The sequence below is a fragment of the Rufibacter soli genome, assembly GCF_054781795.1.
This window is the reverse complement of record NZ_BAAGTS010000005.1, coordinates 173,015-1,023,150: the sequence shown is the minus strand read 5'-3', so window position 1 is coordinate 1,023,150 and position 850,136 is coordinate 173,015. Positions and strand designations below refer to the sequence as shown.

The window sequence follows — 850,136 nt, the reverse complement described above, 5'->3', positions numbered from 1 at the left end:
GTGCGCCACTCAGGTATTGCTACCTGCGTTCGACTTGCATGTATTAGGCCTGCCGCTAGCGTTCATCCTGAGCCAGGATCAAACTCTCCATTGTAGTAGATTCGTTTGACTGGTCTCAATTAATAATTAATAAAGACAGTCGATTTTGTAAAGACATCGACCGCCGATACGCTGTTGCTTTTCCTAGACAAATATTGCTATCTGTCTTGTTTTCCTATCTTTCCCATTCACTCAAAGAACCTCCCACCAACCTGTCGTTGGTGACTAGCGGTAAGCCTCTCTTACCGTTCCCTTCCCGTTGGAAGGGGCTGCAAAGGTAGAAACAAAATCCGCGTTTCCAATGCCCCAGGCAACTTTTTTTCTCTTTTTATTTTTCCCGATCCTTTCGACCGGGGTGCTTCGCTGTGGAAGCGGCTGCAAAGGTAAGAAGACTTTCTCTCTTGGCAAGCTTTTTTTCAAAACTTTTTTTTCCTTCCCTTGGCCGCTCTGTCAGTAACCAAGGCTTCCTTTCGGAAGGGGCTGCAAAGGTAAGAACAAGTTCTCTTCCTGCAAGCGCTTCGGGAAACTTTTTTTTCTTTCCCTCTCCGCCCTGCCGGCTTCGAGGACCTCCTCTCGAAAGGGAGTGCAAAGGTAAGGAACGTTTCCGTTTCCGCAATACCTGTGGCTGACTTTTTTTTCTCTTTCCTTTCCGCCCTGCTGGCGTTCTAGGCCCCTCGCTGGAAGGGAGTGCAAAGGTAAGCAACGTTTCCGTTTCTACAACGCACTAAACAAGATTTTCTTTTAGTTTCTTAAAGGGTATTGCCTTTATGAGCAAGCCTCCCTGTCAGAAGCGGATACAAAGGTACGCAAAGGTTTTTCATCTGCAAGGCCTTTTATATTACTTACCCATTGGTATTGCTAATCAACCCTTGGCGCTTTTAGCTAATCCTTATGAAATACAACAAGTTCCGTTTGTCAACTATATATAAAAAAAGAGGGAGCGAAGATCCAATTGTCTTCACTCCCTCTTTTAATTGGTTTTCCAATTCTTATTTAACCAATGTGCTTTTCCTATCTGGGCCTACACTTATAATATTAACGCTTACTCCTAATTGCTCTTCTAGGTAAGCTACATATTCTAGGACAGCTGAAGGCAACTCCTGGTAGCTTTCAAATTCTCTCAATTCTTGCCCCCACCCTTTCATTGTTATATAAACCGGGGTTATTCCTGCCTTATCCAATTCATGAGGTATCTGGTCAGTTACTGTTCCGTCTGGTAACTTATAATGGGTGCAGATATTGATTTCCTCGAATTCATCTAAGACATCTGCCTTCATCATGTTCAATTGAGTTACCCCATTTAACATGATGGCATATTTCAAGGTAGGTAAGTCTATCCAACCACAACGGCGCGGGCGCCCTGTGGTGGACCCGAACTCTCTTCCGGCTTGCCGTATTCTCTCTCCTACCTCATCATGTAGTTCAGTGGGGAACGGGCCGCTGCCTACGCGGGTACAATATGCCTTAAAGATTCCATAGACTTCCCCAATGTGGCGGGGAGCGATACCCAACCCGGTACAAGCCCCGGCAACCAAAGTATTAGAGGAGGTAACAAATGGGTAAGTCCCGAAGTCTATATCAAGAAGAGACCCTTGCGCACCTTCGGCCAAAATCTTCTTGCCGTCTTTTATAGCCTGGTTGATCATGTATTCAGAATCAACCAACTTAAATGTACGCAGGAACTCAATGGCGCTGAAGAAGTCTTTCTCCTGTTCCTCTATATCTAATGACTTCTGATAAAAGGAAGCTATCTTCTGGTGCTTAGCCACGGTGGCCTGATAACGCTCCTTGAAATCTGGAGTAAGCAAGTCCCCTACCCTCAAACCGCTACGGCCTATCTTATCTTGGTAAGCCGGCCCTATCCCTTTTTGGGTAGAACCTATTTTCATTAAGCCCAGGGCTTCTTCAGAAATTCTGTCAAGGCTTTTGTGCGAAGGCAAAATCAGCTGGGCTTTTTTAGAGATAAACAGGTTCTTGGCCACATCTACCCCACGGGCCAGAAGCTTTTCTACTTCGGTCCGGAAAACGATTGGGTCTAAAACTACCCCGTTCCCTATAATATTAGTGATATGCTCATGGAAAATGCCGGAAGGGATTTGATGTAGCACATGCTTGGTTCCTTCAAACTCAAGGGTGTGTCCTGCATTTGGGCCACCCTGGAAACGGGCTACCACGTCATATTGGGGAGCAAGTACATCAACTATTTTCCCTTTTCCCTCATCGCCCCACTGGAGGCCTACTAGAATGTCAACTGGCATTTAAAGTGATTCTTTAAGAAGCTGAATGGCATTGGTTGAATCTTCGGCAATGGTGAAGATGGCATTCAGTTTGGTGATTATTAATAATTTACGAATGTGCTCAGAAGGATTGATAAGGAGGAGTTCCCCTCCCCTGTTTCTGAATTTAGTAAGAAGCGAAACCAACACCCCAATACCAGTACTATTGATAAAACGAACACTGGACAGGTCAACAGCTGCCAACAGCAAAGAGTCATCAATGGTGTTATTGGCCAGGTCCATGAGCTTCTGGGTTTCAGGCCCGCCAATCATGTCACCCTCTAACCTTATAAATAAGATGTTATTCTCTATTGAATGTTCAATTTTCATGGATAGGAGCGTTTAATTTAGCCTGGCAGTCGCCGCAGATACCGTACAAATTTAAGGAGTGGTGTAGAATATTAAAATTCAACAGCTCCCCAACCATGGTTTGTATGTTGTGCACCCGGGGGTCACAGAACTCTACTACCTTGTGGCACTCTGTACAGATAACGTGGTCATGTTGCCGGCGGCCATAGGATTTCTCATACTGCGCCAGGTTACGCCCAAACTGGTGTTTGCTTACCAGGTCATTTTCTACCAGTAAATCCAGGGTATTGTAAACAGTGGCCCGACTTACCTGGTAGTTTTTGTTTTTCATACTGATATACAAAGACTCCACGTCAAAGTGGCCGGTGCGGGTATAGATCTCCTCTAAGATTGCATATCGCTCCGGCGTTTTCCGGAGGCCTTTGCTTTCTAAATAGGCGGTGAATATTTTCTTCACCTCCAGAAACTTCACTTCATCTAGTGCCATAAACCTTCTTCTGCTGCAAACTTAACAGTTTTAAACTGGAATGCTAAAACCATGTGAAAAGGATATTCATGAACTGCCTTTCAATAAAGGTTTATGCTGCTTTGGCTAAGCCAAAACCAACTCTTTTGTGGCGTTTACCCATATCCCAAACCCTATAACGGGATAAGGGCCTCATTTAATTCATAGAAAGCGGGACCAAATAAGTAACTAGGTTCCCACTATAGACAAACAGCTTCTGTAACCAGATGTTCGCAGATGAAATACTACCCATCTCTTTGTCTTAAAACCAGTTTTTCTTATTAATATTAGATACGAAGATCTCCCCCTACCTTTTCTATCTACCAGGTCTAAAAGCCTGCACCAAAGAAGTGCCAAGGGCAAGAAAGCACCTTTGCCCCATCCTTCTTACCGCAACGTGTTATATATCTATAAAGGACCCTTTAACCTTAGCTTAAACTGCAACGTGCATGAAAAAAAACCTACTTCTCTTCTTTCTGCCCCTGGCCCTGCAACTTCTCCTGGTCACCCACCAAGGACATGCCCAAACAGTGCAGCAAGACACCGCTCTTATATATAGAGTAGAAATGAAAGATGGAAATGAGTTCATTGGTACCATTGAAAGCCAGGAAGGCGGGATACTGCGCCTGAAGACGCAAAACCTGGGAGTGCTGTCTATCAAAACCGAAGACATCAAACTCATGACACCCTATGACTCTACTAAACTAAAAGACGGCAAGCTATGGTTTGATAATCCGCAGGCCACCCGGTATTTCTTCGCGCCCAATGCTTTTGGGTTGAAAAAAGGGGAAGGGTATTATCAGAATACCATGCTTCTGGTGAATCAGGCCAGTGTTGGGATCACGGATAATTTTTCTTTGGGAGCCGGGTTGGTACCGCTTTTTTTATTTGGCGGAGCGTCTAGCCCCGTCTGGCTGCTGCCTAAGGTGTCTGTACCCGTGGTCAAAGACAAATTTAATGTAGGGGCCGGCGCTTTGATTGGAACCGTCATTGGAGAGCAAAGCTCATTTGGGATTGCGTACGGCCTGACTACGTTTGGCTCAAGAGACAGAAACGCGACCATTGGTCTGGGCTATGGCTACGCCGATGGGGATTGGGCCACTACCCCTGCCATTACTTTTAGTGGCTTGTTCAGGACAGGGCCCCGCGGGTATCTTATCACAGAGAACTATTATATAGGACTTGATGACGGCTCCGTTGGCCTATTATCTATAGGAGGGCGCCGGATTGTGAAACGAGTAGGGATTGACTTCGGGCTCTTTAGCCCCATAGGAGCCGATGGCTTTTTTGCCTTGCCCTTCCTGGGACTGACCGTTCCCTTCGGCAAAAAATAACCAGCAGTTTTCACCTGTAAGGAAAGAAATTAGTCGGGGGCGTTTTGAGCCTGTTTTTTGAAAAACAGGCCCAAAACGCCCCCGACTAATTAACAGGGACTAAGAGTCAAATCTATCTACACTTAGCAAGCCACTTACTTTAGATAACCGCTGAATCAGCTTTTCCAGTTGGGACGTGTCATTCACAAAGACCATAAGTCTTCCTTCAAATACCCCGTCATGGGAGTCTATGGTTATGGAGCGCATGTTCACCTTTAAGGAGTTGGAGATGATCTTGGTCACGTCATTCACCAACCCAACCCGGTCTGTGCCCTTAATGCTGATCCCGGCCAGGAAGGAAAGCTCCTGCTGCTCGGTCCACTTGGCCTTTACAATGCGGTGCCCGTAGTTAGACATCAGTTCCACGGCTTTGGGGCAGGTGGTGCGGTGAATGGTGATGCCCTGGTCTTCGGTCTGGAAGCCGAACACGTCATCACCGGGAATAGGGTTGCAGCAATTGGCCAGGGTATAGTCAATCTTGTCTGTGCCGCCTCCAATCACTAACAGCTGAGAGCTTATGCCCCTAATCTTCTCTACCTTTTTGTCAAAAGAAGAGCCTTCCAGGATAGAGGCTGGCTTATACTTCTCACTATGGGGGTTAAAGATATACTCTTTAATTTCTTTCAGGTCCAGCAGGCCAACGGCCACCCTATAATAGAAGTCCTGCACCGAAGGTACGTTGAAATAAGCAGCCAAGCGGTTCAGGTTGCCGGCAGAGGGTTCAATGGCCAGATGGTTTAGGCGTTCCTCCACCAGTAATTTCCCTTCTTCGGCTTTGCCTTTGCGCTCTTCACGCAAAAACTCTTTTATCTTGGAACGGGCCTTAGAAGTGGTCACAAACTTCAGCCACTCACCGGTGGGTTTCTGCTTCTGGGAGGTCAAAATCTCTACCTGGTCCCCGTTGTGCAGCCTAAAGCTCAAGGGCACCAGCTTCTGGTTCACCTTGGCCCCCAGGCATTGGTACCCAATCTGGGTATGGATTTCAAAGGCGAAATCCAGGGCGGTGGCGCGGTCTGGCAGAATAATCAACTCCCCTTTGGGCGTAAAGACAAAGACCTCCTCCACAAACAGGTTGGTCCTGAACTCATCCAGAAACTCAATGGCGTTGGTGTTGTTCACGTCCAGCATGTCCCGCACCTTGTTGATCCAGTTATCCAGGCCAGACTCTGCGGCGCTGGGGGCACCGGCCTTGTATTTCCAGTGGGCAGCGTAACCGCGCTCGGCAATATCATCCATGCGCTTGGTCCTGATCTGTACCTCTACCCATTGCCCGGCCTTGCTCATCACGGTGGTATGCAGCGCCTCATAGCCATTGGCCTTGGGGGTACTGATCCAGTCGCGCAGGCGGTCTGGGTTGGGTTGGTAAAAGTCCGTCACAATGGAATAAACGCGCCAACAAGCGGGTTTTTCCTGCTCATAGGGCACGTTCAGGATAATTCTGATGGCAAACAGGTCATAGATTTCCTCAAAGGTCACATTCTGCTTCTTCATCTTTTTTAAGATGGAATAGATGGACTTGGGCCGTCCCTTTACCTCAAAATCGGTGAAGCCCTGCCGGCGAAGTTCGTCTTCAATTGGGCCAATAAAATCTGAGATGAACTTGTTACGGGCGCTCTTGGTCTGCCGTATTTTATTGGAAATGAATTTGTAGGTCTCAGTATCTGTGTACTTGAGGTGCAGGTCTTCCAGCTCAGACTTTATGGCATACAAACCCAGGCGGTGTGCCAAGGGCGCGTACAGGTACATGGTCTCAGAGGCAATCTTGAGCTGCTTGTCACGGGCCATGCTGCCTAAGGTCCGCATGTTGTGCAAACGGTCAGCTAGCTTGATAAGGATTACGCGCACGTCATCTGAGAGCGTGAGCAGCATCTTTCTGAAGTTCTCAGCCTGCTGGGAAGTGCCGTACTCAAACACCCCGGAGATCTTGGTGAGCCCTTCAATGATCTTGGCCACCTTGGGCCCGAAGTCCCTCTCAATATCTGCGATCTCCAGGTCGGTGTCTTCCACCACGTCATGCAGCAGGGCCGCCACAATAGAGGTAGTTCCCAGGCCAATCTCTTCTACCGCAATCTGGGCCACCGCCAACGGGTGCAGGATGTAGGGCTCGCCGGATTTACGGCGCATGTCTTTATGAGCCTCTAAAGATGTATTAAAGGCTTTTTTAATGATCTTGGCGTCATTGTCTTTTAAGAAGGGCTTGGCATGGCGCAGCAACTTTCTATAATGACGCAGTATCTCTTTCCGCTCAGCTTCGTGGTCAATCATACGGGTAGGTAATCAAAATCCGTGGTAAGGCAAGGGCCCATACGTTTCTGACCTCTTTTTATAAATTTCAACAAAAAAAACGAAAGGAAGTTGCATTAACAAAAAAGAGTTTGCTACATTTGCAGCACCATTACGGAACACAACAAACGCGGATGTGGCGAAATTGGTAGACGCACTAGACTTAGGATCTAGCGCTGCGAGGCATGGGGGTTCGAGTCCCTCCATCCGCACAAGTGAAACCCTCAATCCCAACCGGGGTTGGGGGTTTTTTCAATTTTACAAGGTCGCATAACTTAAATACTGATAGCTTTGAATATCACCCTGAATCAAACCGATGGCCAGAATGCCAGCCTAAAAGTTAGCCTACAAGAGGCTGACTACGCTGCCCGTGTAGACGAGCAAATCAAAGATTACAGCAAGAAAGCCAATATCAAAGGTTTCCGCCCCGGTAAGGTTCCGGCTGGTTTGATCCGTAAAATGTATGGCAAAGGCATCTTGGTTGACTCCATCAACCAACTCCTGCATGAGTCTGTCAACAACTACATCAAGGAAAACAACCTGCGCATCTTAGGCGAGCCGCTTCCTGACCGTCAGGACGAGAACGGCATTGACTGGGATACCCAGAAAGAGTTTGAGTTCAGCTACTCTGTGGGTTTGCTGCCAGACTTTGAGTTGGGCCTTGGCGAAGTCTCTGTAGACAAATACAACATTGACGTAGACCAAACCACCGTTGACGAAGCTTATGAGCAGATGCAGCGCCAGTTTGGCAAAACCACCAACCCAGAGGTTTCTGAGGCCAATGATTACCTGTACGGTGACCTGAAGCAAGTAGAAGGCGAGTTTGAAACCAAAACCCTTTTGCCTTTGAACAAAGTGGTAGCCGGCGCTGACAAATTTGTAGGCGTGAAACCTGGTGACACCATCACTTTTGACATTAGAGAAGCCTTTGGTGATGACGCCGCTTTAGCCCACGTAACCGGCCTGAGCAAAGACGTGACCAAAGACCTGAATGGTCAGTTCACTTTTGTGGTAGAGAAAATCAACCGCACTGAGAACGCTGAGATGGACCAGGAGTTCTTTGACAAAATCTTCGGGAAAGACGCTGTTACTTCTCAGGAGGAGTTTGACGCCAAAGTACGCGAGGTGATAAAGGAGAATTATGAGCGTGAGGCTGAGAACGCCCTAGACCGCGCCATCATTGACCAGATTGTAGAAAGCACCTCTATCGAGATCCCTAACGAGTTCTTCAAGCGCTGGTTGACCGTTACCAACGAAGGCAAAATCACGCCTGAGCAGATTGACGAGTTCTATGACCAATATGTGAAAGAACTGAAGTGGTCTATGATCCGCAACAAAGTGGTGGAGGAGAATGACATCAAGGTAAGCAACGAAGACGTAGTGAACAGTGCCCGCCAGAAAATGATGGCCCAGTTCAACATGCCAGAGGTTCCTGAGGAGATGCAAGATACGTTCAACAACTTCCTGGATAATCACTTAAAGCAAAACAACGGCCGTAACTTCGTGAACGAGTACGAGGCCTTAGTAGCTGAGCGTGTGTTGGAATTTGTGAAAGACAAAATCACCGTAACGGAGAAAGACGTTACCGCTGAGGAATTCCGTACCCTGGTTGGCTAATTCCATCCAGAGTTTCTATCACAGAAAAGTCCTTGCCGGTTGGTAAGGACTTTTCTGCTTTAGGAGGGTTTCTGTTTCCAGTCTGGCAAGGATGCCTGTTCTAGACGTGTTCCTGTCAGCAAACTCTACTGCCTCCCGGTATTTGGTTGACTGGCCCCCGGTATTACCAACAAAGGCGGCAAAAAGGGAATTTTAGTTTTGCTGCCGTTCAGATAACTTATATCTTGAAACCCATACCAGGTCCAGCAACCGGGCAGCCGTATCCTGAAACAGAAGGCAGCCATAATGGCAGATAATACCTGCTTTCTACTTTTGGCCTGATTTTAGAAAAACACCCCAGAAACAGGTGAACCCTGTTTGCCGCTTCTGGTTAATTTCTTGTAACCAACGCGTTTCTTTTTAAGTTAAGGCATCTAAACAGAACCCTTATGTACAACAAAGACGAATTCAGAAAATTTGCCGTGAAAGGCCTTGGCATGAATGGCCTTGGCGTTGACCAATACCTTACCCATCTGGAAAGCACCACTTTGATGCAGCCTACCAGCATGACCCGTTCCGTGATTGAGGAACGCCCTACTAATTTCCGTGAGATTGACGTGTTCTCCCGTTTAATGGTAGACCGCATCATTTTCCTGGGCACGCAGGTAGATGACTATATCGCCAACATTATTACCGCGCAGTTGCTGTTCCTGGAAAGCGTAGACTCCAAGAAGGACATTCTGCTGTACATTAACAGCCCGGGCGGCTCGGTATATGCCGGTTTGGGTATCTATGACACCATGCAGTACGTGCAGCCAGATGTGGCCACTATATGTACCGGCCTGGCCGCCTCTATGGGTGCGGTATTGCTATGCGGCGGCGCCAAAGACAAGCGCTCTGCCCTACCCCACGCCCGCGTCATGATTCACCAGCCTATGGGCGGTACCCAAGGCCAGGCCTCTGACATTGAGATCACGGCCCGTGAGATCCTCAAGCTGAAGAAAGAGCTCTATGAGATCATCGCCAGCCACAGCGGCAAGCCGTATGAGGAAGTTTACAAAGACAGTGACCGTGACTACTGGATGATTGCCCAGGAAGCCAAGGAATATGGCCTGATAGATGAAGTATTAACCCGCCATAAAGCGTAATAAAGCTTCTAATTAAAGATAATATCACAAAAAAAGGCCTGCAGAAATGCAGGCCTTTTTTTGTGATATTACTTGTAACAACCGTGAAAGGAACCGCTACCGTTTTAAGGCTGTTTTCTAAAAAAGACCCTTAAAACAGAAACAGATGGTATGGCAGTTAAAAATAATTTTACCGGGTAAGGATAGGCCAAACCCTGGCATTAGGGGCCATATCCCCTTGCACTCGGTTCTTCCTCAATCAGATACAACATATGCTATATTTTATAAACCTCTCTTGCACAAAGACTTCCTAACGTCTGTTTCTAAATTGTAGAAAAATATTTTGGCGTAGTGCTTAACCTATTTTGTAACTTTGTCGTAGTCACCGCTTTTTCAGGTGGCACCTCTACACCCCACTATTTGGTTTATGGCAGAAATTACGTGCTCCTTTTGCGGCAAGAATAAGAAAGAAGTGTCTGTGATGATCTCAGGCATTAACGCGCACATTTGTGAGCGCTGCATTGGACAGGCCCAGCAGATTTTAAATGAGGAGAACCGCCTGCGTGCCAATAACCGCACGCCCAAGTTCAATCTCATGAAGCCGCGGGAGATGAAAATCTACCTTGACCAGTTTGTAGTGGGCCAGGACGAAGCCAAAAAAGTGATGTCTGTAGCGGTGTACAACCACTACAAGCGCCTCATGCAGAAGCCTAAAACGGATGACGTAGTGATTGAGAAATCAAACATTATCATGGTAGGCGAAACCGGAACCGGAAAAACCTTCCTGGCCCGTATGCTGGCCGGCACCCTGCAGGTACCCTTCTGTATTGCAGATGCCACCGTGCTCACCGAGGCCGGTTATGTGGGTGAAGACGTGGAAAGCATCCTGACCCGCCTTCTGCAAGCCGCTGACTACAACGTAGAGGCCGCTGAACGCGGTATTGTATACATTGACGAGATTGACAAAATTGCCCGCAAGAGCGACAACCCTTCTATTACCCGTGATGTGAGCGGCGAAGGCGTGCAGCAGGCCTTGCTTAAATTACTGGAAGGTACTTCTGTGAACGTTCCCCCACAGGGCGGACGCAAGCACCCAGAGCAGAAAATGATCTCCGTGAACACTGAGAACATTCTCTTCATCTGCGGTGGGGCCTTCGTGGGCATTGACCGCCTGATCAAAAGCCGCCTGAACACCAAACCTATCGGGTTCTCTAAAACTTCCCTGGAAGACAAGGTAGATACGGAGAACTTCCTGCGTTACATTACTTCCCAGGATCTAAAGTCCTTCGGGTTGATACCTGAATTGATTGGACGTCTGCCCGTGGTTACCCACCTGAACCCATTAGACAAAGAAACGCTGCGCCTAATTTTGACGGAGCCTAAAAACTCCCTGGTGAAACAGTACAAGCGCCTGTTTGAGATGGAGAACATCAACCTGGAGTTTGCAGAAGAGACCCTGGAATACATTGTGGAGAAAGCCTCTGAGTACAAGTTGGGCGCCCGTGGCCTCCGTTCTATCTGTGAAGGCATTATGACCGACGCCATGTTTGACCTCCCCTCCGAAGAGCAGGAAGGCAATATTGACCTGGTCATCACTTTGGATTACGCCCGCGAGAAGTTTGAGAAATCAGCGATCAAGCAATTAAAGGTGGCCTAACTACCTTTATTTTTAAAGCCATAAAGCAGAAGGCCTCCCCTACATCAAGTAAGGGAGGCCTTCTGCTTTATATTTCTGTTTTAAAGGCGTTTTTTGAAAAACAGGCTTAAAACGCTCCTTCCAAAGATTTAGAAGTGGCGGTAGAAGTTTTATCCTCGCGCAAGTACTGCACCATCAGTTTGGCGGCAGTCTCAGAGGTATTGAAATTTCCGATGAGGTCCTGCACGTGCTTGTAGCCTTCCAACTGGGCCGCGCGCCCCGCCGGGTTCTCCAGAATGTTCTTCAGTTCCTTTACCAGGTTCTGGGCGTTCATGTTCCCCTGGATCAGTTCGGGCACCACCTTTCGGCCGGCAATCAAATTTACCAGAGAGATAAAAGGCACTTTGATCACGGCCCGGCCAATCCAGTAAGACACCGCGCTAGTGCGATAACATACTACCTGGGGCACACTGAACATAGCGGTTTCCAGGGTAGCGGTCCCGGAGGTGACCAGGGCCGCCTCGGCGTTGGCCAGAATATCATACGTCTGGTCATAGACTATCTTGATGAACGGCTTCCGGTTGAAGTGTTCATAGTACTCCCGGGAGAAATTGCTCACGGCTGCCACCACAAACTGATAATCCTGGAAAGGGGGCAGAATGCTGAGCATAATGTAGAGAATGTTTTCAATCTCCTGTTGGCGGCTACCGGGCAATACGGCAATGATAGGCCGGTCATCCAGTTCATTGTCCTGCCGGAAGTTGGGGTTCAACTGGTGGGCCGAGACAGCGTCTGAGACCGGGTTACCTACGTAGTCTGTGGTATAGTCAAACTTTTGATAGAAGTCTTTCTCAAAAGGCATGATGACAAACATTCTGTCTACCAGCTTCTTGATGTTGTGCACCCGCCCCTGGTTCCAGGCCCAGATCTTTGGCGAGATGTAATAGAAGACCTTAAGCCCATGCTCTTTGGCAAACTTGGCTATGCGCATGTTAAAACCGGCGTAGTCCACCAGAATAACCACGTCAGGTTGGTAGCGCAGAATATCCTCCTGGCACTCCTTCAGAAATTTCTTGATTTTGAAGAGATTGGTGGCAGCCTCCAGAAAACCCATAAAGGCCATCTCCTGGTAGTGCTTTACCAATTCAGCCCCTGCGGCCTCCATCATGTCACCGCCCCAGCAGCGCACGTGCGCCTCCTGATCCTGCAGGTGAAGCTGTTTGATCAGGTTGGAAGCATGCAGGTCTCCGGAGCGCTCTCCGGCAATAATATAGTATTTCATTAAAGGCGAGTCAAAAGAAACAAGGGCTGCCTAAGGAGAAAGCCAATTACCCACCCTAAACACCCTCAGTGTCTAGAAAGTTTATAACTGCTTATTATTCCAGGAATTATCTTCCCTGCAAAACCTTGATTATGCGTTAGTTGTGGTAAAAGCTATTCTCCAAAGTACTCCACAAAGTTACGGGGCGTCTCATACAGTTTCAGGCTATGCAATTGCGCACTAGATATACGGGGGATCAAGGGACTTAAAATGTTCCAAAACTCCATGACCAGGTTCTCAGTGCTGGCCAGTTTCCCTTCCATGAACGAAACATCCATGTTCAGGTTTTTATGGTCTACCTTGCTAATGATGTGTTCCCTAATGAGCGTGCTTAGTTTCTTCAGGTCAATGACAAATCCTGTATCAGGGTCTGGCTTGCCTTTTACCGTGACTATCAGTTCATAGTTATGCCCGTGCCAATTGGTGTTGGCGCAGGGCCCAAAGATTTCTTTGTTCTTTGCCAGGGACCAATTGGGGTTATGCAGCTTATGCGCCGCATTAAAATGCTCTAATCTGCTTACGTATACCATTAACTGAATCGGTAATTCTTTCTTCGCAACAAATATACGAAGAAAGGAACACCAAAGAATGAAGTTATAATACCAACGGGTAATCCCACCGGAGGGTACAAAATCCGGGAAATTAAATCACAGGCCACCAGGAAAACCCCACCCGCCAGGGCACAGGCCAGCAGGTTAAACCGGTTGGTGGTCCCCAGCAGGGCTCGCGTGATATGCGGCACCATTAGCCCCACAAAACCCACCGGCCCAGAGAACGCCACCGCAAACCCCGTCACCACAGAAACCGTTACCAGCATCACCCACCTGATTCCCCGCACATCCAACCCCAGGGTCTCGGCGCGGTCAGCGCCCAGGAGCAGCACGTTCAGATGCCGCTGCAAAAAGAAAAACAAAACCAAAGACAGGGCCAGTGCCGTGGCCGGGTACCCCAGATTAGACCAATCTGCTTTCTCAAAGCCTCCCATGCTCCAGAACACCACAGATTTTAATTGGCTATCTGACTCTGAAAGAAACATGATTAAGCTCACGAGCGCCGTAAGCAATGAACTAAGCGCAATGCCCACCAACAACATCTGGCTGGGAATAAGCTGCCCCCTTCTGGAACCCAGTACCACTACCACCAACGTAACCAGAAAAGACCCGGCCAGCGCAAAGAACGGTGGCAGGTAAAAGCCCATCAAGGTAAGGTCCGTGAGGAAGAAAAAACTAAGCGAGGCGCCCAAGGATGCCCCTGAGGCGGTGCCCAACAGATAAGGGTCGGCGAGGGCATTGTTGACTAGAGCTTGCATCAGGTAGCCGGCGAAGGCTAGGGAGGCACCGGTCAAAAAGGCCAGCAGCAAACGGGGCAACCGCAGATGCACAATGCTGTAATGGGCCGCGTCCTGGGAGTTATAATTAAAAAAGGCGTTACCGATGGTCTGGAAGGAAGTATCAATACTTCCCACCCGCAACCCCAGAAAGAAACCTACCGCCAGCAGAAACAGCAACAGGCCTAGCACCAGAACCGTCTTTCTCACTGCAATGCCCGTTTTAACTCCAGAATGCTCTCCACCACGCGGGGGCTGGGCCTGGACATGAGGTTATCATTAACCGGGAATATGCGCTTCTGACGGTAAGCCGCTATCCGGCGCAGCTCTGGGTACAGGGAAAAGAAGGTTTTCTCCATTTGGGCAAATTCCCCGCCTAATACCACTTGCGGGTTAATCTGCAGAATATATTCCCGGGAAAGGGCTGGGTACGGCTGCGCGAAAAGCTCTTGTACGGCATTCTTCCCTCCTGCGTACCGCAGTTTATCTGTGAACAACGTGTTGCGGCCATAGACATAAATGGGGTCACGCCAGGTAATGGCCAACACGCTGGGGGTAGAGGTAAGGGCGGCGGCCTGGCTAGACAAGTGGTTTAGCTGCTCCTGCAAGGAATCTGCCAAGGCGCCGGCCTTTGATTCTTTTTGCAGGAGTTTGCCTAAATCCCGGATACCGCGCAGAATATCTGAGACGCTGTCATAGGCCTGGTAGTAAACCGGAATCCCCAGCTTTTCAATTTGGGCCGAGGTTTCCATTGAAATAATGCCTTCGGTGGCAAATACTACCTCAGGTTTCAGGGCCAGCAGCCGTTCATAATCCATGGGGTAGTTAATAACCACAGGTTTGGTATGCGCGGCGGCCGGGTAATCACAGTTCTGGGTCCGGGCAATGATGGTAGCCGTATCAGCTACGGCAAAAAGCATCTCGGTCATGGACGGGGCCAGGGCCAGAATGCGGCGGGGCGTGACGGGCAAAGTGACTTTTCGGCCCAGATCATCCGTTACCGTGTGTTTAGCCCCCGGATTTTGGGCAAGAGGTTTTTGCCGGTCGCAGGCCAGGCCAGAAAGCAAGACCAGACAAAGCAAAAGTTTCTTGAACCAGGAAAACGCACTTGAACCTGACACCGGCAGCTGTATTAATAAAAAGATGGGCCAAAGATACAGGTTTTGCCTTAAGCTGATGTCTCCTTGATTCCCGGTCTCTTATCTCCTGGTAAAAAGCCGCAAACCCTACTAGTCTGTTTTAAGCCTGTTTTGGCAAAAACAGGCTTAAAACAGGTTTGGTCCCTAGTGGTCACCCCTGATCAGAAGACCCTTCTATGGGTATCTTCCGTACGTTTGGTTAGATTTGTGCCTCACTTAACCCACCAAGTACATGATTGTAGTTACCGGAGCCGCCGGCTTTATAGCCAGTTGCCTAGTTACCCGCCTTAACGCCGCCAACTTCAATGAGGTGGTGGTAGTGGATAATTTTTCTGTCACCAAGAAACTGGCTAACCTGGAAGGGAAAAAGATCAGTGAATATGTAGACCGTAACACCTTCTTTGAATGGCTGGACGCTAATTATGAAGAAGTAGAATTTATTTTTCATTTAGGCGCCCGCACCGATACCACTGAAACCAACCGCGAGGTACTGGACCTGCTCAATCTGGACTACTCCAAAAAAGTGTGGAATGCCTGCTGCGAATACCAGATTCCGCTGGTGTATGCCTCCTCGGCGGCTACCTATGGCTCCGGCACCCTAGGCTATGACGATGATGAGGCCCTGATTCCCTTGTTGCGCCCACTCAATGCCTACGGCGATTCTAAAAACGAATTTGACCAATGGGCCCTGGAACAGACCGCCAAACCTTTCTTCTGGGTGGGCCTGAAATTCTTCAACGTGTATGGCCCCAATGAATACCACAAAGGCAGAATGGCCTCGGTGGTAATGCACGCCTTCAATTCCATTCAAGACACCGGGCGGCTCACCTTGTTCCGGTCCCATAACCCAGACTATGAAGACGGCAAGCAAATGCGCGATTTTGTGTATGTGAAAGACGTGGTAGAGGTATTGTACTGGCTCATGCACCATCGCAAAGACTCAGGCATCTATAACCTGGGCAGCGGCCAGGCCCGCACCTTCCTGGATCTGGCCTTTAACACCTTTACGGCCATGGGCAAAGAAATCAACATTGATTTTAAAGATACCCCCGAAGACATCAGGGATAAATACCAGTACTTCACCCAGGCCAACATGGCCAAGCTGCAGGCCATTGGCTATGACCGGCCCTTCCATACCCTGGAAGAAGGCATTCAGGATTACGTCCAGAATTACCTCATGACCAAAAGCTATTATTAGGCAGCCACCGAATACCTCAAAACAGAAACGCCAGCTTATCTAAGCTGGCGTTTCTGTTTTGAGGGCGTTTTTACGAAAACAGGCCCAAAACAGCCCACCTTCTTACTTCATTTAACTAACCTAGACTTTAATAAAGCCTATTCCGTACTAATACTCAAACTGAAGAATTAACGCGTAATCACCCTAAAACGCCCTAACTCCTATGCCCTACTCCCTCGTAGATGACGCTATGAGTGCAGAAGAACCCATTCCATCTGAACCGCTTTCCACGCCCAATGATTTACGCGTAGAAAGCTGGGAACAACTTCAGCGGGAATTATTCCGGGACTCCTGGGATGATACCCTCAACCGCTATCGGTCTCCCTATGTGTTCAGAGGGCTCTGGAACAAAGACTATGACCTGAAGACCAGCCTCATGCGCATTGGCGGTGATTATGGCAAACTGGAACAGCACCTGCTGCGCAATTTCAGGAAATACTCCCGAGGCATGACCAACACCGCCGGCGAGTCTCTCTGGAACTGGTTGGCCCTGGCCCAACACCATGGCTTGCCCACCCGCCTCCTGGACTGGACCTACTCTCCCTACGTGGCCCTGCATTTCGCCACCGCCGACCTCAACAACTTTCACCAGGAAGGGGTAATCTGGTGCGTGAACTATGTCAAGTCCACGGACTATCTGCCCCAAAAATTACAAAATGCCCTAAGGGAGGAAGGGTCTAACGTATTCACCGCCGAAGTGCTGGACCCTGTCGCCGCCAGTTTACGCAGCCTTTGTGAGTTTCAGGAAAAGCCCTTCGTTATGTTTCTGGAGCCACCCTCGCTGGATGAACGCATTGTGCACCAGTACGCCCTGTTCTCTATGATGTCTACCCCAGACTCTACCCTCTTTGATTGGCTCTCTGACCACCCAGACTATTTCTACCGGCTCATTATCCCCTCCAAACTGAAATGGGAAATAAGGGATAAACTTGACCAGGCCAATATCACTGAACGCGTCCTTTTCCCGGGTCTCACCGGCATCAGCGCCTGGCTCAAACGCCACTACACGACTACTTAATGAGTGATTGGGTGAATGAGTGATTGAGAGAATGAAAATGAATGGTTGAGTGATTGATTTCCGTTTTAGAGCTGTTTTCACGAAAACAGGCCTAAAACGGAAACCATTGTTCCCTTTCATTTTTTATTCACTCAATCATTCAATCACTCATTCACTCATTAAAAAAGCACCGATACCTGCATGCGGCCGGTGTGGATGGTGCGGATGCCTTGGGGTTTGCGGCCGTCATAGTCCAGGGTGATGTTGAGGCCGCTGCTGAGTTTTTGTTGCAGGGCCAGGTTCCAGGTGAGGTTGTTGCCGGGCCTGAAGCCGTTGAGCATCTCAAACGCTACCGGCGAGGAGTCTAACCCGGTATAGTCTATCTTGATAAATTTAAGCTGACCAGTCACGGTGCGTTTGCCTACTTGGCTTACCCGGGTTTCGGTGCCCAGCTCATGGAAGCGCGCTTTTTCCCGGTCACCCAGCTCATTGGCCTTGTGCATCCATTGGTAGGTTCCGGTAAACCGGATGGTGGAGTTGGGTTGGTATGAAAGCTCAGGAGCGGCTTCCCAGCTTCTGAGCAGGAAATTTTTAGTACTGAGGTAATTGGAGGCACTCTCGCGTTTAGAGCGGGTTACGTTCAAGCGGCTGGAGAAGACATCGGTGAGGTTCACCCGTACCAACACCTGCTGGCTGGCGTTGTTCCGCACATCGGTCCCGTTGGTAAGCAACACTTTCTGCAGGCCCTGCTGGACCGTCCATTCCACGCCGTATTTGGGGTTACTCCTATTAAAATACAGCGTGTTGCGGTAAGACCTGGACAGAGACAGCAAGGTGCTATCCTCAAAATTAAGGCTAAAGGGATTCAAACGGCTGCGCAGGTCCTGGTCTGTGATGCGTTTGTCTACGGTTACAAAAGAGAGCGCCGAAAATTTAGAGGCAATGCGTTTCCACCAGGCCTCCGCGGTTTGCCAATCGCGGGGAAGGCTGCTGTTCAGGCGGTAAGTGAATTGGTTGGTGTAGGCCAACACGTACTCATCCGTGGGTATAAATAACCTGATGTAATTTCGCCTGTAGGGCGGGTCTATGGGTTGCGACTCAAAAAATTCGTTCAGGTCCTGGCGCCCGTCGCGGTTCAGGTCCTCAAAAAAGTGGGTTCCCTGCCCGGGCACCGTCTCCACGAACAGGTATTGGCGTTTCAGTTCCCGGCCTGTGCCAATGGCGTATGACATTTCTGAGCGCAGGTGGCGGTCCAGGAAATCTCCGGTCCAGTCAATTTTGGAGAGTACGGTAGTTTCAGAGAGACTGTCGCGGGCCTGTAATTTGCGGAGGGTGATCAATGCCGTGATCTGCTGGTTTTTTTTGATGACGGTGCTGGTACTAACGTTAAAGGTGTTGGCCACCTGCTTGTTTCCCAGTTCCCCATTTTCGGGCCGGTAATCTACCCGGCGGCTGTACTCGGCTCGGTACTTGAACGCGGCAGTGTCACGGCTCTCCACATAGAAGAGGTGGTCATCAAAATAATTAGCCGAGGCCAGCAGGCTTTCATTGAGTTTAGAGGTGACCCTATTCTTGTCAAAGCGGTACATGTAGCCCGGCGTGATAAAACGCGTGGGGTACCGAACCCCTATTTCACCGCGCACCCAATCAGATTTACTTTCGGGCTGATCATTGTTGAGCAGAAACAGGTTGGTACGCAGCTCCAGACCTACCACTTTTTGGGCCAACTCCAGTACATGCTGGGTTCCGTCTACCTCGCCGGAGCGAAAACGTTTGTTGATGCGGTAGTTCACAAAACGGTGCGTGTCTTTAACCCCGCCCACCGAAAAAGAAAAGATATGGTCTTCCACGCGGGGCTGCCGGGCCAGGGTGGTGTTAGTGGGACTACTCCAGTCACGGTCAAACTCTACATCGCGGTAGCGGTCAATGGGCACAAAGTTGGGGTCTGTGTATTCATAGGCCAGGGCACTGCGCAGTTTGTAGGCTCCCAGAAATTTAACGTCGCGGTCATTTATCTGGTAGCCCACCCGCAAGGCTTTCCCCAGGTCATCACCGGCATCTAGCGCTGAGTAGCGGTTCAGGTCATTTTTGGAGCCGGCCACCTCCAGGAAGACATTGGTTTTCTCATCCAGGCCCCAGCTTCCGCCCAAGGTCATCATCTGCTTTTGGATGGGCGTGGGCAGAATGCGTACCGGCTCATAGCGGCCCTGCGGCACGCCGTTCACGGGCTCCACCCACAGAAAGACCCTTCCGTTCACGGTGGTATTCTGCAGCACGTAATTTCCGCCGGTGGGCAGTTCCGTAAAGCTGACCGCGTAGTAGGCCCGGGTGGAATCTGTGGAATAGTGGAAAATGGAATAAGTGCCGCTGGTGGTTACGGTGTCTTTTTTCAGGTACAGTACCTGGTTCCGGTCAAACCGCACCGAATCCCCGCTGGGCGCCACGGCCTGGTCCAGCCTGTCCCCTATCTGCGAGAGCAGGCGTTTCTCAGTGATATCCAGATTAAGCGTGAGCGGGTTATTGGGGTTGTCTGCCTCCTGGTAGAAATTGCCATACACATTAAGCTTGCCCATTTTCTGGTAGTGGCTGGCATGGACCACGCTACGGGAATAATTGAGGTCTGAGTACTCAAAATCTACCTTTATGCGAGAGTTGCGCGTGATCACCCATTTGGGCGTGAACGTGATCTCGGCCTGGTTGTAGTCAATGACATAGTCAAAGTCAAAGCCGCGGGTAAGCAATTTACCGTCCAGGTACACGCGCTCAGAGTTGGCCAGCACAATGATGAACCGCTCCCCGTTAGGCCCGCGCAGGCGGTACGGGCCCTGTACGCTTTCAATGGGCGTAATATTCTCAGACGCAAATTTCCCTTTGGCCACAGAAGCCGCCATGGAGGTAGCACTTTCCCAACCGGGTTTGCCCCTATTCACTTCCAGGGCCCCGCCCTGCACGTTTTTGTAGAACTTAAGGAAATGAGAGGCCGGACGGTTTTTCAGGACCACGTCTCCGCCGGTCAAGGTCCAGAGTCGGTGCTGCAACGTAATGAAGACCCGGTCAAATTCCTGCAGTTGCTGGGTATTGCCATCGGGCTGAAAAGGAATGTTCTGGTCTGTGATGGAAGCCGTGATGTTGATCTCATCCGTGAGTTTGCCTTCCAACTGCAGGTTAAGCGCCGAGTTCACAAACACGTTTTGGGTATTCCCCACCGAGACGCCGCGCGAGATGCTACCCGTTTTGTTCAGCCCGGGCGTCTTGAAAATCTCTTCCCGCGGGGCGGATTGGTCAAACACGTACTGCCGCTCAAAAGAAGTAGAGTCCCAGGTACGAATGTCGCGCTTAAAGACAGGTGTGCCAAGGGCCAGAGGCAAGACCCGGTAACACACCAGCACCGAATCTGTTTTGGGCACGTTTTTCGGAAAACGGCCCCGAAACGCCCCGGTGCTGTCCTGGAAAATACTATCCGGTTGGAAAGCAGGCTCCGGCTGTTTTACGGGAACGTTGATGAACTGGAATTGCCCGGTGGCCGCGTCATAGAAAAACCGCAGAGAACTCTGTAATTGCCGGCTGTCCAGTACTTCAATGGTATTCTCAGCTACCGTAAGGGAGTCTAACTTGAAAGCCAAGGGCTGCACTTTTACCCACCGGCATTTGCGGTTAGATAGTTCCTGCCCCTGCGTCTCTCCTGCCCCTAGGATGAAGGCGAGCAATAAAAGGATGCCGCCCCAGCCTCTCATGGTTGAATGACCGGCAGTTTAAGGAAGAAGGTGGTGCCCACGTTTTCCTCGGTCTCAAACCAGATAGACCCGCCAATGGCCTCTACCCCTTTCTTTACCACAGCCAGCCCAATACCAGACCCGGAGTATTTGGTACTGAAATTAGGCACAAAGATTTTAGGCTGCACCTCTACCGGAATACCGGTACCATTGTCCTGTACTTCCACCAACACCCACTGCGGGCTTTGCAACGCCAATCTCACCTTGATGCGGGGCGTCACCGCCGAGGGAACCGCCTGCAAGGCATTCAACAGCAGGTTATTGAAGATCCGGACCAGTTGGTTTTCATCGGCGCGCACATATATTGGCGTAGCGGGCACCTCTAGTTCCACCTGATGTTGCTGGGAATTGAGGTGCAGATCGGTGGCTTTGCGTACCAGGCTGTTCAAATCCAGCGTCTCCAGCTTCAGGTCGGGCATGGCCGTGAAGTTGGAGAACGAAGTGGCAATGTCACTGAGCACGTCAATCTGGGTGATCATGGTGTTAGAGATTTTTTCCACCAGTTCCTCCAGGTTGCTACGGCCTTCCTGCATGGCCTTGCGCAGGTACTGCAAAGAGAGCTTCATGGGCGTGAGCGGGTTCTTGATCTCATGGGCCACTTGCCGGGCCATCTCCTTCCAGGCCGCCTCTTTTTCCCGCAGGGCCAGTTCCTGCTTGCTTTCCTCCAGTTTCTGCAGCATCTGGTTGTATTCATGCACCAATAGACCAATCTCATCACGTGACTCATACACCAGCCGCTCATTGCTACCGGTGAGCGAGGTCTGTTTCAGGCGCTCGGTGAGTAACTGCAACGGCACGGTCAAGGCCCGGGTAGCCAGGTAACTCAGGAGCACAAACAACACAAACAGCACTGTGAAAATATTCAGGATGGTCGTGATTAACTGGATGAGCTTGGCATTAAGGTCTTTCTCTGAGTCAAAAAACGGAATGGCCAGGTAACCTTCCGGTTCCCGGGTGGGGTTTTCCCGGAGGGGCACATAAATGGTGCTGTACGGCAAAGCGCCGGCCCTCTCTTCCAGCAGCACGCGGTTCAGACCCTGTTCCTTGAGTTCACTGAACGCTTTGGGGTTTAACCGATCAGACAATACGCCTGCCTCAAACAGGGCCGGCTGGCTCGAAATACGCAATTCTCCGTTGGCGTTGTAGATGTTTAGTTCGGCCTGGGCCACCAGGGCCAGCCTGTTCACCCGCCGGGAAAGGGAGTCTGCCCGGCCCTTAAACAAGAATTCGCCCCAGTTGCTGGTAAGGATACTCTGCCTTACAAAATCACCTTGCTCGGTGTAGCCTCTTATTAAATCTTGCCGGTAAGAATTGGTGACCAGACTGCCTATGGTAAGGCTTACCAATACCAGCGGCACCAGTACCCCCAGATTAAGGAAAAGCTGGATCTTGGTCCCGAAGGTAGAGGTAATGGATTGCACTAACTGCCCTTTAGACAATACCACCAGCGCCAGCAAGGAGAAGAGCAGGAACGTATGCAGTAGAAACAGGAAAGAGAAGTTGGAAAGCCACGAGCTGAACCCATAGTCTGGCGTACTGACCACAGAAACCGTTCCATTGGTGGCCTTTGCCGCCAGATGGTGGTAACCGCCCACCGACAGCCCCTGGGAATACAGCAACGGGTCATTGAACAGCAGTGGTTTAAAACGCTGGTTATACTCAAAATATCCTTCAGAGCGCAACCACCGGCCTTCTTTCCATAAGGCATAGCTGGTGGCCGGCATAGTGGCGGGTTGTGAACTTTTCCGTTCTACCAAAAGCTCTGGAAGCACACTGTTAGGTGCCGTGATCTTAGGGCTTAACTCCAGTACAACCGTTACCCATTGCCACTCATTTAAAGGAACCTGAATTTCCTGTAAGTACAGAAACCTGCCAGGGTCTGTATCTGAATTGATCAGTAACTGGCCTTTCTGGTGGGTATTGCGGGCCCGGGGTGCCAGGGTTTGGGCGTAGTGCAGTAAATTGGAAAGGCTATCAATCTGGTTTAGGGCCGTTCCATCTACGTCAAATAAGCGCACAGTCACGGCATAGTTCTCAGTCAGGTTGCGTAAATGGTACCGTTTTATCTTTTGCTCCACAATGCTCCGATTCACCCAGGGGGCACTTAGCACGTTTTGCAACATGGGGTCTCCCGCAATGGCCTCAGCCGCTTGGGCTAACAGATATTCCGTGAGGTCATCATGGTCTTTGAGCAATTCGCTGGCCATGCGCTGCTTGTCGGTGCGCAGCTGCACGGCATACAGGTCATAGAACGCAGAGGCCCCCAAGCCGGCGCTGACAAGATTCAACAGGAAGATGCTGGTATAGAGTCCGGCCCTTCGGCGCAAACTACGGTGCAGTTGCTCCCAACCTACCAATACCGCGCTAGAGAAAAGAATAGCCCAGTTCCCGCTGGGGGCATCACGCCAGAAGCTCCAGTTAATAGCCAGCACCAAAACCGTCAGGAGGGCATAGGCAAACGGGGCTTCCCGGTTAAAGGTGAACGGCAACCAAGACAGTAAAAGCAGGAGCAGCCAACTGATCCCCAGGGAATGCAGTACCATGATGAGGAACAAGAGAACCTTCTGGGGGCCAATCTGAATATTCTGGGTAATATCCAGAACCGGTTGGCTGTTTAAGATCAAATTGCGGTACATCTCATACCAACTGATGACCAGCAAGGTAATGACGGCTCCAATCAACAGGCTACTCCATAGCTGGTTTCGGGGTGTTTTCAGAAAAACGTGCTCAAAACGCAAAGGCTTGGCGGTACGGTAGACAATACCGGCCATAGCCAACAGGCAAATCTCGTTCAGAAGCAAATCTCCCAAGGAGGGTGACCACCAGGCAGAGGCGTATACCCTAGGACTGAACAATTCCAATTCCTGCACATTCTCCGGGAACTGGAACCAAAGCATCACCAGACGGGCCAGCAGCAGGCCAAGCAACATCACCCACATGGCCGCTAACTTCTGTTCCCGGGCCCGAAGTTTTTGGTAAGTAGAAACCAGGAAAAGAACCCAGGCCGCCAACGCCAACACATACAGCGCAAAGGTCACCTTGCCGGCGTGCAGCCACTGGCTGGGGTCTTGTACGCGCAATGAAAATAGGTAATGGCCCTGGGCATCCAGGATAGGAATGGCCCCTCTGCCCTTTTCCAACTGGATGGAACCGGAATGGTCTTCAAAGATATCTGGGTTGAGGCCGCTTCTTAAGTACGCATTGCTAATGTCATACCGGGTCTCCAGGGCTATAATGGCCAACAGGGTGTACTCCAGCGAAGGCTGGCTTTTAACCACCAAAAAACGTCCAAACCTGTGCTCTACAATCTGCAGGCCCGGCCGAAGGAACCGAGGCGCAATGTCAAGCCGGGTGGTATTGTCTGACCAGAAGATTAAGTTGTTGTGGCGGTATATGAAAAGAGGAACCTGGGTATGGGGCAGTACTTGAGTAAAAAACCCGGAATCTGGGGGCAAGTGCGCTTCAACTTCGCGTATTTCCTGGAGAGCTTGTTGAATTTTAGTCTGCAGCTTGCCCGTCACTTCCTGGCTCATTCTTTTCTGAGGAGCCTCCAACAATTCACGCTGTATACTGACCTGCAAAAAAGCCGCTCCCGCCCCTAGTATAAGGGCCAGCAAAAGAAAAATAAGGGGAAGAGTGTACCGGTGGGGCTTCAATGCTGCTTTTTTCCTGAACTTAGCCATAATACGGGCAAAAACCCCGTACATCACTTGAAAAAATAGAAATACACCTATTGCCCTGGTGTTTTGGGCCTGTTTTTTTGAAAAACGGGCTTAAAACAGAAATTCACTATTCAAAGAAGAATGCCTTAGGGAGAAAACAGAAGACTTACTTAGTAGAAGGCGTACCGTTTTGGGAAATATAAGATGGGTCAAAGGAAACACTCCCGAAAAAATAAAGCATCATCACCCGCCCATAGCGGAAAAGAACGGGGGTTAACCCTATAATGAGGGTCGCGACCACGGTAAGGTACACCCAGGTGGGTGGGTCAGCGGCCAGAAAATACAAAGAAACGCCTACCAGAAAGACAATCAGGACAGATAGGCCATAACTCATATACATGGCACCCCAGTAAAAGCCCAGCTCAACCTCATACCGGAACCCACATACCGGACACTTCTCCGGCATTTGGTCAAACTTCATTAGGTGAAGCGCGCCATGGCTGAACATCTTGCCCTGGTGGCATCTGGGGCATTTAAGACCTAGGCCGGCTTTGAGATGGCTCCAGGCCCCCATTATTTCTTCTTACTGTACTTATACCAGAAAAAGCCCACACAGCCGGCAATCACGTAAGGGATCGCCATTAAATATAGAATTCCTTTATTCAGCCCATTGGCAATGCTGTCTCCAGACTCATTATTGGAGGATTCCACAGAGGCGGTGCACATGGCGCATTGCGCCTGGCTGGGGGCTGCCTGAAACGTTAATCCCACTACCAGTAATAAAGCCCCTATCCAAAACACTACTTTTCTTTTCATCTCAACTGCTTTTATCATTTGGAAGAATACTAGCCCTCACGTAAAGTTTTAACTGTAGTAAGGCGAAATCAACACGTACACCAGTACGCCGGTAATGGCCACATACAACCAAAGCGGAAAAGTCCATCTTGAAATCCGCTTATGCCGCACATACTGTTCAGAAACCGCAAAATACACAGACAATAATACTAATGGAACGATAACCGCAGCCAGAACGATATGCGTGATCAACACAAAGTAGTAGATCATCTTGATAGTTCCTTCTCCTCCAAAAGAGGTAGGGGCCGCCTGGTAATGATACGTTACATAAGAAATTAGAAAGAAGGAAGAAAGCACAAAGGCCGTAACCATGGCAAAACGATGGTACCTCCGGTTCTGGCGTTTGATCTGGTAATACCCAATGATAAGGGAAAGAGCGGTTAAAGAATTGAGGACCGCATGCAGTTTAGGCAGGAAGGAAACATCCAGGTCCCCTAATTTCCCGGTTTGCGGCATAAAAATCAGAAAAGACACCACTACCGGCACTACAATTGAAAGAATAGCGATCAATATCAGGTAGCGGCTATCTGAAGGGTTACTTTTCATTTCTTTTTTTATTGGTAAGCTGGTCTTCAGAAAGAAGCACGTTTAATTCAGTGATGAGCCGGTCAACTTCTCCGGCGTCTGTTCCATCATAGATACCCCGGATGTGCCGTTGCCGGTCCACCAGAAAGAGGCTCTTCTGCAGATGCGCTAAGGAGGAATCAGCGCCAATGGCCGGATCTATAAATCCTTGCTGAGCCAGTTTTTTTATTTCTTGCCCGGTTCCGGTCAGGAAAACCCAGGTTTTGGGCCTGGCCCTAAAACTTTGCGCGTATTGTTGCAGCGCAAGCAAACTGTCTTGCGCCGGGGCTACCGAAAAGGAAAGGATGTTAACGTCTGGCTGAAGCCGGAAGGCATCTTGCACCCGGGCCAACTGCGTGCTTACTTGTTTGCAGTCAACCTGGCAAGCGGTGGAGAAGAATTGAGCTACATAGACTTTTCCCAGTACTTGTTTCTGGGAAAAGGAAGAGCCTGTCTGGGAAACAAGCTGGAAGTCCGGAACCTGCCGGTAAAGGGTGTCATATTGCCACTTACCTTCAACCAAGGTACTGTCTGATGACACCGGAAAATAGGTTGGGAGCGAAAACCTATTCACCCCAAACACCTTCAAAAATAAAAACGCCAGTACGGGTACTAACAAAAGGGTACCCAGTACCAGCGTTTTCTTTGGGCTCATTTACTTGAAGTAATTGAAGACAGATTCTCCGTAAAAAGTACCTTCTACTAAAAGTGCTACAAGTAACCAAACCAATAAAGCAGTAGGGACCAACACAGCCCAGATCAGGCCTTTTACTTCGTGCTTCAAGTGCATGAATTCACCTACTATGTAGAAAGCCTTGAAAAGGGTAAGGGTAATAAATATTGCGTTCCGCAAGGTACCTGGGTCCATCATGAACGCAAAGGCGAATTCAACGGCCGTAAGCGCACAAAGGATGAAAAAGACCTTCCAGATTGCCTTGGTCTGAGCCTGAGGGATTTCACCGGCGTGGCCCAAGTTGTCAGTATGATTTGAATGTGATGCCATATCTATACAGTTTTTAACAAGTCAAACAATTACACCAGGTAGAAAAAGGTAAATACGAATACCCAAACCAAGTCTACAAAGTGCCAGTAAAGACCTACTTTCTCCACCATTTCATAGTGCCCTCTTCTTTGGTACACGCCGTTTACGGTATTGATGAAGATCATGATCAACAGGATAACGCCACTAAATACGTGGGTACCGTGAAAACCTGTGATAAAGAAGAATAAGTCTGCAAACAAGGGCGGGCCGTACTGGTTCACCACCAGGTTTGCGCCATGGACCACAATTCCGTCTGCCAGTTTCATACCCTCTTCTGTGCCAGCAATAAAGTGGCTCCATTCCCATGCCTGGCAACCCAGGAACATAGACCCGAAAAGGATAGTCCACAACAACCATTTCTGCACATCATTTTTATCCATTCTGTGTCCTGCTTCTACGGCTAACACCATAGTTACAGAAGAAAGGATCAAAATCATGGTCATTAAGGCCACAAAAGCCAGAGGCCAATCCATGCCATGGAAGAACGGAAAAGCATTGAATACCTTATCAGGAATTGGCCACCATGCGGTAGAAAAGGTGAACGCTTCATGCGCCCCTTCATAGGCTTGGTGCCTGTGACGGGCTAATCCATAGGTAGTTAAGAAAGCGCCAAAAGTAAAAGCATCTGACAGAAGGAAAAACCACATCATCAGTTTGCCATAACTTGCCTTAAACGGCTCATTCCCGCCATCCCAGGTACCGGTGTTTGGCTGCTCAAAGGTTGTTGTTTGCGACATATGTGTTACAGAATTATTAATGGTTCAAGACTAAGAAAATGTACAGGTAAATCCATAAAGCGCCCAGGAAGTGCCAGTACATAGTGCACAGTTCAATACGGGTAAGATTTCTGGAATGCACCTTATACTTAAGCGCCGAAATTACTACAATTATTAGAAAAACTAAGCCTGTGATTAAGTGAAATGCGTGCACTCCCGTTAATACATACAGAAATGAACCAGAAGGGTTGGCCGTGCTTCCTCCAAAGAATACCTTATTGGCGACTAATTCCCCCCAGCCTATCCATTGGCCAACCAAAAACGTTGTTCCAGCCGCAATGGTCAAAACCAAGGCCAATCTAATGGTCTTCACGTTATCCCTACGGGCCGAGACAAGGGCCCATTGCATGAACACACTGCTCAAAATAATAATGACTGTATTGAAGAGCAGGATGTTAGGCAAGTCAAATTCCAGCCAGTTCCCTTCTTCCCGGCGCACAATGTAGGCACTGGTAAAGGCTGCAAACATCATGACAATGCTCACAATCAAAAGCCAAAGAATAAACTTCAGCGGGTTAACCCGGCGTTGCGCAGGTTGTAGTTCTGTATCACTAGTCATTTGTATAGTATGCATATGAAACAATTATAATTTGTCCACCACAAAGGCAATCTGAACAATGGGCAGGTACAGAAAAGACCCAAACATAATGTTCATAGCCGCCCGCTTAGAACAGGTATGCATCAGGTAGAAGGTTTGCATTAAGAAAAGCACTCCACAAACCACGGCAATAAAAGCCGATGTCTTACCAGCCATCCCAAACTGCAGGGGTAGCAAACCCAAAGGAATAAGCAACAACGTGTAGATCATGATTTGAATGGCAGTCTTCAGGTTCTTCCCTCCTGCCATTGGCAGCATTTTGAAGCCAGCCTTTTTGTAATCATCATCTAACACCCAGGCAATAGCCCAAAAGTGAGGGAATTGCCAGATAAATTGAATTCCAAACAAAATCCAGGCTTCTACTCCAATGTAACCTGTCCCCGCTACCCATCCAATCATGGGAGGTAAGGCCCCAGGGATAGCTCCTACAAACACACAGATAGGTGAAATGCGCTTTAAAGGAGTATAGAAGAAACCATACAGCAGTAAACCCAGGAAAGACAAAGCCGACGCAAGCCAGTTAAAGTATAACCCGAAAAGTGTCAGGCCGGCAATCCCTAAAAGAACACAGTAAATGATCGCATTCCTAACGGTGATGGTTTGGGCAGGAAGAGGCCGCTTGGCCGTTCTCTTCATTAACTTATCCAAGTCCTTTTCCAGCACCTGGTTGATAATATTGGCAGAACCTGTTACCAGCAAACCACCAAGCATCACCAAACCTGTACTGATCCAATTGGCATCTGGTCTACCTAACAAAAAACCAATTGCACTGGAGAAAGCCACCGTTAGAGAAAGCCGAAACTTAAGAAGCTGAAAATACGGGGTTACTTTGGTCATAGCCGATGATGTCTGGGCACTGGATGTTACGTCTTGTACGTACATAAACGTGATTATGCCACCAATTCGGGTGATGGTTGGTAAGGTTTATAAGTGTAATAATAAGAGATCAACAACCAGAACTGTAATCCGAACAAAATTGTACCGAACACTAAATGTAAAGGCTGTGCAAACGCCGGTAGAGCCAAATAAGAAAGGATAACACCTAATAAAACTTCTATTAGAATAACCCCTATCACTGCTTTGGTGATAAAAAGCAACCGCTGATTACGCGTTTTCTTTATCAAACTATAGAGCCAAACATTCAATAATACCACCAAAATAGAGGCCGACCTGTGCACATAAAAAGAGGTGCCCAACTGGTCTACCCAAGTGGCCCTATCCTGATTGTGGAGGTTGAAAGAAATTAAATCAATCTCTTCTCTCACCTGGGTTCCTAAGATTACTTGCAGAAAAGTAAGAACCAGGACGGTAATAATTACGCCTTTCACTTTGCCAGAAGGCGAAGTGACATTAGTCCATAGTTTTTCCCTTTGGACCCGTTCCACGATGTAGATCAACAAGGCCAGTAAAACCAAGGCTAGTGCCATGTGCAGAGTTACCATTTCTGGTAAAAGGTTCGTGGATACAACAAGTGATCCTAACCAACCCTGAAATGCTACCAGGATAAGGGATAACAAAGCCCCCCAAAAAACTTTAGGGTCAGACTTGAAGAAAGGGACTGCGTAAAGGACTGTCAGGAAAATAAAAAAGCCAATCAATACCCCTACCAACCTGTTCACATATTCAATCCAGGTCTTAGTAACATTGAATTCAGTCTCAATGTATTGAGAGGGATGGGCAAAAATATCTGTCGCGGCCTTCTCAAAACCTAAATTGTGGAGCAGTTGCCCCATCCGTTCATTTTTCTGAATCCGTTTCTCCTTGTACACTTCCAGGTAATCTGGAGGTAACTGGCTTAAACTAGTGGGGGGGACCCACGACCCGAAGCACTTTGGCCAGTCTGGACAACCCATTCCTGACCCCGTACTCCGGACGATCCCCCCTACTAAGATTAAAAAATAAACAGAAGCAATGGTAACTACTCCAATCCTTCTAAACCTTTTACTACTAAAAGATTTATTATCCATGCTTTATTCAAAATCTCTCTCGTGCGGCAGGTTTGAAGACTGCGTCTGGGAGAAAGGAACGTTCTGAGGAATAAAGTCTTCAGGAGCCCCAGGTTTGCTATAGTCATAAGGCCATCTGTACACTACAGGAAGTGGGCCAGGCCAGTTACCGTGTCCTGGATTCACCGGAGTAGTCCATTCCAGGGTGTTAGATTTCCAAGGGTTCTCAGTAGCTCTTCTTCCTTTGAAAATGCTATAGAAGAAGTTAAACAAGAAGAAGATCTGGGCGGCAAAAGAAATAATGGCAGCAACCGTAATGAACGTGTTCATGTTCATGAAAGTACTGAAAGTGTCAAATCCTGTCCAGGTGTAGTATCTTCTTGGGAAGCCGGCAATACCAATGTAGTGCATAGGCATGAAGATCAGGTATACCCCTGCAAAGGTGATCCAGAAATGGAGATAACCTAATTTCTCATCCATCATACGACCGAACATCTTAGGGAACCAGTGGTAAACACCGGCAAACATTCCAAAGAAGGCCGCAGATCCCATTACTAAGTGAAAGTGAGCAACTACGAAATACGTATCGTGTAATTGAATGTCTAGGGCAGAGTTACCTAAGATAATACCTGTAACCCCTCCTGAAATAAACAAGGACACAAAGGCCACTGAGAACAACATGGCCGGCGTGAAGTTAATGTTACCTCTCCATAATGTAGCCAACCAGTTGAATACCTTCACCGCAGATGGTACCGCAATGATCAACGTCAGGAACATGAAAACGGACCCTAGGAATGGGTTCATACCTGACACGAACATGTGGTGGGCCCATACCACGAAGGATAACGTAGCGATACCCAACATAGAACCAATCATGGCACGGTAACCGAAGATAGGTTTACGGGCGTTGGTAGCAATGATCTCAGATACAATACCAAAGGTTGGCAAGATTACGATGTAAACCTCTGGGTGACCCAAGAACCAGAACAAGTGCTGGAACAGAACCGGGCTACCACCTGTATGTGACAGGGCCTCCCCTGCTACATAGATATCAGAAAGGAAGAAGCTGGTACCAAAGCTACGGTCAAATATCAGAAGCAACGCGGCTGAAAAAAGAACCGGGAAAGCCAATAAACCTAAAACAGCAGTCAGGAAGAAAGCCCAGATGGTTAATGGCAATTTAGCCATGGAAAGGCCTCTGGTACGGAGGTTGATAACAGTAGTAATATAGTTTACACCACCCAATAACTGGGAAATGATAAACAATGCCATACTCACCAACCACATAGTCATACCAGCACCAGAACCAGAAATAGCCTGAGGCAAGGCACTAAGGGGCGGATATACCGTCCAACCGCCACCGGCAGGACCGGTCTCCAGGAAAATGGAATAGAACATGATCACACTGGCAATGAAGAAGAACCAGAAAGAAAGCATGTTCATGAACCCTGAAGCCATATCACGGGCTCCAATCTGCAATGGAATCAAGAAGTTACTAAAGGTACCACTTAAGCCTGCCGTCAATACAAAGAACACCATGATGGTTCCGTGCATGGTTACCAAAGCCAGATAGAACTCTGGGTTAAGTTTACCACCCTCTACCCATTTCCCTAATAAAGGCTCCAGGAAAGTGAAGGTAGCGTCAGGGAAACCTAACTGCAACCGGAAAAGGCTGGAAAATGTACCACCAATGATGGCCCAGAAAATACCCGCAAACAAGAACTGCTTGGCAATTACCTTATGGTCCTGGCTGAAGATGTACTTCTCAAGGAAACTCTGATCATGATGGTCGTCATGATGATCATCGTGCTCTACATGCACATCTTTATGTAATGAAATATCCGTACTAGACATACAAAACTGTTAATAATTTATAATTATTGTTTTGGGGCAGTGCTGGTGGAAGCACCTGCGGCATCTGAAGAAGTAAGCGCTACAGCAGTGCTGTCAGTGGCAGATCCTTGTAATTGCTTGGCAAAGGTTTTTGCTTGCTGCGTAGCTACCCATTTTTGGTATTCCTCTGGCTCATCTACAATAAGGGTCATCTTCATGGCAAAGTGGCCTCTTCCACACACCTCTGTACAGGCTAATTCATAATTGAAATTAGGGTTGCCTGTCTCAGTCTGCATTTCTGATGTAGACTTGGTAGGAATGAACCAGAAGGAGGTTGGCATACCTGGCACCGCATCCATCTTCACTCTAAAGTGAGGAAGGAATACACTATGAATAACATCTCTTGCTCTGATTTTCAATAGCACTGGCTGTCCTTTTGGTACGTGAAATGCACTAGGTTCAGCCGGGAAGTCATCTTGAGCATTTTTATCTGTCAAATCAAGTCCAAATTCGTTGGTGGCATCAATAAGCGTATGCTTTACCATACCTAACTTATTGTCAGCCCCTGGGTAGCGTACCAACCAGTTAAACTGCTTACCCATGATTTCCACAACAACCGCACTCTCTGGGGCTGGGCTGGTAATCTTTGCCCAGGTTTTCCATCCAGAGAAAACAAGAAGAGCCATTACCACCGCAGGAATCACGGTCCAGATAATCTCTACTTTGTTATTGTGTGGATAGTAATATGCCCTTTTGCCTTCTTTGTGTTGGTACCGGTAAGAGTACACGAACAAAAGAATATGCGTCAAAACAAATACAAATCCAATCACAGCCATTGTTAACCAGAACATGCTGTCAATGTCAATACCATGTTCTGAGGCCACTGGAAGGATCATGTCATCCCATGAATCCATGAAAGACCATAAAAACAGCCCTCCCATTACCAAGAAGAAACCCATTAATAAGGCGGCATTCACCTTGTTGCTTTTTCCTATATCCTGGCGATAGCTTCCTTTGAAAATAGAAGCCAGCACCTGGATTTTGAAAAGAAGGTACAGGATGACCAGTAAAAGGATGATTGATAGTGCTACTGCAATCGTAATCATTATCCGAATCTTTAAATTATAGTCTTATACGTGATGGTGAACACTCTCGCCCAGGAATGGGTGGTTCAATGGAACCAAAGGCGCTTTACTCAATTCTTTAGTGAATCTCAAAAGGAAGATTCCCAAGAAAGTAAGTGCGGCACCAATTTCAATCAGTCCAAAGCCACTTTCTCCGCGCATGGTACCTGGCATAATCATAAGGTAGAAATCAAACCAGTGACCAATCAGGATAGCGATACATACAATCTTTAACATGATCATCTGGCGCTTGGCATCTCTTGTCATCAAAACAAGGAACGGGAAGGCAAAGTTTATCAAAAGGTTAAAGAATAGAATCCAGGTATAGTGGTTGTTGTAGGCTCCCATACGCTCCTGGAAATAAAGAACTTCTTCAGGAAGGTTGGCATACCAATACAGCATGAACTGAGAGAACCAGATATAGGTCCAGAAGATACTGAAACCAAAGATGAATTTACCAAGGTCATGTAAGTGATTCGCCGTCACCATTGGCAAATATCCTGCTTGTTTCAGGAAGATAATGGTCAATGTAACTGCCGCTAATCCAGATACCCACCAGCTGGCAAATACATACCAACCAAACATAGTACTGAACCAGTGTGGGTCAATAGAGAGAACCCAATCCCAGGCTGACATAGAGGAAGTAACCCCAAAAATTACCAGGAAAGCGGCGCTCAACCGGATACTTTTATTGTAATGGGTCAGGCCACCGTTTAAATCTTCAGCCAAAGACTCTCTTCTCAACCATTTGAAAAACAGGAACCAAAGAGTGAAATAGGCCACCATTCTAATAACATAGAAGGTAACGTTAAGGTATCCTGATTTCCCAGCAATAATCGGGTCATAATTAGGATTTCCTACTTCAGTTAAGGAATGATCTGTCCAGTGGAACAGCGTATTGTGACCTGTGAAAATAATGGGTAACACAAACAGCAATACCATGATAATACCGCCTACAAGGAGGTAACTACCCATGGCCTCTGGAATACGCTTGATAGTAGCTGACCAGCCGGCGTAGGCTACATATTGAATGGCAATCCAGAGAATACCTACTACTGCAATCCCAGTCAGGTACACGTTATTTAACCAAAGGTTAGCCATTAACCGTTGGCCCCAACCCGCTGCATGATGGGTAGCTTCTCCCCCGTGTCCTTCACCATGTCCGCCTCCACTAAAGTTAGCCGCGATGATGACACCGAGAACTAACAGTATCAGCCCTAAGGCGATCATGAAGAAGAACCTGTTGGTGGTTCTTTTAGAGATACTAAGTCTTTCTTCCGTTATCATTTAAAATTTACCTTTAAAGGTTAGTTACGCGTGTCCTTGGTAGGATCAGTAGTAGTACCTGTTACTGGGTTTGTATTCTGGTCAGTGCTTGCGCCCGCTGGAGCGTCTTTCGTTTGTGAGGCGGTATCTTGTGTGTCACCTGCCTCCGTATCCGTTAGCCCTTTTTGTAGCTGCTGCACATACATGGCAATCTTCCAGCGTTCTTGCGGGTTAACCTGCGTACCATGTGGCATCATGCGGCCACGACCGTTTACAATCACATGGTAAATATGCCCAATTGGTAAAGTAGCGTAACGCCCTTGGGTATAATTAGGAACGCCCTTGAATTTAGCTCCAACCAACCCATCACCCTGACCTGTTTCACCATGGCATGGGGAACAGAAACGAAGATAAAGGACTTTACCCTCTTCCAGGTTCTTGGTAGTTCTAGCCACTGGGTTTTTCAATTCCACACCGGCAGTTTCTGCACTGTCTTTTGAAATATGGTTATAGAACCCAAGTTTTCCTCTGGCAATGGTGTTGGCTGCTGGAACCCTCATGTTCATTCCACCAGGGTTGATGGCATTCTTATTGCCCTCCAACTGCTTTAGTGGTTCATACGATACCGGGTGGTACATATCCGGGGCATATTCAGTACCAGGATCCTGGTCATTGCTTCCACATGATGCCAAAAGCGCGGAAGAAAAAAGGATCAGGGAGGCTTTTGCGCCTGTTCTAAATAAACTGTTCATTATTTAACTACCTCCTTCTCGTTAACTTCAATAGCCCCGTTGGAACGGAGAAGATCATTTAATTTGGTGATGTCTGTTCCTTCTTTCAGTTCGATGGCCATCACGTATTTATCATCCGTTGACCTAACATCCATTACGGGAACCTTCATGGTTGGGCGCAAGCCACTGATGATAAAGAAGGTGATCACCATACCAAAAGAGGCAAACAGTACGGTTAACTCAAAAGTAACCGGGATGAAAGCAGGGATTGAAATATGAGGCTTTCCACCAATAATCATTGGCCAGTCAAACCCTAGCATATAAATCTGCATCCAAAGCGCAAATGAGGTTCCGCAAATACCACAGAAAAAGGCCACGATAGGCAACCGGGAACGCTGAATTCCTAATACATCATCAATCCCGTGGATTGGGTATGGGGAAAATACATCGTAGATTTTTGTGCCTGCCGCGCGAGTCTTTTCAATGGCGTTCAGCAGCACATCCTCGTCGTCAAATACACCGAGTATATATTTCTTACTAGTCATGTTTGTGAGAGTTGTTAGGTGCTGTGCCATGCATAGAGGCGTCTGGATTGTGGGTATGGCTTACCCCAGAAGACGATTTCAAAATAGCTTTTACTTCTGCCATGTTCACTACCGGGAAGAATTTGGCGAACAAAAGGAACAAGGTGAAAAATAAGCCCATGGTTCCTACATAAATCCCAATGTCAATAGAAGTTGGAGAGAACATCACCCAGCTGGAAGGCAGGAAGTCACGGTGCAGGGAAGTAACAATGATTACAAAGCGCTCAAACCACATACCAATGTTCACGAAGATAGAGATGATGAACGTAGCGGTAAGGCTTCTACGGATAGAACGGAACCAGAAAAGCTGCGGCGTAATTACGTTACACGTCATCATAGACCAATAAGCCCACCAGTAAGGACCGGTAGCCCGGTTAATGAAGGCATACTGCTCATATTCCACCCCTGAGTACCAGGCAATAAAGAACTCAGTGATATAGGCCACACCCACGATAGATCCTGTCAAGGTGATTACCTTGTTCATAGACTCTACGTGCTCCAGCGTGATGTAATCTTCCAATTTGAACACCTTGCGGGTAATGATCATCAAGGTCAATACCATGGCAAAGCCTGAGAAAATCGCACCTGCCACAAAGTATGGAGGGAAGATGGTGGTGTGCCAGCCCGGGATCACAGAGGTTGCAAAGTCCATGGATACAATGGTGTGTACCGAAAGTACCAGTGGGGTCGCTAAACCAGCCAGGATCAAGGAAACGGTCTCATAACGCGACCAATGCTTGGCAGAACCTGTCCAGTTAAAGCTTAACATGGCATATGCTCTGCGGGCAATAGGACCAGTAGCTCTGTCACGGATGGTAGCAAAGTCAGGGATTAGACCAATGTACCAGAACACTAAGGATACAGAGAAATAAGTACTGATCGCGAACACGTCCCAAAGAAGCGGGGAGTTAAAGTTCACCCATAGGGATCCAAACGTGTTGGGTAAAGGCAATACCCAATAGGCTAACCATGGACGGCCCATGTGCAGTACCGGGAACATGGCCGCACAAATTACCGCAAAAATAGTCATTGCTTCTGCGGCGCGGTTAATGGAAGTTCTCCATTTCTGGCGGAACAAGAGCAAGATGGCCGAGATAAGGGTACCGGCGTGACCAATACCTACCCACCAAACGAAGTTGGTGATATCCCATGCCCAACCTACGGTTTTATTCAGACCCCACTCCCCAATACCAAACCAAAGCGTGCGGTAAACGGAGTAGAAGAAAATCGCTAGAAAAACCAGAGAAACCCCCAGGGCCATCATCCAACGGATATTCGGCTTGGCTTCCACCTGCCGACATACGTCTTCCGTGATGTCTGCATAAGTTTTACCCCCAGTTACTAAGGGCTCTCTTATTGGAGATACGTGCTGCATATATCGTTTTGTATTAAATTAAGCGTTTCTGATTTTAGTTAAGTAGGTCACGTTTGGCTGAGTGTTCAACTCTTCCAGCACGTGGAAAGCACGCTCTCCCTGCTCCCGCGTCAGGATCTGAGAGATCTGGCTTTTTGGATCCAGCATGTCTCCAAAGACGATGGCGTTGGTTGGGCAAGACTGAGCACAAGCAGTGACAATCTCTCCATCTACCGGACGGCGGCTTTCTTTCTTAGCTTCCAGTTTGCCGTACTGTATACGCTGAACGCAGAATGAGCATTTCTCCATTACCCCGCGTGAACGAACGGTAACATCTGGGTTCAACACCATCTTACCAAGGTCATTGTTCATCTGGTAGTCGAACTTCTCATTGTTCGCATAGTTGAACCAGTTGAAGCGACGCACTTTATACGGGCAGTTGTTCGCGCAATAACGGGTACCTACGCAGCGGTTATACACCATTTGGTTAAGACCCTCAGTGCTGTGCATGGTTGCAGCCACTGGACAAACCGTCTCACAAGGAGCGTGGTTACAATGCTGGCAAAGCATAGGCTGGAAGATAACGGAAGGATTTTCTGATGGATCTTCCATTTTCTCAAATCCGCCATCTTCACGGGTAGCGTCACTGCTGTAGTAACGGTCAATCCGTAACCAGTGCATTTCACGGCGGTTCAGAACCTCCTGCTTACCTACAACCGGCACGTTGTTCTCTACCTGGCAACCAATGGTACAGCTTCCGCAACCAATACAAGAGTTAAGGTCAATGACCATTCCCCAATGGTGGTTCTTATACTCATAATCCTGCCACAATGATATCTTCTGTGGTTTCTCAGGACCATCTGGTGTAGCAATACGGATATACTCAGTTACGCTCTTAGGGTCCTTCTTGTAGTTAGCCAGGGCATTTTCCTGCACTACAATACGACCCATTACGGTATGGTGCGTCTGGGTTTGGGCAATTGGCTTATCTGCTCCGGTTTTGGAAATTTCCACACCAGCCGCAGAGTACAGAACAGCTCCATTGGCCACTGTTGCCAATGGATACACGTTGGCACCTACATTGTCAGCGGCTGGGCCAGCTGCTTTACGACCATAACCTATAGCAATACCAATGGTGTCCTGCGCCTGGCCTGGTTGAACCAATACTGGTAACTCAATTGACTCTTTGCCTTTTACCGTAACCCGTACAATATCATTCTGCTCTAGCGAAAGCTTTTTAGCCAATGCCTGAGACATGGTTACATAGTTATCCCAAGTAGCTTTGGTGATAGGATCAGACATCTCCTGCAACCATGGGTTGTTGGCTTCTACGCCTGGTCCAATGGCTACTTTCTCATATATGGCTAGTTCAATACCTTTAGCGTTGTTGCGGGCAGCTCCATTAATACCAGTGGCAGCAGCTGCCAAAGAAATAGGAGCGGCTGGGGTAGTTGGGTTGTTAGCACCAGTAGAACCTGTGGCTACGCCATCATGCACCGCTTTATCCCAGGCAGAACCTGTTCCTACAATACCAGCCCAATTCTTTTGGATGGTAGTATAATAGTCAGCAGTAGATCCACTCCATTTAAGAAGGGTATCCTGGGCTTGTCTGGTGTTAAAGATAGTAGTTATAGTAGGCTGAGCTAAGCTCAGGAAGCCTCTCTTCGGCTCAAAGTCATTCCAGGACTCCAGGTAATGGCTGTCTGGGCAAACATACTCTACCAATTTAGCGGTCTCATCAGCACGGTCAGCGAAAGAGATTTTCACTTTCACCTTGCTTAACCCGGCTACTAACTGCTTGCTCAATGGGTGATCATATACTGGGTTGGCACCGTAGAAAATAACAGCACCTACAGACCCGGCATTCATCTCATTGATCAAACGGATCATCTGGGCATCATCGCCCTGACGCACGTAAGAAGGAGCATTAGGATCAATGGTAGTTCCTGCGGCACCTAATGAGGTGTTCATAGCAGCTACCAAGGCCTGCACAGCAGGATCATTTGAATCTGAAACCACCAGGGCTTTGCCACGGTTGGCTAGCAATTCTTTGGCGGCGGCATCAATTTGCTTGGCAGCAGCGGTAGAAGGAGCCTGAATAGCTGTTCCACCTGCACCGCCAGCAACCTTGTTGTATAAAGCAGCAGCTACCGCCCCGTACTCTGATGGTTTGATAGGCACACGAACATCGGCGTTAGAGCCGGTAAGGGTCATGTTGGTCTCAAACTGGTAATGACGAGACATTACCGGACGGTCAGCGGTGATTTTACGGTTAGTGATGTATTGCTTCGCGTATTCTACGGGAGACAACCAGGTACCTAGGAAATCGGCGCCAAGGCTCACAATGACCATGGCCTTGCTGAAATCATAACCCGGGATTTCGCCACCGTTCGCTCTTAAAAGAGCAGCCGATGATTTAGGGTCATAGGTTACGTGCTCAAAAGAAGGGAACTGAGCCCCGAATTGGCTGATAACCGTTTTAGTGCTTGGGCTGATGATGGTATTAGAAACAATAGCCACCTTGCCTCCTGCCCCTGTCAGGCGAGTGCGAACTTCCTGGTCAATTTTTTCCCAGGTAGCTTTCTTGCCTTGAATGGTTGGATACTGCAGACGGTTGTTATCATACAGGCTCAACACAGAAGCCTGCGCTCTTGGGCTAAGGCCGCCTTTGGTAAGCGGAGAAAGCGGGTTACCTTCCAATTTGATAGGTCTCCCCTCTCTGGTTTTCACCAGAACACTGTTATAGTCGCTGCCATTGAAGTAAGAAGAGGCATACCAGTTGGGCACACCTGGCTCTACTTCCTCTGGCTTGTGTAAGTAAGGGATAGCCTTTCTTACCGGCGCCTCACAAGAGGCAAGGGTAACGGCCGCTACACCAAAACCTAACAGCTTTAAGAAATCACGTCTTGGAGCCACCTCAGAGGCAGACTCTGAACCGCTGGCTTCATTTACTGGCAGGAACTCAGGGAACTCATTATGAGCATGCTTCTGGAATTCCGGAGTATTATTTAACTCCTCTACCCCTCTCCAGTATTTAATTGTTTCTTGCATATATCTCAAAAACTCAAATTCAGGATATGGAATTGATTAGTAGTGGCACTTTGAACATTCTGTACCACCGTTAGACGCTACAATGAACGCGCCTTTAGACTGCTTCTCATGCAACTTCACTAAGTTGTCATAGTAAGCGTTGCCTTCGGTATTGAGCGGGGTATTGCGGTGACAGTCAATGCACCAGCCCATGGTAAGCGGTGAATACTGCGCTACTACCTCCATAGTCTCAATAGGTCCGTGGCAAGTCTGGCACTCTACGCCGCCCACCTTGGTGTGCTGAGAGTGGTTAAAATAAGCCAGGTCTGGCAGGTTGTGCACGCGTACCCACTCAATTGGCTTATTGTTTTCAATGGCCCGGTAAATCTTCTGGATCTCAGGAGACTCCTTCTTGATTTGGCTGTGGCAGTTCATACAGATGTTAGCCGAAGGAATATTGGCACTGGCACTCTTATAAACAGAGGTGTGGCAATAGTTACAGTTAATCTGATGGTCTCCTGCGTGCAGCTTATGCGAGAAAGCGATTGGCTGTCTTGGGGCATATCCTTGCTGGATTCCTACGCCCATCACTTCATCAAGGGTAAGGTCAATCAATACCACTGCCAGGATAAGACCTGCAATCACGCGAACGGCCTTAGATTTGTAGATATTAGCCCAGTTAGTACGTTGCTCCAGCATTTCACGCTCGGCACCGGTCATATCCTGCTTATTGGCCAGGTAGTTCTTTAATATAGAGGCAATGATTAAAAGTGTGATCACCAACACTATTAACACTACTACTAATGCGATCAACAGAAGGTCCATAGCACCACCTAAGGCTCCTACGGCATTTTCGCCTACTTTCTCGCCGGGGGTTGCTCCCTCTACGCCGCCTGGCGAAGTAGCTGCTGCCACCGGGGCTGCGCTTTCCTGCTCCAGGTAAGCCAGGATAGAATCAATCTCGTCGTCAGAGAAGGCAAAAGAAGGCATCTGCTGTTTTGAGTATTGGTTAAATACTGCTACAGCGTCCTTGTCGCCGCTCTGGATCAAAGCACTTGAGTTCTTGATCCATTTGTGCAACCATGCAGTTGATCTTCTCTTGTGTACATCCTTCAGGCCAGGACCCACCACCACATCAGAACCGGCAGAGTGGCACTGAACACAGTTGTTTTTGAAAAGGGTACTACCTGCGTCAATGACACCGGCATCGGCACCACCACCAGCTGCGGGTGCCGCAGAACCTGGCGTTACACCCGCATTCCCTACCTGAGCCTGCTCCGGCGCCTGTGCAATGGCGGCAGATAGGGCAAAGAAGAAGAACAGAAAAGGGAGTAGAAAGGTATATTTTGCTCTCTTTTTACAGCTAATCATAGCTTAATGTAGTGTTAAGAATAGTGAAAGTACATTATGGGCACAAAGCTACTACCCACGTACCATTAATCAAACACAATATTCCTTATTTTTGCCTGTCAAAATCACCTCCTAAAATGACCTTAATCATTTGATAAACCCCTCAATAGAGCCTATTTAGGCCCTATTTAGAATTTTTATAAATTACAACCAATCGTTAGTATCCCGCCACCCAATTCCTCTTTTAGGGCCTCCTCCTACCTCCCATTTTTCCCTTTTCCTACCTAAGTTCAGATACAATTAAAAAAAGGGAATAGTACATGCCTTATTTTAACTCCTTTCATGGTTCTTTCTTTTCAGAGCTCTGGATTTTACTTTTTCGTTGTCTTTTTTCACCTCCAGTCCATTTTTGTCAATAAAAATTTCTAAGCAACCACGGGTTAGAGTATTCTTGATTTTAATATTTGGCTGGCTGAGTTTATCTGTCCCCCTTACCGCTGTATAGCAAAGCCAAGGGCAAATCCGGAGCCTTGGGTTAAGGTCAGGCCTACTCTTCTATCCAATCACACTATTATATATAGTGTTCTCATTTCTCCTCTATACTATATGGTGTCCTCGTGGTCCTTTTACCTATCCTTGTCCTGGAAGCGCGGGCATTCTCTTTTGGCACTAGCTATTCTGGTTTTGCCTTAGTTTTGGAAAAACGGCCTCAAAACAGAAAAAGGGGCAATTCAGGTCCAGTACTTTATCTGCACACAATTTTGGTTTCTCCCGTTTTTCGGCTTACCTTTGCCCCTTCGAACCAAAAAATCATTTAACCAAATGACTTCAAAAAATTACGAAGTTCTTTTCATCATGACCCCGTTGTTGAACGAGGTGCAGATGCAGGAGACGGTCGAGAAGTTCAGACAGGTGCTTAAGGAAAATAGCGCCGACATTATCCATGAGGAGAACTGGGGACTTAAAAAACTGGCTTACCCAATCCAGAAAAAGAACACCGGTTTCTATCACCTCATAGAGTTCACAGGTCCTTCTACTGTGGTAGACGCCCTGGAACTTGCATTCCGTCGCGATGAGAAAATCATCCGCTTCTTAACTACCGTTCTTGACAAGCATGCCATTGCTTACAATGAGCGCCGTAGAAACGGTGAATTCAAATCATCTAAAAAAGAGAAGGAGGCCCAAGCGTCATGAGTTTAGTAAACGAAAAAATCCACAAGCAAGACACGCGCAAAAAATACTGCCGTTTCAAGAAAAACGGAATCCAGTACATTGACTACAAAGACGGTAACTTCTTATTGAAGTTCGTGAACGAGCAAGGCAAACTGTTGCCCCGTCGTTTAACCGGAACCAGCTTGAAGTTCCAGCGCCGTGTATCTCAGGCCGTTGCCAGAGCACGCCATTTGGCTATTTTGCCTTACGTAACGGATTCTTTAAAATAAGGAGGTAAATCACGATGGAAGTTATTCTGAAAGATGACGTTAAAGGCGTTGGCTATAAAAACGATATCGTTACTGTAAAGCCAGGTTATGGCCGTAACTACTTGATCCCGCAAGGTCTGGCCGAAATGGCAACCGTTTCTGCGCGTAAAGTAGTAGCCGAAAACACCCGCCAAGCTGCCCACAAAGCAGAGAAAATTCAAAAAGACGCCCAGGATCTGGCTAACCGTATTGGTGAAACCGTTCTGGAGATCCCTGCCAAAGCAGGTGAGTCTGGCAAGATCTTCGGGGCTGTTACTACCCTGCAAGTTTCTGAAGCTTTGAAGGCCCTAGGATATGACGTGGACCGCAAGCGCATTGATTTTGACCAAGAGGTTAAATCTTTGGGTGAGTACACTGCCACTATCAACCTGCACAAAGAAGTGAAACACCAGGTTCGCTTTAATGTAGTAGCCGCTTAGTTTTAAGCCATTACCCATTACAGAGCATCCTGCCGTACTCCGGCAGGATGCTTTTGTTTTTACCCCACCCCATCTTTGACCTTCTTTTTCATGCATCCATTTCAGATCGTCCTCTTTGATTTTGATGGCACCCTTTGTGCCACGGAGAATGCCATTCTGCACACGTTCCAGGCAACCTTTGCGCAAAGAGGGCTTACGCCGCCGTCTGAGGCTGACCTAAAAGCGGCCCTAGGCACCGGCGCCCACTTACCTGAGTTACTGCTATTGCTGCATCCGCCCTTACAGCAGCAAGGGCCCTCCATGTTGGAGGAATGGGTGTTGCACTACCGGCACCTGTATGAAACAGAAGGCGCTTCCCTTACCACGTTGTTTGAAGGCACAGAAGAGGTCCTAGCCCTTCTTCGTCAAAAAGAGATTACCTGTGCCGTGCTCAGTAACAAAGGCCAGCGGGCCATTGAACTAGCTTTAGAGGGTTTTGGGCTACTCCATTACTTTGACCTTATCATCGGGGACAACCCGAAGCTCCCGCTCCTGAAGAAACCAAACCCCATGGCCTATCTTCAGGTCATTCAACCTAAGTATCCGCAGGTCCCTCCTGCCCAGATTTTAATGGTAGGTGACACCCACGCCGACCTTGAGTTTGCCAACAATGCCGGGCTTGTGTCCTGTTGGGCTGCCTATGGCTATGGCGCCAAAGAGGCTTGTTTGGCTGCCAATCCCACGTACACCATTCACTCGCTCCCTGAATTATCTGTCCTCCTGTAGTTCCTTGCGTAAAAGAAAACAGGTACTTTAAAGTCACTTCCCTACTTTTGGTTTATGCAGTTCCGGACAGAAATAATTCTCAAGCCCGCCCCTATCCAACTCAACCGTACCCAGGGAATCTTTACCATTGGATCCTGTTTTGCCGAGGTAATGGGAAGGAGGCTAGAAAAGGTAAAAGCCAAGACCCTGGTGAACCCGTTTGGCACTGTCTTCAACCCGCTTTCCTTGCATAAATTGCTTAGGGCTGCCCTTCAACAAGACTATGCAGGCTTAGAGGCTGGTTTGGTAGAGCAAAACGGCCAGTGGTACCACTATGACTTCCACTCCTCCTTCTCTCATACCCAGCCAGAAGCGTTGCTACAGCAATTGCAGGCCCAGATTCAAGCTGCCCATTCGTTCCTAAGCCAGGCTCAGGCGCTCTTAATCACCTGGGGCACGGCCTACGTGTATGAACGCACAGATACCAGCACCATAGTGGCCAATTGCCACAAAGTACCCCAGCGCTCCTTTACCAAGCGGTTCCTGTCTTTACAGGAAATAGAGGAAGACACCCGCCAAACCCTTGGCCTCCTGCAACGCACCTTTCCCCACCTGCAGGTGATTCTTACGGTGAGCCCGGTACGGCATATCAAAGACTCGCTTTCCCTAAACAGTGTGAGCAAGAGCTTGCTGCGAGTGGCGGCGCACCTGGCCCAGGAGCAACACGCCCAGGTGAGTTATTTTCCGGCGTATGAATTGCTGCTGGATGACCTGCGCGATTACCGGTTCTATGGTCAGGATTTGATTCACCCCTCAGAAATGGCCGAAACCTATATCTGGGAAAAATTCATAGCCGCGTACGCAGATCAGCCATTTCAGCAATTCTTGAACCAATGGCAGCAGATTCAGCGCGATTTTTCCCATAGGCCTTTCCAGCCGGAAAGTGAGGTGCACCAGAAGTTTCTGCAACAATTGTTACAACGACTCCAGGCCCTGGCCCCGGAGGTAGATGTTCAGGAAGAGATTGCCACCGTGCAGCGCCAGTTGCGTATGCCTTAATACGTTTTGAGCCTGTTTTTAGAAAAACAGGCTCAAAACGCCGCTAATCTAACCTACGCCCTATGGAAAAGAAGCCCAACCGCTTGGCCCAGGAAACAAGCCCTTACTTATTGCAGCATGCCTATAACCCGGTAGATTGGTACCCTTGGGGGCCGGAAGCGTTGCAGAAAGCCAAAGACGAGCAGAAACCTATTCTGGTAAGCATTGGGTATGCCGCTTGCCACTGGTGCCATGTCATGGAACATCAGTCTTTTGAAAACGAGCAGGTGGCCCAGGTCATGAACGAGAACTTTGTCTGCATTAAGGTAGACCGCGAGGAACGCCCCGATGTGGACCAAGTGTACATGGATGCCCTGCAGGCCATGGGTGTTCAGGGCGGCTGGCCTTTAAATGTTTTTCTGAACTCAGACGCCAAGCCTTTTTACGGCGGCACCTACTATCCCCCTAAAAACTGGATACAACTGTTAGAAAGCATCACAGATGCCTACCAGAAAAGTCGGTCGGAACTGGATAAATCTGCAGACCAGTTTGTGCAACACCTGAACCAGAGCGAGTTGGGAAAATACGGGCTCAAAGAAGCCAACCCTGACTTTAACGAATCTGGTCTGAAGCAACTCTTTGACCACCTGCACGCCAAATTTGATAAGAAACGCGGTGGCACCATGCAGGCCCCCAAATTCCCCATGCCCAGTATCTGGCGGTTTCTGCTGCGTTATTACCACCACACCCAGAATCCGGAGGCCCTGGAACAGGTAAACCTTACCCTGGAGAAGATGGCGTTTGGGGGTATCTATGACCAAATTGGTGGGGGCTTTGCCAGATACTCAGTGGATGAGGAATGGCTGGCCCCGCACTTTGAGAAGATGCTCTATGACAACGGCCAACTCCTGAGTCTGTACGCCGAAGCCTATCAGGTGACCCGCAACGAACTCTACCGCCAGGTAGCTATGGAAACCATTTCCTTTGTAGAACGCGAGCTTACCAGCCCCGAGGGTGGCTTCTACTCTTCCCTGGACGCCGACAGCGAAGGCGAGGAAGGGAAATTCTACGTCTTCACGCAGGAGCAGATGCAAGACATTTTGGGAGAAGAAGTAACTCTGGCCAGCCTCTACTATAACACTACTGCCGCCGGCAACTGGGAACATGGCGTGAACATTCTGCACCGCCGGCAAACGGATGAAGCATTTGCCGCCGACCAGGGCCTTACCTTGGAAGAACTACAGGAACACGTGCAGAACTGGAAAGATGCGTTACTGCTGGCCCGTAGCCAACGCGTGCGCCCCGGCCTTGATGACAAAATCCTTACCTCCTGGAACGCCCTTATGCTTAAAGGCCTCACTGATGCCTACCAGGCCTTCGGCGAAGCCAAAATACTGGAATTGGCCTGTACCAACGCGCACTTTCTGCTCCAGCACCTGAAGCAGGAGGCCCGTCTGTTCCATAACTATAAAGAAGGCAAAGCCACTATAGACGGGTTTCTGGAAGATTACGCGCTGCTTATTCAGGCGCTCATAGGCCTTTACCAAGTCACGTTTGAAGAACGTTGGATCAAGGAAGCCAATCAACTGACCAAGTATACCCTGGCGCATTTCTTTGATGAAACTGAAAACCTGTTCTTTTTCATCAGTAACGCTGGGGAACAACTGATTGCCCGCAAAAAGGAAATATTTGACAATGTGGTGCCGGCTTCCAATTCAGTGATGGCCATGAACCTGCACTTTCTGGGGCTCTTCCTGGCTAAGGACCACTATAGCCTCCTCTCAGACAAGATGCTGTCTGCGGTGCGCGACCTGGTGGTACAGGAACCAACCCATTTGGCTAACTGGGCCTGCCTCTACTACTTGAAATTAAAGCCAGCCGCTGAAATCGCGATTATTGGCCCAGAGGCACACGCGTTTCGGGGACTGCTGCAACAGCATTTTCTGCCGAATGCCCTAATGGCGGGCAGCAAAGAAGAAGACGATTCCCTGTTACCTTTATTGGAGGACCGGGTGGCTCAAAATGGGCGGACCACGCTGTACGTTTGCTATAACCGGTCCTGCCAACTGCCCGTGCAGTCGGTGGCCGAGGCGCTGGAACAGATAGAACGCATGTAAATTGCCCTGGAAACAAGCTCAAACAACAGCTTTCTGCGAAGCCCAGGAAACGGGATTTCCTCCTGCGGTGGCACTTAAAGAAGGAGTTGTGTGGCTATAGTTATAAAATGGCATTTTTACACTTTGGGTAGAACTTGGTGGGTTTAGTTTCTGTTGCACTCCCAGAAACTAAACCCATATATATTTGTGAAGAAGGTACTTATGCTAGGCGGCTTTATGCTGGTCCTTACGGCGTCCGCTTATTCCCAGAACGGCAACGGTTATTGGAAGCGTTTGCAGAAAACCCACCCTGAAACTACCCTGGAGGCCCTGGAAAGAAATTCACCGGCGGTTTCTCAGGCACCTTCCGGCGAAGTTGTTTTACCTGCCTGCCGGGTGTCTCTGGTGTTCCAAGGGCAGGAGCGCAACGTCACCCTAGACAACATTAAACTGATGGAAGAAAAAGGTTTGAAACCAGCCAGTATCCGTCAATATCGCAAAGAACTCCTCTTCAAATCTGGGGACAAGGAAGTTTGGCTACCCGTGAAATCTACCCTGGTAGACCAGCTGGCCATAGAGCTTCGCAAAGATGAGCCAGTTCTGCTTTATACCGAAGTGCTTCCGGCAAGGGCCCAAGACCAGAAACAGGTAACCCTATTGGTGGAAGACTTTCAGGTGAAATAAGGAAAGCCTTCCGTTTCCGGTCTGTTTTTCCGAACTTTGGCCTAAACTGGCCGCCTTGACTCCCGAATTAGAATTCCATATACCTACTGATGACGTCCACGACCGGGTCACCCTGTTCGCGGACGTCATTTTACCTTTACCCCTTCCCAAGCTGTACACCTACCGCGTCCCGTACCAGATGAGTGAGGAGGTGATGGTGGGTGCCCGCGTATTGGTGCAGTTTGGCTCTAAGAAGGTATTGAGTTGTGTCGTGGCGCGGGTGCATGAAACGCCGCCTAAAGATTACCAAGCCAAATACCTGCTGGAGGTGATTGACGAGAAGCCGGTAGTCACCGAGCCGCAACTCAAGCTTTTCCAGTGGATGGCCGAGTATTACATGTGCACGCTAGGTGAGGTCATCAACGCTGCCCTGCCCTCCGCCCTCAAACTCAGCAGTGAGTCCCAAATTCAGCTGCACCCCCAGTTCAACGACGAAACCAATGAATGGCCGCTCACGGGCCATGAGGAGAAGATCATCTTCGCGCTGCGGCAAAAGCAGAGCCTTACGTTCACTGAGGTAGGCCAGCTCCTGCAGCTCACCAGCTTCCATAAGATCATTAAGTCGCTGCTCCTCAAAGAGGTGATCATCATCTATGAAGAGATAGCCGAGAAATATGCCCCCAAGGTTGTGAAGAAAGTACGCCTAACCGCAGGGTACACCACCAGTGAGGAAACCCTGGAGGAGCTTTTCAACCAGCTGGCGTCTAAACCCAAACAACTGGACGTGCTGCTCAAGTACGTGCAGCTTTCGCCTATCCTCCAGAATTTAAGGACCAATGAGGAAGGCATAGAGAAGAACCTGCTTACCTCCAACCCGCACCTGTCGCTTTCGGCCATCAACACTTTGCTTAAGCATGGCATTCTGGAGCAGTTTGATGTGGTGGTAAGCCGTTTCCCTATGGCCGAAGGTAGAGGCCCGTATCTGAGCTCAGACCTTTCGCCGGCCCAGGCAGCCGCCCGCGATGCGGTGCTAGAGACCTTTGGCGAAAAAGACACCGTATTGTTGCACGGCATTACCGGCAGCGGCAAGACCGAGATTTACATGGACCTGATCCAGAAAGCCGTGGAAGCCGGCGGACAGGTGTTATATCTGCTTCCAGAAATTGCCTTGACGGCCCAGATTGTGACCCGCCTGAAAAGGGTGTTCGGTGACCGGTTGGGCGTCTATCACTCCAAGTTTTCTGACAATGAGCGCGTAGAGGTCTGGAACGGTATTCTTTCGGGCCGATTCCAGGTAGTGGTAGGCGTGCGCTCTTCGGTTTTCCTGCCGTTCCACTCCTTATCCCTGCTGATTGTGGACGAGGAGCATGAGCCCTCTTACAAGCAGCATGACCCCGCCCCGCGCTACAACGCCCGCGAGGTGGCCCTCATGATGGCCCATTTTCACCAGGCCAAGACTTTACTCGGCTCGGCCACGCCTTCGGTAGAAACCTATTACCACTGCCAGAGCGGAAAGTGGGGCTTGGTGAACCTGTTGGAGCGCTACGGCGAAGCCACCTTGCCCCAGGTAGAGCTGGTAGACGTGCGCCAGGAAGGCCTGCGCAAGAACATGCTCAGCCACTTCTCCCAGAAACTGGTACATGCCGTTGAGGATACCTTGCACCGCCATGAGCAAGTCATCCTTTTTCAGAACCGCAGAGGTTACGCACCCTTCATTGACTGCAATGACTGCGCCTGGATACCCAAGTGCCGCAACTGCGCCGTGAGCCTTTCTTACCATAAGTTCTCCAATGAGCTGCGCTGCCACTATTGCGGCTACACCGAACGCAAACCCAACGACTGCCCCGCCTGTGGTTCCACCATGCTCAAAACGGTGGGCTTCGGCACGGAGAAGATTGAAGACGAATTAAAACTGATTCTGCCCCAAGCCCGCATCCAACGCATGGACCTGGATACCACCAAGCGTAAAAATAGCCACCAGCAGATCATTGAAGACTTTGAGATGCAGCGCACCGACATTCTGGTGGGTACCCAGATGGTGACCAAGGGCCTGGACTTTGAGCACGTGAGCCTGGTGGGCATTCTCAGCGCCGACAGCATTATCCATTTCCCAGATTTCAGGGCCCATGAGCGGGCGTTCCAGTTGTTTGTGCAGGTAAGTGGCCGGGCCGGCCGAAAGGGCAAGAACGGCAAAGTACTCATTCAGACGGCCAACCCCAACCAGCCTATTTTCCAGCGGGTCATTGAGAACGATTACCAAGGCCTGTACCAGCAGGAGATTGGCGAACGCCAGAAATTCCGCTACCCGCCCTTTGTGCGCATGATCCGGATGACGATCAAACACCCTGAGGCCCGTCCCTGCGAGCAGGCAGCCATCCTGCTGGCCAAAGACCTTACTGACCGGATAGGCCGGGGCGGCGTGCTGGGCCCGGAAGCCCCGCACATCTTCAAGATCAGAAACCAGTTCCTCCAGGAGATCCACGTGAAATTAGACCGCGAAAGCGGCCACCTGAAGCATTCCAAGAATCAGATTTTGGAAGCAGTGCAGGCACTTCTTCAGAACAAGGAGTTTAAGCAACTGCGAGTGGTGATTGATGTAGATCCATCGTAAGGTATTTGGTTGCCGTTTTGGGCCTGTTTTTGGGAAAACGGGCTTAGAACAAAACAGCTGTGCTGAGTTCTGAGTTGATCAGCAGGAGAAATCATCCCCTACCCCCTTCAAAGGGGGACGATATGCGTGTTCTCCAGTGTAAACACCCCTCTGCGCTCCCCTCAAGGGGAGAGTCAGCGTTTAGTAAGTAGTATTTGGGTTTGAGAGGCAATAGTGCGATTTGAGGCTGTTTCCCGAAAAACGTGCTCAAAAACGTCAGTACCCTCTATATAACCTCTTTCCCCACGCATTTTCCCAGTTCCAGTCTTTACTTCGAGCGCCTCGCTTGTGGCCCTGCAATACCAAAGCTAAGAGCAGACTACAACTCGGCCGCAAGGGCAGTGCGAGGGGGAAAGACGGGGCCCCGCGGCCGTGAGCGCTCGAAGGGAAACCATGGAACAATACAGCATAAGGACTTAAGGCGACAGCAGACACCACGCCAGCAGCAGGCGGAAATGCGGGAACAAGGTAAATGCAAGTTGAGAGGCAGTTTTAGTTGTTGGTGAGAACACCAACAACGGCGAAGTCGCTGGCCCAAAGGAACACCAATCAGCGTAAGCAACCGTCACTAAACCAATCCCTTACCTCTTCTTAAACAGTCTCCTTCCTCCTTCATTTCTATAAACCCATCTTCTCAGGCGTTTCACCTGAAAACTTACTAAACCGCCCTCCTCCTTCATCCTGAATTTAAGCCGGCTCAGTAGTGGTTTCTGCGGCTTCATCCTCATTTTAAGCGCATTAACAAATCATTAACATACAACCAAGCAACGGTTTGTTGAAATTTGCATCTATATAATCAAAGGCACTAGTCCAGAATTGGTCAAACCCTTCTAAAAAAATTTAAAAAATTTAACCATAAAAAATTATGAAAACTTACATCACCACCGCCTTCATCGCTTTTAGTTTATTGTTCCAAGTGGCTCCTGCTATGGCAGGAAATAGCCCGGCAAAAGGAACCGCCCCCGCAGTGACCAAGGCTTTCCAGCAGGTCCTGAAAACCAACTCGCTTCGCATCATGACCCTGGACTTGGCGCCAGGTGAGTTCCTGGATTTCCACGCCACCCCAGACCAAGAAGCTTACGCCGCCTCTGAAGGCACCCTTCGCGTAGTCACTTCAGACGGTCAGGAAAAAATGATACAAGTGAAAGCTGGCGACCGCCTTTGGATAGACCTGACCCATTATAAAAACTGGAATGCCGGAGAAAGTTCTTTGAAAATAATGCTCCTGGAGCAGCCTGAGGCATTATTAGTAAAAAAATCTAAGTAATTTTCATACCCGCTTAAACCTTAAGGATTTAGGCCCGTTAAATACCTTACATTCACACTCTATTTCAGCTTAAAAGTAGTCATCAGCTATCCGCTTGCGCTCTGGTAACTGACTACTTTTAAGCTTTTTTTATGCCCTCTGGGGTAAGCGCTTTTCCGCCAAAATAGGCCTCTGGCTAAAAATATCCCCATTTCTAAAGTATAACTATTCTTCTTTGGTCCCGGCTTTTCCAGGTTCATTCTGCTTCTGGCAGGGTTCAGGAGCAAAAATGCCGGCTTCCTCTGGTTTGCATTGGTATCCGTAAAAACACCTAGCATCTTTGTAACACCAACCCAGACAACTGCCCCACTGTGGGCAACGCGCCTTTGAGGAATTAGAGCCGTGTCTGTAGGTCCCAGCTGAGGGAATCAGCTTAAAAAAGAATTTAGGTTTTGTTTGTTAGTTAGGTGTAAGGGGCCCGGTTTTTCCGGGCTTTTTCATTTACCGGGTGTGCATTTCCAGGCGCTTACATGGGGCAAATTATATCAAGGTTAGTACTCGCGCCAGGTTATAATATGAAGTAGGAGGCCTCTTCCGGCTCATCACCTGTCAGGTCCAATTCAGGCGGAGGTTAGGCGGTTTAAGGGTACTGTTTTCCTGCTTCGCTCCCCTCCTTTCCATTTCACTCCGGGTTTTGCGGGGTTCAGGCAGAAAATGAACGGCTTCTTCCTGTTTGGGTTGTAGCCCCTGAAAAGACCCTGCATCTTTGTATCACTAAACAAGGCCACAGCCCCTGAATTCCCTCTCAGCTGGCTGCTTTCCCCGGAACTGTTTAGCATTTAGGTTTGAAAAAAAGTTTTGTTTGTTAGTTTGGTGTAAGGGGCCCGGTTTTTCCGGGCTTTTTCATTTTATAGCCTTTTCTATTTCCTTCCTTTCTGTTTTACGCGTACTTTCCTGAAAACAGGCCCAAAACAGCTTTTCACTTATGTATGGCGTGGATTAAAATCTTTGACAGCGAGGCCGAAGCCAAGGCCCAGGTTCCCCTTACCCGTACCAAAGCCCTGATGGCAGGTGGCCAGGAAATCTGTCTGGCCCATACCTCAGCGGGGATCTTCGCGGTAGAGAACCTTTGCCCACACCTGGGCGATGCGCTTAGCCGCGGCACCACCAATTACCTCAATGAGATTATCTGCCCCTGGCACAGCTATCGCTTCCACCTGATTTCAGGAGAGGAATGCCGTGGCCGTACCAGACCCCTGAAACGATTTGAATTGGAAACCCGGGAAGATGGGGTGTATGTGCAGCTACCCGAGTAAGCCCTGCCTTTGCCTTAAAAAGAGCGTTCCTGTTTCAAGCCCGTTTTACCAAAAACGGGCTTGAAACAGGAACGCTCTTTTAGAAATAAGCAGAAAAGGAATCTCCTTACAGTGAAGTTCCAGGGTTTTAACTCACCGGAACCAGCTTATAGATGATGCCTGGTTTCTCAACCGCAATGTAGAGGAATCCGTCTGGGCTCATGCGCACATCGCGCACGCGGCCAATGTCCTGGAGAAGCCTTTCTTCCCCGGTAATTTTGTTTCCCTCCACCTTGAGCCTGCTCAAGAATTTAAAACTCATAGAACCCACAAACAGACTTCCTTTCCAGCCTTTGTAGCGATCGCTGGTCAGGAAGGCCATACCCGAGGGCGCAATAGATGGCACCCAGATATGGATAGGATCAGTGACGCCGGGTTTCTTCTGGATATCGGAGATTTTGGTACCGTTGTAATCTATGCCGTAGGTGACATCGGCCCAGCCGTAATTGGCCCCTTTTTTCACAATGTTCACTTCGTCCCCTCCTTTGGGCCCGTGCTCATGCAGCCAGAGGTCACCGGAGGCCGGGTTCAATGCCAACCCTTGCGCATTGCGGTTGCCATAGGTAAAGATAGATTTCATGGCCCCTGCCTGCCCCACAAACGGGTTGTCTGCCGGAATGGAGCCGTCTTCTTTGATGCGGTGCGTTTTGCCGGCGTGTACCGTCAGGTTCTGCGGGTTCACCTTGGTGCCGCCCCGGTCTCCCATAGTAAAATACAGGTAGCCGTCGCGCCCGAACTCCATCCGGCAGCCGTAATGGTGGCGGGTTCTGGCGTAGGGCTGGGCCTCAAAAATCTGTTTCTGGTCTTTCAGGCTATTTCCCTCCAGGCGGGCGCGCATAATAGCAGTGGTAGACAAGGTTTGCCCGTCTTCTTTCTTAAACGCCGAATATGACAGGAATACAACTTGGTTTTTGCTGAAGTCTGGGTGCAGCTCAATATCCAGGAGCCCTCCCTGGCCCTGGGCCAGTACCTCAGGAGCACCTTCTATTTTCTGTAGTTGCCGGCCTTTGGTAAGCCGGTATAATGTACCTGACCGCTCTGTAATCAGCATTTCGCCGTTAGGAAGAAACGCCATGGCCCAGGGAACGTCCAGCCCGGTGGCCACGGTATCTAAGGTAAAACTAAGGTCCTGGGCGCGGTATACCGTACCAATTGTGGCTTGCTTTTTCTGGCCCGGCTGCAAGCCCTGCCGAATATAGCTTACCAACTGTCTGATCTCAGCATCTGTAAAGGTGGTGTCATACGCCAACATGCCCTGTTCGGGGTAACCGTGTTTAATGCTTTTAAAAAGGGCCTCCGGCGAATTGCCGTGCTGCCATTTACGGTTCACAAAAGTTTCCAGGTTCTGGCCGTGGCAACCGCCGCAGTAGTTGGTGTAATTGGTGCGGGCCGTCGCCAGGTCAGTGCCCGTTAACTGAGCTTCGCCAGAAGGCATATTTCCTGTGGCGGCAGTTGTGGAAGTAGTGTTTTGGCTACACCCGAGGTTGGTAGCCACCAGCAAGGCCAGCGGGACTATGGAGGTTAGGAAAGAACGCATACAGTCAAAAAGGGGAATTAAATAGGTAACAGGACTTCGGCTTAGACAGCAAGATACAAACCAGGGCTTTGAAGGCAAGTAGTTGGAAGCCTCGGTTTTAATCATGCGTCATTATAAAAAGCGTTTGGAGCCTGTTTTTAGAAAAACGGCTTTAAAACAGGAACGCCCGCTAAAGCGGGCGTTCCTGTTTTAAAATAAATGAAAGGCTATTGGCCCACAAAAAACACGGCGTTCCCGAACAGCAACTTACCGCCTTGCCAGAAAGCCCTGAACAAAGGGTTGTCCATTAGATACACAACCTGTCCGCGGCCCATTTCCTGGACACCCAGCACCATGCCGTTTTCCAGCTTAGCGGTGGTCTTGGACCCCACAAATCCGGTAGCGGCTACGGGTTTTTTCACTACCCCCACATTCCAGGCATCACGCATGAACTGGGGCAAGGCATTGGTCCTGATCAAGGCAGGGTAGGTGGTGCCGTACCCAAACGCCAACGGATGAGTATTGTCCAGGCTTATCCTGAACACACTGCCCTGCACTTCTTCTGAAATGGATTCCCGCTCGCGGTTGGCGTATTTCTTCAGTTCGCTGGCGTCTGGGGCTTTTTTGGCGTTGGTGGTGTCAGCGGCCTTCTTTTTCACGGAAAAATCGGGTTTATCGGCTAGGAAAGTAACCGCCGATTCCATGGCGATGAGTTTACCGCCCGCTTTTACCCAATCCTTCACTTTGGCAAGCATTTTCTCATCCAGCACCTTGCCGTAAGAACCGGTAGGCAGAATAAGTACGTCAAATTCATGCAGGGGCACGTTGGCAAAATAATCTGTGCCCAGAACGGTGACGGGGTAGCCCACTTGCTGCTCAAAGTAATGCCAGATCTCGCCAAAGCCATAGGCAGAAACGCCTTCGCCGGTAAGCAATGCTACTTTAGGCGCTTTGATGTACTTAATGCTGCTAGACCCGAAATCAGCGCCGCTGGTAACAAACCCGGTGGTAGAGGAAGTCAGTTTAACGCCCAGTGAATCTGCCGCGCGGGTCACCAATTGGTCAAACTTGTCACGCAGGCCTTCGTTGCCGGTACGGGTGATGATGAGCGTGCCCGGGGTATATTTCTCATTGTTCAGTTCAAACGGCACTTCTGAATAGCGCACCCGCACCTTCGCCTTTAAAAGGGCTGCCAGGAATTTAAGGTCCTGTACGCCGTTCCAATGGGCAATGTAAGCATACGCGTTGGCCGTAACAGGATTAGCCACCGTGGCAGCGGCTTTCTTTGTCTCAGACATGGTCACGCGGTTAGTGAAGGCCGCTCCTTTTAACCCATAGGCGTAAGGCAAGGACCAGGCGGTAATGTCATAGGTCACGGAGTCTTCCAGGCGGGCATTGGGCTCAAACAGCACGTTTAGTAGGGTAGATTTAGGCTGAAAGGCACTGATCACCAGGTCACCGGTTTCATATTTAACAGATTCGGTTTTGCCCGTGCCGTAGTTGAAGCCTTTGCCCGACCCGCCGGCCTTGGCGTAGCCGTACGTAATCTGCTGGCGGTCCAGGTATTGGGTAAGTTCCTTGATGGGGCCTTCCTCGCCTTTGGTTTTAAAGACGTAGCTGCGGTACTGACCGAAGGGTTTGGTCTGGGCGTCTGCATAGAACTTCTTGAATTCAGAAACTACTTTGTCTACTTTATCCGAAATGGCCTCTATGGTGGCCAAACTGGCGGCATGGTGATGGGCAATACGCTGGCTCAAGGTGAGGCTGTCACCGTCAGATTTCTGAATCACGACGCCGGCCCGGCCAGAGCCGCCTTGCTCATAGGTCATGGCAATGGCGCCCTGGTAAGTAGGCCAGGTATCGCCGTAGCTGGGGTAGAAAAGGTCAAAACGTTCGCGGGTAAAGTACAGCCAGTTGTTTTTGTCAAACTGCTTGCGGTTGTACTCGCCAATAATGCCCTGGAACTCACGCTGCCAAGGGGTAATGGCGTCATGGTAAGGCTTCGCCGAAGGGGCAAAATAATAGGGGTTGTCTACGCCCTGCTCATGGAAATCAGCGTGCAATTGGGGCATCCATTGGTTATAGACGGCGGCCCGCTGCTGAGATTCAATCTGGGTTTGCCAGGCCCAGTCCCGGTTCAGGTCAAAATAATAGTGGTTGGGGCGCCCACCTGGCCAGGGCTCCTGGTGCTCCCAGGCCCACGGCGAGGCATTGGGTTGTTGGTTGCGCACGCGGTTGTACCACATAGTGTAGCGGTCGCGGCCGTCTGGGTTCACGCAGGGGTCAATGATCACCACGGTGTTCTCCAGCCATTTCTGGGTCTGGGCATTGTTGGAGTTGAGCAGATCATACAGCACCTGCAATACGGCCTCAGAACTCACCGACTCATTGCCATGGATGTTGTAGCTCAGCCACACAATGGCCGGTTGTTTGCCCCCGGTGGGTTTGCCGGCGAGTAGCCCTGTGTTTTTCAGGTTATTGGTTCTGATCTCCTCCAGGCGTTGCATGTTGGCCGGCGAGGAAATGGTGGCCAGCAGCAACGGGCGCTTCTCATACGTGTGCCCGTAGGTCTGCAGCTGCATCTTTCCCTGGTTCTGGCTGGCCAGGTACTGCACGTAATCTACTATGCGGCCGTGGTAGGTGAACTGATCCCCCAGGCGGTAGCCTAGAAACTGTTCGGGCGTTTGCAGGGCGCTCTGGGCATTGCCTACAGAAAGGCCCATCCCAAACATGATCCCTATAAGGGCAAGCTTCAGTAAAGATTTTATCATAGAAAGGTTTAGCTAGGCCCAGGCCAGCCACTGGCCGCAGGCGACAAACAAAGTTTAAAAATTTCAATGACAAAATAAGATTTGGGAGCGCGTTTTACCCCTGTTTTTAGGAAAACAGGCTTAAAACGCGACAAGCCTCCTGAAAGGCAATTCCACAGCTATTAAAAAGAGAAAATGGGTGGTAATGGGATGTAAGGAGAATGAGAAAAACTTGCTTTCTTTGGACTTCATCCATCTTGTCCTTCATGCGTCTAAACTTCCGTTACCAAATCAGGCGGTGGCACCGGTACCTGGGCCTTTTTGCCGGTCTGCAGTTTCTGGCCTGGTCGTTAGGCGGCCTTTACTTCACCTGGAGTAACATGGACGAAATCCATGGGGACTTTCAACGGGCAGAGGCCCCTACCCTTGCCTGGCAGCCGGGTTGGGTAAGCCCAGACCAGGTACTTTCCCAGCTTCCTGCCCAGAGCAAGTTGCTAGACTTCAAAGTAGTGAATGTGTTAGGCCAGGCCACCTATCAGGTCAAATACCAACCTCACCTTTCGGCGCAGGCAAAAGGTCATGGCCACCAAGCCGCCGGGGCAGTTTACCAGTTGGCCGACGCCAGAACAGGTCAATTCAGGCCTTCCCTCACCAAAGAAGAAGCTATTCAAATGGCCCAGGCTGCTTTTATAGGGCACCCCACCGTCCAAAAAGTGGAACTGGTCACAGACGCGAACATCAACGGGCACCATGAGTATCGGGAAAGTCCGCTTCCGGCCTGGGCCGTGACCATGGCCCACCCCACCAACACAACCGTCTATGTGGCCGCCGCGCTGGGCTCGGTGAACAAATTCAGGAATGACAAATGGCGGGTTTTTGACTTCTTATGGATGTTGCACACCATGGACTATCAGACCCGTGACCACATAGGCAACTGGCTTCTGCGCGTCTTCTCTATTATTGGCGTGCTCACGGTGATGTCTGGGCTGATCTTGTACGGTTCCAGTTCACGGCTGCTGCGCCAGAAGAAAACACAGGCACAGGCGGCGCCTTCTAAAAAGAGGGCCCTTCACTGAAATTGGCAGTAGCCGTGATTTTCCTTAATTTCCCATTTACTACTCTAACAAACATTCTTCTATGAAACTATTTTTCCGGCAATGGCTGGTATTAGTGCTGCTGTTGGCATCTGTAGGGGCTTCGGCCCAGGCGCTGTCAGACTCCGCCTATATCCGGCAGAACTATACCAAAACGGAGCACCAGATTGCCATGCGGGACGGGACTAAGCTGTTTACCGTGGTGTATGCCCCCAAAGACAAAAGCCAGAAATACCCCATCATGCTTAGCCGCACGCCCTACTCTGTGGGGCCTTACGGCGAAGACAAGTACAAAACCAGCCTGGGCCCATCACCAGACATGCTGCGCGAAGGCTATATTTTCGCTTACCAGGATGTGCGCGGGAAGTACATGAGCGAAGGCGACTTTGTGAACATGAAGCCCATCATTGCCAAGAAAGGCAAAAAAGACGTGGACGAAAGCACTGACACCTATGACGCCATTGCCTGGCTAGTGAAGAACGTGCCCAACAACAATGGCCGCGTGGGCCAATGGGGCATCTCCTACCCCGGCTACTACACCACCGTAGGGCTGCTCAGCAACCATCCGGCCTTGAAAGCCGCCTCCCCGCAGGCCCCAGTCACCGATTGGTTCTGGGATGACTTTCACCACCACGGCGCTTTTTTCCTGCCGCACGCCTTTAACTTCTTGAGTTCCTTCGGGCAACCGCGACCTCAACCCTCACCTACCGGTGGCCCGCGGTTCAACCACGGCACCCCAGACGGCTATGACTTCTTTCTGCGCATGGGTCCGTTGAGCAATGCCAATACGCAGTACCTGAAGAACAACGTTTCCTTCTGGAATGACATCATCCAGCACCCTAACTATGACAGCTTCTGGCAAGCCATGAACCTGAGGCCCCACATGAAGAACATAAAACCGGCAGTGATGGTGGTAGGTGGCTGGTTTGACGCCGAAAATCTGTTTGGCGCCCTGGAAACGTACAAGACCATTGAGAAGAACAACCCGAAGACGTACAATACCATTGTGATGGGGCCCTGGTTCCATGGAGGTTGGGCCCGCTCCACCGGCCAAACCCTGGGTAAAGTTTCCTTCTCGCAGAAAACCTCTGAGTTCTACCGGCCCAACATTGAAGCCAAGTTCTTCCGGCATTACCTGAAAGGAAGCGGCAAAGGCACCCCAGACTTACCTGAGGCCTACATGTACAACACCGGCGCCAACCAGTGGCGCGAGTTTGCCGCCTGGCCTCCTAAAAACACCCAGGAGCGCCTGCTGTACTTTGTGGCCAACGGGAAGCTAAGCTTTGAGAAACCAACTTCGGTCACCGGCCCGGGCTTTGATGAATTTATCAGTGACCCCAACAAACCGGTGCCCTTTACCGAGGAAACCGCCATTGGCATGACCCGCGAATACATGACCGATGACCAGCGCTTCGCCGGTCGCCGGCCAGATGTGTTGGTGTACCAAACCGATGTTCTAACGGAGGACCTTACCCTGGCCGGCGAAATTCTCTCTGCGCTACAAGTCTCTACCACCGGCACAGACGCTGACTGGGTAGTGAAGCTTATTGACGTGTACCCAGACACGGCGGTGCAGAACCCGCACAACCCCGCCAGCGTGAAAATGGGTGGTTACCAGCAAATGGTGCGCAGTGAGGTATTGCGCGGCAGGTTCAGGAACAGCTACTCAACACCAGAGCCGTTTACGCCCAACCAGGTAACCCCCGTGAATGTGCCCCTGCAGGATTTGCTACACACCTTTAAGAAAGGCCACCGTGTAATGGTGCAGATACAGAGCACCTGGTTCCCGCTGGTGGACCGCAACCCCCAAACGTTTGTGCCTAATATCTATGAAGCCAAGCCCGAGGATTTCAAGAAAGCCACCCACCGGGTTTATCATACCCCCCAACAGCCTTCTTATTTAAAAGTGAAAGTGCTGTAGTTGTAAACTTACCAGTACAAAAAAGGCCACCCTTTCTAAAAAGGGTGGCCTTTTCTGTTTTAAGCCTGTTTTTCAGAAACTAGGCTTAAAATAGAAAAGGCCTTACCGCCCCACAATGCTTTTCCTTTACTAAACCTCAAGGGATTCCAGATTCAAATACTGGTCTCCTGTTTGTAAATCAAAAGATGAAATTCACCTTTCAAGTCCTTCATAAACTGCACGTCCCCATAAATTTTTCCATCTTTTTTTCAGGCGTCTGAAAATTTCTTCCTAGGCCCAAACAGTCTATAAAACCTGCTCATTTCATTGACTATCAATACATTAACTCTCTCATCAGACATATCAAAAACAAGCGCAAAAAAAATATTTGAAAAAAAATTTTCATGAAGGCATTTCTTCATCTTCTCTTCATCTTGACAAAGTAGTTTTGACACAGTAATCATTTAAAACGCACTTTAGTCAACTAAAACAACCTAACAAGATGAAAAAGTTAACCTTCTTCGCCGCCGCCTTTTTAGCCGCCGCTACCTCATTTGCCCAAACAACTACCGCCACTCAGCAGACCAACGTAAATGCTTCACATGGTACTACGGTGAGCACCACCGCTAAAACCACTACCACTGTGGGCGTAAGCACAGATGCCACTGGCAAAGGGGCTACGGTAAGTGAAGTAGCCAAGGCCAAAGGCGCTGAGCAAAAAGCCGCCGCCAAAACCCGTAAGGAGGACGCCAAGGCACAACAGAAGGCCACCAAAGAGGCAGCTGCCGGGGTAACCACAGATGTGACCGTTAAAACCAAAGCTGAAATTGAAGCCGCCAAGGCCCGCAGAGAAGAAGCAAAAGCCCAACATAAAGCTGATAAAGAAGCTGCCGCCCAAACCCGTGCCGATGTAAAGGTGCAAACCAAGGCTGAAATTGAAGCTGCCAAAGTAAAAAGAGAAGAAGCCAAAGCACAGGAAAAAGCCAGACAAGAGGCTGCCGCCCAAGCCAGAACCGAAGCCAAGGTGAAAGCCAAAGCAGACCTGGACGGTACCAAAGAAAAAGCCGATAACCACGGCCAGACTGTAAGCACTGTAGCCAAAACCACTACCGAAGCAGGAGTTGCCAAAGGTGAGGCTGTTAAAACCGCTGCTACCCTTAAAGCTGAGAAAGCAGCCAAAACCAGCGCCAAAGCTGGAGCTTCAGGAAGTGCCAAAGTAAGAGCCACTGGTGCTTCTGCTACCCGTCCGGTGAAAAGAGTAACTGGTGCTGCCGCCGGTGCGGTGAAGCCCGTGAACGTGAAAGCCAATGTTGGCGCCGGCCTGAAAGTAGGCAAAAACTAGTCCCCCAAGTCCCCCCGTTCCCACCCCTGGTTTGCAGGGGTGGGAAATTTTTCTACCTATAACGCCCTACCTACACATGAAAACACTATTTGGCCTCTGGATGTGTATTAACTGGTTGTTAATCACCTCCATTCCTGCTTACGGAGCATTAGAAAAACGTGTCCCCGCCAGCAGAATCATCAGGAACTAACTTGCAGCCAAAAGCTTTTCTATACCAGGAAAGGCCGTTGCTGTTTTAGGCACCTTTTTTGTAAAACAGCAACAAAACGTACATTACCCGTATCAGGAAGAAATCCCCCCATAAGCGCAACCCTTGTTGTCTTGGCCTATCTTTCCTGGCATTACCAAATTCATTACCTGAAACACCCAGCTTCATGAAAGCACTTTCTATTTTAGCCGCTGCCCTGCTCACTGCCTCTGCCACTTTTGCGCAAGCCCCTGTTGGAACCGAATTGGCAAAGAATGACATGTCTCCCGCTCTTGCCTCTAACACCGTAACGGGTGAGGCCAATGGCCTTGTTCATGCCTCTACTGCCCTTCCTGAAAATGAGGCGGCTTTTGGCCAAGGAAATTCAAGCGCCAGAAAAAGGAAAGCAGAACGTGACCGGCAAGAAGAGGCAGATCAGGACCTGACTAAAAAAGAGAAAGACGGCCAAGGCAGGAAAGTAAGCTCCACCGCGCGAGAAACGCAGGAAGAGGGGCAAGACAAAGGGCAAACCATTAAGGAGGTAGCCACCGCCAAGCGCCAGTCTAAACCTGAAAAAGTAGATCTTTCTGGCAAAGGTTCTGCGGCCCGTCCGCAAAGTGCTGCCCGCCCGGTAAAAGGGGCCGCCACCGGAGCTGTGAAAGCGGCCAATGGCGCAGCCAAAGCGGTACGGCCGGTTAAAGTGGGCGGGGCTGTAGGTGTTGGCAAAATCATTAAAGTAGGCAAAAACTAAAAAGGCCTACTCTCTTAATCTTACTACTTTCTTTTCATTACTCAGCCTTTCCGTTTCAGAAAGGCTGGTTTTCCATAAATCCTAAAACCTGACCACACAGATGAAAAAATTGATTGGATTCTGTTTCCTGCTTAGCCTGGGGTACATTTCCCCCGCTTTGGCAGCCCCGGCAACGGCTCTGCCCCAAGAGCCGGCTCCCTCAGACTCTACCTCTAAAAAAGGCTGGTGGACCATCGGTCTGGAGGCCGCCAACAACGCCTCTTTCTTTGGCCGCAATACAGCCATTCAATACCCATACATTGCCCCTTCCCTTACCTATACCCACTCATCGGGGCTGTTTATCTCGGCTATGTCTTACCAGCTGTTTGACACCGAAGACTTTGTGGACGAGACCGATGTTACTGCCGGGTATATCTTTAACCTTGGCAAGCGGGTAGATGGCTCATTGAGCTATTCCAGGTTCTTCTTCGGGCCCAATACGCCCCTGGTAAAGTCTGTTACCTCCAACGCCGTTACGGGAAATATTAACCTGGACTGGAAATACCTATATACCGGCCTTACTACTAGTTATGTCTTTGGGGGTTCCAGTGACCTGTTCACCGTTCTGGACAATTCGCGCTACATTCCGCTGCAAAACCTCTGGAAAGGCAAAAACGCCGTGGGCCTTGACCCTAAAATAAGTATCATAGCCGGCACCCAGGAGTTCTCAGAAACGCATACTACTACCACCCAAAACAAGAAGAAAGGACCAATTACCCCCTTAGATCCTCTTCTGGGAGGCGGTAAAAACGGAGGGAGCACCACTACCACCTCTACCACTACCACCAAGCGGTTTAAGGTGCTTAACTATTCCTTAAAAGTACCCGTGGTGTTTAGCATAAAAAATATAGATATTGAGCCGGCGTACCGTTTTGCCATTCCGGTTAACAAACTGGAAGGCGATGAGTCAAAACCTCAGTCATTTTACTCGCTTAACCTAGGCTATACCTTTTAATTTCTGACCACCCCCTTGCCCTATGCATATTCTGATAGTGGAGGATGAAACCAGTTTGGCCACTGAACTCATGCATTTTCTGGCGCAGGAACATTACCAATGTGACTGGGCCTCTAATGGGCGTGAAGCCTCAGAGAAAATTGCCGTAAACCGCTATGATTTCGTCTTACTAGACCTGGGCCTGCCTGACTATGACGGCCTGGACCTGCTCCAGGAACTAAAGGCTGTTGACAACGACCCTGCCATCATCATCTTAACCGCCCGGGGTGCCCTGGAAGACCGCATTAAGGGCCTGGGCCTGGGGGCCGATGATTACCTGGCCAAGCCTTTTTCCTTGCTGGAACTGGAGGCCCGCATGCAGGCAGTGCTGCGGCGTAAGTTCAAGCTTACCTCATCGTCGGTTTCTTTTCATGGCTTTGAGATGGACAGCAGCGCCCGCCGGGTTACCTACGGAGCCCAGGAAGTCACGCTCACCAAAAAGGAATTTGACCTGCTGCATTACCTATTGCTCCACAAAAACCGCATTCTCACGCGCCTGCAGCTTACAGAGCACATCTGGGGGAACATCCTGGAAGATGACTATGACTCCAATTACATAGACGTACATATCAAGAACGTGCGCAAAAAACTATCCGCGCACGCCCCCACAGACTGGCTGGAAACCGTGCGCGGCGTAGGCTATCGGGTAACAGTTTAATTTGGAAATATGGAAATGGGGAGATGTGAAGGTGATGGAATTTCCAGTCTTTGAATCTTCAAATTTTCACATCTCCTCACCTTCAAATTGAGTAAATGCGTCTTCAATCTAAGCTTACGCTATTCAGTGCTGCCTCAAAGGTGATCATCTTTCTGGTCATTCTGCTGTTGCTTCCTACTTTGGTTAACAAGGTGGCGCTGTTAAATGCAGACAATCGCCTGTTGCAGAAAGAAGAGAGGATGTACCAGATCATTGAAGAGCAGGGCATAGAATCTTTTATCACCGGCGAGACCGGGAATGCCTACGGTAGCTACAATTTGTTCAGGGAGGAGTTTATCTCTTTAGAGGAGATTTCCTCTGGCAAGGTGGTCAACAGCATAGAGAATAGCCTGCGCAAGGTAGACAATCAAGTAGTGGAATACCGGGTGCTTTCCTCAACGTTTGACTTGGGCGGGAAACGGTACCTGCTGGAAATCGGACGGTCTCTGGACACCATTGGTGACAACAGCAAAACCCTGCAAACCTATGCCCTTTATTTTCTGCTGGGCGTGGTATTGATCACCACCTTTGTAGACTTGGCGTATAACAAACTACTGCTGCGCCCGCTCACGCTCATTGTTAAGCGGCTGCAGCGGGTAGAGCACCCCGCCACTTTCACGCCTAAGAAGCTAGACACCAATACTACCGACTTCCTGTACCTCAACAATACCATCAACGCCATGATGGGGCAAATACAGGAGGCCTTCCAGAAAGAGAAGGAGTTCATTGGTAACGTCTCGCATGAATTATTAACGCCAATCTCTATTCTGCAAAACCGCCTGGAGAACCTTCTCGCCGACCCTGAAACCCCGGAAAGCCTGCTGGAGAAACTGGTTGACAACCTGCGTACCCTGCATAGGCTCAAAAACATCATCCAGGCGTTGTTGCTCATCTCGCGCATTGAGAACGAGCAGTACCTGAAAAACGAAGCCGTGAACATTCCGGAGTTGGCCCGCGAGGTGGCCGGGGAAATTGAGGAGCGCGCCGAGGCCAAGGAAGTCAGCCTGGCCCTGGACCTTACCGGCGATTTCACCCTGGCCCACGCCAACCAATCTTTGCTCTTCACGCTGCTGTTTAACGTGGTCAACAACGCCATCAAGTACAACAAGCCCCAGGGCAGCATCACCATCAAAGGCCAGCCTACCGCCGCAGGCTATGAACTGTCCGTGACAGACACCGGGGTGGGCATCTCTGAAGAGCAGTTGCCCTATATTTTCAGCCGGTTCAAGCGCTTTCATGCCCCAGACGGCGAGAGCCACGGCCTAGGGCTTCCTATAGTCAATACCATCGCCAACTTCCATGGCATAGACGTATCCGTCACCTCGGTGAAAGACCAGGGCTCTACTTTCAAGTTTCAGTTTCCGGCGCAAGGCTAAACCGTTTTGAGCCCGTTTTTAGAAAAACAGGCCTAAAACGCTGTCTTCCGCTGCCCTCCTATTTTCTGGGTGCGTAAATAGTTACTTTCGCGTTCCATCTAACTTAGAGAAACCATGAAAGTAGGATTTATAGGATTAGGGATTATGGGTAGCCGCATGGCCGCCAACCTGCAGAAAGCGGGACATGAACTGGTGGTCTATAACCGTACCCCAGAGAAAGCAGATGACCTGGTAAAGCAAGGCGCGCTTCTGGCCGCTACGCCAGAGGAAGTGGGCCGCCAATGCCGCGTGGTGTTTACCATGCTGGCCACCCCAGAGGCCGTAGAGGAAGTGGCCCTGGGCAAAGAAGGCTTTTTAAAGGAAATGCCCGGCAATTCCCTCTGGGTTGACTCCAGCACCGTAAACCCCTCCTTTTCACAGCGTATGGCCCAGGTCAGCCTGAAAATGGGCCACCGTTTTCTGGATGCCCCCGTTTCTGGGTCACTTATGCCTGCCCAAACCGGCCAACTGGTGTTTCTGGTGGGCGGCGAGGCCAAAGACGTGGAAGAGGTGAAGCCGCTTCTAGACACCATGGGTAAGGCAGTGCAGCATATTGGAGGCCACGGCCAAGGCGCCAGCATGAAAATGGTGAACAACATGCTCTTCGGGCAAATCATGGCGGCCTTTGCCGAGGCCCTGCGCCTGGGCACCTCATTGGGCCTTACCGAGGAAGTACTTTGCCAGACCCTGCTAAATGGCCCCGGCGGTGCCCCGTTCCTCAAACTGAAAGAGCAAAAACTCCTCACTCGTGATTTCTCCCCTGAATTCCCTTTGGAATGGCTGCACAAAGACCTGCACCTGGCCGGTGTAACGGCCTATGAGCAGGGCATTGCCCTTCCGGTGCTGCACTCCGTGAAAGAGGTGTACGCGCAAGCCAAACAGGCGGGCCTGGCCCAGGAAGACTTTTCTGCGGTGTATGAGTTTGTAAACCCCAAATAAGTAAAAGCCGTTTTGGGCCCGTTTTTTGAAAAACAGGCCCAAAACTGCTTTTCTCAGATCAAGTCCTGCAAGTGGAGAGTGGTATGGAATTCCTGCATCTGCCGGCTTACCTTCAAGGTAAGTTTCCGGCCGGGCCGGTTCTGGAACAGGTTGAGCACCTCACTTAAGGATTTCCCCAGACAGGCCTCCCCGTTAATGCTGATAATGGCATCACCGGCCCGTAGCCCCGCCTTCGCCGCCGGTGAATTGGGCAGCACATCTGACACCGTGTAAAAGTTAAACCCCGGCAGGGGCGTGATCAATTCCAGTCCACTCAGGTTGTACACAAACGGGGCCTTCAGTTTACTGGTGGGCTTTAGCAGCATCCTTGATTTCTGGTAATCAAACACCACCTTAAACCGCTGCAACACATCGGCGCCCAGGTTGCCGTTGCGGTTGTTGAGGGTGAGCGCGTACCTGATGGAGACCGTATCTGGAAAGGACGCCGGCGGACTATTGAAGGTAAAGCTGCCTAACTCCAAGGACTTGATGCGGGTAATCTCCCCATGGATCTCGCCGTTGAGTCCGCGGCCCAAAAAAGCCTTGATCCTTTTCTCAGGCAGTTTTACGCCGGGCAAGGTGGGGGCGTATAGAAGCAGGCTGGAACTCATTCCGCTGTCTACAATCAGGCGCAGCGGGAACGTCTGCCCATCGGGGAAAGCTGCCTGCACGTTTACGTAGGGTTTGGCGTCTTCAATGGTTAAAGGTACCAGCGTGCATTTGCGGGCCTTGCGTTCTGGGTATTTACCGGGTTTATACAGAGTCATCACCTTGTTGGCGTAATCCATCTCCACCACAAAATTCTGGAACAAAGGATACCCGATGATGCCGTTCACTTCCATGCCTACCCGGCTGGACAACTCAAAGATATTTTCCTCCAGCACCAGTACGCTCTGGTTACGGGCCTCCAACCCCGAAAACCGGATGAAGTTGCCCGTAGACAGCATAGCCTGAATGCCGGCGCCTTTGCCCAAGCCACGCAGAAAAAGGCTCTGCACGTCATGCAGGGCTATAGAATCAAAGGCATTCAGTTCAATTAAAATGGTTCTGTCTACCCCCGTATCCACTACAAAATTCAGCGGCTTGGAATCATTGATCTGGATAGGGATAATAACCAGGTTGTGCACCAGCTTGAACGGAATGCGCACCTTGTTGCGGGGAAACTGGAATTTGAACCCTGCCTCATGTTCAGGCATGATTTGGCCGCTCACCAGGGCAGGCAAAAAGACCAACCCCAGAAAGAAGCACCCAATCAAAAATCTGGTGCGAAAAGCAGCAGGTTGCAGTTGACACATGCAGGACATATTCTGGCAGAGTAAGTTAACTAAAAAATGCCAATATTCCCTTCTTCTATCCTATGTACCCAGATTTTATTTGGGTTCCTTCTCTACCCCCTGCCATTCAGGTTTTTTACTGCTCAAATCCCTTTTTATCTGTCTTCCTGGAGCTGTCCTTGCGGGTCCTTTGGTCCTAGTCAATGCCAGAAACTTCCGTTCACCTTTTGCAGAAGGAAGGTAAGGAAAGAACTTTGTTTGGTTGCCAGGAGAGGCCGGGCGTTGGTTTTGGCCCTTTTTGCGAAAAATAGGCTGTAAACGCATTGGTTCTTTTTCCTAACTTGCCTCTTTGGCGCCCGTCCCACTAGAACAGACCGCGCCTAATTGAATTTACTAGACTTTTGCCTATGCCTGTTTCACCTTTCCAAGCCCTGCTGAACCTGGTTTTCACTCAGGAACAAACAGACCTCCAAACCCAGCTTGACCCTTTATACCAAGAGTTAGAGCACGCCCTGCAAGCAGCTCAACCCGGCCGCAAAAGCCAGGAGGAAATTAGTTTCAGGTTTGAGCGCCTGCGCCTGGGCGTGGGTATTGCCCTGCTGCAACTCCTCACTGACCTTGGCGGCGACGAGGAAAGCGCCCAGGTACGCGACCTGATGCAAGAGGCCCTGCAGGCCTCCTCCATCGCGGAGATTGACAAGGTGATCCAGCACAAAAGCCATCTGTTTGAAGAACTGTACACCGATCTTTACGTGAACCATGACGCCGAATACGTGCTGTCTTTGTTTGAGGCCACGCTTAATGCCTCTACCAAGGAGGAAATGGAGGACATCATTGAAAAAGCCCTGGAAGTAGCCGAGGACCTGGAGTTCCAGGAAGACGAAGACGATCAACCAGAAGCCTAACCCTGGGCGCTCCTTGCTTTCCGGCCTATGGACATCACCCTTACTACCCCCGCCCTGCTGTTCCCAGCGCTCTCCCTGTTGCTGCTGGCCTTTACCAACCGGTTTATGGCTTTGGCCAAGCTTATCAGGGACCTCAAGCACATTTACAAGAATACGCAGAGCCACTTAATTTACGGGCAGATCCAGAACCTGCGCACCAGGCTGGTGCTCATCCGAAACATGCAGGCCTTCGGCATAGCCAGTATGTTTTCCTGCGTGCTATGCATGTTCATGATTTATGCGGGCTGGCAAACCGCAGGCCAGCTCATCTTTGGGTTGGGCCTGGTACTGCTGTTGGTGTCCATGGCACTTTCCCTACGGGAGATTCAGATTTCCGTCAAAGCCCTGGAACTGGAGTTGAGTGACTTGGAGCATAAGGAACAGCTAGCCACCACTCCCCTTGAAACTATAAGGCAGACCGGTAATTAAATGCAGCCGGTTTACAAACAAGGCGCCGCCTTCGCGGTTATAGAATTATCAATTAACGCTTTAACTTCTTATACTGCTTTCTTCGGCTTCTGCGTTAGGAGTGGAAGCCGGTAAGAGGTTTTTACCTTTTGACTTTTTTGCCCGCACCCTACATGAGTACCAATCATCCGCGCCACATCTCCATTTCTGATTACCAATACGCCTTACCAGAAGAACAGATAGCCCAGTTCCCTCTGGAGGAGCGGGACCAATCTAAATTACTGCTATACCGGAATGGCCGTATCTCTGATGCCCGGTTCACCGATTTGCCCTCGGCGCTGCCACCCCAATCGCTTTTGGTGTTCAATGACACCAAAGTGGTACAGGCCCGGCTGCGCTTCCAGAAGGCTACCGGTGGCACCATAGAACTGTTCTGTCTTGAGCCGCTGGAACCCGTGCGCGAGGTGCAGCAGGCCATGCAGCAGACGTTTTCTGTGGTCTGGAAATGCCTGGTAGGCAATAACAAGCGCTGGCGCGAAGGTCGCCTGGAAATGCCCCTGGGACCCTACCCCGAAGACGGCTCTCTATGGGCGGAACGCCTGGCCCCAGCCGAGGAAGGGTTTGCTATTCATTTTACCTGGTCACCCGGGCACCAAACCTTTGCCGAAGTACTGGAACGGGCTGGCTTGCTACCGCTGCCTCCCTACATGAACCGTGACGCCGAGGAAAGCGACCAGCAACGCTACCAAACCATCTACGCTGCCCAGGCCGGCGCCGTAGCCGCCCCCACCGCGGGTCTGCACTTCACCCCAGCCGTGATGCAGGAGGTAAGGGCCCAGGACCATGAGCAGGCTTTTGTGACGCTCCACGTGGGGGCAGGAACTTTTAAGCCTGTGAAATCTGACGTGATGGAGCACCATTACATGCACGGCGAGCAGCTCTCTGTCAGCTATGGCTTTATTGAAAAATTGCTGCACCATGGGCCTAAACCGGTCATCGCCGTAGGCACCACGTCTATGCGTACCCTGGAAAGCCTGTACTGGTTGGGGGCGGGTATTTACCTAGGCCTCTTGCCCGGGGAGGAGGACCTTTCCCTGCCCCAGTGGTTCCCGTATGACGTGCGCACCACCCTTTCGGTGCAGGAAGCCCTGGAGGCCTTGCTATATTACCTTGACAGCCATAAACTAACGCACCTGCAAGCCAACACCCATATCCTTATCGCGCCGGGTTACTCCTTTAAGATCTGCACTGGCCTGATTACTAATTTCCACCAGCCGCAAAGTACCCTGCTATTGCTGGTATCAGCCTTAATTGGCCCCTCCTGGCAGAAAGTGTACCGGCATGCCCTGGCCAACAATTACCGGTTCCTGAGTTACGGAGACAGTTCGTTGCTGCTTCCGTAAGGTTGAAACCTGTTTCAAGCCCGTTTTTCAGAAAACAGGCTTAAAACAAAAATATGTTCTGTGTTGGCGTTATAGTCAGTTAAAGATAAAACCGGGCGCAACCAAGCATCAACCATCCTTTCCTGAAAGGGCATAAAACAAAAGAGGAGGCCAAGGCCTCCTCTTTTGTTTTATTATTGTCTCAACAGGTCATCCGCCAAAATATCCGGGGTTCTGGGTTAGGTTTACGTTAGCGTCCCGCTCCCGCTGCGGAATAGGGAACACCAGATTATTGGCGTTATAGGGTAACCCGTCAATGGTGGAGCGGGTTCTTTTGAGGTCATGTAAGCGCTGTCCTTCAAAAATCAATTCCAGCTTACGTTCCTGCAATACCTGGGCCAAGGTAACCGAAGCCCGGGGACTCAAACCTGCTCTGGCTCTAATAGTGTTTACATCTGCCACTGCCGTTACACCGCCAATGTTGGTGCCGGTCCGTATGCTGGCTTCTGCGCGGGTGAGATACATCTCGGCTAACCGAAGGATTGGAACCACCGCGTACTGCTCATCAAATTTATTGGTATAGCCATCTTCAAAGATACCCAGGCGCTCGTCTGAAGGATCATATTGGTCAATCAACTGGTTCTGGATTTCAATGTCGCCGCGTTGTAAAGGAGAATAATAGGTATTGAACTCATTAACCCCGTCCTGAGAGGTGACCTGAATGGCAAAGATGTCTTCAGTGCTGTTGGCGGTGTTGTTGAAGGCATCTGCATAGTCCGCCTCCAGCCGGTACCTGCCAGATTTGATTACCCGGTCTGCTGCCTGGCCTGCTTCCAGGAACTTCTCCTGTTGCAGGTACACACGGGAAAGCATGCCGGCCGCGGCCCACTTGGTGGCAAAAAAGCCATTGGTGCCTGGCAACAGGTTTTCGGCCTCGGTTAAGTCTTTCACCACCTGTGTATACACCTCGGCCACCGTGTTTCTTTTCACGTAAGAGGCTTCATTGATCAATGAGGTAGGTTGCAGCACCAGGGGCACTCCTGGGTTAGAAGCAGGATTACCGTCTACCCACGCCTTTCCAAACAACTTGACCAGCTCAAAGTACATAGCGCCTCTCAGAAACTTGGCCTCGCCTTCTACCCTGTTTCTTTTGGCCTGGTCTACCTTGCCAATATTGGCCAGTACACTGTTGGCAATGTTGATGACCCGGTAGCTGTCCATCCAGGTGGCGGCCACAAAGGAGTTGTTCTCCAGAATGGCTTTGTCATACACCTCCCCGGGCTGCGAATAGGTACCTACCCAGGCAATGTCTCCGTTATCTGCTAACAGGTCTGCTAAAAACATGATATCCCCTCCATACACATCGGCATCGCCGGCGGCGTCATAGGCGCCAACCAAAGCAGCCTCTACGTCTGAGGAGGTTCTCAAAGCCACTCCCGTTTCTACCTCATTCTTTGGATCTATGTCCAGTTGGTCATTGCAGCTAAACAGCAGGCTGGCAAAGCCTAGCAGCAGCGCGTATGATTTTATATTTCTTTTCATAACAAGTCTTTTTTTGGTGCACACTACTTCTTAGAACCCAATGTTAATTCCAAAAGTGATGGTTCTGGCCTGGGGAGCCCCATAGAAATCATTTCCTTGGGAGATATTACCCGCCAGGTAATCTGTGTTCACTTCTGGGTCCCATCCCTCATAGTCTGTGAAAGTGAGCAGGTTAAGGCCCACGGTGTAGATTCTCACTTTTTCCAGGTGGAATTTCTGCGTGAAGGCGCCAGGCAGGGTATACCCAAAGGTGAGGTTCTTCAGCCTGATGTAAGACCCGTCTGACAGGTACCGTGAAGAGTTGTCAGTTCCGTTGGCATAGCCCAGGTAGGCTCTTGGCACATCTGTGATATCGCCGGGTTTTTGCCATCTTCTCAGTTGGTCTTTGGTTTGGTTGTCATACCAGCTGGCGCTGGCGCTCATGTATTGGCCTGCCCCGTTGAAGATGTCATTGCCAAATACTCCTTGAAACAGCACGCTTAAGTCAAAGCCCTTAAAGGAGAAGTTGTTGGTAAGGCCCATGGTATAGTCTGGGTTGGGGTCACCAATCACTACTCTGTCTGCGGCACCAAAGTCATTAGTGGTCTCCCGGTTACGGGTACCGTCTGGGTTTAAGGTGTTCAGGTAATACAGGGCATCACCATTGTCTGGGTCAACACCGGCATACTCCACGCCAAAGAACACGCCAATAGGCTCCCCTTCTACGGCCCGGTTGAGATAACCACCGGTAATGATTTGGCCCTGCAGGTTCGTGATTTTATTGCGGTTTCTGGAGAAGTTGAAGTTGGTAGACCATTTAAAGTCACCAACCAGGTTGTCTGTGTTTAAGGCAAACTCAAACCCTTTGTTCTCCAATTCGCCTACGTTTCTGAGCTGGGTTCTAAACCCGGTGGTACCCGGTACGTTCACGCCCAAAAGCAGGTCATTGGTTTTCTTGATGTAATAATCCACTTCACCAGACACGCGCCCGTTCCAGAAGCCGAAGTCCAGACCAACGTCCAACTGGCCGGTTTCCTCCCATTTCAAGTCTGGGTTCTCAATCTGGATAGGGCTTTGGCCTGGTATTCCGCCGTAGCCGGCCCCGCCTGAGTATAAGCCCAGAGAAGCAAAGTTTCCAATCTCTGCGTTACCGGTTATCCCGTAGCTGGCTCTCAGTTTCAGGTAATTGATTAGGGTGGAGTTTTGCAGGAAAGACTCTTCACTAACTATCCAGCCCACAGATCCAGCGGGGAAGAAGCCATATCTGTTATCACGGCCAAAACGGGAAGAAGCATCTACCCGGCCACTTAGGCCTATCAGGTATTTCTCCTTCAGTTTGTAGTTCACCCTGGAGAAATAAGAAAGGAAGGAATAGTCTGTAGCAGAAGAAGACCCTTCGGTGATATCAGCAGAGCTGGTGAGTTTACGGTAGGCGTTACTTGGGAATTGCTGACCTTCCAAATAATTGGCATTCTGGTTAGACTCCTGGTAACTCATACCCAAAACGGCATCTAAGGTGTGGTCATCCCCAATGTTCTTGCTGTAGTTGAAGAAGTTATTGGTGTTGTAGTTGGTGATCTGCGTGTAAGAGTTTACCCCTATTCCATTGGGAGTACCGGTGTTTCTGGTGGTTAACTTACCATAGTACGCATCTTCATTCTGGGTTAGCAGGTCTAAACCAAACTCAGACCGGAAGGTTAAGCCGTTTATGATTTTATAGCTGGCGTACACGTTCGTGAAATTACGGAACACCGTAGTCAGGAAGTCGGCATCCAGGGCGTTGAGCAAAGGATTGTAGTACACCGGGTAATTGGTGTTAGGACGTCCCGTGGCCGGATCTAAGACCCCACTCACCAGGCCGGTTCTTGGGTCAATGGCCGGGGTAATAGGCGACAAGGCCACAATCTGCATAGGCGTGGCAAAGGCGTTGTCATTGCTCAACCGGTAGTTTTTGGTGCGGGTTAAACTAAAGTTCATGCCCAGGGCCAGTTTGTCAGTGGCTTGATGGTCTAGATTCAAACGCCCGCTCATCTTCTCAAAGCGGTTATTGATCAGGATACCTTCCTGGTTGCTGTGCGAAAGACCCGTGTAGAACCTGGTTTTCTCAGATCCACCCGCCGCGCTTACGTCTGTCTGGGTAATGGAGGCATCCTGGAACACCTCTTCCTGCCAGTCTGTGTTATAGGTTAAAGGATCAGTAGCCCCGGCAGCGTAGCGCTGCATACGGCCCTCATTAAAGGCTACCCAGAAAGGCTCGCCTTCCCGTTCCTCTGAGTTTCTGGCCGCTTCTCTAAGCAGCTCCACGTATTCAGCAGAGTTCAGGAATTCCCGCTTGTGGGTGGGCTTGCTGAAACCCGTGAAAAAACTCAGGTTGATTTTGGTGTCCCCGGTGATTCCTTTTTTAGTGGTGATCAACACCACCCCGTTGGCAGCCCGTGATCCGTAGATAGCGGCGGCGGCGGCGTCTTTCAATACCTCAATAGAGGCTATGTCATTGGGGTTCAAATCTGCCAGTGGGTTGGTAGGAGCCCCGTTGCTGTTAGGCACGCTGTTGGTTAACGGCACGCCGTCCAATACATACAGTGGCTCATTGCCGGCACTTACAGACGAAGAACCACGCACCCGCACCTTTATACCTTGGCCTAACTTTCCGTTCTGCTGCTCTACAAAAACCCCGGAGGTTCTACCCTGCAAGGCGTTTTCAAAGCTAGGGGATGGCGTATTCTGGATGGCCTCCGCCTTGATGGAGGAAATGGAGCCTGTGACGTCGCGCTTTTCCTGGCTACCGTACCCCACTACCACTACTTCGCCAATGGCTTTGGTGTCTTCCGTCATTTTTACGTCTAGGGTGTTACCAGAACCCACGGGTACCTCCCGGGTGGCAAAACCTATAAAAGTGAAGACCAACGTGGGGGAACCGGTCACATCTACAGAGTAGCGGCCATTGATATCTGTGCTGGCGCCCACAGTTGTACCTTTCACCACCACACTTACACCCGGGAGTGCTGAGCCATCTACCGCCGAAGTCACCCTTCCGGAGATGGTTCTATTTTGCGCCATGGCGTCAAGGCTGACTACCGTGAGCAAAATCAAGAACAAGAGTAAAAGTTTTTTCATCTGGTTTATTTTAAAGTTTGTTAGATAGGTTGGTAATATTTTCTTAAGATATCAGTTGAGGTCTATATTACAATAATCCCGTTGGCCATTCATCTAAAAATTAGCCAGCAAATCCAAAATCACAACTACCTTCACTTATACAACACACTGGCAATTAGAATGTTAAAAACCATTTTAATTTTAACATTAACCCGCTGGGTCGGTATTCAATCCCCCAAAATAAATTCCTACTTAAGGAAGGCTTAAACTTTGCCAAAGGCTGCGGCGGTGAAGAATTAGTAGAAAAGTAAATTCACCTGCTTTAATCCTATATGAATTTACTCAATTCTACTCTTATAAACTACAATTTATTGTTAATTTTATCCATAAATACGAACCAATAGAAAGGCTTGAGAAAAGGTGGAAACCTCAGGAAGCAGTAGCCCTTTCTTAGGCATAGTGATGGCTTTTCGTTAATATTACAGGATAAATTGTATTCCCTTATTTTATCTCAACCTCTATGAAGAATCTCTTATCTTTCAAGGTAGTTCTGGCAGTAGCATTCGCCTTTTTTCTGGCCGACACCGCTGCTATTGCCCAAATAAAAATGCCCGCGGCCAGCCCAGCAGCCACGGTAAAACAGGCCATTGGCCTAGCCGATGTTACGGTAGAGTACTCCCGCCCTAGCATGAAAGGCCGCAAGGTATTTGGTGACCTGGCCCCTTACGGCAAACTGTGGAGAACCGGCGCCAACAAATCCACCCAAATAGAATTCTCTGAAGAGGTAATGTTGGAAGGCAACAAAGTACCCGCCGGCAAATACGCGCTGTACACCATCCCCGGCGAGAAAGAGTGGACCATTATCATCCACAAGAACACAGAGCATTGGGGAGACGGCGGCAAAGACTACAAGCAAGCCGAAGACCTAGTACGTTTCAAGGTTACCCCTAAAAAGCTGGCCAATAAGGTAGAGACCTTCACCATCGGGTTTGCCGACCTCACCAATAATGGTGGCACTCTGGAAATCAGTTGGGAAAACACCCTGGTTCCCGTTAAAATCACCACCGATGTTGACGCCAAAGTGATGGCCCAGATTCAGGAAAAAGTGGTAAAGGGCACTAACGTGACGCCAGCGCTTTACGCGGCCGCTGCCAACTACTACGCCACTAACAACAAGGACCTGAAGCAGGCCCTTACCTGGTACCAGAAGGCCAACGAGAAAGATCCTAAATTCTACAACCTGCACTACCAGGCCAAACTTCAGGCACAACTGAAAGACTACAAAGGCGCCCGCGAAACGGCCCAGAAATCCATTGAGTTGTCTAAAAAAGAAAACAACGCAGATTACGTGGCGCTTAATGAAAAGCTGCTAGCCGAGATCAAAAACAACAAATAGCGTTTTAAGCCTGTTTTCTTAAAACCGGGCCCAAAACAGAAATCCCCGGCTTTCTACCAAAGAGAGCCGGGGATTTCTGTTTTAACGCAATTCCTTAAAAAAGATCACAGCCTGGTTTTACGCCCAGCGCACTTTCTCTTCTAACGGTACTACCCTTTTGCCGGTGGGCTCCTCCTTATCAGAATAGCCCAGGTAAAGAATTCCCAGAACTAAATCCTCCTCCCCCAAGTCCAGCATTTCTTTCATGGCCGGATAATACGCCATGCCTCCAGAGCCCCAATAAGAGGCAATACCCAGGGCGGTAGCACCCAGCAACAGGTTCTGGATGGCGCAGGCCGTGGCGGCAATCTCTTCCAACTCCGGAATCTTAGGGAGGTTGCCGCGCTGCATGTATGACACCAGTACATGAGAGGCTTTGTCGCCCATGTGGCGCAGTTTTTCCTCTTTGCTTTCCTGATAGCTTTCAGGGGCCATATTCTGGCGGTACAGTTGGGCATGCGCCGCACAAAACTCCTGCACCTTTTCCCCGGCATACACTATAAACCGCCAGGGCTCTGTGTGCCCGTGCGTAGGCGCCCAATCTGCCAGGGCCAGCAGCTCTTTAATCTGCGCGTTGGGTATTTGCTGGCCGTTCAGTTGCACCGGCTTTATGGTCCGTCTGCTTTGGATGATCTGCCGCAGGCGCTGAAAGTCTTCGTTCATGTTTTTCCTTTTTTCTGTTTTAAGCCCGTTTTTCAGAAAACAAGCTTAAAACGAATGGCTAATTGATTAACGGGCACAACCAAACTTCGTCCGGCAGCTTAATTTTCTTTAGCAGTAGATGTAGGTAAGATTGGTTGAAGCGCATAGCCAATGCCTACCACCAGGGCTGAACCGATGACGTTATACCAGAGATACGCAATATTGGTGGTGAAGTACAGCGCAAAGATGATCATTTGGGTAAGCACGGCGGCCCAGAAAACGGCGTTACCGGCCAGGCGCCGGAAGTAGAAGGCGGCAATGAAAACCCCCAGAATGGTACCGTAGAACAAGGAGCCCAGAATGTTCACAGCCTGAATCAGGTTTTCCAGCTGTGAGGCAAACAGCGCGAAGAAGATAGATACTGCCCCCCACCCTATGGTGAACCACCGCGAGGCCTGCACATAATGCTCATCTGAGGCACCCTTTTTAATAGACCGTTTGTACACGTCTACCACCGTAGTAGAGGCCAGGGAATTGAACGCCGAGGCCGTGCTGCCCATAGCGGCGCATAGCACCACCGCCAACAGCAACCCCACCAGCCCACGCGGCAGCTGCTGCGTCACAAAGGTCAGGAATACATAATCAGTGTCTTTGAAGTCGGTGCCCTGGTTGTGGGTCTTGACCAGTTGGTGCGCCTCCGCGCGCAGGCCCTTGCGCTTTTCCTCGGCTTGCTGCACTTGTTGGGCGGCCGCGTCCTTTTTGGCGTCATCGTTGGCCTGGTGGGCCGCCACCAGATCAAGGGTGGCTTGCTTTTTTGCCTGGAAGGCCTGGGTGCTTTCCTTTTCCAGTTGCTGCCAGGCCGGGGCGGCCGAAGAGGCTACCACATTTGCGGCCTGCTGCTGGTTAAAGTACAGCGGGGGCTGATGGAACTGATAGAACACAAACACCAGTACGCCAACCAACAAAATCAGAAATTGCATGGGCACCTTCACCAACCCATTCATGAGCAGACCCAGGCGGCTTTGCGCAATGGTTTCCCCACCCAGGTACCGGCCCACCTGTGACTGGTCCGTCCCGAAGTAGGAAAGGGCCAGGAAGAACCCGCCAATCAGGCCAGACCACAGGTTGTAGCGGTCATTGGGGTTGAAGTTTAGGTCTATCAGGTTCAGCTTGCCAGATTCGCCGGCCACTACTAAGGCTTCCGAAAGGCCCACGCCTTCGGGCAAAAGACGCACCACCACCACGGCCGCCGTGGCCATACCACCCAGCATCACCGCCATCTGCAGCCGCTGGGTCTGGCTCACGGCCTTGGTGCCCCCAACCACGGTGTAAAACGTGACTACCACCCCAATGAAAAGAATGGTGCCCGTCAGGTTCCAGCCTAGAATAGCCGACAGGATGATGGCCGGGGCGTAAATAGTGATTCCCGTGGAAAGGCCGCGCTGAAGCAGAAACAAAAGCGCCGCCAGAGAACGGGTCTTCAGGTCAAACCTGGTTTCCAGGTACTCATAGGCGGTAAACACCTTCAGGCGGTAATAAATGGGGATGGCCGTGATGGACAACACCACCATGGCCAGCGGAAGACCCAGGTAAAACTGGATAAACCGCATGCCGTCTTCAAATGCCTGCCCAGGGGTTGACAGAAAGGTGATGGCGCTGGCCTGGGTAGCCATAATGGAAAGGCCCATCATCCACCACCGCTCCGTATTATCAGCCCGCAAATACCCCGACATATGTTGGGTTTTCCGGGTTTTCCAGACGCCATACAATACAATAAAGGCAATGGTGCCCACCAAGACGCCCCAGTCTAGACCACTCATGCGTACGCGCGGGTTATGAGGTAGAATACCAGAATTAAAATAGCCAGCACCCCCAGCACCAACCCATACATGGCGGCCCAGGTTTTAAAGAACGGGGGCGGGTCTATATCTCCTTTGGTCATTTTTGGGTGTTGGTTTATGATTGCTTTTTTTGATTAGCTGCTACTTTCTGTTTTGGGCCTGTTTTCTGAAAAACAGGCCCAAAACAGAAATGTTATAAGGGGAATAGAACGTGAAGTAACCCCTCCCCTTTTTCAAATTCCTGATTCTTAATTCTTCTGTCCCAAAGACAATAGATTCACGAACAACCGGTAGGCCCCGGGCACGCCGGCCGGAAGCTCCCTGAAAAACGACAAACCCGTGTACACAAAATGGCCTTTCCCATATTTAGCGACCAGCAAACTGCTTTCGCGGGCCGGTTCCCCGGGGTCGTTGGTGGAAAGGATGGTCTCGTATTCCGGGGCCCATTGGCCCGGGAAGTAAAGGCCCCGCTCCTGCACCCATCCTTTAAAATCTTGGGAGGTTATTTTGTTGGGGCTGTTGAGAACCGGGTGGTCAGGCTTCAGGAATTTCACCTCAGAATCTTCTACGGTAACACGGTCACTGGAAAGCTTAAGCGGGAACGGGCCTAAATTCTGGGTCACTAAGCCATTGTTCACGTTGTACTGCACCACCAAGGTTCCGCCATCTTTCACGTACTCCAGTAACTGCGGCTGCTGGAATTTAAGGCGTTCCAAGGTATTATAGGCCCGCACGCCTACTACAATAGCATCAAATTTCTTCAGAGACGAGGCCGAAAGGTTCCCTATCTGCAATTGCTCCACCTGGTACCCAATCTGCTGGAGACTGGCTGGTACTTCATCGCCGGCGCCCATCAAATACCCTATGTGCTGCCCTTTGCGCTTGAGGTCCAGCTTTACGGCTTTAGCCTCTGCTACCGGAAACAGCATTTGGGTAGGCAAGTGGGAATAGCTAATGGTTTTTAGGCTCTGGCTATAATTCTTGCCGGCAATGGTGGCATTGGCGCTTACCGTACTTTCGGTTTGGGCCTCGCTGGGATGCACTAGAAACGTAAACAGTTGCTCTTCCCCTTTTTGGGCAAACTGAAAGGAGCCGCTGGCAGGTTCTGAGCGCCAGCCTTTGGGGAGTTGCAACTGCACTTGCCCTTCCAGGTGGTCTTTTCCCGCCCGCACCCGCACGGTAACCGGCTTGGGCTGGGTATCTGGGAACACGTATACTTTCTCGGTGAGGTTCACAAACACGGGCGGCGCTATCTCAAACGGGCGGTACTGTTCCCCCTCTACCGGATCTGTGCGCTTGTAAATTACGGGTAACACAAACGCCAGGGGCTGTCCCTGCACCAGCAAATGAACCTTTACCTGGGCGGCCGGCGGATTTTCAGGCAGACCTATCAATTGCTGGTCCTTCACCTGGAACATACCGGTAGTGCCGGGCTCCCGAAGCCAATACGGCGCGGAATACGGCATGCTGGCAGGAACGGGTAACTGGGTTTTGATAAAAACCGGTCGGTTTTCCTGCAGAGCCTGTCGCACCGCCGTATCGCGGGCCGCGAACAGGTATTCCACTTTGGAAAGCGAGACTTGCACCTTAGACCGGTTCACGGCCTCCAGTTGCAGTTGTAAGGATTGGCCCGGGGTAGCAGCGTAATCATTGGGAGAAGAGGCTTCCAGGTAGAGACCCAGACATGCTTTGAGCACCTGTAACAGTTCCTGTTGCTTTACCGCCTTCCAGGGAGAGGCAGGCATTTTCTCCAGGGCCGTATGCGCTTTTAATAGGGTAGGTACTATCCCAGCTGGGTTTGCCGGGTCATAGGCGGCCAGGGACTGCTGTAGTAATTTGGCCACCGCTTGGCTGCCGGGAACCCGATTCCACGTGGTAGTTACCCCTTCCAGCAGATCAGATTTGGCTGGGGCACCTTTCAGGAACTCAAAATATTCCAAGGCTTCGCCGCGGGCTCCGCTACTGCCAAAACCCTGGCTCTTGTGCATGCTCCGGCTTTCGGCGGCAATCTCAGGGTATGATTTCCCCAGCAGGGCATTGTACACGCCTACGTCCAGCTTTAGCTTGTCCTCGGGGTTGAACTGTTGGTTCTGGGCGTAGAAAAACGAGGAGGTATTCCAGAGCAGGCGCTTGGCTTGCCAGGGCGCTACGGTCTTGAGCTGCTCCGGAAAGCGCTTGGGGTCTGCGGCGGCGTCAAAGGCTTCCAGGGCAATCATGGCCGAGGCGGTGTGGTGCCCGTGCGTATTGGAGGGTACCGGCGAGAAACGGGTGATGATCACGTCTGGCTGAAACTTCCGGATCACCCAAACGGCATCTGCCAGAACCTGCTCCTTGTCCCAGATGGTAAAGGTCTCGGCGGGATTTTTAGAGAACCCGAAGTCGTTGGCGCGAGTAAAGAACTGCTCGCCCCCGTCCAGGCGGCGCGCCTGCAACAGTTCCTGCGTTCTGATCACGCCCAGTTCTTCCCGTATTTCTGGGCCAATGAGGTTCTGGCCACCATCGCCGCGGGTAAGGGACAGGTAGCCGGTACGCAGCTGGCGTTCATTGGCCAGGTAGGCAATCAGGCGAGTGTTCTCATCATCTGGGTGGGCGGCCAAGTATAACACGCTGCCCACCACGTTGAGTTTCTCTAGGGCCAGCCGTATCTGGGCAGCATTGGGCTTTTTGGGAGCCTGAGCCAGCAGCACAGGGGTGGCGGTACAGGTGGTGAGCAGCAACGCAGCTGCCAATAGTTGTTTCAATCTCATGCAAAGAAGCCGTTCATCTGTAATGGGGCGCTTTACCGGCATTGCCACAGCCTCCCCCGGGTAAAGCTATGGAATTTTACGCCAAGTGCAGAAGGCACCGGCCAGGAAATCAGGGGCAGTTTTTTCTTACAGGGTCTGCAAAGGAGGGCTAACCAAAGCCAAAGTAAGAAGCGCGGTAGCGTAGATAACTTTTTAAAGGTTTTCTTAGTTTACAGAAGTTCAAACACTGCTATAAAGGAACAAACGTATGAAGAACTTATGTGTACTACTTGCCTTGGCTGGCATGATCAGTTTTACTGCCTGCGACTCTCAAACCGGCAAAACCACCACCTCTGCCAGCACAGATTCTGAGCAGATGAACAATGACCAGATGGTAAATCCTCCGGCCAACGATACCACCGGCGCCTCGGCCACTGAGAAAACCCAGACCCGGGTAGGTAATTCCCAGACACGCGGCGAACAGAACACCTCCAATTCATCCACCACCAAAAACGTGGAAATGAAAGACAGCCTGTAACCTGCCGCTGGCACTTCGCAAAAAAAGGGATGCCGTTTCAGGCCTGTTTTCAAAAAAACAGGCCTGAAACGGCATCCCTTTAGCTGATGGGGTTTGGCCTACAGATAGACCAAAATTATTTGTTCTTTGCTTTTTGCTGCTCCTTGAATTCCTGGCCAGAGCGCAGCGTATAGAACTCACCTATTAGCGTACGGATCTTGATTTCATCCAGGGTAGAAAGTTTCTCTTCAATGGTTGCCTTGCGCTTTCCCAGGTTCTGCAGAATATAATCGGCGTAGTCCCAGTCACGGGAGGTCCAGTTCTGGCGTTTGGCGCGCACATTCTGCATAAAGGTGATATATGCTTCCCGCATGTGAATAGGGCTAATGGTACGCACGTTCCCGAAGGAGCCCAGCAACTCTTTCTCCCTTAGCCTCACTTCCTCGGCCTGCAGAGGCACCTCATCGGCCATGGGCTTGCTCTCCAGCTCATGGAACCGGGTCTTTAACTCCAGGAAGTCTCGCTTGGAGCTCTCTGAAAGGTTCTGGAAGCCACTTTCAATCTTATTAGACTGCCGCGCGAAATCACTTTTGATGGTGGGCCACTCGGCACGGGTGGTGGTAGAAATTTTATCTGACTGCAGCCGAACCCACTCTTTGAAGGAACGCAGCTCTTGTTCCACCGCCGGTTCCTGGGTCTCTTTCACGGTGGCGGGCACTTCCTTCTCGGTCTCGGTTACCTGGGCTCGGGCAGAAAGTGCCAGAGCAGTAGAGATGCCTACTATCAGCCCTAAAAATCTTCTGGTATGCATGGGTAAAGTATGTATGGGTGGTTGCTTTGCCTTGCCAAATGTAGGTATTTTCCTGAAAGGCGGCAGGTGGTTTACAGCAAGAACAACGCCAAAACAACCCATAAATTTTAGATTCTAACCTCCTTTCCTGTTTTAAAGCCGTTTTTGCCAAAACTGCCCCAAAACAGAACTCCCTGCCTAAACTAAGTTAAGGCAGGGAGCACAGAAACGAGTTAGGCCTCAAAGGCCATTAGCAAAAGCGATTAGTTTTTCTCCAGAATCTGGAAGAGCTCGTCCAGCTTTGGCGTCAGGATGATCTCGGTGCGGCGGTTTTTCTGGCGTGCCTCTGGCGTAGTGGCCGGGTCTACCGGAACGTATTTGGAACGGCCCGACGGGGTAACCCGACCAGGGGCCACGCCGGCCTCGGTTAAGATACGGGTGATTTCGGTGGCTCGTAGCACGCTCAGGTCCCAGTTGTCCTGCATGCCCAGGGTTCCCTTGGCAACGGGAACGTCATCGGTGTGGCCTTCTACCACCACGTTCACGTCGGGCTGGTTCTGCAGCACAGAGGCTAGTTTCTTGAGGGCTTCCTGGCCGGCGGCGTCTACTTTGGTAGAGCCAGACTTGAACAGCAACTGGTTAGAGAGCGAAACATATACTTTTCCGTTGCGCACGTCTACGGTGAGGTCAGAGGCTTTGAAGCCCAACAGGGCATTGCTTACCACCTTGCGCAGGTTGTTTACGGCGCGGTCTTTCTCATCCAGAATGCGTTGCATTTCCTTGAGGCGGGCTTCGCGGGCTTGCAGATCGGCAGAAAGTTTGTCTACCTGCTGGCTTTTAGAGCTCAGGTTGGTGCGCAGGGAGGCTTCGGTGGCTGCTTTTTCCTCGGCTAGTTCGGCTTTCTCTTTGTTCAGGCGCTCTTTGTCTTGTTGCAGGCGGGCGCGTTCGCTTTCCAGTTCAGCTTTCTGTTTAGACAGTTCATCCTGCAGCACCACCAAAGAACGGTTTTCCGTTAAGGCAGCCTCATATTTTTTGGAAGACACGCAAGAACCCAAAAGCCCAAGGGCTATGGTGGCGGAGAAAACGGGAGCTAAAAATCTTTTTTTCATAAGTGGTAGGTATAGTGATCAGTATTTGTCGCAAAGATAAGTACCAGGCTTTTCATACGCAGTTACCCGGGGCTAAGGTTAAAACAGCGAAATATACTTGCCGAATGCAATTCTTTTAGGGGCTTGGCGCTAAGATTCTTCCATGCATACAATTACGGCTTGGTTTCTTTACGCTCTCACCCTCAAGGCAAACCTGTCACCAAGCGTATAGCCACCGCTTTGGTCTGGTACTTAAAATAGGAAACGGGCTATGCTTGCTTTCACCAAAACTGTTATCTTTGAAACTAGGCAAATCCGGGCCACAGGCTTAGACCGTAGGTGGCGCGGGTGTTGCCTTTTCTTTTTACCTCTTTTCCATTCAACCGCATGAAAACAAAAATCACCGTAAACAGCAATGGCTCCCTAAAAGTGGAAGGCGATCTGCTGGTAGTAGACGCCCAAGGCAATGAATATAACCTGCAGGGCCGTGAGGTGGTAAGCTTCTGCCGCTGCGGACTTTCCCAGAACAAGCCTTTCTGTGATGGATCGCACAAAAACCACTTTGAGCACAACGCTGTGGCGTTTGACCTGCCACCCAGAAAAGTCTAACCCCTACCTGACCCTTATAAAGATGCGCGGAGACCTGTTCTCCGCCATTTCTTTTTTTACGCCTTTTCTTAATTGATTCTCTAGCTCTACAGGAAACCCTATGTCTGAGATTGCAACCGCACCGGCCGCTACCGGCTTTAAGCGCGAGATTAAGTTATTTGACGCCGTCATGCTGGTGGCTGGCTCCATGATTGGTTCCGGCATTTTTATAGTAAGCGCAGACATTGGCCGCTCAGTGGGAAGCGCCGGGTATCTTCTGCTGGTGTGGGGCCTGACCGGCATCATGACCCTGGCAGGCGCCCTGAGTTACGGGGAACTTACCAGCCTTATGCCGCGCGCCGGCGGGCAGTACGTGTACCTAAGAGAGTCTTACGGGCATTTAGTGGCTTTTCTGTACGGCTGGACGCTTTTTCTGGTCATCCAGAGCGGCACCATCGCCGCCGTGGCGGTGGCCTTTGCCCGTTTTACCGGGGTGCTGGTGCCCTGGTTTTCTGAAGAAACCATCCTGCTGGATTTAGGCACCTTTGACCTGGGGGGAATCCCTTTTCACCCTACCTTCACCTCTGTACAGTTACTGGCTATAGGCTCTATTGTACTGCTCACGCTGGTTAACCAACAGGGAGTGCGGAACGGAACCCTTATCCAGAATATCTTTGGCAGCACCAAGATCATCGCCATTTTTGCCCTGCTGGGCTTTGGTTTGCTGCTGGGAACCAACTCTGAGGTCATGAATCTGAACTTCTCCAACCTCTGGGATGCCCAGTCTGTGGTGCTGAACAAAGAGACCGGTGAACTAACGCGCACCACCCTATCTGGTTGGGCCCTGATGGTAGGGATTGGCACGGCCATGATCGGGTCATTATTCTCTTCAGACGCCTGGAACAACATTGGGTTTTCTGGGGATGAGATCGTGAACCCCAAGCGTACCATTGTCTTGAGCATGGCCATTGGCACCGGTATTGTCACTATTCTCTACGTGCTGATTAATGTGGTGTACCTGGCAATTCTTCCGCTACAAGGCGATCCCGCCGGACTGGATGTGCTGAGCCGCGGTATTCAGTTTGCCAGCAATGACCGCATAGGCACGGCGGTGGCCGAAGTGATTGGCGGCGCCCCCGCCACTATCGCCATCGCTATCCTGATCATGGTGTCTACCTTTGGCTGTAACAACGGCGTGATTTTATCTGCGCCCCGCGTGTACTACGCCATGGCCAAAGACGGCCTGTTTTTCCCAAAAATGGCCAAACTGAACAAGAATGGCGTACCAGGCGCCGCCTTGACCCTGCAATGCGTTTGGGCGTGCATCTTGTGCTTGTCTGGCAAGTATGGCAACTTATTAGACTTTGTGATCTTTGCCGTGCTCCTGTTCTACATTCTAACCATTGCCGGCATTTTTGTCCTGCGCCGTACCATGCCAGATGCCCCGCGGCCCTACAAAGCCATTGGGTACCCGGTACTGCCGGCACTCTATATTATAATGGCTTCCTTTATCTGCACCATCCTGCTTATTTATAAACCAGACTACTCCTGGCCCGGCTTAATTCTGGTGGCCGTGGGGATACCGGTGTATTATTTCTTCGGGAAGCGTTTCAAAAAGATAGAAGCCTAACTCCCTATTTACTGGGCTTTTTTCAGCCTCCTGTTTTAGGCCCGTTTTGCAGAAAACGGGCCTAAAACAGGAGGCTTTTTAGTTGCGGGACAACAAAGATTCAAGGACGCCAGATGTTTTGAGCGCAGGAAAGAAATGGAGAGTCTTTAAACGTGAAAAGCCTTCCCCGTCTGGGAAGGCTTTTCAATTATTGATTAAATAACATATAACGCTATTAAATGGAGTGGCTTTCGCCGGTGCTTTCTAAGTATTTTCGTATCACCTAAAATTCTTATCTAAAACGATTTTCCTTGTTAAGTTTCAACGTAAAATATTCTTCTTTTTCAAGCTTCCTCTTTTCGCGTCAATCATTTAACCAATTGTTATACCTTCTTTAACGGCGCCAAAAGTAGCAAGTTGCAAATTGGACTAATTCTTTTCAAAAAAATCTGGTTATTGCCCCGGCAAGGGCAAGAATACATATTGCCAGCCAACAGAAGAGAAATCTCAGCCCACAGGATGGAAAGTAGGGCTAGACGCCGAGTAGCACAATAGAAAGTCACTGAGCGCGTTTCTGGCTATACCTACCTTTGGCTGAAGAATACGTACCAGATAAGTGCGATCAACCGCTTTACTTTGAACATGAAAAAATTACTATTGGCTAGCGCAGTGTCGCTTCTGAGTTTAGGGAGTGCCTGGGCCCAGACAACCATTGGGTTAAAGGGCGGCCTTAACGTGGCCACCGTGCGCGTGCCCGGCGGCAAAGTAGACCCTGTGTTGGGGGTGCATGCCGGCCTTTTCGCCTCTGCCCCTATCTCCAGTAAATTTGCCTTGCAGCCAGAGATCCTGTACTCTAAACAAGGCGTGCAGACCCGTGATTACACAGACCACTACCATTACCTGAACATCCCGCTCATTTTCAAGGGCACCATAAGCGGCGGGTTCCATGTGCAGGTGGGGCCGCAATTTGGGGTACTGCTATCAGCTAGCCGCCAATACGGCAAAACCTCTGTAGACCTCACCGACGACCTGAACCGGTATGACGGCGCCCTGGCCCTGGGGTTTGGGTATGATGTAGGTGCCTGGCAGGTTTCAGGGCGGTATAACGTGGGCTTGTCAGATACCAGAGATGAGCATGAGAAAGGGGTGAACTACGCCAACAACGTTTTTCAGCTTTCCCTTGGGTATAAAATAAGATAGGACCCGGCAAGAAAAGTCCCATGGCGCCTAGTTCTAGGGCTAAGCAGTTTCTCTACTCTAGAAGCCAAGGTTTAGTGCGAGAAAGCTCTTCCGCACCTCTAAGCCGATAGGAAGTATCACAAATATCTCCTTGTAAGGAAATACTAACCCAATCTCGAAGCCTACATTGTAGACTTTATACCAGAAGGCTTACAAAGACCTTTTTTCTGAGGTTACCCCTGGAGAATAGGAAACGGAGTGATGGATACGCTCTGTTTGGCTGGCTTCTTCCTCCTGGAACAGGGGCAATTGGTTTAGGCCAAGAATGGAGAAGACAAAAGTTCTGGCGAAAGGAGCCCGAAAATCTATCCGCTCCCAGTTTCGTTCTGGCTCAAAGGCTACCCGTTGGTGCGCAGGTACTTTTTCTGGATGGGTTGGTTTTCCTAGCAGAAGAATTCCTAAGAACAAACAAAGCACAAGAGTAGATTGTAATACCGTGTAAATTTTTTCCACACACTTGGGGGTTTGGTTCCTTAATTTACCTATTACTAAATTTGCTAGGCAACTAAGGTACAGATACTAACGGTCATTAGCAAAAATATAAATCAACTTTTTACGGGAATAGTATAAATACCTATCAAACTCTGTTTCCGGTTTTTACCACCTACCTATGTCCTCTTCCACTACATCCACTTCTAGGGTATCTATTCAACCCATTACAGACCCCGCCCCTATCCAAGCCATCGCCTTGGCTACCTGGACCCCCACCTATGAAGCCATTCTGGCCCAGGAGCAGATTGACTACATGCTGGAGCAACTATACACGCCAGAGGCCCTGCGCCGGCAAATGCAGGAAGGACAGACCTTTCTCTTACTTACCGCTGGCCATGAACCTGCCGCCTTTGCCGCTTTTTCCTGCCTGAAGGAAAAAGAGCACCTATTCAAATTAAACAAACTGTACATCCACCCACGCTTTCAGGGCCGGGGGTACGGAAAGCTACTTCTTGAAGAAGTGACACAACTGGTAAAACAGAAAGGCGGCAAAAAATTGGAGTTAAACGTGCACCGCGAAAACCCTGCAAAGGACTTTTATTTAAAACAGGGATTTAAAATATTACAAAAAATTGATATTCCATTTGGCCCTTTCACCTTGAATGACTACATTATGTGCTTAATTGTGACATCGCCTGAAAAAAAAGCCGGGTAATAAAAGTAGGACTTGGGCGTGTACATAATTTTACTAGATTTGTAAAATATTGCGGTTTACTAAACTATAAGTACATGCGTAAAGTTCTACTAATACTTGGTATTGTTCTTACATTTTCAGGTATGGGGTACAGCTGGGGTTTCTTTGGCCACAAAGTCATCCAGCAGTTAGCAATTTATGCCCTGCCACCCGCAATGCAGCCTTTCTACTATAGGCACATGATGCTATTGGTAGACACGTCTGTTCGGCCTGATGAGCGCCGGCAGTCAGATGCTGCCGAAGCGCCCCGCCACTTTATAGATATTGACGCCTTCGGCCCGCAGGCCGTGCAGCAAATGCCGCAGGCCTGGAAACCGGCCGCTGCCAAATACAGCGTGGATACGCTCAACAAATATGGAGTGGTGCCGTGGTACGTGCTTAAAATGAAAGAGAACCTCACCCGGGCCTTCTACCGCAAAGACACAGACAGCATTCTTTATTACTCGGCAGACCTGGCCCATTACATCCAGGACGCGCACGTGCCCTTGCACACCACCGTGAACCATGACGGCCACCTGAGCGGGCAAACGGGGCTGCACAGTCTCTGGGAGTCAAAGCTGCCGGAACAACACCTGTCTACCTATAATCTGCGGCACGCCAAGGCTAGTTACCTGGCCAACCCAGAGCAGGAAATCTGGAAAGTGATCAGAGCCTCGCACAAGCTGGTGCCAGAGCTGCTGGCCATGGAGAAAAAGGTAAGCAAAGACTTTACGCCAGACACTAAGTTCATAGAAGTGATGCGCAACGGGCAAAAGCGCCTGACCTACTCAGACGCATTCGCTACGGCCTACCACCAGGCTTTGGGCAATATGGTACAGGATAGAATGCGCGAGGCCGCCACCCAAACTGCCTCTTTCTGGTACACCTGTTGGGTAGACGGTGGCAAGCCAGACCTGGACCAAATGCTGCTTACTCCACGCACCAAAGAGGAGCAAAAACAAATGAAGCAGGAACAACTGGCCTGGAAAAAGGGAACCCTGCAGGAAAAAGACCTGCTGCTCACCAAAATCAGGATCTCGCTCATGAACGTGGTTGATTGGGTGAAAGAGCCGTTTGCTTAAGCCTATAATTCCGCTGTTTTTTATCCTTATCAACTGGCAGCCTGCGGATAATGTGAGGTGAATCCTGTACTTTTGTCGTCCGCATTCTAAAAGACCAGAAAGAACACATGCATATTGCAGTAGTAGGCAACATTGGTGCCGGCAAAACCACCCTGGCCACCAAGCTGGCCCAGCATTTTAAATGGGAAGTTTTCCTGGAGGCGGTGGATGACAACCCCTACCTCAAAGATTTCTATGATGACATGCCCCGGTGGGCGTTTCACCTGCAGGTCTTCTTTTTGAACAGCCGGTTTAACCAGGTCCTGAAGATAAACGAGCGTACCAATGGCGTAGTCCAGGATCGCACCATCTACGAAGACGCCTACATCTTCGCCAAGAACCTGCACCAGTCCGGCATGATGAGTGACCGCGACTTCCAGAACTATTTCAACCTGTTCCAGTCCATGACCAACATGGTAAAGGCCCCAGACCTGCTGGTGTACCTGAAGGCTGACTTGCCTAAACTGATTGGACAGATTCAGAAAAGAGGCAGGGACTATGAAGAGAACATCTCACTTTCCTACCTCAAGAACCTCAACGAGCACTATGAGCAATGGATCTCGGGCTACCACCAGGGCAAACTACTGGTGATAGACGTGAACAACATGGACTTTGTGCAGAACCCCGAGGACCTGGGACTTATAATTGACCGGATCAATATTGAGTTGTTCGGTTTGTTTTAAGCCAAACGCTAACTCATTCCTACCTTTTTCATAAATGTGTTTCGAGCCTGTTTTTCAGAAAACAGGCCCGAAACACATTTTCGTTTTACCCTTCTTTTTTCTTCGCTTCATCAGGTCAAAACACCGGAGGATAATTGAACCTTGGACCATGCTCGCTAATCCTTTGCCTCCCTTTTTGGGAGAATCCTATCCCAACCCGCAGAATTCCGTATGCAGAAGAAAAAAACAACGCTATGGACCTTCGTTCTTCTAAGACCTTGGGGGCCGCCCTCCTGCTTCTGTTGCTGGGAGGCACGGCCTGTGAGCGCACCTCTCCTTCTAACCAAAACCCAGAAAACCAACCTCGCACGCGGGCAGAAAAAGACCTGGCGGAACTGCGGGAATGGGTAAACGAAAAAACAGATAAGACAGACAGCACCGCCACCCAAAAGTGGCCAGAGGTAAAAGAGGAATTCAAACAGCGGAGCGCCCAGCTGGAGGAAAAGGCAGACAGCCTCTCTGAGGAATCAAAAGCTGAATACAAAGAACTTAGACGCCGGTTTGAGAATTGGGAAACCCGCAACCAGCAGCGCAGCCAGGTTCCCTTGCACCCAGAGACCCTGGCGCGTTTTGAGCAGGAATTGTTTGGGTCGGCCAACGCCCTTGAAAGCAATTGGACCGCCGCCCAGATGCGGGAAATTTACACGCAGTTTTTGCAAAACGTACGCACCCGGCGCGCCTCCTGGACCGCCTCAGACTGGGATTACGTAGATGAGGTGTATCGGCAGCTGAACCTGAAAAAAGAACAGGTGGAAGACCAGATTCCCACCAAAGACCAACTCAAAATCAAAGCCTTACAAGCGGAATACCTTACCCTGGAAACCGGCAAGGACGCCAAAGACCTCTTTAATGAGTTTAAAAAGGAAAGTGCCCAATAAAAATCAGTTAACTTTTTGGTTTTGGGAGGGAGCCGTAGGGAAAGAATCAAGCCAGCGCTCTGCGGTACCCACGTCATAAAAGAGCCTTACTTTTAGGGTATGGGAAAACCTGCGTTCCAAATCCCGGGCAGTGGCCAACTCTAATAGATGCCGCGGTATGACCAGGGCAAAATACCGGAGGCCATTTTCCTGCACCTTAGGCAGCCACTCATACTGTAGCCAGTCATTGGCTTCGGCCCAGTCACCGGTTACTTCCCGTTTGTCATTCAGTAGTTTGGGGCATTGTACGGACGCCTGCAGGGTCAGGTACTTTTCGGCTACTTCTACCACGTTTTCGGCGGAGATATGGCCGTCCCATTTTACGTAAATCCAACCATGCCCTTTCTGGTACTCCATGGAGACTTGGGAATGAGGGTTGGTAATAACCCAATGCGTGGCCATATAGAATACGTTTAAGAAGGAGCCCGGAGTGCAGACCTCTACAGGTCTAATCATACCAGTACGCGCTCAGTACCTGAATGTTCCCTTCTATACCTGACTTTATCGCGCCGCTGCTTCCGCTACCCAACCTGTAACCCCAGAAGCATCTTGCACCAGCCAATAGCCATCCTGCCTAGCCAGCACGCGCAGGGTGGTGTCGGCGGGGAGGCTTTTACGGGCCGAAGCGGTTTCAGAGGAGCCATCCAGTAGGTCCGTCGGTTTAGTGAGGTGCACACGCTGCAGGGGTTTATCAAGGGACTCTACCAGGGAGGCCGTGACGTAGCCCTGCTGGCCGTCTGGCAGTTGCACCCGGTACCAGTTAGCTGAGCCCGCCAGCACCTGCAGCGGGGCATGCAAGGGCAAAGAAAGGAGGCTACTCGCCTTGATAGAGGGAGATTCCCGTAGGGTGACGTTTGATTTGGCTACCCGGGCCCAATTCCCCAGCTTTTTCTCATCTACATTTAAGGGAGTAGGCTTGGTGCGGTCCTGGTAAACGAAGGGGTACGGGTCAACGGCTCCCTCGCCAAAACGGTAGATGCCAAAGTGCAGGTGTGGTGGCGTATGAATGGCGTTGCCGGTATTGCCCATCAGCCCCAATGTATCTCCAATAGACACCCGTTGACCAGGCTGCACCACCTGGCTGTCTAAGTGGGCGTAATACAGGCTCTGCCGGCGTTTGGGGTCAGAAAGCCAGACTACTTTTCCGCCAATGGGCGTGATGTCTACCCGGGTAATCACCCCTTCTGTAGCCGCAAGCACCGGGGTACGGCGGGCCGCGAAAATATCCACACCTTCATGCTTCCTGGCCCCGGCATCGCGCTCTGCGCCCCAAAAGCTTTGTACCGCCCTGCTGTCTTTGCCCTGTACCGGAAAGGCCAGCGTAGGTTGGGTTTCTATGGTGACGGTATATTGGCCACCGCGCAGCAGTTCTGGTTGCAGGCGCAGCAGATGGGGAAGGTCTTCCTCTATTTCATAGTCAAGGTGTTGGGAGGTGGTATCGGCGTACGCCACTTGTTTAGGCTGGGCGGCGTAGTCTGGATTGGCCTCAAATAGATCTAGGAAAACCTGCGGCGCCTCCTGGCCCTGGGTCTGTACTTTTATGGCTACCTTCTGTCCACGCTTTACGTTGAACTGGTAACTGGCCGCCAAGGGTTTATCTGCCGGGAAATAGCCCGTCTCCTTGAAGGGCAGGGTTACGGGCACGGGTTTCTGCAAAGCCCGCTCGCCGGCGGCTACCCATTCCTGGCCTAAAGCCGTCTGGTCCAATTTGGCTTCCTTAAGGCCGGCCCGGTACTTCTCATAAGGGCTCTGCTTTTTGAACACCGCTTTAAAGGTCTGTTTGGGGCTACAACCCGGCAAGGCCAAAAACAAGCCCACCAACAAGGCTAGCAAGAGAGACGGAAGAGCGTTATGGAAAGGTCTGGGGCGCATGAGGGAGGTTCTTTTAACAATAAACCCGCCTGCCTTGAATAAAGTTTATCCAGGGCAGGCGGGTTACTTTTTACGGGTAAAAGAAGAAAAGGGCCGTTGCGGTCCCTCTATAAAAAAACTATTCTTCCTCTATTCTGAAATGAGGGTGCTTGTAGGCTTTGGCCGCCTCTTCTTCCATGGTTTCATACTGGTCCAGCATGAGTTGGTCATTGCCTGAGTTGGATCCTTTCACATACACGCCTTCCGGAGTTCTGTAAATGGCATAGTTGTGCAACCCGAAGGGGAAGAGGTTGTTGCTGCGCAATTCTTTGGCATAGGTAAGGTCAAACTCTTCGCCACGGGCGGTGGTGACCAGGTATTTAGACGTTTGTGACATTGTGCGGTGCTTTTAATTAAAGTGGCGCCTTTAAGAAAGAAGGCACCCAGGAACGTATGGAAACGGGCCTTGCTTTTCTGGTAAGCTCAAAGTAAGAAAACCTGCAGGTCAATGACAAGCGCTTCCCTCTTCTCTATGGATTCTGTTTTAAGCCTGTTTTTCTGAAAACAGCCTTAAAACGGAAAAAGGCGTGGTCTATTCTTCTGGGGACACCGGGGCTGTTTCCATGACCACAATAGGGTCTCCCACCGATACCGTACCAGTAGACAGACCCAACAGGTTCATCCCAAACATTACCTTATTGCCTTGCTTCCGGTATTCAGAGAGGGTTTTAAGCGGCTCCTGCCCTGCCTGGGCGGTGTTCTGGTTGATAGTGGTAACGTTGCAGCGGCCGCAAGGCTTGGCTCCGTAGAACAGGACATTGCCAATTTTAAAGGTCTTCCATTTCTCCTCTGCGTACGGCGCGCCGCCCGTGAACACAAAAGTTGGCCTGAACCGGTCCATGGGCACGGGTTCCTCCAGGCGGCTGTTCAGGTCATTGAGTGATTCCTGGCCTATGATCATAAACGGGTACCCATCTGCGAAGCTCACTTTCTCATTGTGGCGGGCATAGTTGGGGTCTACTAACCTGATGGAATTTTCTGGCATGTACACCAAGCGGCAGTTTAACCCCAGGGCCTCAGAAAACCAGGCATCGGCTTGGTTGCCCACCAGGTAGGCAAAGCAGATGTCTTCCCACACGGTCACCAAGGTGGAGCGGGTACTGTCTGTTTCATAAGGCACTAGCAGGGGAGCCATTTCTTTGACCGTGTGCCGCACTTCCAATCCCTGGGGGGTAAGGCTCACTTTGAGCAGCGCCATTTCTGCAATCTTCCGTTGGGTCAGGAAAACGCCACTCTCGTCTATCAGCATCCACCGGCGGTCATATTGCAGCCCCCGCTCCTCCACGTTGGCACTCTGCAGAGAGATGCCGCCTAAAGATTTGATTGGGTAAATATTGATTTCACTGAGTACTAATGTTGACATAAAGCTTAAACTGAAGAGCGTGGCTTACCAAAGGTAGGAATGATTCTTAAAACGCGAAGCACCTACAGAAGGATTTGCACTTTAATAATAATTTCATCAGAAAAACAATATAAAACCTAAAGTTCTTCTAACACTTTACGCTTGGCAAGTCCCCAGTCCTTTCCTGTAGAGATCTAGCTTCTCTTCAGGTCAAAAGGATGGGGGGATTTATCCGTTTCAAAACCCATTGAAGAGACTTGTTAAGGTCTTTAGCAAATTTCTGTTTCAAGCCTGTTTTTCTCAAAACAGGCCCAAAACACTTGTTTGAATATAACCATTTACGCGCACTTAGGCGGCCATCAAAAGCAATAAAGCCAAGGTTTGTGTTATCCCTTAAATTCAACTTTTCCTATACATAATAAATCAACAAAGCTGGCTAACGGCAACAGCCTCAAGCGTTAAAGCCTAACTTCTTTCAGGACAAATACTTACCTAAAAAGCGGGAAAGCGTGCCAATAATTTTACCTGATCAAACCTAAAAGCAAGCAAATTTAACTTTGCTAAAATTTTAGGCAATCCCTTGGCGCCAATGGTAAAAAACGTAATTTTAGGAGACTGAAATTAAAGAGGAGCGCACGGAATGGGGACATATTTTCAGAGTTACCGCGAAGAGATATCGCTAACGGTGAGCACCAATCGCCCGCTTACGCTCTATGAGTTTAACCGGAGGTTGCGTGAGGAAATTGAGAATGCCCTGCCGCACCGCTACTGGATCATTGCCGAGATCTCTGAGGCCCGGGTGCACCACCAAAGCGGCCACTGCTACCTTACCCTCACAGACAAAGAACCCGGCGCCAAAAGCACGCTTACCGCCCAGGCCCGCGGCACCATCTGGAAACGCCAGTACAGTGAGATTGCCCAGTATTTTGAAGCCCAGACCGGCCATCCATTAAGGGCTGGGCTTAAAATCCTGTTCCAGGCCAGCCCGCGGTTTCATGAGTTGTACGGTTTCAGCCTGGACATCCATGATATTGACCCCACTTATACTCTGGGTGATTTGGCCCGGCAACGGCAGGAAACCATTTCGCGCCTGGAGACCGAAGGCCTCCTGAACCTGAACCAAAAGCAAACCCTGCCTCAGGTCCCACAACGCTTGGCCGTTATCTCGTCGCCCACTGCGGCCGGGTACCAGGATTTTGTAGCCCAGCTGGCGCACAACCCCTTCGGGTATGCCTTCGCCCTTACCCTTTTTGAGGCGAGCGTGCAGGGGGCAGAAGCGGTTTCGTCTATCAAGGCGGCCTTATCCAGGGTAACGCTGCAGCGCCAGGCCTTTGACGCGGTCATATTGATCAGGGGCGGCGGTTCCCAAACCGATTTGCTGTGCTTTGACCACTATGACTTGGCTTCGGCGGTAGCCCAGATGCCCTTGCCCGTGCTTACCGGCATTGGCCATGAGCGGGATGAATCTGTCACTGACCTGGTGGCGCATACGCCCCTGAAGACGCCTACCGCTGTGGCCGCCTTCCTGGTAGACCGACTCAACGAGTTTGAGGCCAGCATGGAGAATGTGTTCCTGGAAATTAAGGACGCAGCCACCACCCTAGCCTTGGCCCAGGAACGCCGTATAGCGTTGCTGGGGGCCCAGGTGCAGCAAGGCACCAACCATTTCCTGCATACCCACCACTACCAATTGGAGTGCCAGACCCGCACCCTCTCAGACAAGCCGCAGAAATTCCTTACCCAAGAGCAGCGGCATGTCATGTGTGAGGAACTCAGGCTTACCCACGCGGTGCAACAGGTATTGCGGGCCAAAGACACCCGGCAACAGCAACTGGCACAGCACTTGGAGAGCAGCAGTCAGAAGAAACTGGAGACGGGCCAACGCCGGGTTACCCACGTAGAACACTGCCTGCAAATGTTTTCCAAGCAACGCCTGCAGAAAGCACAGCTTTTGTTCCAGAAAAACCAGCAGCGCCTGCTCTACGGCAGCAAAGACCACCTGCAGACCAAAGGCCACCAATTGCAGCTGGTAGAGATGGACGTGCGCTCCCATGACCCTGAGATCATGCTTATGCGCGGCTACACCCTCACCTATGTTAACGGCAAACTGCTGCGCTCCCTGGACCAGGTGAAACCCGGCGACCAACTGAAAACCCGACTGCTGGCCGGCAGCGTGCACAGCAAGGTCACCAAAACAGAACAACCAGACTTATTTGAATAAACGCCCGGAACTTCCCCTCCAGGCTTTTCATAACCCATTAAAACAACCAGCCATGACCCCAAATTTAACATATAAGCAAGCCACCCAGGAACTGGAAACCATCCTCAAAGCCATTGAGAACGATGACGTAGACGTAGACGAACTTACCCAGAAAGTGCAGCGCTCCTCTGAACTCATCAAACTCTGCAAGCAGAAGCTCCGCACCGCCGAGGACGCTATTAACCAAGTGTTCCAAGACATTAACTGCGAAGCCCCCAAAGCGGAGTAATTTCCGTTTCAAGCCTGTTTTGGCCAAAACGGCCTTAAAACAGAAGTCCCCCTCTGAACTACATCAGAGGGGGACTTCTGTTTTAAGGGTTTCCTACTCCTTAATTATGGATAATTGGGTCAGCTTTCCCATCTGGGTCACCAATCACAAATCCGTTGGTGGTAGGCTTTCCGCCGGTGAGCAGCATAACACCCGCAGCATGTGGAGTAGCCATAGAGGTTCCGCTGATGGTATTGTAGGCACCACCTTTCCAGGTAGATTTAATGTTTACGCCTGGGGCGCAGTAATCAACCGGTGGGTTACCGTAATTAGAGAAGGAAGCCCATTTATCTCCAGTGCCCATCGCCGAGATGGTGTACACGTTGGTTCCATTGGCCCGGGCCGGAGAATGGTTATTGGCATCATCGGTCTCATTTCCGGCGGCAAGGCAGAAAATCACTCCGCCTTTGGCGGCATTTATCACCGCGTTGTCAAGCGTGGTGGAAACTCCACCGCCCAGGCTCATATTGGCCACGTCGCCGGCTTTACCGTTGGCAGCCACATAATCAATACCGGCCACTACCCCAGAGGTAGAGCCGCTACCACGGGAATTCAGCACTTTCACAGCCACCACGGTGGCGTTATAGGCAACTCCTATTACACCAATTTCGTTGTTTTTTGCCGCTATGGTACCCGCTACGTGAGAACCGTGTCCGTTTCCGTCATCTGGGCTGTTCGCGTCTGTGCCAGAAGTAATGAAAGTACGGCTGCGGTTCACGTCTACATTTAAGTCAGGGTGATCCAGATCAATGCCCGAATCTATGATCCAGGCCGTTTTACCGGTACCGTCTCCATTGCCCACGCGGGCAATGCCATACGGGACTTCCTGGGCTGGCTGGGTGGTGCCGCCTCCGCCGGGTTTGCCCAGGCTAATGATTTTGTCTGGCTCTATATAGGCCACGCGGCCGTCCTTCCGAAGTTTTTCTACCTCAGAATCTGACAGGCTCACCGCAAAACCCTGAATGGCCTTGCCGTACGCATGCCCCAGCGCTTCTGGGTTAAGCCCCCGTTCCCGCAGTATCTGCTGGCCAAAGGAACGCACCTGCTGTAAGCGTTCATTATAAGAAGCACCCGCTGCCATCCGCAGACCGCTTTCCTTTTTCAACACCACTATGTATTGGCCGGCAATGATTTCCCCGACGTTAGATTGGCCTACTACCTCCTCGGGTTGGGCGGCGTCTTCCACCTTTTCGCAACTCTGGAAAACGAAGGAGGAAGCGATGAGCGCGGCTCCAAACAAGAAGGAATTAGGGATTGGTTGAAAGTACTTCTTAATCATACTGTTTGTTAGTTAGGGGATGAAACAAAAAAATACAAATGGCACTAAATGTAATCCAATATATAGGAAACATTTTTAACGCGCAACCCCAAATCTGTGAATCTTTCAATTTATTTCCTCGTATAAACCCATCCTATATAGAATAATCATATATTCACAGAAGCCCAACTAAGTCCCCCACGCAAAGATTTCGGGCGAAATGGTCAGGCGGCGGTGCAATACTTGCGATTTGTACGCCCATCTTCTAGCTTTACCTTCCGCTCACCTCACAGGTTAAGTATGTCTTTTTTCCCTTGTCTCCCTTTTTCAAAGCCCAGGTTGCTTTTAAGTCTGGCCCTTACCGTAGCGCTGGCAAGTTGCCAGGGAGAGAAGTCCCCGGCAAACGTTGAGCAGCAGCCATCGGGTCCACAGCCGCCTACCATTCTCACCCAGCAAACTGCCCCAGACACGCTGGCCGCCTATGCGCAGACCCACCCCAATGACACCCTGGTTTTGCTCAGCACGCCCAAAGGCGATATCAAAATCCGACTCTATAAAGACACGCCCCTGCACCGGGCTAACTTTGTACGGCTGGCAAACTATGGCTTCTTTGACCAGACGGTGTTTTTCAGGGTAGAGAAGGATTTCATGATTCAGGGCGGCCGGTCAGAATCACAGTCGGTTAAGATTGGCACTTACCGCATTCCGGCAGAGATACGGCCCCATTATTTCCACAAGCGCGGGGCAGTGGGCATGGCGCGCTACGGCGATGCCGAAAACCCGGAGCGCATGTCTTCCAACCGCGACTTCTACATTGTGCAGGGCCATCCCCTCCCCGATTATGAGCTTCAGGCCAACATCAAGGAATTTAAGCTGAACCTTACCCCGGCTCAGAAACAAGTGTACCGCACCCAGGGCGGCGCCCCCAACCTGGACCAGACCTTCACCATCTTCGGCGAAGTAATAGAAGGCATGGCCGTGGTAGACAGTATTGCCGCCGTACCGGTAGATGCCCAGAAGTGGCCTTTGCAGGATGTGGGCATGAAGGTGAGGGTGATTAAATAACGGCGCTGGGTTCTGCCGTTATTACCTCTTCTTTTAACCCGGAAACCCTGTTTACTTATAGGAAGAAGTAGGGGCAACCCCTTGTGGTTGCCCATATGCGGTGGCCAACGATTTAGGGCAACCACATTCTACAACCCTTTTCCCACCGTTCGCCGTTGTTGGTGTTGCTAGGGGCCAACGACCAAGACTGGTTTTCGATTAGCTATATAACTTTTACTTCTTGTCTCTCCTTATTTAAGCCGTTACTCTTCATCACCATACTGCTAAGCCTCAAGGCTGGAGTGGCGGCCTGCCCGCGTCTGTTACTTTTCTCCTTCATGAGAAAAGTAACCAAAAGAATCAAGAAGCCCCGAACTCGCTGCCGCTCAGACAGGCGGGGCTTCCTCTTGGTACCACCGGGTAAAAGCCTTCTGCTGCGTAGGGCGCTTACGCTATTGCTGCTTGAATAGCTATTGCTTGCCCCTGCCCATGCTTCGGGCTACGCATGGCGGCCCTCCGCAAGGTCCAGGGCAGAAGAGCTTGTTGCTGATTGATTGGTTGCTAGGCCGGCATCGCCCTAAAGGGCGGATTTGGGGATTGTAGGGACAGGGCTTGACCTGTCCGCTGCAGTTCAGGCTGTAACCCTGTTTTAAAATGATTGCTCGTTCCAAGGCGCGGGCATTTCTGGAAGACTGCGCAAAAATGGCTAGAGACATTGCTTATACTTTAAGAACCAGTATATGGACAAACAGAAAACGCACCCCAGCCTGGGGTGCGTTTTCTGTTTGTTTTTAGAAAAACGTGCTTAAAACGGGTTTACCAGATGTGCACACGTTCAGCGTCTGGGAGGTACATTTTGTTGCCCGGTCCGCAGCCGAAGGCTTTGTAGAACTGCGGCATGTTAGATAGCGGGCCATTAATTCTAAAGGCCGCCGGAGAGTGCGGGTCTGTGAGCACTTGCTGGCGCAGGGCATCATCTGTGGAGTTGTTGCGCCAGATCTGGGCCCAGGCCAGGAAGAAACGCTGCTCTGGGGTAAAGCCGTCATACTTGCCTACATTCTTGTTGGCAATGGCTTTCTGCAGGGCACTGAAGGCAATGTTCAAGCCTCCAATATCGGCTATGTTTTCGCCCATGGTCAGCTTGCCGTTTACAAACACGCTGTCCAGAGGTTGGAAGGCGCTGTACTGACGGTCTACCATGTCGGTGCGCTCCTTGAACTTGGCCTTGTCCTCGGCGGTCCACCAGTCACGCAGGTTCCCGGTTGGGTCATACTGGCTACCCTGGTCGTCAAACCCGTGGGTCAATTCATGGCCAATCACGGCGCCCATACCACCGTAGTTCACGGCATCATCGGCTTTGGGGTCAAAGAACGGTGGCTGCAATATCCCGGCGGGGAACACAATCTCATTCATGGTAGGGCTATAGTAGGCGTTTACCGTGGGCGGCGTCATGCCCCACTCGGTGCGGTCTACGGGCTGGCCCAGCTTGGCTACGTTCTTGTTGTAGTTCCATTGGGCGGCGGCCATCATGTTCTTCACATAGGAGTCGCGGGAAATGGTGAGGCCGGTATAGTCTTTCCACTTGTCTGGGTACCCGATCTTCACGGCGAAGGCGTTCAGTTTGGCCATGGCCTGCTGCTTGGTGGCCTCACTCATCCAGTCCAGGTTTTTCACGTGTTCCTGGAAGGCGGCGCGCAGGTTGTTTACCATCTCCAGCGCTTTGGCTTTGGCTTCCGGGGTAAAGGTTTTCTTCACATATTCCTGGCCCAGGGCCTCGCCTATGGTGCCGTCTGTGGTACCAAGCACCCGTTTCCAGCGCGGCTGCATTTCTTTGGTACCACTCAGGAATTTGCTGTAGAAGTTGAAATTCTCCTGCACAAACGGTTGCGACAGGTATGGGGCGCTGCCGCGCACCAGGTGCCAGCGCAGATAAGTTTTCCAGTCAGACACCGGTACGCTGGCCAACATACGGTTGGCTTCCTTCAGGAACTCAGGCTGGGCTACAATCACCTCTTTGGCGGCCTGGGCTTTCATGGTGCCCAGCAAGGTAGGCCAGTTGAAGTTAGGCGCCAGTTTCTGGAGCTCGGCCACGGTCATTTTATTGTAGGTGGCGTAAGGGTCACGCTGCTGCACGCGGGTCATGGAAGCGTTGGCCAGGCGGGTTTCCATTTCCACTACCTTAGCGGCGTTCTGCCTGGCTTTGGCTTCTGAGTCGCCCATGAGTTGGAACATGCGGGCCACGTGGTTCTGGTACTCGTCTTTCACGCTCTTGGAGCGGGCATCGGATTTCAGGTAATAGTCACGGTCCGGTAACCCCAGGCCGCCCTGCCGGAGGTTGGCAATGTGCTGGGTGCTGTTCTTGCGGTCCTGGCTTACCCCAAACCCGAACAAGGCGCTACTGCCTATCTGCTTCTGGCGGGCCAGGGTTTGCAGCAGGGAGGCGCGGTCTTTGATGGCGTTGATTCGGTCCAGTTCAGGCTTCAGCGGCGAAAGGCCGGCCTTTTCAATGGCCATGGAGTCCATGCCGGCGGCGTAGAAATCACCTACCATTTGGGCGGTAGACCCTTTAGGGGCGTTGGTCTGGGCCATAGCAGCCGTCACCACAGAGCGCAAGGCGGCGTTGTTATTGTCGCGTAATTCATTGAAACTTCCCCAGCGGCTCTCAGCAGCCGGCACCGGGTTGTTTTTCAGCCATCCGCCGTTGGCGAACTGGTTAAAGTCTTCACACGGAGAAACGCTGCGGTTGAGGTTCTGCATGTTCAACCCCACCCCTGCTACCAGCGGCTCAGATTGACTGACTGCCGGCGTGTCTGTGGTAGTGGCCACCTGGGGAGCCGCGGCGGGTTTAGAGCAACCTGCCACCACCACCCCGCTCAAAGCGGAGGCCAGCCAAAGTATTTGGGTTTTCTTCATAGTATGTTTTGGTTTTAAATGAATTACCGGGCCTTCTGTGACAGCGGGCAAAGCAAACAATAAATGAAAATAGGAAAACTCCGCCCAAAATCCAAACACACGTTTGTTTAATCCCCTTCCCTATTCAATTCCCTCTGCTAATGCTTTGGCGCGTTTTGAGGGCGTTTTTAGAAAAACGTGCTTAAAACGGAGATTGGTCTGTTTCGCGCCATTCAAAGAAGGTGGCAAAGGACTTGGGTATCAGCGGTTGCTGGATGTACCGGGCGTACACGCGGGTAAAGCAGGCGCCGTAAAAGAAGATCATGGCCGAGTAGAAGATAAACAACAGCAATACCACAATAGAGCCAGAGGTGGAATACAATGATCCTATCCCACTGTTCACCAGCACCCTGGCTAAGACAATCTTACCTACCAGAAACAGTAGCGCCGTTACGCCCGCGCCCACCCAGATGGCCCGCTGGGGCATGTGGCCAAAAGGCAGGAACCTGAAAATAATGGCAAACCAGGTGGTTTCCACGGCAATGCCCAGCACCCGGTGCATCACCTCCAGGAGCAGATACTTCACGTTCTGGTTGTAAAACACATAATGCTCATTGATAAAAGCCTGCGAGGCATCAATCACCAGAAAGGCCAGAAACAGAATTCCGCTGGAAAAGATGATCACCAACGCCCTGAACCGGTTGCGCACCGCCTGGCGTAAGTGTTGCTTGCCTTTGAGGCCGATACTCCAAAGTTGGTTGATGGAATTCTGGAGGACGGTAAAAAGCGTGGTGGCCACAAAGGTAAGGAACAGGAAAGAAGCGGCCGCCGCCCAGCCGTTGCCCTGCAAATCCAGGAAATTGGTAAGGATAAGTTCAATCTGCCCCGCCGCGTTTTCACCTACCAGGGCCGCCATCTTGTCAAACAACTCGCCGGTGATAAGGGCATCTGAGAACAAGGTACCCAGCAGAGAGATGACCAGAATCAAGATAGGCGGCAGCGCGAACAAAGTAAAAAATGCTGCTGAGGAGGCCAGCCGCAAAGGATCATTCTGCTTGAACAGCACAAAAGCGTCTTGGAACAACCGCAGCACCGGCCGCAGGTAAGAGAGAAAAGGAGAGGGCATAAACGCGAGCATCTGGCCCCCTTACGTAAAAAAACAAGCCTGGGGCTATGCTAATTTACAAATGCCGAACCATCAGCTTTAGCTGTAGGCGCACAATGTCTCCCATAGAAGAGCAGTTCAGGAACTCTGGGTCCTGGTGATGGGCTGCCAGTTCCTTGGCCAGTTGCCGGGTTTTCTCTGGGGTGGAAATAGTGTCTTTGCGCATGCAGTCCACCAGGTCTTTGAGCCGGTGCCGGGCAGCGCCTATGCGCCTGATAAGCAAGGTGCGCTCCTCATTCTGGTACTGCTTCATGGTCTCGGGGTGCAGCCACTGGGTACAGAGGGCCACAATAGCGTTATTGTCTTTGAAATACTGTGGCAGGTACATGGTCTTGCGGCCTTCATAGGCTTCTTGGTCAAAGTCAATGGGTCTGACCCGGTACTGCTCTTCCTCAAAATCTGGGGTGACCACCACCACATAGTTATAAGACCGCATATCCCCCAGCAGCAAGGCAAAGCAACGTTCATTGAACTTGACAAACTCCTTGGCCAGGCGCACTTTATTCAGGTTGGGCCGCCCCAGGTAATCTTTGATAAACTGATCCCCGGGAATGCCGGCAATGTGTTCTTCTATAAGGGAACCGTCATGTACCAGGTAATTGATACGATTAGGCGACAGCACGTGCTCCAGTTCCAGCCCATACAAACGGGAGGCATCTGCCCGCTTGAAGTAGAAATAGTCGTAATTGTCATTGAGCAGGTTCACCACCCGTATTCTGAAGGGGTTGGAGTTCCCGAAGGTGCAGTAATCCACGCGCTGCACAGAAAGTTGCTCCATGAGGCTTTCGTTGCCATTAGATTTAAGCTGCACGTAAATGCGGGTGAGCCCTTCATAGATTTCCCGCATTTGGCTGGGCTCATAGATCACGGTTTGCCACAGCGTATCCTTTCCCTTGCTATCATATAAGGGATAAGCATCTGTGAAATGCAGCAGTTCCTGGTACGTGAGCGGCAAAGACACATCCCGGTAATATTCCCGCAGATACTTCCCCAGGGGTGCTCTCACGGGGTAGAAGTGCTTCTTTTTGGAGATATTGTTAGGGTCTGGGGTGTGGGGCATCTTACAGAAGTTCTTTGGCAGGGTCCCAGAAACGCTTTGCAAAATCCACTACTTTGTCGTCTTTCACTTCAATACCTTCTTTTTCCAGGTGGGCCTGCATGGCATCAAAGGACTCAAAATGCTGCTTGCCCGTGAGCAGGCCGTTACGGTTCACCACGCGGTAGGCCGGAATCCCTTTTTGGGCATGGGAGGCAATGAGCGCCCACCCCACCATGCGGGCAGAACCCTTGGCGCCCAGGTAGGCCGCAATGGCCCCATAAGAGGTAACCCGGCCCACCGGGATAAGCTTCACTACCTCATAGACATCCTGAAAAAAATTGGTCTTTTTATCTGGAGCTTCTGTTTTAGGCATAACTCTTGTGGCAAGGTGTAATTTAATAATTGTAAAACCGACTAATAACTTTTTACCGCAGGTCGCATTAAACCTTAAGGGGTCATTTGGGTCTATATTTATAAACCTAGCCAAAAAACGGGAATAATCTACCCTTGGTTGGCTTCTGTAGTGTCATACCTTCGCCTGGCCCGGGCCAGGAACCAAGTTTTAGCTCCTAATTCTCCCAAGGAATGAAAAATTTAGTATTGCTCTTATTACCCTCTCCCCTGGTTGCTCCTCCAGCATCTTTACCTAATTTTAACGTCTTAGGCTATAGGGCAGCTCTACCGGTGGCCTTGGCAGAAAGCTAACCTTGGGCGGTGTTGCCCGGGGCTCTTTTTAGTTTGCAAAAAGGTGTAGGTTTTATTCCTGAAACCAACGGAACCTACTAGTTTTGCTTATAGACCTTGATTCCTGTACCTACAAAAGTAAGGCAGGCAACAATACAATCTTTCTTCTGTTACATCTTTACCAAACCCATTTCACCAGCAGTGGCGCCTTTGCCGCGTGACGCATCTCATCCTTTATGAAGATAAAATATATTATTTACGCCCTTCTTATCCTTGGCTTTGGAGCTTTAGTGTTTTACCGGATCAGCAGCAATAAAGAAATGGCAGGCGCCGGTGGTCCGGGTGGACCAGGCGGTGGCAAGGGTCCTGGGGGACCAGGCGGGCCGGGTGGCGGAATGCCCATGCGGGTACAGGGCGTAGTAGTTACCCCGCAACGCTTCGCCAACACGCTGTCGGTGACCGGATCTATTGAGGCCAATGAGCAGGTAGAAATCAGATCACAGATTTCTGGTTTAGTGCGGGGCATTTTCTTCCAGGAGGGCAGCAACGTAAGCAAAGGCCAGGTTCTGGTGAAAATTGACGATTCTGAACTCAGAGCCCAGTTAACCCAGGCCCAGACCCGGCAGTCACTGGCGGCTGAGAACGAGCGCCGCGCCCGCCTGCTACTGGAGAAAGAAGCCATTAGCCGCGAGGAATATGACGTGGCCCGTGCCGAACTCAAAACGGCCCAGGCCCAGATTCAACTGGTGCGCGCACAATTAGCCAAAACCTCTATTGTAGCACCCTTCTCCGGCAAGGTAGGCTTACGGACCATCTCTTCCGGCTCCTTCCTGTCTCCTGAAACAGTGGTGACCAACTTGGTGAACACCAACCCCGTGAAAATCAGTTTTGCGGTACCGGAGAAATATGCCGGTCAGGTGAAACTTAACACAGACCTTACCTTTACCGTGGCCGGTTCTTCAGATACCCTTACTGCCCGCGTATATGCACTGGAGCCGGCTATTCAGGCTTCTTCCCGCACGCTCCAGATCAGGGCCCGGGCCGCCAACTCAAACGGTACGCTGTTGCCAGGTTCCTTTGCCAATATCCAATTGCCGCTAACCGTTATTTCAGACGCATTGCTTATTCCTACAGAGGCCGTGGTGCCGGTGCAGAATGGCAAGAAAGTGTTTGTCACGGATAACGGGAAAGCCAAAGAAGTAATGATTGAGACCTCCACCCGGACCGAGAAGGACCTGTTGGTTACCTCTGGCCTTAGCGCCGGTGATACCGTCCTGACTACCGGTATTTTGTCTTTGAAAGCAGGAAGCCCGGTAAAAGTGGCTTTGGGGAAGAAATAAAAAGCAGAAAAACATGAGTTTATCCACCACCAGTATTAAACGCCCGGTCTTCACGATTGTGCTCAACCTGCTCCTGATGCTATTTGGGGTGATTGGGTACACGTTCCTGGGCGTGAGGGAATATCCCTCCATTGACCCCGCCATCGTGTCGGTGCGGACCAGCTACTCTGGCGCCAACTCAGACATTATTGAGTCACAGATCACGGAGCCCTTGGAGAAAGCCATTAACTCTATTGACGGAGTCCGGAACATCTCCTCTACCTCTAACCAGGGGTCCAGCAACATCAACATTGAGTTCAACCTGGAGAAAAACCTGGAAGAGGCCGCCAATGACGTACGGGATAAAGTATCACAAGCCGTGAGAAGCCTTCCCGAGGACATTGACGCCCCACCGGTAGTTTCCAAAGCCGACGCCGACTCTGAGCCCATCATTACCATGACGGTGCGCAGTGCCAGCCGCGACGCCCTCCAAATCTCTGACTACGCCGAGAACGTGATCTCCCAGCGGTTGCAGACCATACCTGGGGTAAGTAGCATCCAGATCTGGGGTCAGAAACGCTATGCTATGCGCCTATGGCTGGACCCTATGAAGCTGGCCTCACATGGCCTTACCGTTGGTGACGTGCGCAATGCCCTTAACCGCCAGAACGTGGAATTACCTACCGGAAAAGTAAGCGGCAGCAATACAGAATTGACCGTTAAAACCCTGGGCAACCTGTCTAGCCAGGAGCAATTCAACAATTTGATTATTTCTTCTGAAGGGGAAACCATCACACGTTTCAGTGACGTGGGCCGGGCGGAGCTGGGCGCTGAAAACCTGGAAACCAAAATGACGGAATCTGGCACTCCCATGGTAGGCATGGCCATTATTCCGCAGCCGGGCACCAACTACCTGGAGATTGCCGGTAACTTCTATGACCAGTTTGAAAAACTAAAAACAGAGGTTCCCAAAGACATTCAGCTGGACATTGTGATGGACAACACCGTGTTCATCAAGAAATCAGTGATTGAGGTAGCCGAGACTATTTTGATCGCCTTGATTCTGGTAATCCTCATCATTTACCTGTTCTTTAGGGACTGGGGCATTGCATTCCGGCCTTTGATAGACATTCCGGTTTCCTTGATTGCCACCTTCTTCATCATGTACCTGGCCGGGTTCTCTATTAATGTGCTTACCCTGCTGGCTATTGTACTGGCGACTGGTCTGGTGGTGGATGACGGGATTGTGGTAACGGAAAACATCTACAAAAAAGTAGAGGAAGGCATGTCGCCTATTGAGGCTGCCATTAAGGGCTCCAATGAGATCTTCATGGCCGTTATCTCCATCTCCATTACGCTGGCTGCCGTGTTCTTACCAGTTATCTTCCTGGAAGGATTCGTAGGTAGGCTCTTCCGGGAGTTTGGGGTAGTGATTGGTGCGGCGGTATTGATCTCGGCCTTCGTGTCTCTGACCTTAACGCCTATGCTGAACGCCTACCTGATGAAGGGCGGCGAGCAGAAGAAATCAAGGTTCTATAACTGGACCGAGCCTATGTTCCAGAAAATGAACAGCAGCTACGCCGAGGCCCTGGCCGCTTTCATGAAGCGCAAATGGCTCAGTTTCCCTATTATCCTGGTTTGTCTTGGTTTAACGGTGTTGTTCTACATGACCCTGCAGAAAGAGACGGCCCCTTATGATGACCGAAGCATGCTGCGTGTGTCTGCCACCGGACCAGAGGGCGCCTCTTATGAGTACATGGACCGGTTTATGCTCGAACTCACCCAACTGGTGGAAGACTCTATTCCTGAGAAACAGGTGAACCTGGTCATTACCTCCCCTGGCTTTGGCGGGTCCAGCTCAGTGAACAGCGGTATGATGCGTCTAGCCCTTAAGCAGCCTGAAGACCGGGAACGCTCCCAGAAAGAAGTGGCCGACCATCTGACCAAACTGACCAAACGCTTCCCAGAAGCCAGAACCAACGTGAGCCAGCAGCCTACCATCTCGGTGAACCGCCGCGGGGGGCAGCCAATCCAGTACATTATTCAGGCGCCTAACTTTGAGAAGTTGCAGGAGAAAATACCGGTGTTCCTGGAAGCGGTGAACCAAAACCCCATCTTCACCAATGCCGATGTTAACCTGAAATTCAACAAGCCAGAGATAAACATCACCATTGATCGCGAAAAAGCGCAAAGCTTGGGCGTGTCTGTAATTGACGTGGCTCAAACCTTGCAGCTGTCTTTGAGTGGGCAACGCTTTGGGTATTTCCTGATGAATGGCCGCCAGTACCAGGTCATGGGCCAGTTTGACCGCCCAGACCGGAATGACCCCACCGACTTAACCTCTTTGTTTGTTCGCAGCTCTACCGGCCAACTGGTGCAGCTAGACAACCTGGTGACCATGAAAGAACGCAGCAGCCCGCCGCAATTGTACCACAACAACCGGTACCTTTCGGCCACCATCTCGGCTGGTCTGGCCCCGGGCAAAAGTATTGGCGACGGCATTGACGCCATGAACGAGATCAGAGACAAGGTGCTGGACAAAACCTTCACCACCGACCTGGCCGGTGAATCCCGTGACTTTGTAGAAAGTGGGTCCAATACCATGTTCGCCTTCGGGTTGGCTTTGCTCCTAATTTACCTGATTCTGGCGGCCCAGTTCGAAAGTTTCATTGACCCATTCATCATCATCCTTACGGTACCTATGGCGGTAGCCGGCGCGATGTTGTCGCTGTGGCTATTTGGCCAGACCTGGAACATCTTCAGCCAGATTGGGACCATCATGCTCATAGGCTTGGTAACTAAGAACGGGATCCTGATTGTGGAATTCGCCAACCAGTTGCGCGAGGACGGGAAGTCTAAGATGGACGCCATTCTGGAAGCCTCTGAAGCCCGTTTGCGCCCTATCCTTATGACCAGTTTGGCCATTGCGTTGGGTGCCTTGCCTATTGCCCTGGCCCTGGGTGCGGCGGCCCAAAGCCGTATTGGTATGGGGGTGGTGATTGTAGGCGGCACCATCTTCTCCCTGGTTTTAACCCTGTTCGTGATCCCAGCCGTGTATTCCATGTGGTCCAGGGAGCGCAAACACCATCCAGAGTTTGATCATATTGAAGAATATGAGAAATCGGTGGCCCATTAATTATTCATGATTTTATCTCCCTTATGATACCATATAAAAACTGGTTTCTGCCTGCCTTCCTTCTGGCGCTGTTCTTAGGAACGGCGCCGGCAAAGGCGCAGGAGCTATTAACGTTAGAGGAAGCCGTCAAAATTACCCTGGAGCGCAACTTTGACATTAAGCTTTTTGCCAATGATGTACAGATAGCCGAGAACAACGTGAGCCGCGGCAACGCCGGCATGCTGCCTCGTATTACTGCCAACCTTACCAATTCAAATTCCCTCCAGAACAGCTCCCAAACGCTATCTAGCGGGGAACCACGGGAAGTAAGGTGGGGCCAAGGCTCCAACCTGAACTACGGCGTGGGATTAAACTGGACCGTTTTCAACGGCTTTGCCATGTTTGCCCGCTACGAGCAGTTGCAGGAACTGCAGAAACTCGGTGAAGCTAACCTACAGCAAACGGTGCTTACCCGCGTGGGCGACGTGATCAGTACCTACTATGACCTGGTGCAGCAGCAACTGCAGTTACGGGCCTATGACACGGCCGTGGCGCTGTCGCGTTTCAGGGTTCAGACCGCCCAGACGCGCTTTGAGATCGGCAAGGCTGCCCGCCTGGAGGTGCTAAACGCTCAAGTGGACTTTAACACCGACACTACCAACCTGCTGCGCCAAAAAGACCTGTACCGCAACACCCAGATCCGGCTCAATGAAATCATGGCCCGCGAGGCGGCCACGCGGTTCAGGGTGGTAGACGGCATCACCATCAATGAACAGTTAGCCCTGGCGCAGCTTTCCTCCCTGGTGGAACAGCAGAACCCAGCCTTGAAAGTGGCCGTCCTGAACCGGCGCATTGCCGAGTTAGAGGCGAAACAAGTACGTGCCTCTCGCTATCCGGTCATTGACGTAAACACAGGGTATAACTTCAGCCGAAACCGTGCGGCCATTGGGTTCTCTACGCTCTCTACCGGCAACGGACTCACCTACGGCGTCACGGCCTCCCTGCCTATTTTCAACGGTTTTAACCAGCGCCGCAACGAACAGAACGCCAACATCCAGATCAACAGCGCCGAACTGCAGTTTGAGCAAGTAAATCAAAACTTGCAAGCCCAACTGGCCTCTGCCTTCCAGACCTACCAAACCAACCTGACGCTGGTACGCCTGGAGGAAAACAACCAGCGCATTGCCCGCCAAAACCTGGACATCACCATGGAAAAATACCGCTTAGGTAGCATCACCACTATGGAAGTGCGCGATGCCCAACTTAACTTTGTGAACTCTACCGTTCGCTATAGCAACGCCCTGTACCAGGCCAAAATCGCCGAGGTCTCCCTACGCGAAATTGCCGGTAACCTGGATTTGTAGTATCAATTGTTTTACGCAAAAAAGCGTTTCGGGCCTGTTTTTCAAAAAACAGGCCCGAAACGCTTTTTTGTTTTCCCTACTTTTCTTTAACCCTCCTGGAAAGAGCCTCCCCTCTTTTGTTCTTCTTGCCTCTTCTTTTCTTCATCCTCAATTCTTGCCCTTTCCCTTTTTATCCCTTCCCTTCTTATCCCTTCCCCTTTCTTGACCTCCCATCACCCTTTTGTCATCCTGAAAGGATCTTGTGGGCGAACTAGAAAAGCTTTCCTTCTTTGCCATTACCTACTTATCACCACTACCTGTTTTGGGCCTGTTTTTCAGAAAACAGGCCCAAAACAGAAAAGCTCTACCGCAAGTTTAGCGGTAGCGTAACTTGTGGTTCCTAGGTGGGGAGTTTCCAACTCCCCTTCTTCTGCTGGAAAGAATGGCTATTAAATGGAGGAAAGGTTGAAGCTAAGGAAGTTTATAAACTTACTCAAAGGCAAGCCACAAGTTACGCTCGCGCTAAACTTGCGGCAGAGAAATGGAAACCCGTTTTAAGCCTGTTTTTTAAAAAACAGGCTTAAAACGGGTTTCTAATTTTCACCTGCCTACTTCGCCTTTTGCGCCGCAGCCGCTTTCATCTGCTCCCGCAGTTGCTTCACTCTGTCCTCAAAGACGGTAGGCACTTCTCCTTTCACGGCTACTTCATTGAACAGCTCCATTAATTCTGGTTCATGCTGGGCGCGCTCGTTTTTACGCACGTCTATGTACACAAACTTGGTCCAGAGCACGGCCTTGAGTTTTTCCTTTTTCTCGTCTAGCATGATGTGTTCTACCAGCATGCTGGTGTCGGTGATCTGGATGATGGCCGTCTGGATGGTGACTAACTCACGAACCGTAGCGGGGCTTAGGTACACAATCTGATTTTGGCCCACTACCCAGGCCCGGCCGGTCTTCCGGAAAAAGGCGTGAATATCCATGCCATAGGCGGCTTCTACTTGGTCTTCGCGCTCGTTCTGGAAATAGTTAAGGAAGGCACTGTTGTTCAAATGCCCGAAGGGATCGCAGTGGTCAAACCGGATGCGGGTCTGGCTTTCCAGGAAGGAAGGCCTGGGGGAAGTGGTCTGGTGTTTCATAGCCTCAAAAGTTGCCAAAGGATTTGGGTAATGCAACGGCAAACCCGGGTTTCTGGATATACCTGCTATCCAATTAATGCTTTTCTGACCGCCTTGAACGAAAACAGCAGCCTTCTTCCCTGGAGAAAAAGCCTGCTGCTGTTTCTTATGGATGCACTAAAACTGATGCAAACGATTAGAATGAATTGCTCAACTAAGCGGATTCAGGATTTTCACCTGGTCCTCGGGCACGTTGGTGATAAAGAACTTCCCGGATTTTATACTGTCTACCAGGTCCTGGATATTTTTCTTATTGAACACGCCCAGCAAATGGTCCCGGTAGGCTTTAATGTCATTGTGCAGCGGGCAAGGATGTTTGTCTGAGCATTTCTTCATGCCCATGCCGCATTTCTTGAAAGCCTCCAGCCCGTCAATGGTATTCACCACTTCAAGAATGGTGATCTCAGCGGCAGGTCGGTGCAGGTAAAAACCGCCGTGTGGGCCTTTCATAGAGGCAATGACGCCCTTGCGCACCAGGTCCTGCAGGATCTTGCCCATAAAGGGGCTGGGCAATTCCAGTTCCTGTGAAAGTTCCTTGATGCCTACCTTTTTGCCGCCCCCATTATTGATGGCTATATATACGATCGCCCGTAGGGCGTATTCAGTTGTCTTAGATAACATACGCTTGTAACTTCTTCTCCCCTCTGCTCCGTGGCACGAAGGTAACCTTCTTTCATAGCTGTTCCAATCCTTCGGCACTTATCCGTTCCGGGGTCCAGGCCGGGGTCCAGACTAACTCTACGGAAACCTCGCGGTGCGGAAACTTCCGGAGTAGAATCTGCTCTGTGGCTGTGGTAATGGTATTGCTCATGGGGCAACCGGGCGTGGTCAGGGTCATTTCCACGTGAATCTCCTGGTCTGTGATCTTCACGTTATAAACCAGGCCCAGGTCCACAATGTTCACCCCAATCTCGGGGTCAATAATGTACTTCAAGACGTCATAGACTTCTTGGGTACGGTCAGGCGCGGGAGTTTCCATAAGCGAACGGGGTTAAGTGTTGGGCTTTATGAACCAGTAGTTGAAACACATTGATGGTATAGAGAATGGCGGCCAGGCAAAAAGAAATGCTTCCGGCCAGAATCACGGCCTGCTCCCGCCACAGCACCCCTGCCAGCAGCAGCAGAAACCCTATGAGGTAACTGATGTTCTGCCAACGCAGCAAATGGGTATTGAACAGGTCTTTAGGCAAAGGGGTTTTGTAACGCCCCACGTGGTCTTCATACACATGCATCCAGACAATGAAAGGCAGCGTCTTAAAGGTCTGCCCCAGAATGAGCGCTGATATGAACCCCAGGAAGATGGACAGGCCATACACCAAATACAGGGAAGACAGCACCCGCTGCGGAAGACCCAAGTTGGCGCTTACCAGAAAGACCAGGCCAATGGGCAGCACCAACAGAGCCAGGGCCACAAACGTCTGTTTCATGCCCAGGTCCAGGTCTTTGCGGTGCCCCAGCACCTTGGCGTCATGCAAAAACAACACAAACAGCACCAACCCACCTACCACAAGCGCGGCATACAATGGGGTGAGCGGCGACCGGAAGAACAGGTGGTCAAAAATGAAAAGCACCAGCCCGCCGTTGATCAGGTTATAAGACCAATTGAGCTTGCGGGTATCCTCGGGGTGGGCCAACAGGAACATAGGAATCAGCTTGCTGCCTACGCCAATGATCAACAGGAGAAACCAACCGGCCATGCCCATGTGGGCGTGCAACTGCAGGTAACGCAGGTGGTCTTGCGGCAGAAACGGATTGGTGAAGTTAATGGCCATTAATAGCCCTACAAACCCGGTCAGCAGCAGCCAGATAGCCGAGGTAACAATAAAATCAGCTTCAATGGTCCACTTGGGCGCTTTTCTGGCCGTCTGGATTACGTTGATGTTAAACAAGACAAAGGACGCCACCAGACAGCAGGCGGCCAGATGGATGACCAGGCCCAGGGAGAAGTTCCAGAAGGAGTACGCCAGCAGCACCGTTCCTGTGCCCAGCAACCCGAAGGTATAAAACGCCAGTTTCTCACTGTACAGTTTGCAATCCAGCACCACCGGCAGCAATTGGTACAATGCCCCAAAAATGACCATAGTCGCCCAGCCCAATACCGCCACGTGGGTAAGGGTAAGCAACTTAGGGTGAAAGTAATGGCCGCCAAACGCGTCTGTAGAAAACAGCAGCAGCACGCTCAGTACCAGAAAAGCCCCGGCGGCAAACGCGTAATGCGGCAGCACTACCCATTTACTGGGCGAATTGGAAATGCTTGCGGTGGCCATGGTTACGTTTCTTTATATATCAATAAATGCACTTCGGTGGGACTCACTTCCTTTACGACTATTTCAAACTGCCGCTCCTGCAACTTAGGCAGCAAAAACCGCGGAATCCGATGGTGGGTAACTTGCAGGGCCTGGCCGGGCGCCAGCTGTTCCATGGCATCCAGAATGGAGACCATGGGCTGGGGCATCTCCAGGTGCCGGACATCCAGGTGCGTGAGGTGCCCCTGGTATTGAAGGAGCAACTGCTCGTACTGAGTGCTATTGGGCGCAGCAGCGGAAACAGCTTCAGGAGTCCTGGCCTGGTTCCCTTCCTTCCAGAAGTAGCAGTAGACCAAGTCTTCGGCTTTTCCCTGGGTGAAGCTTGCATAACCTCTTTTCTTCAGGATCTGGATGAGGGGCGTAGGCTCAAAGGTGTTAATGATGACCAGCGCGTTGCGGTCGGTTATTTGGTCCACGCCTTTCATGATCACCAGAAAAGGGTCATTGCCCGTGGCGATGTCTTCCCGCACGTCTAGGTGGAGAAAGGCGTTTTGAGGCAGTTTTTCCAAAAACAGGGGTAAACCAGCTTGGGCCAGGGCGGGTTTCACGGGCGCCCCGGCCCCTTGCTGTTTCACCGTAAAGCCTAACGGCGCCAGTTTCTCAAAGAAGGTCTCTACCTCACATCCCCCAATGCGGGCCGCATCGGCTATGGTTACCCGGCTGGCCAGAATTTTCCGGAGCACCGGGTTGCGCAGCTTCTCAAAATGCCGGTTAATGCTGGCAATGGCGTCAATAGCGGCTGGATTGGCTTTTATGAGCGTTGAAATCTTGGTGGCGGCAGCTATTTCCATAGGTAGTATGTGTAACAGAGATGGCTTGGCAAGCGGTAGGTTTAGGCCCTTTAAGGCATGAAAGCATTTCCTTGGAAGAAACCTCCGGGCACCTAGATTATTTCCTTGGGCTATCCCCTTCCCTACTGTGGCTCCTATTATTCTTCCCAGAAAGCGGGCATGAAATCATCAGTGACAGGCTGACCTTTATGGTGTAGGGCCATCAGTTGGCCGGCCAGTTCCAGTTCATCTGCGTCTGCAATGACCTGCAGGTACGGGAATAGTTCGCGCTCCTCCCACCTGATGTGGACATTAAGCCCTTGCTCCAGCGTCTGGAATTGTTCTGCCGTTAAGCTTTTGTTTTCCCCAATAAGGTCAATCATCCACTCCAGCAGGCGGTGTTCTTCAAACAACCGCTCCCGCAGGGCATCTGTAGAAGGCAAAAAGCGTTTGATGAGCCACTCCTCTTCCTGGCAATGGGGTTGCAGAATGTTCTTCCAGAAGAAGGTCACATAGGCCTGCAAGATCTGTAAGTCGGCCTTGTTCTTAAGGCCGGCCTTCAGTTTCCAGCAGAAGAGCAGCCCAAAATGGTGCTCGCGGGAAAGGGGTACTAAACTTTTGTCTCTTTTCTGGGGTTTGATTGCCTTTTCCATGGCGTAGGGTGGGTGTGGCCCGTGGGGTAAAGTGGGGCAGGCCTTACCGGCCTGCCCGCTGATGTTACTTCAAAATCTCTTTCTCTAATTCCAGCGCTTTGGGGAACAGGATGTTGTTCTCCAGGTGGATGTGGCGGTGCAAATCTTCTTCAAACTCCTGCAGCTTGGCAAAGGCCACCTGGTAGGTTGCGCAGGCATCATCTGGCAGCGTGAAGTTGTTGGTTTTTTCTCTGATGGCTTCCAGCTCGCCGCCGGCGGCCTCATGCTCCATCTCCATCATGTTGATAGGGCTCTGGATGCTGCCAAAAGCGGGTTTGTCCAGTTTCTCGCCTTTCTGCTTGGCTTCATTCAACTGCTTGATGAATGGGAACAGCACGCGCTCCTCTTTGGGCATGTGGGCCTCCAGCTCATTGGCCACGTTGGTGAAATGCTTGGCCACCTCCAGCAGTTCCGGGTGACGGCTACCGTGTACGCGGGCAATCTTGGTGGTATATTCGTACAGCGCTGGAATGGCTTCCCGCACGTATTTGTGGTGGATGTTCACAATATAGTCGGCTAAGAAGGAAAGGTCCCAGCTCTGGAAATCGGTTTCGGCCACGGCCGAGGTATCTGGAAGGGCCTCCAGCTCGCGTTCTACCACGTCTGGGTCAATGCCTTTCTCCTCGCATACCTGGGCCACGGATTTTTTGCCGCCGCAGCAGAAGTCAATACCGTATTTCTTGAACACCTGGGCTTTCCTGAAGTCCTTGGCCACTAACTCGCCAATGCTTTCTTCCTCGGTAGGAGTCAGCTTAGAGATCTTCACCTCCCACACTTCGGGGCCCTGCTCCAGGTACTCCCATTTAAAGATATTACCACGCTCGCCCAGCAACTGATAGTACAGCGGTTTGGGGTCATGGTCATTGTGTATGATAAAGGCCTCACCGCCGCGTAGGTCATCAAACCACTCAAAAATGGTGGGGTGTTTCATGCGTGGTTCCAGGGTGGTTACATCTAAGGTTTCAATGGTTGCTGTAGTTGACATAGTGGTATGTTTTTTTGTTTTTATTCAATCACCGGGGTAAAGGTAAATGGGAGAAATTGAAAATAAAAGATAAAAAGGTATTTTATTATTTTACTTTACGATTACCTTTACAACGGGTTATAAAGCAGGAAACAAAAACCTGGGCTACATCCCCAACACAGGCTTTCATTGCTGATAATCAATCATATACAAATCTAAGGCGAATCACCTGCCTGGCAAATGATGGAAAATGCCTTTAGAAATGACTTTTGTCATGACAGCCCGCAATGCCTCTCTTTAGCTTAGCAGCAGTTATGGCCTCCACCCTGCTTGATCCTTTAAAGGTTGGGCAGGCACACTTACCTTTTTGCAAGAACCTGTTTTGAGCCTGTTTTTGCCAAAACAGGCTCAAAACACACTTTAGCCGCCGGCTAATTTTTTCTTCCTGGGCAGTCAGCAGGCCAGAGACCGGTACAGACTATCGCTTATAACTTAAAAACTATAGATAATGTCACTATGAAAAAGAGTACCCCAAAGCCCCAGGGACTAGCCTTCTCCCGCCTCTTCACCCAGCCCCACCAAACTGCGTATGACGCCTTCACGTATGAGCTGCGCTCCTCCACCATCAGAAACCCGGCGGGTGACGTGGTGGCCGAACTAAAAGACGTGGAAGTACCGGCGCAGTGGTCCCAGATAGCCACCGATATTCTGGCCCAGAAATATTTGCGGCGCGCAGGTGTGCCCCAGCCAGACGGCAACACCGGGGCTGAGTCTTCTGTAAAGCAGGTGGTTCACCGCATGGCCAACTGTTGGCGCAGCTGGGGCAGCCGGTACGGGTATTTCCAGACGGAGGCAGACGCCCAGGTATTCTATGATGAGTTGGTGTATATGCTCCTGGGCCAGTATGCCGCCCCCAACTCGCCGCAGTGGTTCAACACGGGCCTGCATGAATCTTATGGCATCACGGGCAAAGCCGAAGGTCACTTCTATGTGGACCCAACCACGCAGGAACTCAAGGAAACCACCTCGGCGTACGGACGGCCCCAGCCCCACGCCTGCTTTATCCTGTCAGTGCAGGATGACCTGGCCAAGAAAGGCGGGCTCATGGATTTGCTGGTGCGGGAGGCGCGCATCTTCAAGTACGGCTCGGGCGTGGGCACAAACTTCTCCGGCATCAGGGGAAAAGATGAAAACCTCTCCGGCGGTGGCACCTCCTCTGGGCTTATGTCATTCCTGCGCGTGGGTGACCGGGCGGCGGGGGCCATCAAATCTGGGGGCACTACTCGCCGGGCCGCCAAAATGGTAAGCCTGGACCTGGACCACCCAGAGATTGAGGCCTTTATCAACTGGAAGAAAGACGAGGAGAAAAAAGTAGCGGCCCTTATTGCGGCTGGCTACCCCGCAGATTATGAGGGCGAGGCCTACAGCACGGTTTCCGGACAGAACTCCAACAACTCGGTGCGCGTGCCCAACGCTTTCTTTGAGGCCCTGCAAAACAACGGCGACTGGCACCTAACCGCCCGTACCAACGGGAAAGTGTTGAAAAGCATTCCGGCCCGGCAACTTTGGCAGCAGGTGGCCCAGGCCGCCTGGTCTTGCGCCGACCCCGGCGTGCAGTTTGACACCATCATCAATGAGTGGCACACCTGCCCCGCCGAGGGCCCGATCAGGGGTTCCAATCCCTGCTCTGAATACATGTTCCTGGATGATACTGCCTGCAACCTGGCTTCTTTGAACCTGCTGCGCTTCTTTGATCCGGAGAAACAGGCGTTTGACGTGAAGGCCTTCGCGCATGCCAGCCGCCTTTGGACCGTGGTGCTGGAAATTTCGGTGCTCATGGCCCAGTTTCCTTCTGAAGTAGTAGCGCAACGTTCCTATGACTACCGCACCATTGGTCTGGGCTACGCCAACCTGGGGGCCTTACTCATGATTCAGGGACTGCCTTATGACAGTGAGGCGGCCCGCGCCATGGCCGCCGGCATTACCTCGCTCATGACCGGCACCGCTTACCAGACCTCCGCAGAAATGGCCGCAGCCCTAGGTGCTTTTGCTAAATATCCAGATAACCGGGAATCTATGCTGCGCGTCATCCGGAACCACCGCTACGCCAGCTTGAACCAGCAAGACCAATATGAAGGCCTCAGCATCACGCCCCTGGGCCTAAACCAGGACCTCTGCCCTCCCACCCTTTTAAAAGCGGCGCAAAAAGCCTGGGACACGGCCCTTCGCCAGGGCGAAAAATACGGCTACCGTAACGCCCAGGCCACCGTCATTGCGCCCACCGGCACCATTGGCCTGCTCATGGACTGTGACACCACCGGCGTGGAACCTGACTATGCCCTGGTCAAATACAAGAAACTGGCCGGCGGTGGCTACTTCAAAATCATCAACCAGTCCATCCCGGAGGCACTCAGGAAACTGGGCTACCCCGCTGACCAAGTAGCCGCTATTGTCAACTACGCCAAGGGACACGGCACCCTGGCTGGCGCGCCGCACCTGTCGCCGGAGGCATTGCTGGCCAAAGGTTTTCTGCCCCAGGACCTGGAAAAACTGGAGGTAGCGTTGGCCACGGCCTATGACCTCACTTCCCTGTTCAATGCCTATACGCTGGGTGAAGAATGTTTGCAACGGTTGGGCTTTACCCCGGCCCAGTACACGGCGCCGGAGTTTAACCTGCTCCAACGGCTGGGCTTTCCTCTGCAGCAGATCAATGAGGCCAATGATTACGTGTGCGGCACCATGACCGTAGAAGGCGCTCCTTACCTCCAGGAGGAACATTACCCAGTGTTTGATTGCGCTAACCGTTGCGGCCATAAAGGCACCAGGTTTATCAAGGCCGAAGGGCATATTCACATGATGGCAGCCGTGCAGCCCTTTATCTCAGGGGCCATCTCCAAAACCATTAATTTACCTAACGAGGCTACTGTTGATGAAGTAGCACATTGTTACCAACTGTCTTGGGAACTGGGCCTGAAAGCCTGCTCGTTGTACCGCGATGGCAGTAAACTTTCCCAGCCGCTCACGGCCAAAAGCTCCGCTACCCAGGAAGAGGAAAACCCGCAAGAGGAAAACACCAAATCCTCAGAAACCATCCTCAATCCTGAACAGGTTCTGCAGGCCGCCAAAGCCATCCTCTCAGAATCTGGCCACCAGGCGTTCAGGCAGCACCTCACCGCCATGGTAGAGCGCCACAAACTGCCCGATAAGCGCAAAGGGTTCACCCAGAAGGCCAAAATTGACGGCCACACGGTTTACATAAGGACCGGTGAGTACGCGGATGGGTCTTTGGGCGAGGTCTTTATTGACATGTACAAAGAAGGCGCCTCGTTTAGGTCTATTTTGAACTGCTTCGCTATTGCCGTGTCACTGGGCCTGCAGTACGGCGTGCCGTTGGAAGAATTTGTGAACCGCTTTACCTTTACCCGCTTTGAACCGGCGGGCCGCGTGGAGCATCCTAACATCAAATCCACTACCTCAGTGTTTGACTACCTGTTTAGGCTGCTGGGCTATGAGTACCTGAACCGGGTTGACCTGGTGCATGTGCCGGAACGGGAAAAGGAAATTCCCGCGGTTATACCTGCCCCGGCCGCTCCTAAAGTAGCCAACCTCCAGGAAATGAAGCCAGCCGCGGCTGGGAACACGTATCAGGTAGTTACCCAAACGCGTACCGTCTTAATGGAACAAACCCAGCAGGCCCTGGCCAGCCTCATGGGCGATGCCCCCATCTGCAACGTGTGCGGCCATATCACCATCCGGTCGGGTACCTGCTACAAGTGCCTGAACTGCGGTAATAGTCTGGGCTGCAGTTAAGCTGATTTAACTAAAAATCTACGGTCTGTTTTAGGCCTGTTTTTACAAAAACAGGCCGTAGATTTTCCTTGACTATAGTTTTCAGCATTCCCTTGCATGAGTTGATTTCTCCAACTTCAGTAAGGCAGGCGCTTAAAACGTAGCGTATAAGTTTTACATTCTACCATAACAGAGACGGCCCCTACATAAAGGGGCCGTCTCTGTTTTATGAAACAATTTCATGCTAGGTGATGGAGCTTTTACAAATCAGGTATGGATCTGCCTTTGTCTAAATTTCAACTCGCCATAAGTCTTCTCACTTTGCTGACCGCCTAGCTGGGCCAGAAAAAACAGCAGAATACCCACCGGCAGCAGCACGCTCAAGCCAAACATATAGCCAGTAAAATGGGCAAAATCCCCCAGGCCTAACCAGAGAAAAGCACCCTGGAGAAAAAGCATCGCTTCGGTGCCCAGGAAGGCAAACAGAAACAGGCCCATGCCCCAGCGGCTAAGGCCCTTCCGGAAGTTAAGCCAACCCAGCTGGGAGAACCACGCAAAAACCAGCAGGCTGATGAACCCAATAAGCACCAGGTGCAGATACCCGATGATAAAGAACCGAAGCTTGAAGGCCAGATCGGCCATGTAGGGAAAAGCCGTGAGCAGTTGCATGCCGATTTTCAGGGTGAAGGCTACCAGGGCCAACAGCCCCAATGCCCGTCCCCACGGCCCGAACAAGAAAAGGACCTTTTTCCGGACTGGCCATAAAATGCTAAAGAGCAGCCCCAGGGCTACCACCTGGCCTAAAGCAGCTGCGCCGCCTATCAAAAACACTTCCATGCCCGGCTTGGTCCAGAGCACCGAAAGCAGATACGCCGGCAGGCAGCACCAAAACAGCATTCGGGAAAACAGGCGGGCCGTTTTAGAGGGAAAGTATATTTGGTAATGTTCCAGCAGCCAGAAAACCAGTCCCAGCACTGCAAACGTAAACCAGCCGTTGTACTGGAAGTGCAGGTAAAAATAAATGGCGTTGTAGTAGAGCTCACTGAAGCTTCGGCCAGTGGCCATGATAGGCCCCATAGCCCAGGGCCCCAGAGAGGAAAGCGCCAGAAAAAACAGGCTGGCTTTCACCAAGCCCAGCGACACCGGGTATTTCTGCCTGATTGCGGGAACCGTCTTGACGTCATTCAGGAACTGGTAGATAAACCAGTAGCTGAGTAAAATGTGCGCCGAGGAAAAGGTAATGGAAGCGGCCGCGTAGCCCTGCACCGGAAACGAGAGCAACATGCCGCCCACCGCACCCTGCGAGAGCCAGAACTGCCAGGTATACGTGCGTTTGTTCTGAAGCTCAGGAGGTAAGAAAGCAACCAGCAGGGCTATAAACAAAGCCGAGTACAGCCATCCCAGCAGCGCCACATGGGAATGGGCATGCAGCAGGAATTTATAGTTCAACCCGACCACGGGCGCTACCAGCATCCAGCGGAGCAGCAGGCCTAAAAAAGCCACCACCACCAGGTTGAGCAAAGCTACCAGGAGCCAGTTTCGTTTGGAATGAATGTTCACGGGGGTAATTTACAAAAACCAAAAGGTGCTTTTGCAACCTAACCACAAGATTAGGTTTGGGCCACAATAGCCGTTTGCTTTACCAGTTCCAGCAGATCTTGCTGAAAGGCACGGCCCCGGTCTTTGGCGTACCAAATGTGTACCTGGGTCATGAGCTGCTCATGCGTGGCATCTGGGTGAAGGATCTTATAGCTTTGCAGCTGGGTTTGAATAGCAGTGGGCCGGGCTCCCCAGGTAAAGAGGTGCTCGCCGGTGGCGGCGTCAAAGCAGAGCAGTTTTGGAATAGAGCGGGCCCCATTGCTCAGGCAGGTATCCATAACGACAGGGTTTTGGTCCCGAAGCAGGATTGTCAATTCTATGGAAGGAATCTCGGCGGCAATGCCGGCCATAACAGGAAGCAGCTGGGCACCATCGCCGCACCAGGCTTCTACCAGCACCAACCATTTCCAATCTGGCCGGTGGGCCAGCAGGGCAGTGCTCAGATCTGGGGTTAAGGCAAACTGCTTTTCTACCCGCTTCATGCGCTGCAGGTTCAGTTTGGTGAAGTCAATACGTTCCGGGGTAAGTTCCTCGCCAGTGGTGGTATTCTTTTCCACCGCTTCTTCTACCAGGGCACGGTAGGCGTCATAACTCAACGGATTCACTAACTCTATTTCAGACAGGGCCAACATTTTCATCTTGTTGCGTTTGTTATTTGGTAAAAGTACCGTTCCCTGCTTCGCCATAAAATGACATGTATCACCAATAGACAAGGCTTTACCAGCCGTTTCATTTCTCTATACCCTGCACACCAGCCCTGAAGACTTTAGACGTTTTAGGCCTGTTTTGGTTAAAACGGGCTTAAAACAGGAAACAGACTTAACAAGTGCACCCAGCAAACAGCCGTAACTAACTACTGCTAAAAGCGTTAGTTCTGGATACACCAATGACGAAATAATGAAAAAGGTACTTATTATTTTACTTTCGGTGTTTGCGTTTGCCTGCAGCCACGCCGAAAACAAATCAGAGGACACCAACCGTGGCACTGGTGCCGTGAATGAAAGCGTAGAATAAGGAGCCGGGGAAGAAATAAGCCCGCAACTGGAAATAGACTCAGACACCGCCCGCAACCTGAAGGTGGATACCATTTCCTCAGCCCAAGAGGAACACCAACGGCAATAGGATTACCAAAAGCAGGAGGCCCGCCAACGGCAACAGTAGCCCTTGCATTCTTCCAACTTCTTTGAGACAGCCCTCTCTTTACGTTTTGAGCCTGTTTTTCTAAAAACGGGCCCAAAAGGCAAAGTGAGGGTTTATAAGTTTGAACCAGCTCTTGCTACCTTTTACTAGGCAATGCTAAAGCCAGCCTCACCCCTACTAAGGCTACAGATCTCTTTTGGAAAAGATCCTTCTGGCGGTTAAAAGAGGCAGCAGCGCCCAGAGCAACAAGAGCCCAAAGGAAAGGCCCACGCCCCACGCACTCCCAAAAATATGCTTGTACAGGGCGCCGGTGTACCCCATCAGGGCAGACACATCAAGGTTGAGCAGCACCATGATGCGGCCCAGGTCAATGGGGTTAAGTGCCGTCATGGCCAGGGTAGCGTACTCCAGCGGATAATCCCCGAAGGAATACAGGATAAAGAGCACCATGCCGTCATAGATCAGCGCGAAATAAAACCACAGCAGCAGCGAAATACCTATGCCCTTGGCTTTGTCACGGGTGAGCACGCAGGCCAGAAACGCCAAGGCGGAGAAAATGAAGGTGATGAAAAGGCCAGTGAGCACCAGGTACAGCCCCGTCACCCCGGCCCCACTTACCAATACCGGTATTCCCACGCCTACCCCAAAGGCCGCCGAAAGCGAAAGCGCCACCCCCAGGTACTCGCTCAGGAATATCTTCTGGCGGTTTATGGGCTGGGCTACCAGCAGCTCAATAAACTCATAGGAATTGTAAAAGTGCGTGGTGGCAAACACAATGCTGATAAGTGGTACGGTGAGCAGCACCAGGTTCAACAGGCTCAGGATTCCTTTTTCGGGCCCGCCGCCCAGGTTAAACAGCCCAATGGAGAGCAGCAGCAGAAACAAGGTGTAGGCGATAATGATTTTACTCTTGAGAATGTCAAGCAGCACGTATTTTATAATCTTTCTCATGGCGTCACTCCTACGTTCATCATTTTAGCCACGGCCCGGCTCAGGCGCTCTTCCTGGGTGTGGCCTTTCAGGGCGTCAATGGTTTCATAAAACTTCACGCTGCCGTCTACCAGGCACAGCACCTCATCGGCTACCTCCTCAATCTCACTCATGATGTGCGAGGTGATCAGAATTAGTTTGCCCTTTTCTTTCTCTTCCAGGATTTTGCGCTTTAGAATCTCCGCTGAAACGGGGTCAAGGCCGGCGGTGGGCTCATCCAGAATCAGGATCTGCGGGTTGAACAGAAAGGCCAGCGCGGCACTTACTTTCTGCTTGGTGCCGCCAGACAAAGCGCCCATGCGTTTGTCAAACATGGCGGGTAGCTGGTACTGGTCCATCAGGTCTTCATCTACCACAGGCTCGTCCTGCCTTATATCCCGGATCATCTGCACCACCTGCCTGATCTTCATGTTCTCTGGGTAGCGACCAATCTGGGGCATATAACCTATTTGGCTGCGGTAGGCGTGCTTTTTAAGGATGCTCTGACCATTGATCCTAATATCACCGGCATCGGGCAGGACCATGCCCAGAATACTCTTACTCAGGGTTGTTTTACCGGCACCGTTAGGGCCAATCACTGAGATGACTTTGCCTGGGTCAAAGGCAACATTTATATTTTTAAGCACCTGCAGTTTGCCGTAGCGCTTGCTTAAATCTTGTATTTCTATCATGGTCTATCTTCTTCATCAACGGGCGCTTGTCTACCAACTGGTCTGGGATAATACTGGGAACCACCTTCTCCACATTGTCCAGTAGGTTGATCATAAAGCTGCGCATGAACATCACCGAGGCCGGTACCCTTTCCACCAGCATGGAGTACAAACTCACTGGCCGGTAAGGCACATCGCCTACCTGGTCCCTGCCAAGGTCATAGCCCGTGTATCTTTCCCAGTAATTATGCTCAAAGAAATTGTCCGGTGAGTTGCCGTTGGTGCTCACATCAAAGGAGTTGCCCGTGAAGTTGTTTAACCGGAACGTGTCTGCCAGACAGGAAGTAAGCAGCTTTACCGCCCAGCCATTACGTTCAAAATCATTTTCTTGGATATGCAAGCGGCTGGAACTTTCCATGTGCATGGCCGTGGTGTTGCGCCGGAATACATTGCGGTAAATAACACTGTTGCTGATGTCTTTGAGGAGCAGGCCGTAAGAGGCAGCGCCCCAGTTGTCTTCAAAGGTGTTGTGCTCCATGCGCACGTTGCTGGTGTACATTACGGCCACCCCCGCCCCGTTGTGCCGGAAGGTATTGTGCGTGTACACGTTACGGTCTGAGAACATGAAGTGCATGCCGTAGCGCTGGTTCAGGTGGCTAAGGTTCCGGTGTACCCTGGCGTCTTTCACCACCTCCAGGTAAATACCATCCCGGTGGCCCTGTACGTCATTGTTACTGATAGTGGCTTCCTCACAATAGTACAGGTGAATGGCGTTGCCCAAGGCAGATTCATTGCGGTTGGCGTTCTCCCCTTTCACCTTGTTGCCTTTAATGACAATACCCCTGGAGTTCTGCAGGTAAATGGCGAAGAAGGTTTTCAGGATGGTATTGTCCAGGATCTGGATATTCCGGCGGCCCAGTACTCTAATGGCAGCATCATCTCTGCTGTAGCTGGTGGCCACATTCTGGAGGGTAAACCCTTTCACGGTTACCTGGTCTGCGGTGACGGTGATAATCTCACCGGTGTTTTTGCCGTCAATGACCGGGTTATTCTCCCCAATAAGGGTTAAAGGTTTATTAATTTCTATCCCAGATTCCTGGTACAGCCCACCGCGCACCAGCACCGTGTCACCGGGTTTGGCCTTCCGGACGGCCTGTTTCACAGAGGTGTAGGTACAGGTCTTGCACACGTTCAAGGTACTGGCCTCGGCCCCCAAGCCCCACAGCAGCAGGGCCAGCAGACACACCAGTACGGGGGAAAGTTTACTCAAGTCTCTCATTATTTTTAACCACTTCCAGCACCTGGTCCCACCGGAGCAGGTTCCCGCCGTGTTCCTGTTGCATTTTCTTGGCAGTCGCTTCCTCTGCCACCGCAGTCAGGTGCATACCCATAGGGCTGGGCAGAGCCTTGCTCCGCAGAAAGTAGGCTTTGCCTGCCTCAATCAGCTGACCGGGCCGTGAAAAGTCAGAAACCATAACAAAGGCCGCTGTCTTTTGCTGATCTGGTTGGTCATTCAAAAAGGCCGCCAGGCATTCTCCTGAGTCAAAGAAAATAGCCTTGCCCTTGTCGTTTACCAGTTCAGCGCCAAACCGGTTATCAGAAACGGTCATACTGCAGTGGGCACAGTTGGCCTGGCCGTAAGGTATAGACTTTGGCTCTACAGAACAAGCCGTGAGCAGTCCTACCAACAAAAGCAGGAGGCAAATAGGGGTTATTCCTTTTTTCATGGCACAGGTATTTGATGGGGGGTGGGCTGGGTTACTTTTTGGGTAGAACGACTAAGATAGAACGCTACGCCCGCAAACACAATGGCTAACAGAATACCCGCACTACCCAGGGCCGGCAAAGACAGGGCATCAAAGTTGAGGAGTTGTTTGCTCCCCAGCAACGGCGGAATATACGTCATGCCCGGTATCTTGATGGGGGCGTGCGGACTCAGGTTGGTGCCGAACTTTACCAGCCAGAGGTAAAAATCAAAGATGCCTACCATGCCGCCTATCATAAGCAGCACGGCCCAGGTGAGCACCAGTTTCCTTCGGCCCAACAAGGCTACCAGAACACCGGTAACCATAAAGAAAATAACGATGTAGGGCATCACTTTAAGTTCGGCAAAGGAATCTGCGTGAATGGGGGCCATGCCGATGTAATGGTTGAGGATGTTGAAATTCTGTAGCACGCTCTCTGAACTGCCGGAGATTTTGTACACCCAGATATGCATTTCAAGGCCTTCGGGGTACTGGGGAGCCTTGAGGTAGATTTTCCACATGGGGAAAAAGAACAGAAGGCCCAAGGAGATGGCTGCGATAAACATCAGCACTTTGTGATAAGTCTTCATCCTTCTTGGGTTAAGAGAATGTTGGGGAATTTGATTGTTGTTTCTTGCTGGCTTGCACCAGGTTCCGCCCCTACTGCTTGCGGGCATTTTGCAGCGCCGGCAAGACAAGAGCGGCATAAATGGTGGCCCGGCTGGGCGCATTCAGTAGGCCTGACAAAGGTCATTTCTACTTGGGGGAGGTCTTTTAAAGAATCAGCGGAGGCTGCCCGGGCAACCTCCGCTGATTTGTCCTTGACGGTGTTAGTTGATAGAGGCGGTTGCCGGCGGAACCGGTTTCTTCTTACCAGTAGAGAACGAGATGGGCACGCTGGAACCCTTAGGCGATACCCGCACGTAACCTTGCATCTCCTGGTGCAGCGCAGAGCAGAAGTCTGTGCAGTAGAAGGGGAATACACCGGTTTGTTTAGGCACCCATTTCAGGGTCTGGGTGGCGCCTGGCATAATCAGGGTTTCGGCGTTGGTGGCACCCATCACGGCAAATCCGTGCGGTACGTCCCAGTCTTGCTCCAGGTTGGTCACGTGGAAATTCACGGTATCCCCTACTTGTATCCCTTCAATGTTATCTGGGGTTAAGTGGCTCCGGATGGCGGTCATGCGGACAGTGACCACATTGCCTTTCCGTACTATGCTCACGTCACTTTCCTTCTTAACGGCCTGCGGGTGGGTGTTCTCATCCAGCTTGTGGAACTTGACACTTTTAGGGGCAATTAAGTCAGCTTTGATTCCTTGGGCGTAGTGTGGTTCAGCCACCGTTGGGAAGTCCAGAAGCATCTTCATCTTTTCCCCGCTGATGTCTATCAACTGGGCAGAGTGCATGAGTTCCGGGCCGGTAGGCAGGAAGCGGTCTTTGGTGATTTTATTCATAACCACCAGGTATTTGCCATAGGGCTCACGGGTATCACCGCCAGGAATCATCAAGTGACCAGGTGAGTAGTACACTGGCATTCTGTCTTTTACCTGCAAGTCTTTCAAGCTCCATTTCACCACTTCTGATGACACGAACATGGTAGAGTAAGCATTGCCTTTGCCGTCAAACTCAGTGTGCAACGGCCCCAGGCCTGGTTCTTTCACCTCGCCTTGCAGCACGGCTTCATACTTCAGCACCGGAATTCCGTTTTTCTCGCCGTCAAACTGCTTGTTTTTGATAGCAGCCTGCATTTTTGAGAAAGAGAAAACAGGTAGTGAGGAAGCCAGTTTACCGTTTACCACCATAAACTCACCGGTAGGGTCTACGTCAATTCCGTGCGGTGATTTTGGCGCGGGCAACAGGTACATCATGCCAGGGCAGTCTTCAGGCAGCAGGTAGCGCACCTTTTTCTTGATGGTGGACTTAGCAGAGTGGGTTCCCTTGTCCAGCTTGTTATGGTAATAGTTGGCTGGCATCTCCTTGGCTTTGCCTTCAGCGGCATATTTAGCCGCCAGTTTCCAGTTAATGGCCGCTAAGTAGTCACGGTCATTCTGCGAGGCTCCCAGTTCTTTGAGGGTACCGGCTTTCTCTGTGTTATAAGTGGTAAAGAACACCCAGTCATTAGAAGGGCCTTTGCCGCCATTGGCGAGGTCATAGTCAAAGCCAGGTACCAGAATCTGGAAGTCCAGGTCCATATCACCTTTCTCCTTGTCTACCTTAATAAAGGAAATGGAGCCCCTGAACTTGTCTTTGTACTCGTCCATGCTCACGTCTGCGGTACCACCCTTCATGTCTAACGGCACACTGAAGCGGGTACCCGCCAGCACGTACTCATTGTTGTTGGTTGGGTAAGGTGAACAGTGGTTACCGGCGCTGTTAGGTATTTCCATGATCTCCACGGTTTCAAACGTGGTAAGGTCTACCCTGGCCACCCGCGGCGTGTTATTGCCGTTCACAAACAGCCACCGGCCATCAGCCATACCATCGGCGCGCGACAATTTGGGGTGGTGGAGGTCATCCCAGGGAATAAAGCCGTGGGAGGTCTGTAGCATGGGTTTGGTTTCCTCATTGTAGCCGTAGCCGTTTTCAGGGAACTGGGAGAACACCGGAATGATCTTCAGAAGCCTGCCAGACGGAATACCGTAAACAGACACCTGCCCGTTAAAGCCGCCGGAAAGGAAAGAATACAACTCATCATGTTTGCCAGGGGCCACATACACTTTAGAAGCGGCGTCTGCGTCTACCCCAGCGGCGGCGCCTCCGCCGCTGTTGCCGTCAGATTTACAGCTCTGCAGGGCTGTACCAGCCACTATTGACAGCAGCAGGGCGGCTTTAGGTGCGGCCTTCCAGAAATTATTGATCAAGATTCCCATAAGGAGAAAGGTTAAATATGATAATCTGGTTAGATGGATTTATCGTTCTGTCTCAGGTACTCAAGAAGTGCCCGGGCATCTGCCTCATTTATGTTCTGGTTGGTCATCTGAGTTAAGTGCTCAGCCAGAAGTTTTTTGGCCGTAGGGTCTTTCTTGGTCATTTCATCTGGGTTTATAATCATGTTCATGATCCACTCAGGAGACCGGCGCTTGGTCACGCCCGCTAAGCCTGGGCCTACTATCTTCTGGTCTGATAACTGATGGCAGGCAGAGCATTTGCCTTCAAAGATTGATTTCCCGTTGGTGGCCAGGGCTTGGTCAATGTCAGCTCCCACATCCACGGTCTTCACGGGTCCTACGCCTTTGCCGTCATCTTCTGGCTCAGCAGCGGCAGTAGTTCCTTCATTGATGTTGTACTCTGCCTTGGTCTCTTCTTTTTTCTCAGAAGAACAGCTTACCAGAAGCGCACCCCCAATTAAAAGGAGGGCAGGAAATCTCATAGCGGCTTTAAAAGTCATAGCAATGCGGTTGTTGAAGCGTAATACCTGTTTTTTCATGGTTCTAATGGTTAACTGTTTAAAATTGAAGTGAAGGCTAAAAAATTGGTAAGGTTAAACGTCTTTAAATGGGTAATGTTATTCTTCTATCTAATTGTCTTTTAATATAATAGGACTAAATCAGGAGCATCTCTAAAGAATCCAAACCACTTTTCGCTCCCTCTTCAGAATCCGGTTCCGGCCCGCCGCCAACTGCCTGGCAGGCGTTTGAAGCGAGGAAAAAGGGCGGATTTTCTGGTCTGTTAAGGAGGGCATTGTCTTTCGAAAAATCACTTGGTTTAGCTTTGCTTCAGAATAAGGGCACGCCTAAAATCCTGCCCTGCAACCTATGTCTCCTCCTTTTATCAGGCCTTTCCTGCTCCTCACCTGCCGGGCCTTTTATTCTCTTCACAAAAATCTTCCGGTTGGGTTCTGCTTCGGTTCTCTTCTGCTTTTTTCCACTGACCAACCTACCCTTGGGCAGATGCTATACCGGTAAAGCGAACAATTATTCTACATGGGTTAAAAGGTAAGCCCCGAGGCATGGGTGGCATTGATTTCTGGACAAATGTAGATAACTCTTTAAAAATAATAAAGGACCTTAATATCTTTTTTTAGTGACCAATGTCATTTTATGTTTTGTGATCCCATAAGACCTTTGATCCAGAAAAGAAGCAAAACGGTCTTGTACGCCGTTGGGCTGGGTTTGTCCTTATCATTTTTGGTCCATTGAGCCTTTAACCAGCAAAGACAAGCACTCTGGAAACCATTGAAAAGAAATAATTCTAGCCAGAAAGCCCAAGCTCTTTTAGAAACCTCTTAACCCACTTATTGAAATAACATTTACCAATCAACACTAATATGAAGTACAAAAAACTCTGGATGGGATTCATTGCCGTAATGGTAGGGTCCTTCGCTGTTCTCGGGTACTACGGATCTGAGATTTACCGGAAGGCCCCGCCTATCCCTGAAAAAGTGGTCACCGCCTCAGGCAAAACCATCTTTGTCGCCCAAGATATTAAAGACGGGCAAAACGTGTGGCAATCCATTGGGGGCCAGGAACTGGGCTCCATCTGGGGACACGGCGCCTACGTGGCCCCTGACTGGACCGCCGACTGGCTACACAAAGAAGCCATGTTCTTTCTGGACCGCTGGGCCCAGGAGGCCAAAGGCACTACTTTTGAGAAGCTGGACGTGGAAACCAAGGCCATGTTGCAGGCCCGCCTGCAGCAGCAGATCAGGGCCAACACCTATGACCCTGCCACCGGCACCCTTTCCATCTCAGACCTGCGGGCCGAAGCCATTGCCGGGGTAAGCGAGCACTACACCGGGCTCTTCATGAATGACCCAACCCTGGCCAAGTACCGTGATGCCTACGCCATGAAGGACAACACGGTGCAGGACCCGGAGCGCATGCGCAAGATGAACGCCTTCTTCTTCTGGGCGTCCTGGGCCTGCGTAACGGAACGCCCCGGCCTGGACATTACCTACACCAATAACTGGCCCGCCGAGGAACTGGTAGGCAACCGCCCCAGCAGTGACCTCATCATCTGGACCGGTTTCAGTGTGATTGTGTTGATTGCCGGTATTGGATTGCTCGCCTTCTATTATGCCTCTAATAAAGAGGAGGAGATAGACGTAGACAAACTGCCTAAAGAAGACCCCTTGCTGGGATTGAAGGCTACTCCTTCTATGAAGGCGACCCTTAAGTACTTCTGGATTGTGACCGCTTTATTTGTGGTGCAGATTACGCTAGGCGTGGTAACAGCGCACTACGGCGTGGAAGGCCAAGCCCTGTACGGCTTTGATTTGGCCAACTTCCTGCCTTACTCTATTACTCGTACCTGGCACGTACAGCTGGCCATCTTCTGGATTGCCACTTCCTGGCTGGCCACCGGTTTGTATATTGCCCCCGCGGTTTCTGGGCATGAGCCTAAATTCCAGCGCCTGGGCGTCAACTTCCTGTTCATCTGTTTGCTTATTATAGTAGTGGGTTCTCTGGCCGGACAGTGGTACGGCGTGATGCAGAAACTGGGCTACGCGCAAAACTTCTGGTTTGGGCACCAAGGCTATGAGTACGTAGACCTGGGTCGTTTCTGGCAGATATTCCTACTGATAGGCTTATTCCTGTGGCTGTTCCTAATGGTGCGGGCAATTATACCGGCCTTTAGAAGAGAAGCCGAAGGCCGCCACTTGCTGGGCATGTTCATGATCTCCTCGGCTGCCATTGCCTTGTTCTGGGCCGCCGGGCTTATGTGGGGCCAGCACACCAACCTGGCCGTGGCCGAGTACTGGCGCTGGTGGGTAGTCCATCTTTGGGTAGAAGGTTTCTTTGAAGTATTTGCCACCGTGGTGATCGCCTTCCTATTTGTGCGCATGGGCTTGCTGGAAACCAAAATGGCGACCGCTACCGTGCTCTTCTCCACCATCATCTTCCTGTTCGGGGGCATCATAGGCACCTTCCACCACCTCTACTTCAGTGGTACGCCTACGTCGGTGATGGCTCTGGGCGCCACCTTTAGCGCGCTGGAAGTGGTACCGCTGGTATTGATCGGGTTTGAGGCCTACCATAACTTCAAGATCAGTAAGATTACCCAATGGATTGTCGCTTACAAATGGCCTATCTACTGCTTTATTGCGGTGGCGTTCTGGAACCTGGTAGGGGCTGGCGTGTTCGGCTTCCTGATCAACCCTCCTATCGCGCTCTACTACATGCAAGGGCTTAACACCACGCCGGTACACGGCCACACCGCTCTGTTTGGGGTGTACGGGGTGCTGGGCATAGGCCTGATGCTGTTCGTGCTCAAAGGCCTGTCTAGCCGAAGACGCTGGAAAGACGGCGTGATCAGCTTCGCCTTCTGGTCCATCAATATCGGGTTGGCGCTTATGGTCTTGATCAGTGTGCTGCCTATTGGCTTAATGCAGACCTGGGCCAGCGTGAAATACGGCCTATGGTATGCCCGCTCCATGGAGTTCATGCAGACAGACACCATGGAAACCCTGCGCTGGATGCGCGTGATCGGGGACACCATCTTTGCTGTAGGCGTGTTGGCCCTGGCCTGGTTCGTGATTGGCTTAAAGACGGGTTGGTCTCTGGAAGACGATGAGGACGTAGCCAAAAGCATTGAAACCAAACGGGAGAAAATGGTGCGGTAATCGCCCAACCCACTGTAGCAAGCCTCTGATTCCAGGAAAGCGAGCCGTTTTGAGCCCGTTTTCCTGAAAACAGGCTCAAAACAGAACACCACCTTTCTATTTTTTTAAACCCTGCCGGGAGCAACAAACTGGTTTTAGCGTACCCGTTGCCCTGGCAGGGTTTTTACTTCCCCAGCATACATAGATTAAAATACTTCAAAACTGCCTGCCTCCTGTTTTAGAGCCGTTTTCTAAAAACCAGGCCTAAAACGCAACCTAGCAAAGCATCCTTTTGAAAAACAACCACTTATTACGCCCTTGGTACGGGCCACTGGTCATAGCAACTGGCTAGGCCTTCCCTTTCTTCTAGCAGAAACTTAAAAAAGTAATACCTATCATTCTTTGGGGTGACGGCCATCATGCGCCCCTCCCCCAGACACCGGTACTTTTACATATCTAATTATTCAGAAACAACCACTTATCAGCCATGAAAACCTTTACCAAAACGAAAGCGGCTCCCTTGTTAGGAATTGCGATCTACTGTCTTGGTCTCCTATTCGCTTGTACAGACGTTAAAAAAGAACGGGAAATTGCCTCGGCGGCCATTGCGGCCGGTTCAAAAGTGTTGCCCCAAATTGAGGCAGAACTGACCACTGCCCCCAATGTGCCCCGGCCTATTGCCCGTAAATACCCCGCCAAAGTGGTGGTGCGTCTGGAGGTAACCGAGGTGGTACAAAAGCTGGCTGATGGCGTGGAATACACTTTCTGGACCTTTGGCGGATCTGTACCGGGCAAATTCATAAGAATACGGGAGGGAGACGAAGTGGAGTTTCACTTAATGAACCACCCAGACAGCAAAAACCCGCATAACATTGACTTGCACGCTGTGTCTGGTCCTGGCGGGGGCGCTGCCTCAACCTTTACCGCCCCGGGTCACGAAACCATCTTTGACTTCAAAGCCCTGAACCCTGGTCTTTACGTGTACCATTGCGCTACCGCCCCGGTAGGGATGCACATTGCCAACGGGATGTACGGCCTTATTCTGGTAGAACCCAAAGAAGGCTTACCGGCGGTAGACAAGGAATACTACGTGATGCAGGGTGACTTCTACACCAAAGGCGATTTTGGTGCCCCCGGCCTTCAGCCGTTTGATATGAACAAAGCCCTGAAAGAGGAACCAACCTACGTGGTGTTCAACGGCTCTGTAGGGTCCCTCACCGGTGAGAAAGCCTTGACGGCGCAAACCGGCGAAACTGTTAGGCTTTTTGTAGGCAACGGCGGTCCAAACCTGATCTCTTCCTTCCACGTGATTGGCGAAATCTTTGACAAAGTGTACCAGGAAGGCGGCTCTAAAATAAACGAGAACGTGCAGACTACCCTGGTTCCAGCCGGTGGTGCGGCCATCACAGAATTTAAGGCAGATGTACCTGGTAACTATGTGCTGGTAGACCACTCTATCTTCAGGGCCTTCAACAAAGGGGCACTGGGCATGCTTAAAGTAACGGGCAAGGAAGACAAGAAAGTGTACTCTGGTCAGATCATGGATAAAATCTACCTGCCCGAAGGTGCCACCGTACAGGAAATGCCTGACTCTAAAGCCCCGCTGGCTCCGGTGGCCGCTACCAAAGACGGACGCATCGCCCTGGGCAAGGCAGTCTTCGCCCAGAACTGCCAGGCCTGTCACCAGGCTGAAGGACAAGGGATCAAAGGCGCCTTCCCGCCCATTGCCAAGTCTGACTACCTCAACGCAGACGTGAACCGTGCCATTGGCGTAGTAGCCCACGGTCTGGAAGGCCAGATCAAGGTGAACGGTGATCTCTACAACAGCACCATGCCTAAGCTGACGCTTACAGATGAGCAGATTGCCAACGTACTTACCTTCGTGTATAACCAATGGGGCAACAAAGGCCACGAAGTAACCACTGAACAGGTTAAAAAAGTACGGGCCCTGCCTCCTAGTCACTAATCAGTAAAGAAACCCAAGGCAGCAGAAAGACCGGGATATGCCTCCCGGCTTTCTGCTCCTTTCGGTTTTTGGCCTAAATGCTTATTGACCTTAAATTTCAGGAATACCATTACCCCTAATGCCATGTATCGCTTCTTACTTTTAGCCGTTTGTCTTTCCGTTTTTTCCCTGGCCGGCATGGCCCAGAAAAATCCTTCAACGGGTTTGGTCATGATCAAAGGCGGAAGTTTTGTGCCGCTCTACGGCGCTGACACCAAACAGGTGAAAGTGGCTTCTTTTCAGTTAGATGCCTATCCGGTGACCAACGCGCAGTATGAGGCATTTGTACAGGCTTATCCCAAATGGAGCAAGACTGCCGTCAAAAAGATCTTCGCGGACCAGAATTACCTTAAGCATTGGGCTAGCCCTTTAGGTGTGGGCCCAGAGGCCGCTAAACTCAAAAACAGCCCGGTCACCAACGTCTCCTGGTTTGCCGCCAAAGCCTACTGTGAATGCCAGGGTAAACGGCTGCCAACTTCTAATGAATGGGAATTTGCCGCCCTGGCCAGTGAAACCAAACCAGACGCCACCAATGACGAGAAGTTTTACCAACGCAGCCTGGAATGGTACAGCAAACCCAACCCCAAATTTCTGCCCCCGGTAAAAGAAAGCTTTAAGAATTATTATGGCGCCTACGGCATGATTGGACTGGTCTGGGAATGGACCCAGGATTACAATTCTGCCTTATTGGTAGGCGAGGGCCGGTCTAATGCCAGTCTGGACAAGCAGGAGTTCTGCGGGTCTGGGGCCAGCGGGGCCACCAACGTGAAAAATTACGTAGCCTTTATGCGCTATGCATTCAGGTCTAGCCTCAAGGCCAATTACACCGTGGCCAACCTGGGTTTCAGGTGTGCGGCCAGTATGCCGGTAGCCGCCCGTTAAGCAAGGCTGATTATTTATATTAAAGTACCAGTGCCATGAAACGATTCTCTTTTTTTTTCCCTCTTTTGCTAACCGCGCTGCTTTTGGCCGGTTGCCAGGAAACCCCTGAAGACCAGCCCGTGCTGGACCAACCTCAGACCGCAGTTGCAACGCCAGCTAATGCCGCTGTCTCAGACCTTTCCATCTATAACGTTTCTTCAGATTGGACCACCCAGGCTGGCAAAGAAATAAAACTGGAAGCGTTCAAAGGCAAGCCCCTATTAGTTTCCATGGTGTATACCAGTTGCGCCTTCGCCTGCCCCAGAACCGTAGCCGATCTGCAGATCATTGAGAAACGACTGGCCGCCTATAAAACCGATGATTTTAACGTAGTACTAGTAACTATTGACCCGGCCCGCGATACTACCGCCCGCCTGCAGGCCTTCGCCGCAGAGAACAACCTGGACCTGAACCGCTGGACCCTTCTGACCAGCAGCCCAGACAACATCCAGGAGCTGGCCGCGCTCCTTAACGTGAAATACCGTAAAGCAATCAACGGCGAGTTCGCCCACTCTAACCTCATTACCCTGCTTAACGCCCAGGGCGAGATCGTGCATCAGCAGCAAGGTTTAGGAGCCTCCCCAGAAGAGACTCTCACCAAGATGCAGGAGTTGCTGCCGGCCATTAAAAAGTAAAAGGGGTACACTTTTATAATATCATCGGCCTGCCCTTTTCAGAGCAGGCCGATGATATTTTTTGTTTCAAGAAGGTACTTAGAAGAAGGATTTGACGGGTTCAATGGATTTAACTTTCAGCTCAAAAACCATCAACAGCTTACTAAATGCAGACTCTCCCCTTGAGGGGAGAGTCTGCGGTAAATGAGCGGTATTACGTTTTGTGGAGCAGAAATGTGTTTCAAGCCTGTTTTTCCAAAAACGGCCCTGAAACAGAATTCTATACTTATAAGTAATTATTCCTTTTTGAATTTAATGCGGCAGGTGGAAGTCAGTTTATAGACCACTTGCCCCGTTTTGGGGTTAAGCAGCGTGACTTTGCCCTCTTCCTTCAATTTCTCAAAGGCCTTCACATAATTCTCGCGGCTATAAGGCGTACCCACGTTATGCTTTTGGTAAATTTTTTCAAGGGTCATGCTGTTGAAATGGCTGGCTTTCTGTGCCAGATCCTGTGTGAGGTTCATCTGGGAAAAAGGCAGGTATTGGTAATACTCGGGCACCAGTACCTTAATGGCCTTCTGGTTGGCCCCGAAGAGCGCTACCCCGTCTTCCTGGTACTCACAATAAGGCAACAACAGCTCTTTGAACCGGGTATGGGCCACCTCGTTTTTAGAAACCAACAGCAGGTAAAACTGCGTCTGGTCCTTGCCCGGGGCATTTATCTTAAAGGTAGAGGTCTGGTACTGCCTGTCCAGCAAGCTTTCCCGGAACTGCTCCAGCGCGAATTTCTCTTTTTTAGGGGCCTGGCCTGGCCGAAGCAAAAACTCCTTCATTTTGGGCAGCCGGTCGCCCAGCAAAGTAGCTAGTGCGCTGTCATCTTTGGCAGATTTAAGAGCCGTGGCCAGCCGTTTATACTCAAACAGCACCAGAAAATCTGACTGCCCCTGGTCCATGGCCAGGTGCCATAACTCCTGGGCCAATTTAGGGCCGAAGGGGTCTGCAGTGACAAAGGCCGGGTTGCCTTGCTGTAGCTGTTCCTTCACCCAGGTCAGGTGCTCTGGAGTTTGCAGAAAAAACGGTTTGTGGTGAAGTTCGTCAAAGAAAGGCAGGGCTTCTAATTGCTCCTGCAGGCGCAGCAGGCCGGCCTTGTTGCCGTCCAGAAAAGCGGGTTGCACCACCTTGTTGCCGTCCTGGCGGGAGCCGGCGCTCAAGACCAGGTTTTTGAGGATCCCGTGGGGAGCGGCGGTACCGTCTTCCGGCGCAAAGCCGGCCTGAAGATCCAGGTATAGCAAAGGCTTTTCCGGGGAGGCAACTCCTTCTGCCAACTGCATTTCCACCCAGACTTTGAAGAACGGCGGCACCACCTCTGCTTTAATGGCAGCGGCATCTGGTTGTTGCTTAAAAAAATCTTTAGGGTCACTCCCGGCCACTCCTTCTCTCCTACAATGAATAGTGCCGCACTGTGCAGCGCGACATCAAAATCTAGCCTGCAAAATTACCGCTCTCCCCTGACATCTGAAAGCCGCTTTTGAACCAGATTTCCGTTTTAAGCCTGTTTTCCTAAAAACAGGCTCAAAACGTATGCGCCCCCTTACTGCCAGCCTGGTTAAGACCATCATCTCTAAGCGTTTAGAAAAATGACGAAGGTCATTTTTCTTGATGATCTTCATCTCTGGGGGCGCACTGTTATCTCTCTAAATTGCCAGCTAGAATAAGTATTAACCGCACGTTATTGTCCTTTCCTTATGTTACAAAATTTTCTGCACACGTTCCATATTCCGGTTATGGGGCTGGCCTTTTCTATTGACTCCCCGCTTAAAGTGGCCCGTTTTGGAATCTCCTCCGTTCTTTCCCTTTGTGATGATGCCCTCCTGGAAGACATGCGCCGTTACTATGCCGGTGTGTTCCAGAAGCCCTACGTGCCTATTTCAAAAGACGACGAAGATGGCCGTGCCCGCCGCGCCACTGCCTACCTGGACTTGGTAGACGACGTGGTAAATGAGCAGATTGAGCGCGTGCGCGAAGAGGCCTTTGCCCCCGGCACCCAACTGACCAAATACTTTGAGCTGCTCCCAGATACCTCTCCCCTAAAAGTGCTGTACCAGCAAATGCTGGTTACCAGAGACGCCCCTTACCAACAATACCTACAGGCCCAACTCCGTGAGGCCGTTACCCCCGGCAGCATAGACGTGAACATCATGACTAAGCTGGACAAGACCAATTTCGGTTCAGATGGCCAGCCGCTTCCGGCGGAATTCACAGATGCTTCTGCCGCCCTGCGCGGGTTCGCCAAAAGCAAAGTGCGGTCATCCATTGTTTTCTCGGCAGGCATGAACATGCGGCTTTATGGCTACCTGGACCAGTTCCCCTGTTTTCTGCCCAACGCCGCCGGCGAGTTTGAAAAGAAAGTGATCTTAAAGGTAAGCGACTACCGCTCGGCCGCCGTGCAAGGGAAAATCCTGGCCAAGAAAGGCATCTGGATCTCTGAGTTCAGGGTAGAGTCTGGCTTGAACTGCGGGGGCCACGCCTTCGCCACTGACGGTTTCTTGATGGGTCCCATTCTGGAGGAGTTCAAGCAGAACCGCCAGGCCCTTAGGGCCGAACTTTGGGACATGTGCCACGCCGTTCTTTCGGCCAAGGGCCTTCCTGCCCCTACCCAACCCCCCCTGCAGAAACTGACCGTGCAGGGCGGCCTGGGTACGGCACATGAGCATGAATTTCTGATGGAGCATTACGGGGCCGACGCTGTGGGCTGGGGAACGCCGTTCCTGCTGGTACCGGAAGCCACTACCGTAGACGCCTTTACCCTCACGCAGCTCTCTGACGCCACCGCCGACGACCTGTATCTGAGCCCCATCTCGCCCTTGGGCGTTCCGTTCAACGCCCTGCGCAACACCACCAGCGAGCAGTTGACCCAGAGCCGTATTGCCAAGGGCAAACCCGGTAGCCCCTGCATCAAAAAGCACCTGGTCTCTAACACTGAGTTCACCGATGAGCCTATCTGCACGGCCTCACGCAAATACCAGCGCCGCAAACTGGAGCAGTTAAAAAGCCAGGAACTGTCTGTAGAAGCCTACCAGCGCGAAGAAGCCAAAGTACTGGCCAAAGAATGCCTCTGTGAAGGCCTGGCCAATACCGCTACCGAGGAATACGGCCTCAACAAGAAAGGAAGCAATCCAGTGGCCATTTGCCCGGGCCCTAACCTGGCCTTTTTCTCGGGTATCTTTAAGCTACAGGAAATGGTAGACCATATCTACGGCCGCTTTAACGCCCTTAACCAGACCTACCGGCCGCACGTGTTCATCAATGAGCTGAACCTGTACGTGGCTTACTGGAAAAACAAGAAAGAAGAGCACCTGGAAAACTTTAACCAGAAGCAGCAGAAGTACCTGCAAACCTTCCGGCAGAACCTCCACGAGGGCATCCAGTACTACAAAGAACTGCTTCCTTCCCTCTTCTCTTCAGAGGAACTGGAACGCCAGGTCATCACCTTGAATGAGCTATTGGAGGCCGAAGACCAGTTGCAACTTTCTGTGGTACCCGCCTAACGCTTGAGATGGACACGATCAGACTCACGCGCCGCTTCACCTTTGAGGCGGCGCACGCGTTAGCGCACTATGACGGCCTATGCCGCCACATCCATGGCCATTCCTATAAGCTGGAAATTACCATTACCGGCCGGCCAAAGGCAGAGCCGGGCCACCCCAAAGACGGCATGGTGCTGGACTTCGGGGAACTGAAGCAGTTGGTGCAGGCCCACGTGCTGGATTCCCTGGACCATGCCCTGGTGCTGCGCCAGGACAGCCCTGCCTCTTTACTGGAGGCTTTACAGGAACACAAACTGCTTCTCCTGCCCTACCAACCTACCTGCGAGAACCTGTTGTTGTATGTTAAAGACCGCTTGCAACCCAGCCTGCCCGCTGAGGTTAGCCTGCACAGCCTTAAGCTTTGGGAAACGGAAAACGCCTTTGGCGAGTGGTATGCAGGAGATAATTTTTAGGAATGATTGATTGCCTTTTTGTTCTCTAGAAGAACAGACTGGCCATAAACCTAGAGTCCCTTTATTAAGCCTGTTTTTAAGAAAACGTGCTTAATAAAGGGACTCTCTCTTTCTATTCTAATGAATGGAAGATTAGTAGGTATTGAAAGACCCTTAAAAAGAAAAGCACCAGTCAACGACGGTGCCCTTCAAACAACAACAAAAATCTTCTTGCTTAGCCAATGGCTTTCGCCAGGCAGCCGGTTATTGCTTTAGCCAGCTCTTGGTACCCATCTTTGGTATAATGTACGTCATTGGGTGCTTGGCCATGCTTTTTGTGCACCTTCTTTGATACCTTGTAAATATCATTTACGGGTATGCCGTGCTTGGCCATTACTTCTTTGGCAATGGCATTGTATTTCTGGGCATCCTCCACGAAGCGGCCCGGTTCATTTTCGGGCACATAGGAGGTGGTGACAAAAAGCAGTTTGGCATTGGTTTTCTTCAGGATTTTCACCAGTTCCTCCAGGTTGGCGCGGTACTGCTCTGGCGTGGTGGTGAGTTTGCCATTTACTTTGTCGCGGCTCTCCTCGGCTTTTACATTGGGCAGGCGGTAGCACAGATCCCAGAGGCCCCAGTTAAACTGAATCACATCCCATTTCTCCTGGCCCAGCCATTCCTCTATTTTTTTGAGGCCGGTACCAGTGTGCTGGGCGTTGCCTTTGTTATGTACTACTGTGGCCTTCTCTGCCAGCATTTGCTCTACAAACGGGAAGTAGCCAATGGAAATGGAGTCTCCAATGATGAGCACATTCTTTTTGGGTGGCGCAAAGCTGAGGGACAGGAACGCCAGCAGCAGCAAACAGGTTATTCTTTTCATGGCACTCTTTTAGATGTGTTTTCAGATTCTTCTATTCCTTCACCAGCCACGTTTCTGCGCTGTGCGCCCGCACAAACTCCTCATTCACATCAATGCCCAGCCCAGGACCTTCTGGAACCAGGGCATGGCCGGCCTCTACCTGCAAGGGCGTTTCCAGCACTTTGTTGGCGGTCTCAAACATATCCAATTGGTGCTCCTGGCTCACCGGGTTGGCCAGCACAGCGGTGAAATGCCAGGTAGCGGAAAAGCCGATGGCCGTGCAGACCCCAATATGCGGACCAACGGCCAGGCCTTCTTCCTGCGCCCGTTCCACAATGCGCCTGCCGCCGGTAATGCCGCAGCGCACAATGTCTGGCTGGGCTACCCGCATGGCTTTTTGCTGGAACCAAGGCTCAAACTCGCGCACGGTGCGTAGGGGTTCGCCAATAGCAATTGGTGTCTCAATAGCCTGAGCCAGACGGGCGTGGCCGGCCACATCCTCGGGGTCTATGGGTGATTCAAACCAGGTGGCGTTCAGTTCATCTAAGCCTTTGCCAATCTGCAGGGCTGCCTCATAGTCATGCCGGCAGATGGCGTCAAATGCCAGTTCGGCGGTGGGCCCTATGGCGTCCCTGATGGCCCTGCACTCTGCCAAGGTATTGTCTGGCGTATTCCCGAAGAAGATTTTCACGCCTTTAAAACCTTGCTGCACAATTTCCTTGGCGTGGGCCTGCCGCTCTTCCAGGGTAGGGCGTCTTACGCCAGATACATACAGCGGCAACCGAAGCGTGGGGTTAGTCCCCAGCAATTGGTGCAAGGGCTTGCCTTCGGCTTTGCCTTTTATATCCCAGAGGGCAATATCTAAAGCGGTTATGGCATCTATGGTGAAGGAGGCCGTGTGGCCGCGCACGTGGTTAAGGTGGTATAGGCGGTCGTATACCAACTCCGGCGCCAGCGGGTCCATCCCCAGGATGGCGGGCCCCAAGAGTTTGGCAATTAGGGTAGCGGGGACCTCTGGAACCAGCGGGGCCTGCGCCTCGCCCCACCCTATTAATCCAGTATCAGTGGTGATTTTGACCAGGCAAGATTCGGTGAGGCGGCTGTAGGCGTGGCGCCATTGGGGCTCAAAATAATAATCTGTGCCCGGTAGTCGGTTGGGGGCTCCCGCGTGGCCGCCTACCCGGTAATGATGGTCATATTTAAAGGCAAATACTTCTACAGACGCAATCTTCATAGTCAGGAAATTCCAGGGAAAGATTCATTTTGCCCCCTTTGGAAAGGGCTGTGTTTTAAGGCTGTTTTTCAAAAAACGGCCTTAAAACAGCTCTAAGCATATTTAATGTAAAAGAACAAGACCGCAGCGGTCACAATGGCCCAATAGATAACCGGGTTCCGAAAACCGCGGCTTTCCTCCCTTAGTTCGGGTGGCAGGGCCAGGCTGCTGCGGGTCCAGATCATGCCCACCAGTTCTTCGGCGGGTTTTGGTTTGGTATACAAACTCACGATGGCGCAGGTGGCCATACAGGTCCAGAACACAATACCGGTCCGGTTGTAGAATGGCATCTCAGGGAATCCGAACTGCAGGATGAAAGACAAGGGAATGGTTAAAATACCAGCTGCCAGGGCCCCGGCGTGCGTAGTGCGTTTCCAGAGGATGCCCAGCAAAAACATGGTAGCAATGCCGGGCGTGAACAAGCCATAGGCGCTTAATAAATACAGGAACACCGGTTTGTCTGAGTGGGTGAGTAATAGACTGGTGCACATGATCCCCAGCAGGATAATAACAATCCCAGACAGCCGCCCAAACCGTACGCTCTGGGCCTCGGTGGCATTTTTCTTAAAGTAGGGCAAGTACACGTCCATGGTAAGAATGGTAGTGCAGGAGTTGATGGCCCCGGAAAGGTGCGACATGATGGCGGCAATCAAACCCGCCATAACCAAGCCCACCAGTCCAGAGGGCAACAGGTTTTTAACCAGCGTAGGAAAAATTAAATCTGCCTTCTCCAGGTTCGGGAACAACTGCGGGGCCACCAGCGCCGGGCCAATGATCATGAACGGAATCAGGAATTTAAGGTAATCGGCAAAAATAACCCCCATGCGCGCATGCCACTCATTCTTGGCTGCCAGCGTGCGCTGCACGATAAACTGGTTGGTGGCACAGTAAAATACACTAATACAGATGGCGCCGCCCAAATACATGGTCCAGGGAAAGGCAGGATCATCGGCGGGCAAGAGAATATCCCAGTCTTTGGAGGTAGCCAAGACCGCATCTATGCCGCCGGCCGCGCTGATGGTGGTATAAGAAAGCGCTGCCATCCCCATCATTAGTACGCCCAGCTGAAGCATTTCCGTCCAGATTACGGCGCGCAAACCACCCAAAATGGTGTAGATGCCGGTTGCCGCCGCCAGTGCCAGTACGCTGTATTCCATGGGAATACCTAGCAGCGAATGCAGAGACAAGGCCCCCAGATACAGCACCGCCCCAATCTCCACAAAAATGTAGGTAAACAGCACCAGCACAGAATAGGTAGTTCTGGCACCGGCCCCAAACCGCTTCTGCAGGAACTCTGGCATGGTGTAAAACCCGTTGCGCAGGTAGAAAGGAAGAAAGATCCAGAGCAATGCGTTAAACCCTAGCAAGATAGCGCCCCATTCTGTGATCATGGCCACAAACCCGCGGCTATAAGCCACCCCCATAGTGCCCACCAATTGATGGCTGCTGATGTTGGCGGCCATAATACTTCCGCCAATCATCCACCAGGGCAGTTTATCACCGGCCAGGAAATAATCCTTTTTGGTTTTAAGCCGCTTTTTGGAGGCATACAGGCCCAAAGCCAGCACGCCTAAAATGTATAGCGCGAAAATGGAGAGGTCAAGGGTAGATAGGTCAAAGCTCATACGTTTTTGTTTGTTCGTTTAGAGGATGGGCGCGGGTGGTAATGGGCAAACTTTAGATCACCGGGGAGGTGAGTCTGTTTTGGGGCTGTTTTTCAAAAAACAGCCCCAAAACAGAGGTAGACTTACTAGCTGTCCATTTCAAGACCGGCTTGCCGGGCTACCTGCAACAGTTGGTTCACGTCCCAATCCTCAAAGAAGCCCGGGATCGGTCCCCTGATCTTGGCAGAACTCATGGCTCCTCTTCTTACCAGAATCTCTTTCCAGAGGCAGCGGTTGGCTACGTCTTTTTCATAGGCGGCCAGGCGGGCAAACGGCGCGAAGAATGCTACGGCTTCTTCGGGTTTTCCAGCTTCCAGTAAATTCCAGGTCTGGCTGAATTTGTCTGGCATGTAGCAGGCGGGCATGGTGCCGCAGCAACCGGCCTCGTATTCCTCGGGCAGGAAAACCCCGCTGTTGCCGCCAAACACGCCCACCAACTTGTTCTGGGGGTGCGCCAGAATCTTGCGGGCCTTGTGGATGATGTTACCGAACTCCAGCTTAATGTATTGCAGGTTCTTGAGTTTATTAGAAAGCCCTACCAGAAAGTCTACCGGCATTGAAATATCGCTTAGCTGGTGGTCCTGGATGATGAGCGGGATAGAAATAGCCTTGTCAATAGTCTTAAAATAAGCCTCAATCTCTCCAAGGCCAGACCGCCACCGCCCAAAGAACGGAGGCATACACATAACGGCATCTGCCCCTACGCTTTGTGCATACTTGGCCAACTCAGCGGCGCAGTAAGAAGACGGGTGGTTCACGGTCACCACTACCGGAATGCGGTCCGCCACTTTCTCCACAACAAAGGCCGTCAGTTTTTTCTTCTCCTCGTCCAGCATCAGGTGGCCTTCAGAGGCGTTGGCCAGCGTCACCAAGCCGTGCAGCCCATTGTCAATGCAGAAGTTAATGAGGCGTTCCTGGCTTTCATAATCAATGGTTTCATCTTCATGGAAGCAGGTGCCCAGAATGGCGTAAATACCGCGTAATGGAGTAGATGTTGGCATAGGAATCAGACTTATCTGAGTAAATAGGTGAATGACAATAGAGAGGACCCAATCAGGAAAAAGGTCACTATTTTTTTAAAGGCAGAATCTGACAGCATCCTGAACGAGAGCATACCTAACCCATAACCCGCCACGGAGGGCAGGATCACTTTGGGCAACATAGACCAGGTTTGCTCTGGTAGTTTCTGCTGGAAACCCATGCTCACCACCCCAAACGCCATAATCATGAACAAGTAGGCCAGCATGGTATTTCTAGTCTGTTGCTTGTCCTGGAAAGCGGCGTTCAGGTGCAGGGCCACTAGTGGGCCGTTAATGCCAGTGGAAGGCGTTAAGACCCCACTAAAGAAACCGCTTGCCCACGCCATGGCCGGGTAAGCAAACACCAGCACTTTTTTGCGCAGAGACAACAGGGAGGCCAGCATAATTACTACCAACGTCACCTGCTTGAGCACCCTGGGGTCTACCTGGTTCAAGACGAATATCCCAACCAACAGCCCGGCACTGGCGCTTACAATAATTTTAAGGAGCGTGGGCCGGTGAATGGTCTTCAGGTTTTTGGCGGACAGCATGGCAAACAAAGACGTAAGAACCGACATGGCCAGGTTCAAAAACACCAGCATGGTAAAGTCCAGCACCTGCACCAGCAGCAATGTAGTGGCAATGGCAAACCCGAAGCCCAGAATTCCCTGTACCCAACCGGCCACCAGAAATGCCCCTAATATCCACCAGATTTCCTCCATTAAGGCGTCATTTTAGAAGTAAGAGACAAACCGCCGTCCACCAGGATAGTGGCCCCGGTCATGCCCATAAGGGAAAAATCACTTAAGTACCACACGTGCCGGGCAATTTCCTCCACGCTTACCAGGGTATGCGTGGGAATGGAAGTAAGGTGCGTTTTAAGCAGTTCAGGGTCTTTCTGCTGGTTCTTTTTAGAAAGGCCGCCCTCCACAATACCAGGAGCCACCTCATTTACCAGAATATTGTCGGCCGCCAATTCCAGGGCCAGCGTCTTGCATAGCATGCGCACCGATGCCTTGGAGATACAGTAGGCGGAGATTCGGGCGTTTGGCCGCTCTGCGGCCCAGCTTCCTATAAACGTAATGCGGCCGGGCAATTGGTTTTCCTTCATTCTGCGGGCGGCTTGCACGGCCAAATGATAGCTTCCCCAGAAATTGACTTCCAGCTGTTGGCGTAACTGTTCTGTGGTTAAGGCACCGGACAAAGCGCCGGCCACCACAATGCCCGCGTTGGGCACTATTACCTGGGCCACCCCCCATTTCTGCTCCACGGCGGTAAGCCAGTCGGTTACCTGGGCTTCAGAGGAAACGTCTACCTGCTGGTAAAACAAATCGGCGCAGCCGCTGGCCTTCAACTCTTCCAGTTGGGACTGAGCTTCCTGGGGAGAAAGCAGGTCACTGATAGCAACGCGCAAGCCCTGCTGCCCCAGCAACAAAGCAATGGCTTTGCCTATGTCTCCCAATCCGCCGGAAATGAGGGCTATTTTTTTCATAATTTCTTTAGTAGCTCTTGGTTAGCTCAATTTGCCAATCGGCCAGTTTTTGGTTTAGGGCTTCTTTTAGAAAAACAGGCCCTAAACAGCTTGTCTTCTGTCAGTTTAAAACTTTAGGCGCTTTCCTGTTTTAGGTCCGTTTTTCTAAAAAACAGGCTTAAAACAGAAAAGCGCAAAATCTTACAGGAACAAAAAGAGGGTAATGCTTTAACTTTCTTAGGCCATGATATTGGTAGTTGCCCCCAATTTTTCTATTTCCACGGTGACTACATCGCCAGGTTTTAGCCAGTTCTTCTCTGGTAAGCCCATAATGACTCCCTGCGGCGTACCAGTTAAGATAATATCACCGGGCTCCAGCGTCATGTGTTTAGACAGGAAAGAAATAATCTCTTTGATGGAGAAAATCATATCTCCGGTATTGGAGTTCTGGCGCTGCTCTCCGTTAAGAGTACAGGTAAGTTGCAGGTTCTGCGCATTACCCACCTCCTCTGCCGTCACCAGGTATTTGCCCAACGGCAGGAACCCGTCCAGGCTTTTACCCAGTAACCACTGGGAGCTCAGGAACTGTAGATCACGGCAAGACATGTCATTGGCGGTGCAATAGCCTAGCACGTAGTCCAGGGCCTCTTCTTCAGAAACATGCTTGGCCTTGCGGCCGATCACCACCCCCAATTCCACCTCATAATCAAACTGTTCGCCCACCGGCCCCAACTCCACTTCTTTGCCATAATCCAGCAAGGTATTGTTGTATTTGGTAAACACCACCGGCACGGTAGGAATGGCCATGCCACTTTCCAAGGCGTGCTGCCGGTAATTTAACCCAATACAGATGATCTTGGGGGGCGCAGGCACACAAGGGCCAATTTCCAGGCTTTCTTCGGCCAGGAAACCATTTTCCTGCTCCAGGGCTTGCCGCTGTAGTTCTTGTAGTTCAGTTACATCTTCCAACTCCAGGGGCCGAACTCCAGAAAATCTTGCGTGACTGGAAAGAGGCAGCACTCCTTTTGGGGTAACCAGGCCAGGGACCAAAGCGCCTTGCTGTCTGTAATAGAGTATTTTCATAGGTATTGATTATCAGGGGAAGGGCTTTAGTAAGTAGCCCGTCCGCCGGTTAAGTCAAAGGTAAAACCTGTGGTGAAGCTGTTCTTTTTGGACACAATATAAGAAGCCAGATTGGCGGCCTCCTCTAAAGTGCCACACCGTTTCATGGGAATTTTATCTGTCATGTATTTCACCTGCTGTTCTGGCATGGCATCTACCAAAGGGGTCCTGATTACAGCCGGGGCAATGGCGTTGACGGTGATGCCCGTCTCCGCGTATTCTTTGCCTTGTACTTTGGTCATGCCAATCACGGCCGCTTTTGAAGCAGAGTATGCCAACATGCCCGCATTTCCTTCTTTCCCGGCCACCGAGGCCACATGCAAGATTCTTCCATAGTTTTTTTCCAACATGTGGGGCAGCACTGCCTTTGAAGTATAGAAACTGCTCATGAAGTTAAGGTCAAATACCTTTTGCAGGTCTTGGGTGCTCACCTGGTGGCTCTTGCCGTTGGTGATGCCCGTTATTCCGGCGCAGTTCACCAATATATCAATCTGGCCCCATTCCTTCATTACCTGAGCAATAACCTCTTCCACCACCTCCTGCTTGGTGATATCTACAGAAAAAGCCATACAAGGGGAAGTCTCCTGATGAAAGTTCGATGTTAAAGCTTCCTGGTTAATATCTAACAGGGCCACTCGGGCGCCATCCACTAATAATTTTTTTGAGATAGCCAGTCCTATTCCAGAGGCTGCCCCGGTAACAATTGCTACCTGACCGGTGAATTCTCCCATTATTTAAGTTTTTTATATTTTTTGAAGAAATAAAATCTCATAAATCTGGCAGACATGAAAACACCTTTGCTGTACTTTTACCAAGATCAAGACCAATTGAACCTGACTGCTTTTACAAACTTAGTCTTCCTGCCTTTCTTAAAAATCTAGAAATTCAATTAAAAACTATACTTTTTTAACACAATCGTCTTTCCTGAACAAATTGCCCTTAGGTATAGGACTTGATAAAGCGCCTGGCAGATACAGAGCAGAAAAACGCCTTTAATTCATGCTGACAAACTATTTCCACCCAGTTTTTCCAAAGCTGTTTCCCAGATTCCTTTTCAGAATTAAATCAACTCCGGTCAACTTTGACAATAGCATCAAAATAGACTTGTTTATTCTTTCTCAAATTGTGCGTCGCATTTTTACCTTTAGGGAATTTGTCACTTTCTGCTCCTAAAAATTCCCTCTTTCGCCCTCGCCTCTACCCCTGGCTAAATTGAACTAATTCCCCAAGCGGGCAGGATCTCATAATCTAGATAAGTGGAAGTCTTTGGTTAGGGTATTTAGAAAATTGGAGGCAAACTACTAGTACACGAGAATCAATGGTTCCTCTTCTTTGGTAGCTAAGAGCTGGTTTTATTCAGATAGGAAGGGGCATCTACAGGCAACAATTATAAGGTCTGTTTTGAGCCTGTTTTCTTTAAAACTGGCTCAAAACGGTTAACCCATTGGCTACTGGCAAAAGAGAATTCCTGGACCTACCTCTTGAAAGAGGGCTTTCTGCTTATGGAGAAAACCAATCTCCAAAACTTATAATCTGCCTTTTCCCTATGGCTAGGACCAAACCAGAAGCTTACTGTATTGTCGCTAAATTCTCGTCAAAATTCATCATGACTTTGGCCGGGTACACCGCACTGTTCAGCCAGTCATCTAATTTGTATTTAGTGAAGTAGGTGGGGTAATAACCGTTATGTTCTTTTTGCACCACGGTAAATGCATTAGCGATTGATTTTGCTTTAGCCAGGTAAAGGTCTTTTTTGGTGGCCTGGTAGGCTTCCCAATAAGTATCTATCATAATGCCGGCCGCACGGCCCACGGGCATCCAGTACACGTACTGTTCCTGCACACTGGGCGTGATCCAGTTGGTACCCAAACGGGCGGGGTTGGGTTTGCCCACCTGCACGCTATCTGGCTTTTCCCAAATCACAAACTGATCTTCTGAGAACCGGACTAGCTCTTCAGCCAGCTTTATATTGGCAGGTTCATTTTTCTTGTTTCTGAAAAGGTAAATGGCCAAGTCACAGGCCTGCTCGCGGCTAAGGTTTTGGTACGGGGGCCGGGCATAGATATCTTCAAACTGAGCATGCCAGTCAAAAGAAGCCACCGGGTTAGCCATAGTCCAGTCAAAGGCTTTTTTGGTGGCGGCTTCTAACCCCGCTACCTTATAGTCTTTGCTTAACCTGTCAAAGTAATTGATGATAGACGTAGGGATGGTGATATGCTTTTCAATGGGCTTTCCTGTCTGGTTGTTCACAAACAGATACCAGCTACCAGAGGGCAGTTGGGTTTTCAGGTAGGTATCGGCAATCTTCTTGGCGGCATCAAAATACTTTTGGTCTTTGGTGTAATCATACAGGTCCAGGTAGGCATGGCCCGCGTCTGTACCGTAAATGATCATGGAGTTCTCATAGCGCATATGAGAATCTGGCTTTTGGTCAAAAATCTCTTTGTAACCGTAATAGGTAGGCGGAAAATTGACCAACGCGTGGTCTTTCCCGAAGGTGATATTCAAGAGATAATCTGCTACAATGCGGGCCAGTTCAATAGACTCTTTGGCTTCCTCGGGTTTAAGGCGCGCATAGGTTACCGCCCCAATCACCAGGGCGCTGAAGATCTTAGAGGGATAGCGGTAGGTTTTATAAGTGGGATCTGGCGCTTTGTGCTCTCTCCAATACTTCACAAAGTCTTTGTGCAGCAGGTCTTGCAGGGCCAGTTCAGCGCTCTTGTCATAAGCCAACACAGGCTGGTGGTAAATTCCATTAAACGGGGCGGCCCGGTAATACCTTCCTTCCCCGGCTATGCCTAATACGGCTCCTTTGCTGGACAGCCCCGACACTTTCACTTGAAATTTACCAACCGGTACCTGGGCCCAGATAGGGCTCAGGGCCTCATAGGGGGTTTTGCCAACAAAGGAATACGTTTGGCCGTTGGCCTCAGATTTTACCTCATACTTATATTTTGCGGCGTTGGCTACTGGTTTAAACTCAAAGGCTGGCGCATAGATAAATCGCTTGGCCGCTTTGTTCCAGAAGGGCACCTTGCCTGGCACACCCGGCCTGATAGGCACCGTAGACTCCGCCAGGGCCACCTCCCCGTATGATTTCTGCTTGTTTGCCTGCGCCGCTGCCTCCTGCGGAACGGAAAGTAAAAGAGCACCTCCCAAGGCAAGGAGAAGGGGACTAACTGATTTTCTAATACTGTGGAGGGACTTCATCATCATTTGTAAAAGGTAAAACCTATCTCAATTTTGCTAAATCGTTTTCAAGGGTCATCAATACTTTTGCCGGGTACACATTGCTGTTTAACCAGTAATTCATTTTGTGCTTGGTGAAAAAGGTAGGGTAATCACCGTCATGGTGGCTTTGCACTACCGTAAAAGAATTAGCAATGGATTTGGCCTTGGCCAGGTACATTTCGTTTTTAGTGACATCATAGGCCTCCCAGAAAGTGGTGACCATTATGCCGGCGGCGCGGCCCACGGGCATCCAGTACACGTACTGCTCCTGCACGCTGGGCGTGATCCAGTTTTTACTGATATTGCCGGGCACTGCCTTGCCGACGGTGATATCCATGGGTCTTTCCCAAATCACAAACTGGTCTTCAGAGAACCGGATAAGCTCTTCGGCCAGCTTAATATTGTCTGGGTTTGCTTTGCGGTTTCTGAGCAGGTAAATAGCCAGGTCGCAGGCTTGCTCGCGGCTGAGGTTATGGTAAGGAGGACGCTCATAGATATCTTCAAATTGCCCGTGCCAATCAAAGGTTTTCACCGGACCTTCCATAATGTATTTAAGAGCTTTCTGGGTAGATGCCTCTAATCCCTTTACCCCGTAATCATTTGCCAGCCGGTCAAAATAATTGATGGTAGACGTGGGAATGGCAATGTTTTTGGCGGTTGGCTTACCTGAGTCCTTGTCTATAAACAGGTACCAGCTTCCGTTATCCATTTGGGTTTTGGTATAGGTTTCGGCTATCAATTTGGCGGCGTTCAGGTATTTCTGGTCTTTGGTTACATCATACAGGTCCAGGTACGCATTCCCGGCATCTGCAGGTATAATGGTCATGATGCTGTTGGTGTTGATCTTTTTGTTGTTCTCCTTGAAATGCTCCTCATACCCGTAATAGGAAGGCGGAAAATCCTGGTACTGGTTTCCTTTGGGTAAGCTGATGCTGATTAAAAAGTCCGCAATGCTACGGGCCAGCGCAACTGACCTTTTCTCTTCGGTTGGTTTAAGCTTGCCATAGGTAAGGGCACCTATGATGAGGGCAGAATAGATCTTGGTGGGGTATCTGTAAAGATTGTAGCTGGGGTCTGGCTTTTTGTTGGTTAGCCAGTACTCTATAAAATCTTTATGCATTAATTTCTCCAGGGCTAGTTTGGCGCTTTGGTCATAGGGCATAACCGGAGGCTCATGGTAAGTGCCGTTGAACGGGGCGGCCCGGTAGTACCGTCCTTCGCCGGCGGTTCCTACCTCCTTGCCCGCTGAAGATACCCCCGTCACTTTAATCTTAAAATACCCCACCGGAACAGCGGCCCATACCGGACTCACCGGCGCATAGGGCACTTTATTTTCAAACTGGTGTTTGCTGTCATCCACCTCAGAGGTTAAAACGAATCTATAGGTAGCTGCATTAGGAACAGACTTAAAATCAAAGGCCGGTGCATAAATAAACCGCTTGGCGGCCACGTTCCAGAAAGGCACCTTGCCCGGCACACCCGGCCTGATGGGCTCCGTTGATTCTTTAAGCGCTCTTTGGCCCAAGGACTCTTTCCCTAATACAGTTGCCGCCTGACCAGACTCATTGGTTTTCACCTTACAGGAATAGAAAAGCCCGGAAAGGGAAAAAGCAACGCAAACGAATAATTTTGATCTCATCTCTTCTTAGTTTATTATGAAGACCTTTTTGTGGGTCTAGAAATACTTTTACAACAAGTGAAAATGCCGGACCAGCCTTTATCTGTTTTAAGCCTGTTTTTTGAAAAATGGCCTTAAAACGCAGAGTGGATGCTGACAAGGTGTTTTTTCAAGCTGGTCAGGAACGCTGTTTAAGTTTTTGCACAGCAATTGTTCCCGCCTTCCCACCTTAAAAATTTAATCTACCTTTTCTCCCAGCTTCGGATTGATATTGATCTCTGACTGAGGGATAGGCCACAACTCGTCTATGCCTTTCCGGAAGTTGCGGGTGGTTACGTACCAGCGCCGGAAGGGGTCATTTGGCGTAGTGGATGACTTTTTGCGGATAGCCGTTTTGGACACGGGGTATGGATGTCCGTAGAAATCTCCCTTCAACACCTGATCGGCAATTCCCCAGCGTAATAGGTCCCAGTACCGTATTCCTTCCAAAGCCAACTCTACCCGCCGCTCATTGCGCAAGATAGGTCTTAGCAAGGCAGCGCTGGTTTGGGTAATAGGCGGCATGTTCACAGAAGCCCGTCCGCGCACTTTATTGATGGTGGCGTCTAACAAGGTCTGATCAATCGCCTGGCCGGCCTCTAGTTTCGCTTCCAGGTAGCTCAACAAAACCTCTGCGTAACGAATGATGGGAATATTGCCGCCATTGCTGGTATTGAGGTTACCGGTCACGCTTTCATCAATGTATTTTTTAATGCAGTAACCAGTTTTGGAATTCAGGTTCATGATCCGGTCTGGGTAACCAGCGGAATCTGGGTGCGAGATATACCTGGCAGCCTTTAGCGGCGCGTGGTTGTAATAGATGGAATACCGTAACCTTGGGTCGCGGTTTTTGCCAATATCCGTGTAATCATAGCGGGGATCTGTGTAGGAGAAAGTACTGCCGTCTGTGAACTGATAGGCTTCCATGAGGCTGGCCAGCGGGTTAATGAAGGTAAAACCACCCATGGCGCGGGGAGCATTATTGTTCATGAAGGCATTCCCTAACAGGTCAGGCACAAACTGGATACTGAAGATATTCTCAGCGCTGTTTTCATTGGCCTGTATAAACAAGGTGCTGTACTGCGGGTCTATGATGTTATCGCCAAAATCAATGATAGATTTATAAGTATCTGCAGCCTCTGAAAACCTTTTATCTGCCAGTTGAATGCGGCCTAAAAAGGCTAGGGCAGCCTGCTTGCATACTCTGCCTTTTTCTGCTGCTGGTATGTCTTTAAAGCGGGGCAAATCTGCCGCGGCGGCCATATACTCCGCAATCACAAAATTGATGATATCCTTGCGAGGAGTCTTGGAAACAGTATTGGCTTCATCGGGCGTAAGCACTTTGGTTACCAAGGGCACGGCCCCAAAATGCTGTGACAGGTAGAAATACTGGCAGGCCCTGATAAAGCGCGCCTCTGCTATCAACCGCTTCTTCTTAGCTTCGTCTAGGGAGCTTCTGCCAATGTTTTCCAAAAAGTCATTGCTGCGGGCTATACGCTTGTAGCTTGAATTCCAGTATTGATCCATAAGCCCCAGCGTGTTCACAAGCGTACCGTTAGACAACCGCACAAAATTGATATTGTCGCCTTGGCCATGGTAGGCATTATCTGAGGCAATATCCAGGTTGATCAGCCCTATCCAGGACCACCAGTCAGAGACGGTGCTTCCGCCGGCGTTGGCATTGATGCCTCCTCTGTACAAAGAAGCTAACGCCAACATCACATTATCTTCGCTTTGCCAGAAGGTAGTAGCATCATATTCATCAAGCGGGTTCTTTTCCAATTGATCAGAACAAGAACTCACCGAGAAGAAAACCACTAATAACAGGGCTATCGGTTTAGAAATATATTTCATCATCTTCATGATTCTAATTTTAAGACTACCTAAAAAGTTACATTAAGCCCCAGCGTGTACACGGCCATGATAGGGTAGAAATCAGCGTTGCCTATCAACTCAGGATCCCATCCTTTGCGGTAATTGCTGAAGGTGTGCATGTTCTCTCCGCTTAGATAAAAACGGGCATTGGCAATCTTCACTTTCTCCGTTAACAGGGTGGGCAGCTTGTAGCCTAGCTGCACATTTTTGATGCGCAGGTAAGAGCCGTCCAGGGTCCAGAAGGAAGACAGGATGGTATTGTTGGTACCTGCGTCAGGCACATTCTCCAATCTGGGGTAGATAGCATTTCTGTTGGGGTTCTGGTCCGTCCAGCGGCCTTCATATTGCCACCGTTGTATGTTACCGGTGGTATTGAAGAGCGCCCAACCGGCATAATCCTGAAGGCGGCCGGTCACCTCTGAAATTCCCTGCAGCAAGACACTCAGGTCAAACCCGCCATAGCTGGCCCCCAGATTAGCGCCAAAGGTATATTTGGGAATCTGGCTGCCTAACACTTTTCTATCATAAGTAGCATCTACTATCCCGTCTGGCACCCCTTCCGGACCACTGATATCTTTGTACCGAATGTCGCCGGGTTTGGCAGATGGATTAACGGCTTTCATATTGGCCCAACTGTCAATATCTGCCTGGTCTACAAACAATCCGTCTGCTACGTACCCGTAATAAATATCCATAGGGTGCCCAATGAACAGGCTGCTGCCATTTCCTACCAATCCATTTGGTTGCACAATATTCCCTACCCCTAAATCAAGCACCTTATTGTTGATAATACTGAAGTTACCCTTTAGGGAATAGGAGAACTTGCCTACTGTGTTTTGGTGGCCTAAGGTGAACTCCCAACCCGTGTTTTCCAGACTGCCGGTGTTGCGCTGTGACAGTCCAAACCCTAACACCCCAGAGACACTAGCCGATGGGCTGTATAAGATATCATAGGTATATCTGTCAAAATAAGTAGCTGAGAAATTCAACTTGTTCTTAAGGATAGCTACCTCTAAGCCAATATCCTTGGTTCTGGTGGACTCCCATCTGAGTGTGGTATCAACTAAGGTGGTTCTGGCCACCCCCTGCACTATCTGGCCCCCAAAGGAATAGTTGGTTCCACTAGCGTTGGCATTTGATTGGCTGAGCGTGTTCTGGTACTGGTAGTTGCCAATGTTTTGGTTACCCAGCACTCCATAAGAAGCCTTCAGTTTAAGTTCGCTTATCCAAGGTGCCAATTTCTGCACAAACTGCTCCTGCCCAATGCGCCAGCCGGCCGCCACAGAAGGGAAAACGGCGTATTTATTACCAGTAGGGAAACGAGAGGAGCCATCTCTTCTCACAACGCCTTCCAGCAGGTATTTATTAGCATAGCTGTAGGTGGCCCGGGCAAATTGGGACTCAAGGGCATTTTCTGAACCTGTTCCATTTGCCTGCTGATTGAGCGGTGACCCTACGTTTAAGACCGTAAGGTCATTGCCCGGAAAATTGTCTCTGAAGGCATTGAAGTTTTCCCGCTTGAAGTCTTCAAACGAATAGCCTGCCAACACTCCCACCTGGTGGTTCCCAATTTGTTTGGTGTACTCGGCCAGCCCCTGGAGGGTGTAATAATAGTTGGCGCTGTTGTATTCCCTTAAAAAATTAGGCCCAATAGTGAGGGAACTTAGTTTCTGGTTGGAGCGGAATTCAGTTTCCCGTTCGTTGCCTTGCACATAAGAAGTAATAAAGGATAATTTAAGGTCATTGATAAGCTGGTAGTCTAGTCTCAGGTTTCCGTTCAGGTTAAGCTCCTTCTGCTTGTTAAAAGAATTGGTAGCCAGGTAAGACACCGGAGTTCCCCTACCCGCCCCAATGGCATATTCTCCATTTTTGTCAATGGCTACAAAGCTTCCGTTGGTTCTGGCCGCCTGCCCAATAATACCTAGCATGGAGCCGCTAAACCCAGTTACCCCAGATGGGGCCATGGGTTCATTTACAATAGAAGATATTGCTGCTAGGCGGGTGGTTAAGGTAAACTTATCACTTAAGGAGGTAGTCATGTTCAACCGCACGTTAAACCGGTTATAATCATTTCTTACCACCAACCCGTCCTGGTACAGATAGCCTAGAGAGAGGTTAAACTTATTGGTATTAGAACCACCGCTTACAGTCAGGTTATGTCCCGTCTGCAGCGCTTTTTCTGACAGAACATGCTTTAAGAATTTATTATTGGGGAAGTCAGGATCATTTTGGGCCCGGTATTTCTCCACTATGGCCAATTGCTCGGGAGTTAAGGTGCTGGAACCATTCTGGGCTTCAAAATAGGCCTGCTGATAATCCCATGAATCTACAAAATCTGGATAGGCGGTGGGGCGCTGGGTACCCACATACGCGTTATAGGAAACCTTAAGCTTGCCTGCGGCGCCAGATTTGGTGGTAATCAGGATAACCCCATTGGCGGCCCTAGATCCGTAGATGGCTGCCGAAGAAGCATCTTTCAGGACAGAAATAGTCTCCACATCATTGGGGTCTACATCATTGTAATTATCAACGGGTATGCCGTCTACCAGTATTAAGGCAGAGGGCGTAGCGCCGAAGGAACCCACCCCCCGTATGCTGATAGAGCCATTGGGCACTCCTGGCCTGCCGGTGCGTTGTGTTACGGTAACACCCGGCATTTGTCCGGTCAGGGCTTCGCGCAATTGGGTGACGGGGCGGTTGGCAATTTGCTCTGCTGAAATCTGCGAGATAGAGCCTACTACATTTTCCCGCTTCTGCGTTCCGTACCCAACCACTACTACCTCACCAAGCGTCTTGGTATCACTTTTAAGGACAACGTCTATTACGGAGGCACTCCCTACGGCCACCTCCTGGGCGATAAACCCTACATAAGAGAAGACAAGAATGCCCCCGGTATCTGGAACTTCTAAGGTGAATTTACCGGAAATATCAGTACTGGTGCCTACCGTGGTGCCCTTCAGGGCCACAGTTACCCCTATTAAAGGCTCTCCGGTCTCTGATACCACTTTCCCTGTGATGGTTTTGGCCAAGGCTGCTGGGCGTGCTCCCAGATTGAAACCTACCGAAGAAGTCAGGCGGGTAAGTGGAACCAGACTTTCACCCGCCAGCATTGGTGGGTAAGAGCGGGTAGCGGCCTCTGCCTGGCCCAGGGTGGCCGCTTGGCCTACCAGCGCCACGATCAACACAAGTCCACAATCAAGAATACTCCGTTTTCTTTTTTTCATGTATTTAGCAGATTATGTATCAGTTTACTTGTATTGTCTGAGTCTTTTTGGTGGAAGAACCCGGAAAAAATTAGCAATGAAATACCAGGCCATGAAAAAATCATAGCTGTCACGCAGATCGGAAATTGATGCAAGGATTTTTATCAGATCACCCGCAGGTATCTAATCTAACCTATTGGAGCAAGGCACCTTCCAGCTTATACTGGGCCCCACTTTTATTTAGTTACTAGCAAAGGCCCATAAAGTGGGCCCGCCTTATTTTATGATAGCTCACGCTCCTGACAGGAGATGCCGCCTTAACGCCTTTCAAAAAGAAAGTATATCAGTACTAATTCGTCCATGTTAGACAGGACAGGACTAACCCCTATATTTTACTGGCCTTAGGGTAGGTAACTACCACAGCTTCTGTCCTTTTAAAGAACCAAGCAGCCAAGACTAGACCACACCTTGAACTATTGGTTTTTGATTTAAACAAATCTAGAACAATAAAAAATAGCAAAAATTTAAAAACCAACCCATTTTGTATACTTTTTTAACATTATTTCAATAAATTAGACTTTCATTTCATTTTCTCCATGAAAGCCCAATTCCATAAGCTGCCTCTTGTCACAGACACTTCCTTTCTTTTTCAGGAATGGAACTGCTCTTACTTTGACAAGCCCTGGCACTTTCACAGAGAATATGAATTGGTTTTAATAGAGGAAAGCCGGGGCACTAAATTTATTGGGGACAATGTAAGCAGATTTGAAGAGGGTGATTTATTTCTGCTGGGCTCCAACCTCCCCCATCTGTTTAGAAATGACAAAGAATATTATGAGGGTGACGCGGCCTTAGTGGCAAAGTCTACGTTTCTGCACTTCTCAGAAGACTTTCTAGGAGCCAATTTCTTCCAGGTGCCGGAGATGCTACCGGTCAAGGATTTGCTGGACCACTCCGCCCTTGGGTTGGAGATATTCGGCCAGACCAAAAAACAGGTCATCACCCAGCTGCAACACATGAAAAAGGGAAACTCCTCCCAGAGGCTATTGGGTCTCCTGAACATCCTTTTTCTACTGGCTGAATCCAATGAGATTGCACCGCTCCTGACCACCCGGTTTGCCCCTTTGGCCCATACTAATTCAAAGGATACCAACAGGATTGACAAGATCCTGGAGTTTATTATGCAGAACTATACCCAGGAAATCTATGTCTCTGAAATTGCCGCCAGGCTTAACATGAGCGACGCCTCCTTCTCCAGGTATTTCAAGCACCACACCCATAAATCCTTTTCCAGCTACGTAACGGAGATCAGAATAAGCCATGCGTGCCGTTTGCTGATGCAGGGCGAGGAAAGTATTGCCCAGATAGGGTTTTTGAGTGGCTTTGAGAACCTCTCTAACTTCTACAGGCACTTTAGAAAGATTACGGGCCTGGTTCCCAAGGAATACAGAAGCAGGTTTATGAAAACCCGGGAAGCCTTACCTCTGGTTGTAGCTCTGTAACCTTAGAAAATTTTGGGTATTAAGACCTCAGCCTTTGAAAGCAGGCGTAGGGAGCCCGGAAAAGCCGCAGTTCTTTACCACAAATAAAGACCCCGCCAAGGGCTGCTCCTTAGTCTGCTGGGCAGAAAGGCCAATGCTGGCACTGGTAATATAAAGGTCAGAAAGGGCGGGCCCACCAAAGGTACAAGATGTGACCCGGGCTACAGGCAATTTCAAATGGTCCAGCAACTGACCGGTCTTGGGATCGAAACGCCCCACGCCCCACCCTTCCCATAAAGCCACCCAGAGCATACCCTCTGCATCAATGGTCATGCCATCAGGCTTGCCTAATGCATCCGGAATGGCCACTACTGGTCTTTTGTTAAATAAGAATCCTTTCGACGGTTCATAGTCATAGGCCACCACCTGCCGGGTGGGCGTATCAATGAAATAAAATGTACTTTGGTCTGGGCTCCAGGCCAAGCCGTTGGAGACCGACACCCCCGGAAGCTTAAGCGAGACAGTGCCATCTGGGGCCAGCATGTACAAATTACCCATTCCTTGTTTGTTGACAAGGCTCATGGTCCCAGCCCAGAAGCGGCCGGCTGGGTCACATTTACCGTCGTTCATCCGGTTTTCAGGCAATTCAGTTTCCACTTGCGCCACCCACTGCAGGGTCTTGTTCTCTAAATCCAGAAAGGCAAAACCGTTTTGCAGTGCCGCCACCACCCCTCCGTTTTCCCGCACCGCTATTGCCCCCACCTTCTGGCCAATCTCAAATACCTTATGTTCCTGGGTGGCTGGGTAAAAATAATGCAGGATACCAGGTTGGATGTCCACCCAAAGAATCCGGTGCCGGGCCGCATCCCAAACAGGCCCTTCGCCCAGCAGGCACTCATGGTTTCCTACTACTTCCCATTTATTGCTTTCCATAGAATGGCGTTTAATCCTGTGTCTGTTTTAGGCCTGTTTTTAGAAAAACAGGCCTAAAACAGACACAGCAAAATAGACAAACTTCTACCGCATTTCCGTTTTAAGCCTGTTTTTAAGAAAACAGGCTTAAAACGGAAATGCGGTAACCTCCCAGGTTCCCTTATTTGGCCAACGCCTGATACAAAATCTCGGCGGGGTGCAGGGCTTTCTTGGCGGTACCGTCCTTGATCTGGTGGCGGCAGCTGGTGCCGGCGGCGGCAATCAAGACTTCAGGGGCAGCCTGCCGCACCGCGGGGAACAAGACCAGCTCCCCTATCTGCATGGACACATCATAGTGCTCTTTCTCATAGCCAAAAGAACCGGCCATGCCACAGCACCCTGATGGGATCATCTCCACCTCATAGTTCTGGGGCAGGGACAGGATTTTCTGCGTGGGCGTGAGCGCCTGCAGGGCCTTTTGGTAGCAGTGCCCATGCAGCTTGATTTGCTTTTTTTCCTGCGTGAACGCTGCGGGGGAAATGTTGCCGGCCTCGGCTTCGCGCAGCAGGAACTCCTCTAACAGGAACGAGTTAGCGGCTACTTTTTTGGCGAGCGGCAGCAACTCCATTGGCACCAGGTCCAGGTACTCATCGCGGAGCGTGAGCAGCGCCGAGGGCTCTATCCCTACCAGCGGAATGCCGCTTTCCATGGCCTTGCCCAGCAACTGCACGTTCTTGATGGCGATCTTTTTAGCGTCGCGCACCAGCCCCTTGGAGAGATAGGTGCGGCCGCTTTCCCCGTGCTCCGGCAGTTGCACATCATAGCCCAGCGCCGACAGCAATTTGACGGTGGTCTGGCCTATCTCAACATCATTGTAGTTGGTGAATTCATCGCAGAACAGGTACACCGTTTTACCGGTGCCCGGCACGCGCTTCTGCTCTTTCTTCCAGTTAGAAAACCAGCTTTTGAGGGTGGTGGCGCCTACGGTGGGCAGGGAACGGTTAACGGCAAAACCTACCGTCTTCTTAATCAATTTACCCATCACCGGGTTGCTGACCATGAAATTATAGACACCCGGCACCAGCGAGGCCAGCTGCTGCATTTTGGTGAAGTTCCCAATCATGCGGGTGCGCAGGGGCACGCCGTTGGCATCATGGTAATGCTGCAGGAACTCGGCCTTCATCTTGGCCACGTCCACGCTTGAGGGGCACTCGGACTTGCAGGCCTTGCAGCTCAGGCATAGGTCCATGACCTCCTTGATTTCCTTATGGTCAAACTTGTTGAGTTTCTCTGAGTTGGTAAGGAACTGGCGCAGGATGTTGGCACGGGCGCGGGTGGTGTCTTTCTCCTGCCGGGTGGCCATGTAGCTGGGGCACATGGTGCCGCCGCTCACGTGGGTCTTGCGGCAGTCACCGGAGCCGGAGCATTTCTCGGCCATGCGCAGAATGCCTTCCTGCGCCGAGAAATCAAACAGCGTCTCCACAGGGATGACCGCCTGGGCGATCTTCTCCTCGTAGCGCAGAAATTCGTTCATGGGCGGGGTGTCCACAATCTTGCCCGCGTTGAATACGCCTTTGGGGTCAAAGGCGTGCTTTACCTCCTTCAGCAGCGCGTACACCTCAGGGCCCAGGGCGGCGGGAATAAACTCGCCGCGCAGGCGACCGTCGCCGTGCTCGCCGCTCAGGGAGCCGTTATATTTTTTCACCAGCTCGGTGGTTTCCGCGAGCACCGTCCGGAAAAGCTGTTTCCCTTCCTCAGTTTTGAGGTTAATCATGGGTTCCACGTGCAGCTCCCCGGCGCCGGCGTGGGCGTAGTAAGAGGCCTGCAGGTTGTGTTTATCCAATATTCCCTGGAGGTCGGTGATATAGGCGGGAAGGTCCTCGGGGGAGACGGCACAGTCTTCAATCAGGTTCACGGGTTGCAGATCACCGGGCAGGTTCCGGATCAGGCCCAGGCCGGCCTTGCGCACCTCCCACACGGGTTTAGTGAGCGCGCCCCGCACCAGCGGGTAGGCGTAACCCAGCCCAGCGGCTTTCAGATCGGCTACCAGCGCCTCTGCCTTTTGGGTGATGGTGTCCTGGCTGTCAGCCATGAACTCCACCATGAGCAGCGCGGCCGGGTCTCCTTCAATAAAGAAGCGGTTCTGCTCGTAGGTTTTATGGCCCTTAGTGAAGTCCATGATATATTTATCCACCAACTCAGAGGCCATGGGCTGGTGCTTGAGGATGATGATGTTGGCTTCCAGGGCCTCTAGCAGGGAATTGAAATGCACGCACACCAAGCCTTCCTCTTTGGGCGGCAAGGGCAGCAGGTTCAGTTTGGCCTCCAGGATAAAGGCCAGAGTGCCTTCTGAGCCGGCCAGCAGCTTGCAAAGGTTCAGCGTGGTCTGCCTTTGGGCATCGGCGCCCTGGTCTACCAGAAAGTCTAGGGCGTAGCCGGTGTTGCGGCGGGTAAGTGTTTTCTTAGGGTAGTTCTGCTCAATGACAGCGCGGTTGGTTTCGTCTGAGATCAGGCCGTACACCTTGCGGTAGATATCGCCCTCCAGGTTCTGGAGCGTGAGTTTCTGCTGGAGCTCCTGGTGCGTGAGGGGCTTGAACTCGGCCTCTGAGCCATCACAGAGCAGGACCTTGGCAGATAGTAGGTGTGTGCGGGTGTCGCCCCAGACAATAGAGTGCAGGCCGCAGGAGTTGTTGCCTATCATGCCGCCCACCATGGCGCGGCTGGCAGTGGAGGTCTCGGGGCCGAACAGCAGGCCGTGCGGCCGCAGGGTGGCGTTGAGGTCGTCTCTGATCACGCCCGGCTGCACCCGTACCCACTGCTCTTTTTGGTTTACCTCCAGTACCTGGGTAAAGTGTTTGGAGATGTCCACCACCAGGCCATGGCCCACCACCTGGCCTGCCAGAGAGGTACCCGCCGCCCGGGGAATGAGGGTGAGGCGGTGGGTGTTGGCGAATAAAATAAGCTTTTTAAGGTCCTCCTTGGTTTGGGGAATGGCTACGGCCGTAGGCTTCTCCTGGTACACCGAGGCATCTGTGGAGTAAACCATTTTCTGAGCCAGGTGCAGAGAAGATGCATCATCAAAATACAGCTCACCGGTTAAGGAAGCCTGTAATTCTGAAAAATCGGATGTGGATGGGGAACTATGCATACAAAACAAAGTAGGGCCATGGCCTGGCCGAGAACCAGTTGGCTGCTGATGGAATTACAAACTTCCCTAAAAAAGCTTACAAGTCCATTTAAAATAACGCTTTTCCTGCCCTTCTCTTATACCCGTTTCTTTTTATCTCCTTATTTTTTTATCTCCTTATTTATAAAATAGCCACTTCTCTTTTACTACTCCAAACCTCTTAAAGCGTTTTAGGCCTGTTTTTGGAAAAACAGGCCTAAAACGCTTCAATAGATTAATTGACCAGAACTTAAAGTCTGGCACCAGGCAACCGCCTTATTTCTGGGTAGAGAACTTATAAACGCTGCTGGTTTTATACGTTTCCCCGGGCTTTAACACCGTAGATGGGAAAGAAGGCTGATTGGGAGAATCTGGGAAATGTTGGGTCTCCAGGCAGAAGGCGTTTCTGAACGTGTCTTTGGCTCCACCTTTAAAGGTGTTTTTGCCCGACATGAAGTTGCCGCTGTAGAACTGGATACCCGGCTCTTGAGTGAATACTTCCATCACAATACCGCTTTTGTCTCCTACTACCTCAGCCGCCTTGCTCATGGCTCCTGCTTCAGGCTTGTTCAGCACATAATTATGGTCATAGCCCTTTCCTTTCAGCAACTGATCTTGTTGAGCATTAATTCTGGCGCCGATGGCCGTAGGCTTGGTGAAGTCAAAGGGAGTACCAGCTACCAGCTCCAGTTTACCAGTTGGGATAAGCGTGGCATCAACGGGTGTGAATTTATCGGCGTTGATCTGGAGCACATGGCCCAGAATGTTGCCGCTACCCTCCCCATTAAGGTTGAAATAGGCATGGTTGGTCAGGTTTACAACGGTGGGTTTATCCGTGGTAGCCTCATAGTCCATCTTCAGTTCATTGTCATCGGTGAGGGTATAGGTCACCTTGGCTTTCAGGTTGCCGGGGTAGCCTTCCTCCATGTCTTTGGAGGTATAGGTTAGGACCACCGTATGGGCATCTGGTTGCTGGGCTTCCCAGAATGCATAATGAAACCCATTCTTGCCGCCGTGCAGGCTGTTAGCACCATCATTGGCCGGCAGGCTGTATTTCTGGCCATCTAAGGTGAAAGTTGATTTGCCAATACGGTTTCCGTATCGTCCAATAATAGCCCCGTAATACCCATCTGTGGAGGTTTCATATTCGCCCACATTTTTCAGGCCTACCACCACATCTGTTAGCTTGCCGTTTTTGTCTGGCACTTGCAACTCCACCACACGCCCGCCATAATTGGTGATGGTAGCTTTCACGTTGTTTTTATTGGTGAGCGTGTAGAGCTGCGCCTCTTGCCCATCTTTGGTTTTGCCAAAGGAAACTCCTTGTACCGGAGTCTGCTCTGCGGCTGAAGTGGAGGTAGTAGTTTCATTGGTGCTGGCAGTTTTGGTGTCACAGCTGGTCAGGTTACCCGCCAGCCCTACTCCCAGGCACGACATAAACAGCAGGGATTGCGCTTTTGATCTCTTTTTCATAGTAGACTTTAATGGAAGTTATTTGTTAGAAGGTTTAGGGCTCCAAATGGTTCGCTTGAATACTTGTCAATTAAACATTTTAAAATGACTTTTCCAGCATTCTGCTCTTGGATTTACTTTTTCCTTCGGCGCTACTTCATGTTTGTTATGGTTCCTTTTGGCACATCCAACCCATTGAGTTAGCCTCATCAGAAAAGAGGTGCGCCCACGGGAGACTATTTCCCGTAGGCGCACCTCTTTATTCTGCTCTTCTATTTAATTTATAGAAGATGGAGTACTTGAGATATTCCCAAACTTATCCCTGACGCATCACCCCAATTTTCTGGCCGTTCCAATCTGGGAACAGGACACTATCTTTTTGGATATTCAGGTGCCGGCCGGCTACTTCACTGAACACGCTCCTGAAATCTGTAGTGACGGGTAAATCACGACCGTCTTCCAGGTTTTCTATTGCCAGGGCTGGCACTTTACCGTGTACCAAGCCACCATTTACGTTATTGCCCAAAATAAACATGCAGGAGCCGCGGCCGTGGTCGGTGCCATTGCTCCCATTCTGGTGCACGGTCCGTCCAAACTCAGTCATGGTCATCACGTCCACGTCATCCTGGTAGGCTTCCAGATCGGTCCAGAAGGCCGTGATGCTTTGGCTCAGGTCATTTACGTTGCGGGCGAAAGTGCCCTGGGCGGTGCCTTGGTTAAAGTGGGTGTCCCAGCCCCCGGTCTCGGTGAAGGCCACTTCTAGACCCACATCCATCTTGATGAGTTGCGCTATCTGTTTAAGCGAGTTGCCCAGCGGGCTGTTAGGGTAAACGGCGTTGTTAGCGGGTATGTAATTTTTGACATCAGACTTCTGCAGCATTTTAAGCGCCTCAAAGCTCTCCTTGCCTGTCTTGTTCAGCAGCGTAGAAGAGGTTTGGTCATAGAGGTCTTCAAAACTGTGCGAAGCGATATTAGTGGCCCGCGGATTTCCGCGCATCTGGATGGCAAAATCCTGCAGATTGCTAATGGCCACCGCCGCATGATCCCCATAAAAAGATTTAGGCAAAGACGAGGTAAGGCTTACCGCCTGGAATGGCGTGGCAGCCTCATGGCCCAAAAGCCCCACAGCCCGATTAAGCCAGCCGCTGGGAGTGCCCTTGTGGAACGGAGTACCGGCCTCCATGTAGTCCTGGGCGTCAAAATGGGATCGGGTGGGGTTTGGTGACCCAACACCGTGCACAATGGCCAGACGTTTTTCCTGGAACAGCGGCGCGAAGGCCTGCATAGACGGGTGCAAGCCAAAACGGCCGTCCAAGTCTATTAGGGGATTAGCCGCTGACCGTGCCGCCGACATAAATAAACTGGGCCGGGCTTTCTTGAGGTGTTCATCTGTGAACGGGCTCACCGCCATCAGGCCATCCATGGCCCCCCGCTGGAAAATAGTGACCAAGATCTTATTTTTCTTGTACGGCGCCAGAATCTTGTGGCTGCTGGCCGCCTGGGCCAGAAAGTTAGGTACCCCGCCAAGACCAGCGGCAAACAGGGCCAGTGCCCCAGATTTCAGAAAACCCCTTCTTGATGTCATTGCTTCGTTCTTTTCTTATTAATAAACGGCTTACCGGCGCTGGAATTCAGGTGACCCAATAATGATGCCCACTACCTGGGCCAACATCATGTTCTGGGCTTTACCTCCCTGGGCTTCTTTGGCATATTGTCCTTTGCGACGCTGGTTTTCCTTATTTGGGTTTTGCTTTTGCCCTTTGCCTTTCACATTCATGCGCATGGTCTCTTCCTGCATCATTTCTTCTTCCTGCGCAGGCACGGCTTTGTTGGCCGCCGCATCTACCTTCTGGCTAAATTCAGGGTCAGTTAAAGTAGGAGTAAGCCGTTTAATGGTCTCTTGCAAGTCGCGTTCTGGCATGAGGTAGTTGCTATACACTTTCAGGGCCTCTTGGGCGCTTTCGGGCTCCCGGTTTTGGTGCAAGGCCGGCAAATTGATTTTCACGCCCTGTATGCGCTGTGCCGCCAACGCCAGCCCGAAGTTCATGCGGGTAAGCAGCGAGCCCGTGTTGATCCAGTACTGCCCCTTGTCAGGAAAACCGGTGGGTGCCTGGTAAGAGTACATCTTCTCTCCCATGCGGTTGATCCAGTTGTAGAGTTGGGTAGGGTCTGTGACCTCAGCGTTTAGGCTGCGCACTGAACTGATGGCCAGTTCAAAGGGGGACTTGGTTTTCTCCCGCAACGCCTCCTTGTCCCAGAACTCCCTGGAGGCTACCATGGTCAAAAGCACCTGCTTAATATCCCCATTGGTTTTGGTGAAGGTCTTAGCCATCTGGTCAATCAGGTCTTTGGAGGGGTTATCGTTCACAAAGCGAGTGGCTATTTTGGTAGAGATAAAGCGGGCGGTAGATGAATGCTGCGCCAGCATATGGATCAGTTTCTGTCCCTCTTCATAGCCACCGTTGGCTGGGAATTTAGTACCCAACACAACTTTCTCGCCTTTGTCATGCCTGTTGCTGGCAAACACGAAATCCCCTTCCCTTATAAATCCATTTTGGTTGAGGTTGGTCTGTTTCAGGTACCTGGCTGCCGGCGCGTTCTTCTGGCCAGCTCCGTAGGCATTCAACCCTGGAAAAATGGTCCAACCGGTAAAGATGCGGGCCGCTTGCGTGACATCACTTTGCGTATAGCCTCCGTCTACCCCTAGGGTATGAAGCTCCATAATTTCACGGGCGTAGTTCTCATTTAGACCCTGGGCTTTTCTGGCTTGTTGCAATTTTTCTGCCACCTGCCGTTTCTGCATAGTGGTATCAGAAGCTTGCCTACGCTTCAAGCCCTTTATTCTGCGCTGGCCTTTCCGTTGGTCTTCAGCAGACATTGCTTGCATTGGGGCGGTACTTCTAAAGTTGTCCAGATACGTGAGCATGGCCGGTGATTTGGCAGTGGCCAGCAGCAGGGTCTCAAACTGGCCCAGGGCATTGGGTCTTATGGCATCTCGCTCGTAAGCAGTAATAAAATGCGAACAGTCGTTGTCTGTGAGGGAAACGTTGAAATGGTTAAACCAGAAACTGGTCATTACCTCCTGCAGTTGGTTTTGGGAGTAGGCAGCCCTCAGTATCTTCTGCCCGATAAGCTCTTTGTAGAGTTCGCGCTGGGGTTGCAGGTTGTTCTTGCGCATGTAGGCGGTAAGGGTTCTGCGGTACTCTTCTTTATCACCTTTTTTTACTTCGTTTTTATCTACTGCCCCGTCTTTGATGGCCATGCGCAATACCTGCCCCCCCTTAGGGAAAGCCTGCACTAACTGGGCATTGCTCATTTGAAGGGTTTTGTACCCAGCCAGCCTCTGGTTTAGCTGATCATTGGTAAGATTGGCGTTCAGTTGTTGGTCCAACCAATTTTCCAGGCCCATCTTTACCACCTCTTCTACCTGCCCAGGGGTAGCCCCATAAGTGAACCGACCCAATAAATGCGCCGCCGCCTGCCGCTCGCTAAGCCCGGCCTTTTTATACGGGAAAGCCTTTTTCACATACCGGGTACCGGATGTGAAAGAGAAGAATATAACCCCACTCAGGATTACTGCCAGCAAGGTATAGAGGTACTTGGCTTTGTGTTGCATAAGATGAAGGTTGGGATTCAAAAATCCTTTAGCAAGCTACTATACCCGATTAGACAGGCAATACCTGGTAAGGTTAAATCTTAGGTTAAAATAAATTAAGGTTCGGCTCGTGCGCTTTGCTTTCTAAAGCGGTTACTTGTGCCATTATTCTCCTGAAAGGGCACTTTTTCCTTCTAATGCTTTTACCCCTAATGATAACTTGGGCATTATTATAGTTTTAAAAAGAGGATAAGTGGATGGTAGTTAGCCCCACAAGGGGACCGGTGAACCAGGAAGGTTTAGATAGAAAGGAAAAGCCCAATAGCAAAGGAATAGCACCCTCATTCACTTTTGAGGCTATATAAGGGAGTTTATTTCCAACTGTCTATGATTCCTGAAGTCTCTGGTTGAAGACAGCCCTGGGAATGGCATTTACTTGGTTTTACACGAGGCCTATAGCGCTAAGCAGCCACTGGAACAGAGAAAGTGAAGGTGCTACCGGCCCCCGTTTCACTTGTAATTACCAGCGTACCGCCGTGCCGCTCCACAAACTCTTTGGAAAGGTTTAATCCAATGCCAGACCCTTTTTCGCCTTTCGTGCCAAAGGTGGTGACGTGCTCCAGGTTGCCCTGCTGCAGTTCTTTCAATTGGTCTGGCTTGATTCCCACGCCTTGGTCGGCGATAGAAATATAGACCCTACCCTCCTCTTCCCTGGCGGTAATAGAAATAGTATCTCCTTCATTGGAGTATTTTATGGCATTAGAAACTAGGTTCCTAAAAATAGTCTGCAACATGTTAGGGTCAGCGCTAATCTGGAGCCAACCAGGCACCAGGCATTCCAGTTTCATGGTTTTAGAATCTAAATAAGGCTGCAAAATAGATTGCAGCTTCTCTAACTCTTCCAGCAGATTTAAGGTGACCGGTTCATAGGTGACTGCCTCAAACTGGGCCTTGGACCATTCCAGCAAGTTGACGAGCAGCTGCAGGGTTTTACCAGAATTGTTTTTCACCTTCTCTACTTCTTCCTTGAATTTTTCCCACGGCAGGTTTTCAGCGTTTTTCAACAGTAGGGTTAAGGTAGAGTTAGTGATAAAAACCGAATTAATTAGGTCATGGGCAATCAGAGACAAAAGCTTGTCTTTGAACTGCCCGTGCTTGAGGAGTTGCTCATTCAGGTGATTGATTTCTTCCTGCCTTTTTTTCTCTTCGGTTATGTCTATTACCACCTCCAGCACGGCAGGGAGTTGCGAGTCTGAGAAAGGGAAGGGAATCTTGTTGGTCAGAAAATATTTCTTGGTCCCATCCGGCAGAAGCAAATGTTCTTCACAGGTTAGCATCCGGCTGGGGAAGTCCTCATTGGGGCATTGGGCGTTGGTAACCACCTCATAAACCCAACCTTTGGGAAGAGGCGGCTCCTTTTTACCCAACAAGTCGTCTACTTTAAGAGAGTAAAAATCAGCGGCTGCTACGTTGGCCAGAATAATGGAGTGCTCACTGTCTTTTGCAAAAATACGGTGCGGAACCAGGTCAATGGCTTGGCGCAACCTTCTCTTTGATAGGTTTAGACTGATCTGGGTCTTTACCCGCACCAGCAACTCCATGCCTTTAAAGGGCTTGTTGATATAATCTGCGGCACCTGCCTGAAAAGCTTTGTCAATTGCTTCCTCATCAGTTTTATCTGTCAGAAAAATGATGGGCACAGTCTTGGTGCGGGGGGCTTCCCTTAATTGCCGGGCCAGATCATACGCGGAGAGCCCTTGGGTAGGAATCTCCATAAGGATCACGTCTGGGAGCCGCTCTTTGCAGTGTTCCAGCACTTGCTCGGCCTTTTCCATAACCAGTAGCCGATAATAAGGACTCAGGATGGACGTAATAAATTGAAGGCTCTGGGGGTCATTCTCAACTACCAAAACAGTATAAATGGTCGTTCCCTGTTTTGTTTGATCATCACTTTCCATAACAAAAGTGTTTATCTGGTAATAAGGAACTCTGAAGTGGGCTTCTTCCTCCTTAACCGGTCATTTTTTACTCTGGTAACAGTGAAGGCCCTTGGTCACTGCGTTTCATTTTCTCTTTTTTGATTAGTTCCTGCTTAGGTTGGCCAGCACCTCTGGATAGCGTTGGAGCTTTTGTGCTTTGCCAAAAATAATCCAGGGAGCCAGGTTTCTGGGGATGGGAATCTAACAGGCTGACTCTTTGCCAAATAATAGATTCGGCCTGTAGACGTGTGGGACCTTTACGGGCACCATCTTTTTATAAACAGCTAGTTAAACCAATAACTGATTTCAAAGCATTTGCCCCGAACTATAAATTCCACCCGTTTACCAACTGCTTTCATGATTTAGAACTCTTCCTTCTAATAAACTATCAATTTATAATTGATATAATACTATAACACCTTATGTGGAAGAAGGTTTACTTTCACCGACCAGTTATATGTTAATTTTTCCTGATGGAATTATGAAGGAAGGTTTTAATCCCAGCAAAACACTAAAATTGGAGGCAAGACTGCCTTCTGAATGAAGGCAGTGTAAACTTAGCATACCCTAATTTTTGGCAGAAGAGGTTACTTGGAGTGGATCGAAGGATATGAAGGAAAAGGAAGGCTGGATTTGAAAAGCTGAGTTAACAAGGATTACCTGGAGGGAAAATATATTAACTGATTTTTGGCCAAGCTACTACACCTTATCATGATGTGGGTGGAGAATGTTCTCTACCACCTTCAGGAGGTCCTGTTCAGAAAATGGCTTGGTAAGGTAATCTGTTGCGCCCAATTCCAGTCCATAACTTCTATCCATTTTGGTAGACTTGGCAGAAAGGAAGACCACAGGTATCTCAGAGGTGTCGGGGTGTTTTTTCAAAGTTTCCAGCACACAGAATCCGTCAGACTCAGGCATCATGATGTCACAGATAATGAGGTCTGGGAGATTTTTAATGGCAGAGGCTATTCCTTGCTTGCCGTCTTCGGCCAGCAATACGTCATAATGCGCGAAAGTAAGTATTTGGGCAGCATTCTCCCTTATGAACTGGTTGTCTTCTATTAGAAGGATCTTTTCCATAAGTAAAGTAAATACCGCTTTCCATCATCTGTTTCTTGAACCAAAAACTAAAAAGAAGGATTTCCCATGAGGGAATGAACATCCTAATCTGCACGCGCCACCTACCTCTTTTTACTAATCCAGGCCTATAAGGTTATTAAAATAAGCTAATGCAATACGTTAATATTTACTCTTTCAGATGGTTAAAAGGGATTCTTGGCGTATTGAATTGCGAGTCCAGCAATCGGTTCATAGGCATTTATCCTAGCACCCAAGTCGTGCAAATTGGAAACAGATTGTTTGGAAGACAAGTGCTGAAGGATTGCATAGCAACAACTTGCCAAGCAGGCAAGATTACTCCTAGCCTACGCAGTTTTGGAAAGGGAAAGAAGCACAAAAAAGCCCCAAATCGCTTTATCAGCAATTTGGGGCTTTTATCAAGCAGAGAGAGAGGGATTCGAACCCCCGGACCCGCAAAGGTCAACGGTTTTCAAGACCGCCGCAATCGACCACTCTGCCATCTCTCTAAATGTGACACAAAAGTAATGCATGCAGGTGAACCAGTCAAGAGGTACCCCACGCTTTTTTCTCAATTCCCTTCATTTTTTTGCCCCTCCAAGCACTTTCTTCCTGATACTCATGGCGCTACCCCTTTTGTCAGAAAAGAAAATAATTCTTCTTTTGTGATTATCCCGCCCCTTCCTCCTAGTCCTGAGAAAGGAAGATTGGCGTTTTGAGGGTGTTTTTGGAAAAACAGGCTTGAAACGCCAATCTTTAGGAGCGGTCCTTCTCCAGGCGTTTGGTGAGCGCATCTACGCTGATATTGATCTCAAAGCCTAGAATCAGGATCATGCATACAAAGTCCAGCCAAACCATTAAACCTATGAGTGCGCCAATAGACCCATAGAACTTGTTGTAGGAGTCAAACTTGCCAATGTAGAGCGAGAACAGCCAGGACACCAAAAAGATCAGAAACGTAGCCACCACTGAGCCCGCCGAGACGAATGGCCATTTGTCATGGACCGCCGGCACATAGTAGTAAATCATAGATGTGGCCAGGAAGAAAAGCAGGGCTACGGCAACGTACTTCACAGATACAATCAACCCATAGGTAAACGCTTCCGTCACAATCTCATAAAACACCAGCGCATCCAGAATGTAGGTCCCGAAGAAAATGGCGCCAATGGCCAGAAACAAAATGAGCGCCAAGGCCACGGTGAGCGCAGTGGCAATGAGCCGTTTCCGTAGATAGGTGCGCCGCCTGAAGGTTTTATACTTCTTGTCAAAGGCATCCATGAGGCTCATAATGCCATTGGTAGACAAGACCAGCGCAAACAGAAAACCGAAGGAAAGCAACCCGCCCCGAGGCTTGTTCACAATGTCTTCAATGGTCTCAGCACCGGCGTTGTAAATCTCCGGGGGCATTACGTCTTCCAGCAAGGTAAGAATGTCACGGTCCAGGTGCCCCACCGGTATGTAGGGAATGAGCGTGAACAGGAAGATAATGGTAGGGAAAATGGCCAGCGTGAAGTTGAAGGCCATGTAAGAGGCCCGCTTGGTGAGCGAGTCATGGTGCAGCTCATCAATCACTACCTTGAGCACATGGTACACAGACACCTTTCCCTCCACAAAACGCACGCGCTTGAGAAAGACAATAAACTTACGGTACTGTCTGGACTGGGTGACGTGCTCCGTTAGGGTCATACGGTAAAGTAAGGGTCTAACTTGGCATGAATTTCGGCGGGCACCGCTGTAGGCCTGCCGCTTTTCATGTCTACAAACACCATCATGGTCTCGCCTATGGTCAAAAGCTCCTGCGCCTCATTGTACACCTCGTACTCAAACTTTATACGGGCCCCGCGGGGTTTTTCGCGTACAAACAGCTTTACTTTGAGTAGGTCATCATACCGGGCGGGCTTTATGTACTTGCATTTGAGCTCCAACACGGGCATCATCACGCCTTCGGCCTCCATCTCTTTGTAATGGATGTCCAGCTGCCGGAACGTCTCAGTACGGGCTACCTCAAAGTAAGCCGCGTAGTTGCCGTAATAGACGTAGCCCATCTGGTCGGTCTCGGCGTAGCGTACGCGTATCTGCACTTCAGATTCAAACACTGCTCTTTCTTTAAAGACTGAAATAAGGCCGTTTTTAGAAAAACGGCCCCAAAACGCGTTGCTTAGCGCATAATCTTGCGCTGGTTCATGGCTGCATGGAAACGGGCGGCGTTGCGCCGGTGCTCAGCTTCGGTCACCGCAAAAGCGTGGTACCCCGAGAAGTCTTCCTTGGCGCAGAAATAAAGGTACTCGTTTTCCTCAGGGTTCAGCACTGCGTTCAAAGAAGTGATGGAAGGCAGGTTGATAGGCCCCGGCGGCAGCCCTTTGTATTTATAAGTATTGTAAGGCGAGTCAGTTTTCAGGTGCTCGTTCAAAACCCGTCTAATGCCAAAGTCGCCGGTGGCGAACACCACCGTGGGGTCTGCCTGTAGCAGCATGCCTTTCCTCAGGCGATTCAGGTACACCCCGGCAATACGAGGGCGCTCATCGGCGTGCACGCTCTGCTCAGCCTGCACAATAGAGGCCAGAATAGACACTTGCGTAGGCGTTAGGTTATGGGCCTTGGCTTTGGCCTTGCGCTCAGCGGTCCAGAAGGTGTCATACTCCTTTTTCATGCGCTCCATCATCTCCGGGGCCGGCGTGGTCCAGTAGATCTCGTAGGTGTTCGGGATGAACATGGTCAGGATGGTGGTGGTGTCAAAGCCCAGCTTTTTGGTGAACGACGGGCTGTTGAGCAACGAGTCAATCTCCTGCGGCGAGGAGTTAATGAACGTGCTCAGCTTATGGGCCAGGTCTTTTTTAAGGCGCACGTTGGTGTAGGTGAGCTTGACCGGGTCCTGGTCGCCGGAGCGGAGTTTGGCAATCAATTGGTAGTTGGTCATGCCGTCTTTCAATTCATACCGGCCGGGCTTCACCAGCTTTGGGTAGTCCATGAGCTTGGCCATAAACCTGAGACTCAGGCGGTCAATCACCACGTTTTTGGCGTCAATAGAATCCATGGCCTGCTCATAGGTAGCCCCTTTGGGGATAAGCACATATACCGGCTCGCCTTTGTTCTCTACATTGGCAGTGTATACAATCTGGTAGGCGTAGTAAGAAAAACACACAAACAGGAACATCAGCAACACCAGCGCATACGTCCATTTTGAGGTTTTCTGCTCCTTTCTTGGCTTTCTTGGCCTTGGAGACGAAGGAATATTTTGTTCTGACATAGGGGACAAAGATACGAATTTAGTAAATGAGTGAGAGCGGGGTTTGATTGAATGATTGAGAGAAGGTGGAAATCCGTTTTGAGGCTGTTTTTTGAAAAACAGGTCTAAAACGCAAAATCATAATTGGGCGTATGTCATGGAAGTTTCCGCTAATTTAAAATTGACCAAGTAAACTCAATAGCTTTGCAGGCAGGCAATAGGTTCACTATCTCCCTATTCTCTCCTTCATTCAATCATTCAATCTCTCAATAAATATGTCCCAGGCAACCTTTTTACGCATACACCCAGACAACCCGCAACCTAAAGCCATACAGCAGGCGGTGGAGATCATAAAGAAAGGCGGTCTGGTCATTTACCCCACAGACACTATTTATGGTCTGGGCTGTGACCTGATGAACGGAAGGGCGGTGGAACGGCTTTGCCAGCTGCGGGGCCTCAAACCAGATAAGGCGCAGCTCTCCTTTATCTGCCATGATCTGACCCACATCTCAGACTACGCCAAGATTTCTAACCAAACCTACAAAGTCATGAAGAAGGCCCTGCCCGGCCCGTTCACCTTTGTACTGGAGGCCAGCAGCAACGTGCCCAAGATTGGCGGGGCCCGCCGGAAAACGGTAGGGATCAGAATTCCGGACAACAACATTTGCCTTTCCATGGTGCGGGAGTTAGGCACGCCCATTGTGTCCACCTCCATCCGTGACGAAGACGAAGTCATTGAATACACCACCGACCCAGAACTGATCTATGAGAAGTACCGCAACCTGGTAGACCTGGTCATTGACGGCGGCTACGGCAACAACATCGCCTCTACGGTCATTAACTGCGAGCATGATGAATTTGACATCCTGCGCCAAGGGGCTGGCGAAATTGAGGAATATCTTTAAAAGAGTCTTGAGTTCTGAGTCTAGAGTCCTGAGTCAGGCATATGAATAGAAAACGGAAGAGTCCGAAGTCATGACTTCGGACTCTTCCGTTTTGGGCCTGTTTTTCAGAAAACAGCCCTAAAACCATCACTAATATTTTTTAAAACTCAATACTCAGAACTCAGGACTCAGAACTAGCGCCCTGTGGGCGCTTATGCTTCCAGCGTTTGTGAGACCAGAGGTACTCAGCGGGGTACTTTTCAATCCAGGACTCCAGGGCGCGGGCGAAGGCCTCGGTGAGCGGGTGCCCTGGTTCTTTCACGTCGGCCACCGGAGCCGGAAGCAGCTCCTGAAAAACAACCTCATAGAACCCCCGGCGGGTGTGGCGCATGCCCACAAAAAAAGTTGGGTACTGAAAAGAGGCCCTTAGCTTATCCGCGCCCACATAAAAGGCGGTGTCCTGGTGCAGAAATGTGGTCCAGTGCTGAATCTCGCCGTAGGGCGGAATCTGGTCTGAGAGGAGGGTAAGAATGCGGGGCTCGCCGCGGTGCCGCAAAAGGTGCCGCAAGGTGTCTTTCATTCTAACCAGCACGATACCAAAGCGGCTGCGCAGAAACCACATAAAGGACTCAAAAAAGGAGCTGGCCAAGGGCTTGTACACACCGTCAATGGGGAAAGTAAACCGGTTATTGCCAGACGCCGACATAAACTCCCAGTTGCCCAGGTGCGCGCCCAACACCATAACCGGGGTACCTTGTCGCAGGTGCTCCTCCAGCAGTTCTCCGCCCCGCAAGTCTACTCTTTTCTTCAGTTCCTGCGGGGTAAGAGAGGCCAGTTTCAAGGTTTCCAGCATGGTATCTGTAAGGTTCAAAAAGAATTGCTTCTCAATATTCCTGAGCTCAGAAATGCTTTTCCCAGGAAAAGACCTTTCCAGGTTCTGGCGCACCACTTTCTTCCGGTAACCCACCACGTAATACAGAACCCAGTACAAAAAGGTAGACAAGCCATACAGTAACGAAAAAGGCAGTAGGGAAATGCCTTTCAGGAACCACCAAAGTGGGTATTGGCTAGGCTTGAGCTGCGGCCTGGACTTAGAAAAAGATGAAACGTTTTTGATGGCTTTTCAGAAAAACAGGCTGGTAAACGCTCTTGCGCCTACCAGCCTTTGGGTAAAAATCAACTCTAAGGTAAAGATAAATGCCTGTTCGGGCAAAATAGTCAGTTACCTTCCAGGAGCAGCGCCGCTTTACAAAAGGTAGAAACCCGCCCGCCTTCCCCATAATACTCCTCAAGGAATATGGGTTGGGCTTCCTCCTTCTTACTGTTACTGATCAGCTTTTTTGAAAAACGGCGCCAGAATCTCATAGGAATGCACCCGCGCGGCATGGTCATACACATTGGTTCCTACCATAATCTCGTCTACTCCGGTCTCGTCCAGAAATTGCTGCAAATCGGCTTGCACCGTAGCAGGGCTTCCCACAAAAGAGTAGCGTAACATCTGCTGCACGGCGTACCGCTCCGAAGCATCCCAAAGGCCGTCCATACTTTTCACGGGAGGCTGCATGAGTCTTCCCGTGCCGCGTACCACGTTCAGGAACGATTGGTACAGGGAGGTGGAAAGGTACAGGGCTTCCTCGTCAGAGTCGGCAGCGATTACGTTCACGCAGGCAATGGCATAAGGCTCTTTCAACTCCCCAATGGGTTGAAAACTGTCACGGTATACTTTAAGGGCGGCCTGTAGCTGGGTTGGGGCAAAGTGGCTGGCAAACGCATACGGCAAACCTAGAATACCGGCCAACTGGGCACCAAACGTGCTGGAACCCAGAATCCAGATGGGCACCTGGGAGCCTTCGCCAGGCACGGCCCGCACCCGGGCGGTAGGGTCAACAGGCCCCAGGTAAGTCTTTAACTCTACCACGTTCTGCGGAAAATCATCTACGGAGCCCCGCAAATCGCGCCGCAGGGCCATGGAGGTAAGTTGATCAGTCCCCGGCGCTCTACCCAGGCCCAAGTCAATACGACCAGGATACAAAGACGCCAACGTCCCGAACTGCTCTGCCACCACCAGCGGCGCATGGTTAGGCAGCATGATTCCGCCGGAGCCTACTCTTATCTTAGAGGTAGCTCCCGCCACGTGCCCAATCAACACCACCGTGGCCGAACTGGCAATACCGGCCATATTGTGGTGCTCAGCCATCCAGTACCGGGTGAACCCCCACTTCTCCACGTTCTGGGCCAGGTCAACGGTATTTTTAAAAGAATCGGTGGCGGTTTTCCCCTCCAGAATGGGCACCAGGTCTAACACCGAAACAGGTATATCTGCAAGTTTTTTAGTAGGCATAATTTTCACGCTTTTTACACACCCTTTTGTACGGGTGATTCAGTAAAAGGCAAAAGTACCCCCATTAAGTTCGGGCGGCGTAAGGTTTGCCCGTTACTTTAAGGATACCACCTTGGGGAGTTATTAGTGTTAACTTGATAGGTGATCCCAGTTGCGTTATCCTAAGGAATCCCGTTTTGGGCCTGTTTTGCGGAAAACGGGCTGGAAACAGGTTTGATTTGCAGAAGAGGTCATCCCCCTACCCCCTTCAAAGGGGGACGAAAAAGAGGGCAATAGTAAAATCAGCAGAGCATCTCCTCCTGTGTAAACACCCCTCTGCGCTCCCCTCAAGGGGAGAGTCTGCGGTGAATGAGCGGTTTAAGTTTGTAAAATAGCAGTGCGTTTTGAGCCTGTTTTCGGAAAAACGTGCCTAGAACGCTACCCACCTTTATCCAGTCCCCCCACGCATTCCCTCAGTTCCAGTCTTTACTTCGAGCGCCTCGCTTGTGGCCCTGCAATATCAGAAGCTAAAAGATAACTACAACTCGGCCGCAAGGGCAGTGCGAGGGGGAAAGACGGGGCCCCGCGGCCGTGAGCGCTCGGAGGGAAACCATGAAACAACTAAGCATAAGGACTTGAGGAAACAGCAGACGCCACGCCAGCAGCAGGCGGGAATGCGTGCATAAAACAATATCAACTTGTAAAGTTGGCCGCCATAAACTCCAAGAACGGCATACAAGACATATAGATAAAACAGCTTAACTTTTAATCCCCAAGACAAATACCAAACAACTCAAAACTTTCCTTTACTTGCACCCTAGCAATAGTACGCCTTACATGCCCTTAGTTACAGAACTCCATTTCAACCCCAGCATTGCTTTTTTCCAGCAGGCCTTTGCCGCAGATGAACTGTGGCTGGAAGCCCAGGAGCATTACCAGAAGCAGAGTTACCGCAACCGCTGCCATATTCTCACCGCGCAGGGCGTGGTGCCATTGACCGTGCCCGTAAAAAACGGCAACAGCAAAACCCTTATCACCGAGCTGGAAATTGACTACGCCCAGCGGTGGCTGGAGGTGCATTGGCGTACTATCAGGAGCGCCTACGGCAGTGCACCCTTCTTTGAGTTCTATGCAGACTATATCAAAGACGTGTATGACCGCCGGCCAGCCCTGCTATGGGACCTCAATATGGAGTTATTCAAACTTTTTGCTAAATTCCTGAAACTGAAGAAACCCATACACCTTACCCAGACGTATGTTAAAACCTATGAGGAACCGGTCATGGACGGGCGCAATAGACTTCACCCTAAGAAGGAACCTGACAATTTGCGCCTAAACCCCTACCGGCAGGTTTTTGGCAAACAATTTGCACCTAATCTGAGTATACTGGACTTGTTGTTTAACCTAGGCCCAGAGGCATCTATCTACCTACAGAACTAGCGGCTTTCTGTTGAACATTTGCCCTTCTCAGCTTGTTTACACAATAGCGAACGCCATAAGCAGCAGCCAGTTGCAGCAGACGCACTAATTTTTTTACTAGACTAGACTACATGGAAGCCAAATTCTCAAATAGAGTGAAAGAGGTTATCTCTCTCAGTCGCGAGGAAGCCATACGCCTGGGCCATGACTACATTGGCACAGAGCATTTGCTTCTGGGTATGATCCGCGAAGGAGAAGGCACCGCTATTGCTTTGCTTAAAAAACTGGGGGTGCCCATGGAGGAACTCAAGTACGCGCTTGAGCAGGCCACCAAGAACACCGCCAGCCCTAATACCAATATTACCGGAAGTATCCCGCTTACCAAACAGACGGAAAAGGTCCTGAAAATAACCTACCTGGAGGCTAAAATCTTCAAGTCAGACATCATAGGTACAGAACACCTGTTGCTGTCTATTTTGCGGGATGAGGATAATATATCATCGCAAACCTTAGCCAAATTCAACGTGAACTATGAAGCCATTCGGGACTCGTTAGACTACCATGCTAACAACCCTCTCGCCTCCTCAGATACCGATGACAACGATGATAACGACAAACTCTTCGGTTCTTCCTCTAAAGGGGGAACAGGCGCCGCTGCCAAGAAGGGTGCCGAGAAATCCCGCACTCCGGTGCTGGACAACTTCGGCCGTGATCTGACTAAGTTGGCCGAGGAAGGCAAACTGGACCCAATTGTGGGCCGTGAAAAAGAAATCGAACGTGTGGCCCAGGTATTGAGCCGCCGCAAGAAAAACAACCCAATCCTGATTGGAGAACCGGGGGTAGGTAAAACGGCTATCGCCGAAGGCCTGGCCCTGCGCATTATCCAGAAGAAAGTGTCAAGAGTGCTGTTCGGCAAACGTGTGGTGACTTTAGACCTGGCCTCTCTGGTGGCCGGTACCAAGTACCGCGGCCAATTTGAGGAACGCATGAAAGCGGTGATGAACGAACTGGAGAAATCTCCGGACGTGATCCTGTTCATTGATGAGCTGCACACTATTGTAGGTGCTGGTGGAGCGTCAGGCTCGCTGGATGCCTCCAACATGTTCAAGCCAGCTTTGGCCCGCGGTGAGATCCAATGCATTGGCGCCACTACGCTAGATGAGTACCGTCAGTATATTGAGAAAGATGGTGCCCTGGCCCGTAGGTTCCAGATTGTGATGGTAGACCCTACCACCCCTGAGGAAACTATTGAGATCCTGCACAACATCAAAGACAAATACCAGGACCACCACCACGTAACCTACTCAGACAAAGCCATTGAGGCCTGCGTGAAGCTGAGCGACCGCTACATGAGCGACCGTTTCCTGCCAGACAAAGCCATTGACATTCTGGATGAGGCCGGTGCCCGCGTGCACATCAACAACATTGTGGTGCCTGAGGATATTCTTAAGCTGGAAGAGCAAATTGAGAACATCAAGGACGAGAAAAACCGCGTGGTGAAAAGCCAGAAGTATGAAGAGGCTGCCCAGCTGCGTGACAAAGAGAAAAAACTTTTAGATCAACTTGACTCAGCCAAAAAGAACTGGGAAGAGGAGACCAAGAAGAAGCGTTACGCCGTGAAAGAGGAAAACGTGGCCGAGGTAATCGCCATGATGACTGGCATTCCAGTGAAACGTATCGCGCAGAAAGAGAGCTTGAAGCTGCTCAACATGGGCGAAGAACTGAAAGGCAAAGTGATTGGCCAGGACAAAGCCATTACGCAGTTGGTGAAAGCCATTCAGCGTACCCGCGTTGGCCTGAAAGATCCTAAAAAACCAATTGGCTCGTTTGTCTTCTTAGGCCCTACCGGGGTTGGTAAAACCGAGTTGGCCAAAGTGTTGGCTACCTACCTGTTTGATAAAGAAGACGCCCTGGTGCGCATTGACATGAGTGAGTACATGGAGAAATTCAGCGTATCTCGCTTGGTGGGAGCGCCTCCGGGCTACGTGGGTTACGAAGAAGGTGGTCAGCTGACGGAGAAAATCCGCCGCAAGCCTTACTCCGTGGTACTGCTGGATGAGATTGAGAAAGCCCACCCAGACGTGTATAACCTGTTGTTGCAAGTGCTGGATGATGGTGTGTTGACTGATGGTCTGGGCCGTAAGGTAGACTTTAGAAACACCATCATCATCATGACCTCCAACATTGGGGCGCGTGACTTGCAGGATTTCGGGGCTGGGGTTGGTTTCGCTACCAAAACCCGCCAGGAAAACGTGGACGAAATCATGAAAGCCACCATTGGGGCGGCCTTGAAGAAAACGTTCTCGCCTGAGTTCCTGAACCGTCTGGATGACGTGATTGTGTTCAACAGCCTGCAAAAAGAAGATATCCATAAAATCATTGATATCTCGCTTTCCAAACTGTTGGGCCGCGTGAAAACGCTGGGCTACACCATAGAGATCACTGACAAGGCCAAGGATTTTGTGGCCGAGAAAGGATATGACTCTAAATATGGTGCCCGTCCGTTGAACCGCGCCATCACTAAGTACATGGAAGACCCTATTGCAGAGGAAATCCTGAAAGCCGAACTGGCCCAGGGAGACACCATTGTAATTGATTATGAAGAGGGGAAAGAGGAACTAAAATTCTCAAACCGCAAGAATGAGAACGCCGTTCCAGACACCTCAGATGATCTTCCGGAGTCCTCTTCATCCTCTGAAGAAGAAGAGACCACACCCACTGACGGAAAGAAGAAAGACTAAGTAACTTCTAATATTTCAAAAAGGCTGACAGACAATCTGTCAGCCTTTTTCCGTTTTAAGGCTATTTTTCTGAAAACAGGCTCAAAACAGAAAAATAAATCATTTTCTATTTTAGGGCTATTTCCTTGAAAATAGGCTAAAATAACAATGGGTAAATGGTATTGCTATTGCGTTGATAACCAGTTGAACCGCTTATTGTCAATCCCTTAATAATAGCATCTATTTTCAGGGAATTACGGCTTAATAAAAAAAGTAACAAAAATTTCACACTGCCCTATTCTTTCCTAAATTTGGTTTCTTGTACCAACATCAATCTGCTTCAATGTCAGACCCAACCAACCCGAATACCAAATTTGAGATTCTGGACCGCAAAAATGCCGAGGCCCTTTTAGGAGGCGGCCAGGCGCGCATTGATGCCCAACATAAAAAAGGAAAGCTTACCGCCCGCGAACGCATAGACCTTCTCCTGGATGAAGGCTCCTTTGAGGAAATTGGCAAATTTGTCATGCACCGCTCCAAAGACTTTGGGCTAGACAAAGAATATTACTTAGGTGATGGCGTGGTGACTGGCTACGGCACCGTGAACGGCCGCCTGGTCTACGTTTTCTCCCAGGACTTCACCGTTTTTGGCGGCTCCCTCTCTGAAACCCACGCTGAAAAGATTGTCAAGATCATGGATCTGGCCATGAAAAACGGCGCGCCTGTGATTGGCCTCAATGACTCGGGCGGAGCCCGTATTCAGGAAGGCGTGGTTTCTTTGGGTGGCTACGCCGATATCTTCTACAAAAACACCCTGGCCTCTGGCGTGGTGCCGCAACTATCCGGCATCATGGGGCCCTGCGCCGGCGGCGCGGTATACTCCCCGGCCATCACGGACTTTATCCTGATGGTAGAGGACACGTCCTATATGTTTGTGACCGGCCCTAACGTGGTAAAAACGGTGACCCATGAGACCGTGACCTCAGAGGAACTGGGCGGCGCCAGTACCCACTCTACCAAAAGCGGCGTGACCCACTTCTCCTGCGCCAATGAGGTGGTCTGCATCCAGAACATAAAGCAGCTGCTGAGCTACATGCCCCAGAACTGCGAGGAGCTCCCCCCTGCCCTGCCCTATGAGGCAAAGGCAGACGAGACCCGCCAGGTGCTGGATACCATTGTGCCCGAGAACCCCAACCAGCCCTATGACATGCGCGAGGTGATTGAAGGCATTATTGATGAGGGCACGTTCCTGGAGGTGCACAAGAACTTCGGGGAGAACATTGTGGTGGGCTTTGCCCGCCTGGCCGGCCGCAGCATTGGCATTGTGGGCAACCAGCCGGCGGTGCTGGCGGGTGTGCTGGACATCAACGCCTCTACCAAGGCCGCCCGTTTCGTGCGCTTCTGTGACAGCTTTAACATTCCGTTGCTGGTGCTGGAAGACGTACCCGGTTTCTTACCGGGTACTGACCAGGAATGGCGTGGCATCATTACCAACGGTGCCAAATTACTTTACGCCTTCTGTGAGGCCACTGTGCCGCGCGTGACCGTGATTACCCGCAAGGCCTACGGCGGCGCCTATGACGTGATGAACTCCAAACACATTGGCGCCGATCTGAACTACGCATGGCCTACCGCCGAGATTGCCGTGATGGGAGCCAAAGGTGCCGCGGAGATTATCTTCAAGCGGGAGATTGCCGCCGCCGAAGACCCTGAAGCCAAACTGGCCGAGAAAGTAGCCGAGTATCAGGCTAAATTCGCGACGCCTTACCGCGCAGCGCACCGCGGCTTTGTGGATGAGGTGATCTATCCGTCAGAGACGCGTGCCAAGCTTATTAAGGCATTTAAGATGCTGGAAAACAAGGTAGACCAACTGCCCAGAAAGAAACACGGCAATATTCCGCTGTAAAAAAGACCCTAGGCTCTAGATTTTAGAGATTAGACCTTGAAATCTTTCGTCTAGCGTTTAATAGCCAATATTTAACATCAAATAACATATTACGCTTCCGGTTGTTGGTGACAAAGCGCCTCCGCCGTACTATTTACACAGACAAACAACAATGGAGAGACCTTTGCTCCGACTAAACAGAAAGCTATGAGAGAAGAAAGCTTTGAATTCCTTCAGACCTACCTCAACAACGCCGCCCCTACCGGCTTTGAGTCCTCTGGCCAGCAATTGTGGCTGGATTACATAAAGCCCTACATTGACGAGTACTTCGTGGACACCTACGGGACCGTGGTGGGCGTGATTAACCCAGAGGCCGAATACAAGGTAGTGATTGAGGCCCACGCCGATGAGATTGCCTGGTTTGTGAACTACATCACGCCAGAGGGCTACATCTACGTGCGTCGCAACGGTGGCTCAGATGCCCTGATCGCACCGTCTAAGCGGGTGAACATCCATACCAGCAAAGGCACTGTAAAAGCCGTGTTCGGCTGGCCGGCCATTCACGTGCGCAAGATAGAGCAAGACAAAGCCCCCACCATTGAGACCATTTTCCTAGATTGTGGCGCCGCCAACCGTCAGGAAGTAGAAGATATGGGCGTGCACGTAGGCTGCGTGGTCACTTTTGATGATGAACTGTTTGTGATGAACGACAAGTTCTACGTGGGTCGCGCCCTGGACAACAGAATAGGCGGTTTCATGATTGCCGAAGTGGCTCGCTTGCTGAAGGAAAACAAAAAGAAACTTCCGTTTGGGTTATACATTGTCAATGCGGTACAGGAAGAGATTGGCCTGCGCGGTGCCGAGATGATTGCGCACCGCATTAAGCCAGACCTGGCCATCATTACAGACGTGACCCATGACACGCAGTCACCTATGTATGAGAAAAAGACCAACGGTGACCTGCATTGCGGCAAAGGCCCGGTATTGACCTACGGTCCGGCGGTACAGAACAACGTGCTGAACATGCTCATTGCGGTGGCCCAAAAGCATGAGATTCCGTTCCAACGCGCGGCTGCCACCCGCGCCACTGGTACTGACACAGACGCGTTTGCCTACTCTTCTGACGGCGTGGCCTCTGCCCTTATCTCTCTGCCGCTCAAATACATGCACACCACCGTAGAGACCGTGCACAAAGATGACGTGCAGAACATTATTCAGCTGTACTACCAGTTCTTGCTGCAGTTAGAGTCGGGGCATGATTTCCGGTATATGAAATAACCCGTTTTAAGCCTGTTTTTCTAAAATCAGGCTCAAAATAGGAGAAAGGCCAGTGGGTTTTACAACCTTACTGGCCTTTCTGTTATAAGGCAGTTTTCTGAAAAACTGCCCTATAACAGAAGCCTTGGTTTTGATTGAAAGTCATGCCGCCATACACATTTTCTAACGCATCTTGTGTATGTTGCAACACCATGCAATTACTTACCCCACGGCTGATCCTGCGCGAGTTCCAGGAAGAAGACTGGCACTTCACTAACCTATATGAGGCTAATGAAGAGGTCATGCGCTACCAAACCAGCGGCACCCGTACCAGCCAGGAAAGCCTGGAATACATTCAACAGTGCCTAACAGAGGCCCAGGAAGAACCCCGCACCCTCTATGATCTTGCCATTGTGCTGGAAGCTACGCAGATGCTCATTGGCCGCGTGGGCATGAAAGTGGATTATGACGCCGAGGAGGCCGTTCTTTGGTACATTCTCAACCGGTCTTATTGGAGCAAAGGCTATGTCTCAGAGGCGGCCACGGCCATGCTGCGCTTCGGGTTTGACCAACTGCACCTGCACCGCATCTGGGCCGACTGTGACCCCCGCAACACCGGGTCTTACCGGGTTATGGAGAAAATTGGCATGCGCCATGAGGCCCATTTCAAAGAGAATATCTTTATCAAAGGTGAGTGGTGCGATTCCTACGTATACGCGATTCTGGACCGGGAATGGAGGAATCAGTCAGCAGTTAAGAGTTAAGAACTAAGGACATAGTAGATTACTGTTCCTTTTCATGAAACTCCAGACCAACCCTGAAATGCGAAGCCAGTTATAAATCTACAGATCGAAAATCCATTACTTTCAAATAGAACCTAATTCTTTAAAGTGCTTTTCACAGACCAAATGAACAGGCAGGTGGAGCTTCGGCAGCCGCCACAACGTATTGTCTCTCTGGTGCCTTCACAAACGGAATTACTGTTTGATTTAGGTCTGGGTGAAAAGGTGGTGGGCGTTACCAAGTTTTGTGTGCACCCAAAAGCCCAGGTGAAAGCCGTGACTAAAGTGGGTGGCACCAAAGACTTTAAATTGGAGGTAATAGAACAACTCAAGCCAGACCTGATAATCGGGAACAAAGAGGAGAATGACCAGGTGCTAATTGAGGCCCTTGAGCAGGAATTTCCCGTTTGGATGAGTGACATTTACACGCTGCAAGATGCCCTAGACATGATTACCGGTATAGGTCAGGTGACAGGCGCTACAGATAAGGCAGAGGCGCTGGTAAAGGAAATTCACCAGAGCTTTGCCTCCTTGCCACCTGCCTTCCCTCCTATTCCAACGGCCTATTTTATCTGGCGGAAGCCTTACATCGCCGTAGGGGGTGACAACTTTATTGACCACATGCTCCAGTGCTGCGGGTTTGACAATGTATTCAAGCAATTGCCACGGTATCCAGAACTCAACAAAGATACTATTCAGGCTGCCAACCCAAAACTGATTCTACTTTCCTCTGAGCCGTATCCTTTCAAAGAAAAGCACCTGGCGGAGTTTCAGGCCATTTGCCCAGAGGCCCAAATCAAGATAGTAGACGGTGAAATGTTCAGTTGGTACGGAAGCCGATTGATCCAAACGGTTCCTTATCTGCGGCAACTGGTGAAGGAGGTGACGCAGCTTTTGAAATAGAGCGCAAAAAAAAGCCCTTCCGCTTAAGGCAGAAGGGCTTTTCTATTTACAGAAGCTTAACTTCGTTAGGGTCTTGATTGTCCGGGTTTGGCTAACTCGGTTTGCAAGGCTACGGCCTCAGACAAGTGCTCTTTCAGTACCGGAAGAATCTGGTCAATAAAGGCTTGCACGTCCTTGTCGGCTACCTCTTTGTCGGCTTTCTCATAGACGGCCACGGCTTCTTCATAGGCTTTCACCTCTGCTTCGGCAAACGATTTGTCAAATTCAGCCCCTTTTTTAGTCTCCAGGCTATCTACAATGGCTTTCTTTTCAGTACCCATCTCGGCAGGAAGTTTTACGTCTTTCTGCTTGGCAATATCTGCCAACACTGGGGTAGTTCTGGAGTGTACATGGTAGATTTTTTGCCCTAAAGCACCCACGTCACCAGACTTTGCCTGGTCACCGGCCATCATACCGGCCATTAATTGAAAGTTATCTGTAGTAGCTGCTTCTTGCAGGAATTTTTCCACTTTTACCTGATCTTTGGCATAAGCTTCTTTGTCTACGGTGTTACAAGAAACCATTCCTAAACTACCTAGTACAAAAGAAGAAGCGACTAACCAAATATTGGACTTTTTCATAGTTGTATTTTTTAGTAACTGCTTGTTGTAAGAGTTATTATAACGTTAAAACCGCTTGCTGGTTATAAAAGTTCACCACTATTCTATTTACTCCCTCTCCCAGAGGCATTTGAAATATATAAAAGTTATATTTTTACTTGCTGGACATAAATTTTAACAGCCCTATTACCTTTAAACCCACATATTACTTTTCTCATAAACCAATTATCGGCTATAAGGCCTAAATGTTAAAGTTTTCAGGGAGGATCTAAGGAGTCTCAGCTTTTATAACCGAGAATTACAAAGACCTTTTCGTAGGGGTTCATCTTTATAGAAGAGACCTATATAACTCCTTTCAGCAACTCGTTTTAAGCAGAATTGAGTGAACCAAGGAGGCAAACTTCCATCATTTACTTCCCCAGCAAAAACCTCTTAAAGAAAGGAGCCTCCAGACAACAGAATAATTTCCTGTCGCCTAGAGGCTTCTTTCTAGGTTACTGCCTTTTCTGTTTTAAGGCTGTTTTTGAAAAAACGGCCTTAAAACAGGGGTGTGACTTCCACTGCTTATCTTTTAACTAATTCAAATCCTGCTTTCTGCATTTCGTCCCAATAGCGGGGGTATGATTTGCGAACTACTTTGGGCTCCTTTATCACCACCGGGTACTTTAGGCCCAGCGGCGCAAAAGCCATGGCCATGCGGTGGTCTTCATAGGTATGGATGGTGGGCTCGGTTTGGGGCTTGTTTGGCAAAAACACCTTGAAAACGTCTGGGGCAATTTCGCGCAGCTCGGCACCTAGCTTAACCAGCTCAAACTGAAGCGCGGCTATGCGGTCGGTTTCTTTGATGCGAAGGCTCTCCAAGCCGGTCATCTCTACTTCCACCCCTAAGCCGGCGGCCAAGGCAGCTACGGTCTGGGCCAAATCTGGGCACGCGAAGAAATCTATGCGAGCAATTGGTTCCTGCACCGGGGTTTTGGTTAGGCGCACGCCGGTTTCCGTGAACTCGGTTTGCACGCCAAACGGCTCCATCAAAGTAGGGAGCACACTATCACCCTGCAAAGAGTTTGCTCTTAGCGACGGCAGGAAAACATCCGCCTCTTGGGCCAGGGCTACCATGCTGTACCAATAACTGGCCGCCGACCAGTCAGACTCCACGGTGAATTCTTGAGTTTGATACTTTTGGTGGGGCACCGTGATTTTCTGGCCCTCAAACGTAGCCTGTACGCCAAAATGCGCCATCTGCGCCAGGGTCATCCTGATATAAGGCTCTGAGCTAATCTTGCCTTCCAGGGTCAGTTCCAGCCCCTCCGGCAGCAATGGCCCGATCATCAGCAACGCCGAGATATATTGGCTACTGATATCTGAGCGAACCGTCAATTGATTGGTGTCCGAGGCCTCAAACCCGTTCATCTGCAGTGGCGGGTAACCTTCCTCGCCGAGGTACTCAATCTTGGCGCCCAGTTTCCGGAGCGCCTCTACCAGCACACCTATGGGCCGCTGGCACATGCGGGGCGTACCCGTAAGGGTAAGTTTCTGACCGGTAGCGGCGTAGTAGGCAGTTAAAAACCGCATGACCGTGCCGGCATCCTCGGCGCTTACCTCTGCCCCGGCCTTGGTAGACAGCAGGCGGTTGAGCAGTTGGGTATCATTGGCATCTGACAGGTTATGGATAGGAAAATCATGGCCACTGAGAGCTCTGATAATCAAGGCACGGTTGGCCTCACTCTTAGAAGCGGGCAATTGAAAGGTTCCGTGCAACACCCCGGTAGAGTGAGACACGCGCACGGCGGCAGCTGACATCATAAAGAATGGTAATAACGCAAGGCGCTTTGCACCTCGGGTAAAGTAATGGGTTGATCATACACGGCCTCGCCAATTTTCTGCAGCAGCGTGCAGTTAATGGTGGCGCCGCTGTTTTTCTTGTCATGCAGGCATAGGGCACTAATGGCTTGCAGGTCTGTTTCTTGAAGAATCACTTTTTCATAGACTGACAGCACAAAGGTCTCTACCTGCTCCAGTTCCCTTTGCGAGAGCAAGTTGCGCTGCACCGAAAGCCAGGCCTCACAGAGCATGCCCACAGCAATAGCCTCGCCGTGCAACAGTTGCTGGCCCGGCTTTTCCAGGAAAAAACTTTCTACGGCGTGGCCAATGGTATGCCCGAAGTTGAGAATCTTGCGCAGTCCGTTCTCCAATGGGTCTGCCGTCACCACCCGGCTTTTAATGTCTATGGAATGCTTGATCAAGTCGGTCCAGTCCTCGGTGAACAGGCCAATGTAGCGCTGCTCCTGAAACATGTCGGCGTCCATGATGAGCCAGTGCTTGATCATTTCGGCGTAGCCCGATTTCATCTGGCGCAGATCCAGGGTCTTGAGAAATTCTGGGTTCACCAATACGGCCATAGGCTCCCGGAAAACGCCCAGGTGGTTTTTAAAGCCCATGAAATCTATGCCGGTCTTGCCGCCTACGCTGGCATCTACCTGCGCCAGCAAGGTGGTGGGCACGTTCACGAACCCTATGCCCCGCTTATAAAGGCTAGCGCAGAAGCCGCCCAGGTCGGTAAGCACCCCGCCACCCAGATTCACCACCAGGCTCCAGCGGTCCAGGCCCAGATTGGTAAGAGAGCGCCATACCAGTTCACAGGTAGCCAGGTTTTTGTTTTCCTCGCCACTCTGAATCTGCACCACGTGGTGGTCCTGGGGCAAGTAAGGCTTTAGGATGGGGTAGCAGTGCCGGAAGGTATTTTCATCTACCAACACCACGGTTTTCTGCAAGGCCCGGTGCGGCAATTGCTTTTGCCACTCGCCCAAAGCGTCTTTGCCTATGAATATTTCCTCGGTCACAATTCTTCAATTTTAAAATCGTTTTGCAGCTGTTTTCGCAAAAACGGGCTTAAAACGAAATGAACTTCTAAAGAAGGGAATGGAAACGCCCACATCAAAGTAAAATGTGCAGAAATTGAGCGAAGGCCTTTGCACCGGGCCAAGGACGGTCGCCCATTTACAAGGTTTTTGCCGTATGTAGGGGAAGAATCTGGCCAGGAAAGCGCGTTTGAAAGCAGACAGGAAAAGTGATTTCTATCAGTTTACTTTTTTTGTTTGGTTACACCGGAATAACGTAATTGAAAACTAACAACCGTTTTTACCTTATCTTTGCCTACCCTAACTGTAGCATCTACCCTATATGATAACGGCACCCAAAGTATCCTTTGATAACACAGCCATCGCGTTTGCTGACAAGTCAGATGCCGAGCTGTATAAAACCTACCTTCTGTTTGCCGCCATGAACAACAATTCATTGGTGAAGATGGGCGGCGGGATGATCAACAAAGCCCTGAGCTGGAAACTGCCCGTGAAGTTCCTGATCAAAAAAAGCATCTTTGAGCAGTTCTGCGGCGGCGAGACCATCCAAGAATGCAAGCCCACTATTGAGCGCCTGGCCAAGTCTGGCATTGGCACCATCCTGGATTACTCCGTGGAAGGCGAAAGCAACGAGGGCAGCTATGACCACACGGTGCAGGAAATCCTCTCTACCATTGAAATGGCCGCCCGCAATGAGCATATCCCCTTCTCGGTGTTCAAGACTACTGGTCTGGCAGACCCAGAACTGCTGGCTAAAGCCCAAACCACCCAGGAACTGACCCTGGAGGAAAAAGCCGCCTTTGGGCGCATACGGGCGCGCGTGAAAACCATCTGCCAAAGCGCCTATGAGCATGGCGTGCGGGTCTTCATTGACGCCGAGGAAAGCTGGATGCAGGAAACCATTGACCAACTCTGCTATGAGATGATGGAGCTCTACAACCAGGAAAGGCCTATTGTCTACAATACCTACCAGCTTTACCGCCATGACCGCCTGGACGTGATCAAGCGTGACTATGAGCGTGCCCTCAAGCACGGGTATTACTTTGGGGCCAAGCTGGTGCGGGGTGCCTACATGGAGAAAGAGGCCCGCGTAGCCCAGGAAAACGGCTACCCCAACCCCATCAACCCCACCAAGCAAGCCACCGACGATTTGTATGATGAGACCTTGCGCTTTTGTGTGGAGCACATTGACCGCATTGCCATCTGCGCCGGTACCCACAATGAACATAGCTGCATTACGCTTATGGAGCTGATGGAGCAACATGATATTCAGCCGGATGATGAGCGCATCTATTTTGCGCAGCTGTTGGGCATGAGCGATAACCTGTCTTATAACCTGGCGCACGCCGGCTATAAAGTGGCTAAATACGTTCCCTTTGGCCCAGTAGAGGCTGTAATGCCTTACCTGCTGCGCCGCGCAGATGAGAACACCGCCATTGCCGGCCAAAGCAGCCGCGAGTTCTCGCTGGTGAAAAAAGAGCTGGAACGCCGTCGACGCTAAGCGGCTACCCTTAATATAGAGAAACCCGTTTTGGGGCCATTTTCAAGAAAACGGCCCCAAAACGGGTTTCTCTATTCTGGCCTCTGGTACATACGGCACCGGCCCAAAAGAAAAGCGTCTCTTACGCAAACCGTAAGAGACGCTTTTCATCTTGTCCTAGTAAGGTGTGCTTACGCACACCACTAATTACTGAGCAGTTGTGCCAGTAGTGGCAGCAGTTGAATCAGTAGTAGTAGTAGTGGTAGTAGTAGAAGCAGCAGTAGTATCTACAGTTGCATCAGCTGCAGGCTCAGTAGCCTCAGTTGTAGTTTCAGTAGTAGTTTCAGTTGTTTCAGCAGTTTTAGACTCGCAAGAAGCGAAAACGAACATACCAGCAACTAGGGCAAGAGAAAATACCTTTTTCATTTTGGTGAGTTTTAAAGTGTTTTAGCGTTAATTTCACCCTTTATACCACTACCCCCCGGGAGGTAACCCACTGTTTTCAGAAATTTTTTATTTTTTTTCTGTGGGTTACTAAATCCCTGAAACTGTATTAATTGACAAGCATGAGTAGTAAGGCCATGGCAACTGATGCCGCCATAATAGAAGGAATTCTTCTGGATGATGAGGCGGCGTTGAGTAAGTTATACAAGCTCCACTTCCCAATGGTGCTGTTCTTTGTGCAAAGCAACAACGGCACTGAGGATGACGCCAAAGATATTTTCCAGGAAGCGGTCATTGTTTTCTATGAGAAGATAAGGGCCCGGCAATTGGAGCTTAACTGCCAGATAAAAACGTACCTGTACTCTATCTGCCGGCGGCTGTGGCTCAAAAGGCTCTCCCGCAACAGCAGGTTCAGTCATGGCATGATGGAAGACACTGAGGCCGAACTTGCCCCAGAGGCAGACCCGGACGCAGATGTGGCCGAGCAGAACGAATTGAAGTTTGAGGCCATGGCCAATGCCCTGGCGCAATTGGGGGAACCCTGCAAAAGCCTGCTGGAAGATTTTTACATCCAGGGACTGGCCATGCCGGAGATCACCCAGAAGTTTGGCTACAACAACGTAGACTCTGCTAAAAACCAAAAGTACAAGTGCCTGATGCGCCTGAAGAAACTTTTCTTCCTGGATTATCAACTACCGTCTTAGGCACCAAGCTTGCGTACATACAGACATCTGAGAAGATGCACATCTATATATGAGTGACAGGGAATTATTAGAACTGATAGAGCGCTACCACCAGCACCAGGTAACGTCTTCTGAACGCCAGGCGCTAGAGGCCCAGATGGCCGCCGACCCGGCTTTTGCCCAGCAGGTGCGGGAAGCCCAGCTTTTCCATGCTGCCTTGCAGAACCATGGCAAGCAAAAGTCTCTGCGTGACCGCTTAAACCGCCAGCACCAAGCCTGGAAACAGGAAAATCAGGTAGCGGCCCCAGAGCCGGTGCTCCTGCGCCGCCGTACCCCCATGCAGATTTTTATGCGCCGCTACGGCGCCACCATGGGCGTAGCCGCCACAGTGGCTATTGTCACGGTATTCAGCAGCCTTTTGGGCATGGAAATGTGGCGCAACGCCACCAAGCAGCAAACGGCGCGTTACGTAGAATTGCGCCGCGAGGTAGATGCGCTTAAACGCCAGCAGGACGCCTTGCTGAACACCACACCTTCCTCTCCGCGCGCAACCACCGTTAATCCCGGTCAGTTCACGGGTACCGGGTTCGCCCTTACCTCAGACGGCTATTTTGTGACCAGCTACCATGTGATAGAAGGCGCAGACTCGCTCATGATTGAAAACAAGAGCGGCAACAAATACAAAGTAGAGGAAATCTATTCAGACCAGGTGCGTGATTTGGCCCTGCTTCGGGTAACAGACACCTCCTTCACCGGTTTCGGCAAACTGCCTTATTCCTTTAAAGCCAAGGAAACTGACCTGGGCGAGAAAGTCTTCACGCTGGGTTACCCCAGAGAAGATGTGGTGTTTGGGGAAGGTACCCTCAGTTCCAAGTCTGGGGTGTACGGAGATACCGCCTCTTACCAGATCTCCATTCCCCTTAACCCCGGCAACAGCGGCGGACCTCTACTGGATGACCGCGGCAACATGATTGGCGTGATCAGTGGCAAAATGCTGGGAGTAGATGGGGCGGCCTTCGCGGTGAAGTCTGCCTACCTGCTCACCTTGCTGGAGCAGCTACCGCAGAACCGTTTGCCAAAGCCGGTTTCCTTACCTAAAGTGAATACATTGGCCGGTACCAGCCGCCCGCAGCAACTCAAGAAGCTTCAGGATTTTGTGTACATGGTGAAAATCTATAACTAACCTAAGTTCCTCTGGTTTAGGCCTTCTTTTGCAAAAACACCCTTAAAACGCCCGTGCCTGCACGGGCGTTTTTCTTTTGCTCTTTTCCAAGGGTTGTAACTTATACGTATTGATTGCGTTTATCAAAGCTCTGATTGCTAGTTGCCGGTTTTGCAGCTGGCACTGTAATTAGCAATATGTTACATCTACTAAACATTAAACAACGAACTATGGAAAATCGCACCGGAAACACCAACTCAAGAATGATGACGGGTATGTTCAGAGACAGAAGCAGCGCTGAGCGCGCGTATGATGCTTTGCACCGTCGTGGCTATACCAAAGATGACGTAAACGTGATCATGAGCGATGACGCCCGCAAGCGCCACTTCGCTGATGGTGATGACACTGAACTGGGTAGCAAAGCACTGGAAGGTGCTGGCGCTGGTTCTGCCATTGGCGGTACACTTGGTGCTATTGTAGGGGCTATTGCCGCTATTGGTACCTCAGTGGCTCTGCCAGGATTAGGCCTTATCATTGCCGGTCCGTTAGCGGCTGGTCTGGCTGGTGCCGGAGCTGGTGGTCTTACTGGTGGTTTACTAGGCGCCCTGGTTGGCTCTGGTATTCCAGAAGACCGTGCAAAAGTATATGAGTCTGGTATTAAAGAAGGTAACATTGTAATGGGCGTGACTCCCCGCACCGCGGAAGATGCCGATTACTTTGAGAACGAGTGGCGCACCAACAGCGGTGAGCACATTTATCGTTAATCTATAGGCACCCCTTTGTAAAAAGCCCCGGCTCTTCATTGAGCCGGGGCTTTTTTATTAGTAGGTTTCCTGTTTTGGGCCAGTTTTTGAGAAAACGGCCCTAAAACAGAAAGTGGGTAATATCCACTAGTTATTTCAGTTCCAGCCTGATGGGCAGCGTCATACGCACAGGTACGTTACGGCCGTTCTGGCTGCCTGGCTTCCAGCGGGGCATCTTCTCTATGACCCGCACGGCCTCTTCTTCGGTGCCATAGCCCAGACCTTTGAGCACTTGCACGTCTTTGATTTCCCCGGTGACAGATACCACAAAGCTCAGGATGACAGTGCCCTCTAAGCCTTGGGCCTGGGCGGCTCTGGGGTATTTGATATTCCGGCCCAGGTACGCCATGAGCTTTGGCATGCCGCCTTCAAACTCCGGCATAAACTCGGCGCTGTAAAATACCTCTGTGGGGGCAGCAGTTTCCCCATGACCGGTTCCAGTCCCTGGGCCGGATCCTTCACCGGGCAGTGGGTTGCCCACCTCTGTATTTCCGTCTCCGGGAGAGGTGACCGTTCCTGAGTTGGCCTTCTGCAAATCTTCCTGCGTTGGTATTTCATCCACCACCGCGGTGTTGTTATCTACCACTTTAGGGGTGGTGTTCTTGATGGTGGGGGCCTCGGATTTGGCGGCAGCGGCGGGCTCAACCGGCTTTACCTTGGCCACCTCCTTAATCTCCTCCAGATCAACGTGGGTCATCTCTATAACTGGGCCCAACTTCCGTACCTTGGCTATTCCGGGTTTACCAGCCAGCAGGTTCGCTACCACGGGGGCTGAGAATAATAGCACAAAGAATCCTACCGCATACAGTAACGCCTGGCTGAGGTGCTGGTGGTAGACTTTGCGCAGCACATAGGCGCCGTAGGCCTTGTTTCGGCCCTCAAAAATCATGTCTTCTAAGGAAAGGGCAATGGCGGTGTTGGTTTCCATGGCGGTAGAGGTTAGAGGTGAGGTAAGGACTTCTTTCCCCCATGATGCCCATGTCCAAATATTTCCATACCGCCCTCTGCAAATTTTTTTGCTTCTCCCCTTTTGTCTGCCTGCTCAGGACCCAGGCAAAACAAAAACCGTCCTCCACTGTTAAATTTTTAGGCCTAAAATGCATAAGTACTGCCGGGTTCTGCTTACTTGCATTTCTTTTCATAAATAAATTTCTGGGCCACACCTTTCTGGAACAGGTATACGTTTAAGAAAAGTGCTGTTAAGAATTAGGCACTACTTTTGCACATACTACTAAAGACCTTACAAACAAGATTATATGTTTTCATTCAAAACTAAACTGGTCGCTTTTGGCACTGCCGCCTCGGTGGTGTTTGGGGTAACCTCCTATAAACTCCTGGAACCGCAGGGAGAAGTGCGCGACCAGAAAACTGAAGTGCTCTCTAAGGTCCTGTTGCAGGGGCTGAGTTCCGCCCATTACGCGCCTGAAAAGCTGGATGATAATTTCTCCAGAAAAGCCTTCAACCTTTACCTGGAGCGCTTAGACTACAATAAAAAATTCCTGCTTAAGTCTGACGTAGACCAACTTATGGCCTACCAGAACCAACTGGACGATGAATTCAAGAACGGCTCCTTCAAGTTCTTTGACCTCTCCATGTCCCTGTTCCAGCAGCGCCTAAAAGACGCTGAAGCCTATTACAAGGAAATCCTGGACAAGCCTTTCAACTTTGACCAGGAAGAAACCATTGAGGTAAAGCCTGAGAAACTCAAGTTTGCGGCCTCACCGGCGGCCTTGAAAGAAGAATGGCGCAAATACCTTAAATACCAGGCCCTCATTCGGGTGGCCGATGCTGTGGACAGCCAGCAGAAAGCTGACACCGTGGGCAACAAAGAGCCCAAAAAGACCCCGGAAGCCATTGAGGCCGATGCCCGCAAGAAGCTCAGAGATAATTATGATGACCTCTTCAAACGCATGAAGCAGCTGGAGAATGAAGACTGGCGTTCTTCTTATCTCAATTCGTTTGCCAACATCTATGACCCGCACACAGAGTATTTTGCCCCTAAAGAAAAAGAAGACTTTGACTTTGAGTTTTCTGGCCGGTTAGAAGGTATTGGTGCGGTGCTGCAGGAGAAAGACGGATTCATTAAAGTATCTGAGATTACCCCCGGCAGCCCGTCTTATTTGCAAGGCGAACTTAAGGCCGGTGACATGATCCTGAAAGTGGCCCAGGGCAATGAGGAACCCGTTGACATCCAGGGCATGCGTATTGACAAGGCCGTTTCCCTGATCAGAGGGAAGAAAGGCACCGAAGTTCGCCTTCATGTGAAGAAAGTAGACGGTACCATGAAAATCATCCCTATCATTAGAGATGTGGTGGTACGGGAAGAAGGCTATGCCAAGTCTTTACTTATCAAAGGCGATAAACCCATTGGCTATATCCATCTGCCTGCCTTCTACGCCGACTTTAAAAATGCCGGTGGCCGTAACAGCGGAAAAGATGTAGCTGCTGAAGTGCAGAAACTGAAACAGGAGAACGCCGCCGGTATCATTCTTGACTTACGTAACAACGGTGGTGGCTCCTTGCAAGACGTGGTAGACATGGTGGGACTATTCATTAAGTCTGGTCCGGTAGTACAGGTGAAATCTGCTAACGGCCCGGCGGCCGTGCTTGATGACCGTGACCCGCAGGTGCAGTTTGCTGGTCCTTTGGTTTTGCTGGTGAATGAGAACAGTGCCTCTGCCTCTGAGATCATGGCTGCCGCCATCCAGGACTACAAACGCGGTCTTATCATTGGTAGCAGTACTTACGGCAAAGGAACCGTACAACAGTTCTTTGACCTGGACCAAGTGCTTCCTGCTTCTTTTGACGCCGTAAAACCATTGGGTCACCTAAAACTTACTACCCAGAAATATTACCGGGTAAGCGGTAAAACGGTGCAATTGCGTGGCGTGACCCCAGACGTGGTGCTACCTGATACCTATACCTATTTGAAATACGGGGAAAAAGAGCAGGAATACGCCTTGCCATTTGATGAGATACAGCCGGCCAAATACACTACCTGGTCCAGCCCTAACTTCCCAATGGAGAAATTGAAGGCTGTTTCCAGAGCCAGGGTAGAAAAGAGCCCTACTTTCTCGCTTATAAACCAGGCGGCCTTGCGCTTAAAAGAGAGAACCGAGAATTCTACCCGCTCGCTTAAGCTCAGCACTTACTTAGCCGAGGAGCGGAAGAACCAGCAGGAATCTAAGAAACTGGAAGCCGTGCGCAAAAACATACCCCAGTTAGACGTAGCAGGACTCAAGCCTGACGTTACAAAATTGGCGGGAGACACCGCGGCCAGTGCCCGTTTTCAGGCCTTTACCCGCAACGCCAAGAAAGACCTGTACATTCAAGAGGCCGTGGCTATCTTAAGAAGCGGGTTGTAATCCACTAAGAGAACTTACACAAAACAAAACGCCGCTACTGGTTTCAGTAGCGGCGTTTTTTATGCGTTCTGGTAAAAACGGCTTTAAAACTACCTAGCCTCTCATTTTCCCGAACGCCTGTTCCAGGTCCTTGATCAGGTAATCTGGGTCTTCCAGACCAATATAAAACCGTACCAGGGTAAAGGGCAGGGAAGATTTGTAGTTACCAGATTTATAGGCCGCAGCTGCCGGATAGATGAGCGACTCATGGCCTCCCCAGGAAGCGGCCATCAGGAAGTGCTGCAGGCTGTCACAGAACCTGTCTACCTCCTCTATGTGGTCGGTGCGCAGCCGTATGGTAAATTGACCGGTATTGCTGCGCATCTGTTTCTTGGCCAAGTGGTACTGGGGATGCGAAGGAAGGAAAGGCCAAAGGATTTCCGCTACCTCTGGCCTGTGCTGCAGATAAGACACCACCTGGCGGGTGGTTTGGGCTATTCTTTCCATGCGCAAGGGCAGCGTCCTAAGGCCCCTCAAGAGCAGCCAAGCGTCATTTGGCGAAAGCACTGCCCCCAGGGTCATGTATTCCGTCTCAAAAATTCGGTTTATCCTCTCCCTGGAGCCACACACTACCCCACCCATGACGTCACTATGGCCGCCAATGTATTTGGTAGCCGAATGGATCACCAGATCTACCCCCAACGCTGCCGGGTTTTGGAACAAGGGCGTAGCAAAGCTGTTGTCTATAACCGTAACTATGTTCTGCTCTCTGGCAATGGCCGTGATGACCGCAATGTCTTGCAGTTCAAATGTAAAGGAATTGGGGCTTTCCAGGTAATACAGCACGGTATTCTCCTGGGTGGCCTGCCGGAAGTTCTGGGCATCTGCCCCGTCTACCATGGTCACCTCCACCCCAAACCGGGGCAGAAAGGATTTCATTAATTTATTGGTCCAGGTATAGGGTTTTTGTACGCATACCACATGGTCGCCCGCTTTTACCTGTGAAAGCACCGCTGCCGCCACGGCCGCTATGCCGCTGCCAAAGGCAATGGCGTGCTCAGTACCCTCCAGCGCCGCCAGTTTTTTCTCCAGGATATCAACGGTTGGGTTGTTGCCGCGGGTATAAAAGTCAACCTCCGCCTCGTGCTCCAGGGCAAACCGCATGTCTGCCACGGTTTTACAGGCAAAGTTACTGGTCTGGAATATAGGAGGCGCCACTGCATTGAAATACGCAGAGCGCTCTTCCCCCAACTCATTCAGGATATAAGATAAGTCCATGCCTAGTAGAATAGTTTCTCCCTTCTACTCTCAGCTGCGCATCAGGGTTTTATCCAGTCAATGGAGGGATTTGCTGTAAACCAAAAGGACCTGCCCGGGGGCAGGTCCTTTTGGTTTACGGATATTTTCTTGTTCTAGAACCTGATGCGCAGGTTCGCCTCTACTTGCGGATCTGGCTTGGCCAGGCCATTGTATTCCTTCGTGATATCAAAAGACGTGGTAAGTTGCACGTTGTCCTTCAGGTTGATACCGGCATTCACGTTCCAGGGAGCAGATTTATCAAACTGGCCCCGGTAATTCACCCCACCGGTTAAGAACTTAATATTGGCCATAGTGCCAAACTGGTATTCCTGGGTACCGCCTTTCAAGGCTTGGTTCATCAGGAAGGAGGGAGTGATGCTGATATCCTGGGCTAAATTAAGCTTATACCCCGCGGTCACCAATAATTCTCTCACGCCCACATGCTCGGCGCTTTCCACCAGGTTATAGGTAGGCTCCAGGATGCTGGCAACGGTGGCACCGGCGTAAAAATTATGGATTTTCAGCCACATACCAGCGTCTATATCTGGCCTAAGATCATTGTCATGGCCTACCATTTTCTTTTCCTGGTTAACGGTCATCTCGGCAAGGTCTACCTGCAGGTATTCAGCGGCTAACTGGGCCCCAAAGGCAAGGCTACTTTCTGTGCCCAACCGGAACCGCTTGGCATAGGAAAACCCAAGTTTACCTAACCAATAAGGGCCAAACTGATCATAAACCCCAATCACCCCAATCCCATTTGGGTTGTTGTCATTGATACTGCCCTGGTAATGCGCAATCACAGATAAAGGGGAAGAAGAAGCGTCTCTCCTAATAGAATTGAGGTGACCGTTCAGGCCAAACTCCCTTACCTTATCGGCGCCGGCAAAGGCAGGGTTGAGGTAGAAATAATTTTGTTGGTACACCCGCGGAATAACCATTCTTTGGGGATTATCCTGGGCTTGGGTAATACTTGCAGACAATAATAGCAGGCTGAAAGCAACAACTTGTTTCAGATTCATGTTATTTTTTGATGGTTAGTAAGAGGTACCACTACCTTTATCTCACACTAGGCAAGAAAAATGATACCCGACAAAGACGTGAAAAGAACTACCATCCCAAAAATAAAGTTCATGAAAACGTAACCCTATATATTCAAGCAATTAAATATAAAAACCCAAATCAGCCTTAACAGATTGTAATACCAATTTTGGGTTGCGTTTTTTTCTCAACTTTTCTTTTTCTTCCCTTAGCATTCTACACAATCAGCAAAGATTAAGCTGACTTTCTGGACTAGCCATTGAGAAATCTCCAAGGATTAATCCAAAGCTCGAAAAGTCTTTTAGGGTTTAGAAACCTCTGGCCGTGTCATCTCCTCTCGGGTCTGCTCCTCCTTCCAGGGTTCCGTTAGGCAGCCTGAGAATTCCGTCTACGGCGCCATACCGTCCGCGCTCTTTTACTTGGTGGCCACGTTGCTTCAGGGTTTGGCGCGTTGCCGGCAAAAGGGCGGTAGGTTCTGGCTCTACTCTGTCTGGCAGCCATTGGTGGTGTAACCTGGGCGCCGCTACTGCCCCCTGCATGCTCATGCCATGGTCAATGACATTTAAAATAGCCTGGAACACTGACGTGATAATGGTAGAGCCACCCGGCGTACCGACCACCATGAACAGTTTACCGTCTTTTTCCAGAATAGAAGGTGTCATGGAGCTAAGCATTCGCTTACCAGGGGCAATGGCATTGGCCTCCCCGCCTATTAACCCAAACATATTAGGTACTCCAGGCTTAGCGCTGAAATCATCCATCTCATTGTTCAGAAGAAAACCCGCGCCCTCCACCATTACCTTTGAGCCGTACCCTCCATTTAAGGTGGTGGTGATAGAGGCTGCATTGCCCCATTGGTCTACAATAGAATAATGGGTGGTCTGGTCACTTTCCTTCACCAGCAATTGGCCCGCCGCCACCTGGTTGGAGGGAGTCGTTTTATCCATAGAGAAAGAAGCCATGCGTTTTTTAAGGTAGTCCGCATCCAGCAGGTTAGAAACGGGCACTTTGAAAAAGTCAGGGTCGCCCAAATAAGCCGCACGGTCGGCATACACCCGTCGCTCGGCTTCTACCATCAAGTGCACGGTGTTAGGGTTTTGCCAGCCCCAGCCTTTCAGGTCATAAGGCTCCACCATTTTAAGCAACTGCAGTAACGCAATACCCCCGCTGGAGGGAGGCGGCATAGAAATAACCTTGTACCCCCGGTAAGTGCCGGAGATGGGCAATCGCCATTTGGCCTCATATGCTTTTAGATCCTGGTGAGTTATAATTCCCCCACCCCGTTGCATTTCCTTCACCAGCAGATCTGCCGTTTCGCCTTCATAAAAGCCCGCCTGCCCGCGGTCCCTTATCCTTTCCAGGGTGCGGGCCAGTTCTGGCAAAGGCAATACATCTCCTTTCTGCCAGGGGGTATCCCGTACCAGCCCGGTTTTAAATTTATTTGCTTTCTCAAATTCTTCTTTGGAGCCATTAAGCATGCGGGCCTCCCGCTCCGTGAGAATAACGCCTTTCTGAGCCAGGTCAATGGCAGGCTGCACCACCTGCGCCCAGGGCAGGGTACCCAGCTTCTGGTGCATGGCTACCATTCCGGCCACGGCCCCGGGTACGCCCACGGCCAAATGCCCTAGGGTGCTGGCATCTGCCACCACATTGCCTTGGGCGTCTAAATACATGTCTCGGGCGGCGGCCTTTGGCGCTTTCTCCCGGTAGTCCAGGGCTCCTACTTCGCCGTCTTGCTTCCGGTACACCAGAAACCCGCCGCCGCCAATATTCCCGGCCACGGGGTACGCCACCGCCAGGGCAAAACCAGTAGCCACCGCCGCATCATAGGCATTGCCGCCTTTCTGCAGAATCTCCAACCCTATGCGTGACGCTTCTGGGTGGGCGCTCACCACCATACCCCGTTTACCGGTTTCCCCTTTTTCTTTGAGGCCGGCAGACACCCCGGTGTCGCTGGGTTTACAGCCGGCTAACTGCAACAACAGGCAGAGGAATAGAACAGGGTAAACAGATTTTCTTTTCATCTTAGTTTAGGTCTTCTTTCTTAAAAACAGGCTCAAAACACAAAAACGGCCGGCAAGACAAGTAAGGAATTTACAAGCCATAAAAAAAGCCTGCCGGAAATTATCCGGCAGGCTTTCTAAGATTGATAAACGAAGAAGTTAGTTTTTGATGATTCTGGCTTGGTAAGACTTGTCTCCTGCCTGTACCTTCACCAGGTACATACCGGCGGCTACACTGCCTAACTGCTTGGTCAGTTGCTTGTTCAACGTATCTATTGATCCGTTGGCCCGGCCTATCACTTCGCCACGCAGGTTATACACCACCGCAGACAGGTTAGCTTGGGCCGCAACCCCGGCAGGAAGTTGTAAGGTAACAGTTCCTGTGGTGGGGTTAGGCGTTACCCTGAACGAAGCTGCTTTATCTTCACGTACACTTAACGGGTCATTGGCAGTGAATGCAAATCTGGCATACACCGGCAAGTGATCAGAAGTTGTAGTAGCGTAGCTGTTGATATAATCGTTAGGGTCTTCAATAGTGATAGAATTAGGCATGTAATCATCGACCAATTCATTAGAGATGATGATATGATCCAGGAAGCTTTTTGAGCTCGGGAAGGAGAAGCCTCCGTTCTGGGCCAGTGGGTAGGTAAGCACTTTGTATTTCTCTACGTCTGTCACAAACGAGTTGTAGCTAGATACGCCGCCACTGTTGATAGACCCATACACGTTGTCATTGTAGTCACCTAACAGAATTACGTTGTGGTCTTTATAGTACATATCAAGGGAATCTTTCAACACCTTGATATCGGCCAATCTACGGTTATAATCTGCGGAGGCTGATCCAGACTTGGCGTGGATGTCAATGACCCTGATGCGCTTGGTGATGCCACCTACGGTTACGTCAAACGTGCCCATGTATGGCAATCTGCCTGAAGACCAGAAATCATCATCAATCAAGGTAGTAGTACCGGCCACGGCCTGTCTGTACAGGGCTTCAAACATTACCCTGAACCCAACTGGTTTTACCGTGGCTGTGTTGTAAATGAAGCCAATCTTCTGAGCTGGGAAAGGCGTGGTAGAAGAGTTAGGCTTGATAGAGTATGAATACACCTGTGAGATGCTTTTCGCATAGCCTGGCATGGCTTCCACCACCTTGTCCATGGCTGCTTCTTCAGATAATTCCTCTACCGCAATAATGTCCATGTTTAGTTTCTGGAACACTTTGGTCACATTCTCCACTTGCAAGTCGTCATTGGTGGGACCAAACTCACCGGTGCCGTCTTTGATATCTGAGGCGAAGAACTCCACGTTGTAGGTGGCAATGTCAAAGGTCTCAGAACGAAGAACAGAAGAACCAGACACTGTTGGACCGTTAACCGCCAAGTTGCCAACTGAACCAGCAAAAGCAAGAGCACCTGTATAGCTTAACTGCTTAGCGGTTGGGGCGAAGCGCACATACACCGTGGCACCCGCCTCAGCAGTAGCGGAAGGAACCACCACGGAAGAGGTGAAGGTAGTGTTGTCTGCAGACACCTGGAAACCGGCTGGAGCGGTAACCGTGATGTTACCGTACCCTAAGGAATTGAATTTAAAACTTTGGCTGGTAGAAACGGCATTAGCCGCAGTCTCAGCAAAGGTTAAAGCCGTGGTTGGGATGAAAGATGAAGTGGAAAGGCTCTCTACTTTGTAATCATCAATCTTCCACTCAGAGCTGTTGTTGGAACCACCGGCCGTGGTTTGGTATACAAAGGCCACGTACGTATTGGCAGATTTGTAAGGAGTAAGGTTGATGCCGGTAGATTGTTTCCAGGTACCGGTAGCGGTTGGGAAATCACCTTCAATCTCAGTCCAGTCAGCGGTGTTGATGGTGCCTGAGCCATTATAGGTAGTAGACACGAATAGCTTCAAGCCTGGGCCTGCAAAGAATTTTCTGGCATAGAAAGACAGCACTGCAAAATCTGACATGGAGGTTAGGTCCATAGCTGGTGAGATCAACCAGTCATTGCTTGCCGTATTGGTATCTGAGAAACCATTCATTACCGCCGCACCGGGGGCCGAGTTTGGACCTGTGGCAGTGTACATCCAGCTGTTGGTTGGACCAGACACGTTTACTTGCGTCCAGCCAGAGTTAGTCAGGAAGTTAGGATCGTTGAAATTCTGCACCAGAGGGTTAATTCCAGTTCCTGAAAGATTTACAACTACGTCTTGAGCGCCGGTAGCACTATGTGTAATGGTTCCAGTGCTGCTGGTAAGGGTTGTTGGCGCGAAGCGCACAGACACTTTGGCGCCGGCAGTTACCTCAGCTGGGGTGAAGGTTAAGGCGGTCGTACCAAATGTACCCACGGTAGTTCCTTCGCCTTTCGCTATCTGGAAAGGACCGGTTACGGCCACGGTTACATTGCTGGTTAAGTTTGCTCCTGTTACGGTGTAAGATTTAACGGCAGACGTCTTGGTTAGCGCGGTTGGAGAGAAATCAAGGCTAGCTACAGAGGCGTTTATGCTTGGCGTGGCTACCGCGGCGGTAGTAAAGGTCCAGGTGCTGCCAGTGATACCCGCAAAGAAATTGCCGGCGCCATCTTTAAAAGCGGTATTAGCGACAGTTACGGTGTAGGTAGTAGAAGGCTTTAACGCTAAGTTACGAACGGTTACGGTAGACCCGTTATATACCGTTTCAGGATCATTAGCGGCACGTGTCAGGCTTTCTGTGCTAGAAGAAATAGTAATTACTCCTGTTCCGGCCACTACAGGCTCACTGAAGGTAAATACCAAATCCAGATCTGTAGAAACGCTGGCCGCTGCATTAACGGGGGTAGTAGATACTAAAGTTGGAGCAGTATTATCATTGGCGATCAATTGGGCAGACAGGTCATCAACGGCGTAAATACCATCACTTCCTGAAGCATCTGAATCACGCCATCTTACCCAAATCACTGCATCTACAGCCAAGGGAACCATAATGTTTCCAGAGATGGCCGTCTTATTGGCTTCCTCGTTTCCATTAACAGCAGCAGCGGCAGTAGTGGCCGTGAGCTTTTCAACTAAATCAAGGCTTTCTACAGGAGTCCAGGTACCGGTAAGCAAGCTGGTGGCATCCAGGCTGTATTCAAACACTGTCTTCTCCAGAACAGTAGCGCTGGAACCACTTCTCCATTGCTCCATGGTAGCCTCAATTTTAAGGCCCGTTACGGCAGTTCCCGAGGTATTTTTGAAGCTCGCCCCAAAAGCTGGAATTGCTGAACCCGAAGCTAAGGACCCAAATGCTCGGTCTGCTTCTCCTGTAGTTCCTACATTATATATACCCCCAGAATTTCCTGATCCATCATTGGTAATGATAGTAAGAGCGCCAGTACCAGTGCCACCATATCGGCTAAATTCCCAGCCTGCAGGCAGAGTAGGCAAACCATTAAAGTTCTGGGTATAGGCCGTAGTGGTTAGGTTCACCTGCCCATAAGCCAAGCTACCGCTGATGCCCGAAAAGAGCAGAGCAGCCACCAGCATACTAAGTTTTTGTAAGGGTTTTATCATAAAAATAGAAAAGAATGGATGTTACGTTTTAGGGGGCTAATCTCACAAACCACTTACTCACAAGTGTTAGTGCAGCGTATGCCGTTGACAAAAGTAACCATTCCTTCTCAAGCCTATGTTATGAATAGGTAAAATAATTTACCCCTTTTCAAACGCTTCCCCTTCACCTCCTTCTCCCTTTTATTCGGTTTGAAAATCTATAGACTCCATTAATTTTAGCAATACTAAATTTTTTAGAAAATTAATTTATAATATATTGATAATCAATAATTTATCTACATATAAAATTCCTATCAATTGCAACTCTGGGGCTAGGTTTTCTGTTGGGTATATATGAAGAAGGTACAAGACGAAAATGTGATTCCGCTCTTCCAGGAAGAGCAAAAAACGCTGGATTCTGCCTGGAAGAAATCTATTCCGGCGCAGGTTTTCCTTAACTACTTTTTTGCTATCAATTACCATATCAACCATAGCGGCGAAGAGGCAGGGTTGAAGCACCTGGCCTTCTTTAGGCAGCACTCCGCTGATCTCACCGAGCAGGAGACACAGGCCCTTTCTAAGATTCTGCATAACTGCTGGAGCACAGAATATGCCTTGCGCGCCACCGCCGAACTAGGCGATGAAATGTATTTGCGTAATGCGCTGCACTGGACATTCCCGCAGGCCTACTATTCCATTTTTGCGGGACTGCAGGCGTTTCTCTATACCCTGGGCATTAAGACCAGCCATGAGGCGGCCATCAGAAGGGAGGCTGGCAGACTGGTGGTAAAAAACGCCTACCCTAGGTCTATTGGCTTCTATGCCGCAGGGGCGTACAATGACTTTAGCATTCATAGGTTGCCATTGGCGGGGTATAAGGCCAGCCTGCAGATTGCCGGCAAGGAGATTGAGGCGCAGGCTCAAATTGGTCAGTTTCTGCGTACCACGCGTAAACTTACGGCCAACACCATTAGGCAACAGGTACAGAGCAACCCTTCCACGGCCATCAAAAGCAGTAAGACGGGTCAGGTGCTGGATAAATGGTCGGCGCAGCACTGGCAGCAGATTACCTGGCGCATGGGGTATACCACCCTGTTTGACTTGCTCAGCCGCCTGCGCATTTCTTCGTCACAGAAAGAGATTGACCGCTTTGTAGAAGCTGACATTGATTTCAGGCTGTTCCATGAGTCCTTGCTGGCCATTGTGAGCTACCTCAATGGTATTCATGAAACCTACGTGGCGCAGGCCCTGGGCCTGGAGAAATACCAGAAGTTAGTCGCTGAACTGCCTGAGCACCTGCAGCATAGTTTTGTGGAAGCCCGCCTGCACCAACAGGTAGAGCCCAACTTTGAAACAGGAACCACGTCCATGCACCTATCCGCGGCAGCTTAACCTTACTACATATATACAAAAAGAGCCTCTACTGGAGGCTCTTTTTGTTTTAAGCCTGTTTTTAAGAAAACAGGCTTAAAACGCATTTATATAATAGTCATGCTATAAGCTTTGGCTTACCACCAAGGTTACTCATGGCTAAAGCTTTCAATCTTCACGCCCTTGGCCCCAGCCTCTTTCAAGGCTTCCTCGGCGCTGAGCTTAATTTGGTTAAGTTTGAATTCATGCCCCTCAAACAAGGCAATAATTTCAGGGGAAACGGAGGTAGGGTCAGCGGCTTGCTGCATGTGGCCGGCTTGCTCAATGGTGAAACACATCGCCTTGATTTTAGGCCCTTTGATTCTCACCTGGCTGGCGTTGAATTTGATCAGGTTCTGTTTCAGGTAATCCTTCACAAAATCCTCCTCAGAAATATCTGTTTCGGCCAGCCGAAGCACCTCCTGGTAACTACGTTTATGCAGGAACTCCTTTAAAGTAGGCTGAATTCCTTTCCTGATGTCTGGGTCACTGATCTGATGGGCATAGATCAAAATATTGAAAAGCCACCGGAGCGTACCGTCATTTTCTTCAAAAATCAAACTCAATTCACATTTCATAGGCAGGGGGTTAATGTTGACTTTAACGGGTAAATACTGTTTTGGATTAGAAGAAACAGCACCCTTGCCCCATTTGGAGAGGGTATGAAAGGGGAATGGTTACCCTAACGCGCTACCGTCCAAACGGTTTGCTAGACCTTTCCAGTAAGAGCAGCAAAAGAAATCTATTTCCTGTTTTGGGCCTGTTTTCGCAAAAACGGCCTCAAAACAGCAGGCTCAGGCATTATTAGTTTCAATTTCAGAAAGGTGCAGGAGCTATTAGGGTTCATTGCGCAAGCCAATCCTGGTATTTCAGAAAGCAATCACTGTATCTATGGGAATAATTTCCGAAATTCGCGCTTTGATTTAAGAAAACTGAAAGACCGTTTCCATGCATTTAAGCGAACAGGAACTACGCCGGCGCCATGAGCGCGAAGAGCTCCAGAAGATGGGCATCAACCCCTACCCTTCCGAACTTTTTGAAGTGACCGCCCAGGCCAAGGATATAAAGGAGAACTACGATCCAGAGCAGAACAACTACCAGGAAGTTAGCCTGGCGGGCCGCCTCATGAGCCGCCGCGTAATGGGCAAGGCCTCCTTTGCCGAACTCATGGACAGCTCGGGCCGCATCCAGATCTACGTGTCCAGAGATGACATCGCCCCCGGCGAGAACAAGGACCTGTACAACACCGTGTTCAAAAAGATGCTGGACATTGGTGACTTCATCGGTATTAAAGGCTACGTGTTCAAGACCCAGGTTGGTGAAACCTCTGTACACGTAACCGAGCTGGTGCTGCTAGCTAAGTCGTTGAAACCGCTCCCTATTGTAAAGCGCGAGGTTGACGAAAACGGCGTGGAGCACGTGTATGATGCGTTTTCTGACCCAGAGCTCCGTTATCGTCAGCGCTACGTGGATTTAGTGGTGAACCCACATGTGAAAGAGGCGTTCATCAAGCGTACTAAGCTAGTGAACACCATGCGCGAGTATCTCAACGAGCGTGGCTACTTGGAGGTGGAAACCCCTATTCTGCAGCCTTTGTACGGTGGCGCCGCGGCCCGTCCGTTCAAGACACACCACAACACCCTGGACATGACCTTGTACCTGCGTATTGCCAATGAGCTCTACCTGAAGCGTCTGATTGTGGGTGGCTTTGACGGTGTGTACGAGTTCTCTAAAGACTTCCGGAACGAAGGCATGAGCCGTTTCCACAACCCGGAGTTCACCCAGGTGGAACTGTACGTAGCCTACAAAGACTACTACTGGATGATGGATTTGGTAGAGGAGATGGTGGAGAAAGTGGCCTTGGCGCTGCATGGCACCACTGAAGTGCAGGTAGGCGAGAACGTGATCAACTTCGCGCGCCCCTGGAAGCGTTTCACCATGTTTGAGGCCATTGAACACTTCACCAAGATTGACATCTCTGAAATGGACGAGCCCCAGCTGCGCGAGACGGCCGGCAGCCTGGGCATTAAGCTAGACCCGAACATTGGCAAAGGCAAAATCATTGACGAGATCTTCGGGGAGAAATGCGAAGCGCAATTGATTCAGCCAACCTTCATCACGGATTACCCCGTAGAGATGAGCCCGCTGGCCAAAAAGCACCGCACCAAAGAAGGTCTGGTAGAACGTTTTGAAGCCATCTGTAATGGTAAAGAAATCTGCAATGCCTTCTCTGAGCTCAACGACCCTATTGACCAGCGCGCCCGCTTTGAGGAGCAACTGGAACTAGGCAAGCGCGGTGACACTGAGGCCATGGTCCTGGACGAGGACTTCCTGCGCGCCCTGGAGTACGGCATGCCGCCAACGGCCGGTTTAGGTATTGGTATTGACCGCCTCAGCATGATCATGACCAACTCGCACTCCATCCAGGATGTGCTGTTCTTCCCGCAGATGAAGCCAGAGAATAATTCTTAATGTGCTAATTTTTTAATGTGCTGATGTGCTATGGTGCACTGGTTTTATAAAACAGAAAGGCCGCTCTTTTAGTAGAGCGGCCTTTCTGTTTTAAGCCTGTTTTCCGCAAAACAGCCTCAAAACGCAATACCGGTATTCCTTCTCCCCGAGGGAGATGGTTAGGATGAGGGGGTTGGCCTTGCAGATTATGTAGGAACAAGTTGCGACTTGTCCGATGTGGTTCAAATGGCAAAGCAGTTTCACTTAGGAATAAATTTTTCAGAGACACCCAGCTCCCCGCCATAGTTTGATATACCTAATTTGAGGCTTACACCTCACTGAAGTTGAAAACTTCCACCCTTTTTAGGTCCAAGTTGAAAACTTGAACCAGAGGAATTTAGCATAGACCCAAAACCCTATAAAATCGAAAAGCCTTCCCATGAAGAGAAGGCTTTTCTGTATTGGTCAAATAATTTCTGTTGCTACTGTTTGATGTGGCTTTCGCCTGTATACTAAGAACTTGATGTATCCCTTAAAAACTAAATCTAAATCGATCTCTATTATTAAGTTTTAACCTCAAGTTTATTTCTTAGCGTTTACTTCATCGCTTTTCGCTTAGTACTATTTAACCAATCATGCTTTCTTACTTTAACGTCCCTGCCGGGGCAAGGTTTCAAAGTAAGGCAAGAATCTGGGGACTAAGCGCCGGCTGAAGAACCTTCGCCGCCCCTGCCTGCTTTGCCGGCACCGCCAGTGTTTCCGCCTGAAGAGGCTTCCACGTTACCGCCGGTGGGGTTGTTTTCCAGGTGAGAGGTTGCTTTGGTGTTAGATCCGGTGTTTACCACATCTGCGTCACCGCTTCCGCCTTTTTTGCCTAACATGGAACCTGCGCTGGCGCTAAGGGCCTGAAGTTGCTCCATGCCCGCCTGCAATTTAGATTCCAGGTCCTGGCCTAATTTAGAGGCTGATTTTTTCAGGCTGCCACGGGTGGCTTCACCGGTTTCTGGGGCCATCAAGATACCCGCTACCACACCGGCACTGGCACCTGCCAATAAAGCCAGAATGATTTTTCCGCTATTGTCTTTCATGAGTTCTATTTGTTTAAAGGAATAATTTCTGCGGAGGAGGCCCACCAGAGGCTGCCAAGACTCTCGCAAAGGGTTAACGGAAACAAGTCTGTTTTTGTTATAAATACGGACCCGCTTCCTGGCCTATCAAAATAGGTATTAGCTTCTGCCGGTAGAGGCATCGGCGGTTGTTCCTGAAGTGGCATCTGCCCCTACAGAAGTGGTGGTAGAAGCGTCATCGCCTTCGGTGCCGCCCAACAGGCTGGCCAGACCGCCAAATTTCTCAATGTACGCGCCTATTTGGCCGTTCACGCCTTCGGCCACCTGGCCGGCTATTTTCATCAGGCTCTCACGCGAGTCTTTGCCATTGCTGGGGGCCATTAAGATACCAACTACTACACCGGCAGCAGCACCGGCGGCGGCAGCTAATAGAACTTTTGAATTGTCATTTTTCATAGTATTGTAGAATAAAGGTGAATGTACGGGTGGGTGCACAAAGAAAGGGTTCCTGGTAAGGACCCCGCTTTTCTTCAGGCAATATGCTAAACAATAAATATATATTGTAACATATATTCATGCGGTTTACGGTTTCCCTCCCCTTTAGGTTAAGGGTTTTGCCTGGTTTTAGAAAATATGCTTAAAAAACGTGGCCTTGGGTAGCGGCCCGGCCCGCCGGTTTGCGTATACCCACCATCTTTGAATACTACCTCACACTACTACCACTATGAAAAAATCCCTTCTTTTATCTGCCCTGCTGATGGCGGCCTTGCCCTTCAGTTGCAAAACCAGCAGTCAGGTTGCCTGCATAGACCCCGCCAAAATAGACAAAGAAAGAGCCTGCATCATGATTTATGACCCCGTATGCGGCTGCGACGGCAAAACCTACAGCAATTCCTGCCTGGCAGAAATCAGTGGCCTTATTTCCTATACCAAAGGCGAATGCCCGCCCAAAGGCACTAACCAATAAACCTGTATGAGCAAAAAAAAATACTTCCTGCAGACAAGCCCTTTCAGGGTACCCACCACCGACGGGAAATTAATTGAAGAACATTTTGGCCTGGCCAGCACCCACACCAGCGCTTTTAGCGTGGCGCACATGGTAGCTCCTCCTAAATGGGGAGAGCCGCACCAGACCCCTGAGTTTGATGAAGTCACTATTGTATTAAGGGGCCGAAAACAGATTGAGATAGATGGGGAAACAGTAATATTAACCGCAGGCCAAACCCTCCTGATCAAGGCTGGGGCCCGCATTCAGTACTCCAACCCCTTTGACGAGGAATGTGAGTACTGGTCAGTGTGCGTGCCTGCCTTTGATATCAACAGCGTGAACCGGGAAGAGGAGTAATCTTGGGCGTATCCCCGGGTTATGCCCTATCTTGATATTCCCTTCAGGGCCTGCTTTTTAAGATCAAAGCACCGTATTAACCTGGCTAACTTACTTTTCTAGGAATTATCTACCAACCACCTATGACCCAACCTTACTATTCTCTTTTTAAAAGAGCCTGGACTTTTGCCGCCTTGGGGGCACTTTCTTTGCTGGCCCTGGGAAGTTGCAGCAAACCAGCCGCCACCTCCAAGCTGAGCACCCCAGCCTCAGCCACCAACCCACCGGCCTTTTCCCTGATCAAAGAGGATGACTTGCGGCGTGACCTGTTCTCCTTGGCCAGCGACAGCCTGCGCGGCCGCCGGGCCGGTGAGACCGAGGAACTACGTGCCGCCGCCTGGATGGCCGAACGCGCCCGCGAAGCCGGTCTCCTACCCGCCGGCGATGATGGTACTTATTTTCAGTTCTTTCCCATGCGCAGGATGCAGGTCTCGCCCCTTAGCCAGATCACACTTAATAACCGTAACTTGCAGCTAAACAAAGAAGCATGGGTGACTGCGCCGGTAGAAGGTCAGGTGGAAGGAACGCCTGTCTTCCTCAACACTTATGCAGATACCACCAAACAGAGCGTGCGGGGTAAGATTGTGGTCATGCGGATGCTGCCTCCTTCCACCCTTCCGGCTCTCGGCATGAGCCTTTGGGGCTACCGGTATATCTTATCGGCGGTGCGGCAGCAGGGCATGACCTTAACCAGAGCCGGCGCGGCCGCCATTGTTCTCCTCGCAGATTCCACTACGCAGGCCAATCTGGCATTTGCCGGGCATGGGTTTGAAGAAGGAAGCTACCAATTGGAAGGCCCTTCCACCACCGCCCAAACCAATTCCAGAGCAGTTCCAACCTTAATTGTGCTACCTACGGTAGGCGGCCAATCTATGGCAGACAATCTGCGCAAATCTTCCTCGGCAGCTAAAATCCAGATCAAGGTAGACAGCTATATTTATCCATCCGCAAACGTGGTGGCCCGGGCGCCCGGTGCTGATCCTGCTCTGAAAAACGAATATGTGCTCTTTAGCGGGCACCATGACCATGACGGCGTGGGTACCCCCATCAAGGGAGACTCCATCTGGAATGGCGCTGATGACAACGGAACCGTAAGCGTGGCCATGTTGGCCATTGCCCGCGCCTGGAAACAGAACCCTGGACAGCGCTCTGCCCTTTTTGTCTGGCACGGCGCCGAGGAACGCGGACTGCTAGGCTCCCGCTGGTACGCTGAACACCCTACGGTTAAGAAAGAGGCTATAGTGGCCGTGCTCAACGGTGATATGATTGGCCGCAACGCGCCAGACTCTGCCGCGCTGTTGGGTTCCATCAAGCCCCACCGCAACTCCGCCGCTTTGGTAGACATGGCCCTGCAAGCAAACCAGAACTTCACCAAATTCAAGCTGGACACCTCCTGGGACGAACAAGGGCACCCCGAAGGCTGGTATTTCAGGAGTGATCATCTGCCTTATGCGCGCGCAGGCATTCCGGCTATCTTCTTCACAACCCTCCTGCACCCAGATTACCACACCCCCCGAGATGAGGCCCAATACATAGACATCACCAAACTGGCCAAGATGACCCGCTGGATGTACGCCACTGGCTGGGCCATTTCCAACACCCCGCAACGCCCTACCGTTGACCCTGATTTCAAGTTGGAACGGTAAGATCTACACACCAACCCAATCTTGTTTTAGGCCTGATTTTGTAAAAACAGGCCTAAAACAGAAAGCCCTCTGCAGTCCAGCAGAGGGCTTTCTGTTTTAGGGAGGTGCACAATAAATACATTATGCAATTTAGCTTCAGGGTAGCATGATCGCTTGCAAAAGCGGCTTTGTGAGTGTTATCATCAACAACCGGTATTGCTCGACCAGAACAAGCGGCAACCACAACACTATGATCTACAAAAAGTGGACAGGCATTACAGCTACAACCACCCTGATCATTTCCCTGACATGAGAAGTTTACGTTCTCACTTGTTTTAACCTCACTTTTGGAAAAACAGGCTCAAAACGCAATTGCCTTCTAAGCACTCAGGGCCAGTAACTCTTTGGCGCTTTGGTAGGCATTTTCAGAAGGGTTGGCACCGGCAATCATCTGGGCAATTTCCACCACGCGTTCGTCGTGGCTCAACTGCCTGATGCGGCTGACGGTACGTTCGGCGCGGTCTTCTTTGTAGACAAAGTAATGGGTATCACCCTGGGCCGCCATTTGCGGTAAGTGCGAGATACAGATCAACTGGTGCTTCTGTGACATCTGCTGCATCATCTTACCTACCTTCACGGCAATCTCCCCGGAGATACCGGTGTCAATCTCGTCAAAGATAATGGTAGGCAATGCGGTTTTGTCGGCGAGCAGGTACTTTACGCATAACATCAGGCGCGAGAATTCCCCACCCGAGGCAGCCTTACTTAAGGTTTGTGGCGCAGCCCCTTTGTTGGCGCTGAACAAGATGTTGACCACATCAATACCTGTAGCAGCTGGCGCCGATACTTTGTGCTCCACTACTACCCTGGCATTAGGCATGCCTAGCTCAGAAAGTAGACGGTGCAGCTCGTCCTGGAACGTGCCAAAAACGCTGGTGCGGCTTTCAGAGAGTTTCTGGGCTTGGGCCTCTACTTCTTGCAGGGCAGCAGCCAGGGCTACCTTGGTTTTCTCAATGGCGGCATCCAGGTTATGGACGCTACTAACTTTCACTTCCAGTTCGGCCTGCAGGGCCAGCAATTCTTCTACGGTACGTACCTGGTGCTTGCGCTGAAGGGTATAGATAAGGTCCAGCCGTTCTTGTAATTGTTCGGCGCGCTGGGGGTCTGCCTCGGTTTTGCGTTCGGCGTCTTCCAGCTCCCCGGCAATGTCATTGAGTTCAATCAGGCAGCTGTCCAGGCGCTCTTTCAGGGACTGGAAAGTCTCGCCGTACTCGGTTACCTGGCCCACCAGATGGCTGGCGTCTTTCATGGCTCCGGCAGCGTTGTACTCACTTTCTGAAATGTATTGCAGGGCCTGGCTCAGCTTCAGCTTGATCTCCTCGGCGTGCTCCAGTTGCTTGAGCTCTACCTCGTGGCTTTCCTGTTCCTCGGCCTGTAGGTTGGCCTCAGACAATTCATTGAGCAGGTAGGTATTGTAATCCAGTTCTTTCTGTGACTGGGCCAACTGGCCTTCCAGGTCTTTGAACTCCTTCTCCAGTTTTCGGTAGGTGCGGTATGCCGAACCGTATTGGGCACGCAGCCCTTCGTTCTGGGCGTACAAGTCCAGGATGTTGAGTTGGTACACCGGGTCACCCAACAACAGGGTGTCATGCTGCGAGTGGATGTCCATGAGTTGGTCCCCTATGCGGCGCAGGGTTTCCAGGGTCACGGGTGTGTCATTCACAAACGCGCGCGACTTGCCAGTCGGGCTGATCTCCCGGCGCAGCAGGCTGACCGGTTCAAAGTCCAGGTCTTCTTCCTCAAAAAAGCGTTCCAGGTGGTACTCAGACACGTTGAAGGCGCCTTCAATCACGCATTTCTGGTCCTGGTTGAACAGCAGTTTTGAGTCGGCCCGGTTGCCCAGCAGCAGCCCAATGGCGCCCAGCATAATGGATTTACCGGCTCCGGTTTCACCAGTGATAATGTTCAACAACGGGGAGGGCTGCAGTTCCAGCTGCTCAATAAGGGCGTAATTCTTTATCTTAAGCTCTACAAGCATGAGGTAGATGGGCGGGTTTGTTTGTACGTGGTGCGGATGCTTCTAATAGACAAAGATGCTAATTTATTTAGTTTCATCACTAATAAACATAGCCAAAAAAATCTCTATTTATCTGGACCAGGCTTACTGCGCGGCCTCCAGGTCTAGCACCACTTCCTCTACGTGCCCAAAGGGTAAATGGTGCAGAAAACGTCTACCATCCCGTATCGCCAACGTGTTATGCAAGCAAGCTTCTAAGATTCCAGAAAAGACCCTGCCCTGAGTAGTGATTACCTGCACGGGTTTGCCAACCCGAGGAGGGAGGTCTTGCTCAAGACTGGAACGGAAGATGCGGATTTGTCTTTTCCCCATGGCGTTTTGAGGGTGTTTTCCTAAAAACGGGCTTAAAACAGAAACTACCGCTGCAGCAAGGTTTCGTAGCGGGCGCGGTTAGTTGGGTCTACCTGACTAAGCAGTTCATAGGCCTGTTGCTTCTGGGCCGGCGTGGCCGTGGTGAACGCATTGCTCAGTTCCGCTGATTTAGCCTCAAAAAAGGACCGGAGAACGGCAGCCCCTGGCCGTAGCCGGGCTACCTGCTGAATGTTGCGCAGGGCTTCCAAAATGTTTTGGCGACCTTTCTCTGGGTCACGGGCCATTAAATCAAGGCCTTGGCGGTGGTACAGGTACAGGGCTGCGCGGTATGGTTCAAACTGCGGGTCTACCAGGTTATTGATAAGCCAGTAGCGGTTACGGGTATCTGCCGTGGCACTCCAGCCACCGCCTCCCGCTCCCCCAGAAGAAGTCACGAGGTTTAGGATGTTGCGGGCCTCGGCCAGCGCATTGGCCCCACCCATGCGCGAGAAGCTGTCATTGTCCATACCAATGATGGTGTAGGCGTAGAAAGACAGAATGGCGGTAAGGTTGGTGGTGAAGGTGTTGGGCGCGTACTGCAGCGGCTGCGCCTGGGTATAATCAAACTCGAATTTAGTATCTACAAAAGACAGCACTGTGGTTTCATAGCCGGTGCCATACGTGGGCCGGCTGGAGATGACTTGGGTGTTGGCCTCAAATACGCCCACCTGGGGCATGGCCCGCAGCGTGATAAATAACTTGCAGCGGATGCGCTCTTCGTTCTGGTACACGTCACTGGTCCAGCGGGTATTGTTCATGACCTCAGAGATGGCGTTCTGCATCTGCTGGAACACCTGCCGGTCAGTGGCCTGAATCTGGTCACTGTTCACAATGACCTCGCAGCGCAGCTCCTGCGCCATGGAACAAAGCGGGAACAGAAGACCCAGCAGTACCCACCCTATTTTTTTTGCAGACATGCCCACTCGGTTTTTATAGATTCAAGAATATCCAGGGCTACCTCTTCCTTAGACTTCAGCGCATATTCCTCCACCGTGTTTGGTTTCACAATGGTGATTTTGTTGGTATCATGCTTGAAACCGGCCCCGGGCGTACGCAACGAATTGAGCACCACCATGTTCAGGTTCTTTTTAAGAAGCTTACCGCGGGCGTTCTCCAGTTCCTGGTCGGTTTCAAGGGCGAAACCCACCGAAAACTGGTCTGTCCGTTTCTGCTGGCCTAAGGTAGCCGCTATATCAACGTTCTTTACCAGTTCAATGGTAAAGGTATCCTCGTTTTTTTTTATTTTGGAAGAGGCCATTTCCTTCGGCCGGTAATCTGCCACTGCGGCTGCAAATACCCAGACATCCGCCTGGGCAGCCTTGGCTTGGCAGGCGGCAAACATCTCCTGGGCGGTCATGACGGGTATCACCTCCAACAGCGGGTGTTCCAGCGTGAGGGAGGTGGGGCCTACTACCAGATATACTTGGGCGCCCTGCTCGGCGAAGGCGCGGGCAAGGGCGAACCCCATCTTACCGGTGGAGTGGTTACCAATGAACCGGACCGGGTCCAGGGGCTCATATGTGGGCCCGGCGGTGAGGAGTACTTTCTTGCCGCTAAACAAAGACACGGGGCGTAAAATGTTCTTCTAATACCTGCATGATCTCTTCGGGTTCGGCTAGGCGCCCCTGCCCTACCAGGCCACTGGCTAGTTCACCGTGGCCGGCTTCAATAAGATGGTTGCCATAGCTTTGCAGCAGCCTGAAATTCTCTTGCACCGCTGGGTGCTGGTACATGTCCAGGTCCATGGCCGGGGCCACAAAGACCGGGCACCGGGCCGAGAGGTAGGTAGCCGTCAATAAATTATCACAGAGGCCGCGGGCCATCTTGCCTACCGTGTTCGCGCTGGCCGGGGCAATGACCAGGGCATCGGCCCAGAGGCCCAGTTCCACATGGTTGTGCCAGAGGCCAGAGGCATCTGACCGCACAAAATCACTTAACACCGGATTCTTTGAAAGCGTGGCCAGCGTGACAGGGGTTATAAAAGCAGAAGCAGAAGTGGTCAGGATTACCTGCACTTCTGCTTCTGCTTTTATAAGGAGGCGTACCAACAAAGCTGCTTTATAAGCCGCAATGCTCCCGCACACCCCCAGGATTATTTTCTTATGCCGAAGCATTCAGAAGGCGCTTAACTAAAACGCAGATGAGGTTTCCGCTTCATCATCGGCGCTGCGGAAATAAACTTTGCCTTCAATGAACTCCTCAATAGCCATGTTGGTAGGCTTAGGCATACGCTCATAGTATTTGGAGATCTCAATCTGCTCACGGTTCTCAAACACTTCTTCCAGGTTGTCTACGGTGGTGGCAAACTCGGCCAGTTTAGAGTTCAACTCCTCTTTTACTTTCACCGCAATCTGGTTTGCACGCTTAGAAATGATGGAAAGGGACTTATACACGTTTCCGGTTTCTTCAGCTAGGTTTGAAACGTTGCGCGTTACAATGGATGCTGGTACTTGTGCCATATATCTAGAAAATTGGGTGGTTACAAAAATTATTGATTGGTTGGGGCAGTAGTAGCCCTAGCCGTCTGAAATTTTTTCAGTTTCTCCAGTTCCTGCAGGGTGGTTTCATAAATCTGCTCTGCACTACGTGAGAACTTGCTTTTAGGGTACGTGTCTATAAAACCCTGGTAAAAAGAAACGACCTCCTGGTAGCGTTCCTGCTGCTTGCTTTCAATGCTTTCCCTGGCGTAGTTGTACTGGGCGTCTATGCGCAAAAAGGCGGCCTCCTCATTATACAAAGAAGACGGAAAGCTTTTCCTGAAATTCTCCAGGGCTACCACCGCTGCCTTGTAATACTGGGGGTCATAATTGGTAAGCTTGTAGTACTGTTTGGCGTTGTTGAAGGCTTTTACCTCTACTTTGCCAGAAAGCTCATCATAAATCTTGTTGGCCTCTGCCATGTACTTACTTTGCGGGTAGCGGCGCATAAACTCCTGCAAGGCGCTCATGGCCTGGGCCGTGCTCTGCTGGTCCAGGTTATAGCTGGGTGACTCATTGGTGAGCGAGCGGGCGTTCATGAAAGCGGCCTCCTCGGCGTACTGGCTTCTAGGGAACGTCTGCCCGAAAGAAGTGAAGTGGAAAGAGCTTTCCAGGTACAGGTGCTGGTAGAATTTGGTGTAGGCGTAAAGAAAATTGGCTCGCTCATACTCGCTGCGCCCTTTCAAGAGGGGCATGAGGTCTTCTAAAAGCGCGCCTGCTTTATCATATTCCTCTTTCTCATAATAAGAAAGCGCAGCGGCGTATTTCTTGTCTACGTCGTCGCTTTTCAGGATTTTATTGTATTTCCCGCATGAACCCAACAGCAATACCGTGAGCAGAATGGGTAAATAGGAAAGAATGCGTTTGGTCATAAGCACGCAAAAATAACGTTTTTTTTTATATGTAACAGAACGAATCACAGCTAGCCTAAGTATAAGGGCCGATTTATTGCCCCCGTTTGAATTTACCCCCATTTATTTTCCTAGCTGGGTACGGCACGGCTTTCCCTTTTTGAATGATGACTGGCGCCGGGGCAGTTTTGGCGGGTGCGGCAACAGGCTTTTCAGGAGCCGCTTTCTTTTTGAAGGGCGAATTTTTCACAGGAGCAGGTTTCTTGGCCGGAACCGCCTTTTTGGCCGGTACCCGCTTCTTGGCGGGCCCTCGCCAGGCCAGCACCGAGGCCTTGGTAGGTATTTCCTTGCCGCGCCACTCAAAACCACTCAGCTTTTTATCAGGATCCTCCAGTTCATGCGGCGGAATCAGCTTGGCCTCAGGGTTCTCCAGAAAAGAGATGAACTGAATTTTACCGTCTTTAAAGAGCATGCGCATGTCACTGCTCACAGCCCGGTTCATGCCCAGCGTGGCGGTATCCCCGTCCAGGGCAAAATAGAGGCTTTCGGCGTTGCCATTCACATCAATGCGGCTGATCTTACTGTTGGTAAAATGCGCGATCATGCTGCGGCCTTTTATCTGGTTGAAATTCTCCAGGGTATCTCTGGAAATGGCAAAAGCATCTCCATACATGCGCATTTGGTGCAGGCTGTTGTTTTTCAGTTGCATCACCACGCTGTCTGCGGTCATCTGGTTTTTGCTGGCCCACAGCCGGGGGTTTCGGCTCATGTAAATCACAGAGTCGTTCAAATCATAAGTGAGTGAGTCACAAAGTCCCTGCAGATCAGATTTGAAGATGCGCACGTCATAATAGGCGTACAGTTTCCCTTTTTTGGCCTTGTTGCGGGTGTTCTCTACCGAGTACAGCGTATCTGCCGACAGGTACATGGTGTCACGGGAAACAATGCTTTTCATGACCGGCGACCCAAATACCTTGGCCCTGCCGCCGGCCCGCCAGTATTGGGCCGTCTGCCCGGTAATAATGGTGGTGTCTTTAATAGAGGTCATGGACACGTTGCGGGAGGCGGTGTAAAACTCACGGCCCTTGTCATAGGTAAGTTCATCGCCCCTAATAATATAGTCTGGGGTTTTAATGCTGGCATTGCCCCTGAAGTTAGAGGCCCTAGTAACCGTATTGTAAGTACCGCGGTTGGCAAACAAAGTCCCGTCCGGCGATTTAATGGTGGTGGGCCCAAAAAACTCCACTACTTTGCTGACGGTGTTGTAGGCCATGGTATCACTGACCACCTCGGCGTTCTGACCCAGGTACTTCACGCCTTTCTTGAAACCAAGCACCTTCACATCAGAGGCATAGGTCCCTAATTGGCTTTGAATGGTGTAGTCTGCCCCTACTATGTTCCCGCCTTCGGTGTAATAAGCCCGTTTGGCGTCCAGGTTGTAGTTGAGCGAAGGTGTGGTGAGGGTCATCTCGGCGTCACGGAGGGTCACGCCGCCGCGCATGTTGGCAACGCGCCGGGTACCGTCATAGCTGGCCGTGGCGCTGGTGGCATCCATGCTTTCCTGGGTAATGTGCACGTTCCCGAACACCTCCATGCGGTTCCGGTCCTTGGCGTACTGGTAGGCAGAGTCGGCGGTGAGGGTGGTGGAACCCTGGCGCATGACAACGTTACCCAGCAAACGGCGCACTTCCTCGCCGTTATAGGTACCGGCCTCTAACGTATTTGCGGACACTTCTACCGGCTGCCCCTTCGGTGGCGTGTCCTGGCCATAGGACAGCAGGGCAGAAAACACGGAGAAAAGAGATACTAACCCTATCTTTGCGAACTTCATCAATGATTTCAATACGTGCGAAATTAGTAAGATCAAGCTTAACATTCGTTTTTGTTAGCGAAAAAGGTTAGAGAGAGCTTCATTAGCCGCCATTCATGCCTCGCCAGGCCAAGTTCTGGTGCCCATACATTGTTCCAGCTAATGCGCGCCATGGCCCTTTGCCGCCCAAAAGACAATTATCATGCTTGGTTTCACCAAATGCCTTCCTTTGCCTATGCGCCAGAAAGTCTTAGATTATATAACTGCCCACGGGTTAGCCACCCCAGACACCAAAATCTTAGTTGCCGTAAGCGGCGGCCTTGATTCTGTAGTATTGGCAGACCTGTTGCACCGCCTCAAATTCTCCTTTGCCGTACTGCACTGCAACTTCGGCCTGCGCGGCGAAGAATCAGACGCCGATGAACTCTTTGTACGTAAACTGGCCAAACAATATGACGCGCCATTCTACAGTGAACAGTTCCAGACCCAGGCCTTTGCTGAACAGGAAGGCATTTCCATCCAGATGGCGGCACGCACCCTGCGCTACGAGTGGTTTGAGCAGATGCGTACCCAACTGGGCTATGACGTCATCGCTACGGCCCACCACCAGAGTGATGCCTTGGAGACGGTGCTTTTAAACCTGGTGCGCGGCACCGGCTTGGCGGGTCTGCATGGCATTCTTCCTAAAATGGGACACCTCATCCGTCCGCTGCTAGGCCTCACCAAAGATGATCTGTATGACTGGCTGGTTACCAAACGCCTGGCCTGGCGTGAAGATTCCAGCAATGAGAACACCAAATACAACCGCAACCTGGTACGCCAGGACGTGATTCCCGTGCTCAAGCAACTAAACCCCAACCTGGAGGAAACCTTCACCCAAACCCTGGAACGCCTGCAAGGCGCCGAGGCCGTGTTTCTAGCCTCTTTTTTGGAAATCAAGGCCAAAACGCAACGCCAGGAGAACGGCGCCACCTACCTGCGTATTGCCCCGCTGCAGGAAAGCCCCGCGCCGGTGGTGCTGTTGCATGAGTTGCTAAAACCTTTCCATTTCAACTACGCCCAGGCCCAGGAGATTGCCGCCGGCTGGGACGGACTTTCCGGTAAGACCTTCGTCTCGCCGGCCTACGTATTGGTAAAAGACCGCGAGGAACTGGTGATTACGCCCAAGGCCCTGGAGAAATTTGGCAGCCTGTCTGTGCCCGAAGACACCACTGAAATCCAGTTTGGGCCTTATTTGGCAAAAATAGCCCGGAAACCCGCCGAAGGTTACAAGGTGCCCCGCTCCAAAGACGTGGCCGCCCTGGACGCAGATCTGGTGAAATTTCCGCTCAAGCTTAGGCCCTGGAAACAAGGCGACTGGTTTATCCCGCTGGGCATGAACGGCAAAAAGAAAGTGAGCGACCTGCTCATAGACAAGAAAATACCCGCCAACCTAAAGCCAGACGTGTGGGTGCTGGTCTCAGACGCTTCCTTGACCTGGGTCATTGGCCAGCAGTTAGATAACCGCTTTAAGATTTCGGAAAATACGCAGCAGGTGCTGGAGATCACGGTGAGCCGGGTTTAATTGTTGATGGTTAATTGCTTATTGTTAATTGCTGATTGTTGTTCAATAATTATCCGTGGTTTGAGAATAAGGGAACAGTCAACAATATGAACAATTAACAATTTGAGCAACCAGCAATTAAAACCGATTTCCTTTTCACCCTCCCGCACTTTTACCTAATTTCGCCGCGTAGTTTTTATATAGTCTAACCAAACGCAAACATATAATGAAAGTAACCGTTGTTGGAGCCGGAAACGTAGGGGCCACCTGTGCCGACGTGTTGGCTTACCGCGAAATCGCCAATGAAGTAGTGTTAGTAGATATCAAAGAGGGTTTTGCTGAAGGCAAGGCGCTGGATATCTGGCAGAAATCCCCCATTAACCTGTATGACACCCGCACCGTGGGGGTGACCAACGACTATAGCCGTACCGCCAATTCAGATGTAGTGGTGATTACTTCAGGTTTGCCCCGCAAACCCGGCATGACCCGCGATGATTTGATCAGCACCAACGCCGGCATCGTGCGTTCCGTGACTGAGAACGTGATCAAGCACTCGCCGGAGGCCATCATCATTGTGGTTTCCAACCCACTGGATGTGATGACCTACGCCGCGCACCTCACTTCTAAACTGCCCCGCACCAAAGTAATGGGTATGGCCGGTATCCTGGACACCGCCCGTTACCGCGCCTTCTTAGCCGAAGAACTGAACGTGTCTCCTAAAGACATTCAGGCGGTATTGATGGGTGGCCACGGTGATACTATGGTTCCGCTTCCTCGCTACACTACCGTGGGTGGTATTCCGGTAACTGAACTGATTGACCCTGCTAAACTGGACGCCATTGTAGACCGCACCAAAAACGGTGGTGGTGAACTGGTGAAACTGATGGGTACCTCAGCCTGGTATGCTCCAGGTTCTGCCGCTGCCCAAATGGTAGAAGCCATTGTGCGTGACCAGAAACGGGTGTTCCCGGTTTGTATCAAACTGGAAGGCGAGTATGGCATCACTGGCACATACCTGGGTGTACCAGTAGTGTTAGGCAAAAACGGCGTAGAGCGCGTAATTGAGCTTCAATTGAACGAAGACGAAATGGCTCTTTTGAAAGCCTCTGAGAAAGCCGTGCGTGAAGTAATGGACGTGTTAGACAACATGCCTGCCAACGCCTAAGCTTTAAAATATCTAATTAACAGGAGAGCCCGGCCATTTGGCCGGGCTCTCCTGTTTTAGGCCCGTTTTTCAGAAAACAGGCTTAAAACGCCTACTGCTTATACACCACGCCGTCCTTCATCACAAAGGTAACCTGCTGCAACAGCTTGATATCTTTCAACGGGTCCCCAGTTACAGCTACCAAGTCCGCTAATTTCCCCTTCTCCACGGTGCCCAGCTTATCTGATAAGCCTATTAACTCGGCGGCGCTGACGGTGGCAGCTTTGATGGCTTCAATGGGTGGCATGCCGGCTTCTACCATATATTCAAACTCCTTCGCGTTTTTGCCATGCATGAACACCCCGGCATCAGTCCCGAAGGCGATTTTCACCCCGGCTTTGTAAGCTTTGGCAAACGTACCCTGCAACTGCGGCCCAATGGCCAGGGCTTTGGGCGTCACCAACGCGGGGTAATAGCCTTTGATCTTAGCCGAGTCAGCCACGGATTTGCCGGCTGTGAGGGTGGGAACGTACCAAGTGCTATTCTTTTTCATGAGCTTCATAGTTTCCTCATCCATGAGCGTGCCGTGCTCCACAGAGGTCACTCCGGCCCGTACGGCCCGTTTCATGCCTTCGGCGCCGTGGGCGTGCACCGCTACTTTCAGGCCCAAATCACGGGCGGTTTCTACAATGGCTCTTATTTCTTCTTCAGTGAACTGCGGGGCCGAGCCGTCTTTCGCTACGCTCAGCACCCCGCCCGTAGAAGCAATCTTGATCAAATCAGCGCCGTTCTTGTATTGGTAACGCACTGCCTTGCGGGCCTCATCTGGCCCATTGGCCACGCCCTGGGCCGGCCCCGGGTCTCCTTGCAAATCTGCTCGGTAGTTATTGGTGGGGTCCATGTGCCCGCCGGTAGCCGAAATAGCCTTGCCTACCACCAACATACGCGGTCCTTTCACCAGGCCTTGGTTGATGGCATTGCGCAACTGCACGTTAATGCCGCTTCCACCCAGGTCCCGCACCGTGGTAAACCCGGCTAAAAGAGTCCTCTCCGCGTAGTTCACCGACCGGAAGGCGATGGTGCCCTGGTTTAAAGAAATAGCTTCGGCGTACGCCGTGGGGCTGGTCTCGCTTTCAAAGTGCACGTGCATGTCCATAAAACCGGGCATCACCGTCTGGTTCTTCAGGTCGATGACCTTAGTGCCCGCGGCCGGAGCGGTATAGCCTTTCTCCACGGCCACAATCTGGTTGCCTTCTATCACCACGGTCATCTCTGGTTGGGCCTTTTCTTTGAGCCCGTCAATGAGGAAGCCGCAGTGTACCAGGGTTCTTTGGGCCTTGGCATCCAGGCCCGAAAAGGTTAGCCAGGCCAGGGTAGCTACTAAGAGGTAGAATTTTTGCATATAGGTTGAGTGTCGAAAAAATGAAGAATCTAATGTACTAAAATAAGGGAAGCAGTCACTATTCTAACCTCTTTCCTGGACCTTGACGTTTTGGGCTTGTTTTTTGGAAAAACGGCCTTAAAACGCACCAAGCTGCCACTTCTGCTTGCTTTCCCCGCAAAAAATCTTACCTTGATACCATAACCAACTAAGGGCATGGCAATAGATCTCTGGTGGCTCTGGCTTATAGCCGGTATTCTGTTATTGGTAGCGGAAATGGTAACCGGCACCTTTTACCTACTGTGGCTGGGCGTAGCGGCCATGGTGGCGGCAGTGTTGGCCTATCTTTTCCCTGATCTGCATTGGCTGCCGCCGGCCGCCGCCAGTGTGACTGGTCTGCTATTGATCCTACTCACCAAACCACTCACCACCCGCCTCCGGCAAGCCCGCGGCTACGCAGACCCTGCCCACCAACTCACCAACAAAGAAGGCGAAGTACTGGAGGCCATCTCCCCTACCCGCTTGGGTATTGTGCGCGTAGGCACCGAGATCTGGTCGGCCAGTGCCCATGAGGACCTGGCCCCGGGCCAACGGGTTCTGGTAGTCAGCCAAAGCAGCACGGTCCTGAAAGTAGTTCCTATTAAGTAGGCTTATGTTTTTATAATTTATTACAGCTATACATTATAATTTAAATTACCAACAAGCTAAGCTAATATTTAAAAGCGTCTTCTATCCAATATTATAATCAACCATAATTAATTACATGAAAACTTTTATATCTGACTTAATTCCTAAGCTAAAAAGATATTCTCATAATTTAGATAATCTAACTTTACTTACAGACAAACACTGGGTAATAATTGATGAAATAGACTTAGCTAAGAATGTATATATCTTTAGAAAAAACGGTCAACTAATTATTTCTCAAAATGGAAAAGTAGAAAAAGCTACTTGGGAATATTTAGGCAATAATTCTATTCTAATTGATCGTGATCAAGATAGTTATCTTTTCAGACATGGGTTCTTTGATGAAAACGTTTTAGCCCTTAAAGTTGATGGAAAAGAAGAATACGCATTTATGATAAATGAGAACAGTTATGAAGGTGAAATTAACTCTTTTGAAAAAATAACTAATTTTCTTAAATTAAAATATTTAGATTCAAATACAGGAAGTTTTATTATAAACTCCATTAACCTTGAATTAAATAACCATAACAAAATTGCTCCTAAAGTAAAAGTTGAAAAATATACCACTAGTAAAGGAATAATAGAGATAGAAACAGAAGGTATATATAATACAGTTTCAATAGGAAACCCTGTATATACTAACAAAAACCCTACACCGAATGGAAAATACAAAATAGGTTTTTTATTTTATATTCATATTAAAGATGGATTAATATCCGATATTACACTTTTCTAATCGTTTAGAATTTATATAAATATTCACTCAGATGACTACTTCCCTTATCATCCTTGCCTCCGTCATCGTGCTCATGGCGCTCTCCATTAGAATTATCCAGCAACAGAAGGTGGCTGTGGTAGAGCGGCTGGGTAAGTTCCAGCGCATCATGCACCCGGGCCTGAACCTGTTTATCCCTATTGTAGACCGCGTGCGGGTTTACCATGATTTGCGCATTCAGCAGACCAACGTGCCCCCTCAGTCGGTGATTACCCGTGACAACGTGCAGGTGCTCATTGACACCATTGTGTTCTATCAGGTAGTTGGGCCCGAGCAGGCTACTTACGGCATTTTTGACTACGTGCTGGGCGTGCGAAACATCACCACCGCCACCATGCGGCAGATTATTGGTAACCTGGAACTGGACGAGACCCTCTCGGGCCGCGAGCGGATCTCTGCGGAAATCAGGACTGCCCTGGACGAGGCCACCGAGAAATGGGGCGTGCGCATTGAGCGCGTGGAGGTCATTGACATCAAACCCCCGGTAGACATTCAGGAAGCCATGGACAAGCAGATGAAAGCCGAACGTAACCGCCGCGCCACTATCCTGGAAGCCGAAGCCGCCAAGCAGGACATGATTCTTCGGGCCGAGGGTGACAAAACCAGCAAGGTGCTCCGTGCCGAAGGCGAGCGTGCCTCAGCGGAACTCCACGCCTTAGGCCAAGCCAAATCTATAATTGACGTGGCCGAAGCAGAGAAAACCCGAATCAAATTATTAATGGAAGCCGGATTAGATGACCGCGTACTCACCTACAAATCCTTTGAGGCCCTTGAGAAAATTGCCATGGGCCCAGCCAATAAGATTTTCCTGCCTACTGCGGCAGTAGAAACGTTGGGCAACATCGGCGCCATAGGCGATATGATCCAGAGCAGCAAAAACTAACCCTCCGTTTTAAGCCCGTTTTTGTAAAAACAGGCCCAAACAAGTGATAGCGGCTACTCAGAAACAAGAAGGCCTCGCTGGTAAACCAGCGAGGCCTTCTTGTTTTTCTGTATTGGTTGACTGTCTCTTCTCTTCTCGTTGTACTCCAACTCGTCCTAAATTTTAACTCTTATCCGCCCTAAAACTGTCTCTGGCTCCTTCTGAAATGCACTTCCCCCTTTGTCATCCTGGAAGGATCTTGTGGGCGAACGGTAGTAGCAGTCCTTCAAAGCCATTACCGTTCGCTACCGAGATCCTTTCAGGATGACAAAATAGTAGGTAAGAGTAAGAGTAGGATCAGGAAAAGGTTGATATAGCGCGCTATGAATAAGTGATTGAAAGAAAATAAGCCTCTTCCGTTTTAAGTCCGTTTTTCCAAAAACAGCCCTAAAACACCCAATCCCTATCCCTCAAAAAACTGACAACTAGTAACTGACAACTAATGAAACCCTACTTCTGGCTTGCCTTGAACAGTTTCTGCTTCTCTTCCTTGGTCAGGCTTTCATAGCCAGAGACGGAGATCTTGTCCAGAATCTGGTCAATCTCCATCTGGGAAGGGTGCCCGGCCATACCGGAAGACACCGGCATAGAAGCATTTGGGGTGGCGGTGTACGGCCTGTTTGGGTTTTTGTACGTCACCTTAAGGGGAGACCGGCGTTTGAACAAGCCACTGAAGAAGCCCAGCACCGCCTGTACGGGCCGGCCCAAATCTGTGCCGCGCTGCAGTTGCTGAATGTAGAGAAAGCCCAGGATAGCGCCGCCCAAGTGGGCGATGTTGCCCCCGGCATTGCTCCCCACGGCTCCGGAAATAGAGAGCAGCACCATTACGGCGGCAATATACTTGATCCGGATAGGACCCAGCAGAATGAGGTTGAACGTGTAATTGGGCAATAAGGTAGCCGCGGCCACCATCACCGAAATCACGCTGCCAGAGGCCCCCATCATAAAAGAGCGGTCGGCGCGCAGCTGCAGGTACGGGATGGTGTTGTAGGTAAGCAGGTAGAAAAGCCCTCCGGCCAGACCTCCCAGCACGTAGAGGTTCACCAGGCGCTTATCGCCCAGGTATTCCCGTATCAGCATGCCAAACCAGTACAGGTTGAGCAGGTTAAAGATGATATGGAAAAACTCCAGATGGGTGAAGAAATAGGTAAACAGGGTCCAGGGCCGGTAGGCAAACAACTGCAGGTTGCTGGGCAGTTGCAGAAAGGTCATGAGGTACGAAAACGTGCCCCCAGAACCGCTCAGGGTCATGATGGTCCGCACCACAATGAGCACGGCAAACACCACCACATTTATGAAAATGAGTTGGTGCAGCGCGTTGTTCCCCTTGCTGAACGCAGATTTTATATCGTCAAAGATACTGGTCATAGATTAGTAGAAGTTTGTGCGTTTCCGCTCCCAGAGCTTAAGCAGGATATAGGCGAAGAGCATTCCGCCTAAGTGGGCATAGTGCGCCACGTTGTCACCGGGCGTCCGGTTTAATCCAGAGTAAAGCTCAAACGCACCGTACAGTAATACGAAATATTTGGCCTTGATAGGTATAGGAAAAAACAGCAACATGAGTTCTGTGTTGGGGAACAGCATGCCAAAGGCCATCAGAATCCCAAACACCGCCCCAGAGGCGCCCAACATAGGGCTGTTCACCATCACCTCAGATAATTTAGACGCAATGGTCTTCGCCTGCATGATAAACTGAGGATCTGTGGGGTTGCGGTTAAAGCCTATCATGAAGTCCTGCAGGCCCCGCACGTTCACCCCGGCGCTCTGCACCAGATCCCTGAAATCAATGGGGTCTGGATTCTGCATAAAGGCCGCCACCCCGTCCATGACCGTGGTTACCTCATAGCCCCGCACCAATGAATACAGTACGCTCGCGCCCAGACCGGTTACCAGGTAAAAGACCAGAAAGCGTTTTTCGCCCCAATGGCGCTCCAGCAACGGCCCGAAGATGAACAAACTAAACATGTTACTGAACAGGTGCATCAGGTTGCCATGCATGAACATGTGGGTCACGAACTGGAACGGCCGGAACGCATCTGACCGGATATCATGTAAGGCAAACAGATCCGTGGGAAAAAGCCTATCGCTCAGAAAGTACATAAGTACGTTCAGGATAAGCAGGTTTCGCACCATGGGTGTGATAGGTGGCATAGCGTAGTAATGTGGTAAAGGGGTAATGAAAGGCTGGCCCACAGAATACTATGGCGTCCTTCTTATTTATATAATAACCAGCCCGGGGGAGAAGGGTTCTGCTCCCAAGAGTACGGCATACCGGCATATTTGATACCCTGCGCGGCTAAAAACCAGCAATTTACCTGGTTCCTCACCTGCTGTCCCCGCAGCTTAGCCCCGCAGAAAGAGATCCTGCAACTGCTCGGTCTGCAGAATGACCAGGGTCTTTTGGCCGCTGGGTGTGTAATTGGGCACCTGGCAGCCAAACAGCCTGTCCACCAGCGCATTCATTTCCTGGTCGCTCAACCGGCCCGTGAACCGGCTGGCCACGCGTTTGGCCATGGCCCGGGCCAGGTTCTCCTGCCGGTCTACCTTTAACGCTGACAGGTTGTTTTTATATTGTTCCAGCAGCCCTTCAATCAGCTCCCGCTCATCCCGCAGCGGAATATCTGCCGGAATACCATTCACCACCAACGTATTATTCCCGAAGTCATTGAAGACAAAGCCCAGGGCATTGAACTCCTCGGCCAGCTCCATGACCAGGGAGAAATCTCCCGGCGAGAGCGGCAGGGTCTGCGGGAACAGCAATTGCTGTGAGGCGCCCGTGCGTTTGCCCAAGGCCTGGCTGTATTTTTCATACAAAATGCGTTCCTGAGCGGCCTGCTGGTCTACTACCATCAAGCCAGATTTCACCTGCACCATCAAATATTTCTGGTGCACCTGCAGAGCTTTAGAGCCACCGGTCAGGTTGCCACTGCCTAGCAGGGTCTCTTCCTCTTCCGGGAAAAGGCTGGTTTCTTCTGTGGTAGCGGTTCTGTTTACTTCCCTGGCCGGGGCCGAAGCCGCATATTGGTGGCCACTGCTTCCGCCTGAGGCGCGGCTGGTAAAGGTGGTGGGCAAGCCCGATGAGGGCGAAGTTCTGGGGGCCTGCGCGGGGGCCGTCTCAAAGTCCATAGAGGCCGGGAATTTCATGGGCTGCAGCGGCATGTAGTTCACATCAGCGCCAAAGTCCAGAGACGGGGCAATGTTGTGCAGGCCCAGGCTCTGCTTCACAGCCGCGCGCACAATGGCATAGACCGTTTTTTCGTCCTCAAATTTGATCTCGGTCTTGGTGGGGTGCACATTGATGTCTATGGTTTCAGGGGCGATTTCCAGAAACAAGACGTAAAACGGAAAGCTATCTTTGGGCAACAGGCCCTCAAAGGCCGTAAGCACGGCGTGGTTCAGGTACTGGCTTTTGATAAACCGGTTGTTCACGAAGAAGAACTGCTCGCCGCGGCTCTTTTTGGCAAACTCAGGCTTGCCTATATAGCCCTTTACGGTCAGAAACGGCGTGGTTTCCTCACAGGCGGCCATCTGCTCTTTATACTCTTTGCCAAAGATGCTCACAATGCGCTGGCTCAATTTACCGGCGGGCAGGTTCATCACCTCCACCTCGTTCTGGTATAGGGCAAAGGCAATCTCTGGGTTGGCCAGGGCCACGCGCTGGAACTCATCCAGAATATGGCGCATCTCCACGGGGTTGCTTTTCAGGAAGTTACGGCGGGCGGGCACGTTAAAAAACAGGTTCTTCACGCACACAATGGTGCCCTCGGCCATGGCCTCAGGTTCCTGCTTGAGCACCTCATTGCCTTCAATGGTAAGGCAGGTACCCAGCTCGGCACCGCGGGCGCGGGTCTTCATCTCTACCTGGGCTACGGCGGCAATAGAGGCCATGGCCTCGCCCCTGAAACCCATGGTCCTGATCCGGAACAGGTCTTCGGTGGTTTTTATCTTGGAGGTGGCGTGGCGTTCAAAACACATGCGGGCGTCGGTGGGGGTCATGCCCTGGCCGTCGTCCACCACCTGTATTAATTGCTTGCCCGCGTCTTTGATGATTAACTGTACGCTGGTGCTGCGCGCATCTACGCTATTCTCCAACAACTCCTTTACCACTGAGGCCGGGCGCTGCACCACTTCGCCGGCGGCGATCTGGTTGGCCAGGTACTCTGGTAATAAACGGATGATATCTGCCATAAATCTTCCCTGCGTAGTTAATTATTTTTATTCTCCCCTACCGTTCCGTATGGGCCCAAACTGGGGGTTGGCCCGAACTTTTTAAGGCAGAAAAGCAAAATTTTGAGTAATATTACCAGCTTAAACAGTAGGGTAAGTTCCCTCACCTTCTGCCAGTTCTATCTTTTGGTGCCCGTTTTCTGCGGTGGGTCCACTGCCGCCAAAACGAGCCCTGCAAGGTAGAGGCTTTTGAGGAAACTACTTTGGCCTTTCCTGTTTTACGCCCGTTTTTCTAAAAACACCCGTAAAACACCCTGGGCCCACCCTGCCGGCCGGCTTATTTCCTCTGCGAAATTAGGCCTATGAAACAGTTATTCAAATTTTAATTACGCGTTGCGAAATGCTAAATCGATATAGCCTGGTACTGCTTCTGGTGGTAATGGGCGCCTGGATGGCATTGTCGGGGTTCGGCCCCAAAGGCCGGGGCAATATTTCCATACAGGAACAACGCTGGGTAGACAGTGTGTATCAAACCCTTACGCCTGAGCAGCGTCTGGGACAACTCTTTATGGTGGCGGCCTACTCAAACAGCGGGCAAGGCCACGTGCGCGAAATTGAGAACCTGGTGAGCCAGTACGGCATTGGCGGTATCATGTTCATGCAGGGCGGCCCTGTGCGCCAGGCCAAACTCACTAACCGCTACCAAAGCCTGGCCAAAGTACCTTTACTGGTAGCCATTGACGCCGAGTGGGGCCTGGACATGCGCCTGGATAGCAGCATGCACTTCGCCAAGCAGATGACCCTGGGGGCCTTGCCCGATGACCGCTATGTGTACCTCATGGGCCGCGAGATTGCACTCAAACTTAAGCGCCTGGGCATTCACGTGAACTTCTCGCCGGTGGTAGACGTGAACAGCAACCCTAATAACCCGGTGATTGGCAACCGCTCCTTTGGCGAAAGCAAAGAAAAGGTAACCGCCCGTGGCATTGCTTACATCAAAGGTCTGCAGGACCACGGCATTATTGCGGTGGCCAAACACTTCCCCGGCCACGGCGACACCGATGCAGACTCCCACTTCTCCCTACCCGTGCTTTCCCATGACATGGCCCGCCTCACCGAGGTGGAGCTTTACCCCTTCAAGCGCTCTTTTGACGCCGGCGTGATGGGCGTAATGGTGGCCCACCTGCACGTACCCAAGCTAGATTCCATTGTGAACCGCGCCGCTACGCTCTCGCCGTACCTGGTCAATGACCTGCTTAAAGGCAAGATGCAGTATGAGGGCCTGGTTTTTACTGATGCCCTCAACATGAAAGGCGTGACCCGCTACCACAAGCCCGGCGAGGTAGACGCTCTGGCGCTGATTGCAGGTAATGACGTGCTGCTGTTCTCTGAAGACGTGCCCAAGGCCATGCAAAGCATTAAGCTGGCCATTGCCGCGGGCCAGATTACAGAGCAGGAAATAGAGCTGCGCGTGCGCAAGATGCTGCATGCCAAGTTCTGGGCCGGCTTGAACCAATACACCCCTATTGACCTGACCAACCTTTCCAGTGACCTGAGCCGCCCCGGAAGCAAGGTATTGCAGCAGCAGCTGTATGAGCAGGCGGTTACGGTAGTGGCCAACAAAAACAACCTGCTGCCCTTCCGGATGCTGGACACTACGTCTTTTGCCTCTCTTTCTATAGGGGCTGGGTCACATAATATGTTCACCCAAACCCTGGACAAATACACCTCTTTCAAGAAATTCGCCATTACCAGCCGCGCCGCGCCAGACAGCGTGTACCGCAACTTAAAGCGGGACCTGGCGGGGTCAGACGTGGTGGTGGTATCGCTACATAACCTCAACAACAACCCGGGCAACAACTTCAACCTATCGGGCAACGCCCTGGGCTTTATAAAGGAGCTGCAGCGCGATTCCACCAAAAAAGTGGTGGTGGTAGTGATGGGCAATGCCTATAGCCTCAAGAACTTTGAAAGCAGCCAGTGGCTGGTGTGTGGCTATGAAGACAATGAAGTGGTGAATCGGGTGATTCCGCAGGTGCTATTTGGTGCTTTGCCTGGTATTGGCCGGTTACCTGTGACCGCCTCCCCTAAATTCAAAGCCGGAGACGGCATCACTACGCCTTCTTTAAATCGCTTGAAATACTCAGTGCCCGAGAGCGTGGGCATGAACTCCACCATTCTCAAGCAGATTGACAACATTGCCTTAGAGGCCATTGCCTACGCAGCTACCCCGGGCTGTCAGGTGCTGGTGGTAAAGGACGGCACCGTGGTGCTGGAGAAAGCCTACGGCTATTACACCTATGACCGCAGCCAGCCGGTCACAGAGAAAACCATCTATGACCTGGCCTCCATCACCAAAGTGGCGGCCACACTGCAGGCCGTGATGTTCCTGAAAGACCAGGGCCGTCTGAAACTGGAGGAGAAATTGATTACGTACCTGCCCGAGCTCAGGGGAACCAACAAGGCTAGCCTGACCGTGCGCGACGTGCTGCTGCACCAGGCCGGGCTGGTAGCCTTTATCCCTTTCTGGAAACAGACGCTGCGGAACGGTAACCTCAACCCTATTTATTATGACACCCTGCGGTCTGAAAAATTCCCCAATGAGGTAGTGCCCGGCATTTACAGTAACCAGCGCCTGGAAGATTCTGTCTGGACCTGGATTGTAAAATCTGACCTCACGGGTAAGCGGGTGGCCAACGGCAAGTTTGAATACCGCTATTCAGACCTGGGCCTACACATCATGAAACGGGTGGCCGAGCGCCTTTTGAACCAACCCCTCCCCGACTTCCTGGAACAGAACTTCTACGCGCCGCTGGGGGCCTCTACCCTTACCTTCAACCCGCTTAACAAATTCCTGAAAGAGCAGATTGCCCCCACCGCTACCACTTCAGACCTGAAAGCCAACGTGACCGTGCAAGGCACCGTGCATGACGGCAACGCGGCTCTGCTGGGCGGCACCGCAGGCCATGCGGGTTTGTTCTCCAATGCCAACGACCTGGCCATTCTCATGCAGATGGACCTGCAGAACGGCAATTACGGCGGGCAGCAGTACTTCAAAACCCCGGTAGTAACTGAGTTCTCTAAAGGTGCCAGCCAATACAGCCGCCGCGGCATGGGCTGGGACAAACCAGACCCAGATGGCAACGGCCCTACCTCAGAACTGGCCCCCATGAGTACCTTTGGCCATACCGGTTTCACGGGCACGGGCACCTGGCTTGACCCAGACAACAACATTATTTACATCTTCCTCTCCAACCGCGTATACCCTGATGCAGAGAATGATAAGCTGCTCAAGTACAACATCAGGACCCGCATTCATGATGTGGTGTACCAATCGTTAGAATTGAAACCGTAACTTCGCCAGGTAAACCCAAACGCGTATGAAGATTGGAATCGTGTGCTACCCCACTTTTGGCGGTAGCGGAGTGGTAGCCACTGAATTAGGCAAAGCCTTGGCTGACAAGGGCCACAAGGTGCATTTTATCACCTACAGTCAGCCCGCCCGCCTGGATTCTTTCAATGAGAACCTTTTCTACCACGAGGTCAACATCCCTAACTACCCGCTTTTTCAGTACCCGCCCTATGAACTGGCCCTGGCCAGCAAGATGGTAGATATTGTGCAGTTTGAGCATTTAGACGTGCTGCACGTGCACTACGCCATCCCGCACGCCTCGGCAGCGTACATGGCCAAGCAGATTCTGCGCACCAAAGGCATCCAGATACCGGTCATCACCACCCTGCACGGCACAGACATCACCCTGGTAGGCAAAGACGCCTCCTATGAGCCGGTGGTCACCTTCAGTATCAACCAGTCAGACGCGGTCACCTCTGTCTCTGAGGACCTGCGCCGCGAGACGTATGAGTACTTCTCCATTGAGAAAGACATTGTGGTGATCCCCAACTTCATCAATCTGGAGCGGTTCCAGAAACAGCGCAAGGAGCACTTCAAATCGGCCATCGCGCCGCAGGGCGAGAAACTGCTGGTGCACACTTCTAACTTTAGGGGCGTGAAACGGATTGGCGACGTGATCAAGATTTTCTCCAAGGTGCGCGAGCAGATTCCCTCCAAACTTATTCTGGTAGGCGACGGTCCCGAGCGCCCCAAGATGGAGAACCTGTGCCGCAAGCTGGGCGTGAGCGCCGATGTGCGGTTCCTGGGCAAGCTGGAAGCCGTGGAAGAACTCCTTTCCATTGCTGATGTCTTTTTGATGCCCTCTGAGAAAGAGAGTTTCGGGCTGGCCGCCCTGGAGGCCATGGCCTGCGAGGTGCCCGTTATTTCCTCTAACGCCGGCGGCCTGCCCGAGCTGAACGTGGACGGCGTGACTGGTTTCGTAAGCAACGTGGGCGATGTGAAAGACATGGTCAAGAACACGCTCTTCGTGCTTCAGGATGACCAGCTACCCACCTTCAAAGCCAATGCGCTGGCCCGCGCCAAGGAATTTGAAATTAATCGGATTGTGCCCCTTTATGAGGCTGTCTACCAACAGGCCGCAGAATGTGTTAAGGCGCAGGCCGGGGTGTAAATTTCAAATTCAGGTTATAAATTCCTCTTTTATTATGAGACCCTTAATTCTGGTCCTTCTGGCTTTATTTGCCCTCACTGGTCCTACGGCCTTTGCTCAATCTAAAGCGACTGATTATTTAAACATTCCAGGCCCTATTTCTTTCAATCAAACCACCTTCCATTTGGCTTGGTCTTCCAACCCAAATCCTTCCTATTTTAAACAAGAGTATATTCCGGCTGGGGAAAGCGCAGAAAAATTCAACCAGATGGTTTTATTGGAGGTGGTTACTGGAAACTTGACAACCTTAGATGCTGTAAGGGCACAAGTTATGTTGCTGGAGGAAAGAAAGAAGAAGGATGCGGTGGCACAGTACCAGGTTTTTGATAGGGATGGCTCTGAAGAAATTATTTTAGACTTCATGTTAAGTGCCGGTTCCAAGGACGCCCTTTCTGTGGTGGAGTGGAGTGGTTATAGATACACTCCATTTATTGATAAGGACGGAAAGAAAGGAGTACTGCTTTTTGCCATTAGCAAACGGGGGTACGGCAAAGACATAAATGACTTCTTTTCCAACTTAAAGGCTAACCGTATGGATTGGATTAATGTTCTGGGAGCTTTAAGCGTTCCTCAGGCAAGAATACAAAACACAAACTAAGGAGAGAACCTTCTTTACAAAAATCCTAATCCAAGTAGACCAATAGTCAGTAGAATAATGCCTCTCGTCTGTTTTGGGCCTGTTTTTCAGAAGAGGTGCCCAAAACAGAAATAGCACCTCATCCATTTCCTGATAGCCCCTACCCACGTGAAACCAGAACACTCCACAGAAAACCCCTGGACCAGCCTAGACTCAAAACCGGTGTACAGCAACCCCTGGATCAGCGTGCGCGAAGAACAGGTGATCAACCCCGGTGGCGGGCAGGGCATCTATGGTATTGTGTCCATGAAAAACAAGGCCATTGGTATTGTGCCCATAGACCAGGAGGGAAATACCTGGCTGGTGGGACAGTACCGCTACCCCTTAAAAGAGTATTCCTGGGAGATCCCAATGGGCGGCGGACCGGTGGAGCTGAACGTGCTGGAATCTGCCAAACGGGAACTGAAGGAAGAGACCGGCTTTACCGCTGAGGAGTGGACCATGATTGCCCGTTTGCACACTTCTAATTCCGTCACTGATGAAGAAGGCTTTGTTTTTCTGGCCGAGGAACTGACCGCGGGGGAAACGGAATTTGAGGAAACCGAGGACATTAAAATCTGGAAACTACCCCTCTCTGAGGCCGTGCGCCTGGTCATGGATAACGAGATTACAGATGCCATTAGCGTGGCTGGGTTACTGAAAGCAGAGAAGATCCTTTTAAGCCGTCGTCCAAAATAAACGGTCTGGTTTGGCACTAAGTGCCGGAGCAAGGCGTTCCCGTTTCAGAGCCGTTTTTCAGAAAACAGGTCAAAAACGGCTTTGCGGCATATAGACCATGTGGCGCCTTTGTCATTTATTAGTAATTTTGGACGCATGAAAAAGCTAAAAGGACTCGGGAAAAAAGTATATGCCGTGTGGTGTACCACCTGGTTTGTGCTGCCTTTTATCACTTCCTACCCGCTTTTCAGGATTATGATTGCCAAACCTAACCGGTTCAGGCACGCCCACAACTTAAACCGGCTTTGGGCCAAGATGCAGCTACGTATGTACCTGATGCCCGTAACGGTGCAAGGCCAGGAATGGCTGGACCCCAAACAGAAATACGTCTTCGCCCCTAACCATAGCTCCTACATTGACATCCCCATGATTCTGGCGGCCATTCCGGGCTTCCTTAATTTTGTGGGTAAAAAATCCCTGACTAAAGTACCGCTCTGGGGCAAGATCTATGACGCCCTGTACATCTCTGTGGACCGCGAGAGCGCCATTAGTAGTGCCAAGGCGTATATTGCAAGCAAGCAAAGCCTGGAGGCCGGCCGTAGCGTGGTCATCTTCCCCGAAGGCAAGATCTCCCCAGAATCGGGCCACAATCTGTTGCCTTTCAAGGACGGTCCTTTCAAGTTGGCCATTGAGAAGCAGGTGCCGCTGGTGCCTATCACCATGCCCTACAACCACCTGTTTCTGCCAGACGTGAAGGGCAAGTTGATCATCAGATACCACCCCCTGGAAATCATCATCCACCAGCCAATTCCTACCCAGGGGCTAACCATGCACGATCTGGAGTTCCTGAAACAGCAGACCTACTCCATCATACAAAAGACCCTACAATACAAGAATAATGAGCACGAACATAGAAACCTTACGCCAGTTGGCGCACTTAGCCCGGCTTGAGTTTGACGAGACCAAAGAGCAGGAGATGCTCCAGGACCTGAACAACATCCTTAACTGGGTAGACCAACTGCGCGAACTAGACACCCAGAATGTGGAGCCATTAATCCATATCTCAGAAGAAGTGAACGTGATGCGTGATGACTTGGCCCAAAACACCGTGCGCCATGAAGACGCCCTGAAACTGGCGCCGCGCAAAGACTCAGACTATTTTAGGGTACCAAAGGTTCTGGAGTAAGCCAGAATGAAGCTTTTCTCTTTCTGGCCAGCCCTGGAGCCCGGCCGCCGAATCCTGTATTTCCTTTTAACCGCTATGGTGCTGGGGGCAATGGCCCTTAGCCTTTACGGCTATTTTAAGGGAGACCAAATGGTATTCCCTCTGGAGAAACAGGCAGATCTTTTTCCGGCGGAAGCCCATTTGAATCCGTCTACCTCCTTGCTAACGCCCATGCGGGTGGAAGTAAATGCCTATCTGGTAGCCGAGACCTACACCATTGGTGACATGCAACTGCCCTTATGGGCTACCGGGGTTTATTTTACCGGAATGATGGTGGCCATGGCCTTTTTCTGGACCATTGCCAGCACCTTGCGCCGTATTCCGTATTACGTGGCGGTGGCGCTGGGCATGCTCTGGCTGTCTACCCTCAACCTGGATCTGCTGGGCATCTTCCCTGACACCAGCCGGTACATGCTCATGATTAGCCTGGGCACGCTGGGCATCCTGAGCTTCCTGTTTCATGCCTTCTGGAGCAATGTGTCTTTCCTGGGCCGGTTTCTGGCCTTCACAGTGGTGCTATTAGGCCTAAACGCCCTTTTATTCCATTTTTCACCCCTTCCTGCTGAGCTCACGGCCTTGCACATAGTCAACTATGGTACCATTGCCGGGTTTGCGGCCTCGGTGCTATTCATGGTGCTGGTAGCCTATGAGAACCTGCATGGTCTGTTGTGGTTTAACACGCAGGCACAGCAGCCCCAGCGCCGGTTTGGTCTGTTGCAGTTTGTCTTGATTAGTGTTCTGTACCTGGGCAACCTGCTACTGCTCTACCTCAAGCAGACCGGCATGCTTCCCTTTGCCTTCACCGGACTGGACGCTTTGCTGGTTTTCCTGATCTCTGCTTTGGTGGGCTTATGGGGCCTTAGGCAGCGGCAGATGCAGTACGCGCGCTTTTTCTCTTTTGAGACTGAGGCTGTGCCGCTGTACCTGGTGCTAGCGTTGCTGACCTTCCTGAATCTTGGCTATGCGTTTCTACTGGCCAATGACCCGTTGGTGAATGCCTACCGTAGCGCCATCATCCTGACCCACCTGGCCTATGGGGTCGCGTTTTTACTCTACGTAGTCATTAACTTCGGTCCGCTTATTAAGCAGAAACTGCGGGTGTACAAAGTGGTGTATGACCCCAAAATGCTGCCATTTTTCACAGTGTATCTGATGGGTACGGTGCTGGTGGTGGTAATGCTGGTTAGGAGCCAGTATGCCCTGTATTTCCAGCACCAGGCCGGGTACTTCAATTACCTGGGTGACCTGTACCGCCAAACCGAGGAACGCCCGCTCCTGGCGGAGCAGTTTTACAATGAAGGCACGGTACTCTCCAAAAACAACCTTCGTTCCAGCTTCTCGCTCACAGACATGTACCACCAGGCCGGCATGCGTTACCTGGAAATGCAGCGCCTGCGCGAAGTGATGCAACAGAAAACCTCACCTGAGGCCTATCTACGTCTAGCCAATCTCTATACCAATTCCGCTGATCTGTTTGACCACCTGGGCGTTTTGCAGGAAGCCGTGAAGCAGTATCCAAACAATGCACCCCTGCTCAATAACCTGGGTCTGTTGTACGGTACCACTTCCTTTGCTGACTCGGCGGGCTTCTACCTGGACGCCGCCCTGGCGCAAAGCCCAGAGCCCGAAGTGATCCAGGCCAACCAATTACACTTTCTGGCCAGCCACGGGTTTGCCAAACAGGCCCAGGAATTCTCGCAGAAATATGGTGCAGGCACCTATGGCCCGCTGCTTACCAACCGACTGGCCATCTCAGCGGTGACCAAAGCGCCCATTCCTGCAAAACTACCCGCCTTACCTGCAGACAGCAATTTGACTTCCCAACGCTTTGCGTATGCCTTTAACCAGTACCTGTTTGCGGGAAATGGTAAAGACAGCACGGTATTCTCCAGGTTAGACCAACTCCTGCGGCAGGAAAGCAACCAGAACTTCCACGGTGACCTGAGCCTGGCAAAGGCATTATTGTTATACCAGAAAGGAGCTCCCGCCCAAGCGAAAAACAATCTAGAGGCCCTGGCCAGTACTAGCGGCGGAGCGTCCGGTTATTACTATGATATCCTGGGCCAATGGATGATGGCCGCCCGCTTGTATCCGTTGGCAGCCAGTTATTTCCAGAAAGCCCGCGAGGCCGGCTACCGTGACGCCCACTTACATGCCGTGGTAGCAATTGCCTTGGCAGGTGATGGCGCGCAGGCTGCTCAGATAGCATTAGCACCCCAGCAATACCCTGAGGCGTGGCAGAAAAAAGCCGCCACCCAAATTGCCATTGCCACGCAACTTTCCCCGGAACAAGCCACTGCAGCCCCAGATTCTTTGAAAGTGCAATTCTTACAACTGCGGGCGGCTTCTTTGCCGCTGACCCAGGTGGAAGCCGTGGCGAACCAGATTACTACGTCGGCCTTGGCTCCGGTAGCGGCCATTCCGTTGGTGAAGCGGTACCTGCAGGAGAAAAACTTCACCACCACCGGCAATCTGCTGCGCATCCATTTCCCGGCCAGCTTCCCTAAAGGGGCCCTTAAATCTGAAGCCAATGCCCTGCAGGCTGAACTTTGGTGGAAGAATGGCCAGTGGCAGGAGTTGAACACGCAATTACCTAAACTTTATTTCACGCCTCAGGATGCAGGCATTCGGCTTTACTACCAGGCTCTGCTGGCCCAGCGTAATAAAAACACCAAGTCCGCGACTAATCTTTATAACCAACTGCTGCAGCGCGCACCGGGTCTGGAAGCAGGGCAACTGGCTGCCGCCGATTTCTTTGTTGCCCAGAAACAGCCCATGCGGGCCTATGAGTTGCTGCTGGAGGCCGTAGAGTTCAATCCGGCTTCTGTCACGCTGCGCAAGGCTTACATTAAAACGGCCCTGAATCAAGGGTTGCGGGAATATGCCTTGCAGGGATTGGAGCAACTGGAACCTTTGCTAAGTGCTCCGGAATACCTTACCTTTAAAAGAGAAATAGACGCCCAATTGCAGGCCACAGAGGCACAGCAGCAAGGGTGGCAATAAAGACCTTGTATGAGCACCATCATCAAAACTGAGAATATCTCCAAGATTTACCAGATGGGTACCGAGACCATACATGCGTTGCGGTCTATCTCCATTGAAATCCAAAAGGGGGAATACGTGGCGTTCATGGGTCCTTCGGGTTCCGGGAAGTCTACCCTCATGAACATTGTGGGTTGCCTGGACACCCCTACCGCCGGCACTTACATTCTCAATGGCCATGATGTGAGTAACATGGTTGACAATGAACTGGCCACCATCCGCAATAAAGAGATTGGGTTCGTGTTTCAGACCTTCAACCTCTTGCCCCGCTCCTCTTCTTTAGACAACGTGGCCCTGCCCCTCATTTACGCCGGCTACGGAAAATCTGAACGGGAAGAGCGCGCCATGGAGGCCCTCAACAGCGTAGGCCTGGGCTCCAGGGCACACCACAAACCCAATGAACTATCAGGGGGCCAACGCCAACGGGTAGCCGTAGCCCGCGCTCTGGTCAACGACCCCAGCATTATCCTGGCCGATGAGCCTACTGGTAACCTGGACACCAAAACCTCTTATGAGATTATGGGCCTGTTTGAGAATCTGCACGCCAAAGGCAACACCATTATCATGGTTACCCATGAGGATGACATTGCCCATTACGCCCACCGCATTGTGCGCCTGCGCGACGGCCTGATAGAGTCTGATGAGCCCAATTTAGATATTAAGGTACCTGCCATGCAGGCGGCCACGCTTAACCCTCAACAATGAAGATTTACACCAAGACCGGCGATAAGGGCGAAACTTCCCTGATTGGCGGGACCCGCGTTAAAAAATCACACTTACGCATTGAAGCCTACGGCACTATTGATGAGCTGAACTCCTTTATTGGGGTGGTGCGGGACCAGGAAGTAAACCTGAAGCGCCAGGATATTTTCTCTGAGATCCAGGACCGCCTATTCACCATTGGCTCTACCCTGGCCACTGATCCTGACAAGGAAGGCAAAATACAGACCCCAGACCTGCACGAAGGCGACATCACCTTCCTGGAGGCCCAAATGGACCTCTTGGACCAAACCCTGCCTGCGCTCCGTAGCTTTATCTTGCCCGGCGGCCACCCCTCCGTTTCATTCTGTCATGTGGCCCGCACCGTTTGCCGGCGCGCAGAACGGCTCACCATCGCGCTGCAGGAAGAATCGCCGGTAGATGACCTGGTAATCAAATACCTGAACCGCCTCTCAGATTACCTCTTTGTTTTAAGCCGCGCCATTGGTTTTGAATTAGGGGTAAAAGAAATAACTTGGAAGCCTCGTATGTGAGGCTTTTTTTATTCAGAATTACCGCAATTACGTATTAATGCTCATTCCTCATCCCATACCTATGCAAACAGACGCCATGTCCATACCTACCACCGTTACCACGGCCAGCCAGTTGGCCAACCTTGATTTAGACAACCTCCAGTTCGGGAAAGTGTTCGCTGACCACATGCTGGTCATTGATTATAAAGACGGTGCCTGGCAACAGCCTCAGATCTTGCCGTACGGTCCTATTGAGTTAAGCCCCGCCACCGCCGCTCTGCATTACGGCCAGGCCATGTTTGAAGGCATGAAAGCCTACAAAACCCCTCAGGGGAAAGTGGTGCTTTTCCGGCCCAGAGATAACTGGGCACGCATGAACAAATCTGCTATGCGCCTTTGCATGCCAGAAATTCCAGAGGAACTGTTCATGGAAGGCCTTAAGCAACTGATTGCCTTAGACGCTGACTGGGTGCCGCAACGTCCTGGTTACTCCTTGTACATCCGCCCGTTCATGTTTGGGTCTGAGGGTTTATTAGGGGTACGTCCTGCGTCTGAATACAAGTTCATGATCTTCTGCAGCCCGGCCAGCGGCTATTATGCAGAGCCGGTTCGCGTAAAGATTGAAGAAACCTACACCCGCGCGGTAGAAGGCGGTTTTGGCTTCGCGAAGGCCGCTGGAAACTACGGTGGCTCTTTGCTTCCCGCCAAGCAGGCCCATGATGAAGGCTTCCACCAAATCATCTGGACCGACGGCCGCGAGCACAACTACATTGAGGAGTCCGGTACCATGAACGTGATGTTTGTGCTGGACGGCAAGCTGGTGACCCCAGCCTTAAGCACCTCTATTCTGGCCGGTATCACCAGAGACAGCGTTCTGCAACTGGCCCGCGACTGGGGCGTTCCGGTAGAGGAAAGACGCATTAAGGTGCAGGAGATTGTGGACGCCTACCGCGCCGGCAAACTGCAAGACGCCTTCGGGACCGGTACCGCCGCTACTATCGCGCATATCAAGTCCATCACCTTCCGGGGCGAGGAAATGCTTTTGCCGCCGGTAGAAGAGCGTCAGCTTTCCAACAAGATCGCCACGGAACTAGATAACATCCGCTACGGTATCTCCCCAGATCCGCATGGATGGGTAGTGCCGGTGGAGTAGTCTTTTATTGGTTTTGCTTAATCCGTTTTGAGCCTGTTTTTCTAAAAATAGGCTCAAAACGGATTTTTTGTTTTTAGAGTGGAAGTGATCTCTTTTGATTGTAGCGGCGTTACAGTGTAACGCCGCTACAGCCCAGATAAACCGCTAATCGCAGTTGATGAAAGTCCAGAAAAGTGCGCTAAATGATTCCCGTCTTTATTGGTATTCTCACCAATAACCAAAGCCACAACCTTTTTTACCTTCGTCTCTTATATCTAGTATCTTTGCACCAAGGGCTAATTCCCCTGTACTACTAGTATGACCCAAGAACAAATCAAAGAATTGAAAGGCCGGGTAGAGGCGTTGAGGAGGTATCTTTGACTACGATACCAAGAAAGAACAGGTAGCGGCCATTGAGGCACAGTCGGCGGCGGCAGGTTTCTGGGATGACCCCAAGAAAGCTGAGACCGTGCTCAAGGAAGCCAAAAGCCTCAAGACCTGGACCGATGATTTCGAGAAAACCTCCAAAGCGGTAGATGATGTGGAAGTGCTCTTCGACTTCTACAAAGAAGGTGACGTCTCTGAAGAGGAAATCAACACTGAGTATAAAGCCGCTGAGGCTACCGTGGAAGGCCTGGAATTCAAGCGAATGCTCAGCAATGAGGAAGACCAACTAGGCGCCGTACTGGAGGTGAATTCAGGAGCAGGCGGCACGGAAAGCCAGGACTGGGCTGAGATGCTCTACCGAATGTACCTCATGTGGGGCGAGCGCAAAGGGTACTCCGTGAAGCAAATTGACTTCCAACCCGGTGAAGGCGCCGGTATCAAATCTGCCACGCTGCAGTTTGACGGCGATTTTGCCTACGGCTACCTCAAAGCCGAGATTGGCGTGCACCGTCTGGTGCGCATCTCCCCTTTTGACTCCGGCGGAAGACGGCACACCTCCTTTGCCTCTGTCTTTGTGTACCCCGTGGTAGATGACACCATTGAGATCACCGTAAACCCCGGCGACATTGAGTGGGATACGTATAGAGCCGGCGGTGCGGGTGGACAGAACGTTAACAAGGTGGAAACGGCAGTTCGCCTCAAGCACAAACCCACGGGCATTACCATTGCCGTGCAGATTGAGCGATCGCAGCTCATGAATAAGGAGCACGCCATCAGAATGCTGAAATCACAGCTCTACCAGATTGAGATCAACAAGCGCAACGAGGAGCGTGACAAGGTAGAAAGCACCAAAAAGCGGATTGACTTCGGGTCACAGATACGCAACTACGTGCTGCACCCTTATAAACTCATTAAAGACATAAGAACCGGCGTGGAACGCACCGATGTGCAGAACGTACTGGACGGCGATCTGGATGACTACATCAAGGCGTACCTGATGCAGAGTTAAGCTTCTTAATTAACTAAATAGAAAAGCCCCCTCCAGATAATTCAGGAAGGGGCTTTACCGTTTCAGGGCCGTTTTGGCCAAAACAGGCTTAAACCAGGAATACTGTTCTGCCTTTGGCGTTTAGTATGGCTGGTCGCCAGCAGCTAAGCCAATGGCGACTAAGCCGCATAATATAGTCCCTAAAACCACGCAGGCCACTTCTCCGGCGGTAAACGTAGAAGATATTGATCGGGCCGGGCATGCCGTCCTGAAAAAGAAATTGCGCGCCCGTAACACGGGTATCAACGGCAGGAAAGAAAAAACCGAGATAAGCCACAGTGGGTCGGGCAGCCTGGACAAGACGGTTAAGACAAAAAAAGCAACCATAAGCCAGCCTGAAGAATAGGTTTCCTGGTAGTTCTGTTCCTGAGCTCTTAACAAGACTCTGCTAAACAAATGCTGTCCGAAAAAGATAATAAAAACCGACCGCCAGAAAGGCATGATCTCGTCCCTTTCCTCAAACTCCTTTACAAAGCGCCAGTTCTGATAGAACCAGTAGATCTGGTAGAGGCCAAGCGTTAACATGCAGAGCATCGCAAATTTCCAGACGGGCTGCACATGGTAATATTCTTCAATTATGTCTTCCTGTTCCTCTGTGTAATACGAAAATTCCTCAGGTGAAACAGGCAGCCCGTCTGCGGGTAAATTTACTTCCATGGGTATGAATATTTTATAGGGTTAAATAATATAATACTGGATATCATCAAAAAAACGGACTGGTTTTGGCCTGGGGACTCTTTAGATATAATGACCTCCCGCAAGGCAAAGCAACTTTAAGAGGATTAAATAACAGAATGAGTAGGAAGGCTGAGGCACAGAAGAATGCGGACCAACTTTAGCACTATTCCCCTAATGTAGGATTATATTCTTTCTCCCGCAACCCCCAGGAACTGTTGTTTATAGCCATCTGTTTTTGAAGTACCAAATACCTGACCCAGAAGGTTCTTCCTACGCCTGCCTGGTTTTGGGTTTGCCTCCAAAGCATTTGATTACATGAAGATTAATAGCCCTGAGATGAGTGCGCCACGGGCGAGAAATAGAGGCGAATTGATTCCGGCTTATCTTAAAAAGGGCTGGGCACTGCCTATTCTGCTTTTGGTTTTCCTGCTGGCGGGGGCGGGTACACCTGCTTCTAAACCAGAGCCCATTGTACTGCAGAAAGAGGTGCTGCCCTTCACGGCAAAAGAATTCCATATTGCAGACATTGTAGACGAGCGCTCCAATAAAAAGGGGGTGGCGTTTTTACTGCCCTCTGCTCCTACTGCGCAGCCCATAGACTTAAAAGACGGCGCCGTGACGGGCATGAAGAACTACGTGCGGCAAAGCCTGAAACAGAACCAGGCCTTGAGGCCCATCACCATCCGAGTGAAAGAATACCAACTGAAGGAAAGCCCCGCCGAGAAAGGACGCGTGGCCGGTCAGGCGAAGATCACGGTGGCCTTTGAGGTGCAACGCGAGGGCAAGTACCTGCATCTGCTGGATTATAGCTCAAGCGCCGGTTATGTCCGGCCTTCGGCCACGCCGCCCACCATGGTGGAACCTATGCTCCGGCGGTTACTGGCAGGTTCCTTGCGATACCTCACCACCTGGGTAGACAAGGAGGCCCCAGGCAATGAGAAACTTGCCCATTCCATTAAGGTGCATTTTGAGGACTATCAGCAGAGCCTAGATGACGACACTGTGTTCTATGACCCTAAACGCCCCTTAACTTGGGCAGATTTCCAGGGTGGTTCGAGGCTGTCAAAAGGGTATGCGGCCTCAGTCTTTCCGGGTATTTCCAATGAGATAGAGGCTGCCGTAGAGAATGGCGTGCTGCAAATCAAAATCACCTCTAAACCTTACATGCTCCGTCAGCTTTCCAAAGCCCTGCCACAGGCCAAAGATGACTATACCCTCAACCATGAACAGCGGCACTTTGACATTGTGAAACTGGTCTCTGAACACTACAAACAGCGCCTGAAGCCTGAGAAAATTACCCTGGAAGACTATGAAAGCCAGATCAAATACCAGTACCTGGAGGTGCTCTGGGAACTAGACAAACTGCAGAAACAGTATGACCTTGAAACCGACCATGGCCTTAACCACTCTGCCCAGACCCGCTGGAACCAGAAAATTGATTTAGAGCTGCAGACCTTGAAAGTAAAACCCTGATCACCAGACGATATAAAAAAACAGAAGCCACTCCTTTTAGGGAGTGGCCTCTGTTTTTAAGGCGTTTTTCAGAAAACAGGCCTAAAACAACCTGTTACCCAAATAACTCATCCAGCACCCCGGCTAGCCGGATGCCCCCTTTCAGCAACCTATCGTTGAGGGTTTCAATGTGGTCAAAATTGTAGCGGTAGCTAAGTTTCTCCTCGGGCTTGGTAATGCCTTTGTAGAGCTTATCGGCTATTTGGTAAGACTCAAAGAACCACTCAGGGGCCAATTGCCGTTGCCAGGTCTTTACCTGGTCTTTGGTCGCGAAGTTGATGGCCGTGGCATACTCGGTGTAGCTTAACTGCTGGTATTCTATCAACTCTGAATCCCACAGGCGGTGCAAGTTAGAGGGTTTGTTAAACCACTCCAGCCTCACACGGTTGCCACCTAAATCCTCAGGCCGGCCCACGTGCATGGGCTGGTGTACATCTCCTACCAGGTGAATAAGCAGGCGCAGGTTCATTTGCTTTTGGGCCTGCGGCAGGTCTTTTTTCTTCAACTCAGAGATGAGGAAATTGATTTTGGTATAGGCGTCTGTTACGGTGTCCTGGTGCAGGTAAGCCTCTACCTGCTGGAAGTTCAGGCCCTCTTTCAGGTTCACGTAATGCCAGGTGTCCAGGAAATTGTAAGCGGGATCAGACTTCACAAAATCGGCCCAGTTACTGGCCATGGCAATAGACTCGTTGCCCAGAATTTTCTTGATGTTCTTTCTGGTTTTAGAGGAAATGTGACGGTCGGCAACCTCGCCCACAATGCGGTGCCCCAACATGCCCCAGCCCATAGACTGAAGCGGAAGGTACACGAACAGGGCCAGAGCCAATATTTTCTTGAAAGCGCGCATGGCTGATTAAATTGAAGTGGAAACGCCGCAAAAATAGGGAAAATTACGGTCTCGTACCGGCTTTCTGTTTTAAGCCCGTTTTCGCCAAAACAGGCTTAAAACGCCTTCTCAAAAATCACGCACTGAACAGACCACGCCCCCGGCATTGGCCGGATTCTCTAACAGTTGGACTACCTTTTTGGCCGCGGCCTCTGGGCTTGCCAACTCGCCTTTGGTTTTGTAGTCCCGAAACTGCTGTACGCTACTGAATTGATCCACATCGGCTTCCCTGATCTGTTCCTGCATCTCGGTGTCAATAATGCCCGGGGCCAGGGAGAAGACCTTTACGCCCGTACCCAGCTTCTCCTGCTCCAGCTGCGCCGTCTCAGAGAGCATGTCCAGGGCGGCTTTGGAGGCGCAGTACGCGGCCCAGCCGTCTTTGGCCTTCCGGCCAGCGCCCGAACTGATGTTCACCACCAGTTTCTCGCAGCTCTGGCGGTGCTGGTAGCTCTGCAGGAACATGTTCATGAGCATGGCCGGCACAATCACGTTCACGTCAAAGACGAACTCAAAATGCTCGTTCTGGCTCTGCCCCACGTACCCAATCTCGCCAATCACCCCGGCATTGTTAATGAGCACCAACTTCTTAGCGTCCTCAAAGGGCGCAAAGATTTTGTGCAAGTTATGCTCAACCCCGGCAATGTCTGAAAAGTCCAGCGGCTGGTGCCTATAGCGGGCATGCTGCATAGTACAGTTGCGCGATACGCCTATCACGTAATTCTGATCGTCTTTCAGTAATTGCTCTGCCAGGGCCTTGCCCAGCCCCCGGCTAGTGCCGGTGATGATAAAGTAGTTCATTTATCTAATTAGGAATTAAGAATTGGGAATCCTTTCTTCAATTTAGGACATACGCATAATCAGGGGCAAATAGTTGAGGCCTTCGATTTCTTTCGTGGACCATATTGCGCCACATGCATCTTTTCGTAAAGTAGGTAAAAATGGTCTTTTCCGTATTTTTTCTCTAACAAAAGACGGCCCACTAAATTAAAGCAATCATCTTCAGGAACACCAATGCAACTGTTAATATGTACAAGAGTTACACCATACTCGTCCGCTAACTTTTGAAAGAAAGCATAAGGCATTGTAGTAGAATCGTTTTCATAGGGTGGACGAATCAACAAGGTCAACCTACCTGCCCTTACCTCCCTTTCCGCGAGTCCTTTAGCCGTGGCACAATCTTTCACTTCTTGGTGGTACTGATTAAGGAATCGTTGCTCCGGGGTCTCCAGTAACTGCCATCCAAAGACACCTATAACCGAAACCCCTAGAAGCAGGATAACACCTACCAAAAGGAAGGGATTGTTCTTATAATAGCGACTTTCTTTCATGGTTGATTGTGCCTAAAATGAAATGATACAATCTGCACTGTCAATTCCATCAAGGGGCCAATAAATAAGAAGAGCCGCCACCAAAACGGCAACGGCTCTTCTTATTTTATTTGTCATCCTGAAAGGACCTTGGCTGCGAACAGTAATGGCTATTAATGCCAGCTACTGCCGTCTGCCATCAATATACTTCCAGTAGGATAAGTGAGAATATTACAAAATATACTGGCTCAGGTCACGATTCTTCACCATGTCTCTTAATCGTTCCTCCACCAATTCTGGGGTGATCATAAGGTGCGCGTTAGGTGGAATAGTGTCTGGCACGTCATAAAGAATGTCGTTCAGCAGGCGACTCATGACGGTATGCAGGCGGCGGGCACCGATGTTCTCTACCTCGGCGTTTACCTCAAAAGCGATTTCGGCAATCTTGTGCAGCGACTCGTCTGAGAAGGTCAGTTCCACCTCTTCGGCGCGCAGCAGCTCTTCATATTGCTTAGTAAGCGCGTTCTTGGGGAACTTGAGGATCTGGTAGAAGTCCTCCTTGCTCAGGCTCTGCAGTTCTACTCTAATCGGGAATCGCCCCTGCAATTCAGGAATCAAATCTGAAGGTTTGGCCACATGGAAAGCGCCGGCGGCGATGAATAGGATATGGTCGGTTTTGATGACACCGTACTTGGTGTTGACGGTGCTGCCTTCCACAATAGGCAGCAGGTCGCGCTGCACGCCTTCGCGGCTCACGTCTGGACCACCACCTCCTTTGTTACTGGCGCTGGCTACCTTGTCAATCTCGTCAATGAAGATCACCCCGGCGTTCTCGGCCTTCATGATGGCTTCTTCCTTCACCTCGTCCATGTCAATGAGCTTGGCCGCCTCTTCTTCCAGTAGTATTTTGCGGGCCTCGGCAATAGTTACCTTGCGCTTCTTGGTTTTCTTGGGCATCATGTTCCCAATCATCTCCTGAATGCCGGCCATCTGCATTTCATCCATACCCGGTCCCATCACGCCCACGCCCGAAGACGGATTCTGTGACACCTTAATGTCAATTTTGCGGTCTTCCAGCTCGCCGTTCCTGATCTTCTCTCTGAAACGTTCGCGGGTGCGCTCGTTCAACTCCAGGTCGCTTTCGGGTACCTCTGAAGAAGAAGACGTATTGCTGCCGGTTCCGAAACCCATCATGTTGTCACTGCGGGTACCCGGCTGACTGATAGGCGGGATCAATGCATCCAGAATGACTTCCTCCACCATTAGGGCGGCCTGTTGCTTAACCTCTTCCTTGCGGCGGGTCTTGACCATGTTTACGGCCTGTTCTACCAGGTCCCGCACCATGCTCTCCACGTCGCGGCCCACGTAGCCTACCTCCGTGAACTTAGAGGCTTCCACTTTGGTGAAAGGCGCATCAGCGATGTTAGCCAGGCGGCGGGCAATCTCGGTTTTCCCCACACCCGTGGCGCCAATCATGAGAATGTTGTTGGGCACGATCTCCTTCTGCATCTCGGGGTCTGCGTGCATGCGGCGCCAGCGGTTACGCAGGGCAATGGCCACGTTACGCTTGGCATCATGCTGCCCAATGATATATTTATCCAGCTCCGCTACAATCTGGCTGGGGGTTAAGTACTTGCTTGAATCTAACATAAGTTAATTTTGATGGAGAGATGGAATGATTGAGTGAATGGTTTCAAACAGACTATTCCTCTCTTCCTGTTTATTTACTCTTGTTACAGTTTACTATCGTTGGTGTCAGCTAAGCTAACGGTTATTCTAAACAAGGGGTTAGTAGCTAGAAATCCCAGCACTAAAACGATCCTGATTCCGGCGTTACGGTTTAACCCCGCTACCTTGTTGGATTCCTGTTTTAAGCCTGTTTTCAGAAAAGTGGCCTTAAAACAGAAACCATTTTCAATTCTGCATTAGCACCTCAGCGCATTAAAACATCAGCACATTCCCCTAATCCAGCTTCTTTTTGAGAAACCGGTCCAGGTCTGTGTTGAGGGTGAGGTAATGCCCGGCGCCGGCCACGTGGAACTTGGCGTAGGAATACTCAAACCGGAAGGCATGTACTTTCACGGACGCCCCGAAGGAAAACCCAGCCATGCCACCCGCATTCTCCACGACGAGCTCCTTTCTTCTAAGGTGATTGTACCCGCCCCGTAACTGAAAATTATCACTGAGCAGCAACTCCCCGCCTACCACAAAGTGCCGGGCCAGCTTATCCCCGAAGGTTTTCTTCTCCTTCACCTCCTCGTTGTTCTCGTTGAGGGTGCCTTTCTTGTTTGGGTCCAGGTAGACAATGTCAAAGCGTTGGAGCTGGTGCGCCGTCACCGACAGCCGGAATGGGGCGTGTTCTGGTTTGTAGCTGGCGCCCACCTGTATGTCCAGGGGCATGTCTTCGCGCTCTCCGTTGCCGAAGGTGTTGAGCATATAGCCCAGGTTCTTAATGGCCAGGCCTACTACAAAATCCTGTTCCGGGTGCTTGAAGATGCCACCCAGGTCTACCAGCGCCGCCACCGCCTGATCCCCGGCAATGCTGGAGACGGCAACTTTTGCGGTGGCCCCCAGGGTGAACGTTTCAATGGTTGCCGCATGCGAAAAAGCAATTCCATAGTCCCTTACCCTGAAACTTCCCTCCTCCTGGCCGGTGGCATCAGTTTGGGTGAAGGCGCCATAATCCAGGTATTGTATGCCCACGGCGTTACGGCCCCAGCGGGGGCTTTCAAACGCGTACTGCAAGTTGTTCTGCCGAATGCCGGCCAGGTAGTTGAGGTAGGTGAGCCCCAGTTGGTGATTGGTTTTGCCGTGCAGCAGCGCCGGGTTGGCCGTTACCGCGTTCACGTCTTCCAGGCCAGAAGAAATGTTTACTCCGCCCAAAGCCGCCACCCGGGCATGCGTGGGCACGTCCAGGAACCGGAAAGCAGAACGCCCTCCCACCTGGGCCCAGGCCAGCGGCCCATAGGCTACCAGCAAGAAGCTCAGGAGGAAGAGGCGTTTTGGCATTGTTTTCCTAAAAAGAGGTCAGAATCAGATATCAGCCTGGGTAGTGGGCATGGCGTCTTCGCGTACGCGCAGGTCCAGGGGCTTAGCCACTTTCTCCGGCAATAGCGCAAAGTCCAGCACCTCGTCCACGTAGTCTACATAATGGATGTTAAGGCCCTCAATGTAGTGCGCCGAGATCTCATTCACGTCCTTGCGGTTCTTGTAGCACAAGATCACATCTTTAATGCCAGCGCGCTTGGCGGCCAGAATCTTCTCTTTGATCCCTCCTACCGGCAACACTTTCCCGCGCAGCGTGATCTCGCCGGTCATGGCCAGGTGCGAGCGTACCTTGCGTTGGGTAAACACCGAGGCAATAGAGGTAAAGATGGCAATACCGGCGCTTGGCCCATCCTTCGGCACGGCCCCTTCGGGGAAGTGGATGTGCAGGTCATACTGGTCAAACAGGCGGTAATCAATGCCCATTTCCTCTGCGTGAGCGCGTAGGTAAGAAACGGCCGTAATGGCAGATTCCTTCATCACATCGCCCAGCTGCCCAGACAAGGTCAGTTTGCCTTTGCCACGGCTTAGCAGAGACTCCACAAATAGGATATCCCCGCCCACGCTGGTCCAGGCCAGGCCAGTCACCACGCCGGCGGTCTCGTTGTCCTGGTATAGTTCCTTGTCAAAAATCTCAGGGCCCAGAATGCGTACCACGTCTTTGGCCTCCAGCTTGGCCGGCCACTGTTCTTCCATGGCTTTGGACTTGGCAATGTTTCTTACTACGGCGCCCAGTTTGCGCTCCAGGTTCCGCACGCCCGACTCACGGGTGTAGTCTTCAATCACTTTCTGGATGGCCGCGGTAGAGAAGGCCACGTCTTTAGCTTGTAGGCCGTGGTCTTCCTTGAGTTTAGGCAACAGGTGGCGTTTGGCAATCTCGGTTTTCTCTTCAATGGTATATCCGGTTACCTCAATAATCTCCATACGGTCACGCAGGGCCGGGTGAATAGTATCCAGGGCGTTGGCAGTGGCAATAAACAAGACCTTAGACAGGTCATATTCCACCTCCAGGTAATTATCCGCGAAGGTATGGTTCTGCTCCGGGTCCAGCACCTCCAGCAACGCGCTGGACGGGTCACCCCTGAAGTCTGAGTTCAGCTTGTCTACCTCATCCAGAATCATAACCGGGTTTGATGAACCCACTTTCTTGATCTGGCTGATGATGCGGCCTGGCATGGCGCCCACGTAGGTCTTACGGTGGCCCCTGATCTCAGCTTCATCACGCACGCCGCCCAAGGCAATGCGCACGTATTTACGGCCCAAGGCCTTGGCCACAGAACGGCCCAGCGAGGTTTTACCCACGCCCGGAGGCCCGTAAAGGCACAGGATTGGCGCCTTCATGTCATTCTTCAGCTTAAGCACGGCCAAGTACTCCAGAATGCGCTCCTTCACCTTCTCCAGGCCGTAATGGTCGGCGTCCAGGATTTTTTTGGTGCGCTTGAGGTTAAAGTTGTCCTTAGTATAGTCATGCCAAGGCAAATCCAACAGAAACTCGCAGTAGTTCAGGGCAATAGGGTACTCAGCGGCCTGCGGGTTAAGACGCGTCAGCTTGTCCAGTTCCTTGTTAAAGTGCTTGGCTACGGCCTCTGGCCACTTTTTCTTGAGGGCGGCGGCGCGCATTTTCTCCACTTCCTGCTCAGGGCCTTCCATGCCCAGCTCGTCCTGCAAGACCTTGATCTGCTGACGCAGGAAATAGTCGCGCTGCTGCTCATCAATGTCGGTGTGCACCTTGCTATGGATTTCCTGCTTGATCTCCAGCATCTGGATTTCCCGGATCATGAGTTGCAGCAAGGTAGTGCCCCGCTCCACGCCGTCGTTAATTTCCAGCAGCTTTTGCTTCTGGGCTACTTCGGCGTTGATGTTGCTGGACAGGAAATGCGTCAGGAAAGACGGGCTGTCAATATTGTCCAGGGCCACCTGCGCCTCCTGCGGAATCTCAGGATTGAGTTTCAGGATTTTGGCGGCAGCCTCCTGCAGAGATTCCACCAGCGCCTTCACCTCTTTGCTGTTCTTTTTAGGGAACGTCTCGGGGCAGTAAGACACCTTGGCCACCATGTACGGCTCTTCCTGGGTCACTTCCTCTATCTTGAAGCGGCTCTGTCCCTGAATAATGATGGTAGTGTTACCGTCTGGCAGCACCAGCATCTTCAGGATCTTGGCCATGGTCCCCACCTGGTACAGATCTTCCTGGGCCGGGTCTTCGGCGAGCATGTTTTTCTGAGCCACTACCCCCACCGTTTTGTCGCCGCGGTAGGCCTTGCGTACCAGCCGTACAGATTTCTTGCGGCTCACGGTAATAGGAATCACTACTCCCGGGAAAAGCACGGTATTTCTGATGGGCAACAGAGGCAGGGCCTCCGGGTTATTTTTTTCCGCTCCTTCGGCATCATCCAACTCAGAGGTAATGATGGAAATCAATTCCCCATTGCTGTCGTCAGATAAATCGGACAGCATGAGTTGCTGAAGGAGGTTCTCTTGGGTATAATTCATACGTTGTCTTTCTGAGGATGCCAAATTGGCAGCATTCCTCCCGTAGTTCTGTTGTTTGTCTTGAAGATAGATACTTGTCAAGAGCTGTGCCAATATATCTGCGTAAATCTGCGGGCCTGCAGATAAATTTCCCTAGAAAGAGTACATTTGGTATTGTATTCTGAGACCAAGCTTTTCAGAACGCCTTTTGTTATGTACCGCATGCGTCATCTTTTACTTTTCCTGCTCTGCTGGACGTTGGGTTTATCCGTTGTGGGGCAAACCAAGTCTCCCTTGCGTCTCCGGCAAAAACCCGTTTCTGATTCGCTTCGGCAGAAAGCCCCCAAGCCCCAGGTGGTGCTGGAGTTCCCCAACATCAATCGTGTGCCTTACTATTACAACAAGGCTAAGTATGAAAATATTCTGAAGCTGGAAAAGAAAAATGTCTGGGAGAAAGTGCTGCCCCTGCTGGAAGAGTACGTGGGCAACTTCGGAATTGACAATTTTCATAGAGACACCAAGCTGCTCTGGCGCCTGGGCCAGTTGTATGAACGGCAGGGCCAGTTGGAAACCGCCATTGCCTATTACCGGCTGGTACTGAAACACCACCGCACCGACATTAAACAGGTGCAGCAGTACTATGACTCCCTGGAAGCCAAATCAGAAAGTATTTATCTACCCCTGGCCCACTATTATGACCTGGTGGAATACCGTAAGTCAGTAGCCACCTTCAAGCCTCCGCGCGGCGTGTACACGAACATGGGCGATGCCATTAACTCAAAGGTAGAGGATTATGGACCGGCCGTGCACCGCGATGAGGACCTGTTCATCTATACCTCGCGCCGCAAAGGCGTGAAAGCCACCGGCACCGACGAGGACCTGTACTTCTCGCGCTATGAAAACGGTTTTTGGCAAGAGGGACAGTCCTTCGGCAAGCCCATTAACAGTATCTACAATGAGGGTTCAGCCTGCCTTAGCCGCGATGGCAAGACTCTCTACTTTGCGCGCTGCGAAAGCCCCGACGGGTTTGGCAACTGTGACCTATACACCGCCACCAAGCTGGCAGACGGTTCCTGGGGCCAAATCAAGAACCTGGGCGCCAGCGTGAACAGCAAAGCCTGGGATTCTCAGCCCACGCTATCGCCCAATGAAGACACCCTGTACTTCGCCTCTGACCGCCTGGGCGGCTTTGGCATGTCTGATATTTATTACACCTACAAAATGAAGAGCGGCCTTTGGTCGCCAGCCGATAACCTGGGGCCCGTGATCAATACGCGTGAAAGCGAGGTAAGCCCGTATTTCCACCCGCTGTACCAGGTGCTGTATTTCAGCTCAAGGGGGCAGTTGCTCAACTTCGGGGATTTTGACATCTATAAGTCTTACCGTGTCAAAGGCCAGTGGCAGGAGCCCCGCAATATAGGACCGCTGGTGAACGGTAAAGGCAGTGAGTACTATTTCACCATCAACGCCGCCTCTACCAACCTGTACTACGCCCGCTCAGAACCCACCGACCTCAAGAACCTGGACCTTTTCTCGTTCCCGCTGCCCATGGAGGCGCACCCACTGGCCGTAACCAAACTGACCGGCGTACTCACAGATTCCATCACCAACAAACCGCTCAACGGCATCATCTCCATCATTGACCTGGACAATGGCATTGAGGTGGCCAGCAAGTACCTGCGTGAAGACGGTTCCTTTGACTTTGACCTCATTGACAACAGCCGCTACATGATGCTCATTCAGAGTCCAGACTTTTTCTCAATTGAGAAAGAGATTGACCTCAAGAATGACACGGTCATGAAGATCATGAGCACCTTGATTGACTACAGCATCCCGCTTATCTTCAAGAACATTGAGTTTGATGAAGCCAAGGCTGAAATCAAAGACGCCATGAAACCCACCCTTGACCGCATTGTGCTGTTTCTGGTAGACCACCCCAAAGTGCGGCTCAGCATTGAAGGCCATACAGACAGCAGCGGCGACCCAGACGCCAACATAGAGTTATCCCAGTGGCGGGCCTTCTCCATCCAGAAGTACCTGGAAAACAAGGGAAAACTAGAGCCCGGCCGGATAGATGCCGTAGGCAAAGGAAGCGCTGAACCCATAAAGCCTGAAGTGACCCTGGAAGACCGGGCCGTAAACCGCCGGGTAGAGTTCAAGCTCATTAAACCCACTGAGGGCGGGACCGGTAATTGGTAAAACCAATCTGCCTATCTGCCTAAAAAAAGACCGGAAGCCGTTTTGAGCCTGTTTTTCAAAAAACAGGCTCAAAACGGCTTCCGGCATTAAAGGGTAAACTGGGCTACAGCTTAATGGTCTTGATTTGTTTGATAGGGTCGATCTTTTCCCTTGGTTCCCGGCCTTCCTTCAGGGCGCGTCCTCCTACGTTGATGATAAACCCTACACTAAAAACAGAGTTACCGGCCGTCATGAATTCGCGGTTCTTCAACCCGAAGTTGCTGCCGCTGGTGTACTGCAATTGCAGAGATGGGGTCAAAGTCATGCGGGTATAAAAAACCGGCTCAAAGAAGATATTGTCTTCGGTGGCCTGTTTTATGTCATTGCGCACAAACTCACTCATGTTCACGTAGCTCAAGCGCAGGGCTGTGCCATAGTTCAGGGGAAAGTCCTTTCCGAAGAGCCCAATGGATTTCTTTTTCTTGGAGGAGTAGTTCACCTGCATGAAATACTTATTGAAGCTGGTCTCCTGGCGGTCATAGGTGATGAGGCCTTCAGAGGTTTTGTCTTTGTAGGTGCGGTCGCTGCTGCCTTTTCCCAACCCGGCGTACACTTCCAGAATACGGTTCTGGTCTGGCCCAAAGGTGGTAAAGTACCCACCGCCGGCCTCCAGCAGGTTATGCCGGAAATCTTTCTTTTTATTGTTATTGTTCATCATGGCCCCGCTCAACAGCACGCCCACGTGGTCGGTGACGGCGTAGGCCGAGTTGAAGGTGGCATTGCCTTTCAAGGTGATGTGCCCGCTGGTGCTCAATTCACCTTTAGAGCTTAACATGGGGGTGTTGGGGGTGTTGGGCATATACACAGAGGAACAGCCTGTAGCGCCCAGGACCAGGCAAAGCCCGGCCATTTTTAGGAAATGTTTTTTCATAAAGTACTCTTAATTATTCCTTTTACTTTCTGCCTGCCCTACGTTGCCTGAGAGGCTTCCCCATCACGGCTCTTACCCAATCCAACTGATTATTTACAGGCCTAAGGTCTTCTGCACATCGCCGGTACGGCACAGCACAGAGCGTTTCTTGCCCGCTATTTCCAGGTTAAGGATATTGGTCTGGTCCGTGTACACCTCGGTGAGGAGCGCGTTCTGCACAAACAGTTGCCCCGTGGGGGTTTTGCCCGCCGGAATCTCCAGGTACAGCCAGACGGCATCCGCCTCTTCCTGGGCCCCCAGAAACTTCTGCGGCACCTTAGTCCCCTTGGCCGCTGAGATTGACAGGTGGGCCTGCAGGTACTCCGCCATGAGTTTGTTCACCCGCTCAGAGCGGTCTAGCCTGATATTGGTCTTATGGCGCCGGCTCAGGGCCTCTTCCAAGTCATTGGCAAACACCCGCACCGCCAGTTCATAGGTCTGGTTCTTGGGGTTGTAGCGGGCATCTGTAATGCTGGTATGGAACTCATGGGCCCAGGCGGGCAACGGAAGCACAAACACGCACACCAGGGCAAAATATAAAGCCTTCTTAATATTCATATGTCCTTTTAAACAGGAAGAGACGCAAAATTATTGCGCCTCCTCCTGTTCTAAATATGGGTTTAACTTTTGTCCGCAAGCCTATCTCCTAAGGTCTAGCGGCTTGCTCTCTAGTTGAACAACCACTTGTAAAAGTCATTGCCAATGGCAAAGGCCATGAGGCCCAACAACAGCACCATGCCTACTTTCTGGGCGTTCTCCAAAAACTTATCTGAAGGCTTGCGGCCCGAGATCATCTCATAAGTCAGGAACATCACGTGCCCGCCGTCCAGCGCCGGAATAGGCAGGAAGTTCATGAACGCCAGCACCATAGACAACATAGCGGTAATAGTCCAGAAGTTTATCCAGGAAAAATCACCGCCAAAGGTTTGGGCAATCATCATAGGGCCGCCAATAGACTTAGACGCCGAGGCTTCGCCGCTAAATATCTTTCCAAACCCTTTGATCTGGGTAGAGATGATGGTGTAGGCCTTGTCAATGCCCGCTGGAACAGACTCTAAGATACCGTATTCTCTGGTGGCTCTTGGCAACAACGGACGGGGGTTGAACCCAAGGGTGCCGTTTTCCTCCAGGGCCACCTTTTTGCTGATGGTCTGGCCATTGCGCTCAATTTCAATAGCCACCGTTTTGTTGGCGCTTTGTTTCAGGGCCTTCTGCAGGTCACTAAAATACTGGATGGGCTGGTCTCCCACGCGGGTGATTTTGTCACCCTTCTGCAGGCCAATGGAAGAGGCCGGTGTGCCGGACTGCACCCTTTCTACCACAAAGGGCTCACGAGGCAGAATAAAGCTGGTTTTATCATCATCAATGAGCTGGTCCATAAGATCAGCCGGAATAGCGATGTTCAATGTTTGGCCGTCGCGCTCTACTGTGTAAGAACTGTTACTGCCAAGCAGCACATCTGGATCATACACGTCATTGAACTCTACCAGCGGCTTGCCGTTGATAGCCACAATCTTGTCACCATCCCGTAGGCCTATTTTCTTGGCCGTATCATTGGTTACAATGCCGTATTTCACGTCTTTGGCCAGCAAATAGGTCTCGCCGTACATATAGGTGAGGGCGGCAAAAATGATGATACCCGTAATCACGTTGAAAATGATTCCGCCCATCATGACAATAAGGCGCTGCCAGGCCGGTTTGGCCCTAAACTCCCAGGGCTGAGGCTCCTGTGCCAGCGTAGCCGTGTCCAGAGACTCATCCACCATGCCCGAGATCTTCACAAACCCGCCCAGCGGAATAAGGCCGATCATGTATTCTGTTTCGCCTACCTGCTTGCTTACCAGTTTGGGCGGGAACCCGATGGCGTATTTCTCTACGCGCATCCCAAACCATTTGGCGGCCAGCATGTGGCCTAATTCATGTATTCCTACCAAGATGGTCAGGCCCAGAATCAACTGGCCGGCCATTACTAATGCATCCATTTACTCTGATTATAAGGTAATTACCGGCCTGCGTGAAGGCGCTGGGCTGGCATTTTGTATTTTGGGTTCAGGGGCCTACGCTGGCGGCGTAAAGACTAGGGACGAAGCAGCGCAAGTGCCCGGGATCGGGTTTCCTGGTCTGTTTCCACAAAGTCCACCAACGAAGGCTCGGCAATATACGCAACTTTAGCGAGACAGTCAGAAATGAGGTCAGACATCTCCAAAAAGCCAATCTCCTCGCGCAGGAAGGCCGCCACGGCCACCTCATTGGCCGCATTGAGCACGCAGGGGGCGTTTCCGCCTTGCTCCATGGCGGCAAAGGCCAGGCCCAGATTTCTAAACGTTTCCAGGTCTGGCTGCTCAAAGGTAAGCTGCGGGTACTGGAGGAAATTGAACCTGGGGAAGTCAGATTTAAGCCGGTTGGGGTAGTTGAGCGCGTACTGAATGGGTAGCTTCATGTCGGGCAGGCCCATCTGCGCCTTTAAAGAGCCGTCCTCAAACTGAACGAGCGAATGCACAATAGATTGCGGGTGCACCACCACGTCTACCTGGTCATTGCGGAGCCCGAAGAGCCACTTGGCCTCAATCACCTCCAGACCTTTGTTCATGAGCGAGGCAGAGTCAATGGTGATCTTGGCGCCCATTTCCCAGTTGGGGTGTTTTAAGGCCTGCGCCCTGGTCACGGTCTGTAAAAAATCCCGGTCTTTGCCCCTAAAAGGGCCACCCGAGGCCGTGAGGATGATTTTCTCAATGGGGTTATGGAATTCGCCGGCCAGGCACTGGAAAATAGCGCTGTGCTCAGAGTCAACCGGGTAAATGTTCACGCCTTTCTCGCGGGCTAGCTGGGTGATGAGTTGCCCGGCCACTACCAGGGTCTCCTTGTTGGCCAGGGCGATGGCCTTGCCCGCCTCAATGGCCTTGATGGTGGGTTGCAGGCCGGCGTAGCCCACCATGGCGGTAAGCACAATGTCAATGGTATCCATCTGCACCACAGAATTAACCGCGCTCATGCCCGCATATACCTTGATAGGTTGCGCCGCTAACGCATCACGCACCTGCTCATAGAGGTTTTCCTGGGTAATCACCACCGCGTTGGGCTGGAAGGCAATTGCCTGGGTGATTAGCAGATCTGCGTTGGAATGGGCGGTAAGCACCTCTACCTCAAATGCCTGCGGCTGGGCCTGTATCACTTCCAGGGCCTGAGTACCAATGGAGCCTGTAGAGCCAAGAATGGCAATTCGTTTCTTCATGTAAAAAGGGAAAAGCCGTTTTGGGCCTGTTTTTGCGAAATTAGGGGAAAAACGGGAAAACCTGTCCTTTCTTGGATTAGTCTTCCAGCACAATCACGCCATCGTCTTTCATTTCCATAATTTTACCGGTATGGGCGTCTATTGTGAGGGTATGCCGGGTATGGCTATAGCCGCTTTTAGGGGTGTTCCAGATTACGTTGAATATCCAGACCATGGCATCCAGGTCAGGCCGGTATTCTGCCTTCACCTCCGTAGTGTTAACCCCCTCACCACTGAGGTAGAAATTCTCCTTGAGGGCGATCTTCCGGGCCTCCACTTGCGAAATGACCTTTCCCCTGGATTTGTTTTTCCGGATGGCCGGTAACGGGACTGGCTTCACCAATTCCCCACCTTCGTCCAGCTCCAGGTTAAAACTGAACAGGGGAGTTTTATTTTGCGGATCCAGCACGTTGAAGCACAGATCATACGGATTAGGGGCGACTGACCAGCTTTTAGCCGATGGAACCAAAGTGTAAAGCCTGTCCAGTTCCACCACCTGTCCGCCGTTTAATGTCATCCGTTTATAGAACCTCCTTCCTACCCTTTCTACCAAGTGGGCTTGCACTTTTTGAGCAATGTCTGCAGGCAGGTCTTCCAGCGAGAACGGGGTTCTGGGGTAATACCCGAAATAAGCGGAAGTGGGGCAGCTTGGGCGTACCTTCTCCGGGACAGGAGTCACCCTAAGGATCGGCACCTGGGTAGCCATGGTGGTGATATCCTGGCGCATAGGCTTTACCCGGTTGTATAAATAAAGTTCTGCCTGGTAGGTGGCCGTAGAGTCATAGTAAGGTAAGGTGATTTTGCAAAGGCCCTGGGCATTGGACCGGGTAGTGCCTATATACTGCACATCATTCTTCAGGATCACGCAGTAAATACTATCAACAGGCGCCCCTGTCTTATCCTCTACAATGGAGATAAAAAACTGTCGCTGGCCCAGCGTAAGTAAGGGAAGAAACCAGAAAAGCCCTGCCACTAGCACGCTCCCAATTCCCGTATACCTTCTTTTTCCCATAGATAGGTTTTCCCTCTCATTGGCTTTTAAGCCTGTTTTTCCAAAAACACCCTCAAAACGCAGGTTAAGCCGGAATGATCTCCCGCAAGAGCAATTTGTCAATCTTACTGCCGTCCAGGTCTACCACTTCCAGCTCAAAGCCGTTGTAAGTGAACTTCTCGCCGGTGGCCGGAATACGGTTCAGGTAATAGATGACAAAGCCGGCCAGGGTCTCAAACTCGGCGGGGTTCTTTTTCACTACTTCGCGCTTTAGTTGCCGGTTCAGTTCTTTGATCTCCAGGCCGCCGCTTACCAGGTAAGAACCGTCTTCGCGTTTCACCAGCAGAGGCTCCTCTTCCTCGTCTACGTCAGGGATATCGCCTACGATGGCCTCCAGAATGTCATGCAGGGTGATGATGCCCTCCACGGAGCCAAACTCGTCTACCACAATGCCCAAATACTGCTTCTGGGCCCTGAACAAACTGAGTACCGCACTGGCGTACATGGTTTCAGGCACGTAGATGGGCGGTTTGGCCAGGGCTGTGACAGGCAGGCGTTGGGTGACCAGGTTCTCGTAAAAGTCCTTCGCGTGCAGGATACCTACCACTTTGTCCTGCTGGCTGTCATACACCGGAAACTTGGAGTGCACGCTGGTCTTGAGTTTCAGGTGCACCTCTTCCAGAGAATCCAGCGGATGGACCCATTCCACGTCGCGGCGGTGGGTTCTTAGGTTACGCGCCCGCTGGCCTGAGTAGTGAAAGATGTTCTGATGCAGGTCGGTCTCTTCTTTGGCCAGTACGCCTTGCCGGCCAGCGGTCTTGATCACTTGGCGCAGTTCCTCCTCAGACATTTTCTCTTCTTCGGCCTGTTTTACTCGCAACAGTTTCATGACCAGATTAGTGGACAACGACAATAGCTTTACCAAAGGCAAGGTAAGCCGGGTAAAACCTTTGATGATGGGTGCTACAAAGAGGGCAATGCGTTCGCTGTTGCCCATGGCCAAGGTCTTGGGAATCAACTCCCCTATCACAATGGAAAAATAGGTGATCAGGCCTACCACAATGACAATGGAAAGGGTATCGGCGTACGGGGCCAGAAAATCAACCTGCACCAGCACGCTCCGCATGTCATCTGAAAGGGCCGCCCCGCCATAGGCCCCCAACACTACGCCAATCAAGGTAATGCCCACCTGCACCGCAGACAGGAAATCCTCGGGCTCGGCTAATAAATCCAGCACTGTCTGGGCATTCCTGCTCCCGTCTTTGGCCTTCTGCCGCATCCTGTCTTTCCTCACAGAGATAATGGAGATTTCTGAAAGGGCGAAAAAGGCATTCAGCAGGGTTAAGATAACAAGGATGAAGATTTCCATAGGGGCGCAGGAGATGGCGGGGTAGTATGAACGAAACGTGTGAAACAAAGGGGAATTGCGTTTTAAGCCTGTTTTTGGAAAAATAGGCTTAAAACACCCAAGGCCTCTAACACCCGCACTCCCCCACAAACGGGAGCGTTTGGGTCTGGCCTGTTTTCAGGTCTTTCACGTGCAGCACGCCTGTCTTCTGGGCCACCTCGTCACCGGTTTGCTGGCTTTTCTTTATCGTCACCCGCACCTCATAGCGGCCTTTTGGGTCTTTGTACGGAGAGCGGAGGGTCAGGGAATCACTTTGGGCAGCCCCAGCCAGGGGAATTCTAACGCCGTTCACCGAGATTAAGGCTTTCTGCTGGTAGTCATTGAAGTAGATGTATTTTTCCTGAGCAAATTCCTGTTGGTTTCTGGAAAAGTAACAGGCGCAGCCCGCAAACTCCTCCACATACCCGTTCATCACATCTACCGTGAAAGGGGCCTCGGCCTGCCCGGGTTGTGCAGGCACCGTGTCTGGCGCGCTTGCCTCTGGCTTTTGGACAACATCTACCGGGTGTTCGGGGGCCGCTTGGGTAGTGGCTATCTTGGTGTCTTGGACCGTTTTGTTTTCGCGGCAGCCGAACAGTACCGTGGCGCAAGCGGCTATAAAAAAGGACAGAATGGGTTTCATGGGTTTTTCAATTGGCCTAAAACCGCATACGGAGTTCTTTCCAAAAGGCTATCTAATGAGTTGCCTTCCCTATGTCATTTACCTGGCTAAGAGGCAGAGAGCACTTGCAAAAGGCCGTCGGCCAGGGTGCGGTCATTGCTCAAGCGGGGTACCTTGTTCTGCCCGCCCAACTTGCCTTGCCGCTTCATGTATACCTGAAACGCATCTGATGGCAGCGCGGTCACTTGCAAGGTGGCCAGAATATTGCCCGTGATTAGGTCATCATAGTAACTGTTGCGCTTGCGCAGGTGCCAGTTAAGGGCTTTGGCAAACCGCTCAGGTTCCTGCGGGGGTTGGGCAAAAGCCACCAGCCACTCATGATAAGACGGTTCTTCGCCCTGGCTTACAAAAGGCGCCACCGTAAACTCAGTCACGGCCACCTCCGGGAATTCGGCCATGGCATCTTGTAAAGCCCCTTCCACCTCCTCGGCAATAACGTGCTCGCCAAAGGCGGAGATGAAATGCTTGAGACGGCCGCTTACCACCACCTTGTGCGGGAACAGGGAGGTGAACTTGACCGTGTCCCCAATGGAGTAGCCCCAAAGGCCAGCGTTGCTGTTGAGGATGAGCGCGTAATTCACCCCGGTTTTTACCTCGGCCAGCGTGAGGCGGCGAGGATTGGGTTGGTAGAACTCCTCGGCGGGGATGAATTCATAGAAAATACCGCTGTCGGCGAGCAGCAGCAGGCCTGGGTCTTCTTGCGCGTTCTGGAACGCGAAAAAGCCTTCTGAAGCCGGGAACGTCTCAATAGAATCTACGGGACGCCCGATGCTCTCCATCAATTTCGCCCGGTATGGGGCAAAGTTCACGCCGCCGTACACAAACAGGTTAAAGTCCGGAAACACGTCTTTGATCTGCTTGCCAGTGCGTGCCATGATTTTGTCAAAGTACATCTGCACCCACGGCGGAATACCTGAGATCAAGGTCATTTGCTGGCCCAGGGTCTCGTTTACAATGGCGTCTAGCTTGGTTTCCCAATCTTCCAGGATGTTGGTCTGGTAGCTGGGCAATTGATTACCGCGCAGGTAGGCCGGGATATGATGGTTCACAATCCCTGACAACCTACCCGTGTTAATGCCGGCCACTTGTTCCAGCACCGGGCTGCCGCTCAGGAAGATGAGTTTCCCGTCCAGGAACTGGCCTTTGCCGGTTTCATGGATGTAATTAAGCAGCGCGTTCTTGGCGCCGTTGATGTGGTTTGGAATAGAGTCTGGGGTAATAGGGATGTATTTGGTGCCCGAGGTGGTGCCGGATGTCTTGGCGAAGTACAGCGGCAGCCCGGGCCAAAGCACATTGTTCTCTCCGGTTTTGAGACGGTCAAAATAGGGCCGTAGCGCCTCATAATCACGCACCGGTACTGCCTGGTCCAAGTCTTTGGGGGTCTGGATGTCCTTGAAATAGTGGTCTTTCCCGAAGGCCGTGCCCGCCGCTTTCTGGATTAGGCCCTGGAATACCCGCTGCTGGGCCTCGCCGGGCCGCTCCATCCAGTTTTGTTGTCGGGCAACGGTCCAGGCCGCCAATGGTTTACTCAAGAATGATTTTACTCCCATGTAGAATTTTGCTAGTGAAAATCATATCCCTCACGTCCTTAATTGTGGCCGTTTCTTAGGTTTTGCCAGTGAAGGGGGGTAAAGATAGCAATCTTACGCTAGTAACCTCCTGCCGCACGGGCCGACGATGGGTGCCTGATTCTGGCTAAACGGCACTAAACGGGCAAAATGTTTCCAGCAGTGCTTTGCGCTACACCGGGTAAATCGCTTATAAATTGGGCCTGAAGAACCAAATGTCCTTTTTTCTAGTACCTTAAACCTGTTTTAACCTAACATTGAAAACTATGGCAACTACTACTGGTACCGCCGTTTGGCAAGGAGGCCTCAAAGAGGGCAAAGGAACGGTTTCTACCCAAAGCGGCGCATTAGACGCCCGATACTCCTTCGGGTCTCGTTTTGAAGAGGGTGTGTCTGGCACCAACCCAGAAGAATTGGTGGGCGCGGCGCATGCGGGCTGCTTCTCCATGTTTCTAGCCAGCCTGCTGGAAGGCAACGGCACTCCGGCCACTTCTGTGAAAACTGACGCCAAGGTGCTGCTTGGCAAAGACGACACCGGCCCCTTCATCAGAAGAATTGACCTGGTTACGGAAGCCGAAGTACCAGGGCTGTCTAACGATGACCTGCAGAAACTGGCCCAGAAAGCCAAAGAAGGCTGTCCTATCTCCCGGGCACTGGGCGGGGTAAAAGAAATCACGCTTTCTATTTCCCTGAAGGGCGCCTAAGGCTCACCAGGGTTTAGAAGCATGTTTGCCTTTTTCTGGGCTGCTAACGGCCTGGCCAGGCCTGCGTTTCAATTCTTTTGGCAGTATGGCGCGGCTGTGCTGCCAGAAGAACAGGAACGCAGCCCTACCCTTTGTCCTGGTACCTTGGCAAACCAAAATCAAGCAAGCCCCAGCCGGTAGCAATTTTTCACTATATTTGCCCGATAATATTAATGCATGAGATCATTGGCTAGAGTTGGTTTGCGCCCTTCGCGCGACCATAAAATCTCCTTCGGGGTACAGTTGGCACTGGTGCTGCTGTGGATCATTTACAGTTTGTTTCTGATTTTTACAGAGCCCGGCAGCTCTACCAACGACCGCCATTTCATACACTACGTTTTCATGGCGCTGGCCATTGGTTACCTCCTGTTTATCCTGGCCCAGAACACGTCTTTGTTCGGGACCCAGTCTTACCTGGAGATCACACCGGCCTATGTGGTAGAGAAACGAGGGCACTTTAAGAAGAAAACCGCTATTTACCTGCAGGAAGTAACCGGCATTGTGCTGAACAATACGCTGGCCAAATTTAACATGCGGGACGGCAGCCGCTGCCAGATAGACCTGAAACTGGTGAGCAACCGCAAAAGCCAGAATCTGGTGAAAGAGAAACTGATGGAGGTTGCCCAAAAGCATGACATTCCGGTAACCGATAACTCAACTTCTAACCGCCGCCGGTAACCTGTTTCTGGCCTGTTTTGCCAAAAATACCCTTAAAACAGAAACGGCCCCTCTTTGCGGAGGGGCCGTTTCTGTTTTAAACCTTACTGGCTTTTAGTTAAGGTTTGGCTGCGGCGTGGTACGCAGGTAAGGCTTGATGACCTTATGGCCTTTCGGGAATTTAGCCTCTACTTCCTCTTGCTTCACAGACGGCAGAATCACGCAATCCTGGCCGTTCTCCCAGTTGGCGGGGGTTGCCACGCTGTGGTTGGCCGTTAACTGCAAGGAGTCAATCACGCGCAGGATCTCCGCGAAATTACGACCGGTAGAAGCGGGATAGGTAAAGATCAGCTTCACTTTCTTGTCTGGCCCAATCACAAATACTGAGCGCACGGTGAACGTGTCGCTGGCGTTGGGGTGAATCATGTCATACAGGTTAGACACATGACGGTCTGCATCTGCAATGATAGGGAAGTTCACCGTGGTATTCTGGGTTTCGTTGATGTCCTGGATCCAGCCGTGGTGTGAGTCTAGGGGGTCAACGCTCAAGGCAGCCACTTTCACGTTGCGGCGGTCAAACTCATCTTTGATGCGGGCTACCGCGCCCAGTTCAGTGGTACAAACGGGGGTATAATCCCGGGGGTGCGAAAACAGCACGGCCCAGCCATCTCCAATCCACTCATGAAAATGAATGGTGCCTTCTGAAGTCTCTGCCGTGAAATCTGGTGCGATATCGCCTAGTCTTAATGCCATGGTTTTATTTGTTTCGGTGGTAAATGGTGTAGTGTTTTAGGATCTATTTTATCGGTTGTTCCTTTGTTAGAAACACTGTTCAGCCCTTTCAGCTGGATAATCTCTATAGGACCAGTAGACAAATAAAAAAGCTTATTGCCGCAAATCCAACTAAACAGAAAGATAATTATCAAGTTAACAGGAAATGCTACTTTCTTCTTAAACATTAGTAACTGTGCAGATACCATAAAAGGAAAATTTTTAGGGAGATTTGATATTGGGTTTGGTGTTGCTTCACTTAATAAGAGATTGAAAAGAAAAGTCGGTTTGGTGTTTTGGGTCTGTTTTTTGGGAAATGGGACTAGAACGGAAATGACCTGCTTAAGCTCGCCATCCCAACCCCCTACTAAGGGGACAGTATGTGAGGAATGAGGCCCAGGCCTCAGGGAAGTTGGAAACTTCCCGAAATGATAGGTCCAGGCTGGAAACTTGAACCAGGTAGATGTCTGCTGGTGTAAACACCCCTCTGCGCTCCCCTCAAGGGGAGAGTCTGCATTTATTAGGCGGCATTTGGGATTGAGAGGTAATAGTGAGTTTTGAGCATGGTTTCGGGAAAACGTGCCTAAAACGCCAACAACTTCTAACCATAATCTCCATTACGCATTCCCTGATTCCAGTCTTTACTTCGAGCGCCTCGCTTGTGGCCCTGAAACGGTTTAACTAAGAGAGAACTGCAACCCGGCCGCAAGGGCAGTGCGAGGGGGAAAGACGGGGCCCCGCGGCCGTGAGCGCTCGGAGGGAAACCATGAAACAAAAAAGCATAAGGACTTAAGGCGACAGCGCTCACCACGCCAGCAGCAGGCGGAAAGGCGTGGACAAGGTAGGTGCAAATGGAGAGGCAGTCCCGGTCGTTGGTGAGAACACCAACAACGGCCAAGAAACACCAGCAACGGCGAGCAAGGATCAAGAGATAGGCAGACTCCACGCTACCAGATATCGAAACAGGAAAACGAAAAAGCGACTTCACCCTCTATAAAAGCTTCCTTCTCCTCCTAAAAACAAAACTGCTGTTTTGAGCCTATTTCCGTAAAAACAGGCTTAAAACAGCAGTAGAAAGAATATTAAAAAGAATTAAATCTGATTTGCCTCTTCTGCCACTACCAAAGCGGTCACCTTAGAAAAATCAGAAAGAAACGTGGTATCCAGAATCTCACAGGTAGCATCCCGTACCCGTTTCATGAGAAGCCTGATCTCACAGGTAGCCTCATCCACGCATTCCTCACATTTCTTATAATAGAGATGGCTTACGCAGTGCACCGGTGCCAGAGGACCGTCTACCATACGTATCACGTTGCCCACGGAGAGTTGCGCCGGGTCTTTGACCAAGGTATAGCCGCCGTTCTTGCCGCGGGTGCTTTGCACTACCTGCTGTATCTTCAGGTCTACCAGAATGGCTTCCAGGAACTTACGCGGGATGCGCTCGGCGGCGGCTATCTCAGAGATAAGCACCAAACCACGCTCATGTTGCTTCGCTAGGTAGAGAAGCGCTTTTAAGGCGTACTTGGCTTTTTTTGAAATCATAGGGTGTGAGAGAAAACGCGTTATTAAACCGCCTTCACCTTGAACTTCTTCTGTAGCTCCTGAATAGAAGCCTTGAATTTCTTGTCGGTATCAATCAGGTCAGACACCGTCTGCACCGAGTGGATGACCGTAGAGTGGTCGCGGCCGCCAAAATGGTAGCCTATAGACTTTAACGAGTGGCTGGTAAACTCTTTGGCGAAGTACATGGCCACCTGACGCGCCGTCACAATTTCTTTCTTGCGGGTCTTGGCTTTCAAGGAATCCAGGGTCACCTGGAAATACTCGGCTACGGTTTTCTGGATGAAATCCAGGTTTACTTCGGTCTCCACATCTTCAATGATGTGCTTGAGCGCCGATTTGGCCAGTTCCAGATCAATCTCTTTGCGGTTCAAGGAGGACTGCGCTATTAACGAAATCAACACGCCTTCCAGTTCCCGCACGTTAGTGTCTACGCTGTAGGCCAGGTACTCAATCACATTGTCCGGGATGTGAATACCGTCACTCTGCATCTTCTTGTAGATGATGGCCATACGCGTCTCAAAGTCCGGGCTCTGCAAATCTGCCGTAAGGCCCCACTTGAAACGGGACAACAGACGCTCTTCCAGGCCTTTCAGGTCACGGGGCGGGCAGTCTGAGGTCATCACAATCTGCTTGCCGCTTTGGTGCAGGTGGTTGAAGATGTGGAAGAACATCTCCTGGGTTTTCTCTTTGCCGCTCAGGAACTGCACGTCATCGATGATGAGAATATCTACCAACAGGTAGAAATTGGCGAAGTCCTGGACGTTGTTGGTCTTGAGCGACTCAATGAACTGGTTCACGAATTTCTCAGAAGACACGTAGAGCACAAACTTATCTGGATTGTTGCTCTTGATGTGGTTACCAATGGCTTGCACCAGGTGGGTTTTGCCCAGCCCTACGCCGCCATACACCATTAAAGGGTTGAAAGACGTGGTACCTGGTTTATTAGCGACGGCATAGCCGGCTGAACGTGCTAATCTATTGCAGTCGCCTTCAATGTAGTTCTCAAAGGTATAGCTCTGGTTGAGCTGGGAGTTGAAGAAGTGCCGGTCAATGGCTTTCGACTCAAACGGGTTCTTCAGGAAAGAGCGCTCCGGGCTGTAAGAATTAGCCACGGCGGCGGGCACCTTCTTGGTAGGGATGTTTACCGTCTGGGGCTTACTATGGTCGTTGCCCTGGTCAACAATAATAGAATACTCCAGGCGGCCCTCTGAGCCCAGTTCCTGGAACACCACTTTCTTAAGCAGACCTACATAATGCTCTTCCAGCCACTCATAGAAGAATTGGCTGGGCACTTGTATGGTGAGCACGTTGCCAGTCAGAGACAAAGGCACGATCGGCTCGAACCACGTTTTGTAGCTCTGCTCGCCTATGTTGTCCCTGATAACTTGTAAACAGTTATGCCAGACGGTTGTACAGTCTTTTACCATTAACATCGCTTCTTCCAATCCCGCTTTTTTGAGTGTCTAAAATTTCCAGAGGGCTACAAAAATGAAAAAAAACTCTTGAACAAAAAACTTGAACCTTATGAAATATTGACACTATTATCCAAAGGCAGAACAGAGGCCGTAGTGGCTGTTTTTGTTTTCTTCTTTCTGTCAAATGTAAAGTCTATGCGGCCTAAATTGATGCCCGACCAACCCACTTGGTTCACCAGCGTCACGTGTCCGCTGGGGTGAGTCACGCGGTCTGGCTCATCTAAGAATGTATGGGTGTGACCGCCAATGATCAGGTCAATGCCGCTTACCTGGGTAGCCAGTTTCACGTCGTCAATTTTCTGATACTCATACTTATAACCCAAGTGCGACAGGCAGATGACCAGGTCTACTTTCTCCTGCTCCTTTAAAATCTTCACCATTTTCTGGGCCGTGGCCACGGGGTCTAGGTATTTGGTGTTGCCGTAGTTGTTGTCTGCCACAATACCGGACAGCTGAATACCCAACCCAAACACGCCAATCTTAAGCCCTTCTTTCTGGAACACCTTATAAGGCTTGAAACGCCCCTGCAGAATGGTGTCTGTAAAGTCATAATTGGCGATGATGAACGGGAACCCCGCGTTTGGCAACTGCTTCTGCAGACCTTCCAGGCCGTTGTCAAAATCATGGTTTCCCAGGGTGGCGGCGTCATAGCCCATCTGGGTCATGAGCTTGTACTCCAGTTCGCCCCCGAAGAAGTTGAAGTAGGGCGTTCCCTGCCAGATGTCACCGGCATCCAGCAACAGCACATTAGGTTCCTGCGCCCTGATCTGCTTTACCAGTGTAGCTCTTCGGGCCATGCCGCCCATACCACCGTTTTTGCGCCCGTCATTAGGAAACGGGTCAATGCGCGAGTGCATGTCATTGGTGTGCAGAATAGTCAGTTTAATAGAGGTCGCGGCGGCGCTACCAATACTTGGTAAGCCCAACACCGCCAAACCAGCCGTCCCGGCCAAGGTACTCTTTATAAAATCCCTGCGTTTCATTTTCTTTGGATATACTAGATGTTGGATGTTAGATTTTAGACTGCTCCTTGAAAGCCTCTAAAAATCTAGCATCTAACATCTATTGTCTAACATCTAATTCAGCACTTTTACGCGACCGTCTTTCTCAGCGGAAATAGTCTTGCCTTGGGCGTTGCGTTGCTTTATCTCTTTCATGATGGCATCCCGGGCCAGTAAGCCCACTTGCTCTGTCTTAAGGGCTTTCTTCAGAAAGCTCATGTTGTCGCCGCCGTTGGCTAAGTAATCTGAGATAGCAATGGTGTAGGTTTTGGAGGGATCAAAAGGCTTTTGATCAATGAAGATGCTCTCTACCTTACCGTTACGCATGGTGTAAGTGGCATTGGCCACAGACAATATCTGGGTGCGGGCGGCAAAATCAAACATCTCCTGCACCGTCTGCCCCGGAAGGGTCAAGACAAGCAATTCATTTTCAAAGGGCATCAGTTCAAAGACATCACCTACGGTGATTGGGCCTTTGTCTATGGGGTTGCGCAGGCTTCCGCTGGTCACGGCCCCCATGTCTATGGGCTTTTTGTATACCGCCATGGATTGGGTACGGGTAAGGTCGGCCACGAAATTTCCCAGGGCAGATTCAATGACTCCTTTTTCCAGGGCAATAGGTGCCTGCCCTACTACCTCGTTCATGGTTTGGTCTACGCGGGTGCGGTAAGGGATAATTGTTTTTTCGGCGGTTGGGTCTGCCGCCACCTGCATGTTCACCGGTATATCGGTTGGGTTACCCAGCTGCGCCGAGGGGGTAAGGGGCCGTTGACAGCCAGTGGTGGCTAAGGCTACCCCCAGGCCCAGGGCTACAAATCGGGCCGAAAAACTAGTCAAAAAAAATTTCATGTTGTAAATACTGATTTGCTCAAAGATACGCCTGCCTTTGGTAAAAACCCAAAGTGCCTTAGACACCGCTCACAGAGGATTGGCCGTTAAATAATACCAAAACGGTCATAAACCGGCAAACGGTTCCCAATATAACCACTTGACAATGAAGCAGTTTTTCACTATACTTGTTCAATACCGGTAGTTAGCCGGTGGTTAATGGTTTTTCTGCCTGAACACCCATGCTACAGCTTTACCTGGAGATAGGCCACGTACAATGGCACAAGGCGTTGGCCCTGTCAGGGCTTATGCCTAAGGCGGAAAATCACCAGAAGATACCCGCCTACCAGAAGGCCAGAAAGCCTGGCAATTGGCGCCTGCCGTTATCTTCACCAGAGTCCTTTCAAAGGCCTTCTCATGATTCGCCGCAGGTGACAGGCTGGGTTGACAGCGGGACCTCCTTCCCCTTTTCCCGTACCGCGCCACCTGGGCCGGCCTGCTTTTCCGGCGGGCCTTCATGACGCCAACTATACTTATTGCTTAGGATCCCCGTTAATTCAGTACACCGCCTTCTATTACTGAGAGGCCAGAATTCAAAAACCGTTCCACGCGTATTGCCCAAGGGCGAATTACCTTTACCACCGTTCCAGAAACCATGAGCATTTCTTACCTGCAGTACAGCAAATTCATTCTCCTTAAAGTTAGTTTTGACGTGGCCTTGTTTGAGAAAGAACTCAGAAAATGCCTGCGGTTGTTACTCACCCATGAGATAAGAGAACTGAAACGCTGGTGCCGGGCCACCTTCCCAAAGAGCTTCAGAAACATTATGGGCCGCTGCTTCCGTTATTTCTGGCGTATAAAAGCCATATCCTTTAAAAAGGGGACCCCGCCCGCAACACCTGCCGAGGGGTAATTCCCAACCAAGATATTTACCAACCCTTTTTACCTTTTAGGTCTATCCCGTTTTGGGGCCGTTTTTCAGAAAACAGCCCCAAAACGGTTTTTCATTTTTACCCCGACCTAAAGCTACCCAGCGGGCATTTTTCCTAAACGGGGTTTCTTTAATTGGCGTATCTTGCGGGTAACTTGCTTGAACAGGCCCCGCCATGGAAACCAACCAACTCCCTACCCACCCTGATTACCCTTTAGCCACCCAGGTACTGCTGGTGCGCCCATCGGCCTTTGGGGCGAACCCAGAGACCGCCGCCTCCAACGCTTTTCAGCAGGAAGTACCGGCGGGCGCCGAAGAGAAAGTGCAGCAAAAGGCGTTAGACGAGTTTAACCAGTTCTTGCTCAAGCTCTGGGCCGCGCGAGTAGACGCCGTAGTGGTCAATGACCCTGAAACGCCCTCTACCCCAGACGCCATTTTCCCCAACAACTGGATCTCCTTCCATAAAGGAGGCAAAGTAGTGCTCTACCCCATGTTCTCCCCTATCCGCCGCCAGGAACGCCACCCGGAATTGCTGGCCCAGTTACAGGAAGAGCACGGCTTGCCCTTCACTGAAGTCATAGACCTCACCTATTTTGAAAAAGAAGGCAAGTTTCTGGAAGGCACCGGTAGCCTGGTGCTGGACCGCCAACATAAAATCGCCTATGCCTGCCTCTCTGACCGCACCCACCCAGAGCCGCTGCAAGTGTTCTGCGAGAAAATGGGATACCGCCCTGTGGCGTTTCACGGTGTAGATAGCAATAACCTGCCCATTTACCACACCAACGTAATAATGAGCATTGGCGTAGACTTCGCGCTTGTGTGCCTGGAGGCGATACCTGATGAAGCCGAACAAGGCCTTTTACTGGAAGCACTGGTAGATACCGGCAAGGAGATCATTGACCTGAGCCTGGCGCAGGTAAAGAAGATGGCGGGCAACATGTTGCAGGTCCGGAACAAGGCCGGCGAGCCTGTATTGATCATGTCTGAGAAAGGCTATAAGGCCCTGCGCAAAGACCAGTTTGAAGAACTCAACCGCCTCACCAAAATGGTCCGCGCCGACCTAAGAACCATTGAGGCCCACGGCGGCGGAAGCGCCCGGTGTATGCTGGCGGAGATTTTTTAATTGTTGATTGTTAATTGCTGATTGTTCGAATTTGATCAACAGCTGACAATTAACAATCAACAATGAACAATCCGTTTACAGCCTGTTTTCTGAAAAGTAGGCTTAAAACGCTTTTCGTTTTTTTTAGGGCACTAACCTCCATAAAGAATGTGGCAACAACTGAAAGCGTGGGCCAAACGGTTAAAGGCCGATATCAAGGCCCTGGCGCTGGCGCTTGGCGATGCGCGGGTGCCTTTTTTGGCCAAGCTTGTGGCTAGTATCACGGTTGCCTACGCCTTAAGCCCCATTGACCTTATCCCCGATTTCATTCCCATACTTGGCTACCTGGACGACTTATTGCTTTTACCACTGGGCATCTGGCTTTCCATTAAATTAATTCCACCGCCCCTACTGGAGGAGTTCAGACAGCGGGTGGCGCAGGAAGGCAGTCTTCCACTCGGGAAAAACCGAATTGCCGCTGCGGTCATCATTTTCCTGTGGCTTGTGGCGGCCTGGTGGGCGGGACAATGGGCCTGGCACCTCTACCAGCACAGCTAAAGATTCAGGAGGAGCTGCCTAAGCTTCTGGGCATCTACCGTGGCATTGCCGCCAATGGTGTTGTTGAAAAAGCACCACACCGTTTTCTCGTCTAACAGCCAATCCTGCGCCATGTAGGCAAACCGTTCCAGTTCCTCCTCGGGGTAAGATCCGCGGTAAAGTTGCTCATGGCCATGCAGCCGCATGTAGACCGTATTGGTGGTAGAGGTAGCCAGGGCGGGCCATTTCTTTCCGGCACTAATCACCACCAGCGTAATATTGAATTCTTCCAGCAGTTCCAGCACTTCCTCGGCATGCCAGGAGGCGTGGCGCACTTCCAGGGCAAACACCGTGTTTGGGTAGAGTTTCCGGAGCAGGGTGAAGAAATGCTTCGCGATGAGCTCATTGTAGTGGAAAGAGCCCGGCAACTGTACCAGCACCGGCCCTAAGCGGTCACCCATCAGCAGGAAACGGTCCATCCATTTTCTAAGCGGCTCCTCTACATTCTGCAGCCGGCTTTCATGCGTAATGGAGCGGTGCAATTTGGGCGCGAACTTAAAATGCGGCGGGGTGATTTCCAGCCATTTCAGGATGGTCTTTTCCATGGTGAAATGGTAGAAACTGCTGTTGACCTCGGTGCAGTTGAAGTGCTGCGCATAAAATGGCAACATCTCCGCTGATTTTATGTCTTCCGGGTAGAAGATGCCTTTCCAGGCGTAGCTGTACCCAGAGGTACCTATGTATAATTTATCTTCTGCGATGTCCATGAAGAGTAGAGACGGAGTTTACTCGGTTATGGTTTCTAGAATAGCCGCGGCGGATGAAGAACATGGTTTGTTTAGTAGCTTAGGCCTTTAGATTTGAATTAAGGAAAGTCTTGGTACGATTGATCTGCAAGAGTAGTCATCCCCTACCCCCTTCACAGGGGGACGATAGGCGTAAAGTGAGGCCCAGGCCTCAGGGAAGTTGAAAACTTCCCAAATGGTGGGTCCAAGTTGGAAACTTGAACCAGAAAAGACATACTGATGTAAACACCCCTCTTAATCTCCCCTCAAGGGGAGAGTCTGCGCTTAGTAAGCGGTACTGGAAATTGTCAGGCAGTAGTGCGTTTCGAGGCTGCTTTTGGAAAAACATGCCCAAAACGCCAACAGCCCCAATGCGGTCATTAAAGAACATCATCCCCACGTATTTCCCAATTCCAGTCTTTACTTCGAGCGCCTCGCTTGTGGCCATAGAAAGACTATAGCTAAGAGCAGATTACAGCTAGGCCGCAAGGGCAGTGCGAGGGGGAAAGACGGGGCCCCGCGGCCGTGAGCGCTCGGAGGGAAACTATGCAACTGAAAAGCATAAGGGCTTAAGGCAAGAACAGGCACCACGCCAGCAGCAGGCGGAAAGGCGTGCACAAATTCAAACAATAGCAACCAGCGAAATGCCCTATCTAAAAGAAAAGAATACCAAGAGGATTAAGCCCACTCAATAGAACCTAGATACCGAATTCAATTAAATCTTCCTCCCCCACTACCTCTTTCTAACCCATAATTACCCAAACCCACCCAAAACGGCTGGCTGATTTCCGTTGGTAGCCGTAGAACAGTTCAGCCAAAAAGCTATATTTACTCTTTCATTCGCTTGCAATTGTATGACAGAAATCCCCTCTTCAGAGGCTTTATTCCCAGAGTTTGAGCCAGTAACCGCCGAGCAGTGGGCCTCTAAAATAAAACAAGATTTAAAAGGCGCTGATCCCGCAGACCTGCAGTGGCAAAGCTATGAGGGGATTGGCATTGCCCCATTTTATACCAAAGAAGATCTCCCTGCTGACCCAGCCTATGCCTCCAGGCCAGGGCAATTCCCTTACCTGCGCACTGCCAAGAAAACGAGCAACAACTGGCTGAACCTGCAGGCCATCCACGCCACCGGCAAGGGCCACGAGGCCGTAGACAAAGCCGCCGATGTGCTGACCCGCGGGGCAGACGGTATCCATTTCATTATTATGAATGGGTTTGAGTTTGACTGCGATTACCTGATCCAGCACCTGGACCTGACCAAGGTGCCCGTCTCTTATACCGTTTCCACGGAAGCGGCTAATTTTCTGCACCACCTCATTACCGGGTTAAGAAGACAAGGCATAAACCTTAGCCAGTTGCAGGGCTTCCTCAAATGTGCGCCAATCATGTCTTCAGAAAGCTACAAGCTGCTGGACATGGACCACGCAAGACATTTGTTGGAGCAGTCGCTGGACGCAGACCAATTTTACGCCCTTACCATCAATGGCTCCCATTTCAGTAACAAAGGCGCCACGCTGGTACAGGAAATCGCCATTACCCTGGCCATTGCCGTCTGTTACACCAATGGGTTAACGCATGAGATCTTGCCGGTAGAGCGCATTTTACAGAACATGCAGTTCCACCTCACCGCCGGCACCAACTATTTCTTTGAGATAGCCAAGCTGCGCGCCGCGCGCCTGCTCTGGGCCAAAGTGGTGGAAGCCTACAAAGCCCCAAAAGAAGTGGCCGGCGCGCTGCGCATACACGTATCTACCTCCCGGTGGCACCAGGCCACGCTGGACCCACATACTAATTTACTGCGCCACACTACCCAAATGATGAGTGCCATTATTGGCGGCGCCGATTCAGTGGAAGTAGAACCGTTTGACAGTACTTTTAGGGAAAACAACGCCTTTAGTGAGCGTATTGCCCGCAACATCCCCATCATTCTCAAAGAAGAGGCCTACCTTGACCAGGCCATTGACCCCGCCGCCGGCTCTTACTATCTAGAGCACCTCACCCAGGAAATAGCCGAAAAGGCCTGGGCCCTGTTCCAGGAAATTGAAGGGTATGGCGGGTTTCTGGCGGCCTCTGCTGCTGGTTTCATCCAAGATCTGATCAAAGAAACCAGCCACCAGAAGTTCAAGGACATTGCCACTGGCAAAGAAGTCATCCTGGGTACCAATAAATACCCCAATCCCAATGAGCAGCATGATTTTGACCCTGAAAACCTGATCCAGAGCAAGCAGTTTGACAGCACCCGTGCCTCCTACTCCTATGAAGTGATGCGGTTGGCCACGGAACTGCATTTCCGGAAGAAAAAACGTCGCCCGCATGCGTTGGTGGTCCATTTGGGGAATGCCCTCCAGGAAAATATCCATGCCTCTTTTGCGCGCGAGTTTTTTACCTGTTCTGGCTTCACTACCCAAGTATTGAAGGTGAATTCGGTGCAAGAAGCCTTGGCCCAGGTAAAACCTTTAGATGCCCAGGTGATTGTGATGGCTACTCCAGAACAGGCGTTTGCAGACTTCGCGGAGGAGTTCGCCAAAGGCATGCGCACCCAGCACCAGGAAAGCCCTGCCTTGATTCTAGCGGATAATCCCCTGCACCTGAAAGATGAACTGAAGGCCCATGGCTTTGATGAATTCCTTTTCCAAGGCTGTGACACAAAAGAAATCATCACCCGCATACAGGAACGGCTGGGCGCGTAGCGCCTAGTCCTGAGTCCTGAGTTCTGAGTTTTGAGTCCTGAGTCACTCTCCCCTCTTGTCATCCTGAAAGGAACTTGTAGGCGAACTAAACAGGCTGAAGCGATGAAACAATTTTACAACTTAGTCTTAGGTCAGTCGAAAAGTACAGTGGTTTGCATGTGGCCGCCTAAATTACAGCTGATCCGCAAGGTACTTTCAGGATGACAAAGAAGAAAGCGACGCACCTAATTATGACAACATCCGCAGGAGCCTTTTTTCTTGATTCTTGCAACTTGACACCAACCCTATGAAACCAGATTTCACTAAGATACCTTTTACGTTTCAGGGCTCTTTTTCAGAAAACAGGCCCAAAACGGAACCTAAAAGCTGGAAAACCGCCGAGCGCCTGCCGTTGCAGAACTTCTACACCAAGGAAGACACAGCCGGCTTTGAGCACCTGGACTTTGCCGCCGGTTTGCCGCCCTACCTGCGAGGACCGTACAGCACCATGTACGTCAAGAATCCCTGGACCATCCGGCAGTACGCCGGCTTCAGTACCGCCGAAGAGTCCAACGCCTTCTACCGCCGCAACCTGGCGGCCGGGCAGAAAGGACTCTCAGTGGCCTTTGACCTAGCCACGCACCGAGGCTATGACTCTGACCATCCGCGCGTGGTAGGTGATGTGGGCAAGGCCGGCGTGGCGATCGACTCCATCCTGGACATGAAGATTCTGTTTGACCAGATTCCGCTGGACCAGATGAGCGTGTCTATGACCATGAACGGGGCGGTATTGCCTATTCTGGCGTTCTACATTGTGGCGGCAGAGGAACAGGGCGTACAACCGGAGCAGTTGAGCGGCACCATTCAGAATGATATCCTGAAGGAGTTTATGGTGCGCAACACCTACATCTATCCGCCGGAGCCCAGCATGAAGATTATAGCGGATATCTTCGCGTACACCTCCCAGCACATGCCCAAATTCAACTCCATCTCCATCTCGGGCTACCACATGCAGGAAGCCGGGGCCACGGCCGATTTGGAGTTGGCCTACACCCTGGCAGACGGCTTGGAATATGTGCGCACCGGTTTGGCCGCAGGTATGGACATTGACACTTTCGCGCCGCGTCTGTCGTTCTTCTGGGCCATTGGTATGAACCACTTCATGGAGATTGCCAAGATGCGCGCCGCCCGTATGCTGTGGGCCAAACTCATCAAGCAGTTCAACCCTAAGAGCGATAAGTCCCTGGCCCTGCGCACGCACTGCCAAACCAGTGGCTGGAGCCTCACCGAACAGGACCCGTTCAACAACGTGGCCCGCACCACCGTGGAGGCCCTGGCCGCCGCTTTGGGCGGAACCCAGAGCCTGCACACCAACGCCCTGGACGAGGCCATTGCCCTACCCACTGATTTTTCGGCGCGCATTGCCCGTAACACCCAGATTTACCTGCAACAGGAAACGCACATTACCAAGACCGTAGACCCCTGGGGCGGCTCTTATTACGTGGAGGGCCTCACCCACCAACTCGCGCACCGCGCCTGGGATTTGATCCAGGAGGTGGAACGCCTGGGTGGCATGGCCAAAGCTATTGAAACCGGGCTCCCTAAAATGCGCATTGAAGAAGCTGCCGCGCGCAAACAGGCGCGCATTGATGCCGGCAAAGACGTGATTGTGGGCGTGAATAAATACAAACCAGAATCTGAGGAGAAACTGGAGATCCTGGACATTGACAACACCGCCGTCCGCGAATCACAGTTAGCCCGCCTGGCGCACCTGCGCGAAAACCGCGATGACGCCGCCGTCTTCGCCGCCATGGACGCTTTGACCAACGCCGCCGAGACCGGTGAGGGTAACCTGCTGGAACTGGCCGTGCAGGCCGCCCGCGTGCGTTGCAGTCTGGGCGAGATCTCCTATGCCTTAGAAAAAGTATTCGGCCGTCACCGGGCCACCATCAGATCCATATCAGGCGTGTACAGTTCAGAGATTTCAGACGATGAGAACTTCGGCAAGGCCCAGGCCCTCGCTGATCAATTTGCTACCCAGGAAGGCCGTCGGCCCCGTATCATGGTGGCCAAGATGGGCCAGGATGGCCACGACCGTGGTTCTAAAGTCATTGCCACCTCCTTCGCAGATCTAGGCTTTGACGTGGACCTAGGCCCATTGTTCCAAACTCCAGAGGAAGTAGCGCTGCAAGCCGCCGAAAATGACGTGCACGTGGTGGGGGTCAGCAGCTTGGCTGCCGGCCACAAAACGTTGATTCCTTCCCTTATTGCTGAATTGAAAAAACTAGGCCGCGAGGACATAATGGTTATTGCCGGTGGGGTAATACCCGCCCAAGACTACCAGTTCCTGTATGATGCGGGCGTAGCAGGCGTGTTCGGACCAGGTACGGTGATTAGCGTAGCTGCGCAGGACATTCTGGAGAAGTTGCTGAAAGCGTAGTTATTGCCTAGCGAGTCTGGAGAACCGCGCCAGGTTTTAAGTAGCGTTTTGGGCCTGTTTTTCCAAAAACGCCTCTAAAACAGAGTCTTTCTTTCCCGCCCCTAATCCCTGAAAAAAGAAGTTTTCAGGGATTAGGGGCGGGATTTTCATTTCCTGACCTTCAATTATTAGGTCTCACCCCTCTATTTGAGTTACTCACTCACCTTCAACCACTTACCACTAGGTAGTTTTTCGTTAAAAAGTGTTAAAACTTAAATAATTACTAGTATTTATGAATATAGTTATTATATTCGAATCCCCGCTCCAACCTAACGCTGCCCTTTATGAAACTACGTGTCACCTTAGGCATCACCCTGATGCTCTTTCTTAACTCGGTAACTATCCTCTCAGATAGCAAGGGAACTCCCTTTTTAAGTGAAAAGCCCCTAGCCCAAGGTCCAGCTTACCAGCAAGCTCCCCAACAGGCTAAAGTTTTATGCGCCATCTACAGTAAATCAGTAAAGGAAAAAATCTAAGCTCCCCTGTTTTTCCCTTTGCTTCTTATGGCATTCGTTTGCTTTTCCCTTATCCTGTTTCTTTAGAACAGTTCAGTGATCTTAGTCTGCCAGCCCCTCAGGCAGTTGGAGAGGCCTGTTCTTCCAACAACTTTTTCTTTCTGATGCTATGTCACTTTCCTGGTGGCAGGCGTTTCTCTACTGGGGCACCGCTTGCGGTGTAGACCTAAGAAATTGGCGCAATCTTTGATTTGTGCCTTCTGGTTTACTAGTTGAGAAAGAGATGAAGACGTACGTGCGTTCCTTGTTATTTTTGCCCCTGTGTTTTTTGGCGTTGGGGGCTATGGCCCAGAAAGAAGCCACCAATTGGTACTTCGGCCGGAGAGCGGGCATCTCCTTTGCGCAACCAGAGCCAGCGCCGCTTAAAAACGGAATGCTCTTCAGCGAAGAAGGCAGCGCCGTAATCTCAGACGCCCAAGGCAATCTGCTGTTTTACTCCAATGGCATGCAGGTCTGGAACAAAAACCACCAGGTTATGGCCAACGGCAGCGAGTTGAAAGGCCATGAATCCTCGGTGCAATCTGCGTTGATTCTGCCTAAACCCGGCTCCTCCACTCTCTTCTATTTATTCACCACCGACTTTCAGGGCCAGGACCACGGGCTGCAGTACCACGTGGTAGATATAAGCAAAAACGGCGGCCTGGGCGAAGTAGTCTCCAAGAACAACCTCGTCTTTGCGCCCGTCACCGAAAAGCTTACCGCCGTAAAACACCGCAACGGCCGCGATTTCTGGGTACTTACCCACCGCTGGAACAGCACCGCTTTCTATGCTTACCTCGTCACCGCCAACGGCATTACCTTTACCCCCGTGGAGAGCCGCATTGGCGCCATGCATACCGGGGACAACGGCGCGGCCATTGGGTTCCTGAAAGCCTCTCCGGCCGGCGATAAACTGGCGGTGGCTACCTGGGCCCCTGTGAATAAAATTGAGCTTTTTGACTTTAACAACGCAACCGGGCTGGTGACCAACGTGGTAGATCTGGGCAAGTTTGAAGAGGCCTATGGCGTAGAATTCTCGCCGGACGGCAGCAAACTGTACGGCGGCAAAAACGGCATTGCCGGCGGTGAGGCCCGTATTTTCCAGTTCAACCTGAAGGCCGGCACCCCCGACGCCATCATTCACTCTGGCCTGCAGGTAGCCAAAAGCCTGAGCCGCAAAATTGGCGCCCTGCAACTAGGCCCAGATGGCCGCATTTACGTGGCCCGAAACGGCAGCGGGTACTTAGGAGTAATCAGAAACCCTAACGCGCTGGGCCCCAATTGTGATTACAAAGACAATGGACTGAGCCTGGGCAACCAGAAAAGCGAGTTTGGGCTACCCAACTTCCCGGGCTTCTATTTCCATAACCTCACCCCGCCTACCGGGTACGTGGTACAGCAAAAGTAAAAGTGGTTGATTGTTAATTGCTGATTGTCCTGCCAAGTGCGCAACAATCAGCAATTAACAATCAACAATTAATTAGTACTTTTCGCGTAGTTCGCAGAAAACACCTTCATACACGTGCCTAAACGATTTTCGCCAGATGAATATGCCGCCGGAGTCCTGTCCGGGAACCGGGTATTGCTAAGCCGGGCCATCACCCTGGTGGAAAGTACCCTGCCTTCTGATCAGGTTCTGGCGCACCAAGTCATGGAGAAGATTTTGCCCCACACCGGCAAGTCTGTGCGGGTAGGGATCACGGGCGTGCCCGGCGTGGGCAAAAGCACCTTTATTGAGGCCTTCGGGAATGTATTGGTGGAACAGCACGGCAAGAAATTGGCCGTTCTGGCCATTGACCCCACCAGCCAGCGCACCGGCGGAAGCATCTTAGGCGACAAAACCCGCATGGAAACCTTATCAGTGCACCCTCAGGTGTACATAAGGCCCTCACCGGCGGGCAAGACCCTGGGCGGAGTGGCCCGAAGCACCCGGGAAAGCATCTTGCTCTGTGAAGCCGCCGGTTTTGACGTCATCTTCGTGGAAACCGTGGGCGTGGGTCAGTCTGAGACCGCCGTGCATGAGATGGTGGACTTTTTCCTGCTCCTGATGCTGGCCGGGGCCGGCGATGAACTGCAGGGCATCAAGAAAGGCATCATGGAAATGGCCGATGCCATTGCTATCACCAAGGCAGACGGAGCCAACCTGCATCCCGCCACTAGCGCCCAGGCCGAGTACCAAAGCGCCCTGCACCTCTTCCCATTAGGCGCCTCCACCTGGAGCCCTCGGGTTAGCGTCTGTTCTGCCTATGAGAAATCTGGATTAGCCGCTATCTGGAAAACCATTCAGGACTACGTGCAACTCACACAAGACAATGGGTATTTTAATCGCCGGAGGCAGGACCAGAACCTGCATTGGCTCAAACACAGCATCAGGCAGAGCCTGGAAGAACGATTCTACCAGAATCCTGCTATACAAGCAAAGTGGGAACAAGTAGCCCAGCAGGTAACCACCGGCCAGAAATCTCCCTTCGCGGCCGCGGAAGAACTCTTGAACTCCGCCCATTCTTAGAGTCTCTGTTTTGAGCCCGTTTTTGTAAAAACAGGCTTAAAACGCGGTAGCAATAAATAAATGCAAAAGCCGCCTCTTCACCGCAGACTCCCCCCTCGAGGGGGGCAAGGGGGGTGTTTACACCAGCGAACCTTTCCTAGTTCAAGTTTCCAACTTGGACCCAACATTCGGGAAGTTTCCAACTTCCCTGAGGCCCTGGCCTCACCCTATGCATTTCGTCCCCTTTGAAGGGGGTAGGAGGATGATTACCCGTGCAGAGGTACCACCCAGCGTGATTTATCTCAGAAATTGTTTTTAAGGCTGTCGCCTCACTGAAGTTGAAAACTTCAGTCTAAAGTAGGTCCAAGTTGAAAACTTGAACCAGAAGATGAGAGAAGATGAATTCCGGTTAGGAGCTATCAGCAGAAGTGCGTCATCCCCCTACCCCCTTCAAAGGGGGACGAAAAAGAGGTTCCTCACCAAGTGCTCATAACTAGCTCAGGTCTGCGCCAAAACAATGAACAATCAGCAATCAACAATCTTACTAACTCCTCGGGTGGAACTCCTGCATGACCTGCTTCAGGTAGTCCCGGTCCAGGTGGGTGTAGATTTCGGTGGTGGTGATGGACTCGTGGCCCAGCATTTCCTGTACGGCCCGTAGATCGGCGCCGCCCTCAATGAGGTGCGTGGCAAAGGAGTGCCTAAATGTGTGCGGGCTGATGCTTTTCTCCAGGCCGGTCTTAGCGGCCAGGTCTTTGATGATGCTGAACACCATAACCCGGGTTAGACTGGTGCCGCGGCGGTTCAGGAACACAAAATCCTCGTGCCCTTTCTTGATGGTTTGGTGCCGACGAACGCCGTCCATGTAGAGTTTAATGTACTTGAGGGCATCGCGGCCAATGGGCACCAGGCGTTCTTTGTTGCCCTTGCCGGTGATGCGCAGGAAGCCCAGGTCCTCATACAGGTTGCTTATTTTGAGTTCTATCAGTTCGGTGACCCGTAGGCCAGAGCTATAGAGAGTCTCTAGCATGGCTTTGTTACGGGTGCCTTCGGGGGTGCTCACGTCTATGGCATCAAAGAGGCTGACAATCTCATGGTAGCTGAGCGTGTCTGGCAGTTTGCGCTTGAGTTTGGGGCTTTCAATGGTCTCGGTGGGGTCTGCGTTGAGCAGGTCTTCCATGATCAGGAACTTGTAGAACGCCCGTATACCCGAGATGGTGCGGGCCTGGGTATGCGGGGTCATGCCCAAGGTATTGATCCACTCCAGAAACCCCTGCAGGTGCGTGGGTTCTACCGCCAGCGGCCCTACAGTTTGCTGGGTGACCTCAAAATACTGCACCAGTTTGCGCACATCGCGCAGATAGGCCTCAACCGAGTGGCCGGACAAGGATTTCTCCAGTTGGAGATAACCTTGGAATTGGGAAAGACTGACAGACCAGTTCATGGGGGGAAGGAAAAAGAACTACAGAAAGGGCCTTTTGCCGGCACGCTTAGAAAAGGCTTGCCGGCTAGCCACCCAAAGGTAGTTATTCCGTACCTTTGGACATGACGCCAGCCTACTTTTTTTGGGTATTGGTAAAATTCTGACAGAACTATGAAAATACTGATCCTGAACGGCCCCAACCTTAATCTATTAGGCCGCCGTGAGAAATCCATCTACGGGTCGCGCTCTTTTGAGGACTACCTGGAGAAAGACCTTATTCCTGCTTTCCCAGATATGGAGTTGGAGTATTTCCAGTCTAACATTGAGGGCGCCCTTATTGACAAGCTGCACGAGGTGGGGTTTCATTACCAAGGCATCGTCTTTAACGCCGGGGCCTACACGCATTCCTCGCTGGCCCTGGCAGATGCTATTGCTGCCATTGAAACCCCGGTGGTGGAGGTGCATATCTCCAATGTGTTCGCCCGGGAGGCCAACCGGCACGTCACTTTTATTGGCGGACGGGCCGTAGGAAGCATCAGTGGGTTTGGGTTGGAAAGTTATCGACTTGCCCTGCAGCACTTTGAGCGCCAGAAACCAAACAAGGTGGGCTTTACTTACACCAAAGCGTAACCTAGCGGCGTTTTTCACGTGTTGCACAGTTCGGCGTGTTTTCCGTTTCCAATTTCCGTTTTAGGCCTGTTTTCAGGAAAACACCTCTAAAACAACCCTGCCCCAACGCTTATGTGCCGCTGCCCTTACCCAAAACGTTCACTACCAAACCCTCTTGTCCATGCTTAACTTTTATCCGGGTCCCTCCCAAGTCTACCCCGAGGTTCGTGATTACTTAACCATGGCCTATGATGAGGGAATGCTCAGTATTCCGCACCGCGGCGAGCGTTTTGTGCAGATGATGCGGGAGTTGGTAGGGCTGCTGCGCACCAAACTCAACATTCCCCAGGACTACTATATTTTCTTTACCTCTTCGGCCACCGAGTGCTGGGAGATTATTGCCCAGAACCTCACGCCCAACAAAAGCCTGCATTTGTACAATGGGGCCTTCGGGGAGAAATGGTGCGAGTATGCCAAGCGCCTGCGCCCCGATTCCTATGGCCAGGCCTTTGGGCTAGACGAGGTGCTGGACGCACCCAACCTGCCCGTGGAGGATGACACCGATGTAATCTGCGTGACCCAAACCGAGACCTCTAACGGCACCCAGGTGGGCATGAACACGCTACTTAAGCTCCAGAACCAGTTCAAAGATCCATTGCTGGCCGTAGACGCCACCTCTAGCATGGCCGGGCTCAACCTCAAGTTCATTAGGGCAGATATCTGGTTTGCCTCGGTACAGAAATGCTTCGGGCTACCGGCCGGGTTGTCAGTGTTGGTGTGTTCCCCGCGTACCATTCAGCGGGCCAAGGCGCTCAATGACCGGCGGCATTACAACAGCCTGGTGTTCCAGTACGAGAAAATGCTCAATTACCAGACGGCCTATACGCCTAATGTACTCAACCTGTACCTACTCAAGAAGGTGCTGGAGGCGCGGGTGCTCATTAAAAATGTAGACCAGCACCTGGTGCAGCGCGCTCAGGACCTGTACGCGTTTCTGGAGGAGGAACCGCAGATGCAGTTACTGGTAGAGAACCCCGAGGTGCGCTCCCACACGGTGCTGGCCGTGAAGGGGCAAGATAAATGGGTACAGGAGGTGAAGCGTCAGGCCGCCGGCCGAAGCATTACCTTGGGTAACGGCTACGGCCCCTGGGCCAAGAACACGTTCAGGATCGCCAACTTCCCGGCTATCGTGGATTCTGAATATGACGTGCTCCGGAATTTTATTTCCACACATTATCACTAATTTCGCGTCTTGAACGGTTCCCATGCCGCCTAGACCTGCGCCCCTATGTTTGAATTCAGCTTTAAAGAGATTGTTTCTGTTAGCCTTATCCTGTTTGCCATCATTGATATTTTAGGTTCTATTCCTATCATCATTCAGTTGCGGCAGCGCGAAGGCGTGATACAATCTGAGAAAGCTACCCTAGTGGCCGGCGTATTAATGATCGTGTTCCTGTTTGTGGGAGACGGTATCTTAAAACTCTTCGGGATTGATTTTGCCTCTTTTGCCATTGCCGGGGCCATTATTATCTTTCTCATGGGCATGGAGATGGTGCTGGGTATTCACCTATTCCACTCTAACCCCGAAGTAAAAACCGGTTCCATTGTTCCCCTGGCCTTCCCCCTGATTGTGGGCGCCGGCACCATGACCACCCTCCTTTCCCTGCGCTCTGCCTACGCCTTGCCTAACGTACTGGTGGGCATCTTGCTTAACCTCTTGTTTGTGTACCTGGTACTCAAGAGCTCTAACTGGCTGGAACGCAAACTAGGCCAGAACGGCACCGAAGTACTGCGCAAGGTGTTTGGCGTGATTCTGCTGGCTATTGCCATTAAGCTATTTAAAACAAACGTGACGTTCTAACCCGTTTTAAGCCCGTTTTGGCTAAAACAGGTCTAAAACAGCCTTTATCTTTATTGGAGGCGCAGGCAACCTTTGTCTACTTTTGCGCATCTTGCAGCAAACCCTATTCCATGAAAAACCTGCTGCTTGCCCTGTTGTTGCTCGTTTCTATAAGTACCCAGGCCCAGCGCTTCCAGGGTAAAATTGTAGACCAGAAAAACGCACCGCTGCCTTACGTGAACATTGGCGTGGTGGGCAAGAACGTAGGCACGGTTTCTTCCGCCAACGGCGAATTCTCTCTGCTCCTGCCTGATTCCCTGAACGCCCAGACCTTGCTTATTTCCGCCATTGGCTATGCTCCCTCAAAATTCATAGTAAGCGAATTCAAGCAAAAACATGCCGGCCAAGCCGCAATCATTCACTTAAAGGAGCAGGCGGTGGCCCTCCAGGAAGTGGTGGTTCGTCCCCGCAAAACGGTCACCAAAGTGGTAGGCAACACCACCACCTCAAAATCAATCATGGCGGGGTTCAAGAGTAACAGCCTGGGTGCGGAAGTAGGCATTGCCCTGAAAATCAAGAAGCCCTCTTTCCTGGAGAAAGTCACCTTCAACATTGCCGGCAACCAGTATGACACCCTTTTTCTCAGGATAAACGTGTATAAAATGACGGAAAGCGGGCCCGCTAAAAACCTCCTCCGGGAGCCCATTTACCTAAACGTAGCCAAAAAAGACATAGGCGATGGTGTTACCCTTGACTTGAGCAACCGCCATATTTACCTGGAATCTGACGTATTGCTTTCCCTGGAACTGGTGCGCGACCTGGGGCACGGAGGCTTATCCTTTAGTGGAGGTTTCCTTAACCGGGACTGCTATTTCAGGCAAACCAGCCAAAGCACCTGGGAAAAGATTCCGGTTGTGGGGCTGGGCTTTAACGCCACCATCAGCCAGGAGAAGTAAGATCCAAACAAACTGTCTTTCTCCGTTTTAGGCCTGTTTTTCTGAAAACGGGCCCAAAACGCCTTTTTTGATAGGCCGCCGGAAGCTCCACTAAAATAATCTTTTGCCCAAGCACCAGTCCTAGCCCGGCAATAGGTAATTTTGCAGCAGACTAACCCTACCCATTTTGATAGAGATTTTTACCGATGGCGCGTCGCGCGGGAACCCCGGCCCTGGCGGCTACGGTGCTATTTTACGCTACGGCCGGCACGTGAAGGAATTGAGCGCTGGTTTTAAGAAAACTACCAACAACCGCATGGAACTGCTGGCCGTGATTGTGGCCCTGGAAGCCATCACCAAACCCGGCATACCCGTCACCGTTTATTCAGATTCCAAGTACGTGGTAGACGCCGTAGACAAGAAATGGGTGTTTGGCTGGGAAAAGAAAGGCTTCACCGGCAAAGCCAACCCCGACCTCTGGCAACGCTTCCTGAAGATTTACCGCCAGCACCAGGTGCGCTTTGTCTGGGTACGCGGCCACGCCGGCCACCCAGAGAACGAACGCTGCGACGAACTAGCCGTCGCCGCCGCCCTCCAACCCAACCTTCCGCCAGACAAAGGGTTTGAAGCAAGTAACTAATGTGCTAATGAGTTAATGTGCTAATGTGCTAGTTGATTCATTTCAATAATGGATGAATTCAGAAATTGACTTTAGCCTCATTAAATCCCTCATGTTTTCACAAATTAAGTAAGTGTTCATAGTAACCCATCTTCACTAACTAGCACATCAGCCCATTTTCTAATTAGCACATTAACCAAGTGGCCAACGACTATTTCCAGTTTAAGCAGTTTCTGATCAGGCAAGACCGGTGCGCCATGAAGGTGTGCACAGACTCCTGCGTGCTGGGAGCCTATGCCCAGGTAAGCGGGGCCATGCGCATTCTGGATATTGGGGCAGGCACGGGTCTGTTGAGTCTGATGGTGGCGCAACGGGCCCCAGGTGCCGTCATTGACGCTGTGGAAATAGACCCAGACGCGGCGGCCCAGGCCGAAGAAAATATTTCCCAAAGCCCTTGGGCTGACCGGGTGCGGCTGTTCCCGGTAAGTCTGCAGCAGTTTGCCCAGACTTCGCCCGAGCCCTATGATGTTATTCTAAGCAACCCGCCGTTTTTCCAGGCCTCGTTGAAATCACCGGATGCCGCCAAGAACAAAGCCAAGCACACTGAAGCCTTATCTTTTACTGAAATCACGGCCTTCGCCACGCAGTTTCTGGCACCCACCGGTAAAATGCATATTCTGCTGCCCCCGCATGAGGCCCGGGTCTTTGAGCGTGAGGCCCAGGCGGCTGGCTTCCAGACGGAAAAAATCCTTTGGCTGGAGGCCACACCCGGCGGAAAACTATTGCGGGGCATCTTCACGTATTCGCGGGAAGCTGCTGTTGTAACGGAGGAGACCCTGGCCGTGCGGGAAAAAGACCATCAGTACACCAACGCCTTCCAGAATCTGTTGCAAGCGTATTACCTTATTTTCTGAGGGAGCGTTTTAGGCCTGTTTTCCTGAAAACGTGCTCAAAACACCACGTAAGTCCCTAAGGCACTCTCAATGCTAAAAGGGGCTTGGGAAGAAGCTGAAAACTACCCTCCCTTTTGCCTAAAACCTGCTTTTAGAACCCTGTTTTTTCTGAGAAGTTGACGCCGTACTGCTCCAGTTCCGCCAGGATTGGCTCGTAGATTTCTGGCTGCAGCGGTACCACTACCCCGGTTACGTTCAGTTTGCCCTGCAGGAGCAGCCGGGCGGCAATGCCAACGGGCAGACCCACGGTTTTGGCCATGGCAGTATGCACCTCGTCTTCACCCAGCACCACCAGAGAGGAGGAGAGTTGCCGGCGTTGGCCCGTTAGCTCGTACTCAAACAGGTGCAGCATCACAATCATATCTTTATCGCCGGGGTTCAGTTGCCATTTCTGGGTCAACAGCTTTTCCAGGACCTGGGCGGGGGTAGCCTGCGCCATAGCGATGGGCAGGTCACTAAACAAGCCGGCCCATTCCACCAGATCCAGTTCCGGCGCATCAGAAGCAAGCCCCACGTAGCGGGCCACCCGGTCCCGAAGGTCACTTCCCTCCTGCCCATCCTTGGGCAGGAAGCTTTCCACCAGTTGCCCGTACGTCATTCCCTCCGTCATTTCCAGAGGATAAGAATCGTCGGTTAGTCCCAATTGCACCAATACGTCCCAAGCCTGGCAATAGCCGGGCCTACGAAGGGTGCCGCGCAACATGGTGGGAATGTCCTCCAGGCCATAAGGAGCGCGGTACGCCAGGGAGTTCCGGTTGGCATAGCCGTCAAAGGCGCCAAACCCGTCAATCAGGAAAGTCTCGGTGCGCCGGAACAGGTGCGGGTAGGGAATGTATTTGTAGGTGCCTTCCTCTATGTACTTGGCTGTGCCTTGCCCGGCTAGCACCACGTTGCGGGGGTTCCAGGTGAATTTGTAGTGCCAAGGGTTATTGTCAGACTCTGGGGCCATGAGGCCACCCGTAAAGCTCTTGAAGGAGGTAATTCTACCGCCCTGGGCCTGAATGTCATGGATGATCTTCATGGCCGACATATGGTCAATACCGGGGTCAAGGCCGCACTCCATAAGAAAGGTAAGGCCTTTGGCCTGGGCTTGGGCGTGCAGGCTACTGATTTCTTCGGGCACATATGAGGCCGTAACCAGGTGTTTGCCCATGGCCAGGCAACTCTGCGCCACCAGGGGGTGGAAAATGGCAGGTAACAGGGAAATGACTACGTCGGCCTGGGCCACCTCCGCCTCGCGCTGCGCCTCATCCAGCACATCTATCGCAAAGGTCCGGACTGCGGCGTGCTGCTGAACCGCCAAAGGCAGGTGCGCTACTGAAACATCGCCAATGGCTACTTGCCACCCTTCGGGGCCGGCATGGTGCAACAGGTAGTCAATAAGCACGGAAGCAGAGCGGCCAGCGCCCAGGAGGAGGATCTTTTTCATAGGAGGGAAGGTATTTGCGGTAAAATGGGTATTTTCTCCCGGACAGGCAACCACTTCTTGCATTTTCGGGCTAACTTATTAACTTTGGCTCCCGTACGTGCTCGTGCGGTTACCGCATATATGATAGAACAAGTACAACTCAACATCACCTACGAGGTGGTGTCTTCCCCGGAAGAATTGACCGATCAGGAACGGCAGGTATTCTACCTGGCCCAGAAAGCCACCAACAACGCTTACGCACCCTACTCCAACTATCTGGTTGGGGCTGCCCTGCGCCTGTCAGACGGCAGCCTGCACCAAGGCACCAACCAGGAGAACGCCGCTTACCCCTCAGGGCTCTGCGCCGAGCGTACCCTTTTGTTTGGCGTGGGCTCCAACTACCCAGATGAAACCATAGAGGTGATGGCCGTGACCGTACGCCGCCGCCACGAAGAACATTTCCTGAAGGCCTGTTCCTGCGGGGCCTGCCGCCAGGTCATGGCTGAGTACCAGAACCGCCAGAACGCGCCTATCCGCCTCATCATGCAAGGAGACAACGGGCAGGTGATCCGCCTGAAGAGCGTGGAGGACCTCCTGCCCTTTATGTTCACGAAAGACCAGCTCTAGCGTGCCCGCCCTTCACCGGACGATTTCTGTACCCCGCACGGCGCATCTTCATCAGTTGGGCACCCTCTCCCCTGACACCAGGCATCTCTGGATTGCGTGCCACGGGTATGGGCAACTGGCCCGGTATTTTATAAGGCATTTTGAAGCGGTAGCAGACACAGAGACGGTGGTCATTGCCCCAGAGGGGCTGTCCAGGTTTTATCTGAACGGTTTCTCAGGCCGCGTGGGTGCCACCTGGATGACCAAGGAGGAACGCCTGTCTGAGATTGAGGACTACATCGCTTACCTGAACCTGGTACGCCAAACGGCCCTGGAAGAAGCCCCGCGGGCTATCTTGCATGTTTTAGGCTTCTCACAAGGAGCGGCCACAGTTTGCCGGTGGCTGGCGCAGGCGCAATGGCCCGTGACCGAACTGGTTCTGTGGGCCGGCGTCTTCCCAGAGGATATGGAGCTGGCCACGGTTGAACCTACCCTGGCCCACACCCGCCTCACCTACGTGTATGGCCTTCAGGATGAGATGGTGACTAATGACCGCATGGAAGAGCAATTGGCTAAAATCGCAAAGGCAGGGCTTCACCCCAAGGTTATTTCTTTCCAGGGCAAGCATGAATTGAATACCGGGGTGCTCCAGCAATTGAAAGCCGAGTGGTAGTCATCCTGTACTGATGGGCTTGGACAAAACTTCCTATTTCATGTTTTAAGCCCGTTTTCTTAAAAACAGGCTCAAAACAGCATTACACTCTCTCCCAGATGCCCGGCACCACAATCTCCAGCAGATGTTGGTCCGGGTCCCGGAAGTAGCAGGACTTTCGGCCGTGCGGCCAGGTCTGCTCATGTTCCAGGGCTACTCCGGCCTTATTAAGCTTTTCTTTCCAGGATTCATACTCGGGTAGTTGGCATTCAAAAGCCACGTGCAGTTGGCCCTGCCCAAAATGCGCCGGCAGGTCTTTGCTCTGGCGGGTTTTCTGGGCGTTAAAACAGAGCAAAACAGACCTCCCAACCCTGAAAAACACATGCCTTCCGGCCACCTGGCCGATGACCGGCAATCCTAATACCGAAATATAGAAAGCAGTGGTGCGTTCCAGGTCCTGCACGTACAGACAGGTTTCTTTGATCTGGGTAAAGGTCATAGGGCACGGCTCTTTTTGTCTTCCAACGCAGACGGCCCTAACAAGGATATTCTGTTTTAAGCCTGTTTTTCTGAAAACGGCCCTAAAACAGAAACGCCCCACTAGTCATAGAACCAGTGAGGCGTTTCTGTTTTATGTATTGTCTACTGCTTGTTCACTACCGTGGCAGAGGCCTGCGCGGAAGGCAGGATCAGCACTTCGGCTATGTTCACGTGTTTGGGCCTGGTTACCATGAAAACAATCACGTCAGCTATGTCTTCGGCCTGGAGGGGCTCAAAACCTTTGTACACGTTGGCGGCGCGCTCTTTGTCGCCTTTAAAGCGTACTTCAGAGAACTCGGTCTGGACCAGGCCCGGTTTTACTTCTGACACTTTCACGCCTTCATGCACCAAGTCTATCCGCATGGCCTTAGAAAGGGCGTCCACCGCAAATTTGCTGGCACAATACACATTTCCGTTGGCGTAGGCCTCTTTGCCAGCAATAGAGCCAATGTTGATGATGTGCCCAGATTTGCGTTCCACCATAACGGGTAACACTTCCTTGGTCACGTAGAGCAAGCCCTTCACGTTAATGTCTATCATGGCGTCCCAATCGTCTACGTCACCGCTCTGGATGGGAGACAGGCCGTGGGCATTGCCGGCATTATTCACCAGCACGTCAATGGCCCGCCACTCCTGGGGCAAGCTGGCAAGTGCCTGGCGCACCACCTCGCGATCCCGCACGTCAAACAAAAGTGGGTAAACTGAATCAGGGCCAATTTCCTGGGCCAGTTCCTGCAGTTTCTCCTGGCGGCGGCCCGTAATAATGACTTTGTAGCCGTTTTGGGCCAGTTGAACGGCCGTTGCTCTTCCTATGCCGGAGGAAGCACCCGTAACCAAGGCAATTTTCTGGGCCATGTGATTGGTTATTCGAAGTTTAGGTAAAGGGTGATGGTATTGGTGTTCAGTTTCTGGAGGGTGTTGTTGTACACCGTGTTATAAGGTTCCCGGATATCACTTAGCCCCCGGGAATACCGTAGCTCAGGCGAGAACTTGAAAAACGGGTAGAACATATCCAGCCCCACACCACATTCTAAGGAAATATCAAAAGGCTTGATCTGCAATACTTCTGAGTTTCCTTTCTTGGGACCGCCCACAACATAGGTTGGTTTTATACCGCCAATGAAATACATCTGGGTATTTCTTCGGCGTTTAGACTCATATTTCACCAGCAAGGGCAGCTCTCCGGAGAAGGTATTGACCTCCTGCAGCTTCATGCCGTTCTCTGAGCCCTCAAAATTGCCAACATACTCAATGGCCCGGCTGTGGTACCCCACCCCTGGTTGGGCGCGCAGCACCACATCTTGAGAGAGACGGTACGTGGTGATAAAGTTCACGTTGAACCCAATCCCGGCTTTTTCATTGACAGAAGAAAGATCATACACCAAACTGGGGTTAGCAGGATCATTTACAAAAGTAGGGTCTATGCTGTTAATGTAGGCTTGCGAATGCTCCAGCGTATACCAGGAACTGTTCAACCCCAGGGAGAAGCCCCACCTGAGTTTCTTGTATTCATAGCCTGGTAAGTTCTCGCCACTGAGTTTGCCCTGCGCCAGAGCCTGCTGGCCCAGCATAGATAAAACCAGAAATAGAAAAGGGGTTATTTTGTGCCTATGTAAATAGAGCTGATGCCGAAGGTAAGTGAGTGCCATTCTGTGTTTTTAAATCCTATTTTCCGGAAGATAGCGATGAAGTCTTTGCCGTCTGGGAACGCCTGCACTGATTCAGGCAGGTACGTATACGCAGCATTGTCTTTAGAGATTAGCTTCCCGAAAACGGGCAGGATATTCTTGAAATAAAAGTTATAGCCTTGTTTCATGGGGAACCGCTGCGGCTTGGAGAACTCCAGGATTACGGCCATGCCGCCCGGTTTCAAGACCCGGTACATCTCAGCCAGGCCTTTCTCCAGGTTCTCAAAGTTACGCACCCCAAACGCCACCGTAATAGCGTCAAAATGATTGTCTGGGTATTGGATGTTCTCAGAGTCACCCAGGTAGAGCTGCACCAGATGGTCCAGGCCGCGCTTGGCTATTTTCTCCCGGCCCACCTGCAACATTCCCTCAGAGATATCAATGCCTATCACCTGCTTGGGGTTAAGGCTAAGCGTCTCCAGGGCGAAGTCTCCGGTACCGGTGGCAATGTCCAGAATTATCTGGGGCTTGGTGCGGGCCAACAGCCTCACCGCTTTCTTGCGCCAAAGAATATCAATCCCTGCACTTAAGAAATGGTTGAGAAAGTCATAGCGCTTGGCAATGCTGTTGAACATTTGCGCCACCTGGGTTTTCTTTCCGCTTTCCTGGTCTTTATATGGAACTACTGACATGTACTTGTCTCTGTATTGAAAAGCAAAGCTACTATGGTTTAACTAGAAATCCTTCATTATGTTGTATGCCACCCCCATAGAAAAACAGCGCCCCGGCCAAATAGACCGGGGCGCTGCAGTTTACTTATTTTAAAGGAGATTCTTATTGCTCGTCTCCGGTTTTGATCACATTGAACTCAGTGCGGCGGTTAAGCTGCATGTTCTCAGGAGAATCGTTCGGGGCAGCCGGACGACGCTCGCCGTAGCTTACGGTGATCATGCGGTTGCTGGAGATACCTTGTTTCAACAGGTAGTTGTAAGCAGCCATGGCACGGTTCTCACCAAGCGTGATGTTATAGGCATCTGAGGCACGAGAGTCACAGTGACCGTCAATGGAGATACGCAGCGAAGGATTGGCCTTCATTACTTTGGCAACATTGTCCAGTTCAGAGATAGACTCAGGGCGCAGGTTGTACTTGTCTGTGTCATAGTAGATGCGTTTGAAGGCAAAAGCGCCTACTCCTACCGCTGAAGTATCTTCAAAGGCAATGTAGAAGTCTTTCTCTACCACGGTGGTGTCATTCAAAGACAAAGGCACTTCAAATTGCTCTGTAGTGATGGCTTTGCCGTCTTTAGAAAGAGCTACCTGGTAAGGACGGGCAGAAAGCACAGTTACCTGGTAGTTTCCAGAGTCTGGCTTAGTCACGTCACGGTACTCAAGCGGCGTGTTATTAGCTGTTTTACCGGTAAATACCAGTTCTACGCCAGGGATGATGGTTGAGTCACGCAGGCTGTATACATGGCCACGGATAATGGCGTTGCGGATGTAGTTAATGGTGTAGATGTCTTTTTCACCGTAACCACCCATGCGGTAAGATGAAAGGTACGCGTAAGAGCCATCTGGGCTTAAACGATAGTACGTATCATCATCTGGCGTGTTTACTGGGTAACCCATGTTCTCAGGTCTGCTCCAGCGGCGGGCTACAGTGTCAAACTCAATCTTGAAGATGTCATAGCCACCCATGGTGTTATGACCACGTGAGCTGAAATACATGGTTCTGCCGTCGGCGGTAAAGTAAGGGCTATCCTCATCATAGGCAGTGTTCACCCCGTTCCCGAAGTTCTTGGCAACACCCCAGTCACCGTTTGGCTGGCGCTCTGAAAAATAGATATCCAGGTCACCATTCTCAGAATACTGGTTGGTGGAGAAGAAGATGGTGCTTCCGTCTTTGGTTACGAAGGCATCGCTTTCAAATCCTTTGGTGTTGATGTTCTTGCCCAACTTCTGAGGAGTTCCCCACTCGCCGCCTTCCGCACGGGTAGAAACAAAGATATCTCCGTTCTCATCCTGGCGGTACATCAGCAATTTGCTGTCATTGTCAAATAACTGGATAGAGGCATCGTGGCCGGTACCGTTCAAGCGGCTACCCAAAGATTTAGGGGATTCCCAAGAATCTGGTCCTAAACGGCGGGTCTCAAAAATATCTTCGTAGTACTCACCGTCAGCAGCTTCTTTTCCACCGGTTACGGCAGCGCTACGGGAAGTGAACAACAGGTAGTTATCGTCAGAGGAAATAACGGGGCTGTGCTCAGAGTAAGGAGTATTCACCGTTGGCCCTAAGTTTTTCACGAAGAAATCTCTGGGGTTAGCCACTTCTCTTTTGGCGTTACGGGCGTGTTGCAGAAGCAGAGCGGCCTGCTCTTTGCCTTCATCGTCGCGTTTGCCTAAGGTTGCCTGGTAAGCAGTGGCGTTTTTGATGGCGTTGTCAAACTCGTAGTTCACCAGATCCACTCTACCTAACCAGTAAAGCACATCATCACCCACTTTTGGCTTAAGTTTATAGGCTTTGTAGATGTATTCGCTTGCTTTTTCTTTATCAAAGGCAATTAAGCTGATACCTGCACGGTACAGAGCCTTGGCATTGTCCGGCTCACGCTCCAATGCTTTCTCATAGAAGGGGAGAGCGGCCCGGAAGTTCGCCTGGTTAAACATCTTATCCCCGCTCCTGATAAGCTTACGCGTACTCTGGGCCATGGCCCCATAAGCCATGAGAAACAGCGTAAGAAAGAGAAAGGACGTTCTTAACAACCGCTTGTCTAAGTGATTCATAGTGTAAAAGGTTTAGGTATAGTGCTTCTAAATTGGCGCAAAATCTTACAATGGTTCCCCCTGGAAGTACCCCATGAGGCACCCCCTTTTATGGCCGAAGACATAAAAGAGAAGTACAATAATATTTAAAAATTGTCAGATAATTAATCCAAAGAAAGAAATAATTAAACTTAAATATTGGCAAAGTGCTTTTATTACAAAATATGGCCGTTTTCTATATAGGCAAGATAGATACTCTCGCCGCCATACGATACTCTCAAATTGCCCAAATGGTTACCAAAACGCATAGAATATTGTATAATAAGTTACCTGCGCCAGTCGCAGAAAATGGTATGTTTTTATTTTGATACCTTTGCAGTCTTATCTAGTAGTCAAAATACCATGGTCATTAAAGAAGCAAAGTTTGTCACCAGTAATACCCGCGCTGACTTATGCCCGCAGACAGACCTGCCGGAGTACGCTTTCATAGGGCGTTCAAATGTAGGAAAGTCTTCCTTAATTAACACACTTACCAATAGACTGAAACTGGCAAAGACCTCTTCTTTTCCAGGAAAGACACAGTTAATCAACCATTTTCTCATCAATGATGACTGGTACCTGGTAGATTTACCAGGCTACGGCTGGGCCAAAGTAAGCAAAGACTCACGGGAAACCTGGCGCAAGATGATCAATTTCTACCTGCGTAACAGGCCTAACCTGGCCTGCGTGTTTGTCTTGATTGACTCCCGCTTGCCCCCGCAGAAGCCAGATCTTGAATTTATGGAGCAATTGGGAACCATGGGAGTGCCTTTTGTGCTTATCTTCACAAAGATTGACAAACAGTCAAAGATCAAGACGGAGGCCAACATTGCCCTTTTTATGAAGACATTAAAGGAAACATGGGAGGAGCCACCTATGTATATGACCAGTTCCTCTTCTACCAAGGAGGGGCGCGAGGAAATCCTTAACTTCATAAGTGACGTAAACCGCCGGTACAATGAAGAACGCCAAGCGTGATAAGCCATTTTCCCAGTTTATTTATTCCATAAAAATGAAAGTAAGAAACACACTAGTAGTTGCCTTTTTTGTTTTCTTTGCCGCCGGAGCCTTTGCTTTTCCTGGCGCCGCGCCCGCTACGTATGTTCAGACTGGTAAACTGCCGGTAGCTGAGCACTATCCCGGAGGGCAGGATTCTTTGGTGGCGCACCTGCAGCGCAGTATCCAGTACCCGGCCCTGGCCAAGCGTAACCGCACCATGGGTACCTGTATTGTGGGCTTCACCCTTACCAATGAAGGGGCTATCACTAACGTGAAGATCCTGAAGGAAGTAGGCGGTGGTCTGGGCCAGGAAGCAGTACGGGTAGTGAAACTCCTTAAATTTAATGCTCCCGGTTACAGCCAGCAATACAGTGTTCCGGTAAACTTCAAACTCTAAATTCACCTCATAACCCAAATTTCCCTATGCCGTTTGACTTGAAAGAGATCGCTTCTATTTCCGGTATGCCGGGTCTATACAGAATCATAGCCCCTACCCGTAGCGGAATCATTGTAGAAAGCCTCGCTGAAAAGCCAGTAAGAAGTGTAGCGCAGTCACGTAACCGCGTTTCTATTCTGCAAGAAATTTCCATGTATACCAATGACGAGGAGCAGACTGTTCCTTTAGCCGATATTTTTGACAGAATCAGACAACAGTACGGCTCTGACCTGCCGGTAAACGCCAAGTCAAGCAGCCAGGAACTTTCTTCTTTTGTAGAGACGGTGCTCCCAGACTATGACCGCGAACGGGTTTATAGCTCAGACATGAAAAAACTGGTGCAGTGGTACCAAACCGTAAGCCAGTTTGTGCCTTACAGTGAAGAAACCGCTCCTGAGGCCGCTCCGGCCAGCCCTGCCACAGAAACCGAAGCAGACGCAGAGCCAGCCAAGGGCAAGAAAACTTCAGCCAAATAGGCGTACGTCATAGACTTCTTTATAAAAGGAAAGGCCCCTGCCAATGGCAGGGGCCTTTCCTTTTATAAAGTGGTAGGGTGCTTAATCTTCTTTACACCAACTGCGCATTGCGCACCGGGCGCGCCACCAGCAGGCTCTCCACTTCGTCTACCATTTCTTTGGAGCCAATGTAGAAGGTGCACCGCTGGTGCAGATCAGAAGGCTGAATCTCCAGAATACGCTGTCTGCCGTCTGAGGCCTTTCCGCCCGCCTGCTCTACTATAAAAGACAAGGCATTGCACTCATACAGAAGTCTGAGTTTTCCACCCGGCGATTTTAAGGTATTGGGGTACATATAGATACCGCCCTTGAGCAGGTTCCGGTGAAAGTCGGCTACCAGGGAGCCAATGTAGCGGGCTGCATAGTTGCGTACGCGGCAAAGCTCAATGTAATGCTTAATGCCCTCTGGGAAGTAATTGAAGCCACCTTCGTTCACGGAGTAAATGCTACCGTTCTTAGGGGTGGTGATGTTGGGGTGAGACAGGAAGAATTCGCCCAGGGAAGTCTCATAGGTAAAGCCGTTCACGCCGTTGCCGGTGGTATATACCAACATGGTGCTGGAGCCGTAAATAATATAGCCCGCCGCTACCTGCTCGGTGCCTTTCTGGAAGCAATCATCAATGGTGCCTTCCGTTCCTAATTCAGAGATGCGTCTGTAAATAGAGAAGATGGTGCCAATAGACACGTTCACGTCAATATTAGAGGAACCATCCAGCGGGTCAATGGCGACAATATACTTTCCTTTGAGGTTACCTGTCTGGATTACCTCATCCTCTTCCTCAGAAATAATGGTGCAAACCTCTCCCCCGTTCCGGAGCGCCCTAATGAAACGTATATTTGCTACTACATCCAGTTTTTGCTGTTCTTCGCCCTGTACGTTCTGTTTTCCGTAAGCGCCTCCAATATCTGTGAGGCCCGCGTGGTTGATGGCACGGTTCACAATTTTAGCGGCCAGCGCTATATCACGCAGCAACTGAGAGAGTTCACCGGTGGCATACGGGAAATCCTCTTGCTTCCGCATGATAAAGCGGTCTAGTGTGGTGCCCACCGGAAGGGCCAGGTTTTCTTTGATATTATTCATAGGAAAAGTTGTTAAAGGGTAAGGGGACTTGAGATATAGCAACTAAATCAATTACAAAAATAGCAATCTTAACCGGATAAAAAATTCGGTTTTTACCAATTTTGACAAATTAAAGGGCAATAAATGATAGTTTATAAATTTGGCGGCGCATCTGTAAAGGACGCGGCAGCGTTTAGGAACCTATTCCAGATTCTTAAGGGTCTTCCTATAAACGCAAACCCGCTGGTTGTGGTTTCGGCTATGGGCAAGACCACCAACGCGTTAGAGACCTGTTTTACCCAGGCATTCAAGGGCGAATCTTACGCAGCGGCCTTACAGCAAACCCGGCTTTACCATTGGCAGATTCTGCAGGAGCTTTTCCCCGAGCCTGCGCACCCGGTCTATGAGGCGGTAGGCCAGCAGTTCACCCAGTTAGAGGAATCCTTGCGCCAGACCATCCCCCAGGATTTTGACCGGCAGTATGACCAGATCATCAGCGTGGGCGAGCTACTGTCCAGCCTGATCCTGCACCATTTCCTCTGCCAGCGAGGGTATAAAAACCAGTGGCTGGATGCCCGCGACTTCCTCCGCACCGATGCCACCTGGCGCGAGGCCCGCTTGGATTGGGACTGGACCGAAAAGGAGATTTCCTCCAAGCTTCCCGCTCTTCTGCAGGAGGCACCCGCCATTACCCAAGGCTTCATTGGCCGCGCGGCTGATGGGCAGACCACCACCCTGGGCCGCGAAGGGTCAGACTTCAGCGCGGCTATTTTTGCCTACTGCCTACAGGCCCCGGCCCTTACCATCTGGAAAGACGTGCCCGGCCTACTCAACGCCGATCCCAAACTATTTGAGGAGACCACCCGGTATGAAGAGATTGCCTATCAGGAAGCCATTGAGATGGCCTACTACGGAGCCTCTGTCATACACCCCAAAACAGTGCAGCCGCTGGCCAAGCGTTGCATTCCTTTATATATTAAATCCTTTCTGCACCCGCAGGAACCCGGCACGGTCATCCACAGTTGCCAGCATGACCGTATTGCGCCGGCCTATATCCTTAAACAGAACCAGTGCCTGCTGTCCTTCCACACCAAAGACCTGGGTTTTATAACGGAGCAACAGTTGGGCACCATCTTTCAGGCCTTGGGCCAGCACCGCGTCAAGATTAACATGATGCAGAACTCAGCTATCTCCTTCTCTGTGTGCGTTGACCATGACCAAGCCAGAATAGACGCGCTCAAGGCAGACCTGGCAGAAGAATTCAATGTACTCTACAACCAGCCGCTGTTTCTGTACACTATCAAAAACTATGATGAGGCCAGCCTGCAAAAACTTACCGCCGGAAAAGAAATTCTCCTGGAGCAGCGCAGCCGCCAGACCTTCCAGTTTGTGTGCAGGCCGGCAGCCAACAAGTGACGGTTGACGCCGTGCGTTTTAGGCCTGTTTTTAGAAAAACGGCCGCAAAACGCCCTGCATCCCTGAGGGGAAATAAATGTTCTTGGCCCGGCCCGCTGGTATACTGTAAAGGCAACAACCTCTTGCAACTTGTTTTGCAGAAAGGGCCTGGTTGTCGTACCTTTGCGGCATGAAAAGGCCCTCTGTTTTAAGGGGCCATTTTAGCAACTACTTAAACTTTTAAAAAGATTATGGCAGTATTAATAGGCAAAAAAGCACCTTCTTTCAAGGCAACCGCCGTGGTAGACGGTGAGTTTGAGGAAGATTTCTCCTTAGAGCAGTACCTTGGCAAGCAGCACGTGGTTTTCTTCTTCTACCCCCTGGATTTCACGTTCGTGTGCCCTACTGAGATCATCGCGTTCCAGGACCGTCTGGAAGATTTCAAACGCAAGAACGTAGCCGTGGTAGGCTGTTCCGTTGACTCCCATTTCTCGCACTGGGCCTGGTTGAATACCCCCCGTGATAAAGGCGGCATTGAAGGCGTTACTTACCCCTTGGTAGCTGACAACTCTAAAACCATTGCCAAGAACTTTGACGTACTGGCTGGTGACTATGACTACAACGACCAAGGCGAGTTGATCTTTGTGGGTGACCCAGTTGCCTACCGCGGTCTGTTCCTGATTGACAAGCACGGCATAGTGCGTCACCAGGTAGTAAATGACCTGCCTTTAGGCCGCAGCATTGATGAGGCGCTACGCATGGTAGATGCCCTGCAGTACTTTGAGGAAAAAGGCGAAGTTTGCCCCGCTAACTGGGAAGAAGGAAAAGAAGCCATGCAGGCTACCCGCGAGGGCGTTTCCAGCTACCTGGCCTCTAACTAATCCTGGTTTTTACCAACCTTTTTTAAAAAAAGCCCCTTCTGTACGGAGGGGCTTTTTTATTAACCGGCCACTCTAAAGGTTATTCCTTTTCATAGACTATTATTCTCCTGCTCCGCACATTTCCGTTTTAAGCCCGTTTTCCGGAAAAGAGGCCTAAAACGCCAGAAATTGTTCCTTCTTTTTTACCAACCCCGGTGGCGTTTCGTTAATTAACCCAGACGTTCCTTTTAAATACGTTAAAGGCCGTACCTTTGCAGTGAACCGGGTCACCTCCTTACGTAGGAAGGTATTAAATGTCTCCCCCCATTTTATACTTTTAACCCCACCTAGATGTCTACTATTTTATACGAAGTTGGAATTCGCGCCTATGGTCTGGGCGTGCGGCTAGCGGCCCCTTTTGTGCCGAAGGCGTCTTTATGGGTAAAGGGCCGAAAAGATATCTTTCAACAGATACGGGAGAAGCTGCAAGGTAATACCGCCCCGTTGGCTTGGTTCCACTGCGCCAGCTTGGGCGAGTTTGAGCAAGGCCGTCCTCTCATAGAAGCCTTTAAGGAAAAATTTCCTGAGTTTAAGGTGGTGCTTACCTTTTTCTCCCCTTCCGGTTATGAGGTGAGAAAGAACTACGCCGGCGCCGATTTCATTTTCTACCTGCCCCTGGACACCGACCACAACGCCCGCTGCTTTGTCTCTTTGGTAAAGCCCAAGTTGGCCGTGTTTGTGAAGTACGAGTTCTGGCACCATTACACCAAGGCGTTGCGCAAACGGCATATTCCTATGTTTTCGGTGTCTGCTATTTTCAGACCCAACCAGGTGTATTTTAGAAAGGGCGGCGGCTTTTACCGGCGCATTCTGGAGCGCTTTTCCCATATCTTCACCCAAAATCAGGAATCACTGGAACTGTTGGCCGGTATTGACTACAGCAAGGTGAGCCTGGCCGGCGATACCCGCGTAGACCGTGTGCTGCAAAGCGCCGAAAAGGTGGCCCCAATTGCGGTAGCGCAGGCTTTTAAAGGCCAGGAGCCTACCATGGTGATAGGCAGCAGCTGGCCCCAGGATATGAAAGTGCTGGCGCCTTTTATGCAGGAACAATTGTCTACCCTCAAGTTTATTGTGGCCCCGCATGAGATTAAGGATCAGGAGTTGGCTGAACTGGAAGCGCAGTTCCCAGGCCAGGCCGTACGGTTCTCCCAGGCAGACCCCGCCACCGTGGCCAGCTTCCGGATTTTGCTCATAGACAACATAGGCATGCTCTCCAGCCTTTACCAGTACGCCGATTACGCCTACGTGGGCGGCGCGTTTGGCAAAGGCCTGCACAACACCCTGGAACCCGCCGCCTTTGGGCCACCTATCTTTTTCGGGCCCAAATACGCCAAATTTCAGGAAGCCATTGACCTGGTAGAAATTGGCGCGGCTTTTCCGGTGCACACTTCCCAGGAGTTGACAAAGGCCTTTACCGCGTTGGCAGAAAACCCTTCGGAGAGGGCCAAGATTAAAGCCGCAATTCAGGAATACCTGAAAAAACAGGCCGGGGCTACAGATCGTATCTTAACCTCTTTAGATTATTGGTTACCTTCACGGCAAGCATGACAGGCACAGTAGTAAAATCAACCGGCTCTTGGTATCTGGTACGCGCCCACCAAGAGGGGCAGCTGTACAAATGCCGCCTGCGCGGGAAGTTCAAGAACAAAGGGCTTAAGGTGAGTAACCCGTTGGCCGTAGGCGATGAGGTGACCATGGAACTGGAAGGCGGCGAGCACCAGGCCGTCATCACCGAAATCAAACCCCGCCGCAACTACATCATCAGAAAGTCTACCCACAAAGCGCACCACGCACACATAGTGGCCTCCAACTTAGACGTGGCCTACCTGGTAGTGACGTTGGTCTCGCCGCGCACGTCGTTTGGGTTTATAGACCGGTTTTTGGTTACCGCCGAAGCTTACCAGATTCCGGCTACGCTCCTTTTTAACAAGATTGACTTGTATGACGAGGAGGCGCTGGGATACATGAACCAGGTGATAGATCTGTATGAGCGTATTGGCTACCCTTGCCTTCCGCTCTCGGCGCACACCGGCGAGGGCTTGCCGGAGGTACAGAAACTACTTACCGGCAAGACCTCTTTGTTCACCGGCCACTCAGGGGTAGGAAAAAGTACGCTGGTGAATGCCTTGGTCCCGGATTTGGCCATCAAAACCTCAGAGATCTCGGCGTTCTCAGACAAAGGGGTGCACACCACTACCTTTGCCGAAATGTTTGAGGTGGAGCCCGGCACCTATCTTATTGATACCCCCGGCATTAAGGAACTGGGCGTGGTGGAAATGAAGAAAGAGGAGATCGGCCATTACTTTCCCGAGATGCGCGCACTCCTGAACAAATGCCGATTCAACAACTGCATCCATATCAATGAACCGGGCTGCGCCGTGCAGGAAGCCGTAAAGAAAGGCAAAATTGCCCTGCCCCGCTATGAAAGCTACCTGAGCCTGCTCCAGGACGAGGACACGCACCGGTAAAACGGGAGTTCTGAGTTCTGAGCCTTGAGTTCTGAGTCCTGAGTTTTCCTTGAGGTAAATTAAGAACTGGCCCAGATAAGTCATTTCCTGTTTTGGGGCTGTTTTTGGAAAATCGGGCTTAAAACGCCCGTGGCCTCTGTTCTACCCTGAAATCAGAAGAAGAGCCAGAAATTCCGTATCTTTGCGGACCTAAACAACGTTCTGACGCAAGCTTAGCTTCTTTTGAACCGTTGTAACCTCAATTAAAACACACTATATGAAAACTGCAGAAATCCATACCGCCAAAGGCGTCATGAAAGTTGAGTTCTACGAGCAAGATGCGCCTAAAACGGTAGAAAACTTCACCAAATTGGCCAAAGAAGGCTTCTATGACGGCCTTTCCTTTCACCGCGTACTGCCAGACTTCGTGATTCAGGGTGGTTGCCCTAACTCCAGAGAAGGCGCTAAAGGCATGCCTGGCACCGGCGGACCCGGCTACAAAATTGACTGTGAACTAACCGGCGGAAACCAGTTCCACGACCGTGGCGTGTTGTCTATGGCCCACGCAGGCCGCAACACCGGCGGTTCTCAGTTCTTCATCTGCCACAGCCGTAACAACACCGCTCACCTTGACCGCAACCACACCTGCTTCGGAAAAGTAGTAGAAGGCGTGGACATTATTGATGACATCCGCCAGGGCGACCGTATTGAGAAGATTGTAGTAAACGAAGACTAATTGATTGCTGGTTGTTAGTTGCTGATTGTTTTTGATCAACAATTGACAATCAGCAATTTACAATTAAAAGGAAAGGCCGAAGGACAGCAGATGTTCTTCGGCTTTTGTTTTTTAGAGCAACAGCAGCAGCAGGGAGTAGGCGACAGCCCCTAGCAGAAAAGCAGAGAAGCGACTCTCCCGTTCTTCGGGCAGTTCCTCTTTGAGCACATTGAGCACCACCCCGCCAGCCAGAAAAGCCAGCAGTAAGGCCGTGACCGGCTCTGTTACTTCTATGACCAGACCCAGCGCCCAACCTATGGCCAGGGAAACCACCAGAATCCAGCGGCCGGCATACCGGTAACGGTCTTTGTAATGTTCGCGCAGGCCAAAGTCATTGACCAGAAAATGCAGGGCCATGGCCGAGAAATAAAAGAAGACCTCTTCCCAATCCTGCTCTTCGCGTTGGTGCAACAAGTACCCTATTAACGCATTGTACATCCCGAAGGAGAGCACGTGAATCCAGAAGACAGCCGGCGGGGCGGCCTTTGCGGTGCCCTTGCCCCCCTGCCGGGAATTGACCGCCATACGTTCTAACCCGTAAAACACCACCAGGCCTAAGAGCGCCATAAGGTAAACGTGGTGCTTGAGAAAAAAGAGGCCATTTGAGTTGGCGGCCGCCTGCACGTGCCCTTGCCCTTCTTGCAATTCCGGGAAGAGGTGCAGGAACACATACGCCACAGATACCCCGCCTGCGCCAGAGAGCCAGATACTGCGGGGCACCCCTTCCAAAAACCTAAGCTTGCCGGCAAACAGGTGGATCACCATAAAGCCTAAAAGCGGGAGAAGCGTCAGTAAAAAATTTGGCATACAGGAAGGGGATTTATCCTTTTTACTGCCGGGGGCCCTTAAAAGTTAAAGCCCGGGGTAAAAACCCCGGGCTTTAGTATTCTTGCGTTTTAGGCCTGTTTTCAGAAAAACAGCTTAAAAACGTCTTTTGTCGTCCTCTTCTTCGTCGTCCTCATCGTCCTCTAGGCTGAAGCTACCGCCAGAGAACATACTGCTGAGCAGGTCTTTGAACTGAAGGCCGGCGGTCAGGCGGTTACGGGAAATGAGGCTGTACTCGGCCAGGCCGTGCAGGCAGAACTCCATCCAGAACAGGTGCTCGGCCTCGTCTTTAGGCGTAGGCTGAAACTTCTCGGCTACCTCAGAAAGGCCGGGCACCTGCAGCAATTCGCGTTTGTACTCTTCGTCTGAGGCGTCGCTCAGCAGGTCAAGGGTATGGCCGTCTGAGAACCAGGCCGTCACTTTCTTGTAAGGATCTTTCTCTTTCTGCTTCTTGAACTTATCTGGGTCCGGGAAGTAGTGCAGGAACTGGGTCCGGATGGCCTTGCCCATCAATCTATAGGCCACGCCGCCGGCTCCCTCCTGCTCGCCTTCATACACCAGCTCCACCTTTCCGGTCACGGCTGGCACGGCGGCCAGGAAATCTGCCACGCGCACGTGGGTCTGCTTTTCGCCGTTTAGCAGCACGCGGCGCTCGGCGGCGCTCACTACGTTCTCATAAGCAGAGATGGTCAAGCGGGCCGAGACACCGCTCTTGGCGTCCACGTACTCACTCTCCCGGGCCTCAAAGGCAATCTGCTCCACCAGGTCATGGATGAGTTCATGGCCCAACACACGCTCCTGCTGGGCAGGTGTAATGCGGGCTTCCTGCTTGGTGATGCGTTTACCCACTTCAATGCTTTTAGGGTAGTGGGTGATGATCTGGGAGTCAATCCGGTCTTTGAGCGGAGTCACAATAGAGCCCCGGTTGGTATAGTCTTCTGGGTTGGCGGTGAACACAAACTGGATATCCAGCGGCAGCCTGATCTTGAAGCCCCGGATCTGGATGTCTCCTTCCTGCAGGATATTAAACAAGGACACCTGGATACGGGCCTGCAAATCTGGCAGCTCATTGATCACGAAAATGCCGCGGTGCGCCCTTGGGATCAGCCCAAAGTGGATCACGCGCTCATCAGAATATGGTAGTTTTAAGGTAGCGGCCTTGATGGGGTCGGCGTCGCCGATAAGGTCAGCCACGGACACGTCTGGGGTGGCCAGTTTCTCTGTGTAGCGCTCATCACGGTGCAGCCAGGCAATGGGGGTTTCATCCCCGTGGTGCAGAAGCTGGTCATGGGCGAAGCGAGAGAGCGGCTGCAGGGGATCGTCGTTAAGTTCAGAGCCGGCTATCACGGGCACGTATTCATCCAGGAGTTGCACCAGCAGGCGCGCAATGCGGGTCTTGGCCTGCCCGCGCAAGCCCAGCAGGTTAATGTGGTGCCGACTTAAAATGGCGCGCTGCAGGTCTGGAATCACGGTCTCCTCGTACCCGAAAATACCGGGGAACACCTCTTCGCCACTGCTCAGCTTTTTGATAAGGTTGGCGCGCAACTCCTCTTTGACGGAACGGGGTTCATAGCCAGCGGCCTTCAGCTGGCCCAGTGTTTTAATTTTGTGTAGCTGTTCTGCGGGAATATCTGTGTATAACATTTTTTGTATCAGGTTATTATGGTAGATAGCAATAAAGATTGCGTACCTTGTAGATTCATTAATTTACCAACTATGCGCCTACTTGCCCTTTCTTCTTTTATTATGATAGTAGCGCGTCTTCTGGTGTTTGCGGGCATTGGCCTGTGCATTGCCCAGGTTGACTTTGTCTTTCTGGCTATTTTCTTTATTGTGGCAGGCAGTGTGCTCAGCCTTGTTTCTTACCTCATGAAAAGCAAAAGGTTAGCGCGCTAGCCTAGCTGTTTTAGAGCCGTTTTGGAAAAAACAGGCCTAAAACGCAAAAGTTTAATTTGTAGGTTTATATTGCCCTCATATGAAAACGACGTCTCTCCTTTATTTTGCTGGCGCCGCCCTGGCCGTAATCACTGCCGCATTACGAATTGCCCACTTGATAGAGCGCCCCACTGCTTACCTTTTGTTTAGCGTGACTCTGGCACTAGGTGTGTGGGCCAATGAATTACGCCGCCGTGAAATAAAGAAAGACCAGCAGTAACACTCTTTGTTCTTTTCTTGTCAATGAAAGCTCGGCTTCAAGGTTACATGCGTCTTTTTCGGTTACGGCCGTAGTCCCGGAAGACCAGATCGCCTAATCCCTGTAACCCGCTGTAATACGCCTGCCCGTTATTGACTTGGGTAAACTCCTCCACAAACTGTTGCAGGTAGGGGTCTGAGGCAATCATGAAGGTGGTAATAGGAATGTTCAGCCGCCGGCACTGGGCCGCCAGGTTAAGCGTCTTGTTCACTACCTTCCTATCCAGCCCGAAACTGTTTTTGTAGTACTTCAGGCCTTCTTTCAAACACGTGGGTTTGCCGTCTGTGATCATGAAGATCTGCTTGTTGCTGGTCTTGCGCCGGCGCAGCAGGTCCATGGCCAGTTCCAGGCCCGCCACGGTGTTGGTATGGTAGGGTCCCACCATGAGGTAAGGCAGGTCTTTCACGCTGATCTGCCAGGCATCATTCCCAAACACGATAATGTCCAGGTTGTCTTTGGGGTACTTTATCTTGACCAGCTCGGCCAGGGCCATGGCCACTTTCTTGGCCGGCGTGATGCGGTCCTCGCCATACAGAATCATGGAGTGTGAGATGTCAATCATGAGCACGGTGCTGGTCTGGCTTTTGTGCTCGCGCTCGGTCACCTCCAGGTCCTGCTCGGTGAGGAAGAAATCATCGCCTATGCCGTGTTCTATCTGCGCATTGCGGATAGACTCAGTCAGCTCAATCTGCTCGGCGGCATCGCCGAAGCGGAACTCGCGGCGGTCTGCCGAGGGCTCGTCACCGATACCAGTTTTAGGTGTGGTATGATCTCCACGACCGCCTCTTTTCAGCTTCCCGAAGATTTCTTCCAGGGCGCTTTTCCTTATTTTTTGCTCGCCTTTCGCCTGCAGCTTAAACTGTCCGTCAGGGCCCTTATCATCAATGTAGCCTTTCTTCTTGAGGTCCTCAAAGAAGTCTCCCAGGCCATAGGAATCATTGGTGAGGTTGTATTTTTTATCCAGTTCGCTCATCCAGGACATGGCCTCGGCTACGTCTCCGGCGGTAAGGGTAATCAGCTGAAGAAAAATCTGGAGCAAAGACTCAAAGCCTTGATCCTTGGGTTCCTCCGGCACATAATCTGAGAATCTATATCCGGCTGCCATTGCTTCGTTTTTTGATGGGGCACAAGTTACAAGTCTACTAGCGTAAGACTACTTCTGGCGTGGTATGCTTTTTCACACCGCTCTTTTGCAGCTCTTTTAGAATAACTGGTTTTCAAAAACTACTTAGAAAGTCTTGGGTGCTGTGTCTACTGGTTAACAACGTCTAAACGCAATTGTTCACCCCATGGGTAACCTTATAGGGTAAAAGGAGTAAACAACAAGTATTAGTCCTATTGTTTTATTATTAGAATTACATTTTACATGCGTGCCATCTGGAAAAATACTGTTCTAGCCGAGAGTGATACAACCATTGAGGTAGAAGGGAACCATTATTTTCCGCCCACCTCCCTTAACTGGGAATTTTTCAAGCCAAGCGCCCGGCATTCTACCTGCAACTGGAAAGGCGATGCCTCTTACTTTAATCTGCAGGTGGGCCATTTTGAGAACCAAGACGCGGCCTGGACCTACCCCCAAACCAAAGAGAAGGCCAAAAACATTGAGGGATACATTGCCTTCTGGAAAGGCGTGCAAGTGGTAGACGACCACTTTATTGCCCATGTCTCTAGTCAAAAAGTCTTGGCCTAAGGACCTGCTGTAAACGAAGCTATTGAAAACAAAACGCCCAGCAGTTTCCTGCCGGGCGTTTTGATACTGTTTTGCTAAAAACGGGCCTAAAACGGCTTTGCCTTAGCTATCAATCCATTTGAATTTGTACTCCAGCTGGGGTATTTTCATGCGGTCGGCCACGCGGCGCAGACGGTCAGGCAGGGTCATTAAGTAGTCCCGGGCACGTTCGCCGGCCTCGTTCAGGCCGCTCATGCTGGCAATTTTCCACTCGCGGTTCAGGGTCTCCATGATCTCCACGTAGTCAGCAGAGGTGTACACCCCGGTACGCTGGGCAGCGTCTGTGAAGTGCCCAAAGGTCTGGCCCTGGTCAATGCCCAGTTCGCGCAGGTAGTGGGCTGGCATCACAATTTTCTTGCGCATCATGTCTTCATAGGCGATCATCATTTCTGACGGGTCTACCTCAAAGATTTTCTTCACGAAGGTTTTATAGGCCTTAGCGTGGCGTCCTTCATCAGCGGCGATGAAGTTACAGATACGCGACAAGGTGGTCTCGCCTACTTTCTTGGCCAACGCGCCCACCCGGCGGTGCGAGTAGTTAGTGGCGGTTTCCTGGAAAGAGGTGTACACAAAGCTGCGGTAAGGATCATTGTCGGTTTTAATGTCCATGCCGTCCGCGATGAGGTACTGGGTAGAGGCCTCCATCTGGCGCATGTCAATGCGGCCGGTCAGGTAAAGGTAGCGGTTCAGCAGGTCACCGTGGCGGTTTTCCTCGGCGGTCCAGCCGCGGTTCCACTTCATCCAGGAGCTGTGCTCGTCTTTAGACAAGTCAGAAATGCTCATGATCCAGCTCTCATAGGTTGGCAGGGCCTCCTCGGTGATAGTGTCCCCAATGAGAACAGCCAGCAGGTCATAAGACAATTCGCGGGCGCGCTCTTTCAGGTCACGTATCTCATCAAAGAAATTATCTAGGCGGGCGTCTGGCAGAAAGTCTGCCGGTTGCCAGCTGTCTTCTACAGATTTCAGGAACTCCGGAAGGGTATCATCCAGAAAGTTCTCCAGGTATTTCATCACCTCTGCGCGGGTGGACATGACCGATGATATCATAAACTCAATAGATATGGGATGACAAATATAATGATTTTAAACCAGAAATTCTGGAAGAACCTTGCTGCACCGGAACTGTTCCTTGGCGTCAGGATTTCACTGGCCCTTTGGATTGAACTTATCCGTACGTATAAACAGCCCCTAAGGTGTCAAATTTATAGAAAGCCCGCCTGGGAAAAGTAATTACAGAATACTATATTTGGTTACACCGTTGGCCCTTGCATATGTCTCTGCCGTTGCTTAAAAAAGTACTTCCGGCTAAAACCCGGCTCTCTCTACGGAAGCTCTACTGGTACTCCAGAGGATGGCTTTACCTGGGCAACAAAGTGTACTGCCCGCTCTGCGAAGACTCGTTCAGGATGTTCCTGCCCTTCGGCCCCGAACGCCGTACGCAGGCGCTCTGTCCCCGGTGCCACACCCTGGAGCGCCACCGGCTGCTCTGGCTCTATCTGCAGGAGCAGGCGCATATTCAGGAGCGGCACCTGGAGGTACTTCATTTCGCCCCGGAGCCTATTCTGCAGCAACGCCTGAAAAGCCTCCTGAACCTGAAGTACCGCAGCGCCGACCTTACCTCGCCGGAGGCCATGGACCACGTAGACATTCAGTCGCTGCCCTACCCAGACCACACCTTTGACCTTATTCTCTGCTCCCACGTGCTGGCCCACATTCCCCTGGACCGCAAGGCCCTGCAGGAAATGGGGCGTGTGCTACGGCCCAACGGGCAGTTGCTTCTTCAGGCGCGCATACATCCTATAGCTACCACCCTGGAAGTCCCCGGGGCCCGTACTCCCGCCCAACGCCTCAAAGCCTATGGCCAGGCAGACCGGTACCGCAACTACGGCCAGGATTTTGCCCAACGCGTGGCCACGGAGGGTTTCACGGTAGAAACCGTAGAGTACGCCCAAACCCGAAGCCCCGAGGAGCAAGCCCATTTGGGTCTGGGCCAAGGGCATTTTATCTTTGTGGCCACCCGTATTGCTAATGAACCGAAGTAAGCGACTGGCCTATTTATTCCCAAGTTTGCATAGGCACCTCCTTAGGGTAGTTGGCCCGCTGCGGCACTTCGCCTGGCGGCTGAAATCAAAACCACCTATCCCGCGGGATGAAATTACCCAGGATATGCTGCCTGCCGCTTTGGAGGGTTACCCCTCCCAGCTTTTTTACTTGCCGGGGCAAACCGTGGCGTTTCATTTAAAAGCAAAATTACCCAATAACCACTTATTACTGGAGCACTACCAAACCGATGAGGTTTGGGAAACCATCACCGAGCATACGTTTGATGAGTTGCTGCAAACAGATACGCTGGATGAAGCCCAGAACGGCTGCCATTGGCCCGTAGGGTGGGAATTTCCCTTACCTGCCGCTGCGGCACCAGGTTATTACCGCGCCACCCTCGCCAACCCAGAACTGGAGCACCCTTCCTACCTTCATTTTCTGGTAGGCTCTGCGGCACCTTCAGATAACGTGGCGGTCCTGGCCCCGGTCACTACCTGGCTGGCTTACAACGGCTACGGCGGGCAATCCTTGTACCGCAATGCCTTAGGCGAGGGGTACGTTCCGTTTGTTTCCAGCCAGCGTCCCAACACCGCCCTTACCTATCACTGTACCCACCCGCTACAGCACAACCTACGCATAGAGGCCCATATCTATCAGTGGTTTGCCGCCAACTATGCCGCAGACCTGTATCCAGATTACTTCCTGGAGGCCCATCCCGAACTGCTGGCTGGCTACAAAGTATTGGTACTGGCCTACCACGCAGAGTATTTCTCTGAGAAGATGTACCGCACCCTCTGGGAAATGGTCTTTCAAAAGGGAATTTCTTTGCTGGCGCTGGGCGGGAATCAGATATATTGGCAAGTGCGGTGGCACCAGAATTTCACCCAGCTGGAATGCCGAAAAAACGGCTCTTTTTTCCAAAACGAAGCTACCCGGGGAACCCTCTGGCGCCACACCTCCCGCCCTGAGGCTCTACTGTTGGGCGCCCAATTCTCAGAGGCTGGCATGGGTACCTATGCCCCCTACCAAGTCCTGGAACCCGGCCATTGGATTTTTGCCGGTACTGGAGTAAAAGAAGGCGAAACCTTCGGCGCCACCGGCCTGGACGGCCTTCCCATCTGCGGGGATGAAACCGATAAGACCACCTGGAGCACACCCGCAAACACGTTAGTCTTGGCGAGAGGCCTGAACAAAGCAGCAGGAGTAGTAGGAGAGATTTACGAATTTGATGACCCTGCCTGGGACGGCGGCAGAGGGGAAATCACATTCACAGAGGTAACTGAGTCATGCGCGGTTTTAAATACCGGCTCCATCCAGAGTGGCTCCGGGTTGGGAGTAGATGGTGCTTTTACGCAATTGATTGAGAATTTTATCCAGCGTTACGCCCGTACTTCCAGCGGTGGTACCAACGGCGAATGAATTGCAGCGGCACCCTATTTTGGGTAAGTGCTTGCAGTACCTGATATACCGGTGTCATGCCCTGTTCCTGCCGTAAAATATCTAGCAGCTTTGACGCCTCTTTGTAATTGGCTGTAAAGTAGGCATGCCTCGCCTCATATTTGATTCTTGTCAACAACGATTCCTTTTCCAGCGGCGTCTTCACCAGCTTTCGGGCTTTCTGGATTACCTGTACCGTTGAGGCCAGCTGCTTATCCCCAACCTGGTATACCTTTTTTGATAAAGAACGGGGGTGCATACGGCGTTGGCACAGCACTTGGTCCAGGAAATGGTACTGCCAGTTGCGTGCTGACCTTACCCAGAAATCGAAATCTTCATACGCCAGTTCAGGGTCATAACCGTTCAACTCTTCCAGCACCTGCCGCCGCATCATCATGGTGGGGGGGCAGATAAAATACCGGCCTAGCACTTGGGCAAACACCTCTCCCTCAGCTGGGGCGGGTGTCAATGTTCCCTGCGCAGAACGGGCGTAGAAAAACCCCAAGGACCTGGATTGTTCGTCTATGAGTTCTGCATCCGTGTACACCACCCCATAATTTACCGGCAATCCTTGAAAGGCCGTTACCTGCCGGGCTACCCGTTCGGGGTGCAGCACGTCATCGGTGGCAAAGTCAATGATAAACTCGCCCTGGCTCAGCTGGAGGGCCTGGTTAAAGGAAGCGCAGTTCCCTTGGTTTTCCTGATTGGGAAGGAATCTTATCTGGGGAAAGCGGACGCAGTACTCTTGGATAATTTCTACGCTGGCATCGGTGCTTTTGTCATCCACCACCAAAATCTCCAAATTAGCGTACGTCTGGGCCAGGACCGAGTCTAGCGCCTGGCGCAGAAAGGGCGCGTGGTTGTAGCAAAGACAAATAATGGAAACCAGCGGCGGCGTCATGAAGAAAAAAAGTAGGACCTGAACAGGAACAGGTGAAACAATAGGTACAGCCCGTACCTTATGGCGTGCGCCACAGGCAGCCCCTCCAGCCCCAACACCGGCATAAGCCATGCCACCAACGCCACATATACTACCCCCGAGGCCAATTGCGTGAACACGTACAGTTTTACGCGCGCCTGCACCGTTATAATGTACGACAAAACCCAGGCGCTCATCTTCAGGAAATCACCTAGTAGCTGGTAATCCATTAGACCTCGGGAGGCCAGAAACTCCCGGTCAAAAAGTACCTGAATAAAAAAATCACGCTGCCAGCCAAAGACCAGCAGGCCTATGCCCAGCACCGGCACTAACAGGAACAGCACGCTGCGAACGTATTCCTTTAGTTCCTTCGGCTGCGGCAACAACGCGGCAATGCGTGGGTAATACACCATACCCAGCACCGAGACATACACCATAGTATAACTATCTGAAATCTTGGCGACCGCCTGCCATAGGCCGGTCTCATACAAGGAGAATTGCTGAATGGCCAACTCCCGCACTACAAAATCTACCAGCTTGGCCCCTACCAGCGTGGACAGCGCCATGACCAGAAACTTGCCCAGCTCCCGCCAGACGCCTTTCGGGAGTTTTATCTGGCAACCCGGGATTAGTTTTTTCTGGAACACCACGGCAAAGCCCACTAACCCGCTCACCGATTGGCCCGTCAGGAACAGAACCAAGGCCGTAATTACCTCTACCCTGCCCACGGCCCACCAGGTTACTGCAATGCTCACCAGGCTGGTCAACAGACTCAGCCACACGTACGGCCGTAGTGCCTGCCTTGCCAGCAACACCGCCAACCAGAACAACTGAAGCAGCAACAGCACAAAAAGCCCTAGCACTAAGCCTAGACTTACAAAAGAACTGTCAAGCAGCAGTTGCTCCCCAAAGCGTTCCAGAAAGAAGGAAGGAAACAGCCACACCCCCCACAAGGCACCAAGAAAGGTAACCCCGTTGAGGAAAAGTCCGGCCCAGAAAAAAGAACGGTAAGACTGACTTTGGGGCCCGCTTTGGGCCAGGTGCCGGATGAGACCCACGTTAATTCCGCTGTTAGGCAGTGTGGTGAGCAAGGCAATCAGGTTCTGGAAATGCGCCAGCAGCGTAATGCCGTTGGGCCCGTAGTACACGGCAAACAACTTATTGACCAGCAGCGCACTGCCTGCCCGGGCCACAGTAGAAAGCCCTGACCAAACCGAATTCCCCAGAAATTGCCGCATGTGCTGCCTTCGCGCCATGGTGCAAACTACAAAGAAATTAGAGGAAAGTTACCGTTTGGGATAAAGCCCTTCTTGGGGATATTTCCATTTTGGGGCCGTTTTTTTGAAAACAGGCCTAAAACGGAAGTACTAGCATTTACGGAGATCAGGAGAAAAACTGGGTGATGTGCTGGATTACGTGTATCTGTTCCTGCTCTGTCATGCCTGGGAAAAGCGGGAGGCTGAGGCTTGTTTGGGCCAGTTGCTCGGTGATGGGGAAATCGCCTTTCTGATATCCTAAATGCTGGTAGGCTACCTGCAGGTGGGGTGGCACGGGGTAGTGGATCAATGTTTGGATGCCCTGGTCCTGAAGGTACTGTTGCAAGGCATCGCGCTGTCGCGTTCTGATCACGTAGAGGTGGTATACATGATCAATCCTTGGAGACGGAACAAAGGGCATTACCACATCGCCTACGCCCGCCAGTTCCTTTGTGTAGACAGCTGCCAGCCGTTTCCGTTCCTGGTTCAACACATCCAGCACCGGCAGTTTTTCAGACAGAACCGCCGCCTGCAGGGAGTCTAGCCGCGAATTGATACCTGCCTGCGCGTATTCATAGCGCCTGGATTGGCCATAGTTGTGGTATTGGCGTACCCAGGTGGCCAAATCCTCTTCTTGGGTAGCAACCGCCCCGCCATCGCCTACGGCACCCAGGTTTTTGGTGGGGTAAAAGCTGGTGGCGTTGATCTTGCCAAAGGTACCTACCTGCTTACCCCGGTACGTAGCCCCGTGCGCCTGCGCGAAATCTTCTATTAATACCAGTTGGTGGTTCTGGCAGAGCTGCAGCAGCCCATCCAGCTCACAGGGTTGGCCGTACAGGTGAATAGGAAGCAGCGCCTTGGTGCGGAAAGTGATAACTGGGGCCACCGTAGCGGCGGTTATGTTGTAGGTGTGTGGGTCTGGCTCGGCGAAGATGGGGATGGCCCCTACCTGCTGCACGGCATTGATGGTGGCAATGTAGCCGTTGGCGGGCACAATGACCTCGTCCCCTGGCTCCAGTCCTACCGCCCGAAGGCACAGCACCAGCGCATCATACCCATTCCCTACCCCGATCGCTTCCTTACTCCCTAAATAGTGCGCAAAAGCCTGCTCAAACGCCGTCACGCTGGGGCCCAGAATAAACCGGTTCCGGCGGTACTCCGCTACCAGCGCCTCTTCTACCTGCTGCTGCAGGCCCTGCGGGAAATCACGGAAGGTATTGAAGGGAACGTTCATCTTTAAAAGGGAAATACAAGCAGAAGGTGAAGGTAGAGAAACAATTTCTTCTCTAAAAAAGCAACGGCTGTTTTAGGCCCGTTTTGCCAAAAACAGGCTTAAAACAGGTTTTGTTTCTAATGCAAAGTTAGGCAGTCTCTCCTATTTCCATCACGAACGTAGGCTTTCGGGTACCTACTCCGCCCATGCGTTCTTTGAACGTGAGTAGGCCCGTGTAGCTCTTCTCAGATTCCTGCGGCGGGGCCGATACCCCTAAATCAAAGCAGGAGATTTGCTGTTGCTGGCAGTACTGGTACAAACCGGCGTTGAGCATCACGCTGGGGCTAAAGGCATTGAACCGTTGCGGGCTGGCTGGGTATAGATGGTTCAAAATGGAAGAAGACACCAATACCGCCACGCCCACAGCCGCCAGTTCCTGCCCCTTCCGGACTGTAAACAGCAGGTATCTATCCGGAAACAATTGAAAATAATGGGTCAGTTGGGCCAAGGATAAGGAAAGGGGTTTCTGCTTTTCCTGCCGGCACTGCTGCAGCAAGGCGTAGGCCTCGGGCAAGGCGGCTAAAGTTTCCTGCTGGAAAGTAAAACCAGCGGCCTCGCATTTCTTTAAGCGTCGCCGGGCTGAAGAGTGGAGTATGGTGGAAAATGGCGCCTCTGTGACCGGGATATGGTGGTTCAGCTGGTCAAAGGCTAAGGAATATCCCAGTTTCGGCAAGGCCGCCCGGACTAATTGGTTGGTTGACGGGGCGTAGGCGTCAGGGCACTGGAGCCAAGTAATCTGACGGCAACCAGCCTGAATCAGGTCATGGCGCACAAATTGAAGAAATTCCTGGATCAATCCTTCTGGAATCTTCGGGTCCACCTGCAGCCCGCCAAAGGGAGCCCGCCAGGGGGAAAAGGCTTTCTTATCCTCCACTGAAAAATGCGCCAGCCCTACCACTAGCCCCGATTCTTTCTCCAGCAAAACATAGGTACGCCCGTTGGGGGCCTGCTGAAGGGCCACATGTGCCGGTTGCAGGTACAGGAACACCTCAAAAGAAAACGGTAAGCGCTCTACTTCCGCCAGGGAAAAAAGGCAACGTATTTGATACCGGGCGGTAGACTGGTCAGAAGATATCATCTGGTGGCAAGCAACTCCTTAAATTCGGGATACGACCTGATGTAGTCTGCCTCCTCATAAAGGGTAGAAGTCATGCAGCAGAGAACGGCGCCTTTAGAAGGTCTTACTTTTATCCAGCAATAGGGCGGAATGTACAGTCCCTGGGTGGGTGAACTTAGCTCAAATTCCTGTCGGCCCTGGGCGGTTTCGGTCTCTACTTGCACGCTGCCTTGCAGGGCTACCAACACCTCTTGGGTGGTGCGGTGGGCGTGGCCGCCGCGCTCGCTTCCTTCGGGCCCGCCGTAGACCCAGAAAACCCGTTGCACGGCAAAGGGCAACCCCTGGGCGTCTTGGGTAGAGACCAGGGTACCGGTAGCGTCTGGCAAATGGGTAAACAAAAGCAGGTAGGGTTCAGCAAACGTCATGGCCTCAAAGTTACGCAAACCTGCCCAAATGTAGCTTTCTAAGGATCAGGCCTTTTTACTGGCGCGTGTGGTTAATTTCAATATCTTTGCAGCCCTTTTTTCCCAGGAAACCTCACTGTATGCTGTACCTGCTGCTCTGCATCTTTTTTAACGCGCTGCTGTTCTTCATCTTTAAGCTGTTCAATAGGTATGGGGTGCGCACGTTCCAGGGCATCGCGCTAAACTACGTGATGTGCCTGTTGACCGGGGCAGCCGTTGACTGGAAGGACGTTACCCTTATGTGGCAGCATGCCGGCGAGCCCTGGACCTTGGCCAGCTGGGTGTTGGGCACCCTGTTCATCAGCAGTTTTTACCTGGTGGCAGTAGCTACCAATCGCATTGGCGTGGCGGCTACCTCGGTGGCCATGAAAATATCTTTGGTCATTCCGGTGCTGTTCAGCCTATTAGTGCTGCAAAACAATGTGAAAGAGTACTCGGTGCTCAATTATGTGGGCATAGGGCTGGCGCTGGTGGCGGTGGTTTTAACCTCGCGCCGCAGCGAAAACGGCACCCAACTGCCGGCCAGCAGATGGGCCCTGGTGCTGCCGCTGGTGGTGTTCCTGGCCGCGGGCCTGGGCGACGTGATTATCAATTACGCCAATGAAAAACTGATGGAACCCCAGATGGCCGGCGCGTTCACCATGTTCACCTTCACGGCCTCGGCGGTGATTGGCGTGGCGGCGCTGGTGTACCAGGCGATGGTGCAGAAAGTCTCTTTGGAGGGCAAAAGCCTGGTGGCAGGCCTGGCGCTGGGCATCCCTAACTATTTCTCCATTTTCTTCCTGATCAAAGCGCTCTCGGCGTTCCAGAATGACGGGGCGTTCCTGTACCCGGTCAACAACATTGGCATTATCCTGCTAGGCACCCTGGGCGGAATCCTGTTTTTTGGCGAGCGCCTGAGCAAGGTCAACTGGCTGGGTTTCCTGTTGGCGATCATCGCCCTTGGGCTTATGGCCTACCAAGAGTTGCAGGCCATGCTGTTTTAAGCCTGTTTTTCCAAAAACGGCTCTAAAACAGAAGCGAAAGGATTAGGCTGTTTCGTACTTTTGCCCTTTATGGAGGACACCTACCGCACCATAGAAGCCCCCGTGGAGGGGTTGTACAAAGAGAAAGGCAGCAAGTTTATTGCCAAGACCTATCCCGTACGCTCTGAGGAGGAAGTGAAGGAGATTCTCCAGGCCCTGCGCAAAGAGTATTTTGATGCCCGCCACCACTGCTACGCCTACCTGCTGGGTGCCGACAAAACCACCTTCCGGGCCAATGATGACGGCGAGCCCAACCACTCGGCGGGTGACCCCATTCTGGGCCAGATACGGTCTGCCGGATTAAGTAATGTGCTGGTAGTGGTGATTAGGTATTTTGGGGGCGTGAAACTGGGCGTGGGCGGCCTCATCCATGCTTACAAAACCGCCACCGCCGAGGCCCTGACCCAGGCGCAGGTGATAGAGCGCCATGAAACCCAGCTTATAACTGTGCAGTTTGCCTATGAGCAGATGAATGACATCATGAAGTTGGTGAAAGACCTGGACGTGCCGGTGCGGGCGCAGGATTTCAATTTGGATTGCCGCCTTACGGTAGAAGTGCGCACCAGCTTGGCTGCTCAGCTAGAAGCACAATTTGCCTCTTTCGGCCTTGTAATGAAAGACTAGACTTCTTTCTGTTTTGGGCCTGTTTTGCCTAAAACGTGCTCAAAACAGAATACAAGGCCCTGCCCTTCTTTCTACCGGGCGTAGGCATCTCAATTCAAATACTTACGTACCTTTCGGGGCAAAAGCACCTAACCACTTTCCTGTGAGCACCTCGCCAAAAGACACCCTTAGCAGCCGCATTTCCACCAAAAGCATTTTTGATAGAGGTGTGGGCCAGAAGCCAGGCTCCTTAACAGTTTCCAAAGACGCCCTGGCGCCGCGGCTCTTCCTGGTTTCTTTTGATGAGGAGAGCCACCAAGCCCTGGAATTTGACACCTATGATGATCTTTGGCAGGCCTTTCAGGCTCAGCCCGAGCTGCGCCACTGGATAGATGTGCGGGGCTACGGCGACGTGGCCTTGCTGGAGCGTATGACCCAGGATTTCAAGATCCATCCGCTGCAGATGGAAGACGTGATCAATGATTACCAGCGGCCCAAGGTAGAAGAAGAGCATAACCGGCTTTTTATAGTGTCGCGCATGGTGGCGTTCCTGCCAGACCATACCATTGAAAACGACCAGCTGTCTATCTTTACCGGGCCCAACTACGTAGTCACGTTCCAGAGCGACTATGAAGACTGTCTGGACCCGCTGCGCGAACGGATAAAAATAGGCAAGGGCTCCATCAGGCGGCGGCCCGCCATGTACATGGCCTATGCTATGCTGGATGTGGTCATGGACCATTACTTTCCGGCCATGGCCCAGCTAGGCGAATACGCTGAGGAACTGGAAGACTGCCTGTTTGAGAACCCCAACCGGCAACTGCTCAGCAAGATTCTGAACCTGAAGCGGGAAGTGGTGAAGATGAGAAGGATCATCTGGCCGGAGCGCGACAAAATCAATGAGATTCTGCGCATGGACGAGCACATGATTCCGGCAGAACTCAAGATCTACTTTAAAGACATTTATGACCACGCGGTGCAGTTGATGGACCTGGTAGACAACTACAAAGAGACCATTAACAGCCTGGCAGACCTGTATCTTTCTAACGTGAGCAACCGCATGAACGAGGTCATGAAAGTGTTGACCATCATCTCTACGGTCTTTATTCCATTAAGCTTTATTGTGGGCCTTTACGGCATGAACTTCTCCCGAACCCAGCCAGATGGTGAGGTAAACCCTTTGAACATGCCTGAGCTTTACCAACCATACGGGTACGTCACTTTGCTGGGCTTTATGCTTCTGGTAGTGATTGGAATGGTGTATTATTTCTACCGCAAGGGCTGGCTTTCAAAAAGCTAACCGCTACCTATAGCCCTAAAAAGAAATGTCCTGCAGAAGGCTTTCGCGCCAACTGCAGGACATGTTCTATGAAAAACGGGGAAGCTTATTTCTGTGCTACGAGATTCACATTCAGCTCAAACTCATTGCTGATCGCTTTGTCACCCAGGTTGTCAAAGAAAGAACCAGAACCGTATTTGATGTCATATTTAGTTCTGTCTACTTTGATGTTGGCGTTAGCCTTGATCTGGTTTCCGGCGTGCGTGATAGTGGCCGGGAACTGTACTGGCTTCTTAATGCCTTTGATGGTCAAGTCACCGGTCATCAGGTATTTTCCTTTGCCAGTTGACTTCACGTTAGTGATTACCAGGGTAGATTTAGGGTATTTGGCAGTGCTGAAGAAATCATCTGATTTCAAGTGGCCTACCAGGTCGCCGTTATATTTAGGGTCGGTGATATCGGTAACGGTAATAGAAGGCATGTCAATTTCAAACTGGCCGCCAAGAATGTTTTTACCGTCACTTTTCAGCTGACCACTGGCAATGTTAATAGCTCCGGTGTGTTCGCCGGCTACTTTAGTACCTTTCCAGGTTACTTTAGATTGGTCTTTAACCACTTTGTAGTCTACTCCTTTGCCAGCAAAGGCGAATGATCCTAGCGCAACCAGCGCGGCTAATACGGTGTTTCTAAGTTTCATCTTTGGTTGTTGTAATGTTTAACTGATGCAAATGTACAGACAATTAATGTATGTACATACATATTTTTTATTTTTTTTTAGCCAACCTTATTTAAAGCCGCTAAAAGCCGATTTCGCCCCAAATTATTTTTTTATACTGTATGAGTTCTGCCCGATTCCTGGACCTGTGGGTTACTCATTATTGGCGGGAATGATATAGCAGAATGGGAATCTCCTACCCTTCTCCCGGCAGCTAAAGATCTGTTAGGTGAATGGCTTCCGAATCTAGCCCACCAAACTACTACCTTAATTAACCAAGCTGACTGCGCCTAGGTTAGTTTGGGGCTGTTTTAGGAAAAACGGGCTTAAAACGGAAGGAAGTACTTTAAGTGTATTGCCCTGAATGGAAGAATCAAGGATTAATCCCGGCCCTGTACCACGGTTTTCTGGAGCACGCCTTTATCAGTAGAGAAAACCGTGTATTGGTTTTTCACTTCATTGTACTGCACGCTCACCGGGTAACCGGTGGTAATGGCATCCTGCCCCAGGGGCTGGGTCTGCACATCAAAAAGATAGGCTTTTCTGGGACCTGTTTCACGCACCACATACAGTTTGCGGTCTCCCCCAAAGTGGAAATACTGCACTTCTTTGGCAGAAGATGTCACAAACCGCCGGTCTAGCAACAGCTTCCCGTCTTGCTCAAACAAGGCTACCCGGCCAGGGTCTGAACGGGCAATAATAAAAGACTTGCCGCCTTCTTCCTGAATCATTTTGAAGGTACTGCGCCGGTCTGGCCTTAGCAGTTGGCGCCGCTCAATGATCTCACCGGTCAGGTCAAAGGTAATGACCTCGCCGGCCTGGCTGACGGTGGTAAACGATGAGCGCCGGAAGGAAATACCTACTTTAGGGAACAGCCCCGAGCGGATACTGGCGTTCAGGTTAATGGGGAAACCAGGGTAAGGCTCGCCCTGGGGGCTGAAAGCGTTCACCAGCCCGTTTTCCTGGACCACCAGCAATACATTGCGGCCATTTACTTTCACGTGCTGGGGAGGAGCGGCTAGGCGGCCGTCCAGGCGCATGGGTCCCCAACCGGGTTGCAGGTTGCCTTGCATGTCCAGGATAAAGACGTGACCCAGGTTGTCATCTGCCGCCAGTTTATAGTTGCCGTTCTTGTCATAGTCAAACACCGTGAGGCGCTGAAGCCGGAGGCTATCCCCCAGGGTAAACGGAAAATTATCCACGTCCTGGCCATTCTTATCAATGCAGTAAATGCGGTTGGCCGTGGCGAAGAAATACTTGAGGCGTTTGTCTGCCCCATACGGGAGTTGCAGCACAGGCCCCATCACCCTGCTGAACAAGGTATCGGTCCAGTTGCGTTTGACGTGCTTGGTGGCGCCTACCCCGTACAGCACCAACGCAGAATCCTGCACTACCAGCTCGTCACTGTTGTCTATAGGGTATTGGGTCAGGAAAGGTTGGGTGATCAGGTTCTTGGCCAGGTCAAAGGTCTCTACCTGCCAGATGCCCTCGCGGGCAATGGCGGCTTTAATGGAAGACTCTACCTGGTGGCGCAGCAAGATGCTGGTGTAGTATTGTTTCTCGGCGGCGCTGAACTGCACGCTCAGGTAATTAAATTTCTTGATGATGGCGCTGTGCCGCAGCAGGCTGGCCTGTTGTTGCGGGCTCATGGCGCGCAGGAGCAGGTTCCAGGCATTGGCGGTATTAATGAACAGCCCCAGGTTATCTTCCTGCTGTGACTCCGTTAAAAGCGGTTGCAGAGCCTCAGACTTGCTCCAGACCTTGCCAGTCTCTACATCCGTCAGGAGGGCCCGCATGGTCTGCACGTCATCGGTGAACAGGATATACTCGCCCAGGGTGGTGTAATAGGTTTGCTCAAAGCCTTTGAACAATTCGCCAAACAATTGCTGTGGGAGCTCGCGGGTAGTGAGTAACCGGATGGTATTCTTCCCGTGTTTTTCCTCGGTGCCGGCGGTGCGGCCAGGCTGCAGGCGGTTAAGCAGGGCCTGGGTGTGGGCAGGGTTAGAGGCCTGCGCAAACAGAATCTTCTCTGGGCTGGATTTGGTGTCATAGGCCTCCAGGTAGCAAAGGCCCAGTTCACCGTTAAAGGAGTTGGAAAGCGTGTCTACAAAAGACGGCTCTGTTTTGGCAGACCGCAGCACGCCCATCTGGTTCAGGCCCAGGTGTAAAACCACGGCCGCCCGCGTAGGCAGGACCTCGCGCAGCTTAAACGGTTTGGGGGCGTGCCCCTGCAACCGGCTGTACAAAGAGCCTTCCACCGTTTCTGGGTTGGAGAAACCGTTCAGGAAAAGCCGGTTGTTGTCTAGCTTAAGTTCCAGCATGCTGTTGCGACACAGGCTGCTGAGCAGGTTCACGTCATCCTGCATGTCCTTCTTCAGGAAGACACCCAGCAGGTCTGGCAATTGCTGGAAATTGATGAACACGTTGGCGTAGACGTCTGGCTGGCTCAGGTAATTGGTGCTCTTGTAATCTTTAGCCGGGGACTCCAGCTGCCCGCGGTTGATCTTCCGGATAACCTCCTCCACCAGCACCGTACTGGGGCTGATGACCAGGTTGTTGTGGAAGCTGAAATAGGAAAGGTTGTCTTTATTGGTTTTACTAACGATGTCTGTGATCTGGTAGCCCTGGTAATTGCGGCTTTCCATGCGGTACTCTCCGGTCTTGACCACTTGCTCAACCAGCGTACGAATATAGCGGTGCTCTGCCACAGTATTCACCGGCACGTAATAGATGAGTTCCTGGTCTGTGCGGCCTTGCACGTGCAAAGACACCAACACGTTTTTATTGGTGAGGAACCGGCGAAGCTGCACCCGGCCACTGGACAGGCTATCTAAGAGGGTTATCTGGTCATCCAGGCGCAGCACGTAGGGCATTTCTGAGATGGTGGCCCAGAGGTCAGACTGCTGCAAGTGGTCTATGAACCGCGGCGCGTTGTTGGTTTCCACCACAAAAACGGCGTCATCGGGTACCAGGGTCCAGAGGCTTACCTTTTCACGGGCCTCGGTCCATTTTGAAAATGCGTAAAAGCCCAGCGCCAACAGCACCACTGCACCAAACAGCCAGTAAATAGTCTTTTTTGGCATCCTGAAAGCGTAGTCCCCAACAATAAACAGGGAGGTTAGGAAACACAAAAATAACGGAAAAACAACCGCTTCAGCGATCTGCCCCCATAAATTGAAGAATGAGGCCCAAACAGCCCCTCCTGCCGCTTTTCTTCTTACCTTCGGGGGTAAAAAGCAGGCGGGCAGCGTTTTTGGCAGCCCTTTTCTGGCTCGCAGCGGCTTCTTTCACGCTGCCTAACCTAAGTTTCTATGCGCATTGTGATTCAGCGGGTGTCTGAGGCCTCCGTTACCATTGAAGGAAAGATTAACGGCCAGATTGGCCCGGGATTATTAGTATTGGCGGGCTTCACGGCTACTGACACCCAGGAAGACCTTACCTGGATGGCCAAAAAGATAGTGCAACTGCGCATTTTCTCTGATGACCAGGACAAGATGAACCTAAGCGTGCAGGACGTGAAAGACGGCATATTACTGATCAGTCAATTTACGCTCTTCGCGCTCACCAAGAAAGGGAACCGCCCCTCCTATATTCAGGCGGCCCCACCCGAGGTAGCCATCCCGCTGTACAGCCGGTTTCACCAACTGCTGGAACAGGAACTGGGCCGCTCTGTACCCACCGGTATCTTCGGCGCCGACATGAAGGTAGCCCTGGTCAACGACGGCCCCGTGACCATCACCATTGACTCGCAGAACCGGGAATAAGGGATTGTTGGTTGTTTCGAAATTCATTTAGATTAATCTTTGAGAATATCCTCAATAAAGATTTATTAAATTAATGACAGCTATAAGCTTATAAATAATTAAATAACAAATGATCACAAACATACCCAATTATAAAGATTACGAAAAAATTGCTGTTGAATGTTGGGCGCAAGCAATAGATACTTTATACAGTATTGATAAACAAATTGATGAATTAGGTATTGAGGAAGAACTAACTCAAGAAATATATGACTTTTCACAACCCCACTATAGAACTGCAATTGTATTATTACATCAGGGGATAGAAGCTATAATGAAAGGTACTATTTGCAATTACTCTCCAATGTTATTAATTGATAATAAACGTACAGACTGGCCAGTATTACCTACGCAGAGGAATAAAGACTTTAATGAGCTATTTACAATTGGAGCTGAATCCTTACTATATACCTATTGTGCTGTGGTTGGGGACTCAGTTACACACGAAACTGTCATCTTTCTCGAAAGAATAAGAAAGTTAAGGAATGAGATCGTACATGGGTTTAACTCTAAAAAAATAAAACCTAAAGAAATTTTAAAAGATATACTTAATTCTTATACAACTTTTATAGGTAAAGACGAATGGTGGAATGAATTGAGAAGATTGCATTGGGAGCATCCTCTTATGTTTTATTATGATTCTGGATCTGAAAGATCGAGTTTCGCTGAAAGACTAAATTATGTTTTAAAAAAATTAGGAAAAGGCGAATTCCTAAAACATAGTTCTTTCAATATCAAACAAAGAAGGTACATATGTCCATTTTGCAAAAATGAGTTCGAGAGAGAGTATGATGATTACGATTTAAAATGGGCAATATTAAAACCAAACACACAATTAAGCACCACATTAGTCTGCTATAATTGTGACCAAGAAACTGAAATTATTAGAAAAGAATGCACAAACGAAACCTGTGAAGGCAATGTAATCCACTTGGAAGAATATAATAATTTCTGCATGACGTGCGGTCATTCTCAGAGTAAAGGTTGATTCAACCCAGCTGTTAACCCATTCAATCACTCATTCTCTAATTATCAAAAACATGACCTTAGAAGAAGCCCAGCAAAGCGTAGACACCTGGATCAAAGAAGTGGGGGTTCGGTATTTCTCTGAGCTGACTAACCTGGCCATTCTCACCGAGGAAGTAGGCGAAGTGGCCCGCATCATTGCGCGCCGGTACGGCGATCAGTCGTTTAAGAAAAGCGATGAAGAGGTAGACCTGGGCGCAGAGATGGCCGATGTGCTGTTTGTCTTGATTGCCCTGGCCAACCAGACCGGCGTGAACCTCACCGAGGCCTTCGCCAAAGGCATGGAGAAACGCACTTCCAGAGACAAAGACCGCCACCAGAACAACCCTAAATTGAGGTAACCCCATAAAAAGAGCCTTCCTGTTTTGGGGCCGCTTTTGGAAAAACGGCCCCAAAACAGGAAGGCTCTTTTCTGCAGAGAATAGGCTCTTACTGAGCGGGTACCAGAAAATCTCCCTGCAGAACAGGAACTACCTGATACACGTCTTCCTGGAGGCAGAATTCAATATCGGGTAGAATATGCAGTCGCTCCAGCCGCTGCACGTGCGAGGACATGGACAAAAAGCCCAGCAAATCTGACTTGGCGGTTTGGTACAGGTGATAGGCTGCCAGCGTGGCATCATGGTTCAGTTCAAAATCCCCTTCCAGGCGCTCGGCCAGGGCTCCGGCAAACAGGGTGTCTTCCAGGTTGAACAGGCCTTTCCAGCCCGCGCATACCACCACTACGTCTTTGCCCGCTTGGCGCAGGTAGTCGGCCACCGCGCCCACGTTCAGAAACGCCCCAATCAACACCTCATCTGCGGCGCGGGAAAGCCGAATAGCCTGCGTACCGTTAGTGGTAGTGATGGCTAGGTGGCGGCCGCGCACACTTTCCTCGCGGTAATGAAACGGCGAATTGCCCAGATCAAAACCCTCGGCCTTTACGCCATCCCGCTCAGCGGCCACCAGGTAGTTCTGGTCTTTATAGGCCATGCATTCGGTGAGTTCACTTACGGGCGCAATGTGTACCACGCCATGAGACAGGGCCGTAACCATGCTGGAGGTGGCCCGCAGCACGTCTACCGCCACGGCAATCTTTCCTTGTAACTTAAAAAGGGGCAACAGCTCTGGGCTGAAGCAAACATCTATGGAAGGCATTTTTATGAATTCTGAGTCTTGAGTTCTGAGTCCTGAGTCTTTGGTTCTTGAGTGGTTGCGTCTTAAAAAATTGACGTTTCGGGCCTGTTTTTGGAAAAACAGGCCCGAAACGTCAAGATGGTTCTGAACCCTGAACCCCTGAAGAATTTTTCAACCCAGGAATCAGAACTCAAGACTCAGAACTCTTTGCAAAGACTTAGAACTACCTATAAGGTTGGCTTGTAGAAAGGCAGTTTTACTACCTGGGCCTTGAGTTGCTTGTTGCGCACTTTGATAAAGATCTCGGTGCCCGGGGTAGTGAATTCTGCTTGCAGGTAACCCAGCCCTACGCCTTTACCCAAAGAGGGAGACATGGTACCGGAGGTCACCTCGCCAATGGTTTGGCCTTCGGCGTTTACTATCTCATAGTGGCTGCGCGGAATGCCTTGCTCCATCATCTCAAAACCAATGAGCTTGCGGCTCACGCCCTGCTCTTTCTGGGCTTTCAGGTTCTGGGCATTGGTGAAGTCTTTGCTGAATTTAGTCACCCAACCCAGACCAGCCTCTAGCGGCGAGGTGGTATCTGTAATGTCATTGCCGTACAGGCAGTAGCCCATCTCCAGACGCAGGGTGTCGCGGGCGCCCAGGCCAATGGGCTTGATACCTACCGGCGCACCGGCTTCCATGATTTTCTCAAACACCTCTTTGGCGTTCTCATTGGGCACGTAGATCTCAAACCCGCCGGCGCCGGTGTAACCGGTAGCGGAGATGATCACGTCTGGCACCCCGGCAAACACGCCTTTGTCAAAGGTGTAATACACCATATTGGCCAGATCAACAGTGGTCAGTGATTGTAGCGCTTCTACGGCTTTAGGTCCCTGCACCGCAAAAAGCGACGTCTCATCAGAGATATTCTTCAGTTGGGCGTTATTGGTGTTGAACTGGCTAATCCAGTTCCAGTCTTTTTCAATGTTAGAGGCGTTCACCACCAGCATGTATTCTTCGGGGGCCAGGCAATACACCAGCAGGTCATCCACAATGCCGCCTTCCTGGTTTGGCAGGTAAGCGTACTGGATCTTGCCCGGCGTAAGCTTAGAGGCGTCATTAGAGGTTACCCGTTGGATAAGGTCTAAGGCGTTTGGTCCTGACACCAGGAACTCGCCCATGTGCGAGACATCAAAAATACCCACTGCTTTTCTCACAGCGTGGTGCTCTTCCAGGTCAGAGCTGTAGCGTACGGGCATGTTGTAGCCGGCAAAAGGGACCATTTTGGCGCCCAGTGCCTCATGCACATCGTTTAGGGCTATTTTCTTTAATTCCATTGTATGTTTGCTTTAGCTGGTGCAGTAAATTGACAGGCAAAAGTAGGCAAATAGCCTGGGTTTAGAAACCGGTATTTCAGGGGCAGGTAATTAGCAGTTGCTATGGTACTCATTTGAAAACCATCTCATGCCTTACTAAATTAAATACAAAATCAATACCTACCCTTAGGTATTATAACATGGCGAATAGTGCAACAGAAACCTCAGAAACGTGTTAAAACAGAGGAACCCCGCTAAAAATCAGCATTACACTTATTACTTATATCCCATATTATGGTTTAAAAATTCAAAACTAGGCCCAGTTGACGCACGTAATACCTTAGTTAGTAAAATTCCCCCTACTAGAGTCTTCTGCGACCTGCTCTCCTTTCACAGAAAAAGAGGAAGTCAGGAGAATTTGAACTGGAGAATTGCTTTGTACGCTTAACGCCGGAGGTATGAGTTTTAGGGATACAATTTTAAACGAGGCGCAGATAATCTTTGAGAAAAAGGGAATAGAAAATACGTCTATTGATAATTTATTGACTGCTTTGGGTATTTCAAGGGGTACTCTGCATGAGATTGCCCCTACTAAGAAATACCTGGTACAGCTGTGCATCATTCAGTCTATTGAAAACAGGCAGGCCGTAGTAGAAGAGATAGTAGCGGCGGCAGACCACCCTATGGAAGCGGTGCTGCAGTTACTGCAACTGAGCATGGAAGAGGTGCACTCCTTCAGTTCTGAGTTTGTGCAGGACCTGCGCGATTTCTACCCCAGATCCTGGGCCCGCCTGGAGCTGTTCATGCGCAGTCTTTCCCGCAACTACCTGCAGCCCCTTTTGGCTAAAAGCATTGAGTTAGGCTACCTGCAGCAAGACCTACCGCCGGAGTTGGTGGTGCGCCTGTTCTTAAATCAGTTACAGGGCTTGCTCAACCCACAACTGTTTCCGGCAGATGCGTTTGATTACCAGCAATTGTTTAAAATAGTGTTTGTTTACCATTTAAGAGGCTGTGCTACGCCCTTGGGGCAGCAACACATTGAAAAATTTACGCACAAAGCCATGACTGTTTAAGGTCTCTAAAAAAGGACTAAATTTACCTGGCCGGCTTTCCTGAAAAAGGAGAGCTCGGCTTTTCTGTATATATACCCAGAGAGGCCATTTCTCTCTTCTAGCGCGCGCCCCATGAATCTTTCAACCAAGCTCTTTGCCGGCTTCGTTCTTATTTCTTTCCTGTTTACGGCCGTGGCCATTGTCAATTACCGCCTCTCAGAAGACGTGATTGCCAACTCCAACTTCGTTACTGATTCGCAGAACATTACCCGTACCTCAGCGTCTCTGCAAAGGAGCCTTATTGATATGGAAACCGGTCTGCGGGGCTACCTGCTCACGGGCAACAAAACGTTTCTGGAGCCTTACAATTCAGCGGCAGAGCTTTTACCCAGCCAGTTTCAGCTGCTCAAGGACTACATGAAGGAAAACCCTGAGCAGTTAAAGCGGGTGAAGGAGATTGAAGACATCCATGAGAAGTGGCGGCGGGATTTTGCCGAACTCCTTATTGTGGAGAAAGAGAAAGAAACCGCCAAAGGCGATTCAACCGGCAAGGTCACCGCCCTGGACCACGGCTTTCTGGTGGTTAACGAGGAAGGGAAACGCCTTACTGACCAGATGCGGGTGTATTTCAAATCCTTTAACAGCATTGAGTTTCAGGTGCGGGAAGTGCGCAAGACCCGCCTGGAGGAAAGTATTGAAGACACCCGCCGCATTTCCACCACGCTCACCATCTTCTCGGTGCTGCTGGGCCTGAGCTGGGCATACTACATTACCCGCCTTATCTCGCGCCGCATCATGAAAATGGTGAACCTGGCAGACCGCATCTCACATGGCGAATACAAAACCCAGATTGAGGACAATGAACGGGATGAACTCTCCCGGCTGTCTGCGTCCCTTAACCGCATGGCTGAAACCATTGACACCACCTTTACCCAGCTAGACAGCAAGAACAAGGAACTGGACCAGTTTGCCTACGTGGTATCCCATGACCTGAAGGCTCCGCTGCGCGGCATTGAGAACGCCTCCCGCTGGGTAGAAGAAGACATGGGCAAAGAGCTGCCAGACCACATACGCGAATACCTCATGATGATGCGCATACGGGTGCACCGCATGGAAAACCTGATTAATGGTATTCTAGCATTGGCCCGCATTGGCCGCTCTAACCTGGAGGAGGAAACGGTAGACGTGCAGTACCTCCTCTTTGAAGTGATTGACATGCTTAATCCGCCGGCCGGTTTCCAGGTGCATTTACCGGAGCGCCTGCCCAAAGTGCACGCCGCCAAGGTAGAGTTGCAGCAAGTATTCTCCAACCTGATCAGTAACGCCATTAAATACCACCACGCCCCCGAAGGCAACATAACGGTGGGCTACCAGGAGTTGGAAGACCAGCATGAGTTCTCTGTGGCAGATGATGGCCCCGGCATTGAGCAGGAGTACCATGACCGTATTTTTGTGCTGTTCCAGACCCTGCAGGAACGTGATGCCGTGGAAAGTACCGGGGTTGGCCTGGCCATTGTGAAAAAAATTGTAGAGAGGCGCGGAGGCCGCATAAAAGTGGATTCCCAGATGGGAAAAGGCTCGGTTTTCAGCTTCACCTGGCCTAAAGTGTAATTGACCCTCCCGTATTTTTACCTTATATTTGAAATTTACCAGTACCTAAAGAAAGAGAAATGAGTGAACCGCAAGCCAGTATTTTGTTAGTAGAAGACGATTATCTTGACGCCATGAGCGTGGAGAGAGAGTTAAGGAAAATCAAAGTGATGGTTCCGCTCCACAAAGCCAAAAACGGACGTGAGGCCCTGGCCATGCTCCGCGGAGAGCCCGGAGTGCCTAAGCTCAACCCGTTGCCCACTATCATTTTGCTAGACATCAACATGCCAAAGATGAACGGGATTGAGTTTCTGGAAGAGTTGCGCCGCGACCCTTTCCTGTCTCACCTGAACGTTTTCATCATGACTACCTCCAGTGAAGACTCTGACCGCCACGCGGCCCAAAACCTACGGGTAAATGGCTACATTGTAAAGCCCCTTACCTTTGACACTTTTAATGATGGCGCCTCCAGCCTGGACAGCTTCAGCCTGTTTCTGGACCTGCTTAAACTGAAACCCCAATAACCCTTCCCCCTTTCCCTTTAAAAGCCGAAATCCGTTTTGGGCCTGTTTTTCAGAAAACAGGCCCAAAACGGATTTCGGCTTTTAGGCTTGTGTTAAACGCTTATTTCTATCTTTTAATCTTGCGGCTCCATTTCCAGGGCTAGTTCTACTGGGTCTGCCAACAGCTTGAAGGTAAGCCGGTGGTGCGCGCAGGTACCGTGCAGGGCAATGGCGGCTCGATGGGTTTTGGTGGGGTAACCGGCGTTCTGCTCCCAACCGTACTGCGGGTGCTCGGCGGCCAGGGTGCGCATAAGGTCATCGCGGTGCGTTTTGGCCAGGATGGAGGCCGCGGCAATACTGAAGAACCGGCTGTCGCCTTTCACCATGCAGGCATGTGGCACCTCTTTATAAGGGGTGAACCGGTTGCCGTCTACCAGCAGGTACTCCGGGGCAATGGGCAATTGGTCCAAAGCCCGGTGCATGGCCAGAAAGGAGGCCTTCAAGATATTAATGGCATCTATCTCCTGGGGGCTCACCTGGGCCACGGCCCAATGGATGGCGTTTTTGGTCACCTCCTCGCGCAGCAGTTCCCGTTGTTTGGCGTTCAGTTGTTTAGAGTCTGTGAGCAACGGATGAAAATAGTCTGGCGGCAATACCACGGCAGACGCCACCACCGGCCCCGCTAAACACCCGCGGCCCGCCTCATCCAGGCCTACCTCTAACACTTTACCGCTATAATTGGAAATGAGCATGTTGCCTATTTTATCATTTTCTAATCCTAAACAGCAAATTGACGCAAATAATTCTAATTAATATAGGCTTATATAAATATATCTCCTTAAATTAAGCAGCCTTATCATCAAAAAGGTATTCACCTGCCCAAGTTAGTTCTTTGCCAGGCAATATGTCTTTTGTTTTACATGTACTATTGACAATTCCTTTATGAGCCAACCCCATCAAACCAACCATGAAATTCTGGAGAGCCCTGCCTTCAAGAAACTGGTCAAACAGCGCTGGTCTTTCTCCTTGATCCTCACCTTCTGCATGCTGTTTGTCTATTTTGGCTTTCTGCTGCTGGTAGCCTTCAACAAAGACGTACTGGCGTCCCGTATTGGAGACGTGACAACGCTTGCCATTCCAGTGGGCTTGGGTATTATCCTGTTTGCCTGGGTGCTTACGGGCATCTATGTATTCTGGGCCAACAACAAGTACGACAACTCTGTGGAAGAATTCAAAAGCAAAATTCTTTAGCCTTACCCCTACTCCCATCCTACCCTCCTTACCACTCTAACAAATGCTTTCATCAAACATCCTGCTTCTGGTCGCCCCACCGTCTAACTCCACGTTGGGCACGGCCAATCCGGTGTCTATTGCCATGTTTTTCCTCTTTGTGGCCGTAACGCTTTACATTACCTACTGGGCCGCCAAGAAAACCAAGACCGGCTCTGAGTTCTACGCCGCCGGCCGTAACATCTCGGGCTTCCAGAACGGCCTGGCCCTGGCTGGCGACTATATGAGTGCCGCCTCCTTTCTGGGCATTGCCGGCATGGTGGCCACCAAAGGCTATGACGGCCTTATCTACTCCATCGGGTTTCTGGTGGGCTGGCCGCTCATCATGTTTTTGATCGCCGAGCCCCTGCGTAACCTGGGTAAGTATACCTTCGCCGATGTGGTGGCCTACCGCCTGCGCCAGCGCCCTATCAGAATTGCCTCTAGCGTGGGTTCGTTGCTTACCATTGCCTTCTACCTGATTGCCCAAATGGTGGGCGCCGGCGGTCTTATCAAAACCCTGTTCGGGCTGGAATATGAATATGCCGTAGTGGTGGTAGGTATTGTAATGACCATGTATGTGCTTTTTGGCGGCATGATTGCCACTACTTGGGTACAGATCATTAAAGCGGTATTGCTCTTGAGCGGGGCTACGGTGCTGGTGTTGCTTTCGCTGGCTAAGTTTGGATTTAGCCCCGGCAACCTGCTGCAGACGGTAAGCACACAATACGGCCAGGAAATGCTGTCGCCGGGCGGATACATCACCAACCCGTTTGACGCGTTGTCTCTGGGGCTGGCGCTGATGCTGGGTACGGCCGGCTTGCCGCACATTCTCATGCGCTTTTACACCGTGCCTAACGCGAAAGCCGCCCGCAAATCGGTGTTCGTGGCTACGGGCTTTATCGGGTATTTCTATCTGCTCACGTTTTTGATCGGCTTTTCGGCCATGGCGTTGGTGGGCAAGCCAGCTATTGAGGGTATAGACAAGGGCGGTAACATGGCGGCCCTGCTGCTAGCCGAGCAAACCGGGGGAACGGCGTTCCTGGGCTTTATTGCCGCCGTGGCCTTTGCCACCATTCTGGCGGTAGTGGCGGGACTGACTTTATCTGGCGCTTCCAGTATTTCGCACGACCTGTACGTGCACGTGTTCAAGAACGGCGTCTCTAATGAGAAAGGCGAGATGAAAGTAGCCAAGCGCGCCACCGTGGCCCTGGGCATTCTCTCTATTTTGCTGGGCTTGGTGTTCAAGGGGCAGAACGTGGCGTTTATGGTGGGCCTTGCGTTCTCTATTGCCGCCAGCGCCAACTTCCCCGCCCTGCTCATGTCCATTATCTGGAAACGGTTTACCACCAAAGGGGCGGTTTGGAGCATCGCCACCGGCGCCCTGCTTTCTTTGGTACTTATCGTACTCAGCCCTACCATCATGGTAGACATCATGGGCTATGACGAAGCTATTTTCCCGCTCAAGAACCCGGCGTTGGTGTCTATGACCGGCGCGTTTCTAATGGGAATTGTAGTGTCTCTGCTGCAACCGGAGCCTACCGCCGCCGCCAAGTTTGAATCTGAGAAACTGAGAACCTACCTGGGCGTGGGCGCGGAGTAAAGCAGCCTTTCCCAGCTAGCTGCATGAGGCGTTTTAAGGCTACTTTTTGAAAAGTAGGCTTAAAACGCCTCAGGTCTTTTCATACCAAACCGGGCCCTTATCCTGTGAATTTGATAAAATTCCAGCCAATTGGCTGCCATCTTTGGCTACTTCAGTTTAAATTTCAATATTAAACCCCCAAACCGACCTAACAAACAAATGGATTACCGCATTAATACTTTTGAAGAGTACCAGGAAACCTACCAGCGCAGCGTAGACCAACCAGAGGAGTTCTGGGCCGGCATAGCCGATAATTTTGTCTGGCGCAAAAAGTGGGACAAGGTGCTGGACTGGAACTTTGTTGAGCCTAAGGTGAAATGGTTTGTGAACGGCAAGCTCAACATCACCGAGAACTGCCTGGACCGCCACCTGGAAAAGCGCGGCAACAAACTGGCCCTCATCTGGGAGCCCAATGACCCCAAAGAGCGTTTTGTGCGCTACACGTACCGCGAGTTGCACGAGAAGGTCTGCCAGATGGCCAACGTGCTCAAGCGCAACGGCGTGAAGAAAGGCGACCGCGTAGTGATTTACCTGCCCATGATCCCTGAACTGGCGTTCAGCATGCTGGCCTGTGCCCGCATTGGGGCCGTGCACTCGGTGATTTTTGCAGGGTTCTCCCATACTGCTATGGCAGACCGCATCAATGATGCCCAAGCTAAAGTAGTGATTACCTCAGATGGTCTGAACCGTGGCTCCAAGCAGATTCCCGTCAAACGTGTGGTGGATGAAGCCGTAGCCGATTGCCCCAGCGTGGAGAAAATAATAGTAGTAGAGCGGGTAAGCTGGGCGGTGCAGATGAAGGAAGGCCGTGACGTGTGGTACCATGAAGAAGTGGAACACGTTGACAAAAACTGCCCCGCTGAGGAAATGGACGCTGAAGACTTACTCTTTATCCTCTACACCTCCGGCTCTACCGGCAAGCCCAAAGGCGTGGTGCATACCTGCGGCGGCTACATGGTCTACACAGACTACACCTTCAGAAACGTGTTCCAGTACCAGGAAAGCGACATTTACTGGTGCACCGCAGACCTGGGTTGGGTAACCGGCCACTCCTACCTGCTCTATGGACCACTACTGAGCGGCGCCACTACCTTGATGTTTGAAGGTGTACCTACGTTCCCAGACCCAGGCCGTTTCTGGCAGGTGATTGACAAATTCGGTGTGAACATTTTCTATACCGCGCCAACCGCCATCCGGTCGTTGATGGCTTCTGGCCTGGACCACGTACTGTCCTATAGCCTGGATTCTCTGCGGGTATTGGGCTCAGTGGGTGAACCTATCAATGAGGAAGCGTGGTACTGGTACTACATTCACGTGGGCAAAGAGCGCTGCCCGGTGGTAGACACCTGGTGGCAGACTGAGACGGGCGGCATCATGCTCAGCTCGCTGGCCAACGTGACGCCTACCAAGCCCGGCCACGCAGCCTATGCACTACCAGGCGTGCAGCCTATTCTGGTTGACCAGGCCGGCGAGGAAATCACAGAAAACGAACAGGAAGGCTACCTCTGCGTGAAATTCCCGTGGCCCGGCATGATCAGGACCACTTATGGCGACCATGAGCGCTGCCGCCAGAGCTATTTCAGCGCCTACCCGGGCCTGTATTTCACCGGTGATGGGGCCAAGCGGGACAAAGACGGCCTCTGGCGTATTATTGGCCGCGTAGATGACGTGATCAACGTGTCTGGGCACCGCTTCGGCACCGCCGAGATTGAGAACGCCATCAACCAGAATAAGCACATAGTGGAAAGCGCCGTGGTAGGGTACCCACATGATGTGAAAGGGCAAGGCATTTACGCCTTTGTGGTCTGCGGCGATGAGAGCCCGCAGAGCCCCGAGAACCTGCGCGCCGAGGTGATTGAGACCGTAGTGGACCAGATTGGTAAGATTGCCAAACCAGACAAGATCCAGATTGTGAGTGGGCTTCCCAAAACCAGATCCGGGAAGATCATGCGCCGCATTCTGCGCAAGGTAGCTGAGGGCGAAACCTCTAACCTGGGGGATACCAGCACGCTGTTAGACCCACCTATTGTAGACGAGATTATTCAAGGGGCCTTATAAGCCCCTTTTTTTTGGCTGATGCACGGTCAATTCCCAAGCGAGAGCTTTAATGTGTCTCTTCCGTCTTACCTTTTGCCGGGATTTACGTTTCAGAGTCTGGTATGACCCGGCTTTTCAGGTTACCTTATGTTTGGCAGAGGCATTACCCAAGCGGTTTAGCTGCTTTTGAAACCTATTTTTTATTCCTATTCCCAGTAAAATGAAGATAAATATTCGGCATGACCAACAAGATCAGCAGTTTACCGCCTGCCTTAACGAAGATGAAATAGGCGAACTGGCCTATGCCCTGCCGGAACCGCAGGTGATTGATTTCCAGCATACCTTTATCGAGGAAGAGCACCGGGGCAAAGGAGTAGCCGACCAACTTATCAAACATGGCCTTGACTACGCCCAGCAGCAGAAACTGGAAGTGAGGGCCACCTGCACCGCCGTGGCACGTTACCTGGAGAAAAACCCGCTGTAGCCCCCTTTGCATTTTTGACACCTTACCCTAGGAGGAATTATTTCTAAAAGACAAGGCTTTGATTTCATAAGGATAAAAAGAGGCCACTCGCAAATAGCACTTTGCGGGTGGCCTCTTTCTTTTCGGCCCTAAGAAAAGGCACTTGTAGTGAATGCTCCAGCGTGCGCGCCGTTGCGGTTTGTCAGTTTAATTTATTTCCTGGTTTGGGTCTGTTTTTTAAAAAACAGGCTATAAACAGAAAAAGAGCCTGAACATGGGTTCAGACTCTTTTCTCTACAAACAAACCTAATAAAGTCTTCTTATCTGGGAATGATCAATTGCTGGCCTGGGTGAATGAGGTTAGGGTCTTTGATCTGATCCAGGTTGGCTTGGTGAATCTTGTGCCACTGTTGGGCATCGCCGTACAGGTTTTTGGCAATTTTAGAGAGAGAGTCTCCGCTCTTTACGGTATATGTTTCCTGGCCGGCGGTAGGAGTAGTTCCGGCCGCTGGCTGGCCGGCGTTTTGCTTAAAAAAATCGGTTCCTCCGGGTTGGGTAGCTGGCTTTTGAACCGGCTTCTCCTCGCCTTTTTTTAGAAAATCAAAAAGTCCCATAGTTGTATTTTAAGGTTAATGGTCAGTTTCTTAAATAAGTATCTGGCTGGCAGACACGTTTCTACTTACGGGGGCGTACTAGATAAGTTTATTTCTTTTCTTAGAACTGTCCCTGAAAAGGCACGTATGAAAAACGGGTTTGCCGAACGCATACCAGATAAATACTGAAACCATAAACCTAAAACTATGAAAATGAGAACCGCATCTTCTGCCAGCCGTCTGTTTACCCTTGTGTGCCTGGTTTGGCTGAGCGCCTTTACCTTTAGCTGTAACAAAAAGAACGAAGGAGGCGGCAATGCTTCCATGATTTCAGGTACCTCCAGCAAAGTCTGGAAAGCCAGCAAAGAAACCACCGCCTCCGGCGACAAAGACAAGATAAGCGGCGACGAAAAGCAGGAGCAAATCCAGTTCTTCGCCAACGGCAACTTCACCCAAACCTCGGCCAGCAACTCTGCCAACGGAACCTGGGCCTATGATGCCGCCAACAAGACCCTGAGTCTGACTTATGCCGGCAGCAGCACCAGCGAGAACTTCACGGTGACTGAACTAGACGAGGATGACCTGAAACTGCAGGCCCCAGACGGCTCTACCCTTACCATGAAAGCCGAATAACATTACCTTTCCTTTCTCTGACAGCAGGCCCGCTTAAGCAATTTAGGTGGGCCTGTTTCTTTGAAGGGAAAGCTCAGTGGTGGCAGTTCCATTTTTGGGCATAGAACTGTTTTGAGGCCGTTTTTTGAAAAACAGGCGTAAAACAGGCGTAAAACAGCCGTGCTACCAAGAAATCACTTTAATGCGTATCTTTTCCCTTTCTCCCTCCATTCCTATTGAAACGTAGGTGGCAACTTTTTGAATTGGAAGACCAACCCTGGTTCCCGCACGCGGTGCGCCAGGGCATGATGGATGTACTGCGGTTCATGATCACGTGGCTGGGCATCTACAAACCCATTGTGCCCCTGCTACGCGATGCCCTGGCCCACACTCACCAAACCCACCTAGTAGATTTGTGCTCCGGGGCCGGGGGCGGCATCCAGCAGATATGGAAGGAGTTGGAAACCCAAACCAACCAAAAGATCACCATTACCCTCACCGACAAGTTCCCTAACCTAGAGGCCTACCAATACCTTTCCAGTCAAAGCAACGGAGCCCTGCGGTTTGTACCGGAACCCGTAGACGCCACGGCTGTGCCCCCGTCATTAACCGGTTTCAGGACGGTCTTCTCGGCATTTCACCACTTTCCGCCGGCGGCGGCCCAGGCTATTCTTAAAGATGCGGTGCGGCAGAACCAGGGTATTGGGGTATTTGAGGGGGCAGGTAAGCGCTGGCATGAGTTGCTGTTGGTGTGGCTGGTGTTCCCATTGCTCATTCTGCTCATCACACCCTTTATCAGGCCCTTTACCTGGAGCAGGCTTTTCTTTACCTATGTGTTGCCGCTTATTCCGGTGGGCACCGTGTGGGACGGGACAGTTTCCCTGTTGCGCATGTACACGCCGCAGCACCTGCAAACCATGGTAGACTCCCTACATGCGCCGCATTATACCTGGCATATTGGCCGGGCCCGGCACTGGAGTGGCACCGGGGTCTTGTATTTGATTGGATATCCTTCTAAACTGCAACCATGAACGCTTCCTGGCCAGATGCCTGGCGCCTGCTCCGCATCCCCTTCTCCCTGTTTTTGATGCCTATTTTCTGGTTCGCGCTGAGTGCGGCCCCGGAGGAGGTGACCCTATGGCGGGGGGCGGCGGTTTTCTTTATCCTGCATGGGCTGGTCTACCCGGCAAGCAACGGCTACAACTCTTACTATGACCGTGATGAAGGCAGCATTGGCGGCCTAAAACACCCACCCCAAGTCACCGAAAGCCTCTATTGGCTGGTACTGGCCTTTGATGGTTTGGCCGTAGTGCTATCTGCATTTCTCTCCTTGCCGTTTGCCGGTTTGGTGTTGGTGTATCTGCTGGTTTCCAAGGCCTATAGCTACACGGGCATAAGACTGAAACAATATCCGCTGCTGAGTACGCTGGTGGTGGTGACATTCCAGGGAGCGTTTACCTTTTTGATGGTGCAGGTGGGCATTGGGGTTTCGCAAGGCACCCTGTGGCAAAAAAACAATCTGCTGCTGGCTTTGGTGAGTTCGCTTTTCTTGTGTGGCTCTTACCCGCTCACCCAGGTGTACCAGCACCAGGAAGATGCCCGCCGCGGCGACCGCACCCTTAGCTTGCTCCTGGGTGTTACCGGCACGTTTCTTTTTGCCGCTATCAGTTTGCTGGTAGCTACCGCGCTGCTGCTTTACACCTATTGGCTCCGGGAGGAACAGGTGAACAGCCTTATTTTCCTGGGCTGCACTTTTCCGGTACTGGCGGTTTTTACGTGGTGGGTCTGGCAGGTCAGGCAATCCCTTAAGGCGGCTAATTTTGAGAATACCATGCGCATGAACAAGGTTTCCTCGTTGAGCATGAGCCTGGCATTTGGGCTGATGTTGGCCTGGCATTTCTGGGCAAGGTAATCAGGCCAACTATGCCAGCGGAGGCACGTACCTATTTGGAGATTCTTTTCCTAAAAACATGCGTAAAACGCTTTTCTCTCTGGTGGCCCTGTTAGCCTTTGCCTCTGCTTGCCAACCTTCAACAGAGGAGAACACCACCACCACCGTGTCTAAATCAGGCTCCACCAAGACAACCACTACCCGCACCAAAGGCCAGAAGCCAGATAAGAAAAACAAAGCCATTCAGCATATTGTGCAGCGCACCCATGCCTTCTCCTCGCCAGACCAGCCAGACTATTTCCGGTTGGCCCTGCACGGAGATGCCGTAACCAGCGGTCAGGTAGAATTCACCGTCACCACCCATGATGGCCAGAAAATCTATGAGGAGCATTTCCCGGCCGCCGACCTGGAAGCCAGTATGGTCTATGAGATGAAAACACCCACGGCCAGCGCTTCAGAGCGTGAAGCCTACATCCTGAAACGGATGGAGGAGTTTTTCCTGCCGGCTAATTTCATCACGCCCGCTATTGCCCAAGGGGCTTCCCCTCCCACCGATCTTTCTAAGGAAGCCGCCTGGAAAAGAATCCAAGCCAACCCTGGTTCTATAGGGTTCAAATATTTGCTGGGGAAAGAAGATGGGCGTTTGCTGGCGTATGACCCTGCACAGAAAAAAGCAGTGCGGTACGGCAGTTTCGGTGGGTAAGCTGGGTTAGTGTTTTGTCGTTTAGTAAAACTATTTTCTCCTAACCTACTTTCTTCACAACTTCCCGTTTTTGTCTATCCGCTGGCGCTAGAAAAAAGTCTCGCGCTATTTGCTTCCTGCGTTTTGAGGCTATTTTCCCGAAAACAGGCCCAAAACGCAAAAGACTAAAAAAGAGAAGGCCCCGCAGATTTCTCTACGGGGCCTTCTGAGTATAACGCCAAATCTAAAATCCAGCGTCTAGAATCTAAAGTCTATCACTTAGCTGTTCATGGAGATCAGGAACTCATCATTGTCCTTGGTGCCTTTCATGCGGTCTTTCAGGAACTCCATGGCTTCCACAGAATTCATGTCAGACATGAACTTACGCAGGATCCAAACACGGCTGAGTTCGTCGCGGTCCATAAGGAGGTCTTCGCGACGGGTACCAGATGCCGGAACGTCAATGGCTGGGTACACACGCTTGTTGGCCAGCTTTCTGTCCAGCTGAAGCTCCATGTTACCGGTTCCTTTGAACTCTTCAAAGATTACCTCATCCATTTTAGAGCCGGTCTCAATCAGGGCGGTAGCGATAATGGTTAAAGAACCACCGTTTTCTACGTTACGGGCCGCCCCGAAGAAGCGCTTAGGTTTGTGCAAGGCGTTGGCGTCTACCCCACCAGATAGGATTTTACCGGAAGACGGCACCACGGTATTATACGCACGGGCCAGACGGGTAATAGAGTCCAGGAGAATAACCACATCATGGCCACACTCTACCATGCGCTTGGCTTTGTCCAGTACAATGCTGGAGATTTTCACGTGGCGCTCGGCCTGCTCGTCAAAGGTAGAAGCAATCACCTCGGCGTTTACGCTGCGGGCCATGTCTGTTACCTCCTCGGGGCGTTCGTCAATCAAGAGGATCATTAGGTATACTTCCGGGTGATTCTCTGTAATGGCGTTGGCTATCTCCTTCAGCAACACCGTTTTACCGGTCTTGGGTTGTGCCACAATCAAACCACGCTGGCCTTTACCAATAGGGGCAAAAAGGTCCATGATGCGGGTAGAATATTGGCTGGAGCGGGTAGTTAGTTTCAGGCGTTCCTCTGGAAACAAAGGCGTTAAGTGCTGGAAAGGAATGCGGTCCCGGATCTCCTCAGTGGTACGTCCGTTCACGGAGTCTACTTTGAGCAGGGCGAAGTATTTCTCGCCTTCTTTAGGCGCACGAACGGTTCCTTTTACAGTATCTCCGGTCTTTAAACCAAATAATTTGATCTGCGACGGGGATACATAAATATCATCTGGGCTAGCCAGGTAATGGTAGTGCGAAGAACGCAGAAAGCCGTAGCCATCTTGCATTAATTCCAGGACGCCTTCGTTGGCGATAACGCCGTCAAACTCCTTGAAGGTAAGCGCATTGGCATTCCCCTGTGGCTGGCGGCCCTGTTGTTGGGGCTGCTGCTCCCGGCGGTTCTGCCAATTAGGGTTGTTTTCGCGGCCGCCTTCACGGGGCTGGCCATTTTCACGCGGTTGGGCATTATCACGGGGCTGGTTGCCTTCGCGGGGCTCTCTGGGCGTGTTTTCCCTTGGTTCGCGGTTATTGTTGTTTTCCCGGGGCTGTGCGTCTCTTCCTTCACGTTGCTCTCTTGGCTCACGGGTAGGCCGCTCTGCGTTGTCACGGGGCTGAGAGTCGCGCTGCTCCCGGCTCTCTCTTGGCTGAAACTCACGCGGTTGCATGCGGTTCTCGCGGGGTTCACGGGCCTCAGGCCGCGCCTCGCGGGTTTCTTCTCTGGGGGCACGGGCTACGCGGGGTCTTTCTTCACGGGCAGCAGGGGCGCGTTCCGTCCTGGCAGGGCGGGCCGGGGCCGTACGTGCCGGTCTTTCTTCTGTAGGGGCAGGTGCCGCTTCTGGGGCTTCTACCGCCTGGGGAGCCTCTGGGGCCGCCACCTCTGCCACTGGTTCAGAAGTTACTTCTGGTTCGCCTGCCACACGAGCCGCTTTTTTATATTTTTTGGGGAGTTGTTCTACCGGAGTGATAGCTTGCTGGTCCAGGATTTTATAAACCAGGTCTTGTTTGCTGAGTTTCTTGAAGTTGGTCACGCCGAGGTTTTCAGCAATTTCTTTGAGCTCTGAAAGAAGTGAATCTTTCAACTCGTCAATGTTATACATAAATAGAAATAATTAGCTATTCGGTTTTAAAGCATAGCGGTTGCAGAGCGCAACAGACAGACGGATAAAAACAGGAAATTGAGTGAAGTAAGATCTAATGAAGAACCAGTGATGGCGGTCGTTCTGAAAATGTACTGCAATGATAGACAGCCCTGCTCTTATTTACAAGCAATACGAGTTTTTTTATATAAAAAGTTACACATATTTTCATAAAAACACATGCTTTGCCTAAGCCTATTCAAAATATTCTATTTTTGCGTTAGATAACCAGAAGCACCATGTTACAGATCCCCGTTTTACGCGAGCAGACAGACCACGTTATTGCCGGTTTAGAGAAAAGAAACTTCCGCAACGCGGCCCAGGAAGTACAATCCATCCTGGACCTGGACCAGAAACGCCGCTCCCTGCAAACCGAGCGGGACGAGCTCCTGGGCCGGGCCAACGCCCTGGCTAAGGAAATTGGCGGCCTGATGAAAAGCGGCCAGAAAGAACAGGCCGAAGCGCTCAAAACCGAGACCGCCGACCTGAAACTCCGCACCAAGGCCTTAGACGAAGAAGTACAGCAACTGGAGCAAGACCTGCAGCAAGCGCTCTACAAGTTGCCCAACATTCCACACCACAGCGTGCCCGCCGGAAAGTCTTCTGAAGACAACGAAGTAGTGCTGGAGCACGGCTCCATTCCTGATTTATCAGAAAGCGCCGCCCCTCACTGGGATCTAATCAAGCAATATGACATCATAGACTTTGACTTAGGCAACAAGATCACCGGTGCCGGTTTTCCGGTGTACAAAGGCCAAGGTGCCAGATTGCAGCGCGCCCTCATCAACTTCTTTTTAGAGGAGGCCCTTGCCGCCGGCTACACCGAGGTACAACCACCCATCATGGTGAACGAGGCTTCTGGTTACGGTACCGGTCAACTCCCCGACAAAGAAGGCCAGATGTACCACGCCGTGGCCGATAACCTCTACCTCATCCCCACCGCCGAAGTACCCATCACCAACCTGTACCGCGACGAGATCATCGCCGAAGGCAAGCTGCCCATCAAAAATGTAGGCTACACGCCTTGCTTTAGAAGAGAGGCCGGTTCCTGGGGTGCTGATGTGCGCGGCCTGAACCGCCTGCACCAGTTTGACAAAGTGGAAATAGTACAGATTCAGGCCCCGGAGAAATCCTATGAAGCCCTGGAGCAGATGAGCCAGTACATTCAGGGCCTGCTCCAGAAGCTAGAACTCCCCTACCGTGTGCTGCGCCTTTGCGGCGGCGACATGGGCTTCACCTCGGCCCTTACTTATGACATGGAAGTGTACTCCGCGGCCCAGGGCCGATGGCTGGAAGTAAGCTCTGTGTCCAACTTTGAGACCTTCCAGGCCAACCGCCTCAAACTGCGCCAGCGCACCGAGGGCGGAAAGCCCCAGCTCCTGCACACCCTCAATGGCAGTGCCCTGGCCCTGCCTCGTATTGTAGCGGCTTTATTAGAGAACAACCAAACTCCTGAAGGCATCAAGTTACCTAAAGCCCTGCACCGGTTTACCGGGTTTGAGATGATCACCAAATAATGGTATAGGTTTCAAAGGCGTTTTAGGCTTGTTTTATGAAAAACAGGCTTTAAATAGGAAGGATAGGGAAGCCCTCGCAGATATGATTTGCGAGGGCTTTTTTTTGTAGGAAGAATTTGCGTTTGCCTTTATGGGCGGCTCGCTCTGGTTCAAGTTTTTAACTTGGACCCACTATGGTGGGAAGTTTGCAACTTCCCTGGGGCGTCAGCCCCATCCCAAGCGTTCCACTTTCCCGTCGTCCGCCGTTGTTGGTGTTCTCACCAACGACCAAAACTGCCTCTCCATTGGCAACTGCCTTTCTGTATACTCCTTCCCGCATTACTGCTTCCGGTTAACCCTTGGATTGTCTGCTTGTCTAGGGCTTCATGAACTTTTTTGTTTCATCTTCTCTCTCCGAGCGCTCACGGCCGCGAGGCCCCGCCTTCCGCCCTCGCGCTGTACCCTCTCGCCTGGCCCCGCAGGGCCTGCCGCTGCCGCGGCACCGGGTCGAGTGCTAGGCGCACTGCCGAAAGGCTGGAAACGGAAAATGCATGGTTTTATAGTTTAAAGAGACATTGATAGGTAAAGTCGTTTTAGGCACGTTTTAGGGAAAACAGGGTCAAAACGAAACAACACTTACTAAGCGCAGACTCTCCCCTTGAGGGGAGCAAAGAGGGGTGTTTACACAGGCGATCTTTCTCACCCCCATTAAGAAATTGCCTATCAACCAGTAAGTATAGCGCTACCGTTTACACTATGTACAACAAAGGCTCACGCATTTGGTGAAGAGATACTCAAACTGTCCCTATGCCTAAAAATACAATTACTTACTATCTCCTTTATTGTCAGATAGCGCCTTATCCAGTTCTTCTGGCGATGGGTTTTTCATGGGGGTACTCTCCCCTATTACCACCATGGGGAAGCGCACCCTGCCGCGGTTCATGTCTTTGATGGCTTGCATGGCCTGGTCGCTTTCTTCTACATTCACGTAGTCAAAGTCGATGTCTTTCTCCTCAAAGTAGCTTTGAATGGCTATGGTCTTTTTGCACCAGTCGGCGCCGTACAGGATAGGTTTAGATGCCATAAGCGATCAAGTTTGTTATGCCGCTTTAACGGCTTTTCCTGAAAACAGGCTAAATACGCGCTTGGCTTTTCGGCTATCCAGCTGGACTTACCTCGGGGAGCTCAAAATTGAACTGGATCTCGCGCATGCACCGGAAGTGGCCTTGGGGACATTTAGCATAGCCAATTTTGGAGCAGGGCCGACAATACAGGTTCTTCACTTCCAGCACCTCAAAATCCTGTGTGTAGGGATACATGCCAAACTCGGGCACCGTGTTGCCCCAGATGCTGTAGATCTTCTTTTTAAAGGCCGCCGCAATGTGCATGAGCCCGGTGTCATGGCTGAACACCGCCCGGGCCTGCCGCACCAAAGAAGCCGATCCGTTCAGATTGTACTTTCCGGCTGCGTTGTAAATAATAGTGTTTTTAGGCTCCGTGGAAGGCAGCGAAAGGTAGGGCTGCGTAGTGAAATAGACTTCTATCATCTTGGCCACCGGCACATCTTCTTTGCCGCCCAGCAGCACTATAGGGCCGTTAATTTTCTCGCAGAGCTCTATCAGGCGGTCAATGGGCAGGCGTTTGGTGTAGTGCTGCGCCCCAATGGCAATAGCGTAATAGCCATTTTGATGCGTGACCGGCAGCGTATTCAGGTCTACCTCGTCTTTCTCCGGAATGAAATAATCCAACCCTTGCCCGTCGTTCTGCACGCCCAGCGAAGCCGCCGTGGCCAGGTAGCGGTCCACAATGTGCACCTTGGGCATCTGGTTGATCTTGAACTTCACCAGCAGCCATTTCTGGTAGTTAAGCTTGTTGAAGCTGCGGTGCGGGCGGCCCAGGCGGGCTTTCATGATGCGGGTGCGCAGGTTGTGGTGCAGGTCCAGCACCAGGTCATAGTTTTCGGCCTTGAGCTGCGCCAACAAGTCTTTGAGCGAGTTCTCCAGGCAGAATACCTTGTCTACGTAGGGGTTGCTGGCAATAATGTTTCTAAAGGCGGCCTTGGTGCAGAAATGAACCTCGGCGCCCGGCACCTGCTGCTTCACGCACCGGATAACCGGCGTGGTGAGCACAATGTCGCCAATGGAGGAGAACCGGATAATGAGGATTTTTTTCACGCGCCTGCCGTTTGTTGCCGCGGCAAAGGTACGGGTTGCCCGGGAGATTTCCTGCGGGAAGGGGCGGTTCTGTTTTAGGGCCGTTTTCTGAAAAACGCACTGAAAACGGCTGGGATGGAAAGGGACTACATCCAGGCCGCAAACTTTCAACTTTGATCTTTTATAGTAGGTCCTTTCCCCTCTTTGTCATCCTGAATGGATCTTGGTAGCGAATGATAATGACATTTACTCCAACGCTTTTCTAGCTGGCCCACAAGATCCATTCAGGATGACAAAGAGGAGAGGAAGTGAATGTAAAAGAAAAGTCATCAACAAAGCAGCTCGCTTAGAGGCACTTTATTGATGACTTTTTATTTGCTTATAGTTACTAGTAACTTGAGACTAATCACTAACCTCCTACAACCCATATTTATCAATCAAATACACCAGAGCGGCCATAGAGGCGCCGCCCAGTTCCAACTCCCTCCGGTTTACCTTGTCAAAGGTGTCGTTGGCGGTGTGGTGGATGTCAAAGTAGCGCTGGGAATCTGGGCGGAAGCCGATCAGGGCCACGCGGCCATCTTTGAGGGGACCAATGTCGGCGCCGCCGCCGTTGCGGTCAATATCATGCAGACCATAAGGGGCCAGCAACTGTTTCCAGCTAAGCGCTTTCTGGAAGGCCGGCTCAGTAGTGGCGCTTATCCCGAAGCCGCGGGGGGTGAACCCACCGGCGTCTGACTCAACGGCGGCAATATGCTTCTCGCCCTGCTTTTTTGCTACCTCGGCGTACTTGGTGCCGCCACGAAGGCCGTTCTCCTCGTTCATGTACATGACGGCCCGTATGGTACGCTTGGGTTTGTAACCCATGGCCTTCATCAGGCGCAGCACTTCCATGGACTGCACGCAGCCGGTGCCGTCATCATGGGCGCCTTCGCCAATGTCCCAGCTGTCCAGGTGGCCGCCAACCACAATAATCTCGTCGGGTCTCTCAGAGCCTTTGATCTCGCCAATCACGTTGTAGCTGAGCACGTCTGGCAACCACTGCGGGTTCATGCGCAGGTGGAACTGCAGTTTTTCGTCTTCCTTCAGGAGCTTGGTCAAAAGATCAGCGCCTTTGCTGCTAATGGCCACCGCCGGAATCTTGGGGGCGTCCTCGGCATATTTCAAGCCTCCGGTATGCGGGAAATCATCACTGTTAGAGGCCATGGAACGGACCACCACGCCCACCGCGCCCAACTTAGCGGCCTCAGAGGGCCCGCTGGAGCGCTGGTCTACGGCATCACGGTAGGCAAGACCCGTGGTAATGTGCGTCTGGTTGAAGGCCCGGTTAAAGAAGACAATCTTGCCCTGCACTTTTTTCTTGCCCAGCTTCTTGAGTTCGTCAATGCTTTGCACCTCCAATACCTCGGCGGTAAGGCCGTTGGCGGGGGTGGCCACGGAGCCGCCCAAGGCCAGCACGTTCACCTCGCGGGTGGGGCTGATCCTGGAGTTCACAATGGCCGCGTATTCTTTGTCGCCACGCACCCAGTGGGGCACCATCACTTCTTGCAGGTACACACGGTCCAGGCCCATTTTCTCCATCTCCTGGCGGGCCCATTCCACGGCGGCGGCGGCTTGCGGCGATCCGCTGAGGCGGGCACCTATGCGGCTGGTGAGGTAGCGCAGCTGCTCATAGCTCTGGCCCTGGGTAAGCGCCTGGTCATATATTTTCCTGATGTGCAGGGAATCCTGGTTCTGGGCCGAAACCCCCAGCGGAAGGGCCAGCGCTGCAGCCAGCGCCCAATGTTTGAAGAGAGATTGCATGTTTGGTTAGAGTGGTTTGTGCGAAAGTCCAAATTATACAATTCGGCGTGAAAAGCGGCAATGCGGGCGGCAACTTTTTAGCCTGCCCGTTCCTCTGCTCCACGGCTTGCTTTTAAAACCATTGGATAATGAGGTGCCTGGTATCCTGTGGGTAATTTCCAAGGCAGTGGTTCCCAAATGAAATGGCCTTACTTTTACCCCATTATTACGTTAATGCCTACGTTGCCAGAAAGGCCCGCTCAAGGGGTATATTTTTGAACTATCCCAGGGTAGAAGGCCTTTTCAATTAGGGAACAATGGAATTCAACTTTAACCTTTTCCTGCCCTTTCCCCTCTCACAGAGTGGAAAAAACAACGGGGCCGGCACATCCAATAACCTATGCAGAGCTTACTTTCAAAAGAATATAAAAACGAGTTTGTCAAGACCTTCCCCGGCGATGCCAGCGGCAACAAAACGCCTCGCCAAACTCCGGGAGTGCTGTACAGCAAAACCACGCCCACGCCGGTAAAGCTGCCGGTGCTGCTGGCCTGGTCAGAGGACCTGGCGCAGGAATTAGGCATCTCCAAGCCCGAAACCCAGCCAGAGATTGACATTCTGGGTGGGAACTTGGTCACGCCTTCCATGCAGCCCTACGCCGCCTGCTACGCCGGGCACCAGTTCGGCAACTGGGCCGGCCAGCTAGGCGACGGCCGCGCCATTACCCTAGCCGAGTGGGAAGCCCCCGACGGCAAAAACTGGGAGTTCCAGCTCAAGGGCGCCGGCCCCACCCCCTACTCCCGCCGCGCAGACGGGCGGGCGGTGCTCCGTTCCTCAGTGAGGGAATATCTCATGAGTGAGGCCATGCATTACCTGGGCGTGCCCACCACCCGGGCCTTGAGTTTGGTAGGCACCGGCGAGAAGATTGTGCGCGACATGTTCTACAACGGCAACCCCGCCTATGAGCCTGGCGCCGTGGTCATGCGCGTGGCACCCACTTTTCTGCGCTTCGGGAGTTTTGAGATGCCCGCCGCCCGCAAGGAACTGGACAACCTGAAAAAATTGGTTGACTGGACCATTGACCGCTATTATCCGCACCTGCGGGGCGAAGGCCGAGTATTGGCCTGGTTCAAGGAGATGGTGGAGAAAACGGCGCACCTGATGGTGGAATGGATGCGGGTAGGCTTTGTGCACGGCGTCATGAACACTGATAACATGTCCATTCTGGGCCTTACCATTGACTACGGCCCTTACTCCTTCCTGGACAACTACGACCTGCGCTTCACCCCCAATACCACAGATTTGCCGGGCCGCCGCTACGCCTTCGGGCAGCAGGCCACCATTGGCCAGTGGAACCTGGGTTGCCTGGCCAGCGCCCTGGCGCCGCTTTTCACCGGCACCGAGGAACTGGTAGCGGCCCTGGAAGGCTACGGCGATCTTTTCTACCAGAAGTACTACACCATGCTCGGGAATAAGCTTGGCCTGGATGAGGTAAAGGAAACAGACATGGAATTTATCACCCAACTGGAGAAAACCCTCTCTACGGTGCAGCCAGACATGACTATCTTCTACCAACTCCTCATTGACATGCCCCTGAACCTGCAGACCGAGGAAGAGATAGCAGCCTACTTCAAAGACAGCTTCTACGCGGAGCCGACAGCCAGCGAGCGCGAGGCCTTGCATGAGTTTATCACCGCCTATATCACCCGCCTCAACGCCAATACTACTCCGCGTGGGGAAGCCCAGGAACGTATGCGCCAGGCCAGCCCCCGGTTTATCCTGCGTAACTATCTCCTGCATCAAGCAATTGAGGAACTGGAGAAAGGCGAAGACACGCTGTTTAAAAAGCTGCAGGAAGCCATGAAAACTCCATATTCAAAAGAGAATGATGAGTTCTTTGCCAAACGCCCCGACTGGGCCAGCCAGAAAGCCGGCTGTTCCATGTTGTCTTGCAGTTCTTAATTAACCAATGACTAGAGCAGCATATGAAGGGTAAAAAAGGAAAGGGTGAGCTATACAGATAGCACCCCCTTTCCTTTTTTACTATTCCTGGTTCAAGTTTTCAACTTGGACCTACTATGGCGGGAAGTTTTCAACTTCCCTGAGGCGCTAGCCTCAATTGGCGATTTCCCTTTTGGGCCTGTTTTTGGAAAAACGGGCTTAAAACAGATTTTTAAAATAGAGAATATAATTCCAGTTCAATCAGAACATGGGGGCCACTACCGTTCGCCCACAAGATCCTTCCAGGATGACAAAAGAGAGGGAAGTATTCGCAATAATGCATTGTTGAATTTGCTATCATTTGCTACTTATACAAATACAGCAACCTGCTTTTGCTACCACTCCCTTTCCCTACTTCACCTCCAAAATCCGCTTCAAGTCTGCCGCAGAAACGGTGAGCAACCCAACCGGAGGAAGTCGCTCCGTTAAAACCCGCCAGTTGTTGTCTGCCTTGAAAACAGGCTGCAGGAGTTTGAGGGCTTCGTCTACTTTGCCGGTGTTGGCTAAGGTAATGGCGTGCCAGTACTGCATTTCCAGGTTGTTGGGCTGAAGTTGTTCGGCGGCGCTGTATTCTTTCATGGCCAGGGCCATGTCGTTTTTCTCTACGGCCAGGTCGCCGTTGTTCATGTGCTCGTAGGCGCGTTGCACGGTGAGTAGGCGGCGAAGTTCTTTCAGGGGCGCCTCGTGGTCATCTACCCGCAGGTCCACCAGGCGCTCGTTCCAGGGTTGCTTGTTGCTTTTGCCGGGTACCACAAGCAGGGCCGCAGATTGCCGTCCGCGTATGTCACCACCCTGGGCCTCGGCGGCATCCAGAGCCGCCAGTACCCGCTCGGCCAGAGGCAGGTGGGCCTTCTCCTGGAACGCTTTGGCCATGGCGGGCCATACCTTGTCTGAGAGCATCATGTTGGCCTGCACTGAGAAATCCTTGCCAGTGATGTGCCCCGCGTAGGTGATGCATTTGTTCCCGGTGTGGGTGGCCACGCCGCCTTTGGCGTCCAGAATGGTCACCTGGCGCACCTCGCGGCCGGTATCATCAGAAAGCAGAATCTTGAGTGTCTCTGCGGCAGATTTCCCTTGCTTCATGAGCGCCAGTCCCCGCAGCCCGAAGGATTTATTGGTGAATGACTGCGTGGCCACCACGCCAACCCCGGCCTCACCCCAACTCACCGACGTGCCCACCGAGAACCAGTGGCTTTGCACGGCCACGGCCATCTCACCGGTTTTAGGGTCGCGGGCCACAATGGAATAGGTATGCGCCAATGGTTCCTCGGGGTTAAATACCTGCGCCGTGGCGGCTGGTGCGGTAGCCAGCAGTCCCAGGCCAAAGAGTAAAAGAAGCTTCTTCATGGAAGTACGTGTTGCATGATTTACCTTGAAAGATAAGCAAAAAAGGATTCCCCTGGCGGCCGCGTCAACTGGCGCTTGAGCCAAAGGGCCGTGCAGGAAATACCTTGGGCAGCACGCCGCTTTTACAGCACTAAACCCGCAAGCCGTTTTAAGCCCGTTTTTCCCAAAACAGGTCTAAAACACAGGGGTTTCCAAACCTGCCAATTCTTGCTTACATTTAGCTTGCTATTCCAAACTACTCAAACAAACCCTATGATTAAACATTTACCTAAGCTCTTATGCCTTTCCTTGCTGGCGCTGGGGCAGGCGCAGGCGCAGCAATTGCCTATGGCACAGTTCGGGCAGATGAAGGCCCGCAGCATTGGCCCCGGCGTGATGAGCGGCCGCGTGACCGCCATTGACGCCGTGGTTTCCAACCCAGACATCATTTATGTGGGCGCGGCCTCCGGCGGCGTTTGGAAAAGCGAGAACGGAGGCACCACCTTCGCCCCCATTTTTGACGAGCAGCCCAATATCAACATTGGCGCCCTGGCCGTGCAGCAGAGCAACCCCAGCGTGGTGTGGGCCGGTACCGGCGAAGGCAACCCGCGCAACTCGGTGAACATGGGCAACGGCATCTACAAAAGCCTGGACGGCGGCCGCACCTGGAAACACATGGGCCTGGACAAGACCTTCAACATCCACCGCATTCTCATCAACCCTTCTAACCCAGACATTGTCTACGCGGGCGTGATTGGTCTGCCGTTTGGCGAGCACCCGGAACGCGGCGTGTACAAAACCACCAACGGCGGCCAGACCTGGCAGCGCATGCTGTTCACCAACGAGAAATCGGGCGTGGCCGAGATGATCATGGACCCCGTGAACCCCGACAAGCTGATCGTGGCCATGTGGGAACACCGCCGCACCCCCTGGGACTTCACCTCGGGCGGACCCGGCTCCGGGCTCTACATCACCTATGACGCGGGCAAGACCTGGAAAAAGAAAGGCGCAACAGACGGGCTTCCGGCCGGTAACTTCGGCCGTTTGGGCCTGGCCCAGAGCCGCAGCATGCCCGGCCGGGTGTACGCCCTGGTAGAGGCCACCAAAAACGGCCTGTACCGCTCAGACGACGGCGGCGAGAAATGGACCAAGGTCACCGAGGAGCCTTCCATTGTGACCAACCGCGCCTTCTACTTCAATGAGATCTATGTAGACCCCAAGAACGAGAACCGCATCTACATGCTCTACCAGCCGGTGGCCGTGAGCGAGGACGGGGGCAAGACCTTTACCGTGACCGCCTCCATGGACCAGGTGCACGCCGATCACCACGCCTTCTGGATCCACCCCGAGAACCCCAACCTGCTCCTGGACGGCAATGACGGTGGCCTGGCCATCAGCCGGGACCGGGGCAAGACCTGGAGCTTCCCCGAGACCCTGCCCCTGGGCCAGTTTTACCACATCAACGTAGACAACGAGGTGCCCTACAACGTGTACGGCGGCCTGCAGGACAACGGCTCCTGGACCGGACCTGGCTACACCTTTACCCGCGGCGGCATTAGAAACTACTACTGGCAGACGGTGCAGGGCGGCGACGGCTTTGACGTGGTGCCGGACCCCACAGATGCCCGCTACGGCTACGCCATGTCACAGGGCGGCAGCCTGGCCCGGTATGATAAAGTAACCGGCAACTCCTACATCGCCAAGCCCACCGCCCCTGACCTCAAAACCAAGCTGCGCTTCAACTGGAACGCGGCCATTGCCCTGGATCCCTTCAACAAGGCCGGCGTGTACTACGCCAGCCAGTACCTGCACGTGTCTTCAGACAAAGGCCTCACCTGGCAGACCATTTCCCCGGACCTGACTCGCAACAACCCCGCCCAGCAGAAGCAGCAGGAAAGCGGCGGCCTGAGCCTGGACATCACCTCAGCAGAGAACCACAACACCATTCTCACCGTGGCCCCCAGCACCCTGGAGAAAGGCGTGATCTGGGTGGGCACTGATGACGGCCACGTGCAACTCACCCGCGACGGCGGCAAGTCCTGGACCAACCTGCGTGACCGCCTGCCCGGCCTGCCGGCCGAAGCCTGGATCCCGCAGATTACCGCCTCCCGCCACTGGGCCGGCGAGGCGTTCGTGGTGGCCAACCATTACCGCTTCGGGAAGGATTTCAGCCCCTACGTGTACCGCACCGTTGACTTTGGCAAAACCTGGACCCGCCTGGTAGATGACAAGAAAGTGCGCGGTTACGCCCTCTCCTTCCTGCAGGACCCTTCCCAACCCAACCTCATGTTCACCGGCACCGAGCACGGCCTGTGGGTGAGCCTGAATGAGGGCAAGGACTGGACCCAGTGGACCCAAGGCCTACCTTCGGTTCCGGTCATGGACCTGGCCCTTCAGGAGCGCGAGGCAGACCTGGTGATCGGTACCTTCGGGCGCGCCGTGTACGTGCTGGACAACATCAGGCCGCTGCGCCAACTGGCTGCTACGGGCGGGAAGATGCTTGACAAACCAATGGCCGTGTTTGAGCCCTCGGCCGCCTATTTGGCCTCTTACTCCTCGGCGCCCGGCTACGGCTCTGATTCGGACAACCTTTACCAGGCCGCCAACAAATCGGCTGGGGCCACCATTCCCTACTACCTGAAACCCAAGGCTTCTACCCCGGCCCCTGGCCCGGCCAAGAAAGCCCCTACCAAGAAGAAATTACCCGCCACGGTCTTAAATGAGGAGTCTGGCACGCGCATGGCTACCTCTTTACCGGCCCGTGACAGCGCCGCTGCTCCGGCTGCGGCCCGTGGTCCTAAAGTAGACTCGGTGTTCGTGCGGGTCTATGATGAGCAGAATAGACACATCCGGACCATTTCCCAAAAACCAGATTCCACATTAGGCTTCCAGCGCATTACCTGGAACCTGACCGAACGCGGCATCAGACAGGCCGGTGGCGGAGGCGGTGGTAGAGGCCAGCGCCCTGGCGGTGAGCCTAGCGGAAGCCCGGTACTGCCCGGAAAATACAAATTGGTGATGCAATACGCCGGCACCAAGGACTCCACCTTTGTGAACGTGTTAGCTGATCCACGCATCCCTTACCAGAAAGAGAATGTGATTGCCCGCCGCCAGCAGTTGGAGCGCCTGAACAAAAGCACTCTGCAGCTGAATGACCTGCTAGACCGCCTGCAGCAAGCCTCTGACGCCACTGACGCCATCACCGGACAATTAAAGGTGGTTGGGGGCAAGGAGTCCGTTGAACTACAGCGCTCCACCAAAGCCATGCAGGATTCCATTAAAACGTACCGGGAATTCCTTCAGGGGAAAGGGCTTTCCCGTCAGGGTTACGGCCGTCCTACCCAACTCACGGCCCTCTCTAAACTACAGGAGGCCCGCTCTTATCTGGGTGGCCGCTCAGAGCCCCTCACCCAAACCGAGACGCAGCTGGTAGAGCAGGTGGAAACCCTTACCCAGGAAGCCGTAGGAAAGGTAAACTCCTTCTTCTCCACCATCTGGGCTGGCTACCGCCAGAAAATACAGTCTGCCAACCTAAGCGTATTTAAAGAGGAGAAAACCAAAGTGGTACTTTAAGCCTGTTTTGAGAAAAACGGCTCTAAAACGCCCCGCTGCTTTTTTTGCAGCGGGGCGTTTTGTTTTTAAAGGGATGTGTAGCGGCGTTACCCTGTAACGCCGTGGTGCTATGAAACAATAGTGCCTCTTCGCCAGATAGACCTTCCTTCAGGGCATTAAAAGTTGTTGCAAAAGTCAGTGTTGGTTATTTGTAACGATTCCGCTGCGTAGAGACACGGCGTTACAGGGTAACGCCGCTACTTTTTTTAGGGGTTTTGTCAATAAACAGGTAGGAACCAGGTATTTGGCCAATTCGTTTAAAGATTGCACCAGATACTATCCCTATGTCAAAATATGACACCTTCAGCAAAAACGCCCGCCGGCTAACCGGCTATGATTATCGGGGTGAAGGACTGTATTTCATCACTATCTGCACGCAAGACCGCTTTCCTTTTTTTGGTGAGGTAAAGGATGGCACCATGGTGCTTTCTGATGAAGGACATATTGCGCATGATTATTGGCTAGAACTGGAACAGCATTGGCCCGGTGTATTTCTCGGTGAATTTGTTGTCATGCCCAATCATCTCCACGGTATTATTGGATTAGAAGGAGTGATAGGGATTGATACGGTTTCCGGGAATAGTTTTCCCTTGCATAGTATTGCTCCAGTCTATAAAAATGCATACATGTCTAATATAGCGGCAAAGGCAGGATCCATTTCCCACATTGTTGGTTATTATAAGTCTATCTGCACCAAAATGATCAGGAGCGTAAGTACAGAGCCCTTCGGGTGGCAGCCCCGGTTCCATGACCGTATCATCAGGACCACACGCGAGTTACGCCTTATAGAAAATTACATCCTCTCAAACCCTGTTAATTGGCAAGAAGATCAATTCTATAAAGATTGAAATGTAGCGCCATTACCCTGTAACGCCGTGGTTCCAGGAAACAACGACCTCTCTCCCACTTAATTCCTCTATTCCCTGGCATTAAAATATTTTTATTACAAATGCCAGTGTTGGTAATTAGAACCGGATCTGCAGCGTAGTACCACGGCGTTACAGTGTAACGCCGCTACAGTGATTAATTCTTGTTTTGAGCCTATTTCCAGAAATAGACCCTCAAAACGCAATGGATTTAAAAGCTCCATAAATAAAAATCCCCACGCACCAGAGAGGCGCGTAGGGATTTTTTAGTTAACCCTTTGGCGGAAGCCTAGTTGGCTACAACCTTCCGCTCAATCTCTCTCAGGTTCTCTATTTTCTTGTTACGCAGGAAACCATTGATGTCTTCAAAGTGCTCTCTAATTCGCTTGTTCCCGAACTCAAATACCTTGGTGGCCAGCCCATCCAGGAAATCACGGTCGTGGGAAACCAGAATCAACGTGCCGTCAAAGGCCTTGAGGGCGTCTTTCAGGATGTCCTTGGTCTTGATGTCCAGGTGGTTGGTAGGCTCATCCAGAATTAAGAGGTTCACGGGCTGAAGCAAGAGCTTGATCATGGCCAGACGGGTCTTTTCGCCCCCAGACAGCATCTTCACTTTCTTCTCCACGGTATCGCCGCTAAACATGAACGCGCCCAGAATGTCTTTGATGCGGGTGCGCATGTCGCCCACGGCAATCTGGTCAATGGTCTGGAACACGGTCAGGTCCTCATCCAGCAGAGACGCCTGGTTCTGCGCGAAGTACCCGATCATGGAATTGTGGCCCAGCTGCAGTTTGCCGTCATAGTCAATCTCGCCCATAATGGCTTTGATGAGCGTAGACTTACCTTCACCGTTCTTGCCCACAAACGCAATCTTTTCGCCGCGCTCAATGGTCAGAGACGCATCTTTGAACACGGTATGATCACCGTATTTCTTGGTGAGTTCCTCTACAATAACAGGGTAATTACCCGAGCGCGGGGCGGGCGGGAATTTGAGGTTCAGCGCTGAGGTGTCTACCTCATCTACCTGAATAATCTCAATCTTCTCCAGCATTTTCACCCTAGACTGTACCTGCAGCGTTTTGGAATAGGTCCCTTTGAAACGATCTATAAATCCTTGAATATCCGCGATCTCTTTCTGCTGATCCTCAAACTGACGCTGCTGCTGCTCACGGCGCTCTTTGCGCAGTTGCAGGTATTGGCTGTAAGGTACCTTGTAGTCATAGATACGACCCATGGTCACCTCAATGGTGCGATTGGTAAGGTTATCCACGAAGGCCTTGTCGTGGGAAATCACGATTACGGCCTTGGCGTTGTTCATCAGGAAATCCTCCAGCCACTGCACTGACTCAATGTCCAGGTGGTTGGTAGGCTCATCCAGGAGAATCAAATCTGGTTTTTGCAGCAGGATCTTGGCCAGCTCAATGCGCATGCGCCAGCCCCCGGAGAACTCACTGGTAGAGCGCGTGAAATCTGAGCGTAGGAAGCCCAGGCCCAAGAGGGTTTTCTCTACCTCGGCGTCAAAGTTGATCTCTTCAATGGAGTAGTATTTCTCACTCAGCTCAGAGACGTCCTCAATAAGTTTCATGTAGGCGTCAGACTCATAGTCAGTGCGGGTTTCCAGCTGGGAGTTAAGGTCGTCCATCTGCCGCTTCATCTCCAGGATGCTCCCAAACGCCTTAGACGCTTCTTCAAACACGGTGCTCTCGTCTTTGGTAAGCAAATGCTGCGGCAGGTACGCGATCACGGCATCTTTAGGGGCAGATACCTTGCCGCGGGTTGGCTTGTTGACCCCGGCAATGATCTTGAGAAGGGTAGATTTTCCTGCGCCGTTTTTCCCCATCAGGGCTATCCGGTCACTTTCATTGATGTTGAAGGTAATGTTACTGAAAAGAGCCGCGCCGTTGAATTCAACAGCGACCGAGTCAACTGAAATCATGGTTTTCTAGAAATAAGACCGCAAAGATACTAGGATTTCCCTGATTAGTCCGAACTCAGGGTCCGTAAAAAGAGACCTGCGCCAGGGAGAATCCTATTGAAAAACCACAACACTGCCCGTGGCAGATTGGCTCCATTTCAGCCTAATTTTAGAAAATCAGGCTGAAAGCAATATCTCATAGAAATTATTAGTAAACGAAAGGTTAGGCGCTGCAACCTATTGGGCCTGAGCGGGGTCATCTAGTAAAGCCAAAGCGCCGCGTATGAAAAATATCCTCTACCCTTTTCTATTTTTACTTTTAACCATCAGTTGCACCTCAACAGACGAGATCTCTCCCGAACCAGAACCTTATAGCCCGGGCACCCTGGTTCCCTCGCAGGTCATTGGCCAATGGAAGCTGGTAAAAATGATGTATCGTGCTCAGATAGCTGGCCAACACCCTTCACCTCTTCGTTTGCCTTATGAGGAAATTCTCCAGCTGTACCCTGATAGTTCCATTATCAGGCACCGGGATGGCGTGAAAGCGACGGGGTCTTTTTCTATCAAAACATACCCCAACACCACAGAATGGCAAGTTTTAGTAAAGCTGGATGACCCCACGGTCGCCTTCCACACCATCGGTATCGGGGGTTATGACAAGATGTACCCTCAGGGCATGCCGTTGTGGAACGGAGAGAAGGAGTACCTTATGAATGATGCATCGGCCTCAGATGGGCCAATCGTGTATTACCAAAAAGTGCCAGCCACCAAGTAGCTGCCTTTGCTTTTAAGCCTGCCATCTTTTCAGGATTGTTTGGGGAAAAATTTGCTCCCCTTGGTTTGGCTGGTCAGCCAAGAAACCGGGGAGCTGCAGTAGCGGGTTACCCGAAATATTTGTATCTTTTCACAAAAGAACTTTTCCTTTAGGGCAAAACCTGCTGGGCTGTGTACGCTTGGAATGGTTTTTGCCGTTCCACTGCTATGACTATTCTTAAAAAGCCGATACAAAGAACCTCGGCCAGCCTGTTATTGGCTGTTTTTTTTGTGTTCCCGGTACTAGCCCAGGATGACCCTGTTTCCTCGGTTTCCTCCTTTGACAAAACCTTTGTGAATTGGCACAACCTGGACCCCACCAAAGATCAGGTGCAGGGCACCGGCGTAAACCGCGCCTACCAGGAGCTGCTGGTGAACAAGAAACCCAAGAAAACCATTGTGGTGGCCGTCATTGACAGCGGCATTGATATCTTCCATGATGAACTGAAAGGCAAGATCTGGACCAACCCCAAAGAGGTAGCCGGTAATGGTCAGGACGATGACGGTAACGGGTACGTGGACGATGTGCACGGCTGGGGTTTCCTGGGCAACGCCAAAGGCGAAAATGTGCGATATGAAACCTATGAATATGTGCGGCTGCTGAGAAAACTGGCGCCCACCTATCAGAACATCTCCTCCATAAAAGAGGTACCCCTAGCCCAGCAACCCGAATACAAAATCTACCATCAGGCCAAAGAGGCCTATGAGAAAGAGTTGGCCAAACACACTGCCACCAGAGCCTCCCTACAATCGTTTGAGAAGGCGCTGGTGACCGTACAGGGCATCCTGGGCGAGCACTTTAAATCCAATACCTACACGCTGGAGCAGGTAAAGCTGATTTCAACGGCAGATGAGCGTTTGCTGGCCGCCCGCGCCTGGTGGCTGGACGTGCACAGCAAGGGTCTGAGCGTAGAATCCTTCCAAAAGTTTAAGGAACACACAGACACTTTCCTGGACAAGCATCTGAACCTTAACTTCACCCCGCGCGCCCTGGTAGCCGACAACCCGGAATCTATCACAGACACCAAATACGGCAACAATGATGTGGTAGGCCCCCGGCCCAATCATGGCACCCCGGTAGCAGGGCTTATTGCCGGCTTGCGGGGCAACAACCTGGGCATAGACGGCATTGCCGAAGACATCCAGATCATGGCCTTACGGGCGGTGCCCGAAGGCGATGAGTATGACAAAGACATTGCCCTGGCCATCAGGTACGCGGTTGATAACGGGGCCAACATCATCAACATGAGCTTCGGGAAGAGCTTTTCACCCCAGAAATCTTTTGTGGACGAGGCCGTGAAGTACGCCGAATCTAAAAACGTGCTGCTAGTGCACGCCGCCGGTAATGAGGCCACCAACAATGACCAGGTAACGCACTACCCCAGCCGCGTGCTTTTAGACGGCAGCCAGATCAAATCCTGGATTGAAGTAGGCGCTACTTCTAGGCTTTTAGGCAAAGACCTAATTGGTGTGTTCTCCAACTACGGAAAACAGACGGTAGACTTGTTCGCGCCGGGTGTGGAGATTGTCTCCCTAGCCCCAGATAACAAGTACAACAAGATGGACGGTACCAGTTTCTCCAGCCCAGTGGTGAGCGGTGTGGCAGCCCTGGTGTGGTCGCACTACCCAGAGTTGTCGGCGGTAGAATTGAAAGAGGTGATTCTGAAGTCGGCTACCCTGCACCCCAAGGAAACTGCCACCTACCCCAACCTGGAGTCTAAGGACAGAAAACGCGCCAAGCTGGTTGACCTTTCCGCCACCGGCGGCATTGTCAATGCCTACAACGCCCTGATTCTAGCCGATAAGATGATGAAGCAAAAGAACGCGAAAAGCTAACGCAGTACCTTACGTATTCTTTATCCAGGACCGCCCCAGATGTCATTTCTGGGGCGGTCCTGTTTTAGGGCCGTTTTTAGAAAAACAGGCCTAAAACAGAACTCCACTTGCTGCGCCTGGACTTCCCGTGCAAATTCACTCTACAGCCACTAACGCCCGTTATTAAGATATTACAATACTAAAGGGTATTTTTTAGGGATTTTTTAACCAGATTAGAAAAGAACGAAATTAAGTCTATATTTGCCTCACCTTCCCTATCCACCCTTTATTATATAACTATAGAATGAAACGTTTACTCAAAAAAGTCATTACACCTTTCCTTCCTTCTTACAAGGTTGTGACCACCACCTACCAAATCATTCCAGGCCTGCCTATCACCAAAAAGCTGTCTTCGCATGCTTTTGACAAAGGCGCTGCCAAAGAAGCAAAGGAATTTTACGGCAAAGTGATTTCCTCAGAATTCACCAAGACACTGGCTCCGGTAGAGGTAAAATTGCGCGTGGCGGGCATCACGGTTAAGAAAACCCATTACGGCCCTATTCAGCACCTCAACAAGAAAAAGATCCAGTACCACGCCTAGTTTTGGCCCTGGGTGTACCCTCAAAAAAAGCCTTTCTGTTTACGAGCAGGAAGGCTTTTCTATTTCCTCAGCCTTTCGCCATTCTCTCTCCTAAGCCCGGCTTCTTTCACTTCCTGTTTAGAGCCCGTTTTTCAGAAAACAAGGTCAAACCGGCCTTCCTACCTTAGACACCACTTGTAACCATTTCTTCTTTTAACCGGTTACTTTTCCCTTTCTAACCAGCCTTTTCTTTCTAAGCGCCACCTTGGCAATGCCCTATTTTTACTTCTCTAAAAATTTCAGCAAAAATTTCACATTCCATATCCCAACTTTATTCATCTGAAATCAAGGGATGTAGCAGGGTAAAACAATGCAAAATCATAAACTCATTAACATATTGAAGTACAGACCATTGCACACCATGCGAATTTCTTATTTGTGAAATTTTCAATGCAACCCTTTGTGCAATCGATTGTGCAACTTATTGCACAGTTTTTAGTCTTTATTTCACTAAACCCACACAGGAGCTTTGGTTAAGTTATATCAATTCAATAATTTAGAAGCAGTTCACTCCTCAAAAATACCATTCCCCTAACCTTCCTCCATGAAAAAACATCTACTCTTATTAAAGCTTCTCGCCCTTCTCCTGCTATTAGGGCTAAGTCCGCAGGTGGGTGCCTTTACCCCCACCAATGTAGACATTACGGTGGCCTTAGATGGCTCCGGCAATTTCACCAAGATCCAGGACGCTATCAACGCCGTGCCCTCCAACAGCGAGCGCCGTACCGTTATTTACATCAAGCGCGGCCTGTATAACACGGAGAAACTCATGGTGCCCGCTGACAAAAAGAATGTCTCCTTTATTGGGGAAAGCCGGGAAGAGACCATCATCAGTTACCATATCTATGACTGCGCCACAGGTAAGTGCCCCTCCGCCGATGCCGCCAAATGGCCCGAGGACAACATGCGTACCTCCGCTACGCTCACTATTGCCGGAGATGGGTTCAGGGCCGAGAACCTTACCCTCCAGAACACGGCGGGGCCGGTAGGTCAGGCGTTGGCCCTCACCGTGCTAGGCGACAAAAACGTTTTCATCAACTGCAACCTGTTGGGCTACCAGGACACTATTTACCTGTGGCAACCCGGCAAACGCAGCTATTTTGAGAACTGCCTGGTGCAGGGCCGCACAGACTATATCTATGGGGCCGGTAATGCGTTTTTCCAGACCTGTGAGATCAGGAGTTTCGGGGGAGGCTGGATTACGGCCCCTTCCACCCCCAAAGACCAGCCCTACGGTTACGTGTTCAACAATTGCCGGCTAACCTACGCCACCAACAGCCCCCGCGCCGGTGATGACGGAACATTAATCCGGCTGGGCCGCCCTTGGCATGAGTACCCTAAGGTGACCTGGATGAACTCTTACATGACCGAGATGATTCACCCCGAAGGTTGGGGCGACAAGTGGAGCATGGACTACTCAGACACCAGCACCGACCTTAAACTGTATGAATACAACAACAACGGCCCCGGGGCCGATATGAGCAAGCGGGCCAAATGGGCTGGTCTGCGCGCCATGACCGCCACTGAGGCCCTGGAGTACACCGTACAGAAAGTAATGGCCGGCACAGACAACTGGGACCCCAGCGCCGAGGCGCCCACGGTAACCTCCTACACCTGGGCTGGCGCTGGGACCACCAAAAGCTGGCTATTGGCTGCCAATTGGAACCCTGCAGCGGTTCCCACCACCGGCCAGTCTGCCACGGTAGATGGCACCCATGAAATTATAGCGGATGGTGGTTCCTTTCTAGCCGACCTGGCCCTGAAAAACGGGGCTAAGCTTTCTATCACCGCCAACAGCACCCTGGCGTACCTTTCCCTGGCTGCGTCAGAAATCTCTACCACCGGTACGGCCACCCTTTCCGGAAAGATCGCGACCAAAGAAGCCAATAAATTTACCGGAACCGGCACCCTCACCTTACCTGCAACCCTTACGGGCGTGCATGAATTCAGCAAGGAAGGCACTGGCAAGCTTATTTTAACTGGCAACAGCCCAGACTTTTCGGGCAACTGGCTGGTGAAAACAGGTATTCTGGAGGCCAATACCTCTAGCGCCCTGGGCAAAGGCCATGTAACCGTTAGCAGCGGGGCCACCCTTAGTATTGGCAACGGCGGCGCTTTTCAGCCTAAATCCCAATTAAAGGTGGTGGCCGGCGCCGCCCTGGTCTTGAACGCAGACCTTACTTTAAGCGAATTCTTTATTGACAACACCCTGCAAGCCATAGGCGAGTACAGCGCCACTACCCACCCAACCCTTATTTCGGGGACGGGGAAAATTATAGTGGGTCGCCCCAGTTCCTTCACGTTTGTGGGAGGCGCCAACGGCAACTGGGACAACCCGGCAAACTACAGCCCTCAATTGTTACCGCAAGCCGGCGAAACCGTGCTGGTGAATCGCGAGATTGAAACCACCAGCCTGGTGTTCCCCGGCAAGTTAGTGATCCAGAGCGCCGGCAACATCCGCATGCGGGGCGCCCATTCTGCTACCGGCGAAATTGAGATGCAGGCTGGCGCCAGAATTGCCTACGCCACCGGCGGGGCCATGTTCTCGCTAGACGCCCCCCTGAATGTGACCGGTGATATCCTGGTGCAGATCAACAGCAATTCTACCGCCGAAGGCGGGCACCAGTTCCAGTTGCTGGGCAATACCAAGGGTACTGGCAAGATTACGGTCTACAACACCAGAGGCGCGCCGGCTACTACCAGCAACATGATTTTAAAAGGAGACAACAGCGCCTTCACCGGTACTTGGGACCTCACCAGAGCCAACGCCGTGGCCGAGTCGGTGACAAAGTTGGAGGGTACCAGCGCCAATGCCTTCGGGAACGGCAAAATACTGGTAGGCGCCAACAATGTGCTTGTCTTCAGCCATGAAAAAAGTGCGGGCAACAATCTTGACCTCACCGTGTCTGGTACCGGAAAAGTAGTCTTGAAAACGGCGGTGCAGGTGAGAACCTTTACCTTGAACGGCACGGCCATGGCAGATGGCACTTACTCGGCGGCTACGCATCCGGCCATCCTGGAAGGCACCGGCTCTATTGTGGTGTCCAGCACCGTGACTGCGTCTAAAGAAGAACTGCAGAAAAAACCGGTCCGGTTCTATGACAACACTCTGTACCTGGACGGCACCCGCTCCCTGGTAACCGTCTACACCTTAACGGGGTCAGTACTGCTAAAGGAAAACAGCAACCGCATGATTTCTTTCCAGGGCCGTAGGCCCGGCATCTACGTGGCCCGCTACACCGTTGACGGCAAAAAAGGAGTGTTGAAATTCTTTGTGCGCTAAGCACTTCTCAAGAGAAATCCTCTATTGTCATCCATAGAAAAAAGCCCGGGCAAACCCGGGCTTTTTTTCATTCCTTTCTTTTCTGGCAGGTGATTTTCCTGCCGGTATTTTTTCTAATGCAACCGGAAGCCAAGACGTTTTGGGCCTGTTTTTCAAAAAACGGCCTTAAAACGGTTTACCCTTCGGCGGCGCCGCTTTCTACGGTTTTGGAGCCTGGTACGGGGGTAGCCTCGGGGTTGAGGTTCCACTCATTGTTGAGCAGGGCAATGGCGTGGCTGGCGGTCATATCAAACTGGCACGGCACCACAGACACGTAATTTTCCGCCAAGGCGGCTTCATCTGTGTCATCGCCTTTGTCAAAGTTCACGAAGTTGCCCGTGAGCCAGAAATAGCTGCGGCCGCGAGGGTCCAGGCGTTCGTCAAACTCTTCTTCCCACTTGGCGCGGGCCTGGCGGCATACTTTCACGCCGGCAATGGGCTCCTTAGATTTCTTAGGGAAGTTCACATTGAGGGCCACACCGTGCGGAATGCCAAACTCCAGGGCCTGCCGCACAATCAGCTCCACGTACTCCTCGGTATGGGAGAAATCTATCTCATGGCCATAGTCACACAAAGAGAACCCAATGGCGGGTAAGCCTTCAATGGCCGCCTCTATGGCCGCCGACATGGTACCTGAATAGAGTACGCTGATGCTGGAGTTGGAGCCGTGGTTGATGCCACTCACCACCAGATCGGGCCGGCGGTCTTTGAGCACATGGTTTTTGGCCAGCTTCACGCAGTCGGCGGGGGTACCGGAACACTCATAGGCCTCTACCTCGGTAAAGGCCAAGGATCTATCTAACCGGAGCGTATTGCCGATGGTAATGGCGTGTCCCATACCCGACTGCGGCCCATCGGGTGCCACTACCACCACTTCGCCAATTTTTCGCATTACCTTCACCAGGGTGTGAATGCCCGGGGCCGTGATGCCATCGTCATTCGAAATTAAAATAAGCGGCTTCTTCTTCATCTTACTCAAAGTTTGCGACCAAATTACTTGGTATACGCGCCACCGCCAAATGCAATTGCGTAACTTCACCACAAGGCTTGCGTTATGCCCCAAGATGCTGTACCTATGCGGTCTAAACTAGTTCACCCATGAAGCATACCACCCTGCTGCTGGGCGCCTTGCTGGCGCTGGCGGCCTGCCAACAAGAAAGCACCTCTGAGCAAACTAATAAGGAGGCCCAACTGGATGAGGCCGCCGCTGCCATTTCTGAAGACGCTGCCCAGGACCCCAGCCTGAACGCTGAGGCGCCAGATGCCTCTGCGCCTTCTACCGCTTCTGATGAGGCCATGTCTGAAGTGCCGCTTCCGGGTGCCACCTCTACGGCCTCTGCCGCCCCCAGCGCCGCTAACCCACTTTTCAACCTCACCCTACAGGCAGGTCAGGCTGGGGCCGTGAAAGTAGGCATGACCATTGAGGAACTGAAAAAGCAGTACGGGCAAAACAAGATCCGGGAAATAGACCACGCCCTAGAAGGCACCACCACCAAAGCCTATGAAGTGTTAGGCGAACGCCACCGGCCCGACCTGCTGGTGGAGCAACAATGCAAAGGCACTGCCTGCACCGTCTTCCGGATCACCGTGCTCAACCCTTCGTTCCGGACCCAGGGCGGCATTGGTATTGGCAGCATGTTCAGAGACGTGAAAGAGAGTATTCCCATCTCCAGCGTAGGCGCCGGCGAAGGTAATTTCGTGGCTATCTCTGAAGGGGCCCGCATGAGTTTCGTGCTGGACATGCGCGGCATCCCAGCTCAACGCTGGAATAAACTCAAAGTAAAAGACATCCCCAATTCCACCATGGTGTCTGGCATCATGCTCTGGTAGCCGGGTCAGGTTTTTCTGTTTCAAAGGTGTTTTCCGGAAAACGGCCCTAAAACACCAATACGCTAAAATTTAGGATTATGACTTTCTTCCGTTCCCTGTACCGCTATCAAGACGAAGGTTTATTGATTATTAGGGTTGGTATTGGCATTATGTTTCTCCTGCACGGCTGGCCTAAAATGATGGGTGGGCAGGAGATGTGGACCAAGGTAGGCAGCGCCGTGGAAACCATAGGGATTACCGGTGGGTTCACGTTCTTCGGGTTTATGGCGGCGTTCGCCGAAACCGTGGGAGGCTTGTTTATTGCCTTGGGTCTGTTCTTCCGGATTTCTAATTTCCTCCTGTTTTCCACCATGGTGGTAGCTACTCTTAAGCACGTCATGGCCCAAGATGGCTTTAACGCGTATTCGCATGCTTTGGAGGCGGCTTACCTGTTCATTGGGTTGTTTTTTATTGGCCCGGGGCGGTATAGTTTGGATTACCTTTGGTTTGATAGAGAGCCAGTGGAGGAAGGGGATTGGGAGTAGAATGAGCTTGCTTTTGCTTGATTAAAGATTTCCGTTGCTGGTGTTCCTAGGGTCAACGACTTAGACTGCTCTTCAATTGGCTATAAAGTATTCACTTCCAACTCTCCACTTTTAGGCCTTTAATGTCCACCCCCTTTCTTGCCGAGCCTCCAAGCTGAAGTGGCGGTCTGCCCGCGTCTGTCACTTTTCTCCTTGATGAGAAAAGTAACCAAAAGAATCAAGAAGCTCCGAACTCGCTGCCGCTCAGACAGGCGGGGCTTCACTTTGGTACCACCGGGTGAAAGCCTTCTGTTCCATAGGGAGCTTACGCTATAGCTTCTCGATGCGTCATTACTTGCCCCTACCCATGCTTCGGGCTACGCAGTGGCGGCCCTCCGCAAGGTCCAGGGCAGATTAGCCTATTGCTGATTGATTGGTTGCAAGGCCTGCAGCGCCCTAAAGGGCGGGAAGGGAAATGTAGGGACAGGGCTTGACCTGTCCGCTGCGGTTCGGGCGGTAACCAAGTTTGATTTCTAGTTACCTCCTCCAAACCTCTGGTGTTTTAAGCCTGTTTTTAGAAAAACGGGCCTAAAACGCCTTTACCCTATTACTTACGTATTCCCCGTTTCCAGCCTTTCGGCTGAGCGCCTAGCACTCGACCCGGTGCCGCGGATGCGGCAGGCCCTGCGGGGCCAGGTGAGAGGGTACAGCGCGAGGGCGGAAGGCGGGGCCTCGAGGCCGTGAGCGCTCGGAGAGAGAAGATGGAACAACACAGCCCATGAATCCCTAGACAAACAGCCCATCTAAAGCACAAATAAATTCTTTATCCAACAACCCCCTAAGTCACAAGCAAACACCATACACAAAGGCAAAACTTTCAAATAACCCCCAAAACCCCTAACATTACCTTTTCAACAAACCGCCACCCATGCTGCTTTCCCTACTTCTTACCCTCACTACCCTTCTCACTCCGGCACCAGACTGGAAAACGCCATACGAGAAAAGCAACGGCACCAAAACCGCTACTTACCAGGAATGCATTGCCTATTACCAGCAACTGGACCAGGCGTACCCTGAAATTAAGATGACCGAGGCCGGAATGACCGATGTGGGCCAACCCCTGCACACCGTCATCATTTCCACCGACGGCGACTTTGACCCGGCTTCTATCCACCGGAAAGGAAAGACGGTCTTGTTGGTGCAGAACGGCATTCACCCCGGCGAGCCTGAGGGAATTGACGCGACCATGATGCTGGCCCGGGACCTGATGCAGCAGAAAAAACTGAAAAGCCAACTGGACAAGGTGGTGCTGGTCATTATTCCTATCTACAACGTAGGCGGCGCCCTCAACCGCAACAGCTACACCCGCACCAACCAAAACGGGCCCGAGAGCTACGGCTTCCGGGGCAATGCCCGTAACCTGGACCTGAACCGCGATTTCATCAAGGAAGATTCTAAGAATGCGCGCTCTTTCGCTACTATCTTCCGCACTTGGGACCCTGAGATTTTCGTGGACAACCATACCAGCAACGGCGCTGACTACCAGTACACTATGACCCTTATCCCTACGCAGCACAACAAACTAGGCGGAGCCTTGGGCACTTTATTGAAGCAACAGATGGTGCCAGCGTTGTACCAGGCCATGGAAAAACGCAAGTGGCCGCTGGTGCCTTACGTGAACTCGCGGGGTGAGTCGCCGGAGACGGGTATTTTTGGGTTTATGGAGTCTCCGCGCTATGCCACTGGCTACACAACCCTGTTCCAGACGCTGGGCTTCGTGCCAGAGACGCACATGCTCAAACCTTTTGACAAGCGCGTGGCCTCTACCTATGACCTTATGCTGGAGTTCCTGGACTATGCCGCCAAGCACGGGAAAGAAGTACAGGCGGCCCGTCAGAAAGACCGCGCGGCCCTGCAAACGCAGCAGCAGTTTGTCCTGAACTGGGCCCCTGATACAACCCAGTCTGAGACCATCCAATTCAGAGGCTATGAAGCCAAATATAAGCCCAGCGAGGTTAGCGGATTGGAGCGTTTGTACTATGACCGTAAAGCGCCATTCACCCGCCCGGTGAAGTTCTTTGACACCTACCGCCCTACCGTTACCGTCACCAAGCCGGTGGCTTACCTTATTCCGCAGGCCTGGACCGAGGTTATTGAGCGCCTTCAGCAGAACCAAGTGGAATTGAAACGCCTGAGCAAAGACACCGTGCTTACCCCCGAGGTCTACTATATTACAGACTATAAAACCGGTCCCCGTCCCTATGAAGGACATTACCTCCATACTGATGTGCAGGTCCAAAAATCGCAGCAACCTATCCGGTACTTTAAAGGCGACTACGTGGTGTATCTGAACCAGGTGAGCAACCGGTTCTTAGTGGAAACGTTGGAGCCGCAGGGTCCTGACTCCTACTTCGCCTGGAACTTCTTTGACTCGGTGCTGGGTCAGAAGGAATATTTCTCAGCCTACGTGTTTGAAGACCTGGCCGCCCAGTACCTTAAGCAAGACCCTAAACTGAAGGCCTCCCTGGAAGCAGCTAAAGACAAAGATGCCAACCTGGCCAAAAGCGCCCGCGAGCAACTCAACTTCATTTACCGCAACACCCCGCACTATGAGAACACCCACATGCGCTACCCCGTTACCCGGTGGTTGGCCGGGGCGCTGCCGGTTCAGTAACCGCCCGTTTTAAGCCTGTTTTTTGGAAAACAAGCCCAAAACAGAAATCAGCAGAAAAGCCTCTCCTACCCCAGGAGAGGCTTTTCTGCTTTAATCCAAAAAATAATTCTCTCCGCCCTTGACTTTAATTACGAAACTTTCGTAATATTATGAAAACATCGTAGACAACTACCCATGGAAAAGCTAACCCAACAGGAAGAAGAGGCCATGCAGGTAATCTGGGAGGCCGGCGGCGGTTTCATCAAAGATTTCTTGCAGATGCTGCCTGAGCCCAAACCGCCTTATACCACGCTCGCCTCCACGGTAAAGAACCTGGAGAAGAAAGGCTTTCTGGCGGCAGAGAAACTGGGTAACACCTACCGCTACGCCCCGCTCATCCAAGCACCTGAGTACAAGAAGAAATTCATGAAAGGGTTTGTGGGCGATTATTTCCAGAACTCCTACAAAGAGCTAGTGGCCTTCTTCGTGAAGGAAAAGCAGCTTTCGCCTGCTGAGCTGAAGGAGATCATCCAGATGATTGAAAACCAAAACCCCGAATAACATGCCGGCTCTTTTCCTTTACTTGCTACAGGTGAACGTGGGGCTGGTGCTCTTCTACCTGGCTTACCACCTGGTTTTGCGCCAGATCACTTTCCATGCCTGGAACCGGCTGTTCTTGGTGGCTGGTATTCTACTCTCGGCGGGGTTGCCTCTGGTAGATGTCAGCCTATTGCTGGCGCAGAACGGGAAAGTGTACCAAACCATTTCGGCCATGAGCTTTGAATGGGCGGCCCCGGCTATGAGGACAGCGCCAACCGCAACTTCCTTTGATTTTTGGCTGGTGCCGATGGGCATTTTTTGGCTGGGCGTTTTGGTGATGACGGTCCGTTTGGTGGTGCAGGGGGCTTCGTTGTACAGGATTCATCGGCGGTCACGCCCGGCCAGCTACCAGGGCATTACCTTTAGAGAAATAGAAGCAGATTTGCCGCCATTTTCCTTCGCGAACACCATTTACTTTAACCCTATCAAACACCCCGAGCAAGCCTGGCGCGGCATTCTGCAGCATGAGTACACCCACGTGCAGCAAGCCCATACGCTAGATATTTTGCTGGCTGAGTTCACCACTGTGTTCCTGTGGTTCAACCCGGTGGTATGGCGCTGGCGTGCGGCCCTCAAGCAAAACCTGGAGTTCCTCACCGACCAGCAGACCCTACAGGCGGGCATTGACCGCAAACAATACCAGTTCTCGCTTTTGCAGACCACTACTACGCTTCCGCTTACCCTCGCTTCCGCTTTTAGTTATCCATCACTTAAACAAAGAATCATGATGATGAACCAACATCCCTCGGCCAAGGTACAACGCCTGCGTTTCCTGGCCACCCTGCCTCTGCTGGTGCTCTTGCTGCTGGGCTTCCAGGGCATTGCCTCCTCCAGTAGTCAATGGGAAGGCCTGCTGCCACAGGAAACCACCCAAGACGGACAGAAAGCCTATGAGGCCTTTCTCAAACGCAACCCCACCGCAAAAGGCCTGCGTTGGAGCAACGGGCAAATTGCCGTGGTATTGAAATCAGGGGAGACCGAAACGTACCCTAACACCCCGGCCGGCGTGGCCCAGCTAGAGAAGAAATACGGCAGCTTGCCTACCCCTCCGCCACCGCCGCCACCGCCTGCGGCACCTCCTGCTGCACCGGCCGCCGCGTTAGCCCCACCTCCGCCGCCGCCGCCTATGAACGTGACCCTCACCAAGGAATTCAAGCAACGCAACCCTACGGTGAAAGGCATTAGCGCCGCCAGTGACGGTCTGTATGTGATCCTGAAATCTGGGGAGGTAGAATCCTTTGACAACACGGCCGCTGGTAGAGCCGCCTTTGAGAAAAAATACGGCACCTTGCCGCCGCCTCCACCACCGGTGAGGCGTTCTAAGGAAGACCTGCCACCCCCACCGCCGCCGGTAAGAAAGAACTAACTCGCCGGTGGTTGTAAATCATTCTTCTGGCAAAGTTGTTTTGAGCCTGTTTTTGGGAAAACAGGCTCAAAACAAAAAATAGGAAAGCCTTCCCTAAGGGGGAAGGCTTTTTCTTTGCCCGATTTTCTGCCTCTCGCTTTTCAGGTAAATCCTTCTAGCTTTGCAGAAGACCTACACCCAACTTTCAATAATTTGGCAGACATTTTAGAAATTCAGGGCTTAAGCAAGCGCTATGGCAGTGTGCAGGCCCTGGACCAGCTAAGCATCAACGTGCCCCAGGGCAGTATTTATGGCTTGCTGGGGCCTAACGGCAGCGGGAAAACCACCACCTTGGGCATTGTGTTGGACGTGATCAACGCCAGCGCCGGCAGTTTTCAATGGTTTGGCCAGCCCATGTCCAAAACCACCAAACGCCGCATTGGCGCGCTGCTGGAAACCCCCAACTTTTATCCTTACCTCACTGGCCAGGAAAACCTGCGCATTGCCGCCGATGTGAAGCGCGTGGACCACAGCCAGGTGCAGCGGTCTTTGGAAATGGTGGGTTTGGCCAACCGCAAAAACGATAAATTCAAAGGCTACTCCCTGGGCATGAAGCAGCGGCTGGCTATTGGGTCGGCGCTGCTGGGCAACCCAGAGGTGCTGGTATTAGACGAACCCACCAACGGCCTGGACCCCGAAGGCATTGCCGAAGTACGCCGTCTTATTCTGGACGTGGCCGCCCAGGGCAAAACCATTGTATTGGCCAGTCACCTATTAGATGAGGTAGAGAAAGTCTGTACCCACATGGCCGTTCTGCGCACTGGTAAACTCAAAGCCCAGGGACCGGTCTCCTCTATCATGGCCACCAATGACCTGGTGTTCATTAGCGGCGGCGCCCCCCTGGAGCAGCTCTTGCAGATAGCCCGCTCGTTACCGCTGGTGGCGCAGGCGCAGCAGGTGCAGCAACAGGTACAGCTCACGCTGCGCGAAGGCGTAGACAGCACAGCCCTTAACCGCGCTTTCTTTGACCAGGGCATTGCACTGGGCCAGCTGGTGGTGCGCAAGAAAAGCCTGGAAAGCCAGTTCCTTGAAATCATTAAAGCCGACCACGCATGACCTCCCTTCTTCGCATAGAACTTCGAAAAATCTTACCGTATTCCACCTTCTGGGTGATTCTGCTGTTGCAGTGCGCGCTGCTGTTCATCTTTTTCTACGCCCGCGGCAACGTCATGATCAATGGGCAAATGGCGGGCGCCGAGCTGTACCAGTTTCCCAAGATCTGGCCCCACCTGGCGTACGTCTCCAGCTACCTGAACCTGATACCCGGTATCCTGATCATCATTCTGGTAGCAGATGAATACGCGTACCGGACGTTCCGGCAACAGGTGATAGACGGCTTCTCCCGCGCTGATTTAGTTCAAAGTAAATACTCTGTGATTCTGCTCTTGGCGGCCTTCTTTGCGGTGTACGTACTGGCGCTGGGGCTTGGCTTCGGGCTTACGTATGGCAACACTGTAGGGACCGACAGCATTTTCACAGACGTGCAGTTTATCTTCTACTACCTGGTGCAGTTGGTGGGCTACATGAGTTTGGCCATGTTCGTGGCGTTTCTGGTCAAGAAAACCGGCCTGGCCATTCTGTTCTTCATGGCCTATACGCTGCTGATAGAACGCCTGCTGCAATGGCAAATGCCAGACCAGGTAGACAAGTTTTTCCCGATGAAGGTGCTTTCCAACCTTACACCTAACCCGCACCAGGAACTGGAGCAGATGGTGCTGGGTGCCACCGAGGTTCTGCCTCCGCTACAAGCCCTGGTGCCGGCAGTGTTGTACATCACTTTCTTCTGCCTTCTCTCCTACCTGCTACTCAAGGCCCGAGACCTGTAAAACCTATTTTAAGACTGTTTTTAGAAAAACGGGCCCAAAACGCAAAAAGGGAGGCCCCGCTGACACTGGTTCAGCGGGGCCTCCCTTATTCTCTTTCGGCTTACGCCGATGCCTTGGTTACATATCCAGTTTAGTGGTCTTCGCCTCCGGCTGAGAGATAGTACCAAAGTAACTAACGATCTTGGCCAGGTCAGGCAGGCTGGTGTACTTTAGCTTGTTTTGCTTAATATACGTTCTCATGGCGCTGCCTTTCTTGCCGTAGATGGTTTCCAGGTCTTTCTTGACGTTGCGCAACTCCTTTACCTTGCCGCTGGGCATCAGGATAAAATAATTATCCAGGCGCTGCTCTACGTACATGGGCCCGCCCATGGGGTAATTGCCATAAGGGTAATAGTTGCCGCGGTACATAGGGTCACGGCTTACGTCACGGCGGGACATGGTTTCACGGCGCAGAAGGCCGTAATTGCCAATCACGATCTGCTCAAAAAAGGCTGGAGCCAGAAAATCACTGTAATCATTGCCCAGGTTCCAGCGTTGGGTCACAAACACCCTTCTGTAACGCCCCCCGTTGTCAATGGCTTCAAAGCCCCGCACCGCCACGGGCGCATAGGCTACCACCGAACCGTCTGGCTTACTTATTTTCACCAGGTCTTCTGAACGGTGATAGGTGATTTTCCCGTTCACGGAGTCACCAGAGGTCAAAAAAACGCGGCCCTGGGGCCACTCATCTACCAGGCCGGTTACTTGCGCCATGGCGCCGGCTGCCCAGAAAAAAAACACTACCAAAAGCCCATTTACTTTCCTTGCCATCGTCTTCGTTTCTTTACATTCACTAAAAAGATTACAATGCACTTCTAAGAAAAATATACCTTAAAAAATTTGAGAAGGTTACCTGATCCTAATCACTTTCTCCCCGCATTTGCAGAGAAAATTGTGCCATAAAACCAAAGAATGGCCTTCCCCGCAAAAAACTTACGAAAAGGAATAGGGACTAGCCTTGCAGCAATATCCAAAAATTTCTAAAACGAGGCCCTGCCTGCCCTAAAAAAGCGAAAGGCGGAAGATGTGTCTTCCGCCTTTCGCTTTTTATTTCTTCATGATGGAATGCCCCAACTTGTCTCGCTTGGTGGCTAAATACCGTTGGTTGTGCTCATTAGCGGCAATCTCAATGGGTACCTGCTCCACAATCTGCAGCCCGTAGCCAATTAAGCCGGTACGTTTGCGGGGATTGTTGGACATAAGCCTCATTTTGGTCACCCCCAGGTCGCGCAGGATCTGGGCGCCAACGCCGTAGTCCCGCTCATCGGTCCCGAAACCCAGTTGCAGGTTGGCCTCTACAGTGTCCAGGCCCTGCTCTTGCAGTTTGTAGGCTTTCAGTTTGTTCAAGAGACCAATACCGCGACCTTCCTGGTTCATGTACACAATCACGCCTTTGCCTTCCTTCTCAATGATTTCCATGGCGCGGTGCAATTGCGGACCGCAGTCACAGCGGCAAGACCCGAAGATATCACCGGTTACGCAGGAGGAATGCACGCGCACCAACACGGGCTCGTCTGGCTCCCAGGTGCCTTTTACCAGGGCCAGGTGCTTGGCATTGTTGCTGCGCTGGGTATAGGCGTAAAGGTCAAAGTTACCCCAGTCAGTAGGCAGCTCCACGGCAATCTCGCGGTCAATGAGGCTTTCCTTCTGCAGGCGGTAGGTGATCAGGTCTTTAATGGAGATCAGCTTTAACCCGAAGCGCTCGGCTACTTTCTCCAGGTCTGGCATACGGGCCATGGTACCGTCTTCGTTCATGATCTCTACCAGCACGCCGGCCGGAGCCAAGCCTGCCAATGCCGCTAAATCCACGGCGGCCTCGGTATGGCCCGCTCTCCTGATCACGCCTTCCTTGCGGGCGCGCAGCGGGAAAATGTGGCCGGGCTTGCCTAAAGAGGCGGGGTCAGTGGCGGGGTCTGCCAGGGCCAGAATGGTCTTGGCGCGGTCAGAGGCTGAGATACCGGTGGTACAGCCGTGGCCCAGTAAGTCTACAGATACGGTGAACGGGGTGGCGTGCAGGGCCGTGTTGCGGCCTACCATCAATTCCAGGCCCAGTTCATCGCAGCGCTCCTCGGTGAGGGGCGTGCAGATAAGGCCGCGCCCGTGGGTGGCCATGAAGTTCACAATCTCGGGAGTGATTTTCTCGGCGGCGCAGATAAAATCGCCTTCGTTTTCGCGGTCATCGTCATCAACCACAATAATCACCTTGCCGGCTTTGATATCTTCAATGGCGTCTTCTATTTTATCTAGCATGGTTCTTTGCATCTAATACTGGCAGAACCGCCCAAAGCGGAAATCTGCCTTTCAAAATGCAAAGATAACGGTTTTTGGGCGGTTTAAGTAGCTGCTACTCAAACACCAGATATGTCAGAAATACATTTATTAAGGTTCTACTATATTCTCGCTGGCAGTTTATCAGAGGTTCACCCGCTGGAAGTGTAGTGTCCCTCACCTTTTCTACTAAGATTTCGGCCCTGCATTTTCTCTTTTTGGCCGTTATTGTCAGGCATACTCTATAGGTTAAAGTAATAACGCAGAAATGCGTTTTGGGCCTGTTTTTCAGAAAACAGGCCCAAAACGCGGTATGGTAAAAGTTAGTAAGTTTTCTTCGGGTAGGTAAGTATGGCGTAAGAGGCTTAGTTCATGGAGAAGGAGTAGATGAGGGTGGCACCCACCGTGGTTTGGGTTTTCTTGGAGAAATTACCGCTGGCATCTTCAAAGAAGGCGTCCTTGGCTTTATCAAACCGCACCTCGGGCTTCACCAACAAATTACTCCCGGCCAGTTTGATGTTGCCGGTCACGGTATAGGAAGCCACCTCTAAGGGCCCGAAGTAGCGCACGCCCTCTGGGTCTGCGAAGTACTCTCCCCTAAACCCCAGGCCAAACTTATCAGAGAGTTCATAGCTGGCGTACAGCGCCCCTCCTCCCCAGGTGGCATCACTTGACCAGGCATCTTCTTCGTTCTCGGTCACGGTCCCGGTATAGAAGGAACCATAGGCAGCATTCACGCCTACTTTAAAGGCTTGAGTTACCTGTAAAGAAGAAGTAAGGTCAAATAGGCTGGTGTAGCTGCCCTTGGTGCCCCCAAAGTTGGAAAGGGTGTTGTATTCATCGCCGCCTATCCAGTTAAGGTAAAGGCCCAGGCCCTCAAAGGGGGTTAAATGCACCTGCGCCGCCACTGATTTTTTATCATTGAAATCGCGGAGCCCGTCCCAGCCGTTCACCACGCCCAGCATAAGGCCTACTTGCGGACTGACGGTGTAGTCCAGCTTAACGCCTGTGTGGTAAAAGGGTCCGTTGCCAAAGAGGTAAGAAAGGCTGTAGTTGTAGTTGAGCGGGGCGTCTATGAGTTCATAGCCAATGTGGGTGCCGTACTGCCCGGCCGTAAGTTTAAGCTTGTCTGTGACGTCATAGGCCAAATAGGCCTGTTTGATGATTTTACCCGTACCCGTGTTCCCAAAGTTGCCCAGCTCCGCGTTAGGCCCGAAGGTAAGATCTGCCACAATGGTAGCCTTGTCTTTGGAGTAGGTGAGCAGGGTCTGCAACAGGCCCAGGGAGATGTTGTTGTGGTACTGGTCAAAAATGCGGCCCTGGTTTAGGTCTGACTGTGGTTTGTTGAGGTTGTACTGGTAGAAGACATCGGCGTAGCCGCTGATGTTAAACTTACCCGGCGCCGGTTCATGCATTGGTACTTCCTGAGCAATGGCTATCTTTGCCGTGGCTAAGAGCGCCACCGCCGTAAAGGTGTAAAGCTTTTTCATACGGATTCTGGAAATGGTTAGGAATATTCTTAGGAAAGGTGTTCTGCCGTAGGCCCACCGGTGGCATCCCCTCAAATTGCCGTTTGAGGAATAAGGAATTTACCGCGAAGGGAAAACAACGAATTTGTCAGGATCAGGGAAAGGCTGCCCGCCGGGCGCCGTCTCTTTGCCAGGGTAAAAGCAGGGGTAATGCCTAGATCGCATTACCCCTTGTTTTTACGCCCATGTCAAGGGAAAGGGAATCTTATTGTTTTTCTTAGGCCGTCACGGCTGCTCTGGCAGGTATCTGAGGCACAGTCACCTCCTCTTTTTCGGGCATGCTGATTTCATACCCCGGGGCGTTGATGTCTGGATAAGCATGCATCTTGTGCTCATGAATGTCAAGGCCATCTATTTCTTCACGCTCAGACACCCTAATGCCCATGGTGAGTTTGAGCACATACCACACCGCAAACGCAAACCCGAAGGAGAAGACCGCCACGGCCCCCATTCCTATCAATTGGCTTAGTAATTGTTGCACCCCGGCCAGTTTCCCAAACAAGCCCACGGCCAGCGTGCCCCATAGGCCACACACCAAGTGCACCGAAAGCGCTCCCACCGGATCATCTAGTTTCAGTTTGTCAAAAAACACCACACCCAACACTACCAGGGCTCCGGCCACGCCGCCAATCACTACTGAATCTACCACGCCCATTTGGTCTGCGCCGGCGGTAATACCCACCAAGCCCGCCAGAATACCGTTTAGCACCATGGTAAGGTCATTTGATTTGAACAGCAGGTTAGACACCAGGCAGGCACCCATGGCCCCTGCGGCGGCAGCTAAACTGGTCATCACCAATACCCTTGAAACCGTACCTGGCTCAGCGGACAGCACTGAGCCGCCGTTAAACCCAAACCAGCCCAACCACAGAATAAATACGCCAATGGTAGCCAACGGAATGCTGTGCCCCGGGATGGGTCTCACTTTGCCTTCCACGTATTTACCGATTCTGGGCCCCAACAGCATGATACCGGCTAAGGCTCCCCAGCCCCCCACAGAGTGCACAATGGTAGAACCGGCAAAGTCATAGAACGGAGTAGACAATGTGTTCAGGAACCCTCCGCCCCATTTCCACATGCCCACTATAGGGTAGCACAGGCCTACAAACAGAACAGAGAACACCATAAAACTGGAGAATTTGATACGCTCAGCCACTGCCCCAGAGACAATAGTGGCCGCCGTGGCTGCAAACATGCCTTGGAACAGGAAATCAGTCCAGAAGGTGTAGCCCGCATTGTAGGCCGAGGTTTCACCACCCTCGGGAAGTGTAATCCCAAACCCCGCAAAGCCAAAGAAGCTACCCGCAAAGTCTGCGCCGGGGTACATTAAGGAGAACCCCCAGAGCGCGTAAGCCAGCAGGCCAAGGGGCGGAATCATGCTGTTTTTAAACAAGATGTTCACCGTGTTTTTAGAGCGGGACAAACCCGACTCCAGCGTGGCAAACCCCAGGTGCATAATGAAAACCAGGAAGATGGACACCATCATCCAGACGTTGTTGATGACGAATAATTCTTTTGACATGGTACTAGTAATTAGTGAGTAAGAAATGGTTTGTTAGTTGGTTGATTGGTCTTGGTTCTAAAGGGCAAGCTCGCCCACATCTCCGGTCCTGATCCGGATCACTTCTTCCACATCCAGGATGAAGATCTTGCCATCTCCCACCTTGCCGGTAGTAGCCACTTTGAGGATGATGGACACCACCGCGTCTACCTGCTCATCTGGGGCAATGATCTCTACCTTGGTCCTGGGAATAAACCCCACGTTATAGGTGGTACCACGGTACACCTGGGAGGCCCCATGCTCCAGCCCGAAACCTTTCACGTCATAAGTAGACATGAACGGAATTCCAATCTCCGCTAAGGCTTCATACACCTCCTCAAATTTGGACGTTCTAATGATTGCTTCAATTTTTTTCATAAACACTATTTTAATTTTTGACCTGTTTTTAAAGGGTCTATTTTCATTATTTATGTTGAATATAGAAAACACCTCCTTAAATCCAATAGTCATTTTTACGTACTACTACCATAATCTTAGCATTTAACCCTATTTTCTGAAGGCGTATCTATTTTTACATCCAACCTATTTTTCTATTTCTTTTCTAATACCATCAAAATTTTTAACGGGCCTTCTAATTTTGACGATGTTTTCATACAGACATTCTGTTTTTATATAAAACACAACCAAAAACTTACTTTTATGGGGATACCATATGATTATCTGTTTTTGGTTGAAAATTTTTTATTTTTTTTAAATTTTATCTAAGGATTAGGAAGAACTAGAAAGCGGGAGGTTGAAAACCCAGTGGTTGGGCCACAGAGAGTACCAGAGGTAAGAAAGAAAGAGAAAGGCTACAAGAGAGGGGAAACACCTATAAAAAGAGCCCCGCTGTTTTTGACCTATTTTAAGAAAAACAGGCCTATAACAGCAGGGCACGTAATAGCTGCAACAGGAGCTATTCGCTACGGTTGTCCTTAAAAGACAAGAAGATTAGGCTTGCTACACTCCTCCGGTGGAGAAGGCTCTGGTAAAGGCTTCTATCTGACCCGGGGCTCCCAATAAGATAAGAATATCACCGGCCTGTAACAGGGTCTCAGCGTCTGGACTCACCAGAAACTCGCTGCCATGCCGGTTTAAGCCAATGAGGGTGGCACCGGCGCTGTTTCTCAGGTTCAGTTCCCTAATGGTGAGGCCCTGCAAATCCGGGTCTAGTTGGTGCATGTGTACTTCCTCCAGGTGCATTTTCTTGGGTCCAGCCCCGTTGAGCAGGCTAAGGAAATGAATGACCTGGGGTTGCGTGATCAGGCTGGCCATGTGGCTGCCTCCAATCTCATCTGGCATGACCACATGGTTCGCCCCAGCCCTGAATAGTTTCTGTTCGGTAGTTTTCTTGGAGGCCCGGGCAATAATGGCCAGGCTGGAGTTCAGGCCCCGGGCAGTGAGGGCCACAAAGACATTATCGGCGTCTTCGGGTAACGTAGAAATAAGGGCCTTGGCCTGGCAAACCCCTGCCTGCTCCAGCAAGAGGTCTTCAGTTGCGTCTCCAGCCAGAAACCGCAATACCCCTTCTGGCCGGGGTTCACCGGAAAAGAGTTCCTGGTTTTTCTCAATCACCACAATGCTCTCCCCGCTGGCCAGCAGGTCACGGGTGGCCTTGGAGCCGTTCCGGCCATAGCCGCACACAATCACGTGGCCGCTAAAGTTCTTGATTTCCCGTTCGTTCATATAGCTTTTCCAGATGCTGCGGAGTTCGCCCTCAAATAGATACGTAGAGATGACGGAGATTGTATAGGCCAGAATGCCAATGTTGACCAGGATGTAGAAAGCCGTAAAAAGCTGGCCCTGCGGAGAGAGCGGGTGCACTTCGGCGAAGCCGGTGGTAGAGACGGTGATTACCGTCATGTAAAACGCCTCTAAGAAAGTGTAGCCCTCTAAAAGCTGGTAGATGACGGTGCCGGCCACAAGGCTGAAAAAAATCAACCCGAAGGACCAGAACAGCCGGTACAGCTTTAGTTGGCGCCATTTCATCTGCTTACCACAATGCCCAGTAGATCTGCTATTTGTTTTTCAAATTCTTTCAACGCCTTGATGGTGCGCAGGCATTTGTCCAGTTCCGGCGCATTGGTGAGGTGCGGCAGGGTGTCCATCTGTTCTTTGATCATTAGCTGCACGTTGCGCCATTTCAGGCGCAGCACCTCGCGCTCAGAGCCATAGGAAACCAAATCAGCCTCACGGGGTACAAAGATCTCATGGCTGGCCCACCCATCACTGAGCTCGTATTTCTCACTCACCAGGTCTATTACCTCATTACGTATTTCTTTGTCTTCATGCTGCATGAACTCAGCGGCGGTAGGCATAAAACCCTGCTCCAGCTTGAGGCGGCACATATCAAAGAGGCGCTTGTAAATGGGGGTCTTGAACTCAATGTCCTCCAACTCACCCAGCATGAACTGGCTGGCGGTAAGGCCTTCCTCTATTTCTTTGTCTGCGTAGTTTAGGATGAACCGGATCACTTCGCGCTCGCGCCGCTTGAGCAGGTCACTTTGCGAGGAGTCGGGCTGGTCTTCGTCCTCGTACATGGCTGCCTCGGCTGCCGCGGCGGCTTCTGCTTCTGCCGCCATTTCCTCAAAAGAGCCGGGCGCGTAGGAAGCCGGTGCATTCCCGTAAGAAGAACCCTGCGAGGGTTGGTTGCGAGCGTTCTTCTGCTCCGTGAGGTGAATCTTGTTGTACTCAGAGATCAGCACCTGCTCATCAATCCCGAATTGGATACTACACTGCTTCAGGAACACCGACCGCTTGATGGCGTCCGGAATCTTGGCAATAGACACCACCATCTCCCTGATGGCCTCGGCTTTCTTTACCGGGTTGTCCTTGGCTTCCTGGGCGTAGAGCTCGGCCTTAAACGAGATAAAATCCTGGCTGTGGGCCTTCAGGTGGGCCTTAAAGGCGGTATCGCCTACTTTCCGGATGTAGCTGTCAGGGTCATCGCCGTCTGGGAACAACACCACGTCTACGTTCAGGCCGCCCTCCAGAATAAGGTCAATGCCGCGCAAAGAGGCTTTGATACCGGCGGGGTCGCCGTCATACAGCACGGTGATGTTCTTGGTGTAGCGGCCAATCAGCTTGATCTGGTTCTCGGTTAAAGACGTGCCCGAAGAAGCCACCACGTTCTCTATGCCGCCCTGGTGTAGGGACAGCACATCCAGATAGCCTTCTACCAGGTAGCAGACATCTTCCTGCCGGATGGCCTGCTTGGCTTGGTACATACCATAGAGCACATCAGATTTATGGTAGATGGGGCTCTCTGGGGAGTTGACGTATTTTGGCGATTTCTTGTCGTTGCTCTTGAGCGTACGGGCCCCAAAACCGATAGTACGGCCGCTTACGTTCTGGATAGGGAACATCACCCGCCCCCTGAACCGGTCATACTGCTTACCTTCTTCCTGCTTGACAATGGTAAGGCCGGTTTCCTCCAGATATTTAAGCTGGAAGCCTTTGTCAAGGGCCGCCTTGGTGAAATCATCCCAGCTGTCCAGGCTGTAGCCCAGCTCAAATTTCTGGATGGTGGCCGCCGAGAGGCCCCGCTGCTTGAAGTAGGGCGCACCTATGCTCTGGCCCTCGTCGTTTTTGTGCAGCGCCTTTACGTAGTATTCTTTGGCAAAATCAGAGATAATGTAGAGGCTGTCGCGCTCGTTCTGGGCCTGGACGGCCGCTGGACTCTGGTCCTCCTCAATGTCTATGCTGTATTTCTTGGCCAGGTACTTGAGCGCCTCTACGTAGCTGGTGCCCTCAATGTCCATGATGAACTGCACCGAGTTACCCGCCTTGCCGCACCCGAAGCACTTGTAAATGCCTTTGTTGGGCGCCACGCTGAACGACGGGGATTTCTCATGGTGGAATGGGCAGCAAGCCCACATGTTCTGGCCCTTCTTCTTCAAACTCACAAAATCACCCACTACCTCCACAATGTCGGCTTGCAGGATGATCTGGTCAACAACTTCTTTCTTTATCAGGGCCATGGGTACTTAAAGAGACGCAAGCAGGTAGTATCCAGGGGCAGGGCCACCAACTACAAGCGTTTGGGTTAGAAGACAAAGATACGGTGCAGGTTCAAGTAATCATTGTCTACCTTAAGTTGCAGAGGATAAATAGAAAAAGCCAGCTACCAGAGCTGGCTTTAGGTAAGATTTCTGTTTTAAGCCTGTTTTACTAAAAACAGGCCTAAAACAAGAATTAAGGCTTAGATACTACCCCTTGAAATTTGCCTTCGGTGAAGGACAGCGTTTCTGGCCCATTACCTGAACCGGTGGTTTTCCTGGCTTTGAAGGCAAAGACACCTTTTATGGTCCCTGTCTCTGGATTATATTCAGTGACAGTAAGGTAAGAGGCCTGGTCTTCAGTGGATAGGTAGCTAGAGGTAACGGCATCACCGCCCACCAAATCATTATACCTGCCCAAAAAGGTATCAGGGCCGTAATGCCCTACGCCTGCAAACTTGACTTTCAAAGAAATAGCGCGGTTCACTTCCCACACACTTATGCTCAAGGAATCCTGGTAGATAGAAATCCCCGGCTCTCCGCTCCAGGTGACCCCGTCTTTCTGAACGGAAAAAGATTTTTCAGGCTCCGGCTCTTCCTCTTTACAGGAAAAGAGCAATACCGGAAAAATAAGCAACAGCAGCAGACAGAGGTTTTTCATATAAGAGTAGGTGGGGTAAGTGGCATTTAAAAGAGCCTGAAGGGCCGTCGCTTTGGAATCTGTGATAGATTATGGTCCTGTAACGGTTCCCTCAAAGGTCCCGCCGGTAAATTCCAGGATCTCCGGCGAAGGCGGCGAACTGTTTTGGGACTTATTCAGGGTAAACTGGAAAGAGCCTTTGATGGCCCGGGTCTGTGGATTCCACTCCAGGATCCTGAGCTCAGAATAATCCTCGGTGCCGGAAAGGTAGTAGTCATTGATGAGCGTGCCATTGATGGATTCATAATAAAAGGCCATGCCGTCTTTGCTGAACCGGTACTTGCCCACTCCCTTAAAATTGACCTGGATGGTCAACTTCCCGTCTACCTGCCCATTCAGGTTATAGAGACGCACGGTTAAAGAGTCAACGTTGGTCACCTCATTATGCGAAAGAAGAATAGAGGGAGCCTTTTCAGATTTCCAGACCAGGCTTTTCTTGGAGGGCAGTTCCGTATCGGGCCGGGGCTCATCTTCTCCGCAGGAAAAGGAAAGCAGGGCCACCAGGCAGCAGAGCAATAGATTAAGCTTTTTCATGTTCTTGTTCATAGGGGGCAGTAAAAGAATTACGTATAAAAACTTAACCTGAAATTGCGGCTAAATAGTGCCTTTTCCTACCCAAAAACTTAAAGCTCCACTTCAAGGGGAGTTAGGTGATCATGGCACCGCAGTCACCTGAAAGAGCAAGCCTCCTATCCTTTGCCGGAGGGTACAGGCCCAGCTCGCCGGCCCGGCCTTTTGGTTTAATCCCAAGACCCTCCTACCCTGTCTATGGTTGCATACCTATGCCACTATTTCTGTTTTGGCCTTACTTTTTGGAAACCAGGCCTAAAACGGGTATTTGTTTCTTCTTACCTCTATAGTTTGTACCTTTACAGCAGTGATTTTAAGCACTGAACCTGTTATGGCAATAACTCAAGAAGACGTATTAAAAGCCCTCAGCTATGTAGAGGAACCAGACCTTGGCAAAGATCTGGTGACGCTTAACATGATTGAGGACGTACAGATAGACGGGCTGGACGTTTCCTTCACCGTGATCCTTACTACCCCGGCCTGCCCGTTGAAAGACCTGATCAGAAACGCCTGTATCAGAGCCATTCACACCATGGTAGACAAGAACGCCAACGTGACGGTAAACATGACCTCGCGCGTGACCACGGCCCGGCAAGACAACGCCAACATCCTCAAAGGCGTGAAGAACATTATTGCGGTGGCTTCTGGCAAAGGCGGCGTGGGCAAATCTACAGTAACCGCTAACCTGGCCGTGGCGCTGGCGCAGTCGGGCGCTAAGGTTGGCCTGGTAGACGCAGACATCTCCGGCCCATCCGTACCTACCATGTTTGGCGTGGAAGATGCCCGTCCCAGAATGCTTCGTACCGACGATGGCCGCAACATGATTGAGCCCATTGAGAAGTATGGCATCAAGCTGATTTCCATCGGTTTCCTGACCCCTGCCGAACACGCCGTGGTATGGCGCGGGCCTATGGCTAGCTCGGCCCTTAAGCAGTTTATCACGGAGGTAGACTGGGGCGAACTGGATTATCTGCTCATTGACCTGCCCCCGGGAACCAGCGACATTCACTTGACGTTGGTACAGACAGTACCGGTAACAGGTGCCATCATTGTGACTACCCCACAAAAAGTAGCCATAGCCGATGCCCTGAAAGGTTTGCAGATGTTCCGGCAGCCGCAAATTAACGTTCCTGTTCTGGGTTTGGTAGAGAACATGGCCTACTTCACGCCAGCTGAGTTGCCAGAGAACAAGTATTATATCTTTGGCCAGGGCGGCGGACGTGATCTGGCAGAGCGCTACGGGGTTCCATTTATTGGCGAAATACCGTTGGTGCAGAGCATTAGGGAGAGCGGCGACCAGGGCGCCCCCCAAATTCTGCAGGAAGGCACGCCGGCCTCTGTTGCCTTTGAGCAAGTGGCCCAGGAAGTTGCCCGCCAGATATCTGTGCGGAACGCCAGCATGGCCAAAACCAAAGTAGTAGAAATTAAAGCGTAAGCATTATGGTAGATATCGCACAAAAGGAAATCTTGATTCAGAAGGTAGAGCAGGCGCTGGACACCATCCGGCCCTACCTGAAAACGGACGGCGGAGACGTGAAAGTGCTGAACATCACCGAGGAGAAGGTAGTGGAGTTGGAGCTGCTGGGCGCCTGCGGTTCCTGCCCCATGTCTGCCATGACCTTTAAGGGCGGTATTGAGCAAGCCATCATGCGGGCAGTGCCCGAAATCAAGGGCATTGTAGCTGTGAACCTGACCCCATTAGACGTGTAAGCACGCTTCTTACTGTATTTTCATCGCCCGCTGGCGGCAGGAGCTTTTGCCCCTGTCGCCAGCGGGCGATGTCGTTTTGAGCCTGTTTTGGCCAAAACAGGCTCAAAACGGAAAGCATGCCATCAAGGCGGGTGAACAAAGCCCTTCCCTTTTCTCCAAGACTTTCTATCTTTGTCTATCAACCTCTCCTACGCCATGCTCAACGCCAACGACCCTTCGCTGCACTCCTGGATTCAGATTGCCCCAGACAGTGACTTCCAGATCCAGAACCTTCCCTTCGGGATTTTCAGGGCCCAGGACCGGGATCCGCGCGTGGGCGTTGCCATTGGCGAGTACGTGCTGGATGTGTACGTGCTCACCCAGCACGGGCTGTTTGACATGTTGGACGTAGAGGACCCCACCGTATTCCACCGGCCGTACCTCAATGACTTTATGGCCTTGGGCCGCCCCATCTGGCGCCAGGTGCGGGGCCGCATCTCTGAGCTGCTGCGCAATGACAACCCCGAGATACGCGACAACCGCAAGCTCATGGCCGAGTGCCTGCTGATCCAGAAGAACGTGGAGATGCTCATGCCGGTGCACGTACCCAATTACACAGATTTCTACTCCAGTATAGAGCACGCCACCAACGTGGGCACCATGTTCCGGGACCCGGCCAATGCGCTGCTCCCCAACTGGAAACACTTGCCGGTGGGCTACCACGGCCGGGCCTCGTCCATTATCCCGTCTGGTGTGCCCATCAGAAGACCCAAAGGCCAGATGAAACCCGCCGACGCCGATGCCCCTATCTTCGGGCCTACCAAACAGCTGGACTTTGAACTGGAGGTAGCGTTTATCACCGGCCAACCCACCGAACTGGGCAGCTCTCTTACCACCGCTGAGGCGGAGGAATACATCTTCGGGATGGTGCTCTTCAATGACTGGTCAGCGCGGGATATCCAGGCTTGGGAGTACGTGCCACTGGGGCCGTTCCTGGCCAAGAATTTCGGGTCTTCCATCTCACCCTGGGTAGTTACCTTAGATGCCCTGGAGCCATTCAGGGTGCCCGGTCCGGTACAGGAACCCAAAGTACTGCCGTATCTGGAATTCAGTGGCAACTACAACCTGGACATCAACCTGGAGGTATCCCTGCAGTCGCCTACTATGGATCAGGAGGCCGTGATCTGCCGCTCCAACTACCGCCATATGTACTGGAACATGAACCAGCAGCTGGCCCACCACACTATTAATGGCTGCAACATTGAAGTAGGTGATATCTATGCCTCGGGTACCATAAGCGGTCCTACGCCAGACTCCTACGGTTCTATGCTGGAATTGACCTGGCGCGGCACCAAACCGCTGCACCTGCCAGACGGCTCTGAGCGCAAATTCCTTCAGGACCATGACATTGTCACCATGCGCGGCTACGCCCTCAAAAACGGCGTTCGGGTAGGCTTTGGTGAGGTTACCACAGAGATTTTGCCTGCCATTTCCATTTAAGCTGAAAGCATGAAAACGTTTGACCCTAAAGAGATTTCTACCGGTGAATTTCACAGCCTTATGCTGGGCACTATAGCCCCGCGGCCCATTGCCTTTGCCAGCACCGTAGACAACCAGGGAAACGTAAACCTGAGCCCATTCAGCTTTTTCAATTGCTTTGGGTCTAACCCACCGGTACTTATCTTCTCCCCCGCCCGCCGGGTGCGTGATAATACCGGCAAACACACCCTAGAGAATGTGCTGGAGACCGGTGAAGTAGTCATTAACATAGGCAATTACGCCATGGTGGAGCAAATGTCGCTGGCCAGCACCGAGTATGACAAGGGCGTAAACGAATTTGTAAAAGCCGGGCTTACCCCTGTGCCCTCCACCAAAGTAAAACCGCCCCGCGTGGCCGAGGCGCCCGCTGCCTTTGAGTGCAAGGTGCTGGAGGTAAAACCCATTGGCGACCAGGGCGGCGCGGCCAACCTGGTCATCTGCGAAGCCGTGCTGCTGCATGTGCATGACGAGGTCTTCAGGACCGATGGCAAAACCATTGACCCCGTCAAACTAGATGCCGTAGCCCGCCTGGGCGATGACTGGTACCTACGTGCCACCGGCGACTGCCTGTTTGAATTGCCCAAGCCTGTGAGAAACAAAGGTATTGGTATTGATCAACTACCGGCGCACATCAGGAACAGCACCGTTCTAACCGGCAACAACCTGGCCCGCCTGGGTAACACAGAGGCCCTGCCTTCAGAGGCTTCCATCCAGGAATTCGCGCGGGAACCCATGTTCCGGTACCTCATGCAAACCCACCAGCAGAACCCAAAAGAAAGAGAACGCCAAATCCATCTATTAGCCCAACGCCTCCTAGCCGAAAGCCAGGTGCAGGAAGCCTGGAAAGCCCTGCTCACCCTTTCACTACCGCAAAAAGGGTAGAACTGTTTTAGGGCCGTTTTTGAGAAAACAGGCTTGAAACGCGTTAAGGTAAAAGAAACTATGTCTGATTCTGTAGGGGCAATCCCTTGTAATTTCCCTACAACGGCTGCAAATGCAAAAGGGCAACCACAAGGGATTGCCCCTACATGCACTTAAAATTCAAAACCCGTTTTGGGCCTGTTTTTCAAAAAACAGGCCCAAAACGGGTTTCTTGATTATGGTTACTTAATCCTGAAAATTAAACAAATCCAGAAAATCCTGCTTCTAGTTACGCACGGCAATCATCAGACTCAACTCTTTATACCGCATATTGAATTTCTTGGCAATGGAAGCGTTGGTGAGGCTACCTTTGTAGATATAGACGCCGCTGCGGTAATGCTCGTGGGTGAAAAGGGCCTCGTTGACGCCGCCGTACTTGGAGATCTCCAGGAACATGGGCGTAAAGATGTTGCTCAGGGCTTTGGTGGCGGTGCGGGGCACGCGTGAGGGGATATTGGGCACGCAATAATGGATCACGTCATATTTGCGGTACACGGGGCGCTTGTGCGAGGTGATTTCTGAGGTCTCAAAGCAGCCGCCTTCGTCAATGCTCACGTCAATGATCACAGAACCTGGGTTCATCTTAGCCACCACTTCCTCAGAAATCATGCAGGGAACCTGGCCTTCCTCGGCGGTGACGGCCCCAATGACCACATCTGCATCCTGAATCTCTTTGTGCAGCACGGTAAGATCAAGCGTAGACGTAAAAAGTTGGGTACCTACGTTTTGCTTCAGGCGTCTGAGTTTGTAGAGGTGGTCGTCAAAGACCTTTACTTCGGCACCCAGACCTAGGGCGGCGCGGGTGGCATACTCGGCTACGGTGCCGGCACCAATGATAACTACTTTGGACGGCGGCACGCCGGTGATACCGCCCAGGATGACGCCCTTGCCCTCGTTGCTGCTGCTCAGGTACTCGGCGGCAATCAGCATAACGGTACTACCGGCAATCTCGCTCATGGCGCGCACCACCGGCTTGGTGTCTGATTTGTCTTTAAGCAACTCAAAGGAGATGGCGCTTATCTTCTTGCGGCAAAGGGCGGTAATGTATTCTGAGGTGAGGCTCCCAATCTGCAGCGCTGAAATGAGCGTCTGCCCGGGCTTGAAGAACTCCATCTCATCATAGGTAGGCGGCGCTATCTTAAGCACAATATCAGCCTCATACACCTCTTTGGTGGAATAGACAATGACGGCGCCCGCCTCTGAATACTCATGGTCTGAATATTTGGAAGGTGCCCCGGCCCCCGACTCAATGTGTACTTCGTGACCGTGGTCGGTGAGTTGTTTCACGGCTTCGGGCGTGAGCCCGATGCGGTTTTCCTGGAGCGACGACTCTTTGGGGAGGCCAATGAACAGACTGCGCTTGCGGGTTTCCACTGCCAGCATTGACTCTTTGGGCATCAGGCTGCGCGCCGTCGCCTTGGTCAGGGCCTCAAACCCGGTGTTCTTATCCGTCATGTCCTCCATCATATACGCTCATGCTAATGATCCGCGCCTCTTCGGCCTCACCATTTTCAATAGATACCTCTACTCCCTCATCGGGCAGCAACCCTGCTACCTTAGAGGGCCATTCTATCAGGCATAGGTGGCCAGAACTGAAATATTCCAGCACGCCCATGTCCAGGGCCTCGGCCTCATTTTCGATCCTATAAAAATCAAAATGGTAAATGAGTTCCCCCCCGGCTCCCTCGTACTCGTTCACCAGGGAGAAAGTGGGGCTGCTTACCGGCTCCTGCACCCCTTTCTGGGCACATATCGCCTTGATAAAGGTGGTTTTACCGGCCGCCATGTCGCCCTCAAACAAAATTATATTTTTTTGCCCGATAAATGACAACAATTCAGCGGCGGCGTGGGGTAAATCTGCTTTAGAGGAAACGTGGACGGTATGCTGGCGCGCTCCAGGATCAGGCATTTTTAGTGGACAGCGTTATAAATGGAATAATACACTCTTCCAGAGACACGCCCCCGTGCTGGAAGGTGTCTTTGTAGTGGTTCACGTAGTAGTTGTAATTGTTGGGGTACGCGAAGAAGTCATCGTTCATGGCGAACACGTAGGCCGTAGACACATTGCTTTTGGGCAAGTGAAAACGCTCCGGCTTGCGGCAAACTAATACGTCTTTCTCCGTGAAGCCCAGGTTCTTGCCGTGCTTGTAGCGTAGGTTGGTGTTAGTATTGCGGTCGCCCACAATCTTGAACGGCTTTTTCACGCGCACCGTGCCGTGGTCGGTTGTGATGATCAGGCGGCCTTTGCGCTCGGCAATGGCTTTGAGGGTTTCAAACAGCGGCGAGTGCAAAAACCAGGACCGGGTAAGCGAACGGTAAGCGGCCTCGTCGGCGGCCAGTTCCCTGATCATCTGCATGTCGGTGCGGGCATGCGAGAGCATGTCCACGAAGTTGTAGACAATCACGTTAAGCTTGTTGTTCTCCAGGTTGTTGAACTTGGCCAGCAGGTCTTTGCCCGCGGTGTTGTTGGTGATCTTGTGGTAGCTGAACTTTTCTTTGACGTTATTCTGCTGCAGCTGTATCTCCAAGAAATCTTCCTCGTGCAGGTTTTTGCCTTCCTCCTCATCGTCAGAGACCCACAGGTTGGGGTAGCGTTTGGCTATGTCTGCCGGCAGCATACCCGAGAAGATGGCGTTACGGGCGTAGGCAGTGGTGGTGGGCAGGATGGAGTAGTACATCTCCTCGCTTTCCACGTTGAAATAATCCGTAATGATAGGCTCCAGCACTTTCCACTGGTCATAGCGCAGGTTGTCTATGAGCACAAAGTACACGGGTACGTTGCTCTCCTTCATCATGGGGAACACGCGGTCCTTGAAGAGTTTGTGGCTCATCAAAGGAATCTCATCCGTTTCATCGTTCACCCACTCCTCGTAGTTGTCCATGATGAACTTGGCGAAGTTGGTGTTGGCCTCGTCTTTCTGCATGTTGATGACCTCCGCCATGCTTTTGCCCTCGGTCTCAGCAATCTCCAGTTCCCAGTACACCAGTTTCTTGTACACATCGGCCCACTCCTGGTAACTCAGGCGCTCGCCGAAGGCCATGCCCAGGGTTCTAAAGTCTTTTTGGTAAGAGATATTGGTGCGTTCCTCCACCAGGCGGCGGTTCTCCAAAATGCGCTTAGCGGAAAGCAGGATCTGGTTGGGGTTGATGGGCTTAATGAGGTAGTCCGCGATCTTGGAGCCGATGGCTTCTTCCATGATGTGTTCTTCCTCGCTCTTGGTGATCATCACCACTGGTATCATCGGCCGGATGGCCTTTATCTCACTCAGGGTCTCCAGGCCGGAGATGCCGGGCATGTTTTCGTCTAGAAAGACAAGGTCAAAGGTCTGTTCCTGCACTTTCTCTATGGCATCTGCCCCGCTGTTGACAGGGGTAATGTCATAGCCCCTTTCTTCTAAAAAGAGAATATGGGGCTTGAGAAGGTCAATCTCGTCGTCCGCCCACAAAATAGTATATCTTTGCATGGATCGTAATTTATTTCATAGTTAGGTAAAGGGAGCAGCGGCGGCGCAAGGTAAAACAAATCTGCGGGAGCAGATCATTTCTGCTTTAGGCACGCCCTATCATTAACCGCAACGGACACTAGAAGCACTTAGTTATCTTGAATAAGAAAAAAATCTTCAACGACCCAGTCTACGGCTTCATCACGGTACCGTCTGAACTGCTCTTTGACATTATCCAGCACCCGTATTTCCAGCGTCTGCGTCGCATCAAGCAATTAGGTCTCACGGAGTTTGTGTACCCGGGCGCTTTGCACACCCGTTTTCACCACGCCCTGGGCGCCATGCACCTCATGAGCATTGCCCTGCAGAGCCTGAGCAGCAAAGATAATATCATCACAGATAAAGAGTGCGAAGCCTCCATGGCCGCCATCTTGCTGCATGACGTGGGCCACGGCCCGTTCTCCCATGCCCTGGAGCATGCTATTTTTGACCAGGTGCCGCATGAGCAAATCTCCCTACACATCATGGAGTTGCTTAACGTGGAGTTTGGCGGCAGGCTGCAGCTGGCCATTGATATTTTTACGGACCACTACGAGCGCCGGTTCTTCCACCAATTGGTTTCCAGCCAGTTGGACGTAGACCGGCTGGATTATCTGAACCGTGACAGCTTTTACACCGGCGTGTCTGAGGGCAAGATTGGCGCCGACCGCTTGCTTAAGATGCTAAACGTAGCCGATGACCACCTGGTGGTGGAGGAAAAAGGCATTTACTCCATTGAAAGCTTTCTGGTAAGCCGCCGGCTTATGTACTGGCAGGTATACATGCACAAGACCGTGACCAGCGCCGAACAAATGGTCATGAAGATCATGGAGCGTGCCCGAGAATTAACCCAACGCGGCCTGGACGTGCCCGCCAGCCCTAATCTTCAGTTTTTCCTGCGCGAGAGCCTCTCTATTTTGGATTTTGAGCGGGACCCAAGCATCATGCGGCGCTTCGTCTCTTTAGATGACTATGACGTGTGGGGCGGCATCAAGGCCTGGGCTGAACACCCTGACAAAATTCTAAGCTACCTTTCTACCTGTCTGCTAGAGCGGCGCCTGTTTAAGATTTTGATCTCCCCTACCCCTTTCGACCAGGATTTGCTGCTGGGCATCAAAGAACTGGCCCAGGATCACTTCGCCCTGGCCCCTGAAGACACACATTACCTGGTGGTGGAAGGCAAAATAAGCAACAACGCCTATGAGGCCACCGGCGAGAACATTAACGTGCTTACCAAAAGCAGCCAGGTAGTAGACGTGGCCGAAGCCTCTGACCTGCCCAACATCCAGGCCCTTAGCAAGAAGGTGGAGAAATACTACGTGTGCTATCCCAAGGAGATTGCCGGGTAAAAGGCCTGACAAACGTACCTTTACAACGAATCTTTTAACCTTACTCCTTTATACTCTATATGAAACACCTGTTACTGATCCCTGCCCTGTTCATAGCCTTTATGGCCACGGCGCAGGAAAGGCTAACCCCTGAGCTTCTCTGGAAGCTGGACCGGGTGAGCGGCGTAGGCTTGTCTAAAGACAAGAAATATGTAGTGTACACCGTCAGCACGCCCAACGCAGCGGAAAACAAATCTTCGCGCCAGGGCTGGATGATTCCCGTGACCGGCGGGACGCCCAGAAAAGTGAATAACCTGGATAGCGCTCTGGTCAATGACCGCATCTCCCCAGATGGGAACTACATCATCAGCACCGAGGAGGTGAAGGTGCAGAAAGTATTTGGCAAGGATTTTTATCCTGAACTGACCAAATCAAACGCCATGATCTACACCTCGCTCAATTATCGGCATTGGGATGAGTGGGAGGACGGCAAGTACAACCACATTTTTCTGGCACCTTACAAAAACGGCGTAGCCGGAGCTAAAAAAGACCTGATGCCCAATGAAGCCTTTGACAGCCCGCAAAAGCCTTTTGGAGGGGACGAGGATTTCATCTGGAACCCAGACAGCAAGCGCATTGTGTATGTGGCCAAGAAAAAAGAAGGCACCGCCTATGCCATCAGCACCAACACAGACCTGTACGAGTACGATATCACCACCGGCACCACCAAGAACCTGACCGAGGCCAACAAAGGCTATGACGTGAACCCGGCCTACAGCACCACCGGCACTTTAGCTTGGCTACAAATGAAACGCGAAGGCTTTGAGGCCGACAAGCAGGACCTGGTGGTGGCTACCTCTGCCGGCACCGTTAACCTGACCGGGCACCGCGATGACCTGCACGTAAGTGGCTTCAGCTGGAGCAATGACGGGAAGAACATTTACTTCAACGCGCCTACCAACGGTACCATGCAGCTGTTTGAGGTAGCCTACACCGGCACTGCCCAACCGGCACCCGCCATCCGGCAGATCACCAAGGGCGACTTTGACGTGAGCGGCATTGTAGCCCAGGCGGGTAACAAGCTCATTGTCTCCCGTACAGACATGAACCACGCCCCAGAACTGTACACCGTTGACCTGGCTTCCGGTGACATGCAACAGCTCACCCACGCCAATGACGCCGTGTTCAGCAAATTGGCCCAGGTGAAAACCGAGCGCCGCTGGGTAACCACCACTGACAAAAAGAAAATGCTGGTATGGGTAGTTTATCCTCCCAATTTTGACCCCAACAAGAAATACCCTACCCTGCTGTATTGCCAGGGCGGGCCGCAGTCACCACTTACCCAGACCTATTCTTACCGCTGGAACTTCCAGCTGATGGCCTCACAGGGCTACATTGTAGTGGCCCCTAACCGCCGCGGTATGCCGGGCCATGGCACCAAGTGGAATGAGCAGGTGAGCAAAGACTGGGGTGGCCAGGTGATCAAAGACTATCTGAGTGCCATTGATGACGTGCGCAAAGAGAAATTCGTGGACAACAACCGGCTGGGTTGCGTAGGCGCTTCTTTTGGCGGCTACTCAGTGTTTGCCCTGGAAGCCCTTCACAAAGGCCGTTTCAAGACCTTTATCTCCCATGACGGCGTGTTTGACTTCAAGAGCATGTACGGCACTACCGAGGAACTCTGGTTTGTGAACTGGGATCTGGGCGGGCCTTACTGGGACAAGAAAAATAAAGCGGCCAAAAAATCTTATGCTCAATCGCCTAGCAATTTCGTGGACAAGTGGGACACGCCTATCTTCATCATCCAGGGCGGCAAAGATTACCGGGTGCCTATTGAGCAAGGGTTGCAGGCGTTCCAAGCGGCACAGCTGAAAGGCATCAAGAGCAAGCTGCTTTACCTGCCCGAAGAAAACCACTGGGTCCTGGGCGCGCAGAACGCGCTGGTTTGGCAACGGGAATTCTTCAAATGGCTGGACGAGACACTTAAATAGACCAAAGAAAGGGCAGGTACGTTTTGAGGCCGTTTTTCCCAAAACATGCCTAAACCAGGCCTAAGCCCCGGAAGCCTTGCCATGGATTAGCCCAAAAAAAAGAGCCGCTTAAATATAAAGCGGCTCTTTTTTTATGGGCTTCCTTATTAAAGGATTTGCCCTTTTTCATCTGTTTTCACTTTCATTCTTTTATCGCCGTTTTCAAGGGTAATCTTATATTTCTTTTTGGCCCCTCTTGGCTCATTGTAACTCACCAGGTACACGTCTTTTGATATTTTCCAGCCTGGGTACTTATTGGTTAAGGTTTTGGCCACAACGGCAGGCAAGGCAATGTTTTTGAATTTCTCGGCGGTGCGCAGCAGCTTTCCGTTCTCATCATAGGTGGCCAGGATTTTCCCCTCCGGAATCTCAAAGGAGATAGAGTAGTTATCATACTCATCTTCATACATGCTGGACGTTCTGATATCATAGGCCGCCGCTTCCCGTCTCAGCGCCTTCACGGGTTCAGACACCTCTGAACTGTCTGCCGCATTCAGGTATTTGTAATTAACGGCCATTACCTTGATCTCTGGCAACCTCACGTCTTGCGCAAGGGCTAGGTTGCCAAATCCCAGTAGAAATACCACCAAGCTGGACAGTACTGCCAAATAGTTTAATCGTTTCATAGCTTCATGGGTTAGGTGACCATGGAAACCGGATCACCTGTTTTTCTAATACATCTGTTTGCAAAAAATCATGGTCTTGATGCAAGGCTTCGGGGAGTTGCCTTAGTGGACCACGAAATCACTACCGGGCTGGGAACCGGGTATTCAGGAAAAAAACCTACTAACTGAAGCGCCTGAACCAGCAGAGGTTCTTACAGGGCTGCTTCCTACTTACTTCACCTATCCTTTAAGGGCGCGCGGTACTTTTTTGGCGCCGCTCCTTCTCCTGTTACGGTTCTTGCTACCGCATCAGGTCCATGGAAATATTCGCTGGGTCCTAACCGTATTTTACGGTGCATGTCATACTTTCTACGCCTTGCGATATAATAAATACGTAGTTCCAAAACAGCTGGTAAAGGAATTGGCCCTTTTAACAAATCCTTAATAGTTAGGTGAATTCATGGGTTAGCCTCATGGCAGCTTTGGCTTCCTTTTACCTCCTATTTACTTAATTGACAGCCTTGGCACCTAAGCAGTTGAGCAGCGTACATCACTTCCTATGCACCGGTTTCCGTGGGGCAAACCCAACACTTGCCACTAGGGCCATACAAGATTTTCCCTTTATATGCCGTTTACAGAAAACAGGCGTTTACGCGAAACATTGGCGCCTCCTTTCGTACAACCGGCCAAGGATTAAGGCCGATTGCGCATTGGTCATTGAACTGTCACCCCGCATATGGATATTTTGCAGCATACTCTCCTCCAACTTGAATATGACCCGGCCACAGATATCCTGTACCTGGACTGGCCAGATACGTCTCTGTTCACTCTGGAAGAGATAAAGGGAGCGTTCCAGGAAATGGTCAAGGCCATCAAAGACTATGATATCAAGAAGCTGTTCCTGGACTCCAGCCACCAGGAAATGAACATTATAGACCCCGCCTTCTTAGAGGTGATGCAGGAAATTGCCTACAGCCTGCTAGGTACCCGCCTAACCAAAATTGCCCGCATCACTACCTCAGACCAGTACCGGGAACAAAAAATGGAGGAGGCCCAGGCCCGGGCAGGTCTTCATCTGCAGGTCAGGTCCTTTGCAGACAAGCAAGCGGCTTTGGAGTGGCTGAAGGAGTCGTAACGGAAGGTGACCCAAGTAATCATTCTAATCTTCTGAGGACATCCAGAAAGGTAGAGCAGGCTCTCCTGTTTTAAGGCCGTTTTCAGGAAAACAGGCCCAAAACACAAATCAAAGACTAGCTCAGAAATTTCTGTTACTTCCGCTTTTGACGGCAAATACGTTTTAAAGCCGTTTTTCTGAAAACTGCCCTAAACCGATCACCACTCATTTGCGGTGTCCGTTGCCTCTGTAAAGCAGTTGGTCACCGGGTAGATACCGCCCAGAATACCACCGGTTAAAAATTGTTTCTGTAACTTTGCCCCATGGAATTTACGGTTCAACAAATTGCTGATTTGCTCCAGGGGCAGGTAGTGGGAGATGGAAACGCCACGGTAAGCCGGCTGGCTAAAATTGAGGAAGGTACCCCGGGTGCACTTTCTTTCCTGTCTAACACCAAATACGAGCCTTATCTGTACACCACCGGCGCCACAGCCGTGATCGTGTCCAAGAACCTGGAGGTAAAGCAGCCCATTTCTACCAACCTTATTCAGGTAGAAGATCCTTACTCCTCTTTCTCTACCTTGCTGGAGATTTACCAGCAGGCGGTGGCCGCTTCGCGCGAAGGCGTGGAAGAGCCCTGCTTCATCGGTCAGAACTCCACCATTGGTGGCCGCCATTACCGTGGGGCCTTTTCCTATATTGGTAAAAATTGCCGCATTGGCGAAGGGGTGCACATTTACCCCCACGCCTACATTGGCGACAACGTGACCATTGGTGACAATACGGTCATTTACGCGGGCGTGAAAATTTACCCAGACAGCGTGATAGGCAGCCACTGCACCCTCAACGCCGGCTGCGTGATTGGTAGCGACGGTTTCGGATTTGCGCCGCAGAAAGACGGCTCTTACAAGGCTATTCCGCAGACGGGCAATGTGGTATTGGGTGACCATGTCCGCATTGGCGCCAACACCACCGTAGACTGCGCCACCATGGGCTCTACGCTCATTGGCACCGGCTCTAAGATTGATAACTTGGTGCAGGTGGCCCATAACGTAGAAATAGGCAAGCATACCGTGGTAGCCGCCCAGACCGCTTTTGCCGGTTCTTCTAAAGTAGGCGACTACTGCACCATTGCCGGCCAAGTAGGCGTGGTTGGCCACGTGAAAATCGCTAATAAAACCATAGTAGGCGCTAAATCAGGCATCTCCAAAGACATTAAGGAAGAGGGCACGTTTGTGCAGGGCGCCCCCGCTTTTGACTATAAACAGAACCTCAGGGCCATGGCCGTCTTCCGGAAACTACCCGAGTTGCAGAAACAGGTAGACGAACTCAGAGAAAAGCGTTAACTTTGGGCCCTCTTTACCTATCTAGTGCTTCATGAACGATAAACAGCATACCATTAAGGCGCCGGTGACGGTATCTGGTATTGGATTGCATACCGGGGTGGTGTCAAACATGACGTTTTTACCCGCTCCCATCAACCACGGATACAAGTTCCAGCGCATTGATTTGCCGGAGCAGCCCATTGTAGACGCTGATGTAGACAATGTGGTGGACCTTTCCCGGGGCACTACTATTGAACAGAACGGCGCCCGGGTGAACACCGTGGAGCACGTACTGGCCGCGCTAGTAGGGTTGGAGATAGACAACGTGCTTATCCAGATTGACGGTCCTGAGCCTCCTATCATGGACGGTTCCTCTATCTTGTTCGTGAACCCTCTGCTAGAGGTGGGCCTGGAAGAACAGAATGCCCTGCGTAACTTCTTTGAGGTTCCGGAGGAGATCATGTTCCGCGATGGCGCCCGCGAAACCGAGATCGCGATCCTGCCCCTGGACAATTACCGCGTAACCGTGATGGTAGATTACCACTCACCGGTACTGGGTAGCCAGCACGCCTCCCTTACAGACCTCACCCAGTTTAAAGACGAGATAGCTTCCTGCCGTACCTTCTGTTTCCTGCATGAGCTGGAGATGCTCTACAAGCAGAACCTGATCAAGGGCGGAGACCTGAGCAACGCCATTGTGGTAGTAGACCGCGTGGTAGAGGAAAATGAGCTTGATTACCTCTCTGACCTGCTCAAGAAACCTAAGGTGGAAGTAAAGAGCGAAGGTATCCTCAACAACGTGGACCTGCGCTACAAGAATGAGCCTGCCCGCCATAAACTCCTTGACCTGATTGGTGACCTGGCCCTTGTAGGCCGTCCGTTGAAAGGACAGATTCTGGCTGCACGCCCTGGGCACGCGTCTAACGTGGCGTTTGCTAAAAAAATCAAGAAATACATCAAGGATTCCTCGGTGAAGAACGTGCCGGTGTATGATCCCAAGAAGACTCCGGTCATGGACATCAACCGCATCATGCAGACGCTTCCGCACCGGTACCCATTTGTGTTCATAGACAAGATCATCCACCTGGATGAAACCACCGTGACCGGTATCAAGAACGTGACCATGAACGAGCAATTCTTTCAGGGCCACTTCCCGGGCAACCCCGTTTTACCGGGTGTGGTGCAGATTGAGGCCATGGCCCAGACGGGCGGTATTCTGGTATTGAGCACCGTGCCAGATCCAGAGAACTACTGGACCTACTTTCTGGGGATAGATAAATGCCGGTTCCGCCGTAAGGTAATGCCCGGTGACACCATTGTTTTCAAATGTGAGCTATTGGCGCCTATCAAGCGCGGTATTGCTAAAATGCAGGGCCAGGCCTATGTGGCGGGTCAATTGGTAATGGAAGCAGAGATGTCTGCCAGCATTGTAAGAAAAGACGCATGAACCAACCGCTAGCATACATCCACCCCGAAGCTAAAATTGCCACCAACGTGGTGATTGAGCCCTTTACCACCATCTCTAAAGACGTGGAAATTGGCGAAGGAACCTGGATTGGCCCTAACGTGACCATCATGGAAGGCGCTCGTATTGGCAAGAACTGCCAGATTTTCCCGGGCGCGGTGATCTCTGCCCCACCCCAGGATCTTAAGTACAAAGGCGAACCTTCTACCGTGACCATTGGTGACAACACCATCATTAGAGAGTGCGTGACCCTGAACCGCGGTACGGCCTTAGATAAAAATACCACCGCCATTGGCAACAACTGCCTGATTATGGCTTATGTGCACGTGGCCCATGACTGTATTATTGGAAACAACGTGATTGTAGCCAACGGGGTACAATTGGCTGGCCATATTGTGATCCATGACCATGTATTTATTGGCGGCACCTCGGCAGTGCACCAGTTTGTGAGCATTGGCGCCCACGCCATGGTCTCAGGTGGTTCTCTGGTGCGCAAAGACGTGCCTCCGTTCATCAAGGCCGCCCGTGAGCCGCTTTCTTACGCCGGGGTAAACTCTATTGGCTTGCGCCGAAGAGGTTTCTCCAATGAGCAGATCACTGATATCCAGCAGATTTACCGCATCCTGTTCATGAGTGGCCTGAACACAGCTTCTGCCGTAGACAAGATTGAGCTGGACCTTTCCCCTAGTGCCGAGCGTGATGAGATTGTGAATTTCGTGCGTAACTCGGGCCGTGGCATTATTAAAGGCTACCAGAGAGATGCAGATTAAGCTTTCCTCTTTAGGCAAGCGTTTCAATTACGAGTGGATTTTCCGGAATCTGTCCTTTGAGTTCGTCTCTGGCAAGGCCTACGCCGTGCTAGGGCACAACGGGTCCGGGAAATCCACTTTACTTTCCATTATCAGTGGGTTTCAGCTTCCTTCTGAAGGCACCGTTTCCTACACTCTTGGCGGGAAGAATATTCCGGTAGAACAGCTTTATCGTCACCTTTCCATGGCTGCCCCTTACCAGGACCTTCTGGAGGAGTTCACCCTGGTGGAGATGATTCAGTTCCATACCCGCTTTAAGGCCCTGCGTGGTATCACCGCAGAACAACTCCCAGACCTGCTGCAACTACAGGCCGCCAAGCATAAGCTGGTGCGCGATTTCTCCTCCGGCATGCGCCAGCGCCTCAAACTAGGCCTGGCCCTCTATACGGATACCCCGCTCCTGCTTTTAGACGAACCCACTACCAACCTGGACCAGGCCGGCGTGGCCTGGTACCTGGAACACCTGGAAAAGAACCGCCAGAACCGCCTGGTCCTCATCGGCTCTAACGTACCCCATGAATACAGCTTCTGCGACGAGCAACTGCCTATCAATGAGTATCATTACAAGAAAACTCAGCGGTCGTAAGCACTAAATGCCTCTGAACGTTTAGAGACCGATTTACTAAAAACAGACCCAAAACAGAAAAGCCACCGCAAGCGGTGGCTTTTCTGTTTTAATTATTGTTCCAGACTACTCATTGGCTGGGTACATTTCTGGTGGTTCTTTCTCTTTGGTTTTGACGATGAACGGGCGTAGGGCCTCGGTCTCATCCAGGTACAGGAAGGCATCATACCGCTCTGGGATGATGGTGGGTACATAGTTGCCGTAGGCCTCACGGTTAGGGTCATAGACCACGCCAATGGCCCGGTGGGCAATCTGCTGGCGAAGTTCTTCTACCTCCCGCAGTTCCCGTGATAACAGGAGCTTGTCAGTGGCGCCCAGGCTATGGAGCCATTCTTCCCAGGAGCCCTTGCGGGCCGGCGGCACATCCATCTTTTTCATGGGAGCCCCCCAAGAGTCACCGGCAATCACGGAACCTTCATAAGACCCAAAGCCCGCCAGGTACACACTTTCCCGGCCGTACTGCTCACGGGCCAGTTGCCCAATGTTCACCATCCCGGCACGGGCCATGTCTGTGAAACGGGCATCGCCTATGTGGGTATTGTGTTCCCAGATAATGGCTTTGGAGTCTGGGCCATGGAATTCCAGCAGGCGGTTCAACGTCTCCATCATGTGCTCATCACGCACGTTCCAGGAGCTTCCGCCGCCTCGTATCATGGCCTTGTAATAGCGCTCGGCATTCACGGCCACCAGGGCGTTCTGCTCGGCGTCAAACAGGGCTTCAGAGTTCTTGGGCTCGCTTTGCTCCCGTTTGCCCAGTTCCTGCAGCATGGCCAGCACCTCGTCCTCGCAATCTTCAGAGACGTAGGCTACGGCGCGGGCATATTCCTGTGGGTCTGAACTGTAGGGCTCAAAGCACTTGAAGGCTTCCTTGGCGGCCTTTACCGCTTTGCCGTCTTTCTGCTCCAGGTACTTCATGATGCGGTTAAGAGAGTCCCACAGGCTGTAGACATCTAGGCCATAAAAACCCGCAGAACTGGTATTAGGCCGGTCATTGTGTTCCTTTAGCCATTCTACCAGCGCAGCTACTTCCCAGTTACCCCACATCCAGGTAGGCCAACGGTTAAAGTTCTTGAGCACGTCAGAGACCTTGGTGCCGGGTTTGCAGAGGCCCTTCACAAATTTATTCACCTGAAAACAGTCGGGCCAGTCGCCTTCCACGGCAATAAACGTAAAGCCTTTCTCCTCAATAAGGCGCTTAGAAATGGCGGTGCGCCAGCCATAGTATTCTGAGGTTCCGTGGGAGGCCTCACCCAGCATGACAATGCGGGCATCGCCAATGTCTTCCAGTAGAATATCTAAGTCAGCTTTATTTTCCAGCCGATGGTACGGCAGTTTAGAATATGTCATGGTTAAGCGGCAAAAAAGAACTCCCTGCCTTTTACCGCTCATTGCTTCATAAAGTTTGCCCGTTTTTAGCCTATTTTTTCAAAAAATGGTCAAAACCAGCAACCCCTCTGTCCTGTGTCTTGGAATAAGAAAATTCAAAACCATGATTTAAAGAACTGAGCCTGAATTACAACCTATATGAGACTATACAAAAGATACTGGTACCTTTTGCCCACGCAAACTTGCCTTAGGCCCTTCAACAAAAAAGGCTGACCGTCCACCTGCAGGTAGGACGGTCAGCCTTTTGCTATAATTAGGTTACTTGTTATCTGGAGCCAAACACCCGCTTCAACAGTTCAGTGGTGCGGGCAATAGGGTTCTCTCTGATGTTGGCTTCTTCCTGGGCTACCAAGGTAAATAGCCCATCAATGGCTTTCTGGGTAGCGTAAGACTCCAGGTCTGGGTTCACTTTCTGCACCACCGGAATTTTGTTGTAGCGGTTCACCAGTTCTGAATAATACTTAGTGGCGTTCACGCGGTCCAGGCTCTGCTTCATGATGGGGCTGAACGCCGTGGTCAACTGCGAGGTAGTGGTGCGTTTCAGGTACTGGGTGGCGGCATCTTTCTCGCCGCGCAGAATGTTCCAGACATCACTAAAGGTGAGCTGCTTGATGGCGTTCAAGAAGATAGGGGCTGCACTTTTGGCAGCGTCTTCGGCGCCGCGGTTCAGGCTCAGGATAAACTTGTCTACCTCAGAGCCCAGCCCAACTGACCGTAGCGTGTTTTCCACCTTCTTCACATCCGGAGGGAAAGGGATTCTGATAAGGCTGTTTTTGTAGAAGCCATCGGTCTGGGCAGCCTGGGTAGCGCCTTTGTTAATACCTTGAGACAAAGCCTGTTTCAGACCCATGTTTACCTCAGACTGGGTAAGGGATCCTGACTGGCCGGTGGTCTGCATGACGCCGTCCATGGTCTGTTGAATCTGGCTGGCCGTACAACCAGAAAGGCCTATTAGCAAGAGTCCGGTTAAAACAAAGTAAGAAGAGAGTAGTTTCTTCATAGGTGCGTACATGTTTATTACATTTGAGGGAATACGTGTCTGTACCGTCTACGCATAAATCAAGCCAAATAAATGGAAAAAGAAATATCGGCAGAAATCATTACCATAGGCGATGAGCTACTGTATGGCCAGGTGATTGACACTAACAGCGCCTGGCTGGGTCAGGAACTGGGCCTTATTGGGGTTAGGGTTCGGCAGATCACCAGCATCTCTGATAACCCGAAGGCCATCAAAGACGCCCTCACTCAAGCCCTCTCCCGCGCCCAGGTCATTCTCATGACCGGCGGACTGGGGCCCACCAAAGATGACCTGACCAAACACACGCTGGCCGAGTACTTTAACACGGAATTGCAATTGCACCAGCCGTCCTTAGACGATGTAGAAGTCATTTTCAGGAAATACAACCGGCCTATGCTGGAGGTCAACCGGCAGCAGGCGTTCCTGCCAGCTACCTGTACCCCCATCCGGAATCCCCTGGGCACCGCGCCCGGCATGTTGTTTGAAACCCAAGGTGCCTTGGTCATCTCTATGCCCGGTGTGCCCTTTGAGATGAAGCGCATGGTCACAGACACGGTCTTGCCCCGCCTGCAACAGCAATTCAGCCTTCCTAAGATCATCCATAAGATCATCCAGACCATTGGCGTAGGCGAGTCTTTCCTGGCAGAGGCCATTGCCGACTGGGAAGACAACCTCCCCGAAAACCTGAAACTAGCCTACCTCCCTTACCTGGCCGGCGTGCGCTTGCGCCTGACTGGCCTCTCAGATGGCGTGCATGACCTGGAAACCCAACTGCAGGAACAGGTTGACAAAGTAACCAAGCTTATCCCAGACGCTATTTTCGCCTACGGCGAAGTCTCTTTGGAAGAAGCCATCGGTCAGCAGCTGAAAGCCAGGAACCTGACCCTGGCCACGGCAGAAAGCTGCACCGGCGGCTTGGTGGCCCACAAAATTACCAGCGTACCCGGCAGCTCGGCCTATTTTACGGGCAGCGTGGTGGCCTACAGTAATGCCGTGAAGACAAAACAGTTGGGTGTTTCCGAGGAACTGCTGGGCCAGCACGGCGCCGTAAGCGAGGAAACCGTGAAGGCCATGGCCCAGGGCGTTCGCCAGTTACTGCAGACAGATATTGGTATTGCCACCAGCGGTATTGCCGGGCCAGACGGCGGCACCCCCGAAAAGCCTGTGGGCACCATCTGGATTGCCTACGCAGATGCCCACCAAACCGTGGCCCGCAAAATAAGCTACAACAAAACCCGCCTGCTCAATATAGAGTACACGGCCTTGCAGGTCTTGAACCTGGTGCGGCAAAGTTTACCTGCCCACGTGGCGGGATAACCAAAATTTTCTAATTTTGCCTAACAACGGTTAGGTTACCCAAATCTGAAGGCAGATAACAGAAATCCTTTTTCTGTTTTTATGTACCTTGCATAGAACTGAGTACCTTTCGTTTTTAACCCGCCCAGAAAACCTGTTTTCTGGGTGCGCTAAACTGATAACTGAACTACTGACAATATGGCCCTTGTAGAAATGGTGATGCCCAAAATGGGCGAGAGTATTATGGAAGGTACCGTGCTTAAATGGTTGAAGCAAGTTGGCGACACCATTGAGCAGGACGAATCTGTGCTGGAAGTGGCCACCGACAAAGTGGACACCGAAGTGCCCGCCATTCAAGCCGGTGTATTGAAAGAGATCCTGGTACAGGAAGGACAGGTGGTAGCCGTAGGCGCCCCTATTGCCATCATCAGCACCGGTGGCGATGACCAGCCTTCTGCCGCTCCGGCTACTGAACAGGCTGCCCCTGCTGCCCAGCCTACCACCCAACCCGCCGCTCACCCCGCCGAGGCACCCCAGGCCACAGCCCAAACCTCACAACGTCTGGAACAACCCGCCTCCGGCCGTTTCTACTCCCCGCTGGTAATGAATATTGCCCGCGAGGAAGGCATTACCATGCAGGAACTGGAGTTTGTACCCGGCACCGGCAATGAGGGACGCGTGACCAAGAAAGACATTCTGGAATACGTGGCCAACCGCCAAAGCGGAAACGCTCCTGCGGCAGCTCAACCAGCCGCCGCGCAGCCACAAGCGCCGGCCCCGCAGGCCGCGCCGCAACAGGCAGCACCTGCGCCTGCCGCTGCTCCAATACCAGCCCCGGCCCAGTCTTACAGCGGTAACGTGGAGATAATTGAGATGGACCGCATGCGTAAGATGATCTCGCAACGCATGGTAGACAGCAAGCGCATCTCTCCGCACGTGACCTCGTTTGTGGAAGCAGACGTGACCAACATTGTGAACTGGCGCAACAAAAACAAAGATTCTTATAAGAAGCGCGAAGGCGAGAACCTGACCTTCACCCCTATCTTCATTGAAGCCATTGTGAAGGCCATTAAGGACTTCCCAATGATCAACGTGAGCGTAGACGGCGACCGCATCATTAAGAAGCGTGACATCAACATTGGTGTGGCCGTGGCCCTGCCAAGCGGTAACCTGATTGTGCCCGTGATTCACAACGCTGATCAGATGAACCTCAACGGCATCTCCAAGCGCCTGAATGATCTGGCCAACCGCGCCCGCATCAATAAACTAACCCCAGCTGATCTGGCTGACCCTACCTACACCGTTTCTAACGTGGGCTCTTTTGGCAATGTGATGGGTACGCCTATCATCATGCAGCCGCAGGTGGCTATTATGGCCGTTGGCGCCATTAAGAAGAAGCCAGCGGTCATTGAAACGCCAGAAGGTGACTTGATAGGCATCCGGCAGTTCATGTTCCTGTCGCACTCCTATGACCACCGCGTGGTAGATGGTTCATTGGGCGGTATGTTCGTGCGCCGCGTAGCCGATTACCTGGAAGGCTTTGATCCTAACACCGCTATTTAATTCGAAGATTTGAAATTTGGGATAAGCCTTGGCTGTTCCACGTGAGAAAGCCTCTCCTTTTTTGGGGAGGCTTTTTTGTTGGCCTGTTTTAAGCCTGTTTTCTTAAAAACAGGCTTAAAACAGGAATTACAGAACCTGCCCCGGCAGAATATAGTAAAAGCCTTATCTTGCCGCGGCACATTAATGCCCCTTCACGTAACACACCTATGAAAAACGCATTATTTCTGATCTTACTTGCCTTTCTTTTATTCCTGGCCATCTTCTTTTACTGGAAGCAAAGCCAGGCTGAAAGCGAGCTCACCATGGCCAACGAGAAAATCACCAGCCTGGAACAACAGGTACGGCGCTATACCCATGTTACGCAGGTAGACACCGCCTACATGCCCACCCAGTCTACTCAGCCAGAGATGGGTGATACCCTTCAGGAAGAAGAGGAAAGAATCATTCCCCCGGCCTCTACCCAATTTGAAGACGAACTGGGCAGCCTGAGCGAGGCAGATATTGCCCGCCTCAAACGCCAGGGCCTCAAAAACCCCGAAGCGGATTTGATGAACGACCTTATGCGCAAGCAGAAAACCGTGCTGAACGCCTCTGGTTCCGTGGGCGGCACCATGGCCATTCGGGACATTCGGATTTTGAACGACCACTACGCCCTTGCCTACTTTGAAGACGGACACAACGGCGGTCACATGATCCTCCGTTACACCGTGAAAAACGGCGCCGTCACCTGGACCCGCCTGGACTCGTACACTATGTAACGTTTTGAGGCAGTTTTCAGAAAAACAGGCTTAAAACGAAAAAGGGGCTGCTCCAAATGGAGCAGCCCCTTTTTATGTAATTATATGAACAATCCCTATTCCATCGGCAAGGCCGACAGACTTTGCTCCAGCGCTGCGATTTTAGCCTCAGCGTCTGACTGCTTTTTGCGTTCCGCGGTGAGGACGGCCTCTGGGGCGCCGGCCACGAAGCGCTCGTTGCTCAGTTTTTTCTCCACGCTGGCCAGGAAGCCTTTGGTATAGTCCAGTTCCTTGAGAATACGTTCCCGCTCGGCGGCGGCGTCAATGGTGCCCTCCATCGGGATGAAGAACTCAGAGCTGTCTACCACAAAAGAAAGGGCGTTGTCCAGTTGCTGGTCGGTTTCCTGAATCTCAGAGAGGTTGGCCAGTTTGCCTACCAGGGTCTCATACCCGGCAATGGCGTTCTTGCCGTCTACCATGCGCACGTGCAGGGCCAGCTTTTTGGCCGGCGAAAGGTTCTTGCTGTTACGCACGTTCCTGATTTGGCCCACCACGGTAAGCACGTACTCGGTCTGCTTGAGCAGATCGGCGTCAATGCGGCCTTTCTCTGGCCATGATGCTACCACCAGGCAATCTTTTGCCGTACGCTCTTTCATGCTGTTCCAGATCTCCTCGGTGATGAACGGCATGAATGGGTGCAACACCTTCATGAGTTTCTCCAGGTAGCCGTACGTGGTCTGCAGCGTTTCAGGATCAATTGGTGACCCGAAGGCCGGTTTGATCATCTCCAGGTAATACGAGCAGAAATCGTCCCACACCAATTTATAGACCGTGAGCAGAGCATCTGAGATCCGGAACTTCTCAAAGTGGTCTTCCAGCACGTTAAGGGCCTCATTGAACTTGGAGTCAAACCACTTAATGGCTTTCTCGTTCGGGTTTGGCAGGGTCTCGTCTACTTCCCAGCCGTTGATGAGCCTAAAGGCGTTCCAGATCTTGTTGCTGAAGTTACGGCCCTGCTCGCAGAGTTTCTCGTCAAACAACAAGTCATTGCCCGCCGGTGAGCTGAAGAGCATGCCCGCGCGCACGCCATCGGCGCCGTACTGCTCAATAAGCACGAGCGGGTCCGGGGAGTTGCCCAACGACTTGGACATCTTGCGGCCCTGCGCGTCACGCACAATACCGGTGAGGTACACGTTCCGGAACGGCAGCTCCTTACGGAACTCATACCCGGCCATGATCATACGGGCCACCCAGAAGAACAGAATCTCAGGGGCGGTTACCAGGTCATTGGTGGGGTAATAATACAGGATGTCCTCGTTGTCTGGGTCCTTGAAACCGTCAAACACCGAGATGGGCCACAGCCAGGAAGAGAACCAGGTATCCAGCACATCTTCGTCCTGACGCAAATCTGTTAACTGCAGCTGCGGATTGTTGGTCTTGACACGGGCTTCCTCTAAGGCTTCCTCGGCGGTGCGAGCTACCACAAACGTGCCGTCTGGCAGGTAATAGGCCGGAATCTGCTGACCCCACCACAGCTGACGAGAGATACACCAGTCATGCACGTTCTCCATCCAGGAACGATACATGTTCTTGAACTTGGGCGGGTGCAACTTGATGGTGTCATTCATGACATTCTCCAGGGCCGGCTTGGCCATCTGGTCCATCTTGCACCACCACTGCATGGAGAGCTTCGGCTCAATCACGGCATCGGTACGCTCAGAGAAACCAACGTTAGAAACGGAGTCCTCTACCTTCTCCAGCAGACCTTTGGCCTCCAGCTCTTTCGTGATTTTCTTACGCACCACAAAGCGGTCCTCGCCCACGTACAGGCCGGCGCGTTCATGGATGGTACCGTTGTCGTTCAACACGTCAATGCTAGGCAAGTTGTGCTTCTGGCCCAACTCATAGTCATTGATATCATGCGCCGGGGTCACCTTCAATACCCCCGTCCCGAACTCGCGGTCGACGTACTCGTCAAAGATGATGGGAATAGCACGGTTCACTAATGGAATAATGGCTTTCTTGCCGGCCAAATGCTTGTAGCGCTCGTCTTCGGGGTGCACGCAGATGGCCACGTCACCCATGATGGTTTCGGGGCGTTTGGTGGCCACGGTGAGCACCTCGTCTGAGCCTTCAATGCCGTAGCGAAGGTAATACAGCTTGCCGTTCACCTGCTTAAAATTCACTTCCTCGTCTGAGAGGGCGGTAAGGCCCTGGGGGTCCCAGTTCACCATGCGCACGCCGCGGTAAATCTGGCCTTTGCGGTACAGGTCCACAAACACTTCAATCACGGCTGCCGTCAAATCTGGCTCCATGGTGAAGCGGGTACGGTCCCAGTCACAGGAGGCGCCCAGTTTCTTGAGCTGCTCCAGGATAATGCCGCCGTATTTTTCCTTCCACTCAAAGGCGTATTGCAGGAATTCCTCACGGGTGAGGTCACTTTTGTTGATGCCTTTCTCCTTGAGCATGGCCACTACTCTGGCCTCGGTGGCGATAGAGGCGTGGTCGGTGCCTGGTACCCAGCAGGCTTCCTTGCCCTGCATACGCGCGCGGCGCACCAGCACGTCCTGGATGGTGTTGTTAAGCATGTGCCCCATGTGCAGCACCCCCGTCACGTTGGGCGGCGGAATGACTACGGTGTAAGGCTCTTTCTTAGGATTGGGTTTTGACTTGAAGAAGCCGCGTTCCAGCCAGGTGGCGTACCACTTGTCTTCTACTTCTTTGGGGTTATATGTTTTAGGAATTGACATCTTGGATAATGTGCTAATGGGTTAATGGGCTCAGGTGCTACCGGTTGCCCGTACTGCTCCTGTGACATGAAGCTGCAAAAATAGCAAATTACAGGATGTGCGCCCTTAGTTCTTGGAAGATAGTCTGGAGGAGTGGTGCGTTTTAGGGGTGTTTTTAAGAAAACAGGCCCAAAACAGATTAGCGGTTTCTTTCTAAACAGTTGGCAACTCCATATAACGCGTAGCTATACATAAGAAAAGCCCGCTAGAGGGCGGGCTTTTACTCTTTTACTTGTATTAACGAGCCTATTAGCTGGCAGCGTGCAGCCACTCTTTCTTGGCCAACAGGTCTTCCTCGGCCTCACGGTAGTCTGGGTCATCAACGCAGCAGTCAACCGGGCACACGGCGGCGCACTGGGGTTCCTCGTGGAAACCAACGCACTCGGTGCACTTGTCTGAGACAATGTAGTAGAATTCATCTGAGATGGGGGGCTGGGGCGCTTTGCCGTCTACGGTTTCGCCGCCGTCAATCTCTACTTTGGTCAGAGAGGTACCATCTCCCCAGGTCCACTGCACACCACCTTCGTAGATAGCCGTGTTGGGGCACTCCGGCTCACATGCGCCGCAGTTGATACACTCATCCGTTATCATTATCGCCATAATCGTATCTCCTGTTTCTTTTTAGTAATTTTGCACCGGCAACCGGTACGCCATTCCGCGGGCAAAAGTAATACTTAGCGCGCATTGTATCAAACGTTTCTCACGTTTCCACTGTTACTCCTTCATGCTATCTTTCAAAAATAGACTTTCCGCATTCATCAAATTAGGCGATTATTTACGGCATTTACCCCAGGAGGAACCCGAGTACCTGGCCAGACGGGCCGGGCAGCACAATAACTTCTTTGACCTACCAAATGTTTCGGCGGCCTTGGACGGCATTGCCCACATGCTGCAGCCAGAGCAACTGGAGAACTGGGTAGCCCAATATGACATCCCTGAAACGCAACCCAACCCTAAGAAAGTAGGTGTAGTCATGGCCGGCAACATTCCGGCGGTGGGTTTCCATGATGCCTTGTGCATCTTGCTCTCGGGCCATATTCTGCTGGCCAAGCCTAGTTCAGATGACCCGTTTTTAGTGAAACATCTCCTAGACAAATTGATTGAGCTGGACGACCGCTTTGGCACGCAGGTACAGTTTGTGCCCATGCTCAAGGAATCTGACGCCATCATCGCCACCGGCTCAGACAACACCGCCCGTTACTTTGAGTACTACTTTGCCAAGCGGCCGCACATCATCAGAAAAAACCGCACCAGCGTGGCTGTGCTTACCGGTCAGGAAACCAAGGAAGAGCTTTCCGCCTTAGGCGATGACATCCTGCGTTACTACGGTTTGGGCTGCCGCAACGTGGCCAAAGCCTACGTGCCCGAAGGCTATGATTTCACGCCCTTCTTTGAGGCCCTGGAATACAAGAAAGACGTGGTAGACCACCACAAATACCGCAACAACTATGACTACAACAAGTCTATCCTGCTGGTGAACGGCGTGCCGCACCTGGACAACGGCTTTTTGATGGTCACCGAAAGCAAACAACTGGTCTCCCCTATCTCGGTGCTGTTCTATGAAACCTACGTGAATGACCAAGACCTAAGGGAGAAGCTGGAGCAGGTGCAGGAGAAGCTGCAGTGCGTGGTTTCCAAGGAAGGCGTTTGGGAGAAAAGCTTCGCGTTTGGCCAGGCCCAATGTCCCGCGGTAAGTGATTATGCAGACGGGGTAGATACCCTGGAATTCCTTTTAACATTGTAGGCTGTTTCTAGCCTGTTTTTCTAAAAACTGCCTTAAACCAGACTTTTAAGGCAGTTTTTTTATTTAACAGATAGCTGAATTACGTTGACTGTCGTTTTAAGGGAATATCAAATAATTTTTCATTTACCCTAATTAACTCGTTTTGGAAAATACCGCATCGTCATACCCTTTGGTGGAAAAAGAAATCATTCCGGAGCTTCAATTCAGTACCCAGGATGTGCTTCCAGACCAAGACGCCCGGAAGAAACGCCTGCATGACCTGGAACGGGCCAGCCTGCTGGGCAATGGCTACCACGGAAAGGTAGAGATCACGTTTCAGGTGGCCTCTGGCGAAGTACTTAGAATGCAGACCACCATCTGGCAAGCCGACAAGGAATTCACTTCCCTTAAATCTGGCGCCTCTTTGCCTACCTCTTCTATTTTGGGGGTGGAATTCTTTTAATTACTTTCCTGGCTCTATGCAGGCCTAGCCCATACAAAACAAAATGCCCCGGTCTCTCCACCGGGGCATTTTTACTAAAGCAAAGTCTATTTGCTTAAATTCTGTTAAGCACCTTTAAAATCAGGTCATCAATTACCTCTTCATGGTTGGCGGCAAACTGGTTGGTGATGCGGTTGGCAACTATCGCGTTTAAGGACAGTACCTCATGGCCCAACAAGCGACCCAGGCTATACATACCGGCCGTTTCCATCTCAAAGTTGGTCAGCCGCACGTCTTCAAACCTAAAATTGCTCAGTTTCTGGATTACGTTTTCAATCTTGGGCTGCAGCCGAAGCAATCTACCCTGCGGGCCATAGAAGCCAGGACAGGTAACCGTGTTGCCGTGAATCATGTCAAAACCTAGTTGCTCGCGCAACAGGTCAGAGCCTTTGGCACAGTAAGGCAAAAAGCCCATACCTAAGGCTAACTGCAGGTTGACCGCTATCTCAGTCTCATAACCGGTCTCCATGAGTGGGTAAAACTGCATGAGGGTGTCCAGGCCCAGGGAGTACTCGGTGGCTAGGTGGGCCCCCAGCGGCACGTCTTCCTGCAAAGAGCCCGAAGTACCAATACGCACTATTTTCAGGGAAATGCGGTCTTCCTGCTCCAGGGCCTCGCGGCTCACGAAATCAATGTTCACCAGCGCGTCCAGCTCATTGAACACAATGTCAATGTTGTCTGTACCTATGCCCGTAGATACCACCGAAATGCGCTTGCCTTTGTAATACCCGGTATGGGTCACGAACTCGCGCTTGGCCACCTGCACTTCTATGGAATCAAAGTGACGGCTCACCCGGGCCACGCGGTCCTGGTCACCTACGGTGATGATGGTGTCAGAGATCTGCTCAGGCAGCAGGTTAAGATGGTAGATGCTACCGTCTGGGTTCAGGATTAATTCAGACTCCGGAATGCGGGCCATAGTGGTAAGGTGCTAGGTGGAACAATGAAAACAGACCAGGCTTTCCTGACCTGAGTAAGCAGAAAAGCGCCACTCCTGCTGCCGGCAGGCAACTCGTGGCGCTTTTTCAAGGAATATATCTTTCTCGCTACAGGGCCTTGGGCTGCTCCGTCTTGCGGCGGTTCAGACCTTTGTACGGGTTGTAGCCGTTGGTGTTCTTCTGGTAATAACCGGTGCCGTCATACGGCCGTTTGTCTGGATGTTCCTGACAGGTGGTAGAGCAGGCGCCGTCCATTTTGGTGCCGCAGCTCTCGCAAATGGGCACGTGCAGGTTACAGTGCGGATTGGCGCAGTTCACCATCCTGGCCGAAGGCGTTTCACACACGTGGCACCGGGAGATGACCACCGGGTTCACGGTATTCACGTCTACGGCCACGCGGTTGTCAAACACGTAGCACTTGCCTTCAAAGTCTTCGCCACCGGCTTCCATGCCGTATTTGATGATGCCGCCGTGCAACTGGTACACGTTCTCGAACCCCTTTTCCAGCAAAAAGGCGCTGGCTTTCTCGCACTTGATGCCGCCGGTGCAGTAGGTCAGGATTTTCTTGCCTTCGTACTTTTCCTTGAGCTCATCTATCTTCTCCGGGAACTCCCGGAAGTTCTCAATGTCCAGCGTAACGGCGTTCTTGAACTTGCCCATGCTGTGCTCATAGTCAGAGCGCACATCCAGCACCACCACATCGTCCTGGTCTTTCATATCCCGAAACTCCGTAGGTGACAAATGCACGCCGGTGCGCTCGGTGGGGTCAATGTTACGGAGGCCCGCATGCACAATCTCGGGCTTATGGCGCACGTGCAGTTTGGTGAAGGCGTGGGCATCTGCGTAGTCTACCTTAAAGTCAATGCCCTCAAAACGGGGATCAGCTTTTACGGCGGCCATATAGGCCTCACAATCCTCGGTCAAGCCCGAAACGGTTCCGTTCAACCCTTCGGGCGCGACAATGATGCGGCCCAGCAGGTTCAGCTTCAAGCATAGCAAATGATGCTCCTCGCGGAAAAGCTCCGGGTCTTCAATCTTGGTGTAGTGGTAATAGAGTAAGATACTGTAGGTTTTCATACGTGCTTAGTTTCAGACTAAGTGTAGTTAATGTGCTAATTTGTTAATATGCTGATGTGCTAATTCTGGAAACACCAGCGTTTTTGTTTTGGTGCGAATTTACAGAAAACAGCCTGTAAACAGAAAATGACCTTTGTCAGTTCTGAGTCGCTGGCCCTAAGTTCTGAGTCTTGATATTTCAAGATTTCACTAGGCCTAAATCTTGTGTCTTATGTCTTGGATCTAAAAACCTAAACGGCCTTGGCCGGATTTCCGAAAACGGTTTGCTTGGCTGGAACATCGGCGATTACCACGGCGCCAGCCCCTACACGGGCGTTCTTGCCAATTTTCACCCCGGAGACTATTACTGCCCCGGTTCCAATAAAGGCTCCTTCGGCTACGGTCACGCCCGGATTGATCATGGCACCAGGGCCTAACTGCACGTTGTCTTCCAGCACCGCGTGGGCGTCTACTACCGCTCTGGACCCGATGAGGCAATTCTCACCGATCTTGGCGTTGGCATTCACAATAGCCCCCGCTTGGATGAAGTTACCATGGCCCAGCCAGGCGTGCTCAGACACATAGCTGAATTTATGAATGGCGTTCACCGGTACCACCTGGTAGTCTTCTTTCAGCATTTTCACTAGGCTCTTACGGGCGGCCATGTCCTCAGCGGCCACAAACACGTCGCATTTCTTGCCCAGCAGCTTCAGGATCTTCTCATCCTCGGTGTTACCCATCACTGTGATTTCATTCACTTCTTTCTGTTGCAGCGCTACCTGGTCATCCAGGAAACAATACACTACCACGTCATTGCTCTGGAAGGCGTCTAACGCCAACACACCTAGTTCTTGGGCACCTAATATAATTACAGGATTCTGCATAATCTTCTTCGGGTTAAATAGTTACATGGCCTGATTCCTTTAAAGTAAAAGACCCTGAGTTTTTCCCTCCATAGGGAAAATGATCTGCGTTTTGAACCTGTTTTTGAAAAAATGGGCTTAAAACAGAACAGCCTGCAAAAATAGGTAAAGAAAACGGAATAGGTTAGCCCCGCCGCCTGATTAGCCCATTGAACCACATCTGCCAGGGTCCCCAAGTGAGCACCACCATTAGGAAAAACGGCAGCAAAGGTGCCCGGTACCTAAAAAGTGTACCCAGATTAGGCGTGGGCAGCGATATGAGCACCGCCCCAATGAAAAAGAATGCGAGCAATATGGCCAGAAATCCCGGCAGGCGGGGCCATTGCCTTTTGTACAAAAGGAAAAGTATAGTTACGAGGACCAGTACCAGTAAAAGTAAATTTTCCACCCCAGCCATCTTGTAGAACAAGGGCGCCGGTTCCCAGACAAACGGCCGGAATACCATTTGGAACACCGCCTCAGGCGCGTGCTTGACAACCGACCAGAGATTTTCCTCTAGGCCCCGTAACAGCAACAGTGGTTTAGTTGGATCAGATTTTGCCAGCAGGTTCCTGTAATTCCAAACAATATGCCGCGCAAAAAAATCCAGGTTGAAGGTGGGGTGCGCAAAGGAGGCCACAAAGGTGCCTATTGCCAGTAACGCTCCCCAAGCTAGTAGTTGCCTGCCCTTCGGCTGCAACCAATTTACCTGCTTAGTTAACCATAGCATCAATAGCCAGGTAAAAAGGAGCACTAAAATTACCACAGCCAGAAAAAACTTGATTTTCCAGAGAAGATACACGCTAGCTATCAGAAGGATACAATTGCGAAGTCTGACTACTTTTTCTTCGGTCTTACTTAGTTGCAGCACCAACCCTATTGTAAGGCAGAGGCTTCCCATAAACACACTGTCTTTGGAAACGCCACTCGTCCAGAAAACTACTGAGGGGAAAAACAGAAATGCAATAATTGCTCCGGTGCCATACGCTGGAAAGTAACGTTGCAACTTGTCTATTAGATACCAACATCCCCAGAAACTAAACAAGGAGAGATATAATCCACTGCCTAAAAAAGAGCTTCCGGTCAGGAAATGGAGAAGGCTGAGCAGTTTAATAAAGAAAAAGGAATTGGAATAGCCCGGCCATCGGGAGAACCCAATGGGCATTTCTCCTACCTCATTGAAAAGCAGTAACCGTATGTATTGATTTGGATCTTCCTGGGCTGCTGCCTTAACCGCACTTGCTTGTTGATGGAACAACCACATATCCCCTCCGCCAAAATACTTCTGGTAGATATATCCCAGCAACACGCCAGCTGTCAATTTAAGCAACAGCGCGGGCCAAAAGAACCGCCGTAATACCTGGTTTTGCCGGGCCTGGGACCAGAGGAGATAAACCAACAGAAAGAAGAAAGGAAGATGCAGCCAGTTCAGCAGGTTCATGCGGGTGATTGGTTCTGTTTCAGCAGGCGGTGCCCGATGCTGCAATGTAAGCATTTCTTGGGAGCACAGTAGTTTTGGTATAGGCCCAACAAGGCCTGGGAGTCAGCGGCGCAGGTGTGCGGGAAGCCCAGGCCCGCAAACAGGCGGGTGATTTTATTCTGCTCTTTGGGAAGGTTTTCCAACAAGGCCACCGCCTTTTCCTGGGACCCGACATTGTCCTGGAGGCGGCTGTAGGTCATTAGCAGTGGGCCTACTATATTGATCAATAACCCCTGAATACTTTCCTCCCCAATTCTTTGGTGTGGTTGCGCCGCCGTTTTGCCGGGTGCATAGTGTTGCTGCCAATACAAAGGCGGGGAATGCCTGAAATAAATTAAAAATTCCTCTAAGGATTCACACGCCACCAGGTCTGCCCAGAGATGATGGTGCGCCTGCAGCACCGCCAACCACTGCCCTACCCGTACCGCTGGGAAATTAGCAGGCCTGAGCCTCAGGTAATTCCAGGCGCTTTGGGGCAAGGGAGCAGGCAAACTATGTTTCTGAGTGAGGTAGTAGTGCTCCAAAGCCAGATTTTGTAAATAGGCATCCCTGTGGTCTGGCGCACCCAACAAACCGGCCTGACCGTAAATTAAGGCTTCCAGTTGCGACGGGGAGTGCCGGTAACGGGTAACGAGCCTCAACGGTACCAATTGGGTAAGTTGGGTAAAGCCTTGTTGGTTGATCTTGAACCCGAAGCCCGCCGCCATGGTCTGGTACACCGTGCTTTCCCAGTCCTGCCGGGTTTGAGTGAACCGCTCCAGTACCAGATCTGCCTTTTGTTCCAGCCTTTCCAGCAGGGTCTTATCCATCATGGCAGATTTGTAGACGGGGTTCACAACGGACGCCTGCCCGGCGCAAGGAATTTCCTCCTGGCTCCAGAGCAGTTCCTGGTAACGGGCCTGCAAAGGTAAATCCACTCTACCACGCAGCTCCAGCGTAGGCATTTCAGACCCTTCCTCCCTCTGCACTTTCTCATCTTCCTCCCACACCACATGCAATACCACCTGGTTGTATTTGCCGTCTTGTTGGTGCCGGTGCCGGCGCCAGTCAGAAGCCAGCAGATGCAGTTCCACGCTGCCTACCCATTCCGTTTGGCCCACCAGGAGGCGGGCGCCCGAAAAGTCTGGTCCGGCATCTGCCCGGTTGTAGAAACCCGGGTGCAGGACTACTACTTCCTCCCCTGCAGTGGTGCACAAGTGGTCTTTTAGGAAGTATTGATGGCGCCAGACGTAGTGAAGGAAATCTTCTTTCATAAAAGCAGGAACAGCCTTTCTCGTATCCTGTGCTTCTACGCAAGGGACCGGGAAAGGCTGTTTCTGTTTTAAGGCCGTTTTCTGAAAAACAGGCTCAAAACGCTGTTACCGCAGGCTACGGTTACTTCTAGGCAGGCAGGTACTCGTGAAGGTACCGCTCCATCTCCTGCTGCACTTGTAGGGCGGCGGCGCGGGCTTTTTCCGCGAAATCCTCGCCCTGGGAGGCATAGATGATCTGGCGGGCCGAATTCACCAACAGACCACACTGGCGGTTCATGCCGTAGCGGGAGATTTCCTCCAGGCTTCCGCCCTGGGCGCCCACGCCGGGCACCAGCAGGAAATGGTCAGGGGCTATCTCGCGCACCCGCTCAATATAGTCGTGGCGGGTGGCGCCAATCACGTACATCATATTATCGGGAGATCCCCATTTCTGGCTGTCTTTGAGTACTTTCTCAAACAGGAAATAAGATTTCCCCTCAGACACCACACTCAACAGCTGGAAATCATCATGGCCGGGGTTAGAGGTAAGCGCCAACAGAATTACCCATTTATTAGGGAACTGCAGGAACGGTGTTACGGAATCTACGCCCATGTAAGGGGCCACCGTAAGGGAATCAAAATCCATTTCCTCAAAAAAGGCCCGGGCGTACAGGTCAGAGGTATTGCCTATGTCGCCGCGCTTGGCATCAGCTATGGCAAAAATATCCTCGGGGATCACAGACAGCGTTCGGTCCAGGCTTACCCAGCCTTTGGGCCCGTGGGCCTCATAAAACGCTATGTTGGGTTTGTAGGCCACACACAGGTCTTGGGTGGCTTCTATGATCTGGCGGTTAAACTCAAAGATGGGGTCTTCAAATTGCAAGAGGTGCGGCGGAATTTTCTTCAAATCTGTATCTAACCCTATGCAAAGGTAAGAGCGCTTGCGCTGAATCTGCTCAAATAACTGGTCTCTGGTCATGGAAAATGGTATCTGGTAGCGGTGCCACAAATCTAACCTGTTTTTACCCTGTTTTGTTGAAAACGGCTAAAAAACGCAGTGACTTTTAGAAGGCATTTCTCAGTATGCGGACTTACAGATCAGGAACCGTAGGCAAAAGGACCTCCACCCTTTTACGTGTCAGGAAACCGATATCCATTTTTCTGTTTTAGGCCTGTTTTGCAAAAACAGGCCTAAAACAGAAAGGCCCCCACTTTCCAGCGAGGGCCTTTCTGTTTTTGAAGAGCTAGTTGCCTTTACCGCAGGTCTACCACTTTTACTCCTTTGTGCTTGCTCTTGTCAAACGCGAAGAAGTTGTTCTCCAAGGGAGGATTAGGGGTAAACTTCTTCACGGCGTAAGTATAGCGGTTTCCGTTTTTGCGGAACATCTTCCAGGATTTGATGGAGTTATCTTTTTTGCTGATGTGCAACCTCACCTTAAACACCTGGTTGTCGCGGTCATCTGGGGTCAGGTCTACCACGTGTACCGCTTCACCGCCTTCTTTTTCTTCACCGGCATACACGTAGCGGTAGCCTTTCTGGTAAAGCGTGTAAATCTGGTTGGGCGTCATTTCCTGCTCTGAAGGGTCAAAGTCTGAGATGGTCACCTCGTTTTCCTTCTTCATGAATGTCCAAATAGTGGCGCCGTTGTTGATGATTTCCTGGCCAGCCACCGCCAACCTGAATTTATTGCCAGACACGGTAATGTCGCCGTTGATAGACTCCTTTACCTTGGTGGAAGGGCTTTCCAGCGTTTGGGTAAAAGAAACTTTAAAGGCGTTCATGGCCTGGTACTTCTTGCTCATGGCATCCAGAATCTTCTGGGCCTGCGGGTCTTTTTGGGTATTCTGGGCCTGGACAATAGACGCCACCATCAAAAAGGCAAGCAGAAGGGAGAATAGTCGTTTCATGGGTTCTTATTTATTTGAATGAAATGCAAACATTGGTCATTATGGTTGCATGTTATTCAATAACTGTTCCAAACTGTATTCATCTGGAATTAAAACTTCACGGGCCTTGCTTCCCTCAAACGGACCCACCACGCCCGCGGCCTCCAGTTGGTCAATCAAACGACCGGCGCGGTTATAGCCCAGTTTCAGGCGGCGTTGTAACAAAGAGGTACTGCCTTGCTGGTGCGTGACCACAATACGGGCGGCCTCTTCAAACATGGCGTCTTTGTTACTCGGGTCAAATTCGGCTTTATCGTTGCCGCTTTCATCGCCTACAAACTCAGGTAACAGATAGGCATCTGAATAGCCTTGTTGTTCGCCAATGAAATCACAGATGCGGTCCACCTCTGGAGTATCTACGAACGCGCACTGTACCCGTATCAGGTCTGAGCCCAACGAGAATAACATATCGCCCTGGCCAATCAACTGATCGGCGCCGCCGGTATCCAGAATGGTACGGGAGTCAATCTTAGACGTTACCTTAAAGGAAATACGGGCTGGGAAGTTGGCCTTGATGATACCCGTGATTACGTTTACCGATGGACGTTGCGTAGCCACTACCAAGTGAATACCAATGGCCCGGGCCAGCTGCGCCAGACGCGCGATAGGCGTTTCCACTTCTTTACCCGCCGTCATCATCAAATCGGCTAACTCATCAATCACCAGTACAATGTAGGGCATGAACTTGTGACCCTTCTTGGGGTTCAAGCGGCGCTCTACAAACTTGAGGTTGTACTCTTTGAGGTTCCGGCAACCGGCGTCTTTCAATAAGTCATACCGCTGGTCCATTTCCATACAGAGGGAGTTGAGCGTGTTCACCACTTTTTTGGTATCGGTGATGATGGCCTCGTCGGTATCTGGCAGTTTGGCCAGGAAGTGGCGCTCAATCTTGTTGAACAAAGAAAGCTCCACCTTTTTAGGGTCTACCAGCACAAACTTGAGTTGCGAGGGGTGACGCTTATAGAGTAAAGAGGTCAAAATAGCGTTCAGACCAACAGATTTACCCTGCCCCGTAGCACCTGCCATGAGCAAGTGGGGCATTTTAGCTAAGTCAGTGATAAACACCTCATTGGTGATGGTCTTCCCGAAGGCGATAGGAAGTTCCATCTCGCTCTTCATGAACTTCTCAGTGCTTAGGATGGATTTGATGGACACCATCTCCTTCTTCTTGTTAGGCACCTCAATACCAATGGTTCCCTTGCCCGGAATGGGGGCAATAATCCGGATACCCAGGGCAGCCAAACTCAGGGCAATATCATCTTCCAGACTCTTGATCTTGGAGATACGCACGCCGGCTTCGGGTACGATCTCATACAGAGTCACGGTAGGCCCGATGGTGGCTTTAATGGAGGCGATGCCAATGCTATAGTTACCCAGCGTCTCTACAATCTTGTCTTTGTTGGCTTCCAGTTCTTCTTTGGTTACCTGCACCTTGCCCACCCCATAATCAGTAAGCAAGTCAATGGATGGGTATTGGTAGCGGGGTAAGTCCAGGGTTGGGTCATAGTTCTCGCTTACCAAGGTATCGGCTTCCTCTTCCAGGGGAGCCTTGGCAATGGCCAATTCTACTTCCTCTTCCTCCTCGTCTACAAAGTCATCTTCCAGCAGCACGTCTTCGTCTTGCTCAACTTCCAGGGCTAAGGAAGGGGTACTTACTCTAGGGGTTACGGGCAATTCATTAACGGTAAACAGCTCGTCTTCCTGCTCTTCCTCTTCTTCCAGCAGTTCGTCCTCGTCATAAAACTCTTCTTCCTCTGGCTCCTCTTCCTGATTTTGCAAAGCGAAAGGCGCTGGATACACCGTTTCCTCTTCCTCCTCCTCTTGCTGGGTGGCAAACGTGCCAGACGGGTTGGTGAGGTGGTTCATACCCGCCATAGACGGTGAAGCGTACACGCCAGACTCAGCTCTGTCAACCGCGGCAACAGCGGGAACAGCAGAAGGTCGGGCAATACGCGGACGGTTGAGCGTAGTGATGTTGAAGAAGAACATCACAAAGGCAATAAGCGCGAAGGCCAGCAGAAGGCCGGTTCCCCAGCCCAGCAGGCTCTGGAGCCACAGCGCAGACTCATAGCCAATGGCCCCGCTCATAAAGCCAAACTCAGCAGCCGAGCTGTTCATGAGCACCAAGTACCCGGCAGTCACGCAGCCCCACAGCAGCCCGAAAAGGCAAAGAGTCATCACTGACGAGAAGGTGATGGTGGTGCGCCGGAACACAATCCGGTAGCCTATGTAAAAAATGATGGGTACAAAAAAGAAGGAGGCCACTCCAAACCAACGGTTAATGAAGTAATCTGACACCCAGGCGCCAAACAGACCTAGCCAGTTCTCAGACTCCAGCCCGGCGGCTTTCACATCCTCGGTAGTCACAGATTCCACAATGCTCTGGTCTGCGGCCCCGGTGAACAGGAACGAGACAAAGGCAATGGTCAGGTACAGCGAAGACAGCAGGAAGAAAAACCCGATGAACAGCTGCAGCCGTCGGTCTTTGAAAAAGGTGAAAGATAGTTGCGGAGTCTTGAAGGGTTTCCTCGGTGCCTTGGGCTCTTTGGGGGCTTTTGTCTCGGTTCTTCCCTTCGGTTCATTCTGCGGGCGGGGCGTGTTCTTTGGCCGCGGACCAGTCGCTACTTCCCGTTTATATGTGTTCGTTGCCATGCTGTCTCCAAACTTCAAATCTACACTTTTCCGTTCAATAAGTCTTGAACATTTTGGCTGTATATGGTTTATAAAATATAGTATTTACCTAAGCAGACGCTGGTTAATCTGTTTAATCAAACCAGGCCCCTCATAAATGAAACCAGTGTACAATTGCACTAAATCGGCCCCCGCCGAAAGCTTGTCCAGCGCATCTTGGGGCGTCATTATTCCTCCTACCCCTACCAGCCTAACAGATTCTGGCAGTTGCTGGCGCAGGTAGCGTACCACCTCCGTAGAAGGATGGGTCAAAGGCTTGCCGCTTAGGCCGCCGGCTCCCATCTGGGTAATGCGCTCCGAGGAAGTGGTGAGACCGGCCCTACTGATAGTGGTGTTGGTGGCAATGACGCCTGAGAGCTGGGTCTGCACGGCTATTTCCACAATGTCATCTAATTGCGCCTGGTTCAGGTCTGGGGCGATCTTCAGGAGGAGCGGTTTGGGTTTGGGTTTGCCCTGGTTGCGGTGTTGCAGGTTGCTTAACAGGTCCAGCAGCGGTTCTTTCTCCTGCAGGGCCCGCAGGTCTGGCGTGTTGGGCGAGCTTACGTTCACCACGAAATAATCTACCACGTCATAGAGCGCGTCAAAACAGTACAGGTAATCCTGCAGGGCCTGCTCATTGGGCGTGACCTTATTCTTGCCGATGTTGCCGCCTACGATCACGTTACTTTTGCGCGCGCGCAGTCGTTCTACAGCTTTGTCTACGCCCTCATTGTTGAAGCCCATGCGGTTGATGATGGCGCCGTCTTGCGGTAATCGGAACAACCGTGGTTTAGGATTGCCTTCCTGGGCCTTGGGCGTAAGCGTGCCAATCTCAATAAACCCGAAACCCAGCTCCGCGAACTCATCAATCATGCGAGCGTCTTTGTCAAAGCCGGCGGCCAGCCCCACGGGGTTGGGGAAGGTCAACCCAAATACATTGCGCTCCAGCCGCTGGTCCGTGACCTGAAACAGGCTACGGCTGATAGACTTGGCCAGTGGCAACTGGTAACCACTTTTTAATGCGGTGGTGGTAAGGTGGTGGACCTTTTCTGGGTCAAGTTTGAAAAGCAGCGGTCTTAGGAGTTCTTTATACACGGTGGCAAGGGTTTGGGCAAAGATAAAAAATACCCGGGTTCTGCAGGCCTTTCGTATAATCTTGTGCCCGGTCTTCCAATATTAAAACCCCTAACAACGTTACTCTTACAGTAGCAAACTAAATTTATTCATATGCTTTTTGTAGAATATTACAAAAGGCACGAACTTTGCTACATCTTGGGAAATTATAGGAAGAGGACGATGGTAGAGTTATTGAATTCAAAGTTGGAGGTTACCTGGTCAGCCGAGGAGAAGAATATTTTAGATACCGCCGTAGCGCTGGCCGAGCAAAACTACCAGCCTACTTTTATAAGGGACGTACTGCTTTTTCTATACCAGCATTCACAGGCCAAATTTATTTTGGTCAGCCGCAAAGGACCACAACCAGAGCAAATGACCAGCCTGGGACTGCTCGTAGACGGTACCTTAACCTTTGAGCAGATCACCTATTCCCTGGCAGGCACTCCTTGTGAGCTAGTCCAGAAACACGAGATCTGCTATTTCCCCAGGGAGACCCAATCCCTTTTCCCTACAGATGAGTACTTGAGCCTTTATGGCATTGACAGTTATTTTGGGGCACCCCTCCTGAACGCAGCCGGCGATGTAAATGGTCTGGTCACCCTTATGCACCAGGAACCGCTGGCCAACCCCACCCTTATTGAACTCATCCTCAGCATCCTTTCCCCGCCATTGGAGGCCCAATTAGAAGCATTTGCGTAACTTGCCCCCATGAAAGCCAGCAAGAAATGCCCCCACTGTGCCCAATGGTCTGTCTGGCAAAGGAATCCCACAGACACGTGTGAGCATTGCCACCAACTGCTGGACCCCACCGCCGTGGAACGCTTAAAGGCCCAGGCACAACGCAAATCAGAGGAAAGCACCCGGTTTACCGTAGACTTCATTCAGATAAACCCGCAAGATTCTGCCTTTACCAAATTCTACAAAGGGATTGGGCTTAGTTTTCAGATTGCGTTTGTGGCCATCATGTCCTTTATTTTATGGCTCATCGCGCTGCTGGCCGGCTAAAGTGGGCCACCTTTACGCCTCTCTTCTGGGTTTTGGCTGCCATGTATCTGGGGCACCGCCTTTGGGCCTGGCTTTCTTTTCCCAGGGCTTTTTGGGTACGGCATTACCTGGATGACCTCCTTTGCTTGCCCCTTATCCTCACCGTTTCCCTCTTTTTCATGCGAGCGCTCTTTGGCCCCGCCGTTCGGTTCACTAAATACCAGGTGGCCTTTGCAGTGGCGTTTGTGGCCCTGGCTTTTGAAATTTTCTTCCCGCTGTTCCTGCCCCGGTACACATCAGACTTTTGGGACGTGGTGCTGTACGCGATTGGAGGGTATATTTTTTACCGCTTTCTGAACAGGTGACGTGGGGCTGTTTTAAGGCCGTTTTCCTAAAAACAGGCTCAAAACGCGTTGCTTACCCAAACCTCCTTCCCCGCTGGCTGGTATAAACTAGGCGATGGAAGAAAAAGGACAATTTTATATAGGCACCTCGGGCTGGCATTACAACCACTGGAAGGGCAATTTCTACCCGGCGGGCATTGCCTCCAAGCAATTCACAGAGTACTACCTGCGGTATTTCAAGACGGTAGAGATCAACAACTCATTTTACAGATTACCCACTGCCGAGACCTTCGCGGCCTGGTACGCCAGCGTGCCCAAAGACTTCCTTTTTGCCGTGAAGGCCAGCCGCTACATCACGCACATGAAGAAACTCAAAGACCCGCAGCAGGGCCTTTCGCTGTTGTTGGGTAACGCACAGGAACTAAAAGAGAAACTGGGCCCCATTCTGTTCCAGTTACCTCCGGCCTGGCGCCTGAACCTGGACCGCTTTCAGGATTTCCTGAAGGCCCTGCCGTCCTACCACCGCTATACCTTTGAGTTCAGGGACCCCACCTGGTACCACGAGGAGGTTTACAAACTGCTGCAGGAACATAACCACGCCTTCTGTATCTATGATCTGGCCGGCCACCAATCGCCTATAGAAGTTACGTCAGATTTTGTCTATATCCGGCTGCACGGCCCAGAGGGCAAATATGCCGGCAGTTATTCAGAAGAAGCCCTTCAGAACTGGGCCACCCATTGCCGCACCTGGGCCTGGGAAGGGAAAGACGTGTATGTGTATTTTGACAATGACATTGGCAGCCACGCCCCTTTCAATGCCATTAAGTTGCAGGAATTGGTTACAAATAGTTCTGAGTCTTGAGTTCTGAGTCCTGAGTCTGCTAAAAATTCCTACCAGCCCCAACAATGGCGGAAGATTAGTTTTGAGGCTGTTTTCCAGAAAACGGGCTTAAAACACAAAACATACTCAAACCTCAGGATTCCCTTTCAACTCATACGCCTCTGCCAATAATTCATAACTGCGCAGGCGGTCCTGAAAGTCATAGGTGATGGTGACTACTACAATCTCGTCTACATTATAGGCCTCTGCCAAGGCATCTAGTTTTGCTTTGACGGTTTCTGGTGTGCCTACTACCATGCGCTGGCGGTTGTATTGCACCTGGGCCAGTTCATCGGGGGCCAAATCTTCATAAAAGGCTTTAGCCGTTTCTAAAGATGGTACCCCGCCGGCTTTGCCTTGCCGGATGTGCAGCATGAGCATGTCCATGGAGAGCTGCAGTTCCTCGGCCTTTTCTTGGGTATCGGCGCATAGGACAAAGATCCCGCAGTTGCCGGCCGGCTTTTTGAGCAGCGCCGAGGGGCTGAAGCGGGTCTGGTAGGCGTGCATCATCTCGGGGCCGCCGTTAGGATTAATGAAGTGCGCAAAGGAAAATCCCATTCCGAAGTGGGCCGCAAATACGCCGCTCTGCCCGCTGGAGCTGAGCAGCCAGCGCTCGGGCATGGTGGCCGACCGGGGAGTCACTTTTACGTTGCCGGCCTCTTCCCCGTTAAGGCCATCCTGCAGATAGCGGTCCAGGTCCATGAGCTGGTCCACAAAGTCTTGCTCGTTGAACTGGTTGTAAGGGTTGAGCAGGGCGGCAGTTCGGCGGTCGGTGCCGGGAGCCCGGCCAATGCCCAGGTCAATGCGGTTAGGGTATAGGGCTTCCAGCAACCGGAAATTCTCGGCCACCTTCAGCGCGCTATAATGGGGCAGCATCACGCCACCCGAGCCAATGCGCAAATGTTTCGTGTGGGCCGCCAAATGCGGAATCAGTACCTCGGGCGCCGGGCCGGCCAGACCCAACGTATTGTGGTGCTCAGAGACCCAGAAGCGGGTGTAGCCCAGGCGGTCTGCCAACTGCGCCAGTTGCAAAGTTTCCTGCAGTGCCTGCTCTGCCGTCCCGCCCGCCCTCACCGGCGATTGGTCCAATACACTTAATTTAAACTTCTTCGCCTGGGTCATACTTCTTTTCTAGTTAAGGATTCACTTCGCGGCAGCATGCCTTTTGCCACTGGTTTATTTACTGGCGGTGGTTTGCGTTTCGGGCTTGTTTTCACGAAAACAGGCTCAAAACAGCGTATACTTCCCTGGCACCGGCTGGCGTTTAGGCCATACTTGAGCGCTTGCTTCCTGTTGGTTTCTGGTTACTTGCTATGCTTGCGTCTTCCTGTTTTACGGCCATTTTAGTAAAAACGGGCCCAAAACGATGCAACCTAACCAGTATCCTTTGGGTAAGCATAGCCTTTGCCTCTGTTTATACGTTCTTAGCGCATGCCCTTTTTTAATTCTTACTTCGGGAGCTTCTCTGATTGGATCAATACCCACTGGCAGCGGTGGCGCGCACGGCATGCGCCTAAGTTTACCGTGACCTACTGGCGGTCGCTGGACCGGAAGGGCTGGCTGCGTGTCCTGGGCAAGGTCGTGATGGCGGTGTTGCTGGTGCTGTTCCTGTTTTACCTGTCGGTTTATTTCGGGTTGTTTGGCTGGCTGCCCACCAAGCGCCAGCTCAAAGACGTGCAGAATGACATGCCCTCTGAGGTCTATACCGCCGACAGCGTGCTTATTGGCCGCTATTTTATCCAGGACCGGACCAACGTCAAGTTCCAGGACATTGCCAAGCCCGCCATAGATGCCCTCATAGCCACTGAAGATGCGCGCTTCTACGAGCATGACGGCGTGGATTACCGAAGCCTGGCCCGGGTGTTCATCAAAAGCCTTTTAATGCAGGAAGAAAGCTCCGGCGGCGGAAGCACGCTCAGCCAGCAGCTGGCCAAGAACCTGTTCCCGCGCAAAAGCCTGGGCTTTTTGTCTATGCCTGTGAACAAGATGCGCGAAGTGATTCTGGCCCGCCGTTTTGAGGCCATTTACACCAAAGAGGAAATCCTGACGCTTTACCTGAACACCGTGCCCATGGGCGGTAACGTGTATGGCATTGAATCGGCGGCCCGTCGCTTTTTCAATACCTCAGCAGACTCGCTTAAGACCGAGGAAGCCGCCACCCTTATTGGCATGCTCAAGGCCACCACCACCTACAACCCCCGAATAAACCCGGAGCGCGCCCGCCAAAGGCGGAACGTGGTACTGGCCCAGATGGCCAAATACAACTACCTGACCCCAGAACAGAAAACCCGCTTGCAGGGCCAACCGCTCAAGCTGCGCTACAACCCTTACTCCCACCACAGCGGCCTGGCCACCTATTTCCGGGAGCAACTACGCGGCGAACTGACCAAATGGGCAGCCCAACAGGAAAACCGCGAGGGCGAACCTTACAATCTCTACAAAGACGGCCTCAAGATTTACACCACCATAGACAGCCGCCTGCAGCGCCACGCTGAGCAGGCCCTCAAGCAACGTATGTTCGCCTTGCAGCTGGACTTTGACAAACACTGGGGCAAAAGCTCTCCTTTGGCGGGCCAGCCCGATATCCTGAAAGGCGCCAAGGAACGATCCCTACGGTACAAGCGCCACAAAGCGGCGGGGCTAAGTGACCGGGAGATAGATAAGATTTTTAACACTCCCCGGCCCATGGAGATTTTCAGGTGGCGCGGCGCGGTTTCCCGTACTATCAGCCCCATGGACTCCTTGCGTCACTATTTGCGCTATCTCAACGCGGGTTTTGTGGCCATGGAACCGCGCAGTGGCTACGTTAGGGCCTGGGTGGGAGGCATTAATCACAATTTCTTCCAGTATGACCACGTGCGGTCGCGCCGGCAGGTAGGCTCTACTTTTAAGCCGTTAGTATTTGCGGCGGCCCTGGACCGGGGCATTGCGCCTTGCTCCTACTTCGCCAATGACCGCCTGGTGTTCCCCGAGTATGAGAATTGGTCGCCCAAGAACTCAGATGACCAGTACGGCGGCGCCTACTCCATGCAGGGGGCGCTGGCGCAGAGCGTGAACGTGGTGGCGGTGAACGTGGCCATGCAGGTAGGCATCCCAAATATTGTGCAACTGGCGAAGAACGTGGGCATTACCGGAGATCTGCCTGCCACTCCATCATTGGCCCTAGGCACCGCCGATGCCAGCCTCCTGGAGATGGTGGCGGCTTACGGCACCATGGCCAACGGCGGCTACCAGGTAAAACCTCGCTACCTGCTGCGCATAGTGGATAGAAACGGCAAAGTGTTGTTGGACCAAACCAACCCTAACGGGGAAGGCCGCCAAGTGCTGGCCAGCCAGGCCACGGCCCTATTAAGGCCCATGCTGCAAAGCGTGATCTCTGAAGGGACCGGCAAACGCCTGCGCCGCGACTACAACCTAAACATGGATATTGCCGGCAAGACCGGTACCACCCAGTCGCACGCTGATGGTTGGTTTATAGGCTTCACCCCTGATCTGGTGGCTGGGGCCTGGGTAGGCGGCGAGGACCGGCGCATCCGGTTCCGGGACCTGGATCAGGGCGGAGGCGCCAACACGGCTTTGCCTATCTGGGGGAATTTCTTCCAACGCGTGGCCAAAGACCGGGACTTCAGGCGCTACGCTTACAGCCACTTCTCCCCATTGCCGCCTCATTTGCAGGGTTATCTTAACTGTCCGCCTTTCCAGCCGCCCATGCCGGTGTATACCGAAGAAATTCCGCAGGATGACGGAGGCATAGATGAATTCTTCAAGAAAAGCGGCAAAAAGCTGAAGGATCTGTTTAAACGGAAGGACAAGAAGAAAAAAGACTGGCAGGAACAGCTGGAGGAGGATATAGAGAAAGAGCAGAAACGAGGCAAAGGACGCGGCCGCTGGTCTAGAGAGTAGGTTAGATTTGGAGATTGGAGGAAAGCTCAGAACAAATCCGTTCGCCGTTGTTGGTGTTCTCACCAACAACCAGAATACCAGTTCTACCTGTAAGGACCTACATATAGCATCGGGGCTACTGGCAGAACCGCACCGGACAGGTCGCGACCTTTCCCCTACGGCTAAGAGAGGAAAGTTCGCTAGAAAGGATTGTTAACTCACGCTTTAATGACTCTCGAATTTCCACCTAATTTACATGCAACCCCAACAAAAAAGCCTCACCTTTAATAGGTGAGGCTTTTTCTATTCTGCGTTTTAGAGCTGTTTTCAGAAAAACAGGCTCAAAACAGTCTTGGCTATATTACTGGCTTTGGCGCTTCTCCAGTGTTACTTTGGCTTTGTGGCAGATACCACCCAGCGGGGGGTTGAACTTGGAGACACTCACCTTCACCTGCTGCACAAACGGAAACTCCTGCAAGACGCCTTCAATGATGCGGTGACCCAGGTGTTCTAGAAGGCGGGCCGGAAGGCTCATTTCATGGAGCACTAGCTTGTAAAGCTTCTCATAGTTCACGGTCGCTTCCAGGTTATCTGAGGCGGCGGCGGCGTGCAAGTCGGTTTGAATGTAGAGGTCTACGCCGTACTTGTTGCCAATCTTCTGCTCCTCGTCATAAAAACCATGGAAGGCGAAGAACTCCATGCCCTCCAGCGCGATTTCTCCCATAAAACTTTGATCTAAATCTCGTCAAAGAAAGACCCTCCGCCAGCGGCTACAGCCGGGGCCGGTTTAGCCTGGCTGGTTCCGGGAGGCTGTACCTCTGGCTTCTCTGGTAGTGGGTGCTCTCGTTCTGGCTGTGGCGGCTCTACCGGGGTAGGGCTTGGGGCAGGCGGCAAATCAGGTTTGGGCTCTTCTCTGTGCGGCGGTTCAATGGAAGGCGTGGGTATTCTAGGCGGCACCACCTCTGGGGTTCTTGGGTGCACATCTGGGGCCGGATTAGGCGTATGCACTGGCGGAATGGTGCCCGGCGTAGACGGGATAGACTCGCGGCTACCGCCACCACCGCCAATTTCATAGGCCTGCGGTTGGTCTGTAAACGTATGCGCAGAAGCGCTGTTCTGCATAGGGGCAGGTGCTACCGGCTGTATAGAAGCTGAATTGAATGCGTTCATGTGTGTATCTTTTTCGTGGTCTGGGCGCTGCACTTTTGCCTGTGCGGCCCTAGATAAGATACTACCAATAGAGGTTTTTGGTTTTGCCTTGGTTTTCTCCACCTTGTCCAGCGCATCCGAGGCCATGTTCTGCAGGTCGCGCACCATGTTCTCCAGATAGTCTTCCAGACGAAGGTAATCCTGCTCCAGGTGCTTCACCTCGGTCTGCATATCAGAGATGGCTTTTTCGGCTTGCTGGTAGGCGTTGTCTACCACGCTGCGGGCCTTCTGGCGGGCGGCATCCAGGAGTTGGTCGGCCTGCAGTTGGGCTTCGCGTATCTGCAGGTCAGCGGCTTTGGAGGCCTGCTCCACCATGCTGTTACCGGTGTCTTCGGCGGTCTTGAGGGTTTTATATAAAGAAGATTCCACTTCGCGTAGCTTCTGGACTTCACGGGTGGCCACCTCCAACTTCACTCTAAGGTCTTTGTTCTCATCCTGCAGCTTTTCCCACTGCTGGGAAAGCGTGAGTAAAAAAGCCTGAACCTCATCTTTGTCCAACCCCCTAAACGCCTTCTCAAACGTTTTCTGTCTGATTTCTAACGGTGTAATCTTCATATTTCCTTCAAGGTTAACGCCCAAACCGCAATGCTGCGGTCATCACTACACGAAACTAACTGATTCCAGTGAGCCGACCAAAACAATTTGTTGACAGAGGTACCGTGGCCGGCGTGCCGGGCTTTGTCAATCACTTTCAATAATTTAATGGTCTGGGCATCCCAAACCTTGATAGATTTATCCATGCTGCAGGTGGCAAAAAGCCGCCCGTTGGGGCTGAACGCAATATGGTTCAAGGTGAACAGATGAGCAATGATGCTGGTGTGTTCCTGGTACCCATTCTCCACTTCCCAAACCCGCAGGTGGGCGTCTCGGCTGCCGCTGAGCAGGTACCGGCCGTCTGGGGTGTAGGCCACCGTAAACACTGATCCTGTATGCCCTTCTAACGCCTGCTTTACCCCTAGCGTGTGCAGGTCCAGGATCAAAATTCTATGGTCGCTCAGGCCCAGGGCCACCTCGGGTTTGTGCGGGTGCAGGGCCAGGCAACGGGCGCTTTTCTCAGAGAGCCGTATCACCTTCTCCACCTCCAGCTTTTCCATATCAATGACCGCCAAAGAGCCGTCACCTAATGCTACAAACGTCCGGTTTACGCTATGGGCATACTGAATGTCAAAGATGGCGGCCGACGGCAGCGGAATGGTTTTCACGATGGCGTTGCCCGCCAGGTCCAGCACTTCCAGGCTGTTAAAGTTATGGCCAATCAACAGCCAGTTGCGCTCCGGCACGTACCGCAGGGCATACACACTGGAACTCACCTGCGCCACTAGTTCACCCAGTTCGGGCTTGGTCAGGTCCCAGCGGGCCACCATGCCATCGGCCCCGGCCGAAAAGAATTTCTGGGGTTCTGGTGCCCGCTCCAGGGTGTACACGCAGTCCTGGTGGCCGGTGAACGTATGTAATTTCTGAACCTGAAACGGACTGGCCATGGCGTGTCTGAAAAAGTAAGGGAAGCTATTTTTGCCTAAATTTACCAAAAACAGCCCAACAACCGGTAAATTCCTTTCCATGCCGCTGCACCAACTCACCCATTTGTCTCCTACCACCGTGCTGGGCCTTTGGCACGTGCAGGAAACCGCAGAGGAGTTGCAGGCCCACTTATTGGCGCTTCGGCCTGGCCATGAAATACCCCTGTTTAAGTCTGAATCCCGCACCCGCGAGTGGCTGGGTGCCCGGCTGCTGGCCTACACGTTGCTGGAGAAACTATCGGCCCCTCCCCTGCTGCTACACCGCAAGGAAACCGGCATGCCCGTCTGCTCAGAAGCCGGCTGGCACGTGTCCTTGACGCACTCAGGGCCTTGGGTGGGGGCGCTGGTTTCGTGTTCTGACCAAGTTGGCATAGATATTGAATTAAGACACGAGAAGATACTGCGGCTGGCGCCGAGGTTCCTGAACGAACCCGAACTGCAAGCGGCAGACGGTGACCTGGAGAAGGTGCTGTTGTACTGGAGCGCGAAGGAAACGCTCTACAAAGTGTACCAGCAGAAAGAGCTTATTTTCAAGGAGCAGCTGCTGGTCAGTGATTTTAAGCGGCAACTGGCCGGCTTTTTTGAAGGACAGGTGCTTACAGACACGTTTCACCAACGGTACGCGGTGCATTATGCTGTATACCCAGATTTTGTGCTTACCTATGTGCTGGCGCCTTTGGCCTAAACACTTTAGAAACCTACTTGCCCGTTACTACTATAGTAGCAGATTTGCCTCTAAAACTGATTTCCCCCGTAAACCCAAGACTATGAACCGATATTTTACTTTTCTCCTGGCCTTTCTGCTCAGCAGCACGGCCTTCGCCCAGAGCGGTTACCGCATTGGGGCCAAGGTGGAGAACTTCACCCTGAAGAACGCCCAAAACCAGTCTGTAGAACTGAACAGTTTCAAAGACGCCCCCGTGCTGGTGGTGGTATTTACCAGCGTAAATTGCCCTTATGCCAAATTGTACGACAGCCGCCTGCAGAACCTTTCCAAGGCCTATGCCGGTAAAGGCGTGCGTTTTGTGTATGTGAACACCAACATTGGCCTGGAGGAAGGAACCGCAGCGGCCCAAGCCCAACCAGACCTGCCTACTTCCAACACCTTCCCGTATCTGGTGGACGAAGGCCAGCAATTGAGCAAGAGATTTGGCGCCACCAAAGCTCCAGAGGTCTTTGTGCTGCAGAATACCCAGGACGGTTTTTACCTGCGCTACAAAGGCGCCATTGATGACAACCCGCAGGCAGAGGCCTATGTAAAGGACCGCTACCTGGCCAATGCCCTGGACGGGATTCTGGCCGGCCGCACCCTCACCACCGCTGAACGCCATACCATTGGCTGCTCCATCAAGCGCTTCTAAATTGATTGCTGATTGCTGATTGTTGATTGTTGATTGTTTCTAAGTAGACCTTACAGGTTTTTAAAACCTGTGAGGTCTTTCTTTTATGGGCCCCGTGCTAGGGAGGCAGGCAAAACGGAAACCTCCCTCCCGCAAGTTTAGCGATAGCGTAACTTGTGGGTAATAATAGGGTCAGTTTATAAACTGACGTGAGTTTTTAAACTCACTAAATGCCTGCCCACAAGTTACGCTGCCGCTAAACTTGCGGGAGTAAAAGGAAGGTATTAAAGCCCAGGCACCATCTATCCCTCCGCCTTTGTAGGGCATTATCGCAGCCTCCTTCCCCGCATAGCACCCAGCACCGCACTTCTCATTTTCCCCTCGTACCTTTGCAGGAGAGACATCTTCAAATTTTCTCATCTTCAAATCTTCAAATTCTCGAACATGGATTTCCTGGACCCAGACCTCCAAGCCTACGCCGAAGCCCATACCTCTCCTGAATCACCACTACTTCATCGCCTCAACCGCGAGACGCACCTGAACGTGATGAAACCGCGCATGCTGTCGGGGCACTTGCAGGGGCGCACGTTGGCCATGTTCTCTCAGATGATTCAGCCCCGCCGCATTCTGGAGATTGGTACCTACACCGGCTACTCAGCGCTGTGCCTGGCCGAAGGGTTGACGGAGGATGGCGTGCTGCATACCATTGACGTGAACGATGAGTTAGAAGACTTGGTGCGCCGCTATATCACTGAGGCTGGTCTGGAACAAAAGATTCAATTACACCTGGGTCAGGCGGCTGAGGTAATCCCAACGATCACCGAAGAGTGGGACTTGGTCTTCATTGACGCCGACAAGAAAAGCAACGCCCTGTACTATGACCTGGTCATTGACCAGGTGCGGCCCGGCGGCTTCATTCTCACCGACAACGTGCTCTGGAGCGGGAAAGTGGTGGAGAAGTTCAGGCCCAAGCTGGACAAGGACACTGAACTGATGCTAGCCTTCAACCAGAAGGTGCACGAAGACCCGCGGGTAGAAAACCTGCTCCTGCCCATCAGGGATGGGATTTTGGTGGCCCGTAAAAAGTAATCCACAACTTGTGGAAAAGCCCGTGGATAAGCGCGTGGATAAATTTTAGCCCCGCGCACCTTCCTTCTCCCTGCCAAATTCGCCTACTTTGTAGTGGAACTGTGTACAACTGGCTACCTTTTAGCTCTTTACAGGGCAGCAATTCCAGTTTTACAAGAACATAGATTTTCTACTATTCTTTTACCCGTCTATCTTTCATCAGATGAAAAAATCTTTCTCGCTCCTGTTACTCAGCCTGTTATGCTTGGTAGCGCGTGCCCAAAACCCGGTAGTGCCCAATAACATCTATTTCGCAGACCTGCACCTGGAAATAAAAGAAAGCGCCCGGACCGATATCCAGAAGATGGTAGATGCCCTGCTTCAGCACCCCGCCTATTTCCAGAAGAAGGTAGACCTAGCGGATGCCTATTTCCCGTTTGTGGAGCAAGCTCTTAAGCAGGAAGGCGTACCCACTGATTTTAAATACCTGGTGTTGCAGGAGAGCGGTCTGGTCTCTGATGCCGTGTCTACGTCTAACGCCGTGGGTTTCTGGCAGTTCAAGGAAGGTTCAGCCACTGAACTGGGCATTAAGGTGAACAGCCAGGTAGACGAGCGCAAGCACATTATTGAGTCTAGCCGCGGGGCTGCCAAATATCTTTTGCGCAGCAACGCCTACTACAAAAACTGGTTTAACTCCCTGCTTTCCTATTACCAGGGGCTTAACGGCACCAAGGCCTTGACCAGAACGGCAGACATTGGAGCCAAGAAAATGGAAGTGACGTCTCAAACCAACAAGTATCTGCTCACGTTCCTGGCCCACAAAGTAGCCTATGAAAACGCCATCGGGAAAAACCCGAGCCCGGTGCTTACCCTGCAACCGGTAAAAGCCGCTCCAGGCCAGACCCTCACCGAGATTGCCATGGCCGCCCAGGCAGATGCCGCCGAGGTAGAGCGTTACAACAAGTGGCTCTTAGCCTCCCGGGTGCCCTCAGACAAGGAATACACCGTAATGGTACCGCAGTTGTCAGGCGCTCCGCGTCCGGTGCTAGCCCAGGCCTCCAGTCCGGTTTGGAAATCATCATCCACTAGTAGAACGGCCGCCAAACCAAGAGGTACCGTGACCAAGCCGAACGACAGCATTAGCCGCATCAAAGGCTTCTTTGCCACCCTTAAAGCCAAACTGACCGGCCAGCCGCTGGAGCTGAAATCTATTGTAGCCCAACCCGGCGACACCAAAGACATGCTTGCCTTGCAGGGCAACATTTCCACCAGCAAGTTTCTGGAGGTGAATGACATGAGTTCCTATGACCCTATTGTACCCGGTCAAACCTATTACCTGCAGGCCAAGAACTCCAGAACGCTTAACCCAGAATACCATGAGGCCCAGCCAGGCGAAACCATGCACAGCGTGTCTCAGAAGTATGGCATTAAACTGAAAAAGCTGTTGGCCAAAAACCGCATGACCTCTAAGGAGCGCCTGGAGCCAGGCCGTATGGTGTGGCTGAAGGAAACGCGCCCGGCATCAATTCCGGTGGAAATCAGGCCCCAGGTACAGGGCGAGCCAGTGCCGGCCCCTAAGGAAGTGATCGCGCAAAACACTGCCCCGGTTGCGCAGCCAGCCGCGGCCAGACCAACTCCCGCTACCAAGCCAGCAGCCATTAGCGTGGTAGTAGAAGACACTACGGTGGCTCCTTACGTGAAGAAAGCCCGCCAAGAAGAAGAGGAAGCCGCCCCGGTGACTGCCGCAGCCCAATATCCGGGTAAAAAGACTGCCGTTGCCATCAAGCCTGCCCCTCCCCTGGAGCGCAAAGCCCCAGATGAACCGGCTACCGCCGAGCTGGAAACGGCTGGTGCAGTAGTTGGTGCCACCTCACATGTGGTAGAGAAAGGTGAAACCTTGTACGCTATCTCCCGCAAGTTCGGCGTTTCTATGGAAGACCTGCTGGCCTGGAACAACCTGGATGGCAGTGCGCCCTTGGCCCTGGGCAAAGAACTGGTATTGGTGGCCCCATCCGGCCAGGTTTCAGCCGTACCTACTACCGGTGCTACCCCAACCAAGACAACCGCTGCCCCTGCCACTAAACCAATTGCCGGCGTGAAAGAGCACACCGTAGTGGCCGGGGAAACCCTTTATGCCATCTCCCGCAAGTACGGCGTTACCCTGCAGGACCTACAAACGTGGAATGACCTAGGCACCGGTGCCATCTCTATAGGACAGGTTCTGGTAGTAGCGGCCCCAGCCCCTGCCCAGGAAGTTGCCCCGGCTTCGGCCCCAGCGGCAAAAACCGCAACCGGGGTGGTCACCCACCAGGTAGCTCCCGGCGAGTCTATGTATGCCATCTCCCGTAAGTATGGGGTTACCATTAAGGAGATCATGGAATGGAACAACAAACCAGACTTTAACGTGACGGTAGGCGAAAACCTGATTGTGAAACCAAAGCAATAATCTATCATTAGCTTAAAACAGGAAAGGCCCGCTACTAAAGAGGGCCTTTCCTGTTTTAGGGCCATTTTGGCAAAAACACCCTCAAAACCCAGTATTGGTTGTCAGCTGGCAGATGAATTAATGGCTTACTTAATCCTGTTCCGGTGGGGTGGTTAGCTGGGTGGCCGCCCGCAGTCCGGTGGCAATCTCGGGCAAGATGCCCAGGCGCTGGTAAATGGGCCGCACCAATTTCCGGAGGGCCGGCAACTGCAGCGCGAAGGGCATAACGCTAAGCGCACAAAGTACCCCGCACCCCAGCAAGGTATAGGTCACCCCAATATGCTCGGCCACCCAACCCGCCAACAGACTGCCAAAGGGGGCCATGCCCATAAAAGCCATGGAGTAAAAACTCATCACGCGGCCGCGCTTGTCCTCGTCTACAATGGTCTGCAGAATGGTGTTGCAGGAAGCCATCTGGAGCATCATGCCTAAACCGGCCAGCAAAATGCACAACATGGCCAAAGGAAGGGTGCGGGTAAAGGAAAACAGAATCAGGCCCAGCCCAAACAAAAGCGCCGCCCCCACAATCAGGCGGCCCAGCCCCAGCACCGTCTTGCGGGAAGCCAGGTACAGCGCCCCAGACAGAGCCCCTACCCCAGACGCGCCCATGATAAAGCCCAGCGTGTTGGCCCCGCCACCAAGCACATCACGGGCAAATACCGGCATAAGCACACTAAAGGGCATCCCAAACAAGCTAAGCATGGCAATGAGCAGGATAATAGACCTTATTGGGGCAAACCCGAAGGCATACCGAAAGCCCTCTTGCAAGGATTCCAGTACGCGGGTTTGTTTGGGCTTTTGCAGTACCGGCTGCAGCCGCATGGCTAGCAAAGACCCAATCACGGCCAGGTAACTGATAGCGTTAAACAAAAAACACATGCCCTCGCCCACGGCCGCAATCACCAGCCCCGCCACCGATGGCCCTACCAACCGGGCCCCGTTGAACATAGACGAGTTCAGGGCAATGGCGTTGCTCATGTCATCACGGTGTTCCACCAGTTCTACCACAAAAGACTGCCGGGCCGACACGTCAAAGGCATTGATCACGCCCAGGAAAACGCTCAGAAACATGATAAGCGGGATATTGACATGATCTGTCAGTACCAGCGTGGCTAGCGTACCGGCCTGCACCATGGAGAGGCCCTGGGTTAACAACAGCACTCGGTGCCGGTTGAACCGGTCTGAGATCACGCCCGCTACCGGGCCCAGCAGAAAGGACGGCATCTGGCTACAGAAATTCACCAGCCCCAACAGCAGCACCGAGTCGGTGAGGCGGTACACCAGCCAGCTCATGGCCAATTGCTGCATCCAGGTGCCAATCAAGGAAACGCCTTGTCCCGCAAAGAACAACCGGTAATTATAGGACCGTAAGGCCCGGAACATGCCGCCCAACCGCGACGGAGAAGAAATAGAAGTAGAATCTGCCATGCCTGTCACTGCCCCAACGAGCTGAAAGGGTGTACGGAGGCCAGGGGCCTTACAGTTAACCTCGGCAGAATTTTTCCTCAGATAAGGAAGGCTGTTTCAGGCCCGTTTTTCTGAAAACACCTTTAAAACAGGATTCCCAAGTGATGGTGACTACTGTCTGGCATAACCGGGCAGTGGCAACCTCTTTATTCCTCAGTTCTTGCTCCCATTAAATGAGGCAATTAATTATCAAATGGAGACAATCCCCGTTTATATTATCATCTGACCTTTCAATTACGCGTATATCTGCTTTCCAGTGCCCTATGGTGCCTTCCAAATTGTTTACTTCTTACCCTGACAGACATGAGCAAAGCAAAAAACGCCCTTCCTTCCCCTCCGCCGCCGCCCAAAGTAAGGGGGTTGGTGCCTAAAGGGAAATTACTGGCCATTGGGGGCAAAGAAAGCAAAGAGGAGGGTCAGCCCGACGGAAAGGAACGCAACATCAATTTCATAAGCGAGCAGATTTTAAAGCGGTTTGTGGAGGAGTTGAAGGGAGAAAATCCCATGATTGCCATTATTCCCACGGCTTCTGACTTACCTGAAGCATCTGCCCGCGACTATGCCAAAATATTTAACCAGCTGGGCATCCACAACATCAAGATTATAGACATCCGTACCCGGGTAGATGCTAAAAAACCAGAATACATAGAGGCCATTAAAGAGGCAGCCGGCATCATGTTCACCGGCGGTGACCAGCTCAAACTCACCGCCATATACGGCGGCACTGACATTCTGCAGGTCATGAAAGAGCGCTACGTTTACTCAGATATCATAATTGCCGGCACCAGCGCCGGGGCCGCCGCCATGTCTACGCCCATGATCTATGAGGGAGAGTCTGAAGGCGGCTACATTAAAGGCGATGTGCGGATTACCACGGGTATGGAGTTCCTGAAAAACGTGGCCATTGACACCCACTTCCTGACCCGGGGCCGCATTGTGCGCATGACCCAAGCCATTGCCACCAACCCCGAGTGCATTGGCATAGGCTTGGAGGAAGACACGGCTATTCTGGTCACCGAAGGCGGCCATGTAGAGGTGGTGGGTAGCGGCCTGGTAACGGTAGTAGACGGCATGGGCATCACAGACACCAATATCTACGCCATCCAGACCGGCGAACCCTTTACGGTGAAAGGCCTACGCGTGCACTTGCTAGGCGACATGGACAAATATTTCATTCCCAGCTACGCCCGCCTGCAAATGCGGTAAAGGAAAGCCCCTGTTTTAGACCTGTTTTTCAAAAAACAGGCCTAGAACAGGGGCCAGACTACCTGCACGCCCAAAAGGCATTCAACCGAAACCGTGAAAAAGGCGGACGGGTTTTACTTTTGGGTTTCTTCCTTTTCCAGGCGCTTGTCCAGGATAAAAGTACCAAAGGGAATAAGCGAGGCCACAAAGGCCACTACCACCTTATAGAAAGACCACTTATAAGTCACCCACACCTGCAGCAGCAATCCAATAAACAGCACAAACAGCACACCATGGGCCCAACCAAGGTATTTTACGGGCTCTGGTATACCAGCCATGTACTTTAGCGGCATGGCAATAAAGAGCAGCAACAGGAAAGAAATACCTTCCAGAACGGCCACCGTCCGGAACTTGTCTAAGGGAGTATTGAAAGAGAAATGCATGTTTCTAACCAGTTTAAGCTGCAAAGGTACGGCACAACCCGGCCATCGCCTCACCCCTTTCTAAAATGCCTTGTTTAATGCTTTTGGCTTTAAGAAAAGTCTAATTTCCTGCTCTTTCCGTTTCAGGCCTGATTTTCAGAAAACAAGCTAAAAACAGTTTTTGCAAGGCAACTTTCTGCCCTGCTCCTGCTGTTTTCTTTGTACCTTCGTAGTCCGTTTCAGGTTCATTTCTGACTCTGGACTCAAGACTCAGAACTCAAGACTTTTTACCACTGTGCCAGATTTTTCCCACCTCCATACCCATACCCAATACTCGCTCCTGGACGGGGCCGCCAGCATTAGCGGGCTCATGAAAAAGGCCCAGGCCGATGGCATGAAAGCCGTTGCCATGACCGACCACGGCAACATGTTTGGGGCGTTCAACTTCGTGGCCGAGGCCAACAAGTACAACGTGAAACCCATTGTGGGCTGTGAGTTCTATCTGGTACAGGACCGCCACCAGAAAAACTTCACCAAAGAGCAGAAAGACGTACGCCACCACCAGTTGCTGCTGGCCAAAGACCAGGAAGGCTACCAGAACCTGGCCAAGCTCTGCTCCTACTCTTACATTGACGGCCTCTACAGCAAATGGCCCCGCATTGACAAGGAATTGCTGGTCAAATACCACAAAGGCCTCATTGCCACCTCCTGCTGTATCGGTGCCGAATTACCCCAGGCCATTCTCTGGAAAGGCGAAGAGGAAGCGGAGAAAATGCTCAAGTGGTGGCTAGACCTGTTCGGGGATGATTATTACATTGAGATTCAGCGCCACGGCCTCATGAACATTGACGGCACCGGTTTGTCTCAGGAAGACGTTAACCAGGTGTTGCTCAAATTTGCCATCAAGTACAACGTCAAGGTCATCTGTACCAATGACTCACACTACGTAGAGCAAACCGACTGGAACGCGCATGACATTCTCTTGTGCGTGAACACCGGTGAGCAGGAAAGCGTACCCGTAGGCGATTTCCAAACGCAGTATTTCAGAATGATGTCGGGTAGCGGCGAGGTGATTTATGACACGCTGACCAACATCAGAAATACCTATGGCCATGATGAAAACGTGCGCCGTATGCTGTACCGCATTGAGGAAGAACAGCAGAAACCGCGTCCGCAGGACCGTTTCGGTTTCCCGAACGACCAGTTCTTCTTCAAGTCTCAGGCCGAGATGAACCAGCTGTTCGCGGACGTGCCGTTTGCCGTGGACAACACCAACGAGATTGTAGACAAGATTACGCCACCCAAACTGCAGCGCGATATCCTGTTGCCCAACTTCCCGCTTCCTCCAGAGCACCCTACGGCAGACTTGTTCTTGCGCCACTTAACGTTTGAAGGGGCCAAAAAGCGCTACCATGAGATTACCCCAGAGGTAGAGGAACGCCTGAACTACGAGTTGGGCATTATTGAGACCATGGGCTTTGCAGGCTATTTCCTCATCACCCAGGACTTCATCAACAAAGGCCGAAGCATGGGCGTGGCCGTGGGTCCGGGCCGTGGTTCAGCGGCAGGTTCTGCCGTGGCCTACTGCGTGGGGATTACCAACATTGACCCCATCAAATACGCCTTGCTGTTTGAGCGTTTTCTGAACCCAGAACGGGTGTCCATGCCCGATATTGATATTGACTTTGACGACGTGAACCGTCAGCGCGTGATTGACTACGTGGTAGACAAGTACGGCAAAACGCAGGTGGCCCAGATTATCACCTTCGGTACCATGGCCGCTAAATCGTCTATCAAAGACGTGGCCCGCGCCATGGACTTGCCTTTATCTGAGGCCAATGAACTGGCCAAGATGGTCCCAGAGGTACCCGGCACTACGCTGGCTAAGGCGTTTATAGAATCACCGGAGCTTGCCTCCATCAGAGACGGGAATGATCTTCGGGCGAAGGTTCTGAAACTGGCCGAAAAGTTGGAAGGCTCGGTACGCAACACTGGTATTCACGCCGCGGGCGTTATCATCGCGCCAGATGACATCACCAATTACATTCCGGTGTCTACCTCCAAGGACTCAGACCTCTTGGTGACGCAGTTTGACGGCAAGGTAATTGAGAGCGCAGGTATGCTGAAGATGGACTTCTTGGGCCTGAAAACCCTGTCCATTCTAAAGGACGCTATGGCGCTCATCAAACGGAACCATGGCGTAGAGATTGACATTGACAACATTCCGCTGGACGATGAGAAAACCTACGCCCTTTACCAGCGCGGCGATACCATCGGGACGTTCCAGTTTGAGTCTGAGGGCATGCGCATGTACCTCAAAGACCTCAAGCCCACCAACATTGAAGACTTAATTGCCATGAACGCCTTGTACCGTCCGGGTCCGATGCAGTTCATCCCCAACTTCATTAACCGGAAGCAGGGCCGCGAGGAAGTGGAATACCCGCACATCTTGCTGGAACCGCTCCTGAAGAACACCTATGGAATCATGGTGTACCAGGAGCAGATTATGCAGACGGCGCAGGTTTTGGCCGGCTACTCTCTAGGGGGGGCCGACTTGCTTCGCCGTGCGATGGGTAAGAAGGACATGAAGAAAATGGCCCAGGAGCGCGAGAAATTCGTGGCTGGTGCCAAGGAGATTCATAACATCCCGGCCAAGCACGCCTCTGAGGTGTTTGACGTGATGGAGAAGTTCGCGCAGTACGGCTTCAACCGCTCGCACTCCGCCGCTTACTCTGTAGTAGCTTACCAGACCGGTTACCTCAAGGCGCATTACCCGGCAGAATACATGGCTGCGGTGCTCACCCACAACATGAACGACATCAAGAAGGTGACGTTCTTTATTGAGGAAGCGCGCAAGCAACAGATTCAGGTGCTGGGCCCAGACGTGAACGAATCCATTCACCAGTTCAACGTGAACCAGCAGGGGCAGATCCGTTTCGGGATGGGTGCTGTGAAAGGCACCGGCGAGGCCGCCGTAGAAGCCATCATTGAAGAGCGTGAGAAAACTGGCAACTATACCGATATTTTTGACTTCGCGAAGCGTGTGAACCTGCGTGCCGTGAACAAGAAAACCTTTGAAAGCCTGGCCCAGGCCGGTGCCTTTGACTCGTTTGAGCGCTACCACCGTGCTCAGTATTTAGAAACCCCTGAAGGCGAAAGCATCAACCTGATTGAAAAGGCCGTGCGCTTCGGGAACCAGTTCCAGGCCGAAAAAAACGCCGCCCAACAGTCCTTGTTCGGCGGTGGTGGCGCCGTGGACATGCCGTTACCCAAAGTACCAGACGTGCAACCCTGGTCCTTGACCGAAATGCTCCGCCGCGAGAAAGAGGTGATTGGTTTTTACTTGTCGGGGCACCCGCTGGACCAGTTCAAGCTGGAAATTGACTCGTACTGCACCTGTAGCCTGGACCGCATTGCCGAGTTCAAGAACCGCGACGTAAATGTAGCTGGCATCATCAGTAACGTAGTAGTGCGCACCGGTAAAAACGGCAACCCATTCCTGCTCTTCTCTCTTGAGGATTATGACAACACCATGGGTCTGGCCTTGTTTGGCGAAGACTTCGTGAAGTTCTCGCCTTACGTGAAAGAGGGCATGTACCTATTCATCAGGGCCAAAGTAACCCTGCGCTACAAGTCTGAAGACCAATGGGAGTTGAAACCGCTCTCTATGCAATTGCTTTCAGATGTAGCCGAGAAAATGAGCAAAGGCGTGCGCATGGACATTGACATCCGGAACATCAACGCCATGCTGATAGACCGTCTGGAAGAAGCGGCTATTGCTAGTCCTGGCCAGAAAAAGTTAGAGCTAGTATTGACGGAGCCGGGGGAACGCTTGGCGGTAGAGTTATTCAGCCGCAAATATAGAATTGATCCTAAAACGTTTTTACAGAATGTGAAGGAGTTGGAAGTGGCGACGTGTCAGTTGATATAGCTCTGCAGTATCATTTAGTGCTCATCCCATAACAAAAACAGAAAAGCCCAGTTGAGAAGATTTTCTTTGCTGGGCTTTCCTGTTTTTGAAGAGACAGGCGGAAACAAGCCATAGGCTTAGTCCTTTACCTAGTTACTGCTCAAATCTTGTATCTTAGAGACAATCTTGTTTAGGTCTAGCAGGGGGCAGACCAGCAAGGGATATTAAAGTAACGCAGATGAAAGCAAGACTTTTACTTCTCTCCTTTGGTCTTCTGTTTGCGTGCAAGCCTGATTGCATGGGAAAAAGAGAACTGCCTGATGCTGATAACAGCACGGCTACTCCCAATACAAGTACTTTTAAAAAAGATCTTAGCAGCAATACCAACAATGATACTATAAATGAAGTATCGAAAATGCAGCAATGGAGGAAGGATTGGGCCTTTTGCAGATGCTTAAACCATGCTTTGGGGAAATCTGTAGCAAATCAGATAAGCAAAGTTGATATCACGGAAGGCGTTTTATTTGATATCGCTAATATTGGACCAGTGTATGAACAATTAGACAGCCTTGCCCTTGACGCATCCAGAAAAATGATTCCTAGTAAACTTGAGGATCATGACTACAATAAATCCATCATTTTTGATTGCTTGAAATTTCAGCGTTCCAAAGAACTTGACATCTTCATAAAGTCCCTAAAATAGGATACCATATTTAAGGAGCAGTTTACTTCTCCGTAGTTTATTCCATAATAGACCACAGGGAAACACCTAAAGAAGCAATCCTCCTCAATCCCCTTTTGCCATGCCAACCAAATTCCTTATCTTTGCCTCAACCTTCGGGTTCTTGGCTTTTCCGGTTTAAAGTTGGCTTCCACCTCTTTCTACTAGAAAAGCCTTGTCTTTTTTAAGGCCCGCCCAAAAATCCATCCCCGGCACCTCCTTTCAAGAGAATCCCTATCCTGCTAGCATAATTCCCAGAAACTAGTCCTTATGCCATCCTGTCACGAGGCATAGCCCCGTGTAGCTCCAACCTTTTTTAGCTGCAACCAGTAGATATACTACTGTTTTGGGGCTGTTTTTCTGAAAACAGGCTTACAACAGGTATCCTTAAGGATATTGACTCACATGACAGAAAATCAGTAGCTTTACTGTCAGTTAAGAGTTGGTTCTATTTTTGAACAGTGAACCTTACCATATACAAGAATTCAAGCATTACTAACATGGCAAATAAAGCAATAGAAATCACAGACGCGAACTTCGAAGAAATCATCAATTCAGATAAACCAGTGCTGGTTGACTTCTGGGCAGAATGGTGCGGCCCTTGCCGCATGGTAGGCCCGGTAGTGGAAGAATTGGCCGGCGACTATGAAGGCCGCGTGATCATTGGTAAAGTAGACGTAGATGCCAACCCGCAGACTTCTGCCAAGTTTGGTATCCGGAGCATTCCTACCTTGTTGGTTTTCAAGAACGGACAAGTGGTAGACAAGCAAGTGGGTGCCGTTCCTAAGAACGTTTTGGCCCAGAAATTAGATGGTCAGTTAGCATAAGCTACCCTTCCTTATTTTTATAAACAGAAAAGCCGCTCCTGGATAAGGGCGGCTTTTCTGTTTTAAGCCTGTTTTTTAAAAAAAAGGTTTAAAACAGTATCCTATATACCTTGAGGCAAAGCATTCTTTTAAATGGAAGCCAAGGCGAAGTCAAAAGCCTCTGTCTTAAATCTTACAACCCTTGGCTCTACTCACAGCCGCACAGGCTTTTTTCCGCGGCGCAGAGATCGGCAAAGCCTTGGTCCAGGGTACGGAGCAACCCGAAGACCCGTTGGTTAAACTCCCGAAGCAGAGAGGTCTTGCTATCAGGGGCGGGCTCTTTTACCAGCACTTCCAATTCAGACACCTGTTTGGTCAGTTCTACTTTGCGTTCCTGGATGCGCTGGATGTGGGCCGGCAGGGCGCCTTCTGAGGAGAACTGCGTCTTTATAGAAGTGTCCATGCAAGCGCCTTGTTTGAGGTACAGGATGATCTTGCGCTCGGCCTGGGCGTGCAAGTCGCGGTACTTCTCGCGCTCGCGGTCCAGGGTTTGCTCTTCCAGGCGTTGGTTGAACTGGCGGGCGGCCTGCTTTACCTCTTCGCGGCAGCTGCGGCACTTGGTGTTATTGGCTTTTTCCAGCAAGGCGTTCCGTAAGGAAATGTTGTCCTCAGTGGGCGGCGCCTCTTTCAATCTGCCTACCTCTTTGGCGTAAACGTCATTGAATTGGGCCGTCTCCAGGCGGTTCATGTGGCGCGAAATACCCTCGCCCTCCAGGGTGCTGGCCATAAACTGGGGGTTGGGCAGTTCCACAGAATAAAGCTTGTTCAGGTAGTTCTCGCGTTGCGCCACCGTTATGGCTTTGCTTTGCTCTTGGTCCAGGTCCAGCACGGTGTTCACCAGCTCTTTCCCGTTTTTGAGGTTGTGGTCAGACTCCAGATACCCGTCGGCAGAGGCCAGAATAGATTGGTACTCATTTTTAAAGATGCGCTGGTAGGTGCTGTTGCGGGCGAACTCGCGGTCCCGTTGGCCGGCCAGGGTTTTTAGGCGCTTGTAGTCCTGTATCACCGCGAACAGCGTTTTGGCATTAGCCTCGGGGCTGTTGTTTTTATAGTTGAGGCGGTAATTGTTGAGGTTCTGTTTGAGGTCAGAGAAGTTGCGCAGAAACTCCACGAACAGCTTTTCCTGCTTGTAGGCATCATCGGTGACCAGACCGGCGGTGTAGGCCTGCTCAATGCGTATACGGCGTTTCTCAATGGTCTCGGTGGTAATCTCACTGCCAGACAAAGCGTCCATGCGGTACAATGACTTATAGTTGGCCACCACCAACACCGGGTAATCCTTGAAGTTAAGGGCAGCCTCCAGCTTCTGGCGTTCAAACCCCTGCGGGCTGTTGCTCAGCAACTCCGTCAGTCTAGGCGTACGCAAGGCCGGCAGCTTGGCAAATGATGGCACGAACACATATACCCGCACGGAGTGCAGGCGCGTGTCAAAGTTCTGCCCCTCATACAGCCTAATGGTGGAGCTGAACTTATATTCCTTCCGCATGGCGGTATTCCTGATAAGGTTGCCAAACTCCCCTACCAAAGAAAGCATGGCGGCCTGCGGGGTCATCTGCTTCGCAATGTTGGTAAGCTGGTTGGCAATGATGTTGAAGAACACCTCACGGCTGTCTGAGGTGAACAGTTTTGCGTCTATGACGGCGTCAATGTTGCGTTCATCGGCGGCCAGGGGTAGCTTGTCAATGATCCTGATGGCGTCAATGTTGTCTGAGATGCGGGTGGAGTAGTCTTTCTTGCCGGAAGGCGGCTCCACGGCAAAGTTATAGAGGGGGTACACCACGGGATCCTGTCCAAACAGCTTGGCGTTCTTGAGCTGCGCCGAGATAAACAAGGATTCCAGGTTGATGTAGTCGCGGCGGCGGGCTTTGGTGGTGCCCTGCTCCAGTTCATTAATTACCTTAGAAAACTGCCCGGCGTTGAGCAGGTACATATCGGTGGTGAGGTACTGCCATTCATCGGTAAACTCAAACTTATCCAGATAATTATAGCTCAGGCGGGTGTCAATCATGTCCTGGGCCCAAGCCCGGGAAACGCCCAGCAACAGAAAAAGAAAGAAGAAACGCGTAAAAATTGCCCTCATGTATTCACTCTTAAATAGGATGCGTCATGCCCTTAACGAAAACGCCAACGGTTTAAGTGTAAGCAAGTTCTAAAGTTCAGGCTTTCTTCGGGAAATACCAAAACCTAGTTTCCTTGCATTGCCCAACCCGTTTCCCGAACTTCCGCCTTCCAAAAGCAAAATTCCCGTTGGTAACCGCCTCTTTCACCTTTTTTCGCCGCCTTGGCGAAAGTCCGCTCTTCTGGTTTCTGCTAACCGTGAGCTTTACGCTGCTGTACTTTTTTGCGGAGCACGAGGGCTTTTACTTCGGCGATGATTTCTCTTACGGCCTGTACGCGCACCAATTGCTGCACGGCGGCTTCCATTTTGACGATTACTCTTTCTGCCACCGCTTCATGGTCTTTGTGCCCACGGCCCTCTTCTACTGGCTCTGGGGCATGAACGTCTACACCACCACGCTCTGGCCGTTGCTCTGCACGCTGGGCACCTACCTGGCCATCTTCCTCACCTTCCGGAAGAGCCACCCCGTGGCCACCTCTTGGGCGCTGGTGCTCATGGGCTTTTACTACTTCCAGCTGAACACCGTCAACTACCTCTACCCCGACAATATTCTGCTGTTCTTCTCCACGGCCTGCCTGCTGGTGCTTTACAAGGCCCGAAAGCCACTCCCCAGCCTTTCAGCAGAAATTGGCTATGGCGTTTTGTTTGCGGTGCTCAACCTGCTGGCCTTTCTTACCAAGGAGACCATTGTCTACGCCGCCCCTTTTTACCTGGTCATCTTTCTCTACCATCTGCTGCGCAAAGAGAACCTGCACTTCTGGGCAGCCGCTATTTTGTCTGGGGCATTGCTGTTGGGGGTGTATTTCCTGCTGTATAAGCTGTACGCCGGCAACGCCTGGCAACGGTTTGAGGACATTGCCGCCACCAACACCGTTGAAACCAAACAGGCCTATCTGGACACCAGATCTGCCACGTTGCTGCCCCGGCTCACCTACCAGCCTTTGCTGTTTTTCATTGGCTCTGGCCTTGGTATTCCGCTGGCGTTTATTGCGTTATGTTTCCTTTGCGTGCCCCGGCCCCGGCTGGTGGCGCAGGCCAAGACCCACAGCTTTTGGTTGATGGCCCTCCTAAGCATGCTGCTGCCCATCTGGTTCGGGACGGCCACTGTAGATTTTTACAAACCCATGCCTTTGGTGCCGCGTATGTTCCACCCTTTGCTACCTGCCTTCTGCCTGGCGGGGGCGCTGGCGGTAGAGCGGGCCTGGGGCCAACGGTCTTCGTATGCCTTGCTGGCCGGTCTTTTTCTGGTCTTTACGGTTCTGGCAGAAGGCACCATGTGGACTATGTACCTACCTCTTGCGCTATTTTTCACGGCCCTGTTTCTCTGGCGACGTCCGGTGCCGCACTGGCTGGGGTTGGCAGCAGTGCTATTAGTTTGCCTGATCAGACCGGCGTATTTTATAACCAAACCCACGGTGTCTTATTATTTTGAGCAGAAGCAAATCATTGACCAGCACCTTTCCAACCCCACTGGTACCCACGTGGTGGTCACCGATTCCATGATGGCCCGTATGCACCCATACTTCTACGGCTATGAGGTGCCTAAAAACTATACCTACCTCCCGTATAAATCAGCTGATTCCAGCATCGTACAAAAGGCAGACACCGTTTTCCTGCTAATCAATAATGGTATCCTGGAGCACCCCGAGCTGATGATGCCGATTCGGGAGAAAGATGTGCTACCCAAATTTCCCCAGGCCAAGTTGATTGCCCAGGAAGGAAAAGTGAAGCTGTTTTTGCTTCCGCCTAAAAAGTAGTAAACCTTGAAAACCAGAAATCCCGTTTTGGGCCTGTTTTACAGAAAACAGGCCCAAAACGGGATTTCTCTTTGTGATCCTCCTTAAAGGAATTACGGCTGTTTTTGCTCTTTCTTTACCCGTTGGTAATCCCGCACGTCGGCGCGTTTCTCCAGGGCCACGTATTCTGCCTGGAGGGCCTTGATCTTGGTGGCATGCCGAAGAATGATATCGTCATGGAGTTGCCGCTCGCGGTCATTGAGGCGTTTGTAGATGGCGTTGGCGTAGTCCCAGTCTTCCATGGTCCAGGTTTTGTTGCGGTCGCGCACTTGTTGCAAGAAATACACGTAGGCGTCACGCAGGCTGTCGGCAGACACGCTGGATAGGTATTTATAGTTACCCAGTAGTTCTTCTTCCATCTGGAGTTGCTTGCCAGGTACCGGACCGCGGGCTTTGCGTTCCTTTTCCTCGGCTTTGCGACGAGCCAGGGCTTCGCGCACTTCCCGGGCTTCGTTCTTGGTTTTGTTGGCCAGGTCGGCGGCGCGTTCATCCAGTTGGTCTACTTCGCGGGCCACGGTTTCCTTCCGCTCGCGGGGCGTAGTGTCACAGGAAGCCAGAAAACCCATACAGAAAAGAAGCAGGGATAAGGGTAACAGGTGGTATCGTTTCATAGTAGGTATAAATACAGTTTTTACCTCGCATACGCAAACACGCCCAAAGAAGGTGCTTTCCCGTATGTCAATTCACCATGGCCAAAAACAGCTTCAATTATTCCCTTGACTTCAAGACCGTAGATTTCCGGGAGCACCCCGAGCTGTACCGCGTGGGCGTAGGCGAACAGGGCGTGTTGCTGGTTGAGCCCTACAAAAGCGAGATTCTGCCCCATTGGCGTTTCAAAGACCCGGAGGTGGCCACCGCCTCGGCCCAGAAAATCTACGCCCTTTTTGAGGACTACCTGCGCCGGCATGAGTTTGTGGGTGCTGACATGGCCCGCAAGTTTCTGCAGATGGGCTTTACCCGGGCCCGGCGCTATGCCAACCACAAGAGCGGCCGTAAGTATGAGGAAACGCCGGGGGCGAACAATGAAGGCCTGGCCTACCCCTATTCCTCGGGGAGCGCCAACAAAGGCAATGACGTGCTGCCCCAGGCCAAGGACGCCCTCACCAACGAGAAAGCCCAGGCGGCGGCCATTTTCAAGGAGTATTGGTTTAAGGCCAAAGACCACCCCGAATACCTAAGACAGAAGCAGGAGTTCAGGGACCAGTATTATGAGAAATAGCGTTTCGGGCCTGTTTTCCTAAAAACGGGCCCGAAACGCTATTGCGGGGCTACTATCTGCATGACCAGCGCACTCAGGTAGGCGCCGTAGGTACCAATGGCGTAGCCCAGAATGGCTAGCAATACACCCACCGGGGCCAGGGCCGGATGGAAAGCGCCCGCCACAATGGAAGCCGAGGCCGCGCCGCCCACGTTCGCTTGGCTGCCCACGGCAAAGAAGAAGAACGGCGCCTTGATTAACCGGCCCACAATCACCAGCAAAGCACCATGGATCAGAAGCCAGATAAAGCCCACCAGGAACAGGCCGGGATTGCTGAAAATGGCCAACAGGTTCATCTGCATACCAATGGTGGCCACCATGATGTAAAGGAACACGCTGCCAATGCGCGAGGCGCCCACCCCTTCCAGCTTACGGGCGCGGGTAAAGGACAGGATAATACCAAAGGCGGTGGCCAGCACCACCAGCCAGAAAAAGCCCGAGGTAAGGCTGTACTGCTCCAGGTAAGGGGCGTTGGTTTCTATCCAGGGGGCAATAATATCTGCAAAGAAGTGGGCAATACCGGTCACCCCTAACCCCACGCCCACAATGGCCATGGTGTCTGAGAGCGTAGGAATGCGCATGATGCTGAGGCGGTAGGCTTCTATTTTGTCCTGCAACTCTGTTACGGCGGTAGTGTCTGCTTTAAAGAAGGCATTCACTTTGTCTACCTTGCCCACTCCGTAAAGCAACAGAGCCATCCAGATATTGGCCATAACCACGTCTACGGCAATCATAGCCGAAAACAAGGTGGGGCTAGGGTTGAATATCTCTTTCATGGCCAACTGGTTGGCCCCGCCGCCAATCCAGGAGCCGGCAATGGTAGAAAGTCCGCGCCAAACGGCATCGGGACCAGCCCCACCCACCACGCTGGGCGCGAAGAAAGAGACTATCAAAATAGCCAATGGCCCACCAATCATAATACCCACGGTGCCGGTAATGAACATAAGGCCTGCCTTGTGGCGCAGCTTCCAGATTTCCTTCAGGTCAAGGCTAACGGTGAAAAGCACCAAACTGGCGGGAAGCAAATACCGCGAGGCCACAAAGTAGAGGTTAGATTTCTCGCCGTTGATCACGCCCATAGAATTCAGCACGCTGGGAATGAGGTAACATAGCAAAACGGAAGGCACCACTGAATAGAATTTCCGGAAAAATGGCCGGTCACTGGAAGACGTGGTGAACACAAAGGCAAGAATCATGACCAGAATCCCCAGCACAACGGCATCATTGGTGATTAGGGTTTCAGGGGTGGCAGCAGGCTCCATAGCAGGATTTTGGGTTTGTACTGTTAGGTAGAAGCATGAAAGGTAAGACGAAGTGAGGCTACTTACCAAAAATAATTAAAAAGAGCGCGCCTCTGCGTTTTGAGCCTGTTTTCTAAAAAACAGGCTCAAAACGCAGAGGCGCGCTGGCAAAGGAAAACAAGTGCGGCTATGGGGCGGTCTGGCGGGCCTTGTAGGCAGCTACCCCGGCATCCAGGAACTCCACAAACTTCTGCACGCTTTTCTCATAGGCCACCGGCTTCACCAGCATGTTCTCGTTTTCATCCATGAGCACATAATAAGGCTGGGCGTTCACATTGAATTTGGTAATCTGGTAATCGGCGTATTTTTTACCCAGCGTATTTTTCACCTTCTGGTCATAGGTGCTGGTGTACCACTCGTTTTGGGGCAGTTCGGTTTTGTCATCTACGTAAAGGGCGGCAATCACGTAGTCTTCGCGCAGGCGCTTGAGTACCTGCGGGTCTGACCAGACGTTGGCCTCCATCTCGCGGCAGTTCACGCAGCCGTGGCCCGTAAAGTCAATGAAGATGGGCTTGCCCTGCTCGGCGGCACATTTCTTGGCCTGCTCCAGGTCAAAGTACCCCTGCAGCCCATGTGGTAGCTCCAGGTAATCCGCGTATTTTGGGGTATCACAAAGCGTAGAAGGGGTAGCAGCCGCTTCACCCCGGCTGGCCGATAAGTCAAAGTCCAGCGTGGACTGCGGCGGCAGGTAACCGGCCAACGCTTTCAAAGGCGCCCCAAACATGCCCGGAATCAGGTATACCACAAATGAGAAGGTAGCAATAGCCAGTAACAGGCGCGGCACGCCCAGGTACGGCAGGTCTGAGTCATGCGAGAACTTGAGCTTCCCTAATAGGTACACACCCATTAAGGTAAAGATCACGATCCAGAGGGCCAGGTACACCTCACGGTCCAGCAGACGCCAATGGTAGACCTGGTCAGCGATGCTCAGGAATTTGAGGGCCAGCGCCAGTTCAATAAAGCCAAGGCAAACCTTCACAGAGTTAAGCCAACCACCTGATTTTGGCAATGAGCTTAGCCAGTTAGGGAAGATAGCAAACAAGGTAAACGGCAACGCAAAAGCCAGGGAATAGGCAAACATCCCGGCAATGGGCTTCAGCGTCTCTCCGCCGGCAGACATCACCAGAATAGATCCTACAATAGGGCCGGTGCAGGAAAACGACACCAATACCAAGGTAATGGCCATGAAGAACACGCCGTAGTACCCGCCTTTGTCGGCTTGGGCATCAGCTTTGTTCACCAGCCAATGGGGCAGGGTGATCTCAAACATACCCAGGAACGCCATGGCGAAGAGCAGAAACACCACAAAGAACAGCACGTTCGGGATCCAGTGCGTGCTCAGGAAATTGGCCACCTCGGGCCCGGCCAGTTTGGCTACCAGCGTACCAATAAGGGTATAGAACGCGATGATGGAAAGGCCGTAAACCAGCGCCTTTATAATGGCATTGGCCCGGTTGGCGCTTCCGCCGGTAAAGAACGTCACCGTCATGGGAATCATGGGGAACACGCAGGGCGTGAGCAGGGCAATCAACCCACTCAGAAACGCGCCAATCATAAACTCCCAAAGGCCTTCCTGCGCAGGTACTCCAGCGGTATTATCTGCGGCAACAACGGCGGCCGCAGATGCTGGTTGGGCAGTACTGGTAGCAGAAGAATCTGAGAAAGCGGCTGGGGAAGAAGTAGTACCTACGGCTGCGGAATCTGGGGTCACAGTGGTACCAGCCGTTGTGGTGGCGGCGGAAGTGGCCGGGGCTGCCGGGCTGGCCGCCGTGGTTCCGCTAAGAGCGGGCGTGGGCGTGGTGGCAGCGTCGGTAGTAGGGTTTTGTGCCGGAGTAGCGGCAGGGGCGCCCGGCAGTACCATGATTTGGGTAAACTGAAAATCGTCTTCGCCGGGAATACATTGGCCGTTCACCTCTGAGCACACCTGGTACTCATAGCTTCCCTTCACCACCAGGGTGGGCTGCAGCACTTTTATCCGTTGCCTGAACTGGGCTGTTTTGGTGAAATAGGTGTACTCCCCGCCCCACATCTGGTCAAACTTCTTTTTGGGGTTGACCGGCTTTATCTTGCCCACAAGCGCGTAGGAAGGGTGTTTCTGAAACGTGAAGGTGGTGACAATAGGACCCAGTTCGGGGTCAAAGTCTGAGGAGTACAGGTACCAGTCTGGGATTATCTTGGCATTGAAAAGAAGCTCTACCTCTTCGCCTACCTTTACTTCTTTGGCAGAGACGTCATAACTCCAAGAGGCCGGCTTGAGCACTTGCGCCTGGGCCACGGCCAGCAGTAAGAACAACGGCAGCAGCAACCCAATGGCGCGTTTCCAATCTATGGTCATTTATTTTTTGCTTCTGTGTTAGAGAGGGCAAATTACAATAAATACCCCGTAAACCCGAACATACCGCGCCAAAGGGCTGGTTTACTTAAGGGAAGGTGGCTTACTTTCTCTGGCAATTCCCGTACAGGAAACGAACATTATCTCTTTGATAGTGCTGATAAACCACTAAATTTGATGCAAGCGCCTCTTTTATACTACTGAAGGGCGCCTAAAACTATGTTCCTCAATATCCTCCTCACCATTCTGCTGGTTGCTTTGAATGGTTTTTTTGTGGCCGCCGAGTTCGCCTTGGTGAAAGTACGGGCTTCGCAGATTGAGCTTCGGGCCCAGGCCGGAAACCAACTGGCCAAGATTGCCTACCACATGATTGGGCACCTGGATGCCTACCTGTCCGCCACCCAGTTGGGCATTACCCTGGCCTCCCTGGGCCTTGGTTGGATTGGCGAAGGCGTGGTATCTGAGGTAATCATTGGCATCATGAACGCCCTAGGCGTGGCGCCAGACCCGGTGTTGGCCCACAAAATAGCCCTGCCTATTTCCTTTGCCGTGATCACCGTCCTGCACATTGTGTTTGGCGAGTTGGCGCCTAAATCCCTGGCCATTCAACGCCCGGAGTCCACTGCCCTGGCCGTGGCTATTCCGCTCAGGATTGTGTATTACGTGCTGCTGCCTTTTATCTGGGTGCTGAATGGGTTCTCCAATTTCATACTCAAGCAGATTGGCATTACCCCCATGCATGGCTCTGAGGTCCACACCGCAGAAGAGCTTCGGCTTTTGTTTGAGCAAAGCGCCGAGAGCGGCGAGATTGGCGGTAGTCAGCAGGAACTCATTGAAAACGTGTTTGAGTTTAACGAGCGCATGGTCAAGCAGATCATGGTGCCGCGCACCAAACTCATTGCCCTGGACCTTAACGCCTCTGAAGACGAGATCTTTGAGGTGGTGTTCAACGAAGGCTACACCCGCATGCCCATTTACCGTGATACCATAGACAATATTGTGGGCATCCTGTATGTGAAAGATTTGCTGGTGGTGCTGCGGGCCGGTGAACAGGTAAGCCTGGAGAGACTCATGCGCCCAGCCTATTTTGTGCCCGAGACCAAGAAAATAAGCCGTCTGTTAAAAGACTTCCAGCGCAACCGCAACCATATTGCCGTGGTCTCTGATGAGTTTGGCGGCACCTCTGGCATTGTCACCATTGAAGATATTATTGAGGAACTGGTAGGCGAGATCCAGGATGAATATGATGAGGAAGTGCCGCACATTGAGAAAATTGGCGACTTTGAGTTTAAAGTAAGCACCGCCGCCTCTATCCAGGACGCCAACGATGACCTCCCCTACCCGCTGCCCGAAGGCGAAGACTATGAAACCGTTGGCGGCTACATCAACATGATCTTCGGCCGTATTCCAGAGATTGGTGACACGGTTATACAGGGCGTGTATGAATTCAAGGTTCTGGAAAAAACCGAACGCAACGTAGAATCTGTGCAACTCACCGTCACTGAGGACAAGCGCGACGACCTGCTGTAGTTTTACTGCGCTATGCGCAACAGTTCTGAGTCTTGAGTCCTGAATTATAAGCCTAGAAAGCCAACCATTTCTTTTTATATGGTAAAACCGTTTCGGGCCTGTTTTTAGAAAAACAGGCCCGAAACGGTTTTAAGCGATGGATGGTAAAATTGACATTTGATATGTTGACCTAAGCGAGGGAACTGTTGGCCTAATATAACGTCTAAAGTGCAGCTAAAAGTAAGCTTTCAATTTAGAAGTAGGGGCAATCCCTTGTGGTTGCCCTTGTGCAGTTGCCAGTGAAAAGAACAGCTAGATGGAACTGGTTTATAATTGATAGAGGTATGCCCTATAACCCACTTCAGCATCACCGGAGATCTATCAGGCTCAAGAGTTATGATTATACGCAGGCTGGCAGGTACTTCATAACCTTATGTACACAAGATAAACTTTACCTGTTCGGGAAGATTGCTGATTCCAAGATAGTCTTAAATGAGGCCGGGAAAATGGTGGAAAAAGAATGGCTGTCTCTACCGGAGCGGTTCCATTCTATAGTACTCCATGACTATGTTTTCATGCCCAATCATTTCCATGGCATAATTGAAATAGTAGGGGCAACCCTTGTGGTTGCCCAAAATGCGGTGGAGGCCGCAGAATCCAAAGAGCAGGCTGAGTACGGGTTGCCAGTACAAGGGCAACCACAAGGGATTGCCCCTACGGTTGGTACTATCATTAGCACCTTCAAATCTATCACAACGGTTCATTACACCCGAGGCGTAAAATCAAAGGCTTGGCCACCATTTCAAGCAAGATTGTGGCAACGCAACTACTGGGAACATATCATCAGAGATGAAAAAGATTACGCCAGAATCTCAGAGTATATCCAGGATAACCCACTACACTGGGACACGGATGAGCTAAAGTAACAAGGAACCTTCCCAAAACTAAAACGCTCCCCTTCCAAATACCCCGCCCTACTTCTTAGCCGTGGCTTTGCCCTTCAAGTGCTTAGCGGCTTCCAGAAACGTGGTGGTCCAGATCTGTTTTTCGTTCTTTTTCAGGTATTGCAACAGCTGGCGGTGGGCGGCCAAAGACACGTTTAGGGAATGTTCGCCGCCTACACCGTGGAACAGGAACACAATCATGCTGTTGGTCTCCTGGGCCTTTTTCACCAGCGCAATTAACTCATCGCCGGTTTGGCCATTAATCATGTAAGAGCCTATGGTGTAGAGGTTGGTGTTTTTGCCAGAAACCAGTTCGCTCTGCACGCCACGGGCGGCTACAAACTCATTCTTTATGCCGTCTAGGTAAGACACGCCGTTAATCTGGGTGTCGCCGCAGGGATAGGCGAAGGTGCGTTCTTTCTTGCCGTCCAGCGCCGCCAAGGCTGTGTTGGTCATCTTGATCTCATCTGTGATGCGGCGCACGGAGTACGTGGCCAGGTCATAGTCGGGGGTCACGAAGCTCCGGCCGGGCCGGGTGCCGTCACAAGGGTGAAAAAGCGTGTGGTTGGCGAGTTCATGCCCGTTGGCGGCCACTTTTTTCCAGGCAGGCAGGCGGTTAGCGAAGGGTGCGGCCGCCACGGTCAGGTAAAAAGTGCCTTTCAAGTTAAAAGAGTCCAGGGCGGGCACCACCTGGTCCAGGTGCACATTGAGGGCATCGTCATAGGTTAACACCACGGCGCACTTTTTCTTATTCCAGTCCTGCGCAACCGCAGAAACGCTCACCAGACAAAGCAAGAATAGCAGGATTCTTTTCATAAACATACCATCAGCATAAAAGCTCTCAGGGGCACGCAGGTCCAATTTCTGGCGCACGCCTTCCCATAAAACCAAGATACAGATTTCTCCCCAATCCTACCCTATTCTCAAAAGAGCAAAACCAAGGCTTGTATATATAACTTTTACTATCCTGTTTTGCGTACACGGGCTAGCGTCTGTTTTCCTTCCTTCTGGTTTCCCCGCCACAGCACTAAAAAGGAGCAGGTCGTTTCAGGCACGTTTTTGAGAAAACAGGCCCAAAACAACAACGTACCAGTTTATATAAAATTCAAATGCCTACCACTCCCCGCCCCTGGCGATTACTGCGTTCCAATATTGCCTTCAAACACAAATGGTACACCCTTCGGCGCGATGAGGTGGAACTGTCTAACGGCCACGTGGTGGATGATTTCTTTGTGAGTGAACGCCCAGACGGCGCCATGGTTTTTCCGGTAACCGCCCAGAACGAGGTGCTTTTTGTGCGCCAATACAAACACGCCGCCGGTAAGGTGTTCCTGGAAGTGCCGGCCGGTTCCTTTTTCCCGGACCAGGAAGTGGCCGAAGACGCAGCCACCCGGGAGCTGTTGGAGGAAACCGGCGCCGTGCTCACCCAGCCGCTTATCCCCTTGGGCGTGCTTCATGACAACCCCGCCAAAGACACCAACCGGCTGCACCTGTTCCTGGCCCAGAACGTGCGCATTGAGCAGGCCCAGGTGCTGGACCCCACCGAAGACATTGAAGTGGTGAAAGTGCCCCTGGACCAGGTTCTGCCAAAGGTGCTCAGCGGCGAAATCTGCGTGTCTGGCTCGGTGGCGCTGTGCTTTCTGGCCCTACGGCATCTGCAGCTCCCCTAAACCGCTGGGCTTTGCCCTGCAGAAAAAAGAAAACCGCCGCCGGCCTCAACCTCAAGGCCAAAAGCCAGTATAGAACGGTTGGCAGTAAGGTTTGCCTCCTCTCAACTGTTGGGCAAGCCCAGCAGCCATCATCAGTATCTACTTAGCAAAACCAGCGCAATGGCTGACATGAACGAGGGCCTAGGAGGCCCCGACGGGAAAATAAAAAAAGACAAGTCTGAGCGGTCGCGGAGGGGCGTGGACACCATGTTCCGGATCACGGCCGCCAACCAGATGCGCCTAAGCGATATGGCCGATAACAAGGCGCACATTCTGCTCACCATCAACTCCATCATCGTGTCCATTCTGCTTTCAGTGCTGTTCAGAAAGCTGGATACGGAGCCAGAGTTGATAGTGCCCGGCATTCTATTTCTGCTCACCTCCTTGATCACCATGGTGCTGGCCATTCTGGTGACCATGCCCCGCATCAAGAAAAGCCCTTCGCCCCAACAAGAGCCCCACAACGCCCATTCTGACAAAATTAACCTCATGTTTTTTGGAGACTTCCATAGCATGAGCCTGCTGGAGTATGAGAACGGCATCCTGGACCTGATGTCTAAAAACAAGACCCTCTACGGAAGCATGATCACAGACAATTACTTCTTGGGTAAGGTGCTGCAACGGAAATACACCAGCCTGCGTTTTGCCTACTTCTTTTTCATGGTAGGCTTCATCGTGTCTGTCTTGTCCTTTGTGCTCATGCAAATAATGTTCATGGACAGCAACAGCCCTTTCATGCGCTTCATCAACCAGTTTATAGGGTAATCCCGCCCGGGGCAGGCGGCCTCCGGACAACCGCTTTCCTCTTTTTGTACCCTACAAGCCTTACTCTTTAAGGTTTACAGAAACTAGTGCCGTACCTTTGCACAGTAGGTTCCCGGGCAGGCAGGCTCTGTTTCTGGCACTGCCGCCCTCTTTTTCCGGAACCTGGCTTTGATGATGCTTTCCCCACTTTCAGCGCCTGCCATTCCCTGGGTACAGGTGGCCCCAGACGCTCCCTATTTTATCACCGACGATGGCCTGCCCTGGACCCCGGTTGGCCAGAATGACGCCATTACCTGGCCCGAGTTGGAAGGCCTTTTCCGGCGCAAGAACCTGGCCGCGGTAGAAGAATACCTGGTGTACCTCACTCAACACGGCGTCACCTGCCTACGGCTCATGCTGGAGTACGCCCAAGGCGAAAACCGCTATTTTGAGAAGCCAGTGGGCCGATTTCAACCCAACATGGTGCGGCTATGGGATGACCTCTTCGCGCTCTGCGCCAAACATGGCCTACGTATTTTGCTCACCCCCTTTGACACCTTCTGGATGTGGCGGCGCTGGAAACACCACCCCTACAGCCAGCACCAGGGCGGGCCTTGCGCTGGCAGACGCAAACTTCTGTTGTGCCCCCAGACCGTAGCGGCCATTAAGGCCCGGCTTACTTTTGTGGTGGAGCGGTGGGGCGGCAGCGGGGCGCTCTTTGCCTGGGACCTCTGGAACGAGATGCACCCTACCCACATGGGCAACAGCGTGGCGCGCTTCCCGGCCGTGGCCGCTGAGCTGAGCCAGCATGTGCGCGAGCTGGAACTTCAGCTGTACGGCAGGTCTCACCCGCAAACCATTTCCCTTTTCGGGCCGGCCTTGCACACGCACCCAGACCTGGCCGATACTATTTTCCGGCACCCGTTGCTAGATTTCTCCAGCACCCATTTCTATGACCCCGCAGTTCTGGACCACCCCAGAAACACCATTGACCCCGCCCTGAAAGTGGGCGAACTGGTACGCGAGGCCTTAGCGCATTCGCCGGCCAACCGGCCCTTCTTTGACAGCGAGCACGGGCCCATCCACTTGTTCAAGAACCGGCGCTACACGCTGGCCACAGGGTTTGACGAGGAGTGTTTCAGGCATATACAATGGGCGCACCTGGCCTCTGGCGGGGCGGGCGGAGGCCTACGCTGGCCTTACCGGCACCCACACACGCTTACCCCCGGCATGCGCCAGGCCCAGAAAAGCATGGCCGGTTTCCTACCCTTCATCCACTGGCCCACTTTTACCCGCAAGAACCTCAACCAGGAAATTAAGATATCTGAGGCAGGTTTTGCGGTGTTTGGATGCGCCGATGACCGGCAGGCGGTGGTGTGGCTGCTTCGCCATAACGCTCGCTACCAACGCAAACGCCTGGTAGACCCGGGCGCCCCAGCCCTCTCAGTAGATGTGCAAGTCCCTTTTTTGCAGGAGGGCAGTTATCAAGTATCTGTCTGGGAAACCCTGGCGGGAACCTTGCGGGAGCAATTCAAGGCAGAGGCTAAAGCTGGAATGTGCCGTTTTACCGTGGTCTCAGTGGGGACAGACATTGCCCTGGCTATCACTAAACTATAAGGTACCGCCCATGCTTGCTGTGCCAGAAAAAGTAATTCTGTTTTAAGCCCGATTTCTGAAAAACTGCCTCAAAACAGAACGTCGGGCCCCGTAGTGGGACCCGACGACTTGATTAGTGGTTTTTGGTGGTGTCCGCCGGCAAACTAACTGAGTCAATGCCTCCGTCGGCACCCTCTACCATGTCCTCAGAGGAAGTAGTGCCGGTATTCTCGGCGGGTCCTTCGCCGCAGGCGGTAAAGGCCAAGGAAGCCACCGCAAATGCGGCGAGCGCCATCTTAGCTATGTTCTTGCTGATCCTTTTCATAGTCATGCGTTTAGGTGAAAGATAAGCCTCCTTCACAGAAGCTTCTCTCTCTATACGCATCTCCCGTAGGCACTGTTAAAAACGGCAATCCTCTTCCTAAGCGCTTCTTCCTGAAGGTCTTTCCGTTTGCCTGCGCCGCTACCAGCTGCGTTGCTTCTTTAACCAAGTTAAAAATCAAAAAGCCCTTTCCCGTTTTAAGCCCGTTTTTCTGAAAATGGGCTTAAAACGGGAAAGGGCTTTTCTAATAAAATGGAGAGGAAGTCCTTATTTGTTATCCGGGCTGGTGGTCTCTGGTATTTCTTTTCCGTCCTGGAACCAGCTGGCGTACATCACATAATTATCAGCGGTTTTGGCCATGCCGGATATCTGGTCCTGGCTTAAGGCTTTCACTTTTTTGGCGGGTACCCCGGCATAGATATGGCCGCTCTCACAGATGGTATTCTCCAACACCACGGCCCCGGCCGCCACAATACAATACTGCTCTACTACGGCATTGTCCATGACAATGGCACCCATGCCAATCAAGACATCATCCTGTACGGTGCAGCCGTGTACCAGCGCATTGTGGCCTATGCTCACGTTGTTGCCTATAGTGGTTGGGGCTTTCTGGTAAGTACAGTGAATCACGGCGCCGTCCTGGATGTTGGTTTTGTTCCCGATGCGGATACGGTGCACGTCTCCCCTGATTACGGCGTTAAACCACACGGTGCACTGGTCGCCCAGTACCACGTCGCCTACAATAGTGGCATTGGGGGCAATGAAACAATCATTACCTACCACCGGGTGGATACCTTTCACGGGAAGAAGCAAGGGCATGGCAATTTTAGTTTAGGTGAAGCATTAAAATCAGAAACAGGCAACGGCACCAAAGATAACTGGTAGCACGCCATTCTAAGAAACGCCAAAGCCGTTTTGGGCCTATTTTTCTAAAAACAGGCCCAAAACGGCTTTGGTGTTGCCTCTGCGGCCCCTCCCACAAAAGTCTCCTGTAAATGATTTACCTGCAAAGGGCTTACTTATTTATAGGATCATCTAAGGGAAAAGCCTAGTCTAAAAGGAAGCCACAATGGTAAATACCTGGCGCTGCGAACCTACCAGCCCCTTGGGGTGATATGCCTCTACTTCCACCTCAAACTCTCCTACGTCATCTGAGGTATAGAAAACCAGGGTAGCAGCACCTGCGGCGTTGGTTTTAACTGCCGGGGCCCAATACAGCAGGCTTCTGAAGTCTGGGTCGGGCCGGGGCAGCGTATACTCATAGGAAGGCGTCTGGAACGTAAAGGGCGTTGTCAGGCCGGTCCAGGTAAAGGAGTTGTTGTCCTGCATTTCCTGGGGTTGGGGGTACGGCGGGTGAGTAGTGATGGACAAGACCCCGTATCTGCCAATCAACCCTATGTTACTAAGCTTGCTTTGGGTATAGAAAAGGTCAATTTGCTTAATGGCAGCGCCGGGCAAGTTCAACACCCACTCATTGTTAGAGACAGGTTGGCCGTTCACCAGGTACAAAGGATGCTCTGGATACCGGGCGCCGGCTTTTTCAGGGGAGAAAATGCGTACTTCTTTCACCTGGCCGTTCCCTACCACACTGGCCAAGGGAATGGTTTCCTTTACCATGTCCGCCAGGTCTTTAAAAGGAGTATACTGGCTTAGATCATACGACTTATCCGGGCGACCCAGCGCACCCAGTAGGGCAGACGGTATGGTGTCTGGCGCAGCGGTTTGGGCTTGGGCCTGTTTCCTCGTGAACAGCAAATGGGCTTGTTCCCGAATGGCTGCCTGCCGCAGGTATAGGGCCTCCTGTTCGGTTACCTTTAGGGGTAAGGGCGCTACTGGCTCTACGTTCGGCCCCTGGGCCCATTCAATGACGGCCTCCTTCAGCCTGAGGCCTCCACGCAGGACCTCGGTCACGTAATGCCCGGGGTTATTGAATTCCAAGGACTGAAAGGAAAAGTGGCCTGCGCCATCTGTCACCTGAAACATAGGTTCGGTGCTGGCGCGGCTGTACAGAAGCACCGTAGCCGCAGGCAGGGGGCGTTGGTTGGCATCTAAAATCCGTCCTGCTAAGGTCATCCCAGCGTAGGGCTGGGCGGTAGCGGGCTCTTTAGGTTCCAGGTTTTTCCCCGGTAAAACCACAGTGGGCGCACCCTCCACCAGCAAGGCCCATTCCTGGGTAGACTGGAAGGCCGGGCCCGCCCCTAACTCCGCCAGCGGGTACGCGGGTACTGCTCCTTTGATAAACTCCGCCTCCATAGCCTGGTTTTGCACTTGCCCGCGGGTACGCACCACAAAAGACAAAGACGCTTCTAAGGGCTTCCCGGCGGCATCCGTCACGTGGGCGGTCAGGCGCACCGGCTCCCTCCGGCCATAGCTTACCCGGTCTGTTTTCAGGTGTACTTTTACTTGTTGCAGATGCCCAAAGATGAGATACCGCTCGGCCTCTATCTGATCCCTGGCATTGGTCACGATCATTTTTAAAGGGCCGGCGGGTAGGCTCTGCCGGGTTATCTTGAGCAGGACGCCTTGCGGCTGGGTTACTTTCGTTCCCAGGATCATTAACTCCCGGTCACCGGCCATCACGGTTACCCGCACATTTTTATCTGAGACGTTTTTTAGCCAGTTGGGGCTTGGCAGCAACTTGATCTGTAGCAGACTATCTGTGGTAGCAGAAATCCGCAGGGCAATACCTAGAGGTTCTACTGCGGGCAGCTTTAGCAATGCCGGGACTTTCTGGTTTTCCAGCGTTATTTGGTAGGCCCCTGCTTCAGGTGGGGTAAGCAGGATGAACCCCTGGCCGTTCGCATCTGTCTGGAAGCTGGTGATGCTACCGTCTGATGCGGTGATGTTCCCTGTTGCTGCCGTTGGGGTGCCGTTCTGGTCTGTTGCTTTAAGGGCCAGTTTATTTTCTACGCCGGCAATGAGTCGGCCGCCCTCGGGGAAGCCTTCTAGCGTCACAGAGCTTACAGCAGACTCCTCAGCCTTCGCTTTTTCTGTGGCCGGTCCCAATACCCTTATCCTTTGCCTGAAAATCCCTTCTTTTTCCCCTGCCTGGCCAGCCCCATACGCGGTTACCTCATATTGGCCCCGGGCCAGGGAATCTGCCAACACAAAGCCACCCACGGCCATGCCTTGCACTATCGGAAACCGGAGATGCTGTGACGTGGCCCTGGAAGAAGTCTTAAAACTCACCTCTAACACCTTGCTGTTGGCAGAGGCCTGCAAGGAACCTTCTTTCACTATAAATGCCTTAAACCTCACCGTGTCACCGCTGGCATAAAAGGGCTGGGAAAACCGCAAGTGCACCTGCTCCCGCCCGTTGGGAGGTGCCTGGCGCGCGTCTTTATCTGGCTTAGGCAACGCCCAAACGGTGCTACTTTCCAGCAAAGTGAAGAGCAGAACCAGGAACACAACCTGCGGGGACAGCTTCCTATAACGGGGTTTCATTGATACAAAAAGGCTCATGCGCTTACCAGAAAGATGGACGTATCTCTGTACTGAATTTAATAGTGCGGCAATCATCCGGGTACTTCAGCAGGCCGGGCACCTGGGGCACTTCGTCGCGGTTCACAAACACGGCCTTTCTGGTGACCGCTGAGGCACCAAAATAACCGAATACCGGCTCCTGGGGATTGGCCGTGTTCTGCACGTTGCCTTTGGCATTGGCCGGGGGTGGGTCCAGCACAGAGCCAATGCCACGGGTCTGAGCAATAAAGTCTTCCCAGAAATCATACCCCGTTTCTGAAAGGGAATATTGCACCGCCTCTACCCGTAACCGCACGTTAATGGTTTCACCGGTAAGGGGCACAATACCCACTGGCTGCCTGAATTTATTACCGTTGAATAAGCGGTCTGCCCCTACCACCATAAGGTTGGTGGTATCATAGACCCAGCAGGTTTGGCAGCACTTTTTAGGTTTAGGGATGGGTTCACTGCCCAAAGGAGGCACCTCTTCGTAGTCCCAGGGCTGGGTAGATACCTCGTAAATCGCTTCCCACTCCCAGCGGTAGAAGTTTTTGGCGTTGTCTGGGTCTTTGGCTTGCACAAAGGCCTCAAACCGCTGGTTGGCTATAGGCTCTGCCCCGCCGTCAAAGACGGGCTTCTTCTGGAATTCAAGCTGCAGGTCCTCAATGGGTGCCACGGGGGCCAGCACCTCGGCTGTAGAGCGATAGGTACGGCCATCTTTTAAGGTAACGGTTAACGTATAGACACCTCCTACCCGGCCCCGCAGACCATTTGGGCTTGTCCTGAAGATGCCCAGGGCTTGCTCTTTCAGTACCTCGTGCGCGCCTCGTTCATCTGTAATTACCACCTGCGCGCCCTTTACGCCTTCTTCCTTTTTGCCGGTGGGCCGACCATAGGGCACCGTCATCTGCAGTTTCACGGTGTAGGGGCCGGGTTCATCTGTGATGAGGCCCTGCACTGCCAGATACCTCACTTCCTGGGTAGGTTTCAGGTCTACCGGGTCTACGCACCCCCCCAGCAGAAAGCACAGTAGCCCTATTAAATATTTTGCCAGACCAATGTTTTGCTTATGCATAGGGGATTAAAATTTAAAGTCATAGGTGATAGAAGGCAACGGAACGCCTACCACAGAAAGCCGGTAGGCTTGCGGGGCGGCGTAGGCATCATCCCTGAAGAAAACAGAGTAGGCGTTGCGGCGGGCATACACATTATAGACAGATACGTTCCAGCGGCCTTCCCATTTCTTATTTTTCTTGTGGCTGGTTTCTATGGTCATGGAAAGGTCCAACCGGTGGTAAGCCGGAATGCGGGCTTGGTTTCTATTTCCGTAGATAGGTACGGTGTTGCCCTCCATTTCATATAAACCAATGGGTGTTGTGGTAGGCCGTCCTGAGCTGAACGTGAAATTAGAAGCAAAGCCCAACCTTCTGGTCAACTGGTAATTGGCCACCAGAGACAGGGTATGCGGCTTGTCATAGTTGGTAGGGTAATAGGCCCCCTGGTTGATCTTCTCCTCTTTGAAAAATCCGTTCACCTGCAGCTCAGACCGGGAATAGGTATAGCTTACCCACCCAGTCAGGTTGCCTTCCCTTTTGGAGAGCTGCATTTCCAGGCCATAGCCTCGCCCGTTCCCTGGTATCAGTTCTGCCTCTACGGCTGGGTTCAGCCACAGTTCAGCCCCTTCTTTGTAGTCCAGCTGATTCTGTATTTTCTTGTAGTAGGTCTCCAGAGAGAACTCTATTTTGTTGCCCCCAAAGTTGTGGAAGTAGCCTATGGACCACTGATCGGCGAGCTGGGGTTTTAGGTAGGTATTGCTGGACTGCCAGAAGTCAAGCGGAGCTACCGCCATAGCCCCCGAGACCAGATGGGTATATTGCCGCATGCGCTGGTACCCCGCTTTCACCGAATTGGCCTCTGTAAAGCTGTACTTAAGCGAGGCGCGGGGCTCCAACCCATGGTACGTGGCTATGGCGCTGCCTGCCCCATACTGTAAGGTGTCTGCAATGGTGCGCTGCTGCCGGTGCTGGGAAGGGTCATAGAGGTAGACCTCACCCGGGCCCCGGTTCTGGTACAGGGAATAGCGCAGGCCCAGCATGACCGTCCACTGTGGGGTAATGGTAAATTCACCACTCATGTAAGCGGCTGTTTCCAGGGCCTGGTCTTTGGGCAGGACCAATTCATTAATGGCAGATCCAGCTTCGGTAGGTTTTAATTGACCAGGCTGAAATCCATACCGGGTGGCTTCGGCCCCGAAGTTGAATTGGTGTCTTTTAGCATCATAGACAAAGGCTGCCTTCAGACTCCCCGACCAGATGCCGTTGCTGAACTCAGAGGCATTGCCCAGGCTTTTGTCTGTGATGGCAAACCGGTACTTGCTGTATACTCCGCTCAATGAACCCTGCAGGTTGTCACTGAAGGTGTGCGTATGTTTGAGTGAGACCCCGGTGTTCTCCCAGGAGTAAATACTGTCTTGAGTAAACCCGAAGGCATCATGGCTGAAATAGCCGTTCAATGTCAGGTTATCTTTGGGGCTGAAGGTATGCTTGACACTGGCGTTACCGTCATAGAACATGGCATGGCCTTCCTTCAGGCGCTTATCTTTGAGCGAGTGCAGCAACCAGTTAGGGTACGCAGCCCGGCCGGCCACCAGAAAAGTGGTTTTCTCAGAAAACAGCGGGCCTTCCAGGGCCAGGCGGCTGGTGATAGGGCCTATTCCTCCGGTTCCCGTCAGTTTACCGCCCTTTCCTTCGCGCTGCTGCACCTCCAGCACCGAAGACAACCTACCGCCATACCGCGCCGGAATACCGCCCCGGTAAAAGGTTAGGTCTTTGACCACGTCTGGGTTGAAGACAGAGAAGAAACCAAATAAGTGAGAAGGGTTGTATATGGGAATCTGGCCCATTAACACTAAGTTCTGGTCCGCACTCCCACCCCGCACGTTAAAGCCCGAGGAGCCCTCCCCCACCGAGCTCACGCCCGGCAGCAGCAGCACGCTTTTGACCACGTCTACCTCCCCCAAAAAAGTGGGCATTTTCCGGATGACGCCCATATTGAGTTTGTTGGCCCCTACCTGCACGCTGTTCACGTTGCTGTCGCCGGGCCGGTCTCCCCTAATCTCTACTTCGTTCAGGGCAATCACACTCTGGTAAAGGGGCAGGTTCAGGGTGCCGGCGGCATAGAGGCCGATCTGTCTTTCCTCGGGTAGCAGCCCCACGTATTTAAAGGTTACCAGGTGCTCGCCGGTGGGCAAAAGCAGTCGGTAATTACCGTTGGCATCGGTTTGGTCACCCACCGCCAGGGCGGGTACCGCTACCGTGGCACCTACCAGCGGTTCATTGGTTTTGGCATTGGTAAGTCGGCCGCGCAGCTCTACCTTTTTAGTATCACTAACGTTTTTGGGTAACCCGAAGAGCAGGCGGGGTAAGGCCTTCCCCTGTTTGTCTTTGTACACCACCGCTGGGTGCGAGGCCCGCGAGGGGAAGATCACCACCGCGTAGGCATGGTACCAGGTAGCCTCCAATTCAGTTTCCGCTAACAACGCGGCCACTACCTGCCTTACATTTTCTTGTTCAAAATGGCCGGTCACGGTCACGTCTTTCACCCAATCTGGCTCAAAGTAAAAGCGCACCGGAGTCTTTTTTTGGATTTCCTGGAGCGCCTCCTGAAGCGGCGTCTTGCTAAATTCTCCGGTGAAGAACGCACTGTCTGGAACCTGAGAAAAGCCGGCCAGCGACACCAAAAGAAACAAAGCACACAACCAGAGCCGGAGTGGGGGAAAAAGCATACCTGAGGGAATGAGGGAATGGAGGAACTCTTATACTAGCTAACCCAAAGCAAAGAAAAATATACAGAATATACCATTCCAGGTATTGGTATATTTTAAAATAATTTATAAATGATTGGCTTTATCCGGAAGGTCACCCATGCAACCCCTTAGGAGAGCATTTTCTTCCAGGTGCCCTTACGAAGGTTATATTTAAGCGTGCTGGGCAGTGCTTTCCACCAGTAGCTGTTCAGTTCAACGGCAAAGCTGGGCTGCATGTAGCAGTTGATGGTACAACCCTCACAGGCCGGCAAGCGTCCCTCCTGCGCAATCAATTCTTTCACCTCTCTTGACTTGTAGAGGTCATACAGCTTGCCGTTGATGGGGAAGGTCTGCGCGCCCAAATGGTAGCACGGCAATACTAATTCATTCTCCGGAGAAATCACCAGCGTGGTGCTGGCGGCTTTGCAAACCGGTTTGTCAATGTGGTTGCCCCCGTCTTTGCGAAGTTTCACAAAAGCCTCGTTCATGTACACCCATTTCTGCTTGCTGAAGGTGACCAGGTAATCCAACTCGGCTTCAGAGAGTTGCTCACCGGTTTCTACCTGGTTGTACTCAAAGGCCGGGTTCAAAAGCAGCATGAGGTTGTTAGGCAGGCAGATTTCCTGGTACACCCGTTCTATCTGGTCCAGGTTATGCTTAAACACCGTGAACAGGATATCAGGCCGCTCGCCCAGGCTTTTGGCTACCTCAATGGATTGCAACACAAAGTCAAAGCAGGCTACTCCCCTACCCGTATCGTGCTCAGTTTTATCTGCGGAGTCCAGGGAGAAGTGCAGCATGTCTACCTTGCCTTTCAGGCGCTCGGCCCACTTGGGGTAGAGCAGTCCGTTGGTAGTTAAGGTGGTGATGAAGCCTAGCTCTTGCGCCACTTCCAGAAACTGGTCTATCTGCCGGTGCAGCAAGGGCTCCCCGCCGGTAAAATCAATCACGTTTACCCCCAGTTTGCGCAAATCCATTAGGTTTTGGCGCACGTCTTCCAACTGGATGTACGGCGACGGCTTCTCCCAAATGTCACAGAAGGAGCACTTGGCATTGCACCGGTACGTCACGTAGTAATTGGCCAGAACTGGGTGGTGGATTAAGCGCATGTGGGTTTTGTCAACGGAATGCCTTGGGGTTGCAAGGTACGCATTGCATACGTAATTTAGGTAAGGGGCGGTGATACCATGGATTTCTTCTCTTTATCGTTTTGGAGGTGTTTTTGGGAAAAGAGGCTTGAAACGGGTTTTTCTTTATTGGTGATTGTTAATTGCCGTTGCTGGTGTTCCTAGGGGCCAACGATTGAGACTGCTGTTCTATTTGCCATTAAGCCATTACTATCCACTACCTCCTTGCCAAGCCTGCAGGCTGGAGTCGCGGCCTACCCGCGTGTGTCACTTTTCTCCTTGATGAGAAAAGTAACCAAAAGAATCAAGAAGCCCCGAACTCGCTGCCGCTCAGACAGGCGGGGCTTCCTTTCAGTACCACCGGGCAAAAGCCTTCTGCTGCGTAGGGAGCTTACGTTATAGCTGCCTGTTCAGCCGCTGCTTGCCCTGCCCATGCTTCGGGCTACGCATGGCGGCCCTCCGCAAGGTGCGGGGCACTGGACTTGTTGCTGGTAGGTCCGTTGCAAGACCTTCATCGCCCGGTGGGCGGATTGGGCAAGGGCTGCTTGAGTTAAAGATGCCTCTACTCAGAAGACCTCGTAGCGTGCGCAGCTCCTACGAGTGTCTGTGCCAAAGGCCTTAACCTAGGCAGTAAGGTATTAGATCACGTTGTTGTAGGGACAGTGCTTGACCTGTCCGCTGCGGTTCTAACTGCTAGGCGCCTCTTCCCTGTAACAATACTATAGCACCATTTTGTAGCGGCGTTACACTGTAACGCCGTGGTCATGAGCGGCTCAGCAGAGGCAACTGGCATAGACGCTCGCAGCTCCTCCTGACTCTACGAGGTCTTTTGAGGGGGCGGGTTTGCGTTTTGGGCCTGTTTTCCCAAAAACAGGCCCAAAACGCAAACTTAAAACTCAAACACAAACCCGAAACTGGGCAGGAAGGTCACGTCGTCCTCGTCCAGGATAAGCGGAATGGCGTTGGAGCCGTTGGGTTGCAGGGGTTGGCCGTCGGTGGTGGCGAATCCGGTGTTGTCAACGTTGCGTTGGAAGGTGTATTGGGGCAGGGACGGGCCTTTGAAGCGGAAGATATTCTGGATGTCCAGGTACACGTCCAGGGTGGTGCGTTTGTAGTTCCACTTCTTATCTAGGCGCACGTCCAGTTGCTGGAACGAGCGCAGGCGTTGGGTGTTTAGGCGGTCATAGTCCAGCAGGCCGGTGCCCAGGGAAGCGTAGTTTTGTTGCGAGGCCTCCAGGTCAAAAGGCGTGTAGGGAGAGCCTCCGGCAAAACGGTATTTGCCGCCCAGCTCCCAATTCTTGCCAAACTGCCAGCCCAGCAAAGCAGATACTAAATGCCGGTTATCCCACGCCGAGGCGATGTACTTGCCTTGGTTCAGGCCGGTGAATTCGCTGCGCACCAGGGTGTAGGAAAACAGTCCGTACAGGCCGCTGGTGAGTTTTTGCTGGAAGAAGAACTCGGCCCCGTAGGCTCGTCCTTTGCCCACGCTAGCCACGGCCTCGTTTCCAATTGCCCCGAACTCAATGCCCTGGTTGGCCAATGACACGCCGTCGCGCACAGAGACCGGGTAATTGGCGTAGCGTTTGTAGAAGCCTTCCACGGTGAGGCGGTTGGCAATGGTAGGCAGAAACTCTACACCGGCCACATAATGCGTGGCTTTGAGGTAGTCGCTGTTCTTATTGGCGTAGGTACCTGAGGCATCTTTAAAGCCCAACACCGTGTAAATCGGTAGGCGGTAATAAGTACCCACGGAACCATTCAGTTTCCAGCGTTCGGCCAAAGAATAAGAGGCAGACAGTCTTGGTGACAGCGTCTCCAGTGGGTTGTTGCCATCAGCAGTGAACGAATTCATATCCGTGCGCACGCCCAAAGAAAGACTTAATTTGTCTTGTAGAAAGCTTCTAGAGGTTTGCCCATACAGGCCATAGCGGAAGAAATTGAGATTGGTATCAAAGTCCAGGACCACGCGGGGCTGCACCACATTGCCGTTTTGGTCCCGTACCTCTTGGCGTATCTGGCTGAAGAAGTTGTTGCTGTAGCCCACGTACTGCCCAATGGCCCCGTAAGAGAACTTCCAGCCGCCCACAAACTTGTTCACGTCCAGGCGCAGCTTGTTTTCCTTTTCCTGTGACCGCGCCTTAAGCACCCGGCGGGACTCTTCACCGTACTGCGCGTCTTCAAAACGGTCCAGGCGGTTCTCAAACACATTCCGGCTCAAAGACACCTGCACAAAACCATTCTCCAGAGAGCGTTTCAGGCTCGCCCCAACCGTGTAGTTCCATTGGTTAATGAGCGGGTTAGACCGCAACGCATATTCTTTTTCAGGCGAGGTTTCCTTGGGCACGGCAAAACTGAATTCGTCAATGGCGCCAATGCCAAGCGCCGTGATGGTGGTTTTGGCGTTTAATTGGTGTGTGACCTTGTACTGAAAATCCCAGTAGTTGGGCCTGATGGGCAAGTCAATGGCCTTGAAGAGCAACTGCAGATAAGACCTTCTAGCCGAGGCCAGAAACGTGGTCTTGGGCGCGAGCGGACCTTCCAAGGTACCGGCCAGTTCGGTGGCGCTCAGGCGCACGTTGCCCTGCAGGCGGTCGGGGTTGCCGTCGCGTTGCTTGAATTGGAACACGCTGGAGAGGGCATTGTCATACTTGGCGTCAAAGGCACTGGTGCTCAACGTTACGTCCTCAATAAACGACACGTTCAAGATACCCTGCGGACCGCCGCTGCTGCCCTGGGTAGAAAAGTGGTTGATGACGGGTATCTCAATGCCATCCAGGAAAAAGACGTTCTCGCCGGGCCCGCCGCCCCTGATCACGATGTCGTTCCGGAAACCGGCGCCGGTGCTCCCCGCCCCGGCCACGCCCGGCAGCGTCTGGATCACGCGGGAAATGTCAAAATTACCGCCCGGGTTGCTCTTGATCTCCTCGCTGCTCAAACTCTGGATAGACAAGGGCGTTTCAATGGAAGCCGCCCTGATAGAGCGGTCCAGGGTAATATTTACTTCCTGCAGACGGGTCTGGCTGGGGGTAAGTTCCAGGTTAAGCGTAAGGGCGTTGCCCGAGGTCACCGGCACATTGTACCGGATCACGGGTTCAAAGCCCAGGTAGGTGGCCTTTATGTTATAACTGCCCGTAGGCACGTTTTCCAGGCGGTAACGGCCCTGCACGTCGGTGGCCACGGCAAGGGTGGTTGCCTCCAGGCTCACGGTGGCACCAATAATGGGTTCCTGGGTGTTTTTATCGCGCACCACGCCTGTAATGCGCCCGGTGCTTTGGGCAGTGGCTACTATAGATGAAAGCGTAAAAAGACAGCCTAAAAGAAAGAAGATGCGGTTCATGTAAGGCAAAAGGAGGAAGTTCATAATAGGCAGATAACCTGCCAGCGGGGGCATTGTTTCGCATAGTTCGGTTTTTTCCCTGACAAGGTAACTACCCTGCGTTTTGAGGCTGTTTTCCTGAAAACGGGCTTAAAACGGAAACCGCTATTGGTCAATCCCTTTCAGGCGCACCTCAGCGTAGTAATTGCAAAGGTTCTGCAGCACGCATACCTCGCATTTGGGCTGGCTCCAGGTACATATTTTCTGGCCGTGCTTGAGCATGTGGCGGTGCAGGTTATACAAGACCAGGGCGTCTTTAGGAAGCAGGTCTAAGATGATCTGGTGTGCTTTGTCATGGGTGACAGTGGCCCCAATAATGCCTACCCGCTGACTAATGCGGTGCACGTGCGTGTCTACCGGAAACACCGGCTTATGGAAATTGAAGAGCAGCACCAGGGTAGCGGTTTTCAGGCCCACGCCGGGCAGGGCCATCAACCAGGCCATGGCCTCAGGCACGTCCAGGTCTTGCAGAAAGTCCAGGGTAAAATCGGGGTGGTCCTGCTGAATGATCTTGAGCGCTTTCTGGATATTGACCGCCTTGGCCCCGGGAAACTTGGCCGGCGACAAGGCATCGGCTAGTTCTTCTACGGGAGCGTCTATGACCTCTTGCCACGAAGGAAACCGTTCCAGCATCTGGAAGTACGCCTTCTCCTCATTGGCATGGGTGGTGCGGTGCGAAAGCATGGTGGAAATAAGCTCGCGCATGGGGTCGCGCCGCGGGTGGCCGGAAAGATGCCCGAAGACCTCATTCAACCTGAGGTGTATTTCCCATAGTTTCTGAGCCGGCGAAAGGGCCTTATTTTCTTCCGTCATAGATTTTTTCATCCTAAACGAGACAAAGGGGGCAAAGTTTACGTACTACAGTTTTTAACTAAAGGCAGAAATTATATAACATATACTGCACCTATATGAAATTAACCTTCTTAGGGACAGGTGGGGCTTTTGACGTGGCCTACGGCAACTCGGCGGCCCTGGTAGAATTCAGGAACCATACCCTTCTGTTGGATTGTGGATTTACCGTTTACCCTACTTTGCGGCAGTATAGCCTCACAGACCAGGTAGAGTATATTCTTCTTACGCACCTGCACAATGACCACATTGGAAGCCTGGCCACGCTGCTGCTGCACCGCCGCTATTTCAACCCCGAAAGCCGGCCCATTATCCTGTACCCAGATGATGACTTCCGGGATGAGATTTTTGAGTTTCTCCGGTTCCAGCTCCAGAAGCCAGATAAATACGTAGACTTCACACCCGTCTCTGAATTTCCCGGCATTACCGCCATAGACACGTTTGGCCTGCACGCAGACCAGCTGCAAACCTATGCTTACCTGTTTGAGGACACCAACCAGCGCCTGGTTTTCTCCGGGGACCTGGCCAAGCCAGAGACCCTTTTTGCGCTGCTGCGGGGCATGCCCCCTAAGGCCACCACGGTGTTCCATGACATCTGTTTCTCAGAAGAGAACGTAACCCATACCTATTATAAGCGGTTAATTCCCCTGTCCAGGGATTACAAGATTTACGGCTACCATTGCAACCCCGAGGAGGCCCCCCAAGACAACCCTTTCCCGCTGGCCTACCACCAACCCGAGTTCATGCTGGCGGCCCACATGCAGGTGAGTGCCCAATAAGGCAAACTTCCTTACCGTCAATTCTTTTCCTTCCGGGCGGGCGCCCATAGGCAGACTTTGCCCACCTTCTGCTATCTTGCGTAGCATCCAACCCTATACTTTGCATGGCCTTCACCTTTGCTACAGACCAAGACCACACCCATTTTCGCCAAAACCGCTTACTTATTGCCTACGCCATCATCTTTGGGCTGTTCTGGACCTATACCGGTTTTCATACCCCAGACCTGAAAAACTGGTGGCTGGAAAACACGCTTACCTTCACGGCCATTATTCTATTGGTGGTCTTCTATAAATATTTCAGGTTCTCAGATTTTAGCTACACCTGCATTTTCCTGTTCATGATGCTGCACGTTTATGGCAGCCAATACACCTACGCCGAAAACCCCTTCGGTTTCTGGGTGAAAGAGCAGCTTAGCCTGGAAAGAAACCATTATGACCGCCTGGTCCACTTCTCCTTTGGCTTCCTGCTGGCTTACCCCATGCATGAGGTCCTCTGGCGCAAAACCAAGATGCGCCCTCTGTTCACGTATTTACTGCCCATAGACCTAACCATTAGCCTGGGGGCCTTTTATGAATTAATAGAATGGGCAGTGGCCGATGTCTTCTTTCCCGCCCAGGGTATGGCCTACCTGGGCACGCAGGGCGACATTTGGGATGCCCAGAAAGACATTGCCATTGCCATGGTGGGGGCCATTATCACCATGGGCGTGGTGACATTAGCCTTTCATGAAAAACGGAAATAGCCTTGCTGTTTCGGGCCTGTTTTTCTAAAAACAGGCCCGAAACAGCAAGGCTATCCACAAGGGTATTCTTCGCTTAGATTACTCCGGCTTGACTTTTATGTCATTGCCCTCAATCTTTACTTTGCCTTGGGCGGTCTCAATCTTGGTCTCTTCCGGCGAGATCTTGATCTTGGTGGGGCCTGACACGAATTTCACTTCTTTAGAGGCCCTGCGGTAATAGTGCTGCCGGGTCATCCAATAGTTTTTCAAGCGCGCCAAGGGCATCTGCGAAGATAGCCGCGCGTCTCTGGCTAGGGCTTTCTGCAACTGTATGGCAGTAGGCCGCACGTACTTTTTCCGAGTAGGGCTGGCCTTGGTAGTAGAAGAAGCACTGGAAGAGGATTTCCTCTCAGTGGAAGTAGTGGTAGTGGTAGTAGTTCCCTTGGAAGCGCTGCTAGAACCGTTGTTTTGGTTAGTGCTGTTTACTCCTGCGTTACTAGCCGTTCCGTTACCTGCGGTGCCCTCTTCTCCGTCCACGGCACCTTCCACGGGCTCCCAGGCATTATCTTCATATTCGCCGTAGGGCGAGGTTTCGCCTTCTGTAAAGGTGGTGTCAATTTCCACGGAGTCTGGCTCCAGCACCAGCGTATCCCCTACCGACGTCTCCGGCAAGGCGGCAATTTGTTTGTCTTTTACTTTCTCACAGGCGCCCAGGGCTACCAGCACCAGCAGTAAGGATAGGGTTCTAAGTTGTTTCTTCATCTTCCGTTTTGTTGGTATCCGGTTGTAAACGGGAGAAAAGGCAGGAAGTTGGACAAGGCAAAGATGGTCCCCGGGTTTTACCCCGGATAAAGGGCACAAAAAAAGGCTAACCTTTCGGTTAGCCTTTCCTTTAAGCTAATTAAAACTAGTATTTCACTTCACCACGCTCAGCGGCTTTTTTGAGTTCTTCACTAGCGAAGATAGCTACCTCTACACGGCGGTTCTGCTGACGGCCAGCGGCAGTAGAGTTATCAGCCACCGGCTGGGTTGAACCATAGCCACGGGTCTGGAAACGGCTACGCTCCACCCCTAAAGAGGCAGCGTAATCTGCAACTGACTGGGCTCTGCGCTCAGACAAAGGTTGGTTGATGGCGTCAGTACCGGTGTTATCGGCGTGACCTTCTACCAACACGTTAGTGCCTGGGTATTTCTTCAGGGTCTCGGCTAACTTGGCAATATCAGTTTTAGAAGAAGCCTGCAGGGTAGCAGAGTTAGTGGCGAAAAGCAGACCGGCATCAAAAGTTACTTTAATACCTTCTCCCACACGTTCTACCTGGGCATTTTTCATTTCACGCTCCAGTTCCTCGGCTTGCTTGTCCATTCTACGGCCAATCACAGCACCAGTGGCACCCCCAACGGCGGCTCCAATAATGGCCCCACGAGCCGTGTTACCAGTGGCTTTACCAATGATACCACCAAGAACGGCGCCGCTACCGGCACCAATGATACCACCTTTGGCAGTTTTGCTCATGCCTTTCTTTTCCTGGGTAGTAGTGGTGCTGGCCTGCTCGCTTGATTTACACGAGGAGAAAAGCAAGCTGCCTACTAGTAATGCTGTGAATGATCCTTTTAATACTCTCATAGTCTTGGTTTTAGGTTTAAAAAGTAGAACTTTTGGGGTTTAGTTTCTGGGTTACATACTCATTTCCGGCTGAAATGGTTAGCAATAACACCTAATCTACATAGGCTACCAATAATAATCATGCCAAAAAAAAGCCTGCCACGTTTTTCTTGACAGGCAATTTTAAAGGCTATAACGGCACCAATGAAGCTTTATTTTGCCGCTGCTTTTTTTGCAGTGGCTTTGGGCTGCGGGTTGGCCTGTTGCAACATGCCCAGCAGATTAGAGATGCGTTGTTTCAGTTCCTTGCGGTGCACTATAAAATCAAGGAAACCGTGCTCCAATACAAACTCGGCGCTCTGGAACCCCTTAGGTAGGTCTTTGCCAATGGTTTCTTTGATTACCCGTGGGCCGGCAAAACCAATAAGGGCCCCGGGCTCAGAGATATTGAAGTCGCCTAGCATGGCAAAAGAAGCCGTTACCCCGCCGGTGGTAGGGTCTGTAAGCAGGGAAATATACGGTACCGCCTCCTCAGAAAGCAGGGCTAGCTTGGCCGAGGTCTTGGCCATCTGCATCAAGGAGTACCCGGCTTCCATCATTCGCGCACCGCCAGATTTGGAGATCATCAGGAACGGGATCTTGTTGGCGCGGGAATAGTCTATGGCGCGTGAGATTTTCTCCCCTACCACAGACCCCATAGAACCACCAATAAAGTTGAAGTCCATACAGGCCACCACCAGGTCCAGGCCATTGATTTTGCCGTGGGCCGTACGCACCGCGTCTTTCAATTGGGTTTTGCGCTGGGTGGCCGCAATACGGTCTGGGTACGGTTTGGTGTCTACGAAATTAAGTGGGTCTGAAGAGCTCAGGTTCTCATCCAGTTCCTCAAAGGCGTTGTCATCAAATAGCACCTCAAAGTACTCCTGTGAGTTGATGCGGTCATGGTAGTTGCATTTGGCGCAGGTGAACAGCTGCTGGCGGTGCTCTGCCGTGCTAATCACGGTTTTGCATTCCGGACACTTGTGCCAAAGGCCGTCCGGGGTTTCTTTTTTATGCTCCGTGGGGGTGACAATCCCTTTTTCTACTCTTTTAAACCAAGCCATATATTGCTTTTAAGGTCTTTTTCAACAATGAAGCCTCCCATGCGAAACCGCAAGCGGCGTTTCTGATAAACGTGCAAAGATAAAAAAGAAACGCAAGCGCCCTACTCTCCCTTTCCAGAAAGCCCCGGCCGCGGGTCCATTGAGTTTCTTTACCGGGTAGCCCACTAAAAGCCAGCTGACCAAAAAGCCTATGGCAGTAGCCCAACTGGCTTCTTGGCCGCCTTTCCAGGTTTGCTTTTCCTGCGCCCGCTAAAGCGCCTTTATTCCCTCTGCATTAGAATAATACAAAGCAGGCTTAATCCTCTTAATAAACCTGGTTTTAGTAAGCCTTTTTCTAAAATAAATTAGTAAATAATTAACTACAATTCCCTAATTCACTTACTATAAAAGACCATGGTTTACAGCATGTTACCAACAAAACAGAAGATAACTTGCCGCAATTGGGCAATTATTCCTTAATTGCGGCCGTTTCAAGCACAGGGCTTCTATAGACAGGCCCTACGGTGAATAACGAATTTACCGTCATTCCATTGCCACTTTTATTACTATATAATTTCTTATAACTATGAAGAAAACACGTTTCGCCTCTTCCGCCTCTGCCTTGATTTTAGGAGTAGCTTTACTTGGTTCTTGTGTCTCCTCTAAGAAATACAAAGAGCTGGAAGCAAGCAAAAACGCGCTGGAGCAAGACAAAGCCGCCGCGCAGCGTAGCCTGGAGCAAGCCAATGCAGATCTGCGTGACCGTGATGCCAAACTGGCCCAGTACCAGCAGCAGATTGCCCAGAAAGAAAGAATCCTGAACGAGCTTAGAACTTCTGTGAATGAGGCCCTGGCCGGTTTCAAAGAGCAAGGCCTTACGGTGGCCATCAGAGACGGCAAAGTGTATGTGACCATGCCAGAGAAACTCCTGTTTGCCACGGGCAGCACCAAAGTAAACCCCAACGGACAGTCTGCTTTGGGCAAACTGGCTAGCGCCATTAAGTCACAGCGTGACACGGAGATCATCATTGAAGGCCACACCGATGACGTAGCCGTATCTGCTGCCAACGTGACCTACAAAGATAACTGGGACCTGAGCGTGCTGCGCGCCACTGAGATTACCCGTCTGTTGATCAACAACGGGGTGCCGCCGCAAATGGTGATGCCGGCCGGCCGTGGCCAGTTCAGTCCTGCCGCCATGACCCGCACCCCAGAAGCCCGCCAAAGCAACCGCCGCACAGAAATCATTCTGGCGCCTAACTTTGAGAAGATCCTGAAACTGATTCAGACCAACTAATTGATGTGCCTCCGGCCGAAAGCTGGATATAAGACATATTAGAAAAGAAGCCGGGCCTTTGGTCCGGCTTCTGGCGTTTTAAGCCCGTTTTTTTGAAAAACTGCCCTAAAATAGACCGGTGGGTTTGGGTAGGAAGGCAAGGCGTATATCTTTGTAGAAACACATGCTCCTTTTTAGGACTTTCCTTAGCAACACTTAACCGCTTTTTACCCAGACCGCCTTTAAACCTCTACCCTTTCTTCTGTCATGTTCAAAAAATCTATTTACCAGCTTACGGGCGTCGCCTTGCTGAGCACCTGCCTGCTGGGCTCCTGCACCACCGCCAAGAAATACAATGACCTGCTGGCCCAAAAAGTAAAGCTGGAGCGCGAGAAAGCCGATTGCCAGAGCACCCTGGCCCGCACCACCAAAGAACGCAGCGACCTCTCCAAGCAGGTAACCGAACTCACCGAGCACCGCACCAAACTGGCCACCGACACCACCCTGCTGGGCAGCACCCTGCGCAAAACCCAGGGCGTGTACGCCGATCTGAGCGATACCTATGACAAACTTATCAGGAACCATGACCGCCTGCTGGCCAACAGCGCCCTGGAGTCTTCCAAACTGTCTAAAGACCTGGCCCGCCGCGAGGATGAACTCAAAACCCTGAACGAGACCCTCATGCGCAACCGCTCGCAACTAGACCAACTCAGCACCGATCTCAAATCACGGGAAGAGCGCCTGAATGAACTGGAGCGTATTCTAGCGGAGAAAGACAAAGCCGTGAACGCCCTTAAAAACAAGGTGAGCAACGCCTTGCTGGGCTTTAACAGCCAAGACCTGTCGGTAGACGTGCGCAACGGCAAAGTGTACGTGTCACTTTCTGAGCAGCTGCTCTTCAAATCTGGTTCTACCAAGGTAGACGCCAAAGGCCAGGATGCCCTGCGCAAGCTGGCCGCGGCCCTTAAAGACCAGCAAGACGTGAACGTGGTGGTAGAAGGCCACACCGATGACGTGCCTGTGTCAAAAGGCACCCTGGGCATGCAAGACAACTGGGACCTGAGCGTACTGCGCGCCACTGAGATTACCCGTATTTTAACGAGCGCAGGCCTGGCCGGCACCAAAATCACGCCATCGGGTAGAGCCCAGAACGTACCGGTAGACGCGGCTAAAACCGCTGAGGCCCGCCAGAAAAACCGCCGCACCGAAATTATCCTGACGCCAAAGCTAGACGAGCTCTTCCAGATTCTGGAGGCCAACTAAGGCGCCAGCCCCGGCATTTATTCCGGAAATATTTTTATGAAAGGCCCCAGAACCAGTTCGGCTTCTGCCGTTTTGGCGCTACTTTTAAGAAACCAGACCCAAAACGCCGGCTCCGGTAGCCGGCGTTTTTAAATGACAGACCAACCACATGAGCAAAGTAACCATCAAGAGCTACGCAGACCTATTGCAGTATGAAGGCCAGGAAATGGGCGTTTCAGATTACCACACCATTACCCAGGAGCAAATCAATCTGTTCGCAGACGCCACCCTAGACCACCAATGGATTCACCTTGACGCTGCCCGGGCCCAAACCGAGTCACCGTTCAAGAGCACCATTGCGCACGGGTACCTCACCGTCTCCCTGTTACCGTACCTTTGGGGCCAGATCATCCACATTGAAAACCTGAAGATGCAGGTGAACTATGAGATTGAAAACCTTCGGTTTAACCAGGCGGTGCTGGTAAACAGTGACCTGCGCCTGCGCGTGAAATTGCTGTCGGCCAAAGACCTGCGGGGCGTGATCAAGGCGCGCTTGGAGGTGACCATGGAAATTAAAGACAGCAAAAAGCCCGCTTTCACCGGGGTCATCACGTTCTTGTACCACTTCAACGACTAAAACCTCTCCCTTGAGCCGTTTGGCTGCTATTTTCCGTTTCGGGCCTGTTTTCCGGAAAACAGGCCCGAAACGGTTTTTTTGTTTTTCAAGGGCCCAAAACAACCTTGCGGCCGGCAGGTTAGTAATGAAACTGAACCTTTTACTTTTTATATGAGTAAGCTCTTCCAACCGCTTCAGCTAAAAAGCATTGAATTCAAAAACCGCATTGTGGTATCGCCCATGTGCCAATATTCTTCTAAAGATGGCTTTGCCAATGATTGGCATTTGGTGCACTTGGGCAGCCGGGCCGTGGGCGGGGCCGGGTTAATTATAGTAGAGGCCACGGGGGTGTCGCCGGAAGGACGTATTACCCCCCATGACTTAGGTATCTGGAAAGATGAGCACCTGCCGGAGCTTACCCGCATCACCACTTTTCTGGAGGCCCACGGCAGTGTTCCGGGCATACAATTGGCACATGCCGGCCGCAAGGCCAGCCACCACGCTCCTTGGACCGGCGGCAAAGCCCTGACAGAAGCAGAAGGCGCCTGGACTACCGTGGCCCCTAGCGCCCTCCCCTTCCATGAAGCCGAACCTACCCCGCAGGCCCTGGATGAGACCGGAATCCAGAAAGTGATCGCAGATTTCAGGGCCGCGGCCGCAAGAGCCCTAGCAGCAGGCTTTAAGGTTGTAGAGATCCATGCTGCCCATGGCTACTTGCTGCACTCCTTCTACTCCCCGCTTAGCAACCAGCGCCAGGATGCCTATGGCGGCTCCTTTGACAACCGCATTAGGCTGCTGCTGGAGGTCACTGCCGCTGTGCAGGAAGTCTGGCCCCAGGACTACCCGCTGTTCGTGCGCATCTCGGCCACCGACTGGACCGAGGGCGGCTGGACCGACGAAGACTCTGTGGCCTTGGCTAAGGTTTTAAAGGAAAAAGGCGTTGACTTGATTGACTGCTCTACCGGCGGTAACGTGCCCCGCGCCAAGATTCCGGTGGGACCCGGCTACCAGGTGGCCTTCGCCCAGAAAGTGAAGACCGAGGCGGGTATTCTAACCGGTGCGGTGGGCATGATCACCACGCCCCAGGAGGCAGAAGATATTGTAGCCAACGGCCAGGCCGATATGGTTTTCCTGGCCCGTGAATTCCTGCGTGACGCTTACTTCCCGCTACGCGCCGCTAAAAAACTGGGTGTTGAGATTGAATGGCCGCTGCAATATCAGCGGGCGCAGGATTAGGGTTGTTTTAGATAAGCCAGCATCCAGGTAGAGACGCAATACCTTGCCTCTTTCTCGTGCAAATGATTCACTGGGAGATCAGGAATGCGTGGAGACACAAGGCATTGCGTCTCTACATGAGGCGCTAACAAATTCAAACTTCGCTGTTTAGAGTGGAACTCTCGAACTTGCCTGCTGCGGAATTCCACTCCGCCGGGAACCGCGGGTAAAAGAAGGGAAGTAGAACTCCCTGGCAGCGGGCTTCCAGAGTGGAACTCCGGAAGAGCGGATAAGAAAAAGAATATCGGCAATGCATGGGCTGGCAGATGTAGATACCCCTCTTCAGAGCTTCGCTCGCTGCCTCAAACTCTCGTTTGGTCAATCCTCAAGGGGAGAGTCTGCGCTTAGTGGGGTATGTTACGTTTTGAGCCAGTTTTTGGAAAAACGGGCCCAAAACCCGATGCCGCGGTCCCTTCTCCCTGGGGGAGAAGGCTAGGATGAGGGGGGCGGCTTTTAGGTTAGAGAAGCCATCCCTGCTTCAAAATTGCTCCTCCTGTTTCAGGCCTCTTTTTAGAATTTCAGCATGAAATCAGAGAGGTTCTCGCTGCGATCTAGGTTGAGGCGCTTGCGGAGGCGGTAGCGGCTAATTTCTACGCCCCGCACCGAGATGTTGAGCAGTTGGGCAATGTCTTTGGTGGTGAGGTTCAGGCGTAGGTAGGTGCTCAGTTTTATTTCCTGGGGGGTAAGGCTGGGGAATTTATCCTGTAGTCTGTGGATGAAGTCACCGTGCACGTGGTTGAAATGGAACTCAAACTGTTTCCAGTCCACCTCGCTCGTAATGTTGAGGTCTATGTTCCGAATGATTTTCTTCAGCTCGTCCTGCTGGCCCATCCGGCCGCCGTCTTTGAGCATGTCCTGTAATTCTAGCTTTACGCTATTGAGCAACTCATTTTTGTTGATGAGGTGAATGGTGGAATAGGTGAGTTCGCGGTTTTTATGGTCCAGCTCTGCCTGGAACTTCTCGTTGCGCAGCCGGTCTATTTCCTGCTCGCTCTGGTTAGTGATCTCCCGGATCTCCAACTCCTTCTGGCCCAGTTTCCGTTCCTTGTCTAAGATAAGGCGGCGTTTCTCTTTGGTAAAGCGCTTGTTGATTTCATAGAACCCGGCCCCAAGCAGCAGCAATCCGCAGACGGCATAAAACAGGTAGGCCCAGCGGCTACGGTAGAAAGGCGGGTTCACCACAAAGGTCAGGCTTTTGGCCTGGCTCACAGTCCCATAAATGTTGCGGGCCCGTACCTGAAACGTGTATTGCCCTTCGGGTAGGTTGGTGTATTCCTTCTCGGTGCGGGTAGTCCACTCAGACCAGCCGGCATCAAAATTCTCAAGAAAATATTGGTACTGCGTTTTCTCGGGCTTCTCAAAAAAGGAAGAGGCGTACACAAACCTGAGTGAATTGAGCGCATACGGCAATTCAGGCCCTTGCCCGCCATGCAAACCACTTCCTGAAAGCAGCAAGGAATCTGTCTCGCCAGAGATGTTCACTACTTTGGTAACATGCGTATGGAATAGCACCATTTTCTTGGTTTTGGCGGCGTTGTAATGGATAAAGCCCTCTTTTGCGCCAAAAAGCACGTTGTTGATATCCAGCACGTGAATGTAGCTGAGGTCATCATTGAGTTGCTCGCGCAGGTGCTTAAAGAGCTTGTCTTCCAGCGTAGGTTTGCCAAACTTGTCATAGGTGATTCTGCCCACCCGCAGGGTAGAAATGAAATAGATATTCCCCTGCACGTCTTCCTCCATCTCAATAATGTGCTCTGTGGGTTCAAACAGGTCTGAGAAAGTCTTGTCCAACACAAACCGGTCTTTGGCCTTGTCAAACCGGTATATGCCGTACAGAGCCGGGAAAATGATTTCGTTCCGGATCTTCTCCATGTTAATGAGTTGGTCTGAGGGCAGGCCCTGCCGGGTGTTATAAAACCGCACGGAGGCAATCTTTTCCAGGTTCTGGTCAAACGTGATCCTGAACAAGCCTTTGTAGCCGTGGGCCATCCAGAGTTCGCCGTCCTTGTCAAACTCCAGTACCCGGGAAGACTCGTCCAGCCCCTCCAACTTCTTCACAAAGCCCAGGTCTGTTTCTGATATAGACAATAAACTAAGGCCTGAATATCCTCCCAGAATAAGACTGTTGGGGTGCTTGGGCACCGGCACAAAGTCCCAGGCCCCACCCATGGCATGGATAAGGTTGGCCTTACCGTCTTTTACCACAAAGGGACCGTTGTGGTGCGCCATTAAAAGGTGGTTCTGCAGGTAGTTCAGGTGATAGACCTGGCCCCGGCTGTTAGGCACCAGGGTAAACTGTTTCCGCTGCGAGGAGATATTGCCCACAAAAAGCCCGCTGTTAGTTCCCAGGTACAGGTCATTCCCCTTCAACAAGGCAGCGTATCCCGTTCCAGACAGCCCCATGGTCCCGTCCAGGCGGCTGAAAGGCGAACTGAGCTCCACCATAGAAAGGCCGTTGTTCAACCCCAGCCAAAGGTTTTCCTGGTTGTCCTGGTAAAGCGTATGGATGGTATTATCTAATAGCCCATTCTGGATTGAGGTGTTCAAAAGCAGGTTGCCCTGGCTGTCCATGAGCAGCAGGCCCTTGTTTTGGGTACCAATGGCAAAAGCGCCATCCTTTAGTAGAATAGCCTGGTTGATCAGAATATTACTGAACTCCTCTTCCTTGGCCAGCGGGAATGGGGTCACGCGTTGCCCGTCATAGAGGTAAATGCCCTGCTGAATGGTGAAGATGATAAGTCGGTTCTTGTCATAAGGCAGCACGGAGGCAATCTGCTTATCTGCGAAGAACTCGCCGGCTGGCAATAATTTCAACTGATGGTGCTCTAAAATAGAAAGCCCCTTGCCCCAGACGAGGGTGTAAATGTCTTTGTTCACCTGAAAAGAAAACTCCAGCGGGTTGGCCGGCGCCACCACCTTTATCGCTTGGCCGGGTTCATAGCTGTAGATGTTCTTAAAAGTAAGGAAATAGATACGCCCCCCTTGCTCATAGATGCGCCAGACCTCATCAAAATTTCGGTACTTGGTTGGCAGGCTATCCGCCAGGGAAAAATACTGGAGAACTCCGCGCTGATCAGGGGTAAAGTAGCCGAAATCTGCCTGGCTCCCTACGTAGATCCTTCCGTCTTTGCCCGCATATACAGACCGCACCTTAGTGCCACCTTTAACCGGGTACCGGTTCCAGGTGGCCCCGTCAAACTCTAGCAGCCCAAAGTTGTTAGCTATATAGAGCACCTCCTCCTGGTCCTGTACCATGTTCCAACTTTGAATCCCGCCTTTGAATTCCTCCGGCTTGAAATTCCGGATGACGGGGTTGCCAAAGAAGTAGTGCTGGGCGCTGGCTTGTATAGGCGCTAATAGCCCTGCCAGCAAAAGCCAGAGCACAAAAATCACCCCTTTCAGACGCACCATCATTTCCATTTTATTATTTAAGGCCTTTCAAGCCCAGATGTAGTTGCAAATTATTGATTTTACAGTTCACTTTTTTAGAAAAATGGCTTCAAAAGCCAAAATCCATGATTTTATCCCGGTTGATGTAGTACTGATGTAGTTAAATATGAGGACTGATGTAGTATTGATGTAGTCGTTTTTTATGATACCCATTCCTGAATCGCTTATTTCGGAAACTCATTTGACCTCAAAACCCGCCTACCCTTATGAAGAAAAATCTACTTGTTTTCCTGCTGTGCTTCGTCTGTAGCATAGCCTTCGCTCAGACCACCCTTACGGGTCGTGTCACCTCCGCCACCAGCGGGGAGGCACTTCCGGGCGTAAGCGTGGTGGTGAAAGGAACCATGGTGGGTGCCGCCACCGATGTGAATGGCACTTACCAGATTAATGTTCCGGCCAGCGGTACCACACTCCTTTTCTCTTATATAGGATTCGTTTCCAAAGAAGAGCCTATTAACGGCAGAACCACCATTAACTTGGCCTTGCAGGATGATCTGCGAGCGCTGGAAGAAGTAGTGGTAGTGGGCTACGGCACCCAGCTTAAAAGGGAAGTCTCCACGGCTATCTCCTCGGTAACGCCAGAGCAAATCACTCAGACCCCGGTTACCCGCGTAGAGCAGGCCTTGCAGGGACGGGTAGCAGGCGTACAGGTAACCAACATCTCCGGCCAGCCCGGCGATGCGCCTACCGTGCGCATCAGGGGCATAGGCTCCACGGGTAACTCCAGTCCTATCTATATAGTAGACGGATTCCCGGTGGGTGGCATAGATTACCTGAACCCCGGCGACATTGAGTCTATTGATATCTTGAAAGATGCGGCCTCCGCTGCCATCTATGGTGCTCGGGGCGGTAACGGGGTGGTGATTATCACTACCAAGCAAGGCAAGCGCGATGGCACCATGAACGTGTCTTATGAAGGCTACGTGGGCATCCAGAACCCTTGGCGTAAAGTGGAACTCCTGAACGGCCGCGAATATGCTGTCATGATGAACGAGGGTGCCGCCAATTCTGGCGTGACACCTCCGTTTGCAGACCCTACCCAGTTTGGCGAAGGTACCAACTGGCAAGATGCCTTGTTTGAGAAGAATGCCCGCATCCAGAACCATCAGGTGAACATTACCGGCGGTTCAGAGAAGTCAGGGTATTCAGCAGCCCTTTCCTATTTTGACCAGGACGGTATTGTAGGCGGCGATAAATCAAATTTCCAGCGTTATACGGCCCGGGTAAACGCAGACAACCAGGTGAAAAGCTTCCTGAAATTTGGCACCAACTTGGCCTACACCCACCTGAAACGCAGAGCCTTTGACCCGAACCAAGAGTTTGGCGGCATCCTGAGCAACGCCCTTAACATGGACCCGCTTACCCCGGTGTATGAAACCGACCCAGCCAGACTGGGCCAAAGCCTGTACACCCTTAACCCGGTAGTGCGTGATGCCAACGGCCGCGTGTTCGGGATTTCTTCTTATGCCTCACAGGAAGTTGTGAACCCCTTGGCCCGTTTGCAGGTCATGAACGGCCTCACTAACGTAGACAAACTGGTAGGCAACCTCTACGGTGAAGTGAAACTGTTGGAAGGCCTTACGTTCCGGTCTACTCTGGGCATTGACCTGGCCTACGTGGTGAACACCAATTACAACCCAGTGTATTATCTGAATGCTGCGCAGCAGAATGGCACTGCCCTTACCTCTAGAGGCACAGACCGGTACTACACCTGGCAAACCGAGAATTACTTCAACTACAACAAAACCTTCGGGGACCACAGCGTGGGCGTTACCGTGGGTACCTCGGCGCTGAAGTCACGCAATGAAGGTCTGTTTGGCTCCAATACCGGCCTGGTAACGGCAGACCCAAGTATGGCCTACCTGAACCTGGCCGTTGGGGCCGGAACCGCGGTAGCATTAGGTGGAGCCAGTGAGCGTTCCATTCTTTCCTTCTTCGGTAGAACCAATTACGCCTACAAAGGCAAGTACCTGTTGTCTGCTACCGTGAGAAGAGACGGTTCTTCCCGCTTTGGTAGTGAAAACAAATACGCCACCTTCCCTTCCTTCTCAGCAGGCTGGGTATTATCTGAGGAAGGCTTCTTCCCAGAGGGCAACGTGGTGAGCCTGGCTAAGATCAGAGCGTCCTGGGGCCAGAACGGAAACGAGGAGATTGGCGGGTTTTACCCTTGGGCTGCGCGCATTGGCGTAGGCAGAGGCTACACCTTCTTCACCCCGTCCGGTAAAGGCTACACCAGTGGTGCGGCTCCTGAGGCGGCGGCCAACCCAGAACTGCAGTGGGAAACCTCTGAGCAGACCAACCTGGGTATTGACCTTTCCTTCTTCAACAACGCCCTGACTTTAACCACCGACTATTACATCAAATCTACCAAAGGCCTGCTGGTAACACCTCCTATCTTAGGTAGCACCGGCTACAACGCGCCTCCGGTAAACGGCGGTGAAGTAAGAAACACCGGTCTTGAAGTGGCCTTGAACTACCAGGGCTCCATCCGTCAACTAGGTTACAACATTGGCCTAAACGGAAGCATTAACAAGAACAAGGTCATCAGCATAAACAACGCTGAGGGCATCTTACAAGGCGCCAATTTCACTACCTACGGGGTGGCCTCTAGAAGCCAGGAAGGCTTGCCGGTTGGCTATTTCTACGGTTACAAAACCGCAGGTATCTTCCAGAACCAGAGTGAGGTAGAAGCGCAGACCCTGCAGCCCAATGCCGTGCCCGGCGATGTTCGGTTCCTGGACCTGAACAAAGACGGCGCACTGACCGGCGATGACCGCACCATGATTGGTAACCCAACGCCTAAAGCGGTAGTGGGCCTGAACCTGGGATTAGACTTTAAGAATTTTGATGTAAGCGCCTTCTTCAACGGAGCATTCGGGCACCAGATCTTTAACGGTACCCGCCGCTATGACCTGGTACGCTCTAACATGCAGTCTACCTTCCTCAACCGCTGGACCGGCGAAGGAAGCTCCAATGAAATGCCACGCTTTACCTGGAACGACACCAACGGAAACTACTCCAAACTGTCTGACCTCTACGTGGAAGACGGAGATTTCGTGCGGCTGAAAACCCTGCAGTTGGGCTACAACCTGCCTACCAGCCTGTTAACCAAAATCCATCTGCAGAAACTGCGCCTGTACGTGTCTGCTGACAATCTGCTCACTTTCACAGATTACACGGGCTTTGACCCTGAGATTGGTGCCAGAGGCAGCCTGGACATTGGCATTGACCGCGGCGTGTACCCGCAGGCTAAAACCTTCAGACTTGGATTTAACGCCACTTTCTAATGACTTCACCCATGAAAAATATAGCTAAAAAGACCTCAACCCTATTTCTCTCGGCGTTGCTGCTGGGCGCCTCTGCCGGTTGTGAAGACTTTCTGGACCGGTCTCCGCTGGATACCAGAACCGAAGATAACTTTTACCGCACGCAGGCAGACGCCACCGAGGCCCTTATTGGGGTCTATGACGTGCTGCAGTGGAACACCGTCATCGGCTTCCACCCTACCCCCCTGGTGCTGGACATCTTATCAGATGATGCGTACTCCGCTGGGCAGGCCAGTTCTGAGCCTAACCTGCTGCAGATGGACCGCCATCAGATTCTGACCACCAACGGGGAGGTACAAGGGCTCTGGAAGAAGCATTACATTGGTATATCCCGCGCCAACACGTTGCTGCAGCGCATTCAGGGCATTAACGCCCCAGAGGACTTCAAGAAGCGCACCGTCGCTGAAGCTAAGTTCCTGCGGGCCCACTTCTACCTGGACCTGGTACGGTTCTTTGAGAACGTGCCGCTTATCCTCGCCCCGCAGGCCCCTAGTGAGTACAACCAGCCACAGGCCACGCCTAAAACAGTGTATGACCAGATTGCGTTGGACCTGACAGAGGCCATGGCCGACCTGCCTGCTTCTAACCTGCGCCAGAGCACCGGTCGGGCTACCAAATGGGCTGCCAAGGCCTTGCTGGCCAAGACCTACCTGTTCTACAAAGGTGTGTACAACCAGGACCTGCAGGCCGGCTCTACGGCGGTAACCGCTCAGGTAGCCTTGCAGCACTTGAATGACATCATTACCACCAGCGGCCATGACCTGCTCCCTAATTATGCAGACAACTTTACGCGGGCCAATGAGTTCAGTGTAGAGGCCGTTTGGGAGATTTCCTACTCAGATGAGAACCCCTGGTATGACTGGGGCTACATTCAGGGCGGCGAAGGCAACATGCAGCCACAGCAGCAAGGGCCCCGCATCAAGAACCCAGCCACCGAGAATTATCTGGCGGGCTGGAGCACCGCTACTCCTACCCAGGAACTGTATGACGCCTTTGAAGCCAATGACCCCAGACGCGATGCCACCATTCTTGCCGAAACAGAATTGGCTGGAGGCAAAGCAAACCTGAACATAGGCTATCAACACACTGGCTATTTCAGCCAGAAATACACTACCTCTAAAGAGTATGCTCCGTCTGCCGGACAACTGGAACTGAACTGGGGTAATAACTACCGCGCCATTAGGTTCTCAGATGTACTGTTGATGGCCGCTGAGCTACGGCTTTCCACTGGCGGAGATGCCCAGACGCTCCTGAACCGGGTACGTTCCCGCGTGGGCTTACCTGAGAAGCCTGCCACTCTGGCCAATATCTTCCAGGAGCGCCGTGTAGAGTTGGCCCTGGAGGGTCACCGTTACTGGGATCTGCTGCGCCGCGGTACGGCCGTTGCCAATGCCGCCATTACGGTCAACAGAACCACCCTGCCAGCCAACTATGAAGGAGCGGTCTCTGATTTCAAAATTCAGTTCAACAGTGCCAGAAAAGGCTTCCTGCCTATTCCGCAGAGCGAGCTAGACTTGTCAGCCGGTACGCTTAAGCCTAATGCCGGTTATTAATTCCTTCCATTCAAAAAGACTGTACTCATGAGAAAACAAATAAAAGTAGTGACGCTTCTCCTGCTGGGCGCTTTGGTCTGGACAGGCTGCGAAGTGGAGGACCCAGAACTGGCTCCGGCCCCTACATCAGAACAAGTGGCGTTCTCGGTGCAACCCACCGCCTCTAACCCCAATATCCTGTCCTTCACCTCTACCTCACCGGGCTTCAAAGCTCTCTGGGACTTTGGTGACGGCGCTACTGGTGACGGCACCACCGTGACCCACGCTTATCCACTAAAAGGCGAGTATACCGTCAAGCTCACCATCTATACCGCTGGGGGCTCTACCTCCAGCACCAAGAAGGTGACCATTGCCAACACCAACCCTACCATGCTTAACCGCGAGGATTACAACTTTTTGACCGGCGGCGCCAATCAACTGGAGGGAAAAACCTGGGTAATTGACAAGGAAGCCTCGGGCCACCTGGGCATTGGGCCTATCACAGGCACTACGCCAGAATGGTACACCGCCGCGCCCAATGAAAAGGCCAGCGAAGGGTATTATGATGACGAGATGATCTTTAAACTGGGCAACACCTTGTCTTATACCTACAAAAACAACGGTACCACCTTTGCCAACGGAGACAATGCGGCAGGCATAGGCGGCACCAACGGCGGCGGAGACAAAACCGTGAACTATACCCCGCCCACCAACCTTACCTGGAGCATCTTGGACGAGAATGGCAAAAAGTACCTGATTCTCTCCAACGGAGGTTTCATTGGCTACTACACCGGGGTTTCCCGGTATGAGATCCTGAAACTCACCGCCGATGAGATGTACATCCGGAGCGGAAGCGCCGCCGTGGCCGAGCATGCCTGGTACCAGAAACTGGTGCGCAAAGGTTATAGCGTGCCCAAACCGCCCAAAGAGTACAAGGCCGTGGACATCAATGACAATTTTGACACCCCGGGCAACTTTACCTGGAAGTTTGAGAACATTCTGTTCAATGACAGCTATGACAACCCAGCGCAGGTAGCCGCTAATAACTCAGAGAAAGTGGCCCGTTATACCCGCCAGGCCGGGCAAGCCAATGAGTTCGGCAATGCCTTCATTCAATTCAAACACAACCTGGACCTTACCCAGCGCCATGTGTTCAAGGTGAAAGTGTTCTTGCCCAGCTACAATGACTACACTACCCAGGGCGGGGCCGAAGACTGGTCTGCGGTGAAAACCCTGCAACGGCAACTGTCTGTGAAACTGCAGAACTCAGAACTGGGCGGCAACGCCTGGACCACCCAGGCCGAGATTGTGCAGCAAGTGACCCAGATGGACCAATGGGTGGAGCTCACGTTTGATTTCAGCGCCCATGCCAGCAGAAAAGATTTTGACAAGATCATTGTGCAGTTTGGCGGCGAGGCCCACTGGAACCCCGGCATCTTCTACCTGGACGATTTCCGGTTGATGCCTTAATTCTTCCACAGGCCAGAGACTTCCGTTTCTGGCCTGTTTTTACAAAAACAGACTTAAAATGAAAAAAATATCTTACCTGGCGCTGTGCCTGGCCCTTTTTTGCTGCCTTAAGGCCAGGGCGCAGAACAGCACCTTCAATGAACTTGTCTGGAGCGACGAGTTCACGGGGGAGGGCGCCATTGACCCTACCTGGTGGAGCTATGACCTGGGCACCGGCGACGGGGGCTGGGGCAACCGTGAACTACAAACGTATACCAACCAACTGGCCAACGTGCGTCAGACGGGGGGCAGACTGGTGATAGAGGCCCTTAAACAGAATGGTAATTGGACCTCTGCCCGGGTGAAAACCCAGGGCAAGTTCAAGTTCACCTATGGCCGCGTAGAATGGAAGGCCAAGTTGGCCCCCGGGGTGGGTACCTGGCCCGCGCTCTGGATGCTGGGCGAGGCGGTCACCACCAAAGGCTGGCCCGCCTGCGGTGAGATTGACGTGATGGAATACGTGGATAAAACACCAGGCAGGGTACAAGCTGCGCTCCACACCCCCTCCAGCTACGGCAACACCCAGAATGTAGGCGCCACCCAGGTATCGGACGCCACCAGCACGTTCCACGTGTATGCCGCCGAATGGTCTCCTACAGAGATTAAGTTCTTCGTGGACAACATCCTGTACTACACCTATGCCCCTGCGGTGAAAGACGCCAGGACCTGGCCCTTTACCGAAGACCAGTTCCTGATCATGAACATCGCCGTAGGCGGAAACCTGGGCAGTGAGCCAACCCTGGAAACCAATGGCCTGAAGAACGGCATTGACCCCAACCTCACCAGCACGCGCATGGAAGTGGAGTATGTGCGGGTGTACCAAACGTTCAAAGCCCTGAATCTTACGGGCCCGGCCCTGGTAAAGCCCCAGGCGCAGAACGTCACCTTCACCGCCAGCCGTCTGGAGAATGCCACCTACACCTGGACCGTTCCGGCGGGCGCTACCATTGTGAGTGGGCAAAACACGCCGGAAGTAGTGGTGAACTGGGGCAAGAAATCTGGGCAGATAAGCGTACAGATGCAGCACAACGGCCAGACCTACAGCAAATCCCTGGACGTGAAAGCCAAGCTAGTGCCCAGCGGTACTTCTTTTCTGATTGAAGGCTTTGCACCGGTCCCTACCGCGCAACTAACCGGCTCGGGAGGTAGCTTTAGCTTCAGCCAGGCCGTGGAAGCCCTGCAAATCAAGTACAACGTCACTAGCCCCTCTAATCTGCCAACGGTAGTATATGAGTTGGAATCGCCTCTGGACATGACTGGCTACCCTGTGTTGGCGGCGGCTATCAAAACCAAGAACCTGAGCAGAACCGTTACTTTACGAATAGATTTACAAGATGCCGCCGGTACCATTACCGGCGGCAATCAGGTTTTTACACTGTCCCCGCTGATTGATGACGGTGAGTTCTACACCTATCACTTCAATTACCAGAACCAATTAGGCACCAGCGCGGGCCAGGTGAACCCAGAAAATATTGCCAAGATCAGGCTGCTGGTGAACTACGGCCTCTTCGGCGAACCGGGGCAGGACTCCCTCTGGATTGACCATTTCAGTGTGCTTCCAGCCATACCCTCAACTCCACCCCGGGCTTCCCACGTAGCCGCCACCATGGCGGCTTCTGGCGTTCAGCTCAACTGGCAAGATAATGCCACCAATGAGCAGGGATTTACCGTGCACCGCTCCAGCCAAAGCCATACCGGATACACCCAAATTGCCTCGCTGGGTGCCGGCATCCGCACCTTTACAGACCCCGCCGGCACCCGAGAGAGCTTTTACAAAATACAAGCCTACAACGACACCGGACTGGCAGGCTTCTCCAATATTGCCACGGTAGCAGGCATTCTGGCCAGTGCCGAGGAAAAATGGCAGGAAAGCCAACTGGTCTTGTACCCCAACCCCGCGCCACACGCTTTTTTTGTTTCTTACCAGGCGCACACCAAAATAAAGTCTGTGCGGCTGTTCACTATGGCCGGCCAGGAAGTGCCTTTACTGATTTCTTTTCAACCGGGGCAAAACCGCACGCTTGAAGTGAAACCAGCCACCGCCCTTGCCCCCGGACTTTACCTCTGCCAGATTGAAACCCAAAACGCCGTGCTGGTCAAACGTCTGGTTATTCAGAACCCAACCCCATAACAAATACCTTCTTTCGGCCTTTTCCTTACCGCCCCAGCAAGGGCGCCAGGACGGCACATGCTTACCAACGCTTAACTTATTGCACCCTTATGAAAAGATTTACCGCTACTTTTCTGGCCCTAGGCATCTCTGCTTTCTCATTTACCTCCTTTACCCCACCGGCCCCGGCGCCCAAAGTGCCTATTGAAAAACGGGTGGAGGACCTGCTGGCCAAAATGACCCTGGAGGAAAAAGTGGGCCAGCTTAATTTTGTGGTAGGCGACCTGTTCAACACCGGCCCTACCGTGCGCACCACCCAATCAGACAAGTTCAATGACGCCATCAAGAAAGGCGAGATCACGGGCATCTTCAATATTCACGGCGCCGAGTACGTGGGTAAACTGCAGAAACTGGCCGTCAAAGAATCACGGCTGGGCATTCCGCTGTTGATTGGCGCTGATATTATCCATGGTTTTAAAACGGTCTTCCCTATTCCGCTAGGCGAATCGGCTAGCTGGGACCTGGCAGCCATTGAAAACGGCGCCCGGGTAGCGGCCCTAGAGTCTAGCGCCGGGGGCATTAACCTTACCTTCGCGCCCATGGTAGACATTACCCGCGACTCCCGCTGGGGCCGCACCGCCGAGGGCGCAGGCGAAGACCCTTACCTGGGCTCCCTCATAGCGGCCGCCCGCGTGAAGGGCTTCCAGGGCAAGGACCTCGCTGACCCCAGAACCATTGCCGCCTGCGTGAAGCACTTTGTGGCTTACGGCGCCGCCGAGGCAGGCCGTGACTACAACACCACTGACATGTCTGAGTACCTGCTGCGCGAAGTATATCTACCGCCCTTCAAGGCTGCTTTGGATGCAGGCTCGGCCACGCTCATGTCGGCGTTCAATGAATTGAACGGGGTGCCGGCCACCGGCAATATGTTCACCATGGACCAGATCCTGCGCAAAGAGTGGGGCTTTAAGGGCGCCGTGATCTCAGACTGGCAGAACATCACCGAAATGGTGAACCATGGCTACTCCAAAGACCACGCCCAGGCCGCCGAACAGGCCCTGAGAGCCGGCACCGATGTGGACATGATGGGCGAGGCATACCTGAAATATATCCCCGGCTTGGTGAAAAGTGGCAAAATAGACCAGAAGATCCTGGACGAATCGGTGCGCCGAGTACTGTGGCTGAAGTTCCAACTGGGTCTGTTTGACAAACCGTACCAGTACTCAGACGCCAAGCGCGAGAAAAAGGAAATACGGTCTAAAGAAAACCTGGCCGCCGCCTTTGACATGGCCCGCAAATCTATAGTGCTGCTTAAAAACCAGGGCAATGTGCTGCCGCTTTCCCCTCAGGTGAAAAAGATCGCCATCATCGGCCCACTGGGCCACAACAAAGCAGACATGAACGGCACTTGGTCTTTCTTTGGCGAGGAGCAGCACGCAGTAAGCTTCCTGGAAGGCCTCCAAAAATACGCCAAGGGCGCTGAGGTGACCTATGCCCAGGGCTGCAACCTGTATGACAACTCCACGGCACAGTTCGCAGAGGCCGTAGCCGCTGCCAAAAACGCCGACGTGGTGATTATGGCCATTGGCGAAAGTGCAGTCATGAACGGTGAGGGTGGTTCGCGCGCTGATATTGGCCTGCCCGGAGTGCAGCTGGACCTGGTAAAGGAAATCCATAAAACCGGCAAGCCCATAGTGGCGCTGGTGAGCAGCGGCCGGGCTCTTGAACTGACCTGGCTGGAGCAAAATGTACCCGCCATCATGGCTACCTGGTCTTTGGGTTCTGAGGCCGGCAATGCCGTGGCCAGCGTGCTGTACGGCGAGTACAACCCGGCCGGCAAGCTTCCTATTTCGTTCCCGCGCCACGTGGGCCAGATGCCCCTGTACTACAACATCAAGAACACCGGCCGCATGTATGAAGGCGACCACTCTGAGCCAGGCAGCGAGCGGGTGTACAAATCACGCTACCGCGATGTGCCCAATACCGCCCTGTTCCCGTTTGGCTACGGCCTAAGCTACACTACCTTCGCCTACGGCGCACCCCGCCTGAGCAAAAACAGCATGACCGGGCAAGAGACCCTTACTTTGACCGTTGACGTGACCAACACCGGCAAACTGGCCGGCGAGGAAGTGGTGCAGCTCTACATCCAGGATTTGGTGGGCAGCACCGCCCGCCCCGTGAAACAGCTCAAGAAGTTCCAGAAACTGGCCTTCGCCCCCGGCGAGAAGAAGACCGTCACGTTCACCTTAAACACCGCTGACCTGTCGTTCTGGCGCCAGGACATGACCTTCGGGGCAGAGCCCGGCGACTTTAAGGTAATGGTGGGCGGCAACTCCCGTGACGTGCAGACCCTACCCTTCACGCTCACTTCTATTTAGATATTTTCATGTAAGGAAGGATGTTTCAGGGCTATTTTCCTGAAACGGAGCAAAAAATGCCAGCTAGATTAGCTGGCCTTTTTTTGTCCTGCAAAACAGGAGTGAGATTACTGCTTAAATGCTTGCCGGGCCAGCAGTTTCCAGTGGCCGTGCTCTTTCTGCCATACCAGCAAAACGCCTAGCTTTACCGTGGCCGGAACACCCTTGTCATTGGTGTTGGCGGTTAAATGATGCCGCACGATGGCGGTTTTGCCGTTCACTTGTATGGTTTGGTTGGTGAGGTCAATGGTCACAAAATCTGATTTTCCGCTAGTCAGCGCCTCCACAAAGCCTGCCTTGTCCTCTATCTTCCCACCTGAGTGCCCGTAACTCAAGTCCTTGGCGGTAATAGCCTCCAGTGCTTGCCTGTCCCCGGAAATCATGGCTTGCTTAAGTTGTTCCACGGCGGCGGCCACATTGGCGTCTTCTTTAGATTGGGCCTGGGCAGTGAATCCCAGAATAAGGGAGAAGGCCAGAAGGCAGAAAAGGTGTTTCATTTTTTTGTACGTTAGGTAATGCGTGGATAAAGGGAACGGCTTCTTTCCGCTTCAGGCTCCAATATACCAATAGACGGGTACACTTTCTGTTTTGAGGCTGTTTTCTGAAAAACAGGCCCAAAACAGGTTATTCAGCAGGGTCGGCCCCTCCTTTTCCTCATTAACAATGGGGGCTTTTACCCTTTAAAAAAATCTCTGCTTCAAGTTTTCAACTTGGACCTACTTTGGGCTGAAGTTTAAAACTTCGGTGAGGCGGGAGCCTCAAAAGCACTCCACACGAAGCAGGAGATTGACAGTCCAGTAAGCGCGGAAAGTGTAAGGCTTAGGTGGTTGCCGCAGGGAAGTTTCAAACTTCCCGAATGGTGAGACCAAGTTGAAAACTTGAACTAGAAGAATAGTACTTAAAAAATTGTATCAGGGAGAACTACTTGACTTACCTACTGCAAACCTGAATAAGATGCAATAAAAGGCAAGCCCTATATACCTACCGGGCAAATGGCGGCATTTCCTCTGGATTCCACACGGTTTGGGCCAGTTCGTTCAAGGCCAGCCGCGCATCCCGGAACCCATTCGCCAGCTGGCTGTACACCTGCGCCAACTCCAGTTGGTAAGCCAATTTATGGGTAGCCACCGCCCCGAAACTGGATCGGCCCACCTCCTCATAGAACGACGCGTCTGGCGCGCCCCTTTGCTGTCGGCGCGTAATCCAGGCCTGAAACATACCAGATAGAAACAGCGCGTAATTGCCCATGTGCACCCTAATGACAAAGGCCTCGGCCGCGGAAGCCGTGGACAAGGATTCCAGCATCTCCACAATATAATGGAACCGGTGCGGCAGCTTTTCATGGGGCATGTGCAGGCGCTGCGTAGACGAGAACTGCCAAAGCAGGGCGGCAATGTAGTCGGCGAGCTCCCGGTCTTCTATGCCCTGCCGGCGCAAGACGGTCCGCACCAGCACATAGAAATACAGCTGCTGCGACACCCTTACCTGCCCTTCGCGGGAAAGCAAGGCCTTGGGCAGGGCCTCATGGTCCAACATTTCGTCCCGGCACTCTGAGTCGCTGAGCAGTTCCACCAGGCTAATGTGGCGGGTGCCCTGTTTAGATAAAACCTTTGCTATGAAATCAAAGTCCGAGGCGGTGAATTGGGCCCGGCAATTGGCTAACACCATGGGTCACGCTCCTTTCCATTGGGTACTACAACAAGTGGCTTTGGATTTGAATTATTAAAAGACCTACCGGCCTCTTCAGATTCTCTCTTAAAAACGAAGTAGCATTTTAGATTGTTGCCTTGCCGGCATACCTAATAAGAGTAAAGCCGTTTTGAGGCTGTTTTTCGCAAAACAAGCCCAAAACGGGAAAGCGGCATCCCCTCTCCCTGAGGGAGAGGTTAGGGTGAGGGGGCACCGGTGGTTCCAAGACAGCGTTTTTCTATCAGCTTTCTTCCTTTACTAATAAGGTCAGCAACGCATTCCGTCCCCCTTTGAAGGGGTTGGGGGATGCCTAGGACGGTAGAAATAGCATTTGCTTTAACTATGCATTTCTACTGTTTGGGAGTCCGTTCTACTTCCTGCTGTTCGGGAGTTGAACTCTCGAACCTCCTGGATGCGGAGTTCCACTCCCCCGGGAACCACGGGCAAAAGAAGGGGAGTGAAACTCCCCGGCAAAGTGCTTCCGGAGTAGAACTCCGAAAGAGCAAGGGGAGCAAAGAAGCAAAGGAGAACTCCGAAAGAGCAAGTAATCATCCCCCTACCCCCTTCAAAAGGGGACGAAGAAGAAAGTGGCAGTTGACCGATAAGTAGGGGCAATCCCTTGTGGTTGCCCTTACACGGTGGCAAACGCAAAAAGGGCAACCACAAGGGATTGCCCCTACGCCCTGCATTGGTATTTCAGCGGTCGAAAACACTACAAATATTCTCCCTCCTCCTACCCTTTACCCCCAGGAAGCAGGAACTGCGATTTCCCGTTTTGAGCCTGTTTTTCAGAAAATAGGCCTAAAACAGAAACTCCCCGCCAGAGTCATTCCGGCGGGGAGTTTCTTATCTTTAAACGAAAGGCAACTTAACCAATAGCCTGTTCCAAATCAGCAATAAGGTCTTCTACATCTTCAATGCCCACGCTCAACCTGATGAGCGAGTCTGACAAACCACCTTTCAGGCGCTCTGCCTGCGGAATGCTGGCGTGGGTCATGGTGGCCGGGTGACCGCAGAGCGACTCTACCCCGCCCAACGACTCCGCTAAGGCGAAGTAGTGTAATTTCTCCAACACCTGAATGGCGTCTTCCTGCTTGTCGCCTTTGAGCACGAAGGAGATCATGCCTCCGAAGTCACGCATCTGGTCACGGGCGATCTGGTGGTTTGGGTGACTCTCGAAACCAGGCCAGAACACTTTCTCCACTTTGGGGTGCTGGCGCAGGTATTCGGCAATGGCCTTCCCGTTCTCACAGTGGCGCTGCATACGTATGTGCAGGGTCTTGATGCCACGAAGCACCAAAAAGCAATCCTGCGGGCCCGGTGTTCCGCCGCAGGCGTTCTGCAGGAAGGCCAGTTGGTCAGCTAAGGCATCGTCTTTCACCACAATAGCACCCATGACCACGTCTGAGTGACCGGCCATGTATTTGGTGAGCGAGTGCATGACAATATCGGCGCCCAGATCTAACGGCGTTTGCAGGTAGGGCGTAGAGAAGGTATTGTCCACTACCAGCAGCAGGTTGTGCTTTTTACAGATATCGGCGGCTCCTTTGATGTCAATGATGTTGAGCAAGGGGTTGGTTGGGGTCTCTACCCACACCATTTTGGTGTTCTCGGTGACGTACTGCTCAATGCTGCTGATATCGGCCATAGACACGAACCGGAACTTGATGCCGTAATTCTGGAACACCTTGGTGAAGATACGGTAGGTGCCGCCGTACAGGTCGTTGGTGGCAATAACCTCATCACCAGGCTTCAGCAATTTGATAATGCAGTCAGTAGCGGCCATGCCCGAGGCGAAGCACAGGCCGTGCTTGCCGTTCTCCAGGCCTGCCAGTGAGTTCTGCAGCGCGGTACGGGTGGGGTTGTGGGTACGCGAGTATTCATAGCCTTTGTGGTCGCCGGGGGAGCGCTGCACATAGGTGGAGGTCTGGTAAATAGGGGTCATGATGGCCCCGGTGGTAGGGTCTGGCTCTACCCCTGCGTGTATGGTTTTGGTTCCGAATTTCATAGTGTCCTTATACGGTGGTACTGGCGCAAGTTAGCCAAATTGGCCTCCAATTCATAAAGGCCTGTTTCCAGACTATTAGCCCGTTTTCACGTACTTTTCAAAATTTAGCCGATATTGGCCCCTACTTATGTGGAAAAAACTCCTGCAACAGAACTCGGGCACTCTAGTCTACTCCGCGCTGCTGGTGGTGGTACCGGTGCTGGTCAGTTCTGCCCTGGCGCTGTGGCTCTATAACAACCAGGCGTTGATGCAATCTCTTTCCGGCTGGCAGATGCTGCTGTATTTTGTGGTAGTTTCCCTGACCATGGCCTTCGCGCTCACGCCCACCACCTTTGTAGCCCTGACCACCGGTTTCTTTTTGGGCTGGGCTGGGTTTCCGGGCGTGGTGGTGTCTTATGGCATTGCGGCGCTCATTGGCTACGGCATGGCCCGCCTGGTTGACCAGGGCAAGCTGGAAAAGCTGCTGCACCAGTTCCCCAAGGCCGAGGGCGTGATGGATGAACTGCGCGACCAGAGCTGGAGCCTCATTATCTTAACCCGTATCTCGCCGGTGCTGCCCTTCGCGTTCATGACCTTCGTGCTGTCTCTGGTGCAGGTGCCGCGCCTTCGGTTTCTGGTAGCCAGTATGGTGGGCATGCTGCCCCGCACGCTGTTCTTCTTCTGGGTAGGCACCCAGGCGCAGGACCTGCTGGCCCTTCTGCAAGACCCTAACGCGGGTACTACCGGTAAGCTTTTAATGGGTGCATTGGTGGTAATTTCTTTGGGCGGACTGTATGTGCTGCTCAACAGGGCCTTTAAAAAAGCCTTATCCCGGAAATAAACAGAAGGAGTGGTGTAGGGAGCTAACTTTAAAATAGCTGATTTACAGTTGTTAAGAGGAATCAGCTAGATTTTTCTTGAAAATCTTTGCCCAGAACTTGCGTATAAGAGGTTCACCTGCTACCTTTGCATCACTAAATAACTGGTCACGTAGCTCAACTGGATAGAGCATCTGACTACGAATCAGAAGGTTTGGGGTTCGACTCCCTACGCGACCACAGTTATCTTAAAAGCCCTTCAGAGAAATCTGAAGGGCTTTTTATTTTATTAGCATATAGAGGCGTCAAGTGGGTAAACCCAATTTCATTAGGTTATACTTTTTCCTCTTCCTAAGTGCATTTTTGCAAAAGCCTCCCTAGACCTAATGTTCTGCCACTATCCAGCTTAGCTGGAAGGAACGTGAAATCCAATTTCCCTACACGCTCACAACTTCACCTCCGCTATCCCCCTATGGGTAGGCACCACTCGCTTAATAGCCCCATCCTCCTCAAACTCTAACTTGTCAATACACACCTCCCGATGGTAACCGGCGGCCCGGCCCATGCCTATGCCATTGGGGTAAGAGAACCGATGGTACACAATGTACCACTCGTCTTTGCCCGGGATCTGGATCACGGAATTGTGCCCGGTGCTATAAATTCCGGCGGCAGGGTCTTTGGCGATCACCAGGTTGTCTTTGGAAATAGTCAGAGGGCCGGTAGGCGAGTTGGAAGTACCGTAGCGCACGCGGTAATCCTCGCTGCGGGTATCATTCTCAGACCAGAGAAAATAATATTTACCCTTCCGGAAGAAGACCGTGGTGCCTTCGCGATAATTGGTGGGGTTAAGCAGTTGGATGGTATTCTCCTTAAGATTCACCATGTCCTTCTCCAGTTCGGCCACGGCCATGTAGCCGTTGCCCCAATAGAGGTAGTTCTTCTTGCTGACCGGGTCCTGAAACACCTCTGGGTCAATCTCAATGCCACGTTTGGTGCCCGCAGGCTTTTTGCCCACCAGGCGTTTTCCTGAATCCTGGAAGGGCCCGGCGGGGTCCTTCGCCACGGCCACCCCAATAAAGTTTTCTGCCGTGAAGTAATAATAGTATCTATACCCGAAGAGGGTTTTCTTCTCAATGATACTAGGCGCCCACGCGTTCTTATCTGCCCAGGAAACATCTTTCCCCAGGTCCAGGATCGCCCCTTCGTCTTTCCAGTCCACCAGGTTGTTAGAAGAGAAAGCTTTGAAATAAGTACCCGACCAATTGTTGAACCCGTCAGTGGTGGGGTAGAGATAGAATTTCTTGTGCTTCCTGGAATAGAGAATATCAGGGTCGGCGTAATAGCCTTCCAGTACCGGGTTGTTATTCACCGCCGGGAAACCTTCCGGTTTGCCCCATTTATTGGTCAGGGCTTTCAGTTCATCGCGGGTAAGGGAGATGACAGTGCCGTGGCGCGGGTGGAAGTCTAGGGAGACGTCCTGGTCAATAACCTTGAAGTTCTTCAGGTCTGGGCTGCTGGTGAACTGGTATTTCCCTTTCCGGTAGAGGTCATACATCAGGATATACTCCTCAGAATTATTCAACCGGAAGAGGCCAGATCCTTCCACGTCTTCTTTGGTAGACTCCATGTACTCGGGGTACTCGGTCCAGTTGCCCGAGTTGAGCGAACGCGTGGTAGCCCTCCGGAGGCCATTATCATTTTTGGTGCCCGTTTTATAAAACAGGTGGTACAAACAATCTTTCAAAACAATATCCCCGTCAATACAGAAATCCCCCGATTTTGGGATGAAAAGAGGCTTTGGTTCCCCTTCCAGGTCGGTGAAGGCTTTATTAGCGTAGGCATAGTAGATGATGTCATTGGCCTCGCCGTGTTTCATAGACCAGTAGACCAGGTATTTTCCGGCCTCAGGGTCATAAATGGTTTGAGGAGCCCACACTCGCTTCAGGTCCTGGTGCCCGCCAAACCGTTGGGGAATGTTCACCACTGAGGTGGTCCAGTTGATAAGATCTTGTGATTTAGCCAGCACCATGGCCCGGTTAGAGTCCCAGCCTTTAGCGGTGACCATGTCGGTCATGACCATGTAAAAGGTATGGCCGTCTTCCCCGCGCAGGATATGCGGGTCGCGCACGCCCCCTGAGGAACTGATCTTTTTGGAGTCCAGCACCGGTTGGTTGTTGTTCAGGGCTTTATAAGTGAAACCGTCCATGCTGATGGCAAAATGGACCTGCTCCTGGGCCTGCTTGTTACCCGTGAAATAGGCGAACAGATACCCTACAAAGTCTTTGCTGACCAGGCTGTCCCTTTTCTGGGCAAACGCCTGGCCTGAAACCCAAAGGCTAGCTACAACAATCATCAGAAATAGGCAGGGTATCTTTTTCATCTTGTTATCTTAACTATAGAATCTATTTGCGGCTGATGGGAGGCAGGGTACCACCGATGTCTTTCCCAAAACACTCCCCCGGTTCAGCTTCCAGGCACCAAAATCAAACTTTATATAGCAATTATAAGTGTTTTATTGACAAGTATTGTATAACAATCAATAAAACATTAGTTTTAGACCGATGCCCTTATGCCTTGCCGGCAATCTTCAGTTTGATGCGCAAGGGAACCTCTACCTCATCCCGCACAAACTAGGGATCAGGGGCTGGCCATTTTGTGAATGTCACAGACCTGGCACACTTTAACTAAGGAGCCATAAAAGCCATCTGCTTCTTTTCCCTTGCAAGGGTACATGGGCAACTTCATCCAGAATAGAAGCCAAAGTCTGACTAAGCGCTTGAGGTTGAAGAGGATATTCTAAGAACAACGCTGCTCACAAATAGGGCGCTACCATAAGTATAGAGAATGAAAAAATTACTTGTAATAACGGGTCTGGCACTGTCGGCGGCCTTAGGTTACCCAGCCTTGGCAAAGCCTGGCAAGGCCGTGAACGAGCCAGACTCGGTGTACCTTTTCTCTTATGGCACCACCAAGAACGGAGGCAAGAACGGCCTGCATTTTGCCTGGAGCCGCCACAAGGACAAATGGTACCCCATCGGGAACGAGTTCGGCTTCGTGAAATCTGACTACGGCCGGTGGGGTTCAGAAAAGCGCATGCACACCCCTTTCGTGTTTCGGGGTCCCGATGGGGCATGGCAGGGCGTGTGGAGCCTGAATGACCGGGAACTGGTATTTGCGCATTCGACCTCCCCAGACCTGGTGTACTGGGGCCGGCAAAGCTATCCTTTTGTGCAGGCAGGAAAAAACGTGTTGCGGCCTGTAGTGCAGTATGACACGCGCAACGCAGCCTATGCCATCACTTACGCAGATGCCGCCGGCAAGCACTACCGGGTTATTACCAAAGACTTTAAGGCCTACAGCCCGGCGGAAGAGGTACCCGCCAGCCAGTACCAGAACAGCAGCCTGACCGTTTCCTTGCCCGGGGGCGAGGCCACCGGCCAACTGCACCGCGTGGCCTGGCCCGAAGTGGAGAAGCTGGTGAAAACCTATGAGCTCAAGCAATACAAAGACAGCCAGTACAGTGAGACCATGGCGCAGGATGCCCAACGCTTTGCCGGGCTCAAACCCTTAGACGCGAAAATCACCCTGGCCCCTGCCAACGCAAAACCTATCAGTGACCTGCTGATCGGGGTCTTCTTTGAGGACCTGAACTACGCTGCCGATGGGGGTTTGTATGCCGAACTGGTGCAGAACCGGGGTTTTGAATACCAACCCACTGACCGCGGAAACGACCAAAATTGGAACAGCACCCATTCCTGGACTTTAAAAGGAAACAACGCCAGCTTTACCATTGAAACAGCCTCTCCGGTTCACCCCAACAACCCGCATTACGCCGTGCTGCAAACCAAAGCCCCAGGGGCAGCGCTGGTCAACGCAGGATTTGACGGCATCGCGGTCAAAAAAGGCGAGCGCTATGACTTCTCCCTTTTTGCCAGGCAACTCCAGGGCAAAAACGGTAAACTGCAGGTGCGCCTGGTCAGTGAGAAAGAGGGCGTACTGGCCCAAACCACCGTTAACGCCTCCTCGGGCAACTGGAAGAAACTTACGGCCGTGCTTTCTCCCTCCCAGTCTGCCCCAGATGCCCGGTTAGAAGTACAACCACTTGCCGCGGGGCAGGTAGCCCTGGACATGGTTTCCCTTTTCCCTCAGAATACCTTCAAAGGCCGCCAGAACGGCCTGCGCGCCGACCTGGCCCAGACCATTGCCGATCTGAAGCCGCGCTTTGTCCGGTTCCCGGGCGGCTGCGTGGCCCACGGCGACGGACTGGAGAACATTTACCATTGGAAGAACACCATCGGTCCAGTAGAGGCCCGCAAACCGCAGCGCAACCTGTGGGGTTACCACCAGTCCATGGGTTTGGGTTACTTTGAGTACTTCCAGTTCTGCGAAGACATTGGTGCCGCCCCCGTTCCCGTAGTGGCGGCCGGCGTTCCTTGCCAAAACTCCGGCACCGGCGGCGGCGGACAGCAAGGCGGCATCCCGATGGAGGACATGGACGAGTACGTGCAGGAGATCCTGGACCTGGTGGAATACGCCAATGGCGGTGTGCACACCAAATGGGGCAAGAAACGCGCCGAGGCCGGCCACCCCAAGCCCTTCAACCTCAAATACATTGGCGTAGGCAACGAGGACCTGATCACCAACGTGTTTGAGGAGCGGTTTGCCCTCATCTACAAGGCCCTGAAAGAGAAGCACCCCGAGATTACCGTTATTGGCACCGTAGGCCCCTTCTCTGAGGGAACCGATTACGTGGAAGGCTGGGACCTGGCCACCCAACTAGGCGTGCCCATGGTAGACGAACATTACTACCAACCGCCGGGCTGGTTCATCCACAACCAGGACTACTATGACCGGTTTGACCGCGGCAAGGCAAAAGTCTACTTAGGCGAGTACGCCGCCCACCTGCCCGGCAAACCCAATAACCTGGAAACCGCCCTGTCTGAGGCGCTGTACCTCACCTCTGTGGAGCGCAACGGTGATGTGGTGCACATGACGTCCTATGCGCCTTTGCTGGCCAAGAAGGGTCACACCCAATGGAACCCAGACCTGATCTATTTCAATAACACCGAGGTAAAGCCCAGCGTGGGCTATGAAGTGCAGAAACTGTTCGGGCAGAACTCGGGCAATATGTACCTGCCCACCACCCTTAGCCTCTCCTATAACCAGGAGGCGGTGACCAAACGGGTGGCGGTGTCTGTGGTGCAAGATGCCAAGAGCAAAGACGTGATCATCAAACTAGTGAATCTGTTGCCCGTCCCCGTGACCTCCTCAGTAGACCTGCAGGGCCTAAGCGCTACCGCTGGCAAAGGCGTGAAAAGTGTCCTGCAAGGCAAACCCACCGACAAGCTTTTGAAGCCTCTGGAGACTACGGTGGCCGTGGCTGACCTGGCAAAGATGGAACTGCCCGCCTACTCCTGCACCGTGGTCAGGCTGGAAGGCAAACCAGGCAAATAAGCAGCAAAAGAGTAGATGGAAAAAGCACTTCTACCCAGGAATACCAAAGGGCCTGATTCCTGTTTTGGGGCCGTTTTTCAAAAAACAGACCCAAAACAGGAAACATATATTTTCCCTGCTACCCATCGCTTAAACCTACGGGCGGAAGCCTGGAAAGCAAGGGCGTTTTAAGCCTGTTTTTACCAAAACAGCTCCAAACCAGAAGCTTCGCCCTAAGTATTTTTGAATCTGACTTAACTGAATTTGAATACCATGACCTACAACCCCCTTTCACTGGCGTCCCTGGCGGCGAGTTTACTGCTGGCCGGAAACGTGGCCGCCCAAACCTCCCCCACCAGAACCTTTACCGTGAAGGCCCACCAGCCTTACGCCGAGATTGCGCCCACCATGTACGGCCTCTTCTTTGAAGACATTAACCTAGGCGCCGACGGCGGAGTCTACGCCGAGCTGGTAAAAAACCGTTCCTTTGAGTTTGACACGCCGCTCATGGGTTGGAAAGAACTCAAGCGAAGCGAAGCCAACGGCGATATCCTGGTGTTGAACACGGGCATCGAGACCAAAGCCAACCCAAGGTTTATCAGGCTCACCTCCAAAAAAGAAAACTCGGGCTACGGCATAGCCAATGAAGGCTTCCGGGGCATGGGCATTAAGCAGGGAGAGCAATATAATTTCACGGTCCAGGCCCGCGTGCCTGGCAATGCTTCTGCTGTGCCCCTCACCGTGAAACTGGTGAACGCCAAAGGCGAGGAACTTGCTGCCGGCACCATATCCCCGGCGGGCCAGGAATGGAAAACGTACGCAGTAAGCCTCACCGCCACCGCCACTGAGGGCAAGGCGCAACTACAGATCCTGCCCCAAAAGGCCAGTGTGGTAGACCTGGACATGATTTCCCTTTTCCCCAAGAACACCTGGAAACAACGCCCCAACGGCCTGCGCGCCGATATGGTGCAGCTGCTGGCAGACATGAAACCGGGCTTCCTGCGCTTTCCGGGAGGCTGTATTGTGGAAGGCCGTACGCTAGACAACCGCTTTCAGTGGAAGAAAACCATCGGCCCGGTGGCCGAACGGGAAACCATGATCAACCGCTGGAACACCGAGTTTCAGCACCGCCACACGCCAGACTATTTCCAAACCTTCGGGTTAGGTTTTTTTGAGTATTTCCAGCTGGCCGAGGACATTGGGGCGGCCCCGCTGCCTATCCTCAACTGCGGCATGGCCTGCCAGTACAATACCGGTGAGGTGGTGCCCCTGGACCAACTGGAACCTTTCATTCAGGATGCCCTGGATCTGATAGAATTTGCCAATGGCTCTGTGGAGACCGAGTGGGGCAAGGTGCGCGCGCAGATGGGTCACCCCGCCCCGTTTAACCTTAAGTACCTGGGCGTAGGCAACGAGCAGTGGGGACCGCAGTACGTGGAGCGCTACCAGCTTTTTGCCAAGGCCCTGAAAGCGAAATACCCCGAGGTGCAGTTGATATCTTCGGTAAGTCCCTCCCCGGACGGGGAGCGGTTTGACTACCTCAGCAAGGCCATGCGCGACCTGAAAGCCGATATTGTGGATGAGCATTACTACAAGTCGCCGGAGTGGTTTCTGCAGAGCGCCACCCGCTATGATACCTATGACCGCCAAGGGCCCAAAGTATTTGCCGGCGAGTACGCCGCCCACGCCACGGGCATAGACCGTAACGTGCGCGACAAGAACATCTGGCACGCGGCGCTGTCTGAGGCCGCCTTCATGACCGGCCTGGAACGCAACGCGGACGTGGTGACCATGGCTTCTTACGCCCCCTTGTTCGCGCACGCTGAGGCCTGGCAATGGAACCCCGATCTGATCTGGATTGACAACTTGCGCATCTACGGCACGCCTAATTATTACGTGCAGAAACTCTTCGCCACCAACAAGGGAACGCACGTGGTGCCTATGCTCCTGGACAATAAGAAAGTGACCGGGCAAGACGGCCTGTACGCCACCGCGGCCCTGGACAAAACCACCAAAGAACTGATCCTGAAAGTGGTGAACGCCAATGCCACCGCCGTGGCCAGCGACATTGCCTTGGAAGGCGTGAACGTAAAAGCCAAAGGCACCCTGCTCAAACTCAGCAGCCCCAAGCTGGACCAGACCAACTCTTTTGAAAACCCCACCGCCGTAAGCCCGGTGCAGGAGGCCGTGCAGGTAAAAAACAAAAAGGTGAAGCTGAACCTGGCCCCCTATTCTGTGAACATAGTAAAGGTGAAACTTTCCTAGCTTGGGAACTTCCTTTCCCGTTTTGGGGCCGTTTTTAGAAAAACGGCCCCAAAACGGATTTGCCTAAGCCTGGCAATGCCAGTCAGGAGAATTTCATCTCTGAAGAATTCCCTCACTATTTGAACAAACCAATTCCTGAAGCTAGCCTAAATCTTAGTGGCCTTTTGCTTTGCAAATTGTATTAGACGCCGCTATCTCTCACTGGTAGTAAAAATTGCATGCATCCAAGTTAAGGCACCGTGCGTTATACAGTTCGGGAAAGGCTGAGATTCCAATAGAACCATTGAGAACATTCAGATAGACTACCCTTCACTTCATTAAAACATATTTTCATGAAATGGCAAGGCAGAAGAAAAAGCAGCAATATAGAAGACGTTAGAGGACAAGGCGGAGGTGGTTTGGGCGGAGGCGGAGGCATCAGCCCTATGCTCCTCATACCTTTGTTCCGGCTCCTGTTCTCTAAAATAGGGTTGGGTATTGTAGCCGTACTGGCACTGGTGTTCTTTTTAACAGGAACCAATCCCATCACGCTTTTACAACAATTCGTGGGCGGAGAACCGCAGTATGCACAATCGGGTACCTATCAGGGGAACGCGGAAGAACAGCAACTAGCAGAACAGACGGCCGTGGTGCTGGCAGATACTGAAGATGTATGGAGCAAGCTAATTCAAGGGTACAGAGAACCAACTTTGGTATTATTCTCGGGGCAGGTAAGCTCCGCCTGTGGGCAAGCATCTTCCGCCTCAGGGCCCTTTTATTGCCCTGGTGATGAAAAGCTGTACATTGACCTGAGCTTTTTTGAGGAAATGGAAAACAAGCTTGGCGCTGAGGGAGACTTTGCACAAGCATATGTGGTAGGCCATGAGGTAGGGCATCATATTCAGAACATTACGGGCACCATGCAAAAGGTAAATGCCATGCGCGGCCAACTCTCCGAAGCGGAATTCAATAAGCTCATGGTAAGGGTAGAGTTACAGGCTGATTTCTACGCCGGCGTGTGGGCGAACCATACCCAAAGAGCCACAGGCTTTTTAGAGGCTGGCGACCTGGAGGAAGCCCTGAATGCGGCAAGTGCCATCGGTGATGACCGCCTTCAACAGCAATCCACAGGAAGAGTGGTGCCAGACTCCTTCACCCACGGCACCTCTGCCCAAAGAGTAAGATGGTTTAAGAAAGGCTTTGATACAGGTGATGTGGCCCAAGGAGACACCTTCAATGCCACTGTTTTATAGCGCAACGGTAGTCACTTAAAAATGGTTTTACCTTTTAAGAGGAGCAAAGGGTTTGAAATAATGGGGCAGGAATGATTTGGGAAGAAGGGTTATCTACCTTCCATCAGGGGCTTCACTCCAAAGTTTGGGGCATTATTGATCCGCCCAGGTCGTGTCGCTTCTAGCTTACCCTATGCTTTTCAAGCCCTGGAACCGGTAACGAAATACTACCTGTAGTAGACCTCCTGTGCCTAACTCCTTGCGTACAATCGCCTTTAAAATCTCTAGAAAATCCTTAAGTCAGATCACCTGAATCTTTGCACCAACCTGCAGAAAGTTCATTTTTATTGCTACCTGCTGCCATATCCTGAACTGTGTTTATTGCCTTCTCTTACCTGTGAAACATACAGCATTTTGTGCCTGATAATAGCTATTTCTAAGACAAAAGGAAGCCGCAGCCCGGGCTAACTTTAAAAGTATCAATTTGACACCTAAAATAGGCACCCCGTCCTAAATTGCTTATTTTTGGGCTACACGTAAGAAAGAAATCATGAATAAGTGGATAGTAGGACTATTACTCCTGGTTTCCCACGCTTCCTTGGCGCAGGTACGGGTGGTCACGGAGCTTACAGATAACTGGAAGTTTAAAAAAGGAGCCAACGCCCAGGCCTATCAGGTGAATTTCAATGACAAAGCCTGGCAGAAGGTAACGGTACCCCATGACTGGGCCATCTATGGACCTTTTGACAAAGAGGTAGACAAGCAGGTGGTGGCCATTGAGCAGAACAACGAGAAGGTAGCCTCTGAGAAAACCGGCCGCACCGGCGCCTTGCCTTACATAGGCGAAGCCTGGTACCGCAATGAGTTTACCCTGCCCCACTACAAGAAAGGCCAGAAAGTACTCATTGTCTTTGAAGGCGCCATGAGCGAACCCAAGGTCTATGTGAACGGGCAAAAGGTAGGCGAATGGGCCTATGGCTACAGCTATTTCTACTTTGACATCACTGACCAGATACTGGAAGGCAAGAAAAACACCTTGGCGGTGCAATTGAGCAACCAGGGCCAGTCGTCGCGCTGGTACCCGGGGGCCGGCTTGTACCGCAAGGTGCAGGTGATTGTCAAGAACCAGGAGAGCATTGACCAGTGGGGCACCTTCGTGACCACCCCCATTATCGCTAAGGACCTGGCCAAGGTGAACATCAAAACCAAGGCCTCCGGCGAAAACGTGCGGCTGGTAACCCAGGTGCTGGATGCCAAAGGAACCACAGTGGCCACCGACAGTACGGGCAAGCGCTATGGCCAGGAGTTTGAGCAGAACCTGGCGGTAGCCAACCCGCAGCTCTGGAGCCCCGAGACCCCTTACCTCTACACCGCGGTGACTAAACTCTATGTAGGCAACACCTTGAAAGACGAGGTGACCACCCGCTTCGGGATACGCGAGATCAACTATAAATCATCTGTAGGGTTCAGTCTGAATGGCAAGGTGCGCAAGTTTAAAGGCGTGTGCCTGCACCATGACCTGGGGCCCTTGGGCGCGGCCGTGAACAAGGCGGCCCTGCGTAGGCAGCTGCAGATCTTGAAAGACATGGGCTGTGACGCTATTAGAAGTTCACATAACATGCCTTCTATGGAACAGCTGGAGCTCGCGGATGAGATGGGCTTTATGTTCTTAGCTGAGAGCTTTGACGAGTGGGCCAAGCCCAAGGTAAAGAACGGTTACAACCGCTTCTTTGCGGAGTACGCTGAGAAAGACGTGGTGAACCTGGTGCACGCCACCCGCAACCACCCGTCAATTGTAATGTGGAGCTCCGGCAACGAGGTACCCGACCAGTGGGGGGCCGAAGGCGTGAAACGCGCCAAATGGCTGCAGGATATCTTCCACCGTGAGGACCCTACCCGTCCGGTGACGGTGGGCATGGACCAGGTGAAAGCCACCATGGCCTCGGGCTTTGGGGCGTTGTTGGATATACCGGGCCTGAACTACCGCACCCATTTGTATGAAGAGGCCTACAAAGCGTTCCCGCAGGGTTTGATCTTGGGTTCTGAGACGGCCTCTACGGTTAGTTCCAGAGGTATTTACAAATTCCCGGTGGAGAAAGGCATTGAGAAGCAATACCCAGATTTCCAGAGCTCCTCTTATGACCTGGAATACTGCAGCTGGTCTAACCTGCCCGAGGAGGATTTCAAACTACAGGACGACAAGCCCTGGGTCATAGGCGAATTTGTCTGGACCGGTTTTGACTATCTAGGCGAGCCTACTCCTTATGATGACAAGTGGCCGTCGCGTAGCTCGTACTTCGGGATCAATGACCTAGCCGGCTTGCCCAAAGACCGTTTCTACCTGTACCGCAGCCGCTGGAACACCCAGGAAGAGACCCTGCATATTTTGCCGCATTGGAACTGGGAAGGCCGCGAAGGCCAGACCACCCCGGTGTTTGTGTACACCAACTATGACAGCGCCGAACTCTTTATCAACGGCAAAAGCCAGGGCATCCAGAAGAAGCACAACGCCACCTCCCAAACCCGCTACCGCCTCATGTGGATGAATGTGAAGTACGAGCCCGGCACCGTGAAAGTGGTGGCCTACGGCAAAGACGGAAAGCCCGCCGCCACCCAGGAAATAAAGACCGCCGGCAAACCCTACAAACTGGTACTGCAGCCAGACCGCAGCCAAATCACGGCCGATGGCAAAGACCTTTCCTTTGTGACGGTATCGGTGGTAGACAAAGACGGCAACCCCTGCCCTATCGCCACCGACCAGCTGACCTTTAGCGTGAAAGGCGCCGGCACTTATCGCGCTGCCTGCAACGGCGACGCCACCTCCCTGGAGCAGTTCCACCTGCCCACCATGAAACTGTTCAGCGGCAAACTGGTGGTACTGGTTCAATCCGGTGAAAAGGCCGGTGACATTGCCTTGGAAGTAAAAGGAAAAGGCCTGCAAACCGGTGAATTGAAACTGAAGGCAGTCAAGTAGGGACAGATTGTGACCGAAGACCGTTTCCTTCCAAATCCTTCTCTGGTTCAAGTTTCTAACTTGGACCCATTATTTGGGAAGTTTGCAACTTCCCTGAGGCACAGCCTCACCATACGCATTTCGTCCCCCTTTGAAGGGGGTAGGGGGATGACGGCTTCTGCCGAGGGGTATATGAGCAGCAGTTGGATAGAACTCTTAAAGCAAAAAGCTGTTTTAGACCTGTTTTTTAGAAAACAAGCTCAAAACAGCTTTTTGCTTTGTGAGTCATAGCGTGGAACGTTGGCTTATCTAGTTCGCCCACAAGGTCCTTTCAGGATGACAAAGAGAGAAGAGAATAAAGGTTTGCCAGTCATCGGAAAGGTCCTTTCAGGAGGACCAAGGATGCTTGCGGGCAGTGGTTTCCCAAGGCCATTTTAAGGTATTTAACAGTATCCAGAATTTGTATGGTGAGGCTATCGCCTCACAGAAGTTGAAAACTTCAGCTCTTTGTAGGTCCAAGTTGAAAACTTGAACCAGAGGAATTTAAGGGACACTAGGCCCCAAGTACTAACCCCTGCCCTTGCTGGTTTTCTCACCAGCGGGCAGAAGGCCCATCGTATTCGGTTACTCACGTTGGGGACACCAAAAAATAGCGGCTAGATGGTGACATTCCCTTATTTACCTAACAAGCAAAACCTAAACACCCAAGGCATCAATCTTGGCGGCCATTATAAAATCATTCTCAGATAACCCGTTAATGGCGTGGGTCCAAAGTTCTACCACTACCCTTCCATAGTACAGGTGCAGATCTGGGTGGTGGCCTTCTTCCTCGGCTAGGCCGCCTACTTTGTTTACGAAGTCTAGGGCGGTGACAAAGTCAGGAAAGGTAAATTCCCTGCGCAGCATTTTTTCTTCCACCACCGTCCATTTGCTCTGTAGCTGGCACGTGTAGTTTTCAATTTCCCCACCTTGAATAGCGGGCACACCCCCTTCGCAGGGAACGCATTTTTTTTCTGTTAGTGACATAGTCTTTCTGATTATGTTGGAAGATTCCGTTTACCTCTCTGTTACGCTAGCCTTCCCTCTAGTTTTGCCTTGATCTCACCCAGGGAGCCGAGCAGCTGATCATAAGAGTCAATAATAAAGTATCTGTCCTGGAACACATCTTTTCTGAACGGGGTATCCAAAATCTGGTCTACATCATAGGCAAAGTGCAGTGGGTCTTCGCTGAGACTGTGCTTGGTTTCACCCACCGAGCTAAGGATACCTGCGCCATAAACCCTCAGTTGCTCGTTTTCCCTGATCAGGCCAAACTCTATGGTAAACCAGTAAATTCTGGAAAGCAACTCAATGGCCGCTGGGTCTTCGGCGTGTTCATAGGCAATCTTACTAATGGCCTGCAGAAACTCGGTGACCGGCCCGTTGGTAAGCAGCGGAATGTGCCCGAACACATCATGGAACATATCCGGCTCTTCCAGGTAATCTAATTCGCTCATGCGACGCAGCCAAGTAGTGGCCGGAAACTTGCGTTCAGAGAGGAGCTTAAAGAAAACTTTGTCGTCTACAATGCCTTCTACGGCCACTACTTCCCAACCGCTTACCTCTTTTAAAAGGGTATTCACCTTCTTAAAATCAGGGATGGCCTCGGGCCTGAACTCTATGGTGTGCAGGCCCTCCAGAAATGCCTGGCAAGCTTGCCCGGGAAGGCCAGCCATCTGCCGCTCGTACAGGATTTTCCATACCTGCTGGTCTTCTGCGGTATAGTTCTGGTACACCTGTTGCATGTCTTTCAGGGTGGGTATAATGCGTTCACCGGGAGTTGGTGCTTCCATTGCGCTTTTCATATTAGCTTCGTTTTTTATCTGGTTATAGAAAATAAAAAAAGCCTGGTCCGTTACGGAACCAGGCTTTGAGTATACTTGAGTTTATCTAGATCAAGTGGCACATACGCATCCTATTCCGAAACGGTAGTCACGGCGATAGTAATAATAATATGCGTTGTTTGAGAAGTTCATGGAGGCAAAGATATAGAAATCTGGCTTCTGTCAAAAAATACTTTTGCCGGAGGCCAGGTCCTGTCGCTATGAATTGCCCAAAAGGGCCCAAACACTCTTTCAGATTACAGGCTCGGCAGAAAACCTACTACCCCTCCCTGTTCCTGAAGGGGCCTTGTGGTCTAACAGCAACAGCGTGTATTTCCTGCTACTACTATAAAAACCCTAAAGCTGTTTTGAGCCTATTTTTAGAAAAATGAGCTTAAAACAGCTTTAGGGTTTCGGAAACATTACTATTCGGTTGGAGGAAACCGGAAAAGCCTGCTAATCAAAATCAACTATATCCTTTGTCATCCTGGAAGGATCTCAGTCGCGAACGGTAAATGCGGTTAGTTATAGCTTTTCTAGTTCGCCCACAAGATCCTTTCAGGATGACAAAAGGGGGAGAAAAAGCGGTCCTGGAAGAAAGGAAGTTGCGAGGAGGATAAAGGAGTTGTGTAGAGGGGAAATGAAGTTGCCAATTGGATAAAGAAGTCGCAAAAAGGAGAATGGAAGAAAAGGTAGAAAATGCTTAGTCTTCAAAATTGGAAACCTTAGGTAACACTTTCCGTTTTGAGGCTGTTTTTAGAAAAACGGCCTCAAAATGGACAGCGATTAATGGACCTGTCTCTCCCTGATTGTCTAAAAAGTAAAACTTTGCCCATAAAAAAAGGCTGCCTCCCTAGGGAGGCAGCTTTTTTTATATGTAGGAATAGGGCTCTTCCCTTTATTTCATCAACCGGAGCACAAACCGTTCATTTCCTTGAATGGCCTGCACATAGTACACGCCGGGCTGGTAAGATTCTCCCAGAGAAAGCCTGCCGTTGGCTCTTATCCCGCTTCTCTCTTCCACCAACCTACCGGTGGCATCTGTGATGATTAAGGTAATAGGTGCCGCCAGGTTGCTTCTTACCAGCAGGTTGAAGACGTCTGTAGTAGGGTTAGGATGGGCGGTGACCAGAAGCCCGTTCTGACTATTGCCTTTTTTACCCCCAGAAGACGCTAATACGCCTTGGTTGAGAGGCACGGTTACCGTTAGGGTTTGCGTACTAACGTTACCCGCCTGGTCAATGACGGTAAGGGTAATGGTGTAAACACGTCCCGTACCTGTGGCAGAGCGCTCTGCCCTTAGCCTTACCAGGTTGGTGTTCACGATTTCCCAGTCTGGGCCGGTATCACCATCACCTAAGCCATTCTCAGGCTCATTGCTGGTCACCGAGATTCCTACCTGATACCCATTGACTTCTTCTATGTCAAAGCTGACCAAAATGTCTTCCAGGACATGGTTTGGTACCTCTAGGGTAGGCTTATTCACGGCTGCACTGGCGAACACGGGGCTAGAGCGGTCATAGTTAATGGTTTGGGTATTGGTAGATGCATGCACCAAATCCCCGGCATTGCCTACCTCATCTTTGAACTGCACGGTAAACGGCACCACCCCTTCAATATCTGAATTGGTCAGGGTGTAGGTGGTGGTGTATTGGTTATTGCCCAGCGCCGTGGCCTGCACCGCATGGCCTGCTATAGTTACAGCAAGGTTGGTGATGGCCTCAGAGGCGGTAAAGTTTAGGGTAAGCACATCTCCTTCTTTGGCAAAAGCGGGCTCGGCATTGCTAGAGGCCAAGATCACCGAAGGAAGTGTGGGGGCGGTATGGTCAAAGGAGTATGTTTCACCCTCGGTGAAGCCGCCGTCCAAGGCATTGTTGGCCAGGTCTGTGATGCCGGTTTGGCTATCTTTTACATCCAGACGCAGAGCTCCGTCGCCGGTCACGGCTACAGTTACCTCTATGTTAGTACCGGTAGCGGCACTTACAGATTCTACGGTACCAGCAGCGGTTCCGGTAGCCGTAAGCGTAAAGTCAGAGACATCCACCCCCTTCACCTCTTCTGAGAAAGTAACCTGATACACCACCGTGGTGGCATTGGTTTGTTCTGCAGTGGGTTCTTTTCTGATGACACCTTCTACTTTGGGCGCTTCCATATCTGGCACCACAATGTTAGGTGTTGGCGGCGCCTGCATGTCATTGCCCAGGTAGAAGCTGGGGTGTGGCGGCTGGTTGTAGCCAGAGTTCTGCCAGGCCACTGCCGTACGGTACTGCGGGTCATGCATGAGCGTGTGAATGCGGTGCTGCGTAGGAAGGGTGGTAGTAAACAGGATCAACTGGGTGTTATCAGAAGTCCTGAAAATCATTTCCTCGCGCCAGTCACCCATAATGTCAGCGGTTAGGCCTGGGGTGCCCTTGCTGTCATTGTTGGAGGTAACAGGGGCCGCCTGATAAATAGTGAAGAGACGGTTCATAGACTTGGTAGTGGGGTTCCACTTGTCCAGCACGTTCTTGTCCAGCAACTCACGACTCAGGTCACCGTCCCACCAGATGCCAAAGTTGTAGTTAGGCTTGTTGGTGCCTATCTGCTCGCCTTTCACATTGTACAGGTTCCCTGAAGAACCCCACACCTCATAGCCTTTGTGGGCGGGGTCAATATCAGCGGCCATGGCCCTGCCTACGTCACCGGTGGTAGGTACCCCAAAAATAGTCTGGCCGGTTTTGGCGTCATACAGCCGAAGGCCGTTGCCGTCATACTGGCCCTGAGACTCCAGGCTCACCCAAATCTCTTGCCCGGGGCGGTCTGGGTCCATGTCAGACATGTGCATGGCATCCCCGTGGCCGAAGCCGTAGGTCCAGAGGCGCTTGCCGTTATCATTGATGGCGCTGGAACCGTTGATCACTTCGTCTTTGCCATCCCCGTCCACATCGCCAATGGTCATCTGGTGGTTCCCCATGCTGGAGAAGGAATTGTTAGCGGGGTCACTGGGGTCCTTGCTGTCAAAAATCCAGCGCAGGGTCAGTTGGCCGTCGCGCCAGTCATAGGCCGCCCGAACCAGTTTGTCATAGTAGCCGCGGCCCACTATCAGGCTGGGGCGGGTACCATCTAAGTACGCCACCGCCGACACAAAACGGTCCTGGCGGTTACCATAGTTATCGCCCCAGTCAGACACATTGCCGCGGGCGGGTTGGTAAGTGGTGGTAGCCATGGCCGCGCCAGTGAGGCCATTGAACACCGTCAGGAACTCAGGTCCCTGCTGTACCCAGCCACTGCTATTGCGGTAGTCTATGGTAGCGTCACCGATCACTTTACCGGTACCATCAACGGTTCCGTCGGCGGTTTTCAGAATGATCTCGGCTTTTCCATCGCCGTCAAAATCATAGACCATGAACTGCGTGAAGTGCGGCCCGGCATTGATGTTCTTGCCCAGGTTAATGCGCCACAGGCGGGTACCGTTCAGTTTATAGCAATCAATGATCTGGTCCCCGGAATACCCCCCTGAATTGTGGTTCAGTTTGGAAGGGTCCCATTTCAGGAACACCTCGTACTCGCCGTCGCCGTCAACATCACCCACGGAGCAGTCATTCGCAGAATAGGTATAGGACGCGCCGTCTGGGGTGGTGCCGCCAGCCGGAATCTGGAGAGGGATGGATAACTGGTTTTTGGCCCACACGGTAACCGGAGCTGAAGCAGCACCTTCTTTTCCGTTTAAAACAGGGCGCACGGTGTAGGTCCCGTTTACCGTAGAATTATCTTCAAAATTGGTGGAACCGGTGATAGGCGTGGCATTCAGTTTTACCCCGTCACGGTACACGTTAAAGGCAATGGCAGAGGGCTCGGTGCCCAAGAGGCGCCAACCCACATATACCTTAGTGGTAGAAGTTCGCACGGCCACGACACCGCGGTTTAGGAACTCCATTTGTTTGGGGCCGGTCACTATCGCATCTGGCTGGGCCAGCGAATTCAGGCGAACGTTGTTGCCATAGGTGGTAGTGTTACCGCCGCCATTGATAGCGTAGGCCCTTACATAATACAAAGTGGTAGGTGTAAGGCCGCTGAGATTAACGGTAAAAGCCCCCGTTCCGCCCGTGGCGGCAACCACCTTGCTATTGGAGGTGGTAGGATTAGGACTGGTGCCGTAGACCATGCCGCGCTCGGTAATAGTTGAGCCACCATCTGAAGTAATGTTTCCGCTGGCCGAGGCTGAGGTGGGCGTGATGTTGCTGACCCCGGTAGTAGTAAGGACCGCCGGAGCCGCGGGCGGCGTAAACTCCCGCACAATGGGTGTGCTGATACCGCTTGAATTGGTTTTGGTATACACGACAAAGGGCACCTCGCTTCCGGCGGCAATGGTAAGGTTACCAACCGGCTCATCTATCCCTCCTAAGGTTACTGAAAGGTCTCTTAGTTCTGCCCAGGAAGTAGCGCCTGCCGCTTGTTTAAAGACGCGGGCCTGTGAGCGGGCGGTACTGGCAATGTTGTCAATAAAAGAGCAATACAGGTTGCCGGAGATGTCCCTAACTAAGCTAAGGTTGGGAGCATCACGGGAAGAGAGCGTTCCATAGTAGCTCCAGACATTGGTGGTTTTGTTATATATGGAGACCGTAGCCCGATTGGTGTTTCCGGTGTTGAAGTACGCAATAGTCAAGTTACCGGCCGCATTAAGGGCCATGCTGGTATGCCGTATGGCACCGGTGGCCCCCGAGGTAGTAGAGCCGCCCGGTATGGGGTTAGGCACAGAAATGGAGGTCCAGGTGCCGCCACTGAAATTATACAGCGCCAAGGCTCCGGTACTGGAGGTGGTGGAACTCAAACTTACAAAGGTCAGCCAGGGCACATCAGACTCATCTAGCACCAAGCTTACGCCTACCGCTTTGGCCGCGGCATTCACAGCCCCCGTACCTACAGTTACCCAGGAAGCACCGTCAAACTTTTTGACAAAAGGAGTCAGGTTAGCGCCATCTGAAAAAGCAATATAGGGTGTGTTATCAGAATCAAAAGTGAGTGAGCTTCGCGGGGTAGAACTATACTGGGTAACACCGCTCATACCGTTTACCGAACCAGAAGAAACATACAGATTGCTGGCAGTGCTATTGAGGGGTTCCCATACCTCTGTTTCTGTATTAAAAATTTTAACGGCCAGCTTATTTCCATTAGCCGCATCTACATAGGTCACATAAAGGTTCTCCTGTCTATCCAGCAGAAGCCTGGTATAAGTAAGGTTGCCGCCGATGGAATTGCCAACCAGTTCCCAGGCGCCGGTGGTAGCATTCTTTCTTTTCACTTTGGCTGTGCCACTTTCCGTGAAGACTACGTAGGGCACCTCATTGAGCACGGCAATAGAAGTATAACCAGAAGCCCCAGAAGCAATCTGGCTTTCATTGCCTAAAATGTTCCACTTTTGGGCAGCAGAATCCTGGGTACCAAGAACCCAGATGGCCAGTAGCAAAGCCAAAAAACGCAAGGAAGAAAGTGGCCTTCTCAGCCTTTCTCCATAGCCTTTGACGATAGGCAGTTGTAGAGGTATTTGCATAGACGCAGGAAAAAGTTTAGAAATTATTTTAAAAAGCACCAGATTTAAATAGGACTTAGAATGGCTATTCTAAGTTGAACCTAAGTATATCCAGATTCTATTTTAAGGGCATCCTGTCCTATCCTGCTATACCCTATTAATGTTAATTATTTATCACCTCATCACATAAATAAGATATAATTATTCTAAAAGGAGCAAAATTTCAAACCTTTATAAAAATGGATAGCACCATTACTAACAACCGTTTTTTATAGATCAGACTCTAGTAGTGAGTTCTTAAGGGAAGCCATTATAAATGACACCATCCTGATGAAGAAACTATTGTCAAAACATTAGCTTAAAAGCACATAAGGCCTTTTTACAACCATACATAATTTCCCTTAAAGCTTTTCTTTCCAGATTTGCTCTTGCCTCTATCAAATCCTTCTCTTCAAAAACCCCTACAATCGGCCTAATCCTGGCAACTATTTTGCAATTATTAGTAATAGTTTGCTCACTAAAATCCTTATTTAGTAATCGCCCTTTCGGTTTTTTCCTTTTATCAATAGAGAAAGTTATCATGCCTCATTTTAAACTAAGCCTACCTCCAAAATAAAGTATTCTGTGTATTCAATTTTGTTAATTACCCATAACAGAACCCTCACCTTTCGTCTGTTTTTAGCTCCAAAAAAATAAATATCAAGTTTCTTCTACTTCCTAATAAACCCTTGCCCCCTTTTTTAGTCTAACCCCGAAATTCACTTTCCTCTTTTATGAAAGCACTGTTATCTCTCCTGCTTTTTATTTCCAGCGTAACCTATGCCCAGGCGCAGGGATTTTCGGTTACTGGCGCCGTGCACAGTGCCCAAAACAAAGAGACGCTGCCAGGGGCCACCGTTCTGCTAATTACTCTACCCGACTCTATGAAATCCGCTACCGGAACAGACAAGGATGGGAACTTCAGGTTTCAGGGCGTGAAACCAGGGCAGTATGCTTTACGGGTAAATTACCTGGGCTATAAGACGCTTACCCGAACCGTGCAGGTACAAAATGGAGCGCTTGCCCTGGGGCAATTACTGCTGGAGGAAAGCGCTAATTCATTGCAGGAGGTAAAGATTACTGGCAGTATTGCCTTGGGCTCGCAAAAAGGTGACACCACGGTGTTCAATGCCGGGGCCTTCAAAGTGGCCGCCGATGCCAGCGCCGAGGAACTGGTGACTAAACTGCCGGGCGTGACGGTGGTAGACGGCAAAATACAGGCCCAGGGGGAAGAGGTGAAACAAGTTTTGGTAGATGGCAAACGCTTCTTTGGGGAAGACGCCAACACGGCCCTGCGCAACCTGCCCGCCGAGGTGATAGAAAACATTGAGATCTTTGACAAGAAAAGTGACCAGGCCGAGTTCAGTGGCTTTGACGATGGCAACCGCGCCAAGACTATCAATGTGGTCACCAAGCAGAATCGTCGCCAGGGCCAGTTTGGGAAAGTATCTGCGGGGGTTGGACCAGATAAAAAATACATGATAGGCGCCAGCGTCAACTTCTTTAAAGGCGACCGCCGGTTCACCGTGAACGGACTCTCCAACAACATCAACATGCAGGATTTCTCCGTGGGTGAAGCGCCCGGCGGAGGCATGAGAGGTCGCCGCAATATGGGCGGTGGCGGCGGCGGAAGCGGTATCTCCACCACCAACAACTTCGGGCTGAATTATAGTGACCAGTGGGGTACTAAGATAGAAGCCAGCGGCAACTACAACTACAGCAACAGCAAGAACGAAAATAACCGCCTGAGTTTCCGGGACTACTTTAATTCCCAGTTCTACGAGCAGCAAAATAGCGATAACAGCTTTAACACCAACCGCAACGAGAACCACCAGTTCAACCTGCGGGTAGACTACAAGATGAATGACCGCAACCGGTTGTTGATCACGCCCCGGCTTTCCGTCCAGAAAAACGAGTCTTTCTCCAACACCACCGGAAGGTCTATCTTTGACTCAAACCGCGAAAACGACGCCTACGATGAGGCTATCCTGACCACCACCGATAACCGCTCTGACGCTGACAGTTACTCCTACAACCTGAGCAACGACCTTAACTTCAGTCACCGTTTTGACAAGCCGGGCCGTACGCTTTCAGTGGGCCTGAATACCGGCTACTCGGTAAATGACGGCGACACGTACCGAATTACCAATGTGGTAGATTTTGAGCAACCAGAAAAAAGCAAGTACCTCAACCAACGCATTAATTCTTCCAGAAACGGGTTGAACTGGCGCGGGAACGTGGCCTTAAGCGAGAGAGTTGGCGAGAAAGCCAGAGTACAGGCAGACTACAGCATCAGTAACCGTCAGGAGGATTCTGAGCGCCTGGCCTATGATTTTGGGGAGGCAGACTACACCGAATTTAACAGCCGCCTGAGCAATTCCTTTGACAGTGAATACCTCACCCAGACGGCTAAAACCAGTTATCAGTACAACTCAGAGAAACTGCGGGTACAGGTGGAAGGGCAATACCAGGTGGCCAATCTGCAAAATGAGCAGGAATTCCCCAAGTACTACCAAATAGACAAGACCTTCCATAACGTGCTGCCTACAGCGCAGGTGGAATACAAATTCTCCAAAACCAAAAACCTGCAACTGGATTACCGCACTAACACCAACGCTCCTTCCGTGACCCAACTGCAGGAAGTGGTGGACAATACCAACCTCCTAAGGTTCAGGACAGGGAATGCCAACCTGGTACAGTCTTTCCAGAACTCTCTGAACCTGCGCTACCGCTCTTTTGACACTGAGACTAACCGCGTGTTCTCCTTCTTCATTAACGCGGCCAAAACCGATGACTACATCACCAACAGCACCATAGAAACCAACCTTGAGTCCGAGCCGTTGCTGACGGGCCTGGAGATCAGCCGGGGCGCGCAGTTAATCAGGCCGGTGAACCTGGACGGCAACTGGAGCGCCCGTTCCTTTGTGAGCTATGGTCAGCCCCTGAAACTTATTAAATCCAACATCAACTTCTTCGGGTCTGTGGGCTACAACAAAACCCCCGGTTTATTTAACAACCAGCAATTCTTCTCCACTACTACCAACTATGGCTTGGGCGGGTCTTTGAGCAGCAACATCAGCCAGAACGTGGACTTCAATATTTCCACCAACTCCAGCTACAATATCATTACCAATACCTTACGCAAAGAGCAGAACAATAACTTCTTCAACCAGTCTACCCAACTGCGGGCCAATCTGCGGTTCTTTAACGGGTTTGTGTACCGCACTGAGTTGAGCCACCAGTTAAACGCCGGTTTGTCTAACGGCTTCAACACCAACTATACCCTCCTGAACATGAGCCTCAGCAAGAAAGTGTTCAAGAGCCAGAAAGGCGAAGTTAGCCTGAGTGTAAATGACCTGTTAGGCCAAAACATCAGCGTGCAGCGCACCGTGGCAGATGCCTACGTGCAGGATGTGCAGTCTACCGTGCTCCAGCGCTTTTTCATGTTTACCTTCTCCTACAACATCCGCACCTTTACCGGGGCCGCCCCCGGCGAAAGAGGTCCTGGCCAACGGGGCCCGGGTGGAGAAAGAGCCCCAGGCGGCGAAAGGGAAAGAGGAAACTTCCGTCAGGGCGCAAGAGGAAATGGTGGTTCAGGCATGTAAAGCCATTCTACCTTAAGAGAATTAAAAAGCCTGGTGGTACAAACCCTGTTTTAGGGAGTACCACCAGGCTTTTGTTTTAGCCAGAATGTGGCTATTATGGTTCCCACCTGTTTTGAGCCTGTTTTTGGAAAAACAGGCTCAAAACGCAAATGGGGGGGGACTTTAAATTGTCGAGGTTTGCTCTCCCGTTATTCTTTAGATTTAAGCCAGCACCAGTTATTTTTCTACCTGTTGCTTAAGCCATTTGATTGACTCCTGATTGGTTTCCTCAAAGCGCCAGTGGCCGGCAATGGGGCTGAGGGAAATGGTCTTAGGCGCTTTTATAGAATTGATCACCGCGTACACAGACGTGGGCGGACAGGTATTGTCATTGTAGCCCCAGGAGTAGAAGCCAGGCACCGTGAGTTGTTTGGCGAAGTTCACCACATCATAGTATCCAATGGTGGTGATTCTGGCCTGGGTAATGGCGTCTGAATTACTGCCGTTGGTAAAGAGATGTGGCCAGCCACCGGCCCGGCCGTGCAGGTAGCCCGTCATGTCACTGAGGGCGGGGTAAAAGGAAGCCAGAGCTTTCACCCGTTTGTCAAGGGCCGCGGTGACAATGGCCAGGGCTCCGCCCTGGCTGCCGCCCGTGACCACCACGTTCTTGCCGTCATACTCGGGCAGGCTCACCAGGTAATCAATGGACCGCACGCAGCCCAGGTACACCTTTTTGTAGTAATAGGCATCCCTGTCTTCCTGGTTTTGGGAGTTGTAGTTGGCCAGTACCTTTTTGAGGCTGTCATAGACTTTATCACTAAGCATAGGCGAGTGGCCGTGTATTTCAATACTGAAGCTGATAAAACCCTGCTCCGCGAAGGCCGTGTACGGAGCAGCGGGCTTCACCCCTGCCCCCGGCGGCGTGAACAGCACCGGGTATTTGCCCGGAGCCTTAGGCTTGCACAGGTAGCCGTATAAACGCTGCCCCAATTTGTAGTTCTGCAGGTTCACCAAGTATACGTCTACCTTGGCCGTGGAATACTCTGGGAGGTGCGTCACCTGGGCATCTAAGGGAATTTTGACTGCTTCGGCCCTGGCTTTGTTCCAGAAGGCCAGAAAGTCTTTGGGCATGGGAACGGTAGGCGCTATTTTTTCTGGTGAGAACCCTACTTTTACTATGCTTTTGTAAGTATTGCCCTGGTACTCGGCTATCACAATAAGCTGCCGGAACCCAGGCTCTTTACTGGTACCTATGTCTAGTTTTACCTGACCATCTTTTAGTTGCATGCTGCCCTTTTTCTCTGCTGGTTGCATTTCGGGCCCAAACTCATAACTGATGGTCACGCCGCGCAGGGGCACATCATTCTTTAAGACGGTTACCTGCACAGAGGCCGGTTGGTTTACGGTGTATTTCCAGTCATCAGCGCTGGGGGTCATGACAAACGTAACCAGCTTTAAGGGCGCCGGAGAATTCTGGGACTTAGCTGGTTGCCAAAGCAGCAGGTAAAAACAAAGCAATAAAAAATAGAGGGGGTTTCTCATGCGGTTACTATAAATTGTTGGCAGGGACAGCCAAAGGTTGTATAAGCTGTTCCCTACTGGTCTTAGTCTATGCGCTTACAGCAAGCCAAGGGCTACTAAACTGGTAATCCCTTAACTAACTTGTAACACGACATACTCCTTTTCCTGCACTACACTTGTATTCTTTTTAATCACTCCAATGCTAATGCCTTACATTTTCAGCACTTAAAGCCAGAAGGTCTGTATTGAACTTTGCGTTAAGGCTTTAGGGCTTATCCTGTTCCTACCTGCGTCATCCGTTGGGCCAATCGTTTCTTTTGCAGACATATGAAAGTATTGGACCAGAAAAGTACTGTAATAAGTTTTCAACTCTGTTATTATCCCGCTTTCACTACTACAATACCATGCTTTGGAATGGTAAATTGTTTTTCGTTTCCCACTTTCCCCAAATTTTTGTGTAGCCACAGGTCTCTTAATTGGCTGTTCTCCTTGATACCTACGGTAACAGGATTAAGGACAAAGACTGCTTCTTTGCCTCCCCTATTCATAAGGGCTATTGCTTTAGACTTGCCATTTTTGCCTAAAGCTTTCACCCATACCTCCACGCCATTTTCTTTGAATATTCTTGAGGCTTGCCTAAAACCTTCATCCTGATTCAGGGCAATTATTTCCTTGTTGGTGAGGATCTCCAGGGTCTGGGCTGACATGCTCCGTAAGTCATTACCCGCAAGTAACGGGGAGTTGAGCATGCACCACATGGAGAAATGAGTTTTGTCCTCGTCATAGCTCATGCCTCTACCAACCTGTAGCATGTCCATGTCATTGTAATGGCCAGCCGAAGCATATTGGTGAAAATCTGCGTTTAGTTCAATGATCCTAAGCACAGAGGAGAATTCAGGCCTGATATCAGATGAAATTCGCCAGGAATCAGCTTTTTTGATGGCCCACTCACCAGGAAATTTCCAGCGGCAAACATTAAAGACTAGATTAGGGCTAATCGCTTTCACGGAATTCAAAATCTTCATGTATTCTGTTTCCTCATCCAACTTCAGCTTTTCCCCTCCGCACCAATCTACTTTCAGGAAGTCATAGCCCCACTCCTTAAAAAAGAGATTCAGGTCCTGGTTAATATGACCGTAAATACCTACCCCTAGGCCTTTTTCGTCCTTATCGTAAATAGAACCGCACGTATTGGGGCCCGCATCGGTGTAAATACCCGCCTTTAATTTTTTGCTATGGATATAGTCGGCTAAGGCTTTCATGCCTGACGGAAATTTCTTTGGATCTGGGAACAGTTTACCGGCGGCATCACGTCCTCCAAAATAACCGTCATCTATATTGACAAAACGGTAACCCGCATCATACATACCAGAGGCAACCATAGCATCGGCCTGCTCTCTAATTGTTTTTTCATCAATGTGTACCCTAAAGTGGTTCCAACTACTCCAGCCCATAATGGGTGGCTTCGGTTTTTGGGCATATAGGACCTGGGTGGCCAAACATAGCAGTAAACTGAGATAGAAATGGGGTATTTTCTTCATTTTGATTTCCATAAAGCCAGGCACAAAGTCCCTAAAGTGCTACCAGTCTTTTGAGTGAAAGAAGCATCCACTGTTCTATCTGGTTGTTCTAAGAAAAAGATGCTGTGGTAACTTTGGCAACCAGAAGTATGTGATGTCCATCTATTAGCCTCTGCTTCAGAAGTAGTCTACAGGATTAAATTCTACTGCAAAAGCCTCCGCAACGGAAGTTTTTGCTTTTTCACGTCTGCGGCAAACAACTGGGCTATTTGCAGGGCGCCCTGGTGGTTGAGGTGCGTAGAGTCCTGCACCCCTTTTGAGCTTCTGCGGCACTCTTTAGGCGCGCAGAAAACGTACAGTGACTTGGATCTCTCGGGTCCTAGCGCAGCTACCAACTCGCGTGATTTCGCTTCCAGGTCTACCAAACCCACCTTGTTTTCCCGGGCCACGGCACGGGCCGCGTTTAGGTATTCGCCGTGGGTGTCTACCAGCTTTCCGGTGCCGTCAAAATGACGCCGCACAATGGGCGTGCACATCACCGGAATGCCTTTTCTGGCGAGGGTTTCGTCAATGAATTTCTGCAGGAATTCTTTATAAGAACTGGAAGGGTCTGTGTAGAGTTTGGGGTCATCCTGCTTTTGGTCATTGTGCCCAAACTGAATGATCACGTAATCACCGGGCTGAATGCTGTCCAGCACCGCTGCCCATCTCTTCTCGCTCACAAAGCTTCGGGCACTGCGGCCGCTGGCGGCATGGTTATGCACGACGGCCTTGGGGTTCACCACCTTTTTCAGCCCTTCCCCCCACCCAGATTCAGGGTCGCGCTCGGGCTTTTTCCAGGCCATGGTAGAATCACCTATCAGCCAAATGGCAGGTTTCTCTTTTTTGGTAAAGGCCAGCAGGAAGCAGAGAAGCACCGTTAGGACCAGTACGCTTTTCGTTCTAAAATGGGGTGATCCGAGCATTTCTTAATGAATCAATCTGATTTAGGGGCCTCTAGATTGGTTTAGGAGCCTGCCGGTTAGACGCCACTGAAGGCGTTAAAACCGCCGTCTACCAGAATGGTCTCACCGGTCACAAACTTAGAGGCATCACTTAGCAGGTAGATGAGCGTACCAGTAAGTTCTTCTGGTTCACCCAGCCGTTGGAAAGGCGTGTGGGCAATAAACTTCTGGGCTCTTTCTGTGGGACTTCCGTCTGGATTAAGCAAAAGGGACCGGTTCTGTTCGGTGAGGAAGACGCCCGGGGCGATGGCGTTCATGCGCACGCCGTCGCCGTACCGCAAGCCCAGTTCAGAGGCCATCCATTGGGTATAGGCCTCCACAGATTTCTTAGCCAGGGTGTAGCCCAGCACGCGGGTAAGCGGTCGTTGGGCGGTAAGCGAAGAAATATTCACAATGGAGCCTTTCCCTTTTTCCGCGATCACTTTGCCAAAGACCAGGGTAGGAATGATGGTGCCAAACAGGTTGAGGTCTACAGCCTTGCGGGTATCCGCTATGCTCAGGTCAAACAAATCCTGCTGAGGTTGGATGGTGGCCCCGGGCATGTTGCCGCCGGCCGCGTTCACTAACCCGTCTATGGTACCCCAGGTCTGTAAGATGGTCTCTTTGGCCTCCTGCAACTTCGCCTCATCCAACACATCAGATAAAATGGCCATGGCCTCTCCGCCAGCCGCCTTAATGGCAGCTACCCGCTCTTCGGCCCGCTCCTGGTTACGGCCCAGGATCACTACTTTGGCTCCCGCTTTGGCTACTGCCAGAGACATGGCCTCGCCCAGCACGCCGGTGGCGCCGGTGATCACAATTACTTTGCCTTGCAGGGAAAACTGTTCTAATCCGTTCATTCTTAAACCTGATAAATTTACCTGGAAGTGATGTTTTAATTTAGTCCTTGATGGCCTGAAGCCAGGCGTCTGCCATTAGCTGGGCCCCGGCCAGCGTGGGGTGTACCCCATCATACGTCCAATATGCACCAGGCGCCTTCTTCTGGGCCTTCTCATAAATGGAATGGTACGGGATAAAGACTGCATTAAAGGTAGTGGCAATCTCTTGGGCTGCCTGCCGGTACTCATTAAAAGCCGGAAACCATTTTTCATCTACGGCTTTAATTCCCGTCACGGCAAAGGGCTCTCCAATAATCAATTTCACGTCTGGGAGCTTTTCCTTTGTTTTTTGAAGCAAGGTTTTAAAATCATCATGGTACGTCTGGACGGTACCCTTATACTTACCCTGAATCATGTGCCAAAAATCATTTACCCCAATCAAAAGGCTGAGCACATCGGGCTTTAGGTCCAGAGCATCTCTTTCCCAGCGCTCTGCCAGTTGGTAGACTTTGTTGCCACTAATGCCCCGGTTATAAATCTTTAGGTCTTTACCGGCGTGGTGCTGCAGCAAGTGGGCCGCCGCCAGAAACGCATACCCGTTGCCCAACGCCGCCGGGCTGTTCCATTTGTCATCGTCTTTCTTTCTGGAGGCATCCGTGATGCTGTCGCCCTGAAAAAGGATGATGTCGTTTTTTGCCAAGGCGATCTCTTTCCCGGCTTTCCCTGCCGCCAAGGTGGTTGTGGTTAAGGCCGGCAAACTTAGGGCAGCCACAGTGGCCAAGGAGGTATTTTTAACGAAATTCCTTCTGGATAAGGCTTTATTTTCTTCCATGGTTGAATAGATGATTCTTAGTAAGGAATGCTGCTACCAGCCAGGGCCTGCTTTATCCTGCTGGAAATGGAATTACCAATTTTGCGTTTTGAGCCTGTTTTCTGAAAAACGGGCCCAAAACGAAAAAAGAAGAATGAACACTTTTCTGCCAGACATGTGTAAACCATCTTGGCCAAAGCTGCTAGTGCTTACCTAGGTTTTGCCGCAGCCCATCTGCGTTCCAATTTAACAAAGCCAAAGCTGTTTCCAACCAGAAATTGCAGGCAGAAAGGCCTATAGTATTGTCAGTTTTTGCGCGAGGCGGTTTTGATGGCCCCTGGCAAACCTTCATAGATCTCGGCTTCAATCACACTTATGGTTCCTTTGGCTTTCGCGTCATCTCGGACCACGCCGTCGTCCAGTTTTTTGCCGTTTACCTCTACGCCTGTGTTACCGCCATTGGTGGCAGTGGCCCCGGTTAGCTGAATCCTTACTTTGGAGCCTTTCTGCGGGGTGCATTTGATGGTGTAATAGCCCAGCGAGGTCTGCGTGTTACCTCTGAATGCCTCTTTCCCGTCTACCGTGATTACCAACGGGTACACCCGTGACCTGAAGTTGTTCAGCTTGAGGGTGACTTCGCTCACGGTAGCTTCGCGCTCCAGGGTATATTCAATCCAGGCGGTAGACAGTTTGCCGTCATTCACCCAGTCAGAAAGCTCGTTGTCGTCAAAGCTGAAGGCGGCGCTGTCTGCATTGGCCCCGGCGGTTGCCTTCACAATATTGAGGGGCGTGCGGGTCATGGTATAGGAAGGGGTTGCAGGCGTAGGGCCTCTGTCTAAGATAGAAGGCAACCCGGCGGCCGGCAAGGTGGTAGCCAGGCCGTTCTCAACTGTAAAGGGTTTAGTAGTGAGCGTAAGCGAGGCCGCTTTAAGCCCTTCGGTGGTGGCTTTGACCGTGATAGTGCCGGGCGTAGTAATAGACCGTATTAAAAACCGGTTCACGCCGCCTTCCACCGGAAAGCTTTTGGCCAGCACGTAATTATCGGGTCCCATGGCAATGCCGCCTCTCCATTCAGCTGGGCCTTCCAACGTGTAGTTGATCATATGGAGGGCGGTGGGTACACGATTGCCTTTGGCGTCTACCACCTCTACCTCCACCAGGGCCAGGTCCTGTCCGTTAGCTAGGAAGTCGGTGGGCCGTTTGATCTGGGTCAGACGCAGGGCCGCGGGCGCGCCTACCGTGCTTATTTTGCTGGAGCAGATTTGCTTTCCGTTGGCGTCATACCCCACTGCGCTGATGTTACCGGCTTTCCAGGCAATGTCTTTGAAAGTAAACAGGAAGCCGTCGCTTTTCACGCCATATCCCAGGGATTTCCCGTTGACTTTTAGCTCTACTTTTTCTGCCGAGGAAATAACCAGAATGTCTTTTTTCACGCCCGGCGCATAGTTCCAGTGGCCCACAATGTGCAGACCAGGTTTCTCGGGGTTTACCCAGCCGTCCCACATGACCTGGTGGGCAAAGAAGTTCTGTTTTTTGATTCGCATGGCGTCTACCTCGCCGCTGCGCCGGAAATTCTCTTCTCCGCGGTGGTGGGTGTTCGACTCTGACCAGATAATGTTTACCCCGCCGCTGCTTACCCGCTTACCGGTGCCGGGCCGCTCGTTCCAGAACTCAAACCAACGTTTTACGTTCTCGGCGGCGTGGCTTTCCATGTTACGGTTATAGGCCCGGGCGTCTGGCCTTTTCTCAATGGTATTGGTGGCCGCCGACCGGTATTCCTGGGGCCCGTCGCCGTCTTTGTGGTACGGCGGGGTAAAGTCATCCCAGTACTTGCGCGAGCCCTCATCTCTGGAATACTCCATGGCCCACATGGGGATGTGCGCGCTTTTGTTGGTGTAGAGCATCTCGCCGCCGTATTCGGCAATCTTGCTGTTGAGCATTTCGCGGGAGCCAATGGCGCGGCCGCCTTTGGGGTCATACTGGTCCCGGATGGCTTTCATCTCAGCCATGTGCGGCTCACTGATGCTCTCGTTTCCGCACTCGTAGAAAATGATGCTGGGGTTGTTCTTGTTGTAGATGATGGCGTCGCGCATCAGGGCCACGCGCTGGTCCCAGCGGGTACCGGTCACGTCTTTCTCGGCATCGCCGGCGGGCATGGCCTGCATCAGCCCCACGCGGTCACAGGATTCTATGTCCTGCTTCCAGGGGGCAATGTGCATCCAGCGTACCAAGTTACCGCCGCTCTCCACCATCAGGTTATTGCTGTAATCACTCAACCAGGCCGGCACAGACAACCCAATGGCAGGCCATTCATTAGAGGTGCGCTGGGCATACCCATGCACCATGATCACCCGGTCATTGAGGTAGATCATGCCGTTTTCAAAGGCGGTCTTCCTGAACCCGGTTTTGGTTACCACCGCGTCTACCGGTTGGTTATTTACTTTCAGCACGGTCTTTACATCATACAGGTAGCCGTAGCCCCAGCTCCAGAAATTGAGGTCATTTACCTTAGAAGCCGCTTTAATAACCTTGGTCTCACCCGGGGCAAGGGTCACGCTCTCCCCCGTGAAGGTTTTCACCGCTTTGTTATTCAGGTCCGTCACGGTTACCTCATAGGCCACTTGCTGCGATTGGCTAGTTTCATTCTTCACCTGAGACTCAGCGTTCACCGTGGCAGATTTGCCTTTTATGTTGAAGTCACTGGCATACACATAAACCCCGGTGGTGCCCAGGTTGCTGAACAGCGGAAGCGTCTGGTAGAGCTTAGGCGTCACATGCAGGTACACGTTTTTGTTGATGCCGCCGTAGTTGGCGTTGAAGTTCTTGTCCTCCCACTGGTATTTCTGGTTGGTGGCCTTCTCTCTGTAGTTCCAGTCATTGTCTGTTCTCACCGCCAGCACATTCTCCTCATTCCCGGTTTTCACCACGTCTGTCACGTCAAACCCAAAGGCCATGGCGCCGTTCTCGTGCAAGCCGATTTTCACCCCGTTCAGGTAAAACTCGCCGGCCTGCCGCACGCCTTCAAACTCCAGAAACACTTTCTGGCCTTTGGCCGAAACAGGTAATTTGAACCGCTTGCGGTACCAGGCAATACCGGTGGGGTGATCCACAATGTCTTTCTTGAAAGCTGCGTCCTCGTTCCAGGCATAGGGCAGGGTTACCTTCTTCCAGGACTGGTCCGCGAAGGAGGCAGCCTGTGCGCCGGCAGGGTCGCCTACTAACACTTTCCAGTCTGAGTTGAAGTTGTATTTCGCCCGCTGCGCGGAGGCCTCCAGCAGCAGCAGACTGAGGAAGAGAGAGAGGAGTAATCGTGCGTTCATGGTAACTAATTATAAAGGTAAATGGGGGTTTTACAGTAATTGGCCTAGATTCTAAATGGCGGCTACCCAGGGTAGCGCAGGGCATTTTCCAGGTGTCTTCTCACAGTTTCTGTTTTGAGCCTGTTTTTCTAAAAACAGGCTCAAAACAGCTTCCGCTTCATGGGTCTGGTTCAGGCCAGTCGTAGGCCTGAGAATGCTTTGCCCGTCAAGCAGAGAAGAAGGCTGAAAACCCAGCTCTTTATGCTACCCTGGAAAAGAATAAAAACAAACCCTGGCAAGTCATGTACAGGCCAGGGTTTAGGGTTAAAGAATTCTGCTTTTTAGTACGTCCAACTTTTGGTAGGTAAAGATTACCCTAGTGGGCTATCTGTTTTAGCTGTTTCAGATCTAAAAGAATTACATCTTAAATGGTAGGTACCAGTTAGCAGGATCCATGAGTCGGGCTCTTACTTCCTGGGCTCTAGGGTCATTCGCTTTAACTAATTTCTCATACACCTTGTCTGCCAAGAAAGCCGGATCATTCCTTCTTCTAGCTATTCTAAGCAGGTCTTGCCATCTATGGCCTTCAAACGCCAATTCCAGGGCGGCTTCATTGATGATGGCATTCTCGGTGCGAATCAGCAGAGTACCGGAGGCATTGGGATCATCAAAGTTAATGTTCTGTAGGCCTGCTCTGGTTCTCAGACCCACGTGCCGGTACCAGTCTCCCCTGAAGAAAGGGAAGGTACCTTCCCGGGCATCAAAATTAAACGGTTCCGGTAAAAAGGTTTGTTGGGTGTTGGTTACATCTGGGTTGGTGGCAGGAAGGTTAGGATCAGAGAAAACAGACTTTACACCTTTCTGAATAAACGCCTCGGCCAGTTTGCTGTGCCCCTGGCGGTTGGCGGCTTCAGCAAACCGAAGGTGTACCAAGGCGGCCCGGGCCAGGAACCAGTTGCCCTTGTTCTCAAAAGGAAGCGAGGCACTAAAGTTCTGCAGGTATTTTGCTACCACCGGTTGGCCTAATTGGTAATTAACGGCCGCATTTGCTCTGTTGTCACCTGGGGTAAGGTCATTACGGGTCTCAGCTGCCCATTTACTGATAGCCGCCTGTGAAGGCTTTAGCAGGTAAGAACCACCTGCATTGGCAAATAGCTTTACAAATGGGTTCTGGGGACTGAAGCTAGGATTAAATGGCAAATCCCACACCCACTCATAGTTCCACATGTTTGATTGGCTTCCATTGAAGCCTACAAATGGGTCAAATTGGTTACTCCAGCTTACCCGGTATTGGTCATAATACCGGGCTCCTTTACCTGCGTCTAATAATCCGGTTTCCAGAACCTTCCGGTAGTGGGTGGCGGCTTGTGTATAGTTGCCTTTCCATAGGTGCAGATCTCCTAAAACTAACCGTTTGTTTACAAAGAATTTCTGGCTGTTATAGCCTCCAATGTTAATCAAGAGGGAGCTACCCGTGGAATACAACTCTTTGTGCGGTATTTTCTCCGTGAACGTGATCAAACTATCCAACAGCACCTCAAAGTCAATCTTTTGGAATTTACTTTGGTCAGTGAGGTCCGTTACTTTTGCCAATGGATCTGTGATATACGGCACCCGTCCATACTGAATACCCAGCTGCAGGTAAATCCAGCTTCTGAGGGCGGCCACATCAGAGTAACGTTCATTGTATTCTGCCCTGGTGATTTTATTGTCAGCCACCATCTTATTGAAGTTGTGCAGCACATCATTACAGTTGATGATCACTTCATAATAGGGCCTTGGGTTGGCATACTTATTCTCTGGCTGTACCGTGTGGTAATTGAGCTGCATTAAATCTGCGTTACTGGCGGCATTGCCCGTAACCGACACCAGATCTGCCCTTAGCTCATTCAAGACCACGTGCCGTTCTGCCAGGTTTATAAACTTTCCATATACCCCTATGATGGCGGCGTCCGCATCAAAAATATTCTGGTACGCCTTACTTTCATCCAGGGCCGTTTCTGGCTCCAGGTCCAGCATATCATTACAAGAGAAAATGCTTAGGCCAATAAGGACCACTGGCACTGCACGGGCTATGGACCTAATGAATCTATTTTTCATGTGTTGAAACTTAATGCTTTGAATAACGCTATCGCTTAAAGACCAATTCTTACCCCTAACAGGACAGACCTGTACTGCGGTATCAACCCTACATCTATGCCTTGGGCAAAAATGGTTTCCCCTGCACTAAATTCAGGATCATAGCCTTTGTATTTAGAGAAGGTGATCAGGTTATTAGCCGTAGTGTAGAAAGAGGCTGATTTGATATATTTTGTATTGAGCGGCAGATCATATTTGAGGGTGAGGGTCCTGAACCGCAGGTAAGAGCCATCTTCTATCCATCTGTCTGAGAAGCGGGCATTGCCCATGGGGTCACCGTAACTGGCTCTTGGCATGTCTGTCACCTGGCCTTCAGTTCTCCATCTTTTTATGACCGCATCTGTCTGGTTACCGGTGCCGGAGGCAGATTCTAGCTGCGCCCTGGTATAATTGTAGATGTCATTCCCCTTGCTGAAGGTAAAATAAGCGTCAAGGGAGAAGCGGTTATATTGAAGTTTGGTGTTGAACATACCAGTAAAATCAGGATTAGGGTTCCCTATCACCACCATGTCACTCTCATCAATCATACCCTTAGAGGCACCTTCATTGTTGAAATTCACAAACCGCATATCCCCTCCCTGAAAGGCCATTACTTCACCACTAGGTGTTCTGGTGCTTACCCCAGCCTGCGCAGCCTCTGCATTGGTTGAGAATACCCCATTGGTTTTATAGCCATAGAACAGGTTGGCTTCCTGGCCTATTTTGGTCAGGATGTTGGCCCCGGCGTACTGGGTGATGAATTGGTCAGTAGACAAGTCAGTTACCTCATTTTTGTATTTGGAGAAGGTAAGGCCCAGATCCCATTTCAAAGGTGCGGTATTGACCAGCCGCCCGTTCAATGACAGGTCTACTCCTTTATTGACCATTTTACCGTTGTTGGTGTACATGAAGTCAAACCCTGTGGCAGAAACCAGTTGCTCGCGCACCAGCATGTTATCAGTAACATTGCGGTAAGCATCAACGGTGACAGAAAGCCTTTCATTGAACAAGCCCAGGTCTACACCGGCATTTAACTTACGGTTAGTTTCCCATTGCAAGGCTGGGTTGCCAATGTTCCCTCTCACCAAACCCTGGAAATCCATAAGGCTTTGGGATACATAGTATTGGCGGGCTGAGTAGTTACCAAGGTCATCGTTTCCTGTGATGCTGTAGGTAGTGCGAAGTTTCAGGGTTTCCAGGAAATTGGCGTTGGCCATGAAGTTCTCAGAAGAAACCAGCCAGGCTGCCCCAACAGATGGGAACACACCAAATTTTCTATCAAACAAACTGATGCCGTCTTTGGCTTCTTTCCCGAACCGTGAGGAACCGTCTACTGCCAGGTTAAATGATAGAAAGTATTTATTCAAGAGTCCGTAATTGGCCCCGGCATAATAGTTTAGCCACACCCAATTACCTATTTCGCCCCCGGCTCTGCGCAACGAGGAAGCACCGGTACCAATAGTTCTCAATTCATCTGTGGCGGAGTTATAGCCAAACCCAGAGTCGCCTTCGCTATTGTTATCACTGTACCTTACACCAATGCTGCCGTCAAAACTATGAATGTTGTTAAAAGTCTTGGAGTAAGCCAGGCGGGTGTCACTGAAAATAGAGAACAACCTTTGCACCTGTGCGCCCATTCTGCTTTCCGCAATGGCATTTTCCAGGTTCTCAGAACTTGTGCCTCTACGCGGAACAAAGAAACTCTCCCGTATTTTATCATAGGTAACCCCAAACTGCGTGCTTGCTATCAGGTTTCTGGTCAACGCATAATTGAATTTTGCTGAGCCTAGGAATCTATAGTTAATCCCTTTGGACTGCATAGTATTGGTGATAGCCACCGGGTTGCCTACATTGAAAATATCCGTATCAGCTAAGTTAGGAGAAGTAACACCCGTGTTAGATACCTCATTCCTGTTCAGGAAGGGGGCTTTTATCAAGCTCAGGTAAATAGGATTGGTGTTCATGGCGATGCCTTGGTCTGCCAGGCTCTGCTCACTGTAGGTAAACGCCACATTGGAATTGACCGTTAGCTTTGGCGTCATGTTCAGGTCTGCATTGAACAAGGTATTGTACCGCTGGAAGTTGGTATTCTGTACAATTCCTCCATTATCCAAAACGCCAAGTGACAAGGCATATTTGGCAATGTTGTCTCCTCCCACTACCCGCATGTAATAGTTCTGGTTATAGCTTCTTTTCAGTACTTCCTTTTGCCAGTTTGTATTGTTATGGAAGGTATAATACTCAGGGCCGGTTACATTATCATTCATGTAAGGCCGTGCCTGAATCTGGTTATCTGTGAGGCCACTGCTTTTCAAGACATCTGCCAGATAAATGCGGTAGTTAGAGGCATTCATCACCGGGATGTTATCAGGAGCCAGGTTGATACCCGCATAAGAAGCGAAATCTATTTTTGTGGCCAGTTCCTGGGCACGGCCCGTGGTAATGATAATGGCGCCGTTAGCTCCCTTAGAACCATAGATAGAGGCGGCATCTTTGATGACCGTGATGTTGTCTATGTCCTTGATGTCAATATTGGAGAGGGGGTTGGTAAAGTGATTATTGATGATAGAACCACCATAATCATTCATATCATAGATCATTCCGTCTACAATGACCAGCGGTTGGTTGGTAGTATACAAAGAGTTGTACCCTCTTAGAAACATATTGGCCCCAATACCGGGCGTACCAGACCTGCGTACCACATTAAGGCCTGCCACCTTTCCCTGCAGAAAATTTTCTGGGGTCTCTGCAGACGTTGCCCATTTTTGCTGGACCGGATCTAAGGATACTACTGCCCCTGTTACCTGATTGATTGGTTTATTGATGCTGTTTGGTAATGCCGCGATATCATAAATGGAATTAAAAGAGCTTTCATTCAGGCTTATGGCCACAACACCTCTTCCCTTCACCGGCACTTCTTTGCGTTGATAGCCTTCTCCTTCTACTGTTAGGCTAGCAGCCGTAGACGGAACGGCCAGCGAGAACTCACCATTATCATCTGTTAAGGCCGCAGAGAAACCTGGTACACTCACACTGATACCAGCAAGAGGTTGTTTTGTGGCCGCTGCGGTAACAGTACCAGTCACCTTCACTCCCACCACTTGCTGACGAGAAACCGTGATCGTATCAGAGGGGGCTTTAACCGTTCCATTCTGTTGGGCAAAGGCGCAAACAGGCGTACTGGCCAGGGCCAACAGGAAGGAGAACTCTTTTATTCTTTTATACAAAACAGGCATGTAATTCCCTAGCTTTTAAGTGATTAAAATACTGGTACTAATTCCAGGTAATCTAGTGTGAGGGGGTTGAGGGCATTGTTTGTGGACAAGGCACTTCTTAGGTAAGCATCTAGGTTGCCATATTTAGCCACGGTATACTCTCCTATTTCCTGACGGATGGGAGTGGTAGAAGCCACTACAGATTTATAAGGTATTTCAGTGGCGGTTGGTACTTTGAAAGCTATTCTTTGGTCAAATGCCCCCGTCTGAAAATCATTGATGACATTCCAGAAGACCTTGTACTTGGTGGAGTTCACATTAGGAATAACATATCTGAGCCATAACCCAGAGGTGCTGTGGCCGGTTACGCGCAGGTATTGGTAGGTTTCTTCGGCTGCCTGGCCTCTTCTAGTTTGCACTGAAACATTTCCTGCTTTATCTGGGTGGCTTAACCGCGTTGCCCTGATGTTATAGATAGATTCGCCCTGAATTCTGATAGGTCTTATTTTTTCTTCGTTGGCAACACTAAGGCTGTTCACCACCAACACCATTCCATTGGAGGTACGCTCCTCCCGGATCACCGCATTCTTGTCTATTTGCACCTGTACCCCTGATCTAGAGGTAAGGGTCAGGGGCAATGTTTCCTTCGTGTAAACCCCTCTAAAAGCAAGATCTTTGGTGACCGCATAATTAGTAAGGGCATCTGTGCTGTCAGTGGTACTGGTCACGAAAAACTTCTTGAACTTGTCAAACTCAGCCGTATAAGCTGCGTCTGTCAGCATCACAAAAGTATACAGTGAGTCTTCATTGGCTAGATTGTATACCCTTTGAAAATACTGGTTCCGCTTTATGAAACCGGTATTAGGGTCGTAGACAGGTGCTCCGGTAACCGGGTTTACCCCTGTTTGCGTGGCAAGGCTATCTACAAAAACCGTTTCCTCCAGTGACTGTAAGTAAGCCTTCTGCCTGGGGCTCAGGGTGGAGCTGTTCAAGAACTCCCAGGAATTCATTTTAGGCGTAAGAGGCACATCAATGATATGTAACACTCCGTTACCAGCGTATTTATTGGCTTCTAAAATCTTGGCCGCCTCTACGGTAGACGTTGCTTTATTCCAGAGGATATTCTTGCCGCTTAAGGTTTTGATTTGGGAGGAAGCTGGCAATACGGTGTGTGTGAAATATTGCTGGTAACTGATGTGGTTGCTCACAAACTGCTTCAGCCGGTCCTGGTTATTCACAATATCCTGATCTAAATTCTGCAGGGCCTCATTGGTGGGGGCCCATACAGTAAAGGATTTAGAGGATTTTAGAACTTCATCAAACCCGGTTTTGATTAATAGCTCATTGAACCTGCTAATCTTAGGATTAGTACTAATTTCCTGCATCAGGTTCTTACCCAATGCTGCATCATTCAGAGACGTATGTTCTTCCCATGCATCCTTACAGGCTGTGAAACCTGCCAGAATACACACAAACAATACTATTTTTTTATACAAAGCCATTTCTTTTAATTTAATAGGCAAAACCATCTCTAGAATACCCAGGCAGAACGGTTAATTTTTGCCCGTGCACCTTACTAAGTCTATCTCTGTTTAGTGCTATGTTCTTTATTCGTAGACCAAAGTACCGTCTCTTTTTACTTTAGGATAAAGTTGGTCCTGGTCTTCAGGAATGAACTGAATCATGTCAAGTCTATGCACGCCATTGGTATTGGAAAGGCCTACAAATTTGATTTTATGGCGGCCTGTGGTTTCCACGGTGATGGTACCAGCCAACCTTGCGTGGGTATTGCCCGGGTTATCTGCCACGTGGCGTTTAATACCTTGGGCCAAAAGCTCTCTTTCAACACCACCTGGGTAGAAAAGCTTCATATCAATGGTTCTGGGCAGTAACTGGTCATTAAAATATACTTGTAGTGGTGCCGTGTTGCCAATGGTTCTAAAGGCTATCCAGACTCTGTATTTTCCTTTCACAATGGTAGGCGTAGTAAACTCTACTAACCTGGCCACGTTGTTACTCATCCTTACCTCCAGGTAGTCTCCATAGGCGTACCCGTCGGCATTTGCCGCAGAGCCAGGCTGGTAAGTAATAGTTGGGCTATTAGAGCCTTCAAAGTAAATCTCTTTAAAAGAACCTACCGGGAACCTAACCGAAGGAGAACCCAATCTTCTGAATTCTGGTAGAATTCTGAGCTCCGGCTGATCTGCCACGTCAAAATACACGCGTACTGGATTTCTCTTTTTAATCTGGAAGTTGTCTGTCACCACATGTAGTACCCCATTGGTGGCGGTATTATCGCTTCCGCCTCTGTCTACCAGCGCACCTTCTTCTAGAATACCGTTAAAAACATCTTCATTGATCAATACCTTTTCCCCCTTCAACTTTGAGGTGATAACCTCCTGAGGTGCCAGCGTAATATGTGACGGGGCTGTCACTAGGTCAGCCAGGTATTTGCTGTCGTTCAAAATACGATAAGCCATGTTCAAGTAAAGGCTGTCTGTTTTATCAGCTGGGTTACCTGTCTGGGAGTATTTTGCCTTGAGCTCTGCGTAACTTTTAATATTGATTTTGTTGTAGGTTGCGTTTTTCTGCGCCAGCACCGTGTACCAGGTACCCCCTTCTGCTCTTGGTTTATTTAATTGATCAAATAAGCCTGTGGCTTTCAAGGCAGCAGTAAAGATGGAGTACTCAGGGTTGCTTTCCAGCATTTGGCCTACTGTCTGGTTAGCTGGCTGCAACACATGGTCAATGGTATGGATAATCCCATTGCCCACCCGTATGTTGGCGTTCAGCACGTTGGCCTGTCTGTTTACCCGCGTTCTGGCCACTCCATTCTCTAGGGTAGCCCCCGTGATCACGTACTGGCCTAGCATGGTGATCTTAGGCAGTTTGCCGTCTGTAAAGCTGGAAGTAGGGATAGTATCTTCCAATAAATGGAACCGTATTAGGTTCTTCAGCTCATCAACGCTCAACTGATCAATGGAGGAAGCCCCTTTCTCTTTCAGATAAATGTCAATAGCTTCATTTGTTGGCGCAAACATAGTATAAGATCCATAGGCGGCCAGAAAGCCGGCAACTTCTGTTTTTTCCAGAATTTTTATCAAACTGGAGAACTTATCTGTGTTTTTCTCAAAATACCCTAACATGTTCACATCGCTAGTGGTAGCAATGTCTATCACCTCTTTTTCACAACCCGTAAACAGGGTTATAAAAAGAAGGCCCAAAGCCATCAATCTGACCTTTAAGCTTTTGATGAAAAGTAGATTTTCCATATCAAAGATTTAAAATATTATCTGCCTTTGTAAAAAGGATTTTGCTCAAGACTCTTGTTGGTTGTTAGCTCATACTGGTAGATGGGCCAGTAATGGCTGTTTTGGTCTTTGTACTTGTTCAGGATAGATTGCTGTCTTTCAGGAGCCGCACTATTGATGACCATCTCATTCAGCAAATCCTGGCGGGCATAAGATCCTCTTTTGGCATTCCTTAACACATCAAACCATCTCTTTCCTTCAAAAGCGAACTCCCGTTCCCGTTCGGCCAGAATGAAATCAATAATGTCATTCATAGAGCCAGGATCAATGTCTTTGTTATCAGTTCCGGGCAGGGCGTTTGCCCGCTGGCGTACTTTGTACAACAAGTCCAATGCTTCTTGCCCCTTGCCATTATTCTGGGCCGCCAGGGCCTCTGCCTTCAGGAGCAGAATGTCAGCATATCTGTAGAAGATCCAGTGCGCGGTTGACTGATCCAGGGTTCTGCCGTCAGTCTGGTTAAGGCCAAGGTACTTCCACACTTCACTGGTAGACACTTTCACTGAGGCATTGGCCCTGATGTCCATGTTCAATATATCTACCGGATCTGGAGGAAAAACTTCTTCTAAAACCCGTGTTGCCGCCAGGAATCTTCTACCCGTGGTAGAGCTGAACATAGAGAAGTAAGGGTTGGTGCGCTGCGAGTTAAATTGCAGGGCAAAGATGATCTCGCTTGAGTTTCCCTGCGCATAGAGTTGTTGGAACCATTGAGAGTTATTCACCCCTTGTACCAGACCAAACTGCCCTGAATTGATAATTTTGTCTGTGGCAATGATGGCACTATCGTACTTTTCTTTCCAAAGGTAAAGGTCTGCCTGCACGGCATTGACCGCGTATTTTGTAATGCGCCCTTTGTTAAAAGAATTGTTCCCGTAATTGATAGTGGCTAGTTCTTCAGCCTTCAGTAAGTCTTTGGCCACTTGGTTTAGCACCTGCGCCTGGCTTGACTTTGGTAAAGCTGTAGCCTGCTCATCACTTATAGTAGCGGTTAGCTTAAGAGGAACATCACCAAAACTGCGGGCCAGATAGAAATACATAAGCCCTCTGATAGCATAGGCCTCGCCTAAATAAGCATTCAACTGGGCCTGGGTAAAAGTTTTGTCTTCTGCCAGCGCACTTGGGGCCCGCTCAATCACGGTATTACATTGATTGATGGTTCTATAAAAGGCTCTCCAGTCTGAGATGGGGTTGGTATCTACAATGTTGCCATTCATTACCTCCAACTCAGTAGACCTGATTCCGGTGTTGGCCATGACCATGTCTCCCCTAAGTTCTCCCCACAAGAAAAGCTTTTCAGCAAAGTCAGCGTCTAACATGGAAGCATAGATGCCTACCACCGCAGAGTTTACCTGCTCTTTTGTTTTCCAGAACTCATCCCCTACAATTCCGTTTTCCGGCTTCAGGTCTAACCAACTGTCACAGGCGCTAAAGACCAACACTACTAGCACTAGTGCTGCTTTATATATATGCTTCTTTAACATTCTATTTTTCTGTTAATCACTACCAATATGTTAAAACCGGACATTCACGCCCAACGTGAGTGTTTTCACTGGGGGGGTTCTGGAGGTATCAAAGCCTATTCTGAAAGGATCGCTTCCTGCCAAACCTACCTCTGGGTCCTGACCGGTGTAGTTAGTGAAGGTGAAAAGGTTATTTGCCGTCACGTACATGCTTAGGTCCTTGGCCCCTAACCTCTCGCTTAAAGGTTTAGGCAAGTCATATCTGATCGTAAGAGTTTTAAACCGCAAGAAAGATCCATCTTCTACATAGCGATCAGAGGCCAGCCAGTTATAGCCCATTCTGTTCAGGGCACGCGGCATGTCTGTTTCGTCTCCGGGGCGTCTCCATCTTCTCAGGATAGCGGTGCTTTGGTTGGAGTAGTCATACATGTTCTCTGTGCGCATCTTGGTCTCATTGACAATGTCATACTTGTATCTGAAGTTGAAGAACATATTTACTCTCCAGTTCTTATACCTTAAAGACGGACCAAAACCACCGGTAAGTTTAGGGTTCGCATTGCCCAGATACACCACATCTTTGTAGTCTATGTTGCCGTCATGGTTGATGTCTTCATAGATGGCATCTCCTGGCTGAAAGACATAGTCAATGGAAGGATAGCCAAAACGCATTGGCACGGTCTGGCCGTTTGGTCCAATAATAGCGTTCCCGTTTCTGTCTTTGGCAATAGTGGACTCTGCATCTTTATACACCCCTTTGAATCTGTATCCATAGAAAGAACCGAAGGGATTGTTTTCCTGGATAGTGATCAGGTAGTTTCCGTTAGCATTCAGATTCCCTTTCTCACGGGGATAATATTCTGATATCTCCCTGATCATGTTTTCATTATGGGAGAGATTCAGGCCAAAGTCTACAGACATATCCTTTGTCTTGTACAGCGCTAAGTTCACGCCTGCTTCCCAGCCCAGGTTGTCCATGGTGCCCACGTTCATGTCTACATCCGTGAAACCGGTAATAGAGGAGATGAGCAGGTCTTGGAAAAACATGTCCTTTGTGCGTCTCTTGTAAAGGTCGGCATCTATAGACAGGCGCCTATCCAGCATGACCAGGTTAACCCCCACGTTTGACTGCAGAACAGTCTCCCACTTCAGGTTATTCAGCTTCAAGGTTGACTGGTACAGGCCAGACATGCCCAGGTAGTTGTAGGAGTAATTCTCATACAGATCATAATGGCCATAGCTGGCACGAGGCTCGTTGCCGCTGGCACCATAGCTACCCCTTAAGCTTAGGTCATCAATGAATCTAAAGCCTTGCATGAAAGGCTCACCAGAAACTCTCCAGCGTCCAGAGATGGAAGGGAACGTGCCGTAACGGTTATTCTCCCCAAATTTGGAGCTTCCATCCCGTCTAACCCCAACGTTCACAATATAGCGGTCCAGAAAGCCGTATTGGGCATTCAATAAAAAACCCACGCTTCTGGTTTGGGAAGAGGAAGATCCCAACTGGTGTTCATTCCCCTGGATTCTGGAAGCGATAGCTGGATCTTGCAGGTAGGCAGAAGCCGTGTTAGAAGTAAGAACCCCAAAGCCCTCGTTGCGGGCGTCAAAGGTCATGAAAGAGAATAACCCCTGGAAGGTGTGTTTTTCCCCAAGTTTGGGAGTAAACAACAGGTTTGATTTGGTGGTAACGCTAAAACGGTCAGCATCAGAATCTGAGGCTCTGTTTACGGTTGTTTCTGTCCAGGGCCTGCCGGTGGCGGTCTGCGGCAGAAACATTTTCGTTTTGCTGTTATTGATGTCAAACTGGATATCTGAAGTAGCCAGCAGCAACCCGGAAATCACATCATATTGGAGATTAAATTTAGGAATAACGCGCTCCCCTAATTGCTTGTTGATTCCCTCGCGCACCATGGCTACCGGGTTGTACGTCTGCGGGTAACCTCCCTGGATGTTGTTAGCTGGTGAAAAATAATTAGGTGTCCGCTCGCCAAACTCATTGTATTCATACACGCTCATGTTGGGCATCTTGTTATATGCCACGGTCCGGGGGTTAGGAACGCCCCTGAGGTTATTGGTGTAGTTCTGGTTGTTATCCAGGTGGGTGTAGGCTAGGTCGGTTCTGAACCTGATTCTGTCAGAAACGGAATAATCCAGGTTGATCCGGGCAGAGATACGGGAAAGGTCAGTACCAATAGTAGTTCCCTGCTGCCCGAAATAGCCAATAGAAGTGTAATACCTGGCTTTGTCACCACCCCCGGATAAGGAAATATTGTGATCCTGAATATGCCCTATTTGGGTAATCTCCTCAATCCAATTAGTGTTTCTATTGTAGTTATTGTACCAATAGGGGTCTTTTGGATCATATTGGAATTCTTTAACGGTAGTAGTGTTCAACGGGGTACCAGTCCTGTTCATGAATGCCTCCGGAATGTACTGGGAGTATTGGTCACCGTTTAGCATTGGCAACGCTTCAGGCTGCTGGGTCAAGGATCCCCTAAACGTATAGTTTACCGTAGGCTTTCCTATCTTTCCCCGCTTGGTAGTAATTACCAGCACGCCGTTTGACGCCCTGGCACCCCACACAGCCGTAGCGGCCGCATCTTTCAAAACGGAAATTTCCAGGATATCTGTAGGGGCAATGTTCAGTAACTGCGCGTATCCTTGCTCATCTGCGGTGGCAAAGTTGAAATCAGAGGCAATCTCAATGTCATAGGGCATGCCATCCACTACAATCAGGGGCTCAGAGGAGGAGTTAATGGAAGAGGTTCCCCGGATCCTGATCTGCATGCCTGCCCCAGGGTCACCGGTGGCAGAGACAATGTCCACACCCGCCAAACGGCCTTGCAGCGCTTCATCAATAGAGGCAGCAGGCAACTCGGCCAGGGCTTTGGCATCAATGGTACCAATGGCAGAGGTAAGATTCCGTTTGTCTACATCCAGCATACCGGTGTTGGTTTGCTGGTGAGAGATAATCTCTACGGTGTTTAAGGTATTGGAGGTTGACTCCAGCCCCACGTCTACCACAGATCTGCCATTTACACTAAAGGAAGCGTTTTTATAGCCTATATAAGAGACCATGACCCTATTCTGAGGGTTTTTCATCCTTAAGGCAAAACCTCCGTTAATGTCTGTGCTCACACCGGCCAGGGTCCGGTTCTCATCATCTACCTCATATACAGACACCCCAATCAGCGCTTCTTTTGTAGCCCTGTCTGTAACCGTTCCCCGCACAATAGTCTGCCCCGGTTGGGCATTGGCATACATACCGCAGCAGAGAAGAACGGCAGTGAGGAGGAAATAAGAAAAATTGCCTAGAAATCTTTTCATATAGATAATCTATAGATTATTAAAACTCTTAATTATCCCGGTACTTCAGGTAATTATCAATCTGGTGAATGAGCGCTCTGTTAGACAGGACATTGCTGTTGGCCTTAACCGCGTTGGCGGTTCTGTTATAGGAGTCTGTGATCACCATCTGGCTTCCAGTGAGGGTCACGCCCACGGTTCCTGTATTGCCACTGATATCTTTGAAAAGGGTCTCATATCCTCTTGGCTCCTCAGACTGGTTTTTAAAGGGCACCTGTTCTTTGGCTATAATGTGGTACTGTAAGAAACGGGCTACCTTATCCTGGTCTTCAGAGGAAGTTGGGGCAAAGTTGGGAACCCCTGTTGTCACGGCCCCTGGCAAAAGACCGTCTTTCACTGCCTGCTGAATAGCAGCATTGGTTGGGATCAGATAAGTGTAAGGTGTGCCTACGGTGGTGCCTTTCACATCCAGGGTAGCCGCATCATACATGAGGGTAGATTTTGTGAGGTAATTGTAGAAATGGGAGAAGTTAGGGTTGGCCGCTATGTGCTGGCTTGGTTTCAGCTCTGTGAAGTTGAGAATACGGTCCACATAATACACATACCCATTGCTGGCCTCCACTGGTCCCGTCAGTTTAACCCGCTCATTCTTGTCAACATTACCGGCAGCAAATACCTCTTTGTTATTGTACCGGATGTACTCCTCACTAAAGGTTTTGACGATGCCGTCGCCAGACAGGTCATTGTACACGGCATTGCGGTTATCACCGGCCGCCACAATGTGCAAGTCCAGGATTCGCTGTAGTCTAACCTGGGCCTGAGGACCGTTGATCACGGTTCCTCCCCCTGGGGGGGTATACACCCAGTAATTGAACCGTGTGTCCCAGGAAAACCCAGCAGCCGTTAAAACCGCATCAGAAATCAGGAACAGGGTGTACTTAACATTGGGGGCTGTAAGGCTTTCTTTGTAACCAGCCAGGGCCCTGATCATCATGGAGTACTTGGGGTCCAGGTAGGCCTTGCCGTACACGGTATGGAAAACATTTGCTTCCTGCACCTTATTGGTTCCGTAGAAGAACCCGTTACTCAGCATTTTGGCCTCTTCCACGTTGGTGCTGAGGTTGAGTCTGGCAGCCTCGCTTGTCTTAAGGGGGCCCTGCTTGAATTTAGAGGGCCAGATAGCGGAAGAAAATAAATGGGCGTTCAGGAAATCACGGATAACCTCAATGGGTGCGGCATCCAGTGTTTTATAATGCTCCAGAATAACGGTATTCAGGTAATTGGTGACGGCCGCATTTTTAGGCGCGAAAATAGTATAGGTATTGGCCTGCCCTTCATTGTTCTGGCGGGAGGCGCCTCTTACCTCATAGCCTTCATCATTTAAGGCGAATTCCAGCAAGCCGTCATATATTTTGGCGTATACAGGGTTGGAGGAACCGGTCAAGACCTTGTTACGGGCCGTTGCCTCGCTGCTTTCCTGGTAATAAACCATGTATTTTTCAAAGATTTCCCGGAACACGCTGTATTCAGGCTTCTTCTCCAAGTACTCTTCAATGTTGTCTAGCGGCAGCACCACCGTGTCTACTTCATGAATGACACCATTCTCTGCAATAATATTTTGGGTAACCACTTTGCCGTTGACCACATTAAAGCTTCCGTTATAGCCTGCCCCCGGGTAAAAGGAGTTATAGTCTGCCGGCGTAAGCTGCTGGTTGGCAGAGAAGATCTGCATGAAGTAAGGGATGTATTTATTGTTATTATCAGCAAAGACATATCCTCCGGTTCTGTTGCCAGAGATAATGTTTTGGTTCTGTAACACCTGGTTGCCCACTTTTACCGGGCCCGTGTACACTCCTTTATAATATGCCGTACGGCGTTTAAACGCCTGATCTGCCACCCAACCGGTACTGGCCTGGTAATCATCCAGGCGGTCTGTCATGAAGGCATTGTACACTAAAGCATAGGAAACGATCTTGATAGCGGTTTCTTTGCTGATAGCCTCTACCCCTGTTATACCATTGGCCGTAAAGTACTTGGCAAAAGCCTGGTCATTGGGCGCGAAAAGCGTCCAGTACCCGGCTGCGCTAAGAATACTCTTGTATTCGGCCTTATCCACCAATGCCAGAAAGCTCTTGAAGTTACCCTTGGCTTCTAACTGCTGGTAAATAGCCGGTTCCAGGTTTTTGGGCCTGGCGTAATACTCATCTTTGGTATCACAATTAGTGAACATCACTAATAATGACAGGTAGCACAATAAAACTTTTACAGATTTGGTCATAACAACATTGGGTGGTAAAGGCTTTAACAATGTTTGAGCCTATAGTAAATGGTGTTTACTGCCATAAAACAACTGTCTACACCACAGCCTTTTATGTATTAGATTCGGTAATAACCAGCAGGTGAAACCTATTTTGGGGTAGCCTCTGCCAGTTTGCTCTTTTCGCTCCTCTTCTTCTTTTTAATAGAAACCCAGACCGACCGACTTCCCTTTCCTGCCCTCCTCAAAACAACGCAATCGATTGCGCATGCCTCTAAAAGAATCTCCGGAAGCTAGGTCCTGGCCAAGTATGGCCTGAAAACTAGCCCCAATCGTGTGCTTTGAAAAAAATGGTTCTGGGGAAGCCCTCTTAGTTCCCTGGTGTCGCTGGCTTTGCTTTGGGAACCAGGGGGCGTTACCAATCAGGTTTTTATCCTGGAGTGGCTTTTCTGTCAACTCAGCAAGCCTCAGAGGAGAAGCTTACCGCTATATTTTTGGGCTGAGGCACTTTTAACTTAGTAGAGTTTCTTCATATAGTCATCAGGTTCAAATTCAAAAGCTGTTCCTTGATTTAGAATTTCTTTATGTTCTAAAGGTAACAAGCATACATTAGATAACTGTCCTGCGCTGTCCTGCTCTTTCTTAGATTTTCATTTTTTTTCTGGCCCTATTTTTATCAGGTTTTACAAGAATAGGAAAAAAGGGCCTTGTTATTGAAAATTTTCGAATTGAGCGCAATCGGTGGGCAACCTGGTAAAGGATGGAAGAAGCGCCTGCGACTAGCCTTTACCTTCCTGTGAGATGGGGCCTTCTATTTTGGGCCTGTTTTCGAAAAAACAGGCCTAAAACAGAAACCAAAAGCAGGATCGACATCAGCCGGAGGAATAAGATAAATAAGGTATTTGGATAGAAATAAGTCTACCCGTTCTAAGCCCGTTTTTTCAAAAACAGGCCAAAACCAAGCCCTGGCTCAAGTTCTGCTTGGCAACTAGTAAAGTAACCGCTGCTGGGCTGTCATGGAAACTATCCTTTGGGCGCAAGGGAAAGGAAAGAAGTAGGCCTTGAAAACCCTGTTGCCCCGCCCCGCCCAACGTTTGCAACCAATGGTGGCAGTCGCTTAATCTTGGTATTTTTCCCCTTAAAAAATGAAAGGTACCGGTAAAGGACGGAGGACTACATAACGGACACCGGCTTCTCTTTACAGGTTAAAAGGGCTGTTTTTTACATATACCTTGTACTCTTTCACCATGCCCCCGGTATTCTTATCTGTGCGGGGCAGGTAGCGCAGACCCTTAATGGTAACGGTTTCCCCTAAGTCAAACACCACCTGATGGGGATGTTTGGGTTTAGCCGCGGAAAACTGGGTATGCCAGAAAGTGGATTCCTGTTGGTCAAAAATCCGGTCTGCGGCGTTATTAGCAGCGGTCACTTCCTCGCTGTCAGCGTACACAACTTCCCATTTCAGGCGAGAAAGTTGATTTCCCTTCTCATCTACCAGTTCCAGCTCGGCCATGGAGGTAAAGGGGTCTTCAGGCTTTTGCGCGCTTAGGGCTTCAAAGCAGAGATAGCGTCCTGGCACAGCTTTCCCAAAGGTCACCTCCTGCCAGCCTGGGCCCGCCGGGAAACTGCCCACATGCACCGGTTTCTCACCGGCCAGGTTCAGGTTTTGGCCTTTAGCGCGGTGCAGCAAGGATTCATCTACGGCTAACCGGTCCAGAATTGGTTCTTTTAAACCAGCTACCGTAAGGGCTTTAGGGCTATCCACGTCCAGGATAAGAATCTCGTTCTCGCCTTTCTTCAGCCAGACGCCGGGCATAAACAGGGTCTGCTGTGGCCCAATCTTCCAGAAGCGGCCCAGGTTGTGGCCATTCACCCATACCATGCCTTTGCCCCAGGTGCTCACGTCCAGGAACGTGTCACCGGTTTCTTTCAACATGAAGGTGCCTTTGTACCAGGCGGGTCCGTCAGCGCGGACTTTCCTGAAATTTGCCTTTTTCTGGAATTGGTAATCCACCGGGAAATTATAGACCAGCCAGTTCTTCACCCGGGTGGTTTTCTGGCCGTCTGTCAGCTCCACTTTCTCCGTGATGCCTTTCCGGTCAATAATGGCTTTGCCGTAGTTAACCCTTCCAGTGGCCTCCACCAAGATATCCAACTGGGAAGCGGTGGCCATAGCAGGGAGTTCCAGGGTGGAATCGCCGCGGCGCCGGTCTAGCTTGCCAAGGGGTTTACCGTTCAGGAAAACCGTGGCCCAATCATGGACTTCGGTGATTACCAGCCGTTGCTTGTTTTTAGCAGCCGGAAGCGTAGTGCGGTAAAGAATTCGGCCCCAGCCCTGGTCAAAATATTCCATGGGCCTGATCTCCTCGGTTTTGTTTGGCTTGGGCAGGTTGGAGAACAGGGCGGCGCTCTGCGTAAGGGTAAAGGCAGGGATAGTGATCACCGGCTTGGCGGCCGGAATCTCGCCCAGGGTCTCACCGGGCTGCAGGTAGTTTTTGAGGAGGTTGCGTACCGCGAAGAACTTCTCTGTGGTATTTCCCTGCTCCCCCACCGGGGCATTGTAATCATAAGAAGTGGCCATGGCCGAATAAGGCGGCGCGTTGGCTCCCCCCCACTGCCCGAACGAGGTACCGCCATGGGCCATGTACAGACTGAAGGAGATCTTACGGTCCATCATGTCTTTGAGGCTTCCAATAAAGCTGCTCACTGACCGGGTCTCATGAGGGCGGCCCCAATGGTCAAACCACCCCGACCAGTACTCACTGCACATGAGCGGCGCCGTGGGGTATTTCTCCTGGAAGGCTTTGAAGCTGTTGTCAATGTTGGTGCCGGCGCCAAAGTTGAGGGTGGTAGCAACGCCTTCTAAAGAATAACGGTTGAAGTTGCTGGGCCAGTCGCAGCGGAAAAGCTGCACCTTGTCAAACCCGGCCTCGCGCACGGCGTCACGGGTGGCTTCCATGTAGGCCTGGTCACTGCCAAAGGTGGCGTACTCATTCTCAACCTGCACCATAATGATGTTACCGCCGTTCTGAATTTGCAGGGGTGCCAACTGCTTGGCCGCCTCTTTCAGGAACACTTTGGTGCGGTTCATGAACTGAGGGTCCTGCAGGGTACGCACCTGCGCATCTTCCTTCTTCAGGAGCCACCAGGGCAAGCCACCCATATCCCATTCGGCGCAGACATACGGGCCGGGCCGCACAATGCAGTACATCCCGTTTTTTTGGACCAGCCGCACAAACTCGGCCACGTCATTCTGTCCTTTAAAATCAAATTGCCCGGGCTGTTGCTCATGCAGGTTCCAGAAAAGGTAGATACAGACGGTATTCATCCCCATGGCCTTGCTCAACTGAATGCGCTGCTCCCAGTATTCGCGCGGAATACGGGGATAATGCAGTTCTGCCGCCCTAATCACAAAGGGTTGGCCGTTCAGCAGAAACTCCTTGTTGCCCAGCGTAAAGGTACCTGGTTGGTTTCCAATCTGCTGGGCCTGGGTGGAAAGGGCCCATCCTAAAAGAAGGAAGAAAAAGCAGTTTCTAAGCATATGGCAATGAAAATACGATAAGAATAAAGAAGTAAAAGTGCCCATTAACGCGGCTCTAACGCCGGAAAAGCAAGCCTAGCCACCTTTGATCTCAGCTTCTGTTATTGATAACTACTGAATAATAAACCACAGAGCTAAAAGCCGCAGAGTCATTTAGTGGTATAAGATTTTTTAAAACTAGTGTTATTTTGACATTTATACTATACCCCACCAAGAAAAGCACTTATTTTTCTGATTACCGCCTAAAAAAAGGGCAGCTGCCGTAAAAAATAAGCCGTTTTCTACAGGTGACTTCTGTTTATGCCGTTTTGAGAGAAGACAGGTCTTAGGGTACGGTTAAGAGAGAGTATCTGGTGCATTACCGGGCTTTAAATGAATCAAGAAGCGCGTGCCTACATTTACCACGCTGGAGACTTCTATCTCACCACCTATGGCGGTGACCTGGGTCTTGACCAGAAATAGGCCTAAGCCCCTGCCCTCAATATTTTTATGGAAACGTTTATACAGCTTAAAGACCTTATCCCCGGCTTTTTCCTCGTCAAAGCCCAGCCCGTTGTCTGTCAGGAAAATGGCCACCCATTGAGTGCTCATCACTGCCCTGATGGAAATCTTGAGGGGCCTTTCCGGGGACCGGTATTTAATCGCGTTGGAAAGCAGGTTGTGGAAGATGCTGTACAAGTAGGCCTTATTCCCAAAGACAAAAGTATCCCCGGGAATGTCCAGGTCCAGGTTTCCCTCATAGGCATCCAGGGAATCACGCAGGCTTTCAACGGCCTCCTGGCAAATGCGGCGCAGGTCAATGCTCTCCATGCTCACCGTGTCTTTCTGCCCGCCAATAGAGAGAATCTCGTTCAGGTCTTTCAGGACGGCGTCAATGGAGGCCACGCTTTTGTCCAGGTGGCGCAGGGCTACGTCAAAGTTCTCAGAGTTCTTGTCAAACACAGACAGAAAACGGGTTAACCCGATGACGTTGGCCACCGGCGCCCTTAAGTTATGGGAAACGATGTAAGTGAACTGCTGCAGGTCACGGTTCTGCCGGTAAAGGTCACGGGTGAGCTGGGCCTGGCTTTCATCAGACTTTTTCTGCAGGGTGATATCGGTTTGGATGGCAATGAACCTGATAATCTTGCCCGTATTGTCTTTCACCGGTGACACATCAATCTTCACCCAGAACTCCTCCCCGGTTTTTTTGAAATTGAGGACTTCCTCTGAGAAAGGTTCTCCTTTTTGGTACTTTTCAAAAATCCTTCTGGCAGTATCTGGATCGGTGCTGGGGCCCTGCAAAAGGTCACTGGGGGTTTTGCCCAACGCATCTTCCAGGGAATAACCGTTCAGGTTGGTAAAGCCCTGGTTTACCCACTGAATCAGACCGTCGGCATCCATGATCACCACACCGTTGGTGGTCTTGCTGGCCACTAAAGAAAGCATGCTCAGTTCCCGCTGGTAATTTACCCGCCGGGTGATGTCCAGCATGTGCACAGAGATGCCGTCCTCGGCGGGGAAGAACTTAACCCCCAACCATATTTCCTTGCCGGGCAGAAACGTTTCAAAGGTTACCGCCTGGCCTTTGGCTTTCAGCAGCTGGAAATGCTGGTAAAACTCCTCGGTCAACGCTTCAGGAAAGACCTCCCCTATTGTTTTGCCCAGGCTTTTGTTTTTGTCAAGGGCCAGCAGTTGCTCAAACTCACTGTTAATGAAGGTGAACCGCAATTCTTTGTCCAGGGTGAAGAAGGTGTCCGTGAAGCTTTCCAGAATGGTGTTGAACTTCTGCGCCTGCTTCTGAATGGTTTCATATGCCCGCACCATGGGGGTAATATCCTTGGCAATGGTTTCTACCCCAACGGTGTCCCCATTCACAGAAAGCGGGTACATGATCATGTCAAAGACCTTTCGGTCCCCGTTGCGGGCGGCCAGTTCCAGGTCAAACCGCATGGTGCCTCCAAGCAAGGCCTCTTTGAAGTAACGGATACTCAAGGCGGCACTCTCTGGGGGCATGAAAGAGGAAACGGGCTGGTTGATCACTTCTTCGGGCTTAAAGCCCAGTATTTGGTAAAATGCCTGATTTACCTCGTTCAGGTTTCCTTCCGGCGTCTGGTGGAAAATAGCATCTGGGTTCTTCTCGAACAGGTTGCGGTATTTCTGCTCGCTTTCCAGCAGGTTAAGCCTGTTTTGGGTCTGCTCTGAGATGTCTCTGGAACTCACCACTAGGGCCCTGACACTTGGGTTTTGGAACTGGTTGCTTACGTAGGTTTCCGTCCATTTCCACTCTCCGTTGGCCGCCTTAAACCGAAAGCTATCCAATTTGATGTATTCCTGAGAATCCAGTAGGGATTGAAATTTTTCCTGCGCCAAGGGCACATCTTCTGGGTGGATAAAGCTGAAGGCGCTTTTCCCCACCAGTTCTTCGGGCTCATAGCCTAGAATCCGTTTGATAGACCCACCCACATAGGTGTACACACCTTCTTCATTGATCAGGGCCGCCATGTCTGCCCCGTACTCTACCAGCGCCTCAAACAATTCTTCTTTTTCCCGCAACTGCCTGATGGCCGCCTTCTTTTCAGTAGCGCTCCGGCCTACACAATAGTAGGCCTCATCTTCGGCTACCCAGGAAGCAGACCATTCCAGGGGTACTTCATGCCCGTTTTTATGTAGGTAGCAATTCTCAAAGGCGGTAAGCTGACTGCTAGTCTCTATGGCCACAGAAGCCTCTTTTAAAGCCGGTAAGTCCAGGGGTCTGACAAAATCTTTGAATTGGCGCCCTACCATTTCATGGGGGGAATACCCCAGGATTTGAATGCAAGCCGCGTTGATATATTGAAAGGAGCCGTTTCTGCCAATAATGCAGTGCAGGTCCAATGAATATTCCACCAGTTTTTCAAAAACACTTACAGCTTGCCCCGTACTCATGCAGCTTTACCAGATATCATTTAAAAAAGTGTCAGTAGCCCCCCGGCTGTTACAGTAGATGACAGATAAGACTTTAACAGGAAGGAATAGCCTGTAAGTAAAGAAGGAAAATTAAATTTACCACCAATACCTATAAATTGGTAGTATTTAATTTCCAGGCATTGGCAATTGTTTACAAAAACCCGTCTGAAATAGCCCAGCCGCTGTTTTTTTGTAGTTTTTTTCTTTAGGCAAACTTCCAAAAATCAAACATCGCTATTGCGGCATACCTCAACACTTGAAAGCCAGAAAAAAGAAACCCCCTTCTGCAAGAGGCCGCTTAGCGCCTTTTGCAGAAGGGGTTCCTAACCCAGAAGCTGGGTTTTGCCTAAGGAAAGGGCCTTACATTTTCCGCAGGCCTTTCAGGTCGGTTTTGCTGCCTTCTTTGATGCTAACGGCTACCCCGCCCCCAGCCGCCAGCTTCTGCTTCAGGACGCTTTTAGAGGTAACCACCACTTTCTGCACGGTATAGCTCTGGGGCCTCTTATCATAGCTGGCGTCTGCGCCGTCTGCGTAAATGGTGGCCAGGTATTGGTTGCCCTTGGGCAGGAAGGAAAAAGAAATGGTAGCCGTGCGCGGGTTCTCATCGGTGATGCCGCCCACGTACCATTCGTTTTTGCCTTTGGCCTTGCGGGCGGTGGTAATGTAGTCGCCTGGTTCGGCTTCCAGCACATAGGTGTCATCCCAATCTACGGCCACCTCTTTGATGAACTGGAACGCGTCCGGAAACTTGAGGTAATTCTCGGGCAAATCGGCGGCCATCTGCAGCGGGCTGTACATGGTCACGTAATAGGCCAGCTGTTTGACCAGGGTAGTGTTCACGCGGTTACCGTGCCCGGTGCCATAAGCAGCAAGATCTGTCTGGAAAATGCCGGGCGTAAAGTCCATGGGCCCGCCCATTAACCGGGTGAACGGCAGAATGGTAGTGTGTTCAGGAGCCAGGCCACCCATGGCTTCAAACTCAGTGCCGCGGGCAGATTCCTGGGCAATCCAGTTGGGGAACGTGCGGTTTAAACCAGTGGGCCGAACGGCCTCATGGCTATTGACCAGGATTTGGTAGTCGGCGGCGGTTTTGGCTACGTGCAGGTAATGGTTCACCATCCATTGCCCGTCATGGTGTTCGCCGCGCGGAATAATTGGGCCCACGTAGCCGGTTTTCACGGCATTGTAGCCATTGTCTACCATAAACCGGAAGGCTTTGTCTAACCTGCGCTCATAATTAGTGGCCGAGGAGGAGGTTTCATGGTGCATCATGATCTTCACGCCTTTTGCCGCGGCGTAGGCCTGCAACTCCTTCACGTTAAAGTCTGGATAAGGCGTAACAAAATCAAACACCTCTTCTTTCCAGTTACCGAACCAGTCTTCCCAGCCAATGTTCCAGCCTTCTACCAGCACGGCGTCAAACCCATGCTGGGCGGCAAAGTCAATGTGCCGCTTTACATTTTCGGTGTTGGCCCCGTGCCGGCCGTTGGGCTTGTATTTACTGAAGTCATCTGTCAATTTGGTATTGGTCTCGGTGCTGTAGGCCCAGGTGTTCTTTCCGGAGATAAAATATTCCCACCACACGCCAATGTATTTCACGGGTTTGATCCAGGATACATCCTGGTACTTGGTGGGTTCATTCAGGTTCAGGATCAGTTTGGAGGCCAGAATATCGGTGGCTTTGTCGCTGACCACAATAGTGCGCCAGGGGCTCTGGGCATCTGTCTGGATGTAACCCTTGTTGCCCACTGCATCTGGGGTAAGGTGGGAACTCATCTTCAGGTGCTGCGCGTCTACGTTCAGGTGCATGGCCGGGTAGTTGACCAAGGCCGCCTCATGGATGTTGAGGTACAGCCCGTCTGCCGTCTTCATCATGGAAGGCGTCTGCACCGATGGGTTTGCTATTGGCGTTTGCGCCGAGATCTGGACAGTGGCCTTCTTCTGCAGACCCGGAATCTCAGAAATCTTGGAGGTGGTGTAGGGGTACTCATTGGTGTCATAGTCCCCCGGAATCCAGAAGATCTTGTGGTCGCCGGCCAGGTTGAACTCCGTGTGCTCTTCCTTGATCACAAAGTAATTGAGCTCCTTCTGTTTCGGGAATTCATACCGGAAACCCAACCCGTCATTGAACAACCGGAACCTGATACGGATGTAGCGCTCTTTGGGGGTCTTCTGGGTAAGGGTCACCAGTAGTTCCTGGTAGTGGTTTCTGATGGTTTTCTGCTCTCCCAGCACCGGTTCCCAGGTATCATTCACCGTTTTCTGAGTGGTATTGGTAACCGTAAATCCTTCTCTGAGGGAACCCGCGTCTTTGGTCTCCAGACCCAGGGCACTGGATTTAATGACTGGCTTGCGCTTGTAGGTAAGGTGGTAAGATGGCACCCCGTTGGCCTTCAGTTCAAAGGTAAGTGTGAGGTTCTTGTCTGGGGAGGTAATCACCTGCGCCTGGGCAAGGGTAGCCAGGCAGAAAAGGTATAAAAAGAGCAGTACGTGACGCATGGCAGATTCCTTAAATGGACGGTCTAACTAATAGAGCCGCAAGTTAAGTCTTCCTTTTGATTTGTGCCGTTCCCACCGGAAATGTTACCCGCCTTTATGCCGCTTTCAACGGCAGGCGGCCGTTAGAAGCACGAAGCACAAAACTTGTCTAAGAGGGATTTAGGCTAGTGAATGATCTGCTGATTTCCGTTTTGGGCCAGTTTTTCAAAAAACGGGCTTAAAACAGAAAATGGCCTTCCCTGCAAGGTAAGAAGGCAGGCTTCTCCTGGCATAGTACAGAAACCAAGGAAAATAGGGACCTCAGGAAGGAGGTCCTTACAGATAATAAGTTTCTTAAAAGCAGCGGTCTACTCTACCGTAAAACCCAGTTGCTGGCGATACAATCCTTTTAGGGCACCCAGGTTTTCGTGGGCCGTTCTGGTGATTTCCTCCGTGGAGACAAAACCTGCTTTTCCGGCGAGGAGGGCTTCTAGCGCAGAGCCGTCGGTTTCTTGCTCAGGTACTATTTGGTTTTCTTGTGTCATGTCTTCCATATCCGTTTCCTTTACCATCAGTAAGACAAAACTAGTCTATTACTCCTTTCTTTCAACGATTATTAGCCTAATCACGTTTCTACCCCGATGAAACTGCCATTCCTGCCGTTTAGCAAAAAATACAATTAAATTATCCTATTTACCTTCTTTGCTTGGCCTTACCTTTTTAAAAGCCGTAAATTTACCGGTATACCGTTTAGATCCGCTTGCCATTTACCACCCATGCCGCTGCTTTCTTCCTCTACGTACCAATCACCCGCCTACCTTTTCAACGGGCACGTGCAGACTATCCTGCCCAGCAAGTTGCGGCGCAGTCCCGCCATAGCCTATTCCAGAGAGCGCATTTTCACCCCAGATGATGATTTCCTGGACCTGGATTGGGCCAAGGCGGGAGCAGAAAAATTGGTGATTCTCTCTCACGGCCTGGAAGGCGACACGCACCGGCCTTACATGACCGGTATGGCGCATGCCATGAACCAGGCCGGCTATGACGCTCTGGCCTGGAACTTCAGGAGCTGCAGCGGTGAGCCCAACAAGCTACTGCGCTCCTACCACATGGGTGCCGTAGAAGACCTGGACCTGGTGGTACGCCATGCTCTGGAAACCGGCCACTACCGCGCCATCTACCTGGTGGGCTTTAGCATGGGCGGTAACCTTACCCTTAATTATTTAGCCCAGTGGCACGACAAGGTGCCCAGTGAGGTGACCCGGGCCGCCGTTTTCTCGGTGCCCTGCCACATGAAAAGTGCCTGCGTGCAGCTGGCCAAACCCCAGAACAGCATTTATATGAAACGGTTCCTGAAAACCCTGCACCAAAAGCTGCAGGAAAAAGCCCGTCGGTTTGAGGTAGACTTACAGGACTTCCAGAGCATTACGTCTTTTGAGCAATTTGATGACCGGTACACCGCCCCTTTCCATGGCTTCAAAAACGCGGAGGACTATTATGAGCAGTGCAGTTCAGTGGGGCACCTGCACCGCATCACTATTCCCACGCTGCTGGTGAACGCCCAAAATGACCCCTTCCTTTCTAAAGAGTGCTTCCCGGTGGAACAGGCCCTCCAAAATCCCAACTTCTACCTGGAGATGCCCCAGCAAGGCGGACACGTGGGTTTCTCTGAAGGGTTCTTCCGGGGGCTCTACTACTCAGAACGCCGGGCCGTGGAGTTCTTCCAGCAACCTCTTTAACGCCAACATCCCATAGATTCGTTCTAAGCCCGTTTTTGTAAAAACAGGGGTAAAACAGAAGTTCGCCCCCCCTCTTTGAAAACAGCTGAATAGGAAAATTTATTTATGGCCGCCTGAGCCAGCAACCTATTGACTTACAGAACCTTACTTTCTATTACCTTTTTCTGGTTTAGCCCTGTTTTTAAAAAAACGGCTCTAAAACACATGACAATCGGTTTTGGGGCGTTTCTTCTGAGTGACCAGAGCGGGCCGTGGGCCTCCTGGAACCTTTAGGCCTCTGCCGGCCCTCCCCTTCCTTCAGGATTTTTTTCTGATAAAAGGGTGAATGCCTTATCTTTGGCTTTAACTGGAACAAGCCGTTAAGTGATTATTTTGAGAAACTTATATAAAACTTACTCCTTGGCCCTATTAAGCCTGCTTTTGCTTTTAGGTTCCTGCGGAAAATCTTCTTACTCCACCTTCAGTAAGCCCGAGGATAAATACCGCTCTGCCCGTGAGATTGCGGCGCTAAAGAAAAAAGAACGCCTGGAGCGCCGTGAGGCCCGCCGGTCTGGGAAACCCCTGAAAGAGATTCATATCTCCAGCAAAGGCAAAAAATCCTCTAAAGCCGTGGCCAGCAACAAAGCCATGCGCCGCGAAATTGAGACCGTTATCTCTACGGCCCGCTCCTTTAGGGGCACTCCCTACAAATTTGGGGGCACTACCCGGGTAGGTATGGACTGCTCAGGGCTGCTGTGCACCTCTTTTCAGGCCATTGACGTGAAACTGCCCCGCACCTCCAGCCAGCAGAGTGAGTTTGGCCAACCCGTGGCCGTGCACCAACTGCAGCCCGGCGACCTGGTTTTCTTCAGTTCCAGCAAAAGCGTGAACAATATCACCCATGTGGGGCTGGTGACAGAGGTAAAGGATGAGAACGAGATCTGGTTTATCCATTCCTCCACTTCGCTTGGGGTGAAAGAAGACAACCTGTTTTCACCGTATTACCAGCGCACCTTTGTAAAGGCAGTGAGGCCAGCCATTTAGCCCTACCCGGCCTAAAATGATAGTTGAGAGTTTGATGAGAAGTGAACTGGTTTTTTGAAAAACCTTCAAAGAACATCCGTTAGGTTCACTTTCTAATTAAATTTTCTCAAAACCTGCTACCAATTCATTAAGCCGCCGCTGCTAACTAAAACAAAATCTTGAAATTAAGTTGCGCTCAGGCATGGCATACAAACAAATTTAGTCTCTATATTTGTCATGTCAATTTACTGACCGCCCAATGATTCCTTCCTCTCCGGAGAACTCATTTCCCTTTCTTAAATGCTCTGTTAACATTCTTAACGTTAACTTAACATTCGTCCTGCCTTCTTTTCTTTTCACCTGTTTTATTTTTGCACAAAAAAAACCCTTTATGAAAAACCTATTTACCCGATTGATGCTCATCGTGGTGATGTGTTTGCCAATGCACCTTAGCTGGGGCCAGGGCGCCACAACCGCCTCAATGAACGGTACTATCGCAGACGGTAGTGGATCTGGCCTGGCCGGAGCTACTATTGTAGCCATTCACACGCCATCTAACACCCAGTACGCGGCTAGCGCCGATGCCAATGGCCGCTATAACCTGCAAAACCTGCGCGTAGGCGGTCCTTACACCATCACCTCTACGTATGTAGGATACCAAGACCAAAAAAGAGAGAATGTATTTTTAGCATTGGGTCAAAACCTGAAGCTTGATTTTGTATTATCCCAAAGCGCCGTTGGCCTGAGCGAAGTTCAGGTAGTAAGCGAGCGTGGCGCAGTAATCAACGCTGACCGTACCGGTGCTGCCACTAACGTGTCTCGCGAGCAAATTGAGCGCCTTCCTACGTTGAACCGCTCTTTAACAGACTTCACCCGTTTAACGCCTCAGGCCTCTGGTAACTCTATTGGGGGTGCCAACAACCGTTACAACAACATCACCATTGACGGTGCTGTGAACAATGACGTGTTTGGTCTGGCTGGTAGCGGTACGCCAGGTGGCCAGGCTGGAACTCAGCCTATCTCTCTGGACGCCATTGACCAGATTCAGGTGGTATTGGCTCCTTATGACGTAAAGTCAGGTAACTTCACCGGTGGTGGTATCAACGCTGTTACCCGCTCTGGTACAAACAACGTGGAAGGTTCTGTTTACGGTTTCATGCGTAATGAGAAGACCGTTGGTAAAGACCCTATCACAGATGCCAAAGCCGCTGACTTCAAAGACTACCAGACTGGTTTCCGCGTAGGCGGTCCGGTGATCAAAGACAAATTGTTCTTCTTCCTGAACGGTGAGATAACCCGTCGTTCTGAGCCTCTTTTGAACAACTTAGGCGATGCCGGTTCTATCGTGCCTCAGGGAGACGTGAGAGCTATCTCTGAAAGACTGATCTCTAAATACGGCTATGATCCAGGAAGCTTCGGCCCATTAGACCGCCGCACAGAAAGCAACAAACTGTTTGGCCGTTTAGACTGGAACATCAACAACCGTCACCAATTAACGCTGCGTCACAACTTTGTAGATGCCTTTGATGACAACATTTCCCGCTCTAACAGCACGTTCCGTTTTGGAAACAACGCTTACGAGTTCTCTAACACCACCAACAGCACTGTAGCTGAACTGAAAAGCCGTTTCTCTGAAAACATTTCTAACAGCTTAATTGTAGGTTACTCCAGAATACGTGACAAACGTGACACGCCAGGTGGTTTGTTCCCGCAGGTAACTATCCGTTTCAACGGAAGTGGTAGCAACACCATCACTGCTGGTACTGAGCGTAGCTCGGCCTTCAATGAATTGGATCAGGACATCCTTGAATTCACAGACAACCTGACCCTTTTCAAAGGAAACCACACCTTCACCTTCGGAACGCACAATGAGTTCTTCAGATTCCGTAACCTTTTTGTGAACAACGGTAACGGATACTACCAGTTCAACAGCCTGCAAGACTTCCTGGATGAAAAACCATTCCAGATTGAGCAGACGTATTCCGCAGATCCTACCAACCCTAAACCAGCCGCTAAGTTTGATGCTGCCCAGTTAGGTTTCTATGCCCAGGATGAGATCTCTGTTACTGAAAACCTGCGTGTAACGCTTGGTCTTCGTTTAGATGTTCCGGTTATGCCAGACACTCCTGCCCGTAACGAGAAGGTAGAGAAAGCGTTTGATCCATATCCACAATATACAGATCTGAGAACAGATGACACTCCTAGCGGACAATTGCTGTGGGCGCCACGTGCCGGTTTCAACTGGGATGTGTTTGGAGACAAAACCCTGCAGTTACGTGGTGGTTCTGGTATCTTCACCGGCCGTGTTCCTTTTGTATGGTTGTCTAACCAGTTCACCAACAACGGTATCACGTTCAACTCTTTGTTCTTAGGAAGCCAAACCAAAACCGGTCAGTTCACTTCTAACATTGATGATATCCGCAAATACGGCGCTGCCGGTACTACTGCAGAGATCAACCTGGTAACGGATAATTTCAAAATCCCGCAAACATGGCGTACTAACCTGGCCGCTGACTATGTACTTCCTTTAGGCATTATCGCTACTCTGGAAGGTATCTACTCTAAGACCCTGAATGACATTGTTTACAAAGACATTAACCTGGTGAACCCAATTGCCAGCTTATCTGGTCCAGACAGACGTCCGTTGTACCCAACTTCTTCTTCAGCCAGAAAAATCAGCCAGGATTTCACTAACGTTATTCTATTAGACAACACCAACAAAGGCTATACTTACAGCTTGACTGGTCAGTTACAGAAGAACTTTGATAGCGGCATCAACACCATGGTAGCGTATACCTACGGTGAGTCTAAAGACGTAAACAGCGGGGCCAGCAGCACTGCAAGATCTAACTGGCAGTTTAACCAGGTAGTTACTGACCCTAACAACCCTGAGCTTTCTTATTCCCGCTTTGACATCCGTCACCGGGTAATTGCTTCTGGTGGTTACACCATCAAGTGGTTGAACAACTTCAGTACTTCTATCTCTCTGTTCTATGAAGGACAGTCTGGCTCACCGTTCACCTACCTGTACTCACAAGACGTAAACTCTGATGGTAACACAGGTAATGACCTGATGTTTGTACCACGTGTGCGTGAAGACATTGTTCTGAATGACGTGAAAAACTCTGCCGGTGTAGTAACCCTTTCTGCTGACAAGCAGTGGGAAGATCTGAATGCCTTCATTGAGAATGACGAATACCTGAAAACCCGCCGTGGCCAGTACACTGAGCGTAACGGTGCCCGCACTCCTTGGACTCACCGCGTAGACCTACGGATTGCCCAGGATATCTTCGCTGACCTTGGTGGCAAAAACCACACCTTGCAGTTAACTCTGGATGTGTTCAACGTAGGAAACGCTATCAACCAAGACTGGGGACGTAGCTACTTTGTAAACAACGCGGCTGTTGAATTGGTAAGATTCGCAACCCGTGATGCCAACAACCGTCCTTCGTTCACCTTCACTAAGCCAACAACTGATGTTTGGTCATCTTCTTTCTCTTCAAGATGGCAAGGACAAGTTGGTCTGCGTTATATCTTCAAATAATCAATCTCTGATTATCTTCTAAAGAAGGGGCCGAAACTTAGTTTCGGCCCCTTCTTCTTTTATAGACCAATCTATGAACGGTCTTTTGCCTAAGTGACCTGGCCTTGGGAAAGATGCGTTTCAAGCCTGTTTTTGCAAAAGTGGGCTCAAAACAGAATCTGGAACCAGAAAGACGCGGAGATTTGAAATCTAGTTAATGCTGGACCAAACCAATATAAAAGGCAGTTTCTCTATTGGCGCCAGCTAAGGCAATGACTACCAGCAGCTTCCTAGCCAGGCCATCTATTGCCGCAGATAACCAAAAAGCAGAATGAAAAAAAGATGGATTATTTTCACGGCTTAGCCCGCAAAAAATTTGGCAGTTACTAAAAACCGTCTTACTTTTGTAACATCAAAACGGGGGATTAGCTCAGCTGGCTAGAGCGCTTGCATGGCATGCAAGAGGTCATCGGTTCGACTCCGATATTCTCCACTAAAGGCCCACTATTCAGTGGGCCTTTTCTTTTATGCCTTTTCTCTGTTACATTCTCTATTCCGGCAAAACAGATTCGGGTTTGATATTCTCCATTTTTCTAAAGCACTTATCAGGTAAAATCTGTAAGTGCTTTTCTCTTGTGGGTAACACCTACGCGCAACAAAAAAGGCGCACCGTTCAGGTACGCCTTTTCATTGCCAGCTATTAGGCTGTCAAACTTCCAATTACCCTTACAAGCTTTTCACGGCTAAAGAGTGCTTGGTTAATTCTTCCTCCAGTTCACGGGCGGCCAGGGCGCAGACTACCTCTATTTTGGAATACAGGGCATGCACCATGCTCATGGTCTCCTCGCTCACGTCCTCCTGGGTCTCTGTCGCGATGATATTGGCTGCGAAGGCCTGGATGGCTTTGGCAATGTCTTCAAACTCTGGGTTAATGCCCATAGTGGAGAAGGTGGGGATAATGGAATGGGTGGCATTCTTAAGCGCCAGCCAGTCTTTCTGGTCAATAGCTTTTTTCATTTTTACCACCAGTTGCGGAATCTCTTGCAGGTAGAGTTGGATCATTTCCACCAGACGCACATCATTTTTGGTAATGCGCCGCAGGTAATCAAAATTAACGCAAGTAAGCGGTTGGGTCTGCAGGTCTTCCCGGTCCTGGTAAACGGTGTTCTTGGCGTAATCAGAGTTTTTAAGGTACTTGATGATTTTGCTGTAGAGTACCTTGTCATCTATGGGTTTGGAGATATAGTCATTCATGCCCACGGCCTTGCACTTTTCCACGTCTACGGTGGTCACATCGGCGGTGAGGGCAATAATGGGTACGGTGAGGTTCATTTGGTTTCTGATGTACTCAGTAGCCTCAAAGCCGTTCATCTCGGGCATCTGCAGGTCCATGAGCACAATATCATACCGGTTGTGGCGCAGCATCTCCACAGCTATTTTCCCGTTGCCCGCCACTTCCATCTCAAACCCGAACTCTTCCAACAGGGTTTTCATTAACAGTTGGTTCAGGGCAATGTCCTCCACCACCAGAATCTTCACATCTTTAAAGCCTGTTTCCAGCTCAATGCCCAGTCCGGTCTCAGATTCTGGTTTCTCCTGGGTTTTATTGAAACTAAGGATAAAGCTGAACGTGGAGCCTTCTCCTACCTTGCTCTTTACCGTAATGGTGCCGCCCTGCGGCTCTACCAGGTTCTTTACAATGGCTAGTCCCAGCCCCGTACCGCCGTATAATCTGGACGTGCCGCTGGTGGCCTGCTGGAAATTATCAAAGATGGTGCTCACCTTAGATTCCTCAATACCAATGCCGGTGTCCGTTACGGAGAATTCCAGAATCACCTTCTCCGCGTCCTGCACCAGCATGCGCGTACTCACCGTTATCTTGCCCTGCGTAGTGAACTTGACGGCGTTACTGACCAGGTTCAGGATAATCTGATGCAGACGTACCGGGTCCCCTACCACCACCTCAGGTATTTTAGAGTCATATTCAATGGCCAGTTCCAGGTTGCGTTCCTGAATTTTGGTTTCAAACAGGTGCACCATGGCAAAGATGGAGGCCGACAGTTTAAACGGAATCTGCTCAAATGACATTTTACCCGCATCTACCTTGGCCAGGTCCAGAATATCATTGATGAGCACAATAAGGGCATCGCCGCTCAGCTTAATGGCGTTGAGGTATTCTTCCTGCTTTTCCGTCAGTTCTGTTTTCAGGACTACTTTGGTGAACCCGATGATGGCGTTCATAGGCGTCCTGATCTCATGACTCATATTGCTCAGGAACTGCTGTTTGGCTTTCACAGCGTCTTCCGCAATACCGGTAGCCAGTTCGGCTTTGAGCTGGGCTTCCTCGGCCTGGACCATGGCCAGTTCGGCGGCAATTTTGGCCTCGTTCAGTTCGGTGGCAATCCGTTTCTGGTCGGTCACGTCACGGGCCACAATCACCACACCCAACACATCTCCCTGGTCGTTCTTGTAGACCGATCCATTGAAGAGCACATCGGTTAGTTTACCGTCTTTGTGGCGCAAGGTTAGGGGTGAATCTGCCACGGCGCCCTTGGCGAACACCTCTTGGTAGACCTCGCGGGCCATCTGGGAGTCTGTGAAATAGGTAAAGAAATCAGATCCAATGAGCTGTTCCCGTTCAATGCCGGTAATGTTCACCGTAGCCTGGTTCATGTCTGTGATCTTCCCTTCGGGGCTAATGGTCACAAGCGGGTCACGGCTGGCTTCAATCAAGCCGCGGGCGTAATTGGCAATCCGGAGCTCAGCGGCCCGCTTTATTTTCTCGTCGTTCTGGAAGGCCAGCTCCTTGTTCGCGATGACTAATTCCGCGGCGCGTTTCTCTTTTTCATCGTTCTGGAAAGCGAGTTCAATATTGGCAATACTAAGCTCTGCCGCCCGTTTCTCTTTCTCATCATTTTGGAACGCCAATTCAGTGTTGGCAATACTTAGTTCGGCGGCCCGTTTCTCTTTCTCATCATTCTGAAAAGCAAGTTCCTTGTTAGCTACGCTGAGTTCGGCAGCCCTTTTCTCTTTCTCGTCGTTTTGGAAAGCGAGCTCTTTGTTGGCCACAATTAATTCCTGGGCGCGTTTCTCTTTCTCGTTATTTTGGAAGGCTAGTTCTTCATTGGCAATGCTCAGCTCCTGGGCGCGTTTTTCCTTTTCATTATTCTGGAAAGCCAGCTCGGTGTTGGCAACGCCCAGTTCCTGCGCCCTTTTCTCTTTTTCATCGTTCTGGAAGGCCAGTTCCTGGTTAGCAACGCTCAGTTCATTGGCCCGCTTCTCTTTCTCATTATGCTGAAACGCCAGTTCTTTGTTGGCGAGGCGCAATTTGGAGGCCCATTTCTTCTCGGCGGTTTCGCGGGCCACCATGACGGCTCCCTGCAGCGTTCCTTCTTCGTCTTTGTACACAGAGCCGGTAATGAGCACCTCGGTGAGGGTACCGTTGGCATGACTGAGGGTGAAGGGAACATTAGCCAGGTCGCCTTTTTCCACCACTTGGGTAAACATGTCACGCACATTACCCGGCTTGGTGAAACAGGTAAAGAAATCTAAGCCTATAAGGTTTTCGCGGGTAACCCCTGTCATGGTAACGGCTGCCTCATTGGCATCTATAATGTTGCCTTGCAGGTTCACGGTAACCAACAGGTCACGGCTGGCTTCAATTAAACGGCGATATCTTTTTTCACTTTCTTTCATGGGACTGGGAATTACTGTGCTCAACCTTTTACAGTTGGGCGGTTAAACCAGTGTTTCTAAGTCAGGGAAAAGGAGACCCTAAGCCTCATAAGAGAAGACGGACCTGATTCTGTAGCGAAGGATGGGTAAGGTGTCAGCAAACCCTACTGATAATATGTAAGATACGTCTTTTAAAAACGGTATCCCGTCATATTTAAGCAGATGCCCTGTCAGGCTCGCTATGCAAGAGCACTAGGCAGCAACCTGCCCTCCCTCCTCTGGAAGGCAGGGAGGAAAATGGCCAGAAAAGTTGCGACTTGAATGAAATGATTTTCTATGCAAAAAGAAGGGCCGGCTACGTAACGCAACCGGCCCTTCTTTTCTTGAGCAATCCTTTCTTTACCCTTTTTTGAACATTGGCCGCACCAGCCGCACGATCTTATCAATAAAGAAACCTAACACCAGACCGCCCAGGGCCAGTACAATTACTTTCACTATCCAGGCCAGGGCCGGAATACCAGAAAGTGAGTGCTCTAAACTCTCCAGGGGATGATGCAGAAACGGAAGACCATGGGCAATGATTTCAGCACCTACCCAGAGCATAGCCGCCGTACCCACGTACCCCAGAATAGTGAGGAAATGCGGCATGAACTTGACAATTCCGCGCCCTACCTTTCTGGTAGCCGCGTGATACTTTTCCTGCGCCATGTGCACCCCTATGTCATCGGCTTTCACAATTAGGCCCACAAACCCGTAAACTGCCGCGGTGATGAAGATGGCCACACTGGCCATGACCACAATCTGGTTGGTGATTGGCTTATCTGCCACGGTAGAATAGGCAATGGCCATAATCTCTGAAGAAAGGATCAGGTCTGTGCGCACCGCGCTGTCTACCCGCTCTTTCTCCAACTCCTCAGGGGTAGTGACTTCTATGTCGGCGCTGTTTTCGTTGTGGTCATGCGGGTGCTTGCTGAGCAAGGAATGCACCTTCTCATATCCCTCAAAGCACAGGTAAGACCCACCCATCATAAGAATAGGCGTAATGGCCCAGGGCGCGAAGAACCCCAGCAACAGCGCCGCCGGAGCCAGGAAAACCAGTTTATTGATAACCGACTTTTTAGCGATCTGGTAAATAATGGCCAGCTCCCGCGAGGGGTCAAGCCCTACCACGTATTTAGGCGTCACGGCCGTGTCATCTATGACAATGCCGGAAACCTTGCCTGTGGTTTTGGCCACCTGCGTAGGCACGTCATCCAGGCTGGCGGCACTTACTTTCACGAGGGCTGCTATATCATCTAAAAGCGCAAGGAGGCCTGAAGCCATAGTATTGAGTTGGGTTAAGGGAGAAATTCAAAGTAATTATGTGCTGAACGTTTTTAAAGCTTATGAGTTCTGGTGGACCAGAAGCCTGCCTTTGGTTCTCTACACAGGCAAAACGCCCTCCAAAGGTAATTGAACCATCCTGAAACGCAATAAATCCATCCCGCTCAGCGGGCATCTTTCCTTTGGCCTTAAGGGCATTTTGTTAGGATTTTCTGTTTTGGGCCCGTTTTCCGGAAAACGGGCCCAAAACAGAAAGCCCCCTCTGAGAACGTCAGGGGAGGCTTTGCAAGCGGGTTAGCAAGATTATACAAACAACCCTTCTACAGACAGGTAGCGCTCACCGGTATCATAGCAGAAGGTAAGTACCCGCGCGCCCGGCTCTATTTTTGGCAGTTGCTGCGCCACGGCAGCCAGCGAGCCACCAGAGGAGATACCCACAAAGATTCCTTCTTCCTTAGCGGCCCGGCGGGCATAGTCAAAGGCTTCCTGCTGGGTGATCTGGATCACGCCGTCCAGCAAAGTAGTATCCATGATTTTAGGGATAAAGCCCGCGGCCAGGCCCTGGATGGGGTGCGGGCCAGGGGTACCGCCGCTCAACACTGGTGACAAGGTAGGCTCTACGGCAAATACCTTCAGGTTAGGGAATTTCTGCTTCAGGACTTTGGCCACGCCGGTAATGTGCCCACCGGTGCCCACGCCGGTAATCAGGTAGTCAACCCCGTCTGGGAAGTCCTGCAGAATCTCCTGGGCCGTGGTCTCCATGTGCACCTGCGTGTTGGCCTCATTCTCAAACTGCATGGGAATCCAGGCATTGCCGTCCTCGGCGGCCAGTTCATGGGCCTTTTCAATAGCGCCTTTCATACCCTTCTCGCGTGGAGTCAATTCCAGATCGGCACCGTAGGCGGTCATGAGTCGGCGGCGCTCAATAGACATGGACTCTGGCATGACCAGCGTTAACGGATGGCCTTTCACGGCGGCTACCATGGCCAGGCCAATACCGGTATTGCCCGAGGTGGGCTCAATGATGCGTCCCCCGGGTTTCAACAGGCCGCGTTGCTCGGCGTCTTCAATCATGGCCAGCGCAATGCGGTCTTTGATGCTGCCCCCTGGGTTTGCCCGCTCCAGTTTCATCCATACCTGGGCATCGGGTCCAAATAACCGGTTAATACGTACCACCGGGGTGTTGCCAATGGTCTGTAAGATGTTTTCTGCTTTCATATAAGTTCTTAATTCAAATGGCGTTTTAAAAGGCCCCTGGGTAAAATGGGCAGCAATATTTCCCTACCTCTAGGAGGATACTAGACTAAACAGGAAAAAATAAATCAGGTTAAATAGAGAAGTCCAAGACGTTCTCAGGGGCTTCAGAACGGCTTACTTTTATCTGGGCCCTATGGTATAGCCTGGAATAAGGAGGTACGCTTTCAGTGAGCCATACGTTACCGCCAATAATACTATGCGACCCGATCACCGTATGCCCCCCTAAAATAGTGGCGCCGGCATAAATGACCACGTGGTCTTCCAGAGTGGGGTGGCGCTTAAGGTCGGCCATGTTTTTGGCTACGCTCAGAGCGCCCAGGGTTACGCCCTGGTACAGCTTCACGTATTTGCCAATAACGGTGGTCTCCCCTATCACAATGCCCGTGCCGTGGTCAATGCACACCGGGTAACTAATTTTCGCCCCCGGGTGAATGTCAATGCCCGTGCGGCTGTGCGCCGATTCTGAGAGGATGCGTGGCAGCAGCGGCACTCCCGCCTGGTAGAAGAAATGCGCGATACGGTACACGGCCAGGGCGTAGAAACCAGGGTAAGAGCGCATCACCTCCTCTAAATGGCGGGCAGCCGGGTCTTCTTCCAGAATAAACTGGGCATCGGCTATGAGTTGTTCGTGCAGGCGTGGCAGCTCAGCCATGAACTGCGCCACGGTTTGGGCGGCCGGGGCCGGGTTCAGGTGCAGAATCCCTTCCAAAATGGACTCCAGTTCCTTTTCCAGAAAGCGGGCTTCCTGCGCCAATTCCTGCGCTGAGGCAATGGGTTGCTCCGCCAAAGGCGGAAACAGCATCTGCAGCAACCGGTCCAAGAACTGGCAGAGCAACGCGGTAGGTACCCGTACCTGGTTTTGCTGGTGAAGCCCCCAGAGCCGTTGTAAAAATGATTCTTCCATATAGGTATCCTTACGGGATTTAAGCTAAAAGCAGCCGTCTGTTATCTTCTTTCTAACGTGGCAAAGGTAAGGCCACTTCCCCTGGAAATAGCCAACCCTTGGTTTCTTCCAGTATAGCTGTCGCGTTTCGGGCCTGTTTTCCTAAAAACAGGCCCAAAACGCGACAACGACCAAATGCCTATCTTTTTACTTACGGCCTTCTTACCTGCTTTCTTTTTTTCCGTTTTGAAACAATACGCGTAAGTAAAGGCTTTCCTGTAACTTCACGGCCTATGGCATTCTGGGATAACATCTTCGGCAAAAAACCGCCGCAACAAGGCAAACCGCAGCTTTCTGTGCAGCAGCGGGTAAGCGCCTTGAAACATTTGCCGCCCTTCCTGAAAATGGTGTGGCAGACCAACCCGCGCATGGCCATGGTCAACGTGGTGCTGCGCCTGTTCAGGGCGGCCGTGCCTTTGGCGATGCTCTACGTGGGCCAATTAATCATTGACGAGGTGCTGCGGCTTACCCAAACCGATGACAAGCTGCTGGGTTATCTGCTCACGCTGGTGGCCATTGAATTCGGGTTGGCGGTAGTCTCCGATTTCCTGAACCGAGGCATTGCGTTGATTGACGGGCTCCTGGGCGATCTGTTTGCGAACCAATCCTCCATCCGGCTCATGGAGCACGCCGCCGAGCTGGACCTGGACCAATTTGAGGATTCTGCCTTCTATGACAAATTGGAGCGCGCCCGCCGCCAAACCTTAAGCCGAACCATTCTCATGAGCCAGGTGCTGGGCCAGATGCAGGATCTTCTCACCATGGTTTTTCTGGCGGCTGGTTTAATAGCGTTTTACCCTTGGTTATTGCTCCTGCTGCTGGTGGCGGTATTACCCGCTTTCCTGGGCGAGTCACACTTCAATGAGCGCAGTTACTCCCTGGTGCACGGCTGGACCCCGGAACGCCGCGAACTGGATTACCTGCGCCAAACCGGAGCCAGTGATGACACGGCCAAGGAAGTGAAGATCTTCGGGCTTTCAGATTTCCTGACCAACCGGTTTAGGGAGCTTTCCACCCAATTTTACCTGGACAACAAGAAACTGGCTACCCGCCGGGCCGGCTGGGGGAGCGTATTTGCGGCCTTAGGCAGTGCCGGCTATTACGGAGCGTATGTCTACCTGGTGCTACAGACGGTTAAAGGGCAGGTTTCTTTGGGGCAGCTCACGTTTTTAGCCGGTTCCTTTATGCGCCTGCGCGGGTTGCTGGAATCTGTGTTGAACCGGTTCACCAGCGTGGCCGAGGGCGCCTTGTACCTGCAAGATTTCTTTGACTTTTTTGAGCTGCAGCCTCGTATTAAACGCCAGCCTACGGCCCCTCCTTTCCCTAAGCCTATCCAACACGGCTTCACCTTTGAGAACGTGGGTTTCCAGTACCGAAACTCAGAAAAGTGGGCCATCCGGAACCTAAATTTCACGCTGCATGCCGGCGAGAAACTGGCGCTGGTAGGCGAGAATGGCGCCGGCAAAACCACGCTGGTCAAGCTCCTTTCCCGCCTCTATGACCCTACCGAAGGCCGTATCCTGCTAGACGGTGTAGACCTGAAGGAATATGATCCAGCGGAATTACGCCGCGAGATCGGCGTGATTTTCCAGGATTTTGTGCGGTTCCAGATGACGGCCGGCACCAATATCGCCATTGGCCGCATTGACCAGAAAGAGAATAAACCCCGCATTGAATCCTCGGCGCAGCAAAGCCTGGCAGATACCGTCATCTCCAAACTCCCCGAAGGCTATGACCAGGTGATTGGCCGCCGTTTCAACAAGGGCGTAGACCTGTCTGGCGGCGAATGGCAGAAAATAGCCCTAGGCCGCGCTTACATGCGTGATGCGCAGCTTTTGATCCTGGACGAGCCCACCGCCGCCCTGGACGCCCGCGCCGAGCACGAGGTGTTCCAGCGTTTTTCAGAACTTACCAAAGGCAAGACCGCCGTGCTTATCTCCCACCGTTTCTCCACCGTGCGCATGGCGGATAGGATTCTGGTGATTGAGAACGGGCAGTTTGTGGAGTTAGGCTCACATGAGGAGCTGCTGGCGAAAGGTGGCCGCTATGCGGAGTTGTTTAGGTTACAGGCAAAGGGGTATTTATAGGGAGTTCTGAGTCGCGAGTCTTGAGTCGCGAGTTCAGCCCCAGGTTTTCGCCGTTGTTGGTGTTCTCACTTACAACTTAAACTGCTTCTCGCTTGGCAAAAGGCTCGTGCATCCAGTTTGCCTTCCCCTTGGCTTGACCGCTTTCCTAGGGCTTCATGGACTGTGATGTTTCATCTCTTCCCTCCGAGCGCTCACGGCCCCGCCTTCCGCCCTCGCGCTGTACCCTCTCTCCTGGCCCTGTAGGGCCTGCCGCATCCGCAGCACCGGGTCGAGTGCTAGGCGCTCAGACGAAAGGCTGGAAACAGGAAGGCGTGGAGGAACCGTTTAGGCAGATGGGGTTTTAAGCCTGTTTTCCGGAAAACAGGCCCAAAACGTGATACCGTTCATTCACAGCAGACTCTCCCCTTGAGGGGAGCGTAGAGGGGTGTTTACACAGGAGAGCCCGCTTTACAGATTCAACGCATGGCCCTCTTCCTCGTCCCCCTTTGAAGGGGGTAGGGGGATGATGCACGCATTTCCAACTCAGGACTCGAGACTCGGGGTAGCCGCCTCCGTTTTCCGCAAAACAGCCCAAAAACAAAAGCGTCGCTAAGCGATTAACCCTAAACCGCCTCTTCTTCCCGCTTCGGGAATTTCCCCAATAGCACAAACAGGAACGCCAGCAGGCACAGCGCGGCGGCGGCCCAGAAGACGTATGGGATGGCCTCTACCCGGTTGTCGTAGACTGAGGCTGAGAGGAAGGCACCCAGGCCTATGCCGGCTTCCAGGGCGATGTAGACGGTGGCCATGGCACGGCCGCGGCGGTTGGCGTGGCTGAGGTCGATGGTCCAGGCGTAGAGCGTGGGCGAGTTCATGCCGGTACCAATGCCGTATAGCACTGCGGCCCCCAGGAACATCGCTTTTGAATCGGCAAAGCCGAGGACCAGCATGCCCAGGGCCATGATGAACGTGGAGATGCGTAGCACTGGCACCCGCCCGAATCGGTCTGAGGCGCGACCCGCCAGGAACCGGATACCGATGGACGAAACGGTGTAGAAGGTAAAGAACAGGCCTTTGTTGGCAATGCCCAGGTGCTGGCTAAAATCTGGAGTAACGGTGAGCACCGCGCCGTAGCAAAACAGCGTAAGCAGCATCACCACGAAGGGAGGCCAGACCAGCGGCTCGAAAATCTCATCCTTCTTAATGCGCAGCAGTCCCAGCCTGAATTTCTGCGGATTCACCAGCGTCTCTTTCTGGTTCAGTAGCACCAATACCGCCAAAAGGGCCATGCCCGAGGAGGCGTAAAAAAGCGCGTCCAGGGAAAAGTAACGGCTAAACTCGCCGCCAATGGCTGGGCCCGCCGCCAGGCCCAGGCTTCCAGCCAGACCGAAGACCCCGATGGCCGCTCCCCGTTTCTCCAGGGGCACTATGTCCGCAATGTAAGCAGATTCGCCGGTGGGCGTAAAACCAGTGGAAAAGCCATGCACAAGACGCAAAAGCAGGAAGGCCGTCACGGTGGTAAGCAAGGGGTAGAGCAGGCTGCACAGCACGCAGACCGCCACGCCAAAATAGATAACCGGCATGCGCCCGATGGTATCAGTGAGCTTGCCGGAGAACGGACGCGAGAGACCCGCAGTGATAGTGAAAAGCCCCACAATGTAGCCTTTATACTCGGCCCCTCCCAGGCTGGTGAGGAAATTAGGCAGTTCGGGGATGATCATGTTGAAGCTGGCCGAGAACAAAAAAGAGCTCAGACACAGCAACCAGAACCGGAGGGAATAAACGTCTGACGAAGCGGTAGGCATAACAGGGGCAAAGGTCTTAAAATTTGGCGCAGGCATCTTCCTGTTTTTACTCTATTTTCAGGAAAACAGTATAAAAACGCCGTTGGTTGGCGGCTTGTAGCCGGAGAGGTGCCGCAGAATCGGGTCAGTTTTGTATCTTCCCCAGCCCAACTACCACCTATGAACTACTCTTTTAACAATCTTGCTTCGGTTTTGCTTTTAGCCGCCGTGGCCTGTACTCCGCCTGCCCAGCAAAGCGGCAATAACACTATCAATAAATTCAGTGATGCCACCCTGCGCCGCATCTATACCTTGCAGGATGAGCGCAAAACCCAGGATCTGCTGCCTTTCCTGGCCCGCCCGGAGACTATGTATCGCCAGGAGGCCGCGCTAGCCTTCGGCTCAGTGCAGGACAGTACCGCCATTCCGGCTCTGAGTGCCTTACTGCAGGACCCGGAGGCCGAGGTGCGCATAGCCAGCGCCTATGCCTTAGGGCAGATTGGGAAACCCGCCGCCGAGCCTGCCCTCATGGAAGCCTATAACCGGGAACAGAATATTGCGGCCCGGGCCGAGATGCTGGAAGCCTGGGGAAAGTGCGCCACCCAGAACGGATTTGACATGATCGCTCGCTACAGCGCACAGCCCAATATGGAGGCCGCCCAAGCCTGGGCGCTCTACCGCGCAGGTCAACGCAAACTCAACCATGCCCCTGCCCTCTCCAAAGCGGCGGCTCTCTTAACCTCTGCCCAGGAAGATGCCCGCTTGGGAGCCGCGCATTTTGTAGGCCGAACCGCCAAGCTGGACCCCAGTAGTATCAAAGACCAGCTGTTTACCACAGTGCAGCAAGATAAAAGCGCCAACGTGCGCATGGCCGCTATGCTGGCTTTGGGCAAAATGAAAGATACCGTGGGCGTGGCCCAAGTAGTTAGCCAAGTTTTGCAGAAGGACGCTGATTACCGGGTGCGCCTGAGTGCGGTGAGGCCCATGAACCAGTTGGCCTACGCCGGGGTGCAGGCCGCTGCCTGGAATGCCCTGGCAGATGCGCACCCGCATGTAGCCCTTAGCGCCGCTGAGTATTTAGCTGCCAAAGCTCCTGCTGCAGAAGCTACCCGCTTGCAGGAAGCCGCGGCTAAACAGAAGGACTGGCGGGTGCGCGCTACCTTGTTTGGGGCAGCCTTGACGGCTACCCCTGCCGCGCAGAAAAGCGCCGTTAGCCAGCAAATAGTGCAGCGGTTTAAAGCCGCCGGCAACCCCTATGAGAAAGCAGCCTTACTTACTGCCCTCAGCAAAGACCAAAGCCAGTACCCGTTTATAGAACAGCAGACGTTTAATGCGCCGCACCCAGCGGTGAGTACCTCGGGCATAGAGGCGTTAGTAGCCATTAGGGGGCAGAAAGGATTTGAGGCCTCGGCCGCTCCGGCGTTTAACCAGTTGTTCAAGAAAGCTATTGCATCAGGTGACGTGGCCTTGGTGGGCATTGCCGCCGGTGCTATCCGCAACCCTGACCTGGGCCTGAAAAACGCCTACGCAGACCACTCCTTCCTGACCCAGGCCCGCGACAAACTCACCCTTCCCCGCGACATTGAAACCTACCTGGAATTGCAGAAAACCCTGGATTACCTGGAAGGCAAGGCCTCGGCGCCCACGCCGGCCACCCCTTTCACGCATCCCATCAACTGGGCCACAGTAAACAAGCTTGCCAAAAACCAGAAAGCCCGCCTCAAGACCTCTAAAGGTGATATCACGTTTGAATTGCTGGTGGAAGACGCGCCCGGATCGGTGGCTAACTTTGTGGAACTGCTTGAGAAAGGCTTCTACAACGGCAAGAACTTCCACCGGGTGGTACCCAACTTCGTGGCCCAGGGCGGCTGCCCGCGCGGCGATGGCTGGGGCTCTACGGATTACGCCATCCGTTCAGAATTTGCCAATTTGAATTACCTGGAAGGCTACGTAGGCATGGCCTCTGCCGGCAAAGACACCGAAAGCTGCCAATGGTTCATCACGCACTCCCCCACCCCACACCTGGACGGCAAATACACCATCTTCGCCCGCGTGGTGAAAGGCATGGACGTAGTGCACCAGCTGAATATTGGGGACAGGATTGAGAAGGTGGAGTTGGTGCGGTAGTAGCAAGACAATAATTTCATACTCCGTCTCTCTGTCATCCTGGAAGGATCTGGTGGGCGAACTAGATAGGCTTTTAATAAAAAGCATGCCCTTCAACTATGAATAACACCCTGAGGCTATTTTTGTCGGCAGCCCTTATCCTGGGGAGTAATTATCTGGGGCACGTGGCCGGGCCTACTTCTATACTTTTAACCCCAGTTATCATATTTATTATTTCATATCTATTAATAAAAGCAGATATGAAATTGACTTTCAAACTACTACTTATAATAGCAGCAATCATAGTAAATGATATGCTTGTAAAAACTTATGCTGGCGGAACACATGATTTAGCGGGTGCCGCATGGATTAACCTTTTCTCAATGTCAGGGCTGTTTTTAGCCGCCACCACCACATTCATTGATTTAATTAGGCAAAAGCAGTTAGTCTCAAAATCTCTTTTGTTTTCCGCTTTGCTACTAGTGATAGTTGGTGCTTACCTTTCCTATTTTGGGCTTTTCGGGCTAACTCAATTTTTGCCAGCAAGTAATTCTATAAAATCATCTAAGGAAAAGGGTGTTTTCAATAGTATGTTGAAGCTCTCGAACCATACCATAGTCTATGAAGCAGATACTATAAGTTTACTTTATGGATGGACAGAAGGTGAAAGAAGAATCAAGCATCAAAACCTCATTAAGAAGCAAGAACTTACTGGGCAAATAATCTATATTATTAAAGCTCATCACAATCTGAAGCCTTACCTATCTTCTGTTTATTATAAAGTAAATAGCGATGATGTTAATGGAGCAATCCCAATTGATTCTACAATAACTTTTACTTTACCTAAGTCAGACTCATTGGTATATCTGACCTTTTTTAAGCTGAGAAGTTCAATTGATAATGACACTATTGTAAAGGTAATAAAGGTAACTAACCTGGAACAGGCTTCATTCCATGGCCTTTAAGAATTCTATCAGCACGGTTGAACTAACGCTTATTCACCGCCACCCTAGTTCGCTCACAAGGTCCTTTCAGGATGACAAAAGAGAAATAAATCTTGCCTATCAAAAAAGGTTCAAAGGATTTAAAGGCACAATCCTCACCATTAATATTAAATGAGAAAGCCACTCCCAAGGGAGTGGCTTTCTCATTTAATAAAACTCTATTTGAAGCCTGTTTTCCCAAAAACAGCCCCAAAACGCTTATGCCGTAGGATGTTGCGGCACAAACACCACTTTCTTCGTCTCGAAAAATTCCTCCTGGAAATACTGGTTCAGGTCAAATACCTGGTGCACTAGGCCTGACTCGGCTAGTTCCTCAGAGAGGTCGCCGCCTTTGAGGTAGTAGAGGCCCTGCTCTGGCACAGATTCCTTCTTGAAGCTGAACTGAATCCATTGGTAAAAAGTAGCCAAGCGGGCGACGGCGCGGCTGACAATGAAGTCATACTTCTCATGCACCTGTTCGGCGCGGATGTGGCTGGCACGCACGTTCTGCAGTTTCAGTTCATGGGCAATTTCCTCTACCACGTGTATTTTCTTGCCTATGGAATCTACCAGGTGAAACTTCACCTCGGGGAACAGGATGGCTAAAGGTAAACCTGGCAAGCCGCCGCCCGTGCCCACATCCATGACAGAGGTGCCCGCTGGAAACTGCACTACCTTGGCAATGCCTATGGAATGCAGCAGGTGATTCACCATCAGGTTCTCGGTGTCTTTGCGCGAAATCACGTTGATTTTCTCGTTCCACTCCACGTACAGCTTCGCCAGGCGCGCAAACTGCTGCTTTTGCTCTGGCGTGAGGTCAGGAAAATAATGGGTCAGGATATTCACCGAGGCTGCGTTCATGGGTCAAAGATAGCATATTGAGTTCTGAGTTCTGAGTCTTGAGTCCTGAGTTTGCACAAGGGCGTTGCCTGTTTCGTGTTTTGAGCCTGTTTTTCAGAAAACAAGCTCAAAACGCATAACATGTAGGAACAGGGCTTGACCTGCCCGAAACGGCCATGTAGTAAGAAGTATCTCATTGAAAACTGCTTTACTTTCTCCAAAATGAAAGGCAGTTCTTTTTGGCAGGCGCAGGTTGCGTAGGGCACCGCACCGGACAGGTCGCGACCTGTCCCTACATGCTATGCGTTTTGGGGATGTTTTCTCAAAAACAGCCCTAAAACAAAGAGAGCAGCCTTAGGGGCTGCTCTCTTTATAACGTCACAAGAAAAAGTCTTACGTCTTATACCCTGTGTCTTAGATCCCTTAAATAAGGTGCTTCTTGTTTTTCACCATGTCATAGAGCAACTCGCGGGCGCGGTGAAGCTGGGCCTTTACGGTACCCAGGGGAGCGTTCAGTTCGGTGGCTATTTCCTCGTAAGAAAGCTCGTCAAAGTAACGGAGAGTCACCAGGCGTTGGTATTTGTCTGGCAGCTTGCTCACAATGTACTGCATGATCTCAATCTTCTGGTTCTTGATGGCCGTTTCCTGCGGATTGAGGTTATTGTCTTTGAAATCAATAGTGATCTCATCGCCGTTGTCGATCTTGATGGCTGAGTCAATGCTCATGGTCTTGATCTTGTTCTTCCGGATGAAGTCAATACAGTTGTTGGTAGCAATTCTAAACAGCCAGGTACTAAAGGCGTACTCTGGGTTGAATTTATGGAGGTTACGGAAGGCTTTCGCGAATGCTTCAATGGTGAGATCCTCAGCGTCATCGGCGTTGCGCACCATCTTCAAGACCACGTGATAAACTGGCTTCTTGTAAATCTGCATCAGCTCTGCGTAGGCCTTCTCATCCCCCTCCTCTACCGCTGACTGGATCAGTTTAAAATCGTGTTTCGCTTTCGCGGAAAATTGCTTGTTTACTTCCATCTTATCTTTTTAGTCATTAATACAGAGATGCCAATCCCTATATAGTTGAGATAATACCCTAGTTCCAGAACGGGCAAGAGCCACCATTTAAACGGGTCTTGCAGTCGGCGGGCCACCGCCATGTAAATTACCCAGACCGCCACGTACCTTGCTCCAATAATAACGCCAACATAAGGCGTTTGGTGCTGCAAGCCTAAAAGAACTAGTGATATTATATAAAATAATATATTTGACAGGACAAAAAGTCCGATTCTGAAGCGCTCTACACCTGCGTACTGCCGGCCGGCTGCCATGTGTCTGCGTTTCTGCCTCCACCAGCTGCGCCACTTCGTTTCAGGAAAACTCTGCGTGTGGCTTTCAGCGTCTAGCATGATTTGCACCGTTGAATGCCGCGCGGCCTCCTGCACAAACAAATCATCGTCGCCACCCAGCGACCTAATGTGGGAGGAAAACCCTTTATTCCGGAAGAAAGTCGATTTTGTATAGGCGAGATTACGGCCAACACCCATGTACGCTTTGCCCCGCTTGGCAAACGACAGATACTGCATCGCGGTCAAGAAGGTTTCAAACCGAATCAAACTATTTAAGAATCCATATATCTGCATATACGGAGAAACGCCTAAAACGATGTCATGCCCGCCCACAAAACCACCAGCCATGCGCTGGGCCCAATGGTTAGAGGCCGGCCGGCAATCTGCGTCTGTGAAGAGAAGGTGCTCATTTTGAGCCGCTTTCACGCCCAGAAAGAGAGCATACTTCTTAGGGCTCATGAACGGCGGCGTTTCTTTTACCCGCACTAATTTTAGATGTGGGTTTTCCAATTGGTATTCTTTTACCAGCACATGGGTGCCGTCCCAGGAGCGGTCATCAATCAAGATCACCTCATAGGGTTGCGGGTATTCCTGTTGCAGCAGCAAAGGCAGCAGTTCCTGCAGGTTCTCTACTTCATTGTGGGCGGCAACCAGAATGGAGAGCGGCGGCAAGGCGGCAGGGTCCTGCGGCACGGGGTCTTTCTGGAACGCCAGCGGCAGGAAGTAATACAACTCATAAAAAAACTGCACCAGCACGCAGGCACCTAGCAAGTATAGGAGAAAATTCTGAAGTAGAAGTGTGTAATCCAAGGCGAAATAAAACTGAAACCAAAAATAGCACAAATTTTGGTGTGCCCCGCAACGCCCGGGCGGTGAAACGGGTGGTTGTTTGTATCTTTGCCGTTTGGAGAAGCGGTTACAGCCAAAAGCCTGGTACATAACCTCACAAGAAGGCTTCTCCAGCACTTTACCCATTGCACATGACCTTTGATTTAGTAGCGAAAGATCCCGCTTCCAAAGCCCGGGCTGGCGAATTAACCACCGCCCACGGCACCATACAGACCCCTATTTTTATGCCGGTGGGTACCGCCGGCACCGTAAAGGCCGTGCACCAGCGCGAACTCAAAGAAGACGTAAAAGCCCAGATCATTTTGGGCAACACCTATCACCTGTATTTAAGACCAGGCCTGGGCGTGCTGGAGAAAGCCGGCGGACTGCACAAATTCAACGGCTGGGATTTCCCCATTCTCACTGACAGCGGCGGGTACCAGGTGTTCTCTCTATCAGGCACGCGTAAGATCATTGAAGAAGGCGTAAAGTTCCGAAGCCACATTGACGGGTCCAGCCACCTGTTCACCCCAGAAAACGTAATGGATACCCAGCGCACTATTGGCGCCGACATTATCATGGCCTTTGACGAGTGCACGCCGTACCCCTGTGACTACCACTACGCCAAGAATTCCATGGAGCGCACGCACCGCTGGCTGCAGCGCTGCATAGACCGCTTTGACACCACAGAGCCTAAGTACGGGTATGAGCAGACGCTTTTCCCTATTGTACAGGGTAGTACCTACAAAGACCTGCGCATCCAGTCAGCGGAGATGATTGCCAGCAAAAACCGTCCGGGCAATGCCATTGGCGGTTTGAGCGTGGGTGAGCCTGCCGAGATGATGTACGAGATGACCGAACTGGTCTGCGATATACTGCCTGCTGATAAACCACGTTACCTCATGGGCGTGGGCACACCGGCCAATATCCTGGAGAACATTGCTTTGGGCGTAGACATGTTTGACTGCGTGTTGCCTACCCGTAACGCCCGCAACGGCATGCTGTTCACCACGCAGGGTATCATCAATATCAGGAATGAGCGCTGGAAAGAGGACTTCTCGCCAATTGACGCCGAGTTAGGCGGCTACGCCAGCACGTTCTACAGTAAGGCGTACCTGCGCCACTTGATGCACGCCACTGAGATGCTGGGCGCCCAGATTGCCAGTGTGCACAACATCACGTTCTACCTGTGGCTGGTGGGCCAGGCGCGGGAGCAGATCATAGCCGGCACCTTTGCTTCCTGGAAAGACCAGATGGTGAAGAAACTGATGACCCGTTTATAAGTAATTAAGAATTAATAATTAGGAATTAAGAATCGGGAAATCGTATTTCAACAAACCGTATTATTGAAGTCATTCCTACTTCTTACTCCTCAATTTGTAATTAAAGAAAGTTGAAGCTATTAGATAAATACATCCTTAAGAAGTTCCTGACCACGTTTGTGTTTGTGGTACTCATCTTGATGGCCGTGATCTGCGTGATTGACTTTGTGGAGAAGAACGATGACTTCATCCAGAATAATCTCTCGGTGAAGACGATTCTGTTTGATTACTACATCAACCTCATTCCGTTTTACGCCAACCTGCTCAGTCCCATCACGGTCTTCATTGCCACCGTGTTCGTGACGGCCAAGCTGGCGTCACACACGGAGATTGTGGCCATTCTGAGCAGTGGGGTTTCCTTTAAGCGTATGCTGGTGCCTTATATTATCGGCTCGGTGGTGATAGGCATCTTTATCTTCTTCTTCTCTTCCTATGTGATCCCGAACGCCAACAAAACCCGCGTGGCCTTTGAGATCAAGTACGTGAAGAACCCCTACACCTTTGAAGGCCGCAACGTGCACTTCCGCATCGGGCCAGACTCCTACGTCTACCTGGAGAGCTATAACAACCACGCCAACGTGGGCTACAAGTTCACCCTGGAAACTATCAAAGACCAGGAATTGATCCGGAAGCTTTCTTCAGAATCTATACGCTGGGACAGCACCAAACAGAAATGGCACTTGGACGCCTACACCCTCAGGGTCTTCAACGGCGACCAGGAAACCATCACCCACGGCGGAGCCATTGACACCACGCTTAACCTTCTGCCCAAAGACTTCGCCAGTACTTACCGCCTGAAAGAAACCCTCACCAACGCCGAACTCAACGCCCTGATCAAAGAAAAGCAGCTTCGCGGGGCCACGGACGTGGAAATGTACATGACCGAGAAATACGAGCGCATGAGCTACCCCTTCGCCATTACCGTCCTCACCGTGATTGGCGTGATTTTGAGTTCACGAAAGGTTCGTGGTGGGGTGGGCCTGCAGATAGCGCTGGGATTTGTGCTGGCCTTTATCTTCATCATCTTTGTGATGATGAGCCGAAGCCTGGCCTCCGTAGGCGGTATTCCGCCGCAGTTGGCCGCCTTTGTGCCGCTGGCTGTGTTTACCGTCATTGGCATAGTGCTCTACCGAACGGTACCGCGGTAGTTGTTAGTGATTAGTTCACAGTATTTCTCTAGCGCGAGTCTCCAGACTCGTGACTTGGGATGAAGTGAGTCTCCGGACTCACCGGGAACCACGGGCAAATTTTCCTGCCTATGGCCCGGAAGTAACTTCCGGGCCAAAGTGAAAGTGAAAGACCAGCAGTACCAATGTCGCTGCTGTCGCAGCGAAGGTAGTCTGGAGACTACCTGGCATCCTAAGTCACGAGTCTGGAGACTCGCGCCAGCACCTGAAGGAATATTTAACAGAAAGATAAAAGCGTTTTGGGCCTATTTTTAGAAAAACGGCCTTAAAACAGATTCATCCTTTATACCATCGTTTTGTCAGCTTCTCATTCTTCTACCCCCCGCTTCAAAGATTACCTGGAGCTCCATTTCATTATTCTGCTATGGGGTTTTACCGCTATTCTGGGCAAGTTGATCTCTATCCCGGCAGTGGAGTTAGTGCTCTACCGCACCATTCTGGCGGCCCTCGCGTTGGCAGTAGTGATCCGGTTCAGGGGTGGATCCTTTAAGATTGGCCGGCAGAACATTGTTAAGATTGTGGGCGTGGGTTTTATGATTGCTGCGCACTGGATTCTATTCTTCGCCTCGGCGCGGGTTTCCTCGGTGTCTATTTGTTTGGCAGGTATGTCTACGGCCAGCCTCTGGACCTCGCTGCTGGAACCTATGTTCACCAAAAAGAAGATTAAGCCGCATGAGGTAGGATTGGCTATTCTCATCATTATTGGCCTTTACATCATCTTCCGGTTTGAGTTTGACCACGTGGTGGGCATTAGCATGGCGCTGGGTTCGGCGTTTCTGGCCGCCTGTTTTACTATTATCAACAGCAACCTGACCAAGACCCACGCGCCGGCCACCATTACCTGTTATGAAATGGCGGGCGCTTTCCTGGCGACTGCGCTGTTTCTCCCCTTCTACCGCACCTGGATGACCGAGACCGGCACCCTCCACCTGGCGGTGAACTGGTGGGATGTACTCTGGATCATGATTCTAGCCCTAGTCTGCACCGTTTATGCCTATACCGGCGCCGTGCGCCTGATGCAGAAGTTCAGCGCCTATACCATGAACCTGACCGTGAACATGGAGCCGGTGTACGGCATCATTCTGGCTTGGTTTATCTTTAAGGAAGGCGAAAAAATGTCGGCAGGGTTTTATTATGGGGCCAGCATTATCCTGTTCAGCGTGTTTCTGCACCCTATTCTGGAAGCGGTGCGGAACCGTCGTATCAGAAGGCTACAGGACTCCCTGCCAAGTTGAGTACTCCCTCGGGAAAGGTAAGGGCTGCGCTGGCGCCGTCTTGAACAACCCGTACATGGTAGACCCAGACCCCGACATAGAGGCATACTCCGCCCCCATTCCATACAGCTGTTGTTTGATTTCCGGGAGCAGCGGGTATTTAGGGAACAGGCTCGCCTCAAAGTCATTCACCACAGTGTCTTTCCAGGTAGAGAGGTCCTTGGCCAAAAGCGTTTTGAGGCTGTTTTCCGGAAAACGCGGCAAAACCCCGGCGTAGGCCTCTGCGGTACTGATGGCCAGGTTGGGATAGACCAATACAATGTGCCAACCGCTTAGGTCTACAGAAATAGGCTCAAATACATCACCTTTCTCTACGGCCAGCACCGGTTTGTTTTGCACGAAGAAGGCGCAGTCGCTGCCTAACTGGCGTGCGTAGCTTTCCAGCTGTTCAGAAGAAAGACCAAGGTCAAAAAGGCTGTTCAGGAGTTTGAGGGTACAGGACGCATCCGAAGAGCCGCCACCTAGGCCTGCCCCCATGGGAATGACTTTGTGCAGGTGCATCTGGATAGGCGGCAACCCAAAATCTTTCTGCAGCAATTGATAGGCTTTCCAGCAAAGGTTGGCCATGGGTTCGCCTGGTACCGGCAAGCCGGAAAGGGTAAACGTAGATTCTCCTACCGCTGGCAGAATCTCCAGCGCATCGGTCCACTGCACGGGGTAAAAGCAGGACACCAGGTTATGGAACCCGTCGGGCCGTTTCTCCACCAACTGTAACCCCAGGTTTATCTTCGCGTTCGGGAATTGAATCATGCTGCAAGATAAGAGTTGTCAGTTACTAGTTGATAGTTGACCGTGTACCAGAAGCGAGGAATAGCAACAGAAGGACAAAATTAGTACCTTCCGTTTTGAGCCTGTTTTCTGAAAAACAGGCTCAAAACAGGGTTTTATAGGATGGTTTTCCTTGCACGTCTCTATGGCTAAACTACCCATTCATTAGCACATCATCACCTTCAAGAATTAGCACATTACTCCATGTACCAACGCTTCGGCAAACGCCTTTTAGACCTTCTGCTTGCCGGGGGAGCCTTGTTGGTTCTTTGGCCGGTCATGTTGGTGGTGGCAGTGGCGTTGTGGCTGGGGTTTAAGGGTCGGGTGCTGTTCAAGCAACCTAGACCCGGTCTACACGGCAAACCGTTTCTATTCTACAAGTTCGTGACCATGACCAATACGCAGGACCGGTTTGGGCAATTATTACCCGATGGCCAGCGCCTCACCCCCCTGGGGAAATTCATCCGGAAAACTTCCCTAGATGAGCTGCCCCAGCTTTTCAACGTGTTGCGCGGCGACATGAGCCTGGTAGGACCGCGGCCGTTATTGATGGAATACCTTCCGCTGTACTCCCCTGAACAGGCAAGGCGACACCAAGTGAAGCCCGGCATTACCGGTTGGGCCCAGGTAAACGGCCGGAACCTGCTGGGATGGGAAGAAAAGTTTACCTTTGACGTGTGGTACGTGGAACATCTGTCTTTCAAGGTAGACATGATGATTCTCTGGCGTACCGTGCGGCACCTGTTCAAACCCGAAGGCATTTCGGCTCCGGGCACTGCCACCATGGAACGCTTTACCGGTTCTGCTAACAAACCATGAGCAAAGAGAAAAAACCAATTGTGATTGTAGGAGCCGGTGGCCTGGGCCGCGAGGTGCTCATGCTTTTGTTGCAGATTAACCAGGCATCCCCAGAATGGGAGATCCTGGGATTCTATGATGACGCCGTTCCTGCTAGCTCGCTCAATGGCTATCCGTATCTGGGCACTATTGCAGAGTTAAACACAACCGGCAACCCCCTGCATGTGGCCATAGCCATTGGCAATTGCTCCGCCAAACAGTCAGTAGTCACACGGTTAGGCAATCCTTTATTAGAGTTTCCGATATTGGTTCACCCGTCGGTGTTGCTAACGCCAGAGCAGGAAAACCAATTGGGCGAAGGCTGCATTATCTGCCAGAACTGCATCCTCACCACTAATGTCATGTTAGGCAAACATGTGTTGCTGAATCTGGCCTGCACCATCGGGCATGACGCTATTCTAGGCGATTTCTGCTCGCTTATGCCGCAAGTGGCCGTAAGTGGTGGGGTACGACTTGGCAAAGGCGTGTACGGCGGCACCAACAGCGCCATACTGCAGAACCTGAAAGTGGGCGCCTTTACCACTATTGGGGCCGGAGCGGTAGTGACCAAGGATTTACCCAGTTACTGTACCGCGGTAGGCGTGCCGGCCCGTATCATTTCCCAAACCGCATGAGCCAACCTCAGGATTTCATCTACCTTTCTCCGCCGCACATGAGCGGAAGAGAGCAATATTATATTCAAGAAGCCTTTGACCTGAACTGGATTACCTCTGCGGGCGCCAACGTCCATGGCTTTGAACGGGAACTGGGCACCTACCTGGGCATGCCCGCAGCGGCGCTATCTTCCGGCACGGCTTCTCTCCATTTGGCCCTGCTTGCATTGGGCATTGGCCCCGGAGATGAGGTTTTCTGCTCCACCTTCACCTTTGTGGCCACGGCTAACCCCATCCTATATGTAGGCGCCACCCCAGTTTTTATTGACAGCGAAGCTACTACCTGGAACCTCTGCCCCACGGCGCTAGAAGATGCGTTGAAAGATCGCGCCCAGAAAGGCAAACTCCCCAAAGCCCTCATTCTGGTGCACCTGTATGGAATGCCAGCCCAAATACAAGAGATACAGGAAATTACAACGCGCTATGGGGTACCTATCATTGAAGATGCCGCCGAGGCCTTGGGCTCCCGTTACAAAGGCCAATTAGCCGGCACCTTTGGGCGAGTGAGTGCCTTCTCTTTCAACGGTAACAAAATTATAACTACTTCCGGTGGTGGTGCCCTGGTCTCTGCCGACCCAAATTTGGTGGAGCGCGCCAAATGGCTCTCTACCCAAGCTAAAGAACACACGCCTTATTACCACCATACCACACTAGGCTACAACTACCGCCTCAGCAACATCAGCGCCGGCATTGGCCGCGGACAATTAGAAGTGCTGGACGAACGCGTGCAACAGCGCCGGGCCGTTTTCCAGAATTACCAAAGCCTGCTGCAAGACCTAGAGGAAATAGAATGGCTACAGGAACCCGAAGGCTTTTTCTCTAACCGCTGGCTTTCCTGTATAACGCTCAAGAAAGGCTGCCCCCTCACCCCTGAACAGCTTCGGCTTAAATTAATAGAGGCACACATAGAAGCCCGCCCGCTCTGGCAACCCATGCACCGGCAGCCTTTGTACCAAGGTGTCAGCTACTTTGGCGGCGGCGTGGCCGATGACCTATTTACCCGCGGCCTTTGTCTGCCATCTGGCTCCAGCCTAACCTTGGCAGACCAGGAACGGGTGGCCGATGTCATCAAAAAAGCATTCCAGAAGCAGGATTAATCAGGATTTACGGGATATTTCAGAATTACCAAGATTAGAGTTATTGTCGCCTCATGAGTAATCAGGGAAATCTAATCCTGCTAATCTTGATCAATCCCGTAAATCCTGCTCCTAAAACAGAAAATCCTGTCCCACCGAAGCAGAACAGGATTTTTTCTTTAAAAGAGCAAAGACTATTTCTTGCCTTTTTTCTCTTCTGTCTGAGCGCTCTTCAGGGCTCTTGGGATAGTTACGGTAGCCACTGGTGACAATGGGTTAGTCAAGATAGTGTAGTTCTCAGGAGTGATTTTGTTCACTTTGATAGACTTACCTAATTCCAGTTCAGAGATATCAACCGCGATAGTATCTGGCAGGTTAGCTGGGATAGCCTTCACGCGCAGCTTGCGCAGTTTAGTTACCAGTTTACCACCGGCCATTACACCTGGTGAAGTACCTACGAAACGTACAGGAACGTCTACTTTCACTTCTTTCTCGTCTTGCAACAACAGGAAGTCCACGTGCAGCAACATTTCGTTTACTGGGTGGAACTGCAGGTCTTGCATGATGGCTTTGTACACGGTGCCTTCAATGTTCAGGTCAACCTGGTACACGTTTGGAGAGTAAACCAAGTCACGGAACAAGATAGCCGGAGCAGAGAAATGAACTTGCTCTGAACCACCGTACAATACACATGGAACTTGAGCTTCCTCACGAAGCGCTTTGGCTTCGGATTTACCGAGATTTGCTCTTTTAAACCCTATAATCTCTAAGCTTTGCATAAAAAATAGATATAAATAAAAATTGAAAAAACTCTTTAAAAAGACGCTAGTAGTTGGATATCAGACACTAGACCTCTTTTGGTAATCAGCAATTAGATAAACAGTGAGCTGATAGAATCATGGGTTACCACATTGCTGATGGCCCGGGCAAACAGGTCTGAGAACGTTAATACCTTGATTTTTGGAGACTCATGTTTTAAGGGAATAGTATCTGAAATCACCAGTTCCTCTAACACAGAATTCTCAATCCGCTCATAGGCTGGACCAGAAAGCACCCCGTGGGTGGCAATGGCTCTTACGCTTTTTGCGCCTTTCTCTTTCAGCAACTCGGCCGCTTTGGTAATGGTTCCAGCAGTGTCTACCAAGTCATCCACTAATACTACGTCCATACCTTCAACGTCCCCAATCACCTGCATAGAGGCAATCTCGTTGGCACGCTTTCTATGCTTATCGCAGACTACCATCTCTACGCCAAATACCTTGGCGAAGCTTCTGGTCCGTACCACACCTCCCACGTCTGGGGAAGCGAAGATCAAGTCCTGGCCTAGGTTCAGGCTACGCAGGTACGGCACAAAAATGGCCGAACCGTCCAAATGGTCTACCGGGATGTCAAAGAACCCCTGGATTTGGCCCGCATGCAGGTCACAAGTCATAAGGCGGTCAGCACCTACGCACTGAATGGCGTTAGCCATTACTTTGGCCCCAATAGAAACACGCGGTTTGTCTTTTCTATCCTGACGGGCATAGCCGTAATAAGGCATTACCACAATCACTTTATGCGCCGAAGCCCTTTTAGCCGCGTCTACCAGCAGCATCAACTCCATAAGGTTATCTGCCGGTGGAAACGTGGATTGTATCAAAAACACCTCACAGCCGCGCACAGATTCATTGAAATGGACAGAGATTTCTCCGTCAGAAAAGCGCTGTACCGTAATGTCACCTAAAGGCAAACCATAGGCACCTGCCACTTTTTCAGCGAAATATCTGGAGGCCGAGCCGGAGAATATCTTAACCGTAGGAGTCATGGGGAGAAGAGGTTACCGAATGAAGTCGCAAAACTACGGCTTATTTTGCTAGGCTCAAACCATCCCCGCAAAAATAAAGGGTACTTTCTCTAAACTTACTAACAGTAAATGACGCAAACGCCGGCGTATTTCTTCTTAAAGCAAGGGGTGTGATTGCAGATAGGCCGCCGTGAACGGGTGTTCTTTGGCCTCGCCTTCTTTCATGATGTGCAGCACCTGCCAGCCTTTTTCCTTGAGCACATCTGAGATAATAGCCCTATGGCACCGCCACCAAACCGCCTCTGAGCACATGTAGGCCGTGCGCTTGCTAGTGGCTACCTCCATGAGGGTGGAAAGTCCTTTGGCGAACTGCTCGGTCTCTGTATAATCAGCGTAGCCCCTGAAGGATTCGCTTCGCCAGACGGTGTTTTTAGAGTCTGGGCTAGGTTTGCGGCGTCCGCCCAGCTCAACTTCAGGCAGGTAGTCAATGCCTACCTGGGCCAAGGCAGTCTGCAGGGCCTCTACGTTAAACTGCGGATATTTTTTAGAGCCCGGATACCGTCTCACATCGGCCAGCACCTTAATCTCAAAGGAAAGCAGGGCAGCCTGGAATTCTTCTATGGGGCGGGTGGAATGACCAATGGTCCAGATGGTGGGGCGCGTGTCTGCCATAGGGCACAGGAAGATAGAAGATGCTAACTCAGTTATTTTCAGGTATGTTTTTCTTTCAGGGCTTTGACCATTTCATCTGATACCGGATCACTATAGATGCCATAGGCATTGATCAAGGTTCCTTTCACTTGGTGCTTTTCTGAGGAAATGGCATATACCACTGCTTCGTCACCGGGGTCTGTGTTGCCCTCAAAGCGGTAGTGCTTGTCCACCACAAACTCCTCTGGGAACAACTGCAACGAATTACCATGGCAAACAAGGCAATTATCATTCAGATTGAAATCCTGGGTGTATCCTTCTTGCTTCAGGTGGTTCAGTACTTCTGAGACACTAGCCATGTTGTTCATAAGGATTTGGGCTTAAATGAGAAAATAAAGAAAAGGCACACACCACCAACTGGAAAAGGCGGCCCACCGCCAAGTCCTCTCTCTTGTTCTTCGTAGATGCGGCGGCAAAGGTTTTGGATGGCACCAATAGGCTTTGGTAAATACAAGTAGGAAAAGCCTTCTAGAGACAAGGTGAATAGAGCCTTGACTCAGGGGAATGCCCTAAGCCAAACTAACCGGTGGCTTCCCTGCCAAGGTAAATCAATTATGATGACAGAGCCAGACCAGGCAAAAGGATTAGCCTAAACAGGCCCAGAAAGTTTTTGGGGCGGAGTTGGTTCTCATGAAGCCGCGAAAGGGCATAAAAAAAAGCCTCTCAGATTTCTCTGAAAGGCTTTCTAGGTTGTCCGACCAGGTTTCGAACCTGGACTCTTCTGAACCAAAATCAGACGTGTTGCCAGTTACACCATCGGACAATCTCCCTTAGACAACATTGTTATCGTTTGGTGATGCAAAGGTAGGAAAGAATTTATTCAGCGCAATAGGTGCCGCTAAAAAATTTCAGAAAAATTATTCCATAATCCGCTCCAGCGCGGTGTCATAGCTGTTTTTGAGGGTATTAATATCCCCAAACACCTCGCCGTCCACCACTACGTTCTGCCCAGCAACTACCCCAAGTTTTCTGAAATTCAGGCCATTGGCCGAAACTGCTTTTTCAAACGCCTCCTGCTGGCCGGGCTTCACGCTCACTACTACGCGGCTTTGGCTCTCGCCAAATAAATAGGCATCTTTTCTGTATGCGGCGTCTGTGGTCACCACAAAGCCCAAGTGGTGGTACATGGCAGATTCCAGCAACGTGATATACAGACCACCGTCCGCGCAGTCATGCGCCGACTGGATCAACCTACCCTCAATCAGCTCTTTCACGGTTTTCTGCAGCAACAGCTCCTGGTCCATATTAAAGGCCGGGGCTGGGGACAGTTTCACGCCATGGTAAGAATACAGGTACTCGCTGGAGGCGATGTCATTCTGGGCGTCACCCAACAGATAGATAGCATCTCCCTCCTGCTGGAAGGCCAGGGTCATGATGTTGGTTTTGTCCTCCACCAAACCCAGCATACCAATGGTAGGCGTTGGGAACACCGGACCTTCGTCTGAGGATTGGTTGTAGAAACTCACGTTTCCGCCGGTCACGGGGGTGCCCAGGGCGGTGCAGGCTTTGCCCATGCCTTTGATAGCGCCCACAAACTGCCAGTAGACCTCCGGCACGTACGGGTTCCCGAAGTTAAGGCAGTTAGTGATGGCCACGGGCTCGGCCCCGGAGCAAACCAGGTTACGGGCGGCCTCGGCCACAGCAATGGCGGTGCCTTCCTCGGGGTCTGCGTTCACGTAGCGGCTGTTACAGTCAACGGTGATGGCAATGGCCTTGTCAGACCCTTTCACCTTCACAATGCCCGCATCTGCCGGGCGGTTGGTGGTCAACGTAGCAGTACCAATCATGGAGTCGTACTGCTTGTAGACCCAGCGCTTGGAGGCGATGTTGGGGTGCGTAGTCAGGAACGCGGCTACTTCTTTATATTCTTTTGGCTCCTGCACGGAGTCAAGGGTGAATTTCTTGGCTTCCTGGAAATAGGCCGGCTCTCTGTATTCACGGTGGTACACTGGGGCGCCGCCGCCCAATACCAGGTCATCGGCGGGCACATCGGCCACCAACTCTCCTTTTACATAGTAGCGCAGGCGCTTGGAGTCAGTAACCTCGCCAATCTGGGCGCAGGACATGTCCCACTTGTCGCAGATCTGGTGGATGAGGTCTTCAGAACCTTTCTCCATTACTACCAGCATGCGCTCCTGGCTTTCTGAGAGGAGGATCTCAAAGGGCTGCATGTTGGCCTGGCGGGTAGGCACTTTGTCCAGCCAGATTTCCATGCCGTGTTCGCCTTTGGCGCTCATCTCAGAGGTGGAGCAAGTGATACCGGCGGCGCCCATGTCCTGCATGCCAATCACCTTTCCGGTGGCCAGAATCTCCAGGGTGGCTTCTAACAAAAGTTTCTCCTGGAACGGGTCCCCAACCTGCACGGATGGCAAGTCGTTCACGGAGTCCTCGGTGATGTCTTTAGACGCGAAGGCCGCGCCGTGGATCCCGTCCTTGCCCGTGGCAGAGCCGATGATGAACACCGGGTTGCCTACGCCATAAGAGGTGGCGCTGGCCGTTTTGCCCACTTCCACAATGCCCGCCGAGAAGGCGTTCACCAGCGGGTTGATGTTGTAGCATTCGTCAAAGAAGAGCTCACCACCCACGGTAGGAATCCCGAAGGCGTTGCCGTAGTCCCCGATGCCTTTCACCACGCCTCTTAACAGACGCTTGGTTTTATCTGAGTTGGGGTTCCCGAACCGCAGCGAGTTCAGCTGCGCAATAGGGCGCGCACCCATGGTGAAGATGTCTCTATTGATCCCGCCCACGCCGGTGGCCGCGCCCTGGTAAGGCTCCAGCGCCGATGGGTGGTTGTGTGATTCTATTTTAAAGGAACAGGCCAGCCCGTCACCGATATCAACCAGACCGGCGTTTTCCTCGCCTGCCTTGGCCAGCATGCGCGGCGAGTCTTTGGGTAGGGTCTTGAGCCAGACAATGGAGTTTTTGTAAGAGCAGTGCTCAGACCACATCACCGAGAAGATACTCAGTTCAGTGAAGTTAGGCGTGCGGCCCAGGATCTGGTTGATGCGGTCAAACTCTTCGGGTAACAGGCCCAGCTTTTGGGCGGTGTCAACGGTGGTAAGGGTGGTCTGGGTTTCCAAGACGGATATTGGTTTGGTAAGACAGGGCAAAAATAAAGATTTCTTTTAGAAGCAGGCGCCCTCTTTTCATTTCGTTTTGGGCCTGTTTTTCAGAAAACAACGGTAAACCGCAAAAATGTAACGGAATTATTACCAAACTATTACCGGACCCTTACCCGGCGGTTATGTTTTGGCAAAGCTTCTACCTGCGGCTGGGATGCCTGGAAAAGACGCCGTAGACTTACCTAAACAACCAGCAGATAAACGGAAATGCCATGCAAAACCCCACAGATTCTACCATCATTCTACAGGTGTGCCATCCGTATCGGGAGGTATGCTGCACGCTTACCCTAGCCCCAGACCACCCGGCGCTGCAGTGGTGTAAAGACCATCTGGAAATCACCTTCATTGGCCTCACCTATTGGGTAACACTTTCCCAGCCCCGGCAACTTGCCCAGCTTCCTGCCTTCTTCCCTGAATTTTTGGCCCATACGGCACAGGGGCGTTTTAGAGGTGTTTTACGAAAAACAGGCCCAAAACGGGAAGCTCCTTCCTTTACCTGGGCCACCTCCACTTACCGTCTCCAGCGCCAGGGAGCCTCTTTCACCGTACGTGTTACCCTTAAAAATGCCTGACCATGCAAGAGACTTCCACCACGCTCTGGTTCTACCTTAGATCTGCTTCCCCGGTGTACACCTGCACCCTTCCCTCTTTAGACGCGCGCCTGGCCCTGGCGCTGGAAGACGTGCGCAAAATCAGGCACGGCAACCACGTGTTTGTGCACCTGCGCAGCCAATATGAATGGGAACGGGCTATGGCCTGCCTGGGCGTCACGCAGGCAGCAGCTCCCCTGGCCCCCTCCTCGGCTGCATGACGGGTTGCTGGCGCAAAACCCCGGCAGAACAAGAAACCTAAACGACTTCAACCGCTCTTTTCTTTAGTTTCTTGGACTATCACGTGCGTTGAAAGGCAAGTCTGTTTTAGGGCCGTTTTGAGAAAAACAGGCTTAAAACGGCTTTTAAGGCCTAAATCGCCCCTAAATTCTACCGCCTGTCTTCAGGTCTCTTTTACCCCAAAACTTTTTACCCACTTCCATGGAATTGCAGAGATAAACTTCTATTTTTGCAGCCTGAAAGAAGTGTGTATCTATCTAAATAATTATAAACCAACCAAATGGCGAATATTGGCAGAATTACCCAGGTGATCGGTCCGGTAGTGGACGTAAGCTTCTCGGGTGAGAATTCTAAGTTGCCCAACATCATGGATGCCCTGGTAGTGGTGAAAGAGAACGGTACCCGCGTGGTATTGGAGACTCAGCAGCACTTAGGCGAAGACCGCGTACGTACCATCGCGATGGACGCTACCGAAGGCTTAACCCGTGGCATGGAAGTAACAGACTTAGCGGCTCCTATCTCAATGCCTACCGGCGAGAATGTGTTAGGCCGTCTGTTCAACGTAATTGGCGATGCCATTGACGGTATCCCTCAGCCTGTGAGCGAGCTGGACCTGCCCATTCACCGCAACGCCCCTAAGTTTGAAGACCTTTCTACTTCCTCAGAGGTATTGTACACCGGTATCAAAGTAATTGACCTGATTGAGCCTTACTCCAAAGGGGGTAAAATTGGTTTGTTCGGGGGTGCCGGGGTTGGTAAAACCGTATTGATCCAGGAACTCATCAACAACATCGCCAAAGGCCACGGTGGTCTTTCTGTGTTTGCTGGTGTAGGTGAGCGTACCCGTGAGGGAAATGACTTGCTGCGTGAGATGATTGAGTCCGGCATTGTGCGTTACGGTGACGAATTCATGGAGTCTATGGAGCACGGCGGATGGGATCTATCTAAAGTAGATCAGGAAGCCCTGAAAGAGTCTAAAGCGACCTTCGTGTTCGGTCAGATGAACGAGCCTCCTGGGGCCCGTGCCCGTGTTGCCCTTTCTGGTTTGACCATTGCGGAGTCTTTCCGTGACGGTGACGGATCTGGCGCTGGTCGTGACATCCTTTTCTTCATTGACAACATCTTCCGTTTCACCCAGGCAGGTTCTGAGGTATCGGCCCTTTTGGGTCGTATGCCTTCTGCGGTAGGTTACCAGCCAACTTTGGCTACGGAAATGGGTGCCATGCAAGAGCGTATCACGTCTACTAAGCGTGGTTCCATCACGTCTGTACAGGCCGTTTACGTACCTGCAGATGACTTGACTGACCCTGCTCCAGCGACAACCTTCGCTCACTTGGATGCCACCACTGTACTTTCCCGTAAGATCTCTGAGCTTGGTATCTACCCTGCGGTAGATCCTCTGGATTCTACGTCCCGTATCTTGACCGCCGACGTGGTAGGTGCTGAGCACTACAACACCGCCCAGCGCGTGAAAGAGATCCTGCAGCGTTACAAAGAGCTGCAAGACATCATTGCTATCTTGGGTATGGACGAGTTATCTGAAGAAGATAAATTAGTCGTACACAGAGCGCGTCGTGTGCAGCGTTTCTTGTCCCAGCCGTTCCACGTGGCCGAACAGTTCACCGGCTTGAAAGGTGTGCTGGTAGATATCAAAGACACCATCCGTGGCTTCAACGAGATCATGGACGGCAAGCACGACAACCTTCCTGAAGGTGCCTTCAACTTGGTAGGAACCATTGAAGATGCCGTAGTGAAAGGTCAGAAAATGATGGCCGAAGCAAAATAAACTTTGAGTTCTGAGTCTTGAGTTCTGAGTCCTGAGTCTGTAAAAGGCTCTAGCTCAGAGTTTGAGACTCAGAATATAATTAGGTTTTATTCCTTCTAAGTCCAGCAGCTGGGTTTATCAAAAAACTCAGGACTCAAGACTCAGAACTCAGAACTCACAGCAATGTATTTAGAAATCATCACCCCAGATAAAAAGGTATTTGAAGGCGAAGTGATCTCGGCGCAGTTCCCCGGTATTAATGGCGGATTTGAGGTCCTGAACAATCACGCTCCCCTCATCAGTGCGCTAGCCAATGGCGCAGTACGGGTAACGCCCACCGCTGGCACACCAGTGGTGTTTCAAATTGACGGGGGTGTGGTAGAAGTGCTGGACAACAAAATCATTGTCCTCGCCGAAGCCGTTATCGCCTAACGATTTCCTGTTTTTCATTCTGAAAGCCCGTTCTTCTGCAAAGGAGGCGGGCTTTCAGCTTATAGGCCATTTTTCTAAAAACAGGCCCAAAACGCATTTTCAACTTTAACCGGTTTCTGCTTACCTTTAGAATTGCTGATTGTTAGTTGTTGATTGCTAATTGTGGTGGTTATTTGCTCAACCTTCAAAATTGATTTCATAAGTATCCTCAAAACTTGAGTAATCAAAATGAAAACAAACCCATGTTGTCATCCTGAAAGGACCTTATGGGCGAACTGAAAAAGCTTTGCAGTAAATAGAAATACTGTTTGCAACCGCGATCGTTTCAGGATAACAAAGCAAAATGAATGGCAAAAAGTGAAGGCATTTCCCAACGATCACCCTTCTCTTTAGTTTTCCATTCCTAATTCTTAATTCGTAATTCTTAATTAAAACGCTGTGTCTATTTCGCCTAAAACCACGCCCATCTACCAGACCTCAGTATTCACTTTTGAGGACCTGAACGCCCTGGAAGCTTATTTCTCTGAGCCGGGCCCGCAGTACATGTACACACGCTACGGCAACCCAAATACAGATGAACTAGCCCAGGAAATAAACCAATTGGAGCAAGGCCAGGGCGCAGTAGTGACGTCTTCAGGCATGTCTGCGATCTTGACGGCGGTGCTGGTTTACGCCAAGGCCGGCGACCATGTGCTGTGCGCTGAGGAAATATACGGGGGCTCGTCTTCGCTGCTTTCCTCAGAGCTCACCCGCATGGGCGTGGAAGTGACCTATGTGCCTACCACAGACATCTATTCTCTGGACGGGTATGTTCAGGACAACACCAAACTGCTGTTGGTGGAGACCATCAGTAATCCCATGATGACAGTCATGGACCTGGACAAAGTAGCGCAGGCCTGCCAGGCTAAAGGCCTCAAGCTAATCGTGGATAACACCTTCGCCTCTCCTATCCTCACTAACCCCTTGGTACTGGGCGCTGATATAACCATTCACAGCGTGACTAAATACCTGTCTGGGCACAGTGACGTAACCGCCGGCGTGGTAGTAGCCAAAGCAGCGGAAGATGCCCAACGGGCTGCCCAAATCATGCGCACCTGGGGCCTGAACCTGAGTCCGTTTGAAGGCTGGTTAGCTGCCCGTGGGCTGAAGACCCTGAAACTGAGAATGCGCGAACACAGCGCCAACGCGTTGGTTCTGGCCCAATGGCTGCAGCAGCACCCTAAAGTACAGGCGGTGTTCTACCCAGGCATAGCAGACCATCCGCAGCACGCCTTGGCTAAAGACCAAGGCAAAGGAATGTATGGGGGTATGCTTTCCTTTAGAATTGCGGATGACGCAGAGTCTGTGAACCGCTTCATGCGTGCTTTGACGCATATTCCGTTCGCCCCGTCCCTGGCAGGTGTCACTACCTCTATCTCTTACCCAGTGGGAACCTCGCACCGTGGCTTAACTCCAGACCAACGTGAAAGCCAGGGGATTACGGTAGGCCTGATCAGGTTATCGGTGGGCATTGAGGAGGTAGAGGAACTGCGCGCTGATTTAGAGCGCGGATTGGCGGCTGTTTAGTTATCTGCTATTCCTTATTGGGAATGGCGTTAGGCGAAATCAACGGCTCATCTTTGTAAACCTTAGAGCATCTGGATTTGGTCAAAACATGTAACTGGCAACTGAAAACAGACAACTAAAAACTACCTTTGCGGGATGTTTAAAAATTTACTGAGTTGGTTTGGCGGCAAACAACAGACGTTGCCAACAGATGATACTCCTTTAGATATGAAATACTTACTTGTGGGCCTGGGAAACATTGGCCCGGAATATGCCAACACACGGCACAATATAGGTTTTATGGTGCTGGACCATCTGGCCAAAAAACACGGCGCCTCTTTTGATACCGGCCGCCATTCTTTTGTCACAGAATTCAAATCCAAAGGCAAGCATTTTACTTTGGTAAAGCCTACCACATTCATGAACCTAAGCGGCAAGGCCGTAGCCCATTGGCTGAGCGTGCTCAAGATCCCGGCAGAGCAGATGCTAGTCATCACCGATGATCTGGCTCTACCTTACGGCAAACTAAGAATGCGGGCCAAAGGCAGCGCCGGCGGACACAACGGTCTCAAGCACATTGAACAGACACTGGGCAACAATGAATATCCAAGATTGCGATTTGGGGTTGACTCTCAGTTCTCCAAAGGCCGGCAAGTAGACTACGTGCTCAGCCCTTTTTCAGAAGATGAGCAGATTGACCTTTCCACCCACATTGAGAAAGCCGCCGAAATGTGCGAATCCTTCGGGACTATTGGCCTGGAGCGCACCATGAACTTCTACAACAAATAATCCATTTACCCGGAAATTCCTGTTTTGAGGCTATTTTTGAGAAAACGGCCTCAAAACAGAATATCACCCTGCCCCGCTGCCACCTTGGTAAAGGCCATTTGTGCTCTCTCCGTAAACGGAAGGCCCAGTTCAGCTTGCGTGGAACCAAGATTAGAATCAAAAACCCAGAAATCGCCTGCGCACACTACCAGCAGGGCCTCCCCCTTCTTTTGGAATTATCCAAATTTATCTCCATTTTGTAGTGGACAGCCAGCAACCCTTATGATCTTATCCCTTTACCGAAACGCCTATGGCGGGCTTTCCCGGGAAGCCTGGCTCCTGACGGGCGTGGTCTTCATTAACCGCAGTGGGGCCATGGTGGTCCCGTTCCTGAGCGTGTACCTCACAGAGGCGCTGGGGTTGCCTATCAAAGAAGTGGGTGTGCTATTAAGTGTGTTCGGGATGGGGGCCATGGTAGGCAACTTTTCAGGCGGATGGCTCACCGACCGGCTAGGGCATTTTAAGGTTCAGCTGTTAAGCTTTCTGTTAGGCGGGGCCTGGCTGTTGGTGGTGCTTTGGTTTCAGCGGTTTGAGTTTCTGGTGGGTGGTCTGTTCCTGCTAAGTGCCCTCACCGAGTGCCTCAGTCCGGCCACGGCCTCTGCGGTAAGTGCGTATTCCAAGCCAGAGAACATTACCCGCGCCTTTTCGCTCAACCGATTGGCCATGAACCTGGGCTTTTCTATTGGTCCGGCGGTGGGCGGCATGCTGGCCATGGTTTCCTACAAGTTGCTTTTCGTAGCCGATAGCCTTACCTGTATAGCGGCTGGGGCTGTCTTTTTCTTCCTCTTCCGGCAACGGAAAGGAACCTCCGCTCCCCCTGCCCCAGCGGTGCCCGAAGCCGTAACCGCGGTTTCTGAGTCCGTGCGCTCCCCATACCGCGATGGCCTTTTTGTGCTTTTCATTGCCTTGTGCTGTTGCTACCTGATTGCGTTTTCACAGTTTTTCACCACCATGCCCCTGTATTGGCATCAGGTCTATCACTTGTCTAAAATGGAGATTGGCGCCCTGCTAGCCTTCGACGGTTTGCTGGTCTGCCTCATGGAAATGGTGATTGTGTACCTGATTGGCAACAGATACGCCCCCTGGAAAATGATTGTGTCCGGGTTGCTGCTATTGGCGCTTTCCTTCACGCTCCTGAACCTGGCGCACGGGGTGCCGGTGCTGGTGTTTTCCATTATTTTCCTGGCCTTTTCTGAAATCCTGTCCCTGCCTTTCATGGCTTCGCTGGCGGCCAAACGGTCAGGGGCGCAGAACCGTGGCTCCTATATGGGCTTGTACACGCTGGCTTACTCCGTGGCGTATATCATTGGGCCTTTGGTAGGCACCACTATAATTGACAGCTTCGGGTTTGGCACCTTATGGTGGGGAGTGAGTGCCGTTTGCCTGGTGACTGCGGCCGGGTTGTTTGTGGTGGTACGCAAGCTGAAGGTCTCCTAAGGCAAAGGGGTCTGATCACATTGGCTGCTTCTGTTTTAGGCCCGTTTTCCTAAAAACGGGCCTAAAACAGAAGCAGCTCCCAGACATGGCTACCTTTTCTTTTGGAAAGCCGTGTCACAATAAACGTTCCTTCTGCCTTTCCTCCACAAGCTACCTCTACTTTTCCTGCTGACCCATTACGGCCTATTTGCCGCATCATAAAAGCAAGCCAGGTATTTAGCTGATAAACCGCTTTTTCAGACTATTGCATTGGGCGCATTTGCCTACTTTTGTGTCTTTGCCGCCCCATGCCCAGAATTCTTTCCCTTTACCGCAATGCCTTTGGTGGCCTCTCCAGAGAAGCCTGGCTGCTGGCGGCCGTCATGTTCATTAACCGAAGTGGGGCCATGGTGGTGCCGTTTTTGAGCGTGTACCTCACGGAGTCTATGGGCTTCAGCCTGAAACAGGCCGGTATCCTGCTGAGCCTTTTTGGGGTGGGTTCCATGTGCGGCACGTTCCTGGGCGGCTGGCTCACTGATAGAATTGGGCATTTCAAGGTGCAGTTCTTTAGCCTGGTCTTAGGCGGAAGCTGGTTCTTTGTGATGGTGCAACTGCAAAGCTTTGCCTTCTTTGCCGGCGGCATCTTCGTTTTGAGCACCCTTACTGAGTGTTTGCGGCCCGCCAATGCCTCTTCCGTGTCTTCCTATGCCCGCCCCGAGAACGTGACCCGCGCCTTCTCCCTCAACCGCATGGCCATCAATCTGGGATTTTCCATAGGCCCGGCCCTGGGCGGCATACTGGCTACTATTTCCTTTAAATGGCTCTTCCTGGCAGACGGCTTCACCTGCCTGGCCGCCGGAGCGTTTTTCTTTTTTTATTTCCGGCACCGCCAGGGCCATGCGCCGGTTTCAAAAGCACAGCGCCAGGAACCCCAAACCCGCACCCCGTACCGCGACGGGCTCTTTCTCCTTTTTGCCGTGCTATGCTGCTGCTACGCCGTGGCGTTCTTCCAGTTCTTCTCCACCATGCCTTTGTACTTCCGGCAGGTATACCACCTCTCTAAGCTGGAAATTGGCGGGTTACTGGCGTTCAACGGACTTTTGGTCTTCGGGCTGGAAATGGTGATTGTGTACCTGCTAGGAGATAAACATGCCCTCTGGAAATTAATTGTCACCGGCTTGCTCCTCTTGGCGGCGGCCTTCGCGCTACTTAACCTTTTGCACGGCTTCTGGGTATTGGTTCTCTCGGTGCTCTTGATGAGTCTTTCTGAGATGTTTGCCATGCCGTTTATGAGTACGCTTACCGTGCAGCGGTCGGGTCCTTATAACCGGGGATCTTACATGGGACTCTACAGCCTCTCCTATTCCGCGGCCCACATTCTGGGCCCTTTTCTGGGTACCACCACCATTGCCAACCACGGTTTTGAAACGCTTTGGTGGGGCGCCACCGGGCTTTGCGTGGTGGCAGCAATGGGGTTTTACCTGGTAGTAAGACGGCTGAGCGCTACCAATTAATTTTTCCGTTTTAGGGCCGTTTTTCAGAAAACGGCCCTAAAACGGAAAAGCCTTTCTATCTTTCCGCCTATAATATCTCTTTCCTGAACCGCTGTGCTTACTATGAAATTTTTCCCCGCCTCCCTGCTTTTCCTGAGTATAACCCTGGCTGCCTGTACCGCCGTTAAACAAGGCCAATCTCCCAAGGAAATGATGGTTTACGTAGGCACATACGCCAAACAAGACAATGAAAGCATTTTTGGTTATCGCCTGAATGAAGAAACCGGTGAACTTAGCCAGGTCCTGGCTGTAAAAGGCGGTGAAAATCCTTCGTTTCTGGCCATAGCCCCCGACCGGAAACAACTCTATGCCGTCAATGAAACAGGGAACTACCAGGGTCAGAAAAGCGGGGCGGTCAGTGCCTTTGCCGTAAACCCTAAAACCGGCGATTTGTCCTTCCTGAACAGTCAGCCTACCTTGGGTGGCGCACCCTGCTACATTAGCCTGGACCAGCAGCACAAGGAAGCCATGGTAGCCAATTACTCCGGTGGCAACGTGGCCGCCTTCCCGATTGAGCATGATGGCCGTTTGGGAGCCGCTTCTTTCACGGCCCAGCACACGGGCCAGGGCCCGAAAAAGCAGCAGAACGCCCCGCATGCCCACTGCATCATCCCAGACCCTTCGCATGAATTTGCCTTGGCCGTTGACCTGGGTATTGACCAGATTGTACGCTACCAATGGGGCCCTGAAGGCCGCCTGACCAAAACCGCCCAACCGGCGTTTAAGGCGCAACCCGGCGCCGGTCCGCGGCACCTCACTTTTCACCCCAACAAGCGGTTTGCCTACGTGATCAATGAACTCAACTCCACCTTGTCTGCGCTTACCTATGACGCCGTGACCGGCACCTTCACGGAGGTGGAAACCGTATCTACGCTGCCCGCAGGGTTCACCGGCGAAAGCTTCTGCGCTGATGTGCACGTCTCCGCTGACGGCCGTTTTGTGTATGGCTCTAACCGGGGTCATAACAGTCTGGTGGTGTTCGCCATTGATGCTAAGACAAATAAACTCACTCTGGTGCAGCACATTGGCGTGGAAGGCAACTGGCCCCGAAACTTCGCCCTTAGCCCCTCTGGCAAAACGGTGCTTGTGGCCAACCAACGCTCAAACAACATCACCACCTTCAGGGTAGATTCGGCCACAGGCAAACTAAGCTATACCGGTCATTCCACTAATTTGCCGTCGCCGGTTTTCCTGCAGGTGTTGCCCGCTTTCCCAGACTCACCCAAAAAATAACGTGGGGCTGTTTTGGCCCGTTTTCCTGAAAACGGGCTTAAAACGCTTTTTGCCTTGTTACCGATTACACCACCGCAACCTCTTTTTCCGGAGCGGGTATAGTTGTACCAGACGTACCCTAAGTGAAACTGATGAAGGCAATTGTGATCACGGCGCCCGGCGCCCCAGACGTATTAAAGCTCCAGGAAAAGACCGTTCCCGCGTTGCTCTCGCACCAGGTTTTAATCAAGGTGAAGGCCGCCGGCGTGAACCGCCCAGATGTGGCCCAGCGCAAAGGACACTATCCGCCCCCGGCAGGTGCGCCAGCTGATATCCCGGGCCTGGAAGTGGCAGGCCTGGTGGAGGCCTTTGGCTCTGAGGTAACCCGGTGGCAACCCGGTGATGCCGTCTGCGCCCTTTTGCCCGGTGGCGGCTACGCCGAATATGCCGTGGTGGACGCCCGCCACTGCCTTCCGGTACCAACCAACTGGACATTTGCCGAGGCTGCCTCCCTCCCCGAAACCATTTTCACGGTCTGGCACAACGTCTTCCAGCGGGGCAACCTGCAACCCAGTGAGGCCTTTCTGGTTCACGGCGGAAGCAGCGGCATTGGCATCACCGCCATACAACTAGCCAAGGCCTGGGGTGCCACCGTGTACGCAACCGCCGGCACCAATGAGAAATGCCACGCCTGCGAAGAACTAGGCGCCGACCAATGCCTCAACTATAAAACCGAGGACTTTGCCCAAGCCCTGAAGGAAAAGGGCGTGGACGTGATCCTGGACATGGTTGGCGGCGACTACATCACCAAGAACCTGGACATATTAAACCCTGACGGCCGGCTGGTGTTCATCAATGCCATGCAGGGCGCCAAAGGCGAGTTTGACGTGCGGCAGATCATGCAAAAGCGCCTCACCATTACCGGCAGCACCCTTCGGCCCAGAGACGCAGATTTCAAGGCCGCCCTAACCACTGACATTGAGCGCCAGGTGTGGCCGCTGCTGCTGGCAGGAAAATTCAAACCGGTTATCTACCAGACGTTTCCTCTATCTGAGGCCGCCCAGGCGCACGAATTGATGGAAAGCAGCCAGCACATTGGAAAGCTGGTGTTAGTGGTGGAGTAAGCAAGCCAACCGCGTGCACCAGAAGCTGGACCGAGCTATTGAAAGCTTGTATTGATGAATAAAGAAAGCATTGTTAACAGATCAGTCCCACTCAACAGGACTCTTAATTCCTAGCAAGGCTTTATCTGGTTGACGCCTGGGCATACCAAACCCCGCTCAACAGCCCTCCTTGATCTCGCACCCTTCTTCTGTCATTTTGGAAAGATTTTGTGGACGAACTAGTTACGCATTTACTTAGCCGTTACTACCGTTCGCCCACAAGATCCTTTCAGGATGACAAGAGAGAGAGAAGCAGAGGGTAACGGGAGAAGGTAATATTGGTTGACAATAGCGGATGATAATAGTAGATGGCTAGAGCGATGTCAGAGAAGAATGACAATAGTTGATGACAAAAGAGGCTGACAAAAGCGTATGAATAAAAAGGAAAGGCGCACTGCTATGAGCGGTGCGCCTTTCCTTTTTATTCAGGTTTCCGTTTTGGGCCCGTTTTCTGAAAAACGAGCCCAAAACGGAATTCTTAATTCTACATTCTTACGATACTCCGCCGCCGTTCACTACAGGTTTAGAAGGCTGCATGAAGGCTAGGGAACCGTCAGCATTCTCGGCCATAAGGAGCATGCCCTGGCTCACAATGCCTTTGATTTCACGGGGGGCAAGGTTTACCAGCACGCTTACCTGTTGGCCAATAATCTCTTCGGGGTTGAAGTGCTCGGCGATGCCGCTCACAATGGTGCGTTGGTCCAGGCCGGTGTCTACTTTCAGCTTCAAAAGCTTCTTGGTTTTGGCTACTTTCTCAGCTTCCAGGATAGTACCTATGCGGATGTCAATTTTGGAGAAATCCTCAAAGGTGATGTCTTCCTTGGCGGACGCGGCCACGGCGTTCTCCAGTTCGTTGGCTTTCTTGGTATCCAGGAGTTTCTGCACCTGGGCCTCAATCACGCTGTCTTCAATCTTCTCAAACAACAACGCACCCTCGCCAATCACGTGACCGGCCGGAAGCAAATCAGGAGAACCCGACTGGTCCCATTTGCCGGCGGTGTATTGCAGCATGTTAGCTAGCTTACCGGCGGTCTCAGGCAGGAACGGCTCAGCTAGAATAGTCAGGCTGGCAGAGATCTGCAGCGCGATGTTCATGATGGTCTCTACCCGTGTGGCATCGGTTTTAATAAGTTTCCAAGGCTCGGTGTCGGCCAGGTACTTGTTGCCCAGGCGGGCCAGGTTCATGAGTTCGCCTAGGGCTTCCTTGAAGCGGTATAGCTCCAGGGAGGCGGCGATCTTCTCGGGGAACCCGGCTAGTTGGGCTAGCACTTCCTGGTCATAGGCCGTGAGTTCGCCGCGCTGCGGGATAGCGCCCTGGTAGTATTTGTGGGTGAGCACCACCGCGCGGTTGATGAAGTTCCCGAAGATGGCCAACAGTTCATTGTTGTTTCTGGCCTGGTAGTCTTTCCAGGTGAAGTCGTTGTCCTTGGTTTCGGGGGCGTTGGCGCAGAGAACGTAGCGCAGCACATCGGCTTTGCCGGGAAGGTCTTGCATGTACTCATGCAGCCACACGGCCCAGTTGCGCGAGGTGGAGATTTTGTTGCCTTCCAGGTTCAGGAACTCGTTGGCGGGCACGTTGTCTGGTAGCACGTAGTCGCCGTGGGCCTTGAGCATGGCCGGGAAGATGATGCAGTGGAACACGATGTTGTCCTTGCCGATAAAGTGCACGAGCTTGGAGCCCTGGTCTTTCCAGTACAGTTCCCAGTCGGGCGTGAGGTCTTTGGTGGCGGAGATGTAGCCGATGGGGGCGTCAAACCACACGTAAAGTACCTTGCCTCCGGCGCCTTCCACGGGCACGGGCACGCCCCAGTCCAGGTCGCGGGTCACGGCGCGGGGCTGCAGGCCTTGGTCAATCCAGCTTTTGCACTGGCCGTACACGTTGGTTTTCCAATCGTTTTTGTGGCCTTCCACAATCCATTCGCGCAGCCAGGGCTCGTATTGGTCCAGAGGCAGGTACCAGTGCTTGGTCTCGCGGAGCACGGGTGGCTCACCGCTGAGGGTGCTTTTGGGGTTGATGAGGTCGGTGGCGTTGAGGGAGGTGCCGCAGCTTTCGCATTGGTCGCCGTAGGCGTTATCGTTGCCGCACTTGGGGCAGGTACCCACAATGTAGCGGTCGGCCAGGAACTGCTGGGCCTTCTCGTCAAAGTACTGCTGAGTGGTCTGCTCTATGAATTTGCCTTCGTTGTAGAGCTTCAGGAAGAAATCTGAGGCCGTCTGGGCGTGCGTCTTGGACGAGGTGCGGGAATAGATATCAAAGGAGATATTGAAGTCCGCGAAGCTCTGCTTGATGAGCTCGTGGTACTTGTCTACGGCTTGCTGAGGGGTGATGCCCTCTTTCTTGGCCCGGATGGTGATGGGAACGCCGTGCTCGTCTGAGCCGCACACGAATTTCACGTCGCGGCCACGGGAGCGCAGGTAGCGGGCGTAGATATCGGCGGGGATGTACACGCCGGCCAAGTGCCCAATGTGGACAGGACCGTTGGCGTAGGGCAGCGCGGCGGTAAGGGTATATCGTTGGGGATAGGAAGTATCAGCCATGTGGATTGTGTTAGGGTGCAAATATAGCGAAAATGCAGGGAGGTTTTTCTTTTGCCCCTTTTAGACGGAGGCGAAATGCTCTTCGAAATGAGGTTTGTTTCAAGTGAGCGGGTTTGGATAAAGGATTTGCTTACGCTTTGGAATTTCTGGTTGTCTAGGGCTTCGCCGTAGTTGGTCTTCTCACCGAAAACTTGGACTGCTTCTCAGTGGCAACTGCCTTTTACCCATTCTCCATTCCGGTTAACCCTTGGCTTGTCTGCTTGTCTATAGCTTCATGGGCTGTATTGTTCCATCTGTTCTCTCCGAGCGCTCACGGCCGCGAGGCCCCGCCTTCCGCCCTCGCGCTGTACCCTCTCGCCTGGCCCCGCAGGGCCTGCCGCTGGCCGCGGCACCGGATCGAGTGCTAGGCGCTCAGCCGAAAGGCTGGAAACAAGAAATGCGTGGTTTTATAGTTTAAAGAGACATTTATAGGTAAAGGTGTTTTAGGCACGTTTTTCTAAAAACAGGCTCAAAACGGAATAACGCTTACTAAGCGCAGACTCTCCCTTTGAGGTGTCGATGGAGTTGTTACATAGAAAAGGATCTAAAACAAAACGCTGTCTCTCTGCGCGTTGCAGAGAGACAGCGTTTTGGGCCTGTTTTTAAGAAAACGGCTTTAAAACAGAAGGTCTATTGGTTCCGGCGCCGGCGGGTGGTATCTGGCCGGGGCGGGAGCGCGGGCCGCCGGATAGTGTCTGGGGCCACGGGCTGCCGTCCGGGTAGGATTTTTTGGCTCCGCATGGCAGGAGTTTGGTTGGCCGGAGCGTTGGGGTTACGGTCTTCTATGTTCTTTTTCCGGTTCACGTCGCTGGCCTGCTCGTTCATGTCCCGTACCGTGGGGGAAGTAGTGTAGGTACGTTGGGGTTCAGCGGGTTCCAGCACCGGATTATCCCGCGACGAGGTACAGGCTTCGGCCAAGGTTATGCTTACCAGCAAACCACCCATTAAAAACGTTTTACGCCCCTTTTCCCAAAAATACCCCCGAAACGTTTTCATAGGCTTTCCCTTAACGGGCGTTGCTTTGGCTCAGGTCCTGATCATCCAACTCCTGCACCGCCTGGAAACCCACCTCCGTGAGCCGCAGGCCGGCTGGGTCTGGCGTGGCGTAGCCCTGGTTGCGTAGGTGCTCCTCAGCCCTTTTTTGCACATCTATGTAATGGTTGTGCTCGTCTTCCTTGTGCAGGAAAGGATAAATCTCTTCCCAGCCAAGCACCTCATCTGCCTGGGTACCTTTTGTTTTGAAGGCCTTTAAAATGAGGAAACCGGTATTCTCAATGTTCTCGCTGTTGGAGCTCAGGTTTTCTAAATCCATAGTTCTAGGTGTTAACGTCTGTGGCTTTACAGTACGAGAACCTTTTGCCAAAGGATTTAACCGCGCTTCTGCCGCTGAATGGTGGCCAGAATGCCATCCCACAGATGGAGGCGCATGCGGTGGCAGGCTACGGCCTCCTCCCGGCATTCCTCCCATTTCTGGTCATCGTCTCCGCACAACTCAGAGACCATCTGCATGGCCAACGGCGAGTGTACTTCCTCGTCCAGGTGAATGTGGCGGTCCATGTAGTATTGGAACGTATCAAGGGTACCGGGGTAGCGACGGTTCATGTCACCGATAAGGCACCGGAACATGTCTGGCACCACGTCTTCGCGCCCAAAGGTAAAGGCCGCGGCAATGCGGTGCGGCTGCCCGCTCTGGATGATCTGGAAGGTGTGTTTTACAAAGTCCTGGGTGTGGCTAGGGATAGGCAATTTTTCTAACTGCGTATAAACGGCTTTGCCATGGCCCAGCCCCTCAATAAAATCCTTGATAACCTGGGTATCTGCGCCGCATTCATCCATGGCCCGCACGTAAAGCTCAAAATGGCTAATAGGTAGGCCATCTGGGTCTATATCGGTTTCCTCTTCCAGCACAATTTCATTGATGAGCCGCCGATGGGCGGGGTTGCCGTGGGGGGTCCAGGGCACGTCAACGCAGGTAAGGTGCCGCTGCAGGCTCTTAAGCAGGCTCATAAAGTCCCAAACGGCAAACACGTGGTGTTCCATGAACGGGCGCAGATCAGCTAAGTCATAGATGGACTCATACAGCGGGTGCTGCATCAAGGCATCTCTGTGGGGTTTTAGCTCTGCCTGAAGCCATTGGATACGTTCCTGGGAAATGGGCAAGGGTTGGGTTCTGGTTTTTTCTAAGATGGCGGCCATAAAAAAAAAGATAGATGGAGACAAAGCGAAGCAGCGGCAGACCTAAGGCCTTAAAAAGGGCACTTCTCATTCAAGAGTGTATTTCCCGGGCCAGGTATTCCAGTGTTGGTGCATACGAAAAAAACGAACGCACGTTTCCCACTAAACTACGAAGGAAGTCCCACTTTGCCAAGCAGGCATTCTATCTATCCAATACTTCTTTAAAGACTACCACAAAAGACCAGTTTTTTCTAAAAGGTACTCACAGAAATGCGGCCTAATGGCCCTATGCAGCCATTTACTTTCCAGAGGTGGTAGTAAGGAAAAGAGGTTGGCTGGCGGCGACATTTAGCCGCGAAGGCATCATGACCCGCCAAATTTGAGGGCTTGGAAAGGAAGGGGCATTACCATAAAACAGCTCTGTAAAAGTCCACTTTGGCACTTAGGATTGGATGAATAATCACATATTCACCACCAGATTTTATCTAATCAAAATATCATTCCTATCTTATACCCAAGCCTTTTTAACGAAATAAATTATTTTGTATTGTTCCGATCATAAATTCCTGTTTACTTTAGCATATCATTCTTAAAACCAGGCCCATTATACTTTATTATACAATCTTTAAAATGAACTGATACTTTACCACACGCCGCTGTTTGCACAATAGACATAAAATGGTAAGAATCAGATTAACGGACACTTACCGTTATAAGCCACAAAAATAAAATAAGTACAATATAAATTAATATTACAAAAATTAAATAAAGCAAAAGACAAATGTGCACACCTTGATTTCCCCCTTTCCCTGTTTTGAAGCCTAGCCGCCACTTAGGCTTGCAGTGTCTCAAAGTAAAGCCGAAGGCGCAAGCCATACTCCAGGACAGAAATCTTTAAGGTGGAGAAGAAAGCAGAAAGGTCAAGACCAGCATAGGTCTGCTAACAAAAGAAAGGCCGAGAGCACCGGCAAAGAGAAATTTACCTGATACAGAATTGAAGCTTACCAGATCGCCGAGAATTAAAGGCGGTCTTTTTTTCAAACCTATCGCAGCCTCGTTTGAATTCATTCAAACGAGAAGTTTTTAGAAAGGTTACAGAAAGCACCTGTTTTTTTACTGATACTGTTCTGCTGCTAGAAAGAAGAAATTATCTCCAGAAGCAGCAGATCAAAATAAAGAGAATTACCAACACAAAAAAATTAGACGGCTTCGTCCTTTTGGTTTTACCGGCCAAGGTACCTAAGCCACCGATTGAAGAACCCTTATTGAACTAGATGAAAACAACTTCTACGCCCAAGCTTCCCTTGTATTTTGCTTTTTGCCTTTTGTGGTTATTACAGGTAGTAGCCGCTCCAGGCTTGCTTGCGCAAAGTACACCTATCAAAGTAAACCTTACAGGTCAACCTAACGGCTCTTTTACGTCTGCAGAAGTTGATAGGAACATGGATGGATGCGTTGCAATCGACAATGGGGATTGTATCCAGTTTGAGATCACTCTTGACAAAAACGCTGGGGGCCTTGATTTCAGTATTGTTTCTGGAGCCCTTCCTTCTGGTGCAATGACTTACCAGGTAAATTGCGGCCCTCCTGTGGCAGTTGGTCAGCCAATCTGCGTGAATGGAGTAGGACCTCATATTATTACACTTTGTAAAAAAGGGGGAAATAAAAACAGCTATAAAATTACGTCCATTGCAGCATTTACCCCGCAGGAAGATGTATCTGTTTCAATTGGTTGTACCGCAAACTTAATAGCGCCTATTGCTTTCAATGAAGCATCGGTTACCTGGAAGGATTTAACCGGAGGCGGTATCTACAATAAATACCTTAGTAGTACCACTGGTAAAACCGTTACCGTTACACCGGACGACAGTGCACCCGCCTATGTAGACTATGAAGTTTGTGGTAGTTCTGTTGCCTCTCCTTGCTCTACCCTCCCTTACTGCGATGTGGTTAGGGTTTACTTTTATAAAAAACCAACCGTTGCTATTGGCCCTAGCCCTGCCATTATCTGTCCCGGCTCTTCAGGCATATTGCTAACCGGAACCGTTACGGGTGGCGATGGTAATTTCGAATATTTTTGGACCAATAGCGCAGGCACTGTCGTCTCAAAGGCTGCCACCTACCTAGCTCCCACCGTTGGGACCTATGAACTTGAAGTTAGAAATACCAATTATCCCTCTTGTCAGAAATTTTCGGCCTCCGTCACGGTAGTTACAGATTTGACCGTTAATGCCGGACCTGACCAATTAGTTTGTTCTCAGAGTCCCGTCTCCTTAACCGGGGCAGTTACGGCGGCTACTGGAGGCATCTGGAGCGGAGGGGCAGGCACTTTTTCGCCTAGCGCCACTTCTCTAAATGCCGTCTATACTCCTACTGCCAGTGAACTAGCCGCCGGTTCGGTAAAACTCACCTTAACCTCTACTGGAAACGGAAACTGTACCGCAGTACGGGACGAAGTGCTTATTTCCTTTTACAGCATGCAGCTAACCTTGACCGGTACTCCTGTTATCTGTTCGGGATCTACCGGCACGGTGACCGCGGCGGTCACCGGTGGCGTGGGCACGGTCACATATAAATGGAACACCGGTGAAACCACCGCCACTATTACTAATAAGCCGGCGGGCACCTATACCGTAACCGTGAGCGACGGAAACAGCTGTGCTATTTCAAAGTCATTTACGGTAGTAGAAAAACCTGGCCCCTCTGACTTTACACTTACCCCTAAGTCAAGTACCTGCGGGGCCCCCAATGGGGAACTGGCCATCAGTGGAGTAATAGGCGGCACGGCTCCCTATACCTACAGCAAAGACGGCACTACCTTCCAGACCTCACCTATATTCACGGCCTTGGCAGCAGGCTCTTATACCTTGCAGGTGAAAGATGCCAACGGCTGTATCGTTACCAAAACCATTACGCTTCAAAATATAGCCGGCCCTTCTGACTTCACCGCTACTATGCAGGCCACCACTTGCGGCTCGAGCAACGGTACTATTTCTGTTTCTAATGTTGTGAGCGGTACCGCTCCTTACACTTATAGCATAAATGGGGGTGCCTTCCAGGCCTCGGCCGCTTTCTCAGGTTTGGCCGCAGGTACGCATACCATCACGGTAAAAGATGTCAATGGCTGTATTACCACCAAATCAGTAACGTTGACCAACATTGCCGGTCCTACCGATTTTGCATTTGCGGCAGCCTCTTCTACTTGCGGGGCCAGCAACGGCAGTATCTCCATCAATTCTGTATCTGGCGGTACGGCTCCTTACACCTATAGTAAAGACGGCACTACCTTCCAGACTTCTTCTTCTATCTCAGGTTTGGCCGCCGGCACCTATTCTATCACGGTGAAAGATGCCAATGGCTGTACCACGGTGCAACAGGTGCAGGTTACCAACATACCTGGCCCTTCAGACCTGGCCGCCTCTTCCAGGGCCTCTACCTGTGGTAGCACTAATGGCGAGTTGACCGTAGGAGTGGTAACTGGCGGAACCGCCCCTTATACCTACAGTAAGGACGGCACCAACTTTCAGGCATCGGCTACTTTTGGTTCTTTGTTGGCAGGTTCTTACACCATCACGGTGAAAGATGCCAACGGCTGTACCTTTGTTAAAAGCTTCATCGTCTCTGACATTGCCGGTCCTACCGCCTTTACTGCCAATACTACTTCTTCTACCTGCGGCGCCACTAACGGTAGCGTAACGGTTAGCGGCGTGACCGGAGGAGTTGCTCCTTATACCTATAGCAAAGACGGAAGCACATTCCAGACTTCTGCTACGTTCTCCGGATTGTTGGCGGGCACGCACACTATCACGGTCAAAGATGCCAATGGCTGTATCTTCGCCAAAGCGGTGACAGTTTCTGACATTGCAGGCCCCACCAGCGTTAGCCTCACCAATGCTTCCAGCACCTGCGGAGCCAGCAACGCCACCATTACGGTAGGCGCAGTCACTGGAGGAACGGCCCCGTACACCTACAGCAAGGACGGAACGAACTTCCAGGCTTCTACTACTTTCTCCGGACTACTGGCCGGCACCTACACCATTACAGTGAAGGACGCCAACGGCTGTACCGTTACCCGACAAACCACCGTTACCAACATTGCGGGTCCTTCTGACCTGGTGGCTACTTCAACAGCCTCTACCTGCGGAAGAAACAATGGTGTCTTAACTATTGGCAGTATCACCGGCGGAACCGCCCCTTACACGTACAGCAAAGACGGCGTGAACTTCCAGGCTTCCACTAGCTTTGGTTCGCTGCTGGCGGGTTCCTATACCATTACCGTGAAAGATGCCAATGGCTGTACCTTCGCCAAGGGTTTCACCGTTTCTGACATCGCTGGTCCTACCGCCGTTGCTGCTACTTCTGCCCCGGCTGGTTGTACTAATGACGGAAGTATCACCGTGGGTACGGTAACGGGTGGTACTGCCCCTTACACCTATTCCATCAACGGCACCACGTTCCAAACTTCAACTTCCTTCACGGCGCTGGCTGCCGGTACGTATACTGTCACTGCCAAAGACGCGAATGGTTGCCAGGTAACTACTTCTACCAATGTAGGAACTAACGTACCCACTGCCTTTGCCACCACTGCTACTACCTCTACTTGCGGCAACAGCAACGGAACGGTTACCATTACTTCTGTTACCGGCGGCACTGCCCCCTACACGTATAGCAAGGATGGCGTGAACTTCCAGTCGGCTGCCACCCTCACAGGCATGCTGGCCAAAACTTACACCATCACCGTTAAGGACGCCAAGGGTTGCGTGTTCAGCCAAACAGTGTCTGTAACCGATGTAGCAGGCCCCACGGATCTGGTTGCCTCTACCAAAGCCTCTACCTGCGGAAACAGTAACGCTGAACTTACCGTGACTGGTGTCACAGGCGGAACTGCTCCTTACACCTACAGCGTAGACGGAGGTAGCTTCCAGTCTTCTTCCACCTTTGCGGCGCTTGCCTCTGGCAGCCATACCATCGTGGTGAAAGACGCCAACGGCTGTACCATTTCAAAAGTAGTCACCATCGAAAATGTAGCAGGCCCTGCCTTCACCCTGGCAACCCAGTCTACTACTTGCGGGGCCAGCAACGGAAGCATAACCGTAAACGCCGTAACTGCTGGAACTGCCCCTTTCACTTATAGTATTGACGGCACCAACTTCCAGGCCTCCGCTACCTTTGCGGCAGTGGCGGCGGGTTCTTATACCATCACGGTGAAAGACGCCAACGGCTGTACTTTAGCCAAGCAAGTGACCGTGTCTGACATAGCCAGTCCAACTGGTTTAACCTTAGCTTCTACTTCTACCACTTGCGGCAATGCCAATGGCACCATCAACGCCAGTGGGGTAACCGGCGGAACCGCTCCTTACACATTTGCTCTGGACGGAGGCTCTTTCCAGACCTCTTCTAGCTTTACAGCCTTGGCAGCCGGAGAGCATACCATCACGGTGAAAGACGCCAATGGCTGTACCTTCAGTAAGAAAATTGTTCTGCAAAACATTGCCGGCCCAAGTGACTTATTAGCTAATTCCACTGCTTCAACCTGCGGTGCCAATAATGGTAGCCTTACTATGAGTGTGGTAACCGGCGGAACCGCTCCTTACACCTACAGCAAGGATGGCGTGAATTTCCAGACTTCGGCTACTTTCTCCGGAATCCTGGCGGGCACCTATACCATCACGGTAAAAGACGCCAACGGCTGTATTTTCACTAAAGCCTTCACTGTCTCTGACATTGCTGGTCCTACGGCAGTGGCCGCCACCTCGGCCCCGGCAGGTTGCGCCAATGACGGCACCATCTCAGTAGGCACGGTAACGGGTGGCACCGCTCCTTATACCTACTCAATCAACGGTACTACGTTCCAGGCCTCTGCCTCCTTTACAGCGCTGGCCGCCGGAACCTATACCGTGACGGCCAAAGACGCCAACGGTTGTCGGGTGACTACTTCAGTAACGGTTGGTACCAATGTACCCACCGCCTTCGCCAGCAGTACCATTGCCTCTACCTGTGGCAACTCCAACGGTAGCCTCACTATCACCGGCGTAACCGGAGGAACAGCTCCTTATACCTACAGTAAAAACGGAACCACCTTTCAAGCCTCGGCTACTTTTGCCGGGCTAATGGCTACTACCTATACTATTACTGTAAAGGATGCCAAAGGCTGTACGTTTGCCGCGCAGGTAAATGTGAGCAACATTGCAGGTCCTTCAGATCTGGCTACTTCTACCAAAGCCTCTACCTGCGGTAACAGCAACGCGGAGTTCACCGTGACCAACGTGACCGGCGGTACCGCCCCTTATACCTATAGCGTAGACGGAGGCACCTTCCAGGCTTCGGCCACTTTTGGTTCTTTAGCCGCTGGCACCCACACCATCACCGTGAAAGACGCCAATGGTTGTACGTTCACCGAGGATGTTACCTTGACCAATATTGCAGGTCCTTCCTTTACCCTTGCCGCGCAATCTTCTACCTGCGGGGCTACTAATGGAACCATCACGGTGGGTGCTGTTACCGGGGGAACTGCTCCTTACTCCTTTAGCCAGGATGGTGCGAACTTCCAGGCCTCTTCTACTTTCAGTAATTTATTGGCCGGCACTTACACCATCACAGTAAGAGATGCCAATGGTTGCGCCCTCGCCAAGCAGATAGTGGTGGAGAATATTGCCGGACCAGCTGGTTTAACTTTAGCTACCCTTTCTTCCACCTGCGGCGCCAGCAATGGTTCTGTTACCATCAATGGAGTAACCGGCGGCACAGCCCCTTACCTGTTTGCCGTAGATGGTGGTACTTTCCAGAGCTCAGCCACACTTGGTGGCATTGCAGCCGGAGAGCACACCATCACAGTAAAAGATGCTAATGGTTGTATTTTCAGCAAGAAGGTAACGGTAGACAACATTGCCGGCCCAAGTGATCTGGTGGCCAGTACTACCTCTTCTACCTGCGGCGCGAATAATGGTAGTTTAACCATCAGTAACGTGACCGGAGGTACGGTCCCTTACACGTACAGCAAGGACGGTGTGAACTTCCAGACGGCAGCAACTTTCAACAACTTGCTTGCCGGCAGCCACACCATCATCGTGAAGGACGCCAACGGCTGTACGGTCAGCAAGGCGTTTACCGTTTCTGACATCGCTGGCCCTACCGCGGTAGCGGCTTCTTCGGCCCCGGCTAGCTGCTTGAACAATGACGGAAGCATCACGGTGGGTACGGTATCCGGAGGAACCGCTCCTTATACCTATTCCATCAACGGCACCTCGTTCCAGGCTTCAACTTCCTTCACGGCACTCGCTTCCGGTACATACACCATGACGGCTAAGGACGTCAACGGCTGCCAGGTGACTGCTTCCGTAACGGTGGGCAAGAATGTGCCAACCGCTTTTGCCAGCTCTACGGTTACTTCCACCTGTGGTGGGAGCAACGGCAGCATCACCATTGGTGCTGTCACCGGCGGAACGGCTCCTTACACCTACTCTATTAACGGAACCACCTTCCAGGCCTCTACTACCTTTGCTTCCCTGGCAGCTGGCACCTACACCATCACCGTGAAAGATGCCAAAGGCTGTACGTTTAGCCAGGGAGTGGCGGTAAGCAACATTGCCGGTCCTTCCTTTACCGTGGCTGCCAACAGCAGTACCTGCGGAAGCGCCAACGGAAGCGTTGTCATTAGCGGCGTCACCGGTGGTGTGGCTCCTTACTCCTACAGCAAAGACGGGGTAACTTTCCAGGCCTTTACCAGCTTCAACAACTTACTGGCCGGCACCTATGCCATCACGGTGAAAGATGCCAACGGCTGTGAGGCCTCACAATCCATAGTGGTGGAAGACATAAAAGGCCCAAGCGCGCTGCGTCTTGCCAGCAACGCTTCTACCTGCGGCGCCAGCAATGCCACCGTTACAGTAGAACTAGTAACAGACGGCACTGCTCCTTACACCTACAGCAAGGACGGGGTCAACTTCCAGGCCTCCACTGCTTTCAGTGGGCTGTTGGCAGGCAATCATACCATTACTGTAAAAGATGCCAACGGCTGTACGTTCAGCAAGGCCATTACGGTGACGGATATTGCAGGACCTGCAGGCTTGACGCTTACTTCGGTAGCCTCTACCTGCGGAAGCAGCAACGGCTCCATCTCGGCAGGTGGCGTAACCGGCGGAACCGCCCCTTACACGTTTGCCATAGACGGTTCTACCTTCCAGGCCTCTGCTACTTTTACTGCCGTACTGGCCGGCACTTACACCATCACGGTGAAAGATGCCAACGGCTGTACCTATAGCAAACAAGTAACAGTAACTGACATAGCAGGACCTTCTAACTTGCTTGCCACGGCAGAGTCTTCTACCTGCGGGGCGAAAAATGGATCTTTGACCATCAGTAGCGTCACTGGCGGAACAGCACCTTACACCTACAGCAAGGACGGCGTGAACTTCCAGGCTTCGGCAACCTTTACCTCCCTACTTGCCGGCAGCCACACGATCATCGTGAAAGACGCCAACGGTTGTACCTTCTCCAAAGCCTTTACTGTTTCTGACATTGCCGGTCCAACGGCCGTAGCCGTTACTTCGGCCCCAGCCAGTTGCCAGGACAATGACGGGACCATCACGGTAGGCACCGTAACCGGTGGAACTGCCCCGTACACGTACTCCATCAACGGCACCACGTTCCAGGCCTCGGCTTCGTTCACGGCGCTCAAGGCGGGCACCTATACGGTAACGGCTAAAGACGCGAACGGCTGTCAGGTAACGGCTTCTATCACTGTAGGAACCAACGTACCAACTGCCTTTGCCAGCACTACCAGCTCTTCTACTTGCGGCAGCCCCAACGGTAGCATCACTGTAAACGGGGTAACTGGCGGGACGGCTCCTTATACCTATAGCCAGGACGGCACTACGTTCCAGGCCTCGGCCACTTTCTCTGGACTGATGGCTGGCACGCACACGATTACCGTGAAAGATGCGAAGGGCTGTATTTACGCTGCACCGGTACAGGTAAGAGATATTGCCGGACCGTCAGATCTAGTGGCTTCCTTGAGATCTTCTACTTGTGGCAGCAGCAATGCTGAGTTAGTGGTTTCTAATGTTACCGGCGGAACCGCTCCTTATACCTATAGTAAAGATGGCGTGAACTTCCAGGCATCTACTGCTTTTGCAGGAATGATGGCTGGTACCCATGCCATCACGGTGAAAGATGCCAACGGATGTACCTTTACCAAGACCTTTACCATCACAGATATTGCCGGACCTTCCGGTTTTACTGCCAGTGCTACCTCTTCTACTTGTGGCAGTTCTAACGGAAGCTTGTTGGTAACCGCTGTTACCGGCGGAACTGCTCCCTATACTTATAGCAAGGACGGGGTGAACTTCCAGGCTTCGGCTACTTTCAGTGGTCTGTTGGCTGGCACGCACACCATCACGGTGAAGGATGCCAACGGCTGTACGGTAGTGAAACAAATTAAAGTAGAAGACATAGCCGGACCAACCGGCCTGACCCTAGCCTCAGTTGCCTCTACCTGTGGCAGCAGCAATGGCACCATCACGGTTAGCGGTGTTACCGGCGGAACGGCCCCTTACACCTTCACCATAGATGGAAGTACTTTCCAAAGTTCTTCCACGTTTACCGCCTTGTTAGCCAGAGAATATACCGTAACGGTGAAAGACGCCAACGGCTGTACCTTCAGCAACAAAGTAGTAGTGACGGATATTGCCGGCCCAACTAATGTTCTAGCGAACACCGTTTCTTCTACCTGCGGAGCCAGTAACGGCACCCTGACCATTGGCAGTGTGACGGGCGGAACCGCCCCTTACACCTACAGTAAAGATGGTGTAAACTTCCAGGCTTCTACGGCTTTTGATGATTTAAAAGCGGGCACTTACACCATCACGGTGAAAGACGCCAACGGATGTATTGTCAGCAGAAGCTTCACCGTTTCTGACATTGCTGGTCCAACGGCCGTAGCCGCTTCTTCTCTACCAGCTAGCTGCCAGGACAACGACGGAAGTATCACCGTAGGTACGGTAACCGGTGGCACTGCTCCTTACACGTACTCGATCAACGGTACTACCTTCCAAGCCTCTGCCTCTTTCACGGCGCTCAAGGCTGGCGCCTATACCATAACCGCTAAAGATGCGAACGGATGCTTGGTGACTGGCTCGGTGACCATTGGAACCAACGTGCCTACCGCTTTTGCCAGTTCTACAGTAGCTTCTACTTGTGGTGCCAACAATGGCAGTCTTACTATTGGATCTATAACCGGTGGTACGGCTCCTTACACCTACAGCAAGGACGGTATCACCTTCCAAGCTTCGGCTACGTTCTCTGGCTTACTTGCCGGCACGCACACCATTACGGTAAAGGATGCCAAGGGCTGTATCTACGCTGCACCAGTGAAAGTAAGTGACATTGCCGGTCCTTCTGATCTGGTGGCGTCCTTGAGTTCTTCTACCTGCGGTAACAGCAATGCTTCTCTTACTGTTAGTGGCGTAACCGGTGGCACCGCTCCTTACACCTACAGCATGGACGGCACTACCTTCCAGGCGTCCGCTACCTTCGGTTCCTTAGATGCCGGCACGCACACCATCACGGTGAAAGATGCGAATGGCTGTATCTTCACCAAGAGCTACACCATTTCTGACATTGCAGGACCTTCAGCGTTTATAGCAAGTGAAATTTCTTCTACCTGCGGAAGCAGCAACGGTAGCATCAGCATTGGGACTGTCACAGGCGGTACTGCTCCTTACTCTTACAGCAAGGACGGCGCAAACTTCCAACCTTCTAATTCTTTCAGTGGGCTACTGGCTGGCACCTACACCATCACGGTGAAAGACGCCAACGGTTGTACCATCACCAAGAAAGTAGAAGTGGAAGATATTGCCGGACCTACCGGCTTGACCCTGGCCGCCAATGCCTCTACCTGCGGAAACAGCAACGGCTCTATCATGGTTGATGGCGTTACTGGCGGAACCGCTCCTTACACGTTTAGCATAGATGGGACCACGTTCCAGGCTTCGGCTACTTTTGCCTCCCTTATGGCCAGAGAATACACCGTGACCGTGAAAGACGCCAACGGCTGTACCTTGGTGAAGAAAGTGGTGGTGGAGAACATTGCCGGACCTACTGACGTGGTAGCTACCGCTGTTTCCTCTACCTGTGGCAGCAGCAACGGCACCCTGACTATTGGTAATGTAACCGGCGGAACGGCTCCTTACACCTACAGCAAGGATGGCGTGAACTTCCAGGCTTCTACGGCTTTCGCCGGTCTGAAAGCGGGTACCTACACCATCATGGTGAAAGACGCCAACGGATGTATGGTCAGCAGAACCTTCACTGTTTCTGACATTGCAGGACCTACCGCAGTAGCGGCTACCTCGGCCCCGGCCAGTTGCCAGAACAATGACGGAAGTATCACAGTGGGAACGGTAACCGGTGGAACAGCCCCTTACACCTATTCCATCAACGGTACCACCTTCCAAGCCTCTGCTTCGTTCACGGCGCTTAAGGCTGGCACCTACACGGTCACTGCCAAAGACGCAAATGGCTGCTTGGTAACTGGCTCGGTGACCGTAGGAACCAACGTACCTACCGCCTTTGCCAGCACTACTGCCGCCTCTACCTGCGGAAGCACTAACGGCAGCATTACCATTGGCGCAATAACCAGTGGTACGGCTCCTTACACTTATAGCAAAGATGGCGTGACCTTCCAGACTGCGGCTACTTTCTCCGGGTTGCTGGCTGGTACGCACACGATCACGGTGAAGGATGCGAAAGGCTGTACGTTTGCCCGTGCGGTAGTCCTGACGGATATCCCAGGCCCTACGGCTATCATCGCTTCTACCAACGCCTCTACCTGCGGTAGCCCCAACGGAGTGGTAACTGTAACAGAAGTAACCGGCGGAACTGCTCCTTATACCTATTCTATCAACGGCACCACGTTCCAGGCTTCGGCTACGTTCACTGGGTTGACCGCTAAGGACTATATCCTCACTGTGAAAGATGCCAATGGCTGCGTGATCACGAAAGCGGTAAAAGTGGATGACATAGCCGGACCTTCGGCCTTTGCCATGGCACCTACCGCTTCTACCTGTGGCGCCAGCAACGGGCAGGTAACCGTGACCGGTATCACCGGCGGCACCGCTCCTTACACCTACAGCAAGGACGGAACCACGTTCCAGGCTTCTGACATTTTCACGGGATTAGCCGCCGGCACCCACACCATCACGGTGAAAGACGCCAATGGCTGTACTATAGTGAAACAGATAGCAGTTGAGAACATTCCTGGCCCTACTGCCCTTGCCCTAACCTCTGTCTCCTCTACTTGCGGCGACAGCAACGGTAGCATCACGGCAGGCACAGTGACTGGCGGAACTGCTCCATTCACCTACAGTAAAGATGGAGTAAGCTTCCAGGCTTCTTCTACCTTCTCCGGGTTATTGGCTGGCACCCACACCATCACGGTGAAAGACGCCAATGGCTGTACCATTGCGCAGCAGATCACCGTTGGAAACGTGGCGGGCCCATCCGACCTGGTAGCTTCCCTGAGGGCTTCTACCTGTGGCAGCAGCAACGGCGATTTGGCTATCACTGCCACCACCGGCGGAACCGCTCCTTACACTTACTCTGTAGACGGTACCACGTTCCAGGCCTCAGCTACGTTCACAGCCTTAAAAGCGGGTTCTTACACCATCACGGTGAAAGACGCCAATGGTTGTACCTTCGCTAAAGCCTTCACCGTTTCTGACATCGCTGGTCCTTCAGCGGTGGCGGCTTCTTCGGCCCCGGCCAGCTGCCAGGACAACGACGGTAGCATTACGGCAGGAAACGTAACCGGCGGAACTGCTCCGTACACCTACTCTATTAATGGCACTACCTTCCAGGCTTCGGCTACTTTTGCCGCACTGGCCTCAGGCACCTACATCGTCACGGTGAAAGACGCCAACGGCTGTACGGCCACAGAGGAAGTAGTCATTAACAAGAACGTTCCTACCGCCTTTGCCAGCACCACCACCGCCACTACCTGCGGAAACAACAACGGTAGCATTACGGTTGGCACAGTGACGGGTGGCACCGCCCCTTACACCTACAGCAAGGATGGCTCAGGCTTCCAGGCTTCGGCTTCTTTCTCTGGGTTGACCCCGGGCAATCATGCCATCACGGTGAAAGACGCCAAGGGTTGTACCTTCACTACTCTAGTTCAGGTAAGCGAGGTTCCAAAAATGACGGACCTTACTGCTGCCACGGAAGCCGCCACCTGTAACAACAGCAACGGTAAAATAACCGTGAACGTGGTAACCGGCGGAACGGCTCCTTATACCTATAGCCTGAACGGTTCTGCTTTCCAAAGCGCTTCTGTCTTCGCCTCGCTAGCCACTGGCTCTTATACTGTTGTGGTGAAAGACTCCAGCAATTGCACCTACTCTGAAGAAGTTGTGGTGGGCAATTCTTCTGGTCCTTCTGACTTCAGGTTCACAGTTCGTAATTCTTCTTGCGGCAATGCCAATGGACAGGTGGCAATTAGTGACGTAACCGGCGGCGTAGCACCTTATAGCTACAGCAAAGACGGAACTACCTACCAAGCCTCTTCTACCCTGGCAGATCTGGCAGCTGGTACTTACACCATTCAGGTGAAAGATGCCAACGGCTGTATCTTCAGCAGAAAAGTAACCGTGGAAGGAGTGGAAGGTCCGACAGCCTTCACGCTTGCCTCCGTTTCCAGTACCTGCGGCGGCAGCAACGGCAGCATCACGGCTAGCAACGTAACCGGCGGAACCGCTCCATACACTTACTCGGTAGACGGTTCCACCTTCCAAAGTTCGGCCACCTTCGGGTCATTGATGGCGGGTGCCTATACGGTGACGGTGAAAGACGCCAACGGCTGTACCGTAGTGAAACAGGTAACGGTTGGCAACCAAGGCGGCGTAACGGCCATAACCTCGTCTACCACGCCTGCCTCTTGTACAGACAACGGAACCATCACTATCACTTCTTCAACCGGTGGTTCGGCTCCTTACACGTACTCACTGGACGGCACCAGCTTCCAGGCTTCCAATACCTTCACCGCGCTGGCCCCTAAAGACCACAAGGTGTATGTAAAAGATGCCAATAACTGCGTAGCCTTCTTCACGGTAACAGTGGCCACTACCAGAATCACTGAGGCGGTTGTCTCTGCCACGCAGGAAACCTGCGGCGGAAAGAATGGCTCCATCACGGTGGGCACGGTAACCGGAGGCGTAAGGCCGCTGAGCTACAGCATCAATGGTACCACCTTCCAAACGTCTGCCACCTTCGTTAACTTAACAGCCGGTTCTTACACCGTTACCGTGAAAGATGCGCAAGGCTGTCTCTTCACCCAGACTCAGGTGGTCACCAACAGCGCCGGGGTTCAGTCCTTCGCTATGGCGGGGATCAATTCTAGCTGTGGAAACAACAATGGCCGGATCTCTATCAGTCAGGTAGTAGGCGGTCAGAGCCCTTACCAGTACAGCATCAACGGCACTACCTTCCAGGGGTCACCAGAGTTCACCGGCTTAGCGGCTGGTACCTACCAGGTGACGGTGAAAGACGCCCAAGGCTGCTTACTGGTGAAATCTACTACTCTTACCAACAGCCTGCCACCTACCGCCCTTAAGGCAACCATCAAGGCGGCGGGCTGCGGACAGACTGAAGGCCAGGTGACGATAGACCAAGTGACTGGTGGAACCGCTCCTTACAGCTACTCCCTGGATGGCGTGAATTTCTCCACCTCAGCTACTCTGACAGGCATATCGGCGGGCACTTACCAGTTAACGGTGAAAGATGCCAATGGCTGTACCTACGCTCAATCTGTCACGATAGGCAAGGTGGAAAGCAAAGTGGCGGCTGTGCAGCACATAACCTGTGCTGGTGAGAAAAACGGTAGAATCACTATCTCTACCGTTGGCGGAGACACCCAGACGGAGTACAGCATCAATAATGGGGTGAGCTTCCAGAAAGAGCCGGTGTTCAACAACCTGGCCGGCGGTGTGTACCAGGTGGTGACCAGATTCTCTGCTACCTGCTCCATTACTATTGGCAGCGTAGAGGTGAAAGAACCACAACCTATTAAGGTAACGGTGGCCCAGGTCATCCAGACCTTGAACGGCAGTAACCTAGGCAACGCTGAGATTACCTCAGTTACCGGGGGTACGGCGCCTTACACCTTTATGCTTAACAACGGCACCTTCTCCACTACCCAGACTTTCTCTGGCCTGAAAGAAGGAACGCACTCGCTGTTGGTGAAAGACAGTAACGGCTGTATTACAGAAACTACTTTCAAAATTGATGCCTCGGCTGAGCTGGAGATTCCGAACGGTTTCACGCCTAACGGCGATGGCATCAATGACCTGTGGGTGCTCAAAAACCTATCGGTGCTGTACCCAAGCTGTAAAGTGGAAGTGTACAACCGCTGGGGAAGTAAGGTGTTTGAGTCCAGAGGCTATCAAAAGGCATGGGACGGAACCTATAACGGGGCGGCGCTTCCGGTGGGTACTTACTACACCATCATTGAGCTTGGCAACGGCCAGCCCGCGCTTAAGAAGTCTGTTACCATCATGCGATAGTTTTTAGCTAATAACTCATCATCAGCTATATGAAAAAGCACCTGTTTATTTTAATCTTTCTGCTTGGCGCCACGGTTGCAGTGGCCCAGCAGAGGGCAATATCCAGTCAGTACATGACTAACTATTTCCTGCTTAATCCGGCGGTGGCGGGGTATGAAAAGGACCTGAACGTGAAAGCCGGCTTCCGGAACCAGTGGGTAGGGTTTGAGGGCGCGCCCAAGACCTTTTACGTGAGCGGAGAAACGGCGCTCTTCCAGCACCAAAGGTCCCGTGGAAACCGCAGAAGGCTCAAAGCCTTCCACGGGGCCGGCGGGTACGCCTACACCGACAAAACCGGCCCTACTACCCGGTCGGCGGTGTTGGCGTCTTATGCCTACCACGTGCCTTTGAGCCGCGAACTGTTTCTTTCCTCTGGTGTTTTTGCCGGGTTCCAGCAGTTCAAGTTTGACCCCAACAAGGTACAGTTGGCAGACAACTCTAACGGCATTGACCCTGTCACCAGCACCGGCATGATCAACTCCTTTATGCCTGACCTGACTATTGGCACCTTTCTGCACAGTGAGCAGTTTTATGTGGGTATTTCTCTGTTTCAGGTACTGGGCAACAAGATATTTGAAGCCGAGAACACTACTGAGAGCAGCCGCTTAACCAGACACTTGTACATGTCTGGGGGCTATAATTTTGAGGTGCAGAAGAACATCACCGTGGCCCCGTCCCTGTTGTTGAAATATGCCGGCCCTGCTCCGCTGCAGGCAGACCTGAACGTGAAAGGCATTTACAACTTTAGTAAGCGGAAGAAAACCAAAGCAGATGACCAGGTGTGGGCCGGACTTTCTTACCGCACCCAGGATGCCTTGGTAGGCTTGGTGGGTTGCCAGTTCCTGGGCCAGTACCAGGTGTCTTATTCCTATGACATCACGGTCTCTCCTATGCGCAACTACAGCTCCGGCTCCCATGAACTGATGGTAGGCTACCGCCTGAAAATGTAACCTCAGGAACTAAGACTGGTGCCCTAAACTCCCGGTGTGTTTTAAGCCTGTTTTTAGAAAAACAGGCTTAAAACACACCGGGAGTTTCCTTTTATATTGTCCCTTATTTGACATGCTAGATAAAAGGGAATTCGCCTACAATCCTCGGGCAAGCAGACACTGGCGACAGTCTCATTTCAGATGCCCTACTTTCTCTTTTTCTCACTCTTTTTATCTTTCCCCACATTCCCTCTCTTTTAATTTCTCTTTCTCTCTTTCTCCCCTTTTTGTCATCCTGAAAGAATCTTGGTAGCGAACGGTAATGGCACGGATTACGCGTTACTGCCGTTCGCCCACAAGGTCCTTTCAGGATTACAAATAATATAATAAGGATAGTATTAAAGAATGAATTTTAAGGTGAAGACCATCCATGAGAACCCAAGCCGGCACCTGTGCCATCTATTCTATAGGTGGAGCTTCCCAACAATAACCTGAGCCTTGTGCAAAAATAAGCCCGGTCTGTTTTAGGCCTGTTTTCTCAAAAACAGGCCTAAAACAGACCGGGCTTATTTCATAACTCCTAGTGGGAGGATAATCCGCAGGAGATCTTTAACTCATATACGGCTTAGCTCTTGGCGAATTTAAGGGCCGCAGAGTTCAGGCAATACCGCAGGCCAGTGGGCTTGGGCCCGTCATCAAAGACGTGGCCCAGGTGACCGCCACAGCGGGCGCAGAGTACCTCGGTGCGCAGCATCCCGTCTGTGGTATCTGGTTCTTCCAACACGGCCGCGCTGTTAAGCGGTTTATAGAAACTAGGCCAGCCGGTCCCGGAGTCAAACTTGGTGTCTGAGCTGAACATAGGGTTTCCGCAGGCAGCGCAGGAGTAGATGCCTTTCTGCTTGTTATTGTTCAGAGGGCCGCTGAAGGCGCGCTCGGTGCCTTTTTCGCGCAACACATAGTACTGCTCAGAGGTCAGGATCTTTTTCCACTCTTCATCAGACTTGGGCAAGGTGTCCAGCAGATCGGTGCGGTTCAGGTTCTGGGTCTGTTGGGCAGTAAGGGGCTGTTGGCCCGAGGAGGCTGTGGTGCGGGAGGGGTCTGTTTTGGCGCACCCGGCTAAAAGCCAGGCAAAAGCGAACATGGAAAAAATTATACTAGGTTTCATAGACTTCTAAAATATAGACAATAGGACTTTCTATTAGTAACGTACGAACCCGCTTCTTTACCGGATGTGGCGCCTGCGCTTTTCTACCGGCCCAAAAGCAGACCGTTCAGGAACTTAGGAAGGGGGTTCCCTGTTTCCTGTAACAACTAAATAACCTGTAAGTTATTGGATGGATGGCCTTTTTTAACAAAAAGTATAAAAAAGCCCCGGAAATCCCATACCTTTGCGGGCTGAAAACAACCTCTGAATGCAAAGTATCCGCAACATCGCGATTATTGCCCACGTGGACCACGGTAAGACCACGCTGGTAGACAAAATCATCCACGCCTCAAAAATTTTTGACGCCCACCAACACTTCGACGACCTGATCCTGGACAACAATGACCTGGAGCGGGAGCGCGGTATCACTATCGTTTCCAAGAACGTATCTGTGCGTTACAACGGTGTTAAAATTAACATCATTGACACGCCTGGTCACGCCGACTTTGGAGGTGAGGTAGAGCGCGTTCTGAAAATGGCCGACGGTGTTATCCTGCTCGTGGATGCCTTTGAAGGTCCCATGCCGCAGACCCGTTTCGTGCTGGGCAAAGCTATCCAGTTAGGCCTGAAGCCAATTGTGGTAGTAAACAAGGTAGACAAAGAGAACTGCCGTCCGGACGAAGTACACGAGATGGTCTTCGACCTGATGTTCAACCTGGACGCCACTGAGGACCAGTTGGATTTCGTGACCCTGTACGGTTCCAGCAAGCAAGGCTGGATGAGCACAGACTACCAGAAGCCTACTGACAACATCACTCCTCTTCTGGATGCCATCATTGAAGTGATCCCTCCGGCCCCTTCTGAGCAAGGAACGCCGCAAATGCAGATCACTTCTTTGGACTATTCTTCCTTTGTGGGTCGTATTGCCATTGGGCGCGTGAAACGTGGCACTTTGCAAGAGGGCGCCAACATGAGCCTTTGCAAGCGTGACGGTTCTATCAAGAAAGTAAAGATCAAAGAACTTCAGGTGTTTGAAGGCCTTGGTAAAGTAAAAGTAGAGTCTGTATCTGCCGGCGAGATTTGCGCCGTGACCGGTATTGAAGGCTTTGAAATTGGCGATACCCTGGCAGACTTTGAGAACCCAGAGCCGTTGGAGCGCATCGCGATTGATGAGCCAACCATGAACATGTTGTTCACCATCAACAACTCTCCTTTCTTCGGGAAAGAGGGCAAGTTTGTAACATCGCGTCACTTGCGTGACCGTCTGTTCAAGGAGATGGAGAAAAACCTGGCCCTGCGCGTTGACGAGACTGATAAAGAAGATACGTTCTTAGTGTACGGCCGTGGTATCCTTCACTTGTCTGTACTCATTGAAACCATGCGCCGTGAGGGTTATGAGTTCCAGGTAGGCCAGCCGCAGGTAATCTTCAAAGAGGTAGACGGCCAGAAAATGGAGCCAATGGAGCACCTGGTAGTGGACGTTCCTGAGGAGTCTGCCGGTAAGGTAATTGAGTTGGTAACCCAGCGTAAAGGTGACCTAACCATCATGGAGCCAAAAGGCGACTTGCAGCACTTAGAGTTCAACATTCCTGCCCGTGGTTTGATTGGTCTGCGTAACAACGTGTTGACCGCTACCGCTGGTGAGGCCATCATGAACCACCGCTTCCAGAGCTATGAGCCTTTCAAAGGCGCTATCCCAGGCCGTATCAACGGTTCTTTGATCGCGATGGAAACTGGTCCAGGAACAGCTTACTCTATTGACAAGCTTCAGGATCGCGGCGTGTTCTTCGTTGATCCGGGTGAAGATGTGTACATGGGCCAGGTAATTGGAGAGCACTCTCGCCAGAATGACCTGACCGTCAACATCCAGAAAGGAAAGCAGTTGACCAACATGCGTGCCTCTGGCTCTGACAACAACGTGAAGATTGTTCCTAAGAAACAATTCTCCCTGGAAGAAGGCATGGAGTACATCCAGAAAGATGAACTTCTAGAGGTAACACCTAAGAGCATTAGAATGCGTAAAATCTACTTAGACGAGAACGAGCGCAAGCGCTGGGGAAACAACTAAGCAGTTGAATTTATAGATAAAAGAAGAAGCCCGGCCAAATGGTCGGGCTTCTTCTTTTATGGGTATTTTAGTTTTGGGCCTGTTTTCAGGAAACGAAAGCGGAAACGGCCTCTGTACATTAGTGGCTATTAATTAAACGGCAAGCCCAGGTGTGTTTATGTTTTATTCGCCACACATGGTAGTGGTTCTTTTGCTCAGTAGGCATTTCTTATCACCTGCCACGGCTTTTGGTTATATGCTTAACAGGAGCAACTGTTCCAAGTGAAAATAGTATAGTTTATGGCAATGTTCAACAAAGCAGCGGCAGTTTGAAGAAGCACATTTCTTAGACAACACTTGCTGCTGAATGCCTTATTTGCTTTTCAGCAACCCATACTATGAAAGACCAAAAAAAAGACACAAAAGCGAAAGCATCAGAAAATACCAAGCCATCTCAAGCAGATGCGTTGGAGAATCCCGTAGACAAATACCCGAAGCCGCCCTTTAAAGGTCAGAAGCAACCTTGGCCGGGCTTGGCTTGCAAGATGGACCCAGTACCAGATCATGGCGAGAAAAGTTATAAAGGCTCTGGCCGGTTGCAGGGACGAAAGGCTTTGATTACCGGCGGAGACTCGGGCATGGGCCGGGCCGCCGCCATCGCCTACGCTCGTGAAGGCGCTGACGTGGCCATCAACTACTATCCCACCGAGGAAGAAGACGCTCAAGAAGTGATAGCCTTGATAGAAGCCGAGGGCCGAAAAGCCATCGCCATTCCAGGTGACATCCGCGAAGAAGCCTTTTGCCAGAAGTTGGTGGAAGAAGCAGTGCAAGGTCTGGGCGGGCTAGACATTCTGGTCAACAACGCGGGCTACCAGCAAACCCAGGAATCTATTCTGGACATCACCTCAGAGCAGTTTGACTCTACCATGAAGACCAACATCTACGCGCCCTTCTGGATTACCAAAGCAGCCCTGCCGCACCTCAAACCTGGCTCGGTGATTATCTCTACCTCTTCAGAGCAAGCCACCGATCCTTCACCCGACTTATTTGACTACGCTCAGACCAAAGCCGCCAATACCAGTTTTGTGCGCTCCTTGGCCAAGCAGTTAGGCGCTAAAGGCATACGCGTGAATGGCGTAGCCCCCGGCCCTATTTGGACACCCTTACAAGTTAGCGGCGGCGCCACCCAAGAAAAATTAAAACAGTTTGGCGGTGATACGCCCATGGGCCGCCCCGGCCAACCTGCCGAACTGGCCTCCATCTATGTACAGCTAGCAGCCAGTGACGCCAGCTACGCTACCGGTCAGATTTACGCTTCTACTGGCGGGGGCGGGCAGCCTTGATGAGAAATAGATGTGAGAAGTTCTTGCTTACCTTTAACAGAGGGAGGACTGGCTAAGCCAGTCTTCCCTCTGTAATTTTCAAATCACAGTCTAGTGCCGCTTAATAAAGCACATCTTTGTCGCCTGTACTAAACTTACTGGTTTTTACCATTTTGTTGGAAAGTAGGCCAGAAACAATCTATGAGGAGAGTTTTAGTAAAATCATGTACTGCATGAGATAGTGGACTAACTGCCTGTTAATAAATCAGGACTGAGCATACATGGTCTCGCAAATTTTCTTTACGATTCAGAATCGACAATTTCACCTATTTTCATGTTCTACTTGTCATAGCTACTGGAATTCATAAAGAGACAACTAGCATTACCCCTACCCAAAAGCGACCCTTCTTTTCTCTTCACTGCTCTGGCTTATTAATTCCACCACCTTGATCACATCCCGGGCCTGTTCTGGGGTAACGGCCAACGGGGCTTCTCCTATAATAGCCTGGTATACGTTTTCATAAAAGCTGCGGTAGTGGCCGGTTTCGCTTTCAATCTTGCCCTTTATATGCAGGCCTTGGTGCTCCGTGTTCAGGTGGCCCCAGATGCTCTCCGGCTCCACGCCCCAGTCGGGGCTCAGGTGAGGCAATAGGCCGTCATTGAGGGCTTTTTCCTGCACGTCAAGGCCATATTTTAGGAACGAGCCTTGGTCGCCGTGCAGGGTGTAGCGCGGGCTCAGTTCGCGTACCAGCAACCCCGCCGACAGCGTGACGGTAACTTGGTCATAATAAAGGGTGGCTTCAAATTTATCAATGACTGGGCTCTGGGGGCGCTGAATCCTGACATCTCCCGCAATCTCATTGGGTTTCCCGAAAAGTACCAGCGCCTGGTCTATTAAATGCGAACCCAGGTCAAAGACAATACCAGAGCCGGGCGCGTCTTCCTCTTTCCAGGTGTTGCCTTTGAGGGCCGGCCGGAAGCGGTCAAAATGCGCCTTATATTCCACCAGGTTGCCCAGCATGCCGCTGTTCACTACCTTCTGGACGGTCTTGAAATCACTGTCCCAACGACGGTTGTGGTAAACGGTGAGTATTTTCTGCTGCTGGCGCGCCAGTTGGATCAGTTCATCGGCCTCCTGGATGGTGGTAGTGAAGGGTTTCTCCACCACTACGTGCTTTCCTGCCAGCAGCGCCTGTTTAGCCAAAGGATAATGCGAGGCGTTGGGCGTGGCCACCACCACCAGGTCAATGGCAGGGTCATTCATGATATCATCTGCCTGCGCGGTGATCTGCGCCTGTGGGTAGCGACTGCGGGCAATCTGGATGTTTTCTTCCCGTGACTCCCGTATTCGGGTCAATTCCAACCCTTTGACCATGTGTATAAACGGTCCATGGAAAATACGGCCGGCCATCCCGAAGCCAATCAACCCCACTTTCACCGTATCTGTTGCCTTCTCACGCATATATTCTGTCTTAAAGGTTTATTCCCCTACTTTTGTTTATAACCTAAACATACGGCAAATCCTTATTCTTCTGCCAACCACAGCCGTGTGTTTCTAAAAGAGGGTTTGTTGCCAGTTGGAAAACGTGATGGATGGGTTCCAAGGAAGACCACGGGATTGCTCCTGTATATAGATTCCCTACCTGCTCATATTCAGCCGTTTTGAAAACTTTTAGGGTCCGTTGCGCAACAATATCCCAAAAGGATGCGGAAATCTCCAGATAATCAATATCTTTGCATATACAATAATATCACAATAATGAAAAACGGTAAAGTAAAGTTCTTCAATGATTCCAAAGGTTTTGGCTTCATTAAAGACGCAGAATCCAATGAAGAGTACTTCGTACACGTATCTAACTTAGTGGACGAAATCAGAGAAAATGATGAAGTAACTTTTGACCTGAAAGAAGGTAACAAAGGTTTGAATGCTGTAAATGTGAAACTTGCCTAAGTTTTAATATATATCAGTTCTCTAAAAGGGCCTCACCGTGGTGAGGCCCTTTTTTATTTCACCCATTGCCGGCCGGTTCGCTAGAGGACTAACTTTCCCAAAAATTCTATCCGTTACTGGTAAGCCCTCTAAAAGAAGGTATTTTTTACCTATCCTGGCCAAAATGCTTCCAACTTACCGCTTCTTTCAGTAGATTACCTAATGGAAGGAGGGCTTCATTTAAAGGAGGTTAAGGCCTTCTCAGGTGTATCTCTTCCCTGGCCTGATTTCTTTATTTATTAGTTTACATGCGTCTGTTTACCATCCCGTTAACGTTACTGGTGCTATCTGCTGGCATCGGGTTCTCTTCTTGTTCTACCCCAGATTCTACAAAAGAAACTGGCACTGCCGCCACAGCGGCGCCTATTGTGAACACCGCCGGCCAAGCCGCGCCAACTGAGCCGCAGGCAAGCACCCAGGTCTCTGAACCAGCCCCTGTGGCTTCTGACAGCAAACCCGTTACCGCCGCCACGGTGCTGGCCCGTCCGCAGGTGCCCATTCTCTGCTACCACCAGATACGCGAGTGGAAAGCCAGCGACGGCAAAGTAGGCAAAGACTACATTGTAAAGGTAGCCGAGTTCAAAGCCCAGATGAAAATGCTGGCCGACAGCGGGTACCATACCATCTTGCCTGACCAGTTGCAGGACTACCTCACCAAAGGCACGCCGCTACCCTCCAAGCCCATCATGCTCACCTTTGATGACACCAAGCTGGACCAATACACGGTGGCCAAGCCCACGCTGGAGAAATATGGTTTCAAGGGGGTATTCTTCATTATGACCGTTTCCATTGGCCGGCCCAACTACATGACCAAAGCGCAGATCAAAGAACTGTCTGATGCCGGGCACGTGATTGGCTCGCACACCTATGACCACCACAACGTGAAGAAATACCAGGGCCAGGACTGGGTAACCCAGATTGAGAAACCCACCAAGCAACTGGAAGCCATCACCGGTAAACCCATCAAATACTTTGCCTATCCGTTTGGGCTCTGGAACCCAGAGGCGATACCTGAATTGAAGAAACGTGGTTTTGAGGCCGCCTATATTTTGGCCACCAAGCGTGATCCGCAGGACCCGCTGTACACCATTAGAAGAATTATTGCCAGCGGCTACTGGAGCACCAAAGGCCTGCACAACAGCATCAAGAATAGCTTTTAGGTAAGCCAAAAGCCTGGGAATTTATTCCTGCTCAAAACAAACCCGTTTCCAGCCTGTTTTCTCAAAATCAGGCTGGAAACGGGTTTCTGTTTTCTAATTGAAAGCAAACGTCTTAGCAAGAAAGAAAACCGAGTCCGGCCAAAACGAGTACATCTTTCTAAACAGATAAACGAGAAAACGATGGATAGTATAAACCGTGAACAACCCGAGGATAACCTAAAAGACCTGCAGGGCCCAGAAGCCGCCCGCAAAATGAAGGAACTGGCCAAGAGCGCCGAAAGCTGTTTTTTCTGCACCAGCATTACCACCGGCCAGCCCGTCCATACCCGACCCATGGCAGTCTTGAAAGCCGACGAGGCCGGCAATTTCTGGTTCCTGACTTCAGATGACTCACATAAGGTGGAAGAACTGCAGCGCGACCCGTTCGTGCAATTGATGTTCCAAGGTTCAAAATACTCAGACTTTTTAACGGTGCACGGCACCGCCGAGGTGAGCAAAGACAAAGCCATGATCAAGGAGCTCTGGAACCCCATGCTTAAAACCTGGTTCACCGAAGGCATGGATGATCCCAGAATCACCGTGCTCAAGGTAGTGCCATCCGGGGGCTATTACTGGGACAACAAACATGGCAATGCCATCGCGTTCGCGAAGCAGGCCGTGGGCGCCGCCATTGGTGTCACCCTGGATGATTCTATTGAAGGAAACCTCAAACCGTAAGAAATTCCTAAGAAGTAAGTTACGGTGCAACACAAAAGGGAGCGCCTGTTTTGGGCCTGTTTCTGTGAAAACAGGCCCAAAACAGGCGCTCCTCTGTAATTAAGGTAACTCTCTATGCAGCAACCGTCCGCTGGCATCTACCCACCTTCCTGATGCTCTATTCTCTCTCTGTCATCCTGAAAGGACCTTGTGGGCGAACGGCAGCAGCGTGTATTCAATGCCATCACCGTCCGCTACCAAGATCCTTTCAGGATGACAAAAGAGGGTCTGTAACCTATTGATACATGCCTACACATGCGCCAGATTATTCCTTTACTACTGAAAGCCTACCGGCAAGAACTGAGAACTAACAACTGAAAACGAACAACCAATAACTAGCACTGTTCCAGCGCCTGCAGAATATCATTCAGGATATCATCTACATACTCCAGACCCACTGATATCCTGATCAACCCGGGCGTGATGCCTACGGCCTGGCGTTCCTGTTCCGTAAGTTTGGCGTGGGTGGTGCTGGCGGGGTGTGAGGCTATGCTGCGGGTGTCGCCCAGGTTGGCGGTGAGGGACATCAGTTTCAGGCTGTCCAGGAATTTACGTCCGCTTTCCAGCCCGCCTTTCAGCTCAAAGCAGAACAGACCACCGCCGTTTTTCATCTGCTTTCTGGCAATTTCCATTTTGGGGTGCGAGGGCAGGAACGGATATTTCACGCTGGCCAGTTTGGGATGACCTTCCAACTTGGTAGCAATGGACAAGGCATTGGAAGCGTGGCGCTCCATGCGTACATCCAGCGTCTCCAGGCTCTTGCTCAGCACCCAGGCATTGAACGGCGACAAGGCCGGGCCTGAACTGCGGCAGAACAGGAAAATCTCCTTAATCAACTCTTTCTTGCCTACTACCACACCGCCTAACACCCGGCCCTGTCCGTCAATCCACTTGGTAGCTGAGTGCACCACCAGATCAGCGCCAAATTCTATGGGCCGCTGGTTTACGGGCGTGGCAAAGCAGTTGTCTACGTTCAGGATGATGTTGTGCTTTTTGGTGAGCTTGCCTATCACCTCCAGGTCAAGAATATCCAGGCCGGGATTGGTGGGCGTCTCAATGTAGAGCATTTTGGTATTGGGCCTGATGGCGGCTTCCCACTCCTCGGGGTTGTCTGCGCTCACATAGCTATACTCAATGCCGTACTTGGGCAGGTACTTGGTGATGATGGTATGCGTGCTCCCGAAGATAGAATTGCAGGCCAGTAAATGATCGCCGGCGTTTAGCAGGGCCATAAACGAGGCAAACACCGCACTCATGCCAGAAGCCGTAGAATGCCCTGCTTCTGCCCCTTCCAGCACGCACATCTTGTCTGTAAACTCCTGCACCGTAGGGTTACTGAACCGGCTGTAAATGTTGTCATCAGACTCATCGGCGAAGGCGGCCCGCATCTCTTCAGCGTTGTCAAACATAAAGCTGCTGGTCAGGAACATAGGCGTAGAGTGCTCCATTTCATTGGTTCGCTCGGTTTGTATTCTAATGGCCTGGGTAAGTGGGTGGTATTCCATTTGGGTAATGTGCTAATTGTTTAATGTGCTGATGTGCTATCAAAAGGTAGCAACACCTTACAAAAGAAGATACTCCCCCTTTGAAGGGGGCGAGGAGGGATGTTTACACTGGCTGGTAGTTGCGTTGCTGAAGTATTTGGCACAGACGCTCGCAGGTCCTCCGGACGCTACGGAGTCTTTTGAACGAGCGATAAAGCGTTTCTAGGGCAGCCGGTAAAGGTAGCAGTGTAACCATAATAAACGCCGCTATGCTTCAGCGTTTTGAGCCCGTATTTCTTAAATCGGGCTCAAAACGCTTTTTTATCTTCCCCAACTCAGAACTCAAGACTCAGAATTCGTTACGCAGTAACGCGTACTTCCCAGGTAATCTCGGCCCCGGCTCTTCTTAGGGTTTCTGCCACCGAGCAGTATTTTTCCATGGAGAGTTCGCAGGCGCGTTCGGCTTTGGTTTGGTCAATGTCGCCCTGCAGGTCAAAGACCACGTGCACGGTTTTCCAGAGCGACGGTTCTTTGCCGGCTTCGCGCTCACCGGAGATATCCATTTTAAAGCCGGTTAGGGCCTGCCGCTGCTTTTTCAGGATCATGGCTACGTCTATACCGCTGCAACCGCCCAGGGCCATCAGGAGCATCTGCATGGGGCGTACGCCGAAGTTCTGGCCGCCGCCTTCCGAGCTGGTGTCAGTGCCAATTACATGGCCGTTCGCGTCTTTGGCTTCAAAACCATAATCGCCGGCTACCCGATTCATCTCAATTCTTATCATATTTATTACGGTTTTACACCTGTAGGTCTTTACTTTGTAAGAGTTAAAGGTACTACATGAATTATTTTCAACACAACCAGCCTTTTGAATTAGAAGGCGGGCAAACGCTTCCAGCACTCACCATCGCTTACCATACCTTTGGTACCCTCAACGCAAAGAAAAGCAATGTGGTCTGGATTTGCCATGCCCTTACCGCTAATTCAAACCCAATGGACTGGTGGGACGGGATTGTGGGCGAAAATAAAGTCATTAACCCTACTGAGCACTTCATTGTCTGCGCCAACATTCTGGGCTCCTGTTACGGCACCACCGGCCCTTTGAGCATAAACCCTGAGACACAGCAGCCTTATTACCATACCTTCCCGCAGATAACCATCAGAGACATGGTGAAAGCGCATACCTTGTTGCGCGAACATTTGGGGCTGGAGAAAATCCATATTCTGGCTGGTGGCAGTTGTGGCGGCTATCAGGTGCTGGAATGGGCCTTGACCGAACCTGATGTGACAGAGAACCTCTTCCTGTTGGCTACCTCTGCCGCCGAAAGCACTTGGGGCATTGGTATTCACACCACCCAGCGCCTGATGCTAGAAGCCGATGGCACCTGGGGCCAGTCTACCCCTGCCGCCGGAAGCAAAGGCCTGAAAGCGGCCCGCGCCCTGGGTATACTTACGTACCGCAACTACCAAATTCTGGCCCAGAACCAAACCGACGACGACTCTGAAAAGCTGGATAACTATCGCGTTTCTTCGTACCTGAACTACCAAGGCGATAAACTGGTGGCCCGCTTCAACGCCTACAGCTACTGGTTTCTGACTAAGTCCCTGGACAGTCACAATATTTCGCGCGGGCGCGGCGGCCGTTTAGAGACTGTGCTGGCCGGCATAATGCAGAAGACCTTGATTATTGGCATTAGCAGTGATATTCTATGCCCCGTACAGCAACAGCAGTTCATGGCCCGCCACCTGCCTTATGCCACGTATGTAGAGATTGACTCCAATTATGGCCATGATGGGTTCATTATTGAGGGCGAAAAGATCTCCCATCATTTCTCCAACTGGCTAGCCGAAGTGGAAAAGCAGGACACCGTTTCTGGAGCCATGCAGCAGGTGTAGTTAAGCAAGATTCCAGACAGAATATCTTCGCCACGGACTCCCCATATGAAGGGGGTAGGGGGATGTTTACGCAGGAGAAAAAACCAGCAAAATAAGTCATTGCGTGCGGACAGGTCGAGCCCTGTCCCTACGACAAAGAGGCATACTTCTGTTTTAAGCCCGTTTTCCCGAAAACAGGCTTAAAACACGCCCACCGCTTTCAGCAGGATTCTCAGGCTCCAGATAATGACCAGGGAGCCTACGGCAATGAACATGGTTTTGAGGGGCAGTTTTCCGGCCAGACGGGCAGCGATAGGAGCCGCTATGACCCCGCCCAGAATCAAGCCCAGAATAATAGACAGGTGCTCCAGGCCCAGCATGGCAAAGAACGTCAAGGAACTGGCCAGGGCCACAAAGAACTCCGTGATGCTCACTGAGCCAATCACAAAACGTGGAGAACGGCCCTTTGAAATTAGCGTACTGGTCACCAGCGGACCCCAGCCTCCGCCTCCAAACGAATCAAGAAAACCACCGGCACCAGCCAGTAGTCCTGCTTTCTTTATTTTCTTGCGTTCCTTCGTTTTCCTGAAAGCGGTATAGAGAATTCTGGCGCCCAGAATCAAAGTATAGGTGGCCAACACCGGCCGAACGTACCCGGCGTACTCCTCCCCCACCCAAGACAGTAACAGGGCCCCTAAAACGGCGCCAATCACGCCCGGTATCAACAGCACCTTGAACAATTTTTTATTGACGTTCCCGAACTTGTAATGGCTGTAGCCCGAGGCCCCGCTGGAGAAAACCTCAGCGGTATGAATACTTCCACTAATGGCAGGTAGGTTCACCCCCAACGACATTAAAATGGTGGTACACGTAACGCCATAGCCCATGCCTAAGGCCCCGTCTACCAACTGCGCCACAAAGCCGGCCACAATCATCCAGTAAAATAGCGGGTCAATAGAGGTGGCAAAGGTTCCTATCTCCTGCAACGAAAGGTAGGGCGAAAGCACCAGCCCCAGCGTGGTAAAGAGCAACGCAAACAAACCGCCAAAGCCAACTTTCTGGAGCCAGCCAACCTTGTTCTGTCTTTTTTGAACAGCAGGTGGTTGTGTAGCCAGCACTTTGGTGATGTCGTTGAGTTGGGTCACCTTGGCAGAGAAATCTCCTTTGAGGCGGTTCCGGATGAGTTGCAGGTTGTCCAGTACCTGGTCCAGTTCCTCAGGCAAGGCGTCATGGAAGGTTTCCTTCAGGCGTTTGGCCAGCGTGGGCGATTTTCCGTTGGTAGAGATGGCAATCTTGAGGCTGCCTTTGCGCACCACTGAGCTTAGGTAGAAATCACACAGTTCCGGCTGGTCGGCTACGTTCACCAGTTTGCCCTGGCGTTTGGCTTCCAGGCTGATCTCACGGCTGGCCTGACGGTCATTGATGCCCACAATCACCAGATCGGCGCCAGCCACGTCTTCTGGGGTGAACGGTTTGGCCACCAGCGTGATGTTTTCATTCTCCAGGGCCAGTTGCAGTACCTCTTCACTGAACTGAATGGCCACTACTTTAATGGTGGCCCTGGGCGAATTCTGCAGCAATGCCGTCAGTTTCTCGGTGCCCACGTAGCCTCCGCCCACCACCAGCACGGTCAGGTGCTCCAGTTTCAGGAAAACCGGGAACAACTCATTTTGCTCTTTCACAGTGGTAGTGGCCATAGGTGATGGTTAGTGGAGAAGTCTGAATACTACTAAAGTACAACTTTAGCATGAAATAAGTAATAAGGAGTTTAATGCTGCTAAGCAGATTTCCGTTTTGGGCCCATTTTCTAAAAAACAGGCCCAAAACGGAAACTTGCCGCGCCTACACTAACTTCCGATTGGCGAACTCGCTGAAACGCTCACCGGGAATGCGCTCCTGTTTGAAGGTGGCAAACACTTGGTCTAGCTCTTGCAGAATGGCGGTTTCATCCACGTTCTCGCGGTAGATTTTGTTGAGGCGTTCCCCTTGCGCGTCTGCGCCCAACTGCAGGTTGTAGCGGCCAGGCGCGGTGCCTACAAACCCGATCTCGGCCATATAGGACCGCGCGCAGCCGTTGGGGCAACCGGTCATCCTGACAATAATCTCCTCATCCTGCAGGGTGTGTTTCACCAGCAGTTCGTCTATTTTGGTAATGAGGTGCGGCAGGTAGCGCTGTGCCTCTGCCAGGGCCAGAGGACAGGTAGGCAGGGCCACGCAGGCCATAGCGTTCTTCCTGAGCAAAGAGGCTCCCTCGGTGTGCAGCACTAGGTTGTATTTTACCAGAATCTGGTCAATAAGGGCTTTGTCTTCAGGGGTGATGTCACTCAGGATCACGTTCTGGTTACAGGTAAACCTGAAGTTGGCCTTCCCGGTTTCGGCTACCTCCAGAAAGGCAGATTTCAAGGCCGCATTTCCCTCATCTACCACGCGTCCGTTCTCCACAAACACGGTGTAGTACCACAAGCCTTTGTCGTTCTGCTTCCAACCGTAATGGTCTACGCGGCTCTTGAAGGCATAGGGTCTTGCTGGCTCCAGGTCAAACCCGATGCGGCTTTCCAACTCTTTCCGGAAGCCGTCTACGCCCATGCGGTCAATGGTGTATTTCACGCGGGCTTTCTTGCGGTCTGAGCGATCGCCAAAATCACGCTGCACGGTCAAGACTTCATACACGGCCTTGAACAGCTTCTCATCAGACTCCTGGGTACTCACAAAACCAAGCACCGAGGCCAGCCTTGGGTAGGTATCTGGGTTGCCATGGGTAGAAGACAGACCGCCGCCAACGGCAATGTTAAAGCCCAGTAATTCCTCATTCTCAATAATGGCAATAAGCCCTAGGTCCTGGGCAAACACATCGGCGTCATTGTTAGGCGGAATGGCCAGACCAATCTTGAACTTGCGGGGCAGGTAGCGGTCCTGGTACAGCGGGTCTTCCTCCTCTTTCTTGTCTATGATTTTCTCGTCTTCCAGCCATACCTCATAGTAGCCTCGGGTCTTGGGCAACAGATACTCACTTATGCGATCAGCGTACTGGTGCACTTGCGCATGTAGCGGAGACTCCAGCGGGTGGGCCGTCGCCACCACGTTCCGGTTCACATCGCCGCAGGCCGCAATGGAGTCTAGCCCCACCGCGTTAAAGGCCTTGTGCGTGGGCCGGGTGCGCGACTTCACAATGCCGTGCAGCTGAATGGTCTGGCGGGTGGTGATTTTGATGACGCCTGTTGAGTTTTCGCCAGCAATATGGTGGGTGGCTACCCACTGCTCCGGGGTTAGGAAACCACCCGGCAGGCGCAACCTGATCATGAAGGAATACAGGCGGTCCAGTTTCTTGGCGGCGCGTTCCTCGCGGCGGTCGCGGTCATCCTGCTGGTACATACCGTGGAATTTCACCAGCGCCTGGTCATCTTCCCTGATGGCGCCCGTGATTTCATCCAGCAAGCTTTGATTGAGGGTACCTCTTAAACCGTCGCTTTCCTCTTTGATACGCTCAATAGGCGACAGATTCTTTTTATCAATTGACATGGTAAAACGGTCTTTATATTAGGCAGAAAGCAAGCCTCCTGCGGTTATTTCTGTTGGCTGTTTTAGGCCTGTTTTCAGAAAAACAGGCCCAAAACAGGTTTCATTTTTAACTACTTCTGGGTCCTCTCTACAGGGGATGTCATGCGTGAAGATCTAGTTGATCCTAGTACACATCCTTAAGGTAGCGGCCTTCTTCTTTGAGTTTGTCCAGGAAGCCGTGCGCGTCTTGGGCGGAGAGACCGCCTTGCTCAGCGATGATCTGGAGCAGGGTATTCTCCACGTCTACGCTCATGGGTTCTTTGGCCCCGCAGACATAGAAATAGGCCCCTGAACTGATCCACTCATACACTGCCGCGGCGTTTTGCAGCATCTTGTGCTGCACGTACACCTTCTCTTTTTGGTCACGCGAGAAAGCCACGTTCACCTTAGTCAGGACGCCGGTTTCGGCCCAGTTCTGGATTTCGGTTTGGTACAGGAAGTCGGTGGCGAAGTGCTGGTCCCCGAAGAAGAGCCAGTTGCGGCCCTCGGCGCCGGTGGCGTCCCGGTGCGCCAAAAACGCCCGGAACGGGGCTACGCCGGTGCCCGGCCCAACCATGATAATGTCTTTCTCTGGCGCCGGCAGCTTGAACTGGTGGTTTTTATGGATGTAGAACTCAAACTGGGTATCTACCGGCAACTCAGATAAATAATCTGAGCAGTGGCCGCACAGTTCCTCCTCGTTCACCCGGAACTCGTCACGGGCCACCGTCAGGTGAATCTCGCCGTCAAAAGCCTCCAGAGAGGAAGAGATAGAATACAGACGGGGCGTGATAGGCTCCAGAATCTGAAGTACTTCCTTGAACTGCTCGGTGTCTTTTACCGGGTAGATCTTTAGCAGGTCCAGCAGGTCTATTCTGGTGGCGGGAATATTTTGCCCTACCACCTGGGCGTACTGTTTCACTACCCGCTCTGGCAGGTAGGTCACGCTCAGCTTAGAGGAAAGCAGTTCCTGCGCGGGGTAGGTGTTGTTCCTAAACCCAATAGGCGCCTCCGGGGCAAGCTCCGCTAGTTTCAAGATAGCGGCTACCGTAGCTGGTCTGTTCACAGGTACCACGCCCAACGCATCGCCGGGCTCGTATTCCAGCTCCTCGGCGGCAATCTCTATATGGTGTGTTTTCTTCCGGGAACCGGTGTCATTCAGCAGCAGGTTGGTGAGCACGGTACCGGTGTAGGTTTTCTTACCGGCTTTCTTGGCTACTGGCGCGCCGTTTACCTGGGCAGGGGCCGCGGCTGGCGCCGAGGTGGTAAGGGCCTGCAGCACGCTCTGCAGCCAGGCGTTGGCCTCGTCTTCAAAGTCCACATCGCATTTCTGGATGGGGGTGATGCGGTTGCCGCCCAGGCGTTGCAGTTGGGTGTCTACGTCTTCGCCGGCCTTGCAGAACAGCGGGTACGAAGTATCGCCTAAGGCCAGCACGCTGTACTTGAGCTTGCTTAGTTTGGTCTCCGTTTGGTGAATATGGTCATAGAATTTCTGGGCCGCTGCGGGGGGCTCCCCTTCGCCTTGGGTGCTTACCACGGCCAGGAAGTATTCCTCCTTCTCCAGGTCATTGAGGCGGTACTGGTCCAGGCTGACCACGCGGGTATTGAGGCCCGTTTTCTTGGCTTTACTGGCAAACTCAGTGGCTACCCGCTTGGAGTTACCGGTCTCGGTGCCGTAGGCAATGGTCACGCGGCCCGCTACTGGCTTGGCGGCGGCCACTTCTGGGGCAGCCTCTGGCAGTGAGGTTCCCTGGGAAATATGCCCCGACAGGTACCCGCTCATCCAGATCAACTCTTCATTGGTAGACTGACTGATGAGGGTCAAAAGGGTCTTTAATTTTACTTCTGCTAACATGGCAATCACTAATTATTGTAAGACCAAGCTGACTTGTTCAGAGACCGGCTTGAAGTAATATTCTCTACTTGGATTGTTGGTGAACCACTTGAACTCCTGGTGCAGGTTCACCACTTTGCCTATGATCACCAAAGAGGGCGACACAAACGTCTTATCCCCCAGGTTCTGGGTAAACTCATACAGGCTGCTCACGTGCACGTGCTGCAAAGGTGTGGTGGCCTGTTCTACCACGGCCAGTTGTTTTTCGGCAGAAATGCCGTGGCGGGTCAGTTTCTCCACTACCTCACTTAGGCGCTCATTGCTCATGTAGAACACCAGCGTGTCTTCCGTGTTGGCCAGTTCCTGCCAGTAGCCGTCGGTGAGTTTGCTGTAGGTGTAGAAGGTGAGAAACCGCACGGCGGTGGAATGTTGCCGCGCCGTAAGCGGAATGCCCGCATAGGCCGCCGCGCCCAACGCTGCCGTAATGCCCGGTATGATCTCATAGGGAATCTCATGCGCCACCAGGGCCTGCAACTCATCCAGCACGTTGGAGAAAATGGAGACATCGCCGCCCTTTAGGCGCACCACCTGCTTGCCCAGCAACCCGAACTCCACCAACAGTTCATTGATAGTGGCCTGCGGGGTGGTACCGTAGCTGCGGCACTGTTTGCCCACGTACACAATCTGCGCGGTGGGTGCGGCGTAGCGGTGCAGAATCTCTTCACTTACCAACCGGTCTACCAGAATCACCTCGGCCTGGGCCAGGGCTTTCACCGTCTTGACCGTGATCAGGTCCGGGTCGCCGGGGCCGGCGCCGGCAATGATCACTTTCCCTCTTGTCTGGTCCTTACTCATTGTTCTGTTGTTTTACCATTTCCCTTTAGGAACTGGGCATGTTTGGCTGAAGGAGCGTTTCTGTTTTGGGGCCGTTTTCTGAAAAATAGGCTCAAAACAGAGGTTCAAAAGCTGGCACCTGGCACCGGAGAAAATCACCGACAGCGGATGCAAAAGGTTGTAGGGTTCCCTCCTCCGCTTTCGGTTTTTGCCTTTTACCTCATAACCAGAGGCTTATAAAAGGTAAAACAGACAGGCGAGGTGAATATAAAACGGCTGTTTTAAGGCTATTTTTTAGATTTCAGGCCAAAAGGGTTTCTCACTGGCCACGGAGTCAATCATACAGGCGCCCACCGTTACGTTGCTGGTTTCATCAATTAAGATGGCGCCGCCGTTGGCCCTTAGTTTCTTGTAAGAGTCAAAAGGGATTGGCGATGCCGTTTTGATGGTAGCCTTGACCACGTCATTAAGCCCCGCCGATGCTGGGGATGCCTCTTTCTCCAGGGTGTTCACGTTGAGTTTATACTCCAGTTCTTTCACCACGCAGCGCACGGTGCGGCTGTTGATCTGGAGCAGGTATTTGTTGCGGGGGACCAGTGGCGTGTTGCTCATCCAGCACAAGACCACGTCAAACTCCTGGGCCACTTCTACCGGCGCCTCTTTCTGCACAATCACATCGCCACGGCTAATGTCCACATCGTCTGCTAAGTGCAGCACGGCGCTCTGCGGCGCGAAGGCTTCTTCCACCTCAGCCCCGGCCACCTCTACTGCAGCAATGGTGCTTTCTACGCCCGACGGCTGCACCACCACTTTATCACCTTTGCGGTAAATGCCGCTGATGATCTTGCCGGCGTATCCCCGGTAATCAGGCAGTTCCTCGGTCTGCGGCCTGATCACGTACTGCACCGGGAAACGGCCTTCAGACAGGTTGATGTCTTCGTGCACCTCCACGCTCTCCAAAAGGCCCAGCAGGGAGTCACCGTCGTACCAACCCAGCGAAGCAGATTTCTCCACAATGTTGTCGCCGTTGAGGGCACTGATGGGAATGTAAGACACGTTTTTGAGGCCCAAAGATTTAGCCACCTGCGCGTAGTCAATCACAATGTCATTGAACACGTTCTGCGAGTAGTTGACCAGGTCCATCTTGTTCACGGCCACCACCACGTGCGGCAGGTTGAGCAAAGAAACAATAATGGAGTGCCGGCGGGTCTGCTCCACCACCCCGTGGCGGGCATCAATCAAAATAATGGCCAGGTCTGAGTTAGACGCCCCGGTCACCATGTTGCGGGTGTACTGGATGTGGCCCGGCGCATCGGCAATGATGAACTTTCGCTTGGGCGTGGAGAAGTACTTGTAGGCCACGTCAATGGTGATGCCCTGCTCCCGCTCCGCCCGCAGGCCGTCGGTTAATAGGGCCAGGTCAATCTGACCTTCCTCGCGGTTTTTGGTGCTGCGCTCAATGGCTTCCAGCTGGTCCACCATGATAGACTTGCTGTCATAAAGCAGGCGGCCAATCAAGGTACTTTTGCCATCATCAACGCTTCCGGCGGTTAAAAATCTTAAGATGTCCATTTTTGAAATGAGTTCTGAGTCTTGAGTTCTGGGTCCAGTTTCTGTTTTAAGGGTGTTTTGGGGAAAACAGGCTCAAAACAGGTTTGGGCTTTTGGCTGAAGCACTCGTTTTATATTTAATATCGGCTGCGCCGAGATCATTTTTACTGTTTGGCAATCTACTTTCCTATGCTCTCTATGCTCTTCCGGAGTTCCACTCTGGAAGTATTTGGTTGGGGAGTGGAACTCCCCTTCTTCTGCCGCTTTTGTTCGTGGTCACCGGGGAGTTCCACTCCCCGGCTGTTTAGTTCGGGAGTGGAACTCCCAAACAGCGATGGAATTAGGAGAGCGTTGTAGTAAATGCTACTACCGTTCGCCCACAAGTTCCTTTCAGGATGACAGAGGAAAGGAGAAGGATGACAGAAGAGAGAAAGGTGGAGCTAAATATTCTCTCATTCACTCCATCACTCATTCACTCAATGCCTAAAAGTACCCGTTCTTCTTCCGGTCTTCCATGGCGGCTTCAGAGACGCGGTCATCTATGCGGGTTTGGCCGCGCTCGCTGGTGTTGGTGGCGATGATCTCGTTGATGATGTCATCTAAGGTGGAGGCGCTGGACTCAACGGCGGCAGTACAGGTCATGTCGCCTACGGTGCGGTAGCGTACGGTCTTGCGGGTCACCACATCAGTGTGGTGCAGTTGCACAAACTCATTGGTGGCTACCAAGCGGCCTTCAAACTCCAGCACCTCGCGCTCATGCGCAAAGTAGATAGAAGGCAGCTGAATGTTCTCTCGCCGGATGTAGTTCCAGATGTCCAGCTCGGTCCAGTTACTGATGGGGAACACGCGCACGTTTTCGCCTTTCTGGATCTTGCCGTTGTAGGTGTTCCAGAGTTCGGGGCGCTGCAGCTTGGGATCCCAGGAGCCGAACTCGTCGCGCACGGAGAAGATACGTTCTTTGGCGCGGGCTTTCTCCTCATCGCGACGGGCCCCTCCGATGCAGGCGTCAAATTCAAACTCTTCAATGGTGTCTAACAGGGTGTAGGTCTGTAGGCCGTTGCGGCTGGGCAGTTTGCCTTTCTGTTCGGTAAGACCCTTGGCTTTGATGGTGTCTTCCACGTTGCGCACAATCAGCTTTTCGCCCAGGGTGGCGGCCAGGTAATCTCTGAAATCAAGGGCTTCCTGGAAATTGTGACCGGTGTCTATGTGCACCAAGGGGAAAGGCAATTTACCGGGTCTGAACGCCTTAAGTGCCAGATGCACCAGTACAATGGAATCTTTTCCGCCTGAAAACAGAAGGGCCGGGCGCTCAAACTGCCCCGCTACTTCTCTGAAAATGTGAATCGCTTCTGATTCTAATTGGTCTAGGTAATCTAATTTATAGGAACGCATACGCTAAGTATCTTTCTAAACAATTTTGGCTAATGAGTTGGCAACCCCGGGCTCCTGCTCGGTCACGTGCAAGCCGCACTCTTTTTTACTGCTGTCTTCCCACCACCACCGGCCGGCCCTAAAGTCCTCACCGGGCTGGATGGCTCGGGTACAAGGTGCGCACCCAATAGAGATAAAGCCTTTGTCATGCAGGTGGTTGTAAGGGATGTTGTGCTGCTTGATAAAGGCCATCACCTCTTCCGTAGACCAATGCAACAGCGGATGGAACTTGATGAGCTGGTTGCCTTCATCCCACTCAAAGGCGGGGAGGTCGCCGCGGCCTGGGGAGTGCTCGGCCCTGAGGCCCGTTACCCACACGGCATTACCCGCCAGCGCCCTTTTAAGCGGCTCCACCTTTCTAATGAAGCAACAGTCTTTGCGGTTCTGGGTAGATTCATAAAAGGCGTTGGGCCCTTTGGCGTGCACAAACTCCTCCAGCAATTCATTATTGGGGTAATAGGCCCTGATGCGGGTATTGTAGGCATCATTGGTCTTGTTCCACACCGAATAGGTCTCAGGGAAAAGGCGGCCAGTGTCCAGCGTGAAAAGGCTGATGAGCAGCCCGGTTTCCAGAATCTGGTGCGAGATCACCTGGTCTTCAAAACTGAAGCTGGAGGAAAAGGTCACCTGGCCCGGGTAGCGGTCGGCCAGAAAAGCCAGCGCCTGGTCTAGGGTGAATCCTTCTGTCTCCTGGATAAGTTGAGACACATGCTCTTTTTGCGAAGAGGCCATGGCAAGAAAATAGGAAGTATGAAAAGAAAATAAGGAAAGGTGTACCCCAAGGGCACAACAAGAAATAGGCTGCCAGTTTCTTAGCAACAACAGCAGCAGGGGCTGCAACAGCAGAAGCGCATTCGCTTTATGTGGGAAGAATAGACCATGTAGTCTTTATCTGGCTGTTAAGATGATGGCAAAGATAGGAACCGATTCTTTTAAACCAAATTTTCTCTATCAATTTAGTAGAGATTTAAAATAAAAATTCAACAACTAAAATCACGGTTGCTTTCATATCTCATACTTTATTAGCAAAAGTGTTAACGTATTCACAAGCCACGCTGTTCTGTTCTAAGCCCATTTTTCTAAAAAGAGGGTAAAACCAGGTTTTTACCATCCCAAAACACTCCTGCCGGCTGCCTTACCCTATCCTGTTTCTACCCCAAACAAGCCAAGTTTCTTTAAGGCAAGAGAGTACTTTCACCTGAATAGTTAAAACCTCCTGCCTTCCTCTTTGCCCCGCAATGGCTACCTTTGGGCTTTTAGAAATCTGTGCATATGCAAACTTTGGAGCAACTGTTGGCCGGCGAGTTAAAGGGAAGCACCCGCTTAAAACTGTCTTGCGGACTTACCCATTTCCCCGAAGAGATACTAGACCTGGCAGATACCTTGGAGATTCTGGACTTGTCTGGCAACCGATTGACGCAGCTGCCTGCAGACTTTGCCCGCCTTAAGAACCTGAAAATCACGTTCTTCTCAGACAATGACTTTACGCATTTCCCGGCGGTGCTGGGGCAGTGCCCGCAGCTGGAGATGATCGGGTTCAAGGCCTGTCAACTGCAGCACATTCCCGAAGAGGCCATTCCCGTTGCCACCCGCTGGCTGATTTTGACCAACAACCAGATCACTGCTTTGCCTGCCTCCATTGGCAAATGCACCCGCCTGCAGAAACTCATGCTGGCCGGCAACCGCCTCACCCACTTGCCAGAAGCCCTAGCCCACTGCCAGAATCTGGAGCTGTTGCGTATCTCAGCTAATAAGCTGACCCAACTGCCGGACTGGCTTTTCTCCCTGCCGCGTCTGTCGTGGCTGGCTTTTGCCGGTAATCCGTTCAGCCAGAAAATCAAAACCCCGCACAGCCTACCAGCAATTCCTTGGTCAAGCCTGGAGTTAGAGGAACAATTGGGCGAAGGGGCCTCGGGCGTAATTTCCCGGGCGCATTGGCAAACCCCATTGTCTGGCGCAGCTAACCAACAGGTAGCCGTGAAAGTATTCAAAGGCGAAGTCACCAGTGATGGCCTCCCTGAGGATGAGATTATGGCTTGTATGGCCGCTGGTCCCCACCCTAACCTGGTGCAGGTGCTGGGCACCATCACAGATCATCCAGAACAGAAACAGGGGCTGGTTCTGGACCTCATACCCACTGGCTACCGCAACTTGGGCGGTCCACCCAGCTTTGCTACCTGCACCCGTGATACCTTCCCCCAAGGCACCAACTTCACGCGGCGAGAGGTTTTATCTATCGCTGCAGGTATTGCCTCAGCGGCCGCGCATCTGCATGCCCAAGGTATTCTGCACGGCGATTTGTATGCGCACAACACCTTGGTGGATGAAAACGCCCACGCCCTCTTCGGGGACTTTGGGGCCGCTACGCTGTATGACAAAACAGCCCCCGAAGCCGCTGTACTGGAGCGCCTGGAAGTGCGGGCCTACGGCTATCTGCTGGAAGATTTACTGGATCATTTCCATCCTTCAGCCGCAGAACAAGAGGTGGCCCAACGCCTTTTGCAGCTGAAGAATTCCTGCCTGCAACCAGAGGCGTTCACCCGGCCCAACTTCAGCAGCATTATGGATCAATTAGCCGCTATTTCTAAAGCAGAATAATTCCGGCGGCAAGCCGAAGAACCAAGATTAGTAGTAAGATAAATTCAACCTTTCTATGGTCATTTTGGAAGGACTTTGCAGGACAACTTGAAAAGCTTTGAGCAGAAGTCTTTACCGTTCGCCACCTAGATCCTTCCAGGATGACAAAAGGAAAAATGCCTTGGCATTTCTGTTCAGGCACCTAAAAGCCAGAAAGCGGCGGCGATCTACTTCTTCTTAAATTACAGAAAAGGTCTCCTGCAAATTTGCCTTCCGTTTTAAGCCCGTTTTCAGGAAAACAGGCCTAAAACGGATTGTTCTTTCTTCCGCCTTCAAAAAATCAGTAACCTCCATACCGGCAAAACGGTACATGGTACATCTGGCAGCGGCAGGCAATCCCGGTGCCCGAAAAAACCTGTATGGCAAAACATACCTATGACATGGGCCTGATTGGCAACTGTGCCTATCTAGCGCTCATCCACAAAGACACTAACATTGAATGGCTCTGCTGGCCCCGCTTTGACAGCAGCTTTATCTTCGGGCCGCTCATGGACCGGCAGAAGGGCGGCGAGTTCTCTGTGAAGCCAGACGCGGACCAGTTCACCTCGCACCAATACTACAAAGAGAACACCAACATCCTCTGCACTGAAATTACCTGTGAGCAAGGGTCTTACCGGGTAACCGATGTGGCCCCCCGTTTCCGGCAGCACCAACGGTATTTCAAGCCGCTCATGATCATTAGAAAAGTAGAGCCGCTGTCCGGCACGCCGCGCATAAAAGCTACCTGCCGACCCATGGGCAAGTACGGCGAGCTGGAACTAAAAAGAAGACGCAGCAGCAACCACATCGCTTTTCTGGGCCTGGACGAAGAAGTGCGCCTGACCACCAATGCCTCTTTGAGCTACATTCTGGAAGACCAGTACTTTGTCCTGAACGAGACGCTTTACTTTGTCCTGACTTACGGTGCACCGCTAGAGGCCAACCTGCAGAACACCGCCGAGGAATTCCTGAGCCAGACCACCCGTTATTGGCGCATGTGGGTGAAGAACACCAGCATCAGCACGTTCCACCAGGAGCAGGTAATCAGGAGCGCATTGGCCCTCAAGATCCATCAATACGAAGACACCGGGGCTATCATTGCCTCGCCTACCACCAGTTTACCGGAGCACCCCGGCAGCGGCCGAAACTGGGACTACCGCTTCTGCTGGATGCGCGACACCTACTACATTCTTAACGCGTTCAATAACATTGGGCACTTTGAGGAGATGGAGCGCTATTTCCATTTCATTGCCAACATTACGGCCAAAGACACGCAGCGCTACCAGCCGCTGTACTCTATTAGCGGGCAAAGCCAGCTCACCGAGATTGAGATGGACCTGGACGGATACCTGGGCAACAAGCCCGTGCGCATTGGCAATGACGCCTACACCCACATCCAGAACGACGTGTATGGCCAGATTCTGGTGGCCCTGTTGCCGCTGTACGTAGACCGCCGCTTCAATGACGCCGAGCGCATTGACTCCCAGAAGCTGATCTACAAGACCCTGCAGAAAATAAAGCAGACCATGCATGAGCCCGATGCCGGTTTGTGGGAGTTCCGTGATTTTGCCCAGTTCCACTGCTATACCTACCTGTTCCATTGGGCCGGGGCCTCGGCTGCCCGCAACGCCGCCCGCTACATGGGCGATGACCAGATGGCCCACCTGGCCACCGAGCTCATGCAGGAGGCTGCCAGCAAAATTGAGGAGTGCTTTGACCCGCAGCGCGGGGTGTATACCCAGGCCATTGGCAAGAACCACCTGGATGCCAGCACCTTGCAATTGATCATGATGCACTACATTGACCCGGCCTCAGACCTGGCCAAGTCACACCTGGCGGCCATGGAGCGTGAACTGAAAACCCCCGAAGGTCTTTTCTACCGCTACAAACACGCCGATGATTTTGGGGTGCCGCAAAGCACGTTCCTGATCTGTGCGTTCTGGTACATTGAGGCGCTGGCCTGCGTGGGCCGTATTGACGAGGCCGTGGCCGAGTTTGAGAACATTCTCAAATACACCAACCACCTGGGCCTGCTCAGCGAAGACGTAGACTCCAAAGACGGCAGTCAGTGGGGCAATTTCCCGCAGGCTTACAGCCACGTGGGTTTGCTGAACGCCGCCTACCGCATCTCTAACCGCCTGGATAGACCCTCATTTTTGTAAGAAACTAGTTAGCGTTAATTTCTTTACAAAAGCAGAAAGGCCCGCAAGTTGCGGGCCTTTCTGCTTTTAGAAGGTTTTCTGTTTTGGGCCTGTTTTTGGAAAAACAGGCCCAAAACAGAAACAGCTGTTTATGGGATCTACTCACACAGGGAGTGCAGCAGTTTTCTTACTTCCTGGCTGTTGTCCAAGCTGAAACGGGCGTGCGAACGGGCATTGCCTACTTTAATGGTGAAGGCGTCCTCGGGCATTACGCTGAACATGTCTTCATCGGTGCGGTCATCGCCTATGCACAGGATAAGGTCATGGGGAAACTGCTCCACCCAGCGGGTAGTGCCAATGCCTTTGTTTACCTCCACGTTCTTCACCTCTACAATTTTATCGCCTTCCATGACTTGCAGGTTGATGTTGGCGGCCATGAACATAAGGTAATTACTCAGCTCACGGGCCCGCAGTTCGGCTAGGGTGGGGTCCACCTTGCGGTAGTGCCAGACCAGCGAGAAGTCTTTCTCCTCAATAAATGAACCGGGGGTACGGCTTACGTGCAGTTCCATGATGGGCCGTACCTCGGTCTTCCAGGCGTCACTGAGGTGCTGGATCATTTCCCAATCGCCGTCACGCTTCTTGAGCCAAACGCCATGTTCGGCAATAAAATCTACGGGTAGGTGCCCCAGCCATTTGTGCAGCGTGTTCCGGTCACGGCCGCTCACAATCACCAGCCGGTTTTTGGGGTCCTGGGCCAGACACCGGAGAATCTCCAGCAGTTCATCGTCTGGGAATGCGTGCGTAGGGTCTTTTTTGAAGGACGTGAGCGTGCCGTCATAGTCCAGGAATAACATACGCTGTTTTGCTTTCTTGAAAGTCTCTACCAACTGGGTGCTTTCTTCGGTAGAAAGGTACTCCGTGGCCATGGATAATTGCTTCATCTTTATGTATTCCAATCGGTTCATAAATATTTCCACCCAGTGGTGAATGTTGTAGCGGCGCACTAAATCCTGCATGTGTTCCATGCGCAGCATCTGTTCGTCCTCGGGCATGGTAAGGGCCTCGTGCAGGGACCGCACTATCTGGCCCAGATCATTAGGGTTGATAAGGATGGCATCTGCCAGCTCACGCGAGGCACCGGCCATCTCACTTAAAATCAAAACCCCTTTATGGTCTAGTTTACTGGCAATGAATTCTTTGCAGACCAGGTTCATGCCATCGCGCATGGGCGTAACCAGGGCAATGTCTGCCACGCAATACAGCGCGGAGAGCTCCTCAATGGGGAATGACCGGTAGAAATATTGGATGGGGTTCCAGGTGATGGTGCGGTAAGAGCTGTTGATACGGCCCACCAATTCATCAATGGTTTCCTTCAACTGCCGGTATTTCTCCACCTGGTCCCGGGAGGGCACCACCAGCATGAAAAGCGTGACTTTGCCCAGAAACTCAGGGTATTCCTTCAGGAACAGTTCATAGGCCTGCAACCGCTGCGGAATGCCTTTGGAGTAATCTAGCCGGTCTATGGAGAGCACAATCTTCTGGTCTGGCAGGGCGGCGCGGTATTCGTCTATCTTAACTTTGGTTTCAGCAGACTGGGCCAGGCTGGCGTACTTCTTATCATCTATCCCCATGGGGAAGGCGTCTACCATGATGTGGCGGTAGCCGTTGTCAATTAAGCCCTGTGCCGTATTAAGGCCCACAATGCGACTCACCGAGGAAAGAAAGTGGCGGGCATCATCATAGGTATGGAAACCGATCAGGTCGGCGCCCAGCATGCCTTTGAGAATCTGCTCCCGCCAGGGCAGCAGCCTGAACACCTCAAAAGAAGGGAACGGAATGTGCTGGAAAAACCCAATGCTGCTTTGGGGCAATTCTTCCCGCAGGAGGGCCGGCAGCAGCAAAAGTTGGTAGTCATGGATCCAGATGGTGTCACCGGGTTCGGCAGCTTCCATGACGGCAGCGCAGAATTTCTGGTTCACCGTCTGGTAGGCCTGCCAAAAGGCGTCTTCATACACGGCGTACTGGCTGAAGTAGTGAAAAGTAGGCCACAGGGTTTCATTGCTGAACCCTTCATAGTAATCCCGTATTTCAGTCTCGGTGAGGAAGACGGGCAGCATGCTCTGTTTAGACAAGTCATCATGCACTTGCTTTTCTTCTGCCTCATTCTCAAAATAAATGCCGGGCCAGCCAATCCAGAGGTTGTCGCCTTGCTTGTAGATAGAGCCTAACCCGGTAGCCAACCCGCCTTCACTTGTCTCATACACCAGGTCTCCTTCGGTTCGTTGCACTTTAATAGGAAGCCGGTTTGAGATGATGATGGTTTTAGGCATGGTTTCTATTTTTGGTGGAAACTAGGAAGGTGGGCAAAAGCCATTTGCACCGTGGCCAAACAAGAAAATCTGCGTAACATCAGCCCCTTCCGTGCTTTCATTTACTCCTTTCCTACCTGATAAGTTTACAACTCTCCACATAGTACAATATCAACCAAAAGGGCCCAAACCCGTTCCAAAGCAAAGACGCACCCTTTCTCTGCTGCCACAGACTAGGGGAAACCTGCCTTGCTTTTTTTATGAGGAATATGATAGAAGACATCATCCATGTCATTCAAGACCACCTGCCAATATTTTTTAAAGGAGTAGCCATTATAGTAGGCGGCCTGCTGATAGGGCTCCTTTTTAAGTTTCTGATCATCAGATCAGTGGCGCTGTACAACCGCCGTTACCCTAAGGTCTGGCTACAGGCGGTGCTCACCTATGTAAACCGGCCCCTCTCCTATTTCCTGCCGCTTTTGGTGCTGGCCATGGTGTTGCCGCTGGTGCCGCTGGCCCCTTATGGGTTTGAGGTGCTACGCCGCATTGTAGAGATAAGCCTCACCTGTTCTTTTGCCTGGCTCTTGATTGGCTGGGTATATGTGGTGCAAAGCAGACTCCGGCATAAGTACCAACTAGACAAAGCCGATAACTTTAAGGAGCGGAAGCTGTTCACGCAACTGCAGTTCATCAAAAAGATCGTGATCATTTTGATCGTGTTTTTCACGGCCGCCTTGGTCCTGATGAGCTTCCCTACGGTCAGGAAAATTGGAACGGGTCTGATCACCTCGGCGGGGATTGCGGGCGTGATCATTGGCTTTGCCGCCCAGCGGTCACTGGCCAACTTACTGGCGGGCTTCCAGATTGCCTTTACCCAGCCTATCAGGATTGATGACGTGCTGGTAGTGGAGAACGAGTGGGGCCGGGTAGAGGAAATCACCCTTACCTATGTGGTGCTGCGCATCTGGGACCAGCGCCGGCTCATTCTGCCCCTCAATTACTTTATGGAAAAGCCGTTTCAGAACTGGACCCGCACCACCACCGAACTGCTGGGCAGCGTCTTTCTGCACCTGGACTACACCGCCCCCTTAGAGGAACTGCGCACCGAGCTGAACCGCATCTTACCGGAGAACCACCTCTGGGACGGCCGGGTAGCGGTCCTGCAGGTAACCGAGGCCAAGGAGCGCACCCTGGAGATCAGGATTCTGGTAAGCGCCCAGGATTCTTCCAGCGCTTTCGACTTACGCTGCTGGGTACGGGAAAAACTCATCTCTTACGTGCAGCAGCATTACCCACACTGCCTGCCGCAAACCCGCACTACCACGCCGGCTGCCTCAGAAGGATGATCTTTATCATCTATTTAGATTTTTTCTAAACAATCTTTGTTTCTTATTCTCCTGCTCCTAGCTTTGTATCAGTTTTGATTTAGTCTAAATAAGCTGCTGCCTAAATTCTATGAACAGGTCCTTTTTACTCTGCCTTCTTTTCCTTTCCCTCCCCTTCCTTCTATTCGCTCAGACCAACGGTCGCGTGGAAGGCCGCATCCAATCCTTGAAAGGCGAAGCCCTGCCCGGCATTAGCGTGGGACTGGAAGGCACTACCCTGGGGAGCACCACCGATGACGAAGGCAAATTCGTGATCAGGAACGTGCCTGCTGGTAACTATACCTTGCAGGCCACCGGTATTGGCTATGAATCTCTCCGGCAGCCGGTGACCATTCAGGCGGGGCAATCCACGCCTTTGTATATGCGCCTCAACACCTCAGATTTTACGCTGTCTGAAGTAGAGGTTACCGGTAACCGCAGCGGCAATTACCTGGAGCGCGAAGGCACCACCGCCACCAAAATGGAAGCCGCCCTGCGCACGGTACCGCAGTCGGTGCAGGTGATTTCCCGCCGGGCGCTGGACCAGTTGCAGGTAGTGAAGATTGAAGACGCCATGCGTAACGTAAGTGGCGTGTCGGTGGAAACCGGCTTTGGCAGCAGAACAGATATTTTCCAGATAAGAGGCTTCAGAACCGACCAGAACAGCATCTTCAAGAACGGCTTTAGAAACCCGGCCCGTACCTACCGTGAGAGCGCCAACGTGCAGCAGATTGAAGTCATGAAAGGCCCGGCCTCCGTGCTGTATGGCGTCAGTGACCCCGGCGGACTCATCAACATCACCACTAAAAAACCTACCGCCTATACCTTCCAATCCCTGCAACTGACCGCCAATAACTTTGGCCTGATCAGACCCGCCGTAGATCTGGGCGGCACTATTGGCGAAAGCAAGGCCTTGAAATACCGCTTTAACGGCGTATATGAGCGCAACGAGAGCTTTAGAGACTTCATGAAGACTAAGCGCTATTTTGTGGCACCGTCTATCACCTATGACTTCTCGCCTAACACCACCCTGAGCGTAGAGGCCGAGCTATTGAACCATAACCAACCCTCAGACCGCGGTATTTTTGCGGTGAACGGCAAAATTGCCGATGTGCCCCGCAGCCGTAGCTTAGGCGAACCAGACAACTATTCTTTCTACCAGAACCGCTTTGTGCAGTACAACTTGCTGCATAAACTCAATGACACCTGGAGCCTGCGCCACGCCGCCAACTTCAACTACGGCACCGAAACCCGCAAACTGGTAGAGCAGACCACGCTGGTCAAAAACTCTGACCGCCTCATTAACCGTCGCTACCAGGACCAATATTACTTTGAGCGCTACTTTGCCACCCAGAACGAACTGTACGGCCGCTTTACCACCGGCGACCAGATTCAGCACCGCACCGTGGCTGGCGTAGAGTACAGCTCTTTCCTGCTGGACCTGAACGTGAAGCGCGCCGCCTATGACGTGCTGGACATCTACAACCCCGTGTACAGCAGCAAACCTAAGCCCGTAGATAAACTGGCTACCTCCCAGGATTACCAGGACCGCACCCGTAACTATGGTTTCTACGTGCAGGATTTCATTACCATTCGGCAGCGCCTGAACCTATTACTGGGCGGCCGCTATGACATCTTTGACTACCACTCTGAAGATTACTTAGGCAAAAACACCGTGGAGCAGAAGAATTACGCCTTTAACCCCCGTGTAGGTGTTTTATATGAATTGTACGGCCCGCTTTCTGTGTTTGCCAACTTCTCTACCGGTTTCCAGACCGAGATTGGCCGCACCCTGGAGGGCGACACCTTTGATCCTTTGACCACCACACAGAGAGAAGGCGGTGTTAAGTTAGGCCTATTCCAGGACCGCCTTAACCTGACTACCAGCTACTTCAAAATCAAGAAAAGCAACGTTTCTGCCGCTGACCCCAGAGACATCAACTTCAAGATCCAGATTGGAGAGATCATAAGCGAAGGCATGGAAGTAGACGTGACCGGCGAAGTGTTGCCCGGCCTAAATACCATTGCCACTTATAGCTACATAAACGCCAAGGTAAGCTCTGACGGTTCTACGCCTAAAGGCACCCGTTTCCAGAACGTAAGCCCGCATAACTTCACCTTCTGGAGCACCTATGAACTGCAGAAAGGTCTGTTGAAAGGCCTGGGCTTCGGGGGCGGTTTCACCTCGGTGCAGTCACGCCCCGGTGATGCCACCGATAGCTTTAGATTACCGGGTTACACTAAAGTAGACGCCACCGTTTTCTACCGCATCAAGCGCTTTAACATTAGCGTGAACGGCAAGAACCTCACAGATGAGCATTACTATGACGGTGCACAATCGGCTACGGCCATTATGCCAGGTGCCCCCCGTACCATTATTGGTACCGTAGGCGTGAACTTTTAAGGTAACTTCCACTACTTTTACGGCGCCAGCCTTCCGGCATATTCTGTGTTGAAAGGCTGGCGTTTTGATTTTATGAGGCTAAGGCAACTTCTGGTTTTAGTACACCTGTGGGTGGGATTGGTTTGCGGCGCCGTGTTGTCTGTAGTGGGCATCACGGGTTCTTTGTATGTATTCCAGCCCGAACTCACGGCCCTATTGTATGCAGACCTGTACCAGACCCAGAACAGCGGCCCGGCGTTCCCGGCCCTGGAGGTAGTCAAGAAAGCCGAGGCCCAGTTCAACAGCCCCTTGGCCACGCTCAACTTTCCTACCCGCGAACTGGAGAATTACCAAGTAAAGCTCAAAGACAAGAAAGAGTGGCTGTACTATGACCTGCATACCGGCCAGTTTTTGGGTGAGATGAAGGCTCGGCGGGGCGTATTTGAAGGTATTTTGGAACTGCACCGCCAACTGACCATGGGTGAGACCGGCTCCACCATTACGGGTACCTGCGCTTTATTAATGACATTTGTGCTGCTCTCTACCGGTCTGTACCTCTGGTACCCGCGCAAGAAGCGGTTGCTACGTGATGGGCTACGCTACAAACCCAACGCCGGGCCCAAGCGCCGCGCTTATGACCTGCACAACGTAACCGGTTTCTACGTGGCCTTGCCGCTTTTCTTCATGGCCATCACCGGCGCCTACTTCGCGTTTCCTGAAGGCATGCAAACCGCCGTGAACCAGGTCACCGCCACCAAAGAACGCCTCCCCGAAGCCAAGAAGCTGAAATCTGTGTACGCCTTGGACGCCCCAGCCCTTACCGTAGAACAGGCGTTGGCCCTGATGAACCGCTTCTACCCTACCCTGCCCAAGCGCAGCATGGCCATGCCCAAAGACAGCACCGGACATCTCTTCTTCACCTATGTAGAAGACGCCACCGTGGGCGCCGGCCCAGAATTGCGCCCCATGGTCTATCTGGACCAGTACAGCGGCCAGGTGCTTTTCCAGTTTGACCCGCATAAGGCTCCACTAGGCAACAGACTTTTGCGGAACTGGTTTATCCCTTTCCACTTCGGGGAGATAGGCGGTTATGTGACACGGGTACTCTGGTTCATTTTGGGCTTCCTGCCGGCCTTTCTGTGGGTGTCTGGGTTTGTGATCTGGCGCAACAAACAGAAGAAGAAAAAGCTTCAGTTGAGCGTGGCGTAACGTATCTGTTTTGAGCCTGTTTTTGGAAAAACGGGCTTAAAACGTATTACATGCATTCAGCTTCTGCCTATCAAGTTCGCCCACAAGGTCCTTTCAGGATGATAAAGAGGGAGTGAGAGAATATATAACAAAGGGGAAGAAGTGAGCGGTTGCTGGAAAGGAAGTGAGAAAGTGCAAAAACCTTCTCTGGTTCAAGTTTTCAACTTGGACCTACCATGGGCGGAAGTTTTCAACTTCCGTGAGGCGCTAGCCTCAAAAGCAGCAATACCTGCCTCATACCCCAACTCAATCCTTGTACGGGTCATACACATCTTCCCCAGCCATGGCCACGCCCAGCGGTTTTAAAGTGTGCAGCACGCGTATGGTATTGCCCTGGTACTTCAAGACTTCCTCCAGTTTCTTGTAGGCCTCGGGGGCTTCATCGGCGCCGGCGCCGCGCAATTCAATGCCTTTCTCTTTCATGCGCTGCTGCACGGCGTCAAAATCTACCAGCCCCTTAGACACTACCGTTTTGCGCTTTACGCCGTTCTTGTCTCGCATCCATTTGGTTTTGCCGGCGGCAGCCCTGCGGCTGAGCAGGCGGCCAGCGCCGTGCACCGTAGAGTACAGCCCCCTAACAGAAAGCTCACTTTCCACGCCTTCTATAATCACCGAGTTGTCAGACATGTTGGCCCCAATAAAGCCCTTCTGCCCGGGGAACGCCGGGGTGCAGCCTTTGCGTACCACCCAGTAGTCTTCGCCCTGGTGCCGTTCAAACCACGCGAAGTTGTGGTGGTTATGAATCATCTCCGTTGACTTGGCGCCCAGTATCTGCAGTACTTTCTCTACCACCACATCGCGGCCTGCATAGGCGTACTCGCCGGCCAGAGACATGGCGGCAATGTAGTCCTGGCCCAAGGCTGACTTTATATCAAACAAGATGGGCGGGCCATCCATGGGGCCTTCCTTGGCTTTGTCAAAGAAACCGAGGCCCTGTGACATGGCAATAAACCCGGTGGCCGTGCGGTGCCCGAAGCCCCTGGACCCGAAGTGCACGCCAATCCAGAGGTAGCCTTCCTCGTCCTCAAACAGGTCAATGAAATGGTTTCCGCTGCCTACGGTGCCTAGTTGCTCGGCAGCCAGTTTTTTGAGTTCGCGCTGGGGCTTGAAATCGGCTTTGCCGATATGGTCCAGTACGGGGTGGTCTATGGGTTTAGGGTTTGGCCGCCCCACCCCGAAGCCGATGCTGCGCACGATCTGGTTCATGATGCGGGCAATGTCTACGTCCTGGGCCAGCAGATCTGTGCGGACGGCCTTGTTGCCGCAGCCAATGTCAAACCCCACCCCAGAGAGGGACACATGGTTCTTGTAGGCCACCGCGCCGCCAATGGGGTGCGCGTAGCCGTAATGGGCATCGGCGGTGAGTACGCCAATGTCTTCTTCGCTTACGCAGCGCTTAATCTGGTCAATGGCGCCTTGGTCAATGATCTCTTCCCCAAAAACGGTGATGTTGTTCAGCACAATAGCCATAGCATTTGAGTTGGTGGCTTAGGCTATACGCAAAAATGCAAGTGTGTTTTAGGGCAGTTTTTGAAAAAACAGGCTTAAAACGGGAAATTGGGGCCAACCTATTGCCAAATTTTTTTGCCCCTGGCGAGGCCGAGGCATAGGATCTAGTCTTGTTTCAGGGACCTGATCACCCGGCAGGGATTTCCGGCGGCAAACACATCAGCAGGAATGTCTTTGGTGACCACGCTGCCGGCTCCAATCACGCTACGGTCGCCTATGGTCACGCCGGGACATACCACTACGCTACCGCCCAGCCATACGTCCTCGCCAATGGAAATAGGTTTTGCGAACTCAAGCCCTGTGGCCCTTTCCTGATGGTTCATGGGGTGCATGGCCGTATAAATCTGCACGTTTGGCCCCAGAAGGGTTCTATTGCCAATGGTGATGGGCATTACATCCAGCAGCACGCAATTGAAGTTGAAAAACACTTTGTCGCCCAGGGTAATATTGGTACCGTAGTCACAGTAAAACGGAGGCTGTATCCAAACTTCTTCGCCAGTCTGCGGGAGCAAGGCCTTCAGGATTCTAGCTCTTTCCTGGGGTTTATCTTCCGGAGATTCATTCAATGCTTTAAGGTACCTTCTGGCCTGCACTCTTTCTTCTGAAAGCTGTTTGTCTAAAGCATTGTACAACGCTCCGGAGAGCATTTTCTCTTTTTCAGTCATGGTCTTCAGTTAGAGATTTTTTTAGTTGTGGAGCGCGTCTATAAGGCGAGTGGAAGCATGGAAGCTATCTCCAGTTTGGGCCCTATTTTAGAAAAACAGGCTGGAAACTCCCATTCAAATGGTTTTGAGTAAATAGTATACCCCAAATCCTATTCCCATTACCCCACCAGCAACTAAGTGAACATTTTTGGTGGTGAGCTGCGCCCTGAGTTTCTTTTCACCTGAATGCCAAATTAATAAAGACATGCTCCCGATAAGAATTAAAACTATTCCCCAAATGACGTTTTCCCAATCTATTTCCATGCACGTGTAGTTTCTAGCCTGTTATTTCCAAAAGACCTTAAAAGTAGAAAAGCCCCGCCATAGTTGGCGGGGCTTTCTTTGGAAGTATGGAGTACGTTAGTTCTTAGGCAGATCCTTTAACAGAACCTCTACCGCTTTCTCCAGTTGCTGGTCGCGGCCTTGGGCGGCGAGGGCTGGTTCATTGGCCACCAAGTAGTCTGGCTCCAGTTGGGTGTTCTCCAGGAACTTGCCACCCTTCAAGGTGCGGTAGCCAATCTGCGGAATCCCGAAGACCATGGTAGGATCAATCAACGTTTCCCACCACACAAAAGTACCGGTGCCAGCCACGGGCATGCCCACAGTCTTGCCCAGACCCAGTTCTTTGTAGAGCATCGGGAAGATGTGCGCGTCTGAGTAGTTGCTCTCGTTCATGACCAGGATAGAGGGCTTCGTCCATTTGTTGCGCGGCTCATCTGAGAGGTGCTGGTTCCTAGGGATAAACTCGGCGTAGCGTTTGGTATTCAGGAAGCTGATGAGGTCATCATGCAGGTTTCCGCCGCCGTTGGACCGGGTGTCTACAATGAGGGCTTCCTTGCCTGCATTCTTGCCCAGCGCGTCTTCATAGACCGTGCGGTAGCTGGCATCGTTCATGCCGCGAATGTGCACGTAGCCCAACCGGCCGTTAGACAAGCGATCCACTTCTTTTCTACGGTTTTCTACCCAGCGGTTATACAGCAATTCGTTTAGCTCACCGGCGTTGATAGGCTTCACGGTTTCTTCCCAGCGCTGTTTGGTTTTCTCGTCATACAGAGAAACCAGGGTGTACTTGCCAGATTTGCGGTTCAGGAGTTGGTCCAGATCGGTATTCTCCTCAATGGCCTGGCCGTCAATCATCTCAATGATCACGCCGGGTTTCACCTTGGAGCTGGCACGGTCAAACGGACTCATGTTCACCACTTCCTTCACCTTGAGGCCACGGCCATTGTACTGCTCCTCAAAGAACAAACCAAGCGAGGCGGTAGCATCTGGGTTGGTGGCGCGGTGGCTGTAACGGCCACCGGTATGAGAGGCGTTCAATTCACCTAGCATCTCGCTTAGCACATCAGCAAAGTCATAGTTGTTGGCGATGTGCGGAAGGAACTGACGGTAATTCTCGGTGTTGGCTTTCCAGTCTACGCCGTGCAGATCAGTTACGTAGAATTTTTGCTCTAACTGCCTAATGACGTGGTCATACATATAGGCGCGTTCGGCGGCGGCGTTCAGGTTCATCTCGCCGTTTACCTTGAGCGTTTCCTGTTTGCCGTTCTCGGTGTCCAGCTTCAGGATTTTGCCTTCGGTGAGCACGAACAGGTTTTTACCGTCTTTGCTCATGGTCATCTCCCCACCGCGGGCGCCTAGTTTGGCCAGCAGTTTGGTGTCATTGTCGCGAAGGTTGGTCACCCACAGGTCATAGCCTTTCTCAAAGCGGGTCAAATAAAACAGCCGGTCTCCTTTAGCGGAAACCACCGCATCTGAAATATCTGAAGACGTACCCGTGAGGCGGACTTTGCGGTAAGCCAGGTTGTCCAGCTCAATGGTCATACCCGCCGGAGCGGCCGTTTTTGGCGCGTCGCCTTTCTTGCCTTTGCCCTTGGGCTCAGCTTTCTCCGCCTGGCCTCGGGCTTCGGTTTCGCGTTTTTCCAGGTCTTCCAGCAGGTTATAATCATCTTTGCTGAGTTTGAAACGGTCAAAGGCGTCCTGGGTGGTGAACAGCGCATAAATATCTCCGGTACCCGAGTTGTTCCCGTTGCCCCGCAGGCCCTCGCGGTTAGAGTAGTAGATGATCATCTTGCCGCCCATCATCCATTGCGGGCCATTCTCATAGTAGCCGCTCTGGGTCAGGTTACGGATGCTGCCGTTACCTGTGGCAGACACCAAACCTACCTCGCTGATCCATTGCTTGGGCTGGTTGTATTGCACCAAGAACCACTTGCCGTCCGGGGACCACTCATAGTACTGGTCGCCGTCTGAGTAGGAGTAGTTGTTGGCAGTGGTCATGATATCGCGCACCTGCTTATTGGCTTTGTTGACCACGCGCAGCTTCACGCGGTCCTCCAAAAACGCCACCTCTTTGCCGTCTGGCGAATAGGTCGGTTGGAATTCCTCTACTTTAGGATTGGCGATGACCACGTCTTCCTTGAGAATGGTAGACGCGTAGAAATAAGGCTCATTGGCCCGCGCGATGCTGGTTTCATACACGTTCCAGCTGCCGTTGCGCTCGCCGGCGTACAGAATCTTTCGGCCGTCTGGCGAGAAGCTCACGCTCCGCTCCTGCTCTGGCGTGTTGGTGATACGCTTGGTGATGCCGCCCTCCACAGAAGACACAAACACCTCGCCGCGGTTCACAAATACTACCTCTTTGCCATTGGGCGATACCTCCATTTCGGTCATGCCGCCAGAAATGGGCAACACGGTTTCCTGGTTGGCTCTAATGTCTGAATACAGCTGAATGGCTACTTTCTGGGGCTGTGCGCCCGGCTTTTGGGTATAGATTTCGCCGTTGTAGGTGAAGGACAGCACGCCATCTTTAGAACCGCTTAAATGCCGCACCGGGTGCTTGGTGAAGTTGGTGATGGCCGTGCTCTGCTTCGGGTTCTGCAGGCTCATCTTGCGCACGTTGAACGTGCCATTGGCCTGTTCGCTCAGGTAATACACGTCCTGGCCATTGGCGGCCACCATGGGCTGACGGTCTTCGCCGGTATTATCCGTGAGCTTGGTGTGCTGCTTGGTTTTGGTGTTATAGGCCCAGACATCACGGGTGATGGAGGACACATGGTGCTTGCGCAGGGCATTCTCCGGTCCTTTGCGGTCCTGGTACACAATCACGTCCCCAGCGGGGCTATAGCGGGCGGCCTCGGCGGGCGTGGTCAAAACCATGCTGTTCTTGCCGCCGTTTACCGGCACGCTGTACAACTCCGGGAACGCCCCTGATGGGAACATGGAGTTGCTGGCCGCATCTAGCCTGGCCGCCGTGAACAACACGTTTTTGCCATCCGCAGAGAAGTCTGATGGCAAGTCTCCGGAGGAGTTAAACGTCAAACGCTTGGACTCGCCGCCCTGCGCGGGCATCACGAACACGTCAAAGTTGCCGTGGCGGTCTGAGGCGTAGGCCAACTGCTTGCCGTCCGGGGACCAGACAGGCATATACTCGTAGCCTTCGTGCATGGTGAGGGGCGTGGCGGTTCCGCCTGCGGCGGCTACCCGGTATAGGTCGCCTTTGTAGCTGAAGACAATGGTTTGGCCGTCTGGCGAAATGGCCGGCGTGGTCATCCAGAGCGGGGTTTGGGTTTGCGCACTCAACCCCAGACTGCTTGCACAGCAGATGGCCAGAGCGGCTAAAAACCTCTTTTTCATGATGTAAGCTATTGTTTGTTAGATTGGATTACTAAATGTAGGGAAAGATTGTATGTTTTCAAGCGGCTACTGGTGCAAAAAGCAGATTTGCGTTTCAGAGGTGTTTTTGAGAAAACAGGCTGGAAACCAATAGTTCTACACGAGTATGTCATCCCCCTACCCCCTCAAAGGGGGACGCAAAAAGAGGGCAGCAGCGTAAATGTTCTTTCGAGAAAAAACAAAAAGCCGTTTTGAGGCCGTTTTCCTGAAAACGGCCTCAAAACGGCTTTTGACTCGCTCAGAACTCAGAACTTCTTCTTAAAGCTTTCCTTTCATGCCTTCCTGGAAGCAGTGGCGGCAGCGGGCTTCATAGGAATCGGTTTCGCCCAGCAGGACTTTCTCCTGGGAGGCGGCATTTCTGAAGGAGTAGGAGGCGATTTCACCGCACTGCACGCAGATGGCGTGGACTTTGGTCACATATTCGGCTACGCCCATGAGGGCAGGCATGGCCCCGAAGGGTTTGCCCAGGTAATCCATGTCCAGGCCAGCCACAATCACGCGAACGCCAGAGTTGGCCAACTGCACGCAGACTTCGGTGATGGCCTCATCAAAGAACTGGGCCTCGTCCACGCCCACCACGTCGCAGCCGCTGCCCAGCAGGAGCATGTCATTGGCGAACTGGATGGGGGTTGACCTGATAGAGGTGGCGTTGTGGGAGACCACGTCCTCTTCATGGTAACGGGTATCAATGGCGGGCTTGAAGATCTCCACGCGCTGCCGGGCTATCTTGGCGCGGTTCAGCCGCCGGATTAATTCTTCGGTCTTCCCCGAGAACATAGACCCGCAAATAACTTCTATCCAACCACGCTTATGGGCTTGCTGGCGGTTTCCCACCCGGGGTTCTATGAACATGTTACTTTATTGAATGATTGAGAGATTGAATGAGTGAGAGAATGAAATTTCTCTCTCCTATCTAAACGAAGGTACTAGCTGCAGCCCCTTCCCTAATGCACAACTTTTCCACACAGTTATCCATTTCGCTGATGCACAGCGAATTGGATGATTGAATGATTGAGAGAGTGAGAGAATTTAAAATTACTTCTGATGCATGATTTCCCAACCATTCATTCTCTCACTCTCTCAATCATTCAATCTCTCATTATAAGAAAGATGCGGAAGTTTCGTTTGGTTAGGGACGCGGCAGGTGACGGGACCGGTGAGTTGGGCCTGGCAGGTGAGGCGCTCGTTGGGTTTGAGGCGGCCGTTGTTCCGGAAACGGGTTTCGGGGGCGGTGTCAGGGGCCAGGTTCTCAGCGCCTTCCACCACAATCATGCGGCAGGTGGTGCAGCGGCCTTTGGCGCCGCAGGCATGCATCCAGTCATGGCCAGCCTGGTGCAAAGCCGCTAAAACTGTCTGCCCTTCTGCCACGTTAACCACTATTCCACCCAGATTCTGCACCGTTAATTCGGCCATATTTCGCTATCTTTACAGCGTATGCTTCCGCCAATGAAAGACAAATATAATCAAATACGCCTGTCACAGTACAGCCAGGCGCTTGCCCAACGTCTCAGCGAAGAACACTTTGCACACCATGAGAACGTTACTGCCCAGCAACTTATCTCTTTCACCCCCATTAAACAGGTAAACCTTTTCATGATCAGGGAGCTGCTCACGCTCTGGAACCATGAAATGGCCAACCTGCGCAGCCCGTACTTTGATTTTGAGCACCCCGAGGTGAAAGATGCCCTGGTACAGTTCATGAACGTGCTGTCCAGAAAGATTTCCATCAAGCGTCCGCACTTTGAGCCTTTGCTCCTGAAAGCCATTCAGGATACGTTCAGGACGGTATTGGAGCCCGCAACCGTTTTTGAGGAGAAATACCTGCGCCTGGATGATGTGTCTACCGCCAAATTGCAGGACACCCTCAAATACCAGGACATTGACAAAGACCTGTACCGCCAGTTCCTATCTACGTTGCCCCCAGGCCAACTGGACCGCAGCCAGATCACTGGCCAACTACAGCAGTTTTTGGCCCAGCAGGAAGACCAGCGTCTGTCTTTAGAGGAGTTGGCAAGCAAGTTCAATGAATTGCTTCCTATCCGGGCGGAAGAATTACTGGCGCCCGTTGCGGCCCCAGCCCCTACTCCCACCCCTGCGGTGAGCACTTTCGTGGCCCCGGCCCAACCGCAGCCCAGGCCGCCTTTCGTCCCTACCTCCCGTGAGGAAGACGAAGACGAAGAGGAATCAATGGTTAACCCGCGTTTCCAGACAGAACATAAGCCCACGCTGAACGACCGCCTCAAGCAGCCCAGTAACGTGACGTACATAGACCGTAACCAGGAGCAGAAGATAGGTTCCCTGAAAGATGCCATCTCTATTAACCAACGTTTCTCCTTCATCAATGAACTCTTTGAAGGCGATAACATGGCCTACCACGCCGTGATCAAGGATCTGGACGCCTACGGAAACTCCCAGGACGCCAAAAATTACCTGTTGCAGGACGTGGGCAGCAAATACAACTGGAGCCGCAAAGAAGAACACGTGCAGAAACTGACCAAATTGATTGATCGCAAGTTCATGTAATTAGTTTGGCCCTGTTTTGCTAAAAACAGGCTCAAAACGAAACGCCCGGCCCCTGTTAAAGGAGCCGGGCGTTTCGTTTTAAGGGCGAAAAGTGCTTCAGGAGGTTTTCCTGAGTAACCGGCCTATCACCACCGTGGCCTGGCCATTTTCCAGAAACCTGACCAGCATCGCCCCGTTCCTGCCCCTAATGCATTTCCCGGCCGGGGTTCTGACCGCCACGCAGAGGGCACCTTTCAAGCTATTGTCCGTGTACCGGTCTCCCAGATAGCGGTAATGCGTTTCGGGCATGTTTTTCAGAAAGAAGGGCTAAAACAGAAGGTCTTGCTACGTGCTACGCCTTACCCTCTGCCCAAATCCAGTTTGCGGTGGGCGTCAATGGCCAGCAAGATGAAGAGCAGAATAGTGAACGACCAGAGCGAGGAGCCGCCATAGCTGAAGAATGGCAACGGAATGCCCACCACCGGGGCCAGCCCGATGGTCATGCCCACGTTCACCAGAAAGTGGAAGAAGATGATAGAAGCCACGCAATAGCCGTAGGTGCGACCAAAGACGGAGCGCTGCCGTTCGGCTACGTAGATGATGCGCAACAGCAGGCCAATGAACAGGGCAATGATAATCAAGCTCCCTATCCAGCCGTGTTCCTCGCCCACGGTACAGAAGATAAAGTCAGTACTCTGCTCAGGCACGAAGTCAAATTTGGTCTGCGTCCCCTCCAGGAAACCTTTCCCGAAGAACCCACCAGAACCGATGGCAATCTTAGATTGGGTCACGTTCCAGCCCACGCCCAAAGGGTCAATCTCGGGGTCTACCAGTACTTTTATGCGGTTCTGCTGGTGGGGCTGCAAGACGTCATCCACAAAGTAGCTCACGCTGAATACCATCACCACCACGGCGGCCCAGATACCGGCATACGTGTAGAGGTAGCGCTTAATTCTATGGAAGTTAAACCAGAGGTAGGCCCCCATGAGCACGGTGATAATGGCCACCAGGTACCACTGCGGAATCAGGAGCGTAAGCAGGAATACAAACACAGCCACGGCTCCAATGATCAGGATCAACGGTGACATGCCTTCTCTGAAGAAAGGCAGCGTAAAGGCGGCGAATACCAGGGCAGACCCGGTTTCATTCTGCAGGATGATGATGATAGGCGGCAAAAGCGCCAGCCCGGCCAGTTTGGCTTGGTCGCGCCAATTCTGCTGCCGCAGGTTAATCCCGCTCATGAACCTGGAGACGGCCAGGGCGGTGGCGAACTTGGCAAACTCAGCCGGCTGCAAGCGCACAGACTCCGTGATCACCAGCCAGGACCTTGACCCTTTGATAGGTGAGGCCAGCAGCAGCGTACCCAGCAGGATGAGAATCACCAGCCAGTAAATACCGTAGGCCAAGGAGTCATACGCTTTGTAGTCAATGGCAAACAGCATCACAATAATCACCCCCGAGGTGGCAATCCAGGCCAATTGCTTGCCAGAGTTAAGCGTAAAGTCAAAGATGCTGGTCACATGCTCCGGGTTATAGACCGCAGCGTAAATATTGACCCAGCCCAGCAGCACCATCAAGCCATATAGCCCAATGGTGATCCAGTCAATGTTGCGGGTAAGTTTATAGGAGGTACGCATGTGTGTTTTGGTTAATTACCCCACTTATAGAAGGCCCCGCTGATCATGTCTGCCTCCCAGCGCTTGCGCCCTGCGGTAGTAATGGTATCTGTAAGGTACTTCTCTACCATGAGACTGGCCATTGGAGCTGCCGCCACCGCGCCGCCCCCAGCGTTCTCCACATATACCACAATGGCAATCTTAGGGTCATCCTTCGGCGCGAAGGCAATGAACACCGAGTGGTCTTTGCCGTGGGGGTTCTGGACGGTCCCGGTTTTGCCGCAGATGGTCACGTTGATATGTTTCAGTTGCGCGTAGCGGGCGGTACCAGATTCCACCACCCGCTGCATACCTTCTACCACCGCCGGGAAATGCCGGGGTTCCACCGAGGTGTAATGCTTAACCTGATACTCCGGCAAAGGCTTGCCTTTCTCCCCTACAGAACGGACAATATGCGGGGTGTAGTAAAAGCCGCGGTTAGCGATAATGGCGGCAAAATTGGCCATCTGCAGCGGCGTTACCCCCGTTTCACCCTGCCCGATACTGATAGAGTAAATAGTGGGGAATTTCCAGCCTTTGGGTCCATAAATCTTATCATAGAACAAAGACGAAGGCATCATACCTTTCTTCTCATTGGGCAAGTCTACGCCTACCTGGGTGGCAAAGCCGAAGGTCTGGATGTGCTTGCGCCAGGCGTCCAGCCCCAGGTGCGTGTCCTGGAAGATATTGCTGGACCTGCCCTTGTTCACCACTGACCGGAACACTTGGTAAAAATAGGGGTTACAGGACTGCTCTATGGCAATGCCCAGGTTAGCTGGGTACGGGTGCCGGTGCGAGCATTTCACCAAAGACCAGTTGCAGGGATAGCCGGTTTCTGCGGTAAGCGTTCCTTCCTGCATGGCAATGAGGGCCTGCGCCAGTTTGAAGATAGAGCCCGGTGGATAGGTAGCCATGAGCGGCCGGTTAAAAAGCGGCTTTACGGGGTCTACCAGCAATTTCATGTAATTATTGCCCAGTTCCTTACCCGTTAGCTGAGAAGGGTCATAATACGGCGCCGACACCAATGACAGAATCTCTCCGGTGCTGGGCTCTATGGCCACAATGCTGCCCGTCTTTCCCTCCATCAGCTTTTCGCCGTAGGCCTGCAGGTCCAGGTCAATGGTGGTGGTGAGGTTCTGCCCGGCCACTGACAAGGTATCATAGGCGCCGCTTTTAAAGGAGCCCTTCTCAATGCCGCGCACATTCACCATGGTATATTTCACGCCCCGCTTGCCCATCAGGTACTGCTCATACTCCCGCTCCAAGCCACTAATACCCAAGTAGTCACCCTGGCGGTACCCCCGGTACGAAGAATCTTCCAACTGGCGCGGACTGATCTCACCAATGTAGCCCAACGCGTGGGCCAGACTTTTATGCGGATAACCCCGTACCGTACGGGCATTGATGTAGAACCCCGGGAAATCTACCAGGTTATCCTGGATAGCAGCAAACTCGGCGTTGGTGAGGCGCTGCAGGAAAGGAGAGGATTTGACATAAGAATAGGCTTTGGCGGCCTTGATCTTCTCGCGGTACTCCGGTAGGCTCATGCCCACCAATTGGCAGAATTTAAGGGTATCAATGGATTTGGCTTCTTTAGGCACCACCATTAAATCATAGACGGGGGTGTTTTCTACCAGCAGCTTTCCATGGCGGTCATAGACAAGGCCCCGGAACGGGTATTGTACCACCCGGCGCATGGCGTTGTTTTCCGCAGCCGTCTTGTAGCTGTCATCCAGTACCTGCAGATAGAAAAGCTTGATGAGATAAACCGCCCCAATAGCTATGAAGATTGCCTGGATTACGTATTTGCGGCCTTCTAAGTATTTCATCTAAAACCCCTTGCCCTTCGCTCAAAAAATAACATTTGGAAAATAATCAGCACAGTGCCCGTGAACAGGGTACTGGCTATTATCTTGGCTAACGTAAAACCTATTAATTTAAATCCGTTGAGTTCCAGAAAAAACAGGGCGAAGTGGTGCACGAAGATCAGCGCGGCGCCATAGGTCAGAAACCAGCGCCAGCCCATAGAAGGCAGGCTGGCATTGTCTGAAGTCTCATACCCGTCTCTGGGCGTGATCAAATGGAGCATAGACGGCCGCAGATACGCCATGAGCACCGTGGCGGCGGCATGCACCCCAGACGTGTCATAGAACAGGTCTACCGTAAACCCGGCCACAAAGCCCAACAGTAGCAGTAATACCTTGTCCATCTCAATGGGCAGGAAAAGGATAAAGCCCACGTACACAAAGCAGAACCCCGTCTCAAACAGCACCAGGTTACGCATGAGCAACACCTGCAGGCCAAGCAGCACTACAAACTGCACTAAATGGATGAACCTGAAATTATTCATTCTCTTCGGTTATGCCAGATTTGATGAATAGGCTGTCTACTTCGGGCTTGCGTTTGTTTTCCACCACGTACACGTAGGAGAGTTTGCTAAAATCAACGCTTAGGCGCACTTTGATGGTGTAAAAGCTTTTATCCAGCTCTTTGCGCACGCTTATCACGCGGCCCACCAAAATGCCCGGCGGATAAATACCCCCGGCCCCCGAGGTCAAAACAGAATCGCCTTTGAACACTTTCTCGCTCAAGGGAATATAATGCAGACTGGCCGTCTCGGGATCTTCCGTGTCCCACCTAATGGAGCCCAGGCTTTTGTTGCGCTTAAGCCGCACCGAGATCAAGGTCTGGGAATGAAGCAAAGACGTGACCGTGGCATAGTGCTTGGAAACCGCTTTTACCCGGCCTACCACCCCATTGGCGGTCAATACACCCATGCCGGGTTGCACCCCTGCGTCTGAGCCCACGTTGAGCGCCAAGTGGTTGTTGAGCCCCCGCACCGAGTTGCTGGTTACCCGCGCCGGACGATAGGTATACAAGGCCGGCCCCAAAGAATCTGCCGCCAGGGAGTCTGTGGGCATGAACAGGGAATCTTTGGCCATACCCAGGCTGTCGTCCAGCTGCCTTTCATTTAATTGCGTGAGCAGGGCCCGCAACTGGGCATTTTCCTGCGCCAGCGTCTGGTTTACCTCTGTGAGCCTGAAATAATCAGATACTTGGCTCTGCAGTTCCAGTACCCGCCCCACGTAGTAGTTAGAGGACTGGTAAAAAGCAGCGCTATGGTACGTGTTATTCCGGTACAGCAAATACAGGGAAACCCCCTCTAGCAGCAGGAATACCAGGAAAGCCCTAATCCGGAAGATGAAAATAAATAGTTTCCGCATGGGCGCGTGCGCTTATTAGCTCAAGAGCACGTTGCGGAAACCCTCAATGTTTTTCACGGCCGCACCCGTACCACGCACCACGGCGCGTAACGGATCCTCGGCAATGTGGATAGGCAGCTTGGTTTTGGCGGCCAGACGTTTGTCCAGACCGCGCAACAAGGCTCCACCGCCAATGAGGTGAATACCGTTGTCATAGATATCGGCAGAAAGCTCCGGCGGCGCAATCTCCAAGGCCTTGAGAACAGCCTCTTCAATCTTAGATACTGATTTATCCAGCGCGATGGCGATTTCCTGATAGGTTACCTTGATCACCTTCGGGATACCGGTCATCAAGTCACGGCCCCTGATCTCAAAGTCGGCCGGCGGGTTCTCCAGTTCAGTGAGCACGGCGCCCACCTCAATTTTAATTCTCTCGGCAGACCGCTCCCCAATCAGAAGGTTATGCTGACGGCGCATGTGGTCCAGAATGTCTTTGTTGAATACGTCTCCCGCTACCCGGATGGATTGGTCGCACACAATACCAGACAAGGCAATCACGGCAATCTCAGTAGTACCGCCCCCTATGTCTACTACCATGGTGCCCACGGGCTGCTCTACGTCAATGCCAATCCCAATGGCAGCGGCCATTGGCTCCTGGATCATCCAGACCTCGCGGGCATCGGCGTGCTCGGCTGAGTCTTTCACGGCGCGTTTCTCTACCTCGGTGATACCAGAAGGAATGCAGATTACCATGCGGTACGATGGCTGGAACAAACGCTTCTTGCCTTTGTCAATCATCTTGATCATGCCCCTGATCATCTGCTCTGCCGCGGTAAAATCCGCAATCACGCCGTCTTTGAGCGGACGGATGGTTTTGATGTTTTCGTGGGTCTTTTCGTGCATTTGCATCGCCTCTCGCCCTACGGCTATCACCTTGCCGGTAGACCGGTCAATGGCAATAATGGAAGGTTCATCAACTACTATTTTATCGTTATGGATGATAAGGGTATTGGCGGTACCCAGGTCAATCGCTATATCGGCAGTAAAAAAATTAAATAATCCCATTATGTTTCTTTGTGGTGTTCTCTTCTAGAACACTATATATGAAAAACTATTTCTCTACAAGGTACTATAATGGCGCAAAATTACGTATTTCCCGCCAATAAATTCTGCTGATCCCAAACCAGTTGCGTTTTTAGCCTTATTTCAGGATTTCAGGTCCTAAACGGCGGTTTTGCTGGTAATAGTATGGCCGGTTATCTATTCCTTTGAAGAACTTTTGTAGCAATAGATGCTTTCCTCTTTGTGAATCATTCAAGGGCAGAGCCAAATTGTCTTTCTTTTAGATTTACTTTTTATAAGATTGATTTCTGCTGGCGCTAAAGCTGAGTGCTGGAGGATTTTCCATACCGCCTGTGGCTGGCGTGGTAAGCGATGTCGCCTTAGCCCTTATGCTTGGTTGTTGCATGGTTTCCCTCCGAGCGCTCACGGCCGCGGGGCCCCGTCTTTCCCCTCGCACTGCCCTTGCGGCCGAGTTGCAGTCTGCCCTTAGCAAAGCCCCTGCAGGGCCACAAGCGAGGCGCTCAAAGTAAAGACTGGAACTAGAAAAGCGTGGGAAGGTAAGTGTGGTGTAGAACGTTTTAGGCACGTTTTTCCAAAAACAGGCTCAAAACGCACTACTGCCCGACAATTCCTATAATCGCTTACCAAGAGCAGACTCCCCCCTTGAGGGGGGCGAAGGGGGGTGTTCACACAGGAGAGCACATTTTGCGGATTTATCGCATTGCCCTCTTACTCGTCCCCCTTTAAAGGGGGTAGGGGGATGACGCACTCCTACAGATCAACTCAGGACTCTAGACTCAAGACTCAGCGCAGCCGTTTTAGGCCTATTTTCCCAAAAAAAGGCCTAAAACAAAACGCCCGGCCGTTCACAGAACAGCCGGGCGTTTGCAGAGCGGAAGCAGAAACTTCTTAGTGCTTGAAGTGACGTACGCCGGTCATGACCATGGCCTGGCCGCGGGCGTTGCAGGCGGCAATGGAGTCCTGGTCTTTGATGGAGCCGCCGGGCTGCACTACGGCAGTGATGCCGGCCTCGGCGGCAATCTCCACGCAGTCCGGGAATGGGAAGAACGCGTCTGAGGCCATCACGGATCCTTGCAGGTCAAACCCGAAGCTTCTGGCTTTCTCAATGGCCTGGCGCAGTGCGTCTACGCGCGAGGTCTGCCCTACCCCACTGGCCAGCAACTGGTTGCCACGGGCCAGCACGATGGTGTTGGACTTGGTGTGCTTGCACACTTTCAGGGCAAACTCCAGTCCTTGCACCTCTTCTTGTGACGGCGCGCGCTCAGTCACGGTCTTGAAATCAGCGGCGGTTTCGGTGGCCAGGTCTTTGTCTTGCTCAATCACGCCGTTGAGCAGCGTCTTGAACAGTTTACCCTGCAGCTGCACCGGCTTCTGGCGCAGCAGAATGCGGTTCTTTTTGGATTGGAGCAGCTCCAGGGCGTCCTGGTTGAAATCAGGCGCGATCAATACCTCAAAGAAAAGCTTGTTCAACTCTTCGGCGGTAGCCAGGTCCACGGGCTGGTTGGTAATGATCACCCCGCCAAACGCAGATACCGGATCGCAAGCCAGGGCGTTGAGGTAGGCCTGGTGCAGGGAATCGGCGACGGCCACGCCGCAGGCATTGGTGTGCTTTAAGATAGCCACGGCGGGCTGGGCAGAGAACTCGGCCATCAAGAGCACTGCGGCGTCTACGTCTACCAGGTTATTGTAAGAGAGTTCCTTGCCGTTGAGCTTGTCAAAGAGGGCATTCAGGTCGCCGTAGAAGGTCCCGGCCTGGTGGGGGTTCTCGCCGTAGCGCAGGGTCTGGCTCTGGCGCTCGCTTTGCTTGAATACGGGGGCCAGGTCCTGCTCCTTGCTCAGGTAGTTGAAGATGTGGGTATCGTAGTTAGACGAGATATCAAAGGCCTTGGCGGCGAAGCGCTTGCGGTCGGACAGGTCAGTATTGCCGTCTTTGCTTTGCAGGAGGTCCACCACTTCTGCGTACTGCTCGCGCGAGGACACAATCAGCACATCCTCAAAGTTTTTGGCCGCCGCCCGGATAAGGGAGATGCCGCCAATGTCAATCTTCTCAATCACGTCTTCCTCCGGGGCGCCCGAGGCCACGGTTTCCTCAAACGGGTACAGGTCCACAATCACCAGGTCCAGGGCCGGAATCTCAAACTGCGCCACTTCCTGCTGGTCTTGCGCATGCCCCCGGCGGTGCAGAATACCCCCGAAGATTTTGGGGTGCAGGGTTTTCACGCGGCCCCCGAAGATAGACGGGTAATCGGTGACGCTGTCTACAGCCACTACCTCGGCGCCCAAGCCTTCCAGAAAGGTCTGCGTGCCGCCCGTGGAATAAAAAGTAACGCCTTGCTTCTGGAGTTCGCGCACCAACGGCTCCAGGCCGTCTTTGTAGTACACAGAAATAAGGGCAGATTTGATTTTTACGGTATTCATATGATTTGACGAAATGTGGTTCTGAAAAGGAAAGAGATATACTCCAAGGTTCGGCCAAAGCCCGCTGGGCCCGCGTGGAAACCAGACAGATGGTTGACCGGAAAAGGCATAGCAAGAGCATGCTTACGGGCAATCCCGAAGCCAGAAAAAGGCGCTCGCAGACACGGGTAGGGCAGTGAAAGAAAAACCTGGGGCCGTGTCTGGTGCATCATGTGGGGTTATGATTTTAGGCGGCCGATGTTCCCGGCTTCTTTTGGTCAGCAGTGAGCAGTTCCTCTACCACCCGTGGCAGGTGCTGGTGCTCCAGGGTGAGCACGCGGGCGGCAATGGTCTCTGCGGTATCCTGGGGTTCTACCGGGCAGCGGTCCTGGAAAATGGGTGCGCCTTCATCATAGTGCTCGTTCACGTAATGGATGGTAATGCCCGTCTCCACTTCGTTGGCCTCCAGCACGGCCTGGTGCACGTGCTGGCCATGCATGCCTTTGCCCCCGAACTTGGGCAGCAGCGCCGGATGGATGTTGATGATTTTATTGGGGAAAGCCTGTACAAAGGCGGCTGGCAGCAGCCAGAGAAACCCGGCCAGGACAATTAAATCTGGCCGGTACGTTTCCACCTGTTGCTGCACTTCCCCTGATTTCAGCATGGGCCGGTCAAACACGGCGGTAGGCACGCCAAATTTCTGAGCCCGTTGTAGGGCATACGCGTCTGGGTTGTTGGAAAAGAGCGCCACAATCTGAATGTGCGGGTGGTGCTCAAAGTGCTCCAGCAGGCGCTGGGCGTTACTCCCGGAGCCGGAAGCGAAAATGACGATGTTCTTTTTAGAAGAGGTACCCAAAACGGCTTGTACTGCGGATGGAAGAGCAAAGATAGCGTTTCTGAGGTATTTTCAGGAAAACAGGCGAAAAACGTGAAAATTTGTTCTCTCCCTGCAGCTAGGAGAAGGAATATGGCAAGTGCGTTTTAAGGCCGTTTTCTGAAAAACAGGCCCAAAACGGAAGGATATCCTTCATGTGGCATCAGTTAGTGGGCTTAAAAGGAACAGCGCTTCCTATCAGCCCAAACTCATAGCTACAGGCGTGTAATCATTTTTCTAGGTCCTAAGGAGCATCCCCTTTTCCGCAACTACGTAACCCCATCGTCCTTCCTTGGCAGCATTTTTATAAACGATAATGGAAGGCGGCAATCAATTTCTACCCTGGCCTGCGTAAAAGAAGATTGCTTTCAAATCCGTCCCATTATTCTACTATACTAAAAATGATTAAAATCATCTTTGAAGGTGATTTCTATCCCTCCCCAGTGGGTAGCGTAGCCCAAGGTTACAGCGTAGTTAACTAGTGTAAAGCACAGAAACAGTTTAACTTTTACGCTTGCTAATGTTAAACCAATGGATGATGTAAAACGATTTCTACAAACCAAAGTGCCCATACTCTTCGTGGTGTTGTTCCTGTTCTCCTGTGAGCAGGCCATGCAGGAAATGGACCCTTTAAAAGTAAACGGCTCCAAGGAGGCAAAAGGAGGAGGAAGTACCGGCATTACCCGCAACCAGCTTTACCTACCTGGTGAGGTAACGGCATCAGGGTTCTCTATTACGGCGGCCGCTATCTCTGTAGATTTGGGGGGCGGCAATTTCACGCAGGTGTGGGCGTACAACAGCAGTTTCCCGGGACCAACCATTAGGGTAAATCGGGGAGACAACGCTACCATCACGTTTCAGAACCAGCTACCGGAGCACAGCATCATTCACTGGCATGGGTTGGTGGTGAGCACCGAAAATGACGGACAGCCCCAGCAAGCCATAAACACCGGCCAGACCTACCATTACAGTTTTACGGTAAACCAGCGGGCGGCCTTCAACTGGTATCATCCCCACCCGCACATGATGACAGGTGAGCAGGTGTACAATGGTCTGGCCGGCGGCTTTATTGTGAATGACAGCGAGGAAGCCAGCAAGAACCTTCCAACCGGGAAATATGAGGTGCCCCTGGTTATCAGGGATGCCACGTTCAGTAACACCGGCGCCATGCTCTACAAACCTACTTCAGGCGGCTTCCTGGGCCAGGTAGCCTTGGTGAACGGCACGAAAAACCCTTATCTGGACGTGGACAGAGCCGTCTACCGCTTTAGAATTCTCAACGGCGCCAACTCCCGGATATTTGGTCTGGCACTTTCCAACGGCGCCAATCTACACCTCATTGGCAATGACGGTGGGCTCTTACCTCTTTCTTCAGACCAGGCCCGCATTGATATGGCTAATGGAGAAAGAACAGACGTGTTGATAGATTTCAGGAACTACCCCGCCGGCACCAAAATAATGCTGCGGGACCTTAGGGCAGGATGGGATTTACTTGAGTTCAGGGTTGGCAGTACGCAGGCGGCTTTTACCGCTAGTTTGCCTATTACCTCTTCTTTTACACCCCTGCCATCAGCGATAAGAACCCGCACCTTCAGTTTTGACGGCATGACCAAGATCAACGGCAAAGTGTTTGACATGAACCGCATAGACTGGACTGTGAAAAAAGGCGATACCGAGCTTTGGGTGTTCAAGACCAATGGCAATGCCCCGCATCCGGTGCACATACATGGCGCCTCCTTTCAGGTAGTTTCCCGTTCTGGCGGCCGAGGCAAGGTATTTGCCTGGGAAGCAGGCTGGAAAGATACCGTGCTCCTGGAAGACCGGGAAACGGTCACGGTCCTTATAAGGTTTGACAGTTTTACGGGAAGGTACCTCATGCACTGCCACAAACTGGAGCATGAAGACATGGGCATGATGGCTAATTTTGAGGTAGTAGACTAAGCAAACTATAACTTACCAGAATAGGAACCAAAGGTATTTGAGGCGCGTGACCTCCTCCTGTCTTTGGTCTGCCTATTTGGGTAATTGCCGAAACCCTCCTGCGGTAGCGACATAATTCTTGTGTCGCTACCGCAGGAGGGTTTCTGTTTTTTTCCTCTCGTCAAACTTTTGCTGAGTGCGTTTACATCTCAAAAAGGTAGATAAATCAGAGGCTTCTTCTTTGAGCAAAGCGGCATTGCACCCAATCATTCGCCTCTCAGACTATTTAACTGTCCTAAACTCTACGGAAGTATAAATCCGTTTCGGGCACGTTTTTCCTAAACCAGGCCCAAAACGGAAAACTTTCCTTTTCCTCCTCGCTGATATTCTTATCAAATTAAAGATAGCCTGGTAATCGCGCTATTAAGTCTTTTGATGGCCATCCACCTAACTAGCCAGGCCATTTCCTGTTTTAAGCCTGTTTTTCTGAAAACAGGCTTAAAACAGGAAATTTCGGGTTTTACCCGTTCAGCCTTCTCATGCCGGAAGGCACCTGTTTGTTTTGGATAGGTTGGTGGGTTTGCACGCGGGGTTTCTTCTCGGTGAGGTATTTCCAGTAACGTTTGGGCATATGCCGGAGGTGCAGCTTGCGGTTACGGCGTTCTGGAATGTTAACGTGGTCAAAGTAGGCCTGCCAGAGTTGCTGGTACAGAGGCTCAATGTCAGTGAGGATAGAAGCGGAAAGCTGGCCTTTTTGCAGGCCTTTGGGTGCCTCTTCCAGAGACACCAGGTTTACCTGGTGCAGGTCATAATAGGCGCCGTACTGGCGACGCAGATCATAAATAAGCCAGGGCTGGTCGGCGTAGCGTTTTTCAAAGTGGGGAACGATAAGCGGCACTACGTTGAAATCGGGGTTGATGGGCGCTACATAGAGACCGTCCTGGGTTTGCTGAAACCGGATAAAGGCTTCCATGCGGTGCTTCTCGCGGTGCATCTGCTTGCCTATTTGGGCCATCTTCTGCACGCAGGGTTCGGCAAAATTCTCTTCAATGCCCGCGATAGGGCTGGAGAACACTAGACGCAAGAATTGGAAAACAAGCATCTCAAACCCGGGCTGTTCCCAGAGGTAGGCTTTGTACACGTTTTCCCAGGCGGCTTTTGACAGTTTCTTGCCCAGGCCTTCCCACACGCGTTTGGCTTTGGCCTCATCGGTGGTGATAGAATGGTGGCTGGCGAAGATACCGGCCGGGGCCTCTCCTTCCAGGCCAATCTGGGTGGGCCATTCCTGGCGGTCATACGCCTCAAACACCACCGTGAGCAGTCCTTCAAAGGAGCCGTCATAGGTATAGAAATGCATGCGCGCCGGGAAGCGTTAAATTAGGAAGCGATACGGATGGGCGTGCGGCTCCCTGAACCGGTGGCCTCATGACGCTGGCTGGACAGCTGGCGCAGATACGGCACCAGGGTGCTCAATTTGCAACGGAAGGAAACAGGAGCTACGGTTTGGCGGGCAGATAAAGTAGGCATGTCAATAGAAGTATGAGGTTTAACAAAGGTTATTTTCTTTCGCTTGTGGGGTGATTGGCGTTTTGGCTTTTTTAGCTGGCCTGGCTGAACAGGTCCAGCTGGCTGCCCCAGAGGCTGGCGCGACCGCCCTTCTCCCCGAAAATGATTCTTCTCCTGATGGTTTCTTCGTCCCATTCTCTCGTCTCCAAACTTTTACCATGGCAGGTAACAAAATACTTGGCCCGTTTCAGCACTACCCCAATCTGGCGCAAATGGTCCCAGGTGAGGGCGGCAAAGCGGCGGGCCGCCACTATCTTCTTCGCAGATTTAATACCAATGCCCGGTACCCGGACAATCAGCTCATAGTCTGCGGTATTAATCTCTAAAGGAAAAATCTGACGGTTGCGCAGCGCCCAAGCCAGCTTAGGGTCAATCTGCAGGTCCAGCTGCGGGTTCTGCTCGTCCAGCAGTTCATTCACGCCAAAGCCGTACAGGCGCACCAGCCAGTCTGCCTGGTACAGGCGGTTCTCCCTAATGATGGGCGGCGTACTGATGAGCGGCAGGCGACTGTCTGTCACCACCGGCACGTAGCCTGAGTAGTACACCCGCTTTAGCTGGAAATTCTGGTAGAGACCATCGGCCAGGGTCATGATCTGGCGGTCAGTCTCGGCGGTGGCGCCTACTATTAATTGGGTGCTTTGCCCGGCGGGCGCGAAAGAAGGCGTAGACTTGAACAGCTTCTTCTCTTCCTTCACCAGCACCAGTTGGTCTTTGATATTGCCCATGGGCGTGAGCACGTCTTTGAAGTTCTTCTCCGGGGCCAGGGTTTGCAGGCTTTCCTCAGAAGGCAACTCAATGTTCACGCTCAGTCTATCGGCGTACAGGCCGGCTTCTTTGATAAGCTCTTCGCTGGCGCCGGGTATGGTCTTAAGGTGAATGTACCCATTGAACTTATGCTCCAGCCGCAGCTTTTTGGCCACGCGCACCAGACGCTCCATGGTATAGTCTGCGTTCTTGAAAATACCTGAGCTGAGGAACAGGCCCTCTATGTAGTTGCGGCGGTAGAAGTTGATGGTCAGGTCTACCACTTCCTGCACCGTAAAAGCGGCTCGCTTCACATCATTGCTTTTTCTGGAGACGCAGTAGGCGCAGTCAAAAATGCAGAAGTTGGTGAGCAGGATTTTCAGCAGGGACACGCAGCGGCCATCCTCGGTATAGCTGTGGCAAATGCCCATGCCCTCAGCATTGCCTAATCCTTTGCCTTCGTTTTTGCGTTTACCGCCGCTGGAAGAGCAGGAAACGTCATACTTGGCAGAGTCTGCCAAAATACTTAGTTTTTCTAGGAGCGGTGAAGACATAAACTCGGCGTTATTGGTTTCTGAAAGCGTTAGCAAGTTAGTACATCTACGGATATTAAACCAATATTTTTAGCATTTATCTTTCCACCAGTTATCAACAATACTAATAACAATAGCATTTTAACACCTAGGCATCGTTTATAGCTAATTTTGACGTATTTTAAGGAATGAATCAAACGCAATGAGCACGCACGGAGGAAGATACTATCAGACATGGGTTTGTTTGCTCTTTGTGGTAGCAAGCTGGGTTTGCAGTATTTGCGCGTACGCCCAGGTGGTTCCGCCGTCCACTTCTCCGCCCGCTACCCAATCCCCGCCAGATTCCCTTGCTCAGGACACCACCAAATCACAGGAGTTTCTGAAGACCCTGAAAAACATCAGTCAGCGCAAAACCATCCTTGGCCGGGCGGTAAAAGCACTGGTGGTGTTTAAGCCCCGTCAGGTGGCTGGCCCCGTAGAAAATGCACGGCTTCCGCAGACGTATGAGCAGCACAATTACAAGGTGGTGCGCAGTATCTACTTTAAAAGGTTAGATGCGTTTGGGTTCTCCATCAATGATACCCTGCGGCTGCCGGAAAACGGGCTGGAGCGGCTAGGCAACGCGCTGCACATGCGCACCAAACTGGGCATGCTCCGTAACCAAATCCTCTTCCGGGAAGGGGATCTGTTGGAGCCCCTTGATTTGTCTGAATCTGAGCGCTTGCTGCGTCAAACAGATTACCTGCTAGATGCCCGTGTCCTGGTCAATGACTCCACCTCCACTCAAGACAGCGTAGACGTGGTCATCATCACCAAAGACGTGTTTAGTATAAGCGCCTCTGGGTCTGCCAGCACCTCCAGCACCCGCTTTTCCTTGCGGGATATCAATTTCATGGGTTTGGGGCACCAGATCAGGACCAGCTACCGGTTTGGGTTGTCTGAGCCGCAGCCCTGGCAGTTCCAGGGCCGGTATTTTATAGAGAATATTTCCCGAAGCTTCATCTCCGCTGAGCTTCTTTATAACAACACCTATTACTATAAGCAGCAGAGCATCAGTTTTAGCCGTGACTTCTTTGCCACCAATACCAAATACGCAGGCGGGGCCTCAGCCAGTTGGTACCAGACGCTACAACCAGACTATTATCAGGTAGAAAAACCTGAACCGGGCACTCCTATTCCCCACATCCCGCTTAACTATTATATCCAGGACTTCTGGTTGGGCCGCGCTTTCCGGCTTAAATCCTATGACCTGGCCCAGGACAACCCGGGTAGGTTTATTACCGCTGCCCGTGTCATGAACGTGCGCTATACCAAAGGCGGCGGCCCCACCCTGCAAAGCGCCCGGCTTTACCTCACGGCGTTTGGCTACAGTTTCAGGCGATACTACAAAGACCAGTACCTGTTTGGGTTTGGGCGCACCGAGGATATTCCGGCCGGGAATCTGTTGGCGATCACGGCCGGCTTCGAGGATGGCAACGTGAAAAACAGGCCCTATCTGGGCGTGAAGGGGGCTTTTGGCAAGTATCGCCCCGGTTTTGGGTATCTTTATGGGGGCCTGGAATACGGAAGCTACCGCTACCAAGGGGCCTGGGAACAAGGGGTCCTCACCACTGAGGCCCTGTATTTCACGCCCTTGTACCGGCTGCGCAACTGGCGCTGGCGCCACTTCTTATGGAGCAGGTCCTCTTTGGGTCTGCGCCGGCCCGATTTGTTTGCCCTGGACATCGACCAGGAAGACGGTATCAGGGGGTTCAGTTCGCAGGAGGTGCGTGGCTACCGGCGGTTTGTGCTCAACTATGAAACGAACTTCTTCACGCCCCTTACCCTGTTGGGTTTCCGGTTGGCGGTGGTAGGCTTCGCCGATGCCGCCTGGCTGACCAGCGTGAAAGACCGCTCTCCTTTCCGGGAGAAACCCTATACCGGTTTTGGGATGGGCCTCAGGTTCCGGAACGAGTACTTCACGTTCAACACTATTCAAATACTACTGGGCTATTACCCGCGCATTCCCCAACTAGGCAATCAGCAGGACTTTAGATTGTTCCAGACCACGCGCCAGTATTATGATTTCAATGACCTGCGCTTCTCCCAGCCCCTTATTTCTGAGTTCAGGTAGGTCCCGGCAACAGGAATCTTCCTTGATCTCCTAAAATACCTGACCATCTCTTCTTAAAGTGTCCTCAAAAACTCTAAATTGTGCTAGCAAAGTAACCCCTTGAGGATGAAGGGCCTTTCTATTCTATGGGCAAAAGATTTCCGGCAATAGGTTACTCTATTCCGCTTTCAACCCTAAGGTGCTTTTAAGGCAGAGTCTCTTTACCCCTTGCGGCCAAAAAAGTACCTATAAAACGAATCTGATGCTGGACGCATGATTACTTGCTTGCCTGGTTTGGAAGTCCTTCTGGTTTTTAGGCTGAAGATTTTTACCATACCTGCTTTTAACCTTTCGCTTTTTTTACCCTCTTATAAAAATGTAGCTAGGCAGACAGAGTGCGGCCTACTAGAGTAAGGTGTAAAAAGCCTTTAAGATATACCGAGAATAAAATACGGGCAGGCTTTCCCTCATTTGCCTTTTCACAGAATATAAATCACCAAAGTCTTCCTTTCTGCTGAGGCATTGAAGGGAAAAGCTTTGCTCCTACCTGCTTCCTGAATTCCCCGCCTGTCAGGAAGCAGGCCAATTATGCTTGACCCTAGTTCAAACAGACAGTGAAAAGAACCTTCTTCCTTCTCAGGGGCATTGGCTTTTGCCTGATGCTCCTGGCTCAGTTTTACGCCAGTGCCCAAAGCACCTCCAACAAAGGCCGGGACTTTTGGCTAGGGTACATGGCCCACTTTGAAGGTACTAAATCACAGATGAACCTGTACGTTACCTCAGACCGTAATGCCACGGTTTCGGTGACAGTTGGCACCCTGGCTCCATCCACCTATCCCGTAACGGCCAATAAAGTGACTGTGATTCCAGTAAGCCCGCAGCAGGCCTACGTCTCCAGCACAGAAATCATAGAGCAGAAAGCCATTCACGTCACCTCAGATGTGCCCGTGGTAGTGTATTCGCATATTTATTTCACCAATAAGTCTGCGGCCACGCTGGTGTTACCCAACAATACGCTGGGCAGATCCTACTACGCCATTAGTTATGACCAGCACCAACCCAATGCCAACCAGGCTACCTCACAGTTAATGGTAGTGGCCCTGGAAGACAATACCACTATAGAAATTACCCCCACGGTGGCCACCGTGGGCGGAAAGCCTGCTGGCGTGCCCTTTTCGCCGCCCAGGCCGCTCATGAAAGGGGAAGTGTATCAGGTACGTACCCTCCAGGATTTAACGGGCACCAAAGTAGAATCTATTGACGTGGGCTTAGGCTCCTGCAAAAGGATAGCGGTTTTTTCGGGTAGTTCCTGGACGGCGGTTCCACTCACTTGCCCTGGCACCATCAGCGGTGACAATCTCTACCAGCAACTTTACCCCATTAGTGCCTGGGGAAAGAATTTCGTGACGGCTCCCTTTAAGAGTAGGTTAGCCGGCGATGTTTTCAGGGTCATGGCTTCCGAAGACAATACCACCATTAGCATAAACGGCACTTCGGTTACCAAAAACAAAGGCCAGTTTTACGAGTTTGAAAGCAAACTGCCCAATTACGTCTCCGCTGACAAGCCTATCCTGTTTGCGCAGTACGCCAAAACCCAATCTTGTGACGGGGTGCAGGCAGACCCTGAGATGACTTTGGTGAACCCGGTAGAGCAGACCCTGAAGGACATCACCCTTTACTCTTCCAAGGATTTCCAGATTTCGCGCCATTACATCAATGTGACCATGCGCGCGGAAGATACGGCCACCTTTAGGTTAGATGGCAAGAGAATTCCCTTTCTGCCCATTGCCGCCAACCCTTTGTATGCCTATGCCCAAAATGATGTGGTGCAGGGCAACCATACCCTCAAGGCAGACAGTGGCTTCAACGCCGTGGCTTATGGGTTTGGGCAAGTAGAGTCTTACGGTTATTCGGCGGGAGCCAATGTCAATAACCTGGTCCAGAACATTACAGTGCTCTCAGACAGTATCTGTGATGGCCGCAATATCCGGTTCAAGGGGTTTGCTATTTATGAGCCCCTGGCCTGGAAGTGGTATTTTGGCGATGGCCAAACCTCTACGCAGCAGAACCCCTCGCATGTGTTCCCGGCGGCCGGAACCTACACCGTATCATTGGTCACTACCAAATCAAACGGCAATGACTGTAACTCACAGGACTCTACTTACATAGAGGTAGAAGTGTTCCCTAACCCGGCGGTAGGCTTCTCCTACACCACCGTCTGCACCAATGACAGCACCCGTTTCCTGGATGAGACCAAACTCACTACCGGCGAGAAGATTCTGGGCTACCGTTGGGACTTTGGTGACGGTACCACCTCTAACAAGCAAAGCCCGGCCCACCTGTTCAAAACCCCGGGCACCTATACGGTCAGGCTTTCCATCACCAACCAGAACTTCTGCGTGAGTGAGACCAGCCGTGAGCTTACCATCTATGCGCCTCCTAAAGCCGCCTTTACCGCCCCCGAGGTCTGCGACCAGGAAGCCATGGCTTTCCAGAACACCACCACCTTGGCGCAAGGCAACGTGGCCCGCTGGGTCTGGGACTTCGGCGATGGTTCCCAAAGCGCTGAGCAACAACCCCAGCACACGTACACCAAGCCCGGCACCTATACCGTTAAACTGAAAGCTATCTCAGACCAAGGTTGCGCAGACTCGGTGCTGGTAAACGTGCGGGTAAACCCCAAACCGGTGGCGGCCTTCAACCTCCCCGACATCTGTATCAAAGATGATGCGGCCTTCCAGAACCAATCTACCCTGGCCTCTGGTACCATGACCTATCTTTGGGATTTTGGCGATGGCACTACTTCTACCCTTCGGGAGCCGCGACATAAGTACACGGCTGAGGGCGTGTATACTGTTAAGCTGGTAGTTACCTCAGAAAAAGGCTGCCAGGATATGGTCTCCAATACCTACACGGTGAGCGGTGCCGTACCGGTGCCGGCCTTTTCGGCTTCTTCTTTCTGCCAGGAACAGGGCGTGAACTTCAAAGACGAGAGTACCATTGCCTTCGGGAACATTGTGCGCCGTTTATGGACGTTTGGCGATGGCACCACTTCTTCTGAGAAAGACCCTCTGCACATTTACAAAACCGCAGGTACCTATCAGGTAAATCTACAGGTGTGGTCAGGAATTATATGTACAGATAATATCTCCAAAACCATTACCGTACTGCCCAACCCCGTGGCCGGCTTTACCACCGCCAACGTGTGTGAAGGAAATGCCGCCAGCTTCACCAATACCACCACCTACAGCGGCAGCGGAACCGTTTCCTACACCTGGGCCTTTGGTGATGGCGCAACCTCAACCGCCCAGAGCCCCACGCACCTTTACAATGCCCCTGGCACCTATACCGTCACGCTGGTAACCAAAGGCAGCAATGACTGCGCGCAGACGTTTAGCCGTTCCGTGACCATTTACCCCACCCCCAAGGCAGATTTCTCGCCCACGGTGGGTTGCGTCACAGATGCAGTCAGTTTCCAGGACATGAGCAGCCTTTCCTCCGGAAGAATCATCACCTGGACCTGGGACTTTGGTGACGGCTCAACTGCTACAGGCCAACAGGCAACCCATAAATACAGCAGTGACGGTTCTTTTGCCGTGCGGCTCACCGTTATCTCAGATTTGGGCTGTACCCACACCATTACCAAGACCATACGCATCTCCCCAGCCCCCATAGCCAAGGCAGGACCAGACCAACTTCTCTGCGGCCAGTTAAGCACCAAATTAGCTGCCAATGCGCCAGCGCCGGCCTCTGGTCAATGGACGGTGGTACAGGGCACCGGCGGGTCCTTCTCAGATGCGGCCAACCCCGTAACCACCTTTACGGGTACCATGGACCAGACCTACACCCTGCGCTGGACCGTGAGCAACAGTCCCTGCGTGAACGCCACAGATGAGGTGGAGGTCAAGATAAGGCCTGTGCCTACCGTAGAGGCTGGGCCCAACATTGTTTTGGTAGAGGGCGAGAGTATTCAGCTGCAGGGCCAGGGCCAGGGCAAGCTCACCTGGTCGCCGGCTATTGCGTTGAGTAATCCCAACATCGGCAACCCGATGGCCTCGCCGGTGGTTTCCACCAAATATTACCTAAACGTGATATCTGAGGCCGGCTGCCCCAACAAAGACAGCCTGGAGATAAAAGTCCTGAAGAAACTCCAGATCCCTAAAGCGTTCTCGCCTAACGGCGATGGCGTGAACGAGACCTGGGAACTGGGCGGCATTGAGGATTACCCCAACATTTCTATAGAGATCTACAACCGCTGGGGCCAACAGGTCTACACTTCCCAAGGCTACCCTTCTCCCTGGGATGGCAAACGCAATGGCAGCGATCTGCCTGTAGGAGCCTATTACTACATCATTGACCCGCACAATGGCCGAGCCAAGATGACCGGTCCGCTCACTATTTTACGCTAAGCCTGCCAGACCATGAGAAAGAATTCCTTCCTTCTGCTTTTGCTGGCATGTTTGCCCTTGCTAAGCCAGGCCCAGCAGATACCGCATTACAGCCAGTACATGCTCAACCCGGTACTCATGAACCCCGCCGTGAGCGGCACCGATAACTACCTGGACCTGCGCGCCGGCTACCGGAACCAATGGACTGGGCTGGAAGGGGCTCCTACCTCGTATTATTTGAGCGGCCACATGCCCCTTAACCGCCTGGATTACATGAGTCCCCCCACCTCCTTCAGGCCCCAGCCCCTCTCCCACGCCAAGAACCGCAGCCAATGGAAACCTGAGCGGCGCAATAATGCCCAGAAGCCCCGGCCTCACCACGGGGTGGGTATTCTGGTACAGGCAGACAAGGCCGCGGGCCTCAAGCGCACCGAGGTGCAGGCCCTATATGCTTACCATGTGCCCCTTTCTGCCCGCATGAAACTGTCTGCTGGCCTGGCCGCGGGCATCACGCAGTTGGGCCTGAACCAGGAAATGCTCACTTTCACCAACCCTGGTGACCCGGTCATGCACGCAGATGACTACAACCAACTCTTGCCCAACATTGGCGTGGGTGTGTTGCTCTATGGCTCCCAGTTTTTTGTGGGGGCTTCGGTCAACCAGGTTCTGCCTACCCCGTTCAGCTTTCGGGAATCAAGGGCGGGGGTTTCTGCTGAGCAGCAGCGGCATTTCTATGGGCAAGGCGGGTACCGGTTTATGGTGGGGCCGCACCTGAGCGTAATGCCTTCGGTGGTGGTGAAATACGCCAGCCCCAGCCCGGTTTCGGTGGATGTAAATGCCAAGGCGTATTGGCGGAATCAATTCTGGGTAGGCACTTCTTACCGCCTGCAAGATGCGGCCGTGGCTATGGCGGGATTCCAACTGAAAGACAGGTTTCACTTGGGTTATGCCTATGACCTCACCACCTCTGGATTGAACCAAGTGAGCAACGGCTCTCATGAACTGGTGTTAGGTCTCATGCTCCGCAACAAGCGCGATACGTATTCCCCATCGCAATATTGGTAAATTCTGTTTTGGGGCTGTTTTTGAAAAAACGGCCTCAAAACAGAAATCCACAAGTGGCCGCTTTAAATAATCATTTGATACTTTTCAGGCGACAGACCCACTAAATGGTTGCTGTTTTATAGCGGTAACCCCCTTAAATGCCTAAAGCGTTTTGAGGCTGTTTTTGAAAAAACGGCCTCAAAACAAGTAGTTATTGAACACCTCCAACCCCAACAGCAAAGGACTTTCCCAGATGAAATCCCCATAAAATAAAAAAGGCCACCTCTGCAGAGGTGGCCTTTTTTGATATGCAGGTAAACCTTATTTTATGGCTAAGGCATCCTCTACCAAATACACCAGGTTGCTACGGTGGGCTTTGGTTTCCTCATTGGTTGAAACGGCGGTGGCCATTTTCGCTTTCACGTTTTTCAGGGTGTAACGGGCAGCGGCTTTAGACACATCATCAGCCGGTGATTTGGCATCCGCTAATTGGGCCAACTGCTTCACATACGCCGTCTGCAGGTATTGGCGGTAGGTGTTCACGTTGCCTTTCAGGTCAGTGTCAAAGATGCCTTTGGTCAGGTCGGCCATCACTTCTGCTAGGCTATATTGGTTACCGTACAGGGTACTATTGATAATGCGCTGGGTGGTGGCAGGGTGCAGAATGTGCGCAAGGGCAGAGGTACCTAAGCTGTTATAGATACTGGTCAACTTAGGATCTTCGGTGCCAGACATGAACCCAAAGCCCCGGCGTTGCCCTTGCAGGTAAGGAATCAGGTAGGCATCGGCGGCAAAGGCGTCTGGGGCGAACACATTTTTGGCTAACACCGCCATAGCTCTCTTCTGGGTGGCCTCTGGTACGGGCGTGTAAGGCTTATTGGGGCTGTTCTGCCCCACGAAGCTACGGTCAATGTATACACCTCCTACGTAGCGGCTTACTGCACTGATCATCCCGGAGCGTTGGCCGTTGAGCACATTGTAACGGGCACGCAGTTCGGCGTAGCCGCGGTCATCTTTGCTGTATTTGTTTTTCAGTTTGGGCACAATGGCGTTCACCAGCGCGAACCGCTCCTGGGCGTAACCAATAGCATCTGAACTCATGTCATTCACGTTCACGCGGGGGTCAATGGCCTTGCCGGGGGCGCGCATGTCATCAGCATCATTGCCGAACGCTAAATCTGGCTCTGTACTGCGGCTCAGGACTTTCTTGCGGAAAGCGGCCTCACTGGCATCTGCCACCGGAGTGTACCCGTACTCAATAGCCCATAGGTCATAAGGCCCGGGCTTGGTAGTATAGTAGTCACCTTGCTTGCTGCGGTCCAGACTGATGTTGATGGCCGGATAGTCCATTACGCTACCCATCAGGCCTTTTTTCTGCGTGATGGCGGTATTGTTTACCTCAGACAGCTTCAGCATCTGGCTGGATTTCATGTTGTGGTTCAAGCCCATGGTATGTCCCATCTCATGCAGTACCAGGTAGTACAGGAACTGCTGGTGCATTTTCTTCAGTTCACCGGCGGGAGCGTCAGTGGCTTCCAGAGTGGTCATACCGGCAGAATACTGGGCTTTTAGCTCGTGGGCCATGGTGCACATGGTTTCGGCGGGGCGCATGCCCGGGAAAACCAGCGATTCTGCAGACGGACCACTGAAGAATTCGTCCAACATAGGCGTAGCGTTACCGCTGTACCATTCTATGGTGATGTCAGAGCCCAGAATCTGGCCGGTTCTGGGGTTCACGAAGCTTGGCCCAATGGCGCCATATTGCGGCGTGGCGGAAGATACCCACCGGATTACGTTGTACCGGATGTCACTGGGGTCCCAATCTACCTGGTCAGGCATCATTTTCATGACCACGGCATTTTTGAAACCTGCTTTCTCAAAAGCCTCGTTCCATTTCTCGCCGGCTTCTTTAATGGTCTGCCGGAACTCAACCGGCGTGGTGTTCTCTATCCACCAGGTAATGGGCTCTACCGGCTCGCTCAGGGCGGCGGTGGGGTCCTTTTTGACCAGGTGCCAGCGGTTAATGATGTCACGATAGTTCACGGCGTCTATGCTGGTGAGGTCATTCACCTCCTGGGTGAAATAGCCTACCCGAGGGTCATCAAGCCGGGGCCGGAAATCATTTTTGGGCATTTCTATGAAACTGTGCTGCATGCGCACCCGGGTGTACCGCGCATCTGTGATGTCTTTGCCACCGGTGTTGTAAGGAGCCGGGTTGTCATAGGCCAGATCTACCTGAATATCTATGTTCTCAGGGAATGACTTCACTTTGTGGTACTTAGACTTGGCGGCGTTCAACGTACCTAAGTTAAAGAAGGACGTAGGCGGCGCGCCAACCGGTGCCAAGGGCTTTACCGGGTCCATTTTCTCGCTAAGGAACAGGGCATCAGCGTTTACCAGGTAACCACCTGCGTCTTCTACCGCTATTTTCTCAGAGAGCATAACGGCTTCTGGCACGTCTATGCCGGCGGTTTTGCTTACCGCGTTGTTCTTGTCATAATAAAAGTTGGTATTCACCTCCTGGAACTCCAGCTTGTCAAATGCCTTCACAATCTTAAAGACGGCGGTAGAGCGGTGCATGCTCTGGTTCAGGAACAGGCTGGTAGGGCCATTTAGGGAAAAGCTCTGGTACACAAACTCTTTGCCCAGTTGGTCTTTCTTCACAAACAGCTGCACTGCCCCGGTGAGGGTATCCTGGTAAACGGTGAACAGGCCGTCTGATTTAATACTAGTCTTTACTTTCTCAGCCAGGGTGGCTTTTTTGCTGCCGGCAGCGTCAGGTGCGGGAGCAGTGGCGGAGGCCGTCTTTGGCTCCTCCTTGGTTTTCTTGCTTTTTTTCTGCGCTTCCGCCTGGAAAGCAAAGAAAGGTATGCTCACCAATGCAATGGTGGATAACAGTTTTTTCATTTGGGTTTTGTTAGGTAGGAATAAAGATTGAAGGCGTGGAGAAAGTAGAAAGACCAGGAAAATACGGTACAGTTGCATCTTGCTACAGCTTAGGAAAGATACGGCACCAAATGCTATTCACAAAATGACAAAGACGTGAATAATGTTAAACTATGTTAAATTTTTTCTGAAAAAAGTACAGACAGAAATGCAAGGTGATTCTCCTAACCTACCCTGTAGATATACCAAAAAGAGCCGTCCATTACCTGAATTCCGTTTTGAGGCCGTTTTGCTTTGAGGCCGTTTTGCCAAAAACAGGCCCAAAACGCTTACCTTTCAGAAACTTTCCCTAACGCATGATAGGTGCCGTATAGATTCAATACCTTTGTTGACTAAAGCAAACCTGAGACCATGCTACACCTAGGCGATTACAACTATCTGGAAATACTACGCGAACTGGACCACGGCCTGTATCTGGGCTCTGAGGACGGTGATGTGCTGCTGCCCCGCAAATATGTGCCGGCAGATGCCCGCATAGGTGACATGATCTCCGTTTTTGTGTACCGTGACTCTGAAGACCGCCTTATTGCCACTACCCTGGAGCCCAAGGCCAAGGTAGACCAGTTTGCCGCCCTTCAGGTGAAAGATGTCAATGACTTTGGTGCGTTCCTGGAGTGGGGCCTGGAGAAAGACCTGTTTGTTCCCTATAAAAACCAGCATGATCCGCTCTACCCCGGGCAATGGGCGTTGGTATACGTGTACTTAGATGAGAACTCAGACCGCCTGGTGGGCTCTACCAAACTAGGCCCATTCCTCAACTATGACCCCATTACCCTGCAGGAAGGCGACGAGGTGCAGTTGTTAATTGGTCCGGAGAAGGCGCTGGGTTACCAGGTCATCGTGAATAACAAGTACCTGGGCATGCTGTACCGCAATGAAGTGTTCAGGTCATTGACGCCCGGTGAGTACGCCAAAGGCTACCTCAAAAAAGTACGCGAAGACAATAAATTGGATGTGAGCCTCCAGAAGCAGGGCTATGACGAGGTGGAGCAAGCCGCCGACCTGATTGCCCAACGCCTGAAAGAGCAAAACGGCTTTTTGCCCCTCACCGATAAATCTGCCCCCGAGGAAATCTACCAACAGCTGGGCATGAGCAAAAAAACCTTTAAAAAAGCCATCGGGGCTTTATATAAACGCGGCGACGTGCAACTACTAGACAACGGGATTAGTCTTTCTATTACCCCCTGATTTTCCTGTTGTATTTTTTGCCTGGTCAGCCCTATGAAACACCTTTTCCTTCTTCTGCTTACCTGTTGTTGCCTTACGCTCATGGCGCATGCCCAGGCGCCCAAAATCACCAAGCAGTTTACTGCCGTCCGCACCACCGCTGCCCCTAAAATAGATGGTCTGCCAGACGAGGAAAGCTGGAAACTGGCCACCCCGGCCATTGATTTCAGGCAGACTGTGCCAGACAACGGGGCGCCTGCCAAACAACGCACCGAGGTACGCATGCTCTATGATGATGATGCGGTCTACATTGGCGCCATGCTCTTTGATACCGCCCCAGACTCCATCTTGTCACAGTTAAGCCCGCGCGACGGCGGCCAGGTGAACGCAGACATGTTTGGGGTGTATTTTGACACCTACCTGGACAAGCAAAACGCCCTGGGGTTTGAGATTTCCGCCGCCGGCGTGCAGACTGATTTCAAGGCCACCACCAACGGCAACGAAAACTCCTGGGACGCCGTCTGGCAAAGCGCCGTGGCCCGCCATGCCCAAGGCTGGTCCGTGGAACTGCGCATCCCCTACTCGGCCATTAGGTTTTCAAACCGCCAGGTGCAGACCTGGGGCATTAATTTCTGGCGGGGCATACGGCGCTACCGCGAAGACTCCTTCTGGAACTTTATTGACAGCTCGGTGCAGGGCTTTGCCAACCAGTTTGGGGTAGTGGACGGCATTAAGGGAATAAAAGCTCCTTTGCGGTTATCGGTAATGCCCTACCTTTCGGCATACGCCGATCATTACCCGCACAACCAGGAAGGCAAGAAAAACCTCACCACCACCCTCAACGGCGGTATGGACATTAAATACGGCCTTAATGACGCCTTCACCCTGGACATGACCCTGGTCCCCGATTTTGGGCAGGCCCAGTCAGATGCCCAGGTCCTCAACCTGTCACCCTTTGAGGTGCGGTTCAATGAAAACCGGCAGTTCTTCACCGAGGGCACCGAACTCTTCAACAAGGCCGGCCTCTTCTACTCCCGCCGCATCGGCGCGCAGCCCCTTAATTATAATAACCTGGCCTATGATCAGGACCGCTACGGAAAAGACGCAGAAATACTAGAAAACCCAGAGAAAGCCAGTCTGGTGAATGCCACCAAGATTTCGGGGCGGACCAGCAAGGGCCTGGGCATTGGTTTGTTCAACGCCGTTACCCGCAACACCTACGCCACCCTCAAAAGCCAGGACACCCAGGAGGAATTCAGGGTCCTCACAGACCCCGTTACCAACTACAACGTGCTGGTGCTGGACCAGAGCCTGCCCAACAGTTCATATGTGACCTTTACCAACACCAACGTAACCCGCGGGCACGGTTTCTACAACGCCAATGTGACCGGTCTCATGACCCGGCTCACCAACAAAAAGAACAGCTATGCCTTGGAGGTGGCCGGTAACCTGAGCCAGCACTACAACAAAGGAGAAGTAGCCGAGGGCCAGGAAAAGGTGGAACTGGGTCATGCCTATGAGGTGGAATTTGGCAAGACCAGCGGTAATTTCCAGTTCACGGTGGAGCATGAGAGCATGAACCACACCTATGACATCAATGACCTGGGCTACCTGAGCAACAACAACACCATCCAGAATGAGGCCAACGTACGGTACAACTTCTATAAGCCCTTCTGGAAGTTCAACAACCTCTACAATGCGCTGGGGGTGCAGCACCGCATGCTGTACAAACCGGCTTCTTACGCGCAGATGGTGTACTTCTTCCAGACCAACGCCACCACCCGTAAATTCCTGTCCTTCGGCTTTACGGTGGCCTGGTTGCCGCATAACAACTATGACTACTTTGAGCCCCGGTCTTACCGCAACGGCGTGCCAGACCGCAAGTTCAGGAGCCCGGCCGGTACTGAGGTAAGTGGCTATATCTCCAGTGACTACCGCAAGAAGCTGGCCCTTGACATGAATTTTGGCATGTACCGCTCTGGGGAGTATGACCAACTGAACGGGTGGCTGGGCCTGGCCCCCCGGGTACGGGTAAACGACCATTTACAGATTGTGTACCGCATCAACTACAACCGGTCTCTGCGTGACTTTGGGTATGCCGGCAAAGACAACAGCCCCCTGACCGGGGAAGGCGTACAGGACAGTATTTTCTTTGGGTCCCGCACCGTGAACACGGTCAACAACACCTTAACCGGCACCTATATCTTTAACGCCCGCACGGCCCTTAACCTCAACATGCGGCACTACTGGTCAAGCGCCACCTGGCAGAGCTATTACCTGCTGCTGGCCAACGGCAATATAGATCCGCTGGGGTACCGTCCTCCTTCCCCCGCCTCTGATAACCGAAACTTCAATGCCTTTAACATTGACCTGGTATATAGCTGGCGGTTTGCGCCCGGTAGTGAGCTGAGTGTGGTCTGGAAAAATGCCATCTATAACTCAATAATCCCAGATCAGAACCTGTATTTCCCTAATTTGCGCAACACCTTACAGGCCAAACAATTGAATAGTTTCTCCGTTAAGATGCTATATTACCTGGACTATCAGGTCATCAAACGCGTCCTGAAATCTTAACGCTTCTTACCCCAGAACTATGGTATCTCCCAAGGTGGCGCTTATTGCCGGCGCAAGCGGTCTAGTAGGTGGTGAGTGCCTGCACTTGCTGCTTAACAGCCAACGCTACAACAGAGTCATTTCAATAGGCCGCAGCACCTTGCCCATCAGGCACCCCAAACTTCAGCAGTTGGTGGTAGACTTCAATAATCTGGAGAAAAACCGCCACAGCCTCATGGCCGATGACGTGTATTGCTGCCTGGGCACTACCATCAAAAAAGCGGGCTCCAAAGACAAGTTTTACCAGGTAGACTATACTTATGTGGTGAAGCTGGCCAAGCTCACGGCTTCCCACTTTGCCTCGCAGTTTCTGGTGGTATCGTCGTTGGGGGCAGATGCCCATTCCCGTATTTTCTATAACCGGGTAAAAGGCGAAATGGAAGAAGCCGTGAAAGCCCTGCCCTTTACCAGCGTGCACATTTTTCAGCCTTCGCTATTATTAGGCGAGCGCCAGGAGTTCAGGCTAGGCGAGAAATTCGCTACCTCTCTCATGAAAGGGGTAGGCTTTATCTTCAACGGACCGCTTCGCAAGTACAAAGGCATTCCGGCCAAGGCGGTGGCCAAGGCCATGCTGGAGGCGGCTAAGCAAGACGGCGGGGGCGTACTGGTGCACTCCTCTGAGCAGATGCAGGAATTTGCTTAATTGCTAATTATTGATTGTTCTTTTCTAAAGGCGTTTTAGGGCTGTTTTCTGAAAAACGGGCTTAAAACGGAAATCCCTCACCAGAAACGCTTTCCGCGCCTTACCTGCTAAAATTCCTGGATTTGGCGCGTTGGCTCTGCCGTTGTTACCAACCTCTCTTCCTGCTTTGCGTACCTCTCGGGAGAAAAACCGCCGCCATGGACGCAGACTACCACCAGATCAAACACTTTTTCCCGCGCAGTACCCAGTATGATCCCCAGTGGGTGCGTGAGCATTCCATGGGCGAAAACGTGCTATATAATCTGGAGAGCATCACCTCCCAGATTCCGTTGCAGAAAGGCATGCGCGTGCTGGATCTGGGCTGCGGCAAGGCGGCAAGCTCTGTTTTTCTGGCCAAGGAGTTTGCCGTGCAGGTCTGGGCCGTAGATGAGGCCATCTCGGCTACGGATAACTACCAGCGCGTGCTGGAGGCCAACCTGGAGAACCACGTCTTTCCGCTGCGCGCCGATGCCCGCTCCCTTCCCTTCCCCGAGGAATTCTTTGACGTGGTGCTGGTTATTGACTCCTATACCTATTTCGGAACCGATGACAAGTACCTGCCCTACATTTGCCGCTTTCTGAAACCCGAAGGCTACATTGGCATTGTGGACGTGTGCTTCAAGGAGGAGATCGAGACCCTGGACCAGGTACCCGAGTTTCTGCAGAAAGACTACCAGAATTACTGGTACTACATCCACACCGTGGAGTGGTGGCGCAAGCTTTGGGAGAAAACCGGCCTGGTACAGATAAAGACCGCCGACCTGCTCCCCGCTGCCAACCTCATACGGGAGCAGTATGTGCAGGATTTTGAGGAGGCTGGCCGAAAAAAAGACCCATTTGCGCGGGCTTTAAAAAAAGACAAAGACCAAAGAATCAGCTTTTTCAGGCTTATTGGCCAACGCACCTCCAAGGAAGCGTACCTCCAGTCTTACAAAAAAAGCTAACTTTGCCCCGGACCTCTGGCCCGAAAGAGGGAGGAATCTTTCTGGGGCTTGTTTTCCACACCGTAAAATAATACCCGGTTCTACGCAGTTAAGAAGGTGCCCATCCTTGGGGCAGGCACGCATTTCAGCAAAGAATCTTTTACCATGAAAAACAAACATCTTATTTTTGCGCTGGGGCTACTGTTGTTCTCCTTCGGTAACCACTTTACGGCGCAGGCGCAGAAACACGGAGTGGGCCTTAGAGTGGGAGGCTACACGTCAGGCATTTCAGGAAAGTTCTTTCTGCAACCAGACGCCGCTTTAGAGGTGATCCTGGGAACTGGCTTTACCAGAAGGGGGTTTCAATTAACAGGGCTGTATGAGAAACACGCTCCTGCTCTGGGCATAAGCAGCCTACAGTGGTTTTACGGCGCCGGGGCCCATATTGGGTCCTTTAGGGGCCGGTATTACCACCCTCGTTCTTATAAACACTATTATGAATCTTATGACCGAACGCTCACCACGGTGGGTATAGACGGAATTGTAGGTTTGGAATATCAGATTACGGAAATCCCGATTTCTCTGGGGCTCGATTTTAAGCCATTTATCGAGGTCAACCGAGACGGACTTTTCCCGTTCGCAGATGGAGCTCTGACCATCCGCTATACATTCTAATGCTTCCCCAAACCTACTTGAAAAGCCTGCCTCGTGCAGGCTTTTTCTTTTTATGGGTTGCTACAGATTAACCAGAGGTTACTTCACAATGATTTTCCCCTTCATCACCGGGTGAAAGCTACAGTAGTACCCGGTGGTCTTGGTGGCCAGCCAGGTCCAGGAGCCTCCGGGAGCTAGTTTAGGCGACTGCCAGGTTTTGCCAGATGTCTCAGTGACGTTGTGCATCACTATGTCTTTATTGAGGAACACCACTTTGTCTCCTTTGCGCACCGTCAATTCTGCGGGTACAAACTTCATCTGCTTTATCTCTACCGTGTGCGTGGCGGGTGAAACGCTCCCCCGCAGGCTAGCAGGCTCCACCAACAGAAAAGCAAGGCACAGGCCGTTGAAACACCACCTGCGCCATTCTTTTACCGTCCTCATTTAGATTTGAATTGTTTTTGCACCATCTGCGCGTGCTCCAGGTGGGTCTGCAACGCAGGAACTATTCCCTGTAAAAGGGCCTTCAACTCTGCGTTCTCAGACTCAGGAATGAGCAGGTTCTTTACCGCTGAAATGACCGCCTTGTGATAGGTTACCTCATTGTCTATATAGGCTTTATCAAAGGCTGACCCAGATTTGGTACGTAAACTGGCTTTTGTTTTCTCAGCGTCTGCCAGCATCTTTTTGCCAACGGCATTGTCTTTGGGGGTTACGCCCAGTTTTTTCACCAGGGCCACCGCCTGGTCAATGACTGCGGTATGGTCGTTGGTCATGGTTTGGGCAAACTCCAGTACCTGCTTGTTCTTAGATTTCTCCTTGGCAATTTTGGCATAGGCAATGTCTATTTTATTGGCAATAACGGCCACAGAGGCTACCTCAGGGTCTGAGAGAGGAGTGGTGCCTTGCGCCTGCACCTCGGGGTTCACCAGGGCACACATCAAAAGGCTACCCATACAAGCAAGCATTCTCTTTAGGTTTTTCATGACATTAAAGGTTATTGGTTTCCCATTAGATGGAGAGTAAGCAAATGCGTTACAAAAAACTTTGTTAAAGTTTACGCCTCTGGCGATGAATTAGAAGAGCACTTCACTAGTGGGGAATGGAGGCTTTGATGGTTGGTTCCGGTTTAACCAAGGCTTCTTATCAACTTGCAATTACCTTGTGCACGCATATCCGCCTGTGGCTGGCGTGGTGTCTGTTCTAGCCTTAAGCTCTTATGCTTGGTTGTTTCATGGTTTCCCTCCGAGCGCTCACGGCCGCGGGGCCCCGTCTTTCCCCCTCGCACTGCCCTTGCGGCCGAGGTGCCTTCTGCGCTTAGTATATTTGTTGCAGGGCCACAAGCGAGGCGCTCGAAGTAAAGACTGGAACTGGGGGAATGCGTGGGGATTGGGTGAGGAGATTTTAGACGCGTTTTGCAGAAAACAGGCTCAAAATGGAACGCCGCTTATTCAACACAGACTCTCCCCTTGAGGGGAGCGCAGCGGGGTGTTTACACTGGAGAACATGCATATCGTCCCCCCTTTGAAGGGGGTGGGGGGATGACCCTCTATTGCTGATCAACTCAGGACTCAGAACTCAGAACTCAGCGCACCCGCCTCCGTTTTTCCAAAAACAGGCCCAAAACGCTCTCCTCCGCTTAATTTGCATCTTCCCGCTCCAGCCCCTATCTTTGCTTTGCTTATCAAGAAAGACGGAGGGATTAGGCCCTGTGATGTCTTAGCAACCCAATTGAGTTGGGTGCTACTTCCTGCCCAACACGGCTGCCGTGTTGGGGGAGATGAGTGACGGAGATTCCTACACCCTGCCCGCCACCTTCCTCCTGCCCTTTCTTGAGCCGCAACCTACCATTTTGGTGAGCAAAGAAGATGACAAGAATTGAGGAAGAAGTACAAAAACGAATTTTAGTGTTGGACGGTGCCATGGGCACCATGATTCAGCGGTACAACCTGCAAGAGGCCGATTACCGCGGCGAGCGCTTCCAAGACTTCCACCTGGACGTGAAGGGCAACAATGATTTGCTCTCACTCACCCAACCCCACATCATCAAGGAAATCCATAGCCTCTACTTTGAGGCCGGCGCCGACATTGCCGAGACCAACACCTTCAGCGGTACCTCCATTGCCATGGCCGACTATGACATGCAGGACCTGGTCTATGAACTAAACTATGAGTCGGCCAGAATAGCCAAGGAAGCCGCCGAGGAATGGACCGCCAAAACACCGGACAAACCCCGCTTCGTGGCCGGCGCCATCGGGCCCACCAACCGGACCGCTTCTTTGTCGCCGGACGTGAACAACCCCGGCTTTAGGGCTATCACCTTTGATGAACTGGTAGATGCTTACACGGAGCAGGTGCGCGGGCTGGTAGACGGCGGCGTGGATTTACTGTTAGTAGAAACCATTTTTGACACCTTGAACGCCAAGGCGGCTTTGTTCGCCATTGACCAATACAGCCAGCAGACCGGCAAGCGTTTGCCGCTTATGGTGTCTGGTACCATCACCGATGCCAGCGGCCGCACCCTTTCGGGCCAGACCGTAGAGGCGTTCCTGTACTCAGTATCGCACATGCCGCTCTTAAGCGTGGGCTTTAACTGCGCGCTGGGCGCGAAACAGTTGCGGCCCCACCTGGAGTCTCTGAGCAAGGCCTCTAAATTCCACATTAGTGCCTACCCCAACGCCGGTTTGCCCAACGCGTTTGGCGCGTATGATGAATCGCCGGAGCAGATGGGCCAGCACATCAAGGATTTCCTGGACCACAACTTCGTGAACATTGTGGGCGGTTGCTGTGGTACCACGCCGCCGCACATCAAGGTCATTGCTGAGATTGCGAAGCAATACCCGCCGCGTCCGTTGCCCACGCTTCCGGCCGTTCCTACCTACTCGGGCCTGGAGCCCCTGACCGTGTTTGAGGGGTCCAACTTCATCAACATAGGCGAGCGCACCAACATCACCGGCTCCAAGCAATTCAAGCGCCTTATCTTAAACGAGCAGTACGAGGAAGCCCTGGCCATCGCCCGTGGGCAGGTGGAGAACGGCGCCCAGATTATTGACGTGAACATGGACGAGGGCATGCTGGACTCAGAGGCCGCCATGACCTTGTTCCTGAATCTGATTGCCTCTGAACCAGACATCGCGCGGGTGCCCATCATGATTGACTCCTCCAAATGGAGCGTGATTGAGGCCGGCCTGAAATGCGTACAGGGCAAGGCTATCGTGAACTCCATCTCTCTCAAAGAGGGCGAAGAACTGTTCAAAGAACACGCCCGCAAGGTGCGCAGCTACGGCGCCGCCGTGGTGGTGATGGCCTTTGACGAGGAAGGTCAAGCCGACAACTTCGAGCGTCGCATCCAAATCTGCGAGCGGGCCTATAACATCCTCACCAAAGAGGTAGGCTTCCCGCCCCAGGATATCATCTTCGACCCCAACATCCTCACCGTGGCCACGGGAATGGAGGAGCATAACAACTACGCCGTAGACTTCATCAAGGCCACCCGCTGGATTAAGGAAAACCTGCCGGGCGCCAAGGTGAGCGGCGGCGTGAGCAACGTGTCGTTCTCCTTTAGGGGCAATGACCCGGTGCGCGAGGCCATGCACTCTGTGTTCCTGTACCATGCCGTAAAAGCCGGCCTGGACATGGGTATTGTGAACGCGGGCATGCTGGAGGTGTACGAGGAAATCCCCAAAGACCTGCTGGAGCGCGTGGAAGACGTGATTCTGAACCGCCGCCCAGACGCCACCGAACGCCTCATTGAGTTTGCCGAGACCGTTAAAAACAAAGGCAAGGAAGTAGTGCGCGACGAAGCCTGGCGCAACGAGCCGGTGCAGCAACGCCTTACCCACGCCCTGGTGAAAGGCCTGGTGGAATACATTGACCAGGACGTAGAAGAGGCCCGCCACCTGTACCAGAAACCGCTTGAAGTAATTGAAGGTCCGCTCATGGACGGCATGAACGTGGTAGGCGACCTGTTTCAGGAAGGAAAGATGTTTTTGCCGCAGGTGGTGAAAAGCGCCCGCGTGATGAAAAAAGCCGTGGCATACCTGCTGCCTTACATTGAGGAAGAAAAAGTACGCGCTGCCGCCTCCGGTGATACCTCCACCCGCCAAACCAACGGCAAGATTCTCATGGCCACCGTGAAAGGTGATGTGCACGACATCGGGAAAAACATTGTGGGCGTGGTCCTGGCCTGCAACAACTACGAGGTGATTGACCTGGGTGTGATGACGCCCACCAGCAAGATTCTGGACGCCGCCCGCGAGCATAATGTAGACGTGATTGGCGTGTCTGGCCTTATCACCCCGTCTTTGGACGAGATGGTGAGCGTGGCCAAGGAGATGGAGCGACAGAACTTCCATATCCCGCTGCTCATAGGCGGGGCTACTACTTCCCGCGCGCACACTGCCGTGAAGATTGCCCCGGCCTACAGCGGCACCGTAGTGCACGTCCTGGACGCGTCTCGCAGCGTGCCGGTAGTGGGTTCCCTGCTGAGCCCCGAGAACAAGGAAAAATTCGCGGTAGACCTGCGGGCGGAATACGACCAGATGCGTGAAGGCTACCTGAGCCGCCAGAAAGAAAAGAAATACCTGCCTCTCAAAGAGGCCCGCGCCAATAAGCTGCCCATTGAATGGAAGGCCGAAGACGTGTATACGCCCGCTAAAACCGGCGTGCAGGAATTCAAAAACTTCCCGCTGGAAGAGCTGGTACCTTACATTGACTGGACGCCCTTCTTCCAGGCCTGGGAGCTGCACGGTAAATTCCCGAAACTGCTGGAAGACCCTATTGTAGGCACCGAGGCCACCAAACTCTACGCTGATGCCCAGGCGCTCTTGAAGCGCATTGTAGACGAGAAACTGCTTACCGCCAACGGCGTAGCCGGCTTGTTCCCGGCCAACTCTGTAGGTGATGATGACGTGGAAATCTACGCTGATGAACAGCGCACCCAGGTGCTCACCCACTTCCGGACGCTGCGCCAACAAGGACAGAAAGGCCCGGGCGTGCCCAACATCGCCCTCGCAGATTTTGTGGCCCCCAAAGAAACCGGCCTAGCCGATTTCACCGGTGGGTTCGCGGTAACGGCTGGCATTGGCCTGGACGAGCTGGTGCAACAGTTTGAAGCCGACCACGACGATTACCACTCCATCATGGCCAAAGCCTTGGCTGACCGTCTAGCAGAGGCATTTGCCGAAAAACTCCACGAGATTGTCCGCAAGGAAATTTGGGCCTACGAGCCGGAGGAAAGCCTTTCCAATGAGGAACTCATCAAGGAAAAATACCAGGGCATCCGTCCGGCTCCCGGCTACCCGGCCTGCCCGGACCACACCGAGAAAACCACCCTGTTCCAGTTGCTGGAGGTAGAGAAACATACCGGCATCACCTTAACCGAGAGCCTGGCCATGTACCCTACCGCCGCCGTTTCGGGCATGTATTTTGCGCACCGGCAGTCAAAGTACTTCGGGCTTGGCAAGATTGAGAAAGACCAGGTAGTGGATTACGCGCAGCGCAAAGGCTTGAGCGTGGAGGAGACCGAGCGCTGGTTGTCCCCTATTTTGAATTATTAAGGTATTTCTGTTTCGGGGCCGTTTTTGGAAAAACGGCCCCGAAACAGAAAACATTTTATCTACAAGAAAGGGGTTTCCCTCCCCTACTGTCATCCTGAAAGGACCTTGTGGGCGAATTAGATAAGGACTGTGGTTAACGCTACTACTGTTCGTTACCGAGATTCCTTCAGGATGGCAAATAAACGTTTTAGCATCCAACTGCTTACATAAAAACACCAAAGGCCAAAAGCTAAAAGATACCCCGACACTACGTCAATGAAAGTTACCGAGCACCTGCACAACGCCACCAACACCCTGTTCTCGTTTGAGATTCTGCCGCCTGTAAAGGGTACCAGCATTCAGTCTATCTACCAGGGCATTGACCCGCTCATGGAATTCAAACCGCCCTTCATCAACGTGACTTATCACCGCGAGGAGTACGTGTTCAAGGAGCGCGGAAACGGGTTGCTGGAGAAAATCACCATCCGGAAGCGGCCCGGCACGGTAGGGATCTGCTCGGCTATCATGAACAAGTACCACGTTGACACGGTGCCACACATCATCTGCGGGGGCTTCAGCAAAGAAGACACCGAGAATGCCTTGATGGACCTCAACTTCCTGGGTATTGACAACGTGCTCCTGCTGCGCGGCGATGCCGTGAAAACCGAGCCCGGTTTCCGGCCGCACAAAGACGGGCACGCCCACGCCTCAGACCTGATCCAGCAGGTGGTGCAACTCAACCACGGTCATTACCTGGATGAGGAGATGGAGAACCCCGTGCCCACCGACTTCTGCATTGGCGTGGCCGGTTACCCAGAAAAACACCTGGAGGCCCCTAACCTGGCCTCTGACCTTAAGTACCTCAAACACAAAGTAGATCTGGGCGCCGACTACATCATCACGCAGATGTTCTTTGACAATAAGAAATTCTGTGATTTTGTAAAAGCCTGCCGCGCCGCCGGCATCACGGTTCCTATTCTGCCTGGCCTAAAACCTATCACGGCTAAAAGCCAGCTAAACGTTCTGCCCCGCTATTTCAACATTGATTTGCCAGAAGACCTAGTAACCGCTGTGGAGGCCGCTAAAACCCCGGCAGATGTCAGACAAGTAGGTATTGAGTGGACTATTCAGCAGTGCAAAGAGTTGGTAGAATTTGGCGTACCCTGCCTGCACTTTTATACCATGAGTAAATCTGAGGCCACGGCTGCTGTGGCCCGTGCTATATTCTAATCCTGCTTTTGGGATAATCCCTTAAAAGGAGCCGCTAAAAGACAAGGACATCCGGATGGCCTTGTCTTTAGCGGCTCCTTAATTCTTCTCTGGCCTAGTCTGAAACATGCTTCTGGAAACAGCTGTTTTTGAACCCAAGCGCTGCCTACTTTAAGCCCAAATGAAGAATGGCGTCTCCTTGGTTGACCACTGGCATATGGTTAATGCCCACCACGTAACCACTCACCAGTGTGGTGATAGGGTGCGTGGCATAGCCATAAGGGTCAGAGACCGCGCCCACCTGTTGCCCGCGGTTCACGGCTTGCCCGTTTTTCACGAAGCTCCGGAACAGCCCCGCCCGCGGTGCCCGAATCCAAGTGGTGCGCTGGCAGATAATAGGCGGATATGAAACCGGCACCGCATTTTCCAGCATGCCCAGATGGTGCAAAACCCGGACGGCCCCTTCCATGCCCATGTTTATTCCTTGCTCATCAAACCGCAAAGACTCGCCGGTCTCATACACAATAATGGTCTTGCCCAGCTTGGCGGCTTCCTGGCGCAAAGAACCAGGCCGGTAATTGGAATTAAGAATGTACGGGGCTCCAAACGCCTTGGCTAAGGCTTCGCTCTCGCCGTGCTCCAGGCGGCAGCGCACCTGGGGGTAATTAGACTTGCTCTGCCCGCCGGTATGGAAGTCAATGCCATAGTCTACCAAAGGCAAAATCTCTTTGGTAAACCGGTCTGCCACGCGGCTGGCCAAAGAGCCTTTGGCGTTGCCGGGGAAACTGCGGTTCACGTCCTTGCCGTCTGGCACCTCACGGGAGAAGTTGAGGAAACCGTAGATGTTGAGGATAGGAATAGCCAGAATGGTACCCTTCACCGGTTTCAGGATCTCGCGCCTGATCATGCGCCGGATCGTTTCCACCCCGTTTACCTCATCGCCGTGCATGCCGGCCAGCAACAACAGCACTGGGCCAGGCTCCTGGGCCCTGAACACATGGATGGGAATGTCTATCTCCGTGCCGCTGGGCAGCCGCGAAATGTTGAGCCTTACCAGCTTGCGGTCTCCCGGAAAAATGGGAATGTCATTGATGATCATCGCCGCTGTCTGGGTTGTTCTTCTGTTTGGGTTTCTTGGTTTTGGGTTTGGCCACCAACAGTTCCGTGAACTCAATAATCTTGCCGGCAATGTCTTTCTGGGTGGCTTTCTCAATGCCTTCCAGCCCCGGCGAGGAGTTGACTTCCAGAATAAGCGGCCCGCGTTTGGACTGCAGCATGTCTACCCCGGCCACGTCCAGGCCCAGCGACTTAGCGGCCATGAGGGCGGCGGCCTTCTCGGCGCGGCTCAGTTTGATAAGGCTGGCGCTGCCGCCGCGGTGCAGGTTAGACCTGAACTCGCCTTCCTTGCCCTGACGTTTCATGGCGCCCACCACTTCACCGTTCACCACAAACACGCGTATGTCGGCGCCCTTGCTCTCGGCTATGAATTCCTGCACAATAATGCGGGCCTTTAGGTTGTGGAAGGCTTCAATCACCGACTCGGCGGCTTTCTGGGTTTCTGCCAAGACCACGCCCAGGCCCTGGGTGCCTTCTAGTAATTTGATCACCAGAGGGGCGCCGCCTACTTCTTTGATCAGTTCTTTGACCTCTTTGGAGTAATTGGTGAAGGCGGTTTTGGGCATACCCAGGCCAGCCCGGGCCATGATCTGGAGGCTGCGCAGTTTGTCTCTTGACCGTACAATGGACTGGCTGGCCACCACGCTTTTCACCTTCATCATCTCAAACTGGCGTACCACGGCCGTGCCGTAAAAGGTCACCGAGGCCCCAATACGCGGGATTACGGCGTCAATGCCGGTAAGCAGTTCGCCTTTGTAGAGAATATGTGGGTCGCCTTTCTCCATGACCAGGTCACAGCGCAGGTGGTCCAGCACCACGGCCTCATGGCCCCGCTGTTGGGCGGCTTCCACCAGGCGGCGGGTGGAATATAATTTAGGATCGCGCGAGAGGATCGCTATTTTCATAAAAGGGAATGTCTTGGGTGAATTACTTCTTTTTGGCTTTGTTCTTGGCCTTGAGTGATAGGTTTTTCCGGGAAACGTCTACGATGAAACGCTTCCGGAGCAGGGTACGGCCCAATAGAACCGGGTACTTTAAATCGCTGCGGTCTGAGAGGGAAAACTCGGTTTCCACCTCCTGCCCATGAAGGATGATCTTAGTACGGATAATGTAGCGTTCCTGCACATCACCGAAAGAACTTTTTACGTTCCGGAGGGAAAATTCTGTAAACTCAAAGGCCTTGTGGTTATAGGCGGGATGGCCTTCGTCCAGCAACTCAAAATGGATGGCGCGTTGTCCGTCTGGCAGGTTCACCTCCCGTATGTTGTTGCAATGGATGGAGGACGTGAAAGCTCCGGTGTCTACCTTGGCCTCAATCTCAAACAGCGCCAGGTCTGGGAAATCAACCATCTCGCGGCGACCTATAATGCTTTTCTCAGGGCTTTTCTTTTTCATAGTAGCTCATGTTTGGCACCGGTGAAAATGCGTTTTGGGGCTGTTTTTCTAAAAACGGCTCTAAAACAGAAACCCGGTGCCCGCTGTGTTCTTACAGGCTGAAGCGTTCCTGGCACTGGTGCTGTTTTGTAATGGTAACGTGCCCATTCGCATCTGTAGTGGTACTGGTTTGGGTGCTACATTCCTGGTGGTCATTGCTTTGCTGTAGGGCAAAGACCGCCACCACCGTTACCAGTACGGCGGTAAAAAAAGCCAGACTTGTTTTCTTACGGTTCATAAAGGCAAATTAGGCCCAAAGCTCCCCTTCCTTAGTGGCGCTTTGGGCCTAATTTGCGAAAAAGAAGCCAGAAACAGAATTACTTTTTGCCGGTGTAGGTAATGCGGTAGATGGCATCATTCATGTCATCAGACACCAGCATAGAGCCGTCTGGCATGAGTTCCACGTCTACGGGCCGGCCCCACTCCTTGCCGTTCTGCAGCCAACCAGAGGCGAAGGGCACAAAGCTAGACTGGCCCTGGGCGTTGGTGCGCACCAGGCTCACCCGGTAGCCAATTTTTTCGGTGCGGTTCCAGGAGCCGTGTTCTGCAATGAATATCTGGTTCTTGTAGGTTTCGGGGAACATGGTACCGGTATAGAACTCCATGCCCAGCGTGCCGCCATGCGGGTTCAGTTTCTGTACTGGGGCCACGTAGTCTGCGCAGTTCTTGCCTTTCCCAAACTCAGGATCCAGGATTTCGCCGGCGTGGCAGAACGGGTACCCGAAGTGCAGACCTTTTTTGGGCGCGTGGTTCAACTCATCGGGGGGAATATTATCGCCCATGAGATCGCGGCCATTGTCTGTGAACCAGAGTTCCTTGGTGGTAGGGTGCCAGTCAAAACCTACCGTGTTACGCACGCCATGCGCGAACACCTCCAGGCCGGTTCCGTCTGGGTTCATGCGCGTGATGGAGGCGAATACCGGGTCTTTGCTCAGGCAGATGTTACAGGGCGCGCCCACGGGCACGTATAGTTTGTCATCGGGCCCAAAGGCAATGTATTTCCAGCCGTGGTGCTCCTCTGTGGGGAATTTATCATACACCACCACCGGTTTAGGTGGGTTCTTGAGGTTGGCGGCAATGTTGTCATAGCGGGTAATGCGGCTGATCTCCGCTACGTACAGGGAACCGTTGCGCAGGGCCACGCCGTTGGGCATTTTCAGGCCAGAGGCAATAACAATTACCTCATCGGCTTTGCCGTCTTTGTTTTTATCTGGCAAGGCGTACACGTTGCCTTTGTCACGGGAGCCCACATACAGCGTACCGTCTGGGCCAAGCACCATGGAGCGGGCGTTCTCTACTTTCTGCGCGAAATAGCTGATCTGGAACCCGTCTGGAAGCGTGATCTTGCCCAGGTTAGCGTCAGTGGCCGGGCTTTCGGTTACGTTTTCAGAGAGGGTGTCTTTGGCGACGGTAGAGGCCTCTTCGCCTTTGGTATTGGTGTCTGGGGTATCTGTTTTGGAAGAGCAACCTGCCAGGCAGAAGAGAACCAGCAAGCCGGCGCTCCATTGGGTGAGAAATGTTTTTTTCATAGTAATAGGTGTAGTAAAGGTTCTGATTTATCTGGAAGTGGCTTTCCGGTTTTTCCGGAGCCAGGTAGCCACCGTGTACAGCAGGTTGGTATGCCCGGTCTGCAAGACCACCAGTTCATGGCGCTCCAATTGGTTTAGGAACTCCTGCAGGCGGTCCTGGGAGATAATCTGGTCATACTGCCCCAGAAACACGGTCACCTCAATGTGGCTGTTGTTAAGGATGCGCACAATCTTACGTATGTCAAAGCTAAGGTTGCTGAAACCGGTCCAGCTGCGGTACACGCGCATTCTCTTCTGCGGCGAGTCCATCTGCCAATTGGCAAATTTCACCAGGCCCGAGCTCACCCACTTTTTACGCTCCAGCCAGTTTAGGGTCTTGAAAAAGCGGGTGGGCCGCAGCACAATGCCCTTGAAGATGCCTTGCAACCAACCCGGATAGGTGGCCAAGCTATAAAGTAGATGGGTTCTAATGCCGTCTGGGGCAATCAGGTAGAGCTCGTCCATCTGGTCATGGAATTTCTCCAGGGTAGCCAGCGCAAACTTACCACCCATACTGAACGCCATCACCGAGAACCGCCCAATCTGCTCCTTTTCCAGTAAGCCCTGAATGAATTCCTGCAACTTTCTTTTAGACAGCGGCTGGTCTGCTTTGCTGAGCGTGCTTTGCCCGTGAAAAAACACGTCTACCGCATACACCGTGTAATCTGGCTGCAGCGTGCGCGCCATGGCATCATAGTAGTGCCCCTCCTGCCCATACCCATGAAACGCTACCAGCGCCTTAGGCCCGTTGCCCATGACGCGGTAATGCAGTTTAGAGGAATTGAGTTGAATAAAGGGCACGGGTTGGCAAATGGGTTAGGTATTTTGGGTTCCGGGCGCAAGTTATCGCCCAAAGCGTTTTCTTCTACGGATAAAGTTTACGCAAGAGTTGTTTTGGGGGTGTTTTTCTGAAAAGAGGCTGGAAACGACTTTTGTTATTCTAACGCAAAGTAATCCTAAAAACCTCCAGGTACACTTAGCTCCTTCATTGCCCTCCCCACGCTGTCATCTTGGAAAGATCTTGTGGGCGAACTAGACAGGCTTCTAAGTAAGCCCTATTACCACTTTCCCATAAGGTCTTTTCAAGATGACAATACGAGGAGAAAAAAATTAGATCGCCTTCACTGCCTTGCATTAACTAAGGCAGTAAAGGCGATCTAATTGATAAAGACCAGTACCTACTTATTCTCCACCGTCGTCACCCGGCTGCTACGGCCTGCGGCGTCAAAGACTGCCAGGGAAATTTTCCCTTTCTCCACAATAGGTCCTGTGTACACCTTGCTTTTCACCGTAGGCGCGGTGCCGTTGGTGGTATATCTAATGGTGAACCCGGGCAGCTGCACGTTAGCCACTACTTTGCCGTTCTCCACTTTGGCGCCTGCAGTAGGAATGCGGTAGTTGAAGCCACCGGCGTAATAGCTCAGGCGGGGCAGCTCGCGTTTGCCCAACACGTTCACGAAGGCAGACCAATCTTGGGCGTAGGCGGCCTTGCTTTGGTCCGACTCAGGGTTGGTGGCCCAGGCAGGATCTGTGGCCCAGGCGCGTTCGGCTAAGCCCAGCAGTTTGGGGAGGAGCATATATTCCAGGCGTTCAGGGGTACGTACGGCTTCGCTCCAGAGCGGGGCCTGCAGGCCTACAATGTTGGCGCGGACCTCTGGTTTCAACTGCTCTTTAGTGGCATAAGAAGAAAGCACGGTAGCTGAGAGAGGTTGGTTGTCTTCGCTTACCCGCATACTTTTCATGTAGTCAAACGGAATGAAGTAGAACGTCTTGTCCAGGTCCACGTAGCCGCCCCAGTTATGGCCGGGCTCATCATATTCGCGCTGATAGGCCAGGTCTAAGTAATAATGCGACACATTGGTCAGGACTACCTTGTAACCGGCATTGGCCATACGGTAGGCCAGATCAATGTTGTTGCCCTGGTTGTTCCAGACATCCACATGAAAGTTCTCCTTCACAAAATCTGGGTTGGGCACGTAGCTCAGGCGGCCGTTGGTGCGCACCTTGCTTAGGCCAATTTCCTCCCAGCCCGACAGGTAGAGGTTACGCGCCTTGAGCATGTCGTTCACCTTCCCGAAGAAGTAATACCACAGATCATCTACGGTCTTCATTTTGGGGTTGCTGGCAATCAGGTTCTGCGCCACCGGCGATTTCTCCCACACCCCGTTGGGTACCTCGTCACCGCCAAAGTGGATGGTCTCAATAGGCGCCCCAGCTTCTTTGTACATGGCCAGCAACTCATCCGTTACCTTCTCTAGGAAAGCATAGGTAGACGGCAAGGCCACGTTTATGACGTTGTCATTGAAATACTGCACCGACCGGTACACCGATTTATCGTTCACATCGCGCAGCATGTACTGCTCGGCTTCGGCCTTTTTGCCGGCCTTCATGAGGCGCTCATAGCGGGCATCCATTGACTTGACGGCGGCCCGGGCGTGACCAGGGGTTTCTATCTCCGGAATCACTTTAATGTGCCGGTCCATGGCATATTTCAGGATCTCAATAAAGTCTTTCTTGCTGTAGTACCCGCTGCCCGTAGAAGTAGCCGCATCAGGCCCAGAGGCCAGGGCAGGAATCAGGAATTCTTTCTCATCCAGGGTGTGGCCGCGACGGGCGCCTACCTGGGTAAGTTCGGGCAGGCCCGGTATCTCTATGCGCCAGCCCTCATCATCATTCAGGTGGAAGTGCAGCACGTTGAGTTTGTAAAGCGCCATCAAATCCAGCACTTTCAGGACCTGCTCCTTTTTCTGGAAGTTACGCACCACATCCATCATATACGCGCGGTGCCCAAACCTGGGGTTGTCCTTCACCAACACCCCGGCCACAGGCACAGAGGTCTGTTTTTTGGCTAACGCCGAAGGCGGAAGCAAGGTCTTCAGGGATTGGGTACCGTAAAAAGCCCCGGTGGGCGTGGTGGCAGAGATGAGTATCTCCTGCGGACTCACCGCCAATTCATACCCTTCGGGGCCCAGGCCAATCTTTTGCTGCAACCTAATGGCTTTGCCGGTTCCGGTGGTGGTCACCGCCGGCTTCTTCCCGAACACGGTGGCCAGGTGCCCTGCCAGTTGGTTGGCCTCTTTCTGAAAAGCCTGGTTTGTGACCACCGGCACATTAGCGGTTAGGGTAAAGGTCTGGCCAGTCTCCTGGTACTCTGTAGGCGTAGGGAAAACCTTGGTCAGCTTGTCAGCGGGCAGGTCTTTGATGAGGCTGTTCTGCTGGTAAATGCCATCGGCCGTAATCCAGTTGATGCTGTTATGGGTAGGTTTCTTAATCTCCACTTCCACTGCATGGCCCTGGCTTTTGTTATCGTCATAGACCAGGTAAAAGCCTTTGGGCGTACGATAGTCATTGGGAATCTGGCCAGCGGCTACAAACTCTATCTTCTGCGAGGCCCCGGCCGGAATGGCCTTGAAAACAGCGGTTGGTTCCATGCGCAACAGATCACCGTTGATGGGCTCTACCTTCACGGGTGCCTCAGCGGCGTTAGCCTTGAACGAAGGCGTGGAATGGAAATACAGGCTCCAACCCGTGGCCGGTAACGGCGCTGTGCCCTTGTTCTGGATGGTGAGCCTGGACAAGGTCTGGTTTTTACCCTGGTACTTTTCCTCCAGCACTTCCCAGAGCAGGTGAAGCTGTTTGGCTTGTACTTTTTTAGCGCCTGTTGTTTGCGCCAGGGCCACAGAGGAAAGCGAGAAAAGGCTTAGAAAAACAAAGAGAAGGTACTTCATGAGGGATATAGAATTTACTGAACAGAATACGCGACTACAACTGGAAAAAGAGCAGGACGTTTCCCAAAATGGTGCAACACTTCCTCTTCCCGATGCCTAAATATATCACAACCGTCCCATATTTCTGTTTCCTGAGCGGTTTATTGCAAATATCCTGCCTGCTGTAGGCTCATAAAGACAAACCCCGTTTCGGGGCTGTTTTCTCAAAAACAGCCCCGAAACGGGGTTTCTGGTATTCTGCCGCAAGTTTAGCGCTAGCGTAACTTGTGGCTTGCCCTAGAGTAAGTTTATAAACTTACGTACCCCATGTACTTGCAACATGCCTTATTTCCCGGCAGAAGAAAGGGAGTTGAAAACTCCCTAAAATTAAAAACCACAAGTTACGCTAGCGCTAAACTTGCGGCAGGTTTTTCTGTTTTAAGTCTATTTTACAAAAAACAGGCTCAAAACAGAAGGACCTATAAACTGGAAACGCCCCCAGACACAATGAACTTCATCATTTCCCCACTAGGGATGTCCAGGTACGTCACATTCTCCCGGTCCACCAGAAAAAGCTCACCGGAGAAGTTATAGGAGTGCGGGAAATAAACGGCCACTTTTTCTGGCAGGTGAATTGCTTCCATGGAAGGCTGCGTAACAAAGCCTAGTTTAAAGGTGTCCTGGTACTGGGTCATTTTCACCAGAACCGGTTGGTTGAACTTCTGGTTCTCGCCTACAAAGGCATCAAATAAGTCTTTGAGCGAGGAGTAGATCATACTCACCAGGGGCAGGCGGTTCATAACCCGCTCGGTGATTACCAAGAAGGGCTTCACCAGGAAGGAAGAGCCTACAAACCCCACTATGGTCACCAGCAGGATAATCAGCAGCAGGCCAAGCCCAGGGTATTGCAACCAGAAAAGATCATCCAGCCAATTAATGATGGCTACAATAATGTAAACGGTAAGTGAGATGGGGGCTACAATCAGAAAGCCATTTAAAAAATAGCGCAGCAGTCGTTTCATGTTCAGGAAGATAGGAAAAAAGCCCCGTCTCCGGGGCTTTCCAATATACTCATTCTCTAATATTTTGTTTTTACGGCTACGCCACCGGTTGGTGCTGGGCCTGAATGGCGTCTGCCACTTCCTGCATCAGCCACATAGGCGTAGAAGTGGCCCCGCAGATACCTACAGAGGCAGCGTCTTTAAACCAGGCCATGTCCAGTTCCTGGGCGTTCTCCACAAAGTAGCTGTTCGGGTTTACCCGCTGGCACACCGCGTACAGCGCCTTGCCATTAGAGCTTTTCTTGCCGCTTACAAAAATAACCACGTCATGCAGCTGCGCGAACTTGTCTAGCTGCGGCTCACGGTTAGACACCTGGCGGCAGATGCTGTCATTGGCATCCAGGGTGAAAGTTTCACCGCCGGTGGTGCGGGCGGCGGCCACGCGCTCCTCAATAAGCTCCTTCATCTTGTAGAAGCCTTTGGTGCTCTTGGTGGTTTGGCTGAACAGCGTAATAGGACGGGTAAAGTCCAGTTGATCCAGGTCTTCCTCGGTGGTCACCACAATGGCTTCGTTGCGGGTCTGGCCGGCCAGGCCAATCACCTCGGCGTGGCCCTGCTGCCCATAGAGCACAATCTGGCCGTTCTGGGTTTTCACGTTATCATAGGCATGCTTGACGCGGTTCTGCAGTTTTAGCACCACCGGGCAAGAGGCGTCAATAAGCTCCAGATTATTCTCTAATGCAGTTTGGTAGGTTTCCGGCGGCTCGCCGTGCGCCCTGATCAGGACTTTGCAGTCACGGAGTTCCTGCAGCTGCTCGCGGTCAATGATGCGCAGGCCTTTGTTATACAAACGCTGCACTTCCATGCTGTTGTGCACAATGTCACCCAGGCAGTACAGTTCGGGCACTTCCTCCAACTCATCTTCGGCCATCTGAATGGCGAACTCTACCCCAAAACAGTAGCCTGAGTTTTTATCTATGGTTACGTTCATATCAAGGACACAAGTATCAAGAGGTAAGACATTAGACAAATCATGCCAGGGAAATCCTGGTTGACGCTCTTCTTACTTTACTTTTTAACAAATCGTTTACCTGGCTAGTTCTATCTGCACCTGCGCAGAGGCCACTAAATCCAATACAAAATCTACCTGCTCATCAATGGTGATGTGCGAGGTGTCCAGCAAATGGGCATCTTCGGCGCGGCGCAATGGACTTTCGGCGCGGGTAGAGTCAATATGGTCACGCTTTTTCAGGTTTTGTACAATCTCGTCATACGGCACCATCTGGCCTTTCTCCAGCAGTTCTTCCTGGCGGCGACGGGCGCGGGTGTCCACATCGGCAGTCATAAACACTTTTACCTCAGCGTCTGGGAAAACGGCGGTGCCGATGTCGCGGCCGTCCATGACCACACCGCGGCGCTTGCCCATTTTCTTCTGCTCGGCCACCATAGCGTGCCGCACAGGGGCAAGCACGCTCACCTCGCTCACCTTCTCAGAGATGTACATCTTGCGTATTTCGTCTTCCACGTTCAGGCCGTTCAAAAACACCTCATTGCGGCCGTTCTTGGGGTTTCTGTGGAAGGTCACCTCAATGTTACTCAAGGCTTCCTGCACCTTTTTAGGGTTGGTGAGGTCAATATAATGCTCCAGAAAATACAGGGTAACCGCCCGGTACATGGCCCCGGTGTCTATGTAGGCGTAGCCTAATTCTTTTGCCACTTGCTTGGCGGTGGTGCTTTTGCCGCAGGAGGAGTGTCCGTCAAGCGCTACTACAATTTTCTTCATACCTTTCCTTAGGGAAATTGAGGATTAGCAATCTTTGGTGGGGCAGGGAATTCCCTTGCCCGAGCGCTGTTGGCGCTGGTAACTTTTGGTCTTCTTGCTCAACGAGGACGAAGATTTGTGCGTACAGGCAGGGCTTACCGCCCCCAGCGCCAGGCACCAGATCAACCCAAAGGAAAAAAACTTTCTCAAAACCATTAACTTTGGACGCAAAGATACACGTTATCTGCCGGAACCGCCACGGGATTTTAGTACTATCCCTGTTTCGGGCCCGATTTTCTTAAAACACCTCTAAAACACACCTCATGGCTACACCCAGGTTTTTCAAAGTAAGCGGCAACATTATAGACGTGTTGCGCCAGGAGATTTTCCAGGGCACCGTAGAGGTGACGGATGGCCAGATTGCCCGCATTGTTCGGGAACCCGTCTCGCAAACGCAGTACCTGCTGCCCGGGTTCATTGACGCCCACGTGCACGTGGAAAGCTCCATGCTGGTACCCTCTGAGTTTGCCCGCCTGGCCGTGGTGCACGGCACGGTGGCCACCGTCTCAGACCCGCATGAGATTGGCAACGTATTGGGCCTTAAAGGCGTGGAATATATGTTGGACAACGGCAAGAAGGTACCGTTCAAATTCTTCTTCGGGGCACCGTCCTGCGTACCGGCCACGCCCTTTGAGACCGCTGGCGCTGAGATAACGCCCGAAGACATTGAGGAATTGTTCCTTCGTCCCGAGGTCAAGTACCTGGCCGAGATGATGAACTGGCCCGGTGTGCTGGCCCAGGACCCGCTGGTGATGCAGAAGATCACCCTAGCCCAGAAGTTTGACAAGCAGGTAGATGGCCACGCCCCCGGCCTTCGCGGTGAACAGGCCGCCGCCTACGCTGCCGCCGGCATCACCACCGACCATGAGTGCTTCACCGCCGAGGAGGCCCTGGACAAGTTGGCCGTGGGCATGAAGATCTTGATACGCGAAGGCAGCGCCGCCAAAAACTTTGAGGCCTTGATTGAACTGCTCACAGAGCACTCGGCTAACATCATGTTCTGCTCAGATGACAAGCACCTAGACAACCTGGTGGAAAGCCACATCAATGAACTAGTCAAGCGCGCCTTGGCCAAAGGACATGATTTGTTCCATGTGCTGCAGGCTGCCTGCGTGAACCCAGTGCAACACTACAAACTGGAAGTGGGCCTGCTCCAGGAAAAAGACCCCGCCGATTTTATTGTCATTGACAACCCCCAGAACTTCAACATCCTGCAGACCTATATCAACGGAAAGCTGGTAGCCGAAAACGGGAAGAGCAAAATTGAATTCACGCCCAGCGAGACCATCAATAATTTTCTAGCGGAACGCAAAACCGTGGCACAGTTCCGGCTGCCCGCCGAAGGCCCCACCAAAATACGCGTCATTGAACCATATGACGGCCAACTGATCACGGGTCAGGTCACTATTGACGGCAAGGTGGAAGACGGCAACCTGGTGAGTGATGTGGATTTTGACATCCTGAAGATGACCGTGGTGAACCGCTACCAGAACACTGAGCCCGCTATTGCCTTTATCAAGAACTTCGGGCTGAAGCGCGGCGCCATAGCCTCCAGCGTAGGCCATGACTCCCATAACATCATTGCCGTTGGCGTGGACGATGAGAGCATTTGCCGCGCCGTGAACCTGCTCATTGACGCCAAAGGCGGCATCTCGGCGGTAGACGGCGCCCGCGAGGAAGTGCTTCCCCTGCCCGTGGCCGGAATCATGTCTGCTGAGGATGGATACTGGGTGGCGGAGCAGTACGCTAGACTGGACCAGGCCGCCAAAGACCTGGGTTCTACCCTCAACTCCCCATTCATGACGCTTTCCTTTATGGCTTTACTGGTGATACCCGCCCTCAAACTCTCCGACAAAGGCCTGTTTGACGGGCAGAACTTTCAGTTTGTAGAGGTGATTGCTGAGGAGTAAAGAACCTTGCAGTAAAAGGCGGGCATATTACCCTTGGCCAAAGTCAAGGCTGGAAGGCTGCTCTGTTTCAGGGCTGTTTTGGAAAAAACGGGCTTAAAACGCATTTATCAGCAAGAGTAAGTCATCCCCCTACCCCCTTCAAAGGGGGACGGAATGCGTGAGCGTGACGGAAGTAAGCCCTCATTTTAGACTCAGTGTCCCATATATTTTTATTGTCCTCCTTAAGGACCTTCTAGGCGAACTAGAAAAGCGGAAGAGTAAGCACCTTAGAGTTTTCCCACAAGCTTCGCTGTTCGGGAGTTCTACTCCCGGACCTTCCTGCTGCGGAGTTCTACTCCGCCGGGAGCCATGGGCATATGTAGGGGAGTAGAACTCCCCAGCCGGGTACTTCCGGAGTGGAACTCCGAAAGAGCTGTGGGTAAAGAATGGTCAGCTTATTCTCATCGGCGTTTTGAGCCTGTTTTTGGAAAAAGGGGCTCAAAACGCGCTGACTCTTTCTATCTTCAACAACCATTCCCCGGCAAGGCAGTAAGCCAATAGAGGATTTAGGAGAAGGCCATGAAAGCCCTTACTTTGCGCCGGGCCGGCCCCAGGGTTCTTTTGCCCTACGCCTTCTTTCTCCGTCCAGGTCATTTACACCCAACAGCTTGATTACAGAAATTCTTCTATTTTTAGTGGGGGTAGTGGTGAGCGCCTTCGGGACGATGGTGGGCTTTGGGGGCGGGGTGTTTCTGGTGCCTATCCTCATCATTTTCTTCCAGTTCCCTATTGAACTGGCTATTGGCAGTGCCATGTGCGCGTTGCTGCCGGGGGCGCTGGTGGCCTCGCTATTTAACTTCCGGGAGAAAAGCATTGATTACGTAGTAGCCTCTTTGCTACAGTTGCCGGCCATGCTAGGCACCGTGATTGGGGCTTTTCTGGTGGCCTATATTCCGGTGCTGCCCATGCAGGTGTTCTTTGCGCTGTTTGTACTGTCCATTGGCATTTACATGCTGGCCACCTACCGCAAGGAGCAGACGCGTAAACGGGGCATGATGTACCGCATCAACCGCATGCCCACGTCCTTTATCCGGAAGAACCACCGCAAGCACCTAGCTTACCGGTTAAACGGCAGTCTTATGGCATTTCTGGGGCTGTGCACGGGTACTATTGCGGGGCTGTTCGGGATTGGGGGCGGTTTCTTGCAGACGCCTATTATGATCAAGGCCTTCAACATCCCCTCGCAGATTGCCATCTCCACCTCCTTGTTTATTCTCATCATCACCAGCCTTTCGGGGATTTCCTCGCATTATTGGCTGGGCAATATTAACTGGGCCCTAAGTCTGCCTTTGATGCTGGCCTTTGCGGTGGGCGCCCTGCTGGGCAAAACCCTCAAAAAGGGACAGTTCCCCTCCTCCCGCAAATCGTCTGAACGGCTTATTGGCATTGGGTTGATTTTGGCCGGGGCCAGCGTGCTGGTGCACATCTTCCTCAAGTACGAGTTTTAGCGCAGCGCCTCAGCCTGGCGCCTTTCCCAAGTCTCTGTTTTAAGGCCGTTTTCATGAAAACAGGCTTAAAACGCCCATCTTGGAAACTGGCTCATTAGTCTTCCTTTTCCTGGAAATAGGTATCCAGGAGGTACTGCACTTTCTCTTCGTTGAGGGGTTTGGTGAGGTAGGCGATGTGGCCGGCGGCGGCGCGCTCGGTGTCCTGGGCGTGCTCTGACGTAGTGAGCAGGGCCAGCACCACGTCTTTCCGGAAACCGGAGTCCAGTTTCTCAAACAAGGACAGGAACTCAAACCCATCCATGACCGGCATGTTGATGTCCAGAAGGATAAGGGCCGGCTTGAAATAGTCCGTAGAGCTAGCCTCTACGTGGCCCTGGCTTACGGCATACAAATAGTCAAAGGCCAGTTTCCCGTTCCGGAATTCCTTGATCCTGTCTGTGATTTTCATCCTGCTGAGCAGGCGGTGGTTGAGGAAGTTATTGGTATCATCATCATCAATGAGTAATACAACGTTTATTTTTTTCATGCGCGTGTAGCGGTGGCTTTAAGATGGTTTACAAAATACAGCTGAAAGGTGGTGCCCTCGCCTATCACGCTTTCCACCTCTACCTTGCCGCGGTTGTTTTCCATAATGCGTTTTATGATGTAAAGCCCTACGCCGCTGCCTTCTACGTGGTCATGGAACCGCCGGAACAGGGAAAACAGCTGAGGGCCGTATTTGGTTGTGTCTATGCCTATGCCGTTGTCCCGGGCGCGCAAGACTATGTAGCCGTCTTCAAGGGAAGAAGAAAGAGAAACTTGTAGAGGCCGCTGCGGCTCACGGTACTTAATGGAGTTAGACAGCAGGTTGTAAAGCAGGCTAAAGAGGTTGTCTCTGGAGAAGAATACCTCGGGGGCACCCGTAAAGTCTACCTGCAGCTCAGCACCAGAAGCCTGCAGGGGCTCGGCTAGCCTGGCTTTTACCTGTTCCAGTACCTCGGCAAAGGATACCATGCCCATTTGTGCCTCTTCCATGGGTTTCTGAATGCGGCTTACCTCGGCTAGGTTGTTGAGTTTGCGGTGAATGCGGGCCACAGAGTCATCCAGGCGGGCGAAGAGCTGGTTGAGCTCCGGGTTGTCTGGCGGCAGGTCTTCCCTGATGGCCTGCACCAGTCCCGTTACGTTCAGGACCGGTCCCTTCAGGTCACGTGAGGCGTAGTAGACAAAGTCGTCCAGGTCAGCGTTTTTCTTGACCAGCTGGTAGTTTTTGGTGATAAGTTTTTTCTCGGCCTTCTGCCGTTTCTTGATTTCCTCTTCCAGGTCACGGTTGGCGGTAATCCATTGGGCACTGCGTTCCTGCACCTGCTTCTCCAGGGTCTGCTTGGCCTCCTGCAGCGCCATTTCTATTTTCTGGCGCTCCTCTATCTGCTCCCGCAGGGCCACGTTGGTCCTGCTTAGCTGGCTAAAGCTGGGAATGGCCAACAGATTGGGAATGGCCTTGAACAACATAACCGCGGCCACGTTGGCAATAAGGCCTAATATCAGCTTTACAATGAGCAAGGGCTCCAGCCACCGGTCATTTACCAAGAAACTGAATAAGTGCACCACGCCGCCCATTAACCCAATTACCCCAAACAGGAGCAATACCAGCCGGCGTTCCCGGTCTTCGCGCTTAAAGGTGAGGTAGAAAAGAATAGCCGCCACCATGAGAAAAGCGGTGACCACCAGAAGCTCACTGGCCAGAAACAGACCTTCCAGCCCTTTGGCCTTGGCAGAGACGCTAGTGGGTATTTGCTGGGGCAGCTGATAAAGAAGCACGGTTTTGTCCATGAAAGTATAATCTGAATAAAAACGGCCTTCCCCCCTATAATGTTTTCCTCCAGGGGCCTCTTTTCCCAAATGTAGCAGAAAGGCCCATAGATAAAAAGCCAGAACCGATCTCCCGCCTATAAAGCAGAACACCAATTCTGGCTTGTTTTCTGAAAAACGGCCTTAAAACGGAAATCTAGTCCAGGTAGCCTTGCTCGCGCATCCAGTCATCATTGTAGATCTTGCCCAGATAACGGGTGCCGTGGTCTGGCAATACCACTACCATCACGTCCTTCTCCGTGAGGTGCTCACGGGCGTACTCCAGGGCGCCGTAGACAGCCGACCCGCAGGACCAGCCCACAAACAGGCCTTCTTCCTTGGCCAGGCGGCGGGTCATGATCGCGCTGTCTTTGTCGGTTACCTTAATGAAGGTGTCAATAAGGTCAAAGTTCACGTTCTTGGGCAGAATGTCTTCGCCAATACCCTCGGTTTTGTAAGGATAGATCTCGTTCTCGTCAAAGATGCCGGTCTCTTTGTATTTCTTGAACACAGAGCCGTAGGTGTCCAGGCCAACTACTTTAATATCTGCGTTCTGCTCTTTCAGGTATTTGGAGATGCCGCAGATGGTGCCGCCGGTGCCAACGCCTGCCGCGAAGCAGGTAATTTTACCGTCGGTCTGCTTCCAGATCTCGGGGCCGCTGGTGTCATAGTGGGCTGCGGTGTTGGAGAGGTTGTCATACTGGTTAGGGTAGAACGAGTTAGGGATCTCTTGGTTCAGGCGCTTGGCCACCGAGTAATAGGAATCTGGGTGCTCAGGGGCCACGTTGGTGGGGCAAACGATCACCTCGGCGCCCACGGCCTTCAAAATATCTACCTTCTCCTTGCTCTGTTTGTCTGACATGGTGAAGATGCACTTGTAGCCTTTGGCGATGGCAGCCAGGGCCAGGCCCATCCCGGTATTACCTGAAGTTCCTTCAATGATGGTTCCGCCCGGTTTCAGGATGCCCGCTTTCTCGGCGTCTTCCACCATGCGCAGGGCCATGCGGTCTTTCACGGAGTTACCTGGGTTGAAATATTCCACTTTGGCCAGCACGGTGGCTTTGATCCCGTCTGTGACGCTGTTCAACTTCACCAACGGGGTGTTGCCAATGGCCTCAATAATATTGTTGAAATACATAGTGTTAATGAGTGATAGGTGGAAGGAGCGGCCGCGTGAGCATACGTCATGGCTATAACCGCCCTGTTCTGCTGGTTTTTACCTCCTGCAAAAAGCAGCTGCAAAGGTAACCAAAAAATTCTAGACCAAGGGAGTGGCGTCCGTGGCTTGCTTACCAGCGGGGGTCATAGAAGCTGGTGGTGTCCCTGAAGAAACGGTTATAGCGCAGACGGGCCTGCCGAATGGAATCTTGCCTTATGATTATGCGCTCCAGCTCCTTCTGGCGCTCACGCTCTGCCATAAGCTTGGCCACGCGGCTACGCTGCCGGCCCTCTTTGGAAAACTGCTCATACAGAAACGTAAGCGGACTCAGGATGGGGTCTGCGGGCTCAGGCGGGCCCGGCGGAATAAGCAGCACCGGAATTTGGGGATTTAGCCGGGGTTTGGGAGGCGCCGGCCGGGGTTTCATGTTACGCAGCACACGGTCTACCTTCTCGGGCGTAGCCTGCTGCGACACTTTTACCTCTTTCAGCTGCACAGATTCCTGCTGCAGCAAGATATTCACCCTGAGCTCGGTGACGCTGCGCAGGGCAGGCACATACGTTTTCTCTTTATAGCCCAGCGCTCTGAACACCAGGGTATCTGAGGCCGGAATCTGCAGCCGGAACGTGCCCTGCTCATTGGTAGCTACCCCCTGCCCGGTGCTTTTCTGGTACACAGATACACCGGCAATAGGCGTCTTGTCTTTCTCCTGCAACACCTGGCCGCTTACCCAAATGCTGTGCCCGGTGGTTTGGGCTGCTCCTTCCTGCGCCACCAGAGTACTAAGAATTATAAAAAACAAGAAGCCTAAACGCTTGACCATACTGTAGCAGAGGAGCAATAACCTTAATTGAAAAAGGCCTACCCTTCTTATGGGGCAGGCCTTTCAAAGATAGCTAGAGAACGGTTAGTTCTCCAGTTTTATTTTAGTGTCGCCAGACTTGTATTTCACCTCGTCTTTCTCACGTTTTATTTTGGCGTTATCAGTTTTCATTTTTGACTCATCGCCGTCTTTTTTCACTTTGGTATCACCAGCCTTAAGTTTAGACTCATCGCCGTCTACTTTCATCTTGGAACCGTCCTGGGCTTTGTACTTCATTTCTGAGCTGTAGTACTTGTTACGGTTGGTTTCATAGGTCTTGAACTGCTCTGGGGTAAGCAGACCCTTCACTTCCAGGTCAACGTTGGTGTTCAGGGATTCCAGTTCATTGTAGTAAGTGGTGGGATAATCCTCGGGGTACCCGGTTACTTCCATGTTGCCCTGCATGCTCATGCCGCTGTCTGCCATCATGCCCTCATTGCTGGAGTCGGCGGCGTACCCGGCGCTGCGGTTGGTGCTGCTGTAGCGGGTTTCCAACTCGTTCATGTGCCGGGCCCGGTTATACAATACCGTTCTGATGCGGGCCTGGGTGGCAGTGTCCAGGCGTAGGTCCTGTGACATCTGCGAGGTCATGCGGTTGGCCCGCTCGCGGTACTCAGAATCATAGTCATAGTTAGACGCCGAGGTACTGTCATGGGTACTGCCGGCGGCGTTGTCTGGGGTGCTGCTGTCATTGTCCTGGGTTTCAGTGGAGGTGCCAGTATCTTCGCGGCACGCAGTAAATGACATTGCCCCTACCGCCATCAAAATCAAAAATTGCTTTTTCATAGTCACATATCTTAAAGGAAACATCTGGTCCTAATGGTTACCTGTCTCCCCCTTGGTACGGTTCTATTGGCCCCAGGTTGTATCACTTTTGTACTTTACTCATAATAACGCACAGTATCTGGTTTCTGAAAAAGAACCTATAAAATTAAAAATTCCTGTTTTGAGGCCGTTTTCCTAAAAACGGCCTCAAAACAGGAATTGCACTCTCCCTCCTAATTAATAGCTAAAATTACCGCCCGGCGATGTTTATGCTCCTGAAGGCCTAGCTTCGCCGGAACTCAAAAACGGTGATTTCTGGCAGAAACCCCACCCGCCCATGGTAGCCCAGAAAGCCCAGCCCCACGTTCACGTACAGAAACTGCTTTCCGCTTTGGTAGAGCCCCGCCCACTGCTTGTACACGTATTGCACCGGGCTCCATTTAAACCCGGGTATGTTGACACCAAACTGCATGCCGTGGGTGTGGCCCGAAAGGGAAAGGTCAATGTCTTTGTAAAGCGCATTCACCTCGCCGTCCCAGTGCGAGGGATCATGGGTGAGCAGTATTTTGAAGGGCAGGTCCTTTGCTCCGGCATGGGCCTTGGCCAGATTGCCGTATTTGGGAAAATTCATGCGCATGCCCCAGTTTTCCACGCCCAGCAGGCCAATCTGCTCGCCGTTGCGCTCCAGCACCCGGTGCTCATTCAAAAGCAAATCCCAGCCGGCGCGCCGATGGTGCTGCTTGAGCGTGTTCAGGTTCTGGATTTTGGCCTCATGGGTGGGCCAGGCCACGTAATCGCCGTAGTCATGGTTGCCCAGAATAGAGAAAACCCCGCTGGGCGCCTTGATTTTGGCCAGAATATCCAGGTAGGGTTCCACCTCAGAGGCCACGTTGTTGACCAGGTCTCCAGTGAACACCACCACATCGGCGGCCTGCTTGTTAATGAGCGCCACCGCTTTCTCCAGCGGTTCCCCGGAATGGAAACTACCTGAGTGCATGTCTGTGATCTGCAGCAGCCTGAACCCATGGAAAGAAGCCGGCAGGTTGGGAAACTCCAGGGTCACTTTCTTTACCTGGTAGTCATAGGCGCCTTTCACCATGCCCCAGATCAACGTCCCGAACGGAATAGCGCCCATCACCAGCGCCATCTGACTTAGAAAGGTGTGCCTGGACAAATCAAACTTGGGCTTTTCTGGCCCACGCAGGGCATTTGACGCCCACTGCACCAACCTGATGCCATCATCTATCAGGAGGAAAAGCACCACCACCAGTTTAGACACGAATAGGATAAAGAGCAGGTTGGCTACCTCCATGCGCACCGGGTTGGGCGCCGAGCCACGGGTAAGCAGCGCCATGAGCAAGGTGCCCAACGTGAACAAACTCAAGGACCAGTAGCCTACAAAAATGGCCCGCCTCAGCAGGAAAGGCAACCCCACCGACACGGTACGCACCGCCTGGAAAACATAAACGTCTATGAGAAAGACAAATAAGAGCGTGAGGATCAAACGAACCATAGAATTCTGAAGGCAGAGATAAGGCTGTTAATTTATGTTGCTACAACGAAAGGTGTACGGGAAATTGCCCCGCGGCGGTGAACTATTTGCGGGCCGTCTGGCTTGTACAGAAAATTTTGGCTTAATACTCTATCATTAACCATCTTCTATGTCAACTGTTTACGCCCCTGCGCCGCTTTCCATCAAATCCTGGGCCGAGGAAGACCGTCCCCGCGAGAAACTTCTGCTCAAAGGCCGTGCCGCCCTCTCAGACGCTGAGCTCATTGGCATTCTCATCGGGTCGGGCACGCCCAAGCTCAGCGCCGTGGACGTGGCCAAGCTCATCCTGGCTGCCGTAGATAATGACCTCAACGCCCTGGCCCGCCTCACGGTCAAGGAACTGCAAAAGCACAAAGGCATCGGCGAAGCCAAGGCCATCTCTATTGTGGCCGCCCTGGAGCTGGGCCGAAGACGCAAAGAAGCCGCTCCCGCCGTAAAAACCCGCATCACCTGCTCCACGGATATCTACGACTACATCAAGCCGCACCTCCTGGATTTGCCGCACGAGGAATTCTGGATCATTCTGCTCAACCGGGCCAACACCATCATGAAGAAGATCCAGATCAGTACTGGCGGCGTGGCCGGCACCGTGGCAGACCCCAAGCTCATCTTCAAGCACGCCCTGGAAAACCTGGCCAGCGCCATCATTCTGGTGCACAACCACCCCTCGGGGCAATTGAAACCCAGCGCCGCTGATATCTCTCTCACCAAGAAACTGCAGGAAGCCGGCAAAGTCTTAGACCTGCCCATCCTGGACCACCTTATTTTCACCGATAGCAGCTATTACAGCTTCGCGGATGAAGACCTTTTGTAAGAATTGTTGATTGTTGATTATTAATTGTTTTATCTGGGAAAGGGCGGTGGCTGCAAGACGGCTACCCTTTTCTGTTTTAGGGCTGATTTCAGGAAAACAGGCCTGAAACGGCTTCTTTCCCCAGGAGTGAAAGAAATTTTTCACGCATTCCGTCCCCCTTTGAAAGGGGTAGGGGGATGATCTACTCGTGTAGATTTTCATGCACCCGAGAATCATTCTCACTTTCTCCAAAGAGTCAGCCGCCTGCTGTTCATCTGGCTTTGTCATCCCCCTACCCCCTTCAAAGGGGGACGCAGATGTGCAATGCTTACTCCAGCAACCATAACGCTGCTACAGTGTTTCGGGCCTGTTTTTAGAAAAACAGGCCCGAAACGGCTTCTTTCCCCATCGTATCAATTTCTTTCCGACCTTTGCGCCCTCAACCTCGCTTAGTTCATGAAAGGATTTAAATACGTTATCATCATTGGTGTGCTCCTCATTATGGGGTACTTACTCAAAGACCTGTTTTTTAATGATGAGGGCTACAACCAAGCCGTGCTGAAGTTCCGGGAAAACAAGGACCTCACTTTCCACAGTGTTTCCCGCTCTCCCCTACCCGACACCCTACGCCGCGCCTTCACCAGCCTGAAATACTATGAACCCTCCCGGGATTATGAGATCTCCGCAGATTTCACCCCAGAAGAGCGCCCCGAACCCGTAGCCATGGCCATGAGCACCGGCGACAAGGAGCCCTACTACGTGAAAGGCAAAGCCTCGTTTGAGCTGGACGGCCAGACCCACACTCTCACGCTGTACCAAAAGGCCGGCGCCACCTCAGACAGCCTCTTCATCCCGTTCACTGACCAGACCAACGGCTTTGAGACCTACGGAGGCGGCCGCTACCTGGACGCCATCCCCAACGGCCAGACCATCACCCTGGACTTCAACAAGGCCTATAACCCCTTCTGCGCCTACAACCCAGAATACGCCTGCCCCATGCCCCCCGCCGAAAACCGCCTCAAGGTGAAGATCCCGGCTGGGGAGAAGGAGTATGCAAAGAAGGACTAGTTGGTAGTGATTAGTTGTTAGTAGTTAGAGATTAAATTACCTCAAAATACTGGCGCGAGTTTATAACTCGGGACTAGGGATTCGGGTAGTCTCCTGACTACCCTCGCGGCAAGCGCCGCGAAATGGCGTATCAAGGAATATCTTTTGAAGTTCTTTCAGCTCCTGGTTCCCGGTGAGTCTGAAGACTCACTTCATCCATCGTCGCGAGACTGAAGTCTCGCGCCAGATAAACTTGTATTCCTTCTTATTTAACAGAGTCCACCTTAGTAATACCGCTTGTTCCAAAGACCTCGTAGCGTCCGGAGGACCTGCGAGCGTCGGTGCCGATACCTCCTCTAAAGTTGTTTACCTGTGTAAACACCCCTCTGCGCTCCCCTCAAGGGGAGAGTCTGCGTTAAATTCATGTTATTGCGTTTTGGGCTTGTTTTCAGAAAAACGGCCCCAAAACGCTTTTTTAACCAATCCACCCAAAGCCCTACTCTTCTCCACAAAAAATCCCGGCTTTACACCCATGTTTACCAGTTTTTGGTAATTTTGAAAATTGTAGCCGGTAAACGGCTTCGGGTGTGGCATGTCCGCACCCGTCAAATACAGAGAACCAACACCATGCGCATATCCCTTGACTGGCTCAAAACCTTAATTGCTATAGATAAACCCGCCCAAGAAGTGGGCAAACTCCTCACCGATGCCGGCCTGGAAGTAGAAGGCATTGACACCGTGGAGGCGGTGCCCGGCGGCTTGCAGGGCCTGGTCATCGGCGAAGTACTTACTTGTGCCAAGCACCCAGACGCCGATAAGCTGAGCGTGACCACCGTAGACACCGGCGAGGGCGAGCCCAAGCACATTGTATGCGGCGCGGCGAACGTGGCGGCGTGCCAGAAAGTAGTGATTGCCACCGTGGGCGCCACCCTGTACCCGGCGGGCGGCGAGCCGTTCCAAATCAAGAAATCTAAAATAAGAGGCGCCGTGTCTGAGGGCATGATCTGCGCCGAAGACGAGATTGGCCTGGGCCATGATCACTCCGGCATCATGGTGCTGGACACGGATCTGCCCAACGGTACCCCAGCGGCCCAGTTCTTCGGACTGGCCTCTGACGAGGTGTTTGAGATTGGCCTCACGCCTAACCGCGCCGATGCCGCCTCGCACCTGGGCGTGGCCCGCGACCTACAGGCCCTACTCAAGACGCCTTATCAATTACCAGACCTGAGCGGCTTCAAAATAGCCAACACCAGCCTGCCTATCTCCGTGGAGATTGAGAACCCAGAGGCCTGCCCGCGCTACGCCGGGGTAAGTATCTCGGGCGTGAGGGTGCAGGAATCGCCCAAGTGGCTGCAGCAACGGCTGCGGGCCATTGGCCTCTCGCCTATCAACAATGTGGTAGACGTGACCAACTACGTATTGCATGAGTTGGGCCAACCCCTGCACGCCTTTGACGCGGCCAAAATCAAGGGCGGTAAAATCATTGTAAAGAATGCTACGGAAGGCTCGAAGTTCACCACCCTGGACAGCGTGGAGCGCACCCTTCGTGCTGAGGACCTCACCATCAGCAACGCTGAGGAACCGATGGTACTGGCGGGCGTATTCGGGGGGTTGCAAGCGGGCGTAACCGAGGTCACCCAGAATATCTTCCTGGAAAGCGCCTACTTCTCCCCCGCCGGCATCAGAAAAACCTCGCAAACGCACGGGCTGAAGACAGATTCCTCGTTCCGCTACGAGCGGGGCACTGACCCTGAGATGGTGCTTACCGCTTTGAAACGCGCTGCTCTGCTCATTCAAGAAGTGGCCGGGGGCGAAATCTCCTCTGAGATTGTAGACGTGTACCCCGCTCCCATTCAACCCCGGCAGATAAAAATCAGCTACGCACGGGTGCACCAACTTATTGGCCAGCACATCGGCGAAGCCAGAATCAAGGAGATCTTAACAGACCTGGGCATCGGCGTAGCCGAAGAAACCGCCGAGGACCTGTTATTGGATATTCCGGCTTATAAAGTAGACGTGACCCGTGAGGCCGATGTAGTGGAAGAGGTGCTGCGCATTTACGGCTACAACAACATTACCCTTAGCGAGAACCTAGCGGCCAGTTACCTGGCTAAGTTCCCCAACCCGGATCCAGAGGTAACTACTGCCCGCATAGCCGATGCCTTGGCGGCCAACGGGTTCCTGGAGACCATCACCAACTCGCTCACCAACTCCAATTACTATAAGGACGCAGAGGGCAACACCCCGGCAGAGCTGGTGCCTATCCTGAACTACAACTCAGAGGACCTGGACGCTATGCGCCTAACACTGGTGTATTCAGGCCTGGAAGTTTTAAGACACAACATTAACCGCCGCCAGCGCGACCTCCGGATTTTTGAGATCGGCAAGACTTACCGCAAAGACGGCGAGAAATACCGGGAGAGCAATTTCCTGGCCTTGTTCATGACCGGCAACCGCGCCGCCGAAAGCTGGCAGCAGCCAAGTGCCAAGGCCTCTTTCCACGACCTGGCGGGCCAGGTGCAGCAGGTGCTCACGCTTTGCCGTCAGCCTAACTTCACCACTAAACCTACGGAGCACCCGTATCTGGCGGGTGGCGTCACCTACCAAAAAGGCGACGTGACCCTAGGCCACATCGGGCTGCTGAAGGAAAGCGTGTGCAAGCAGGTAGACGTGAAGGAGCAGGTGTGGTACGCTGAGCTGAACTGGGACTACCTATTGCGCAACTACAAAGACAAGCTGGTGTTCTCTGAACTGTCTAAATTCCCGGAGGTGCGCCGCGACTTGTCATTGGTGGTAGAAAAAAGTGTATCTTTTGACCAGATTAAGCAGGTGGCCCAGCGCGTAGAGCGCAAGCTGCTGCAAGACGTGAACGTGTTTGACGTCTACGAGGGAGACAAGATTGAGGCCGGCAAGAAAGCCATCGCCATCAGCGTGACCCTGCAGGACCAGAACCAGACCTTAACGGACAAAGTGATAGATTCTACCATGACCCGCCTCATGCAACAGTTTGAGCACCAACTAGGAGCCGTAATCCGGAAGTAAGATGGCAGACAAATCCTACCTTACCCAGATACAGGCCATTGAGGACAAAGTGCACCAGCTGGTGCAGCAATACCACGCGGGACAGGAGCGCCTGCAGGCCGCTCACCAGGAAATTGCGCGCCTGCAGCAAGTGATTCTAGAAAAAGACACCGAGATAAAAAATTTTCAGAATCAAGATAATATTAGTAAAATTGTACAAACCATAGCAGTAGACACTACCAATTCAACGGAGTTGAAGCTAAAAATAAACGAATACTTGCGCGAGATTGACAAGTGCATCGCTTATTTAAGGGAATAGTAGAACGGGTTGTCTGGATGCGATTGTTGTTTGTTCTGTCTTTATGCGTGCTCTTGTACGCTGTTATACCATTTAGAACCTAAGGCTTGATATGCGGCATTTTTACCTTTTTGAGTACCACGCAGAGCAACCTTCTAACAAACAAACGCGCCCCGGCAGCATTTAACAGCATCTGGACATGAGTGAGTTATCTATACGAATCAAGATAGCCGACCGCGAGTATCCGATGCGGGTAAACGAGGACGAGGAAGAAAGGCTGCGGCAGGCCGGAAAGTTTCTGAACGAGCGCCTGAGAATGTTCAGGGAGGAGTTCGGGATTCATGACAAGCAGGATCTGCTGGCCATGATTGCGCTGGAAACCGCCGCCGACAAGATAAAGACGGAAGACGCCGCCGTTGAAACCCAACTTACGTTGGAACAGAAACTCTCTTCTTTAAACCAACTGCTCTCTTCCCTGCAGCTCGGATAAATATATCCGCTCCGCCACCCTTGGCGACGTGTCATTGCTATACATAACCTTTTTAAAGTTATAGCCATGACTATTTATATCATTTTAGCAGCGCTGGTGGGCGCGGGCATTGGCTTCTACGCCGGCCGCGTGCTTCTCCTCAAGCTCTTCAAAGAGCAGGAAGACCAGGCCAAGGAACGCGCCAAACTCATCATCCGCGAGGCAGAAGCCAAAGCCGAAAGCCAGAAGAAAGACAAGATGCTGGAAGCCAAGGAGCATTTCCTGAAGCTGAAAGCTGAGCACGAGGAAGAGGCCAACCGCAAGAAAAACATCATCATCCAGAATGAGACCAAGGTAAAGCAGCGCGAGCAGTTCATTACCAAGCAGCAGGAAGACCTCAAGAAAAAAGAGCAGGAAACCGACGTTCTCAAAGACAAGCTCAACCAGCAACTGGAAGGCTTTAACAAGCGCAAGGAAGACCTGGAGGCCCAGTACCGTGACAAGCAGGCCAAGGTAGAAAAAGACCACCATGAGATTCTGAGCCGCCTGGAGCGCATTGCCAACCTGTCTGCCGACGAAGCTCGTGAGCAATTGGTGGAAAACCTGAAGTCTGAAGCCTCTACCCGCGCCTCTTCTTATATCAAAGATATAGTGGCCGAGGCCAAGCTCACCGCTACCAAAGAAGCCAAAAAGGTAGTGATTGAGACTATCCAGCGCACCGCTGCTGAGCACGCCATTGAGAACTGCGTCTCTATCTTCAACATTGAGTCTGACGACATCAAAGGCAAGATCATCGGTCGTGAGGGTCGGAACATCCGCGCCCTGGAAGCCGCCACGGGTGTGGAGATCATTGTAGACGACACCCCTGAGGCCATCATCATCTCTGGTTTTGACCCGGTAAGACGTGAAATTGCCCGCCTTTCTCTGCACCGCCTGGTGGCAGACGGACGGATTCACCCGGCCCGTATTGAGGAAGTGGTGGCCAAGACCAAGAAAAGCATTGACGAGGAGATTGTGGAGATTGGCGAGCGTACCGCCATTGACCTGGGCATTCACGGCCTGCACCCTGAACTGATCAGAATGGTGGGCCGCATGCGCTTCAGGTCTTCTTACGGCCAGAACCTGCTCCAGCACTCCCGCGAAGTAGCCAACCTTTGCGCCACCATGGCCGCCGAGTTGGGCTTGAACGTGAAACACGCCAAACGCGCCGGACTGTTACACGACATTGGGAAAGTAACCACCGAGGAGCCCGAACTGCCGCACGCTATCATTGGTATGCAGCTGGCCCAACAGTACAAAGAACACCCAGACGTGTGCAACGCCATTGGTGCTCACCACGACGAGATTGAGATGACGGCCATGATTTCGCCTATCATCCAGTCCTGCGACGCCATTTCCGGCTCGCGCCCCGGTGCCCGCCGCGAGATCATGGAGTCTTACATCAAGCGCCTGAAAGAACTGGAAGAAACCGCCCACTCCTTTGAAGGCGTGAACCAGTGCTACGCCATCCAGGCCGGCCGTGAGCTTCGCGTAATGGTAGACGCCGATAACGTGACTGACGAACGCGCCTCGCAACTGTCTTTTGACATCTCCCAGAAGATTGAGAAAGAGATGCAGTACCCTGGCCAGATCAAGATCACGGTGATCCGGGAAATGCGCTCTGTTTCTTACGCTAAATAAGACGTTAGATAATAGATACTAGATTTTAGACTCCTGTTTTGGGGCTGATTTCTGGAAAACACCTTCAAAACGCCCGTTGCTGCAAAGCGACGGGCGTTTTAGTTTGTAGGGCAATCCCTTGTGTTTGCCTTATGCAGCACTGGTTATCACCTAAAACCGCCCAAAAAAGAAAAACCGCGATAGACAGTTGCCTACCGCGGTTTCTTGGCCCATTGCCGGTTTACAGGCCAATGGGGTATATTAAATATTAGTAGAGAAGATACTTATCTAATCACCTTGCTCACGCCCACCACCACGGCGGCAATACGCACAGCATCAAAGATTCGTTGCTCAGAAGCGCCTAATTTGCGCACAGATTCTTCATGGGAGGTCACGCAGCGCTCACAGCCGTTTATAGCCGAGATAGCCAGACTCACTAGTTCAAAGAATTCCTTACCAGTCACCGGGTTCATCATGATGTTCATTTTCACCTTGGGCGCGGCAGACTCATAGAAGTCTGTGTGCATGAAGTGCTTGAAGCGGTAGAGGATATTGTTGGTGCTCAGCAAAGAGGTAACAGCAACAGCCTCGGCCAGCTCGGCGTCAGTGGCGCCGTGGGACGCTGCCAGGGTGCGGAAAGACTCAGTTAAGGTATTGTTCTCCTCGTTCACCGCCGCCGACAGGGCAATCAGGTAGGCTTCCTTGGAAGTCACATTCTCAGACTGCAGCGCGGTTTTTAGGTTGATGCGCAGGTCTCTGAGGTATTTGGAGTCGCCAGTGACTAGTTGGTCCAGGCGCGCGAAAGACTGGTCAGAAAGACCTAGGTCTTTCAGGAAATCTTGTTGGGTTTCTTGTATGACGGAAAGCATAATTTTATTGTTGATAGTTAATTGCTGATAGTTTTAAAGGCTATTTCGCTATGATTACTACTACTTTCAAAGCTGGCAAAAGCCGGTTGCGTGAGGGATAGCAGCGGAAAGCCCACAGGGCGAGGCACGAAGCCCGAGGACTTGCAGCGCATAGCCCGACCCAAAGGGGCACGCCCAAAATGGAGTCCTGATTTCTGCGTCTTGAGTTCAGAGTGGGGTGTGGCCTGTTTTGGGGCTCTTTACTGAAAAATAGGCCCGAAACGGGAAATGGCTTCACGGCTAGGAGGCTAGCAGACACTTGCGCGGGGAAGTGCCGGTGCATTTGCACCTACGATAGTGGCCGAAGGTAAACCGTTGGAGGGCCGCAAAGTGACAGACTTTTGCTTTCGGCCCTCCGCAGGCGTACTTAAAAGAAATTAAACGGCTAAGGTGGCTTCGCCTTTTTTCCAGTTGCAAGGGCACAGCTCGTCGGTCTGCAGGGCGTCCAGCACGCGCAGCACCTCGGCTACGTTGCGGCCTACGCTCAGGCCGTTCACGCTCACCCACTGGATGATGCCTTGCGGGTCTACGATATAGGTTACGCGGTAAGCTACTTTTTCTTCAGCGTCCAGTATGCCCAGCTCTTCGGCTAGTGTTTTAGAGGTATCTGCCAGCATGGGGAAGCGCAGGCCACGCAGATCGTCGTGGTCGCGGCGCCAGGCGGCGTGCACGAACTCAGAATCGGTGGAGGCCCCAATCAACTGGGTGTCACGGTCCCGGAACTCGTCATAGTTCTTGTTGAACTCGGCAATCTCAGTGGGGCACACAAAGGTGAAATCCTTGGGCCACCAGAACATCACCAGCCACTGGCCGTTCTCGCGGTGCTCTTGTTCAGTAATGGTTCTAAACTCTTGGTCCTTCTCTAAAGACACAACAGCTTTTTTGGAAAAGGCAGGGAATTCCGCCCCAACAGATAAAACTCGGTTTTGGTACATGGTATATAAATGGTTGTTAAACAATAAAGGGTCAGGCGGGGCGCTTTAGGAGGCCTGGAAGGCGTTGAGCATCCAGAGGGTTTTCTCCAGGGTATTGAGGTCATCTGAGATAAGTCCCTGGGTTCCCTCGTCCTCCAGTTCGGCGGCCAGGGCCAGCACCTCGCGCTCCAACTGAATGATCTGGCCAATGTTCTCTACGGTAGCGGCCACAGTCTCCTGGTCTGAGGTCAGGTTCTTTCTTTCCTGCACCGCAGAGGTGGCCAGGTAATCTGAGAAGCTGTGCATGGGCGTGTGGCGCAGGGTCAAGATGCGCTCGGCCACTTCATCAATGGTCTCAAAGGCCGCAGTATAGAGTTCCTCAAACTTGGCGTGCAGGGCAAAGAAGTTGCCGCCTTTTATATTCCAATGGAAAGCCCGCAGGTTCTGGTAGTAGACGTGGTAATTGGCCAACAACTCATTAAGTTTAATGGCCAGGTCTTTGGTGTCTTTGCGGGCAAGCCCTAATTCATTATGCGTTTCCATAGTAGTGGTTTTGGTTAGATGTTCATGGTTCACTGCCTAACCTTACGACAAAGGTGGCCCGAATGATTTTATAACTCAAATCGATAATTACTATACTATTATCACTACAATCTATTACCTTTACCTAACTAGATAAGAAGCAACGGCTTAACGATGACTTTAAAGACCTAAACCTTAGATGAAGGAAAGCATGCCTTTTCTATTTATCTGGTTTTTAAGGCAAATCATGGCATTGCCCCCCATAGCCCTGCGGATGGAAAACCACTTTTCGCTTTATTTCAAAGGCTTGATCAAGCTGTTTTGGAGCCGTTTTCGCTAAAACAGGCCCAAAACAGAATTTAACTTTACTCCTTTGCCCATGACCCTTACCCAATTAGAATACCTGCTGGCCGTTGACACTTACCGCCACTTCGCCACCGCCGCCGAGAAATGCTTTGTGACGCAGCCTACGCTCAGCATGCAGATTCAGAAACTGGAGGAGGAACTAGGCGTGCAGGTGTTTGACCGGAGCCGGGTGCCGGTGCGCCCTACCGAGCTGGGCGCGGAGATCATTTTGCAGGCGCGGGTCACGGTAGCTGAGTTCAAGAAGATTGAGGAACTGGTAAAGGTGCAGCGCGACGGCCTGGGCGGTGAGCTTCGGATTGGGGTCATCCCTACCCTGGCGCCCTACCTGATTCCGCTGTTCATCACCGACTTTATCCAGAAATACCCGCAGGTGCACGTCATTATCCAGGAACTGGTGACCAGCAGTATTGTAGAGAAATTGCGGCTGGAGTTGTTAGATGTGGGACTGCTGGTGACGCCGCTCCAGGACAAGACAATGGTGGAGGTGCCCCTTTTCTACGAGGCGTTTGTAGGCTATCTGCACCCTTCGCACCCGCTGGCCAAACAGAAAACCATCACCCCTGAGGCCATTGAGCCGGCTGATTTATGGTTACTGAATGAAGGGCACTGCTTCCGGAGCCAGGTGCTGCAGCTCTGCAACCGCGCCAAAAGCACTCGCAACGTGCACCTGGACTATGAGAGCGGCTCCCTGGAAACCCTCAAGCGCATAGTGGAAACCCAGAGTGGCATGACGCTGCTGCCTGAGCTGTCGGTGCAGGAGCTGTCTGAGGAAAAGAAAGCGATGGTAAGACCCTTTGAAGAACCGCAACCGTTGCGGGAGGTAAGCCTGGTGGTACACCGCAGCTTCTTAAAGAAACGCCTGATTGAAGCGCTGCGCGATGAGATTGTGGGGCACCTGCCAGACGGCCTGCGCGAACGAAACCCGGTGCGTGTGGTGAAAATCAAATAACCTGTTTTAAGCCTGTTTTCTGAAAAACGTGCTTAAAACAGGTTGTAACTACTCCTAAACAATAGTCACCTTCACGCCCATGCCCCGCAGGGTATCAATGGTGTGTTCAGAAATGCCTTTGTCGGTGATAATCTCGTCAATGTCCTCAAACCCGCAGATACGGCCAAAGCCCCGTCGCCCGAACTTAGAGGAGTCTGCCAGTACAATGGTTTTCTGGGAGATATTGATCATCTGCCGGTTAAGGCGGGCCTCCATCACGTTGGTGGTGGTAAGTCCAAACTCTATGTCAATGCCGTCTACGCCCAAAAACAACTTACTGCAGGAAAAATCAGCCAGCACACTCTCGGCGTAGGGCCCGGTCACCGAGGAAGAGCTTCTCCGGAGCAATCCGCCCAGTTGCAGCACCTCCACCTCGGGGTGGCGCAACAGTTCCATAGCCACGTTCAGCGCCGAGGTAATGACCGTGAGGCTTTCCTGCGGCTGAATGTTTTTGGCCAGCGCCATAACGGTGGTACCAGACGCAATTAAAATAGAGTCATTGGGCTGCACCAGTTTGGCCGCCGCCGCGCCTATCAGTTTCTTCTCACCGGTTTGCATGGTCTCCTTCTCATTCACCGGTCGGTCAATGGTATAGGGATTGTTCTGGGTGGCACCGCCGTGGGTCCTGAACAAAAGGCCTTTGTCTTCCAGCAGTTTCAGGTCCTTTCTTATGGTTACGGAAGAAACGCTCAGTTCCTCGCATAGATCTATTACCTGCACCTGTCCTTTCTCCTGTAACTTGGTGAGGATATGCTGGTGCCGCTCAGTTATATTGATCATGGTGCAGGGTATTGGAATGGGACCGTAAGGAAAACAAACGGTAGTGTTTCGCTTTTATACAAAATTAAAAGTTTTCAACCCGAAACAAAGCCTTTCTTTTCTTCTTTCCAGGGAAGCCGTCCTTAAAAGACTCAGGAGGACGAGATAGCTATTTTGATAACCTTAGCAAGAAACCGGCAGATATTGAGGACGGCCTTTTACAAAAGGTGATTAAAGCGAAGGCCATGCTTTTCCACTTCCTTAACACTTCTCTGGTTTAGGCCTACTTTTCAAAAAACGGCCTTAAAACTGCTTATACCTCATTATTCCCTTCGAAGAAAATAATTTAGGTGGGCCTACTATCAGCCTCAATAACCACCTTTTTCTATTTCCCGCGAGGAGTTGCATACCAGATTCAGGGCCGTGGTTTACGCTTGGTATTGGAATGCAACCGCTCTGGCAGGCGTCCATTTTCAGGAACATTTTGCCATTTTCACAAATTCACCAACCGTGCCGGGGTTGTTTTATTTAATTTCGTTTGGTTATGTTATTTGAACTACATAATTTTAAAATGAAATAAATAGAAACAGAACAAGGCTTAAAAGTAATTGGCGTGAAAGTAAAAGAATCTAATCATTTGACCTTTAAGAGAGATTCCTTTCTGGAAGAGGTAAAAAGAGTGGCGGAATGGGATATGATTGTCATTGGCGGTGGCGCCACTGGCCTTGGGGTAGCCTTAGACGCGGCCGCACGCGGCTTTAAGACCTTGTTACTGGAGCAGTCTGACTTTGCCAAAGGCACCTCTAGCCGCAGCACCAAACTGGTTCACGGCGGGGTACGCTACCTGGCGCAAGGCGATATTAAATTAGTATTGGAGGCCCTGCATGAGCGCGGCCTGTTACTACAGAATGCCCCTCACCTGGTCAACATCCAGTCCTTCGTGATTCCTAACTACAGCTGGTGGAATGAGATCATGTACGGTGTGGGCCTTACGGTATATGACTTAATGGCCGGCCGTTACCGGTTCAACAAAACCAACGTTCTCTCCGGCAAGAAGGTAGCCCGGTTGCTCCCTAATATCCAGGAGAAAGGCCTTAAGGGAGGCGTACAGTATTTTGACGGTCAGTTTGACGATGCCCGCCTGGCGCTAAACCTGGCCCAGACCTGCGCCGAGCAAGGCGGCGTGCTTTTGAATTACATGCAGGTGGTGAACCTGCTCAAAGACACCAACGGCAAGGTAGCCGGCGTGCAGGCCCGTGATCTGGAGTCTGGCCAGGAATACCAACTTAAAGCAAAAAGTGTGGTGAACGCCACCGGGGTGTTTGTAAACGAGGTGTTGCAGATGAACGCCCCGGCCCAACAGCCCTTGGTACGCCCCAGCCAGGGTGTGCACGTAGTCCTGGACAGCTCGTTCCTGGAAGGTGACAACGCCTTGATGATTCCCAAAACCCCAGACGGGCGCGTACTCTTCGTGGTTCCGTGGCACAAGCACCTGCTGGTGGGCACCACAGATACCCCCTTAGACAAAAGCAGCCTGGAGCCCCTGGCCCTGGAGCAGGAAATAGATTTCATTCTGGAAACCGCTAGCAAGTACCTGATAAAGAAACCTACCAGAAAAGACGTGCTAAGCGTTTTTGCGGGTCTTCGGCCGCTGGCCGCGCCTACCAAGAATACCAACAGCACCAAAGAGATCTCCCGTAGCCACAAATTGCTGGCCGCGCCTTCTGGCCTGATCACCATTACCGGCGGCAAGTGGACCACCTACCGCAAAATGGCCGAAGACACCGTGGACAAAGCCATTGAACTAGGGCAGGTACCGGCTAAGCCCTGCGTTACTGCCAGCCTTAAGATACATGGGTACGCCACCGCGCAGAAAAAGACCGAGCACTTTAGTATTTACGGCACAGACAAAGAGTACATCAAAGAACTGGCCGCTCAATTCCCTGAACTTGCCCAGAAGCTGCACGCCCGTTTTCCTAACATTGCCGCCGAGGTGATCTGGGCAGTCCGGAATGAGATGGCCCGCACCGTGGAAGACGTGTTGGCCCGCCGCATGCGGGTTCTTTTCCTGGATGCCCGCGCCGCCATGGACATGGCCCCTCAGGTAGCCCAGCTAATGGCCGCAGAATTAGGGCATAATGAAGCCTGGCAGCAACAGCAGGTCCTGGACTTTAACACTTTGGCGGCGCATTACCTGCTGGAGCCTTACAAACCCGCGGCAACCTTTGCCGCCTCCAACGCTCACCTCAGCTACAAGAACTAAGCTCCATGGCACAGTATATACTTTCTCTTGACCAAGGCACCACCAGCTCCCGGGCCATTGTCTTCAATAAGCAAGGCAACATTGTTTCCCTGGCGCAGAAAGAATTTACCCAGTTCTACCCACAGCCGGGTTGGGTAGAGCATGACGCCAGCGAGATTTGGTCTACCCAGTTGGGCGTGGCCGCCGAGGCCATTTCCAAAGCCGGGTTGCATGCCAAGGACGTGGCGGCCATTGGCATTACCAACCAACGCGAAACCACCGTGCTCTGGGACCGTCGTACCGGAGCCGCCATTTGCAACGCCATTGTGTGGCAAGACCGCCGCACCGCCGCCTACTGTGACAGCCTTAAGGAGCAAGGCCTGGAGGAAATCATCCAGCAGAAAACCGGACTGGTGATTGACGCCTATTTCTCAGCCACCAAAATACGCTGGATGTTGGAAAACGTGCCGGGCGCCCGGGTACTGGCCCAAGCCGGAGACCTGGCCTTCGGGACGGTAGACTCCTGGCTTATCTGGAACCTGACCGGCGGCCAGACCCACGTTACCGATGTTTCCAACGCCTCCCGCACCTTGCTGTTCAACATCCACACCATGGATTGGGACCACGAGTTGCTGGCGCTGTTTGACATTCCGGCCAGTATTTTACCCGCCATTGCCTCTTCCAGTGAAGTGGTTGGCCACACCTCCAGCACTCTTTTTGCCACCCAGATTCCTATTGCCGGCATTGCCGGCGACCAACAGGCGGCCTTGTTCGGGCAGATGTGCACCAAACCCGGCATGGTGAAAAACACCTACGGCACCGGTTGCTTCATGCTCATGAACATTGGCGAGAAGCCCATTGTCTCCAAGCACAAGCTGGTGACCACCGTCGCCTGGAAAATCAAAGACCAGGTGCATTATGCGTTGGAAGGCAGCATTTTCATTGCCGGGGCCGTGGTCCAGTGGTTGAGAGACGGGTTGGGCGTCATTTCCCATTCATCAGAAGTAGAGGCATTGGCCGCCAAAGTTTCCAGCACCGATGGGGTGTATCTGGTACCGGCTTTCGCTGGCCTGGGCGCCCCCCATTGGGACCAGCACTCCCGCGGCACCATGGTGGGCATGACCCGTGGCACCACTGCCGCCCATATGGCCCGCGCCGCCCTGGAAAGCATTGCCTACCAGACCATGGAGGTACTCAAGGCCATGGAAGCAGATTCCGGGATTGAGATCAAAGAATTACGGGTAGACGGCGGTGCCACTGAGAATAACCTGCTCATGCAGTTCCAGGCCGATATCCTGAACGCGCGGGTAGTGAAACCGGCCATTACCGAGGTTACTGCCATTGGGGCCGCTTACCTGGCGGGCTTGGCCACCGGCTTCTGGGACAGCGTGGAAGACATTCAGGAGCAATGGCATATCAAAAACAGCTTTGAACCAAATCCTGCCCCAGAAACAGAAGAAATGATCAACGGGTGGCTTAGAGCTGTACGCGCCGCCAAGGCTTGGTCACAAGACAGCCAACTTCAACCTTCCACCATCTAACCAAGAGACGCTATGTCAGCATTTACAGCCGAGATCATCGGTACGATGTTTCTGATTTTATTGGGTGGCGGCGTAGTGGCCAACGTGGTCTTGAAAGGCACCAAGGGCAACAACAGCGGCTGGATGGTCATTACCACCGGTTGGGCCCTTTCAGTGTTTGCGGGCGTGGTCATTGCCGGCCCTTACAGCGGAGCCCACCTTAACCCGGCCGTGAGCATTGGCCTGGCCATTGTTGGCAAGTTCCCGTGGGCAGAGGTAGGCCCCTATATCCTGGCCCAACTTATTGGGGCGGTACTGGGGGCTTTGCTGGTATACCTCTTGTATAAACCTCATTTTGATACCACAGAAGACCCTTTGGCGCATTTAGCGGTGTTCAGTACCGGCCCCGCTATCCGGCACCCCTTTTCCAACCTGTTCAGTGAGATAGTGGGCACCTTCGTGTTGATTTTTGTGATCCTCTACATCACCAACCCAGAGATGGGCGACCAGAAAACCCCCATTGGCATGGGCTCCCTGGGGGCTTTGCCGGTCACGTTTCTGGTATGGGCCATAGGCTTGTCCTTGGGGGGTACCACGGGCTACGCCATTAACCCGGCCCGCGATTTGGGTCCCCGCATTGTACACGCCCTGGTTCCTTTAAAGAATAAGTGCCACAGTGACTGGCAGTATGCCTGGATTCCTATAATGGGTCCCATTTTAGGGGCAAGCCTGGCCGCCGTGGTGTTTTTGCTGCTGCAGTAGAGAGGAAAGGAAAGTATTCTTAAAATGACCACTCCAATGATCAACAACAAGAAGTAGAACTTTTTTTAGATAAACCCTAATAAAGCGAAGACTAAAGAAATTCAGACCTTACCTACAAATGGTTTATTCTAAAGCGAGGGCACATTATTCTTTTGTTAAATTCTGGAGTGATAGGCATTTAAAAAGAAATCTACCTTAATTTTGAAAGATTATAGCCACAGAAATAAAATATGAACACCGCCCTCTTTTAGGTTTAAAAATGCCACTTAAAAGAGATTTAGCAAACAACAGTTTCTCACCTTCTCACCATAAAGAATGAGTATTTTTTCCCCAGCCCGTCACATTGACAAGCTTCCGCTGCAGCGCATTGACCCGGAATACAAGCGACTGCGGCTTCAGGTTTTCTTAGGAATTTTTGTGGGCTACGCCGGCTACTACCTGGTGCGCAAGAACTTCTCGCTGGTTATGCCCGACCTCATTGAACAAGGGTACTCCAAAGCCGATCTGGGTTTTGCCTTATCCGGGGTCTCCATTGCCTATGGGCTCAGCAAGTTTTTGATGGGCAACGTCTCTGACCGAAGCAACGCCCGCACATTCCTGACGGTGGGCTTGGTGCTGTCAGCATTGACCATGATCTTCATGGGCATCACGCCCTTTGCCACCAGTTCTATTGCCATCATGTTTATTCTGCTGTTTTTGAACGGCTGGTTCCAGGGCATGGGTTGGCCGCCCAGCGGGCGCGTGATGGTACATTGGTTTTCTACCAAGGAAAGAGGAACCAAAATGTCTATCTGGAACGTGGCCCACAACGTAGGCGGCGGCTTGGTAGGCCCCATTGCCATTGCGGCGGTGGCCATCTTCGGCACCTGGGAAAGCAAGTTCTATTTCCCGGGCATGGTGGCTCTGGTGTTTGCCCTTTTTGCCTGGCTTACTATCAGAGACACGCCCCAATCCTGTGGCCTGCCAACCATTGAGGCGTACAAGAATGACTATCCGGTGAACTATTCAGAGGCCCTGGAAAAGGAGATGACCGCCAAGGAGATCTTCTTTGACTATGTGTTCAACAACCGGGTGCTTTGGTACATCGCTTTCGCCAACGCCTTTGTGTACCTGGTTCGCTACGGTATTTTAGACTGGGCCCCTACCTACCTGGAGGAAGCCAAAGGGTTTTCTGTAAAGGAAACAGGCTGGGCCTACTTTGCCTATGAGTATGCTGGAATCCCGGGCACGTTACTTTGTGGTTGGATCAGTGACAAGGTCTTCAAAGGACGCCGCGCCCCGGCCACTATCATTTACATGGTGCTGGTACTGGTGGCCGTGGTGGTATACTGGAAAAACCCGCCAGGCAACATCATGATTGACAACATCGCCCTGGTTTCTATCGGGTTCCTGATCTATGGCCCGGTGATGCTCATTGGGGTGCAGGCCCTGGACCTGGTTCCTAAAAAAGCAGCGGGTACCGCCGCCGGACTGACCGGCTTGTTCGGGTATCTGGGCGGCGCCCTCTTTGCCAATATCGCCATGGGCTTTATAGTAGACAAGTGGGGCTGGGACGGCGGCTTTACCATGCTAATTGCCGCCTGTGTGCTGTCTATCGCCTTTACTGCCCTTACCTGGCAAAGAGAAAAATACCACCTCAACCTTCAATAACCTACCCTTTGGTTTAAAACCGCCAACAACAAAAACAGAATATGATACCATTTTTACAACCACCGCCCCCACGCAGGCTCAGCCTGGGTAAAGGCATTCTATTAGGCTCCTGCCTTTTATTGATGGGCCCGGCCCTGCAAGCAGCACCAGCCAACTTCAATGCCCTGGTACAACAGACCGGCCAGCAGGCAAAAGTACCGGTGAAAGGAAAAGTGATTGACCCCACAGATGGTACCGGCATGCCCGGGGTAACCATTTTTGTCAATGATCAGGCGGTGGGCATGACCAACGTAGATGGCACTTTCTCACTGAGCGTGGAGTCAGGTGCTACTCTGTCCTTTACCTTTATTGGTTACCAGCAGCAGCGCGTGGTCATCTCAAAGGCAGAGCCAAACCTTACCATTAGCCTCATCACAGATGCCAAGCAATTGGGTGAGGTGGTGGTAACCGCCTTGGGTATTGAGCGCGAGGAAAAAGCACTGGGCTACTCGGTGACCACCGTAACCGGTAACCAGATTGCGGAGTCCATGCCTAATAACTGGACCGATGCCCTTTCTGGAAAGGTAGCAGGTCTGAACCTGGTGAAATCAGGTGGCGGACCCGCTGGCTCTACCAAAATAGTATTGCGCGGGGAAACCTCTCTGGGCGGTGATAACGCGGCCCTGATTGTGGTGGACGGCGTGGTGATGAGCGGCAGCAGCGGCAAGCAGACCGGCAACGGCAACAGCTCCTACATGTCAGCAGACTCTCCGGTTGACTTCGGGAGTAGCTTGTCAGATATCAACCCTGAGGACATTGAAAGCGTGTCTGTGCTAAAAGGCCCGGGTGCAGCGGCCCTATACGGTGCCCGCGGTGCCAACGGTGCCATTGTGATCACCACCAAAAAAGGTGCGTCCAAGCAGAAAGGCATGGGCATCACCTTTAACTCCAACACTACCCTGGCCACCGTGAACCGTTGGCCAGATTACCAGAACGAATACGGCCAGGGTGCCGCCGGTCAGGATCTGTATTACTCTTATGGGAATACTGAAGACGGCGCCAGCACGCTGAGCACCAGTTCTGCCTGGGGACCAAAGTTTAACGGCCAGTCTTACTACCAGTATGACCCCAACAACTACCGTGTAGCGCCTACAGAGAGAACCCCCTGGAAAGCGTACCCCAACAACCGCAAAGACTTCTTTGAGACTGCCAAGACGTTTACCAACAGCCTTACCCTGTCTGGCGGGACGGACAATACCACGGCGCGTCTGTCTTTCACCAACTCACAGAACACTTGGATTGTGCCCAATACCGGGTATGACCGCAACACGGTGGCCCTGCAGTTGAACCACAAGGTAAACGACAAGTTGTCTATTGCCACCAAGGTGAATTACACCAACCGTAGCAGTGACAACCTGCCCACCACCGGGTACAACAACCAAACCATCATGTATTTCATCAGGGGCCTTACCCCTAACATGGATATTAACTGGTTCAAAGACTACTGGTTACCAGGCAAAGAAGGAATTGAGCAATTGAAACCATTCAGTAACCTGTTAGATAACCCGTACCTGCAGGCGTATGAGATGCTCAACAAGTCCAAAAGAAACACCTTTGTAGGTAACATCTCTGCCACCTATAACTTCACCAAGGACCTGAGCCTGATGGTGCGTAGCTCTACAGACTTCATGACTGAGGCCCGCTCGCAGCAGCGCCCCAAGAACTCCAACAAGTTCACGGAGGGTATGTACCGGGAGCAGGATATCTACACCCAGGAGCAGAACAGTGACTTCCTGTTGCGTTATGACCACAACAGAAACTCAGACTTTGAGTACAGCGTGTCTTTTGGTGGTAGCACCATGAAGAACACCTACATTCTGGATGAGTACCGGGCAGACAAGTTGTTATACCCTGGCATCTACAGCCTGGCCAATAGCATGATCAACGTTGAGCCCCGGCCAAGAAGAGCCCGCTATGGCGTGAACAGCTTCTACGGTCTGGCCACTATCGGCTACAAAGACTTCCTGTTCCTGGACGTGACCGCCCGTAATGACTGGACCAGCACCCTGGTTACCCCGCAGAGCGTTTCTGGTAGAAAGTCTGATAACCCGTCGTTCTTCTACCCATCCTTTAACCTGAGTGCGTTGGTGTCAGAGATGGTGGAGCTGCCCAGCCAGGTTTCCCTGCTGAAATTGAGAGGCTCCTGGGCCAAGGTGGGTAGCGGCGGCACGGAACCTTACCGTACCAGCTATGCCTACTCCCCGGCTATCAATTTCGCGTCTGGTTTAAGGAATCCTACCACGCTGGCTAATCCAGATTTGAAGCCCTTGACCACCACCAGCCTTGAATTTGGTCTGGACCTGCGTTTGTTCAAGAGCCGCATCGGTTTAGACCTGTCGGTTTACAAAAACAACACCTATGACCAGATTGTAGAGCCACCAATTGACCCGGCCAGCGGTTACGCCGCCATGATCATCAACGCCGGCGAGGTGGAGAACAAAGGGATTGAAATTCAGGTGAATGGCGCTCCCTTCAAATCAAAAGACGGTTTCAGCTGGAATGTCTTCGGAACGTTTGCCGCCAACAAGAATACGGTGGTAAGCCTGCCTGACAGTCTGCAAAGCATGGTCCTTTCTACCGTTTTTGGTAGCCGTGGTACCGTGGAAGCCCGTGTAGGCCAGCGTCTGGGAGATATGTACGGTTTGGGCTACAAGCGCTCTCCTGAAGGCCAGATTATCTATGACAAAGGATATCCGGTATTGGGTGATGAGTTGATCTACCTGGGCAATTACGCTCCTAAGTGGAAAGGCAGCATTGGCAACGAGTTCAAGTATAACAAGTTCAGAATGAATGTGCTGTTTGACGGTCAGTTTGGCGGCGTTGGCTACTCGCTTACCCACGCAGTACTCATGGAAGAAGGCAAGCTGAAGAAAAGCTTACCGGGCCGCTATAACGGTATTATTGGTGAAGGGGTGATTGCTAACGGTGACGGTTCTTACCGCCCTAATGACGTGGTAGCTGACAACATTAGAGACTACTACTTCACCCACTTTAACCGTGACAACCTGGAGTCAAACGTGTTCAGCACAGATTACATCAAGCTGCGCGAGGTTCGGTTAGACTATGACATCCCTACCAGCTACCTGAGCAAGCTGAAGATTCTGAAGGCAAGCGTGGGTATTTACGGACGTGACCTGCTGGTCTTCTCTGAGTGGCCGGCATTTGACCCTGAGTTTGGTACCCTGGGAGACGGAGACATCTCCTCTGGCTCTGAGATTGCCCAGTTCCCCTCTACCAGAACCTTTGGGTTGAACCTGACTGTAGGCTTTTAATTAAGAAATCATCATGAAGAAGATAAGAATAGTTGCCCTGGCCTCCCTTATGGCCGTTGCGCTGGGCAGCCCGTCCTGCACCAAGGACTTTGAAGAAATGAACACAGACCCTAACCGGAGCATTGCGGCAACTCCGGAGGCGCTGCTGGCTCCAAGCCTGCACAGCCTGGTGGCCAATAACCTGGACCGCGCCCTGCGGGTGAGCAATGAGTTAATGCAAGTGCACGTGACTACCGTCAATTCACGGGAGTTTCACCGCTACAACATCAGGCCCAGTGAGTCTGACTTTATGTGGCGCAACTGGTACCTGCAACTGACCAACATCCGGGACATGTACCAGAGTGCTGCCTCTACCCAGCAGCCAAGCTACAAAACCTACATGGGCATTTCCCTTATTCTGGATGCCTGGGTGAGTTCCCTCATCACAGACATGTTTGGAGACGTGCCGTATTCTGAGTCTAACAAAGGCAAGGAAGGCATCATTCAGCCTAAGTTTGACAAGCAGCAAGACATCTACGCTGACCTGTTCCTGAAACTGGAGGAAGCAAACGCCCTGCTCACCCCTGCTAGCGCCAGCGTTAATGGTGATCTGCCCTCTACCGCTACCTCTCTGGACCCTCTCTATGGAGGTTCGGCCCTGGCCTGGCGTAAGTTTGGGAACTCGCTTTACCTGCGGTTACTTATGCGCGTTTCCGGTAAAATGGAGGCAAATGCCGCGGCCAAGATCAAGGACATCGTGGAAACCAGCAAAACAAAGTACCCTATCATGGAGAGCAATGCAGAGTCTGCGGTGCTACGCTTCACGCCTACCCCACCCATCACGTCTGAATTCTTCAACTACCGCGAATTTGACTTCAACGGTGACAAAGGCTACACGGAATTCTTCATCAATAACCTGAACGCCTGGTCAGACCCGCGCCGTGACAAATGGGCTTCCCAGGTTGGCGGAAATTACATAGGCATGCCAAGTGGCTACGAGCAAGGGCAGACCCCAGACCGCCAGTCTTACCCTAAGAAGGAACTGATGAACGAGCCATTGCTGGGGAATATCCTCAACTACCCAGAGTTGCAATTCATCTTAGCCGAAGCGGCCCTGAAAGGGTACATCAGTGGTTCGCCTAAAACCTACTATGACAAAGGGGTTGAAAACGCCATCACTTTCTGGGGGCTTGTCCTGCCAGACGGCCACCTGGCCAAAGAAGAAGTGAAATGGACGGACACCGACACGTTTGACCAGAAGATGGAAGCCATTCTTCTGCAAAAATACTACACGCTGTTCTTCACAGATTTCCAGAGCTGGTATGAGTTCCGCCGGACCGGCCATCCGGTGTTGCCTAAGGGACCGGGCCTGTTAAACAACGGCGAGATGCCGTCTCGTTTCAGATACCCCATTAGCGTACAGGCCCTGAACACGGCCAACTATGATGCCGCCGTTGCCTCTATGGGAGGACCTGATGACATCAATACTAAAGTTTGGTGGGACCAATAGACCAAAGGTTATGAAAGTTAAAAACATGAAAAATATAGCAGGCTCGCTGGCACTACTGGTTGGCGGCCTGGCCTTTTCCTCCTGCCTGAAGGAAGATGTGAACCCGGCGGTGGGCACGCCAAGCTCCCTGGCTAGCATCTATGTGGTGAAAGACCTGTACAGAGACGCAGATGTGGCCCTGGGCCCTAACGTGCTTTCCGGCGCCTACCAAACCACCGGTACCGTTATCTCAGACCCTACCTCTGGCAACCTGCCGGCCGGTTCTGTGGTGATCCAGAGCAACTGGCGCAGCCTGGTGCGTGGCCTTATCCTGAAAATGGATCCGGCAACGGCCGCCACCCTTACCCTGGGTGACTCTGTGGTGGTAGACCTGAACGGAGCCACCCTTACCAAAAGCAACGGCTCCCTGCAAGTGACTGGCTTAACCGGTTCTAAAGTGAACAAAGTGGCCAGCAACCGCAAGGTGACCGCCCGCGCAGTTTCCCTGTCGGCGCTCAACAGCAAGTTCTCTGAGTTTGAGAGCACCCTGGTAAGCGTGACCGCAGACGTGAAGCCTTTGCCCGTGAGCGGCGAGACCATTGCCGGTTCCAAAACCCTGGATGACGGTTCAGAAAGCACCTTTACCTTGTTTACTGAAGCCAACGCTGCCTTTGCCGCCACCCGCGTGGCGCCCAACGCTACGTTTGTAGGCATTCCGTTTTTGCAAGGCGATGCCAAGCAGTTGCGTTTGCGTAACACCGCTGACATTCTTTCGCCCAGCGGGCCGTTGTACCCAGGCTACCCAGAGGATTTTGAGTCTCCGCTGGAGTCTGTAAAAAACTCCTACGCCTCTAAGGCCATTGACCTGCGCACGGGTAACTGGACCCTGAACAACGCCATCTTGGGCAATACCGTGAACCGTGACAGAATTGTTTCTGGTAAGCAGGCCATCCGTTTCCAGCAGAACCTGACCACCTCTGCCACGCTGCAGATGAACTATGACCTGCCTAACGGAGCCACCAAGGTAACGGTATGGTACGGCGCGTACTACACAGATGCGTCTTCTACCTTCGCGCTGGAGTACTCCACAGACAAAGGCGTTACCTGGAAAGAGATTGGCCGCAAGTCAGATGCCCATTCTACGGCTACCAGCCTGCAGGCCAAACAAGCCGTGTTCATGATGAACATCCAGGGGCCGGTTCGTTTCAGAATCAATAAACTAGGCTTAGGACCCACCAGCGTGCCTTCCGTTTACAATGGCCGTCTGGGCATTGATGATTTCGCCGTTTACCAAAACTACTAACCCCGAGTAGCAAACCCTGTTCCTTACTTTCGTTTTGGGCCTGTTTTTCTAAAAACAGGCCCAAAACGGATTTTATCCCTCCTGCTTTATGCACCCCATTTTCCGTTTCTGGCAAAAGCACTACCTGCCGGAAGCCACCGCTCTACCAGTTATCACTTCCCCTGAAATAAAAGACCACCTCTCTTCCCTCATAGAGAAAAACAAAACACAGCTAACCCAAGAAAAACAAACAGTGAAACCCATGCCTAGAAATACAATTTTGGTTTTCCTGCTCTTGTGGTTTCTGGCAGGCTGCCAGGGCCAGGAAGATCCATCAGACCCTGCTACCCCACCGGCAGAAAAGGCATTGTCTGCCCCCCTCCCAGACCTCATTTTCACCAACCTGTCACTGGTAGCGGCCTCCAAAGAATCTCCTGTGATCATGGAGCGCCTCAGAGACCTCATTGACGCTACCCCGGCCAATGCAGACATTCACCTGAACATCTTTCTGTTCAGCCACCAAACCATAGTAGATGCCCTGCAACGCGCCAGCACCCGCGGGGTGAAACTACACCTGATGATTGATTTGAGCCGTGAGGAATCCCTGGCGGAAAATCCCCTCACCGTCAGCAAACTCAAACGCTTTCTCAAACCCACCGCAGAGATTGTGAACGTGACCAGTGATGCCAGTTCCAGCAGCATCAACCACAATAAATTCGCGCTCTTCTCCCAGCTCACCACCGCCACCGGCCCCAAAGAGAAAGTGGTCTTCCAGACCTCGCATAACTTTACGGTGGCAGACTCTAAGAAAATACAGGACGCGGTCATGCTGGCAGACGCCGGGCTGTACGGCGCCTACCTCACCTACTGGCAAGACATGAAGGAGAAAGCCGCCAGCGGCATGAAAGACTTCTATTACCGTGAGTACCATGACCCGGCCGCCGGCATCTCTGCCCTGTTCTTCCCCAAGCGCAGAAACGGTGTCTCTTACGGCGCAGACACTATTCTGGAGATTCTGGACGGCCTCACAGAACCCGCCACCGCCCGCATACAAATAGGCATGTCTGACTGGACTTCCACCCGCACCGCCATCATCACCAAACTGGAGCAACTAAGAGAGCAGGGCGCCACCGTGGAGGTGATTGCCAAAGACAAAGTGGACCCCGAGGTACTGGATGGCCTGGCCCGGCTCAAGGCCAAAGGCGCCTATGTAAAAGTGTATGACATGAGCCAGGTCAACAACCACGCTAAGTTCATGCTTTTGAAAGGCAAATGGAAAGGCGAGCAAGTGAACCTGTTGGTGACCGGTTCCCATAACTTCACGGGCAATGCGCTGCGCAACAACAATGAGGCCATGCTGCTTTTGAAAAACCACAACGCCTTGTTTGACATCTATACCGCTTTCTACCAGGAGATGAAAAAGCTGCCGGGCCAATAGACGTCTCCCCACATACAGCACCACCAACCTCCCAGACAAACCAACTTCTCCCATGAACCGCCGGAAATTATTAAAGTCACTGGGCCTGAGCATAGGGGCCGCCGTCATCAGCACTGAGGCTCTGGCCAAGCTAGGCGATACTACCTATTCCTACACCATACCTGAAAACCCACTGTACCAACCCATGGCCAAACCGGTCACGGCCATTACCATTGGGGCGGGCAGCCGCGGTAACGTGTACGGCAACTTCGCGGCAAAATTCCCAGACCAACTGGACATTATTGGGGTAGCCGAACCTATTGCCCTGCGCAATGACCGCTTCGCCCAAAAGCATAACATAGCCGCAGAGAACCGGTTCACCACCTGGGAAGAAGTATTCAAGCGCCCCAAATTCGCAGATGCCGTCATTATCTCTACGCCAGACAACCTGCACTATGCTCCCTGCATGAAGGCTCTGGCCATGGGCTATGACATCCTGCTGGAGAAACCTATTGCCCCCACAGAGAAAGAGTGCCGTGATATTTTAAAGCTGGCCAAGAAAAACAACCGTATTGTGGCGGTGTGCCACGTGCTGCGCTACGCCCCCTACTTCGTGAAAATGAAGGAGCTGATCGCCCAGGGTGCCATTGGTGAGGTAGTAAGTGTGCAGCATTTTGAACCCATTGAGCACCTGCACATGGCGCACAGTTACGTGCGCGGCAACTGGCATAACTCCAAGGAAACCACCCCAATCATTCTGGCTAAGTCCTGTCATGACCTGGATATCATCAAATGGGTGATCAACAAACCTAGCAAGCGCATTGCCGCCATGGGTGACCTTAAATGGTTCAGGAAAGAGAACGCCCCCGCCGGCAGCACCGCCCGCTGCACCGATGGCTGCCAGGTGGAGCGTGAATGCCCGTACTCAGCGATCAAGCATTATTATGAGGACCGCAAACGCCTGTCTGTCCTGGACCTGCCCGATGATAAAAGCCAACACGCCCAGGTCATCATGGACAAGCTCAAGACCACCAACTACGGTCGGTGCGTGTACCGCATGGAGAATGACCAGCCAGACCACTACGTCACCACCATTCAGTTTGAAGACAGCGTGACGGCCAGTTTCTCCATGGAGGCTTTCACCTCTTACGCCGGGCGCCGCACCCGCATCATGGGCTCTATGGGCGACATGGTAGGTGACATGAAAGAATTGGTGGTTACAGACTTCAGGACGGGCAAAGAACTTAAACTGGTGCCCAGGGCTGAGGACGTGGATGGTTACAAAAACAGCGGCCACGGCGGCGGCGACTGGCTGCTGGCCCGTGACTTTGTGCAGGCCGTGGCCCAACAGAACCCCAAGCTGCTCACCTCTACCATTGATGAATCCATTGAGTCTCACCTGATGGGGTTCATGGCCGAGGAGAGCCGCAAGAAAAACAAGATGATGGACATACAGGTGAATGCCTGATCAAAGCATTTCTACTTTACCAGATTACCCTATTTCTGTTTTAGGCCCGGTTTTTGAAAAACAGGCCTAAAACAGAAAACAGCCCAACCACTAACAAATAACTTATTTTGGTGACCGTGTTCACCGTTTTGCCTGCCCATGAAAAGAAGAGTTTTCCTCCAGAATTTACTATTAGCCACCGGCGCCTTATTTGTTACTAGCCCGGGCGTCTTTGCCACAGAGAAGCCAGCTACCAAAAAGCTGAAAGGCTCTGTCACGGCCAAGGGAGAGAAATTGAAGGACGTGGTGGTTTCTGACGGGTTCTCTGTGGTGACCACAGACCGCAAGGGCCGCTTTGAGCTACCCGTGAACCCCAAGGCCCGGTTTGTATTCCTGTCTGTGCCAGCAGGCTACGCGTTCCCCCAGGAAAATAGCCTGGCAAGGCACTACCTGCCTATTCAGGAGAATGCCAAATATGACTTTGACCTTATGCCGCTGGGCCAGGACGATACCCGCCACAAGTTCATTGTCTGGGCAGACCCACAGGTGAAAAGTGCCAATGACGTGAAACTCATGATGCAGGAGTCCGTGCCCGATGTGCAGAAGTTGGTGCAGTCCATGGGACCCAACGCGTTGGTGCACGGCATGAGCGTAGGAGACCTGGTCTGGGATGAGCATGCGCTGTTTCAGGACTACAACAAAGCGGTGGCGGCCATGGGCATTCCGTTCTTCCAGGCGCTGGGCAACCATGACATGGACTACCGCCTGGGCGGCGATGAAACCTCAGACGCTACGTTCCAAAAACTGTACGGCCCTACGTATTACTCCTTCAATCGGGGCAAGGTGCATTACATTGTGCTGGATGATGTGCGCTACCTGGGTACTGAACGCGACTATGACGGCCACGTGTCTGAGCAGCAAATGGCCTGGATCAAGCAAGACCTGGCCTTCGTGCCCAAAGACCATCTGGTTATCCTCAATCTGCACATTCCCGTGAACCTGGGGGTAAAAAACAGGAAAGAACTATTCAAAGCCCTCAAAGGCTACCAGGTGCACATCATGTCTGGCCACACCCATTATAACCAGAACATTGTGCAGGACGGCATCTTTGAGCACGTGCACGGTACCGTCTGCGGCGCCTGGTGGACCGGCCCTATCTGCACCGATGGCACCCCCGGTGGCTACGGCGTGTATGAGGTTGACGGCAACCAACTGACCTGGTACTACAAGTCTACGGGTCTGCCTTCCAGCCACCAGGTCAGCCTGCACGTGGAAACGCTCACCAACCAGAAACGCCTCATGGCCAACGTCTGGAACTTTGACCCCGCCTGGAAAGTGGAGTGGTACGCAGACGGCGTGGCCCAGGGCGCGCTGAAACAAACCACCGGCTTTGACCCAGTCACCATTACTATGTTTGAGGGCCCTAAACGCCCCACCAAACGCGGTTTTGCTGAGCCTGCTAAAACAGACCATTTGTTTATGGCCCACTTCAGCCCAACGGTGAAAGAGGTGAAAGTAGTAGCCACAGACCGGTTCGGGAATAAGTATGAGGCAGTGGCCGCCACGGCCTAACCCAGTGTAATACTCCTCCTAGCCAAAGGTATAGAACCCTTGTCATGGCTTGCTGTTTTGGGCCTGTTTTTCTAAAAACAGGCCCAAAACGCGCCTTGGCATAGTATGCCGCCAGAGAAGATTTTAGCGTCCATTTTCAAGGCATTGATCCTCCATGAAGCACCGTTACCTTTTTCTATTATTTGCCTTTTTGCTGGTTCTTGGCGGGACATCCGGTCAGGCCCAGCCCACTACCAAACAAATTCTGGTTCAGACAGACCAAGTGACGCTGGCGTTCACCGTGGGCAAAAACCAGAAGCTGTACCAAAGCTACCTGGGTGCCAAACTCAGCAACGCCCAGGACAACGGCTTGCTGTCCGGCACCAAGCACGAGGCCTACGCGCCTTCGGGCACCGATAATCTTTTTGAGCCCGCCATCAGGGTACTGCACAACGACGGCAACCCCTCGCTGGAGCTCAAGTACGCCCAGCACACTACCCGGCAGCCCGAGGCCAACGTGACCCAAACCACCATCCACCTGAAAGACCCGAAGTACCCCGTGGAGGTGCTGCTGCATTTCAGTGCGTACCAAAAGGAGAACATCATCAAGGCCTGGACCGAGATCAAGCACCAGGAGAAAAAGCCGGTGGTGCTGGGCAACTTCGCCTCTGCCATGCTGCACTTTGACGCGCCCAACTACTGGCTCTCACAGTACCACGGCGACTGGGCCGCAGAGATGCAATTGCAGGAACAACCGCTCACCAGCGGCATCAAAATCATTGACAGCAAGCTGGGCACCCGCGCCCATAAATTTCAGAGCCCCACGTTTCTGCTGTCTCTGGATAAACCGGCCGGCGAAAACCACGGCGAGGTCATTGCCGGTACGCTGGCGTGGTCTGGGAATTTTCAGTTTGCGTTTGAGCTGGATGAGCAGAACAGCCTGCGCGTGCTGGCGGGCATGAACCCCCATGCCTCAGAGTACCATTTGCCCGCCAACCAACCTTTTGTCACGCCCGCCTTTATCTTCACCTACAGCCAGCAAGGCAAAGGCGAGGCCAGCCGCCGGTTCCACCGCTGGGCTAGAAATTACGGCATTCTGGACGGAAACAAGCCGCGCCTCTCGCTGCTCAACAACTGGGAGGCCACCTACTTTGACTTTGATCAGCAGAAACTGGTGGGACTCTTTGACGGCGCTGCCCAACTGGGCGTGGATTTGTTTTTGCTGGACGATGGCTGGTTCGGGAACAAGCACCCGCGCAACGCCGCCAACGCCGGCCTGGGCGACTGGAAGGAAAACAAAACCAAACTGCCCAGCGGCATTGGCTATCTGGTGGAGGAGGCAGAAAAGAAAGGCGTGAAATTCGGGATTTGGCTGGAGCCCGAGATGGTGAACCCCAAAAGCGAGCTCTATGAAAAGCATCCGGACTGGGTGCTGAAACTGCCCAACCGCGACGAACATTACCAGCGCAACCAGCTCATCCTGGACCTCACCAATCCCAAGGTGCAGGACTTCATCTTCAAGCTGGTAGACGATTTGATCACCAAGAACCCGCGGCTGGCCTACATCAAATGGGACTGTAACCGCACATTCACCAACGCCTTCTCGCCTAACCTGAAGGTACAGTCGCACCTGCCCGTTGACTACGTGAACAGCCTCTACAAGACGTTGGCCAGAATACGCCAGAAACACCCGCACCTGCCCATCATGCTCTGCTCGGGTGGCGGCGGACGGGTAGATTACGGTGCCCTCCCCTACTTCACCGAGTTCTGGCCCAGCGACAACACCGACGGCCTGGAGCGGGTCTATATCCAGTGGGGCTACTCGCAGTTCTTCCCGGCGGTGGCCATGTCAGCGCACGTGACCAGCTGGGGCAAGCAGACCGTTAAGTTTAGAACCGATGTGGCCATGATGGGCAAACTGGGCTATGATATTCAGGTAAGCGAGTTCAATGAGAAAGAGCTCCAGTTCAGCAAGCAGGCCGTGGCCACCTACAAGAAATTGAGCGACGTAATCTGGTTTGGCGACCAGTACCGGCTGGTATCGCCTTATGAGGAGAAACGCGCAGTCCTCATGTACGTGAACGAGGCGCAGAGCAAGGCCGTGCTGTTCTCCTATACCCTGCAATCTCGCCACCGTGATCGCTTTACCCCTGTCAAACTCCAGGGCCTTGACCCGCAGAAAAAGTACCTGGTGCAGGAAACCAACCTTATGCCTGATACCAAATCCGGGTTCGCGGCCCACGGCAAAACCTACTCGGGGGATTACCTCATGAAAGTGGGCCTGACCGTGTCGCCTACCACCGCCCTTACCAGTGCCGTGTTTGACATCTCTGAGAAACCTTGATTGCGCCTTGCCTTTCCCATACAAATCCTTTTTATTACCCCTATGAACAAAACAATATCTGCTCTTCTCCTCAGCGCCGCCCTTATGACAGCTTGTAAAACCAGTGCGCCTACCACCCAGGAAAAGCCGCCCCTGCCCACCTTTGACCTGGAAGGCCACCGTGGCGCCCGCGGCCTGATGCCCGAGAACACCATTCCGGCCATGCGCAAAGCCATAGACCTGGGCATGACCACCCTGGAGATGGATGCCCACATTACGCGGGACAACCAAGTGATTATTGCCCATGATGATTACTTCAACCCGCTGTTCGCGCTGACCCCAGACGGCAAGGAGATACCCAAGGAAGACGCCAAGAAATACGCGCTCTACCAGATGGACTATGCCCAGATCAAGACCTTTGACGTGGGCTCCAGGTTCTACGGCAACTTCCCGAAGCAGCAGAAAATGAAGGCCCACGTGCCGTTGCTGGTAGATTTGATTGACTCAGTGCAGGCGTATCTGAAAGCCAACAACAAGCCCCAGGTGTTTTACAACATTGAGACCAAGTCAAAACTGGCCGGCGACCACAAGTTGCACCCAGACCCCGAGAATTTTGTGAAGCTGCTGATGGGCGTGATTGAGCAAAAGAAGATAACGCCTTGGGTGATTATTCAGTCATTTGACCCGCGCACGCTGCAGGTTATGCGCCAGAAATATCCAGAGGTAAGAACCTCTTTGCTGGTGGAAAACAAAAAGACGCTGGAAGAGAACCTGAAAACCCTGGGCTACACCCCTACCATCTACAGCCCCAACTACAAGCTGGTGACGGCAGAGTTGGTGAAGAAATGCCATGACTTGGGTATAAAAGTGATTCCCTGGACGGTGAATACCCCTGAGGAAATTACCCAAATGAAAGCCCTGGGCGTAGATGGCATCATTTCTGATTACCCTAACCTGCTGTCCGCACGGCAGCAATAATTTTTGATTTTATTTTTCTGGTTTCCTTTAAAACCCTTTTATGAACACTCATTCAGCTTTACGTCCCCTCTTTCTGTTTTTGTTCCTGCTGACCGGCACGGTGGCCTCTGCCCAGACGGAGACTCTGGAAAAAACCGCTAAGTATGACAGCACCTACCGTCCGGCCGCCTATGATTTAAAGGTAGAGCAGTTCAAGGCTTTCCCTAACTCTACCAAAGACATCATCTTCCTGGGCAACAGCCTTACCGCCAACACCGACTGGACCGAGCTCCTGCAGTTACCAACTGCCAAAAACCGCGGCATCTCGGGTGACATCACCTATGGCGTGCTGGAACGCCTGGACGAAGTAATTGAAGGCAAGCCCGCCAAAGTCTTTATCCTGATTGGCATCAATGATATTTCGCGTAACGTGCCAGATGCCTTGATCCTGAAGAACTACCAGAAGATGGTTTCCCGCATTAAAGCCGGCTCGCCTAAGACCCAGATTTACCTGCAGACCCTGCTGCCTGTGAACAACACCTTTGACAAGTTTAAGAATCACTACAACAAAGACCAGCACATTGCCTTCGTGAACAAAGGTTTGAAGGAACTGGCTGCCAAAGAGAAAGTAACCCTCATTGACCTGCACCCCCATTTCCTGGATGGTGACAAACGCCTGAAGAAAGAACTCACCCATGACGGCCTCCACCTAACCATGGCCGGTTACAACAAATGGGCCGAGGTTTTAACCAAAGGCGGTTATTTGAAATAAGGTACTTTTGGTAGAAATCAAAAATGCGTTTCGGGGCCGTTTTTGGAAAAACAGCCCCGAAACGCATTTTTGCTATTGGGGAGATTAAAGGAAGTTCTACTCTTTCTTTCCACAAAAAAAGGTCGCCCTTGAAGGAGCGGCCTTTTTGATTATAGCAAGGAAACTTACGCGTTGGTAGTCTCGCCTTTCAATACTTTTACCATGGTCTCGCCAATTTCAGCGGGAGAGTCTACCACGTGGATGCCGTTCTCACGCATGATGCGCATTTTAGCGGCTGCGGTATCATCGGCACCGCCAATGATAGCACCGGCGTGGCCCATTCTACGTCCTGCTGGAGCGGTTTGGCCGGCAATGAAACCAACTACTGGCTTTTTGTTACCGGTGGCCCGGATGTACTCTGCGGCCATGGCCTCATAGTTACCGCCAATCTCACCAATCATCACAATCGCATCGGTCTCTGGGTCTTCCATTAACAGCTGCACGGCGTTCTTAGTAGGCGTTCCGATGATAGGGTCACCACCAATCCCGATAGCGGTAGAAACACCTAAACCGGCTTTCACAATCTGGTCGGCGGCCTCATAGGTCAAGGTACCAGACTTAGACACAATACCAATTCTACCTGGCTTGAACACGAAACCGGGCATAATGCCTACTTTGGCTTCGCCTGGGGTGATCACACCTGGGCAGTTTGGCCCGATCAAGGTCACGTTTTTGCTTTTCAGGTAGTTTTTAGCGGCTACCATGTCTTTTACCGGAATACCTTCCGTGATACACACAATCACGGCAATACCGGCATCAGCGGCTTCCATGATGGCGTCTGCGGCAAAGGCCGGCGGCACGAAAATGATAGATACATTGGCACCCGTCTGCTTTACGGCATCGGCTACGGTGTTAAAAACCGGACGGTCTAAGTGGGTAGAACCCCCTTTTCCCGGCGTTACGCCACCTACCACGTTGGTACCGTACTCAATCATCTGCTGTGCGTGGAAAGAACCTTCTGAGCCGGTGAAGCCCTGCACAATCACCTTGGAATCTTTATTTACTAAAACACTCATGTGTAGTGGATTATGTGAGATGTACGCTCTAATTTGGAAACTGTACGCAAAAATAGGCTTTTTTGCTGCGCATCCAAACTAAGAAGGGCCAATAAAGCAGACCGGCCGGGCAGGTTCTGTTTTAGGGATGTTTTGGTAAAAACGGGCTGGAAAGGGGTGCTCTGCAAAAGTAGTCATCCCCTTACCCCCTTCAAAGGGGGACGAAATGCGTGTTCCCCTGTGTAAACACCCCTCTACGCTCCCCTCAAGGGGGCGTCTGTGTTGTAGTAAGCGGTTATTGTGTTTTGAGGCTATTTTCCAGGAAACGTGCCTCAAACGCAGCCATAGTGCTGTTCGGGATTTGCAATCCCGAACTTTTGAAAAGCGGATTTGCAATCCGCCTGCCGGTCTTGCATCTGGACCCGTCTTGGCAATGCGTGGGAAGGGGATTGCAAATCCCCCTTTCGGTACTTCCGGATTGCAAATCCGGAAGAGCCTGTGCTTAGTAAAAGCTATTGCGTTTTGAGGCTGTTTTCCGGAAAACGTGCCCAAAACACCGTCACCCAATTCCCACGCATTCCCTCAATTCCAGTCTTTACCTCGAGCGCCTCGCTTGTGTCCATAGGCAGACCTCAGCTAAGAGCAGACAGCAAAGCGGCCGCAAGGGCAGTGCGAGGGGGAAAGACGGGGCCCCGCGGCCGTGAGCGCTCGGAGGGAACAAATGAAACAACCCAGCGTTAGGGCTCAGGCAAGAACTGATACCACGCAAGCCAAAGACGGAAATGCGTGCACAAAACTCAGGCACTAGCGGCCACGCTAGCCAAAGAAAAAAAGAAAGCAAGAATTCAGGCAACCGCCGCTAATCCCTCCCTTTCCCTTTCAAACACCGTAAACAATTGACCCCGGCTTCGGTTTACCTGAACAAACAATTTTATGCTATGAAAATAGGATACCCTTGCGTGAATGAGTCTATGGATTGCAGCACCTCTACTACCTTCCGGCTGGCGTCTTACAGTGAAGCCCGGCTCATAGAAAACGTGGAGAAAAACCTGGCCTGCCTGAGGCGCATTCTGGAGTATAACCTGGAGCATGGGTTCCTGTTCTTTAGGATGAGTTCGGGGCTGGTGCCCTTTGCCAGCCATGCGGTGTGCACCTACAACTGGCAGCAGCATTTCCAGATGACGTTCAAACGCCTGGGCGATTTCATCAAGAAGCATGACATGCGCATCTCCATGCACCCAGACCAGTTTGTGGTGCTCAACTCACCAGATGAGCGGATTGTGCGCAACAGTATTGCCGAGTTGGTGTACCAGGGCAGCGTGATGGACATGATGGGGCTGGACTCCACGGCCAAGTTGCAGATTCATGCCGGTGGGGTGTACGGTGATAAACCGGCGGCGCTCAAGCGGTTCATCCATACCTATAACACCATGCTCCCGGAAGAAGTAAAGGCCCGGCTGGTGGTAGAGAACGATGACCGCTTGTACAGCCTTCGGGACTGCCTGGAACTGCACGGCGAAACAGGTATTCCTATCCTGTTTGACAACTTCCACCATGAGTGCCTGAACAACGGGGAACCTATGGCCGAGGCCCTGCAACTGGCCGCCGGCACCTGGCACCCAGAAACAGACGGCGTGCTTATGATGGACTACAGTTCGCAGGCCCACGGGGAGCGCAAGGGCAAACACACCACGTCCATGGAGACCGATCTGTTCCGGGAATTCCTGACCCACTTGAACGGGCTGGACGTAGATATTATGCTGGAGATCAAAGACAAGGAAGCCAGCTGCCTTAGGGCGCGCCAGGTGTTGGAGGAACTGGCGTTGGTGTAAGGCTGTTTTAGGCCTGTTTTTCAAAAATCGGCCTTAAAACGAGATATGCCGTACAACTAAGCGCTTTTACCGGGCAGAGAAGTTGGCCTTACGCGGGCTTCTGCCCCAAGCAACTACTTTACCATGGAAATTTTGAACCGTATTCTCCCGTATTGCACCCTGCTGTCAATGGCCGTTCTGCTTACCAATTGCTACTCCTCCTCAGATGCCAGAAATGAACCGGCGGCAGTCATCACCAGGAAGGTGGCGTTGGAAAACATTCCGTCGGCCTCCGGTATTGAGAAGGTAAATGAGCGCTACTTTATCATAGGCGATGACTCACCCTACCTGTTTTGCCTCAATGAGGCTTTTGAGGTCATCCAGAAAGTAGAACTGCTGAAATCTGACGGTACGGTGAACGGCCGCATCCCCAAACCGGTCAAACCCGACCTGGAGGCCATTACCCGGCTGGACCTGGAAGGCGACCCGTACCTGCTCATTATGGGCTCTGGGTCCATGGCCACCCGCAACACGGCCTATCTGGTGCCCGTCACCGCCAAGGGTGTGGGCAAGCCCCAAACCATCTCCCTGAAGGAACTGTACGGCCAGTTAAGCGCAGATAAGGCCATCACGGGTGGGGCCACCCTTAACATTGAAGGCCTGGCGGCCGATGAAGAATACCTCTACCTGTTGCAGCGGTTCGCCCCGGGCGGTCAGAATGTGCTTATTACCTATCCCATCACCTCCATCGCCCCGTTTTTGCTGGGCCGCGGACCGGCACCAAAACCAGCCACTGTGCAGGCCTGGGCTTTACCTGAAATTGCGCAGATAAAAACCGGGTTCTCTGGAGTGGCCCCGGCGCTGGGCGGAAAACTGTTGTTCACGGCCTCAGCCGAGGAGACCCCCAATGCGGTACTGGACGGTGAGGTGTACGGCAGTCTGGTAGGCTGGCTGCGGGCGCACCCTCATGCCTCACCTGAACCGGCCATCCCCGAGGTAGTGGTGCCTATCACAGAGAAAGGCGGCGGTGCCTATAAAAGCAAAATTGAGTCTATCTGTATCACTAGCCAAAAGCGCCACAGTCTGGAAGCCGTGGCCGTGGCCGACAATGACGATGGCTTCTCTGAGTTGATTGTGCTGAAGTTCAACTGGTAGCCACATCCCTTACCGGAAAAAAATAAGGCCCGCGGAGAGATTTCTCCGCGGGCCTTTCTGCTACTCATTGAGGGATAATTATTTCAGGCGCACGCGCATCTTCTTCCAATACACGGTGGTGGGGGTTTTCACTTCAACCAGGTAGGTTCCGGTTTTCAAGGGGCCTATGTTCACCGGAGGGGCTAAGGTATGGTCACCTGCCGGGATGGGTTTCGTGTACAGGACCTTCCCAGCGTAGTTGGTCAGTTCCAGCACCCCGTCTTCGGTCATGTCCTGCTGGAAGGAAAGCAGGAAAATATCTTTCTTCTTATCCTCCGGGAACAGGTCTATGCCAGAAAGGGTCTCGCGCCGAATAGGAGCCACAGCCGTTTTAGTGGTAGTATCTTTTTTCGCCTGGCTAACCGTGGTGGTTTTGCTTAAGGCAATGGAATTCTTTTTTGCTTGTGCCTGGGCCAAGACCGGGCCGCCCGCCATGGCTAAAAACCCCGCCAACAACACGGCACCAACTGCGTTCATGTTCATTTCCATACACGATATCATTAGAGGTTGAATCTGGACCGCAAGCGCGGCCAAATCCTCTAATACATATACCGTTCCAAAAATGAAGTATCGCTGAAAAATTTAATCCGTTAAGATTCTTTTTGCCTCTGGCAGCACGCGCTGGGCCCATTGGCGGTGCATAAGGCTGGAGTAGTGCAGCCCATCTGGGGCCAGCAAAGAGGGGTTTTGGGAGACCATCAAAGACAGGTCATAGATGTCTATCACCTTAATGCCGGCCGTGGTAGCCTCTGTCTTGATGACCTCATTGAACTTTTGCACCTGGGCCGAGATGTAGGCCCGGTCATAGCTTGCTCCAAAAGGCGTAGCGCCCCAATCTGGGATGGTGAGTACCACCACGTTTTTGGGGTCTTTCTGGGCCAATTGCGTACTAAGGGCCAACAGTTCCTTGAACTGTGTCCTGAATTCCTCCAGACTGCGGCCCTGGTACTGGTTGTTCACGCCTATCATCAAAGACACCAGGCCATAGCCCCCGGACAGGTTCTGGGCTTTAACTTGTTGCAAGAGGTTGGCGGTGGTCCAGCCGGTCTGGGCAATAATGCGGGGCTCGCCTACCCTAATGCCTTCCGGCGACAACAGGTTGGCCAGGTGCATAGGCCAGCGCTCCTCAGGGGCCACGCTTTGCCCAATGGTGTAAGAATCACCCAAGGCCAGGTAGGTGGAAACACTGCCAGAACCAGCAGTCGGCTGAGGCGCTAGGTTTCCCGCATCCTCGTCACTGGTAGAATCACAGGCCCCCAAAAATACCATACTCACTAAAAGCAACCACCCGTTGGCTAGAAACCGCATACCGTTCACGTAAAGAGACCACGGGAAGAACCTCCTTCCCTCTTGGTTACTTACGCAACAGCCCGCTTCTTTGGATTGTTCAATTGCCGACAAAGACGCCCAACTGGTTAAAAACGCAGATCACATGTCTTAACGGAGGGTGTTTCCTGATCAGGCTTTCTCGGTTTCAGGGGTGGTTTCCTGGGAAGAGGCTAAAAACTCGGCGCGGGCCTGTTCCAGGTCCTGCATAAGCCGGTTGCGCTTTTCCAGCAGGCTTTCCAGCACCGTGGTACGGCGGTAGAACAGGGTAAAGAAAATCCAGTGGCGGCGGGCTACCTGAATCCGGTGCCAGTAATGGAGCACAAAGAACCCTGTCACAGGCAACGCCACCAGGTACCCCACCAATCCCCAGCCAGACAGGCCCAGCCACGCCTGGGCGGCCCAGGCAATTAACCCATAGAAAAGGGGAAATGTGAACATGCCCACGGTCATCATGATAGGTGCGTAGAACTCTATGTCTTTGGTAAGGGAACGGGCTATTTTGGCCGGCAGAATGTAAGGCAGGTAATTGTGCACCACCCCAAACAGGTAAAAGGGAAACCCAAGAAAAAGGTACAGAATGGTTTTGACGGTTCCCCAGGCCACGGTGCGTTTAGCAGGGGCGTTCTTGAAGGCTTCGGGCACCAGGCCCACGCTTTCCAGGTGCTGAAAATACTCGGTTAGGTTGGTGCGCAGTTGGTGGACCCGCTCCGGCTGACGGGCCTCAAAATACTTGATACTCTGCAGAATGCCCTTTGAAAGGGTAAAGCGTTCTTTGGTGGCCGAGGCCGGCATATGGAGTTCGCGCACGAGGGTGTCCTGGTAAACGGCCTCTATCTGGCGGGCCAGTTCGTCTTCCTCCTCGGTCTCGGTGTGAATGATCAGAGACTCCAGCCGGTCCTTGAGGTGGTCGGTGAGCGAGTGTGCGGCCTTGAAGGGATCCTGCGCGTACTGTTCCGCGAAGTCTTTCACATAGATAGGTTCCCCCACGTTCACAAACACATCGCTCCGGAACCGGGAAGGGTCTGAGTAGTTGAGGCCCACGGGCACAATGCGCAGGCCCAGTTGGAAATTGTGCTGGGCTTCAGCGCCCAGGCTTATACGCGCGGTACCGGTCTTAAGCGGACGCAGGCGGCGCTGCATAAAACTGTTACCCTCTGGGAACACCATGAGCGTGCCGCCTTTGCCCAGGAACTCATAGCATTTGGCAAAGGTGGCGTCATTTTGCACCGTGCCAGAATCACCTACGTCTTCACGGCGGTACACGGGTATCATGAACAAATGATGGAACAGCCAGCCCTGAATGCCCGGTTTAAAAAAGCTGCTTTTAGCCAGGAAATAGATGTTCTGCTTCATGAGCGAGGCCGTGACCACCGGGTCCATGAGCGTGTTGGGGTGGTTAGACACCACAATCAAGGGCCCTTCTGCGAATAACAGGTGCTTGTTATGCACCGTGAACCGCCTAAAGAATACACGCAACGCTATCCTGAAAAGGGTTTTAAGCAGAAAATACAACATACAGGCTCATTACTTAAAGGGAGGAAGCTACGCATTTTGGGCCTGATTTCAGCAAAACAGGCTTAAAACGTAACTCAGAAATTTACCCGGTTTTTGGTGGGGCCTCGTTGCTGGAAGAGTTTTCGGCCAGGAGGCGCTGGGCAGAGGCCTCTAAAACCCGCATGCCGTTTTGGGCCTGTTTTCTGAAAAACAGGCCCAAAACGGCATGCCATATATAGTAAGGTCCTTTAGGCCGTGCTTACCAGACAGAGGAAGCCCACAGCCAGAGATACTCGGCCAGTTTCCAGAGCCCATACAGCAGCAACCCGAACAGCGCTGCAAAGACCACCAATATCAGGATTATAAAACCTGTCCCCTTGCCCTGGTAACGGCCTTCCTGGTAATGGCGCCGCAACAGCTCTACGTTGCGTTGGTTGGCCTTGTACCCGAAGTCAAACAGCCAGCCCACAATAGGAATACTGCCTATGATGGCATCCAGCACAATGTTCAGCAGCATTCGGACTACCAGGCCGCGGCTGGCCCCATGCTTGGCCATGGTCATGACCAAAACCCCAGACATGGCAAAACCAGCCATATCCCCTACCACCGGCAATAAGCCCATAATAGGGTCCAACCCAAACCGGAACTTGGTACCGGGCAATACGAACTGGTTATCTAGCAGCCTTGAGAAAGATTCTACCCATTTCAGGCGGTCATCTAGGGGGGCATTAGGCGTGGTTTCCATTGTAGAGTTATCTGTTTTCCCCTTCATACGCAGAACCTTCTTCTTTGATTATCTGGGCAAGGGCCCGTCTGCTTGCTTTTACCCCAGAAAGGATGTTTCAGAGGTTAGTGGAGTAGCCCGTGATCCTGGTAGACATTCCTTTTTCTACTCCATCTAGCTACCTGCCGCGGTGGTAACTCCCTCCTTCCTATCCAGGTCTGGTGCGCACCCCCGCTAGGGGCCGATAGGAAGTGCCAGACCTATCGGAAAGGATTTATGGGTTTTAGGAGCATGACTACAGTCTTGGCCTTCTTTTTATCTCTGGAGTCAAGCTGTTCGGGGTTTAACACTGGCCCTTTTGAAAGTACAAGATGAAGAACCAAATGGCTGTTTAAAAAAGCATGACAGTAAGGCTCACAAAAGCGCTAATCAAGGAATTCTTAGCCAAACCAATATTCTCACGTCTCATTTTGACAAAATCATTCTTTTAATACTTCTATTTTATGAATCTGTTATCCTAAAACAATTAACATAACTTAAAAAGATTTTTAACATTTTAATTTTATTTAATATTCTAGGCTTCTATATTTAGACAACAATTAAGGAGCGGAGGTTAAATACCTGTAAAAGAGATGCGGTCCATTGGCCAAACGCATTTGGTCCCGCAGAAAGCTTGCTCCCTTTTTTGCCGCTGAACAGACCCTTACGCCTCCCCACGGTTGCGCAACGCCAAAGCCTGTCACGAAGCTTACATCAGAAACCGTTTACCCGTCTTTATGAAAAACTGTTTACGCCCCTTAGGTTTCACGCTCTTCCTTTGTTCCCTAACCAGCCTGGCGGCCACCGGCCTTCCCCTAGCGGGTTCCTCGCCGGGCAATGGTAAGACCAAAACCTTTCTCTCTCCCTTTTCAGGCCCCGCCGGAAAGCCCGAACTACGGTTTTTACCAGGCACGTTCAACCAAACGCCTCAGCAGTCCATTGAAATCACCGGCAAGGTGACCTCTGCCAGCGGGGAGGCCTTGCCCGGAGTAACGGTGATGGTAAAAGGCACGTCAGTGGCCACTGCCACCAATGAGAACGGGTCTTTCACCTTGCGCATACCGGCCAGAACAGGAACCCTGGTGTTTACCTACATTGGGTATACCCCTCAGGAGGTTCCCATCACGCAGGCTACCGTGTATACAATTAAGATGGTGGAGGACTCCCAGCTCATGCGGGAGATTGAGATCGTGAACATTGGCTACGGCACCGCCCTCAGAAATGAGGTGACCGGCTCTATTGGCTCAGTGAACATGGAAGACATCAACAAAGCCCCTGTGCGATCCCTGGACGAGGCCCTGGCCGGAAGGGTGGCCGGCGTGCAGGTGGTCTCCGCCGATGGTCAGCCCGGTACTCCCGCCACCATCATTATCCGGGGCGCCAGTTCCCTCACCCAGGACAACTCGCCGCTGTACGTGATTGACGGTTTCCCCACCGAAGATGCCCAGGTGTTCAACGCCATTCCGCCGGCAGACATTGAGAGCACCGAGATTCTGCGGGACGTGGCAGCCACGGCTATCTATGGATCACGCGGGGCGAATGGGGTTATCCTGATCACCACCAAAAAAGGCCGCGTGGGCTTGCCTACCGTGAACTACAATGCTTATTACGGCGTGCAAGAAAGCCGCAAGAGAATGGGCGTTCTGAGCCCCTATGACTTTGTAAAACTACAGAACGAACTGGACCCCCAACAGACTACCAACCTCTACTTCAAAGGCAAAGGACCAGACGGAAGAGACCTCACCCTGGAGGATTACCGCAACATACAGCCATTTGACTGGGAAGAAGAAGTAATGCGCACCGCCCCCATGCAAAACCACACCCTGTCATTGAGAGGCGGTACGGATAAGACCCTGTACAATGTCTCGGCCACGTATTTCAATCAGGAGGGTATTCTTATCAATTCGGGTTTTGACCGCTACCAGGGCCGCTTAAGCCTGGACCAGGAAGTATCCAAGAAAATAAAGGTAGGCATCAATACCTCTTACTCGCAGTACAAGTCTTACGGCACGCCGCCCTCTGCAGACGCGGGGTCAGGGCAGGCTAACTTGCTTTACAGTGTGTGGGCGTTCCGGCCGGTGTCTGCCAGCGGACTCAACCTCCTGGAAATGGAAACGGACCCCGAGGTGCAGCAAAACGACAACTACAGCTTTAACCCTATCCTTACCAGCTACAATGAGGTAAGGGACAATAACTTTGAAACCTTGATTGGGAACGCCTACGGCGAATACACCATCCTGAAAGGCCTTAAGTTTAAGTTATCTGGCGGGGTTATCAGGAGCACCCGGGAGTTTGAAGTGTTCAATGGGCCTCAGTCCAGAAGCGCTCAGACCAACAACCGGGTAAACGGCGGCATCACCACCTTTAACTCTACCCAGCTGTCTAACCAGGGCGTGCTCACCTATGACAAGAAATTCACCGGCAACCACTCGGTAACGGTATTGGGGGGATATGAACTCCTGAAAAGCACCGGAAAGGCGTTTGGGGCCAGCGCCATCATCCTGCCAAACGCCAACCTGGGCGTGAGTGGCCTGGATGAAGGCACGGTAAGCTCGCTTACGTCTTCCTCCACAGAATGGACCATGGCTTCGTTCTTTAGCCGGGCGGCCTATACCTTCAAGTCAAAATACGTGGTCAACGCCACGTTCAGGGCAGATGGTTCGTCTAAATTTGCGCCGGGCAGCAAGTGGGGTTACTTCCCCAGCGTTTCAGGTCTTTGGCACCTGGGCAAGGAACCGTTCATGAAACCCATTCCTTTCCTTTCAGGGGCCCGCATCAACGCTGGTTGGGGTCTGAGCGGCAACAACCGGGTAGGTGACTTCCCGTATGCCTCCAAAATCACCCTGCCCCAAGACGCCAGCTATTATTTTGGTAACCAGCCCACCACGGGCAGCTACTCCAGTGACTTGGGCAACTCCTCGCTTAAATGGGAAAACACAGAGAACGTAAACCTGGGGATAGACCTCTCCTTCTTCCAGGAAAGAGCCTCAGTGAAAGTGGAAGTGTACCGTAAATCTACGCGTGACCTGTTGCTTAATGCCTACTTGCCTACTTCTACCGGGTATTCCCGCGCCACCAAGAACATTGGCAGAACCAGAAACGACGGTTTGGAAGTAACCCTGGATCTGGACCCCATAAGAGGGAAAGAGTTTAGATGGAACACCAACTTCAATATCTCCTTCAACAGAAACAAGGTAATGGGCCTTTCGCAGAACGAGGAGAGAATCCTGACCCCAATTCCGTTTGACTACGCCTGGATCTCTATTCCGGCCTACATTGCCAAGCTTAATGAGCCCGTGGCCCAATTCTATGGCCTTATCTGGGACGGCGTGTACACCTATGAAGATTTTGACTCGGCGCCCGGCGGCGGTTATTCCTTAAAAGAGACGGTACCCAGCAACGGGGCGGCCAGAAACAACATCAGGCCCGGTGATATCAAATACCGCGACATCAACGGAGACGGCAGCATCAATGACTTTGACAAAACTGTGATTGGTAACCCGGTTCCCCTGCACATTGGCGGCTTCACCAACAACTTCCAGTACAAAGGTTTTGACCTGAACGTGGTGTTCCAGTGGTCGTACGGCAATGATATCCTCAACGCCAACAGAATCTACCTGGAGGCCGGCTCCCGGTACGGGGTGAACCAGTTTGCCACCTTCGCGGATCGCTGGACCGAGGAAAACCCAGATTCCAACATCCCGCGGGCCCGCGGCCAGATTGGCCTTACCACTTATTCCTCCAGGGTTATTGAAGACGGTTCGTTCCTGCGCCTGAAAACCGTGCGTCTGGCCTACACCATTCCTTCAGCGTTTACAGAGCGGGTAAAAATCAAGAACCTGCAGGTGTATGTGGCAGCCCAGAACCTGTACACCTGGACCAACTACTCTGGCTATGACCCAGAGGTGAACGTAAGGCCCAGCGCCCTTACCCCAGGCTTTGACTACTCTGCCTACCCCAGGGCCAGAACCACCACCATGGGTTTAAACGTGACTTTTTAAGTAAGACAGCATCATGAGAAAATTTGTATATACCGCCCTCCTGGCCCTCTCAGCAGGCGTCATGTCCTGTGATGATTTCCTGGACACTACCCCCACAGACTTTGTAAGCCCGGCCAACTACTTCAAAACCGAGAGTGATATCAACACCGCCCTTACCGGGGTTTATGATATTCTGGGCAAAGCCTACAGCCGCACCATCTGGTTTGAGCTGGACGTAGCTGATCAGTTTTTTGACTTCCGGTCTTACGCCAACATAGACCTGTCTTTCCACAACTTTGATGCCTCAGACCCCAAGCTGTCAGCGTTATGGTCTAACCTGTACCAGGGCATTGACCGCGCCAACGTGGTGCTGGCCAACATAGACAAAGCCGACATGGACCCTGCTAAAAAAGAGGTAGCCCGGGGCGAAGCCAAATTCCTGCGCGCATACTACTACTTCCTGCTGGTGAACTACTGGGGTGATGTGCCCCTGCGCCTGGAGCCCACCAAGTCTGTAAATGACGTGAACGTGCCCAGAACGCCGGCCGCGCAGATTTACTCGTTTCTGGTAAAGGAAATGGAAGAGGCAGAGGCGCTGGTCAACCCTATTTCGGCGTACGCCTACAATAGCCGGGTAACCAAATCTACCGTGCAAGGCATTCTGGCCCGGGTCTACCTGAAAATGGCCGGTGCCCCCCTCAATGACAAGAGCAAATACGCAGACGCCCTCAAATGGGCCTTGAAAGTAAAAGCAAGTGGTTTCCATTCGCTCAACCCCAGCTACGCGCAGATCTTCATCAACCATTCCAAAGACATCTATGACAAACAGGAATCTATCTGGGAGGTGGAATTCAACAAGGCAGGCAACTTAACTTTTGAGGAAGGTAACCTGGGGGCCACCAACGGTATCTCCAGCACCAGCCTGGACATAGGCTACAGCTATGCCGTGGTGAACGTACTGGAAAAGCAGTTCAGCCTGTACCAACCGGCTGTGCTGCGTGACAGCCTCAGTACCACTGGCGCTCCGGTGGGCACGCTCAAAATCTCTACCTCGCCAGATACCCGCCGCGACTGGAACATCTCCCCGTGGTACTATCAAACCACCGCACCCGGCGGTAAGCGCTCCTATACTTCCACCCAGATTTACAACCGTAAGAATGCCAAATGGCGCCGGGAATATGAAGTGGCGCTGCCGAAGGCCCAAAACACCACTCCCGCCAACTTCCCGGTGCTGCGCTATGCAGATGTGCTGCTCATGATTGCCGAGGCGGAGAATGAACTGAACGGCCCTGCCAGCGCCTTTGAACCCCTCAACCAGGTACGGCGCCGGGCCTTTGGCAAACTGCTTCCGGGCGCCACCAACCCCAGTGAATATGACGTGACCGGCCTGGATAAAGATGACTTCAGGATTGCCGTGCAGGAGGAGCGAAGCCGCGAACTTTTCTCTGAAGGCCTGCGGAAGTTTGACCTGATCCGGTGGGGCGAATACCTGGTGGTGATGAATGACTTGAAAAGCCGCATCACTCAAACCGCGCCCGCAGACTATGCCTACGCCGCCAAGGCCGCCCTCAATACCACGGAACGCCACCTGTTGCTGCCTATTCCGCTGGCAGAGACTACCTTGAACAGCGCCATCACCAGAAACAACCCGGGTTGGTAATTCTATTAAGATCTAGAATATGAAATCAAAATATCTTCTCCCGCTGCTCTTGTCTGGCTTTTTGTTTTCCTGCCTGGATGACAATGTAGAGGCCCCCGCCTTTCACGTGACGACAGACAAGCCCACCTACGCCGTAGGCGACTCTGTTGCGTTCCAGTTAGACGGCAATCCAGATGTGATCACCTTTTACTCGGGCCAAACCGGAAAGGAATACCAGAACCGCGAGCGCACCGAACTCATTGGTGGCAAACTGGAACTGGAATTTGAAAGCCAGGTGCTCTACGGCAGCCAGACCAACAACCTCCGGCTCATGGCCTCCACTGACTTCTCAGGCATTTACACCCCGGAAGAGGTTTCCAAAGCCACCTGGCAGGACATCAGCAGCCGCTTTACCTTTGCCACCGCCGCAGCCGGCGCGCTGGGTACCCGCACCAAATCTGGCAAGGTGGACGTCACGGGCCTGTTGGCGCCGGGCAAGCCTATCTTCTTCGCCTTCCGGTACGTGGGCGAAAAGCCGCCGGGCACCACCCCTACGCAAAGAACCTGGCGCCTGTACACGTTTGACCTGTCCAACTCCTTCCCGAATGGTACCAGCTCCAGCGTCGCCAACCTGGTGTCTACCGGCTGGACCAGCGTGGACTTCACCAACCCGGCCAGCAAATGGGTCTACACCTCCACGCTGGTGTACTTCAACCCGGCTTCCACCCTGGAGGCCTCAGAGGAATGGGCTATCTCCAAGGCCTTGAACCCTAACAAGGTTAGCCCAGACCGGGGAACGCCTATCAAGGAATACTCCCTGAGCAAGCCTTCCTTTAAATATGCCTACACCACCCCCGGCGAATATACCGCCACCTTTGTGGCTTCCAACGCCACCATCTCCGGCCAGAAAACCGTGGTAAAAGAGGTAAAAGTGGTAGTGACCGGCAGATAGAAAACTACTCCACCACACGGTAAAAGCCCGGGTATCCTATTTACAGGATGGCCGGGCTTTTTTTGTCATGGCCCATATAAGCTTGGGCTGAAACTCTTTGCCACCCATCGGGTGCGGAGCTTCACCTCCCGCGCATCTGTGCCAGCTCTTTTTCTTCATCCAAGGGAGCTACAGTTTTAAGCCCGTTTTCGGGAAATCCGGCCCAAACCAGGTTTATCACAAGACACCGCGCAGGCCCCGGACTAGCCACTCGTTGAACCTGGAAAGAGAGGACAATAAAAGCCTCCCCTGAAAGTCGGGCGTTTTAAGCCTGTTTTCCGGAAAACGGGCCTAAAACAGACGGCCGCCGGCCCTGGCAATTTACCAGGACCGGCGGCCGTCTCCTTTCAGCTATAAAGGTTTACTTCTTGCCTACAATGTCAATCTTCTCGCCGCCCCGTTTGGCGTTGGCCGTGGCAGTGACCACAATGTGTTGGGCGTTGTCGCAGCGCATGTCGGTGAAGCGGCCGGGGTGCATGGGCACTTGCAGGTCGCCGCGGTGCAGGGTGGTGTAGAGCCACTCAGAGCCTTTCACGTGCGCGGTGGTGGGCTGCACGGGCTTGCCTTCGTTGCGTACTTGGTCAATGGCGTTCACGCGCTTAAACTGGCGCGCGGTCTCGGGGGTGAAGCCTTCGGCCTCAAAATCCACCTCGAAGCGTTTCTTGGGGTGTTTTCCGGCATCGGCAATGACCATGCGCAGTTTCTGGGGCGCCACCATTACCACCGACATCTGGATGGTGTCTCCGGGGTACCAGGTATACTGCTCCACGTTGGGCGGGTTGTTCCAGACCTTGGTGCGCCAGAAGGGGCGCCAGGCAATGCGCTGGGCGCTAGTCTTGCCGGTGGATTTGTCCACGGAGAAGGTCCAGGTCATGCCCGCGTCCACCTCATAGTGCCCGCCGGCGTTGCCGCCCATGTAGATGGAGAAGTTGTCCAGGGGAAGGTTGTTTCTGCGGTCATCCAGGCGGTTGGGGTCGGTGGTGGGGTGGCCCAGGACCGCTACGCCGGTAATGCCCGTCCAGGTGTCAAAGCTGCTCACCACCTTGCGGTAATAGGCTCCCGGGAAACAAGGAATAGAGGCGGCCGGCGGCACTTCGCCGGCAATCTTCTGGTCCTTGGCTCCGCCGTTAGACGCCGTGGAGGAAGTGGTGCTTTTGCAGCCCAGGAAAGAGAGCACGGCCAGGCCCAGGGCCGCCGTTTGGAGAGATAGAAAACGCTTACGCATGGTGGTATAAGGATAGATAAATAATTACTGCAGACGGGTTGGCTTCCCGGACCATAGAGCAGGGACGAATTCTTGTTTTGGGCCCGTTTTCCCAATAACAGGCCCAAAACGCAAACCGCTCTATTTCTTCACCCGTTTCTCCACCTCAGTGAGAGGCAGGTTGATTTCGCGGCCCACGGTTTTTCCGTGCCGGTAACTGATGGCCCGGATATGGTGAGCCCCTTTGGGCACGTCCAGCGGTTTGCCCTGGTACTTGGGGTAGAACTTGTCTGGGTTGGAGTCGTCAAAGGTGTAGTACATTTCCACGCCTTTTACCTCAGAGGACAGCACCACTTTCATGACGCCGGCGCTGTCTTTCACCGCTGAGATGATGGGCTCGTAGAAATGGGTGGCGTAGTTCACGTGGGCAGCCTCCAGCCGGGGCAGATGGGCCTCCAGGCGTGGCACGAAGGCGTCCCATTCGCGCTTAGCCTGGGGCGTCCAGAAAACCTCGGCCAATGATAAGCCGCGGGGCCAGGTCATGAACTGGAGTTTGCGCTCATGGGCCACCTGCTCGGTCCAGAGGCTGCCCTGCCCGCCCAGCACGTTGGCCGGGTTGGCCTCGGCGGGCAGCGGGTCAAAATTGTAGGTGGCCGAAAGGCGGGTCACGGTGAAAGGGCCGTTCTCTAGGAAAGGGTCGCCCTGGTAAAAATCCAGGTAGGTGTTGAAGGCGGGGGTCATGACCACCTTGTGGCCCAGATTGGAGGCGAGAATGCCGCCTTTCATGTCTTTCCAGCTCATCACGGCCAGGTTGGAGGCCAGGCCGCCTTCCAGCTTCTCGTACCAGCCCATCACTTTCTTGCCTTTGCCTTCAATAATGCGGGCCATGCGTTTCAGGAAATAAGTCTGCAGCTCCTCCGCGTTTTTGAGGCCCTCGTCCTGGATGCGCTTCTGGCATTTGGCACAGTTGTCCCAGTAGGTGCGGGTCACCTCGTCGCCGCCCATGTGCAGGTACTCGCCAGGGAAGAGCTGGGCCAGCTCTGTGAACACCTTTTCCAGCTCGGTGAAGGTAGAATCGTTGCCGATGCAGAGCACGTTGGTGCGTTTGGGGTTCCAGGGGTCGCCGGCCAGCACCTGCTGGGGCGTCTGGGTACAGGACAGATGGGGATACGCCGCGATGAGCGCGAGGCTGTGGCCCGGCACGTCCACCTCAGGCACAATGGTCACGAACCGCTCGGCGGCGTAGGCAATGATTTCTTTGATGTCTTCCTGCGAGTAAAAGCCGCCGTCGGTGGCGGCCTCGCCGGGTTCGGGGGCAGGGAAGCCTTTCCAGTAGCCGGTGCGCGGCACCCGCCAGGCGCCAACCTCGGTGAGTTTGGGCAGGCTCTTGATTTCCATGCGCCAACCCTGGTTATCGGTGAGGTGCCAGTGGAAGGTATTGAGTTTGTACCGGGCCATCTGGTCCAGGTAAGATTTGATGACCTCTTTGGGGAAGAAATGGCGGCTGACGTCCACCATGAGGCCCCGCCAGGCAAACCGCGGGTAATCCTCCACGCGTATCGCCGGCACTGCCCAGGCGGTGCCCGGCACTTTCTTCACGCTTTCCGCCGCAGGGGGCAGCAGTTGCATGAATGTCTGGATGGCGTAGAACCACCCGGCGGGGGCGTTGGCGGTGATGAGCACCTGCTGCGGGCTCACCTCCAGGGTGTACCCTTCCTGGCCCAACCGGGCCACGGGCCTAGCGTTCAAAGCCAGACGGATGGCCCCGGCGTTGCCCTTGGTTTTCACCACCGGCACGGGGTAGCCGGTAGGCACCCGCAGGCGCTGGGCCAGCAGCCGGGCCACGCCTATATGGGCGGCATCCCGGGCGGCCACCTCCACCACGGTCTTGGAAGTAACCCTGAAAGTGCCCGTTTTGGCCTGCCAGGACACGGGCTCCGGGATAAGCGCAATACGCGGCCTGGCTTTCTCCTGGGCCGCCAGCGGCAGCCAGAGCACCAACCAAAAACAGACTACAAACAAGGACCTTTTCATACGCAGGGGGAGTAACCAGGCCTTCTAAAGAGACCCGACAGAGAGGGAAGGACGGCGGAAAATATAAGATAAGCGGCCGCTCCGTTTCGGGGCCGTTTTCAGAAAAACGGCCCCGAAACGGGAAACAGCCCACCAAATGTTCTTATTTGACCAGTTGCACGGCCGGGGTCCGCTTGCCTTTAGCCACCTTCACCAGCGTGAAGGCCAGCAGCGCCAGCGCCACCGAGAACCCAACGGCGTAGGCCACTTCAACGGGCAGTTGGAACCCTTCGGGGGCCACCAGGATGTAGGAGGTAGCCACGGCGGTCATGAACACGGCCGGCACCAGCGTCACCCAATATTGCTTTTTCTCCTGAATGAGGTAGGCCGTCACCACCCACAGCACCACCGTGGCCAGGGACTGGTTCGTCCAGGCGAAATAGCGCCACACCACCCCAAAATCAATTAAGGTAAGGGCGTAGCCGGCGGCAAATAATGGGACGCTGATGAGGATGCGGTTCTTGAAAGGCCCCTGGTCAGACTTCATGAAATCAGCGATGATGAGGCGGGCGCTCCTAAAGGCGGTGTCACCCGAGGTGATGGGCGCCGCCACCACGCCTAGCAAAGCCAGCACGCCGCCTACTTCGCCCAGCAGGGAATTGGAAATCTTGCTTACCACCCAGGCCGCGTTGCCGTTCTGCAGCGCCATGGTCTCGTTGAGTTCGCGCACGCCGCCAAAGAAACTCATGCTAATGGCCGCCCAGATAAGAGCCACCACGCCTTCGGTAATCATGGCGCCGTAGAAGATGCTTCGGCCCTGCCGTTCATTGGTCATGCACCTCGCCATCAACGGCGATTGCGAGGCATGAAACCCCGAGATGGCCCCGCAGGCCACCGTCACAAACAGCATGGGGAACAGTGGGAATTTCTCTGGGCTGCTGTGCTGGTTGTAGAGGCTGTCAAACGTGACTTCCGGCACGTGCAAGCCGTCCTGGAACATGATAAAGGAAATACCCACCGCCATGAACAGCATGGCCACCCCAAACAAAGGGTAGAGCCGCCCGATAATCTGGTCAATGGGCAAAATGGTGGACAGGAAATAGTAGATGAAGATAACCCAGACCCACATGGTTACCCCGCCGCCGGCGCCGTTGAAAATATCATCCAGGATTTTGGCCGGGCCCATGATGAACACCGCGCCCAGCATAACCATAAGGATGATGGTGAATACCCGCATGAACTGCTTCATGCCGTTGCCCAGGTAGCGGCCCGTGGTCTCGGTGATGCTCTCGCCCCCGTGCCGCAAAGACAGCATGCCCGAGAAATAGTCATGCACGCCGCCGGCGAAGATAGAGCCCAGCACAATCCAGACGAACGCGGAAGGTCCCCACATGGCCCCGGCCACCGCCCCAAAGATGGGCCCCAGGCCGGCGATGTTAAGGAACTGGATGAGGAAGATTTTCCACTGCGGCAGGGCCACATAGTCTACCCCGTCTTCCATGGTGATGGCGGGCGTAGGCCGGTCTGGGTCCATGCCGAAGATACGCTCCACTACTCTGGAGTACAGCCAGTACCCCACAAGAAGGGCCAGCACAGCTACGAAAAACGAAATCATACAGGTTGTTGGTTAGGTTTGGGAGTAAGGGGCGCGGCAGGGTGGCTGTTTTGGGCCTGTTTTGGCCAAAACGGCCTTAAAACGGAAAGCAGGAAAAAGAAACACCGGCGGCCGCCCCGCAGAAAGGGAACGGGCGCCGGCGTCCTGGCCTACCGGGAAGATAGGGTAATTTCGGGGGTTACGCCAACCGGGGCGTTCTCCAGCGTTTTGTAGACTTGGTAGAGGCCGCGCGGAATATGGAAACAGCCTTTCCACTTGCCGCCTTTTAAAGGAAGCAGCACCTCGTTGCGGCGGTTCAGGTACCCGAACCACTCGCCGTATTGCTCATCCCGGAAACTGTTCCAGGTGTAGTCATGCAGTTTGTCAAACCAGTTTTTGCAGCGCTCATCGCCGGTGGCGGCGTAGGCCTTGGCCATGCACACCAGGGCCTCCACGTGCGGCCACCAAAGCTTCTGGTCCCACTCCAGCTGCTGCAGCGGGTGGCCTTTGATGTCCTTGAAGTAGAACAGGCCACCAAACTCCTGGTCCCAGCCGTAGTCCAGGGCGTTGAGGGCAATCTCAATGGTCTTGTTCACCAGGGCCTTATCACCTTGGCGCAGGGCCAGGTCCATGATAAACCACATGGCCTCAATGATGTGGCCGGGGTTGATGACGCGGCCCTCGTAGCAGTCGGCGAAGGAGCCGTCCTGGTAGACATTCTCCAGGATAAGGCCGCTCTCCTCATGGTAGAACACGTTCATCACCTCATGGATGATTTCCTGGCTCAGCGACTCAATCAGGCTCTTGTCCAGCAGGTGCTCCATCTCCAGGGAGAGGTTGCTCAGAATCATGGGCAGGGAGAAGTTGCGCAGGTTGCGGGTGCCGGGGTAGGCCTTGCTGTACTTGCCCTTGGGGTTCTCGCGGCGGTCCAGAATGTTCTGGAAGGTCTTACGCGCGATATCGGCGTACTCGTCCTCGGGCTTTACCTTGTAGAGGGCGCCAAAGCCCATGGCCGCAAAGCAGTCTGAGAAAATGTTATAGGGTTGCACCAGCGGCTGGCCGCTCTGGGTGAGGGAGAAATAGAAGTTGCCCTCGGTGTCACGGCCGTGTTTCTTGAGGAAATCGGCGCCGTGCACGGCCATGTCCAGCCACTCGGGCCGCTGCTCCACTTTGTCATAGAGCATGGAGAACATCCAGGTCTCGCGGCCTTGCAGCCAGATGAATTTATCTGTGTCGTATACTTTCCCGAATTGGTCTAAACAAGTAAAAAAACCGCCGTGTTTCTCATCCTTAGAATGTTTCATCCAGAAAGGGATAACGTTCTCCAACAGCTCCTGCTTGTACAGCGTAGAATAGTGATTCATATAATATTTGATTAGCGTAAACTCTGTAAGTACTCTTTGTATCTGTTATAAAGGTGGCCCGCCTGCAGGTACGCGCTCTGCGGACTCATGAAATGGGAAAACTCAAAGGTGATGGCCTTGTCATAGCCGGCCTTGCGGGCGGCCTCCAGCTTGAGGCGAAGTTTCTCAAACTTGATGGGCAGGAACTTGATGGGCATGTCGCGGTCAAAGCTCTCGGCGTTGGTCCAGCACTGCAGCCCGAAGGTGTCGGCCATTTTCTTGTTGATGGCGAAGAAATCCTCCAGCTCATGGTAGTCAATGTGCCCATCCTGGAAAGCCACCGCGTCTACCGAGCCCTGCAGGCCCGAGAAAATCTCGCTCCACTCCTCCTCGTGCTGGCGCAGAGACACCGCGTCTTCTTTTGACAGCTGGGACGTGGCCGCCATCACCGCTTTCTTGCCGTCAATCCAGGGCGAGATGAAGGTGGGCAGGCCGCCGCTCACGTCTTTGCACTGCTGGCCCAGGGTCCTAAACGCCTCGGTGGCGCCCTTGGTCTTGCGGCTGATTTCCATGCTCAGATACCAGCCCCCGAAGCTCTTGAAGTGGCCGTACTGTTTCCAGACCTCGTCAATTACGTAGCGGTTGGCGTCAATCTCAGACTGCAGGTTGCCCGTGTCCCAGTAATGCCCGCTGTCATACAGCCCGAAGTAGAATTTCATGCCGTGCTTCTCGGCGAGCTCCAAAAACATCTGCACCTGGTCCACGGGCGGCGCGTAGCACCCGAAGTTCTGCTGCAGGTACTGCGACGGATAGGTGATGAATCGGCGGTAGCCGCTTCTTATCATAATGACCGTGTCAATGCCCACGGCTTTCATATAGGCAAAATCGCGGTCCCACTCCTCCCGGCCCCAGTTCTGGTGCGGAATGTCATGGGAGATTTCGTCTATAAAGGTTCCTGTTATTTTCATTTTATCTCTTCAATGGGGGGGTGATGCGGGTTCTTGTTACAGGTATTTCTTTGCTTTCAGGTACTGCACCCACACCGGGTAGGCGCTGTCCGTGACGTGGATGCCGTCCAGGGAGTACTCTTTTTTGAGTTGGCCGCTGGCATCTGCGAAAAACGGGTGCAGGTTGATGTAAGGCAGCTTGTGTTTTTTAGCCAGGGCCTGGAGCTGCGTGTTCAGGCTGGTCACCGCCGGGTTAAGGCCTTTGAGGTAATCGGGCTTCAGCATCTCATCGCGCAGCGGTAACACGCTCTGCACGTACAGCTTCGTTTTGGGCGACTGCTGTTTCACGCGCCGCACCAGCCGCTCATAGTTCTGCAGGATGAGTGCCTCCGGGAACCGGCGCGACAAGTCGTTGATACCAATGAGCAGGAAAAGCTTCTTGGGTTTGGCCGCCAGAATCGTGTCTAGCCGGGCCAATACGCCATGCGTGATGTCGCCGCCAATACCGCGGTTAGCCACTGGCAGGCCCGGCAGCAGTTGGGCCCAGTTGCCGCGCGCCGTAATGCTGTTGCCCAGGAACACAATGGCGTTCTTAGGAACAGGCTGCGCCCGGAATTCCTTTTGGCGCAACTCAAAATGCGGATTGACATAGTTGCTGTCAATCTTGGCTGCCTGGCCAAAAACCCCCAACGGCCCTAGAAGGCAGAACGCCGCTGCGCCTAGCCTCCCTAAAATTTTAAACCGCCTGGAGTTTGTCTTCATCTTTTTCCGTTTTGCGGCCGTTTTTCCCAAAACAGGCCTGAAACACTTTTAAAATCAGGGTTGGTTACTGAAAGCATTTCCACCCTGGCCAATGGGCCTTTCTTCCAATTGCCGTTTTGGCCCTGTTTTCGCAAAAACAGGCTTAAAACGGCTATAGCGCTTTTTCCTTCTTGAGTTGCTCCACCCACTTGGTGTAGGCCACCAGTTTCAGGTGCAGGCCGTCGGTGCTTAGGTTTTTGTCCAGTTGACCGGTGGCGTCTACCAGGGCCGGGTGGATGTTGACGTAGGTGTAGCGGTACTCTTTGGCTAGGGCCTGCAACTGCGTGTTGAGGTCCTGGATGCGGGCGTTGGTGATGTTCTTGTAGATATCGGCCAGCATGCCTTCGTTCACGGGCAGCACGCTCTGCACGTATACCTTGGTCTTGGGGCTCTCCTGTTTAATGCGCTGCAGAATACGGCGGTAGGCACCAGCAATGGCGGCGGTAGGCACGCCCCGCTTGATGTCGTTCACGCCAATGGCGATGAAGATTTTGGCCGGTTTGGAGGCCGTTACCTCGTCCAGGCGGGCCAGCACGCCCCAGACCACATCGCCGCTAATGCCGCGGTTCACCACCGGTTTGCCCGGAAGCAGCTCCTGCCACTCCCCCACCTCGGTGATGCTATTGCCCAGGAACACAATCTCCTTTTTCTGGTTGGGCATGCTGCGGTAAAAATCCAGGCGCATGTTGTAATGGCCGCCGCCGTAGCTACTGTCTATCTTGGCCGGCTCCTGCTGGGCCTGCGCTGGGATAGAGAAAAACCCGGCCGCCAAAAGCAGGCCCATTGCTAGAATCTTCTTCATCTGCTTAGCTGACTTTTACCAGTTCCTTTTCTTCCATGGGCTTGTTCACGAAGTCCTCATCGGCCTCCTTGAGTTTGTCCCACCAGTTCTTTTTCAGGAACACGCTGGTGATAATGAGCACCACCACCCACGCGGCCGTGTAGTAATTCTCCCTAATCATGAAGTAGATAGGAATGAGCACCTGTGACATCTGCCAGACAATACCCACCAGAATGTTCACAGCATCGCGGCCGCCTTCTCTGTTGGGCACAAAGGTTGGGTCCTCGGCCATCACCTCGCGCTTGATAGGTCCCCAGAAGCCCCACGGGCGTGTCTCACGGTAGTAGTTCTTCACGGCCTCGCGGTTAGGCAGCGGCGACATGTAGGTGCCCACCAGACAGCCAATGAGGGAAAACAGCAAGATGACAGGGAACACGTAGATGTCCACAATCTCGGGGAACACGAACAGCTTGATGGTAGAGGCAATCAACCCGAAGAGCATGCCGTAGAAGTAGCCGTAGCCCGTAAAGCGCCACCACACCCACTTAAGTAGGTTAGCCGCCACGTAGCCGCCGTACAGCGCAGAGGTAATCCAAAGCGTGAGTTTGTTCAGAGACCCGGCGTTGAAACCGAACACAATGCCCACCATCACCAGCACAATAGAGGAGATGATGCTCAGGCGCACGTACTTTTTATCACTGGCGTTGGGGTTGATGTATTTGCGGTAGATGTCATTCACAATATAGGCCGGGGCCGAGTTCACGAAGGCCGAGAAGGTACCCATGAAGGCGGCCAGCAGACCCGCCAAAAGCAAGCCCCGGAATCCGTCGGGCACGAACTTGTTGATGGCGAAGGGCAGGATTTTTTCAAAGTCCATGTTGGCACCCATGCCGTTGAGTTCGGGCACCAGGTACACCAGCGCCAGCACCGCAAACCCAGCCACCATCAAATAGCGTGGAATGTACATGACCCAAATAGTGGTGAAGCTCATTTTGGCGGCCTCTGAGGGCGTACGGGCCGAAAGCACGCGCTGCATGTCATAAGACGGCACAGGACCAGCAATAGAGGCGAAGATTCCCTTGAACAACATCATCATGAACAGGAGCCCGAAGAGGTCAAAGCCATCGGTGGCCAGTTTCTGGTTCACCGATGGGAACGGCGTATTGCTCCAGTCCAGGTCCAGGTTCCAGCCAAAGGTGAGGTCCTTCCAGCCGGCCGGAATGGCCGCGTTGATTTGCTCGGCGCTCACCGAGGTGTAGGCCACGTAGCCAATCACGAAGCACGAGATGGTCATGATGATGAACTGCAGAATCTCGGTGGCCACCACGCTGTACATGCCGCCTTTCACGGTGTAGAGGGTGGTGATGGCGCAGATAATCAAGGCGTACGAACGCTCCGAAGAAACAAACCACTCGCCCAGCATGAAGCTCATGTCCCAGGGCAGGATGATGACGCAGAGTTTACCGATGCCTTCAAAAAAGTAGGCAATGAACCCCAGCACGCTAATCACGGCAAAGGCCACGATGATGATGTGCGAAAGCTTGGCACCCTTGCCGTCCCCGAAGCGGAAGGTAATCCACTGCGCGCCGGTCATCACCTTGGAGCGGCGCATCCAGATGGCCAAAAACACGAACACGAACACCTGGTTCCAGACCGGCCAGAGCCAGGGAATCCAGGCGCTTTTGAGGCCGTAGACAAACAGAATCATCACGGTCCACATGGTGCCCGAGACGTCAAACATACCCGAAGCATTGCTCAGCCCCAGGTAGTACCACTTCATGGTGTTGCCGCCCAGAAAGTAGCTCTGCATGTCAGTAGAGGCCTTTTTGGAGATGTAGAACCCTACGCCCAAGATGCCCACGATGTAAGCAAAGATGATGGCAATATCTAGTACACTTAAATTCATTCTATTCTAATGTTGGGCGGTTTGTTTATTTGTTTGGTTTGTCAGTTTTCAAGGAATAGCTAGGTGCGCCAGAACCAGCCTTTGCGGGTGGTGAAAGCCGTCACGGCCACCACGGCGCCGGTAATCACAAAGGTCTTCACCACACCCAGGTACACGTTGGCTTCGCGCAGCGCTTCCAGCCCTTCAGAAAGGTGGGTGAGCGCCAGCAACGGAGACACTAGGAACGCCGCAGCCACGTAGGCCACCATGGGGTTTTGGCCCGATTGGATAATGGATTTCCAGAGCAGGTTACGGTGGAGGGACTGCGAGAGCACCTCGCAGAGAATATAGGCGAAAAATGCCAGGCCGCTGGTCAGAAACCAGAAGCTGTACGAAGACGGGTCTTTCTTGATGCCACCCTCATAGGGTTCAAAGGTGAGGCCCAGAAACAGGAAGAACACGCCCCAGCCGAAGAGCTTTTGGAACAGCTGTTCCTGCACATTGGCCGGTTTGCGCAGCAGCCACAGGCCAGCCGCACTTAAGGCCGCATCCAGGGCCAGCGTCAATCCTAGCTGGCGGGTGTAGAGGCCATAGAGGTTCCCCAGGATAAAGGCGAAGCAAACCACCGCCAGCAGGCCCTTGGAGACGCCTTTTTCAGAAGAAGCCGCCGTGCTGCGGTACTTCACCAGCAAATCGCCCAGCACCGAGCCGGGCAGCACAATGCACAGGTATTTGAGGAACATGAACTGGTACATCCACTTCACTGACGGGTGAAAATCCCAGATGGCGCTGGTCCAGCTGCCTTCAATATCGTGCGTAAGCCGGATGGCGGCAAAGAAGGCCAGCGCGCCCATGCGTAGCAGCAGGTTGTGGCGGGTCAGCACCCAGATAAGCGACCCGAACACGGCCATGTTGGCCAGCACCACAATGATGATGTCGTTGCGGGTATGGTCAAAAGTAAAATCGGTGAAAGTGACGTGCGCCCACAGCAGGGCGGCGATAAGGCCAAAGCCGGCCAGTTTGAGGCCGGTGGCCTGGCCGCTGCCCATCTTCGGGAACCGCATGAACACCAGGAAAAAGCACCCGAAAGTAAGCAGGGAGGTCAATTGGTTCACCCAGGCCGGCCCCTGCAAGCCAAACCAGCTCAGATGCCGGATGATAATGGCAAAGAACAGCAGCAGCGCTCCACGCTTAAGCACGTTCAGGAACACCTCGCGTCCCTGCCCCTGGTCCAGTTTTTTGCCCATGGCCAGCGGGAACGCCGCGCCCATGGAGAACAAAAAGAACGGGAACACCAGGTCTACCCACGTAATGCCGGGCACCTCGGGCGTATAGGTGAAAGCCGGCGGGCCTACCTGCGCGTGGAACATCCAGCCCGGCCAGGGCAGCTCATGCGGAAACACCCCGGAGAACACCATGCCAATGATGGCCAGGCCGCGCAACGCATCAATCCCTAGCGCGCGCGCTGCCACCGGCCGACTGGCGACGAGGGGAGCTTCAGCTACCAGTGGTGATTTTACGGCGGGGGTGGCAAGTAGGGCCATGGCTGCGTTGGTTAAGGCGTTGGTCTTGGATCTGGTAGGCTACTGGTTACTTTTGGTATTTACTTATAGTAGATGCTTTTTTATTTTAATTGCCCTCCTGCCCGGCCCTGGCTAACATGGCGCTGTGTGGAAGCGCCCGTTGTTGGCCAGTAGCTCTTGGCAGGAGTAGCAATTAATGAGGTGGCAACAGCCAGAGCCGTTGCCGTTTTAGGCCTGTTTTTGTAAAAACAGGCCTAAAACAGATATTCTATTCGGTGAGGCCGCGTTTCAGTTCTTTCCACCAGCCCTCGTTGATGACGTGCACAATGTCAAAGACCATGGCCCCATCAGATTTGGCGCGGCACATTTTCAGGGCTTTCACAAACTGCTCGGGGTGGCCTTTGTACTGGTCCACGTACAGGCCGGCGTACACGGGGGTCTTGCCCTTGACAATGTTCATGGCCATCTCGGCGGAGCCCTCCACGGTGTACCAGTCCTCGGTGCCTTTGCCCTGGCCCGCCTCTGAGCGGTTCACGGTGGACACGTTGATGTTTTGGGCCTCTTTCTTCTCTACCTCAAAGTAGTAGCTGCCGGTGGTGTAGAGGTCCAGGGCCTCGGCGTAGCCGAAATTCTTGTAGTTGGGCGTGGCCCAACTGTAGGTCTGTGACGGGTCATATTCCTTGCTAGCCCAGTTCACGCCTACCTCATAGTAAGTAGGGTACCAGGAGCCGGTGTAGTCCCCGAAGATGAGTTTGGGGTTGATTTTCTTCAGCTCGGCGCGGGCCTCGTAGATGAAGTCATGAATTACCTTGGCGCGCCACTCAATCCACTGCTTGTAGAGCGGCCCGGGCACGCGCTCAGGCTTGCCGTCCTTGGTCTTGGCGTCCTTGGAGTAGGTGTAGATATCAGCGGGGAAATTGGCCACAGGTTTGCCCAGGTGCTTCTCAAACAGCTTACGGGAGGCATCTGAGAAATCGGCCTCTATGCCGTCATAGCGCACGCGGTCCAGGATGATGCCGTCCAGCTTGGGGTACTTGCTGACGAGCTCCTTCAGGATGGACATCTCATATTTCTGCACCTCGGGCAGGGCCGGGTTCACCATGGCCGAGTACTTGTGGGTGAGCGAGGTGATGGGCTTCATGCCCTCAGACGTGTAGTTGAGCGAGGCCCAGGGTTTCTTGGAAGGGTCTGTGAACACGGGGCCGCGGCTGAAGTGGTTATGGCCCGCCACGAAGATGTTGGTGGAGGCGTGCACGGTCATGCCCAGCTTGTGCGCCTCGTCAATGAAGGCGGTGAGCAGGTCAAACTTCTCGGTTTTGGTGAACCCGGCCCACTCGTTCATGACCGGCGCAATCTTGCTGGGAAAGAGCACCTCGCCGGAGATAGGCTTCACGTCCACCACCACATCGGTCACGCCAGCGTCTTTGGATTTGGCCAGGTAGTATTTGATGGAATCCTGGAAGGAGAACCGCTTGAAGTTGGCCGTGGCGTCAAAATACAGCAGGTTGCGGCCTTTCATGCCCTTCACGGCCGGGGCCGAAGGCGTGGATGCGGTCTGGGGGGAACCGCAGCTGCCGGCCAGCAGCAGCAGGGAAAAAGCAAAGGGGAAATATTTTTTCATCATACTCATCAATAACTAAGCAAGCGGTGACCGGGCGTTGGCCCAGAGGTCAGCATTCCTGTTTTGGGCCTGTTTTCGGGAAAACGGGCCCAAAACGCGGCCCTTTCCTTTTTCAGGTAATATTGGTCTTCAGCTTCTACTCGGTCTTCAGGGAAACTCCCTGCGCCTGCACCTGCCCGTTGAAATCTACCGGCAGGCTGAACGGATTCAGGAACTTGTCCACGATTACCGCGGCCTGCCGCCGGTTCAGTTCAGTCTCTGGGGCAGCGGTGGCTTTCAGGCCTAAGGCAGCCCACTGGGCCACTACCTTCTCGTAGGTCACGGCAGGGCTCACGGTGCCCAGCATTTCCACCAGGGCTTTCAAAGTCAGGTTGGCGCCCGAGGCCTGGAACGTTTTCAATGGCTCAGGGTAATAGGTCCTTAGGCCGGTCACCAGCTCATACTCGCTGATGGGGCGCTCTGGGTAGAACCAGGTCTGGTTGGCCCACTTGTAGGCCAGCCCCGTCCCTTTCAGGATACCGGTGGACCCGATGCGTTGCAGGGCGGCAAAATGCGGATCCTGCGGCTTCACGTCAATGTAAGGCATGAGGTAGGCTTTGGAGTCCAGCAGGGCCTGCTGCACCTCTCTAATGCGCACCTCGCGCGGCTGCACCTTGTTCTTGAGCGAGACCGCGGCCAGCGCGCCGGCCGCCTGCCCAATCCCCAGCACCACTGGCTGAAGGCGGGTGGCGCCGTTCACGATGTTGGTCACCCCAATGCTTTTCTCGGCCACGATAAGCCCGTCTACCCCCTGCGGGATGAGGGAGCCTAGCGGCACGTTGTAGGAAGGCACCTTGATTTTAACGAAGTCAATGTTAGGCGCTGCCGGGTTTTTCAGGTGATGGTGGTCAATGGTATAATCGCCCACGGCAACGCCTGTGCGGTAGTAGGCCTCTTTCTGGTCAAAGGGCTGGGCCACGTGCTGCAGCGCAAACCGGGCCAGTCCCTTCACCCGTCTGGACTCACGGTGGTAAGGAATCATAGGCAGCTTATCGGCGGTGGGGAACTCGTCCTGGGCAATCCCGAAGCTCTTGAACCCGAGCTCGGTCTGCAGGTAATACAGGAAGCGCAGGGTATGTAGTTTGGCTTCCTTCAGGGCCTCGGTGCGTTGGGCGGGGGTTTTCTCAATGATGTTCATGTAGATATCATTGCCGCACTTGGGCCAGTTAATCATGTACTTGTCATTGGGCAACTTGCCGTAGCCAATCATCTGGAGGCAGTCTTTGTTAGGCCCTCCGTCGGCCGCGGGGTCAGACACGTCACAGGCGCAGTCAAACTCCTTGGGGTTATAGCCGGCCGGCTTCTTAATGGTTTTATCAGTACCTTTTCCGTAGTCCTTGAGCACCACCACGTAGGTAAGGTCCTGCACAATGTCGTTGGCTTTCTCAGGGGCATAGGCCTCGCCGGTTTCAGAGCGGCTGTCCATGCCTATATCATATTTGGCGCCGGCCTTGGCCATCACGTCTCCCAGCTCGGTGGCGTCTATCACCAGGCGGGCTTCAATAACCTGTTTCTTCTTTCCTTTCTTCACGGTCACCTTCCAGCCCTCGCCGTGTTTCTGCAGGTCTTGCCAGGCGGTAGTGTACCAAATGGTTAGGTTCTTTTCCTGGGCCAGTTCCTTGAGCATGCGGTTCCCGATGCTGGGTTCAAACAAGGTGTTGCTTACCCAACCGGTCTCCACCGCGGCCGGACCGCCGTAGTAGTTATAGAGTTTCTGGCGGAACTCGCCCCACAACCCTGAGGGCATCTGGTGATTTCCGTCAATGGCCGAAACCCCGGCCGAGGTGAGCATACCGCCCAGCCACTCGGTTTCCTCAATGATGAGCACCTTGGTGCCCATGCGGGCCGCCTGCACGCCAGCCGTGGTACCGCTGGCGCCGCCGCCTATAATCAAAAGGTCGGTTTTAACAGTTTGCGCCTGGCCTTGGAAGGCTCCGGCCCCTGCACTCAGAAAAAGGATAATGAAAAAAGAGAATACGTGACGCATAAGGGGATTCTTATTTACCTCTAAATTATCTACATTTTTAAAAACTACAAAGCATTTTTAATTTTATTTATTAAGTTTCTCTGTCTAGGCTCTGCTTCTTGCGTTCTATTTACAAGGCGCGGCATTATAAACAGACCCAGAGAATCAGGCTGGATAGGCGCCCTGAAAGCCGAAATAGACCTTCGGCTGCCTTTCCTATCCTGCAGGAGGAAAACCGGCACCCAGGCAAAAAACCAGACGCTGTTTTGGGCCCGTTTTCTTAAAAACAGGCCCAAAACAGCGTCCGCCTAATTGATACCTACCGCCAAAGATGTTTACCGCGCCGTTACCGAAGGCGGGTTCTGGCCGGCAGTAGTGGCCCACTGGCGGTTAGGCGACGGCCCCATGTCAAAGGTCAGCTTCCCCCCCTGCATCACTTCCTGGTGGGTAATGTAGGAACGCTCCAAAGCCTTGCCGTTGAGGCGCACGCCCTGCACATATTTATGCTGGACGCTGTTGTTTTCGGCTTCCACCTCAAAGTACTTGCCGGGGCCTACCTCAATCTTGGCCTGGGTTACCAAAGGGCTGCCCAATACATAGTTTCCGTCGGCGGGATTGACTGGGTAGAAACCCAGCGCGCTGAACACGTACCAGGCGCTCATCTGCCCGCAGTCTTCGTTGCCAGCCAAGCCGTCTGGCTTACTGCTGTACATGGTAGTCATAATCTGGCGCACCTTCTCCTGGGTTTTCCAGGGTTGGCCGGCGTAGTTGTAGAGGTAGGCGATGTGGTGGCTAGGCTCGTTTCCGTGGGCGTACTGGCCAATGAGCCCCGAGATGTCGGGCGACACGTTGGGCCCGGTCATCTTGGAGGTGACATTAAACGTGGAGTCCAGGTGCTGGACAAAGCTGGCGTCTGACCCGAACAGGTTAATGAGACCCTGCACGTCGTGGGGCACAAACCAGCTATGCTGCCAGGCAGTGCCTTCAATGTAGATGCCGTCAAAGCCGTGCTCAGAGTGGAATGGGTCAAAGGGAGTCACCCAGCTGCCGTTGGCGTTTTTACCGCGCATGAACTTGGTTTCCTTGTCAAACAGGGCCTTGTAGGAGGCTGCGCGCTTCATGTATTTCTGGTAGTCCTGGGCTTTGTTCAGTTTTTTGGCTACCTGGGCAATGCACCAGTCATCGTAGGCGTACTCCAGGGTCTTGGTCACCGACCAGCCGTCCTTGTCGGCCGGGATGTAGCCGTAGGTGCGGTAGAAATCGGTGCCGCGCACGTTCTGGGCCGCGCTGGCCTCCATGGCCGCATAGATTTCCTCGGCCTTTTCGGGCAGGAAACCTTTCAGAAGGGCATCGGCTAGCACCGGCACGGCGTGGTAACCGGTCATGGTGTTGGCCTCGTTGCCCGATAGTTCCCACACCGGCAGAAGCCCGTGCTCTTTGTAGCCCTGCAACAGGGTATGCATCATATCGGGCACCCGCTCCGGCTGCGTGATGGTGAACAGCGGGTGGGTGGCCCTAAAGGTGTCCCAGAGGGAAAAGACGGTGTAGCGCTGGAACGGCACCGTGGCCACCGTATCCCGGAAACCTTTGTACTGGCCCTTTACGTCTGAGAACAGGCTGGGCGCCAACGCGGTGTGGTAGAGGGCCGTGTAGAAAATGGTATCCATACCGGGGGCAATGAACGAGGCCTGAATCTTGCCTGTTTCCTTGGCCCACTGGTCTTTGGCCTGCCGGGCTACCCGGTTGAAGTCCCAGCCTGGCAGTTCCTGCCGGATATTCTGCAAAGCCCCCTCCACGCTGGCGCTGGAGATGCCCACTTTGATAAGCATCGGCTTAGCCCCTTTGCCGAAGGTGAGCAGGGCTTTGGCTTTCCTGCCGCGCACCTCTTTGCCGGCCACGCTTTTCACGCTATCCAGCAGCTGCGCCATCTGCACGGGCTCAGAGAGAACGGCCGCGAAATAGACCCACTGCTTCCGAGCCCAGCCCGTAGACTTGCGAAACCCCGTCACCAGCGTGTCGTTCACCAGCGTAATCTGGGTCTCGGTGGGTTTGTCCCAATTGATTCTAAAGCCCAGGTCCAGCACCACCCCTTTCACCGAGTCGGCGGGGAACTGGTACTGGTGCAGGCCTACCCGCTCGGTGGCGGTAAGCGCCACGTTGATTTTATTGTTTAGCGTAACGGTGTAAAAGCCGGGCACCGCCGATTCCCGGTCGTGGCTGAACTTCTGGCGCGGGTTGTTGCCCAGGTCAGCGGGATACTGCGGCATAAGGGAGACGTCGCAAAGGTCGCCAATGCCGGTGCCGCTCAAATGGGTCTGGCTGAAGCCCGCGATAAGGCTGTCTGAGTAATGGTAGCCTGAGCACCAGTCCCAGCCTTCCGTGCCGTTGTCCGGGCTTACCTGCACCATCCCGAAGGGCACCACCGCCCCGGGGTAGGTATGCCCGTGGCCGCCGGTGCCTATGAACGGGTCTACCTTGTCAACCCCGGCCATCAGCTTTCCTGAATCCTCTTGGTTTTGGAGGGCACAGCCTACCAGTAAACTCAGGGGCAACAATACCCCAAACGCACCTTTTATTATCTTCATCTGCCACTAATTTATTTACGCCAGGAGCCTCGCCCGCTGGCCATACAAACCTCGTTTTGAGCCCGTTTTCAGGAAAACACCCTGAAACGGAAATTCCCTTTTCTCAGTGCCGGGAAAGGCTAAGGCCTTTTCTTCCTGAAATCCGGGAACCGCACCGGCTCTTTGTAGAGGGCCTTGAAAAACGCCTTGCGTTTCTTGAGGCCTTCGTAGAAGAAGTACACCTCGCCGTTGATGCTGTGGGCGCGGTTGTAGTTCACCATCTGCGTGAGCAACTCCTCTGAGGCTGTGTAGTCATCCACCTGCAGCAAAATGCCCGGGTAGAACCCCTCTGGGTTGAAGTTGCCCAGCTGCTGGCTCAGGACTTTGTTCATCTCGTTTTGGTAAGGGCGGGAATCATAGCGGTACACCTGCGGAATCACCAAATCCACCAGGCCCATGTTGAGCCAGGCCGGCCAGTCCTGCAGGTAATTCTCCTCGGCCCAAGGGTAGATACTGGGCGCCATGGAGATAATCATCTCCGGCTTGGCCTTGCGTACCTCGGTCACCAGGTCTTTGAGGAAGAGGTTCAGCTTGCCCGAGCGCCATTTCACCCACTCATAGTCATTCTCATAGGTGGGGGGCGCCTTGCCGCTGTGCTCAGATTTGTAGAGGTTCACGGTGTAGGGGTCGTAGCCGCCGTTGCTGGGCAGGGCGGGTAGCCGATCATCGCCCTGGATACCGTCTACTTCATATTTGCGCACCACCTCCAGCACCAGGTCCTTCACAAAGCCCTGCACCTCGGGGTGAAAAGCATTCATCCACTGAAAGTTGTTCTTGGCGGTAATGTTGCCATCCTTGTCCCTGGAGGCCCACTCCGGCTTTTTCTGCAGCAGCACCCCGCCGGTGTGGTCATTAATGGAGGCCGCAAAGCCAAACTCGAACCAGGCAAAGACCTTGATATCCTTCTTTTTGGCCTCTTCTATCAGTTCCTGCAAGGGGTCACGGCCGGCAAAGACCGGGGCAATGGACTGGCCAGTGATTTTCTGCATCACCTCGCTCTGGTACATGGTCTGGGCGTCATTCAGGGTAACCACAAAGATGGCATTGAAGCCCAGCTCACTGCACAGTTCCACCGCCTCTTTGATGTTGGCTCGGGAATTGAGCGCGTCACTGACCACATTGGTGAGCCAGACGCCCCGTATGCCGGTTTTCGCTGTTTTTTCAGGACCGGGTCTGGAGACCGTGCACCCTGCCGCCGTTAGCAAGCCACCCAAAAACAGGAGCACTACCCAAAGCTTCTTGATTGACAGATAAGACATAGATAGTGGATTGTGATTCATAATTTAGTAAAGGACCTGTGGCTGCTAGTCATGACGCCCAAGCGCCGCACAGCATTCGATCCTCCTTAAGGGTGCTATTTCCTTGGTAAAGAAGAATTAGGAACAGGCCTAAAGTAAGGCTTATATTTCTAAACTAAAATTTGTTTTTAAATGTTTTTATAAAGTCAAAGCTAGTTCCTTAACCCGCTAAGCATATAAATAAAATGCAGAATATGTGTAAACACTACACCATAGATTGCAATAATTGAATAAATTTGAATTATAGGGAGCATAAGCTCGCCAGGAAGGCCTCCTTATGAGACAAGATTCACTGAAATGACCAAAAACTTTTTCGCCGATATAAGCAGTGATACCCCTACTGGTGTTGCCTACCGCAATGTAAACCAGAAGAAGAAACTGATTTCCTACTTCGCCAACACTGGCAACGCCACCATTGCCGAACTGGGCAAAGAACTTAACCTAAGCGTGCCCAAGATAACCAGCCTACTCAATGACCTTATGCAGGACGGCCTGGTGAAAGACTACGGCAAGGTGGATTCTACCGGGGGCCGCCGCCCCAACCTCTATGGCCTGGCTCCAGACTCAGGCTTCTTCCTGGGCATTGACGTGAAGAAGTTCCACATTAACATTGGCCTCACAGATTTCCAGAAAAACCTGGTCAGCAGTTTTGACAAGTACCCCTACCGCTTAACCAACAACCTGGAGTCACTGGAGGAGCTGTGCCAGATCATTAATAAATTCATTGATGATCTGCCTATTCCAAGGGAGAAAATTCTGGGGATTGGCATTAACCTCTCTGGCCGCATCAACAACCAGAAAGGCTACAGCTATAGCTTCTTCCACTTCCATGAAGACCCCCTGAGCAAGATCATAGAGAAAGAGGTGGGCATCAACGTGTTTCTTGAAAACGATTCCCGGGCCATGGCTTTCGGCGAGTTTTGCTCTGGCGTTGTGAAAGACGAGAAAGACGTCTTGTTCCTGAACCTGGATTACGGGATTGGGATGGGCATCATGATCAACAGCCAGCTGTACTACGGTAAGTCTGGGTACTCTGGGGAGTTTGGGCACATTCCTATTTTCCAGAACGAGATCATCTGTAAATGCGGCAAGAAGGGCTGTCTGGAAACTGAAGGTTCTGGGTGGGCTTTGATTGAAATGTTCAAGGAGCAACTGCAGGCGGGCGCCTCTACCCTGGTTACCCGCGAGAACATTCAGGTAGAAGACCTCAAACTAGAGGACATCATCAAAGCTATCCACAATGATGACGTGCTGGCCATTGAACTAATCTCCAGAATAGGCGAAAACATTGGCAAAGGCATTGCCCTGCTCATTAACATCTTCAACCCTGAACTGGTGATCCTGGGCGGCAGCCTGGCCTCTACCGGCGAGTACATTCTCCTGCCCATCAAGAGCGCCATCAAGAAATACTCCCTTAGCCTGGTGAACAATGACACGCAACTGAAAATATCCATCTTGGGTGAACAAGCCGGTGTAATAGGGGCCTGCCTATTGGCGCGCAACCGGGTGTTGGCCTTAGAAGACATTTAACCAAACTCAGAGATAAGGATAAAAAGGATGATGCCTGTTTTGGGGCTGTTTTCATAAAAACAGCCCCAAAACAGGCACCATCCTTTTTCAGGTAAAGCGTTCTTGCTATTGCTTGATCACCCGCTTCACCACTCTGCCTTCCGGTGACTCCAGCATGATCAAGTACATGCCGGCTGGCTCCTGGGCTAGATTCAGTTCCACCAGGCCGCCAGAAAGGTTAGAGGCGCGCAGAACGGTTTTCCCCGTAAGGGTGGTTATCTGCACACTGCTTTTCTTCCGGAAAGCCTCTGGCAGTTCCAGATACAGTTTCCCGTTTGTGGGCACCGGATACACCCGTACCTGATTGGCCAGCACCGCGTCTTTGCCTGAGGAGGCCAGCGTCCCTATCTTCTGCAGTCTAATGGCGTCTATGGTCACATAGGTAGTGGCTTGGCCTGGAGTAGGGGTAGCCAGGTTGGTCACTACCAATGAGTCGTTGGCCCTTAGGTCATAAGTACCCACCAAGTTGAATTTAGATCCGTTAATGGATTGGTCCATGGGCACGGTTGGCTGGGCTACTCCGCCATGATAAATGGTATAAGGGGTATCTTTGGCTCTGTTGGTGGAGTTGACCCACCAGGCGCTCACCTCATAGCGGCCAGGCTCAAGGTCTTTGAAAGTGTAACTGGCAATGCGGTTTCCTGTACCAGTGGCTACAATACGAGCCTTAGAAGTACCATAATAGCCGGCATTGCTGGTTTCGGTCCAGCCGTTGCGGGCTTGGAACACGCCTGCCATCTCCGTGTCATAGATGACAGGTTCCGGGGCACGCTGCTTTAGAATAAAGGAAGATGGCATGGCCCTCTCCTTGCCATCAGTATCTGAGGGCCGGATGGTAGTGGCGCCTTTTACCACCATGGTAGAAGAACCACCCCCGTCCAGGTTCAGGGCCTCCACGGCACCAAGGGCAACCATCATATCAGCTAACTCACTTAAGGTAGCGCCCTCAGAAACGCCTGCGTTACCGCCTTCCACTACCAGCATGATCACCTTTTTGTCTGCGGTGTAGCCAATGGCCGTACGCGCGCGGCGTGCATTATTGTCAATCACAATCAGTTCTTCTGCATCTGTGACCATTTTTGCCCCGTTCTGCACCAGCACCGGAGAGCCGCCAATGCCCACTGAAGGTTTCCAGACCGTACCCCCGGCCGGAAACGTGGCAGTAGGTACCGGTTGCGGGGTTTCACCTAGCCGGTTAGGGCTGGGCGCGGTATAGCTATATGTATTGTTAGAGGCATCTACGCTATAGATCCAGGCCACGTCTGGAGTGTTGTTGTCTAAGATACCAAATGCGCCGCGGGTAGGGTAATAGGGCGTAGACGTGCCGTTCACATCACGGTTCAGGACTTTTATGTTAGGAACCAGTACCGCAGAACTCTGTGCCAGGTAACTGTAAGAGATATTACCCCCGAAGAAGCCGCCGTTAATGGCCACATACGCCGGCTCGCGCTGCTCTTCGGCAAAGAACTGCGTGGTGGTTTTGGAGGAAGAGCCACCGCCGTAAGCCGCCTTCAGTTCCAGGTTGGAGTCCTTCAGGTCTGCCAGGGTATAGTACGCCTTGGTGGGTACCCCAGCAGCAATGGGCGAGGTGGACATGAAGACCTCTACAGAGGCGGGCAAGCCCGAATTGAGGCTGGCAGGTTTGGTCCAGGTCATTTGGGCAAAGCCCGGCTGCATCAGGAGCAGCAGCGCTCCCGTGCCCAGGAGCTTTTTAACAGAAAGTAAAGTTTTGTTCATATGTAACGTTGGTTAAGTTTCAATCTGATGTACAAAACCGCGCAGGGCGGCAAAATTAGAACTAGAAGCATTCCTCAGCGTTAGCCAACAACGCTTCACAACTGCCTGGCTCCCTCTTTGCAAGGTTTAAAACACCACTATCTTTTGCCGGGAAAGTGACTTCCCCTGCCGCACCTGTAAAGCGTAAATTCCCGGTTTTAATCCTTTGAGAGAGTAAGTCAAAGGAGTTGCCAATGGCTCTGGCTCCTGAACCAGCATTCCCTTTGCATCTAGCAGCTGTACCTGGTCCACCTTTTTACCACCCGCTGGCAACACCAACCGGAAGATGCCAGAAGTAGGATTAGGGTATACCCTTATTTGGCCTTGGCCCATGTTGGGTAATGCATACCTAGAACCAAGCGGCGGCGGTACGGGGGCATTGTCCAGGCGGCGGTTCCGGATGATCATCACTGCATCGGCACTTAGAAGCTTGCCGGCCTCCACGCTCTCACTGGATAACCTGATCAGTTGTTTCCGACCGGCGGTCAGGTAAAAGTCACCCAATTTGTTCCACCCGGGAGCCCCGGCGGAGGTCTGGTTCAGGGTTTTGATAGTAGGCTGGCCGGTGTAATCAAACACCTGGTATTCGGCGCGGGGAGTTCTGTTGGCGGCAGGCACGTTGTAGACATACACTTCATAGAAAGCATTGGCCGGCACCGTTACAAAATAGTTAATGGCCGCCGCGCCATTGCCGCCTCCGTACAGGCTTTTGCCGCTATATCCCTCCATGCTGCTCAACGCCCAGGTACCGGTCTGTACTGCGTCCTGCGTATTCCCAACAGTGGTAATGGCCTTATGCTCCCGCCAGTCTGAGGTGGCGTAAGGTGGGTGCGCTGGGGTGGCAAAACGAGTTTGTTTCAGGTAGCTGAACTTACCTACCAAGTCATCATAGAACCAAAGAGCCGCCCCTTTGAAACCCAGGGAGGAGTTCACATTCAGGTAGTCCACCACCTGGGGTCCGGTAAGGTTAGCGGTGCCAGGGTTCACGGCAAAAGAAGGGTAAATGCGCTCATAGGCAATCACCGCATTTTTGGTGTAGGCCAGCCAGTTCTGATAAGTGGAAATGTTAGACGAATAGCTCTGCATCTGCAGGTTATCCACCTTGTTGTTCGTGATCCACCATTTCCAGTCCTGCAGGAGACCCTCATAGGCCGTATAGGTAGAGGAACCCATCTGGCTAGGCGCACTGGAGACATTCACGCGAGGGTTTACCGCCTTCAGGCTATCATAGAGCAGGGCCACAAATTGGTTCAGTTTATCGGCGCGCCAGCGCATCCAGGCGGTATCATTCCCGTCCGTAGGAGGTGCTGTTCCATTATGCTCGCTTTTGTACAGGTTAACGGTGAAGGGATCATAGCCATACTCTTTGCTGGAATACCTGATGCGGTCCATCTCAATGCCGTCTACATCATACTTGCGCGCTATCTCTGTTGACAGACTGATAAGGAACTGGTGTACCTCTGGGTTGCTGTGCACCATCCAGTAGAAGTTGCTCCCGTCTTTCTCCACCCCATCCTGCGTGCGGGCCAGCCACTGCGGGTGCGTCTCAAAGATGGGGCCTTTGGAAGTGATGCCGGCAGGAGCGTAGCCGCCCACAAACCCGTACTCAAACCAGGCTTCCACGTGTAGCCCTACCCTATGGCCTTCGGCAATGGCTTCGGCCAGAATATCCCGGCCGGCATAGGCGGGATCAATGGAAACTCCCGTATGTTTCTTGAACACGTCACTCTGCCACAAAGGATAACCCCGGCTCCAGACGTTCACATATACCACATTGAAGTTAGCCGCGGCCAGGCTGTCCATTTGGGCGGCTATTCTGGCTTGGCTGGTAAAGGAAGTGCGCGCCATCCAGGTGCCCCGCAGTTCCTGTGCCTGCACATTAGCCAGTAGTACCAAAATCAGCAGCAGGAATACCAGGACCCCTATTTTTCTCATATGCTTCACGCCAACGCTCATTGCACTATTATTTCATCGGTCATCAAGAAGGCTGCCCCACCGGCGCCCGGGTGGCCAGGCGGGCAAATGCCCACATTTTTGGCTTTGATCTGGAGATAGCGAACCGGTTGCCCAGCCAGGCTCTTTGTAAAGGACTTGATGAGGGGTTTCTCCTGCTCCGTAGCCACCGGAAAGCCGCCCTTGGCCACAGTCCGGAACTGCCGGTCCTCGCCTGCCACTAAAAGCTCAACCTGGGTAGGCAAAAAGACCCAGGAATTAAGGTCCTGTAGAAACCGAATGCTCACCTCCTTAAGTGGGCGCTCCTTTTCTAAATCAAGGATGAGCTCCAGGTCTTCTTTCTCAAACCCTTGCCAGAAGCCCTCCTGAAACTGCTCTCCTCCTAAAATTCCGTCTGTAAGTGCCTGGTCTCCCCCTCCCGGATAAGAAGGATGGAAAGCATGTTGCAGCACAGGCGTTTGCCCCAGGGCCAGGTGTTTTACAAAAGAGGCCCGTACCGGTTCATGCCAGGCGCGCTGCCCCAGAAAAGGCACCACCTGCAAAGTAGCCGTAGAGGCAAATTGAATGGGCGCGCCCGTGTACTGGGGAGAATCTAAGCCAGGCACTGAGCCGTCTAAGGTATAGCGAAGGTCCAGGCCGGGGAGCCCGGGTTGCAACAAAACGGAAAACGCTCCAGAGGAAGGGCTATAGGAAGGCTGCACTTTTACTGGCCAGGTTTCAAACCCGTACATCACTCCCTGGCGTTGCAGATAAGGATAATGCCCCCGGATTCGTCCCAGAAAAGCATCCTCGGTTTCTGCCGCGCCGTTGCGCCAGACATTATCTGCAAAGGCCAGCAGCCTAGGAAAAACAAAGGCGTCTACCTTTTCCTGCGGAATGGTTTCAGTCCAGAGGGCAGCTTCTGCGCCCAGCACTTGCGCCTGTTGGCTAACCGGCACCCCTTGGGGAATAAGGGGCGTACGTACAACCTTAGCCACGCTGGTGAGGCCGCTGTTCAAATCAAGGTAGAAACTGCTGCGCGGCGACACGATCACCTTGGCGCCTTTGCCCAGGGCTTCCTTTACCGCTCCTGGCCCGTGCCAGGCCTGGATGACCGTCTCTGGCCCAATCCCGCCCTTCAGGACCTCATCCCAGGCAATGACTTGTTTCTGTTGTTGCCGTGCCAGGGCCAGCACCCTTCTGGTAAAATAACCTTGCAATGCCTCTTCATTGGGGAGGCCTTCGGCTTGCATGCGTTGCTGGCACCGGGGGCAGGCTTTCCAGCGGTCTTTGGGGGCCTCATCCCCGCCCAGGTGCAGGTACTGGCCGGGGAACAACGCCGCCACCTCTGTCAGCACCGCCGCGGCAAAGGCATAGGTTTTCTCATTGCCGGCGCATAGGATATCGGGGTGCACGCCCGCTTTCCCCGAAACGGCAAAGGGCCCGCCCGTGCAGGAAAGTTCAGGGTAAGAAGCCAGCGCCGCCTGCACATGGCCCGGCATATCAATCTCCGGGACTATGGTCACGTGCCGTAGTTTGGCATAAGCCACCAATTCTTTGATGTCCTGGCCCGTGTAGAACCCGCCGTGCCGGCTCCCGTCTGGTTGTTGCCGCCAGGCCCCTACTTGGGTGAGTTTAGGGTAGCCCGGAATCTCCAGTCGCCAGCCCTGATCATCCGTTAGGTGCAGGTGGAGCGTGTTCAGCTTGTAGAAAGAAACCAGGTCTATGTAACGTTTCAGAAAATCCTTGTCCATGAAATGCCGGCTCACGTCCAGCATCAGGCCCCGCCAGCCAAAAGCCGGCTCGTCCTGGATTTCCACCGTAGGCAGGAACCGGGTTGCGGTACGCGCGTTAGGGGTACCAGACACCGGAAGTTCCAGCATCTGGCGAAGGGTTTGCACCGCCCAGAAAAGTCCCTGGTTGGTTTTGCCTTCCAGGACCACCCCCTCAGGCTGTACCGATATCCGGTAGCCCTCTGGCCCCAAGGGCAAGGCAGGATTTACCTTCAGAAGAATAGATCGCCCCCCGGGCGTCTTGCCGGGATTGGTTTGCAAGGGAATTCCGGTGGTATTGGAAAGATATTGGGCAGTTTGGGCCAGGTCAGGCGTACTGTCTGCTACCCAGATGCGGGTTTGCTGGTTTACCTTGAAGTGGCCCTGCCCAGGCTGCATTTTGTGCGGAAGCGGAAGCAGAGCAACGGGCGCGGTCTGGCGGGAAGGCACAGGCACAGAGGTACATCTCAGCACCAGGGCCATCAACCCCAATACCAGGCCTATCCATTGCCCATATGTACACTGCCACCTCCTTTGCATCTGGTTACTTCTGAAGGTGTGGTTTCACGATCTTGCCCCAGAGCACGTAGCCCGCGGGAGTCATGTGCAATCCGTCACCAATGAAAAGCTCGGGCCGGGGTTTGCCGTCAGTGCCTAGCATGGGGGTTCCCACGTCCACAAATTTCACGTTGCGGTGCCAGAAGGAGTACCGCTTTATTTTTTTGTTGGCCTCCTGCATGGTAGGGTACATCTCCCAGCGTGACAGGCTAGGCTTGATGGAAAGGTAAACCAACTCTGCCTTAGGCAATTCTTCCTTCATCTTCTTGGCGAAAGCCTTGAACTGGGCAAAGGTCATCTCCGCGTTTTTCCCGCTGGCAATGTCATTGTCGCCGGAGTACAGGAACACCTGCTTGGGCTGGTATTTTTTCACAATGCGGTCAAAATAATAGGTGGCGTCGCCAATGCGCGACCCGCCAAACCCGCGCAGGATGATGGGGTAGTCCGGAAAATCTGTGGGCAGCGTGCGCCAGCCCCTAATGGAAGAACTGCCGGTAAACACGATGCCGCCGGGCGCGGGCATTTGCAGGCTGTCACTTTTCTCAAAGGCTTTTATTTCTTTTTCCCAGAGGAAAGGTGTGTCTGGTTTCTGGGCCAACCCGGGAGATACGCTGAACCAAAGGGCGCAAAGCAGGACGGCAAGGAAAGAAGGTGCTTTCATAAGGGGTAACTGAAAAAGAAAAATGAAGGTAAAGGGAGGGTAAAGGGCGCTTTCCTGTTTTGGGCACGTTTTTCTAAAAACAGGCCCAAAACAGGAAAGGCATCTACCTTACGGGACCCTTGATTTCTTGGTAATGGCTTTGATCTCCGGGCTCAGGGCGTTGGCCAGGTGGGCGAAACCCAGATCAGTGAGGTGCACCCCGTCTACGCTGCCTTCCCCGTTGGTGGGCACCAGGTTCTTGTTGCTGCGGTAATAGAGGTGTTTCACCCCCTGGTCTTTCAGTTGGGTATAGGCTGCGCGCAGGTTCTGGTTTTTCTTCTGCACCAGGTCAGAAACGCGCAGGTCTATCCAGGTGTGGGCGTAGTCTATGTTCTCTACCAGCAGAATAGGCGTAGCCGGGCGGGCGGCCCGCAGAAGTTTCACTACCTCCAATGTTCTGGGCAGCACTTCTTCGGGCTTCATGTTGGGCAGGCAGTCCAGCACGTACAGGGCAGGGTCCAGTTCGGCCAACAGCTGGGCCATGGGCAGGTCCATTTTACCGTTGCCGGAAAAGCCCAGGTTAATGGTCTCACGGTCCAGTTGTCGCCCGATGATGGCGGGATAGGCCATACCGGGCCGGGTGGCGCAGGCGCCCTGGGTAATGGAGGTGCCGTAGAATACGATTGGCTTCTGAGCCGGTGCCGCGACTTTCTGAAGCGAAGCCCCTTTTTCCACGCCAATCGCCACAGAGTCCACGCCGTCATACAGGGGCAGGTACAGCAGGAATTCCTTTTCGCCGGCGGCCATGTTGGTCACCACCTCGGCCTCGTTCCGCTTGCCAGAAGGTTTGCCCACGCCTACCCACTTCCAGCCTTTGGGGCCGCGGGCATACAGGTCTATCCCCTTCACGCCCGTGGGGGCCATGTGGTTGAGGTTGTTATTGCCGCGCAGACTCCATTTCACCTTGATGCTGGGCGAATTGGAGGTAAAGCGCACGTGTATTCCCGCCGAATTCTGGCCCAGTTTCCAGACCTCGTCCGTGACCAGGCCTTTAGCCTTGGCGGGCAGGCGGGTAAAGGTGCTTTCCAGTTCGGACCATCCTATACCCCCTACGCCCAACGTCTGCACCGTGTGCCATTCAATAGCGGCCGGGGCCTTCTCCGAGGGACGGGCATGCGCGTTCTGCTTTCCGTGGGTAGCAAAATACGTGAGCAGCAACAGAGCCAGCAAGGGCGAGAGTAAAGGAGATGGTTTCATAGAATCTGCTTTTGGAGAATCACAATTGCGGGGATTAATTACTTCATGTCAACGGGCACAAAGATCAGGGGCGTGGGCAGGCAGGAGGCCCCGGGCGGCGAGTACGTAAACCGGATGGTTTGCTCTTCGCCGTTGGCCGCCGGCGGGAAAACCTGGATTAAAATGGCTTCTGGGTCTTTTTTAGTATTAAGGCGATCACTGGGCAGTTGAATGATGCCGGCGTCAAATTTCCCCTTGCTTACAATCATGGTCGCGGCCATGCCGCCGCACCACTGGTTATCGTCGGCGCGGGAGTTCCAGGTAACCAGGGCCAGCCCTTTGCCGTCGGTGCTTTTCCATTTCATTTCCACCTCATACATTACCCCGTAGTTTCCGGCCAGCGTGGCCACCTCGCCCCGGCTACTTTCGTGGCCCTGTACCCAGGGGTCTTTCTTACCGTCGGCGATGATGATTTCTGAGGGTCCGTTTTTGGTGTCTACCACGCCTTGGGTGATAACCCGGTAATTGCTCACGCCAAACACGCCACGCCCGGCGCCGCTTTTACTTTTAGGGGGCAACACCGTGGTGATTCTGGCCAAGGCCGCGGGCCCAGAGGTTTTCAGATCGGTCTGGATCACGCTTACTTCACCGGGCTGGTCTACCACAAACTCATAGAAGCCGTGCACCAACTCGTCATACTTCACTACATTTTTCTCCAGTTTCTCATCAATGGCCACAGACTGACCCGGCTTGATGGTTCTAATCTTGTTTTCTGGTTTAGAGGCGAAGTAGTCTGCCAGACCTTCTTTACCTGCTTTAAAGTAGTTGGTGGTTGGGGCCTGGGAGGAGTACTTGAGCATGCGCAGGTGCATGTCTGCTGTACCGGTGTTTTTAATGACCGCAGTGATCTTACGCTCTATCTGCTTGGGTTCTTTTACCCCGTTCACATTATAGACATACAGTCTTACCGCCCCGGGTTGCACCGGCTCCTTAAACGCGATGGCCTCTGGCACCCTTATGTATTCTGGGTCATCAGAGATAAGGTACTGCGGCCCGGGCTGCACTATTTTCTGGTACTCAATGGGAGAAAACTTCTGCTTAAGAAAACCGGGCAACTCTACCACGGTTCCTTGCTTGGCCTGTAAGACAGCCTGGTTAAGTTTGGGGTCTAAGGTTTGGGCCTTTACCAACCCAGAGAGACAGACCAGAAAAAGCAGATGCGAAAATCTTTTCATAAAGCGGTAAGAATTGGAGGAGAATAACTTTGGTTTGGCAAGGTTCAGACACTGCCATTACCCGGACTAAATATAAGATTACTTTTTAATTATTAAAAAATTTTAAAATCTATTCTATACTTAAAAAAAGATCTCGAATCAAGTAAACCCAATAACTCACCCAAGCCTTAAAAGGACAAGCCTCCCGCTGTTTTGAGCCTGTTTTCTGAAAAACAGGCTCAAAACAGCGGGAGGCTTGTAGGAGAAGATAAACTACTTAAAGCGTAGGCCTTTACTTACTTCTAATAAAAGGTCTTCTGTCACCAGTTATTTCTTGTAGGTCTCAAAAAACTGCGGAAACTTCTTTACGCCTTCAAAGAACCAGAAGCTTTCGCCGTTAATTCCTTGCCTGCGGTTTTCTTCTACCATCTGTTTCAGGAACTCAGATGAAGGGTTGTAGTCTGCGTTTTGGATCAGGAGCCCCGGAAAGAACTTGGATCTGTGCTGCGGTTTCAGGTAGTCCAGCTGTTGTTTCAGCACGGCCTGGTAGGCGGCAAAATCATAACGGTAATGCTGGGGCAGCACCATGTCTGTATACCCTTTGTCTAACCAGGTTGGCCAGTCCTGCAGGTACTCATCTTTGGCCCACGGGTGGATACTAGGAGCGGTAGAAACAATCACGCCAGGCTTTACCTCTTTCACCGCTTTGTACATTCTGCCCAAAAACTCGGTAAGCAGGTTGGCTCGCCAGTTTACCCAGTTGGCGTCTTTGTAATTGGAGGGGGGTACAGCACCGTTATGCTGGTTTTTATACAAATTTACGGTATAGTCATCATACCCTCCGGTAGAAGGAAGCGCCGGCAAACGGTCATCGCCCTGCACCCCATCTACGTTGTAGTTTCTTACCACCTCCAGCACCAGGGAAATCATAAAATCCTGCACCTCGGGTTTGAAGGCGTTCATCCACTCAAAGCCATTTTTCTTGAGCAGCGCCCCGCTGGCGTCTTTGGCGGCCCACTCAGGTTTGGTCTGCAGAATAAGGCCCCCATTCTCGTTATTGGCGGCCGCAAAACCGTACTCAAACCAGGCGTGCACCTTTATGTTTTTCTTGTGGGCCTCCTCTATCATCTCAGCCAAAGGGTCACGGCCCTTGAACTTGTCGGCAATTTTCACCCCAAATTGGGTTTCCATAATCTGGCTAGGGTACAGCGTGCGCCCCCGGTTCCAGACCACCACAAAAATATTGTTGATTCCAGACTTCTCGCAGACGGCCACGGCCTCCTGGATGGTGGCGCGCGAGTCCAGCGCAGTGCTGGCCACGTTGGTAATCCATACCCCGGAGAACCGTTCCTTTACCACCGGATCAACCGGTTTCACCTCTTCTTTGCCGGAGCAGCTGGTCACTGAGAAAAATAGCAAGAACAGGCAAAGAACGGTAGAAAGGTTATTTTTTATAAAAATCATCCCTAAGGTATTAATAGCCTGCGCCGTTTATGCTAATGGTTTCTGCGCCTACTTTGCGTTCCTCTTCAGAGGCCACTACTTTAAAGTAGTTCACGCTGGGGCAACGCATGTCTGTAAACCTCTTCTGGTGCATGGGTACCTTGATCACATTTCCCTCCCACTGCCGGAACAGGTTGGTTTCTTTCCAGATCGCGTCTTCTACTTTGGTCTTGGTGGCCTGCACCGGTTTGCCTTCATTGGCTATCTGGTCTATGGCATTTACGCGTTTGAAATCACCCTGACCGCCTGGTCTGTAGCCGGCCGCGTCAAAATCTCTTTCAAATCGTTTTCCTGCTCCCTCCACTACCAATCTGAGTTTTCCTTCTGCCACCACCTGCACAGACATAGACACCTCTTCACCAGGGTACCAGTAATAGGCGCTTTCTGCCGGAGCGTTTTCATAGCTGGCCACCTGACCACTTACGTGCGAGGTACGGCGCAGAAAAGGCCTGAACGCGCGTCTGTCTGGGGTCACGTTCCCCTGGGCGTCTCTGATCACTTCCCAGGTGAGGCCAATGTCTGTCTCCTGCCCACCCATGTTGCCGCCCATGTACACTGAAGGGTTGTCCAGGTACTGCTGCGGCTTGGCCGGATTCACACGGGCCGGGTCAAACGTGATGGTAGGAAGCACTACTTTCCCCTGAATTCCCAACCACAGGTCTTTGCTGGACACTACTTTCCTGTAATAGGCCCCATTAAAGCAAATGGCGCTGAGGGGTGGTTTCACCTCATTAGTGAAAAACGTGGTGATGGGATCTTCAACGGTTGGCGTGACCGCTGGCTCTGAGTCTGTATTGCTACAGCCGCCTAAGCATAAACCCACCACAGTCAGGAGACTAAGTAAAACTCTCATAATAGAAAATTAAAACCGCTCCGGGCGGCTACCGCAATTTAGCAGTAACCGCCCGAAGCGGAAAAACATTACTTCTCTAACTTGTAGAGGCGCATTCCAATGTTGGTGCACACAAAGGCCGCATGTAGCTTTCCATTCACTACCGCCATGTCTGCGTCCATGGTATTGTTGGCGTTGGCCGCGGTAGAAGGCATCAAGAGATTCATGATAGGGTTCTGGAAAGAGGCTACCTGTCCGTCTGTGATATCACACACCCTGAAGTAAGCACCTTTACCAGAGGCATATGCCGTGTAAGCCAGGTACGTGCGTCCTTTGTGGGCTAGCACGCGAGCGTCGGTGGCTGTGATGCCCGTCTGCTTGTGCAGTTCGGCCATGGTGCTGTTCAGGGAGATGATGCCGTTGAAGTTAGTACCCGTGGCGGCTCCTACGTACCCTGGTGTTCCAATAGGCATTGGCTCTATGGCCCAGTAGAAACCGTTACCGGTATAAGGGAAAGTCTGCCGGGTTGGCGTAGGGTTCAGAACGCCTCCGGTCACGGTCCAGACAAACACATCTGCTTTCTGGGCCATGCCTATGGTGATAATGGCATTGCCATCTAAGCTACCCGCAATGTTGATACCAGAAGAACGAGGCGTGTAGTCTACCCCCAAAGAAGCCTTAGAGTATTTGATGTAAGGCACTGGTGCCGCGGTTACGTTATCCCACTTGTAGATGGTCTGCTCAGCGTCTGTAAGGCCCAGCGGCACTACCAGGATAGCTCCTTTGTCATCGGTGGCCAGCTTACGGAGGCTATGCGCGATCACCACCCCTGTTTTGTTCAGCACGCCAACCTGCTTGCCGGTGAAATCATAATAGTTAGGCCCTACCACCACGGGGGCCACGGCAGAATAGTTAGGCACCACCAGGTAATTCCCGCTGAAACCCACACTGTTCAAGTCATTGGCGCCATACCCAAAGCTGGCGTAGTCTTTAGAGAACACCGGTGTCAAAGACAACTGCGGACGGGCGATGGTGAATTCTTTGACAATGCCATCTGTTCCCGTAACCTTCACTTTCACGTTTCCTGCCAGCAGGTTCAGGTTCTGCCCGGTGAACGCAGGGTCTACGCGGTTCCCGAAACCTGTTTCCAGAACAACGGTAGAACTTGTAAAGTCTGTGAGGCCGGTAACGTAAGGGATAAGGGTAGTACCGCCCTGCACTACTACAGAATCTGTAGGAAGTCCGTTGATCTGCATTGCTTTCACAGAGGCGGGGCCTACTTGCTCAGTGGTAATAACTAGATCATACGGATAAATGGTCTCCTCATCCACCCCCTTAAGTTTGAAGGTTTTTTGGTTAGTGTAGTTCGCGGCCACCCCATTGGTAAACTCCTGCAAGGTGCCGTTCACAAACTCCATGGTCACTTTCAACTGCGTCAGGTTGGTTCCTTTAGGCACCTGCACAATAAGGGTGTTGGCACCAAAATAGATATCCTTTTTCTCCACGGGTACTCCTTCAATGATGAAGGAAGAAAGTGCGGGGGGTGACTGTACTTTCAGGGTTACCTCTTTCTGCTCGCCGTTTGCCCCTTTCAGGCTTAGCTTGATTGGCTTTCTGGCATCATACTTCTCATTGTTTTCAAAGTTGAGCGCCTCGCCGTTCGCCACCAATAACTGTAGCTTCACATTTGACAAATCGCGGCCATTGGGGAGGGTAATGCGCACTACATCACCAGAGGTTTCTGGGGTGTACAGATCATTGTTCACTTTTATCCCCACCACCTTTACGGCCTCATAGTCTCTTGATAGTTCATCTACGCTACAGGCGCTTACCACCAAAAACAGCAGGAGGGCCAGAACGCCATGCCATTTAGTTTTATAAATTCTTTTCATATGATTCTGTTGTATTGCTGTTACAGGGCCTGGGCCCTCTACTTAAACCAAATCAGTTTTATTGGCCGTAGCCGTCATTCTGCGTGAGCCAGGGTGCTTTGTTGCGCTCTGTCTGCGGAATTGGCCATAGGTAGAATTTGTCATCCCATTGGCGGCTCCGGTCACGGGTCCTGAGTTTGCTGGCGTAGGCCTGGTAACTGGCAATGTCATTGAGATCCCGGGCTGAGCCAGGCGCGCCGTAAGAAGGAACCATGTCTGCCGTAGCCTGCTCATAACCGTCTGGGTAAATACCTTGTGCAGCATTCACTCCGGTAGCCAATGGATAGCCGTAGGTTGGCTCAGCATTCTGAAGGGCTCCAATTCTCCAACGGCGCATGTCAAACAGGTGAAGGGATTCCTTGGCCAGTTCCACCTTTCTTTCACGGCGTACAATCTGGCGCATTTTGTCCTGGTTGCCCGCCCGGCCTGGATCTGCCTGCAGAATACCTGGCATACCTACCCGGGCTCTTACCTGGTCAATGGCATTCACCACGGTAGCATCCATTTCGCCTAGCTCAATCTTGGCCTCAGCGTAGGTAAGCAGAAGCTCGGCGTAGCGCATGATAATGATGTTATAGGTAGGCAGGGCGCTGCTCTCATCATCAAAGTGGTTATACTTTCTCCAGGCAAAACCAACCCCGCTCTGTACATACCCAAAAGGAGCCACCGCACCGGTGTAGTCTTTGTTATCAATCATTTTCAGGTTACCGGCCTCATCCCATGACTTGGTCTGGGGCTTGTAAACCTCCATGAGGAACTTAAGCTTGTTGCTGCCGGTATTGCCTATTATAGTGTCATGGTGGGTGTAGATGGTGTACTTAAGGCGAGGGTCTCTGCTGGAAAACGGATCTTTGGGATTGTAACCAGCCCCTGCCTCATCAATGCGTTTGCCGTTGGCCATTTCATAGGTATCTACCAACTGCTGCGTAGGGAACCGGCCGCTTTGGCCAATCATACGCACCTGCTCCCCCAAAGACATGTAATGGGAGTTTTTATCGCCAAAGTCTGAGAACATCATAAAGAACAGGTTCTCGCGCTTTACATCTGCCTTCATCTGCCCCGTGCGGGTAAACAGGTCATTGTAGTTAACGGCCAACCCGCGGCCGCTCTCATCCATCACTTTCTTGGCTGCCGCCGCTGAAATCCTAAAATACTTCTCTGCCATCGCAGGGTTCTTTATGCCGCTCATGCCATACCCAAATTTATGCCATGAACCGGCATAAAGGGCTATGCGGGCTTTCAACCCCTGCGCCACAGACTTATCTACCCTGCCCCATTCCGTGGCAGTCCAGGGAAGGTTGACAGAGGCATCATCCAGATCCGCTATCACGGCGTCTACCACCTCGTTCCAGGGGGTACGGTTCACTCCTTGTAACTGCTCAGCGGTCACAGAGGTAGGAAAGTAAGGCACGTCACCGAACAGGGAAACCAACTGAATGTAGAAATGGGCTCTCAGCACCTTTACCTCGGCCAGGTACCGCTTGGCGTTGTCGTTCAACTCGCCGTAGTAAGGAGCCGCGCCGTCCAACACCGTGTTGGCCCGGGCCACTGAGGTGTAGAGGGTAGACCATAATAGTTCCTGGGTAAAGTTGGTTCTCAGATCAACGTTACCTACCCCCACAGAGCTATTGTCGGCCCGCTCAATCCCGAAGGGGGTGTACATATCCCATAAGATGGAGAAAGGAATATTGCTGGTGGAGCCATGGTTCATTTTCAACCGCTGGTATACCCCGTTGGCGCCTTGCTTGATTGCGCCTTCATTGTTATAGAAGTTAGAGGACAGGTAATCACTTTGAGGCTCCCGGTCCAGGAAATTCTCGCAACCGGATAGAGCGACCAAGCCTACCGCGCAAAGGAACACCTTTGCGGCGAACAGTTTTCTGAAAGTATTTTTCATTTTCATGCCGATTTCAAGATTAGAATTTCAAGTCAACGCCCAGGGTGTAGGTCTGCATAATGGGGTAGAACTCCCCGCCAACGCCGCCGCCGTAGCTTACCTCTGGGTCATATCCTTCAAAGAAATTACTTCTGGTGAACAGGTTTTGCCCGCTCACATATACCCTAAAGCTTTCCACCTTCACTTTCTGGGAAAGGGCCTTAGGAATAGTGTAGCCCAATACCACGTTCTTCAACCTGGTATAAGAACCGTCACGCACCCATTTATCTGACCGTACAAAGTTGTCTGATGAGTTGGCCTCAGGCACCAGCAAAGGATATTCGGCATTAGGGTTTTCTGGGGTCCAGGAGTCTAACTGGTGCTCAAACAGGTTACTGCCGTTAGCGAAAGGTTTAAGACCCACACCGCTCATGAACGTGGAACGCTTACCCACACCTTGGATATAGGCGGTCAGGTCAAAGCCTTTCCAACCGGCGTTCAGGTTAAGGCTATACTCAAAGTGCGGGAAGGGATCTCCCAGGTACACCAGGTCACGGGAATCTATCAAAAGAGGGTTCACGCCATCTGCCTGATAGACCTTCTTGTACTTCACAAAGCCAGGCCGGGCCGAAGTACCCAATTTAGGCGAGGCAGCCACATCATCCCAGTCGCGGTAGTAGCCATCTGTCAGGTACCCCCAGATACCCTGGTTAGGGTAACCTTCCACCATGGTTCTGTCCTGAGAGTTCAAGCCATTGAGGTTGGTGATTTCATTCTGGTTATCGCTCAAGGTGAAGGTAGCGCCGTAAGAGAAACCGTTTATCTCGTTGCGGTGGGTTAGGCTTACTTCCCAGCCTTTGTTTTTCATATCACCTGCGTTGGTGAAAGCCGGGCTAATGCCTGCATAATAAGGCAGCGGGAATTTCATAAGCATGTCATACACGCTCTTGATGTAGTAGTCTGCGGTTAAAGACAATTTGCCTCTCCAAAGACTGGCATCTACCCCCACGTTGAATTGTTTTGATTGCTCCCAACCAATGTTGCTGTTTTCCAGTTCTGTCTGGGCCACACCAGGCACCAATTCTTTGTTGTCGCCCAGGTAGTAACCGTAACCAGGGTTAATGGTAGCGGTATAAGGATAATTGCCTATGTTCTGGTTACCCAGCAAGCCGTAAGAAGCCCTTACTTTTAACAGGTCTATCTTAGTAAGATTCTCCATAAAGGTTTCTCTGGATACTACCCAGCCAGATGACACGGAAGGGAAGAAACCCCATCTGTTTTTAGGCACGAACCTGGACGAACCGTCATAGCGGCCGTTTACCTCCAGAAGGTATTTGTCATCAAAGGTGTAGTTAACGCGGGCATAACCTGACATAAGGGCCCAGCTGCTGGCTCCTCCACCAGAGGTGGCAGTGGCACCGTCGCCGTTTCCTAAGTAATACCGGCCCAGCTCAAAGCCTTGCTTGGCACCAAAAAAGGAAGAGAAGTCACTTTCCTCGGTCTGGAAACCAGCCAGTACCTTGGTGTAATGCTTGCCTAAATCTTTCTCATAAGAAGCCTGGGTTCTAAAGTTATTCTGGATAGTCTGGGACCATCCTTCATTAAGGCCGTCTTCTGCCGGGTAAATACCCAGTACCTGACCTTTCAGGGAAGTAGTATAAGGCGTTACCAGACTTCTGCTTCGGCCGGTCACGTTGCGGCGGGAATATTGCGCCACCAGTTCCAGACCAGCCAGCGGAGTGGCCGTTAAGGTACCGTTCAGCAAAATCTCAGAGCTTTTGTTTTTGTTTTCCCCGCTGGCGTAGGCCTGCGCGGTTGGGTTATCGCCGTTTTTACCGTAGCCCCAATTACCGTCCAATTCACGGGCGGCAGAAAGGGTAGGCAGCATGTAGAGCGCCTTGTTGATAATCCCTTTAGGGGTGCTGACGCCAGGCGCCAGAGTATTGGATTCACGTACCCCGGTAATCAGGCCGGCCTTCAGCCAGGACGTTACCTTGGCATCTGTGTTCACCTGAATGTTGGTACGGTTAAAACTGTTGTTAGGGATCAAACCATCCTGGGTCAGGTAAGAGCCAGAGCCAAACATTCTCAGTTTCTCAGTTCCTCCGCCCACAGACACATTGTGTTGGTGCAGCAAGGCATAGTCTTTCAGGGTTTCTTCTTTCCAGTCTGTGTCATAGCGGTTCCAGTTGTCTGGCTTCAGATTCTTCTGGTCTTCAATAAGCTTTGTCTGCTGCTCTCGCTGGGCTGGAGACACGCTTACTCCTGCGTTATCAAAAGACTGCAGTTCCGCCTGAAGGTATTGCCAGGCTCTTACCACTTTTGGCATGTTGGTGGGGCGCTGCACGGTGGCAGACCCGCTGTAAGAGGTAGTGATGCTGCCCTCTTTCCCGCGCTTGGTGGTGATCAGGATTACCCCGTTGGCCGCCCTTGACCCATAAATAGAAGCAGAAGCCGCATCTTTCAAAACAGACACGCTTTCTACTATGTTAGGATCTACCTGGTTAATGTCCATCTCCACGCCATCTACCAATACCAATGGATAGGTGCTGGAGTTAATGGAGCCAATCCCCCTGATTCTAATGTTAGAACCGTCTGCTCCAGGCTGACCAGAGGTCTGCTGCACCGTAACGCCAGGCATGGTGCCTTGTAGAGCCGTTGATAAAGAAGCCACTTTTCTTTGGTTCAACACTTCGCCGCTTACGGAAGATACCGCGCCGGTTAAGGTGGCTTTTTTCTGGGTGGCATACCCAACTACTACCGTCTCCTGCAGCTCAAAGGCATTAGGCTCCAGATTTACGCTCAGTTGCTTTTGGTTGGTATAAGGAACCGTCTGTGTTTTATACCCAATGAAAGAGAACACTAATTCATCCCCTGGCTTTACATTCAGGCTGAACTTGCCGTTCACATCTGTGGCGGTGCCTTTGGTAGTGCCTTTCACCACAACGCTTACGCCCGGTAAGGACTCAGCCTTATCAGAAACTGTCCCGGTTAAGGTAACATCCTGCGCAAACAGACTGGCAGACCTTATCAATAAGAATAAAATCAAAGTAAAAACTCTTTTCATGTTTTTAACATTTTAGTAAAGCTTGGGCTGAAAATCTATTTTTAACCTTGACTGGCACCAGTCAAAGAGGGTAATGCTTTATATAGGGCTGCACCTAAGGTGATTCAACAAAAACGGAAGGTACCTAGGCGGCTACTGGCCCTCCTCGGTCCTGAGCTTCTGCGGCTCTTGCACCTTTAGAGAGGGGATAAAAAAAGGTCCTTTGAAGGTCTTTGTTTCTGATAGCTAGCCATCTACCCACCCCTTCAGTAAAGTATTTGAGCTTTATTTTTTCTGCTGTATAACCTATCAAATATAACAAAACCAAAAAGTAGGAACCAAATTAATAATGATTAAATTTTAAAAGGTCAATACAATAGTAGTTAAGGTTAAAATGATTGCAATCCTTATTAAATAAATTTAATTACTAATTCATAATACCTTTTCCATTCCATTGAAAGATTGGTCACAAAACCCATGGTTGGCTCTAATTTTAGTATTCAGTCTAGTTAAGATTAAATACTGGGGTTGTCCCTTAACTCAGGGGGATAATCTTCCTCTCAAACTTCCTTACTTGCATCCTTAGCTAAAGGAGTACATGCAGGGTTGTATGCTTTCTACTCTGTCTACTTTCAAGGGCAATCGCACAAATTAGGTTCTTGGAAGGCTATACTTTTGCCATTCTTTTCGCAGATTATCCCAAGTGCGTTAAATAAAATTAAAAAGCAGGTCTCAGTTATTGCATCCTCTGGATGAAAGAATTACTTTAACAAGGATATTCATGAGCTATTGGCAAAAAGCCCATAGCTCTAAAAAATGCTTCTTCTTCCATCATTGCCCCTATGAACAAACTTCTACCCCTATTCTCTTTCTTATTCCTTTGTCTTGGCGGGGCCGCCGCTGCCCAGGGCCTTAACCCGGTTAGGGACACCACGATGACTGTGCAACCGGGCCAAACCTATGTGCTCCCCTTGCAAAAGGCCGGGGCCATTGCCGTGAAGTGTGACACCTGCCCTTTGCCCGGCAGCTATTTCCTGCACGGCCAAGACACCCTTAAAGTAGTACCAGATCCGCACCAGGACCAATCAGCGTTGGTTTCTTTGGAGAACCCGGGGCAGACCATCACCTTTTACAGCGGCAAGATTACCGGTGAGCTTCGGTTGCTGTTTATTTCATCCGGCACGGTAAAAGCCAGCCCTAACAACAAGGTGGCCCAGCGCGAAGGCAACGGCGAGTGCGCCTTTGAGGTAGTGCCTACCTCTGTATGGCGCGCCGGCCTGGAGGCTCCTACCTATACGCGCTCCTATACTGCCACTAAGCACGTGGCCGTGCACCACGCCGCGGGCTCTAACACCGCTACAGACCACGTAAAAGTGGTACGCGACATTTACCTCTACCATCGTAATTCCAACGGCTGGTCAGACATTGGCTACAACTACCTCATCGCCCCAGACGGCACCATTTTCCAGGGCCGCGACAACCCTGCGGGAAACTTTGACCATGACTATGTGCTGGGCGCCCACCTGTGCAGCAACAATTCCAACGCCATGGGCATCTGTCTGCTAGGCGATTTCACCAACACACTGCCTACCCAGAAAGCCATGGAGTCACTCTATAAAGTGATTAAGTGGAAGATCAAAAAAGACAACATAGACGTGTTTGGCAGCACTTCCCACACTATAGGGCCCTCAACTTACATGGCCACTGCCATGATGCCCAACGTCCTGGGCCACCGCGACGGCTGCCAGACCGGGTACACCGCCTGCCCCGGCAACATGCTCTATACCCAAATGGCCGACATCCGGAACCAGGTGAACAACGTCTGCCCCACCCCGTTAAGCGTCTCTGAGCCCGGTGAGGCGTCTTTGGCGGTGGTTTACCCCAACCCAACCGAGGGTGGCGTGGTTCAAACCCAGTTCTCCTGGACTTCAGCTGACATCTATACCCTGGGTGGCCGGTTAGTGCAACGCATTTCCGAAAAACCTGCCCAGCCACTCAAAGTAGATCACCTGGCCGCTGGCGTGTACCTTTTCCATTTCCAGACCCCTGAGTTTGGGAAAGTGGTTAGAAGAGTTGTAGTACAATAGCCTTACAGATTTGCGTTCACTAGATAAGCGGCATTATCCAGGTCTGGCCCTAAGCCAAATAGAAACCGCATCCTGAAAATAAAGCCCATCCTGAAATTCCAGCTCCTAAAACAAAACAGCCCCAAACCGGATTTCCAGTTTGGGGCTGTTTTCATAAAAACGGGCTTAAAACGCTTAGATAGCTCCTTCTTTGGCGCTACCTGACTGCAGGAACGGGTAGCGGTAATCAACCGGCGGCACAAACGTCTCTTTGATGGTACGGGCCGTGGTCCAGCGCAGCAGGTTCAGCATGGAACCGGCCTTATCATTGGTACCTGAGGCGCGTGACCCGCCAAACGGCTGCTGGCCTACAACGGCCCCAGTAGGCTTGTCATTGATGTAGAAGTTACCGGCCGCGTGGGTCAGCTTTTTGGTAGCAGTCTCCACGGCGTAGCGGTCATTAGAGAAGATGGCACCGGTCAGGGCGTACGGAGAGGTGGTGTCTACTAGTTCCAGGGTCTCCTCAAATTCATTCTCATCATACACATATAGCGTCAACACCGGCCCGAAGAGCTCTTCGCACATGGTCACGTATTTAGGATCCTGGGCCACAATGATGGTAGGCTCAATAAAGTACCCTTTGCTCTTGTCATAGTTGCCTCCGGCAATGATCTCCACCCCCTTGTCTTTCTTGGCGGCATCCAGGTACTTGGCCAGCTTGTCAAAGGACTTCTCATCAATCACGGCGTTGACGAAGTTCCCGAAGTCCTGCGGATCTCCCATTTTCAGGGTGCTCAGGTCTTCTATCACGTGGGCTTTCACGTCTTCCCACAGGTTGCTGGGGATATAGGCACGCGAGGCCGCCGAGCATTTCTGCCCCTGGTACTCAAACGCGCCGCGGGTAATGGCCACAGCCACTTCTTTGGCGTTCGCCGATTTATGGGCCACAATAAAGTCCTTGCCGCCGGTCTCGCCCACAATGCGTGGGTAGTTGCGGTAGTTGCCTACGTTCTCGCCAATGGTTTTCCAGATGTTGTTGAACACCCCGGTGCTACCGGTGAAGTGGATACCAGAGAAATCACGGTGCTTGAAGATCACGTCTCCGGCGGTAGGTCCGTCTACATAGACCAGGTTGATTACGCCATCGGGCACGCCCGCGGCCTGGAACAACTCCATGATCACGTTAGCCGAGTACACCTGCGTGTTGGCTGGTTTCCATACCACCACGTTACCCATCATGGCCGGGGCGGCAGGCAGGTTGGCGGCAATGGAGGTGAAGTTGAACGGGGTCAAGGCAAACACGAATCCTTCCAGCGGACGGTGCTCCAGGCGGTTCCACATGCCGGGCAATGACTCGGGCTGCATCTTGTAGATCTCGGTCATGTACTTCACGTTGAACCGGAAGAAGTCAATCAGCTCGCAGGCGGCATCAATCTCAGCTTGGAAGGCGTTTTTGGATTGACCCAGCATGGTGGCGGCGTTCATACGGGCCCTGAAAGGTCCGGCCAGCAGATCGGCGGCTTTGAGGAAGATGGCAGCGCGGCTTTCCCAAGGCATGGCGGCCCATTTCTCGCGGGCGGCCAGGGCGGCGTCAATGGCTTGGGTTACGTGTTTCGCGTTGCCTTCATGGAACTGGCCAATCACGCGCTTATGGTCATGCGGCGGCGCAATGTTCACCGTCTTGCCGGTGCGCACCTCTTCACCCCCAATGTACATAGGGATATCCAGTTGCTGCTCGCGCAGCGAATTATAGGCGGTAAGAAGTTCTTCTCTTTCTTTGCTGCCGGGCGCGTAGCTCTTCACGGGCTCGTTTACCGGAATAGGAACATTGAAAAATCCGTTAGACATATGGGTATCAGGTTAAATTCAACAAATAGATAAACAAAGGTAAGGCTTATAAGTAAAAAAGGCTAACGCGCGTCAGGGAAGCGGGCCCGCGTTAACCTGATTGTCCCTCACCTTACATACGTCCCTTTTATGGCACCAAAAGACAATTTTTCCACCCAGGCCCATCTGTATAAAAAGTTCAGGCCCACCTACCCTGCGGCCTTGTATGAGCACCTGCACAAGCTGGTGCCTGACACCCAACTGGCCTGGGACTGCGGAACCGGCAACGGACAGATTGCCCTGGAGTTGGCCCGTTTCTTCACCCACGTACACGCCACCGACATCAGTGAAAAGCAGTTGGCGCAGGCCCCCGCTTCTGACCGCATCACCTACTACCAAATGCCGGCAGAGCAGACCACCTTCCCAGAAAATTCCTTTGATTTAATAACCGTGGGCCAGGCGGTGCACTGGTTTGAGTTGGACAAGTTTTACCAGGAGGTGATCCGGGTAGCCAAACCCGAGGCTATTCTGGCGCTCTGGGGCTATGGGCTACTTTCCATCTCTCCGGAAATAGACGCGCCCTTCAACCATTTCTACACCAAGACCGTGGGCCCGTACTGGGATTTTGAGCGCCGCTACATTGACGAGGCTTATGCCAGCCTTCCGTTCCCATTCCAGGAGGAGCCGTCTTTCACCGGAGCCATTGTCACGCATTGGGCTTTCTCTGATTTTGAAGGCTACCTTAATTCCTGGTCCAGCGTGCAGACTTATATCAAACAGAAATGGGAAAACCCAGTGGAGCAACTTATGAAAGAGATAAGGCCACTCTGGCCCCAGGGCGAGGAATTGGAAGTGCGTTTCCCCATCTTCAGCCGCATTGGCCGGATTAAAAAGTAACCCTGTTTTGGGGGCGTTTTCTCAAAAACAGGGTTAAAACAGGGTGAGCGTGCTTTATGTTGAGAATGTCTACTTTCACCAAGCAGTACTCTTGCCAACAACAGGAAAAGAAGGGTTATTAGCGCGTTAGTCGCATTGAATCAAAATATTTCCGCAGCTTTTCCTGACTGGTTTTTGTAGCCGGGGTGAGAAACATATGCTCCACCTGATACACCCGTCCCTCTACAAAAATGACTCTTTTAGTACGGGTAATCTGTTTAGTGCCCTTTGGGGGAATGGCTGTAAAGGAAAACTGTAGGCCTTTAAATCCATCTAATTCAAAGGAAGAAGAGTCTATCAAGGTTCCTTTGGTATCCTTAATGTGTGAGTTCATCATGTTCACATAATAGGCATAAGGCTTAGTGATGGGCTTAAGGCCAGGTTGGCTGTTGTAATTAATAGCTACAGCCATATAAGATGCTTCTGGGGTTATGGTATAAAAGATGTTGGAGCCTGGGCCACCATTCAAAGTAGGTTGGCTGGGGAACTCCACGGACATTCTTGGGTCTATATTTAACCGGAGCCAATCAGTGGCAGGTATTGCTCCCAAAAGTAGGGGCACTATGCCACCCGTTGCCAGGAAAAGGGAAAGCTTTTTAATTATACTATTGTTTTTCATTATAGAATTCAGGATCTATTTTGAGTGAGAATTTGCAGATCAAAGTCTTAAATTACTCATTCTTATTTACTTGCCGGCAAAAGGGTAGATAAAAGAAACTTCCGTTGCAGGCTGTTTCCTGCCCTCCGCTGTGGGGCAAGGGAATAATCACTATTTCAAGCAAATGCGTTTGGGGGCTACTTTTGCAAAAACAGGCTTAAAACCCATTTCCCACCTAATTCTTTAAGCAAACCAAAAAATTGGGTAGTCAAGTAATTGGCTGGGGTCTGTTGCTGCTGCTGCTGCTGAACCTAGCATTATTACACACAAAAAAGGGCGCCAATGGCACCCTTCTCCTTCATCTATTATTGCCTTTCCCTCAATTACTGGTGTTCACACAGACCCAAACCAACTAAAAGGGCAACCACAAGGGATTGCCCCTACTTTACCTACCAAGCCTCTTAGAAATTACACATCAAACAGGAAAAACGGCATGGCGAATCCGGCTTTCTGCAAAATAGGTTTAGCCACGTTGAATACCTTTACGCCGTGCGAGGTCTCCCCTTCCAGGGTGCCTATGTGGGCGTGGCCATGGAAACAGGCCAGCACGTTTTGGCGGTTTAGGGGTTCAGCCAGGCGGGAGCAGCCCAGGAACGGGTGGATGGCCTCGGGCTCCCCTTCTACGGTGGCTTTGATGGGCGAATAATGCAGAAGGGCTATCTTTTTTATATCGGGGTATTCAGTATCCAGGCGCGAGAGGCCAGCCTCCAGTTTGAGGGCTTCGTCTACTGCTTCCTGCACGAAGGCTTTGTTGGCCACTTCCCCAAACATAGACAGCATGTGCTGGTCAAAACCACCCCCGAATCCTTTCACGCCGGTAAAGCCCACGTTCTTGATTACCACGGCATCCCCGTCCAGGAAATGGACATTGTCCCGGATCAGGCAAGACCTGATTTCCTCGTGCTGGTTTTTGTCATGGTCATGGTTGCCTAGCACGCAGACCACCGGAATAGTACAGGCCCACATTTCCTCGGCCAGCACCTCGGCTTCCTTGGCGTAGCCGTGATCGGTGAGGTCGCCGCAGAGAAGCAGCACATCTGCCTGGTCTGAGGCCGCCTTAAAGAACTCCACCCATTTTCCTTTGTCGGTTTCGCGCACGTGAATGTCGCCAACGGCCGCAATCCTTACCGGCGGGGTCGCTTGTTGGGGCGGTTGTTCAGGCTGGCCCTGGGGTAGTTGGTTTACAGCTTGTAAAGGCTGAACTGGCTGTGGCGTGACAAAAGGTTGGGGCTGTTGTTCCATTTTAAAAATTGCTGGTTGTTCATTGTTGGTTGTTTAAAAGAAGCTCGTCTTACAACGAACAACTACTAACGATCAACTAAAAACTAGATAGTCATGATGGTCATGGCTTTGAAGCCCCACTCAGTGACGGCCGGGGCGTATTGGGTTTGGTCAATGAGCAGGCCACGGCATACCTTCTCTGTGGGCGGCGGCATGTCAAACTGTTCTTTGGCGCGCAGAATCAATTCATCAAAAAGGTCACGCGGAATAATGTCCCGTTCTGAGGGGTACACAAACTGGAAGGACAGCAGTTGCATGAGCAATAGTTGCCAGTGCTGCTCCAGGGTCTGCAGAATACGCTCCCAGTCCATTTTATCGCCGTGGCGCAGGATGAGGTGGTTGAGGTCTGAGCCATCATAGCGCTCACGGTTCTGCACATAGATTTTGCATTTGAACAGGTCTTCAGCGGAGATGTACTTGACGGGAACGCCAAACTCCGTGCCTTCTGGGGCCCTCCTGAACCAGCCGTCGTTCACGGGCATGTTACTGGCGGGGTTGTTGAAGATGAAATCTACGTACTTGCCGTCTTTGAACGCCTTGGCCAGCCAGCGGGCATCTACCAGTTCGGTTTTGAAGCCTTCGTCTGAGAAGATCTTGAGCAGGCGCGGGCAATCGCCGGCCTTGCAGAACACGTCCATGTCTTTCATGTCGCGCTGCATGCCGGTGTACTGCCTTAGGGCGAAGCCACCGCCCATTAAGAAGGGCAAGCCACTTTCATGCAGCATTTGCAGGGCCTGCGGGTAAAATTCTTTGGCCACTTCGGGGGCCATATCGTCCAGTTCCATAATTGTCTGTTGTTGCTTGTGCTGTTAGGTAAAAGAGGTGTGCCCTGCTAAGGCTAAGCGCCTTTGCCGCCGCTGGCAGGTACGCCCAAAAGCGTTTCCGGCAGGTTGGCGGCAGGTATTGCATTTACTGAATCCTTGGAAAAATGTTATCCTGAAGCGCCATTTCAGGCGCAGAAACCGGTAAAATTCTGTTTTAGGCCTGTTTTCTTAAAAACGGCCTCTAAACAGAAAAACTAGATTTACGGGTTGGGCCAGAATTGCCTAAGTTTGCCACAGTACCTTTCTCTTGTTTCTATGACTGGCAAAAAGTTAAAATATGTACTGCTGGCGGTGGTTGCCGCTATGATTATATGGTTTGTGAAAGACGCCTTCACCCAGCCCGGGGTAGATGACCTTTCCGGCGATTTCACGGAGATAGTCATGTACCGCAACGAGAACAACACCGGGCCTATCCAACGCATTTACGCCGTTACGCTCTCAGATACGCTCTGGGACCAGATGCAGCAGTACGGCGACTTCATGCCCCACACCAAATACGGCACCACCACCGTGTACTTTTTCCTGAAAGGCCAGCCTGCGCCCCAGAAAGTGTACCCAGGCACAGAGAATTTTGAGCCGCAGTTTCAAAAGCAATGTGTGGCGAAATATGAGAAGGACGCTATGGGACAGGTGAGTCTAGTGAAGTGGCCGTTTAGGTAGGAGAAGAAAAGATTTAACTCTTTTATAAGGCAACAGACGCAGAAAAAAAGAACCATTACCGCCCAATAAACGCAGACTCTCCCCTTGAGTGGAGCGCAGAGGGGTGTTTACACAGGAGAACCGCTTTTGCCTTCCTTATACTCCTCAATCCACAAATAGATCTCCTGCATTACATAGGCCATTCGCCTTTTCACGCCAATGTCCTCAAACCGCAGAACGGTGATCCCATACGCCTCCAACTCCTGCTCCCATTGCTGGTCATACTCTACTTTGTCATTGTGGCTGTCGCCGTCTACTTCGATTGCTAAACGCAACTCATGGCTATAGAAGTCCACGATGTAGTTCAGCATGGGCACCTGCCGGTGGAACTGGTAGCCTAGCCTCTTGTCTTTGAACTCCTCCCACAGGAGGATCTCCGCTAGGGTGCTGTTCTTGCGTAGCTGCCTGGCCTTCTCCTTGAGGTCTGGACGGTAGGGGATTATCCTATTGGGCATAAAAGCATTTTACGGGAACGTGTGCTCGCAGGTGTAAACACCCCTCTGCAGAGCTTCGCTCGCTGCCTCAAACTCTCGTTTGGGCAATCCTCAAGGGGAGAGTCTGCGGTGATTGGAAGCCATTGGATCTTTTAGCTAGATACAATCACATTTGAGGAAGGCTTTAACACAAAGGCCAATTCGAAATTAACTCCACTTTTCCCTTTCTGCCCCAGCCTTCCCAAAACAGCCTCCAGCCGCCCTCTCCTTTGCACTAAACTAAGAACCTATAAATCTTGGTTCGATTCCTGGCGGAGTCGAATCAAAATCGATTAACTTTGTAGAGCGATGGAGAATTTTGTTGTATCGGCCCGTAAGTATCGTCCTACCACCTTTGACAGCGTGGTGGGGCAGCACCATATTACCACTACTTTAAAGAACGCAATCAGCAGTAACCACCTGGCGCAGGCGTTCCTGTTCTGCGGACCTAGGGGCGTGGGCAAGACCACCTGTGCGCGTATTCTGGCCAAGACGATTAACTGCCAGAACCTTACCCCAGAGATAGAGGCCTGCAACGTTTGTGACTCCTGCAAGAGCTTCAACAACAACAGCTCGTTCAACGTGCATGAGCTGGATGCGGCGTCCAATAACTCCGTAGATGATATCAGAAACCTGGTGGAGCAGGTGCGCTATGCGCCCCAGGCGGGCAAGTACAAGATCTATATCATAGATGAGGTGCACATGCTCTCCAACTCGGCGTTTAACGCGTTTCTGAAGACTCTAGAAGAGCCGCCGTCCTACGCCATTTTCATTCTGGCTACCACTGAGCGCCACAAGATCATCCCCACCATTTTATCACGGTGCCAGATTTTTGACTTCAACCGCATTCAGATTGAAGACATGGTACGGCACCTAGACAGCATTGCCGGCAAAGAGGAAATCAAAGCCGATGCCGATGCCCTGCACCTGATTGCCCAGAAAGCCGACGGCGCTCTGCGTGATGCCCTCTCCATCTTTGACCAGATGGTGACCTTCTCGGGCAACCACCTCACCTACAAGGCCACCGTGCAGAACTTGCACATCCTGGACTATGACTATTACTTCAGGCTTACCGACTTCCTACTCACGCAGAACCTGAGCGGCGCGTTGCTTTTATATGATGAGATCCTGAAGAACGGCTTTGACTCACACAACTTCGTGCTGGGCATTGGCGAGCATTTCAGGAGCCTTTTGGTGTGCAAAGACCAGGTAACCATTCAGTTACTGCAGGTGTCTGAGAACATAAAGGCGCAGTATGCGGTGCAGGCCCAGGAAGCGTCGCTAAGTTTCCTGCTTTCAGGCTTGAACCTGGTAGGCACTTGTGACCAGAACTTCAAATCTGCCAAGAACCAACGGCTGCACGTAGAACTGCTGCTCATGAAACTGGCGCACCTGCCGCACGCCCTGCAACTGGCCCAAGACGTCTCTGTAACCGGAGAGGTTAAAAAAAAAACTAATGGAAGTTCCGGCGTAGCCGCGCCAGCCCCTGCGAGTTCGACTCCTGCTCTGGGTACGCCACAACCGGCACCTTCGGCTACGCCGAAAATGCCGATTCCCACGTTGGCGTCCGCCGCCCCGGTTGAGGCAGGTTCTGCCAAAAACAGCCCCGAAACGCACCACAACACTGCTCCGGCAGATATGGACGCGGGCGAAGACCCCATGTTTGACACCTACCCGGCCGAGGCTCCTTCACCGGTACCTGCAGCAGAGAAACCGGCTCCCGCCATGGCGGCCCCGGCGGCTCCCTTGCGGACGGTTGCTTCCCCGCTGGCCAGCCGCAAGGTCTCCAAACTACCCAGCCTGAAAAACATTGAGGAACGGGTGGCAGCCTCGGCGGCGCCTATGGTAGAGGTACTAGAAGAGGAAACCGAAGCCTACGTGCCCGGCTCTTTACCCACCATCAACCAGCACAAACTACAGCAGCTCTGGCAACTGTACGTAGACCGCGTCAAGCACACAGACCGCACCCTGGAATACACCATCCTGAACCGTGAGTGGTATTTTGATGCTGAGAAAGCCGAAGTGCACCTGCAGGTAGAAAACGAGGTACAGGTAGCGGAATTCAATAGCTTCAAGCCGGAGTTTCTGCTGTACCTGCGCCAGGGCCTGGGGCACAACCGCCTGCAGGTGACCATAGACGTGGTGCAGCAGGAAAACGGCCGCAACCTTTACACTTCCCAGGACAAGTACAATTACCTGGCAGATATTTACCCGGCCCTCAAAGACCTGAAAACCCGCCTCGGGCTAGACACCGATTTCTAATTCCTTCGTAAACCTGTGAGACCTCACCCGTTTCACAGGTTTTTCTTTTCCCCCTTGCATGAGCCACCTCTTTGACCGTAAAACCGACAATTTCTTTGGGAGCCTGAGTTATCTGGGCTATGTCTTGCTTCTGGTTGGGTTAGCCACGGCCAGCAGTCCCTGGTGGTGGGGCGAGGGTGCCGACCAGACCCAGATGCTGGCAGTAGGTGGTTTGCTGGTAGTGCTGGGGTTCCTGTTCAAATTCACCTACCACGGCTTCCAGCTAGATCTGCAGCACCGGCGCGTGCGCGAGTACCTGAGCATGTTCGGGTTCAAGACCGGCAAATGGGCGCCATTGCCTGCGTTCCAGCGCATAACCCTTACCTCTTTGCAGGCGGCACATGACTATGATCACGGGCATTCGCACGGCGAGGAGTCAGCGCCTCTGGTGACCTGGTACACCATCGGGCTTTACTCCCAATCCCCCTCGGCAGACTATGAACTGCGCACTGATAACCAAGAGGATGCCCGTCAGACCCTGAAGCTCCTGGCGGAGAAACTGGGCATTGCAGCCGAAGACCATACGCTAGCGTCGAGTCGCGAGTCCTGAGTCACGAGTCCTGAGTCGGAAATGCGTGTATCATCCCCTTACCCCCTTCAAAGGGGGACGAGGAAGAGGGCAACAGTTTAATCAGCAACGCAGTCTCTCCTGTGTAAACTCCCCCTTCGCCCCCCTCAAGGGGGGAGTCAGCGTTGAAGTGACGGGGTTGTTTTTGGAGAGCGGTGATGCGTTTTAAGCCTGTTTTCAGAAAATCGTACCCAAAACACCTTTTGCTACAAATGCCTTATTGAAGGATACAACCACGCATTTCCCCTTTTCCAGCCTTTCGGCTGAGCGCCTAGCACTCGACCCGGAGCCGCGGCAGCGGCAGGCCCTGCGGGGCCAGGCGAGGGCACAGCGCGAGGGCGGAAGGCGGGGCCCCGCGGCCGTGAGCGCTCGGAGGGAGAAGATGCAACATGAAAGCCCATGAATACATAGAAAAGCGGTCAATCCTAGGCTTAAGCGGAATGGGTTAGGGGACAAGGCACTTGTCAAAGGAGAGGCAGTTGAAGTTCTCGGTAACAACACCAACAACGGCGGAAACGGCAGAAGGAAAACGCATTTCCCAAAGAAGCTACTTTTCTATTCCCCAAAACCATCCATCATTTAGAAAAACCAAAACCCATTCACTCCTATTTTGAGTCTGTTTTCTCAAAAACAGGCTCAAAACGCCATACACTACTCCTTGTTTAAAAGCGTTAGGACCTATAAAAGGGAATGCATTCCTTTTCCTATATTTGATCATCCTCAACTCACCTTATATCCGTGAAGAAACAACTTCTTTCCCTCTCCATACTAGGCGCCTTGCTCTTGACCCAGTGTAAGACCAGCACGCCTACCCAAGCTACCCAGGGCACCGCCGCCACCGCTAGCACGGTAGTAGAAGCACCCAAGGAGTCCTTCCCGTACAAGACCGTTCCCAATGACCCCCTCAAGGCGCGTATCTACACCCTGGACAATGGCCTGACGGTGTACCTCACGCAGTACAAAGACGCGCCTCGTATCCAGACCTACATCGCGGTACGCGCGGGCAGCAAGAACGATCCGGCCAACGCCACGGGCCTGGCGCATTACCTGGAGCACATGGCTTTTAAGGGCTCTACCCGCCTGGGAACCATCAACTGGGCCAAGGAGCAGGAAGAACTAGCCAAGATTGAGGCGCTGTATGAGACGTACCGCACCCAGAAAGACCCGGCGTTGCGCAAGAAAACCTACCACCAAATTGACTCCATCTCGGGGGTGGCCGCCAAGTACGCGGTACCCAATGAGTATGACAAGCTGGTGGCGGCTATGGGTATGAAGAACTCCAACGCCAGTACCTGGGTAGAGCAGACCATCTATTACGGAGATATCCCCAGCAACCAGATAGCCAAGTGGGCCATGTTGGAATCGGAGCGGTTGGGCGTGATGATCCCCAGGCTGTTCCACACCGAGCTGGAGGCCGTGTACGAGGAGAAGAACCGGTCGCTGGACAATGACAACAACAAGGCCTTTGAGGCGGCCTTTGCGGCGCTGTTCCCTACGCACCAGTACGGCGCTCAGACCACCATTGGCACCGTGGAGCACCTCAAGAACCCGTCTATCACCGAGATCAAGAAGTACTTTGACCAGTACTACGTACCCAACAACATGGCCATTGCCATGAGCGGCGACCTGGACTTTGACCAGACCATCAAAACCATCAACGAGCATTTCGGGCGTTGGAAGAACAAGGAAGTGCCCGCCTATACTCCTCCGCAGGAAAAGCCCATTACCACCCCGGTGGTGAAGGAAATTCTGGGTCCGGAATCTGAAATGGTCTTAATGGCCTACCGGTTCCGGGGCATAAAATCTAAGGACGCGTTGGTGCTGCGCATGATCAACCAGATTCTGAGCAACGGGCAGGCCGGCCTGATTGACCTCAACATCAACCAGAAGCAGGCGGCTTTGGGCGCAGGGTCTTTCTCTGAGATTTACAATGACTACAGCGCGCATTTTCTGAGCGGTAATCCGCGCCAGGGCCAGACCCTGGACCAGGTGAAGAACCTGCTCTTGCAGCAGATTGAGCTGGTGAAGAAAGGGCAGTTTGAAGACTGGCTTATTCCGGCCATCGTGAACAAGAACAAGATCAGTAAGATGCAGGCCTATGAAAGCAACGCCGCCCGCGCCACCGCCTTCGTAGACGCCTTTATTGCCCGCCAGGATTGGGCCGATTACCTGAAGCAGGAAGACGCGTTTGAGAAGATCACCAAGCAGGACGTGGTGGACGTGGCCAACCGCTATTACGGCAACAACTACGCCCTCATCTACAAGCGCACCGGTCAGGACCCTAACGCCCAAAAGGTAGAAAAACCCACCATTACCCCGGTGCCCGCCAACCGCGAGGCCCAATCAGACTACTACAAACAGGTGGCGGCTATGCCGGTGTCTGACCTGCAGCCGCAGTTCGTGGATTATCAGAAAGACATCCAGCAGGGCACGTTGAAAGGCAACATTCCGGTGTACTTCACCAAGAACCAGGAGAACGGCCTCTTCAGCCTTTATTACATCCTGGACATGGGCACCAACAATGACTTGAAGCTGGGGCTGGCCGTGGATTACCTGCAATACCTGGGCACCGACAAATACTCCGCCGAGGAACTGCAGAAGGAGTTCTTCAAGATCGGTTGCTCGTTTAACGTGTCTTCGGGGCAGGACCAGGTGTATGTTTCTTTGACTGGTCTGGACGAGAACCTGGAGAAAGGCCTGCAGCTGTTTGAAAGCCTCCTGCAGAACCCCCAGCCCGACCAGAAAGCCTTGAACGACCTGGTAGCCGGTATTCTCAAAGACCGCAAAGACGCCAAGCTCAACAAGAACATCATCCACAGCGTGGCCATGGTCAACTACGCCAAGTACGGTCCTAAGAACCCGTTCACGCATATCTTGTCAGAACAGGAACTGAAGAAGGTGAAGCCCGCCGAGCTGATCTCCCGCATCAAGAGCATTCCTACCTACCAGCACCGCGTGCTGTACTATGGGCCACGTGAGGTGCCCGCCATTACCGCTACCCTGAACACCGGCCATATTGTACCCGCCACGTTGCAACCAGTGCCGGCAGAGAAATCCTTCAAGGAGCTGGACATTAACAAGCGCCAGGTGTACTGGACCAACTATGACATGGTGCAGGCGGAGCTGTTATTTCTGACCAAGTCTCTAAACTATGACCCTAAGCTGGTGCCCACCATCCGGCTTTATAATGAGTACTTTGACGGTGGCATGGGCGCCATTGTGTTCCAGGAGTTGCGTGAGTCCAGGGCCTTGGCGTACTCAGCCAGCTCTCGGTTTGCTAACGCCAGCCGGAAAGACCGCGCCAACTACATCATGTCCTACATCGGTACGCAGTCTGATAAGCTCCCCGAGGCCATGGCTGGCATGCAGGAACTGTTAAATGACCTGCCGGTAGCCGAGACCAACTTCACCAACGCCAAGGCCTCGGTGCGCAACAGCATCGCCACAGAGCGCATTAATAAGGTGGGCATCTTGATGAACTATGAGCAGGCCCGTAAGCTGGGCATTGACCATGATATCCGGAAGGATATCTACCAGAGCCTGGATGCCCTGACCCTGGACCAGATCAAGGCGTTCCAGCAGCAGTTTGTGAAAGGCCAGAACCAGACCATTCTGGTGATAGGCTCCAAAAACCGACTCAACTTCAAGGAACTGGCCAAGTACGGCACCGTGAAGCAACTAAGCTTGAAAGAGCTGTTCGGGTATTAGTTTTTAGTTGTCAGTTGTCAGTTGTTAGTTATCAGAAGGAAGGAGCAGCCATGGTGGTTGCTCCTTCTTTGTTTTAGGGCTACTTTTAAAAAACGGGCTAGGAAACGGAAATTGTACCAGACCTTATACCCTTCTTTTGAGCCTCTACTATACAACAGTTTCACTTTATGAAAAGCGTACACCTTTGCCTGCTTCTTTGCCTTGGGTCCTTTCTTTGCCGGGCGCAGAAATCCGTCTCGCTGGAAAGCAAAATTGGACAAATGCTAATGATTGGGTTGCCCTCTAATATGGTGGATACCACCAATATCTTTTACCAGGATATTGCCAAAGGCAGGATTGGGGGCATCACCATGTATGAACGGCACCTCACGCCCACCAACGCGGCTGAGAATCTAAAAAACCTGATTAGCACCTATCAGAATGCTGCCCCCACGCCGCTGTTCGTTTCTATTACCCAAGAGGGCGGAATAGTGAATAGACTCAAACCCCAATACGGGTTTCCGGCCATGGTCTCAGCACAGTACCTGGGCCAACTGGACATCCTGGACAGCACCAAATTTTATGCTGACAACACGGCCTATACCCTTTCCAGGTTAGGCATTAACATCAATTTTGCGCCGGTGCTGGATGTCTTCTCCCCTACCAATCCGGTGCTGGGTACGCGGCAGCGCACCTATTCCACAGACCCGGCCATCATTGCCAAACACGCGGCCCAGGTAATAGCCGCCCACAATTACTTTAAGGTGCACACGGTGGTAAAACATTTCCCGGGCCACGGCAGCTCCACGGAAGATTCACACCTGGGCCTCACCGATGTGAGCCGAACCTGGCAGCCAAACGAACTGGACCCGTACCGGCGCCTGATCAAACAAGGCCTGGTACAGGGGGTCATGACGGCGCATATTGTGAATACCAGGTTAGATGACAGTAAATTACCCGCCACGCTGTCTAAGAAAGTGATGACGACTCTGCTTCGTAAAAACCTGAAATTTGATGGGGTCATTTTTTCTGATGACATGCACATGAAAGCCATCAGCACCGAATACGGTCTCAAAGAAGCAGTGGAACGCGCCATCAACGCGGGCGTAGACGTGTTGCTATTCTCGGGCAACATTGCCGGTCAACCTCCTGTGTCGGGCTCCGCTTTGGTAGCGCTTATTCTGGAATTGGTGCAGGAAAAGAAAATTCCGGAAAGCAGGATCAATGACGCGTACACCCGCATTATGAAAATGAAGAACAGATGGAAGTAAGAGAATCCAGAATTAGCACCAGGCAGACAAAGAGGCTTCTAATCAAACAGGCAAAACTCTACTCTGGCAGTACCTTGCTCTAAGGACTTAAAGATGTTAGTAGCTAGACGCTAGATATTAGATTTTGCAGCAGGAGCGGCCGTTGGTCGCTCCTGCTGCGTTTTAGGGGCGTTTTTACCAAAACAGGCCCAAAACGAATGAACTGCTTCAAAAATCTGAGGCTTGACCAGTGGGTAAATGGAAGAATAAATGTTAAGTAATAAGTGAACCCAATTAGCGACTCATGATCAAAAGACTAGCACCAACTTTTTTAAAGAATTGACATATGAACAAGGCATCGTTTTTTAAGGTAAGGATTTGGTTTACGGCGCTGGTAGCCATTGCCATCTGGGCGCTGTTGAGTTATCAGCATTACCATGGGGGCGTGCCCATCCATCATATCCTGGCAGATGAAAACCTTCCTAGCTTTTCTAATTGGTGGGGAGCGCTTCTGCTTCCGGTGCTGACCTGGGTGCTTCTATTTCGCATAGAAAAAAGAGCCGACAGCTCAAATGAATCTGGGTATTCTGGTGCGCCTACATCTCTGAAATATGTAGTCATTGGCTTTGCCGGTGCCTTATTATTTGGCAGCCTCCTCTCCATCTTCTTCTCGCTAGGGTACCAAGACCTGCCCGGCTATATGCTATTAGGTTTATTTGCCCTGGCATTGTTTGTCCCTGTTTACCGCGCCCAGTGCCTGCTGGGCTTTGTGCTGGGCATGACCATTACCTTTGGCGCCATTCTGCCCACGGGCGTAGGGCTTATTCTGTCTATGATTACCGCGGTGATATACCTTGTCATAAGGCCTTCGTTCTTATTTGTATTTGCCAGACTGGCGGGTAAGCAGAGAACCCAGGTGTAAAACGTCACCTAAAAATATTTTCAGAAAGCTTGCGTCTTTTCGGGTGGTAGGGCGTCTTCAGGGCAGAACATTAAAAACGGTAAAGCCATGAAAAGATTTCACGTACACGTAAGAGTAGAAAACCTTCAGGAAAGCATTGACTTCTATAACGCCTTGTTTAACGCCCCTCCTACGGTGGTAAAGCCCGACTATGCCAAATGGATGTTGGAAGACCCCAGAATCAATTATGCTATTTCTACCGGGCACAGTGAAACCGGCATTGAGCACCTGGGCCTGGAAGTGACCAGCGAGGAAGAACTGCACGACGTGTACGCCCACATGCAAAACGCCAAAGGCACCATCAGAGCCGAAGGCGAATGTACCTGCTGCTATTCTAAATCGCAGAAAAGCTGGATCACAGATCCGCAGGGCGTTGACTGGGAGGCCTTTTACACCCACGGCACCGCCACCGTCTACGGAGAAGGCATCAATGCCAGACCGGCCCCCGAAGCCATGGAACAATGGACCGGCAACGACGGTAAAAACGCCCCGGTTCCAGCTTTGGCGTAGCCGAGATTCATCGCCTATAAAACCTGACAAGCTGTAATCGCCCGCATTAAGGCTACCAGAAAGAAGGTTCGGAGATTGGCGGTTATTGATAGAAATAGCGCAGAGGGAGTAGCCACCGGTTACTCCCTCTGCGTTTTGGGGCTGTTTTCTTGAAAACAGGCGTAAAACAGCCAGGCACTACACCTACTATTCCCTCTTACAAATCACAAAGACTTTTGACGGGTGTTCTGGCTTTCTCCTCCACCTGCTCTTACAGAACCCGCAATAGGATTACTTCCTCCTTGGCCTGTCCCCTGACAGGCCAACGTAGTTAAATTGCTTTCTGCTTCTCCTTGTAAAGGAGCTACCACTTATATCCTCCGGAAAAACGAGACAAGGTTTCCTTCACCACGGAACCCAGAAAAATAAACCGCCTCTTTTCCTCGCTTCAGAATAAATTCTAAACAATACCGGGGCAGGCTAGTTTACCTTTTGATTATCAATCTACTACAAAAACCAAAACGTATGAAAAAGTTAACCATTTTCCTGTTTTCAGCCGCTGTTCTCTTTGGCTGTAACACCAATGAAAAAGCCACCGAAACCACAGACACCACCACTACCAGTACGGAGACCGTGACCACCGATGACACCATGACTACCGATGCCACGCCCACTACCGGAACGAAAGACATTGTAGCCCTGGCTTCTGAAACCCCATCGCTCTCTACCCTGGTGCAGGCCCTGAAAGCCGCTGACCTGGTGGGCGCCTTACAAGGAGCCGGTCCTTTCACCGTGTTCGCTCCTACCAATGAGGCCTTCGCGGCGTTACCCGCGGGGACCCTGGAAAGCCTGCTGAAGCCTGAGAACAAACAAAAGCTGATAGATATTTTAACCTACCACGTGGTAGAAGGCAATGTGCGGTCTACTGACTTAACCAACAACATGATGCCCAAAACCCTGAATGGCGCTACCTTAAAAGTGATGCTTCACACCAATAGCGTGATGATCAATGACGCCACCGTGACCATGCCCAACATAGCCGCCACCAACGGCGTAGTGCACGTGATTGACAAAGTAATGTTGCCGCCAAGCAAGTAATATCCTTACAGGAATAATTGAAAACGGGCTGGTGCTTTTAAAAGCACCGGCCCGTTTTGTTTTTACGCAGAAATGATAAGAAACCAGCGCAGAGTAAAGAAATGCTTTGGTGAGGGAAACTTGTGCAGCATCCTTAAAACCACGCCTAATTGGGTGATACAAGTTCCCAGGCTGCTACAGGGCAGCGAAAGCAAAGCGGTTAAATAAGATCAGGTCCAAACCATTTCCCAGGTTGCCTTATACTATCCCTTCCGCGTGGCCAACACTTCCTGCACGGTGGTCCATTTTATTTCCGGGTAACGGGCATTGTCCAGGGGTTCCAGTTTTACCTTGCCGGCAAACATGTCCCGCATGTACTGCATGCCCTGCCAGGCCGGGAACACTTCGCCTTTGCCAGGTGCCAGCGTTTTAGTAACAGAGATCAGGGCATTGAGGACTCCCAGCCCTCCTACCCGCATGGGCTTGAATTGTTCGCCGGTAGCGGCACTGGCGGCCTGCACCAACCCCTGCACCGAAAGCACATCGCCGGCAATGCGCAGATAGCGGGGCGTAGTGGGATCCAGCGCGGCCAGTGCCGTGTACTCTGCGGTATTGGCAATGGTGGTGAAATCTAGCAACTGGTTGGCGTTGCCATAGTACATGACCCGCTTAATAGGGAAAAGCACGATGGGCGCCTGCCCGGTGAGCAGATCTGTGAACATGCCGTTGAGAATGGAAGTGGCCTGAATGGGCGCCTGGTCCAGAATGGCTTTAAACTCCAGCCGGAAGTCCAGGTTGCGGTTATGGCCGGGCGTGAGCTTGGTAAAATCAATGGCGAAGTCTGAGGGAATAAACCGGGGCACGCCTGCCGCTACGGCTGCGTTCAGAAGCTGGGTCTGGGTGTCTACCATCACATCCCGCAAACCCGACAAGGCACTCACCACGCAGGTCCCACCCTGGCAGGCTCGGGTCAAGGCCGGTGCGTTTTGAAAGTCCACCTCCACCACCTCGGCACCCAGGGCTTGCAAGGCAGAACGTTTGGCCGCCTCGGTTCCTGGCCGCACCAAGGCCCGCACGTGCGCGCCTTTTTTGCGTAACTCTATAGTCATGAGGCCTCCTAAGTGGCCGGTGGCTCCTGCGAGGATGATGGTTGGGTTAGTGGGTGAGGTGGGATTGGTCATGGTAAAGATTATTCTTTTTATACTTACAGGGTTGTGTCCAAATTGTTATTATGCATTTCTCATCAACTGGAAGCCAAAGCTTTAGGAATTCACTTTTTGTAATTTATGTAAGAATCTGAATAACAATTGTTTGATTTATTTTGAGTCTTTAAGGGTATGAATCAATCATCAATATATAATATACTATAAACAATATATTGTATATTGATGATTGATTCATATATGTATAGCAAGTAATTGGAGGGGCAAATTTTATTTGTTACAAATTTGAGCCAAATAGATAAGTAAGACTTTATAATTATAGAAAAATAAAATAATGAAAAACGAAGTGTTTTATAGTGTTATTGATAAAGAGATTGACGAGTTAGCTGATATTTTTAAGGAGAACGAACATCTTAAAAAGCAAGATGTTAATGGAAAGAAATCTTTTTCTTTTCTTTTATGGTTTTTAGATAGGTATTTGCCAAATAATGATTTGTCCGAATTTGAAGGTTTAATAACTGAAGGGAATGATGATTCTTCTTGTGATTTGATATTTACGAACAAGGATCAGCTTGGAAAAGAAATTTATTATGTCGTTCAAGCTAAATGGTTTGCAAAAAATAATATTAATAAATCAAAAGATATTACGAAAGAAATAAAAGCTTGTTTAAGTGATTTTAGGCTGATATTATCTGGAAAAAAAATTTCTAACTCTAATAAGAATTTTAATTCTCAATACGAAAAATTTTTAGCACATAAGAGGAGTAATGGGAAGGTCAAATTTGTGTTTCTTGCACTTTGCAATGGAGATGTAGATATTGAAGAGCATATCGCTGATTTTAAATCGCCTTTAATTTCATTTGAATTTATTGATTTTTTTAAGCTTAAACAACAATTTATTGAAATAGAGTATAAAGGTGTTAAAACGCATAATCCTATTGAAACACCCTATATTCCTAAATCTGAGTTTGATTTAGAATTTGAAAAAGAGCAGGTTATTTCAATTAAAAGTCCATTTCCTTCTAATATATTTTTAGTAAAACCGAGAGAGATATATAATCTATTTGAAAAGTATGGTCACTCATTGTTCTATAAAAATATTAGAAACCCGTTGCCAAATTCATTTTTCAATGAAGAAATAAGAAATACTATTTTAAATAATTCTATTAACTTCTGGTACTTCAATAATGGCATTACGGCTATTACAGATAAAATAGATCATTTTCATTCGGATTCAACAAGTGTAAAAATTAAAGGAATTCAGGTAATTAATGGTGCTCAAACTGTTTTTAGTATTTATGAGGCATATAAAAACGCTAAAGATGAAGAAAGGCATAAAATGGATGAGTTTGGGCTGATTACTTTAAGAACAGTTACTACTGGTGGTGATGACTTTGACTTAAAAGTTACAAGGTATACAAATTCGCAAAACCCAATTAGTGAAAGAGACTTTCATTCAAATGATGAAGTCCAGAAAAGGTTGCAATTTGATTTTTTAAAGAACACAAATATATGGTATGAAACTAGGCGGGGTGAGTTTAGGAAGAAGGTTTCAGGAATTGCTGTGATTACCAATGAAATTTTAGGTCAAAATTATCTGGCCTATTATGTTAATGACCCTTTTAATGCTAAGCAAAGTAAAAAGTTAATCTTTGTGTCTAGCCAACTGAATTCAAATGGTCTGTACGAAGTTATATTTAATTCAGATACAAAATCTGATGATATGTTGGTTTCATATCATTTAAATCAATTAGTAGACCGAAAAAGGAAAGCAATAAAGTCAAGAATTAGTTCAATAGATACAACCAAATCGACTAAGGAGGAGAAAAAATTATTAGAGTACGATTTTATTCAATATTCAAATTTTGAGATAATGGCGTTATTCAAAGTTTTGTTTTTAAAAACAAACGGTGATAATGTTAAATCTATTAGTGGAAAGGTGATTTCATATTTTGAAAAAGGGACCATCGAAAAAATTGAGGCAGGCTATGTTTACATTTCAGACTTTATTTTAAGTGATTTAACTAATAGAAGAAAACTTAATTCTAAAATTGTTAATTCTGTAATATTTAAAAGCAAAGATTATTATCCAGAATTGAGAGGTTTATTTATTGAGAAAATAAATTCTGAGAATGATGTTATTAAGGCTTTTAAGTTATGATGATTAGAGTGGTGCATATGTATTGCAAATACTTTGAAATTATTCTATAAAAAAACCCAAAGAAAGAAGCTGTTAAGGTAAGCTAAGTAAAGAGGAAAGGCCGCTTGGTGTAAACGCTCTTTCAAATCAATAAAGTCCTAATCATCTCCATAGCAAAAGAGTCTAAAAATGAGTGCATTGCACAATTTCATATCAAAATACTATCCTATTTCCTCAGAAGCTTGGGAAGCCCTTTCCAGAGCTTTAACCCAGATTAATATTCCAAGAAATTACTATCTAGTAAAAGAAGGGACTGTTTGCAACAACTTATATTTTCTTGAAAAAGGGTGTTTGCGTGGATATTATAACTTAGATGGAAAGGAAATTACCTATTGGTTTGGCTTCGAGGATAATTTTGTTACTTCTTTTTACAGCTTTATTTCCCGAAAACCGGCGGTAGAAAACATACAGGCTTTGGAGGAATCTACCTTGTGGAGCATTAGTTATGAAGCTTTGCACCAGTTGTTTGATGCCCATAAGGATCTAGAGCGGCTTGTGCGCATTATAAATGAACAGTACTACATACGGCTGGAAGAGCGGTTTATGGCCATGCAGTTCAAAACGGCTAAAGAGCGCTATGAACAGTTACTAGAAAACTCGCCACACATCCTTCACAGAATCTCGCTTGGGCAAACGGCTTCTTATTTAGGCATTAGTCAAGAAACGCTGAGCAGAATAAGAAGCCAAGTATAGCATTTCGCTTTTTGACAAATGTCAAAAGAAAGGATTGGGGCCTGCTCTACCTTTGATTCATCATTTAACGAAAAACAAAGATGAATCAGAAACCATCAAACGTATTTGCCGCGGCCTCTTATTTTGTTCTACTTACTGGTATCAGCGCCTATGTAATCGGGCTATGGAACGCCGACATGATGCTGAACGAAAAGGGATATTACTTTACCATACTCATGTATGGCTTGTTCTCAGCTATCTCCCTCCAAAAAAGCGTGCGTGACCAATTAGATGGTATTCCTGTTTCCAATATGTATTATGGGCTTAGCTGGTTTTCTACCATTACAGCATTGGTGTTGCTTACTGTTGGGCTTTGGAATGCAGATTTATTCCTTAGTGAGAAAGGCTTTTACGCAATGTCGTTTCTATTAAGCCTCTTTGCGGCTATTACGGTCCAGAAAAATACCAGAGACAGTCTGGCTAATGAAATGCCTGCTACTAACAAGACTGAGGTATATTAACTGTCTACCAGAAAGAGCATTGCAAAAAGGCCGCTTGAGGTTCCTCTCAAACGGCCTTTCCATTTTTACAACTTACTCCCTCCTATAACTGCTCTAGGAACGTGTTCAACAAAGCGCATTGCACATTGCCTACTCGGCTTGGGTCTAATAAAGCGCCAGGTAGAAATGGCTTCCTTGGTTATCAGTGCCTCTTTCCTTTCTAGGAACAAGCACGGGTTTTATAGAAATTAAAAGACCATTTCAGCTAATTGGTCTTTTTTTTAATATCTTAATGCCAACGTTGGCACACATCCATAGCAATAGTGCTACAAGGCATTCCAAACGGTAACAAAATTGAAGTAGTCAGAATAAAACATAAGCAGGTATGAAATATAAATTGAGCTTTTCCTTGTTGACGGTCATGTTGGTCATGCACGTGACGGCCTTCGCCCAGGACCCTAACTTTTACATATTCCTGTGCTTTGGGCAGTCCAACATGGAGGGTCACACCAAATTTGAGCCGCAGGACACCACCGCCAATAAACGGTTCATGGTGTTAGAGGCCGTAGATTGCCCTAACCTGGGCAGGAAGAAAGGCGAGTGGTACCCTGCTGTGCCCCCTTTGACCAGATGCAACACCGGCCTTACCCCCGCAGATTACTTCGGCCGCACCCTGCTGGCTACCCTCCCAGACAGTATTAAAGTAGGCGTCATTAATGTATCGGTGGGAGGCTGCAAAATTGAGCTGTTTGAAAAAGGCAGTTACCAATCGTATGTCGCCACCGCCCCCTCCTGGATGACGGCCGCCTTGGAACCCTATGATAAAAATCCCTATGGTCGCCTGGTGGAGATGGCCAAACTGGCGCAGAAAGATGGGGTCATCAAAGGCATTCTGTTACACCAGGGAGAATCCAACACCGGTGATACCGCCTGGCCCACTAAGGTGAAAGGCGTCTATGACAACCTGTTAAAAGACCTGAACCTCAGCCCTACCGCCGTGCCCTTGCTGGCCGGAGAAATGGTGAGCAAAGAGCAGGGAGGTAAATGCGCCAGCATGAATGCCATCATTGCTAAACTGCCCCAGATGATTCCTAACGCGCACGTCATTTCCTCTGAAGGCTGCACCGCGCTGGAGGACCAACTTCATTTCACCGCCGAAGGGTACCGGAAACTAGGCAGACGCTACGGGGCCAAAATGCTGTCTTTATTGGGGTATGAAAATGCCCAGGCGGAGTAATAGAAAGCTCCAGGGAAGAAATACGCCGCCTATTAAAAGCGGTAAATTTTAAAACAACTTAAAGTAAGATTTCAGCTCATGCTAAAGGTAAAAATTGCCGGGTGTCTTTTTCTGGTGTTGTGTGCCCTTCAAGGCATTCAGGCCCAGAACCCCATCATCCAGACGGCCTATACCGCAGACCCAGCCCCCATGGTGTATAATAACAAACTGTACCTGTACACCAGTCATGATGAAGACGGTTCTACCTGGTTTACCATGAATGACTGGAAGCTCTATACCACGGAGGATATGGTGAACTGGACAGATCATGGCACCATCCTGTCCTACTCAGATTTCACCTGGGCCAGAATAAATGCGTGGGCCCCGCAATGCATTGAGCGGGGCGGTAAGTTTTACCTATATGTTCCCTTAACCACCCATGATAACAAAGGGGCTATTGGGGTAGCGGTGGCCAACAGTCCGTACGGGCCTTTCACAGACCCACTGGGCAAGCCCTTGATCCAAAGCGGAGGTGGAGACATTGACCCCTCGGTTTTTATAGATGACAATGGGCAGGCCTATTTGTATTGGGGCAACCCCAAGTGTTACTACGTCAAACTGAACGAAGACATGATCTCCTACCAGGGAGAAGTGGTGGCCGTGCCCAATACCGTAGAAGCCTTCGGTAAGCGCGAGGGCAACCCTGAAAGACCCACCACCTACGAGGAAGGCCCCTGGCTCTATAAACGCAAAGGATTTTACTACCTGCTCTTTGCCGCTGGCCCCCTCCCCGAGCACATTGGCTATTCCACCAGCTCCAGCCCCACCGGTCCCTGGAAATACCAGGGCGTTTTAATGCCCACTGAAGGCGGCAGTTTCACCAACCACCCGGGCCTGGTAGATTTTAAAGGGAAGACCTATTTCTTCTACCACAACGGGGCCTTGCCCGGCGGCGGCGGTTTTACCCGCTCCGTTTCAGTAGAGGAAGCGGCGTTCAAAAAAGACGGCACCCTGCAGCCCCTGAAAATGACCGTAGGAATCACCAAAGGCCTGGCTCCTTTAAATCCCTTTGTGAAGAACGAGGCGGAGACCATGGCCTGGTCTCAAGAAGTGAAAGCCATGCAGAATGAAAAAGTGGGCGTGTTCGTGACGGCCCTCCGGACCGGCGCCTACACCAAAGTAAAAGACGTTGATTTCCGGGAAACGGGCGCTACCAGATTTACCGCCCGGTTGGGCACTACGCAAAACACCGAGGTAACCCTAGAAGTCAGGTTGGGAAGTATAGACGGTGAATTATTGGGCACAGTGAAAGCACCCCTCACCGGCGGCAATGACCGCTGGGCCCTGGTCTCTACGGAGGTTAAAAAAGTAACCGGCGTCCATGATGTCTACTTTGTCTTTAAAGGAAAAGAAAAAAGCAATATCCTGTTTTTTGACTACTGGAGGTTTTCTCAATAGTCATGGCATCTATTAACTAATGAGTAGCGCCGCCTTTGTTGGTATTCACAGGGGCCAACAAACCCAATGGCTGGAGTATTTATGCTTGTTGTGGATAGCACCAACAAGGTCTAAAAGGACAGGATACCGCCTTCTTTTTTTGTCATCCTGGAAGGATCTTGGTAGCGAACTGTAATGGCGGGCCAAAAGAGTCTTTCTAGTTCGCCCACAAGATCCTTTCAGGATGACAAAAAGGGGTAATACATAAAAGGGGAAACCCTGAAATACAGTCAGCATATCAAATCTTATAACGACCATATCTAAATCATCTCCCCATGACCTATTCTCCATTAAAACTGGCTAAACGATTTCTACTGGCCGCCTTATTATTCTCTTCCGCCACCGCCATGGCCCAGGACGGCACTATCTATCCGCTCAAAGCCCCTGCTGAGCCCAAAGCCATTCCGCTGGGCACGGGTGGTGTGGAGGGCCAGAAAGCCCCCGAAACCTGGTTCAAGCAATGGGGGGACCCCATGGCCAGGAATATCTCCAAGGCCACCCTCACGCCATTCCTGCCTGCCCCGGGCAAGGCGAATGGCACGGCCGTGATTGTGGCACCCGGTGGTGGCTACAGATGGCTTTCCATGGGCAATGAGGGCTGGGAAGTTGCCCAGGCACTCGCCGACAAAGGAATCACCGCCTTCGTGCTGAAGTACCGCCTCCACCCTACCCCAGAATCACTGGAGGACTTTACCGCCTCCATGACCCAACCCCGTCCGGCGCCGGCTGCGTCTACCAACGCATCGGCCAGTGCTACCCCACCCCGCATGCCGCAAGTAGACCTCTCTAATCAACTCCAAGACGCCGAGGCTGCCTATGCCATGATTCTCAAAAGAGCCAAGGAATGGGGCGTTGATACGGATAGAATAGGGATGATCGGTTTCTCGGCGGGTGCCGGCCTCACCATGCACGCCACCCTTAATTCCAAGACCATGAAACTGGCTTTCATCGGGCCAATCTATGGCGGCATGGGTCCGGTGGAAGTGCCTAAGAACGCGCCGCCTATGTTCAATGTGATCGCTACGGATGATTTTCTTTTCAAGGGCCAGTTTGGGGTGGTAGATTCCTGGTACAAAGCTGGCATACCGGTTGAGTTTCACCTTTACCAGAATGGTGGCCACGGCTTCGGGTTGGGCAATCCAGACCGAACCAGTAACCGCTGGTTTGACGCCTTCCTGCACTGGCTAGATGTCAATAAATTTCTCAAGCCTTTGGCTAAGAAGTAAGCAAGCGATCATTTAAAGAAAGCCACCTTTGGCCATTCATAGATTAAGTAATTACTTAAAATTTAAGATGAAGAGAATTGAATTTGCATCTGCTACTCAGGGGAAAAGACAGGTAACAATACTCTGTGTTTTGGTAGCCTTGTTTTCTTTGATGGGGGTAAGCGGCAACAGCCAGAATGTAAGAATGCCTAAAAACGCCCCGGTGTTTTCTAACTCGGTCTACGAAGGCCAAGACAAAGTTTATAAGGATAATCCCCTGAAACCCGGCGAGTTTTACAACCCCATTATTCAGGGTGCTTATCCAGATCCGGCCATCACCCGCAAGGGCGGAGATTACTACATGGTGCACTCCTCTTTCGCCATTTTTCCCGGGGTCCCTGTCTTCCACTCTAAGGACCTGGTAAACTGGACGCAGATCGGGCATGCGCTGGACCGCACGTCGCAGTTAAATGTACATGATACCGGAATAAGTCAAGGGGTTTATGCCCCAGACATAGAGTACAACCCCAACAATGACACCTTTTACATGATCGTGACGGCCTTTGCCGGAGGGGCCGGAAACATTGTGGTGAAGTCAAAAGACCCGGCCAAAGGCTGGAGCGAGCCCTTCAAGCTGAACTTTGGAGGAATAGATCCTTCGCTGTTTTTTGATGACAACGGGAAAGCCTATGTAGTCCACAATGATGCTCCAGACAAAGGAAAAGAACTGTATGAAGGGCACCGGGTGATCAAGGTCTGGGACTATGACCTGCAGAAAGACCAGGTTATTGCCGGCACCGACAAGATTATTGTAGACGGCGGAGTGGACCTCTCCAAGAAACCCATCTGGATTGAAGCGCCGCATATCTACAAAAAGAACGGCCGCTTTTACCTCATGTGTGCCGAAGGCGGTACCGGCGGAAACCACAGCGAAGTAGTGTTTGTGAGCGATAATGCCAAAGGACCTTATACCCCGGCTCCTAATAACCCTATTCTCTCGCAAAGACACCTGAACCCCAACCGCCCCAACAAAGTAGACTGGGCCGGCCACGCCGATTTAGTAGAAGGGCCCGATGGCAAGCACTACGGCGTGTTCCTGGGCATCCGCCCGAACGAGAAAAACCGCGTCAACATTGGCCGCGAAACTTTTATCCTGCCGGTTGATTGGTCCGGTGAATTCCCGGTTTTCGTCAACGGCCTCATTCCCATGGAACCTAAGCTGAAAATGCCGGCCGGCGTAGAAAACAAAACCGGCAAAGAGAGCTTCTTCCCCAACGGCAACTTCACGTTCGCAGACAACTTCACTTCCAAGAAATTAGATTACCGGTGGGTGGGCTTGAGAGGCCCCCGCGAGGCATTTATTTCCCAGACCAAGAAAGGGTTACAGATCAATCCGTTCCCGGTCAACATCAAAGAGGTGAAGCCTACCTCCACCCTCTTCCTGCGTCAGCAGCACAACAGTTTTTCTTATACCACCACTCTTGATTACAAGCCTTCCTCAGAAAAGGATCTGGCGGGCATGGTGCTGCTACAAAGCGAAAAATTCAATTACGTGTTTGGCTTAACCAGAAAAGGAAAAGACACTTACCTGGTGCTGGAAAGAACAGAAAAAGGAGCCTCCAAACTCATCGCCAGCCAAAAAATAGAGGCCAAGAAGCCGGTGCAACTGAGAGTGAAGGCTGAGGGAGATGCCTACCAGTTTAGCTACTCCACCAATGGAAAAAACTTTGTGGACTTGGGCGGCCCTGCTTCGGGTGACATTCTCTCCACCAATGTGGCGGGAGGGTTCACAGGCACTTTGATAGGCTTGTACGCCACCTCGGCCAATGATATCCAGCCGCAGTAAGAGGGCCTAGTTGCAGTCAGTCATTCTGGACATAAAAAGACGAAATAGAGGAACATGAGAAAACGGAAACTATACACAGTGGCAGGCCTGCTCCTGACGGCATTTACCTATGCAACAGGCCAGGACCTGAAACTGAATGACCGGGAATATTTTGAACAGCAAGGCGTCAATGTTCTGGTATACAACAACCTGTTTACCGGCGGGTTTAACGATGAGAAGAACGCCGGCATAGAGCTGATTCACCATGGCGTAAGAACAGCGCAAGGTGGTGCAGTCCGGCTCTCCAACACGCCAGAGCAGTGGGACCTGGTGCCTGACATCCTGAACCGAAAGGTAGACCTGGCGGCAAAGACCATTGAGGCTACGTTACGGTACAAAGAGTACAACTTTGATTCAAGGGTAGTAGTCACGGCCAAGGGCAAAGGCGTGGAAATAGCCGTTTACCTGGACAAACCCCTGCCAAAGGCGCTGGAAGGAAGTGCCGGCTTTAACCTGGAGTTCCTACCCTCGCAATACTGGGCGAAGAACTACCTGGTAGATGGTCGCCCAGGTCTGTTCCCCCGCTATGTGGTAGGTAACACCGTGACCCGGCCCAATAGCCTAAAACCGAAGCAATACAAAGGTTATGTCACGGCAGATGACCGGGGTACCGGCAAATTCATAGATCCCCTTCCGCTGGAAACCGGCCGCACCTTTTTGTTTGCCCCTGATGCCCCGGAACGGATGGTGAAAATCACCTCGCCAGATGCTGATCTGATGCTGTTTGACGGCCGCATGCTGGCCCAGAACGGCTGGTTTGTGGTGCGCAGTTTGCTACCCGCGGGCAAAACGGGCAAGGTCTTGACCTGGACCGTGGAGCCCAACGCCATCAAAGGCTGGGTAAGGGAGCCCAACATTGGTTTCTCCCAGGTAGGCTACCTCCCGGCACAATCCAAAGTGGCAGTCATTGAATTAGACAAGAAAGACAAACCTGCTAAAAGCGCCTCTATCTTTAAAGTAGGCGACGACGGAAAACCGACCAAAGTATTTACCGGCGATATCAAATCCTGGGGTGACTACTTCAAGTACCATTATGTGAAATTCGATTTCTCGTCGGTGAAGACGCCCGGCATCTACTACATCCAATACGGAGATACCAAGACGAATAATTTCCTGATTGGCGAGCATGTCTACAGCAAGATCACAGACGCTACCAGCGACATCTGGATTCCCATCCACATGAACCACATGTTTGTGAACGAAGCCTACCGCGTGTGGCACGGCGAGCCGTTTAAGGAAGGGTATCGTCAGGCCCCGCCCAACACAGATCACTTCGATCTTCACAGCCAAGGCCCCAACACCGATACCAAGTACAAAGCGCTGGAAGTAATTCCAGGCCTGAACGTGGGCGGTTTCTTTGATGCCGGAGATTTTGACATTGAGACGGGGTCTAACATTAGCGTGGTGCAGAACTTTGTCAAGACCTGGGAAAGTTTCAAACCCCAGCGCGACCAAACGTTCATTGACCAGAAGCAGCGCTACGTAGACCTCCACCGCCCCGATGGGACCCCAGACGTATTACAGTTCATTGAGCACGGCACCCTAAACCTGGTAGCCCAGGCAGAGATCCTGGGTCACATGGCGCAAACGCTTTCCAACTCGGTGCTGGATAATTACCACCACCTGGGTGACGCTGCCTCCTTAACAGATGGCCTTCCCTATAACCCAAAGCTGGGGCCTTATGAAATAGCCCAGGATGGCCAATCCAGTGGCGTGAGAGATGATCTGTGGGCCTTCACCAGCCGCGAACCCGAATTAGATCTCAGGGCCGCCACCATGTTTGCCGCCGCCAGCCGGGCCTTGAAGGGCTATAACGATGACCTTTCCGCCAGAGCGTTGACCCAGTCCAAAAGACTCCTGAAAGAGGCCACCGCCTTACTGGCCAACCAGAAACAGGATACCAGTGGCCGGGGCAACGCCGCCAACATGGCCACCAACCTGCAACTGTACATTGCCACCAGTGAGAAACAATACCTCAATAGATTCCAGGAGCTCTTGTGGCCTGCCCTGGAGCGTAACGTGAGTGGCAACCTGTTAACGGCCCTGGATGCTATCCCGCACCTAGACGCCGGTTATAAAGAAAAGCTGCGCCCGTATGTGCAGAAGTACAAAGAATACATTGCTGGGCTAGAAAAGAATAATCCGTACGGTGTGCCTATTGGGCTTACCAACTGGGCCGGTAGCGGAGACGTCACGAGCTTTGGTACCACCGTTTGCTTTGCCCACAAATACTTCCCTGAGATCATAGACGCCAGCCATGCGTTCAAGGCCACCAACTATTTGTTTGGTGCGCACCCGTACCACAACTATTCCTTAGTGGCCACTGTGGGTGCTACGCGGCCCAAAGCGGTATTCTATGGTAATAACCGGGCAGATTTCTCCTTTATTCCGGGCAACGTGGCTCCTGGTATCTTATTCAGAAAACCAGACCACTTTGAGAACTATGACGACTGGCCTTTCCTGTGGGGACAAAACGAGGGCACCATTGGTGGCAATACCGCTTATTTGATTTTCGGGTCAGCGTTTAAGAATTTGATTAAATAAAAATGCCCTCCTGAAAAGTGGTAAACCCACTAGCAATGCAAAGGAGAACTTGCCCGGTATTTCCTGGAAGAAGTAATTTTTCAAACCAATACCGTTAAGTCAGTATTAAACAAAAAGGCCGCTTGAGATCTCTCTCAAGCGGCCTTTCTTTTTCTAACTATTATTCTTCTAGAACTGGTCCAGGAAAGAGTTCAACGTTGCACTTGGGCGCATGGCTTTTTCTACCTTGGCCGTGTCTGGGTGGAAGTAACCGCCCATATCAACCGGCTTGCCTTGCTCAGCAATCTGCTCCTGTACAATCTTCTCTTCGTTCTCTGTTAAGTTCTTGGCCAGGTCCGCAAACTGGGCTCTCAGTTCCTCGTTCTTGGTTTGCTCAGCCAGGGCCTGGGCCCAGTACAGCGCCAGGTAGAAGTGGCTGCCACGGTTGTCAATACCACCTACTTTTCTAGCCGGCGACTTGTCTTTCTCCAGGAACTCGGCGTTGGCCGTGTTCAAGGCTTCGGCTAGCACGGCGGCTTTGTCATTCTTGGTTTTGTAGGCCAGGTCTTCCAGGGAAACCGCCAGGGCCAGGAACTCACCCAGGGAATCCCAACGCAGATAGTTTTCTTCCTGGAACTGCTGTACGTGCTTAGGCGCAGACCCGCCGGCACCGGTCTCAAACAGTCCGCCGCCGTCCAGCAGAGGCACAATGGAAAGCATCTTGGCGCTGGTGCCTAACTCAATAATCGGGAACAAATCCGTTAAGTAGTCACGCAGTACGTTACCGGTCACCGAGATGGTGTCTTTCCCGGCCTTGGCGCGCTCGCAGGTATATTTCATGGCCTCTACTGGCGACATGATCTTCACCTCCAGACCGTTGGTGTCATGGTCTTGCAGGTACTTCTCTACTTTTTTGATCAGGTTGGCGTCATGCGCGCGCTGCGGGTCTAACCAGAAAATGGCAGGGGCACCGGTAATGCGGGCACGGGTTACTGCCAGTTTCACCCAGTCCTGAATAGGCAGGTCTTTGGTCTGGCACATTCTAAAGATATCGCCTTCCTCTACCTTCTGCTCCATCAGGGCCTTGCCGTTAGCGTCTACTACACGTACGGTACCAGCCTCGGTCATCTGGAAGGTTTTGTCATGCGAACCGTATTCCTCGGCTTTCTGGGCCATTAAGCCAATGTTGGGCACGGTACCCATCGTCTTAGGGTCAAAGGCGCCGTTCTCTTTGCAGAACTCAATCACAGCCTCATAAATGCCGGCGTAAGAACGGTCCGGAATCATGAACTTGGTATCATGCGGCTTGCCATCGGCACCCCACATCTTGCCAGAGGTTCTAATAGCGGCTGGCATAGACGCGTCAATGATCACATCATTGGGGAAGTGCAGGTTGGTGATGCCTTTGTCAGAATCAACCATGGCCAGGGCCGGTCCGTTCTCGATGGCTGCTTTCAAATCTGCCTCAATGGCTTCTCTTTTGTCGGAAGGCAGGTTCTGGATTTTGCTGTACACATCGCCTAAACCATTGTTAGGGTCTACACCGGCTTCTTTCAGGGCCTCTGCGTGCTTGGCAAAAACATCTTTGAAGAACACGGTTACGGCATGCCCGAACATGATAGGGTCAGAGACCTTCATCATGGTGGCTTTCAGGTGCAAGGACAATAGAATGCCAGATGCCTTAGCCTCCGCAATCTCTTTCTCAAAGAACGCGCGCAACGCCTTTTTGCTCATAACCGACGAGTCAATCACTTCACCCGCTTTGAGCGCAATGTTTTCCTTCAAAGTTTTGGCAGTACCGTTAGCGCCTACAAATTCAATCTTCACGCTAGTGGCATTGTCTACTACTACAGACTGCTCGGTGCCATAGAAATCGCCGCCGTCCATGTGGGCCACGTGCGATTTAGAGTCAGAAGACCAGGCCCCCATGGAGTGTGGGTTCTTACGGGCGTACTGCTTCACGGCATCGGCCACGCGGCGGTCAGAGTTCCCTTCGCGCAATACCGGGTTCACGGCGCTACCCAGCACTTTGCCGTAGCGGGTTTTGATTTCCTGATCCGCATCGTTTTGCGGGTTGGCGGGGTAATCTGGAATGTTATAGCCCTGGCCCTGCAGTTCTTTAATGGCTTGGGTCAACTGCGGAACCGAGGCAGAAATGTTAGGAAGTT

Annotated in this window: 637 protein-coding genes, 5 tRNA genes, 1 rRNA gene, 2 pseudogenes and 1 riboswitch (1 of these 646 cut by a window edge); of the genes and pseudogenes, 298 read left to right on the top strand and 347 right to left on the bottom strand. The window is 51.8% G+C overall.

The annotated features are described in order from the left end of the window. From ACYVJQ_RS18590 to ACYVJQ_RS18575, 4 genes are all read right to left on the bottom strand, one after another. A 16S ribosomal RNA gene (locus ACYVJQ_RS18590) occupies positions 1-94 on the bottom strand; the annotation flags it as partial. A 934-nt stretch (positions 95-1,028) separates the two neighbouring features. Further along, a complete protein-coding gene (locus tag ACYVJQ_RS18585; RefSeq protein WP_460894617.1) occupies positions 1,029-2,297 on the bottom strand; it encodes an adenylosuccinate synthase in 1,269 nt (422 codons plus the stop codon). After that, complete coding sequence (locus ACYVJQ_RS18580; RefSeq protein WP_460894616.1) at positions 2,298-2,645, bottom strand: STAS domain-containing protein; 348 nt, start codon at positions 2,643-2,645, stop codon at positions 2,298-2,300. After that, positions 2,635-3,111: a Fur family transcriptional regulator gene (locus ACYVJQ_RS18575; protein ID WP_460894615.1), complete on the bottom strand. Its 477-nt coding sequence runs from the start codon at positions 3,109-3,111 to the stop codon at positions 2,635-2,637. The genes ACYVJQ_RS18580 and ACYVJQ_RS18575 overlap by 11 nt, the downstream gene beginning before the upstream one ends. 467 nt (positions 3,112-3,578) lie before the next feature. On the opposite strand from ACYVJQ_RS18575, the gene ACYVJQ_RS18570 reads away from it, so the two are divergent. Next, positions 3,579-4,463: a hypothetical protein gene (locus ACYVJQ_RS18570; protein ID WP_460894614.1), complete on the top strand. Its 885-nt coding sequence runs from the start codon at positions 3,579-3,581 to the stop codon at positions 4,461-4,463. Between the two features lie 99 nt (positions 4,464-4,562). On the opposite strand, the gene ACYVJQ_RS18565 is transcribed toward ACYVJQ_RS18570, so the two are convergent. Beyond that, positions 4,563-6,767 (bottom strand): RelA/SpoT family protein, encoded by a 2,205-nt coding sequence (locus tag ACYVJQ_RS18565; protein ID WP_460894613.1) that lies wholly within the window; start codon positions 6,765-6,767, stop codon positions 4,563-4,565. Positions 6,768-6,915: 148 nt separating this feature from the next. Here ACYVJQ_RS18565 and ACYVJQ_RS18560 point away from each other — a divergent pair. The 4 genes from ACYVJQ_RS18560 to clpX all read left to right on the top strand — a co-directional run bounded on the left by ACYVJQ_RS18560 (position 6,916) and on the right by clpX (position 11,165). Further along, a tRNA-Leu gene (locus ACYVJQ_RS18560) sits at positions 6,916-6,997 on the top strand. 79 nt (positions 6,998-7,076) lie between these two features. Beyond that, entirely contained in the window at positions 7,077-8,402 is a 1,326-nt protein-coding gene (gene tig / locus ACYVJQ_RS18555) for a trigger factor (RefSeq protein WP_460894612.1), read from the top strand. A gap of 428 nt (positions 8,403-8,830) precedes the next feature. Then, positions 8,831-9,529 (top strand): ATP-dependent Clp endopeptidase proteolytic subunit ClpP, encoded by a 699-nt coding sequence (gene clpP, locus ACYVJQ_RS18550; RefSeq protein WP_460894611.1) that lies wholly within the window; start codon positions 8,831-8,833, stop codon positions 9,527-9,529. Positions 9,530-9,935: 406 nt separating this feature from the next. After that, on the top strand, positions 9,936-11,165 hold the full coding sequence (gene clpX / locus ACYVJQ_RS18545) for an ATP-dependent Clp protease ATP-binding subunit ClpX (RefSeq protein ID WP_460894610.1): 1,230 nt from the start codon (positions 9,936-9,938) through the stop codon (positions 11,163-11,165). 106 nt (positions 11,166-11,271) lie between these two features. Here clpX and lpxB read toward each other — a convergent pair whose 3' ends face one another. The 4 genes from lpxB to ACYVJQ_RS18525 all read right to left on the bottom strand — a co-directional run bounded on the left by lpxB (position 11,272) and on the right by ACYVJQ_RS18525 (position 14,913). After that, on the bottom strand, positions 11,272-12,426 hold the full coding sequence (gene lpxB / locus ACYVJQ_RS18540) for a lipid-A-disaccharide synthase (RefSeq protein WP_460894609.1): 1,155 nt from the start codon (positions 12,424-12,426) through the stop codon (positions 11,272-11,274). 152 nt (positions 12,427-12,578) lie between these two features. Then, complete coding sequence (locus ACYVJQ_RS18535) at positions 12,579-12,995, bottom strand: 6-pyruvoyl trahydropterin synthase family protein (RefSeq protein WP_460894608.1); 417 nt, start codon at positions 12,993-12,995, stop codon at positions 12,579-12,581. Next, positions 12,995-14,002 (bottom strand): FecCD family ABC transporter permease, encoded by a 1,008-nt coding sequence (locus ACYVJQ_RS18530; RefSeq protein WP_460894607.1) that lies wholly within the window; start codon positions 14,000-14,002, stop codon positions 12,995-12,997. Before ACYVJQ_RS18530 ends, ACYVJQ_RS18535 begins: the two co-directional genes overlap by 1 nt. Beyond that, on the bottom strand, positions 13,999-14,913 hold the full coding sequence (locus tag ACYVJQ_RS18525; protein WP_460894606.1) for an ABC transporter substrate-binding protein: 915 nt from the start codon (positions 14,911-14,913) through the stop codon (positions 13,999-14,001). Before ACYVJQ_RS18525 ends, ACYVJQ_RS18530 begins: the two co-directional genes overlap by 4 nt. Positions 14,914-15,163: 250 nt before the next feature. Here ACYVJQ_RS18525 and rfaD point away from each other — a divergent pair, with 250 nt between their 5' ends. Together rfaD and ACYVJQ_RS18515 are read left to right on the top strand one after the other, a co-directional pair. Beyond that, a complete protein-coding gene (gene rfaD, locus ACYVJQ_RS18520) occupies positions 15,164-16,129 on the top strand; it encodes an ADP-glyceromanno-heptose 6-epimerase (RefSeq protein ID WP_460894605.1) in 966 nt (321 codons plus the stop codon). Positions 16,130-16,331: 202 nt separating this feature from the next. Next, positions 16,332-17,186 carry an FRG domain-containing protein gene (locus tag ACYVJQ_RS18515; RefSeq protein WP_460894604.1) on the top strand — a complete coding sequence of 285 codons (855 nt, stop codon included), beginning with the start codon at positions 16,332-16,334 and terminating at the stop codon, positions 17,184-17,186. A 158-nt stretch (positions 17,187-17,344) separates the two neighbouring features. Here ACYVJQ_RS18515 and ACYVJQ_RS18510 read toward each other — a convergent pair whose 3' ends face one another. From ACYVJQ_RS18510 to ACYVJQ_RS18420, 19 genes are all read right to left on the bottom strand, one after another. After that, positions 17,345-20,899, bottom strand: a complete 3,555-nt coding sequence (locus ACYVJQ_RS18510; RefSeq protein WP_460894603.1) for a hypothetical protein — start codon at positions 20,897-20,899, stop codon at positions 17,345-17,347. After that, positions 20,896-24,471: a sensor histidine kinase gene (locus ACYVJQ_RS18505; protein ID WP_460894602.1), complete on the bottom strand. Its 3,576-nt coding sequence runs from the start codon at positions 24,469-24,471 to the stop codon at positions 20,896-20,898. The genes ACYVJQ_RS18510 and ACYVJQ_RS18505 overlap by 4 nt, the downstream gene beginning before the upstream one ends. A 295-nt stretch (positions 24,472-24,766) precedes the next feature. Beyond that, positions 24,767-25,081 carry a DUF983 domain-containing protein gene (locus ACYVJQ_RS18500; protein WP_460894601.1) on the bottom strand — a complete coding sequence of 105 codons (315 nt, stop codon included), beginning with the start codon at positions 25,079-25,081 and terminating at the stop codon, positions 24,767-24,769. A 92-nt stretch (positions 25,082-25,173) separates the two neighbouring features. Then, on the bottom strand, positions 25,174-25,416 hold the full coding sequence (locus ACYVJQ_RS18495) for a hypothetical protein (RefSeq protein WP_460894600.1): 243 nt from the start codon (positions 25,414-25,416) through the stop codon (positions 25,174-25,176). A gap of 48 nt (positions 25,417-25,464) precedes the next feature. Further along, positions 25,465-26,001, bottom strand: coding sequence for a DUF420 domain-containing protein (locus tag ACYVJQ_RS18490; RefSeq protein WP_460894599.1), 537 nt, complete (start codon positions 25,999-26,001; stop codon positions 25,465-25,467). Continuing rightward, entirely contained in the window at positions 25,991-26,674 is a 684-nt protein-coding gene (locus ACYVJQ_RS18485) for an SCO family protein (RefSeq protein ID WP_460894598.1), read from the bottom strand. Before ACYVJQ_RS18485 ends, ACYVJQ_RS18490 begins: the two co-directional genes overlap by 11 nt. Continuing rightward, entirely contained in the window at positions 26,675-27,022 is a 348-nt protein-coding gene (locus tag ACYVJQ_RS18480) for a cytochrome C oxidase subunit IV family protein (protein WP_460894597.1), read from the bottom strand. Positions 27,023-27,051: 29 nt separating this feature from the next. Further along, positions 27,052-27,798 carry a cytochrome c oxidase subunit 3 gene (locus ACYVJQ_RS18475; RefSeq protein WP_460894596.1) on the bottom strand — a complete coding sequence of 249 codons (747 nt, stop codon included), beginning with the start codon at positions 27,796-27,798 and terminating at the stop codon, positions 27,052-27,054. Between the two features lie 16 nt (positions 27,799-27,814). Continuing rightward, on the bottom strand, positions 27,815-28,396 hold the full coding sequence (locus ACYVJQ_RS18470; protein ID WP_460894595.1) for a cytochrome c oxidase subunit 3: 582 nt from the start codon (positions 28,394-28,396) through the stop codon (positions 27,815-27,817). A 24-nt stretch (positions 28,397-28,420) separates the two neighbouring features. After that, on the bottom strand, positions 28,421-29,317 hold the full coding sequence (gene cyoE / locus ACYVJQ_RS18465) for a heme o synthase (RefSeq protein WP_460894594.1): 897 nt from the start codon (positions 29,315-29,317) through the stop codon (positions 28,421-28,423). Between the two features lie 8 nt (positions 29,318-29,325). Then, a complete protein-coding gene (locus tag ACYVJQ_RS18460; protein WP_460894593.1) occupies positions 29,326-30,402 on the bottom strand; it encodes a COX15/CtaA family protein in 1,077 nt (358 codons plus the stop codon). Positions 30,403-30,405: 3 nt separating this feature from the next. Further along, positions 30,406-32,235: a cytochrome c oxidase subunit I gene (locus ACYVJQ_RS18455; RefSeq protein ID WP_460894592.1), complete on the bottom strand. Its 1,830-nt coding sequence runs from the start codon at positions 32,233-32,235 to the stop codon at positions 30,406-30,408. 23 nt (positions 32,236-32,258) lie between these two features. Continuing rightward, on the bottom strand, positions 32,259-33,320 hold the full coding sequence (locus ACYVJQ_RS18450) for a cytochrome c oxidase subunit II (protein ID WP_460894591.1): 1,062 nt from the start codon (positions 33,318-33,320) through the stop codon (positions 32,259-32,261). Between the two features lie 24 nt (positions 33,321-33,344). Further along, complete coding sequence (locus ACYVJQ_RS18445) at positions 33,345-34,625, bottom strand: quinol:cytochrome C oxidoreductase (protein ID WP_460894590.1); 1,281 nt, start codon at positions 34,623-34,625, stop codon at positions 33,345-33,347. A 20-nt stretch (positions 34,626-34,645) separates the two neighbouring features. Further along, on the bottom strand, positions 34,646-35,356 hold the full coding sequence (locus tag ACYVJQ_RS18440) for a c-type cytochrome (RefSeq protein WP_460894589.1): 711 nt from the start codon (positions 35,354-35,356) through the stop codon (positions 34,646-34,648). Then, entirely contained in the window at positions 35,356-35,880 is a 525-nt protein-coding gene (locus ACYVJQ_RS18435; protein WP_460894588.1) for a DUF3341 domain-containing protein, read from the bottom strand. Before ACYVJQ_RS18435 ends, ACYVJQ_RS18440 begins: the two co-directional genes overlap by 1 nt. Next, the gene (nrfD, locus tag ACYVJQ_RS18430) at positions 35,873-37,294 is read right to left on the bottom strand and encodes an NrfD/PsrC family molybdoenzyme membrane anchor subunit (protein ID WP_460894587.1); all 1,422 of its coding nucleotides are present in this window, start codon (positions 37,292-37,294) and stop codon (positions 35,873-35,875) included. Before nrfD ends, ACYVJQ_RS18435 begins: the two co-directional genes overlap by 8 nt. Positions 37,295-37,312: 18 nt before the next feature. Next, the gene (locus tag ACYVJQ_RS18425; protein ID WP_460894586.1) at positions 37,313-40,324 is read right to left on the bottom strand and encodes a TAT-variant-translocated molybdopterin oxidoreductase; all 3,012 of its coding nucleotides are present in this window, start codon (positions 40,322-40,324) and stop codon (positions 37,313-37,315) included. Between the two features lie 36 nt (positions 40,325-40,360). Further along, the gene (locus ACYVJQ_RS18420; RefSeq protein WP_460894585.1) at positions 40,361-41,674 is read right to left on the bottom strand and encodes a c-type cytochrome; all 1,314 of its coding nucleotides are present in this window, start codon (positions 41,672-41,674) and stop codon (positions 40,361-40,363) included. Between the two features lie 801 nt (positions 41,675-42,475). On the opposite strand from ACYVJQ_RS18420, the gene rpsF reads away from it, so the two are divergent. The 10 genes from rpsF to ACYVJQ_RS18370 all read left to right on the top strand — a co-directional run bounded on the left by rpsF (position 42,476) and on the right by ACYVJQ_RS18370 (position 53,306). Then, positions 42,476-42,847: a 30S ribosomal protein S6 gene (gene rpsF, locus ACYVJQ_RS18415; RefSeq protein ID WP_460894584.1), complete on the top strand. Its 372-nt coding sequence runs from the start codon at positions 42,476-42,478 to the stop codon at positions 42,845-42,847. Continuing rightward, positions 42,844-43,095, top strand: a complete 252-nt coding sequence (gene rpsR, locus ACYVJQ_RS18410; RefSeq protein ID WP_048921044.1) for a 30S ribosomal protein S18 — start codon at positions 42,844-42,846, stop codon at positions 43,093-43,095. The genes rpsF and rpsR overlap by 4 nt, the downstream gene beginning before the upstream one ends. A 14-nt stretch (positions 43,096-43,109) precedes the next feature. Further along, complete coding sequence (rplI, locus tag ACYVJQ_RS18405) at positions 43,110-43,553, top strand: 50S ribosomal protein L9 (RefSeq protein ID WP_460894583.1); 444 nt, start codon at positions 43,110-43,112, stop codon at positions 43,551-43,553. 90 nt (positions 43,554-43,643) lie between these two features. Further along, a complete protein-coding gene (locus ACYVJQ_RS18400; RefSeq protein ID WP_460894582.1) occupies positions 43,644-44,318 on the top strand; it encodes an HAD family hydrolase in 675 nt (224 codons plus the stop codon). 54 nt (positions 44,319-44,372) lie between these two features. Further along, positions 44,373-45,356 carry a GSCFA domain-containing protein gene (locus ACYVJQ_RS18395; protein WP_460894581.1) on the top strand — a complete coding sequence of 328 codons (984 nt, stop codon included), beginning with the start codon at positions 44,373-44,375 and terminating at the stop codon, positions 45,354-45,356. Between the two features lie 62 nt (positions 45,357-45,418). After that, positions 45,419-47,452, top strand: coding sequence for a thioredoxin domain-containing protein (locus ACYVJQ_RS18390; protein ID WP_460894580.1), 2,034 nt, complete (start codon positions 45,419-45,421; stop codon positions 47,450-47,452). A 186-nt stretch (positions 47,453-47,638) separates the two neighbouring features. Beyond that, positions 47,639-48,115 (top strand): hypothetical protein, encoded by a 477-nt coding sequence (locus ACYVJQ_RS18385; protein ID WP_460894579.1) that lies wholly within the window; start codon positions 47,639-47,641, stop codon positions 48,113-48,115. Positions 48,116-48,170: 55 nt separating this feature from the next. Further along, on the top strand, positions 48,171-50,705 hold the full coding sequence (priA, locus tag ACYVJQ_RS18380; protein WP_460894578.1) for a replication restart helicase PriA: 2,535 nt from the start codon (positions 48,171-48,173) through the stop codon (positions 50,703-50,705). 904 nt (positions 50,706-51,609) lie between these two features. Beyond that, positions 51,610-52,011 carry a hypothetical protein gene (locus ACYVJQ_RS18375; protein ID WP_460894577.1) on the top strand — a complete coding sequence of 134 codons (402 nt, stop codon included), beginning with the start codon at positions 51,610-51,612 and terminating at the stop codon, positions 52,009-52,011. Positions 52,012-52,979: 968 nt separating this feature from the next. Beyond that, positions 52,980-53,306 (top strand): Rieske (2Fe-2S) protein, encoded by a 327-nt coding sequence (locus ACYVJQ_RS18370; RefSeq protein ID WP_460894576.1) that lies wholly within the window; start codon positions 52,980-52,982, stop codon positions 53,304-53,306. Between the two features lie 127 nt (positions 53,307-53,433). Here ACYVJQ_RS18370 and ACYVJQ_RS18365 read toward each other — a convergent pair whose 3' ends face one another. Beyond that, on the bottom strand, positions 53,434-54,882 hold the full coding sequence (locus ACYVJQ_RS18365) for a PQQ-dependent sugar dehydrogenase (protein WP_460894575.1): 1,449 nt from the start codon (positions 54,880-54,882) through the stop codon (positions 53,434-53,436). 206 nt (positions 54,883-55,088) lie between these two features. Further along, positions 55,089-57,632 (bottom strand): M14 family metallopeptidase, encoded by a 2,544-nt coding sequence (locus ACYVJQ_RS18360; protein WP_460894574.1) that lies wholly within the window; start codon positions 57,630-57,632, stop codon positions 55,089-55,091. A 245-nt stretch (positions 57,633-57,877) separates the two neighbouring features. Between ACYVJQ_RS18360 and ACYVJQ_RS18355 the strand changes: the two genes are divergently transcribed. From ACYVJQ_RS18355 to ACYVJQ_RS18320, 8 genes are all read left to right on the top strand, one after another. Continuing rightward, positions 57,878-58,687: a PepSY domain-containing protein gene (locus tag ACYVJQ_RS18355; protein WP_460894573.1), complete on the top strand. Its 810-nt coding sequence runs from the start codon at positions 57,878-57,880 to the stop codon at positions 58,685-58,687. A 61-nt stretch (positions 58,688-58,748) separates the two neighbouring features. After that, entirely contained in the window at positions 58,749-60,626 is a 1,878-nt protein-coding gene (locus tag ACYVJQ_RS18350) for a CocE/NonD family hydrolase (RefSeq protein WP_460894572.1), read from the top strand. Between the two features lie 481 nt (positions 60,627-61,107). After that, positions 61,108-61,947 (top strand): hypothetical protein, encoded by an 840-nt coding sequence (locus tag ACYVJQ_RS18345; protein WP_460894571.1) that lies wholly within the window; start codon positions 61,108-61,110, stop codon positions 61,945-61,947. A gap of 374 nt (positions 61,948-62,321) precedes the next feature. Further along, on the top strand, positions 62,322-62,885 hold the full coding sequence (locus tag ACYVJQ_RS18340) for a hypothetical protein (protein ID WP_460894570.1): 564 nt from the start codon (positions 62,322-62,324) through the stop codon (positions 62,883-62,885). A 100-nt stretch (positions 62,886-62,985) separates the two neighbouring features. Continuing rightward, positions 62,986-63,879, top strand: a complete 894-nt coding sequence (locus ACYVJQ_RS18335) for a hypothetical protein (protein ID WP_460894569.1) — start codon at positions 62,986-62,988, stop codon at positions 63,877-63,879. 22 nt (positions 63,880-63,901) lie between these two features. Further along, on the top strand, positions 63,902-64,576 hold the full coding sequence (locus tag ACYVJQ_RS18330; RefSeq protein ID WP_460894568.1) for a response regulator transcription factor: 675 nt from the start codon (positions 63,902-63,904) through the stop codon (positions 64,574-64,576). A gap of 95 nt (positions 64,577-64,671) precedes the next feature. After that, positions 64,672-65,991: a sensor histidine kinase gene (locus ACYVJQ_RS18325; RefSeq protein ID WP_460894567.1), complete on the top strand. Its 1,320-nt coding sequence runs from the start codon at positions 64,672-64,674 to the stop codon at positions 65,989-65,991. A gap of 114 nt (positions 65,992-66,105) precedes the next feature. After that, entirely contained in the window at positions 66,106-66,969 is an 864-nt protein-coding gene (locus ACYVJQ_RS18320) for an NAD(P)-dependent oxidoreductase (RefSeq protein ID WP_460894566.1), read from the top strand. A gap of 53 nt (positions 66,970-67,022) precedes the next feature. On the opposite strand, the gene ACYVJQ_RS18315 is transcribed toward ACYVJQ_RS18320, so the two are convergent. Beyond that, on the bottom strand, positions 67,023-68,204 hold the full coding sequence (locus ACYVJQ_RS18315; protein ID WP_460894565.1) for a retropepsin-like aspartic protease: 1,182 nt from the start codon (positions 68,202-68,204) through the stop codon (positions 67,023-67,025). Between the two features lie 485 nt (positions 68,205-68,689). On the opposite strand from ACYVJQ_RS18315, the gene ACYVJQ_RS18310 reads away from it, so the two are divergent. From ACYVJQ_RS18310 to ACYVJQ_RS18300, 3 genes are all read left to right on the top strand, one after another. After that, the gene (locus ACYVJQ_RS18310) at positions 68,690-69,187 is read left to right on the top strand and encodes a hypothetical protein (protein ID WP_460894564.1); all 498 of its coding nucleotides are present in this window, start codon (positions 68,690-68,692) and stop codon (positions 69,185-69,187) included. Between the two features lie 27 nt (positions 69,188-69,214). Next, entirely contained in the window at positions 69,215-69,655 is a 441-nt protein-coding gene (locus ACYVJQ_RS18305) for a DUF2721 domain-containing protein (RefSeq protein ID WP_460894563.1), read from the top strand. Between the two features lie 152 nt (positions 69,656-69,807). Beyond that, positions 69,808-71,037 (top strand): S-adenosylmethionine:tRNA ribosyltransferase-isomerase, encoded by a 1,230-nt coding sequence (locus ACYVJQ_RS18300; RefSeq protein WP_460894562.1) that lies wholly within the window; start codon positions 69,808-69,810, stop codon positions 71,035-71,037. Between the two features lie 189 nt (positions 71,038-71,226). On the opposite strand, the gene ACYVJQ_RS18295 is transcribed toward ACYVJQ_RS18300, so the two are convergent. Continuing rightward, the gene (locus ACYVJQ_RS18295) at positions 71,227-72,558 is read right to left on the bottom strand and encodes a RagB/SusD family nutrient uptake outer membrane protein (protein WP_460894561.1); all 1,332 of its coding nucleotides are present in this window, start codon (positions 72,556-72,558) and stop codon (positions 71,227-71,229) included. A 30-nt stretch (positions 72,559-72,588) separates the two neighbouring features. Continuing rightward, the gene (locus ACYVJQ_RS18290) at positions 72,589-75,654 is read right to left on the bottom strand and encodes a SusC/RagA family TonB-linked outer membrane protein (RefSeq protein WP_460894560.1); all 3,066 of its coding nucleotides are present in this window, start codon (positions 75,652-75,654) and stop codon (positions 72,589-72,591) included. Positions 75,655-76,153: 499 nt separating this feature from the next. Here ACYVJQ_RS18290 and ACYVJQ_RS18285 point away from each other — a divergent pair, with 499 nt between their 5' ends. After that, entirely contained in the window at positions 76,154-77,029 is an 876-nt protein-coding gene (locus tag ACYVJQ_RS18285) for a DUF2911 domain-containing protein (protein WP_460894559.1), read from the top strand. A 117-nt stretch (positions 77,030-77,146) separates the two neighbouring features. On the opposite strand, the gene ACYVJQ_RS18280 is transcribed toward ACYVJQ_RS18285, so the two are convergent. From ACYVJQ_RS18280 to ACYVJQ_RS18265, 4 genes are all read right to left on the bottom strand, one after another. Then, positions 77,147-77,731, bottom strand: a complete 585-nt coding sequence (locus ACYVJQ_RS18280; protein ID WP_460894558.1) for a nitroreductase family protein — start codon at positions 77,729-77,731, stop codon at positions 77,147-77,149. A 98-nt stretch (positions 77,732-77,829) separates the two neighbouring features. Then, positions 77,830-79,530, bottom strand: a complete 1,701-nt coding sequence (locus tag ACYVJQ_RS18275) for a sodium:solute symporter family protein (protein ID WP_460894557.1) — start codon at positions 79,528-79,530, stop codon at positions 77,830-77,832. Beyond that, positions 79,527-79,652: a hypothetical protein gene (locus ACYVJQ_RS18270; RefSeq protein ID WP_460894556.1), complete on the bottom strand. Its 126-nt coding sequence runs from the start codon at positions 79,650-79,652 to the stop codon at positions 79,527-79,529. The genes ACYVJQ_RS18275 and ACYVJQ_RS18270 overlap by 4 nt, the downstream gene beginning before the upstream one ends. 147 nt (positions 79,653-79,799) lie before the next feature. Beyond that, entirely contained in the window at positions 79,800-82,298 is a 2,499-nt protein-coding gene (locus ACYVJQ_RS18265; RefSeq protein ID WP_460894555.1) for a PIG-L family deacetylase, read from the bottom strand. Positions 82,299-82,545: 247 nt separating this feature from the next. Between ACYVJQ_RS18265 and ACYVJQ_RS18260 the strand changes: the two genes are divergently transcribed. Continuing rightward, positions 82,546-82,815, top strand: coding sequence for a hypothetical protein (locus ACYVJQ_RS18260; RefSeq protein ID WP_460894554.1), 270 nt, complete (start codon positions 82,546-82,548; stop codon positions 82,813-82,815). Between the two features lie 115 nt (positions 82,816-82,930). Here the strand turns inward: ACYVJQ_RS18260 and ACYVJQ_RS18255 are convergent, their stop codons facing one another. After that, a complete protein-coding gene (locus tag ACYVJQ_RS18255) occupies positions 82,931-83,605 on the bottom strand; it encodes a hypothetical protein (protein ID WP_460894553.1) in 675 nt (224 codons plus the stop codon). A 242-nt stretch (positions 83,606-83,847) separates the two neighbouring features. Next, positions 83,848-84,693 carry an OmpA/MotB family protein gene (locus ACYVJQ_RS18250; RefSeq protein ID WP_460894552.1) on the bottom strand — a complete coding sequence of 282 codons (846 nt, stop codon included), beginning with the start codon at positions 84,691-84,693 and terminating at the stop codon, positions 83,848-83,850. Between the two features lie 366 nt (positions 84,694-85,059). Here ACYVJQ_RS18250 and ACYVJQ_RS18245 point away from each other — a divergent pair, with 366 nt between their 5' ends. From ACYVJQ_RS18245 to ACYVJQ_RS18215, 7 genes are all read left to right on the top strand, one after another. Further along, positions 85,060-85,281 (top strand): CDGSH iron-sulfur domain-containing protein, encoded by a 222-nt coding sequence (locus ACYVJQ_RS18245; RefSeq protein WP_460894551.1) that lies wholly within the window; start codon positions 85,060-85,062, stop codon positions 85,279-85,281. Positions 85,282-85,381: 100 nt separating this feature from the next. Beyond that, positions 85,382-86,890, top strand: a complete 1,509-nt coding sequence (locus ACYVJQ_RS18240) for an APC family permease (RefSeq protein ID WP_460894550.1) — start codon at positions 85,382-85,384, stop codon at positions 86,888-86,890. 621 nt (positions 86,891-87,511) lie between these two features. Continuing rightward, the gene (locus ACYVJQ_RS18235) at positions 87,512-88,069 is read left to right on the top strand and encodes a porin family protein (protein ID WP_460894549.1); all 558 of its coding nucleotides are present in this window, start codon (positions 87,512-87,514) and stop codon (positions 88,067-88,069) included. A gap of 649 nt (positions 88,070-88,718) precedes the next feature. Continuing rightward, positions 88,719-89,255, top strand: coding sequence for a GNAT family N-acetyltransferase (locus ACYVJQ_RS18230; RefSeq protein ID WP_460894548.1), 537 nt, complete (start codon positions 88,719-88,721; stop codon positions 89,253-89,255). Positions 89,256-89,329: 74 nt separating this feature from the next. Then, on the top strand, positions 89,330-90,355 hold the full coding sequence (locus ACYVJQ_RS18225; RefSeq protein ID WP_460894547.1) for a zinc dependent phospholipase C family protein: 1,026 nt from the start codon (positions 89,330-89,332) through the stop codon (positions 90,353-90,355). A 107-nt stretch (positions 90,356-90,462) separates the two neighbouring features. Beyond that, a complete protein-coding gene (locus tag ACYVJQ_RS18220) occupies positions 90,463-91,077 on the top strand; it encodes a deoxynucleoside kinase (protein ID WP_460894546.1) in 615 nt (204 codons plus the stop codon). A 233-nt stretch (positions 91,078-91,310) separates the two neighbouring features. After that, positions 91,311-91,994 carry a hypothetical protein gene (locus tag ACYVJQ_RS18215; RefSeq protein WP_460894545.1) on the top strand — a complete coding sequence of 228 codons (684 nt, stop codon included), beginning with the start codon at positions 91,311-91,313 and terminating at the stop codon, positions 91,992-91,994. Between the two features lie 3 nt (positions 91,995-91,997). Here the strand turns inward: ACYVJQ_RS18215 and ACYVJQ_RS18210 are convergent, their stop codons facing one another. From ACYVJQ_RS18210 to ACYVJQ_RS18195, 4 genes are all read right to left on the bottom strand, one after another. Further along, entirely contained in the window at positions 91,998-92,489 is a 492-nt protein-coding gene (locus tag ACYVJQ_RS18210) for a hypothetical protein (RefSeq protein WP_460894544.1), read from the bottom strand. Positions 92,490-92,534: 45 nt separating this feature from the next. Beyond that, positions 92,535-93,905: a peptidoglycan DD-metalloendopeptidase family protein gene (locus ACYVJQ_RS18205; RefSeq protein WP_460894543.1), complete on the bottom strand. Its 1,371-nt coding sequence runs from the start codon at positions 93,903-93,905 to the stop codon at positions 92,535-92,537. Between the two features lie 118 nt (positions 93,906-94,023). Further along, the gene (locus ACYVJQ_RS18200) at positions 94,024-94,281 is read right to left on the bottom strand and encodes a hypothetical protein (RefSeq protein ID WP_460894542.1); all 258 of its coding nucleotides are present in this window, start codon (positions 94,279-94,281) and stop codon (positions 94,024-94,026) included. 195 nt (positions 94,282-94,476) lie between these two features. After that, positions 94,477-95,307: an MOSC domain-containing protein gene (locus tag ACYVJQ_RS18195; protein WP_460894541.1), complete on the bottom strand. Its 831-nt coding sequence runs from the start codon at positions 95,305-95,307 to the stop codon at positions 94,477-94,479. Between the two features lie 619 nt (positions 95,308-95,926). Here ACYVJQ_RS18195 and xseA point away from each other — a divergent pair. Next, positions 95,927-97,507, top strand: coding sequence for an exodeoxyribonuclease VII large subunit (gene xseA / locus ACYVJQ_RS18190; protein WP_460894540.1), 1,581 nt, complete (start codon positions 95,927-95,929; stop codon positions 97,505-97,507). Between the two features lie 52 nt (positions 97,508-97,559). Continuing rightward, on the top strand, positions 97,560-97,775 hold the full coding sequence (xseB, locus tag ACYVJQ_RS18185; protein WP_460894539.1) for an exodeoxyribonuclease VII small subunit: 216 nt from the start codon (positions 97,560-97,562) through the stop codon (positions 97,773-97,775). Between the two features lie 100 nt (positions 97,776-97,875). Here the strand turns inward: xseB and ACYVJQ_RS18180 are convergent, their stop codons facing one another. Continuing rightward, positions 97,876-99,093, bottom strand: coding sequence for a S8 family peptidase (locus ACYVJQ_RS18180; protein ID WP_460894538.1), 1,218 nt, complete (start codon positions 99,091-99,093; stop codon positions 97,876-97,878). 318 nt (positions 99,094-99,411) lie between these two features. Here ACYVJQ_RS18180 and ACYVJQ_RS18175 point away from each other — a divergent pair, with 318 nt between their 5' ends. Then, positions 99,412-100,137 carry a peptidylprolyl isomerase gene (locus ACYVJQ_RS18175; protein ID WP_460894537.1) on the top strand — a complete coding sequence of 242 codons (726 nt, stop codon included), beginning with the start codon at positions 99,412-99,414 and terminating at the stop codon, positions 100,135-100,137. A gap of 795 nt (positions 100,138-100,932) precedes the next feature. Here the strand turns inward: ACYVJQ_RS18175 and ACYVJQ_RS18170 are convergent. From ACYVJQ_RS18170 to ACYVJQ_RS18155, 4 genes are all read right to left on the bottom strand, one after another. Further along, a complete protein-coding gene (locus tag ACYVJQ_RS18170) occupies positions 100,933-103,029 on the bottom strand; it encodes a M13 family metallopeptidase (RefSeq protein ID WP_460894536.1) in 2,097 nt (698 codons plus the stop codon). A gap of 181 nt (positions 103,030-103,210) precedes the next feature. After that, on the bottom strand, positions 103,211-104,134 hold the full coding sequence (locus tag ACYVJQ_RS18165) for a YihY/virulence factor BrkB family protein (protein WP_460894535.1): 924 nt from the start codon (positions 104,132-104,134) through the stop codon (positions 103,211-103,213). 55 nt (positions 104,135-104,189) lie between these two features. Continuing rightward, complete coding sequence (locus ACYVJQ_RS18160) at positions 104,190-105,233, bottom strand: hypothetical protein (protein WP_460894534.1); 1,044 nt, start codon at positions 105,231-105,233, stop codon at positions 104,190-104,192. A gap of 1 nt (position 105,234) precedes the next feature. Continuing rightward, on the bottom strand, positions 105,235-105,585 hold the full coding sequence (locus ACYVJQ_RS18155) for an MGMT family protein (RefSeq protein WP_460894533.1): 351 nt from the start codon (positions 105,583-105,585) through the stop codon (positions 105,235-105,237). 547 nt (positions 105,586-106,132) lie between these two features. On the opposite strand from ACYVJQ_RS18155, the gene ACYVJQ_RS18150 reads away from it, so the two are divergent. The 3 genes from ACYVJQ_RS18150 to ACYVJQ_RS18140 are packed head-to-tail and all read left to right on the top strand — an operon-like array spanning position 106,133 to position 111,694. Further along, positions 106,133-107,236: an efflux RND transporter periplasmic adaptor subunit gene (locus ACYVJQ_RS18150; protein WP_460894532.1), complete on the top strand. Its 1,104-nt coding sequence runs from the start codon at positions 106,133-106,135 to the stop codon at positions 107,234-107,236. A 13-nt stretch (positions 107,237-107,249) separates the two neighbouring features. After that, complete coding sequence (locus tag ACYVJQ_RS18145; protein WP_460894531.1) at positions 107,250-110,351, top strand: efflux RND transporter permease subunit; 3,102 nt, start codon at positions 107,250-107,252, stop codon at positions 110,349-110,351. 23 nt (positions 110,352-110,374) lie between these two features. Further along, entirely contained in the window at positions 110,375-111,694 is a 1,320-nt protein-coding gene (locus tag ACYVJQ_RS18140; protein WP_460894530.1) for a TolC family protein, read from the top strand. A gap of 587 nt (positions 111,695-112,281) precedes the next feature. Here ACYVJQ_RS18140 and ACYVJQ_RS18135 read toward each other — a convergent pair. From ACYVJQ_RS18135 to ric, 7 genes are all read right to left on the bottom strand, one after another. Beyond that, positions 112,282-112,809, bottom strand: a complete 528-nt coding sequence (locus ACYVJQ_RS18135; RefSeq protein ID WP_460894529.1) for an acyl-CoA thioesterase — start codon at positions 112,807-112,809, stop codon at positions 112,282-112,284. Positions 112,810-112,998: 189 nt separating this feature from the next. Continuing rightward, entirely contained in the window at positions 112,999-113,469 is a 471-nt protein-coding gene (locus ACYVJQ_RS18130; RefSeq protein ID WP_460894528.1) for an RrF2 family transcriptional regulator, read from the bottom strand. A gap of 52 nt (positions 113,470-113,521) precedes the next feature. Further along, positions 113,522-113,827, bottom strand: coding sequence for a metal-sulfur cluster assembly factor (locus tag ACYVJQ_RS18125; protein WP_460894527.1), 306 nt, complete (start codon positions 113,825-113,827; stop codon positions 113,522-113,524). Then, positions 113,808-115,115 (bottom strand): cytochrome C oxidase subunit I, encoded by a 1,308-nt coding sequence (locus ACYVJQ_RS18120; protein ID WP_460894526.1) that lies wholly within the window; start codon positions 115,113-115,115, stop codon positions 113,808-113,810. The genes ACYVJQ_RS18125 and ACYVJQ_RS18120 overlap by 20 nt, the downstream gene beginning before the upstream one ends. A gap of 2 nt (positions 115,116-115,117) precedes the next feature. Further along, positions 115,118-115,945, bottom strand: coding sequence for a DUF2249 domain-containing protein (locus tag ACYVJQ_RS18115; protein ID WP_460894525.1), 828 nt, complete (start codon positions 115,943-115,945; stop codon positions 115,118-115,120). Positions 115,946-116,082: 137 nt separating this feature from the next. Next, the gene (locus tag ACYVJQ_RS18110) at positions 116,083-116,577 is read right to left on the bottom strand and encodes a hemerythrin domain-containing protein (protein WP_460894524.1); all 495 of its coding nucleotides are present in this window, start codon (positions 116,575-116,577) and stop codon (positions 116,083-116,085) included. A 64-nt stretch (positions 116,578-116,641) separates the two neighbouring features. Beyond that, positions 116,642-117,601 carry an iron-sulfur cluster repair di-iron protein gene (gene ric, locus ACYVJQ_RS18105; RefSeq protein ID WP_460894523.1) on the bottom strand — a complete coding sequence of 320 codons (960 nt, stop codon included), beginning with the start codon at positions 117,599-117,601 and terminating at the stop codon, positions 116,642-116,644. A gap of 495 nt (positions 117,602-118,096) precedes the next feature. On the opposite strand from ric, the gene ACYVJQ_RS18100 reads away from it, so the two are divergent. Next, a complete protein-coding gene (locus ACYVJQ_RS18100) occupies positions 118,097-121,390 on the top strand; it encodes a vitamin B12-dependent ribonucleotide reductase (RefSeq protein ID WP_460894522.1) in 3,294 nt (1,097 codons plus the stop codon). A gap of 246 nt (positions 121,391-121,636) precedes the next feature. Here ACYVJQ_RS18100 and ACYVJQ_RS18095 read toward each other — a convergent pair whose 3' ends face one another. From ACYVJQ_RS18095 to ACYVJQ_RS18055, 9 genes are all read right to left on the bottom strand, one after another. Then, a complete protein-coding gene (locus ACYVJQ_RS18095; protein ID WP_460894521.1) occupies positions 121,637-122,929 on the bottom strand; it encodes a hypothetical protein in 1,293 nt (430 codons plus the stop codon). A 50-nt stretch (positions 122,930-122,979) separates the two neighbouring features. Continuing rightward, positions 122,980-123,606, bottom strand: a complete 627-nt coding sequence (locus ACYVJQ_RS18090; RefSeq protein ID WP_460894520.1) for a thioredoxin family protein — start codon at positions 123,604-123,606, stop codon at positions 122,980-122,982. A 685-nt stretch (positions 123,607-124,291) separates the two neighbouring features. Further along, positions 124,292-125,059 carry an ABC transporter permease subunit gene (locus tag ACYVJQ_RS18085; protein ID WP_460894519.1) on the bottom strand — a complete coding sequence of 256 codons (768 nt, stop codon included), beginning with the start codon at positions 125,057-125,059 and terminating at the stop codon, positions 124,292-124,294. After that, positions 125,056-125,769: an ABC transporter ATP-binding protein gene (locus tag ACYVJQ_RS18080; protein WP_460894518.1), complete on the bottom strand. Its 714-nt coding sequence runs from the start codon at positions 125,767-125,769 to the stop codon at positions 125,056-125,058. The genes ACYVJQ_RS18085 and ACYVJQ_RS18080 overlap by 4 nt, the downstream gene beginning before the upstream one ends. Beyond that, complete coding sequence (locus ACYVJQ_RS18075; RefSeq protein ID WP_460894517.1) at positions 125,717-127,027, bottom strand: nitrous oxide reductase family maturation protein NosD; 1,311 nt, start codon at positions 127,025-127,027, stop codon at positions 125,717-125,719. Before ACYVJQ_RS18075 ends, ACYVJQ_RS18080 begins: the two co-directional genes overlap by 53 nt. After that, a complete protein-coding gene (locus tag ACYVJQ_RS18070; protein ID WP_460894516.1) occupies positions 127,011-127,475 on the bottom strand; it encodes a nitrous oxide reductase accessory protein NosL in 465 nt (154 codons plus the stop codon). Before ACYVJQ_RS18070 ends, ACYVJQ_RS18075 begins: the two co-directional genes overlap by 17 nt. Beyond that, positions 127,472-128,083, bottom strand: coding sequence for a hypothetical protein (locus ACYVJQ_RS18065; RefSeq protein WP_460894515.1), 612 nt, complete (start codon positions 128,081-128,083; stop codon positions 127,472-127,474). The genes ACYVJQ_RS18070 and ACYVJQ_RS18065 overlap by 4 nt, the downstream gene beginning before the upstream one ends. A 240-nt stretch (positions 128,084-128,323) precedes the next feature. Beyond that, positions 128,324-130,363, bottom strand: a complete 2,040-nt coding sequence (gene nosZ, locus ACYVJQ_RS18060; protein ID WP_460894514.1) for a Sec-dependent nitrous-oxide reductase — start codon at positions 130,361-130,363, stop codon at positions 128,324-128,326. 29 nt (positions 130,364-130,392) lie between these two features. Then, positions 130,393-130,920 carry a c-type cytochrome gene (locus ACYVJQ_RS18055; RefSeq protein ID WP_460894513.1) on the bottom strand — a complete coding sequence of 176 codons (528 nt, stop codon included), beginning with the start codon at positions 130,918-130,920 and terminating at the stop codon, positions 130,393-130,395. An 840-nt stretch (positions 130,921-131,760) separates the two neighbouring features. Between ACYVJQ_RS18055 and ACYVJQ_RS18050 the strand changes: the two genes are divergently transcribed. The 4 genes from ACYVJQ_RS18050 (at position 131,761) to ACYVJQ_RS18035 (ending at position 137,595) form a co-directional block, all read left to right on the top strand. Next, positions 131,761-134,055: a nitric-oxide reductase large subunit gene (locus ACYVJQ_RS18050; protein WP_460894512.1), complete on the top strand. Its 2,295-nt coding sequence runs from the start codon at positions 131,761-131,763 to the stop codon at positions 134,053-134,055. 466 nt (positions 134,056-134,521) lie between these two features. After that, a complete protein-coding gene (nirK, locus tag ACYVJQ_RS18045) occupies positions 134,522-136,000 on the top strand; it encodes a copper-containing nitrite reductase (RefSeq protein WP_460894511.1) in 1,479 nt (492 codons plus the stop codon). A gap of 123 nt (positions 136,001-136,123) precedes the next feature. Next, positions 136,124-136,921, top strand: a complete 798-nt coding sequence (locus tag ACYVJQ_RS18040) for a formylglycine-generating enzyme family protein (protein WP_460894510.1) — start codon at positions 136,124-136,126, stop codon at positions 136,919-136,921. A gap of 35 nt (positions 136,922-136,956) precedes the next feature. Further along, positions 136,957-137,595: an SCO family protein gene (locus tag ACYVJQ_RS18035; RefSeq protein ID WP_460894509.1), complete on the top strand. Its 639-nt coding sequence runs from the start codon at positions 136,957-136,959 to the stop codon at positions 137,593-137,595. A gap of 275 nt (positions 137,596-137,870) precedes the next feature. Here the strand turns inward: ACYVJQ_RS18035 and ACYVJQ_RS18030 are convergent, their stop codons facing one another. Continuing rightward, the gene (locus tag ACYVJQ_RS18030; RefSeq protein WP_460894508.1) at positions 137,871-139,004 is read right to left on the bottom strand and encodes a hypothetical protein; all 1,134 of its coding nucleotides are present in this window, start codon (positions 139,002-139,004) and stop codon (positions 137,871-137,873) included. A 315-nt stretch (positions 139,005-139,319) separates the two neighbouring features. On the opposite strand from ACYVJQ_RS18030, the gene ACYVJQ_RS18025 reads away from it, so the two are divergent. Together ACYVJQ_RS18025 and ACYVJQ_RS18020 are read left to right on the top strand one after the other, a co-directional pair. Then, on the top strand, positions 139,320-141,122 hold the full coding sequence (locus tag ACYVJQ_RS18025) for a hypothetical protein (protein WP_460894507.1): 1,803 nt from the start codon (positions 139,320-139,322) through the stop codon (positions 141,120-141,122). Positions 141,123-141,130: 8 nt separating this feature from the next. Continuing rightward, entirely contained in the window at positions 141,131-141,574 is a 444-nt protein-coding gene (locus tag ACYVJQ_RS18020; RefSeq protein ID WP_460894506.1) for a 6-pyruvoyl trahydropterin synthase family protein, read from the top strand. 214 nt (positions 141,575-141,788) lie between these two features. On the opposite strand, the gene ACYVJQ_RS18015 is transcribed toward ACYVJQ_RS18020, so the two are convergent. The 12 genes from ACYVJQ_RS18015 to ACYVJQ_RS17960 all read right to left on the bottom strand — a co-directional run bounded on the left by ACYVJQ_RS18015 (position 141,789) and on the right by ACYVJQ_RS17960 (position 158,948). Further along, positions 141,789-142,433 (bottom strand): SGNH/GDSL hydrolase family protein, encoded by a 645-nt coding sequence (locus ACYVJQ_RS18015; protein WP_460894505.1) that lies wholly within the window; start codon positions 142,431-142,433, stop codon positions 141,789-141,791. A 31-nt stretch (positions 142,434-142,464) separates the two neighbouring features. Further along, entirely contained in the window at positions 142,465-143,646 is a 1,182-nt protein-coding gene (locus ACYVJQ_RS18010; RefSeq protein WP_460894504.1) for a mandelate racemase/muconate lactonizing enzyme family protein, read from the bottom strand. A 92-nt stretch (positions 143,647-143,738) separates the two neighbouring features. Beyond that, positions 143,739-145,310 (bottom strand): sodium:solute symporter family transporter, encoded by a 1,572-nt coding sequence (locus ACYVJQ_RS18005; protein ID WP_460894503.1) that lies wholly within the window; start codon positions 145,308-145,310, stop codon positions 143,739-143,741. A 125-nt stretch (positions 145,311-145,435) separates the two neighbouring features. Continuing rightward, entirely contained in the window at positions 145,436-146,350 is a 915-nt protein-coding gene (locus ACYVJQ_RS18000; RefSeq protein WP_460894502.1) for a dihydrodipicolinate synthase family protein, read from the bottom strand. 11 nt (positions 146,351-146,361) lie between these two features. Continuing rightward, positions 146,362-147,090 (bottom strand): sulfite exporter TauE/SafE family protein, encoded by a 729-nt coding sequence (locus ACYVJQ_RS17995; RefSeq protein ID WP_460894501.1) that lies wholly within the window; start codon positions 147,088-147,090, stop codon positions 146,362-146,364. Then, on the bottom strand, positions 147,090-147,860 hold the full coding sequence (locus ACYVJQ_RS17990; protein WP_460894500.1) for an SDR family NAD(P)-dependent oxidoreductase: 771 nt from the start codon (positions 147,858-147,860) through the stop codon (positions 147,090-147,092). The genes ACYVJQ_RS17995 and ACYVJQ_RS17990 overlap by 1 nt, the downstream gene beginning before the upstream one ends. 216 nt (positions 147,861-148,076) lie before the next feature. Then, the gene (locus tag ACYVJQ_RS17985) at positions 148,077-148,922 is read right to left on the bottom strand and encodes a fumarylacetoacetate hydrolase family protein (RefSeq protein WP_460894499.1); all 846 of its coding nucleotides are present in this window, start codon (positions 148,920-148,922) and stop codon (positions 148,077-148,079) included. A gap of 26 nt (positions 148,923-148,948) precedes the next feature. After that, the gene (locus tag ACYVJQ_RS17980) at positions 148,949-149,692 is read right to left on the bottom strand and encodes an SDR family NAD(P)-dependent oxidoreductase (RefSeq protein WP_460894498.1); all 744 of its coding nucleotides are present in this window, start codon (positions 149,690-149,692) and stop codon (positions 148,949-148,951) included. Between the two features lie 838 nt (positions 149,693-150,530). Continuing rightward, on the bottom strand, positions 150,531-152,177 hold the full coding sequence (locus ACYVJQ_RS17975; RefSeq protein WP_460894497.1) for a hypothetical protein: 1,647 nt from the start codon (positions 152,175-152,177) through the stop codon (positions 150,531-150,533). Positions 152,178-152,193: 16 nt separating this feature from the next. Then, positions 152,194-153,831, bottom strand: a complete 1,638-nt coding sequence (locus ACYVJQ_RS17970; protein ID WP_460894496.1) for a hypothetical protein — start codon at positions 153,829-153,831, stop codon at positions 152,194-152,196. Positions 153,832-154,047: 216 nt separating this feature from the next. After that, positions 154,048-155,706, bottom strand: coding sequence for a RagB/SusD family nutrient uptake outer membrane protein (locus ACYVJQ_RS17965; protein WP_460894495.1), 1,659 nt, complete (start codon positions 155,704-155,706; stop codon positions 154,048-154,050). 26 nt (positions 155,707-155,732) lie between these two features. Continuing rightward, positions 155,733-158,948 carry a SusC/RagA family TonB-linked outer membrane protein gene (locus tag ACYVJQ_RS17960; RefSeq protein WP_460894494.1) on the bottom strand — a complete coding sequence of 1,072 codons (3,216 nt, stop codon included), beginning with the start codon at positions 158,946-158,948 and terminating at the stop codon, positions 155,733-155,735. Between the two features lie 575 nt (positions 158,949-159,523). Here ACYVJQ_RS17960 and ACYVJQ_RS17955 point away from each other — a divergent pair. Continuing rightward, positions 159,524-160,429: a helix-turn-helix domain-containing protein gene (locus ACYVJQ_RS17955; RefSeq protein ID WP_460894493.1), complete on the top strand. Its 906-nt coding sequence runs from the start codon at positions 159,524-159,526 to the stop codon at positions 160,427-160,429. Positions 160,430-160,456: 27 nt separating this feature from the next. Here ACYVJQ_RS17955 and ACYVJQ_RS17950 read toward each other — a convergent pair whose 3' ends face one another. The 11 genes from ACYVJQ_RS17950 to mltG all read right to left on the bottom strand — a co-directional run bounded on the left by ACYVJQ_RS17950 (position 160,457) and on the right by mltG (position 175,836). Further along, positions 160,457-161,341 (bottom strand): SMP-30/gluconolactonase/LRE family protein, encoded by an 885-nt coding sequence (locus ACYVJQ_RS17950; protein WP_460894492.1) that lies wholly within the window; start codon positions 161,339-161,341, stop codon positions 160,457-160,459. 160 nt (positions 161,342-161,501) lie between these two features. After that, complete coding sequence (locus ACYVJQ_RS17945; RefSeq protein WP_460894491.1) at positions 161,502-164,468, bottom strand: FAD-binding and (Fe-S)-binding domain-containing protein; 2,967 nt, start codon at positions 164,466-164,468, stop codon at positions 161,502-161,504. A 294-nt stretch (positions 164,469-164,762) separates the two neighbouring features. Continuing rightward, positions 164,763-165,959 (bottom strand): aldose epimerase family protein, encoded by a 1,197-nt coding sequence (locus ACYVJQ_RS17940; RefSeq protein WP_460894490.1) that lies wholly within the window; start codon positions 165,957-165,959, stop codon positions 164,763-164,765. Between the two features lie 295 nt (positions 165,960-166,254). Next, positions 166,255-167,523: a DUF1501 domain-containing protein gene (locus ACYVJQ_RS17935; protein WP_460894489.1), complete on the bottom strand. Its 1,269-nt coding sequence runs from the start codon at positions 167,521-167,523 to the stop codon at positions 166,255-166,257. Between the two features lie 30 nt (positions 167,524-167,553). Next, entirely contained in the window at positions 167,554-169,554 is a 2,001-nt protein-coding gene (locus tag ACYVJQ_RS17930; RefSeq protein ID WP_460894488.1) for a DUF1800 domain-containing protein, read from the bottom strand. A 440-nt stretch (positions 169,555-169,994) separates the two neighbouring features. Then, positions 169,995-171,491, bottom strand: coding sequence for a hybrid sensor histidine kinase/response regulator (locus tag ACYVJQ_RS17925; protein ID WP_460894487.1), 1,497 nt, complete (start codon positions 171,489-171,491; stop codon positions 169,995-169,997). A 720-nt stretch (positions 171,492-172,211) separates the two neighbouring features. Next, positions 172,212-172,592: a response regulator transcription factor gene (locus ACYVJQ_RS17920; RefSeq protein ID WP_460894486.1), complete on the bottom strand. Its 381-nt coding sequence runs from the start codon at positions 172,590-172,592 to the stop codon at positions 172,212-172,214. 421 nt (positions 172,593-173,013) lie between these two features. Next, positions 173,014-173,098, bottom strand: a tRNA-Ser gene (locus tag ACYVJQ_RS17915). Positions 173,099-173,345: 247 nt separating this feature from the next. Next, positions 173,346-174,275, bottom strand: a complete 930-nt coding sequence (locus ACYVJQ_RS17910) for a YihY/virulence factor BrkB family protein (RefSeq protein ID WP_460894485.1) — start codon at positions 174,273-174,275, stop codon at positions 173,346-173,348. Continuing rightward, positions 174,272-174,685 carry an acyl-CoA thioesterase gene (locus ACYVJQ_RS17905; protein WP_460894484.1) on the bottom strand — a complete coding sequence of 138 codons (414 nt, stop codon included), beginning with the start codon at positions 174,683-174,685 and terminating at the stop codon, positions 174,272-174,274. Before ACYVJQ_RS17905 ends, ACYVJQ_RS17910 begins: the two co-directional genes overlap by 4 nt. A gap of 62 nt (positions 174,686-174,747) precedes the next feature. Further along, complete coding sequence (gene mltG, locus ACYVJQ_RS17900) at positions 174,748-175,836, bottom strand: endolytic transglycosylase MltG (protein ID WP_460894483.1); 1,089 nt, start codon at positions 175,834-175,836, stop codon at positions 174,748-174,750. 254 nt (positions 175,837-176,090) lie between these two features. On the opposite strand from mltG, the gene ACYVJQ_RS17895 reads away from it, so the two are divergent. Then, complete coding sequence (locus ACYVJQ_RS17895; RefSeq protein ID WP_460894482.1) at positions 176,091-176,720, top strand: L-threonylcarbamoyladenylate synthase; 630 nt, start codon at positions 176,091-176,093, stop codon at positions 176,718-176,720. Between the two features lie 160 nt (positions 176,721-176,880). On the opposite strand, the gene ACYVJQ_RS17890 is transcribed toward ACYVJQ_RS17895, so the two are convergent. Together ACYVJQ_RS17890 and ACYVJQ_RS17885 are read right to left on the bottom strand one after the other, a co-directional pair. Next, on the bottom strand, positions 176,881-177,744 hold the full coding sequence (locus tag ACYVJQ_RS17890) for a lysophospholipid acyltransferase family protein (RefSeq protein ID WP_460894623.1): 864 nt from the start codon (positions 177,742-177,744) through the stop codon (positions 176,881-176,883). A gap of 279 nt (positions 177,745-178,023) precedes the next feature. Further along, positions 178,024-179,040 carry an LLM class flavin-dependent oxidoreductase gene (locus tag ACYVJQ_RS17885; RefSeq protein ID WP_460894481.1) on the bottom strand — a complete coding sequence of 339 codons (1,017 nt, stop codon included), beginning with the start codon at positions 179,038-179,040 and terminating at the stop codon, positions 178,024-178,026. 816 nt (positions 179,041-179,856) lie between these two features. Here ACYVJQ_RS17885 and ACYVJQ_RS17880 point away from each other — a divergent pair. The 6 genes from ACYVJQ_RS17880 (at position 179,857) to ACYVJQ_RS17855 (ending at position 187,985) form a co-directional block, all read left to right on the top strand. Further along, a complete protein-coding gene (locus tag ACYVJQ_RS17880; protein WP_460894480.1) occupies positions 179,857-180,459 on the top strand; it encodes a WbqC family protein in 603 nt (200 codons plus the stop codon). Positions 180,460-180,569: 110 nt separating this feature from the next. Further along, on the top strand, positions 180,570-183,179 hold the full coding sequence (locus tag ACYVJQ_RS17875) for an ATP-dependent Clp protease ATP-binding subunit (RefSeq protein ID WP_460894479.1): 2,610 nt from the start codon (positions 180,570-180,572) through the stop codon (positions 183,177-183,179). Between the two features lie 322 nt (positions 183,180-183,501). After that, positions 183,502-185,064, top strand: coding sequence for an acyl-CoA carboxylase subunit beta (locus tag ACYVJQ_RS17870; RefSeq protein WP_460894478.1), 1,563 nt, complete (start codon positions 183,502-183,504; stop codon positions 185,062-185,064). A gap of 186 nt (positions 185,065-185,250) precedes the next feature. Further along, positions 185,251-186,321 (top strand): M42 family metallopeptidase, encoded by a 1,071-nt coding sequence (locus ACYVJQ_RS17865; protein WP_460894477.1) that lies wholly within the window; start codon positions 185,251-185,253, stop codon positions 186,319-186,321. A 191-nt stretch (positions 186,322-186,512) separates the two neighbouring features. Next, positions 186,513-187,064 carry a GNAT family N-acetyltransferase gene (locus ACYVJQ_RS17860; RefSeq protein ID WP_460894476.1) on the top strand — a complete coding sequence of 184 codons (552 nt, stop codon included), beginning with the start codon at positions 186,513-186,515 and terminating at the stop codon, positions 187,062-187,064. A gap of 144 nt (positions 187,065-187,208) precedes the next feature. Continuing rightward, positions 187,209-187,985, top strand: coding sequence for a helical backbone metal receptor (locus ACYVJQ_RS17855; RefSeq protein ID WP_460894475.1), 777 nt, complete (start codon positions 187,209-187,211; stop codon positions 187,983-187,985). Positions 187,986-188,050: 65 nt separating this feature from the next. On the opposite strand, the gene ACYVJQ_RS17850 is transcribed toward ACYVJQ_RS17855, so the two are convergent. From ACYVJQ_RS17850 to aroB, 3 genes are all read right to left on the bottom strand, one after another. Continuing rightward, positions 188,051-188,605, bottom strand: a complete 555-nt coding sequence (locus ACYVJQ_RS17850) for a DUF4142 domain-containing protein (protein WP_460894474.1) — start codon at positions 188,603-188,605, stop codon at positions 188,051-188,053. Between the two features lie 543 nt (positions 188,606-189,148). Further along, positions 189,149-190,387: a 3-phosphoshikimate 1-carboxyvinyltransferase gene (locus ACYVJQ_RS17845; protein ID WP_460894473.1), complete on the bottom strand. Its 1,239-nt coding sequence runs from the start codon at positions 190,385-190,387 to the stop codon at positions 189,149-189,151. Then, complete coding sequence (gene aroB / locus ACYVJQ_RS17840; protein WP_460894472.1) at positions 190,384-191,424, bottom strand: 3-dehydroquinate synthase; 1,041 nt, start codon at positions 191,422-191,424, stop codon at positions 190,384-190,386. The genes ACYVJQ_RS17845 and aroB overlap by 4 nt, the downstream gene beginning before the upstream one ends. A 340-nt stretch (positions 191,425-191,764) precedes the next feature. On the opposite strand from aroB, the gene ACYVJQ_RS17835 reads away from it, so the two are divergent. Beyond that, complete coding sequence (locus ACYVJQ_RS17835) at positions 191,765-192,943, top strand: proline dehydrogenase family protein (protein WP_460894471.1); 1,179 nt, start codon at positions 191,765-191,767, stop codon at positions 192,941-192,943. A gap of 186 nt (positions 192,944-193,129) precedes the next feature. Here the strand turns inward: ACYVJQ_RS17835 and ACYVJQ_RS17830 are convergent, their stop codons facing one another. Continuing rightward, positions 193,130-193,348, bottom strand: coding sequence for a hypothetical protein (locus tag ACYVJQ_RS17830; protein ID WP_460894470.1), 219 nt, complete (start codon positions 193,346-193,348; stop codon positions 193,130-193,132). Between the two features lie 140 nt (positions 193,349-193,488). Here ACYVJQ_RS17830 and ACYVJQ_RS17825 point away from each other — a divergent pair, with 140 nt between their 5' ends. From ACYVJQ_RS17825 to ACYVJQ_RS17815, 3 genes are all read left to right on the top strand, one after another. Continuing rightward, on the top strand, positions 193,489-194,070 hold the full coding sequence (locus tag ACYVJQ_RS17825; RefSeq protein WP_460894469.1) for an RNA polymerase sigma factor: 582 nt from the start codon (positions 193,489-193,491) through the stop codon (positions 194,068-194,070). A 49-nt stretch (positions 194,071-194,119) separates the two neighbouring features. Continuing rightward, a complete protein-coding gene (locus ACYVJQ_RS17820; protein WP_460894468.1) occupies positions 194,120-195,232 on the top strand; it encodes a trypsin-like peptidase domain-containing protein in 1,113 nt (370 codons plus the stop codon). Positions 195,233-195,441: 209 nt separating this feature from the next. Beyond that, positions 195,442-195,975, top strand: coding sequence for a hypothetical protein (locus ACYVJQ_RS17815; protein ID WP_460894467.1), 534 nt, complete (start codon positions 195,442-195,444; stop codon positions 195,973-195,975). Between the two features lie 130 nt (positions 195,976-196,105). Here the strand turns inward: ACYVJQ_RS17815 and ACYVJQ_RS17810 are convergent, their stop codons facing one another. Further along, positions 196,106-196,942: an energy transducer TonB gene (locus tag ACYVJQ_RS17810; protein ID WP_460894466.1), complete on the bottom strand. Its 837-nt coding sequence runs from the start codon at positions 196,940-196,942 to the stop codon at positions 196,106-196,108. Positions 196,943-197,270: 328 nt separating this feature from the next. Between ACYVJQ_RS17810 and ACYVJQ_RS17805 the strand changes: the two genes are divergently transcribed. Further along, positions 197,271-199,379, top strand: a complete 2,109-nt coding sequence (locus ACYVJQ_RS17805; protein WP_460894465.1) for a carboxy terminal-processing peptidase — start codon at positions 197,271-197,273, stop codon at positions 199,377-199,379. A 93-nt stretch (positions 199,380-199,472) separates the two neighbouring features. Here ACYVJQ_RS17805 and ACYVJQ_RS17800 read toward each other — a convergent pair whose 3' ends face one another. The 4 genes from ACYVJQ_RS17800 to ACYVJQ_RS17785 form a co-directional block, all read right to left on the bottom strand. Further along, entirely contained in the window at positions 199,473-200,636 is a 1,164-nt protein-coding gene (locus ACYVJQ_RS17800) for a trans-sulfuration enzyme family protein (protein WP_460894464.1), read from the bottom strand. A 134-nt stretch (positions 200,637-200,770) separates the two neighbouring features. Beyond that, the gene (locus ACYVJQ_RS17795) at positions 200,771-201,676 is read right to left on the bottom strand and encodes a PorP/SprF family type IX secretion system membrane protein (RefSeq protein WP_460894463.1); all 906 of its coding nucleotides are present in this window, start codon (positions 201,674-201,676) and stop codon (positions 200,771-200,773) included. 327 nt (positions 201,677-202,003) lie between these two features. Next, on the bottom strand, positions 202,004-203,719 hold the full coding sequence (gene ggt, locus ACYVJQ_RS17790) for a gamma-glutamyltransferase (RefSeq protein WP_460894462.1): 1,716 nt from the start codon (positions 203,717-203,719) through the stop codon (positions 202,004-202,006). Between the two features lie 138 nt (positions 203,720-203,857). Further along, complete coding sequence (locus ACYVJQ_RS17785; RefSeq protein WP_460894461.1) at positions 203,858-207,223, bottom strand: choice-of-anchor J domain-containing protein; 3,366 nt, start codon at positions 207,221-207,223, stop codon at positions 203,858-203,860. Positions 207,224-207,556: 333 nt separating this feature from the next. On the opposite strand from ACYVJQ_RS17785, the gene ACYVJQ_RS17780 reads away from it, so the two are divergent. Then, positions 207,557-208,594, top strand: coding sequence for a hypothetical protein (locus ACYVJQ_RS17780; RefSeq protein ID WP_460894460.1), 1,038 nt, complete (start codon positions 207,557-207,559; stop codon positions 208,592-208,594). A 128-nt stretch (positions 208,595-208,722) separates the two neighbouring features. On the opposite strand, the gene ACYVJQ_RS17775 is transcribed toward ACYVJQ_RS17780, so the two are convergent. Continuing rightward, the gene (locus tag ACYVJQ_RS17775; protein ID WP_460894459.1) at positions 208,723-209,190 is read right to left on the bottom strand and encodes a hypothetical protein; all 468 of its coding nucleotides are present in this window, start codon (positions 209,188-209,190) and stop codon (positions 208,723-208,725) included. A gap of 370 nt (positions 209,191-209,560) precedes the next feature. On the opposite strand from ACYVJQ_RS17775, the gene lysS reads away from it, so the two are divergent. Further along, complete coding sequence (gene lysS / locus ACYVJQ_RS17770; RefSeq protein ID WP_460894458.1) at positions 209,561-211,084, top strand: lysine--tRNA ligase; 1,524 nt, start codon at positions 209,561-209,563, stop codon at positions 211,082-211,084. 677 nt (positions 211,085-211,761) lie between these two features. Here the strand turns inward: lysS and ACYVJQ_RS17765 are convergent. Next, positions 211,762-212,151 (bottom strand): YtxH domain-containing protein, encoded by a 390-nt coding sequence (locus ACYVJQ_RS17765; protein ID WP_460894457.1) that lies wholly within the window; start codon positions 212,149-212,151, stop codon positions 211,762-211,764. 138 nt (positions 212,152-212,289) lie between these two features. Then, complete coding sequence (locus tag ACYVJQ_RS17760; protein ID WP_460894456.1) at positions 212,290-212,586, bottom strand: hypothetical protein; 297 nt, start codon at positions 212,584-212,586, stop codon at positions 212,290-212,292. Between the two features lie 268 nt (positions 212,587-212,854). Between ACYVJQ_RS17760 and ACYVJQ_RS17755 the strand changes: the two genes are divergently transcribed. The 3 genes from ACYVJQ_RS17755 to ACYVJQ_RS17745 all read left to right on the top strand — a co-directional run bounded on the left by ACYVJQ_RS17755 (position 212,855) and on the right by ACYVJQ_RS17745 (position 215,160). Continuing rightward, a complete protein-coding gene (locus tag ACYVJQ_RS17755; protein WP_460894455.1) occupies positions 212,855-213,097 on the top strand; it encodes a Kazal-type serine protease inhibitor family protein in 243 nt (80 codons plus the stop codon). Between the two features lie 6 nt (positions 213,098-213,103). Continuing rightward, entirely contained in the window at positions 213,104-213,475 is a 372-nt protein-coding gene (locus ACYVJQ_RS17750; RefSeq protein ID WP_460894454.1) for a cupin domain-containing protein, read from the top strand. A 122-nt stretch (positions 213,476-213,597) separates the two neighbouring features. Next, positions 213,598-215,160 carry a M28 family peptidase gene (locus ACYVJQ_RS17745; RefSeq protein WP_460894453.1) on the top strand — a complete coding sequence of 521 codons (1,563 nt, stop codon included), beginning with the start codon at positions 213,598-213,600 and terminating at the stop codon, positions 215,158-215,160. A gap of 358 nt (positions 215,161-215,518) precedes the next feature. On the opposite strand, the gene recN is transcribed toward ACYVJQ_RS17745, so the two are convergent. The 8 genes from recN to ACYVJQ_RS17705 all read right to left on the bottom strand — a co-directional run bounded on the left by recN (position 215,519) and on the right by ACYVJQ_RS17705 (position 222,762). Next, positions 215,519-217,177 carry a DNA repair protein RecN gene (gene recN / locus ACYVJQ_RS17740; RefSeq protein WP_460894452.1) on the bottom strand — a complete coding sequence of 553 codons (1,659 nt, stop codon included), beginning with the start codon at positions 217,175-217,177 and terminating at the stop codon, positions 215,519-215,521. A gap of 123 nt (positions 217,178-217,300) precedes the next feature. Then, positions 217,301-217,528 (bottom strand): hypothetical protein, encoded by a 228-nt coding sequence (locus ACYVJQ_RS17735; protein WP_460894451.1) that lies wholly within the window; start codon positions 217,526-217,528, stop codon positions 217,301-217,303. Positions 217,529-217,572: 44 nt separating this feature from the next. After that, positions 217,573-218,484, bottom strand: coding sequence for a type IX secretion system protein PorD (porD, locus tag ACYVJQ_RS17730; RefSeq protein ID WP_460894450.1), 912 nt, complete (start codon positions 218,482-218,484; stop codon positions 217,573-217,575). Next, entirely contained in the window at positions 218,466-219,134 is a 669-nt protein-coding gene (locus tag ACYVJQ_RS17725; RefSeq protein WP_460894449.1) for a phosphopantothenoylcysteine decarboxylase domain-containing protein, read from the bottom strand. Before ACYVJQ_RS17725 ends, porD begins: the two co-directional genes overlap by 19 nt. Further along, positions 219,121-219,681 carry a flavoprotein gene (locus ACYVJQ_RS17720; protein WP_460894448.1) on the bottom strand — a complete coding sequence of 187 codons (561 nt, stop codon included), beginning with the start codon at positions 219,679-219,681 and terminating at the stop codon, positions 219,121-219,123. The genes ACYVJQ_RS17725 and ACYVJQ_RS17720 overlap by 14 nt, the downstream gene beginning before the upstream one ends. A gap of 15 nt (positions 219,682-219,696) precedes the next feature. After that, entirely contained in the window at positions 219,697-220,026 is a 330-nt protein-coding gene (locus tag ACYVJQ_RS17715; protein ID WP_460894447.1) for a DNA-directed RNA polymerase subunit omega, read from the bottom strand. A 29-nt stretch (positions 220,027-220,055) separates the two neighbouring features. After that, positions 220,056-220,916 (bottom strand): outer membrane protein assembly factor BamD, encoded by an 861-nt coding sequence (locus tag ACYVJQ_RS17710; RefSeq protein WP_460894446.1) that lies wholly within the window; start codon positions 220,914-220,916, stop codon positions 220,056-220,058. A gap of 73 nt (positions 220,917-220,989) precedes the next feature. Then, a complete protein-coding gene (locus ACYVJQ_RS17705) occupies positions 220,990-222,762 on the bottom strand; it encodes an OstA-like protein (protein ID WP_460894445.1) in 1,773 nt (590 codons plus the stop codon). Between the two features lie 145 nt (positions 222,763-222,907). On the opposite strand from ACYVJQ_RS17705, the gene tilS reads away from it, so the two are divergent. Both tilS and mdh read left to right on the top strand, forming a co-directional pair. Continuing rightward, complete coding sequence (tilS, locus tag ACYVJQ_RS17700; RefSeq protein ID WP_460894444.1) at positions 222,908-224,269, top strand: tRNA lysidine(34) synthetase TilS; 1,362 nt, start codon at positions 222,908-222,910, stop codon at positions 224,267-224,269. 205 nt (positions 224,270-224,474) lie between these two features. Further along, positions 224,475-225,413 carry a malate dehydrogenase gene (gene mdh, locus ACYVJQ_RS17695; protein ID WP_460894443.1) on the top strand — a complete coding sequence of 313 codons (939 nt, stop codon included), beginning with the start codon at positions 224,475-224,477 and terminating at the stop codon, positions 225,411-225,413. Between the two features lie 91 nt (positions 225,414-225,504). Here mdh and ACYVJQ_RS17690 read toward each other — a convergent pair whose 3' ends face one another. Continuing rightward, entirely contained in the window at positions 225,505-226,794 is a 1,290-nt protein-coding gene (locus ACYVJQ_RS17690) for a metal-dependent hydrolase family protein (RefSeq protein WP_460894442.1), read from the bottom strand. Between the two features lie 195 nt (positions 226,795-226,989). Between ACYVJQ_RS17690 and ACYVJQ_RS17685 the strand changes: the two genes are divergently transcribed. The 3 genes from ACYVJQ_RS17685 (at position 226,990) to ACYVJQ_RS17675 (ending at position 229,118) form a co-directional block, all read left to right on the top strand. Beyond that, a complete protein-coding gene (locus ACYVJQ_RS17685; protein WP_460894441.1) occupies positions 226,990-227,421 on the top strand; it encodes an NfeD family protein in 432 nt (143 codons plus the stop codon). A 115-nt stretch (positions 227,422-227,536) separates the two neighbouring features. Beyond that, on the top strand, positions 227,537-228,196 hold the full coding sequence (locus ACYVJQ_RS17680; protein ID WP_460894440.1) for a hypothetical protein: 660 nt from the start codon (positions 227,537-227,539) through the stop codon (positions 228,194-228,196). Between the two features lie 31 nt (positions 228,197-228,227). Beyond that, complete coding sequence (locus tag ACYVJQ_RS17675) at positions 228,228-229,118, top strand: SPFH domain-containing protein (RefSeq protein ID WP_460894439.1); 891 nt, start codon at positions 228,228-228,230, stop codon at positions 229,116-229,118. Positions 229,119-229,607: 489 nt separating this feature from the next. Here ACYVJQ_RS17675 and ACYVJQ_RS17670 read toward each other — a convergent pair whose 3' ends face one another. The 3 genes from ACYVJQ_RS17670 to mutL all read right to left on the bottom strand — a co-directional run bounded on the left by ACYVJQ_RS17670 (position 229,608) and on the right by mutL (position 233,345). Beyond that, complete coding sequence (locus ACYVJQ_RS17670; RefSeq protein WP_460894438.1) at positions 229,608-230,525, bottom strand: rhomboid family intramembrane serine protease; 918 nt, start codon at positions 230,523-230,525, stop codon at positions 229,608-229,610. A 3-nt stretch (positions 230,526-230,528) separates the two neighbouring features. Further along, entirely contained in the window at positions 230,529-231,308 is a 780-nt protein-coding gene (locus ACYVJQ_RS17665) for a rhomboid family intramembrane serine protease (protein ID WP_460894437.1), read from the bottom strand. Between the two features lie 192 nt (positions 231,309-231,500). Next, the gene (mutL, locus tag ACYVJQ_RS17660; protein ID WP_460894436.1) at positions 231,501-233,345 is read right to left on the bottom strand and encodes a DNA mismatch repair endonuclease MutL; all 1,845 of its coding nucleotides are present in this window, start codon (positions 233,343-233,345) and stop codon (positions 231,501-231,503) included. A gap of 379 nt (positions 233,346-233,724) precedes the next feature. Between mutL and ACYVJQ_RS17655 the strand changes: the two genes are divergently transcribed. The 11 genes from ACYVJQ_RS17655 (at position 233,725) to prfB (ending at position 247,207) form a co-directional block, all read left to right on the top strand. Further along, on the top strand, positions 233,725-236,679 hold the full coding sequence (locus tag ACYVJQ_RS17655; protein ID WP_460894435.1) for a glycoside hydrolase family 3 N-terminal domain-containing protein: 2,955 nt from the start codon (positions 233,725-233,727) through the stop codon (positions 236,677-236,679). A 25-nt stretch (positions 236,680-236,704) separates the two neighbouring features. Beyond that, on the top strand, positions 236,705-237,847 hold the full coding sequence (gene bshA, locus ACYVJQ_RS17650) for an N-acetyl-alpha-D-glucosaminyl L-malate synthase BshA (protein WP_460894434.1): 1,143 nt from the start codon (positions 236,705-236,707) through the stop codon (positions 237,845-237,847). Between the two features lie 34 nt (positions 237,848-237,881). After that, complete coding sequence (locus ACYVJQ_RS17645; protein WP_460894433.1) at positions 237,882-238,484, top strand: hypothetical protein; 603 nt, start codon at positions 237,882-237,884, stop codon at positions 238,482-238,484. Between the two features lie 147 nt (positions 238,485-238,631). Next, the gene (locus tag ACYVJQ_RS17640) at positions 238,632-239,201 is read left to right on the top strand and encodes an NUDIX domain-containing protein (protein ID WP_460894432.1); all 570 of its coding nucleotides are present in this window, start codon (positions 238,632-238,634) and stop codon (positions 239,199-239,201) included. A gap of 135 nt (positions 239,202-239,336) precedes the next feature. Beyond that, complete coding sequence (locus tag ACYVJQ_RS17635) at positions 239,337-240,131, top strand: lysophospholipid acyltransferase family protein (protein ID WP_460894431.1); 795 nt, start codon at positions 239,337-239,339, stop codon at positions 240,129-240,131. Continuing rightward, complete coding sequence (gatC, locus tag ACYVJQ_RS17630) at positions 240,079-240,366, top strand: Asp-tRNA(Asn)/Glu-tRNA(Gln) amidotransferase subunit GatC (protein ID WP_460894430.1); 288 nt, start codon at positions 240,079-240,081, stop codon at positions 240,364-240,366. The genes ACYVJQ_RS17635 and gatC overlap by 53 nt, the downstream gene beginning before the upstream one ends. Before the next feature lie 6 nt (positions 240,367-240,372). Next, positions 240,373-243,408 (top strand): tetratricopeptide repeat protein, encoded by a 3,036-nt coding sequence (locus ACYVJQ_RS17625; protein ID WP_460894429.1) that lies wholly within the window; start codon positions 240,373-240,375, stop codon positions 243,406-243,408. Positions 243,409-243,417: 9 nt separating this feature from the next. Next, positions 243,418-244,152, top strand: coding sequence for an ABC transporter ATP-binding protein (locus tag ACYVJQ_RS17620; protein WP_460894428.1), 735 nt, complete (start codon positions 243,418-243,420; stop codon positions 244,150-244,152). After that, on the top strand, positions 244,149-244,700 hold the full coding sequence (locus tag ACYVJQ_RS17615; RefSeq protein ID WP_460894427.1) for a cob(I)yrinic acid a,c-diamide adenosyltransferase: 552 nt from the start codon (positions 244,149-244,151) through the stop codon (positions 244,698-244,700). Before ACYVJQ_RS17620 ends, ACYVJQ_RS17615 begins: the two co-directional genes overlap by 4 nt. Before the next feature lie 61 nt (positions 244,701-244,761). Further along, entirely contained in the window at positions 244,762-245,832 is a 1,071-nt protein-coding gene (locus tag ACYVJQ_RS17610) for a branched-chain amino acid aminotransferase (protein WP_460894426.1), read from the top strand. A 297-nt stretch (positions 245,833-246,129) separates the two neighbouring features. Beyond that, a protein-coding gene (prfB, locus tag ACYVJQ_RS17605; protein ID WP_460894425.1) for a peptide chain release factor 2 occupies positions 246,130-247,207 on the top strand; the annotation gives its coding sequence in 2 pieces (ribosomal slippage) (positions 246,130-246,189 and positions 246,191-247,207; 1,077 coding nt in all). 120 nt (positions 247,208-247,327) lie between these two features. On the opposite strand, the gene ACYVJQ_RS17600 is transcribed toward prfB, so the two are convergent. After that, complete coding sequence (locus tag ACYVJQ_RS17600) at positions 247,328-247,903, bottom strand: hypothetical protein (RefSeq protein ID WP_460894424.1); 576 nt, start codon at positions 247,901-247,903, stop codon at positions 247,328-247,330. Between the two features lie 336 nt (positions 247,904-248,239). Between ACYVJQ_RS17600 and ACYVJQ_RS17595 the strand changes: the two genes are divergently transcribed. Then, complete coding sequence (locus tag ACYVJQ_RS17595) at positions 248,240-249,397, top strand: hypothetical protein (RefSeq protein ID WP_460894423.1); 1,158 nt, start codon at positions 248,240-248,242, stop codon at positions 249,395-249,397. 94 nt (positions 249,398-249,491) lie between these two features. On the opposite strand, the gene ACYVJQ_RS17590 is transcribed toward ACYVJQ_RS17595, so the two are convergent. The 6 genes from ACYVJQ_RS17590 to lon form a co-directional block, all read right to left on the bottom strand. Further along, positions 249,492-250,283: a S1/P1 nuclease gene (locus ACYVJQ_RS17590; RefSeq protein ID WP_460894422.1), complete on the bottom strand. Its 792-nt coding sequence runs from the start codon at positions 250,281-250,283 to the stop codon at positions 249,492-249,494. A gap of 108 nt (positions 250,284-250,391) precedes the next feature. Further along, positions 250,392-251,120 (bottom strand): SDR family NAD(P)-dependent oxidoreductase, encoded by a 729-nt coding sequence (locus ACYVJQ_RS17585; RefSeq protein WP_460894421.1) that lies wholly within the window; start codon positions 251,118-251,120, stop codon positions 250,392-250,394. A gap of 59 nt (positions 251,121-251,179) precedes the next feature. After that, positions 251,180-251,650 carry a hypothetical protein gene (locus ACYVJQ_RS17580; RefSeq protein WP_460894420.1) on the bottom strand — a complete coding sequence of 157 codons (471 nt, stop codon included), beginning with the start codon at positions 251,648-251,650 and terminating at the stop codon, positions 251,180-251,182. A gap of 210 nt (positions 251,651-251,860) precedes the next feature. Beyond that, positions 251,861-253,279 carry an ATP-dependent protease ATPase subunit HslU gene (hslU, locus tag ACYVJQ_RS17575; protein ID WP_460894419.1) on the bottom strand — a complete coding sequence of 473 codons (1,419 nt, stop codon included), beginning with the start codon at positions 253,277-253,279 and terminating at the stop codon, positions 251,861-251,863. 312 nt (positions 253,280-253,591) lie between these two features. Continuing rightward, the gene (gene porQ / locus ACYVJQ_RS17570) at positions 253,592-254,638 is read right to left on the bottom strand and encodes a type IX secretion system protein PorQ (RefSeq protein WP_460894418.1); all 1,047 of its coding nucleotides are present in this window, start codon (positions 254,636-254,638) and stop codon (positions 253,592-253,594) included. Between the two features lie 24 nt (positions 254,639-254,662). Further along, positions 254,663-257,164 carry an endopeptidase La gene (gene lon, locus ACYVJQ_RS17565; RefSeq protein ID WP_460894417.1) on the bottom strand — a complete coding sequence of 834 codons (2,502 nt, stop codon included), beginning with the start codon at positions 257,162-257,164 and terminating at the stop codon, positions 254,663-254,665. A 201-nt stretch (positions 257,165-257,365) separates the two neighbouring features. Here lon and ACYVJQ_RS17560 point away from each other — a divergent pair, with 201 nt between their 5' ends. Next, the gene (locus ACYVJQ_RS17560) at positions 257,366-259,342 is read left to right on the top strand and encodes an OmpA family protein (protein WP_460894416.1); all 1,977 of its coding nucleotides are present in this window, start codon (positions 257,366-257,368) and stop codon (positions 259,340-259,342) included. Between the two features lie 103 nt (positions 259,343-259,445). On the opposite strand, the gene ACYVJQ_RS17555 is transcribed toward ACYVJQ_RS17560, so the two are convergent. From ACYVJQ_RS17555 to ACYVJQ_RS17520, 8 genes are all read right to left on the bottom strand, one after another. Then, positions 259,446-260,252, bottom strand: a complete 807-nt coding sequence (locus ACYVJQ_RS17555) for a hypothetical protein (protein ID WP_460894415.1) — start codon at positions 260,250-260,252, stop codon at positions 259,446-259,448. A gap of 93 nt (positions 260,253-260,345) precedes the next feature. Continuing rightward, complete coding sequence (locus tag ACYVJQ_RS17550; RefSeq protein WP_460894414.1) at positions 260,346-260,849, bottom strand: DUF6702 family protein; 504 nt, start codon at positions 260,847-260,849, stop codon at positions 260,346-260,348. A 110-nt stretch (positions 260,850-260,959) separates the two neighbouring features. After that, entirely contained in the window at positions 260,960-262,273 is a 1,314-nt protein-coding gene (gene rseP, locus ACYVJQ_RS17545; protein ID WP_460894413.1) for an RIP metalloprotease RseP, read from the bottom strand. 95 nt (positions 262,274-262,368) lie between these two features. Next, on the bottom strand, positions 262,369-263,523 hold the full coding sequence (locus ACYVJQ_RS17540) for a 1-deoxy-D-xylulose-5-phosphate reductoisomerase (RefSeq protein ID WP_460894412.1): 1,155 nt from the start codon (positions 263,521-263,523) through the stop codon (positions 262,369-262,371). Between the two features lie 76 nt (positions 263,524-263,599). Then, entirely contained in the window at positions 263,600-264,574 is a 975-nt protein-coding gene (locus ACYVJQ_RS17535; protein ID WP_460894411.1) for a PepSY domain-containing protein, read from the bottom strand. Positions 264,575-264,638: 64 nt separating this feature from the next. Next, positions 264,639-265,922, bottom strand: a complete 1,284-nt coding sequence (locus tag ACYVJQ_RS17530) for a hemolysin family protein (RefSeq protein ID WP_460894410.1) — start codon at positions 265,920-265,922, stop codon at positions 264,639-264,641. 106 nt (positions 265,923-266,028) lie between these two features. Continuing rightward, positions 266,029-266,583 carry a hypothetical protein gene (locus ACYVJQ_RS17525; protein WP_460894409.1) on the bottom strand — a complete coding sequence of 185 codons (555 nt, stop codon included), beginning with the start codon at positions 266,581-266,583 and terminating at the stop codon, positions 266,029-266,031. An 86-nt stretch (positions 266,584-266,669) separates the two neighbouring features. Continuing rightward, complete coding sequence (locus tag ACYVJQ_RS17520; protein ID WP_460894408.1) at positions 266,670-268,172, bottom strand: GH3 auxin-responsive promoter family protein; 1,503 nt, start codon at positions 268,170-268,172, stop codon at positions 266,670-266,672. 284 nt (positions 268,173-268,456) lie between these two features. Between ACYVJQ_RS17520 and ACYVJQ_RS17515 the strand changes: the two genes are divergently transcribed. Beyond that, the gene (locus ACYVJQ_RS17515; protein ID WP_460894407.1) at positions 268,457-268,894 is read left to right on the top strand and encodes an OsmC family protein; all 438 of its coding nucleotides are present in this window, start codon (positions 268,457-268,459) and stop codon (positions 268,892-268,894) included. Positions 268,895-269,110: 216 nt separating this feature from the next. After that, the gene (locus ACYVJQ_RS17510; RefSeq protein ID WP_460894406.1) at positions 269,111-269,611 is read left to right on the top strand and encodes a hypothetical protein; all 501 of its coding nucleotides are present in this window, start codon (positions 269,111-269,113) and stop codon (positions 269,609-269,611) included. A 93-nt stretch (positions 269,612-269,704) separates the two neighbouring features. Here the strand turns inward: ACYVJQ_RS17510 and ACYVJQ_RS17505 are convergent, their stop codons facing one another. From ACYVJQ_RS17505 to ACYVJQ_RS17485, 5 genes are all read right to left on the bottom strand, one after another. Then, positions 269,705-270,343: a peroxiredoxin gene (locus tag ACYVJQ_RS17505; protein WP_460894405.1), complete on the bottom strand. Its 639-nt coding sequence runs from the start codon at positions 270,341-270,343 to the stop codon at positions 269,705-269,707. Between the two features lie 1,110 nt (positions 270,344-271,453). After that, on the bottom strand, positions 271,454-271,903 hold the full coding sequence (locus ACYVJQ_RS17500) for an RrF2 family transcriptional regulator (protein ID WP_460894404.1): 450 nt from the start codon (positions 271,901-271,903) through the stop codon (positions 271,454-271,456). Between the two features lie 23 nt (positions 271,904-271,926). Then, positions 271,927-273,351, bottom strand: a complete 1,425-nt coding sequence (gene dnaA / locus ACYVJQ_RS17495) for a chromosomal replication initiator protein DnaA (protein ID WP_460894403.1) — start codon at positions 273,349-273,351, stop codon at positions 271,927-271,929. A 95-nt stretch (positions 273,352-273,446) separates the two neighbouring features. After that, positions 273,447-274,382 (bottom strand): bifunctional metallophosphatase/5'-nucleotidase, encoded by a 936-nt coding sequence (locus ACYVJQ_RS17490; protein WP_460894402.1) that lies wholly within the window; start codon positions 274,380-274,382, stop codon positions 273,447-273,449. A 93-nt stretch (positions 274,383-274,475) separates the two neighbouring features. Continuing rightward, positions 274,476-275,249, bottom strand: coding sequence for a 5'-nucleotidase C-terminal domain-containing protein (locus ACYVJQ_RS17485; protein WP_460894401.1), 774 nt, complete (start codon positions 275,247-275,249; stop codon positions 274,476-274,478). A 634-nt stretch (positions 275,250-275,883) separates the two neighbouring features. Here ACYVJQ_RS17485 and ACYVJQ_RS17480 point away from each other — a divergent pair. The 3 genes from ACYVJQ_RS17480 to ACYVJQ_RS17470 all read left to right on the top strand — a co-directional run bounded on the left by ACYVJQ_RS17480 (position 275,884) and on the right by ACYVJQ_RS17470 (position 277,819). Further along, entirely contained in the window at positions 275,884-276,141 is a 258-nt protein-coding gene (locus ACYVJQ_RS17480) for a hypothetical protein (RefSeq protein ID WP_460894400.1), read from the top strand. A gap of 193 nt (positions 276,142-276,334) precedes the next feature. After that, positions 276,335-277,282: a citrulline utilization hydrolase CtlX gene (gene ctlX / locus ACYVJQ_RS17475; RefSeq protein ID WP_460894399.1), complete on the top strand. Its 948-nt coding sequence runs from the start codon at positions 276,335-276,337 to the stop codon at positions 277,280-277,282. A gap of 147 nt (positions 277,283-277,429) precedes the next feature. Next, positions 277,430-277,819, top strand: a complete 390-nt coding sequence (locus tag ACYVJQ_RS17470; protein ID WP_460894398.1) for a YkvA family protein — start codon at positions 277,430-277,432, stop codon at positions 277,817-277,819. Here ACYVJQ_RS17470 and ACYVJQ_RS17465 read toward each other — a convergent pair. After that, complete coding sequence (locus ACYVJQ_RS17465) at positions 277,816-278,565, bottom strand: DUF72 domain-containing protein (RefSeq protein WP_460894397.1); 750 nt, start codon at positions 278,563-278,565, stop codon at positions 277,816-277,818. The two genes, ACYVJQ_RS17470 and ACYVJQ_RS17465, sit on opposite strands and share 4 nt — an antisense overlap. An 872-nt stretch (positions 278,566-279,437) precedes the next feature. Between ACYVJQ_RS17465 and ACYVJQ_RS17460 the strand changes: the two genes are divergently transcribed. From ACYVJQ_RS17460 to meaB, 5 genes are all read left to right on the top strand, one after another. Further along, the gene (locus ACYVJQ_RS17460; RefSeq protein ID WP_460894396.1) at positions 279,438-281,273 is read left to right on the top strand and encodes a methylmalonyl-CoA mutase family protein; all 1,836 of its coding nucleotides are present in this window, start codon (positions 279,438-279,440) and stop codon (positions 281,271-281,273) included. 286 nt (positions 281,274-281,559) lie between these two features. After that, on the top strand, positions 281,560-283,692 hold the full coding sequence (gene scpA, locus ACYVJQ_RS17455; RefSeq protein ID WP_460894395.1) for a methylmalonyl-CoA mutase: 2,133 nt from the start codon (positions 281,560-281,562) through the stop codon (positions 283,690-283,692). Between the two features lie 323 nt (positions 283,693-284,015). Next, positions 284,016-284,207, top strand: coding sequence for a hypothetical protein (locus tag ACYVJQ_RS17450; RefSeq protein WP_460894394.1), 192 nt, complete (start codon positions 284,016-284,018; stop codon positions 284,205-284,207). 322 nt (positions 284,208-284,529) lie between these two features. Next, positions 284,530-285,633: a YncE family protein gene (locus ACYVJQ_RS17445; RefSeq protein WP_460894393.1), complete on the top strand. Its 1,104-nt coding sequence runs from the start codon at positions 284,530-284,532 to the stop codon at positions 285,631-285,633. 114 nt (positions 285,634-285,747) lie between these two features. Next, entirely contained in the window at positions 285,748-286,734 is a 987-nt protein-coding gene (gene meaB, locus ACYVJQ_RS17440) for a methylmalonyl Co-A mutase-associated GTPase MeaB (protein WP_460894392.1), read from the top strand. Positions 286,735-287,257: 523 nt separating this feature from the next. On the opposite strand, the gene xerD is transcribed toward meaB, so the two are convergent. Next, entirely contained in the window at positions 287,258-288,157 is a 900-nt protein-coding gene (xerD, locus tag ACYVJQ_RS17435) for a site-specific tyrosine recombinase XerD (RefSeq protein WP_460894391.1), read from the bottom strand. A 150-nt stretch (positions 288,158-288,307) separates the two neighbouring features. Here xerD and ACYVJQ_RS17430 point away from each other — a divergent pair, with 150 nt between their 5' ends. The 6 genes from ACYVJQ_RS17430 (at position 288,308) to ACYVJQ_RS17405 (ending at position 293,053) form a co-directional block, all read left to right on the top strand. After that, positions 288,308-288,766, top strand: coding sequence for a type II 3-dehydroquinate dehydratase (locus ACYVJQ_RS17430; protein ID WP_460894390.1), 459 nt, complete (start codon positions 288,308-288,310; stop codon positions 288,764-288,766). A gap of 160 nt (positions 288,767-288,926) precedes the next feature. Next, positions 288,927-289,988: an aminotransferase class V-fold PLP-dependent enzyme gene (locus ACYVJQ_RS17425; protein WP_460894389.1), complete on the top strand. Its 1,062-nt coding sequence runs from the start codon at positions 288,927-288,929 to the stop codon at positions 289,986-289,988. A gap of 45 nt (positions 289,989-290,033) precedes the next feature. Then, positions 290,034-290,606 (top strand): MarC family protein, encoded by a 573-nt coding sequence (locus ACYVJQ_RS17420; RefSeq protein WP_460894388.1) that lies wholly within the window; start codon positions 290,034-290,036, stop codon positions 290,604-290,606. A 110-nt stretch (positions 290,607-290,716) separates the two neighbouring features. Further along, complete coding sequence (locus ACYVJQ_RS17415) at positions 290,717-291,541, top strand: carboxypeptidase-like regulatory domain-containing protein (protein ID WP_460894387.1); 825 nt, start codon at positions 290,717-290,719, stop codon at positions 291,539-291,541. Between the two features lie 166 nt (positions 291,542-291,707). Next, entirely contained in the window at positions 291,708-292,160 is a 453-nt protein-coding gene (gene rnhA, locus ACYVJQ_RS17410) for a ribonuclease HI (RefSeq protein ID WP_460894386.1), read from the top strand. A 179-nt stretch (positions 292,161-292,339) separates the two neighbouring features. Beyond that, entirely contained in the window at positions 292,340-293,053 is a 714-nt protein-coding gene (locus ACYVJQ_RS17405) for a tRNA1(Val) (adenine(37)-N6)-methyltransferase (protein WP_460894385.1), read from the top strand. A gap of 130 nt (positions 293,054-293,183) precedes the next feature. Here the strand turns inward: ACYVJQ_RS17405 and ACYVJQ_RS17400 are convergent, their stop codons facing one another. Beyond that, positions 293,184-294,521, bottom strand: a complete 1,338-nt coding sequence (locus tag ACYVJQ_RS17400; protein WP_460894384.1) for a saccharopine dehydrogenase family protein — start codon at positions 294,519-294,521, stop codon at positions 293,184-293,186. Positions 294,522-294,641: 120 nt separating this feature from the next. On the opposite strand from ACYVJQ_RS17400, the gene ACYVJQ_RS17395 reads away from it, so the two are divergent. Together ACYVJQ_RS17395 and ACYVJQ_RS17390 are read left to right on the top strand one after the other, a co-directional pair. Next, a complete protein-coding gene (locus ACYVJQ_RS17395) occupies positions 294,642-295,127 on the top strand; it encodes a cytidine deaminase (RefSeq protein WP_460894383.1) in 486 nt (161 codons plus the stop codon). Position 295,128: 1 nt separating this feature from the next. Further along, complete coding sequence (locus tag ACYVJQ_RS17390; protein ID WP_460894382.1) at positions 295,129-295,779, top strand: alpha/beta hydrolase; 651 nt, start codon at positions 295,129-295,131, stop codon at positions 295,777-295,779. A gap of 82 nt (positions 295,780-295,861) precedes the next feature. On the opposite strand, the gene ACYVJQ_RS17385 is transcribed toward ACYVJQ_RS17390, so the two are convergent. The 5 genes from ACYVJQ_RS17385 to ACYVJQ_RS17365 all read right to left on the bottom strand — a co-directional run bounded on the left by ACYVJQ_RS17385 (position 295,862) and on the right by ACYVJQ_RS17365 (position 300,707). Beyond that, positions 295,862-296,257, bottom strand: coding sequence for a VOC family protein (locus tag ACYVJQ_RS17385; RefSeq protein ID WP_460894381.1), 396 nt, complete (start codon positions 296,255-296,257; stop codon positions 295,862-295,864). Between the two features lie 143 nt (positions 296,258-296,400). Continuing rightward, positions 296,401-297,153, bottom strand: coding sequence for an SDR family oxidoreductase (locus tag ACYVJQ_RS17380; protein WP_460894380.1), 753 nt, complete (start codon positions 297,151-297,153; stop codon positions 296,401-296,403). A gap of 8 nt (positions 297,154-297,161) precedes the next feature. Then, complete coding sequence (gene porT / locus ACYVJQ_RS17375) at positions 297,162-297,947, bottom strand: type IX secretion/gliding motility protein PorT/SprT (RefSeq protein ID WP_460894379.1); 786 nt, start codon at positions 297,945-297,947, stop codon at positions 297,162-297,164. Then, the gene (gene ubiE / locus ACYVJQ_RS17370; RefSeq protein WP_460894378.1) at positions 297,896-298,618 is read right to left on the bottom strand and encodes a bifunctional demethylmenaquinone methyltransferase/2-methoxy-6-polyprenyl-1,4-benzoquinol methylase UbiE; all 723 of its coding nucleotides are present in this window, start codon (positions 298,616-298,618) and stop codon (positions 297,896-297,898) included. The genes porT and ubiE overlap by 52 nt, the downstream gene beginning before the upstream one ends. Before the next feature lie 142 nt (positions 298,619-298,760). Beyond that, positions 298,761-300,707 carry an OmpA family protein gene (locus ACYVJQ_RS17365; RefSeq protein ID WP_460894377.1) on the bottom strand — a complete coding sequence of 649 codons (1,947 nt, stop codon included), beginning with the start codon at positions 300,705-300,707 and terminating at the stop codon, positions 298,761-298,763. 381 nt (positions 300,708-301,088) lie between these two features. On the opposite strand from ACYVJQ_RS17365, the gene yihA reads away from it, so the two are divergent. Genes yihA through ACYVJQ_RS17350 form a run of 3 tightly spaced genes read left to right on the top strand, consistent with a single transcriptional unit; the run spans position 301,089 to position 302,636 of the window. After that, positions 301,089-301,703 (top strand): ribosome biogenesis GTP-binding protein YihA/YsxC, encoded by a 615-nt coding sequence (gene yihA, locus ACYVJQ_RS17360; protein WP_460894376.1) that lies wholly within the window; start codon positions 301,089-301,091, stop codon positions 301,701-301,703. A gap of 34 nt (positions 301,704-301,737) precedes the next feature. Beyond that, positions 301,738-302,121, top strand: coding sequence for an energy transducer TonB (locus ACYVJQ_RS17355; protein ID WP_460894375.1), 384 nt, complete (start codon positions 301,738-301,740; stop codon positions 302,119-302,121). 26 nt (positions 302,122-302,147) lie between these two features. After that, positions 302,148-302,636: a DUF5606 family protein gene (locus ACYVJQ_RS17350; protein WP_460894374.1), complete on the top strand. Its 489-nt coding sequence runs from the start codon at positions 302,148-302,150 to the stop codon at positions 302,634-302,636. Positions 302,637-302,727: 91 nt separating this feature from the next. Here the strand turns inward: ACYVJQ_RS17350 and fbp are convergent, their stop codons facing one another. Continuing rightward, positions 302,728-303,756, bottom strand: a complete 1,029-nt coding sequence (gene fbp, locus ACYVJQ_RS17345) for a class 1 fructose-bisphosphatase (RefSeq protein WP_460894373.1) — start codon at positions 303,754-303,756, stop codon at positions 302,728-302,730. A 123-nt stretch (positions 303,757-303,879) separates the two neighbouring features. Between fbp and ACYVJQ_RS17340 the strand changes: the two genes are divergently transcribed. The 5 genes from ACYVJQ_RS17340 (at position 303,880) to ACYVJQ_RS17320 (ending at position 309,233) form a co-directional block, all read left to right on the top strand. Further along, a complete protein-coding gene (locus ACYVJQ_RS17340) occupies positions 303,880-305,151 on the top strand; it encodes an aspartate kinase (RefSeq protein ID WP_460894372.1) in 1,272 nt (423 codons plus the stop codon). Between the two features lie 230 nt (positions 305,152-305,381). Beyond that, the gene (locus ACYVJQ_RS17335) at positions 305,382-306,011 is read left to right on the top strand and encodes a redoxin domain-containing protein (protein WP_460894371.1); all 630 of its coding nucleotides are present in this window, start codon (positions 305,382-305,384) and stop codon (positions 306,009-306,011) included. 330 nt (positions 306,012-306,341) lie between these two features. After that, positions 306,342-307,598 (top strand): 3-deoxy-D-manno-octulosonic acid transferase, encoded by a 1,257-nt coding sequence (locus ACYVJQ_RS17330; RefSeq protein ID WP_460894370.1) that lies wholly within the window; start codon positions 306,342-306,344, stop codon positions 307,596-307,598. Beyond that, positions 307,595-308,518: a ribosome small subunit-dependent GTPase A gene (gene rsgA / locus ACYVJQ_RS17325; RefSeq protein WP_460894369.1), complete on the top strand. Its 924-nt coding sequence runs from the start codon at positions 307,595-307,597 to the stop codon at positions 308,516-308,518. The genes ACYVJQ_RS17330 and rsgA overlap by 4 nt, the downstream gene beginning before the upstream one ends. A gap of 256 nt (positions 308,519-308,774) precedes the next feature. Next, positions 308,775-309,233, top strand: a complete 459-nt coding sequence (locus ACYVJQ_RS17320; protein ID WP_460894368.1) for a peptidylprolyl isomerase — start codon at positions 308,775-308,777, stop codon at positions 309,231-309,233. A gap of 111 nt (positions 309,234-309,344) precedes the next feature. Here ACYVJQ_RS17320 and ACYVJQ_RS17315 read toward each other — a convergent pair whose 3' ends face one another. Then, positions 309,345-310,079, bottom strand: coding sequence for a hypothetical protein (locus ACYVJQ_RS17315; RefSeq protein WP_460894367.1), 735 nt, complete (start codon positions 310,077-310,079; stop codon positions 309,345-309,347). Positions 310,080-310,193: 114 nt separating this feature from the next. Then, entirely contained in the window at positions 310,194-311,741 is a 1,548-nt protein-coding gene (locus ACYVJQ_RS17310) for a sigma 54-interacting transcriptional regulator (protein WP_460894366.1), read from the bottom strand. A 102-nt stretch (positions 311,742-311,843) separates the two neighbouring features. On the opposite strand from ACYVJQ_RS17310, the gene ACYVJQ_RS17305 reads away from it, so the two are divergent. After that, positions 311,844-311,993 (top strand): hypothetical protein, encoded by a 150-nt coding sequence (locus ACYVJQ_RS17305; protein WP_460894365.1) that lies wholly within the window; start codon positions 311,844-311,846, stop codon positions 311,991-311,993. 79 nt (positions 311,994-312,072) lie between these two features. Then, entirely contained in the window at positions 312,073-312,252 is a 180-nt protein-coding gene (locus ACYVJQ_RS17300; RefSeq protein WP_460894364.1) for a hypothetical protein, read from the top strand. 43 nt (positions 312,253-312,295) lie between these two features. Here ACYVJQ_RS17300 and ACYVJQ_RS17295 read toward each other — a convergent pair whose 3' ends face one another. Continuing rightward, positions 312,296-313,396 carry a vWA domain-containing protein gene (locus ACYVJQ_RS17295; protein ID WP_460894363.1) on the bottom strand — a complete coding sequence of 367 codons (1,101 nt, stop codon included), beginning with the start codon at positions 313,394-313,396 and terminating at the stop codon, positions 312,296-312,298. Positions 313,397-313,657: 261 nt separating this feature from the next. On the opposite strand from ACYVJQ_RS17295, the gene ACYVJQ_RS17290 reads away from it, so the two are divergent. Beyond that, complete coding sequence (locus ACYVJQ_RS17290) at positions 313,658-313,981, top strand: DUF427 domain-containing protein (RefSeq protein WP_460894362.1); 324 nt, start codon at positions 313,658-313,660, stop codon at positions 313,979-313,981. 102 nt (positions 313,982-314,083) lie between these two features. Here ACYVJQ_RS17290 and ACYVJQ_RS17285 read toward each other — a convergent pair whose 3' ends face one another. Next, positions 314,084-315,067 carry an acyl-ACP desaturase gene (locus tag ACYVJQ_RS17285; protein ID WP_460894361.1) on the bottom strand — a complete coding sequence of 328 codons (984 nt, stop codon included), beginning with the start codon at positions 315,065-315,067 and terminating at the stop codon, positions 314,084-314,086. 224 nt (positions 315,068-315,291) lie between these two features. Between ACYVJQ_RS17285 and ACYVJQ_RS17280 the strand changes: the two genes are divergently transcribed. Together ACYVJQ_RS17280 and ACYVJQ_RS17275 are read left to right on the top strand one after the other, a co-directional pair. Then, positions 315,292-316,062 (top strand): class I SAM-dependent methyltransferase, encoded by a 771-nt coding sequence (locus tag ACYVJQ_RS17280; RefSeq protein ID WP_460894360.1) that lies wholly within the window; start codon positions 315,292-315,294, stop codon positions 316,060-316,062. A 25-nt stretch (positions 316,063-316,087) separates the two neighbouring features. Continuing rightward, positions 316,088-317,482, top strand: coding sequence for a N,N-dimethylformamidase beta subunit family domain-containing protein (locus ACYVJQ_RS17275; protein ID WP_460894359.1), 1,395 nt, complete (start codon positions 316,088-316,090; stop codon positions 317,480-317,482). Here ACYVJQ_RS17275 and ACYVJQ_RS17270 read toward each other — a convergent pair. The 5 genes from ACYVJQ_RS17270 to ACYVJQ_RS17250 form a co-directional block, all read right to left on the bottom strand. Continuing rightward, entirely contained in the window at positions 317,433-318,401 is a 969-nt protein-coding gene (locus ACYVJQ_RS17270) for a glycosyltransferase family 2 protein (protein WP_460894358.1), read from the bottom strand. The two genes, ACYVJQ_RS17275 and ACYVJQ_RS17270, sit on opposite strands and share 50 nt — an antisense overlap. After that, complete coding sequence (locus ACYVJQ_RS17265; protein WP_460894357.1) at positions 318,398-319,657, bottom strand: oligosaccharide flippase family protein; 1,260 nt, start codon at positions 319,655-319,657, stop codon at positions 318,398-318,400. Before ACYVJQ_RS17265 ends, ACYVJQ_RS17270 begins: the two co-directional genes overlap by 4 nt. 145 nt (positions 319,658-319,802) lie before the next feature. Beyond that, a complete protein-coding gene (locus tag ACYVJQ_RS17260) occupies positions 319,803-320,909 on the bottom strand; it encodes a DegT/DnrJ/EryC1/StrS family aminotransferase (RefSeq protein ID WP_460894356.1) in 1,107 nt (368 codons plus the stop codon). Between the two features lie 127 nt (positions 320,910-321,036). Then, on the bottom strand, positions 321,037-322,026 hold the full coding sequence (locus tag ACYVJQ_RS17255) for a GNAT family N-acetyltransferase (protein WP_460894355.1): 990 nt from the start codon (positions 322,024-322,026) through the stop codon (positions 321,037-321,039). After that, complete coding sequence (locus ACYVJQ_RS17250) at positions 322,023-322,448, bottom strand: sugar 3,4-ketoisomerase (RefSeq protein WP_460894354.1); 426 nt, start codon at positions 322,446-322,448, stop codon at positions 322,023-322,025. The genes ACYVJQ_RS17255 and ACYVJQ_RS17250 overlap by 4 nt, the downstream gene beginning before the upstream one ends. 101 nt (positions 322,449-322,549) lie before the next feature. On the opposite strand from ACYVJQ_RS17250, the gene ACYVJQ_RS17245 reads away from it, so the two are divergent. From ACYVJQ_RS17245 to corA, 3 genes are all read left to right on the top strand, one after another. Further along, the gene (locus ACYVJQ_RS17245; protein WP_460894353.1) at positions 322,550-323,455 is read left to right on the top strand and encodes a hypothetical protein; all 906 of its coding nucleotides are present in this window, start codon (positions 322,550-322,552) and stop codon (positions 323,453-323,455) included. 69 nt (positions 323,456-323,524) lie between these two features. Beyond that, positions 323,525-324,118 carry an IMPACT family protein gene (locus ACYVJQ_RS17240; protein ID WP_460894352.1) on the top strand — a complete coding sequence of 198 codons (594 nt, stop codon included), beginning with the start codon at positions 323,525-323,527 and terminating at the stop codon, positions 324,116-324,118. Positions 324,119-324,260: 142 nt separating this feature from the next. Beyond that, positions 324,261-325,397, top strand: a complete 1,137-nt coding sequence (gene corA, locus ACYVJQ_RS17235; RefSeq protein ID WP_460894351.1) for a magnesium/cobalt transporter CorA — start codon at positions 324,261-324,263, stop codon at positions 325,395-325,397. Positions 325,398-325,482: 85 nt separating this feature from the next. On the opposite strand, the gene ACYVJQ_RS17230 is transcribed toward corA, so the two are convergent. After that, entirely contained in the window at positions 325,483-326,073 is a 591-nt protein-coding gene (locus tag ACYVJQ_RS17230; RefSeq protein ID WP_460894350.1) for a YceI family protein, read from the bottom strand. A 398-nt stretch (positions 326,074-326,471) separates the two neighbouring features. Then, positions 326,472-329,174, bottom strand: a complete 2,703-nt coding sequence (locus ACYVJQ_RS17225; protein WP_460894349.1) for a hypothetical protein — start codon at positions 329,172-329,174, stop codon at positions 326,472-326,474. Between the two features lie 228 nt (positions 329,175-329,402). On the opposite strand from ACYVJQ_RS17225, the gene dtd reads away from it, so the two are divergent. The 3 genes from dtd (at position 329,403) to ACYVJQ_RS17210 (ending at position 331,261) form a co-directional block, all read left to right on the top strand. After that, the gene (gene dtd, locus ACYVJQ_RS17220) at positions 329,403-329,855 is read left to right on the top strand and encodes a D-aminoacyl-tRNA deacylase (RefSeq protein WP_460894348.1); all 453 of its coding nucleotides are present in this window, start codon (positions 329,403-329,405) and stop codon (positions 329,853-329,855) included. Between the two features lie 109 nt (positions 329,856-329,964). Then, the gene (locus ACYVJQ_RS17215; RefSeq protein ID WP_460894347.1) at positions 329,965-330,882 is read left to right on the top strand and encodes a hypothetical protein; all 918 of its coding nucleotides are present in this window, start codon (positions 329,965-329,967) and stop codon (positions 330,880-330,882) included. Between the two features lie 52 nt (positions 330,883-330,934). Then, positions 330,935-331,261: a nucleotide pyrophosphohydrolase gene (locus ACYVJQ_RS17210; protein WP_048922821.1), complete on the top strand. Its 327-nt coding sequence runs from the start codon at positions 330,935-330,937 to the stop codon at positions 331,259-331,261. Positions 331,262-331,349: 88 nt separating this feature from the next. Here the strand turns inward: ACYVJQ_RS17210 and ACYVJQ_RS17205 are convergent, their stop codons facing one another. Both ACYVJQ_RS17205 and gcvT read right to left on the bottom strand, forming a co-directional pair. Next, on the bottom strand, positions 331,350-332,057 hold the full coding sequence (locus tag ACYVJQ_RS17205; protein WP_460894346.1) for a 2-phosphosulfolactate phosphatase: 708 nt from the start codon (positions 332,055-332,057) through the stop codon (positions 331,350-331,352). 206 nt (positions 332,058-332,263) lie between these two features. Then, positions 332,264-333,358 (bottom strand): glycine cleavage system aminomethyltransferase GcvT, encoded by a 1,095-nt coding sequence (gcvT, locus tag ACYVJQ_RS17200; RefSeq protein WP_460894345.1) that lies wholly within the window; start codon positions 333,356-333,358, stop codon positions 332,264-332,266. Positions 333,359-333,795: 437 nt separating this feature from the next. Between gcvT and ACYVJQ_RS17195 the strand changes: the two genes are divergently transcribed. The 3 genes from ACYVJQ_RS17195 to ACYVJQ_RS17185 all read left to right on the top strand — a co-directional run bounded on the left by ACYVJQ_RS17195 (position 333,796) and on the right by ACYVJQ_RS17185 (position 336,503). Beyond that, complete coding sequence (locus ACYVJQ_RS17195; RefSeq protein WP_460894344.1) at positions 333,796-334,410, top strand: TetR/AcrR family transcriptional regulator; 615 nt, start codon at positions 333,796-333,798, stop codon at positions 334,408-334,410. A gap of 111 nt (positions 334,411-334,521) precedes the next feature. Beyond that, positions 334,522-336,000, top strand: coding sequence for a sensor histidine kinase (locus tag ACYVJQ_RS17190; protein ID WP_460894343.1), 1,479 nt, complete (start codon positions 334,522-334,524; stop codon positions 335,998-336,000). Positions 336,001-336,059: 59 nt separating this feature from the next. Beyond that, positions 336,060-336,503: a response regulator gene (locus ACYVJQ_RS17185; protein ID WP_460894342.1), complete on the top strand. Its 444-nt coding sequence runs from the start codon at positions 336,060-336,062 to the stop codon at positions 336,501-336,503. Positions 336,504-336,616: 113 nt separating this feature from the next. On the opposite strand, the gene ACYVJQ_RS17180 is transcribed toward ACYVJQ_RS17185, so the two are convergent. After that, on the bottom strand, positions 336,617-337,234 hold the full coding sequence (locus ACYVJQ_RS17180) for a ribonuclease HII (RefSeq protein ID WP_460894341.1): 618 nt from the start codon (positions 337,232-337,234) through the stop codon (positions 336,617-336,619). 190 nt (positions 337,235-337,424) lie between these two features. Here ACYVJQ_RS17180 and ACYVJQ_RS17175 point away from each other — a divergent pair, with 190 nt between their 5' ends. From ACYVJQ_RS17175 to ACYVJQ_RS17160, 4 genes are all read left to right on the top strand, one after another. Beyond that, positions 337,425-337,733 carry a DUF485 domain-containing protein gene (locus ACYVJQ_RS17175; RefSeq protein WP_460894340.1) on the top strand — a complete coding sequence of 103 codons (309 nt, stop codon included), beginning with the start codon at positions 337,425-337,427 and terminating at the stop codon, positions 337,731-337,733. Between the two features lie 43 nt (positions 337,734-337,776). Beyond that, positions 337,777-339,354, top strand: a complete 1,578-nt coding sequence (locus ACYVJQ_RS17170) for a sodium:solute symporter family transporter (protein ID WP_460894339.1) — start codon at positions 337,777-337,779, stop codon at positions 339,352-339,354. A 198-nt stretch (positions 339,355-339,552) separates the two neighbouring features. Beyond that, positions 339,553-341,451, top strand: a complete 1,899-nt coding sequence (acs, locus tag ACYVJQ_RS17165) for an acetate--CoA ligase (protein WP_460894338.1) — start codon at positions 339,553-339,555, stop codon at positions 341,449-341,451. A gap of 199 nt (positions 341,452-341,650) precedes the next feature. Further along, positions 341,651-341,914, top strand: coding sequence for a GNAT family N-acetyltransferase (locus tag ACYVJQ_RS17160; RefSeq protein WP_460894337.1), 264 nt, complete (start codon positions 341,651-341,653; stop codon positions 341,912-341,914). A gap of 299 nt (positions 341,915-342,213) precedes the next feature. Here ACYVJQ_RS17160 and ACYVJQ_RS17155 read toward each other — a convergent pair whose 3' ends face one another. After that, positions 342,214-342,507, bottom strand: a complete 294-nt coding sequence (locus ACYVJQ_RS17155) for a LysM peptidoglycan-binding domain-containing protein (protein WP_460894336.1) — start codon at positions 342,505-342,507, stop codon at positions 342,214-342,216. 186 nt (positions 342,508-342,693) lie between these two features. On the opposite strand from ACYVJQ_RS17155, the gene ACYVJQ_RS17150 reads away from it, so the two are divergent. From ACYVJQ_RS17150 to ACYVJQ_RS17135, 4 genes are all read left to right on the top strand, one after another. Beyond that, positions 342,694-343,119, top strand: a complete 426-nt coding sequence (locus ACYVJQ_RS17150; RefSeq protein WP_460894335.1) for a lipocalin family protein — start codon at positions 342,694-342,696, stop codon at positions 343,117-343,119. A 215-nt stretch (positions 343,120-343,334) separates the two neighbouring features. Next, positions 343,335-344,129, top strand: coding sequence for a class I SAM-dependent methyltransferase (locus ACYVJQ_RS17145; protein ID WP_460894334.1), 795 nt, complete (start codon positions 343,335-343,337; stop codon positions 344,127-344,129). Continuing rightward, positions 344,126-345,010: a UbiA family prenyltransferase gene (locus tag ACYVJQ_RS17140; RefSeq protein WP_460894333.1), complete on the top strand. Its 885-nt coding sequence runs from the start codon at positions 344,126-344,128 to the stop codon at positions 345,008-345,010. The genes ACYVJQ_RS17145 and ACYVJQ_RS17140 overlap by 4 nt, the downstream gene beginning before the upstream one ends. A 58-nt stretch (positions 345,011-345,068) precedes the next feature. Further along, entirely contained in the window at positions 345,069-345,692 is a 624-nt protein-coding gene (locus tag ACYVJQ_RS17135) for a hypothetical protein (RefSeq protein WP_460894332.1), read from the top strand. Positions 345,693-345,950: 258 nt separating this feature from the next. On the opposite strand, the gene rho is transcribed toward ACYVJQ_RS17135, so the two are convergent. Next, entirely contained in the window at positions 345,951-347,837 is a 1,887-nt protein-coding gene (rho, locus tag ACYVJQ_RS17130) for a transcription termination factor Rho (protein ID WP_460894331.1), read from the bottom strand. Between the two features lie 278 nt (positions 347,838-348,115). On the opposite strand from rho, the gene serS reads away from it, so the two are divergent. Next, positions 348,116-349,393 carry a serine--tRNA ligase gene (serS, locus tag ACYVJQ_RS17125; RefSeq protein ID WP_460894330.1) on the top strand — a complete coding sequence of 426 codons (1,278 nt, stop codon included), beginning with the start codon at positions 348,116-348,118 and terminating at the stop codon, positions 349,391-349,393. Positions 349,394-350,195: 802 nt separating this feature from the next. On the opposite strand, the gene ACYVJQ_RS17120 is transcribed toward serS, so the two are convergent. From ACYVJQ_RS17120 to ACYVJQ_RS17110, 3 genes are all read right to left on the bottom strand, one after another. Next, the gene (locus ACYVJQ_RS17120; protein WP_460894329.1) at positions 350,196-350,456 is read right to left on the bottom strand and encodes a glutaredoxin family protein; all 261 of its coding nucleotides are present in this window, start codon (positions 350,454-350,456) and stop codon (positions 350,196-350,198) included. Between the two features lie 73 nt (positions 350,457-350,529). Then, on the bottom strand, positions 350,530-351,546 hold the full coding sequence (locus tag ACYVJQ_RS17115) for a glycosyltransferase family 9 protein (RefSeq protein WP_460894328.1): 1,017 nt from the start codon (positions 351,544-351,546) through the stop codon (positions 350,530-350,532). A gap of 396 nt (positions 351,547-351,942) precedes the next feature. Further along, positions 351,943-353,328, bottom strand: coding sequence for a M28 family peptidase (locus ACYVJQ_RS17110; RefSeq protein ID WP_460894327.1), 1,386 nt, complete (start codon positions 353,326-353,328; stop codon positions 351,943-351,945). Positions 353,329-353,707: 379 nt separating this feature from the next. Between ACYVJQ_RS17110 and ACYVJQ_RS17105 the strand changes: the two genes are divergently transcribed. Next, on the top strand, positions 353,708-355,267 hold the full coding sequence (locus ACYVJQ_RS17105) for a protein adenylyltransferase SelO (protein WP_460894326.1): 1,560 nt from the start codon (positions 353,708-353,710) through the stop codon (positions 355,265-355,267). 390 nt (positions 355,268-355,657) lie between these two features. On the opposite strand, the gene ACYVJQ_RS17100 is transcribed toward ACYVJQ_RS17105, so the two are convergent. Continuing rightward, the gene (locus tag ACYVJQ_RS17100) at positions 355,658-356,653 is read right to left on the bottom strand and encodes a DUF1028 domain-containing protein (protein WP_460894325.1); all 996 of its coding nucleotides are present in this window, start codon (positions 356,651-356,653) and stop codon (positions 355,658-355,660) included. A gap of 252 nt (positions 356,654-356,905) precedes the next feature. Between ACYVJQ_RS17100 and ACYVJQ_RS17095 the strand changes: the two genes are divergently transcribed. Next, complete coding sequence (locus ACYVJQ_RS17095) at positions 356,906-360,205, top strand: VPS10 domain-containing protein (RefSeq protein WP_460894324.1); 3,300 nt, start codon at positions 356,906-356,908, stop codon at positions 360,203-360,205. Between the two features lie 323 nt (positions 360,206-360,528). After that, complete coding sequence (locus ACYVJQ_RS17090; RefSeq protein ID WP_460894323.1) at positions 360,529-361,092, top strand: transposase; 564 nt, start codon at positions 360,529-360,531, stop codon at positions 361,090-361,092. Between the two features lie 307 nt (positions 361,093-361,399). Here ACYVJQ_RS17090 and ACYVJQ_RS17085 read toward each other — a convergent pair whose 3' ends face one another. Beyond that, entirely contained in the window at positions 361,400-363,046 is a 1,647-nt protein-coding gene (locus ACYVJQ_RS17085) for an ABC-F family ATP-binding cassette domain-containing protein (protein WP_460894322.1), read from the bottom strand. Between the two features lie 262 nt (positions 363,047-363,308). Between ACYVJQ_RS17085 and ACYVJQ_RS17080 the strand changes: the two genes are divergently transcribed. From ACYVJQ_RS17080 to ACYVJQ_RS17065, 4 genes are all read left to right on the top strand, one after another. Next, positions 363,309-363,800, top strand: a complete 492-nt coding sequence (locus tag ACYVJQ_RS17080) for a hypothetical protein (RefSeq protein WP_460894321.1) — start codon at positions 363,309-363,311, stop codon at positions 363,798-363,800. Between the two features lie 206 nt (positions 363,801-364,006). After that, entirely contained in the window at positions 364,007-365,674 is a 1,668-nt protein-coding gene (locus ACYVJQ_RS17075) for a S8 family peptidase (RefSeq protein ID WP_460894320.1), read from the top strand. Between the two features lie 283 nt (positions 365,675-365,957). After that, positions 365,958-366,254 (top strand): hypothetical protein, encoded by a 297-nt coding sequence (locus tag ACYVJQ_RS17070; RefSeq protein WP_460894319.1) that lies wholly within the window; start codon positions 365,958-365,960, stop codon positions 366,252-366,254. 583 nt (positions 366,255-366,837) lie between these two features. Then, entirely contained in the window at positions 366,838-369,576 is a 2,739-nt protein-coding gene (locus ACYVJQ_RS17065) for a pectinesterase family protein (protein ID WP_460894318.1), read from the top strand. A 175-nt stretch (positions 369,577-369,751) separates the two neighbouring features. Here the strand turns inward: ACYVJQ_RS17065 and surE are convergent, their stop codons facing one another. Continuing rightward, positions 369,752-370,585 carry a 5'/3'-nucleotidase SurE gene (surE, locus tag ACYVJQ_RS17060; protein ID WP_460894317.1) on the bottom strand — a complete coding sequence of 278 codons (834 nt, stop codon included), beginning with the start codon at positions 370,583-370,585 and terminating at the stop codon, positions 369,752-369,754. A 128-nt stretch (positions 370,586-370,713) separates the two neighbouring features. On the opposite strand from surE, the gene ACYVJQ_RS17055 reads away from it, so the two are divergent. The 7 genes from ACYVJQ_RS17055 to ACYVJQ_RS17025 all read left to right on the top strand — a co-directional run bounded on the left by ACYVJQ_RS17055 (position 370,714) and on the right by ACYVJQ_RS17025 (position 378,432). Next, positions 370,714-371,445, top strand: coding sequence for a hypothetical protein (locus tag ACYVJQ_RS17055; protein WP_460894316.1), 732 nt, complete (start codon positions 370,714-370,716; stop codon positions 371,443-371,445). A gap of 77 nt (positions 371,446-371,522) precedes the next feature. Then, a complete protein-coding gene (locus tag ACYVJQ_RS17050) occupies positions 371,523-371,969 on the top strand; it encodes a DoxX family protein (RefSeq protein WP_460894315.1) in 447 nt (148 codons plus the stop codon). Between the two features lie 907 nt (positions 371,970-372,876). Next, on the top strand, positions 372,877-374,622 hold the full coding sequence (locus ACYVJQ_RS17045) for a M14 family metallopeptidase (protein ID WP_460894314.1): 1,746 nt from the start codon (positions 372,877-372,879) through the stop codon (positions 374,620-374,622). A gap of 174 nt (positions 374,623-374,796) precedes the next feature. Beyond that, on the top strand, positions 374,797-375,162 hold the full coding sequence (locus ACYVJQ_RS17040; RefSeq protein WP_460894313.1) for a BlaI/MecI/CopY family transcriptional regulator: 366 nt from the start codon (positions 374,797-374,799) through the stop codon (positions 375,160-375,162). Between the two features lies 1 nt (position 375,163). Further along, positions 375,164-376,567: a M56 family metallopeptidase gene (locus ACYVJQ_RS17035; RefSeq protein WP_460894312.1), complete on the top strand. Its 1,404-nt coding sequence runs from the start codon at positions 375,164-375,166 to the stop codon at positions 376,565-376,567. A gap of 192 nt (positions 376,568-376,759) precedes the next feature. Further along, positions 376,760-377,662 carry an ABC transporter ATP-binding protein gene (locus tag ACYVJQ_RS17030; protein WP_460894311.1) on the top strand — a complete coding sequence of 301 codons (903 nt, stop codon included), beginning with the start codon at positions 376,760-376,762 and terminating at the stop codon, positions 377,660-377,662. After that, positions 377,659-378,432, top strand: a complete 774-nt coding sequence (locus ACYVJQ_RS17025) for an ABC transporter permease (protein ID WP_460894310.1) — start codon at positions 377,659-377,661, stop codon at positions 378,430-378,432. Before ACYVJQ_RS17030 ends, ACYVJQ_RS17025 begins: the two co-directional genes overlap by 4 nt. Before the next feature lie 117 nt (positions 378,433-378,549). Here ACYVJQ_RS17025 and ACYVJQ_RS17020 read toward each other — a convergent pair whose 3' ends face one another. From ACYVJQ_RS17020 to ACYVJQ_RS16980, 9 genes are all read right to left on the bottom strand, one after another. Further along, a complete protein-coding gene (locus ACYVJQ_RS17020; RefSeq protein ID WP_460894309.1) occupies positions 378,550-379,242 on the bottom strand; it encodes a hypothetical protein in 693 nt (230 codons plus the stop codon). 276 nt (positions 379,243-379,518) lie between these two features. Beyond that, entirely contained in the window at positions 379,519-380,721 is a 1,203-nt protein-coding gene (locus ACYVJQ_RS17015) for a bifunctional 3,4-dihydroxy-2-butanone-4-phosphate synthase/GTP cyclohydrolase II (protein ID WP_460894308.1), read from the bottom strand. A 383-nt stretch (positions 380,722-381,104) separates the two neighbouring features. Further along, positions 381,105-382,229 carry a porin gene (locus ACYVJQ_RS17010; protein ID WP_460894307.1) on the bottom strand — a complete coding sequence of 375 codons (1,125 nt, stop codon included), beginning with the start codon at positions 382,227-382,229 and terminating at the stop codon, positions 381,105-381,107. A gap of 256 nt (positions 382,230-382,485) precedes the next feature. Continuing rightward, positions 382,486-383,790 carry an ammonium transporter gene (locus ACYVJQ_RS17005; protein WP_460894306.1) on the bottom strand — a complete coding sequence of 435 codons (1,305 nt, stop codon included), beginning with the start codon at positions 383,788-383,790 and terminating at the stop codon, positions 382,486-382,488. 57 nt (positions 383,791-383,847) lie between these two features. Then, positions 383,848-384,186 (bottom strand): P-II family nitrogen regulator, encoded by a 339-nt coding sequence (locus ACYVJQ_RS17000; protein ID WP_460894305.1) that lies wholly within the window; start codon positions 384,184-384,186, stop codon positions 383,848-383,850. 582 nt (positions 384,187-384,768) lie between these two features. Next, entirely contained in the window at positions 384,769-385,797 is a 1,029-nt protein-coding gene (locus tag ACYVJQ_RS16995; protein WP_460894304.1) for a potassium channel family protein, read from the bottom strand. After that, positions 385,794-387,788 (bottom strand): DNA primase, encoded by a 1,995-nt coding sequence (gene dnaG / locus ACYVJQ_RS16990; protein WP_460894303.1) that lies wholly within the window; start codon positions 387,786-387,788, stop codon positions 385,794-385,796. The genes ACYVJQ_RS16995 and dnaG overlap by 4 nt, the downstream gene beginning before the upstream one ends. 214 nt (positions 387,789-388,002) lie before the next feature. Then, positions 388,003-388,467, bottom strand: a complete 465-nt coding sequence (locus ACYVJQ_RS16985) for a DUF6252 domain-containing protein (protein WP_460894302.1) — start codon at positions 388,465-388,467, stop codon at positions 388,003-388,005. A 69-nt stretch (positions 388,468-388,536) separates the two neighbouring features. Continuing rightward, positions 388,537-389,040, bottom strand: coding sequence for a hypothetical protein (locus ACYVJQ_RS16980; protein ID WP_460894301.1), 504 nt, complete (start codon positions 389,038-389,040; stop codon positions 388,537-388,539). A gap of 367 nt (positions 389,041-389,407) precedes the next feature. On the opposite strand from ACYVJQ_RS16980, the gene ACYVJQ_RS16975 reads away from it, so the two are divergent. The 4 genes from ACYVJQ_RS16975 to ACYVJQ_RS16960 all read left to right on the top strand — a co-directional run bounded on the left by ACYVJQ_RS16975 (position 389,408) and on the right by ACYVJQ_RS16960 (position 393,186). Continuing rightward, positions 389,408-390,511 (top strand): Mrp/NBP35 family ATP-binding protein, encoded by a 1,104-nt coding sequence (locus ACYVJQ_RS16975; protein ID WP_460894300.1) that lies wholly within the window; start codon positions 389,408-389,410, stop codon positions 390,509-390,511. Between the two features lie 5 nt (positions 390,512-390,516). Continuing rightward, positions 390,517-390,786: a NifU family protein gene (locus ACYVJQ_RS16970; RefSeq protein ID WP_460894299.1), complete on the top strand. Its 270-nt coding sequence runs from the start codon at positions 390,517-390,519 to the stop codon at positions 390,784-390,786. A 195-nt stretch (positions 390,787-390,981) separates the two neighbouring features. Continuing rightward, on the top strand, positions 390,982-392,265 hold the full coding sequence (gene fahA / locus ACYVJQ_RS16965; RefSeq protein WP_460894622.1) for a fumarylacetoacetase: 1,284 nt from the start codon (positions 390,982-390,984) through the stop codon (positions 392,263-392,265). A 9-nt stretch (positions 392,266-392,274) separates the two neighbouring features. Further along, positions 392,275-393,186, top strand: coding sequence for a flavin reductase family protein (locus tag ACYVJQ_RS16960; protein WP_460894298.1), 912 nt, complete (start codon positions 392,275-392,277; stop codon positions 393,184-393,186). A 264-nt stretch (positions 393,187-393,450) separates the two neighbouring features. On the opposite strand, the gene ACYVJQ_RS16955 is transcribed toward ACYVJQ_RS16960, so the two are convergent. From ACYVJQ_RS16955 to porX, 3 genes are read right to left on the bottom strand one after another with little or no spacing between them, the layout of a single operon-like run. Beyond that, the gene (locus ACYVJQ_RS16955) at positions 393,451-394,680 is read right to left on the bottom strand and encodes an alanine dehydrogenase (protein ID WP_460894621.1); all 1,230 of its coding nucleotides are present in this window, start codon (positions 394,678-394,680) and stop codon (positions 393,451-393,453) included. Next, complete coding sequence (gene tsaE, locus ACYVJQ_RS16950; protein ID WP_460894297.1) at positions 394,670-395,134, bottom strand: tRNA (adenosine(37)-N6)-threonylcarbamoyltransferase complex ATPase subunit type 1 TsaE; 465 nt, start codon at positions 395,132-395,134, stop codon at positions 394,670-394,672. Before tsaE ends, ACYVJQ_RS16955 begins: the two co-directional genes overlap by 11 nt. Next, complete coding sequence (gene porX, locus ACYVJQ_RS16945; protein ID WP_460894296.1) at positions 395,127-396,689, bottom strand: T9SS response regulator signal transducer PorX; 1,563 nt, start codon at positions 396,687-396,689, stop codon at positions 395,127-395,129. The genes tsaE and porX overlap by 8 nt, the downstream gene beginning before the upstream one ends. 137 nt (positions 396,690-396,826) lie before the next feature. Here porX and ACYVJQ_RS16940 point away from each other — a divergent pair, with 137 nt between their 5' ends. Together ACYVJQ_RS16940 and ACYVJQ_RS16935 are read left to right on the top strand one after the other, a co-directional pair. After that, positions 396,827-398,056: an HD domain-containing protein gene (locus ACYVJQ_RS16940; RefSeq protein WP_460894295.1), complete on the top strand. Its 1,230-nt coding sequence runs from the start codon at positions 396,827-396,829 to the stop codon at positions 398,054-398,056. Positions 398,057-398,115: 59 nt separating this feature from the next. Next, the gene (locus ACYVJQ_RS16935; RefSeq protein WP_460894294.1) at positions 398,116-400,026 is read left to right on the top strand and encodes a S9 family peptidase; all 1,911 of its coding nucleotides are present in this window, start codon (positions 398,116-398,118) and stop codon (positions 400,024-400,026) included. Between the two features lie 146 nt (positions 400,027-400,172). Here ACYVJQ_RS16935 and ACYVJQ_RS16930 read toward each other — a convergent pair whose 3' ends face one another. Beyond that, on the bottom strand, positions 400,173-400,691 hold the full coding sequence (locus tag ACYVJQ_RS16930) for a nicotinate-nucleotide adenylyltransferase (protein ID WP_460894293.1): 519 nt from the start codon (positions 400,689-400,691) through the stop codon (positions 400,173-400,175). A 715-nt stretch (positions 400,692-401,406) separates the two neighbouring features. On the opposite strand from ACYVJQ_RS16930, the gene ACYVJQ_RS16925 reads away from it, so the two are divergent. The 5 genes from ACYVJQ_RS16925 (at position 401,407) to ACYVJQ_RS16905 (ending at position 405,969) form a co-directional block, all read left to right on the top strand. Further along, the gene (locus tag ACYVJQ_RS16925; RefSeq protein ID WP_460894292.1) at positions 401,407-401,805 is read left to right on the top strand and encodes a hypothetical protein; all 399 of its coding nucleotides are present in this window, start codon (positions 401,407-401,409) and stop codon (positions 401,803-401,805) included. A 302-nt stretch (positions 401,806-402,107) separates the two neighbouring features. Continuing rightward, positions 402,108-403,130 (top strand): UDP-3-O-(3-hydroxymyristoyl)glucosamine N-acyltransferase, encoded by a 1,023-nt coding sequence (gene lpxD, locus ACYVJQ_RS16920; protein ID WP_460894291.1) that lies wholly within the window; start codon positions 402,108-402,110, stop codon positions 403,128-403,130. Positions 403,131-403,161: 31 nt separating this feature from the next. Next, entirely contained in the window at positions 403,162-404,556 is a 1,395-nt protein-coding gene (locus ACYVJQ_RS16915; protein WP_460894290.1) for a bifunctional UDP-3-O-[3-hydroxymyristoyl] N-acetylglucosamine deacetylase/3-hydroxyacyl-ACP dehydratase, read from the top strand. Then, positions 404,553-405,344 carry an acyl-ACP--UDP-N-acetylglucosamine O-acyltransferase gene (lpxA, locus tag ACYVJQ_RS16910; protein WP_460894289.1) on the top strand — a complete coding sequence of 264 codons (792 nt, stop codon included), beginning with the start codon at positions 404,553-404,555 and terminating at the stop codon, positions 405,342-405,344. The genes ACYVJQ_RS16915 and lpxA overlap by 4 nt, the downstream gene beginning before the upstream one ends. Continuing rightward, positions 405,334-405,969, top strand: coding sequence for an ABC transporter ATP-binding protein (locus tag ACYVJQ_RS16905; RefSeq protein ID WP_460894288.1), 636 nt, complete (start codon positions 405,334-405,336; stop codon positions 405,967-405,969). Before lpxA ends, ACYVJQ_RS16905 begins: the two co-directional genes overlap by 11 nt. A 105-nt stretch (positions 405,970-406,074) precedes the next feature. Here ACYVJQ_RS16905 and ACYVJQ_RS16900 read toward each other — a convergent pair whose 3' ends face one another. Next, entirely contained in the window at positions 406,075-407,355 is a 1,281-nt protein-coding gene (locus ACYVJQ_RS16900; protein ID WP_460894287.1) for an erythromycin esterase family protein, read from the bottom strand. A 304-nt stretch (positions 407,356-407,659) separates the two neighbouring features. Next, complete coding sequence (locus ACYVJQ_RS16895; RefSeq protein ID WP_460894286.1) at positions 407,660-408,394, bottom strand: DUF4197 domain-containing protein; 735 nt, start codon at positions 408,392-408,394, stop codon at positions 407,660-407,662. A gap of 72 nt (positions 408,395-408,466) precedes the next feature. Between ACYVJQ_RS16895 and ACYVJQ_RS16890 the strand changes: the two genes are divergently transcribed. From ACYVJQ_RS16890 to ACYVJQ_RS16880, 3 genes are all read left to right on the top strand, one after another. Further along, positions 408,467-409,729: a competence/damage-inducible protein A gene (locus tag ACYVJQ_RS16890; protein WP_460894285.1), complete on the top strand. Its 1,263-nt coding sequence runs from the start codon at positions 408,467-408,469 to the stop codon at positions 409,727-409,729. Between the two features lie 177 nt (positions 409,730-409,906). Then, positions 409,907-411,271 (top strand): dihydrolipoamide acetyltransferase family protein, encoded by a 1,365-nt coding sequence (locus ACYVJQ_RS16885; RefSeq protein WP_460894284.1) that lies wholly within the window; start codon positions 409,907-409,909, stop codon positions 411,269-411,271. A gap of 206 nt (positions 411,272-411,477) precedes the next feature. After that, a complete protein-coding gene (locus tag ACYVJQ_RS16880; RefSeq protein WP_460894283.1) occupies positions 411,478-412,029 on the top strand; it encodes a hypothetical protein in 552 nt (183 codons plus the stop codon). Positions 412,030-412,124: 95 nt separating this feature from the next. Here ACYVJQ_RS16880 and ACYVJQ_RS16875 read toward each other — a convergent pair whose 3' ends face one another. Together ACYVJQ_RS16875 and ACYVJQ_RS16870 are read right to left on the bottom strand one after the other, a co-directional pair. After that, the gene (locus ACYVJQ_RS16875) at positions 412,125-414,758 is read right to left on the bottom strand and encodes a valine--tRNA ligase (protein WP_460894282.1); all 2,634 of its coding nucleotides are present in this window, start codon (positions 414,756-414,758) and stop codon (positions 412,125-412,127) included. A gap of 288 nt (positions 414,759-415,046) precedes the next feature. Further along, positions 415,047-415,397, bottom strand: coding sequence for a 4Fe-4S dicluster domain-containing protein (locus ACYVJQ_RS16870; protein ID WP_460894281.1), 351 nt, complete (start codon positions 415,395-415,397; stop codon positions 415,047-415,049). Positions 415,398-415,521: 124 nt separating this feature from the next. Between ACYVJQ_RS16870 and ACYVJQ_RS16865 the strand changes: the two genes are divergently transcribed. Further along, positions 415,522-416,541 carry an acyl-CoA reductase gene (locus tag ACYVJQ_RS16865; protein WP_460894280.1) on the top strand — a complete coding sequence of 340 codons (1,020 nt, stop codon included), beginning with the start codon at positions 415,522-415,524 and terminating at the stop codon, positions 416,539-416,541. A 142-nt stretch (positions 416,542-416,683) separates the two neighbouring features. Beyond that, the gene (locus ACYVJQ_RS16860) at positions 416,684-416,983 is read left to right on the top strand and encodes a hypothetical protein (protein WP_460894279.1); all 300 of its coding nucleotides are present in this window, start codon (positions 416,684-416,686) and stop codon (positions 416,981-416,983) included. A gap of 94 nt (positions 416,984-417,077) precedes the next feature. Here ACYVJQ_RS16860 and ACYVJQ_RS16855 read toward each other — a convergent pair whose 3' ends face one another. From ACYVJQ_RS16855 to ACYVJQ_RS16815, 9 genes are all read right to left on the bottom strand, one after another. Continuing rightward, positions 417,078-417,941 carry a nucleoside phosphorylase gene (locus ACYVJQ_RS16855; RefSeq protein WP_460894278.1) on the bottom strand — a complete coding sequence of 288 codons (864 nt, stop codon included), beginning with the start codon at positions 417,939-417,941 and terminating at the stop codon, positions 417,078-417,080. Positions 417,942-418,068: 127 nt separating this feature from the next. Beyond that, complete coding sequence (gene trhO, locus ACYVJQ_RS16850) at positions 418,069-419,037, bottom strand: oxygen-dependent tRNA uridine(34) hydroxylase TrhO (RefSeq protein WP_460894277.1); 969 nt, start codon at positions 419,035-419,037, stop codon at positions 418,069-418,071. 230 nt (positions 419,038-419,267) lie between these two features. After that, positions 419,268-419,900, bottom strand: coding sequence for an acetyltransferase (locus ACYVJQ_RS16845; RefSeq protein WP_460894276.1), 633 nt, complete (start codon positions 419,898-419,900; stop codon positions 419,268-419,270). A gap of 163 nt (positions 419,901-420,063) precedes the next feature. Beyond that, a complete protein-coding gene (locus ACYVJQ_RS16840) occupies positions 420,064-421,359 on the bottom strand; it encodes a hypothetical protein (protein ID WP_460894275.1) in 1,296 nt (431 codons plus the stop codon). After that, the gene (locus ACYVJQ_RS16835; protein WP_460894274.1) at positions 421,356-422,651 is read right to left on the bottom strand and encodes a DUF2851 family protein; all 1,296 of its coding nucleotides are present in this window, start codon (positions 422,649-422,651) and stop codon (positions 421,356-421,358) included. Before ACYVJQ_RS16835 ends, ACYVJQ_RS16840 begins: the two co-directional genes overlap by 4 nt. A gap of 127 nt (positions 422,652-422,778) precedes the next feature. Next, positions 422,779-423,609: an orotidine-5'-phosphate decarboxylase gene (pyrF, locus tag ACYVJQ_RS16830; protein WP_460894273.1), complete on the bottom strand. Its 831-nt coding sequence runs from the start codon at positions 423,607-423,609 to the stop codon at positions 422,779-422,781. A gap of 275 nt (positions 423,610-423,884) precedes the next feature. After that, a complete protein-coding gene (locus ACYVJQ_RS16825; protein ID WP_460894272.1) occupies positions 423,885-424,538 on the bottom strand; it encodes a LolA family protein in 654 nt (217 codons plus the stop codon). Between the two features lie 39 nt (positions 424,539-424,577). Then, positions 424,578-427,229 (bottom strand): FtsK/SpoIIIE family DNA translocase, encoded by a 2,652-nt coding sequence (locus ACYVJQ_RS16820; protein ID WP_460894271.1) that lies wholly within the window; start codon positions 427,227-427,229, stop codon positions 424,578-424,580. An 84-nt stretch (positions 427,230-427,313) separates the two neighbouring features. Further along, positions 427,314-428,342 (bottom strand): quinone-dependent dihydroorotate dehydrogenase, encoded by a 1,029-nt coding sequence (locus ACYVJQ_RS16815; RefSeq protein ID WP_460894270.1) that lies wholly within the window; start codon positions 428,340-428,342, stop codon positions 427,314-427,316. Between the two features lie 201 nt (positions 428,343-428,543). Between ACYVJQ_RS16815 and ACYVJQ_RS16810 the strand changes: the two genes are divergently transcribed. The 4 genes from ACYVJQ_RS16810 to ACYVJQ_RS16795 all read left to right on the top strand — a co-directional run bounded on the left by ACYVJQ_RS16810 (position 428,544) and on the right by ACYVJQ_RS16795 (position 430,553). After that, positions 428,544-429,062: a hypothetical protein gene (locus tag ACYVJQ_RS16810; protein WP_460894269.1), complete on the top strand. Its 519-nt coding sequence runs from the start codon at positions 428,544-428,546 to the stop codon at positions 429,060-429,062. A 9-nt stretch (positions 429,063-429,071) separates the two neighbouring features. Further along, positions 429,072-429,368: a hypothetical protein gene (locus ACYVJQ_RS16805; protein ID WP_460894268.1), complete on the top strand. Its 297-nt coding sequence runs from the start codon at positions 429,072-429,074 to the stop codon at positions 429,366-429,368. Beyond that, positions 429,341-429,712 (top strand): magnesium citrate secondary transporter, encoded by a 372-nt coding sequence (locus tag ACYVJQ_RS16800; RefSeq protein ID WP_460894267.1) that lies wholly within the window; start codon positions 429,341-429,343, stop codon positions 429,710-429,712. The genes ACYVJQ_RS16805 and ACYVJQ_RS16800 overlap by 28 nt, the downstream gene beginning before the upstream one ends. Positions 429,713-429,806: 94 nt before the next feature. Next, on the top strand, positions 429,807-430,553 hold the full coding sequence (locus ACYVJQ_RS16795; RefSeq protein ID WP_460894266.1) for a DUF72 domain-containing protein: 747 nt from the start codon (positions 429,807-429,809) through the stop codon (positions 430,551-430,553). A 105-nt stretch (positions 430,554-430,658) separates the two neighbouring features. Here the strand turns inward: ACYVJQ_RS16795 and ACYVJQ_RS16790 are convergent, their stop codons facing one another. Next, entirely contained in the window at positions 430,659-431,693 is a 1,035-nt protein-coding gene (locus tag ACYVJQ_RS16790) for an LLM class flavin-dependent oxidoreductase (protein WP_460894265.1), read from the bottom strand. Positions 431,694-432,002: 309 nt separating this feature from the next. On the opposite strand from ACYVJQ_RS16790, the gene ACYVJQ_RS16785 reads away from it, so the two are divergent. Further along, the gene (locus ACYVJQ_RS16785; protein ID WP_460894264.1) at positions 432,003-434,474 is read left to right on the top strand and encodes a penicillin-binding protein 1A; all 2,472 of its coding nucleotides are present in this window, start codon (positions 432,003-432,005) and stop codon (positions 434,472-434,474) included. A gap of 340 nt (positions 434,475-434,814) precedes the next feature. Here the strand turns inward: ACYVJQ_RS16785 and folB are convergent, their stop codons facing one another. Genes folB through ACYVJQ_RS16770 form a run of 3 tightly spaced genes read right to left on the bottom strand, consistent with a single transcriptional unit; the run spans position 434,815 to position 437,143 of the window. Beyond that, positions 434,815-435,177: a dihydroneopterin aldolase gene (folB, locus tag ACYVJQ_RS16780; protein WP_460894263.1), complete on the bottom strand. Its 363-nt coding sequence runs from the start codon at positions 435,175-435,177 to the stop codon at positions 434,815-434,817. An 11-nt stretch (positions 435,178-435,188) separates the two neighbouring features. Next, on the bottom strand, positions 435,189-436,217 hold the full coding sequence (locus ACYVJQ_RS16775) for a DivIVA domain-containing protein (protein WP_460894262.1): 1,029 nt from the start codon (positions 436,215-436,217) through the stop codon (positions 435,189-435,191). After that, entirely contained in the window at positions 436,214-437,143 is a 930-nt protein-coding gene (locus ACYVJQ_RS16770) for a WD40 repeat domain-containing protein (protein WP_460894261.1), read from the bottom strand. Before ACYVJQ_RS16770 ends, ACYVJQ_RS16775 begins: the two co-directional genes overlap by 4 nt. 31 nt (positions 437,144-437,174) lie before the next feature. On the opposite strand from ACYVJQ_RS16770, the gene ACYVJQ_RS16765 reads away from it, so the two are divergent. The 4 genes from ACYVJQ_RS16765 to ACYVJQ_RS16750 all read left to right on the top strand — a co-directional run bounded on the left by ACYVJQ_RS16765 (position 437,175) and on the right by ACYVJQ_RS16750 (position 442,036). Next, positions 437,175-437,867 carry a 4'-phosphopantetheinyl transferase family protein gene (locus ACYVJQ_RS16765; RefSeq protein WP_460894260.1) on the top strand — a complete coding sequence of 231 codons (693 nt, stop codon included), beginning with the start codon at positions 437,175-437,177 and terminating at the stop codon, positions 437,865-437,867. An 82-nt stretch (positions 437,868-437,949) separates the two neighbouring features. Continuing rightward, positions 437,950-438,543 carry a redoxin family protein gene (locus ACYVJQ_RS16760; RefSeq protein WP_460894259.1) on the top strand — a complete coding sequence of 198 codons (594 nt, stop codon included), beginning with the start codon at positions 437,950-437,952 and terminating at the stop codon, positions 438,541-438,543. A 423-nt stretch (positions 438,544-438,966) separates the two neighbouring features. After that, a complete protein-coding gene (locus tag ACYVJQ_RS16755) occupies positions 438,967-439,611 on the top strand; it encodes an O-methyltransferase (protein ID WP_460894258.1) in 645 nt (214 codons plus the stop codon). 202 nt (positions 439,612-439,813) lie between these two features. Further along, positions 439,814-442,036, top strand: a complete 2,223-nt coding sequence (locus ACYVJQ_RS16750) for a LysM peptidoglycan-binding domain-containing protein (RefSeq protein ID WP_460894257.1) — start codon at positions 439,814-439,816, stop codon at positions 442,034-442,036. Positions 442,037-442,165: 129 nt separating this feature from the next. On the opposite strand, the gene ACYVJQ_RS16745 is transcribed toward ACYVJQ_RS16750, so the two are convergent. After that, complete coding sequence (locus ACYVJQ_RS16745) at positions 442,166-443,503, bottom strand: MFS transporter (protein WP_460894256.1); 1,338 nt, start codon at positions 443,501-443,503, stop codon at positions 442,166-442,168. Between the two features lie 342 nt (positions 443,504-443,845). Here ACYVJQ_RS16745 and ACYVJQ_RS16740 point away from each other — a divergent pair, with 342 nt between their 5' ends. Then, positions 443,846-444,748: a cyanophycinase gene (locus ACYVJQ_RS16740; RefSeq protein WP_460894255.1), complete on the top strand. Its 903-nt coding sequence runs from the start codon at positions 443,846-443,848 to the stop codon at positions 444,746-444,748. 113 nt (positions 444,749-444,861) lie between these two features. Here the strand turns inward: ACYVJQ_RS16740 and ACYVJQ_RS16735 are convergent, their stop codons facing one another. Beyond that, on the bottom strand, positions 444,862-445,170 hold the full coding sequence (locus tag ACYVJQ_RS16735) for a DUF3817 domain-containing protein (protein ID WP_460894254.1): 309 nt from the start codon (positions 445,168-445,170) through the stop codon (positions 444,862-444,864). A 274-nt stretch (positions 445,171-445,444) separates the two neighbouring features. On the opposite strand from ACYVJQ_RS16735, the gene dnaE reads away from it, so the two are divergent. The 3 genes from dnaE (at position 445,445) to trxA (ending at position 450,607) form a co-directional block, all read left to right on the top strand. After that, on the top strand, positions 445,445-449,080 hold the full coding sequence (gene dnaE / locus ACYVJQ_RS16730) for a DNA polymerase III subunit alpha (protein ID WP_460894253.1): 3,636 nt from the start codon (positions 445,445-445,447) through the stop codon (positions 449,078-449,080). 217 nt (positions 449,081-449,297) lie between these two features. Further along, entirely contained in the window at positions 449,298-449,762 is a 465-nt protein-coding gene (locus ACYVJQ_RS16725; protein ID WP_460894252.1) for a hypothetical protein, read from the top strand. A 518-nt stretch (positions 449,763-450,280) separates the two neighbouring features. Further along, the gene (trxA, locus tag ACYVJQ_RS16720) at positions 450,281-450,607 is read left to right on the top strand and encodes a thioredoxin (protein WP_048921359.1); all 327 of its coding nucleotides are present in this window, start codon (positions 450,281-450,283) and stop codon (positions 450,605-450,607) included. A 187-nt stretch (positions 450,608-450,794) separates the two neighbouring features. On the opposite strand, the gene ACYVJQ_RS16715 is transcribed toward trxA, so the two are convergent. Beyond that, a complete protein-coding gene (locus ACYVJQ_RS16715; RefSeq protein ID WP_460894251.1) occupies positions 450,795-452,726 on the bottom strand; it encodes a hypothetical protein in 1,932 nt (643 codons plus the stop codon). Positions 452,727-452,962: 236 nt separating this feature from the next. Here ACYVJQ_RS16715 and ACYVJQ_RS16710 point away from each other — a divergent pair, with 236 nt between their 5' ends. Beyond that, positions 452,963-454,522 (top strand): ArnT family glycosyltransferase, encoded by a 1,560-nt coding sequence (locus ACYVJQ_RS16710; RefSeq protein ID WP_460894250.1) that lies wholly within the window; start codon positions 452,963-452,965, stop codon positions 454,520-454,522. Positions 454,523-454,614: 92 nt separating this feature from the next. On the opposite strand, the gene ACYVJQ_RS16705 is transcribed toward ACYVJQ_RS16710, so the two are convergent. Then, positions 454,615-455,172, bottom strand: a complete 558-nt coding sequence (locus ACYVJQ_RS16705) for a hypothetical protein (protein ID WP_460894249.1) — start codon at positions 455,170-455,172, stop codon at positions 454,615-454,617. 77 nt (positions 455,173-455,249) lie between these two features. On the opposite strand from ACYVJQ_RS16705, the gene ACYVJQ_RS16700 reads away from it, so the two are divergent. Further along, the gene (locus ACYVJQ_RS16700; protein ID WP_460894248.1) at positions 455,250-455,780 is read left to right on the top strand and encodes a DUF4385 domain-containing protein; all 531 of its coding nucleotides are present in this window, start codon (positions 455,250-455,252) and stop codon (positions 455,778-455,780) included. A gap of 38 nt (positions 455,781-455,818) precedes the next feature. Here the strand turns inward: ACYVJQ_RS16700 and ACYVJQ_RS16695 are convergent, their stop codons facing one another. Beyond that, positions 455,819-457,081, bottom strand: a complete 1,263-nt coding sequence (locus ACYVJQ_RS16695) for a DUF819 family protein (protein ID WP_460894247.1) — start codon at positions 457,079-457,081, stop codon at positions 455,819-455,821. A gap of 166 nt (positions 457,082-457,247) precedes the next feature. After that, the gene (locus ACYVJQ_RS16690) at positions 457,248-459,455 is read right to left on the bottom strand and encodes a protein-disulfide reductase DsbD family protein (RefSeq protein ID WP_460894246.1); all 2,208 of its coding nucleotides are present in this window, start codon (positions 459,453-459,455) and stop codon (positions 457,248-457,250) included. A gap of 216 nt (positions 459,456-459,671) precedes the next feature. On the opposite strand from ACYVJQ_RS16690, the gene ACYVJQ_RS16685 reads away from it, so the two are divergent. Further along, positions 459,672-460,982 (top strand): hemolysin family protein, encoded by a 1,311-nt coding sequence (locus tag ACYVJQ_RS16685; protein ID WP_460894245.1) that lies wholly within the window; start codon positions 459,672-459,674, stop codon positions 460,980-460,982. 323 nt (positions 460,983-461,305) lie between these two features. Continuing rightward, positions 461,306-461,887 carry a transposase gene (locus tag ACYVJQ_RS16680; RefSeq protein ID WP_460894244.1) on the top strand — a complete coding sequence of 194 codons (582 nt, stop codon included), beginning with the start codon at positions 461,306-461,308 and terminating at the stop codon, positions 461,885-461,887. A 48-nt stretch (positions 461,888-461,935) separates the two neighbouring features. Here the strand turns inward: ACYVJQ_RS16680 and ACYVJQ_RS16675 are convergent, their stop codons facing one another. Beyond that, the gene (locus ACYVJQ_RS16675; RefSeq protein ID WP_460894243.1) at positions 461,936-462,721 is read right to left on the bottom strand and encodes a polysaccharide deacetylase family protein; all 786 of its coding nucleotides are present in this window, start codon (positions 462,719-462,721) and stop codon (positions 461,936-461,938) included. Positions 462,722-463,014: 293 nt separating this feature from the next. Between ACYVJQ_RS16675 and ACYVJQ_RS16670 the strand changes: the two genes are divergently transcribed. The 3 genes from ACYVJQ_RS16670 to ACYVJQ_RS16660 all read left to right on the top strand — a co-directional run bounded on the left by ACYVJQ_RS16670 (position 463,015) and on the right by ACYVJQ_RS16660 (position 465,975). After that, positions 463,015-463,575: an NUDIX hydrolase gene (locus ACYVJQ_RS16670; protein WP_460894242.1), complete on the top strand. Its 561-nt coding sequence runs from the start codon at positions 463,015-463,017 to the stop codon at positions 463,573-463,575. Positions 463,576-463,734: 159 nt separating this feature from the next. Continuing rightward, positions 463,735-464,379, top strand: coding sequence for a Pycsar system effector family protein (locus tag ACYVJQ_RS16665; protein WP_460894241.1), 645 nt, complete (start codon positions 463,735-463,737; stop codon positions 464,377-464,379). A gap of 171 nt (positions 464,380-464,550) precedes the next feature. After that, positions 464,551-465,975 carry a glycoside hydrolase 5 family protein gene (locus ACYVJQ_RS16660; protein WP_460894240.1) on the top strand — a complete coding sequence of 475 codons (1,425 nt, stop codon included), beginning with the start codon at positions 464,551-464,553 and terminating at the stop codon, positions 465,973-465,975. A gap of 112 nt (positions 465,976-466,087) precedes the next feature. Here the strand turns inward: ACYVJQ_RS16660 and ACYVJQ_RS16655 are convergent, their stop codons facing one another. The 8 genes from ACYVJQ_RS16655 to ACYVJQ_RS16620 form a co-directional block, all read right to left on the bottom strand. Continuing rightward, positions 466,088-466,285 (bottom strand): hypothetical protein, encoded by a 198-nt coding sequence (locus tag ACYVJQ_RS16655; RefSeq protein ID WP_460894239.1) that lies wholly within the window; start codon positions 466,283-466,285, stop codon positions 466,088-466,090. Positions 466,286-466,543: 258 nt separating this feature from the next. Continuing rightward, a complete protein-coding gene (locus ACYVJQ_RS16650) occupies positions 466,544-467,095 on the bottom strand; it encodes a gamma carbonic anhydrase family protein (RefSeq protein ID WP_460894238.1) in 552 nt (183 codons plus the stop codon). A 234-nt stretch (positions 467,096-467,329) separates the two neighbouring features. After that, complete coding sequence (locus ACYVJQ_RS16645; protein WP_460894237.1) at positions 467,330-469,738, bottom strand: hypothetical protein; 2,409 nt, start codon at positions 469,736-469,738, stop codon at positions 467,330-467,332. 4 nt (positions 469,739-469,742) lie between these two features. After that, positions 469,743-470,813 (bottom strand): DUF4249 domain-containing protein, encoded by a 1,071-nt coding sequence (locus ACYVJQ_RS16640; RefSeq protein ID WP_460894236.1) that lies wholly within the window; start codon positions 470,811-470,813, stop codon positions 469,743-469,745. Between the two features lie 6 nt (positions 470,814-470,819). After that, positions 470,820-473,522, bottom strand: coding sequence for a TonB-dependent receptor (locus ACYVJQ_RS16635; RefSeq protein WP_460894235.1), 2,703 nt, complete (start codon positions 473,520-473,522; stop codon positions 470,820-470,822). 149 nt (positions 473,523-473,671) lie between these two features. Beyond that, positions 473,672-474,652, bottom strand: coding sequence for a radical SAM protein (locus ACYVJQ_RS16630; RefSeq protein WP_460894234.1), 981 nt, complete (start codon positions 474,650-474,652; stop codon positions 473,672-473,674). A gap of 907 nt (positions 474,653-475,559) precedes the next feature. Then, positions 475,560-478,031, bottom strand: a complete 2,472-nt coding sequence (locus ACYVJQ_RS16625; RefSeq protein WP_460894233.1) for a TonB-dependent receptor — start codon at positions 478,029-478,031, stop codon at positions 475,560-475,562. A 120-nt stretch (positions 478,032-478,151) separates the two neighbouring features. Next, positions 478,152-478,859, bottom strand: coding sequence for an endonuclease III domain-containing protein (locus ACYVJQ_RS16620; RefSeq protein ID WP_460894232.1), 708 nt, complete (start codon positions 478,857-478,859; stop codon positions 478,152-478,154). Positions 478,860-478,954: 95 nt separating this feature from the next. Between ACYVJQ_RS16620 and ACYVJQ_RS16615 the strand changes: the two genes are divergently transcribed. After that, positions 478,955-479,674 carry an MBL fold metallo-hydrolase gene (locus ACYVJQ_RS16615; protein WP_460894231.1) on the top strand — a complete coding sequence of 240 codons (720 nt, stop codon included), beginning with the start codon at positions 478,955-478,957 and terminating at the stop codon, positions 479,672-479,674. 104 nt (positions 479,675-479,778) lie between these two features. Next, positions 479,779-480,417: a DUF2238 domain-containing protein gene (locus tag ACYVJQ_RS16610; protein ID WP_460894230.1), complete on the top strand. Its 639-nt coding sequence runs from the start codon at positions 479,779-479,781 to the stop codon at positions 480,415-480,417. Positions 480,418-480,495: 78 nt separating this feature from the next. Here the strand turns inward: ACYVJQ_RS16610 and ACYVJQ_RS16605 are convergent, their stop codons facing one another. The 3 genes from ACYVJQ_RS16605 to accD form a co-directional block, all read right to left on the bottom strand. Next, on the bottom strand, positions 480,496-481,158 hold the full coding sequence (locus ACYVJQ_RS16605) for a hypothetical protein (protein ID WP_460894229.1): 663 nt from the start codon (positions 481,156-481,158) through the stop codon (positions 480,496-480,498). Between the two features lie 145 nt (positions 481,159-481,303). Beyond that, entirely contained in the window at positions 481,304-482,020 is a 717-nt protein-coding gene (locus tag ACYVJQ_RS16600) for an OmpA family protein (protein WP_460894228.1), read from the bottom strand. A gap of 191 nt (positions 482,021-482,211) precedes the next feature. Continuing rightward, positions 482,212-483,102: an acetyl-CoA carboxylase, carboxyltransferase subunit beta gene (gene accD, locus ACYVJQ_RS16595; protein ID WP_460894227.1), complete on the bottom strand. Its 891-nt coding sequence runs from the start codon at positions 483,100-483,102 to the stop codon at positions 482,212-482,214. A gap of 565 nt (positions 483,103-483,667) precedes the next feature. On the opposite strand from accD, the gene ACYVJQ_RS16590 reads away from it, so the two are divergent. From ACYVJQ_RS16590 to namA, 4 genes are all read left to right on the top strand, one after another. Then, entirely contained in the window at positions 483,668-484,378 is a 711-nt protein-coding gene (locus ACYVJQ_RS16590) for an OmpA/MotB family protein (RefSeq protein ID WP_460894226.1), read from the top strand. Between the two features lie 246 nt (positions 484,379-484,624). Then, on the top strand, positions 484,625-485,620 hold the full coding sequence (locus tag ACYVJQ_RS16585) for an OmpA family protein (protein WP_460894225.1): 996 nt from the start codon (positions 484,625-484,627) through the stop codon (positions 485,618-485,620). Between the two features lie 148 nt (positions 485,621-485,768). Beyond that, positions 485,769-486,236: a MaoC family dehydratase gene (locus ACYVJQ_RS16580; RefSeq protein ID WP_460894224.1), complete on the top strand. Its 468-nt coding sequence runs from the start codon at positions 485,769-485,771 to the stop codon at positions 486,234-486,236. Between the two features lie 150 nt (positions 486,237-486,386). Next, a complete protein-coding gene (gene namA / locus ACYVJQ_RS16575; RefSeq protein ID WP_460894223.1) occupies positions 486,387-487,451 on the top strand; it encodes an NADPH dehydrogenase NamA in 1,065 nt (354 codons plus the stop codon). A gap of 549 nt (positions 487,452-488,000) precedes the next feature. On the opposite strand, the gene ACYVJQ_RS16570 is transcribed toward namA, so the two are convergent. Beyond that, on the bottom strand, positions 488,001-490,904 hold the full coding sequence (locus ACYVJQ_RS16570; protein WP_460894222.1) for a ligand-binding sensor domain-containing protein: 2,904 nt from the start codon (positions 490,902-490,904) through the stop codon (positions 488,001-488,003). 242 nt (positions 490,905-491,146) lie between these two features. On the opposite strand from ACYVJQ_RS16570, the gene ACYVJQ_RS16565 reads away from it, so the two are divergent. The 5 genes from ACYVJQ_RS16565 to bglX all read left to right on the top strand — a co-directional run bounded on the left by ACYVJQ_RS16565 (position 491,147) and on the right by bglX (position 501,795). Continuing rightward, positions 491,147-494,227: a SusC/RagA family TonB-linked outer membrane protein gene (locus tag ACYVJQ_RS16565; RefSeq protein WP_460894221.1), complete on the top strand. Its 3,081-nt coding sequence runs from the start codon at positions 491,147-491,149 to the stop codon at positions 494,225-494,227. Positions 494,228-494,238: 11 nt separating this feature from the next. Next, positions 494,239-495,819, top strand: a complete 1,581-nt coding sequence (locus tag ACYVJQ_RS16560) for a RagB/SusD family nutrient uptake outer membrane protein (RefSeq protein ID WP_460894220.1) — start codon at positions 494,239-494,241, stop codon at positions 495,817-495,819. A 27-nt stretch (positions 495,820-495,846) separates the two neighbouring features. Beyond that, positions 495,847-497,268 carry a PKD domain-containing protein gene (locus tag ACYVJQ_RS16555; RefSeq protein WP_460894219.1) on the top strand — a complete coding sequence of 474 codons (1,422 nt, stop codon included), beginning with the start codon at positions 495,847-495,849 and terminating at the stop codon, positions 497,266-497,268. Between the two features lie 58 nt (positions 497,269-497,326). Then, entirely contained in the window at positions 497,327-499,438 is a 2,112-nt protein-coding gene (locus tag ACYVJQ_RS16550; protein WP_460894218.1) for a family 16 glycosylhydrolase, read from the top strand. Between the two features lie 89 nt (positions 499,439-499,527). Next, entirely contained in the window at positions 499,528-501,795 is a 2,268-nt protein-coding gene (bglX, locus tag ACYVJQ_RS16545; protein ID WP_460894217.1) for a beta-glucosidase BglX, read from the top strand. A gap of 107 nt (positions 501,796-501,902) precedes the next feature. Here bglX and ACYVJQ_RS16540 read toward each other — a convergent pair whose 3' ends face one another. The 3 genes from ACYVJQ_RS16540 to ACYVJQ_RS16530 all read right to left on the bottom strand — a co-directional run bounded on the left by ACYVJQ_RS16540 (position 501,903) and on the right by ACYVJQ_RS16530 (position 505,531). Next, positions 501,903-502,331: a nuclear transport factor 2 family protein gene (locus tag ACYVJQ_RS16540; protein ID WP_460894216.1), complete on the bottom strand. Its 429-nt coding sequence runs from the start codon at positions 502,329-502,331 to the stop codon at positions 501,903-501,905. Positions 502,332-502,815: 484 nt separating this feature from the next. Beyond that, positions 502,816-503,502 carry a hypothetical protein gene (locus ACYVJQ_RS16535; RefSeq protein WP_460894215.1) on the bottom strand — a complete coding sequence of 229 codons (687 nt, stop codon included), beginning with the start codon at positions 503,500-503,502 and terminating at the stop codon, positions 502,816-502,818. 889 nt (positions 503,503-504,391) lie between these two features. Beyond that, positions 504,392-505,531: a cystathionine gamma-synthase gene (locus ACYVJQ_RS16530; protein WP_460894214.1), complete on the bottom strand. Its 1,140-nt coding sequence runs from the start codon at positions 505,529-505,531 to the stop codon at positions 504,392-504,394. A 127-nt stretch (positions 505,532-505,658) separates the two neighbouring features. On the opposite strand from ACYVJQ_RS16530, the gene ACYVJQ_RS16525 reads away from it, so the two are divergent. Continuing rightward, a complete protein-coding gene (locus ACYVJQ_RS16525; RefSeq protein WP_460894213.1) occupies positions 505,659-506,351 on the top strand; it encodes a TVP38/TMEM64 family protein in 693 nt (230 codons plus the stop codon). A gap of 143 nt (positions 506,352-506,494) precedes the next feature. After that, positions 506,495-506,568 (top strand) — tRNA-Arg (locus ACYVJQ_RS16520). Between the two features lie 205 nt (positions 506,569-506,773). Here ACYVJQ_RS16520 and ACYVJQ_RS16515 read toward each other — a convergent pair. Then, complete coding sequence (locus tag ACYVJQ_RS16515) at positions 506,774-508,681, bottom strand: family 43 glycosylhydrolase (protein WP_460894212.1); 1,908 nt, start codon at positions 508,679-508,681, stop codon at positions 506,774-506,776. 491 nt (positions 508,682-509,172) lie between these two features. Between ACYVJQ_RS16515 and ACYVJQ_RS16510 the strand changes: the two genes are divergently transcribed. From ACYVJQ_RS16510 to ACYVJQ_RS16495, 4 genes are all read left to right on the top strand, one after another. Next, the gene (locus ACYVJQ_RS16510) at positions 509,173-511,782 is read left to right on the top strand and encodes an alpha-L-arabinofuranosidase C-terminal domain-containing protein (RefSeq protein ID WP_460894211.1); all 2,610 of its coding nucleotides are present in this window, start codon (positions 509,173-509,175) and stop codon (positions 511,780-511,782) included. A gap of 252 nt (positions 511,783-512,034) precedes the next feature. Further along, on the top strand, positions 512,035-514,026 hold the full coding sequence (locus ACYVJQ_RS16505) for an alpha-L-arabinofuranosidase C-terminal domain-containing protein (RefSeq protein WP_460894210.1): 1,992 nt from the start codon (positions 512,035-512,037) through the stop codon (positions 514,024-514,026). Between the two features lie 332 nt (positions 514,027-514,358). Then, positions 514,359-515,258, top strand: a complete 900-nt coding sequence (ypfJ, locus tag ACYVJQ_RS16500) for a KPN_02809 family neutral zinc metallopeptidase (protein ID WP_460894209.1) — start codon at positions 514,359-514,361, stop codon at positions 515,256-515,258. Positions 515,259-515,787: 529 nt separating this feature from the next. Next, positions 515,788-518,211 carry a DUF4982 domain-containing protein gene (locus ACYVJQ_RS16495; protein WP_460894208.1) on the top strand — a complete coding sequence of 808 codons (2,424 nt, stop codon included), beginning with the start codon at positions 515,788-515,790 and terminating at the stop codon, positions 518,209-518,211. A 675-nt stretch (positions 518,212-518,886) separates the two neighbouring features. Here ACYVJQ_RS16495 and ACYVJQ_RS16490 read toward each other — a convergent pair. The 4 genes from ACYVJQ_RS16490 to ACYVJQ_RS16475 all read right to left on the bottom strand — a co-directional run bounded on the left by ACYVJQ_RS16490 (position 518,887) and on the right by ACYVJQ_RS16475 (position 526,143). Further along, a complete protein-coding gene (locus ACYVJQ_RS16490) occupies positions 518,887-519,216 on the bottom strand; it encodes a 4a-hydroxytetrahydrobiopterin dehydratase (RefSeq protein WP_460894207.1) in 330 nt (109 codons plus the stop codon). A 41-nt stretch (positions 519,217-519,257) separates the two neighbouring features. After that, positions 519,258-520,022: a phenylalanine 4-monooxygenase gene (locus ACYVJQ_RS16485; RefSeq protein ID WP_460894206.1), complete on the bottom strand. Its 765-nt coding sequence runs from the start codon at positions 520,020-520,022 to the stop codon at positions 519,258-519,260. A gap of 928 nt (positions 520,023-520,950) precedes the next feature. Further along, complete coding sequence (locus ACYVJQ_RS16480; RefSeq protein WP_460894205.1) at positions 520,951-525,582, bottom strand: rhamnogalacturonan lyase family protein; 4,632 nt, start codon at positions 525,580-525,582, stop codon at positions 520,951-520,953. Between the two features lie 324 nt (positions 525,583-525,906). Further along, positions 525,907-526,143 carry a hypothetical protein gene (locus ACYVJQ_RS16475; protein WP_460894204.1) on the bottom strand — a complete coding sequence of 79 codons (237 nt, stop codon included), beginning with the start codon at positions 526,141-526,143 and terminating at the stop codon, positions 525,907-525,909. A gap of 191 nt (positions 526,144-526,334) precedes the next feature. Here ACYVJQ_RS16475 and ACYVJQ_RS16470 point away from each other — a divergent pair. Together ACYVJQ_RS16470 and ACYVJQ_RS16465 are read left to right on the top strand one after the other, a co-directional pair. Continuing rightward, a pseudogene (locus tag ACYVJQ_RS16470) lies at positions 526,335-526,664 on the top strand (carboxypeptidase-like regulatory domain-containing protein); the annotation flags it as partial. A gap of 414 nt (positions 526,665-527,078) precedes the next feature. Then, on the top strand, positions 527,079-529,205 hold the full coding sequence (locus tag ACYVJQ_RS16465; protein ID WP_460894620.1) for an outer membrane beta-barrel protein: 2,127 nt from the start codon (positions 527,079-527,081) through the stop codon (positions 529,203-529,205). A gap of 216 nt (positions 529,206-529,421) precedes the next feature. On the opposite strand, the gene ACYVJQ_RS16460 is transcribed toward ACYVJQ_RS16465, so the two are convergent. The 17 genes from ACYVJQ_RS16460 to ACYVJQ_RS16380 form a co-directional block, all read right to left on the bottom strand. Continuing rightward, positions 529,422-530,726, bottom strand: a complete 1,305-nt coding sequence (locus ACYVJQ_RS16460; RefSeq protein ID WP_460894203.1) for an acetylxylan esterase — start codon at positions 530,724-530,726, stop codon at positions 529,422-529,424. Positions 530,727-531,082: 356 nt separating this feature from the next. Further along, entirely contained in the window at positions 531,083-532,159 is a 1,077-nt protein-coding gene (locus ACYVJQ_RS16455; protein WP_460894202.1) for a glycoside hydrolase family 27 protein, read from the bottom strand. A gap of 269 nt (positions 532,160-532,428) precedes the next feature. Then, on the bottom strand, positions 532,429-533,190 hold the full coding sequence (locus tag ACYVJQ_RS16450) for a rhamnogalacturonan acetylesterase (protein WP_460894201.1): 762 nt from the start codon (positions 533,188-533,190) through the stop codon (positions 532,429-532,431). 56 nt (positions 533,191-533,246) lie between these two features. Next, positions 533,247-534,068, bottom strand: a complete 822-nt coding sequence (locus ACYVJQ_RS16445) for an SDR family oxidoreductase (protein WP_460894200.1) — start codon at positions 534,066-534,068, stop codon at positions 533,247-533,249. A gap of 40 nt (positions 534,069-534,108) precedes the next feature. Continuing rightward, positions 534,109-534,879, bottom strand: coding sequence for an SGNH/GDSL hydrolase family protein (locus tag ACYVJQ_RS16440; protein ID WP_460894199.1), 771 nt, complete (start codon positions 534,877-534,879; stop codon positions 534,109-534,111). Between the two features lie 284 nt (positions 534,880-535,163). Continuing rightward, positions 535,164-538,178, bottom strand: coding sequence for a glycoside hydrolase family 2 protein (locus ACYVJQ_RS16435; RefSeq protein ID WP_460894198.1), 3,015 nt, complete (start codon positions 538,176-538,178; stop codon positions 535,164-535,166). 396 nt (positions 538,179-538,574) lie between these two features. Beyond that, entirely contained in the window at positions 538,575-540,257 is a 1,683-nt protein-coding gene (locus ACYVJQ_RS16430) for a RagB/SusD family nutrient uptake outer membrane protein (protein WP_460894197.1), read from the bottom strand. Positions 540,258-540,292: 35 nt separating this feature from the next. After that, a complete protein-coding gene (locus ACYVJQ_RS16425) occupies positions 540,293-543,511 on the bottom strand; it encodes a SusC/RagA family TonB-linked outer membrane protein (protein ID WP_460894196.1) in 3,219 nt (1,072 codons plus the stop codon). A gap of 23 nt (positions 543,512-543,534) precedes the next feature. Then, positions 543,535-544,992 (bottom strand): fasciclin domain-containing protein, encoded by a 1,458-nt coding sequence (locus ACYVJQ_RS16420; protein WP_460894195.1) that lies wholly within the window; start codon positions 544,990-544,992, stop codon positions 543,535-543,537. A 105-nt stretch (positions 544,993-545,097) separates the two neighbouring features. Next, on the bottom strand, positions 545,098-546,762 hold the full coding sequence (locus ACYVJQ_RS16415) for a fasciclin domain-containing protein (RefSeq protein WP_460894194.1): 1,665 nt from the start codon (positions 546,760-546,762) through the stop codon (positions 545,098-545,100). A 17-nt stretch (positions 546,763-546,779) separates the two neighbouring features. Continuing rightward, the gene (locus ACYVJQ_RS16410) at positions 546,780-548,279 is read right to left on the bottom strand and encodes a RagB/SusD family nutrient uptake outer membrane protein (protein ID WP_460894193.1); all 1,500 of its coding nucleotides are present in this window, start codon (positions 548,277-548,279) and stop codon (positions 546,780-546,782) included. A gap of 30 nt (positions 548,280-548,309) precedes the next feature. After that, positions 548,310-551,582, bottom strand: a complete 3,273-nt coding sequence (locus tag ACYVJQ_RS16405) for a SusC/RagA family TonB-linked outer membrane protein (RefSeq protein WP_460894192.1) — start codon at positions 551,580-551,582, stop codon at positions 548,310-548,312. A 28-nt stretch (positions 551,583-551,610) separates the two neighbouring features. After that, on the bottom strand, positions 551,611-553,839 hold the full coding sequence (locus ACYVJQ_RS16400; RefSeq protein WP_460894191.1) for a fasciclin domain-containing protein: 2,229 nt from the start codon (positions 553,837-553,839) through the stop codon (positions 551,611-551,613). A 1,177-nt stretch (positions 553,840-555,016) separates the two neighbouring features. Next, a complete protein-coding gene (locus ACYVJQ_RS16395; RefSeq protein ID WP_460894190.1) occupies positions 555,017-557,359 on the bottom strand; it encodes a beta-galactosidase in 2,343 nt (780 codons plus the stop codon). Positions 557,360-557,695: 336 nt separating this feature from the next. After that, positions 557,696-560,266, bottom strand: a complete 2,571-nt coding sequence (locus tag ACYVJQ_RS16390) for a PAS domain S-box protein (protein WP_460894189.1) — start codon at positions 560,264-560,266, stop codon at positions 557,696-557,698. A 381-nt stretch (positions 560,267-560,647) separates the two neighbouring features. Next, the gene (locus tag ACYVJQ_RS16385) at positions 560,648-562,786 is read right to left on the bottom strand and encodes a glycoside hydrolase family 97 protein (protein WP_460894188.1); all 2,139 of its coding nucleotides are present in this window, start codon (positions 562,784-562,786) and stop codon (positions 560,648-560,650) included. Between the two features lie 347 nt (positions 562,787-563,133). Further along, positions 563,134-563,319, bottom strand: coding sequence for a hypothetical protein (locus tag ACYVJQ_RS16380; RefSeq protein ID WP_460894187.1), 186 nt, complete (start codon positions 563,317-563,319; stop codon positions 563,134-563,136). A gap of 222 nt (positions 563,320-563,541) precedes the next feature. On the opposite strand from ACYVJQ_RS16380, the gene ACYVJQ_RS16375 reads away from it, so the two are divergent. From ACYVJQ_RS16375 to ACYVJQ_RS16360, 4 genes are all read left to right on the top strand, one after another. Next, the gene (locus ACYVJQ_RS16375; RefSeq protein ID WP_460894186.1) at positions 563,542-564,504 is read left to right on the top strand and encodes a YheT family hydrolase; all 963 of its coding nucleotides are present in this window, start codon (positions 563,542-563,544) and stop codon (positions 564,502-564,504) included. 399 nt (positions 564,505-564,903) lie between these two features. Beyond that, entirely contained in the window at positions 564,904-565,527 is a 624-nt protein-coding gene (locus ACYVJQ_RS16370) for a C40 family peptidase (RefSeq protein WP_460894185.1), read from the top strand. A 370-nt stretch (positions 565,528-565,897) separates the two neighbouring features. Continuing rightward, complete coding sequence (locus ACYVJQ_RS16365) at positions 565,898-569,050, top strand: TonB-dependent receptor (protein ID WP_460894184.1); 3,153 nt, start codon at positions 565,898-565,900, stop codon at positions 569,048-569,050. A gap of 398 nt (positions 569,051-569,448) precedes the next feature. Continuing rightward, positions 569,449-569,522: transfer RNA gene (locus ACYVJQ_RS16360), tRNA-Ala, on the top strand. Between the two features lie 233 nt (positions 569,523-569,755). On the opposite strand, the gene ACYVJQ_RS16355 is transcribed toward ACYVJQ_RS16360, so the two are convergent. From ACYVJQ_RS16355 to ACYVJQ_RS16340, 4 genes are all read right to left on the bottom strand, one after another. Continuing rightward, positions 569,756-572,725: a PAS domain S-box protein gene (locus tag ACYVJQ_RS16355; protein WP_460894183.1), complete on the bottom strand. Its 2,970-nt coding sequence runs from the start codon at positions 572,723-572,725 to the stop codon at positions 569,756-569,758. A gap of 378 nt (positions 572,726-573,103) precedes the next feature. Further along, a complete protein-coding gene (locus ACYVJQ_RS16350) occupies positions 573,104-574,027 on the bottom strand; it encodes a DUF808 domain-containing protein (RefSeq protein ID WP_460894182.1) in 924 nt (307 codons plus the stop codon). Positions 574,028-574,330: 303 nt separating this feature from the next. Beyond that, complete coding sequence (cysK, locus tag ACYVJQ_RS16345) at positions 574,331-575,245, bottom strand: cysteine synthase A (protein ID WP_460894181.1); 915 nt, start codon at positions 575,243-575,245, stop codon at positions 574,331-574,333. Between the two features lie 109 nt (positions 575,246-575,354). Then, complete coding sequence (locus ACYVJQ_RS16340; RefSeq protein WP_460894180.1) at positions 575,355-576,188, bottom strand: serine O-acetyltransferase; 834 nt, start codon at positions 576,186-576,188, stop codon at positions 575,355-575,357. 272 nt (positions 576,189-576,460) lie between these two features. Between ACYVJQ_RS16340 and ACYVJQ_RS16335 the strand changes: the two genes are divergently transcribed. Further along, positions 576,461-578,314, top strand: coding sequence for an ABC transporter ATP-binding protein (locus tag ACYVJQ_RS16335; RefSeq protein WP_460894179.1), 1,854 nt, complete (start codon positions 576,461-576,463; stop codon positions 578,312-578,314). Between the two features lie 602 nt (positions 578,315-578,916). Here the strand turns inward: ACYVJQ_RS16335 and ACYVJQ_RS16330 are convergent. After that, on the bottom strand, positions 578,917-580,098 hold the full coding sequence (locus ACYVJQ_RS16330; RefSeq protein WP_460894178.1) for an MFS transporter: 1,182 nt from the start codon (positions 580,096-580,098) through the stop codon (positions 578,917-578,919). Positions 580,099-580,257: 159 nt separating this feature from the next. Here ACYVJQ_RS16330 and ACYVJQ_RS16325 point away from each other — a divergent pair, with 159 nt between their 5' ends. Continuing rightward, positions 580,258-582,204 carry a peptidylprolyl isomerase gene (locus ACYVJQ_RS16325; protein WP_460894177.1) on the top strand — a complete coding sequence of 649 codons (1,947 nt, stop codon included), beginning with the start codon at positions 580,258-580,260 and terminating at the stop codon, positions 582,202-582,204. 98 nt (positions 582,205-582,302) lie between these two features. Beyond that, positions 582,303-583,148 (top strand): hypothetical protein, encoded by an 846-nt coding sequence (locus tag ACYVJQ_RS16320; protein ID WP_460894176.1) that lies wholly within the window; start codon positions 582,303-582,305, stop codon positions 583,146-583,148. A 237-nt stretch (positions 583,149-583,385) separates the two neighbouring features. Here ACYVJQ_RS16320 and rsmG read toward each other — a convergent pair whose 3' ends face one another. The 3 genes from rsmG to ACYVJQ_RS16305 form a co-directional block, all read right to left on the bottom strand. Then, positions 583,386-584,027, bottom strand: coding sequence for a 16S rRNA (guanine(527)-N(7))-methyltransferase RsmG (rsmG, locus tag ACYVJQ_RS16315; RefSeq protein WP_460894175.1), 642 nt, complete (start codon positions 584,025-584,027; stop codon positions 583,386-583,388). 402 nt (positions 584,028-584,429) lie between these two features. Continuing rightward, complete coding sequence (locus ACYVJQ_RS16310) at positions 584,430-585,038, bottom strand: RNA polymerase sigma factor (RefSeq protein WP_048921458.1); 609 nt, start codon at positions 585,036-585,038, stop codon at positions 584,430-584,432. Beyond that, positions 585,029-586,159, bottom strand: a complete 1,131-nt coding sequence (locus ACYVJQ_RS16305) for a glycosyltransferase (protein WP_460894174.1) — start codon at positions 586,157-586,159, stop codon at positions 585,029-585,031. The genes ACYVJQ_RS16310 and ACYVJQ_RS16305 overlap by 10 nt, the downstream gene beginning before the upstream one ends. A gap of 170 nt (positions 586,160-586,329) precedes the next feature. Between ACYVJQ_RS16305 and tgt the strand changes: the two genes are divergently transcribed. From tgt to ACYVJQ_RS16290, 3 genes are all read left to right on the top strand, one after another. Then, positions 586,330-587,460, top strand: a complete 1,131-nt coding sequence (gene tgt, locus ACYVJQ_RS16300; protein ID WP_460894173.1) for a tRNA guanosine(34) transglycosylase Tgt — start codon at positions 586,330-586,332, stop codon at positions 587,458-587,460. Positions 587,461-587,570: 110 nt separating this feature from the next. Next, on the top strand, positions 587,571-588,647 hold the full coding sequence (locus tag ACYVJQ_RS16295; RefSeq protein WP_460894172.1) for an LptF/LptG family permease: 1,077 nt from the start codon (positions 587,571-587,573) through the stop codon (positions 588,645-588,647). A gap of 335 nt (positions 588,648-588,982) precedes the next feature. Further along, entirely contained in the window at positions 588,983-589,921 is a 939-nt protein-coding gene (locus tag ACYVJQ_RS16290; protein WP_460894171.1) for a DMT family transporter, read from the top strand. Here ACYVJQ_RS16290 and ispE read toward each other — a convergent pair. Further along, positions 589,898-590,710 carry a 4-(cytidine 5'-diphospho)-2-C-methyl-D-erythritol kinase gene (ispE, locus tag ACYVJQ_RS16285; RefSeq protein WP_460894170.1) on the bottom strand — a complete coding sequence of 271 codons (813 nt, stop codon included), beginning with the start codon at positions 590,708-590,710 and terminating at the stop codon, positions 589,898-589,900. The genes ACYVJQ_RS16290 and ispE overlap by 24 nt on opposite strands. A gap of 222 nt (positions 590,711-590,932) precedes the next feature. On the opposite strand from ispE, the gene ACYVJQ_RS16280 reads away from it, so the two are divergent. Genes ACYVJQ_RS16280 through ACYVJQ_RS16270 form a run of 3 tightly spaced genes read left to right on the top strand, consistent with a single transcriptional unit; the run spans position 590,933 to position 593,336 of the window. Further along, positions 590,933-591,547, top strand: coding sequence for a sugar transferase (locus ACYVJQ_RS16280; RefSeq protein ID WP_460894169.1), 615 nt, complete (start codon positions 590,933-590,935; stop codon positions 591,545-591,547). Next, positions 591,544-592,200 carry an acetyltransferase gene (locus tag ACYVJQ_RS16275; protein ID WP_460894168.1) on the top strand — a complete coding sequence of 219 codons (657 nt, stop codon included), beginning with the start codon at positions 591,544-591,546 and terminating at the stop codon, positions 592,198-592,200. The genes ACYVJQ_RS16280 and ACYVJQ_RS16275 overlap by 4 nt, the downstream gene beginning before the upstream one ends. Further along, positions 592,197-593,336 carry a DegT/DnrJ/EryC1/StrS family aminotransferase gene (locus ACYVJQ_RS16270; protein WP_460894167.1) on the top strand — a complete coding sequence of 380 codons (1,140 nt, stop codon included), beginning with the start codon at positions 592,197-592,199 and terminating at the stop codon, positions 593,334-593,336. Before ACYVJQ_RS16275 ends, ACYVJQ_RS16270 begins: the two co-directional genes overlap by 4 nt. A 173-nt stretch (positions 593,337-593,509) precedes the next feature. On the opposite strand, the gene ACYVJQ_RS16265 is transcribed toward ACYVJQ_RS16270, so the two are convergent. The 6 genes from ACYVJQ_RS16265 to purL form a co-directional block, all read right to left on the bottom strand. After that, complete coding sequence (locus tag ACYVJQ_RS16265; RefSeq protein ID WP_460894166.1) at positions 593,510-594,094, bottom strand: 50S ribosomal protein L25/general stress protein Ctc; 585 nt, start codon at positions 594,092-594,094, stop codon at positions 593,510-593,512. A gap of 92 nt (positions 594,095-594,186) precedes the next feature. After that, entirely contained in the window at positions 594,187-595,119 is a 933-nt protein-coding gene (locus ACYVJQ_RS16260; RefSeq protein ID WP_460894165.1) for a ribose-phosphate pyrophosphokinase, read from the bottom strand. A gap of 135 nt (positions 595,120-595,254) precedes the next feature. After that, positions 595,255-595,770, bottom strand: coding sequence for a DUF488 domain-containing protein (locus ACYVJQ_RS16255; RefSeq protein WP_460894164.1), 516 nt, complete (start codon positions 595,768-595,770; stop codon positions 595,255-595,257). Positions 595,771-595,808: 38 nt separating this feature from the next. Further along, the gene (locus ACYVJQ_RS16250) at positions 595,809-596,117 is read right to left on the bottom strand and encodes a phosphoribosylpyrophosphate synthetase (protein ID WP_460894163.1); all 309 of its coding nucleotides are present in this window, start codon (positions 596,115-596,117) and stop codon (positions 595,809-595,811) included. Positions 596,118-596,499: 382 nt separating this feature from the next. Further along, positions 596,500-596,572, bottom strand: a tRNA-Gln gene (locus tag ACYVJQ_RS16245). Between the two features lie 94 nt (positions 596,573-596,666). Then, positions 596,667-598,889 carry a phosphoribosylformylglycinamidine synthase subunit PurL gene (purL, locus tag ACYVJQ_RS16240; RefSeq protein ID WP_460894162.1) on the bottom strand — a complete coding sequence of 741 codons (2,223 nt, stop codon included), beginning with the start codon at positions 598,887-598,889 and terminating at the stop codon, positions 596,667-596,669. 254 nt (positions 598,890-599,143) lie between these two features. Between purL and ACYVJQ_RS16235 the strand changes: the two genes are divergently transcribed. The 10 genes from ACYVJQ_RS16235 (at position 599,144) to ACYVJQ_RS16190 (ending at position 609,636) form a co-directional block, all read left to right on the top strand. Beyond that, positions 599,144-599,503, top strand: a complete 360-nt coding sequence (locus ACYVJQ_RS16235) for a hypothetical protein (protein WP_460894161.1) — start codon at positions 599,144-599,146, stop codon at positions 599,501-599,503. A 2-nt stretch (positions 599,504-599,505) separates the two neighbouring features. Next, complete coding sequence (locus tag ACYVJQ_RS16230) at positions 599,506-599,742, top strand: hypothetical protein (RefSeq protein WP_460894160.1); 237 nt, start codon at positions 599,506-599,508, stop codon at positions 599,740-599,742. Positions 599,743-600,041: 299 nt separating this feature from the next. Further along, positions 600,042-601,547, top strand: a complete 1,506-nt coding sequence (atpD, locus tag ACYVJQ_RS16225; protein WP_460894159.1) for a F0F1 ATP synthase subunit beta — start codon at positions 600,042-600,044, stop codon at positions 601,545-601,547. Between the two features lie 162 nt (positions 601,548-601,709). Further along, complete coding sequence (atpC, locus tag ACYVJQ_RS16220; RefSeq protein WP_460894158.1) at positions 601,710-601,958, top strand: ATP synthase F1 subunit epsilon; 249 nt, start codon at positions 601,710-601,712, stop codon at positions 601,956-601,958. Positions 601,959-602,396: 438 nt separating this feature from the next. Continuing rightward, a complete protein-coding gene (locus ACYVJQ_RS16215; protein WP_460894157.1) occupies positions 602,397-603,524 on the top strand; it encodes a trans-sulfuration enzyme family protein in 1,128 nt (375 codons plus the stop codon). 207 nt (positions 603,525-603,731) lie between these two features. Further along, entirely contained in the window at positions 603,732-604,292 is a 561-nt protein-coding gene (pth, locus tag ACYVJQ_RS16210; RefSeq protein ID WP_460894156.1) for an aminoacyl-tRNA hydrolase, read from the top strand. Positions 604,293-604,553: 261 nt separating this feature from the next. After that, positions 604,554-605,768, top strand: a complete 1,215-nt coding sequence (locus tag ACYVJQ_RS16205; protein ID WP_460894155.1) for an MFS transporter — start codon at positions 604,554-604,556, stop codon at positions 605,766-605,768. A gap of 287 nt (positions 605,769-606,055) precedes the next feature. Next, entirely contained in the window at positions 606,056-607,261 is a 1,206-nt protein-coding gene (locus tag ACYVJQ_RS16200) for an MFS transporter (protein ID WP_460894154.1), read from the top strand. A gap of 102 nt (positions 607,262-607,363) precedes the next feature. Continuing rightward, positions 607,364-608,533 carry a lactonase family protein gene (locus tag ACYVJQ_RS16195; protein ID WP_460894153.1) on the top strand — a complete coding sequence of 390 codons (1,170 nt, stop codon included), beginning with the start codon at positions 607,364-607,366 and terminating at the stop codon, positions 608,531-608,533. Between the two features lie 131 nt (positions 608,534-608,664). Beyond that, on the top strand, positions 608,665-609,636 hold the full coding sequence (locus ACYVJQ_RS16190; RefSeq protein ID WP_460894152.1) for an NAD(P)H-quinone oxidoreductase: 972 nt from the start codon (positions 608,665-608,667) through the stop codon (positions 609,634-609,636). Positions 609,637-610,167: 531 nt separating this feature from the next. Here the strand turns inward: ACYVJQ_RS16190 and metG are convergent. From metG to ACYVJQ_RS16170, 4 genes are all read right to left on the bottom strand, one after another. Continuing rightward, on the bottom strand, positions 610,168-612,213 hold the full coding sequence (gene metG / locus ACYVJQ_RS16185) for a methionine--tRNA ligase (protein WP_460894151.1): 2,046 nt from the start codon (positions 612,211-612,213) through the stop codon (positions 610,168-610,170). A gap of 669 nt (positions 612,214-612,882) precedes the next feature. Beyond that, the gene (locus tag ACYVJQ_RS16180; RefSeq protein WP_460894150.1) at positions 612,883-613,248 is read right to left on the bottom strand and encodes a hypothetical protein; all 366 of its coding nucleotides are present in this window, start codon (positions 613,246-613,248) and stop codon (positions 612,883-612,885) included. Positions 613,249-613,258: 10 nt separating this feature from the next. Beyond that, complete coding sequence (locus ACYVJQ_RS16175) at positions 613,259-613,564, bottom strand: hypothetical protein (RefSeq protein ID WP_460894149.1); 306 nt, start codon at positions 613,562-613,564, stop codon at positions 613,259-613,261. A gap of 56 nt (positions 613,565-613,620) precedes the next feature. Beyond that, complete coding sequence (locus ACYVJQ_RS16170) at positions 613,621-614,448, bottom strand: DUF3050 domain-containing protein (RefSeq protein WP_460894148.1); 828 nt, start codon at positions 614,446-614,448, stop codon at positions 613,621-613,623. 2,198 nt (positions 614,449-616,646) lie between these two features. Between ACYVJQ_RS16170 and ACYVJQ_RS16165 the strand changes: the two genes are divergently transcribed. Both ACYVJQ_RS16165 and ACYVJQ_RS16160 read left to right on the top strand, forming a co-directional pair. After that, entirely contained in the window at positions 616,647-629,981 is a 13,335-nt protein-coding gene (locus tag ACYVJQ_RS16165; RefSeq protein WP_460894147.1) for a T9SS type B sorting domain-containing protein, read from the top strand. A gap of 29 nt (positions 629,982-630,010) precedes the next feature. Next, complete coding sequence (locus ACYVJQ_RS16160; RefSeq protein ID WP_460894146.1) at positions 630,011-630,970, top strand: PorP/SprF family type IX secretion system membrane protein; 960 nt, start codon at positions 630,011-630,013, stop codon at positions 630,968-630,970. 604 nt (positions 630,971-631,574) lie between these two features. Here ACYVJQ_RS16160 and msrB read toward each other — a convergent pair. Next, a complete protein-coding gene (gene msrB / locus ACYVJQ_RS16155; RefSeq protein WP_460894145.1) occupies positions 631,575-632,114 on the bottom strand; it encodes a peptide-methionine (R)-S-oxide reductase MsrB in 540 nt (179 codons plus the stop codon). A 247-nt stretch (positions 632,115-632,361) separates the two neighbouring features. On the opposite strand from msrB, the gene typA reads away from it, so the two are divergent. Both typA and ACYVJQ_RS16145 read left to right on the top strand, forming a co-directional pair. Then, the gene (gene typA, locus ACYVJQ_RS16150) at positions 632,362-634,161 is read left to right on the top strand and encodes a translational GTPase TypA (RefSeq protein WP_460894144.1); all 1,800 of its coding nucleotides are present in this window, start codon (positions 632,362-632,364) and stop codon (positions 634,159-634,161) included. 377 nt (positions 634,162-634,538) lie between these two features. Beyond that, on the top strand, positions 634,539-635,483 hold the full coding sequence (locus tag ACYVJQ_RS16145) for an SDR family oxidoreductase (protein WP_460894143.1): 945 nt from the start codon (positions 634,539-634,541) through the stop codon (positions 635,481-635,483). 367 nt (positions 635,484-635,850) lie between these two features. Here the strand turns inward: ACYVJQ_RS16145 and ACYVJQ_RS16140 are convergent, their stop codons facing one another. Then, positions 635,851-636,924, bottom strand: a complete 1,074-nt coding sequence (locus tag ACYVJQ_RS16140) for an oxidoreductase (protein WP_460894142.1) — start codon at positions 636,922-636,924, stop codon at positions 635,851-635,853. 297 nt (positions 636,925-637,221) lie between these two features. On the opposite strand from ACYVJQ_RS16140, the gene ACYVJQ_RS16135 reads away from it, so the two are divergent. From ACYVJQ_RS16135 to ACYVJQ_RS16125, 3 genes are all read left to right on the top strand, one after another. After that, positions 637,222-637,413 carry a cold-shock protein gene (locus ACYVJQ_RS16135; protein WP_460894141.1) on the top strand — a complete coding sequence of 64 codons (192 nt, stop codon included), beginning with the start codon at positions 637,222-637,224 and terminating at the stop codon, positions 637,411-637,413. Between the two features lie 287 nt (positions 637,414-637,700). Next, positions 637,701-638,612 carry a polysaccharide deacetylase family protein gene (locus tag ACYVJQ_RS16130; protein WP_460894140.1) on the top strand — a complete coding sequence of 304 codons (912 nt, stop codon included), beginning with the start codon at positions 637,701-637,703 and terminating at the stop codon, positions 638,610-638,612. 180 nt (positions 638,613-638,792) lie between these two features. Next, entirely contained in the window at positions 638,793-639,329 is a 537-nt protein-coding gene (locus ACYVJQ_RS16125; protein WP_460894139.1) for a pyridoxamine 5'-phosphate oxidase family protein, read from the top strand. A gap of 374 nt (positions 639,330-639,703) precedes the next feature. Here ACYVJQ_RS16125 and ACYVJQ_RS16120 read toward each other — a convergent pair whose 3' ends face one another. Both ACYVJQ_RS16120 and ACYVJQ_RS16115 read right to left on the bottom strand, forming a co-directional pair. Then, positions 639,704-640,873, bottom strand: coding sequence for an O-succinylhomoserine sulfhydrylase (locus tag ACYVJQ_RS16120; RefSeq protein ID WP_460894138.1), 1,170 nt, complete (start codon positions 640,871-640,873; stop codon positions 639,704-639,706). Positions 640,874-641,211: 338 nt separating this feature from the next. After that, positions 641,212-641,634 (bottom strand): OsmC family protein, encoded by a 423-nt coding sequence (locus ACYVJQ_RS16115; protein ID WP_460894137.1) that lies wholly within the window; start codon positions 641,632-641,634, stop codon positions 641,212-641,214. Positions 641,635-641,690: 56 nt separating this feature from the next. Between ACYVJQ_RS16115 and ACYVJQ_RS16110 the strand changes: the two genes are divergently transcribed. Next, a complete protein-coding gene (locus ACYVJQ_RS16110) occupies positions 641,691-642,746 on the top strand; it encodes a homoserine O-acetyltransferase family protein (RefSeq protein WP_460894136.1) in 1,056 nt (351 codons plus the stop codon). 179 nt (positions 642,747-642,925) lie between these two features. Here ACYVJQ_RS16110 and ACYVJQ_RS16105 read toward each other — a convergent pair whose 3' ends face one another. From ACYVJQ_RS16105 to ACYVJQ_RS16075, 7 genes are all read right to left on the bottom strand, one after another. Beyond that, entirely contained in the window at positions 642,926-644,422 is a 1,497-nt protein-coding gene (locus ACYVJQ_RS16105) for a TSUP family transporter (protein WP_460894135.1), read from the bottom strand. A gap of 145 nt (positions 644,423-644,567) precedes the next feature. After that, positions 644,568-646,244, bottom strand: coding sequence for an assimilatory sulfite reductase (NADPH) hemoprotein subunit (gene cysI, locus ACYVJQ_RS16100; RefSeq protein WP_460894134.1), 1,677 nt, complete (start codon positions 646,242-646,244; stop codon positions 644,568-644,570). A 163-nt stretch (positions 646,245-646,407) separates the two neighbouring features. Beyond that, on the bottom strand, positions 646,408-648,117 hold the full coding sequence (locus tag ACYVJQ_RS16095; protein WP_460894133.1) for a diflavin oxidoreductase: 1,710 nt from the start codon (positions 648,115-648,117) through the stop codon (positions 646,408-646,410). Positions 648,118-648,129: 12 nt separating this feature from the next. Further along, complete coding sequence (gene cobA, locus ACYVJQ_RS16090; RefSeq protein WP_460894132.1) at positions 648,130-648,951, bottom strand: uroporphyrinogen-III C-methyltransferase; 822 nt, start codon at positions 648,949-648,951, stop codon at positions 648,130-648,132. Positions 648,952-649,224: 273 nt separating this feature from the next. After that, positions 649,225-650,502: a sulfate adenylyltransferase subunit 1 gene (locus ACYVJQ_RS16085; protein WP_460894131.1), complete on the bottom strand. Its 1,278-nt coding sequence runs from the start codon at positions 650,500-650,502 to the stop codon at positions 649,225-649,227. Between the two features lie 461 nt (positions 650,503-650,963). Further along, entirely contained in the window at positions 650,964-651,872 is a 909-nt protein-coding gene (gene cysD / locus ACYVJQ_RS16080) for a sulfate adenylyltransferase subunit CysD (RefSeq protein ID WP_460894130.1), read from the bottom strand. A 15-nt stretch (positions 651,873-651,887) separates the two neighbouring features. Next, positions 651,888-652,643 (bottom strand): phosphoadenylyl-sulfate reductase, encoded by a 756-nt coding sequence (locus tag ACYVJQ_RS16075; RefSeq protein ID WP_460894129.1) that lies wholly within the window; start codon positions 652,641-652,643, stop codon positions 651,888-651,890. Between the two features lie 540 nt (positions 652,644-653,183). Between ACYVJQ_RS16075 and ACYVJQ_RS16070 the strand changes: the two genes are divergently transcribed. Then, positions 653,184-654,509, top strand: coding sequence for a leucine-rich repeat-containing protein kinase family protein (locus tag ACYVJQ_RS16070; RefSeq protein ID WP_460894128.1), 1,326 nt, complete (start codon positions 653,184-653,186; stop codon positions 654,507-654,509). A gap of 398 nt (positions 654,510-654,907) precedes the next feature. Next, a complete protein-coding gene (locus ACYVJQ_RS16065) occupies positions 654,908-656,689 on the top strand; it encodes a glycoside hydrolase family 15 protein (protein ID WP_460894127.1) in 1,782 nt (593 codons plus the stop codon). Between the two features lie 137 nt (positions 656,690-656,826). Here the strand turns inward: ACYVJQ_RS16065 and ACYVJQ_RS16060 are convergent, their stop codons facing one another. Further along, positions 656,827-659,001, bottom strand: a complete 2,175-nt coding sequence (locus tag ACYVJQ_RS16060; protein ID WP_460894126.1) for a bifunctional alpha,alpha-trehalose-phosphate synthase (UDP-forming)/trehalose-phosphatase — start codon at positions 658,999-659,001, stop codon at positions 656,827-656,829. A 239-nt stretch (positions 659,002-659,240) separates the two neighbouring features. On the opposite strand from ACYVJQ_RS16060, the gene ACYVJQ_RS16055 reads away from it, so the two are divergent. The 3 genes from ACYVJQ_RS16055 (at position 659,241) to ACYVJQ_RS16045 (ending at position 663,936) form a co-directional block, all read left to right on the top strand. Next, a complete protein-coding gene (locus ACYVJQ_RS16055; protein WP_460894125.1) occupies positions 659,241-660,326 on the top strand; it encodes a mechanosensitive ion channel family protein in 1,086 nt (361 codons plus the stop codon). Positions 660,327-660,435: 109 nt separating this feature from the next. Next, positions 660,436-662,748 (top strand): TonB-dependent siderophore receptor, encoded by a 2,313-nt coding sequence (locus ACYVJQ_RS16050; RefSeq protein ID WP_460894124.1) that lies wholly within the window; start codon positions 660,436-660,438, stop codon positions 662,746-662,748. Positions 662,749-662,820: 72 nt separating this feature from the next. Next, complete coding sequence (locus ACYVJQ_RS16045) at positions 662,821-663,936, top strand: PepSY-associated TM helix domain-containing protein (RefSeq protein WP_460894123.1); 1,116 nt, start codon at positions 662,821-662,823, stop codon at positions 663,934-663,936. A 285-nt stretch (positions 663,937-664,221) separates the two neighbouring features. Here ACYVJQ_RS16045 and ACYVJQ_RS16040 read toward each other — a convergent pair whose 3' ends face one another. The 6 genes from ACYVJQ_RS16040 to ACYVJQ_RS16015 all read right to left on the bottom strand — a co-directional run bounded on the left by ACYVJQ_RS16040 (position 664,222) and on the right by ACYVJQ_RS16015 (position 671,276). Then, a complete protein-coding gene (locus tag ACYVJQ_RS16040; RefSeq protein WP_460894122.1) occupies positions 664,222-665,445 on the bottom strand; it encodes an RtcB family protein in 1,224 nt (407 codons plus the stop codon). A gap of 143 nt (positions 665,446-665,588) precedes the next feature. Then, complete coding sequence (locus ACYVJQ_RS16035; RefSeq protein ID WP_460894121.1) at positions 665,589-666,149, bottom strand: sugar O-acetyltransferase; 561 nt, start codon at positions 666,147-666,149, stop codon at positions 665,589-665,591. A gap of 114 nt (positions 666,150-666,263) precedes the next feature. Next, the gene (locus ACYVJQ_RS16030; protein WP_460894120.1) at positions 666,264-666,452 is read right to left on the bottom strand and encodes a hypothetical protein; all 189 of its coding nucleotides are present in this window, start codon (positions 666,450-666,452) and stop codon (positions 666,264-666,266) included. A 96-nt stretch (positions 666,453-666,548) separates the two neighbouring features. Then, positions 666,549-669,824: a S41 family peptidase gene (locus tag ACYVJQ_RS16025; protein ID WP_460894119.1), complete on the bottom strand. Its 3,276-nt coding sequence runs from the start codon at positions 669,822-669,824 to the stop codon at positions 666,549-666,551. Positions 669,825-670,121: 297 nt separating this feature from the next. Next, a complete protein-coding gene (locus tag ACYVJQ_RS16020) occupies positions 670,122-670,715 on the bottom strand; it encodes a thymidine kinase (protein ID WP_048921499.1) in 594 nt (197 codons plus the stop codon). 228 nt (positions 670,716-670,943) lie between these two features. Continuing rightward, positions 670,944-671,276: a 2Fe-2S iron-sulfur cluster-binding protein gene (locus ACYVJQ_RS16015; RefSeq protein WP_460894118.1), complete on the bottom strand. Its 333-nt coding sequence runs from the start codon at positions 671,274-671,276 to the stop codon at positions 670,944-670,946. A gap of 33 nt (positions 671,277-671,309) precedes the next feature. Here ACYVJQ_RS16015 and ACYVJQ_RS16010 point away from each other — a divergent pair, with 33 nt between their 5' ends. Beyond that, positions 671,310-672,386, top strand: coding sequence for a hypothetical protein (locus ACYVJQ_RS16010; RefSeq protein ID WP_460894117.1), 1,077 nt, complete (start codon positions 671,310-671,312; stop codon positions 672,384-672,386). 96 nt (positions 672,387-672,482) lie between these two features. Here ACYVJQ_RS16010 and ACYVJQ_RS16005 read toward each other — a convergent pair whose 3' ends face one another. From ACYVJQ_RS16005 to purN, 8 genes are all read right to left on the bottom strand, one after another. Beyond that, the gene (locus tag ACYVJQ_RS16005; protein ID WP_460894116.1) at positions 672,483-672,674 is read right to left on the bottom strand and encodes a hypothetical protein; all 192 of its coding nucleotides are present in this window, start codon (positions 672,672-672,674) and stop codon (positions 672,483-672,485) included. Positions 672,675-672,724: 50 nt separating this feature from the next. Continuing rightward, positions 672,725-674,002 (bottom strand): rod shape-determining protein RodA, encoded by a 1,278-nt coding sequence (rodA, locus tag ACYVJQ_RS16000; protein WP_460894115.1) that lies wholly within the window; start codon positions 674,000-674,002, stop codon positions 672,725-672,727. Positions 674,003-674,013: 11 nt separating this feature from the next. Continuing rightward, entirely contained in the window at positions 674,014-675,849 is a 1,836-nt protein-coding gene (gene mrdA, locus ACYVJQ_RS15995) for a penicillin-binding protein 2 (RefSeq protein WP_460894114.1), read from the bottom strand. Next, positions 675,846-676,370 (bottom strand): hypothetical protein, encoded by a 525-nt coding sequence (locus ACYVJQ_RS15990; RefSeq protein WP_460894113.1) that lies wholly within the window; start codon positions 676,368-676,370, stop codon positions 675,846-675,848. The genes mrdA and ACYVJQ_RS15990 overlap by 4 nt, the downstream gene beginning before the upstream one ends. Further along, a complete protein-coding gene (mreC, locus tag ACYVJQ_RS15985; protein WP_460894112.1) occupies positions 676,363-677,244 on the bottom strand; it encodes a rod shape-determining protein MreC in 882 nt (293 codons plus the stop codon). The genes ACYVJQ_RS15990 and mreC overlap by 8 nt, the downstream gene beginning before the upstream one ends. Before the next feature lie 15 nt (positions 677,245-677,259). After that, complete coding sequence (locus ACYVJQ_RS15980; protein WP_048921507.1) at positions 677,260-678,288, bottom strand: rod shape-determining protein; 1,029 nt, start codon at positions 678,286-678,288, stop codon at positions 677,260-677,262. Positions 678,289-679,194: 906 nt separating this feature from the next. Next, positions 679,195-680,724, bottom strand: a complete 1,530-nt coding sequence (gene purH / locus ACYVJQ_RS15975; protein ID WP_460894111.1) for a bifunctional phosphoribosylaminoimidazolecarboxamide formyltransferase/IMP cyclohydrolase — start codon at positions 680,722-680,724, stop codon at positions 679,195-679,197. A 226-nt stretch (positions 680,725-680,950) separates the two neighbouring features. Further along, positions 680,951-681,559 carry a phosphoribosylglycinamide formyltransferase gene (gene purN / locus ACYVJQ_RS15970; RefSeq protein ID WP_460894110.1) on the bottom strand — a complete coding sequence of 203 codons (609 nt, stop codon included), beginning with the start codon at positions 681,557-681,559 and terminating at the stop codon, positions 680,951-680,953. A gap of 582 nt (positions 681,560-682,141) precedes the next feature. On the opposite strand from purN, the gene ACYVJQ_RS15965 reads away from it, so the two are divergent. After that, positions 682,142-683,518, top strand: a complete 1,377-nt coding sequence (locus tag ACYVJQ_RS15965; protein ID WP_460894109.1) for a multicopper oxidase family protein — start codon at positions 682,142-682,144, stop codon at positions 683,516-683,518. A gap of 499 nt (positions 683,519-684,017) precedes the next feature. Here the strand turns inward: ACYVJQ_RS15965 and ACYVJQ_RS15960 are convergent, their stop codons facing one another. The 3 genes from ACYVJQ_RS15960 to ACYVJQ_RS15950 all read right to left on the bottom strand — a co-directional run bounded on the left by ACYVJQ_RS15960 (position 684,018) and on the right by ACYVJQ_RS15950 (position 686,361). Next, positions 684,018-684,854 (bottom strand): TIGR03915 family putative DNA repair protein, encoded by an 837-nt coding sequence (locus tag ACYVJQ_RS15960; protein ID WP_460894108.1) that lies wholly within the window; start codon positions 684,852-684,854, stop codon positions 684,018-684,020. 20 nt (positions 684,855-684,874) lie between these two features. Continuing rightward, complete coding sequence (locus ACYVJQ_RS15955; protein ID WP_156180626.1) at positions 684,875-685,024, bottom strand: hypothetical protein; 150 nt, start codon at positions 685,022-685,024, stop codon at positions 684,875-684,877. A 71-nt stretch (positions 685,025-685,095) separates the two neighbouring features. After that, the gene (locus ACYVJQ_RS15950; protein WP_460894107.1) at positions 685,096-686,361 is read right to left on the bottom strand and encodes a putative DNA modification/repair radical SAM protein; all 1,266 of its coding nucleotides are present in this window, start codon (positions 686,359-686,361) and stop codon (positions 685,096-685,098) included. Between the two features lie 181 nt (positions 686,362-686,542). Here ACYVJQ_RS15950 and ACYVJQ_RS15945 point away from each other — a divergent pair, with 181 nt between their 5' ends. The 3 genes from ACYVJQ_RS15945 to ACYVJQ_RS15935 all read left to right on the top strand — a co-directional run bounded on the left by ACYVJQ_RS15945 (position 686,543) and on the right by ACYVJQ_RS15935 (position 693,885). Continuing rightward, the gene (locus ACYVJQ_RS15945; RefSeq protein ID WP_460894106.1) at positions 686,543-688,453 is read left to right on the top strand and encodes a hypothetical protein; all 1,911 of its coding nucleotides are present in this window, start codon (positions 686,543-686,545) and stop codon (positions 688,451-688,453) included. A gap of 593 nt (positions 688,454-689,046) precedes the next feature. Continuing rightward, on the top strand, positions 689,047-692,841 hold the full coding sequence (locus tag ACYVJQ_RS15940; protein WP_460894105.1) for a PKD domain-containing protein: 3,795 nt from the start codon (positions 689,047-689,049) through the stop codon (positions 692,839-692,841). A 12-nt stretch (positions 692,842-692,853) separates the two neighbouring features. Beyond that, positions 692,854-693,885 carry a PorP/SprF family type IX secretion system membrane protein gene (locus tag ACYVJQ_RS15935; protein ID WP_460894104.1) on the top strand — a complete coding sequence of 344 codons (1,032 nt, stop codon included), beginning with the start codon at positions 692,854-692,856 and terminating at the stop codon, positions 693,883-693,885. Between the two features lie 300 nt (positions 693,886-694,185). Here ACYVJQ_RS15935 and ACYVJQ_RS15930 read toward each other — a convergent pair whose 3' ends face one another. Further along, a complete protein-coding gene (locus ACYVJQ_RS15930; RefSeq protein WP_460894103.1) occupies positions 694,186-696,771 on the bottom strand; it encodes a zinc-dependent metalloprotease in 2,586 nt (861 codons plus the stop codon). 390 nt (positions 696,772-697,161) lie between these two features. On the opposite strand from ACYVJQ_RS15930, the gene ACYVJQ_RS15925 reads away from it, so the two are divergent. The 5 genes from ACYVJQ_RS15925 (at position 697,162) to ACYVJQ_RS15905 (ending at position 702,870) form a co-directional block, all read left to right on the top strand. Then, entirely contained in the window at positions 697,162-697,998 is an 837-nt protein-coding gene (locus tag ACYVJQ_RS15925) for a CvfB family protein (RefSeq protein WP_460894102.1), read from the top strand. A gap of 33 nt (positions 697,999-698,031) precedes the next feature. Continuing rightward, complete coding sequence (locus ACYVJQ_RS15920) at positions 698,032-700,551, top strand: DUF5916 domain-containing protein (protein WP_460894101.1); 2,520 nt, start codon at positions 698,032-698,034, stop codon at positions 700,549-700,551. A gap of 19 nt (positions 700,552-700,570) precedes the next feature. Then, positions 700,571-701,233 (top strand): NAD-dependent epimerase/dehydratase family protein, encoded by a 663-nt coding sequence (locus ACYVJQ_RS15915; protein ID WP_460894100.1) that lies wholly within the window; start codon positions 700,571-700,573, stop codon positions 701,231-701,233. Between the two features lie 197 nt (positions 701,234-701,430). Beyond that, positions 701,431-702,216 (top strand): SAM-dependent methyltransferase, encoded by a 786-nt coding sequence (locus ACYVJQ_RS15910; protein ID WP_460894099.1) that lies wholly within the window; start codon positions 701,431-701,433, stop codon positions 702,214-702,216. Positions 702,217-702,360: 144 nt separating this feature from the next. Then, positions 702,361-702,870 (top strand): hypothetical protein, encoded by a 510-nt coding sequence (locus ACYVJQ_RS15905; protein ID WP_460894098.1) that lies wholly within the window; start codon positions 702,361-702,363, stop codon positions 702,868-702,870. 78 nt (positions 702,871-702,948) lie between these two features. Here the strand turns inward: ACYVJQ_RS15905 and ACYVJQ_RS15900 are convergent, their stop codons facing one another. Together ACYVJQ_RS15900 and ACYVJQ_RS15895 are read right to left on the bottom strand one after the other, a co-directional pair. Next, complete coding sequence (locus ACYVJQ_RS15900; RefSeq protein ID WP_460894097.1) at positions 702,949-703,293, bottom strand: plastocyanin/azurin family copper-binding protein; 345 nt, start codon at positions 703,291-703,293, stop codon at positions 702,949-702,951. Next, complete coding sequence (locus tag ACYVJQ_RS15895; RefSeq protein ID WP_460894096.1) at positions 703,290-703,835, bottom strand: DUF4142 domain-containing protein; 546 nt, start codon at positions 703,833-703,835, stop codon at positions 703,290-703,292. The genes ACYVJQ_RS15900 and ACYVJQ_RS15895 overlap by 4 nt, the downstream gene beginning before the upstream one ends. A 692-nt stretch (positions 703,836-704,527) precedes the next feature. Next, positions 704,528-704,636: riboswitch (SAM riboswitch) on the top strand. A gap of 81 nt (positions 704,637-704,717) precedes the next feature. Between ACYVJQ_RS15895 and metH the strand changes: the two genes are divergently transcribed. Continuing rightward, positions 704,718-708,407 (top strand): methionine synthase, encoded by a 3,690-nt coding sequence (metH, locus tag ACYVJQ_RS15890; protein WP_460894095.1) that lies wholly within the window; start codon positions 704,718-704,720, stop codon positions 708,405-708,407. 255 nt (positions 708,408-708,662) lie between these two features. Continuing rightward, positions 708,663-709,616: a methylenetetrahydrofolate reductase [NAD(P)H] gene (metF, locus tag ACYVJQ_RS15885; protein ID WP_460894094.1), complete on the top strand. Its 954-nt coding sequence runs from the start codon at positions 708,663-708,665 to the stop codon at positions 709,614-709,616. 145 nt (positions 709,617-709,761) lie between these two features. Here the strand turns inward: metF and ACYVJQ_RS15880 are convergent, their stop codons facing one another. The 11 genes from ACYVJQ_RS15880 to ACYVJQ_RS15830 form a co-directional block, all read right to left on the bottom strand. Continuing rightward, positions 709,762-710,694, bottom strand: coding sequence for a succinylglutamate desuccinylase/aspartoacylase family protein (locus tag ACYVJQ_RS15880; RefSeq protein ID WP_460894093.1), 933 nt, complete (start codon positions 710,692-710,694; stop codon positions 709,762-709,764). Continuing rightward, on the bottom strand, positions 710,681-711,616 hold the full coding sequence (gene rimK / locus ACYVJQ_RS15875) for a 30S ribosomal protein S6--L-glutamate ligase (RefSeq protein WP_460894092.1): 936 nt from the start codon (positions 711,614-711,616) through the stop codon (positions 710,681-710,683). Before rimK ends, ACYVJQ_RS15880 begins: the two co-directional genes overlap by 14 nt. 22 nt (positions 711,617-711,638) lie before the next feature. Continuing rightward, positions 711,639-712,106 carry an ATP-dependent zinc protease family protein gene (locus ACYVJQ_RS15870; protein WP_460894091.1) on the bottom strand — a complete coding sequence of 156 codons (468 nt, stop codon included), beginning with the start codon at positions 712,104-712,106 and terminating at the stop codon, positions 711,639-711,641. A gap of 91 nt (positions 712,107-712,197) precedes the next feature. Then, the gene (locus tag ACYVJQ_RS15865; RefSeq protein ID WP_460894090.1) at positions 712,198-712,383 is read right to left on the bottom strand and encodes a hypothetical protein; all 186 of its coding nucleotides are present in this window, start codon (positions 712,381-712,383) and stop codon (positions 712,198-712,200) included. Between the two features lie 79 nt (positions 712,384-712,462). Beyond that, on the bottom strand, positions 712,463-713,674 hold the full coding sequence (locus ACYVJQ_RS15860) for a PQQ-dependent sugar dehydrogenase (RefSeq protein ID WP_460894089.1): 1,212 nt from the start codon (positions 713,672-713,674) through the stop codon (positions 712,463-712,465). A 27-nt stretch (positions 713,675-713,701) separates the two neighbouring features. After that, complete coding sequence (locus ACYVJQ_RS15855) at positions 713,702-714,514, bottom strand: alpha/beta hydrolase (protein ID WP_460894088.1); 813 nt, start codon at positions 714,512-714,514, stop codon at positions 713,702-713,704. Between the two features lie 377 nt (positions 714,515-714,891). Further along, positions 714,892-717,441, bottom strand: coding sequence for a family 20 glycosylhydrolase (locus tag ACYVJQ_RS15850; protein ID WP_460894087.1), 2,550 nt, complete (start codon positions 717,439-717,441; stop codon positions 714,892-714,894). 458 nt (positions 717,442-717,899) lie between these two features. Continuing rightward, positions 717,900-718,442, bottom strand: a complete 543-nt coding sequence (locus tag ACYVJQ_RS15845; RefSeq protein WP_460894086.1) for a DUF502 domain-containing protein — start codon at positions 718,440-718,442, stop codon at positions 717,900-717,902. A gap of 76 nt (positions 718,443-718,518) precedes the next feature. After that, entirely contained in the window at positions 718,519-719,412 is an 894-nt protein-coding gene (locus ACYVJQ_RS15840; protein ID WP_460894085.1) for a 4-hydroxy-3-methylbut-2-enyl diphosphate reductase, read from the bottom strand. A 96-nt stretch (positions 719,413-719,508) separates the two neighbouring features. Next, positions 719,509-720,204, bottom strand: a complete 696-nt coding sequence (cmk, locus tag ACYVJQ_RS15835; protein WP_460894084.1) for a (d)CMP kinase — start codon at positions 720,202-720,204, stop codon at positions 719,509-719,511. Positions 720,205-720,228: 24 nt separating this feature from the next. Next, positions 720,229-720,393 carry a hypothetical protein gene (locus ACYVJQ_RS15830; protein ID WP_460894083.1) on the bottom strand — a complete coding sequence of 55 codons (165 nt, stop codon included), beginning with the start codon at positions 720,391-720,393 and terminating at the stop codon, positions 720,229-720,231. Between the two features lie 113 nt (positions 720,394-720,506). On the opposite strand from ACYVJQ_RS15830, the gene ade reads away from it, so the two are divergent. Further along, positions 720,507-722,153 (top strand): adenine deaminase, encoded by a 1,647-nt coding sequence (ade, locus tag ACYVJQ_RS15825; protein WP_460894082.1) that lies wholly within the window; start codon positions 720,507-720,509, stop codon positions 722,151-722,153. Positions 722,154-722,800: 647 nt separating this feature from the next. After that, positions 722,801-723,640 carry a sulfite exporter TauE/SafE family protein gene (locus tag ACYVJQ_RS15820; protein ID WP_460894081.1) on the top strand — a complete coding sequence of 280 codons (840 nt, stop codon included), beginning with the start codon at positions 722,801-722,803 and terminating at the stop codon, positions 723,638-723,640. Between the two features lie 94 nt (positions 723,641-723,734). On the opposite strand, the gene ACYVJQ_RS15815 is transcribed toward ACYVJQ_RS15820, so the two are convergent. The 6 genes and pseudogenes from ACYVJQ_RS15815 to ACYVJQ_RS15790 form a co-directional block, all read right to left on the bottom strand. After that, positions 723,735-724,166 carry a response regulator gene (locus tag ACYVJQ_RS15815; RefSeq protein WP_460894080.1) on the bottom strand — a complete coding sequence of 144 codons (432 nt, stop codon included), beginning with the start codon at positions 724,164-724,166 and terminating at the stop codon, positions 723,735-723,737. Beyond that, positions 724,163-725,437: a sensor histidine kinase gene (locus ACYVJQ_RS15810; RefSeq protein ID WP_460894079.1), complete on the bottom strand. Its 1,275-nt coding sequence runs from the start codon at positions 725,435-725,437 to the stop codon at positions 724,163-724,165. The genes ACYVJQ_RS15815 and ACYVJQ_RS15810 overlap by 4 nt, the downstream gene beginning before the upstream one ends. A gap of 190 nt (positions 725,438-725,627) precedes the next feature. Beyond that, positions 725,628-726,605, bottom strand: a pseudogene (locus tag ACYVJQ_RS15805) (PLP-dependent cysteine synthase family protein); the annotation flags it as partial. 151 nt (positions 726,606-726,756) lie between these two features. Continuing rightward, positions 726,757-727,449 (bottom strand): carboxypeptidase-like regulatory domain-containing protein, encoded by a 693-nt coding sequence (locus ACYVJQ_RS15800; protein WP_460894078.1) that lies wholly within the window; start codon positions 727,447-727,449, stop codon positions 726,757-726,759. A gap of 84 nt (positions 727,450-727,533) precedes the next feature. Continuing rightward, positions 727,534-728,274 (bottom strand): hypothetical protein, encoded by a 741-nt coding sequence (locus tag ACYVJQ_RS15795; RefSeq protein ID WP_460894077.1) that lies wholly within the window; start codon positions 728,272-728,274, stop codon positions 727,534-727,536. A gap of 262 nt (positions 728,275-728,536) precedes the next feature. Next, on the bottom strand, positions 728,537-729,766 hold the full coding sequence (locus tag ACYVJQ_RS15790) for a metallophosphoesterase (RefSeq protein WP_460894076.1): 1,230 nt from the start codon (positions 729,764-729,766) through the stop codon (positions 728,537-728,539). A 148-nt stretch (positions 729,767-729,914) separates the two neighbouring features. On the opposite strand from ACYVJQ_RS15790, the gene radC reads away from it, so the two are divergent. The 6 genes from radC to rny all read left to right on the top strand — a co-directional run bounded on the left by radC (position 729,915) and on the right by rny (position 737,113). Then, positions 729,915-730,619 (top strand): RadC family protein, encoded by a 705-nt coding sequence (radC, locus tag ACYVJQ_RS15785; RefSeq protein WP_460894075.1) that lies wholly within the window; start codon positions 729,915-729,917, stop codon positions 730,617-730,619. A gap of 435 nt (positions 730,620-731,054) precedes the next feature. Further along, positions 731,055-731,666: a DUF1684 domain-containing protein gene (locus tag ACYVJQ_RS15780; RefSeq protein WP_460894074.1), complete on the top strand. Its 612-nt coding sequence runs from the start codon at positions 731,055-731,057 to the stop codon at positions 731,664-731,666. Positions 731,667-732,272: 606 nt separating this feature from the next. Further along, a complete protein-coding gene (pheT, locus tag ACYVJQ_RS15775) occupies positions 732,273-734,687 on the top strand; it encodes a phenylalanine--tRNA ligase subunit beta (protein WP_460894073.1) in 2,415 nt (804 codons plus the stop codon). A gap of 1 nt (position 734,688) precedes the next feature. Next, positions 734,689-734,985, top strand: coding sequence for a hypothetical protein (locus tag ACYVJQ_RS15770; RefSeq protein WP_460894072.1), 297 nt, complete (start codon positions 734,689-734,691; stop codon positions 734,983-734,985). 178 nt (positions 734,986-735,163) lie between these two features. After that, positions 735,164-735,454, top strand: a complete 291-nt coding sequence (locus tag ACYVJQ_RS15765; protein ID WP_048921547.1) for a cell division protein ZapA — start codon at positions 735,164-735,166, stop codon at positions 735,452-735,454. Positions 735,455-735,520: 66 nt separating this feature from the next. Further along, on the top strand, positions 735,521-737,113 hold the full coding sequence (gene rny, locus ACYVJQ_RS15760) for a ribonuclease Y (protein WP_460894071.1): 1,593 nt from the start codon (positions 735,521-735,523) through the stop codon (positions 737,111-737,113). A gap of 263 nt (positions 737,114-737,376) precedes the next feature. Here rny and ACYVJQ_RS15755 read toward each other — a convergent pair whose 3' ends face one another. From ACYVJQ_RS15755 to ACYVJQ_RS15745, 3 genes are all read right to left on the bottom strand, one after another. Further along, a complete protein-coding gene (locus tag ACYVJQ_RS15755; RefSeq protein ID WP_460894070.1) occupies positions 737,377-737,961 on the bottom strand; it encodes a carboxymuconolactone decarboxylase family protein in 585 nt (194 codons plus the stop codon). A 416-nt stretch (positions 737,962-738,377) separates the two neighbouring features. After that, complete coding sequence (locus tag ACYVJQ_RS15750) at positions 738,378-738,935, bottom strand: peroxiredoxin (protein WP_460894069.1); 558 nt, start codon at positions 738,933-738,935, stop codon at positions 738,378-738,380. A 45-nt stretch (positions 738,936-738,980) separates the two neighbouring features. After that, positions 738,981-739,457, bottom strand: coding sequence for a Dps family protein (locus ACYVJQ_RS15745; protein WP_460894068.1), 477 nt, complete (start codon positions 739,455-739,457; stop codon positions 738,981-738,983). Between the two features lie 358 nt (positions 739,458-739,815). Between ACYVJQ_RS15745 and ACYVJQ_RS15740 the strand changes: the two genes are divergently transcribed. Next, complete coding sequence (locus ACYVJQ_RS15740; protein WP_460894067.1) at positions 739,816-740,751, top strand: hydrogen peroxide-inducible genes activator; 936 nt, start codon at positions 739,816-739,818, stop codon at positions 740,749-740,751. Between the two features lie 54 nt (positions 740,752-740,805). Here the strand turns inward: ACYVJQ_RS15740 and agaR are convergent, their stop codons facing one another. Continuing rightward, positions 740,806-741,570 carry a transcriptional repressor AgaR gene (gene agaR / locus ACYVJQ_RS15735; protein ID WP_460894066.1) on the bottom strand — a complete coding sequence of 255 codons (765 nt, stop codon included), beginning with the start codon at positions 741,568-741,570 and terminating at the stop codon, positions 740,806-740,808. A gap of 673 nt (positions 741,571-742,243) precedes the next feature. Here agaR and ACYVJQ_RS15730 point away from each other — a divergent pair. The 13 genes from ACYVJQ_RS15730 (at position 742,244) to ACYVJQ_RS15670 (ending at position 762,251) form a co-directional block, all read left to right on the top strand. Then, entirely contained in the window at positions 742,244-743,812 is a 1,569-nt protein-coding gene (locus tag ACYVJQ_RS15730) for a glycerol-3-phosphate dehydrogenase/oxidase (protein WP_460894619.1), read from the top strand. Between the two features lie 5 nt (positions 743,813-743,817). Continuing rightward, on the top strand, positions 743,818-745,332 hold the full coding sequence (gene glpK / locus ACYVJQ_RS15725) for a glycerol kinase GlpK (RefSeq protein WP_460894065.1): 1,515 nt from the start codon (positions 743,818-743,820) through the stop codon (positions 745,330-745,332). A gap of 12 nt (positions 745,333-745,344) precedes the next feature. Beyond that, positions 745,345-746,073 carry an MIP/aquaporin family protein gene (locus tag ACYVJQ_RS15720; RefSeq protein ID WP_460894064.1) on the top strand — a complete coding sequence of 243 codons (729 nt, stop codon included), beginning with the start codon at positions 745,345-745,347 and terminating at the stop codon, positions 746,071-746,073. 315 nt (positions 746,074-746,388) lie between these two features. Then, positions 746,389-747,723 (top strand): glycerol-3-phosphate transporter, encoded by a 1,335-nt coding sequence (gene glpT, locus ACYVJQ_RS15715; protein ID WP_460894063.1) that lies wholly within the window; start codon positions 746,389-746,391, stop codon positions 747,721-747,723. 41 nt (positions 747,724-747,764) lie between these two features. Beyond that, positions 747,765-751,034 (top strand): SusC/RagA family TonB-linked outer membrane protein, encoded by a 3,270-nt coding sequence (locus tag ACYVJQ_RS15710; RefSeq protein ID WP_460894062.1) that lies wholly within the window; start codon positions 747,765-747,767, stop codon positions 751,032-751,034. A gap of 13 nt (positions 751,035-751,047) precedes the next feature. Then, positions 751,048-752,523 (top strand): SusD/RagB family nutrient-binding outer membrane lipoprotein, encoded by a 1,476-nt coding sequence (locus ACYVJQ_RS15705; RefSeq protein WP_460894061.1) that lies wholly within the window; start codon positions 751,048-751,050, stop codon positions 752,521-752,523. 25 nt (positions 752,524-752,548) lie between these two features. After that, positions 752,549-753,805 carry a DUF5689 domain-containing protein gene (locus ACYVJQ_RS15700; protein ID WP_460894060.1) on the top strand — a complete coding sequence of 419 codons (1,257 nt, stop codon included), beginning with the start codon at positions 752,549-752,551 and terminating at the stop codon, positions 753,803-753,805. 241 nt (positions 753,806-754,046) lie between these two features. Next, a complete protein-coding gene (locus ACYVJQ_RS15695) occupies positions 754,047-755,222 on the top strand; it encodes a phospholipase D-like domain-containing protein (RefSeq protein ID WP_460894059.1) in 1,176 nt (391 codons plus the stop codon). 52 nt (positions 755,223-755,274) lie between these two features. Next, positions 755,275-756,669, top strand: coding sequence for a Gfo/Idh/MocA family protein (locus ACYVJQ_RS15690; RefSeq protein ID WP_460894058.1), 1,395 nt, complete (start codon positions 755,275-755,277; stop codon positions 756,667-756,669). A gap of 138 nt (positions 756,670-756,807) precedes the next feature. After that, positions 756,808-758,220, top strand: a complete 1,413-nt coding sequence (locus ACYVJQ_RS15685) for a calcineurin-like phosphoesterase C-terminal domain-containing protein (protein WP_460894057.1) — start codon at positions 756,808-756,810, stop codon at positions 758,218-758,220. A 154-nt stretch (positions 758,221-758,374) separates the two neighbouring features. Continuing rightward, the gene (locus ACYVJQ_RS15680) at positions 758,375-760,543 is read left to right on the top strand and encodes an alpha-galactosidase (protein ID WP_460894056.1); all 2,169 of its coding nucleotides are present in this window, start codon (positions 758,375-758,377) and stop codon (positions 760,541-760,543) included. A gap of 42 nt (positions 760,544-760,585) precedes the next feature. Next, positions 760,586-761,500 (top strand): glycerophosphodiester phosphodiesterase, encoded by a 915-nt coding sequence (locus tag ACYVJQ_RS15675; RefSeq protein WP_460894055.1) that lies wholly within the window; start codon positions 760,586-760,588, stop codon positions 761,498-761,500. Between the two features lie 40 nt (positions 761,501-761,540). Further along, entirely contained in the window at positions 761,541-762,251 is a 711-nt protein-coding gene (locus ACYVJQ_RS15670; RefSeq protein WP_460894054.1) for a GDSL-type esterase/lipase family protein, read from the top strand. Between the two features lie 164 nt (positions 762,252-762,415). On the opposite strand, the gene sucD is transcribed toward ACYVJQ_RS15670, so the two are convergent. After that, on the bottom strand, positions 762,416-763,306 hold the full coding sequence (sucD, locus tag ACYVJQ_RS15665; RefSeq protein ID WP_460894053.1) for a succinate--CoA ligase subunit alpha: 891 nt from the start codon (positions 763,304-763,306) through the stop codon (positions 762,416-762,418). Between the two features lie 917 nt (positions 763,307-764,223). Between sucD and uvsE the strand changes: the two genes are divergently transcribed. Continuing rightward, positions 764,224-765,117: a UV DNA damage repair endonuclease UvsE gene (gene uvsE / locus ACYVJQ_RS15660; protein WP_460894052.1), complete on the top strand. Its 894-nt coding sequence runs from the start codon at positions 764,224-764,226 to the stop codon at positions 765,115-765,117. A 123-nt stretch (positions 765,118-765,240) separates the two neighbouring features. Next, on the top strand, positions 765,241-766,251 hold the full coding sequence (locus ACYVJQ_RS15655; protein WP_460894051.1) for a DUF6929 family protein: 1,011 nt from the start codon (positions 765,241-765,243) through the stop codon (positions 766,249-766,251). A 78-nt stretch (positions 766,252-766,329) separates the two neighbouring features. On the opposite strand, the gene ACYVJQ_RS15650 is transcribed toward ACYVJQ_RS15655, so the two are convergent. The 4 genes from ACYVJQ_RS15650 to ACYVJQ_RS15635 form a co-directional block, all read right to left on the bottom strand. Beyond that, positions 766,330-766,767, bottom strand: a complete 438-nt coding sequence (locus ACYVJQ_RS15650; RefSeq protein WP_460894050.1) for a hypothetical protein — start codon at positions 766,765-766,767, stop codon at positions 766,330-766,332. Between the two features lie 105 nt (positions 766,768-766,872). Continuing rightward, a complete protein-coding gene (locus tag ACYVJQ_RS15645) occupies positions 766,873-767,598 on the bottom strand; it encodes an SGNH/GDSL hydrolase family protein (RefSeq protein WP_460894049.1) in 726 nt (241 codons plus the stop codon). 150 nt (positions 767,599-767,748) lie between these two features. Next, positions 767,749-769,134, bottom strand: a complete 1,386-nt coding sequence (locus tag ACYVJQ_RS15640) for a lysophospholipid acyltransferase family protein (RefSeq protein ID WP_460894048.1) — start codon at positions 769,132-769,134, stop codon at positions 767,749-767,751. Positions 769,135-769,372: 238 nt separating this feature from the next. After that, positions 769,373-769,858, bottom strand: coding sequence for a DUF4112 domain-containing protein (locus ACYVJQ_RS15635; protein ID WP_460894047.1), 486 nt, complete (start codon positions 769,856-769,858; stop codon positions 769,373-769,375). 755 nt (positions 769,859-770,613) lie between these two features. Here ACYVJQ_RS15635 and ACYVJQ_RS15630 point away from each other — a divergent pair. Genes ACYVJQ_RS15630 through ACYVJQ_RS15620 form a run of 3 tightly spaced genes read left to right on the top strand, consistent with a single transcriptional unit; the run spans position 770,614 to position 776,447 of the window. Further along, positions 770,614-773,877 (top strand): SusC/RagA family TonB-linked outer membrane protein, encoded by a 3,264-nt coding sequence (locus ACYVJQ_RS15630; RefSeq protein WP_460894046.1) that lies wholly within the window; start codon positions 770,614-770,616, stop codon positions 773,875-773,877. A 13-nt stretch (positions 773,878-773,890) separates the two neighbouring features. Further along, entirely contained in the window at positions 773,891-775,516 is a 1,626-nt protein-coding gene (locus ACYVJQ_RS15625) for a RagB/SusD family nutrient uptake outer membrane protein (RefSeq protein ID WP_460894045.1), read from the top strand. Positions 775,517-775,535: 19 nt separating this feature from the next. Next, the gene (locus tag ACYVJQ_RS15620; protein WP_460894044.1) at positions 775,536-776,447 is read left to right on the top strand and encodes a DUF5017 domain-containing protein; all 912 of its coding nucleotides are present in this window, start codon (positions 775,536-775,538) and stop codon (positions 776,445-776,447) included. Positions 776,448-776,847: 400 nt separating this feature from the next. On the opposite strand, the gene ACYVJQ_RS15615 is transcribed toward ACYVJQ_RS15620, so the two are convergent. The 13 genes from ACYVJQ_RS15615 to ACYVJQ_RS15555 all read right to left on the bottom strand — a co-directional run bounded on the left by ACYVJQ_RS15615 (position 776,848) and on the right by ACYVJQ_RS15555 (position 796,086). Continuing rightward, on the bottom strand, positions 776,848-777,711 hold the full coding sequence (locus ACYVJQ_RS15615; protein WP_460894043.1) for a hypothetical protein: 864 nt from the start codon (positions 777,709-777,711) through the stop codon (positions 776,848-776,850). Between the two features lie 120 nt (positions 777,712-777,831). Continuing rightward, on the bottom strand, positions 777,832-779,724 hold the full coding sequence (locus ACYVJQ_RS15610) for a beta-N-acetylhexosaminidase (protein ID WP_460894042.1): 1,893 nt from the start codon (positions 779,722-779,724) through the stop codon (positions 777,832-777,834). Between the two features lie 142 nt (positions 779,725-779,866). Next, positions 779,867-781,318, bottom strand: coding sequence for a carbon starvation CstA family protein (locus ACYVJQ_RS15605; protein WP_460894041.1), 1,452 nt, complete (start codon positions 781,316-781,318; stop codon positions 779,867-779,869). Positions 781,319-781,467: 149 nt separating this feature from the next. Beyond that, the gene (locus ACYVJQ_RS15600; RefSeq protein WP_460894040.1) at positions 781,468-782,661 is read right to left on the bottom strand and encodes a n-acyl-d-glucosamine 2-epimerase; all 1,194 of its coding nucleotides are present in this window, start codon (positions 782,659-782,661) and stop codon (positions 781,468-781,470) included. Between the two features lie 11 nt (positions 782,662-782,672). Further along, a complete protein-coding gene (locus tag ACYVJQ_RS15595; protein ID WP_460894039.1) occupies positions 782,673-783,608 on the bottom strand; it encodes a DUF4434 domain-containing protein in 936 nt (311 codons plus the stop codon). A 36-nt stretch (positions 783,609-783,644) separates the two neighbouring features. Further along, positions 783,645-784,349, bottom strand: coding sequence for a GDSL-type esterase/lipase family protein (locus tag ACYVJQ_RS15590; RefSeq protein ID WP_460894038.1), 705 nt, complete (start codon positions 784,347-784,349; stop codon positions 783,645-783,647). Between the two features lie 151 nt (positions 784,350-784,500). Next, a complete protein-coding gene (locus ACYVJQ_RS15585) occupies positions 784,501-785,190 on the bottom strand; it encodes a GDSL-type esterase/lipase family protein (RefSeq protein ID WP_460894037.1) in 690 nt (229 codons plus the stop codon). 4 nt (positions 785,191-785,194) lie between these two features. Beyond that, complete coding sequence (locus ACYVJQ_RS15580; RefSeq protein ID WP_460894036.1) at positions 785,195-787,075, bottom strand: sodium:solute symporter family protein; 1,881 nt, start codon at positions 787,073-787,075, stop codon at positions 785,195-785,197. Between the two features lie 59 nt (positions 787,076-787,134). Beyond that, on the bottom strand, positions 787,135-788,598 hold the full coding sequence (locus tag ACYVJQ_RS15575) for a DUF5009 domain-containing protein (protein ID WP_460894035.1): 1,464 nt from the start codon (positions 788,596-788,598) through the stop codon (positions 787,135-787,137). A gap of 247 nt (positions 788,599-788,845) precedes the next feature. Continuing rightward, positions 788,846-790,201 (bottom strand): alpha amylase family protein, encoded by a 1,356-nt coding sequence (locus ACYVJQ_RS15570; RefSeq protein WP_460894034.1) that lies wholly within the window; start codon positions 790,199-790,201, stop codon positions 788,846-788,848. A gap of 133 nt (positions 790,202-790,334) precedes the next feature. Continuing rightward, positions 790,335-792,224, bottom strand: a complete 1,890-nt coding sequence (locus tag ACYVJQ_RS15565; RefSeq protein WP_460894033.1) for an FAD-dependent oxidoreductase — start codon at positions 792,222-792,224, stop codon at positions 790,335-790,337. Positions 792,225-792,538: 314 nt separating this feature from the next. Then, complete coding sequence (locus ACYVJQ_RS15560; protein WP_460894032.1) at positions 792,539-794,788, bottom strand: GH92 family glycosyl hydrolase; 2,250 nt, start codon at positions 794,786-794,788, stop codon at positions 792,539-792,541. 119 nt (positions 794,789-794,907) lie between these two features. Next, a complete protein-coding gene (locus ACYVJQ_RS15555) occupies positions 794,908-796,086 on the bottom strand; it encodes a glycoside hydrolase family 10 protein (RefSeq protein ID WP_460894031.1) in 1,179 nt (392 codons plus the stop codon). Between the two features lie 336 nt (positions 796,087-796,422). On the opposite strand from ACYVJQ_RS15555, the gene ACYVJQ_RS15550 reads away from it, so the two are divergent. Continuing rightward, positions 796,423-797,655, top strand: coding sequence for an ROK family transcriptional regulator (locus ACYVJQ_RS15550; protein WP_460894030.1), 1,233 nt, complete (start codon positions 796,423-796,425; stop codon positions 797,653-797,655). Between the two features lie 105 nt (positions 797,656-797,760). On the opposite strand, the gene ACYVJQ_RS15545 is transcribed toward ACYVJQ_RS15550, so the two are convergent. From ACYVJQ_RS15545 to ACYVJQ_RS15495, 11 genes are all read right to left on the bottom strand, one after another. Next, a complete protein-coding gene (locus ACYVJQ_RS15545) occupies positions 797,761-799,431 on the bottom strand; it encodes a phosphodiester glycosidase family protein (protein ID WP_460894029.1) in 1,671 nt (556 codons plus the stop codon). A gap of 126 nt (positions 799,432-799,557) precedes the next feature. After that, positions 799,558-801,405 (bottom strand): family 10 glycosylhydrolase, encoded by a 1,848-nt coding sequence (locus ACYVJQ_RS15540; RefSeq protein WP_460894028.1) that lies wholly within the window; start codon positions 801,403-801,405, stop codon positions 799,558-799,560. A gap of 17 nt (positions 801,406-801,422) precedes the next feature. Continuing rightward, positions 801,423-803,714, bottom strand: coding sequence for a beta-N-acetylhexosaminidase (locus ACYVJQ_RS15535; protein ID WP_460894027.1), 2,292 nt, complete (start codon positions 803,712-803,714; stop codon positions 801,423-801,425). 4 nt (positions 803,715-803,718) lie between these two features. Then, positions 803,719-804,393 (bottom strand): SGNH/GDSL hydrolase family protein, encoded by a 675-nt coding sequence (locus ACYVJQ_RS15530; protein ID WP_460894026.1) that lies wholly within the window; start codon positions 804,391-804,393, stop codon positions 803,719-803,721. Between the two features lie 108 nt (positions 804,394-804,501). After that, positions 804,502-805,629 (bottom strand): SGNH/GDSL hydrolase family protein, encoded by a 1,128-nt coding sequence (locus ACYVJQ_RS15525; protein ID WP_460894025.1) that lies wholly within the window; start codon positions 805,627-805,629, stop codon positions 804,502-804,504. A 38-nt stretch (positions 805,630-805,667) separates the two neighbouring features. Continuing rightward, positions 805,668-806,843 carry a hypothetical protein gene (locus tag ACYVJQ_RS15520; RefSeq protein WP_460894024.1) on the bottom strand — a complete coding sequence of 392 codons (1,176 nt, stop codon included), beginning with the start codon at positions 806,841-806,843 and terminating at the stop codon, positions 805,668-805,670. Between the two features lie 306 nt (positions 806,844-807,149). Next, entirely contained in the window at positions 807,150-808,286 is a 1,137-nt protein-coding gene (locus ACYVJQ_RS15515; RefSeq protein WP_460894023.1) for a glycoside hydrolase family 10 protein, read from the bottom strand. 10 nt (positions 808,287-808,296) lie between these two features. Next, the gene (locus ACYVJQ_RS15510) at positions 808,297-809,178 is read right to left on the bottom strand and encodes a hypothetical protein (protein ID WP_460894022.1); all 882 of its coding nucleotides are present in this window, start codon (positions 809,176-809,178) and stop codon (positions 808,297-808,299) included. Positions 809,179-809,246: 68 nt separating this feature from the next. Further along, positions 809,247-811,049 carry a DUF5018 domain-containing protein gene (locus ACYVJQ_RS15505; RefSeq protein ID WP_460894021.1) on the bottom strand — a complete coding sequence of 601 codons (1,803 nt, stop codon included), beginning with the start codon at positions 811,047-811,049 and terminating at the stop codon, positions 809,247-809,249. Positions 811,050-811,107: 58 nt separating this feature from the next. Next, positions 811,108-812,985, bottom strand: a complete 1,878-nt coding sequence (locus ACYVJQ_RS15500) for a RagB/SusD family nutrient uptake outer membrane protein (protein ID WP_460894020.1) — start codon at positions 812,983-812,985, stop codon at positions 811,108-811,110. 19 nt (positions 812,986-813,004) lie between these two features. Continuing rightward, positions 813,005-816,031 carry a SusC/RagA family TonB-linked outer membrane protein gene (locus tag ACYVJQ_RS15495; RefSeq protein ID WP_460894019.1) on the bottom strand — a complete coding sequence of 1,009 codons (3,027 nt, stop codon included), beginning with the start codon at positions 816,029-816,031 and terminating at the stop codon, positions 813,005-813,007. Between the two features lie 821 nt (positions 816,032-816,852). Between ACYVJQ_RS15495 and ACYVJQ_RS15490 the strand changes: the two genes are divergently transcribed. Then, on the top strand, positions 816,853-818,097 hold the full coding sequence (locus ACYVJQ_RS15490; RefSeq protein ID WP_460894018.1) for an N-acetylmuramoyl-L-alanine amidase: 1,245 nt from the start codon (positions 816,853-816,855) through the stop codon (positions 818,095-818,097). A 174-nt stretch (positions 818,098-818,271) separates the two neighbouring features. Here the strand turns inward: ACYVJQ_RS15490 and pruA are convergent, their stop codons facing one another. Further along, complete coding sequence (gene pruA / locus ACYVJQ_RS15485) at positions 818,272-819,924, bottom strand: L-glutamate gamma-semialdehyde dehydrogenase (protein WP_460894017.1); 1,653 nt, start codon at positions 819,922-819,924, stop codon at positions 818,272-818,274. 129 nt (positions 819,925-820,053) lie between these two features. Between pruA and ACYVJQ_RS15480 the strand changes: the two genes are divergently transcribed. Then, positions 820,054-820,800, top strand: a complete 747-nt coding sequence (locus ACYVJQ_RS15480; protein WP_460894016.1) for a class I SAM-dependent methyltransferase — start codon at positions 820,054-820,056, stop codon at positions 820,798-820,800. Positions 820,801-820,918: 118 nt separating this feature from the next. Here the strand turns inward: ACYVJQ_RS15480 and ACYVJQ_RS15475 are convergent, their stop codons facing one another. From ACYVJQ_RS15475 to ACYVJQ_RS15465, 3 genes are all read right to left on the bottom strand, one after another. Continuing rightward, complete coding sequence (locus tag ACYVJQ_RS15475) at positions 820,919-821,251, bottom strand: hypothetical protein (protein ID WP_460894015.1); 333 nt, start codon at positions 821,249-821,251, stop codon at positions 820,919-820,921. 654 nt (positions 821,252-821,905) lie between these two features. After that, positions 821,906-822,739 carry a metallophosphoesterase family protein gene (locus ACYVJQ_RS15470; RefSeq protein ID WP_460894014.1) on the bottom strand — a complete coding sequence of 278 codons (834 nt, stop codon included), beginning with the start codon at positions 822,737-822,739 and terminating at the stop codon, positions 821,906-821,908. An 83-nt stretch (positions 822,740-822,822) separates the two neighbouring features. Beyond that, positions 822,823-823,563: a nucleotidyltransferase gene (locus ACYVJQ_RS15465; RefSeq protein ID WP_460894013.1), complete on the bottom strand. Its 741-nt coding sequence runs from the start codon at positions 823,561-823,563 to the stop codon at positions 822,823-822,825. 294 nt (positions 823,564-823,857) lie between these two features. Here ACYVJQ_RS15465 and ACYVJQ_RS15460 point away from each other — a divergent pair, with 294 nt between their 5' ends. Further along, the gene (locus ACYVJQ_RS15460) at positions 823,858-824,262 is read left to right on the top strand and encodes a hypothetical protein (RefSeq protein WP_460894012.1); all 405 of its coding nucleotides are present in this window, start codon (positions 823,858-823,860) and stop codon (positions 824,260-824,262) included. A gap of 107 nt (positions 824,263-824,369) precedes the next feature. On the opposite strand, the gene ACYVJQ_RS15455 is transcribed toward ACYVJQ_RS15460, so the two are convergent. Continuing rightward, entirely contained in the window at positions 824,370-824,756 is a 387-nt protein-coding gene (locus tag ACYVJQ_RS15455) for an endonuclease domain-containing protein (RefSeq protein WP_460894011.1), read from the bottom strand. Positions 824,757-825,083: 327 nt separating this feature from the next. On the opposite strand from ACYVJQ_RS15455, the gene ACYVJQ_RS15450 reads away from it, so the two are divergent. The 7 genes from ACYVJQ_RS15450 (at position 825,084) to ACYVJQ_RS15420 (ending at position 835,128) form a co-directional block, all read left to right on the top strand. Beyond that, the gene (locus ACYVJQ_RS15450) at positions 825,084-827,036 is read left to right on the top strand and encodes a DNA polymerase III subunit gamma/tau (protein WP_460894010.1); all 1,953 of its coding nucleotides are present in this window, start codon (positions 825,084-825,086) and stop codon (positions 827,034-827,036) included. Positions 827,037-827,094: 58 nt separating this feature from the next. Continuing rightward, positions 827,095-827,625 carry a hypothetical protein gene (locus ACYVJQ_RS15445; protein ID WP_460894009.1) on the top strand — a complete coding sequence of 177 codons (531 nt, stop codon included), beginning with the start codon at positions 827,095-827,097 and terminating at the stop codon, positions 827,623-827,625. Between the two features lie 756 nt (positions 827,626-828,381). Next, on the top strand, positions 828,382-831,351 hold the full coding sequence (locus tag ACYVJQ_RS15440) for a M16 family metallopeptidase (protein WP_460894008.1): 2,970 nt from the start codon (positions 828,382-828,384) through the stop codon (positions 831,349-831,351). Between the two features lie 167 nt (positions 831,352-831,518). Then, the gene (locus tag ACYVJQ_RS15435) at positions 831,519-832,601 is read left to right on the top strand and encodes a glycoside hydrolase family 3 protein (RefSeq protein ID WP_460894007.1); all 1,083 of its coding nucleotides are present in this window, start codon (positions 831,519-831,521) and stop codon (positions 832,599-832,601) included. A gap of 325 nt (positions 832,602-832,926) precedes the next feature. Further along, on the top strand, positions 832,927-833,502 hold the full coding sequence (locus ACYVJQ_RS15430) for a hypothetical protein (protein WP_460894006.1): 576 nt from the start codon (positions 832,927-832,929) through the stop codon (positions 833,500-833,502). Positions 833,503-833,589: 87 nt separating this feature from the next. Beyond that, positions 833,590-834,051, top strand: coding sequence for an ArsI/CadI family heavy metal resistance metalloenzyme (locus ACYVJQ_RS15425; protein WP_460894005.1), 462 nt, complete (start codon positions 833,590-833,592; stop codon positions 834,049-834,051). A gap of 504 nt (positions 834,052-834,555) precedes the next feature. Then, complete coding sequence (locus ACYVJQ_RS15420) at positions 834,556-835,128, top strand: fasciclin domain-containing protein (RefSeq protein ID WP_460894004.1); 573 nt, start codon at positions 834,556-834,558, stop codon at positions 835,126-835,128. 242 nt (positions 835,129-835,370) lie between these two features. Here the strand turns inward: ACYVJQ_RS15420 and ACYVJQ_RS15415 are convergent, their stop codons facing one another. After that, a complete protein-coding gene (locus tag ACYVJQ_RS15415; protein WP_460894003.1) occupies positions 835,371-836,288 on the bottom strand; it encodes an NmrA family NAD(P)-binding protein in 918 nt (305 codons plus the stop codon). A 316-nt stretch (positions 836,289-836,604) separates the two neighbouring features. Here ACYVJQ_RS15415 and ACYVJQ_RS15410 point away from each other — a divergent pair, with 316 nt between their 5' ends. The 8 genes from ACYVJQ_RS15410 (at position 836,605) to ACYVJQ_RS15375 (ending at position 847,989) form a co-directional block, all read left to right on the top strand. Then, complete coding sequence (locus ACYVJQ_RS15410) at positions 836,605-838,431, top strand: AIPR family protein (protein ID WP_460894002.1); 1,827 nt, start codon at positions 836,605-836,607, stop codon at positions 838,429-838,431. Between the two features lie 168 nt (positions 838,432-838,599). Further along, positions 838,600-839,163 (top strand): Crp/Fnr family transcriptional regulator, encoded by a 564-nt coding sequence (locus ACYVJQ_RS15405; RefSeq protein WP_460894001.1) that lies wholly within the window; start codon positions 838,600-838,602, stop codon positions 839,161-839,163. 80 nt (positions 839,164-839,243) lie between these two features. Next, complete coding sequence (yiaA, locus tag ACYVJQ_RS15400; RefSeq protein ID WP_460894000.1) at positions 839,244-839,663, top strand: inner membrane protein YiaA; 420 nt, start codon at positions 839,244-839,246, stop codon at positions 839,661-839,663. Positions 839,664-840,027: 364 nt separating this feature from the next. After that, positions 840,028-840,879: a sialate O-acetylesterase gene (locus tag ACYVJQ_RS15395; protein ID WP_460893999.1), complete on the top strand. Its 852-nt coding sequence runs from the start codon at positions 840,028-840,030 to the stop codon at positions 840,877-840,879. Positions 840,880-840,957: 78 nt separating this feature from the next. Then, positions 840,958-842,316 carry a glycoside hydrolase family 43 protein gene (locus ACYVJQ_RS15390; RefSeq protein WP_460893998.1) on the top strand — a complete coding sequence of 453 codons (1,359 nt, stop codon included), beginning with the start codon at positions 840,958-840,960 and terminating at the stop codon, positions 842,314-842,316. A gap of 314 nt (positions 842,317-842,630) precedes the next feature. Next, positions 842,631-843,581, top strand: coding sequence for an alpha/beta hydrolase (locus ACYVJQ_RS15385; RefSeq protein ID WP_460893997.1), 951 nt, complete (start codon positions 842,631-842,633; stop codon positions 843,579-843,581). A 151-nt stretch (positions 843,582-843,732) separates the two neighbouring features. Continuing rightward, the gene (locus tag ACYVJQ_RS15380; RefSeq protein ID WP_460894618.1) at positions 843,733-845,406 is read left to right on the top strand and encodes a glycoside hydrolase family 43 protein; all 1,674 of its coding nucleotides are present in this window, start codon (positions 843,733-843,735) and stop codon (positions 845,404-845,406) included. Between the two features lie 54 nt (positions 845,407-845,460). Beyond that, entirely contained in the window at positions 845,461-847,989 is a 2,529-nt protein-coding gene (locus ACYVJQ_RS15375; RefSeq protein ID WP_460893996.1) for a cellulase N-terminal Ig-like domain-containing protein, read from the top strand. Positions 847,990-848,157: 168 nt separating this feature from the next. On the opposite strand, the gene ACYVJQ_RS15370 is transcribed toward ACYVJQ_RS15375, so the two are convergent. Then, positions 848,158-850,136, bottom strand: partial view of an NADP-dependent isocitrate dehydrogenase gene (locus tag ACYVJQ_RS15370; protein ID WP_460893995.1) — the 3' portion only. It continues 250 nt past the right edge of the window; the window shows 1,979 of its 2,229 coding nt (coding positions 251-2,229); its start codon lies beyond the right edge, outside the window — the gene reads right to left on this strand; it ends in the stop codon at positions 848,158-848,160.

Coding starts and splice junctions, on each gene's coding strand:
- cysD (WP_460894130.1), bottom strand. CDS start 651,872: ATGCGTTCCTATAAATTAGATTACCTAGACCAATTAGAATCAGAAGCG.
- ACYVJQ_RS16760 (WP_460894259.1), top strand. CDS start 437,950: ATGAACCGATATTTTACTTTTCTCCTGGCCTTTCTGCTCAGCAGCACG.
- ACYVJQ_RS16325 (WP_460894177.1), top strand. CDS start 580,258: ATGAACTACTCTTTTAACAATCTTGCTTCGGTTTTGCTTTTAGCCGCC.
- ACYVJQ_RS15695 (WP_460894059.1), top strand. CDS start 754,047: ATGCCTAGAAATACAATTTTGGTTTTCCTGCTCTTGTGGTTTCTGGCA.
- ACYVJQ_RS16960 (WP_460894298.1), top strand. CDS start 392,275: ATGAAAACGTTTGACCCTAAAGAGATTTCTACCGGTGAATTTCACAGC.
- ACYVJQ_RS16490 (WP_460894207.1), bottom strand. CDS start 519,216: ATGTCACTAACAGAAAAAAAATGCGTTCCCTGCGAAGGGGGTGTGCCC.
- ACYVJQ_RS15585 (WP_460894037.1), bottom strand. CDS start 785,190: ATGAAGAAGATTCTAGCAATGGGCCTGCTTTTGGCGGCCGGGTTTTTC.
- ACYVJQ_RS16070 (WP_460894128.1), top strand. CDS start 653,184: ATGCAAACTTTGGAGCAACTGTTGGCCGGCGAGTTAAAGGGAAGCACC.
- ACYVJQ_RS17655 (WP_460894435.1), top strand. CDS start 233,725: ATGCTAAATCGATATAGCCTGGTACTGCTTCTGGTGGTAATGGGCGCC.
- ACYVJQ_RS17935 (WP_460894489.1), bottom strand. CDS start 167,523: ATGACATCAAGAAGGGGTTTTCTGAAATCTGGGGCACTGGCCCTGTTT.
- ACYVJQ_RS16610 (WP_460894230.1), top strand. CDS start 479,779: ATGGCCTTCACCTTTGCTACAGACCAAGACCACACCCATTTTCGCCAA.
- ACYVJQ_RS18225 (WP_460894547.1), top strand. CDS start 89,330: ATGCGTAAAGTTCTACTAATACTTGGTATTGTTCTTACATTTTCAGGT.
- ACYVJQ_RS15705 (WP_460894061.1), top strand. CDS start 751,048: ATGAAGAAGATAAGAATAGTTGCCCTGGCCTCCCTTATGGCCGTTGCG.
- glpK (WP_460894065.1), top strand. CDS start 743,818: ATGGCACAGTATATACTTTCTCTTGACCAAGGCACCACCAGCTCCCGG.
- ACYVJQ_RS16795 (WP_460894266.1), top strand. CDS start 429,807: ATGGAAGAAAAAGGACAATTTTATATAGGCACCTCGGGCTGGCATTAC.
- ACYVJQ_RS17270 (WP_460894358.1), bottom strand. CDS start 318,401: ATGACGCCGCCGCTGGTTTCCATTATTTGTCTTTGCTACAACCACGCG.
- ACYVJQ_RS17510 (WP_460894406.1), top strand. CDS start 269,111: ATGAGATCATTGGCTAGAGTTGGTTTGCGCCCTTCGCGCGACCATAAA.
- ACYVJQ_RS18250 (WP_460894552.1), bottom strand. CDS start 84,693: ATGAAAAAAAGATTTTTAGCTCCCGTTTTCTCCGCCACCATAGCCCTT.
- ACYVJQ_RS18570 (WP_460894614.1), top strand. CDS start 3,579: ATGAAAAAAAACCTACTTCTCTTCTTTCTGCCCCTGGCCCTGCAACTT.
- ACYVJQ_RS15755 (WP_460894070.1), bottom strand. CDS start 737,961: ATGCTTTCCGTCATACAAGAAACCCAACAAGATTTCCTGAAAGACCTA.
- ACYVJQ_RS16635 (WP_460894235.1), bottom strand. CDS start 473,522: ATGCTTTTTCCCCCACTCCGGCTCTGGTTGTGTGCTTTGTTTCTTTTG.
- ACYVJQ_RS16045 (WP_460894123.1), top strand. CDS start 662,821: ATGAGGCTAAGGCAACTTCTGGTTTTAGTACACCTGTGGGTGGGATTG.
- cobA (WP_460894132.1), bottom strand. CDS start 648,951: ATGAGTAAGGACCAGACAAGAGGGAAAGTGATCATTGCCGGCGCCGGC.
- ACYVJQ_RS17480 (WP_460894400.1), top strand. CDS start 275,884: ATGAGCATTTCTTACCTGCAGTACAGCAAATTCATTCTCCTTAAAGTT.
- ACYVJQ_RS17735 (WP_460894451.1), bottom strand. CDS start 217,528: ATGGGGAAAAGACAAATCCGCATCTTCCGTTCCAGTCTTGAGCAAGAC.
- ACYVJQ_RS18280 (WP_460894558.1), bottom strand. CDS start 77,731: ATGAACGAAGACTTTCAGCGCCTGCGGCAGATCATCCAAAGCAGACGG.
- ACYVJQ_RS16930 (WP_460894293.1), bottom strand. CDS start 400,691: ATGAAACGATTAAACTATTTGGCAGTACTGTCCAGCTTGGTGGTATTT.
- ACYVJQ_RS17085 (WP_460894322.1), bottom strand. CDS start 363,046: ATGATTTCAGTTGACTCGGTCGCTGTTGAATTCAACGGCGCGGCTCTT.
- ACYVJQ_RS17290 (WP_460894362.1), top strand. CDS start 313,658: ATGCGTGCCATCTGGAAAAATACTGTTCTAGCCGAGAGTGATACAACC.
- ACYVJQ_RS17225 (WP_460894349.1), bottom strand. CDS start 329,174: ATGCCAAAAAAGACTATTTACTGGCTGTTTGGTGCAGTGGTGCTGTTG.
- ACYVJQ_RS16885 (WP_460894284.1), top strand. CDS start 409,907: ATGGCCCTTGTAGAAATGGTGATGCCCAAAATGGGCGAGAGTATTATG.
- ACYVJQ_RS16040 (WP_460894122.1), bottom strand. CDS start 665,445: ATGGCTATTGTGCTGAACAACATCACCGTTTTTGGGGAAGAGATCATT.
- porT (WP_460894379.1), bottom strand. CDS start 297,947: ATGGCACTCACTTACCTTCGGCATCAGCTCTATTTACATAGGCACAAA.
- ACYVJQ_RS16620 (WP_460894232.1), bottom strand. CDS start 478,859: ATGACGGAAGAAAATAAGGCCCTTTCGCCGGCTCAGAAACTATGGGAA.
- ACYVJQ_RS15635 (WP_460894047.1), bottom strand. CDS start 769,858: ATGGAAACCACGCCTAATGCCCCCCTAGATGACCGCCTGAAATGGGTA.
- ACYVJQ_RS15740 (WP_460894067.1), top strand. CDS start 739,816: ATGACCCTTACCCAATTAGAATACCTGCTGGCCGTTGACACTTACCGC.
- acs (WP_460894338.1), top strand. CDS start 339,553: ATGGATTACCGCATTAATACTTTTGAAGAGTACCAGGAAACCTACCAG.
- ACYVJQ_RS15795 (WP_460894077.1), bottom strand. CDS start 728,274: ATGAAAAAGCAATTTTTGATTTTGATGGCGGTAGGGGCAATGTCATTT.
- ACYVJQ_RS17280 (WP_460894360.1), top strand. CDS start 315,292: ATGTCTCTGCCGTTGCTTAAAAAAGTACTTCCGGCTAAAACCCGGCTC.
- ACYVJQ_RS16510 (WP_460894211.1), top strand. CDS start 509,173: ATGAAAAAATTACTTGTAATAACGGGTCTGGCACTGTCGGCGGCCTTA.
- ACYVJQ_RS15745 (WP_460894068.1), bottom strand. CDS start 739,457: ATGGAAACGCATAATGAATTAGGGCTTGCCCGCAAAGACACCAAAGAC.
- ACYVJQ_RS18150 (WP_460894532.1), top strand. CDS start 106,133: ATGAAGATAAAATATATTATTTACGCCCTTCTTATCCTTGGCTTTGGA.
- ACYVJQ_RS18460 (WP_460894593.1), bottom strand. CDS start 30,402: ATGGATAATAAATCTTTTAGTAGTAAAAGGTTTAGAAGGATTGGAGTA.
- ACYVJQ_RS16485 (WP_460894206.1), bottom strand. CDS start 520,022: ATGGAAGCACCAACTCCCGGTGAACGCATTATACCCACCCTGAAAGAC.
- ACYVJQ_RS17190 (WP_460894343.1), top strand. CDS start 334,522: ATGAATCTTTCAACCAAGCTCTTTGCCGGCTTCGTTCTTATTTCTTTC.
- ACYVJQ_RS17045 (WP_460894314.1), top strand. CDS start 372,877: ATGCTGCTTTCCCTACTTCTTACCCTCACTACCCTTCTCACTCCGGCA.
- ACYVJQ_RS15765 (WP_048921547.1), top strand. CDS start 735,164: ATGAGTGAGTTATCTATACGAATCAAGATAGCCGACCGCGAGTATCCG.
- ACYVJQ_RS17330 (WP_460894370.1), top strand. CDS start 306,342: ATGTCTACTATTTTATACGAAGTTGGAATTCGCGCCTATGGTCTGGGC.
- xseA (WP_460894540.1), top strand. CDS start 95,927: ATGGGGACATATTTTCAGAGTTACCGCGAAGAGATATCGCTAACGGTG.
- gcvT (WP_460894345.1), bottom strand. CDS start 333,358: ATGGAATTAAAGAAAATAGCCCTAAACGATGTGCATGAGGCACTGGGC.
- agaR (WP_460894066.1), bottom strand. CDS start 741,570: ATGATCAATATAACTGAGCGGCACCAGCATATCCTCACCAAGTTACAG.
- ACYVJQ_RS15480 (WP_460894016.1), top strand. CDS start 820,054: ATGGCACCAAAAGACAATTTTTCCACCCAGGCCCATCTGTATAAAAAG.
- ACYVJQ_RS18580 (WP_460894616.1), bottom strand. CDS start 2,645: ATGAAAATTGAACATTCAATAGAGAATAACATCTTATTTATAAGGTTA.
- ACYVJQ_RS17205 (WP_460894346.1), bottom strand. CDS start 332,057: ATGCCTTCCATAGATGTTTGCTTCAGCCCAGAGCTGTTGCCCCTTTTT.
- ACYVJQ_RS15530 (WP_460894026.1), bottom strand. CDS start 804,393: ATGAAAGCACCTTCTTTCCTTGCCGTCCTGCTTTGCGCCCTTTGGTTC.
- ACYVJQ_RS17800 (WP_460894464.1), bottom strand. CDS start 200,636: ATGGACTTATCTTATATCCTGAATGAGTTGGGGGAAGAGCGCTCTGCG.
- ACYVJQ_RS17240 (WP_460894352.1), top strand. CDS start 323,525: ATGGAGGACACCTACCGCACCATAGAAGCCCCCGTGGAGGGGTTGTAC.
- ACYVJQ_RS16135 (WP_460894141.1), top strand. CDS start 637,222: ATGAAAAACGGTAAAGTAAAGTTCTTCAATGATTCCAAAGGTTTTGGC.
- ACYVJQ_RS17055 (WP_460894316.1), top strand. CDS start 370,714: ATGAAGCATACCACCCTGCTGCTGGGCGCCTTGCTGGCGCTGGCGGCC.
- ACYVJQ_RS16590 (WP_460894226.1), top strand. CDS start 483,668: ATGAAGAAAACACGTTTCGCCTCTTCCGCCTCTGCCTTGATTTTAGGA.
- ACYVJQ_RS15410 (WP_460894002.1), top strand. CDS start 836,605: ATGAAAAACGAAGTGTTTTATAGTGTTATTGATAAAGAGATTGACGAG.
- ACYVJQ_RS17870 (WP_460894478.1), top strand. CDS start 183,502: ATGTCAGACCCAACCAACCCGAATACCAAATTTGAGATTCTGGACCGC.
- ACYVJQ_RS18565 (WP_460894613.1), bottom strand. CDS start 6,767: ATGATTGACCACGAAGCTGAGCGGAAAGAGATACTGCGTCATTATAGA.
- ACYVJQ_RS17535 (WP_460894411.1), bottom strand. CDS start 264,574: ATGGGAAAAAGAAGGTATACGGGAATTGGGAGCGTGCTAGTGGCAGGG.
- ACYVJQ_RS15450 (WP_460894010.1), top strand. CDS start 825,084: ATGGAGAATTTTGTTGTATCGGCCCGTAAGTATCGTCCTACCACCTTT.
- ACYVJQ_RS18480 (WP_460894597.1), bottom strand. CDS start 27,022: ATGGCATCACATTCAAATCATACTGACAACTTGGGCCACGCCGGTGAA.
- ACYVJQ_RS18135 (WP_460894529.1), bottom strand. CDS start 112,809: ATGAAACACCAGACCACTTCCCCCAGGCCTTCCTTCCTGGAAAGCCAG.
- ACYVJQ_RS16020 (WP_048921499.1), bottom strand. CDS start 670,715: ATGTTCATAGAACCCCGGGTGGGAAACCGCCAGCAAGCCCATAAGCGT.
- ACYVJQ_RS18275 (WP_460894557.1), bottom strand. CDS start 79,530: ATGAGTGGTCTAGACTGGGGCGTCTTGGTGGGCACCATTGCCTTTATT.
- ACYVJQ_RS17135 (WP_460894332.1), top strand. CDS start 345,069: ATGCGTAAAACGCTTTTCTCTCTGGTGGCCCTGTTAGCCTTTGCCTCT.
- ACYVJQ_RS17825 (WP_460894469.1), top strand. CDS start 193,489: ATGAGTAGTAAGGCCATGGCAACTGATGCCGCCATAATAGAAGGAATT.
- namA (WP_460894223.1), top strand. CDS start 486,387: ATGAGTAAGCTCTTCCAACCGCTTCAGCTAAAAAGCATTGAATTCAAA.
- ACYVJQ_RS16690 (WP_460894246.1), bottom strand. CDS start 459,455: ATGACCATAGATTGGAAACGCGCCATTGGGTTGCTGCTGCCGTTGTTC.
- recN (WP_460894452.1), bottom strand. CDS start 217,177: ATGCTTGTAGAGCTTAAGATAAAGAATTACGCCCTTATTGAGCAGCTG.
- ACYVJQ_RS15815 (WP_460894080.1), bottom strand. CDS start 724,166: ATGAAAAAAATAAACGTTGTATTACTCATTGATGATGATGATACCAAT.
- ACYVJQ_RS15615 (WP_460894043.1), bottom strand. CDS start 777,711: ATGCGTAAGCGTTTTCTATCTCTCCAAACGGCGGCCCTGGGCCTGGCC.
- ACYVJQ_RS16060 (WP_460894126.1), bottom strand. CDS start 659,001: ATGCCTAAAACCATCATCATCTCAAACCGGCTTCCTATTAAAGTGCAA.
- ACYVJQ_RS18125 (WP_460894527.1), bottom strand. CDS start 113,827: ATGGAAACTCCCGCGCCTGACCGTACCCAAGAAGTCTATGACGTCTTG.
- ACYVJQ_RS18330 (WP_460894568.1), top strand. CDS start 63,902: ATGCATATTCTGATAGTGGAGGATGAAACCAGTTTGGCCACTGAACTC.
- ACYVJQ_RS17005 (WP_460894306.1), bottom strand. CDS start 383,790: ATGTCAAAAGAATTATTCGTCATCAACAACGTCTGGATGATGGTGTCC.
- ACYVJQ_RS16685 (WP_460894245.1), top strand. CDS start 459,672: ATGTTCCTCAATATCCTCCTCACCATTCTGCTGGTTGCTTTGAATGGT.
- ACYVJQ_RS16895 (WP_460894286.1), bottom strand. CDS start 408,394: ATGAAGAAACTACTCTCTTCTTACTTTGTTTTAACCGGACTCTTGCTA.
- ACYVJQ_RS16835 (WP_460894274.1), bottom strand. CDS start 422,651: ATGAAAGAAGATTTCCTTCACTACGTCTGGCGCCATCAATACTTCCTA.
- ACYVJQ_RS15920 (WP_460894101.1), top strand. CDS start 698,032: ATGAAACACCTTTTCCTTCTTCTGCTTACCTGTTGTTGCCTTACGCTC.
- uvsE (WP_460894052.1), top strand. CDS start 764,224: ATGAAAATAGGATACCCTTGCGTGAATGAGTCTATGGATTGCAGCACC.
- ACYVJQ_RS15510 (WP_460894022.1), bottom strand. CDS start 809,178: ATGAGAGTTTTACTTAGTCTCCTGACTGTGGTGGGTTTATGCTTAGGC.
- ACYVJQ_RS15925 (WP_460894102.1), top strand. CDS start 697,162: ATGCTACACCTAGGCGATTACAACTATCTGGAAATACTACGCGAACTG.
- ACYVJQ_RS16605 (WP_460894229.1), bottom strand. CDS start 481,158: ATGAAGAAACAACTTAGAACCCTATCCTTACTGCTGGTGCTGGTAGCC.
- ACYVJQ_RS17210 (WP_048922821.1), top strand. CDS start 330,935: ATGACCTTAGAAGAAGCCCAGCAAAGCGTAGACACCTGGATCAAAGAA.
- ACYVJQ_RS16010 (WP_460894117.1), top strand. CDS start 671,310: ATGAAAGACAAATATAATCAAATACGCCTGTCACAGTACAGCCAGGCG.
- ACYVJQ_RS16680 (WP_460894244.1), top strand. CDS start 461,306: ATGCCCTATAACCCACTTCAGCATCACCGGAGATCTATCAGGCTCAAG.
- ACYVJQ_RS16995 (WP_460894304.1), bottom strand. CDS start 385,797: ATGAAATGGCGCCAACTAAAGCTGTACCGGCTGTTCTGGTCCTTCGGG.
- ACYVJQ_RS18285 (WP_460894559.1), top strand. CDS start 76,154: ATGAAGAATCTCTTATCTTTCAAGGTAGTTCTGGCAGTAGCATTCGCC.
- ACYVJQ_RS17670 (WP_460894438.1), bottom strand. CDS start 230,525: ATGACCAGTATCTTTGACGATATAAAATCTGCGTTCAGCAAGGGGAAC.
- ACYVJQ_RS17990 (WP_460894500.1), bottom strand. CDS start 147,860: ATGAAAAAAATAGCCCTCATTTCCGGCGGATTGGGAGACATAGGCAAA.
- ACYVJQ_RS18375 (WP_460894577.1), top strand. CDS start 51,610: ATGAAAACTTACATCACCACCGCCTTCATCGCTTTTAGTTTATTGTTC.
- ACYVJQ_RS16645 (WP_460894237.1), bottom strand. CDS start 469,738: ATGAGCCTTTTTGTATCAATGAAACCCCGTTATAGGAAGCTGTCCCCG.
- ACYVJQ_RS16455 (WP_460894202.1), bottom strand. CDS start 532,159: ATGGGCTGGAGTAGTTGGAACCACTTTAGGGTACACATTGATGAAAAA.
- ACYVJQ_RS18270 (WP_460894556.1), bottom strand. CDS start 79,652: ATGACCAAAGGAGATATAGACCCGCCCCCGTTCTTTAAAACCTGGGCC.
- pth (WP_460894156.1), top strand. CDS start 603,732: ATGAAATACTTACTTGTGGGCCTGGGAAACATTGGCCCGGAATATGCC.
- ACYVJQ_RS18170 (WP_460894536.1), bottom strand. CDS start 103,029: ATGAAGAAAACCCAAATACTTTGGCTGGCCTCCGCTTTGAGCGGGGTG.
- ACYVJQ_RS16550 (WP_460894218.1), top strand. CDS start 497,327: ATGAAAAAAATATCTTACCTGGCGCTGTGCCTGGCCCTTTTTTGCTGC.
- ACYVJQ_RS16065 (WP_460894127.1), top strand. CDS start 654,908: ATGGCAAAACATACCTATGACATGGGCCTGATTGGCAACTGTGCCTAT.
- fbp (WP_460894373.1), bottom strand. CDS start 303,756: ATGAATAATATCAAAGAAAACCTGGCCCTTCCGGTGGGCACCACACTA.
- ACYVJQ_RS16505 (WP_460894210.1), top strand. CDS start 512,035: ATGACCTACAACCCCCTTTCACTGGCGTCCCTGGCGGCGAGTTTACTG.
- ACYVJQ_RS18390 (WP_460894580.1), top strand. CDS start 45,419: ATGGAAAAGAAGCCCAACCGCTTGGCCCAGGAAACAAGCCCTTACTTA.
- ACYVJQ_RS18300 (WP_460894562.1), top strand. CDS start 69,808: ATGAGTACCAATCATCCGCGCCACATCTCCATTTCTGATTACCAATAC.
- ACYVJQ_RS17255 (WP_460894355.1), bottom strand. CDS start 322,026: ATGATATCTTCTGACCAGTCTACCGCCCGGTATCAAATACGTTGCCTT.
- ACYVJQ_RS16675 (WP_460894243.1), bottom strand. CDS start 462,721: ATGAAAAGAATCCTGCTATTCTTGCTTTGTCTGGTGAGCGTTTCTGCG.
- ACYVJQ_RS16880 (WP_460894283.1), top strand. CDS start 411,478: ATGAAAAACGCATTATTTCTGATCTTACTTGCCTTTCTTTTATTCCTG.
- ACYVJQ_RS17830 (WP_460894470.1), bottom strand. CDS start 193,348: ATGAAAAAGGTATTTTCTCTTGCCCTAGTTGCTGGTATGTTCGTTTTC.
- ACYVJQ_RS18345 (WP_460894571.1), top strand. CDS start 61,108: ATGAAAAAGTTAACCTTCTTCGCCGCCGCCTTTTTAGCCGCCGCTACC.
- ACYVJQ_RS18120 (WP_460894526.1), bottom strand. CDS start 115,115: ATGGCCACCGCAAGCATTTCCAATTCGCCCAGTAAATGGGTAGTGCTG.
- ACYVJQ_RS17865 (WP_460894477.1), top strand. CDS start 185,251: ATGAGAGAAGAAAGCTTTGAATTCCTTCAGACCTACCTCAACAACGCC.
- ACYVJQ_RS18010 (WP_460894504.1), bottom strand. CDS start 143,646: ATGAAGATTGCGTCTGTAGAAGTATTTGCCTTTAAATATGACCATCAT.
- ACYVJQ_RS16125 (WP_460894139.1), top strand. CDS start 638,793: ATGGATAGTATAAACCGTGAACAACCCGAGGATAACCTAAAAGACCTG.
- pyrF (WP_460894273.1), bottom strand. CDS start 423,609: ATGACCAGAGACCAGTTATTTGAGCAGATTCAGCGCAAGCGCTCTTAC.
- ACYVJQ_RS16805 (WP_460894268.1), top strand. CDS start 429,072: ATGAAAGCCAGCAAGAAATGCCCCCACTGTGCCCAATGGTCTGTCTGG.
- ACYVJQ_RS18115 (WP_460894525.1), bottom strand. CDS start 115,945: ATGGAAATAGCTGCCGCCACCAAGATTTCAACGCTCATAAAAGCCAAT.
- trhO (WP_460894277.1), bottom strand. CDS start 419,037: ATGAAAACCTACAGTATCTTACTCTATTACCACTACACCAAGATTGAA.
- ACYVJQ_RS18090 (WP_460894520.1), bottom strand. CDS start 123,606: ATGAAAATGTTGGCCCTGTCTGAAATAGAGTTAGTGAATCCGTTGAGT.
- ACYVJQ_RS16340 (WP_460894180.1), bottom strand. CDS start 576,188: ATGGAAGAATCATTTTTACAACGGCTCTGGGGGCTTCACCAGCAAAAC.
- ACYVJQ_RS16460 (WP_460894203.1), bottom strand. CDS start 530,726: ATGAGAAACCCCCTCTATTTTTTATTGCTTTGTTTTTACCTGCTGCTT.
- ACYVJQ_RS18310 (WP_460894564.1), top strand. CDS start 68,690: ATGCCTGTTTCACCTTTCCAAGCCCTGCTGAACCTGGTTTTCACTCAG.
- ACYVJQ_RS16395 (WP_460894190.1), bottom strand. CDS start 557,359: ATGCTTAGAAACTGCTTTTTCTTCCTTCTTTTAGGATGGGCCCTTTCC.
- ACYVJQ_RS15960 (WP_460894108.1), bottom strand. CDS start 684,854: ATGCATTTCTATACCTATGACGGCTCCTTTGAAGGACTGCTCACGGTG.
- ACYVJQ_RS15405 (WP_460894001.1), top strand. CDS start 838,600: ATGAGTGCATTGCACAATTTCATATCAAAATACTATCCTATTTCCTCA.
- ACYVJQ_RS17315 (WP_460894367.1), bottom strand. CDS start 310,079: ATGCCAAATTTTTTACTGACGCTTCTCCCGCTTTTAGGCTTTATGGTG.
- ACYVJQ_RS16535 (WP_460894215.1), bottom strand. CDS start 503,502: ATGGTGTTAGCCAATTGCCGGGCCCAATTCACCGCCTCGGACTTTGAT.
- ACYVJQ_RS16560 (WP_460894220.1), top strand. CDS start 494,239: ATGAAAAATATAGCTAAAAAGACCTCAACCCTATTTCTCTCGGCGTTG.
- ACYVJQ_RS16145 (WP_460894143.1), top strand. CDS start 634,539: ATGAAAGACCAAAAAAAAGACACAAAAGCGAAAGCATCAGAAAATACC.
- ACYVJQ_RS16335 (WP_460894179.1), top strand. CDS start 576,461: ATGGCATTCTGGGATAACATCTTCGGCAAAAAACCGCCGCAACAAGGC.
- ypfJ (WP_460894209.1), top strand. CDS start 514,359: ATGAAATGGCAAGGCAGAAGAAAAAGCAGCAATATAGAAGACGTTAGA.
- ACYVJQ_RS18005 (WP_460894503.1), bottom strand. CDS start 145,310: ATGAGCTTTGACCTATCTACCCTTGACCTCTCCATTTTCGCGCTATAC.
- ACYVJQ_RS15610 (WP_460894042.1), bottom strand. CDS start 779,724: ATGAAAAGGTCCTTGTTTGTAGTCTGTTTTTGGTTGGTGCTCTGGCTG.
- ACYVJQ_RS16840 (WP_460894275.1), bottom strand. CDS start 421,359: ATGAACCTGCTGAACTGGCTGCATCTTCCTTTCTTCTTTCTGTTGGTT.
- ACYVJQ_RS17175 (WP_460894340.1), top strand. CDS start 337,425: ATGAGCCAACCCCATCAAACCAACCATGAAATTCTGGAGAGCCCTGCC.
- ACYVJQ_RS15605 (WP_460894041.1), bottom strand. CDS start 781,318: ATGATTTCGTTTTTCGTAGCTGTGCTGGCCCTTCTTGTGGGGTACTGG.
- pruA (WP_460894017.1), bottom strand. CDS start 819,924: ATGTCTAACGGATTTTTCAATGTTCCTATTCCGGTAAACGAGCCCGTG.
- accD (WP_460894227.1), bottom strand. CDS start 483,102: ATGGCTTGGTTTAAAAGAGTAGAAAAAGGGATTGTCACCCCCACGGAG.
- ACYVJQ_RS16625 (WP_460894233.1), bottom strand. CDS start 478,031: ATGAACTTCCTCCTTTTGCCTTACATGAACCGCATCTTCTTTCTTTTA.
- surE (WP_460894317.1), bottom strand. CDS start 370,585: ATGAAGAAGAAGCCGCTTATTTTAATTTCGAATGACGATGGCATCACG.
- ACYVJQ_RS17450 (WP_460894394.1), top strand. CDS start 284,016: ATGAAACTACGTGTCACCTTAGGCATCACCCTGATGCTCTTTCTTAAC.
- ACYVJQ_RS15655 (WP_460894051.1), top strand. CDS start 765,241: ATGGAAATTTTGAACCGTATTCTCCCGTATTGCACCCTGCTGTCAATG.
- ACYVJQ_RS17000 (WP_460894305.1), bottom strand. CDS start 384,186: ATGAAAAAAATTGAAGCAATCATTAGAACGTCCAAATTTGAGGAGGTG.
- lpxD (WP_460894291.1), top strand. CDS start 402,108: ATGGAATTTACGGTTCAACAAATTGCTGATTTGCTCCAGGGGCAGGTA.
- ACYVJQ_RS18445 (WP_460894590.1), bottom strand. CDS start 34,625: ATGATAACGGAAGAAAGACTTAGTATCTCTAAAAGAACCACCAACAGG.
- tilS (WP_460894444.1), top strand. CDS start 222,908: ATGCTTGGTTTCACCAAATGCCTTCCTTTGCCTATGCGCCAGAAAGTC.
- ACYVJQ_RS15860 (WP_460894089.1), bottom strand. CDS start 713,674: ATGAAAAAAACATTTCTCACCCAATGGAGCGCCGGCTTGCTGGTTCTC.
- ACYVJQ_RS17340 (WP_460894372.1), top strand. CDS start 303,880: ATGATAGTTTATAAATTTGGCGGCGCATCTGTAAAGGACGCGGCAGCG.
- ACYVJQ_RS15710 (WP_460894062.1), top strand. CDS start 747,765: ATGATACCATTTTTACAACCACCGCCCCCACGCAGGCTCAGCCTGGGT.
- ACYVJQ_RS18145 (WP_460894531.1), top strand. CDS start 107,250: ATGAGTTTATCCACCACCAGTATTAAACGCCCGGTCTTCACGATTGTG.
- rimK (WP_460894092.1), bottom strand. CDS start 711,616: ATGAAAATAGCGATCCTCTCGCGCGATCCTAAATTATATTCCACCCGC.
- ACYVJQ_RS18365 (WP_460894575.1), bottom strand. CDS start 54,882: ATGCGTTCTTTCCTAACCTCCATAGTCCCGCTGGCCTTGCTGGTGGCT.
- ACYVJQ_RS16120 (WP_460894138.1), bottom strand. CDS start 640,873: ATGGAATACCACCCACTTACCCAGGCCATTAGAATACAAACCGAGCGA.
- ACYVJQ_RS17780 (WP_460894460.1), top strand. CDS start 207,557: ATGAAGAAGGTACAAGACGAAAATGTGATTCCGCTCTTCCAGGAAGAG.
- ACYVJQ_RS18500 (WP_460894601.1), bottom strand. CDS start 25,081: ATGAAGTTTGACCAAATGCCGGAGAAGTGTCCGGTATGTGGGTTCCGG.
- ACYVJQ_RS17760 (WP_460894456.1), bottom strand. CDS start 212,586: ATGAAAAATGACAATTCAAAAGTTCTATTAGCTGCCGCCGCCGGTGCT.
- ACYVJQ_RS16115 (WP_460894137.1), bottom strand. CDS start 641,634: ATGATAAGAATTGAGATGAATCGGGTAGCCGGCGATTATGGTTTTGAA.
- ACYVJQ_RS18505 (WP_460894602.1), bottom strand. CDS start 24,471: ATGAGCCAGGAAGTGACGGGCAAGCTGCAGACTAAAATTCAACAAGCT.
- ACYVJQ_RS16375 (WP_460894186.1), top strand. CDS start 563,542: ATGCCGCTGCTTTCTTCCTCTACGTACCAATCACCCGCCTACCTTTTC.
- ACYVJQ_RS17010 (WP_460894307.1), bottom strand. CDS start 382,229: ATGAAAAAGCTTTACACCTTTACGGCGGTGGCGCTCTTAGCCACGGCA.
- ACYVJQ_RS17020 (WP_460894309.1), bottom strand. CDS start 379,242: ATGGCAAGGAAAGTAAATGGGCTTTTGGTAGTGTTTTTTTTCTGGGCA.
- mltG (WP_460894483.1), bottom strand. CDS start 175,836: ATGTCAGAACAAAATATTCCTTCGTCTCCAAGGCCAAGAAAGCCAAGA.
- ACYVJQ_RS15900 (WP_460894097.1), bottom strand. CDS start 703,293: ATGAGGACGGTAAAAGAATGGCGCAGGTGGTGTTTCAACGGCCTGTGC.
- ACYVJQ_RS16410 (WP_460894193.1), bottom strand. CDS start 548,279: ATGTTAAAGAAGCATATATATAAAGCAGCACTAGTGCTAGTAGTGTTG.
- ACYVJQ_RS16925 (WP_460894292.1), top strand. CDS start 401,407: ATGGATATTTTGCAGCATACTCTCCTCCAACTTGAATATGACCCGGCC.
- ACYVJQ_RS17855 (WP_460894475.1), top strand. CDS start 187,209: ATGAACAGGCAGGTGGAGCTTCGGCAGCCGCCACAACGTATTGTCTCT.
- ACYVJQ_RS15430 (WP_460894006.1), top strand. CDS start 832,927: ATGAACAAGGCATCGTTTTTTAAGGTAAGGATTTGGTTTACGGCGCTG.
- ACYVJQ_RS16365 (WP_460894184.1), top strand. CDS start 565,898: ATGAAAAACCTATTTACCCGATTGATGCTCATCGTGGTGATGTGTTTG.
- ACYVJQ_RS16480 (WP_460894205.1), bottom strand. CDS start 525,582: ATGCAAATACCTCTACAACTGCCTATCGTCAAAGGCTATGGAGAAAGG.
- ACYVJQ_RS16855 (WP_460894278.1), bottom strand. CDS start 417,941: ATGGCCCGCATTCCGGAGTCTGAATTAATCCTGAACCCAGACGGTAGC.
- porD (WP_460894450.1), bottom strand. CDS start 218,484: ATGTCTGCAAAAAAAATAGGGTGGGTACTGCTGGGTCTTCTGTTCCCG.
- ACYVJQ_RS15670 (WP_460894054.1), top strand. CDS start 761,541: ATGAACACTCATTCAGCTTTACGTCCCCTCTTTCTGTTTTTGTTCCTG.
- ACYVJQ_RS16170 (WP_460894148.1), bottom strand. CDS start 614,448: ATGGCCGCCATCTTAGAAAAAACCAGAACCCAACCCTTGCCCATTTCC.
- ACYVJQ_RS17590 (WP_460894422.1), bottom strand. CDS start 250,283: ATGCGCGCTTTCAAGAAAATATTGGCTCTGGCCCTGTTCGTGTACCTT.
- glpT (WP_460894063.1), top strand. CDS start 746,389: ATGAGTATTTTTTCCCCAGCCCGTCACATTGACAAGCTTCCGCTGCAG.
- ACYVJQ_RS18230 (WP_460894548.1), top strand. CDS start 88,719: ATGTCCTCTTCCACTACATCCACTTCTAGGGTATCTATTCAACCCATT.
- ACYVJQ_RS17180 (WP_460894341.1), bottom strand. CDS start 337,234: ATGCTCATTTCCAATTATAGCGGTAAAGTGTTAGAGGTAGGCCTGGAT.
- ACYVJQ_RS18370 (WP_460894576.1), top strand. CDS start 52,980: ATGGCGTGGATTAAAATCTTTGACAGCGAGGCCGAAGCCAAGGCCCAG.
- ACYVJQ_RS17555 (WP_460894415.1), bottom strand. CDS start 260,252: ATGAAAAAACATTTCCTAAAAATGGCCGGGCTTTGCCTGGTCCTGGGC.
- ACYVJQ_RS17950 (WP_460894492.1), bottom strand. CDS start 161,341: ATGGAAAGCAATAAATGGGAAGTAGTAGGAAACCATGAGTGCCTGCTG.
- cysI (WP_460894134.1), bottom strand. CDS start 646,244: ATGTCAATTGATAAAAAGAATCTGTCGCCTATTGAGCGTATCAAAGAG.
- ACYVJQ_RS17500 (WP_460894404.1), bottom strand. CDS start 271,903: ATGATTTCAAAAAAAGCCAAGTACGCCTTAAAAGCGCTTCTCTACCTA.
- ACYVJQ_RS16320 (WP_460894176.1), top strand. CDS start 582,303: ATGAATAACACCCTGAGGCTATTTTTGTCGGCAGCCCTTATCCTGGGG.
- rpsF (WP_460894584.1), top strand. CDS start 42,476: ATGACTTCAAAAAATTACGAAGTTCTTTTCATCATGACCCCGTTGTTG.
- ACYVJQ_RS16515 (WP_460894212.1), bottom strand. CDS start 508,681: ATGATTGTTGTAGCTAGCCTTTGGGTTTCAGGCCAGGCGTTTGCCCAG.
- ACYVJQ_RS15720 (WP_460894064.1), top strand. CDS start 745,345: ATGTCAGCATTTACAGCCGAGATCATCGGTACGATGTTTCTGATTTTA.
- ACYVJQ_RS18240 (WP_460894550.1), top strand. CDS start 85,382: ATGTCTGAGATTGCAACCGCACCGGCCGCTACCGGCTTTAAGCGCGAG.
- bglX (WP_460894217.1), top strand. CDS start 499,528: ATGAAAAGATTTACCGCTACTTTTCTGGCCCTAGGCATCTCTGCTTTC.
- clpP (WP_460894611.1), top strand. CDS start 8,831: ATGTACAACAAAGACGAATTCAGAAAATTTGCCGTGAAAGGCCTTGGC.
- ACYVJQ_RS16695 (WP_460894247.1), bottom strand. CDS start 457,081: ATGGAGCCTGCTGCCACCCCTGAAACCCTAATCACCAATGATGCCGTT.
- ACYVJQ_RS15675 (WP_460894055.1), top strand. CDS start 760,586: ATGAACAAAACAATATCTGCTCTTCTCCTCAGCGCCGCCCTTATGACA.
- ACYVJQ_RS18220 (WP_460894546.1), top strand. CDS start 90,463: ATGCATATTGCAGTAGTAGGCAACATTGGTGCCGGCAAAACCACCCTG.
- ACYVJQ_RS15905 (WP_460894098.1), top strand. CDS start 702,361: ATGAAAAACAAACATCTTATTTTTGCGCTGGGGCTACTGTTGTTCTCC.
- ACYVJQ_RS18450 (WP_460894591.1), bottom strand. CDS start 33,320: ATGATTACGATTGCAGTAGCACTATCAATCATCCTTTTACTGGTCATC.
- ACYVJQ_RS15570 (WP_460894034.1), bottom strand. CDS start 790,201: ATGATGAAAAAATATTTCCCCTTTGCTTTTTCCCTGCTGCTGCTGGCC.
- ACYVJQ_RS16310 (WP_048921458.1), bottom strand. CDS start 585,038: ATGGAAGTAAACAAGCAATTTTCCGCGAAAGCGAAACACGATTTTAAA.
- ACYVJQ_RS17930 (WP_460894488.1), bottom strand. CDS start 169,554: ATGCAACACAAAGCCAAGTACCTCTATACCTTGCTGGCAGTAATCCTG.
- ACYVJQ_RS16725 (WP_460894252.1), top strand. CDS start 449,298: ATGAAAGCAAGACTTTTACTTCTCTCCTTTGGTCTTCTGTTTGCGTGC.
- ACYVJQ_RS15420 (WP_460894004.1), top strand. CDS start 834,556: ATGAAAAAGTTAACCATTTTCCTGTTTTCAGCCGCTGTTCTCTTTGGC.
- ACYVJQ_RS18515 (WP_460894604.1), top strand. CDS start 16,332: ATGCCCTACTCCCTCGTAGATGACGCTATGAGTGCAGAAGAACCCATT.
- ACYVJQ_RS17305 (WP_460894365.1), top strand. CDS start 311,844: ATGATAGTAGCGCGTCTTCTGGTGTTTGCGGGCATTGGCCTGTGCATT.
- ACYVJQ_RS18440 (WP_460894589.1), bottom strand. CDS start 35,356: ATGAACAGTTTATTTAGAACAGGCGCAAAAGCCTCCCTGATCCTTTTT.
- rodA (WP_460894115.1), bottom strand. CDS start 674,002: ATGCGTACCTCCTATAAACTTACCCGCAACATTGACTGGATCACCATT.
- ACYVJQ_RS16585 (WP_460894225.1), top strand. CDS start 484,625: ATGTTCAAAAAATCTATTTACCAGCTTACGGGCGTCGCCTTGCTGAGC.
- ACYVJQ_RS17110 (WP_460894327.1), bottom strand. CDS start 353,328: ATGCAATCTCTCTTCAAACATTGGGCGCTGGCTGCAGCGCTGGCCCTT.
- ACYVJQ_RS15930 (WP_460894103.1), bottom strand. CDS start 696,771: ATGAAAAAACTGTTATCCACCATTGCATTGGTGAGCATACCTTTCTTT.
- ACYVJQ_RS18355 (WP_460894573.1), top strand. CDS start 57,878: ATGCGTCTAAACTTCCGTTACCAAATCAGGCGGTGGCACCGGTACCTG.
- ACYVJQ_RS16435 (WP_460894198.1), bottom strand. CDS start 538,178: ATGAACGCACGATTACTCCTCTCTCTCTTCCTCAGTCTGCTGCTGCTG.
- ACYVJQ_RS18235 (WP_460894549.1), top strand. CDS start 87,512: ATGAAAAAATTACTATTGGCTAGCGCAGTGTCGCTTCTGAGTTTAGGG.
- ACYVJQ_RS17385 (WP_460894381.1), bottom strand. CDS start 296,257: ATGACCTTTACCCAGATCAAAGAAACCTGTCTGTACGTGCAGGACCTG.
- ACYVJQ_RS17065 (WP_460894318.1), top strand. CDS start 366,838: ATGAAAAAACATCTACTCTTATTAAAGCTTCTCGCCCTTCTCCTGCTA.
- ACYVJQ_RS16580 (WP_460894224.1), top strand. CDS start 485,769: ATGAGCAAAGTAACCATCAAGAGCTACGCAGACCTATTGCAGTATGAA.
- ACYVJQ_RS16180 (WP_460894150.1), bottom strand. CDS start 613,248: ATGAAAACGTTTCGGGGGTATTTTTGGGAAAAGGGGCGTAAAACGTTT.
- ACYVJQ_RS17995 (WP_460894501.1), bottom strand. CDS start 147,090: ATGGAGGAAATCTGGTGGATATTAGGGGCATTTCTGGTGGCCGGTTGG.
- ACYVJQ_RS17300 (WP_460894364.1), top strand. CDS start 312,073: ATGAAAACGACGTCTCTCCTTTATTTTGCTGGCGCCGCCCTGGCCGTA.
- ACYVJQ_RS18425 (WP_460894586.1), bottom strand. CDS start 40,324: ATGCAAGAAACAATTAAATACTGGAGAGGGGTAGAGGAGTTAAATAAT.
- ACYVJQ_RS18360 (WP_460894574.1), bottom strand. CDS start 57,632: ATGATAAAATCTTTACTGAAGCTTGCCCTTATAGGGATCATGTTTGGG.
- ACYVJQ_RS16495 (WP_460894208.1), top strand. CDS start 515,788: ATGAATAAGTGGATAGTAGGACTATTACTCCTGGTTTCCCACGCTTCC.
- ACYVJQ_RS16200 (WP_460894154.1), top strand. CDS start 606,056: ATGCCCAGAATTCTTTCCCTTTACCGCAATGCCTTTGGTGGCCTCTCC.
- ACYVJQ_RS17685 (WP_460894441.1), top strand. CDS start 226,990: ATGGCAATAGATCTCTGGTGGCTCTGGCTTATAGCCGGTATTCTGTTA.
- ACYVJQ_RS18160 (WP_460894534.1), bottom strand. CDS start 105,233: ATGCCCCACACCCCAGACCCTAACAATATCTCCAAAAAGAAGCACTTC.
- ACYVJQ_RS15385 (WP_460893997.1), top strand. CDS start 842,631: ATGACCTATTCTCCATTAAAACTGGCTAAACGATTTCTACTGGCCGCC.
- ACYVJQ_RS16445 (WP_460894200.1), bottom strand. CDS start 534,068: ATGAACGGATTAGAACAGTTTTCCCTGCAAGGCAAAGTAATTGTGATC.
- ACYVJQ_RS18025 (WP_460894507.1), top strand. CDS start 139,320: ATGTTACAAAATTTTCTGCACACGTTCCATATTCCGGTTATGGGGCTG.
- ACYVJQ_RS16640 (WP_460894236.1), bottom strand. CDS start 470,813: ATGCATAAGCAAAACATTGGTCTGGCAAAATATTTAATAGGGCTACTG.
- ACYVJQ_RS17600 (WP_460894424.1), bottom strand. CDS start 247,903: ATGGAAGTAAATTTACCCGCAGACGGGCTGCCTGTTTCACCTGAGGAA.
- ACYVJQ_RS17765 (WP_460894457.1), bottom strand. CDS start 212,151: ATGAAAGACAATAGCGGAAAAATCATTCTGGCTTTATTGGCAGGTGCC.
- ACYVJQ_RS16655 (WP_460894239.1), bottom strand. CDS start 466,285: ATGACTATGAAAAGGATCAGCAAGAACATAGCTAAGATGGCGCTCGCC.
- ACYVJQ_RS15520 (WP_460894024.1), bottom strand. CDS start 806,843: ATGAAAAGATTTTCGCATCTGCTTTTTCTGGTCTGTCTCTCTGGGTTG.
- ACYVJQ_RS15955 (WP_156180626.1), bottom strand. CDS start 685,024: ATGCCTACTTTATCTGCCCGCCAAACCGTAGCTCCTGTTTCCTTCCGT.
- ACYVJQ_RS17580 (WP_460894420.1), bottom strand. CDS start 251,650: ATGAAAGAAAGTCGCTATTATAAGAACAATCCCTTCCTTTTGGTAGGT.
- ACYVJQ_RS16900 (WP_460894287.1), bottom strand. CDS start 407,355: ATGACATATTCTAAACTGCCGTACCATCGGCTGGAAAATAAAGCTGAC.
- tgt (WP_460894173.1), top strand. CDS start 586,330: ATGACCTTTGATTTAGTAGCGAAAGATCCCGCTTCCAAAGCCCGGGCT.
- typA (WP_460894144.1), top strand. CDS start 632,362: ATGCAAAGTATCCGCAACATCGCGATTATTGCCCACGTGGACCACGGT.
- ispE (WP_460894170.1), bottom strand. CDS start 590,710: ATGATTCAATTCCCGAACGCGAAGATAAACCTGGGGTTACAGTTGGTG.
- ACYVJQ_RS17470 (WP_460894398.1), top strand. CDS start 277,430: ATGTGGCAACAACTGAAAGCGTGGGCCAAACGGTTAAAGGCCGATATC.
- cmk (WP_460894084.1), bottom strand. CDS start 720,204: ATGAAGAAAATTGTAGTAGCGCTTGACGGACACTCCTCCTGCGGCAAA.
- ACYVJQ_RS18015 (WP_460894505.1), bottom strand. CDS start 142,433: ATGAAAAGAATAACCTGTTTGCTGCTGCTGGCGTTCCTGTCCCTCAGC.
- ACYVJQ_RS17320 (WP_460894368.1), top strand. CDS start 308,775: ATGAAAACTGCAGAAATCCATACCGCCAAAGGCGTCATGAAAGTTGAG.
- ACYVJQ_RS17635 (WP_460894431.1), top strand. CDS start 239,337: ATGAAAAAGCTAAAAGGACTCGGGAAAAAAGTATATGCCGTGTGGTGT.
- ACYVJQ_RS15425 (WP_460894005.1), top strand. CDS start 833,590: ATGAAAAGATTTCACGTACACGTAAGAGTAGAAAACCTTCAGGAAAGC.
- msrB (WP_460894145.1), bottom strand. CDS start 632,114: ATGAAACCTAGTATAATTTTTTCCATGTTCGCTTTTGCCTGGCTTTTA.
- ACYVJQ_RS16030 (WP_460894120.1), bottom strand. CDS start 666,452: ATGGAAATAGATTGGGAAAACGTCATTTGGGGAATAGTTTTAATTCTT.
- ric (WP_460894523.1), bottom strand. CDS start 117,601: ATGTCAACTACAGCAACCATTGAAACCTTAGATGTAACCACCCTGGAA.
- ACYVJQ_RS15750 (WP_460894069.1), bottom strand. CDS start 738,935: ATGTACCAAAACCGAGTTTTATCTGTTGGGGCGGAATTCCCTGCCTTT.
- ACYVJQ_RS18575 (WP_460894615.1), bottom strand. CDS start 3,111: ATGGCACTAGATGAAGTGAAGTTTCTGGAGGTGAAGAAAATATTCACC.
- ACYVJQ_RS16190 (WP_460894152.1), top strand. CDS start 608,665: ATGAAGGCAATTGTGATCACGGCGCCCGGCGCCCCAGACGTATTAAAG.
- ACYVJQ_RS16970 (WP_460894299.1), top strand. CDS start 390,517: ATGGTAGATATCGCACAAAAGGAAATCTTGATTCAGAAGGTAGAGCAG.
- ACYVJQ_RS15590 (WP_460894038.1), bottom strand. CDS start 784,349: ATGAAGACAAACTCCAGGCGGTTTAAAATTTTAGGGAGGCTAGGCGCA.
- ACYVJQ_RS17885 (WP_460894481.1), bottom strand. CDS start 179,040: ATGCCTACTAAAAAACTTGCAGATATACCTGTTTCGGTGTTAGACCTG.
- ACYVJQ_RS15850 (WP_460894087.1), bottom strand. CDS start 717,441: ATGAAGTACCTTCTCTTTGTTTTTCTAAGCCTTTTCTCGCTTTCCTCT.
- ACYVJQ_RS16385 (WP_460894188.1), bottom strand. CDS start 562,786: ATGCGTCACGTACTGCTCTTTTTATACCTTTTCTGCCTGGCTACCCTT.
- ACYVJQ_RS17750 (WP_460894454.1), top strand. CDS start 213,104: ATGAGCAAAAAAAAATACTTCCTGCAGACAAGCCCTTTCAGGGTACCC.
- gatC (WP_460894430.1), top strand. CDS start 240,079: ATGAGCACGAACATAGAAACCTTACGCCAGTTGGCGCACTTAGCCCGG.
- ACYVJQ_RS16670 (WP_460894242.1), top strand. CDS start 463,015: ATGCCTACCACTCCCCGCCCCTGGCGATTACTGCGTTCCAATATTGCC.
- ACYVJQ_RS18080 (WP_460894518.1), bottom strand. CDS start 125,769: ATGATAGAAATACAAGATTTAAGCAAGCGCTACGGCAAACTGCAGGTG.
- ACYVJQ_RS16875 (WP_460894282.1), bottom strand. CDS start 414,758: ATGTCAATTCCTAAAACATATAACCCCAAAGAAGTAGAAGACAAGTGG.
- ACYVJQ_RS17260 (WP_460894356.1), bottom strand. CDS start 320,909: ATGAACGTTCCCTTCAATACCTTCCGTGATTTCCCGCAGGGCCTGCAG.
- ACYVJQ_RS17810 (WP_460894466.1), bottom strand. CDS start 196,942: ATGGAAACCAACACCGCCATTGCCCTTTCCTTAGAAGACATGATTTTT.
- ACYVJQ_RS17795 (WP_460894463.1), bottom strand. CDS start 201,676: ATGAATCTGAAACAAGTTGTTGCTTTCAGCCTGCTATTATTGTCTGCA.
- lysS (WP_460894458.1), top strand. CDS start 209,561: ATGCATTTAAGCGAACAGGAACTACGCCGGCGCCATGAGCGCGAAGAG.
- ACYVJQ_RS17880 (WP_460894480.1), top strand. CDS start 179,857: ATGCCCTTAGTTACAGAACTCCATTTCAACCCCAGCATTGCTTTTTTC.
- ACYVJQ_RS17490 (WP_460894402.1), bottom strand. CDS start 274,382: ATGAAACGCAGGGATTTTATAAAGAGTACCTTGGCCGGGACGGCTGGT.
- ACYVJQ_RS18255 (WP_460894553.1), bottom strand. CDS start 83,605: ATGCATACCAGAAGATTTTTAGGGCTGATAGTAGGCATCTCTACTGCT.
- ggt (WP_460894462.1), bottom strand. CDS start 203,719: ATGAAAAGAAAATCTGTTTACCCTGTTCTATTCCTCTGCCTGTTGTTG.
- ACYVJQ_RS17445 (WP_460894393.1), top strand. CDS start 284,530: ATGGCCCAGAAAGAAGCCACCAATTGGTACTTCGGCCGGAGAGCGGGC.
- ACYVJQ_RS16265 (WP_460894166.1), bottom strand. CDS start 594,094: ATGCAAAGCTTAGAGATTATAGGGTTTAAAAGAGCAAATCTCGGTAAA.
- ACYVJQ_RS15415 (WP_460894003.1), bottom strand. CDS start 836,288: ATGACCAATCCCACCTCACCCACTAACCCAACCATCATCCTCGCAGGA.
- ACYVJQ_RS16095 (WP_460894133.1), bottom strand. CDS start 648,117: ATGTTAGCAGAAGTAAAATTAAAGACCCTTTTGACCCTCATCAGTCAG.
- ACYVJQ_RS15470 (WP_460894014.1), bottom strand. CDS start 822,739: ATGGAACAACAGCCCCAACCTTTTGTCACGCCACAGCCAGTTCAGCCT.
- ACYVJQ_RS17675 (WP_460894439.1), top strand. CDS start 228,228: ATGACTACTTCCCTTATCATCCTTGCCTCCGTCATCGTGCTCATGGCG.
- ACYVJQ_RS15525 (WP_460894025.1), bottom strand. CDS start 805,629: ATGAAACCATCTCCTTTACTCTCGCCCTTGCTGGCTCTGTTGCTGCTC.
- ACYVJQ_RS17875 (WP_460894479.1), top strand. CDS start 180,570: ATGGAAGCCAAATTCTCAAATAGAGTGAAAGAGGTTATCTCTCTCAGT.
- ACYVJQ_RS17350 (WP_460894374.1), top strand. CDS start 302,148: ATGCCGTTTGACTTGAAAGAGATCGCTTCTATTTCCGGTATGCCGGGT.
- ACYVJQ_RS15460 (WP_460894012.1), top strand. CDS start 823,858: ATGACTGGCAAAAAGTTAAAATATGTACTGCTGGCGGTGGTTGCCGCT.
- ACYVJQ_RS16230 (WP_460894160.1), top strand. CDS start 599,506: ATGCAAGAGACTTCCACCACGCTCTGGTTCTACCTTAGATCTGCTTCC.
- ACYVJQ_RS18050 (WP_460894512.1), top strand. CDS start 131,761: ATGAAGTACAAAAAACTCTGGATGGGATTCATTGCCGTAATGGTAGGG.
- cysK (WP_460894181.1), bottom strand. CDS start 575,245: ATGAAAGCAGAAAACATCTTACAGACCATTGGCAACACCCCGGTGGTA.
- ACYVJQ_RS15455 (WP_460894011.1), bottom strand. CDS start 824,756: ATGCCCAATAGGATAATCCCCTACCGTCCAGACCTCAAGGAGAAGGCC.
- ACYVJQ_RS17615 (WP_460894427.1), top strand. CDS start 244,149: ATGAAGATTTACACCAAGACCGGCGATAAGGGCGAAACTTCCCTGATT.
- ACYVJQ_RS17285 (WP_460894361.1), bottom strand. CDS start 315,067: ATGATATCATCGGTCATGTCCACCCGCGCAGAGGTGATGAAATACCTG.
- ACYVJQ_RS17520 (WP_460894408.1), bottom strand. CDS start 268,172: ATGGGAGTAAAATCATTCTTGAGTAAACCATTGGCGGCCTGGACCGTT.
- ACYVJQ_RS15895 (WP_460894096.1), bottom strand. CDS start 703,835: ATGAAAAACCTAAAGAGAATGCTTGCTTGTATGGGTAGCCTTTTGATG.
- ACYVJQ_RS16565 (WP_460894221.1), top strand. CDS start 491,147: ATGAAGAAAAATCTACTTGTTTTCCTGCTGTGCTTCGTCTGTAGCATA.
- ACYVJQ_RS18510 (WP_460894603.1), bottom strand. CDS start 20,899: ATGAGAGGCTGGGGCGGCATCCTTTTATTGCTCGCCTTCATCCTAGGG.
- ACYVJQ_RS18400 (WP_460894582.1), top strand. CDS start 43,644: ATGCATCCATTTCAGATCGTCCTCTTTGATTTTGATGGCACCCTTTGT.
- ACYVJQ_RS16665 (WP_460894241.1), top strand. CDS start 463,735: ATGGCTGACATGAACGAGGGCCTAGGAGGCCCCGACGGGAAAATAAAA.
- ACYVJQ_RS17560 (WP_460894416.1), top strand. CDS start 257,366: ATGCGTCATCTTTTACTTTTCCTGCTCTGCTGGACGTTGGGTTTATCC.
- ACYVJQ_RS15620 (WP_460894044.1), top strand. CDS start 775,536: ATGAAATCAAAATATCTTCTCCCGCTGCTCTTGTCTGGCTTTTTGTTT.
- ACYVJQ_RS15880 (WP_460894093.1), bottom strand. CDS start 710,694: ATGATCATCAATGACATTCCCATTTTTCCGGGAGACCGCAAGCTGGTA.
- ACYVJQ_RS17975 (WP_460894497.1), bottom strand. CDS start 152,177: ATGATGATGAAGTCCCTCCACAGTATTAGAAAATCAGTTAGTCCCCTT.
- ACYVJQ_RS16050 (WP_460894124.1), top strand. CDS start 660,436: ATGAACAGGTCCTTTTTACTCTGCCTTCTTTTCCTTTCCCTCCCCTTC.
- ACYVJQ_RS17355 (WP_460894375.1), top strand. CDS start 301,738: ATGAAAGTAAGAAACACACTAGTAGTTGCCTTTTTTGTTTTCTTTGCC.
- ACYVJQ_RS16905 (WP_460894288.1), top strand. CDS start 405,334: ATGCAGATTAAGCTTTCCTCTTTAGGCAAGCGTTTCAATTACGAGTGG.
- ACYVJQ_RS17430 (WP_460894390.1), top strand. CDS start 288,308: ATGAAAATACTGATCCTGAACGGCCCCAACCTTAATCTATTAGGCCGC.
- ACYVJQ_RS15915 (WP_460894100.1), top strand. CDS start 700,571: ATGGTATCTCCCAAGGTGGCGCTTATTGCCGGCGCAAGCGGTCTAGTA.
- ACYVJQ_RS15945 (WP_460894106.1), top strand. CDS start 686,543: ATGAGCACGCACGGAGGAAGATACTATCAGACATGGGTTTGTTTGCTC.
- ACYVJQ_RS18420 (WP_460894585.1), bottom strand. CDS start 41,674: ATGATTAGCTGTAAAAAGAGAGCAAAATATACCTTTCTACTCCCTTTT.
- ACYVJQ_RS17820 (WP_460894468.1), top strand. CDS start 194,120: ATGAGTGACAGGGAATTATTAGAACTGATAGAGCGCTACCACCAGCAC.
- ACYVJQ_RS17805 (WP_460894465.1), top strand. CDS start 197,271: ATGTTTTCATTCAAAACTAAACTGGTCGCTTTTGGCACTGCCGCCTCG.
- ACYVJQ_RS16005 (WP_460894116.1), bottom strand. CDS start 672,674: ATGCCCGAAACGCATTACCGCTATCTGGGAGACCGGTACACGGACAAT.
- ACYVJQ_RS16775 (WP_460894262.1), bottom strand. CDS start 436,217: ATGAAGATTACACCGTTAGAAATCAGACAGAAAACGTTTGAGAAGGCG.
- xseB (WP_460894539.1), top strand. CDS start 97,560: ATGACCCCAAATTTAACATATAAGCAAGCCACCCAGGAACTGGAAACC.
- ACYVJQ_RS15490 (WP_460894018.1), top strand. CDS start 816,853: ATGAACAAACTTCTACCCCTATTCTCTTTCTTATTCCTTTGTCTTGGC.
- ACYVJQ_RS16350 (WP_460894182.1), bottom strand. CDS start 574,027: ATGGCTTCAGGCCTCCTTGCGCTTTTAGATGATATAGCAGCCCTCGTG.
- ACYVJQ_RS17965 (WP_460894495.1), bottom strand. CDS start 155,706: ATGATGAAATATATTTCTAAACCGATAGCCCTGTTATTAGTGGTTTTC.
- ACYVJQ_RS15865 (WP_460894090.1), bottom strand. CDS start 712,383: ATGAACCGTAAGAAAACAAGTCTGGCTTTTTTTACCGCCGTACTGGTA.
- ACYVJQ_RS15840 (WP_460894085.1), bottom strand. CDS start 719,412: ATGAACGTAACCATAGATAAAAACTCAGGCTACTGTTTTGGGGTAGAG.
- mreC (WP_460894112.1), bottom strand. CDS start 677,244: ATGCGGAAACTATTTATTTTCATCTTCCGGATTAGGGCTTTCCTGGTA.
- ACYVJQ_RS18435 (WP_460894588.1), bottom strand. CDS start 35,880: ATGACTAGTAAGAAATATATACTCGGTGTATTTGACGACGAGGATGTG.
- ACYVJQ_RS16380 (WP_460894187.1), bottom strand. CDS start 563,319: ATGGAAGACATGACACAAGAAAACCAAATAGTACCTGAGCAAGAAACC.
- ACYVJQ_RS18085 (WP_460894519.1), bottom strand. CDS start 125,059: ATGAGAAAGATTATAAAATACGTGCTGCTTGACATTCTCAAGAGTAAA.
- ACYVJQ_RS15550 (WP_460894030.1), top strand. CDS start 796,423: ATGACCAAAAACTTTTTCGCCGATATAAGCAGTGATACCCCTACTGGT.
- ACYVJQ_RS16755 (WP_460894258.1), top strand. CDS start 438,967: ATGGATTTCCTGGACCCAGACCTCCAAGCCTACGCCGAAGCCCATACC.
- ACYVJQ_RS16425 (WP_460894196.1), bottom strand. CDS start 543,511: ATGCCTGTTTTGTATAAAAGAATAAAAGAGTTCTCCTTCCTGTTGGCC.
- ACYVJQ_RS16035 (WP_460894121.1), bottom strand. CDS start 666,149: ATGACTGAAAAAGAGAAAATGCTCTCCGGAGCGTTGTACAATGCTTTA.
- ACYVJQ_RS17095 (WP_460894324.1), top strand. CDS start 356,906: ATGATTAAACATTTACCTAAGCTCTTATGCCTTTCCTTGCTGGCGCTG.
- mutL (WP_460894436.1), bottom strand. CDS start 233,345: ATGGCAGATATCATCCGTTTATTACCAGAGTACCTGGCCAACCAGATC.
- dnaG (WP_460894303.1), bottom strand. CDS start 387,788: ATGGCCCTGATAAAGAAAGAAGTTGTTGACCAGATCATCCTGCAAGCC.
- ACYVJQ_RS17665 (WP_460894437.1), bottom strand. CDS start 231,308: ATGCCACCTATCACACCCATGGTGCGAAACCTGCTTATCCTGAACGTA.
- ACYVJQ_RS17100 (WP_460894325.1), bottom strand. CDS start 356,653: ATGAAGAAGCTTCTTTTACTCTTTGGCCTGGGACTGCTGGCTACCGCA.
- ACYVJQ_RS15950 (WP_460894107.1), bottom strand. CDS start 686,361: ATGTCTTCACCGCTCCTAGAAAAACTAAGTATTTTGGCAGACTCTGCC.
- ACYVJQ_RS18455 (WP_460894592.1), bottom strand. CDS start 32,235: ATGTCTAGTACGGATATTTCATTACATAAAGATGTGCATGTAGAGCAC.
- ACYVJQ_RS16260 (WP_460894165.1), bottom strand. CDS start 595,119: ATGACTCCTACGGTTAAGATATTCTCCGGCTCGGCCTCCAGATATTTC.
- ACYVJQ_RS15565 (WP_460894033.1), bottom strand. CDS start 792,224: ATGCGTCACGTATTCTCTTTTTTCATTATCCTTTTTCTGAGTGCAGGG.
- rsgA (WP_460894369.1), top strand. CDS start 307,595: ATGACAGGCACAGTAGTAAAATCAACCGGCTCTTGGTATCTGGTACGC.
- ACYVJQ_RS17265 (WP_460894357.1), bottom strand. CDS start 319,657: ATGCGGCAATTTCTGGGGAATTCGGTTTGGTCAGGGCTTTCTACTGTG.
- ACYVJQ_RS17595 (WP_460894423.1), top strand. CDS start 248,240: ATGAAGATTAATAGCCCTGAGATGAGTGCGCCACGGGCGAGAAATAGA.
- ACYVJQ_RS17550 (WP_460894414.1), bottom strand. CDS start 260,849: ATGAATATTAAGAAGGCTTTATATTTTGCCCTGGTGTGCGTGTTTGTG.
- ACYVJQ_RS17645 (WP_460894433.1), top strand. CDS start 237,882: ATGAGACCCTTAATTCTGGTCCTTCTGGCTTTATTTGCCCTCACTGGT.
- mrdA (WP_460894114.1), bottom strand. CDS start 675,849: ATGAAATACTTAGAAGGCCGCAAATACGTAATCCAGGCAATCTTCATA.
- scpA (WP_460894395.1), top strand. CDS start 281,560: ATGAAACCAGATTTCACTAAGATACCTTTTACGTTTCAGGGCTCTTTT.
- ACYVJQ_RS17160 (WP_460894337.1), top strand. CDS start 341,651: ATGAAGATAAATATTCGGCATGACCAACAAGATCAGCAGTTTACCGCC.
- ACYVJQ_RS18245 (WP_460894551.1), top strand. CDS start 85,060: ATGAAAACAAAAATCACCGTAAACAGCAATGGCTCCCTAAAAGTGGAA.
- ACYVJQ_RS18075 (WP_460894517.1), bottom strand. CDS start 127,027: ATGAGAGACTTGAGTAAACTTTCCCCCGTACTGGTGTGTCTGCTGGCC.
- tsaE (WP_460894297.1), bottom strand. CDS start 395,134: ATGCCTGATCCTGGAGCGCGCCAGCATACCGTCCACGTTTCCTCTAAA.
- ACYVJQ_RS16845 (WP_460894276.1), bottom strand. CDS start 419,900: ATGCAGAATCCTGTAATTATATTAGGTGCCCAAGAACTAGGTGTGTTG.
- ACYVJQ_RS18295 (WP_460894561.1), bottom strand. CDS start 72,558: ATGAAAAGAAATATAAAATCATACGCGCTGCTGCTAGGCTTTGCCAGC.
- ACYVJQ_RS16390 (WP_460894189.1), bottom strand. CDS start 560,266: ATGAGTACGGGGCAAGCTGTAAGTGTTTTTGAAAAACTGGTGGAATAT.
- ACYVJQ_RS17895 (WP_460894482.1), top strand. CDS start 176,091: ATGTCCCAGGCAACCTTTTTACGCATACACCCAGACAACCCGCAACCT.
- ACYVJQ_RS18035 (WP_460894509.1), top strand. CDS start 136,957: ATGAAACGATTCTCTTTTTTTTTCCCTCTTTTGCTAACCGCGCTGCTT.
- ACYVJQ_RS17395 (WP_460894383.1), top strand. CDS start 294,642: ATGATAGAACAAGTACAACTCAACATCACCTACGAGGTGGTGTCTTCC.
- ACYVJQ_RS15625 (WP_460894045.1), top strand. CDS start 773,891: ATGAGAAAATTTGTATATACCGCCCTCCTGGCCCTCTCAGCAGGCGTC.
- ACYVJQ_RS17720 (WP_460894448.1), bottom strand. CDS start 219,681: ATGCTTCGGCATAAGAAAATAATCCTGGGGGTGTGCGGGAGCATTGCG.
- ACYVJQ_RS18485 (WP_460894598.1), bottom strand. CDS start 26,674: ATGAGCCCAAAGAAAACGCTGGTACTGGGTACCCTTTTGTTAGTACCC.
- ade (WP_460894082.1), top strand. CDS start 720,507: ATGGCTACACCCAGGTTTTTCAAAGTAAGCGGCAACATTATAGACGTG.
- ACYVJQ_RS15580 (WP_460894036.1), bottom strand. CDS start 787,075: ATGAATTTAAGTGTACTAGATATTGCCATCATCTTTGCTTACATCGTG.
- ACYVJQ_RS18495 (WP_460894600.1), bottom strand. CDS start 25,416: ATGAAAAGAAAAGTAGTGTTTTGGATAGGGGCTTTATTACTGGTAGTG.
- fahA (WP_460894622.1), top strand. CDS start 390,982: ATGCTCAACGCCAACGACCCTTCGCTGCACTCCTGGATTCAGATTGCC.
- ACYVJQ_RS17335 (WP_460894371.1), top strand. CDS start 305,382: ATGGCAGTATTAATAGGCAAAAAAGCACCTTCTTTCAAGGCAACCGCC.
- ACYVJQ_RS17860 (WP_460894476.1), top strand. CDS start 186,513: ATGCAATTACTTACCCCACGGCTGATCCTGCGCGAGTTCCAGGAAGAA.
- ACYVJQ_RS16570 (WP_460894222.1), bottom strand. CDS start 490,904: ATGATGGTGCGTCTGAAAGGGGTGATTTTTGTGCTCTGGCTTTTGCTG.
- ACYVJQ_RS16015 (WP_460894118.1), bottom strand. CDS start 671,276: ATGGCCGAATTAACGGTGCAGAATCTGGGTGGAATAGTGGTTAACGTG.
- xerD (WP_460894391.1), bottom strand. CDS start 288,157: ATGAACTGGTCTGTCAGTCTTTCCCAATTCCAAGGTTATCTCCAACTG.
- ACYVJQ_RS17365 (WP_460894377.1), bottom strand. CDS start 300,707: ATGAATCACTTAGACAAGCGGTTGTTAAGAACGTCCTTTCTCTTTCTT.
- rsmG (WP_460894175.1), bottom strand. CDS start 584,027: ATGAACGCAGCCTCGGTGAATATCCTGACCCATTATTTTCCTGACCTC.
- rseP (WP_460894413.1), bottom strand. CDS start 262,273: ATGGATGCATTAGTAATGGCCGGCCAGTTGATTCTGGGCCTGACCATC.
- ACYVJQ_RS18040 (WP_460894510.1), top strand. CDS start 136,124: ATGTATCGCTTCTTACTTTTAGCCGTTTGTCTTTCCGTTTTTTCCCTG.
- ACYVJQ_RS17380 (WP_460894380.1), bottom strand. CDS start 297,153: ATGGCCCAGAAAATTGCCTTGGTTACGGGTGCTTCCTCCGGCATAGGA.
- ACYVJQ_RS17955 (WP_460894493.1), top strand. CDS start 159,524: ATGAAAGCCCAATTCCATAAGCTGCCTCTTGTCACAGACACTTCCTTT.
- ACYVJQ_RS17025 (WP_460894310.1), top strand. CDS start 377,659: ATGACCTCCCTTCTTCGCATAGAACTTCGAAAAATCTTACCGTATTCC.
- ACYVJQ_RS16650 (WP_460894238.1), bottom strand. CDS start 467,095: ATGCCCTTGCTTCTTCCCGTGAAAGGTATCCACCCGGTGGTAGGTAAT.
- ACYVJQ_RS17185 (WP_460894342.1), top strand. CDS start 336,060: ATGAGTGAACCGCAAGCCAGTATTTTGTTAGTAGAAGACGATTATCTT.
- ACYVJQ_RS16715 (WP_460894251.1), bottom strand. CDS start 452,726: ATGAGGGCAATTTTTACGCGTTTCTTCTTTCTTTTTCTGTTGCTGGGC.
- ACYVJQ_RS17150 (WP_460894335.1), top strand. CDS start 342,694: ATGAAAATGAGAACCGCATCTTCTGCCAGCCGTCTGTTTACCCTTGTG.
- ACYVJQ_RS15375 (WP_460893996.1), top strand. CDS start 845,461: ATGAGAAAACGGAAACTATACACAGTGGCAGGCCTGCTCCTGACGGCA.
- ACYVJQ_RS15540 (WP_460894028.1), bottom strand. CDS start 801,405: ATGAGAAAAATAGGGGTCCTGGTATTCCTGCTGCTGATTTTGGTACTA.
- ACYVJQ_RS18395 (WP_460894581.1), top strand. CDS start 44,373: ATGCAGTTCCGGACAGAAATAATTCTCAAGCCCGCCCCTATCCAACTC.
- ACYVJQ_RS16525 (WP_460894213.1), top strand. CDS start 505,659: ATGTGGAAAAAACTCCTGCAACAGAACTCGGGCACTCTAGTCTACTCC.
- ACYVJQ_RS16820 (WP_460894271.1), bottom strand. CDS start 427,229: ATGGCAACGAACACATATAAACGGGAAGTAGCGACTGGTCCGCGGCCA.
- ACYVJQ_RS18475 (WP_460894596.1), bottom strand. CDS start 27,798: ATGTCGCAAACAACAACCTTTGAGCAGCCAAACACCGGTACCTGGGAT.
- ACYVJQ_RS15630 (WP_460894046.1), top strand. CDS start 770,614: ATGAAAAACTGTTTACGCCCCTTAGGTTTCACGCTCTTCCTTTGTTCC.
- ACYVJQ_RS16255 (WP_460894164.1), bottom strand. CDS start 595,770: ATGGCAGACACGCGCCCCACCATCTGGACCATTGGTCATTCCACCCGC.
- ACYVJQ_RS18205 (WP_460894543.1), bottom strand. CDS start 93,905: ATGCGCCCCAGACCTTTCCATAACGCTCTTCCGTCTCTCTTGCTAGCC.
- porQ (WP_460894418.1), bottom strand. CDS start 254,638: ATGCCAAAACGCCTCTTCCTCCTGAGCTTCTTGCTGGTAGCCTATGGG.
- ACYVJQ_RS17525 (WP_460894409.1), bottom strand. CDS start 266,583: ATGAAACCCATTCTGTCCTTTTTTATAGCCGCTTGCGCCACGGTACTG.
- radC (WP_460894075.1), top strand. CDS start 729,915: ATGTCAACTGTTTACGCCCCTGCGCCGCTTTCCATCAAATCCTGGGCC.
- ACYVJQ_RS16175 (WP_460894149.1), bottom strand. CDS start 613,564: ATGGATTTAGAAAACCTGAGCTCCAACAGCGAGAACATTGAGAATACC.
- ACYVJQ_RS16130 (WP_460894140.1), top strand. CDS start 637,701: ATGCGTCTGTTTACCATCCCGTTAACGTTACTGGTGCTATCTGCTGGC.
- ACYVJQ_RS17925 (WP_460894487.1), bottom strand. CDS start 171,491: ATGGAAAGTGATGATCAAACAAAACAGGGAACGACCATTTATACTGTT.
- ACYVJQ_RS16745 (WP_460894256.1), bottom strand. CDS start 443,503: ATGGCAGATTCTACTTCTATTTCTTCTCCGTCGCGGTTGGGCGGCATG.
- ACYVJQ_RS18110 (WP_460894524.1), bottom strand. CDS start 116,577: ATGGAAAAGGCAATCAAACCCCAGAAAAGAGACAAAAGTTTAGTACCC.
- ACYVJQ_RS17425 (WP_460894389.1), top strand. CDS start 288,927: ATGCTTAACTTTTATCCGGGTCCCTCCCAAGTCTACCCCGAGGTTCGT.
- ACYVJQ_RS16450 (WP_460894201.1), bottom strand. CDS start 533,190: ATGCTCGGATCACCCCATTTTAGAACGAAAAGCGTACTGGTCCTAACG.
- ACYVJQ_RS17845 (WP_460894473.1), bottom strand. CDS start 190,387: ATGATGTCAGCTGCCGCCGTGCGCGTGTCTCACTCTACCGGGGTGTTG.
- ACYVJQ_RS16870 (WP_460894281.1), bottom strand. CDS start 415,397: ATGGCGATAATGATAACGGATGAGTGTATCAACTGCGGCGCATGTGAG.
- ACYVJQ_RS16985 (WP_460894302.1), bottom strand. CDS start 388,467: ATGAAAAACCTCTGTCTGCTGCTGTTGCTTATTTTTCCGGTATTGCTC.
- ACYVJQ_RS18585 (WP_460894617.1), bottom strand. CDS start 2,297: ATGCCAGTTGACATTCTAGTAGGCCTCCAGTGGGGCGATGAGGGAAAA.
- hslU (WP_460894419.1), bottom strand. CDS start 253,279: ATGTTAGATTCAAGCAAGTACTTAACCCCCAGCCAGATTGTAGCGGAG.
- ACYVJQ_RS16660 (WP_460894240.1), top strand. CDS start 464,551: ATGATGCTTTCCCCACTTTCAGCGCCTGCCATTCCCTGGGTACAGGTG.
- ACYVJQ_RS15500 (WP_460894020.1), bottom strand. CDS start 812,985: ATGAAAAATACTTTCAGAAAACTGTTCGCCGCAAAGGTGTTCCTTTGC.
- ACYVJQ_RS17815 (WP_460894467.1), top strand. CDS start 195,442: ATGGAAAATCGCACCGGAAACACCAACTCAAGAATGATGACGGGTATG.
- ACYVJQ_RS18305 (WP_460894563.1), top strand. CDS start 69,215: ATGGACATCACCCTTACTACCCCCGCCCTGCTGTTCCCAGCGCTCTCC.
- ACYVJQ_RS17120 (WP_460894329.1), bottom strand. CDS start 350,456: ATGGCATCTAAACCTATCCTGTACGGCGCCGACTGGTGCAAAAAGACC.
- ACYVJQ_RS16085 (WP_460894131.1), bottom strand. CDS start 650,502: ATGGACATCTTAAGATTTTTAACCGCCGGAAGCGTTGATGATGGCAAA.
- ACYVJQ_RS16770 (WP_460894261.1), bottom strand. CDS start 437,143: ATGGCCAGTCCGTTTCAGGTTCAGAAATTACATACGTTCACCGGCCAC.
- ACYVJQ_RS17710 (WP_460894446.1), bottom strand. CDS start 220,916: ATGACCAAACGCATTCTTTCCTATTTACCCATTCTGCTCACGGTATTG.
- ACYVJQ_RS16430 (WP_460894197.1), bottom strand. CDS start 540,257: ATGAAAAATAGATTCATTAGGTCCATAGCCCGTGCAGTGCCAGTGGTC.
- ACYVJQ_RS17040 (WP_460894313.1), top strand. CDS start 374,797: ATGGAAAAGCTAACCCAACAGGAAGAAGAGGCCATGCAGGTAATCTGG.
- ACYVJQ_RS15465 (WP_460894013.1), bottom strand. CDS start 823,563: ATGGAACTGGACGATATGGCCCCCGAAGTGGCCAAAGAATTTTACCCG.
- ACYVJQ_RS18340 (WP_460894570.1), top strand. CDS start 62,322: ATGAAAGCACTTTCTATTTTAGCCGCTGCCCTGCTCACTGCCTCTGCC.
- ACYVJQ_RS16405 (WP_460894192.1), bottom strand. CDS start 551,582: ATGAAAAGATTTCTAGGCAATTTTTCTTATTTCCTCCTCACTGCCGTT.
- ACYVJQ_RS16465 (WP_460894620.1), top strand. CDS start 527,079: ATGATAGGCGCCAGCGTCAACTTCTTTAAAGGCGACCGCCGGTTCACC.
- ACYVJQ_RS15685 (WP_460894057.1), top strand. CDS start 756,808: ATGAAAAGAAGAGTTTTCCTCCAGAATTTACTATTAGCCACCGGCGCC.
- ACYVJQ_RS15595 (WP_460894039.1), bottom strand. CDS start 783,608: ATGAAAATAACAGGAACCTTTATAGACGAAATCTCCCATGACATTCCG.
- porX (WP_460894296.1), bottom strand. CDS start 396,689: ATGCAAAGATATACTATTTTGTGGGCGGACGACGAGATTGACCTTCTC.
- atpC (WP_460894158.1), top strand. CDS start 601,710: ATGTATTTAGAAATCATCACCCCAGATAAAAAGGTATTTGAAGGCGAA.
- ACYVJQ_RS17505 (WP_460894405.1), bottom strand. CDS start 270,343: ATGGCATTAAGACTAGGCGATATCGCACCAGATTTCACGGCAGAGACT.
- ACYVJQ_RS16975 (WP_460894300.1), top strand. CDS start 389,408: ATGGCAATAACTCAAGAAGACGTATTAAAAGCCCTCAGCTATGTAGAG.
- ACYVJQ_RS15700 (WP_460894060.1), top strand. CDS start 752,549: ATGAAAAATATAGCAGGCTCGCTGGCACTACTGGTTGGCGGCCTGGCC.
- ACYVJQ_RS16235 (WP_460894161.1), top strand. CDS start 599,144: ATGCAAAACCCCACAGATTCTACCATCATTCTACAGGTGTGCCATCCG.
- ACYVJQ_RS17460 (WP_460894396.1), top strand. CDS start 279,438: ATGACAGAAATCCCCTCTTCAGAGGCTTTATTCCCAGAGTTTGAGCCA.
- ACYVJQ_RS17515 (WP_460894407.1), top strand. CDS start 268,457: ATGGCAACTACTACTGGTACCGCCGTTTGGCAAGGAGGCCTCAAAGAG.
- ACYVJQ_RS16630 (WP_460894234.1), bottom strand. CDS start 474,652: ATGCGCTTAATCCACCACCCAGTTCTGGCCAATTACTACGTGACGTAC.
- ACYVJQ_RS16825 (WP_460894272.1), bottom strand. CDS start 424,538: ATGAAACGACTATTCTCCCTTCTGCTTGCCTTTTTGATGGTGGCGTCT.
- ACYVJQ_RS17785 (WP_460894461.1), bottom strand. CDS start 207,223: ATGATAAAACCCTTACAAAAACTTAGTATGCTGGTGGCTGCTCTGCTC.
- ACYVJQ_RS17415 (WP_460894387.1), top strand. CDS start 290,717: ATGAAAAACCTGCTGCTTGCCCTGTTGTTGCTCGTTTCTATAAGTACC.
- ACYVJQ_RS17540 (WP_460894412.1), bottom strand. CDS start 263,523: ATGAAGAAACGAATTGCCATTCTTGGCTCTACAGGCTCCATTGGTACT.
- ACYVJQ_RS15380 (WP_460894618.1), top strand. CDS start 843,733: ATGGGGGTAAGCGGCAACAGCCAGAATGTAAGAATGCCTAAAAACGCC.
- ACYVJQ_RS18195 (WP_460894541.1), bottom strand. CDS start 95,307: ATGTCAACATTAGTACTCAGTGAAATCAATATTTACCCAATCAAATCT.
- ACYVJQ_RS16195 (WP_460894153.1), top strand. CDS start 607,364: ATGAAATTTTTCCCCGCCTCCCTGCTTTTCCTGAGTATAACCCTGGCT.
- ACYVJQ_RS17835 (WP_460894471.1), top strand. CDS start 191,765: ATGATAACGGCACCCAAAGTATCCTTTGATAACACAGCCATCGCGTTT.
- ACYVJQ_RS16785 (WP_460894264.1), top strand. CDS start 432,003: ATGCCCTTTTTTAATTCTTACTTCGGGAGCTTCTCTGATTGGATCAAT.
- ACYVJQ_RS15990 (WP_460894113.1), bottom strand. CDS start 676,370: ATGAATAATTTCAGGTTCATCCATTTAGTGCAGTTTGTAGTGCTGCTT.
- ACYVJQ_RS15780 (WP_460894074.1), top strand. CDS start 731,055: ATGAAAGGATTTAAATACGTTATCATCATTGGTGTGCTCCTCATTATG.
- ACYVJQ_RS18265 (WP_460894555.1), bottom strand. CDS start 82,298: ATGAGATTGAAACAACTATTGGCAGCTGCGTTGCTGCTCACCACCTGT.
- ACYVJQ_RS17195 (WP_460894344.1), top strand. CDS start 333,796: ATGAGTTTTAGGGATACAATTTTAAACGAGGCGCAGATAATCTTTGAG.
- ACYVJQ_RS18165 (WP_460894535.1), bottom strand. CDS start 104,134: ATGCCCTCTCCTTTTCTCTCTTACCTGCGGCCGGTGCTGCGGTTGTTC.
- ACYVJQ_RS17610 (WP_460894426.1), top strand. CDS start 244,762: ATGCAAACAGACGCCATGTCCATACCTACCACCGTTACCACGGCCAGC.
- ACYVJQ_RS17465 (WP_460894397.1), bottom strand. CDS start 278,565: ATGGACATCGCAGAAGATAAATTATACATAGGTACCTCTGGGTACAGC.
- ACYVJQ_RS17155 (WP_460894336.1), bottom strand. CDS start 342,507: ATGGGACTTTTTGATTTTCTAAAAAAAGGCGAGGAGAAGCCGGTTCAA.
- ACYVJQ_RS16275 (WP_460894168.1), top strand. CDS start 591,544: ATGAGCAAAGAGAAAAAACCAATTGTGATTGTAGGAGCCGGTGGCCTG.
- ACYVJQ_RS18260 (WP_460894554.1), top strand. CDS start 82,546: ATGAAGAACTTATGTGTACTACTTGCCTTGGCTGGCATGATCAGTTTT.
- ACYVJQ_RS15445 (WP_460894009.1), top strand. CDS start 827,095: ATGAGCCACCTCTTTGACCGTAAAACCGACAATTTCTTTGGGAGCCTG.
- ACYVJQ_RS18155 (WP_460894533.1), bottom strand. CDS start 105,585: ATGCCTAAAACAGAAGCTCCAGATAAAAAGACCAATTTTTTTCAGGAT.
- ACYVJQ_RS16810 (WP_460894269.1), top strand. CDS start 428,544: ATGGTAGAGTTATTGAATTCAAAGTTGGAGGTTACCTGGTCAGCCGAG.
- ACYVJQ_RS16735 (WP_460894254.1), bottom strand. CDS start 445,170: ATGCATTTCTCTTTCAATACTCCCTTAGACAAGTTCCGGACGGTGGCC.
- ACYVJQ_RS17920 (WP_460894486.1), bottom strand. CDS start 172,592: ATGGAAAAGATCCTTCTAATAGAAGACAACCAGTTCATAAGGGAGAAT.
- nosZ (WP_460894514.1), bottom strand. CDS start 130,363: ATGGGAATCTTGATCAATAATTTCTGGAAGGCCGCACCTAAAGCCGCC.
- ACYVJQ_RS17230 (WP_460894350.1), bottom strand. CDS start 326,073: ATGAAACTTAGAAACACCGTATTAGCCGCGCTGGTTGCGCTAGGATCA.
- ACYVJQ_RS15980 (WP_048921507.1), bottom strand. CDS start 678,288: ATGGGATTATTTAATTTTTTTACTGCCGATATAGCGATTGACCTGGGT.
- nirK (WP_460894511.1), top strand. CDS start 134,522: ATGAAAACCTTTACCAAAACGAAAGCGGCTCCCTTGTTAGGAATTGCG.
- ACYVJQ_RS15770 (WP_460894072.1), top strand. CDS start 734,689: ATGGCAGACAAATCCTACCTTACCCAGATACAGGCCATTGAGGACAAA.
- ACYVJQ_RS16140 (WP_460894142.1), bottom strand. CDS start 636,924: ATGCGTGAGAAGGCAACAGATACGGTGAAAGTGGGGTTGATTGGCTTC.
- rplI (WP_460894583.1), top strand. CDS start 43,110: ATGGAAGTTATTCTGAAAGATGACGTTAAAGGCGTTGGCTATAAAAAC.
- ACYVJQ_RS15435 (WP_460894007.1), top strand. CDS start 831,519: ATGAAAAGCGTACACCTTTGCCTGCTTCTTTGCCTTGGGTCCTTTCTT.
- ctlX (WP_460894399.1), top strand. CDS start 276,335: ATGGAAACCAACCAACTCCCTACCCACCCTGATTACCCTTTAGCCACC.
- ACYVJQ_RS15790 (WP_460894076.1), bottom strand. CDS start 729,766: ATGGTTCGTTTGATCCTCACGCTCTTATTTGTCTTTCTCATAGACGTT.
- ACYVJQ_RS16270 (WP_460894167.1), top strand. CDS start 592,197: ATGAGCCAACCTCAGGATTTCATCTACCTTTCTCCGCCGCACATGAGC.
- ACYVJQ_RS18215 (WP_460894545.1), top strand. CDS start 91,311: ATGGACCTTCGTTCTTCTAAGACCTTGGGGGCCGCCCTCCTGCTTCTG.
- ACYVJQ_RS18100 (WP_460894522.1), top strand. CDS start 118,097: ATGAAAAAGAGTACCCCAAAGCCCCAGGGACTAGCCTTCTCCCGCCTC.
- purH (WP_460894111.1), bottom strand. CDS start 680,724: ATGAATACCGTAAAAATCAAATCTGCCCTTATTTCTGTGTACTACAAA.
- ACYVJQ_RS18130 (WP_460894528.1), bottom strand. CDS start 113,469: ATGTTATCTAAGACAACTGAATACGCCCTACGGGCGATCGTATATATA.
- ACYVJQ_RS18315 (WP_460894565.1), bottom strand. CDS start 68,204: ATGCCTGAACATGAGGCAGGGTTCAAATTCCAGTTTCCCCGCAACAAG.
- trxA (WP_048921359.1), top strand. CDS start 450,281: ATGGCAAATAAAGCAATAGAAATCACAGACGCGAACTTCGAAGAAATC.
- ACYVJQ_RS15645 (WP_460894049.1), bottom strand. CDS start 767,598: ATGCGGTTTCTAGCCAACGGGTGGTTGCTTTTAGTGAGTATGGTATTT.
- ACYVJQ_RS18290 (WP_460894560.1), bottom strand. CDS start 75,654: ATGAAAAAACTTTTACTCTTGTTCTTGATTTTGCTCACGGTAGTCAGC.
- ACYVJQ_RS16355 (WP_460894183.1), bottom strand. CDS start 572,725: ATGAAAGAAAGTGAAAAAAGATATCGCCGTTTAATTGAAGCCAGCCGT.
- ACYVJQ_RS16555 (WP_460894219.1), top strand. CDS start 495,847: ATGAGAAAACAAATAAAAGTAGTGACGCTTCTCCTGCTGGGCGCTTTG.
- ACYVJQ_RS15800 (WP_460894078.1), bottom strand. CDS start 727,449: ATGGTCAAGCGTTTAGGCTTCTTGTTTTTTATAATTCTTAGTACTCTG.
- nrfD (WP_460894587.1), bottom strand. CDS start 37,294: ATGCAGCACGTATCTCCAATAAGAGAGCCCTTAGTAACTGGGGGTAAA.
- rpsR (WP_048921044.1), top strand. CDS start 42,844: ATGAGTTTAGTAAACGAAAAAATCCACAAGCAAGACACGCGCAAAAAA.
- ubiE (WP_460894378.1), bottom strand. CDS start 298,618: ATGTCAGTAGTTCCATATAAAGACCAGGAAAGCGGAAAGAAAACCCAG.
- ACYVJQ_RS16025 (WP_460894119.1), bottom strand. CDS start 669,824: ATGAAAAAGAGGTTTTTAGCCGCTCTGGCCATCTGCTGTGCAAGCAGT.
- ACYVJQ_RS17050 (WP_460894315.1), top strand. CDS start 371,523: ATGACTTTCTTCCGTTCCCTGTACCGCTATCAAGACGAAGGTTTATTG.
- ACYVJQ_RS18210 (WP_460894544.1), bottom strand. CDS start 92,489: ATGATTAGACCTGTAGAGGTCTGCACTCCGGGCTCCTTCTTAAACGTA.
- ACYVJQ_RS16475 (WP_460894204.1), bottom strand. CDS start 526,143: ATGATAACTTTCTCTATTGATAAAAGGAAAAAACCGAAAGGGCGATTA.
- ACYVJQ_RS15575 (WP_460894035.1), bottom strand. CDS start 788,598: ATGGCCCTACTTGCCACCCCCGCCGTAAAATCACCACTGGTAGCTGAA.
- ACYVJQ_RS15680 (WP_460894056.1), top strand. CDS start 758,375: ATGAAGCACCGTTACCTTTTTCTATTATTTGCCTTTTTGCTGGTTCTT.
- ACYVJQ_RS17985 (WP_460894499.1), bottom strand. CDS start 148,922: ATGAAAATACTCTATTACAGACAGCAAGGCGCTTTGGTCCCTGGCCTG.
- ACYVJQ_RS17485 (WP_460894401.1), bottom strand. CDS start 275,249: ATGAAATTTTTTTTGACTAGTTTTTCGGCCCGATTTGTAGCCCTGGGC.
- ACYVJQ_RS18200 (WP_460894542.1), bottom strand. CDS start 94,281: ATGTCACAAACGTCTAAATACCTGGTCACCACCGCCCGTGGCGAAGAG.
- ACYVJQ_RS16915 (WP_460894290.1), top strand. CDS start 403,162: ATGAACGATAAACAGCATACCATTAAGGCGCCGGTGACGGTATCTGGT.
- ACYVJQ_RS17310 (WP_460894366.1), bottom strand. CDS start 311,741: ATGTTATACACAGATATTCCCGCAGAACAGCTACACAAAATTAAAACA.
- ACYVJQ_RS16865 (WP_460894280.1), top strand. CDS start 415,522: ATGCTATCTTTCAAAAATAGACTTTCCGCATTCATCAAATTAGGCGAT.
- ACYVJQ_RS18490 (WP_460894599.1), bottom strand. CDS start 26,001: ATGAAAAGTAACCCTTCAGATAGCCGCTACCTGATATTGATCGCTATT.
- ACYVJQ_RS16740 (WP_460894255.1), top strand. CDS start 443,846: ATGAGCAAAGCAAAAAACGCCCTTCCTTCCCCTCCGCCGCCGCCCAAA.
- ACYVJQ_RS18055 (WP_460894513.1), bottom strand. CDS start 130,920: ATGAAAAAACAGGTATTACGCTTCAACAACCGCATTGCTATGACTTTT.
- ACYVJQ_RS16790 (WP_460894265.1), bottom strand. CDS start 431,693: ATGACCCAGGCGAAGAAGTTTAAATTAAGTGTATTGGACCAATCGCCG.
- ACYVJQ_RS16440 (WP_460894199.1), bottom strand. CDS start 534,879: ATGGAAGAAAATAAAGCCTTATCCAGAAGGAATTTCGTTAAAAATACC.
- ACYVJQ_RS16600 (WP_460894228.1), bottom strand. CDS start 482,020: ATGAGAGTATTAAAAGGATCATTCACAGCATTACTAGTAGGCAGCTTG.
- ACYVJQ_RS16420 (WP_460894195.1), bottom strand. CDS start 544,992: ATGGCTTTGTATAAAAAAATAGTATTGTTTGTGTGTATTCTGGCAGGT.
- ACYVJQ_RS17970 (WP_460894496.1), bottom strand. CDS start 153,831: ATGAGATCAAAATTATTCGTTTGCGTTGCTTTTTCCCTTTCCGGGCTT.
- ACYVJQ_RS17530 (WP_460894410.1), bottom strand. CDS start 265,922: ATGGAAATCTTCATCCTTGTTATCTTAACCCTGCTGAATGCCTTTTTC.
- ACYVJQ_RS17620 (WP_460894428.1), top strand. CDS start 243,418: ATGAGCACCATCATCAAAACTGAGAATATCTCCAAGATTTACCAGATG.
- ACYVJQ_RS16280 (WP_460894169.1), top strand. CDS start 590,933: ATGTACCAACGCTTCGGCAAACGCCTTTTAGACCTTCTGCTTGCCGGG.
- ACYVJQ_RS18320 (WP_460894566.1), top strand. CDS start 66,106: ATGAAAGTAGGATTTATAGGATTAGGGATTATGGGTAGCCGCATGGCC.
- lpxA (WP_460894289.1), top strand. CDS start 404,553: ATGAACCAACCGCTAGCATACATCCACCCCGAAGCTAAAATTGCCACC.
- bshA (WP_460894434.1), top strand. CDS start 236,705: ATGAAGATTGGAATCGTGTGCTACCCCACTTTTGGCGGTAGCGGAGTG.
- ACYVJQ_RS17070 (WP_460894319.1), top strand. CDS start 365,958: ATGAAACGTTTACTCAAAAAAGTCATTACACCTTTCCTTCCTTCTTAC.
- ACYVJQ_RS16705 (WP_460894249.1), bottom strand. CDS start 455,172: ATGAAACGATACCACCTGTTACCCTTATCCCTGCTTCTTTTCTGTATG.
- ACYVJQ_RS17960 (WP_460894494.1), bottom strand. CDS start 158,948: ATGAAAAAAAGAAAACGGAGTATTCTTGATTGTGGACTTGTGTTGATC.
- ACYVJQ_RS18350 (WP_460894572.1), top strand. CDS start 58,749: ATGAAACTATTTTTCCGGCAATGGCTGGTATTAGTGCTGCTGTTGGCA.
- ACYVJQ_RS15650 (WP_460894050.1), bottom strand. CDS start 766,767: ATGAACGCAGTTGGTGCCGTGTTGTTGGCGGGGTTTTTAGCCATGGCG.
- ACYVJQ_RS16700 (WP_460894248.1), top strand. CDS start 455,250: ATGGCCAAAAACAGCTTCAATTATTCCCTTGACTTCAAGACCGTAGAT.
- ACYVJQ_RS17215 (WP_460894347.1), top strand. CDS start 329,965: ATGATCACAAACATACCCAATTATAAAGATTACGAAAAAATTGCTGTT.
- ACYVJQ_RS18020 (WP_460894506.1), top strand. CDS start 141,131: ATGGACACGATCAGACTCACGCGCCGCTTCACCTTTGAGGCGGCGCAC.
- ACYVJQ_RS15545 (WP_460894029.1), bottom strand. CDS start 799,431: ATGAACAAAACTTTACTTTCTGTTAAAAAGCTCCTGGGCACGGGAGCG.
- rho (WP_460894331.1), bottom strand. CDS start 347,837: ATGTATAACATTGACGAGTTGAAAGATTCACTTCTTTCAGAGCTCAAA.
- ACYVJQ_RS15870 (WP_460894091.1), bottom strand. CDS start 712,106: ATGAAAAAGAAAAGCCCTGAGAAAAGCATTATAGGTCGCCGCGAGATG.
- clpX (WP_460894610.1), top strand. CDS start 9,936: ATGGCAGAAATTACGTGCTCCTTTTGCGGCAAGAATAAGAAAGAAGTG.
- ACYVJQ_RS15390 (WP_460893998.1), top strand. CDS start 840,958: ATGCTAAAGGTAAAAATTGCCGGGTGTCTTTTTCTGGTGTTGTGTGCC.
- ACYVJQ_RS16890 (WP_460894285.1), top strand. CDS start 408,467: ATGGAAAAAGAAATATCGGCAGAAATCATTACCATAGGCGATGAGCTA.
- ACYVJQ_RS16400 (WP_460894191.1), bottom strand. CDS start 553,839: ATGACCAAATCTGTAAAAGTTTTATTGTGCTACCTGTCATTATTAGTG.
- ACYVJQ_RS17980 (WP_460894498.1), bottom strand. CDS start 149,692: ATGGGAGAATTCACCGGTCAGGTAGCAATTGTTACCGGGGCAGCCTCT.
- ACYVJQ_RS18000 (WP_460894502.1), bottom strand. CDS start 146,350: ATGCCAACATCTACTCCATTACGCGGTATTTACGCCATTCTGGGCACC.
- ACYVJQ_RS18335 (WP_460894569.1), top strand. CDS start 62,986: ATGAAAAAATTGATTGGATTCTGTTTCCTGCTTAGCCTGGGGTACATT.
- ACYVJQ_RS15910 (WP_460894099.1), top strand. CDS start 701,431: ATGGACGCAGACTACCACCAGATCAAACACTTTTTCCCGCGCAGTACC.
- ACYVJQ_RS17015 (WP_460894308.1), bottom strand. CDS start 380,721: ATGCTAGATAAAATAGAAGACGCCATTGAAGATATCAAAGCCGGCAAG.
- ACYVJQ_RS17715 (WP_460894447.1), bottom strand. CDS start 220,026: ATGGCACAAGTACCAGCATCCATTGTAACGCGCAACGTTTCAAACCTA.
- ACYVJQ_RS18325 (WP_460894567.1), top strand. CDS start 64,672: ATGCGTCTTCAATCTAAGCTTACGCTATTCAGTGCTGCCTCAAAGGTG.
- ACYVJQ_RS16330 (WP_460894178.1), bottom strand. CDS start 580,098: ATGCCTACCGCTTCGTCAGACGTTTATTCCCTCCGGTTCTGGTTGCTG.
- ACYVJQ_RS15505 (WP_460894021.1), bottom strand. CDS start 811,049: ATGAAAAGAATTTATAAAACTAAATGGCATGGCGTTCTGGCCCTCCTG.
- ACYVJQ_RS17680 (WP_460894440.1), top strand. CDS start 227,537: ATGAAAACTTTTATATCTGACTTAATTCCTAAGCTAAAAAGATATTCT.
- ACYVJQ_RS15515 (WP_460894023.1), bottom strand. CDS start 808,286: ATGATTTTTATAAAAAATAACCTTTCTACCGTTCTTTGCCTGTTCTTG.
- pheT (WP_460894073.1), top strand. CDS start 732,273: ATGCGCATATCCCTTGACTGGCTCAAAACCTTAATTGCTATAGATAAA.
- ACYVJQ_RS15730 (WP_460894619.1), top strand. CDS start 742,244: ATGATTGTCATTGGCGGTGGCGCCACTGGCCTTGGGGTAGCCTTAGAC.
- ACYVJQ_RS18535 (WP_460894608.1), bottom strand. CDS start 12,995: ATGGTATACGTAAGCAGATTAGAGCATTTTAATGCGGCGCATAAGCTG.
- ACYVJQ_RS17690 (WP_460894442.1), bottom strand. CDS start 226,794: ATGCAAAAATTCTACCTCTTAGTAGCTACCCTGGCCTGGCTAACCTTT.
- ACYVJQ_RS17940 (WP_460894490.1), bottom strand. CDS start 165,959: ATGAAAAAGAGATCAAAAGCGCAATCCCTGCTGTTTATGTCGTGCCTG.
- atpD (WP_460894159.1), top strand. CDS start 600,042: ATGGCGAATATTGGCAGAATTACCCAGGTGATCGGTCCGGTAGTGGAC.
- ACYVJQ_RS16055 (WP_460894125.1), top strand. CDS start 659,241: ATGAGGAATATGATAGAAGACATCATCCATGTCATTCAAGACCACCTG.
- metH (WP_460894095.1), top strand. CDS start 704,718: ATGACAAGAATTGAGGAAGAAGTACAAAAACGAATTTTAGTGTTGGAC.
- ACYVJQ_RS17585 (WP_460894421.1), bottom strand. CDS start 251,120: ATGAACTACTTTATCATCACCGGCACTAGCCGGGGGCTGGGCAAGGCC.
- ACYVJQ_RS17420 (WP_460894388.1), top strand. CDS start 290,034: ATGTTTGAATTCAGCTTTAAAGAGATTGTTTCTGTTAGCCTTATCCTG.
- ACYVJQ_RS15640 (WP_460894048.1), bottom strand. CDS start 769,134: ATGTTGTATTTTCTGCTTAAAACCCTTTTCAGGATAGCGTTGCGTGTA.
- serS (WP_460894330.1), top strand. CDS start 348,116: ATGTTACAGATCCCCGTTTTACGCGAGCAGACAGACCACGTTATTGCC.
- folB (WP_460894263.1), bottom strand. CDS start 435,177: ATGGGAGAAATCGCGCTGGAGGGCATGGAGTTCTTCGCCTTCCATGGT.
- ACYVJQ_RS15600 (WP_460894040.1), bottom strand. CDS start 782,661: ATGAATCACTATTCTACGCTGTACAAGCAGGAGCTGTTGGAGAACGTT.
- rny (WP_460894071.1), top strand. CDS start 735,521: ATGACTATTTATATCATTTTAGCAGCGCTGGTGGGCGCGGGCATTGGC.
- sucD (WP_460894053.1), bottom strand. CDS start 763,306: ATGAGTGTTTTAGTAAATAAAGATTCCAAGGTGATTGTGCAGGGCTTC.
- ACYVJQ_RS15395 (WP_460893999.1), top strand. CDS start 840,028: ATGAAATATAAATTGAGCTTTTCCTTGTTGACGGTCATGTTGGTCATG.
- metF (WP_460894094.1), top strand. CDS start 708,663: ATGAAAGTTACCGAGCACCTGCACAACGCCACCAACACCCTGTTCTCG.
- ACYVJQ_RS16205 (WP_460894155.1), top strand. CDS start 604,554: ATGATCTTATCCCTTTACCGAAACGCCTATGGCGGGCTTTCCCGGGAA.
- ACYVJQ_RS18180 (WP_460894538.1), bottom strand. CDS start 99,093: ATGATTAAGAAGTACTTTCAACCAATCCCTAATTCCTTCTTGTTTGGA.
- lpxB (WP_460894609.1), bottom strand. CDS start 12,426: ATGAAATACTATATTATTGCCGGAGAGCGCTCCGGAGACCTGCATGCT.
- ACYVJQ_RS16110 (WP_460894136.1), top strand. CDS start 641,691: ATGAATTATTTTCAACACAACCAGCCTTTTGAATTAGAAGGCGGGCAA.
- ACYVJQ_RS17850 (WP_460894474.1), bottom strand. CDS start 188,605: ATGAAAAAGTCCAATATTTGGTTAGTCGCTTCTTCTTTTGTACTAGGT.
- ACYVJQ_RS16800 (WP_460894267.1), top strand. CDS start 429,341: ATGGCTCATCGCGCTGCTGGCCGGCTAAAGTGGGCCACCTTTACGCCT.
- ACYVJQ_RS17625 (WP_460894429.1), top strand. CDS start 240,373: ATGAAGCTTTTCTCTTTCTGGCCAGCCCTGGAGCCCGGCCGCCGAATC.
- ACYVJQ_RS16935 (WP_460894294.1), top strand. CDS start 398,116: ATGAAACACCTGTTACTGATCCCTGCCCTGTTCATAGCCTTTATGGCC.
- ACYVJQ_RS17080 (WP_460894321.1), top strand. CDS start 363,309: ATGAAAAATATCCTCTACCCTTTTCTATTTTTACTTTTAACCATCAGT.
- ACYVJQ_RS17035 (WP_460894312.1), top strand. CDS start 375,164: ATGCCGGCTCTTTTCCTTTACTTGCTACAGGTGAACGTGGGGCTGGTG.
- ACYVJQ_RS16955 (WP_460894621.1), bottom strand. CDS start 394,680: ATGACGGATAAGAACACCGGGTTTGAGGCCCTGACCAAGGCGACGGCG.
- ACYVJQ_RS15475 (WP_460894015.1), bottom strand. CDS start 821,251: ATGGCTGTAGCTATTAATTACAACAGCCAACCTGGCCTTAAGCCCATC.
- ACYVJQ_RS17170 (WP_460894339.1), top strand. CDS start 337,777: ATGCTTTCATCAAACATCCTGCTTCTGGTCGCCCCACCGTCTAACTCC.
- ACYVJQ_RS18140 (WP_460894530.1), top strand. CDS start 110,375: ATGATACCATATAAAAACTGGTTTCTGCCTGCCTTCCTTCTGGCGCTG.
- ACYVJQ_RS16105 (WP_460894135.1), bottom strand. CDS start 644,422: ATGGCCACTACCACTGTGAAAGAGCAAAATGAGTTGTTCCCGGTTTTC.
- ACYVJQ_RS18470 (WP_460894595.1), bottom strand. CDS start 28,396: ATGACTAGTGATACAGAACTACAACCTGCGCAACGCCGGGTTAACCCG.
- ACYVJQ_RS17105 (WP_460894326.1), top strand. CDS start 353,708: ATGCAGAGCTTACTTTCAAAAGAATATAAAAACGAGTTTGTCAAGACC.
- ACYVJQ_RS15935 (WP_460894104.1), top strand. CDS start 692,854: ATGAGAAAGAATTCCTTCCTTCTGCTTTTGCTGGCATGTTTGCCCTTG.
- ACYVJQ_RS16750 (WP_460894257.1), top strand. CDS start 439,814: ATGAAAAAATCTTTCTCGCTCCTGTTACTCAGCCTGTTATGCTTGGTA.
- ACYVJQ_RS16075 (WP_460894129.1), bottom strand. CDS start 652,643: ATGGCCTCTTCGCAAAAAGAGCATGTGTCTCAACTTATCCAGGAGACA.
- ACYVJQ_RS16615 (WP_460894231.1), top strand. CDS start 478,955: ATGAAATTAACCTTCTTAGGGACAGGTGGGGCTTTTGACGTGGCCTAC.
- ACYVJQ_RS15690 (WP_460894058.1), top strand. CDS start 755,275: ATGAACCGCCGGAAATTATTAAAGTCACTGGGCCTGAGCATAGGGGCC.
- ACYVJQ_RS17245 (WP_460894353.1), top strand. CDS start 322,550: ATGCTGTACCTGCTGCTCTGCATCTTTTTTAACGCGCTGCTGTTCTTC.
- ACYVJQ_RS16415 (WP_460894194.1), bottom strand. CDS start 546,762: ATGGAAAATCTACTTTTCATCAAAAGCTTAAAGGTCAGATTGATGGCT.
- ACYVJQ_RS16250 (WP_460894163.1), bottom strand. CDS start 596,117: ATGAACAACATGGCTAGTGTCTCAGAAGTACTGAACCACCTGAAGCAA.
- rfaD (WP_460894605.1), top strand. CDS start 15,164: ATGATTGTAGTTACCGGAGCCGCCGGCTTTATAGCCAGTTGCCTAGTT.
- ACYVJQ_RS17755 (WP_460894455.1), top strand. CDS start 212,855: ATGAAAAAATCCCTTCTTTTATCTGCCCTGCTGATGGCGGCCTTGCCC.
- ACYVJQ_RS15535 (WP_460894027.1), bottom strand. CDS start 803,714: ATGCAAAGGAGGTGGCAGTGTACATATGGGCAATGGATAGGCCTGGTA.
- cyoE (WP_460894594.1), bottom strand. CDS start 29,317: ATGTACGTACAAGACGTAACATCCAGTGCCCAGACATCATCGGCTATG.
- ACYVJQ_RS17075 (WP_460894320.1), top strand. CDS start 364,007: ATGACTATTCTTAAAAAGCCGATACAAAGAACCTCGGCCAGCCTGTTA.
- lon (WP_460894417.1), bottom strand. CDS start 257,164: ATGAATTATACCCAAGAGAACCTCCTTCAGCAACTCATGCTGTCCGAT.
- ACYVJQ_RS17295 (WP_460894363.1), bottom strand. CDS start 313,396: ATGGCAGCCGGATATAGATTCTCAGATTATGTGCCGGAGGAACCCAAG.
- ACYVJQ_RS15555 (WP_460894031.1), bottom strand. CDS start 796,086: ATGTCTTATCTGTCAATCAAGAAGCTTTGGGTAGTGCTCCTGTTTTTG.
- ACYVJQ_RS17400 (WP_460894384.1), bottom strand. CDS start 294,521: ATGAAAAAGATCCTCCTCCTGGGCGCTGGCCGCTCTGCTTCCGTGCTT.
- dtd (WP_460894348.1), top strand. CDS start 329,403: ATGCGCATTGTGATTCAGCGGGTGTCTGAGGCCTCCGTTACCATTGAA.
- ACYVJQ_RS16980 (WP_460894301.1), bottom strand. CDS start 389,040: ATGAAAAAGCTTAATCTATTGCTCTGCTGCCTGGTGGCCCTGCTTTCC.
- ACYVJQ_RS17090 (WP_460894323.1), top strand. CDS start 360,529: ATGTCAAAATATGACACCTTCAGCAAAAACGCCCGCCGGCTAACCGGC.
- ACYVJQ_RS15560 (WP_460894032.1), bottom strand. CDS start 794,788: ATGAAGATAATAAAAGGTGCGTTTGGGGTATTGTTGCCCCTGAGTTTA.
- ACYVJQ_RS16160 (WP_460894146.1), top strand. CDS start 630,011: ATGAAAAAGCACCTGTTTATTTTAATCTTTCTGCTTGGCGCCACGGTT.
- ACYVJQ_RS17910 (WP_460894485.1), bottom strand. CDS start 174,275: ATGACCCTAACGGAGCACGTCACCCAGTCCAGACAGTACCGTAAGTTT.
- ACYVJQ_RS17775 (WP_460894459.1), bottom strand. CDS start 209,190: ATGAAATGTGAATTGAGTTTGATTTTTGAAGAAAATGACGGTACGCTC.
- ACYVJQ_RS17745 (WP_460894453.1), top strand. CDS start 213,598: ATGACCCAACCTTACTATTCTCTTTTTAAAAGAGCCTGGACTTTTGCC.
- ACYVJQ_RS16540 (WP_460894216.1), bottom strand. CDS start 502,331: ATGAAACACCTTTTCTGCCTTCTGGCCTTCTCCCTTATTCTGGGATTC.
- yihA (WP_460894376.1), top strand. CDS start 301,089: ATGGTCATTAAAGAAGCAAAGTTTGTCACCAGTAATACCCGCGCTGAC.
- metG (WP_460894151.1), bottom strand. CDS start 612,213: ATGGCTGATACTTCCTATCCCCAACGATATACCCTTACCGCCGCGCTG.
- ACYVJQ_RS18070 (WP_460894516.1), bottom strand. CDS start 127,475: ATGAAAAAAGGAATAACCCCTATTTGCCTCCTGCTTTTGTTGGTAGGA.
- dnaA (WP_460894403.1), bottom strand. CDS start 273,351: ATGGTAAAAGACTGTACAACCGTCTGGCATAACTGTTTACAAGTTATC.
- ACYVJQ_RS16530 (WP_460894214.1), bottom strand. CDS start 505,531: ATGAAATTCGGAACCAAAACCATACACGCAGGGGTAGAGCCAGACCCT.
- mdh (WP_460894443.1), top strand. CDS start 224,475: ATGAAAGTAACCGTTGTTGGAGCCGGAAACGTAGGGGCCACCTGTGCC.
- ACYVJQ_RS17140 (WP_460894333.1), top strand. CDS start 344,126: ATGAACGCTTCCTGGCCAGATGCCTGGCGCCTGCTCCGCATCCCCTTC.
- ACYVJQ_RS17945 (WP_460894491.1), bottom strand. CDS start 164,468: ATGCATAGTTCCCCATCCACATCCGATTTTTCAGAATTACAGGCTTCC.
- ACYVJQ_RS18065 (WP_460894515.1), bottom strand. CDS start 128,083: ATGAAGACTTATCACAAAGTGCTGATGTTTATCGCAGCCATCTCCTTG.
- yiaA (WP_460894000.1), top strand. CDS start 839,244: ATGAATCAGAAACCATCAAACGTATTTGCCGCGGCCTCTTATTTTGTT.
- ACYVJQ_RS15845 (WP_460894086.1), bottom strand. CDS start 718,442: ATGAAACGACTGCTGCGCTATTTTTTAAATGGCTTTCTGATTGTAGCC.
- ACYVJQ_RS15495 (WP_460894019.1), bottom strand. CDS start 816,031: ATGAAAAGAGTTTTTACTTTGATTTTATTCTTATTGATAAGGTCTGCC.